Source organism: Sorangium sp. So ce1153, assembly GCF_051521595.1.
Classification (GTDB): domain Bacteria; phylum Myxococcota_A; class Polyangia; order Polyangiales; family Polyangiaceae; genus Sorangium.
The window spans coordinates 1-922,746 of the sequence record NZ_CP150361.1 but is presented as its reverse complement, the minus strand read 5'-3'; the positions used below and the strand labels follow the sequence as shown (position 1 = coordinate 922,746).

645 protein-coding genes, 8 tRNA genes, 6 pseudogenes, 2 CRISPR repeat arrays and 2 riboswitches are annotated in these 922,746 nt (G+C 71.5%); of the genes and pseudogenes, 364 read left to right on the top strand and 295 right to left on the bottom strand.

Annotated features, from left to right (window positions below):
- Positions 1-216: 216 nt before the first annotated feature.
- Positions 217-1,242: an OmpA family protein gene (locus tag WME85_RS03295; protein WP_437835228.1), complete on the bottom strand. Its 1,026-nt coding sequence runs from the start codon at positions 1,240-1,242 to the stop codon at positions 217-219.
- Between the two features lie 163 nt (positions 1,243-1,405).
- Here WME85_RS03295 and WME85_RS03290 point away from each other — a divergent pair, with 163 nt between their 5' ends.
- From WME85_RS03290 to WME85_RS03280, 3 genes are all read left to right on the top strand, one after another.
- Positions 1,406-2,386, top strand: a complete 981-nt coding sequence (locus WME85_RS03290; protein WP_437307576.1) for a LysM peptidoglycan-binding domain-containing protein — start codon at positions 1,406-1,408, stop codon at positions 2,384-2,386.
- Complete coding sequence (locus WME85_RS03285) at positions 2,383-3,618, top strand: serine/threonine-protein kinase (protein WP_437835227.1); 1,236 nt, start codon at positions 2,383-2,385, stop codon at positions 3,616-3,618. Before WME85_RS03290 ends, WME85_RS03285 begins: the two co-directional genes overlap by 4 nt.
- 69 nt (positions 3,619-3,687) lie before the next feature.
- The gene (locus tag WME85_RS03280) at positions 3,688-5,142 is read left to right on the top strand and encodes a choice-of-anchor D domain-containing protein (RefSeq protein ID WP_437835226.1); all 1,455 of its coding nucleotides are present in this window, start codon (positions 3,688-3,690) and stop codon (positions 5,140-5,142) included.
- A 3-nt stretch (positions 5,143-5,145) separates the two neighbouring features.
- Here the strand turns inward: WME85_RS03280 and ftsH are convergent, their stop codons facing one another.
- Positions 5,146-7,005, bottom strand: coding sequence for an ATP-dependent zinc metalloprotease FtsH (ftsH, locus tag WME85_RS03275; protein ID WP_437835225.1), 1,860 nt, complete (start codon positions 7,003-7,005; stop codon positions 5,146-5,148).
- 176 nt (positions 7,006-7,181) lie between these two features.
- Here ftsH and WME85_RS03270 point away from each other — a divergent pair, with 176 nt between their 5' ends.
- Positions 7,182-8,132 carry a DUF58 domain-containing protein gene (locus WME85_RS03270; RefSeq protein ID WP_437835224.1) on the top strand — a complete coding sequence of 317 codons (951 nt, stop codon included), beginning with the start codon at positions 7,182-7,184 and terminating at the stop codon, positions 8,130-8,132.
- Positions 8,129-10,234, top strand: a complete 2,106-nt coding sequence (locus tag WME85_RS03265; protein WP_437835223.1) for a VWA domain-containing protein — start codon at positions 8,129-8,131, stop codon at positions 10,232-10,234. The genes WME85_RS03270 and WME85_RS03265 overlap by 4 nt, the downstream gene beginning before the upstream one ends.
- Before the next feature lie 82 nt (positions 10,235-10,316).
- On the opposite strand, the gene panB is transcribed toward WME85_RS03265, so the two are convergent.
- The 19 genes from panB to WME85_RS03170 all read right to left on the bottom strand — a co-directional run bounded on the left by panB (position 10,317) and on the right by WME85_RS03170 (position 29,483).
- Positions 10,317-11,264 carry a 3-methyl-2-oxobutanoate hydroxymethyltransferase gene (gene panB / locus WME85_RS03260; protein ID WP_437835222.1) on the bottom strand — a complete coding sequence of 316 codons (948 nt, stop codon included), beginning with the start codon at positions 11,262-11,264 and terminating at the stop codon, positions 10,317-10,319.
- 196 nt (positions 11,265-11,460) lie between these two features.
- Complete coding sequence (locus tag WME85_RS03255; RefSeq protein WP_437835221.1) at positions 11,461-12,084, bottom strand: GNAT family N-acetyltransferase; 624 nt, start codon at positions 12,082-12,084, stop codon at positions 11,461-11,463.
- A 24-nt stretch (positions 12,085-12,108) separates the two neighbouring features.
- Positions 12,109-14,346 carry an HD domain-containing phosphohydrolase gene (locus WME85_RS03250; RefSeq protein ID WP_437835220.1) on the bottom strand — a complete coding sequence of 746 codons (2,238 nt, stop codon included), beginning with the start codon at positions 14,344-14,346 and terminating at the stop codon, positions 12,109-12,111.
- Positions 14,347-14,744: 398 nt separating this feature from the next.
- A complete protein-coding gene (gene rpoC, locus WME85_RS03245) occupies positions 14,745-19,028 on the bottom strand; it encodes a DNA-directed RNA polymerase subunit beta' (protein ID WP_437835219.1) in 4,284 nt (1,427 codons plus the stop codon).
- Positions 19,021-19,170 (bottom strand): hypothetical protein, encoded by a 150-nt coding sequence (locus tag WME85_RS03240; protein WP_437835218.1) that lies wholly within the window; start codon positions 19,168-19,170, stop codon positions 19,021-19,023. The genes rpoC and WME85_RS03240 overlap by 8 nt, the downstream gene beginning before the upstream one ends.
- The gene (gene rpoB, locus WME85_RS03235) at positions 19,170-23,306 is read right to left on the bottom strand and encodes a DNA-directed RNA polymerase subunit beta (RefSeq protein WP_437835217.1); all 4,137 of its coding nucleotides are present in this window, start codon (positions 23,304-23,306) and stop codon (positions 19,170-19,172) included. The genes WME85_RS03240 and rpoB overlap by 1 nt, the downstream gene beginning before the upstream one ends.
- A 471-nt stretch (positions 23,307-23,777) precedes the next feature.
- Positions 23,778-24,167: a ribosomal protein bL12 gene (gene rplL / locus WME85_RS03230; protein ID WP_437307565.1), complete on the bottom strand. Its 390-nt coding sequence runs from the start codon at positions 24,165-24,167 to the stop codon at positions 23,778-23,780.
- A 99-nt stretch (positions 24,168-24,266) separates the two neighbouring features.
- Positions 24,267-24,794, bottom strand: a complete 528-nt coding sequence (gene rplJ, locus WME85_RS03225; protein WP_436624877.1) for a 50S ribosomal protein L10 — start codon at positions 24,792-24,794, stop codon at positions 24,267-24,269.
- A 3-nt stretch (positions 24,795-24,797) separates the two neighbouring features.
- The gene (rplA, locus tag WME85_RS03220) at positions 24,798-25,508 is read right to left on the bottom strand and encodes a 50S ribosomal protein L1 (protein WP_436624876.1); all 711 of its coding nucleotides are present in this window, start codon (positions 25,506-25,508) and stop codon (positions 24,798-24,800) included.
- 147 nt (positions 25,509-25,655) lie between these two features.
- Positions 25,656-26,099: a 50S ribosomal protein L11 gene (rplK, locus tag WME85_RS03215; protein ID WP_129572915.1), complete on the bottom strand. Its 444-nt coding sequence runs from the start codon at positions 26,097-26,099 to the stop codon at positions 25,656-25,658.
- A 116-nt stretch (positions 26,100-26,215) separates the two neighbouring features.
- The gene (nusG, locus tag WME85_RS03210; protein WP_436624874.1) at positions 26,216-26,746 is read right to left on the bottom strand and encodes a transcription termination/antitermination protein NusG; all 531 of its coding nucleotides are present in this window, start codon (positions 26,744-26,746) and stop codon (positions 26,216-26,218) included.
- A 30-nt stretch (positions 26,747-26,776) separates the two neighbouring features.
- Positions 26,777-27,403, bottom strand: coding sequence for a preprotein translocase subunit SecE (gene secE, locus WME85_RS03205; RefSeq protein WP_437835216.1), 627 nt, complete (start codon positions 27,401-27,403; stop codon positions 26,777-26,779).
- 87 nt (positions 27,404-27,490) lie between these two features.
- Positions 27,491-27,563, bottom strand: a tRNA-Trp gene (locus tag WME85_RS03200).
- Positions 27,564-27,592: 29 nt separating this feature from the next.
- Positions 27,593-27,763: a 50S ribosomal protein L33 gene (gene rpmG, locus WME85_RS03195; RefSeq protein WP_436613121.1), complete on the bottom strand. Its 171-nt coding sequence runs from the start codon at positions 27,761-27,763 to the stop codon at positions 27,593-27,595.
- A gap of 9 nt (positions 27,764-27,772) precedes the next feature.
- The gene (tuf, locus tag WME85_RS03190; protein ID WP_437288608.1) at positions 27,773-28,963 is read right to left on the bottom strand and encodes an elongation factor Tu; all 1,191 of its coding nucleotides are present in this window, start codon (positions 28,961-28,963) and stop codon (positions 27,773-27,775) included.
- 51 nt (positions 28,964-29,014) lie between these two features.
- Positions 29,015-29,090, bottom strand: a tRNA-Thr gene (locus WME85_RS03185).
- 16 nt (positions 29,091-29,106) lie between these two features.
- A tRNA-Gly gene (locus WME85_RS03180) sits at positions 29,107-29,179 on the bottom strand.
- Positions 29,180-29,252: 73 nt separating this feature from the next.
- Positions 29,253-29,334: transfer RNA gene (locus tag WME85_RS03175), tRNA-Tyr, on the bottom strand.
- Between the two features lie 76 nt (positions 29,335-29,410).
- A tRNA-Thr gene (locus WME85_RS03170) sits at positions 29,411-29,483 on the bottom strand.
- Between the two features lie 746 nt (positions 29,484-30,229).
- Here WME85_RS03170 and WME85_RS03165 point away from each other — a divergent pair.
- Positions 30,230-32,020: a serine/threonine-protein kinase gene (locus WME85_RS03165; RefSeq protein WP_437835215.1), complete on the top strand. Its 1,791-nt coding sequence runs from the start codon at positions 30,230-30,232 to the stop codon at positions 32,018-32,020.
- Positions 32,021-32,685: 665 nt separating this feature from the next.
- Here the strand turns inward: WME85_RS03165 and WME85_RS03160 are convergent.
- Positions 32,686-34,281, bottom strand: a complete 1,596-nt coding sequence (locus tag WME85_RS03160; RefSeq protein WP_437835214.1) for an MXAN_5187 C-terminal domain-containing protein — start codon at positions 34,279-34,281, stop codon at positions 32,686-32,688.
- 5 nt (positions 34,282-34,286) lie between these two features.
- Positions 34,287-35,039: a hypothetical protein gene (locus tag WME85_RS03155; protein ID WP_437835213.1), complete on the bottom strand. Its 753-nt coding sequence runs from the start codon at positions 35,037-35,039 to the stop codon at positions 34,287-34,289.
- Positions 35,040-35,254: 215 nt separating this feature from the next.
- Here WME85_RS03155 and WME85_RS03150 point away from each other — a divergent pair, with 215 nt between their 5' ends.
- Positions 35,255-36,724, top strand: a complete 1,470-nt coding sequence (locus WME85_RS03150; protein ID WP_437835212.1) for a prolipoprotein diacylglyceryl transferase — start codon at positions 35,255-35,257, stop codon at positions 36,722-36,724.
- A gap of 3 nt (positions 36,725-36,727) precedes the next feature.
- Positions 36,728-37,417 (top strand): bifunctional phosphoribosyl-AMP cyclohydrolase/phosphoribosyl-ATP diphosphatase HisIE, encoded by a 690-nt coding sequence (hisIE, locus tag WME85_RS03145; RefSeq protein WP_437307557.1) that lies wholly within the window; start codon positions 36,728-36,730, stop codon positions 37,415-37,417.
- A gap of 19 nt (positions 37,418-37,436) precedes the next feature.
- Here hisIE and WME85_RS03140 read toward each other — a convergent pair whose 3' ends face one another.
- On the bottom strand, positions 37,437-37,997 hold the full coding sequence (locus WME85_RS03140; protein ID WP_437835211.1) for a hypothetical protein: 561 nt from the start codon (positions 37,995-37,997) through the stop codon (positions 37,437-37,439).
- Positions 37,998-38,158: 161 nt separating this feature from the next.
- Between WME85_RS03140 and WME85_RS03135 the strand changes: the two genes are divergently transcribed.
- The 6 genes from WME85_RS03135 (at position 38,159) to WME85_RS03110 (ending at position 44,769) form a co-directional block, all read left to right on the top strand.
- Complete coding sequence (locus tag WME85_RS03135) at positions 38,159-39,058, top strand: hypothetical protein (protein ID WP_437835209.1); 900 nt, start codon at positions 38,159-38,161, stop codon at positions 39,056-39,058.
- Positions 39,059-39,151: 93 nt separating this feature from the next.
- Positions 39,152-40,729: a BamA/TamA family outer membrane protein gene (locus WME85_RS03130; RefSeq protein WP_437835207.1), complete on the top strand. Its 1,578-nt coding sequence runs from the start codon at positions 39,152-39,154 to the stop codon at positions 40,727-40,729.
- Positions 40,726-41,661, top strand: a complete 936-nt coding sequence (locus tag WME85_RS03125) for a hypothetical protein (protein ID WP_437835206.1) — start codon at positions 40,726-40,728, stop codon at positions 41,659-41,661. The genes WME85_RS03130 and WME85_RS03125 overlap by 4 nt, the downstream gene beginning before the upstream one ends.
- Before the next feature lie 82 nt (positions 41,662-41,743).
- Positions 41,744-42,352, top strand: coding sequence for a precorrin-2 dehydrogenase/sirohydrochlorin ferrochelatase family protein (locus WME85_RS03120; RefSeq protein ID WP_437835204.1), 609 nt, complete (start codon positions 41,744-41,746; stop codon positions 42,350-42,352).
- A 148-nt stretch (positions 42,353-42,500) separates the two neighbouring features.
- A complete protein-coding gene (locus tag WME85_RS03115) occupies positions 42,501-43,808 on the top strand; it encodes a PEGA domain-containing protein (protein WP_437835202.1) in 1,308 nt (435 codons plus the stop codon).
- Between the two features lie 10 nt (positions 43,809-43,818).
- Entirely contained in the window at positions 43,819-44,769 is a 951-nt protein-coding gene (locus WME85_RS03110; protein ID WP_437835200.1) for a hypothetical protein, read from the top strand.
- A 126-nt stretch (positions 44,770-44,895) separates the two neighbouring features.
- Here the strand turns inward: WME85_RS03110 and hflX are convergent, their stop codons facing one another.
- Positions 44,896-46,764 carry a GTPase HflX gene (hflX, locus tag WME85_RS03105; RefSeq protein WP_437835198.1) on the bottom strand — a complete coding sequence of 623 codons (1,869 nt, stop codon included), beginning with the start codon at positions 46,762-46,764 and terminating at the stop codon, positions 44,896-44,898.
- Between the two features lie 397 nt (positions 46,765-47,161).
- Between hflX and WME85_RS03100 the strand changes: the two genes are divergently transcribed.
- From WME85_RS03100 to thiL, 6 genes are all read left to right on the top strand, one after another.
- Entirely contained in the window at positions 47,162-48,160 is a 999-nt protein-coding gene (locus WME85_RS03100) for a homoserine kinase (protein ID WP_437835196.1), read from the top strand.
- A gap of 121 nt (positions 48,161-48,281) precedes the next feature.
- Positions 48,282-49,175, top strand: a complete 894-nt coding sequence (locus WME85_RS03095; RefSeq protein ID WP_437835194.1) for a M48 family metallopeptidase — start codon at positions 48,282-48,284, stop codon at positions 49,173-49,175.
- Between the two features lie 49 nt (positions 49,176-49,224).
- On the top strand, positions 49,225-51,042 hold the full coding sequence (locus WME85_RS03090; RefSeq protein ID WP_437835192.1) for a dynamin family protein: 1,818 nt from the start codon (positions 49,225-49,227) through the stop codon (positions 51,040-51,042).
- Positions 51,043-51,145: 103 nt separating this feature from the next.
- The gene (locus tag WME85_RS03085) at positions 51,146-51,850 is read left to right on the top strand and encodes a GTP-binding protein (RefSeq protein ID WP_436624854.1); all 705 of its coding nucleotides are present in this window, start codon (positions 51,146-51,148) and stop codon (positions 51,848-51,850) included.
- The gene (locus WME85_RS03080) at positions 51,847-53,352 is read left to right on the top strand and encodes a sensor histidine kinase (protein WP_437835190.1); all 1,506 of its coding nucleotides are present in this window, start codon (positions 51,847-51,849) and stop codon (positions 53,350-53,352) included. Before WME85_RS03085 ends, WME85_RS03080 begins: the two co-directional genes overlap by 4 nt.
- Complete coding sequence (gene thiL / locus WME85_RS03075; protein WP_437835188.1) at positions 53,349-54,338, top strand: thiamine-phosphate kinase; 990 nt, start codon at positions 53,349-53,351, stop codon at positions 54,336-54,338. Before WME85_RS03080 ends, thiL begins: the two co-directional genes overlap by 4 nt.
- Before the next feature lie 178 nt (positions 54,339-54,516).
- On the opposite strand, the gene WME85_RS03070 is transcribed toward thiL, so the two are convergent.
- From WME85_RS03070 to sppA, 4 genes are all read right to left on the bottom strand, one after another.
- Complete coding sequence (locus tag WME85_RS03070; RefSeq protein WP_437835186.1) at positions 54,517-55,320, bottom strand: hypothetical protein; 804 nt, start codon at positions 55,318-55,320, stop codon at positions 54,517-54,519.
- A 44-nt stretch (positions 55,321-55,364) separates the two neighbouring features.
- Entirely contained in the window at positions 55,365-55,844 is a 480-nt protein-coding gene (locus WME85_RS03065) for a hypothetical protein (protein ID WP_437835184.1), read from the bottom strand.
- Between the two features lie 400 nt (positions 55,845-56,244).
- A complete protein-coding gene (locus tag WME85_RS03060) occupies positions 56,245-59,673 on the bottom strand; it encodes a vitamin B12-dependent ribonucleotide reductase (RefSeq protein WP_437835182.1) in 3,429 nt (1,142 codons plus the stop codon).
- Between the two features lie 715 nt (positions 59,674-60,388).
- Complete coding sequence (sppA, locus tag WME85_RS03055; RefSeq protein ID WP_437835181.1) at positions 60,389-62,173, bottom strand: signal peptide peptidase SppA; 1,785 nt, start codon at positions 62,171-62,173, stop codon at positions 60,389-60,391.
- Between the two features lie 425 nt (positions 62,174-62,598).
- On the opposite strand from sppA, the gene WME85_RS03050 reads away from it, so the two are divergent.
- From WME85_RS03050 to WME85_RS03040, 3 genes are all read left to right on the top strand, one after another.
- On the top strand, positions 62,599-64,221 hold the full coding sequence (locus tag WME85_RS03050) for a ribonuclease J (RefSeq protein WP_437835179.1): 1,623 nt from the start codon (positions 62,599-62,601) through the stop codon (positions 64,219-64,221).
- Positions 64,218-65,516 (top strand): CHAD domain-containing protein, encoded by a 1,299-nt coding sequence (locus WME85_RS03045; protein WP_437835177.1) that lies wholly within the window; start codon positions 64,218-64,220, stop codon positions 65,514-65,516. Before WME85_RS03050 ends, WME85_RS03045 begins: the two co-directional genes overlap by 4 nt.
- A gap of 166 nt (positions 65,517-65,682) precedes the next feature.
- Positions 65,683-66,816, top strand: coding sequence for a hypothetical protein (locus WME85_RS03040; RefSeq protein ID WP_437835175.1), 1,134 nt, complete (start codon positions 65,683-65,685; stop codon positions 66,814-66,816).
- 187 nt (positions 66,817-67,003) lie between these two features.
- On the opposite strand, the gene WME85_RS03035 is transcribed toward WME85_RS03040, so the two are convergent.
- The 4 genes from WME85_RS03035 to WME85_RS03020 all read right to left on the bottom strand — a co-directional run bounded on the left by WME85_RS03035 (position 67,004) and on the right by WME85_RS03020 (position 70,459).
- Complete coding sequence (locus tag WME85_RS03035; RefSeq protein ID WP_437835173.1) at positions 67,004-67,573, bottom strand: peptidylprolyl isomerase; 570 nt, start codon at positions 67,571-67,573, stop codon at positions 67,004-67,006.
- Between the two features lie 133 nt (positions 67,574-67,706).
- The gene (locus WME85_RS03030) at positions 67,707-68,918 is read right to left on the bottom strand and encodes a thiolase family protein (RefSeq protein ID WP_437307535.1); all 1,212 of its coding nucleotides are present in this window, start codon (positions 68,916-68,918) and stop codon (positions 67,707-67,709) included.
- Between the two features lie 144 nt (positions 68,919-69,062).
- Entirely contained in the window at positions 69,063-69,860 is a 798-nt protein-coding gene (locus tag WME85_RS03025) for a TPM domain-containing protein (protein ID WP_437835170.1), read from the bottom strand.
- A 14-nt stretch (positions 69,861-69,874) separates the two neighbouring features.
- Complete coding sequence (locus tag WME85_RS03020; RefSeq protein WP_437835168.1) at positions 69,875-70,459, bottom strand: LemA family protein; 585 nt, start codon at positions 70,457-70,459, stop codon at positions 69,875-69,877.
- Between the two features lie 244 nt (positions 70,460-70,703).
- Between WME85_RS03020 and WME85_RS03015 the strand changes: the two genes are divergently transcribed.
- From WME85_RS03015 to WME85_RS02995, 5 genes are all read left to right on the top strand, one after another.
- Positions 70,704-71,231: an ureidoglycolate lyase gene (locus WME85_RS03015; RefSeq protein WP_437835166.1), complete on the top strand. Its 528-nt coding sequence runs from the start codon at positions 70,704-70,706 to the stop codon at positions 71,229-71,231.
- Between the two features lie 165 nt (positions 71,232-71,396).
- On the top strand, positions 71,397-72,233 hold the full coding sequence (locus tag WME85_RS03010; protein WP_437835164.1) for a TrmH family RNA methyltransferase: 837 nt from the start codon (positions 71,397-71,399) through the stop codon (positions 72,231-72,233).
- Positions 72,223-72,942 carry a hypothetical protein gene (locus tag WME85_RS03005; RefSeq protein WP_437835162.1) on the top strand — a complete coding sequence of 240 codons (720 nt, stop codon included), beginning with the start codon at positions 72,223-72,225 and terminating at the stop codon, positions 72,940-72,942. The genes WME85_RS03010 and WME85_RS03005 overlap by 11 nt, the downstream gene beginning before the upstream one ends.
- A gap of 322 nt (positions 72,943-73,264) precedes the next feature.
- Entirely contained in the window at positions 73,265-75,658 is a 2,394-nt protein-coding gene (locus WME85_RS03000) for a (Fe-S)-binding protein (protein WP_437835160.1), read from the top strand.
- Positions 75,659-75,839: 181 nt separating this feature from the next.
- Positions 75,840-76,193 carry a hypothetical protein gene (locus tag WME85_RS02995; RefSeq protein WP_437835158.1) on the top strand — a complete coding sequence of 118 codons (354 nt, stop codon included), beginning with the start codon at positions 75,840-75,842 and terminating at the stop codon, positions 76,191-76,193.
- Between the two features lie 73 nt (positions 76,194-76,266).
- On the opposite strand, the gene WME85_RS02990 is transcribed toward WME85_RS02995, so the two are convergent.
- Complete coding sequence (locus WME85_RS02990) at positions 76,267-78,735, bottom strand: BamA/OMP85 family outer membrane protein (RefSeq protein WP_437835156.1); 2,469 nt, start codon at positions 78,733-78,735, stop codon at positions 76,267-76,269.
- A gap of 163 nt (positions 78,736-78,898) precedes the next feature.
- Here WME85_RS02990 and WME85_RS02985 point away from each other — a divergent pair, with 163 nt between their 5' ends.
- The 3 genes from WME85_RS02985 (at position 78,899) to gspC (ending at position 82,673) form a co-directional block, all read left to right on the top strand.
- Positions 78,899-79,489, top strand: a complete 591-nt coding sequence (locus WME85_RS02985) for a ubiquinol-cytochrome c reductase iron-sulfur subunit (protein WP_437835154.1) — start codon at positions 78,899-78,901, stop codon at positions 79,487-79,489.
- Positions 79,486-81,279, top strand: coding sequence for a cytochrome b N-terminal domain-containing protein (locus WME85_RS02980; protein ID WP_437835152.1), 1,794 nt, complete (start codon positions 79,486-79,488; stop codon positions 81,277-81,279). Before WME85_RS02985 ends, WME85_RS02980 begins: the two co-directional genes overlap by 4 nt.
- A 422-nt stretch (positions 81,280-81,701) precedes the next feature.
- Positions 81,702-82,673, top strand: a complete 972-nt coding sequence (gene gspC, locus WME85_RS02975; RefSeq protein ID WP_437835150.1) for a type II secretion system protein GspC — start codon at positions 81,702-81,704, stop codon at positions 82,671-82,673.
- Between the two features lie 41 nt (positions 82,674-82,714).
- Here the strand turns inward: gspC and WME85_RS02970 are convergent, their stop codons facing one another.
- Both WME85_RS02970 and WME85_RS02965 read right to left on the bottom strand, forming a co-directional pair.
- A complete protein-coding gene (locus tag WME85_RS02970) occupies positions 82,715-84,316 on the bottom strand; it encodes a serine/threonine-protein kinase (protein ID WP_437835148.1) in 1,602 nt (533 codons plus the stop codon).
- 140 nt (positions 84,317-84,456) lie between these two features.
- Entirely contained in the window at positions 84,457-85,062 is a 606-nt protein-coding gene (locus tag WME85_RS02965; RefSeq protein ID WP_437307522.1) for a hypothetical protein, read from the bottom strand.
- 414 nt (positions 85,063-85,476) lie between these two features.
- On the opposite strand from WME85_RS02965, the gene treS reads away from it, so the two are divergent.
- From treS to WME85_RS02945, 4 genes are all read left to right on the top strand, one after another.
- Positions 85,477-88,878: a maltose alpha-D-glucosyltransferase gene (treS, locus tag WME85_RS02960; protein ID WP_437835145.1), complete on the top strand. Its 3,402-nt coding sequence runs from the start codon at positions 85,477-85,479 to the stop codon at positions 88,876-88,878.
- Between the two features lie 449 nt (positions 88,879-89,327).
- Positions 89,328-90,194 (top strand): hypothetical protein, encoded by an 867-nt coding sequence (locus WME85_RS02955; protein ID WP_437835143.1) that lies wholly within the window; start codon positions 89,328-89,330, stop codon positions 90,192-90,194.
- Positions 90,195-90,383: 189 nt separating this feature from the next.
- Positions 90,384-90,920, top strand: a complete 537-nt coding sequence (locus WME85_RS02950) for a hypothetical protein (protein ID WP_437835141.1) — start codon at positions 90,384-90,386, stop codon at positions 90,918-90,920.
- Positions 90,921-91,138: 218 nt separating this feature from the next.
- Entirely contained in the window at positions 91,139-91,798 is a 660-nt protein-coding gene (locus tag WME85_RS02945) for a superoxide dismutase family protein (protein ID WP_437835139.1), read from the top strand.
- Between the two features lie 122 nt (positions 91,799-91,920).
- Here WME85_RS02945 and WME85_RS02940 read toward each other — a convergent pair whose 3' ends face one another.
- The 14 genes from WME85_RS02940 to WME85_RS02875 all read right to left on the bottom strand — a co-directional run bounded on the left by WME85_RS02940 (position 91,921) and on the right by WME85_RS02875 (position 110,776).
- Positions 91,921-93,474, bottom strand: a complete 1,554-nt coding sequence (locus tag WME85_RS02940) for a serine/threonine protein kinase (RefSeq protein WP_437835137.1) — start codon at positions 93,472-93,474, stop codon at positions 91,921-91,923.
- 626 nt (positions 93,475-94,100) lie between these two features.
- Complete coding sequence (locus WME85_RS02935; protein ID WP_437835135.1) at positions 94,101-95,027, bottom strand: alpha/beta fold hydrolase; 927 nt, start codon at positions 95,025-95,027, stop codon at positions 94,101-94,103.
- A gap of 14 nt (positions 95,028-95,041) precedes the next feature.
- On the bottom strand, positions 95,042-95,350 hold the full coding sequence (locus WME85_RS02930) for a hypothetical protein (protein ID WP_437835133.1): 309 nt from the start codon (positions 95,348-95,350) through the stop codon (positions 95,042-95,044).
- A 229-nt stretch (positions 95,351-95,579) separates the two neighbouring features.
- Entirely contained in the window at positions 95,580-97,226 is a 1,647-nt protein-coding gene (locus tag WME85_RS02925; protein WP_437835131.1) for a fumarate hydratase, read from the bottom strand.
- A 100-nt stretch (positions 97,227-97,326) separates the two neighbouring features.
- The gene (locus tag WME85_RS02920) at positions 97,327-98,097 is read right to left on the bottom strand and encodes a thioesterase II family protein (protein ID WP_437835129.1); all 771 of its coding nucleotides are present in this window, start codon (positions 98,095-98,097) and stop codon (positions 97,327-97,329) included.
- A gap of 43 nt (positions 98,098-98,140) precedes the next feature.
- Complete coding sequence (locus WME85_RS02915) at positions 98,141-99,094, bottom strand: hypothetical protein (RefSeq protein ID WP_437835127.1); 954 nt, start codon at positions 99,092-99,094, stop codon at positions 98,141-98,143.
- Positions 99,095-99,355: 261 nt separating this feature from the next.
- A complete protein-coding gene (locus tag WME85_RS02910; protein ID WP_437835125.1) occupies positions 99,356-100,561 on the bottom strand; it encodes a substrate-binding domain-containing protein in 1,206 nt (401 codons plus the stop codon).
- 44 nt (positions 100,562-100,605) lie between these two features.
- Positions 100,606-101,016 carry a hypothetical protein gene (locus WME85_RS02905; RefSeq protein ID WP_437835123.1) on the bottom strand — a complete coding sequence of 137 codons (411 nt, stop codon included), beginning with the start codon at positions 101,014-101,016 and terminating at the stop codon, positions 100,606-100,608.
- An 11-nt stretch (positions 101,017-101,027) separates the two neighbouring features.
- Positions 101,028-102,032 (bottom strand): hypothetical protein, encoded by a 1,005-nt coding sequence (locus tag WME85_RS02900; protein WP_437835121.1) that lies wholly within the window; start codon positions 102,030-102,032, stop codon positions 101,028-101,030.
- Positions 102,029-103,750 carry a serine/threonine-protein kinase gene (locus WME85_RS02895; protein ID WP_437835119.1) on the bottom strand — a complete coding sequence of 574 codons (1,722 nt, stop codon included), beginning with the start codon at positions 103,748-103,750 and terminating at the stop codon, positions 102,029-102,031. Before WME85_RS02895 ends, WME85_RS02900 begins: the two co-directional genes overlap by 4 nt.
- A 140-nt stretch (positions 103,751-103,890) precedes the next feature.
- Positions 103,891-105,858: a 4-alpha-glucanotransferase gene (locus tag WME85_RS02890; protein WP_437835117.1), complete on the bottom strand. Its 1,968-nt coding sequence runs from the start codon at positions 105,856-105,858 to the stop codon at positions 103,891-103,893.
- A gap of 111 nt (positions 105,859-105,969) precedes the next feature.
- Positions 105,970-107,838 carry an ATP-binding protein gene (locus WME85_RS02885; RefSeq protein ID WP_437835115.1) on the bottom strand — a complete coding sequence of 623 codons (1,869 nt, stop codon included), beginning with the start codon at positions 107,836-107,838 and terminating at the stop codon, positions 105,970-105,972.
- 26 nt (positions 107,839-107,864) lie between these two features.
- The gene (locus WME85_RS02880; protein ID WP_437835114.1) at positions 107,865-109,175 is read right to left on the bottom strand and encodes an FIST signal transduction protein; all 1,311 of its coding nucleotides are present in this window, start codon (positions 109,173-109,175) and stop codon (positions 107,865-107,867) included.
- Positions 109,176-109,696: 521 nt separating this feature from the next.
- Positions 109,697-110,776 (bottom strand): hypothetical protein, encoded by a 1,080-nt coding sequence (locus WME85_RS02875; RefSeq protein ID WP_437835112.1) that lies wholly within the window; start codon positions 110,774-110,776, stop codon positions 109,697-109,699.
- 30 nt (positions 110,777-110,806) lie between these two features.
- On the opposite strand from WME85_RS02875, the gene WME85_RS02870 reads away from it, so the two are divergent.
- Positions 110,807-112,051, top strand: a complete 1,245-nt coding sequence (locus tag WME85_RS02870; RefSeq protein ID WP_437835110.1) for a class I SAM-dependent rRNA methyltransferase — start codon at positions 110,807-110,809, stop codon at positions 112,049-112,051.
- A 113-nt stretch (positions 112,052-112,164) separates the two neighbouring features.
- On the opposite strand, the gene WME85_RS02865 is transcribed toward WME85_RS02870, so the two are convergent.
- On the bottom strand, positions 112,165-113,343 hold the full coding sequence (locus WME85_RS02865; RefSeq protein ID WP_437835108.1) for a M20 family metallopeptidase: 1,179 nt from the start codon (positions 113,341-113,343) through the stop codon (positions 112,165-112,167).
- 138 nt (positions 113,344-113,481) lie between these two features.
- On the opposite strand from WME85_RS02865, the gene argB reads away from it, so the two are divergent.
- On the top strand, positions 113,482-114,309 hold the full coding sequence (gene argB / locus WME85_RS02860; protein ID WP_437835106.1) for an acetylglutamate kinase: 828 nt from the start codon (positions 113,482-113,484) through the stop codon (positions 114,307-114,309).
- Between the two features lie 52 nt (positions 114,310-114,361).
- A complete protein-coding gene (locus WME85_RS02855; protein WP_437835104.1) occupies positions 114,362-114,838 on the top strand; it encodes a hypothetical protein in 477 nt (158 codons plus the stop codon).
- On the opposite strand, the gene WME85_RS02850 is transcribed toward WME85_RS02855, so the two are convergent.
- Complete coding sequence (locus WME85_RS02850) at positions 114,835-115,032, bottom strand: hypothetical protein (RefSeq protein ID WP_437835102.1); 198 nt, start codon at positions 115,030-115,032, stop codon at positions 114,835-114,837. The genes WME85_RS02855 and WME85_RS02850 overlap by 4 nt on opposite strands.
- Positions 115,033-115,217: 185 nt before the next feature.
- Here WME85_RS02850 and WME85_RS02845 point away from each other — a divergent pair, with 185 nt between their 5' ends.
- Together WME85_RS02845 and WME85_RS02840 are read left to right on the top strand one after the other, a co-directional pair.
- Positions 115,218-117,389, top strand: coding sequence for a hypothetical protein (locus WME85_RS02845; RefSeq protein ID WP_437835100.1), 2,172 nt, complete (start codon positions 115,218-115,220; stop codon positions 117,387-117,389).
- A gap of 167 nt (positions 117,390-117,556) precedes the next feature.
- A tRNA-Ala gene (locus WME85_RS02840) sits at positions 117,557-117,629 on the top strand.
- Positions 117,630-118,230: 601 nt separating this feature from the next.
- Here WME85_RS02840 and rd read toward each other — a convergent pair.
- Both rd and WME85_RS02830 read right to left on the bottom strand, forming a co-directional pair.
- Positions 118,231-118,395: a rubredoxin gene (gene rd / locus WME85_RS02835; protein ID WP_437835098.1), complete on the bottom strand. Its 165-nt coding sequence runs from the start codon at positions 118,393-118,395 to the stop codon at positions 118,231-118,233.
- Positions 118,396-118,553: 158 nt separating this feature from the next.
- Complete coding sequence (locus tag WME85_RS02830; protein ID WP_437835096.1) at positions 118,554-119,393, bottom strand: SDR family NAD(P)-dependent oxidoreductase; 840 nt, start codon at positions 119,391-119,393, stop codon at positions 118,554-118,556.
- 471 nt (positions 119,394-119,864) lie between these two features.
- On the opposite strand from WME85_RS02830, the gene WME85_RS02825 reads away from it, so the two are divergent.
- Both WME85_RS02825 and WME85_RS02820 read left to right on the top strand, forming a co-directional pair.
- Positions 119,865-120,986 carry a cytochrome-c peroxidase gene (locus WME85_RS02825; protein WP_437835095.1) on the top strand — a complete coding sequence of 374 codons (1,122 nt, stop codon included), beginning with the start codon at positions 119,865-119,867 and terminating at the stop codon, positions 120,984-120,986.
- Between the two features lie 51 nt (positions 120,987-121,037).
- A complete protein-coding gene (locus tag WME85_RS02820) occupies positions 121,038-124,619 on the top strand; it encodes an AAA family ATPase (protein ID WP_437835093.1) in 3,582 nt (1,193 codons plus the stop codon).
- A 9-nt stretch (positions 124,620-124,628) separates the two neighbouring features.
- Here the strand turns inward: WME85_RS02820 and WME85_RS02815 are convergent, their stop codons facing one another.
- The 3 genes from WME85_RS02815 to WME85_RS02805 form a co-directional block, all read right to left on the bottom strand.
- Positions 124,629-125,285 carry a hypothetical protein gene (locus WME85_RS02815; RefSeq protein WP_437835091.1) on the bottom strand — a complete coding sequence of 219 codons (657 nt, stop codon included), beginning with the start codon at positions 125,283-125,285 and terminating at the stop codon, positions 124,629-124,631.
- Between the two features lie 189 nt (positions 125,286-125,474).
- Positions 125,475-126,014, bottom strand: a complete 540-nt coding sequence (locus tag WME85_RS02810; RefSeq protein ID WP_437835089.1) for a hypothetical protein — start codon at positions 126,012-126,014, stop codon at positions 125,475-125,477.
- A gap of 360 nt (positions 126,015-126,374) precedes the next feature.
- A complete protein-coding gene (locus WME85_RS02805) occupies positions 126,375-127,775 on the bottom strand; it encodes a sigma 54-interacting transcriptional regulator (protein ID WP_437835087.1) in 1,401 nt (466 codons plus the stop codon).
- Between the two features lie 254 nt (positions 127,776-128,029).
- On the opposite strand from WME85_RS02805, the gene WME85_RS02800 reads away from it, so the two are divergent.
- Positions 128,030-129,739 (top strand): hypothetical protein, encoded by a 1,710-nt coding sequence (locus WME85_RS02800; protein ID WP_437835085.1) that lies wholly within the window; start codon positions 128,030-128,032, stop codon positions 129,737-129,739.
- 21 nt (positions 129,740-129,760) lie between these two features.
- On the opposite strand, the gene WME85_RS02795 is transcribed toward WME85_RS02800, so the two are convergent.
- Positions 129,761-133,021, bottom strand: coding sequence for a protein kinase domain-containing protein (locus tag WME85_RS02795; RefSeq protein WP_437835084.1), 3,261 nt, complete (start codon positions 133,019-133,021; stop codon positions 129,761-129,763).
- A gap of 147 nt (positions 133,022-133,168) precedes the next feature.
- Here WME85_RS02795 and WME85_RS02790 point away from each other — a divergent pair, with 147 nt between their 5' ends.
- Entirely contained in the window at positions 133,169-136,870 is a 3,702-nt protein-coding gene (locus WME85_RS02790) for an AAA family ATPase (RefSeq protein WP_437835082.1), read from the top strand.
- A 15-nt stretch (positions 136,871-136,885) separates the two neighbouring features.
- Here the strand turns inward: WME85_RS02790 and WME85_RS02785 are convergent, their stop codons facing one another.
- The 11 genes from WME85_RS02785 to WME85_RS02735 form a co-directional block, all read right to left on the bottom strand.
- Positions 136,886-139,492, bottom strand: a complete 2,607-nt coding sequence (locus WME85_RS02785) for a penicillin-binding protein 1A (protein ID WP_437835080.1) — start codon at positions 139,490-139,492, stop codon at positions 136,886-136,888.
- Between the two features lie 576 nt (positions 139,493-140,068).
- A tRNA-Cys gene (locus WME85_RS02780) sits at positions 140,069-140,140 on the bottom strand.
- A 154-nt stretch (positions 140,141-140,294) separates the two neighbouring features.
- On the bottom strand, positions 140,295-141,134 hold the full coding sequence (locus WME85_RS02775) for a hypothetical protein (RefSeq protein ID WP_437835078.1): 840 nt from the start codon (positions 141,132-141,134) through the stop codon (positions 140,295-140,297).
- A 268-nt stretch (positions 141,135-141,402) separates the two neighbouring features.
- Positions 141,403-142,308 carry a sulfate ABC transporter permease subunit CysW gene (gene cysW, locus WME85_RS02770; protein WP_437835076.1) on the bottom strand — a complete coding sequence of 302 codons (906 nt, stop codon included), beginning with the start codon at positions 142,306-142,308 and terminating at the stop codon, positions 141,403-141,405.
- A complete protein-coding gene (gene cysT, locus WME85_RS02765; protein WP_437835074.1) occupies positions 142,308-143,183 on the bottom strand; it encodes a sulfate ABC transporter permease subunit CysT in 876 nt (291 codons plus the stop codon). Before cysT ends, cysW begins: the two co-directional genes overlap by 1 nt.
- 57 nt (positions 143,184-143,240) lie before the next feature.
- Positions 143,241-144,284: a sulfate ABC transporter substrate-binding protein gene (locus WME85_RS02760; protein ID WP_437835072.1), complete on the bottom strand. Its 1,044-nt coding sequence runs from the start codon at positions 144,282-144,284 to the stop codon at positions 143,241-143,243.
- Positions 144,281-144,604, bottom strand: a complete 324-nt coding sequence (locus WME85_RS02755) for a DUF2325 domain-containing protein (RefSeq protein WP_061607824.1) — start codon at positions 144,602-144,604, stop codon at positions 144,281-144,283. Before WME85_RS02755 ends, WME85_RS02760 begins: the two co-directional genes overlap by 4 nt.
- 159 nt (positions 144,605-144,763) lie before the next feature.
- Positions 144,764-145,447, bottom strand: a complete 684-nt coding sequence (locus tag WME85_RS02750) for a helix-turn-helix domain-containing protein (protein ID WP_437307483.1) — start codon at positions 145,445-145,447, stop codon at positions 144,764-144,766.
- A gap of 61 nt (positions 145,448-145,508) precedes the next feature.
- Positions 145,509-146,864 (bottom strand): NAD(P)/FAD-dependent oxidoreductase, encoded by a 1,356-nt coding sequence (locus WME85_RS02745; protein ID WP_437835070.1) that lies wholly within the window; start codon positions 146,862-146,864, stop codon positions 145,509-145,511.
- 210 nt (positions 146,865-147,074) lie between these two features.
- Complete coding sequence (locus WME85_RS02740) at positions 147,075-147,743, bottom strand: RNA polymerase sigma factor (RefSeq protein ID WP_437835068.1); 669 nt, start codon at positions 147,741-147,743, stop codon at positions 147,075-147,077.
- 317 nt (positions 147,744-148,060) lie between these two features.
- Entirely contained in the window at positions 148,061-149,983 is a 1,923-nt protein-coding gene (locus tag WME85_RS02735) for a c-type cytochrome (RefSeq protein WP_437835066.1), read from the bottom strand.
- Between the two features lie 108 nt (positions 149,984-150,091).
- Here WME85_RS02735 and WME85_RS02730 point away from each other — a divergent pair, with 108 nt between their 5' ends.
- Positions 150,092-150,739 carry an NADPH-dependent F420 reductase gene (locus tag WME85_RS02730; RefSeq protein ID WP_437835064.1) on the top strand — a complete coding sequence of 216 codons (648 nt, stop codon included), beginning with the start codon at positions 150,092-150,094 and terminating at the stop codon, positions 150,737-150,739.
- A 38-nt stretch (positions 150,740-150,777) separates the two neighbouring features.
- On the opposite strand, the gene WME85_RS02725 is transcribed toward WME85_RS02730, so the two are convergent.
- Complete coding sequence (locus WME85_RS02725; RefSeq protein ID WP_437835062.1) at positions 150,778-152,577, bottom strand: NAD(P)H-hydrate dehydratase; 1,800 nt, start codon at positions 152,575-152,577, stop codon at positions 150,778-150,780.
- Entirely contained in the window at positions 152,574-153,101 is a 528-nt protein-coding gene (gene acpS, locus WME85_RS02720; RefSeq protein ID WP_437835060.1) for a holo-ACP synthase, read from the bottom strand. Before acpS ends, WME85_RS02725 begins: the two co-directional genes overlap by 4 nt.
- 342 nt (positions 153,102-153,443) lie before the next feature.
- Here acpS and WME85_RS02715 point away from each other — a divergent pair, with 342 nt between their 5' ends.
- From WME85_RS02715 to WME85_RS02670, 10 genes are all read left to right on the top strand, one after another.
- Positions 153,444-155,135 (top strand): Eco57I restriction-modification methylase domain-containing protein, encoded by a 1,692-nt coding sequence (locus WME85_RS02715; RefSeq protein ID WP_437835058.1) that lies wholly within the window; start codon positions 153,444-153,446, stop codon positions 155,133-155,135.
- 73 nt (positions 155,136-155,208) lie between these two features.
- Positions 155,209-157,530 (top strand): DUF4139 domain-containing protein, encoded by a 2,322-nt coding sequence (locus tag WME85_RS02710; protein WP_437835056.1) that lies wholly within the window; start codon positions 155,209-155,211, stop codon positions 157,528-157,530.
- Between the two features lie 19 nt (positions 157,531-157,549).
- Complete coding sequence (locus WME85_RS02705) at positions 157,550-159,379, top strand: DUF4139 domain-containing protein (protein WP_437835054.1); 1,830 nt, start codon at positions 157,550-157,552, stop codon at positions 159,377-159,379.
- Between the two features lie 123 nt (positions 159,380-159,502).
- Positions 159,503-159,859 carry a cupin domain-containing protein gene (locus WME85_RS02700; protein ID WP_437307474.1) on the top strand — a complete coding sequence of 119 codons (357 nt, stop codon included), beginning with the start codon at positions 159,503-159,505 and terminating at the stop codon, positions 159,857-159,859.
- Positions 159,860-159,875: 16 nt separating this feature from the next.
- Positions 159,876-160,934 carry a phosphatase PAP2 family protein gene (locus WME85_RS02695; RefSeq protein ID WP_437835052.1) on the top strand — a complete coding sequence of 353 codons (1,059 nt, stop codon included), beginning with the start codon at positions 159,876-159,878 and terminating at the stop codon, positions 160,932-160,934.
- A 2-nt stretch (positions 160,935-160,936) separates the two neighbouring features.
- Positions 160,937-161,830: a hypothetical protein gene (locus WME85_RS02690; RefSeq protein ID WP_437835050.1), complete on the top strand. Its 894-nt coding sequence runs from the start codon at positions 160,937-160,939 to the stop codon at positions 161,828-161,830.
- A 37-nt stretch (positions 161,831-161,867) separates the two neighbouring features.
- The gene (locus WME85_RS02685) at positions 161,868-162,569 is read left to right on the top strand and encodes a thioredoxin family protein (RefSeq protein ID WP_437307471.1); all 702 of its coding nucleotides are present in this window, start codon (positions 161,868-161,870) and stop codon (positions 162,567-162,569) included.
- A 378-nt stretch (positions 162,570-162,947) separates the two neighbouring features.
- Positions 162,948-163,742, top strand: a complete 795-nt coding sequence (locus tag WME85_RS02680) for a hypothetical protein (RefSeq protein WP_437835048.1) — start codon at positions 162,948-162,950, stop codon at positions 163,740-163,742.
- Positions 163,743-163,795: 53 nt separating this feature from the next.
- Positions 163,796-167,158: a protein kinase domain-containing protein gene (locus tag WME85_RS02675; RefSeq protein ID WP_437835046.1), complete on the top strand. Its 3,363-nt coding sequence runs from the start codon at positions 163,796-163,798 to the stop codon at positions 167,156-167,158.
- 257 nt (positions 167,159-167,415) lie between these two features.
- Positions 167,416-169,146 carry an IS1634 family transposase gene (locus WME85_RS02670; protein ID WP_437829155.1) on the top strand — a complete coding sequence of 577 codons (1,731 nt, stop codon included), beginning with the start codon at positions 167,416-167,418 and terminating at the stop codon, positions 169,144-169,146.
- Positions 169,147-169,193: 47 nt separating this feature from the next.
- Here WME85_RS02670 and WME85_RS02665 read toward each other — a convergent pair whose 3' ends face one another.
- From WME85_RS02665 to WME85_RS02655, 3 genes are all read right to left on the bottom strand, one after another.
- Positions 169,194-169,718: a J domain-containing protein gene (locus WME85_RS02665; protein ID WP_437835044.1), complete on the bottom strand. Its 525-nt coding sequence runs from the start codon at positions 169,716-169,718 to the stop codon at positions 169,194-169,196.
- A gap of 10 nt (positions 169,719-169,728) precedes the next feature.
- Positions 169,729-170,949 carry a GNAT family N-acetyltransferase gene (locus WME85_RS02660; protein WP_437835042.1) on the bottom strand — a complete coding sequence of 407 codons (1,221 nt, stop codon included), beginning with the start codon at positions 170,947-170,949 and terminating at the stop codon, positions 169,729-169,731.
- An 83-nt stretch (positions 170,950-171,032) separates the two neighbouring features.
- The gene (locus tag WME85_RS02655; RefSeq protein ID WP_437835040.1) at positions 171,033-172,196 is read right to left on the bottom strand and encodes an alpha/beta hydrolase; all 1,164 of its coding nucleotides are present in this window, start codon (positions 172,194-172,196) and stop codon (positions 171,033-171,035) included.
- Between the two features lie 357 nt (positions 172,197-172,553).
- Here WME85_RS02655 and WME85_RS02650 point away from each other — a divergent pair, with 357 nt between their 5' ends.
- Together WME85_RS02650 and WME85_RS02645 are read left to right on the top strand one after the other, a co-directional pair.
- Positions 172,554-173,489: a hypothetical protein gene (locus tag WME85_RS02650; protein ID WP_437835038.1), complete on the top strand. Its 936-nt coding sequence runs from the start codon at positions 172,554-172,556 to the stop codon at positions 173,487-173,489.
- 12 nt (positions 173,490-173,501) lie between these two features.
- Positions 173,502-178,163, top strand: coding sequence for a sigma 54-interacting transcriptional regulator (locus WME85_RS02645; RefSeq protein ID WP_437835036.1), 4,662 nt, complete (start codon positions 173,502-173,504; stop codon positions 178,161-178,163).
- Positions 178,164-178,241: 78 nt separating this feature from the next.
- On the opposite strand, the gene WME85_RS02640 is transcribed toward WME85_RS02645, so the two are convergent.
- A complete protein-coding gene (locus WME85_RS02640) occupies positions 178,242-178,832 on the bottom strand; it encodes a Uma2 family endonuclease (RefSeq protein ID WP_437835034.1) in 591 nt (196 codons plus the stop codon).
- Between the two features lie 298 nt (positions 178,833-179,130).
- Here WME85_RS02640 and WME85_RS02635 point away from each other — a divergent pair, with 298 nt between their 5' ends.
- Positions 179,131-179,643: a hypothetical protein gene (locus WME85_RS02635; RefSeq protein ID WP_437835032.1), complete on the top strand. Its 513-nt coding sequence runs from the start codon at positions 179,131-179,133 to the stop codon at positions 179,641-179,643.
- Positions 179,644-179,791: 148 nt separating this feature from the next.
- Positions 179,792-180,163, top strand: a complete 372-nt coding sequence (locus tag WME85_RS02630) for a hypothetical protein (protein ID WP_437835030.1) — start codon at positions 179,792-179,794, stop codon at positions 180,161-180,163.
- Between the two features lie 81 nt (positions 180,164-180,244).
- Here the strand turns inward: WME85_RS02630 and WME85_RS02625 are convergent, their stop codons facing one another.
- The 3 genes from WME85_RS02625 to WME85_RS02615 all read right to left on the bottom strand — a co-directional run bounded on the left by WME85_RS02625 (position 180,245) and on the right by WME85_RS02615 (position 183,977).
- Positions 180,245-181,897, bottom strand: a complete 1,653-nt coding sequence (locus tag WME85_RS02625; protein ID WP_437835028.1) for a tetratricopeptide repeat protein — start codon at positions 181,895-181,897, stop codon at positions 180,245-180,247.
- A gap of 335 nt (positions 181,898-182,232) precedes the next feature.
- A complete protein-coding gene (locus tag WME85_RS02620) occupies positions 182,233-183,564 on the bottom strand; it encodes a LysM peptidoglycan-binding domain-containing protein (protein ID WP_437835027.1) in 1,332 nt (443 codons plus the stop codon).
- Positions 183,561-183,977 (bottom strand): hypothetical protein, encoded by a 417-nt coding sequence (locus tag WME85_RS02615; RefSeq protein WP_437835025.1) that lies wholly within the window; start codon positions 183,975-183,977, stop codon positions 183,561-183,563. Before WME85_RS02615 ends, WME85_RS02620 begins: the two co-directional genes overlap by 4 nt.
- A 325-nt stretch (positions 183,978-184,302) precedes the next feature.
- On the opposite strand from WME85_RS02615, the gene WME85_RS02610 reads away from it, so the two are divergent.
- The 4 genes from WME85_RS02610 (at position 184,303) to WME85_RS02595 (ending at position 187,258) form a co-directional block, all read left to right on the top strand.
- Positions 184,303-184,818, top strand: coding sequence for a hypothetical protein (locus WME85_RS02610; RefSeq protein ID WP_437835023.1), 516 nt, complete (start codon positions 184,303-184,305; stop codon positions 184,816-184,818).
- Positions 184,815-185,435, top strand: a complete 621-nt coding sequence (gene ruvA, locus WME85_RS02605; protein ID WP_437835021.1) for a Holliday junction branch migration protein RuvA — start codon at positions 184,815-184,817, stop codon at positions 185,433-185,435. Before WME85_RS02610 ends, ruvA begins: the two co-directional genes overlap by 4 nt.
- A gap of 179 nt (positions 185,436-185,614) precedes the next feature.
- Positions 185,615-186,769, top strand: coding sequence for an FHA domain-containing protein (locus WME85_RS02600; RefSeq protein ID WP_437835019.1), 1,155 nt, complete (start codon positions 185,615-185,617; stop codon positions 186,767-186,769).
- Between the two features lie 90 nt (positions 186,770-186,859).
- Positions 186,860-187,258, top strand: coding sequence for a (deoxy)nucleoside triphosphate pyrophosphohydrolase (locus WME85_RS02595; RefSeq protein ID WP_437654308.1), 399 nt, complete (start codon positions 186,860-186,862; stop codon positions 187,256-187,258).
- Positions 187,259-187,282: 24 nt separating this feature from the next.
- On the opposite strand, the gene WME85_RS02590 is transcribed toward WME85_RS02595, so the two are convergent.
- The 3 genes from WME85_RS02590 to WME85_RS02580 all read right to left on the bottom strand — a co-directional run bounded on the left by WME85_RS02590 (position 187,283) and on the right by WME85_RS02580 (position 189,962).
- The gene (locus WME85_RS02590) at positions 187,283-188,305 is read right to left on the bottom strand and encodes a FecCD family ABC transporter permease (protein WP_437835017.1); all 1,023 of its coding nucleotides are present in this window, start codon (positions 188,303-188,305) and stop codon (positions 187,283-187,285) included.
- Positions 188,302-189,231 carry a type III pantothenate kinase gene (locus WME85_RS02585; RefSeq protein WP_437835015.1) on the bottom strand — a complete coding sequence of 310 codons (930 nt, stop codon included), beginning with the start codon at positions 189,229-189,231 and terminating at the stop codon, positions 188,302-188,304. The genes WME85_RS02590 and WME85_RS02585 overlap by 4 nt, the downstream gene beginning before the upstream one ends.
- A gap of 89 nt (positions 189,232-189,320) precedes the next feature.
- Positions 189,321-189,962: an O-methyltransferase gene (locus WME85_RS02580; protein WP_437835013.1), complete on the bottom strand. Its 642-nt coding sequence runs from the start codon at positions 189,960-189,962 to the stop codon at positions 189,321-189,323.
- 85 nt (positions 189,963-190,047) lie between these two features.
- On the opposite strand from WME85_RS02580, the gene WME85_RS02575 reads away from it, so the two are divergent.
- Entirely contained in the window at positions 190,048-190,767 is a 720-nt protein-coding gene (locus WME85_RS02575) for a hypothetical protein (protein ID WP_437835011.1), read from the top strand.
- 53 nt (positions 190,768-190,820) lie between these two features.
- Complete coding sequence (locus tag WME85_RS02570; RefSeq protein ID WP_437835009.1) at positions 190,821-191,255, top strand: hypothetical protein; 435 nt, start codon at positions 190,821-190,823, stop codon at positions 191,253-191,255.
- A gap of 287 nt (positions 191,256-191,542) precedes the next feature.
- Here WME85_RS02570 and WME85_RS02565 read toward each other — a convergent pair whose 3' ends face one another.
- The gene (locus tag WME85_RS02565) at positions 191,543-192,433 is read right to left on the bottom strand and encodes an SDR family oxidoreductase (protein ID WP_437835007.1); all 891 of its coding nucleotides are present in this window, start codon (positions 192,431-192,433) and stop codon (positions 191,543-191,545) included.
- Positions 192,434-192,699: 266 nt separating this feature from the next.
- Between WME85_RS02565 and WME85_RS02560 the strand changes: the two genes are divergently transcribed.
- The 3 genes from WME85_RS02560 to WME85_RS02550 all read left to right on the top strand — a co-directional run bounded on the left by WME85_RS02560 (position 192,700) and on the right by WME85_RS02550 (position 195,544).
- Positions 192,700-193,278: a protoglobin family protein gene (locus WME85_RS02560; protein ID WP_437835005.1), complete on the top strand. Its 579-nt coding sequence runs from the start codon at positions 192,700-192,702 to the stop codon at positions 193,276-193,278.
- Positions 193,279-193,527: 249 nt separating this feature from the next.
- Entirely contained in the window at positions 193,528-194,115 is a 588-nt protein-coding gene (locus WME85_RS02555; protein ID WP_437835003.1) for an HdeD family acid-resistance protein, read from the top strand.
- A 70-nt stretch (positions 194,116-194,185) separates the two neighbouring features.
- The gene (locus tag WME85_RS02550) at positions 194,186-195,544 is read left to right on the top strand and encodes a hypothetical protein (protein WP_437835001.1); all 1,359 of its coding nucleotides are present in this window, start codon (positions 194,186-194,188) and stop codon (positions 195,542-195,544) included.
- A 166-nt stretch (positions 195,545-195,710) separates the two neighbouring features.
- Here WME85_RS02550 and WME85_RS02545 read toward each other — a convergent pair whose 3' ends face one another.
- Both WME85_RS02545 and WME85_RS02540 read right to left on the bottom strand, forming a co-directional pair.
- Positions 195,711-195,929, bottom strand: coding sequence for a hypothetical protein (locus WME85_RS02545; RefSeq protein WP_437834999.1), 219 nt, complete (start codon positions 195,927-195,929; stop codon positions 195,711-195,713).
- 414 nt (positions 195,930-196,343) lie between these two features.
- Positions 196,344-199,787: a DUF2126 domain-containing protein gene (locus tag WME85_RS02540; RefSeq protein ID WP_437834997.1), complete on the bottom strand. Its 3,444-nt coding sequence runs from the start codon at positions 199,785-199,787 to the stop codon at positions 196,344-196,346.
- Between the two features lie 440 nt (positions 199,788-200,227).
- Between WME85_RS02540 and WME85_RS02535 the strand changes: the two genes are divergently transcribed.
- The 3 genes from WME85_RS02535 (at position 200,228) to WME85_RS02525 (ending at position 205,203) form a co-directional block, all read left to right on the top strand.
- On the top strand, positions 200,228-202,147 hold the full coding sequence (locus tag WME85_RS02535; RefSeq protein ID WP_437834995.1) for a protein kinase domain-containing protein: 1,920 nt from the start codon (positions 200,228-200,230) through the stop codon (positions 202,145-202,147).
- A 10-nt stretch (positions 202,148-202,157) separates the two neighbouring features.
- Entirely contained in the window at positions 202,158-203,249 is a 1,092-nt protein-coding gene (locus WME85_RS02530; protein WP_437834994.1) for a hypothetical protein, read from the top strand.
- Positions 203,250-203,640: 391 nt separating this feature from the next.
- A complete protein-coding gene (locus WME85_RS02525; RefSeq protein WP_437834992.1) occupies positions 203,641-205,203 on the top strand; it encodes an ATP-binding protein in 1,563 nt (520 codons plus the stop codon).
- A 158-nt stretch (positions 205,204-205,361) separates the two neighbouring features.
- Here WME85_RS02525 and WME85_RS02520 read toward each other — a convergent pair whose 3' ends face one another.
- From WME85_RS02520 to WME85_RS02495, 6 genes are all read right to left on the bottom strand, one after another.
- Positions 205,362-206,471, bottom strand: coding sequence for a hypothetical protein (locus WME85_RS02520; RefSeq protein WP_437834990.1), 1,110 nt, complete (start codon positions 206,469-206,471; stop codon positions 205,362-205,364).
- A 161-nt stretch (positions 206,472-206,632) separates the two neighbouring features.
- Entirely contained in the window at positions 206,633-207,457 is an 825-nt protein-coding gene (locus WME85_RS02515) for a hypothetical protein (RefSeq protein WP_437834988.1), read from the bottom strand.
- Positions 207,458-207,780: 323 nt separating this feature from the next.
- Positions 207,781-209,412, bottom strand: coding sequence for an RNA polymerase sigma factor (locus WME85_RS02510; RefSeq protein ID WP_437834986.1), 1,632 nt, complete (start codon positions 209,410-209,412; stop codon positions 207,781-207,783).
- Between the two features lie 505 nt (positions 209,413-209,917).
- Complete coding sequence (locus WME85_RS02505) at positions 209,918-210,406, bottom strand: DUF3368 domain-containing protein (RefSeq protein WP_437834984.1); 489 nt, start codon at positions 210,404-210,406, stop codon at positions 209,918-209,920.
- Entirely contained in the window at positions 210,403-210,660 is a 258-nt protein-coding gene (locus tag WME85_RS02500) for a UPF0175 family protein (RefSeq protein ID WP_437834982.1), read from the bottom strand. The genes WME85_RS02505 and WME85_RS02500 overlap by 4 nt, the downstream gene beginning before the upstream one ends.
- A gap of 327 nt (positions 210,661-210,987) precedes the next feature.
- Positions 210,988-215,107: direct repeats of the CRISPR family, unit length 36 nt; unit sequence GCTTCAATGGGGCCGCCGCCTTTCAGCGGCGGAGAG.
- Between the two features lie 175 nt (positions 215,108-215,282).
- Positions 215,283-215,741 carry a hypothetical protein gene (locus tag WME85_RS02495; RefSeq protein ID WP_437834980.1) on the bottom strand — a complete coding sequence of 153 codons (459 nt, stop codon included), beginning with the start codon at positions 215,739-215,741 and terminating at the stop codon, positions 215,283-215,285.
- Between the two features lie 77 nt (positions 215,742-215,818).
- On the opposite strand from WME85_RS02495, the gene WME85_RS02490 reads away from it, so the two are divergent.
- The 3 genes from WME85_RS02490 to WME85_RS02480 all read left to right on the top strand — a co-directional run bounded on the left by WME85_RS02490 (position 215,819) and on the right by WME85_RS02480 (position 218,194).
- Positions 215,819-216,640: a hypothetical protein gene (locus WME85_RS02490; RefSeq protein WP_437834978.1), complete on the top strand. Its 822-nt coding sequence runs from the start codon at positions 215,819-215,821 to the stop codon at positions 216,638-216,640.
- A 330-nt stretch (positions 216,641-216,970) separates the two neighbouring features.
- A complete protein-coding gene (locus tag WME85_RS02485; RefSeq protein WP_437834976.1) occupies positions 216,971-217,603 on the top strand; it encodes a hypothetical protein in 633 nt (210 codons plus the stop codon).
- A gap of 237 nt (positions 217,604-217,840) precedes the next feature.
- The gene (locus tag WME85_RS02480) at positions 217,841-218,194 is read left to right on the top strand and encodes a hypothetical protein (RefSeq protein WP_437834974.1); all 354 of its coding nucleotides are present in this window, start codon (positions 217,841-217,843) and stop codon (positions 218,192-218,194) included.
- A 49-nt stretch (positions 218,195-218,243) separates the two neighbouring features.
- On the opposite strand, the gene WME85_RS02475 is transcribed toward WME85_RS02480, so the two are convergent.
- From WME85_RS02475 to WME85_RS02400, 16 genes are all read right to left on the bottom strand, one after another.
- Positions 218,244-218,639: a DUF6968 family protein gene (locus WME85_RS02475; RefSeq protein WP_437834972.1), complete on the bottom strand. Its 396-nt coding sequence runs from the start codon at positions 218,637-218,639 to the stop codon at positions 218,244-218,246.
- A 985-nt stretch (positions 218,640-219,624) separates the two neighbouring features.
- Complete coding sequence (locus WME85_RS02470; RefSeq protein ID WP_437834970.1) at positions 219,625-220,461, bottom strand: SMODS domain-containing nucleotidyltransferase; 837 nt, start codon at positions 220,459-220,461, stop codon at positions 219,625-219,627.
- Between the two features lie 157 nt (positions 220,462-220,618).
- Positions 220,619-222,034 (bottom strand): type III-B CRISPR module RAMP protein Cmr6, encoded by a 1,416-nt coding sequence (gene cmr6 / locus WME85_RS02465; protein ID WP_437834968.1) that lies wholly within the window; start codon positions 222,032-222,034, stop codon positions 220,619-220,621.
- The gene (locus tag WME85_RS02460; protein WP_437834966.1) at positions 222,021-222,416 is read right to left on the bottom strand and encodes a type III-B CRISPR module-associated protein Cmr5; all 396 of its coding nucleotides are present in this window, start codon (positions 222,414-222,416) and stop codon (positions 222,021-222,023) included. Before WME85_RS02460 ends, cmr6 begins: the two co-directional genes overlap by 14 nt.
- 3 nt (positions 222,417-222,419) lie before the next feature.
- The gene (gene cmr4 / locus WME85_RS02455; protein ID WP_437834964.1) at positions 222,420-223,331 is read right to left on the bottom strand and encodes a type III-B CRISPR module RAMP protein Cmr4; all 912 of its coding nucleotides are present in this window, start codon (positions 223,329-223,331) and stop codon (positions 222,420-222,422) included.
- Positions 223,324-224,577: a type III-B CRISPR module RAMP protein Cmr1 gene (gene cmr1, locus WME85_RS02450; RefSeq protein WP_437834962.1), complete on the bottom strand. Its 1,254-nt coding sequence runs from the start codon at positions 224,575-224,577 to the stop codon at positions 223,324-223,326. Before cmr1 ends, cmr4 begins: the two co-directional genes overlap by 8 nt.
- Positions 224,574-225,749 (bottom strand): type III-B CRISPR module-associated Cmr3 family protein, encoded by a 1,176-nt coding sequence (locus tag WME85_RS02445; protein ID WP_437834960.1) that lies wholly within the window; start codon positions 225,747-225,749, stop codon positions 224,574-224,576. The genes cmr1 and WME85_RS02445 overlap by 4 nt, the downstream gene beginning before the upstream one ends.
- Entirely contained in the window at positions 225,746-227,596 is a 1,851-nt protein-coding gene (cas10, locus tag WME85_RS02440; RefSeq protein WP_437834958.1) for a type III-B CRISPR-associated protein Cas10/Cmr2, read from the bottom strand. Before cas10 ends, WME85_RS02445 begins: the two co-directional genes overlap by 4 nt.
- Positions 227,597-227,650: 54 nt before the next feature.
- Positions 227,651-229,405, bottom strand: coding sequence for an SAVED domain-containing protein (locus WME85_RS02435; protein WP_437834956.1), 1,755 nt, complete (start codon positions 229,403-229,405; stop codon positions 227,651-227,653).
- Between the two features lie 91 nt (positions 229,406-229,496).
- Positions 229,497-230,024, bottom strand: a complete 528-nt coding sequence (locus WME85_RS02430; RefSeq protein ID WP_437834954.1) for a Mov34/MPN/PAD-1 family protein — start codon at positions 230,022-230,024, stop codon at positions 229,497-229,499.
- Positions 230,021-231,763, bottom strand: coding sequence for a ThiF family adenylyltransferase (locus tag WME85_RS02425; RefSeq protein WP_437834952.1), 1,743 nt, complete (start codon positions 231,761-231,763; stop codon positions 230,021-230,023). The genes WME85_RS02430 and WME85_RS02425 overlap by 4 nt, the downstream gene beginning before the upstream one ends.
- Before the next feature lie 7 nt (positions 231,764-231,770).
- On the bottom strand, positions 231,771-232,832 hold the full coding sequence (locus WME85_RS02420; RefSeq protein WP_437834950.1) for a cyclic GMP-AMP synthase DncV-like nucleotidyltransferase: 1,062 nt from the start codon (positions 232,830-232,832) through the stop codon (positions 231,771-231,773).
- A gap of 39 nt (positions 232,833-232,871) precedes the next feature.
- The gene (locus tag WME85_RS02415; protein WP_437834948.1) at positions 232,872-233,228 is read right to left on the bottom strand and encodes a DUF3892 domain-containing protein; all 357 of its coding nucleotides are present in this window, start codon (positions 233,226-233,228) and stop codon (positions 232,872-232,874) included.
- Positions 233,229-233,309: 81 nt separating this feature from the next.
- Positions 233,310-234,170, bottom strand: coding sequence for a serine/threonine-protein kinase (locus WME85_RS02410; RefSeq protein ID WP_437834946.1), 861 nt, complete (start codon positions 234,168-234,170; stop codon positions 233,310-233,312).
- 22 nt (positions 234,171-234,192) lie between these two features.
- Positions 234,193-234,978 carry an RNA polymerase sigma factor gene (locus WME85_RS02405; RefSeq protein WP_437834944.1) on the bottom strand — a complete coding sequence of 262 codons (786 nt, stop codon included), beginning with the start codon at positions 234,976-234,978 and terminating at the stop codon, positions 234,193-234,195.
- Between the two features lie 282 nt (positions 234,979-235,260).
- A complete protein-coding gene (locus tag WME85_RS02400; RefSeq protein ID WP_437834942.1) occupies positions 235,261-238,779 on the bottom strand; it encodes an nSTAND1 domain-containing NTPase in 3,519 nt (1,172 codons plus the stop codon).
- Positions 238,780-239,070: 291 nt separating this feature from the next.
- On the opposite strand from WME85_RS02400, the gene WME85_RS02395 reads away from it, so the two are divergent.
- Entirely contained in the window at positions 239,071-240,528 is a 1,458-nt protein-coding gene (locus WME85_RS02395; protein WP_437834940.1) for an SAVED domain-containing protein, read from the top strand.
- A 223-nt stretch (positions 240,529-240,751) separates the two neighbouring features.
- Positions 240,752-241,224: direct repeats of the CRISPR family, unit length 36 nt; unit sequence GCTTCAATGGGGCCGCCGCCTTTCAGCGGCGGAGAG.
- Between the two features lie 351 nt (positions 241,225-241,575).
- Here the strand turns inward: WME85_RS02395 and WME85_RS02390 are convergent.
- Positions 241,576-241,857 carry a hypothetical protein gene (locus tag WME85_RS02390; RefSeq protein WP_437834938.1) on the bottom strand — a complete coding sequence of 94 codons (282 nt, stop codon included), beginning with the start codon at positions 241,855-241,857 and terminating at the stop codon, positions 241,576-241,578.
- Between the two features lie 77 nt (positions 241,858-241,934).
- Here WME85_RS02390 and WME85_RS02385 point away from each other — a divergent pair, with 77 nt between their 5' ends.
- The 12 genes and pseudogenes from WME85_RS02385 to WME85_RS02330 all read left to right on the top strand — a co-directional run bounded on the left by WME85_RS02385 (position 241,935) and on the right by WME85_RS02330 (position 256,871).
- Positions 241,935-242,750 carry a hypothetical protein gene (locus tag WME85_RS02385; protein WP_437834937.1) on the top strand — a complete coding sequence of 272 codons (816 nt, stop codon included), beginning with the start codon at positions 241,935-241,937 and terminating at the stop codon, positions 242,748-242,750.
- A gap of 332 nt (positions 242,751-243,082) precedes the next feature.
- Positions 243,083-244,234, top strand: a complete 1,152-nt coding sequence (locus WME85_RS02380; RefSeq protein WP_437834935.1) for a hypothetical protein — start codon at positions 243,083-243,085, stop codon at positions 244,232-244,234.
- Positions 244,231-245,187, top strand: a complete 957-nt coding sequence (locus WME85_RS02375; RefSeq protein WP_437834933.1) for a hypothetical protein — start codon at positions 244,231-244,233, stop codon at positions 245,185-245,187. The genes WME85_RS02380 and WME85_RS02375 overlap by 4 nt, the downstream gene beginning before the upstream one ends.
- A gap of 108 nt (positions 245,188-245,295) precedes the next feature.
- Positions 245,296-247,938 (top strand): type I-G CRISPR-associated helicase/endonuclease Cas3g, encoded by a 2,643-nt coding sequence (cas3g, locus tag WME85_RS02370; protein WP_437834931.1) that lies wholly within the window; start codon positions 245,296-245,298, stop codon positions 247,936-247,938.
- On the top strand, positions 247,935-250,184 hold the full coding sequence (cas8g1, locus tag WME85_RS02365) for a type I-G CRISPR-associated protein Cas8g1/Csx17 (RefSeq protein ID WP_437834929.1): 2,250 nt from the start codon (positions 247,935-247,937) through the stop codon (positions 250,182-250,184). The genes cas3g and cas8g1 overlap by 4 nt, the downstream gene beginning before the upstream one ends.
- 2 nt (positions 250,185-250,186) lie before the next feature.
- Positions 250,187-251,158 carry a type I-G CRISPR-associated RAMP protein Csb1/Cas7g gene (gene cas7g / locus WME85_RS02360; protein ID WP_437834927.1) on the top strand — a complete coding sequence of 324 codons (972 nt, stop codon included), beginning with the start codon at positions 250,187-250,189 and terminating at the stop codon, positions 251,156-251,158.
- Positions 251,158-252,831 (top strand): type I-G CRISPR-associated protein Csb2, encoded by a 1,674-nt coding sequence (csb2, locus tag WME85_RS02355; RefSeq protein ID WP_437842229.1) that lies wholly within the window; start codon positions 251,158-251,160, stop codon positions 252,829-252,831. Before cas7g ends, csb2 begins: the two co-directional genes overlap by 1 nt.
- A gap of 66 nt (positions 252,832-252,897) precedes the next feature.
- Positions 252,898-253,644 (top strand): radical SAM protein, encoded by a 747-nt coding sequence (locus WME85_RS02350; protein ID WP_437834926.1) that lies wholly within the window; start codon positions 252,898-252,900, stop codon positions 253,642-253,644.
- A complete protein-coding gene (locus WME85_RS02345) occupies positions 253,641-254,729 on the top strand; it encodes a radical SAM protein (protein ID WP_437834924.1) in 1,089 nt (362 codons plus the stop codon). Before WME85_RS02350 ends, WME85_RS02345 begins: the two co-directional genes overlap by 4 nt.
- Positions 254,726-255,718, top strand: coding sequence for a class I SAM-dependent methyltransferase (locus WME85_RS02340; RefSeq protein ID WP_437834922.1), 993 nt, complete (start codon positions 254,726-254,728; stop codon positions 255,716-255,718). Before WME85_RS02345 ends, WME85_RS02340 begins: the two co-directional genes overlap by 4 nt.
- A 7-nt stretch (positions 255,719-255,725) precedes the next feature.
- The gene (locus WME85_RS02335; RefSeq protein WP_437834920.1) at positions 255,726-256,316 is read left to right on the top strand and encodes an ATP/GTP-binding protein; all 591 of its coding nucleotides are present in this window, start codon (positions 255,726-255,728) and stop codon (positions 256,314-256,316) included.
- Positions 256,303-256,871, top strand: a pseudogene (locus WME85_RS02330) (Uma2 family endonuclease). Before WME85_RS02335 ends, WME85_RS02330 begins: the two are co-directional and overlap by 14 nt.
- Positions 256,872-256,898: 27 nt before the next feature.
- Here WME85_RS02330 and dnaX read toward each other — a convergent pair.
- Positions 256,899-259,406 (bottom strand): DNA polymerase III subunit gamma/tau, encoded by a 2,508-nt coding sequence (dnaX, locus tag WME85_RS02325; protein ID WP_437834918.1) that lies wholly within the window; start codon positions 259,404-259,406, stop codon positions 256,899-256,901.
- Between the two features lie 423 nt (positions 259,407-259,829).
- On the opposite strand from dnaX, the gene WME85_RS02320 reads away from it, so the two are divergent.
- The 4 genes from WME85_RS02320 (at position 259,830) to WME85_RS02305 (ending at position 263,690) form a co-directional block, all read left to right on the top strand.
- Positions 259,830-260,153: a YbaB/EbfC family nucleoid-associated protein gene (locus WME85_RS02320; protein ID WP_437307394.1), complete on the top strand. Its 324-nt coding sequence runs from the start codon at positions 259,830-259,832 to the stop codon at positions 260,151-260,153.
- Positions 260,150-260,866, top strand: coding sequence for a recombination mediator RecR (gene recR / locus WME85_RS02315; protein ID WP_437834915.1), 717 nt, complete (start codon positions 260,150-260,152; stop codon positions 260,864-260,866). Before WME85_RS02320 ends, recR begins: the two co-directional genes overlap by 4 nt.
- A gap of 94 nt (positions 260,867-260,960) precedes the next feature.
- Positions 260,961-261,347: a RidA family protein gene (locus WME85_RS02310; RefSeq protein WP_436624726.1), complete on the top strand. Its 387-nt coding sequence runs from the start codon at positions 260,961-260,963 to the stop codon at positions 261,345-261,347.
- A gap of 54 nt (positions 261,348-261,401) precedes the next feature.
- Positions 261,402-263,690, top strand: a complete 2,289-nt coding sequence (locus WME85_RS02305; RefSeq protein ID WP_437834913.1) for a hypothetical protein — start codon at positions 261,402-261,404, stop codon at positions 263,688-263,690.
- A gap of 130 nt (positions 263,691-263,820) precedes the next feature.
- Here WME85_RS02305 and WME85_RS02300 read toward each other — a convergent pair whose 3' ends face one another.
- The 3 genes from WME85_RS02300 to WME85_RS02290 all read right to left on the bottom strand — a co-directional run bounded on the left by WME85_RS02300 (position 263,821) and on the right by WME85_RS02290 (position 276,998).
- Positions 263,821-264,654, bottom strand: a complete 834-nt coding sequence (locus WME85_RS02300; RefSeq protein ID WP_437834911.1) for a hypothetical protein — start codon at positions 264,652-264,654, stop codon at positions 263,821-263,823.
- A gap of 153 nt (positions 264,655-264,807) precedes the next feature.
- Positions 264,808-265,761 (bottom strand): aminotransferase class IV, encoded by a 954-nt coding sequence (locus WME85_RS02295; protein WP_437834910.1) that lies wholly within the window; start codon positions 265,759-265,761, stop codon positions 264,808-264,810.
- A gap of 14 nt (positions 265,762-265,775) precedes the next feature.
- Positions 265,776-276,998: a tetratricopeptide repeat protein gene (locus WME85_RS02290; protein WP_437834908.1), complete on the bottom strand. Its 11,223-nt coding sequence runs from the start codon at positions 276,996-276,998 to the stop codon at positions 265,776-265,778.
- Between the two features lie 268 nt (positions 276,999-277,266).
- Here WME85_RS02290 and WME85_RS02285 point away from each other — a divergent pair, with 268 nt between their 5' ends.
- The gene (locus tag WME85_RS02285) at positions 277,267-278,157 is read left to right on the top strand and encodes a 3-hydroxyacyl-CoA dehydrogenase family protein (protein ID WP_437834906.1); all 891 of its coding nucleotides are present in this window, start codon (positions 277,267-277,269) and stop codon (positions 278,155-278,157) included.
- Positions 278,158-278,432: 275 nt separating this feature from the next.
- On the opposite strand, the gene WME85_RS02280 is transcribed toward WME85_RS02285, so the two are convergent.
- Together WME85_RS02280 and WME85_RS02275 are read right to left on the bottom strand one after the other, a co-directional pair.
- Positions 278,433-280,751: a multiheme c-type cytochrome gene (locus WME85_RS02280; RefSeq protein WP_437834904.1), complete on the bottom strand. Its 2,319-nt coding sequence runs from the start codon at positions 280,749-280,751 to the stop codon at positions 278,433-278,435.
- An 85-nt stretch (positions 280,752-280,836) separates the two neighbouring features.
- Entirely contained in the window at positions 280,837-282,888 is a 2,052-nt protein-coding gene (locus tag WME85_RS02275) for an arylsulfatase (protein WP_437834903.1), read from the bottom strand.
- Positions 282,889-283,628: 740 nt separating this feature from the next.
- Between WME85_RS02275 and WME85_RS02270 the strand changes: the two genes are divergently transcribed.
- The 6 genes from WME85_RS02270 to WME85_RS02245 all read left to right on the top strand — a co-directional run bounded on the left by WME85_RS02270 (position 283,629) and on the right by WME85_RS02245 (position 289,891).
- On the top strand, positions 283,629-284,456 hold the full coding sequence (locus WME85_RS02270; protein ID WP_437834901.1) for an enoyl-CoA hydratase/isomerase family protein: 828 nt from the start codon (positions 283,629-283,631) through the stop codon (positions 284,454-284,456).
- Between the two features lie 1,325 nt (positions 284,457-285,781).
- A riboswitch (cobalamin riboswitch) is annotated at positions 285,782-285,987 on the top strand.
- Between the two features lie 132 nt (positions 285,988-286,119).
- Positions 286,120-286,797, top strand: a complete 678-nt coding sequence (locus WME85_RS02265) for an energy-coupling factor ABC transporter permease (RefSeq protein WP_437842227.1) — start codon at positions 286,120-286,122, stop codon at positions 286,795-286,797.
- Positions 286,794-287,132 (top strand): hypothetical protein, encoded by a 339-nt coding sequence (locus WME85_RS02260; RefSeq protein WP_437834899.1) that lies wholly within the window; start codon positions 286,794-286,796, stop codon positions 287,130-287,132. The genes WME85_RS02265 and WME85_RS02260 overlap by 4 nt, the downstream gene beginning before the upstream one ends.
- Positions 287,122-287,883 (top strand): CbiQ family ECF transporter T component, encoded by a 762-nt coding sequence (locus tag WME85_RS02255; RefSeq protein WP_437307382.1) that lies wholly within the window; start codon positions 287,122-287,124, stop codon positions 287,881-287,883. The genes WME85_RS02260 and WME85_RS02255 overlap by 11 nt, the downstream gene beginning before the upstream one ends.
- Positions 287,880-288,728 (top strand): energy-coupling factor ABC transporter ATP-binding protein, encoded by an 849-nt coding sequence (locus WME85_RS02250; protein ID WP_437834897.1) that lies wholly within the window; start codon positions 287,880-287,882, stop codon positions 288,726-288,728. Before WME85_RS02255 ends, WME85_RS02250 begins: the two co-directional genes overlap by 4 nt.
- Positions 288,704-289,891, top strand: coding sequence for a CbiX/SirB N-terminal domain-containing protein (locus WME85_RS02245; RefSeq protein ID WP_437834896.1), 1,188 nt, complete (start codon positions 288,704-288,706; stop codon positions 289,889-289,891). The genes WME85_RS02250 and WME85_RS02245 overlap by 25 nt, the downstream gene beginning before the upstream one ends.
- 26 nt (positions 289,892-289,917) lie before the next feature.
- Here WME85_RS02245 and WME85_RS02240 read toward each other — a convergent pair whose 3' ends face one another.
- A complete protein-coding gene (locus WME85_RS02240; RefSeq protein ID WP_437842226.1) occupies positions 289,918-291,819 on the bottom strand; it encodes a CASTOR/POLLUX-related putative ion channel in 1,902 nt (633 codons plus the stop codon).
- Between the two features lie 138 nt (positions 291,820-291,957).
- Here WME85_RS02240 and WME85_RS02235 point away from each other — a divergent pair, with 138 nt between their 5' ends.
- The 8 genes and pseudogenes from WME85_RS02235 to cobJ all read left to right on the top strand — a co-directional run bounded on the left by WME85_RS02235 (position 291,958) and on the right by cobJ (position 299,530).
- A complete protein-coding gene (locus tag WME85_RS02235) occupies positions 291,958-292,350 on the top strand; it encodes a DUF3209 family protein (RefSeq protein WP_437834894.1) in 393 nt (130 codons plus the stop codon).
- 30 nt (positions 292,351-292,380) lie between these two features.
- On the top strand, positions 292,381-293,115 hold the full coding sequence (locus WME85_RS02230) for an FAD-dependent oxidoreductase (RefSeq protein WP_437834892.1): 735 nt from the start codon (positions 292,381-292,383) through the stop codon (positions 293,113-293,115).
- 16 nt (positions 293,116-293,131) lie between these two features.
- On the top strand, positions 293,132-294,268 hold the full coding sequence (locus tag WME85_RS02225; protein WP_437834890.1) for a cobalt-precorrin-5B (C(1))-methyltransferase: 1,137 nt from the start codon (positions 293,132-293,134) through the stop codon (positions 294,266-294,268).
- An 89-nt stretch (positions 294,269-294,357) separates the two neighbouring features.
- On the top strand, positions 294,358-295,044 hold the full coding sequence (locus WME85_RS02220) for a precorrin-8X methylmutase (protein ID WP_437842224.1): 687 nt from the start codon (positions 294,358-294,360) through the stop codon (positions 295,042-295,044).
- Positions 295,041-296,339: a precorrin-6y C5,15-methyltransferase (decarboxylating) subunit CbiE gene (cbiE, locus tag WME85_RS02215; protein WP_437834888.1), complete on the top strand. Its 1,299-nt coding sequence runs from the start codon at positions 295,041-295,043 to the stop codon at positions 296,337-296,339. Before WME85_RS02220 ends, cbiE begins: the two co-directional genes overlap by 4 nt.
- Complete coding sequence (gene cobI / locus WME85_RS02210) at positions 296,336-297,136, top strand: precorrin-2 C(20)-methyltransferase (RefSeq protein WP_437834886.1); 801 nt, start codon at positions 296,336-296,338, stop codon at positions 297,134-297,136. The genes cbiE and cobI overlap by 4 nt, the downstream gene beginning before the upstream one ends.
- The gene (locus tag WME85_RS02205) at positions 297,133-298,272 is read left to right on the top strand and encodes a cobalt-precorrin 5A hydrolase (RefSeq protein WP_437834884.1); all 1,140 of its coding nucleotides are present in this window, start codon (positions 297,133-297,135) and stop codon (positions 298,270-298,272) included. Before cobI ends, WME85_RS02205 begins: the two co-directional genes overlap by 4 nt.
- Positions 298,265-299,530: pseudogene (gene cobJ, locus WME85_RS02200) on the top strand (precorrin-3B C(17)-methyltransferase). The gene WME85_RS02205 and the pseudogene cobJ overlap by 8 nt, the downstream one beginning before the upstream one ends.
- 122 nt (positions 299,531-299,652) lie before the next feature.
- Here the strand turns inward: cobJ and WME85_RS02195 are convergent.
- The 9 genes from WME85_RS02195 to WME85_RS02155 all read right to left on the bottom strand — a co-directional run bounded on the left by WME85_RS02195 (position 299,653) and on the right by WME85_RS02155 (position 312,573).
- Positions 299,653-301,092: a TfuA-like protein gene (locus tag WME85_RS02195; RefSeq protein ID WP_437834882.1), complete on the bottom strand. Its 1,440-nt coding sequence runs from the start codon at positions 301,090-301,092 to the stop codon at positions 299,653-299,655.
- The gene (locus tag WME85_RS02190) at positions 301,089-302,312 is read right to left on the bottom strand and encodes a YcaO-like family protein (protein WP_437834880.1); all 1,224 of its coding nucleotides are present in this window, start codon (positions 302,310-302,312) and stop codon (positions 301,089-301,091) included. Before WME85_RS02190 ends, WME85_RS02195 begins: the two co-directional genes overlap by 4 nt.
- Before the next feature lie 45 nt (positions 302,313-302,357).
- Positions 302,358-302,768: a hypothetical protein gene (locus WME85_RS02185; protein WP_437834878.1), complete on the bottom strand. Its 411-nt coding sequence runs from the start codon at positions 302,766-302,768 to the stop codon at positions 302,358-302,360.
- Positions 302,769-302,918: 150 nt separating this feature from the next.
- Positions 302,919-307,046: a TOMM system kinase/cyclase fusion protein gene (locus WME85_RS02180; RefSeq protein ID WP_437834876.1), complete on the bottom strand. Its 4,128-nt coding sequence runs from the start codon at positions 307,044-307,046 to the stop codon at positions 302,919-302,921.
- Positions 307,047-307,097: 51 nt separating this feature from the next.
- Positions 307,098-308,855, bottom strand: a complete 1,758-nt coding sequence (locus tag WME85_RS02175) for a sigma 54-interacting transcriptional regulator (RefSeq protein ID WP_437834874.1) — start codon at positions 308,853-308,855, stop codon at positions 307,098-307,100.
- A gap of 207 nt (positions 308,856-309,062) precedes the next feature.
- Positions 309,063-310,286, bottom strand: coding sequence for an alkaline phosphatase family protein (locus WME85_RS02170; protein ID WP_437834870.1), 1,224 nt, complete (start codon positions 310,284-310,286; stop codon positions 309,063-309,065).
- A gap of 187 nt (positions 310,287-310,473) precedes the next feature.
- The gene (locus WME85_RS02165; protein ID WP_437834868.1) at positions 310,474-311,307 is read right to left on the bottom strand and encodes a hypothetical protein; all 834 of its coding nucleotides are present in this window, start codon (positions 311,305-311,307) and stop codon (positions 310,474-310,476) included.
- A gap of 1 nt (position 311,308) precedes the next feature.
- The gene (locus WME85_RS02160) at positions 311,309-311,773 is read right to left on the bottom strand and encodes an ABA4-like family protein (protein WP_437834866.1); all 465 of its coding nucleotides are present in this window, start codon (positions 311,771-311,773) and stop codon (positions 311,309-311,311) included.
- Between the two features lie 77 nt (positions 311,774-311,850).
- Positions 311,851-312,573: a TetR/AcrR family transcriptional regulator gene (locus WME85_RS02155; RefSeq protein ID WP_437834864.1), complete on the bottom strand. Its 723-nt coding sequence runs from the start codon at positions 312,571-312,573 to the stop codon at positions 311,851-311,853.
- Positions 312,574-312,868: 295 nt separating this feature from the next.
- On the opposite strand from WME85_RS02155, the gene cobM reads away from it, so the two are divergent.
- The 6 genes from cobM to WME85_RS02125 are packed head-to-tail and all read left to right on the top strand — an operon-like array spanning position 312,869 to position 318,914.
- Complete coding sequence (cobM, locus tag WME85_RS02150; RefSeq protein ID WP_437756435.1) at positions 312,869-313,663, top strand: precorrin-4 C(11)-methyltransferase; 795 nt, start codon at positions 312,869-312,871, stop codon at positions 313,661-313,663.
- Positions 313,660-314,274, top strand: coding sequence for a cob(I)yrinic acid a,c-diamide adenosyltransferase (cobO, locus tag WME85_RS02145; protein WP_437834862.1), 615 nt, complete (start codon positions 313,660-313,662; stop codon positions 314,272-314,274). Before cobM ends, cobO begins: the two co-directional genes overlap by 4 nt.
- The gene (locus WME85_RS02140) at positions 314,274-315,842 is read left to right on the top strand and encodes a cobyrinate a,c-diamide synthase (protein ID WP_437834860.1); all 1,569 of its coding nucleotides are present in this window, start codon (positions 314,274-314,276) and stop codon (positions 315,840-315,842) included. The genes cobO and WME85_RS02140 overlap by 1 nt, the downstream gene beginning before the upstream one ends.
- Positions 315,839-316,411, top strand: coding sequence for a bifunctional adenosylcobinamide kinase/adenosylcobinamide-phosphate guanylyltransferase (gene cobU / locus WME85_RS02135; RefSeq protein ID WP_437834858.1), 573 nt, complete (start codon positions 315,839-315,841; stop codon positions 316,409-316,411). Before WME85_RS02140 ends, cobU begins: the two co-directional genes overlap by 4 nt.
- The gene (cbiB, locus tag WME85_RS02130; RefSeq protein WP_437834856.1) at positions 316,408-317,346 is read left to right on the top strand and encodes an adenosylcobinamide-phosphate synthase CbiB; all 939 of its coding nucleotides are present in this window, start codon (positions 316,408-316,410) and stop codon (positions 317,344-317,346) included. The genes cobU and cbiB overlap by 4 nt, the downstream gene beginning before the upstream one ends.
- The gene (locus WME85_RS02125) at positions 317,343-318,914 is read left to right on the top strand and encodes a cobyric acid synthase (RefSeq protein WP_437834854.1); all 1,572 of its coding nucleotides are present in this window, start codon (positions 317,343-317,345) and stop codon (positions 318,912-318,914) included. The genes cbiB and WME85_RS02125 overlap by 4 nt, the downstream gene beginning before the upstream one ends.
- 118 nt (positions 318,915-319,032) lie before the next feature.
- Here WME85_RS02125 and WME85_RS02120 read toward each other — a convergent pair whose 3' ends face one another.
- From WME85_RS02120 to WME85_RS02110, 3 genes are all read right to left on the bottom strand, one after another.
- Positions 319,033-322,365: a cadherin-like beta sandwich domain-containing protein gene (locus WME85_RS02120; RefSeq protein ID WP_437834852.1), complete on the bottom strand. Its 3,333-nt coding sequence runs from the start codon at positions 322,363-322,365 to the stop codon at positions 319,033-319,035.
- A gap of 393 nt (positions 322,366-322,758) precedes the next feature.
- Positions 322,759-323,052: a glutathione S-transferase N-terminal domain-containing protein gene (locus tag WME85_RS02115; RefSeq protein WP_437834850.1), complete on the bottom strand. Its 294-nt coding sequence runs from the start codon at positions 323,050-323,052 to the stop codon at positions 322,759-322,761.
- 77 nt (positions 323,053-323,129) lie between these two features.
- Positions 323,130-324,722 (bottom strand): FAD-dependent oxidoreductase, encoded by a 1,593-nt coding sequence (locus tag WME85_RS02110; protein WP_437834848.1) that lies wholly within the window; start codon positions 324,720-324,722, stop codon positions 323,130-323,132.
- Between the two features lie 233 nt (positions 324,723-324,955).
- Here WME85_RS02110 and WME85_RS02105 point away from each other — a divergent pair, with 233 nt between their 5' ends.
- Positions 324,956-325,933, top strand: coding sequence for a hypothetical protein (locus WME85_RS02105; RefSeq protein ID WP_437834847.1), 978 nt, complete (start codon positions 324,956-324,958; stop codon positions 325,931-325,933).
- 74 nt (positions 325,934-326,007) lie between these two features.
- On the opposite strand, the gene WME85_RS02100 is transcribed toward WME85_RS02105, so the two are convergent.
- The gene (locus WME85_RS02100) at positions 326,008-326,568 is read right to left on the bottom strand and encodes a hypothetical protein (RefSeq protein WP_437834845.1); all 561 of its coding nucleotides are present in this window, start codon (positions 326,566-326,568) and stop codon (positions 326,008-326,010) included.
- 438 nt (positions 326,569-327,006) lie between these two features.
- Between WME85_RS02100 and WME85_RS02095 the strand changes: the two genes are divergently transcribed.
- From WME85_RS02095 to WME85_RS02065, 7 genes are all read left to right on the top strand, one after another.
- Positions 327,007-329,247 carry a DUF362 domain-containing protein gene (locus WME85_RS02095; RefSeq protein WP_437834843.1) on the top strand — a complete coding sequence of 747 codons (2,241 nt, stop codon included), beginning with the start codon at positions 327,007-327,009 and terminating at the stop codon, positions 329,245-329,247.
- Between the two features lie 13 nt (positions 329,248-329,260).
- A complete protein-coding gene (locus WME85_RS02090; RefSeq protein WP_437834841.1) occupies positions 329,261-329,947 on the top strand; it encodes a regulatory protein RecX in 687 nt (228 codons plus the stop codon).
- A 103-nt stretch (positions 329,948-330,050) separates the two neighbouring features.
- Positions 330,051-333,455, top strand: a complete 3,405-nt coding sequence (locus WME85_RS02085; RefSeq protein ID WP_437834839.1) for an ATP-binding response regulator — start codon at positions 330,051-330,053, stop codon at positions 333,453-333,455.
- 374 nt (positions 333,456-333,829) lie between these two features.
- Positions 333,830-334,804, top strand: coding sequence for a lectin-like protein (locus WME85_RS02080; protein WP_437834837.1), 975 nt, complete (start codon positions 333,830-333,832; stop codon positions 334,802-334,804).
- A 57-nt stretch (positions 334,805-334,861) separates the two neighbouring features.
- Positions 334,862-335,278, top strand: a complete 417-nt coding sequence (locus WME85_RS02075) for a GAF domain-containing protein (RefSeq protein WP_437834835.1) — start codon at positions 334,862-334,864, stop codon at positions 335,276-335,278.
- Between the two features lie 216 nt (positions 335,279-335,494).
- Positions 335,495-336,733, top strand: a complete 1,239-nt coding sequence (locus WME85_RS02070; protein ID WP_437834833.1) for a radical SAM protein — start codon at positions 335,495-335,497, stop codon at positions 336,731-336,733.
- Positions 336,734-337,204: 471 nt separating this feature from the next.
- Entirely contained in the window at positions 337,205-337,831 is a 627-nt protein-coding gene (locus tag WME85_RS02065; protein WP_437834831.1) for a hypothetical protein, read from the top strand.
- 96 nt (positions 337,832-337,927) lie between these two features.
- On the opposite strand, the gene WME85_RS02060 is transcribed toward WME85_RS02065, so the two are convergent.
- Together WME85_RS02060 and ribD are read right to left on the bottom strand one after the other, a co-directional pair.
- A complete protein-coding gene (locus WME85_RS02060; RefSeq protein WP_437834829.1) occupies positions 337,928-338,893 on the bottom strand; it encodes a S1 family peptidase in 966 nt (321 codons plus the stop codon).
- Between the two features lie 454 nt (positions 338,894-339,347).
- The gene (gene ribD / locus WME85_RS02055) at positions 339,348-339,824 is read right to left on the bottom strand and encodes a bifunctional diaminohydroxyphosphoribosylaminopyrimidine deaminase/5-amino-6-(5-phosphoribosylamino)uracil reductase RibD (protein ID WP_437834827.1); all 477 of its coding nucleotides are present in this window, start codon (positions 339,822-339,824) and stop codon (positions 339,348-339,350) included.
- A gap of 909 nt (positions 339,825-340,733) precedes the next feature.
- Between ribD and WME85_RS02050 the strand changes: the two genes are divergently transcribed.
- A complete protein-coding gene (locus WME85_RS02050; RefSeq protein WP_437834825.1) occupies positions 340,734-341,243 on the top strand; it encodes a hypothetical protein in 510 nt (169 codons plus the stop codon).
- A 331-nt stretch (positions 341,244-341,574) separates the two neighbouring features.
- On the opposite strand, the pseudogene WME85_RS02045 reads toward WME85_RS02050, so the two are convergent.
- Positions 341,575-341,829, bottom strand: a pseudogene (locus WME85_RS02045) (reverse transcriptase domain-containing protein); the annotation flags it as partial.
- A gap of 626 nt (positions 341,830-342,455) precedes the next feature.
- Here WME85_RS02045 and WME85_RS02040 point away from each other — a divergent pair.
- Positions 342,456-348,215: an nSTAND1 domain-containing NTPase gene (locus WME85_RS02040; protein ID WP_437834823.1), complete on the top strand. Its 5,760-nt coding sequence runs from the start codon at positions 342,456-342,458 to the stop codon at positions 348,213-348,215.
- A 247-nt stretch (positions 348,216-348,462) separates the two neighbouring features.
- Here WME85_RS02040 and WME85_RS02035 read toward each other — a convergent pair whose 3' ends face one another.
- Positions 348,463-349,344, bottom strand: coding sequence for an alpha/beta hydrolase (locus tag WME85_RS02035; protein ID WP_437834821.1), 882 nt, complete (start codon positions 349,342-349,344; stop codon positions 348,463-348,465).
- Between the two features lie 1,148 nt (positions 349,345-350,492).
- Between WME85_RS02035 and WME85_RS02030 the strand changes: the two genes are divergently transcribed.
- Positions 350,493-351,152 (top strand): DUF4360 domain-containing protein, encoded by a 660-nt coding sequence (locus WME85_RS02030; protein ID WP_437834819.1) that lies wholly within the window; start codon positions 350,493-350,495, stop codon positions 351,150-351,152.
- Positions 351,153-351,673: 521 nt separating this feature from the next.
- Positions 351,674-355,240: a PD-(D/E)XK nuclease family protein gene (locus WME85_RS02025; protein ID WP_437834818.1), complete on the top strand. Its 3,567-nt coding sequence runs from the start codon at positions 351,674-351,676 to the stop codon at positions 355,238-355,240.
- Positions 355,241-355,305: 65 nt separating this feature from the next.
- Here WME85_RS02025 and WME85_RS02020 read toward each other — a convergent pair whose 3' ends face one another.
- Positions 355,306-355,752 carry a GFA family protein gene (locus WME85_RS02020; protein ID WP_437834816.1) on the bottom strand — a complete coding sequence of 149 codons (447 nt, stop codon included), beginning with the start codon at positions 355,750-355,752 and terminating at the stop codon, positions 355,306-355,308.
- Positions 355,753-355,820: 68 nt separating this feature from the next.
- On the opposite strand from WME85_RS02020, the gene WME85_RS02015 reads away from it, so the two are divergent.
- The 4 genes from WME85_RS02015 (at position 355,821) to WME85_RS02000 (ending at position 360,149) form a co-directional block, all read left to right on the top strand.
- Positions 355,821-357,026 carry an ABC transporter permease gene (locus tag WME85_RS02015; RefSeq protein WP_437834815.1) on the top strand — a complete coding sequence of 402 codons (1,206 nt, stop codon included), beginning with the start codon at positions 355,821-355,823 and terminating at the stop codon, positions 357,024-357,026.
- Between the two features lie 191 nt (positions 357,027-357,217).
- Positions 357,218-357,592, top strand: coding sequence for a BlaI/MecI/CopY family transcriptional regulator (locus WME85_RS02010; protein ID WP_437834813.1), 375 nt, complete (start codon positions 357,218-357,220; stop codon positions 357,590-357,592).
- 2 nt (positions 357,593-357,594) lie between these two features.
- On the top strand, positions 357,595-359,022 hold the full coding sequence (locus tag WME85_RS02005) for a M56 family metallopeptidase (RefSeq protein WP_437834811.1): 1,428 nt from the start codon (positions 357,595-357,597) through the stop codon (positions 359,020-359,022).
- Positions 359,023-359,075: 53 nt separating this feature from the next.
- Complete coding sequence (locus WME85_RS02000; RefSeq protein WP_437834809.1) at positions 359,076-360,149, top strand: hypothetical protein; 1,074 nt, start codon at positions 359,076-359,078, stop codon at positions 360,147-360,149.
- A gap of 59 nt (positions 360,150-360,208) precedes the next feature.
- Here WME85_RS02000 and WME85_RS01995 read toward each other — a convergent pair whose 3' ends face one another.
- Both WME85_RS01995 and WME85_RS01990 read right to left on the bottom strand, forming a co-directional pair.
- Positions 360,209-363,832: a GAF domain-containing protein gene (locus WME85_RS01995; RefSeq protein WP_437834808.1), complete on the bottom strand. Its 3,624-nt coding sequence runs from the start codon at positions 363,830-363,832 to the stop codon at positions 360,209-360,211.
- Positions 363,833-364,093: 261 nt separating this feature from the next.
- A complete protein-coding gene (locus WME85_RS01990; RefSeq protein ID WP_437834806.1) occupies positions 364,094-364,939 on the bottom strand; it encodes a CPBP family intramembrane glutamic endopeptidase in 846 nt (281 codons plus the stop codon).
- A 436-nt stretch (positions 364,940-365,375) separates the two neighbouring features.
- Between WME85_RS01990 and WME85_RS01985 the strand changes: the two genes are divergently transcribed.
- From WME85_RS01985 to WME85_RS01975, 3 genes are all read left to right on the top strand, one after another.
- Complete coding sequence (locus tag WME85_RS01985; RefSeq protein WP_437834804.1) at positions 365,376-366,734, top strand: DUF4142 domain-containing protein; 1,359 nt, start codon at positions 365,376-365,378, stop codon at positions 366,732-366,734.
- A 376-nt stretch (positions 366,735-367,110) separates the two neighbouring features.
- Positions 367,111-367,548, top strand: coding sequence for a hypothetical protein (locus tag WME85_RS01980; protein WP_437834802.1), 438 nt, complete (start codon positions 367,111-367,113; stop codon positions 367,546-367,548).
- A 195-nt stretch (positions 367,549-367,743) separates the two neighbouring features.
- The gene (locus WME85_RS01975; RefSeq protein WP_437834800.1) at positions 367,744-370,215 is read left to right on the top strand and encodes a substrate-binding domain-containing protein; all 2,472 of its coding nucleotides are present in this window, start codon (positions 367,744-367,746) and stop codon (positions 370,213-370,215) included.
- Between the two features lie 106 nt (positions 370,216-370,321).
- On the opposite strand, the gene WME85_RS01970 is transcribed toward WME85_RS01975, so the two are convergent.
- Positions 370,322-370,741 carry a hypothetical protein gene (locus WME85_RS01970; RefSeq protein ID WP_437834798.1) on the bottom strand — a complete coding sequence of 140 codons (420 nt, stop codon included), beginning with the start codon at positions 370,739-370,741 and terminating at the stop codon, positions 370,322-370,324.
- 168 nt (positions 370,742-370,909) lie between these two features.
- On the opposite strand from WME85_RS01970, the gene WME85_RS01965 reads away from it, so the two are divergent.
- Complete coding sequence (locus WME85_RS01965; protein ID WP_437834796.1) at positions 370,910-371,407, top strand: hypothetical protein; 498 nt, start codon at positions 370,910-370,912, stop codon at positions 371,405-371,407.
- Positions 371,408-371,470: 63 nt separating this feature from the next.
- Here WME85_RS01965 and WME85_RS01960 read toward each other — a convergent pair whose 3' ends face one another.
- The 3 genes from WME85_RS01960 to WME85_RS01950 form a co-directional block, all read right to left on the bottom strand.
- Positions 371,471-372,334, bottom strand: coding sequence for a hypothetical protein (locus WME85_RS01960; RefSeq protein WP_437834794.1), 864 nt, complete (start codon positions 372,332-372,334; stop codon positions 371,471-371,473).
- Positions 372,335-372,383: 49 nt separating this feature from the next.
- Entirely contained in the window at positions 372,384-374,021 is a 1,638-nt protein-coding gene (locus WME85_RS01955; protein ID WP_437834792.1) for a serine/threonine protein kinase, read from the bottom strand.
- A gap of 701 nt (positions 374,022-374,722) precedes the next feature.
- Positions 374,723-375,271, bottom strand: coding sequence for a hypothetical protein (locus WME85_RS01950; RefSeq protein ID WP_437834790.1), 549 nt, complete (start codon positions 375,269-375,271; stop codon positions 374,723-374,725).
- 351 nt (positions 375,272-375,622) lie between these two features.
- Here WME85_RS01950 and WME85_RS01945 point away from each other — a divergent pair, with 351 nt between their 5' ends.
- The 3 genes from WME85_RS01945 to WME85_RS01935 are packed head-to-tail and all read left to right on the top strand — an operon-like array spanning position 375,623 to position 379,897.
- A complete protein-coding gene (locus tag WME85_RS01945) occupies positions 375,623-376,930 on the top strand; it encodes an ABC transporter substrate-binding protein (RefSeq protein ID WP_437834788.1) in 1,308 nt (435 codons plus the stop codon).
- Between the two features lie 11 nt (positions 376,931-376,941).
- Positions 376,942-378,252, top strand: coding sequence for an ABC transporter substrate-binding protein (locus WME85_RS01940; protein ID WP_437834786.1), 1,311 nt, complete (start codon positions 376,942-376,944; stop codon positions 378,250-378,252).
- 13 nt (positions 378,253-378,265) lie between these two features.
- Positions 378,266-379,897 (top strand): sigma 54-interacting transcriptional regulator, encoded by a 1,632-nt coding sequence (locus WME85_RS01935; RefSeq protein ID WP_437834784.1) that lies wholly within the window; start codon positions 378,266-378,268, stop codon positions 379,895-379,897.
- Between the two features lie 28 nt (positions 379,898-379,925).
- Here WME85_RS01935 and WME85_RS01930 read toward each other — a convergent pair whose 3' ends face one another.
- Both WME85_RS01930 and WME85_RS01925 read right to left on the bottom strand, forming a co-directional pair.
- The gene (locus WME85_RS01930; protein ID WP_437834782.1) at positions 379,926-380,501 is read right to left on the bottom strand and encodes a hypothetical protein; all 576 of its coding nucleotides are present in this window, start codon (positions 380,499-380,501) and stop codon (positions 379,926-379,928) included.
- 65 nt (positions 380,502-380,566) lie between these two features.
- Positions 380,567-380,926 (bottom strand): arsenate reductase family protein, encoded by a 360-nt coding sequence (locus WME85_RS01925; RefSeq protein ID WP_437834780.1) that lies wholly within the window; start codon positions 380,924-380,926, stop codon positions 380,567-380,569.
- A gap of 420 nt (positions 380,927-381,346) precedes the next feature.
- Here WME85_RS01925 and WME85_RS01920 point away from each other — a divergent pair, with 420 nt between their 5' ends.
- From WME85_RS01920 to WME85_RS01905, 4 genes are all read left to right on the top strand, one after another.
- Entirely contained in the window at positions 381,347-386,977 is a 5,631-nt protein-coding gene (locus WME85_RS01920; protein ID WP_437834778.1) for an nSTAND1 domain-containing NTPase, read from the top strand.
- A 1,173-nt stretch (positions 386,978-388,150) separates the two neighbouring features.
- Positions 388,151-393,871: an nSTAND1 domain-containing NTPase gene (locus tag WME85_RS01915; RefSeq protein WP_437834776.1), complete on the top strand. Its 5,721-nt coding sequence runs from the start codon at positions 388,151-388,153 to the stop codon at positions 393,869-393,871.
- Between the two features lie 183 nt (positions 393,872-394,054).
- Entirely contained in the window at positions 394,055-394,339 is a 285-nt protein-coding gene (locus tag WME85_RS01910; RefSeq protein ID WP_437834774.1) for a hypothetical protein, read from the top strand.
- Positions 394,336-394,686, top strand: a complete 351-nt coding sequence (locus WME85_RS01905; RefSeq protein ID WP_437834773.1) for a hypothetical protein — start codon at positions 394,336-394,338, stop codon at positions 394,684-394,686. The genes WME85_RS01910 and WME85_RS01905 overlap by 4 nt, the downstream gene beginning before the upstream one ends.
- A gap of 184 nt (positions 394,687-394,870) precedes the next feature.
- Here WME85_RS01905 and WME85_RS01900 read toward each other — a convergent pair whose 3' ends face one another.
- From WME85_RS01900 to WME85_RS01885, 4 genes are all read right to left on the bottom strand, one after another.
- Positions 394,871-395,533 (bottom strand): glutathione S-transferase family protein, encoded by a 663-nt coding sequence (locus tag WME85_RS01900; RefSeq protein WP_437834771.1) that lies wholly within the window; start codon positions 395,531-395,533, stop codon positions 394,871-394,873.
- 278 nt (positions 395,534-395,811) lie between these two features.
- On the bottom strand, positions 395,812-396,948 hold the full coding sequence (locus WME85_RS01895; RefSeq protein WP_437834769.1) for a trans-sulfuration enzyme family protein: 1,137 nt from the start codon (positions 396,946-396,948) through the stop codon (positions 395,812-395,814).
- A gap of 63 nt (positions 396,949-397,011) precedes the next feature.
- Positions 397,012-398,271, bottom strand: a complete 1,260-nt coding sequence (locus tag WME85_RS01890; protein WP_437834767.1) for a hypothetical protein — start codon at positions 398,269-398,271, stop codon at positions 397,012-397,014.
- Positions 398,272-398,700: 429 nt separating this feature from the next.
- Positions 398,701-399,621: a transposase gene (locus WME85_RS01885; protein WP_437834765.1), complete on the bottom strand. Its 921-nt coding sequence runs from the start codon at positions 399,619-399,621 to the stop codon at positions 398,701-398,703.
- Positions 399,622-400,247: 626 nt separating this feature from the next.
- On the opposite strand from WME85_RS01885, the gene WME85_RS01880 reads away from it, so the two are divergent.
- Positions 400,248-401,351 (top strand): DUF3500 domain-containing protein, encoded by a 1,104-nt coding sequence (locus WME85_RS01880; protein ID WP_437834763.1) that lies wholly within the window; start codon positions 400,248-400,250, stop codon positions 401,349-401,351.
- Between the two features lie 65 nt (positions 401,352-401,416).
- On the opposite strand, the gene WME85_RS01875 is transcribed toward WME85_RS01880, so the two are convergent.
- From WME85_RS01875 to WME85_RS01860, 4 genes are all read right to left on the bottom strand, one after another.
- Positions 401,417-402,520, bottom strand: coding sequence for a metallophosphoesterase family protein (locus WME85_RS01875; RefSeq protein WP_437834761.1), 1,104 nt, complete (start codon positions 402,518-402,520; stop codon positions 401,417-401,419).
- Positions 402,517-403,698, bottom strand: coding sequence for a hypothetical protein (locus tag WME85_RS01870; RefSeq protein WP_437834759.1), 1,182 nt, complete (start codon positions 403,696-403,698; stop codon positions 402,517-402,519). The genes WME85_RS01875 and WME85_RS01870 overlap by 4 nt, the downstream gene beginning before the upstream one ends.
- 77 nt (positions 403,699-403,775) lie before the next feature.
- Entirely contained in the window at positions 403,776-404,900 is a 1,125-nt protein-coding gene (locus WME85_RS01865; RefSeq protein ID WP_437834757.1) for a Gfo/Idh/MocA family protein, read from the bottom strand.
- A 245-nt stretch (positions 404,901-405,145) separates the two neighbouring features.
- Positions 405,146-406,756, bottom strand: a complete 1,611-nt coding sequence (locus WME85_RS01860; protein ID WP_437834756.1) for a hypothetical protein — start codon at positions 406,754-406,756, stop codon at positions 405,146-405,148.
- Between the two features lie 1,115 nt (positions 406,757-407,871).
- Between WME85_RS01860 and WME85_RS01855 the strand changes: the two genes are divergently transcribed.
- Entirely contained in the window at positions 407,872-410,295 is a 2,424-nt protein-coding gene (locus tag WME85_RS01855; protein ID WP_437834754.1) for a PAS domain-containing protein, read from the top strand.
- 77 nt (positions 410,296-410,372) lie between these two features.
- Here the strand turns inward: WME85_RS01855 and WME85_RS01850 are convergent, their stop codons facing one another.
- The gene (locus WME85_RS01850; protein WP_437834752.1) at positions 410,373-411,284 is read right to left on the bottom strand and encodes an MBL fold metallo-hydrolase; all 912 of its coding nucleotides are present in this window, start codon (positions 411,282-411,284) and stop codon (positions 410,373-410,375) included.
- Positions 411,285-411,953: 669 nt separating this feature from the next.
- Here WME85_RS01850 and WME85_RS01845 point away from each other — a divergent pair.
- The 4 genes from WME85_RS01845 to WME85_RS01830 all read left to right on the top strand — a co-directional run bounded on the left by WME85_RS01845 (position 411,954) and on the right by WME85_RS01830 (position 417,233).
- Entirely contained in the window at positions 411,954-412,724 is a 771-nt protein-coding gene (locus tag WME85_RS01845; RefSeq protein ID WP_437834750.1) for an AzlC family ABC transporter permease, read from the top strand.
- A complete protein-coding gene (locus tag WME85_RS01840) occupies positions 412,721-413,050 on the top strand; it encodes an AzlD domain-containing protein (protein WP_437834748.1) in 330 nt (109 codons plus the stop codon). The genes WME85_RS01845 and WME85_RS01840 overlap by 4 nt, the downstream gene beginning before the upstream one ends.
- A gap of 111 nt (positions 413,051-413,161) precedes the next feature.
- Positions 413,162-416,425: a protein kinase domain-containing protein gene (locus WME85_RS01835; RefSeq protein ID WP_437834747.1), complete on the top strand. Its 3,264-nt coding sequence runs from the start codon at positions 413,162-413,164 to the stop codon at positions 416,423-416,425.
- A 52-nt stretch (positions 416,426-416,477) separates the two neighbouring features.
- Positions 416,478-417,233, top strand: a complete 756-nt coding sequence (locus WME85_RS01830) for a glutathione S-transferase (RefSeq protein WP_437834745.1) — start codon at positions 416,478-416,480, stop codon at positions 417,231-417,233.
- Between the two features lie 62 nt (positions 417,234-417,295).
- Here WME85_RS01830 and WME85_RS01825 read toward each other — a convergent pair whose 3' ends face one another.
- A complete protein-coding gene (locus tag WME85_RS01825) occupies positions 417,296-418,111 on the bottom strand; it encodes a DJ-1/PfpI family protein (protein WP_437834743.1) in 816 nt (271 codons plus the stop codon).
- A 364-nt stretch (positions 418,112-418,475) separates the two neighbouring features.
- Between WME85_RS01825 and WME85_RS01820 the strand changes: the two genes are divergently transcribed.
- Positions 418,476-419,741, top strand: a complete 1,266-nt coding sequence (locus tag WME85_RS01820; RefSeq protein ID WP_437834741.1) for a PAS domain S-box protein — start codon at positions 418,476-418,478, stop codon at positions 419,739-419,741.
- A 35-nt stretch (positions 419,742-419,776) separates the two neighbouring features.
- Here WME85_RS01820 and WME85_RS01815 read toward each other — a convergent pair whose 3' ends face one another.
- The gene (locus WME85_RS01815; RefSeq protein ID WP_437834739.1) at positions 419,777-420,454 is read right to left on the bottom strand and encodes a TetR/AcrR family transcriptional regulator; all 678 of its coding nucleotides are present in this window, start codon (positions 420,452-420,454) and stop codon (positions 419,777-419,779) included.
- A gap of 127 nt (positions 420,455-420,581) precedes the next feature.
- Here WME85_RS01815 and WME85_RS01810 point away from each other — a divergent pair, with 127 nt between their 5' ends.
- Both WME85_RS01810 and WME85_RS01805 read left to right on the top strand, forming a co-directional pair.
- Entirely contained in the window at positions 420,582-421,190 is a 609-nt protein-coding gene (locus WME85_RS01810; protein ID WP_437834737.1) for a VOC family protein, read from the top strand.
- Positions 421,191-421,422: 232 nt separating this feature from the next.
- The gene (locus WME85_RS01805) at positions 421,423-421,848 is read left to right on the top strand and encodes an organic hydroperoxide resistance protein (protein WP_437307283.1); all 426 of its coding nucleotides are present in this window, start codon (positions 421,423-421,425) and stop codon (positions 421,846-421,848) included.
- 186 nt (positions 421,849-422,034) lie between these two features.
- Here WME85_RS01805 and WME85_RS01800 read toward each other — a convergent pair whose 3' ends face one another.
- Positions 422,035-423,936 carry an ABC transporter ATP-binding protein gene (locus WME85_RS01800; protein WP_437834735.1) on the bottom strand — a complete coding sequence of 634 codons (1,902 nt, stop codon included), beginning with the start codon at positions 423,934-423,936 and terminating at the stop codon, positions 422,035-422,037.
- Entirely contained in the window at positions 423,933-425,861 is a 1,929-nt protein-coding gene (locus tag WME85_RS01795; RefSeq protein ID WP_437834733.1) for an ABC transporter ATP-binding protein, read from the bottom strand. The genes WME85_RS01800 and WME85_RS01795 overlap by 4 nt, the downstream gene beginning before the upstream one ends.
- Positions 425,862-426,368: 507 nt before the next feature.
- Here WME85_RS01795 and WME85_RS01790 point away from each other — a divergent pair.
- Genes WME85_RS01790 through WME85_RS01770 form a run of 5 tightly spaced genes read left to right on the top strand, consistent with a single transcriptional unit; the run spans position 426,369 to position 430,953 of the window.
- Entirely contained in the window at positions 426,369-426,983 is a 615-nt protein-coding gene (locus WME85_RS01790; protein ID WP_437834731.1) for a response regulator, read from the top strand.
- 46 nt (positions 426,984-427,029) lie between these two features.
- Positions 427,030-427,761, top strand: a complete 732-nt coding sequence (locus WME85_RS01785; protein WP_437834729.1) for a sensor histidine kinase — start codon at positions 427,030-427,032, stop codon at positions 427,759-427,761.
- Positions 427,758-428,657: a hypothetical protein gene (locus tag WME85_RS01780; RefSeq protein WP_437834727.1), complete on the top strand. Its 900-nt coding sequence runs from the start codon at positions 427,758-427,760 to the stop codon at positions 428,655-428,657. Before WME85_RS01785 ends, WME85_RS01780 begins: the two co-directional genes overlap by 4 nt.
- A complete protein-coding gene (locus WME85_RS01775; RefSeq protein WP_437834725.1) occupies positions 428,654-430,189 on the top strand; it encodes an ATP-binding protein in 1,536 nt (511 codons plus the stop codon). The genes WME85_RS01780 and WME85_RS01775 overlap by 4 nt, the downstream gene beginning before the upstream one ends.
- A gap of 14 nt (positions 430,190-430,203) precedes the next feature.
- Positions 430,204-430,953, top strand: a complete 750-nt coding sequence (locus WME85_RS01770; protein ID WP_437834723.1) for a response regulator — start codon at positions 430,204-430,206, stop codon at positions 430,951-430,953.
- Positions 430,954-431,132: 179 nt separating this feature from the next.
- Here the strand turns inward: WME85_RS01770 and WME85_RS01765 are convergent, their stop codons facing one another.
- Complete coding sequence (locus WME85_RS01765; RefSeq protein ID WP_437834721.1) at positions 431,133-432,680, bottom strand: hypothetical protein; 1,548 nt, start codon at positions 432,678-432,680, stop codon at positions 431,133-431,135.
- 660 nt (positions 432,681-433,340) lie between these two features.
- Here WME85_RS01765 and WME85_RS01760 point away from each other — a divergent pair.
- Positions 433,341-434,252 carry a LysR family transcriptional regulator gene (locus WME85_RS01760; protein ID WP_437834719.1) on the top strand — a complete coding sequence of 304 codons (912 nt, stop codon included), beginning with the start codon at positions 433,341-433,343 and terminating at the stop codon, positions 434,250-434,252.
- Positions 434,253-434,362: 110 nt separating this feature from the next.
- Here the strand turns inward: WME85_RS01760 and ilvE are convergent, their stop codons facing one another.
- Complete coding sequence (gene ilvE, locus WME85_RS01755) at positions 434,363-435,256, bottom strand: branched-chain-amino-acid transaminase (protein ID WP_437834717.1); 894 nt, start codon at positions 435,254-435,256, stop codon at positions 434,363-434,365.
- A 5-nt stretch (positions 435,257-435,261) separates the two neighbouring features.
- Entirely contained in the window at positions 435,262-435,975 is a 714-nt protein-coding gene (locus WME85_RS01750) for an IclR family transcriptional regulator (RefSeq protein ID WP_437834715.1), read from the bottom strand.
- 269 nt (positions 435,976-436,244) lie between these two features.
- Here WME85_RS01750 and WME85_RS01745 point away from each other — a divergent pair, with 269 nt between their 5' ends.
- The 3 genes from WME85_RS01745 (at position 436,245) to WME85_RS01735 (ending at position 439,122) form a co-directional block, all read left to right on the top strand.
- Entirely contained in the window at positions 436,245-436,946 is a 702-nt protein-coding gene (locus WME85_RS01745) for an alpha/beta hydrolase (protein WP_437834713.1), read from the top strand.
- 278 nt (positions 436,947-437,224) lie between these two features.
- Positions 437,225-437,635, top strand: a complete 411-nt coding sequence (locus tag WME85_RS01740) for a cupin domain-containing protein (protein ID WP_437834711.1) — start codon at positions 437,225-437,227, stop codon at positions 437,633-437,635.
- A 404-nt stretch (positions 437,636-438,039) separates the two neighbouring features.
- On the top strand, positions 438,040-439,122 hold the full coding sequence (locus WME85_RS01735; protein WP_437834709.1) for a transaldolase family protein: 1,083 nt from the start codon (positions 438,040-438,042) through the stop codon (positions 439,120-439,122).
- Between the two features lie 196 nt (positions 439,123-439,318).
- On the opposite strand, the gene WME85_RS01730 is transcribed toward WME85_RS01735, so the two are convergent.
- The 11 genes from WME85_RS01730 to WME85_RS01680 form a co-directional block, all read right to left on the bottom strand.
- On the bottom strand, positions 439,319-440,212 hold the full coding sequence (locus tag WME85_RS01730) for a MurR/RpiR family transcriptional regulator (RefSeq protein ID WP_437834707.1): 894 nt from the start codon (positions 440,210-440,212) through the stop codon (positions 439,319-439,321).
- Positions 440,213-441,712, bottom strand: coding sequence for a CoA-acylating methylmalonate-semialdehyde dehydrogenase (locus tag WME85_RS01725; protein WP_437834705.1), 1,500 nt, complete (start codon positions 441,710-441,712; stop codon positions 440,213-440,215).
- A gap of 30 nt (positions 441,713-441,742) precedes the next feature.
- Positions 441,743-442,531 carry an SDR family NAD(P)-dependent oxidoreductase gene (locus tag WME85_RS01720; protein ID WP_437834703.1) on the bottom strand — a complete coding sequence of 263 codons (789 nt, stop codon included), beginning with the start codon at positions 442,529-442,531 and terminating at the stop codon, positions 441,743-441,745.
- Positions 442,532-442,538: 7 nt separating this feature from the next.
- The gene (locus WME85_RS01715; protein WP_437834701.1) at positions 442,539-443,312 is read right to left on the bottom strand and encodes an SDR family NAD(P)-dependent oxidoreductase; all 774 of its coding nucleotides are present in this window, start codon (positions 443,310-443,312) and stop codon (positions 442,539-442,541) included.
- 9 nt (positions 443,313-443,321) lie between these two features.
- On the bottom strand, positions 443,322-443,939 hold the full coding sequence (locus WME85_RS01710; RefSeq protein WP_437834699.1) for an ATP-binding cassette domain-containing protein: 618 nt from the start codon (positions 443,937-443,939) through the stop codon (positions 443,322-443,324).
- The gene (locus WME85_RS01705) at positions 443,936-444,625 is read right to left on the bottom strand and encodes an ABC transporter ATP-binding protein (RefSeq protein ID WP_437834697.1); all 690 of its coding nucleotides are present in this window, start codon (positions 444,623-444,625) and stop codon (positions 443,936-443,938) included. Before WME85_RS01705 ends, WME85_RS01710 begins: the two co-directional genes overlap by 4 nt.
- Entirely contained in the window at positions 444,618-445,367 is a 750-nt protein-coding gene (locus tag WME85_RS01700) for an ABC transporter ATP-binding protein (RefSeq protein WP_437834695.1), read from the bottom strand. The genes WME85_RS01705 and WME85_RS01700 overlap by 8 nt, the downstream gene beginning before the upstream one ends.
- The gene (locus WME85_RS01695; RefSeq protein WP_437834693.1) at positions 445,354-446,331 is read right to left on the bottom strand and encodes a branched-chain amino acid ABC transporter permease; all 978 of its coding nucleotides are present in this window, start codon (positions 446,329-446,331) and stop codon (positions 445,354-445,356) included. The genes WME85_RS01700 and WME85_RS01695 overlap by 14 nt, the downstream gene beginning before the upstream one ends.
- A 72-nt stretch (positions 446,332-446,403) precedes the next feature.
- Positions 446,404-447,309, bottom strand: a complete 906-nt coding sequence (locus WME85_RS01690) for a branched-chain amino acid ABC transporter permease (RefSeq protein WP_437834691.1) — start codon at positions 447,307-447,309, stop codon at positions 446,404-446,406.
- Between the two features lie 3 nt (positions 447,310-447,312).
- On the bottom strand, positions 447,313-448,572 hold the full coding sequence (locus WME85_RS01685; protein ID WP_437834689.1) for an ABC transporter substrate-binding protein: 1,260 nt from the start codon (positions 448,570-448,572) through the stop codon (positions 447,313-447,315).
- 26 nt (positions 448,573-448,598) lie between these two features.
- Entirely contained in the window at positions 448,599-449,498 is a 900-nt protein-coding gene (locus WME85_RS01680) for an NAD(P)-dependent oxidoreductase (protein WP_437834687.1), read from the bottom strand.
- 838 nt (positions 449,499-450,336) lie between these two features.
- Between WME85_RS01680 and WME85_RS01675 the strand changes: the two are divergent.
- The 4 genes and pseudogenes from WME85_RS01675 to WME85_RS01660 form a co-directional block, all read left to right on the top strand.
- Positions 450,337-450,678 (top strand): annotated as a pseudogene (locus WME85_RS01675) (class I SAM-dependent methyltransferase); the annotation flags it as partial.
- 71 nt (positions 450,679-450,749) lie between these two features.
- On the top strand, positions 450,750-451,145 hold the full coding sequence (locus WME85_RS01670; protein ID WP_437842645.1) for a hypothetical protein: 396 nt from the start codon (positions 450,750-450,752) through the stop codon (positions 451,143-451,145).
- A gap of 88 nt (positions 451,146-451,233) precedes the next feature.
- The gene (locus WME85_RS01665; RefSeq protein WP_437842642.1) at positions 451,234-452,535 is read left to right on the top strand and encodes a hypothetical protein; all 1,302 of its coding nucleotides are present in this window, start codon (positions 451,234-451,236) and stop codon (positions 452,533-452,535) included.
- A gap of 370 nt (positions 452,536-452,905) precedes the next feature.
- Positions 452,906-454,792 carry a DUF5939 domain-containing protein gene (locus tag WME85_RS01660; protein WP_437834685.1) on the top strand — a complete coding sequence of 629 codons (1,887 nt, stop codon included), beginning with the start codon at positions 452,906-452,908 and terminating at the stop codon, positions 454,790-454,792.
- 37 nt (positions 454,793-454,829) lie between these two features.
- Here the strand turns inward: WME85_RS01660 and WME85_RS01655 are convergent, their stop codons facing one another.
- Positions 454,830-456,167 (bottom strand): hypothetical protein, encoded by a 1,338-nt coding sequence (locus WME85_RS01655; RefSeq protein ID WP_437834683.1) that lies wholly within the window; start codon positions 456,165-456,167, stop codon positions 454,830-454,832.
- A gap of 43 nt (positions 456,168-456,210) precedes the next feature.
- Complete coding sequence (locus tag WME85_RS01650; protein ID WP_437834680.1) at positions 456,211-456,849, bottom strand: peroxiredoxin; 639 nt, start codon at positions 456,847-456,849, stop codon at positions 456,211-456,213.
- A 314-nt stretch (positions 456,850-457,163) separates the two neighbouring features.
- On the opposite strand from WME85_RS01650, the gene WME85_RS01645 reads away from it, so the two are divergent.
- Entirely contained in the window at positions 457,164-458,612 is a 1,449-nt protein-coding gene (locus WME85_RS01645; protein WP_437834677.1) for a cytochrome P450, read from the top strand.
- Between the two features lie 116 nt (positions 458,613-458,728).
- Here WME85_RS01645 and WME85_RS01640 read toward each other — a convergent pair whose 3' ends face one another.
- Entirely contained in the window at positions 458,729-460,048 is a 1,320-nt protein-coding gene (locus tag WME85_RS01640) for a S41 family peptidase (protein ID WP_437834674.1), read from the bottom strand.
- Positions 460,049-460,148: 100 nt separating this feature from the next.
- On the opposite strand from WME85_RS01640, the gene WME85_RS01635 reads away from it, so the two are divergent.
- Complete coding sequence (locus WME85_RS01635) at positions 460,149-462,059, top strand: aldo/keto reductase (protein WP_437834671.1); 1,911 nt, start codon at positions 460,149-460,151, stop codon at positions 462,057-462,059.
- A gap of 22 nt (positions 462,060-462,081) precedes the next feature.
- On the opposite strand, the gene WME85_RS01630 is transcribed toward WME85_RS01635, so the two are convergent.
- The 4 genes from WME85_RS01630 to WME85_RS01615 are packed head-to-tail and all read right to left on the bottom strand — an operon-like array spanning position 462,082 to position 466,167.
- Positions 462,082-463,434 carry an LLM class flavin-dependent oxidoreductase gene (locus WME85_RS01630; RefSeq protein ID WP_437834668.1) on the bottom strand — a complete coding sequence of 451 codons (1,353 nt, stop codon included), beginning with the start codon at positions 463,432-463,434 and terminating at the stop codon, positions 462,082-462,084.
- A complete protein-coding gene (locus WME85_RS01625; RefSeq protein ID WP_437834665.1) occupies positions 463,431-464,219 on the bottom strand; it encodes an ABC transporter ATP-binding protein in 789 nt (262 codons plus the stop codon). Before WME85_RS01625 ends, WME85_RS01630 begins: the two co-directional genes overlap by 4 nt.
- Complete coding sequence (locus WME85_RS01620) at positions 464,195-465,124, bottom strand: ABC transporter permease (RefSeq protein WP_437834662.1); 930 nt, start codon at positions 465,122-465,124, stop codon at positions 464,195-464,197. The genes WME85_RS01625 and WME85_RS01620 overlap by 25 nt, the downstream gene beginning before the upstream one ends.
- Positions 465,121-466,167, bottom strand: coding sequence for an ABC transporter substrate-binding protein (locus WME85_RS01615; protein ID WP_437834660.1), 1,047 nt, complete (start codon positions 466,165-466,167; stop codon positions 465,121-465,123). The genes WME85_RS01620 and WME85_RS01615 overlap by 4 nt, the downstream gene beginning before the upstream one ends.
- A gap of 499 nt (positions 466,168-466,666) precedes the next feature.
- On the opposite strand from WME85_RS01615, the gene WME85_RS01610 reads away from it, so the two are divergent.
- On the top strand, positions 466,667-467,218 hold the full coding sequence (locus WME85_RS01610; protein ID WP_437842222.1) for a TetR/AcrR family transcriptional regulator: 552 nt from the start codon (positions 466,667-466,669) through the stop codon (positions 467,216-467,218).
- A 118-nt stretch (positions 467,219-467,336) separates the two neighbouring features.
- Here WME85_RS01610 and WME85_RS01605 read toward each other — a convergent pair whose 3' ends face one another.
- A complete protein-coding gene (locus WME85_RS01605; RefSeq protein ID WP_437834658.1) occupies positions 467,337-468,290 on the bottom strand; it encodes a LysR family transcriptional regulator in 954 nt (317 codons plus the stop codon).
- A 144-nt stretch (positions 468,291-468,434) separates the two neighbouring features.
- Here WME85_RS01605 and WME85_RS01600 point away from each other — a divergent pair, with 144 nt between their 5' ends.
- The 5 genes from WME85_RS01600 (at position 468,435) to WME85_RS01580 (ending at position 472,571) form a co-directional block, all read left to right on the top strand.
- A complete protein-coding gene (locus tag WME85_RS01600; protein ID WP_437834655.1) occupies positions 468,435-469,235 on the top strand; it encodes a dioxygenase family protein in 801 nt (266 codons plus the stop codon).
- 21 nt (positions 469,236-469,256) lie between these two features.
- Entirely contained in the window at positions 469,257-469,913 is a 657-nt protein-coding gene (locus WME85_RS01595; RefSeq protein ID WP_437307250.1) for a YceI family protein, read from the top strand.
- Positions 469,914-470,200: 287 nt separating this feature from the next.
- Positions 470,201-470,890, top strand: a complete 690-nt coding sequence (locus WME85_RS01590; protein ID WP_437834652.1) for an RNA polymerase sigma factor — start codon at positions 470,201-470,203, stop codon at positions 470,888-470,890.
- Entirely contained in the window at positions 470,887-471,846 is a 960-nt protein-coding gene (locus WME85_RS01585) for a hypothetical protein (protein WP_437834649.1), read from the top strand. Before WME85_RS01590 ends, WME85_RS01585 begins: the two co-directional genes overlap by 4 nt.
- Positions 471,847-472,070: 224 nt before the next feature.
- The gene (locus tag WME85_RS01580) at positions 472,071-472,571 is read left to right on the top strand and encodes a hypothetical protein (protein ID WP_437834646.1); all 501 of its coding nucleotides are present in this window, start codon (positions 472,071-472,073) and stop codon (positions 472,569-472,571) included.
- A gap of 79 nt (positions 472,572-472,650) precedes the next feature.
- Here WME85_RS01580 and WME85_RS01575 read toward each other — a convergent pair whose 3' ends face one another.
- Positions 472,651-473,025: a hypothetical protein gene (locus WME85_RS01575; protein ID WP_437834643.1), complete on the bottom strand. Its 375-nt coding sequence runs from the start codon at positions 473,023-473,025 to the stop codon at positions 472,651-472,653.
- 946 nt (positions 473,026-473,971) lie between these two features.
- Between WME85_RS01575 and WME85_RS01570 the strand changes: the two genes are divergently transcribed.
- Positions 473,972-476,485: a penicillin acylase family protein gene (locus WME85_RS01570; protein WP_437834640.1), complete on the top strand. Its 2,514-nt coding sequence runs from the start codon at positions 473,972-473,974 to the stop codon at positions 476,483-476,485.
- A 120-nt stretch (positions 476,486-476,605) separates the two neighbouring features.
- Here WME85_RS01570 and WME85_RS01565 read toward each other — a convergent pair whose 3' ends face one another.
- A complete protein-coding gene (locus WME85_RS01565) occupies positions 476,606-477,055 on the bottom strand; it encodes an SRPBCC domain-containing protein (protein ID WP_437834637.1) in 450 nt (149 codons plus the stop codon).
- A 425-nt stretch (positions 477,056-477,480) separates the two neighbouring features.
- Between WME85_RS01565 and WME85_RS01560 the strand changes: the two genes are divergently transcribed.
- The 3 genes from WME85_RS01560 (at position 477,481) to WME85_RS01550 (ending at position 482,006) form a co-directional block, all read left to right on the top strand.
- A complete protein-coding gene (locus WME85_RS01560) occupies positions 477,481-479,460 on the top strand; it encodes a B12-binding domain-containing radical SAM protein (protein WP_437834634.1) in 1,980 nt (659 codons plus the stop codon).
- A 44-nt stretch (positions 479,461-479,504) separates the two neighbouring features.
- Positions 479,505-481,322: a glycoside hydrolase family 44 protein gene (locus WME85_RS01555; protein WP_437834631.1), complete on the top strand. Its 1,818-nt coding sequence runs from the start codon at positions 479,505-479,507 to the stop codon at positions 481,320-481,322.
- A 132-nt stretch (positions 481,323-481,454) separates the two neighbouring features.
- Entirely contained in the window at positions 481,455-482,006 is a 552-nt protein-coding gene (locus WME85_RS01550) for a DUF1993 domain-containing protein (protein ID WP_437834628.1), read from the top strand.
- A 155-nt stretch (positions 482,007-482,161) separates the two neighbouring features.
- Here the strand turns inward: WME85_RS01550 and WME85_RS01545 are convergent, their stop codons facing one another.
- From WME85_RS01545 to WME85_RS01535, 3 genes are all read right to left on the bottom strand, one after another.
- On the bottom strand, positions 482,162-483,892 hold the full coding sequence (locus tag WME85_RS01545) for a hypothetical protein (protein ID WP_437834625.1): 1,731 nt from the start codon (positions 483,890-483,892) through the stop codon (positions 482,162-482,164).
- Between the two features lie 535 nt (positions 483,893-484,427).
- Positions 484,428-485,267, bottom strand: coding sequence for a dienelactone hydrolase family protein (locus tag WME85_RS01540; protein WP_437834622.1), 840 nt, complete (start codon positions 485,265-485,267; stop codon positions 484,428-484,430).
- A 139-nt stretch (positions 485,268-485,406) separates the two neighbouring features.
- Positions 485,407-487,005: a glycosyl hydrolase family 18 protein gene (locus WME85_RS01535; protein ID WP_437834619.1), complete on the bottom strand. Its 1,599-nt coding sequence runs from the start codon at positions 487,003-487,005 to the stop codon at positions 485,407-485,409.
- A gap of 442 nt (positions 487,006-487,447) precedes the next feature.
- Between WME85_RS01535 and ptsP the strand changes: the two genes are divergently transcribed.
- The 6 genes from ptsP (at position 487,448) to WME85_RS01505 (ending at position 497,944) form a co-directional block, all read left to right on the top strand.
- Positions 487,448-490,039: a phosphoenolpyruvate--protein phosphotransferase gene (ptsP, locus tag WME85_RS01530; RefSeq protein ID WP_437834616.1), complete on the top strand. Its 2,592-nt coding sequence runs from the start codon at positions 487,448-487,450 to the stop codon at positions 490,037-490,039.
- A gap of 95 nt (positions 490,040-490,134) precedes the next feature.
- Positions 490,135-491,868: an N-acetylglucosamine-specific PTS transporter subunit IIBC gene (gene nagE / locus WME85_RS01525; protein ID WP_437834613.1), complete on the top strand. Its 1,734-nt coding sequence runs from the start codon at positions 490,135-490,137 to the stop codon at positions 491,866-491,868.
- Positions 491,869-491,872: 4 nt separating this feature from the next.
- Positions 491,873-492,964 (top strand): N-acetylglucosamine-6-phosphate deacetylase, encoded by a 1,092-nt coding sequence (nagA, locus tag WME85_RS01520; RefSeq protein WP_437834610.1) that lies wholly within the window; start codon positions 491,873-491,875, stop codon positions 492,962-492,964.
- Between the two features lie 28 nt (positions 492,965-492,992).
- A complete protein-coding gene (locus tag WME85_RS01515; RefSeq protein ID WP_437842220.1) occupies positions 492,993-494,003 on the top strand; it encodes an SIS domain-containing protein in 1,011 nt (336 codons plus the stop codon).
- Positions 494,004-494,012: 9 nt separating this feature from the next.
- Entirely contained in the window at positions 494,013-496,835 is a 2,823-nt protein-coding gene (locus WME85_RS01510; protein ID WP_437834607.1) for a family 20 glycosylhydrolase, read from the top strand.
- Positions 496,832-497,944, top strand: coding sequence for a hypothetical protein (locus tag WME85_RS01505; protein ID WP_437834604.1), 1,113 nt, complete (start codon positions 496,832-496,834; stop codon positions 497,942-497,944). The genes WME85_RS01510 and WME85_RS01505 overlap by 4 nt, the downstream gene beginning before the upstream one ends.
- 24 nt (positions 497,945-497,968) lie before the next feature.
- Here the strand turns inward: WME85_RS01505 and WME85_RS01500 are convergent, their stop codons facing one another.
- Positions 497,969-498,586, bottom strand: coding sequence for a leucine-rich repeat domain-containing protein (locus WME85_RS01500; protein WP_437834601.1), 618 nt, complete (start codon positions 498,584-498,586; stop codon positions 497,969-497,971).
- A gap of 56 nt (positions 498,587-498,642) precedes the next feature.
- The gene (locus WME85_RS01495; RefSeq protein ID WP_437834598.1) at positions 498,643-502,581 is read right to left on the bottom strand and encodes an RHS repeat-associated core domain-containing protein; all 3,939 of its coding nucleotides are present in this window, start codon (positions 502,579-502,581) and stop codon (positions 498,643-498,645) included.
- Positions 502,582-502,783: 202 nt separating this feature from the next.
- On the opposite strand from WME85_RS01495, the gene WME85_RS01490 reads away from it, so the two are divergent.
- On the top strand, positions 502,784-503,119 hold the full coding sequence (locus tag WME85_RS01490; protein ID WP_437834595.1) for a hypothetical protein: 336 nt from the start codon (positions 502,784-502,786) through the stop codon (positions 503,117-503,119).
- Positions 503,120-503,138: 19 nt separating this feature from the next.
- Here the strand turns inward: WME85_RS01490 and WME85_RS01485 are convergent, their stop codons facing one another.
- Positions 503,139-503,909, bottom strand: coding sequence for an SDR family NAD(P)-dependent oxidoreductase (locus WME85_RS01485; RefSeq protein ID WP_437834592.1), 771 nt, complete (start codon positions 503,907-503,909; stop codon positions 503,139-503,141).
- A 118-nt stretch (positions 503,910-504,027) separates the two neighbouring features.
- On the opposite strand from WME85_RS01485, the gene WME85_RS01480 reads away from it, so the two are divergent.
- The 3 genes from WME85_RS01480 (at position 504,028) to WME85_RS01470 (ending at position 506,135) form a co-directional block, all read left to right on the top strand.
- Positions 504,028-504,966: a LysR substrate-binding domain-containing protein gene (locus WME85_RS01480; RefSeq protein WP_437834589.1), complete on the top strand. Its 939-nt coding sequence runs from the start codon at positions 504,028-504,030 to the stop codon at positions 504,964-504,966.
- A 57-nt stretch (positions 504,967-505,023) separates the two neighbouring features.
- Entirely contained in the window at positions 505,024-505,305 is a 282-nt protein-coding gene (locus WME85_RS01475) for a DUF427 domain-containing protein (protein ID WP_437834586.1), read from the top strand.
- A gap of 101 nt (positions 505,306-505,406) precedes the next feature.
- The gene (locus WME85_RS01470; RefSeq protein ID WP_437834584.1) at positions 505,407-506,135 is read left to right on the top strand and encodes a 2OG-Fe dioxygenase family protein; all 729 of its coding nucleotides are present in this window, start codon (positions 505,407-505,409) and stop codon (positions 506,133-506,135) included.
- 57 nt (positions 506,136-506,192) lie between these two features.
- On the opposite strand, the gene WME85_RS01465 is transcribed toward WME85_RS01470, so the two are convergent.
- On the bottom strand, positions 506,193-509,372 hold the full coding sequence (locus WME85_RS01465) for a hypothetical protein (protein WP_437834581.1): 3,180 nt from the start codon (positions 509,370-509,372) through the stop codon (positions 506,193-506,195).
- A 1,001-nt stretch (positions 509,373-510,373) separates the two neighbouring features.
- Here WME85_RS01465 and WME85_RS01460 point away from each other — a divergent pair.
- Both WME85_RS01460 and WME85_RS01455 read left to right on the top strand, forming a co-directional pair.
- Complete coding sequence (locus WME85_RS01460; RefSeq protein WP_437834578.1) at positions 510,374-511,672, top strand: ABC transporter substrate-binding protein; 1,299 nt, start codon at positions 510,374-510,376, stop codon at positions 511,670-511,672.
- 74 nt (positions 511,673-511,746) lie between these two features.
- Positions 511,747-512,883, top strand: a complete 1,137-nt coding sequence (locus WME85_RS01455) for a substrate-binding domain-containing protein (RefSeq protein ID WP_437834575.1) — start codon at positions 511,747-511,749, stop codon at positions 512,881-512,883.
- A 165-nt stretch (positions 512,884-513,048) separates the two neighbouring features.
- Here WME85_RS01455 and WME85_RS01450 read toward each other — a convergent pair whose 3' ends face one another.
- Positions 513,049-514,239: a cellulase family glycosylhydrolase gene (locus WME85_RS01450; RefSeq protein WP_437834572.1), complete on the bottom strand. Its 1,191-nt coding sequence runs from the start codon at positions 514,237-514,239 to the stop codon at positions 513,049-513,051.
- A gap of 454 nt (positions 514,240-514,693) precedes the next feature.
- Complete coding sequence (locus tag WME85_RS01445) at positions 514,694-516,430, bottom strand: ABC transporter substrate-binding protein (RefSeq protein WP_437834569.1); 1,737 nt, start codon at positions 516,428-516,430, stop codon at positions 514,694-514,696.
- A gap of 639 nt (positions 516,431-517,069) precedes the next feature.
- On the opposite strand from WME85_RS01445, the gene WME85_RS01440 reads away from it, so the two are divergent.
- On the top strand, positions 517,070-517,468 hold the full coding sequence (locus tag WME85_RS01440) for a hypothetical protein (protein WP_437834566.1): 399 nt from the start codon (positions 517,070-517,072) through the stop codon (positions 517,466-517,468).
- Positions 517,469-517,577: 109 nt separating this feature from the next.
- Here WME85_RS01440 and WME85_RS01435 read toward each other — a convergent pair whose 3' ends face one another.
- Both WME85_RS01435 and WME85_RS01430 read right to left on the bottom strand, forming a co-directional pair.
- Complete coding sequence (locus WME85_RS01435; protein ID WP_437834563.1) at positions 517,578-518,348, bottom strand: hypothetical protein; 771 nt, start codon at positions 518,346-518,348, stop codon at positions 517,578-517,580.
- 146 nt (positions 518,349-518,494) lie between these two features.
- Complete coding sequence (locus WME85_RS01430) at positions 518,495-519,952, bottom strand: glycosyl hydrolase family 8 (protein WP_437834560.1); 1,458 nt, start codon at positions 519,950-519,952, stop codon at positions 518,495-518,497.
- A gap of 213 nt (positions 519,953-520,165) precedes the next feature.
- Between WME85_RS01430 and WME85_RS01425 the strand changes: the two genes are divergently transcribed.
- The 8 genes from WME85_RS01425 (at position 520,166) to WME85_RS01390 (ending at position 535,019) form a co-directional block, all read left to right on the top strand.
- Positions 520,166-520,390: a hypothetical protein gene (locus WME85_RS01425; protein WP_437834557.1), complete on the top strand. Its 225-nt coding sequence runs from the start codon at positions 520,166-520,168 to the stop codon at positions 520,388-520,390.
- Between the two features lie 336 nt (positions 520,391-520,726).
- Positions 520,727-521,440 carry a hypothetical protein gene (locus WME85_RS01420; RefSeq protein ID WP_437834554.1) on the top strand — a complete coding sequence of 238 codons (714 nt, stop codon included), beginning with the start codon at positions 520,727-520,729 and terminating at the stop codon, positions 521,438-521,440.
- Between the two features lie 52 nt (positions 521,441-521,492).
- Positions 521,493-522,008: a hypothetical protein gene (locus WME85_RS01415; protein ID WP_437834551.1), complete on the top strand. Its 516-nt coding sequence runs from the start codon at positions 521,493-521,495 to the stop codon at positions 522,006-522,008.
- A gap of 4 nt (positions 522,009-522,012) precedes the next feature.
- A complete protein-coding gene (locus WME85_RS01410) occupies positions 522,013-522,510 on the top strand; it encodes a hypothetical protein (RefSeq protein ID WP_437834548.1) in 498 nt (165 codons plus the stop codon).
- A 413-nt stretch (positions 522,511-522,923) separates the two neighbouring features.
- Positions 522,924-525,554, top strand: a complete 2,631-nt coding sequence (locus tag WME85_RS01405) for a transglutaminase-like domain-containing protein (protein WP_437834545.1) — start codon at positions 522,924-522,926, stop codon at positions 525,552-525,554.
- Between the two features lie 405 nt (positions 525,555-525,959).
- Positions 525,960-531,749, top strand: coding sequence for an AAA family ATPase (locus tag WME85_RS01400; RefSeq protein WP_437834542.1), 5,790 nt, complete (start codon positions 525,960-525,962; stop codon positions 531,747-531,749).
- Positions 531,750-531,765: 16 nt separating this feature from the next.
- Complete coding sequence (locus WME85_RS01395; RefSeq protein ID WP_437834539.1) at positions 531,766-533,631, top strand: response regulator; 1,866 nt, start codon at positions 531,766-531,768, stop codon at positions 533,629-533,631.
- A 188-nt stretch (positions 533,632-533,819) separates the two neighbouring features.
- On the top strand, positions 533,820-535,019 hold the full coding sequence (locus WME85_RS01390; RefSeq protein ID WP_437834536.1) for a glycosyltransferase: 1,200 nt from the start codon (positions 533,820-533,822) through the stop codon (positions 535,017-535,019).
- A 50-nt stretch (positions 535,020-535,069) separates the two neighbouring features.
- Here WME85_RS01390 and WME85_RS01385 read toward each other — a convergent pair whose 3' ends face one another.
- The 6 genes from WME85_RS01385 to WME85_RS01360 form a co-directional block, all read right to left on the bottom strand.
- Positions 535,070-535,735, bottom strand: a complete 666-nt coding sequence (locus tag WME85_RS01385) for a hypothetical protein (protein ID WP_437834533.1) — start codon at positions 535,733-535,735, stop codon at positions 535,070-535,072.
- A 218-nt stretch (positions 535,736-535,953) separates the two neighbouring features.
- A complete protein-coding gene (locus tag WME85_RS01380) occupies positions 535,954-536,370 on the bottom strand; it encodes a peptidase inhibitor family I36 protein (protein WP_437834530.1) in 417 nt (138 codons plus the stop codon).
- Between the two features lie 356 nt (positions 536,371-536,726).
- A complete protein-coding gene (locus tag WME85_RS01375; RefSeq protein WP_437834527.1) occupies positions 536,727-537,107 on the bottom strand; it encodes a DUF6188 family protein in 381 nt (126 codons plus the stop codon).
- Between the two features lie 8 nt (positions 537,108-537,115).
- The gene (locus WME85_RS01370) at positions 537,116-537,340 is read right to left on the bottom strand and encodes a hypothetical protein (protein ID WP_437834524.1); all 225 of its coding nucleotides are present in this window, start codon (positions 537,338-537,340) and stop codon (positions 537,116-537,118) included.
- Positions 537,341-537,359: 19 nt separating this feature from the next.
- Positions 537,360-537,995 carry an RNA polymerase sigma factor gene (locus WME85_RS01365; protein ID WP_437834521.1) on the bottom strand — a complete coding sequence of 212 codons (636 nt, stop codon included), beginning with the start codon at positions 537,993-537,995 and terminating at the stop codon, positions 537,360-537,362.
- 102 nt (positions 537,996-538,097) lie between these two features.
- The gene (locus tag WME85_RS01360) at positions 538,098-538,643 is read right to left on the bottom strand and encodes a DUF417 family protein (RefSeq protein WP_437834518.1); all 546 of its coding nucleotides are present in this window, start codon (positions 538,641-538,643) and stop codon (positions 538,098-538,100) included.
- A gap of 419 nt (positions 538,644-539,062) precedes the next feature.
- On the opposite strand from WME85_RS01360, the gene WME85_RS01355 reads away from it, so the two are divergent.
- From WME85_RS01355 to WME85_RS01335, 5 genes are all read left to right on the top strand, one after another.
- Entirely contained in the window at positions 539,063-539,641 is a 579-nt protein-coding gene (locus WME85_RS01355; protein WP_437834515.1) for a hypothetical protein, read from the top strand.
- 120 nt (positions 539,642-539,761) lie between these two features.
- Positions 539,762-540,196, top strand: coding sequence for a fosfomycin resistance glutathione transferase (locus WME85_RS01350; protein WP_437834512.1), 435 nt, complete (start codon positions 539,762-539,764; stop codon positions 540,194-540,196).
- A 573-nt stretch (positions 540,197-540,769) separates the two neighbouring features.
- Entirely contained in the window at positions 540,770-542,557 is a 1,788-nt protein-coding gene (locus WME85_RS01345) for a DUF1592 domain-containing protein (RefSeq protein ID WP_437834509.1), read from the top strand.
- Positions 542,554-543,918: a DUF1552 domain-containing protein gene (locus WME85_RS01340; RefSeq protein WP_437834506.1), complete on the top strand. Its 1,365-nt coding sequence runs from the start codon at positions 542,554-542,556 to the stop codon at positions 543,916-543,918. Before WME85_RS01345 ends, WME85_RS01340 begins: the two co-directional genes overlap by 4 nt.
- 138 nt (positions 543,919-544,056) lie before the next feature.
- Positions 544,057-545,253, top strand: a complete 1,197-nt coding sequence (locus WME85_RS01335; protein WP_437834504.1) for an FAD-dependent monooxygenase — start codon at positions 544,057-544,059, stop codon at positions 545,251-545,253.
- On the opposite strand, the gene cml is transcribed toward WME85_RS01335, so the two are convergent.
- Together cml and WME85_RS01325 are read right to left on the bottom strand one after the other, a co-directional pair.
- Positions 545,235-546,437: a CmlA/FloR family chloramphenicol efflux MFS transporter gene (gene cml / locus WME85_RS01330; RefSeq protein WP_437834501.1), complete on the bottom strand. Its 1,203-nt coding sequence runs from the start codon at positions 546,435-546,437 to the stop codon at positions 545,235-545,237. The two genes, WME85_RS01335 and cml, sit on opposite strands and share 19 nt — an antisense overlap.
- Before the next feature lie 297 nt (positions 546,438-546,734).
- On the bottom strand, positions 546,735-547,274 hold the full coding sequence (locus tag WME85_RS01325) for a hypothetical protein (RefSeq protein WP_437834498.1): 540 nt from the start codon (positions 547,272-547,274) through the stop codon (positions 546,735-546,737).
- Between the two features lie 630 nt (positions 547,275-547,904).
- Between WME85_RS01325 and WME85_RS01320 the strand changes: the two genes are divergently transcribed.
- The 6 genes from WME85_RS01320 to WME85_RS01295 all read left to right on the top strand — a co-directional run bounded on the left by WME85_RS01320 (position 547,905) and on the right by WME85_RS01295 (position 555,685).
- Positions 547,905-548,501, top strand: coding sequence for a DUF4291 domain-containing protein (locus WME85_RS01320; RefSeq protein WP_437834495.1), 597 nt, complete (start codon positions 547,905-547,907; stop codon positions 548,499-548,501).
- A gap of 204 nt (positions 548,502-548,705) precedes the next feature.
- Positions 548,706-549,488: a class I SAM-dependent methyltransferase gene (locus WME85_RS01315; RefSeq protein WP_437834492.1), complete on the top strand. Its 783-nt coding sequence runs from the start codon at positions 548,706-548,708 to the stop codon at positions 549,486-549,488.
- Positions 549,489-549,618: 130 nt separating this feature from the next.
- Entirely contained in the window at positions 549,619-550,230 is a 612-nt protein-coding gene (rpsD, locus tag WME85_RS01310) for a 30S ribosomal protein S4 (RefSeq protein ID WP_437307187.1), read from the top strand.
- Between the two features lie 158 nt (positions 550,231-550,388).
- Positions 550,389-551,120, top strand: a complete 732-nt coding sequence (locus WME85_RS01305; protein ID WP_437834490.1) for an SDR family oxidoreductase — start codon at positions 550,389-550,391, stop codon at positions 551,118-551,120.
- Positions 551,121-551,596: 476 nt separating this feature from the next.
- Positions 551,597-553,123, top strand: coding sequence for a non-reducing end alpha-L-arabinofuranosidase family hydrolase (locus WME85_RS01300; protein ID WP_437834487.1), 1,527 nt, complete (start codon positions 551,597-551,599; stop codon positions 553,121-553,123).
- A 279-nt stretch (positions 553,124-553,402) separates the two neighbouring features.
- On the top strand, positions 553,403-555,685 hold the full coding sequence (locus WME85_RS01295; protein WP_437834484.1) for a substrate-binding domain-containing protein: 2,283 nt from the start codon (positions 553,403-553,405) through the stop codon (positions 555,683-555,685).
- Positions 555,686-555,799: 114 nt separating this feature from the next.
- Here the strand turns inward: WME85_RS01295 and WME85_RS01290 are convergent, their stop codons facing one another.
- Positions 555,800-556,492 (bottom strand): TetR/AcrR family transcriptional regulator, encoded by a 693-nt coding sequence (locus tag WME85_RS01290; protein ID WP_437834481.1) that lies wholly within the window; start codon positions 556,490-556,492, stop codon positions 555,800-555,802.
- A 121-nt stretch (positions 556,493-556,613) separates the two neighbouring features.
- Here WME85_RS01290 and WME85_RS01285 point away from each other — a divergent pair, with 121 nt between their 5' ends.
- Positions 556,614-557,387 carry an SDR family NAD(P)-dependent oxidoreductase gene (locus WME85_RS01285; protein WP_437834479.1) on the top strand — a complete coding sequence of 258 codons (774 nt, stop codon included), beginning with the start codon at positions 556,614-556,616 and terminating at the stop codon, positions 557,385-557,387.
- Between the two features lie 102 nt (positions 557,388-557,489).
- Here the strand turns inward: WME85_RS01285 and WME85_RS01280 are convergent, their stop codons facing one another.
- Entirely contained in the window at positions 557,490-558,581 is a 1,092-nt protein-coding gene (locus WME85_RS01280; protein ID WP_437834476.1) for an SMP-30/gluconolactonase/LRE family protein, read from the bottom strand.
- Between the two features lie 503 nt (positions 558,582-559,084).
- Between WME85_RS01280 and WME85_RS01275 the strand changes: the two genes are divergently transcribed.
- Positions 559,085-560,053, top strand: a complete 969-nt coding sequence (locus WME85_RS01275) for a LysR family transcriptional regulator (RefSeq protein WP_437834473.1) — start codon at positions 559,085-559,087, stop codon at positions 560,051-560,053.
- A gap of 25 nt (positions 560,054-560,078) precedes the next feature.
- Here the strand turns inward: WME85_RS01275 and WME85_RS01270 are convergent, their stop codons facing one another.
- The 4 genes from WME85_RS01270 to WME85_RS01255 form a co-directional block, all read right to left on the bottom strand.
- On the bottom strand, positions 560,079-560,888 hold the full coding sequence (locus WME85_RS01270; RefSeq protein WP_437834470.1) for an SDR family NAD(P)-dependent oxidoreductase: 810 nt from the start codon (positions 560,886-560,888) through the stop codon (positions 560,079-560,081).
- Positions 560,889-561,135: 247 nt separating this feature from the next.
- On the bottom strand, positions 561,136-561,636 hold the full coding sequence (locus WME85_RS01265; protein ID WP_437834467.1) for a hypothetical protein: 501 nt from the start codon (positions 561,634-561,636) through the stop codon (positions 561,136-561,138).
- Entirely contained in the window at positions 561,611-562,414 is an 804-nt protein-coding gene (locus tag WME85_RS01260) for a hypothetical protein (RefSeq protein WP_437834464.1), read from the bottom strand. The genes WME85_RS01265 and WME85_RS01260 overlap by 26 nt, the downstream gene beginning before the upstream one ends.
- Positions 562,415-562,425: 11 nt before the next feature.
- Positions 562,426-563,172, bottom strand: coding sequence for a hypothetical protein (locus tag WME85_RS01255; RefSeq protein WP_437834461.1), 747 nt, complete (start codon positions 563,170-563,172; stop codon positions 562,426-562,428).
- Positions 563,173-563,606: 434 nt separating this feature from the next.
- On the opposite strand from WME85_RS01255, the gene WME85_RS01250 reads away from it, so the two are divergent.
- The 3 genes from WME85_RS01250 (at position 563,607) to WME85_RS01240 (ending at position 565,956) form a co-directional block, all read left to right on the top strand.
- Positions 563,607-563,921 (top strand): alpha/beta fold hydrolase, encoded by a 315-nt coding sequence (locus WME85_RS01250; protein WP_437834458.1) that lies wholly within the window; start codon positions 563,607-563,609, stop codon positions 563,919-563,921.
- 440 nt (positions 563,922-564,361) lie between these two features.
- Complete coding sequence (locus tag WME85_RS01245; RefSeq protein WP_437834455.1) at positions 564,362-564,562, top strand: DUF6289 family protein; 201 nt, start codon at positions 564,362-564,364, stop codon at positions 564,560-564,562.
- Between the two features lie 173 nt (positions 564,563-564,735).
- Complete coding sequence (locus WME85_RS01240) at positions 564,736-565,956, top strand: endo-1,4-beta-xylanase (RefSeq protein ID WP_437834452.1); 1,221 nt, start codon at positions 564,736-564,738, stop codon at positions 565,954-565,956.
- A gap of 81 nt (positions 565,957-566,037) precedes the next feature.
- Here the strand turns inward: WME85_RS01240 and WME85_RS01235 are convergent, their stop codons facing one another.
- Together WME85_RS01235 and WME85_RS01230 are read right to left on the bottom strand one after the other, a co-directional pair.
- Entirely contained in the window at positions 566,038-566,325 is a 288-nt protein-coding gene (locus tag WME85_RS01235) for a hypothetical protein (protein WP_437834449.1), read from the bottom strand.
- Positions 566,315-566,509, bottom strand: coding sequence for a hypothetical protein (locus tag WME85_RS01230; RefSeq protein WP_437834447.1), 195 nt, complete (start codon positions 566,507-566,509; stop codon positions 566,315-566,317). The genes WME85_RS01235 and WME85_RS01230 overlap by 11 nt, the downstream gene beginning before the upstream one ends.
- A 207-nt stretch (positions 566,510-566,716) precedes the next feature.
- On the opposite strand from WME85_RS01230, the gene WME85_RS01225 reads away from it, so the two are divergent.
- Both WME85_RS01225 and WME85_RS01220 read left to right on the top strand, forming a co-directional pair.
- Complete coding sequence (locus WME85_RS01225; RefSeq protein WP_437834444.1) at positions 566,717-569,128, top strand: hypothetical protein; 2,412 nt, start codon at positions 566,717-566,719, stop codon at positions 569,126-569,128.
- Between the two features lie 156 nt (positions 569,129-569,284).
- A complete protein-coding gene (locus WME85_RS01220; RefSeq protein WP_437834441.1) occupies positions 569,285-569,923 on the top strand; it encodes a YdeI/OmpD-associated family protein in 639 nt (212 codons plus the stop codon).
- A 77-nt stretch (positions 569,924-570,000) separates the two neighbouring features.
- Here WME85_RS01220 and WME85_RS01215 read toward each other — a convergent pair whose 3' ends face one another.
- The 6 genes from WME85_RS01215 to WME85_RS01190 form a co-directional block, all read right to left on the bottom strand.
- Positions 570,001-571,941, bottom strand: coding sequence for a protein kinase domain-containing protein (locus tag WME85_RS01215; RefSeq protein ID WP_437834438.1), 1,941 nt, complete (start codon positions 571,939-571,941; stop codon positions 570,001-570,003).
- Between the two features lie 210 nt (positions 571,942-572,151).
- Positions 572,152-577,509, bottom strand: a complete 5,358-nt coding sequence (locus tag WME85_RS01210; protein ID WP_437834435.1) for a trifunctional serine/threonine-protein kinase/ATP-binding protein/sensor histidine kinase — start codon at positions 577,507-577,509, stop codon at positions 572,152-572,154.
- A gap of 23 nt (positions 577,510-577,532) precedes the next feature.
- Complete coding sequence (locus WME85_RS01205; protein ID WP_437834432.1) at positions 577,533-578,888, bottom strand: hypothetical protein; 1,356 nt, start codon at positions 578,886-578,888, stop codon at positions 577,533-577,535.
- A gap of 4 nt (positions 578,889-578,892) precedes the next feature.
- Positions 578,893-579,936, bottom strand: a complete 1,044-nt coding sequence (locus WME85_RS01200; RefSeq protein ID WP_437834429.1) for a hypothetical protein — start codon at positions 579,934-579,936, stop codon at positions 578,893-578,895.
- A 33-nt stretch (positions 579,937-579,969) separates the two neighbouring features.
- Positions 579,970-580,254 (bottom strand): hypothetical protein, encoded by a 285-nt coding sequence (locus WME85_RS01195; protein WP_437834426.1) that lies wholly within the window; start codon positions 580,252-580,254, stop codon positions 579,970-579,972.
- Between the two features lie 420 nt (positions 580,255-580,674).
- Positions 580,675-582,579 carry a sigma 54-interacting transcriptional regulator gene (locus WME85_RS01190; RefSeq protein WP_437834423.1) on the bottom strand — a complete coding sequence of 635 codons (1,905 nt, stop codon included), beginning with the start codon at positions 582,577-582,579 and terminating at the stop codon, positions 580,675-580,677.
- Between the two features lie 122 nt (positions 582,580-582,701).
- On the opposite strand from WME85_RS01190, the gene WME85_RS01185 reads away from it, so the two are divergent.
- Positions 582,702-584,684: a protein kinase domain-containing protein gene (locus tag WME85_RS01185; protein ID WP_437834420.1), complete on the top strand. Its 1,983-nt coding sequence runs from the start codon at positions 582,702-582,704 to the stop codon at positions 584,682-584,684.
- A 146-nt stretch (positions 584,685-584,830) separates the two neighbouring features.
- Here WME85_RS01185 and WME85_RS01180 read toward each other — a convergent pair whose 3' ends face one another.
- Genes WME85_RS01180 through WME85_RS01170 form a run of 3 tightly spaced genes read right to left on the bottom strand, consistent with a single transcriptional unit; the run spans position 584,831 to position 589,012 of the window.
- Positions 584,831-585,745 carry a hypothetical protein gene (locus WME85_RS01180; RefSeq protein ID WP_437834417.1) on the bottom strand — a complete coding sequence of 305 codons (915 nt, stop codon included), beginning with the start codon at positions 585,743-585,745 and terminating at the stop codon, positions 584,831-584,833.
- Positions 585,746-585,755: 10 nt separating this feature from the next.
- Complete coding sequence (locus WME85_RS01175) at positions 585,756-587,348, bottom strand: serine/threonine-protein kinase (protein ID WP_437834414.1); 1,593 nt, start codon at positions 587,346-587,348, stop codon at positions 585,756-585,758.
- A 44-nt stretch (positions 587,349-587,392) separates the two neighbouring features.
- The gene (locus WME85_RS01170; RefSeq protein ID WP_437834411.1) at positions 587,393-589,012 is read right to left on the bottom strand and encodes a sigma 54-interacting transcriptional regulator; all 1,620 of its coding nucleotides are present in this window, start codon (positions 589,010-589,012) and stop codon (positions 587,393-587,395) included.
- Between the two features lie 183 nt (positions 589,013-589,195).
- On the opposite strand from WME85_RS01170, the gene WME85_RS01165 reads away from it, so the two are divergent.
- The 4 genes from WME85_RS01165 (at position 589,196) to WME85_RS01150 (ending at position 595,747) form a co-directional block, all read left to right on the top strand.
- Entirely contained in the window at positions 589,196-589,960 is a 765-nt protein-coding gene (locus tag WME85_RS01165) for a TetR/AcrR family transcriptional regulator (RefSeq protein WP_437834408.1), read from the top strand.
- Positions 589,961-590,177: 217 nt separating this feature from the next.
- Entirely contained in the window at positions 590,178-591,359 is a 1,182-nt protein-coding gene (locus tag WME85_RS01160) for an FAD-dependent oxidoreductase (RefSeq protein WP_437834406.1), read from the top strand.
- A gap of 353 nt (positions 591,360-591,712) precedes the next feature.
- Positions 591,713-593,659, top strand: a complete 1,947-nt coding sequence (locus tag WME85_RS01155; RefSeq protein WP_437834403.1) for a hybrid sensor histidine kinase/response regulator — start codon at positions 591,713-591,715, stop codon at positions 593,657-593,659.
- A 450-nt stretch (positions 593,660-594,109) separates the two neighbouring features.
- Positions 594,110-595,747, top strand: coding sequence for a hypothetical protein (locus tag WME85_RS01150; protein ID WP_437834400.1), 1,638 nt, complete (start codon positions 594,110-594,112; stop codon positions 595,745-595,747).
- Here WME85_RS01150 and WME85_RS01145 read toward each other — a convergent pair.
- From WME85_RS01145 to WME85_RS01135, 3 genes are all read right to left on the bottom strand, one after another.
- Complete coding sequence (locus tag WME85_RS01145) at positions 595,735-596,343, bottom strand: YybH family protein (RefSeq protein WP_437834398.1); 609 nt, start codon at positions 596,341-596,343, stop codon at positions 595,735-595,737. The two genes, WME85_RS01150 and WME85_RS01145, sit on opposite strands and share 13 nt — an antisense overlap.
- A 162-nt stretch (positions 596,344-596,505) precedes the next feature.
- Positions 596,506-598,011: a trypsin-like peptidase domain-containing protein gene (locus WME85_RS01140; RefSeq protein ID WP_437834395.1), complete on the bottom strand. Its 1,506-nt coding sequence runs from the start codon at positions 598,009-598,011 to the stop codon at positions 596,506-596,508.
- Positions 598,012-598,527: 516 nt separating this feature from the next.
- Positions 598,528-599,637, bottom strand: a complete 1,110-nt coding sequence (locus tag WME85_RS01135) for a hypothetical protein (protein ID WP_437834392.1) — start codon at positions 599,635-599,637, stop codon at positions 598,528-598,530.
- A 321-nt stretch (positions 599,638-599,958) separates the two neighbouring features.
- On the opposite strand from WME85_RS01135, the gene rph reads away from it, so the two are divergent.
- From rph to WME85_RS01105, 6 genes are all read left to right on the top strand, one after another.
- The gene (gene rph, locus WME85_RS01130; RefSeq protein ID WP_437834391.1) at positions 599,959-602,577 is read left to right on the top strand and encodes a rifamycin-inactivating phosphotransferase; all 2,619 of its coding nucleotides are present in this window, start codon (positions 599,959-599,961) and stop codon (positions 602,575-602,577) included.
- A gap of 83 nt (positions 602,578-602,660) precedes the next feature.
- Positions 602,661-603,728, top strand: coding sequence for a hypothetical protein (locus WME85_RS01125; protein ID WP_437834389.1), 1,068 nt, complete (start codon positions 602,661-602,663; stop codon positions 603,726-603,728).
- Positions 603,729-603,785: 57 nt separating this feature from the next.
- Complete coding sequence (locus tag WME85_RS01120) at positions 603,786-604,358, top strand: RNA polymerase sigma factor (protein ID WP_437834386.1); 573 nt, start codon at positions 603,786-603,788, stop codon at positions 604,356-604,358.
- Positions 604,355-605,302 carry a hypothetical protein gene (locus WME85_RS01115; protein WP_437834383.1) on the top strand — a complete coding sequence of 316 codons (948 nt, stop codon included), beginning with the start codon at positions 604,355-604,357 and terminating at the stop codon, positions 605,300-605,302. The genes WME85_RS01120 and WME85_RS01115 overlap by 4 nt, the downstream gene beginning before the upstream one ends.
- A 59-nt stretch (positions 605,303-605,361) precedes the next feature.
- Positions 605,362-607,143, top strand: coding sequence for a hypothetical protein (locus WME85_RS01110; RefSeq protein WP_437834381.1), 1,782 nt, complete (start codon positions 605,362-605,364; stop codon positions 607,141-607,143).
- A 699-nt stretch (positions 607,144-607,842) separates the two neighbouring features.
- The gene (locus tag WME85_RS01105) at positions 607,843-609,330 is read left to right on the top strand and encodes a serine/threonine-protein kinase (protein ID WP_437834379.1); all 1,488 of its coding nucleotides are present in this window, start codon (positions 607,843-607,845) and stop codon (positions 609,328-609,330) included.
- Between the two features lie 12 nt (positions 609,331-609,342).
- Here WME85_RS01105 and WME85_RS01100 read toward each other — a convergent pair whose 3' ends face one another.
- Complete coding sequence (locus WME85_RS01100) at positions 609,343-610,284, bottom strand: PEGA domain-containing protein (RefSeq protein WP_437834377.1); 942 nt, start codon at positions 610,282-610,284, stop codon at positions 609,343-609,345.
- Positions 610,285-610,561: 277 nt separating this feature from the next.
- Between WME85_RS01100 and WME85_RS01095 the strand changes: the two genes are divergently transcribed.
- The gene (locus WME85_RS01095) at positions 610,562-613,399 is read left to right on the top strand and encodes a hypothetical protein (protein WP_437834376.1); all 2,838 of its coding nucleotides are present in this window, start codon (positions 610,562-610,564) and stop codon (positions 613,397-613,399) included.
- A 154-nt stretch (positions 613,400-613,553) separates the two neighbouring features.
- Here the strand turns inward: WME85_RS01095 and WME85_RS01090 are convergent, their stop codons facing one another.
- On the bottom strand, positions 613,554-616,490 hold the full coding sequence (locus tag WME85_RS01090) for a beta-propeller domain-containing protein (protein WP_437834373.1): 2,937 nt from the start codon (positions 616,488-616,490) through the stop codon (positions 613,554-613,556).
- Between the two features lie 606 nt (positions 616,491-617,096).
- Here WME85_RS01090 and ilvA point away from each other — a divergent pair.
- A complete protein-coding gene (gene ilvA, locus WME85_RS01085) occupies positions 617,097-618,611 on the top strand; it encodes a threonine ammonia-lyase, biosynthetic (protein WP_437834371.1) in 1,515 nt (504 codons plus the stop codon).
- Positions 618,612-618,836: 225 nt separating this feature from the next.
- Entirely contained in the window at positions 618,837-621,749 is a 2,913-nt protein-coding gene (locus tag WME85_RS01080) for a kelch repeat-containing protein (RefSeq protein ID WP_437834368.1), read from the top strand.
- 30 nt (positions 621,750-621,779) lie between these two features.
- On the opposite strand, the gene WME85_RS01075 is transcribed toward WME85_RS01080, so the two are convergent.
- Positions 621,780-622,742, bottom strand: coding sequence for a helix-turn-helix transcriptional regulator (locus WME85_RS01075; protein ID WP_437834366.1), 963 nt, complete (start codon positions 622,740-622,742; stop codon positions 621,780-621,782).
- 148 nt (positions 622,743-622,890) lie between these two features.
- On the opposite strand from WME85_RS01075, the gene WME85_RS01070 reads away from it, so the two are divergent.
- From WME85_RS01070 to WME85_RS01050, 5 genes are all read left to right on the top strand, one after another.
- Positions 622,891-623,346, top strand: a complete 456-nt coding sequence (locus WME85_RS01070) for a GFA family protein (protein ID WP_437834363.1) — start codon at positions 622,891-622,893, stop codon at positions 623,344-623,346.
- Positions 623,347-623,427: 81 nt separating this feature from the next.
- A complete protein-coding gene (locus tag WME85_RS01065) occupies positions 623,428-624,078 on the top strand; it encodes an RNA polymerase sigma factor (protein WP_437834361.1) in 651 nt (216 codons plus the stop codon).
- Complete coding sequence (locus WME85_RS01060) at positions 624,071-625,390, top strand: FecR domain-containing protein (protein ID WP_437834360.1); 1,320 nt, start codon at positions 624,071-624,073, stop codon at positions 625,388-625,390. The genes WME85_RS01065 and WME85_RS01060 overlap by 8 nt, the downstream gene beginning before the upstream one ends.
- The gene (locus tag WME85_RS01055) at positions 625,387-626,604 is read left to right on the top strand and encodes a hypothetical protein (protein WP_437834358.1); all 1,218 of its coding nucleotides are present in this window, start codon (positions 625,387-625,389) and stop codon (positions 626,602-626,604) included. The genes WME85_RS01060 and WME85_RS01055 overlap by 4 nt, the downstream gene beginning before the upstream one ends.
- 169 nt (positions 626,605-626,773) lie before the next feature.
- Entirely contained in the window at positions 626,774-627,418 is a 645-nt protein-coding gene (locus WME85_RS01050; protein ID WP_437834356.1) for a hypothetical protein, read from the top strand.
- 334 nt (positions 627,419-627,752) lie between these two features.
- On the opposite strand, the gene WME85_RS01045 is transcribed toward WME85_RS01050, so the two are convergent.
- From WME85_RS01045 to WME85_RS01025, 5 genes are all read right to left on the bottom strand, one after another.
- Positions 627,753-628,184 (bottom strand): hypothetical protein, encoded by a 432-nt coding sequence (locus tag WME85_RS01045; protein WP_437834353.1) that lies wholly within the window; start codon positions 628,182-628,184, stop codon positions 627,753-627,755.
- A 146-nt stretch (positions 628,185-628,330) separates the two neighbouring features.
- On the bottom strand, positions 628,331-629,341 hold the full coding sequence (locus tag WME85_RS01040) for a hypothetical protein (RefSeq protein ID WP_437834351.1): 1,011 nt from the start codon (positions 629,339-629,341) through the stop codon (positions 628,331-628,333).
- Between the two features lie 19 nt (positions 629,342-629,360).
- The gene (locus tag WME85_RS01035; RefSeq protein WP_437834349.1) at positions 629,361-630,770 is read right to left on the bottom strand and encodes a DUF4150 domain-containing protein; all 1,410 of its coding nucleotides are present in this window, start codon (positions 630,768-630,770) and stop codon (positions 629,361-629,363) included.
- Positions 630,767-631,840: a DUF2169 family type VI secretion system accessory protein gene (locus WME85_RS01030; protein ID WP_437834347.1), complete on the bottom strand. Its 1,074-nt coding sequence runs from the start codon at positions 631,838-631,840 to the stop codon at positions 630,767-630,769. Before WME85_RS01030 ends, WME85_RS01035 begins: the two co-directional genes overlap by 4 nt.
- A gap of 138 nt (positions 631,841-631,978) precedes the next feature.
- Entirely contained in the window at positions 631,979-633,871 is a 1,893-nt protein-coding gene (locus tag WME85_RS01025) for a type VI secretion system Vgr family protein (RefSeq protein WP_437834345.1), read from the bottom strand.
- 220 nt (positions 633,872-634,091) lie between these two features.
- Here WME85_RS01025 and WME85_RS01020 point away from each other — a divergent pair, with 220 nt between their 5' ends.
- Positions 634,092-636,236 (top strand): DUF2169 domain-containing protein, encoded by a 2,145-nt coding sequence (locus tag WME85_RS01020; protein WP_437834342.1) that lies wholly within the window; start codon positions 634,092-634,094, stop codon positions 636,234-636,236.
- 844 nt (positions 636,237-637,080) lie between these two features.
- On the top strand, positions 637,081-637,647 hold the full coding sequence (locus tag WME85_RS01015; protein ID WP_437834340.1) for an RNA polymerase sigma factor: 567 nt from the start codon (positions 637,081-637,083) through the stop codon (positions 637,645-637,647).
- A gap of 28 nt (positions 637,648-637,675) precedes the next feature.
- On the opposite strand, the gene WME85_RS01010 is transcribed toward WME85_RS01015, so the two are convergent.
- Together WME85_RS01010 and WME85_RS01005 are read right to left on the bottom strand one after the other, a co-directional pair.
- Positions 637,676-638,014 carry a hypothetical protein gene (locus WME85_RS01010; RefSeq protein ID WP_437834337.1) on the bottom strand — a complete coding sequence of 113 codons (339 nt, stop codon included), beginning with the start codon at positions 638,012-638,014 and terminating at the stop codon, positions 637,676-637,678.
- A 186-nt stretch (positions 638,015-638,200) separates the two neighbouring features.
- Entirely contained in the window at positions 638,201-638,671 is a 471-nt protein-coding gene (locus tag WME85_RS01005) for a Panacea domain-containing protein (protein WP_437834335.1), read from the bottom strand.
- Between the two features lie 682 nt (positions 638,672-639,353).
- Between WME85_RS01005 and WME85_RS01000 the strand changes: the two genes are divergently transcribed.
- The 5 genes from WME85_RS01000 to WME85_RS00980 all read left to right on the top strand — a co-directional run bounded on the left by WME85_RS01000 (position 639,354) and on the right by WME85_RS00980 (position 646,517).
- The gene (locus WME85_RS01000; protein ID WP_437834333.1) at positions 639,354-640,274 is read left to right on the top strand and encodes a DUF6602 domain-containing protein; all 921 of its coding nucleotides are present in this window, start codon (positions 639,354-639,356) and stop codon (positions 640,272-640,274) included.
- A gap of 7 nt (positions 640,275-640,281) precedes the next feature.
- Complete coding sequence (locus tag WME85_RS00995; RefSeq protein WP_437834331.1) at positions 640,282-642,012, top strand: IS1634 family transposase; 1,731 nt, start codon at positions 640,282-640,284, stop codon at positions 642,010-642,012.
- Between the two features lie 339 nt (positions 642,013-642,351).
- Entirely contained in the window at positions 642,352-643,449 is a 1,098-nt protein-coding gene (locus tag WME85_RS00990) for a transposase (protein ID WP_437834330.1), read from the top strand.
- A gap of 74 nt (positions 643,450-643,523) precedes the next feature.
- The gene (locus WME85_RS00985; RefSeq protein ID WP_437834327.1) at positions 643,524-644,792 is read left to right on the top strand and encodes an alpha/beta hydrolase family protein; all 1,269 of its coding nucleotides are present in this window, start codon (positions 643,524-643,526) and stop codon (positions 644,790-644,792) included.
- A 300-nt stretch (positions 644,793-645,092) separates the two neighbouring features.
- The gene (locus WME85_RS00980) at positions 645,093-646,517 is read left to right on the top strand and encodes a M20 family metallopeptidase (RefSeq protein WP_437834324.1); all 1,425 of its coding nucleotides are present in this window, start codon (positions 645,093-645,095) and stop codon (positions 646,515-646,517) included.
- A 118-nt stretch (positions 646,518-646,635) separates the two neighbouring features.
- Here the strand turns inward: WME85_RS00980 and WME85_RS00975 are convergent, their stop codons facing one another.
- Entirely contained in the window at positions 646,636-648,246 is a 1,611-nt protein-coding gene (locus tag WME85_RS00975) for a response regulator (RefSeq protein WP_437834321.1), read from the bottom strand.
- A gap of 75 nt (positions 648,247-648,321) precedes the next feature.
- On the opposite strand from WME85_RS00975, the gene WME85_RS00970 reads away from it, so the two are divergent.
- Positions 648,322-648,732: a hypothetical protein gene (locus tag WME85_RS00970; RefSeq protein ID WP_437834320.1), complete on the top strand. Its 411-nt coding sequence runs from the start codon at positions 648,322-648,324 to the stop codon at positions 648,730-648,732.
- Between the two features lie 61 nt (positions 648,733-648,793).
- Here WME85_RS00970 and WME85_RS00965 read toward each other — a convergent pair whose 3' ends face one another.
- The gene (locus WME85_RS00965; RefSeq protein WP_437834318.1) at positions 648,794-650,647 is read right to left on the bottom strand and encodes a vanadium-dependent haloperoxidase; all 1,854 of its coding nucleotides are present in this window, start codon (positions 650,645-650,647) and stop codon (positions 648,794-648,796) included.
- A gap of 355 nt (positions 650,648-651,002) precedes the next feature.
- On the opposite strand from WME85_RS00965, the gene WME85_RS00960 reads away from it, so the two are divergent.
- From WME85_RS00960 to WME85_RS00945, 4 genes are all read left to right on the top strand, one after another.
- Complete coding sequence (locus WME85_RS00960; RefSeq protein WP_437834316.1) at positions 651,003-651,464, top strand: GNAT family N-acetyltransferase; 462 nt, start codon at positions 651,003-651,005, stop codon at positions 651,462-651,464.
- Positions 651,465-652,090: 626 nt separating this feature from the next.
- Complete coding sequence (locus WME85_RS00955) at positions 652,091-654,889, top strand: diguanylate cyclase (protein ID WP_437834314.1); 2,799 nt, start codon at positions 652,091-652,093, stop codon at positions 654,887-654,889.
- Positions 654,890-655,596: 707 nt separating this feature from the next.
- A complete protein-coding gene (locus WME85_RS00950; RefSeq protein WP_437834312.1) occupies positions 655,597-656,418 on the top strand; it encodes an alpha/beta fold hydrolase in 822 nt (273 codons plus the stop codon).
- Between the two features lie 209 nt (positions 656,419-656,627).
- A complete protein-coding gene (locus tag WME85_RS00945) occupies positions 656,628-656,972 on the top strand; it encodes a hypothetical protein (RefSeq protein ID WP_437834309.1) in 345 nt (114 codons plus the stop codon).
- 133 nt (positions 656,973-657,105) lie between these two features.
- Here WME85_RS00945 and WME85_RS00940 read toward each other — a convergent pair whose 3' ends face one another.
- Positions 657,106-657,348, bottom strand: a complete 243-nt coding sequence (locus tag WME85_RS00940; RefSeq protein ID WP_437834308.1) for a hypothetical protein — start codon at positions 657,346-657,348, stop codon at positions 657,106-657,108.
- A gap of 181 nt (positions 657,349-657,529) precedes the next feature.
- Here WME85_RS00940 and WME85_RS00935 point away from each other — a divergent pair, with 181 nt between their 5' ends.
- The 10 genes from WME85_RS00935 (at position 657,530) to WME85_RS00890 (ending at position 675,390) form a co-directional block, all read left to right on the top strand.
- Positions 657,530-657,745, top strand: a complete 216-nt coding sequence (locus tag WME85_RS00935) for a DNRLRE domain-containing protein (RefSeq protein WP_437834306.1) — start codon at positions 657,530-657,532, stop codon at positions 657,743-657,745.
- A gap of 146 nt (positions 657,746-657,891) precedes the next feature.
- Entirely contained in the window at positions 657,892-661,392 is a 3,501-nt protein-coding gene (locus WME85_RS00930; RefSeq protein ID WP_437834304.1) for a hypothetical protein, read from the top strand.
- 372 nt (positions 661,393-661,764) lie between these two features.
- Positions 661,765-662,913: an ATP-binding protein gene (locus WME85_RS00925; protein WP_437834302.1), complete on the top strand. Its 1,149-nt coding sequence runs from the start codon at positions 661,765-661,767 to the stop codon at positions 662,911-662,913.
- A gap of 120 nt (positions 662,914-663,033) precedes the next feature.
- Positions 663,034-666,612 (top strand): kelch repeat-containing protein, encoded by a 3,579-nt coding sequence (locus WME85_RS00920; RefSeq protein WP_437834300.1) that lies wholly within the window; start codon positions 663,034-663,036, stop codon positions 666,610-666,612.
- Positions 666,613-667,038: 426 nt separating this feature from the next.
- Entirely contained in the window at positions 667,039-669,585 is a 2,547-nt protein-coding gene (locus tag WME85_RS00915; RefSeq protein ID WP_437834298.1) for a DNRLRE domain-containing protein, read from the top strand.
- 166 nt (positions 669,586-669,751) lie between these two features.
- Positions 669,752-670,660 (top strand): alpha/beta fold hydrolase, encoded by a 909-nt coding sequence (locus WME85_RS00910; protein WP_437834296.1) that lies wholly within the window; start codon positions 669,752-669,754, stop codon positions 670,658-670,660.
- Positions 670,661-670,859: 199 nt separating this feature from the next.
- Positions 670,860-671,318, top strand: coding sequence for a coproporphyrinogen III oxidase (locus WME85_RS00905; RefSeq protein ID WP_437834294.1), 459 nt, complete (start codon positions 670,860-670,862; stop codon positions 671,316-671,318).
- A 224-nt stretch (positions 671,319-671,542) separates the two neighbouring features.
- Positions 671,543-673,690, top strand: coding sequence for a methionine--tRNA ligase (gene metG / locus WME85_RS00900; protein ID WP_437834292.1), 2,148 nt, complete (start codon positions 671,543-671,545; stop codon positions 673,688-673,690).
- Between the two features lie 63 nt (positions 673,691-673,753).
- Positions 673,754-673,927: a hypothetical protein gene (locus tag WME85_RS00895; protein ID WP_437834291.1), complete on the top strand. Its 174-nt coding sequence runs from the start codon at positions 673,754-673,756 to the stop codon at positions 673,925-673,927.
- 335 nt (positions 673,928-674,262) lie between these two features.
- Positions 674,263-675,390: a substrate-binding domain-containing protein gene (locus WME85_RS00890; protein ID WP_437834289.1), complete on the top strand. Its 1,128-nt coding sequence runs from the start codon at positions 674,263-674,265 to the stop codon at positions 675,388-675,390.
- A gap of 79 nt (positions 675,391-675,469) precedes the next feature.
- On the opposite strand, the gene WME85_RS00885 is transcribed toward WME85_RS00890, so the two are convergent.
- Positions 675,470-676,756, bottom strand: a complete 1,287-nt coding sequence (locus WME85_RS00885; protein WP_437834287.1) for a glycerophosphodiester phosphodiesterase family protein — start codon at positions 676,754-676,756, stop codon at positions 675,470-675,472.
- Between the two features lie 134 nt (positions 676,757-676,890).
- Entirely contained in the window at positions 676,891-677,334 is a 444-nt protein-coding gene (locus tag WME85_RS00880) for a hypothetical protein (RefSeq protein WP_437834285.1), read from the bottom strand.
- 182 nt (positions 677,335-677,516) lie between these two features.
- Between WME85_RS00880 and WME85_RS00875 the strand changes: the two genes are divergently transcribed.
- From WME85_RS00875 to WME85_RS00840, 8 genes are all read left to right on the top strand, one after another.
- Positions 677,517-677,888, top strand: coding sequence for a VOC family protein (locus WME85_RS00875; protein WP_437834283.1), 372 nt, complete (start codon positions 677,517-677,519; stop codon positions 677,886-677,888).
- Positions 677,889-678,072: 184 nt separating this feature from the next.
- A complete protein-coding gene (locus tag WME85_RS00870) occupies positions 678,073-679,233 on the top strand; it encodes an efflux RND transporter periplasmic adaptor subunit (RefSeq protein WP_437834281.1) in 1,161 nt (386 codons plus the stop codon).
- Between the two features lie 12 nt (positions 679,234-679,245).
- Positions 679,246-682,341 (top strand): multidrug efflux RND transporter permease subunit, encoded by a 3,096-nt coding sequence (locus tag WME85_RS00865; protein WP_437834279.1) that lies wholly within the window; start codon positions 679,246-679,248, stop codon positions 682,339-682,341.
- A gap of 323 nt (positions 682,342-682,664) precedes the next feature.
- Complete coding sequence (locus WME85_RS00860; RefSeq protein ID WP_437834277.1) at positions 682,665-683,234, top strand: hypothetical protein; 570 nt, start codon at positions 682,665-682,667, stop codon at positions 683,232-683,234.
- Position 683,235: 1 nt separating this feature from the next.
- Positions 683,236-684,462 carry a matrixin family metalloprotease gene (locus WME85_RS00855; protein WP_437834275.1) on the top strand — a complete coding sequence of 409 codons (1,227 nt, stop codon included), beginning with the start codon at positions 683,236-683,238 and terminating at the stop codon, positions 684,460-684,462.
- Positions 684,463-684,766: 304 nt separating this feature from the next.
- Positions 684,767-686,140 carry a leucine-rich repeat domain-containing protein gene (locus WME85_RS00850; RefSeq protein ID WP_437834274.1) on the top strand — a complete coding sequence of 458 codons (1,374 nt, stop codon included), beginning with the start codon at positions 684,767-684,769 and terminating at the stop codon, positions 686,138-686,140.
- Positions 686,141-686,280: 140 nt separating this feature from the next.
- Positions 686,281-686,901: a 50S ribosomal protein L11 methyltransferase gene (locus WME85_RS00845; RefSeq protein WP_437834272.1), complete on the top strand. Its 621-nt coding sequence runs from the start codon at positions 686,281-686,283 to the stop codon at positions 686,899-686,901.
- An 86-nt stretch (positions 686,902-686,987) separates the two neighbouring features.
- Positions 686,988-687,905, top strand: a complete 918-nt coding sequence (locus tag WME85_RS00840) for a LysR family transcriptional regulator (protein ID WP_437834270.1) — start codon at positions 686,988-686,990, stop codon at positions 687,903-687,905.
- Positions 687,906-687,917: 12 nt separating this feature from the next.
- On the opposite strand, the gene WME85_RS00835 is transcribed toward WME85_RS00840, so the two are convergent.
- On the bottom strand, positions 687,918-688,985 hold the full coding sequence (locus WME85_RS00835) for a zinc-binding dehydrogenase (RefSeq protein ID WP_437834268.1): 1,068 nt from the start codon (positions 688,983-688,985) through the stop codon (positions 687,918-687,920).
- 332 nt (positions 688,986-689,317) lie between these two features.
- Positions 689,318-690,178 (bottom strand): polysaccharide deacetylase family protein, encoded by an 861-nt coding sequence (locus WME85_RS00830; protein ID WP_437834266.1) that lies wholly within the window; start codon positions 690,176-690,178, stop codon positions 689,318-689,320.
- Between the two features lie 167 nt (positions 690,179-690,345).
- Between WME85_RS00830 and WME85_RS00825 the strand changes: the two genes are divergently transcribed.
- The 3 genes from WME85_RS00825 to WME85_RS00815 all read left to right on the top strand — a co-directional run bounded on the left by WME85_RS00825 (position 690,346) and on the right by WME85_RS00815 (position 692,817).
- Positions 690,346-690,540, top strand: coding sequence for a hypothetical protein (locus WME85_RS00825; protein WP_437834264.1), 195 nt, complete (start codon positions 690,346-690,348; stop codon positions 690,538-690,540).
- Positions 690,537-690,980 (top strand): EVE domain-containing protein, encoded by a 444-nt coding sequence (locus tag WME85_RS00820; protein ID WP_437834262.1) that lies wholly within the window; start codon positions 690,537-690,539, stop codon positions 690,978-690,980. The genes WME85_RS00825 and WME85_RS00820 overlap by 4 nt, the downstream gene beginning before the upstream one ends.
- A gap of 466 nt (positions 690,981-691,446) precedes the next feature.
- Positions 691,447-692,817 (top strand): hypothetical protein, encoded by a 1,371-nt coding sequence (locus WME85_RS00815; protein ID WP_437834260.1) that lies wholly within the window; start codon positions 691,447-691,449, stop codon positions 692,815-692,817.
- 196 nt (positions 692,818-693,013) lie between these two features.
- Here WME85_RS00815 and WME85_RS00810 read toward each other — a convergent pair whose 3' ends face one another.
- The gene (locus tag WME85_RS00810) at positions 693,014-693,808 is read right to left on the bottom strand and encodes a DUF6585 family protein (RefSeq protein WP_437834258.1); all 795 of its coding nucleotides are present in this window, start codon (positions 693,806-693,808) and stop codon (positions 693,014-693,016) included.
- Between the two features lie 459 nt (positions 693,809-694,267).
- Between WME85_RS00810 and WME85_RS00805 the strand changes: the two genes are divergently transcribed.
- The 4 genes from WME85_RS00805 to WME85_RS00790 all read left to right on the top strand — a co-directional run bounded on the left by WME85_RS00805 (position 694,268) and on the right by WME85_RS00790 (position 702,107).
- The gene (locus tag WME85_RS00805; protein ID WP_437834256.1) at positions 694,268-696,124 is read left to right on the top strand and encodes an OmpA family protein; all 1,857 of its coding nucleotides are present in this window, start codon (positions 694,268-694,270) and stop codon (positions 696,122-696,124) included.
- Positions 696,121-700,239 (top strand): hypothetical protein, encoded by a 4,119-nt coding sequence (locus tag WME85_RS00800; RefSeq protein ID WP_437834254.1) that lies wholly within the window; start codon positions 696,121-696,123, stop codon positions 700,237-700,239. The genes WME85_RS00805 and WME85_RS00800 overlap by 4 nt, the downstream gene beginning before the upstream one ends.
- A gap of 253 nt (positions 700,240-700,492) precedes the next feature.
- The gene (locus tag WME85_RS00795; RefSeq protein WP_437834252.1) at positions 700,493-700,906 is read left to right on the top strand and encodes a PilZ domain-containing protein; all 414 of its coding nucleotides are present in this window, start codon (positions 700,493-700,495) and stop codon (positions 700,904-700,906) included.
- 163 nt (positions 700,907-701,069) lie between these two features.
- A complete protein-coding gene (locus tag WME85_RS00790; protein ID WP_437834250.1) occupies positions 701,070-702,107 on the top strand; it encodes a deoxyhypusine synthase family protein in 1,038 nt (345 codons plus the stop codon).
- Positions 702,108-702,189: 82 nt separating this feature from the next.
- Here the strand turns inward: WME85_RS00790 and WME85_RS00785 are convergent, their stop codons facing one another.
- The 3 genes from WME85_RS00785 to WME85_RS00775 form a co-directional block, all read right to left on the bottom strand.
- Positions 702,190-703,146 carry a ribonucleotide-diphosphate reductase subunit beta gene (locus tag WME85_RS00785; protein ID WP_437842218.1) on the bottom strand — a complete coding sequence of 319 codons (957 nt, stop codon included), beginning with the start codon at positions 703,144-703,146 and terminating at the stop codon, positions 702,190-702,192.
- A gap of 59 nt (positions 703,147-703,205) precedes the next feature.
- Positions 703,206-705,704: a ribonucleoside-diphosphate reductase subunit alpha gene (locus WME85_RS00780; RefSeq protein WP_437834248.1), complete on the bottom strand. Its 2,499-nt coding sequence runs from the start codon at positions 705,702-705,704 to the stop codon at positions 703,206-703,208.
- A gap of 258 nt (positions 705,705-705,962) precedes the next feature.
- A riboswitch (cobalamin riboswitch) is annotated at positions 705,963-706,170 on the bottom strand.
- A gap of 96 nt (positions 706,171-706,266) precedes the next feature.
- Positions 706,267-706,791 (bottom strand): cytochrome c-type biogenesis protein, encoded by a 525-nt coding sequence (locus WME85_RS00775; RefSeq protein ID WP_437834246.1) that lies wholly within the window; start codon positions 706,789-706,791, stop codon positions 706,267-706,269.
- 534 nt (positions 706,792-707,325) lie between these two features.
- Between WME85_RS00775 and WME85_RS00770 the strand changes: the two genes are divergently transcribed.
- From WME85_RS00770 to WME85_RS00760, 3 genes are all read left to right on the top strand, one after another.
- On the top strand, positions 707,326-709,083 hold the full coding sequence (locus WME85_RS00770; protein ID WP_437834244.1) for a sigma 54-interacting transcriptional regulator: 1,758 nt from the start codon (positions 707,326-707,328) through the stop codon (positions 709,081-709,083).
- 738 nt (positions 709,084-709,821) lie between these two features.
- A complete protein-coding gene (locus tag WME85_RS00765; protein WP_437834242.1) occupies positions 709,822-713,766 on the top strand; it encodes an nSTAND1 domain-containing NTPase in 3,945 nt (1,314 codons plus the stop codon).
- A 1,036-nt stretch (positions 713,767-714,802) separates the two neighbouring features.
- Positions 714,803-715,477 carry an ADYC domain-containing protein gene (locus WME85_RS00760; RefSeq protein WP_437842618.1) on the top strand — a complete coding sequence of 225 codons (675 nt, stop codon included), beginning with the start codon at positions 714,803-714,805 and terminating at the stop codon, positions 715,475-715,477.
- Positions 715,478-715,837: 360 nt separating this feature from the next.
- On the opposite strand, the gene WME85_RS00755 is transcribed toward WME85_RS00760, so the two are convergent.
- Positions 715,838-716,143, bottom strand: coding sequence for a hypothetical protein (locus WME85_RS00755; RefSeq protein ID WP_437834240.1), 306 nt, complete (start codon positions 716,141-716,143; stop codon positions 715,838-715,840).
- A gap of 46 nt (positions 716,144-716,189) precedes the next feature.
- On the opposite strand from WME85_RS00755, the gene WME85_RS00750 reads away from it, so the two are divergent.
- Positions 716,190-718,904 (top strand): nSTAND1 domain-containing NTPase, encoded by a 2,715-nt coding sequence (locus WME85_RS00750; RefSeq protein ID WP_437834238.1) that lies wholly within the window; start codon positions 716,190-716,192, stop codon positions 718,902-718,904.
- Here WME85_RS00750 and WME85_RS00745 read toward each other — a convergent pair.
- Together WME85_RS00745 and WME85_RS00740 are read right to left on the bottom strand one after the other, a co-directional pair.
- Positions 718,831-719,352: a hypothetical protein gene (locus WME85_RS00745; RefSeq protein ID WP_437834236.1), complete on the bottom strand. Its 522-nt coding sequence runs from the start codon at positions 719,350-719,352 to the stop codon at positions 718,831-718,833. The two genes, WME85_RS00750 and WME85_RS00745, sit on opposite strands and share 74 nt — an antisense overlap.
- 123 nt (positions 719,353-719,475) lie before the next feature.
- Complete coding sequence (locus WME85_RS00740; RefSeq protein ID WP_437834234.1) at positions 719,476-721,242, bottom strand: Vps62-related protein; 1,767 nt, start codon at positions 721,240-721,242, stop codon at positions 719,476-719,478.
- 212 nt (positions 721,243-721,454) lie between these two features.
- On the opposite strand from WME85_RS00740, the gene WME85_RS00735 reads away from it, so the two are divergent.
- From WME85_RS00735 to WME85_RS00725, 3 genes are all read left to right on the top strand, one after another.
- Positions 721,455-721,655 (top strand): hypothetical protein, encoded by a 201-nt coding sequence (locus WME85_RS00735; RefSeq protein WP_437834232.1) that lies wholly within the window; start codon positions 721,455-721,457, stop codon positions 721,653-721,655.
- 896 nt (positions 721,656-722,551) lie between these two features.
- Positions 722,552-723,436: an SDR family NAD(P)-dependent oxidoreductase gene (locus WME85_RS00730; RefSeq protein WP_437834231.1), complete on the top strand. Its 885-nt coding sequence runs from the start codon at positions 722,552-722,554 to the stop codon at positions 723,434-723,436.
- A gap of 9 nt (positions 723,437-723,445) precedes the next feature.
- On the top strand, positions 723,446-723,808 hold the full coding sequence (locus WME85_RS00725) for a GIY-YIG nuclease family protein (protein WP_437834229.1): 363 nt from the start codon (positions 723,446-723,448) through the stop codon (positions 723,806-723,808).
- Positions 723,809-723,888: 80 nt separating this feature from the next.
- Here WME85_RS00725 and WME85_RS00720 read toward each other — a convergent pair whose 3' ends face one another.
- The 3 genes from WME85_RS00720 to WME85_RS00710 are packed head-to-tail and all read right to left on the bottom strand — an operon-like array spanning position 723,889 to position 730,040.
- On the bottom strand, positions 723,889-726,507 hold the full coding sequence (locus tag WME85_RS00720; RefSeq protein WP_437834227.1) for a Cys-every-fifth RiPP peptide CefA: 2,619 nt from the start codon (positions 726,505-726,507) through the stop codon (positions 723,889-723,891).
- 41 nt (positions 726,508-726,548) lie between these two features.
- On the bottom strand, positions 726,549-728,510 hold the full coding sequence (locus WME85_RS00715) for a RiPP maturation radical SAM C-methyltransferase (RefSeq protein ID WP_437834226.1): 1,962 nt from the start codon (positions 728,508-728,510) through the stop codon (positions 726,549-726,551).
- A 12-nt stretch (positions 728,511-728,522) separates the two neighbouring features.
- Positions 728,523-730,040, bottom strand: a complete 1,518-nt coding sequence (locus WME85_RS00710; RefSeq protein WP_437834224.1) for a TIGR04463 family radical SAM/SPASM RiPP maturase — start codon at positions 730,038-730,040, stop codon at positions 728,523-728,525.
- 537 nt (positions 730,041-730,577) lie between these two features.
- Between WME85_RS00710 and WME85_RS00705 the strand changes: the two genes are divergently transcribed.
- From WME85_RS00705 to WME85_RS00695, 3 genes are all read left to right on the top strand, one after another.
- A complete protein-coding gene (locus WME85_RS00705) occupies positions 730,578-731,438 on the top strand; it encodes a class I SAM-dependent methyltransferase (protein WP_437834222.1) in 861 nt (286 codons plus the stop codon).
- A gap of 267 nt (positions 731,439-731,705) precedes the next feature.
- A complete protein-coding gene (locus WME85_RS00700; RefSeq protein WP_437834219.1) occupies positions 731,706-732,503 on the top strand; it encodes a GNAT family N-acetyltransferase in 798 nt (265 codons plus the stop codon).
- 31 nt (positions 732,504-732,534) lie between these two features.
- On the top strand, positions 732,535-733,275 hold the full coding sequence (locus tag WME85_RS00695; protein WP_437834217.1) for an iron-containing redox enzyme family protein: 741 nt from the start codon (positions 732,535-732,537) through the stop codon (positions 733,273-733,275).
- Positions 733,276-733,334: 59 nt separating this feature from the next.
- On the opposite strand, the gene WME85_RS00690 is transcribed toward WME85_RS00695, so the two are convergent.
- Together WME85_RS00690 and WME85_RS00685 are read right to left on the bottom strand one after the other, a co-directional pair.
- Complete coding sequence (locus WME85_RS00690; protein ID WP_437834215.1) at positions 733,335-734,411, bottom strand: response regulator transcription factor; 1,077 nt, start codon at positions 734,409-734,411, stop codon at positions 733,335-733,337.
- A 260-nt stretch (positions 734,412-734,671) separates the two neighbouring features.
- Positions 734,672-736,030 carry a sigma 54-interacting transcriptional regulator gene (locus tag WME85_RS00685; RefSeq protein WP_437834213.1) on the bottom strand — a complete coding sequence of 453 codons (1,359 nt, stop codon included), beginning with the start codon at positions 736,028-736,030 and terminating at the stop codon, positions 734,672-734,674.
- Between the two features lie 181 nt (positions 736,031-736,211).
- On the opposite strand from WME85_RS00685, the gene WME85_RS00680 reads away from it, so the two are divergent.
- The 7 genes from WME85_RS00680 to WME85_RS00650 all read left to right on the top strand — a co-directional run bounded on the left by WME85_RS00680 (position 736,212) and on the right by WME85_RS00650 (position 748,537).
- Positions 736,212-737,747 carry a hypothetical protein gene (locus WME85_RS00680; RefSeq protein WP_437834211.1) on the top strand — a complete coding sequence of 512 codons (1,536 nt, stop codon included), beginning with the start codon at positions 736,212-736,214 and terminating at the stop codon, positions 737,745-737,747.
- A 287-nt stretch (positions 737,748-738,034) separates the two neighbouring features.
- Complete coding sequence (locus WME85_RS00675) at positions 738,035-739,768, top strand: DUF1592 domain-containing protein (RefSeq protein WP_437834209.1); 1,734 nt, start codon at positions 738,035-738,037, stop codon at positions 739,766-739,768.
- A gap of 4 nt (positions 739,769-739,772) precedes the next feature.
- Entirely contained in the window at positions 739,773-741,245 is a 1,473-nt protein-coding gene (locus WME85_RS00670; RefSeq protein ID WP_437834207.1) for a DUF1552 domain-containing protein, read from the top strand.
- 332 nt (positions 741,246-741,577) lie between these two features.
- On the top strand, positions 741,578-742,897 hold the full coding sequence (locus WME85_RS00665) for a formylglycine-generating enzyme family protein (protein WP_437834206.1): 1,320 nt from the start codon (positions 741,578-741,580) through the stop codon (positions 742,895-742,897).
- A gap of 111 nt (positions 742,898-743,008) precedes the next feature.
- Positions 743,009-744,646 carry a protein kinase domain-containing protein gene (locus tag WME85_RS00660; RefSeq protein ID WP_437834204.1) on the top strand — a complete coding sequence of 546 codons (1,638 nt, stop codon included), beginning with the start codon at positions 743,009-743,011 and terminating at the stop codon, positions 744,644-744,646.
- Between the two features lie 211 nt (positions 744,647-744,857).
- Entirely contained in the window at positions 744,858-745,952 is a 1,095-nt protein-coding gene (locus tag WME85_RS00655) for a hypothetical protein (RefSeq protein ID WP_437834202.1), read from the top strand.
- Positions 745,953-746,641: 689 nt separating this feature from the next.
- Complete coding sequence (locus WME85_RS00650) at positions 746,642-748,537, top strand: hypothetical protein (RefSeq protein ID WP_437834200.1); 1,896 nt, start codon at positions 746,642-746,644, stop codon at positions 748,535-748,537.
- Between the two features lie 133 nt (positions 748,538-748,670).
- Here the strand turns inward: WME85_RS00650 and WME85_RS00645 are convergent, their stop codons facing one another.
- Positions 748,671-749,552 carry an aldo/keto reductase family oxidoreductase gene (locus WME85_RS00645; RefSeq protein WP_437834199.1) on the bottom strand — a complete coding sequence of 294 codons (882 nt, stop codon included), beginning with the start codon at positions 749,550-749,552 and terminating at the stop codon, positions 748,671-748,673.
- A gap of 95 nt (positions 749,553-749,647) precedes the next feature.
- Between WME85_RS00645 and WME85_RS00640 the strand changes: the two genes are divergently transcribed.
- From WME85_RS00640 to WME85_RS00615, 6 genes and pseudogenes are all read left to right on the top strand, one after another.
- On the top strand, positions 749,648-750,553 hold the full coding sequence (locus tag WME85_RS00640; protein ID WP_437834197.1) for a LysR family transcriptional regulator: 906 nt from the start codon (positions 749,648-749,650) through the stop codon (positions 750,551-750,553).
- A 45-nt stretch (positions 750,554-750,598) separates the two neighbouring features.
- Positions 750,599-750,688, top strand: a pseudogene (locus WME85_RS00635) (STAS domain-containing protein); the annotation flags it as partial.
- Positions 750,689-750,931: 243 nt separating this feature from the next.
- Positions 750,932-753,304 carry a hypothetical protein gene (locus WME85_RS00630; RefSeq protein WP_437834195.1) on the top strand — a complete coding sequence of 791 codons (2,373 nt, stop codon included), beginning with the start codon at positions 750,932-750,934 and terminating at the stop codon, positions 753,302-753,304.
- Positions 753,301-754,128 (top strand): SDR family oxidoreductase, encoded by an 828-nt coding sequence (locus WME85_RS00625; protein ID WP_437834194.1) that lies wholly within the window; start codon positions 753,301-753,303, stop codon positions 754,126-754,128. Before WME85_RS00630 ends, WME85_RS00625 begins: the two co-directional genes overlap by 4 nt.
- A gap of 89 nt (positions 754,129-754,217) precedes the next feature.
- Positions 754,218-756,200 carry a hypothetical protein gene (locus tag WME85_RS00620; protein ID WP_437834193.1) on the top strand — a complete coding sequence of 661 codons (1,983 nt, stop codon included), beginning with the start codon at positions 754,218-754,220 and terminating at the stop codon, positions 756,198-756,200.
- A gap of 622 nt (positions 756,201-756,822) precedes the next feature.
- Positions 756,823-757,644: a hypothetical protein gene (locus WME85_RS00615; RefSeq protein WP_437834191.1), complete on the top strand. Its 822-nt coding sequence runs from the start codon at positions 756,823-756,825 to the stop codon at positions 757,642-757,644.
- Between the two features lie 229 nt (positions 757,645-757,873).
- Here the strand turns inward: WME85_RS00615 and WME85_RS00610 are convergent, their stop codons facing one another.
- Complete coding sequence (locus WME85_RS00610; RefSeq protein ID WP_437834189.1) at positions 757,874-758,053, bottom strand: hypothetical protein; 180 nt, start codon at positions 758,051-758,053, stop codon at positions 757,874-757,876.
- Positions 758,054-758,415: 362 nt separating this feature from the next.
- On the opposite strand from WME85_RS00610, the gene WME85_RS00605 reads away from it, so the two are divergent.
- The gene (locus WME85_RS00605) at positions 758,416-760,653 is read left to right on the top strand and encodes a DUF2169 domain-containing protein (RefSeq protein ID WP_437834187.1); all 2,238 of its coding nucleotides are present in this window, start codon (positions 758,416-758,418) and stop codon (positions 760,651-760,653) included.
- Positions 760,654-760,986: 333 nt separating this feature from the next.
- Here the strand turns inward: WME85_RS00605 and WME85_RS00600 are convergent, their stop codons facing one another.
- Positions 760,987-762,279, bottom strand: coding sequence for a hypothetical protein (locus WME85_RS00600; protein ID WP_437834186.1), 1,293 nt, complete (start codon positions 762,277-762,279; stop codon positions 760,987-760,989).
- Complete coding sequence (locus WME85_RS00595; protein ID WP_437834184.1) at positions 762,276-766,430, bottom strand: YwqJ-related putative deaminase; 4,155 nt, start codon at positions 766,428-766,430, stop codon at positions 762,276-762,278. Before WME85_RS00595 ends, WME85_RS00600 begins: the two co-directional genes overlap by 4 nt.
- A gap of 573 nt (positions 766,431-767,003) precedes the next feature.
- Between WME85_RS00595 and WME85_RS00590 the strand changes: the two genes are divergently transcribed.
- Positions 767,004-769,019, top strand: coding sequence for a hypothetical protein (locus WME85_RS00590; RefSeq protein ID WP_437834182.1), 2,016 nt, complete (start codon positions 767,004-767,006; stop codon positions 769,017-769,019).
- A gap of 89 nt (positions 769,020-769,108) precedes the next feature.
- Here the strand turns inward: WME85_RS00590 and WME85_RS00585 are convergent, their stop codons facing one another.
- Positions 769,109-769,687, bottom strand: coding sequence for a Uma2 family endonuclease (locus WME85_RS00585; RefSeq protein WP_437834180.1), 579 nt, complete (start codon positions 769,685-769,687; stop codon positions 769,109-769,111).
- Between the two features lie 157 nt (positions 769,688-769,844).
- On the opposite strand from WME85_RS00585, the gene WME85_RS00580 reads away from it, so the two are divergent.
- The 5 genes and pseudogenes from WME85_RS00580 to WME85_RS00560 all read left to right on the top strand — a co-directional run bounded on the left by WME85_RS00580 (position 769,845) and on the right by WME85_RS00560 (position 773,270).
- A complete protein-coding gene (locus WME85_RS00580) occupies positions 769,845-770,081 on the top strand; it encodes a DUF433 domain-containing protein (RefSeq protein ID WP_437834178.1) in 237 nt (78 codons plus the stop codon).
- On the top strand, positions 770,078-770,446 hold the full coding sequence (locus WME85_RS00575) for a DUF5615 family PIN-like protein (protein ID WP_437834176.1): 369 nt from the start codon (positions 770,078-770,080) through the stop codon (positions 770,444-770,446). Before WME85_RS00580 ends, WME85_RS00575 begins: the two co-directional genes overlap by 4 nt.
- A 170-nt stretch (positions 770,447-770,616) precedes the next feature.
- Positions 770,617-771,600 carry a TauD/TfdA dioxygenase family protein gene (locus WME85_RS00570; protein WP_437834174.1) on the top strand — a complete coding sequence of 328 codons (984 nt, stop codon included), beginning with the start codon at positions 770,617-770,619 and terminating at the stop codon, positions 771,598-771,600.
- A gap of 449 nt (positions 771,601-772,049) precedes the next feature.
- Positions 772,050-772,196, top strand: a pseudogene (locus WME85_RS00565) (dienelactone hydrolase family protein); the annotation flags it as partial.
- Positions 772,197-772,409: 213 nt separating this feature from the next.
- Positions 772,410-773,270, top strand: coding sequence for an alpha/beta fold hydrolase (locus tag WME85_RS00560; protein WP_437834172.1), 861 nt, complete (start codon positions 772,410-772,412; stop codon positions 773,268-773,270).
- Positions 773,271-773,283: 13 nt separating this feature from the next.
- Here the strand turns inward: WME85_RS00560 and WME85_RS00555 are convergent, their stop codons facing one another.
- The 3 genes from WME85_RS00555 to WME85_RS00545 all read right to left on the bottom strand — a co-directional run bounded on the left by WME85_RS00555 (position 773,284) and on the right by WME85_RS00545 (position 775,810).
- Entirely contained in the window at positions 773,284-773,760 is a 477-nt protein-coding gene (locus WME85_RS00555) for a DUF2059 domain-containing protein (RefSeq protein WP_437834170.1), read from the bottom strand.
- A gap of 146 nt (positions 773,761-773,906) precedes the next feature.
- Positions 773,907-774,725, bottom strand: coding sequence for an MOSC domain-containing protein (locus WME85_RS00550; RefSeq protein WP_437834168.1), 819 nt, complete (start codon positions 774,723-774,725; stop codon positions 773,907-773,909).
- Between the two features lie 86 nt (positions 774,726-774,811).
- On the bottom strand, positions 774,812-775,810 hold the full coding sequence (locus WME85_RS00545) for a hypothetical protein (protein ID WP_437834165.1): 999 nt from the start codon (positions 775,808-775,810) through the stop codon (positions 774,812-774,814).
- Between the two features lie 66 nt (positions 775,811-775,876).
- Between WME85_RS00545 and WME85_RS00540 the strand changes: the two genes are divergently transcribed.
- Positions 775,877-776,533: a ferritin-like domain-containing protein gene (locus WME85_RS00540; RefSeq protein WP_437834162.1), complete on the top strand. Its 657-nt coding sequence runs from the start codon at positions 775,877-775,879 to the stop codon at positions 776,531-776,533.
- Positions 776,534-776,632: 99 nt separating this feature from the next.
- Here the strand turns inward: WME85_RS00540 and WME85_RS00535 are convergent, their stop codons facing one another.
- Positions 776,633-777,088 (bottom strand): hypothetical protein, encoded by a 456-nt coding sequence (locus WME85_RS00535; protein WP_437834160.1) that lies wholly within the window; start codon positions 777,086-777,088, stop codon positions 776,633-776,635.
- A gap of 517 nt (positions 777,089-777,605) precedes the next feature.
- On the opposite strand from WME85_RS00535, the gene WME85_RS00530 reads away from it, so the two are divergent.
- Positions 777,606-777,944, top strand: a complete 339-nt coding sequence (locus WME85_RS00530; protein ID WP_437834158.1) for a four-helix bundle copper-binding protein — start codon at positions 777,606-777,608, stop codon at positions 777,942-777,944.
- A 123-nt stretch (positions 777,945-778,067) separates the two neighbouring features.
- The gene (locus WME85_RS00525; RefSeq protein WP_437834156.1) at positions 778,068-779,192 is read left to right on the top strand and encodes a DUF4185 domain-containing protein; all 1,125 of its coding nucleotides are present in this window, start codon (positions 778,068-778,070) and stop codon (positions 779,190-779,192) included.
- Positions 779,193-779,364: 172 nt separating this feature from the next.
- Here the strand turns inward: WME85_RS00525 and WME85_RS00520 are convergent, their stop codons facing one another.
- Positions 779,365-780,678 carry a hypothetical protein gene (locus tag WME85_RS00520; RefSeq protein WP_437834154.1) on the bottom strand — a complete coding sequence of 438 codons (1,314 nt, stop codon included), beginning with the start codon at positions 780,676-780,678 and terminating at the stop codon, positions 779,365-779,367.
- 476 nt (positions 780,679-781,154) lie between these two features.
- Between WME85_RS00520 and WME85_RS00515 the strand changes: the two genes are divergently transcribed.
- On the top strand, positions 781,155-782,198 hold the full coding sequence (locus WME85_RS00515; RefSeq protein ID WP_437834152.1) for a glucose 1-dehydrogenase: 1,044 nt from the start codon (positions 781,155-781,157) through the stop codon (positions 782,196-782,198).
- 43 nt (positions 782,199-782,241) lie between these two features.
- Here WME85_RS00515 and WME85_RS00510 read toward each other — a convergent pair whose 3' ends face one another.
- Complete coding sequence (locus tag WME85_RS00510) at positions 782,242-783,090, bottom strand: fibro-slime domain-containing protein (RefSeq protein ID WP_437842615.1); 849 nt, start codon at positions 783,088-783,090, stop codon at positions 782,242-782,244.
- A 263-nt stretch (positions 783,091-783,353) separates the two neighbouring features.
- On the bottom strand, positions 783,354-784,277 hold the full coding sequence (locus WME85_RS00505; RefSeq protein ID WP_437834150.1) for a LysR family transcriptional regulator: 924 nt from the start codon (positions 784,275-784,277) through the stop codon (positions 783,354-783,356).
- A 210-nt stretch (positions 784,278-784,487) separates the two neighbouring features.
- On the opposite strand from WME85_RS00505, the gene leuC reads away from it, so the two are divergent.
- From leuC to WME85_RS00485, 4 genes are all read left to right on the top strand, one after another.
- On the top strand, positions 784,488-785,897 hold the full coding sequence (gene leuC / locus WME85_RS00500) for a 3-isopropylmalate dehydratase large subunit (RefSeq protein ID WP_437834148.1): 1,410 nt from the start codon (positions 784,488-784,490) through the stop codon (positions 785,895-785,897).
- Between the two features lie 27 nt (positions 785,898-785,924).
- The gene (leuD, locus tag WME85_RS00495) at positions 785,925-786,542 is read left to right on the top strand and encodes a 3-isopropylmalate dehydratase small subunit (RefSeq protein ID WP_437307015.1); all 618 of its coding nucleotides are present in this window, start codon (positions 785,925-785,927) and stop codon (positions 786,540-786,542) included.
- A gap of 565 nt (positions 786,543-787,107) precedes the next feature.
- Entirely contained in the window at positions 787,108-788,733 is a 1,626-nt protein-coding gene (locus tag WME85_RS00490) for a hypothetical protein (RefSeq protein ID WP_437834146.1), read from the top strand.
- Positions 788,734-789,031: 298 nt separating this feature from the next.
- The gene (locus WME85_RS00485; RefSeq protein ID WP_437834144.1) at positions 789,032-789,958 is read left to right on the top strand and encodes a fibro-slime domain-containing protein; all 927 of its coding nucleotides are present in this window, start codon (positions 789,032-789,034) and stop codon (positions 789,956-789,958) included.
- Between the two features lie 33 nt (positions 789,959-789,991).
- Here the strand turns inward: WME85_RS00485 and WME85_RS00480 are convergent, their stop codons facing one another.
- The 4 genes from WME85_RS00480 to WME85_RS00465 are packed head-to-tail and all read right to left on the bottom strand — an operon-like array spanning position 789,992 to position 793,401.
- A complete protein-coding gene (locus tag WME85_RS00480; protein WP_437834142.1) occupies positions 789,992-790,783 on the bottom strand; it encodes a lycopene cyclase domain-containing protein in 792 nt (263 codons plus the stop codon).
- Between the two features lie 13 nt (positions 790,784-790,796).
- Complete coding sequence (locus tag WME85_RS00475; protein ID WP_437834140.1) at positions 790,797-791,714, bottom strand: prenyltransferase; 918 nt, start codon at positions 791,712-791,714, stop codon at positions 790,797-790,799.
- Entirely contained in the window at positions 791,711-792,445 is a 735-nt protein-coding gene (locus tag WME85_RS00470) for a ferrochelatase (protein WP_437834138.1), read from the bottom strand. The genes WME85_RS00475 and WME85_RS00470 overlap by 4 nt, the downstream gene beginning before the upstream one ends.
- On the bottom strand, positions 792,442-793,401 hold the full coding sequence (locus WME85_RS00465) for a UbiA family prenyltransferase (RefSeq protein WP_437834136.1): 960 nt from the start codon (positions 793,399-793,401) through the stop codon (positions 792,442-792,444). Before WME85_RS00465 ends, WME85_RS00470 begins: the two co-directional genes overlap by 4 nt.
- A 249-nt stretch (positions 793,402-793,650) precedes the next feature.
- Between WME85_RS00465 and WME85_RS00460 the strand changes: the two genes are divergently transcribed.
- From WME85_RS00460 to WME85_RS00445, 4 genes are all read left to right on the top strand, one after another.
- Positions 793,651-797,442 carry a UvrD-helicase domain-containing protein gene (locus WME85_RS00460; protein ID WP_437834134.1) on the top strand — a complete coding sequence of 1,264 codons (3,792 nt, stop codon included), beginning with the start codon at positions 793,651-793,653 and terminating at the stop codon, positions 797,440-797,442.
- Between the two features lie 76 nt (positions 797,443-797,518).
- Positions 797,519-798,142 (top strand): Uma2 family endonuclease, encoded by a 624-nt coding sequence (locus tag WME85_RS00455; RefSeq protein ID WP_437834132.1) that lies wholly within the window; start codon positions 797,519-797,521, stop codon positions 798,140-798,142.
- Positions 798,143-798,339: 197 nt separating this feature from the next.
- Positions 798,340-798,993: a hypothetical protein gene (locus WME85_RS00450; protein ID WP_437834130.1), complete on the top strand. Its 654-nt coding sequence runs from the start codon at positions 798,340-798,342 to the stop codon at positions 798,991-798,993.
- 123 nt (positions 798,994-799,116) lie between these two features.
- A complete protein-coding gene (locus WME85_RS00445) occupies positions 799,117-799,977 on the top strand; it encodes a GNAT family N-acetyltransferase (protein WP_437834128.1) in 861 nt (286 codons plus the stop codon).
- Positions 799,978-800,145: 168 nt separating this feature from the next.
- Here the strand turns inward: WME85_RS00445 and WME85_RS00440 are convergent, their stop codons facing one another.
- Positions 800,146-800,457 carry a hypothetical protein gene (locus tag WME85_RS00440; protein ID WP_437834126.1) on the bottom strand — a complete coding sequence of 104 codons (312 nt, stop codon included), beginning with the start codon at positions 800,455-800,457 and terminating at the stop codon, positions 800,146-800,148.
- 628 nt (positions 800,458-801,085) lie between these two features.
- On the opposite strand from WME85_RS00440, the gene WME85_RS00435 reads away from it, so the two are divergent.
- Both WME85_RS00435 and WME85_RS00430 read left to right on the top strand, forming a co-directional pair.
- Positions 801,086-802,087, top strand: a complete 1,002-nt coding sequence (locus WME85_RS00435) for an N-acetylornithine carbamoyltransferase (protein ID WP_437834124.1) — start codon at positions 801,086-801,088, stop codon at positions 802,085-802,087.
- 5 nt (positions 802,088-802,092) lie between these two features.
- Positions 802,093-803,433 carry an acetylglutamate kinase gene (locus WME85_RS00430; protein WP_437306991.1) on the top strand — a complete coding sequence of 447 codons (1,341 nt, stop codon included), beginning with the start codon at positions 802,093-802,095 and terminating at the stop codon, positions 803,431-803,433.
- A gap of 112 nt (positions 803,434-803,545) precedes the next feature.
- Here WME85_RS00430 and WME85_RS00425 read toward each other — a convergent pair whose 3' ends face one another.
- On the bottom strand, positions 803,546-804,322 hold the full coding sequence (locus WME85_RS00425; RefSeq protein WP_437834122.1) for a GNAT family N-acetyltransferase: 777 nt from the start codon (positions 804,320-804,322) through the stop codon (positions 803,546-803,548).
- 395 nt (positions 804,323-804,717) lie between these two features.
- On the bottom strand, positions 804,718-805,326 hold the full coding sequence (locus WME85_RS00420; RefSeq protein ID WP_437306989.1) for a superoxide dismutase: 609 nt from the start codon (positions 805,324-805,326) through the stop codon (positions 804,718-804,720).
- A 439-nt stretch (positions 805,327-805,765) separates the two neighbouring features.
- On the opposite strand from WME85_RS00420, the gene WME85_RS00415 reads away from it, so the two are divergent.
- From WME85_RS00415 to WME85_RS00405, 3 genes are all read left to right on the top strand, one after another.
- The gene (locus tag WME85_RS00415) at positions 805,766-807,589 is read left to right on the top strand and encodes an OmpA family protein (RefSeq protein ID WP_437834121.1); all 1,824 of its coding nucleotides are present in this window, start codon (positions 805,766-805,768) and stop codon (positions 807,587-807,589) included.
- Between the two features lie 17 nt (positions 807,590-807,606).
- Positions 807,607-811,866 (top strand): hypothetical protein, encoded by a 4,260-nt coding sequence (locus WME85_RS00410; protein ID WP_437834119.1) that lies wholly within the window; start codon positions 807,607-807,609, stop codon positions 811,864-811,866.
- A gap of 204 nt (positions 811,867-812,070) precedes the next feature.
- The gene (locus WME85_RS00405; protein WP_437834116.1) at positions 812,071-812,946 is read left to right on the top strand and encodes an Hsp33 family molecular chaperone HslO; all 876 of its coding nucleotides are present in this window, start codon (positions 812,071-812,073) and stop codon (positions 812,944-812,946) included.
- Positions 812,947-813,001: 55 nt separating this feature from the next.
- Here WME85_RS00405 and WME85_RS00400 read toward each other — a convergent pair whose 3' ends face one another.
- Both WME85_RS00400 and WME85_RS00395 read right to left on the bottom strand, forming a co-directional pair.
- The gene (locus WME85_RS00400) at positions 813,002-813,640 is read right to left on the bottom strand and encodes a TetR/AcrR family transcriptional regulator (RefSeq protein ID WP_437834114.1); all 639 of its coding nucleotides are present in this window, start codon (positions 813,638-813,640) and stop codon (positions 813,002-813,004) included.
- Positions 813,641-813,814: 174 nt separating this feature from the next.
- Entirely contained in the window at positions 813,815-815,440 is a 1,626-nt protein-coding gene (locus WME85_RS00395) for an FAD-dependent monooxygenase (protein ID WP_437834112.1), read from the bottom strand.
- A 385-nt stretch (positions 815,441-815,825) separates the two neighbouring features.
- On the opposite strand from WME85_RS00395, the gene WME85_RS00390 reads away from it, so the two are divergent.
- On the top strand, positions 815,826-816,290 hold the full coding sequence (locus tag WME85_RS00390) for an SRPBCC family protein (RefSeq protein WP_437834109.1): 465 nt from the start codon (positions 815,826-815,828) through the stop codon (positions 816,288-816,290).
- Between the two features lie 14 nt (positions 816,291-816,304).
- On the opposite strand, the gene WME85_RS00385 is transcribed toward WME85_RS00390, so the two are convergent.
- The 4 genes from WME85_RS00385 to WME85_RS00370 form a co-directional block, all read right to left on the bottom strand.
- On the bottom strand, positions 816,305-817,525 hold the full coding sequence (locus WME85_RS00385; protein WP_437834106.1) for a sugar ABC transporter permease: 1,221 nt from the start codon (positions 817,523-817,525) through the stop codon (positions 816,305-816,307).
- Positions 817,522-818,292, bottom strand: a complete 771-nt coding sequence (locus tag WME85_RS00380) for an ATP-binding cassette domain-containing protein (protein WP_437834104.1) — start codon at positions 818,290-818,292, stop codon at positions 817,522-817,524. The genes WME85_RS00385 and WME85_RS00380 overlap by 4 nt, the downstream gene beginning before the upstream one ends.
- A 23-nt stretch (positions 818,293-818,315) precedes the next feature.
- Entirely contained in the window at positions 818,316-819,476 is a 1,161-nt protein-coding gene (locus WME85_RS00375; protein ID WP_437834102.1) for a sugar ABC transporter substrate-binding protein, read from the bottom strand.
- Between the two features lie 900 nt (positions 819,477-820,376).
- Positions 820,377-820,742, bottom strand: coding sequence for a hypothetical protein (locus tag WME85_RS00370; protein ID WP_437834100.1), 366 nt, complete (start codon positions 820,740-820,742; stop codon positions 820,377-820,379).
- A 13-nt stretch (positions 820,743-820,755) separates the two neighbouring features.
- Here WME85_RS00370 and WME85_RS00365 point away from each other — a divergent pair, with 13 nt between their 5' ends.
- From WME85_RS00365 to WME85_RS00355, 3 genes are all read left to right on the top strand, one after another.
- The gene (locus tag WME85_RS00365; protein ID WP_437834098.1) at positions 820,756-821,202 is read left to right on the top strand and encodes a cellulose binding domain-containing protein; all 447 of its coding nucleotides are present in this window, start codon (positions 820,756-820,758) and stop codon (positions 821,200-821,202) included.
- Between the two features lie 514 nt (positions 821,203-821,716).
- Entirely contained in the window at positions 821,717-822,904 is a 1,188-nt protein-coding gene (locus WME85_RS00360) for a PLP-dependent aminotransferase family protein (RefSeq protein ID WP_437834096.1), read from the top strand.
- A gap of 202 nt (positions 822,905-823,106) precedes the next feature.
- A complete protein-coding gene (locus WME85_RS00355) occupies positions 823,107-823,937 on the top strand; it encodes a hypothetical protein (RefSeq protein ID WP_437834094.1) in 831 nt (276 codons plus the stop codon).
- A gap of 37 nt (positions 823,938-823,974) precedes the next feature.
- On the opposite strand, the gene WME85_RS00350 is transcribed toward WME85_RS00355, so the two are convergent.
- Entirely contained in the window at positions 823,975-824,757 is a 783-nt protein-coding gene (locus tag WME85_RS00350) for a hypothetical protein (protein WP_437756093.1), read from the bottom strand.
- Between the two features lie 170 nt (positions 824,758-824,927).
- Between WME85_RS00350 and WME85_RS00345 the strand changes: the two genes are divergently transcribed.
- The 6 genes from WME85_RS00345 (at position 824,928) to WME85_RS00320 (ending at position 832,598) form a co-directional block, all read left to right on the top strand.
- Positions 824,928-825,602 (top strand): dienelactone hydrolase family protein, encoded by a 675-nt coding sequence (locus tag WME85_RS00345; protein WP_437834092.1) that lies wholly within the window; start codon positions 824,928-824,930, stop codon positions 825,600-825,602.
- Between the two features lie 78 nt (positions 825,603-825,680).
- On the top strand, positions 825,681-827,036 hold the full coding sequence (locus WME85_RS00340; protein WP_437834090.1) for a cyclic nucleotide-binding domain-containing protein: 1,356 nt from the start codon (positions 825,681-825,683) through the stop codon (positions 827,034-827,036).
- Between the two features lie 273 nt (positions 827,037-827,309).
- Complete coding sequence (locus tag WME85_RS00335; RefSeq protein WP_437834088.1) at positions 827,310-828,938, top strand: protein kinase domain-containing protein; 1,629 nt, start codon at positions 827,310-827,312, stop codon at positions 828,936-828,938.
- 8 nt (positions 828,939-828,946) lie between these two features.
- Complete coding sequence (locus WME85_RS00330) at positions 828,947-829,930, top strand: tetratricopeptide repeat protein (RefSeq protein WP_437834086.1); 984 nt, start codon at positions 828,947-828,949, stop codon at positions 829,928-829,930.
- Positions 829,930-831,615 (top strand): SBBP repeat-containing protein, encoded by a 1,686-nt coding sequence (locus WME85_RS00325; protein WP_437834084.1) that lies wholly within the window; start codon positions 829,930-829,932, stop codon positions 831,613-831,615. The genes WME85_RS00330 and WME85_RS00325 overlap by 1 nt, the downstream gene beginning before the upstream one ends.
- A gap of 317 nt (positions 831,616-831,932) precedes the next feature.
- Positions 831,933-832,598 (top strand): hypothetical protein, encoded by a 666-nt coding sequence (locus WME85_RS00320; RefSeq protein ID WP_437834083.1) that lies wholly within the window; start codon positions 831,933-831,935, stop codon positions 832,596-832,598.
- Between the two features lie 158 nt (positions 832,599-832,756).
- Here the strand turns inward: WME85_RS00320 and WME85_RS00315 are convergent, their stop codons facing one another.
- From WME85_RS00315 to WME85_RS00305, 3 genes are all read right to left on the bottom strand, one after another.
- Positions 832,757-836,647 (bottom strand): lamin tail domain-containing protein, encoded by a 3,891-nt coding sequence (locus WME85_RS00315; RefSeq protein ID WP_437834081.1) that lies wholly within the window; start codon positions 836,645-836,647, stop codon positions 832,757-832,759.
- A 60-nt stretch (positions 836,648-836,707) separates the two neighbouring features.
- The gene (locus tag WME85_RS00310; RefSeq protein ID WP_437834080.1) at positions 836,708-838,039 is read right to left on the bottom strand and encodes a family 1 glycosylhydrolase; all 1,332 of its coding nucleotides are present in this window, start codon (positions 838,037-838,039) and stop codon (positions 836,708-836,710) included.
- A gap of 95 nt (positions 838,040-838,134) precedes the next feature.
- The gene (locus WME85_RS00305; RefSeq protein WP_437834078.1) at positions 838,135-839,538 is read right to left on the bottom strand and encodes an ArnT family glycosyltransferase; all 1,404 of its coding nucleotides are present in this window, start codon (positions 839,536-839,538) and stop codon (positions 838,135-838,137) included.
- A 698-nt stretch (positions 839,539-840,236) separates the two neighbouring features.
- Here WME85_RS00305 and WME85_RS00300 point away from each other — a divergent pair.
- The 4 genes from WME85_RS00300 (at position 840,237) to WME85_RS00285 (ending at position 846,109) form a co-directional block, all read left to right on the top strand.
- The gene (locus WME85_RS00300; RefSeq protein ID WP_437834076.1) at positions 840,237-841,532 is read left to right on the top strand and encodes a M23 family metallopeptidase; all 1,296 of its coding nucleotides are present in this window, start codon (positions 840,237-840,239) and stop codon (positions 841,530-841,532) included.
- Positions 841,533-842,002: 470 nt separating this feature from the next.
- Complete coding sequence (locus WME85_RS00295) at positions 842,003-843,832, top strand: hypothetical protein (protein ID WP_437834073.1); 1,830 nt, start codon at positions 842,003-842,005, stop codon at positions 843,830-843,832.
- Between the two features lie 610 nt (positions 843,833-844,442).
- Complete coding sequence (locus WME85_RS00290) at positions 844,443-845,573, top strand: peptidoglycan DD-metalloendopeptidase family protein (RefSeq protein WP_437834071.1); 1,131 nt, start codon at positions 844,443-844,445, stop codon at positions 845,571-845,573.
- A gap of 386 nt (positions 845,574-845,959) precedes the next feature.
- Positions 845,960-846,109 (top strand): hypothetical protein, encoded by a 150-nt coding sequence (locus WME85_RS00285; RefSeq protein WP_437834069.1) that lies wholly within the window; start codon positions 845,960-845,962, stop codon positions 846,107-846,109.
- A gap of 57 nt (positions 846,110-846,166) precedes the next feature.
- Here the strand turns inward: WME85_RS00285 and WME85_RS00280 are convergent, their stop codons facing one another.
- Positions 846,167-848,503: a serine hydrolase domain-containing protein gene (locus WME85_RS00280; protein WP_437834067.1), complete on the bottom strand. Its 2,337-nt coding sequence runs from the start codon at positions 848,501-848,503 to the stop codon at positions 846,167-846,169.
- A gap of 496 nt (positions 848,504-848,999) precedes the next feature.
- Between WME85_RS00280 and WME85_RS00275 the strand changes: the two genes are divergently transcribed.
- The 3 genes from WME85_RS00275 to WME85_RS00265 all read left to right on the top strand — a co-directional run bounded on the left by WME85_RS00275 (position 849,000) and on the right by WME85_RS00265 (position 853,067).
- The gene (locus tag WME85_RS00275) at positions 849,000-849,854 is read left to right on the top strand and encodes a hypothetical protein (protein WP_437834065.1); all 855 of its coding nucleotides are present in this window, start codon (positions 849,000-849,002) and stop codon (positions 849,852-849,854) included.
- Between the two features lie 175 nt (positions 849,855-850,029).
- On the top strand, positions 850,030-850,926 hold the full coding sequence (locus WME85_RS00270; protein ID WP_437834063.1) for a hypothetical protein: 897 nt from the start codon (positions 850,030-850,032) through the stop codon (positions 850,924-850,926).
- Between the two features lie 197 nt (positions 850,927-851,123).
- Entirely contained in the window at positions 851,124-853,067 is a 1,944-nt protein-coding gene (locus tag WME85_RS00265) for a CBS domain-containing protein (RefSeq protein ID WP_437834061.1), read from the top strand.
- A gap of 182 nt (positions 853,068-853,249) precedes the next feature.
- On the opposite strand, the gene WME85_RS00260 is transcribed toward WME85_RS00265, so the two are convergent.
- Complete coding sequence (locus tag WME85_RS00260) at positions 853,250-853,456, bottom strand: hypothetical protein (protein ID WP_437834058.1); 207 nt, start codon at positions 853,454-853,456, stop codon at positions 853,250-853,252.
- Positions 853,453-853,677: a hypothetical protein gene (locus WME85_RS00255; RefSeq protein ID WP_437834056.1), complete on the bottom strand. Its 225-nt coding sequence runs from the start codon at positions 853,675-853,677 to the stop codon at positions 853,453-853,455. Before WME85_RS00255 ends, WME85_RS00260 begins: the two co-directional genes overlap by 4 nt.
- Positions 853,678-853,933: 256 nt before the next feature.
- On the opposite strand from WME85_RS00255, the gene fadI reads away from it, so the two are divergent.
- The 10 genes from fadI (at position 853,934) to WME85_RS00205 (ending at position 865,836) form a co-directional block, all read left to right on the top strand.
- Positions 853,934-855,244, top strand: a complete 1,311-nt coding sequence (fadI, locus tag WME85_RS00250; protein ID WP_437834054.1) for an acetyl-CoA C-acyltransferase FadI — start codon at positions 853,934-853,936, stop codon at positions 855,242-855,244.
- Complete coding sequence (gene fadJ, locus WME85_RS00245; RefSeq protein WP_437834053.1) at positions 855,241-857,469, top strand: fatty acid oxidation complex subunit alpha FadJ; 2,229 nt, start codon at positions 855,241-855,243, stop codon at positions 857,467-857,469. The genes fadI and fadJ overlap by 4 nt, the downstream gene beginning before the upstream one ends.
- A 282-nt stretch (positions 857,470-857,751) precedes the next feature.
- Complete coding sequence (locus tag WME85_RS00240) at positions 857,752-858,732, top strand: SDR family oxidoreductase (RefSeq protein ID WP_437834051.1); 981 nt, start codon at positions 857,752-857,754, stop codon at positions 858,730-858,732.
- Positions 858,733-858,895: 163 nt separating this feature from the next.
- The gene (locus WME85_RS00235) at positions 858,896-859,456 is read left to right on the top strand and encodes a GNAT family N-acetyltransferase (RefSeq protein WP_437834049.1); all 561 of its coding nucleotides are present in this window, start codon (positions 858,896-858,898) and stop codon (positions 859,454-859,456) included.
- Between the two features lie 12 nt (positions 859,457-859,468).
- Positions 859,469-860,248 (top strand): lysophospholipid acyltransferase family protein, encoded by a 780-nt coding sequence (locus WME85_RS00230; protein WP_437834047.1) that lies wholly within the window; start codon positions 859,469-859,471, stop codon positions 860,246-860,248.
- 8 nt (positions 860,249-860,256) lie between these two features.
- Complete coding sequence (gene speB / locus WME85_RS00225) at positions 860,257-861,231, top strand: agmatinase (RefSeq protein WP_437834045.1); 975 nt, start codon at positions 860,257-860,259, stop codon at positions 861,229-861,231.
- A gap of 171 nt (positions 861,232-861,402) precedes the next feature.
- Positions 861,403-862,383, top strand: coding sequence for a M14 family metallopeptidase (locus WME85_RS00220; protein WP_437834043.1), 981 nt, complete (start codon positions 861,403-861,405; stop codon positions 862,381-862,383).
- 126 nt (positions 862,384-862,509) lie between these two features.
- Positions 862,510-863,928 carry a serine/threonine-protein kinase gene (locus WME85_RS00215; RefSeq protein WP_437834041.1) on the top strand — a complete coding sequence of 473 codons (1,419 nt, stop codon included), beginning with the start codon at positions 862,510-862,512 and terminating at the stop codon, positions 863,926-863,928.
- Complete coding sequence (locus WME85_RS00210; RefSeq protein WP_437834039.1) at positions 863,915-864,922, top strand: tetratricopeptide repeat protein; 1,008 nt, start codon at positions 863,915-863,917, stop codon at positions 864,920-864,922. The genes WME85_RS00215 and WME85_RS00210 overlap by 14 nt, the downstream gene beginning before the upstream one ends.
- A gap of 206 nt (positions 864,923-865,128) precedes the next feature.
- Positions 865,129-865,836 carry a hypothetical protein gene (locus WME85_RS00205; protein ID WP_437834037.1) on the top strand — a complete coding sequence of 236 codons (708 nt, stop codon included), beginning with the start codon at positions 865,129-865,131 and terminating at the stop codon, positions 865,834-865,836.
- Positions 865,837-865,896: 60 nt separating this feature from the next.
- Here WME85_RS00205 and WME85_RS00200 read toward each other — a convergent pair whose 3' ends face one another.
- Both WME85_RS00200 and WME85_RS00195 read right to left on the bottom strand, forming a co-directional pair.
- Positions 865,897-868,758 carry a PBP1A family penicillin-binding protein gene (locus WME85_RS00200; protein ID WP_437834035.1) on the bottom strand — a complete coding sequence of 954 codons (2,862 nt, stop codon included), beginning with the start codon at positions 868,756-868,758 and terminating at the stop codon, positions 865,897-865,899.
- Between the two features lie 81 nt (positions 868,759-868,839).
- Positions 868,840-870,030 (bottom strand): serine/threonine-protein kinase, encoded by a 1,191-nt coding sequence (locus tag WME85_RS00195; protein WP_437834033.1) that lies wholly within the window; start codon positions 870,028-870,030, stop codon positions 868,840-868,842.
- 88 nt (positions 870,031-870,118) lie between these two features.
- Between WME85_RS00195 and pgeF the strand changes: the two genes are divergently transcribed.
- Both pgeF and WME85_RS00185 read left to right on the top strand, forming a co-directional pair.
- Positions 870,119-870,931, top strand: coding sequence for a peptidoglycan editing factor PgeF (gene pgeF / locus WME85_RS00190; protein WP_437834031.1), 813 nt, complete (start codon positions 870,119-870,121; stop codon positions 870,929-870,931).
- Positions 870,932-870,940: 9 nt separating this feature from the next.
- Positions 870,941-872,203, top strand: a complete 1,263-nt coding sequence (locus WME85_RS00185) for a bifunctional nucleoside/nucleotide kinase/histidine phosphatase family protein (RefSeq protein ID WP_437306942.1) — start codon at positions 870,941-870,943, stop codon at positions 872,201-872,203.
- An 82-nt stretch (positions 872,204-872,285) separates the two neighbouring features.
- On the opposite strand, the gene WME85_RS00180 is transcribed toward WME85_RS00185, so the two are convergent.
- The 3 genes from WME85_RS00180 to rpoN all read right to left on the bottom strand — a co-directional run bounded on the left by WME85_RS00180 (position 872,286) and on the right by rpoN (position 875,935).
- A complete protein-coding gene (locus WME85_RS00180) occupies positions 872,286-873,284 on the bottom strand; it encodes a hypothetical protein (protein ID WP_437834028.1) in 999 nt (332 codons plus the stop codon).
- Between the two features lie 75 nt (positions 873,285-873,359).
- Entirely contained in the window at positions 873,360-874,370 is a 1,011-nt protein-coding gene (locus WME85_RS00175; protein WP_437834026.1) for a hypothetical protein, read from the bottom strand.
- A 44-nt stretch (positions 874,371-874,414) separates the two neighbouring features.
- Entirely contained in the window at positions 874,415-875,935 is a 1,521-nt protein-coding gene (gene rpoN / locus WME85_RS00170; RefSeq protein ID WP_437306939.1) for an RNA polymerase factor sigma-54, read from the bottom strand.
- A gap of 346 nt (positions 875,936-876,281) precedes the next feature.
- Here rpoN and WME85_RS00165 point away from each other — a divergent pair, with 346 nt between their 5' ends.
- On the top strand, positions 876,282-877,031 hold the full coding sequence (locus tag WME85_RS00165) for a Crp/Fnr family transcriptional regulator (protein WP_437834024.1): 750 nt from the start codon (positions 876,282-876,284) through the stop codon (positions 877,029-877,031).
- On the opposite strand, the gene WME85_RS00160 is transcribed toward WME85_RS00165, so the two are convergent.
- Positions 876,985-877,641 carry a response regulator gene (locus WME85_RS00160; RefSeq protein ID WP_437834021.1) on the bottom strand — a complete coding sequence of 219 codons (657 nt, stop codon included), beginning with the start codon at positions 877,639-877,641 and terminating at the stop codon, positions 876,985-876,987. The genes WME85_RS00165 and WME85_RS00160 overlap by 47 nt on opposite strands.
- A gap of 547 nt (positions 877,642-878,188) precedes the next feature.
- On the opposite strand from WME85_RS00160, the gene WME85_RS00155 reads away from it, so the two are divergent.
- From WME85_RS00155 to WME85_RS00135, 5 genes are all read left to right on the top strand, one after another.
- Positions 878,189-878,273 (top strand) — tRNA-Leu (locus WME85_RS00155).
- A gap of 336 nt (positions 878,274-878,609) precedes the next feature.
- Positions 878,610-881,648: a preprotein translocase subunit SecA gene (gene secA, locus WME85_RS00150; RefSeq protein ID WP_437834020.1), complete on the top strand. Its 3,039-nt coding sequence runs from the start codon at positions 878,610-878,612 to the stop codon at positions 881,646-881,648.
- A 136-nt stretch (positions 881,649-881,784) separates the two neighbouring features.
- Positions 881,785-882,435, top strand: coding sequence for a transaldolase family protein (gene fsa, locus WME85_RS00145; protein ID WP_437306935.1), 651 nt, complete (start codon positions 881,785-881,787; stop codon positions 882,433-882,435).
- Between the two features lie 8 nt (positions 882,436-882,443).
- Positions 882,444-883,052, top strand: a complete 609-nt coding sequence (ybeY, locus tag WME85_RS00140) for an rRNA maturation RNase YbeY (RefSeq protein WP_437834017.1) — start codon at positions 882,444-882,446, stop codon at positions 883,050-883,052.
- A gap of 64 nt (positions 883,053-883,116) precedes the next feature.
- Complete coding sequence (locus tag WME85_RS00135; protein WP_061617084.1) at positions 883,117-883,425, top strand: HU family DNA-binding protein; 309 nt, start codon at positions 883,117-883,119, stop codon at positions 883,423-883,425.
- Here WME85_RS00135 and lnt read toward each other — a convergent pair.
- Both lnt and WME85_RS00125 read right to left on the bottom strand, forming a co-directional pair.
- The gene (gene lnt / locus WME85_RS00130; protein WP_437834014.1) at positions 883,412-885,187 is read right to left on the bottom strand and encodes an apolipoprotein N-acyltransferase; all 1,776 of its coding nucleotides are present in this window, start codon (positions 885,185-885,187) and stop codon (positions 883,412-883,414) included. The two genes, WME85_RS00135 and lnt, sit on opposite strands and share 14 nt — an antisense overlap.
- Positions 885,188-885,301: 114 nt before the next feature.
- Entirely contained in the window at positions 885,302-886,234 is a 933-nt protein-coding gene (locus WME85_RS00125) for a hypothetical protein (RefSeq protein ID WP_437834011.1), read from the bottom strand.
- A 235-nt stretch (positions 886,235-886,469) separates the two neighbouring features.
- Between WME85_RS00125 and WME85_RS00120 the strand changes: the two genes are divergently transcribed.
- The 3 genes from WME85_RS00120 to WME85_RS00110 all read left to right on the top strand — a co-directional run bounded on the left by WME85_RS00120 (position 886,470) and on the right by WME85_RS00110 (position 890,603).
- Complete coding sequence (locus WME85_RS00120; RefSeq protein ID WP_437306931.1) at positions 886,470-887,669, top strand: class I SAM-dependent rRNA methyltransferase; 1,200 nt, start codon at positions 886,470-886,472, stop codon at positions 887,667-887,669.
- Between the two features lie 60 nt (positions 887,670-887,729).
- Complete coding sequence (locus WME85_RS00115) at positions 887,730-888,527, top strand: HAD hydrolase family protein (protein ID WP_437834008.1); 798 nt, start codon at positions 887,730-887,732, stop codon at positions 888,525-888,527.
- A 183-nt stretch (positions 888,528-888,710) separates the two neighbouring features.
- A complete protein-coding gene (locus WME85_RS00110; protein ID WP_437834006.1) occupies positions 888,711-890,603 on the top strand; it encodes a serine/threonine-protein kinase in 1,893 nt (630 codons plus the stop codon).
- 103 nt (positions 890,604-890,706) lie between these two features.
- Here WME85_RS00110 and WME85_RS00105 read toward each other — a convergent pair whose 3' ends face one another.
- Positions 890,707-891,303: a zinc-ribbon domain containing protein gene (locus tag WME85_RS00105; RefSeq protein ID WP_437834003.1), complete on the bottom strand. Its 597-nt coding sequence runs from the start codon at positions 891,301-891,303 to the stop codon at positions 890,707-890,709.
- 376 nt (positions 891,304-891,679) lie between these two features.
- Between WME85_RS00105 and WME85_RS00100 the strand changes: the two genes are divergently transcribed.
- The 3 genes from WME85_RS00100 to WME85_RS00090 are packed head-to-tail and all read left to right on the top strand — an operon-like array spanning position 891,680 to position 896,878.
- Entirely contained in the window at positions 891,680-893,092 is a 1,413-nt protein-coding gene (locus tag WME85_RS00100) for a hypothetical protein (RefSeq protein ID WP_437834000.1), read from the top strand.
- 25 nt (positions 893,093-893,117) lie between these two features.
- On the top strand, positions 893,118-894,911 hold the full coding sequence (locus tag WME85_RS00095) for an ABC transporter ATP-binding protein (protein WP_437833997.1): 1,794 nt from the start codon (positions 893,118-893,120) through the stop codon (positions 894,909-894,911).
- Positions 894,912-894,940: 29 nt separating this feature from the next.
- Complete coding sequence (locus tag WME85_RS00090; protein ID WP_437833994.1) at positions 894,941-896,878, top strand: ABC transporter ATP-binding protein; 1,938 nt, start codon at positions 894,941-894,943, stop codon at positions 896,876-896,878.
- A 77-nt stretch (positions 896,879-896,955) separates the two neighbouring features.
- Here WME85_RS00090 and WME85_RS00085 read toward each other — a convergent pair whose 3' ends face one another.
- From WME85_RS00085 to WME85_RS00075, 3 genes are all read right to left on the bottom strand, one after another.
- Entirely contained in the window at positions 896,956-897,516 is a 561-nt protein-coding gene (locus tag WME85_RS00085; protein WP_437833992.1) for a hypothetical protein, read from the bottom strand.
- Positions 897,517-897,519: 3 nt separating this feature from the next.
- Complete coding sequence (gene hemB / locus WME85_RS00080; protein WP_437833989.1) at positions 897,520-898,503, bottom strand: porphobilinogen synthase; 984 nt, start codon at positions 898,501-898,503, stop codon at positions 897,520-897,522.
- 206 nt (positions 898,504-898,709) lie between these two features.
- Positions 898,710-899,072: a DUF4339 domain-containing protein gene (locus WME85_RS00075; RefSeq protein WP_437833987.1), complete on the bottom strand. Its 363-nt coding sequence runs from the start codon at positions 899,070-899,072 to the stop codon at positions 898,710-898,712.
- A 110-nt stretch (positions 899,073-899,182) separates the two neighbouring features.
- Here WME85_RS00075 and cobA point away from each other — a divergent pair, with 110 nt between their 5' ends.
- Positions 899,183-900,883 (top strand): uroporphyrinogen-III C-methyltransferase, encoded by a 1,701-nt coding sequence (gene cobA / locus WME85_RS00070; protein ID WP_437833984.1) that lies wholly within the window; start codon positions 899,183-899,185, stop codon positions 900,881-900,883.
- A 332-nt stretch (positions 900,884-901,215) separates the two neighbouring features.
- On the opposite strand, the gene WME85_RS00065 is transcribed toward cobA, so the two are convergent.
- Both WME85_RS00065 and WME85_RS00060 read right to left on the bottom strand, forming a co-directional pair.
- Positions 901,216-904,092, bottom strand: coding sequence for an ArnT family glycosyltransferase (locus WME85_RS00065; RefSeq protein WP_437833982.1), 2,877 nt, complete (start codon positions 904,090-904,092; stop codon positions 901,216-901,218).
- A gap of 275 nt (positions 904,093-904,367) precedes the next feature.
- Positions 904,368-905,252 (bottom strand): response regulator transcription factor, encoded by an 885-nt coding sequence (locus WME85_RS00060; protein WP_437833979.1) that lies wholly within the window; start codon positions 905,250-905,252, stop codon positions 904,368-904,370.
- A 185-nt stretch (positions 905,253-905,437) separates the two neighbouring features.
- Here WME85_RS00060 and WME85_RS00055 point away from each other — a divergent pair, with 185 nt between their 5' ends.
- On the top strand, positions 905,438-906,502 hold the full coding sequence (locus WME85_RS00055; RefSeq protein ID WP_437833976.1) for an RluA family pseudouridine synthase: 1,065 nt from the start codon (positions 905,438-905,440) through the stop codon (positions 906,500-906,502).
- Here the strand turns inward: WME85_RS00055 and hrcA are convergent.
- Entirely contained in the window at positions 906,495-907,538 is a 1,044-nt protein-coding gene (gene hrcA / locus WME85_RS00050) for an HrcA family transcriptional regulator (RefSeq protein WP_437306917.1), read from the bottom strand. The genes WME85_RS00055 and hrcA overlap by 8 nt on opposite strands.
- A 315-nt stretch (positions 907,539-907,853) precedes the next feature.
- On the opposite strand from hrcA, the gene WME85_RS00045 reads away from it, so the two are divergent.
- The 3 genes from WME85_RS00045 to WME85_RS00035 all read left to right on the top strand — a co-directional run bounded on the left by WME85_RS00045 (position 907,854) and on the right by WME85_RS00035 (position 910,441).
- Entirely contained in the window at positions 907,854-908,645 is a 792-nt protein-coding gene (locus WME85_RS00045) for an extensin family protein (protein ID WP_437833974.1), read from the top strand.
- 70 nt (positions 908,646-908,715) lie between these two features.
- Positions 908,716-909,786 carry a hypothetical protein gene (locus WME85_RS00040; RefSeq protein WP_437833971.1) on the top strand — a complete coding sequence of 357 codons (1,071 nt, stop codon included), beginning with the start codon at positions 908,716-908,718 and terminating at the stop codon, positions 909,784-909,786.
- Between the two features lie 133 nt (positions 909,787-909,919).
- Positions 909,920-910,441 carry a Fur family transcriptional regulator gene (locus tag WME85_RS00035; protein ID WP_437306914.1) on the top strand — a complete coding sequence of 174 codons (522 nt, stop codon included), beginning with the start codon at positions 909,920-909,922 and terminating at the stop codon, positions 910,439-910,441.
- 66 nt (positions 910,442-910,507) lie between these two features.
- Here the strand turns inward: WME85_RS00035 and WME85_RS00030 are convergent, their stop codons facing one another.
- Positions 910,508-912,919, bottom strand: coding sequence for an HAD-IC family P-type ATPase (locus WME85_RS00030; protein ID WP_437833968.1), 2,412 nt, complete (start codon positions 912,917-912,919; stop codon positions 910,508-910,510).
- Position 912,920: 1 nt separating this feature from the next.
- Complete coding sequence (locus WME85_RS00025; RefSeq protein ID WP_437833966.1) at positions 912,921-914,183, bottom strand: aspartate aminotransferase family protein; 1,263 nt, start codon at positions 914,181-914,183, stop codon at positions 912,921-912,923.
- Positions 914,184-914,446: 263 nt separating this feature from the next.
- Here WME85_RS00025 and grpE point away from each other — a divergent pair, with 263 nt between their 5' ends.
- The 3 genes from grpE (at position 914,447) to WME85_RS00010 (ending at position 921,132) form a co-directional block, all read left to right on the top strand.
- Positions 914,447-915,031: a nucleotide exchange factor GrpE gene (gene grpE / locus WME85_RS00020; RefSeq protein WP_437833963.1), complete on the top strand. Its 585-nt coding sequence runs from the start codon at positions 914,447-914,449 to the stop codon at positions 915,029-915,031.
- A 185-nt stretch (positions 915,032-915,216) separates the two neighbouring features.
- Positions 915,217-917,079 (top strand): molecular chaperone DnaK, encoded by a 1,863-nt coding sequence (gene dnaK / locus WME85_RS00015; RefSeq protein ID WP_437833961.1) that lies wholly within the window; start codon positions 915,217-915,219, stop codon positions 917,077-917,079.
- A 129-nt stretch (positions 917,080-917,208) separates the two neighbouring features.
- On the top strand, positions 917,209-921,132 hold the full coding sequence (locus tag WME85_RS00010; RefSeq protein WP_437833958.1) for a protein kinase domain-containing protein: 3,924 nt from the start codon (positions 917,209-917,211) through the stop codon (positions 921,130-921,132).
- A 198-nt stretch (positions 921,133-921,330) separates the two neighbouring features.
- On the opposite strand, the gene dnaA is transcribed toward WME85_RS00010, so the two are convergent.
- Positions 921,331-922,746 carry a chromosomal replication initiator protein DnaA gene (gene dnaA, locus WME85_RS00005; RefSeq protein WP_437833955.1) on the bottom strand — a complete coding sequence of 472 codons (1,416 nt, stop codon included), beginning with the start codon at positions 922,744-922,746 and terminating at the stop codon, positions 921,331-921,333.

Here is a 922,746-nt window from a genome sequence, read left to right as displayed (position 1 = left end):
ACCGCCGCCGCCGGCTCCCGGACCACGCTGCGCTGCCGGCGTCGAGGTGTCTCGCCGTGCACGCGCAGCGCCTCCTCTGCATGAAAGGCGCTGCGCGCCCCCGCGAGCGCCCGATCGGGGTGTCAGGCGAGGAAGGGTGCCTTTCGGCTGTATTGCCGCGCTGGCCGGTGCGTGATTCCGTTCATGGCAGCGCATCGATTGCCCGACTCACGCCCTTCAGGGCGCCTTCACCGCTCCCGCCTCGCCCGCTGCCTTCCCCGTTTCCCGCACCTCTTCCGGCTCCGCCACCAGGCTGATCTCGATTCGCCGGTTCTTCGCCCGCCCCGCCTTCGTGGCGTTCGTCGCCGCCGGCGCGAACTCCCCATATCCCGCAGCCGACAGGCTCCGCGGCGCCATCCCCTCCTCGATCAGCGCCTTGACGACCGCCACCGCGCGCGCCGCCGAGAGCTCCCAGCTCGACGGGAACCTCGCGCTCTTCCCCCTCGTGCGCCCGTCGTCAGCGCCGTCGTCGGTGTACCCGGCGACCTGGAACCTGCGGTCCGGCATGGTCCGGAGCACCCTCGCGATCTCGACCAGCACCGCCCGGCCCTCCCGTTTTACGTCGGCCTTCCCGGCGTCGAAGAGCACGTCGCTCGGCACCTCCACCAGCAGCTGCCCCCCGCGGAGCCCGACATGGACCTTCCCCGCGTGGACCATGCCCTGGAGCCGGGCCACGACATCGCGGATCCCGGCCGCCCGCGCCTCGGCCGCCGCCTGCTGGCGGCGTAGCTCGTCGAGCCTGGTCCGCGCCTCGGCGAGCTCGGCCGACAGGCTGCCGCGCTCGTTCGCGAGCTGGCCCACGCTCTGCCCGGCGCTCCTGAGCCGCGCCGACAGCTCCTCGTTCATGGCGGCGAGCTCGTCCAGCCGCCGCACAAGCCCGGCCTCCGCCGTCGTCGCCTCGGACAGCCTCAGCTCGCGCGCCCGGAGGTCTTCCTCGATACGCGCGAGCTCTGCCTCGAGCGCGGCGACCTGCGCGGCCCGCTGCGCCGCCTCGGCGCGGGCGCTCTCGGCCTCGGCCCGGGCCTTCTTCCCCTCCTCGCGCTCTCTCTGGATCCCGGCGCGCGCCTCGTCATAGAGCTCCTGCCGGACGAGGCAGCCCGGCGTCGCCAGCCCGAGCACGCCGATCGCGAGCAGCCGCGCCGCGGCGGGCGACCGCCGCGAGAACCACGCCGGGACCCTGCCGGCCATTGTCGTGTGTCTCATGGACCGGCCGACTCTGGCACGAAACGGCCGGCACGACGAAATTGCGGGCGCACCCCGCTCGTGCTCCGCCGCGCACCCCGCTCTTGCTCCGCCGCGCGCCCCGCTCTTGCTCCGCCGCGCGACCCGTCGCACAAGCCCACGAACCCCTGGTACCCTCCGCCCCGTGAGCTCTCGGCGAACCTGGCCTTCCGTGGGCGCCCTGGCCGCGACGTTGCTGGCAGGCAGCGCCGCGGCGGCGTTCCCGCACGTCGTCCGCGAGGGCGAGACCCTCGCGCAGATCGCGGAGCGCACCTACGGGCGCGTGCAGATGGAGCAGGTGCTCGTCGCCGCCAACGCGCTCGACGCCGGCGCCGGCGTGCCGATCATGCCCGGCCTCCGGCTGGAGGTGCCCGCGCTGGGCCACCACCGCGTCACCGCCGGCGAGACCTGGGCGATCCTCGCGGAGCGGCTGCTCGGCGCCGCCGACCGGAGCGACGTCCTCGCGCTCTCGAACGACACCTATCCCTGGATCGAGCCGACCGACGGGCTGGAGATCATCGTGCCGTACAACCTGCGGTACGTCGTCGGCCAGAACGACACCCTGCTCACCATCGCCTATCGCTTCCTCGGCAAGCGGGACAAGGCGTGGATGCTCGACAAGTACAACCACCTCAAGCAGGACCCGCTGCGCCGCGGCATGGTGATCCTCGTGCCGCTCACGGATCTGCCGCTCACGACGCAGGGCAAGGCCGAGGCCGCGAGCGCGGGCGCGCTCGTGCGCTCCGAGGGCGCCGGCCGCGCGCGCGAGGCCCAGCGCCGCGTCGACGCCGAGCTGCCGCAGCTCGCCAGCGACGTGCGGAGCGGCCGCTACATCGACGCCGTGGCCCGGGCGAACCGCCTGCTCGGCTACGGCGACCTCGCCCGAATGCAGATCGCCACGGTGCACCGGCACCTGCTCGAGGCCTACGTCGCGCTCGACGCGACCGGCCTCGCCGAGACCGCCTGCGCCGCGTGGCGCGAGTCGGATCCGACCGCGCGGCTCGACCCCATCGAGCTGAGCCCGAAGATCGTGCGCGCCTGCACCTCGTCGACCGATCTGCACCTCATCGCCCCCCCGCCGGACCCCGCGCCGCCGCTCCCCGCGGACGCGGGGGTCGCGCGGTGATCTCGCCGGAGCCCACGCCCGATCGCCTGCCCGCGGGGCACCGCGTCGCGTCGCGCTACACCGTGGAGTCGGTCATCGGGGAGGGCGCGTCCGGCGTCGTGTACAGCGCCGCCCGCGACGGGGACGGCCAGCGCGTCGCGCTCAAGGTGATCCACAAGCACCTCTCCGGCACGCCCCAGATCTTCAGGCGCTACCACCGGGAAGCCGCCATCCTGAAGCGCATCGAGGGCCCGCACGTCGTCCGGATGCTCGATTTCGTCGAGGAGGGCGGGCTCCTCGTGATCGCGCTGGAGCACATCGACGGCAGCTCCCTGGAGGAGCTCCTGCGCGAGCACGCGCCGCTCGAGATCGACCGGGCGACGGAGATCGCCCTGCAGATCTGCTCCGCGCTGGAGACCGCGCACGCGGCGGGCGTGGTCCACCGCGATCTCAAGCCGGCCAACGTGCTCATCGAGCGCGCGGTCGCGTCGCCGGACGGGCACGCCGGCGCCGCGCCGTCGCCGCTCGCGGGGCGCGTCCGCGTCGTCGATTTCGGGCTCGCGAAGGTGGTGCACGGCGAGCAGATGACCACCGGGCTCACCGAGCAGGACATGATCTTCGGCACGCCCGAGTACATGGCCCCGGAGCAGGTGCGCGGAGAGGAGGTCGACCCGCGCTGCGACATCTACGCGCTCGGCTGCATCCTCTACGAGATGGTCGTGGGCGCCGTGCCCTTCAGCAAGCGGACGCCCATCGCCGTGATGACGGCGCAGATCACGGAGCAGCCGCTGCCGCCGCGCTCCGGCAAGCGCGACGGCCTCATCTCCGCCGGCCTGGAGGCCGTCATCCTGAGGGCCCTCGCCAAGGATCGGGCCGAGCGGTACCCGAGCGCCCGGGCCTTCGCCGACGCCCTGCGCGCCTGCCGCGAGCGGCGCGTCGTGGGCCACACCCCCGCGGGCCTCCAGGGCGCCACCTCGATCACCGAGCTGGAGCTCGAGCGGACCGGCCTCGATCACGCCGCGGCCGCCCAGAACGACGTTTCCACCTCGGACGTCGCTCACCAGGTCCCGCCCCGCGAGAGCGCGGTGGTCCGGGTGCAGCCCGAGGGCAGAGCCGCGGTGTTCAGCGAGGCGCGCGGCGATGGCAGGGCGACGGCGGGCGGCACCTCGCGCGAGCGTATCCTGTGGACCGTGGTGGCCATTCTCTGCGCGGCCGCTGGAATCGCGGTCGGCACGCTGTTCGGGGCCCGTTAGGCGTCAGCCACGCCGCCATCCTGGAATGCGGTGATGGCGTGGAGCGCCCGGATCGTGGTAATCGCGATCATGCGCTCTCTGCGGTCTGGCGACGCTGTTCTCGGGGCCTTCTCCTCTGCCCGGCGCCGGAGAGCGCGCGCTCCTTTCTGCACCGCCTGCACCGCCGCCGCGCTCACCCTCCTCGTCCCCGCCGCCGCTTCGGCCTACGACTCGCTCGCCGCGCCGTGCCCCGACGCCCCGCTGCTGTGCGAGCGGGGAGCGGTCGCCTTCCAGCGCAGGGAGGCCATCCCGCTCGAGCTCGACTTCGAGACAGGCTGGGTTCCGCCGAGCTCGCCGCTGCAAGTGAACCTCCGGGCCGCTGTCTACGCGAACACCCAGGTATCCCTGAGCGGCGCGCTCGAGGCGTCATGGCCAGAGGCGCTCTCGCTCACGGCCCCCGGCGACGAGGGCGGGGGCGATTTCAGCTGCGATTACGGCCTCGACGTCAGCGCCCAGGGGCGCGTCAGCATCTCCGTCCTCGGCCAGGACTTCGACTGGACAGGCGATATCCCGTACGTGCCCCAGATCGACTTCCAGGTGCACACGCGCGACGAGTTCGACGCCTGGGGCTGGGACCCGGGCATCACCCTGGCGAGCTCGACCGATCTCCAGCGGCTCGCGTCCGTCTCCCTCGGCGACATCATCGGCGGCTCGATTCCCGGCATCGACGGCAGGTTCGAGCTCGATGTGGCCATGGACGTCACCGCCCGCTACGTGACGCACCGCGTGGCCATCGAGACGCTCGATCAGGCGACGGTGAGCGGCGGCGACATCACCTCGGAGCAGGGCGTCTCGTCGATGGAGTACCTGGGCGGCCCGTCGGTCGAGCTCAATGTCCGCCCGGAGGGCTCGGTCCGGTACGACGGCACGCTCCACCTCATCCCCGCGTTCAGCGTCAGCCTCCTGGGCCGGGATTGGTCGATCCCGATCGCCGATATCCCGCTCGCCTTCCCGCTCACCGAGCGGGCCTGGGCCTTCGAGAGCGAGCGCGTCCACGTGCCCCTCCCGGACCTCGCGCTCGACAAGCAGGAGATCGACTTCGGCGCGGTCGAGGTCGGGCAGGCCAACGTGGAGCTCGTCAGGCTGTCCAACGCCGGGGAGGCGCTGCTCGACGTCGCCGTGACGACCGACGGCGCTTCGAGCTTCGAGCTCGCGGACCCGGCGCTCGAGATCGACCCCGAGACGACGGTCGACTTCGCGATCAGCTTCGCGCCGGAGGCCGCCGGCGAGTTCACGGCGACGCTCCTCGTCGCGTCGAACGATCCGGACGAGCCGGAGCAGGTGATCACCGTGAGGGGCACCGGCGTGGCCAGGCCGGTGGAGCAGCCCGACGACGTCGAGCCCGCGGACCAGGACGGCGGCTGCGCCTGCCGCGCGGCCGCGGGCGCGCCGCGCGGCGGTGCGGGCGGCGGGGGGTGGGCGGCCGCCGGGCTGTCGCTCGCCGCGCTCGCGGGCTGCCTCGGGCGCCGTCGCCGCGCGGCCTGAGCCTCAGGCCGCGCTCGTCGACCCGACGGAGATCTTCCGCCGCGTCGACACGGCCGTGATCCGCTCCAGCTCCTCGCCGCGCAGGGTCTCCTTGAGCACGAGCGCCTCCGCCGCCGCCTCGAGGCCCTCGCGGCGGTCGGCGAGCAGCTGCTTCGCCTTCAGGTACATCTCGCCGAGCCGCTCCCTCACCTCCTCGTCGACCTCGCGCGCCGTCTCCTCGCTGCAGGTGCGCTCTTCCTGGAGCACGCCGAGCATCGGCGCGCCGACGCTGCGCGCGAGCGCGGGCAGCCCGAGGCGACGGCTCATGCCGAGGCGGGTCACCATCTCGCGGACGAGCGCCGTGGCCCGCCCGAGATCGTCGTGCGCGCCGCTCGACACCTGGCCGAGCGCGATCTCCTCCGCCGCCCTGCCGCCGAGCATCACCGTGACGCGCGACTCGATCTCCTGCTCGGTGACGAGCTGGCGCTCGTCGCGGGGCACCTGGATCGTGACGCCGAGCGCGCCGATGGTGCGCGCCACGATGGACACCCGCTCCACCGGGTCGGCGGCCGGCAGCGCGAGCGCGACGAGCGCGTGCCCGGCCTCGTGGTAGGCCACGCGCCGCCGCTCCTCCGCGGTCATGATCTGCCCGCGGCGCCGGAGCCCGAGCTGCGAGCGGTCGAGCGCCTCGTCGAAGTCGGCCTGCCCGATCTCCTTCGCGCCGCGCCGCGCCCCGGCGAGCGCCGCCTCGTTGACGATCTTGGCGAGGTCGGCCCCGACCATGCCCGGCGTGCGGCGCGCCACGAGCCCGAGGTCGACGTCCTTCGCGAGCGGCACCCGCCGCGCGTGCACCGCGAGGATCGCCTCGCGGCCCCGCAGGTCGGGCCGATCCACGATGACCTGACGATCGAAGCGCCCGGGCCGCAAGAGGGCTGGATCGAGCACCTCGGGCCGGTTGGTGGCGGCCATCAGGATCACGGTGGTGCGCGCGTCGAAGCCGTCGAGCTCGGCGAGGAGCTGGTGGAGCGTCTGCTCCCGCTCGTCGTGGGTCGCGAGGGCGCCGAGGCCGCCCCGGGTCCTGCCCACGGCGTCGATCTCGTCGATGAACACGATGCTGGGCGCGCTCTTGCGCGCCTCCTCGAAGAGCTCGCGCACCCGCGCGGCGCCGAGCCCGACGAACATCTCGACGAACTCGCTCGCGTTCAGCGAGAAGAACGGCACGTTCGCCTCGCCCGCGACGGCGCGCGCGAGCAGCGTCTTTCCGGTGCCGGGCGGGCCGATGAGCAGGAGGCCGCGCGGGATCCGCCCGCCCAGCGACCGGTACCGCGACGGCTCCCTGAGGAAGTCGACGACCTCGACGAGCTCGTCCTTCGCCTCGTCCACCCCCGCGACGTCGGAGAAGCGCACCGGATCCTGCCTGGACCTGTCGTAGATCTTCGCCTTGCTGCGCAGGAACCCGAGCGGCCCGCCGCCCCCCTGCCCCGCCCGGCGCAGCATCATGAAGAACGCCGCGTTGATGAGCACGAGCGGCAGGAGCCAGACCGCCACCTGCGTCCACGCCGTGGGCTGGGCGCTCTTCGCCTCGATGCGGACCTCCCGATCGAGCAGCGCCTTCACGAGCGGCTCGTCCTCGACGCCGGGCAGCCGCGTCACGCGGACGCGCTCCTCGGGCCGCTGCGGGCCGCCGCGGCGGATCAGCTCGACCTCGTCGGGCTTCACGACCGCCGCGGCGACCTCGCCGCGCCGCACCTCGGCGACCGCCTCGTCGTAGGGGACGAGCGGCCGACCCGGCGGCCTGATGACCCCGGAAAAGACGAGGATCGCGGCGGCGATCAGGAGGTACCCGAGCCACGCGCGCGACGCCGGTCTCTTCTCGTCAGCCATTCCCTGGAGCTGATGTGTGGCGGGCGCCGCCGCGGCAAGCCCTCGGCCCCGGAAGAAAGGGAAAGCGAGCGGTAAAGCCGCGCGAGGGAGGGCGCCCCGGCCCGGCCGAGCCCGGCCCGGCCGCGCCCGCACGGCGAGGTGATCGCCCCCGGGATCCACGCTAAAGAAGCGCCCCTGTGCCGATCTCTCCCGACCGCGCCGCGCTCGCCGCATTTCCCATCGACTGGGGCGGGCTCGCCCCGCTCCGCCTCAAGTCGCGGGCCATCGCCGAGGGCGTCTACGCCGGGATGCACCGGAGCATCCGCAAGGGCGCCGGCGTCGAGTTCGGCGGGCAGCGGCCCTACGTGCCCGGCGACGATCTGCGCTTCTTCGATCGCCGCGCCCTGCTCCGCCACGACCGCCTCATGGTGCGCGAGTTCGAGACCGAGACCGATCGCGCGCTCTGGCTGTGCGTGGACGCGACCGCCTCGATGTCCTACCGCGGCCGGCGCGCGCCCGGCGCCAAGCTCGCCTACGCGGCGCTCGTCGCCGCGGCCATGGCCCGCGTCGCGCTCGCCACCGGCGACCCCGTGGGGCTCGCCTGGCTGGGCGGCGCCGGCACCCACGGCCTGCCGGCCATGGCAGGGCGAGAGGCGTTCGAGCGGATCGTCGGCGCCCTCGAGGCCACCTCCGCCGCGCAGGACTGGAGCGGCGACGCGGGCGCCATCGAGCGCGCGCTCGCGCCCGTCGCGAAGAAGGCGCGCCGCGGCGCCGTGGTCCTCTTGATCTCGGATCTCCTGGATCTCGCTCATGAATCCGGCGCGAACGCGGAGAGCGCGCTCTCCGCGTTCGCGCCGCTCAGCACGGGCGGCCGCACGCTGATCGCCCTCCAGGTCCTCGACCCGAGCGAGGCGGAGCTCGACTTCGAGGGCAACGTGCGCCTGCGCGCCCTCGAGGGCGGCGCCGTGGTCGAGGCCGACGCGGGCGCGGTCCGCGCGCAGTACCAGGCGCGCCTCGCCGCCCTCACCGACGTCTGGTCGCGCGCGCTCGCGTCGCGCGGCGGCCGCCTGCTCCGCGCGACGAGCGCCGAGCCGCCGACCGACGTCGTCCGCGCCCTGGTGCGGGCGATCGCCGAGGTGCGGCGATGAGCTTCGTCACGCTGGGCGCGCTGCTCGTCGCGCTGCTCGTCGGCGCGCCGATCGCCGCGCACCTCCTGCGCCGCCGCCGCGCCGAGGAGCGGCCGTTCCCGCCGGCGCGCCTGGTCCCGCCCACGCCGCCGACGGCGCGGCGCCGGAGCCTCCTCGAGGACCGCGCCCTCTTCGCCACCCGGGCCCTCTCGGTGCTCGCGCTCGCGGTGCTCGGCGCGACGCCGCTCCTGCGCTGCTCGCACCTGTCGCTCAGCCGCAGGGCCGGCGCCTCCGTCGCGCTCGCCATCGTCGTCGACGACTCGCTGAGCATGCGCGCGCGCGCGCGCGCCGGCGCGGAAGGCGTGGACAGCGCGGCGCGCGACGCCCCCTCGCGGTTCGAGCGCGCGCTCACGGCGGCGCGCGAGCTCGCCGGCGGGCTCGCCCCCGGCGACGCCGCGGCGATCGTCCTCGCGGGGGCCCCGGCCCGCGTCGCCCTCGCGTCGACGACCAACCTCGCCGCGGTCACCGAGGCGCTCGCCGCCGTGGCGCCGTCGGACCGCGCCACCGACCTCGACGGCGCCCTCGATCTCGCCCGCGATCTGCTCCGGGGGCTGCCCCAGGGCGACAAGCGCATCGTGCTCCTCAGCGACCTCGCGGACGGCGCGCCCGGCGCCCCGCCCATCTCGGGCACCCCTGACATCGCCACGTGGGTGCCGCTCGAGGAGCTCGAGGCGGGGGGACAGGACTGCGGCATCGTGCGCGCCGATCGCTCCGGCCAGAAGGCGCGCGTGCGCGTCGTCTGCACCGCCGCGCCGGCCCCCGCGCCCGGGCCGGACGGCGCCGCGGCCCGCGACGGCGGCGCCGCGGCGCCGGCGCCGTCCGACACGCGCGCCTCCGCCGCGGCGGGGCGCTCGCTCGAGGTGCGCGCCGGCGACGCGGTGCTCGGCAAGGTCGCGCTCGATGCGGCGCAGCGCGCCGAGGAGCTCTCGGTCGACCTGCCCTCCGGCACGCCCGAGATCCTGATCGCCGCGCTCACGGGCAGCGACGCGATCGCCGAGGACGACCGCGCGCCGATCATCTCGGCCGGCGGCCCGCTCTCGATCGCCGTCGTCGTCGACCCCGCGGCCACGCACGTCGAGACGGGCGGCCCGCCGCCGCTCGAGCAGGCCCTCTCGGCCCTCGACCTCGACGCCCAGATCCGGCCGCTGCCCTCGGTCCCGGAGCACGCCGACGAGCTGGCCGCGCACGCGGGGCTCATCGTCGACGACGCGCCGGGGTTCACGCCGGAGGTGCGCCGCTCGCTCGCCGCGTGGGTCGAGCGCGGCGGCGTCGCGCTCCTGACGCTCGGCCAGCGCGCGGCCGCGGCGCCGCTCGGCGCCGGCTTCGAGCCGCTGGTGCCCGGCGTCGTCCGCTGGTCGGCGTCCCCGGCGCCCGGCGTGGATCCCGCCACGGCGGGCTGGCTCGGCCCGGCCTCGGCCGGCCTCGCGGACGTCGCGCCGCGCGGCCGGGCCACGCTCGGCCCCGAGGCCTCCGAGGGCGCCGAGGTGCTCGCCCGGTGGAAGGACGGCGCCCCGTTCCTCGTGCGCCGGCCGCTCGGGCGCGGCGTCGTGCTGTTCATGACGCTGCCGCTCAGCACGGAGGAGAGCGACGTCGCGCTGCGGCCGGCGTTCCTGTCGCTGCTCGACGGCTTCGTCGGCGCCGCGCGCGCCCGGGGAGGGGCGCGGCGCCTCGCCGCGGGCGAGACGTGGACGTTCGACGGCTACCGCGACGTGAAGGTCGAGCGCGTGCGGGTCGACGCCGGCCAGGGCCCGGCGAGGCGCGAGGCGCTCCCCGTCGCGGAGGTGGAGCGGCGGCTGCGCGTCTCGCCGCCGCTCGCCGGGCTCTATGAGCTCACCCTCGACGGCGAGCGCTCGACGCGCGTCGTGTCGGTCCCGGAGCGCGAGATCGACCTGCGCCCCCGGCGCGTCGCCGACAGCGCCCGCGCGGCGGAGCTGGGCGGCATGTCCGCGTCGATCGACGCGTCGCCGTACGTGGCGCTGGCGCTGCTGTTGCTGCTCGCCGCCGAGCTGCTGCTGCGCGCGCTCGGAGCGCGGCGGGCGCCGGCGGAGGTCCAGGCCGGCTGAGGCCAGCGCCGCGCAGAGAGGCCAAAGCCCGCGCTTCTCGGGCGGCGCTTCTCGGGCCGCACCTCTCCGCGCGGCTGCCCGCTCAGTGCGTCTGCCAGTGCGCGGGCATCTCGTCCGCCGGCGGGAACTCCGGCTTGGCGGGCGCGGCGGGGACGGCGGCGGCCCGGCGCGGCCCGTTCGGCTTGAAGCTGTGCTCCACGGCGGGGAACGTGCGCGACTGCACCTCGTCCACGTAGGCGCGCGTCGCCTCGACGATCTGGTCGCCGACCTCGGCGAAGCGCTTCGCGAACTTCGGCGTCAGCTCGCGGAACATCCCGAGCAGGTCGTAGCAGACGAGCACCTGCCCATCGCAGCCGACCCCGGCGCCGATGCCGATCGTCGGCACGGACACCGCCGCGGTCACCTCCTGCGCGAGGTCCGGCGGGATGGCCTCGAGCACGATCGCGTAGACGCCCGCCTCGTCGAGGATGCGCGCGTCGGCGATGAGGCGCTCGGCCGCCTGGTCGCTCTTGCCCTGCACCTTGAAGCCGCCCATCGCGTGCACGGACTGCGGCGTGAGCCCGAGGTGCCCCATCACCGGGATGCCCGCGGCGACGATCCGGCGCACGTGCTCGGCGATCTCCTCGCCGCCCTCGAGCTTGATGCTCTCGAAGCTGCCCTCCTTCATCATCCGCCCGGCGTTCTCGAGCGCGTGCACCGGAGAGAGCTGGAAGCTCATGAACGGCATGTCGCCCACGACGTGGGCCCGCCGCGCGCCTCGCGCGACCGCGCGACCGTGGTAACAGATCTCCTCGACCGTCACCGGGAGCGTCGTCGGGTGCCCCTGCACGACCATCCCGAGCGAGTCGCCGACGAGCAGCAGATCGGCGCCGCCCTCGTCGAGCAGCCGCGCCATCGTGAAGTCGTAGGCCGTCACCATCGCGATCGGCGACGTCCCTTTGCGGGAGCGGATCTCGGGGACAGTGACCTTCGTCGAGCGCTGCGCGGGTCTGCGCGCGCTGCCGCCACCATTGCCTTGCGGACCGTACATTTGTGCCTCCGGGTCGCGGCCGCACCTGCGGTCCACGCCTCCGGAGAGGCTAGGGCCGCGCCTCCTCGAGGGCAAGACGCGGCGCGCCGGCGCCGCCGACGCCGCGGCCGACCGGACATGATCTGGAACAATTCCGACCGCTTACGTGACCAGCGCGGCGCGCTTTCAGGACCCGCGCGCCGCCGGCGCAGCCCGATCAGCCGTGGCGCTGGCCAGCGCTCCCTTCCGGGGCCGCCGGCGCGCGCCAGGCGCCCGGGGGCGCGGCGCGCGGGTTGGTGAGCGCGGTCAGCACGTGATCGCGCCAGGCGCCGTCGATGAACAGGTAATCGCGGGCGTACCCCTCGACGACGAAGCCGAGGCGCCGGAGCAATCGACCGCTGCGCTCGTTGTACGGCAGGTAGTTCGCCATCACCCGGTGGAAGCCGAGCGTGTCGAACATGTACGCGAGCGCCGCCTCCAGGGCCTCGGACATCACGCCCGAGCCCACGGCGCGCTGGTCGAGCGAGTAGCCGAGGGTCGCCGCCTGGAAGGCGCCGCGGACGAACTGGTTGAAGTTGCAGATCCCGATCACCTCGCCGCCGGGCGCGCCGCGCCGCTGGATCGCGAGCCGGAGCGCCCGGTCCGCGTCGAGGTCATCGCGGTCGCGCTGCAAGCGCTCACGCCAGAACGCCTCGGTGTAGAAGCCCTCAGGGCGCGGCGGATCCCACCGCGCCAGGTGCTCGCGGTTGCGCTCGAAATAGTCGAGGTAGCGGCCGGCGAGCTCGGGGGGCGGGATGGAGAGGCGCAGGCGCGGCGTCTCGATGCAGACGGAGCTCTTCAACCCGGCCTCCACGCGCGGCGCGACTCAGGACAGGGTCCCTTCGTCGAGGCGGCGCATCCCCTCGAGGAGCAGCGCCTCGGGTGAGGCGGTGATGCTGCGGGTGCTGGGCGAGAAGCTCGGGTCGAGGCGGAAGTCGCCCTCCCGCAGCGTGAGCATCCGGTAGAACGCGTCCTCGCCCTGCGCGCCGGCCCAGAGCGCGTGGACGACCTGCCCGTCGGCGAAGTGGATCTCGCCGGCCATCGAGTTCGCCTGGATCTTGAGCGCGCACGTCTTCCGGCCGTGCCAGAGGATCTGGATCATGTCCGGCAGGCCCATCTCGGCGAGCGAGCCGGACACGCCGCGGGGGACGGCGGTGGACGAGCGCCGCTCGATGAGCTGGCGGAGCTTGGCGGCCATGACGTCGGTCGACGCGGGCTTCGAGACGAAGTCGTCGACGCCGAGATCGAAGGCGCGCTGGGCGGTCTGCCGATCCGTCTTCGCCGTGAGGATGACCCACGTCTTGTCGCGCCCGAACCCGAGCTTCAGCGCGTCGGCGCGGAGCGCGAGGCCGGCGTCGGGCTCCTCGAGATCGATCTCGCTGACGACCACCTCGATGTCCTTCGTCTCGAGCTCGCGGCGGGCCTGCGCCACGTTGCGCGCGATCGAGACCTCGAACCCCTGCTCGAGGAGCCGCAGCTCGAGCACCGTGGTCTCCTCCGGGTCCGGGTCGACGATGAGCGCCTGGTGCCGGTCGGAGAGCAGCTTCGCGCGCATGTCGTCGCCGGTCATGACCTGGCGGAAGAGGTCGACGATGTTCGGATCGAAGATGGTGCCGCGGTACTGGGCGAGCACGTCGCAGGCCTCGGGCGGGCGGAGCGCCTTGCGGTAGGGGTTGCGCGGGTTCTGCGTCAGGTCGGCGTAGGTGTCCGCGACCGCGAGGATGCGCGCGCCGAGCGGGATCTCCTTGCCGGAGAGGCCGTCGGGGAAGCCGCTGCCGTCGTAGCGCTCGTACATCAGGTTGATCGCCGAGACGACGTCCTGCGGCAGGCCCACCGACTCCATGAGGTGCGCCGGGAGGTCGACGCTCTTCGTCGCGGCGAGCCGGTGCCCCTCGTACTCGGCGACGTTGAGCGCGGTGAGGTGGTACGGGCCGTTCTTGCCGAGGTCGTGCAGGTACGCCGAGGCCACGTAGCTCGCGACCGTCGTCGGCGGCAGGCCGATGCGCTCGCAGAGCTTCCGGACGATGCGCGCGACCGTGGAGGAATGGCCCCGCAGGTCCTGCCGGTTGTTCTCGAGCAGGCTGACGAGCACGTTGAGCGTCTCCACGTACGCGTGGCTCGTGGTCGGGTGCGGCGGCGGCGCGACGGGCGCAGACGTGGGGGCCACCTGCTGCGGCGGGACGGGGGGCGACGGCGGCACCGGCGTGGGCGGTGGCCCGGCGGGGGCCACGCGGGGCGGCGCGGCGGGAGCGGCCGGCGCCCGCATGACCGCGGGGGGCGGCGGCGCCGTGACGAGCGGCGCGGGCACCGGCGCGAGCGACGGGGTCACGTGCGCCGGCTGCCCGTGCATCACCTGCGTGTGCATCGGCGGCGTGTGCGCGGGCTGGGCGTACGCGGGCTGCCCGTGCATCGTCTGCGGGTGCGCCGCGGGCACGTGGGTCATCGACGCGCGATCGTGCATCACCATCGATGCGCGCTCGTTCGTCATGGACGTCCGCTCGTGCATCGTCGCCGTGCGCTCGAACGGATTGTTGTTGGGATTGTTGTAGAGGATCTCGTCGAACGAGCTGACCGGCCGGAGCAGCGAGTTGAACGCTGTCGTGTCGCCCCGGTAGTGGTACGCGATGGCCGCGCGCACCGCCGCCGGCCTGGCGACGATGGCGCGTACGTCTCGCACGCCCGCGGCCAGCCGGATCTCGTGCAGCGCGACGTCGTTGTCGGGATCCGCCGTCGCGACCGAGAGCGTGGTGTTGCGCTCGTCGAGCAGGACCGGGAAGACGCCGTGCAAGGTCGCGGTGATCGCCGAGACCTTGGCGAGCACGCGGGGCTCGATGATCGCCTTCGAGAGCTTCTCGGTGGAGACGAAGCGGGTGTTGTGGACGGTCGCGATGAACTTGAGGAGCTCGGCCTCGTTGACGATATCGAGCTCGATGATGGCGTCCTCGATGCGGCCGCGCGTACGCATGGCGTACTCCACGGCGCGACGATGATCGTCCGGGGTGATGCGCCCCTCGAGGACGAGGCGATCGGCAATCCGCTGGTTCAATCCTTGAACGGAAGCCATCGAAACCTTGATTCTACTCGAAAATTGGAGGTGGGCGCGCGCCGGAGGACCCTCGCGGAACGGGAGCACGCGGGGAGAGCTGGCCTGCCGCACGCGGCGTATGCAGCCATGGGGTGCGCTCAATCAATGAGAGCAGAGCTAGGGGCGGCGCGCGAGCCCCGTGAGCGTCCCGGCGAACGCCGGCTTGCTCCCGTGGCCCCGCTCGACGGACGCGGTGCCACGTGGAGGTGAATACTGGCCCTGGGTAGGCGTGCGCGCCACGTCAGGCGCGGTCCACCGGGCCGGCAAGCGGCTGCTGTGACGGGAAAGCCGCCTCCTGGGCCGAGGCGAGCGCGTCGGTGCAGGAGCGGGCGCGCTCAGGGGCGGGGATGGCCCCGCCCCTGGCGCGCGGTCGAACGCTACTCCTCGTTGACCGCGGTGAGCGTCTCCTCGGGGCGCGGCCGCGGGGCGACGTACGGGGCCTGAACCACCGGCTCGCCCTCGACCACGACCTGGAGGCGCTTGTAGGCGGGCAGCCCCGTCCCGGCCGGGATCAGGCGGCCCATGATGACGTTCTCCTTGAGACCGCGGAGATCGTCCGTCTTGCCGTTGATCGCGGCCTCGGTGAGCACCTTGGTCGTCTCCTGGAACGACGAGGCGCTGATGAACGACTCGGTCGACAGGCTGGCCTTGGTGATGCCGAGGAGGAGCGCCTCCGCGATCGCGGGCTTGCCGCCGCGCTCGAGGACGGTCTCGTTCTCCTTCTCGAAGATGTGCTTCTCCACCTGCTCGTCGACCAGGAAGTTGGTGTCGCCGACCTCGCGCACGCGGACGCGCCGGAGCATCTGCCGGACGATGACCTCGATGTGCTTGTCGTTGATACCGACGCCCTGAAGCCGGTAGACCTGCTGGATCTCGTTCACGAGCCAGGCCGACAGCTCCTTCTCGCCCTTCACCCGGAGGATGTCGTGCGGGTTCGGCGGGCCGTCCTGGAGGGGATCACCCGCGCGCACCCGGTCGCCCGGCTGCACCTGGATGTGCTTGCCCTTCGGGATCAGGTACTCGCGCGCCTGATCGCCGAGCGCGTGCCCGTCCGGCGAGTACGGCGTGATGATGACCTTCCGCTTGCCCTTCGTGTCCTTGCCGAACGTGACCTCGCCGTCGATCTCGCTGATGATCGCGTGATCCTTCGGCTTTCGGGCCTCGAACAGCTCGGCGACGCGGGGCAGACCGCCGGTGATGTCCTGCACCTTCGTCGTGTCGCGCGGGATCTTGGCGATGACCTCGCCGGCCTCGATGAGATCCCCCTCCTGTGCGACGATGTGCGCGCCGACGGGGAGCAGGTAGCGCGCCTCGAGCTCGCTGTTCGGGAGCTTGAGCGTCCTGCCCGACTCCGGGTCCTTCAGCGAGATGCGCGGGCGGACGTCGGCCGCCTTCGACTCGATGACGACCTTCCGGGAGAGGCCCGTCACCTCGTCGAGGCGATCCTGGACGCTGACGCCCTCGATGAGGTCGCCGAACTTCACCACGCCGGAGACCTCGGTGAGGATCGGCGTCGCGAACTGGTCCCACTCGGCGAGCAGCTCGCCGGGCTTGGTGCGCTCGCCGTCGGCCTTCTTGAGGATGGCGCCGTAGACGAGGCGGTTGTGCTCGCGCTCGCGCCCCGTCTCGTCGACGACGACGATCTCGCCGTGGCGGTTCATGACCACCATGGTGCCGTCCTTCTTCTTCTGGACGACCGCGCGGCGGAGGCGGACGGTACCCTCGGTGCGGGCCTCGAGGTAGCTCGCCTCGATCTTGCCGCGCGCCGCGGTGCCGCCGATGTGGAAGGTGCGCATCGTGAGCTGCGTGCCGGGCTCGCCGATCGACTGGGCGGCGATGATGCCAACCGCCTCGCCGATGTTGACCCGGTAGCCGCGCGCGAGGTCGCGCCCGTAGCACAGCGCGCAGACCCCGCGGCGGAGCTGGCAGGTGAGCACCGAGCGGATGACGACCTCCTCGATGCCGGCGTCCTCGATGGACCGCACCGACTGCTCGTCGAGCTCGGTGTTCGCCGTGATGAGCACCTCGCCGGTGAGCGGGTCGACGACGTCCTCCAGCGCGACGCGGCCGAGGATGCGGTCGCCGAGCGGCTGGATGACCTCGCCGGCCTCCTCGAGCTTCGCCACGCGGATGCCGTCGAGCGTGCCGCAGTCGAATTCGGAGATGACCGCGTCCTGCGCCACGTCGACGAGCCGCCGGGTGAGGTAACCCGAGTTCGCCGTCTTCAGCGCCGTGTCGGCGAGGCCCTTACGCGCGCCGTGCGTCGAGATGAAGTACTGGAGCACGCTGAGACCCTCGCGGAAGTTCGCGGTGATCGGCGTCTCGATGATCTCGCCGGACGGCTTGGCCATCAGGCCGCGCATCGCGGCCAGCTGCCGGATCTGCTGCGTGGAGCCGCGCGCGCCGGAGTCGGCCATGATGTAGATGGGGTTGAAGCTCGGCTCGACCGAGGACTTGCCCGTCTCGTGATCGACGATCGTCTCCTTGCCGATGCCGCCCATCATCTCGGTCGTGACCTGGTCGGCGATGCTCGCCCAGATGTCGACGATCTTGTTGTACCGCTCGCCGTCGGTGATGAGCCCCTCCTGGTACTGCTCGACGACGCGCTCGACCTCCTTCTGCGCCTCGCCCAGGAGGACCTTCTTGGCGGCCGGGATCACCATGTGATCCATGCAGATCGAGATGCCCGCCCGCATCGCGTGGTCGAAGCCGAGCGTGCGGAGCCGGTCCGCGAGGAGGACGGTCTCCTTGTTGCGGTGGATGCGGTAGCAGACGTCGATGAGCGCCGAGAGCGCCTTCTTGTCGAGGGTCTTGTTCGCGTACTCGAACGCGACCCCCTTCGGGAGGACCTCGGAGATGATGACGCGGCCCACCGTGGTCTCGACGATGCGGCGCTTCACGTGGCCGAACTCGTCGAGCTGCGGGTTGCCGTCGTCGTCGATGACCGGGACGCGGACGCGGATGCCGGCGTGCAGCGCGACCTCGCCGTTGTCGTAGGCCATCCGCACCTCCTCGGGGGAGGCGTAGATGCCCCGCAGGTAGCCCTGCGCCACGCCGTCCTCGCCGAAGGAGAGGGTGTCGGCGCGGTAGGACCCCCGCTCGAACTTCCGCTCGCGGGTCGCGTAGTAGAGCCCGAGCACGATGTCCTGCGTCGGGTTGATGATCGGCTTGCCGCTCGCGGGCGAGAGGATGTTGTTCGTGCTCATCATGAGCACGCGCGCCTCCATCTGCGCCTCGACCGACAGCGGCACGTGGACCGCCATCTGGTCGCCGTCGAAGTCGGCGTTGAACGCCGCGCAGACCAGCGGGTGCAGCTGGATCGCCTTGCCCTCGATGAGGACCGGCTCGAACGCCTGGATGCCGAGGCGGTGCAGCGTCGGGGCGCGGTTCAGGAGCACCGGGTGCTCGCTGATGACCTCCTCGAGGATGTCCCAGACCTCCGGGCGCTCCTTCTCCACCATCTTCTTGGCGCTCTTGATGGTGTTGACGTAGCCGCGCTCTTCCAGCTTGTTGTAGATGAACGGCTTGAAGAGCTCGAGCGCCATCTTCTTGGGCAGGCCGCACTGGTGCAGGCGCAGCGTCGGGCCCACGACGATGACCGAGCGGCCCGAGTAGTCGACGCGCTTGCCGAGCAGGTTCTGGCGGAACCGGCCCTGCTTGCCCTTCAGCATGTCCGAGAGCGACTTGAGCGGGCGCTTGTTCGGGCCGGTGATCGTCTTGCCGCGGCGGCCGTTGTCGAACAGCGCGTCGACCGCCTCCTGCAGCATCCGCCGCTCGTTCCGGATGATGATCTCCGGCGCGTTCAGCTCGAGGAGCCGCTTCAGGCGGTTGTTGCGGTTGATGACGCGCCGGTAGAGGTCGTTCAGATCGCTGGTCGCGAAGCGGCCGCCGTCCAGGGGGACGAGCGGGCGCAGATCCGGCGGCAGCACCGGGATCACGGTCAGCATCATCCACTCCGGCCGATTGCCGCTCTCGCGGAAGGCCTCGACCACCTTCAGCCGCTTGGCGAGCTTCTTCCGCTTCGCCTCGCTGGTGGCGGCGCGCATCTCGGTCCTGAGCAGCTCCGCCAGGCCGTGGACGTCGACCTGCTTGAGCATCTCGAGGATCGCCTCGCCGCCCATCCCGGCGCTGAACTTGTCGTCACCGTACTCGTCGAGCAGCTGCAGATAGCGCTCCTCGCTCAGGAGGTCGCCCCGCATGAGGCCGGTCTCCTTCGGATCGATGACGATGTAGGCCTCGCAATAGAGCACCTTCTCCAGGTCCTTGAGCGTGATGTCGAGCATGTTGCCGATGCGCGACGGCAGGCTCTTCAGGAACCAGATGTGGGCGACCGGCGTGGCCAGCGAGATGTGCCCGAGCCGCTCGCGCCGGACCTTCGACTGGATGACCTCGACGCCGCACTTCTCGCACACGATGCCACGGTGCTTCATGCGCTTGTACTTGCCGCAATTGCACTCGTAGTCCTTCACCGGCCCGAAGATCTTGGCGCAGAACAGACCATCTCGCTCCGGCTTGAACGTCCGGTAATTGATGGTCTCCGGCTTCTTCACCTCGCCGTGCGACCACTCGCGGATCTTCTCCGGGCTCGCGAGCGAGATGCGGATGGCGCTGAACGACAGCGGGTCTTTGGGCTTCTCGAAGAAGCTGAAGATGTCACGCATGGAGACCTCCGGAGACGGAAACGAAACCGATGAACCTGTCCGCGCCCACTGTGTCGGCCTTCGGGGGCGCGCCGCCCGCGCGGCGCGCCGCAACCGCCATCACCGACAAGGCGCGCGGCGATCGTGACGTGACGAACTGCATCACTCCTCTTCCTCCGCGGCCGAGGCCTCCACGCCTCCGCTCGTCTCGACCAGCTCGACGTTCAGGCACAGCGACTGGAGCTCCTTGATGAGCACGTTGAAGCTCTCCGGCAGCCCCGCCTCCAGGGTGTAATCCCCCTTCACGATGGCCTCGTACATCCGGGTGCGGCCCATCACGTCGTCGCTCTTCACGGTGAGGAACTCCTGCAGCGCGTAGGCCGCGCCGTAGGCCTCCATCGCCCACACCTCCATCTCGCCGAGCCGCTGCCCGCCGAACTGCGCCTTGCCGCCGAGGGGCTGCTGCGTGACCAGCGAGTAGGGCCCGATCGAGCGGGCGTGGATCTTGTCGTCGACGAGGTGGTGGAGCTTCAGCATGTACATGATGCCCACCGTGACGTTCTGATCGAACGCGTCGCCCGTGCGGCCGTCGAAGAGGATCGCCTGCCCCGAGGTCGGGAGCCCGGCGAGATCGAGCGCGCCCTTGATGTCCGACTCGTGCGCGCCGTCGAACACCGGCGATCCCATGAAGACGCCCTCGTCGACCGTCTTGATGAAGCGCTTGACGTCGCCGTCATCGAGGTTGTCGAAGAAGCCGTCCATCGACTCGTCGCCCGCGTAGATGGCCTTCAGGTGCTCCTTGATCTCGGCGCTCGCCCGCTGCTGCTCCAGCATGCGCTGCAGCTGGTTGCCGAGCTCGAAGGCGCCCCACCCGAGGTGAATCTCGAGGATCTGGCCGACGTTCATGCGGCTCGGCACGCCGAGCGGGTTGAGCACGAGGTCGACCGGCCTGCCGTCCTGGAGATACGGCATGTCCTCCTCGGGGAGGATGCGGCTGATGACACCCTTGTTGCCGTGGCGGCCCGCCATCTTGTCGCCGACCTGGAGCTTGCGCTTGATGGCGATATAGACCTTCACCATCTTGATGACGCCCGGCGGCAGCTCGTCGCCCTTGGAGAGGCGATCGATCTTGTCGCGGAAGTGCTCCTCGCGCGTGCGGACGAGCTCCTCGAGGTCGCGCAGGATGTGCTGGACCCGCTCGGCGTCGTCGACCGGGATCTCGCCCCAGTACTTGCGCGGGATGTCGGCGAGCGAGGCCTCGTCGATGATCGCGCCCTTCTGGAAGAGCACCTTGCCCTTGTCGTCGACGAGCTTGCCGGTCGCCTCCTTGCCGACGAGGAGCTCGCGGATGCGGCGGAAGAACGAGTCGCGGAGGATCTTGATCTCCTCGTCGCGCGTCCGCTCGATCCTGGCCCGCTCCTGGTCCTCGATGTCCCGCGCGCGGTCGTCCTTCTCGGTCCCCTTGCGCGAGAACACCCGGGCGTTGATGACGATCCCGCCGACGCCGGGCGGCACCTTGAGCGAGCTGTCGCGCACGTCGCCGGCCTTCTCGCCGAAGATCGCCCGGAGCAGCTTCTCCTCGGGCGAGAGCTGGGTCTCGCCCTTCGGGGTGATCTTGCCGACCAGGATGTCGCCCGGCCGCACCTCGGCCCCGATGCGCACGATGCCGGAGTCGTCGAGGTCCTTGAGCGCCTCCTCGCCGACGTTCGGGATGTCGCGGGTGATCTCTTCCTTGCCGAGCTTCGTGTCGCGGGCGACGCACTCGAACTCCTCGATGTGGATCGAGGTGAACACGTCGTCCTTGGCGATGCGCTCGGAGACGAGGATCGAGTCCTCGAAGTTGTAGCCCTGCCACGGCATGAACGCGACGAGCACGTTCTGGCCGAGCGCGAGCTCGCCCATGTCCGTCGACGGCCCGTCGGCGAGCACGTCGCCCTTCTTCACCACCTCGCCCGTCCTGACGACCGGCTTCTGCGTGTAGCAGGTCGACTGGTTCGAGCGCTGGAACTTCATGAGGTGGTAGATATCGGGCACCTCGGCGCCCTCGCCCTCGGCCCGGACGACGATGCGCGTCGCGTCCACGCTCTCGACGATGCCGGGGCGCCGCGCGATGACGCAGACGCCGGAGTCGCGGGCGAGCCGCTCCTCCATGCCGGTGCCCACGAGCGGGGCGTGCGACTGGACCAGCGGCACGGCCTGGCGCTGCATGTTGGCGCCCATGAGCGCGCGGTTCGCGTCGTCGTGCTCGAGGAAGGGCACGAGCGCGGCGGCGACCGACACCATCTGGTTCGGCGCGACGTCCATCAGCTCGACCATCTCGGGCGTGACGATCTTGAACTCGCCGTTGTAGCGGGCCGAGACGAGCGACTCCTTGAAGCGCCCGGTGTCATCCAGGTTCACGGTCGCCTGCGCGATGTACTTGCCCTCCTCCTCGAGCGCGGAGAGCCAGATCACGTCCTCGGTCACGCGGCCGTTCTCGACCTTGCGGTACGGCGTCTCGACGAAGCCGTACTCGTTCACGCGGGCGAACGTCGAGAGCGACGCGATGAGGCCGATGTTCGGGCCTTCCGGCGTCTCGATCGGGCAGATGCGGCCGTAGTGGGTCGCGTGGACGTCGCGCACCTCGAAGCCGGCGCGCTCGCGGGTCAGGCCGCCCGGCCCGAGCGCCGAGAGGCGGCGCTTGTGGGTGACCTCGGAGAGCGGGTTCGTCTGGTCCATGAACTGCGAGAGCTGCGAGCTCCCGAAGTACTCCTTCACGACCGCGCTGACCGGCTTCGCGTTGATCAGGTCGTGCGGCATGAGCGTGTCGATCTCCTGCGACATGCTCATGCGCTCCTTGATCGCGCGCTCCATGCGGACGAGGCCGATGCGGTACTGATTCTCCATCAGCTCGCCGACCGCGCGCACGCGGCGGTTGCCGAGGTGGTCGATGTCGTCGACCGAGCCGCGGCCGTTCTTGAGCTCGATCAGGTGCCGCACCGTCTCCAGGATGTCCTGCGGCGTGAGCACGGTGAGGTCGAGCCCCGGCCGCTCCTCCTCGGGGACGTCGCGGTAGAACTTGTAGTTCAGCTTCAGCCGGCCGACCTTCGACAGGTCGTAGCGCTCGGCGTTGAAGAACAGGTTGTGGAACAGGGTCTTGGCGGTCTCGAGCGTGGGCGGATCGCCGGGGCGCAGCCGCCGGTAGATCTCCAGGATCGAGTCCTCCATCGTCTTCACCTTGTCGGTGAGCAGCGTGTCGCGGAGGTACGACCCCACGTTCAGGCCGTCGATGAAGAGGATGCGGAACTGCTCGATGTTCGCCTCGCGCAGCCGCTCGAGCTTCGCCTCGGTGAGCTCCTCGTTCACCTCGACCACGACCTCGCCCGTCTCCGGGTCGACGATGTCGTGCGCCGCCACCTTCCCGACGAGCTCCTCCGGCTCGAGGCTGAGCCGCTCGAGCTTCGCCTCCTTCATCTTCCGGATGGCAGCGCGGGTGAACTTGGTGTTCTTCTTGACGATGACGTCGTTGCCGATCTTGATGTCGCGCGTCGTCCGCTGGCCCGCCAGGAGGTCGTACTCGATGCTCTTCGCGTACTTGCCCCCCTTCTCGAGGTACACGGTCTCCGTCGAGTAGAAGTAGTTCAGCAGGTCCTGCGTCGAGTACCCGAGCGCGCGCAGCAGCACGGTGGCGTGCATCTTCCGCCGGCGATCGATGCGAACGTAGATGATGTCCTTCGGGTCGAACTCGAAGTCGAGCCACGAGCCGCGGTACGGGATCACGCGCGCGGAATAGAGCAGCTTGCCGCTCGAGTGCGTCTTGCCCTTGTCGTGATCGAAGAAGACGCCGGGGCTCCGGTGCAGCTGGCTGACGACGACGCGCTCGGTCCCGTTGATGATGAACGTGCCCGTCTCGGTCATCAGCGGCAGCTCGCCGAAGTAGACCTCCTGCTCCTTGATGTCGCGCACGATCCGCTCCCCGCCGTCGCGGGTGTCGTAGATCATCAGCTGGTTCGTGACCTTGATCGGCGCCGAGTAGGTCATGCCGCGCTGGCGACACTCATCGACGTCGTACTTCGGCGGCTCGAGGTTGTACGAGACGAAGACGAGCTCGCTCGTGCCGTTGAAGTCTTTGATCGGGAAAACCGAGCGGAACACCGCCTGCAACCCGACTTCCTCCCGCTCGTTCGGCGGAACGCTCATCTGGAGGAATTTGTCGTAGCTCGACTTCTGGATGTCGATCAGGTTGGGGACGTCGATGATGCGACGAACGCGACCCAGGTTCTTACGGACGCGGAAGTTGGATTGGACGACCGACGGCATCGATTTCCTCCGGCTCACACGAGGCGTGCGGGGCGGGCGCACGGCTCGAACCGAGCAACGAACACGAAGCTACGCACCAATGGCGAGCGAGCGTCCCCAGGGTGTGAGGACCCAGAACATCTTGGCTGTGGGGGCAGAGCGGACCGCGTGGCGACCCATTGAGCTCCGGCATTGGTCGAGGACCCGCACCCGCGGTCCTCTTCAGAGTTGACCGAGGACCCGTACCCGCGGTCCTCTTCGACGTTGGTCGAGGACCCGCAGGGGCGATCCTCTCGTTCAGCAGCGGTCGAGGACCCGCAGGGGCGGTCCTCTCCTTCGGCAGCGGTCGAGGACCCGTACCCGGCGTCCTCTTCAGAGGGCTCGCACGCGCGGCCCCTTTCTTCAGACAAAAGCGGGACGTGCGGCAGGGACGACCGCCCCTGCCGCCGTCCTCCGGCGGATCCCGATTTCCCTTGCAGGGAGCGGTGATCGTTACTTGAGCTCGACGGTAGCACCTGCCTCGACGAGCTTCTTCTTCATCTCCTCCGCGTCCGCCTTGGAAACCTGCTCCTTGACGGTCTTCGGCGCGGCCTCGACCAGGTCCTTCGCCTCCTTCAGGCCCAGACCGGTGATCTCGCGGATCGCCTTGATGACGCCGATCTTGTTGCTGCCCGAGGCCGCGAGGATGACGTCGAACTCGGTCTGCTCCGGGGGCTTCTCGGCCGGAGCGGCGCCGCCGGCGGGGCCAGCCGCGACCGCGACGGCGGCGGGGGCAGCCTTGACGCCCCACTTGTTCTCGAGGTCCTTGATGAGCTCGGCGATCTGGATGACAGGGAGGTTGGAGAGGTAATCGACGACCTGCTCGCGCGTGATCTCAGCCATTGCAAGACTCCTTCAAACTCTTCTGCGCGCCCCGGGGAGGGGGCCATGTAAACCAAAACCAGACGGGCGCAAGGCCCATTCGTAACGAAAGCGCCCGGCTCAGCCCGACGTGCCCGCGTCTTCCTTCGCCTTCAGGAGATAAGCGAAATTCTGGAGAGGCGCGTTGAGCTGCTGCACGAACTGCTGGAGCGGCGCCTGGAGCGTCGCGAGCAGGGTGGCACGGAGCTCATCCTTGCCGGGCATCGTCGCGAGCTGCGTCTCGACGGCGTCGCCCGAGAGGATCTGCCCCTCGATGAGCCCGGCCTTGATCTGGAGCTTCTGGTTGTCCTTGCGGAACGCCTTGACGACCTTGGCTGCCGCGCTCGGATCCTCGTAGCTCCAGGCCACGCCGGTCATGCCGGTCAGGCTCTTCGCCAGGGTGTTCGCCCAGGGGTGCTCCTTGATGGCGTGGCGGACGAGCGTGTTCTTCACGACCCGGTACTCCACGCCGGACTTCCGGAACTCGTCGCGAAGCTTGGTCAGCGACTCGACGTTCATTCCCTTGAAATCCAGGAAGACCGCGGAAGACATCCGCTCGAACTTCTGCCGGACTGAGCCGACAACCGCTTCCTTCTGGGACCTTTCCATGGGCTACGCCTCCTCTGCCTTGCCGATGAAGTGGACCGGGTCGATACGAACCCCCGGGCCCATCGTCGAGGACAACGTGATGCTCCGCAGGTAGATGCCCTTGGCCGTCGCCGGCTTGGCCCGAACGAGCGCCTGGATCAGCGCGTCCGCGTTGACCTGGAGCGCGTTCTCCGCGAAGGAGACCTTGCCGATCCGAGCGTGCACGATGCCCGCCTTCTCGACGCGGTACTCGACCTTGCCGGCCTTGGCCTCCGAGATCGCCGTCTTCACGTCGAACGTCACGGTGCCGACCTTCGGGTTCGGCATGAGGCCGCGCGGACCGAGGATACGGCCGAGCTTGCCGACCAGACCCATCATGTCCGGCGTGGCGATCACGCGATCGAAGTCCATGAAGCCTTCCTGGACCTTGTTCACGAGATCCGCCTCGCCGACGAAATCGGCGCCGGCAGCTTCGGCCTCCCTGGCCTTCTCGCCCTTGGCGAACACGAGGACCCGGAGCGACTGCCCCGTGCCATGCGGGAGCACCACGGCGCCGCGGACCATCTGGTCTGCGTGCCGCGGGTTGACCCCCAGGCGGACCGCGAGGTCCACCGTCTCGTCGAACTTGGCGGGCGCGGCTTGCTTCACGAGCGCGCACGCCTCCTGCAACGTGTACTTTCGAGCGCGGTCGACGACTGCCCGCGCTGCGAGTTTCTTCTTGGCGACTTTCGGCACATGCCCTCCTTCTTAACGGCTCTCGCCTCCCACGGTGCGCCCAAAACTACCGTGGTAAGTCTTCTCTCCGGTCCGCCGGGGCCCCCTCATCCGGAGCACCACCAGGGCGGCGCACATCCCCGACGGCGGGGAGCGCTGCGACCAACCTCAGTCGACGATGTCGATGCCCATCGAGCGGGCCGTGCCCGCCATGCTGCGCATCGCGGACTCGAGGTTCGTCGTGTTCATGTCCTGCATCTTGAGCTGGGCAAGCTCCTGCAGCTGCTTCTGCGTCACCTTGCCCACCTTGACCTTGTTGGGCTCCTTGGAGCCCGCGCCCGGCTTCTTCTTCGTCTCGAGCCCCGCCGCCTTCTTGAGGAGCACGGAGGCGGGCGGCGTCTTCATGATGAACGTGAACGAGCGGTCCGAATAGACCGTGATCACGACGGGGATGATCATGTCCCCCTGCGCCGCCGTCCGCGAGTTGAAGTCCTTGCAGAACGCCATGATGTTGACGCCGTGCTGGCCGAGCGCCGGACCGACGGGGGGCGAGGGGTTGGCCTTGCCCGCCGGAAGCTGCAGCTTCACGTACCCAGTGACTTTCTTCGCCATGATGAATCTCGCACCCTATCGAACCGCCGCCCGACGGGCGGTCTACTTTTCAGAGAAACAGTGAGGTCCGCGGAGACGCGGCCCTCGCCCGCAGGTTTGCAGCCGTTCGCTCCTGGCTAGCGCTTCTCCACGGCAGCGAAGTCGAGCTCCACGCTGGTGGGTCGGCCGAAGATGCTGACCTTCACCTTGAGCTTCTGCTTGTCCATCTTCACGTCGTCGACCGTGCCGGTGAAGTTCGCGAAGGCCCCGTCCAGGACCCGCACCTCCTCACCCACCTCGAACGTGAGCCGCGGCTTCGGCTTGACCGCCCCCTCGACGATGCCCCGACGGAGGCTATCGATCTGCGCGAGCGGGACCTCCTGCGGCGCCTGGTTGCCGATGAAGCCGGTCACCTTGGGCGTGTCCTTGACCAGGTGCCAGACCTGCTCGTTCATGTCCATCTCGACGAAGATGTAGCCGGGCAGGCTGAGCTTCTGACGAACGCGGGTCTTGCCACCGGGACGGTTCTCCGTGACCGTCTCGCTCGGGATGAGGATCTCGCCGAACCGATCTTCCAGGCTGTACTGCTTCACGCGCTGCTGGAGCGCGTCGCGCACCTTCGCCTCGTATCCCGAGTAGGTATGGATGACGTACCACTTCTTGGCCATGGCGCTTGGTTCCCTCAGGGTCTCCCTGCTTCAGCTTCCATCGCCGTAAACGATGTTGGTCACGAATGCCCAGAAGCGATCGAGCAGCGCCAGGTAGAGGGTCGCCACGGTGGTCGTCGCGATGACGACGAACGTCGCGTTCGTCACCTCTTTCTTGGTCGGCCACTTCACCTTCGCCAGCTCGGCAGCGACCTCGTCGCTCCAGGTGCGGAGCTCCGCGTTGCGGAACATGCGCAGCACGACCACGAGCGCGATGACGCCGCCGACGGCCATGCCGTAGGTCGTCTTGTCGTCGTCCCCCACTGCGGCCAGGGTTGGCAGCGTCCGGCTGAACCAGTCCTTGTTGGAGAGGGTCGCCCAGACCCCGTGGACGACCTTGCCGAGCAGGTAGGCGAGCAGCATGCCCGACGCGAAGAAGCCGGCGAGCACATAGCGCTCAGTACCGAGCTGAGCCGCCGCAGCCTCGCCTTCGTCCTCCTCGGCCTCTCCGGAGCGCAGCGCCTCGGCGTCCTCCGGGCCCTCCGCGTCAGCCGCCTCCGGCTCCTCGCTCCGGGTCACGAGGGACGACGCCTCAGCAGGCGCGATCGGTCCGGATTCCTCCGGCTCTCCGTCCTCCGCGACCTTCGGCGTCTGCTTGTCTTTTTGACCCTTCGCCATAACTACACCAAACGCGCCGACCCGCGGCAGGCAGAGGCCTGCTCGATGGGGCTCCGAGGGCAGCCTTTGAGCGCCCGCATTCCCCGGCAGGGGCAGAGAGGCTCGAACTCCCGACCTGCGGATTTGGAATCCGCTGCTCTACCAACTGAGCTATACCCCTAGAACCGCTGCGCCTTCCTGAGCACCTGTTCACTTCGTCTCGTTGTGAACTGTGTGCTTTTTGCACTGCTTGCAGAACTTCTTGAGCGAAACCACCTGGTCGGGCGCCTTCGTGGTCTTGTAGTTCCGCGACTTGCACTCGCTGCAGGCCAGTGAGACGGCGATGCGCGCCGCACGCCACCCACCGGCCTGCTCGCCCACGTCGGCCTCCTACGCGAGGATCTTGGTGACGACGCCGGCGCCCACCGTCTTGCCGCCCTCGCGGATGGCGAAGCGCATCTGCTCCTCCAGCGCGACCGGGGCGATGAGCTCGATCGTCATCGTGATGTTGTCGCCCGGCATCACCATCTTCACCCCCTCGGGGAGGTTCACCGTGCCGGTCACGTCCGTCGTGCGGATGTAGAACTGCGGCCGGTAGTTGGTGAAGAACGGCGTGTGGCGCCCGCCCTCCTCCTTCTTGAGGACGTACACCTCACCGGTGAACTTCGTGTGCGGCGTGATCGACCCGGGCTTCGCGAGCACCTGGCCGCGCTCGATCTCTTCCTTCTCCACGCCGCGGAGGAGGCAGCCGACGTTGTCGCCCGCCTGCCCCTGATCGAGCAGCTTCCGGAACATCTCGACGCCGGTGACGACCGACTTCTTCGTGTCCTTGAAGCCGATGATCTGGACCTCGTCGCCGACCTTGATGATGCCGCGCTCGATGCGGCCCGTGGCCACGGTGCCGCGGCCCTTGATCGAGAACACGTCCTCGATCGCCATCAGGAACGGCTTGTCGATGTCGCGCACCGGCTCGGGGATGTAGCTGTCGAGCGCGTTGAGGAGCTGCTGGATCGTCTCCTCCCACTTCGGGTCGCCCTGCAGCGCGGGCAGCGACGCGCCCCGGACCACCGGCGCGTTGTCGCCGTCGAACTTGTACTTCGACAGGAGCTCGCGGACCTCCATCTCGACCAGGTCGAGCATCTCCGGGTCGTCCACGGCGTCGCACTTGTTGAGGAACACGACGATGTGGTTCAGGCCGACCTGGCGGGCGAGGAGCACGTGCTCGCGCGTCTGCGGCATCACGCTGTCGAGCGACGACACGACGAGGATCGCCCCGTCCATCTGCGCCGCGCCGGTGATCATGTTCTTGATGTAGTCGGCGTGCCCGGGACAGTCGACGTGGGCGTAGTGGCGGTTGACCGACTCGTACTCCACGTGCGCCGCCGCGATGGTCACCGTCTTGGTCTCGTCACGGACCGTCCCGCCCTTCGCGATGTCGGCGTACGAGATCGCCTTCGCCAGCTGGCGCTTCGACTGCACCTTGACGAGCGCCGCGGTGAGCGTGGTCTTGCCGTGGTCGATGTGGCCGATGGTGCCCACGTTCACGTGCGGCTTCGTACGAGTGAATTTCTCCTTGGCCATCGAGATGTCTCCTGCCGAAATGAATTTCGCAGCTGCGTTTCGCTGTCTCGCTGGAGCCCACCATCGGGATTGAACCGACGACCTCGTCCTTACCAAGGACGTGCTCTGCCAACTGAGCTAGGTGGGCAAACGACCGACCATAGAGCGGGCGACCGGGTTCGAACCGGCGACGTTCAGCTTGGAAGGCTGACGCTCTACCAACTGAGCTACGCCCGCGGGCGCCCGCCGGGAGTGACCCCGGCGGAACTGATCTTGGTCGGATCGCTGTCGGAGCGAAAGACCGCTCCGGTGGAGGGTGATGGATTCGAACCATCGTAGGCATTGCCGGCAGATTTACAGTCTGCTCCCTTTGGCCGCTCGGGCAACCCTCCAGAATTTCTACACTATCCGCTCTTACCGGAACTTGTCTCTGACCTCCCGAACCGTTGACCTGCTGCCTTGCATCGGAGCTGGCGAGGGGACTTGAACCCCTAACCCCCTGCTTACAAGGCAGGTGCTCTACCGATTGAGCTACGCCAGCGACATCGACCCGCTGCTCGCCCCCGAGGCTCCGGGAGGCGTGCGTGCTGACCTAGCGAAATGTCCCAAGACCGATCACTTCTGCGCGAGCAATCTACTCCCGGCCCTGCTGGACCGTCTGCCCGCGCCGTTCGGACTGGGCCGACCGGGCTGGACCGCAGCGAGGTGAAGCCGTTGGTGCCGTTCACGTCGCTCCGAAGGTAGACGAGTCCCGCGAAGGGAGGAGGCTCTTAGCCCCCTGCAAGAGACGTGTCAAGCGGTGTGCGTCGTTTTCGTTCGTTTCGCTGGGATCAGCTGCGGGAGCGCGATCCGTTGCGTTGGCGCGTCGTCGCGTCAGCGCGTCGTCAGCATCGTCGCGTCATCGCACCGTCGCGAGGCCGCGGCGCCGGAGCTCCCGCGTCGTCCGGCAGCGCCGATCTCGCTCGAGCGCTGCCCGCTTTCAAGACGTACGTTGCGGGGACGCCGAAACGAGCGCCTTCGAGCGCTCCCGCGCCGCCGGGTCGCGGCCGCGCGCGGGTTGGGCCGGGGCCGGGGCCGAGGCCGGCCCCTGCGTGCGCAGCGCCGCGCGCGCGGAACATCCGCACCACGGAAGCGGAAATGGCGGCGCCTCGGGCGAGCAAGAGCTCCCTTGCGCTCGGCGCGCGGCTGCTGCGATCCTGCCCCGCGCACGTTCGCTCGGGCGCGCAGCGGAGCAGCCCGAGGCGACGGTCGTGTTTTGTCACGCTCCGGGCGTAGAGGTTCGATCGCATGGACTGTCCCGCTTGCCACCAGCCAAACATCGACGGGGCGCGCTTCTGCGCCACGTGCGGCGCGCTCCTCCCCCTCGCGCCGGTGGAAGCAGACCCGCTCATCGGCACGATCGTGGGCGGCCGGTTCCGGATCGTCGGGGTGCTCGGCGAGGGCGGGATGGGCCGCGTCTACAACGGCGAGCAGCCGATGGGGAGCTCGGTGCGGAAGGTCGCCATCAAGACGCTCCTCGAGCAGCACGCGAAGGACCCGCAGGTGGTCGCGCGCTTCATGCGCGAGTGCGGCACGGTCAGCGAGCTCGAGCACCCGAACACGATCAAGGTCTACGACTTCGGGCAGACCAACACCGGGGAGCTCTACATCGCGATGGAGCTCCTCAACGGGCAGTCGCTCGAGACGGCGCTCGAGCGGGGCGCGCTCTCTCCCGAGCGCGTCGACCGCATCATCGCGCAGACGTGCGGGTCGCTCCAGGAGGCGCACGAGAAGGGGATCGTCCACCGCGATCTGAAGCCCGCCAACATCTTCTTGACCAGGCGGGCCGGCGAGGAGGACTACGTCAAGGTCCTCGACTTCGGCATCGCGAAGCGCGACGACCGCAGCGCCAAGGCCGAGCAGAAGCTGACGCAGCAGGGGACGGTGCTCGGCACCCCGCCGTACATGAGCCCCGAGCAGTTCACGGGCAAGGAGCTCGACGCGAGGAGCGACATCTACTCGCTCGGGGTGCTGACCTACGAGATGCTCACCGGGCGCCTGCCGTTCGACGCGGACACGCCGTGGGCGTGGGCGACGCAGCACATGACGGCGCAGCCGTTCCCGTTCGAGGCCGTGCCGATGGGCGCCGCGGCGCCGCCGAAGATGAAGGCGGCCGTCATGAGGGCGCTCAGCAAGAACCGCGAGGACCGCCAGCAGTCGGCGCGGGAGTTCTACGAGGAGCTCACGATCGGCGCGGGGCCCCGCCTCTCGGTGCTCGGCTCGGCGCCCCGCACCCAGGTCGGGCTCGAGGCTCCGACCAGCGGGACCGCGCTCATGCCGTCGCGCTCGGGTCAGACGCAGCTCGGCGAGCCGCTCTTCGTCGCGGGGCCGCCCACCGGGGCCGGCCGGACGGTCGTCAACCACCACGCGGCCACCGTCATGGACCGGGCGCCCATGCCGTCGGGCGCCGTGGCGGCGCACCCGCCCGTGCCGACGGGGAGCGGCCAGGTGTTCCCCGCGCCGCCGCCGCCGCCCGCGCAGAAGAGCAAGACCGCCCCGATCCTCGCGGCCGTCGCGGCGGTCGCGGTGCTCGGCGTCGTGGGCGTCGTGCTGATGAAGAAGGGGGACAGCACGAGCGCGACCGACGAGAGCGCATCGGCCCTGATCCCGTTGCCGAGCGCGCCGTCGGTCACGGTCACGTCAGACCCTACCGTGGCCATGCCGACGAGCGAGCCCTCCACCCCCGAGCCGCCGCCCACGGGCACCCCTGGCGGGGAAAAGACGGCCGACGGTCCGAAGGGCACGACCGGCGCGACGAGCCCGACCGCCGGGACCAAGACCCCGCCCGCCGGCAACGAGAAGGCCGACCAGGAATGCAGGGCCGCGATCAACCTGGCCAACGGCGGCAACACGGATCTCGCGGCGAAGCGCTTCGCGGGCTGCGACGGCCCCAAGAAGGCCGAGGCGCGATCCGCGATCAGCGCGAGCGCCAAGCGGGCCGTGGCCTCCAAGGGGTGCGCGGCCAAGTCCCACGCGATGGCCGCCGCGCGGATCGGGGCGGGCGAGGCGCTGTCCCAGCTGCCTGCACGCTGCCAGTGAAGACGTAACAGCTGGGTGGAACGCCCGGGGACACCGGGCTGTTCCAGGCTTGCCTTGACGCCCGATTTTGACAGGTGCTAGATCCCGGCCTGACGGTTCTGAAAGTTCATTGAACGCCGCCCTGCCTCGATGGGTCGGCTCTTGACTTCGGAACATGGGGGAGAAGGTCGCTCACGGGAAATGGGCAGTAAGATTCGTTTGGTCACGCCTCGAATGACATGGCGCGACATATGTCGTTCTGAAGAGTTCGCCGGGCGCTGGGTCGCCCTGGACAACGTGAGGTACGTGCAGGGTGCCTCTCAGCCGGCCGAGGCCGACGTTGTAGACGCCGATGATGACCTCGCCGACTTGTGCGCGAGGATGCGCGAAGCTGACCGTACGGCATGTGCGATCCTCTTCGTCGAGGACGACGCCGGCGTTCCCGCGCGGCTTCAGCGCCTTCCGCAGCTCTGGCGCCGCGTCGCACATCACTGACCCGCCAGAACGCCGTCACCCGTCCAGCCATCCGACGTAGCGAGCGTCCTCTGGAGCAGCTCGCCTGCGAGGCGTAGTCCGGTGAGCTCAGGCTCCCGGTGCTCGCAGCGGCGGAGCCTGCCCACGGGCCCGCCCACGCTCCGGCCGGTCGCTTCCTGTCTGGTCGGCTGCGTCCGGCCGGCGGCTGCCGATCACTTGAGGATCGGCTTCAGCAGCGTCTTGCCGTCCTTGATGACGACGTCGTAGTCGACGGATTTGGCAGGGTTCGTCGCGCGCAGCTTCGCGGCCTGTGCGCGGAGGCTCTCGGCCAGGCGCTCGTACGTGACGCCGGCCGTCGACTCCCGCGCGGCGCGCTTGGTCTCGACGTACTTCGCGTAGATCTGGCGCAAGCGCTGCTCCGGGAGCTCGTCGTCGCGCGCGGCGGAGCGCTGCTGGGGGGGAGAGGCGGGGCGCGCGCGCGCACCGGCGTCGAGGCCGGGGCGCGTGGCCTCCGGGGGGCGCGACGACGCGCGCGGCCCCGCGTTCCGAGCTCCACTGGCCGCGACCGTGTCCGCGGCAGGCGGCATGGTGGAGCGACGGCGACGCGTCGCTGGCGGCCGGTCCGAGTGCACGCGCTCCTGCCGGCGCGCTGCCGCGGCCGCGCCCTTCGCCTCGGCCGCCGCCGTAGCAGCGGCCGCTGGCGCCGCCGCCGCTGCCGCAGCTGGCGGTGATGCCGCAGCTGGCGGTGCCGCCGCAGCTGGCGGTGATGCCGCGGGACGGCCTGGCTGCGATCTGGCGGGGAGCGGGGGCGGCGGTCTCTTGGGGGGCGGGGCCGCGGGCTCAGGCGCGGCGTCCGCTACCACGCCCGGCGGTCCAGCCGCGGCCTTCGTCGCGTCGCCGGCCTGGGCGCTCTGCGCGCGCTGGGCGCGCATCTCCGCCGTGAGCTCGGCCAGGCGCTGACGGCTCGTGGCGCCCGCCGCCGCGGGCTGGCTCCGGTCGGCCGCAGGGCGCGCGGACGGCCGCGCGCCGGCCGGAGACGCCTCGGCCGGCTTTGCCTCCGCCGGCCTGATCTCCGCCGGCTTCTGCTGCGGCCGGGTCAGCCCGAGCCCGCGCGGCAATCCCCCGAGCGGAGCGGGCTTCACGGCCGCCGCGGCCTGGGGTGGCGCAGGCGGCACGAGCGCCACGAGGGGGCGTACCTGCGGGCTGGCAGGCGCCACGCTCGACGGCTCCGGTGCGATCGGCGGCGCGACGGGCGCGACGGGCGCGACGTGATCGCGCGGCAGCGCCTCCTCCTCGGCGGCCAGCGCTCGCCCTCGCGCCGGCGGCGCAGCGGGCAAGGGCGGGGGCGCCAGCGTGACCGCCTCGTCGTCGACGTCGATCTCCTCGTGATCGTCGCCTTCATCGCCGCGACGAGCCGTCTCGCGCGCCGTCGTCTGCTGCTCGGCGAGCTCCGCGTAGCGCTCCGCCCGCTTGCGGCCCACGATCGTGAGCGCTTCCTTGGCCCCGACCCGCTTCGCCGCGCGAAGGACGTCGCGGCGGTATGTCCCGTTCTCGATCTCGCGCGAGATGCGGCCCCAGTACTGCTGGAACGTGTTGTAGCGCTGGAGCAGCATCTGGAACTTGAACCGGAGCCCGGTGTTCCTGATCTGCTCCCGCCGCATCACCCAGATGCGGCGCTCGACGTCCTTGCGCGGGATCATCGGCTCCAGCCGCTCGATCCCCATGAAGTACTGCTCGTACAGCGCGCGCAGCCGCTCGATGCGCGTCTCCAGCTCCTCAAGCTCCCGTTCGACCTCGCTCGATTCCATCGCGGCTAGAGGGGCGTGACGCGCAGGTTGTCGAAGCAGACCGGCGCATCCCATTCGTTGAAGCCCAGGTGCTCGTGCCCAGGGCCGGAGAGCGGAGCGGGATCGCTGAGCTCCAGGTACTCGACGCCGTTGACCGACCAGGAGAGCGTCCTCCCGTCGCGGCGCTCGACGCGGAAACGGTAGGGTTGCCCCGGCGCGACCGGGCGCGCTCGCTCGTCATCGCTGTCTGGATCCACGTCGATCTCCAGCCGATCATCGCCGTGCTCGTCGAGGCGGGCGAGCACGTGCTTCGTGTTCTTCCATCCGCCGAGGATCACGAGGTAGCTCGTCGCGTTCGTGTAGCTCGCCGCCGTCGCGCCGCTCCGTCCGTCTCCCCAGAGCTCCGCCTTGAGGTCGCCGTCGGGGGCCTCGGCGATCGCGTCGAACTCGACCCGCGCGTTCTCCGGCAGCGGCCGCTTCAACCACACGCCGCGGTTCCTCGCGCCGCGGACGCAGAGCCGCCCCTCCTCGATCTTCCACCTGGGGCTGAGCGCGTTCCAGTCAGGGCCAAGCGCGGACCGGTTGAAATCGTCCTCGAACGCGCCCGCGCCCTGCGCCCCCTGACCTGCGCCCGCCTTCGTGGCGACCGCCGAGCTCACGACCGTCCCGGCCGGCCGCGCGCCCGCTTCCCCCGTGGCCGGCCCCTCGGGGACGCACGACGCGCTCACGAGCAGCCCAGGGACCGCGAAGACGCTGACTGTGGCACGGCCAGAGAGCACGGAATCGATGCTAGCAGCGGCGCGCGCGGACTTCGAGGGCCGCTCGCGGACGCCATCGTCAGGACGGGGGACGACGCTGCGCTGCGGTGTCAGCCCGGGCGCATCGCGATCGCCCGACGCGGCTGAACAAGCGCCCGCGAGCGGCTTGGCCCGCTGCGTCATGCCCGAGAGACGGCGCTTGATGGGCCCCAATCCCAGGCGTAAGGAGAGGCGCCATGCATCCCATCCTGTTCCGCGTCCCGCTGCCCGTGTGGACCGTGCCCCTGCTCTGGGTCTTCCTCATTGCGGCGGGCATCGCGTTCGCGGGCGCGATCGGGCTGTTCCTCGGCAAGAACAAGCCGGGCGCCGCCGCAGCGGGCATCGCGGGTGTCGCGCTCGCCGCGCTCGCCTCCCAGTTCAAGGGGCAGACCTACACCCTGGGTCCGCTGCCCATCTACAGCTACGGCGTCATGCTGGGCCTCTCGCTCGTCGTCGGCTGGTACCTGACGCTCGGGCTCGCGGAGCGCGACGGCCTGCCGAAGGAGACGATGGCCAACTGCTACGTCGTCACCGCGCTCGCCGCGGTCGTCGGCTCGCGCGTGCTCTACATCCTCACGAACCTCGACGAGTTCGACTCCCTCGGCGCGATGTTCGACATCCGCCGCGGCGGGCTCGTGGCGTACGGCGGCTTCCTGGGCGGCTTCCTGGGCTCGTACCTGTTCCTGCGCTCCCATCGCATCCCGCTGCTCCCCTGGGCCGACGTCGCCGTCCCGAGCCTCGCCTCGGGCCTCATGATCACCCGCGTCGGCTGTTACCTCTTCGGCTGCGATTTCGGCCGGCCGCTCGGCGAGACGGCTCCCGCCTGGCTGAAGAAGCTCGGCACCTTCCCGCACTGGCCCGAAGGCACGCTGGACCACGGGAGCGGGTCCCCAGCGTGGGTGCAGCACGTCAAGGAGCGCGGGCTGGATCCGACCGCCGACGCGTCGCTCGCCGTGCACCCGACGCAGATCTACGAGTCGCTCGTCGGCGCGGGGCTGCTCGTTCTCCTGCTCCTCGCGCGCCGGCGGCAGAGGTTCCGCGGCGAGATCTTCCTCCTCTTCACGTTCTCTTACGGCGTCTGCCGCTACCTGCTCGAGCTCCTGCGGGACGACGCGGAGCGCGGCTCGATCCCGCCCTCCCTGCCGGAGCACGTGCTGCTCCCCGCTGGCCTCGTCGTGTTCGCCGTGGCTTACACGATCGGGTTCTCCCACGTCATCCGCCACGACGTGGCACGCAAGGTGACGCAGGTGCTCTCGTTCGTCCCGGCGCTCGCCCTGTACCTGGTCCTCAAGCCCGAGACGTTCGGCGCGTCGGAGGCGCTCCAGTACTCGACCTCCCAGGTGGTCGCCCTGACGACCGGGCTCGCCGCGTCCATCGCGTTCGCGGTCTATTACAAGGCCGCCCTGGACCACCCGGAGCAGGCGATGGCGCTCAACCTCCCGGCGAGCCCCGCCGCCGACGACACGAGGCAGGCAGACGCGGACGACGACGACGACGAGCCGGGCGAGGACGAGGACGACGAGCCGGGCCAGAAGCGACGAGCGCCGGCGAGGGCCGGCGACAAGCCGTCGCGGCCGAGGCGCGGCAGCGCGAAGGACGAAGGCCGGGCGACCGCCCGCGAACGCGGCGCGGCTGCCGAAGCGCCCGACACCACCGGAGAGGCATAGGCTGTGAAGATCGCATTCGGAGAGGGCAAGCTCATCCCGGCCGTCGTGCAGGATCGGCTGACAGGACAGGTCCGGATGCTCGCGTACATGACGCGAGAGTCGCTCGCCCGGACGCTCGAGACGGGGCGCGCCACCTTCTTCAGCCGGTCGCGCGGCGAGCTCTGGGAGAAGGGCGCGACGAGCGGCAACACGCTCGCGGTGACGAGCGTCCACGCCGACTGCGACGGGGACGCGCTCCTGATCCTCGCCGAGCCCCGCGGCCCGACGTGCCACACCGGCAGCTCGAGCTGCTTCTTCCGCCAGGTCGACGCCCGCGACGACGCCGAGCCGGAGGCCGCCGACGAGGGGCAGGACGCGACCGCGCTGCTCGAGGCGCTCGAGCGAGAGCTCGAGTCGCGCAAGGCGTCGTCGGCGACGAAGAGCTATACCCGGAAGCTGCTCGACGGCGGCGCCCCGCTCATCGGCGCGAAGCTGCGCGAGGAGGCCGGCGAGCTCGCGCAGGCGATCGCCGAGGAGAGCGACGACCGCGTCGCGTCGGAGGCGGCCGACGTGATCTACCACCTGCTGGTCGGCCTCGTGTCGCGCGGCGTCCCGCTGCGCGCGGTCCTCTCGGCGCTGGCGTCGCGCATGGGCACGAGCGGGCTCGTCGAGAAGGCGCAACGGGCGCAGAAGCCGAAGCCGGGAGAGCCGTGATCGGCCGCGCGCCGCCTCCTCAGCGGGGCTGCGGCTCAGGCTGCGACGCGAGCGCCGCGCACCGCTCGAAGCAGTCGACGAGCGCCTGAGAGGAGCCGGACAGCACCTCAGAACAGCTCGAGCTCGCATAGCAGGCATACACGCACCGCCCTGGGTATGGGCCCGCGCACGCCCCGACGTCGATCTTCCACCCCTGGCACTTCCCTACCCTCTGCGAGCCTCGCTCGCAGAGGGGGCCGAGCGTGGGCACGCTGACGCCGCACTCCGCCAGAGCGCGCTGCTCGCCCTCACATCGCGTGGGCTCGGCAGCGTCCCGGTCGGCCATGCACTCCACGTCCTCGGCGGCGCACTGCGTGAAGGCCTCCGCCGCTTCAGGGCAGCCTTGCCTTGCGGCGCTCTGGGCGATGTCCTCCACGGTGTCCAGGCACTCTTCGTACTCGCTGCCGCTGCACTGCCAGCAGTCGCACAGCCCGCGGCAGAAGGACGAGGCCGAATCGTTGCAGCCGGGGCTGCTGATCAGGAGCCCCCCGATCGACGCGGCGCCGGCGAGAGCGAGGCCGCAGACGGCGAGGCTTCTCACGCGCCGAGCGTATCGACCACGAAGAGCGAGCGCAATCCGCCCTCGGTCCGTCCGGCGCCGGCGAGCTGCGCGCTCGGCGCGCGACGATCTCCGGACGGAGCTCTCTCGCCGCCGTCGCGCCGCGTCCTTCGCGCCGGCAGGGGATCGGCTATTCTGGACGCGTGAGCCCGTTCCGTGAGCCGCCCGGCATCGAGCTCGGCCCGCTGGAGGTCGGCCTCGGGCGCGCGGCGCGGCGAGCCATGGTGGGCCTCATCCCGAGCGGCGGACGGCTCATCGCGCCCGACAGCTACGCCCGTACCCTCCAGGGCGATGGCGCGCCGTGGCGCGGCCGATCGCATGCGGCAGGCGCGCTCGGCTCGCTGGGGCTCTTGCTGGTCGCTGCCTGCGCGTTCGTCGCGGCGACCGGCGGCTGGGAGCTGCGCGGCGCCCGGGGCACCGCCGTGACGGTGGCGCTGGTGATCGCGGGAGGGCTCTCGCTGGCCGCCGTGCTGCGCGCCCTCGACACGCCGCGCGAGCGGCTCACGTTGCGCGGCGCCGTGGTCGGCAGGGCGGCCAGGCGCGCGCTCCGCAGGGCATTGCGCCTCGCGCGCCACGCGGCGCGGGCGCCGGAGCAGTTCGGCCCGCGCCGCGTCACCGCGCTGCGCAGGACGCTGCTCATGCTCGCCGATCCGCTCATCGCCGACTGGATCCCCGCGGACGTGCGCGGTCGCGCGGAGCTCCTGCTCGCCCGCGCCATCGCCGCGAGCGCCGGCGCGCGCTGGACGCGCGACCCGAGCGTGCGCGCCGAGGTCCGGGGGCTGCTGCTCGCCGCGGCCGATCACCTGATCGAGCCGACACCAGCCCGGCTGGACCTGCTCGTGCTGGCGGAGCACGCCGACTCCGCCCCGACCTCGCGCGTTCCACGGCGGCCGCGTCACGAGCCGGGAGCGCAGCCTCGCGTCAGGGCGCCCGCCCCCCACGCGCCCTCCTGCGCCGTCGCCGCGGACGGCGCGCGGGGGCTCGATCTCGACGCGGCCGATGCCTCCAGCGATGAGATCGGCCGTGCTACGGTGCGTCGCTGACGTCTCCGGAGGCTCTGGCGATGTTGCAGAGGCCCGATGGTTCCTCCTCGACTCCGGAGTTCCTCACGCTCCCCGGCCACCCCTCTGCCCCCCGTGCTCAGCCGCGCGCTCCTCGCGCTCTGTAGCGCGCTGCTCGCGGGGTCGTGGCCGGGGCGCGCGCTCGGGCAGCGCGCGGGCGCCGGCGCCGCGCCCGCGGCGCCTGAGCAGAGGCCTGCCGCGGCCGCGCGCGCCCCCGCGCCAGGGCTGTCCGCGGGCGCGGCGCTCCAGTCCGCGGGCGCGGCGCTCCAGGAGCGGCATCGCGTCCGGTACGTCCTCGATGGCGTCGAGATCCGGGGCAACGTGCGGACCGCCGCGCGCGTGATCCTCCGCTACGTCAGGTTCCGCGCGGGGGACGTGCTCGACGTCGAGGATCCGGAGATCGAGCTCACCCGCTACCGCCTCCTCGGGACGGGCTTCTTCGCCTCGGTCGGCCTGTCGCTCCGCAAGGGCGCCGAGCGCGGCAGCGCGACGCTCGTGCTCGACGTCGTCGAGCGCAACACGTTCGTCGTCCAGGACCTCTGGCTGGGCATCGCGGCCGACGAGGACACGGCCGGCAACGCGAGGCCGCTCTCCGCGTTCACCGGCGTGCAGGTCGCCGAGACCAACCTCGCGGGCACGGGGATCACGCTCGGCGCCGGCGTCGGGCTCGCGGCGGACCAGCTCGCGCTGAGGACCCGCTTCGTCGACCCGGCGTTCGTGGGGACCCGCTGGTCGGCCACCGTGACGCTGCTCTACAACGACGCCCGCGACTTCTTCGGCAACCGGGACGTGTCGTTCGAGTCCCCGCTGCTCGAGCAGCGGGAGGTCACGGGCTACGCCGTCGTCGCCTACAAGCGGTTCGGCGCGACGCTCGGCACAGGCCACGACGTGTCCTCGTCCTCGCAGCTGTCGCTCGACTACCACCTGGAGCAGATCGACGCGACCGTGCCCACGGTCGCCTCGCACATGCGCGGCAACAGCCGCGAGCCCATCGACTTCGACATCCTGGGCGGCAGGACGGTGCTCTCGTCGCTCCACGCCGCGATCGATCACGACACGCGCGACGCGCCCTTCCTGACGACGCAGGGCACGCTCGCCTCCGTCTCGGTCACGGTGGGCGTGCCGCCGTTCGGGAGCGACTACGGCTACCAGAAGTTCGAGTTCGGCGCGCAGCGCTGGTTCCGCCTGCCGCTGCGGCACGTGCTCCGCATCGAGGCGTTCGCCGGCGCGGTCGCGGGGGACGCGCCGTTCTTCGAGAAGTTCTATGTCGGAGATCTCACCGACCTCCTGCCGGACCGGCTGCTCGACCTCGCCCCCGACCGGAGGCAGCCGCCGAACTTCCTCAGCACGGACATCATCGAGGTCCGGTACGGCGACTTCGCCGCGAAGCTCGAGGCGGAGTACCGGATCCCGGTCTATTCCGGACGAGGCTCCATCTACGGCGTCGACCTCTTCGGCGCCGCGGGCCTCTACGGGCTGGCGGCCCGCCGCGAGTTCACCGACCCGCCGACCGGGTACGAGGGGTTCGCCAGGGTGCCGGTGGACATCACGTACAACCTCGGCCTGCGGGTCGACACGTCGGTCGGCGGCGTGACGCTCGCCTTCTCGAACCTGCTCGGGCTGATCCCGGCCCGGCGCGGTGAGCGGAAATGACCTGCGCGGACGCAGGTCGCGGGCCGAGACGCGCGGCGCGCGGCGCGCGGCGCGCGGTCGACGTCTGGCGCGACGTCTGGCGCGACGTCTGGCGCGACGTCTGGCGCGACGTCCGGCGCGTCGGCCGGCGCGTCGGCCGGGCGGGGCGGGCGCTCGCGGCGCTCCGCTGCGGCGCCGCGCGCTGGCTCGGGGTGGCGCTACTCGCGGCGCTGTGCCTCGACGCGCGCCGGTCGGCGGCCCAGGAGGGGCCCGGCGCCGCGGGGGGCCGATCTGCGCCGAAGGAGCTCGCGGACCCCGACGCGCAGCAGGCGCTCGGCGCGCCGACCGCGCTGCCCATGCGGGCGGCGAGCCTCACGCTCGACAAGACGATCGTGCAGCTCACGGTGAGCTTCCGCGACGTGGTCGACGGCGAGATCTCGAAGAAGCTGCTCAGCGGGCTCCCCACCGTCATCACGATGCGCGGCTACCTCTTCCACGAGAGCGGTGGCACGCCCGTCGCGCTCGCCGCCAAGAGCTGCCGCGTCGTTTACGATCTGTGGGACGAGGTGTTCCGGATCCAGCTCATCCAGGCGGGAGGTCAGTCGAGCACGGTCGCGGTCAACGTCGAGGGCGTTCTCCGCAACTGCGCCGAGGCCCGCAAGCTGCCGCTCGTGGAGCGCTCCCTCGTCCGCGACGGCAGCCGCTATTTCGTCGCCGTGCTGGTCGAGGTGAACCCCATGAGCGCCGAGATGCTCGATCGCATCAAGCGGTGGGTCACCCGCCCGCCCGGCTCCACCGCGATCGGGCCGGGCGACTCGCTGTTCGGCTCCTTCGTCGGCCTGTTCGTGACGCGCATCGGGAACGCCGACAGGAGGCTCGCCTTTCGCACGCAGCCCTTTTTCCCCCCGGCCCCGCCGCCGAGCCCGCCGCCCCAGAGCGCGCCGGGCCGCTGAGCCGCGCGGCGCGGACGTCGAGCTCGCCCGGTCATCGCCTCCCCCACGGGCGGCGCGCGGGTCTACAATGTCGATTCCCCTCATGCGCCTCTTCCCCATCGCCCTCGACCTCACCGGCCGGCGGGCCCTCGTCATCGGCGGCGACGGCGAGGCGCCGTACACCGTGGAGCGGCTCCTCTCGGCGGGCGCCCGCGTCTCCGTCATCGCGCCGGGGCAGGTCGACGGGTCGATCGAGCGCGCCAGCCGGGAGGGCCTGCTCGAGCTGCACCGGCGCGCGTTCGTCGACGACGACCTCGCCGGCGCGGCCATCGTGTTCCTCGCGCCGGGCGACGACGCGCTCTCGCGGCGCCTCCACCGCGAGCTCGCCGACGCCGGGCGCCTCGTCTGCACGCTGGATCGTCCGGAGGTGTCCAATTTCGTCAATCCTTCAGTCGTCGCGGCCTCCGGACTGACCATGAGCTTCAGCAGCCATGGCGTCAGCCCAGGCACGATACGGCGCATCCGGGAGGACCTCGGCGCGCTGTTCTCGGACCCTCGGTTCGCGCGCTACATCGAGGCCCTGAGGCGGCTCCGCGAGAGCATGCCGCGGGGCGCCGAGCGGGCGGCGCGCATGCGCCAGGCGACCTTGGGCTTCGGCGTGGAGGCGAGGCTCCGCTTCCCTGCATGGCTGGAGCGCGGCGACGAGCCTTGATGTCCAGGGACGCCGCAGGCGAGGCGGGGGCGCCGCGTTCGTCGGGGCGCGCGCGCGCCCCAACGAACGCGAAAACCCTTGTGTAAAGCGTCCTTCAAGGCTTAAGTGGGCGCCCACGCGACACTATCCGCGGAGGAGGGCTTACGGTATGCGTTCACGATCGGGCCGGCTGACGATGTTGACCTCGGCGGCGATGGTCTCTGGGCTCCTGACGCTGACGAACGTCAGCCCGGCATCTGCGCAGACGGGGCCGGCGGCGCCTCCGGCGGGCAAGCCGGCCGCGCAGGCGCCCGCCGGGGCCGCGCCGACGATGGCGCCTGCCAAGCCCGCTGCGCCCGCGGCGCAGGCGGCCCCCACCACGCCGGCGCCGACCGCGACGGGCACGACGCCGCCCGCCGCCGGCGCGACGCCGCCCGCCGCCGGTGCGACGCCGCCCGCCGCCGGCACCCCCGCGACGGCGACCCCCGGAAAGACCGGCGAGCCTGCGGCCAAGGTGACCACCACCAAGCCGAAGAAGCCGCTGACCGACAAGCAGAAGAAGGACGAGGCCAAGAAGCTCTACAAGGAGGCCGAGGCCAGGTTCGAGAAGGGCGAGTACGCCACCGCGGCCGACCTGTATCGCCAGGCGGACGAGTACGTTCCCGGCGCCGCGCCGAAGTACAAGCTCGCGCTCTCGCTCGACAAGCAGGGGCTCGCCACCGAGGCGGTCGCCGCCTGGCAGGCGTTCCTCGACTCGAAGCCGGACGCCGAGAAGTTCAAGGACAAGATCACCGAGGCGCAGGGCCGCGTCGAGGCCCTGAAGAAGACGCCGGCGAAGGTGCGGGTCGCGACCGCGCCGGACGCGCCGCAGGGCCTCAAGATCGCGGTCGACGGCGTGGCCCAGGCGGGCAAGGAGCTCTCGGTCCCGCCCGGCAAGCACACGCTGACCGTCTCTGCCGAGGGGTTCGTCGACTCGAGCCAGGAGATCGAGGTCACCTTCGCCGAGACGCGCGACGTCAGCGTCACGCTGACGCCGAAGCCGCCGGAGCCCGTCGCCGCGGCGCCGGCGCAGCCCGCGACCCCGCCGCCTGCCACGACCCCGCCGCCGGTCCAGACCCCGCCGCCCGCAGCGCCGGTCGAGCCGCGCTCTCCGGTGCCGGCCTACGTCACGCTCGGGCTCGCCGGCGCTGGCGTCGTGGTCGGGACGATCTTCGGCATCCAGGCGCTCAGCGCGAAGAGCGACTTCGACGACAGCCCGACGACCAAGACGGCCGACCGCGTCGATCGCAACGCGCTCATCGCCGACATGTCCTTCGCCGTCGCGCTCACGTTCGGCGTCACCGGGGCGGTTCTGCTCCTCAGCGACGACACGCCGGCCGAGACGAAGGCCGCGGCTTCGAGCGTGAAGAAGAATGCGTTTGTCGCTCCGTTCGTCAGCCCGACCGGCGGCGGCGCCGCTGCGCGGTTTACCTTCTAAGGGGACTACTATGTGGAAGAACCAGCACCTTCTCGCGATGGCGCTCTGCGCCGGCGCGATCGCGACCCTCGGGATGGGCTGTGAGCTCATCGCCACGGTCGATCGTTCGCAAATCCCGGGAGACAACGGCGTCGTCGTCAACGCCTGTGCCGACGGCACGAAGAACGGCGAAGAGACCGACATCGACTGCGGTGGCCCCGACTGCCCGCAGTGTGAGCTCGCCAAGGCGTGCGGGGAGGCGGACGACTGCGCGAGCGGCTTCTGCGCCGACGACGTCTGCTGCAACGCCGCCTGCGACGAGGACTGCGACGCCTGCGCCGCCGATCTCAAGGAATCGGGCGATGAGAGCGGCACGTGCGGCCCCTCGAAGGCCGAGACGGCGTGCGGCGCGACGACGTGCTCCGAGGGCGTCGAGACCGGCCGCGGCACCTGCGACGGGACGAGCACGGAGTGCGAGCCCGGCGAGCCGAAGGAGTGCGAGACGTTCGCCTGCGATTCAGAGGAGAACGCGTGCTTCACCGAGTGCACGGAGGACGCGCACTGCGCCCTGTGCCACGTCTGCGATGCGGAAGAGGGCACCTGCTCGCTGGCTCCGGCCGGCACGCCGGGCCTTGGCTGCGAGGAGAACCAGGCGTGCGACGCCGCGGGCGCGTGCAAGGCCGCGAACGGTCAGGAGTGCACGGACGGCGAGGAGTGCGGAAGCGGCAGCTGCGTCGACGGCGTCTGCTGCAACACCGGGTGCGACGCGGCCTGCCAGGCCTGCAACATCGAGGGCTCGCTGGGCGAGTGCTCCAACGTCGCCGCCGGGGGCGAGGATGGGGCGGACTGCAGCGGCGTCAACGTGTGCGACGGCGAGGGAGCCTGCAAGCTGGCCCCCTCCGAGACGTGCGCGGAGGACGAGGAGTGCGCTAGCGGCAACTGCCTCAGCATCTTCGTCTGCGCCGAGTTCCCGGAGCCCTGAGCCTCGACGGAGCTTCCGCCGGGCTCCACCTCGAGCCCGGCGGAGCTCACCTCTCCTCGACGCGAGTCAACGCGAGCCAGACCCGACGCGAGCCTGGCCGGGCTCCACACCGAGCCCGGTCGATGCTCACGCCTCGAACGTCCCTCGCACGGGCGAGCTGACGCCCTCGGCGCCGGCGCCCGAGGGCGGGCCGATCACCGTCATCGACCCGGCCTCGCCGTCGAACAGCCCGCCGTCGTCCAGCGCGCCGTCGGCCGCCTCCGCCTCGTACGCGGGCACCGTCGCGGCCTCCTCCCAGCGGCTCTTGAGCCGGTCGGCGAGCTTGGCGAGCAGCTCCCGCGTCGTCTCCCTGTCCGTCGCGGAGAGGAGCACCGCGTCGGGGTGACCGAGGAGCAGCCGCCGCCCCTCCTCCGGCGCGATGAGGTCCGCCTTGTTGAACACGAGGACGCGGGGGATGCCGATGAGATCGAGCTCGGTCAGCAGCGCCTCGGTCGTCTCGATGTGCTGATCGCGCGCGGGATCGCTCGCGTCCACGACGTGGAGCAGGAGGTCGGCGTCGGCCGCTTCCTCGAACGTCGCCCGGAAGGCGGCGAACAGGTCCTTCGGGAGCTCCCGGATGAAGCCGACGGTATCGGTGATCACGACCTCGCGCTCCTCGGGGAAGCGCAGCCGCCTCGAGCGGGTGTCGAGCGTCGCGAACAGCTTGTTCTCGGCCAGCACGTCGGCGCCGGTCAGCGTGTTCAGCAGCGTGCTCTTGCCGGCGTTCGTGTAGCCCACGATCGAGACCACCGGCACGCCGAGCCGGGCGCGGCGGCGGCGGCGCTGCTCGCGCTGCCGGGAGAGCCGCTTGAGCTGCCCCTCCAGGAAGGTGACGCGCTCCTTCGCGCGGCGGCGCCCGATCTCGAGCTTCGTCTCGCCAGGACCGCGCCCGCCGATGCCACCGGTGAGGCGAGACAGGGAGTCGTCCTTCTGCCCGAGGCGAGGGAGGGTGTACTTGAGCTGCGCCAGCTCGACCTGGAGCTTGCCGTCGGACGACTCCGCCCGCTGGGCGAAGATGTCGAGGATGAGCTGCGTCCGGTCGAGCACCTTGAGATCCGTGTGCTTCGCGATCGCCGACGCCTGCGAGGGGGTCAGGTCCCGGTCGAAGACCAGCGTCTCGGCGTCGAGCTCCGAGGCGCGCAGCACCACCTCGTCCAGCTTGCCCTTGCCGAGCACGAGCCGCGGGTCGATGCGGTCGCGCAGCTGGAGGACCGTGTCCGCGACGTCGACCCCCGCGGTCCCGGCGAGCTCGGTCAGCTCGCGCAGGCTCTCCTCGGCCCGCGCGAGCGCGCCCATCTTGGACTTCTCGGCGACGTGGACGAGGATCGCCCGGCCGTCCTTGGCCGCGACCGAGCGCGTGCGCGAGCGCTTCGTGAACTCGTCCTCGAGCGCCTGGATGAGCGCGCCGAAGTCGACGTCGACGCGACCGACCGCGACAGGGCCCACCGTCCGGTACGGCAGCTCCACCTGGCGGCGGCCGTCGCCTTCCTCCGCGGCGCCGTCGACGGTGACCGTGACCTCGTCCTTTCCGTGGACCGGCACGTTGTACGCGTACTGGATCGTGCGCGGCTCGCCCTGCGGGGTGAGCTGCACGGCCGCGACGAGATCGAGCCGGAGGCGGACGAGGTCGACGAGGTCGTCTCGCGTGAGCGGCTCGTTGAAGAGGTGCGTGTGGACGAGCCGGAGCGCCCTGAAGCGCCCCTGCGCGGCGCGGAGGCGCCCGATGTCAGGCAGCATCAGCCGGGTCGCGTCGCCGACGACGACGTAGTCGATCTCGCCTGAGCGGTGGACGAGCGCGCCGACCTGGCGCCCTGTCTCGTGCGACGCCTCGGCGAGCGCCTTGATGAGCTCGGGCGTGGCGATGCTGGCGAGCGGGACCTTGCGTCGGTAGATGCGCTCGAGGGTCTTGGTGGCTAGGGGGCTGAGTCCGGTGGTGTTTCCGTAGAGGGTGGGCATTCGATAGTTGAAGGGGGTGTTGCTCCCGCTCCTTCATTCATAACGCACGCGGGTCCGGTCCGCGAGCAGGGGCGCTGCAGATCCTGGCCCGGCGCCCGCGTTTTCTCGCCGCTCCTTCTCGCCTTCCCCGACCGTCTGTCCCGTTCCCCTCCGCGTCCCCTTCCGCGCGCGCTTTCGCGCGCCTCCATTCCCCACCGTCTGCCCCGTTCCCCTCCGCGTCCCCTTCCGCGCGCGCTTTCGCGCGCCTCCATTCCACGCGCGCTTTCGCGCACCTCCGTTCCACGCGCGCTCTCGCGCGCCTCTGTTCCACGCGCGCCTTCGCGCGCGGTGCGCGGCTCCCGCTGCGCCACGAACTTCCTGTGGAGGCGCCGCGCGAATCGAGGCTACCCTGCGCGCGATGGCCATCTTGACCCCGCTCTCGCTCGCGGATGCCCGCCGCATCGGCGCGCTCTACGGCCTGGAGATCGCCGACGTGCGCGGCCTCCTCGCCGGGAGCGTGAACTCCAACTTCGCGCTGACGCTCGCCGATGGCCGCGGGCAGGTGTTCCTGCGCGTGTACGAGGAGCAGCAGCTCGGCGCTGCCTCGCGCGAGGCGCGCATGCTGGAGCACCTCGCGGCCGGGGGCGTCGCCACGCCGCAGCCGCTCCGCCGCCAGGACGGAGCGCCCGGGGCGGAGGGCGCCTCGTTCATTGCAGAGCACGCCGGGAAGCCCGTCGCGCTGTTCCCCTGGGTCGCGGGCGAGTCGCTCTGCCAGGCGCGCGTCACGCCCGACGCGACCCGCCGCGTCGGCTCGGCCCTGGCGCGGGTGCACCTCGTCGGCGCCTCGTTTGAGGGGGCGAGCGTGAGCCGGTTCGACCTCGACGGCCTCGACCAGCGGCTCCGCGGCGTCCGCGCGCAGGGCTCGGCCCTCCCGCCCGAGGTGGCTGCGGCCGTGGACGAGCTCACCGGACGGCTCGAGCGGATCCGCGCCGCGAGGCCGCGGACGCCGGGGCCCGAGACGCTCATCCACGGCGATCTCTTCCGCGACAACGTGCTCTGGCAGGGCGGCGAGATCTCGGCGCTGCTCGATTTCGAGAGCGCCTCGCGCGGCAGCGCCGCGTTCGACCTCGCTGTCACGATGCTGGCGTGGTGCTTCGGCGACGACCTCGACCCCGATCTCGCCGCCGCGCTCGCCGCCGGCTACGTCTCGGTGCGGCCGCTTTCAACCGAGGAGCGCGATCGTCTGTTCCACGAGAGCGCAGCCGCCGCGCTGCGGTTCTCGATCACGCGGATCACCGACTTCGAGCTCCGCCCCAGGGGCAGCGGCGTCTACAAGGACTTCCGGCGCTTCCTCGCGCGGCAGCGGACGCTCGAGCGCCTCGGCCCGGAGGGGCTCCTCGCCCTCCTTCGCGTCTGAGCGCGTCAGGTCGCGTCAGGCTCAGTGAAGGGCGGAGGTCGCCCCGTGATTTTGCGTTAAGTTCGCGGCGCCGGGCGCGGGTGGCGTTGCGCGGCCGCTGCCCGACCGTTACCTTCGCCGGATGGCACAGGTCGGATCGCTCGATTTCAAGGGCTTCATCGAGAGACGGAAAGGGCAGCGCGCAGGCGGCGGCGACGGCGCTGGCAACGCGTATGCCTACGTGTCCGATAAGAACACACGGCTCGCCTTCGAGAAGATGCGTCCGGTCGAGCTCGCCGTGACCGCCGCGGTCAGGCTGTTCAAGACGGTCGGCAAGAACGAGCTCCTCGGCCACGCCGTCAAGGTCGGCCCCACGCAGTTCCCGCGCGTCCACAACCTCGCGGTCCACTGCGCCGAGACGCTCGGGATCGCGACCCCGACGCTCTACATCGTCAACAGCCCCACCCTCAACGCCGCCACCTACGGCACGAACGACGACTCGTTCATCATGGTGCACTCCGCGCTCGTCGACCATTTCACCGACGACGAGCTGCTCAGCGTCATCGGCCACGAGTGCGGCCACATCCACAACAGCCACGTGGTCTACCTGACCGCGATGCACTACCTGACGCGCATGGCGTCGGTGTTCGTGAAGTGGATCGTCGGCCCGGCGATGCTCGCGCTCTCCGGCTGGTCGCGCCGCGCCGAGGTCACCTGCGACCGCGCCGGGCTGCTCTGCGCGAAGAGCCTCGACGTCTCGACGCGCGCGCTCACCAAGCTCGCGCTCGGCTCGACCAAGCTCTACGAGGAGCTGAACCTCGAGGCGTTCATCGCCCAGCACGACGAGGGCAAGGGCGGGATCGGCAGGTTCGCCGAGTTCACGGCCAGCCACCCGTGGCTGCCGAAGCGCGTCCTGGCGCTCCGGGCCTTCGCCGAGAGCGAGCTCTACAAGCGTCACGCCGGGCTCGGCGCGAGCGGCATCTCCATGGAGGAGGTCGACGAGAAGGTGCACGAAGTCATCAAGATCTGGGGCTGAGGGGCCGCCTCCTCACCAGCCCCCCGACCAAGGCCGAGGTCCAACGCACATGCTCGAATCCTTCCACAGCCGCAAAGACGACGTGACCGGGACTCTCCGGGATCTCGTGGAGTTCGCCGAGTCCCTCGGCGCCAGGAGCGTCGCCACGCGCGTCACGAACGATCTCGTGAAGAAGCTCGACGCCGACCGGTTCCACCTCGTCGTGGTCGGCGAGTTCAACCACGGCAAGACGACCTTCGTGAACGCCCTGCTCGGCGCCTCGATCCTCCCCGTGGGCGTGACGCCCACGACGGCGGTGATCCACCACCTCGAGTACGCGGCCGAGCCGCGCGCCGAGGTGGTCTACGCGTCGGGCGAGCGCACCGGCCTGCCGTTCGAGGACGTGCGGGCGTTCATCGTCGGCGGCGAGCGCTCGTCGAGCGCGGGCGACGTCAAGTTCCTCGAGGTCGGTTACCCGGCGGAGCTCCTGCGCGAGCGCGTGGTCCTCGTCGACACCCCCGGGGTGAACGACCTCTCGCTCCAGCGGGCGGACATCACGTACAGCTACATCCCGCGGTCGGACGCCGTGCTGTTCCTCATCGACGCCGGCCAGCCGCTGAAGGAGAGCGAGCGGGTCTTCCTCCAGGACAAGCTGCTCGGGCAGTCGCGCGACAAGATCCTGTTCGTCGTGACGAAGCGCGACATCTGGAGCCAGGACGAGGAGGTCGAGGCGCTCGCCTACATCCGGAGCGAGCTCGGCAAGCTCGTGAAGTCGCCGGTGGTCTTCCCGATCTCGAGCGAGCGGGCGCTGGAGGGCGATCGGCCCGGCAGCGGGATGCCGGAGCTGCTCGACCACCTGACCCGGTTCCTCGCCGAGGAGCGCGGGCGCATCCTGCTCGACAACGCGCTCGGCGAGGGCCTCGAGGCCGCGCGCCTGCTCGGCAAGGGCGTCGACGCGCGGCGGCGGGCGACCGCGATGTCGCGCGAGGAGCTCAGCCGTCGCATCGAGATGATCGAGAAGGACCTCGCCGGCCAGTCGCGCACCATCGAGGAGCGGCGCGCCGGCATCCGCGAGGAGGTGAGCGCCATCCGGGCGTGGGTGCGCCGCGACCTGGAGCGCTTCGTCGACGACGTGCTCCGCCAGCTGCCGACGATCATCGACGAGGCCAACACCGACGAGATCAAGGTCTACCTCGGGGCGTTCCTGGAGCGCACCTTCGCCGAGTGGGCGCAGGCCGAGACGAAGGAGATCGCGACGGCGCTCGAGGCGCTCGCCGAGAAGACGATCGCGCTCGTCCGGGAGGACGCGCACGACGTGGCGAAGCGGGTCAGCGAGGCGCTCGGGGGCGACGTGAAGCCGCCGAACGTCGAGGTCGACACGTTCGGCTACGATGTCGGTGTCTTCGCGCTCTTCACGATCGGCCTCGGCGTGATGTTCACGAACGCCCTGCTCGGCGGCATCCTCGCGCTCGCCGCCCCTGTCCTGGCCGTCTACGTGAAGGAGAAGGTCGAGGCCGAGACCCGCAAGAAGGCGAAGGAGATGGCGCCGGTCGCGCTGCGCGAGGCGGCGGTCCGGATCGGGCCGAAGCTCGACGAGATGATCCAGGAGTTCGCGAGCCGGCTCGACGCGTGGGTGGTCACGGCCGGCCAGGAGCTGCACCGCGAGGTCATCGAGGTGCTCAAGGCGGCCCGCGAGGAGCGGGCGCGCGTCGAGCCGAGCAGCGAGACCCAGCTCCAGGCGTGCGACGCGCAGGCCGAGGCGCTCCAGGCGCTGACCGCGCGCCTGGAGGGGCTCCGGAGCGCGCTCTGGACTGTCGAGAACGGCGAGATCAAGCCGATCCCCCCTCCCCTGTCCAGCGTCCCCAACTCGCCCGGCGGCTCGGCCTGAGCGGGGCGCACGCCTCCTGACAGGGGAGGAGACGGCGCCCGGCTTCCTCGTCCGGGCGCCGTGACCATATCCAATCGTCCGTCGCTCATGCGAGAATGCGGCTGTGCAGCTCGACTTCGCAGCCCGTGAAGTGACGATCAAGCTCGTCTATTACGGCCCGGCGCTCAGCGGCAAGACGACGAACCTCGTCTCGCTGCACGGCCTCGCCGGGTCGGACGCTCGCGGACGGCTGATGACCCTCGAGACGCAGGACGATCGCACGCTGTTCTTCGATCTCCTGCCGCTCACCTTCCGCGCGAAGGACGGCGACGTCTCGCTCCGCATCAAGCTGTTCACCGTGCCCGGACAGCCGATGCACGCGGCCACGCGGCGGCTCGTGCTCCAGGGGGCGGACGGCGTCGCGCTGATCGCCGACTCGCAGACCTCCGAGACGCAGCGCAACGCCGAGGCGTTCTTCGACCTCCGCCAGAACCTGCGGGAGAACGGCCTCGATCTCGCGAGGATGCCGCTCGTCATCCAGTTCAACAAGCGCGACCTCCCCGACATCCGGAGCGACGAGGAGCTGGCGCGGCTCGCGGCGCGCGGCAAGGAGCCGGTGTACCGGGCGATCGCGACCCGCGGCGTCGGCACGGTGGAGACGTTCATGGGCCTGCTCCACCTCACGTGGGAGACGCTCGATCAGACGCACCAGCTCTCGAAGCGGCTGTCGATCAGCGGCGAGGAGCTCCTGAACAGCGCGGTGCGCCAGCTCGGGGTGACGAGCTCGGTGAACGACCTCCTCGCGAGGCGAATGGGCGGCATTCCATGAGGCCCGACGCCCACAAGGGGACGCCGGTCGACTTCGGCCTCGACGACGAGGATCTCCTCAGCGTGCCGAGCTCCGCGCCGATGCCGTCGGCCCGCGTCGCGGACGCGCCTGCCTCCTCGAAGCGCGACGGGCCTCCGCCGAGCACCCCGGAGCCCTCGACGCTGCCGCCCCCCGCGGCCGCGCCGGTGGTCGATCTGGTCGGCATCGGCCCGCTCTCGCTGGAGGATCTCGTCGATCGCCAGGCCCTCGGGGAGATGGCGGCCTCGTTCCACAAGCTGTTCGGGCTGCCGATCCGGATCCAGTCGACCGGCGGCGCGACGCTCGCGGAGTCGGGCGCCGAGCTCGCGGAGGCGCCCTTCACGGGCGCGCTCTACCAGGTGTTCCCGATCGAGTACGACGGCCGCACGATCGGCCGCTCGGTCCTCGGTCCGTACCTGCCGGAGGACGCCGCGGCCGCTCCTCTGGCGCAGGCCGAGGCGGCGGCGCAGGTCGACGTCGACCCTTGCCGCGCGACGGAGGGGCCGGCGTGGGTGGCGAGGCTCCGGCCGGAGCGGCTCGGCCAGATCGCGGACCACCTCCGCTCCGTGCTCGATCTCATCCTGTTCAGCGGCCACAAGTCGCTCCTCACCTCGACGATGCACGTCGCGTCGATCCGCGAGAGCTTCCGCGAGCTCTCGCAGAAGAACGCCGAGCTGCAGCAGGCGTACGAGCGGCTGAAGGAGCTCGATCGGCTCAAGTCGAACTTCCTGGCCACGGTGTCGCACGAGCTCCGCACGCCGCTCACGTCGATCATGGGGTACAGCGAGATGCTCGCCGAGGGCATCGGCGGGCCCCTGACCGGCGAGCAGCGCGAGTTCATCGAGACGATCCGGTCGAAGAGCGAGCAGCTGCTCGGGCTCATCATGAGCCTGCTGGATCTCTCGAAGCTGGAGAGCGGCACGCTGATCGTGCACCGCAGCGAGGTGGCGGTCGGCCCGGTGCTCCTCGAGGCGGCGTCGACCATCGCGCCGGCGGCCGCGAAGAAGGGGGTCGAGCTGCGGATCCACGCCGAGAGCGATCTCCCGGCGGTGCTCGGGGACGGCGACCGGCTGCGGCAGGTGTTCATCAACCTCGTCGAGAACGCGGTGAAGTTCACCGAGGCGGGCGGCGAGGTGTTGCTCGCCGCGCGCGCCGTGAGCGACGACACGGACGACCTCCCCGGGCTGGTGCTCGTCGCGCCGCTCCAGCAGGCGGTCGAGATCCGCGTCGTGGACACGGGCGTCGGCATCCCGGTCGGCGAGCGCTTGAAGGTGTTCGACCCGTTCTACCAGATCGATCAGAGCTCGACCCGGGAGCACGGCGGCACCGGCCTCGGCCTCTCGATCGTCAAGCGCCTCGTCGAGGCGCACGGCGGCACCGTCCGCATCGAGCCGAACGAGCCGCGCGGCACCGTGTTCGTGGTCAAGCTGCCCACGGTCGCGGGCTCGCCGGCGAACAGCGTCGCGCCGCCCATCTTCCAATGACCGCGCGCTCCGAGTGGACGCGCATCGAGATGCTGCGCGCCGCGCTCGGCGGCGCGGCGGGCGCTCATGTGCTCTGCGGCATCGGCGACGACGCCGCGATCATCGCGCCCGCGTCTCCGCCGGGCGGGGCCGCGGAGCCGCTCGTCTGGACGATCGACAGCGCGGTCGAGGGCGTGCATTTCCGGCGCGATCTGCTGACCTTCGAGGATCTCGGCTACCGGGCGACGATGGCGGCGGCGAGCGATCTCGCGGCGATGGGCGCCCGCCCGGTCGGCCTGCTCGCGGCGCTGGTGCTGCCTCGGGACGTGAGCGACGACGAGCTCGGCGCCCTCGCCCGGGGCCAGCGCGCCGCGTGCGACGAGATCGGCGCGGCGATCATCGGCGGGAACCTCTCCCGGGGCGGCGAGATCTCGATCACCACGACGGCGCTCGGCGCGGCGGCAGCGCCGCTGCGGCGCGACGGCGCGCGCCCCGGGGACGCGCTGGCGCTGGCGGGCCCGGTCGGCCTCGCCGCGGCGGGGTTCGCGCTGCTCGACCGGGGCATGTCGCCGGCCGGCGCGGCGGCCGAGCGGGCGGTCCACGCGTTTCGTCGGCCGGTGGCGCGCATCGACGCGGGCCTCCGCGCGGCCGCGGTCGGCACCGCGCGCGCGGGCGCGGCGATCGACGTCTCCGACGGCCTCGCCGCGGACCTCGCGCACCTCGCGCGCGCGAGCGGCGTGCGCGTCCTGCTCGATCCTGCGGCGCTCGTGAGCGCTGACCTGCGCGAGGCGGCCGCGTTGCTCGGCGCGGATGCGCTGGAGCTCGCGCTCCACGGCGGCGAGGACTACGCGGTCGCGGTCGCGGGTCCTGACGTCGGGTCGCTCCCCGGCTTCGTGGCGATCGGCCGCTGCGCGCCGCGCGAGGAGGGCGCCAGCGCCGTGGCGCTGCTCGGGCCGGAAGGGCAGCTGACGAGCGTCGAGGCGCGGGGGTACGATCACTTCGCGTGACGGCGCCGGGCGAGCAGCGCGCGACCGCTCCTGGCGCCGTGTGATCGCGACCGCTCCTGGCGCCGCGCGATCGCGACCGCTCCTGGCGCCGCGCGATCGCGACCGCTCCTGGCGCCGCGCGATCGCGACCGCTACTGACGCCGCGCGATCGCGGCCGCGCGCGGCGACGACGGGCTAGCTATCCGCCCGAGCGCTGATCGTCCGCGAGCGTGGAGCGCTCGAGCTTTCCCGGCGTGGCGCTGGCTGGCTCCGGCGGCGTCGCGTCCACCTCGGTCTGTCCGGATCGGCGCGACGAGGGGCGCACCTGGTTCGCCAGGTCGGTGTGGCCCGCGAGCCGGAAGAACCCTCCCAGGAACGTCGCGACGCGGCCGAAGCGCTCGTCGTACAGGGCGATGGCCGTGCTCTTGGCCATCCGCGTCGCCTTGGCCTCGCGCGCCTCGCGCGCCACGTCCTTCAGGTGGCTGAGGAGCGCGTCGCGCAGCCGCTCGATCCGCAGCACCGCGTCGTCGGCGTCCCACCGGACCCCCTCGCGGCGGGGCCTCGGCAGCTCCTTGCTGCTGAGCGCGCGCGTCACCTCGCCGGCGAAGCGCTCCAGCTGCACCGGATCGCGCGGGGTGGCCTCCGTGAACCCCAGGTGCTTGAGGGCCGCGTGGCCGTACAGGCCGGTGAGCCAGTCGCGGAGGTCATTGAGCTCGTCGTGGAGCTCGTGGGCGACCTCGTCGCGGCCTTCCCGCGGAGCGCCATCGTCGGCGAGCTCGCCCACGAGGATCTCGTCGGCTGTCACCATGCGATCGCGCGCGTCGGCGAGGGCGCGGACGACGAGCTGTGTGAGGAGGGCGATGTTCGGCATCTGCTCTCCCTTGCGGAGGTAGGGAGAGAGCAGCGCCTCGATCTCGGTGGCGATCCGGTCGGCGTGGGTCTCGCCCGCCGCGACGACCGAGCTGGCGCTCTTCTGACGATCGGTAACCCGCTGGGAGGGCATGACAGCTCCTGGGCGCGGCCTCCGGCGCCGTTCCGTACCGCGGCTCAGTTGCACTCGGCGGGCGGCGTGCTCCCGGCGAGGCTCGCTCGGATCTGGGTGAGCGCCTTGGCGCGCGGGGTCTTCCCGCTCTGCACGAGCTTCTCGATCCCGGCGCACAGGTGGGATGCCGTTGCCGCCTTCGACTTGGCCTCTGGCGACTTCCCCGACTTGGTGGCCACCGCGTGGAGCGCGGTGCAGCACGCCTGGATGGAGGCACCGCTCCCGCGGGGAACAGCCGTCCCCGTCGCCCCCTCGGCCGCCCCCGCGTCTGCGTCGGCCGTCGCGGCGGAGGCCGCTGCCGCGGGCTCCTGGGCCGCCGCGGGCTCCGGGGTCGCAGCGGGCGTCGGTATCGCGGCGGGCACGGGGTCGGCGGCGACCGGCGCGACCGACTGTGCGGGGGCCGGGATCGCCTCTGGCTCTGCTTCTTCTTTCTGGCAAGCGCCGGACAGCACGCCGCAGGTGATGACGACACATGCAATGGACAAGCGCGACCGGATCATGCGCAGTCTTCTACAAAGCTTCGCAGACCGCAGCCATCCGGCTGGCCAGGTAGAACCGCGTACGGACGTACCCGCAGCGCCCCCGCTTCACCGCCGGGTCCGCGCTCACCGCCAGCGATCCATGTTCCCCGCCCAGCCGTCTGCGATCACCCAGGCGATCGCCCCTCGCCCCCCTTCCCCCCGAGTCGGCGGGGGTGGGGGTGACGCGGGAGGGGGTGGCGGGGGAAGGGCCCCACGAACCCGAGCGCCGGCCCGCAGCGCAGCGATGCCCGTCCAGTCCCCGGCTCCCCCGTTCACGAGGCAATAGCCACCAAGAGGCGCGAGTTCGTGGGAAGGGCCCCCCGCCACCCCCTCCCGCGTCACCCCCACCCCCGCCCGTCGCCTACTAGCTGCAACCCATGCTGTTGCCGCAGTTGAGGCACTTGTAGCAGGCCCCGTTGCGCACGGTGATGTGCCCGCAGCCGTCGCACACGGGCGCGTCGCCCATCATGTCCTCGAGCTGCGCGTCGAGCGCGCTCGACGCCCTACCCCCGCCGTCGAGCAGCGCGGCCCCCGAGGAGCTCTGCGAGAACGACGCCACGCCGCTCTCCTGTGCGCGCGACTCGACCGGGTCCTCCATGGCCGAGGTGACCGGCTGCACGTGGGCGAGGTCGTAGCGGTTCAGGTACTCGACCCCGAGCACGCGGAAGAGGTAGTCCACGATCGACGTCGAGAACTTCACGTAGTCGTGCCCCTCGACGACGCCCTGCGGCTCGAAGCGGGTGAACGTGTACTGCTCGACGAACGTCTCGAGCGGCACGCCGTACTGGAGCCCGATCGACACCGCCATGGCGAAGCAGTTCATCATCGAGCGGAACGCGGCCCCCTCCTTGTGGAGGTCGATGAAGATCTCGCCGAGCGTCCCGTCGTCGTACTCGCCGGTGCGCAGGTAGATCTTGTGCCCGCCGACGCGCGCCTCCTGCGTGAAGCCCTTGCGCTTCCTGGGCAGGCGGAACCGCTCGGGCGCCGCGTCCGAGGGCGAGCGCGGGCGCGCCTGGCTGGCCAGCGCCGTCGCCGCCTGGAGGACGGGCCCGGCGATCTCGGCCTTGTCGGCCTTGCTCTTCGTGTCCGTCGCCTTGCCGTCGCTCGAGCTCGAGGTCGACGAGAGCGGCTGCGACGCCTTGCAGCCGTCGCGGTAGAGCGCGACCGCCTTGAGCCCGAGGCGCCACCCCTCCTCGTAGATCCGCTGCACTTCCTCGACCGTCGCGTCGTTCGGCAGATTCACCGTCTTCGAGATCGCGCCGGACAGGAACGGCTGCGCGGCGGCCATCATGCGGACGTGCGCCATCGGCGCGAGGTACCGCCGGCCCTTCTTGCCGCAGCGGTTGGCGCAGTCGAACACCGCGTAGTGCTCCTCGCGCAGGTGCGGCGCCCCCTCCACGGTCATGCGGCCGATGATCGTCTCGTTCGCCTCCTCGATCTCCGCGGGCGAGAAGCCGAGGTGCTGGAGCAGCGAGAAGCCGAAGCGCGCCCGCGACTCCTTGGAGACGCCGAGCCTGTCGTAGGCCTCCTCGCCGAGGATCCAGGGACCGAAGGCGAGATCCAGATCGAAGACGCCCGGGATGGCGGCCTCGACCTTCGCGAGGTCGTCGTTGTTGAGCCCCTTGGCCTTGAGCGACGCCCGGTTCACGTGCGGCGCCGCCAGGAGGGTGTTCGTGCCGGACACGTAGGCGACGATCTCCTGCACCTCCGCCTCGGGGTAGCCGAGCCGCCGCAGCGCCTCGGGGACGGACTGGTTCACGATCTTGAAGTAGCCGCCACCGGCGAGCTTCTTGAACTTCACGAGCGAGAAGTCGGGCTCGATGCCCGTCGTGTCGCAATCCATCAGGAGGCCGATGGTGCCGGTCGGCGCGAGCACCGTCGCCTGGGCGTTGCGGTAGCCGTGCTCCTGCCCGAGCCGCACCGCCTCGTCCCAGTCGGCGCACGCCGCCCGCCAGAGCGACTCCGGGCAGCGGTCGCGGTCGATCGCGTACGCGGCGTCGCGGTGCATGCCCATCACCCGGAGCATCGGCTCGCGGTTCCTCGCGAAGCCGGCGAACGACCCCTTCGCGGCGGCCATCTCGGCCGAGACCCGGTAGGCGTGACCGCAGAGGATCGCGGTGAGCGCGCCGGCGACCGAGCGCCCCTGGTCGGAGTCGTACGGGATGCCCTGCAGCATGAGCAGGGTGCCCAGGTTGGCGTAACCGAGCCCGAGCGGGCGGTAGTCGTGCGAGTTCTTGGCGATGCTCCGGGTCGGGTAGGCCGAGAAGTCGACGAGGATCTCCTGCGCGACGAAGAACACGCGCACGGCGTGGCGGTAGCCCTCGATGTCGAACGAGCCGTCCTGGCGGAGGAACTTGGTCAGGTTCAGGCTCGACAGGTTGCAGGCCGAGTCGTCGAGGAACATGTACTCCGAGCACGGGTTCGAGGCGTTGATGCGCGCCGTGTTCGGGCAGGTGTGCCAACGGTTGATGGTCGTGTCGTACTGCACGCCCGGGTCGGCGCAGCCCCACGCCGCCTCGGCGATCTGGCGCCAGAGGTCCTTGGCGCTCAGCGTGTCGACGACCTCGCCGGTCGTCCGCGAGCGCGTCTCCCACGAGGCGCCCGTCGCCGCCGCGCGCATGAACTCGTCGCTCACGCGCACCGAGTTGTTCGAGTTCTGCCCGCTGACGGTGTGGTAGGCCTCGCCGTTGAAGTCGGACGGGTACCCCGAGGCGATGAGCGCCATCGCCTTCTTCTCCTCGCGGACCTTCCACTGGATGAAGTCGACGATCTCCGGGTGGTCCATGTCGAGGCAGACCATCTTGGCGGCGCGCCGCGTCGTCCCGCCGCTCTTGGTCGCGCCGGCGGCGCGGTCGAACACCTCGAGGAAGCTCATGAGCCCCGAGCTCGTCCCGCCGCCCGATAGCTTCTCCTGCTTGCCGCGGATCGCGCTGAAGTTCGTCCCCGTCCCCGACCCGTACTTGAACAGCCGGGCCTCGCTCTTCACGAGGTCGTAGATGCTCATCAGGTCGTCCTGGACCGCCTGGATGAAGCAAGCGGAGCACTGCGGCCGCTCGTAGGCGTTCCGGGTCTCGACGATCTCGTCGACCGCGCCCGCCGCGCCCGTACGTTGCGCGGAAGCGCCCGGCTTCAGGGCGGCGCCCCCGTTCCCCGCGTCGGCCGAGGCGTCGTTCCAGGCGTAGTTGCCGCCGGAGCCCTCGATGCCGTACCGGTGGAAGAGCCCGCAGTTGAACCAGACGGGCGAGTTGAACGCGCCGTACTGGTGGACGAGCAGGTACGCGAGCTCCGCCTCGAAGGTGTCGGCTTCCTTGGTCGAGGCGAAGTAGCCGCCGAAGTGCTCGCCCGCCTCGCGGATGGTGCGCGCGAGCCGGTGCACGACCTGGCGGACGCTCGTCTCGCCGAGCTCCTTCTTGCCGTGGATGCCCGCCTTGCGGAAGTACTTGGAGACGACGATGTCGGTGGCGAGCTGCGACCAGCCGGCGGGGATCTCGGCCCCTTCCATCTTGAAGACGACCGAGCCGTCCGGGTTGGTGATGACGCTCGAGCGGCGCTCCCAGGTGACCTCGTCGAGCGGATCCACGCCGCGCTGCGTGAACCGCCGCTCGAACCCGAGCCCGCGCGGTCGCGAGGCCCCCTTCTTCGCGGCCTTGCTCGCGGCCGCGCCGTTGGCCTGCGCCTTGGCGGTCCCTCCGGTCGCCGGACGGGCCCCTCCTTCTTCCTTCGTCCGCGCCGTCATCTTGCCGTTCCCGGCGGGAAGCTTACCGCCGTCACCCACAACTGCCGACTGGGCCATTTCCAAGTCCTCCTGTGAGCCACCGCACCTGTCGGTGACCCGGGTCCTACCGAAAGCACAAAGAGTTCCCCGGAGAGCGCCGAGGCGCACATCGCCTCGATCTCCATGGGTCCTCGTCGCTTCTCCCCGACTACCTGCTCAAACGTTCTGTCTTCCGACCAGTGAGCATAGTTTCAGGTTTCATACCTGAAAGGCGTGCGCCGACGTTCGGGAGCGCCTGACCGCCTGCTAGTCAAACTCGCGAACCCTCCCTGCGTCAAGGAGAACCGCTACATCTTGGGATCTCCGGCCGAACAGGGCCCACATATAGGGCCTCCTCTGTTCCACAGCCGATTCCTAGCGCTCCCTGAGCAGTTCTGAACAAGCGCTACCCACCAGGCGCACAGATTACTCACAGCTTCTCCAGACAAAAATCGTCCTCATCCAGGAAAGCCTCCCAACAGTCTGCCCGCCGAATGTCGCTTTCGAACCGTCCCCCTTGAGCCGGGCGGGGTGAATGTGCGTACGGGACGGGCTGCTGTCTGAGTCGCTTCCAGGCCCTCGTGAGCCGGGCGGGGTGAGTGTGCGTGCGGGGCGCGCGCCGGGGACGGGCCGCTGTCCGAGCACCTCGCCGCCGCTTCTCCTCGCGCAGCGAGGGGGAGCAGCGGCCTTGCGAGATCGGCGGGGCCCCGGCGCGCGCCCCGCACGCACACTCACCCCGCCCGGCCGTCGCCCGCTAGTCGAGATCAGCCGCCTCCGCGCAGTACGCGAGCACCCGCTCCCCCTCGCAGTGGATCGCGAGCGCGACGTCCCCGGCGATCCCCCGCAGCCCGACGAGCTCGAGCAGCGTCGGCACCGGCGCCGGCAGCAGCGGCGGCGGCGGGATGTACCGCGACGCGCGCACGATCGCCGGCTCGATGGCGGCCGCCTTCGGCCCGATCATCTGCCGCAGCTCGTGGAGCGCCCGCTCGAAGCCGCCGAGCATGTCGACGAGGCCGCGCGCCTGCGCGTCGGCGCCGCTGTAGACGCGCCCCTGCGCGAGCGGCTCGATCTCCTCGACCGGCCGCCGCCGCCCGCGGGCGACGACGCGCAGGAACGTCGCGTAGATCGCGTCGAGCTCGCGCTCCATCACCGCCCGCTCCCCCTCGTCGAGCCGGCGCGACGGGGAGAACAGGTCGGCCCGCGCGCCGCGCTTCACGACGTCGGTCGAGACGCCGAGGCGCTCGAGCAGCGGGCCGAGCGCGAAGCGCGCCGAGACCACGCCGATGCTCCCCGTGATCGTCTGCGGCTGCGCGACGATCGCGTGCGCCGCCGCCGCCACGTAGTAGCCGCCGCTCGCCGCCACGTTCGACATGCAGGCCACGACCGGCTTCACCTCGGCGAGGCGGGTGACCTCGTGGTGGATCCTGTCCGACGCGAGCGCGGACCCGCCCGGCGAGTCGATGTGGAGGATGACCCCCCGGATGCGCGGGTTCTGACGCGCCGCGCGCAGGCTCGCGACGAGCCGCTCCTCGCTGGCGAGCGAGGCGCCCCGGAAGCGGGCGCGGCTCACGATCGCGCCGTGCACCTCGACGACGCCGATGATCGGGCGCGGCCACATCGGCCGCAGCGAGAGCGCGCGCCGCGCGCCGAGGTAGCGGTCCGCGGACACGAGGCGCCCCCGCGCGTGCCGGGCGGACGCGAGCGCGCCCCCGCCGGCCGAGCCGCCGTCGGGCTCGGCGCGGCGCGGCGCGATCGTGCCAGGGAGCAGCCCCGTCGCGAGCATGTGCTCGAGCTCGTCCTCGTACGCGACAGCGTCGATGATGCCCCGCGCCACGGCCTGCTCCGCGCCGTAGGGCGCCTCGTCGATCCACCTTGCGGCCGTCTCCCGGTCGACGCGCCGCCCCTGGGCGAGCGACGCGACGAGGTCGCCGAGGCGCGCGTCGAGCAGCGCGCCGACCTGCTCGCGCTGCGCGGCGCTCATCGCGTCGCGCACGAGCACCTCGCCGGCGTTCTTGTACATGCCCTTCGCGAACACCTCGGGCTCGACGCCTACCTGCTCCAGCGCGCGGCGCACGTACCGGCCCTCCACCGCGAACCCGAGCGGCGACACGAGCGTCTCCGGCCCGACCACGATCGCCCGCGCGGCCGAGGCGAGCAGGAGCATGGTGTTGTCGGCGCCCATCGGCAGGTAGGCGACGATGTCCTTGCCCCCCGCCCGGATCTCCAGGAGCGCGTCCCGCAGCGAGGCGATCACCGCGGGCCCCGCGTGGACCGACCGCATCCGGAGCAAGAGCCCCGCCGGGCGCGGGTCCCTCATCAGGTGCTTGCCGAGCTCCCGGACGCGCTCCACCGAGACCGGGGCCCGCTTTTTGGGGCGCCACCAGAGGGCGAGCCGGACCCGGGGAGGCTGAAGATCGACGACGGGGCCGTCGATTTCGAGGACGACATACCCGCCCCGCGGTGCAGCAAACGCCCAGCGGAGCGCGCTGACCGGGAGCAGGAGCAAGCGGAGGAGATTGACGAGCAGGGCAGCGATCACCGGTGGCTCCTGGGACGTTCAGGGGAGAGGCAGATCAGCCTCCGCCGGCGGGCGGCGGTCACGACGCGGGAAAGAGCGGGAAAGACAAGGGGCGCTGGCGCCGGACCGCGCGGCGCGAGGCCGCTGGCGGCGCCGGCGTGAGGCCGCCGCCGCCGAGCCTGGCGCCGCCGCGGGAAAGAGAGAGCGTGACGCAAGGGCCCACCCTGTGGCTACACTGTCGCGCTAAGTTTCGAAGAGGACGGCGAGCCGATCTCGTTCTACGTCTGAAGCCGCCGTCTCCTCTCTTACAGACCAGCTCAGCAAGCCGTGGGCCGCAGGCTCCCGGCGCCCTGGGTGGCAGCCCCCCTCCACGAAACGTGCATCCCGAGCAGAGCGCCCCCGCCCCGAGCCAGCTTCCGCCGCCAGCCCCGTCCACCCTGCGGCTCGTGCCTCTCGGAGGCCTCGGCGAGGTCGGGATGAACTGCCTCGCGCTCGAGCAGGCGGACGGCGTGCTGCTCATCGACTGCGGCGTGACGTTCCCGAGCTCGGACCTCGGCATCGACGTCTACCACCCGCGCTTCGACCACGTGCTCGCGCTCCGAGAGCGGGTGCGCGGCATCGTCCTGACGCACGGCCACGAGGACCACATCGGCGGGCTGCCGTTCCTCCTGCGCCACCTCGACGTCCCGGTCTGGGGGCCGCCGCACGCGCTGGAGCTCGTGCGCTACCGGCTCGCCGAGCACGCGCTCGACGACAAGGCGCAGCTCGTGCCGACGCAGGTCGGGCGCGAGGTCGCGATCGGCGGCTTCGTCGTGGAGCCGCTCCGGGTGACGCACTCGATCGTCGACGCCACGGCGCTCGCGATCCACACGGCCGCGGGGCTCGTGGTGCACACCGGGGACTTCAAGCTGGACCCGACGCCGCTCGACGGCGAGCCGACGGACGAGGCGCGCTTCCGCGCCCTCGGCGACGCCGGCGTCCGGCTGCTCCTCTCCGACAGCACCAACGTGGACTCGCCAGGCGAGGCGGGGAGCGAGCGCGACGTCGCCCACGCGCTCGCCGAGCTCGTCGAGACAGCGCCGGCGCGCGTCGTGGTCGGCGTGTTCGCCTCCAACGTCCAGCGCCTGCTCGCCCTCGGTCAGGCCGCGGTCCGCTCGCGCCGCAAGATCTGCCTCCTCGGCCGCAGCGTGCAGACGCACGTCCGGGCGGCGCAGGCGGTGGGGCGGCTCCCGTGGCCGAGCGATCTGCTCGTGCCCCCCGAGGTAGCGTCCTCGATGCCGCGCGAGCGGCTCCTCGTCGTCGCGAGCGGCACCCAGGCCGAGCGCGCCTCCACGCTGATGCGGTTCGCGTCGGGGACGCACCCGCACCTGCGCCTCGAAGAGGGGGATCGCGTGATCCTGTCGAGCCGTGTCATCCCTGGCAACGATCGGCCGGTCGTCGATATGATGGCGGGGCTCCTTCGCCTCGGCGTCGAGCTCGTGACGTGGTCGACGGATCGGCGCGTGCACGCGAGCGGACACGCGCACCGGACGGAGCAGGCACGCATGATCGACCTCACCCAGCCGCGCAGCTTCCTCCCGGTGCACGGCGCGCTGCACCACCTGACCCGGCACGCGGCGCTGGCGCGGGAGCGCGGCGTGGCCGAGGTGCTCGTCGCCGAGAACGGCCACGTCGTCGAGATCGGCAAGACGCAGCCGCTCGGGCGGAGCGGCCGGGCCGTCGCCGGCCGCGTGGCGACGGCGGGCGGCGAGGAGCTCGGGGAGGAGGTCCTCCGGGAGCGCGCGAACATCGGCCGCGCCGGGGTGGCGTTCGTGTCGCTGGTCGTCGACGTGCACGGCGCCCTGGCGGCGCCGCCGCAGGTGCTCGCCCGCGGCGTCACCGGGGAGCTCGAGGGCGGCGCGCTGAGGGCGGCGGCGCGCGCCGTCGCGCAGGCGGTGAACGACTGCGAGCCGCGCGCGCGGCGCCGCGACAACGACATCATCGAGGTCGCCCGGCTCGCGGCGCGCCGGACGATCGAGGCGAAGCTCGGGAGGCGCCCGCTGGTGACGGTGGCGCTCACGCGGCTGTGACGCCCCCCGAGGGGAGCGCGCCGCCGCCGGACGGCGTCGGGGGTGACGACCGCGGCGGGGGCGACGACCGCGGCGGGGGTGACGACCGCGGTGGAGCGAAGCTCTCGGCGGCGGAGTTCCTGGGGCCGGTGCTGCTCTCCCACATCGAGAGCGTCCGCGCCGACGCGCAGCGCGTCGTCGCCACGAGCGCGCAGGGCGAGGACGCCGAGCCGGACGCGGAGGCGGTGCACGACTTCCGGGTCTCGCTGCGCCGGCTCCGGACGCTGCTCAAGCCCGCGCGGCGCATCTACGGCAAGCGGCGGCTCCGCCCGATCGCCGACGGGCTCCGGGGCTTCGCGCGGGCGACCGGCACGCTGCGCGACGAGGAGGTGCTGCGCGAGACGCTCACCGCGCTCGAGCTGGGCGAGGAGGCGCGGACCGCGGTCGATGCGTGGGTCGCGCGGCGATCGCACCGCGAGCACGAGGCGCGCACCCACATCGTCGCGCTGCTCCGGCGGGACCGGCCGGGCGACGCAGCCGCGCCGCTGGCCGACGCGCCCCGCTCGGATGCTGCGGTCGCGCCGCTGGCCGACGGCGCAGCCGCGCCGCTGGCGGACGACGCAGCCGCGCCGCTGGCGGACGACGCAGCCGCACCGCAGGCGGACGACGCAGCCGCGCCGCTGGCCGACGGCGCAGCCGCGCCGCTGGCGGACGACGCAGCCGCGCCGCTGACCGATGCGCCTCCGCGTGGCGACGCAGCCGCGCCGCTGGCCGACGCGCCTCCGCGCGGCGACGCAGCCGCGTCGCAAGCCAGGTTGCCGGCAGCAAGCAAGCAGCTTCGCCTGGAGCCGCACCTCGCGCGGCTCGAGCGGCGCATCGGGCGCCGCAAGGTGAAGCGGCGAGGCGCCAGGGCGCTCGCCCGGCGGGCGATCGGCGACGCCCTGGACGACGTGCGCGCGCTCGCGACGAGCGATCCGAACGACGGCGCGGCGATGCACGCGCTCCGGATCCGCTTCAAGCGGCTGCGCTACTCCGCGGAGACGTTCTCGCCGCTCTTCGGCGAGCCCGCCGAGCGCACCGCCAAGTCCGCGTCACGGCTGCAGCGCCGCCTCGGCCAGCTGCACGACGTCGACGAGGCGCTCGCGCAGATGCGGGACGCAGAAGGGCTGTCGCCGGAGCAGCGCGCGGCCGTCGCCGAGGCGCTCGGCGCCGAGCGGGCGCGCCTCGCCCACAAGGCGACCGAGGAGCTCGCGCACGAGCTCGAGACGCTCACGACCCTCTGGTCGGACAAGCCGCGCGCTCTCCCACCCGGCTGACGCGGCGCGCGGCGCGCGGCGCGGCAAGGAGCACCGCAGCAAGGGCGCCGCGAATGGGCGCAGAGGATTCAGGCCCCGCGGAGCTCGCCATGGGCGCAGGCGGTTCGTGATACCGTCGGTACGGCCTCGTTCACCGAGGCAAAGCTCGCCGGTCCCGGAGGTGGTGTTGCGCCGCTCTGCTTTTCCAAGCGTCACCGCGCTCGTCGCTCTCCTCGCGGCGAGCGCCTGCACCCAGGACTTCGATCAGTTCGAGCCCGAGCTCTTCCCGGCGTCCGCGAGCGGCTCCGGCGGCTCCGGCGGCTCCGGTGGGACCGGCGGTGACGGAGGCGGTCAGGGGACGACCGCGAGCACCGCGAGCACCGCGAGCACCGCGAGCACCGCGAGCACCGCGAGCACCGGCGGAGGCGGCGCCGAGCAGTGCTTGAACGGCGACGATGATGACGACGACGGCGCCGTCGACTGCGCCGACGACGACTGCGGCGGGTTCGCCTGCGTCGCCGTCCCCGAGGACTGGGAGGGGCCCGGCGTCCTGTACGCAGGTCCCGCGGCCGCGGACGTCGCCTGCCCCGAGGGCTTCCCCACGCGGGTGGACGTCGGCGGCCGCGATCTCCTCGACGAGCCTGCGACCTGCAGCGCGTGCTCGTGCGGGGCGCCGACCGCGGAGTGCGGAGCGCTCGAGGTCACGGTGTACCGGGGCGACACGTGCGGCGGGGGCAACGCGACGCTGGAGGTCCCGACGGACGAGTGCTTCTCCATCAACGGCCTCGATCTCGGCAGCTACAGGGGACAGGCGCCCGACGTCGACGCGGCGAGGTGCGCCCCGTCGGGCGGGGAGGCCACGGTGCCGCCGCCGCGCTTCGGCACCGAGGGGCTCGTGTGCGCCCCCGGGCCGGACAGCGGCGGCTGCGCGGCGGGCGAGGCGTGCGCGCCGCGCGAGATCGACGCGCCGTTCGAGCAGGGCGTGTGCGTCTGGCGCGAGGGGGAGCGGCGCTGCCCGCAAGGGTTCGACGAGCGGCACGTGTTCGCGAGCTCCGTCGTCGACGACCGCGGCTGCACGCGGTGCACCTGCAACGCGGACGGCGTGCGCTGCGCGGCGACGCTGACCTTCTTCAGCGAGGCCCGCTGCGAGGGGCCGATCGAGAGCGTGCCCTTCGACGGGAGCTGCGCCGAGGATGCGCCCTCCGCCACCTCGCTGTCGGCGGAGGTGACCGCGACCGGCAGCTGTCAGCCGCGCGGCGGCGCCCCCACGGGAGAGATCGCGGCAGGCGACGACAGGATCACCGTCTGCTGCGCCCAGTGATCGACCGGAGCGCGGCGCCTGTTCCGGGGTGACACCTGAAGGGGGCCGACGGGGCGGGAGGACCGGAAGAAAGATGAACGTTCTTCCCTGCTTCCCGACCGTTTTTCAGCTCCTTCATGAGGTCGAGGCGCCGACCGCCGCGCGACGCTGAACGGCGTCGCGCGGCGACCGACGCGGCCGCCGCCGGCTACTGCCGGAAGATCTCGACGCGCTGGAGGACGACGTCCTGGTTCGGCCGATCGCGCGTGGTCGGCACGTTGGCGATCTTGTGGACGATGTCCTGGCCGCTCACGACCGTGCCGAACACCGCGTGCCGGTTGTCGAGGTGCGGCGTCGGCCCCTCGGTGATGAACCACTGCGCGCCGTTCGTGTTCCTGCCGGAGTTCGCCATGGAGAGCACGCCGGCGCCGCTGTGCCGCAGCTCGGGGTGGAACTCGTCGGCGAACTTGTACCCCGCGTCGCCCGTGCCCCAGCGCGCGGCCATGTCCGGGTAGCGCGAGAGCGGATCGCCGCACTGGATCATGAAGCCCGGAATGACGCGGTGAAAGCGGACGCCGTCGTAACAGGGCGTGCCCTGCATCTGCTGGCCGGTCTTCAGGTCCTTCCAGGTGATGGCGCCCGTGGCGAGACCGACGAAGTTCTTCACGGTGTTGGGGGCGCGCTGCTCCTCGAGCCGGACGACGATCTCACCGAGCGAGGTCGTCAGTCGGGCGTGCAGCTGGCCGGTGCCGGGCACATTGATCGGGGGGAAATCCATCGGGCCTTCTCCTGTTGCTTGCCGCCGAGGCGGCGCCGTCAGCCGAAGGAGGAGAGCCGCAAGGCCCCCCTCGCTGTGTTCTGATGCGGCGGTCTTAGCGCATCTCGGGCCGCGAAAGAGGGGCGAATTTGCCTCAGGCGCGCTCGAACAGCGTCGCGATGCCCTGGCCCACGCCGATGCACAGCGAGGCGACCCCGACCTTGGCGCCGCGCGCGCGCATCGCGTGGACGAGCGTGCACGCGATGCGCGCGCCCGAGCAGCCGATCGGGTGCCCGAGCGCGATCGATCCGCCGCGCACGTTCACGCGCGCCGGGTCGAGCTCCAGCGCCCGCGAACACGCGAGCGCCTGCGCCGCGAACGCCTCGTTGAGCTCGAACAGATCCACGTTGGGCACACGCAGCCCGGTCCGCTGGAGGAGCTTCTTCACGGCCGGGATCGGCCCCTCCCCCATCAGGTTGGGCTCCACCCCCGCCGTCGCCGTCCCGATGACGCGCGCGATCGGCGTCACCCCGGCGGCCTGGACGGCCTCGCTCGAGGCGAGCAGGAGGGCGGCGGCGCCGTCGTTGAGGGGCGACGAGTTGCCCGCCGTGACGGATCCGCCCTCGCGGAACGCTGGCTTGAGCTTCGACAGCGCCTCGAGCGAGGCGTCGGCGCGCACGCTCTCGTCGCGCTCGAACGGGACGGGGCTGCCCTTCTTCTGAGCGACGGGGACGGGGACGACCTCGGCGGCGAAGCCGCCCGACTCCCAGGCGAGCGTGGCGCGCTCGTGGGACAGCAGCGCGAACCGGTCCTGCTCCTCGCGGCTGATGCCGTGCTTCTTGGCCACGTTCTCGGCCGTCTCGCCCATCGACTGGAGCTCGAACCGCGCCGCCATCCTCGGGTTCGGGTAGCGCCAGCCGAGGGTCGTGTCGTAGACGGCCGGCGCGGTCCGATCGTAGCGCTCGGCCTGCTTGGGCATCGAGAACGGCGCGCGCGTCATGCTCTCGACGCCCCCCGCGACAGCGCAGTCGGCCTCGCCGGTGGCGATCATGCGCGCGGCGTCGGCGACGGCCTCGAGCCCCGAGCCGCAGAGCCGGTTCACCGTGACGCCCGGGACCTCGTACGGGAGCCCGGCGAGCAGCGCGGCCATGCGCGCGACGTTGCGGTTGTCCTCTCCCGCCTGGTTCGTCGCGCCGAAGACGACGTGGTCGAGGCGCGGCGCGAGCGAAGGATGGCGGCGCACGAGCGCGTCGAGGACGAACGCCGCGAGGTCGTCGGGGCGGACCGTCGCGAGGGCGCCGGCGTAACGGGCGATCGGGGTCCGGACTGCGTCGACGACGAAGACAGGGCGGAGAGCAACAGCCATGAGAGAGAGCGTAGCTTCGCCCGGTCGAGGCGCCGCCTGGAGATCGCGTGAGCCTGACGTCTCCATTCCACGCCGGATTCCGCGCCGGATTCCACGCCGGGTGGGCGTCCGCGTCGTGCCCGCCCGCCGGCTCGGCGCCTGTCGTCAGTAGCTGTCGCTGGACCCGCCGCCGCCGGAACGACCGCCGCCGCCGCCGCCGAACCCGGACCCACCGCCGCCGCCGCCACCACCCCTGCCGCCGCCGCCCCGGAAGAGCAGCGCTTGCAGGGCGAACCACAGGAACCAGCGGAAGGAGGGCGAGATGAGCGCGAGCAGGAGCGCCGCCACCACGGCGACGAGCGTGAAGCCGACCTTGATCGGCGAGGCCGGGGCGGGCGCGGGCCGCGTGCCGGGGGCAGGGCGCCGCTCCGCCTCGGGCGTCCCGGCGACGAGCGCCTCGGCGATCGCGGTCGTCCCCTGATCGATGGCGTCGCGGAAGCGATCCTGCCTGAGCAGGGGGCTGATCGTCTGCCGGATGATGTCGTTCGACTGGAGATCCGTGAGCGCCCCGCCCACGCCCTTGCCCGTCTCGATCCGGACGCGCCGCTCGGACGGGGCGATCACCAGGAGGACGCCGTTGTCGGCGCCCCGCTGCCCGAGCTGCCACGTGTTGAACGCCTCGTAGGCGACGTCCTCGATCGTCTCTCCCTCGAGCGATCCGACCACGAAGGCGACGATCTCGAACCCGGTCTGGCGGCGGATGCCGTCGAGCTTCCCGTCGAGGGTGCGGATGTCGGCCGGGTCGAGCCGCCCCGCTGTGTCGACGACGTGCCCGGTGAGCGCCGGCGGCGTGAAGTCGGCCAGGGCAGGTCGGGCGACGAGCGCGCACACCAGCGCGACCGCGGCCGCAATGGCCCTGGCCACCGCCCGCATCCGCGCGCCGCTCGAGACGACCTGGCCCATCGCCGCCTCCCTCATCAGAACGAGACCTTGGGCGCCGACTGGACCTCGGGAGAGGCGGTGAAGTACACGCGCGGCTTGAACGGCTGGCCCGTCGCCTTGTTCACCACCTGGCCCCGGATCTTCAGGAGCTCCGCGTTGTACTCGCGCGCCGCCTGGTTGTACTCCTCGCGCGCCCGGAGGATCCGGTTCTCGATGCCTTCCAGCTGGACCTGGAGGCTGTGAAAGCCCTGGTTCGCCTTGAGATCAGGGTATTGCTCCTGCACGACGAGGAGCCGCGAGAGCGAGCCGCTGAGCTGCTCCTGCGCCTTCTGGAACGCCTGCACCTTCTCCGGGTCGGTCAGGTCCTCCGCCTTGAGCTGGACGCTCGTCGCGCGGGCGCGCGCCTCGGCGACGCTCGACAGCGTCTGCTCCTCGTGCTTGGCCGACCCCTTCACGACCGCCACGAGGTTCGGGACGAGGTCGTAGCGGCGCTGGAGGTTCGCCTCGAGATCCGACCACTTCTGGGCCGCCATCTGATCTTTCTCGACGAGCAGGTCGTAGCGCTGGCAGCCCACCACGGATGTCATGAGGGCGAGCACCGCCAGGAAAAGGGAAACCACGGCCAGGCGCTTCCGAAATGTCGATCTGTGAACAATCCGCATGACTGACTCCAGGGTCGCTTGCATCACCGCTCGGGTAAGACGTGGAGCTGCCCCATGCAAGACTCGGCCCCGTGGCGCCCGCGAGCGCCGCTCTGCTGCGGGGAACGAGCCACGTGATAGCCTCTCGAGCCGCGCTCGCGGCCCGGCGCGCCCTCCGCAAGGGGGCCACAGGCGTGGCGCAGCGCCACAGTCGCCCCACCCGATGAGCCACCGCCCGCGCATCGCCGCCCATCCGCTCAGCCCTGCCGCTTATGCGCCGTACGGCGATGTCCTCATGGCTTCACCGCACGGCCAGGCCGGCACACCAGCCAACCAGGGGACCGCCCGCCGCTTCGATCATCTCGCCGGGATCGAGGACCTCCGCCCCGGGCGCGCGGCGCTGAACGTCTCGGTGTTCCGCTGCGCGCCGCGCTCGAGCTTCCCGCTGCCGATCGCCCTGCTCGAGAAGCACCCCGGCTCGACGCAGGCGTTCGTGCCGATGAGCGCGCGCCGCTACCTCGTCGTGGTCGCCCTGGGCGGCGACCGGCCCGACCTCGGGACGCTCGCCGCCTTCATCGCCCACGGCGCCCAGGGCATCACCTACCGCCCCGGCGTGTGGCACCACCCGATGATCGCGCTCGACGCGGAGACCGACTTCGTCTGCCTGGTCTGGGAAGACGGGTCTCCTGGCGACTGCGCCGTGGTCGAGTACGAGGAGGGCGAGCGGGTCGCGGTCGAGATCGATCCCTGACCGCCGGCCCTCTCCTCCGCCGCCCCCGGTCTCGCGGCGGCCGGCGCCATCGCCGCGGGCACGGCCGCGTCGGCGGGACGAGATCGTCCCCGGGCTGCGCCGCCCGCGCGCGGCGCCGCAGCCTCCGGGCGCGCTCCGCGCTATAGAGGCGCCCCCGGACCCTCCATGCGCCGCTCGACCCCCAACTGCTCGTTCGTCGCGCAGGAGCAGCGAAGGCTGCTCGCCGCGCTCGATGTCCTCGACGTCGCCGCCGTCGCCCGCCTCCTCGAGGAGTTCGTCACGAGCGAGCGCCGGGCCCGGCTGCGCGGGGTCATCGCGACGCGCCTCGACGCGGTCACCGTGGCCATGGACGCGCCGCACGACCCGCACAACGGGGCCGCCGTGCTCCGCTCCTGCGACGCGTTCGGCCTGCAGCGGCTGCACATCATCGAGCGGGCCGAGCCGTTCCTCGTCTCCAACACCGTCTCGCGCGGCTCCGAGCGCTGGGTCGACGTGCACACGCACCCGAGCGCCGAGGCCGCGATCGCCGCGCTCCGCGCCTCGGGGCACGAGCTCGTGGCGACCCACCCGGACGGCGAGCTGACGCCGCGCGACCTCTCGAGCATCCCCCGCCTCGCGCTGGTGCTCGGCAACGAGCGCGACGGCATCCGCCCCGATCTGGCCGCCGCCTGCGCCCGCGCCGTGCGCGTCCCGATGCGCGGCTTCGCCGAGAGCCTCAACGTGAGCGTCACCGCGGCGATCCTGCTCGAGCACGCGACGAACGGCCGGCCGGGCGATCTGCCCGAGCCCTACCAGATCAGGCTCTACGCCCGCGCGCTGGTGCTCACCGTCCCCCACGCGGCGGAGATCCTCGCCGCGCGCGGCATGCACCTGCCCCTGCCCCTCGGAGGGCCGCCCCCTCCTCCCCCGCAGCCGCGCGGCCCCAAGCCGCGCCGGCCCCCCGCGCTGCCCGCGCAGGAAGCGCGCAGCGCCGGCGCCCCCCAGGAGCCCGATGGTGGATAGCTCTCAGCCCCCCACACAAAGCCCAGGTCCCCCGCGACGAGCGCCCCGCGCCCGCGGCGCCGCCCCGCTCGCGCCTCGCGGCCCCCGCGAGCGCCTCGCCGCCGCGGGCGCGGCGATCGCGCTCGCCATCCCGCGCGCGGCGGCTCTGCTCGCCTTGCTCCTCGCGGGGTGCATCGAGGTGGCGCCGCCGCCGCCCAGGCCGCCGCTCGAGCCGAAGGACCTCAAGGTCTCGGCCGGCGTCGGGCTCGAGGTCGCCTGCACGCCGACGGGGGTCGAGCTCTGCTTCGACGCCCACGACAACAACTGCAACGGCGTGATCGACGAGGGGTGCGGGCTCCACACCGGGATCCTCCAGTTCACGATCGCCTGGGAGGAGGCCGAGGCCGACGTCGATCTCAACGTCTATGACCCGACGGGGGAGCTCGCCCGCGTCGGGGAGCCGACGGCGAGCGGCCTCATGAAAGACCGCGACTGCCCCCGCGTGAGCGGCGAGTGCCAGGAGCAGAACGTGGAGAACGTCTTCCTCACCGAGGGCGAGCCGGCCCGGGGCCGCTACCGCGTCGTCGTGCGGCTCGACAAGCTGAACGACGCGACGGCGCCCGTCCGCGTCCGCCTCAGCGCGCGCATCGGCCAGCGCTCGTACAGCATGGCGCTCGACCTGTCCCCCTCGGCCGCGACCGAGGAGAAGAGCGTGGAGTTCACGCTCTGAGCCTCTGGCGGGGCGCGCCCTCCCAGCGGCGCGCCGCCGGGCACGGTGGTGAAAGCGCGACGACGCGCGGGTGGTGAAAGCGCGACGCGCGGCCCGCACAACCGCGGTATCCGCCCTCGCGGGAACGCCGGTGGGAACGTTGGCGGGAACGTGGGCGGGAACGTGGGCGGGAACGTGGGCGGGAACGTGGCGCAGAGGGCTCCGGCGCGAGCTCTCCGCGCGCGATTCATGGCCGCCGCGCGGTTGACGACCGCCGCTCCCCCACCTTAAAAGATGTGGCCATTTTGCACCCGGAGACGTCCCGCGAATGAATCCCATCTGGATGCTCACATTGCTCGTCGGCCTCTTCGCCGCCTTCGCGTGGAGCGCCAACCGGCGTTGGCAGCTCCTCAAGGTCGGGCGCGGGGAAAGCCGGCTCGATCGGCTCGCCGAGCGCCTCAAGGGCACCTGGGAGTACGCCTTCCGCCAGCGGAAGATGGGTTACTACCCGCTCGCCGGGCTCGCGCATAAGCTCATCTTCTTCGGATTCCTGGTTCTCCTGGTCCGCACGCTGATCCTGTGGGGGCGCGGCATCGACCCGTCGTTCGACCTCTGGATCCTGGGGCATCAGCCCGTGCGGCTGCCCGGCATCGGCGCCGTGCCGCTCGGCGGCATCTACGAGTTCGTGAAGGACGTCATGGCCACGCTGGTCGTCACCGGCGCGCTCGTGTTCATCTACTACCGGGCGATCAGGCGCGAGCGGCGCATGACCCTGTCCGGCGAGGGCCTGCTCATCCTCGGCATCATCGTCACGATGATGGTGAGCGACATGCTCTATGACGGCGCCTCGCTGGCGCTGCACCACCGGTGGTCCACGATGGCGTGCGGCCCCGACGACGCGAAGCTCTGCGAGCGCATCGCCACGGTCACCGCCCCGTTCGCGGGCGTGCCCGCGGACCCGGCGGCGCTCCGCTGGCACCTGTTCCCCGCCCCCGCGGGGTCGCTGTTCGGCGTCCTCCTGAGCGGCGCCAGCCCGGGGACCCTCGTCGTCCTCGCGCACATCGGGTTCTGGACCCACGTCACGCTGGTGCTCGTGTTCCTGAACCTGCTCCCGCACTCGAAGCACTTCCACATCATCACGTCGATCCCGAACGTCTTCGCGCGCAACCTCGACCCGCGCGGCCGGCTGCCGCTCGTCGCGGGCAACGCCGAGGCGATCGGCGAGATGGTCATGAAGGCCGCCGAGGAGCCCGAGAAGGCCGCCCCGGTCGGCGTGGGCCGCATCGAGGACTTCACCTGGAAGGCGATCCTCGACTTCTACACGTGCACCGAGTGCGGCCGCTGTACCGACAACTGCCCGGCCCACAAGACCGGCAAGATCCTGAGCCCCAAGCAGCTCACGCTCGACCTGCGCGACCACCTGTACGGCAGGGAGGGCGAGTTCCTCAACAGGCCGGGCGGCCCGCGGGGGCACGCCGCCGACGGCCACGCCGCCCAGGCGAACGGGCAGGCCGAAGGCGGCGAGGGCGCGCAGGGCAGCGAGGGAGCTGCGGCGGCCGATGCGGCCGGGACGCAGGAGGGCGCCGGGCACACGGAGCAGGCGGCGCCGGAGAACCCGGTCCCGGCCCCGGAGGCCGCGTACAAGCCGATCGACCTCGTGGCGAACGTCGTCCATCCCGACGTGCTCTGGGCCTGCACGACGTGCCGGGCCTGCGAGGAGCAGTGCCCGGTGATGATCAGCTACGTCGACAAGATCGTCTCCATGCGCCGCCACCTGGTCCTCGTGAAGGGCGAGTTCCCGGCCGAGCTCGGGAACCCGTTCAACGCGATGGAGGTCAACGGCAACCCGTGGAACCTCGCGCGCATCGACCGCGGCAACTGGGCCGAGGGGCTCGAGATCCCGACCATGGCCGACAAGCCGCAGGCCCCCGTGCTCTACTGGGTCGGCTGCGCGGCGAGCTACGACGACCGCGCGAAGAAGATCGCCCGCGCGACCGCCCGGCTCCTGAAGGCCGCCGGCGTCGACTTCGCGATCCTCGGCCAGGAGGAGACCTGCACCGGCGATCCGGCGCGCCGCGCGGGGAACGAGTACCTCTTCGCGATGCTCGCCGAGCAGAACGCCGCGACCCTCAACGGCTACAAGGAGCAGGGGGGCATCCGGAAGATCGTCACCACCTGCCCCCACTGCTTCAACACGCTCGCCAACGAGTACCCCGACTTCGGCGCGAAGTTCGAGGTGGTACACCACACGGACTTCCTGCTCGGCCTGGTCGCCGAGAAAAAGCTCGTCCCCAGGAAGCCGGTCCAGGGCAAGGTCGTCTTCCACGACTCCTGCTACCTCGGCCGCTACAACGACGTGTACGAGCAGCCGCGCGACATCCTGAAGAGCATCCCCGGCGTGCAGCTGGTCGAGGCCGAGGGGTGGAACCGGCAGAAGGGGCTCTGCTGCGGCGCCGGGGGCGCGCAGATGTGGATGGAGGAGCAGAACAAAGACCGCGTGAACGTCAAGCGGACGCTGCAGCTGCTCCAGACCGAGGCGAAGACCATCGCGACCGCCTGCCCGTTCTGCCAGACGATGATCACCGACGGCCTCAAGGATCAGTCCAAGGAGGACTCGATCCGTCAGCTCGACGTGGTCGAGCTGCTCGAAGAGAGCTGCGCCCTCGACCGCCCGGCCACCGGCCGCGCCGCCTCGCCGGAAGCCGCCGCCGATACGGCCGCGTCCGCCAGCGCCTAGACCTCGGTTCATTCCGCCCTGAGCGCACGCGGGACCGTCTCGCCATGGAGCTCATGGCGCACGTTCCCGCGTGCTTCCCCACATTTACGCCCTGGAGCAAGCCTGACGGAGATCAGGCGTAGCCTTCTCGTGCGTCCCGTCTCGGCCTGAGCTAGATTCGGCCGTGCCGCCGGAGGTGGATGTGATTGAAGGCGCTCTGAAGGGTTCCGCGAACCTGGACCCCCGCCCTACGCCGGAGGGTACCGCGAACGCGGATTACCGGCTCACGGGGACATTGACTCAGCCGATCTGCATCTCGGTCGACGCCGTCGCCGACAGCGCGCTGCGCGCACGCCAGGCAGACTCAGGCGCAAAGGAGCTCCGCTGCGACGTGTGCGACACGGCCATCGAGGGCGAGCCCGCCGGGCGCGGCCTCTACGTGTGGTCGCGCGGCGAGGAGCTCCGGTTCGAGGAGCCCGCCCTGTGCGGCGGCTGCGCCGTCGCCATCGGAATGACGGCGCTGTCCGCCTGGAACGTCGAGGAAGAAGAGGGCTGAGCCCGCCGCTGCGGCCGCGCCGATGAGCGCCGGCCGCGCCGCCGCCCGGTGCCGCCGGGCGGCTTCCTTCACATCAGAACGCCTCGCCGATCGCCAGGTTCACGGCGATGGGGAGCACGTCGAACAGCAGGCTCGGGTTGCCCTCGCCCTCGGGCCAGCTCTTGCCGTCTTTGGCCGCTTCCTCCATGGTCTGGTAACACATGCCGATCACCTGCATGCAGGGGACGCGGTAGCCAACGTCCAGGCGGAGCGGGCCCACGGGCGTGACGTAGCGCAGCCCGACGCCGGCCGAGAGATGCGGGCGCTGCGCCCCTGAGCGGAACAGCTTGTGCTCTCGCGTGACGTCCCCGGCGTCGAGAAAGACCACGGTGCCGAAGCTCTCTCCGAGCTGCATCCGGAGCTCCAGGCTCGCCTCCCAGAGCAGCCGGCCGCCGATCGGGACCAGCGGAGCTTCGGGTCTGCTCGTGCCATCCATGGTGCTCGGGGCCGTCGGGCTCGGCACGCGGGCGTGCGGGCCGACCTCGTTGTAGCCGTATCCGCGATTGCTCGTCGCGCCACCGCTGAAGAACCCGCGGAACTGCATCAGCTGAAGGTCGGCCCCGCACCGCGCCCTCTCCTCGCTGCTCGCGTCGGTGTCGCACCGGGTCGGGTCAAAGGACGCCTCGCCGTACTCGAGATTCGGGTTGGTCGGGAACAACCACCCGGTCATCAGGCGGAAGCCGAGGGTCCACTTCCTCGAGACGGGAAGGTAACCGCGAAACTCGGGCTGTAGACGGATGTCGCGCGCGTCGTGGAACTTGTTCGCATCGACGACCGTCTTGCCGACCAGCGTCTTCGCTATCGCGGTGTCGAACGCGAGGTAGCCAGCCAGCTGAGCATCGAGCGCGACGTAGTAACCGTGATGGGGGCTGAGCCTGTCGGGCTTCCCCGCCCGGTTCAGGCGGCGGTCATAGGACACGAGCGCCTGGAGGTAGGGGATGAAGATGGTCCCGAAGCCCGCGGGCAGCGGCGCCGGGTTGTAGGTGAACGGGCTGTTCAGCTGAACGTTGTACAGAAGGGAAGCGTTCAGGTCCGATTTCAGAAAAGGCCGCTCCAGGCCGATGGATCCGATGTACTCGCGGTAGCCGACGATCGAGTGCTCGGGCTTCTCTTCCGGCTGGGTCTGCTCCTGCTGCTCGGCGTTCTGCGGCTTGAGGGGCTTGGGCGGGTTGCAGTATTCCCCGGTCTGCGGGCAGTAGAGCTTGAACGAGCCGCGCAGCACCGCGGCCGTACGCCGCTCGAAGGCCCCCGGCTGGCGGAGCTCGGACCGCAGCTGGATCTCCGGCAGGAGGCGGAAGTCGTCCTTCAGCTCGGTGCCGAACAGGCTCGAGAACTCCAGCGGATAGAAGACCAGCCCCGGCCGGGCCTCGACGTTGAAGCGGCGCAACCCCCCGAGGAAGTTGCGATCCTCCCACCCGGCGACGAGGTGCGTCTCGATGCGCGAGCCGACCTCGGCGCCGCCGCCGAGCCGCACGGCGCGCAGCGCGGCCGGCTCCACGGAGAAGGTCACGGGGACGACGGGGCTCCTCGGCTGCCCGGGCGGCGCGAGCTCGGGCTTCACGGCGACGGCGCCGAACACGCCGAAGTCGGCGAGCGCCTGCTCCGCTTCCGCGAGCACCGCGGTCGAGAACCGCTCGCCCTCCTCGATGCCGATCGCCGTCCGGACGGGCGCCTCCGGGATCTCGCCGAGCCCCTTCAGGTTGACCTTGCCGAACGTGCACTCCGGGCCGAGCTCGATCGTGTAGCGGACGGCCGCCTGGTTCTTCACGAGGTCGACGTCGACGTGCCCCTCGACGGTCGCGTAGGCGAAGCCGCGATCCGTGAGGACCCGCAGCAGCGTCTTCTTGAGCTCCTCGTACTGATCCTCGTCCAGGCGCTCGCCGACCTTGAGCTGCCCCTTCGCCTCGGTCACCGGCCGGGCGATGTCCTTGCCCTTCTCCAGGGTCCAGTCGCGCCACTGGAGGTCCACCGACGCGACCTTCACCGGCTCTCCCTCGGAGACGACGATGCGCACCCGCACGCGCCCCTCCTTGTCGGGGCCGCCCGCGCGCTGCACCCGGGCCGCGCGCGCCCGCGCGTTGTAGAAGCCGCGCGCCCGGTAGTACCGCTCGATGCGGGCCATGTCCCGCTCGAGGACGAACCGGTCGAAGCGCTCGTACTCGACCGTGAGCGCGTCCCAGATGCTCAGGATCGGCACGCGCTCGAAAGCGCCGCCGAGCAGGTGCGAGCTCTCGGCCGTCGCGATGCGATCGGCGAGCTCGTCGCCGCTGATCACCTCGCCGCCTTCGAACGAGACGTCCTCGATGGCGCACCCGCTGAGGTCGGGGCGCGTGCACGGCGGGGGCTGGCGGGAGGCAGTGCAGGCGGAGACCCCGAGGGCGGCGGACGTGACGAGCGCCGCGGCGAGGGTTCGTACCAGCGGGTCCTGGACACCTGAAAGGTAACTTTCGGTTGAGCCGGCGGCGATGCGGTCGCCGCGGTGTGCGCGATGGCGAGGATTCAACGTTACGCCTGTGTTTTCGATATGCTGCCGTCCGCTCCGGCCGCCGGGCGCCCGCTCCGAGTCTGGGTGGGCGCTCGGAGAGCGGCGCGAGCGAGGGAGAGCCTACGAGATGGCAGAGCCGACGCAAAAGGAACCTGGTGCCGGTGGGTACCTCGGATATGGATTGCCGCATGAGCCCGGCGCGCACGGGGTGCCCGCGGGCCCGGGCGCGCCGCTCGGCGGCCCGCCCCCCGAGGAGCGGCGCGGCGCCCTGAAGGCGCTCGTGGCGATTGGCGGTCTGGCGTACGCGGGCGCGCTCGCCGCCCCGGCGGCGACCTTCGTCACCGGCCCCGCCACTGGCAACGCCGCCGCCTCCACCGGTGGGCGCGAGCGCTGGGTCCGGGTCGGGCGCCTCGCGGATCTCCCGCCGGGCGAGCCGCGCCGCCTCAAGGTGGTCGGCGAGGAGCGCGACGCCTTCACGGTCGCGAAGGATCAGATGCTCGGCGCGATCTGGGTCATCCGCGAGGGCGAGAAGATCCGCGCGATGAGCGCAACGTGCCCCCACCTCGGCTGCGGGATCGAGCTCAACGGCGACAAGAAGAGCTTCAACTGCCCGTGCCACGCGTCGCGCTTCGCCCTGTCGGGCGTGCCCGAGACGGGACCGTCCCCGCGCGCCATGGATCCGCTGGCGACGCGGGTCGTGGACGGCTGGGTCGAGGTGGACTTCCGGCGCTACCGTGACGGGACCGCCGAGCTCCAGGAGATCGCAGGGTGAGCCTCGGCGACTGGTTGGACGAACGCATCGGTCACCGGGAGCCGATCCGCCGCCTTCTCGACGAGCCGATCCCGGGCGGCGCCCGCATCGGCTACGTCTGGGGGGGCGCGATCGCGCTGCTGCTGCTCGTCGAGGCGGTCACGGGCGCGCTGCTCACGTCGGCGTACGCGCCGAGCGCGACGACCGCGTGGGCGAGCGTCGCGCACATCAACTTCACGCTGCGCGCCGGCTGGCTCGTCCGGGGCCTGCACTACTTCGGCGCGCAGGCGCTGGTCATCCTGATCGCGATCCACGTGGCGCAGATCGCGATCCACGGCGCGTACCGCGCGCCGCGCGAGATCAACTGGCTCCTGCGGCTCGGCCTGCTCGGGGTGATCCTCGGCTTCGCCTTCACGGGCAACCCGCTCCCGTGGGACCAGGACGGCTACTGGGGCGCGCGCGTCGAGACGGGCATCATGGGCGCGGTCCCCGTCGTCGGGTCGTTCACGCAGCAGATCGTCGTCGGCGGCACCTCGCTCGGTCACATGACCCTGACGCGGCTCTACAGCCTGCACGTCTTCGTGCTGCCGGCGGTCACGGCCCTGCTGCTCGCCGCGAGCTTCGCGCTGTTCCGCAAGCACGGCTACAGCCCGCCCCACGGCGCCGATCTCCGGAGGGTGGACCGGTTCTTCCCGAAGCAGCTCGGCATGATCCTGCTGGCCGGGGCGATCGTGCTCGTCGTCCTCTTCGACCTCGCGGCCGTCGAGCACGGCGCGCCCCTCGAGGCGCCCGCGGACCCGGTCAGCGACTACACCGCCCGCCCGGCGTGGTACTTCCGCCCGCTCTTCGAGCTGCGCAAGTTCTTCCCCGGCCAGCTGGAGCTCATCGCCACCGTCGGCATCCCGGGCGTGCTCGGGCTCTACCTCGCGCTGCTCCCGTTCATCGACAGGAAGCCCGGCCCGCTCCGCGCGCGGCTGCCGGCGCTCGCGCCGCTGTTCCTCGTCGGCCTCGGGGCCGCCGGCCTCCTCGCGAAGTCGTACCTGTCCGACCGGAAGGACGAGGGCTTCCAGCGCTCGCAGGCGCAGAGCGCAGAGCGGACCGCGCGCGCGATCACGCTGTTCAAGCAGGGCGTCCCGCCCGAGGGCGCGCTCGCGATGCTCCGGAACGACCCGGAGACGCGCGGCGAGGACCTCTACAAGAAGGAGTGCGCGAGCTGCCACCGGCTGAACGATCTCGGCCCGCCGAAGGAGAAGCAGACCGCGCCGGATCTCACCGGGTTCGGGACGAAGGCCTGGGCGCTCGAGGTGCTGAGGGACCCCGACGCCGACCACCTCTTCGGCAAGACGGCATTCAAGGAGATGATGCCGTCGGTGATCAAGCCGCCCGCGGATCCCGAGGCGGCGAAGGTGTTCACGCCGATGAGCGCGGCCGACCAGGAGACGATCGCCGCGTTCCTGGAGGCGCAGGCGCGCGGGGAGCCTGGCGCCGGGACGCCGGGAGAGAAGATGGTCCGGCAGCGGTGCACGAGCTGCCACCGGCTCGACGGCAAGACCGACGACGAGGAGTCCGCCGCCCCCGAGCTCCGCGGCTGGGCCTCGGTCGCGTGGATCGAGGCGCAGATCACGAACCCCGGCAGCGGCAAGGCCTACCCGCCGGCGGCCATGTCGAAGGACCTGGAGGGCCACATGCCGGCCTTCGAGGAGAAGATCTCCGCGAGCGACAGGAAGATCCTCGCCGCCTGGGTGTACCGGCGCGGGCGCGGAGAGTCCGCGAAGACGGCCGCCGCCAGCGCGCCCGAGAAGAAGCCCTGAGCGAGCCGCTCGCGGGCTGACACGGTCCCCGACCACCCCCTCTTCCTGAGCCCCGGCGCGGCGCGCGTCGGAGCGCGCCGATCCGTCCGGGTCCCCGGCGCGGCGCGCGCGCGCGCTGAAGCGCGCCGATCCGTTCGGGTTCCCGGCGCGGCGCGCGCGCGCGCTGAAGCGCGCCGATCCGTTCGGGTTCCCGGCGCGGCGCGCGCGCGCGCTGAAGCGCGCCGATCCGTTCGGGTCAAGGCGCGTTGCGGCGGGCGCTCGCGCGCGGGTCGCGCCGGCGCGCAGGCCGGCACGCACGGTGCTGTGCCTCCTGGGGGGGGCGCGTCGGTGGCGACATCGTGCACGGTCGCCACGCGCCGGCGTGCGCGCGGCGCTCGCTCCGGCGGCAGCCGCGCGCGCGAACCCCGGAAAGAGCAGGATCCGTGGACCTGGATGCGGCCGTGAAGCACCACTTCCCGTGGATCGCGGGCACGATGATCGCGTCCGCCGCCTACTTTCAGGCGGCGGGGGTCTCGCACTTGGTCGGGAAGACGATCATCCCGGACAGCGCCGCCAGGCTGTCTTCCCTCCCCTCGGCCTCGGGCCGCGCGCCGCACGACGGCGGCCTGCACGCGACGAGCGCGGAGGCGATCCTGCGGCGCAACCCGTTCGACTCGGCCACGGGGCCGCTCCTCCAGCCGCCAGGCGGCGCCCACGACGAGCGCGCGCCCACGACGAACGGCGACCCATGGAGCGATCCCCTCTGCGACGCCGGACGCGTCGTGCTCATCGCGGCGTCGGAGGACGCCGCGTGGTCGTTCGCTGCGATCGCGGGTCCCGACGGACGGACGCAGCTCCAGCGGCTCGGCGGCGACACGCCCGGCGGCACGCTCGCGCGCATCGCCTGGGACCGCGTCTGGCTCACCGCGGGCGGCGCGCGCTGTCAGCTGCAGCTCGGAAAGACCGCGGGCGGGGGGGCGCCGGCGCCGAACGAGGCGCCGGCGCCGCAGCCCCGGCCCCAGGCGAAGCCGGTCGGCGGCGAGGCCAACCTGAGCTCGGTTCCGCCCGAGATCGCCGCGCGCATCCGGCGGGTGAGCGCCACGGAGTTCAACGTCGACCGATCGGCCGTGGACCAGATCCTCGAGCAGCAGGCGCTCCTCATGCGCTCCGCCCGGGTGATCCCGGAGCGGCAAGGGGACCAGGTCGTCGGGCTGAAGCTCAGGATCAAGCGGGGCTCGCTGCTCGAGTCGCTCGGGCTGGAGAGCGGCGACTCCCTGAGGTCGATCAACGGCTTCAGCCTCACCGATCCGCAGAAGGCGCTCGAGGCGTACGCGCGGCTCCGGACCGCGGACCACCTGTCCGTCGCGCTCGAGCGCGGCGGCCAGCTGATGACGGTCGACTTCAACATCCGCTGACGGCGCGCCCGCTGACAGCGCGCCCGCTGACGGCGCGGGGCTCAGCCGAAGGCGTCGACCGCGGCCCTGGCCGGCCGGCCCGGCAGCGAGGGCGGCGCGACCGCCTCCCACCACGCCGCCGCGTGCTGCTCGGTCCACTCGGCGTCCATGTGCAGCGCGGCGAGCCGCTCGGACAGCTCGCGCGCCGACCGCGGCCGCCTCGCCGGGTCCTTCTCCAGGCAGTCGAGCACGATGCGGTCGAGCGCCGGCGGGATCGTGCGCGCCGCCCGCTTCGACGGCGCGACGGGCGCCTCGGTCGCGTGGAGCAGCACCGTCTTCATCGCCGTCTCGGCCTCGAACACGAGCGCGCCCGTGAGCAGCCAGTACGCGACGCACCCGAGCGCGTAGATGTCGGTCCGGCCGTCGACCGGGCGGTCGCCGAGCACCACCTCCGGGGCCATGAATGCCGGCGTGCCGGTGATCGCGTTGTCCTCGGTCAACGTGGACGGGGCCACGTCCTTCCTGCGCTCGGCCACCAGCCCGAAATCGAGCACCTTCAGGAAATCGAGGTCCGCGCCGTAGCGGCACAAGAACAGGTTGGCGGGCTTGATATCGCGGTGCACGAGGAACGCCTTGTGCGCTTCGTGCAGCGAGTGGCAGGCCTGCCGGAGCAGGTGGACCACCCGCGCGGGCGGCTGCGGGCCGTCCAGCTTGACGAGCGTCTCGAGGTCCATGCCGTCGAGCAGCTCCATCACGTAATAGAACGACCCGTCGCGGGCGACGCCGAAGTCGAAGATGCCGATCGTGTGCGGCGACCGGAGGGCGGCGGTCGCCTGCGCCTCGCGCTCGAACCGCAGCTTCGCGGTACCGTAGCTCGCCGCCCCGCCCTGGAACGCCTCCGGCCGGATCAGCTTCACGGCGGCCGGGCGCGCGAGCATCCGGTGCTTCGCCCGCCACACCTCGCCCATGCCGCCGCCGCCGAGCCGCTCGACGAGGCGGTAGCTGCCGAGCTCCCGCGCCGCGTCGAGCTTGCGCCCGAGCCCGAACACGACGCGCGACACGAACACGGAGAGCGCCAGCGCGATGACGCTCGGGAAGAAGCGGCGGATCATCGCGTCGCGCGACGGCAGCTCCATGAAGCCCGACCGGACGAGCACCCAGAGGAACGCCGGCTCGGTGAGGATCGCCAGCGTCGACGTGAACAGCGTGCGCACGCTCGGGCCGGGGACGATGATGGGGAACATCAGCACCCATATGGCCACGGGCGACCAGCCCGGCAGCATCGGCCCCGCCGGCCACGGCTGCGCGTTCGAGACGACCGCGATCGAGGCGGCGCCCAGGACCTTGTAGGCGAACGAGAGGTCGACGATCCGCGCCGGCGAGAGGAGCCTCCGCCGCGCGACGACGAAGAGCGCGGCCGAGACGAGCATGAACGGCAGGTAGACCGCGAAGCGGATCGGGTGAGGGCCGAGCTGGAGGCTCGGGACGAGCTCCGAGACGATGAACCCGAAGGCGCCCACGACGACCGTGCAGAGCGACATCCACGCGACGCGCCGCACCGCCTGCTCCTCGAGGTCCGGCGGGAGCCGCGACGACAGCCAATCCCAGCGCGACGTCGCGATGGCGCAGCTGGCGTCGGGGCCGAGGAAGACGGTCTCGCTCATGGCGTCGCGCGCGACCGCAGCCGCGCTCGCCTGTTTTTAGGGGAGGACGCGGGCGGCGTGAATAGGGAGCGTCGCGCGCAGGGCGGCGCGCGGGCGCGGGTCCACGCGCGAGCGTCGCGCCGTCGCGCGGCGGGGGAGCGTCACTTCGAGAAGACCTGCGCGGCCGCGATGCCCGCGCCCTTCGTCGCCTTGAGGATCACCTTGCCCGGTCCGCCGATCGGCAGCGGGTTCTTCCAGCAGCCCGAGGCCTTGCCGCCGAGCGTCGCCGCGGCGCCCGTGGTGCTGTCCTGCGCGAGGACGACGGGCGGCAGCGCGGGCGCCGGCTGCGAGACGAGCTGGATGTCGAGCTCCTGGACCCCGATGCCGATGCCGACGACCGTGTAGCACTTGCCGGGCGAGATGTTGATCTGCTGCTCGAGCGACTGGCCCTCCTGGAACTGCCCCGCGAACGGCCCGCCGTCCGCCTTCATCCCCGGGGCCTCCGTCGTGCCCATCCCCTGCAGGATGGGCGTGGCGGCCACCGCGGCGACCGGCGGGACCGGCGTGGCGGCGGTGCCCGCGGGCGCCGTGGTGGTGGCGGTCGCGGTGGGCACCGCGGTCGCGGGCGTGGTCGGCACGGCCGCGGCGCACCACTGGCCCGGCGGGCACGGGTTGCTCGGGTCCGTCGTCGGCTCGGGCGTCGACGAGCACGCGAGCGCTCCGAGCGCGGCGAGGCAGAGCGGGAGTACGTGGAAGACACGCATCATTGAGAATGCTCCTTCGATGGGCATGAGCTCGCCCGATGGCAGAACGAGGTGCCTGGGCTTCTTACACCGGCTGGGGTTCGACGTGTGGGCCGAGCGCGCGAAGCAGCGATCTCGACAGCAGGCGGCGTCGTTCGACGTCGATCAACGCCGCCGCAGCGCTTTGCGCCCCGCACGATGCGTGCTATCCGAGGTCGGGCCCGCGCGGTCTTGCAATTCCAAGTAGCTAAACTATACACGTGATCCGCGTCACCTGCGTGGGACGGCAGTGCGCGCCCAGCGGTGGACCTCCGCAGCGTGCCTTGCCTCCTGGCCTCTTCTGGCCCGGGTGGCGGCTCACGCCGCATCAGGCCCGTACCGCTGAATCCTGTGCGCCCGGCGTCGTCGCGTGGATAACGCGCATCCGTCGGAGCAGACATGAGCCAGGATCAGAAGCCCCCTCCCGCTGAAGGCAGCGCCCTCTGGTACAAGGACGCGATCATCTACGAGCTCCATGTCCGCGCGTTCAGCGACTCGAACGCCGACGGCATCGGCGACTTCGAGGGGCTCGTTGAAAAGCTCGACTATCTCCAGGATCTCGGCGTCACCGCGATCTGGCTCTTGCCTTTCTACCCCTCGCCGCTGCGCGACGGCGGATACGACATCGCGGACTACACCAACATCAACCCGTCTTACGGGACGCGGCGCGAGTTCGCCCGCCTGCTGCGCGAGGCGCACCGCCGCGACATCCGCGTCATCACCGAGCTCGTCCTGAACCACACCTCGAACGAGCACGAGTGGTTCCAGCGGGCGCGGACCTCTCCGAAGGGCTCGCGCTGGCGCGACTTCTACGTGTGGAGCGACACGCCCCACCGCTACAAGGACGCCCGGATCATCTTCAAGGACTTCGAGACGTCGAACTGGGCCTGGGATCCGGTGGCCAACGCCTATTACTGGCACCGCTTCTACTCCCACCAGCCCGACCTCAACTTCGAGAACCCGGACGTGCACGCCGCCGTGTTCAAGGTGGTCGACTTCTGGCTGGAGATGGGCGTCGACGGGCTCCGGCTCGACGCCGTGCCGTACCTCTACGAGCGCGACGGGACGAACTGCGAGAACCTGCCGGAGACGCACGAGTTCCTGAAGAAGCTCAGGCGCCACATCGACGCGAACTTCTCCGATCGCATGCTCCTCGCCGAGGCCAACCAGTGGCCCGCCGACGCCGCCGCGTACTTCGGGGACGGCGACGAGTGTCACATGAACTTCCACTTCCCGCTCATGCCCAGGATGTTCATGGCGGTGGAGCTCGAGGACAGCTTCCCCATCGTCAACATCCTGAAGCAGACGCCCCAGGTCCACGAGAACTGCCAGTGGGCGACGTTCCTCCGGAACCACGACGAGCTGACGCTCGAGATGGTGACCGACGAGGACCGGGACTACATGTACCGCGTCTACGCGCAGGAGCACACGGCGCGCATCAACCTCGGCATCCGCCGGCGGCTCGCCCCGCTCATGAAGACGCGGCGCAGGATCGAGCTGATGAACGCGCTGCTCTTCTCGCTGCCGGGGACGCCCGTCCTCTACTACGGCGACGAGATCGGGATGGGCGACAACATCTATCTCGGCGACCGCGACGGCGTGCGCACGCCGATGCAGTGGAGCGCCGACCGGAACGCCGGCTTCTCCAGGGCGAACCCGCAGAAGCTCTACCTGCCGATCATCATCGACCCCGAGTACCACTACGAGGCGATCAACGTCGAGGCTCAGCAGCAGAACCCCGCCTCGCTCCTCTGGTGGATGAAGCGGCTCATCACCCTGCGCAAGCAGTACAAGGTGCTCGGCCGCGGGACGATCGAGTTCCTGCACCCGGACAACAACAAGGTGCTCGCGTTCATCCGCGCGTACGGGGACGAGCGGCTCCTCGTCGTGGCGAACCTCTCGCGCTACGCGCAGCACGTCGAGCTCGACCTCACGCGCTTCTCGGGCATGGTGCCTGTCGAGCTGTTCGGCAGGAGCCGCTTCCCGGAGATCACGAGCGGGAGCCGCTGCTACTCGCTGTCGCTCGGGCCGCACGACTTCTTCTGGTTCTCGCTGGAGCCGGCGGTCGCGGCGGTGTCCGCGGGCGATGGCCAGGCGGCGCCCGCGATCTCGACGAAGGGCACGTGGCAGGCGCTCCTCTCCCCCGAGGGACGCCGGGCGCTCGAGCCGGCGATCGGCAAGTACATCGCGGTGCGCCGCTGGTTCCGCGGAAAGGCGCGCACCCGGCGCACCACGACGCTCGCGGACGTGATCCCGATGGTGCGCGACGAGCGGGGGGCAGCGCAGCACTTCATCCTGCTCGTGCGCGTCGAGTACACGGACGGCTCGCCGGAGACGTACGTCGTGCCGATCGGCTTCGCGACGGGCGATCGCGCGCGGGAGCTCGCGACGCGCACGCGCCACGCGGTGATCGCGGATGTCACGGTGCGCGACCCGGACCCGGAGAGCGCGGCCGCGCCGGAGGGCATCCTGTACGACGCGCTGGCGACGCCGGAGTTCGCCGCGCTGATCCTCGCCGCGATCCGGGCGCAGGGCGTCGCGGCGGGCGCCGCCGGCGAGCTCCACGCGCTGCCGCTCGGGACGACCCTCGAGGTGCTCGGCGCGGAGGGAGAGCTCCCGGCGCGCATCGCCGAGAGCGAGCAGAGCAACACGACCATCATCTACGGCGACAAGCTGCTGCTCAAGATCTTCCGGCAGGTCGAGGAGGGCATCAACCCGGAGCTCGAGATCGGCCGGTTCCTGACAGAGCACCAGTTCCCGGCCACGCCGCGGCTCGCCGGGGCGATCGACTACCAGGCCCGCGGTCGCGAGGCGACCACGGTGGCGATGCTCCAGGAGTACGTGCAGAGCCAGAGCGACGCGTGGACGAGCACGCTCGAGGCGCTGAACCGCTTCTTCGAGCGGGTGCTCGCCGACGAGGAGTCGGTGAAGGGGAGCGCCCCGCCGATGCCGACCGGCACGCTGGTCGACGCGTCGCGCACGGCGCCGCCTCCGATCGTGAACCAGCTCATGGGCACCGAGCTCGTGAGGATGCGGCTGCTCGGCGAGCGCACCGCGCAGCTCCACCTCACGCTCGGCAAGGAGAGCAAGGACCCCGCGTTCGGTCAGCAGGCGTTCACGACGCTGCACCAGCAGTCGATCTTCCAGTCGGCGCACGGCATGCTCGCGCGCACCTTCGCGCTGCTGAGGAAGCGCGAGCGCTCGCTCCCCGAGAACGTGCGGGAGCAGGTGTCGGCGATGCTGCAGCGCGAGGCCGAGATCAACGGGAAGCTCCAGCAGATCGTGTCGCGGAAGTTCGACGTCACCCGCATCCGGACGCACGGCGACTTCCACCTCGGCCAGGTGCTCTCGACGGGCGACGACTTCATCCTGATCGACTTCGAGGGGGAGCCGGCGAGGCCGCTGAGCGAGCGCCGGTACAAGCGCGGCCCGCTGCGGGACGTGTCCGGGATGCTGCGCTCGTTCGACTACGCCGGCGCCGCGGCGCTCAGGGACGGCCGCCTCCGGCCGGAGGACGTCACCCTGCTCAAGCCGTGGACCGACGCGTGGGTGGCCTGGGTCTCCGCGAGCTACCTCGCGGGCTACCTCGAGACGATCGCGCGCGCCCAGGCGACGGCGGAGGCGCGGACCGACGAGACAGCGCCGTTCGTGCCCGCCAGCGACGCGGACACCGTGCTCTTGCTCGACTTCTACATGCTCGAGAAGGTCATCTACGAGCTCGGCTACGAGCTCAACAACCGTCCTGAATGGCTGGACATCCCGCTCCGCGGGCTGGAACATCTGATTACGCCCAAGGCGTAATCAGATTCCCGGTCGTCCCCCTCTCTCTCCCGACCCGGCTTCGTCAGAGCCGCCTCAGGCGCCGCCTTATCCGGCGCGCGCCTGGGGTCGAGGGCTTGCGGCGGCTTGACGGCCCTCGTTCGATGATCGACGCGCGGCGCGCGGCGGCAGCTGTCCGGCGGGCGCTCGCGCCGGCTCTCGAGATAGAGAAGGTGCCTTGGCGAGAGGCGATTGGCGCGTTCGGCAGACGAAGAGTCGAGTCGTAGGGCGGCTCCCTCTGCTAGGCTGCGCGGCCTGCGCCGCCGAAGGAGAGCCCTGGGGAGCGCGGTCGACCCGAACCTCGGGCCAGGAGGTCCTACCCCGTGAGCAGGATATCGCAACTCGGCCCGGGACTACGCGTTACGGCCGCTCTTCTTTTTTTCTCATCCGTTGGTCGCGCCGAGCCCACCCGTGCGCCGGTGGAAGGCGCCGTGAGCCGCCTGCGCGCGCAGGCGAACGCCGCGCAGGCCGAGGGCCACTTCGCGGAGTCGCGCGAGATGTGGCAGGCGATCTGGAAGATGGAGCGCTCGCAGGTCGCCGCCTGCAACATCGGGGCGCTCTCCTACCGGATCGGCGATGCGCCCGCTGCCGTGCGCTGGCTGTCGCTCTGCAAGGAGATCATGCGGCCCCCGAGCACGCCGGAGGAGCGGGAGCTCTACGAGTCGCGGCTGTTCGACCTGGCGCGCGCGCGCCAGCTCGTCGGCGAGATCCGCATCGTCGTTCCCTCCGGCGCTTCCTGCACCCTCGACGGCGAACAGATCACGGTCGAGCGCGACAGGCCCGTTCCCGTCAACCCTGGACACCACACCATCGCCGCGACGCTCAACGGCGCCGCCGTCAGGGTCGACATCGATGTCCGCCGCGGAGAGGTCCGCGAGGTGCGGCTCGATCTGGCGGCTCCGGCGCTCAGGCCCACGGCGACGAGGGGCCCCGCGCTGGCGAGCGCGCCGCCGAGCTCCGGGCTGCGGACCGGCCTCATCGTGGGGGGGATCGCCGCCTCGACGGTCTTTCTGGCGCTCGGCGGGGTGCTGATGGTCGTGGCGCACGAGGCGGAGGTGAACCGGGACGAGACAGCGCGGAGCGTCGGCGGCAACAACTGCCTTCGCCTCATCGCGCCCGAGTGCAAGGAGGCCGCCAGCTACGAGAACACCATGTTCACGGCGCGCGAGCTCGGCGCGGCCAGCTTCATCACGGGCGGCGTGCTGGCCGCCGGCACGCTCGGGTTCGCGCTCTTCACGCACCAGCGCACCGAGATCACCGCGTCCGCCAGCGGCGTCGCGGTGAGGGGGGTGTGGTGACGCCGATCGCGGACGCTCGCCGGGTCCCCTGCCCCGCGCGTCGGGCGCGCGAGGCCGCGTGGCCGCGGCGCGTTGTCTGGCTGAGCCAGGCTGGCTGAGGAAGGCCGCTGGACGGAGCGGGAAGCGCCGTTATCCTGGAGCGCCGGAGGGGCGATGATCCGGCTGGAGCTCGCAGGCGCGCATACGCGGGTGCACTCGACGCTTTGCGGCGCCTGCCCGCAGGGGCCGACCGGCTGCTGCGCCAGCCCGCCAGGCGTCGAGTGGTCGGACATCGGGAGGATCGTGTCGCTGGGCGGCGCAAGCTGGCTGTTCGAGCAGATCGCGGCGGGCAGCCTGCGCCCTGGCCAGCGCGGCCTGCTCATCCTCCGCGTCGAGCCCCGCGGCAGCGACGGCCGAGCGCTGCCGAAGCGGTGCGCTTTCCACGGCCACGAGGGCTGCACCATCCCGCCGGAGCGGCGCGCGGCGACATGCAATTACTACGTCTGCGACGACGCCTTCGCGCACGGGGGCGAGCCTCGCGGCGCCCCTGAAGCGCTGGCCGGCCGCAAGGCGCACGACGCGCTCGTGGACTTCTACGGGAGCTGGGATCTCGAGCTCGCCGACCGCATTCGCGAGGGCTGGCCCGAAGGCCCTCCCTGGAATCGGGGTTTCCTCGACTGGCTCGGTCGCGAATACGAGCGCCTCGCGGTCAGGGCAGCGTCCGCCCGGGCGCTCAAGCATGGATAGCCTCGCGCGGTGCAGGCGAGGCACCGACGGCGCGCAGCAGGTCTATATTTTTCTGTCACCACCACAAACAATCGACCTATTTGACGCTCCGGGTGTGATTTTCGCGCCGAGCTCCTTGGACGCCCGCCGTGTTGGGACATACTCGTGCGCTCGATGGCTTGGCCGCGCCCAGCGAGCAAATGCGTGCTCGCTCGGATCGGGCCGAGGAAAGGAGACTTATGTCACGGTGGTTGAAGCTCTCGGTGCTCGCCCTTGGCGCAAGCGCGCTCTTGACGGCGTGCGGAGATGACGGCGAGACGTCCGCTGGCTCGAGCAGCACGAGCACCTCGTCGGCGAGCGGCTCAGGGACGGGCGGCGGTGATGCCTCGACGAGCGCGTCCACGTCGGGTGGCGGCGGTGACGGCGGCAGCGGCGGCGGTGATGGCGGCAGCGGCGGCGGTGATGGCGGCGGCGGCGGTGGTGACGGCGGCAGCGGCGGCGGCGCGTCCGCGCGCGCGGAGGCCGAGCTCGAGGGGGTGAACTCGAGCGAGCTGGCCGGGACTGCGGTCTTCGAGCAGAGCGGAGACGAGGTGACGCTCACCATCACGGTGTCTGGCTGCCCTGAAGGCGAGCACTCCGCGCATATCCACGAGAACAAGAGCTGCGGGAGCAACGCTGACGACGCGGGCGCCCACTGGATCCCCAACGGGGAGGGACTCGGCAGCTTCACGTGCGACGCGAGCGGCGCGGGCACGCACACGGTCATGCGCGGCACCGACGTCTGGACCGTCGGCGATGGCGCCAGCACCGACGTGACGCAGTTCGCGATCGTCGTTCACGCCGCGGCAGACCCGAGCGCGGGCGGCCGCATCGGCTGCGGCCTCATCGAGACGGAGTAGCCTCCGCCGGAGCTCCTCGGCTCCACCGTCCCAGCTTCTGGATGGTGGAGCCACGCTCCCGCGTCCGACGCCGGCGCTCGCGGCGTCTCGCTGGCCGCGTCGTCCTGGCTCGCACCGCGCAGCTATCGAGAAGCCGAGTCCTTCTTCGAGGGCATCGTCGTGATCTCCTGACGCCGGAGCGAGACAGTGCGCTCGACGACATCCGACTCGGAGAGCTGCAGAAAGAGCGACTCGTCGAAGCACCCGGCCCGCGACACGACGACGACCTGCATCCCCGTGGGCAGCTCGACGTTGAGCGGCGTCTTGCCGAGCTCCGTCCCGTTCCACGTCACGTTGGCGTCGGAGGGCTCGCTCTTGATCGTGACCTTGGCCTTCACGCCGGTGAACTCTGGAGCGGCCGAGGGCGCCGTGATGGGCGCCGGATCCGGGACCTGCGCCTGGCCGTCCCGCTGCGCACCCCCCTGGACCATGGCGACGGCCCCGGCGGCCAGCAGCGCAGCCGCGCCGAGCGCCGTGAAGAGGTACCCGCGCTGGCGCCAGGGCGAGACGCGGCCCACGGTCGCGCCCAGGCTGTCCGGATCGGCCGCCGGCTGCTCGTGCTGGCGCTGGCCAGGGCTGCTGTGGTCGCTGAGGACGGGGAGCGAGGCCGCGGTCGCGGAAGGCCACATCGAGCGGTTCATCCCCATGACCATCGAGGCGCGAGGGAACTCGCTGATCATCGAGGCGCGCTGGATATCGCCCGCGACGTCCAGCGAGGTCAGGTACTCGAACTGCGCGGTGACCTGCTGGCGGACGAGCGCCCGGCTCTCGGCGAACATCTCGAGCACGTACGCGCCGAGCTGCTCGTTGCGGACGTCCTCGCCCGAGACGAGCAGGTAGCTCTCCAGCGCGTCGCCCATCTCCTGCGCGGTGGCGAACCGTCGCGCCGGATCGCGCTGGAGAGCCGTCGCCACGATGTCGTCGAGCGCCGGGTCGATGTCCGGCACGACGGTGGAGAGCCGGGGGATGTCCCGCGTGAGCAGCTGGTGCATCACGGCGACATGATCGCCATCGAACAGCCGGCGCATCGCGAGGAGCTCCCAGAGCACGATGCCGATCGCGAAGACGTCAGCCCGCCGGTCGACGTCCTCGCTCGCCATCGCCTGCTCGGGCGCGGCGTACGCCATCTTGCCCTTGAAGGTTCCGCTCTCGGTGTGCGCGGCGTTGAGGGACGCCTTCGCGACCCCGAAATCGACGATCTTCACCGCGCCGTCGTACGTGACGAAGATGTTGTGCGGGGAGACGTCGCGGTGCACGATGCCGAGCAGCCGGCCGTCGAAATCCGTCAGCTCGTGCGCGTAGTGCAGCCCGCGCAGCGTCTCGGCGATGATCTTGACCCACGCCGCGCGCGTGAAGTTCGCGGCGCCGGGACAGCCGCTCACCACCGCCCTGACGATGTCCTTGAGCGGCTGGCCCTCCAGGTACTCCATCACGATGAAGTACCCGCCGCTCTCGCCGCCGATCTCGTAGGTCTGGATGACGTTCGGGTGGTTCAGCCGGGCCGATAGCTTGGCCTCGTCCAGGAACATCAGGACGTAGCGCGGGTCCTCCGCCATCCCGACGCGGAGGCACTTCACGACAACGAGCTTGTTGAACGACCCAGGCCCGCGGGAGACGGCGAGGAACACATCCGCCATTCCACCGCGGCCTAATTTTGCGACTAGGCGGTATCGACCAAGCAAGCTGTTACTCGCTTGCTTGTTCGTCGAGATGATTTGACCGCCTGCATTCACGACATCCCCCGCTATAAGAGCTTAATTACTCCGTTGACCTGAAGTTTGCAAAGACTTTTACGTTCGGAAACACTCGGGCTCACCGCGAGCGTGTGGCGCGTCGCTCCATCGTCCTGCCGTCGCGGCGCAGCATTCTGGCGCGCCGCTTCATTGCTGGCCGGAGGGCGGACCGGTCGAGGAAAAACGTTGGGGCCCTAACGAATTGCCTCGGACCTGGCCACCTGATCTGTGGCCACGCACACATGTGATCGCGTCAACGCACCAGTCGATCATCGGTCACAACGTCATTGTACACCGACAGCGCCACGAACGGTGGCGTGCGATGGGGCGCGCGACGTCGAGCCTGTGCTCCGCCGCGGACGCTCGCGAGCCCGCCCCCCCGCCAGCGATGGCGCCAATCAGTAATGGCGCCCACATGTTCGCTGATGCCGGCCACGCGGCCGAGAGCTCGACGTCCGCCCCGCGCGGCGCGCGACGCGCGACGCGGACGGAGCGCTGGCCTTGTCGCGCTGCAGGTGAGGCGTCTGTCTCTACCAGGGGTCCTGCGCCCAGAACCTGCGGACCACCTCGAGCGTGGCGTCGAGCTGCTCGAAGTGCGGGAGGCCGCGCGTCGGCGTGATGCGGGCGACCTCCACGCGCGCGTTCTGGTGCGTGAGGTCGTCGAGGCGGTCGAAGCGCGCGTGAGGGTCCTCGTCGTAGAGGACCAGGGTGGAGACGGGCAGGCGCGCATAGAGGCGCTCGAAGGCGTCCTCGGTGAAGAGGTCGCCGGCGATGAACGCGAGCGGGGCGCGGTGCGCGCCGGGCTCCTTCGAGGTGCCGATCGCGTAGTCGACCAGGCCGGGATCCGGGGCGCCGACGAAGCTCTTCTTCAGGAACCAGCGGATGCTCGGCGGCGTGGCGAGCACGCGATAGAGCGCCTCGGCGACGTGGGGGACGTGCGAGACGGCGCGGAGGAGGAAGCTCGCGCCGGGCGCCTGGCGGCCGAGCCCCGTGGGGGACACGAGCACGAGGCTGTGGACGAGGCTCATCTCCTCGCAGGCGACAGCGGCGGCGAACTCGGAGGAGAGCGACAGCGCGACAACGTCGGCGCCGCCCGACGCGCGCACCACGTCCGTGAGGAACCGGCGCACGGCGGCGCGGTAGAGCTCGCGGTCGTAGGTGCGATCGGCGCGCTCCGAGAGGCCGAACCCCGGGAGATCGAGGGCGTACACAGGCCGCTCCCGGCGGAGCGCATCGAACAGGGGAGCCATCTCCCGGGACGAGGCGGCCGCGTCGACGCCGTGAAGGAGCACCACGGGGCGCCCAGCAGCGCGCGTGTCGACATAGTAAGCGAGTCGCCCCGCGCTCCACGTGTCGACGTGGCGGACCTGCGCGTCCAGCGCCGGGGCGAGGGGCGCGCGCTCCGCTTTGCGGAGCACGTTCGGCACGAGCCGCTCGACGACCGAATCAAGGCTCATCGCGCGCGCCGCCATCACTTCTCCTCCAGCGGAGGCGTCATACCCTCGTCGTCCGCGCGCTCGATGTCGGCCATGCTCGCGGTCCTCGGAGCCGGTCGAGCGTCGACGCCGCCGCCGTCCGCCCGTCGATCCTGGCCAGGCTCGCGGCGACCCTCGCGCGCCGCCTGACCCGACGCCTCCTGCGCGGCGCGCACGAGCCGCTCCAGCCGCTCCTCGTCCATGTGGTGACGAGCCCCGTCCGGACCACCGTGCCGATCCTCGAAACGGTGGTGCCCGACATCAGGCTGGCCCTGGGGCACCGTGCGATCAGGTCGAACTGTCATGCTCAGCTCCTTTCACGCGAGCTCAAAAGCACGGACCGTGCCCCAGCGGATCGCAGCCCTGGGGACTTCCGGGGATGGATTATCGGGCTGAACAGGAGCACGGACGCCTCAAATGTGACGTTTTGCCTCGATGGCACTCCGTCCATTCGCTGCGTCCCACAGGTCACCTCCCGTGTCGGACATACGCACGCACGGGCTCTTCGAGCTGCATTTCAGGACGTGGTCGCGCTCACCCGGCGACGTCGAGCTTGCGGCCAGCGGGCTTGTTGATGTCGGCGAAGAAGTCGTTGCCCTTGTCGTCAACCACGATGAAGGCAGGGAAATCCTCGACCTCGATCTTCCAGACTGCCTCCATGCCGAGCTCGGGATACTCGAGCACCTCGACCTTCTTGATGCAGTCCTTGGCGAGGCGCGCGGCCGGGCCGCCGATCGAGCCCAGGTAGAAGCCGCCGTGCTTCTTGCACGCCGCGGTGACCGCGGGCGAGCGGTTGCCCTTGGCGAGCATCACGTAGCTGCCGCCGTTCGCCTGGAAGAGGTCGACATACGCGTCCATCCGGCCAGCCGTGGTGGGCCCGAACGAGCCGGACGCGTAGCCCGCCGGCGTCTTCGCAGGGCCCGCGTAGTAGACCATGAACTCCTGCATGTAGCTCGGCATGCCCTCGCCGCGGTCGAGGCGCTCCTTGATCTTCGCGTGCGCGATGTCGCGCGCGACGATCATCGGCCCGGTCAGCGAGAGCCGCGTCCGGATCGGGTACTTCGAGAGCTCGGCGCGGATCTCGCGCATCGGGCGGCGAAGATCGAGCTTCACCACCTCGCCCCCGAGATCCGCCTCCGTGGGGTCGGGCAGGTACTTCGCGGGATCCGCCTCGAGCTGCTCGAGGAAAATGCCCTCGCGCGTGATCTTGCCGAGCGCCTGCCGGTCCGCGGAGCAGGAGACGGCGATGCCCACGGGGCACGAGGCGCCGTGGCGCGGCAGCCGGATGACCCGCACGTCGTGGCAGAAGTACTTGCCCCCGAACTGGGCGCCGATCCCCGTCCGCTGCGCGAGCTCGAGGACCTTCTGCTCGAGGTCGCGGTCGCGGAAGCCGCGGCCGCGCGCGTTGCCCTCGGCCGGGAGCGTGTCGAGGTAACGCGCGGAGGCGAGCTTCGCGACCTTGAGCGTGTGCTCGGCCGAGGTGCCGCCGACGACGATGGCGAGGTGGTACGGCGGACACGCCGCCGTGCCGAGCGCGCGGATCTTGGCCTCGAGGAAGGAGAGCAGGCTGTCGGGGTTCAGGAGCGCCTTGGTCTCCTGGTAAAGATAGCTCTTGTTCGCGGAGCCGCCGCCCTTCGCCATGAAGAGGAGCTTGTAGGCGTCGCCGTCCGTCGCGAAGATCTCGATCTGCGCAGGGAGGTTGTCGTTCGTGTTGACCTCCTTGTACATGTCGAGCGGCGCGAGCTGCGAGTAGCGGAGGTTCTGCGCGCGGTAGGTCTCGAACACGCCGCGCGCGATCGCGGCCTCGTCGCCGCCGCCCGTGAAGACGAGCTGGCCCTTCTTGCCCATGACGATGGCCGTGCCGGTGTCCTGGCATGAAGGGAGCACGCCGCCCGCGGCGATGCTCGCGTTCTTGAGCAGCTCGAGGGCGACGAAGCGGTCGTTCGGCGAGGCCTCGGGGTCGCCGAGGATCCGCGAGAGCTGCGCGAGGTGACCGGGCCGGAGGAGGTGGGCGATGTCGCGCATCGCCTCGCGCGCGAGCAGGGTGAGCCCCTCCGGCTCGACCTTGAGGAAGGTCGAGCCGGCGGCCTCGAAGGTGGAGACATGGTCGCGGCTGACGAGGCGGTAAGGGGTCTCGTCGTGGCCGAGGGGCAGCATGTCCTGGTACTGGAAATCGGTCATCGTTCGGGTCTCCGGGGGCAGGGAGGCTGCGGGCCCCTCCTTCTTCGCATGGCTCCGGCGCCGGGCTCAACACGCCTCGACACACGCTCGGCGCCGGCCGTCACGCGGGGAGGTCGCGCTCGACGCCGTCGAGGAGGGCCGAGACCGACCGCAGGAGCGGCTCGCGGGCGCTCCGCACGAAGAAGTGCCCGCCGGGGAACATCTCGACCCGGAACGGCCCGCGCGTGAGCTCGCGCCAGGCCTCGAGGTCGGCGCGGCCCGCGCGCTCATCGTCGAGCCCGCCGAAGGCCGAGATCGGGCAGTCGAGCGGGGCGCCGGGCACGAACGGCTCGGCCTCGTTGACGGCCACGTCCGCGCGCAGGACGGGCAGGAAGAGCGCCAGGAGCTCCGGCTCGCTCAGCACCTCCTCGGGCGTGCCCCCCATGCGGCGGAGCCACGCCAGGAACTCGGCGTCGGACAGGCCGTGGAGCGGCGCAGCGGTGGGCAGGTGGGGCGCGCGCCGGCCCGAAACGAACAGGTGGCGCGGGAGCGGAGCGCCCCGGCGGCGCAGCTCGCGCGCGAGCTCGAAGCTCACCAGCGCGCCGAGGCTGTGGCCGTAGAAGGCGAACGGCTTCGTCAGCCAGCCCTCGAGCGCGGTCGCGAGGGCATGGACGAGCGGCGTGAGGCGGTCGAACGGCTGCTCGCTCATGCGCGCCTCCCGGCCGGGGAGCTTGATCGCGCAGAGCTCGGTGTGCGCGGGCAGCTCGCGCCACCAGGCGCTGTAGCTCAACGCGCCCCCGCCCGCATAGGGGAAGCAGAAGAGGCGAAGCCGGGAAGCGGGGTTCGGCCGCGGGCAGCCGACCCAGATGTCGGAGGTTGATCGCGTGATCATGAGGAGGCGCTCAGGGTAGCTCGACCCTGCCGCGCCCGCCTCCCTACCATTTGCTGCCGAGGGCCACGCGGATCGTCGCGACCTTGCCCCGGTCCAGGCCGAAGCCGAGGTCGTCGTCCAGCGCGACGAGGGCGCCGATGCGGGTGAAAGAGCCCTTCACGAGCGGCTCCCAGCCGAGGAACGGCTCCGCCGCCAGCTGGGCGGAGTTGCTGGAGGAGAGAGGGAACGCCGCCTGGAGGCGCATGCCGAAGCCAAAATTTCCGAACGGGCGAAACTCGATCTCGTTGCCCTGCTCGATGACGGACTTCGTGAAGTCCCCCTCCCGGGTCGGAACGAAGGCCTGAACCGCCACGTCGTGGGTGAGGAACAGCACCTTGCCGAAGTGGATCTCGGTCCCGACGCGCGCCCGGAGCGCCCAGTGCCCGAGCAGCACGCGCTGCGCATCGAAGTAGGCCCGCGCGGGGAAGTTCGCCACCGCCGCGACCTCGAGGCCCGCGCTCGGGTGCGGGTGGAGCGGGACCGTCACGCCGAAGCCGCCGAAGAGCGCGAAGTTGGGCAGCAGGTTGCCAGCGTAATGGAGGCCAAAGGTGGGATTGCCGAGCAAGAAATCGCTGTACTCGGCGGTGCTCCAGAATCGCTTTCCGAACAGGTCGGTGGACTGGGGGCCCGAGACGTTGCCGTAGATGAAGGGCATCTCCGCGTCGACGTGAAGACCCGCGAAGATCTTGTACTGCGCGGCGGCGGTGATGGTGATGCCGAGCCGATCGGAGTCCGTGACCTCGACCTCCTCCGGGCCCGCGCTCGCCTCCGCGATCTCCGTCTGGTACGACGAGCTGAGGACGTCGATCTCGAAGCCGAACCGGCCGCCCTGGCTCTTCGCCCAGCGCTCCTTCGTCTTGTCCGTGATGGGCTGCCGCGGCGGCTCCTGCGCCAGCGCGGGCGCGGCCAGGGAGAGCGTGAGGAACAGGGTGCCAAGAGACGCTTTGGTCGTGCTCACCTGGTGTCTCCCATCTCGTTCTCGACTCGCGCGCTGCGCGGGCGATTGACCACCTTGTCGCACTGTTGCCGCTGCACCGCCGCGCGATGAGGGACGCGCGCCGCGCGGGCGAGGCCCTTGGACCGCGGCGCTCGCTCGGATCAATGCAGCCCGAGCGCCCTGGATGCAAGCTTTTTGACCGCTGAGACCCTGCGACGCCGTGCGTCGGGCGGCCCCGCCGGAGAGCGCGCGCCCTCGAGGCCGCCGGCCCGGAGCGTCAGATCATTGCGGCTCGCAGTAGCCGAAGTTGCACTTCGGGGAGTGTGACGGGCAATCTCCGTCGCTGTCGCAACGATCGCAGTCGGCGCCACCGCCGGCGACCGCATCGAAGTAGCACCAGCACGAGCGCGTCGGCATGAACGACGCGAGCGGGCCCATCTCCTCGGTGCGCCGCACCCGCATGGCGCACTCGGGGACGACGTGGTGCTGCGCCTCCAGCTTGATGAGATCCAGCCCCGCGGGCGGCTGCTTCCTCCCGGTGAGGTAGTCGATCACCAGCGCTGCGCCGTCGCTCAACGGATCTCCCGTGTTGATGTTGACGTGCGTGAGGAAGTGGAGAGGCCCCCAGATCGCGTAATGGCCGTCCCTCACGTTGCGCTTGTCGCGCTTCAATGGATCGGAGTCGGGGTAATAGCCGCATTGCTGATCGTAGTGCTGGTACGCGAGCACCTTGAGCAGCGAGGAGCTCTCGCTCGCGACGTTGGCGCCGAGGACGCCGATCGTGCGCTCCTCGTCGGTCGAGAAGGCCACGAGGTTCCTCATGTCGTCGCTCGACGTCGCGGGGGCCCCTCGCCAGCGCGACGCCGGGACGCGGATCGCCGCCGCCATCATCTGCTGCGTGCCGGAGCCGGCGTTGCGCTGGAAGATGAACCGCTCGTCGGTCCACGGCGCCACGCCGGAGGCGGCGCCGAACCCGTACACGAAGTACGCGGCCTCGGCGCTGATCGACTCCTGCGTCGAGGCGTTGGGGACGACGAAGGTCATCGGCTGGATCGGACCGGCGAAGTCGCTCACCGTGCTCGAGGTCGTGAACGCGGGGTCGCACGTCGTCGCGAACACGTCGGACACCGCGATGTCGATCGGGCTCCCCTCCAGGTCGGCGTCGCAGAGGAGCTCCGTGTCGGCGTCCCAGTAGCTCAGGCCGGCGCCCGAGAGCGGCGCCCCCTCGAAGAACGCGGTGACCCCGGCGCACGAGCCCTGTCCCTGGTAGACGATGGAGAGGGGGGGAGTCGAGGCGCTGAGCACCTTGGCGAGCTCGGCGAGGAACGGCTTCACCGCGCTCGAGCCGGTGATGTGGACCGGGGAAGGCAGCGAGGAGCACGGCACGGCCGGCTGCGCGGCCGCTGTCGGGGCGACGGTCAGGGCGCCGAGCAGCGCCGCGGCGGGGAGCAGGGTCGGGCAGGACCGGGGTGTGCCATCGCGCTTCATCGTTGCGTCTCGTTGCGTCGCGTCGCGTTGATGGCGTGCGTGGGTCAGCGACCCCCGCCCGCCCCTGTCTCCGGCAAGGGGGGCAGCCCGCCGTCGCGGAGGTTCCCGAGCCGCCGGTTGTCGAAGGGCCGGCACGCCGCGTCGGTGCAGGCGTTGAGGAGCTGCTCGTTCGTCGTCGGCGTGCAGCCATGACAGCCGCCGCCGCCGTCGCACGCGCCCGTCGGTGCGCCGTCCGCGGGCACGCAGACGTGCGCGCCAGGGTCGCACCGGGCGCCGGGGAACCGCGCGCAGTCGGCGTCCGAGGCGCACTGCTCGTCGCGCTGCTCGACGAGCACGGAGCACGAGGCGAGCGCGGAGAGCGCGAGCGCGAGCGCCGCGCACAGGCGGGCGCGGAGCGCGCGCGGCGGCCCGATCGTGGTGCTCCGCGGCGGCGCTCCGAAGGACTGCTGGTGCATGGGGCGCGACCCTAGAAGGTGCAGAGGAGCCGGAGGGACGACGGAGCGATCGCGGCCCGGATCGACGGCGAGGAGGGGCGGGCTGCGCCGGCGCGCTCCGCGCCGCCGCCGCCGGCCACGGTGAGGTAGAGCGAGACGCCGCCGACGAGCACGGCGGCGCCCGCGAGCAGGTCGGCGGTGAGCGCGAGGGTCGCGGTCCTGGTCCGCTCGCGCTCGATCGCGCGCGCGTCGCCAGGGAACGCGCCGAGCGCCGCGCCAAGATCGCTGGAGGCGCCGAGCGCGAGGACGCCGGTGACCGCCGCGCCGGCGGCGAGGGCGCCGGTCGCGATCCAGGGCAGGACCGGCACGCGCAGCTCGCGGCGCGGGGATCGATCGAGCGGGGCGCCGGGCTGCTCCGGCGGCGACGCCGCGCCGGGGCGCGGGCCGGGGACGGCGGCTTGAAGCGGGGGCGCTCCGGGGATCTCGATCTGCAGCGCGACCTGATCGCCGCCGGCCACGTCGATGACCCGCGTGACGGCCGGGCGACCGGGCGCCGCGGCGACGATGCGCCGCCGGCCGGCGCTCATCAGCAGGGGCTCGGAGAGCGGCGTCCTGCCCGCCGCGACATCGTCGACGGCGATCTCGACATCGGGCACCGAGGTCGAGACCGCGACGGTGGCGACGCGGCCGCGCAGGACGGCGATGTCCCTCTGGACCTCGCCCCGCCGGTCGGCCGCGATCTGCGCGCCGCCGTCGGTCAGGTATCGCTCGAAGGCGCGCAGCGCGCAGGCGTAATCCCTGAGCTGGTAACACGCACCCGCGACGTTGTAGAGCACCTGATACGCAGGGGCGAGCGCGTAGGCACGGCGGAACTCCGTGAGCGCCGCGCCGTAATCGGCCTCCTTGTAGAGCTCGACGCCGCGCCGGAAGCGGGCGTCGGCCTCGGAGGTCCTGTCGTCGGGCTGGGCGAGCGCGCCGAGCGGGAAGACGAAGACGATCGCCGCGGCAGAGCGGGCGAGGGCTCTCGGGATCGTCATCGGGCGTAGGGGCTCTCGAGGTCGATGGCGCGCCCCGGCCTTGAGGCGCCAGAGGGCGGCGAGGGCGCGACAGCGGGCGGCGAGGGCGCGGTGAGGGCGGCGCTCGCCGGCGTGGTCCGCGCGGCCGGCGTGGTCCGCGCGACCGGCACGGGCTTTCCTGCGTGCGCGGCGTGCGCGCGCGCGTCGCGCTCCAGCGCGAGCCTCACGACGACATCGTTGTTCGCCGTGATCTTCTCCTCCTGCGCGAGGAAGCCGGGCGCCTCGGCGCGGACGACGTGCCCGCGCCCGTCCCTGGCGAGCTGGCCCTGGTAGGCGCCGCTCGACAGCGGCGCGCCGTCGAGGAACAGCCTCGCCTCCGCGGGCGAGACGCGGACCACGAGGCTGACCTCTTCCTGCTTCGAGGCGGGCGCCGCCGCCGGAGCGTCGGCGAGCGCCTCGATAGGGCCGACCGGCGCCGGGCGAGGCGGCCTCGGGCGCAGGACGCCGGCGGTGACGACGGCGGCGGCGAGGAGGAAGGTGATCGCGATCGCCGCCATCGCGCGGCTCGGGCGCGAGGCGCGCCCCTTCTGCCCGGTTGGCCCCGTGCTCTGCCCCGTGCCCGTCGAGCTCACCGGCGGCGGCACCGAGCTCGCGTCCGAGGGGCTGAACGCCGTGGGGGCCGTCAACGTCGGGGTCATCGACACCCGGCCGGTGCCGAGCTTCGGCAGGTCGGAGATCGTGACCTTCGAGTAGCTGCCGGACCAGCGCACGTCGCGCAGCTGCTCCTCGACGAGCTGCTTGATCCGCGCGCGTTCCTCCGCGAACCGGCTCGCGACGAACGCGCCGACCTCGCGCGCCGTCGCGCCCGGGTGATGCGCGCCGAGCCAGCGCTCGAGGTCCGCGTGCAGCTCGGCCGCCGTCGCGTAGCGGTCGCCGAGCGCGGGCGCGAGCGCCCGGCGGCAGATCCGCTCGAGCTCGGGATCGACGCCGGGCGCGGCCACCTTGACGTCCGGGAGCTCGCCCACGCCGAGCCGCCCGAGGATGGCGAGGTCGTTGTAGCCCTTCCACATGCGCCGCCCCGCGATCGACTCCCAGAGGATCACGCCGATGGAGAAGACGTCGGAGCGCCGGTCCACGCGCTCTGCTCGGGACTGCTCCGGCGACATGTACGCCACCTTGCCCTTGAGCATGCCGGTGCGCGTCTCCGATAGCGAGTCGGCCGCCTTGGCGATCCCGAAATCGACGACCTTGATGACGCCGTCATAGGTGACGAAGATGTTCTGCGGGCTCGCGTCGCGGTGGACCACGTGAATGGGCGTCCCGTCGAAATCGCGCAGCTCGTGCGCGTAATGGAGCCCCGCGAGCGCGTCGGTCAGGATCCGCACCTGGAGAGGGAGCGGCAGCTCGGCCAGCCCGACGCGGGAGCGGACCTGGCTGAGCGGCTGGCCGTCGAGGTACTCCATCGCGATGAAGAACCGCTCGGCGTCGTTCCCGACCTCGTACGTCTGCACGACGTTCGGGTGGTTGAGCCGGGCCGCGAGGCGCGCCTCGTCGAGGAACATGGCGAGGATATCGGCGTCGTCGCAGAGCTCGATCCGCGCCCTCTTCAGCACGACCAGCTTGTTGAAGCCAGCCGGCCCCTGGGCGACCGCGAGGCAGACGTCGGCCATCCCGCCCCTGCCAATCTCGGCAATGGGGCGGAACTTACGCCAACCTTGGGGGTCGCTGGGAACGCTCATTCGACCTAGGCCGGCTCGAGCCCCGGGGGGAAAGCCAGGCGCCAGGATGCGCTCAGCCTGTTACTTGCACGCAAACGCCGGGTGACGTTCGCGCGAAAGCCGCCGACCGAGGCGCGGGTTCATCCCGCTTTCTATGGCGCTCAGCGCTGGCCGCGCGCCGCGCCGGCCAGGCGCGAGAGCCGCGCGGCGAGGTCGCGGCGTTCCTCGGACTCCGCGCCTCCCCGGGCGCGGAGCGCGAGCGCGAGCACGCGCGGGAGGTCGAGGGCCGCGCCGCGCGCGCGCATCTCCGCGTAAGACCGCTCGTAGCCGCGCGGCACCCGCAGCGACCAGTTGTCGTCGCTCATCGTCCCGGGAGCGTTGTAGACCTCCTCCAACCCGAGCAGATCGGAGAAGAACACCATGACGTTCGCCGCCTGGCTCGCGAAGAGGTCGGCGAACTTGGCCTGCGCGAGCGCGCGCGGGTCGGACGCGAGCGCGCGCGCCATCTCGCCCTCCTCGGCCGGCGAGGGTGCGAGGCGCGAGGCCAGGTACGCCGCCTGCCGCTCCAGCGCGCCGGTCCGCTCCCACGCGCCGAGGAGCCTCCAGAGCGGCGGGGTGTCGTGGGTCCCCACCATGATCCAGTCGGACGGCGCGGCGTTCTCGCTGCGATAGACGTCCTTCGGGTTCGACAGGTCCGCCTTCTGCGTGACCCGGAAGCGCCCCAGCCCGTGCCGCTCGAGGACGGCCCTGAGCGGGAACGGGAGCGTGCTCAGGACCTCGCACACGATGTCGGTCGTCGCGCGCCCGCGCGCCTCGGCGCAGCCCGCGATCGTGTCGAAGATCACGCTGTAGCGCGCGATCTGCTCCGGAGACAGCGAGGAGACCCAGTCGTCGGCATACCGCGGCACGGCGCGGTTCAGCTGCCCGGGAGGCACGACGGCGTAGCGGGCGAGCAGCGGGTGGTCCGGCAGGTCGGGCGACGAGAAGAGCCGCGCCCCGCCCTGCACGGCGCGGAGCGGATCGGGGGCGTCGGCGGCGTAGACCCACGGGCAGACGAGGCCGTGCGGGTGATCGAGGCGCACGCCGTCGAACTCGTCGAACATCTTGTCCATCCGCGCCCGCACGAGCGCGAGCGCGCCAGACGAGGCGTCCGTGTACTGCGCCGGATCCAGGACAGGGTAGTTCCACACCTGGCCTTCCGGGTTGGTCCGGCTCGGCGGCGCGCCCATGAGATAACCCTTCAGGAAGACCGATTGATGGGCCCAGGCATCCTGAGGCGAATACCCGATCTGCAGGTCGCCGTAGAGCTTCAGCCCGAGCTCGGCGGTCACGCCCCGGAGCGCCGCGTGCTGCTCGTGCGCGAGGAGCTGGCAGAAGGCGTAGAGCTCGACGCCATCGCGGTACCGCTCGAGGAGCTCTCTCCTGCGCTCCTCGCAGGCGACCACCTCGCCTGGGCCGGGCGCGAAGAGGCGGCGATCCAGCTCCGGCTCGCCAGACCAGCCGTGAAACCAGCCGCTCCGGTGCTCCTCGCAGAGGGGGCCATACAGAGCATCGCGCTCGATCCACGCGGCGTTCCGCTTCCTGAACGCGTCGAGGCGGGCGGCGAGGCCCTCGAGGTCGCCGCGCCGCCGCCTGTCGGTGAACGACGCGAACGCCTCCCGCAGCGCGGCGCGCTGCGCGCGGTACGCATAGCCGTGCAGCGCGCGACCCTCGCGGCCGCCGGGCTTGCCGGCGACGATCTTCGTCACCGACTCGGGACGGAGGAGCGCGCCCCACGGGCCGTCCTCGGCCAGCCGCGCGAGCGCGATCGAGAGCGTGCTCCGCGAGAAGATGGTGCCGTCGTACGGGGACGCGTTGTCGGCCGACGTCTCCCCCTGAGGCCCGAGCTGGATGCCGTTGAAGCCGAGATCGCGCGCGAACCGGAGGAACCTGCGGCCCCCCTCGGTGTAAGGAGACCCGCGCCCGGTGTCCTCCGCGTCCTCGGACGGAAAGCTCGGATCGTGGATCGCGAGCACCAGGTTGCGGATGCCCAGCAGCTGCAATGCGGCCCTGACGAGCTCCCGCTCGTCGTCCTCTCCGCGAGCCTGAGCCGGCGCCGCGGTGCCCCTGTCGTTCCCGACGTCGTTCATCGCGGTAGGTATAGCGATGAAGGGATCGGCCCGCCAAGACGCGAAAAGAGAGGACAATTCTGCCTCAGTGAGGTGACTACACCTCTTTACGGGGAGCCCCGACGGCCCTTGTCAGGCCCCGAGGCGCGTGCCCGCCGCGACTCCCGAGGTCGTGCCCGCGGCCTCCGCCAGCGGGAGCGTGAAGAAGAAGGTGCTCCCCTCCCCAACCTTGCTCTCGACCCAGATGCGCCCGCCGTGGACCTCGACGAGCGCCTTCGCGATCGAGAGGCCGAGCCCCGTGCCCTTGTGGGCGGTCTCCTTCGCCTGCCAGTAACGCTCGAAGATCCTCGCCCGCTGATCCTCCGGGATGCCCGGGCCCGTGTCGCGCACCGAGAGCAGCACCTCCCGGCCCCACGGCGCGGCGCGGAGCGCGACCTCGCCGCCCGCGGGCGTGAACTTGATCGCGTTGCCGACGAGGTTGGCGATGACCTGCAGGACCCGCTCGCGGTCGCAGAGCGCCCGGTCGACGCCGAGCTCGACGCCCTGCTCGAGGCGCAGCGACTTCTCCGCGGCCTCCTCCCGCAGGAGCTCGATGGCGTCGCTCAGCAGGCCGGCGACGTCGTGCGGCACCGGCTGGATCCGGATGTGGCCGCCGTCGAGCTTCGCCAGGTCGAGCAGGTCGCGGATGAGGCGGTTCATGCGATCGGCCGACTTCTGGATGCGCTCGACAGGGCGCCGCAGCTCGGCCGCCTCCTCCGAGCTCGGCAGCTTCCGGCGCAGGAGGCTCGTGTTCATGACGATCGTCGCGAGCGGGCTCTTGAGATCGTGCGACACCACCGCCACGAGCTCCTCCCGCGCGCGGATCGCCCGCTGCGCGCTCTCGTAGAGCCGGGCGTTGTCGATCGCCAGCGCGGCCCTGCGCCCGAGCTCCTCGGCGAGCGCGCGGTCCTCGGCGCCGTACAGCAGATCGTCGCGGCCCGACGCGATGGTGAGCACGCCGAGCATCGTGCCGCGGGTGACGAGCGGCACGGCGATGTAGCGCCGGAGGCCGAGCTCCTTGAGGAGCGCCTCGCTGGCGGACACGGGCGGCTCGCTGTCGTGCGCGTCCGGCGACCGCGGCGAGGCGGGGGCGCCGGCGACCTCGCAGAGCACCGCCTCGCCCGTCTCCAGCACGCGCGCGACGCCGGCCGGAAGGACCGAGTCCATCGGCGTCTGGCCCTGCAAGAGGCGCGCGAGCTCGCTCTTCTGAGGGTCGGCGTGGACGACGACCGCGCGCCGGAGCATCGCCTCGCGCTCCATCATGTCGACCATGCACCAGTCCGCGACGAACGGGACCGGCAGGCGCGCGACGCGCACCAGGGTCGCCTCGTAGTTCAGCGAGCTGGAGAGCAGACGGCTCGCCTCCGAGAGGAACGCCGCGCGGCGCTGCGCCGCCTCCGCGGCCGCGCGCCCCGCCTCCGCGGCGGCGAGGTGCCGCGCCCGCTCGCGCTCGTTCTCGAGCATGCGGGCGTAGAGCAGCCGGTGCACGAGCGCCGTGCGGAAGGTCCCCGCGAGCCGGCGCATCATGCCCCGGTACCGGGGCGCGAACGGCGGCTCGCCCTCGAAGCAGAGGATGAGGCTGGAAGCGCCGCTGTCGCCCTGCCCCTCCAGCGAGAAGTGCCAGGTCGCGAGCCCGGGCCGCGCGAGCTCGGGGTACGGCAGGTGGAGGCCCTCCCCCTCGCCCGGCGAGGCGCCCGCCTCGGGCGGGGACCGCGGGGGGATGGGCAGCGCGCGCGAGCTCGCCGACAGCCCCGCGGCGTCGAGGAGCCGAGGGGCGCACGGCGTCGGCTCGACGAGCACGAGCACCGCGACGCAGCTCAGCCGCTCGGCGAGGCGCTCGAGGAAGAGCGCCATCGACTGGCGTGGGTCGAAGAGGTCGAGCGCTGCGACCGTGAGCTCCTGGAGGACGCTGAGGAGCGCCAGCCGCTCCTCCTGGATCTCGAGATCTTCGTCGCTCGCCATGGGCAGGGCTCCAGCCGCTCCGGCGCTCAGGCCCCCAGCGCGAGCACGACAGCGGTCTTGTTGTGGAACTGCGGCACCCCGCGGCCGAGCGCGCCCACCTCGCCGAAGGTCAGACAGCCCATCACCGGGACGCTCTGGCCGAGCTCGTGCTCGAACGTCGTCAGCTCGTCGTGCACCGTGTCGCCGAGCATCATGCACCGCGAGATGCAGTCGAACACGAACGCGCCGGCGATCGGCCCGGCCACCGCGTCGCGCGCGGTGGTCGCGGCCTCGCGCGCGGCGCTGACGAGGCCGATGGGGTCGCCCTCCATGACGCGGATGAGGCACCCGTCCGGCACCTCGCCGACGCAGTAGAGCCCGCCCGGCGTGACCACGCGCAGCGGGTCGCGGATGACGTGCTCGCCGTCGGCCTGCGGGATGCCGAGCGGGTGGGTCATCGCGAAGGTCGCGAAGCCGTCGAGGTTCACCTGGTCTCCCCTGGCGCGCGCGGTGCGCTGGTAGACCGAGAAGGCCCCCTCGAACTCGAGCTCCGCGACGACCGTGCCCTCGGCGCGGGTGACCATCGTCGGCGGGCCGTAGGGCCGGAAGCCGTGGCCGATGCCGGTGGCCATGCGGGCGGGCGAGTCGATCGCGACGACGACGACGCTGTCCGAGTAGGCGCGGCCGCCCGCGAACTGCGCGGTGCGCATGAAGCGGAGGTTGTCGCCCGCGCCGCCGCCGGCCCAGACGACGCCCGTCCCGCCGACCTCGACCGCGCCGCGGACGACGTCGGCCGCGTTGCCCGTGAGCGCGTCCGGCAGCACGATGAGCGCGCGGCTCCACCCCGCCGCGACGGACGAGGGGAACCCCTCGAGCGCGCGCGAGGCGGCGAGCACGCCGGCGCGCCGCCCGTCCTGGCTCACCGGCTGCGCGACGCCGACGCCGACGCGCACGGCCTCCGAGGAGACGAGCCCCACGACGAGCCCCTGCCGGAGCAGCCGGCTGCCCGCGAAGACGCCCGCCGTGCAGCACCCCGCCCACGGGACGCCGGGCAGTTCGCTGGTCATCGCCGCGGCGAGCGCGTCGGCGTCATACTGATCCGTCGACAGGACGAGCGCGAAGGCGGGGCGCGCCGGTCCGGGCGGCGAGGCCGATGTGGGCGGCGAGGCCGATGCGGGCGGCGAGGCCGATACGGGCGGCGAGGCCGATACGGGCGGCGAGGCCGATACGGGCGGCGAGGAAACGTGCTCGGAGCGCGCCGATTGCGCCGACTCACGGAGCGCCGCCGCCACGGACTCCGCGGCAGCCTTCCTCGGATCGGCCGTGGAGCTCGCCCCGACAAACACCTGTGTAGTCATATCCTCTTTCCCCCCTCAGAATTCAGGCACTCGCGTTATACTGGAGATTCGCCCGCTCGTCACGGCGCGTGATCTCCTGTCTTGTCGTCCGTACGGGGCGCTCCCTACCGTAGAGCGAATTACGAATTTCCCCGACCGGCGCTCCGCGGCGAAAAGCCGGACAGAGCCGCGGCGGGGCCGCGAAGAGGAGACCTGCGGAGGAGAGAGAGACGCCCGAGCCCGAGGGCGCAGAATCCTTATCCTTCAATAAGATAACGTGCGCTGCAAGCTCGCCTGGAACGGCGGGCCGCGCGCTCGAGGCGATCGCGTCGAGCGCGAAGGGGCCATGAGGGTGGCGCGCAGCTCGCCGGACGGCGCGATGCACCCACGGGCAACCCAGGATCCTACGGGCTCGCGATGGAGCGTTCATGCCCAAGGCGGAATCACAGCGAGTCGCCGGGCGCGGCCGGTCGAGGCGTGGCGGCGGGCCTGACGAACGACGCCAGCGCGGAGCTCCGCCGCCCATGGACGTTCAGGCAGGATCAGGGATCCGCCAACAACAACGTGTATGTCAGAGGGTGCCAGAACCCGCCGTCTTCCGTCCCTGGAGCAGCCCCGACGGCGACGAGCACGAACCCCAGTCCATTGGTGACAGCGGTCGCCGGCACGTCGCTGTTCGCCAGGATCTCCCGCATCGGCACGGAGGACGTCCGCTGGAGATCGGCGGGGGCGTAGGTCTCGACGGTGGCCTCCTCGAGCGCGCCGAGGTTGTCCCGCGCGAGCCCGGTGAACGGCGGGAACGGCGCGAGCGCCCCGTACGAGAGGTCGTGCGCGAGGAACACCCCGCCCGCCGCCTCGATCCCGGGCGTGAGGTGCACGTCGACCACCGGCGTCGCCGCGCTCGCGTGCGCTACCTGCAGCGCGACCCTCTCGAAGGTCGTGCGCCGCGACATGGCGGCCGCCACGAGGCCGGCGGTCGGCGTGTCGATCGTGTAGGCGTCGCCGCAGCCCTGCTTCTCGTCGGCGTGGGTGTGCCCCTCGCCGCCGGCGCAGCCGGTGGCGACGAGGAGCAGGCTCTTCTCCTCGGCGAACACCGGCGCCGGCACGACGGGGAGCGCCGCGGCCACGATCGGGGCGGCGGGCTCCGCCGCGAGCGCGAGGATCTCGGCGCAGTCGAGCCCCTCGGTCGCGCCGAGGTCGCCGGCGACGACGTGCGCGCGCACGCTCGCCCCCTCGGGGATCGCCGCGTCGAGCGGCTCGATCACCCGGGCCCGGGCGAACGCGAGGCCCGCGGCCGCGCTCGGCCAGGGGGCGACGCCGGCGCCGGTGCCGTCGGGGTAGGCGAGGAAGCAGAAGCGGACCGCGTCGTGATCGGCGACGCCGTTCACCACCGTGAGCTTCGTCGGCCCCGGCGGCTCGACGACGTCGCCGCCGCCAGCGCCCGAGCTGGCGGCGCTGCTCGAGGTGGCGCCCGGACCGCCGCCAGCGCCGGACGTGCTCGTCGCGCCCGGCGGGTCCCTGCCGAGGAGATCGTGGTCCTGCGTGCAGCCGGCTTCGACGAGCGCGGCGAGCGACGTCGCCGCGAGGCAGGCCGATCCGAGCGAACGAACACGGTGCAGCACGCTGCGAGCTTACCGTGCTAGGCGGGGTCGATGCGGGTCCATCTCACCACGACAGCCGCCGCCGCCGTCCGCCGCGGCCACCCGTGGGTGTACCGCGACGGCATCGCGGGCGGCGGGAACGCGGCCCAGCGCGGCGAGCGCAGGCGCGGCGAGCGCGCGCGCGGCGAGCCTGCGCGCGGCGGCGTGGCCGCGTCGGGCGACGTGGTCGAGCTGTCGGCCGAGGGCGCGGCGTTCCTCGGGCGAGGGCTCTGGGACGCCGAGTCGGCGATCGCCGTCCGCGTCTTCCAGCGCACGCAGGCGCCGCAGCTCGACGAGCGCGCCCTCGCGGAGCGGCTCGAGCGCGCCTTCGCCCTGCGCGACGGCTGGTTCGCCGGCCGCGACACGACCGCCTACCGCCTGTGCAACGGCGAGGGGGACCGGGTGCCCTCGCTCGTCATCGATCGGTACGACCGCGCCGCCGTGGTCCGCCTCGACGGCGGGATGCTCGCGCCGTGGCTCGATCGCCTGCTCCCGCACCTCGCGCGCGCGCTCGGCGCCCGCGGCGTGCGCTCGATCGGCCTGCGCGCTCCGGCGGGGGGAGCCGACGCGGAGGGGAAGAAGCTCGCGCACCTGCACGGGCCGCCGCTGCCGGATCGCCTCTTCGTGAGGGAGACCGGGGTGGCGATGGAGGTCGACCTCGCGCGCGGCCAGAAGACGGGGGCGTTCCTCGACCAGCGCGACAACCGCGCCCGCGTGCGCGCGCTCGCGGCCGGGCGCCGGCGCGTCCTGAACCTGTTCAGCTACGCGGGGGGCTTCTCGGTGGCCGCGGCGCTCGGCGGCGCGGGCCGGGTCACGTCGGTCGACTCGGCGTCGGCCGCGCACGCGTCCGCGCAGCGCACGTTCCGGGAGAACGGCGTGGATCCGGCGGCGCACGAGTTCGTGACCGCGGACGCGTTCGACTTCCTCGAGAAGGCGCACGCGCGCGGCGACCGCTACGACCTCGTCATATGCGATCCGCCGAGCTTCGCGCCGAGCGAGCGCGCGAAGCCGCGCGCGCTCGGCGCCTACCGGCGGCTGCACACGGCGGTCGCGCGCGTGCTCGAGCGCGGCGGCGTGCTGTGCGCGGCGTCGTGCTCGAGCCACATCACGGCGGAGGACTTCCTGGCCACGCTGGACGACGCCACCCTGGAGCGGGACGACCTCCGGGTCCGGGCGGTCCACGGGCAGCCGGAGGACCACCCGACGCTGCCGGCGTGGTGGGAGGGGCGGTACCTCAAGTTCGTGGTGCTGGAGTGAGGCGCTGACGCGCCCACGGGACGCGCGCCGCGGTCAGGGGCACGCGTCCGGGACATTCTGCTCCTCCCGGGACAAGCACCGCCATCGTTGTCCCGACGATGCCCGGGCGTGTCTCACGTCTCCGTCCCGCCGCCGCTCGCTCGCCCCAGCAGGAACGCCGCCAGCGCCTCCGCCTTCGGCGCGAGGGTCTTCACCTCGATGAGCTCGTCCTTCGTGTGGAAGCCGCTCCCCCGCGGTCCCAGGCCGTCGATCGAGGGGATCCCCATATCGGCCGTCGAGCTCGCGTCGGACCCGCCGCCGATGAGGGGCGCCTCGCCGTCGCCGAGCCCCGCCGCCCGCGCGCACGCCGCGTACTCCCGGCAGAGCGCCGCGCTCGCCTCGGTCCGCACGAGCGGCGACCGCGCGATCTCGCCGTCCACCTGCACGGCGGTGCCGGGCACCTCGACGGCCGCCTCGCGCGCGGCCGCGGCGAGCGCCGACAGGATCGCCTCGCCGTCCGCGTGGCTGCCGAAGCGGAAGTCGACCGCCGCCTCCGCCGCGTCCGGCACCGTGTTCCTGCCCTGCCCGCCGCTCACCTTGCCGACGTTGACCGTCACCCCCCGCGCGTAGTCGGTGAGCCGCTGCGCCCGGTCGATGAAGCGCGCGAGCGCCCAGATGGCGTTCGCGCCCTGCTGGTGCGCGTTGCCGGCGTGCGCCGCCCTGCCCGTGGCCCTCACCGTCGCGCCCCCGGTGCCCTTGCGCGCCGTGATGATCCTGTCCCCCTGGCGCCCCGCCTCGAACACGAGCGCGCACGCCGCGCCCGCGAGCTCGCGCTGGAGCAGCGGGCGACCCTCGGGCGACCCTACCTCCTCGTCCGACACGATCGCGAGCCGCACCGGGAGCGCCGGCAGCGCGCCGACCGCCGCGAGCGCCCGGAGCGCCTCGATGATCACCACGATCCCGCCCTTCATGTCGAGCACGCCGGGGCCGCGCGCGAGCTCCCCGTCGAGGCGGAAGCCCTCGAAGGTCCCCGGCGGGAACACCGTGTCGAGGTGCGCGACGAGGGCGACGTGCCCCGCCGGCGAGGCCTTCGCCGCCTCGCTCTCGACCACCCAGTGCGCCGCGAAGCGCGCGCTGGCGATCCGCCGCGCTTGCAGGCCGGGGATCGCCGAGAGCTCGCTCGCGATGACCTCGCCCACCGCGTCGCCGCCGCGCGGGTTGTCCGTGAACGAGTTGATGCTCACGAGCCGCTCGAGGAGCGCGAGCATCGGCTCCGCGCGGCTGGAGAGCGCCTGTCGGAGGGCCTGGATCACGGCGCCAGCATGCCACGGAAGCCCGCGCGCCGCGCTGCCCTGACGAGGCGTACCGGCGACCTCTGCCCTGGCCGCTGCAGAAGTGGTACGTGTCGCCTCCATGTTCATGAAAGGTTCCAGAGCAGCGCGGAGGCACCCGTGACAGCGTCGGAAGGACCGCTCGTCATCAAGCTCGGCGGCGAGGTCGTGGGCAGCCCGGCCCTCGCCGTCCTCGCCAGCGATCTCGCGGCGCTCAGCCGCGCGGGCACGCGCGCCGTCGTCGTCCACGGCGGCGGCGCGCAGGCCACGCGGCTGCAGGAGCGGCTCGGCATCCCCGTCCGGCAGGTGGCGGGCCAGCGCGTCACCGACGCGGAGACGCTCGACGTCATGAAGATGGTCGTCGCCGGCAAGCTCAACGTCGACCTGTGCGCCGCGCTCCTCGCCGCGGGCGCGCGGCCCGTCGGGCTCCACGGCGCGAGCGGGCCCGCCCTCGCCGCCGTCAAGCGGCCCCCGAAGGTCCACGCCAGCGTCGGGCCCGAGCCGGTCGACCTCGGCCTGGTCGGCGACATCACGGGCGTCGACCGCGGGCTGCTCGAGCTGCTCGGGAGCGGCGGGTACCTGCCCGTGCTCGCCTGCCTCGGCGCGGGCGCGGACGGGCAGGTCTACAACATCAACGCCGATACCGTCGCCAACCGCGTCGCCATCGAGCTCGGCGCCGCGGGGCTCTTCCTCGTGAGCGACGTGCCCGGCGTGCTGCGCGACGTCGCCGATCCCGCCTCGCGCATCCCGAGCCTCACGGTCGCCGAGGGGCGCGCGCTCATCGCCAGCGGCGCCGTCACGCGCGGGATGATCCCGAAGCTCGAGGAGTCGTTCGCCGCGCTCGCGGAGGGCGTCCGCCGCATCCACATCCTGGGCCGCCTGCGCCCGGGCGATCTCGCGCGCGAGGCGAGCGCGCCGGGCTCCATCGGCACCGTGCTCGTCCCCTGAGGCTCCCGGCCGGCCTCGCCCGGCCCGGCGGCGCGCCGTATGCTCCGCGCCGATGATGGACGCCCTCCGAGCAGCGCTCTCGTTCGTCCAGGCGCACCGCGAGCAGATCGCGATCGGCGCGGGCGTCGGCCTCGTCAGCTTCGTCGGGGGCATGGCGCTGGTCGCTTTCGTGCTCGTGCGGATGCCCGAGGACTACCTGGAGAAGGAGGAAGAGGAGCCCTTCCTGCCGGGGCGCCCGGCCTGGATGCGCGTGTCGGCGCGCATCGGGAAGAACTTGCTCGGCGTCCTCGGCGTGGCGCTCGGGGTCATGCTCTCGCTGCCCGGCGTGCCGGGCCCGGGCGCGCTGGTGATCCTGATCGGGGTGATGCTCCTCGACATCCCCGGCAAGCGGCGCCTGGAGCGGCGGTTCCTCGGCGCGCCGAAGATGCGCTCCTTCGCCGATCGCGTGCGCGCCCGCTTCGGCCGCCCTCCCCTGCGCGCTCCGGCGGGCGCGGGCTCCGGGGGGTCGTCGCCCCCCGGCGGACGCTAGGAGCGCCCGCGCTCGCCCGCGCGCGCCGTCCGCTCGCGCGACGTCCGCGCGCGCAGCCGGAGGTGCCACGCGAACAGCGCCGCGGCGATCGCGAGCGCGATCCCCGCCGAGACCCACTCGCGCGGCGCGAGCAGGATGCAGCCGGCCACGAAGGCGCAGGTCGCGAGCGCGAGGCGCTCTTCCGCGTCGGGCATCCAGGGCACCTCCCCGCATGGTTACCGCCCCGCGCGCCGCGCATCAAGCGCCACGCGTGGTCTCGGCGACAGCCGGCGCCCGCCCGTCGGGCCCGTGGTCGCCTCGTGCGGCGCCCGCGCGGTTGCGGTAGGTAGGTTCGACACCGGCGAGCGCTCTGCTCGCGCAGGATCGATCTCGACGCCCTATGAACTCAAAAGACGATCGCGACGAGAGCGAGCCCGAGGGCGCGCTCCGGAACGAGGACCCCAGCGAGCGCCGCGGAGCAGGCGGGAAGAGCGCCGCCGCGAAGGGCGCGGGCGAGGACCCGCCCGCGGGCGGCCGCGCCGCGGCGGACGACGACGAGCGCGCCGCGGCGGACGACGACGGCGACGCCGCCGCGGCGGACGACGCCGACGCGGATGCAGACGCGGCCGAGGCCGAGGCCGAGGAGCCGCCCGCCGCGCGCCCGCGCGGGCCCTCGTTCTGGGACATCCTCCGGGACAGCTTCTTCACGTTCGACCGCCGGACGCTCGGCTTCACGCGCATCCTGCTCGGCTTCTTCCTCATCGGCGATCTCTTCCGCCGCTCGTGGGCGTGGAGCGACATGTTCGCGGACATCGGCGTCCTGCCGAACCACGTGAACCTCTGGCGCCCGCAGGGCGGCGGCAACTTCTCGCTCGTCAACGCCTTCTCCACGCCGGGCGAGCTCTGGGTGCTCTGGGTCGTGATCTTCGCGACCTACGTCTGCCTGCTCATCGGCTGGAAGACGAAGCTCATGCAGGTGCTCTCGCTCGTGTTCGTCACGAGCATGAACGGGCGCGTCCTGCTCATCGAGAACGGCGGCTACGTCGTCCACAACCTGCTCCTGCTCTGGACGTGCTTCCTGCCGCTGGGCGATCGCTTCTCGCTCGACGCGCTGCTCGCCTCGCTGAAGCGGAGCCGCGAGCGGACCGCGGACGATCTGAACGACCGCACCACGATCGACGACCCGCTCAAGCCGGACAGCCACGTGACCGTCCTCGGGCCCGTCCTGCTGATCCAGATCGCGGCGATCTACTTCTTCAACGTGGTGCACAAGACCGGCCCCGCCTGGAAGAACGGGACCGCGATCCACTACGTGCTCTACGTCGACCGGATGGTGACGCCGATCGTGGCGGACGTCCGCGACTACGCGCCGAACTTCCTCATCCTGTTCATGACCAAGATGGTCATCTCCTTCGAGGCGGCCATCCCGGTGTGCCTCCTGTCGCCGGTCGGCCGCGCCTGGGCGCGCCGGCTCACGATGGTGATGATGAACGTGCTCCACATCGGCTTCGGCATGACGTTCGTGCTGGGGCCGTTCGCGTGGGCGCTCTGCGTGATGTCGACGCTCCTCTTCGGCCGCGAGGACTGGGAGATCGCCGCGCGCACGATGCGGCGCGCGCACCGGGCCCGGGTCGTGCTCTACGACCCGCGCTCGCCGGGCGCCGTCCTCGCCTGCCGCGTGCTGAAGCGGATGGACCGGTTCGGGCTGCTCACCTTCGAGGCGTCGAGCTCCGCGGCGCACGGGCTCTCGGCGCGTCGCCCCGACGGCGCGCTCGGCGAGGGCGCCGAGGCGCTCGCGGACATCATCGCGGCGATCCCGCTCGGCCCCGCGGTGGCGTGGGCGCTCCGCCTGCCGCTCGTGCGCGACGCGGTGACGGCGGCGATGGCGGCGGCGCACCGGCGCAGCCTGGGCCGGGCGCTCGGCGTGCGGATCCCGGAGCGCTCGGAGGTCGCGCCTCCGCCGGCGCCGCTCCGGCTCTGGGGCCGGAAGGGGCTCGTCGCGCTGCGCGAGATCGGCGTCCTCGTGATGTTCGCCGGCGCGGTCAACCAGGCGGCGGTCGAGCTCTGGGTCATCAAGAACCGCTGGAAGGTGCCTCACCCCGAGGAGACGCGGGTCCTCGCGCAGAAGCTCCGGTTCCTCCAGGGCTGGTTCATGTTCTCCCCCAACCCGGTGATGGACGACGGGACGCTCGTGGTCGACGCCGTCACCGTCGACGGCCGCCACATCGATCCCTTCACGGGCAAGCCGCCGAACTTCGACCTCCTGCACGCGAAGAGCTTCGGATACACGCAGATCTGGTGCGACTACTACGCGCGCATCAAGCTGCCGGCCAACACCACGTACCGGGACGCCATGAAGGAGTACATGTACCGCTACCCCGAGCGGACGGGCCGGCCCGAGGACGCGATCGTCTCCGGGGACGTGTACTGGGTGAAGGACTGGAACCCGAAGTGGGGCAGCACCGAGAGCTACGGGGAGGAGCGCGAGAAGCTCTTCTCGTTCCAGAACCCGAAGGCCCAGGCGCGCGCCGACGCCGAGCCGGGGCAGCCGGACGAGAGCCCCGCGAACTAGGCGGAGCCAGGCGGAGCCGGGACCAGCGCGGACGCGGCAGGCAGCGACTCGCCCGCGAACACCGACAAAGCTGACGAGACCGATGAAATCGCCGGGGCCGGACGGAAAACGCGATCCGCGCTTGACAGCCGCCCCGCGGCGAGTAGAGTCCGCGCTCTCGAAAGCGAGGGCCTGTAGCTCAGTTGGGAGAGCGCTAGAATCGCACTCTAGAGGTCGCAGGTTCGATCCCTGTCAGGTCCACCCTCGAATCGTCGCAGTCTCTTTCTTAAGCAGTTTCTCTTCAGTTCAGCGCGGCGCAACGGCGAGCATCGGCCTCGCCGCGCTGCGGTTCGCGAGCAGCGTTCGAGCTCTGCATCGAGTTCACGCTAGCTCGTGATCGAGCTCACGCCGGCTCGTGAGCAGGCCACTGCGTGGAGTCGCCGCGTCCTCTGGCGGCCGCCCGCCCGCATGCTCCGGCACGGCAGCCCCGGGCCCTGGGTGGCGGCGCCGCCGGGCTTGGCGCGCTGCGCGGAGCTCACGGCCCTTGCGGGGACTGCTCAAGGTGCAGCGCCGAGCGCGCACCGGCGCGCTGCGCGGGAGCTCGCGTCCTGCAAGGACTCAAGGTCTGCGGGCCGCGGGCGCCGAGCGCGCGCACCGGCGCGCTGCGCGGGAGCTCTCGGCCCGCAAGGACTCAACAGCAACGCGCAACGGCGCGCTCGGGATCACAAGGGGCACGGAGGGCCGGACAGCCGATGTGCCCGCCGTGCCCGCGCCCCTGTGCTGCCCGCGGCGCGCGCCTCGTCGAGGTGGGGAGCTGCGGCCGAGCTGGGGACGAGTCGAGCCAGGCGGAGGAGCGGATCGCTCACTCGTCGATCGGCTCGAAATCGACCTTGGTCGCGCCGCAATCCGGGCAGATCCAGGTCTCAGGCAGGTGCTCGAAGAGCGTCCCCGGCGCGATGCCGGTGTCGGGATCGCCGACCGCCGGGTCGTAGATGAAATCGCAGACCAGGCACCGATATTTCTTCATCCGTGGTTCTCCTCAGGGCTTGGCGAGCCGCGCACGACGCTACCACAAGGGCGGACACCGCCGAGGGCGAACCCGCCGCGCCGCCGCTCCCGCAACGCCTCGCCGGGACCGGGCCCCGGCGCCCCGACGGCGCAAGGCCGAGGCCGCCGGGGCGCCCCTCAGGGCCGCGCCGGGGCGCCGCGCACCGCGAGCTGCTTCCTGCGCAGCGCGCGCGCGATCGGCCGGTAGACGAGCCGGAGGAGCCAGCGCGGGCAGAGGACGCCGAGGTAGACGACGAGCCACGCCACCACCCCGGGCACCACGAGCGCGCGACCCCGGTCGATCGCGCGCACGAGCGAGCGCGCGCAGCGCTCCGGGGAGATCGACAGGAGCGCGGGAGGCTCGAGCTCCGTGAAGTTGCCGGCCGTCTCGTTGAACTCGGTCTGCACCGGCCCCGGACAGACCTGCGTCACCCGCACGCCGGTGCTCGCGAGGTCCAGGCGGAGGGCTTCGGTAAAGCTCGTGACGAAGTGCTTCGTGCCGATGTACGACGCCATCCCAGGCCCGAACGTGAGCCCGAAGCCGGAGCTCACGTTCGCGATCGCGCCGCGCCCGCGCGACACCATCGGGCCGACGAGCCGGTGCGTGAGGTACGCCAGGCTCGTCACGTTGAGCGCGATCATCTGCTCGGTCCGCGACCACTCGGAGAGGTCGAACGCGCCGATATCGCCGAAGCCCGCGTTGTTCACGAGGACGTCGACGGGGCCGACCTCGGCCGCGACGGCGCCGAGCATCGCGTCCACCGCCGCCCGATCGGTGACGTCGCAGCCGAAGACGAGCACGGCGAGCGCAGGGCGCGCCGCGGCGAGCTCGGCGCGCAGCGCCTCCAGACGATCCTTGCGGCGCGCCACCAGCACGAGCGCCCGCGCCCGGCGGGCGAGCTCGTGCGCCAGCGCGCGGCCGATGCCGGACGACGCGCCGGTGATGAGGACGACCCCGCTGTCGATGGGCGACTCCACAGCGGCAAGGGTTGCCCAGCGCCCCCCGGGCACGCAAGGGGCCCCCTCGCCCGGCGACCGCACCTCGCCGGACGTCACGCCGCCGCGCGCCGCCCGCAATGGCGCGCGCGCCGCCCGCAATGCCGCGCGCACGGCGACAAGAGAAAGCAAGGGGATACGGGAAAGCGTACCTGGGGGTAGATGAGCGCTCGGGAGGCAGTTCAGCGTCCATTGCGCTACCTTCGAGACCAGGAGTTGCAACCTCCCGGTAACACGCCTCCCCCGGCCAGGCGCCCCTCGCGAGGACCGCCGCGCAGCACGCCTGGCAGCCAGCGGACGCGGCGGACGAGGCGCGGCCGCGGCGACGACCGCCGCAGCGCGACGGCGGCCACGATCGCCGCGCCGCGGCGACACGGCGGCGCGGCGGCGCGCGTTGACGTTCAGGGCGGCCCTCTTTACCGTGGACCCCGTCCTCACGAGCCAGGAGACATCATGCGTTGGCCCTCATCTCTCATCAGTGTGCTCCTCGTCGCCGCCGGGCTGGGCGCGTGCGACCGGTCGGCGGAGTACGAGTATCAGGCCCCCAAGGCCTCCACCACGGGCAAGCCCGCCGCCTCCGCGGGCGCGGGCGCGGGCGAGCTGAAGCCGCTCGTCTTCGATCCGAACGACGTCAAGTCCTTCAAGGTCCTCCCCGCCAAGTTCGAGTACGACAAGAACCCGATCACCGATGAGAAGGTGACCCTGGGCCGGATGCTCTGGTACGAGAACCGCCTCTCGAAGAACCAGGATATCTCCTGCAACTCATGTCATGACCTCTCGAATTACGGGGTCGACAACAAGTCCTTCTCGTCCGGGCACAAGGGCCAGCTCGGCGGCCGGAACTCGCCTTCCGCCTACAACGCGGGCCACCACATCGCGCAGTTCTGGGACGGCCGCGCGGCCACGCTCGAGGACCAGGCCAAGGGGCCTATCCTGAACCCCGTCGAGATGGCCATGCCGGACGAGAAGCGGGTCATCACGACCCTCAAGTCGATCCCCGAGTACGTGAACCTCTTCAAGGCCGCCTTCCCCGAGGACAAGGAGCCGATCACCTACGACAACATGGCCAAGGCGATCGGCGCGTTCGAGCGCGGCCTGGTCACGCCGTCGCGCTTCGACAAGTACCTCGGCGGCGACGACAAGGCGCTCACCGCCGAGGAGAAGGCCGGGTTCCACAAGTTCATCTCGCTCGGCTGCCCGACCTGTCACACGGGCGTCGCCGTCGGCGGCTCGACCTTCCAGAAGCTCGGCCTCGTGAAGGAGTGGGCCAACCTCAAGGACAACGGGCGCTTCGACTTCACGAAGGACGAGAAGGACAAGTTCTTCTTCCGCGTCCCGAGCCTCCGGAACGTCGAGAAGACCTTCCCCTACTTCCACGACGGCTCGCTCGCGACGCTCGACGAGACCGTGACGAAGATGGCGTGGCACCAGCTCGGCGTGGAGGCCAAGCCCGAGGAGGTGAAGGCCGTCGTCGCCTTCCTGAAGGCGCTCACCGGCGACCTCCCGACCGAGTACATCAAGAAGCCCGAGCTGCCCAAGAGCACGCCGGCCACGCCCAAGGCCGACCCCACGTGAGCTGATCCGATTGCGCCGAGAGGGCGGATCAGGTCTGCTCCGCCCCCTCGGATGAGCACGAACTCCGGCGACGACGGACGATCCGCGCCCGCTCCTGAGGACGGAGCGGGCGCCGGCGAGGCGAGCGCCGATCAGGACGAGGCAGCGAGCGCGCGCGACGGGCGCACCGCGCGGGCGCTCGTCTTCGTGCGCGAGCGGTTCGACGGCGCGTGCCTCGCCTTCCCGGTCGCGGCGCCAGACGCCGCGAGCTTCGGCCGCGACGAGGACGTCCTCGTCGAGCAGCAGCTCTTCCTGCGCGAGCACGCGGCGCGCGCCCAGCCCGAGGCGATCTCCCGGCTCTCGTTCCCGCAGGGGACAGAGCTCCTCTCCGTGGACGTCGCGGTCCCGCGCGACGACCTGCCGCGCAAGCTGCGGCGCGAGGTGCCCGTGAGCTTCCCCTGCGTCGTCGTGCCCGCCGGCGCGCGGGCGGCGCAGGCGGCGCCGGCGCGCGGCGAGCACGACGCATGGGTGCTCGTGCCGAGCCTCGGCCACGCGTTCCACGTGGAGGCGGGCGAGCCGATCGAGCCGGCGATCCGGCACGAGGTGCGCCGGCTCCTCGCCTCGCAGGACCTGTCGACGTGGGAGCACCTGGGGCTCCTGCCCGGGAGCGCGCACCGCCTCGAGGTGCTCCACGCCCCGCTGCCCGAGCCCGAGCGCGGGCAGCACGGCCAGCGCGGCGTCTCCATCGCCGAGCGCGCGCGGCGGAAGAAGGCCGTGGACGCGCTCGTCTCGGTCGCGACGCCGCTCCACGTGGCCGCGCAGCGGAGCCCGCTCGCGGCGCCGCCGCTCGCCTGCCGCGACGCGGAGCTCGCGCGCCTCGCCGCCCTGCTCGACGGCGAGGAGCGCCTCGGCGTGCTGATCGTCGGGCCGGAGCACGCCGGCAAGACCGCGCTCATGCAGGCCTACGTCGCCCGCCAGACGCGGCTCGTCTACGCGACCTCGGGCGCGCAGCTCATCGCGGGCATGAGCGGGCTCGGGCAGTGGCAGGAGCGCATCCACGGCGTGATGGAGGCCGCCGCCGCGCTCGACGCGGTGCTGTACTTCGAGAACCTCGACGACCTCCTGGCCGAGCGGGTCGACGGCGGCCACGTCGACCTCGCCGGCGCGATGCGGCCCTACCTCGACGAGGGGCGCGTGCGCGTCGTGTGCGAGCTCCGCGACGACCGGCTCGACGCGCTCGAGGGCCGGCACTGGGCCTTCTTCGCCGGCCTGAGCCGCATCCGGGTCGACCCGCTCTCGGCCGCGGACACCCGCAAGGCGCTCGCCGAGCGCGCGGCGCGCGACGCCCGCGTCGAGCCGCACCGCCCGGCGGTCGCGGGCGACGCGCTGACGGCGCTCATCGATCTCGCGGAGCGCTACCTCCCCTACAGCGCGTTCCCGGGCAAGGCCGTCCGGCTCTACGAGGACCTGCGCACCGTGCACGAGCGGGAGCGGACCGCGCAGGGCGAGCCGGTCACGCTCGGGCGGAGCGACCTCCACGAGCTGTTCTCGACGCGCACCGGGATGCCCGCGTTCCTGCTGCGCGACGATCTGCCGCTCCGCGTGGACCGCGTGGCGCGCGACCTCGGCGCGAGCGTCGTCGGGCAGGAGCGCGCCGTGCGCGCGCTCGCCGAGACGATCGCCGTGGTGAAGGCGGGCCTCTCGCCGCCGGACAAGCCGCTCGCGGCGTTCCTCTTCGTGGGGCCGACGGGCGTGGGCAAGACCGAGCTCGCCCGCGCGCTCGCCGGCCTGCTCTTCGGCTCGCCCGACCGGCTCTCGCGGTTCGACATGAGCGAGTTCGCGAGCGAGGGCGCGGCCGATCGCCTGATCCGCGGGACGGACGGCGCGGGCGGGCTGCTCACGCAGCGCGTGCGCGAGCAGCCGTTCTGCGTGCTCCTGCTCGACGAGATCGAGAAGGCCCACCGGGCCGTCTTCGATCTGCTGCTCCAGGTGCTCGGCGAGGGGCGCCTCTCCGACGCGCGCGGCAGGACGGCGTACTTCCACAACGCGATCGTGATCATGACGTCGAACCTCGGCGCGGCGGAGCGGCGCGGGCAGGCGGGGTTCTCGGGCGGGCCGGGCGCGGGCTCCCCGGAGGACCGGGCCGCGCTGGACGAGGCGCACTACCAGCGCGTCGTCGCGGGCGCGTTCCGGCAGGAGTTCGTGAACCGCATCGACCGCGTCGTGCCGTTCCGATCGCTGACCCGCGAAGAGCTCGCCGAGGTCGCCCGGCTCACGACGCAGCGCCTGAGCCAGCGCCGCGGGCTCTCGGAGGCGGGGGTCGCGCTCGAGGTGTCGCCGCGGGCGCTCGCGAGGCTCGCCGAGGACGGCCACGCGCCGGCGTACGGCGCGCGGGCGCTGCGGCGCCACATCGAGGAGCACCTGGCGGCGCCGCTCGCGCGGCTGCTCGCGGGGCTCGGCGGCGAAGCGCGGGAGCTCACGGTGTGGGTCACCGAGGCCGGCGAGCCGGAGGCGGCGGCGCCGTCGTCCGAGGGCGCCGTGATCGGCCGCGCGGAGACCGCCGCGCTCCGCCTCGAGGCGCGGCGGCGGCGCGCGGCGCGTGCGGCGCAGCAGGCGTTCGGCGTCGAGCAGGTCGGCGAGCTCCGGCGCGAGGTGGACCTGTGGATGGGCCTCGGGCCGATCGAGCAGCTCCGGGAGCAGATCGACTTCCTGCTGACCCAGCTGAGCCTCGCGACTGGGCCGTCGCGCGACCGCCGGAAGGAGCTCGACGCGGCGGCGCTGCAGGCCGAGCACCACCGGCTGAGCGAGCTCTGGGGGCGGCTCGCGCGCGCGCAGGAGGAGATGCACAGCGTCGAGGAGCTCGCGCTGATGGCGCTGCTCGAGGGCGAGGAGGTGCGCGAGCTCGCGGGCGAGGCGCGCGCGGCGCGCCAGGGCTTCCGCGAGGTGCTGCCGCGCGCGCTCGTCGCGACGGAGTCGCGGCGCGACGCGATCACGCTGATCCTGGAGGAGCTCGACGAGGGGGCGTTCGAGCGGTGGCTCGCGCCGATGCTGAAGGAGCTCCCGAGGCGCGGGTGGAGCGCGACGCTGCACATCGACGGCGACCGGGCGGGCCCCGGCGACGCGGCCTGGCCCGCGAGCCGCCGGTGGGGCCCGCCGCGCGCGCCGGGCGACGTGCTCGAGGCGCTCGATCGGCCGAAGCGCGGGTTCCGGAGCGTGCTCCTCCGCTGCACGGGCGCGTACGCGGGCGCGTTCCTGTCGCTCGAGCGGGGTCTCCACCAGCTGGTGGTGAGCAAGCGGGAGGCGGGCGCGGCGCGCGACGCGTCAAACGACGGCCGCCTGCACGTGTTCGTGCACTTCGTCGCGCACGCGGCCGACATCGCCGAGGACCAGTGGGAGCACCGGTCGCTCGCGCCGCCCCCCGCCGGCTCGGCCGCGGCGCGGCGGCGCGGGGCGACGGCGCGCGAGCACGACGAGGTCGAGGGCGCGGTGCTGATCGCGGGGCGCCGGGCGCGGATCGCGATGGATCCGGGCTGGTACTGGGAGCGCCTCGACGAGGTCGCGCTGTCGCACCTGCTCCTGTTCGAGGACGAGGGGAGCGGGCTGGATCGGAGCGCGTACTTCAGCGCGGGCGAGGACGACGAGCGCCCGGACTGACGAGCTCCCTCACCGGCGCGCGCAGTCCGTGAACGCGATGTCCACCTGGAAGGGCTGGGTCGCGTCCTCCGGCACATCCAGGGCGGCGCTCTGCGCGCAGCGCATCCCGAGCGCGTTCGTCAGGTAACGCATGTACCCCGCCTGCGCCTCCGCGAAGCTCGCGAACTCGAGCGTCGCGACGCAGCCGGACGTCCGGCACGAGAGCCGCTCGACCTTCCCGGCGTGCTCGAAGTCCTCCGCGACGCGCGCGATCTCTGCTCGGATCGTCTCCGTCGCGCCGCTCGACCAGGCGTCGTCGAGCGGCTCGGCCTCGAGCCGCGCGATCCGCTCGCGCTGCTCGGCGATCACGCGCCCGCGCTCGGCCTCGATCTCGGCGGCGTCGGGCGGAGGCCGCGCCGCGGGCGGAGGCTCCGGCGCGCGTTCTGAAGGCGCCACGGGCGGGGAAGCCTGAACCGTCGAGGCACGCTCCTCCGTCGGGATGACCCCAGCGTTCGTGGGCAGCGCCGCGAGCGGTCGAGCTTCGCCAGCGGTCGCGGCCGCGGCGGCGGAAGCCGGGCGGCCCGCCTTCGGGGCGAGCACGAACGACGAGATCACGGCAGCGGCGACGCCCACGGCGGCCGGCGACACCACGCGAAGCAGCGACGAGAAACGATGGACGTGCGACATGGTGCTTCTCCTCCACGATCGATGAACGAAGGCTCCCGGAGGTCGTCCGGTCGATGAGCATCGAGGCGAGCCCGCCCCGGCCGAGCTCTGCGCTGCGCGTTCCATCAGCGCTCGATCGCGGCGGGGACGGGGCGCCCATCACGCGCGGTCTCTCGAGGGATCATCGAGCGAGCGGCGCTCGCGGCCTGCTCACCAGGTCTGGATGCCGCTGATCCTGCTGGCACCCCCGATGCCGGTGCGCGGGAGCGAGACGACGAGCACCGGGTAGTTGTCGGCCAGCCCCGGATTCCTGAGGTGGTTGATGTTGGGCGCGTCGACGCTGCGCCCGACGATGAAGCCGGTCTCGGTGCCGTGCGTGATCTCGCCGGGGGCCGCGCAAACGGCGGCGCCGCCCGCCCATGACGTCATGCAGACACGGGCGGTGACCTGACCGTTGCCCTCGTTGTTCCCGTCGTAGCCATCGACGAAGATCGGCTGTCCGGAGTCGCGGAGCGCCGTCGAGATGGGGCAGTAAACATTGCGCGCGGTGGACCACGCGAAGCCCCCGCTGCGGTTGGAGATGCCGTCGGGACCGACCCCATAGTCGCCGACATAGTCGGTCTCGAAGAGGCAGGCCGTGGCGTGCGTGGGCTCGCGCGCGTCGGCCGGCGATGTACCCAGCGCGCTGAAGGACGCTGCTGCGGTGGCCAGACCGATCAGGACCCGAGCGAGGACGCGAATGCTTTTCATGAGGATCTCTCCGTACCCATGGGGCTGGTTGCAGTGGACGATCGCTCTCGTGCGATCGTGCCGCGGACATTGCACGGCTCGCGCCAACACCATTTCCGGACAGACCCGAGCCGGCGCGGCGCAGCGCCCGACCGTCATTGCGCCGCTGTCGCTTCCCTTTGCTGGATCGCAGGAGGCGTCCTTCGCTCGCGCGCGCTCACGAGGTCTCTGCCGGATCACCCCGGTCTCGACGTGGAATCTGCGCCCGAAGCACCTGTTGCACCGGTTGCACGCTGCCGCCCCCCGGGCGCGGCAGCTCGGGGCGCGGGGTCGGCGCGTTCGCGGGGCGCACACCGGGTGTTGCACCCGTTGCACCGGCGCTCAGCCGCGGAACTCCTCTGGATCGATGCCGTAGCGCTTGAGCCAGCGCTGGATCTGCATCCGCGCCTTGCCCATGGCGTCCGCGACGCGCGTGATGTTGCCCCGGTGCTCGCGCAGGAGCGCGAGCAGCTCCTCCCGGCGCGCCTCGTCCTCGCTCGCCGACCGGGAGGCCTCGGCGCTCGCGCGCCGCACCGCCTCGGGCAGGTGCTCCAGCTCCACCCGCTTCGCCTCGCCGGCGAGCACCACGGCCGTCTCCAGGCACTTCTCGAGCTCCCGGACGTTCCCGGGCCATGAATACCCGAGCAGCGCGCGCGCCGCGCTCGGGTGGAGCTGCACCCGAGCGGCCCCCGCCGGATCGAGGCGGCGCAGCAGCGCGGCGGCGAGCAGGCCGAGGTCCTCGCGGCGGTCGCGCAGCGGCGGCAGATCGAGCCGGTGGCCCGTGAGGCGCGCGAGCAGATCCGCGCGGAAATCGCCGGACGCGACCATCCGATCGAGCGGCCGGTGCGTGGCGGCGATGACCCGGAGATCGACCGGCACGGCGCGCGTGCCGCCCACGGGGCGCACCTCGCGCTCCTGCAGCACCCGCAGCAACGCCGCCTGGGACGACGCGGGCAGGTCGCCGATCTCGTCCAGGAAGAGCGTCCCGCGATCGGCGCTGCGCACGAGGCCGACGCGATCCTCGGTCGCGCCGGAGAACGCGCCCCGGCGATGGCCGAACAGCTCCCCTTCGACGAGCTCGCGGGGGAGCGCGCCGCAGTTGAGCGCCACGAAATTGCCGGGCCGGCCCGAGAGGGCGTGGAGGGCGCGCGCGACCACCTCCTTGCCCGTCCCCGTCTCGCCCTCGATCAGCACCGAGATCGTCGAGCGCGCGATCGGCGCGACCTGGGCGAACTGGCGGCCCAGCGGGGGGAGCAGCGTCGCGAGGCCGGGCGCCGCCCCGTCGAGCGCCGACGCGTCGAACACCGCCGGCGCCCCCGGCGCGCTCGGCAAGGCGGCGCGGAAGATGATGAACGTGTGCCCGAGCTCGATGACGTCGCCGTCGCGGAGCTCGGCCTGTTGTACCCTGGCGCCGTTGACGGAGCTGCCGTTCTTCGATCCGGCGTCCTCGAACATCCAGCGCTGGAGCACCCGTACCACGCGCGCGTGCGTCGAGGAGAGCCAGGGATCGGGCGCGCGCACGACCAGGCCGGGGACGCCGTCCGCGGTCCGCGCCTCGATCGAGCGCGCGGGGCCGCGGCCCACGACGATCTCGCCGAGGCCGGCGAGCGCCACGCGGGCGGGGGGCGCGAGCGGGCGGTGGCTCTCGAGGACCAGGAAGAGGTGCGCGCCCGACGCGCCGTCCGCCGCCGCCGGGAGAGCCGGCGTGGCGGAGATCGTTCCGCTGTCAGGGACCCAGGGCATCGGCGCTTCCTCCGCTTCCGCTACCCAGCCTCCGCCCGGCCGTCAACAAGGCGGCCCGCGGCGCGCGGCTGGCAGCGACGCCGGATAATTCGAGGTGTTTCCCGCAAGATCGGGGATCGGGCGTCGAGGAAACGCGGCCGGCGCGACGCTGGCACCACAACCCGGTCACGCGCCGGGGCGCGCCGGACCGGCGGTCATGGGCGTTGTAGGCACGGGCCTTGTTTGTAGGCACGGGCCTTGTAATGGAGGGGCGCATGATCCTTCGATGTCTCCTCGTCTCGCTCGCGCTCGTACCCGTCGCCCTCGCCGCCTGGACGCAGCAAGCCTCGGCCAGGACCAGGATGCCGCAGAATGGGCTCAGCACCGAAGCCGTCCCGCGGAACCTCGGCTTCCTGAACCGGCTGCAGTCGAGCGGCGTCGCGCTCGTGCCCGCCCTCGAGGTCATCCTCGAGGAGCGGGGCCCCGGCGCCGGCTTCACGACGGGATCCCCTGAGAGCGAGAATGAGCTCCTGAAGTACATCGTCGGGTGCGCCATCGACTCGGACGTGTCCGTCAGCGTCGGGGGCCTCACCTGGAGCGGTGAGCTCGGGCTCTGCGGCGCTACATCCGCGCTGGGGGACTGGATGAAGGACCCGGCGCAGCCCGGGTGCCTCGAGGCCGTCTCCGCCTGCGTCCTTGCGCGGGTGAACGCGCTCGGCAGGCGCGTCCCTGTCTCGCTTCGCGGTCAGGACGGCATACCCACGCTCCTCGGCGCGGTGCCGGTCCAACGCGCGCTCCGCGATGGGTCTCCGATCCAGAGCTTCCGCGCCTGCAGCCTCGGCGAGACCACCCTCGAGGGCAACTGCGGCTGGACAGCGGCCTACGTCGGGATCTGCCAGCGCGGCGCGCGCGTGCGCCTGGAGCGCAGAGCTCCGGTGATCGCGCGCGTCTGCAAGGGCATCCACGGTTGTGATCGTGACCAGCCCGACATCTCGAGCCCCCCGGGCTATCCGTTCCACTATGCGGGCTTCGTGGGAGGGTTCGGCGAGGGCGATCCCATCGAGTTCACGTGCCCCTGGGACGTGGGCGCTGCCCCGAGCGGGCGGCTCGACCACACGTACTTCAGCGTGATGGTGGCGCCGGCCGGCAAGGGCCCTGTCTCCCCCGGCGCCGTCGCGGCCCCTCCCGGCGCCGCCATCACGTATCCGGCCGCGGAGCGGGAGGTGTTCACCTATGCGGAGGGCGCGTTCTACGGGGATATCTTCAAGGCGCCGCCGGCGAGCCATGCAGCGGTAGGCGATGACGACGGGCGACACGCCTGTTACAGCGAGATCTGGTCAGCGGGCGAGGCGTACTTCACCGATCGGTTCTGCGCGGGTCCGGCGCGGGACTGCGAGCTCGACGCCCAGCCCCGCCCCTGCCGCTCGCTCAGCCCCGCCCTCCACGTCTGCGAGAGCGGGGTCCCGCTCGGGGGCGTCGAGCTGTGCACGCCTGTCTGCGCGGGCACGAGCCCCGCCCCGGAGTCGGCCTATCTCGACTGCAGGGAGCAGCCCTCCAGCACCTATCGATGGGAGCACGGGATCACCGCCTTCCTCAACGACCCGAGCGATCTCGCCAGCGGGCCGGAGGGCTGGGCGACCGTGTGCGCCCACGACAAGTGCGCGACAGGCGCGGCGCTCGACAAGTGGTGCAGCCCGAGCGTGACGGCGGTGTGCGCCGCGGATCCCTATTGCTGCGCGGTCGCCTGGGACAGCGTCTGCGTCAGCGAGGTCGAGAGCGTGGCGGACAGCTGGGCGTGCCGCATGCGCGAGGGCGACTGCTCTCACCCGCTCTGCACCACCGGCAGCCGATGCGAGCCCGAGCCGGACACCTCGAGCGCCTGCATCTGGGAGCTCTGCGCCGCGGACCCTTACTGCTGCACGACCGCCTGGGACAGCGTCTGCGTCGGCGAGGTGGAGAGCGTGTGCGGTCGGACCTGCGACTGAGACGAGCGCCGCGCGCCCGGCTCACCGCCCCGCGCCGCGCGTCGCCTGGACGAGCCGGCGCATCTCCGCCACCGCGGGGACGGGCTCGTCGGCGACGGACCACGCGTCGAGGACCTGCTTCGCGAGGGCCCGCGCCCGTTCGCCGTCGCCGCGCCGGGCGGCGCGGCGCGCGGCGCGCACCAGCGCGAGGCTCGCCCCGTTCTGCTCCGCAGAGCGGTCCGCGACGGAGGCCTCCAGGCGGTCGACGAGCTCGATCTCCCCCGTGTGCTCGAAGGCCTCCGCCATCGGCCCGGCGAGCACCTCGACGAACGGGCCCGGCGTCCGGAGCAGGGGGCGGAAGGCGCGCGCCGCGCCCGCGAGATCTCCGGTGGCATAGCGCTCGGCCCCCGTCGTGAAGGCGTCCGCGTCCGGGAGCGCGCTGTACGACAGGGGCTGCTGGAGCGCCCGGAACCGGCTGAAGCAGCGGCGGGAGACGGCGGGCGAGGCGTGCGCGCAGACCGCCGGCAGGCGCAGCGGCACGTCGAGGTGCACGACGTCGAGCGGCGGGGGATCGGGGTCCAGGAAGCGCTCCACGATGGCGTCCGCGACCTCCCGCGCGCGGCCGAGGACGAGCGCGATCTGCAGCGCGTGCCAGGCGATCTCGAAGCGCTCCACGCGGAGCCACCCGGCGTCGTCGGCGGAGACGACCATGGCCTGCCTCGCCCGCGCGAGCGCGGCGCCGAAGCGGGCCTCGCTCGCCTCGACGCGGAGGAGGAGGAGGTCGCTGCGGAGGCGGTGGACAGGGTAGCCACCGCCCGCGAGCGCGAGCGCGATGCCACGCACCTCCTCGCGCGCCCCGGAGACGAGCAGGGCGTCGGCGAGCGCGCTGGCCACGTACGTGTCGAGCGGCGAGAGCGCATGGGCGCGCCGGGCGTACGCGAGCGCGGCGGCCCTGTCGCCCGAGCTCTTCGCGTGGAACAGCCACCCGTAGCTGTTCCACGGCGCCCACGCCTGCATCGCGCGCAGCGCGACCGCCGCGCTCGAGGTGCCCTGCGTCACCGCGAGGAGCTGGAGCCAGGGCGAGCAGAACTCGCCGATCGGGTTCTTCGGCTCGGCCTGCACCGCGAGCATCGCCATCTCCTCGGCCCGCTTCGGGTCGGACGGCTGGAGCAGGCACGAGAGGGTCGCCGCGAGCGTCGAGCGCCCGAGCGCCGTGGCCTCGCGCCGGAAGCGCCGATCGAGCTCGGCGATCAGCGCCGGATCGTCCGCGGATCGCGTGTTGTTCTCGACGCGCGCGCGCGCGGCGAGCCCGCCCGGTGACGCGGCGTCCGAGGGAGGCAGCTCCACCTGCGGCAGCGGGAGGCCGAGCGTGTAGGCGCAGCGCCAGCGCTCGCCGGGCCCCATCTCCGCGAGCTCGGCGCTCCTCGCCGCGACCCGGGAGCACTCCTCGGCGAGCCCGCCCGCGTTGTTGCTCATGGCCAGGGCGAGATCGAGGAGCGCGAGGCCGCCGCCGATGTCACGAGCACGCGAAAAATCCGCCACGGTGGGATCGAGCGCGGGCGCCACCGGGAGCGAGCCCCGCTCGGCGAGGGGCGTCATCGCGTCCCGCACGGCCTCGTAGAGGGCGCGCCCTGTGCCGGCGGCGCGATCGATCTCGGACCCGTCGGGCCGACGGAGGACGAGCGTGATCCGGAAGCCGGCGCCCTCCCGGACGACCTCGCCGTCGGCGTACGCCGCCGCCCGCCGGCGCGCGGCGTCGATCGAAGCAGCGCGCGCGTCGGGGGCGGCGTAGGGATCCTCGGGGAACCGGTCCACGAGCTGCGCCGGGAGCGACAGCAGCTCGGCCGGGACCAGCGTGTGCGACGAGGAGCCGCCGAGCATCACGCGCGCCCGCTCGCACACGGCGCCCGCCGCCGCCGCGCCGAGCCACCCGGCGGGCGCCTCCACGCCCGAGGCCTCCAGGATCGGACACGCGAGCACCGACGCGGGGGCCGCGAGCGGGGCGGCCGCGGCGGGCGCCGTGTGCGAGCGGGTGCCCGCGTCCTGCCGCGGCCGCGCGCCGGCGCCGAGCCACGCGCTGGCCCCGGCCATCACCACGGCCAGCGCGCCGCCCGCGCCCAGCGCGCGCCGCCTCCATGGCGCGCGCCCGCGCGCCGCGACCGGCGCGCGCTCTGTCGGCCCGAGCGCCGCGACCGGCGCGCGCTCCGTCGGCGCGAGCGCCGCGAGGCCGTCGACCTGCGCCGTTGAGCTTCGCTCGACCGCGGGCGCGCCGCCGCCGTCCGCCGTCACGGTCCGGCCGTCGCCCTCGTCGCCCTCGTCGCCGACGCGCGCCTCCGCCGCGCCCGTCCCCACCTCGGCCGCGCGCTCGCCGCCCGCCTCCGCCGCGTCCTCGTCTCCTCCGCGGGGCACGTCGATGCCCCACACGTCCGCGAGCGCCTCGATCGCCGCCCGCGCGCTCGCGAAGCGGCCCGACGGATCGACCCGCGTCGCCTTCACGAACCAGGCGTCGAAGGCGGGCGGCAGCTCCACGCCGCGCCTCGCCGCGCGCGCGCTCGGGCGCTCCCTCGGGCCGCGCACCGTGACGAGCGCGAACGCGAGCAGGTTGTCGTGCTGGGCGAGCTCCTGCGCCCAGTACGCCTCTCCCGTGAGGAACGTATAGGCGATCATCCCCAGCGCATACCGATCCACGGCGGCCGTCACCTTCGCGCCCTGGAGCTGCTCCGGCGCCATGTACAGCGGGGTCCCCACCGCGGTGGCCGTCCCGGTGATGGTCCCCTCGGCCATGAGCTTCGCCACGCCGAAATCGAGCACCTTGATCCGCGCCTGCCCGCCTTGCTCGGCGAGGAACAGGTTCCCCGGCTTCAGATCGCGGTGGATGACGGACGCCCGGTGCATCGTGTCGAGCGCCGCCGCCGTCTGGTGCAGGGTGCTCACCGCCTCGCCCGGCGAGAGCTGGCCCAGCCGCCTGAGCCGCTGGCTCATGTCCTCTCCGCGCAGGAGCTCCATGACGAGGAACGGCGCGCCGGTCGCCTCGTCGACGCCCGCGTCGAGCACGTCCACCACGCCGCCGCCCCCCACCCGCGCCGCGACCCTGGCCTCGAGCGCGAACCGGTCGCGCAGGTCTTGCCGCTCGGCGATGTGCGGGTGCATGACCTTGAGCGCGCACCGCCGGTCGGTCTGCGCGTGCAGCGCCTCGTAGACCGCCCCCATGCCCCCCGCGCCGAGCCGCCGGAGCACGCGGTAGCGGCCCGCGAAGACGATGCCTTCGACGAGCCCCAGCCCGGGCGGCGACGGCTCCTGCACGCCCTCAGGATGCCACGGAGCCCGCGCGCTGAGGAGCCCGCGCGGCCGGCCGCGCCGGGTCGCCGAGGCCACGATCACCCGAGAAAACGAGCCGCTGAGGAGGCAGATGGCGCCGGGGCCGGCCGAATCTCAACTACACTCGCCGCCGTGCACTTCACGATCCCGCTCTTCGAGCGGCGGACCACGAACGTCGAGTGCGTGACGCTCGGCCTCGGACCGAGCACGCGGTCGCGCGAGGGGCGGCACCCGGAGCGCGTGCGGCGCCTGCTCGTCGAGGAGCTCAGGCCCGTCTTCGAGAAGGCCCGCGCGGCGGAGCTCGCGCGCTTCGAGATGCCGCGCGGCATCCGGCTCGAGAAGGTGCGCCTCGAGCTCACGCTGTCCGGCGCCGGCCTCGCCGACCGCCGCAAGGTGAGCGGGCTCTGCCCCGTCGTGCTGGAGCCGCGCTGGGCCTCGGAGCACGAGCGCATCGTCTTCGCCTACCACCCCGCCCGGCAGGGCGACGCGGCGCCGATCCGCGACGAGCTCCCGCTCGAGGAGCAGCTCCGCGCGCTCTTCCAGGTCGCGTGGGCCGCGCTCGACGACGACGAGATCGCGCTGCTCTGGAGCCGGGGCAAGGAGCGCCTCACGACGCTGTCGTTCTCGTGCACCCCGCGCTCGGCGCTCGCGGACCTGCCGGACCGGCCGGGCGACGACGACACCGGCGCCGATCCGGCGTTCCGCTGGAAGAAGCGCCGGGGCCTCAAGGTGCTGCCCAGCCTCGGCGTGAGCCTCACGCAGCGCGCGGCCCAGGGCGACCTCGACGGGGGCGTGCCGCGGTCGCCGCAGCGCGAGCAGCTCGCGCTGCTGCTCGGCGCCGGCAGGGCCCAGCCGGTCATCGTCATCGGCCCGCCAGGGTGCGGCAAGACGACGCTGATCCACCGGGCGGTGCTCGACCTCCTCGAGGCCGACGGGTACGGCGCGCACAGGAACCTCGACCGCGCGCGCGACGTCGTCGCCGTGAGCGGCCGCAGGATCATCGCCGGGATGAGCCACCTCGGCGACTGGGAGAAGCGGTGCGTCGAGCTCGCCGAGGACGCGCGCAGCCGCGGCGCGATCCTCGTGGTCGACGACCTCCACCACTTCGGCCGGATCGGCAGGTCGCGCGAGAGCGAGCGGTCGCTCGCCGACTTCTTCCGCGGCCCGCTCTCGCGCCGCGAGCTCGTCATGGTCGGCGAGTGCTCGCCCGAGGCGTTCCGGCTCCTCGAGCAGGAGTCCCCGTCGTTCGCGGCCCTGTTCACGCCGCTCTTCCTCCCCGAGGCGACGCCCTCCGAGACGTTCCGCCTCATGGTGCGGGAGGTCCGCGCCCTCGAGCAGCGCCACGCCGCCCGCGTGAGCCCGTACGTGCTGCGGACGATCCTCGATCTCGGCGGCTCGCTCCTCTCGGCGCAGGCGCTGCCGGGCAAGGCGATGGACCTCCTGCGCGAGGTCGTCCGCGCGGGCGGGGGGCCCGCGCCCGGCGCGGAGCAGGCCAGGGCGCGCAGGCCGCGGCCGATCGACTCGCAGGACGTGCTCAGGCTGCTGTCGCAGAAGACCGGCGTGCCGCGGCTCCTGCTCGGCGGCGACGAGCCCCTCGACGCCGGCGCGCTGGAGGAGGAGCTCGGCCGGCAGGTCATCGGCCAGCCCGAGGCCGTGCGCGCCGCGGCGGACCTCGTGGCGCGCATCAAGGCAGGCCTCGTGGATCCGCGGCGTCCCTACGGGGTGTACCTGTTCACCGGGCCGACGGGGACCGGCAAGACCGAGCTCGCCAGGCGCATGGCGGAGCTCATCTACGGCAGCGCGTCGCGGCTCCTGCGCTTCGACATGAGCGAGCAGAGCGGCCCCGACGCGCCGGCGCGGCTCATCGGCGACCGCTACGCGCCCGACGGGCTCCTGACGCAGCGGGCGCGGGAGCAGCCGTTCTCGCTGGTGCTGCTCGACGAGATCGAGAAGGCGCACCCGTCGGTGCACAGCCTGCTGCTCCAGCTCTTCGAGGACGGCCGGCTCACCGACGCGGCGGCGCGGCCCGCGCACTTCAACCACGCGGTGGTGGTGATGACCTCGAACCTCGGCGCGCGACCCAGGGCGCTCGTCGGCTTCGGCGGCGCCGGCCTCTCGGAGGCGCGGGCGCGCGCGATCGCCGAGGAGTCGGCCCAGGAGGTCGCGCGGGCCGTGCGCGAGTTCTTCCCGCCCGAGCTGTTCAACCGGATCGATCGCGTCGTGCCGTTCCGGCCGCTGACGCCCGAGGTGGCGGCGCGGGTCGCCGAGAAGGAGCTCGACCGGCTGCTCTGCCGCCGCGGGCTCGCCGAGCGGAGCGTCTTCGTGCGCCGGGGCGCCGGCGTGGCCGAGCGGATCGCGCGCGAGGCGTTCGTGGCCGAGGACGGCGCCCGCTCGGTGAAGCGGTTCATCGAGGACGAGATCGGCTCGCTGCTCAGCAACGCGCTCGCCAGCGGCGCGCCCGCCGCGATGCAGGTGCTCCGCATCCACACGCGCGAGGTGGCCGGCGCGGAGGGCGCGGCCGGCGCCGCGCCCCCCGCGCCGGCCGCTCCCCCCGCGCCGGTCGCACCGCCCACGCCGGCGGCCTCTGACTCCGCCGATTCCCTCTCCCCGTCCCCCTTCGTGCTGCACCGCGAGGCGCTCGTGGAGGCAGAGCCCGCGGCCGCGGCGTGGGCGCTCGCGCCGCACCTGGCGAGGCCGCTCGACGCGCTCACGGCGGAGCTCTCGCCGCTGCTCGAGTTCGTCGACGCCCTCGAGCGGAGCGACGGCCTCGCGCGCCTCTCGGAGCGGATCCGCTACCACCTCACGGAGCACAGCCGGACGGCCGCGGAGGGGCCCGAGGCGCACGAGCACGCGGAGGCGGTCTACAACCTCGACGCGATGCGCGGCGCGATCCAGGCGTTCCGCGAGCGGATCGAGCTCGCCCGCCGCCGGAGCGGCGACGACGACGAGCAGCAGCACCTCGACCTCGAGATGCGGCGGTTCAGCTATGTGACCGTGGAAGACGAGTGGAGCCGCTCCCGGGTGCGCCTGTTCCACCGGCGCCAGCAGCCGGGCCCGCTGCGCCGGCTGGCGAAGCAGGAGGTGCTGGAGTGCATCGCGGAGGGCCACGCGCTCCGGCGCGCGCTCCGCAAGGTGGACGAGCCAGGCCAGCACGCCGTCCTGATCGAGCTGCTCCGCGCCGCGAGCTTCGCGGAGGCGCCGTCCGGAGGCTCCGGCGCGCCCGCGCCACACACGCCGCACACGCCGGATGAAGGGCTCTTCGAGGCGCTCGCGCGCGCGTACGGCGAGGCGGGGGGCGAGGTCGAGGGGTGGGCGGCCGCCCCCTCCGGCCGCGCGCCGGACGGCGATCGCCAGGCGCTCGCGCGCGCGGTCGAGCAGGGCCGCGGGACGGCGGGGCTCGACGCGGCGCTCGCGCGCGGCCCCGAGCTCCTCGTCCTCGGCGTCGTCGGCCTGTGCGTGCGCGACTTCTTCGAGCTCGAGACGGGCGCGCACGTCTGGACGTCGCTCGCGCGCGGCCCCGAGGTGGTGCGGGTGCGCGTCCTGCCGGCCGGGCACGGCCTCTCGCCGGCGAGCGCGGTCCGGGAGCACCTCGAGCGGCAGGCGGCGTTCGACGAGGCGGCGCGGCGCGGGCGCGCGCTGCCGCCGAACCCGGCGGAGCTCCTGCCCGTGGTGCGGCGGATCCGGTTCGACCCGCCGCGCCGCCCGGGCAGGGCCGCGCCGATCGAGATCGAGGACTACGTGATGGGGTACGCCGAGTCGGCGCTGGTGAGGAGCCTGTCGCAGGCCCTCGCGCCGCTGTGGCTGCTCAGGATGAGCCGGGAGGACGTCGCGTAGCGCGCCGCCGCGGGGCTACTGCGGCTTGAACAGGTCCAGGATCCCCTGCCCCACCGCGGCCGGGTCGGGCAGCGCGACGCCGGTCGGCTCGGTGCCCTCGAGGAACACCTCCTGCACCGCATTCTCCAGGCCGGGCATCGCGATCGTGCCGGTCTCTGGATCGATGTCGAGGCGCACGATCCCGAGCGGCTCGGGGAAGTCGGTCGCCGGCCGCCCCGCGTGCGCCTTCTCCATGAACGCGACGAAGGCCGGCAGGGCGGCGCTGCTGCCCACCTCGCGCGCGCCGAGCGGCGTCGCGTCGTCGAAGCCGGTCCACACCGCGCACGCGACGTCGGTCGAGTAGCCGACGAACCACGCGTCCCTCGCGTTGTTGGTCGTGCCGGTCTTGCCCGCGATCGGCCGGCGCAGCGAGAGCGCCTGCTTCGCGGTGCCGACCTTGACGACCGACGTGAGCAGATCCGTCGTGATGTACGCCTCGGCCGCGGTCATCACCGGGCGCGGCGGGGGCCGGGCCGGCGCGGGCAGCGCCTCGCCGCGCGGCCCCGTGATCCTCGTCACGAGGACGGGCTCCTGGTATGTGCCGCCCGCCGCGAACGTCGCGTAGGCGCCCGCCATCTCGCGCGGGGTCACCTCGTACGAGCCGAGCGCGAGCGAGAGGTCGGCGCCGAGCTTGGAGGTGATCCCGAGCTCGCGCGCCCACGCGACCACGGCCTCGGGGCCGACGTCCCGCAGCGCGGCCACCGCGGCCACGTTCACGCTGTGCGCGAGCGCCTCGCGCAGGCGCTTCGGGCTCTGCCCCTCGCTCTCGTCGTAGTTGCCTGGCTGGTAGCCCTCGAGCGCCTCCGGGTTCGTCTCGAGCATCGACGCGGCCGTGAGCTTGCGCGCGTGGATGCCGTACCCGTAGACGAGGGCCTTGAACGTCGACCCCGGCTGGCGGTGCGCCTGGCTCGCCCGGTCGAGCCCGCCGCGCACGCCCTCGTAGCCGCCGACGAGCGCGAGGATCTCGCGCGTGCGCGAATCTATCGCGATGAGGGCGCCCTGCGGGGCGAGGTCGAGCTGGAGCTTGCCGGCCCCGGGGTCGCCCGCGAAGCGCACGCGCAGCACCTTGCCGATCTCGGCGAAGCGGCTCGGCGGGAGCCCGCGCGGGTTGTACCGGCGCTCCTTGCGCAGGTCGACGGTGCCCTGCGCCGTGCCCACGCGGATCGCCAGCGTGCCGCGCGCGTCGTCGGCGCCGGTCACCGCGCCGAGGTAGGCGCGGTTCGGATCCCTGGGCGCGCCCTGGAACGGCGCCGGATCGCCCTTGGCGCGGGCGAACGGCGCGACGAGGCCGTGCCGCGCGGCGTAGGCGTCGAGGTTCTGGCGCACCGCCGCGCGCGCCGCGGCCTGCATCTTCGGATCGATCGACGTCACGACCGTGTAGCCGCCGTACCTGGCGTCGGGCCCGACGGCCTGCCGCAGCGCGCGCTCGGCCTCGGCGAGGACCTCCGGCGCGAGCTCGTCCGAGTGCTCCGGCTCCGGGGCGAGGCGGATCGGCTCCGCGAGGGCGGCGTCGATCTGCGCGGCGGGCATGAACCGCTTCTCGCGCATCTGCCCGAGCACGAAGGCGCGGCGCTTCTCGGCGCGCTCCGTGTTCACGCGCGGCGAGTAGATGGAGGGTCCCTTCACGATGCCCGCGAGGAGCGCCGCCTCGGCGAGCGTCACCTGGCGGATGCTCTTGCCGAAGTAGAACCGCGCCGCCTCCTCGACCCCGTAGCGCCCGTGGCCGAAGTAGATGTGGTTCAGGTAGAGCTCGAGGATCTGGTCCTTCGTGAGCTCCTGCTCGATGCGGCGGGCGAGGAGCAGCTCGCGGACCTTCCGGTCGAGCGTGCGCTCGTGCGTGAGCAGCACGTTCTTCACGACCTGCTGCGTGATCGTGCTGCCGCCCTGGCGCGCCTCCGCGGAGCGCAGGTTGACGATCAGCGCGCGGAGCATGCCGAGGTAGTTGAGGCCGTCGTGCTTGTAGAACCTGGCGTCCTCGGCCGCGAGCGCCGCGAGGCTCATCGCCGGCGGGATCTCGGTGACGGGCACGAGCGTCCGGCGCTCGACGAAGAGCTCGCCGATCACCGTGCCGTCGCGCGCGAGGAACCGCGTCACCTGTGGCGGGTTGTAATTCTTCAGCTCCGCCGTGGTGGGCAGGTCGCTCTCGTAGTGGCGGACGACGAGGAAGAAGGCGATCGTCGCGGCGGCGAGGAGGCAGGCGAGGGCGATCGCGAGCCGCTTCCCCCAGCGGAAGAGCTGCGCGCGGCGTGGCGGCCTGGGCCCCGCGCCGCCCGGCCTTCGCTGGAACAGCGCGCGGAGCGCCGCGAAGAGCGCTCGGAGCGCCGTGCCCACCCGCGCCCGCAGCGGGAGCCCGGGCGCGGGTGCGGGCGGCGGCGCGCGCTGGGGCGGCGGCGCGTGCTGGGGCGGCAACGCGTGCTGGGGCGGCGGCGCGTGCTGGGGCGGCGGCGCCTGCGGCGGCTGCGGGGGCGACCACACGCGCGTCGGCGCGCGGTCGCTCGGCGGCGCGGAGCTCGCCGCGCCAGGGTCGTACGGCAGCGTGGGCTCCAGCGGGGCGGGTCGACCGCCGGGCTCCTGGGGCGGCACGGCGGGTTTTCGCGGGAAGTCCGAGGCCATGCGTCAGCGCGCGGGGTCAGCGGCGCCGTCACGGCGCCCGGATCGAGGTGGAGGTGAAATTGCCGCGCCACGGTACCACGTGCTCAGGGTGCGGCGGAGGGCGGCGGTCCGTGGATGTTCCACTTGTAGCTCGTCCGTTTGCCCTCGAGCGAGGTGCCGGCGAGCAGCGCCTTGTCGATCACCACGAGTGGGAAGGACGCTTGTTCGTGGCGGTTGCTCGCGCGCTGCGATACGCAACGTCAAGGGAGCGACGTTCCGGTGCTGCGCTCGATGCCTGCCCATGTCGCCCCGTGATCGGGTATCTGGCGAGCTCGGTACGGCGCACGACGCTCGTCGAGCGTGCCATCCCAGGACATGGATGGCCTGACAGGGCAGCTCCCGGAGCGAGGCCCATCGGCCCGAAGCCGGAGGGGAGTCGCGAGCCCGGGGGCTCAGGGCGTCCAGCGACGCCCGATCCAGCCACGGGCATCGCTTCCCGCACGCCTCGCTCGGCGGCATGTCAATCGACGTTCAGGCAACGCTCGGGTCGGACTGTCGTCCTTGCGGAGGTGAGGACGGGATTCGAACCCGCGTATAACGGTTTTGCAAACCGTTGCCTAACCACTTGGCTACCTCACCGACTGTTCGAAGCGGCGGGAGGTCATGCCTCATTTCTGCCCAGCTGTCAACGCGTTCGGCACACCGACCCCATTTTATGCAGCCGAGCCACCTCGTCGGATAGCACTCCACCCGCCGCCGGCCTTTGTCCCTGGGCTTCCCGCGCCCGCTTTCGCTAGCGCCCGCCGCCCCGCCGCGCCCGTCCTCGCGTGCTCGCCGTGCTCGCCGTGCTCGCCGTGCTCGCCGTGCTCGCCCCCCTCCTGCCCCGCACCCCCAGCACTCGCCCGAGGTAGCTCGCGGTGTAGGTCGCCAGCCGCGTGGCCTGCAGCAGCCCCCTCGGCACGATCCCCCGCCCCGTATGGAACGGATCCAACCGGAGGGCGGTCTGGTCGATGTCCACCGGCTCGTACAGCTCGATATCGCCGACTGCCATCCACCTCCCGCGCGTCCTCCCCCGCCTGATCTCGAGCCGCAGCAGCGCGACCCCCGACGCCGCAGCGCGCTCCAGCCTCTCCAGGCGATTGGCCTCCTCCGTCTCTGCGCGCAGCGGCACCAGGCGGAACTCCGCTCGACCGAAGCCTTCGACCTCGAACGGCAGCTGCGTATAGTAGTCGTTGGCCAGGAAGTCGCGCGTCTTCGTCGTGAACAGCGCGATCGGGAGCAGCGAGAAGCGGCGCGCGCTCAGGAAGAGCAGGTCCTGATCTCGCTCGCTCGCGACCGGCGTCACCTCCTCGCTGGCCCGGAAGCGCACCGCGACCCCCAGCACGTCCGGGCGGCGCTCGCTCCTGCCGCCCCGCCAGCGCCACAACGCGCTCGACAGCCGCACGAGCGCCGGCCCCGCGAGCCGCTCCGCCAGCGCGCCGACCTCGCCCTCCACCGCGAGCGCCTTCACCGCCGCGCAGTAGACCACGCCGTCGGCGTGGAACAGCCTCGCTCCCCGCAGCAGGCTGCCCTGCCACACGAGCGGAGACAGGACTCCCCCGAACGCACGCCCAATGGCTTCCAAGAACCCCATGTGCCCCCCTCCTTCCAACCTGGAGCTCCAAGGGCCCATCGCAAGCTGGGCGCGGCCCGGCAGCGCGCCTGTCGCCGCGCTCACGCAGATCGACGCGCCGAGATCCGCTGTTCTCCGCGCCGCGCCCGATCCGCCGCGCCGGGGCGGCTCCAGACAAGCGCCGGGCGCCCTTCGCTCCTCCTCGTGCCCGGTCCTCCAGCCGCCCTCGACCTTCCGTGCGCGCCGCGCCCCGCGCGAGCTCGCGCGCGGAGGGCGCCCGGCGAGCGCGTTACTGCGCGCCGGCCTTCGCGGTCGGGTCGAGCTCCGGCGCGGCCTCTCGCTGCGCCCTGTGCTCGATGACGCGCTTCACCACGAGCGTGAAGAGCGCGAGGAGCACGAGCAGCGAGGCGACGGCGAACGCCGCCGAGAAGTGGAACTCGTTGTAGAGCACCTCGACGTGCAGCGGCATCGTGTTGGTCTGACCCCGGATATGGCCCGAGACGACCGACACGGCGCCGAACTCCCCCATCGCCCGCGCGTTGCAGAGCACCACGCCGTAGAGCAGACCCCACTTCGCGTTGGGGAGGGTGATGCGGAAGAACATGCTCCACCCGCTCGCGCCGAGCGACAGCGCCGCGTGCTCCTCGTCCGCCCCCTGGCTCTCCAGGAACGGGATGAGCTCGCGCGCGACGAACGGGAAGGTCACGAACGTCGTCGCCAGGATGATCCCGGGACGATCGAAGATCACCCGGAGGTCGTGCTCGATGAACCAGGGGCCAAACACCCCCTGCGCCCCGAAGAGCAGGACGAAGATCATGCCGGAGATCACCGGCGAGACCGCGAACGGCAGGTCGATGAGCGTGACGAGCAGGCTCTTGCCGGTGAACTCGAAGCGCGCGATCGCCCACGCCGCGGCCACGCCGAAGACCAGGTTGAGCGGCACCGCGATGAGCGCCGTCGTCAGCGTCAGCTCGATCGCGGCCACGGCGTCCGGCGCGGTGATCGCCCGCCAGTACCCCGAGAGGCCGTCCTTCAGCGCCTCGATGAACACCACCACGACCGGCAGGAAGAGGAAGAACCCGAGGAACGCGAGCGCCACCGCCGTGAGCGCCCAGCGCACCAGCGTGGGCTCGGACGTCGCGCCGCGCACCGCGCCGCGCGACCTCACCCGCAGCTTGCCCGCCGCGCCCGCCATTACGACGCGACCCCGGGTGCCCCGGCCCCCGCGCCAGGCGCGCCGGGCGCGCCGGCCCCCGCGGTCGCGGGGCGCGGCGCCTCGACCGGGCTCCGCGACGACATGCGCGCGCCGCTCCAGGCCTGGAGCCGGTTGATCAAGAAGAGCAGGACGAAGGAGCAGAGCAGCATCAGGAGCGCGAGCGCCGTCGCGCCCGCGTAGTCGTACTGCTCGAGCTTGGTCATGATCACGAGCGGCGTGATCTCGGTCTTCAGCGGCATGTTCCCGGAGATGAACACGACCGACCCGTACTCGCCGAACGCCCTCGCGAACGACATCGCGAACCCGGTGAGGATCGACGGCCAGAGCGACGGCAAAAGGATGCTGCGGAAGATCCGGAAGCGGCCCGCGCCCAGCGACGCCGCCGCCTCTTCCTGGTCCACCTCGAGCTCCTCCATCACCGGCTGGACCGTCCGCACGACGAACGGGAGGCCCACGAAGGTCAGCGCGATGACCACGCCAAGGCGGCTGAACGCGCTCTGGATGCCGAGCGGGTAAAGGAACCGCCCGACCCACCCCTGCTGCGCGTAGATGGCCGTGAGCGCGATGCCGCCGACCGCCGTCGGCAGCGCGAAGGGCAGGTCCACGAGCGCGTCGACGATCGACTTGCCCGGAAAGCTGTAGCGCACGAGCACCCACGCCACGAGGACGCCGAAGACGGCGTTGATGCCCGCCGCGATGATCGACGCGCTGAAGCTCATCTTCAGCGAGGCGATGGCGCGCGGCGAGGTCACCACGGCCCAGATCTCGGCGGGCTGGAGCGTCGCTGTCTTGAGGAAGATCATCGACAGCGGGAGCAGCACGAGCAACGACAGGTACGTTACCGTGATACCCATCGCGAGCCCGAAGCCGGGCAGAACGCTCTGTCGCCGCCAGAGGAGAGCCACGGTATTTTACTTGCCGGCCTGGTAGATCTGGTCAAAGACGCCGCTGTCGGAGAAGTGCGTCTTCTGGGCTTTTTGCCATCCGCCGAACACCTCGTCAATCGAGAAGAGCGCGACCTTCTGGAAGACACCCTCCGACTCGGCCGCCCCGAGGATCGCCGGATCGCGCGGGCGGTAGAAGTGCTTCACCGCGATGCGCTGCCCCTCCTCCGTGTAGAGGAAGTTGAGGTACGCCTCCGCCACCGGCCTCGTTCCACGCTTGTCGACCACCTTGTCGACGACCGCGACCGGCGGCTCGGCGAGGATGCTCAGCGAGGGCACGACCACCTCGAACTTGTCCTTGCCGGCCTGCTTCACCGCGAGCAGCGCCTCGTTCTCCCACGCGATCAGGACGTCGCCGATCCCGCGCTCGACGAACGTCGTGGTCGAGCCGCGCGCGCCCGTGTCGAGGACGGGCACGTTCTTGTAGAGACGCCCGACGAAATCCTTCGCTCTCGCCTCGTCGCCGCCCGCGCGCTTCAGCTCGTACCCCCACGCGGCGAGGTAGTTCCACCTCGCCCCGCCCGAGGTCTTCGGGTTCGGCGTGATGACCGCCACGCCCTCCTTCACGAGATCGTCCCAGTCCTTGATGCCCTTCGGGTTGCCGCTGCGCACCAGGAAGACGATGGTGGATGTGTAAGGAGCGCTGTTGTCCTTCAGGCGCGCCTGCCACCCTTCCTTGACACGGCCGCTCCCCACGAGCGCATCGACGTCGTAGGCGAGGGCGAGCGTGACGACGTCCGCCTCGAGGCCGTCGATCACGGAGCGGGCCTGCTTGCCCGAGCCGCCGTGCGACTGCTTGACGGTGAGGTCCTGTCCGCTCTGCTCCTTCCAGCGCTTCGCGAATGCGACGTTCACCTCCTCGTAGAGCTCGCGCGTGGGGTCATACGAGACGTTCAGCAGCTGCACTGACCCCGACTTGCTCGCGTCTCCCTTCGAGCACGCCGAGAGCGCCAGCAAGCAGCAGAGCATCATCATCCAGCATCGCATCGCCGTGTGTCCTCGATCCGTCATCCTGTGGCCAGGAACCGGGCTTCCCGCTGCGCGAGCGCGTCGAGCAGCTGCTGGAAGCGCGACGCGCCGATACGGCGCGCCATGAAGGCCGCGCGCCCGAGCTTCTGGCAGAGCTTCTTCGCGAGCAGCACGCCGCCGTGGCTGTTCACGTCGGTCAACACGATCACGAGATCGGCCCGCTCGATGGCCGCCCGCAGCTCGGCCGCGCCGCGGCCGCCGGTGTTGCCCGTGTGAAATTCCAGGTGATGGCCCGCCTGCAACGCCATCCGCTCCAGCTGGGCCTGATTGCGATCCAACCCCCCGATCCAGGTGATCCGCATCGCGCCGTCTCCTTGCGACATCCAGCGGTGTAGCGCCGCTATAACGGACATATCTCACGCTAAAGCAGAGGGCGCAAGGGAGATCTGTCAATATAACGGAGGACACGTCTTGGATACCGGAGGGACACAGGGCGGCCAGGATCTGGAAACGGGGGCGGGCTACCCGCGCGAGCCGTAGGTCATGACGAGGTACATGACGGCCTCGGCGCCGCCGGGGTTGCGGTAGCTGTGCGGGCTGTCGGCCTCGAACAGGATGGCGTCGCCCGTCTCGAGGACGCGCCGCTCGCCGGCCACGGTGATCTCCACCGAGCCCTCCGTGACGATGAGGTTCTCGGAGGTGCCGGGGGCGTGGGCGTCGGCGTGCTCCACGGAGCGCGGCGCGAGGCGGAGCTCGTAGAACTCGACGTTGCGCGGCCGGTCCATCGGGAAGAGCGCCCGCGAGGAGAAGTCGCCGTTCTTCGAGCGCAGGATGCGCGCGTGCGACGACTGCATGACCGTCGTGACCGGCGACGTCGCCTGGCTCATCAGCGCCGAGAAGGGGACCCCGAGGGCGCGCGCGATCTTCCAGAGGACGTTGATGGTCGGCGTGCTCTGGCCCAGCTCGATCTGCCCGAGCATCGCCCGGCTCACCCCGGACGCCTTCGACAGCCGCTCGAGCGACAGGCCGCGCTCGGCGCGGAACCGCTTCAGGTTCGAGGCGACGACCGGCGTGAGGTCCGAGGCGTCGTCGAACGCGGGCTCGTCCTCGCCCGGCTCGCTCGCCGGGGGCGGAGGCGGTTCGGCGGCCAAAGGTCGCGCGGATTGCTGGGCTTTGCGTGCCTTCACTGGAGGCGTATCCGCCATAGTGGAGGGCGCGCGTCAAGCGAGCGAGGGCCCCGGGCGCTCGGGCGCCGTCAGAGAGCGCTCAGGCGCCGCCAGAGACGGCGTCCGCCACCGCGCTCCTGGCCGACGGGCGAGGCGCCGGGGGCGCGACCGCGGGCGCCGCGGCCGGGAGCGCGCTCACCGTCGTGTGGCCGGTGATGAGCCGGGCGCCGCGCTTGAAGGTGACGTACTGCCACATCCACGCGAACATTACAGCGAAGCGGTTCTTGAAGCCGATGAGGAAGAGCACGTGGACGCCGAGCCAGGCGAGCCACGCCAGCGTCCCGGACAGCTGGAGGCGCCCGACCTTCGCGATGGCGCGCGAGCGGCCGATGGTCGCCATGGTCCCCTTGTCGCGGTAGGCGAACTGCCCGCGGGGGCGGCCCTCGAGGTCGCCGAGGATGCAGCGCGCGACGAAGCGCCCCTCCTGGATCGCGGCGGGGCTGAGGCCGGGCACGTCGACGCCGTTCCTGTCGCGGAGCATGGCCATGTCGCCGATCGCGAAGGCGTTCGGGTGCCCGGGGATCGAGCAGTCCGGCTCGACCTTCACGCGGCCGATGCGATCGAGCTCGACGCCGAGCGAGCTCGCGAGCGGGGTGCCGCGGACCCCGGCCGCCCAGATGACGGTCGCGGCGTGGAGGCGCTCGCCGTCCTCGAACTCGACGCCCTGGTCGTCGATGCAGCGGAAGCGGCGGCCCTTGATGACCTCGACCCCGAGCGACGTGAGCTGCTCCTCGGCGCTCGTCGAGAGGCGCTCGGGGAAGGCCTGGAGGATGCGCGCGCCGATCTCGACGAGCAGCACGCGCGAGAGCGACGGGTCGAGGGAGCGGAAGTCGCGCGCGAGGATGTAGCGGGCGAGCTCGGCGAAGGCGCCGGCCATCTCCACGCCCGTGGCGCCGCCGCCGATGACGACGAACGTGAGCAGGCGCCGCCGCACGGCGGGGTCCTGCTCGCGCTCGGCGGCCTCGAAGGCGAGCAGCATGCGCTCGCGGATGGTGAGCGCCTCGTCGAGGTTCTTGAGCGCCGGCGCGAACCGGGCCCACTCCTCGTGGCCAAAGTAGTTGTTGGCCGCGCCGACCGCGAGGATCAGGTGATCGTACTCCAGCGTGTCGTCATCGACGGTGATGCGCCGGCCGGCGAGGTCGACGCGCTTCACCTCGCCGAGCAGGACGCGGACGTTGCGCTGGCGCGACAGCACCGAACGGATCGGAACCGCGATATCGGCCGGCGAGAGGCTCGCGGTCGCCACCTGATAGAGCAGCGGCTGGAACAGGTGGTGATTGGTCCTGTCGACGAGCGTGACCCGGACGGGCGCGTCGCGAAACGCCTTTGCCGCGTTCAGGCCGCCGAAGCCTCCGCCGACGATCAGGACGTGGGGCTCTTTGACGGTGGTGGCCATGGTGCCTCCTGGCGAGGAACGCTTCCTCGGTGGCACAGCGATGGTAGGGGGCGCCGATCAGCGCGGCAAGCGGGCGCACCCGGCGCCGCCGGGTGAAGGCCAGCGCGCCGGCCGCGGTGGAGGGTCGCGGCGATCGTGGTGAGCAGCGATCGTGATGAGAGGACGGCGAGGTGGCGCCGGGGCGGACGCGAGGGAGGGCGCCGCGACCGGTCAGGCCGCGGCCTTCACGTCGGGCTTCGCGTCGGCCTTCACCAGATCGGGCGCGGCCTCGCCCCGCAGCGCCTCGGCGAGCAGCTTGCGGCCGCGGTGCAGGCGGCTCATCACGGTGCCGACCGGGACGCCCAGCTGCGCCGCCGCGTCCTTGTAGGACATCTCCTCGAGGTCCACGAGCACCACGGTGTCGCGGAAGCTCGGCGGGAGCGTCGCGAGCGCGCGCCGCACGCCGGGCGACAGGGCGTGCATCTCGGCGCGGCACTCCGGCGCGGTCCACGCGCACGGATCGGTCGCGAGCACGTCGAGGGCGTTGCGCTCGCGGCGGCTGCGCCGGCAGCGCGTGATGAAGACGCTGAAGAGGATCTGATGCACCCACGCCCGCAGGTTGGTCCCAGGCTCGTAGTTGGACGCGAACCGGATCGCGCGCTCCACGGTGTCCTGCACGAGGTCCTCCGCCGTCGCGGGCGATCGGGAGAGCCGCAGCGCGCGCCCGAAGAGCTCCGGTGTCATCTCGACAAGGCCCCGGAGGAGCTCCTCGAGCGCCGGCCCAGCGCCGCCGCCCGCCGCCGTCCCGGCCGCGCCGCCGGACGGCCCGCGCCGCAAGCCGGGCGGCAGCGGCGCTGGATTCGTGGACCGGGCGGGGACGTGAGCGGCGTGGACGAGCATGGGCGGGACCTCCTGCGCAGCAGCACTGGCAAGGCAGGTGCCACCGAGCGGGGCGCGCGAAAGACGCGGAGAACAGCGGATGGCGCGGGCGGAGATACGCGGGCGCGTGTCAAATCGACAGCAGGTGGCCCGGGCCCGTCAGAGTGGCGAAGCGACGTGGGATACGCGCCGGCCCGGCGGTCGACCCGCGGAGGCGCGGAGTTTAGAGGAGGCGCGGCGCCCGCGCGGAGGCGCGGCGCCGCCGCGGACACGCGGCGCAGGCGTTCAGGGGCGCGCGGGGAGCCCGGCGCGCCTCGCGCGGGCGCCGGCTCCAGGCGTCAGAGCGTCTCGAGGTACGCGACGAGATCGTCGATCTGGGCCGGCGTGAGCGTCGATGTCACGCCGTGCTTGTCCCCTCCGCCGCACGGGCCGAAGCGGTCGTGGAGGGTCGCGGCGCAGCCGTCGTGCATGTACGGAGCGCGCGCGGCGAGCCCGCGCAGCGAGGGCACCTGGAAGGCCTTCCCCGTGCCCACGTCGACGGTCTGATGATTCGTGAGCTTCTCGCCCGAGTGGCACGACGCGCAGGCCACCGCCGCGTCGTTGAAGAGCGCCTCGCCGCGCTGTACGGCGCCCTCGTCCGCCGGCTTCGACACGGGGACCGGCGGGATCGTGTCGAGCCACGACGCGAACAGCGCGACGCGCTCGGCGCTCTGGCGCGGGCCGCCCATCCGCTGCTCGAAGACGTTGCTCATGATGGCGTCGAGATCGGTCATGTCGCCGTCCCAGTGCAGCGGCGTCGTGTCGAGCACGCCGCCCGAGAGCGACTGCGTGCGGCGCGCGCCGATGGGGCTGAAGGCCCACGTCCGGCCGTCTTCCTGCCCCTCCGGGTGGCACGACGCGCACGAGATCGCCATCAACCCGTTGCCGTTGCCGTGAAAGAGAGCGTGACCGGAGTCGAGCCGGCTCTCGCCGGGGAGCAGGAACGTGGCGATGAGCTGGCCGCTGACGGCGCCGAAGCGCACGACGCTCGGCGGCTCCCGCAGCTGCACGAGCAGGTTGCTCGCCTCGTCGTAGCCGACCGCGATGGGCTCGCCGGGCACCGAGATGGTGCGCTGGTCGCGCATGGCAAAGCAATCGTCGAGCGCGTCCGTCTGCTCGAGGAGGTCGAGCGGCGTCTCGACCACCTCGCGGCTGCCCGCCATCACGACCGCCCCGCGAAAGCCGTCGGGCGATATCGCCATGTCGACAGGGAGCAGGCCGAACGAGAGGCCGCCCACGCCGGCCGCGGGCGGCGCTGGCGCCTGGCTGGCCTCGCCGGGCCGCGGGCGCATGATGGTGACCGCGGTCTGGAGCACGACCGTGTTGCAGTCGAAGCCAGAATAGCTGCCCTGCGGCCCATCGCCGATATCGATGGGATCCACGAGGCCGCGCTGGTGCACCATGGCCACGCCGCCCCCGGGCAGCGGCACTGTCCGCCACGCCACCGCCGGCTCGAACGTGCGCTCCAGCTGGGGCTGGACGTACATCGGCGGCTTCACGCGGTCGGCCACGGCGCCTTCCTTCGAGACGACCAGGAGTTCGGGCGACCGGAACCGGCTCACGAGGAGCGAGTCCCCCTCGACCACCACGTCGCGCAGGTCGCGGTCGAGGCGCAGCTCGCGCACGGGCGGGGCATCGAGGTCGGACGAGAGCGAGACGAGCTCTCCGCCCGCGCAGGCCACGTGGAGCAGGTCGGCCGCGGCGTCGTACGCCACCCCGCGAGGCGCGGGGCAAACGGGCCTGCGGTGCATCTCCTTCGTCGCGAGATCGAGCGTGACCACCGCGCCGCCGCGGCGGAGCGCCACGTGCGCGGTGCCGGCCGCCCCCTCGGTCACGCGCCCGGGCTCGTCGCCAGGCTCCAGCGCGAGGGTGGCCTCCACCTCGAGGGTGTCGAGGTTGATGATGGAGACGCGGTCGCGGTCCGGATCCGCGGCGACGACGCGCTGCTTGTCGGCGGTGACGAGGAGCGTGCCGCCGCTGATCGGCGGCGGCGGAACCGGGGAGTGGACGGGCGGCCCGTCCTCGAAGAACGGACCGCCGCCACCCGCCCCCCCCACCCCGGAACTAGCGAAGTCATCCGACGACGAGGCCCCCGTGGATGGGGAGGACGGTCTGCCATCCTCATCATCATAAGGAGACCACTCCTCGGGTTCACATCCGACCATGACCGCGGCGGCGAGCGCGGCGGCCGCGCCGAGCCGTGTGGCAACGTGAGCTTTCATTGTGCCTCCTGCGCCCGGCTCCGCCACGCGATCGAGCGGCCCGAGCGTGCCTCGAATTTCGGACAGCAGCGCTGGAGCCCGGCTCCGTGGGCGTGCGATGATCCTGACATGAGCAAGGTCGCAATTCTTGGGTCAGGGATTGTCGGGCAGGTGCTGGCGGACGGGTTTCTCAAGCACGGTTACAGCGTGATGCGCGCCACGCGCGAGCCCTCGAAGCTCGCGGCATGGCAGTCGGACGCGGGACCGAAGGCGACCGTGGGGACGTTCGCGGAAGCGGCGAAGTTCGGCGAGGTGATCGTGCTCGCGGTGAAGGGGACGGCGGCGGAGCAGGCGGTGGAGCTCGCGGGGCCCCAGGCGCTCGCGGGGAAGACGGTCATCGACGCGACCAACCCCATCGCGGACGAGCCGCCCGTGAACGGGGTGCTCAAGTTCTTCACGGGACCGAACGAGTCGCTGCTCGAGAGGCTGGCGCGGCGCGCGCCCGACGCGCACTTCGTGAAGGCCTTCTCGTCCGTCGGCAGCGTGTGGATGGTCAATCCGGATTTCGGCGGCGTCCGACCGACGATGTTCATCTGCGGCGACAACGCCGCGGCGAAGAAGCAGGTGGAGGGCATCCTCGACACCTTCGGGTGGGAGACCGAGGACATGGGGAGCGTGGAGGCGGCGCGCGCGATCGAGCCGCTCTGCATGCTCTGGTGCATCCCCGGCCTGCAGAACAACCGGTGGACGCACGCGTTCAAGCTCCTGAAGAAGTAGGCATGGCGGGCGCGGCGCCCCCGGCGCTCAGGCCCGCCTCACGCGGACAGCGGGTCGACCCCGGCGGCCAGGGCGGCGATCAGGCCGGGGACCAGCTCGGCGATCTCGCTCGCGAGCAGCCCCCGATCGCTGCCCGTCTGCGCGCGCCACACGTCCCCGGCGAGCGCGTGGATCAGCACCCCCGCGCTCGCGGCGGCGGAGGGCTCCATCGAGCACAGGAGGGCGGCGATCATCCCGGCCAGGACGTCGCCCGAGCCGGCCGTGGCGAGCGCCGGGTTGCCCGCCATGCAGATGAACATGCGGCCGTCCGGGATGGCGACGACCGTGCGCGCGCCCTTGAGCAGGACGGTCGCCCGGGTCAGCGCCACCGCCTCGCGCACCGCGCCGAAGCGGTCCTCCTCGACCGCCCGCGAGCTGCGGCCCAGCAGCCGGCCGAGCTCGCCGGAGTGCGGCGTGAGGATGAGGCTCCCGCGCGCGGTGGCGAGCGCCTCGGGGCGGCCGACGAAGTGCGTGAGGGCGTCCGCGTCGACGACCTTCAGGCCGTCCCAGCCAAGCACGACGTGATCCACCGCGGCCCGCGCGCGCTCGTCGAGGCCGAAGCCGGGCCCGATGGCGACCGCCCGCCGCCCGGCGAGCGCGCGGTCGAGCGACGCCTCGAGGCGGGCCGGATCGATCGCGGTCGTCATCAGCTCGACGACGCGCGACTCCATGGCCGGCGCGGCGTCGGCCCAGGTGCAGATCGTGACGAGGCCCGCGCCCGTGCGCATCGCCGCGCGCGCCGTCAGCAGCGCGGCGCCGAGCTTGCCGGACGAGCCGGCGATCACGAGCACGTTGCCCGCCTGGTGTTTGTAGACGCTCGCCTCGCGCGGGCGCAGGTACGCGCCGACGGTCTCCTTCCGGATGACCTCCGCGACGTGGCCCACCTGGGCGAGGATCGGCCGGTCGGGGACGCCGAGATCGACCACGTGGACGTTGCCCGCGAGCCGCGCGCCCTCGGGCGTGAGCAGGCCGATCTTGAGGTGGCCGAACGTGACGGTCTCGTCGGCCTGCACCGCGGCGCCGAGCGGCGCGCCGCTGTCGGCGTCGAGGCCCGAGGGCACGTCGAGCGCGATGCAGAGGCAGGTCGCGGTGTTGAGGACGCCGATGACGTCGGCGAGGTGGCCCTCGATCGGGCGGTCGAGGCCCGTGCCGAAGAGCGCGTCCACCACGATGTCGGCCTCCGCGAGCGCGGCCTCGAGCGGCGCGAGCGACGCGCCCGGGGGGAGCTCGATCAGCGCGCCGCCGAGGTCGACGTACGCGTCGTGGTTGATGCGGCTGTCGCCGGTGACCTTCTCGGAAGGGGCCGCCAGGAAGACCTGGACCTCCGCGCCGCGGGCGAGGAGGTGGCGCGCCACGACGAAGCCGTCGCCGCCGTTGTTGCCGGCGCCGCAGGCGACGACGACGCGGGCGTTGAGCGGGTAGGTGGCCGGCTGCCCCGGGCTCGGGACGTGCCGCACCGGGAACGAGCGCACGCGCGCGGCGCGGGCGTCCTCGACGTCGCGGCGGCCGTTCGGGGGCGGCGGGACGCTCCCGGCGCGGGGGCCGCCGCTCGGGCCGCTGGAGGGCAACGTGGCGGGCCAGAGCGTCCGCGCGGGCGCCTGGAGCGGCACGCCGGGGTGCGGCGCCGGGCGCGCGGCGTGGCCGGGGAGCCCGGCGGTGCGCGCCCCGATGATCGCCGAGATCACGTCGGCGGCGCCGCGTCCGGCGTTCTCCATGAGGACGACGCCCGGGACGTGGCACTGGTTGATGGCGTGCTTGTCGAAGGCGCGCATCTGCGCGCGCGAGAGGACCGGAATCACGAGCGCTCTTTCCCTTCATCAGAGGTCGGGGATCGGCCTTCGCCGTCCCCTTCATCAGAGGTCGGGGATCGGCCTTCGCCGTCCCCTTCATCAGAGGTCGGGGATCGGCCTTCGCCGTCCCCTTCATCAGAGGTCGGGGATCGGCCTTCGCCGTCCCCTTCCAGAATGGCCACCGCCGCCGCCACGCCGGCGTCGTGCGTGATCGACAGGTGCACCCGCTTGACGCCCAGGCGGTCCGCGAGCGCGCGCGCCGGGCCGTGGAGCGCCATCGTCGGCGGCGTGCGCGGCGCGCCGCGCACCTCCAGGTGATGCCAGCCGACCCCCGGCGCCCCGGAGAGGGCCTTCACCACCGCCTCCTTCGCGGCGAAGCGGCCCGCGAGCGCCGTCGCCCGGTCCACGCGGTGCGCGAGCGAGCGGCGCTCGGGCTCGGACAGCACCCGCTCCCAGAACCGATCCCCCCACCGCGCGAGCGCCTCCTCCATGCGTCCGATGCCGCAGACGTCGATGCCGATGCCGAGGATCATGCGCCCACCTCGAGGAGCGACCCGGAGCGCAGGCCGGCGGGCGGTTCCAGGGCGCCCTCGCGGGCGGCGCTCGCCGCGGCGCGAGCGACGGAGCGGAGACACAGGGGGGAGGCCATGGCGCGACTCTACCCTATTCAACGGCGACGCCCTCTGAAACGCGATCCGCGCCTCGCCCAGGGCCGCGGAGAAGGGCCCTCCTGCGCGCGCTCGCGGGGAGCTCGCGAGGAGCTCGCCCGGGCCGAGGCGGACGGCCGCGGCCCGAGGCGCCGTCGCCGCGCGGCGCGCGCCGCACGAGCGTCGCCGCCGGGCGCCTTTCGCGGCTAGCATCCCCCGCGGCGCCCCATGCAGACAGCCCTCGATCTGACGGTCATGCTCCCGCAGAGCGCCTACGACTACGGCGAGCGCTCGTCAGGGGAGGCCCACGGCGTGGTGCTGACCAGGCCCCATGTCGTGAATCTCATCCTGGATCTCGCCGGCTACACGGCGGACCGGGATCTCGCGTCGCTCTCGCTGCTCGAGCCGGCCTGCGGCCACGGCGCGTTCCTCGTCCCCGCGGCCGAGCGGCTGATCCAGTCGGCGCGCCGCCACGACCGCGACCTCCGAGACATCGAGTCCGCCATCCGGTCCTACGACGTCGCGCGAGACCACGTGGGCCGCTCGCGCCTCGCGGTCGCCGGCGCGCTCGGCCGGCTCGGGCTGCCGCCCGGCGACGCGGAGCGCCTCTCGGAGGCGTGGATCGCCCACGGCGACTTCCTGCTCACCAGCCAGGCACGGCGCTTCGACGCGGTGGTGGGCAATCCACCGTACATCAGGATAGAGCAGCTCTCGCCCGAGCTCCAGGACGAGTATCGACACCGCTACAGGTCGCTCTACGACCGCGCCGATCTCTACGTCGCGTTCATCGAGCGCGGCCTCGATCTCCTCGCGCCGGACGGGGTCCTCTCCTTCATCTGCGCCGACCGGTGGACCCTCAACCGCTACGGCGCCCCGCTCCGCCGGATGCTCTCGAGGTGGTTCCGGGTCCAGTGCTATATCGACCTGCACAGCGCCTCCCCGTTCGAGTCGGACGTCGTCGCGTATCCGTCGATATTCGCCGTGTCGCGCGGCAAGACGGGGAGCGTGCCTGTCGCGACGCTGCGCACCGCGTCTCCGGAGGAGTGCGAGGCCGCCTCGTCCGCCCTGAGGGGCGCGCCGGCGCCCTGCCCCGGCGTCACCGTGTCGGAGTACCCCTCGTGGTTCGAGGGGGACGACCCGTGGGTGCTCAGCTCGCCGGAGCACCTCGAGGCCCTGCGCTCGCTCGAGGCGCGGTTCGCGCCCATCGAGGCGGTCGGCGGGACCCGCGTCGGCATCGGCGTCGCCACCGGAAACGACAGGATCTACATCGTCGGCGGCGACGTCGACATCGAGCGCGACCGGCTCGTGCCGCTCGTCATGCGCGACGACATCGAGGAAGGCCGCATCCGCGACGCGGGGCGGTTCGTCATCAACACCTTCGGGGACGACGGCAAGGTGGTCAATCTGGAGGCGTACCCGAGGCTCTCGGGGTACCTGCGCGCCCACGAGGCCGAGATCAGGAAGCGCTACATCGCCCAGAAGAGCGCCGCGAGCTGGTTCCGCACCATCGATCGCGTCTATCCAGAGCTGGCCTCCACCCGGAAGCTGCTCATCCCCGACATCGCAGGATCCAACGAGGTGGTCTACGAGGAGGGCAGGTTCCATCCGCACCACAACCTGTACGTGATCACCTCGGAGGGCTGGGACCTGGAGGCGCTCGGCGGGCTCCTCAGCTCCAGGATCGCCCTCTTCTTCGTGTGGTCCTACGCGGTCAAGATGCGCGGGGGCTACCTGCGCTTCCAGGCCCAGTACCTGCGTCGCATCCGCCTGCCGCCGCCGGACAGCGTCGCGGAGGACCTGAAACGCGAGCTCCGGATCTCGTTCCGGGAGCGCGACTTCGAGAGGCTCGATGAGCTCGCGCTGCGCGCCTACGGCGTCGACGCGCTCCCGGGGTTCAGCTTCGTCGATACGAGGAAATAGCGAGCTGCCTCGCCCGCGCGCGGCGTGGTACGTTCGCGCTCCCGGGAGCGTTCGCGGGCGAGGGGATGGGCGGATGACGGCGGAGAGGATCGCGTGCGCTAGCCGTATCGAGGCGGTCGTCGTCTACGCGCGCGGGGCGATCGTCACCCGCCGCGTCGAGCTCGCGGCGCCGCTCCCCCGGGGCGCGACGGAGATCTCGGTGACAGGGATCACCCCGCTCGCCGAGCCGGGGAGCTTCCGCGCGCTCGTGGCCGCCGCCGGCGAGCCGGCGGGCGCGGCGGGCGCGGCGGGCGCGGCGGGCGCGACAGGGACCTCGCGGGTCCCGCGCGACGTGCGCGACGTTACCGGCGTGCGCGCGCGGCTCGCGGTGCCCCCGGCGCCCGTGTCGCGGAGCGCGCTCTCGGCGCGGCTGCGCGAGCTCGAGCTCGCGATCGAGCGCCTGGCCGCCGAGCACGCCCACCTCCGCCTCTGGCGCGACCAGCTCGGGGCGGTCGCGCTCGATCCGGAGCTCGCGCGGCGCTTCCGGCCGGGCGACCCCGCGGCGCGCATCCGGGACGCGCTCGCCGTGAGCGGCCTGCTCTCGGACGAGCTCGCCGCGCTCGACGCGCGCGCGGCCGTGGTCGAGGCGGAGCTCGAGCGCGCCCGGAAGGAGCTCCTGGCCGCGCAGCTCGACGCCGCCCAGGCGGCCAGCGGCGAGGTCGAGGAGCGCGCCCCGGCGCGCCTCGACGTGGTCGTGCGGCTCGCGCCCGCGCGCGACGGCGCGGGCGGGGAGCCGGCGCTCCGGCTCGAGTACGCCGTCGCCGCCGCGCGCTGGTGGCCCACCTACGCGGCGCGGTTCTCGCGCGGCGCGACGGAGGTCGCCCTGCAGCTCGACGCGCTCGTGGCGCAGGCCTCCGGCGAGGACTGGAAGGACGTGCGCCTCGCGCTGTCCACCGCCGACCTCGTGCAGGACACCCGGCTGCCGGAGCTCGCCTCGCTGCGGCTCAGCCGCGCCCAGCGCCCCACGCGCCGCGGCTACCGCCCCGCGCCCGAGGGGCTCGACGCGATGTTCGAGGGGTTCGACCGCTTCGTCGCCGCCCTCCCCCAGCCCGCCGCGCGGGCCAAGGCCGCGCCGCCTCGGCTCCCGGCGCCCGCCTCCGCCGCCGCCGACGAGCCCGCGCCGATGCCGGCCAGGGTCGCGGCCGACGCCGTGGCCAGCCAGGAGATGGTCGAGACGATGGCCAGCATGTCCGCGCCCGGCGCCGCCCCGCAGCCAGCGTCCAGCGCGCTCGGCGCGGGCTTCGCGCCGCCGCCGCCGCCGATCCCGCCCCCGGCGCCGCTCGCCCTGGCGATGCCGCCCGTCGCGCCGGCCCCGACCCGATCGCGCGGGCTGTCGCTCCCGTCGCTCCCGTCGTTCGGCGGGGGCGCGCCGCCGCCGGCGCAGGCGTTCCGGTCGAGCGCGCCTCTCGCCGCGAAGGGCGCCTTCGCCCGCGCGTCGGTCGCCGAGATGACGGCCGGCGCGGCCGACGATGCGCTCGCCGCCGACGACGAGCTCGAGGGCCCTCGGGCGGCCCCGGCGCCGCTCGATCCGGCGCTCGTCGAGGAGTGGCTCGACTTCGACGCGCTGCACCTCTCCGGCGCGGGCCCGCAGCGCGGCCGGCTCGCGCGCGACAAGCCGCGGCGCGCGGGGCGCTCCGCGCGGCAGGCGCAGGCGGACATCATGAACCTCCCCGCCCCGCCCCGCGCCGTGGATCCGCGCGACACGCGCGGCCAGTTCGACCACCTCTACGCGGGCGAAGGCGCCGCCGACGTGCCCTCGAACGGCAGGCCCCACCGCGTCGCCCTGAGCGCCGCGGGCGCCCCCGCGGCGCCCCGGTTCGTGACCGTGCCGCGCGAGGCCGCCGAGGTCTACCGCGAGGCGCGCGTCGAGAACCCGTTCGACGCCCCGCTGCTCGAGGGGCCGGTCGACATCTTCGTCGACGGCGCCCTCGCCGCGCAGTCCGCGCTCGGGCACGTCGACCGGGGCGGCGTCCTCCGCGCCGGCCTCGGCGTCGAGGAGCGGATCCGGGTCGCCAGGAACGCGCGCGTGGACGAGTCGAGCGCCGGCCTGCTCGGCGGCTCGCTCGCCGTCGAGCACGCGGTCACGATCGATCTCGCCTCGTCGCTCGGCGTGGGCGTCGAGGTCGAGGTGCTCGACCGCATCCCCGTGACGGACGACAAGGACGTCGAGATCAAGCTGCTCTCGTCGCAGCCGAAGGCCGAGCCGTACACGCAGGAGGAGCTCGGCGAGCCCGTGCGCGGCGGGCTGCGCTGGCGCGTGCCGCTCGCGCCCGGCGGCAAGGCCTCCGTCGCCTTCACCTACCGCGTCGTGTTCTCCTCGAAGAGCGAGGTCGTCGGCGGTAACCGTCGGGAATAACAGGGGAAACGAGCGCACCATGGCAAGGGATGCGGACGGTTCGGGCCGGGCTGAGCGGAGCGCCAGCGAGGCGGGCGCAGGCGAGGTGAACGCCGCCGCGCCCGGCGCAGGCGAGGAGGGCGCAGGCCAGGGGAGCGCCGCCGCGCCCGGCGCAGGCGAGGAGGGCGCAGGCCAGAGGAGCGCCGCCGAGCGCGCGCCCCACCCGAGCGCGGCGCGCGCGGTGACGCTGTTCGAGGACCGCGCCGAGGTCGTGCGCCGCGCGCGTGTCGACGTCGAGGCCGGGGCGCAGTGGGTCGCGATCGGCGGCGTGTCGGTGTTCGTCGACGAGCGCACCGTGCAGGCGCGCGTCGCGCCGAGCGCGGGCGCCGACGGCGCGGTCCGGGTGACGGCGGCGCGCGTGCGGTGGAGGGCGCACCGGGAGGCGGCGCTCGGGCGCGAGGCGATCGACGCGCTGGAGCGCGAGCAGCGCGAGGCGTCCCGGCGGGCCGGCGCCGCCGAGCTCGCGCGGGACCGGGCGTCGCGCCGCGAGGCGCACCTCGACCAGCTGCTCGCGAAGTGGGCCCAGGCGATGAGCGAGGTCCCGAAGGACGCCGGCGATCCCGCGCGCCTCGCTTCGTGGCGCGGCGGCATCGAGGCGCTGCGCGCGGCGCTCGCCGACGCCCTCGCCGCGTCGGCCGAGGCGCGCGCCGCGCGGGCGCACGCCGAGGACGACGCCCGGCGCGCCGCGACCCGCCTGCGGGAGGGGTCGCTCGAGCAGCCGCGCTACGAGGCCGTGATCGAGGTGGAGATCCACGCGCCCGCGCCGCAGCCGGTCGAGATCGAGCTGACGTACCGCGTCGCGTGCGCGATCTGGCGCCCCGAGCACCTGGCGCGGCTCTCGGCAGACGCCGCGGGCGGCGCCGGGGCGCGGCTCTCGGCGGACGCCGCGGGCGGCGCCGGGGCGCGGCTCTCGGCAGACGCCGCGGGCGGCTCGGTCGAGCTCACCACCTGGGCGACGGCGTGGCAGGCGACGGGCGAGGCCTGGGAGAACGTCGCCGCCCGCTTCTCGACCGCGCGGCCGGCGCGGACCGCCGAGGCCCCCCTCCTCGCGGACGACGTCCTCCGGCTGCGGCGCAAGACCGACCTCGAGCGCCGCCGCGTCGTCGTCGAGGCGCGCGACCAGGCGATCGCGGCGGCAGGGCTCGGCCACGGCGCGCGCGCCGTCGACGAGATGCCGGGCGTGGACGACGGGGGCGAGCCGCTCATCTTCGAGGCGGCGGAGCCGGTGACCCTCCCCTCCGACGGCCGCCCCCTCCGCGTCGAGATCGCGCGGCGCTCGCTCCCGGCCGAGCTCGCGCTCGTGCTGTACCCCGAGGCCCACCCCGCGGCGCACCTGCGCGCGACCGTGACGCTGGACGGCGGCGGCGCCGCGCGGCCGCGCCCGCTGCTCGCGGGCCCGGTGCGGGTCGCGCGGGGCGGGAGCCTCGTCGGCCGCGCCCGGCTCGACTTCGTCGGCGCCGGCGAGCCGTTCGAGCTCGGCTTCGGCGTGGACGACGCTGTGCGCGTCCGGCGCACCGTGGACGAGGAGCAGGAGACCGCGGCGATCACCGGCAGTCGCAAGATCCGCCGGCGCGTGAAGCTCTCTCTTTCCAACCTCTCCAGCCTCGCGAAGCGGGTGCTGGTCACCGAGCGGATCCCTGTCAGCGAGGTGGCCGAGGTGGAGGTCGCGCTCGGCGAGGCGCCCGGGTGGACGCTCGACGAGAAGGACGGGTTCCTCCGGGGCCGCGTCGAGCTGCCGCCGAGGGGCGTGAAGACGATGGCGTTCACCTACGAGCTCCGCGCCGGTGCGAGCGTCGTGTTGCCGTTCTGAAACGTGACGGCCGGCGGCGCGCCACGGCCGATGCCGGCCGTGGAGCGCCGTTGACAGGACGCGGTACCCTTCTGTAACTGATGGATTCTCCAGCAGCTTCACTCGCGGAGAAGGAGGGTCGCCATGAGGCAGCAGATCGATGGGGCCGTGGTGCTGACCGCGGCCGAGGAAGACGCCATGGAGTACTTGCCCAACAGGGGCGTCTTCTTCGCGCAGCTGCTCGGGCGAGGCCGCGGTCAGGGCTTCGGCTTCTACAAGGGCAAGATGGAGCCCGGCTGTGAGATCTCGCGCGAGCTCCACACCGAGACGACGGAGACCATCTACATCCTGGCCGGCAAGGCGCTCGGCATCATCGGCGACCGCGAGGTGCCCCTCGGCCCCGGCCAGATGATGCACGTCGAGAAGAACGTGCACCACGGGCTGCGCAACGCAGGCGCCGGCCCGCTCGAGTTCCTCGTCATCGGCCACCCCGACTTCTGATCGCGCGGTCCGCTCCTTGAGGTGCGCTGCAGCCCTCCGGCTCGTCCGCGGTGCGCTGGCCGCCGCGGCGCTGCTCGGCGCGCCGTCGGCGCGGGCCCAGGCCGGCGCGCCGCCGCCCGGCGCGCCGCCGCCCGGCGCGGCGACCGCGGGCTCCGGAAACGCCGGCGCGCTTCGACCCGAGGCGGCGCCGCGCGCGCCCGGCCCCGCGCCGACGGCGCCGCCTGGCCCGGAGCGCCCGGCGGCGGCGCCCGGGCGCGGCGCCGCGCCGCCCAAGATCGCGTGGGACCCGCGCTGGCCGCGCTTCCGCACGAGCGAGTACGTGGCCACGGGGCTCCTGGCCGCGACGGCCTTCGGGACGCTCGCCATCCCGCCGTCCGAGGGCCGGTGGACGGCCGTGAACGGCTTCGACGGCTCGGCGCGCGACGCGCTGCGGATCCGGAGCGATCGCCAGCGCGAGATGGCGCGGGACGCGAGCGATCTCCTGCTCACGGTGATGACCAACCACCTCGCGGTGGACGCCCTCGTCGTGGCCTGGTGGGGGCACGGGCGCGGCAGCGTCGCGTGGGAGATCGCGATGATCGACATCGAGGCGCTCACCCTGAACGCGGCCCTGAACGGCGTCGTCGCGGGCATCACGAGCCGCGAGCGCCCCTACCGCGCCGTGTGCACCGGGCCGGAGGAGGACCAGGACCGCGACTGCCGCGGGAGCAAGCGGTACCGGAGCTTCTTCAGCGGGCACAGCTCGACCGCGTTCACGGCGGCGGGGCTCACGTGCTCGCACCACGCGCACCTGCCGCTCTACGGCGGCGGCGCGCCCGACGCGCTCGCGTGCGTCGCGTCGCTCGGGACGGCGGCCGCGGTGGCGACGCTGCGGGTCGTCTCGGACCAGCACTTCGCGACCGACGCGCTCACGGGCGCGGCCGTCGGCACCCTGACGGGCCTCGCTGTCCCGTGGCTCCTGCACTACCGCGGCGGCGCCCCACCGGAAGCGGACGCGGGCGCGCGGCGCGGCGACGCCGTGTCGATCCGCTTCGTGCCCGCGCCGCTCGGCGGGTACCTGGTGGGCAGGTTCTAGCGATGGCGCGCCGCCGCCCCCTCGCCGCCGCCGCGGCGCTCGCCGCGATCACCCTCGTGCCCGCCTGGGCGCGCGCCCAGGATCCGGCCGACCTGCCGCCGCCGGCCAGCGATCCGCCGTCGGTGTCCTCGGGGGTCGACCTCCTGCAGAAGCGCTCGTACTGGGCGCGGAGCGCGGGCGCGCGCCCGTTCGTCGCCGCGGTGCTGGAGCTCGGCGTCATCTATTTCAGGCCGAGCCTCGCGCTCGGCGTCGGCAAGCCGCACTGGTCGTGGCTCGGCGTCGAGGGGTACTCGAGCGTATCGCCGAGCGGAGGCGCCGAGTACGTCGGCCTCCGCGCGGCGCTGCCCAGGCTGGAGATCCGCGGCGGCGCACGATACGCCTTCTCGACGTCACAGTACTTCCTGGAGCCCCGGGCGTCGTACACGCGCAGGGAGACCGAGCTCATGCAGGGCCCCAGGTCGCGCTACGTCGCCGGGGAGGTCGAGGTGTCGGGCTCGATACCGCTGCTCGGAGGCAGCCTGTTCGGCGTCGCGACGGGCTATGCGGTGCTGGGCACGCCCGAGGGATACTACCTCTACGAGGAGGCGCTCCACACCGTGATGAAGCCGCCGTACCTCTACCGGGCCAGGCTCGGCTACATGGAAGAGATGGACCGGTACGGCGAGCTCCGGCTCGGCGCCGCCGCCGAGGTGCTCGGCAATCCCGGCCGCGACAGCCTCATCGTTCGCGTCGGCCCGGTGCTGGCGATCTCCCTGACACACCACCTGGACGCGGTGGCGACGGTGATGGTCGTGGCGGCCACGCCCGATCGGCTCGGCTTGCTGGGCGCGGATCTCGGGCAGCTCGGCCTGCGGTACCGGTGGGCCACCGGCGATCGCTGGCCGGAGTTCCCCTGATCCATGCGCCGGGCGTGGGGCGTGGTAAGCGTCCTGAATGAACAAGCTCATTTCCCTGACCTTCCTCGCCGCGGCGCTCGCGGCGTGCACCCAGCCCGGCGACGCCAGCGCCCCGGCCGCGCCCGCGGCGACCAGCGCGGCGGCGCAGCAGCCCAGGGCGGACGCCCCGAAGGCGAAGGCCGCGGAGGCGCCGGCGAACACGGCTCAGGCGAAGATCGGCCAGCCCGCGCCGGATTTCACGCTGCCGGACCTCGACGGCAAGCCGGTCAAGCTGGCCGATTACAAGGGCAAGACGGTCGTGCTCGAGTGGTTCAACCCGGGTTGCCCGTTCGTGCAGCTCGCGCACCGCAAGGGCGGCCTGAAGGACGTGCCGGCGCAGCAGACCGCGAGCGGCGTCGTGTGGCTCGCCATCAACTCGGGTGCTCCGGGCAAGCAGGGCGCGACCCGGGAAGAGAACGTGAAGGCCAAGGCCGAGTTCGGGATGGCCTATCCGGTCCTCCTCGACGAGAAGGGCGATGTCGGGCGCGCCTACGGCGCCCAGCGCACACCGCATATGTACGTCATCGACCCGCAGGGCACGCTCGTCTACGCGGGCGCCATCGACAGCACGAAGGGCGGTGAGCCCGAGCCGGACGAGAAGGTCACGAATTACGTGGATGTGGCGCTGGGCGAGCTCGCCGCCGGCAAGGCGATCTCCACGAAGGAGACCGAGGCGTTCGGCTGCACGGTCAAGTACTGAGCCGCGGGGCCGACGAGCTCCATCGCAGCTTCACCCACCTTGGCGCCCTACAGCGCCCACACGCCGCGAGCGGCATCGCCAGACGCGCCCGACACGCGCCGTTCCGCGCTGGCTTCATTCCTCGAACAACGCACCCACCCGCCTGCTCATGCCGCGTGGCCGGCGTCACGCGCTCGCCCGCTGCCGGACGCCTGCACACCATGGTGACACGCCGCGTCCTGGGCTATTGACATGGACGTAAGTCCCGGTCTACCGTCGTGCGACAGCTCTGTAATATCGTCAGTAGCTGACGTTCCAGGCAAATCGCTCGCTGGCAAGCGACCCAAGGCACGATGGCCGTTCAGGGCCATACGCTGGGAGCTGCCAAGGCAGGTGCTGATGCGAAGGTTCATGTTCACGCTGCTCCTTCCCCTCGTGTGCGCCTGCGCTCCTGACGCATCCGTCCAGGAAGGGCTCGCGACCAGGTCCGGTCTCCTGCCCTCCGCGGAGGTCCAGGGGTCCACCACGCCGGCGCCGGGCGAGCTCTCGCCGAGCGGTGTCGTATCGAATGGATTCTGGCCGAATGCGCTCAGGCCGGACTCGATACCGTCGACCACGCTCGGCGCTCTGAAGGTCCAGGCGCTCGGAGGGGTCGTGTCCCGCGACTTCCTCCGTTATGCGATCGGCTGCGCGCTCGATCGCTCGCAGGCGATCAAGCTCGACGGCCCCGGGGGCGCCGAGGAATACCGTGGAGCTGTCGGGCTCGCTCCCGAATGGACGGAAGGGCCGCTCTCTCCGGCCAAGCAGCGGTGGGTGTCGGCGTGCGTCGCCGCGCGGACCAACTACTTCGGCGTTCCGGTGATGCTGTCGATGCGCGCGCAGGCGAGCGCGCAGCTCGCCGCCGGCCCCGAGGAGCGCAGCGCCTTCACCGGCAAGGAAGGCGCGTTCTGGGGCAACCTGTTCGGCGAGACGCCCGCGCTGTACACATGCCACGTCCCGGACAACCTGGAACGCTCCCGCGCGAGGAGCCGCGCGTGTGCGACGGGGCATGACACCGGCTCCGGCATCGTCGGGTGCGGCATCATCCAGCGGACGGGAGACTGCTCGTCTGTCTGCTCGGCCGCCGCCGACCCGGCGATGGGCTATGCGGCGTGCAACGGATCGAGGGAGGTCATCACGACCTTCCTCGAATAGAATCGAGGCCCGAGCCAGGGGGTCCGCCTTCGCAGTCGAAAAGGGTCCGAGGGATGAGCCGAGTGGGAAGAGCGGGCCCGGAGAGCGGCAACGCCGCGAGAGCGGCGGAGGAGGAGCTCACGCCCAGGGCCGTCCCGCCCGCCCCCTCGAGCAGGCCCCCTCGCGCCGCGCCGCAGGCCCCCCCGGAGGGCTCGGGCGCCGCGCAGGAGACGATGTTCGTCTGCGTCGACCCGCCCTCCTCGCGCGCGCCGAGCCGGTTTCCGATCCGCGACTGGGATCGGTATGAGTGCCTGTCGCTCGTCGGCAAAGGGGGAATGGGCACGGTCTACAAGGCCAGGGATCCCAGGCTCCAGCGGTACGTGGCGATCAAGCTCATCCGCGGCAACGACCCGGAGCTCGCCCAGCGCTTCATCTGGGAGGCGCGGGCCCAGGCCCGGGTCGAGCACCCGAACATCTGCAAGGTGTACGAGGTCGGCGAGGCGCAGGGGCAGCCGTTCATCGCCATGCAGTACATCGACGGCCAGCCGCTCCACCGCGTGGCGCAGCAGATGTCGCTCGAGCAGCGGGTGAAGATCGTGGCCGACGTGGCCGACGGCCTCCACGCCGCCCACCGGCTCGGGCTGATCCACCGCGACATCAAGCCGGCGAACATCCTGGTCGAGCGCACCGCCGACGGCGCGTTTCGCCCCTACCTCCTCGATTTCGGGCTCGCGCGGGACATCGCGTCAGACGGCCGGGCGACGACGAGCGATGAAGGGACTCCCGCCTACATGGCGCCCGAGCAGGTGTCCGGGGGCCAGCGCCAGCTCGACCGCCGCACGGACGTCTACTGCCTCGGCTCGACGCTCTACGAGGTCCTCTCCGGGCGCCCGCCGTTCGTCGATCCGTCGGTGACGAGCCTCATCTGGCGGGTGGTGAACGAGCTGCCCGTGCCGGTGCGCCAGGTCGACAAGGGCATCCCGCTCGACCTGGAGACCATCGTGATGAAGTGCCTCGAGAAGGAGCCTCAGCGGCGGTACGACTCCGCGAAGATGCTCGCCCTCGATCTCGGGCGCTACCTCGAGGGCGAGCCGATCGACGCGCGGCCCCCGAGCCTCGTTTACCGCGCGCTGAAGCGGGCGCGGAAGCACCGGCTCGCGGTCGCGGCGGGCGCCGCGGCGCTCGTCGTGCTGTCGCTCTCGGGCGCCGTCGCCCTCCGCGCGAAGCTCGCCGCCGCGCGCCAGGCCGAGCTCTCGGCGCACGTGGCGTCCCTGGCCGAGGGCTTCGGCCAGGACGTCAAGGAGATGGAGCTGTTCATGCGCTACGCGTACGCGCTCCCCCTCCACGAGGTGTCGCGGGAAAAGGAGGTCATCCGCGCGCGCATGGGCGAGATCGACCGGAAGATGCAGGCCATGCGCGGGGCCGCGGGCGACCTCGTCGAGGGCCCCGGCCACTACGCGCTCGGGCGCGGGCACCTCGCGCTGCACGAGCCCGAGGAGGCGCTCACGCACCTCGAGGCGGCGCTCGGGAGCGGGTACGCCGCGCGGGAGGCGAAGTTCGCGGCGGGGCTCGCGCACGGGATGCTCTACCGGAAGGGGCTCGACCGGGCGATGCGCCTCGCCGACAGGGGGGAGCGGTCCGCGCGGCAGGTCGAGCTGGAGGAGCGGCACAAGGCCCCGGCGATCAAGTACCTGCGCGACAGCGTGAGGTCGGCCGCGGCGCCGTCGGCGTACACCGCGGCGCTCATGGAGCTCTACGAGGGGCGCTTCGACGAGGCGCTCGGCGACGCGCGGCGGGCGTTCGCGCGGTCGCCCTGGGAGTACGAGGCGAAGAAGCTGGAGGGCGACGTCCTGTTCGCGAAGGGGGCGGCGGCGCGCGACCTCGGGGACCACGCGGCGGCGCTCGTCGAGTTCCGGGCCGCCATCACCTCGTACGAGGCGGCGGCGCAGATGGGCGAGAGCGATCCCGAGGTCCACGAGGCGGCCGCGAGCGCCATGAGCGAGGTGATGCTGATCGAGGCCCAGCGCGGCGGCGACGTGGCGCAGCTGTTCGAGCAGATCATCGACCGCTGCGACAGGGCGCTGCGCGCCAACCCGCGCGCGAGCGGCGCCCACGCGAAGCGCGCGTGGGCCCACGTGCACCGGGCCAGGCGGGACCTGTCGAGGGGCTCGGACCCGAGGCCGGACCTCACGCAGGCGATCGCGTCCAGCGAGCAGGCGATCCAGGGGGACCCGTCGGACGCGACCGCGCACGGCTCGATGGGGGCGAGCTACTTCCTCATCGCTTCCTACGAGAGCACCCTGGGGCTCGACGCGAGGAGCTCGCTCGAGCGCGCGATCGAGAGCATGCAGCGGTCGCTCGCCCTCGACCCGAACTCCTTCTGGGCGTGGAACGACACCGGCATCGCCTTCGGCATGATGGCCGAGTACAGCGCTTCCCACGGCGCCGATCCCCTGCACCTCTTCGAGCTCAGCGCGTCGCACATCGAGCGGGCGATCGAGATCGCCCCGAACGACGCGCCGCCGCGGCTCAACCAGGGCTGGTTCCACGCGCGGCGGGCGCAGTACGAGCTCGACCACGGGGCGTCGCCCGAGGAGTCGCTCGAGGTGGCCAAGGACAACCTCGAGGCCGCGCTCCGGCTGCGGCCGGACGCCTATCAGTCCTACAACAACCTGGCCCTGACGTACCTGATCCAGGGCCGTTACGAGCGGCTCACCGGCGGGAGCCCGGAGGTGTCGCTCGCGCGGTCGCTCGACGGCTACACCGCGGCGGCGCGCCTGAACCCCGAGGATCTCGAGGCGCAGCAGGGGACGGGCCTCGCGCTCGCCGAGGCGGCGGCGTGGGCGATCGATCGCGGCGAGGATCCGACCGGCACGCTGCGCGCGGCGCGGGGCTCGATCGAGCGCATCGTGGAGGCGAACCCCCGCAACGCCGAGGCGCTCCTCGCGCTCGGGAGCATCGACCTGCTCTCGGCGCGGTGGGCGGCGTCCCGGGGGAGGAGCCCGTGGGCGCCCCTCGACGCCGCGGAGCGGTCGCTGCTCCGCGCGGTCGAGGCGAACGACGGCAACGCGAGGATCCACGGCGCCCTGGCCGAGGTCCACCGGCTGCGCGCCGCCTTCGTCGGGCCGGGGGTGGTCGACGTGCGCGCGGAGGTCGAGGCGGGGCTCGCGCTGGTCGACCGCGCGCTGACCATCGACCCGGTCTTCCCGGCGGCGACCGCCGAGCAGGGCGCGCTGCTCTTGCTGAAGGCGAGGGCGGAGCGCGAGCCGGCGCAGCGCCTGGTCCTCGCCCGCCGCGCCGCAACCGCGCTGGAGCGGGCGCTCCACGACGCCCCGCTGCTCGCGCGCGAGCACGCCCCGCACCTCGACCAGGCGAGGAAGCTCGCCGAGGCGAGCGCCCCCGTAGCGCTGCAGCCGTCCGCCCCACGCGCCCCCTAGGACCATCGAGCAGGGTGAAACCCCGAGAAAATGAACCACAGAGGCACAGAGGCACAGAGTTTTTTGGTTCTTCCTCTGTGTCCTCTGTGCCTCTGTGGTTCAAATCTCTTTATTCCCGGGCGTTTCAACTCGATATTGGTGCTCTAGCCCTACTTTCGCGAAGCCGACAGGGGTTGGATGTGTAGACGCACGGCGCGCACCGAAAATCGTGCACGTCCCCTGGATGCGGCGACCTGTCGTCGCTACATGAACGAAAAATGCACATCTTCGAGCGGGAGGTGGACGGTCGCCGCTACCGGATCGCGGCGCAGTCGGTGTGGGACGCGGTAGCGGGGCGCTCGGTCGCGAGGCAGGTTGTCCTCGGGCCGGCGGACCCGCCGCCGACGGTCGACCTCGGGCGAACGCGGACGGTCGGAACGAAGGCGGTGGGGGACGTCGGCGCGCTCGTTTGGGTTGCCGAGCAGCTCGACCTGGTGAGGCTGATCAACGAGGCGTGCGGTGACTACGGCTCGAAGAACGGGCCGTCCGTGGGCGAGATGGCCGTCGCCGTCGCGCTTCAGCGCGCATGCGCGCCGGGCCCAAAGTGTGACCTGGGGGACTTCCTCGACGGCGCATTGCCGCGGGTCTCGTGCCTGCCCGGGTCAGCATTTACGGGGCAGGCTTTTCACCGCATCGCGCAGCAGGTCACCGATCAGGAGCTGGAGGCCGCCCAGGTGGCGATCGCTCGGGCGGCGATCGGTCGGTTTGCTCTGTCAGCCGACGTGCTGGCGTTCGACACGACCAACTTCGACACGCACATCGCCACAACGACCCCCGGCGAGCTGGCGCGTCGCGGACACGCCAAGAGCAAACGAAGCGACCTGCGGGTGGTGGGACTCGGCCTGCTCGTGAGCGAGACCGGGCACGTGCCGCTCTTGTACCGGGCCTTCGGCGGCAACAGCTCGGATCAAGCCGTGCTCGAGGAGTGCCTGCAAGGGCTGAGCGAGCTGCACAGCGCGCTCGACGCCGGGGAGCAACGAACCAGCCCAGGTCATCGGACACTCGTACGCGACGGTGGCTTCTGGAGCCCTCAGCTGGAGCTTCATCTGGAAGTCACCGGCTACTACAGCCTCATCTCGTTGCCTCTGGGACACAGCGCGGCCGAATGGGCGCTGCAGCAAGCTGCGCAGAAAGGCGCGATGCGGCACCTGACCGGACAGTACGAGGACGTACGCGCTGCCCGCGTCCGGACCCAGGTCGGCGACCTTGACCGCACGCTCGTCGTTATCGAGAGCATCACGCTGCTCGAGGGGCAGAAGCGCGGCATCGAGGCGCGGCTGACCAAGGCCAAGGAGGAACTGGGCAGGCTTGAGGCGCTGGTGGAGGCCGGCCGCATTCGACGCGCGTCGCTCGAGCAGCGCGTACGCAAGGCGCTCGCGCGCGAGCACTTGGCCAGCTTCGTCGTGGTCGAGATCGACGGCCAAGAGCAGACCCCGACGCTGAGCTGGCGGGTCGACGCCGCTCGCCGGCGAGAGCTCGAGGCAACGCGTCTGGGCAAGCGTGTGCTCTGCACCGACCACCACACCTGGAGCACCGAACGCATCGTCCATGCCTTTCGCGGCCAGTGGAACGTCGAAGAGCTCTTCCGTCGCTCGAAGAAGGGAGGCGTTGTGCCCTGGGGTCCCTCACATCAGTGGGCCGACGGCTCGCTGCGGCTCCACACCTTCGCCACGGTGCTCGGGCTGATGCTCGTCAGCCTGGCACGCATCGCCCTTGGCACCGACGCCTCCGCCCGCGCCATGATGGACAGCCTCGGCGACATCCGCGCCACGCTGGTCCGGACCGCAACGGGCGCCCAGGGACGGCGCCCCACGATCCCGCTCGCGCCCGAACTGAATGCAGAACAGCGCCGCGCTGCGCGCATCTTCGAGCTCGACCGTTGGCTTCCAGGTCTTTCTTCATCTAGACGCCGACAGAGCGCAGCATCTGGAAAGCAAGCGCCTTCCTAAACCTCAGGAACGCGCGTTGCGAAAGTAGGGCTAGCGGGCGACCGCCGCTACCGACGCTTTGGGCGGGGGCGCAGCCTCGAGAGCGCCTCGTCGTGGGCCCACTTGACGCGCATGAACTCGCCGGCGTCGCCGCCGCGATCGGGGTGCGTGACGAGCGCGAGCCGGCGGAACGCCTGGCGGATCTCGTCCGCGCCGGCGGCCTCCGTCAGGCCGAGCACCGCGTACGGCGACGCGCCGCGCGCGGAGGCGGGCCGCGACGGGGCGCGCCGCGACGGCCCAGGGGAGGGCGGCGGCGGCGCCTCGCGGCGCGCGCGCGGCCTCGGCCAGGGGGGCTCGCCGCGCAGGATGCGCGTCCAGGCCGTCGCCCACGCCGGCTCGATCTCGACGAGCGGGCGCCCGGCGGCGCGCTCGGCCTGCGCCCTCGCCTCCTCCACGGTCCGCGCGCCGCCCTGGCTCGCGTCCGGAGGGCGGAACGGCTCGCGCGCGGGCTCGGCCGTCCACCAGGCGGCCCACAGGAAGCGGCGGCGGCGCGTCGGGGTGACGGCGTAGACGCCGCGGAGCGGGAGCGTCATCGGGGAGCCTTCAGAAGATCTCGGGGCACCACGGGGCGCGCGCGGCGCGGAACAGGCCGTCGGCGCGCTCGACGGCGCCGTCGGAGAGCGCCTCGACCTGGCCGGCGTCGGCCAGCTGCTGGAAGGAGACGCCGCCGAGGTACGCCGAGCCGAGCGCCGCGATGTCGAGGCGGAGGTCCGGCGCCGCCGTCGTCCGCGCCGCGCGCCGCTCGCCCCCGTGCAGCCGGAACCGACCGGCGTTCCACGGGCAGTCGCGGTCGGCGATCTCGAGGGTGAGCGGCTCGCCGCTGCCGTAGGCGCGCGCGGCGAGCGCCGCCTCGACGTCGACGATGCGCACCCACAGCCCGTCGCCCACCGTGAGGCGCAGGCGCCGCGGCTCGACGAGCAGCAGGCCGAGCGGGTGATCCGGCGGCAGGAGGTTCGCCTCGATCCGCTGCGCCAGGTCGAGGTTGAAGAGGTACCGCCAGATGAGCCTGGTGCCGAGCGGCGTCGCGCCGACCGCCTCGATCACGCGGACCGAGCCGACCGGGATGTTGGACGCGTCCCAGCGGTGGTGCAGGCAGTACATCGCATACGCCTCGGCGCGCCCGCCGACCTCGATCACCACGCGCTGGAGCGGGCCGCCGCCCTGGCGGGTGAAGTCGCTGTCGATCAGCCGGCGGACCTCCCACCACACCTTCGAGCGCGCCAGCATCCCGGGGACGAGCGGGCGGGCGCGCTCCCAGACGGGCGGGAAGGCCTCGAGCGCCTCCGCCTCGCCGAGGAGCCGCGCGCGGCCCTCCGCGGCCGCCTCCCCGCGGAGCGCGGCGCGGTCCCGCTCGATCGAGATGGAGCACGCGTGGGACGCGAGGCCGTAGCCGAAGCGGCCGTAGATGGAGCCCTCGGTGGCCCAGAGCGAGGAGATCGGGCGCCCTTCGGCCCGCGCGTCCTCGAGGTGCTGGCGGATGAGGGTCGTGAGGATGCCGCGGCGGCGGTGCGTCGGCATCACCGCGACCGCCGTGAGCCCGGCGACGGGGACGGCGCCGCCGGGCGTGGTCATCGTGAGCGAGAACGAGCCGGCGGCCCCGACGATCGACTCGCCGTCGTAGGCGCCGACGCGCGACGTGAGCTCCGGGAGGCGCATCGCGCCCTCGAGGCGCTCGGGGTCCACGACGGCGCCGAACGCGGTGAGGATGGGGAGGCTGAACTCGCGCTGCTGATCGGCGGTCAACTGCCTGAGCTCGATGTGCATGCGGCGAACATAGCAAAGGGGGCTCGCGAGGGAGGGGGCGACCTCGGCGGCGCGCGCCTCGTGCGCCCGCGCCGACAGCCCCCCTACGCGCTCAGCCGCTCGCGCTCCCGCGCCGCCGCGCGCCGGACGCGCGTCTTCAGCCACGCCTCGATGAGCGGCCACACCGTGAGCGGCGCGTCCCGCCCGACGACGATGTCGAGGTGGCCGCGCGGGAACTCGCGGTACGTCCGGTCCGACGATCGGCTGAAGTCGTACGCCGGCTTCACGGACGCCGGCGGCGCGAGGTCGTCGAACGTGCCGGCGACGACGAGGAGCGGCAAGTCCAGGGCCTCGAAGCGCTCGGCGTACCCGAAGAGGCTCCCCATGTGGTGGCCGCTCTTCCGCGACGCCGCCGCGTCCAGGAACATGTTCCGGAGCACCGTGATGCTGCCGCTGTCCATCGCCAGCGACATGTGCTGCGTCAGCACCCGCGTCTCCATCGAGCCAGGGACGAACCCGCGGATCGGCAGCGGAAAGATCGGGCTCTCGACGAACGCGCGCACGAACCGGAACGGCTCCCCCCACGCCGAGAGCGCCAGCGCGCCCTGCCCGAGCGGGACCCGGCGGTCGACCGTCAGCATCAGCCGGCCGAGCAGCGCGAGCGCGCGCGAGCCGTGCGTGAACAGGTAGGGGCTCCCGAGCGTGACGATGCCGCCCACCGCGTCGCCCATCGTCGGCGCGGTCGCGTAGCTGATGAGACCCCCGAGCGAGTGCCCGATGAGGTACACCGGCCGCGGGCCCGAGATGCGCCGGACCTCCTCGATCGCGGCCGGCAGGTCCTCGCGGACGAAATCGGTCACGTGCCCCGGCCGCCGCGCCCCGAGGTGCCGCGACCGCCCGTGCCCCCGCAGATCCAGGTTGAAGACGTCGAAGCCCGCCCGCGCCAGGTAGTTCGAGAAGCTGCGCGACGGCAGGTGCCAGATGTACCGGTTCTGGCCGTACCCGTGGATCAGCAGCACGCTCGCCGCCGTGCTCCGCAGCCGCGCGCTCCGCTTGCGGATCATCGCGAGCGGCACGTCGTGGACCACCGCCTCCCGGTCGACCACCGGGTCCTCGCCCCCCGGCGCGCGCGCCCCCTCGATCCCACGGCTCGCCGGCGCGACCTCGGTCGCGGTGCTGCGGACCCGCACCACCACGAGCTCCTTGATGAACCTGTCCCGCTCATCGCGGTCGACCGTCTGCTCGACCAGAGACTGGTGGAGGATCATCCTTTCCGTCTATTGCGGATCATTTCGCTGTGCGCAACCTCGGAGCTGCCGGCTCCCGTGGAGGGAACGCCGGCGCCGCGGGGTGTCCCCGCCAGGCCCCGCACCGCCTCCCACGCCGTCCTCGAGCGGGCGCGCTCTGGCGCGCGGCGCGCCGCGTGCACCGGCGCGGAAAAAGCTCCGCCGTGGGCGGCCCGCGGGTGCCCCATGGCGCTGCGTCTCGTGTACCCTCCCCCTCGGCTGGTACCCGGTAACACACGCGCGGAGGACCGGAGTCTCACCTTGGCGCGTCCGTCCCGCGTCCCTTCGAGGGAGTGCCCGAGTCCGGCCCTGACCTTACGCATCGCTAGGTGACCTACAATGTACCACTTCAAGATGGGTCGGCAGCTCGCGGTCGGGGTGCATGCCAAGGCCGCCGCGCTCGCCGCTCTGCTCGGCGCCGTGTGCTTCGCGCCGAGCGCGCACGCGCAGTCGGAGGGCGGCTCGGACAGCAACGCGGACGACTCCCTCGCTTCCGAGAAGCAGGCCGCGGACGAGAAGGAGCAGGGCGACAAGACGCCCGGCGAGAAGGACAAGCTGGCGGAGGTCGAGCCCGAGGAGGCGCCGTCCGACAACGCCCCGCTCGAGAAGGACGGCAAGGCCTACAAGTTCATCGGGATGCGCTTCCGGAACGTCATCGTCCCGAAGTTCATGATCAACCTCTTCGCCGACGGCGGCGCGGCGGTGAACGTCTTCACGTTCGGCCCGGAGTTCACCACCCGCAAGAACGGGCTCGAGCTCGATCTGGCGCTTTCCTACGCCGACTACTCGATGGATCCCTTCCTCTTCAAGGGGAAGAACGACGACCAGTTCGCCTGGGAGATGGTGTCGAGCGACATGAAGCTCGTCTATTTCACGAGCGACCTCCTGTTCGAGATCCCGCTCGACGAGGAGAAGGGCCGCTTCTCGCTCCTCGTCGGCGGCGGCGTCGGGCTCGGCGTCGTCTTCGGCAATCTCTACCGCGCGCAGGCGTACCCGAACACCCCGGGGTCGGCCCCGTCGCCGGACGACGTCGGCTCCTGGAGCAAGTGCTCCGGCGCGGGCAGCGCCTACTGCGACGCCTCCAACAACCATTACGGCAACTACGACGAGCCGAGCTGGGTCAACGGGGGCGCGAAGCCGTCCGTGTTCCCGTGGGTGTCGTTCCCGCAGGTGAGCTTCCGGTACAAGCCGATCAAGCAGCTGCAGACGCGGCTCGACGCCGGCCTCTCGATCACGGGGGTCTTCTTCGGGATGTCCGCGGGGTATGGCCTCTGATCGAGGGATGACGTGACGCCGCCTCCGCTGTTTCCCCCGCGCTATGAGCCGATCGGGACGCTCGGAAAGGGCGGCGGCGGCGAGGTGTGGTCGGTCCGCGACCGGATCACCGGCAAGACGGTCGCGCTGAAGACGCTCGGCGAGGACGCGGACGAGCCGGAGGTGCTCGCGCTCGTCCGCGAGGCGGCGGCGCTGTCGGGCGTCGAGGGCCTCGGCGTGCCGCGCGTGCTGCGCTTCGGCCGGCTGTCGGGGTCGGGGCGGCCGTTCATGGTGCGCGAGCTCGTCGACGGGACGAGCCTCGCCGACCTGCTCGCGCGGCGGGGCGACCTGGCCAGGAACCTCGCCGCCATCGCCGACGCGGCCGATCAGCTCACGCGCCTGCACCGCGCCCTCCTGCTGCACGGCGACGTGAAGCCGGCGAACATCATCGTCGGCGACGGCGGCCGCGCCACGCTCGTCGACCTCGGCCTCGCCGCGCCGTTCCGGGACGGCGGCGCGCGGCCCCTCGGCCTCACGCCCCGCTACGCGGCGCCGGAGCTCTTCAAGGGCGATCCGCTCACCGTCCGCGCCGAGGTGTTCGCGCTCGGCGCGACGATCGCCGAGGCCCTGCGCGACAGCGAGGGCGAGCGCGATCCGAAGGTCGTCGACGCGCTCCAGGCGGTGGTCGACCGGGCGACCGCCAGGGACCCGAACGCGCGCTACCCGAGCGCGGACGAGCTCGCGAACGCGCTCCGGCGCGCCGCGCGGCTCCCGTGCGGGCCGCACGAGGAGGCCGCCCGGCCCGACGCCGACGCGGGCGCGCGGCCCGACGCGGGCGCGGACGCGGTGGTCTGGCCGATCGTCGGGCTGGACGCGCCGTCCACGCGGCTGCTCGCGCAGATCATGGGCCTGCCCGCGGGCGGCGGGCTCTCGATCGAGGGGCCCTCCGGGTCCGGGCGGAGCGCGCTGCTCCGGCGCATCGCGTGGTCGCTCGAGGTCGGCGGGTACGGCGTCGCGTGGGTCGAGGCGGCCAGCGTCGCCGACCCGCGCGAGGCGCTCGCGATCGAGCTGTCCGGGCACGACCCCGGCCGGGTGACGGCGCTCGTCGACGACGCCGACCGGCTCGGCGACGCGGCGCTCGAGCGGCTCGACGAGGTGCGGAAGGCCGGCGGCAAGCTCGTGCTCGTGCTCGGGGCGCAGGCGCAGAACACGCAGGGCGCCGCGGCGACCCCCGCGCGCGCCGCGCTCGCCGGCCGCGGGTTCGAGCGCCTCGAGATGGCGCCGCTCGACGAGCAGGTCGCCCGCGAGCTCGTGCAGCGCACCATCCCGTCGCTGAGCGACGCGGTGGCCGCGCACGTCGTCGCGCGCGCGGGGCGTTGGCCGGGGCGCATCCGGGACATCGTCGCGCGCATCGCGCGCGCGCCCGTCGCGTCGACCGAGGACGTCGACCGGCTGCTCGACGCGCCCCCCGCCTCCGGGGCGGCGGCGTCCGGGCCGGGCGGCGCGGGCGCGGACGGGTCGGCGCTGCCCGCCGCGGAGATCCACCGGCTGCTCGACCGCGGCCACTTCGACGCGGCGGCGGAGGCGCTCGGCAGGTACCAGGGCGACAGCTCGCCCGCCGTCGTGATCGCGCGCGCGCGGCTCGCCATGAACCGCGGCGACGCGGCGCGCGCGCTCGCCGAGCTCCAGCGCGTGAAGGACGAGGTCGAGGCCTCGGGCGACCACGGGATGGGGGCGTTCTGGTCGCTGCAGATGGCCCGGGCGCTCGTCCGCGTCGGCGACTACGGCGAGGCGGAGCGCCGCGCGGGCGAGGCCGTGGAGCGGGTGGGCCCGATCAAGCTCGAGGCGGAGCTCGCCGGCGGCGTGCGCTCGCAGCTCGCGCCGGTCGCCGCGTTCGGCGCCTCGCCCGAGGCGATCGCCGCCGAGGCGGTGGCGACGCGCGGGCTCGCGCAGAGCTTCGCCTCGCGGCACGAGGAGGCGAAGCGCACGCTCGAGCACGCGGTCCGGCTCGCGCGGCTCACGGGCGAGCCGCGGATCCTGTCGGTCGCGCTCGTCTCGCTCGCCTTCGCGCTCCAGCGGGACGATCGCCTGAGCGAGGCGAAGGCGGTCTACGAGGAGGCGCTCACCGCGGCGGAGCAGGCCGGCGACGCGGGCACGCTCGCGACGACGCGCCTGAACCTGGCCGCGCTCACGAAGCTGCAGGGCGACCTCGGCGCGGCCATCCGCCACCTCGAGGCCGCCGTCGACCTCGGCCGGCGCTCGGGCCGCGTGGCGACCATCCGCCAGGCGCTGCTCAACCTCGCGAACCTCGATCTCTACCTCGGGCGGCTCGCGCGCGCGCGGGTGTCGCTCGACGCGCTCGCCGCCCACCGCGCCGACCTCGCGCCGCAGCAGCACGCGCAGCTGCTCGCGCTCGAGGCGGAGCACGCGGCGCGCTCCGGCGACCTCGAGCAGGCCGAGCGGCTCTGCCTGGAGTGCGCCGAGGCGTACGAGGCGATCGGCCGGCGGGTCGACGGGGTCGAGGCGCGGCTCGAGCGCGTGCTCTTCGCCGTGGCGCGGGCCGGCGCGGACCCGCGCGCGCTCGGCGAGGAGATCGACGTGGCCGCCGAGCGCCTCGGGACCACCGGGGCGCACCGCGCGCTGCTCGCGCTCGCGCGCGGGCGCGTCGCGGCGCTCGCGCGCGACGAGCGGCAGGCCCGGGCCGCGTACGACGAGGCGCTCGACGCCGCGCGCGCGGCGGGCCAGCGCGACTGGATCTGGCGCGCGCTGGAGGCGCGGGCGCAGCTCGAGGCCGAGCGCGGGCACGTCATCCGGGCGCGCCACGACCGCGAGGAGGCGCTGATCACGCTCGAGGAGATCGCCTCGAAGCTGCCGCGCGACCTCCGGGAGGTCTTCTGGAACGACGCGCGCCGCAAGGAGATCCGGGCGGCCGCGATGCTCGAGCTGATGAGCGGCCGCACGGTGCCGTTCACGCAGGGCGCGGCGACCCCTCCCGGCGAGGACCGGCTGGCGCGGGTGCTCGAGATCAACCGGGAGATCGCGGGCGAGCACGACCTCACGCGCCTGCTCGCGAAGGTGACCGACCACGCGATCGCGCTCCTCCAGGCGGAGCGCGGCTTCATCATCCTGCAGCGGCCGCCGCGCGACGAGCCGCCGCCCGCCGCGGGCGAGGGCGCGGTCGACCTCTCGATCCACGCCTCCCGCGACCAGGCCGGGGACGACCCGCACGCGCGGTTCTCGAGCTCGATCGCCGAGCGGGTGATCTCCACGGGCGAGCCGGTCGTGACCGCGAGCGCGCGGGACGACGCGCGCATGAGCGACTACGTCTCGGTCCACCAGCTCATGCTGCAGTCGGTCGCCTGCGTGCCGATCCGGCAGCGGAGCGGGCAGGTGATCGGCGCCCTCTACCTGGAGACGCGCCTGAGCGCGGCGGCGAAGTTCGAGGCCGAGCTCCCCACGCTGACGGCGCTGGCCGACCAGGTGGCGATCGCGATCGAGACCGCGCGCCTCGTCAGCGAGAACGAGCGCCGCGCCCGCGAGCTCGAGCGGGCCAACGAGGAGCTGCGCGCCGCGCGCGCCAAGCTGGAGGAGCTGCTCGGCCACAGGACCGCGCAGCTCGCCGCGACGCGGCGGGATCTGCGCTCGGCGCGCGCGGTGATCCGCGGCCATTTCGGCTACGAGGGGCTGGTCGGCACGAGCGAGGCGATGCGCCGCGTGTACGCGCTGATCGACCGGGTGAAGGACACCGACATCCCGATCCTCATCACCGGCGAGAGCGGGACGGGCAAGGAGGTCGTCGCGCGGACGATCCACAACGCGAGCCCGCGGGCGAAGAAGCCGTTCGTCGGCGTCAACTGCGGGGCGATCCCGGAGCACCTCCTGGAGAGCGAGCTGTTCGGGCACGTGCGCGGGGCGTTCACGGGCGCCGACCGCGACCGCAAGGGGCTCTTCCGCGAGGTGACGGGCGGGACCATCCTGCTCGACGAGATCGGGGAGATGCCGCAGAAGATGCAGGCGGGGCTGCTCCGGGTGCTGCAGGAGAAGGTGGTCCGCCCTGTCGGCGGCGCGCGCGAGGAGCCGGTCGACGCGCGGGTCATCGCGGCGACGCACCGGGACCTCGCCGACATGGTCTCGCGCGGCACGTTCCGCGAGGACCTCTACTACCGCCTCCACGTCGTCGAGGTGCGGGTCCCGTCGCTGCGGCAGCGCATCGAGGACATCCCGCTGCTCATCGACTACTTCCTCGGGATCTTCGCCGCGCGGTACGGCCGCGATCGCCGCAGCGTCTCCCGCGCCGCGCTGAAGCGGCTGTCGGCCTACAGCTGGCCGGGCAACGTGCGGCAGCTCGAGAACGTGCTGCTCAACGCGTGGGTCCTCTCGGACCGCCCCGAGCTGGAGAGCGACGACTTCGAGCTGCCCGACGCGGCGCCGCGGTCGCTGCGGAGCCCCGAGGCGGCGCCGGCGCCGCGCGCACCCGCGAGCAGCGCGGCGCCCGCGAGCGCAGGCCGGATCCCGCCGCCGCCGCCGAGCGACCCGCGCGTCGAGACGTCGCTCGACGCGCACAAGGCGAGCGAGCGAGAGCGGATCCTCGTCGCGCTCTCGAGCTGTAACTGGAACCGGGTGAAGGCGGCGCAGGTTGTGGGCCTGCCGCGCCGGACGTTCTACCGGCGGCTCAAGGAGTACGGGATCCAGTGACGCGGGGGCCGCGCCCGGGGCGGAGCCCGGCGGCGAAGCTGGCGGCGTGCTTGAGAGCGGCGGGCGAGGAGTGCAGCCCTACTTCGCCCAGAGCACCGAGAGGTCGAGCTCGATCGCCTCGAAGGGCTCTACCCGGACCCGCGCTGCGCCGCGATGGACGGGGCCGTGCCACCAGACCCGGCCCGGGGCGAGCGAGAACACCTCGAGCGTCCGCTCGATCGGATCGATCAGCCACGCGCAGCGCACGCCCTCGCGCGCGTAGACCGACATCTTGTCGTTGCGGTCGTACTCCTCGGTCGATGAGCTCAGCACCTCGCAGATCCAGTCCGGGGCGAGCGCGAAATAGGCCGTCTCGGGCAGCTCGGGCATGCGCTCGCGGCGCCAGCCGGCGAGGTCGGGCACGAGCGCGTCGATCTCGCCCGGCGCGCCCGGGTCGGGAAAGTGGAGCTCGGGTTCGACGAGGATGGTCCAGCCGCCGGGCCCACCGCGGCCGCGGTCGAACGGCCCGAAGAGCTCCCCCTGCAGCGCGCTCTCAGCCCTGGAATGCCGCGGTGCCGGCCGGGGCATGACGTGGAGCACGCCCCCGATGAGCTCCGCCACCTTGTTCGGCGGGACGGCTTCGAGGTCGGCGTACGTGGCGCGGCGCTGCTTCTCGGCGGGCTCGCCCATGGCCAGAGCCTGCCTGGGGGCGGGCAGCGGGGCAAGGCGGCAACGGACCGGCGCGGGTGCGGACCGCCGGAACGCACCTTCTGCGCCGCAGCGGGCGCCTTGACCCTGGCTCCCCTTTGCGCGACCTTTTTTCTTCGATGGAGGGCTCTCCCCGGGCCCTGCTCCTCACGGCCCGTTCCCGGCAGGGTCGGTAAGAGGGGCGAAGAGGGCGCGGCCCTTCGGGTGGTTCGTCGCGATCCTCCAGAGCGACCGCCTGTCGTGCCGGGACGACGCGAGCGCGGTCGCGGGGAGCGGTCGAATGGCGAATCGACGAGCGAACAAGAGGCTCCGCGCGCGGGTCCTCGCGCGCATGAGCGAGACCGGGGAGAGCTACCAGAAGGCCCTCGGCCATGTCCTGGCCACGGGCGGCGCGCCGGCCGCGGCGCGCGCGGCGGCCGGCGGCGACGAGCGCGCCGGGGCGCGAGCGCGGCGGCCGTCCGTGCGCGAGGCGGCGCCCGCCTCGCCCCTCGCCCTGTACCAGCGGGCCGTGGCGCTCCTCGCGGTCGCGGATCAGGCGCGCCGGCTGGACGGCGAGCCGTCGAGCGCGGCGATCCACGCGGAAGCGCTGGCGACGTTCGTCGTCTACTGGCGCGCGAGCGCGGGCGAGGGATCCGCGGGCGCGTCGTCCATGCCAGGCGGCGACGCGTCGCGCGCCCTGCGGGCCGGAGCCGACCTCGTGGAGCGCGCCAGGGCGATGACCCGGCGGCTGTGGCACGGGCACCCGGCGATCGCGCTCTCGGCCGCGGCGCTCCCGGGCAGGAGCGGGCGCTGACCGCCGCGCCCCCGCGGCCCCGCGCGCGCCGCCTGGCCGGCCGCTCTCGCTGCGGTCTTGCCGGGCTGCGCGCCGCCAGGCAGGCTTCCGCGGCGTGGAGCGGGCGCGCCATCTCGGTCGCGCCGCCGCGCCACGCGCACAGGACCCCGTGAGCGATCGTTCGAACCTCGCCGCCTCCATCGACGGCGCGCCCCTCTCCGAGGAGGAGGCGCGCGATCTCTGGACGCGGTTCAGCCGGCACATGGATGAGCACCGCGGCGACATGGCCGGCTTCGCGCGCGAGAACGGCTACGTCAGCGTGACGCCGACGTTCGAGCGCGGGCGAGCGCTGCTCGTCGTCCGGACGACGGAGGCGCCGCCGGAGAAGCCCGCCCCGCGCCCCGGCGGCGACAGGCCCGCCCCGCGCCCCGGCGGCGACAGGCCCGCCCCGCGCCCCGGCGGCGACAGGCCCGCCCCGCGCGCCAACGGCAAGCCGGCCCCGCGCAGCGGCACGCCCGCGCGCGGCAAGCGGCGGCGCTGATCGCGCCGCCCGCGTCGGCGCCGATACCGGGACATGGCGGCCCTGCGCGAGGAGGGTGCGGGGGGCTGACGAGCTGCGGCGTCAGTACCGCTCTCGCTCGTAGCGCTTCGGGGTGCTCGGCACCCTGGAGTCGCGCGTGGCGCCCTCCTCCTGGCTCCCCGTGATCCGCCCGGAGAGGACCGCCTCCGCCAGCTCGCGGTACTCGGGGCTCGTCGTGCGATCCGCGCGCGCGAGCGACTGCTCCGCCGCGGCGCGCGCCTCTGCCGCGCGCCCCGTCAGCGCGTGGATCCGGGCGATCTCGGCGAGGATGGCGGAGAGCTCCGGGGCGTTGCCCGCGACCTCCAGCAGCCGCTTCGCGCCCAGGTAGAACGCCAGCGCCGCGCCGAGCTCCCCCTGGATGCGCGCCAGGTCGCCGCGCGCCCGCAGCACGCCGGCCTGGCCGGCGCCGTCCTCGAGCACCTCGAACAGGGCGAACGCCTGATCGTAGTCCGAGAGCGCGTCCTCCAGGTCCGACGCGTCGGCGGCGGCGACGCCCACGAGCTCCGCCACCAGCTCGAACTGCGCGCGGCGGAGGTCGCCGCGCGCCTTGAGCGTCGCGGCCTGGCCGCGGCGCTCGAAGCCGGAGCGGAACAGCGCGAGCGCGCGGTCGTAGTCGCGCACCGCGTCCACGAGGTCCTCCTGCTGCGAGCGCAGATCCCCCCGCGCCTTGAGCACGACGGCCTGGCCCAGGAGATCGCGCGTCGTCGTGAACAGCTCGAGCGCCTGATCGTAGTCCCGCTCGGCGCCCGCGAGGTCCCCCTGCCGCGTCCGGAGGTCGCCGCGCGCCTTGAGCACGCTGGCGTGCCCGAGGTGGTCCTCGGTGGCCTGGTAGAGCGTGAGCGCCCAGTCATAGTCGCGCGCGGCGCCCGTCACGTTGTCCTGGCCGAGGCGCATGTCGCCGCGCGCCTTGAGCACGCTGGCCTGCCCGCTCCGGTCGCCCGCGCTCTGGAACAGCGCGAGCGCGGTGCTGTAGTCGCGCGCGGCGCCGGGGAGGTTGCGGAGGCGAACGCGCAGATCGCCGCGCGACTTGAGCGCCCGGCCGTGCGCGGCGCCGTACGGGCGCGCGCGCGGCTGCTCCAGGGTCCCCGGGCCGTCGGAGTCGGCGGGCGTCTTGCGCGCGTCGGCGCGGGGCTTGAGCGGCTCGCGATCGCCGAGCTGCAGGAAGAGCTGGATCGCCAGATCGTAGTCGCAGACCGCGCCGCCGAGGTCGCCCTCCTCGGCGCGCGCGAAGCCGCGCGCCCGCAGCGCGTCCCCCTCCCCCGCGCGGTCGCCCGCGGCCTGGAACAGCGCGAGCGCCTCGTCGTAGTCGCGCACCGCCTGGACCGGGACGCCCTCCCGCAGGCGCAGCGCGGCGCGGTCCATGAGCACCTGGGCCTGGCCGAGCACGTCGCCCGCGGCCCGGAAGAGCGCGAGCGCCTCGTCGTAGTCGCGCGCGGCGCTCGCGCAGTCGTTCCGCCGGAGCAGCATGTTGCCGCGCTCGCGCAGCGCGTGGCCGCGCGCCTCGGGGACGGTGCCCTCGAGGCTCGGCGGCGCGCCGCTCGAGCGGGGGCCCCGCATCGCGCTCTCCCCGAGCGCCTCGGCCAGCGGGCCGCTCTTCGGCGCGCAGCGATCGGTCACGCTCTCGAAAGACCGCTGGGTGGGGGGATCTGCATCCACCCCCTTCGGCTCGTACTGGGCGTCGGCGCGGAGGCGCATGGAATAGGGATCATCATACCGCGGCGGCGCCCCCCTCGTGGAGACATTGCGCCGCCGCCGGCGTCGTTCGGCTTCGTTCTGCGTGCAGTGTTCCCCGATGTTTCCGAGGTTCCCGACCGCTGACGTTGCCGACGTCCGGCGAGGGCCGCCACGTTTTGTCGGGGTCGGCGCGGCGCTCGACCCCGACGACCAGGGCATTGCGCGGCTGGCAGCCTCCTTCGAGGCCGCGCCGCCGCGGTTCGCTCCCTCACGCGAGCGCCCGCGGGGGCGCCTCGCAGCCCGCCTCGCCCGCCGCCCAGCCCTGCCCGCAGCCGGCCGCGCCCGGCGGCCGGGGGTCAGAAGCCCTTGCGCGACACGAGCACCGCGTCGCGCTCGACCTCGTGCATCGACTGCGTCACGAGCGCCGCTGCCGTGCGCTCGCGCACGTGCACGACGCGCAGCTCGGCGTAGGTCTCGTCGGGCAGCAGCTCCTCGTCGACGCCGAACTTCGGCGTGTCGACCTGCGCCGGCCGCTCGTCCTGCACCTTCGGCCTGAGCGTCGCCAGCTTGCCGGCGCCGCCGAGCTGCTGCACCCACCTGTCGCCGCGCCGGACCGCGAAGAAGCGCTGCCCCGGCTTCACGCCGTCCTTCTCGCCCTTGTCGATGAACACCACCTGGTGCTGCCCGAAGAGCTGGTAGGGGTAGACGGCCGCGATGATGCGCGCCTCCAGGTCCTGGTCGGCGCTCGCCGGCGGCACCACGTCGAAGCGGCGCGCCACCGAGCCGACCCTGTCGCCGCGCTCGACCACGTCGAGCGACTCGACGAGCCGCGCGCGCACCATGTGCGTCTTCGGGTTGTAGCGGTCCACGCGCGCCGTGCCGCGCACGGTCACGAGCTCGCCCCGCGCGTCCCCGCTCTTCACCTTCTTGATCTCGCGGAAGATCGTGAGCTCCTGGCCGATCGCGACGTCGTGATCGTCCGCGAGGCGGAGATAGACGTCGTCGCCCTCGCTGAGGAGCATCTGGTCCTCGGGGCTGGCGACGAGCTCGCCCCACGTGTCCTTCCTCACGTCGTCGACCCAGCCGAGGTCGCGCAGGAAGATCGTCTTCGGCACCACCCGCCCCCCGCGCCGCGCGGCGCTCGAGCCGATGTTGCCGCGGGTCGGCCCCTCGTTCGGGTCGCGGAGCCGGATCCGGTCGCCCGGGTAGATCCAGTGCGGGTTCTGGAGCTGCGGGTTGAGCGCCCAGACCTGCGGCCACGCGTAGGGGTTCGTGTAGTACCTGCCCGAGATGTCCCAGAGCGTGTCGCCGCGCCGCACCGAGTGCGACTCGGGCACGAACTGCCCCTCGACGACGTAGCTGCCGTTCGCGCCGCCCCGCACCGACGCGGGGCCCTCGCTGCGGCGGCTCAGATCGAAGCCGTCCGACGCGCGCGACGTGTCCGTCGTGCCCCGCGAGCTCGACGGCAGGTGGGCGTTCGGATCGAACCCCGGCTGCGGGTAGCCCGGCACCACCACCTGCGTCTCGACGGTCGGCTCGGCCTGCGGGAGCTGGACCACGGTGACGCCCGGGCCCTGGCCGGCGCCGGCGCCCTCCTCGCCGCCCTGATCCTGGGCCAGCGCCAGCGGCGGCGCCGCGGCGAGCGCCAGGGAGACCGGGACCAGCGTTGCCTTCACGGGGAACTTCATCGCTTGCGCCTCGACAGGGTGGAGGGGGGCGGGCTCGGCGGCGGCGCTCCGCCCCGGGGCTCGTCGATCACGACGCCGTTCGCGGTCGAGCGGAGCACCGGGGACCGCGCGGCGTCGTCTTCTGCCGGCTCCGGCGCGAGCCGCACCACCTCGAGGTCAGGCCGGTCCGGCTCCTCCCGGGACGCGGCGCGGGCCTCGGTCGCCGCGGGGCGCTCCGCGCCGCGCGGGCCGCCGCGCGAGAGCTCCAGCGAGCCCACCCGGTCCGCGAGCACCGCGTTCTCGGCGCGCACCCGGACGATCTCCGCGCGCAGCTCGGAGAGCTGCTGATCGATCGCGTCCCGCCCCCCGCCGCACCCGGCGGCGAGCGCGGCGAGCGACAGCCCCATCGAGCAGATGCCCAGGCGTATCGTCATGCAGCGCCCAGCCTACCCGCCGCGGCGCCGGCCGGCCAAACGCGCGGCGATCTCCGCGCCGTCATCGCCGCGCGCGCGGCGATGACGGCACGGACCGCGCGCCCCCCGATGGCGGCGCCGCGCGCGGCCCGGCGCGACGGCGCGCGTTACGGAGCGCGCGCAGTTCTGCTAGGGTCCCGCCCCGGCATCGGTAGTGCTGTCATTTGAACATGAAGGCGGTAAGGCGGGAAGAAAATCTCAATGATCTTCCCGCCTTACCGCCTTCATGTGAACCCTCTCTGGGCAAATGACAGCACCACCCCGGCATCTGCCTGCGAGGGTGAACGTGCGGAAACTCTTTCTGATTTTCCTTGTCGGGACGGCGTGCGCCGGCGCCGCGTGCGGCGATGACGGCACGGAGCCCGCGCCGAGCGCGTGCTTCGACTACAGCAAGTTCGACGGCGCGACCCCCGAGGTGAGCTTCACGACCGACGTCCTCCCGGTCTTCCAGCGGTCCTGCTCGTTCAGCTCGACCTGCCACGGCGCCGAGGCCGGCTCGGCCGGCTTCGCGTACCTCGGTCCGGGGCTGAGCGAGCAGGCCACGCCGGCGCAGGTGGACGCGATCGTCGCCCAGAACGTCGGCGTCGCCTCGAGGTCGCCGTCCGGGATGCCGCGGATCACGGCCGGCGACCCCGCGAACAGCTTCCTCATGCACAAGCTCGACGGCACCCTGAGCTGCGGGGACCTCGAGTGCGCCCCCGACAGCTGCGGGGACCCGATGCCCTACGGCGGCGAGCCGCTGCCCGCGGCGGAGCGGGACGCGATCCGCAGGTGGATCCAGCAAGGGGCCAAGGTCAATTGATCGGCCGGCTGTCCGGCCACGTCGTTGAAGAGGGCGACGAGGGCACCGTCGTGCTCGACGTCAGCGGGGTCGGCTACGAGGTGACCGTCCCGCTCGGCGCCCTGGGCCGCGCGCGCGGCATCGCCGCCCCGACCGGCTCCGACGCGATCACCCTGTTCGTCCACACCCACGTGCGCGAGGACGCGCTCCTCCTCTACGGCTTCGCGACCCGCGAGGACCGGGCGGCCTTCCGCGTGCTCATCGGCGTCTCCAGCATCGGCCCGAAGATCGCGCTGGCCATCCTCAGCGCGCTCGGCGCGGCGGATCTCGCCGCGGTCATCGCGCGCCGGGAGACGGCGCGCCTCACCGCCATCCCCGGGGTCGGCAAGAAGACCGCCGAGCGGCTCGTCCTCGAGCTGAAGGACAAGCTCATCAACCTCCCCGCGGTCCCGCTCTCCCCCGCCGCCCCGCCGCCCGCGGCCGCCGGCGCGAAGCAGGAGCTCCTGCACAGCGCGCTCACCCGCATGGGCTACCGGCCGGCCGAGGCCGAACGCGCGGTCAACGCCCTCGGCGCGCGCGTCGACACCGCCCCGCTCGGCGACCTCGTGCGCGACGCGCTCGCGCTGCTGTCCAAGTGAGCCGCCCGCCGCGGTGAACCGGGCGGCAGGTTGAACGACAGCGCCCCGGCGGACGGCCCGCGGCGCCCGACCGTGCACGGAAGAGCGACAGACAGTCGACAGAAGGCGGCCGCGGCGAATATGCTCCCGCCGCCGTTTGCCCTGAGACCCCGTCTGGTCGCTCGTTGTGAGGAGGCCTGGTGATCACCTGCCCGAAGTGCTCCAAGGAAAATCAGGACCATTACAAGTTCTGCCTCGGCTGCGGCGCCGAGCTGCCTCGCGACGTTTCGCCGAAGAAGTTCGCGGCGGGCACCCCGCCCCACGGCGTCCCGGCGGTCTCGCGCGCCCAGAACTACGGCGATGAGCCGACCGCCATCGGCACCGGCGCCCAGAAGGGCCCCGGGCTCGCGCCCCCGCCGCGCCCGTCCCAGCCCCCGGCGAACACGCCCGCGCCGCCCGCGCTCATCGACCCCGCGGCGTTCTCCGCCCCGGTCCGGGGAGAGGACACCGGCACGAGCCGGAAGGCGGCTGCAGCCGCGGCGCCCGCGGCCGCCCCGGCGGCGTCGGCCTCCGGTGCGGCCGGCGCGGGCATCGTCGTCTGCCCGCAGTGCCAGGAGCCCAACCCGCCGACGAACAAGTTCTGCGCGCTCTGCGGCTTCAAGCTCCTCAAGCCGGCGAGCCCGTCGGTGCAGCCGCCCGCGCCGGTCGTGTCGACGTCCGGCGCCTCGAACGTCGTGCTGACGGCGCTCCGCGCCGACGGCACCGAGGCGGGCACGTACACCCTGCCCATGAACCCCACGACGATCGGGCGCGACAGCGGCGCGATCTTCGGCGGCGACAGCTACCTCTCCCCGCGCCACGCGACGTTCTCGATCAAGGGCGGCCGGCTCTTCGTCAAGGACGAGAGCTCGCTGAACGGCGTCTACCGCCGGCTGCGCCGGGACACGCCGGTGCAGCTCGATCACGGCGACGTCTTCCGCATCGGCCAGGAGATCATCCGCCTGGAGTCGCTCTCCCCCGCGCCCGCGACGCCCGACGGCGTCGAGCGGCTCGGCAGCCCCTCGAAGGGCTACGTCGCGCGGCTGGCCCTGATCATCGGCCGGGACGCGACGGGCAACGCGTTCCCGGTCCCCGACACCGGCCTGCACCTCGGGCGCGAGCGCGGCGACATCCTCTTCCCCGAGGACGGCTACGTCTCCGGGCTCCACTGCCAGATCTCGCTCCAGGGCGGCCGGCTGTTCCTCACGGACCTGGGCAGCTCGAACGGCACCTTCCTCCGCGTCCTCGGCGAGACCGAGATCACGGGAGGCGACATCCTCCTCATGGGTCAGCAGCTCTTCCGCATCACCGTGTGACGGAGCGAGACCCGAGCCCCGAGGACGCGACCGTCCCGCTCGCACAACCCGACGCCCCGTCGTACGCTGGGCATCCCTGAGACACCCGCCATGGAAATGGTCCGCACCATCCGCGTGGTCGCCGCCGTGATCGAGCAGGACGGCCGATACCTCATCACCCAGCGCCGCCCGACCGCCGTGCTGCCGCTGCTCTGGGAGTTCCCCGGTGGACGCGTGGAGGAGACCGAGACCGACGCGGCCGCGCTGAAGCGCGAGGTCCGGCACCGGCTCGGCGTCGAGATCGAGGTGCGCCAGCTGATCTCGTTCGTGAGCCACCCGTACGAGCGCTACGTCGTCGACCTGTACCTCTACGAGTGCCACATCAAGAGCGGCGAGCTCGCCTCGCTGGCCGTGAACGCGTTCCGGTGGGTCACGAGCGCCGAGTTCGACCGCTACCCGTTCACGCCGGCGGACGAGGCCAGCATGAACAAGCTCCTCGGCATGGCGTGATGGCGTGACGCGCCCGCGCCGCGCTCACGCGCGCGGCGAGCGCCGCAGCAGCGCGAGGAACAGCGGCCCGCCGAGGACCGCGGTCACCGCGCCGACGGGCGGCTCGGTGCCGAGCCACCGGAAGAGGAGCCGCGCGAGCAGGTCGCACGTCGTGAGCAGCACGGCGCCGGCGACGAGCGACAGCGGCAGGACCCGCCGCAGGTCCGCGCCGGCCAGCCGGCGGACCGCGTGCGGGACGATGAGCCCGACGAAGCCGATGAGGCCGGTGCGGCTGACGATCGCGCCGACGACGCACGAGGAGGCGAAGAAGATCCGGCGCTCGACGGCCCGCACGTCGACCCCCAGGGTCTCGGCCGACTCGTCGCCGAGCGAGAGCAGGTTCAGGCGCGCGGCGTCGGCGACGAGCACGGCGCAGCCCGCGACGACGTAGGCGGCGACGCCGAGGAGGGCCGAGGTCGTCGGCAGCTCGACGAAGCCGATGAGCCAGCGGAGCAGCTGCTGGGAGCGCGACGGGGAGACGACCGTCTTCAGGAAGGTGATGAGGCCGGACGCGATGGAGTTCACGATCACCCCGGCGAGGAGCATCGAGGCGCCGGAGGTGCCCTCGGCCGCGCCGCGGGCGATCGCGTAGACGAGCACCGTCGCGACGAGGCCGCCGGCGAGCGCCGCCGCGGGCAGGAGCGTCGCGCCGAGCACGGTCGACGCGCCGACGCCGAGCGCGATCGCGATCGCGGCGCCGAGCGCGGAGCCGCCGGAGACGCCGAGCACGTACGGCTCGGCCAGCGGGTTCTGGAGCAGCGCCTGGAAGGCGGCGCCCACGGCGGCGAGGCCGGCGCCGGAGATGGCCGCGAGGAGCACGCGCGGCAGGCGCACGTCGAGCAGGAGGGTCCGGTCGAGGCCGGGGCCCGCGAGGGCGCGCTCGACCGAGACGGGCTCGGCGCCGAGGAGGACGGCGGCGAGGAGCGCGAGGAAGAGCGCCGCGGGCGCCGCGGCGAGGGCGAGCGCGCGGGCAGATCGAGGCGCGCGGCCGGCCGCGAGCGCCGTCAATCCTGGCTGCCCCCGCGCGGCGCCGGCGGCAGGCTGCCGGGGCCGCTGCCGCGCTCGGCGTTCCGCTCGTAGATGAGGCGCAGCCCGGTGAGCGTCAGGTCGTCGTCGACCACCTCGATGGTCTCGGTCTGGGGCGCGATGAGGCGCGCCAGGCCGCCGGTGGCGATGACCCGGCACGGGTAGCCGAGCTCCCGCCGGAGCCGGCCCACGAGCCCGTCGACGAGCCCCGCGTAGCCGTACACGATGCCCGACTGCATCGAGTGGACCGGGTTGCGGCCGACGACCCGGGGCGGGAGGGCGATCTCCACGCGGGAGAGCCGCGCGGCGCGGGAGAAGAGCGCCTCGGCGCTGATCTGGATGCCCGGCGCGATGACGCCGCCGAGGTACTCGCCCTTCGGGGTCACGCAGTCGAACGTCGTGGCCGTGCCGAAGTCGACGACGATGACGCCGGTGGCGGCGCTGTCGCCGCGGCCGGGCTCGGCGCCGCCCCGCGCCGCGCCGGCCTCGCTCGCGTGCTCGCGCCCCGGCGCGGGCTGGGCATGGTGCGGCTCCGGGTGCCGCTTCATCCACTCGTGCGCCGCGACCGCGTTGACGATCCTGTCGGCGCCGACCTCGCGCGGGTTCTCGTAGAGGATCGACATGCCGGTCTTGATGCCCGGCCCGACGACGAGCGGCTCGATCCCGAACGCCCGCTCGACGAGCCCCACCATGGTGTCGGTCAGCGTCGGGACGACGCTCGCGATGACCGCGCTGTCGATGCGGCCGAGGTCGACGCGGCGGAGGTCGAGCATCTGCCGGACGAGCACGGCGTACTCGTCGGCGGTGCGCGAGCGCGCGCTCTCGCAGCGCAGGTGGTGCCGCAGCGCCTCGCCCTCCAGCACCCCGAAGCTGATGTTGGTGTTCCCGACGTCGATGGCGAGCAGCATGCTGGCGGGACTCTAGCGCCGCGCGCCCTGGATCCCGCCAGGATTCGTGGCCGGGGCCGCGGCGGCGCCCGACAGAGGGGCGCTCGCCCTCAGAGCTTGCGCGCGAGGGTCACCCCGTCGCGCACGGTGAGCATGACCTTCTCGACCCGCCGATCCCGGACCACGAGGTCGTTGAAGTCGGCGAGCGCGCGGCCGTCCTCGGTCTCGGGGGCGAGGACCTCGCCGCTCCAGAGCGTGTTGTCGGCGACGATCAGCCCGCCGCGGCGGAGGCGCGGGAGGGCTTCCTCGTAATAGGTCGAATACCGCACCTTGTCGGCGTCGATGAACACGAGATCGAACGGCGGGCTCGCCGGCAGGGCGCAGATCGTGTCGAGGGCGTCGCCGACGGCGATACGGATCTTCTTGCCATGCTCGCTGCGGTCGAAGAACGACCGGGCGACGCGGGCCACCTCGGGGTCGCGGTCACACGTGAGGAGCTCGCCGTCCGGCGGGAGCGCCTGGGCCATGCTGAGCGCCGAGTAGCCCGTGAACGTCCCGATCTCGAGCACCCGGCGCGCCTGCATGAGCGCGACGAGCACCCCGAGCAGGGTGCCTTCGATCCGGCCCACCTGCATTCCCGCCCTCGAGTCGTGGGCCCGGGTGTACTCGCGCAGCTCGTCGAGCAGCGCGGCAGGCGGCTCCGTGTGGTCGTGGGCGTAGCGCTCGAGCTCTGGATTGGCGATAGGGGGCATGGAGAGGCTCCTCCTCGGCGCCACGATAGCACCAGGCTCCGCACCCCGGCTTGAGCTGCCGCCGGCGTTCGAGGTAGCGTCCACCATGGCCTTTTCTTCCTGGAAAGCGTGCGCCGCGGCGGCGCTCCTCGCGGCGGCGTGCAGCTCGGAGCCGGGCGGCGGCGGCACCGGAGGAGTGGGCGGCGCCGGAGGAGCGGGCGGCGCCGGAGGAACGGGCGGCGCCGGGACGGCCGGGACGGGCGGCGCCGGAGGAGCGGGCGGCGCCGGCTCGGGCGGAGGGGCGAGCTCCACGACGAGCGGCAGCGGCGGGGCCGGGGGAGAGCCGGGCTACGCGTGCGCTTCGCTCGGCGATCCGTGCTCGACCTGCCTCTCGCTGCGGTGTCAGGACACCTTCTGTACGTGCCAGGAGAACCCGGAGTGCGCCGCGCTGGCCAACTGCTTTCTGATCTGCGCTGCAGGGGACGAGCCGTGCCAGCAGACGTGCTTGACCGCGCACGCGGCGGGCATCTCGGACAGCTTCCTCGAAGGTGGCTGTGCGTCCGAGCTGTGCAGCGCGCAGTGCCCGTCGCGAGTCCCGCTGTCGGCGTGCGAGTCCTGCCGGTTCGCCGGGTGCGCGGCCGAGATGAACGCGTGCGTCGCCAATCCCTCGTGCAGGGCGCTGCTCGCGTGCGCCGACGCGTGCGAGGCGGGCGACGCGGGCTGCGCGGAGGAGTGCGCGATGCTGTACGCGGACGGCGCGCCGGCGGCGCAGGCGGTCTCCGACTGCCAGGGCGCGCAGTGCGGCGCGGCGTGCGAGGATCGGTAATGCAGCGCACCACGGGGGTCGACGCCCCAGGCGAACGGGCATAGCATGCGCCCGTGCCTCTCCACGGCGTGCGCCAGCTCGAGCGGAACCCGTACACGTCCGTCCATCACGATTCCGCTCAGCAGCTCGTTGTGCTCACGCGATCTTCGCTGCAGTACCCGAGCATCGAGGTGCTCGAGCAGAACTTCGACCGCATCGAGCAGGTGATCGCGTTGATCTCGAAGCAGCGCTCTGTCCTGCTCGTGGACGCCCGGGACGCACCGATGCGCAACGACGACCGGTTCGAGGGGGCCTTCGCGCAGCGCAACGCGCAGCTGCTGCAGGGCTTCAAGAAGACCGCTGTCATCTTGAAGAGCGCGATCGGGGTGCTCCAGGTCGGGCGTCTCTCGAAGGGCTATGTCAGGCCCGTGGCCACCTTCACGAGGCCCGAGGAAGCGCTGCTGCACCTCGGCGTGCACGTCGACCTGAAGCAGCTCGCCGACCCGTAGGCCGGCGCTCGGCGCTGCGCTGAGCCTGCCAGGGCCGGGGTGGTGGCCCAATTTGCCCCGGAGTGATTCACATGAAGGCGGGAAGGCAGGAAGATCATTGATCTTTTCTTCCCGCCTTCCCGCCTTCATGTTCAAATCCGGCCACCACCAGGGCCGGGGGTGGGTCAGAGGAATGGAGACCGACGAGAGCGCCAAGGACGTCAAGAGAAGAATTTTACGGCACCTCTTGATGTACCCGGCGGTCGTCGTGGTTCGGATCGGTCGTGGGGGCGCGACCGGTCAGCGGGTCATGAGAGCGGTTTGCCGCCCGTGACGCCGAGGACCTCGCCGTTGATGTAGCTCGCCTCGTTGGAGGCCAGGAACACGAACGCCGGGGCGAGCTCGACCGGCTGTGCCGGGCGCTGCATCGGGGAGTCCTTGCCGAAGGTGGCCACCTTCTCTTCCTGGAACGACTGCTGGATGAGCGGCGTCCAGACCGGCCCGGGCGCCACCGTGTTCACCCGGATGCCGCGCTTGATGAGGTCCTGCGCCAGGCCCTTGCTGAAGGTGACGATCGCGCCCTTGGTCGAGGCGTAATCGAGGATGTTCGGGCTCGGCTGGTACGCCTGGATCGACGCGACGTTGATGATCGAGCTGCCCTCCTTCATGTGCGGCAGCGCGTGCCGGACCAGGTGGAACATGGCCACGATGTTGACGCGGAAGGTGCGCTCGACGCGCGCGGCGTCGATGTCCTCGAAGCGCTCGGCGGACTTGCCCTGCTCTGCAGCGTTGTTCACGAGGATGTCGATCCTCCCGAACTTGCGGGCCGTCTCCTCGATGACCTTGCGGCAATGGGCCTCGTCGGCCAGGTCGCCGGGGATCGTGATGACCTCGCGCCCCGCCTCCTTGACGGCCCGCGCGGTCTCCTTCGCGTCCTCGTGCTCGCTCAGGTACGCGATCGCCACGTGGGCCCCTTCCCGGGCGAAGGCGAGCGCGACCGCGCGGCCGATCCCGCTGTCTCCGCCGGTGATCAGCGCGACGCGGTCCTTCAGCCGGCCGAGCCCCTTGTACGACGACTCGCCGTAGTCGGGCCTCGGATCCATCCTGGCCTCGATGCCGGGCCGCTCCTGGCTCTTGCCCTCGAAAGGCGGCTTCGGGCCCGCGTCCTTCGGATCCTGCGTCGGTCCAGTGTTCTGCATGCCTCCTCCTGGTGCTGTGCCGTGCGGGAGGCCGATCGCGCTCCCGGCGGGATCTGGCAATAACGACGGCCCTACAGCCCCGCCATCGGTCCGCGCCTGCACTCCGGATCGGAGCGCCCCTGACGCTGACGCGCGGCGAGCCGAGCGGTGATCGCCGGCGGGTCCTCACCTCGAGGCTTGACAGCGGGCAGTCGCTCCGGTGTCGTCCTCCGGCGTTATTCAACGGCGTGCCGCCCGGCGCGATGGAGAAGAGGAGCATCGGTGCCATGAAACACATCGACGAGAAGCGTCTGGAATCAGATCTCGAATATCGGTTCTCGTATCTCATCGAGTTTATCGGCTTCGGAGAGGCGGACATCGGCGCCATCCACGGGGCCGCGCTGCACCTGGCCCCGCGGGTCGAGGCGCTCGTCGACGCGGTGTACGAGAAGCTGTTCCTCTACGACGCCACGAAGCGCCACTTCGTGCCGAAGCAGCACGGCTACGAGGGGGAGACGCCGACTGACCTCCTGTCGCTCACGCTGAACCACGAGCAGATCAAGTTCCGCAAGAAGCACCTCGGGGACTATCTCGTCCGGCTCGTCACCCACCCCTACGACGCGAAGATGGTCTCCTACCTCGACATGGTGGGGAAGATCCACACGACCAGGGCCGGCAACGCCCAGCTGGTCGTCCCGCTCGTGCAGATGAACGCCCTCATGGGCTTCGTGGCGGACGCCCTCCTGCAGACGATCCTGTCCCTCGGCCTGGATCGCGAGGCCGAGGTGCGCACGCTCCGCGCCTTCAACAAGCTGCTCTGGATCCAGAACGACCTCCTCGCGCGCCACCACCTGCCGGCGACCTGATCCGCGAGCAGCGCGGCGCCGCCGCCAGGCACATGACGTGCTACCACTGCCAATGACGTGCTGAAGACCACCGGAGAGGCGGTTAATCTCCGCTCCACGCATGTCGCGGTGAAGAAGAGTTCGCCCTCTTCTGCCACGGTCCTTCCACGATCGTGACAAATCGCCTCCGGGTCTCGACGTGTCTCCGCGCGGGCGGGGCGCCGGCGCGCAGGAGGAGCGCGCGGCACGCGTGTTGCCGCGCGCCCCTGCATGCGAAGGACGACAGATAGCTGGTGGATCCTGGCGCTCCGCGGGGTCGCGGCGCTGGGATTGGGGCTTCTGACCCTGCTCCTGCCTGGACACAGCCTCGGGGCGCTCGTCGTCATCTTCGGCGTGTACCTCGTCGTCGAGTCGGTCATCGCGCTCACCGGCGCGGCGCGCTGCGCGCAGCGCGGCCAGCGCTGGCGGGCGAGCGCGGCGCACGGCCTCATCAGCCTCGCGGGCGGCATCGTGACGCTCGCCTGGCCCGGGCTCTCGGTGCTGGTCCTGCTCTACCTCGTCGCCGCGTGGGCCATCGTGGGCGGCATCCGGGACATCGTGGTGGCGGTCCACTTCCGCCGCCGCTTCGCCGGCGAGTGGCTGCTCGCGCTGGCGGGCGTGCTCGCCGTCGCCCTCGGCGTGCTCGTGATGGCGCTCCCGAGCGCGGGCGCCCTGGCCCTCGTGCTGTGGGTCGGCGCCTACGCGACCGTCCTCGGCGCGACCCTCCTCATCTCCGGCCTCGCGCTGCGCGCCCACCAGCGCCGGCCCCCGAGCTACGGCCACCACCTCGGCGGGCTCTGGCGAGCGCGGGCCCTGTAGCGCGGCGCTCGACGCGAGAGAAAAGCCCTCCACGGACCCAGCGCGGCGCGGGTATCCTGAGCGGCAGGGCATGAATTCACTCCTCGGGCACCCAGCGCTCGTCCTCTTGCTCTCATCGACTGCCATGGTCGCCGGCTGCGGCGACGAGGGCGATCACGCGGCCAGCCGCTTCGCCTGGCTCGCCATGCGCGCGGAGCAGGTGCGCGAGCTGTCCTTCGACAGCGCGGTGCCGGTCCGCACGGTCACGCGGGGTGAGGTCGACGCGGAGGCGGAGCAGGCCGCCAACGCGCTCGCGGAGGAGGAGCTCGAAGCGCTCGCCGCGACCTACGGCCGACTCGGCTACTTCTCGCCGGACGCCGATCTGCGGGCCATCCTCGGCGGCTCGCAGGACCTGGCCGCCGCCTGGTACTCGTCGGCCGACAAGGCGATCGCGCTCATCGGCGAGGTGGAGGATCACGTGCTCATCCACGAGTACGTGCACGGGCTCCAGGACCAGCACTTCGACCTCGGCGCGCTCGGCGACGCGCTGCTGACGAGCGACGCGCACCTCGCGCTGCGGGCGGCCGCCGAGGGCGACGCGATGCTCGCCGAGGTGCGCTACCTCCAGCAGGAGCGCAACGACGCCGATCTGGATCGACTCAGCTGGGCGCCTGTCATCGCGTCGATCCACGCGGCCGGGGAAGAGGTCCTCCAGGAGAGCGAGGTCCCTGCCCTGTTCGTCGACTATCCGTCGTTCGCCTACGGCTTCGGGTTCGAGTACTGCGCTCACAACCTGACCGGCGCGAGCGCGGCGGCGCCCGTCGCCCGCGAGCCCTTCCCTTTCGACTGGTCCCGAGAGGACGCGCTCTTCTCGCAGCGCACCCCCGCGACCACCCAGCAGATCATCGCCCTCGACGACCAGGACCCCGAGGAGCGCGTCGGCCTGGAGGAGCTGCCGGCCGAGCTCGCCGATGAGCTCGAGCCGCTCGACTGGGACTCGATGGGCGAGTGGCTCTGGTACCTGCTCCTGCGCCCGCTCGACGGCACGCCCGAGCTCGGGGACATGCGCGCGCTCGCCGCGGCGTGGGACGGCGATCGCGCCCTGTTCGTGCGCGACCGGAAGACGGGCGCGACAGGGACCGCGTGGGCGTCGGCGTGGGACGACGACGGGGCCGCGGCGGGCGTCGAGGCCGCACTCTGGCGCCTCTACGGCGGCGAGGCGATCGACGGCGGCGAGCCGCGGCTCGGGCGGGCCGAGGACGGCGAGCTCGTGTGGATCGAGCGGAGGGAAGAGCGCGTGGTCGCCCTCAAGAACGTCGATCAGGCGCTCATGCCCGCGCTCGCCGAGGCGGCCTTCCCCGCCGGGATCGAGCCGAAGCGCCTCGCGCTCCGGAAGCGCCCCTCGCTCGCGGCGCGGCTCTCGCGGCACCTGCCCGCGCGGCCTCGGTGAGCGGCGGCGCGGCGGCGCGACGGCGCGCAGACCCGGAAATGAAGCGCTCCCGCTCCGGCCGTCGGGCCTGAAGCGGGAGCGGTTCACGGGCGGCGCGACGTGCGCTGACCGCTAGACGACGACGCGCGCAGCGCGCTCGGACGCAATCAGACGCAATCAGACGCAATCAGACGCAGATGGAGTCGCAGTCGTACTCCTCGTCGCACGCCGTGACGCAGTCGCCGTCATCGTCGCAGGCCGAGACACAGTCGTCATGATCGGTCGAACACGCGGTGATGCAGTCATCGCCGCTCTCGCCCGGCTCGTCGTCGTCCGCGTCGACGAAACAGCCCGCCGCCAGGGGAATCGTGGAAACCAGAAGCATGGCCAGGATCTTACGCATCATGGGTTGTCCTCCTTATGGGTTCACTGTCCGCATGCGATGCAGGGGACATCGGGTCTCCAAGCAGGGGACGTACCAATCACGCTCTGCAGCGATTCACCTGTTGGCGAGCAAACCCAGGAGAGCCGCGGCGCCGCGCGGGACGAGCCCGGCGCGAGGCAGCCCGCCGCCGCAGCGGCAAGACGCGTGAAGATCGCTCGAAGGCAAATCGCCACAGCGGGGGCCAGGCCATGGCTGGGCCCGGCCGCGCGTTGCCCATGATTTCCCGGGCAACGGCATCTTGCGCTAAACTGTCACACCCGCCTCGACCGTGGGCGCCGGACATCGGTCCAGACACGCCCCTGGTCTCCCACGTCGGTCCCGGGGTTGGCCCCCCGCGGCGCAGGCAGCGGCCTCATCCGGCCGCCGCCCGCCTGGTCACCCCTCTTCCTCGGGCTTCTGCGGCTTCGGCGGCGGGCGATCGACCGCGTAGCGCCGCAGATCGAGCGTGTACGGCGCGTCCTCGTGGGCCGACGCCGGCTTCCCGGTGACCGGCCAGGGCGTCTGCCCCTCGAGCGTGAAGCGCTGCGCGCGCCGGGCCGCCGCCTCGAAGCGCGTGAGCGGCGGCGCGTCGAAGGCGCGGCCCTCGGGGTGCCACACGTGGTACGCGCACGCGCCGATCGAGCGCTTGCCCCACGTGTCCAGGATGTCGAGGTGGACCGGGTGGTGGATGCCGAGGTGCGCGTGCAGGCTGTGCGGCGGCGCCCAGGCGCGGAACCGCACGCCGCCCACGTACTCGGACGCCACCCCCGTCGGCCGGAGCGGCAGCACGTGGCCGTTCACGAGCACGCGGTGGCGCTCGGGCGTGAGCCCCTGCACGCGCACCTCGATGCGCTCCATCGAGGAGTCCACGTAGCGCGACGTGCCGGTCGTCGTGAGCTCCTCGCCGAGCACGTTCCACGGCTCGATCGCGTTGCGCACCTCCAGGGTCACGTCGCCGGCGTGCAGCGTGCCCACCACCGGGCAGCGCAGCTCGATGAACGGGCGGTACGCGTCCGCGGGCAGGGCGAGGCCGCGCTGCTTCAGGTGGTCGAGCACGTCCTCGAAGTCGCGCCAGAGGTAGTACGGCAGGAGGAAGCGGTCGTGCAGCGCCTGGCCCCAGCGCACGAGCTTGCCCGTGTACGGCTCGCCGGCGAACGAGGCGAGGAGCGTGCGGAGGAGCAGCGTCTGCGCGACAGCCATCCGGAAGTGCGGCGGCATCTCGAAGGCGCGCAGCTCGATGAGCCCCTGCCGCCCGTGCGCGGTCTGCGGATCGAACAGCTTGTCGATGCTCACCTCGGCGCGGTGCGTGTTGCCCGTCATGTCGACGAGCAGGTGGCGGAAGAGCATGTCCGCGAGCCACGGCGGCTCGTTCTCGCGCCGCTCGAAGGCGCGCGAGAGCGCGATCTCGAGCTCGTAGAGGGTCTCGTGGCGCGCCTCGTCCACGCGCGGCGCCTGCGACGTGGGGCCGACGAAGAGGCCGGCGAACATGTACGAGAGCGACGGGTGGTGCTGGTTGAAGGTGAGCAGGCTGGCCAGGAGGTCCGGCCGGCGCAGGAACGGGCTCGCGAGCGGCGTCGGGCCGCCGAACGTGAGGTGATGGCCGCCCCCGCTGCCCGCCATGCGCCCGTCGATCAGGTACTTCTCGCAGTGCAGGCCGCTGTGGAGCGACGCGTCGAACACCGTCTCCAGGAGCGACGCGTACGCGCGCACCCCGTCGGTCGGCGGCAGGTTCACCTCGAGCACGCCCGGGTCCGGCGTCACCGAGAAGCGGAGCAGATCGGCGCCGGGCGGCGGCGGGTACCCCTCGAGCAGCACGTCGATGCCCGTCTCCCGGCGGGTCGCGTCGACCGCGGCGATGAGCTCGAAGAAGTCCGCCGGCGAGAGGAGCGGCGGCAGGAAGACGTGGACGATGCCGTCGCGCGCCTCGACGCAGAGCGCGGTGCGCACGCCGTAGCCCGCCCGGCCCGCGGCGGGCGCGGCGCGCTGCGGCGCTGTGGCGCGCTCGCCGCGCTCGCCGCGCTCGCCGACAGCGGCCTGCCGATGCGCCGCGCGCGCGTCCGGCGTGTCGACGCCGGCGCCGGCGCCGTCGGCGTCGCCCGGCACCTCGAGGCGGCGCTGCTTCTCCTCCTCCTCGGGGTCGAGGTCGCCGCGCCGCGGGTCCGGCGGGGACACGGGCTCCTCGAGCGGCGGGGGCGGCGCCACGGCGACGAGGGAGCGGAGCGGCAGGCGCAGGCCGATGGAGCTGTCGCCCGGCAGCAGGAACAGGTGGCCGCGCCGGAAGCCCCAGCGCTCGCTGAGCCACGACCCCGACTGGCGCGTGAGGGGCAGGACGAAGCCGACCTCGGACCCGAGCCCGCGGTCGAGGACCTTCGCGAGGCGCCGCCGCTCCTCCGGGGCGTCGAGGTCCGCCTTGAGCGGGTCGACCTCGGTGGGCAGGCTCGCCTCGTCCTGGAGGTGGCGCCAGGGGTCCTCGTGGGCCGGCAGCAGGAACTCGCCGAGGCCGAGCCGCGCCGCGAGCGCCTGGGCGAACTGCCGCGACTGCGCGAGGCCGCGCCCGCGCGACGCGCTGCGCGCCGAGACCGAGGGATCCGTGTGGCGCGCCTGGGACATCTCGGTCCAGAGGGGGACGCCGTCGCGGCGGCCGACGATCTCGAGCGCCCAGCGGGGGAGGCTCTCGCCGGGGTAGTGCTTGCCGGCCCGGAGCAGCAGGAGGCCGCCGGGCGTGATCCGGCGCCGGAGCTCGTGGGCGAGCCGGAGCCCCTGCGACCACTTCGTCGGGCCGAGCGCGCCCTCGCGCCACTCCGGGGCGTCCGGGTACTCGCGCGAGTTGAAGGTCGGCTCGCCGCCCATGGTCAGGGTGAGGCCGGCGGCGGCGAGCCGCTCGTCGGCGCGGTCCGCGACGGAGAGGAGCTCCTGCCAGACGGGCTCCTCGTAGGGCGTCGTGGGCCGCGGCTCGTGGCCGAGCCGCCCGACCTTCATCTCGAAGGTCACGTCGCTCGCGCGCGTGTCGCTCGTGCCCTCGACGGGGGACGCGAGCGCGGGCGAGGCCGTGCAGGCGAGCGGGATGTGGCCCTCGCCGCAGAGCAGGCCGCTCGTCGCGTCGAGGCCGATCCAGCCCGCCCCGGGGAGGAAGACCTCGGCCCACGCGTGCAGGTCGACGACGTCGCGGCTCACGCCGCGCGGCTGGTCGGGGATCATCCCCTCGTCGGTCAGCTGCACGAGGTAGCCGCTGACGAAGCGCGCGGCGAGCCCGCGCGACCGGAGCGCCGCGATGAGCAGCACCGCCGAGTCGCGGCAACTGCCGCGGCCGTGGGCGAGCGTCTCCTCCGGCGTCCAGATGCCGGCCTCCTCGCGGATGACGTACTTGATGCGCCGGTTGACCGCGGTGTTGAGCGCGATGAGGAGCGACACGGTGTTGCCGTCCCGGGGCAGCCCGGCGAGGAACTCGTCGAGCAGCGGGCCGCGGGAGAGGGTGGGAGCGGCGCTGTCGAGGAACGGGGCCAGGTCCTGCGTGAGCTCGGCCGGGTACGCGAACGGGACCTTCTCGGCGCGCTCGTCGAGGAAGAAGTCGAACGGGTTGACGGGGCGCACGCTGACGGCGAGCTCGACCAGGATGTCGAAGTGCGGGACGCGCTCCCCCACGGGCAGGAGCACCCGGGCGATGTGGTTGCCGTAGGGGTCCTGCTGCCAGTGCGCCGCGATCGGCGGATCGATCTTCAGGCTGTACGACTCGATCTTCGCCTTCGCGTGCGTCGCGGGCCGCAGCCGGATGAGGTGCGGGCCGAGCGAGGCGGGACGGGGATATGTGTAACGGGTCCGGTGCTGGATGAGCAGGCGCACGGTGGGTTGTCTCCGGGGGTGGGCCTATCCAACCAGAAGTGACCCCGTTCCGTCTCGTCCTCCGCGACGCTGCGCGACGCTGACTGCGATGCAGACCGCGATGCAACGCGGGAGTGTTTCCGCGACGATTCGGCGAGGGAACGTCGGTGTGGCGGCGCGAGGCGCGGTGATGTGACGGAGCGCGGCGAGCTCCGTGGCGCGTCGCGCAGGCTCGTCCGTGAGCGCGCTGGAGGTCGTGCCGAGCGCCCGGCCCATGGCGAGGGTGCTCGCCATGGGCCTACCGTGGGAGGAAGCAGCGGTGAGACTGCGCGACGCGATCGTGCGGCGGCGACGGCGTTGCTGCGCCTTTCGCGCTGTTCTGCCCGCCGCGCGATGCAGCGCTCCCTGCCGCGGCGCCGCGCGCTTGCCGTCCGAGGGCGAAGCGGTGATCATCGCGCGCTGTGTCGGATTCCGAGACGAAACAGCCATCGCTGCCCCCGGTGGAGCCGGGGACCGTGCTCGCCGGCAAGTACCGCGTGGAGCGGATCATCGGCCAGGGCGGCATGGGGGTGGTCGTCGAGGCGCGGCACGTCGTGCTGGACGAGCGGGTCGCGCTGAAGTTCCTGCTCCCCGCGTTCACCCTGCACCCGGAGGGGTCGGCCCGCTTCCTGCGCGAGGCGAAGGCGGGCATGCGGATCAAGAGCGAGCATGTCGCGCGCGTCTCGGACGTCGGCACGCTCGAGAGCGGCGCCCCTTACATGGTCATGGAGTTCCTGACCGGGAGCGACCTGGCGCGCCTGCTCCGGGACCAGGGCGTGCTCGGCATCGAGGATGCGGTCGACTACATCGTGCAGGGCAGCGAGGCGATCGCCGAGGCGCACTCGCTCGGCATCGTGCACCGCGATCTCAAGCCGGCGAACCTGTTCCTGACGAGGCGCGCCGACGGCTCGCCGCTCGTGAAGGTGCTCGACTTCGGCATCTCGAAGATGGCGACCAGCGCCGTCGACATCCTGACCGGCACGGACGCGGCGCTGGGCTCGGCCCTGTACATGTCGCCGGAGCAGATGCGGCAGACGCGCTCGGTCGACCACCGCACCGACATCTACGCGCTCGGCGTGTCGCTCTACGAGCTGCTCGCCGGCAGGCAGCCGTACTACGCCGAGACGCTGCCGCAGCTCTGCGCCGAGGTGCTGACCGGCACGCCGACGCCGCTGCGGGACATCCGCCCCGACGTGCCCGCCTCGCTCGCGAGCGCGCTGGAGAAGGCCTACGCGCGCGAGCGCGAGCAGCGGTACGCGTCGATCGCCGAGCTCATCGTGGCGCTCGCCCCGTTCGCGCCGGCGCGCAGCTACACGACCCTCGACCGGATCGCGCGCATGGGCGGCCTGTCGCTGCACGCGGCGGTGCACGGCGGGCAGCGCGGGTCGCAGCCCTCGTTCACCTCGGACGCGAGGAGCTCGGCGCCGGCGTTCCGCGAGCCCTCGTGGCCGGGGCTCCCGATGCCCGGGGCCGGGCAGGCCGACGCCGCGCTGCAGCGCCCGGCGACGCCGTACCCGCACGCGCCGTCGGCTTTCTCGCAAGCGCCCTCGCCGGTCGCGCACGCGACGACGCCGTTCCCGCACCCGCAGTCGCCTTTCTCGCAGGCGCCCTCGCCCGTCGCGCACGGCGCGACGCCGTACCCGTACCCGCAGTCGCCTTTCTCCCGGGCCGCGTCGGCAGGCGCCGGCGCCGGCGCGCGCGGGACGCACCCCGGCGAGGGCGGCAGGCCGAGCCCGGTGCCGCCGGAGGGAACGTCGGCGCCCGCGCCGCAGCAGATCGTGCCCGGCCCGTACAACGCGCCGATCAGCTCGCGCGCCGCCGCGACCTTCGCCTCGTCGACAACGCTGGGGCTCCCCTCGGACGGGCGCCGGATCCCGGGGTGGCAGGCTTCGCCCGCCGTGCTCGCCGCGATCGCGCTGCTCTCGGCGACGCTCCTCCTCGGGCTCATCGCCGTCGGCGTGTTCTTGATCCGCGGGCGCGGCGCCGACGACCCGGGCGGCGCGATGGCGACGCCGGCGGAGACCGCGAGCGCGACGTCGACCGCGGCGGCGCCGGCGCCCGACCGGCCCGGGCCGAGCGCGGGGGCGGCGGCGTCTGACGAGCCGTCGATCCGGCCGGCGGCGACCGACGGCGCGGCGAGCGCTGCCGCGTCCGCGAGCGCCGCCGCGCCTGCGAGCGCCTCTGCGCCTGCGAGCGCCTCGGCCGCGGCGCCTGCTTCTGCGCCGGTGAGGGCCGCGCCGGTGCGACCTGCCGGGGGCCGCAACGCGCCGGCCGGCCGGACCGCGCCGCCCCCGAACACCCAGCGACCGCCGCAAGGCATCGACCTGAACGACCCGCACTGAGCCCACAGCCATGATCCCCTCGAGATTGCACGCCCCCCGCGCGCTCCGCCGCGCCCGCCTCGCCCTCGCCTCGGTCGTCCTCGCCTCGGCCGCCCTGCTCGCGCCCGCGAGCGCCGCCGCGCAGGGCGCGGGCGATCCGACCCTCGCCCAGACCTTGTTCGAGGAGGGGCGCCGGCTGATGGAGGCGAAGTCGTACGCGGAGGCGTGCCCGAAGCTGGCGGAGAGCCAGCGCCTGCGGCCCGGCACGGGCACGCTGCTCAACCTGGCGCTGTGCAACGAGGCGCTCGGCAGGACGGCGACGGCGTGGGGTCAGTTCAAGGAGGCGCTCTTCGCCTCGAAGAAGGAGGGCAACGCGGCGCGCGAGGCGTTCGCGCAGGAGCACATCAACGCGCTGGAGCCGCGGCTCTCGAAGCTCCAGCTCAACGCGGAGAGCACGCCCGGCCTGCTGATCCGCGTCGACGCCCACGACATCCCCGCGGCCGCGCTCGGCACGCCGATCCCGATCGATCCCGGCTCGCACGAGGTCGAGGCCACCGCGAGCGGCTACAACGTCTGGTCGACGACCGTGCAGGTCGGCGAGAACGCCGACCTGAAGACGATCGCGATCCCGAAGCTCCAGCCGGCGCCGGCCGCCGCCGCGACGGCCGGCGCGCAGGGGCCCGCGGCGGGCGGCGGCGTCGGCGTCGGGGACGGCGGCGGCAGCGCGGGCGGCGGCGGAGGCCTGCGCACCGCGGGCTTCGTGATCGGGGGCGCCGGCGCGGCGGTGCTCGGCGTCGGCGCGGTGTTCGGGATCCTCGCTGCGGGCCAGGCGAGCGACGCGGAGGACGACCCGACGCTCTGTCCGGCCAAGCAATGCTCGCCTCGTGGCCGCGAGGAGATCGACGCGGCGGAGACCAAGGCGCTCGTGTCCACGATCGGCATCGGCGTGGGCGTCGCCGCGCTCGGCGCGGGGGCGATCCTGGTGCTGACGTCCGGCCCGTCGACCGCGGAAGGCGCGCGCGCCGCCGGAGCGCAGCGGGGCTCGCCCGGCCGGGTGCAGGCGCGCGTCGTGCCGCTCCTCGGCGCGGACGGGGGCGGCGTCGGGGTGCTGGGGCGGTTCTAGGGCTGGGCCAGGGCGGACGAGAGAGAATCAACCGCCAAGGACGCCAAGGACGCCAAGAGAGAGCCAGAATTTCTTCTCTTGTCTCTTCTCTCTTGGCGCTCTTGGCGTCCTTGGCGGTTAATTCTCTCTTCTCGCCGAGCAGCGCTCCGGAGATGAGGAGTGCTCGGAGGGCACGAGTCCCGGAGTATCCGGATCTGGCGGCGATGAGCGCCCCGCGCGCGGCGAGCATCAGGACCTGAAGCGCCGCGCCGGCGCGCGGCTGACGCCGGTCGTCCGCGGGCGAGATGCGAGGCGAGGTGCGAGGCGCGGGGCCTTGTGACGGTCACCGACGAGCCAATCAGGGGGTGTCCGCACGTGACATCCGCGCCGGCGCGCGCTCGCTTTTGTAACGATGGATGACGCCGGTCTGTTCGTGGAGACATCGATCACAGCCAGGCTTCGCAGCTGCGAGCGCGATGTTCTCGAGCGCTGGACGCGGCGGGTGCTCGAGGATCCGAGGGCGACGAAGGCGCAGCGGGCCGGCGGGCCGATGCTCGCCCGCGAGGTTCCGCAGCTGCTGGAGGATCTCCTCGAGGCGCTCGCGGCGAGCCGGCGCGTCGAGCCCCGCGCCGGCGGGGACGGGGAGCTCTGCAGCGCCTGTGCGCGGGTCGAGGAGCACGCGCGCCTCTGCGTCGCGCAGGGCCGCTGCATCGCCGGGGCGCTGCGGGAGCTGTCGCACCTCCGGGCGGCGCTGATCGAGGTGTGCGCCGAGCAGGGCATCTCGCTCGGGGTGAGGGAGGCGCAGGTCCTCCACGCGATCGTGGACGCGAGCATGTTGACGAGCGCCCTCGAGATCGAGACGGCGACGCGCGCCGCGCTCGAGGACAGCGCCGCGCGCCTGCGGCTCGCGACGCGGGCCGGCGGCGTCGGGGTGTGGGATTACGACACCGTGACCGGCAAGCTGCGCTGGGACGCTCGGTCCCGGGAGGTCGCCGGGCTGGATGCGAAATCGGAGGTCCGGTACGACCTCTTCCTCTCGGGGATCCACCCGGACGATCGCGCGCGCGTGGAGGAGGCCGTGCAGCGCTCGCAGAGCCCGGAGAGCGGCGGAGAGTACAGCGTCGAGTACCGCGTCGTGGGGATCCGCGACGGGGTGGAGCGCTGGGTCGCCGTGCAGGGGCGCACGTTCTTCGACGCCGCGGGGCGCAGCGTCCGGATGATCGGCACGGCGATCGACATCTCCGAGCGCAAGCGCGCGGAGGCGGCGCGGCGCGAGGAGCTCGTGCTGCGCGATCGGTTCATGGCCGCGCTCAGCCATTACCTGCGCACGCCGCTGACCTCGATCGCGCTGGCGGCCAGCGTGCTCGACCACCACGGCCACCTGACGCCGCAGCAGGCGCGGTACGTCGAGCGGATCGCGGCGAGCGCGCGTCGCATGGCGCGGACCATCAACGACCTGCTCGAGCTGACGCGGAGCAGCCTCGGCGGCGGCATCCCGATCGCGCCGAGGCCGGAGGATCTGCATACCGTCTGCAAGAGCGCGGTCGACGAGCTCAGGGCGGCGCACCCGGGCGTGCCGATCCAGCTCGATCTGCAGGGGAGCGGCGCCGGGACCTGGGACCCCGAGCGCATCGCCCAGATGGTGACGAACCTGGTGCAGAACGCGATCGACTACGCCGACCCGGGCAGCGCCGTCCGGGTGGGCGTCCGCCCGCGCGGGGACGACCTGCTGATCGAGGTGCACAACGAAGGGCCGGCGATCGCGCCGGAGCTGCTGCAGACGCTGTTCGACGCGTTCCACCAGGCGCCCGCGGGCGGGAGGACGAGCACGGGGCGCGGGCTGGGGCTCGGGCTGTTCATCGCGCACCAGATCGTGAAGGCGCACGGCGGGGCGATCGAGGTCGACAGCAAGGCGGAGCGGGGGACGACGTTCACGGCGAGGCTGCCGCGGGGGGTGGCGGCGGCCGGGAGTTGAGGCGGGGGGAGCTGAGGGGCGATGGGGGCGCTGCGAGCACGCGGCCGAGGTGGCGAGGCGTTGGCGCGCGCGGGGCGCATGCAGCGATGCGATGGCGCATGCAGCGATGCGATGCGGTGCGCTGCGCGTTCGAGAGGAGGATCCCGGGAGGGATCAGGTCAGGCGATGCAGCAGAACGTGGACGGCGCGCTCGGCTGGAGCTCGCCGACGGGCTCGCCGCCGTGCGGAGCGCAAGCGCCCGGCTCCACGGCCGCGATCGTCGCCGACTTGCTGCCGAGACCGACGCCGGGAGGCGTGACGACGCAGAACGGGACGCTCGAGCTGACGAGGCTCGATGCGAGCAGGTCCGTGCAGGCAGCGTCGCGGTAGACGGACGCCATGAGGGTGCACGAGGCGCCGGTCGGATCGCCGCAGCCGCAGGGGGTGCAGTCGCGGTTGTCGATCACGTCCTTGAAGAACGTGCGCTTGAGCGCGTAGCCCTCCGGGCAGTCGGCCTCGCCCTCGTGAAAGACGCAGGTCTGGAACCCTGACGGCGCCGCGGGCACGCACGCCGTCGCGTCGTTGCACGGGGTGTACGCCCCGGCGAGGCACGCGATGGCGCGCGTTCCCCACGGATCGAGCCTGGGGACGGGCGGCGGCACGTCGACGCGCGGCGTGCAGGCGCTGGTCGTGACCGAGGGCGCCGCGATCGTGAGCGACTGCACGCAGGGCTCCCCGTTGCAGAGCTGATCGGCGGGGATCGCGTTCGCCGCGGTGCAGGCGCCGTCCCATCCGTCGGGCGCCGCGAAGGAGGTCGCCACGGTGCCGGGCTCGTCGCCGGGGCACGCGGAGGAGGAGGCCGTCCAGCCGCTCGGGAGCGCGCACGAGGCATCGGGCGGATCGCACGCGCAGGTCGCGCACTCCTTGGGCGGCTGCTGGAGATCGGCGAAGCCCTCGTAGCCGAGCGTCGGCGCGTCGGCGGGGCAGTCGGGGGCGGCCTCGGGCGGGCCGGACCAGAGCAGCGCCGGACCGAACCAGCCGAGCGGCGCGGGCGAGACGCACTGGCCGGAGCACAGCGAGCTGTGCATGTCGCCGCCGGCGCCACCCGCGCCGCCGGCGCCGCCTTGACCGCCGGCACCAGTGTCACCGCCGGCGCCGCCCTCGCCGCCGGCGCTGGTGCTGGGCGGCGGAGTGCAATAGCCCAGATCGATCTCCTCTTGTGTACAGGGGCCCGTGATGATGATGGGCTCTTGTTCGCAGCCAGTGATCAGCAGGATTCCCGGAAGCACGATCCATGATGCACGCATGAGTGAAACCATACTTAAGCGCCTACCTTCGGTACAGATGAATGAATGACGAAGAGCCGCACGGGCATCATTCCCTGAGCCGAGAAATTTTTCTCACCTCTTCAGCGCTGCGAGTCGTTACTGAGTTCGTGGGTAGATCGTTTTCATAAATTCATCCTCAGGCCGATTCCGAGCGCCACCGCGAGGGCAGGAGCGCTCCAGACGGGGCGCTCGGGCGTGGGCGCGCCCGGGTGGCGACGGATGGCGGCGGCGACCACGGGATGAACGACGTCGGCGTGTGCCCGCCCTGATACGCTTTCTGAAAGGGGCCACTCGATGCCCGCCCGTGCGCCCAGTCCGGCGCTGAGATTCCGTTGTGACGCCGCGTCGAACGGAACGCCGGGTGCCGCACGGAGCACGCCGAGCTCGGCGAGGCCGCATGCGAAGAGGAGTCGGCGCTCCAGGCAGAAGACGATGTCCGTCGCGACGGTGGACACCGACACGTCCACGGCCTCGGTCTTCCCCGCCAGCGAGGAGAGTCCGCGGACCTCCAGCGCGACCGACCACGCCGGCCAGCGTGCGCCGATCGACAGCGCCGGCCCGACCGAGACACCGGGCGTGAGCCCGAGGCCCACCACGGCATCGAGGCCGGCCGCCCAGCGGAAGCGCTCCGCCGGGACCGCCGGCGCGCTGTTCCGGGTCGGCGCGCGCACGGGCGGCGTCTTGCGCGCGGGTGGAGCCGGTGCCGGCGCGGAGCCCGGCGGCGGCGGGCAGGGTCGGTCGGGCGAGCAGGGCTCCTCTCGGGGCATCGCCTGGTCGGCGGGCTCCGCCGGAACGGCCGGAGCGGCCGGTGCCGCGGGGAGCTCCGCGGTGTCGTCGAGCAGCACGGCGATGGACAGGGCCATGGCGGCGACGAGCCGCCTGCAGTCGTTGCGGGAACTGAACCCGTCGGCCCAGAGTCCCCGGCCGTTGCTGTCGCGGAGGAACATCGAGGCAGCGAGCTCGTCGCGATGGCGCTCGATGGATGCGGTCATCGTGAGCGGAGCCTCCGCGTCGTAAGGATCGACGCCTCCCATCCGCCGGGCTGTCTCCGCGCGCAGGAACTGCTCGTCGGGGCAATGCTCGGCGCCGGGCCCTCGGATGAACACGAGCCGCACGCGGGTCGGCGTGGAGCTGGGCTCGGCGTGGGCCGGAGCGATCCCGAGGGTGGAGATCGCGGCGGCGGCGATCGAGGCGAGCGCTGCGCGTCGAATCCGCTGCCGGCGCCTTGTCGCGCCATGCGATGTCCGGCGTGCGCACTGCGTGTGTGGCGTCACGGGAGTTCCTGCCTCATGGCGCCGCTGGCGGGCGCGGCTGGCGTGGGCGCGGGCGCGGGCGCGGGCGCGGCGGGTACCGCTGACAGCGCGGGTGCGACGGGCGCGGCGGGCCCCGTGGGCGCGGCAGACGGCGCCTCCACCGTCGATCGGAGCCGCTCGCGCATCAGCTTCAGCCGGCCCTGCGGAAACCGTCGCTCGTGGGCGGCGATGCGCTCCGCCGCGGTCGTGCGATCGCCTTGCAAGAGCGCCTGCTTGGCCGCATCGAGCAGCCGCAGCTCCTCGGCGAGCGGCTCGTCGTCCTGGTCGGAGGGAGCCTGGTGCTGCGGCGTGGCGGGCTTGTGCTGGCCGAGGACATCGGCCGGCGCTGGCGTGGGTGCTCGGGGGGCGGGCGTCTCCTTGTCTGATGTCGCGCCGAGTCGCGGCGCCTCGAATCGCGGCGCTTCCCCCGGATGGGTCTCCCTTTGCGACAGCGCGTGCGCGTCGACGGCGCTCGAGACGATGAGCGGTCCCGCGACCGGACCCAGGCGCTCGGCCCAGGGGATCGGCGCTCGAGCCAGTGCGGCGACCATCGCGGCACCGCCGACGCCTGCCGTGCCCCACTCCAGCGCCGGGCGGAGATACCTGGCGAGCGGGCGGGCGAGACGCGCAACCGGCCGTGCGAGGCGCGCGACGCGCGCGACGCGGCCGGATCGATCGGCGCGGTCGTGCTGTCCGGGGTCGCTCGGGAGGTCGGGACGGGTCGCGGGCGCGTTCGTTTCGACGGCGGCGGAGGAGTGGACGGGGGGCGCCGCGATGGCGGAGGTCGGGGAGGTGACGGAGGCGAAGGTCGAGGAGGCGACGGAGAAGAGCGGGAGCATGAGCAGGCCGGACCGGAGCGCGTGCTGCTCCTCGGGGCGCAGGCGCTTCACGGCGGCGCGGTAGTCCTCGCGCGCGAGGCGCAGGCGGCTCGCGGCGGTGTTCTCGTTGAGCTCGAGGGCGCGCGCTATCTCGCGTATCGGGATCTCGTACGCGTCGGCCAGGAGCAGGACGGCGCGACGTTCGGGCGGGATCTTCGCCAGGAGGTGGATCGCGACGGCGACCCGCTCCTTCGTGGCGATGCGCTGCTCGCTGCTCGGGGCGACGTCAGCATTCTCGAAGCACGCCGCGTCTGCGAGGCCTACCGGCACCTCGCGCCGCCGGTAGGCGCGCTCCAGGTGGTGCCGGACCTGTCGCCAGGCGATCCCGAAGAGCCAGGTGGACTCCGATCGCCAGTGCTTGCCGAGGCTGTGGGGGCGCGATCGCCCGGCGGGGTGGCGCGCCGGGCGGACGTGAGGGGGAAGCGCGGTGTCGTGCTGCGCCGGCGGGGCGTCGGCGGCGGCAGCGGGCGCGGCGGACACGAAGTACTGCAGAGGTGGCGAGGCCGGCGGGGGTGGCAACGCCGGCGGGGGTGGCAACGCCGGCGGTGGCGGAGGGGCCGGCTTCGGCGCCGAGGCCGGGACGCCCGCCTCGGCGGAGTACTCAGGGTTGTACCGGGGGAGGCTGGTGTAGGCGCCGAGCAGGACTTCCTGGGAGAGGTCCTCGATGTCGTCCTCGGCCACGCCGAGGTACCGGAGCATCCCCGGGAGGACGTGGACGGCGGTCGCGTGCATGGACGCCCAGGTGCTGTGCCGGGCGAGGTCAGGGGGAGGAGGGGGAAGAGAAAGAGGGCTCATACATAGAATTACGGGGGGCTTCCGGGGACCGTCACGGAATCGGCAGGCAGGGGGCGGCCGGACCGGGCGCGGGTGTTGCCGATCGGTCGGGGCGTCGGGGCTGGGCGGAGCGGTGCGGCGGTGGGCGAGCGCGGGGGATCGGGGACCGGGGAGGGCGGCCTCCTTCCCCCTCGATCCGGCCGGCTCATCCCCTGTGGGGGTGCGCTGGCGACGTCATTTCCCGGGTCGATAACGAAGGGCGAGCGACTCCGGGCAGCTGCGAAAGCGGCGACTCGAGCGAAGCGCAGCAGGCCGCCGGGTGCCGGTGCGAGCGCTACGCAGGGTGCGGCAGCCGAGGTGCGCTCGACCGCCATGTTGAGCCTCGCCAGGTGCTCGCGACCGGGGCGCGCCGGGCCCACCTGTTGCTCTCAGGCCCAGCGGGCGGAGCGCTGCTCCTGAGGGCCTATGCCTCGCCGACCTGCCGCAGCGCCTCTATAACGAGGTGCGCGTTGACGCGGAAGCCCGCGCTCGCAAGGTCGTCGAGGACTGCGCGGAGGGACTCGATCACGCCGGCGCGTCGTGCCTCGACGAGCAACCCCAGCGTGCCCTGGATGCGCAGTCCGCGTGACCGCGCGACCGCGCGGCCCTTCCTCTCGTCGATGAGGAGCGTGTCTGCCCGGAGCATCTCCGCGAGGGCGATGGCGGCGGCCTCGCCGGCGTCGAGCAGGCTCACCAGTGCAGGGTCGATGCCGGCTCGTTCCACCTCATCGTTCACGCGGATCCAAGGCGAGGACAGGAGGGACCCGACGCCCGGTTCGGCAGGTCGCGCGGTGACGAGCTCCTCCCAGACCGTCTTCGGAACAAGGATCTCTCGGTGCACCGCACGAACGATGTCGAGGTGGCCGATGCGCGATAGATAGAGAAGTGGCGTGGTATCGGCGACGACGATCACGACGAAGCACCAAGCTCCTCTCGAAAATCTTCGAGGTCGTAATCGATCGCGTCGACCCCGTGCGCTGCCGCCTCCTGGAGGAGCGCGTCGATTCCAATCCCGACGACCTGCGCGGCGCGCGCGCGCGTCATGCGCCCCTGGCGCACTTCGTCCAGCGCCCAGAGCAAGCGTAGCCGCCTGGCGAGGGCATCGATCGGCTCGCTGCCCGCATCCTGTGGGAGATCGACGGTAACCGTGATGTGCGCCTGGGCCATGGTTCCGCCGCGAGTATACGCTTCCTTGGGGCGACCTGCGAGCGGCCAGGCTCGACCCGAGCCGACGGCCGGTGGTCGCCCGCCGGCAGCGGGGCTCCGGCGTCTCGAGGTTGCCGTTGGTCCTTGCGGGCTGCCGGGGCTGTCGCTCGGAACGGTTCGAGCAGTCCTGCCTGTTCGCTGACGGTGATCGCCTTGCCCGCCGCCTCGCCGCGGTTGGGACCGCCTTTCGGCGGCCCCCGTTCCTTCAGCACTTTGTCCTTTCGTTCTTCGTCACCCACGACGGAGGCCGGGAGGTCTCCGGTCAGGGCCCGAGGTCGTCCAGGGCCCGCTTCGATGGGACCGCCGCCTTGCAGCGGCGGAGAGGTCCCGAGGTCGAGAGCCGCGTGATCGCACGCCTACCTGCTTCAATGGGGCCGCCGCCTTTCAGCGGCGGAGAGTCAAGGAGGTCGCGGCGACGCGGCGCGCCGAGGAGCAGCTTCAATGGGGCCGCCGCCTTTCAGCGGCGGAGAGCTCTGGTCGTGCGGTCGGCCGCCGAGCTCTCCGCCTGCTTCAATGGGGCCGCCGCCTTTCAGCGGCGGAGAGTCCTCCCAGTCAGAATACTCGCGCGCCACAGTGGATTCGCTTCAATGGGGCCGCCGCCTTTCAGCGGCGGAGAGAGGTGCTCGAAGTCCTCCGCGCGGTAGCTCAGCCCGCTTCAATGGGGCCGCCGCCTTTCAGCGGCGGAGAGATCATCTCCCAGATCAACCGCCGCAGCACGCTGCTGCTTCAATGGGGCCGCCGCCTTTCAGCGGCGGAGAGCTCGCCTCGCTCTACCGCGGCATGGCCATCGCGGAGTCGCTTCAATGGGGCCGCCGCCTTTCAGCGGCGGAGAGATCGGCGCCGGCAGGTGGGACGTCGAGGGGTTCGAGCTTCAATGGGGCCGCCGCCTTTCAGCGGCGGAGAGCTACATCGACGGCGTGCAGGTCGCTACCGGCTCCCTTGCGCTTCAATGGGGCCGCCGCCTTTCAGCGGCGGAGAGCCGCGCACCGCACGGGCAAGGGGCGCAGGGGGACCGCTTCAATGGGGCCGCCGCCTTTCAGCGGCGGAGAGTCCCCCTCGGGCGGCAGCTGCGTCTTGCGAGCCCAGCTTCAATGGGGCCGCCGCCTTTCAGCGGCGGAGAGGACGCAGCAACGAGGATCTGCCGCTCGCTCGGCACGCTTCAATGGGGCCGCCGCCTTTCAGCGGCGGAGAGAAGTGGACGAAGGGGCACCGCGCGAACCTCCGGGTGATCGCTTCAATGGGGCCGCCGCCTTTCAGCGGCGGAGAGGTGGGTCAGGCTGGAGCTGCGTCGGGAGCTGAGGCCCACCGCTTCAATGGGGCCGCCGCCTTTCAGCGGCGGAGAGCGCCCGCCGAGGTTCGTCCCGAGGCTCAGCAGACGCCGCTTCAATGGGGCCGCCGCCTTTCAGCGGCGGAGAGCGGTGGCGACCTGCGCGCCGAGCGTGGCGAACTTCGGGCTTCAATGGGGCCGCCGCCTTTCAGCGGCGGAGAGCGGTGGCGACCTGCGCGCCGAGCGTGGCGAACTTCGGGCTTCAATGGGGCCGCCGCCTTTCAGCGGCGGAGAGTTCGGCTGCTGCCCCTCGCGTCCAGCGCTGAGCTCCCAGCTTCAATGGGGCCGCCGCCTTTCAGCGGCGGAGAGCGAAATACATCGAAGGAAGCCTGACCCAACTGCAAGCTTCAATGGGGCCGCCGCCTTTCAGCGGCGGAGAGCCCCTCACCGCGGGGAGCGCGGCCCGCCCTGCGCGACGCTTCAATGGGGCCGCCGCCTTTCAGCGGCGGAGAGACCCAGGTCGAGGGCGCCCTCCCCTCCGACGAGGACGCTTCAATGGGGCCGCCGCCTTTCAGCGGCGGAGAGCCTCTCACGTTCCGCGGCGAGACGCTGAAGCGCGTCGCTTCAATGGGGCCGCCGCCTTTCAGCGGCGGAGAGTGGACGCCAGGCTGGATCAGGGGTGGGAGAGTCATCCGCTTCAATGGGGCCGCCGCCTTTCAGCGGCGGAGAGCCTCGATCACCAGGGGCGCGTAACCGCCGTTCCTGGGGCTTCAATGGGGCCGCCGCCTTTCAGCGGCGGAGAGTCATGGTCGCGTCGACGGACGACGGCGTGGAGCTCGCGCTTCAATGGGGCCGCCGCCTTTCAGCGGCGGAGAGTGCCAGGCGTCGGAACACCGCGGCGGTACTGCCTGCTGCTTCAATGGGGCCGCCGCCTTTCAGCGGCGGAGAGCCCGAGCGCGTTCGTTATCAGCGCCTTCCACGAGCCGCTTCAATGGGGCCGCCGCCTTTCAGCGGCGGAGAGTGTTCGTCGTCTCGCTGCCCGAGCTGGTCTTGTAGGCGCTTCAATGGGGCCGCCGCCTTTCAGCGGCGGAGAGTCGATCTGCGCGGGAAGACGGGCGTCACCGTCATCCTGCTTCAATGGGGCCGCCGCCTTTCAGCGGCGGAGAGGACAACGGGATCCTGACGGGGGTCGCGGATCTGATGCTTCAATGGGGCCGCCGCCTTTCAGCGGCGGAGAGCTACGATGAGCTGTGGGATCATGTCCAGCCATTGTTGCTTCAATGGGGCCGCCGCCTTTCAGCGGCGGAGAGGACCCTCAGGAAGTGGCACAAGCGCCTCGCCAGAGAGCTTCAATGGGGCCGCCGCCTTTCAGCGGCGGAGAGCGAGTTGGAGATGGCGCGTGCTGGTGCGGACGGACTCAGGCTTCAATGGGGCCGCCGCCTTTCAGCGGCGGAGAGCGCCGGCGGCACGTCGCTGCGGACAGCGCTGGACTAGCTTCAATGGGGCCGCCGCCTTTCAGCGGCGGAGAGTCATCGTGCAGCTCATGGACGCGACCAGCGAGAGCTTGCTTCAATGGGGCCGCCGCCTTTCAGCGGCGGAGAGCCGAACCGCTCCAGCGGGATCGGGTCGTGTCCGTACGCGCTTCAATGGGGCCGCCGCCTTTCAGCGGCGGAGAGTCCGCCTGCGACGCACCGGTCAGATGCAGGGCGAGCGTGCTTCAATGGGGCCGCCGCCTTTCAGCGGCGGAGAGGGCGCGAGCGCCGCGCCGTCGCGCACGTCCGCAAGCCGCTTCAATGGGGCCGCCGCCTTTCAGCGGCGGAGAGGCCCCGCGGCCTCCGGCTCCTGGCAGGACGAGAGAAGCTTCAATGGGGCCGCCGCCTTTCAGCGGCGGAGAGCGGCGTGTATCGCGCGGTCGACGACGTGGGCCAGCTGCTTCAATGGGGCCGCCGCCTTTCAGCGGCGGAGAGTTCACGGGCGCGGCGTCGTCGACACCAGCCACGGATGCTTCAATGGGGCCGCCGCCTTTCAGCGGCGGAGAGTGAGCATATGTCGTCGGGAGGGCACCGACGGGCATTGCGGCTTCAATGGGGCCGCCGCCTTTCAGCGGCGGAGAGCAAGGTGATCGAGGCCGGCGCCACCGCGGCGACCGCCCAGCTTCAATGGGGCCGCCGCCTTTCAGCGGCGGAGAGGATCGCGCACTTCCGGCGGAGCGCCGCGCTCGACTGGCTTCAATGGGGCCGCCGCCTTTCAGCGGCGGAGAGGTCCAGCCGCACGATGCCGAGATCGGTCTGCTCGTTGCTTCAATGGGGCCGCCGCCTTTCAGCGGCGGAGAGGGCGAGGACCAGGATGCGCTTCGCCCCGCCGATCTGCTCGCTTCAATGGGGCCGCCGCCTTTCAGCGGCGGAGAGCCCGCTCTTCGGCGCTCGGATCGGTGACGGCGCGCAGAGCGCTTCAATGGGGCCGCCGCCTTTCAGCGGCGGAGAGGGCGGGAAGCTCGCTCGTCTTCTCGGGGTCGACCTGCTTCAATGGGGCCGCCGCCTTTCAGCGGCGGAGAGGTATTACGTGACGGTGGCAGCGACGACCCCTGCGCACGCTTCAATGGGGCCGCCGCCTTTCAGCGGCGGAGAGGACGTGGAGCCGTGGGCGGAGCCGGGCGCATATGACGACCTGCTTCAATGGGGCCGCCGCCTTTCAGCGGCGGAGAGATTATGGTTCGCATTGATTTGGAATTGCAGAAACAGGCTTCAATGGGGCCGCCGCCTTTCAGCGGCGGAGAGTGAACCTTGTCGGTTATGTTATCAAAACCAAGAACGATGCTTCAATGGGGCCGCCGCCTTTCAGCGGCGGAGAGTCCCCGCGCCCGAGCTGGACCCGCTCATCATCTCCCGGCTTCAATGGGGCCGCCGCCTTTCAGCGGCGGAGAGCCTCGATCAGCGCGGTCACGTTGTCGCTCGTGAAAGCGCTTCAATGGGGCCGCCGCCTTTCAGCGGCGGAGAGGCCCTCCGGTCGGGCTGCCGCCGCGCGAGCATTCCGGGCTTCAATGGGGCCGCCGCCTTTCAGCGGCGGAGAGGAGTACCTGACCGCCGGCTCTTCTGCCGTCGTCATGCTTCAATGGGGCCGCCGCCTTTCAGCGGCGGAGAGAGGCCTCCCAGGCCTACCTGACATTTCGCGTACTTGCAACCCGGTTTGCGAGAGGTCCCCGTCCCACCCCTCGCTCCGGCCGCCGGAGGCCGCTCCGCGCGCCCCCGCCCATCTCGAATTCCTTCGTCTTTTCAAACACCTGCCGGCCCTGCGAGCGCCCCCCGGCTTTTCCGCGTCACTCCACCGCTCGCAGCCGGTGCTCCCGCCTTCTTCTACCATGCCCCCTCCGCCCCTCGCCCAGCCCTTCCGTTCTCCCCGGCTGCTTTGCCGCCACTTCCCCCACCTCCCCTGCTCGCTCCCCCGCCTCGTCCCACGTCGCCCCCGGCTCGCCGCTCGCGCCCCCCGTCTCGCGCCACGCCGCCCCCGCCTCCTCCCTCTCGCCCCCCACGTCGCCGCTCTCATCCCCCGGCTCGCCCGACTCACCCCCCACCTCGCCGGCGTCCTCCCCCGCGGGGCGCTCGCCTTCCGAGCCGGGGACCGCGCCCGCCGCCCCGGGGATCCCGCCCGCCGGCCCCGGCGCCGCACCGCCCGCGCCGGGGCTCCCTCCCCTCGACCCCCGGCGTCCTCCCCCCGCCCCCGGGGCGCCGCTCCCGACCCAGGGGTCCCTGCGCCGCCCGCAGGGGAACACGCTCACGGAGCACGCTCCGGACGCACTCGACCCATCGACAGCTCACTACGTCCTTGATACCCCACCACGCTGGGAGGTGGATCATGGCCAAGCTCACGATAGGTCAGAAGGCAGAGCGCGTGCTCCTGCTGCTCATGGGTCTCCGCAAGAACAAGGTCGCCGCCGCGCTCGTCGCGCACGGCTTCTCCGATGACGATCTCTCCGAGGGGTGGCGCCTGCTCCAGCGCGTCACACGCACACGCCTCGGCTTCGTCGCCAATGCAGCCGCCACGGACACCGGCTTGATCAACGAGCTCGACGCCTGGGAGAACAAGTGGTTCCCCATCGCGTCCGCGACCCTCAAGCGCCACACGCCACAGGCGCACGCTTTCCTGTTCCGCAACCTCACCCAGACCGAAGGCGCCGCCGTCCTCGTCTCCGTCAGCACCTTCGTCGAGCGCTGGGAGAGCCTCGCCAGGTCCAAGGAAAAGGGCGGCCCCGACGCCGAGGGCGACGAGGCCCGCAAGATCCTCGCCAAGCGCGGACTCACCAAGGCCGTCATCGACGAGGCAAAGCAGCTCCTCGCACGCGCCGGAAAGCTCGAGTCCATCGCCGACGTCCCGCCCGCCGCCGCCACCGATGAGGACTTCGACAAGGCAGAACAGCAGCTCTGGGACTGGTACCTGGAGTGGAGCACCATCGTCCAGACCGCCATCAAGGACCGCAGGGTCCTCCGCGAGCTCGGCTTCCGCCGCACAAGCTCCTCCAGGGCCGCCACTGCCGAGGAGCCCGCCGACGGCGAGGAGGCCGAGGACGGGGAAGAGGCCGAGGACGAGAGCGACGGCGAGGTCGCCGAGCCTCGGACCGAGCCCGGCGCCTTCCTCACCGGCGCCCCCGTTGCGGCCGCCGGACGCAAGGGGCGCTGAGCGCACGAGCGCATCGCGTCCACGACAGCTCTCCTGCTTCCTGCTCTACCCTCCATTCATCGAATCACGCGCCGCAGCTACCGCCACCGCTGCCGTCACTGCCTCAGCAGCACGGCACAGCACCGCGCGTCGCCGGCAGCCACCGCCGGCGGGCAGCGCCGTCATGACGATACCGGCACGACATCGATGCCATGCGCGTAATACGCTGATCCGGCTCCGGCTCCTCCGCTTACCTGGACGCGCTCTTCTTCGTTTCACACAAACCGCACACGGCGCGCCTCGATTGTCTTGCTGAAACGCTCGATAGCTCCCATGTTGCCTGCCCTATCGATGCGCAGCAGATTCGATATCCGGTACGTGCCCGACCCGACCCGCGCGGCCTTGCGCGACGAGCTCGGCCTGCTCGGCGAGCTCGCGGCAGAGCCATGCCAGTTCGAGGTTTTCCACGACACCCCCGGCCCGGGCGAGCTCCGCGGCTGCGTCCGCGAGCAGCTCCACTGGCACCACGAGCTCCAGCGCCGGGCCGGCGGCGAGCTGCCCTTCCCGCGGCTGTGCCTCCTCAGCAGCAGCCGCCCCGCCACCGTCCTCGACGCGTTCGGCTTCGCGCCGGTCCCCGGCCGCCCAGGCCTCTACCGCACCGCCCCAGGCTGGCGCGTCGACCTCGTCGTCATCGCCGAGCTGCCACGCACCCGCGAGACGCTTCTCCTCCGCCTGCTCGGCGCCCGCGCCGTGCTCCGCGACGCCATCCGCGAGCTCGCCGCTCTGCCCGATGACGCCTGGGAGAGGAGCATCGCCCTGCCCTGGCTGGTGCGCTTGCTCTTCGAGATCCCGCACGAGGCCTCGGCCTGCGCGGCGCCGGACACGGAAGAAGAGGAGGAGCTCGTGACGGAAGTTCAGCAGTGGTTCGAGCAGCTCCCCGCCGGCGCGCTCGCCGCATGGCTCGCGGATCCGGCGGCACGCTGAAGCCCGCCCTGCCGTTGGTCGGCGACGCCTTGGCGCTCCAGGCAAACTCGCTCGATCTGCCCTTGCAAGGTCAGCGGCCCCCTTCCCGTCTGCTCCGCGCCGACGCCATGGCATCCTCGCCTTGCTGGAGCACGACACGCCACGGCTCACCGCGCTCCTTGAGCGCGAGGAGAAAGCTTCCACGATCCCAAACGTCTCGGTAGCCTCGACGGCAAGCTCACGACCCCGCCCCATCTGGTGGAGCGCATCCCTGAGCCTTCGGCCTACGCGACCCTGGGGGACGTTCGCCATGCGATCGAGCAGGAGAAGGTCCGGGCCAAGCGGTCGACGCTGCGGAAGCAGGATCCCCTCGAAAGCGGTGTTGGGCTCGTGCGGGTCTGCGTCAGGCTCTATCCGGGCGAGATGACCAAGGTCGAGCGGATGCACCGCAGGAAGAGGTGCCGTCATCAGATCCGTGTCCTGAGCATCCGTGTACCGCGTGCTGCCTTGGAGGAGGTGCTGACATCCGCGGAGGACAAGGGGGCCGACGAAGGGGCCTGGCACGGGCATATCCAGGTACTCGACGGGATTGTCCACTTCGTGATGGAGTGACCCCGCTGTAGCCCCGTCCCAGACCACGAGCGGCGATCGAGACCCGCGGTCACGCTCCGTTCTTCTTCGCCTCCACGGCCTTCTCGATCTCATCCTCGATCAGACGCTCCATCCTGTCCTCGAAAGCGCGGCCAAAGATGTACGGCACGGCGATCGGGAATCCCGTCTCTCCGGGCTCTCCGTCGCACCAGGTGACGGGAAGCCCAGACTTCTTGAGGGACTGACGAGCCGTCTCGAACGCGAGCTGTAACGCCTGGACCGCGTCCACACCATAAGCCGAGTCCCGGGCGGGATCCGGAACTCCTTGAATGTCCACCGGACACGCCCAGTCGCCGGACGGCTTCAGCATGGGCTTGCCAATGGTCACGGTTACCATCCGGCCGGGCTCTCCTACGACCGAGAGGCGGCGTTCTGCGATGGGTTCGAGCGGGGTGTCGTCCTGCATGGGAAAGCACCTTGCGATCCCTTCCCGCAGGGTGTCAAGCGGACGTTCTCTTCACGTACCGTAGTGCCAGTAGCACCAGCCGAGGCACGCGACCAAGCTACCCTTCGCCGCCGCCCAACAACCGGCCCTCAAGCGGGGATCCGGTGGTAGCTGCGAGCAAAATTGCTCCATCGCCTGCTGTCCGTTCCGACATGCCCGGTTGCACTCGTCCAGGGAGTCAGGCAGTTCGACCTCGCCGCTGGCCGCTTCAGCCTCGTCCACCTCCGGCGATCCTCCACATCCCATCGTCGTCGCCATCCCCGCGAATCCCAGCAGACCCAGCACGCACAGCAGCCGCCTCATGTGCTCCCCCCTGAGGAGCACGTGGAGCCCGCCCCCTCGCCACGTCAAGGAGAGCCTGCCTGGTACGGCTCCCGGCCCGGTCAACGCCGATCCCCTTCAAGTCACGCTCGGGTCAGCGAATCACCGACCGGTCAGCGCCGGTCAGGGTGGGTCATTTTGTTGATAAGGCTTTGATTCCGCGGCCCTGGTAAGGCCGTTGAAACCTGTTGATAGCCACCCCGATCCGCAGATTTCTGACCCTTACCTCGTGACGCCTGAGGCGGGCGCGGGCGGCCGGGAAGTTCGCCCGCGCGAGGCGCGGCGGTAGAGCTCGCGCCCGAGCGGCGCGCCGAAAAGACGAAGGCCCTGGGTAGCGACCAGGGCCTTAGGAGCGCCGCCGCGCCGCCGACGGACCTGTCCCTATCGACATCGATCTCGGAGCCCACGTCCCCGATCGCGACGTGATCCCCCACGACCTGGAGTCCTACGATGCCCAACGATGACGTCGCTGAGCTGATCCGCTCCCTCGACGTACGCGTCCGTCTCGCGCGAGGCGCTGCTCGCGCTCATCGCGCATGCCACCACGGCGCGCCTGTCGCCGGTGCAGACGTTCGAGGAGCTCCGGCCTTCGGGAACAACCCCTCGCCGACCGCCGCGTTACTCGTCAGAACGGCGAGCCGATCAACGTCCGCACGCGCGCGACGGCGTGCGAAGACCGGCCGCCCGCGTCCTCGCGTATCGCCAGCCCCATCTCGTCTGCCGCATTCTTGCAGTGACCCGCAACGGCCCGCCGCCTGGACTCGTCCAGATAGAGATCGAGCCGCCCTCCGCTGAGCCCAGGGTCGCCGCACGGAGATCCAACCGTGCCGGAGACCGCGAGCAGCACGTCACGCAGGCCCTGAGCGAACGTCGTGGCCTTCTGACCTATCGCTCGCAGAGCCATGACCTCCAGATGAAACGACTTCAGTCCGACGGATCTGTTGCCGTTCCATACCTTGACCGTCTTCACGAGGTCCACCGCCATGCCGTCCGTCAGGCGGTTCTTCTCCTTGGCGAGCTCCTCGTGCTTGATTGGGTCTGTATAGATCCATCTCCTGGCTTCCGCGTCCGGGATACGGAACCCGCCCTGACGACGCTCCAGCGCCGGCACGACATCCAGGCCGAAATCGATGAAGTGCAGCCCGACCGAGCGGTTCTGCACCCGCGCGCTCACCTCCGGGTACTCGCGGCGGAGCTGGGTGAGCAGGTCCCGCAAGAGCTCATCGACCGCTAGCTCCTCGGGCCCGGGCCGGTTCAGCACGACCATCTGATCCACGTCGCGCAACGGGAGAACGGCGGTTCCACGAGCGTAAGAGCCGATCGGGATGATCTTCGCCGGCTTCCAGTTGCGCTGGAGGAGCTCGTTGAGGCGGGTTCTCCGCTTGCTGATCTGCTCGATCTGACCAGGTGAAGGCCTCAGGCGGCTCAAGAACTCCGTGAATGCATCGCTCAACGTTCCCATCGTGGTTCTCCTCCTGCACCGCGGCTCTTCGGTCTCATCAAGATGCGCGCCAGAACCGCTCGGCCCTGAGCAGCGTCGACCTCGAAGGCTGCACGCCAGCCCTCCCCACTCTCTCGGGCAGCGTCGTCCGTCACCCCTCGGATTCCCGCGCTCAACCTCACCGGACCGGCCAGCGCACGCCGGTGATCTTCTTGCCGTCGCGCTGCCCCTCGACCTCGACTGGCGCGTCCGGCCCCGCGGCGCGCAGCGCCTCCTCGAGCCCTCCGCCCTCGATCTTCACGTCCTTCAGGTTGCGCTCCTCCCGCTTGCGCCCCGCGGCACCAACGAAGTACAGGCTCGACCGGTTCTTCTGGTCGCGCGCGATCCAGGCAAGCCCGCGCTCCCACGCGCCTGCGCTCGACGGCGCAGGCGCCGCTCCCGGATGGACCGCCGGCTTCGGCGGGGACTCGACGGGCGTCATCTGGAACCGTTCGGCAAACGCGCGCTGCTCGGGGCTGGCGCTGCGCTTCAACCAGTCAGGCCAGCAGTCCTTGCCTTTCTCGTAGAGCCCCCGCAGCGCCCTCCTCACGTCGTCGTGCAGGGCTTCGTCGGCGGCGATCTGCTGGATCTCCTCGAACACCTGCCGCGCGTTCGACTTGCCCTTGAACAGCGCGACCAGCTCGCCCAGCCGGCGGCGCCTCGCCTCGACCCGCCTCTTCTCGTCCTCACGCTGCTTCCGCTCGGCCTCCGCTCGCTCCTCCCTCTCTCGCTGCCGCGCGGACTTGTCGAGGACCATGCGCCCATAGCCCGCGGCCGTCTTCGCGCCGATCCCCTCGTGCCTCAACCCCACGTCGAGCCAGTCGAACGCCGCCTCGACCCATTCCTCGGGCCCGGTCAGCGCGATCAGGAACGTGCCCCTCGCCGTCAAGAAGGCCACCGGATTCGGCTCGTCACAATCGGCCGGCGGGCTCGCGCCGTCCTGGTAATAGCCCCTGTGGTGTACGGTCATCGTGTCCAGATCGAGCTGCAGCGACTTGCCTTCGGGGTCGGGGACCCACCACGCGTCGTGGAACACCACGCAGCCGCTCTCGCTCGTGTCGCCGAACAGCGAGCGATGGTCGTCCCCCTGGGGCCTCGGCTCACGTTCGTCCGCCTTCTGCCAGGCGGGCACGCCGGCTCTGTGCGCCGCGGCGCTGGCCAGCCCCTTGAGCGCGCTGCCGGGGAGGTACGGCACACCCCACGTGTGGAGCAGCGCGATGTTCGTCTCCCGCGCCGCGGCCGCGCCGAGGTTCACCACCAGCCGGCCCCTCGCCGTCCCGCGCCGCACCTGCGTCACGCCGCGCTCGATTCCCCCGGTGAGCTGCTCGAGACACGCCTGTCGCCGCGCGAAAGCGCGCGGGTACCCCTCGGGCACTTTGATGGGCGCCGCCTCCAGCAACGCGCGGAGCGCCTCCTTGTTCACCACCTCGTCGCCCGCCGGGCTCCCCGGGACATCCGGCCAGACGAGCATCTTGTCCAGCAAGAGCCCCGCGTGCTGCACGTCGAGGCGCCGGATCTTTTTCAGGTCATGCCGGCGCCCGTCAGTCGCGGTCATCGTCCTGCTCCCCCGGCTCGATGCCGAGCTCGCCCTGCACGAGCCGCCGGTACCAGTCCACGCAGGCGAGCGCCTCGCGCGTCAGCACGAGGTACATCGGTAACGGCGCGTGACGGACAGCACGCAGCAGGGCCTCGCCGCTCTTGATGTCCGCGTCGACCCGCCGGAGCTGGCTCGCGATGTGGTCGAGCAAGGGCCTCTGCACATCCGTCTTGCGCGACGACACGAAGTGCAGCGCCTGGCTCAGACCAGCCGACCGCACCAGCGCCGGCAACCGGTGCACCATGCCACCGTACTTCTTCCGCTTCTCGTCCGGCCAGCCCTTCACCGCGGTGACGTGTTCGTGGGCCAGGAGAGCGCGCTGTTGATCCAGAGACGGCATGTCTCACCCCACCATCGTCATGCGGCAGAGCCCTCGCCCCACCGTCGCCTTGCCGCCGAGCTGCACGACGCCGCCTCCAGCGAGCCCCTGCACGTAACCGAGCAGCTCCCGCGGTCCATGGCGGTCCGCGCCGCCCTCGCGCAGCGGCTTCGGCTGCTTCACCGGCGTGGCCAGGACGAGCCCGGCGAGGATCGTCTCGACCGGCAGCGCCTCCTCGGTCCACAGCGCGCCCTTCACGACCGTCTTTCTTTCCGCATCCAGTCGGACCCGCGTCGTGATCTCGAGGCACGTTTGCAGAAACAGCGCCATGACGTCATCGTGCACCACGCACACACGCGCGACGAAATGGCTTCGCTCCTCCGCGGCGCCGTCGTCCGCTCCCCAGAGCGCCTTCGCCATCGCCTCGGCGAAGCGCTCGAGCTCCTTCTGCACCGTCACCTCGAGATCGTAGTCCTCGAAGACGACCTTGCCCCCGAGATCATCCAGCCGGAGGACGCCTCCCGTGACGGCGGCCTTCCCCTCGTCCGGTTTGATCGCGGGCGGTACGAGATCCACGCGCCCCGCCTCCCGAGCATCCCGCCCGAAGCGCCGCAGCATGTAGGGCGACGTCACCCAGGCGAACGTCCCGCGCGCGCTCCGCACCGGCAAGAACAGCAGCGTCGCATCCGCGAGCTGCACGCTGCCCGCGTGCTCGCTGGCGTTGTCCGGGTCAGGGCCGAAGACCGCCTTGTGCAGCCCCGCGTCCGTGCTCTGGGCGGCGCGGAGCACGCCTTTAAGCGTCGAGCCCGGGATGAGCGGGATGCCGGTCGGCTTCTCGCGGGCGATGGGCAGGTCGATGCCGCCGACCGACTGCCCCGTGCCGCAGTGGACCGGCGAGAGCGCGTGGATCAACAGGAGCTTGATGGACTCACTCATTGAAGAACTCCAGGAAGCGTTGGAGAGGATCGATGGCCTTGGCGCCCATCGGCGGCGACGTCTTGCGGGCATCCTCGGCAGACAGCGCGCGTTTCACCTGCCAGCGATCACGTTCCCGCTTGCCACGCAGCTCGACCTCGTCCGGCACACGCGGCTCCAGCACGAGGGCGATCGCCTCGATTCCGGCGGGCCCCCGGTGCGGCCGGAGGACGAGCGGAGAGGCCCATCGGGTATGACCACGCGGGACCAGCGTCGTCGGCGCGGGCTCGCCATCCTGCTCGCCCTTGAACTGAAAGATGATGGGCAAGCCGAACGCGGCACGCGGGAACGCATGCACCGGATGCTCGGGCCGATGAGCCGGATGAGCGCGCCCGGTGAGCCGCCGGATCTCGTCCGGCTCGGGCCAGAAGGAGCGACCCGCCTTCCTCGTCCCGCCGCCCCGTCGACCCAGGCCGCCCTGCCGCAACGCGCGCAGCTTGCCGAGGAGGAACTTCTGGGCTGCCAGGCCGTTTTGCCAGTGCGGCTCGCGGCGCACGACGAGCGCTCTCGCGGCCTCCCTCCACGCTGGCAGGTGGGGCCAGGGAACCTGGAGCCCGCGAACATGGGACGCCCATCCGTCCTCGATCGAGGACTTGGACGCGGTGGCAGGATGTACCTCCACGACAGCACCGAATCCGCGCCTCGTGCGCCCGCCCAGCCCGCCCAGGTGGGCAAAGGCCCAGAGCGCCGCCGCCATATCGTCGTGAGCGCCGCTCGGGTAGCGGAGGCGCACCTGCCATGGCCCGGAGAACCGGTGCAACACGCCGTGCGTGCCTCCTGCTCCAGACCTGGCCTCCACGCGCAGCGGGAACGCTCCGTACGCGATCTCCTCCATTCCGGGCGCAGCGTCGAATTTGCCTGCGAGCACCTCCATGGGTGCGTAATTCGCCGGCTGCTCGACGACCTCCACCGTCAGTCGACTCGGCTCGGCCGTCGACCCGAACACCTTGTCCTCCGCCGCGCGCAGCTCCTCGACCCCCCGGCAGCCGCGCGGATTGCACGCCCGCCACCAGAACCGGAGCTGCCCGCGGATCGACGCGGCGCGGACCGGCGTCACCGGGTCGGCGCGCTTGTGCTGGCCCTCCACCTTCACGCCGCCACCGAAGACCGGCGTGAGGAACTCGTAGGTGCGCACCTCGTCGATGATCTCGGGCGTCGCCCGCTCCTTCGGCACCACCGACGGCGCTCGTCCCGGCCCTTTCCTCATGCCGCGCCTCCCTCCTCCAGCACGTTGCCGATCGCCGCGACCCCGAACCCGTCGCGCCGGTCGTCCTCTGTATCGCTTGTCGCCTCCGCCCAGGCCCGCTGGACCCACGCCCGCCGCGCAGCCGGCGGCCCCGTGAGCTCGAGCCAGTACACGCTGCCAGCTGGTGCGGCGCGCCGGATCCGCTTGGGCTGCTGCTTCGCGAAATCCCACCCGGAGATGGCGAGCGGCCGCCCCACGCACGCCGCCACGAGCCGCACGTGCGTCACCCCCTCGGCCGGCCCGAGCGGCGTGCCCGGCGACAAGCGCGGGCGCCAGCCTTCCTCGAAGAGGGCCGGCGTGAGCAGCAGCACCCGGATCTGCGTCCGGGTGTCTCCCACGCTCGCTCCCTTCAGCACCGCCTCCGGTAGTGCGGGCAGCGGTTGAGTCGCCCGGGCCCAGCGCACCAACCGGCGCTTCCCTCCCATCGGCGCGAGCCCCTCGCCCAGCGACCCCACCTTCGCCGCCGCAGCGTCGTCCACCTCCACCGCGAGCGCGAGCGGCGCGCGCGTCTCCGGGTGCACGAACCGCAAGCCTTCGGTCTCGAACAGCATCCCGTCCTCGGCTGTCGCGCGATCGCCGACCTGGACGTGCAGCCGACTCTCGCGCGGCAGCGCGTCGACGGCGCCGTGGAGGATGCTATCCGCGTCCTCGCCCGCGCGCCTCCCCGGCCGGACGAGCCACCGCGCAAAGGCGTCCCAGCGGAGGAACGCCGGGGGGCCTTTGGCTTTACCCTCGCGCTCGTGCCGCTGCGCCCACACGGGGACGACGTCGCCGGGCAACCCTGCATCGATCGGGGACGACGCATCCCGCGGCGCGGGGGAGAGCGCGGCGATCGACCAGCGCTCCGCGTCCGCGAGGAGCACGAGATCGGCGGGAGTCGGCGCGTAGAAGGTCCCCGCGTCGGGCTCGACCAGCCACGGTCCCCGCACCGCCACCGCGCGGAGCGCCGCGAGATCGTCCGCGCTCGTCCGCGCGAACACGCCGTCGGCCCCGAGCCCCAGCCGCGTCCGCACCACGCCGGCGACGGTCGACGGAAGCGGGAACGCGCGCGCCGCGCTCTCGCTGCGCCCCTGGTTCGGCCGCCCGTCGCGCACCACCAGCGGGTCGCGCGGCTCGATCGTCCACACGCTCATCCCTGCGCCTCCTTGGCCGCGCGCGCGAAGACCCGCGCCACCGCCACCTCGCGACCCAGCGCGGGGCCGTCGATCTCGCCCTTGTCGATCCAGCATCCGAGCTCTTCCAGCACCGCGCTCCGGATGTCCTTGCGCCCGAGGATCCGCCGCGCCTCCACGCGCTGTATGGCGCGCGCCTTGTCCTGCGTCTCGCCGTGCAGCCCCGCGACAAGACGCTCCAGCGCCGCGAGCTCCTCGATCATGGTCCCCGGCAGCTCGTCCTCGACCTGCAGATCGGCGATGCGCTGGAGCCGCGGGACCAGCGCGTCCCAGCGGCCACACACCGTCAAGGGCTCTCCGGAGCGCTTGTGCACCGCGATCGCGAGGGCGTTCTTCTTGTCTGTGGCGTCGCTGTATCTCGCCTTGGCGCGCATCTCCGCGTCGCGGGCCGCGCCGAGCCCCTCCTCGAGCGGGCTCCACGAGTGGACCACGGCGAGACCGGCCGACATGGACGGCACGCGCCCGGAGGTGGCCCACGGCGCGAGCTCCTCCCGGAACGCCTGCGCCACGCGCATCGCCGTCGTGAGGGCCCTGTGCAACGGCAACAGCGCCAGCACGTCGTCGCCGCCGGCGTAGAGGAGCGCGCCCTCGCCCTCCTGCACGATCGCGGGCACGCGCTCCCGGGCGAAGCGCGCGAGCGTCGCCGAGAGCCTTCGCAGCTCGCCGGGCGTCCCGAGAGTCGAGAGGAGATCGCCCATCGAGTCGCCGTCCGCGACGAGAATGGCGTAATAAGCGCTGGGCTCGTCACGTCCGGCGGACCTCAGCAGCGCGCGTCGCCTCTCCTCCACGATCTGCCTCGTCGCCTCGCTCGCGCCTGCGTCCTCGAGCGCCTCGCGCACGCGGCCCGGGTACAGCACGCCACCGTCGATCCTGCCGAGCAGGCTGGAGCGGAGCGGCGGCGGCGCGTCCTGGAACTCGCCGAGCACCCCGGCGTCCTCGAGCGCCGCGCGGTAGTCGCGCCATGCCCGGCGAACGGCCTCCTGGCGCGCCTGATCCCGATCCAGTCCGCGCAGGAAAGGCAGCGTCGAGAGGTGGTTGGTGCTGGGGATGCGCTCGGCCTCGTCGGTCACGCGCCGCCCGAAGCGCTTCAGCAGCCCCACGCCGCAGAGCCGCTCGCTGCCGTGCACGTCGTAGAAGCGGCGGCGCTCCGCGGATCCGAGCGCGGCCGGGCGCGCGCGGCCGGTCACCGGTCTGTCGTAGATGCGCTCATCGAGCACGGCGTCGCGAAGACCGTCGAGCGAGGACTTCGGCACGCCCTCCCTGGTCCATGCGGGCTGACGAAACGCGCGCGTCCGCTTGCGCGCCGCGAGCAGGCGATCGGCCTCGGCGCGGGCAGCGGGGAACCCGCCACCGAGCGGCACGACGACCCAGCTCGCCTCGAACAGCTCCGCGACCTGGGCGCGCGCGACGTGCTCGTGGAAGTTCTCGGTGCGCCGCCGGTCGTCCCGACCCACGCGCCCGAAGATGTCGGCGGTCCATCGATCGCGCTCCTGCTCGAACGCCCGGACGCCCGAGCGCGCAACCTCGGCGGGATCCAGATCCGCGGGCACGAGGGCGAGCACCTTGTTGGCCACGGTGAGACTCGACGCGGGCGCGAGTTCCTCGGCCGACGCAGGCGCAGGGAACAGCAGGGCCTCGTGGCCAGCAGGCCCGATGGCCTCGGCGACGCCACGCGCCACGGCCTTGCTGAGCGCGGCGACCAGCCAGGAGCCGAACCACAGGTCGTGACAGCGCCGCGCCCGGGAGATGAACTCCTGCAGGCTCTCGTGCGCGGGCGCCAGAGAGACGACGAGCAGATGCTCAGGCATCGAATCTCCCTTCTACGTGATCCATGGCCGCGCGTTGTTCGCTCCGACGAAGTCTCACGCAAACCATGGAGCAAGTTTGTCCCTGTGCTCGTCAACCAGAAAGACCATCGCTTGCTGGATCGGCTCGTGCGCATAGCTCTTCACGGCATCGACGAGAGCGCCGGGATCGAACCGTGGACGCCGAGCTTGCCTGACCAGGTGCCCGCCGATGGCGCAGAACAGCTCGGTGTCGGGCAGCGCGCGAGTGACGACCTTGTCGTAGCGCTCGGTATCGAGCCGCCCCGCCAGGGGCGCCAGCTCGACGGTCAACGGCGGGCGCAGCATCTCATCGACGTGCGACGGCTCCCGGATCGTCGCCGCGCGCGCGAGCTGAAGGTGCCACATGAGATATCGTCGGAGGCGGCGCTCGTCGAGCCGGTCCATCGGTATCGTGCCCTGCGCCATGATGTCGAACGCCGAGATGCCGTGGAGCACCATCTCCAGCCAGCGCTGAAGACGAGCGCGGAGCTCGTCGCGAGCGGCATCGCCGCCCCTGTCGAGCTCCATCTTCATCAGCGCCCGGACCGCGAACGCGTCCGCCGCATAGTCGACCTGCTCGAGGACGAAGCCGGCGCCGCCAACGGCGGAGTAGTTCGTGCTCCGGAGAGCCTGCCAGTCGTGGAGGAGCTCGTGCAGGATGAGCAACTTCGCGAAGCCTTGCTGCTGAGGCACGGTGCTCCTGCGGAGCGCCTCGGCGATCCCCTCGCCGAGCGCGTAATGCCCCTCGATCACGCGAAGCCTGAACGCGCTATCTTTCTTCGTATCTGTCGACCGCTCCAGACGGCCGAGGCGCTCGATGAACCTCTTCCGATCGGTCGCCGACAGCACATCGGCGGGCAGGTGCTCGGCTTTCATGGTCCTCTTCAGCTCGGCGATCGCCGCCGCCATCGCGTCGATCACGTCCCGGCGCGCGTTCACGTCCTCCGCTCCCTGCGGGATCTCGGGCTCGGTCCTCGGGTTGAACGGAAGCGAGTAGACCCGCTCGTAGCGCGGAGCGCGGTACTCGGTGAGCCAGATGTCCTTGCCCACCACGGTCGGGTTGATGGCACGACCGATCGCGAAGGCGACCTGCACAGGCCCGCCGACGAAGAGCGAGAGGCCCGAGCGGCGCCGGTAGCGCGCGGGAGCCTGGGACAGGAACTGCGTGAGCTGCAGCACGAGCGTGGCGATGTTGTCGGGCGTGACAAGCAGCGCCTCCGAGGAGCGAAGCTTGATGACCCCGGCCACGGGGTCGCCTTCGTTCACGATGAAGTCCTCGAAGACATCCTCCGACGGGTTCCTGCCGGCCGTGTCGAGGTAGATGCCGAGGCGTCCCGGTCTCGATACCTCCTCCGCGGGCAGGCCGGCCACCTGGTCGAGCAGCGGTGGGCTCTCGACCTTTGCGCTTTCCATCGGGAAGTGCTCCCACGGCCCCCCGCCGGGAGCCTGGTTGAGCACCACCTGCCTGCCTCCGAATTTGGAGAGCAGGTAGCCCAGGTGGACGAAGACGGCGAGCGGGCCACGACCACCGATGAAGACGGCCGTGGGGTTCGTGGTCTCGTCACGGATCTTCTGCACCTCGACCGCGATCTGCTCGACCGCACGTCCGATGGCTGGCCAATCGATTGGTGAGGAGTCGGGGGGCGGCGAGAGCCGGGGAGCGCCGAGCTTCGTCAGGAGCAAGACACGAAGAGCCTCGCGCTCGGGCGGGAGGACATCGCGAAGCTCCTCGACGTTGGCAGAGGGGTACAGGTCTACCGCTATCAGGATCTGGACATCGTTCTTGGCCATGATGTGTCGCTCCTCCGAGGCTGCTTTGATGACCTCTCATCGATTGCTATACGGATTCATCGCCAGTGATCATAGAGCTCCAGGAAGCGGCTCAGGGTCCCCTGGGAGAGCACCATTGGCCCGTCTCTTCCAGGGACGTCATGAGGTCCATCGGCTCGATTGCACGCCGTGTCCGCGTGCCGCTCCACGCGCGAACGCCGCAGGTCCCGACGATGATGAAGTAAAGTGTATCGCCGTCGTACGCATCGGTACGAAGATGCCGGCGCCAGTCGTTCAAATCGGTCGACGACGGCTCCGGGTTCGCCTCCGGGTGCGTGTGCCACTCGCCGAGATAGACACACGTGCCGCGGCTCGTTCTCCAGACCTCATCGACCCGCCGCTGATGGCCCGCTTTCCCGCGCCGGAACTCGAAGCGGGCTCGATGGTCACCGCGCATCGGCTCGGTGACCTCATCCACGACGAGGTCCGAGGAGTCGAGCAGATGACGGCCGAGGAGCACCCCTCCGGCCTCCCGATCCTGCGGTGCCACCTGGCGGTACAGCGCGAAGCGCTCAAGGACAGCGGCGTCGAGCTTCAGCCGCTTCCCGTCGATGGCCTTGAAGATGACGCCGGCGCTCACGCTCTGCCCCCGCACACGACGCAGGCCTCCCGCACGTAGTCGAACCGACCACCGTGCAGCTCCATCTCGTCGAGCTGGTGTCGATCCGACGTCCGGAAGCCAGCCGCTCGGAACGCACCCCCATCGCCCTTCCAGGAGAGCAGCGGATGTCCGACATCGCGTCCTTGCAGGAAGTCGAGCGTTAGCCGCGATGCGAGCTCCGCCGTGCGAGCCGCGTCGAGGTCGGCGTACGGCGTGTACATCGTGGCGCACCCCGAGACGTCCTTCGCGAAGTGCTGGTCTGGCCCGGCGAAGTCGGCGCGATTTCGCCGCTCCCCCTCGCCGAGCGGGGACTCGAACAGGCACTCGAAGCAGCCCCGAGCGCCTGCGCGACGCGTGTTCGCGAGCAGCGCATGTCCGCCGATACCATGGGGCTCCAGCCACGTCAGGAGCAGCGCCGGGGCGCTCGCCGCGCGGTGCATCTGCTCGTTCACGTATAGGCCGACCGTGGGATCTCCAGCGGCGTACAGGAGGAGGTCGATCTTGGCGAGATCGAGCTCCCGGTTCTGGAGCAGCTGCTCGATGCGCTTTCGATGGAGGTCGATCTCGATGTAGGGCACCTTGCCCGTAATCTCCTGCTTCAGCGCGTCGACCTTGGGTGTTCCGATCGCGCTGTGCCCGAGCACATGGCGCAGCGTGTTCCCGGCGGTGAGCTTGTCAGGGTCGATCAAGGTCAGGTGCCTGACCCCGGCCCTCGCGAGCAGGAGCGCGAGGTGCCCCCCCACCGAACCGCAGCCGGCCAGCGCCACCCGCTTCTTCGACAGGTGGAGCGCTCCCTCGCTGCGGGCCATGATGACCGCCCGATCCCGGCGATCGACGGCGACGACGCGGACGGGTTGTCGTGTCGTGCCATGGAGGAGCGGGTTCCCCCCGGTGACCTCATGGTAGTCGAGCGCGATCAGGCCTTTGCCGCCGCTCGGTCGCGGCACGCCGAGGGTGACGAGGGCTCGCGGGAAGTCCTTCGCGCCCAGGCGCTCGAACTCCTTGAGGTTCTCGCGCGAGAGATGTCTCAGAACAAAGGAGCGCGCCCACTCCTGCGACAGGAGCTGGCGCGGATTGAACCGCTCTTCCAGCACGGTGCTCGTGAGGGGCACGTAATGCGCCGCCCACAGCGGCTGGCTCGTGGCGATCCTGCCGTTCCAGAAGGCGCGCACCGCTGCGAAGGAGTCCGCGACCAGCACGGGTTTCCCTCGATCCGTTCGGCCGACATCGATGCGCCTGAGCCTGTCGTCGGGCTCGACGTAGCACGGCAACGGATCTGCACCGGTGAGTTGTCGCCAGTACGCTTCGAACTCGTCCAGGAAATCCAGCCAGTTTGCGCCGGAGATGCCGGCGGTGACGGTCTGGATAGCGGCATCCACGGCCTCCTCGAGGACCAGAAGGGGCGCACGATGATCGAGCAGGAGCCCTTCGCTCGAGCGATAGCAGATCCGGCCGTCGTGCTCGACGTGCGGGAGCGCGCCCAGGGTCTCGGGCAGCACGACGAAGATCTGGGGAAGAGCGAGGGGAAATCGAGCGCAAAGGCCCACGCGCAGCGCGACCCCGCGGCCGCCGATCTCGACGTGCCCCTCGGCCGCCGCGTCGACGCTGCGCGCCTTCCCCCAGGCGATCTCGTCGCCGCGCAGCACGCGCGCCGGCCCGAGCCTGCCGCTCGCGACGAGCGCCTCCAGGAGTTCGTGCCGTTCGCGCGCGCCGATCACGGGGATGTCACGCCGAGTTGCCGGACGAGATGATCGCGCGATCGCGCTTCTGCGCGGTGTCGCTCTTCTCGGGGACGGGGAAGTCCTCGCCGAGGTGCTCGCGGAGCTCCTTGCACGCGGTGTGCGGATCCACGTCCTCCTGCGCCTTCTTCAGCGCAGCGAGGAGCGTCTCGAGGCGCTCCTTGAAGGCGCGCATGCTCGCGTCCGACATGTTGTCGCACAGGTCGGAGTGCGGCGAGATCGGGAGCGCGATGCAGAGGCGCGGAACGTACTGCTGCTCCGTCGGGCTCCAGGCGGGCTGGAACCTGCTCAGCATTCCGGCCACGAGGTTGGTCAGCGCCTCGAGGTCGTCGTACTTCGTGGTGTTCGCGAACACGTCCTGCCGCTTGGACAGCTGGAGCCAGTGGTGGGCGGCAGCCGTCAACGCGATCCCCTTCGGGGCGGCCCTGCCATGGCCCGAGAACCTGAGGTCCTTCCAGCGCTTCAGGGCGCGGACGATGCGACGAAACTGCTGCGCGTCGTCACCGGAGCGCGCACCGGTGATGAGGTTCTGGAGCTCCTGCGCGCTGGACAGCTCCCAGAAGCGCTCGCTCGTGCCCGACTCGGGCTTGCCCTTCGCGACGTAGTCCTTGCCGTCGTCATTCCTCGCGCCGCTCGAATACACCACGAGGTCGACGTGATAGATATCCTCCCCGCCCTCCTGGTAGTAGACGGTCACGCACGAGCGGCGCATGACGACCTTCTTGGTGTGCTTTTCCAGCGCGTTGTGGACCCACGCCTTGACGACGACGGGATCCGGGTAGGCGCTCTTCGGCAGGTCGAAGCGCAGGCCGACGTCGATGTCGAAGTCCCCGTTGACGGGCTTCACGCCGAGGTTCATCGCGTAGCTGCCCTGGTTGAAGGCCTCGTAGGAGGGGATCTCTGTCCCGTCCTGGCGCTGCCGCTTGATCCCCTCGCTGAGCCGGCGAAGGACTCGCTCGCGCTTCTCGACGAGGGTCGCCTTCTCGTCGTCGCGCTCGAGCCGGATGGCCTCGTCGAACTGCACGAAGTACTTCTGAATGTCTGCCACGATGTCTACCTCCAGTAACGGCTCCGCGCGAGCGCGGGGTTACGGGCACTCCTGCAGCGAGAGCAGGTTGTTCGGCTGCTCTCCGTCGGACTTCGTCTTCAGGTACTCGTGCCCGAGGGCGGACTTGCCGACGATCACGTCCACGCGGTGCCCTTCGGGGCGCTCGACGTAGTAGGTATGGGTCCTGTCCTTGATCTGCTTGATCGCGTCCTCCTGCCGTTCCCGCCACGGCTTGCCGGCGGAGTCGGTCCCCCCGACGAGGCGGATGCGCTCGTGAGCGTTGGTACGGTCCGTCTTCCTGATGCAGCGAATGCGCCTGTCCTGAGCCATGCTCGATCTCCCGAAGAACAGGTGACCCTCGCGGGGCGCGCCGCACGCGCGCTCCACGTTGATCACCGTCGCTGATGAGGAAGATGCCGTTCCGGAGGAAATCGAGCGCGGGTACCGTCGATTTTCGCGACGGCGCGTCCTGCTCCGCTACCGCAAGCTGTCCAGCTGTCCGATCACCTCCTGCATCGACGGGCGCGTCGACGGGATCTTGTTCAGCATGCGGCCGACGAGGTCACGCAGCGCCGGAGGGGTCTGCTCACCGAGCCGATCCATCGGGGGGTTCTCGAACAGGTGGAGCGCCATCAGATCCTTCGGCTGCTCCGCGACGAACGGCAGGCGGCCTACCAGCATCTGGAACAGGAGCACGCCGAGGGAGTACACGTCCGCCTGGGCGCCGGCGGTCTTGGACTTGATCCACTGCTCGGGTGCCATGTAGTCCCAGGTCCCGAGCATCACGCTCCCACCGGTCGAGACGTGGCCGACGGCGCTCTGCTCGCCCCCCGCTTCGGAGCGCACCTTGGCGAGCCCGAGGTCCGCGAGCCGCACCTCCGCCACGCCGAGATCACAGGCATCCAGCAGCACGTTGGCGGGCTTCAGGTCCCGATGGATGATGCCACGGCTGTGCAAGGCGAGGAGCGCGCTCGCGATCTGAGACGCGAGGCGAGCCGCAGTCCTCAGCGGGAGGGCGCAGCCCTCGTCCCCGTCTGCGAGCGCGCGCGCCAGGTCGCTCGGCAACCACTCCAGGACCATATAAGGCGAGCCGGACGGCAAGGTGCCCGCGGCGAGCAGGGGCACGATGTACGGATGCTGGATGCTACGGAGGACGCTCGCTTCGTTGAAGAAGCGAGTCACGATGTCCTCGTCCGCGCACAGCGCCTCGTGCAGCGCTTTCACCGCGACGGATCGCGCGGCGTGCTCGGAGCGTGCCTCGTAGACGTGGCACATCGCCCCGACGGCCACGAGGCTCACCACCTCGTACCCCTCGACCCTCGATCCAGGTGCCAGCATCGGTGCCTCGGGCTCCTTTCTTCTATTCCTTGAGGTTCGTGGGCCGGAGGGCCTGGATCCGCTCGATCCACTCGAGCATGTGCCGGAGCTCCTCGGCGCAGGAGGGGTGCTCGGCGATGAACGCTGCGGGAGCCACGTGCTCGCCGGCGTCGCGCCGTCGCAGGTACACCAGCAGCGCGGCGGCAGCCTCGTCCTGCGCCTGTGTCAGGCGAGGAGAGCCGGCGTCTGGCGACCCCGGATCCGTAGCGGTGGTCATGCGCTCCCGGAGCGTCCTGAGGCCCCGTTGCAGCAGACCAGAGACGGCTCCCTGGGTCTTGCCCATCTGCGCAGCTGCGTCGGCGACGCTCAGCTCCTTCAGATGACAGAGGTATATCGCTTGCCGTTGCTCGTCCGGAAGCTGGAAGATCTGCGTGAACACCTGGCGCCACTGCTCCTCGGTCTCGGTCGCCTGACTCGGGCTCACCTGCTGGGCGGGGATGTCGTCGTCGACGAGCGGCGTCTCCCCGGCCCTGTTCCGCTTCTGGCGCGCGGCGTCGCGAAAGTGCTGGGTCGTGCAGGTCTCGACGATGCGCCGCAGCCACGACAGCCACTCGCCTTCGGTCGTGCCCTCGAAGTCGGGGAGGGCCTGGAAGGCCCTCGCCGTGGCTTCCTGCACGAGGTCGGACCCGCGCGCGATGCCCGGGTGCCTCTTCGCCACGTAGCGCGACACCCAGGGCCTGCACCACTCGAACAAGCGGTCGATCGCGGTCTGGTCCCCTGACCGCGCGCGCGCGATCAGCTCCTTGATCGAGGGAACTTCCTGGCTCATAGGGGAGTGCAGTTCATCACACCGTGGCAAGCAGACGCCGCGATGCGAACGTGTTGCTGTGGGTCGAGACCCGGGGCTCTGGCGTCGCCGGCGCGAGACGGTGCCATCATCAGCCGGCTGGCGTGGTCTCCGGCGCTCGGCCGCGGGAAAAGCGCTGCTACGCTGCTCTGGTGAGGCAACGGCGGACCTGGCGTGGGGGGGACGGGTTCCGAGCATGGGACCGAGGCGGAGGCCTCTCGATCCGGATGGATGCCGTCCCGCGCCGGATCGAACGCGAGGTCGTCATTTTTTTTCGGGCGGCGGGCAGGCCAGGCGCGTGAACCGGACGTCCTCCGGATCCCGCACGACGAAAACGTGAGCTACTTCACATCTACGCTCGTGCGCCTTCGCGGCGCGCTCGCGGCCTCTGCGGCTCATCGCCAGCGCCTCCACGCCCTGGAGGCTCTGGCACAGAAGCAGCCCGTACTCCTTGTGGGTCGGGTCCCCGAGGTGCAACGCCTCGCCGGTGCTGGCCGCCTCATCGTAGAGGCGCGACGCCTCGGCGGTCTGTCGCTCCTCTAGCCGCACGGCGGCCAGGGCGACCTGGATCTTGCCGAGGATCCAGCGGTAGTACGCGTTCCACGGCTCAGCCTGGACCACCTCTTCCGCGCTCTGGCGGGCCTGCTCGATCGTCGTCGCCGCGGCGCGCAGGTCGCCGCTCCTGCGCTGGGCCTCGCCCCTTGCGCTCGACGAGAGGGCGATCAGGGCGCGATTGTACCTCTTGCCTTCTCCTTCAGGCTCGTCGATCTCCTGGAACGAGCGAATGGCGTCCTGGTACCGCGCAGCCGCGGCGCGGGCATGGCCGAGCTCGAGCTCGACGTCGGCTTGCTCGGAGTAGCTCGTCGCGAGCGTGCGCTTGTAGTTGCTGGTCCCGGCAGCCCGCGGCGCCATGGCCATCAGCGTGGCCACGGATCGCGCGAACGCTTCGCGGGCGAGCTCGTACCTTCCATACGCCAGCTCGAGCTTCCCGCGCTTCGAGTGGTTCCACGCGAGCTTCATGAGCAGGTCGTCGTTCGACGGGTCCCGCGCGAGCCCGAACTGGATGCGGCTCGCTGCCTGCGAGACGAACGCGTAGGACTGGGACAGCTGCTCGTAGGATCGAGAGAAATCGCTGCGCCGGTGCTTCACATCCACCACCGATTGGATGACGTCAGGCTTGTCCTTTTCCTCTTCGCCAAGGGACGACAGATTGTCGTCGAGGTGCTCGAGGAGCTTCGCTCGGATGCTCGACGTGTACAGCAGCCTGCCGTGCTTCCAGTCGAGATCGCCGACCACCTTCTTTGTGGCCATGATGATGTGCTCGCGATTCGCCTCCGCGCGCTCCCGCTCTCTCTCTGCGTGCTCCAGCGCCTCCTCCGCGCGTCGCCGTTCCTCGTCCGCGTGCTCCCGCTCTCTCCACGCCCAGAGCGCGGTCGCGGATATCGCGATCACGGCAGCCCCGAGGATCACGGCGAGCGCCCGCTTCATCCAGGAGCGCCTTCTCTCGAGCCTCTCCGCCTTCCCGAGGAACCTGCGCGCGCGCTCGCTGGCCATGCGCAAGAGCCGCTCGCGCTGGTGCGCGGCACCGATCTTCCCCCGGTAGTGATCCAGCAGCGAGCCTGCCGGCAGCCCATCCTCCGGCGTCCCGGATTGCTCCCACGCGCGCGCCGCGCCCTCGAGGTCGGCATGCCGCTCGAGGAGAGCGCGCTCGGCTTCTATCCAGCCCACGATGACCGGGACGCGCTGGAGCAGCGTCTCGTGAACCAGGTCGACGCGCTGCAGCGAGGGATCCGCGGGAGGATCGCCCACCATCACGATGAGCCGCAGGTTCTCGGAGCCCTCCGTCGAGTGACCTGGTTGCCCCGTCGACATGCCCGAGAGCCGCATGAGCACCTCGTCTGCGAGCCGGTCGCCCCCCGCGGCCGCGAGGACCTCGCCCCGGGTCCTTGGACGCCGGGTATCGGGGGTGCCGCGACCCACCTGGACGAGATCGAGGAGGAGCCATTTGGCTCGCTCTCGCCCCGCCTCCCCGAGGTCGTCGAGGAGCAGCGCGGCGTGGCGGGCCAGTGCGCCGCTGACCCCGCCGATCTTCTCGTAATCGTCGTGGGTCAGGGCGGCCGCGGAGCGAGAGGAATAGAGGCTGCGCAGCGTATGTCCCAGCAGCGGCAGCCGGCCATCGGTGCCCGCGGCGTCGCGCACCATGCGCTCTGGCAGGTCGTCGTCCAGCTGGATCCCGGCCCTGGCTGCCATGCCGAAGATCACCTCTGCGAGCGCCTCTTCGTCCATTGGCCGGAGGTCGTGGCGTAGCGCCTTCTGGTTCAGCAGCCGCGCCAGGCCGGGCGCCTGCCGCATGCGGTGGCTGTAGTCGCTCCGCAGCGTGGTCAGCAGCCGGAGAGGGGAGTGCTCGTTCGAGAGGCAGCTCGACAGGAGGGCATCGAACTGGTGCAGATGACCATCGCTCAGCGCGAAGAGCTCCTCGAGCTGCTCCACGACGAGCAGCAGCCTGGCGTTCGCCGGGACATGGCGCGAGAGGAGCGCGTCGAGCGCGTCTGCGTCGGAGCGCAGCATGGCCTCGACGTCTGCCGGTGGGCTCGCGAGGCCGTGCGCCGAGCACGCGGAGGTGACGGCCACCGCGAGGCTCCTGATGGGGTCCTCGGACGGCCGGAACGTCGCGACGAGCCACGACGCCGCCCTCGGGGATCGCTCCGTCAGCCGCGGCAGGATGCCCGCCTGAACGAGCGACGATTTACCGCTGCCGCTGGGCCCGTCGATCTGGAGCCAGCGCCTGGTCCCGCCCTCGCGCATCTCCTCGAGGTCGGCCAGGAGCTTGCGGATCTCGGCGTCGCGCCCGAAGAACAGCTCGGCCTGCGCCTCGGTGAAGGGCTGCAAGCCCGGGAATGGGCATTCGTCCTTCTCGCTCTCCCAGGGCCGGGCGAGCATGTCCTGGCAGCGGCTCATCGCGGGGCGCTGCTCGGGCACCTTGGCCAGCATCGAGGCGACGAACGTGCTGAGCGCCGGAGGGACCGTGGGCACGAGCTCTCGCAGGTGCATGGGCTCGCCGTACACGTGCCCGTAGAGGAGCGCGACGTCGTCCGTCGCGACGAACGGCGGTCTCCCCGCGATCAGCTCGAACAGCACCACGCCGAGCGCATAGACGTCCGCCCGGTCCGTGACCGCCGTCGGGTTCCTGCACTGCTCGGGTGCCATGTAGGCCGAGGTTCCGAGGATGTTGTAAGCGGCGGTCCTCACGTGCGTGTCGGCGCGGTCCTCGCATGCCGGAGCCGGCATCTTGGCGATACCGAAGTCTACAACCTTCGGCTGAAGGCCCAGGGGCGCCGCTTCGTCCTGCACGAGGATGACGTTCTCCGGCTTGAGGTCCCGGTGCACGATCCCTTTCGCGTGGACCTCGACCATCGCGTCGGCGATGTGCCGGCAGATCGCCAGTGCGGCCCCGAGCGGCGCCGGGCCGTTCTGGCGCTGGATCCACGTGCGAAGCGTGGATCCGTCGAGGTACTCCATGACAAGGTAGGGGGTGCCGTCCTCGCCCTTGTCGCAGTTGTGGACCCGCACGATGCCCGGGTGCTGGAGCTGCGAGAGGGCGCGCGACTCCTGAAAGAACCGCGCCACCATCTGGGGATCACCAGCCGACTCCAGCGAGAGGAGCTTGAGCGCCACCTCCTGGTCCATGTGCTGGTGGACCGCGGCGAAGACGCGCCCGATGCCGCCCCTCGCGATCGGCCGGAGGAGTCGATAGGGACCGATCGTCTCGCTCGGAAGCTCCATACCGCGGTGGCAGACTCTAGCCGATGAGCGTCCGCTGGCACCAGCGGGCGGTGCTCTGGACGTAGATGCACCCGGTGTTGCTTGTGTCACGGACGGCACGCGGGCCCGGCAGCGGATCGAAGGGGCGGAGCACGAGACGGCGGGGCAGCCACGGAGGTCGGCCGGCGCAGCGCGTCAGTTCCACGGTGCACGCCGGGAGGGCGCGAGGACATGGCGGGATCACGCGCTTGCCGCCACGCTTGCTCCGTAGCAATCTGGGCTGGCCGCGAGATCGCCCGAGGGCACGACGAGATGAGCCTCAGCGCTGCTGGAGCCGCGCTCCAGGGACACGACTACCAGCACCTCTTCGCCTGGTATCACGCCTTGCGGGCGCTGAATCCCGCGGAGGACGTCACCGGAGTCGCGGTCGAGGCGGAGGGCGCGGGCAATGTGGACGACGTGGTGGTGCGTCGCCGGACGGCACCGGACGAGCACTACCAGGTGAAGTACTCGGTGGATGGCCGCCACCCGATCGACCAGGCCTGGTGGCTCACGCCGGCGACGAGGAACGGCAAGAGCCCGTTGCAGCGGTTCTGGGACAGCTGGCAGCTGCTGACGCGAGATGGGCGGCGGCCTCCCATGGGCCTTTATACGAATCGCCCGCTCGACGTCTCCGATCCGGTGCTGGCCTTGCAGGACGGGCGCACCGGCACCCTCGGCCCGAGGCTCCGCGGGGGCAGGCTGAGCGCCGATGCCGCACGCGGGCTCGAGCGCTGGGCGAATCATCTCGGCGTCGCGCAGGCGGAGCTGCTCGACATGCTCGATCACCTCGTCCTCCTCACCGGCCAGGCCGGGTGGATGGGCCTTGCCACGAGCGTGTCGGACCGCATGGCCGCCGTGGGGCTCCGGAGCGATGCGCTCGCGGTCGAGCAAGGGGCGCAGGCCATTCACGCATGGGTGACCGAGGGTCGGCGCGAGGTGGACCGGCAGGCGCTGGTCGCGGAGATCGCGCGCCGCGGCTTGCGCGGCGAGGCGCGGCAGGCGACGGTGGTGGTGCAGGGGATCGATCGCGATCCCTGGGCGGCCGGCGTGACGGTCAGCCTCGACTGGGTGGATCTCTTCGAGGGGGATCATCCCCGCGCGCGCCGGCAGCTTCGCGATCCGAGCCACTGGAACGCGCGTCTGCTTCCGGAGCTGGAGGCCGCCGAGCGGCATGTCCGCGCGCTCGGCTTCGACCGGGTGCTCGTGCGCGGCCACATGCGGCTACCGGCGTGGTTCGCGGCCGGCGTCGCGTTCGGCGACACGCGCAACGTCCGGGTGGGGTGCGTGCAGGGCGGCCAGCGCTGGGGCAGCGACGTCAGCGAGGCGCCCGGCGGACTCGCTGTCGACGTCACCTCGCCCGTGGAGCTCGGGGCGGGCGACGAGCTGGCGGTGGGGCTCAGCGTGACCAACGACCTCTCGGAGGACGTGCTCGCTTACCTGCAGGACAGTGTGCTCCCGGTGGGGCGCTTCGTCGCGATCGCAACCTCCCCTGCCCCGAGCCGGACGGCGATCCCGGACGCTGCGGCGGCGATGGGATGGGCGCTCGCGGTGAGGCAGGTGGTGCTCGATCAGGTGCGCGCGACCGGGGCGCGCCGGGTCCACCTGTTCCTGTCAGGCCCGGCCGGCGGAGCGCTGCTCCTGGGGCATCTCTGGAACCGGCTCCCCAGCACCCAGCTCTACGAGGATCTGAGCCCGGGCTACGCGCCGGCGTTTCTCATCCAGGGCTGATCCGGGGGACAAAGGAGCCGGCGCGCCTTCTCCGGTATTCTTGCAGCTCAGCCGCCCGCTTCCGGTGTGCTCCGCGCGGCTTCCATGCTTCCTCGCATCGCTGGAGCACGATACTCCACGGCTCACCGCGCTCCTTGAGCGCGAGGAGCAGCCCCTTGATCGGAGGGCGCGCGCACGGCTGATATCCTCCCCACGTCATCGGCAGTTGGGCGCCAGCAGGCCCTGGTCGCGGGGGCCGCCGCCTTTCAGCGGCGGAGAGACGCCGCCGCGCCGGCCGCGCATCACGCCATCTACGCTTCAATGGGGCCGCCGCCTTTCAGCGGCGGAGAGTCCCGAACACGATCACACGATGGCGCGTCGACGACACGCTTCAATGGGGCCGCCGCCTTTCAGCGGCGGAGAGCTCCTACTGCGCCGGTCAAGGCGCCACCAAGTGCATTGTCAGCTTCAATGGGGCCGCCGCCTTTCAGCGGCGGAGAGTCATCCCAAGACCGAGACGGAACTGCGGCTGTACGAGCTTCAATGGGGCCGCCGCCTTTCAGCGGCGGAGAGGCCGCCCCCGACCGCGTCGACCTCCTGCCGGTTGTCGCTTCAATGGGGCCGCCGCCTTTCAGCGGCGGAGAGTCCGGAGAGGGCATCGCGTCAACGCGGATACAGCGCGCTTCAATGGGGCCACCGCCTTTCAGCGGCGGAGAGAGGCTTTCCAGGCCTACCTGACATTTCGCACACTTGCAACCCGGTTTGCGAGAGGTCCCCGTCCCACCCCTCGCACCGGCCGCCGGGGGCCGCTCCGCGCGCCCCCGGCCATCTCGAATTCCTTCGTCTTTTCAAACACCTGCCGGCCTTGCGAGCGCCCCCCGGCTTTTCCGCGTCACTCCACCGCTCGCAGCCGGTGCTCCCGCCTTCTTCTACCACGCTCCCTCCTCCCCTCGCCCAGCCATTCCGTTCTCCCGGCTGCTTTGCCGCCACAGACCCCACGTCCCCCGCTCACTCCCCCGCCTCATTTCACGTCGCCCCCGCCTCGCCGGTCGCGCCCCCCGCCTCATTTCACGTCGCCCCCGCCTCTGCCTCCTCGCCCCCCACCTCGCCACTCTCGTCCCCCGGCTCGCCCGACTCACCCCCCGCCTCGCCGGCGTCGTCCCCCGCGGGGCGCTCGCCCTCCGAGCCGGGGGCCGCGCCCGCCGCCTCGGGGATCCCGCCCGCCGGCCCCGGCGCCGCACCGCCCGCGCCGGGGCTCCCTCCCCTCGACCCCCGGCGTCCTCCGCCCGCCCCCGGGGCGCCGCTCCCGCCCCGGGGGGCCCCTGCGCCGCCCTTGGGAAACACGCCCACGGAGCACGCTCCGGACGCACTCGATGCATCGACAGCCCACCACGTCCCTGATAGCCCACCACGGTGGGAGGTGGATCATGGCCAAGCTCACGATAGGTCAGAAGGCAGAGCGCGTGCTCCTGCTGCTCATGGGACTCCGCAAGAACAAGGTCGCCGCCGCGCTCGTCGCGCACGGCTTCTCCGATGATGATCTCTCCGAGGGATGGCGCCTGCTCCAGCGCGTCACGCGCACACGCCTCGGCTTCGTCGCCACCGCAGCCGCCACGGACACCGGCTTGATCAACGAGATCGACGCCTGGGAGAACAAGTGGTTCCCCATCGCGTCCGCGACCCTCAAGCGCCACGCGCCACAGGCGCACGCGTTCCTGTTCCGCAACCTCGCCCAGACCGAAGGCGCGGCCGTCCTCGTCTCGGTCAGCACCTTCGTCGAACGCTGGGAGAGCCTCGCAAGGTCCAAGGAAAAGGGCGGCCCCGACGCCGAGGGCGACGAGGCCCGCAAGATCCTCGCCAAACGCGGACTCACCAAGGCCGTCATCGACGAGGCGAAGCAGCTCCTCGCCCGCGCCGGAAAGCTCGAGTCCATCGCCGACGTCCCGCCCGCTGCCGCCACCGATGAGGACTTCGAGAAGGCAGAACAGCAGCTCTGGGACTGGTACCTGGAGTGGAGCACCATCGTCCAGACCGCCATCAAGGACCGCAGGGTCCTCCGTGAGCTCGGCTTCCGCCGTACAAGCTCCAAGGCCGCCGCAGCCGAAGAGCCAGCCGGCGAGGAGGCCGAGGACGAGGAAGAGGCCGAGGACGAGAGCGACGGCGAGGTCGCCGAGCCTCGGACCGAGCCCGGCGCCTTCCTCACCGGCGCCCCCGTTCCAGCCGCCGGACGCAAGGGGCGCTGAGCGCACGAGCGCATCGCGTCCACGACAGCTCTCCTGCTTCCTGCTCTACCCGCCATTCATCGAATCACGCGCCGCAGCTACCGCCGCCGCTGCCGTCCTGCCTCAGCAGCACGGCACAGCACCGCGCGTCGCCGGCAGCCACCACCGGCGGCGGGCAGCGCTGTCATGACGATACCGGCACGACATCGATGCCATGCGCGTAATACGCTGGTCCGGCTCCGGCTCCTCCGCTTACCTGGACGCGCTCTTCTTCGTTTCACACAAACCGCACACGGCGCGCCTCGATTGTCTTGCTGAAACGCTCGATAGCTCCCATGTTGCCTGCCCTATCGATGCGCAGCAGATTCGATATCCGGTACGTGCCCGACCCGACCCGCGCGGCCTTGCGCGCCGAGCTCGGCCTGCTCGGCGAGCTCGCGGCAGAGCCATGCCAGTTCGAGGTTTTCCACGACACCCCCGGCCCGGGCGAGCTCCGCGGCTGCGTCCGCAAGCAGCTCCACTGGCACCACGAGCTCGAGCGCCGCGCCGGCGGCGAGCTGCCCTTGCCGCGGCTGTGCCTCCTCAGCATCGGCCGCCCCGCCACCGTCCTCGACGCGTTCGGCTTCGCGCCGGTCCCCGGCCGCCCAGGCCTCTACCGCACCGCCCCCGCCTGGCGCGTCGACCTCGTCGTCATCTCCGAGCTGCCATGCACCCGCGAGACGCTTGTCCTCCGCCTGCTCGGCGCCCGCGCCGTGCTCCGCGACGCCATCCGCGAGCTCGCCGCCCTGCCCGACGACGCCTTGGAGAGAAGCATCGCCCTGCCCTGGCTGGTGCGCTTGCTCTTCGAGATCCCGCACGAGGCCTCGGCCTACGCGGCGCCGGACACGGAAGAAGAGGAGGAGCTCGTGACGGAAGTTCAGCAGTGGTTCGAGCAGCTCAAGCAGTCCCTCAGGGACGAGGCCCGCAAGGAGGCGCTGCAGGAAGGCCTCAAGGAGGGCCTCAGGGAAGGACAGATCGGGACACGGGCGAGGCAGTTCGAGAAGAAGCTCGGCCGGCCCCTCGCCGATAGGGAGCGCTCCGTGCTGGCCGAACGGCTCGACCGGCTCGCCTCGACGACGTCCTCCTGGAGCTCCTCGCGGGCGCGCTCGCCGAATGGCTCGCGGATCCGGCGGCAAGCTGACGGCAGCTCCCCGCCGGATCCCCCTGATCTCCGCCTCTCGTCCTCCCGCCGCCGCGATCGCGCCTCGACGACGTCCTCCTGGAGCTCCTCGCGGGCGCGCTCGCCGAATGGCTCGCAGATCCGGCGGCAAGCTGACGGCAGCTCCCCGCCGGATCCCCCTGATCTCCGCCTCTCGTCCTCCCGCCGCCGCGATCGCGCCGGCCACTCAACCAGGCCCTCGGCTCCCGTGAAGTACCCCTGTACGAGCAGAACCGCGGCCATGGATGACAATTTCGGACAGCTCGACGCAATCAACGTTCACCCCTCTGACACGTTGAACCGATGACGACGGCGCAGAGCGCATCGTGCGACCTTGGACACACCAGCCCGTCCGGCTCAACCTGCCAGTCGGCATGGCGTCCGCTGCGCCTGCTCGGCGGGGATGACCCCGCGGCTCTGCCGCGGTATGCTCGTACCGTCATGCCGGGCACCGGGTACACCGCTCACGTCGATGGACAACGCGTCGACATCCTGAGGGACGGCGTCATCGTGGCCACCGGGCGCTGGACCGGTCAGCGCATCGAGCACAGCCCTGCCTGCCTCATCCAGGGAGACGCCGCCGATCTGGACGAAGCGCTCGCGGCCTCGGACGCGATCTACGCGGAGCTGGAGGAATCGCTGGCCGCCGAAGAGGCCGCCGCGCTGGCCACCGCCGCCTACAACGAGGAGGGTGTCGACCTGACCCTGATCGACTGGGTCCTGGACATGACGCCGAGAGAAAGGCTTGAGATGATCGAGTCGTACGCGGGTGTCCCGTTCGGTCGCATCCTCGACGTCCTCGAGGATCACGAGGTCGAGTTCATCGTCATCGGGGGCGTCGCCGCAAGCCTGCAAGGCGCAGACTGGAACACCAAGGACCTCGACATCCTGTACTCGCGCGATCCCCGGAACATCCGCCGGCTGCTGGATGCACTATCGGTCCTCGAGGCCCGCTTCCGCGATCTCGCAGGCCGCCGCATCGTTCCCACCGAATCGCACCTGCTGACGCATGGCCCCAAGCTCTTGCTCACGAAGTTCGGCCCGCTGGACGTCCTCGGCACCCTGAGCATGCACGATGACGAGACCACCTACGACGCGCTCGTCAACCAGACCGTCACGCTGGAGACGCCGCGACATTCGATTCGTGTCCTCTCCCTCGAGGGGTTGATCGAGGTCAAAAAGAAAGCCGCTCGTCCTCAAGATCTCCGGACCCTGCCGATCCTGCACGCAGCGCTCGAGCGCTCCAGACAGCGCGGCTGAGCTACAGCCGGCGCCCATCACACGCTTCCCAACCACTCGCGCATCTGTAAAGCTGCTCTGGCCGACAGACGCCCGTCCTCGCGCCTCCGGCACCTGGAACGTCCCCACGTGAGCTCTCCGCCGCCCTACGCAGCCTGGTTCCAGACCGTCGCCGGCTTCTCGCCCCACGGCTGGCAGCGCGCGCTCGGCGAAGCGGCAGGCTGCGCGCACCGGCTCCTGCGCATCCCGACCGGGTTCGGCAAGACGGCAGGCGTGGTGCTGCCCTGGCTCTACCATCGCGTGCTCCGCCGCGATCTCGGCTGGCCCACGCGCCTCGTCTTCTGCTTTCCGATGCGCACGCTCGTCGAGCAGACGGAGGCCGCCGTCGCGGCCTGGCTCGAGCGCTCGGGATTGCCTGTCTCCGTGCACGTCCTCATGGGCGGCGTCGAGGCCCAGCGCTGGGAGCTCTCCCCCGAGCAGCCGGCCATCCTGCTCGGAACTCAGGACATGTTGCTCTCGCGCGCCATGAACCGCGGCTACGGCACCGGCCGCGCGCGGTGGCCGATGACGTTCGGCCTCGTGAGCCAGGACGCGCTCTGGGTGCTCGACGAGATCCAGCTCATGGACGTCGGGCTCGCCACGAGCGCCCAGCTCGCCGCGTTCCGAGATCACGACGCGGCCGCGCGACGGAGGCTGCGGCTGCGGCCCGCGGTCGCATGGTGGATGAGCGCCACGCTCCAGCCCGGGTGGCTCAGGACCGTCGACTTCGACGCGCAGGTCCCCGCCCTCGACGAGCAGGCCGTGCGCATCCCCGCGGCGGAGCGCCAAGGAGGCCTCTGGGACGTCCGCAAGTCCATCGAGCTCCGCGACGCCGCCGCCGAGACCGACGTCGCGAAGCTCGCGCTCGATCTGCACCAACCAGGCACGCTCTCGCTCGTCGTCGTCAACCAGGTGCAGCGCGCCGTCGACCTCTTCCAGGCGCTCGACGAGCGATGTCACGAGCGCAAAGGAAAGACACGTGTCCGACGCCCCGGCGCGCCGGAGCTCAAGCTCGTGCACAGCCGCTTCCGCGGCGCGGAACGGGCGCAGTGGAGCCGCGACTTCCTGAGCCGCGCCGCGAGCCGGCCCGAGGCGCTGCCCGGCGAGGGGCGCATCGTCGTCGCCACGCAGGTTGTGGAGGCGGGCGTCGACATCTCGGCGCGCCTGCTGATCACCGACCTCGCGCCCTGGTCGAGCCTCGTGCAGCGGTTCGGGCGCTGCGCACGCTACGAAGGCGAGTCCGGCGCCATCCTCGTGCTCGGCAAGACGAAGACCGCCGCGCCGTACGCCGAGGCCGAGCTCGACGCCGCCGCCGAGGCGACCGCGGCGCTCGCCCGGAGCGCCGGAGACGCCTCACCCCGCGCCATCGACGCCTTTGAGCAGACGTGCGCGCCGGACCTGCTCGGCCGGCTCTACCGCCATGCGCCGGCGCACGTCCTCCGCCGCCGCGATATCGACGAGCTGTTCGATACGACGCCCGACCTCACCGGCAGCGATCTCGACGTCGGCCGGTACATCCGGAGCGGGGACGACCGCGACGTCCGCGTCTTCTGGCGGCACGTCGAGCCGCAGAGCAAGAGCGTGTCCCGCGAGCAGATCGGCCGGGTGCACCGCGCCGAGCTCTGCCCCGTCCCGGTCCGCGATCTGCGCGACTTCGCGCGCGCCGATCGCGGCGGCCGCCCCGTGTTCGCGCTCGACTACGTGATCGGCGCCTACCGCAGGGTCGAGGACGTCGAGCGCATCCCGCCGGGGAGCACGCTCCTCCTGCCCTCGTCCGCGGGCGGGTACAGCGCGGATCTCGGCTGGAACCCGAAGGCGAGCGCGGAGGTTGCGCCCTTCCCCCCGCCCGCGGAGCCGGCCGACGGCGCGGCCCTGCGGCTCGATCGCAGCGCCGAGGCCGCCGAGGACGACAGCCTCTCGCGGGCTGCCTGGAAGAGCATCGCCACGCACGGCCGCGAGACTGCGCAGGCGCTGCGCGACATCGCGGACGCCCTCGGTCTGCCCGCGAGGACCGCGGCGCTGCTCGATCTCGCCGCGCGCTGGCACGACGCGGGCAAGGCGCACGAGGTGTTCCAGGAGGCGATCGCGCAGGACGCGCGCGCGAAGGCCGGCGAGATCGGCCAGCGACGAGACCTCGCCAAGGCGCCCGGTGAGGCGTGGACCGGCAAAGGCTACCCGGCGCGGCCGGGCTTCCGGCACGAGCTCGCGAGCGCGCTCGCCCTGCTCGCGTTGCTCCGCCGCGCGGCCCCGCTGCACGCGGCGCTGCTCGGAGGCAGCGCGGAGCTCCTCGCCGCGCTGGGCGAGCCGCCGCCCGCGGCGCCGCCGGAGGACCCCATCGACGGAAGCCATCCGCTCGCGCGCGAGCTCGCCGCGCTCTCCGACGAGGAGCTCAACCTTGTCGCCTTCCTCGTCTGCGCGCACCACGGCAAGGTGCGCACCGCGTGGACGACCACGCCGCTCGACCAGGCCGCGGGCCACGGCGGCATCCACGGCGTGTGCGAGGACGACGCGCTCGGCCCGTTCGATCTCGCCGCTGTGGAAGGCGACGCCCCGGTGCCGTCGCTCACGCTGTCCCTCGAGCCCGCCGCGCTCGGCGTCGGCGCGCGGTTCGGCGCCTCCTGGGGCGAGCGCGTCGCCGGGCTGCTAGAGGCGTGGGGCCCGTTCACGCTCGCCTACCTGGAGGCGCTGCTCCGCGCGGCCGACGTGCGCGCCTCGATGGATGCGACCTCATGAGCCTCCACCTGCACCACCTCGCCGGGTGCACCCCCGAGCCGATCGCCGGCTACCTCAAGGCGCTCGGCGTCCTCCGCGCCGTCGCGAGCCAGGCCGACCGCGGGGCGCGGGCCCGCTGGAACAGCGGGCGGTTCGAGCTCGTGACGTCGCTCGATCGGGACGGCCTCGCGCGCTTCTTCCTGGAAGCATACGCGCCGTCGCCGATCATCGCGCCGTGGAATGGCGGCAGCGGCTTCTACCCGAAGGACTCGAAGGACGGTATCGAGCCGCTCTCGTCCTCGGCGGCGGACCGCTTCGCCGCCTACCGCGAGGCTGTCGCCACGGGACGTGCGATCGTGGCTGCGCGCAGCGAGAGCCCGAAGGGCGAGGAGAAGCTCGAGATGCTCCGCGCCTGCCGGCGCGCGTGGCCCGAGGCCATGCTCGCGTGGCTCGACGCCGCCGTCGTCCTGGCCGGCGACGCCGCGAAGTACCCCGCGCTGCTCGGCACGGGCGGCAACGACGGCCGGCTCGACTTCACCAACAACCGCATGCAGCGCCTGGTCGAGCTCTTCGATCCGGCGACCGGGGCCGCGCGCCCGGGGGCGCGCCCGCTGCTCGCGGCCGCGCTCTTCGGCGAGCCGGCACCTGGGCTGGAGCGGCGCGCTGTCGGCCAGTTCTTGCCGGGGAACGCCGGCGGTCCGAACCAGACTTCGGGCACCATGGGCGAGTCGCTCGTGAACCCGTGGGACTTCGTCCTGCTGCTCGAAGGGGCGCTGCTCCTGCCCGTCGCGGCGGTGCGGCGGCTCGAGAGCGCGGGCCTGGTGCAGGCGGCCGCGCCATTCGCGGTGCGCGCGCGCGCCGGCGGCTACGCCAGCGCGTGCGCCGCCGACGAGGGCAACCAGCGCGGTGAGCAGTGGATGCCGCTCTGGGGCGGCGCAGCGACGCTCGCCGAGGTGCGCGCGCTCTTCGCCGAGGGGCGACTCGTCGCCAGCGCGAACAAGCGGCAGGCGGGCCACGCCATCGACGCGGCGCGCGCGGTGGCCAGCCTCGGTGCCGCCCGCGGCGTGAGCGAGTTCGTCCGGTTCGGATACATCGAGCGCAACGGGCAGGCGAACCTCGCGGTGCCGCTCGGTCGCTGGGCGGTCGAGGCGGGTGATCGCGGCGTAGCCTCGTCGCGCTCACGGCTGCTCGACGAGATCGACCCCTGGGTCGAGGGCCTGCGCAGCTTGGGCCAGGGCGACAACGCGCCCGCGGCGCTCGGCCGCGCACTCCGTCGCGTGGAGGCGGCGATGCTCGCGGTGTGCCGCGATGGATCTCCCGAGCGCTGGCAACGGCTGCTCCTCGGGCTGGCCGAGGCTGAGGCGGCGCTCATCTCTCGGCCGAAGGTGGCGGCGGCAGCGCCCTGGCTCGGTCCGCTTCCGCTGCTGTCGCCCGCGTGGTGGAGCGCGGCCGACGACGGCTCCGCCGAGCTGCGCCTCGCCGCCGCCATCGCGTCGCAAACAGGTCCGGCGGAGCGCGCCGGCACGGACGAGATCGGCCCGATCCGAGCGCATTGCCTCCCGCTGGATCCGCGCTCCGGCTTCCGCCGCCTCGCGTTCGGTGCCGACGGCCTCGTGCGCGACCCGCGCGTCGTCTGGGCCGGCCGCGATCTCGCCGACGATCTCGCGGCCGTGGCGCTGCGCCGCATGATCGAGGCCCCCCTCCACGGGGCGCGCTCCTTCCCCCTGCGCGGCCGCGCGTACGCGCCCCTGGACGACATCGCGCTGTTCCTGGACGGCGCAGTGGACGAGGCGCGCGTCGCCGGGCTGTCGCGCGCCCTGATGGCGGTCGACTGGCGGCGTGCGCCGCGGCCGTCGCGTGCGCCTCGCGCCGAGCGCCCGTCGGCGCTGCACGCGCTGTTCCGGCTGGCCTACACGCCCGACGCGGTGAAACCCCTGCCTGCTTCCGGCCGCGATGGAGCGGCGGGCGACCTGGCCCCGCTTGCCCCACGGCTCGATCCGGCGCCGCTGCGCTTGCTCGTCGCGGGCCGCCTGCACGACGCAGGGGCTGCAGCGGTGCGCACGCTGACCGCAGCTGGCGCGCGCCCGAAGCTGCGCCTCGTCGCGGGCTCCGCCGATCTCGCGCGGCGCCTCGCCGCGACGCTCGCCATCCCCGTCGCGCCCGAGGATCTCGCGACGCTCCTCGTTCTGGTCTGCAAGCCGGCCGGTCCTGCCGTCAAGGACACGCCGTCCACGCCGCCTCCCGCGGCGCCTGCCCTGTCGGAGTGATCATGCCCATTGATCTCAGCGCCCTGCTCCCCGATCGCACCCCGTACCCCTCTCGCCTGCTGCTCGAGCAGGAGCTGCGACCCGTGCAAGGGGTCCGCTTTCAGCCGACCGGCTTCCCGGACCTGGGCGCGAGCCTCTTCGAAGATCCCGTGAGCGGCGGCCAACGGCTGCTCGTCGAGAGTGCGCAGAGCATGGCCAACCGGCTCGAAGCGGTGTGCTGGGATCGGGCCGCGCAGGACCTGGTTCCCGAGCTCAAGGGGCTGTCGTACGTGCGCGTGCTCCGCCAGGACAAGAGCTACCTCACGAGCTCGATCACGGAAGCGCACCGGCTCAATTCGCCTTACATCCTGGAGAGCAAGGACAGGTCGTTCTTCAACCGGCTGAAGGACGAGACCGCGCCCCTTGCGGAGGGGCCGATCGATCGCAGGAAGCTCGCGGCCATCGTGTTTCGCTACGACGCGAGCACGCTGCTTCACGGCCTCTTCCTCGCGAAGCCCGACCTCGTGGGCGGACGGTTGCGCATCGAGCGCGCGCTGTCCTCGTTCATCGAGGCGGAGGACGTGCGCGTGGCCGCCTCGGGTGGCGTGAAGAACGATGGAGTGAACCCGAGCGGCGATACGGGCAAGGGCTTCGGCAACGTGCCGTTCCACCGCGACGAGTACACCGCGAGGCGCATCATGGCGTTCTTCAACCTCGATCTGCACCAGATCCGCGGCTACGGCCTCGGCGTGGCGGCGGAGCGGCTGCTCACGCTGCTCGCGCTCTACAAGATCGCGGCGCTGCTCGAAGGCGACCTGCGCCTGCGTACGGCGTGCGATCTCGCGCCCCAGGGGCCGCTGCGCGTGGTCCGCCCCGAGCCCTTCGTCGTGCCGCCCGCGGCCGCGCTCCGGGCGGAGCTGCCCTCGGCCATCGCGGCGTGCAAGGACCTGTTCGCGGGCGCTGGCGCTCCGACGACCGTCACGTTCTCTTCGTGATGCTGCGGCTAGCGATTCGGTTCCTGGCCGGCTCGTATCACGCGACCCCCTGGGGCCGGCACGTCAACGAGGGGGAGATCGAGTGGCCGCCGAGCCCATGGCGCCTCTGCCGTGCGTTCCTCGCGACCGGGTTCGCCCGGCTCGGCTGGACGGCGGTGCCGCCGGAAGGACGGTCGCTGATCGAGCGGCTGGCAGCGTCGCCGCCCGTCTACCACCTTCCGCCGGCATCTACCGGTCATACGCGCCATTACATGCCCGTCCACAAGAACGCCACGGCGAAGGTGCTCGACGCGTTCGCGTTCGTCGGACGCGGCGACGGCGCGGTGCTCGGCGTCACGTGGGAGGTCGAGCCGACGGCGGCGGAGCGAGCGCTCTTCGAGGCGCTCGCAGAGCGCTTGAGTTACCTGGGACGCGCCGAGTCCTGGGTAGCCGCCGAGGTCACGGAGGTCCTGCCGGAGGACCTGGCTCCGTGCCGCGCGTCGGAGTGTGCCCCCGGGCCGGGTCACGAGCGCATTGCGCTGCTCGCGCCGCTGGACGCGGCGGCGTACGCAGCATTTCGAAGAGAGCGCGTGGGCGGGCCGGGCGGGGCAGAGCCGGAAGGGCCGGCGCGGCGGGGCGCCAAGGCGCCGAAGAAGACCGTGGCTTCCAGGGAGGCCGCGAAGCTCGACGCGCTCTACCCGGCGGACCTCCTCGCGGCGCTCCTCAAGGACACCAGCGAGCTCCAGCGAGACGGGTGGAGTCAGCCGCCCGGCAGCCGGTGGCTGTCGTACTGGCGCGCCCGCGATGCCCTGGCACAGGCGCCGGTGAGAGCGACACGGGCTGCCCACCGCCGCGGATCACGGGAGGATACCGCGCTGCTCGCGCTCGCATCCGACACCGCGCGGGGTGAGGTTCTGCCGCTCCTCATCGACGGCCTGCTCCGCATGGAGGTGCTGCACGCGGCGCTCATCCGACACTCCGACCGCGGCGATGGCCTCGGGCCGTCTCCCTGCCTGACCGGAAAGGACGCCCACGCAGAGCCGCTCAGAGGCCACGGGCACGCGTGGCTCCTGCCAGCATCGCTCGACCGAGCGGACCATATCGATCACGTGCTCGTGCATGCAGCGATGACGCTCGACGAGCGCGCGCGCGAAGCGCTCTCCAGTGTGCGAAAGTTCTACACGAAGGACATGTGCACGTTCATCACGCTGGTGGGTGTCGGCACGCGGGAGGACTTCGAGCAGGCGGTGCCGTACGTCAGGGCGGCGAAGGTCTGGAAGAGCGTGCTGCCCTTCGTGCCTCCGCGGCACCTGAAGAGGCAGGGAGCGAACTCGCTGGAGGGCCAGGTCCAGGCCGAGCTCGCATCCCGCGACCTGCCACGCGCCGAGCGCATCGAGGTGGAGCTCGACGGAGGCGACTACTGCGCCGCGAGCGATTTCTGGGAGCTGTGGAGCCGCCGTCACCCGGGTGAGGTCCGCGTCGAGGGGTCCGGGGAGGGTGCTCCGCGGCCGGAAGAGCGCCTCGCCACGCACTGGCGCCTTTTCCGCAACGTGCGCCTGCTCAAGCCCGAGCAGCGCCCTCCCGTCCCCACGAGCCTCGGCCTGCGCCTCACCTTCGCTGAACCCGTCCGCGGCCCGATCGCCCTCGGCTATGCCTCCCACTTCGGCCTGGGCGCGATGACCCCAGCGCCGTGATCCGCCGCCCCGGATCTCCTTCATCCCCACCCCACCCCGCCGTATCCTCCTCGCTGGAGGCGCTCCATGCCCACCGCGACGAGACCCCAGAACGCCACGCTCACCGGCGCGCTGCCGCTCGACCGGCCCACGGCGGAGCGGCCGCACCGGCTCTACGTGGCCACCTCGAACCACTGCAACCGGTCGTGCCCGTGGTGCTGCACCTGCTCGTCGCCCCGCGGGCAGACGTTCCTCGCCCTCGACCGCTACCGCGCGAGCTTCCCGGCCGAGGGCCCGTTCGAGGTGCAGCTCGAGGGCGGCGAGCCCACGATCCACCCGCACTTCGACGAGATGGTGCGCCTCGCCCGCGCCGAGCCCCGCTGCGCGCGCGTCGTCGTGGTGACCAACGGCGTCGAGGTCCCGCGCGACCCGGCAGAGCTCGACGCCTGGCTGGAGCAGCTCGGCGAGCCCACCACGATCAAGCTCTCGGTGAACCACCACCTCCTCGAGCACGACAGCGGCCTGCTCGACCTCGCGCGCGCCCTGCGCGAGCGGCTCGCGGCGCTCGGCGGCGACCGCCAGCTCGTCCTCAACGTCCGCCTGCGGAAGAGCGAGCCCGACGGCGACGCGTGGATCGTGCAGGCGGTGCGCGACGCGGGGCTCATCGAGCTCGCCAACGTGTTCCACCTGCAGCGCTATGGCTTCGCGCAGAAGCACGAGGACTGGGACGAGCCGTTCCTCGTCGGCACCCATTTCACGATGCTGAACCCCGACGGCCGCGCCTTCGGCCCCGACCTCGTGGCGCGCTCCGACGCGATGAGAAGGCTGCCGTGAGCGCGCGCCCCTTCCGCGACGAGTGGCGCCGCCTGAAGAGCCGCGCCTTCGACCTGACCGGCAACAGCACCGCGGGCGAGACGGTGCGCTTCGACCTGTGGGGCCGGCCGGTCGAGGTCTATCGCAACGCGAACTTCTCCATCTACAGCCGGCAGCCCTGCAACGCGAAGTGCCACTTCTGCGTCGAGGAGCTCAGGCCGGCGTCGCGCGGGCGGAGCCTCTCCGTGCAGAAGGCGGTCGAGGACGACGACGGGCGCTATTTCGACGCCATGGCCGAGTCCCTGGACGCGCTCCGGCCGCTCGACCCCACGGTCTCGATCACCGGCGGGGAGCCGAGCCACGACCCGCGGCTGCCCCGCATCCTCGCCCTCGGGCAGGCCCGCCGCGGCCGCAAGCGGACGCTCACCACGAACGGCTCTGGGCTGCTCCAGCAGCGCGAGGGAAAGCGGGTGATCGACTGGATCGTCGACTCGGGCGTCCAGCACCTCAACATCAGCCGCGCCCACCCCGATCACGACCGGAACGCCCGGCTGATGGTGATGAAGGACGGCCTGACCGTCGACGAGCTGCGCGGCGTCGTGGCGACGGCAGCGGCGGGCGGAACCCGGGTGCGCCTCTCCTGTGTGCTCCTCCAGGGGCAGACCGACTCGGTCGATCACATCGTGGCCTATCTGCGGTTCGCGCGGTCGCTCGGCGTGGACAACGTGATCTTCCGGCAGCTGATGAAGACCGACCCGACCGCGGTGGTCGAGAACCACGTCGTCAAGTACAGCGATCGCGCCCGCGTCCAGCTCGAGCCGCTCCTCGACGCGCTGAGCGCCGACGCGCGGTTCTCGTTCGAGCGGCAGATCGTTGGCTATTACTACTATGTCGAGGTGTTCCGCTTCGAGGACATCGATGTCGTCTTCGAGGAGGCCGATCTCGCCCAGCTCGAGGAGACGAAGCGCTCGGGACCGGGCATCGTCCACGAGCTGATCTTCCACCCGAACGCCAGGCTCGCGTCGACCTGGCAGCCCTGGGACGGCATCCTGGGCCCGCCGCCGCCGTCACCGCCGACGATGCGCGCCGCGCTCGACGCGTCATGACGCCGCCCGTCATCCCCCTGCCCTACATCGGCCGGAACCTGCTCTTCCTCGAGGAGGTGCTGGACGAGATCGAGGCGCGCGGCATCACAGGCCCTCTTCTATTCCGCGCGAGCGAGATGGACAAGCTGCCTCGCCTGCTCGAGCACGGCACCGACCGCGCCGGGTACCCGGGAGAGCGGCCGTGGACCGACGGCCCGGATCAGGGGCGCCCGATCCGGCACGAGGACGTGATCTTCGCGACGACCGCCGACGAGATCCGGAGGGGAGAGCGGGAGCCCGAGCGGTCCACGTCGCTCAAGAAGTTCGCCTTGATCGAACGGCCGCTGTTCGTCGCGCACGACGCCCGCTGCTTCGTCAAGCTGTGCGACCGGCAGTACGAATACAGCGATCCAGCGCGGAAGCGGGCGGCGCTCGTCGCGCTGTTTCCGGTGGCCAGGGCCACGCCGATCCAGGGCTGGTTCTCCGAGGAGGACGGGCTCGCGTACCGGGCGCTCGTGCGGTCGATCCGGGGCGGCGCGATGGTCGAGGTGGGCTCGTGGAAGGGGCTCTCCACGGCGTACGTCGGACGGCTCGCGGCGAGGAACGGCGTCGCGCTCCATTGCGTCGACGCCTGGGAGGGCTCCAGCGACGCGTACGACGCGCGGTATCGCGCCCTGCTGGAAGCGGAGGACGTGCCCGGCGTGTTCCGGGCAAACATGGAGGCGCTCGGGATCCGGCCGAGCGTCCACCGACTCGCGTCCACGGAGGCGGCGACGCGCTTCGCCGACGCGAGCCTGGATCTCGTGTTCCTCGACGGCTCGCACGACCGGGCGGCCGTGCTCGCGGACCTCCAGGCGTGGTGGCCCAGGCTCAAGCCGGGCGCGGTCCTGGCCGGGCATGACCACAACGAGAAGCACGCGGGCGTCCTGGAGGCTGTCGCGCGCTTCATGGCGAGCGCTGGGCGCGTCATCGAGCGCAGCGCAGGGTCGGTGTGGTGGACGCGGCGATGAGAGGGAGATGAAGAAGCGTCTCTTCGTGGCGACAGGCGCCTATGCGTGCGGCAAGACCACGACGCTCCGTCATCTCGCGTCGACGCGGGGTCACCGCGTGCATGGCGAGGCGCACCGGCGCGTGCTCGATGAGCTCGGCGCGCGCACCCACGGCCACCCGCCGGACGAGCCGTTTCGCAGGATCGACGCGCCGGAGCACGTCTGTCCCATGTGCCGCAAGCGGGAGTTCGCCGCCCGGGTGCTGGAGACCCAGAAGGCGATCGAGGCGGAAGCGCAGAGCGGAGACTGGCTGGAGCGCGGGTATCTCGATCCAGTCGAGTACTATCTGCGCACGAGCGGAGAGGAAGAGTACCCCTGGCCGCCCGGCGAGCCGGCGTTCGAGCGGTATGCGCTGGTGTTCCTGTTCGCCGTGATGCCGGAGCTCCAGGCGCCGCGCTGGGGCAGGAGCAGAGAAGAGCGCGCCGCCGAGGCCGAGCGGATCAACCAGCGGCTCGGCGCGCTCTACCGCGCTGCCGGCTTCGAGGTGGTCGACGTCGGCCCCGGCACCGTGGAGGAGCGGGCGGAGCTCCTGGCGAGACGGGCGCATGATACAGGCTGAACAGCGATTCGTTATCCATGGTGTCTGCTGGCAGACCTACGTGAGGCTGCGGGACGAGCTGGATAGACCTGGCCTGCGGATGACCTTTTTCGAGGGCACGCTGGAGCTGACGAGTCCATCCATCGATCACGAAGCAGCGAAGAAGAGCATCGCCCGGCTGATCGAGCTCTTCGCGCTGGAGCGGATGTGCCGCTCTATAGCTACGGCTCGACCACGTTCCGTCGCGAGGATAGGTCACGCGGCCTCGAGCCCGACGAGTGCTACTGCGTCGGCAGCGCGCTCAAGGAGTTCCCCGACATCGCGATCGAGGTGGTGCTGACGAGCGGTGGGATCGACAAGCTACCTGTCTACAGCGGTCTCGGCGTGCGCGAGGTCTGGTTCTGGGAGCACGACGCCTTCCAGATTCATGCCTTGCGCGGCGAGGAGTACGAGGCCATCGCGGCCAGCGAGCTCCTTCCAGATCTGGATCTCGTCGCGCTCGCGCGGTTCGTGCGCTGGCCGGATCAGCACGCGGCGGTCAAGGCGTTCCGCAGCTGGCTGCGGAACGGGACCTGAGACCGCTCGCGCGGCAGCGCGTGGCGCTCAACCGTCCGCGAAGTCCTGAGCGAGCCGCACGTCCTTGAGCTCGGCGCCGAGCAGCTCGATCGCGGCCGTGACGAGCGGGTGGTCGGCCACGGCGCGCCGGGCGGCCTCGACGCGCGCCTTGCGCTCGGCGGTCTCGACCTGAGCGAGCGACGGGCCAGCGCTGCCGCGGGCGATCGTCTCGAAGACCAGCTCGGCAGGGCCGCCGAAGTGGGCGTGCAGGGCGCGGGCGAGCAGCTCGCGGGCCGGGGGCTCGGTGGCCTGGCCGGACAGGAACGAGTTCGCCTCGTAGCCGAGCACGACGCGGGTCGGCGTGAGCTCCAGCACGGCCGCGTGCTCGAGCACGGAGGCGAGCGCCGGCCGCATGCCCCGGACCGCGGTGATCACCGCGCGCCAGGTGGCGAGGTCGCCAGCGCTCATCGCCGGTGGCGGCGCGCTCGTCCTTGACGTGGGTCCCGGCGCCGCGGGGGGCGGGGGGCTCTGCGGAACGGAGTAGAGCGCGCCGCGCGGCGAGGGAGGCGGGACGCTGTCGGCGCGCAACGCCGGCGCGGCCGCGCCGCTCGGGTACGGCGTCGCCCTCGCCAGGGCCGGCGCGGCGCCGCCCGCGAAGGTCGCCGCCGCGCCGTTCACGCCCGCCGCGCCGTTCGCGCCCGGCGCGCCGTGCATGAAGGGGACGACGTTGGCCGCCGCCGCACCGCTCGCCGCCACGCCGCCGTTCGCTCTCCCCGCCGCGCTCGCGCCCGGCGCAGCAAACGCAGTCGGCGCGGCATACGCAGTCGGCGCGGCATACGCAGTCGGCGCGGCATACGCAGCCGGCGAGCCGTTCGCTCTCGCGACGCCGTTCGCTGCCGCCACGCCGTTCGCTGCCGCCACGCCGTTCGCTGCCACCACGCCGTTCGCTGCCGCCACGCCGTTCGCTGCCGCCACGCCGTTCGCCGCGGTGACCGCCACGCCGTTCGCTGCCGCTGCGCCGTTCGCCCTCCCCGCCGCGCTCGCAGTCGGCGCGGCGTACGCGGTCGGCGCGGCGTACGCAGCCGGCGAGCCGTTCGCCCTCGCCGGCGCGCCGGTTCCAGCCGGCGCGCCATACGCGTTCGCCGCGCCGTTCCCAGCCGCCGCGCCGTTTGTAGCCGCCGCGCCGTTTGTAGCCGCCGCGCCGCTCGCCCTCGCCGCGCCGTTCCCAGCCGCCGCAGGCGCGCCCGCGCCCGCGCCGCGCGCATCCTCCGGCGCAGCCTCGGCCAGCGCCGCGCCGCGCCGGGGCGCCGCCGCGCCGCCGGAGGGCGCGCCGGGACGCTGCGGTCCGCGCTCCGGCGCGCCGCCGCCGCCACCCCCGCCACCCCCGCCGCCACCGCCGCCGTTCAGGCGCCGCTCGAGATCGCCGAGGCGGCGCAGCAGCTCGTCGATCGGCAGGAGCGGCGGACGCCTGGCGAGCCGGACGAGCGCCATCTCGAGCGACGCCCGCGGCTGGCCGCTCCGGACGATGTCGTCGAAGGCGCGCGAGAAGCCCTGGTGCAGCCGCGTGAGATCGTCCGCGTCCGCCCGCGCCGCGAGCGCCCGCGCGTCGGCCACCTCCTCGTCGGCGAGATCGAGCAGCGGCGCCGGATCGTCGCAGACCTTGGCCACCACGAGATCGCGCAGGTGCGCGAGGAAGTCGCGGGCCACGTGCGGCAGGTCGTACCCCTCCTGCGCGAGCTCGCCGACGATGCGCACGCACGCCGCAGGGTCGCCGTCCACGAGCGCCTCCGCGAGCCGGTGCAGCACCACGCGGTCGGCCACGCCGAGCACCTTCGCCACGCCCTCGGCCGTGATGCGATCGCCGCTCGTCCCGACCCACGCGATCACCTGATCGAGCAGGCTCATCGCGTCGCGCATGCTCCCCGCCGCCTCGCGCGCGAGCGCGCTGAGCGCCGGGTCGTCGGCGGGGATCTTCTCCTGCTCGAGCACCCAGCGGAGCCGCGCCGCGATCGCCTGCGCCCCGATGAGCTTGAAGTCGTAGCGCTGGCACCGGCTCAGGATCGTGACCGGGACCTTGTGCACCTCCGTCGTCGCGAAGATGAACTTCACGTGCGGCGGCGGCTCCTCCAGCGTCTTCAGGAACGCGTTCCACGCCGCGTTCGAGAGCATGTGGACCTCATCCACGATGAAGATCTTGAACCGGTCGCGCGCGGGCCGGTACGGCAGGCTCTCCTGGAGCTTGCGCACCTCGTCGACGCCGTTGTAGCTCGCGCCGTCGATCTCCTGGACGTCGACGTCCGCGCCGACCGTGATCTCGGTGCACGGCGCGCACGTTTGACACGGCTTCGCCGTGGGGCCGTGGACGCAGTTCAGCGCCTTCGCGAGGATGCGGGCGCTCGTCGTCTTGCCGACGCCGCGGACACCCGTGAAGAGGAAGGCATGGGCGACGCGATCCCGCGCGATGGCGTTGCCGAGCGTCGTGGAGACATGCTCCTGGCCGACGAGATCCTCGAAGGACTGCGGGCGCCATTTCCGCGCGAGGACGACGTAGCTCATACGCTGCTCGACTAGCACCTTCTGACGGGCGCGTCGCCGCAGCTGTGGCCAGCACCGACGTCGCCCCGCATTCCGGATAGTTTGCCAGAGTTGCCGCGCCGAGCGCACCCCGCTCCGTCGCGGCCGGGAGCGATCTCCGCGCACCGAGGAGCACCTGGAGAGGCAGGAGCCGCCGCTCCCTGGAAAAGCGGAGGCGCCCGCCTCCCGCGGCGCCCGCCTCCCGCGGCGCCCGCCTCCCCCCGCGCTGCCGCCCCCGCCCCCCGCGCTGCCGCCCCCGCCCCCCGCGCTGCCGCGCCCCCCGGCGCACGCTGCCGTTCCCGCCCCCGCCCGCGGCCCTCCGACGCCTCGCGCTGGGCCGCGCTCGCCGCGTCCCCTTCCCGGTTGCGGCCCGGCGCGGTTCACGGCATAGACCGCGGTCTGACCATGCAATTTCGCGGCGGAATGAATGAGCTGGTTCGCCAGGCGGCGCGCATGCAGCGCAAGATCGACCAGGTGAAGGGCGAGCTGAAGGACCGCGAGGTGAGCGCGACCGCCGCCGGCGACAAGGTCACGGTCGTGGTCTCCTGCGAGGGCAAGCTGCGCCGGATCGACGTCGACCCCGCCTTCCTCGCGAGCGAGGGCCTGGAGATGGCGCTCGACTCCATCGTCGCGGCGACGAACTCGGCGCTCGACACGGCCGACAAGCTCGTCGAGAGCGAGATCGCCAAGGTGACCGGCGGCGTCAAGCTCCCCGGCATGCACACTTGATCGCATTGCGTCCCCCGGCCTCGCCCCCCGGCTCCTCGAAGGCCCCGAACGGCGGCCGGGCCGCGCCCGCGGCCGGCTTCCGCGGCGCCCCCGGCGGCCTGCCCGGCCGGCTGTCGCGGGTCGCCCAGCTGCTCGCGCGCCTGCCGGGGGTCGGCGAGAAGACGGCGCAGCGCTTCGCCCTCTTCCTCGTGACCGCCGGCGAGGACACCGCGCGCGAGCTCGGCAGCGAGCTCGCGGAGCTCTGCGATCACATCCGGCCGTGCGTCCGGTGCGGCAACATCGCCGAGATCGACGAGGACGGCCAGGCGCTCTGCGCCATCTGCCTGGACACGCGGCGCGACGGCGCGCTCCTGTGCGTCGTCGCGCGCGTCCAGGACCTCCTCGCGATCGAGCGGAGCGGGGCCATGCGCGGACGCTACTTCGTGCTCGGCCGGCTCCTCTCGCCCCTCGAGGGCGTCGGCGCCGAGGAGCTGCCGCTCGAGGCGCTCCGGGCGCGCATGCGCGACCCCGAGCAGCCGGTGCGCGAGGTGCTGGTCGCCACCCCGCCGTCCGTCGACGGCGAGGCGACCGCGCTCCTGCTCGCGCGCGAGCTCGGCGCCATGGGGATCCAGGTCACGCGGATAGCCAGCGGCGTGCCGCACGGGGGAGATCTGGAGTTCGCCGACCAGGTGACGCTGGGGCGAGCCATCGAAGGCCGGAAGAGCTTCGGCTAGAGGGAACCGCGAAGAGCGGCCCGCGCCACGTGCGAACGGGCCGGGGCGGGCGGGCCTTCCCCACGCCGGGGCGCTCCATGATGCAGAGGTCGACATGTCCAAAACCGCAATCACATCCGATCGGGCCCCGCGCGCCATCGGGCCCTACTCGCAGGCCGTCAGGGCCGGCGACCTCGTTTTCTGCAGCGGCCAGATCCCGATCGACCCCGCGACGGGCGAGCTCGTCGCCGGCGGGATCGAGGCGCAGACAGCCCAGGTGATCAAGAACCTGAGCGAGGTGCTGTCCGCGGCCGGCGCGAGCTGGAACGACGTGGTGAAGACCACGATCTACCTCACGAACCTCGCCGATTTCGCCGTCGTCAACCAGGTGTACGGGGCGGCCGTCGGCGGCGTGCTGCCCGCGCGGGCGACGGTGCAGGTGGCGGCGCTGCCCAAGGGCTCCGCCGTCGAGATCGAAGCTGTTGCCCATCTTTCGCGATAATCGGGGAGCCGCGGCCGCGGTCCCCATCTCCAAAATGTCCCCGGGAGCCTCGACATGAGCACAAAGAACGAGAGCGAGAGCACGGAGCGGACCGCCAGCGCAGTTCCCGAATCTGCGCACGAGGGCGCCCCCGATGCAGAGAGCGCAGACAAGCCGCGCGCGCGGCGGGTCGTCCGCTCGGCGAGCACGTCGGTCAGCGCGAGCAGCGCGAGCCGGGCCGACGCGGCGCCGGAAGGCGCGCCGCCGGCCGCCGGCGAGGCGCCGCGTCCCCCCTCGGCGAAGGCCGCCGCGAAGGAGCCGCAGGGCTCGCTGCTGGACCTGATCGCGCCCCGCAAGCGGCCGGCGCTCGCGGACGCGCCGCCGCCGGCGACGAGCGAGGACGCCGCGCCGCCGCCCACCGTCGCGCCGCGGGTGGTCCGCGACTACCGCGCGCCCAGGCCCGAGCGGACCGCCGCGCCCTCCGGGGGCCCGAGGCCCGACCGCGGGCCCAGGCCGGATCGCGGCCCGCGGCCCGACCGTGGCCCCCGGCCGGATCGCGGCCCGCGGCCCGACCGTGGCCCGCGGCCCGACCGTGGCCCCAGGCCGGAGCAGGGACCTGGCGCGGCGCAGGGCGCCGGTGCGGAGCAGGGGGCGAGGCTCGACCGCGGCCCGCGGCCCGACCGTGGCCCGCGGCCCGACCGTGGTCCCCGGCCGGATCGCGGCCCGAGGCCCGACCGCGGCCCGCGGCCCGATCGCGGCCTCTCGGCGCGGCCGGTCTCGGAGGGCGGGCGGCCGGACAGCGGGCGCCCGCAGGGCCCGCGGCCCGGGGCGCAGGGCGCTGCCGGCGCGGAGGGACGAGCGCCCGCCGCGGCGAAGCAGCAGAGCCAGCGCATGGTGACCGTGGTCGGGCAGGGCGCGACCGCGACGGTCGTGACGGGCAAGGACTCCCGGCAGCAGCAGGGAGGCCCGGCCAGGCCGGCGCACCTCCTGTTCGCGCTGCCGGCGGCCAAGGCGAAGCAGGTCGCGGCCTCGGACAAGCCGGCGCTCACGGCGCGCGAGGCGCTCAGCGCGCGCACCGCGAAGGCGAAGCAGGCCGCGGCGGCCGCGAAGAGCAAGGCCGACAGCGGCGCGCGACAGGAAGGCGGCGCGGGCGCCGAGGCGGCGAAGGTCGACTTCGACGCCGAGGTGCTCGCGGCGGGCTGGGACCGGGCGCTCGAGGCGCTGCGGGCCGCGGGCGACGCCGCGCCGGCGCTTGTCGACGCGTGGCTCGGCGCCTCCAACGTCGAGGCGATCGCGGCGGCCGCCGAGGCGGAGGACGCCTCCGGCGCGGCCCGCAAGGCGGCGCGGCGCGCGCTCAACGTGCTGAAGTCGCGCGGGGCGGCGATCCCGACGCGCCCGCGCGTGGTGCGGCTCGCGGACGACCGCGCCGAGGTGGTCGAGGCGACGCTGATCCCGCCGGACTCGAGCGGGACCGAGGCGATCGCGATCACGAGCCGCGACACGAGCGGCCGCTACCGGATCGCAGAGGTGATCGTGCGCGAGTCGGTCGGCGTGCTCCACGCCGGCGCGGGGTGGCTCAGCGGCTCGCAGCTCAAGGAGGGCCGCGCGCGCGCGTACGACAACCTGGGCACGGCGCCCGTGCCCATCTCCCTGGAGTGGGCGCGCCACCGGATCGCGGCCGCGAAGCGGCAGAACGCAGTGTCGGGGCAGGTCGTGCCGCTCGGGCTGGAGGGATGTCGCGATCTCATCGAGCCCGCGCCGGAGGCCGAGCCGCGGCACCCGGTCGCCGACCTCGAGGAGAGCCTGACGGACGAGCTGGTGGCGGCGCAGGTCGCTGGCTCGGCCGCCCTGCACGACGAGCCGGAGTTCCGGCACTGGCTGCCCGCGCGGCCGGCGCTCGACGAGCTCCTGCAGAAGGTCGGCCAGCGGCTCGGGGCCGCCGGGGTGCGCGATCCCCAGCTGGTGAACACGGCGCTGCGGGAGGAGGTCGAGCTCGCGACCGATCGGTTCTTCTCGCCCGAGGTGCGCGGGCAGCTCGCGACGCGGATGCGGAGCAGCGCCGTCTCGCTGCGGGCGCGCAAGGGTGACGCGGCGGCCACCACCGCCCTCGCCGTCGCGCGCGCCGTCAAGGAGGCCGGGCTGATCACCGCGCCGCCGCGCGAGATCCCGTTCCTGGCGGCGTTCTTCCAGAAGGCGCTCGGCGTGCTCGCGCAGCAGGGCGGCGGGCAGCTGCGCGTGCCGGTCCCGGCCGGCGCGGCGCCGGGCGGCGCGGAGGCCGCTGGCGCGGGCGCCGAGCCGCAAGGCGCAGAGCCGCAGGGCGCCGAGGGCCAGGGCGGCGAGGCCCAGCAGCCGGCCGGCGGCTGATCGGGAACGCCGGCCCCGCCGGAGGCTGATCCGGCGCGCCGGCCCGACCGGCGCGCCGGATCGATACAAAAGCCAAGAGGCGAGCCCGGGTCGACCCGGCGCTCGCCTCTCGGCTTTTGTGCAGGCGGAGCTATTTCACGACGATCGTGATGTCGCCGTTCTCGGTGAGGAGGTCGAGCTGGCCGCCGTCGCCGTCGCCCATCGTGTACGACTTCCCGGCGCTGTTCGCGGCGGTCGCCCACGTCGAGGGGAGGCCCTGCTCGACGATGTCGCCGTTGAGCGTCTCCGCGGTCATCGTCCCGTCCACCCCCGCCGGCACCGCGAGCTCGATCTCGCCGTTGCCGCTCGAGATGGAGCCGTCCGAGCTGCTCCACGCGTCGAGATCGACGAAGACGCTGCCGTTGTCGGTGAACACGTCGATCGCGCCGCGCGCGCCGACCACGTCGATGCTGCCGTTGTCGCTCAGGACCGTGGTGCCGCGGGACGGGGAGCCGTCGAGGTCGACGTCGACGCTGCCGTTGTCCTGCTCGACGCGGAGCACGCCGTCGAAGTCGGCGGGCAGGACGACATGGATGTCGGCGCCGAGGTACCCCGAGGCGCCCGACCGCTGCTCGGCCGAGATGACGACGTCGCCGTCGGTGATCGCGGAGAGCTTGAGGTCCTCCTCGATCTCCCGCACCGCGAGCTTGTTCTCGTCCTTCTTGCGCATCGTGAACGGCGAGAACGTGACCACGACCTCGCTCACGTCCCCGGTGCGGACCTCGACGTCGCCGTTGTCGCTCACGATGCGGACGCCCTGGGTCGGGAGGTACTCGACGCGCGCGCTCTCGTCGCTGCCCTCGTAGCGGACGAGGGTCTCGGCGGTGATCGAGTTCTCATCGGTGGTGACGGCACACCCGGCCGCCGCCGCGGCGGACGCGGCGCAGACCAGGAAGCAGGCGATTCGAAGCGAGCGATTCATCATGGATTCCTCTCGGACAGATTGTGTGGCAGGCGAGGATCGGGCCCCGCCCCATCCGACCGCGCAGGCAGCGTGCCGGCCCGTTTCTTGGACGCGCGCGACGGACGGCACATCAGGGAGCGCAAGAATCCGACGCGGTCGGTCCGCCGCGGGGGCTCAGGGCACCTCCCACGGGAGGTGCGCCTTACCAAGACCCACCTTCTCGCGGAAAGCGGCGTGCAGCGCGCGGGTCCTCGGGCCGGGAACGCCCGCTCCGATGGGGTGCGCGTCCACACGGACGACCGGGACGATCTCGCGGAGGCTCGAGGTGATGAACACCTCCTCGGCGGCCAGGAGCCGGGACATCGTGACCGGCTCGCAGCACACGGGCATGCCGAGCTCGCCCGCGACATCGATCACGTTGGCCCGGGTGATGCCGACCAGGATCCCCGCCTCCTTGGGCGGGGTGATCAGCAGGTAGCCCGGATCCTCCGCGCCCTCGTGCGCCGGGGGGCGCCGCTCCACGAGGAAGACATTGGACGTCGTCCCTTCGACGACGTGGCCCGAGGGGTCCAGGATGAGCGCCTCGTGCGCCCCCGCGGCCCGCGCCTCGCGCAGGGCGAGGAGGCTCTCGAGGTAGTTCGAGATCTTCGCGCCCGGCGCCGCGTCGCCGGCGCGCTGGGTGTGCGTCGTGATGACCGAGATGCCGTCGCGGTAGAGCGCGCCCGGCAGCGGCTTCAGCGGCTCGACGAGGACGACGCGGAGGGGCGCGCCCGCGAGCGCGGGATCGAGCCCGAGGGGGCCGCTGCCTCGGGTCAGCATCACGCGGACGTAGCTCTCGAGCGGCGCCGCGGCGCCGGCGTCGGCCGCGGAGCCGGCCTCGGCCGCGGCCCGGATCAGCGCGCGCACCTCGCGGCCGAGCTCGTCGCGGGGGATCGGCAGCGCGATCGCGATCCGCTCGGCCGAGCGCTCGAGGCGCGCGAGGTGCTCGTCCAGCGCGAACGGCTCGCCGCCGTACGTGCGGATGGTCTCGAAGACGCTATCGCCGTAGAGGAAGCCGCGGTCGTAGACCGAGACCCTGGCTTCCTCCGGCCGGAGGATGACACCGTCGATGCTGACAAGCCGCGTCACACGGCGAGATTACGTCACTTCTTGAGCTGCGCCAGGAGCTCCTTCGCGGGGGCGAAGTCCCTGTCGTTGTCGAGGGCGCGCTCCAGCATCTGGATCGCCTTCTTGTCGTCGTTCTGACGGTGGCTGATGACGCCGAGGTAATAGAAGACCTCGCCCTTGCTGATCGGCGCGCCCTCGTCGAGCTTCTGGAGGAGCAGGGCGCGGAAGGTCTTCTGCGCGCGATCGATGTGCGCCGCCTTCGCCGCCGCGTCCTCGGCCGACTCCGACAGCTCCAGCGCCAGCACGCCGAGGTCGCGGAGGATGGCGATCGAGCCCGGGTCGATCTTGAAGGCGATGTCGAGCTCGGCGAGCGCCCGGTCCCGCTGCCCCTCGGCCAGGTAGGCCTTTGCGAGGCGGTGGTGGATCGCGGCGAGATCCTTCGAGCGGCGGCCGCCGTAGGACTCGACGATCTGCTGGAGCGCCTCGGCGGCCTTCTGGCCGCGGCCCGAGGCGCTGTAGGCGTCGCACAGCGCGAGCAGGAGCTCGCGATCGCCCGGCACGAGCTCGGTGGCCTTGACCAGGAGGTCGGCGGCGCGCCCGGGATCGTTCCGCTTCGACAGGTGGATGCCCGCCGCCTTGCGGTAGAGCGCCACCTTCTCGGCCGGCTGCGCGGCCGTCTCCGCGTCGCCGGTGATGAGATCGGCGAGCTCGGTGAAGGCCTGCTGCTTCTCGTAGAGCGCGAGGAGCTGCTTCCGGATCTCCTGCGCCGACGAGTCCGCCGCGAGGCCGCGCTCGAGCACGCGCCGGACCGCGCCCTCGTCGCCGAGGGACCGGTGCAGATCCGCGAGCCGGAGCGCCGTGCTCACCGCCTCCGCGGAGCGGGCGTCCTCGAGGATCACCTCGAGCCGCTGCGCCGCCTCGGCCTTCTCGCCGCGCTGCTCGTGCAGGCGGGCCAGCGCGAGGAGCGCGCCGGGGTGGCGCGGCTCGCGCTCGAGGACGGCACGGTAGGTCTCGATCGCCCGCGCCGTGTCGTTCAGGCGCGTCTCGTAGACCTCGCCGAGGCGCACGCTGTACGAGAGCTCCGCCGCGACGTCGCCGCGGTCCTTCGCGCGCTCGATCTGCGTGACGAACAGGTCCGACAGCTCCTGATCGCGGCCGGTCCGCTCGAGCAGCTGCGCGAGCAGGACCGTCGCCTTCTCGTTGTCGGGCTGCTCGTCGAGGACCGCGCGCAGGTGCTCGGTCGCCTCGCTCACGGCGTCGAGCCGCGAGAGGCAGATCTCGGCGCTCTCCAGGCGCAGCGCCGACCGGGCCTCGGGGGACTCCGCGAGGTCGGTGAGCCGCTCGAGCAGCGCGAGCAGCTCCTTGTGCTTGCCGGCCTTCGCGTAGAGCTCGCGCAGCGCCGTCGCGGCGCGCGCGTCGCCCGGATCCGCCTCGAAGAGCGTCTCGTAGAGCTCGATCGCCGCCGCCTCGTCGCCGAGCTTCTCGCGCGCGACCGCCGCGGCGGCGTGCCGCGCGTCGCGGATGCGATCGGCCTCGGCGTAGAGCTCGGACTGGCGCACGAGCAGCCGGAAGACCTCCTTGTGGTCGCCCGCCTCCTCCCGCACCTTCGTGAGTTCGGCGAGCGCCCAGGTGTCGCCCTCGTCCGCCGCGATCATCTCGCGCAGGATCGCCTCGACGAGCTCCCGGTCGCCCAGCGCGCGCTCCGCGAGCTCCTTCGCCTCGCGCCGGAGCTCGCCCGCGGCCCCCTGCATGCCGTCGAGCGCGGCGATCCGGCGGAGCGTGCCGATGAGGTCGCGCTCGCGCCCCGGCGCCCGCTGGAGCTCCTCGATCGAGCGCAGGATGTGCTCGCTCGTGGGGTCGTGGATGAGCGCCGCCTCGTACGCCGCCTCGGCCGCCTTGGCGTCGCCGACCTTGTTCTTCTGCCACTCGGCGATGCGCATCCAGAGGTCGCGCGCCGTGTCGCCGTCGAGCTCGGTCCCGGCCCGCACCGCCCGCTCCAGGGCGGACGCGGCGCTCGCCCAGCCGCCCGTCAGCGGGGCGAGGCGCTCGATCTCGCCGAGCACGTCCGGGTCCGACGGGTCGTCGGCGAGCGCCTTCTCGAGGGTCTCCAGCGCCGCCCGCGGGTCGTTCGAGCGCACCTCGAGCACCTTGGCCAGGTCGAGGCGCATCCGGATCCGCTCCACGCCGGTCGGCGCGAAGCGGATGCGCTTCTCGTAGAGGCGCGCCAGCGCGGCGTTGTCGCCCCGCGTGCGGTAGACGCCCTCGAGCGCCTCGGCCGCCTCGTCGAAGAGCGCCGGGTCCTCCGTGAGCGCCTCGAGCGCGGCGCTCGCCCGCTCGTGATCGACCGCGCGGTCGAGCGCCTGCCGCAGGGTGTTCAGGCCCTGCGACTTGTCGCCGAACGACTCGATCTGGATCACCGCGAGCCGGTAGAAGAGGTCCGCCTGGTCGCGATCGCCGGCCGTGACGGCGACGCGGCGCTCGAGCACGTCCGCGAGCGCCTTCTCGTCGCCGAGGCGGCCGTAGAGCCGGTCGAGCGCCTCGAGGAGCTCCGGCGCGTCGCCGGCGTGCTCGACGGCCTTGGCGTACGCCTGCGCGCTGCGCCGGTCGTCCTTGAGCTTCTCCTCGGCGATGCGGCCGATCCGGAGGAACAGGTCCTTCGCGATCGTCGCGTCGAACGTGGCCGCGGCGCGCTGCGCGAGCGCGTCGCAGTAGCGCCCGAAGCCGTCCGTGCGCTCCGCCAGCCGCTCGATCTCGCCGTGCAGCGACGCGTCGTCCGGCGCGTCCTCCAGGGCGCGGAGCAGCGCCTGCTCCGCCTCGATCGGCCGGCCGAGCTGCAGGTCCTGCACCGCCGCGATCGCCCGGAGCGTCTCGGCGCGGTCCGCCGGCTCGGTCTGCGCGCGGAGGCGCAGCTCGAGCGCGGCCGCGAGCTCCTCGTGGCGGCCGGCCGCGCGGAGGACGGGCTCGAGCACCTGGGCGGCGTCGAGGCGCAGCTCCTCGCGGCCCTCGCCGATGGTGCGGACCGCCTTGATGGCGTGGTCGTTCACCGCGTCCTCGTCGAGGACGAGCCGGTACTGCTCGATCGCGTCGCTCGGGCTCTCGAGCTCCCCCGCGTAGAGGTCGCCGATCGCCGTCCGCAGCTTGATCCGCGCGTCCCTGTCCGTGGCGGCGCTCGCCTGGAGCATGAGGTTCGACAGGAGCTCGTCCCACATCCGCTCGGCGCGGTAGAGGCGCTCGAGCGAGGAGAGCACCGCCGCGTCGCCCGGCTTCGCGTCGAGCGCCGCGTTCAGCGCGGTGATCGCGTCGCGCGGGCTCGAGAGGTCGCGCTCGTAGCGCTCGGCGGCGCGCACGTTGAGGTCGTAGCGCAGCTCCTCCTCGTCGGCGCCCGCGAGCTCGACGCGGCGGCCGTAGAGCTCCACCAGCCGGCTCGCGGCGCCGCGCGGCTCGTGCAGCTCGATGAGCGCGTCGATCGTCATCGCGCTCTCGGGATCGAGCTCGAGCGCCCGCTCGTACGCCTGGATGGCGCCCTCGGTGTCCTCGAGCATCTCGAGCTTCGTCTCGGCGATGCGCCGGCAGATCGAGGCGTTCTCCTCGTCCGACGCCATCTCGCTCTTCTTCTCGAGGACGGCGATGAGCGTGTCCCAGTCGCTGAGGAGCACGGCGAGCGTGTCCATCTGCTCGAGCGGCTCGGGGTCGCTCGGGTCGAGCGCGGACAGCCGCGCGTACGCGCGGAGCGCCCGGCGCGGGTCGTCGATGCGCGTGTCGTAGACCTTGGCCAGCGACGAGAGCAGCTCGCGCTTCGTGAGCTCGTCGGACGTGATCGTCACGCCCTCCTCGAGGCTCTCCGAGAGCTCCTCCCAGGCGCCGAGCTGCTCGGCGAGCCGCTCGAGCTCGCCGCGCGTCTCGCCGTCGTCCGGATCGAGGCTGAACGCCGTCCGGGTCGCGTCGAAGGCGCGCAGCTCGTCGCTCCCCCGCGTCTCCCAGAGCTTCGCCGTCTCGCGGAGCACCCCGACCTTCTCGCGCGCGTCCGACGCGAGGCCGAACCGCTCCTGGTTGAGCCGGATGAGCTGCCGCCAGTCGTCCGCCCCCTCGTAGAGCGGCCGCAGGATCTCGACGACCCGCGCCTTGTGCTGCGGATCCTGGATCAGCGCCTCGAGCGCCCGGATCGCCTCGGCGTGCGTCGGCACCTCGCCGACGATCGCCTCGAGCTGGTCGATCGCGCCCGCGGTGTCCTCCAGGCGCGTGCGCAGGAGCTCCGCCAGCGCGAGCCGGTAGGGCGCCGCCCGCTCGCCGTTCGGGGCCGCCTCGGCCCGGCGCAGGTAGAGATCGGCGAGGTCGCGCGGCCGGTCGAGCTCGCGGTAGAGCTCCGTCAGCGCGTCGAGCGCGCGGGCGTCGTCCTCGTCGACGTCCAGCGCCGCGCGGTAGGTCTCGATCGCGCGCGCGGGCTCGCGGAGCTCCGTCCGCTCCAGGCGCGCGATCGTGTGCAGGGCGTCGAGCCGGTCCTCGTCCTTCCGGTAGTCGAGCGCCGCGCGGTAGAGCTGGATGCGCTCGGCGTGGCGCCCTTCCTTGATGAGCAGCCGGTCGATCGCGTCGAACAGCTCGCGCGAGTCCGGCTCGAACTCGTGCGCGCGCCGGTACCACTTCAGCGCGTCGGCCACGTCGCCGAGCTCGGCGTAGAGCTCGCCGGTGCGGCGGCTGAGCTTCGCGCTCGCCGCGTCGTCCGAGGTGAGCTCGCCGAGCTCCGCCGCGTAGATCTCCGCGAGCCGCCGCTCGGCGCTCGCCACCTTCGCGAGCCGCTCGAGCTCCGCCCAGACCCCCTCGTCGGTGAGGTCCTCGTGGAGGAGCTTCGCCACCGTCTCCAGGGCCGCGCGGTAGTCCTCGAGCTGCTCCTCGTGCAGCGTCGCGAGCCGCTGCAGGAGGTCGCGGCGCTCGACCGGGTCCTGGCTCGCGGCGAGGCGCGCCTCGAGCGCGATCTTCACCCGGTTCCAGTCCGCCCGGCGCAGGTACACCGGCTCGAGCATCTCGCCCGCGCGCGCCCGGTGCTCGGCCTCGGCCGAGCCCTCGAGGATCGCCTCGAGCAGCGACACGGCGCCCTCGTGCGCCGGGTCGATGAGCAGCGCCTCGGACAGCTCGTCGAACGCGCGCTGCACGTCGCCCGTGTGCCGGTGCGCGACGAGCGCGATCTTCACGTGCAGCTCGGCGAGGTCGCCGGCGCGCACGTCGAGCTGCCGCTCGTAGAGCCGGATGAGGTCCTCGAAGCGCCCCGCCTCGCGGTAGAGGCTGTCGAGCGCCGCGATGGCGTCCGGGTGGAGCGCGATGTCGAGGATCGTCTCGTACGTCGCGATCGCCGCCGCCTGGTCCCCGAGCGGGCCCCGCTCGAGCTCCGCGATCCGGAAGAGCAGCCCCGTCTTCTCCTCGTCGCTCTCGGCGTTCTCGACGCGGAGCTTCAGGATCTCGAGCAGCCGGCCCGCGTCGTTCGCCTCGCCGTAGAGCTCCTCCAGCGCGATCATCGCGCGCCGGTCGTCGCCGCGCGCCTCGAGCGCCTTCTTGTACTGCTCGACCGCGAGCTCGCGGTTGCCGAGCTTGTGCCGCGCGAGCTCGCCGACCCGGAGGCGGACGTTCTGCTGCACGTCGCCGTCGAGGATGTCCGGCGCGATGCGCTGGAACAGCTCGCACACCTCGGACCAGCGGCCCGTGGCCTCGCCGAGCCGCTCGACCGTGGAGATCCAGGTGGTCACGTCGGGCTCGCCCGCCGCCTCGCGCACCCCGCGGAGCGCGTAGCCGAACGCCCGCGACGTGTCGCCGAGCGGCCCCTCCGCCGTGCGGAGCGCCTTCTGCAGCGTGGCGAGCCGCTCGCTCGGGAGGTCCGAGGTCTCGACCTTGATCTCCAGCACCCGGAGGAGGCGCTCGGCGTCGCCGTCGGCCTCGTAGAGCGGCTCGAGCGTCTCGGCCGCGTCGCGCCGCGCGTCGTCCCGCTCGAGCATCGCCTCGAGCGCCGCGCGGCAGCGCGCGTTCGACGGGTCGAGCGAGAGCGCCTGGCGGTACGCCTCGAGCGCGCCCGCCGCGTCGGCCTGGTGCAGCCGCCGCACGTCGCCGAGCCGCGCCAGAAGATCGAGCCGGGCGGGCGTCTCCGTCGCGAGCGAGAGGTCCGTCTCCAGCGTGTCGGCGAGGTCGACCCAGCGCTCGTCGAGCTCGTAGAGCTCCTCGAGGGCCGCCAGCGTCGGCCGCTCCGGGCCGAACTCGTCGAGCACCGCGCGCCAGGCGTTGATCGCCTCGGGCACGTCGGCGAGCTTCTGCGCGAGCGTCTCGGCCGCCTTCGTCATCGCGCGGCGCCGCTCGTCCGCGTCCGCGGTCGACTGCTCCCGCGCCCTCAGGACAGAGACGAGCTCCCGCCACTGCGAGGTCCGCTCGTAGAGCCGCTCGAGGGCCGCGAGCGCCGCCGTGTCGGCGCTGTCGTCGCCGAGCCGCGCCTGCCAGGCCTCGATCGCCTTGGCCGGGTCGTCGAGCACCGTCTCGTAGAGCGTGCCGATGCGCTCGTAGAGCGACCGCCGCGTCTCGACGTCCTCCTCGAGGCGCACCTCGATCGCGAGCACGCCCGCGAGCGCCTGGTGCTGCTCCTTCGCCGCGTAGATCCGGCCGAGCGCCTGCGCCGCCGGGATGACCAGCGCCGGATCGGTCGGATCGATCCCGAGCACGCGCCGGTAGACCTTCTCGGCCCGGTCGGCGTCGCCGAGGAGATCCTCGCAGATCCTCGCGACTTCCATCAGGATTTCGCCGCGGATCGAGGCCGTCCCGCACGCGTCCGCGGCCGCCGTGAGCACCTCGGCCACCTGCTCGTGCTCGCCGAGGCGCCGGCCGATCTCGATGAGCCGCTCGCGCGCCGCGAGGTCCTCCGGCTCGAGCGGCAGGAGCTCCGACAGGCTGGCGAACGCGCCGGCGTCGTCCTTGAGCCGCTCGTCCTGGAGCACGCTGACCCGGCGGAGCAGCTCGCGCCGCTCCGACTCGGTCTCGGCCCCCTCGCGCCGGATCTCGAGGACCCGCACGAGCTGCCGGATCTCGTCCCGCGCCTCGTACACCGCCTCGAGCACGCGCGCCGCCCGCAGCCGGAGCGCCCCGATGTCGAGCAGCCGCTCGACGAGCTCGCGCGCCTTCGGGTCGTTCTGCCGGATCCGCAGCACGTCCTCGAGGTGGCCGAGCGCCCCCTCGGGCTCGTGCAGCCGGTCGAGGTAGATGCTGCCGAGCGACAGCTTGATCTCCACGCTCTCCGACTCGGTCGCCGTCTTCAGGCGCTGCTCGAGGAGCGCCGCGAGGTCGCGGAAGCGGCCCTCGCGCTCGTAGAGCTTCTCCAGCGAGTCGAGCGCCGCCGTGTAGAACGGGTCGAGCTCGAGGATGCGCTCGTAGTAGCCGATCGCCTTCGCCGCGTCGCCGATGATCTCCTCGGCGATCAGCGCGACCTCGTTGAGCAGCTCGATGCGCTCCGCCTGGTCGGTCGTGCCCTTGGCGGCGCGGTCGTAGAGCTCCTCGAGCTCGCCCCACCGCTCGGCCGCCGTCAGGATCTGCTTCAGCCGCTCGAAGGCGCGGTGGTTGTTCGGGTCGAGGTTCAGCACCCGCTCGAGGTACGGCCGCGCGCCCTCGGGGTCGCCGAGCTGCTCGTCGTGGAGGCTCGCCGCGCGCTCGCAGAGCTCGACCTCCACGGCGCTGCCGAGCACCTTGTCGCCCTCGGTGCGCCCCGCGACGAGGTGCACGCGGTAAGCCTCCGCGAGATCGGTCGGCCGGCCCGCGCGCCGCGACAGCTCCGCCGCGCGGTCCCAGAGCTCGAGGTCGTCCGAGAACTCGTGCAGCGCCCGGAGCAGCGCGTCGAACGCCGTCCCCGCCGCGTGCAGCTTCGTCTCCTCGACGTTCGCGAGCGTGACGTAGAGCTCACGCCGCCGCGCCGGATCGCGCTCCGCCTCGAGGATGACCCGCAGGGCCATGGCCTCGCGCCGGTGGTTGCCTGTCTCGGCGTACTCGATCGCGAGGACCCGGGCCGCGCGCACGCGCGTCTCCGGGCGCTCGACGAGCCGCGAGAGGACGGCGATCGCGTCCGGGTCGTGCGCCGCGAGGTCGAGCGCGCGCACCGCGGCCTCGAAGGCGTCCGCCGGCCGGTCCAGCCGGTCCAGGTAGAGCGACGCGAGCTCGATCTCGCGCCGCGCCCTGTCGTCGCCGTCGCTGACGTCGCGGTGCGTGGCCACGATCTCGGCCGCCGCCTCGTACTCGCCCGCGGCGATGAGGAGCCGCGAGAGCACCCGCAGCGCGTGGACGCGCCCGGGCGTGAGCGCGATGACCTTGCGCAAGAGCTCGATCGCCTTGGCCGGGTCGCCGAAGACCTCCTCCTCGAGCGTCGCCCACTCCTCGAGGATCTCGGCGCGCTCCTCGCCCTCGACCTGGCTCGCCCTGAGGTCGAACAGCCACCGCAGGTCCTCCTGCCGCTCGTTCGCGCGGAGGAGCGCGTCGAGCGCGCGCACCGTGCCCTCGTCGGACGGGTCGTCCTGGACGAGGCCGCGGTAGACGGTCACCGCCTCGTCGAGCTTGCCCATCTCGCGCGCGTACACCTCGGCGAGCTTCAGCCGGAGCGTGCGCTGCACGTCGGTCGTGAGGTCCGTCGCCGTCCGGAGCCGGCCCTCGACCGCCTCGACGAACGGCCCCCACGAGCCCGCCGCCCGCGACCAGGCCTCGAGCAGATCGAGCCCCTCCTCGTCGGGCTGGAGCTCGTAGGCGCGGCGCGCGTAGCCGAGCGCGCTCGGCTTGTCCGAGAGCGGGCCGCCCGTCACCGCCGCCAGCTTGCGCAGCATGCCGACCTGCGCCTCGGCGTCGTCGGTCGCGTCGAGGAGGATCTCGTAGAGCGCCGGCAGCCGGGCCCACTTCTCCTCCTCCTCGTAGATCGGCACGAGCGCCGCGGCGGCGCGCGCGTCCCGCGGCGAGACGCTGAGCACGCGCTCGTACGAGCGCGCCGCGCGCTCGGGCGCCTTGAGCTGCTCCTCGAAGATCCGCGCCGCGCGGAAGGAGATGTCGAGCTTCGTCGCCGGGTCGGTCGCCTTGTCCGCCGCGCCCGAGAGGAAGTCGACGAGCCCCTCCCAGTCGTTCTGCGAGGCGTAGAGCTCCTCGAGCCCGTCCCAGTCGCCCGCGGCGAAGTACGCGTCGCGCAGGACGCGGAGCGCGCGCGCGTGCCCCGGCGAGAGCGTGAGCACGCGCCGCCACGTCCGCGCCGCCTGGGCCGCGTCCTTGAGGCGCTCGGCGTACACGGCGCCGAGCTTCTGCAGGGAGACGAGGCGCGCCGCGTCGTCGGGCGCGAGGTCGACCCGCCGCTCGAGCACCTCGGCGACCGTCGCGAAGTCCTTCTCGCGCTCGGCCTGCTTCTCCAGCGCGTCGAGCACCCCGGGGGCGTTCGAGTCGAGCTCGAGGATCCGCTTCTGCAGCGCGATCGCGTCCGCGCCGCGGTCGAGCCGCTCCGCCGCGAGCTTGGCCATCTCGCCGAGCAGCTCGATCTTGGCGGCGCCCTCGGCGCTCTCGAGCTTGCGCTCGTAGAGCGAGTAGAGCTGCGGCCAGGCGCGCCGCTTCAGGTAGAGCTCGCGGAGCTTCTGCTGCGCCTCCTCGTCGATCGGCTCGACCGTGAGCAGCGCCTCGTACGCGGCGATGGCGTTCTGCACGTTCGAGAACTGGTCGAACCAGCGCCGCGCGACGGCGCGGTAGAGCCCCGCCTTCTCGGCGCGGCTCTCGGTCAGCTCGGCGAGGCGCTGCTGGTACGAGAGCAGGTCGCGCCAGCGCCCGAGCGCCTCGTAGATGCGGGTGAGCTCCCGCACCGCGTCGACGTCCTTGTCGTCGAGCTGGACGATCTGGGTGAGCACCGTGACGAGCGCCGCGTCGTTCTTGGCGCGGTCGCGGTAGATCCCGGCGATCTCGCGGAGCACCGCGACCCGGCCGGCGACGTCGTCGGCGGGCGTGCGCTCGAGGTCCTGCCGGTAGAGCTCGACCAGGGCGTTGTACCCCTCGGTCTGGAGGTAGAGGCGCTTCAGGGCGTCGCGCGCCTGGCGGTTCTCCGGGTCGGTCCGGAGCACCGACTTGTACTGCTCGATCGCCTTGGCGGCGTTCTCCTGCGACTCGGCGAGGCGCGCGAGCTCGGTGGCGATGGCACGCTTCTCGGCGCCGTCGGGCAGCGCGCGCTGCGCGTCCGTGAGGATCGTCGTGAGCCGCGGCTTGTCGCCGCGCTGCTCGAGGACCTCGCGGTAGAAGTTGAGCATCCCGGCGTGCGCGGCGTCGGCGCGGCGCACGCGGTCGAAGTAGGGCTCGGCCGCCTGGGGCTGGCCGCGCATGCGCCAGTGGACCATGGCGATCTGCACGAGCATGCCGAGCTCCTCGCCCGGCTTGACGCCGCCGCTGCGGAGCTGGTCCTCGTAGAGGGCGACGAGGCGGTCCCAGTCGCCCGCGGCGGAGTACGCCTCGGCCAGGAACGAGAGCGCCTCGGGCTGGCCGGGCGACAGGTCGAGCACCTCCTCGTAGGCCGCGACGGAGCGGGCCGGATCGTTGAGGTGGGTCCGGATGGTGCGCGCCGCGCGGAGGCCCGCGGCGATGCGGTCCTCCTTGAGCTGGGCCTCGGCCTTGACGAGCGTCTGCACGCGCACGACGGCGTCCCAGTCGCCCGCGGTGGAGAAGGCGATCTCGGCGAGGTTGGCGGCGCGGCGGTTCTTCGGGTCGAGCTGGAGGGCGAGCTCGATCAGCTCGGGGACTCGCTCGCCGAGCTCGGCGCGGCCGTAGCGGTAGCCGATGTCGGCCGCGCTCGTGTAGAGCGCGCTCTTGAAGGTGCCGTCGGTGGCGCCCTCGGCCTCGGCCACGTACCGGTCGACGAGGTCGCGCCACCGCTCGCGCTTCGAGGCGTCGGTCTCGAGCGCCTCGGCGGCGGCGTCGTCGTCGGGGCGCAGCTCGAGCAGCCGCTTGTAGGCGGCCGCGGCGCGCTCCACGTCGATGAGCTCCTCGTGGTAGACGCGGGCGAGCTCCGCCTGCATCGCGCCCTCGACGGCGCTCCCGGCGGCGAGGGCGATCTCCAGCTCGAGGAGCCGGGCGACGGCGTGCCACTCGTGCCGCTGCTCGTGCCGCGCGCGCGCCGCGCCGAGCAGGCGCTCGACGTCGCCGGCGCCCGCGCTGTTGGTCGGAGCGGTCACGCCCTCCGCGAGCTCGTTCCAGGCCGCCTCGTTTTCAGGCTCATCCTGCAGACGCCCAAGGGCCATCCGAATCGTCTCAACGCTCATCGTCTCTCCGCGGACCTCGCGAGATCGGTCCGGTCCGTTCACGGGCCGGGCGAAGATAGCCGGGCGGACGACACGGTTTCAAGGATCGTCGCCCCCGCGGGGCTGGAAGCGCGGGCGGAGCTTTCGCGCGCTTCTGCGCCGGGGACGTCCGCGGCCGCCGGGCGGTGGATCGGGGTCCGCGTCCGCGTCCGCGGCTGCGGGCGAGGGCGGTTCACCGCGCTCTCCGCTTCGGGTATCAACCGCGGCCATGGAAGCTACGACGATCAAGCGCTTCGGGGTGATCGGCGCGGGCCAGATGGGGCGAGGCATCGCCCAGGTCGCCGCGGCCGCGGGCCTCGAGGTGGTCCTGTGCGACGTCTCGAGGGCGCTGGCGGAGTCGGGCAAGGCCCAGATCGCCGCCATCCTCGCGAAGCAGGTGGACAAGGGCAAGATGGCCGCGGAGGAGCGGGAGGCGCTCCTCGGCCGCGTCGCGGTGGCCGACGGCATCGCCGGCCTGTCGGGGGTCGACCTCGCCGTGGAGGCGGTGACCGAGAGCTTCGACGTGAAGAGCGGGATTTTCAAGCTCGCTGACGCGGCGATGCCGAAAGGGGCGATCCTGGCGTCGAACACGTCGTCGATCTCGATCACGCGGCTCGCGGCGGTGACCAGCCGGCCTGAGCTGGTCATCGGGATGCACTTCATGAACCCGGTGCCGCTGATGAAGCTGGTCGAGCTCGTCCGCGGGGTGCAGACGTCGGACGCGACGTACGAGGCCGTCCGGGCGCTCGCGGTGGGGCTCGGCAAGACGGTGATCACCTCGAAGGACCAGCCCGGGTTCATCGTGAACCGGATGCTGATCCCGTTCCTCAACGAGGCGTGCTTCGCGCTCCAGGAGGGGCTCTCCACGCCCGAGGACATCGACGCGGGGGCGCGGCTCGGGCTGAACCACCCGATGGGGCCGCTCGAGCTGGCCGACCTGATCGGGCTCGACACGGTGCTCTCGATCGCGGAGGTGCTCCACCGGGAGTTCGGGGACTCGAAGTACCGGGCGCCCACGCTGCTGCGGAACCTGGTGGCGGCGGGGTGGTACGGGAAGAAGAGCGGGCGGGGGTTCTACGTGTACGACGACAAGGGGCAGAAGAGCGGGCGGGCGGTTTAGCCGGCTGCAGCGGAGCCAGCGGGGGAGGGGGCGCCGCGCGGGGGGGCCGGCGGGGGCCCCTCCCACAAACTCGCGCCTTTTGGGGGGCTATTGCCGTGGGAACGGGTGGGTCGGTCCGGGCGCGAGACGCACGGAGCGGGCCGGCGCTCGGGTTTGTGGGGCCCTACCCCGCCGGCCCCCCCGCGCGGCGCCCCCTCCCCCGCTGGCTCTCTCCAGCGGGAGGGGTGGATTTGTGCAGCGGTGGCCGCGCGCGAGGGAGACGGGCGATCAGGAGCTCATGGGCGCCCGAGAGACGGCTGGGCTTGAGCAGCCGGGGGGGATGGCCGCAAGGCGGCCAGCGCGGCCTGGTAGACGGCCTGGAAACGAGGCTGCTCGGGCGCGAGCTCGGCGGCGCGCTTCAGCGGCTCGAGCGCCTGGTCCTTGTGGCCTTGCCGGACCAGGGCGAGCCCCAGCGAGTGGAGCAGCTCGGCCTGCTCGGGAAGGCGGGTAACGCCGCGGCGGAGCAGCGCGACGCCGTCCGCGTCGCGGCCGAGCTCGCGATAGAGGTCGGCGAGGTTCACGTAGGTGGGGACGTAGCCGGGCTCGATGCGAAGCGCGGCGAGGTAGGCCTGCTCGGCGTCACGCGGCTTGCCCGTGCGGGCGAAGACGAGGCCCAGGTTGTTCTGGGCCTCGGCCCGATCGGCGTGGAGGGTCTGCGTGGCGATGTACTCGCGCAGCGCTCCGTCAAGGTTCTGCGCGGCGCGCTCGGACGGGGCGCCGAGGTCGACACCCGCGAGCACGCGCGCGGCTTCGGCGCGCACACCGCGCACGGGATCGACGAGGAGCGGCGCGGCGACGGCCGCGATGCGACGAGGGTCGTAGCTCCCCAGCGCGCCGAGCGCAGCGCGCCGTAGCAGCGGGTCGGGATCGGCGAGCGCGGAGCGGAGGACGGCCAGCGACGCGGCCGTGGGGGCGACGCGCAGCGAGGCGAGCGCGGTGGCGCGCGCGATGGCGGGAATGGCGCTGTCGGTCGCGAGCTGCTGGAGCTCAGCGGCGACGGCCGGGTCGCCGGGCGCGGTGCGCGCGCGAGCGAAGACCTCGGCGTAGGTCTGGTAGCTCTGCGCGGGGCGGCCGAGCCAGGCTCGCACGGCGTCGGCAGCCCAGCTCGCGGGCTTTTGCCCGTGGCAGTCAGCGCACGTGTTCGGGATCCCGAGGCGGACCGAGAGATCCGGCCGAGGCACGCGGAAGCCGTGATCGTGACGGACATCGACGCCCATGTACGTGCGCGCCGGCATGTGGCAGTCGACGCAGCGCGGAGCAGCGGGCGCGCTGGGCGCGGCGCTGGCGGGCGCGGCTGGCGTCGCGGCGGTGCTCGCGGCGTGGTGGTGATGCGCGGGGACATCGAAGCGCGCCGGCTCGTGGCAGGACGCGCACACGCCGTTGCCCTCGGCGCGCAGACGGCCGGAGTGCGGCTCGTGGCAGTCGCTGCACGTCACGCCGGCGTGCGCCATCTTGCTCTGCTGGAACGAGCCGGAAGTGAAGACTTCGTCGCTCATCACGCCGTCAGGCGTGTAAAAAGGCTCGGTCAGCAGCTCGAGCGCGACGCTGTCGAGCAGCGGGGCGCCGTGGCGGAGCGGCTGCGAGAGGGTCTCGCGGCGGCTGTGGCAAAACGCGCACGTGGCGCTCTCGGTGCCGCTCGAGGGGCCCTTGCCACGCTGCGCGGTGCCGCTCGGCAGCCGCGTCCACGTGGCGTTCTGACGCTCGTCGAAGCGCACCTCGAGGCCCTTCGAGGGGTCCGGCGTGCGAGCCTCGGTCCAGTCGAGGTGGCGCGCGCCGCCGCCGTGGCAGCCCTCGCACCCGACGCTGATCTCGGACCAGGTGGTGGTGAAGCGGTCCGCGGCCGCGTCGTATCCTTTCGTGACGTGCGTCGAGTGGCACTCGGCGCACATGTGGTTCCAGTTCTGGCTGGCCGCGGTCCAGTGCAGCACGTCGCCGGCGCGCACGCTCTCGCGCTCGTGCAGGTGATACCAGCGCTGCCCCCCGCGTGCCCGGGGGCGCGAGTCCCACGCGAACGGCAGCGCCTGCAGGCGTCCACCCGGGCCGGCAACGAGGTACTGCTGGAGCGGCTCGACGCCGAAGGTGTACAGCACCTCGTAGCGGTGCAGCTGGCCATCGGGGCCGTCCGTGGTGACCCAGTATTTCCCGTCCTGGTGCTCGAAGCGGTGGACTTGACCGGCGTAACGCAGGCGCGCCCCCTCGAAGTTCCCGAGCACGGTGGCAGCGCTCGCGTGCTGCATGGCCCGCGCATGCTGCGAGCCCTGCCACGCGGCGTGCTCCTCGGCGTGGCACGGGGCGCAGCGATCGCTGCCGACGAAGCCAGTCGCTGCGCGCTCTGGCGAGCGCTCCGTCGGGCCTACCGGCGTTGCGGCAGCTGACGAGGCCTCCGCGGCGTCGCCGTGCGCCGCCCCGGGTTTCGCCCTCGCAGCGCTCGCCGTGGAGGCGTCGGCCGGCGTGAGGGCGGGGGCGCCCGCGAGCGCGCGCCAGACCACGAGCCCGGCGAGCGCCAGGGTCAGGGCGGCGATGGGCCACCAGCGAACGAGTCGGGAATCAGCCATGGGCGGAGCGGAGGCGAGCACCGCCGCGAGACCCGGGTCGTGTCGTGCAGAGACGCCCGGGTCTCGCGTGCGGCAGGGTGAGCGGTTACTCGGTGAGGATGACCCTGCGGTCGGCGGCGTACTGCGTCCACGCGGCGGCGAGCTCGGCCGCCACGTCCGGATGAGCCGCGGAGACGTCGTTGATCTCGCCGCGGTCGGCGGCCAGATCGTACAGAGTCCAGGCGCGCGGCGTCGGGCCGTAGGGCGCGCTGAGCCACAGCAGCTTCCAGTTGTCGCGGAGCACGTAGCGGTGGTTGCCGTGCTCCCAGATCAACGTCTCACCGGGCGCGCGCACGACGGTCGCCCGATCCTCGAGCACCGGCAGGATCGAGCGCCCGCTGATCGGCTCGACTCCCCTGCCCTTGTAGGTGCTCCCCGGATCGGGCACACCGGCCAGCTCGAGCACGGTCGGCAGAAAATCGATCACGTGCGTGGTTCCGTCGAACTGCGGCCTGGACTCGTGCTGACCCGGCAGCCGGGCGATGGCCGGAACGGCGATGCCGCCCTCGCTCGTGTAGCTCTTCCACAGCCGGAACGGCGTGGCGCTCACCTCGGCCCAGCGGGGTCCGACGCCGATGTACGACCCCGGTCGACCCAGGTTCTCGAGCGTGTTCACCACCGGCCCGGATCGGCTCGGGTCGGTTGCGGCGAAGCCCTCGCGATTGCCACCTTCCGCGCCGTTGTCGGACTGGAAGAAGATGAAGGTGTTCTCGTACTCGCCGACCCGCTTGAGGTACTGGATCAACCTGCCGATGTTGGCGTCGAGGTTCTCGACCATGGCGGCGTAGATCTCCATGCGCCGCGCCTCGTAGGTCCTCTCCTCCGGCGTCAGCTGTTCCCAGGTCTTCGGGTGGCTGCCTTCGCTCGGCAAGCGAGGATTCGGCGTGAACGACGCGGGGATCACACCGCGGCTCTTGAGCCGCTCGAGGCGCTGCTCGCGGATGGCGTCGTAGCCCGCGTCGTAGCGGCCGCGGTACCTGTCGATGTACTCTGGCGGAGCCTGAAGCGGCCAGTGCGGCGTGGTGTACGTGGCGAACGCGAAGAACGGCTTGCCGTCGGCGCGGTTGCTCTCGATGTACTGAATCAGCTTGTCCGTGTAGAACTCGGTCGCGTAGAAGTCGCGCGGCGGCTGCGTGTACACGCCGTCCTCGCGATAGAGCTGACCCTGCGCGGTCGTGGGCGGGTCGGAGAACTCGTTGAAGAACGCCGCCACGCCGGGGAGCAGGACGTACGATTTCTCGAAGCCGCGCGCCGGCGGACTCTGATCCTCCTGGTCGCCGAGGTGCCACTTGCCGGCGATGTACGTGTGATAGCCGGCGTCTCTCAGGATCTCGGCGACGGACAGCGCGTTGTCGGTCAGGTGGCCCTCGTAGCCGGGCTGCCCTGCCTGCGGTCCAGTACCACCGCCCATGCGGCCCAGCCCGACGGCGTGGCTGTCCGTGCCGGACACCAGCATCGCGCGGGTCGGCGCGCACAGCGATCCGGAGCGGTGCCCGGTGAGGATGCGGCCTTCGGCGGCGAGCGTATCGAGGTTCGGGGTGCTGATCTCGCCGCCGAACGCGCCGAGATCCGAGAAGCCGAGATCGTCGGCCACGATCGTGACGATGTTGGGCAGCTCGACGCCCGCGCCGCCCCCGCCCGCAGCACCTCCGGCCCCGCCGGCGCCGCCCGAGCCCGCTGCACCGCCGCCGCCTTCGCCCGCAGCACCTCCGGCCCCGCCGGCGCCGCCCGAGCCCGCTGCACCGCCGCCAGCGCCCGCCGCGCCGCCTTCGCCCGAGTTGCCACCTCCGCCGGCGCCCGTCGCGCCGCCGGTGCCGCCTTCGCCCGAGTTGCCACCTCCGCCCGTCGCGCCGCCGGTGCCGCCTTCGCCCGAGTTGCCACCGCCACCGGCGCCGCCCGTCGTGCCCGTGGTGCTGCCGGCGCCAACCGTGGAATCGCCCGATCCCCCGCTCGAGCTGCCGGTCTGACCGGCGCTGCCGCCGCTGCCCGAGCTGTCGTCGCTCTCGCAGCCGATCGGGCCGAGCAGCGTGGCGAGCAACCAGGGCCCGCTCGCGAGCGCCGAACCAATCCATCGATGACGTTCGAAGAACCGCTTCATACATGTCTCCTTGGGAGTGCTGAAAGCAGCCGCATGAAGGAGTCGAACGTCGTCGGCGCGAGCGCCCGCCGTTATCCTGAAGGACGCCTCGGCTCGCGCGCTGGCGGAGCTCCGCCGGGCGCGCCTCGAGGAAGGGCGGACTCTGACGGTGATGAGCCGCGTGGCTCGGCCGTCACGACGAACGGCAGCGCGGCGCGTCGCCATGGACGCGGGCGCGCTGCCTCGCTCTGTTCTCCGCGCCGCAGCTCGCGCCGCGGCGCATGCGGCTAGCTACAGCAAGAACGCCAGGTGCTCGCTCGACAGCACGCCCCCGCGTGAGACCCGAACGTCCGCGCGGTAACGAGGAAAGTGAACATTCGTCCGTTATAACGGAAGTTCGGGCGTTATACAAGACGATTCGCCACCACAAAAGTTCGCGGCCCGAGTTCGTACCTGGTTGCACGGGACGCCTCGCCGGGTTGCCGAGCTGGAACGCCTGCTCACCGCGCCGCGCGGCATCTGCCGGGCTCACGTGTCCCTCGCTCCAGCGGCGCATCGGGGCTGATCGTTCTGGAATGATCATTCCAGAATGCGCCGCTGGGCGGGGACAGGTGGGCTCGAGCCTCGGGCCAGCCCCCGCCGCGCGGCCGACAGCGGCTCCTCGGGCCAGGCATGGCAGGCGCGAGCGGGCACGACATGGCGCCTTTCCCGGGGAACGGCGGGCGCTTCCCCCCGGCGCGGCGCGCTGCTAGCCACGGTCCATGACCGCTCAAGAACAGCAGCCGGGGGCGCCTGCGCGCGGTCCCCTCCAGTTCGTCGCCGTCGAGCGCACAGGCCACGTCGCCACCGTGACCATCCAGCGGCCCGACAAGCTCAACGCCCTGAACCCCGCCGTCCTCGGCGAGCTCACCGCGGCGTTCCACGAGCTCCTCGCGCCCGCCGAGGGCGACGAGGTCCGCGCGGCGGTGCTGACCGGCGCCGGCAAGGCGTTCGTCGCCGGCGCCGATATCGCCGAGATGGCGGCCATGAACAGCATCGCCGCGAAGCGGTTCGCCGACGCCGGCCACCGCCTCGCCGACCTCATCGAGACCGCCCCTTTCCCCGTGATCGCCGCCGTCAACGGCTTCGCGCTCGGCGGCGGCTGCGAGCTCGCCCTCGCCTGCGACTTCATCTACGCCGCGGAAGGCGCCAGGCTCGGCCAGCCCGAGGTGAACCTGGGCGTCATCCCGGGGTTCGGCGGGACCCAGCGATTGCTGCGCCGGGTCGGCGTCGGCCGCGCGCGCGAGCTCGTCTATTCAGGAGACATGATCACCGCCGAACAGGCGCTCGCCATCGGGCTCGTCAACGCCGTGTTCCCGGCGGCCGAGCTCCTCGCGCGCGCCCGCGAGACCGCCCTCAAGATCGCCTCGCGCGGGCCGCTCGCCGTCGCCGCCGCCAAGCGCGTCATCCTGCGCGGAGAGAGCCTCGACCTCGCCGCCGCCAACGAGCTGGAAGCCCAGGCGTTCGCCGCCCTCTTCGGCAGCGACGACCAGAAGCTCGGAATGAAAGCGTTCCTGGCGAAATCGAAGGCTGAGTTCACCGGGAAGTAACGAGCGGCCAACCAGAAGGTAACCAACCAGAAAGCAAAAGACCGCGTCTCATGCCGGAAGGGGGGACCCGACATGAGCGCGGCAGGTGAACCGCGCCTGAACATCGAACGTCCACCGCGGTGTGCAAGGAAAGACCGCATGCGTGCCGGGCTGGGGGGCTGCGCCGGCGCGCATGCGGTGAGCAGAGTGTGGCACCCGGAAGCGCGCTGTCGATCACAAAGTGCAAGGCATGCGCGCCAGTGAGCGGATTGCTCACGGCGTGAAGGCAACCAGGCGACGACGCGACGCGCACACCGGCGATATCCTGAAATGCACGTCCGAGCCGGGCATACTCATCCGCAGAGTTCAGCGTTCGCGCGATGAGCTCCTCGAATTCTGAGAAAAGAGAACACCAGCGCTCGCGCGCCGCGCGCCGGGCGCGGAACACCGACTTCCATAAGTAAAGGGCCCGGCCGAACCAAGCACGCTGGTGCGAAGGCCGCGCCGCACCGGCCACCGGGCGCACGAGCGGCAGCGCCTGGTGCGTGCCTCCGAGGAGGGCGCCGTCGCGCGCAGCGCCGTGCGCAGGGGACGTGTGAAGGATATGTAAATAGCGTTTACTACGGAAGCAGAGGATAGAACCTGACCAACCACTCTTGCCTGTGCGTCTGGGTCAATTTCTCGGCCTCCACCATTGCATTGATTGCATCGATAAGAGGGAGCTCAGCCTGGCCCAGCCTGTCTGCCGTCAGGCGGAACATCCGGCGGGCGGCGCGCAGGAAAGCTTCGGGTCGCTCGCTCGCAGCAACGCCAGGGAGTGAGCAACAAGGTGCTGGCACCTCCGGCGAGGGGCTCGGACGGCGCGCGGCGGGCTGGACGGTGGGAGTTCGCGCGGCCGGCGTACCGGCAGCGCGGCTCCGCCATGAGCCGCTTCGTCCGCCGTCGGCCGCTTCCGCCATGAGCCGCTTCGTCCGCCGTCGGCCGCTTCCGCCATGACCCGCTTCGTCCGCCGTCAGCCGCGCCCGCCGTGTGCCGCGGCGTCCGCCGTCGGCCGCATCCGCCATGAGCCGCGGCGTCCGCCGTCGGCCGCATCCGCCATGAGCCGCGGCGTCCGCCGTCGGCCGCATCCGCCGTGAGCCGCGTCGTCCGCCGTCGGCCGCATCCGCCGTGAGCCGCGTCGTCCGTCGTCAGCCGCGCCCGCCGTGCGCCGCACCTGCCGCAAAGAAGCGCGAGGGGAGCCCGCGGGAGCTCACCGGCGAGCGCGCGGCGCCGGGCCGGCGCCTCCGCAGCGGCCGGGACGCGACCTCCTTGACGCCGGGCGCGAAACGGGACTACCGAGCATCCACCTGACAATCCATTCCTCGGGTGCCCTCAGGGGCATAACAGGGAAGCCGGTGCGAAACCGGCGCGGTCCCGCCACCGTGAATGGGGAGCTGCATCCGAAGACCACTGGGCCTGCCCACGAGACCCGGGAAGGTGGACGCAGCGCCGGGAGCTGGAGCAGCTCCCTGAACCCATGAGCCGGGAGACCTACCCGAGTCCCACGAGGTGCAGCTTGCGCACGTCTTCGTGGCGTCCGGGTGCGGACTTCACCCGGAGCGCCCAAACCGGTCTTCCCGGCCGCCCTGTGTTCCCGTTTGCCGTGCTCCTGGCCACGCTGCTCGCGGCGCGGCCCGCGGCGGCGATGCACCTCGCGGAGGGCGTCCTGCCGCTCGGCTGGTGCGCGGTCTGGAACGCGCTCGCCCTGCCCTTCGTCGCCATCGCCCTCCACCTGCTCCGGCAGCGCACCCAGCGGGACGCCTTCTACAAGCCGTTCGTCGGCCTCGTCGCCGCCGCCGTCTTCGCGATCTCGTGCATGCCCGTGCCGGTGCCCACCGCAGGGACCTGCTCCCACCCGTGCGGCACCGGGCTCGCCGCGGTGCTCATCGGCCCCTGGATGACCGTCCTCGTCACCGTCGTGGCGCTCCTCATCCAGGCCCTCTTCCTCGCGCACGGCGGGCTCACGACGCTCGGCGCCGACGTCGCGTCCATGGGCATCGCGGGCGCCTTCACCGGATACTTCGTGTTCCGGCTCGCGCGGCGCTGCGGCGCGAACCTCTGGGTCGCGGGGTTCCTGGCCGGCGTCACGTCGGACTGGGCCACGTACGCGACGACGGCGCTCGAGCTCGCGCTCGGGCTCGCCGGCGAGGGCTCGGTGACCTCGATGTTCACGGGCGTCGCCGTCGCCTTCATCCCCACCCAGCTGCCGCTCGGCCTGCTCGAGGGCGCCATGACCGCCGGGGCGCTCGTCTTCCTGCGCGCCCGGCGACCCGACATCCTCGAGCGGCTCCGGGTCGTCCCGCTCGCCGCGGGGGCGTCGTGACGCGGCGGCCCGCGCCGCGCCGGCCCGCCGCGCTCGCGCGGCCCGCGCTCGCCGCCGCGCTGCCGCTCGCCGCGGCGGCCTGGCTCGCCGGGTGCGGCGGCGCTTCCTGGGACGGCGTCGACGAGGCCGTCGTCCGCCGCGTCGCCGAGGACGCCGGGCGCCACGACACGGGGCCGCTGTTCGCCGGGCTGGAGGGCGATCTCCTCCTCTTCGCGTTCCTCTGGGCAGGGCTCCTCGCCGGCTTCGCCATCGGCTACTACGCGCGCGTGCTCTTCGTGGAGCGCGCCGATCAGCCCGCCGGCAAGCCCGGCGGACAGGGCCTCCGTGCCGATTGACCCCCCGGCGCGGCGCCGCGAGCGCCTCCGCGACGTCGACCCCCGGCTGCGCCTCGGGGCCGCCGTGGCGGCGTGCTGCGTCGCCGCGGGCGCGCGCTCGCCCTGGACCCCGGCCGCGCTGCTCCTGCTCGCGTGCGCGGCCCTCCGGCTCCAGGGCATGACCGCCGGCGCGATCCTCCGCGCCTTCGCGCCCGCCGCGTGGATCGGCGGGGTCGCGGCGGCGCTCGCGCTCGCGCTCACCCCGGGGGAGCCGCTGCTCGCCGGCGCGGCGTTCCCGCTCGACGCCGTCACGCGCGAGGGAGCCCGCCGCGCCGCCACCCTCGGCGCCCGCGTCCTCGCGGCGGCCGCGGTGCTGCGGTGGCTCTCCCGCGCCGCCGCGCCCGCCGAGATCGAGGCGGCCCTCGCCGGCCTCGGCGCGCCCGCGGCCCTCGTCGAGCTGCTCGCGCTGGCGCGGCGCTTCGCCGGCGTGCTGCAGCGCGCGGCCGACAGCGCGTGGAGCGCCGCCGCGCTCCGTGGCGGGTTCTCGCGCCCGGGCGCCGCCGCGCGCTCGGCCGGCGCCGTCGCGGGCGTCGTGGCCCTGCGGACCCTGGAGCGCTCCGAGCACGTCGCCGTCGCGATGCAGCTCCGCGGCTACCAGGGCAAGCTCCCCGTCGCCGACGGCCGGGCGAGCGCGCCCGCCGCGAACCTCGCCTTCGCCGCCGCCGCCCTCGCGGCGCTGACGCTCTGCGTGGCCGCCGGAGGCGCAGGGTGAGCGCGATCGCGCCGCGCGCGCTGGCCATCGCGCTGCGCGCGCCGGCGATCGGCTACCGCGGCGGCGAGCCCGTGCTCCGCGACGTGCGCCTCGACGTCGCCGCGGGCGAGTCCGTGGCGGTGCTCGGCGGCAACGGCGCCGGCAAGACCGCGCTGCTCCGGACGCTCGTCGGCCTCCTCCCCGCGCCCGGCGGCGGGGTCGAGATCGCCGGGCGGCGCGTCGGCTCGCCGTCGGACGCCGTCGCCGCGGGCGCCGCGCTCGTGCTCCAGGACCCGGACGACCAGCTGCTCGGCGCGACGCTCCTCGACGACGTCCTCTTCGGCCCGAGGAACCTCGGCCTGCCCGCGCCCGAGGCGCGGCGCCGCGCCGAGGCGGCGCTCTCGGCCGTGCAGATCGCGCACCTGGCCGACCGGGCGATCGAGGCGCTGAGCTTCGGCGAGCGCAAGCGCGCGTGCATCGCGGGGATGCTCGCGATGCAGCCGCGCGTGCTGCTCCTCGACGAGCCGACGGCGGGGCTCGACCCCGAGGGCGAGCTCGCCCTGTGCCGGACGCTGCGCGCGCTCGCGGAGCAGCAGGGGACCACGCTGGTCACCGCGACCCACGCGGTGGATCTCGTGCCGCTCTTCGCCACGCGCGCGGTCCTGCTCGGCGACGGGCAGGTCCTCGCGGACGGGCCGCCGCGGGAGGTGTTCGCGCGAGGGGAGCTCCTCGCGCGGGCGCGGATGCGGCGGCCGTGGGTCGCGGAGCTCTGGAGCCGGATGACCCCGGCGCACCCGCGGGGCCTCGCAGGCCTCCCGCTCACCCTGGAGGAGGCGCTCGCATGCATGACACCGGTCTCCTGCTGATCGGCCACGGCAGCCGCGACGCCGCGTCGAACGCCGAGTTCGAGGCGCTCGTGGCCGACTACCGCGCGGCGCGGCCCGAGGTCGTCGTGCAGCACGGCTACATCGAGCTGGCGACGCCGTACCTCGCCGACGCGCTCGCGACGCTCGCCGCGCGGGTGTCCCGGGTGGCGGTCGTGCCGCTCTTCCTCTTTTCGGCGGGGCACGTGAAGAACGACATCCCGCTGGCGCTCGAGCAGGCCCGCGCGGCCCACCCGGGCGTGCGCTTCTCCGCGGCGCGGCACCTCGGCGTACACCCGGCGCTCGCGGAGCTCGCGTTCGAGCGCGCCGCGTCCGTGCTGCCGGAAGAGCCGGCGGCGCGGGCCCGGACCGCGCTCGTCGTCGTCGGCCGCGGGGCCAGCGACCCGGACGCGAACGGCGATTTCTGCAAGATGGCGCGCCTCATCGGCGAGGGCCGGGGGCTCCAGCTGGTCGAGCCGACGTTCATCGGCATCACCCGGCCGTCGGTCGAGGAGACGCTGGAGCGCGTCGCGCGCCACCGGCCCGAGCGCGTCGTGGTCGTGCCCTACTTCCTGTTCGCCGGGCGGCTGATGACCAAGCTCGCCGAGCAGGTCGATCGCTTCTCGGCGACGTACCCGTGGATCCGCGCGTCGCTCGCGCCGCACCTCGGCCGGTCGAGCGCGCTCGAAGGGCTCATCGACGAGCGGGCGCGCCAGGCGCTCGCCGGCGAGGCGCCGCTCCCCTGCGACACGTGCATGTACCGGACGGCGCTGCCGGGGCTCGCGCGGGAGGTCGGCGGGCTCAAGGCGATGCTCTACAGCGTGCGCCACACGCTCACGCACACGCAGGCGTCGAACCACCCGCACGCGCACCGCTCGCTGCGCAAGCACGTGCTCGTCTGCGGCAACGCCGACTGCGTGGACCGCGGCAGCCTGGCGCTGCTCGAGTCGCTGCGCCGCCGCGTGAAGCAGGCCGGGCAGCAGCAGCAGATCCGCGTGACGAAGACCTCGTGCATGGGGCGCTGCGGCGAGGGGCCGACGGTCGCGGTCTACCCGGACGGGGTCTGGTACCGCGGCGTCCGCGAGGAGGACGCGAAGGACCTCGTGGAAGAGCACCTGCTCGGGGACCGGCTGGTGGCGCGGCTCGTGGACGACATCATGCAATGAGGCGCGGCTCCCTGGAGATGCGCGGGCTACTGCTCGGCCAGGACGATGATCCGGTCGCCCCGGTCGAGCGTCAGCTTCGCGCGCTTCCTCGGGTTCACCTTCACGCCGTAGGCCTGCGACGCGTCGTCGGCCTGCGCCGCGAGGCGGACGCCGACAGCTACCTCGCCGCGGCGCCGCGCCGCCTCGACGACGGTGGCGAAGGTCACCGGACGACCGAGGCGCACGTAGTCGCCCGCGGGCTTCAGGTAGAGCTCGGACCCCTCCGGATCGAAGAGATCCTCGAAGACCGCGGCGAGATCCCGGTTCTCGGAGATCTGCGCGAGCATCATGCTGACGAGCTTGTCGCTCACGATGAAGTCGTCCGCCTGCGCGACCTCGGCGAGCTCGCGGTTCCTCACGTCGAGCATCTCGCTCACGATGCTGAAGCTCTGGCCGCGCTTCGCCTCGATGTCGCGCAGGTGGAGCAGCGTGATCAGGGTGCGCGCGTCCGCCTCCTGCGGGTCGAGCGCGTCGGCGTAGCTCAGCGTCACCACGTGATCGTAGGCCCCCACGACCCGGTCGAGCGTGCGCCTGTCGGTCGTGTCGCCTTGCTCGAGCCTGACGGTGAGGTTCCGGAGCTCGCCGCGGTCGGCCTCGAGCTGCGCCGCGACGTCGGGGACGTCGGCGACGACGGTGACCTCGGAGCCCTCCGCGACGTAGTGATCGAGCTCGTTGATGAACGCCACCGCGCGGCGGTTCCAGCCGAGGAGGAGCGTGCGCTCGGGCCGCGGCGCGGCGGGCTTGCCGTCGCGGATCGCCCGCTCTTCGACGGGCGGCGCGCGCCTCATCGGCGCGCCGATCGCGCTGTCGTCCTCGGCGATGAGGATCACGGCGTCGCCGGGCTCGATCCGCGCGTCCATGGGCGGGTTGAGCCGCACCTCACCAGAGCGGAGCCGCAGCCCGATGACCGCGCAGTCGTCGTACGCGAACAGGGCCTCGCCGAACGACCTGCCCGCGAGCGCGGGCTCCGCGCGGGTGTAGATCTCGTGGCCCTTGAAGTCGAGCAGCTCGCTGTAGACCACGCTGAGGCCCTCGCTGCGGCAGGTCTGCACCGTGATGCGCGAGAGCACGTCCTCCGTGAGGATGAGCGCCGCCTCGTCGCGCGCCACGAGCCGCGCGGCGTCGAGGTTCCGCCGGTCGCGGATCTGCGTGACGATCGGGTAGCGGCCCTCCTTGCGGCCCGCCCTGTTGGTCAGCGCCAGGATCGACTTGATGACCCGCGAGTCCGGGTTCCCCTCCTCGGGGGAGAGGATGATGATCGACCGCGCGGCGTCCGGGTTCACGATGGCGATCTCCGCGGGATCGCTCGGGTTTCCGGTGCGGCAAACGACGCGCGTCCGGCCGGTCGACCCGACGCGCGCGCGGATCTCGTCCTCCATCTCGACCTTGTCCTTCTCGGCGAGCACGGCGATCGCGGCGCGGGGGCGGCTCTCGTTCGCGATCGCGAGCTCCTGGATCATCGAGAAGATCTGCGGCGACCAGCCGAGGATGACGGTGTGCCCCTCCTCGCAGACCAGCGAGCGGCCCTTGCGGAGCTCGCCGACGCGGGCCTCGATCCCGCTCGTGATGATGCCGATGAGGATGCTGACCATGAAGATGCCGCCGAGCGTGACGGCGAACATCGCGGCGAGGTAGCCGCGGCTGCCCGTGTCGCCGGCGACGGTGCCGGCGTCGAGCGCGCGCATCAGCGTGATCCAGAGGGCGGAGGGGAACGACACAGGGGCGCCGTCCTCCGCCGGGGCGAGCCCGAGGAGCACGACGACCGCCGCGAACGCGACGACCATGGCGGTCGAGAGCGCGAACAGCCACGCGATGAGCGCGGGCGCGCCCTTCGCCATGGTGAGGTCGAAGCGGTAGTGGAGACGATCGACGAAGGTGACTTTCTGCATGGGCATGGGGCGCACCAGCGCCGCGCGCCTCGAGGGCGCGGCGCGGGGGGCCACCTAGCACGGACAGGGCGCCCGTCGAACCGCGCCTTCCCGCCCTCTTCCCTAGCTGGTAGGAGGGGGCCGATTAGGAGAACCGATATGGCCTGTCACGAGATCGCCGCGCTCCGCCTTGGGCTCATGAACATCCTCGGCATCGACGACCCCGGCGAGCGCGCGCACGAGCTCGCCGAGCTCGGCCCCGCGGCGGCGGAGCCGGGGCCGGTCTCCGCGATGCTGCGCGCCGGGGACCTCAAGAACCTCTCGCGCCTCTTCGAGGGGTCGCTCGCCGAGCTCCAGGAGAAGGTCGCGAAGACCCCGGCGGGCGACGCGAAGCTGGCCTACCTGCGCTCGCTCCTCATCCTCACGAAGCAGGTCGAGCTCGACCTCCGCGCCCAGGTCGACGGGCTCGCCCGGCTCTACCGGGAGCTCGAGGAGATGCACGATTTCGTTCACGAGATCTACCCGGCAGAGCAAGCAGAGCAGTCCGAGTAAGCAGAGAAGCAGAGGAGACGGAGTCGACCCATGGCCCAGGGCAGCGCGAAGATCAGGATCGCCCACGCGGAGCCGCTCGGACAGGGCGCCCGGCTCCTCCGCGTCGAGCGCGTCGACGGCGCGGAGCTCGGCTTCGCCGGCGGGCAGTACGTGATCATCAACACCGGGGTCACCCTGCCCGGCGGCAAGCTCGCGAAGCGCGCCTACTCGATGCTCTCGAGCGACGCCGAGCAGCGCGCCGTCGAGATCGCGGTCAAGCGCGTCGGCGCCGGGCCGGGGTCGAACGTGCTCAACGACATCGCCGTCGGCGCGGAGCTCGAGTGGAGCGGCCCCTGGGGCAAGCTGCGGCTCCCGCCCGGCTTCTCCGGCCGCGCGCTCGTGGTCGCCACCGACACGGGGATCACCGCGGCGCTCGGGATCGCCCGGAGCGCGGCCGCCGCCGGCGCCGCGCAGCTCGACCTGCTCTGGCTGGTCGAGCCCGGCGACCATTTCGTCTCGGAGCGGTTCGTCCGCGAGCGCCTCCCCGCCGCCGTCCGCCTGACGGTCGCCGGCGACTTCCTCCCGGTCGGCCACCCCGAGCGGCCGGCGCGCGCGTGCGCGCTCGTCGGCGATCACGCCGCCGCCGCGCCCTACGACGCCGCGCTCTGCGCTGGCGACGGCGCCGTGATCTATCCGATCCGCGACCGGCTGGCCTCGCTCGGCGCGCCGGAGGGCAGCGTGCTCCTGGAGAGCTTCTTCAACAACCCCATGAAGAAGTCGTTGTAATCGTTCAGGATTCTGGATGGCAGAGCTCCGGCCGAGGGACCCGAAAGGGCAGCGCGAGGGGTTCACGACGGGCGCTTGCGCGGCCGCCGCGGCCAAGGCGGCGGCGCGCGTGCTCGCGCGCGGCGCGGCGGTCGACGCGATCGAGACGACCCTGCCGAACGGGCAGAAGGTGACCTTCCCGCTGCAGCGCTGCGACCGCGACGGGCAGCGCGCCACGTGCAGCGTCATCAAGGACGCCGGCGACGATCCGGACTGCACCCACGGCGCCGAGCTCGTCGCCGAGGTCGAGCTCCGCCGCGAGCCGGGCGTCGAGATCCGCGGCGGCGACGGGGTCGCCGTCGTCACCAAGCCGGGGCTCGGGCTGCCGGTCGGCGCGCCGGCCGTGAACCCCGTGCCGCGCCGGAACATCACCGAGATGGTCCTCGAGGAGCTCGAGGGCTCGGGCTTCGCCGGGGCCACGGTCACGCTCAGCGTCCCCCAGGGCGAGGAGATGGCGAAGCAGACCATCAACGCGCGCCTCGGGCTCATCGGCGGGATCTCCATCCTCGGGACGAGCGGGATCGTGAAGCCGTACTCGACCGCCGCCTTCCGCGCGAGCGTCGTGCAGGCGATCGACGTCGCCGCCGAGCGCGGCATCGCGACGCTCGCGCTGACCACCGGCGGCAAGTCCGAGGCGTACGCGATGAAGCTCTACCCGGAGCTCCCGGAGGACGCGTTCATCCAGGTGGGCGACTTCATCGGCACCGGGGTCCGCCACGCCGCGCGGCGGCGGATCGCCCGCGCGATCATCGTCGGCATGATCGGCAAGCTGTCGAAGATGGCCGACGGCAAGATGATGACGCACGCCGCCGGCTCGGAGGTGAGCATGGAGCTGCTCGCGCAGATCGCCGAGGAGCTCGGCGCGCGGCCGGAGATCGCGGCGGAGATCCGGCAGGCGAACACCGCGCGGCACGTGCTCGAGCTGTGCCAGCGCGAGGGGCTCACCGGCGTCGCGGGCGGGATCTGCCGGCGCGTCGTCGAGCACACCTCGCGTCACGCGGGCGGCGCCCTCGAGGTGCACGCCTGCCTCGTCGACTTCAACGGGGCGCTGCTCGGCCGGTATCCGGCCGGCGCCGCCAGCGCAGCCAGCGCAGAAAGAGCGGAGGACCCATGAGCGGTGCCAAGGTCGATACGAAGACCGATTCCAGGAGCGATGCCAAGTCCGATGCCAGGAGCGATGACGGAGCGCCCGCGGCCAACGACATGCGGCAGATGACCGCGCTCGGGCGGCGCATCGAGGACAGGAGCTTCGCGATCATCGACGAGGAGGTCGGCGACCACGGGTTCCCGTACGCGGAGTGGCAGGTCGTCCGCCGCGTGATCCACGCGACGGCGGACTTCGAGTTCTCGTCGCTGATGCGGCTCCATCCCGAGGCGATCGAGCGGGGGATCGACGCGCTCCGGGGCGGCGCGCCGGTCCTCGTCGACGTGAAGATGATCGGCGTCGGCCTGAACGAGCAGCGGCTCGCCTCGTACGGCTGCAAGATCCACTGCTTCATCTCCGACGACGACGTCATCCAGGCCGCCTCGGCGGCGGGCTCGACCCGCGCGATCGAGTCGATGCGCAAGGCGCACCGGCTCGGGCTGCTCGACGGGGCGGTCGTCGCCATCGGCAACGCGCCGACGGCGCTGCTCGAGGTGGTGCGCCTCGCCCGCGAGGAGGGCGCGCGGCCGGCGCTCGTGATCGGCGTGCCGGTCGGGTTCGTGTCGGCGGCGGAGTCCAAGGAGGCCCTGCTCGAGTCCGGCCTGCCCTCCATCGTGGCGCGCGGGCGCAAGGGCGGGAGCCCGATCGCCGTCGCGATCGTCCACGCGCTGCTGCTCCTCTCGGCGGACCCCGCGGAGCCGACGTTGCCGTCGGGCTCGACGGGCCCGGCGAAGGTGGCCCGATGAGCGCCCGCCGCGCCGTCACGATCGTCGGCATCGGCGACGACGGGTGCGCCAGCCTGTCGAGCCGCGCCGCCTCCGCCGTCGCCCGGGCCGAGGTCCTCGTGGGGGGCGAGCGGCACCTCGAGTTCTTCCCGCAGTTCCGCGGCGAGAAGATCGCCCTCAAGGGCGGGCTCTCCGCCGCGCTCGAGCGCGTGGAGAGCCTGTCGGCGGAGCAGAACGTGTGCATCCTCGCCTCGGGCGACCCGCTGTTCTTCGGCGTCGGCGCGCTCGTCGTCCGGAAGCTCGGCGGCGAGCACGTCGAGATCATCCCGAGCCTCAGCTCGGTCCAGTGGGCGTTCGCGCGCACGGGGATCGCCTGGGACGACGCCGCCTTCGTCTCGGTCCACGGTCGCTCGCCCGAGGGGTTCGCGACGCGCCTCCGCCGGCTCTCGAAGGTCGCGGTGCTGACCGACGGCGAGAACAGCCCGGCCCGCCTCGCGGCGCGGCTCGTCGAGCACGGCGACACCGCGTGGAAGGCGTGGGTCTGCGAGAGCCTCGCGGGCGCGGGCGAGCGCGTGCGCGCGTTCGACCTCGCCGCGCTCGCGGCGTGCGAGGACATCGGGCCGCTCAACGTGCTCCTGCTCCTGCGCAGCGACCCGGCGTGGCGGCCCGCGCCGGCCGTCCCCTACCTGCACGAGGACGCCTTCGCGAAGCGCATGCCGAAGAACGGCCTGATCACGAAGCGCGAGGTGCGCCTGCTCTCGATCGCGTCGATGGCGATCCGCCCCGACGCCGTGGTCTGGGACGTCGGCGCCGGCTCGGGGTCGGTCTCGATCGAGGCGGCGATGCTCTGCCCCCTCGGGCGCGTCTACGCGATCGAGGTCGACCCGGAGGGCGTGGAGATCTGCCGGGACAACGTCCGCACGCACGGGGTCGACAACGTGCGCGTCGTCGCGGGCCGCGCGCCCGAGGCGCTCGGCGCGCTCGAGGACCCGGACGCCGTGTTCGTCGGCGGGAGCAAGGGGAGCATGGAGGAGATCATCGCGGCGGCGCTCGATCGACTGCGGCCCGGCGGCCGGCTCGTGGTCAACGCGATCACGATGGAGAACGTGGCCGAGACGTACCGCGCGCTCCGGGCGCGGGGGCTCGACCCCGAGATCACCCTGCTCTCGGTCTCGCGCGGCGTCCCGCTCGCGCGCTACATGCGCTACGAGGCGCTGAACCCGATCCACATCTTCGCCGCGACGAAGCCGGCGAAGGCGCAGGACCCCGCGGAGGCCGGGGCGCCCGCCGGCGCGGCGCGGCCGGAGGCGTCATGAGCGGCCTCGGCAAGCTGTACGGCGTGGGCGTCGGCCCCGGCGCGCCGGACCTGCTCACCCTGCGCGCCGTGCGCGTGCTCGAGGGCGCGGACGTGCTCGCGCTCCCCCGCAGCTCGGACTTCGGCGCCTCGATGGCCTACCGGATCCTCTCGCCGGTCGTCGGCAAGAGGCCGGAGCAGGAGCGGCTGCTCCTCACCTTCCCCATGAGCAAGGACCCGGATCGCGTCCGGCCCTACGTCGAGGCGGCCGTCGACAAGATCGTCGAGCGGCTCTCGCGCGGCCTCTCCGTCGCCTTCGCCACCGAGGGGGATCCGTCGCTCTTCAGCACGTTCGTCTATGTCCGCCGCGAGGCGCTCCGCCGCCTCCCCGGGCTCGAGGTCGAGGTCGTCCCCGGCGTCACCTCGGTCACCGCGGTCCCCGCCGTGAGCGGGCTGTCGCTCGCCGACGGGCAGGAGCGGATCGCCATCCTCCCCGCCACCTACGGCGTCGACGACCTGACCGACGTGCTCCGGCGCTTCGACACCGTGGTCCTGATGAAGATCGGCCCGGAGATGCCGAAGGTGACCGAGGCGCTCACGCGGGCGGGCCTGCTCGATCGGGCCGTCTTCGTGTCCAAGGCGACGATGCCCGAGCAGCGCATCGTCCGGGACCTGCGCGCCGCGGAGGGCGAGCGGGGCGACTGCTTCGCCATGGTCGTGGTCACGCGCGGGGAGCGCAGCGGGCTCCTCGTCGGGGAGGCCGAGGCCTCGCTGCCGGGCAGCTTCGAAAAGACGCTCGACGAACCGGAGGTGTCATGATCGCCGCGCGCAAGCCGTACGCCCTCTACGCGATCACGCGCCACGGGATCGCCATCGCGCGGAAGCTCCTCGAGGGCCTCCCGGGCGCGGATCTCTACGTGTCGCAGAAGCTGTTCGACGGGGCGCCGGAGGGGGCGAAGCCGCTGCCGCTGCCGATGGGGCCGCTGCTCACCGAGGCGTTCACGGCCTACGACTGCCACGTCTTCGTGATCAGCGTCGGCGCCGTGGTGCGGATGATCGCGCCGCTCTTGAAGAACAAGAAGGTCGACCCGGCGGTCGTTTGCGTCGACGACACGGCGCGGTTCTCGATCTGCGTGCTCTCCGGGCACGTCGGGCGGGGCAACGCGTTCACCGAGAAGGTGGCCTCGCTGCTCGGCGCGCAGCCGGTGGTGACCACGGCGTCCGACGCGCTCGGGACGCTGACGGTCGACATCCTCGGCCGGGAGCTCGGCTGGACGCTCGACGACCCCGACCGCAACGTGACCCGCGGCTGCGCCGCGGTCGTGAACGCCGCGCCCGTGCTGTTCGTGCAGGAGACGGGCGAGCCGTCGTTCTGGCCCGAGGACAAGCCGCTGCCGCCCGGCGTGCGCTACGCGACGTCGCTCGACGGCGTGGACCCCGACGCGTGGGAGATCCTCCTCGTCGCGAGCGACCGCGACCTCGCCCGCGCGCACCCCGCGATCGTCGAGCGCGCCGTCGTCTACCGGCCGAAGAGCCTCGTCCTCGGCGTCGGCTGCGACCGCGGCGCGCCGCTCGACATGGTGGAGCGCGGGGTCGACAGGCTGCTCGAGGAGCACGGGCTCTCGGCGAGGAGCGTGAAGGCGCTGGCGACGATCGACAAGAAGGCCGACGAGGAGGCGCTGCTCGCGCTGTCGGCGCGGCGGGGGTGGCCGCTGGTCACGTTCACGCCCGAGGAGCTCGACGGGACCGAGGGGATCGAGAACCCGTCGGAGACCGTGAAGAAGCACGTGGGCGCCCGGGGCGTCGCCGAGCCGGCGGCCCTGCGCGCGGCAGGGGCCACGAAGCTGCTCGTGCCGAAGCGGGCGTACACGGAGGAGGGCGTGGGGCGGTCCATGACGCTCGCCGTGGCGCGTATCCCCTTTGCGAAGCGCAGTGTCGAGGAGAGCCATGGGTGACAGCAGAGGAGTCCTGTCGATCGTCGGGATCGGCCCCGGCGCCGAGGAGCACGCGTCCCGCGCCGCCCTCGAGGCGATCGCGGCGTCGGACCTCATCGTGGGGTACACGACCTATATCCGGCTGGTGAAGCACCTCATCGAGGGGAAAGAGGTGATCAAGACCGGCATGACCGAGGAGATCGGCCGGGCGCGCGCCGCGGTGGAGCGGGCGCGGGACGGGGCGCGGGTCGCGATCATCTCGTCGGGCGACGCGGGCGTCTACGGCATGGCCGGGCTCGTCTTCCAGGTGCTCGAGGAGATCGGCTGGAAGCGGGGCGAGTCGCCGGAGCTGCGCATCGTGCCCGGCATGACCGCGCTCAACGCGTGCGCTTCGCTCGTCGGCGCGCCGCTCGGCCACGACTTCTGCGCCATCTCCCTGTCCGATCTCCTGACCCCGTGGCCGGTCATCGAGCGGCGCCTCGAGGCCGCCGCCGCCGCCGACTTCGTCATCGGCCTTTACAATCCGGCGAGCGGGCGGCGCACGCGCCAGATCGTGCGGGCCCAGGAGATCATCCGCCAGCACCGCGCGGGCACGACGCCTGTCGCGCTGGTGAAGAGCGCTTACCGCAAGCTGGAGAGCGCCGTGCTCACCGATCTCGACCATTTCCTGGAGTACGAGATCGGGATGCTGACCACGGTGCTCGTCGGGTCGACCAACACCTTCATGTTCGAGGGATACATGGTCACGCCGCGCGGATATACCAACAAGTACACATGGGATGGGGAAGCGCTCCCGGGCCAGACGCCGGGGCGCACGCTCGTGCTCTCGGACGAGAGCTCCACCGCAGCAGAGGAGGTCTAGATGGCACGCGTAGGGAGGCTGGGCGGCGCGATCCTCGCCGAGACCCAGGGAGAGTATTACCTCGTCGGCAACACCAAGGCTCCGGTCAACTTCCGCGAGGCGGGGTTCGAGCCGCCGGACGAGGCGGAGCTCGTGAAGGGGGCGTATCTCCGGCTCAAGCCGTTGCGTGACGTGAAGGTGGCGGCGCCGGCGCTGCTCCTCGACGTCGAGGGCGAGGAGCTCGCGAAGAAGCTGGTCCAGCGCTTCGTGATCGACCGGAACGGCTCGGTGAGCGAGCGGCTGTGGCGGCTCGTGTACAGCCCCGACGACCCGCTCGACGACGCCGAGGCGCCGGTCGAGCGCGACGCGCGGTGGCTCGGGGACATCCCCGAGACCATCTGGCAGCTCGTGCGCGACAACGTGCTGCGCTGCCTCTGAGCTCGGCTCCTGACCCGGCAAAAGCGCGGGAGAGCCGCTTCTACTGACTCCCTCCGCCGAAGTGAGCACGAGCTCCATGACGCCGATGCACCCAGCATTCCGGCGTTCTCTCATGAAATAGGCTATCTCGCCGGCGGGACCTCGGGGCTCTCCGGCGAGCCCGCGGCGTCCTGGCGCTCGCTCGGCGCGGGCGCACCGGAAGGGCGGATGTCCGGTGTCCGGCGGAGCTCCGTGCACCAGCGCTCGATCAGCACCGATCGTAGCAGCGCTTCCACGCTCGCGAAGCCGAGGCGCGCGGCGTAGGTCTCCAGATCCTCGGGGATCGGCTTGCCGAGCCGCTCGGTGAAATACCACCGCCACAGCGCGTCCGTGTCGTTGACGCCGCTGCCCGCCAGGTCCAGCGCGTCCAGGCCCTCACGCTCCACCATGGCCTGCTTGGCGCGAGCCTGCTTCGCGAGACGCCCGTAACAGCCCATGGCGCGCAGCTGGTCGACGAGGTGACGGCGGACCTCCGGCTCGCACACGTCGGCCGTCCAGCGGCGCTTCGCTTCTCGCGCCATCATGTCGGCGAAGGACCTGGCGTCGAGCCCCTGCTCGCCGAGCCACGCGCGGGTCGAGGGCCCGGTGTACAGCCCTCGCTCGCGCCGGAACTCCATGGCCGTGCGTTCGAGGTGCGCGGGGCCGACCTTCACCCCGTTGCGCTCCGCCGCCTCCTCGGCGAGGCCGCGCAGCAGGGCGCCCTGGACCGCGAGGGTGTAGAGCGGCTCGTCCCCGAGCAGGCGCAGCTCGTCGAGCAGGGCGTCGACGTCCGCGCCGGGGTCGATGTCGAGCCGGGTCGCGCGCATGCGATCGACGGCCCGCTCCCAGACGTCGGTACGCTGGAAGATGAAGCCGGGCTCCAGCGGTCCTCGACGCGTGGCGCGGGCGGCCTGCATGGCCTCGATCATGGCGAGGGCGTCGAGGCGCTTCTGATCCACGCGCCCGGCGGGGAGCCACCGCTCCAGCGCGTCGAGCACGCGCGGGGCCTCCTGCGCGGCTCGGGCCGCCTGGAGCACCGCTGGCCAGGTGCGATCGGGGTAGAACAGCCCCCTGGCGACGGCGACGAGCCGCTCGGCCAGCGCCGGCTCGCAGATCTTCGCCTCGACAGCGGCGGCGAGCGTCGCACGGATGTTGACGAGGGCCTCCGACGTGCACCGATAGCCGTGCTCGGCGGATGCGTGCGCGAGCGCGACCTCGTCGTCGGCGCCGAGCGCGCCCGAACGATAGTGCTCGAAGACCCGGCCCACGCCGACCATGCCGAAGTCGGCCAGCTCGGCGGCCCGGAGCGCGCCCATGCTCGACGCGCCGAACACATGGATGCCCTGAGACATCGCCCAGAGGATCTCCTTGTGCCAGACCGCCGGGACGCGCTCGAAGAAGCCGTCCACGATGCCAATCCCCCACGGTCGCTCGCGCGCGGCCCGGTAGACGTCTCCCTGGGCGACGGGCGGCAAGACCCGCAGCTCCGGGAGCGCGGGCACCTCCGCGGGCGGCAGGCTGGGCCCGGTGAACAGGACGATCACGACGACACCGCCTGCGCGCGCGGTCCAGGCGTGTACCCAGGGGCGTCCCACATGCTCTCCAGCCCCGGCACGACGACGCGGACGACGGGCAGCCCGAGCTCAGGCCGCGTGAGATCCACGACCGCTACCTGGCCGAGCCCGGCGCCGCGCAGCGCCGCGAGCGCCGCGGCGAGATCCTCGTCGAAGCGCTCGCTGAACCCGTCGCTCGCGGCGCCGAAGGAGCGCCACGGCCCCTCGAACTGCTCTATCTCCGAGCGCGCCGCGGCGATCCGCGGCGGCGACCGGAACAGCTCGTACGCGGCCCGGTCGACGTCGTCGCGCGCCCCCGCGATGGCGGTCAGGCGGCTCTGGGCGGCCTCGGTCAGGGCGCGCGCCAGGGCGACGGCGCGGGAGCGGTGGCACCCCTGACCGCCGCTCACGTAAAGGACGCGTCCCGGGTGCGGCACGCGGTCGACGATCTCCGCCACGAAGACCGGCAGCCCGAACTCGCTGCTCGCGTCCCACACGCCCACCGCGATGTCGGCCCGATCGAAGCGGGCCAGCACCTCGCGGCAGATCGGATCGTCCACGGTGCCGAGATCCAGGCGCGTCCGCGCGCGGCGCGCCGGCCCGGCCGCGCGCCACAGCGCCACCGCGTCGCGCTCGATGACCTCGTAGAGCCCGTGGAGCACGGCCTCGAGCCGGTGGTTGCCCGAGGCGAGCCCCGTCGACGTGGTCAAGAAGCACCCGCTGCCGGGCGGGAGCGGCACGGTGTAATCGGAGTGGACCACCTCGAGCGGCACCCACAGCGGGCCGCCGCTCATGATGTCTTCGCCCTCGATCCAGAGCATCTTGTGATGGGGGTGGAAGGAGCCGATCGAGAGCCGCGGCAGCCCGGCGAGGTCGACGAGGCGGTGCCGCGCCGAGAGCTCCGCGGCGGTGCAGAAGAGGAGCGGCTGCAGGATGTGCTCGGCGTGCCACTGCTCGATGGCCTCCATCAGCCCGGACGCGCGCGCAGCATCGATGTCGAGCCCTTTTCCCTGCGAGACCGACACGGATCGGGCGTTGGGCCGGCACACCATCACCACCGGGATCCCGACGACGTCCAGCCCGGTGACGTCGGCGACGCGGGTGATCCCCGTGGCGCGCGTCATCGGGAGCACCCGCTCGACGGTCTCCGCCGGGCTGACCAGGCGGTGCGTGCCCCGGAGAAAGGTCTTGTGCGTGGAGGGCGGGGTCATGTCGTCAGGATCTCGCGGGGAGCGGCGCGGGCTCAGGCGCCCCGGCTATCGACGCCTGAAGCCGGTCAGGTTGACCAGGTAGGTGCCGCAGAACTCCGTGGGAGCCGGGACCTTCCTGGGTGCCGCCTGCGCGTCCTTATCGACCAGCTGCTGGTTATCTGGCTCGTCCGCCACGTGTCCTATCTGCGCGCCCGTGGCGACCAGCTCCTTGCACCACGATTGCACTGAATTCTCTGACCTGAGGTGGCGCTTCTTCGTCAGCGTGTCCGACGACACCTCGTAATACAGAGTCTCGGTGCCCTCTTTGTTCAGCACGGCCAGGACCATGGTGAAACCCCAGCACTGGTCATCCGGCGCATCTTTATCGTCCTGCGCGCTCTCCTTCGTCGCGCTGGTCGTGCTCCTGTCGTCCGTCGCCCCCTGCTGTGCCGCGCTGGTCGCGCTCTCATCCTTCATCGTATCCTCCTTTGTCACGTCGGTTGCGGTCCTGTCGTTGATACCCTGAGCCATCCCTCAAGTTTTTCGGAAAATTCACAGGGAGGCGGGGAGACGGGGAGACGGGGAGAAAAAAATCTTCAAACACTCCCTGTCTCCCCGCCTCCCTGTTCAATTTTCCCGCTGAAAAGGGCTGCCCCCAGACAAGAGTGAGTCGGCCTCGCGCGCGTCCGGAATGCCGGTGAGGCCCGACCCGAGCCGGCGGAGCCGCTCGATGTCGTCGGGCTCCACGCGCCCTTCAGCCCTGCGCAGGCGAACGAGAGCCACCTGCGCGCGCAGCCCGAAGAGCCGGGCCCCCTGCGCCTCGGCCATGTCCCTCGCCCGCGCGAACGCGGCCTCCGCCTGCCCTGGGTCCCCGCTGGCCCGCCACACCTCGCCGAGCAGCCGGTAGAGCTCCGGATGGTAGCAGCGCTCCTGTGTCGTGAACGCCTCGCCGAGCGCCTCGTCGAGCGCCTCGCGGGCGCCCTCGACGGCGCCGGCGGCCAGGCAGGCGTCGGCGAGGTGCGTGGCGTAGAAGGTGGTGACCATGCCCGAGCCCATCCGCCGCCAGCGCGCGATGGCGGCCCGGACGCGCTCGAGCCCCTGCTCCGCCTGTCCCGAATGGACCATGGCCCAGCCCCCCAGCGCGTCGGCGAGCACCATGAACGCGGGGAATCCATGGTCGGCGGCGACCTTCCCCAGCGCGTCGGCGTACCTCTGCGTGTCGGCCACCTCGCGCCTGAGGTGGTGAATCCACGCGCCGATCTGATAGGCGATGGCGATGGTGAAGGGGTGCTCTGTCGCTTCCGCCGCCGCGATCGCGTCCTCGTAGGTCCGCACCGCGCGATCCGGCTCGCCGCAGATGCACGCGCTCATGGCGTGGGTCACGCGCACGACGATGCTCGGGTTCCAGCCATAACGCGCCATGTAGGCAGGCAGCCCTGCCGGGTCGTAGAGCTCGATGACGCGCCGGTGGTGAAGCTCGGCCTCGTCGTGGTCCCCCAGCCACGTGGTCACGTTCGCCAGGATGAGCGACGCCTGCGTCAGGGCGACGACGTCGTTCATGTCCTCCGCCAGCTTCGCGCACTGGGTCGCGATGTCCCGGGCCGCCGCAAGATCGCCGCGGAACAGCGTGAACATGGCCATGCCGTGCAGCGCCTGGCTCCCCCGCTCCCGCTCGCCAGTCTGCGTGGCGAGCTCGATGGCTCTTTCGTAAATACTCTTTACCTCTGGCGCCGACCAGCCCCTGGTCGTGATCAGCGCCGGCAGGATGATGCCGTTCAGCCCGAGCTCCATCTCGGCTCGCTCGTGCTCCGGCGCCATGGCGGGCAGCCACTCGATGGCCTGCCTGGCCCCGCTGATCGCCTCCACGTACGCCGACCGAGCCAGCGCCGCTCGCGCCGCCTGCTGCGCGTAGACCACGGCCTCCCGCTTCTGCTCCGCCGCCGCGTGGTGGTGCGCGAGCAGATCCGGCCGCGTCCGGACCACCTCCGGGAACCCCTCCTCCAGCGCCTTCGCGACGCGCGCGTGGAGCCGCTGCCGCGCGCCGGTCGACAGCGACTCGTACGCCGCGTCCCGCACCAGCGCGTGCTTGAACATCCCCACCGCCTCCTTGCCCCGCCGCCTGCGCAGCACGAGCCCCGCGCTCATCAGGCGCTCCAGATCCTCCGCCACCGCCGCCGGGCCGAGCGGGCTCGCGGCCGAGAGCACCTTCAGGCTGAACTCCCGGCCCAGCGCCGCCGCGAGCTGGGCTGTCTGCCTGGCGCGCGCGAGCCGATCCAGGCGCGCCGTGAGCAGCGCCCGCAGCGTGCCCGGGATCGCCGCGCCAGAGAGCGGCCGGGTGAGCTCGTAACCATCGTCCCGCTCCACGAGGAGCAGCGCGTCGAGCATCATCCGGAGCAGCTCCTCCGCGAAGAGCGGCACCCCGTCCGCGCGGTCCGTCACCTGCTCGATCACCGCGGGAGGCAGCGCCTTGTGGCCCACCAGCCCGGCGAGCATCTCCTCCATCTGCGGGCGCTCCAGGCGGCTCAGCGGGAGCAGCAGCACGTCGGCGGTCGAGAACGACGGTGAGAACTCGGGGCGAGCGGTCATGAGGACGCACAGGGGGACCGCGGGCACCTCGCGAACGAGCTGCGCGAGGAACTCCATCGTGGTGGGGTCGGCCCAGTGCAAGTCTTCGGCCAGCAGGAGGACGGGCCGCCGCTCGGCCATCGCGAGGAGCAGCGACGCGATGGCGTCGAGCGTCAGCGCCTTCTGCCGCTGCGCCGAGACGTCGAGCGGGGCGTACGGCGCGCCGAGCGGCAAGGAGAAGAGCGGCACGAAGAGCGGCATGGCCTCGGCGAGCGCGAGGCCGTGGCCGGTGAGCTCGCCCTCGAGCCGCGCGATCTTGCTGCCCGCGTCGGGCTCCTGGTCGAGCCCGAGCGCGCGCTCGAGGAGCTCGATCACCGGGCGCAGGGGGCTGTTCTGCGTGTCGGGCGAGCACCGCGCCTCCAGGAACGTGTGGTCCTCGGGCGCGACCCGATCGCGCAGCGCGCGCGCCAGGCAGCTCTTGCCGATGCCGGGCTCGCCGGTGATGAGGCTCGACTGGCCCGCCCCCTCGCACGCGCGGCGCCACCGCTCGACGAGGAGGCCGATCTCCGGATCTCGGCCGGAGAGCGGCGCCTTCGAGCCGTCGGGGGTCGGCCACCTCGCCGCGTGGCCGTGCTCCTGCCGGAGGCGGAAGGTCTCCAGCGGCGCCGCGATCCCCTCCATGGAGCGGATCCCCTCGCTCTCGAGGTCGAAGGAGGCGCGCAGCAACGCGTGCGACGCGGCGCTGACCGTCACGGCGCCCGGCGGCGCCAGCGAGGCGAGCCGCGCGGCGAGCCGCGGGGTGGCGCCGGTGACGAGGCACGCGCCGTCGAGATCCCCCAGGTTCCCGTCGACGACCAGGCCGGTGTGGAGGCCGACGCTCACCGCGATCCGGACGCCCGGCGCGGCGGCCGGCGGGTCCTCGGTCTGCTCGGTCGGCGCGGCGCTGGCCATCGCCAGCGCCGCGCGGGCGGCGCGCCTGGCGTCGTCCTCCGCCGCGCTGGGGTACCCGAAGTAGACCAGCAGATGGTCGCCGAGCGCCGCGGCCACGTACCCCCCGTACCGGCGCCCGACGCCCGCGCAGAGGGCGAGCGCCGCGCGCAGGAGGTCGTCCAGCGCCTCGGCGTCGGCGGCCGGCGCGGCGGCCGCGCGCGCTCGCACGTGACAGCAGAGCGCCGTCAGCTGCCGGCGCTCGCCGTCGACCGCGGGCGCCCTCCGCTGGTCGAGCCGCGTGGCGACCGTCGCGGCCGAGGTGAGCGACCGCGTGTCCCCGCCGGGAGACGAACCGCCGTCGCCGAGCATCGCCTCGCGCGACAGCCCGCGCAGGCTGCAGGCGTCGAGCGCCTCGAAGAGCCCGCGGGCGGTGACGTCGCGCGCGCCTTCGTCCTTGCGGAGCGCGCGGGCGAGCAGGGCGCCGAGGGGGTGGCGCTCGAGCGCGGCGGGGATCGGGACCGGCTCGGGGCCGAGCAGCCGATAGAAGATCTCGGCCTCGGTGCCGCCGTACACCGGCGCTCCCGTCAGGCACTCGAGGAGCACGAGGCCCCACGAGAACAGATCCGCGCGCGGCGAAGGCTCGGCGCCGCGCCACTGCTCCGGCGCCCCGTAGCCCGGCGTGCCCAGCGCGTCGTGGCTGCCGGTCAGGCGCGCGGCTCGCTCGACGTCGAGCGCGGCGCCGATCCCGAAGTCGAGCACCAGCGCGTTGCGGCGGGCGCCCGTGGGGACGACCATGATGTTGCTGGGCTTGAGGTCGCGGTGGACCACGCCCGCCGCGTGGGCGCAGGCGAGGGCGTCGAGCACCTGGAGCATCAGGTGCCGCGCCTCGGGCGGCGCGAGCGCGCCCTCTCGCTCGAGCAGCGCGGCGAGGTTGTCGCCGGGCGCGAAGGCGAACGCCGTGTAGAGCGTCCCGTCCTCGATCTGCCCCGCGTCGACGAGCTGGACGATGTTGGGGTGGTGGAGCTGGGCGCAGAGCCGCGTCTCGCGCAGGAAGCGCGCGACCCGCCTGTCGGCCTGCGCGGCGCCGCCCTGCTCGGCGAGGCGCAGGATCTTCAGGGCGATCGGCTGCCCGGTGGTGAGCTGGCGGGCCTTGTACACCACGCCGAAGCCGCCCTCGCCGAGCTTGGCCAGGATCTCGTAACGCCCCGCGAACGTGGTGCCTGGTGCGGGTGCTGCACCGTGTGCAAGGTAGCGCTGCATGCTCGAGCTCATGGTCGCTGGCGGCGCTCGGAGCGCGCCGGCGCCCCTCCGTCAGGGTTCCTTGTCGGCGTCGAGCGCCGCCAGGAGCTCCGGATCGGCCTCGCCCCCGAGCAGGTCCAGCACCTCGCGCACCCGCGCGAACTCGCGGCGCAGCGTCCGGTGGTGGTTGCGGTTCTTGAGCAGCGGCTCCTGGCCGAGCAGCGTGAAGGCGTCGTCGCGGTTGCCCGTCCGCTGCACCGCCGCGCCCAGGACCATGCCCCGGAAGGCCTCGGTCACCTCGAGCGGGAGCGGGGCGCCGCCGCCCCGGCGTCGCTCGGCCTCGCTCACGAAGCTGAGCGCCGCCCGCCAGAGCAGCTTGGCCAGCGCGCTCGGCTCGGCGTCGCCGTCGAAGGTGAGCGCGCGCTCGACGTGGCGCCGCTGGATCACGAGATCGCCCCCCATGCCGCTCTGCCCCGCGAGCTGGAGCGCGTAAGCGCGCCGGACGATGTTGTCGAGCTGCCGCAGGTTGCCCGGCCAGGGCGCGGACACGAGGAGCTTCATGGCGTCGGGCTCGAAGCGCGCCGCGCCCTTGCCGTCGGCCTCCCGATGGCGCCGGTCCAGCATGTAATCGGCCCAGCGCGGGAGCTCGTCGAGGCGCTCGGCGAGCGGGAGCAGCCGCACCGGAAGGACGTTGATCCGGTAGTACAGGTCCTCGCGGAAGCGGCCGGCGCGCACGGCGGCGCGCAGGTCGGCGTTGGTGCCGACGAGGAGGCGCGCGTCGGCGCGGCGCTCCCCCGCCCCGTCATCGCCCAGCATGCGGTAGGCGCGCTCCTCGATGAAGCGCAGGAGGCCCGCCTGGGCCTTGAGCGAGAGCTTGTCGATCTCGTCGAGGAAGAGCGTTCCCTTCGCGGCGCGGGCGACCGCGCCGGGGTTGTCCTTGACCGCGCCGGTGAAGGCGCCGCGCTTCCAGCCGAACAGCTCGGCCATCTGCAGGTCCTCGGGCACGCCGAGGAGGTCCAGCGACTCGAAGGGCTGGCCCCGGCGCTGCGAGTGCTCGTGGCACCAGCGCGCGAGCCTCGATTTCCCGGCGCCGGTCGGGCCGGTGATCAGGATGGTGTCGTCCCTCGGGGCGAAGGCGCGGAGCAGCTCGACGAGGTGCGCTGTGCTCTGACCGACGACCGGCAGGAACTCGTCCGGGCTCGCCGGCTCGTCCGCGCGGAGCGGCAGCGCGCGGGCGGCGATGAACGCCCCGGCGATGCTGGCGAGGATCTCCAGCCCCTCGTAGCACTCCGCCCAGGGGAGCTCCCGTCCGACGGTCCCTCTGCAGCTCGCCTCGAGGGTGATCATGCCGTCGACGCTGCCGCCGGGCGCGCGCAGCGGGACGACATGGACGTGGGTCGCGTCGCGATCGAGCATGCGCTTGCGCGTCGCGTCGCCGGGCACGCCGGCCGCATCCGACGGGTCGCGGAGCTCGATCGCCCCGTCCGGCATCCAGGAGCGGACCGAGGCGCGCTGGACGTCGATCGAGACCGAACAGCGGTGCTTCTCGATCCAGCTCCAGACGCTGCCGGAGGTGAGGTAGCCGGTGCCTTCGATGCGCGCGCCGCTCGCGCGGTCGATGCCGAAGAGGCGCTGGTAGCTGCCCTCGGGGCGGAGGTGGACGACGCCGCGCAGGATCCGGGCGCGGCTGGCGGACGGGCTTTCGGCGAGCGCCTCTTCGACGCAGGCGAACATGGCCTGGAGGACCGCCGTGGCAGCTTCCTCGAAGTACGTGGCCGACACGAGGCGGGGGACGAGCGAGATGAAGATCTCGTCACGGGGTACGGTCACGGTAGCCAGCAGGTAAGCAGGATAACGGGGGCGGGTCCAGGCGGAACGACCGGGCTGGCGTCCCCCGCGGACGCAGCGCGTCCGGGCGGGACGCGAGCCCCCTCCTGACTCGGAATCGGTGGCGGCGCCGGCGTCCGGCCCGAGGGATCACGGGAGCCGCCACGGAGGAGAAGGTCTCGTCGTCGAGCGTTCCCGGCTGCGTTGGGCTCAATGGTTCTCGACCGGCACGCCGGCCTTGAGCGCGGCTGCCTTCAGCGCCAACATTTCCTGCTGGGTGTCGGTGAGCTCCATGGAGTGGAAGCCGGACGACGCCGTCGGGCCGATGTGGATCGGGGCGACGGCGGTCTCCACGACAGGGATGCCGTCGAGCCGGCGCTCGTCGGCGCGGGGCCTGGGCTCCGTGAGCACGGAGAGCAGGCTCGGAGACGCAGAGACCCGGGGGCTCAGCTCGTTCACACGGCCGGGCGCGAACAGCTCGAGCGCGGTGCGCGCGATGCACGTATGATCGAGTGTACCGTGGAAAGGCACGCCGCGCGGAGCCCAGGGCGAGACGACCAGGGCCGGCACGCGAACGCCGAGCGTATCGAACGGCTCCGCCTCGTCGGCCGGCGGCGGACGCACGTGGTCATAGAACCCGCCGTGCTCGTCGTAGGTCACCACCAGCACCGTGTGCGGCCAGGCCGGGCTCGCGATCAGGTGATTGTAGATGCGCGCGACCAGGTTCTGACCGCGCGCCACGTCCGCGGGGGGATGGTCGTCGTTCGCCCAGTTCAGCAGCGCGTCCACGTCGACCAGCGTGAAGTTCGGGTCGATCCACGAGACGCTGGGCAGCGTGCCCTGAAGGCAGGCCCTGTAAAACGAGGATACCTTCGCGATCGACGGCCCGACGTGGCCCTTGTACTTCTCGACGGCGCGCAAGAACGCGACATCGTGCGAGTAGTATCGCCATGAGTCGGCGGGCAACAGGTCGAAGAACGTCGCACGGTCGATCCACTCCCCGTTGCCCGTGAGCCCCGCGCTGGTTCCGCACAGCGCGAAGAACCGGTTCGGCCACGTCGGGCCCGCGAACGAGGCGAACCACCGGTCGCAAACGACGTACTGCCGCGCGAGGCTGTCGTACGTCAGCAAATCGCGCTGGTCGTACCAGCCCATGATCTCGGCGGCGTGGCTGTTCGCGCCGTAGCCTTTGACGAAGCCGTCCATCGCGCCGCCGTTGATCTGCGTCACGACTTCATCCCGGTGATGGTGCGGGCGGATCCGGACTCTCGTGCTCTCGAGATGGTATCCCTTGATCGGCGTGCCGTGCTCGTCCGAGTTCGTCGCGCCGATCACCCCATCGACGTCCATGCCCGCGCCGCGCAGGTAGCCCAGCATGTGATCGAAAGACCGGTTCTCGAGCATCACGATGACCAGATGACGGATGTCTGCCATGTTCCCCTGCTCGCTTTCTCCTGCGGCGCTGAGCTCTGTCGGTCGACACGGCCGCGCAGGGCCAGGTTCACGACGCTTCGATTTGTCTATCAAAAGCTGCCAGTCATCGCCACGCGAAACCGACCGGCGCTCCGCCCCTGCTCGCCCCTGGAAGCGCAGGACAGCCGTCCTCTTCGACGCGCGCGCGCTACATGCGAATCAGCGGTCGCCCTGCAAGCGCCATCAGGAAGAGCCCCAGCGCGACGGCGCCGTAGACGACCCCGGCCGCGATGACCCATCGCGCGGCCCGCTTCGTGCGCGACGCCGACCCCGATTCCCGTGCCGACAGCCAGTACCCGACCAGCGGGATGGCCTGCAGGCCGTGCATCCCGAAGAAGTGCGCTGCGCGCAGGTCGCCGCCTCGCGTGCTCCAGTTGACGATGGGGAGCCCGGGCCCGCCGTCCGCGACGCCGACGCTGTGCGCGCTCTGCGTCGACATGAAGGCGCCTTCCGCGCAAGCCAGCAGGAACACGGCGAGACCCAGCCGGATGCCCCAGAGATAGGGGGCTGGCAGCGGAGGTCGCGTCGTCCAGAACCGGTGCGCGAGGTACGCCGCGAGCGCCGTGTTCGCCAGGATGGCGATGCCCATGAGCGCGAACACCGCTGCGTCGAACGGCGACGAGTCGTTGAAGTGCGACGCCACGCCCCGCGCCGCCTGCATGGAGATCGCGACCATCTCGAAGCTCACCATCGCCACCGTGCCCCAGACGACCGCCCTCCGGCCTCCCGGCGGGAGCGCGACGTCGCCGATGAGCCAGTTGATCGTCAGGAGGTAGACGGCGATCGAGGCGGCGAATTTCGCCGGCTTGATCCACGCGTTCACCCCCAGCACGAGGCGCTCGTCGAGCGAGGCGAGGCCGAGCAGCAAGACGAGCAGCGCGAGGTGGACGGCGGCCGCCGTGAACAGGACCGGGCTTCGCCTGAGGAGCTCCTCGATCGAGCGAGGGAGCTGGAACGATGTGCTCATCGAACGCGCGTTCATCTCAGGCCTCCTTCACGCGGCGGCTCGCGGAGATCTCGCCGTGGGCGTGCGCCAGTCGAGCGGACACGGCGCGGACAGCGAGGTAGAGCGAGAACCCCATCGGGCCGAGCATGAGCGTCAGGTAGAGCACCGGGGCCATGAGCCAGGGCGAGATGTCGCGATCCCGGCTGTCGAGGTACACCCACCGGCCCACGAAGAGATCGAACGCGAGGAAATGGACCCAGCCGATCGTGGCGCCGGCCGGCGAGCCGAGCAGCGAGGCGACCGCCTCGAGGCTCGGTCGGTTGACGATCGGCAGCACCTCGCGGAGGGCCGGCAAGACGAGCGCCGTGTAGAGCAGCGCGGGCGCGAGGATCACGAGCGGCGACTCCATGATCCGCCGCGTCCAGCGAGCGCGGGGCAGGAAGATCATGAGGCCCCAGAACGGCAGCACGAGGAAGCTACTCAGAGCAAAGACGCGATCCATCCCATCCTCCATCGACGTGAAATAACGGTGAAACCAATAGTAACAGTGTTAACTTTGCGAGAAAAAAAAGAGCGCGATCAGGGGCGCAGGCCTCGAACCATCATCTTCATGGCGATCCCCAGGGTCCGGTCGACGTTCTCGGCCGTGAAGCGGCCCTGGTCGGCCAGGCCGAGGGCGGCGATCCCGTGGACCAGGGCCCAGATCACCTGGCTGTGGAGTTCCACGTCGCCGCGCTGCATCGCGCCGGCGTCCATCGCGGACGCGACCGCTTCTTGCAGCACATTGAACGAACCGATCATCGGCTGCTGCTGTTCCTTCCGCTGGTCGAAGACGAAGTCGAACCGCTGCATGAACATCAGCCGGTAGTGCACCGGGTTCTCCATGCCGAACCGGACGTACGCGGCGCCGAGCGCCTCGAGCCGCTCGATCGGGTCCGCGGTGCTCTCGGCGGCCGCGACGAGCGCCCGCTGGAACTCGGTGAAGCCCTCGAGGACGATGGCGAACAGGAGATCGTCCTTGTCCTCGTAATAGCGGTAGATCGTCGTCGCCGAGTAGCCGATGCGCTCGGCCACCTGGCGCATCGAGAACGCCTCGTATCCCTGCTCCAGAAACAGCTCGCCCGCCGCCGCCAGGATCGCGCCCCGCAGGTTCTCTTTCTGCTGCTCGCGGCGCTGCAAGCTCGACGCCTGCAGGCGCTCCGCCTGGGTCGCGCCGCCGATCTTCGTGGTCTTCACGCGCTTGCTCGCCATGTCCTTGTCGTCTGGCCGCTGGGCGACGCAGGCGCTCCCATCGTCCCCCACCGCCTCCCGTTCGTAACAGTGTTACTTTTTATAACGTCGAAACTATAGACCGTCAAGACAAGGATGTCGATGAGCCTCCTCGAGACCGGCCTGCCCGGCGGGACCTCTCCGCGCCGCGCTCCGCCGAAGCGCGCGCGGGACCTCCGCGGCCGCACCTCGGGAGAGGCCGGGCGACGCTGACGCGACCGGAGGCTCCGCGATGAACCCTGGCGTTCGCCTCGCGACCGCTCTAGCTTCGCGCGCCGGCGATCCCTGGCGGGAATGGCCGGTGCACGAAACGAGGACAGAACCCCCCATGCGCGTCTACATCATCGGCGCGGGCCCGGGCGACCCCGGGCTCATCACGGTCCGAGGCGCCGAGCTCGTCGCCCGCTGCCCTGTCGTCATGTACACGGGCTCCCTCGTCCCGCGGGAGGTCGTGGCGACCGCGCGGCCAGACGCCCGGGTCATCGACTCGTCCGGCATGACCCTCGACCAGATCGTGGAGGTCTTCGTCGAGGCAAGGGACGCAGGGCACGACGTGGCGCGCGTCCACACGGGCGATCCGGTCCTGTTCGGGTCGACCGCCGAGCAGATGCGCCGGATGGATGAGCTCGGGATCCCCTACGAGATCATCCCCGGCGTCTCGTCGTTCACCGCGGCGGCGGCGGCGCTCGGGCGCGAGCTCACGCTGCCCGAGCTGTCGCAGACCGTGATCCTGACGCGCGCCGAGGGGCGCACGCCGGTGCCGCCGGCCGAGCGCCTCGAGGAGCTCGCGCGCCACCAGGCGACGCTGTGCCTGTTCCTGAGCATCACCCTGCTCAAGGACGTGACCGAGGCGCTCATCCCTTCCTACGGCGCCGATTGCCCGGTCGCGGTGGTGCACAAGGCGAGCTGCCCGGATCAGAAGATCGTGACCGGCACGCTCGCCGACATCCGCGAGAAGGTGCGCGCCGAGGGGATCAAGAGCCAGTCGATGATCCTCGTCGGCCGCGTGCTCACGTCCACGGACTTCGCCGACTCGCGGCTCTATGATCCGGAGTTCAGCCACCGGTTCCGCAAGGCCGAGAAGAAGCCCCGCGATCCGCGCCCGGCCGAGGAAGGCTCGTGAGCGCCGACCAGGGCGCGGGCGGCGCGGGCGGCGCGGGCGGCGCGGGCGGCGCGGCGGAAACCACGGGCGCGGGCGCGGGCGCGGCGACGGCAGGTAGAAAAGGCCTCGTCGTCGTCTATACAGGCCACGGCAAGGGCAAGACGACGGCCGCGCTCGGGATGGTGTTCCGGGCGCTCGGCCGGGGCATGCGCGTCGCGGTGGTGCAGTTCATCAAGGGCAAGTGGAAGACCGGAGAGCGCCTGTTCGCCGAGACGCTCCCCGGCCTCACCTTCCTCGTGATGGGGCGCGGCTTCACCTGGGAGAGCGACGACCTCTCGCGCGACAAGGCAGCCGCGCGCGCCGCCTTCCAGGAGGCCGCCGCGCTCATCGCGGGCGGCGAGCAGGACATCGTGGTGCTCGACGAGATCACGTATGCGCTCCACTACGGCTTCGTCGCCGAGGAGGAGCTGCTCGCGGCGCTGCGCGCGCGGCCCGCGCACGTTCACGTGGTGATCACCGGCAGGAACGCCCCCGACGCGCTCATCGCGCTCGCCGACCTCGTGACGGAGATGAAGTCGGTGAAGCACCCGTTCGAGCAGGGCATGAAGGCCCAGATCGGGGTCGATTTCTGATGTCCCGGGCCATCCCCCGGCTCGTGGTGGCGGGCACCGCGAGCGGCGTCGGCAAGACGACCACCACGGTGGCGATCGCGCGCGCGCTCCGCGCCCGCGGCCTGAAGGTCGCGCTGTTCAAGTGCGGCCCCGACTACCTGGATCCGACCTACCACGCGCGCGCCGTCGCCGGGACGTCGCACAACCTCGACGGCTGGATGATGGGCCGGGAGGCGGTCCTGTCGACGTTCGCGGCGGAGGCCGCGGGCGCCGACGTCGCGCTGATCGAGGGGGTGATGGGGCTCTTCGACGGCGCGAGCCCCACGGGAGAAGAGGGCTCGACGGCCGAGATCGCGAAGTGGCTCGAGGCGCCTGTCGCGCTCGTGGTCGACGCGTCCGGCATGGCCCGCAGCGTCGCGGCGCTGGTGCAGGGGTTCGCGGGGTTCGACCCGGCGCTGCGCGTCGCCGCGGTGGTGTGCAACCAGGTCGGCAGCCGGGGGCACCTCGACATCCTTCGACAGGCACAAGCGCAGCGCTCACCGCCCGTGCTCGGCGGCCTGCCGCGGGACGAGGCGCAGAGCTTCCCCGAGCGCCACCTCGGCCTGCGGACGGCCGACGAGGCCGCGCTGCCCGAGGCGCGCTTCGACCACTGGGGCGCGCAGGCCGAGGCGTGGATCGGGCTCGACGCGCTGCTCGCGATCGCGCGCGGGGCGCCGGATTTGCCGGAGGTCGCGGCGGCGCCCGCGGCGGTGGCGGCGGTGGCGGCGGCGCCCGCGGCGGTAGCGACGGTGGCGGCGGCGGCCGCGGCGGTAGCGACAGCGGCGGCCGCGGCGACGACGACAGCGGCGGCCGCGGCGACGACGACAGCGGCGGCCGGCGAGACCCCCGCCGGAGCGCGGCAGCCCCGGGCGCGCCTCGGCGTGGCGTTCGACGAGGCCTTCCACTTCTACTACGCGGACAACCTGCGCCGCCTCGAGGCCGCGGGGGCCGAGCTCGTGCGGTTCTCGCCGATCCGCGACGCGCGCCTGCCCGACGTCGATGGGCTCTACCTCGGCGGCGGCTACCCCGAGGCGCACGCGGAGCGCCTGGCCGAGAACGCCGCGCTGCGCGCCGAGATCCGCGCGTTCGCCGAGCGCGGGGGGCCGATCTACGCCGAGTGCGGCGGGCTCATGTACCTGACCGAGGCGATCCGCACGCTCGACGGGCGCGCGCACCCCATGGTCGGCCTCGTGCCGGCGGAGGCGGTGATGTGCGAGAAGCTGCAGGCGCTCGGCTACGTGGAGGTCGAGACGCAGGCGCGCACGATCCTGGGCGGCGCCGGGCTCCGCTTCCGCGGGCACCAGTTCCGCTACTCCGAGCTCCGCCCCGCGCGGCCCCCGGAGGCGCCCGCGCCCCCCGAGCCGGCGCCCTTGCCGATCGAGCACGCCTACTCCGTGCGGCGGCGGCGCGGCGGCCAGGTCGCGCGCGAGGGGTACCGGGCGCGGAGCGTCCTCGCCTCGTACGTACACGCGCACTGGGCCTCGAACCCGCTCGTCCCCGAGGGGCTCGTGGCGAGCGCCGCCGCGCACCGCAAGGAGCAGGGGCGATGAGCGGCGAGCCCGCGGCGCCGCGCCGGGTCGCCCTCGTCGGCGGCGGCGTGCGCTCCGGCAAGAGCGCCTTCGCGCTCTCGCTCGGCCGCTCCCTCGGCGCGCGCCGCGCCTTCATCGCGACCGCCGAGCCGTTCGACGACGAGATGCGGGCGCGCATCGCCGCCCACATCCGCGAGCGCGGCGACGAGTTCGCCACCGTCGAGGAGCCGGTCGCGCTCCCGGAGCGCATCGCCTCGCTCTCCGGCGTCGACGTCGTCGTCGTCGACTGCCTCACCCTCTGGCTGTCGAACCTGCTGCTCCGCGACCAGACCGAGGGCCAGATCCTCGAGCGCATCGAGGCGCTCGCGGCCGCCGTCGAGTCGGCGCGGCCCCACGTCGTCCTCGTCTCGAACGAGGTGGGCATGGGCGTGGTCCCCGAGAGCCCGCTCGGCCGGAGGTTCCGCGACATGGCCGGGCGCGCGCACCAGCGGCTCAACCGCTCGGCCGGCGAGCTCTACGTCGCCGTGATGGGCGCGATCCTGCGCCTGCGCCCCGGCCCGGTCGCCGTCATGGACGAAGGCGCGCGATGACCGCCGCCGCCGCCCTGCTCGTGGCCGTGGCGCTCGACCTCGCCTGCGGCGAGCCCCCCGCGCGCGTCCACCCGGTCGTCTGGATGGGCGCCGCGATCAACGCCATGAAGCGCCGCGCGCCCGCCGGCGGCCGCGCGGCCGAGCTCCTCTGGGGCGCGCTCATGGCCCTCGCCGTGCCGTCCCTCTTCGCCGCCCTCGGCGCCGGGCTCGCGGCGCTGATCGACCCGCACCCCGTGTTCAGGTTCACTTTGTTAGGACTGTTCCTCAAGCCCACCTTCGCCCTCGGCGCGCTGCGCGACGCGGCGCTCGGCGTGCGCGACGCCCTCGCGACCGGCGACGTCCCCGCGGCGCGCGGCGCCCTGCGGAGCCTCTGCAGCCGCGACCCGTCGGAGCTCGACGAGCCCGCGCTCGTCGCCGCGTCGATCGAGTCGGTCGCCGAGAACGCTTCCGACAGCTTCGTCGCGCCGCTCTTCTACTTCGCGCTCTTCGGGCTGCCGGGCGCGCTCTTCTACCGCGCGGTGAACACGCTCGACGCCATGGTCGGCTACCACGGCCGCTACGAGTACCTCGGCAAGGCGTCGGCGCGGCTCGACGACGCGCTGAACTTCGTGCCGGCGCGGCTCACCGCGCTCTTCCTGCTCGCCGCCGGGTGGCTCCGCGGCGCCGACGCCCGCCGCGGCCTCGCCGTGCTCCTCCGCGACGGCGGCCGCACCGAGAGCCCGAACGCCGGCCGGCCGATGGCGGCGATGGCCGGGCTGCTCCAGGTCGAGCTCGAGAAGCGCGGCCACTACCGCCTCGGCGACCCGGCGGCGCCGCTCCGGCGGGAGCTCATCGACGAGGCCTGCCGCATCGTGGTGCTCGCGGCGCTGCTCTTCACCGCCGCCCTGGGCGCCGCGCTCGCGGCCGTTTCCCTCGGAGAGGATCCCTGGCGATGAGCGCGCTCACGGTGATGGTGCAGGGCACCGCTTCCTCGGTCGGCAAGAGCCTCCTGTGCACGGCGCTCTGCCGGATGTTCCAGCGGCGGGGCCTGCGGGTCGCGCCGTTCAAGTCGCAGAACATGGCGCTGAACTCGTTCGCGACCCTGGACGGCGGCGAGATCGGCCGGGCGCAGGCGGTGCAGGCCGAGGCGGCGCGCGTCGCGCCCACGGTCGACATGAACCCGATCCTGCTCAAGCCGGAGGGGGACTCGCGCTCGCAGGTGGTCGTCCTCGGCAAGCCGATCGGGAGCCTCCACGCGCGCGACTACTTCGCCTACCGGGGAGAGCTGAAGGACATCATCGCCCGCTCGCTCGGGCGGCTGCGCGAGGCGCACGACGTCGTGGTGATCGAGGGGGCGGGCAGCCCGGCGGAGATCAACCTGAAGGACCGCGACATCGTGAACATGCACGTGGCGCGCGTGGCCGACGCGCCGGTGCTCCTCGCCGGCGACATCGACCGCGGCGGGGTGTTCGCGGCGCTGGTCGGGACGATGGCGCTGCTCGAGCCCGACGAGCGCGCGCGCGTGGCGGCGTTCGTGATCAACAAGTTCCGCGGCGACCTCAAGCTGCTCGAGCCGGGGCTCGAGATGCTCACCGCGCGCACGGGGGTGCCGGTGCTCGGCGTGGTGCCGTACGTGAAGCAGCTGCGCATCGCGGACGAGGACTCGGTGGCGCTGGAGGGCCGGCGCCGGCGGGGGCCGGCAGGCCCGGGGCAGCTCGACATCGCGGTGGTCCGGCTGCCGCGGATCTCGAACTACGACGACGTGGAGCCGCTGGAGCACGAGCGGGGCGTGGTGGTGCGGTTCATCGAGCGGCCGGACGAGATCGACGGCGCGGACCTCGTGGTGCTCCCCGGGACGAAGAGCACGATGGCCGATCTCGCGTGGCTGCGCGCGAGCGGCCTGGCGGAGGCGGTGGCGGCGCGCGCCCGGCAGGGCGGGTGGACGCTCGGGATCTGCGGCGGCTGCCAGATGCTCGGCGGGGCGATCGAGGACCCGGAGGGCGTCGAGTCGGCCGAGCCGTCGGCGCGGGGGCTCGGGCTGCTCGAGGTGTGGACGCGGTTCGAGCGGACCAAGACGACGGCGCAGGTCCGGGCGCGGCTCGCGGGCGACTCGTTCCTCGGCGCGGCGGGCGCCCCGCGCGCTGGAGAGGGGGAGCTGACCGGCTACGAGATCCACATGGGCCAGGTGGAGCGGCTCGGCGGCGCGCGCGCGGCGTTCGCGATCGGGTCGAGGGGCGGCCGGGCCGAGGCGGCGCTCGACGGGGCCGTGTCGGCGGACGGCGCGGTGGTGGGCACGATGATCCACGGGATCTTCGAGAACGACGGGCTCAGGCGCTCGCTGCTCGCGGCGCTCCGCGCGCGGAGGGGGCTCCCCGCGATCGTCGGTCACGAGCCGGCGATCCCGAGCCGGCACGACGAGTACGACCGGCTCGCCACGGCGGTCGAGGCGAGCCTCGATCGCGCGCTGCTCGACCGCATCGTGGGCCTGGACGCGCGGGCCCGGAAGGCCGCCGACGCGCCGTGAGCGGCGGGGGCCGGGGCGAGCCGCCGACGCGCAGCGCGCGCCGGGGGCGCCCTCCTCTCCTCGCCGCCTCGCGGGAGCGGCTCATCGAGAGCGCGCCCCCGCGCGGCGCGGCGCTCTTCTACCAGCGCGCGCTGTAGCAGGCGCCGCTGCCGGAAGCGGCGTCGCTGGCCTGGTCGCCGCCGACGCCCGTGGCGCTGCTGTCCTCACCGGCCGCGGCGACGACGATGGTCGTGCCCGAGAGGGCCAGCCGCGCCCCGAAGGCGTCAGAAGCCCCGGTGTTCGACGCCTTGACGTACGAGGCCTGCTTCCAGGCGCCGCCGGAGCGCTCGAACAGGTACGCCGCCCCGCTGCCGGAAGCGGTGTTGTCGGACTCGACGCCGCCCCAGCCCACGGCGCCGCTGTCCTCGCCGGACGCGCCCACCGCGAGGAAGTCCCCGTCGATCGAGACCGAGGCGCCGAAGGCGTCGCTGCCCTCCGCGTTGGAGGCCTTGAGGTAGGCCTGCTGCGTCCACGCGGCCCCGCCGCGCGTGAACACGTAGACGGCGCCGCTGCCGGCAGCGCCGTTGTCCGCCTGCGCGCCGTTCACCCCCGTCGCGCTGCTCGCCTCGCCGGTCGCGCCCACCGCGAGCGTGCTCCCGGAGAGCGCCACGCTGGTGCCGAAGGCGTCGCTCGCGCCCGTGTTCGACGCCTTGAGGTACGCCTGCTGGGTCCAGGTCGACCCGCTGCGGGTGAACACGTAGACGGCGCCGCTCCCGGCAGCGCTGTTGTCCGCCTGCGCGCCGTTCACCCCCGTGGCGCTGCTCGCCTCGCTGGTCGCGCCCACGGCGACCGTGTTCCCCGAGATCGCGACGCTCGAGCCGAACATGTCGCCCGCGCCGGTGTTCGACGCCTTGAGGTACGCCTGCTGGGCCCAGGTCGTCCCGGTGCGCAAGAAGACATAGGCGGCGCCCGCCTGCGAGGCCCCGTTGTTGGTCTGCGTGCCGTTCACGGTGGTGGAGGCGCTGTCCTCGGTGGGCGCGCCCACGACGAGCGTGTCCCCGTCGAGCCCCACCGCGTGGCCGAAGAGGTCCTGCGCCTCGGCGTTGGACGCCTTGAGGTAGGCCTGCTGGGACCATGTCGCGCCGCTGCGCACGAAGACGTAGACAGCGCCGGAGTTCGGCGCGGTGTTGCTCGCCTGGTTGCCGTTCACGCCGGTGGCGCCGCTGTCCTCTCCGCGCGCGGAGACCGCCAGGGTGTCCCCCGAGAGCGCGAGGCTGTAGCCGAAGTCGTCGTTCGCATCGGAGGTGGACGGCTTCAGGTACGCCTGCTGGGCCCAGGCGCCGCCCTCCCGCGCGAACACGTACACCGCGCCGGAGTTCTTCGTGTTGTCGCTCTGGTTCCCGTCGACCCCGGTGGCCGCGCTGTCCTCGCCGAGCGCGGAGACGGCGAGCGTGTCGCCGTCGAGCGCGACAGCGTAGCCGAACTGGTCGCCCGCCTCCGTGTTGGAGGCCTTGAGGTACACCGAGGTGAGCGCGCCGCGGAGGACCACCACGCCATAGGTCGTCGCGTCCCCGCTCGGCGCCGTGACCTCGATGGAGATCGCCGTGGCGCCGCCCTCGGCGAGCGTGATCGGCGACGAGGCGCTCCCGGAGGCGACGGGGCGCCCGTTGACCTCGATCGCGGCGCCCGGGGCCGACGCCGTCGGCGTGACCCTGATCGACGCGATGTGCTCCGCGACGGACAGCACATACAGCGCCGAGGCAGGGTCGAAGTCCGGGCTCAGGGTCCCGTTCGAGACCGAGAGGCCGGAGAGGCGCGAGTCCGTGCTCGCGCAGGCGCCCGCGACGCACGCCTCGGCCGCGCTGCAGGTCGCGCCTGCGCTCGCCCCCGTGCAGTCGCCGCTCGCGCCGCAGTAGGTCGCGTCGGTCGAGGGGTCGACGCAGGCGCCGCCGCAGGCGACGAGTGGCAGCGCGCAGGAGGCCTCGCACGCCCCCTCGCTGCAGATCTCGCCCGCGCCGCAGGCGGATCCCGCGCTGTCTCCGGTGCAGTCGCCGCTCGCGCCGCAATGGTCGCGATCGGTGCCCGGGTCGATGCACGTGCCGTCGCACGCGACGAGCCCGCTCTGGCACGACAGCTCGCACGCGCCGGAACCGTTGCAGATCTCGCCGGCCGAGCACGCGACACCCGCGCTGTCTCCGGCGCAGTCGCCGCTCGCGCCGCAATGGTCGCGGTCGGTGTCCGGGTCGATGCACGTGCCGTCGCACGCGACGAGCCCGCTCTGGCACGACAGCTCGCACGCGCCGGAACCGTTGCAGATCTCGCCGGCCGAGCACGCGACACCCGCGCTGTCTCCGGTGCAGTCGCCGCTCGCGCCGCAATGGTCGCGGTCGGTCCCCGGGTCGATGCACGTGCCGTCGCACGCGACGAGCCCGCTCTGGCACGACAGCTCGCACGCGCCGGAACCGTTGCAGACCTCGCCGGCCGCGCACGCGATACCCGCGTTGTCTCCGGTGCAGTCCCCGGTCGCGCCGCAATGGTTGCGGTCGGTGCCCGGGTCGATGCACGCGCCGTCGCACGCGACGAGCCCGCTCTGGCACGAGAGCTCGCACGCGCCGGACCCGTTGCAGACCTCGCCGGCCGCGCACGCGACGCCAGCGCTCTCGCCGCTGCAGTCCCCGGTCGCGCCGCAATGGTCGCGATCGGTGTCCGGGTCAACGCACGTGCCGTCGCACGCGACGAGGCCGCTCTGACACGAGAGCTCGCACTCCCCGGCGCCGTTGCAGACCTCTCCGGCCGCGCACGCGACGCCAGCGCTCTCGCCGCTGCAGTCGCCGCTCGCGCCGCAGTGGTCGCGATCGGTGTCCGGGTCGACGCAAGTACCGTCGCACGCAATCAGGCCGCTCTGACACGAGAGCTCGCACGCCCCGGCGCCGTTGCAGACCTCTCCTGCCGCGCACGCGGCGCCCGCGCTCGCTCCGGTGCAGTCGCCCTTCGCGCCGCAATGGTCGCGATCGGTGTCCGGGTCGACGCACGTGCCGTCGCACGCGACGAGCCCGCTCTGACACGACAGCTCGCACTCCCCGGCGCCGTTGCAGATCTCTCCTGCCGCGCACGCGACGCCAGCGCTCGCTCCGGTGCAGTCGCCGGTCGCGCCGCAGTGGTCGCGATCGGTGTCCGGGTCGACGCACGTGCCGTCGCACGCGACGAGCCCGCTCTGACACGACAGCTCGCACTCCCCGGAGCCGTTGCAGACCTCTCCGGCCGCGCACACGGCGCCCGCGCTGTCACCGCTGCAATCGCCCTTCGCGCCGCAGTGCTCGCGATCGGTGTCCGGGTCGACGCACGTGTCGTCGCACGCCAGGAGCCCCGCCGTACACGTCGCGGCGCACTGGCCCGCTCCATTGCAGAGCTCACCGGCCGCACAGGCGATGTCACAGGACCCGCAGTGCGCTGCGTCGGTGGCGAGATCCACGCACACATCGCCGCACAGAGACTGCCCTGCCTCACACTCGGGTACCCCGCCGCTCGTCGTCCCGGGGGAGTCGCTCGAACAAGCAGCGATGACGAAGGTTAAACCGAGCAGGAAGACGAAACGAAGGTGGGGCATGGTCAACCTCGATGTAGGGCGATGGCGCCGTCGCTGGATCCACGGCCGGGCCACGGTGAGAACGGGCGATTTCGCTGGACGACGACGGGTGACTGCACGTGGTACCTGGCCGGTGCGATCCGGCTCGCGATCACACCTCGCGAGAGGTGCGGCTGCGTCGCGCAGCGCGCGGCGCGCTCGAAGGGAGATCGATCGCCGAGGGTAGACGATCCGCGCGCCGCAGAGCCAACTGGAAAGACATGAGGCCGCCTGGAAAGCCTACCCGGCCTGACCCGGCGGCCGCCGTCGCGCGGAGCTCGGGTTCCGCGCCAGCGGGTTCGTGCTCGAGGAGCCCGACGACCTGGATTGCGCCGATGCGCGATCCCGATCGCGCGGTGAGCCAGCGCAGGGCTGGTGCGTTCGCTGGAGGTGATCGATGATCAAGGTGGAGTCTCCGATCCTGACGCCCGCCTCCTCGATGTAGGGCACCTTGCCCTTGGGCGCCGCCGCAAGATCGAGCGGCGCCGTCTCGTAAGGGATGCCGGCGATGCGGAGCCACGTCTCGAGCTTCATTCAGGGCGGGCTAACGTTCGGTAACCCCCAGGCGCGCGGCGGTTGAACCAGTCGAATCATGGGTCCTCCCGGACGCGTCACGCGTGGGCATGGCCGCGCGGGCGTGGCCCGCGCCGCCTGGGGCCGCGCCGCCTGGGGCCGCTCGTGGCGCCGAGCTGCCCACCGGCGACCCGGGTGAAAGAGGATGTCACGAGCGCCCGCGTCTGCGGGTCGCTCTTGCGGAGCGGCTCGACCATGCCGCGCGCGCGAGCCTCCGGCGCCACGAGCGCACTCCGGACAGCGTGCCCGAGCACGGCGAGCACCACCGAGGGCGCAAAGCAGGTGGCTAGCCCTCGGATAAGGTGCAGGACGAGCAGCCACCTCCCGTAGACGGCCGTGTCGTACGCCGACAGCTCCGCGAGCTTCCGGTTGTACCACCTCATCGCGCCGAACCAGAACGGCCGCTCGCCAGTCGCCTCCGGGAACGACAGATCTTCTGTCGTGGCCAGCCGCCACGGCAGATCCGTCAACGAGGCGAGCTCGCGCTGGAACCGCTCGGCGAGGCCGCGCACGTCGCGCCCCGCCTGCTCGCGGAGGCAGCGATCCAGCGCGCTCGCGCCGAGGCACGCCACGCTCATTCCCTGCCCGAAGATGGGGTCGAACGCGCAGGCGGCGTCGCCGAGGACCGCGAGGCCCTCCAGGTGGCGCGGCATGCGCTCGAAATGGCGTCTGCGGTCCGCAGGGAACCTGTAAACCGCCGGGGCTGTCAACGGCTCGGCGTCCTTGATGAGCTCGTGGAGCTCGGGCCGCGCGATGGTTCGCGAGAACTCGACGAACCCCGCGTCGTCGAGCGGCGGATGCTCGCCGAAATAGCCGCTGAGGGAAACGTACCACCGGTCCCCTTCGACGCTGAACAGGAAGCCTCCTCGCTTCTGCCCCGGCGGGCGCGGGTAGATGACGAGGAACAGCGGACTGTGCCGGTAGCGCTCGGGCGGTCTGTAGATCCTGGACACGTAGGCGATGTCGATCTGGACCTTGCTCTCTGGCGGTCGCGCGTAGCCGGCGGCCTCCAACCACTGCGGCGCCTGCGAGCCGCGCCCGCTGGCGTCCGCGACGAGCTCCGCGGTGAGCTCGTCGGGCCCGCTCCCTGGGCGCTCGATGTACACACCGGTGACCCAGGCGCGGTCCGCGCTCACGCGCAGGCCGGACACGGTCGTCTCGTCCAGGATCTCGACGTTCGGGAGCGAGCGCACGCGCTGTCGAACGTGGTGCTCGAGGAACACGCGGCTGCACTGGAGCAGCCGGATGCCGCTCGCGAACTGCGCCTTCCAGACGCCGCAATGGTACCAGGCGATCTGCTCGCTGAAGTCTCGCAGGAGGGCGCCGCCGGACGCCATCTCCTCCACGATGCCCGGGAACAGGTCGCTGAGGACGCTGAGGCCGGCGCCGAGCAGGACGTGGACGTGGCGCCCCTGCGGCACGCACCTCCGGACGTCCGGGGAGCTGGGGAGGCGGTCGCGGTCGACGACGGTGACCCGCGCGAAGTGCTCTGCCAGGACGCGGGCGCTGACGAGCCCGGCCATGCTCGCCCCGATCACGACGGCATGCCCGCCCCTGAAGCCGCCCGTCCCGCGCGCGTCGGGCCGGCTGCCCCCGCTCGATGAGCTGCTCATGACTGGCTTCCGCTCCATCCATCCCCTCCTCATCGACGGCTCCGCACAGCCGCTTCGCCGCCGCCCGGTGCGAGCTCGCCAGATTGGCACGCTCCCGTCCGAGACAGGATGATCATGGGACAGGCCGCGCGTGGTGCCAGCACCCAGCACGCTGATCCCGCGCAGCCTCGCGGGCCTGATCCGCGGACAGCATGGAATAAAATCGGTGCACGCCCGATGCCGGCGCGCCGTGGACGACACACCCTGTCGGCATGATCCGACTCGGCTATGTCTGTCAGTCGCTCGGAATGCCGGAGCCCTCGTTGAAGACCGCCCAGCTCGGTCGCTACCTGAGGGGCGTGGTCGAGCTGACGCCGATCTACAGGTACAACGCCGAGTATCTCCGGCGATCCCTCGTGCACTCGACCGGTCTCGGCCTGACGGCGCACCGCGTCTCCAGCGACCTCTTCCCGCTCCTCGACATAGCGCCCGGCGCGCGGATGCTGGTGCCGGACCTGCGATCCGTCCGCCGCGCTGCGGCGCGGGGCGACGTGCACCTGTCGAATCATCCGAGCCAGTTCGTCGTGCTCTCCTCGCCGCGCGAGGAGGTGCTGCTGAACTCGCTCGCCGTCATGAACGACCAGGGCTGGGTCATGGATCTGCTCGGCGCGCAGGGCTCGATCACCCTGCACGGCGGCGGTGTCCATGGCGACCGCGAGAGCACCGCGGCGCGGCTCCGGCGCGGCATAGCGCAGCTCGCGCTGCCAGCGCTGCAGCGGCTCGCGCTGGAGAACGACGAGCGCTGCTGGACGGTGCCGGAGCTGCTCGAGGCCACCGGGGGCGAGGTGCCCATCGTCTTCGACTGCCTGCACTGGGCGGCGAACCCGCGGCGCGCGCCCTACGAGGTGGAGCTCGACATGGCGCTCCGCAGCTGGCCGGCGGATCGGCTGCCCGAGCTGCATTACAGCGAGCAGTGGGCGGGCAAGCCGGCCGGGGCGCACGCCGAGCACATCACCGGCCGCGGGCTGCTCCGCTTCTGCGAGGAGGTCGAGGAGGCGTCCGGCGGGCGCGAGGTCGCGGTGCTCGTGGAGGCGAAGCAGAAGGACCTCGCCATCGCCCGCGCGCTCGGCGAGCTGCCCCGCCGGCAGCGAGCGCGGATCGAGGCGCTCGTCCCGGGCCTCGCGGCGGTGTCGCTCGAGAGGCGCGCGAGCAGCGCGCCGCGCGCCGGCGTGGACGGCGCGCCCGCGTGAGGGCGCGCCCGCGTGAGGGCGCGCCCGCGTGAGGGCGCGCCCGCGTGGACGGCGCGCCGGGGCGGGTCACGGGGTCACCGCGGTCGGCGCTCGCGGGAGGGCGGGCCTGCGTCGGTCGGGCGCGCGAGCCAGAGCGCGAACGCGGCGAGCCCGGAGCAGAACACGAGGATCGACGCGATCGACACGGCCACGAACACCGGATCTTCGTGGAGCCAGGGCGCGGAGCCGGCCTTCCACTCGCTGTAGGTGCCGAGCCGGAAGGTGCGGTCCGCATTCCCGAGGAACCAGATCGCGCAGGTACCCAGGATACCCAGGTACACGCTCCGGTTGGCGCGCGTGGCGCCCCGCTTGACGAGCGCGGCGCCGAGCAGGAAACCCAGGTTGCCCGACGCGAAGAAGACCACGAGGAAGATCGGCAGAAAGAACGGATAGGCGGCGATCGAGTCCGCGTGCCACACCATGTGCGCCGTCTCCCAGCCGAAGTAGTTGATGAGAAGGTAGGCAGGGATCCAGGTGAAAAAGAAGATAGTGAAGAGGTTCGTGGCCAGGAGCCCGCGGCGGCGGTCCTCCGCGCGCCCGCGGCGGAGCTCCTGGCGAGCCGCGTCCGCCATCATGCAACCGACCGCAAAAGCCACAGGAACATCGACCTGCACCATGACGCCCCCCCCCGGACAGGCCGGCTGCGATCGCTGGCGCCGTCCAGGATGGAGCCTAGTGCCGCGCCTCGGCGCCGCCATGGGGTGATGGCCGGACCCGAGCAGCAGCGGAGAGGCGGAGCGAGGTCCACGATCGCTCTCTCGCTCTCTCCCCGTGCGCCCGTCCTTCCTTGTCTGCGCGCATTCCCGCGCGCCGCGGTGGTTCGACCTGGGGGGCGCGCGCCCCGGTTCACTGCATAGCAGGGCCCCTCGCCCGCCGGGAAGCGGAGCAGGAAACCGGATCGCGCGCGCACGGCGGCGGGAGCGGCGAAGCGGCCCCGCGCGGCCGCGTGCGGCTACGTGCGGCTACGTCACCCGCGCGTCCGACGGTTTCCGTCTTTTCCCCGCCGCCTTTTCGCCCCATGGTGGGCAGCGAGGATGAACAGCACACGAGCGAGCCACGGTCGCCGAGCGCGGCGTCTTTCGGTCGCCATCGCGGCGCTCCCGGCGCTGCTCGCGCCCCTCGCGGGCTGCGATGACCTCCAGCGCCAGCCGGACGGCCCCCCCGCCGACGCCGCGCCCACGGTCGTGCCAGAGGCCGGCGACGTGCCGCCTGCATCGGCGGCGCCGGCGCCGGAGCCGACCGCGTCCTCGTTCGCCGCCGCTTCCGCGCACCCGGCCGTGCCCACCGCGACGCCGAGCGCCTCGAGCGACGTCGTCGCGGGCGCGTCGCAGCGGTACGAGGCCGGCCCCTCGGTGATCGCGTCGGACAGCATCGACGGCGCCGCCCTGAGGAAGCGGCACGTCGCGCGGCTCAAGGCCGACGACTCGCCCGTCACCGTGCTGCGCGGCCAGGGGCCCCTGGAGCTCGGCAAGCGCATCTGCGAGGCGGTGGTGCCCCGGCGGCCCGCGGCGACTCCCGTGCTCCTCAAGCCGAACCTCTGCGGGTTCGACAGCGTGAAGGACCCGGCGAAGCACAAGGGCGACGACGGCGTGACCGGCCGCGTCACCCAGCCGGAGTTCGTGCGCGGCGTCGTCCAGTGCCTCAAGGCGCGCGGACACACGAAGATCACGATCGCCGAGGGCTGCGGCCACTCGCACAAGTTCTGGAAGGACCTCGCGCAGCGGACCGGCTATGAAGCGATGGCCGCGGAGGAGGGCGCCGCGCTCGTCGCGATGGACGACGACGGCGTCTACGACGTCGCCGGGGACAGGCCCGGAAAGCCCCTCGCCATCGCCGGCATCCAGGCGACCCGCGTCCCGACGCTGCTCATGCCGAAGGTGCTCGCCGAGCACCTCGATCACGGGCTCTTCCTCTCGCTCCCGCGGCTCAAGATGCACAGGTACTCGGTCATCTCGGCCGGCATCAAGGGCATGCAGGGCACGGTGATGCTGTCGGACAGCGCGCCGGCCTACAAGCAGAAGTGGAGGATGCACCGGGAGCTGAAGCAGTACCTGGACACGAAGAAGCCCGGCCAGGAGGACCGCGCGCTCTACCTCTCGTCGCTCCGCGCCTTCGCCGAGCGGATGGTCGACGTGCTCGAGATCTCCACGCCGGACGCGGTGCTCGGCGACGGCGCGCCGGCGATGGGCGGAGACGGCTTTCAGGTCCTGCAGCCCACCGCGGAGATGGTGGCCATCGGCGGCACGAACCCGGTGCGCGTCGACCGGGTGGTGGCGGAGTTCATGGGCGTGTGGAACAGCCCGGCGCTGGCGCGCGAGCTCGGCGGACACCGGACATCGCCGCTCATCGAGGCGGCGGCGAAGCGCTTCGGGCTGGATCTCAAGGCGACCGCGATCACCGGAGACGGGGCGGATCTCCTGAAGAGCCCGAGGCCGGTCCACTACAAGGCGATGGCGCCCTTCCGGCTGGACTGGGAGCCCGGCCAGGCGCCCCCGCCCGGCGCGAAGGCGTCCGAGCCCGCGCCGCCCGCCGCGGCGAAGGCGCCCGAGGGCCCGCCGGACGCCGGGCCGACGGCGCCCGACGGCCCGCCGGACGCCGGGCCGACGGCGCCCGACGGCCCGCCGGACGCCGGGGCCCCCGCCAGGCCGGAGGCGCACGCGCCGCCGCTGCCGCCCGGGGAGAAGGTCGCGATCGACGGGAAGGCCGACGACGCGGCCTGGAGCCGCGCGCCGGCCGTGTCGTGGGACACCGACTATGCCGGCAAGAGCACCGGAGTCCTGACGCGGGCGCGCTTCCTCTGGTCGAAGGAGGGGCTCTATGTCCTCTTCGAGCTCTCGAGCGCCGGGCTCAACACCGATCATTCGAGGCCCGTCGGCGTGGAACGGACCGGGCTTTACAAGGAGGACTGCATCGAGATCTTCCTGACGCCCTCGCCCGCGTCGCCGAGGCGGTATTTCGAGGTGGAGATCGGGCCGTTCGGCCATTACTTCGATATTGCGATCGACCGCGACGCGCGCCTGGAAGACACCGCATGGTCGAGCGGCGCGACGATCGCGACCCGCCGGAGCGCGCAGGCCCGCACGGCCGTCATCGAGGCGCTGCTCGCGGCGCCGGGGATCGTCAACGCCCTCGCCCCGCGCGCGCGGCTGCCCATGAACCTGTACCGGATGGAAGGGAAGGAGCCGCGCCGCTACCTCGCGTGGAGCCCGCCCCGCACGAGCAAGCCGAACTTCCATGTGCCGGAGGCGTTCGGGGCGCTCGTGCTCGATCCGTGACACGCTGGCGCGCATGCCGATCATCACGGGGATCGTCCCCTCGCCCGACAAGCCCGGCCACGTCGTCATCCTGGTCGACGGGGTCGCGTTCGCCACGGTCCCCGAGGCGAGCGCCGCGGACCTCGCGCCCGGGCAGAGCAACCCGGCGGGCTCGGCGGCGTCGACCCGGCCCCCCGGCGCGGGCGCACAAAAGACCGGCGCGGGCGCGCAGAAGACCTACGAGCGGGCGCTGCGGCTCCTGTCGTTCCGGGCGCGGTCGGCCAGGGAGCTGGAGAAGCGCCTGATCGAGAAGGGCGAGCCCCGGGAGCACGTGACGGCCGCGATCCAGCGGCTCATCGCGAACGGGCTCCTCGACGACGCGCGCTTCGCCGAGGCGAAGGCCCGCTCCGGCATCGTGGGCAAGCCGCGCTCGCGGCGCCGGATCGAGCAGGACCTGGCCCGCAAGGGCGTCGCGCGCGACGTGGCCGACGCGGCGATCCGACAGGTGATGGCCGACGAGGGGACTGACGAGCTCGCCGTGGCCGAGCGGGCAGCGCGCAAGAAGCTGCGCACCCTGGCGCGCCTCGATCCAGCGGCGCAGCGGCAGAAGCTCTATGCGTTCCTCGCGCGGCAGGGGTACGCCCCCGACGTGGTGCGCCGGGCGCTGCGCGCGGTGATGGACGTGCGCGACGCGCCGCCGCCGGACGGCGAGGCGGAATAGCGCCGCTGTCCTGCCGCGCTCGGCTCGCCCCATTCACCTGACTCGCACGGCGGGCCAGCGCGTCGGCCCTTCTCCGGCCACCGGCGCCACGCTACAAGGAGCCATGTCGTTCAAGCCGGATGGTACGCCGACGGATCGCGCGGACGCTCGGGCCGTCCTCGCCGGAGGCGGCGAGATGGGCGAGCGCATGCGCGCGTTCGACTGGTCGAGCACGCCGCTCGGCCCGGTCTCGTCATGGCCGCAGAGCCTCAAGACGTGCGTTCGTATCATCCTGACCTCGCGCCAGCCGATGTTCGTCTGGTGGGGCGACTCGCTCATCAACCTCTACAACGACGCCTACAAGTCGATCGTCGGCGGCAAGCACCCCGTGGCGCTCGGGCAGCCCGCGTCCGTCGTCTGGCGCGAGATCTGGGACCAGGTGGGGCCGCGCGCCGCGTCGGCGATGCGCCGCGACGAGGGCACCTACGACGAGGCGCTCCTCCTCATCATGGAGCGCCACGGGTACGAGGAGGAGACCTATTACACGTTCTCCTACAGCCCGGTGCCGAACGATCAGGGCGGCACCGGCGGCATCATCTGCGCCAACACCGACGACACGCGGCGCATCATCGGAGAGCGGCAGCTCGCGCTCCTCCGCGACCTCGCGGCGCAGACCGCGAACGCGCGCACGTGGGAAGAGGTGTGCACGCGCAGCGCGCTCGCCCTCGCGACGGACGCGAAGGATCTCCCGTTCGCGCTCCTCTACATCCTGGACGCGGACAGGCGGCGCGTGCACCTCGCGGGGGCCACCGGGTTCGAGCGCGGGCACCCGGCGGCCCCGGAGTCGATCGCGCTCGCGGAGGCGTCGCCCTGGCCGCTCGCCGAGCTGCTGCGCGAGCACGACGACTGCCGCGAGATCGAGCTCCCGGCGGGCGCGGGGGCCCTCCCGACCGGCGGCTGGCCGCGGCCGCCCGCGCGCGCCGCCGCGCTCTCGATCTCCCCTCCAGGCGAGACGGGGCGCGCCGGGGTCCTGATCGTGGGGTTGAATCCATTCCGCCTCTTCGACGGCGACTACCGCGGCTTCCTCCGCCTCGTCGCCGGCCAGATCTCGGCGAGCATCGCCAACGCGCAGGCGTACGAGGAGGAGAAGCGGCGCGCGGAGGCCCTCGCCGAGCTCGATCGCGCGAAGACCACCTTCTTCAGCAACGTGAGCCACGAGTTCCGCACGCCGCTCACGCTGATGCTCGGGCCGCTCGAGGACGCGCTCGCGTCCTCGAGAGGGAGCCTGTCGGGCGCCGACCTCGAGACCGCCTATCGCAACGCGGTCCGCCTCCTCAAGCTGGTCAATGTCCTGCTCGACTTCTCGCGCATCGAGGCGGGCCGCATCCAGGCGTCGTACGAGCCGACCGATCTCTCCGCGCTCACCGCGGACCTCGCGAGCGCCTTCCGCTCCGCGATGGAGCGCGCGGGGCTCGCGTTCGAGGTGGACTGCCCGCCGCTGCCCGAGCCGGTCCACGTCGATCACGACATGTGGGAGAAGATCGTGCTGAACCTCCTCTCGAACGCGCTCAAGTTCACGTTCGAGGGGACCATCGCGATCTCGCTCCGCGCCCACGGCGATCGCGTCGACCTGACCGTGCGGGACACGGGGACGGGCATCCCGGAGCACGAGCTAGCGCACCTGTTCCGGCGGTTCCACCGCGTCCAGGGCGCGCGGTCCCGCACCCACGAAGGGTCCGGGATCGGGCTCGCGCTCGTCCACGAGCTCGTCCGCCTCCACGGCGGGGCCATCCACGTCGCGAGCAAGGTCTCCGAGGGGACGACGTTCACGATCTCCCTCCCGCGCGGGACCGCGCACCTCCCCCAGGACCGCGTGAACGCCCGGCGGACGCTGGCGTCGACGGCCACGGGCGCGGCGCCGTACGTGCACGAGGCGCTCCGCTGGCTGCCTGGCGCGGAGGCCGGCGAGGGCGTCCACGTCGCGCCGGCGGGGCTGACCTCGCCGGCGGACGCCGCGATCGAGGCGGTCCCGGCGGCGCGCATCCTCCTCGCGGACGACAACGCCGACATGCGCGAGTACGTCGGGCGCGTGCTGCGCGAGCGCTGGACGGTCGAGGCGGTGGCCGACGGCGCCGCCGCGCTCGACTCAGCGCGCGCGAGCCCGCCGGATCTCGTGCTCACCGACGTGATGATGCCGAACCTCGACGGCTTCGGCCTGCTCCGGGCGCTGCGCGGCGACGAGCGCACGAGGAGCGTCCCGGTGATCATGCTCTCCGCGCGCGCGGGCGAGGAGTCGCGCGTCGAGGGGCTCGAGGCGGGCGCGGACGATTACCTCGCCAAGCCGTTCTCCGCGCGCGAGCTCGTCGCGCGGGTCGCCACGCACCTCCAGATCGCGCGGCTGCGCGCGGCGGCCGAGCGCGAGCGCGAGAAGCTGCACGACCTCTTCATGCAGGCGCCGGTCCCCATCGCGGTGTTCGTCGGCCCCGAGCACCGCTACGAGGTCGCCAACCCCCCGTACTGCGAGATGCTCGGCCGGCAGGAGATCGTGGGGAAGAACGTGCGCGAGGTGTTCCCGGAGCTCGGCGAGCACGAGGTGATCGCGACCCTGGACCGGGCGCTGAGGAGCGGCCAGCCGCTGCGCATCACCGAGCTGAACATCCCGATCCAGCGCGGCGGGGTGGCGAGCGACGCCTTCTTCAACTACGTGGCGCAGCCCATCCGCGACCCCTCCGACGCCGTCACGGGCGTCATGGTGGTCGCCTTCGAGGTCACGGATCAGGTCCTCGCGCGGCGCCACATCGAGAAGCTGAGCCAGCACCGCGAGGAGCTCATCGCGGCGCTCGCGAAGACGAACCAGGAGCTCGACCAGTTCGCCTACGTCGCCTCGCACGACCTCAAGGCGCCGCTCCGGGGCATCGCGAACCTGTCGGAGTGGATCGAGGAGTCGCTCGAGGGCAAGCTCGAAGCCGAGACGCAGGAGCACATCCACCTCCTGCGCGGGCGCGTGCGCCGCCTCGAGACGCTCATCGACGGGATCCTCCACTACTCGCGGGCGGGGCGCGTGCGCGGGGACGCCGTCAGCGTCGACACCGGCCAGCTGCTCGCGGAAGTCGTCGAGCTGCTCTCGCCGCCCCCCGAGGCCCGGGTCGAGATCGCGCCCGGGATGCCGACGCTGGTCACGGAGCGGGTCCCGATGCAGCAGGTGTTTCAGAACCTCATCAGCAACGCGCTGAAGCACGCGCGCCGCGGCGACCCGCGCGTCGAGGTGACCTGCACGGACGCCGGCGAGTTCCATGAGTTCGCGGTGAAGGACAACGGGCCAGGCATCGCGCCCGAGTACCACGATCGCATCTGGGGTCTCTTTCAGACCCTCGAGTCGCGCGACAAGGTGGAGGGCACCGGGATCGGGCTGTCCGTCGTGAAGAAGATCGTGCAGAGCCGCGGCGGGAGCGTGTGGGTCAGCTCCCACCCGGGCGCAGGCGCGACCTTCTTCGTGCGCTGGCCGAAGCGTGTGAAGGAGGAGGCGTGAGTGCGCGAGAGTGACCGTGAGGACGCACACGCCCGGACACCTTCTCCCCGAAAATTGACGAGTTCAATTTTCTCCTTGGCTTGAAGCCACGCTGTCCGCATACTCGCGATCTACCAAGTAAGGTGGCAGTACACTCGCTCATTCGATGACGAGCGTGCTCCGCCCGACAGGCGGCACCTCGGGCGGCAGCGCTCATTTTCGTGGGCCGCGGGCTCGCCCGGGCCAGGGGGAAGCAGCGGGCCTCGGGGGGCTCGGGAAGCGTCCTACCCCGGCTCGGAGCGCGGCGGGCTCACGGGTGCGCCGGGGGCCAGCGCTGCAGCGCCGCGCCGCGACAGCGCGGCTCGCCGACGGGATTCATCACATGCGGAGGGAACATGCTCGAACAGCTCGCTCGGATCTCTCGTTTTCTGGCGCTCCCCCTCACCGCGGCCTCGCTGGCCGCCGTCGGCCTGGCGGGCTGTAGCACCGCCGGCCCCGACGCGTCGGAGGTCGAGCAAGGGGGTGTCTCGAACGTGCTGATCGACGCCCAGAGCGTCGCGCGCCTCGCCCCTGGAGAGCGGCTCTCGGTCGACCTGCGCGCGCGCGACGTGGTGGCGCACTTCGCCTTCGACGGGCTCGACTTCGGCCGGGTCGATCTCGACTTCGGCGATCAGGGCAAGGCGCCGATGGCGGAGGTGATGGAGCCGCTGTTCTCGCACCCGTACAGCCCGCTCGAATCCCAGGAAGGCCGCTTCGTGATCACGGCAGATCCCGCGAACCTCCCCGAGCTCACCGCGGACGACATCGCGGCCCTCGAGGTGGAGCGGATGATCGCGCGGGAGCACGGGAGCCGCGCGCCGAGCGCGCAGCCCCAGTCGATCGACGACTGCGTCGAGCAGACGATCTACTTCTACGTGGACATCGTGCTCAACGAGACGGTGCAATCGGTCCTGTGCGCGCACACCATCGTCGTCTGCGGCTCGACGACGTGCGACATGCAGACGCACAACGGGCACGATTACCTGTTCTGCGACGGCCAGGAGTCGTGGAGCGACGCGAAGGCGACCTGCGCGAGCCAGGGCATGAGCCTGGTGACGCTCAACGACGCGGCGGAGGAGGCGTGGGTGTCGGGCGCCGCCTCGGCGTACTCGACGCAGAAGTGGTGGATGGGCATGAACGACAGGGCCTCCGAGGGCTCGTTCGGCTGGGACAGCGGCGAGCCGGTGTCGTACAGCAACTGGTACGCCGGCGAGCCGAACAACGTCGGCGGCAACGAGGACTGCGGCCAGCTCAACCGGTTCTACCCGGAGCTCGGCTGGAACGACGAGCCCTGCTCTCTGCACCTGCGCTTCATCTGCGAGTCCGACTGACGGCGCCGCCGGGGCCTCCCGGTTGACGCGGGCGCCGCGCCGTTCGAGGGTGCGGGCATGCATGCGCGCCGAGAGTCGCTGGAGCCGTGGCTGCGGAGCTTCATCGCCGAGAGCGGCGGTATCGCCGGCACCGTTCACCTCGTCGAGGGGGACGCGCTCGCGCTGGCCGCCGCCGTGAACATCCCCGAGAAGGTGCAGGAGGTCACGCGGGTGGTCCCGCGGGGCAAGGGGATGGCCGGGCTCGCCTGGGAGCGCGGCCAGCCCGTGCAGACGTGCAACCTGCAGACGGACTCGTCCGGCGACGTCCGGCCGGGCGCCAGGGCTGTCGCGGCGCAGGCCGCGGTGGCCCTGCCGGTGCGCGACGCCGCGGCGGGCGTGCGCGCCGTCGTGGGGATCGCGTTCGCCGACGAGCGCGAGCTCGACCAGAAAGAGCTCGCCAGGCTCGCCCAGGGCGCGGGCGCGCTGCCGGCCTGACACCGCCGCTCCGCGCGCGCCGCCGCGCCTGGACACCCTGGCTCCGGGTGGTGCTGTCATTTGAACATGAAGGCGAAGGCGGGAAGAAAATCTCAATGATCTTCCCGCCTTACCGCCTTCATGTGAACCCTCTCTGGGCAAATGACAGCACCACCCGGCTCCGGGCGCCCCGGCCCTTGTCTTTCGCGGCGCCGGTGCGACGATGCGCGCCTTCCCATGGAGACGAACGGCAGCAGCGCGCCGGAAGCATCCCTCGATGATCCGCTCGAGCCGGGCTCCCGGCCGCACGTCCGCCTCGAGGCGCTCGTGCGCGGGGCCGCCCACGGGCCCTCGAGCGAGCGCGCGCTTGCCGGGCCCGCGGGCGAGCGCGCGCCCGCGGGCGACGGCGCCGCGGGCGAGCCGCTGGCGGCCAGGCTCGCCCGCCGCACGGTGCGCGGCGCGCTCTACGAGCCCGGGCCCGAGGAGGGCTATCTCCGGTGCACCGCGTGCGCGCACCGCTGCGTCGTCTCCCCGGGGCGCGCGGGCGCGTGCGGGGTCCGCTTCGAGCAGGACGGCGAGCTCCGCGTCCCGTTCGGCTACGTGGCGCGCCATTACGTGCGCTCGGTCGAGACGAACACGATCTTTCACGTACGCCCCGGCGCCAGGTCGCTCACCTTCGGGATGTTCGGGTGCGACCTGCGCTGTCCTTATTGCCAGAACTGGAAGGTCTCGCAGGCGCTGCGCGAGCCGGAGGGCGACGGCGAGCCGATCGACATGAGCGCCGCGGACCTCGTCGACCTGGCCGTCGCGGCCGGCTGCGAGGTGCTCGCGAGCGCCTACAACGAGCCGATGATCACGGCCGAGTGGGCGCGGGCGGTCTTCACCGAGGCGCGGCGGCGGGGGCTCGTCACGGCGCTCATCTCGGACGGCAACACGACGCCCGAGGCGCTCGCGTACATGCGCCCGGTCGCGGACGTGTTCCGCGTCGACCTGAAGGGGTGGAGCGCCGACCAGTACCGGACGCTCGGCGGCCGCGTGGAGCCCGTGCTCGCCGCGATCGGCGAGGCCCGGCGCCTCGGCTACTGGGTGGAGGTCGTGACGCTCGTCGTCCCCGGCTTCAACGACAAGGAGGCCGGGCTCCGCGCCCTCGGCGCCGAGATCGCGCGGGTCGACCCCGACATCCCCTGGCACCTCAACGCCTTCTATCCGCGTTACAAGATGCGCGACCGCGCGACCACCGACCCGGCGTTCCTGGTGGATGTGGCCGGCGTCGCCTACGCGCGCGGCATGAAGTACGTCTACGTCAGCAACGTGGCCGACAGCGTGCGCGAGCTCTCGCATACCCGCTGCCCGGGCTGTTACGAGGTGGTGGTGCGGCGGTTCAACTACGAGACGCAGGAGGTCCTCCTCTCCGGCGGCGCGTGCCCGTCGTGCGGGACGCGCGTGCCCGGCCTGTGGGGCCCGGCGGCCGCATAGCGCTGCCCGGCCGGGCGTCCCGCGTTGACCGCTGCCGGCCGGGCTTCCTGCGCCCTCCGAGGGCGCGACCCCTCCCCGCCCCCGGACGTGTTGCCGGCTGGTTTCTGCGCCATTACCACCCGACACGCGGTCCGGGTATCCACGCGTCGCGCGGCACAGCCATGTTGCGTCCGGACCAGATCCATCCCGCTTCAGGAGGGTTTCGCTGCCGAGTCTGACCGGTCAGGCGGATTACCTTGCTTGCGGGCCACCACGATTGCCCTGCTGGCCGGCAGGACCGGGCTGGCTGGCCCACGCTGGACGCCCCGAGGAGCGCTCGATTCGACCGCTCCGCTGACCGACTGGCCGGCCTGGCCGGCCAGTCCAGCTGGCCGCTCGGCCGGCCAGGCCGGCCACTTCAACTGCCCAGTACAGCTCAGAAAGTTCGAACAACAATGTTTGCGCTGGCGTGACCTATGGTAATTTCAGAGCATGTCATCGCCCTCTGAACGTCTCGCTCAGATCCTCACGGAAGGCCGGTTCGTCGCGGCTCGCGAGCTCGGCGAAGAGAGCGCGGCGGCGCTCCACACGCACGCCAAGGAGAGGTATCTCGCGCTCGAGGCGACGATACCCCGGCTCCACAGCAGCATGGATCGCAGGCTCTTCGAGCTCGGCCCGCCCGTGCTCGCGATCTACCAGGCGCTCCAGCACGACCTCGGGGTGGACCGGGCGCCGGCCCTGCGCCTCGCGGAGGACATGCTGCTCGCGTTCTACCGCAAGCAGCGGAGCCGGCACCCGTTCCTCGGGGCCGCGATGGATGTCGTGTCCCGGCTGCGCCCCGCGCGGCACCTGCTCGTGAGGAGCACGCCCGCGCGCGAGCCGGGCGGCTCCCGCCTCGACAGGACCGGCGGCGCCGGCGCGCTCCGGGCCGCCGACGTTCGCGAGTGTCCGCTCGTGACCTTCGCGCGGCGGCACGGCCTGCCGGAGGTCGTCGCCATGATCCGCGACCTCGACGACCTCCAGGCGAGAGAGCGCCACGGCGCCGGGCTCCCGCGCACGGGCACGCTCGACGCGGGCGCCGCTCGATTCGACTTCCGGTACGTGATGGCGAAGAAGTAACGCCCTCCTCCGGCGAGGCCCCTCCCGGGTCCCCGCGCCTCCCCGGCGCGCAGCGCCGCTGTCTCCGCCTGCCTTCCTCTCTCTGCGCACCCCTCTTCACCACTCCGGCGACCACTCCGGCGCGCCGTCCTCGAGCGAGCAGTCCGGGTCGGGCGGCTGCGCGCAGGCCTGCGCGCACACGCCGTCAGCGCCGCAGTGGTACTCGGCGCAGTCGGGATCGACGACGTCGGGGCCGACGTCGCACGTCGCCTCGCAGCGGCCGTCGGCGCGGCAGGGGTTGTCCGCCTCGAACTCGTCGATCGTCGGCTGGATGAACCGGGAGATCTGGTCGAGATCCGTGCGCGCCTGCACCCCGTCGAGGGTGCAGGGGTCGTCGCCGAACGAGGTCACGCCCGCGTGGCGCTCGACGCCCCACCGCACGAGGAACGCCGGACCTCCGGAGTCGCCGCTGCACGTGTTCATGGCGGGGACCTGGTAATAGAACTGCGTCGCGTTGATGGTCCCCGGCGTCCCCCCGACCCGGGCGGGCCCGACCGCCAGGATCGGGAAGGTCACGACGCGGCGCGTGCCGAACCCCGTCCCGGCGACGCCGTCGGAGACCCCGTAACCGACGAAGGTGTAGTCCGGGCCGATGTACCAGCCGTTGTTGTCCATCGACTCGCGCAGGAGCGGCGCAGGCTGCACGGGCGCGTCGCTCTCCAGCTTGAGGAGGGTGAGGTCGTTCTCGAGAGTGGCCGGGTCGTAGCCGGGGTGCCGCTTCGACGCCTCGATCCGCGCGCTCACGGCGCGCCGCCCGAGGTTCGAGCCGAAGTAGACCCGCGACAGCCCGCCATAGCAGTGTCCCGCCGTGATCACGGTCCGCCGCGAGATCACCGTCCCGCTGCAGAACGCCCGGCTCCGGGTGCCCACGCCCACGACGTAGGCGTGCGCTGTGTCCACGGCGCCTCCGACGATCCGTTGCCGAGACGTGAGCAAGGGTTGCTCGCCGTCGTCCCCGGCCACCGTATCCGCGCAGCCGAGCGCGCCGAGGCACAGGATCGCGAACAGGAGAGCATTCTTCATACTGCTACCTTTCCGTCTAGAAATGATGTCTAGAGCGGCCGTGACGTGAGGGTGCGCACAGGGTTGCGCCGCTCGGTTCCGTCGGTGAGCGGAGGGCATAACAAGCGTGGTGCCAGCGCCACGCGCGGTGAGCCCCCGAGTCGGACCCGGCGCGGCGGGAGATCTGGAATGACCGCTGGAATGGCGCGCGGGTGGGAGGATCTCGCCTGCCGCCGGGATGGCGGGGACGTTCACGATGGGAGACGGCGGGGCGCCCCGCCGAGGGGCGCGGCGCGCGGCCACGAGGAGGCGCGAGGAGGGGAATCCGTGGAGCGGCGGGGCGGAGCGCGGGCGGCGGCGGGGCGGCGGCAGGGCGCGGCGGGGCGGCGGCGGGGCGGCGGCGGGGCGGCGGCGGGGCGGAGCGCGGGCGGCGGCGCCGCGGTCGAGGTATCCGCCCGCGCCGGGGGGCGCGGCGTCAGGACGTCGGCGTCGCTCGAGCGGCCAGGGCGCTGCGCTCCGCCATGCTCGCGATGTAGACGCGGTTGAGCTCCCGGCACGCGGGCTCGCGGACGCCGATGGCGACCTCGATCCCGGCGCCCTCGAGGAGGGCCACGCCCTTGCCGGAGACGAGGGGGTTCGGGTCGATCATCCCGATCACGACGCGCCGGACGCCGGAGCGGAGGAGCGCGTCGGTGCAGGGCGGCGTCCGGCCGTGGTGGCAGCACGGCTCGAGGTTGACGTAGAGCGTGGCGCCCTCGGCGCGGCCGTCGAGCTTGCGCAGCGCGTCGACCTCGGCGTGGGCCAGCCCGGCCCGCTCGTGGAACCCCTCGGCGAGGAGCTCATCGCCGCGCACGATGACCGAGCCGACCATCGGGTTCGGCGCGGTGCGCCCCGCGGCGAGCGCCGCGAGCTCCAGGCAGCGGTCCATCCAGCGCAGGTCGAGGTCGTTCACGCCGGCCTCGGGCCGCGGCGGGCCATGTAGGGGCGGCTGGCCTGCCTCGCCGCAACATCGCACAGCATGCTTCCGCCAGTATAGCGGAGACCGCCGGGCGGGGAAGCGACCGTGAGCGAGCTCGCCCGTTCGTCGGGGTCGCGGCTGCGGCGCCACGTTCGGCGGGCAGCCGGCTCACCCTGGGGCGCGTCGCGTCGGCAGCCTGACCTGGAGCGCCGGCGAGAGGGGGTGGCCGAGGGTCGCGGGGGTCGGCGGGGGGAGGCATCGTCGACCGCGGAGATGGGTGCGACCCATGCTGTGGTGGAGGAACGAATTTCCAGTGACGAACCGTCGGGATCTGTCGGATGCCCCGGGATTTGGGGAGAGTGTGACGACGGATCGCACCCCCTCGGACGGCATGGATCCAACCCGGGCCGCACGGTTAGGGCCCGGACGTGGGGAGCTCGCCATGACCGATCCATCGCATCGGGCCGCGGTCTTCGCCTCGCTCGCCAGCACCTGCGCCGTCGCCGTTGGGGATGACGTGGCGGCCCGGGTCGTTCACGAGGCAATCGGTCGGCTGCTCCGGCTGCGGGTGTCACCGGAGGGGTGAGCAAGCTTGGACCGAACGTCGAGCCCGCCGCTCGCGTTGCCGAAGCCTTGCCGCTCGCCAGCGCCCGCAGGCTCTGCTGAGATCGCCCGCGCGTGGTGGTTGCGTGCCGGTAGGCATTCAACAGTCGGATTGCTTCGGTCGACCAATCGACTGATAGTTAGAGGCACATGCTAGATCCCTCTGTCAAATGGTCCCCCGACCGACTCGATGCCATGCTTCGTGAATGGCCATCCACCGGGCACGCAGTAGCAAGGTGGATTGGAGCATACGCGATAAAGGCGCCAGACGTCGGCGTTTCCTGGGTAAGGTCCCGCGTGATGGACCAGTCTCTCCACGAAAACGTGCGGGCGCAACTCGGATGCTCCCTGGCCGTGGCCGGGCTGATGGACGAGGCTATGGCCGCGTTCGCGAGCGCGCTTCTTCGGGACAGCAATTGCGCCTGGACGCGCATGTGGGCTGCCGAATCGCTTGGTGGCCCCTGGGGCGTGCCCTACCTGGACGTACTCGTCGAGAGCCTTCGAGATCGCAAGGTGCACTATTCCCTCTGGGCCGCTTACAGGGTGGCAGACTTTGCGTTCGGAGCCCTCTCGAAAATCCCTGACACGCGAGCAGCAAAGGAGCTCCGCCAAGCGGTCGCGCAACTTGAAGCAGAACTCCACGCCGACGACGAGGAGCTTCGCGCGCTGGCCACGTTTGCGCTGACGCGGCAAGGTCATCGAGCCGCGCTGCATCAACTACGCATCCTTGCTCACAACAACGAACAGGCGGAAGATCTGCTTCATGAGCTTGATAGAGTCGAGAACGACCGTGCACTTGGACGCATCTAACGAATAGCTTTTTCGCGGCGGCGGCGCGGCGCTCGCGAAGCGAGCGGTGTGCCGACCGGCGTTAAAACGCTGGTTGAACAAACGTGCCCGGACGGCAGCAGCAGATGACTGGGGATTTCACGCCGGCGGAGGCACGGCGGCACCCCCGCGAGACGGGTGCGACCCATGTTTTGTTGGAGGCACGTCCACCGGGAGACGGGTGCGACCCATGTTTTGTTGGAGGAACGAATTTGCGGTAGCGAACCGTCGCGATCCGTCGCTCCACCCGAGATTTCGGGGGCACCAGACCGCCGATCGCACCCGTTCGGAAGGCATCGACCCAGCCCGGGCCCAACAGCCGCGTCTTGTCGGGATGAAGAGCCAACGCGAAGCGCTGAAATCGATCGCGCATCGCGTCGAGAAACTTCACGGCATCCGGCTTGTGCTGGAATCCAACCAGGAGGTCATCGGCATAACGCACCACAATCACATCGCCGCGCGCGTGCCGCCTTCTCCACTGCTGAACCCAGAGGTCGAAGACGTAGTGCAAGTAGATGTTCGCCAGAAGGGGCGACACCGTCGCTCCCTGAGGGGACCCCTGCTCGCTATCCGGCTCTGCGTCCAGGGTGCGTTTTGCTCGTCCGTGTTCCCCTTGGCCATGCCCCTTCCCTCGACCCCCTCCGCAGCGGACGGCTCCGCATCGTTCGAGGCCTTCGTCGGTACTACGGGCCTGTCCGACTTCCGCGAGTCGTGCATCATCGGCGCCCGGCCTCCGGCCTTCCCGATGCGGCCCGCGGCACCATCCGCCGGGGGCGACTCCCGGATCTCCCGGTTCTCGCGCAGGGAGAATCCGCACGTGCAAGGGGTCTCGTGCCCTCTGCGTACGCTCCCCCTCGCCAGCTGGCATGATGCCATGCTCGTCCGGCAGGGCGGCTGGCGGCGCGCGCGCCGCGAGGTGCGCTTGGTACACGCTTGTGCCGGACGAGGGGCGGAGACGACCCTATAGAAGAATCGATGGGCAGCGAGGTTAGCTGCTCGAAGAAGACGCGACAACATAGCAAGGCTGGCTGCCCGAGCGTCGGGCCGGCCACCTCATCGAGCGCTCTCCGCGGGCGCGGGACAAGCTCGACTGCCGGGCTCGCCGTGTCGGCGACATCGATCTTCTGGGTGAGGCTTCTGGGTGAGGCATTTCGCCCGGAGCTGCCGCGCGAGGCGGCCGCGACCAGAGAGGCCATGATGAACCAGGTACCCCTCGCTCCAGAGACGTTATTCCAGGGGCGCTACGAGATCCTCTCCTCGCCCTGGGAGACCCCCCACGCCGCGATCTACCACGGGCGGCAGGTCGAGGGTGGGCAGCCGGTCGTCCTCGAGGTCATTCGCATCCTCCCGGAAGGGGTCTCTGACGACATCGCGCGCCGCCGCCGCGCGCGCTTTCTGCGGGAGATGCGCCGCTGCGCGCGGCTCCACCATCCCAACATCGCCCGGCCCATCGACGCGGGGCAGACCGACGAGGGGCAGCTCTATACCGTCTTCGAGGGCGCGCCCGGGCAGAGCCTGACCGAGCTACTGTCGGCCCACGGCGCGCTCGAGCCAGAGGAGGCGCGGCGCCTGATGAGGGAGGTCCTCGACGCGCTCGCCTGCGCGCACCGGCAGGGCATGGTCCACGGGGACGTCAGGCCGGCCCACGTGATGGTCGTGCCCTCGGGGGCAGAGCGGAACGCGCTGCTGTTCGGCTTCGGCTTCGCCGCGGCCGCCGCCGGAGCACGGAGCGAAGCGGACGGAGCGCACGCCTCCAGCACCGAGCTCGTCGGCGCGCAGGCCTACGCAGCGCCCGAGCAGCGCCGGGGGCTCGCGCCGATGGTGCGCTCGGACCTGTACGCGTGGGGGCTCATCTTCCTCGAGTGCCTCACCGGTAGGCGGCCAGCCTGCGGAATATCTCCGGATGGAGGCGCTCTCCATGCGGAGGGCGGCGAGCCCGGCCGGATCCCTCACGCGCTCCTCGGTCACCCGCTCGGGATCATCTTGCGACGGGCGACGATCGAGGACGTCGCGGCGCGGGTCGGCACGGCGGACGGCCTGCTGTGCGAGCTCGACGCCTGCGAGGTGACCGGGCTCCGCCGCGAGGACCTGCTCCTGGAAGACGCGCCGAGCGGCGCCGAGGCCAGACGAGAGGAGGCCGCCGGCCTCGCGCCGACCGCCTCGGGGCAGGAAGCGGCGATCCACACGGACGACCCGGACGCGCCCGGGACTTCCGGCGAGGAGCCCGCGCGCACGCTCGACGAGGCACCGGACAGCCCGACAGCCCGCGAGCGAGCGCTCGAACTCCCGCCGCTCCGGGCCGGCGACGCGGGGGCGCCGGCGGAGCCCATCGCGGACCGGATGCACCTGAAGGCCGGCGACGTCATCAAGCACTACGAGATCATCCGCAAGCTGGGCCAGGGCGGCATGGGGATCGTGTACCTGGCCCGCGACACCAAGCTCGGCCGCCTGGTCGCGGTCAAGTGCCTCCTCCGATACACAGGGCAGGGAATCGAGCGCTTCCTCGACGAGGCGCGGGCCACGGCGCGCTGCCAGCACGAGAACATCGTGGTCATCCACGAGGTCGACGAGATCCGTGGATATCCCTACCTCGTCCTCGAGTACATCAAGGGTCGCTCGCTGCGCGAATGGATGGCCCAGCGCGAGCACCCCAGCGCGGCCGGATCGCCAGCCGCCCGCACGCCGCCTGGCCCGAGGGCGGCCACCGCTGCGCTCGACATCATGATCCCTGTCATCCGCGCGCTGGTCTGCGCGCACGATCTCGGGATCGTGCACCGCGATCTCAAGCCGGAGAACATCCGCCTGGACGACGCCGGAGGCCTCAAGGTGCTCGATTTCGGCCTCGCCAAGCGGATCGACGCGGACGTGCTCCCGGCGATCACGAGCGTGCGGGCGGCGCTCCCCGGAGGCGCCGGCAAGCGCCAGAAGAGCGCGATCGCCGGCACGCCGGGCTACATGGCGCCCGAGCAGCTGCTGGGCAGGGACATCGACGGACGCACCGACCTCTGGGCCGTGGGCGTCATCCTTTACGAGCTGCTCACGGGCAAGCATCCGCTCTACCCGTTCTCTTTCGCGCGGCTCCCGGCCATCGCGGACCTCGACGTCCCGATGCCCAGCCTGAGAGAGCGGCACCCGGAGGTCGGCGCGCTCGGCGACCTCGTCGACCGCTGCCTGAAGAAGCACAGGGCCGAGCGCATCGGCTCCGCCAGGGAGCTCCTCGACGACCTCGACGCGCTCCTGCCCAGCCGAAGGGCGCTCCGGCTGGGCGAGGACGAGAGCCCGTTCGCCGGCCTGTCCGCGTTCCAGGAGGCGGACGCCGCGCGCTTCTTCGGCCGCGATCGGGACATCGCCGCCCTGAAGGCGCGGGGGCGGAGCCAGCAGCTCCTCGTCATCGCCGGGCCCTCCGGGGCGGGCAAATCGTCGTTCGTGCGCGCGGGCGTGATCCCCGCCCTGAAGGCGTCCGGGGAGCGGTGGGACGCGTTCGTGCTGCGGCCGGGGCGTCGGCCGCTCTCCGCGCTCGCCGATGTGCTCGTGCAGGTCGCCGAGGCGGAGTCCAAGTCCGGGGCGGCGACGGGGGGCGGGGCGATGGTAGGCGCTCACGAGCTGCCGGATCATGAAGCGCTGATCACCACCCTGCGCGCTCAGCCAGGTATTCTGGGCTCACGGCTGCGCGCGCGCTGCCGCCATGAGGGGACGAGGCGCCGCATCGTGCTCTTCGTCGACCAGCTCGAGGAGCTTTACACGCTCGGCGCCTCCGCCGAGGAGCGGGCGGCGTTCATCGCCTGCCTGGAGGGCGCGGCCGACGACGCGTCGTCGCCCCTGCGCGTCGTGCTCGCCGTCCGCTCGGACTTCCTCGAGCGCGTGGCCGAGGACCGCAATTTCATGACCGACGTGACCCACGGGCTCTGGTTCCTGCCGCCCATGGGGCGCGATGGCCTGCGCGACGCCCTGACCCGGCCGCTCGCGGCGGCCGGGTACCGCTTCGAGACCGCCGAGATGGTCGAGCACATGCTGGACACGCTGGAGGGCACGCGGAGCCCGCTGCCGCTCTTGCAGTTCACGGCCGCGAAGCTCTGGGAGGCGCGCGACCGCGAGCGCCGGCTGCTCACGCGGGCCAGCTATGAGCAGCTCGGCGGCGTCGCCGGGGCGCTGTCCGCCCACGCAGACGCGGTGCTCTCGGCGCTGCCACCGCGCCAGCAGCGGCTGGCCCGGGCGGTGCTCCTGCGCCTGGTCACGCCCGAGCGCACGCGCGCGGTCGTGAGCCTGGACGAGCTCCGCGAGGCGGCGCAGGACGGCGGCAGCGCCGGCGCGGGTGACGCGGTCGAAGAGGTGATCCAGCACCTGGCCGGCGCGCGGCTCCTGCTCATCGAGGCGGGCGGAGCCGAGGCGGGAGGAGAGCGCGAGCGCACCGCGGTGGAGCTGGTCCACGAGTCGTTGATCGACAGGTGGCCGCGGCTCGGGCAGTGGCTCGCCGAGAGCGAGCAAGACGCGCAGTTCGTGGCCCGGCTGCGCGCCGCGGCCCAGCAATGGGAGGCGAGCGGCCGGGTCGACGGGCTGCTCTGGCGCGATCGCGCGGCGGAGGACGCCAGGGCGTGGTACGCGCGCCGGCGGGCAGAGCAAGGCGCCGAGGGGCGCGTCGAGATCGGCAGGCGCGAGGAGCGCTACCTCTCGGCCGTCGTGGGCCTCCACGAGCGAGCGCGGCGCCTGCGCCGGCGGCTCGCCAGCGGCGCGGCCGCCACGCTGGGCGCGATCGCGGTCGTCGTGGCGTGTCTGGCGATCCGCGCCAGTCAGCAAGCCCTGCGCGCCGACCAGCAGGCGGCTCGCGCGCTGCTCGAAGCCCGGGAGGCGCGCAACGCAACCCGCATGGCCACGGCCCGCGAGTTGCAAGTGGATCCCACGATGGTGCTCGCGATCCTGCGCGAGGTCGAGCCGCCCGACATGCCGCGAGGGTGGGCCGATCTCGCGCACGGGGCGCTGTACGGAGGGATCGCTCACGTGGTGCTGAGCCATCCAGACTGGGTCACGTACGTGCGCTACAGCCCTGAGGGCGGGCGCATTGTCACCGCCTGCTCGGATGGATCCGCGCGCGTGTGGAGCGCCGACGGCACCGGCGAGCCCATCGTCCTGCGAGGTCACCGGCGTGCGGTCGAGTCGGCGTCGTTCAGCCCCGACGGCAAGCGTATCGTCACCGCGTCCTCGGACAGGACCGCGCGCGTGTGGAACGCCGACGGCACTGGCGCCCCCATTGTCCTTCGTGGCCACGAGAATCGCGTCTTTTCGGCGGCGTTCAGCCCCGACGGCAAGCGCGTCGTCACCGCGTCCTATGACAAGACCGCTCGTGTCTGGAATGCCGACGGCACCGGCGAGCCACTGGTCCTCCGGGGTCACGAGCAACGCGTCTTTTCGGCGGCGTTCAGCCCCGACGGCAAGCGCATCGTCACCGCGTCCTATGACAAGACCGCGCGCGTCTGGAACGCCGACGGCACCGGCAAGCCCATGGTCCTTGGCGGTCACGAGGAACCGGTCTTTTCGGCGGCGTTCAGCCCCGACGGCAAGCGCATCGCCACCGCGTCCTTGGACGGGGTCGTGCGTGTTTGGAGCGCTGACGGCACCGGCGCGCCCGTGGTCCTCCGTGGGCACGAGGACATCGTCAATTCGGCGGCGTTCAGCCCCGATGGCGAGCGCATCGTCACCGCGTCCTTGGACAAGACCGCGCGCGTGTGGAGCGCTGACGGCACCACCGTGCCCATGGTCCTCCGGGGTCACGAGGATGGAGTCCTTTCGGCGGCGTTCAGCCCCGACGGCAGGCACATCGTGTCGGCGTCGATGGACAGGACCGCGCGCGTGTGGAGCGCTGACGGCGCCACCGTGCCCATGGTCCTCCATGGCCACGGGGGATGGGTGGTGGGGGCGGCATTCAGCCCCGACGGCAGGCACATCGTGTCGGCGTCGGACGACAAGACCGCGCGCGTGTGGAGCGCCGACGGCACCGGCAGGCCCATCGTCCTGCGTGGTCACCGGGGTGAGCTCGAGTCGGCGGCGTTCAGCCCCGACGGCAAGCGTATCGTCACCGCGTCATGGGACAAGACCGCGCGCGTGTGGAACGCCGACGGCGCCGGCAAGCCCATCGTCCTGCGTGGTCACGACGGACCGATCTTTTCGGCGGCGTTCAGCCCCGACGGCAAGCGTATCGTCACCGCGTCCTCGGACAGGACCGCGCGCGTATGGAACGCCGATGGCACAGGCATACCCTTGGTCCTCGGTGATCACGACCAATGGGTTTCCTCGGCGTCGTTCAGCCCCGACGGCAAGCGCATCATCACCGCGTCCTGGGACGGGACCTTGCGCGTGTGGAACGCCGACGGCACCGGCAACCCCACTGTCCTTCATGGCCACGAGAGTCGCGTCCGTTCGGCGTCGTTCAGCCCGGATGGAAAACGCATTGTCACAGCCTCGGATGACAAGACCGCGCGGGTATGGAATGCCGATGGAACGGGCGAGCCCACGGTCCTTCGTGGTCACGAGCAATGGGTGCTGGCGGCGGCGTTCAGCCCTGACGGCAAGCGCATCGTCACCGGATCGCAGGACAAGACCGTGCGGGTGTGGAATGCCGATGGAACGGGCGAGCCCATGGTCCTGCGCGTCACCGATTCCCCGGTCAACAGCGTGGCCTTCAGCCCGGATGGCAAGCGCATCGTCACCGCGTCCGACGACAAACTCGTGCGGGTGTGGACCGTTCTCGATCCGCTCCGCGGCGTCGACGACCCGAAGCTGTGGACCGCGACCACCTACTGCATGCCCATCGAGCGGAGGATAGAGCTACTCCGCGTGTCCGAGACCATGGCCCGAGCGAACCGGGACGCCTGCCTGCGCCGTGTCGACGAGGCCCGCGCCGCTGCCCCGGAGACCCGACCAGACCCTGCTGTCCGGCCGAGCGGCTCAGCCGGCCTGTGACGAGCATACGTCGCTGTCCGCCTCGCCCGCGTCAGCTCATGACTCCATGCCCGTCGAGCTCGCCATGATACAAGCTATCGGCGATGGCCGCGTTCCCGCCCCCCTGTTGCACGGCTCAGGGAGGGCGACGAGCAGGGTGAATCGCGGCCCGTCACATCGCAGCAGCGCCATCGGGGTTCGTTGCGCGAGAGCACGCTAGCCCCGATCCCTTCCGCGCCCCGCGCAGAAGTCGACGAGCGCGCCCGCTTCAAGGCGCCGGCGCCGCGTCCGCGAGGCCGTCGGCGGCCCGCCCGATCCGCTCCACGATCTCGCCCACTTCCTCGTCGGAGGTGTCGTGCTCGACCCCGACGTACTCGCGCAGCTCCGCGGTGTACCCGGCGCGCCGCAGCTCGGCGATCGAGGCGCGCGCGCCTCGGGTCGGCACCGCCAGGTCGGAGGCGCCGTGGAAGGCCGCGACCGGCGGGAGCGTCGCCGGGCGCGGCCCCGAGCTGAGCGCCGCCGACGGGTAGAGCGACGGCGGGAGCAGGCCGCTGATGGGGAAGGCGGCCGCCAGCGCCTCGGGGTGGGTGACCGCCAGGGCGAAGGTCATGATGCCGCCCTGCGAGAAGCCGGTGACGAGGGGCTTGCCGACGGTGGGGCGGGCGGCTACCAGGGCGGCGAGCGCGGCGGCGATCCGATCTGCTTCCCGCGTGACCAGGGGCGCGGCGACGTCGTCGCTGACGGAGTCGTACCAGATGTACATCCCGCCGCTCGGGTGGCCGTACGGGAGGATGAGCCGGGCGCGGCGGCGGTAGCGCCGGAGCATCTGTAGAAAGTCCGCGGGGTCCCCGCCCATGGGGTGCAGCGCGACGATCATCGGCACCCGCTCGTCGGGTCGCGCCCCGCCCGTCATGTGCTCGAGGTAGCGCACGCCCGCGATCTCGCCCCGGGTGGTGCTCCCCGGCGCTCCCACCGGCGGCGGAGGCGCGACCGGCCCCGCTGACGGCGTCTCCGACGACGGACGCGCGGCCGCCGACCCCGCTGGGGGCGCCGGCGCCGGCTCGCGGCTGCACCCAGGCCCCGCCAGGAGGACCACGCCGACGGAAAGGAGCAGGCGCAAGCGAAGGGGATCGGCCGGCGGGTGGCGCATCGGTACAACGTTACTCCGATCGCGGGAGCGATGCCGCGCCTCGCGCTACGAAGCCCCACCGACCAAGAGAGCCACGAAGCGGATCTGGGAAAGCTCACGGAACGGCGAGCAGTTTCGTGCTCGGAACTCCGGCGCCGCCCAACAAACAGGCGTTTGCGCGAGCGGGCATGACGAGCAGCCCCACCGCTCGACGGAAACGTCACGTTGGACGAAGCCGCGTATTCCGGGCCGACGTGACGACCGATTCCGAGAGCACGTGACGGCTGGTTCCGGCGGGACGTGACGGGGCGTTCCGGGCCACCCGGCGGGGTGTTCCGACACACCTGACGGCTCGTTCCGACGCACGTGAAATGCCACGCCTCGGTGCATGGTCAACCCGTTCGTAGCCGCATCATCACGCGGCGGACAAGCGAACGGGCTGAACAAGCCCTGATCAAATAATCTGAAGGGCTGGTCCCCGTCGCGCCATCAAGTCCATGAGCTGCCCGGATCCGGGTGGTGGCCCAATTTGCCCCGGAGTGATTCACATGAAGGCGGGAAGGCAGGAAGATCATTGATGTTTTCTTCCCGCCTTCCCGCCTTCATGTTCAAATCCGGACACCATCCGGATCCGGGAGGCGAGCTGTCCTGTGTGCTCTGGGCCGATGTGCGAAAAGGGTTCTACCATGCTCCCCGGGGGTAACGCACCGTCGCCACCGCCGCGTCCCAGTTGGCACGCGGGTTGCCAAGGTATTGGGCAAGATGGCGCTCCGAAGGACAAGGCGAAGCGCGGGCCCGGAAGCTGGCACGGAGCTCGCAATGCATGAGGGCAACGGCAGCAGAGAGGGACGTACGACCGCGCGACGCAACGCGACGGCGAGGGACCTTTCGAGAGCGCTGGTTTGAGAAGGAACGTGGAGCGCCACGAGCGAAGAAAAGGAGGTCAGGCGCGTTTCGTTGAGATGATCGAGATGGGAGGACGACTTCGCGCAGCTTGCTTCGCTTGCTTCTGCGTCGCTTCATCATGAACAGTCATTTACCATGAGCGTGCTTCACTCGCTCCTTCGTGCGTGACATCCCCCACGGTCTGCGGGCGACGTGTGTCGCACGAATCGAGAGCTCAGAGCTGCATGCCGCACCGGCTTATCCGGCCACCCTGAGAGGACATCATGAGACGATTCCAACTTGCCAACGAGCTTTTAAACCGTCATGTTCGATCGTGTCTTGCGATGCTGCTTTGTTCCTCCCTATGCGTCGCGTGCGCCGACACCTCCGGCGAAGGCGAGATAGTGGAAAGCGAGCCGGCCGCCCTCGACGACGGCGACGTGCCTGACCCGAGCCAGGTCTCGATCAAGGCAACTGCCTCCGGCTGCGGAGCCATGAATACGCAGGTCGGGGCTGTCAACACGGAATACGCACTCACGTTCGACGACGCTCGCGGGGGCCGCGACGACTTTGGCACGTACGACGTCGCTTGTGACGTCGAGGTCACCTATACGTTTCCAGCGGGCTACACGTTCGACGCGCCGTCCTTGGATGTGTTCGGTGACGTGTACACCGAAGACGCAGCTGTCGTCACGGTTCAAGCAAGCCGATCGCTGGCCGGCACGGCCAGCGTCTCCAAGACGTTTGAGAACATCGACACGGACGTCGAAGGGGTGTTCGAGCTGCTCTCTATCCCTGCCGGGGGACAAGCGGGCAGCGCCCCGTGTGGTGCCACCTCGGCCACGGTCAACGTGCAACTCCGCGCCACGATCGGTGGCACGGGAAGAGCATCCGTCGAGTTTAACTATATCGATGGGCTGATCCCCTGGCGCCGCTGTCAATGAACCGACCCAGGGCCTGCCGTCGCGTCAACCGCTCGCGCCGTCTGTCGCCAGTACGCGACTGCCCCGGGCTACGCCGCCCGCCCCTGCTGGCATCAGCGGGAGCCGCGACGCCCCACACGTGGTCGTCGTCGGCGTCGCGTTCGTCTAGACTCGGAGCATGTCGGAACCGCTGTCGGAGGTCCGTCGACTCGGAAGCCTGAGCTTCGCGAAGCGGGGGCGGGCGCTTGGAACCAGGGCGAAGCTTGCGTGTGCATGCTCGAGCGACGAGGAGCTGGGGATCTGGCGCGTGACAGCGTACGCGGAGCGGCCTTCGAGGCCAGGCAGCTCGCGCGCCTCCGCCCGGTAGCCTCGATGGCCCCACCCCGGCGGCCTCGACCGGCCCTGCGCCAGCGCCGTCCGGCTCCGCGGCGGGTTTCCTCCCCCTCCGTTCTGCTTCACACTCCGCTTCCGCCGAGCTGCACCCTCGTGCAGCGGCCTCCCCCGGCCCTTCCGGCCTCCGCCGGTTCCACCTCCGCGACCTCGTGCCTCACGCCGTCATCACCTCCCCCAGCGCCGCCGCCCGCCTCGACCGGGCCGTGGGCTGGCTGCGCCGCCGGCGCCCCGCCGACCGCTTGCTCCTCGTCGGCGCCTCGGTCGAGGCCGTCAGCGAGCTCGCCCGCTCGTCGATCCGCGGCCGCCGCGCCACCTTCGGCTGGCACCGGCTCACGCTGGGGCGCCTCGCCGCCGCGCTCGCGATGCCGGCGCTCGCCGCGCGCGGCCTCGTCCCGGCCAGCGGGCTCGCGCTCGAGGCCCTGTGCGCGCGCGCGCTCGACGGGCTCGCGCAGGACGGGCTGCTCGGGCGCTTCGCCCGCGTCGCGGACCGGCCCGGGCTGCCGCGCGCCGTGGCGCGGACGCTGGACGAAGCGCGTCTCTCCGGCGTCGCGCCGGAAGCGCTCGCGCCGGCCGACCTCGATCGCATCGCCCACGCCTTCGAGGCCGCCCTGGACGAGGCGGGGCTCGCCGACCGCGCGCTCGTCCTGCGCCTCGCGGCCGAGCGCGCCCGGGCCGAGGACGGCGGCGACCCGCGCGCGAGGCACCCGCTGCTCGGGCTGCCGATGCTCCTGCTCGACCTGCCGGTCCGGTTCGCGCTGGAGCGCGAGCTCCTCGAGGCCGTGGCCGCGCGCTCTCCCGACGCGCTCGCCACCGTGCCCGCGGGCGACGCCGCGTCGCTGCGCCACCTCGAGGCGGCCCTCCGGTCGCCGCCGCGCCGGGTCTCGCTGACCGCGGTCTCGGCCGCGCACGACGGCGCCGGCGCGGGCAATGACGCGGACGGCGGCGCGGAAAGCAGCGCGGACGACGGCGCGGACGACGGCGCCGGCGCGGGGTACGAGCCGCCGGGCGCGCCCAGCACCTCGCTGGCGCGCCTGCAGGAGCACCTGTTCGACCCGCTGACGGACGAGGCCCCCGGGCTCGGCGACGAGGTCGAGATCCTCTCCGCGCCCGGAGAGAGCCGGGAGTGCGTGGAGCTCGCGCGCATCGCGCTGCGCGAGGCCGGCCGCGGCGTGCCGTTCGAGCGGATGGCGATCCTCCTGCGCGCGCCCGAGCAGTACCGCGCGCACCTCGTCGAGGCGCTGCGCCGGGCCGGGATCCCCGCGTACTTCGCGCAGGGCTCGGTCCAGCCCGACCCGGCGGGCCGCGCGCTCCTCGCGCTGCTCGCGTGCGCCGCCGAGCACCTCTCGGCGTCGCGCTTCGCCGAGTACCTCTCGCTCGGGCAGGTGCCCGACCCGACGCCCGCGGGCGAGCCGCCGCCCGCCGCGTCCGAGGCCGACAGGTGGGTACCGCCGGACGACGACCTCTTCCCGGAGCTCCTGCGCGGCGAGCTCGACGAGGACGCGGCCGAGGGCGATGGTGTGCCCTCCCGCAGCGGCGCGCCGGGCATTCTGGACAGCCCGTTCCAGAACGGCGCGCCCGACAGCGACCGCACCCCCTCTCCGGCCGGCGCGCCGGGCATTCTGGACAGCCCGTTCCAGAATGGCGCGCCCGACAGCGACCGCGCACCCCCCCCGGCGGGCGGAGACCCCGACGCTCCCGTGCAGGACGGCACCCTGCGCGCCCCGCGGCGCTGGGAGCGGATCCTCGTCGACGCCGCGGTGATCGGCGGGCTCGACCGGTGGAAGGCGCGGCTCTCGGGGTACGAGCGGGACCTCCGGCAAGAGCTCTCGCGCGCCTCGGAGGAGCGCGACACCGCGCGAATCGCGCGGGCGCTCGCCGACCTCACGGCGCTGCGCGACTTCGCGCTGCCGCTGCTCGCGGCGCTGCCGGGCCCGGGCGAGCGCGCGACCTGGGGCGAGTGGCGCCACCGGCTCTCGGCGCTCGCGACGCGCGCGCTGCGGCGGCCCGAGCGGGTGCTCGCCGTGCTCGCGGAGCTCGCGCCGATGGCGGACGTCGGCCCGGTGGATCTCGGCGAGGTGCGCCTCTGCCTCGCGCACCGCCTCACCGATCTCGTGCTGCCGCCGGCCGCCCGCCGCGACGGGCGGCTGTTCGTGGCGCCCATCGAGGCCGCCCGCGGGCGCTCGTTCGACGTGGTCTTCGTGCCCGGGCTCGCCGAGCGGATCTTCCCGCAGAAGGTCACCGAGGACCCGATCCTCCGCGACGCGCTCCGCCGGGCGATCGCCGGCGGCGCCTCGGGCCTCGACACGAGCGACGACCGCGTGGCGCGCGAGCGCCTCGCGCTCCGGCTCGCGGTCGGCGCGGCCCGTCGCAAGCTCGTCGTGTCGTACCCGCGCGTCGACATGGACCAGTCGCGGCCGCGGGTGCCTTCGTTCTACGGGCTCGAGCTCCTGCGCGCGGCCGAGGGCAGGCTGCCCGGCTTCGGCGAGCTCGAGCGCCGCGCCGAGCAGGGCGGCGCCGCGCGCATCGGCTGGCCCGCGCCCGCGCGGCCGGAGGACGCGATCGACGCGGCGGAGCACGACCTCGCCCTCCTGGAGACGCTCTTCAGCCTGCCGGAGGAGCGGACCATCGGCACCGCGCGCTACCTGCTCGGCGTGAACCCGCACCTCGCGCGGGCGCTCCGGTTCCGGGCGCGGCGCTGGATCCCGGCCTGGACGAGCGCCGACGGCCTGTTCAAGCCGGTCCCGGAGGCGCGCGAGGCGCTCGCGAAGCACGCGTTCGGGCGCCGCTCGTTCTCGCCGACCGCGCTGCAGCATTTCGCCGCGTGCCCCTACCGGTTCTTCCTCTACGCCGTGCACAGGCTCGCGCCGCGCCCGGCGCCCGAGGCGATCGAGGAGCTCGATCCGCTCCAGCGCGGCCGGCTCGTGCACGACGTGCTCTACGAGGTGCTGGTCGCCCTGCGCGACGCGGGCAAGCTGCCGGTGAGCCCCTCGACGCTCGACGAGGCGCGGGCCGAGCTCGACCGGGCGCTCGACCGCGTGGCCGCGCGCTACGCGGACGAGCTCGCGCCGGCGATCCAGCGCGTCTGGGACGACGGCATCGCGTCGGTGCGGGCCGATCTGCGCGAGTGGCTGCGGCGCGCCGCGGAGGATCGCGACTGGGAGCCGCTCCATTTCGAGCTGTCGTTCGGGCTGCCGCGCCGCCTCGCCGCCCGCGACCCGGGGAGCTCGGACGAGCCGGTGGAGCTCGACTGCGGCGTGCGGCTCAGGGGGTCGATCGATCTCGTCGAGCGGAGCGTGTGGGGCGCGATGAGGGCGACCGACTACAAGACGGGCAAGGCCCGCGCGCCGCGCGACGCGGTCGTGAGCGGCGGCGGCACGCTCCAGCCGGTGCTCTACGCGCTCGCGCTGGAGAAGCTCATGCCGCCGGGGACGCAGGTCGAGTCGGGGCGGCTCTACTACTGCACCTCGGCCGGCGGGTTCACGGAGGTGCCGATCTACCTGGACGCGCGGGCGCGCGAGGCGGCCGCGCAGGTGGCGGGGATCATCGGCGACGCGATCGACAGGGCGGCGCTCCTGCCGATGCCGGCCGAGGGGGCGTGCGGGCAGTGCGATTACCGGCAGGTCTGCGGGCCCTACGAGGAGCTCAGGACCGGGAAGATCAAGCGGCGCGACATCGATCAGCGGCGCCGGCTGGAGCAGCTCCGCAGGCTGGCGTGAGCGCCGGCGCCGCGCTCGGGCGGCGCGTGCCACCGGCGGCGCGCGCGCGCCACCGGCGATGTCCGTCACCCGGGCTCGACAGGAGCGTCCGGCGCTCGCGAGCCCGAAGGCCCGCTCACCGGCCGATCCCCCATGTGCTGCTCCGTGTCCGCCAGGGGAGGCAGCCAGCGCTCGCGGCGCCAGATCCAGAGCTCGTAGGTCGGAGCGAGATCCGTGGGCGCGTCGTCCAGACATCCCAGCTTGATCTCGACCTCCCCCGCTTCCTCCTGAGGCGAGAAGAGCCGTGATCCGCACGTCGGGCAGAAGCTGCGCCCCTCCCAGCACCTCGTCTCGCCCGTGGACTCGAAGCTCGCCCACGGCCACACGGCGAACGGCATGAAGACGCCGCCCGTCTCCTTCCTGCACGAGGTGCAGTGGCAGATGCCCACGCGGTCAGGCTCGCCACGCACGTGAAAGCGCACCGCGCCACACGTGCAGCCGCCGCTCCGGACACGCTCGGATCCAGCTTGCATATCGTCTCCACTCCAGGGTCTGGCGCGCATCATAGCCGGCGCCGCGCGCACGTTCTATACACTCCCTCATGCACAGCAAGATCGCTTTGCCCCCCGCCCTGCTCGCGCTGGTGGCGGCGGGCGCGGGCTGCAACCTCATCTTCGGCATCGAGCCTGGCACGGAGGCGCCCGCGTCGTCGTCGTCGTCGTCGACGGCGGCGAGCGCGGCGTCCGGCACCGGAGGCTCCGCCCCGTCGACGTCGAGCTCCGGCGGCGACGGCGGAGCAGGCGGCGACGCGGGCGGCGGAGCAGGCGGCGACGCGGGCGGCGGCATGCCCTCGTGTGCCCCGTCGAGCTGCACCGCGGGCTCGTGCCCGGTCACGCAGATGGCAGGACAGCTCGGGATGAACCCCAAGGGCATGGCCGTCATCGAGGACGCCGTGCTCCTGGCGAACGGCGAGGCGATCATGGCCATCCCGAAGGACGGCGGGGCCGCGCGCGCGCTCCCCGGCACCCCGGGGTTCGGGGACGCGTCCTGGGTCACCTACTCCGGCGGGCAGCTCTCGTGGATCAACTGGAGCAACGGGAACGTGCTCGGGATATCCATCGATCCGCCGAGCTCGAGCCCGATCCAGATCGCTGCGGTCCCGCAGGAAGGAGGCGACGTATACCCAGCTTACGGCCGGATCGCCGCGTTCGGCGACAGCGTCTACTGGGTGACCCAGGTGCCCCAGGCCGTGTGGCGGGCCAGGGCCGACGGCAGCCAGCGGCTCGCCGAGCAGGTCGCTTCCGGCGGCAACCCGATGGGCATCGCCGTCGACGCGACGCACGTCTACTGGTCGGACTACCTCGCGAGCCAGATCCTGCGCAAGACGAAGGATCCGCTCGGGGCGACCGCGGAGGTGTTCGCGGCGACGAACGGCAACCCCACCGAGGTCCTCCTCGCCAAGGGGATCGTGTACTGGGTGAGCGACAACACCGGCGCGGTCCAGTCCAAGGCGACGGACGCTGCGCTCGACGACCCGCCCTTCACGTACACGGCCGATGACCAGGCCATCCCCAAGTCGGTCGCCGTGGACGACGAGTTCGTCTACTGGACCGTTCAAGAGAACGCCGAGGGCCAGGGCGAGGTGCGGCGGGCGCACATCGGCAGGGGCGATATGACCACCCTGACGACGGGGGAGCCCTACTTCTTCGAGCTCGCCATCGACTGCGGCTCGATCTACTGGACCCTCAACAACCTCGAGGCCGACGAGGAAGCGGTGGTGTTCACGATGCCGAAGCCCTCGAACTGAGCGCCTCGACGGCGCGGCCTCCACGCGGACGAGCAGCGCTCGCCGTAGCGCGCGCACGACGCCACGTGGACGCCCCGGGCGGCCGGCAACGGCGTGGGGAACGCTCGGCCTCTCGAGGTGGCGCCCCGCCAGGACCACCGCGACTACATTTGTCGTTGACAGCTCGGGGCTCGTAGACGACACTTGTAGTCGTGGCGACGGGAACTCTGACGGATCTACAGCTCGCGGTGATGAAGGCGCTCTGGGAGGTCGGCGAAGGTACGGCCAGCGACGTCCTCTCGGCGATGGCGAAGGACGGGAGGGCGCTCGCGCCCACGACGGTGGCGACCTTGCTGCAGCGGCTCAGCAAGCAGGGCTGGGTGGAGCATCGCAGGCACGGCAGGCAGCTCGTGTACCGCGCGCTGGTGAGCCAGAAGGAGGCCGCCAAGGGTGTGCTCCACCGCGTCGTGTCTTCCTTCTTCGGCGGCAGGGTCTCGGCGCTCACCGCGCAGCTCCTGGAGTCGGAGGAGCTCGGCCCCGAAGAGCTCGAGGAGATGCGCCGGCTGCTCGAGGAGAAAGGGGCCTGACCGTGGCGCTCCACCTGCTGATATGGCCGGGCACCGAGCCCGGCGCGGCGTCCTTCTGGCTGGCGCTGCTGCTCACCTACGCGATCCACGCCGCGGTGTGGGCCGGGGCAGCTGGGCTGCTCGCTCGCCGTGGATCCCTGTCGGCCTCGACGCGACACCTGCTCTGGAAGATGGCCCTGCTCGGACCGATCGCGACCACGTTGCTCGCCGCAGCGGCGCCATGGGGGTCCGAGCGCGCGCCCGGGGAGCCGCCGTACCTCCAGGAGATCTCCGTTCTATCGCTCGATGACGCCCCCGCCCCCACGGCGCCTGTCGCCGCGCCGCAAGGCGGCGAGTCGACCCGTGAGAGCGCTGGCGCCGATTCGCCGGCGTCGCGGGCGCGAGCGCCCCTGGGGTGGGGCCTGCTCGCCGCGTGCGGAGCCGGGGCAGCGGCGCTGGGATCGCTGCGGTTCGCCGGCTCGGCGCTGCTGCTGTGGCGCAGCCTCCGCGGGCGCAGAAGGGTGCAGGACGCGCGGCTGCTCCAGCGCCTGGAGCGGATGCGCAGCCGGATCGGGCTGCGCCGGGTCGTGCTGACGGAGAGCGCCAGCGTCGGCAGCCCCCTTGTCATCGGAGCCTCCGAGGTGTGCATCCCGCTCGCGAGGCTCACCGCCCTGACCGACGCAGAGGTCGACGCCGTGTTCGCCCACGAGCTCGCCCACCTCGAGCGTCGCGATGGGCTCTGGTTTCCGGTCGCCGGGCTCGCGCAGTCGCTCCTGTGGATGCAGCCGATGAACCACTGGGTAGCGTCGCGCTTCCGTGAGACCGCCGAGCTGGCCTGCGACGACAGGGCCGTCGAGCTCACGGGGGACCCTCGGGGCCTGGCGCGCGCGCTGGTCCAGGTGGCCGCCGGCGCGCTGCTCTCCGAGCGGCGAGCGATGCTCCCGGCCATGGCGCGTCCGGCGAGCGCGCTCCTCCCGCGCGTGAAGCGCCTTGTGGACGCGGGGAGTCGAGCGAGGCTCCGGGCGAGCCCACGGGGGCGGCGGTGGGCGATCGCGGGCCTCGCGGCGTCCGGGATCGCGGCCGCTGGCCTGAGCGTCCAGGTGGCGCGCGCACGGCCGTCCCAGCCCGCCGGAGACGCGGGCGCCGGGCTCGCGCGGAGCCCTGACGCCGCGCCCGGCGCGACGGCGGCGCCGCCCCCCGACGCAGCGGCGATGAGCCAGCGGATGGCCGAGCTCGCGCGCCGTGAACAGGAGATCGAGGCGCAGCTCGAGGAAGCGCGGCTCCTGCCCGGCGCGGAGCACGAGGGCACAGAGGCCGCGGTGCTGGTGCTCGAGCTGCGCCAGGGGCTGCGGCACGTGCGCGCCGAGAGGGCCTGGACCGAGGAGCGCTTCATCGACGGAGCGGCGGCGTCGGAGCGGCAACTCGGGGCCTCCAGCAGCGCGCCTCGATAGCGCGCTTCGCCCGCGGGACGAACCCACCCAGAACAGGAGCAGAGATGTCGATCATGAACAGGGCAACGAGCGCGCGGCACACAGAGGTCAACGGGGCGCGGGCCAGAGCAAACGCCCTGACTGGCGCCCGCGCGCTGTGCGCAGCCGCGGTGATCGGGCTCATGTCCGTGGGCTGCACGCAGGCCGCCGGGGCCGTCACCCTCGAGCGCCCGGGCCAGCCCCTGACCGTCCGCAGGCCGGCGCTGTATCCGGAGACCCTCGAGTACGACAGCAGGAGCGACAGGTTCCTGGTGAGCTCGTTCAGGGAAGGCGCGATCTACGCGGTGGGCAGCGACGGCGGCGTCTCGCTCGTCGTCGACGACAAGCGCCTCTGCTCGGTGCTCGGCATCGCCGTGGACGTCGAGCGGGGCCGGCTCTGGGCGGTGAACTCCGACCTCGGGGCGAGCGTCAAGCCGTCTGCCCAGGGCCCGAAGAACCTGGCCGCCGTGGGCATCTACGATCTCGCGACGGGCGCGGCCCTCGATTATGTGGATCTCGCGCCCCTGTCCCCGGGCGCTCACCTCGTGAACGGCATCGCCCTGGACTCGGCCGGCAACGGCTACGTCACCGACAGCTTCTCCCCCACCATCTACAAGATCGACCCGCAGGGGAACGCGACCGTGTTCCTGCGGGACGAGCGGTTCGCCGGCGAGGGCATCAACCTGAACGGGGTCGTCGTTCACCCCGACGGCTACTTGCTCATCGTCAAGAAGAGCGATGGCAGCCTGTTCAAGGTGCCCCTCGCGAGCCCCTCTCAACTCTCGCAGGTCGACATCCCGAGGAGGTTTGTGGGTGGAGACGGGCTGGTCCTCGTGGGGAAGAAGGACCTGGTGATCATCGCGAACCAGACCCCTGCCGTCGCGTCCAACGCCGCGTTCTCGCTGTCGAGCGAGGACGGCTGGGTCAGCGCGGAGCTGCGCTCGGTCCAGGAGCTCGGCGACGTGTACCCGACGACCGGAGTGCTCCGGGGCGGGAAGCTCTACGTCATCTCCAGCAAGCTGAACGAGCTGATCCAGTCCGCTCCAGCCCAGAAAGACCAGCTGCGGGAGCAGGCGACGATCCAGCAGATCGGGACGGCCGCGCTCTGACCCAGAGACCCGCGCCGCCATGAGCGCTGGCGGGCCGGGCGCTCACGGCGGCGCGCTGCCTACGCGTCGCCCTGCGCCGCTTCCCGCTTCGGCCACGTGAACCGGAACGTCGCGCCGTTCTTGCCGTCCGACTCCACCCACGCGCGCCCGCCCCGGCTCTCCACGATCTTTCGCACGATGGCAAGGCCGATCCCGGTGCTCTCCACCTTGTCCCGCGCCTGCAGCGTCTGGAACATCCCCCACACCTTCTCCTGGAACGCGGGCGCGATGCCAGGCCCGTTGTCCGATACGGAGAACTCGTACCTCTCGCCCTGCTCGTGGGCGCAGACGGTCACCTTCGCGTCCTCGCGGACAGCGTGCTTGAGCGCGTTCGTGATCAGGTTCATCAGCACCTGCTGGAGCGGCACCCTGTACGTGCGCAGCACCGCGGGCGGCACGTCGAGCGCGACCTGCGCCGGCGGCCTGGGGGCGATGAGCTCGACGACCTCCTTCGCGAGCTTCTCGATGTTCACGCTCTCCGGCTTCTCGCGGAACCTCGTGGCGCGCGAGTAGGCCAGGATCCCCTCGATCAAGGCCTCCATCCGCTGCACGCGCCCGCGCAGCATCTCCATCTGACGGCGCGTCTCGCCGGTGAGCCTGTCCGACAGGTCCTCCTCGATCCACTGGGCGAGGCTCGCGATGCCGCGGAGCGGCGCCTTCAGATCGTGGCTCGTCACGTAGGCGAACTGGTCGAGCTCGGCGTTGGTCCGCTCCAGCGCCTTGATCAGCGACTGCGCCTCCCGGAACAGCCGGGCGTTGTCCATCGCCACCGCGGCCTGCGCGGCGAGGCCGACGATGAGGTGCTCGGAGCGCTCGGTGAAGACCCCCGGCTTCGGGTGGCCGAAGAACATGCCGCCGATCACCTTGCCGCTCCGCGACACGACAGGAACGGCCAGGTAGCTCGTCACGGGGAGGTGCCCTTGCGGCGGCCCCTGATACGGCGTGTTCTTCCCGTAGCGCGGATCCTTCGTCACGTCGTCGAGGCGGATCACGCCCTCACCGCTGAACGTCGGCGCGAACACCGCCGTGTTCCGCGGCATCGGGACGCCCGAGAAGGACTCCTTCGGCACCCCGGAGAGCGAGTACAGCATGTAACTCCCGCCCTGCGCGTCGTTCACGTTGTAGAAGAACGCGCCGAACTCCGCGCCGGAGAGCTTCGTCCCGGCGTCGGTGACCGACTGGACCAGCGCGTCGAGCTCGAGCTCCGCCGACAGCGCCTGCCCCACCTCGTGCAGCGTCTCGAGCACCTCGGCGTGCTCCCGCGTGATCCGCTCCGCCTCGCGCTGCTGGCTGATATCCATGTTGCAGCCCACGTACTCGCGGACGCTGCCGTCCGTGGCGCGCACGGGCGCCGCGCGGGCCACGGTATAGGCGTACGTGCCGTCCTTCCGGCGGAGCCTGTACTCGGCCTGATAGTTCGTGTCGCCGCTCGCGAGCGCGTCCGCCCACGCCCGCATCGTCGGCTCCCGATCGTCGGGGTGGATCGCCTCCAGGAAGCCGCCGCTCAGGTACTCGGCCTCTGTCTGACCGGTGAACTCGAGCCAGCTCGGCGAGACCTCGGTGACCTCGCCCTCCGCCGTCGCCGTCCACACGATGGCCGTCGTCGCCTGGACCAGCGTGCGCAGGCGCGCCTCGCTCGTGGCGAGCTCGATCGCGAGCTGCTCGACGTGGCGGCGCGCCAGCACCTGGTCGGTCACCTCGAAGGCGAACGCCATGACGCCCTCGGCGCCGCCGTCGGGCGCGCGCATCGTCTGATACACGAAGTTGAAGAAGCGCTCTTCCTCCGGGCCGGCGGCGCCGCGCCGGATGCGGAGGGGCACGGACGTTCCGACATAGGGCTGCCCGCGCTGGTAGACGGCGTCGAGGAGCTCGAAGATGCCCTGGCCCTCCAGCTCGGGCAGCGCCTCCCGGATCGGCTTGCCCAGCACGTCCCGGCCGCCGAGGATGTCCCGGTAGGCCGGGTTCACCAGCTCGAAGACGTGCCGGGGGCCGCGCAGGATGCAGATCCCCGCGGGCGCCTGGTTGAACAGGCTCGCGAGCTGCTGGCGGGACGCGTCGACCTGCTGGAACAGCCGCGCGTTGTCGATCTGCAGGGCCACGCGGTTCGCGAGCTCCTCGGCGACCGCGACGTCTGCCTCGCTGAAGCGGCGGCCCGACTCCGCGTGGACCAGCGTGAGCGCGCCGATGGTCCGCTCGCGCCCGCGGAGCGGGACGACGACATACGACTTCAGCCCGAGCGACCGGCTCAGCTTCAGGTGGTCGGGGTTCAGCGCCGCGGACTCGAAGATGGCGTCCGGGATGTCGGCCATCCACTCGGCCCGACCGGTGCGGATGACCGCGGGCACGCCCGTCGGCGCGTCGAGCCGGGGCGGGGCCATCGCCCGCAGGCGCTCGGCGAGCTCGAGCTTCGCCGGATCGCCGTGGTGCACGGCCACGCGCTCGATCACGCCGCCGTTCAGCATGTCGACCGCGCACCAGTCCGCCAGCGTGGGGACGGCGAGGTGGGTCAGGTGCGCGAGCCGCGCCTCGTGATCGAGCGAGTTGGAGAGCGCGGCGCCCGCCTCGCTGAGGAGGCGCAGCGTCGCCTGCTGCCGCTCGAGCTCGGCCGCGAGCATCTCCGCGCGCGCCCGGGCCTTGCGCTCCTGCTCGAGCAGGCGCGCGCGGTCCAGCGCGGAGGCGCACTGCGCCGCCACGCTCAGCAGGAACTCGCGATATTCAGCGTTCCACGACCGCTCGCTCGCGAAAGAGAACGAGAGCCCGCCGAGCAGCTCGCCGTGGGCGACGATCGGCAGGACGGCGAGCGCCTGGATGTCGTCGCGGGCCGGCGTCAGCGCCGCGAGCTCGGGATACGCAGCGTGCATGTCCTGCTTCGACTCCAGCCAGACCGGGCGGCGCTCCCGGAGCGCGTCGGAGAGCGGCAATGGGGCGTCGAGGGGCACGGTCACGTAACGGCTCGTGCGCTGCTCGTCGAGCCCGCTGTGGCCGACCAGCGTCGCGAGCCCGGCCGCCTCGTCCGCCGTGTACATCATCGTCGTCGAGGCCTTGAGCACGCGGTGGACGTCGCGCACGACCGCGGCCGACATCTGATCGAGCGTCACCGCGCCGCTCAGCGCCGAGCTGATCGCGAGCAGCGCCTGCGTGAGCTGGGCGTTGCGATCGAGCTCCTCCACGCGCCGGCGGAGCTGCTCCGCGAGCTCGCCGCGCTCCGCCTCGATCTGCTTCAGGTGGGAGATGTCGGCGAACACGGAGATGCCGCCCTCGAGCTCGCCCGCGGGCCCGAGGATGGGCGCGGCGCTCCCGAGGACCATGCCCCGCGTCCCGTCGAAGCGCTGGATCGGGGTCTCCTCGCTCTCGATGACCTGCCTGGAGGACATCGCGCGCGCCATCGCCCAGTCCGCGGCCTCGTAGGGGCGGCCGTCGTGGTGGAAGGCACGGTAAAGGGTCCAGTCGCTTATCGACTCGGTCGAGGCGCTGCCGGCCCAGATGCGCTCTGCCGCCCGGTTGTGCAGGACGAGCTTCCCGGAAGCGTCGCAGAGGATGACGCCGTGCGGGCTGTGCTCGAGCACCGCGTCGAGCCACCCGCGATCGCGGGAAGCCACGACGCGGAGCCGCTCGATCTCGCGCTTCAGTGCCTCGATGTCCATCGTGTCAGCGCGGCCGGACGGCCGGCGTCGGAAGAAAGGAGGCCAGGCGCGGGAGATCCCATGAGACGGCCGCCGCCAGGAGCTCGGAGCAGGGCCGAAGGGTCGGTCGTCCGGACATTGCGCGGAGCTTACGCGTATCGGCGGCGCGGCGGTAGTCGATGCGATCTGCCGCGGGCGGCGGCGCCGCCGGTCCTGTGTCCGGCGGTGCGCGCGCACACCGCGGCGCTCGGCTCGCGCGTGCTCAGCTCGGCTCGCGCGGGCTCAGGCCGCGCGGGGCGCTGGCTGCGACGGCGGCGCTGGCTGTGACGGCGGCGCTGGCTGCGAGGGCTCCAGAGGCGCCGCCGCGGCCTCCTCCCGCGCCTGCATCCGCCGCGCCGTGACCGCCGCGGCGGCGGCCGCAACGAGGGTCGTGACGAGGAGCGGCGCCGCGCCGTCGCCGGACAGGTGCGCGCGGGAGACGTTGTCGAGGTGGATTCCGAGGTGCGCCGCCCACGCCACGAGCACGCTGCCGCCCGACCTGATGTGCAGCGCCGTCATCAGGACGCTGAGCGACACGATGAACAGGGGGCTCAGCACCCATGACCACCACGGCACGCCTGGCAGGCACATCGTCGGAAGGTGCCAGAAGGTCCACGCGACGCCGACGACGAGGCCAGCGCGAACCGGCCCAGCTGCTGGCAGGAGCCGCCGGAGGGCATAGCCGCGCCAGCCGAGCTCCTCGCCGATCGGGGCGAGGAAGGCGATGCCGCGCTGCTCCGGGGTGACGGGGGCATACAGGAGCGTCGCCGGGGTGCCGCCGCCGACGAGCGCCAGCAGCGCGAGGCCGACGAGGTGCAGCGTCGCCGGCATGCACAGCGCGAGCGGCGCGTAGCCCCATCCCGCGGGAGCGCGGTGGGGCGAGAGCAGCCCCGAGAGCCCGCCGCGGCCGCGCTCCCTCCAGGCGCACACCGCCGCCGCCACCGACGGACCGATGGCGCCGAGGACGAGCGGCGCCATGGCGACGTCGGGGGGAACGGGCGCGCCCCACTGCTGCAGCAGGAGCGGCAGCTGGCAGAGCCACGTGATCGCATGGGCGAGGAGAAAGAACCGCACGACGGACGGGGGCATGGCGGGTTACGACAGCCGCGCGCGCAGGAGGTTTCCTGCCTGCGTGACGCGGACGCTGACGCCGCGGCGGGCAGGTTCTTCGAGGGGCGCGCGGACGGTCGGCCGCGTGGCGGGCTATCCGGACGCCCCGGCGCGGGCGTGCGCGGGCGGCGGATGGCGCCGCGCCCGGGGCGGGCGGGTGCGCGAGCAGGTCAATGGGGAGGGATCATCGCCGCGCCGATGGCTGCGCGACGGCCAGGGTCAACGCTGGGTGAGCCATCGATTCTCACGCTGGCCTCTGCTGGCCTCGCCGCGCGCGGGGCGCTCGGGGAAATGACGATGCGGGCTTCGGGCTCTACCTCGCTCACCAAGCCCACGACGGGAACCCAGATCATGGGGGCCGATAACCGGCAGGTGAGCGCGACAGCGCGCCGATATCGAGCAAGGAGCAAGCAGGATGTTGCGCAATCGTTCAGGTCGCCTCATGGCGATCATGTTCGCGGGGAGCTTTGTACTCGCGGGGGCCGGCGGCTGCATCGGCGGTGACGATGAGGCCGAGACGGACCGCGAGACGACGGCCGGCGGCCACGGCACTGGCACTGGCAGGGACAACACGGGCGCTGACGGCAGGAGCGGCGGCCGGACAGGCGGAGACCGCGCGACGGGCACGAGCCGCCGGCAGGGCGGCGGACAGGCCGGCTACCAGGGCGGCCGGCAGGGCGGCGAACAGGCCGGCTACCAGGGCGGCCGGCAGGGCGGCGGCGGACAGCGCGCCGGCAACGCGCAGAATTGTGGCGAGCAGGCCGGCTATCAGGGCGGCCGGCAGGGCGGCGGACAGGCCGGCTATCGGGGCGGCCGGCAGGGCGGCGGTCACAGCGCGATGCAGCAGCCGTCGGACCGGCAGATCGCGATGCTGGTCGCGATCATCAACCAGCAGGAGGTCAAGCTGTCGGAGATCGCCCGGGACAAGGCCGAGTCTCCGGAGGTGCAGCGCTACGCCGAGCAGATGATCGACGAGCACTCTCACGCCACGCAGCACGGGGCGGAGCTGTCGAGCGGCGCCACGACGGACATCGAGGCGTGCTCGCGCTGCAAGCAGCTCCAGACCGACGCCGCCGAGCTCAAAGAATCGCTGCAGGACCAGGAAGGCGCAGAGTTCGACGTGGCCTTCATCTGGGCGCAGGTCTCCCTGCACCGGCAGGCCCTCGATCTCCTCGACGAATCGACCGTCGAGGGGGTGCGAGACGCGAAGCTCCGGTCTCACGCGACGGCGCTGCGAGAGGACATCGAGCAGCACCTGAGGAAGGCCGAGCAGATGTTCTGCTCGCTGCTGCAGGAGCGACAGCAGCAGTCCGGCCCTCAGAAGAGCGCTCAGCAGCAGGGCGCCCAGTTCGGACAGCAGGCCACCCAGCAGCGCGGCCAGCTGCAAGGCGTCCGTTTCGGCCAGCAGTCCACCCAGCAGCGCGGTCAGCAGCAAGGCGCCGAGCTGCAAGGACCGCAGCAGCGCGGTCAACAGCAGGGCGCCCAGTTCGGACAGCAGGCCACCCAGCAGCGCGGTCAGCAGCAGGGCGCCGAGCTGCAAGGACCGCAGCAGCGCGGTCAGCAGCAGGGCGCCCAGTTCGGACAGCAGGCCACCCAGCAGCGCGGTCAGCAGCAGGGCGCCCAGTTCGGCCAGCAGGCCACTCAGCAGCGCGGTCAGCAGCAGGGCGCCCAGTTCGGCCAGCAATCGGCCCAGCAGCAAGGCCAGCAGTCCGCCCAGCAGCAAGGCCCGCAGCGCTACGCGCAGCAGCAAGAGGAACAGCAGAAGTCGCGGTGAGCCGCGCAGCGCCATCCCCCTCGCGTCCCTCAGCCGCTCTCGCCTCCCCGCCTCGGCGCGCTCGGACAGGCAGCGAGCGCGCACCGTCAAGGCGACGTGATCCCCTCCTCCACGCGTCCCCGCGCCGCCCCTCACCGAGGTTGACCTACCGAGGTTGACCTACCCGTCGCGAGTACAGCAACAGCACAGTATTCCACGACGGCGCCGGGCCGCTCCTCGCGAGCTCCGCGACGCTGCCTGGCGCCGCTCAACCGCGGGAGCGCGGCCAGCGGATCGTCGAGACACGGCCGCCCCGCCGGTCCGGCGCGAGCGGGCACCTCGACGTGGCGCCCGCGCCTGCCCGAGCTGGTATCCTCGCCCGCATGCCGGTGTCGCCTTGATCCCTCGCCGCCGCCTGCACCGCGCCGTCTTCTGCCTCGCCGCCCTCTACAACGCCTGCTGGGGGCTCTACGCGGCGCTCGACCCGCAATGGCTCTTTCGCTTCGCCGGCATGGCGCCCCTCAACCACCCTGCGATCTTCGCCTGCCTCGGGATGGTGGTCGGGGTCTACGCCGTCCTCTACGCGGAGGTCGCGCGCGTCCCCGAGCGCGGCTTCCTCCTCGCGGCCGTGGGCCTGCTCGGCAAGTTCCTCGGGCCGATCGGCCTCGCCGCGCTGCTCGCGACAGGCCAGTGGCCGCCGCGGTCCGCCGTCCTGTGCCTGACGAATGATCTCGTGTGGTGGGTCCCCTTCGGCCTGTATCTCCGCGACGCGTGGCCGTTCTTCGTGCGCGAGTGGCGAGCTCCGCCGGAGCCGGGAGAGGAGCGAGCGCCCTGAAGTCCCCTGCCCCACGGGCGCGATCGCAGCTGTGGCCCGGCGGTGTCGCCATGACGCCAGGGGCCTGAGCGAGCCTGAGGACTGTAGCAGGCTTCACCGCCCGACGGCTTCCCCCCCTTGACAACGGGTCTGCCGATCGTGCTTGCTGCACCGCCAGCGCCTTCAACCTGGGCCAGCACGCCGCGTGAACAGCAGATGAGCATCGGTCTGGATCTCTTTGCGACGCTGCACCGCACCGTGCTGCAAGCGATGGACTGCGTGCCCGGCGCGCAGCGTGGGAGTCTGCTCCTCAGGGAGGGAGAGCGCCTCGTCTACAGGGCCGCCGCGGGCATGGAGGGCTTGCTCCCGGCGCGCCTGCACCTCCCGTCGGACGCGGGGCCGGCGAGCGCGCCCGCGCCCCTCGACGCGGAGGGCGGCGCGCGCGTCGTGGCGGCCGCCGCGTGGTACGGCGCGCGGCTGCCGGGCGCGCCCGCGCTGGAGCGGCTGCCGGCGGGCGCCGTCGTGGTCCTCACGCCGGTGCGCGTGCACGGGCGGCCCCTCGGCGTGCTCGTCGTCGAGCAGCCGGGCGACGAGGCGCCCTCCGGCGAGGCGCTCTCCGGCGAGGCGCCCTCCGGCGAGGCGCTCTCCGGCGAGGCGCTCTCCGGCGAGCACTGGGCGCGGCTCTCGGCCCTGGCCGACAGCGCGGGCGCGGCGCTGGAGCGGCGCGGGCTCTACGACGACAAGGCGCGCGCCGCCCACGAGACCCGCCTGCTCGAGGAGGTGCTGAACGCGGTGGCCGCGCAGGCCAGCCCGCGCGAGCTCGTGGAGATCGTCTCGAAGGGGATCAGGAGCGTGCAGCTGCGCCCGCACTGGAGCGCCGTGCACCTGGTCATGCTGGACGGCGCCGACCGCGAGGGTCCGCCGTCGAGCGCGCCTGGACAGGGCCGCGAGCTCCGCGTCTACCGGCTCCCGCGCCGGGCGCCGACGGCGTACTGGAACAACCTGCGCGACGGCGCCCTCGTCGCGGGGCACGACCTCGGCGTCGCGGTGGACTTCCGCTTCTGCGCCGGCAGCGGCGCGGGCAGCCAGAGCGAGCTCATCGACGAGGGCATCCGCCGCGGCGTGCAGGGCATCGCCGTGGCGCCGGCCGATCCCGCGCTCATCGAGCCCGCGATCCGGCGGGCGACGGAGGCCGGGATCCCCGTGGTCACGCTGGACACGCCGCCGGCGGCGGGCAGCAGCACCCTCGCGTACGTCGGCACCGACAACGCGGCGGCCGGCCGGCTCGCCGGCGAGATGATGGCGCGGCTCCTCCCGGACGGGGGCGCGGTCCACGCGCAGCTGACGTCGCTCCGCGCCCTCAACGGGATCGAGCGCGTCGAGGGGTTCGGCGCGGCGGTCGCGGGGAGGGCGATCGCGGTGCAGCCCCCGTCCGAGAACCAGTTCGATACGTCGCGCGGGCTGCAGCTCGCCGAGGAGGCGCTGCGGCGCGAGGGCGGCGCCGGCGCCTTCGGCGCCTGCGCCGAGAACGGCCCGTCGTGGGGCCGGGCCGCGCGGGCCGCCGGGCGGGCAGGAGACCTCAAGATCGTCGCGTTCGACCTCGTCCCGGAGACGATCGCGATGATCCGGGAGGGCACCATCCACGCGGCCGTGGTCCAGCGCGAGTACGACATGGGCTATCGCGCGGTGCAGATGCTCCACGACGTGATCACGAGAGGCGCGGGCGTGGCGCTGGCCGGGCTCCCTCCGCTCTCGCCGGGCGCGGAGCCGCCGTCTCCGCGCTTCGCCGACACCGGCGTCGACGTCGTGACCCTGGAGCGCACGCCCTGGTCTCATGCCCTCTCCGATCACCTGAACCTGGAGCTGAACCGCAAGGCGACGATCCGGCGGCGCGCGCCCGCGGCGGTCCGCCCCGCGCTCGAGCTCCTCGTGGTCGTCCTCGACGTGGAGAAGGAAGAGCTCGCCGACGAGCGCGCCCTCCTCGATCGCGGATCGCTCGTCGGGCGCGCGCTGAGCACCGCGCGCTCGGTCGTCGTCGACACGGCGGCGAGCGAGCTCGACGGCTTGAGCGACGTGCTCGAGGCGCGCCTCCACGGGACCCGCACGCTGGTCGGCGTGCCGCTGCTCACCCGAGGCGAAGCGCTCGGCGTGCTCGTCCTGGAGAGCGAGCGCCCATCGGCGTGCTCGCCGGAGGACCTCGCGCAGATCGAGCGCGTCGCCGACACGATGGCCGTGGCGCTCGAGAACGTCCGGCTGTTCGAGCGGATGAGCCGGCGCCAGGAGTCGCTGGTCAACACGATCATCGAGCTCTCCAGCCCGGTCGTGCCGATCGCGCCCGAGATCCTGGTGATGCCGGTCGTCGGGGCGATGGACCGCCAGCGCTCCGGCCGCTTCATGGAGTCGATGCTGCAGGAGATCTCCAGGCGGCGCGCGCGCGTGGTGCTGGTCGACGTCACCGGGATGGCGACGGTCGACGCCCTCGCGGCGCATCACCTGCTGCAGGCGGCGGGGGCGGCGCGGCTCCTCGGGGCCGAGGTCGTGCTGGTCGGCATCGCGCCCGAGGCGGCGCGGCTGATCGTGGGGCAGGGGCTCGACCTCGGGCGCGTCGCCATCCGCGCGACGCTCGAGCTCGGCTTCGCCTACGCGCTGTCGAGGACGGGCGGCCGGGTCGTCTACGCGGACGCCTGACCCCCTGCCCTCCTGCGCGGTGGAGAAGCTCTGAGCTGGGCTCGCGGACGCGAGCGCGAGCGAGGAGGGGCCGCCGCGCGGCCCGCTCAGGCGAGCCGCGCGCGCGTCACGGGTCGATCCAGTTCCAGGGGATGTCGACCTCCACGAGCGTGTCCGCGCCGTCGAACACGTCGACGGACGAGACGCCCACGGTATCGCTCACCTGGAAGCCATCCTCCTCGAGCCAGACCTCGACGTCGTAGTAGCCCTCGGGGAGGTCGGGGATGGTGAGGCCGAGCGCGTCGCAGTTCGTGGACGCCACGGTGACGAAGCCATCCTCGTCCTCGACGCTGACCACGATGTCTTCCACGTCGTAATCGACGCACTGCCATGGATCGCGGCTGCCATCGATGGTCAGCTCCACGGTCAGCGAGCCGCTCCCGTAGTGAACATGGTCATCGTCGCCGTCGACGATGATGCACCCCGCGAGCGAGGCAGAGGCGAGGACGCAGGCAGCGAGACCGGAGAGCAGCTTCGAGAGTTTCATGGGTGTCTTCCTTGATTGGAGTCTGGCGCCGTCGCGCCGATGCCCGATTGTTCAGCAAGTGTTCAGCAATGTTCAGCAAGCGCCGTACCACAGCAGGCGCGCTGCCTTTCACCTGCGGCGGCGTCCCCGCGCCGCCGGGTGGCACCGCGGTTGCTTTGATGAGGCCTCATGAAGAACAACGTGCCTGTCCTCCAGAGCTCGTCCCCCGGAACCACGGCGAATCCACCGCAGCGCAGCAGGCTCGCCGCCCTCGCCGCCCTCGCCGCCCTCGCGGTCCTCGGCGCGACCGGCTGCGCCGCGGAGGTCCACACCAGGACCGTCGCCCCTGCGCATGCTACCGTCACGTATCGGGAGTTCGCGGTGGTCGAGGAGCCGGTCGTTCACATCGCGGCCGCGCCGGTCCACGTCGAGAGCTACCCCCGCGTCTATTACCGGGGGACCTATGTCTACTACGTGGACGGCCGCTGGTACTATCCGTCGCGCCACGGCTGGGTCTACTACCGCGAAGAGCCGCGCGCACTGGTCCACTACCGCGTCGAGTTCGACCGGGACCGCCAGCATCACCACCAGCACACCTACCGCGAGCCCACGCGCAGGCCGGCGGAGACGCGCGTGGAGCACCGCCGTCCCCACGTCGAGCACCGGCGCCCGCACCGATCCCCGTGACCGGGCGATCGCGGCGGGTGTGAAGCCGCCGAGGCCGCTGTGGCGCGACCGCTCACCCCCGGCCTACAATGCCCCTCGGAGCTGGACGAGCGCGCCCCGCGCGACCGGGACGACGGCGACAGGCGCCGCGGCAGGCCGGTCCGCCTCGCGCCTCGGCGCGCTCGGCACGGCAGGGCGCAGCCAGAAGAGCAGCCCCGCGGAGACCGCGGCCCCGGCGCCGGCGGCGAGCGCGAGATCGGCGATGAGGAACCGGGTCCGCACGGACTGGACCTGCGCCTCGCCGCAGAACGGCGCGCAGCTCGCCTGGAGCGACCTGCGCTCGGCCATGCCGGCCGCGCCGACCCCGACGAACAGCCCCGCGGCCGCGAGCGCCGACCCGCCGAGCACGTACACCGCGAGCGGCACGGGACGCGCTCCCTCCGTCGTGGCCTCCGACGTAGATCGCGCGCTGCCTGGCGGGGGCGGCGGGGCGGCCTGGCGCTCGCCGAAGAAGACGGACACCGGCCTGCCCCTCTCGCGCTCGCGGATGAGCAGCGTCCTCTCGATCGGCGCGTGCGGCGGCAGCTCGAACCGGAACACGTGCTTGCCCGGGTCGACCTCGATCTCCTTGCCGTCGAGCGCCTCCGCCACGACCTGGCCGTCGATCAGCACGCGGACGTCGGCCTCGTCGCCGCGCCCCGACTCGGCGGAGATCACGACCGACGGGATCTCCCGGACGAGCGCGTCCAGCCAGCTCGCGCAGTCGGCCCGGAGCAGCGACGGGCAGCTCGAGCGCGCGCAGGCGAGGAGCGCGCCGCGCGCCGCCCGGAACCTGCCCTCCTGCCGCGCGACCTGCGCCTCCTCGTGCATCGCGAGGCAGACCGCCTTCTCGTCGCTCCCCTGGCCCAGCGCGGGCGAGCCGGCGAGGAGCACCGCGGCCGCGGTCAAGAGCGCTCCAGGCCGGAGGGGCGCCCCCGTCACCCCGCGCGCGAGCCGCTCACAGGCACGCCGGCTTGAACTTCTTGATCCCATGCTCGTTGAAGAAATAGGGAGGGTCGCAGTCCGCCGCCGGCGCTGCCGCGGAAGCCGCCGTGGAGGCCCGCGTCACGACGCGCGCGGGCGCCGGCCGCGGGAGCGTATCCCGCTTCTCCTGCTGGAGGCCGAGGTCGACGTCGACGTCCTTGTCGAGCACGATCTCCACGCGTGCGCTCGTGTAGCCCGGCGCCTCGGCGCGCACCTCGCGGGCCGCGGCGCTCTTCTCCATCTGCGCCCTGAACGGGTTCGTCGCGAGCGGCTGGCCGTCGAGGAACAGCGCCGCGTCCCTGGGCGACGCCGCGATGCGGACGCTGACGGTCGCCGGGCGATCGGGCCGCTCGGCGACCGGCGCCGGCGCCGGCGCGGCGGCGGCCTGCTCGCCCTCTGCCCGGGCGGCGGCGGGCGCCGGCGAGGCGGGCCCCTCGCGCGAGCCCGGCGCGAGCCCCCAGGTGACGAAGGGGACCGCCAGCGCGACGCACGCGGCGCCGACGATCACGGCGCGTCGCCTCCGGCCGGAGGCGGGCACGTCGGAGCTGCTGTTGCGGACCGCGCGGATCCCTGTCTCGGAGCGCGCCTCTCTGTCCGCCCCGTTCCCGTCATCCCACGAGAGCTCGGCCAGCTTCATGAGCTGCGCCTCGACCGACCTCTTCAGCGCGGCCCGCTCGCCCTCGAACAGCTTCGAGACGAACTTGCCGATCTCGCGGCTGGTCACGCGCGTGCCCAGATCGTCGATGATCGCCTCGAGGTCGGCGGCGAGCTGCGCCGCGGTCGCGTACCGGGCGTCTCGCTCCGGGGCGAGCGCCTTCATGATGACGCGCTCCAGCTCGGGCGGGACGCCCGGGTTCACGCTGCGCGGCGCCGCGAGCTCCCCGTTGAGCACGAGGTTCATGAGCAGCGGATCGGGCGTATCCTTCCACATTCGCTCGCCCGTGGCCGCCTCCCACAGCATGACGCCGACCGCGTAGAGATCCGCGCGCCGGTCGAGCTTCTCGCCCATCATCTGCTCCGGCGCCATGTACCGGATCTTGCCTTTGATGACGCCTGTCTCGGTCTGGTAGTCGGACCCGCGATCGAGCTTCGCGATGCCGAAGTCGAGGATCTTCACGTGCCCGTCGTACGTGACGAAGATGTTGTGCGGCGTCATGTCGCGGTGCACGACATTGAGCTTCTGCCCGTCGAAATCCTCGAGCTCGTGGGCGTGGTGGAGGCCGCACAGGGCGTGGGTGATGATCTGGAGGTGCATGGCGAGCGGGAGAGCCCCCCGGCCGGCCGCGAGCACGTTCGAGAGGGGCTGCCCGTCGAGGAACTCCATCACGAGGATGGGGACCCCGTTCTCCTCGATGACCTCGTTGGCCTGGACGATGTTCGCGTGGTTGAGCCGCGCGGAGAGGCGCGCCTCGTTCAGGAACATCCGCCGGAACTCTGGATCGAGCGCGTGGGCCTTCTTCGGCGTCTTGAGGACGACGAGCTTGCTGAAGCCGCTCGGGCCGTGAGCGACCGAGAGGAGCGCGCAGGCGGTCCCGCCCTGCCCGAGCTCGAGCAGGACACGGTACTTTCCGCGCGTCTCGCTCGCGCTGTCGGCGCTCCGCTCCACGACCATCCCCGCCACGTGCGAGGAGAGTACACCGCGTCGTGTTGGAGAGGAAGCCGGCGCGGCAGCCTCCTGCCCCGGGCGGGCGCGAGGGCGGGAGCACCTGTACGCGAGGGCGACGCGAGGGCGACGCGAGGGCGACGCGAGGGCGACAACAGAGGTCGAGGTCGCGCGCTGTAGGCGTCCATCGCCTTGCCGATTCGAGCGGCCGGCGCCCCTCGTGAGGGTTCGTGTCGTGAAATCGATCTTGGCACCAGAAACGTACTTAGCTACAGTTGGAAATGTTAGATCCCGGGCGCCCAGCGGACAGGTGAGGCGACACGCTCAGAGGACACCTTGCGCACATCCTGAGGTTCAGATGTCGGCGACGCGACGCGATTCGGTCTACCCTGAGACGCTGGAGGGTCCCACGAGCACGACCTCCGTCTCCTCAGGGCACACGATGAGGGAGCCACCGGAGAGCGAGCAGCGTGTGGCGCAGCGGTGCGTGGATTGTGGTACACCTGCGCCGAAGACGGAGACGAACTACACGCTCATCAGCTCTCGTTATGGCTGGCGCCTGACGCGGACCGTCGACGCGAGCGGGCGGCGAATGATGGAGTGGCGCTGCCCTGCTTGCTACACCCGCTACCGGTCGAAGCGCCCGCTCTAGACTGGCCTCCTCGCCGCTCGTCCCTCCCTCCCGCGTGGCGCCGCGCCCCGGCTTGACGCTACCCGCATGCGCAGGCGCCTCGCAGGCAGACGGGGAGTCCCTTGTCGCAGGAGCACCGCGCCTCGCAGCCGCCGCAGTGCTCGATATCGGTCTCGGTGTGGGCCTCGCAGCCGTTGAAGAGGTTGCCGTCGCAGTCCTCGAACTCGGCCACGCAGCTGCTCATGACGCACCTTCCGACCGGATCGTTGGCCGCGCAGACGGCGTCCGCCTTGAACAAGCTGCACGGCGCGCACCCCTCGACGCCGCACCCGTAGTCAGGGTCCTCGATCGGCACACAGCCCATCTCCCCCTCCTCGACGACATAGCATGCCTTCTCGCCCGCAGGACACACGCCGTCGCCGAGCGGATCGAGATCGACCGTGACGCTGCACGACGCCGCGGCGGCGAAGGCCGCGAGCGCCGCCATCGACGCGACGGCGCGGAGCAGGCGGACGCGCCAGCCCGTGGCGGCGCCGGCGGCGGGCGGCGCGGCGGCCAGGCTCGAGCTCTCGCTCCTGCGCTGCCCACGCCCGCAGAGCACAACGTACTTGCCCCGTAGTTTTCGCATGACCGCCGACTTGCCCCCTCAACGGGCTCGGAGCATACGCCGCGCTCCGCGCGAGAGGAAGCGCGCGGCGCCCTGGCGCTCACCCATCCTCGGCTCGAGCGGCCAGTCTCGTGGAGCCGTGATGGGGAGAGCGGCGCCGGAGCCACGCGCCGGACACGCCCGCGGCAGCGCGCGGAAAACCGCGCCGGCGGCGCGGCCACGGTGACAGTGAACAGCCGCACGGCACCTTGACACTGCGAATGAATTGAGAGAGCGTGAATCGCGGAGGGGGAGCTCGGCGCGCCGGCCGGCGGCAGCGAGCTCGCCGGAGACCCGCGGCGGGCGGCGGGTAAGATGTGATGGGAGACTGACGTGAACGGTACCTTCGTGAAGGCGCTGTGCTCCATCGGCGCCGCGACGCTCGCCGCGATCGGCGTCGCCGGCTGCGGGAGCGGTGATGACGGCGGCGAGGCGGGCTACACCGGAAAGATAGAGCTCCTCAGCTGGTGGTACAGCGCGAGCGAGAGCAGGGCGCTCGACGCGCTCGTCGAGGTCTACAACCACGATCACCCGGGCGTGGAGGTCGTCAACGCCGCCGCGATCGCGGCGAGGACCGCGGGAGAGCGGCTGCGGCAGCGCATGGCCGTGGGCTCTCCCCCGGACAGCTTCCAGGTCAACGGCGGCGTCGAGCTGCTGGAGTGGGTCAGGCACAACGGCCGGGAGGGCGACAACAAGCTCGAGCCGCTCGACGACATCGCGGCGTCGAGCGGATGGCTCGACGTCGTGCCGAGGCCGATCCTCGAGAGCGTGACGGTCGACGGTCACGTCTACGCCGTGCCGGTGAACATCCATCGCGCGAACAGCCTCTGTTACAACAAGAAGATCTTCGCGGAGAGCGGGCTCGCGCCGCCCACGACGCTCGACGCGCTGACGGCCGTCGTGCGCGCGCTCGTGGAGAAGGGCGTCACGCCGGTGGCGCTCTCGGCGCAGCTGGCGCCGGAGGCGGGCAGGTTCGTGTGGGAGCACGTCTTCGTCATGTCCGCCGGGCCGGAGTTCTACGAGAGCTTCTTCAGGGGAGAGGAGGACCCGAACGATCCTCGCGTGAGGGCCGCGCTCGAGGCGAGCCGCGGGCTCGCCGAGCACGTGAACCCGGACTACGAGAGCATCGGCTGGGCAGACGCGGCCAGGCTCGTCGGAGAGGGCGAAGCTGCGATGTTCATGGACGGGGACCGGGTGAAGGCCGAGCTGCAGGCGCAAGGATACGAGTACGGCGTCGACTTCGGCACGGTGGCGGTGGGCGGCGACAGCACCTTCGTCTACGTCGACGACAGCTTCGTCCTCCCGAGGGGGGCGCCGCACCGCGAGCCCACCCTCGACCTGCTCGCGACCATGGGAACGGTGGAGGGTCAGGACGCGCTCAATCCGCTCAAGGGGTCGATCCCGGTGCGGCTCGACACCGACAGGAGCCTGTACGACGAGCCGTCGCGGCGCGCGATGGACGCCGCGAGGGACCCGGAGACCCTCTTCATCCCGGAGCGCACCCTCGTCGTCCCCCGCGATGTCCTCGCGGCCATCGACAGCGCCTACAAGGAATACCTGAGGGACGGGGATACCGACAGGATGATGCTCGTCATCGAGGCGTACTATCCCAGCATCAAGGACTACCACGGCCAGGAGTAGGTGAAGCTGACATGAAGGGTGCCTTCGTGACGGTGCTGCGTTGTGCAGGAGCCTTGACGCTGTCCTTGCTCGGCGCGGCGGGGTGCGGGGGCGGCGGGGGCGGCGACCCGGAGGAAGGCGACGCGACGGTCGAGATCTTCAGCTGGTGGGCCAGCCCGAGCGAGAGCAAGGCCCTTCAGGCGCTCATCGACGTCCACAGGCGCGCTCACCCGGGCGTGGAGGTCATCAACAACACCGCCGGGGTCCAGCGCACCGTCCTGGAGCAGCGCCTGGACGAGCGCATGGCGACGGGCAAGCCCCCGGACGTGTTCCAGGTCCACGGCGGCGTGCGGCTGATGGACTGGGTCAAGTACAATGGCGTGGAGGGAGAGAACAAGCTGGAGCCGCTCGACGACGTCGCGGCGTCGAGCGGATGGCTCTCCACCGTGCCTGAGTCCGTCGTCGAGACGGTGACGCACGACGGTCGTGTCTACGCCGTCCCGGTGAACGTCCATCGATTGAACTGCCTGTTCTACAACAAGAGGCTCTTCGCCCGGAGCGAGCTCACGCCTCCGACGACGCTCGACGAGCTCTACGCCGTCAACGAGGCGTTCGCCGCGCAGGGCGTCACGCCGCTGGCGGTGGCGGCGCAGGACCCGTCGACGCCGGCCAACATCCTGTGGGAGCACCTCTTCGTCATGTCCGCCGGCGCGCAGTACTACGACGACCTCTTCAAGGGCCGCCTGGCGAGCCCCGATACGCCCGAGGTGAGGGCCGCGCTCGCCGCGGTCCCGGAGGCCTTGAAATACATGAACCCGGACGCCGAGGAGCTCCGCTGGGTGGATGGCGTCGAGCTCGTCGGGCAGGGCAAGGCCGCGATGTACATGGACGGGGACTGGGTGAAGGCCGAGTTCCAGGCGCGGGGATACACGCTCGACGAGGATTTCGGCATGGTCACGGTGGGAGAGGACGCCTTCGTCTATGTCGTCGATACCTTCGTCCTCCCGAGGGGGGCGTCGCACCGGGGCGCCGCGCTCGACCTGCTGGCGACCATGGGATCGGTCGCGGGGCAGGACGCGCTCAACCCGCTCAAGGGGTCGATCCCGTCGAGGACCGACGCCGACCTCGGCCAGTACGACTCGCTGTCGCGCAAGGCGATGGAGGACGCGAGGAGCCCGCGGACGCGCTTCGTCCCGGCGCGCAACCTCAGCGCGCCCCGCGCCTTCTTCGACCCCATCGACAGGGCCTTCTGGGAGTTCGTGAAGGACGGGAACACCGACAGGATGATCCTGGCGATGCTGGCGCACTACTACATCATCCAGGACTATCACGCTCGACTGTGACCTGGCAGGCAGCATGCGCGCAGCGGACCTCGATCTCTCGGAGCTCCTCACGGTCGACCCGCGGGGCGGCGAGCTGCGCTTCTCCGGGGCGCGGGCGATCCTGCTCGACACCGTCGCGATGGGCCTCCTGCGCAAGCAGCTCATCGACAGCGTCGGCGCCGCGGCGGCGCGCGCGATCCTCACCCGGTTCGGCTTCGCGCACGGCTACCGCACGGCCGAGGCGGCGCGCGCCGAGCTCTCGCTGGAGAGCGACGAGGAGTGGCGCGACGCGGGCGGGCGCATCCACGCGCTGCAGGGGATGCTCCGCCTCGCGCCGGGCGGGGACGGCCCGCTCTCGCCCGGGGGCGCGACGGTGGAGGCCTCGTACGAGGCGGAGCAGCACCTCCTGCACCTCGGCCGCGCGGACGCGCCTGTGTGCTGGACGCTCGCGGGCTTCGCGAGCGGCTACCTGAGCTGCGTCGAGGGCCGGGACATCTACGTGATCGAGCGCCGCTGCCTCGGCCGCGGCGACGCGAGCTGCCTGTTCGCCGGCCGCGCGGCCGAGGCGTGGGGCGCCGAGCTCGAGCCGCACCTGCCGTTCTTCGAGGAGCACCGCCTCGACGCCTCGCTGCGCCGGGCCGCGGAGGCGCTGGGGCGCGCCGAGCGCCGGCTGAGGACGCGCGCGGAGGCGCTCCTGGGGGTCGGCGCGGCGGGCGCGGCGGGCGCGGGTCCGGGCGGCATCGTGGCGTCGAGCCCGGCGATGCAGCGCGTCCTGGAGCTCGCGCGGCGGGTGGCGCAGGTGGACGCCACGGTGCTCGTCACGGGCGAGAGCGGCACCGGCAAGGAGCGCGTGGCGCGCCTCGTCCACGACGCCTCGCCCCGGGCGGCCGCGCCGCTGCTCGCCATCAACTGCGCCGCGATCCCGGAGCCGCTGCTCGAGAGCGAGCTCTTCGGGCACGCGCGCGGCGCCTTCACCGGCGCGACGCGGGACCGCGCGGGGATCTTCGAGGCGGCGGCCGGTGGGACGCTGCTGCTCGACGAGGTGGGCGAGCTGCCGGCCGGGGTGCAGGTGAAGCTGCTCCGGGCGCTGCAGGCGCGCGAGGTGCGGCGGGTCGGCGAGAACCGCAGCCGGCCTGTCGACGTGCGCGTCGTGGCGGCGACGAACCGCGAGCTCGCCGCGGAGGTGTCGGCCGGCCGCTTCAGAAAGGACCTTTACTATCGGCTCAAGGTGGTCGAGCTCCGGCTGCCGCCGCTGCGCGAGCGGCGGGAGGACGTGCTGCCGCTCGCGCGGGCGCTGCTCGCCCAGGCGGCCGCGCGCATGAAGCGGCCGGCGGCGCGCCTGAGCCCCGGCGCGGCCGACCGCCTGGTCCGCTACCCGTGGCCCGGCAACGTGCGCGAGCTGGAGAACGCCATGGAGCGGGCCGTCGCCCTGGCCGAGGGGCGGCGGATCGAGGCCGAGGACCTGCCCGAGGAGGTGCGCTCGGCCCTGCCGGCGCCGGCGGTCGAGCCGCGCGTGCGGACGCTCGGCGACGTCGAGCAGGAGTACATCCTGGCGGTCCTGGCGCGCAACGGGGGCAACCAGACGCGGGCGGCGGCGGAGCTCGGGATCGGCGTGTCGACGCTTTACCGCAAGCTCAAGGAGTACGGGCGGGGGCAGGCGCGGTGAGCGCGGCGGCGGGGCCGGCGCGCCGGGCTCACCACCGCACGATGAAGGTACACGAGTCCCCGCCGCGCCTGCGGGTAGGCTGGGTGTCGTCCAGGGTAATCTCGGCGGCCGGCTTGATCCTGCGGGCCGTCCCGGTGATGAGCCCGCGCTCGAGCTCGGAGGAGTAGGGCGTCTCGCAGACGACGGCGATGCTCCGTTCGCCGCTCGCGCGGCAGCGGTAGTGGCCGATTCCTTCCTTCATCGCGCCGGTCCGCAGATCGCACATCGGCTCGCCGTCGACGCGGTGATTGAGGTGATAGGCGACGTCGATCGACGCGAGCGCCGCCTCGATGGTGTCGATGCCCGTCGGCCAGGCGACCGCCTCAGGCGCCCTCTTGCCCAGCGCGAAGAGGGCGTGCTCGCCGATCGTGTCCGCGATCTCCCGCTGAGCGTCGAGCCAGAGCTGCATGGGGAGCCAGTCGACGGCCATGAGCTGATGGAGCCCTTGCTTGATCATGATCTTCATGATCATCGGGGCATAGGCCCGCCCCGGTGCCTCGAACAAGCTCTGCAGGTTGGCCGCGCGCACCTCGATACCCGGCCGGAATGCTACGTACTGTGCCACGCTCGCCCCCGTTCTCCCGTCGACCGTCGATGGTCGGCGCTGGTTCCAGCCTGATCCGATCGCCTCTACTTCCCCTTCGCGGCGTCGGCGAAGGACCTCCACGTCGCCTCGTCCGCGCCCACGCTGGCACGCTGGCCGTCGCGCACGATAGGCGTGCGGAGCAGGAGCGGATCCTCGGCGAGCAGCTCGGCGATGCGCGCGTCGCTCGGACCGAGGTGCTGGAGGCCGCGCTCCTTCACGCGCGCGCCGTCGGCGTCGTAGAGCGCGCGCACGCCGCCCACCGCGCGCGCCACGCTGGCGAGCTCCCCCTTGGAGAGGCCCTTCTCGCGCAGCTCGACGAGGTGCACCTTGATGCCCCGGTCGGCGAAGAACCGCTGCGCCGCCCGCGTCGCCTTGCACTTCGCCGTGCCGAAGATCTGGATCATGCGCGTCGCTCCTCGTGGAATGACCCGTGGCGCGCGGCTCGCCTGAGCGGCCGCGCGGGCGCGAAGCATAGGCGCGGACGCGGCAGCCTACCAGCCCACGGCGGCGGGGAGCCCTGCGTCGCGGGCCGGGGCGAAGGGGCGCATCGGAAGGGGATGGAACCGAGGTTGACCCGACCCGGGTTGAGGTCGGCCCGACCGGGGTTGAGGTCGGCCCGACCGGGGTTGAGGTCGGCCCGACCGGGGTTGAGGTCGGCCCGACCGGGGTTGAGGTCGGCCCGACCGGGGTTGAGGTCGGCCCGGCCGAGCGCTCCCGCCGGCGGCCGGCCGCGCTCCGCTACCGAGATCGCGGCGCCGGCCTGGCGATGCGCGCCCTCTCGCCCGAGGCTGCCACGCGGGGAGGCTGCGACCGGAGAGGCTGCGATGAACCAGGCGATCCTCACTCCAGGAACGATGTTCCAGGGCCGCTACGAGATCTTCTCCTTGCTCCGTGAGGGCAGGCTCGCCGTCGTCTACGAGGGGCGGCAGATCGCGAGCGAGCAGCCGGTCCTCCTCAAGATCTTGCGCCCCGCCCGCGACGAGGACCCCGCGGAGCTCGGGCGACGCCGCGGCGCGCAGCTCCTCCGGGAAGTGCGCCGCTGCGCGCGGCTCCGCCACCCCGGCATCGTCCGGCCCCTCGACGCGGGGACGACGGACGCGGGGCAGCCCTACGCGGTCTTCGAGCGCGTGCCCGGGCAGAGCCTGGCCGAGCTGCTGTCGGCCCGCGGCGCGCTCGAGCCAGATGAGGCCCGGCGCCTGATGAGGCGGGTCCTCGACGCGCTCGCCTCCGCCCACCGACAGGGCGTCGTGCACGGGGACCTCCGGCCGGCCCACGTGCTGGTCGTGCCCTCCGGGGAAGAGCGGAGCGCGCTCGTGCTCGGCTTCGGCTTCGCCGCGCTCGCCGCCGCCGCCCGCGCGCGCCAGGAGGAAGCGCCCGTCTCCGGCCGTGAGCTCCTGGGCTCGCAGGCCTACCTGGCGCCCGAGCAGCGCCGGGGGTTCCCGCCGATGACGCGCTCGGACCTGTACGCCTGGGGTCTCGTGTTCCTGGAGTGCCTCACCGGCAGGCGCCCGGGCTGCGGCGGGCCTCCCGACGGCGCGGATCTCGAGCGCGACGGCCGCGAGGCCGCTCAGCTCCCTCCCGCGCTCCTCGATCACCCGCTCGGCGCGCTCTTGCGGCGGGCCACGATCGAGGACGTCGCGGCGCGGGCGGTCACGGCCGACGGCCTGCTGCGCGAGCTCGACGCCTGCGAGGTGAACGACCTCCGCCGGGACGACCTCGTGAAGCCGGACGCGCCCGCTGCCGGAGCAGCACCGACACCAGCGGAGCGCGCGGGCAGCGGCGAGCCTCGCACGGCCCTCGGATCGGCGACGCGGTCAGCGGAGCGAGCCGGCAGCGCCGCGCGCTCCCTGGAGGAGGCGGCTGCGGCGCCTCCCGCCGGGCTCGCAGGGTACGTCATGCCGCTGCAGCCCGGCGATCTCATCAAGCACTACGAGATCATCCGCAAGCTGGGCCAGGGCGGCATGGGGGTCGTGTACCTGGCCCGCGACACGAAGCTCGGCCGCCTGGTCGCGGTCAAGCTCCTCCTCAGTTACACCGGGCAGGGGATCGAGCGCTTCCTCGACGAGGCGCGGGCCACGGCGCGCTGCCGCCACGAGAACATCGTGGTCATCCACGAGGTCGACGAGATCCGCGGATATCCCTACCTCGTCTTCGAGTACATCAAGGGTCGCTCGCTGCGCGAATGGATGGTCCAGCGCGGCGCGCCCGGGTCGCCCGCCGCCCCCACGCTGCCCGGCTCGACGTCGTCCCGCCAGGCGGTCGCGCTCGTGATCCCGGTGGTCCGCGCGCTGGTCTGCGCGCACGCGGCCGGGATCGTCCACCGCGATCTCAAGCCGGAGAACATCCTCCTGGATGAGGCGGGCTGCATCAAGGTGCTTGATTTCGGCATCGCCAAGCGGATCGACCCGAGCTTGCTCTCGACGAGCACGGGCGCGACGGCGGCCCTCACGGGAGGCGCTGGCAGCCACCGGAAGAGCGCGGTCGTTGGCACGCTCCACTACATGGCGCCCGAGCAGCTGCTCGGCATGGACATCGATGGTCGCGCCGACCTCTGGGCCGTGGGCATCATCCTGTACGAGCTGGTCGCGGGGGCGCACCCGCTGGGTCCGTCCTCGCGCGCGCGGCTCGCGGACATGGTGGACCTCGTGGACTTCGGCATCCCGATGCCCAGCGTGGGCGAGAGGCGCCCGGAGGCAGGCGCGCTCGGCGCCCTCGTCGACCGCTGCCTGAAGAAGCACAGGGCCGAGCGCATGGGCTCGGCAAGAGAGCTGCTCGCCGAGCTCGAGGCGCTCCTGCCAGGTCGAGAGCCGCTCGACCTGAGCGAGGGCGAGAGCCCCTTCGCCGGCCTGTTCGCGTTCCAGGAGGCGGACGCCGCGCGCTTCTTCGGCCGCGATCGCGAGGTCGCCGCGATGGCGGCGAGGCTGCGCAGCCAGCAGCTCCTCGCCGTCGCGGGGCCCTCCGGGGCGGGCAAATCGTCGTTCGTGCGCGCGGGCGTGATCCCGGCCCTGAAGGGGGCCGGGATCCGCGGCGAGTCGTTCATCCTCCGCCCGGGGCGCCGGCCGCTGTACGCGCTCGCCGATGTGCTCGTGCGGGTCGCCGAGGCGGAGCGCAGGACGGGCGCGACGGGGAGCTCGCCCGAGCTCCCCGACCACGAAGGGCTCGTCGCCATCCTCCGCGATCAGCCGGGCTATCTGGGCGCCCGGCTGCGCGCGCGCTGCCGCCGTGACGGGCCCGGGCACCGCGTCCTGCTCTTCGTCGATCAGTTCGAGGAGCTCTACACGCTCGGCGCCGCCCCCGAGGAGCGGGCGGCGTTCGTCGCGTGTCTGGAGGGCGCGGCCGACGACGCCTCGTCGCCCCTGAGCGTCCTGCTCGCCATCCGCTCGGATTTCCTCGACAGCCTGGCCGAGCACCGCGACTTCATGACCTGCGTCACCCGCGGGCTCTCCTTCCTGCCGCCGCTCGGGCGCGACGGCCTGCGCGAGGCCTTGACGCGACCGCTCGAGGCGGCCGGCTATCGCTTCGAGACCGCGGAGATCATCGAGCACATGCTGGACACGCTGGAGGGCACGCGGAGCCCCTTGCCGCTCCTGCAGTTCACGGCCGGCAAGCTCTGGGAGGCGCGGGATCACGAGCGCCGGCTCCTCACGCGGGACAGCTATGAGCGGCTCGGCGGCGTCGCCGGCGCCCTGTCCGCCCACGCGGACGCGGTGCTCTCGGCGCTGCCGCGGCGCGACCAGCGGCTGGCTCGGGCGGTGCTGCTCCGCCTGGTCACGCCGGAGCGCACGCGCGCGGTGGTGGGGATGGACGAGCTCCACGAGCTCGGACGGGGTGGCGCGGGAGAAGGCGCCGAGCCCGTCGCGCAGGTGATCCAGCACCTGGCCGGCGCGCGACTCTTGCTCATCGCGGCGGGCGCAGGCGCGGGCGGAGATGGCGGGGGCACGACCGTGGAGCTGGTCCACGAGTCCTTGATCGAGAGGTGGCCGAAGCTCGCGTTATGGCTCGCCGAGAGCGAGCAAGACGCGCAGCTCGTGGCCCGGCTGCGCGCTGCGGCCCGGCAGTGGGAGGCGAGCGGTGAAGCCGAGGGGCTGCTGTGGCGAGAGCGCGCGGCGGAGGACGCCAGGGCGTGGTACGAGCGCCGTCGCGCCGCGCAGGGGACCGACGCTCGCGTGGCGCTCAGCAAGCGCGAGGAGCGCTACCTGCTGGCGGTCGTGGCGCTCCTCGAGCGCGCGCGGCGCCTGCGCCGGCGGCTCGTCATGGGCGTGTTCACCGCGCTCGGGATGGTCGCGTTCATCGTGTCCTACCTGGCGATAGACGCTCACCATGAAGCCGCGCGCGCCGACCGGGAGGCGGCCCGCCGGCAGACCGAAGCGCGTGAAGCGCGCAACGCGACCCGCATGGCGACGGCGCGCGAGCTGCAGGCCGACCCCACGATCGTGCTGGCGATCTTGCGCGAGATCGAGCCGCCCGACGTACCGCGAGGGTGGGCCGTCCTCGCGCGCTGGGCGCTGCACCGGCGGCTCTCGCGCGCGGTGCTCGGCCACCCGGACTGGGTCATGCAGGCAGCCTATGGCCCCGACGGCAAGCGCCTTGTCACGGCCTGCGCCGACGGGGCCGCGCGGGTGTGGAACGCCGACGGCACAGGCACGCCCGTGGTCCTGCGCGGCCACAGCGATCGGGTCGCTTCGGCGGCCTTCAGTCCAGACGGCAAGCGCATCGTCACCGCGTCCTATGACAGGACCGCGCGGGTGTGGAACGCCGACGGCACAGGCACGCCCGTGGTCCTGCGCGGTCACCAGAGCCCGGTGACTTCAGCCACGTTCAGCCCTGACGGCAAGCGCATCGTCACCGCCTCCTGGGACAGGACCGCGCGGGTGTGGAACGCCGACGGCACAGGCACGCCCGTGGTCCTGCGCGGCCACGAGGAGCGGCTCGAGTCAGCTGCGTTCAGCCCCGACGGCGAGCGCATCGCCACCGCCTCCTGGGACACGACCGCGCGGGTGTGGAGCGCCGACGGCTCGGGCGAGCTCATGATCCTGCGCGGCCACCAGGATCGGGTCATCTCGGCCACCTTCAGCCCCGACGGCAAGCGCATCGCGACCGCCTCCTGGGACAAGACCGCGCGGGTGTGGAGCGCCGACGGCACAGGCACGCCCGTGGTCCTGCGCGGCCATGAGCAGCGGGTCCTTTCGGCGGCGTTCAGCCCTGACGGCAAGCGCATCGTCACCGCGTCCGTGGACAAGACCGCTCGCGTGTGGAGCGCTGACGGCAAGGGCCAGTCCATGGCCCTCCGTGGTCACGACGATGGAGTCTATTCCGCGGCGTTCAGCCCTGGCGGCAAGCGCATCCTCACCGCGTCCATGGACAAGACCGCTCGCGTGTGGAGCGCCGAGGACGCGGTCGAGCCCATCCCCCTCCATGGCCACGAGGATCAGGTCTATACGTCGGCGTTCAGCCCTGAGGGCGAGCGCATCGTCACCGCGTCCTGGGACAGGACCGCGCGCGTGTGGAGCGCGAACGGCTCCGGCAAGCCCGTGGTCCTGCGCGGCCACGAGAGTCGGCTCTGCTCCGCGGCGTTCAGCCCCGACGGCAAGCGCATCGTCACCGCGTCCTACGACAGGACCGCGCGCGTGTGGAGCGCCGACGGCTCCGGCAAGCCCGTGGTCCTGCGCGGCCACGAGGATGTGGTCTCTTTCGCGGCGTTCAGCCCCGACGGCCAGCGCATCGTCACCGCGTCCTGGGACGGGACCGCGCGCGTGTGGAACGCTGACGGCACCGGCGAGCCCATCGTCCTTCGGGGTCACGAGGATCAGCTCTACTCGGCGGCGTTCAGCCCTGACGGCGAGCGCATCGTCACCGCGTCCTGGGACAGGACCGCGCGCGTGTGGAACGCTGACGGCACCGGCGAGCCCATCGTCCTTCGTGGTCACGAAAATCGCGTCCGTCGGGCGGCGTTCAGCCCCGACGGCAAGCGCATCGTCACCGCGTCCTACGACAAGACCGCTCGCGTGTGGAACGCCGATGGCACCGGCGAGCCCATCGTCTTTCGCGATCACGAGCACTGGGTGAACGCGGCGAGCTTCAGCCCTGACGGCGAGCGCATCGTCACCGCATCGCAGGACATGACGACGCGGGTGTGGAGCGCCGACGGTACAGGCGAACCCCTGGTCCTTCGTGGCTCCGAGGCCGCGCTCAATGACGCGAACTTCAGCCCCGACGGCAAGCGCATCGTCACCGCGTCCGACGACAAGGTCGCGCGGGTATGGACCGATCTCGAGCCGCTCCGTGGCATCGGCGATCCAAGGCTGTGGGCCGCGACTTCCTACTGCATGCCCGTCGCTCGGAGGACAGGGCTCCTTCGCGTGCCCGAAGCCATGGCGCAGGCCGACTGGGAAGCCTGCCTGCGCCACGTCGAAGAGGCCCGCGCCGCCGCCAGGGAGCAGGGGGAACAGCGGTGAGCTGGAGGGGGAGGCCGAGAAGATGGCTGGATCGGGCCGCGCCCTGGCCCGGGAGCCCGGAAGCGTTCGACGGCAAGACCTCGAATCGAATCGACGTCTTTGCCCTTGCGAGGCCGTCGGCTGCGGCCTCCGATCGAGCCGCCCCCTGTGCGGGGCCGCTCCGCCACATCGCGACCACCCCGGCGCCCCTCCGAGGCCCTCCGGTTCGGTTCCAGATCGACCCGCCCCCCCTCGCGAGGCCGCTCCGCCACATCGCGACCTCCCCCGCGCCCCTCCGAGGCCCTCCGGTTCGGTTCCAGATCGACCCGCCCCCCCTCGCGAGGCCGCTCCGCCACGTCGCGACCTCCCCCGCGCCCCTCCGAGGCCCTCCGGTTCGGTTCCAGATCGACCCGCCCCCCCTCGCGAGGCCGCTCCGCCACGTCGCGACCTCCCCCGCGCCCCTCCGAGGCCCTCCGGTTCGGTTCCAGATCGACCCGCCCCCCCCTCGCGAGGCCGCTCCGCCACGTCGCGACCTCCCCCGCGCCCCTCCGAGGCCCTCCGGTTCGGTTCCAGATCGACCCGCCCCCCTCGCGAGGCCGCTCCGCCACGTCGCGACCTCGAGGAAGAGCTCGGTGCCGGGGTTCCCTGCCGACAGCATAGGCGGCGCCATACGCCTCCCTGGCCAGCAGCCAGTCGCCCCGGTCGCGAAAGCGGTCTCCCACGCGGACCAGCGTCGCCGGATCGACCTTCGCCGCGCCATCCGCGCCGGCCGGGCGAACGCCTCGCTCGAGCCTCGGGGCATCGGCGCGGCCCTGCGCGCCGACGGTCGAGACGACGAAGAGCCCCGCCGCCGGCCAGCACGGCTTGACGCCATGCTCGTCCGGCAGGGCGATGGCGGCGCGGGCGCCAGCCATAAGGTGCGCTGGCTACACGCTCGTGCCGGACGAGAGCCGGAGACGACTCTATAGTTGAAGACGCGATGGGCAGCGGGCTCGCTGCCCCGAGAAGAAGCGACAGGGCAGCGAGGCTGGCTGCCCGAGCGTCGGGCCAGCCACCTCATCGAGCTCTCCCGGCGGGCGCGGGACAGGCTCGACCGCCGGGCTCGCCGCGCCGTCGACATCGATCCGGACAAGGGCTTTTCGCCCGGAGCTGCCGCGCGAAGCGGCCGCGACCGGAGGGGCCATGATGAACCAGGTGACCCTCGCTCCAAGGACGTTGTTCCAGGGCCGCTACGAGATCCTCTCCTCGCCCTGGGAGACCCCCCACGCCGCCATCTACGACGGGCGGCAGATCGCGGGCGGGCAGCCGGTCGTCCTCGAGGTCATTCGCCTCCTCCAAGAGGGGGTCTCCGACAACGTCGCGCGCCGCCGCCGCGCGCGCTTCCTGCTGGAGATGCGCCGCTGCGCGCGCCTGCACCATCCCAACATCGCCCGGCCCATCGACGCGGGGCAGGCGGACGGGGAGGTGCTCTATGCCGTCTTCGAGCGCGCCCCCGGGCAGAGCCTGGCCGAGCTGCTGTCGACCCAAGGCGCGCTCGAGCCAGAGGAGGCGCGGCGCCTGATGAGGGAGGTCCTCGACGCGCTGGCCTGCGCGCACCGGCAGGGCATGGTCCACGGGGACGTCAGGCCGGCCCACGTGATGGTCGTGCCCTCGGGGGCAGCGCGCTGCGCGCTGCTGTTCGGCTTCGGCTTCGGCGTGGTCGCCGCCGGCGCACGGGGCGAAGCGGCAGGAGCGCACGCCTCGGGCACCGAGCTCGTCGGCTCGCAGGCCTACCTGGCGCCCGAGCAGCGCCGGGGATTCCCGCCCATCGCGCGCTCGGACCTCTACGCGTGGGGGCTCGTGTTCCTCGAGTGCCTCACGGGCAGGCGGCTGGGCCGCGGCCTGCCTCCGGACGGGGACGCTCTCCAGCTGGAGCGCGGCGAGCCCGGCCGGCTCCCTCGCGCGCTCCTCGACCACCCGCTCGGCGTCCTCTTGCGACGGGCGACGATCGAGGACGTCGCCGCGCGGGCGGTCACGGCCGATGGCCTGCTATCCGAGCTCGACGCCTGCGAGGTGGCCGGGCTCCGCCGCGAGGACCTGATCCTGGACGCCCCGCCGAACAGCGCCGGGGCCATGCGAGAGGAGGCCGCCGGCCCCGGGGAGGCCGCCGGCCCCGGGGAGGCCGCCGGCCCCGCCCCGATCGCCTCGGGACAGGACGCGGCGATCGCCACGGACACGCCCGGGATCTCGAGCGAGGAGCCCGCGCGCACGCTCAACGAGGCACCGGAGAGCCCGACAGCCCGCGAGCGAGCGCGCGAACTCCCGCCGCTCCGGACCGGCGACGTGGGGGCGCCGGCGGCGCCGATCGCGGACCGGATGCACCTGAAGGCCGGCGACGTCATCAAGCACTACGAGATCATCCGCAAGCTGGGCCAGGGCGGCATGGGGGTCGTGTACCTGGCCCGCGACACCAAGCTCGGCCGCCTGGTCGCGGTCAAGTGCCTCCTCCGATACACCGGGCAGGGGATCGAGCGCTTCCTCGACGAGGCGCGGGCCACGGCGCGCTGCCGCCACGAGAACATCGTCGTCATTCACGAGGTCGACGAGATCCGCGGATATCCCTACCTCGTCCTCGAGTACATCAAGGGTCGCTCGCTGCGCGAATGGATGGTCCAGCGCGAGCACCCCAGCGCGACCGGATCGCCAGCCGCCCGCGCGCTGCCTGGCCCGAGGGCGGCCACCGCCGCGCTCGACATCATGATCCCTGTCGTCCGCGCGCTGATCTGCGCGCACGATCTCGGGATCGTACACCGCGACCTCAAGCCGGAGAACATCCGCCTGGACGACTCCGGAGGCCTCAAGGTGCTCGATTTCGGCCTCGCCAAGCGGATCGACGCGGGCGTGGTCCCCTCGCTCGCGAGCGTGCGGGCGGCGCGCGCCGGAGGCGCCGGCCGGCACAGGAAGAGCGCGATCGCCGGCACACCGGGCTACATGGCGCCCGAGCAGCTGCTGGGCAGCGACATCGATGGCCGCACCGACCTCTGGGCCGTGGGCGTCATCCTTTACGAGCTGCTCACGGGCAAGCATCCGCTGTACCCGTTCTCGTCCGCGCGGCTCCCGGACATCGCGGATCTCGACGTCCCGATGCCCAGCCTGAGCGAGCGGCACCCGGAGATCGGCGCGCTCGGCGCGGTGGTCGACGGCTGCCTCAAGAAGCGCAGGTCCGAGCGCGTCGGCTCTGCCGGGGAGCTCCTCGACGAGCTCGACGCGCTCGTGCCCAGCCGCAGGACGCTCCGGCTGGGCGAGGACGAGAGCCCGTTCGCCGGCCTGTCCGCGTTCCAGGAGGCGGACGCCGCGCGCTTCTTCGGCCGCGATCGAGACATCGCCGCCCTGAAGGCGCGGGGGCGGAGCCAGCAGCTCCTCGCCGTCGCCGGGCCCTCCGGGGCGGGCAAGTCGTCGTTCGTGCGCGCGGGCGTGATCCCCGCCCTGAAGGCGTCCGGGGAGCGGTGGGACGCGTTCGTGCTGCGGCCAGGGCGCCGGCCGCTGTCCGCGCTCGCCGATGTGCTCGCGCAGGTCGCCGAGGCGGAGTCCACGTCCGCGGCGGCGGCCGCGGGCGGGGCAGCGACGGGCGCTCCCGAGCTGCCGGATCACGAAGCGCTGGTCGCCACCCTGCGCGCTCAGCCAGGTGTCCTGGGCGTCAGGCTGCGCGCGCGCTGCCGCCACGAGGGGACGAGGCGCCGTATCGTGCTCTTCGTCGACCAGCTCGAGGAGCTCTACACGCTCGGCGCCTCCGCCGAGGAGCGGGCGGCGTTCATCGCCTGCCTGGAGGGCGCGGCCGACGACGCGTCGTCGCCCCTGCGCGTCGTGCTCGCCGTCCGCTCGGACTTCCTCGAGCGCGTGGCCGAGGACCGCAATTTCATGACCGACGTGACCCACGGGCTCTGGTTCCTGCCGCCCATGGGGCGCGATGGCCTGCGCGACGCCCTGACGCGGCCGCTCGCGGCGGCCGGGTACCGCTTCGAGACCGCCGAGATGATCGAGCACATGCTGGACACGCTCGAGGGCACGCGGAGCCCGCTGCCGCTCTTGCAGTTCACGGCCGCGAAGCTCTGGGAGGCGCGCGACCGCGAGCGCCGGCTGCTCACGCGGGCCAGCTATGAGCAGCTCGGCGGCGTCGCCGGGGCGCTGTCCGCCCACGCGGACGCGGTGCTCTCGGCGCTGCCACCGCGCCAGCAGCGGCTGGCCCGGGCGGTGCTCCTGCGCCTGGTCACGCCCGAGCGCACGCGCGCGGTCGTGAGCCTGGACGAGCTCCGCGAGGCGGCGCAGGACGGCGGCAGCGCCGGCGCGGGTGACGCGGTCGAGGAGGTGATCCAGCACCTGGCCGGCGCGCGGCTCCTGCTCATCGAGGCGGGCGGAGCCGAGGCGGGAGGAGAGCGCGAGCGCACCGCGGTGGAGCTGGTCCACGAGTCGTTGATCGACAGGTGGCCGCGGCTCGGGCAGTGGCTCGCCGAGAGCGAGCAAGACGCGCAGTTCATGGCCCGGCTGCGGGCCGCGGCCCAGCAATGGGAGGCGAGCGGACGGGCCGAGGGGCTGCTCTGGCGCGACCGCGCGGCGGAGGACGCCAGGGCGTGGTACGCGCGCCGGCGGGCAGAGCAGGGCGCCGAGGGGCGCGTCGAGATCGGCAGGCGCGAGGAGCGCTACCTTTCGGCCGTCGTGGGCCTCCAGGAGCGAGCGCGGCGCCTGCGCCGATGGCTCACCATGGGCGTCATCGCCGCGCTCAGCGTGGTCGCGCTCGCCGTGTCGTACTCGGCAGCTCGCGCCCGCGACCAGGCGACGCATGCGCAAGCCGAAGCCCGGGAAGCGCGCAACGCCACGCGCATGGCCACGGCCCGAGAGATGCAGGCCGATCCCACGACCGTGCTGGTGATCTTGCGCGAGGTCGAGCCGCCCAATGTGCCGCGAGGATGGGACGTCCTGGAGCGGTCGGCGCTGAGCAGCGGGGTCGCCCTCGCTGTGCTCAGCCATCCGGATCTCGTCATGCACGCGGCCTATAGCCCCGACGGCAAGCGCATCCTCACCGCCTGCTCGGACGCGACCGTGCGGGTGTGGAACGCCGACGGCACGGGTGAGCCCATGGTCCTTCGCGGCCATCAGGATCTGGTCTCTTCAGCAGCGTTCAGCCCAGACGGCAAGCGTATTGCCACCGCTTCTTACGACAGGACCGTGCGGGTGTGGAACGCCGACGGCACGGGTGAGCCCGTGGTGCTTCGTGGTCACAGGGAGGTGATCACGTCAGTCGCGTTCAGCCACGACGGCAAGCGCATCGTCACCGCGTCCGGAGACAAGACCGCGCGGGTGTGGAACGCCGACGGCACCGGCCAGCCCCTGATCGTCGGCAGGCACGAGGACGTGCTCTATTCGGCGGCGTTCAGCCCGGATGGCAAGCGCATCGTCACCGCGTCCGGAGACAAGACCGCTCGCGTGTGGAACGCCGACGGCTCGGGCGAGCCCATGGTCCTTCGAGGCCACGAAGCCATTGTCTCTTCAGCGGCGTTCAGCCCCGACGGCGAGCGCATCGTCACCGCGTCGCACGATAGCACCGCGCGGGTCTGGAGCGCCGACGGCTCGGGCGAGCCCTTGATCCTCCGGGGTCACGAGGAGGCGCTCTACTCGGCGGCGTTCAGCCCGGATGGCAAGCGCATCGTCACCGCCTCATGGGACAGGACCGCGCGGGTCTGGAACGCCGACGGCTCGGGCGAGCCCATGGTCCTTGGAGGCCACGAAGATGGTCTTTGCTCGGCGGCGTTCAGCCCCGACGGCAAGCGCATCGTCACCGCTTCCTATGACAAGACCGCGCGGGTCTGGAGCATCGATGGCAGGAATGAGCCCAGGATCTTTCGCGGTCATGAGGCTGTGGTCTATTCGGCGGCGTTCAGCCCCGACGGCAAGCGCATCGTCACCGCGTCCGGAGACAAGACAGCGCGGGTGTGGAACGCCGACGGCACCGGCGAGCCCATCGTCCTTCGCGGTCATGAGGCTGTGGTCTATTCGGCGGCGTTCAGCCCCGACGGCAAGCGCATCGTCACCGCGTCCATGGACAGGACAGCGCGGGTGTGGAACGCCGACGGCACCGGCGAGCCCATCGTCCTTCGCGGTCACGAGCATTCGGTTCGCTCCGCGGCGTTCAGCCCCGACGGCAAGCGCATCGTCACCGCGTCCTATGACAATACCGCGCGGGTGTGGAACGCCGACGGCACCGGCGAGCCCATCGTCCTTCGCGGTCACGAGCAGTGGGTCTGCGCGGCGGCGTTCAGCCCCGATGGCAAGCGCATCGTCACCGCGTCCAACGACAAGACCGCGCGGGTGTGGAACGCCGACGGCACCGGCGAGCCCATCGTCCTTCGCGGTCACAAGCACTGGGTCATTTCCGCGGCGTTCAGCCCCGACGGCAAGCGCATCGTCACCGCGTCCATGGACAGGACAGCGCGGGTGTGGAACGCCGACGGAACCGGCGAGCCCATCGTCCTCCGGGGTCACGAGCACTGGGTCTGGGCGGCGGCGTTCAGCCCCGACGGCAAGCGCATCGTCACCGCGTCCCAGGACAAGACGATCCGGGTGTGGAACGCCGACGGCACCGGCGAGCCCCTGGTCCTCCGCGCCTCCGACTCCCCTGTCAACAGCGCGGCGTTCAGCCCGGATGGCAAGCGCATCGTCACCGCGTCCGACGACAAGCTCCTGCGGGTGTGGACGGACCTCGCCCCGCTCCTCGGCGTCGACGATCCGAAGCTGTGGACCGCGACCACCTACTGCATGCCCGTCGAGCGGAGAATGGAACTCCTCCGCGTCCCCGAAGCCATGGCCCGCGCGAACCGGCAGGCCTGCCTGCGCCACGTCGAGGAGGCGCGCCCCGCTCCCCCGGAGCCCCGGTCAGACTAGGCTGCTCGGCCGAGCGGCTCGGCGGGCCGATGACGAGCATGCGCAGCGGCCCGCCTCGCCCGCATCCAGCCTGGCTCGTCGACCCGGCAGGGCTCCTCGCGAGACCGACATGCGCCTGTCCTCCAACGCTCGGGACGCAACGGTTCGCAGGAGTTCGCGATGAGGCGATGAGGCGACGCGGCAATGCGGCAATGCGAATGGATCGCAGCCGCATTCCGGCCGGCCCCGCGCTGCTGCTGTGACCCGATCGGAGGCGCGATCACGATCGACGAGATCAGCGCGATCCAGGGGGCGGCCACCGTGACGCAGGCGGGGCCCGCGGCGTTGTCCGTCACCGTGAGCGAGGAGGGGACATCGACGTTCGAGGCCTCGGGCGGACAGCTCGCCGACGAAGACGACCTCGGCCTTCCCCTCCTGGCCGTCGAGCTTCGGTGTTCGCGATTCCAGGCTTCGGGGGAGGCGGGATGACCCTCACGGACGGCCAGACGAAGGACGGGTTCGGGCGCACAGGGAACCGGGTGGTCGCCGTGATCTCCAGGCTCGAGTCCGCCGGCGACCCGCTGTGCAGCGAGGCGAGAACCGAGGACTTCGAGGTGACCTCCTCGACTCCGGAGACGTGCGCCGTCGACGGGCGTTTTTGCGAGAGCGTCGAGGTCCCCCCGGGAGACCTGCTGACGCGCTCCGCGGAGGTCGTCGCCGACGGGACGTGCGCGGTGCGCGTGGATGCGCCGGCGTTCGCCGGTGGGGCGGGCCTCGGCGCGGAGATCTCGGTGACCCTCCTGAGCACCGGGTCGATGATCGACGTCACGCCGTAGTCCCGCCCGCCAGAAGCCCGGCCAGGGATGGCCAGGCTTCTGCGCCGCTTCGCGGCGGCCTCGCGCGGGCGGGCCTGGCGGGGCTCTTCACGGGGCAGTCATCCGGTGTGCCCGTGCCCCGGCCGCTCGCAGCGTCCTCGGAGCGCCGAGCAGCGCGCGGAGAGCCTTGGCGCCGGCGGGTCGCTCATCGCGCGCTCCCGCGAGGAATGCCGAGGCGGTCTTCGTAGGCGTTCAGGACTTTCACGAATGCGGGCCGCTCTTCGCAGCGACGGCGGTAGTTCTTGACGTTCGGATATCTGGCGAGGATCTCCGTCTTGCGAAGCTCGCGCAGCACGCACGTGAGAACAATGTCGGCAACCGTGAAGTCAGCCCCCGTGATGAACGGCTGAGCCTGCAGCATCTCGTCGATCGTCGGCAAGAAGCGATCGAGTATCCCGACATGCCACGGGCGCAAGGCCTGCAAATGGGGGTTTGATTCGCCTTGAAGATCGGCGAACAGAATCGGCAGCGAAAAAGGCTCGATGTTGTTCAATGACGTGATCGTCCAGCGATAGACCTGCGCGCGCCCCTTCAGGTCAGAAGGAATCAACTTTCCGGATTTCTCCGCGAGATAAAGCAGAATCGCGCCCGACTCCGTCAAGATATATCCGTCATCATCGATCGCCGGAACCTGTTTGAATGGCGATACCGTTCGGAACTCGACCTCATCCTGAAGACCGTTCGGCCCGCAATCGAGCCCGACGGCCTCGTAGGCGATTCCACACTCCTCCAGCGCCCACATGGCGCGAAGGTCGCGGGTGTAACCCCAAAGAAACGGCGGCAACGATTTGAAAACGTATACTTTCATGAAGCTGACCTCATTCCATGATCGAGCGGATGAACTGGTCTGGAAATAGCACGGGTGCGCACCTTTATCTTCTTCCCGCCCTCGATCGCCTCGGCGTGCGCCGCTGTGTGCGACGTGACTTGGAGGGGGACCGGGGGGCCGCGCCGTTTGTTCATCGGGCCGGAGGGAGCGGCGGCGGAGGCAGGGCTCTGGTCAGTGCTGCTGTTTCCGGCGGCCGCTCGTCATCGACCGGTTCTTCTGGCGGGATTGCCGGCGCACGGAGCTGGCCGAGCGGGGCGTCAGCGCGGCCGGAGCGCCTCGTCGAGGTCGGACCAGAGGTCGTCGAGCGACTCGAGCCCTATCGACAGCCGGAGCAGGTTCGGCGGCGCCAGCGTCCTCGGGCCCTCGACGGTCGCCCGGTGCTCGACCAGGCTCTCGACGCCGCCGAGGGAGGTCGCGCGGAGGAAGACCTTCAGCCGGCCGGCGACGCGGAGCGCGTCCTCGGCGCCGCCCCGCACGAGGACGGAGAGCATCGACCCGAATCCGCCGTTCATCTGCCGCGCCGCCACGAGGTGGCCGGGATGCGACTCGAGCCCTGGATACAGCACCCGCTCGACGCCGGCGTGGCCCGCGAGGCGGCGGGCGAGCTCGATGGCGGTGGAGCTCGCCCTGCCGACGCGCACGAAGAGCGTCCGCATGCCGCGCAGCAGGAGCCACGCCTCGAACGGGCCAGGGACCGCGCCCTGCACGTGGCGGAGGTGGCGGACGCGCCGCCATGCCTCGTCGTCGCGCGCGGCCGCGAGCGCGCCGGCGAGCACGTCGCTATGGCCGTTCAGCGCCTTGGTCGCCGCGTGCATCACCAGGTCGGCGCCGAGGGTGAGCGGCTGCGTGTGCACGGGCGTGGCGACGGTCGAGTCGACGGCGAGCTGCGCGCCGCGCGCGTGCGCGATGTCCGCCGCCGCCGCGATGTCGACGACATCCCAGGTGGGGTTCGCGGGCGTCTCGATCCAGACAAGGGAGGTCGGGCCGCGCTGGACCGCGGCGCGGAGGGCGTCGAGGTCGGTCGCGTCGACGAGCTCGAGGTCGACGTGCCATGTCTCGCACCACTCGGTCATCCAGAGGCGGAGGCCGTGGTACATGGCGCGCGAGGCGACGAGGCGCGCGCCGGGGCGCACGAGCGCCTGCACCGCCGTGGTCGCGGCGGCCATGCCCGAGGCGAACAGGCGCGCGTCGGCGCCGCGCTCGAGGTCCGCGAGCAGCTGCTCGGGCGCGCGGTACGTCGGGTTGTCGTCGCGGGTGTACTCGTGCGCCGCGGGCAGGCGGTAGCCCTCGTCACGCGCGTACGTCGTGCTCGTGTGCAGGGGCGGCACGACCGCGCCGGTCGCGTCGTCGGTGAAGTGGCGCGCCTGCGCGGCGATCGTCTCGGGAGAGGCCATGGCCCCGATGCTAGCGCTTGCGCCGGCGCTCGCACATGCCGGACGGCCAGCCGGGCTCCGGGCTCACTTGGCCAGCTTGAGCACCGCGCTCGGCGTCTCGTCGGTGCCCGTCGTCCAGTAGATGGCGCTGCAGTCCTGCGCGAGCGCCCAGGCATTCGGGCTGTCGGCGAGCGCCTCTGGCGCGCCGCCCGAGATGCGCACCCGCCGGAGCTGATCTGCGCCGTCGCTGTACCAGTAGACGAAGGTGGAGTCGGCGAGGATCCAGGCGGGGTAATCCGCCGCCGCGAGCAGCCCTGAGCCGGAGCCGTCCTTGTTGACGGCGTAGATGTCGGCGCCGGCGTTCCAGTAGACACGATCGCCCACCGTGATGTCCCCGGGCCAATCGTCCTCGACCTGCATCGCGACGACGGTCTCAGGTTCGCTGGGCGCGCCGAGCGCCATCCGCCGCACCGAGATCTCCGTGCCGTCGAGCTTCATCTCGGTCCAGTAGAGGTGGGTGGCGTCGAGCGCGAGGCCTCCCACGTACGCGTCGCTGTCGAGCACCGGCAGGCCTGTCTGGTCGATCTCATCGGTCCGCGCTGCCCAGATGCGGTGAGGGGCGGCAGGGGAGTCGGGGCCCTGGTCCTCCTGCTGAGGCAACTCGGTGACCCAGTAGACCCAGCCATGGCCGGCGACAGGCTGCGACTGGCGCGCGTACCCCTCGGCGCTCGCGACCGTTGGAATCGTGATGTTTCCTTCGAGCGGCACGCGGAGCACGTCCGACGAGTTCCAGTCGGAGACGAACAGCGAGCTCCCGGAGCGCGCGAGCATGGTCGCGAGGGAGTTCAGGACGGCCAGCGGCTCGGTCGAGCCACCCACCTTGTCGGTCGCGAAGACCGTGTTGCCGACGCCGCTGCCCCAGAGCACGCGGGCGCCGTCGCCGTCAGCCTCCACGGCGATGCCGATCGCCTCGTGGCCCTCGGGGGGCGTGGCGAGGACGACCGGCGTGCACTTGCCGCCGTCGCATTCGCCGCCGAGGCAGCTCCTGCCGGGGACGCAGCAATTCTCCGGATCGGAGAGGTAATCGTGGTCGCTGTCGGCGGCCTGGCACGCGTCCGGCGCGCGGCCGGAGAACGGCTCGAAGGGGCACGCCGAGGGGGCTCCCCCGGCCGCGCCGTTCCCGCCGGAGCCGCCGGCCAGGCCGGTACCGCCGTCCCCCCCGGCGCCGGTCGGCGCGGATTCGCCGAGGGGTTTGCCCTCGGGGATCCCCCAGATCGCGTTGCAACCCAGCGCTGTGCTCGAGGCAGCGCACATCGAGAGAGAGATCCATTTGCTCCAACGCATCGCGGTACTTTAGCGCGGGGCGACCCGACCCGGGTTGAGCTATCCGCAGCGGGGCGACCCGACCCGGGTTGAGCTATCCGCAGCGGGGCAAACCGACCCACGTTGAGCTATCCGCCGCGGGGCCGGCGACCCGACCCGGGTTGAGCTATCCGGGGCCGGACCCCGGTTGAGTTATCTGCCGACCGGGTTGAGCTATCTGCCACGGCCCCGACCCGGGTTGCGCGGCGCCCGGTTTGCGCGGCGACCCGACCCGGGCCGAGCGACGACGACCCGACCCGGACGACCCGGTTTGAGCCATCTGCGACCCGACCCACGTTGGATCATCTGCTCGGTGAGAGCTCCACTTCCTTCTTTGGACGGACGTGCCCGACGACACGCACCGAAGCGGTCGCCGTCGTCACCCGCTCGTCACCCCGCGCTCGTACAGTGTTAGACCGTGAGCACGACGTCGGTCACGCTGGCTCCATGGAATGTGCGCATCCACCACGTCCCCGCCGGGAACACGACGCTGCGTACACCGGCACGCCAGCGTTCGAGTGCTGAGCGGTACAATGCGCGAAACGCCCGCACTGCGAGAGCAGCGCTGCGCCATGCGCCAGGCTGGTCGCGGCCGACCGCAAATGTCGGGTTGCGACCGCGCAGCGCCTCCAGGCTCGTGGCTCGCTCGTAAGGGGAGATGTTGCTGGCTCGCTCGGCACCCAAGAAGTCGAGCCCTTTCTCCCCTATCGCTGCATGGGCCAGCGCTTCCTGTCGCTCCAGCTCGGCGGCAACCTCACCTCGAAAGCAGTCCGCGCTCGCCTCATCGATGGCGGGCGGCAGCGCGAGCGGAAGCGTGGCTTCGTCCGGCCACTGTGGGTTCTCTGGGTCGAGATACGCCGTCGGGCGCGGTGTACGCAGCTCGCCGCGGCCGAGCTCGCTCACGTCCACCGTCGCGCCAGGCCACTCACGCGCGTGCCGGACCAGGCCAGCGGCCACGGGGTTCGCAACGACGTAAGCGATTTTCTCCACCACCGCCGCGCGTGTCGTCAGCCGCACCACGCTCGTAGCCTCGTGGTCCCACACTGGACCTTCCCACTTGCGAAGTACCTTCGTGCCGAGAGCGACGATGCGATGGAAGAATTGCAAGAAGCGCGGGAGCACGCCGTTCACGTCGGTCACGACGAGGTGTAGATGCGATGACATCGCACAGAGCGCATGGACCTCGATGCCGTAGCGGCGCGTCGAGACGGCGAGGGCGTAGACCAGCAGCTGGGTGATCGCCGCATCCGGGCGGAAGAGCAGATGCCGGCGAAGGACGCGACGGGTGATCAGGTACGTGGCGCCGGCGATTATCTCGCGGGGATGGCTCATGGCCGGCGTACATCAACAAACCGTGTGCCAGGGATTGCGGTCAATCATTTCAAGCACTTGTTACACTCCGGGGGTGGCGGCCGCCTGGCGGTCCGCCACCTGTACTGCTGCGGCCGCTGCTGCTCCCGCAACTTGATCTAGTGCTGTACTGTGCTCCAGCAACGTGGAGTGGTGCCGCGCCAACCTAGGATCAGGTCGAGTGGCAATCGTGGCCGTGGCCGCCGCAACCTGGTCGCCGCCGCCGCAACCTGGTCGCCGCAACCTGAGTCGCCGCAACCTGAGTCGGAGTCGCCGCAACCTGAGTCGCCGCAACCTGAGTCGCCGCAACCTGAGTCGGGCCGCCGCCGCAACCTGAGTCGGGCCGCCGCCGCAACCTGGGTCGGACCACCGCAACCTGGGTCGGACCACCGCAACCTGGGTCGGACCACCGCAACCTGGGTCGGGCCGCCGCAACCTGGGTCGGGCCGCTCTGGTCGCCAACCTGGGTCGGGTCGCTCATGTTATCCGTCATGGGTCCACGAACCGAAGCGCCCGCTCCTCGTCCGCACCCCTGCACAACCTCGTCCAGATCGGGCCCGCAGATTGCTAGCGCCTTCCTCTTCATGATGGCGACCTCCTGTAACAGCATGCGGCCCCAGGAAGGCCTACCCGGCGAGCCCGCGGCCGCCCCGGACAGCCAGCCCGCGCCGGCCGGTCGAACCGCCGACCACGGCGCCCCGCCCTCACCGCCTGCGCCGCCGGCACCTCCCCCGGGCGCTCCCCCGGGGCACGCCACGGCCGACGCTCTCGGGGCCGCCGCGCGCGCCTTCCTGGACGGCCTCGATCACGCGTCGCGCGACCGCGCGCAGCTTGCGTTCCAGAGCAGCGACCGCGAGGACTGGCATTACGTCCCGCGCCGCCGTGCCGGCCTCGCGCTCGGGGACATGAACGGAGGCGAGCTCAGCGCGACCCACGCTCTGCTCCAGACCGGCCTGAGCCCGGCGGGCTATCGCAAGCTGGAGGGAATCCTGCTGCTCGAGGGCATCCTCGGCGGCATCGAGGGCAACCCGGGTTTCCGCGACCCGGGGCGCTACCACCTTGCCCTCTTCGGCCAGCCCGGGCACCAGGCCCCCTGGGGCCTTCGCTTCGAGGGCCACCACCTCTCGTTGAACTTCACCTCGGCAGGACATGCCGTGGCCACCACCCCGGCGTTCCTGGGCGCCAACCCGGCCGAGGTGCCCTCGGGTCCCCGGAAGGGCCTGCGCGTGCTCGCGTCCGAGGAGGACCTCGGCCGCGCCTTCCTGGCCTCGCTGACCCCCGCGCAGCGTCAGCGCGCCGTGATTGCCCCCGCGGCGCCGCTCGATATCGTCACCGAGGCCTCCCGTCGCGCCGCCCTGCCGAGCTTCGACGGCCTCCCCGCCGCCGACATGACCCCGGCCCAGCGCGCCGCGTTGATTCGCCTCCTGGAGGTCTACGCCCGCAACTTCCCGGATGACGTCGCCGACGGTCACCTCGACCGCATCGCTCGGGCCGGCGTGGAGCGCCTGCACTTCGCCTGGGCCGGCAGCGCCACGCCGAAGCAGCCGCACTATTACCGGATCCACGGCCCCACCCACCTCATCGAATACGATAACCGCGGCGGCGATCACATCCACACCGTGTTCCGCGATCTCCAGGACGACTTCGGTGACAGCCTCCTCGCGCGGCACCTGCAGGAGGGCCACGGCGCCCACGGCCACCGCCGCCCTTAGACCGCGCGGGGCGCACGCGGGCCGAGCCCGAACCGGTCGTCACAGCTGCCTGCCACGCCGCCGCCTCAGTCCACGCGAACGACAGCGACCTGCGCTATCGTGCCGGGGGGCTCCACGTCGACGGTGACGAAATGGCGCCCGATGCCGTCGAGCCGCTCGGGGATCGCGCCGCCGCCCCCCGAGATGTACGCGGGGATCCCCGCGTTCTCGAAGGCATAGAACGAGTGGATGTGACCGTAAAACGTGAGGTCCACGCGCCCGTCCGCGAGCATCGTGAGCAGCTTGTTCGCCTCGGCGCGGCTGGCGAACGCGCCGTTGCGGGTGCCCACCGGGTCGAGGGGCGCGAGGTGCATCGTGACCACGTGCAAGAGCGCCTGCCCCTCCGTGAGCCAGCCGGAGAGCCACTCATAAGCGAGCGGATCGATCGTCGCGCTCGCCGAGTCGAGCATCGTGAACTGCACGCCCCGGAACACGAAGCGAAAGTTCCCGCGACCAAACCACTCGTGATAGAGGTCGTCGCGCGTGCCGAGCTCGTGGTTGCCGAGCGTCGCGTAGCAGGGGAACGCGAGGGTCTTCATCTCGCGCTGGAACCGCTCGAGCTGCTCGGCCGAGCCCCGCGAGGTGAGATCGCCGCTGATGAGCGCGAAGCGGACGCCCTCCGCCTCGTTCATCTTCGCGTAGATGTCCTGCACGCGGTCGATCTGCTCCTGGACATCGGCGAAGACGGCGAACCGCCATGGCTCGAGCCGCGCCGCGTCCGGCGGGCGCAGCGAGAGCGTGGCCTCGGCGCCGGGCGGCAGGGAGACACGATAAGTGCGCTGGGTCGGAAAGGGCGCCTCGACGAGCTCCACCGGCACGCGCTCGTCCCCGACGTGAACCGAGAGCTCGGCGTCGGCGAGCGCGTTCTCGATCGTGACCGTCCACGGCCCGCCGGCGGCGTCGAGGAGGCGCACCGAGAGCACGGGCGCGCTCGCCCAGAGCGAGAGCTCGCCCGGCGCGAGGCGGCGGACGGCCGCGAGCCCCTCGTCCACGACGACGCGCGCCTGGCCCGTCGAGGCCTTTCCCACCTCCAGATCGCGGCGCGCGCGGCCCTCGGCCACGTCGAGGCAGGAGAGGGTGAGCGGCGCGGCGACGGCGAGGAGCACGAGGAGAGCGTTCTTCACGATCATGGCGAGCCTCCGGGGCGCAGGAGCAGCGACAGGCGCCCGACGTACGCAGAGCCCGCCTGCACGTCGGCGAGCACGCCCCAGCCGGGCGAGGCGTAGAGCCGGCCTTGCAGGCCGAGGTGGCCCGGGACCCCGCTGCCGAGGCCGGTGATCTTCGCGCCGGCGGCATAACCGTCGTGCCGGTGCTCGTAAAACACCTTGGCCTCGCCGCGCGGATATCCCTCGTGCCCGAGGTACATGCCGAAGGCGAAGTGTGGGATCAAGAGCTCGTTCCCCTCGAACGGGCGGCGGCCGTAGCGATAGGCCTCGACCGCGACACCCCAGCCCATCTCCGCGAACGAGCCCCGCAGCGTGCGCCCGATGTGGGCGAGATCGAGCCGGCCCTGGAGGGTGACCTCGCCGGTGGTGATCGAGAAGTCGTCGGAGGTGTAGCGGTGGTGCGTGAGCGCGCCCTCGATCTCGAGGAAAGAGCCGTCCGCCGCGCGCGGCCCGTCCGGCGTGCCGGGGCCGACGAAGCGATAGGCCCCCTCGGCGCGCAGGCGCGCGTTGTCGTCGTCCAGCGCAAACCAGCCTGAGCCGGAGAGCCGGATGGAGCGCAGGCGCAGATCCATACCCGACACGAGAAAGGCGCTGTAGGCAAACGTCGGGTCATGGACGTAGGCCAGGCCGAGCTGCGTCTCGACCCAGGGCAGCGCGAGAGGAGGGCTGCCGGTGCCACCCTCCGGGGCGAGCACGCCGTAGATGTCCGCCAGGAGGGACACCCCGAACAGGCCGGCGCCCGTCACGGTGGCGAGCACGATCGGGGCGATGATCCGCCGCGAGGCCCCGGACACCGCCGCGCCCCCGAGGCCGCCGACGACGAGCCCCAGCCCCGCGCCCTCGAGCGCCAGCAGGGAGAGGCCCGTACGCTTCTCGCCCAGAAGGAAGTGACCGGTGCCGTGCACGAGCGCCCCGGGAACCACCGCGCCTCCCGCGGCCAGAGCGCGCCGCGTCGTGGAGGTCTTCTGCCTCGCCGGCGCCGCGCTCGGCGCGACCGCAGGCGCCGCGCTCCGCACGACCGCAGGCGCGGCCGTGGCGGGGGAGGCAGGTTGTTCCTCTCCCTCGTCGGCCTGAACCGGCGCGGCCGCGAGGAAGGCGAGAAGGGCGAGGAAATAGCCTGTCGTTCGCGGGGGCCTCAGCATCGAGATCGTCGTCGCGGGCGCCTACCGTCGCACGGACGAGCGGGCCGTGCACGCCTCGCGTGGCGCCCGGCCCCGCGTCACTGCTCCGACGGCGACGGGGCCTTCACCGGCTCCGGCGGCTCGACCGGGGGCTTCTTGATGTTCTGGCCCATCCCGGGCCGCTGATCCCGCTCGAAGGGGGCAATCGCCTCGGCCCTCCCGCTCGCGGCCGAGTCCTGGATCGCGAGCATCACCCGCACGTCCGCGAACCCTTCGAGGCCCGACGGCTCGGGCTCCTTGTCCTCGAGGACGCACCGCGAGAAATAGACGAGCTCCGGGGCGAACTGGTCGCGCTTCTTGTAGGTCTTCTCCTCGGTCTTGCCGCCCACCGTGAGGTAGTGCTTGATATCGGCCGTGTAGTCGAAGGCCGGCTCCACGCGGAGGTCGCCCTCGGTGCCCGCGATGCGGAACGACGACACGCTCGAGAGCCCCTGGCTCACCGTGAACTGGGCGACAGCGCCGCTCGGGAAGCGCAGGATGGCCGAGGTGGTCTCGTCGACGTCCTTCGCGCGCTTCTCGTCGAGCCGCAGGCTGAGCGCCAGCGCCTCGCTCGGCTCCTCGCGGAAGAGGTAGCGGGCGGCGTTGACGCAGTAGACGCCCAGGTCGAACAGCGCGCCGCCGCCCTCGTCGCTCCGGGTGCGGATGTCGTCGGGGCGCACTACCTGCGTGAACAGGGAGGTGAAGGCGCGCACCTGGCCGAGCTTGCCCGAGCGGGCGATCTCGATCGCCTTCAGGTTCGCCTCCTCGAAGTGGAGGCGGTAGGCGATCATCAGCTTCACGCCGCGGTCCTTCGTGGCGCGGATCATCGCCTCGCAGTCCTCCTCGGTCATCGCCATGGGCTTCTCGCAGAGCACGTGGACGCCCGCGGCCGCGGCGCGCTCGGTGTACTCGCGGTGCATCGTGTTCGGCAGCGCGATGTACACCGCGTCGGCCCGCGAGCGCTTCAGGACGTCCTCCAGCTCGTCGTACCCGCCCCGCTCCGCGACGCCGTGGCGCTCGCCGAGCGCGGCGAGCTTGTCGGGGTCGCCCGAGACGAGCGCCACGAGCTCCGAGTTCTCGGCGGCGTTCTCGAACGCCGGCAGCACGGCGACCTGCGCGATGTTGCCCGCCCCGACGACGGCGTAGCGGATCTTCCTGCTCTCGTTCGGCGCTTTCCTGAACATGGCTCCTCCGTGCGCGGGCAACCCGCGTTCGCGGGGAACATGGAGAGATGGCCGCAGGCGTCAACGGGCCGGGCCGCGCCGAGGTCGGCCTCCTCGCGCCGGCGAGGTCCGGGGCTATCCGCCGGGGTATCCAGGAGCGGAGGGTCGGTCACCTCTCGCGGTGCGATCAGGACCACGGCCGGCGGGTCGCCGAGGGGCTCGGCCTCCCCGCCGGCCCCGAGGCACCGGCGCGCCAGGGCGAGGCCCTAGCCCCGCCGGCGGCGCCGCGCGAGGGCGAGGCCCGCGATCGCGGCGAACGCGGCGACGCCGCCGCCCGGGCCCGCCGGGCCGCCGGCGCTGCACCCCGCCGCGGCCGACGCGCCGTCGCCGGACGCGTCGCCGGCGAGGTCGGTCGACCCGTCGATCCCCGACAGATCCGGCAAGGCGTCGGGCTCCAGGCGCTTCAGCCGCGCCGGGCGCTCCAGCGCCGCGCCCACGAGCGGCGAGACAGCGGCCTCCTGGAACCGGTCCGGGCCCTCGAGGGACACGCGCAGCCCCTCGCCCGGCACCTCGATGATCTCGGCATCGTCCTCCGCGACCTGGAACAGCGTGTTGCCGATCGTCACATACCAGCTCCCGTCCACCCAGCGCGCGTGCCCGAGATCGCTGCTGACCTCCTCGGGCGCGGCGCCGGGGCGGCCGATGTAACGCTTGCCGTCGTTGAGGAACACCACCTCGTCGCCGGCGTCGCTGATGCCGTCGTGGCCGACCCGGAGCTTCTGCTGGTCGAACAGGCTCGATGCGTCGAAGTCGCTGAGCTGGTGCTGCTCGCCGTCCGCCGTCCGCAGCCACACCTGGTTGACGGCCCCGTCGCTCCGCAGGAACCCGACGTGCCCGGCGTGCAGGAGCAGCCCCGCGGAGTTGCCCGAGATCGAGTCGCCGAGCGACACCTCCTCGCCGTCCGCCGTGTACAGGTAGCTCGAGCTCGTGCGCCCGTCCCACCACCGGCCGACGACGTTCGCCCCGTCGGAGATCGGCCGCTGCAGGTTGCCCGGGTGATCCCCGAGGCGGCCCGCGAGCAGGCGGCGGATCCACGGCTCCTCGTAGGTGCCATAGTACACGTCGCCGGCGGCGGTGATGTCGGACTGGAACGGCGACGCGGTGTCCGCCGAATACCAGATGCTCTGGTTCAGCCCCGTCGAGATCGTGTGAAGGTACGCCCTGCCCTCGTTGTGCGACGTCCACACGAGCCGGTCGCCGTTCACCGCGTCGAGCCGGCCCCGCGAGATCCTGGTCCACGCGTCGCCGACCGCCGTGTAGATGCGGCCGGTCCCCGACTGGACCACGGCGCCCGACGGCGTGAGCGCGCCATAGGTCGGATCGCTCCCGGGCGGATCCGGCGGGAGCGTCGCAATCCAGCTCACCTGTTGCGTGGCGCGGTCGAGGACGCCGAGCTGGTCATACCGATCGAGGAACAGGACCCGCGCCGCGTCGAAGTCGAGGATTGCGCCCGGGGCGCGCTGGACGGCGGTGAGCTTCGGGCTCGACTCCACGTAGATGGGCCCGAAGGTCGTGGTCACGCTGGTGCCGGCGCCAGCGTTGCCCGAGATCGTCACGGTGAGCTCTTCCCCCGCCTCGAACGCCGCGAAGGGGCGCGTCAGGAGCTTCAACGTCCCAGGGGGCGAGCTCTCCGTGCGCTCGTTGCAGGCGCTCGCCGTGTGCGTCCGACCCCGGACCTCGACGCAGAGGCTCTGGCACTCCTCGGTCGGCGTCGCGAGGCACCTCGCGTCGAGCGGCGCGTTCCCCGCCACGACGCTCTGAGGCCGCGGGCTCGATAGCCACAGGACCGGCGTCACCGCGTCGCTGGCCCTCTCCACCGTCCGCTCCACCGTCGACCCGTCACCCCACCGGTCGTAGGCGCTGATCGTTAATGCATGGGGACCGTAGGCGAGGTCGCTTATATCGAACCTCCCCTCGAACCGATCTCCGCCGATCGACGAGAGCCGGATCGACACCCCCTCGAGCTCCGCGAACACCCGGTAGATGCCCTTGTCCGAGGACGCGTGAACGCGCACGAGGAGCGTGTCCCCAGCCACGATCAGATCACCCCGGGGCGCGGTGGCGCCGTCCGACGCCAGGACTTCGTCGATCGTCACATCGGCCTGGGCGGCCGCGGCCGAGAGCGACAGGAGCGATGCGACCGCAATGCTGAGAAGCGTACGAGAATCGCGCATGAGTCCTCCGATGGGTTGCCGGCTTGGATGCGACGGCAGGCCGCCGTATTCACGGCGCCCCTGGCCACGGCCCTGCACGAAGACATGGAGCAACGCGAGCACAACCGGAAGCTGGCTCCGACCGGTCGCACGAAACCCGCAAGGATGTTATCCAGATCACACTACGCTCGAGCCCGCCGGCCCTCGCGCCCAGGGGGCCGGTGGCGAGCTCATCCGCGCGGGCCAGCGTCTCTACCTGGGTCGGCGGCAAATGCGAGCAACGCCGAAGAGATGGCAACGCTCCCACTGGAAGAACAGCGTCTTCTCGCGGGCATGAACAGGGCGCAGCCGCGGCGCACCCGAGCGGTCCGGGGGAGGCTTGGCCGGGTGGGGAGCGACGAAAGCGGCCGGGGGGCTCGCCGCGCGAGCTCCGGTGGCCTCGTTGCGTGGCGAGAGCGCGCGTCGCACCTCGGCGGCTTCCCTGGGAGAGCGCCTCCACGGCGCGAGGGCTCGCCGCGACGGTCCGGCCTGGCGCGACTGGCCACCACGCAGCGGGCCGCGAGCCGATGCCGGCGGTCACGGGCGACCGCCGCGTGCGAACCGAGGTGCGCGGGGAAGGCCCGTGTTAGTCTCACCGCGCGCTCACCAGGGGTCAGGCAGAAAGCGCGAGGGGCGGCGTGAACAGCGACGACAGACGGCGTGGAGCCGGACGGGGGCGACCGTCCAGGGGCAGACCCCGCGGCGCTCCGCGGGCGGCGGGCGACGCGCTGGCCCACGCCGTGGCCGACGCGTCGCTGGCCCTGTCGCGCGCCGGCGAGGACGAGGGCGCGCTGCACGGGGCGATCGTGGCGGCGGCGTCTCGCCTCCTCCGGGCCGATATCGCGTGTCTCTACGAGGTCCAGGAGGGGGCGCGCGCGCTCGGCCTCGCCGTCTCCGAGGGCGACCTCGGGGGCGCGACCAGCGCGCTGAAGCGCCTGCCGCTCGACGAAGGCAGCCTCGCCGCCGCGGCCTTTCGCGCGGGGCTCGTGCAGGTCGCGCCCGAGGGCGAGGGCGCCGCGGCGCTCGTCGACGTCGGCGAGCTCCGTCGCCACTGCGGCTGCTCCGTCGCGCTCGCGATCCCGCTCGCCTCCGGCGGCGACCTGCGCGCCGTGCTGCTCTGCGCCGCGGCCCGGCCGGCCCTGCCGCGGGCCGAGGCGGTCGAGATCGCCGGCGCCCTGTCGGGCCTCTTCGGGATGGCGCTCGCCGCCGCCGGGTCGCGCGCCCTGCGCGCCCGGGTCGAGGGGCTCGAGCGGGAGACGCTGGCCCTCGCGCGCTCGCGCGAGCAGCTCAGCGCGGCGATCGCGGAGGCCCGGCGCACCGAGGAGGCGCTCCGGCTGAGCGAGGAAAGCCTGGCCAGGGCGCAGAAGATCGCCGGGCTGGGCAACTGGGACTGGCGCATCCAGAGGAACGAGCTGGTCTGGTCCGACGAATCCTACCGGATGCTGGGGCTGTCCCGCGACGCCGGCGCGCTCACGTACGAGACGTTCTTCGACCGCGTCCATCCAGAGGACCGCGACCGCGTGAAGCGCGCCGTCGACCTCGCGCACCGCGGCGCCGCGCCGTACTGCGTCGATTTCCGGATCATCCGCCCGGACGGCGAGGAGCGCCTCCTTCACACGGAGGCGACCGTGCTCCGCGACCAGGAGGGAGCCCCGCTCCGGATGATCGGCACCGCCCTCGACGTGACCGAGCAGCGGCAGGCGGAGAACGCCTTGCGGCTGAGCGAGGAGCAGCTGCGGGTGATCGCGGAGCACGCGAGCGACGTCATCTTCCGCATGCGGCTCGGCCCCGAGGAAGGCTATGAGTACATCAACCCCGCCGTGCTCGAGCACACAGGCTATCCGCCCGAGGCCTGGTACGAGAACCCCCGGCTCATCCTCTCGCTGATCCACCCGGAGGACACCGCGCGCTATCACGAGTTCGTCGAGCGCATGGCGGCCGGCGGCGGGCGGCTGACCTTCCGGATCGTCGATCGGAGCGGCCGGGTACGCTGGATCGCGACCCACATCGCGATCCAGCGCGACGCGAGCGGAAAGCCGCTCACCGGGATCGGCGTCTCGCGCGATGTCACCCTGGAGAAGCTCGCCGACGAGGAGCGCGAGCGGCTCCTCCAGCAGCTCGCGGCCGAGCGGATCTGGCTCAACGCGGTCATCGAGCGCACGCCGGTCGGCATCGTCCTGCTCGACCCGGACGGCCAGCAGATCACCTGGAACCACCGCGCTCAGGAGCTCGCCCAGACGGCCCCGCCGTACGAGATGAGGGGCGCGTCGTACATTTGCCTCCCGGACGGGCAGCCGCTCGCCGCGGGCGATTGCCCCGCGCTGCGCGCGCTGCGCGGCGAGGTCACGACCGCGCGGGAGCTCTCGCTGCGGCGCGCCGACGGGAGCGACATGGCCGTGCTCATGAGCGCCGGGCCCATCGTCGACGCCGGAGGGAAGCTGCTCGGCGCCGTCCTCGCGTTCGAGGACATCACGCGCCTGAAGGAGCTGGAGCGGCTCAAGGAGGAGTGGACCTCGGTGGTGGCGCACGATCTGAAGCAGCCCGTGACGACGATCGTCGGCTACGCGGCGCAGCTCGAGCGGAAGCCCCACGTCGCCGACGCGGTGAAGTCCCGGGCAGGCCACATCCTGGCGAGCGCCAGGCGGCTCGGGCGGATGGTCTCCGATCTCACGGACATCTCTCGCATCGAGTCGCGGCGGCTCGCGATCGAGCGCGCGCCCGTCGACCTGCCGGCGCTCGTGCGGGCCGTCGTGGAGCGGATGGCGAGCGACACCGAGGGGAACGCGGTCGAGGTCGAGACCAGGGGCGAGATCCCGACCGTGCTCGCGGACGCCGGCCGCGTGGAGCAGGTGCTCAGCAACCTGCTCTCGAACGCCGCGAAATATGGGGACTCCGGGACGCCGATCACGACGAGCCTGGAGCGGCGGGACGACGCGGTGGAGATCTCCATCCGGAACAGGGGCCGGGGCATCCCGCCGGAGGATCTGCCGTTCCTCTTCGAGCGGTTCTTCCGGGGCAAGGCGCGGGAGGAGCGCGTCCTCGGCCTCGGTCTCGGCCTGTACATCGCGAAGGGCCTGATCGAGGCGCACGGCGGCAGCATCTGGGTCGAGAGCTCAGGCGACGGTCACACGACGTTCTATTTCACGCTGCCGCTCGCGGGCTGAGGGCCGGGCTCGCGCCGCCGCGCGCCGGGAGCTGCGAGCGCCGGGCCGCGGTCGGATCGGGAGCCCGAGACAGGCTGTCAGCGCGCCCCGGCGGCCGGAGAGGGCGTGGGGCCCCACTGCGGCTCAGGCGCGTCGACGCCCGCGCCGCCCGCGGGGACGGCGTGGCTTCGCCCGGTGATGCGCTCGAACTCCACGACGTCGTGGGAGCACACGAGGGTCACCTCGTGGCCGTGCTCCTTGCGCAGCGCGCGGAGCCGGCGCTGGTTCTCTAGCCGCGCGCCGCGGTCCTTCTCCATCATGACCTGATAGAAGCGCAGGCCCGGCGTGCAGCGCGGCCGCGCGAGGTCCATCTCGCGATGATAGAAGTAGGCGTCGCCGGCGAGGAGCAGCCAGCCGCCCCCGCTGCGGACCGCCACGCCGGCGTGGCCCAGGGTGTGACCGATGAGCGGGACGAGGAGCACCTCGTCCTTCAGACTGCCGACGGCGCGCGCGCCCTCGAAGCCGAACCAGCGCTCGCCCCCCGACGGATAGGCGATCCAGCTCGGCTGCGTCGACCACTGGGCGGGCCGGTAGCGCATGCGATCGAGGAGCGTGCGCCGTGCGAGCGCGGCGTCGCGCTCGTCGGCGAGCAGGTGGACCTCGGCCCCGGGGAAGTCGTCGAGGCCTCCGGCGTGGTCGAAATCGAGGTGGGTGAGCACGATGTGGCGGACGTCCTCGGGCCGAAAGCCGAGGCGCTGGATCTGCCGGTACGCCGTCATCTCGGCGCGGAACTCCGGCCGCACGAGGAAGAGGAAGAACCGGCTCAGCCGCTTCCTGGCCATGGAGACGTCCAGCAGCCCGAGCCCGGTGTCCACGAGCACCAGACCGCTGTCTGTCTCGAGGAGCAGGCAGTGGCACGTCAGCCGTCCGCGGAGCCCCAGCGTCTGCCCATCCATCAGCGCGCCGCCGATCGGGCAGGTCGAGATGCAGTTGAGATGATGGATTCGCATGCGCCCCTCTCGCGGCCAGGCATCCACGCAGCTGCACGGGTGGTTGCGCAGGTGCGCAGTTCCGCCATTGCGCAGTTCCGCAATCGCACGGGTGCACGGGGCATGCCGGTCGCGGGCGTCCCTGCCGGTGAGCGGTGGCCCCACCGGAGGCCTGAGCCGGTGGCCGCGCTCATCGCCGGAGCGCACTTCATGTCAGCCGTTGCCGGATGAGAGCGCTACCTTCCGCCACACCGAGACACTTCGCGACGTCGATGCACGAACTGCCCTGCTTCTCGTCGCGGTAAGGCAGACGAGAGGGAGAGAACTGCCGAGACGCCAAGAACGCCACGAGAGAGAAATTGATTTTGCTGTTTCTCCCTTGGCGTTCTTGGCGGTTCTCTCCCCTCTCCGACCCCCTGCTCAGGCGCCGCCGGCGAGCCGCAGGTGGTGGCCCAATTTGCCCCGGAGTGATTCACATGAAGGCGGGAAGGCAGGAAGATCATTGATCTTTTCTTCCCGCCTTCCCGCCTTCATGTTCAAATCCGGCCACCACCGAGCCGCAAGCCGGGAAGACCCCGCACGCCGGCGGGTGCGATCCGCCGGGTCCTGATCGCGCATGTTCTTCGTGAGGGGGCGGGCGGCCTTGACTTTCGGATCGCGCCTGGACAGTTCCTAGCCCCCGAGCGCCGCATGTCCTTCGCCGCCTTCGCCCGCGCCACCGCGCTTCACCCCGAGTTCCGCCGCGGCGCGCGCGACATGCTGCACGTGTCGCTCGGCGTGGCCGCCTGGGGCCTCGTGACCGGCGTCGCGATGGTCAAGGGCGGGCTCACGGCCCCGCTCGCGGCGCTGATGTCGCTGCTCGTCTTCGCCGGCAGCGCGCAGCTCGCCACGATGCCGCTGATCACGTCCGGCGCGCCGATCTGGGTCATCTGGGCCACCGCCACCTGCGTGAACCTGCGCTTCGTGATCTTCAGCGCGATGTGGCGGCCCTACTTCGCGCACCTCCCGCGCTGGCGGCGGTGCCTGATGGGCTACTTCAGCGGCGACCTGAACTACGTGATCTTCATGAAGCGCTTCCCCGCCCCCGAGCCGGCGCCCGAGCAGGAGCCGTACTTCTGGGGCGGCGTCGCGACGAACTGGTCCTCGTGGCACGGCTCGTCGCTGGGCGGCATCGCGCTCGCCAACGCCGTCCCTGTCGAGTGGGGGCTGGGCTTCGCCGGCGTGCTCGCCCTGCTGGGCATCACCTGCTCGCTGCTGCAGGACCGGGCCACGTGGCTGGCGGGCGGCACCGCCGCCTCCGCCGCGCTCGCGGCCTACGCGCTGCCGCTGAAGCTCAACATCCTGGTCGCGATCGCCGCCGCGGTCGCGGTCGGCCTCAGCATCGAGGCGGCCGAGGAGGCGCGGCGACGCGCGCGCGAGCGCGCCGCGGAGGCCGCGAAAGCCGCGGAAGCCGAACGATGAGCGCCTGGGCTACCGCCGTCACGATCCTCGGGCTGGCGCTGATCACCGTCTGCACGCGCAGCTTCTTCCTGTTCCCCGACCAGGACCTGCCGATGCCCGGCTGGCTCCGGCGCGGGCTGCGCTACGCGCCGCTGGCGGCGCTGGTGGCGGTCATCGCGCCCGAGGTGCTGATGACGCAGGGCCACCTGATCGCGACCTTGCAGGACGCGCGGCTGCCCGCGAGCGTCGCGGCCAGCGTTTACTACTTCTCGCGCCGAGGCATCCTGGGGACCATCGTGATCGGCATGGCGGTGTTCCTGCCGCTGCGCATCGGGCTGGGCTGGTAGCTACCGTGCTCCCCTGAACAGGACACCAGCGCCTGCGGGGCTGTTACCCACGCTCTGGGTCGCTGCTCGCGCAGGTTCTCTTGATGGGCCGAGGCTGGTAGGCTGGGCGACATGTCGGACAAGGGTGTTCACCCGTCGGACGATCGGGAGGTGTCCCCCGCGGACGCGCGCGGCTCGCCCGGGGCCCGGAGCCACCTCGGCGAGGGGGATGTCGTCGGCGAGCGCTTCCGGCTCGAGCAGCTGCTGAAGAAAGGGGGCATGGGCCGGGTCTTCCGGGCGACCGATCTGCGCCTCGGCGAGCAGGTGGCGCTCAAGCTGATGGATCCGGCGATCCTCGGGACCGAGCGGGCGCGCGCCCGCTTCCTCCGCGAGGCGCAGACCGCGGCGAGGCTGCGGGGCGCGAACGTGGTCCAGATCCTCGACTTCGACATCGACGCTGCCACGCAGGCGCCCTTCATCGCCATGGAGCTCCTCCGCGGCGAGGACCTGGCCGAGCGGCTCGCGCGCGGGCCCCTCGCTTACGCCGAGACGGCGGCGATCCTCGCCGACGTCTGCAGCGCCGTCAGCAAGGCCCACGGCATGAAGATCGTCCACCGCGACCTCAAGCCGGCCAACATCTTCCTCGTCGACGACGAGGACCGCCCCCTCTGCAAGCTCCTCGACTTCGGGGTCGTCAAGCTCGGGGATCTCGGGCTCGACCGCCAGGGGACGCCGCAGACCGACGCCGGCTCGACCCTGGGCACGGTGAGCTACATGGCCCCGGAGCAGCTCGCGAACGCCCGGGAGGTCGACCTCCGCGCGGACCTCTGGTCGATCGGCGTGATCGCGTACGAGTGCATGACCGGGCGCCGGCCCTTCCGCGGCGACTCGCTCTTCGAGCTGGTGCACCAGATCTGCAACGTCACGCCGGTCGCGCCCTCGCGGGTGGCCGACGTGCCGGGCGGCTTCGACGCCTGGTTCGCCCGGGCGACGCACCGCGACCGCGACCGCCGGTTCGCCTCCGCCCGCGAGCTCCTCGAGGCGCTGCGGGCCCTCGCCGGGCGCCCGCCGGAGCTCGTCGTCGAGAGGCCCCCCGAGCTCCCGCCCGAGCCCATGAACCGCCAGAGCTGGGCCTCGGACGCCAACCAGATCGACATCGGCGCGCTCAAGGACCTGACGTTCAAGAACGCCGTGGTCCGCGAGTTCCTCGACAGCGCCAACAAGCACTTTGTCTCGGGGAGCAAGGGGCTCGGCAAGACCCTCCTGCTCACCTACAAGCGCTCGGTCCTCAGCGACATCTACCTGGCGGCGAACGGCCGCGACCGCCGCCACGCCGCCGTGCAGTTCATCCCGGAGGGGCGGCCGTACCTCGACCTCATGGGCGACCTGGCCAGCGTCGACCAGACCCAGGCCGCTCTCATGTCGGGCCTCTACGAGTGCAAGCGGCTCTGGAGCTTCAGCTTCCGCCTGTCGATCGTCTCGTACCACCCCGCCCTCCTCGGCGATCCCGAGGACCTCGCGCCGCTCCCCCGGGGCCTGCGCGGGTTCCTCGAGGGCCGGCCGGTCGAGCCGACGATGGTGGTGAAGGAGCTCCTGTCGCTGACCGTCCGCCAGATGAACCAGGTCATCGACGCGATGGAGGGCCCGCTCGAGCGGCGGCTCCGCTCGCTCCACAGCGGTATCTACATCTTCGTCGACAAGCTCGATCAGGCGCTCCGCCGGCTGCCGCGGGCCGCGTGGATCCACATGCAGGCGGGGATGATCGAGGCGGCGTGGGACCTGATGAACGCCAACCGGCACGTCAAGATCTTCGCCGCGATCCGCGAGGAGGCGTTCTCCGCCTACGAGTCCGACATCAAGGCCAACCTCTACGGCGCGACCTCGACGCTCCGCTACGCCAAGCACGAGCTCTTCGAGCTGCTCGAGAAGCTCACGTATTACTACGAGCGGCTGCCGCTCCGCGAGTTCATCCACCTCGACATGGTGAGCACCGGGCGCTCGCCCCGCGGGGAGAGGGCCTTCGACTTCCTTTATCGCCACACGCTCGGGCGGCCGCGCGACCTCGTGATCCTCGCCTCGGAGATCTCGCGCAACCGCCGGGCCCTCGACGAGCGGACGTTCACGCAGATCGTGCAGGGCACGAGCGCGGGCCTCCTGGTCGCCAACATCTTCGACGAGATGCGGGTCTTCCTCGAGGTGCTCTGTCACCGCGACAAGCGGAATCAGTTCATCGGCCTGCTCCCCCGCGACGTCCTCACCCACGACGAGGTGGTCGAGGTCTGGTGCAGCTTCCACGGGGTCGATCGCGCGTACTTCGACGCCCACGGCCGGAACGCCGATGACGTCTACCACCCTTTCCGCGAGCTGTTCGAGTGCGGCCTCCTCGGGGTCCTCAGCGCCGACACGGCGGCCGGGGGCCACGTCCAGCGCTTCCGCCAGCCGCACGACGCGGTGGTCGGCTCGCGCCACGAGCTGCCGCGCTCGCGGTATTACCTCCTCCACCCCGCCTTCCGGGCGATGATCGAGCGGTTCCCCGGCGGCGGCCGGTTCAACGCGGTCCGCCACGTCGTCATCGGCCACGGGGAGCCCTGGCCCCGCCACGCGGACCTCGTGGTCGAGGTCCAGCGCGAGCTCTTCCGGCGCCCGGACGCCGGCGAGGAGATCGGCGAGGCGGTGTTTTCCCTCCTCGACCGGCTCGCGGCCGACATCGCCGACGGGGAGAGCGCCGACGCCGCGCGGCGGGCGATCGCCGCTTCGCCCGCCTTCGCCCGCCTCAGCGCCGAGCTCGACCGGATCCACTGGGACGAGCTCCACGTCGCGCTGATCGACCTCTTCCCTTCCGGGCGGCGGTCGGAGCCGGAGCTGACCAACCGGGTCGAGGTGGCGATGCTCCTCATCGACATCGTGCGATCGACCCACATGATCCGCGACCTCGGCGACACCCGCTTCGTCGACCACCTGGAGCGGCTCCGCAGCGCCCTGCGCGAATCGGCGAACCTCCGCCTGCTGAAGGGGGTCGGCGACGGCTACCTCGCTGTCTATCCCACGGTGGCCCGCGCGCTCGAGGCGGCGCGCATGCTCCGCGGCGCGGTCGACGATCCTGCGCAGATCCGCCTCGTCATCCACGCGGGCCTCGTGCGGATGAGCGACCATGACGTCATCGGCACGGAGGTCCACCGGCTCTTCCGGATCGAGGCGGTCACCGACGACGATCGCGCGGAGGAGCCCCACACCGGGGTCACCCTGCCGCACCCCGGCCGGGTGACGCTCTCGCGGTCCGCCGTGGCCGCGCTCCCGGAGGCTGCGCGCGCGGGCTTCCGCCGGGCGGGCGCCTTCCGTCTCAAGGGGTTCGACGAGCCCGAGGCGATCTGGGTGGAGAACGCGGCCGGCCCGTGAGGGCCTTGCGCCTCGACGAGCTCCTCGGCCACGTGTGGTAGGCTGTCGCCCTATGAACGAGCTGCTGGGCCTCGAATTCTCGCCGTGGACCGAGAAGGCGCGCTGGGCGCTCGACGTCCGGCGCGTCCCGTACACCTTCCGGCACTACCTGCCGCTGATCGGCGAGCCGGCGCTCCGGGCGAAGCTCCGCCGGCTCACGGGCCGCGTGAGCGTGCCGGTGCTGACCACCGACGAGGGGCGCGTGCTCGACGGCTCGACCGACATCGCGCGCTGGGCGGACGGGCGCGGCGCCGGTCCGACGCTGTTCCCGACCGAGCACGAGGCCGAGATCGCGCGGCTCATCGATCTGTCGGAGCGCGCCCTCTCCGCCGGGCGGGCCCGCGCGCTGTCTCGCATGCTGGCCGACGACGAGGCGCTCGCCGAGATGGCGCCCGGGCCGATCCGCGGCGCGCTCGGCCCCCTCGCCTCCCGGCTCGGGGCGCTGGGCGTCCGCCGCACCCTCCGCAAGTACGGCGGCAACGCGGTCGACGCCGAGGCGCACCTGCAAACGCAGGTGGCCGCGCTGGACGAGCTGCGCGCGACGCTCGCGCGGAAGACGCTGGCCGGAGCGGGGCCGAAGACGCTCCTCGACAGCTTCACGTTCGCCGACATCGCGATGAGCCAGGTGCTCGTGAACGCGGCGCCGCCCGCCGAGCTGAAGCTCGGCGCCGCCAGCCGGCGGTGCTTCTCCGATCCCGAGCTGGGCGACCGCTACGCCGACCTGATCGCGTGGCGCGACGAGCTTTACCGCGCCTACCGCACCAGCTGACCGACCGTGTCCGGCGCGTCGGTCCCGCGCGCGATCACCGGCGCGCGATCACCAGCGCGCGATCACCAGCGCGCCTGCGCCTGCTGGGCTATCAGCTTGGCCTCGGCGAGCGCCGGCGCGATCTCGCCGCGCGTCTGCTCGACCAGCGCCGCGGGCGCGGACTCCGGCGATCCCGCCTGGAACGGCGGGTCAGGGTCGTATTCCATGATGAGCTGCGCCCTCTGCGCCGCCGCGTCGTCCCGCATCTTGGCGGCGACCCGGAGCCCGAAGTCGATGCCTGACGTCACGCCTCCGCCGGTGATGCGATTCCTGTCCTCGACGTAGCGCGCGTCGACGCGCTCGGCCCCGAGCAGCGGCAGCACCTCGCGAAAGCCCCAGTGCGTGGTCGCGCGGTGACCGCGGAGCAGCCCTGCCGCGCCGAGCACGAGCGACCCCGTGCAAACGCTCGTCACGTAGCTCGCCTGCTCCCCCCTCGCCGCGAGGAAGTCGAGGACCACGCCGTCCTTCATCACGGCGAACGTGCCCGCCACGCCGCCAGGTACGAAGAGGACCGCGAGCTCTTCAGGGCATGTCTCGAAGCTCGCCGTGGGGAAGAGGGTGATGCCCGAGTCCGTCGTGATCGGGTCGAGCGTCTTCCAGACGAGGTGTATCTTCACGTCGTCGAGGAAGCTGAAGGACGTCTGGGGACCGATGAGGTCGAGCGCGGTGAAGCCAGGATAAACAAGCATGGCGATGTGCTGCATCGAGGAGCTCTCTCCTTCTGGCGTCGTGGTGGTTTGCCCGGGCGCGCCGTCGCCTTGCGAGCACCCGCCGATCGTCTGCAGGGCGGCGAGTGCGGCGCTCGCGGCGGCGAGATCAAGCATCTGTCGTCGTTTCATGAGCCGTGTCTACTCACTGCGACGCGGCGCGACCATGCGACATGTTGTCCTGCGTCGCGGTGTCGCATCGGGAGCTCTTCAACGTCGCTCGACCGTGCGACATGTTGTCCTGCGTCGCGGTGTCGCATCGGGGCTTCTCGGGTGCGCGCGCGCCTCGGAGGAGGCTCGTCCCAAACTGGGTCGCGCCGGCGGGCACCGCTCTCCTGCCCCGCCCGCTCCCCGAGCTGACGACGCCAGAATGCTCCACACGGTGGGCAGGTAGTACACCAGCGCACGACTACGATGTACGTCCGCTCCACCGGGCTGAGGGGTCGACTCTGGCGCTCGAATTTCAGCGCGGGGTCTGGTACCGATGGAATTCATCATGAACCAAGCGTGGCAGACGGATGAGCTCGGGCGGTTCTTCGAGCTGTCCGTCGATCTGGTGGGCACGGCCGGTGTTGACGGGTATTTCAAGCGGATCGGCCAGGCGTGGGAGCGGACGCTCGGGTTCTCGCGCGAGGAGATCCTGGCGATCCCCTTCATCGACCTGGTGCATCCCGACGATCGAGAGCGCACGCTGGCCGAGTCGGCGCTGTCGTTCGCCGGGAGTGGGAGCGTGACGTTCACGAACCGCTACCGGTGCCGCGACGGGTCGTATCGATGGATCGAGTGGAACTCCTCGCTTCATCGGGAGGCGGGGCTCGTCTATTTCGTCGCGCGCGACATCACGGATCGCAAGCGCGCGGAGGAGTCGCTCGTCGCGGCCGAGTCCCGGTTCCGGGCGGCGATCGAGGGCAGCCTGGACGCCTTCTTCGTGCTCCGGTGCGCGCTCGACGAGGCGGGAGAGGTCGACGATTTCGTGTTCACCGAGGCCAACCAGAACGCCATTACCGGGCTGAGGAGGCCTCGCGAGGAGATCATCGGCCGGCGGTTGACCGAGGTCGTGCCCTCCGCGCGCTCCCTCGGAAGGCTGGAGGTGTACGCGCGCGCCTACCGGACGGGCGAGCGGATCCTCGAGGAGCGGGAGACCCAGAGTCCGGGGTACGAGGGGCGATGGCTCCAGAGCCAGATCATCCCTCTCGTCGACGGGGTCGCGGTCGCGGTCAGGGACATCACGCCTTCCAAGCGGCTGGAGGTCGAGCTCAGGGACGCGCTCCAGCGCCGGGAGGCCTACGCCGAGGAGCTCGAGCAGAAGCACCGGCTGTTCGCGGAGGAGAACGCCGAGCGCCAGCGCGCCGAGGCGTTGATGCGGGAGCAGCGCGAGACGATGCTGGCCATGTCCACGCCCATCATCCAGGCGTGGGAGGGGATCCTCGTGCTGCCGATCATCGGGACGGTGGAGACCGCGCGGGCGGCGCACCTCATGGAGCGGCTGCTCGCCGAGATCGTGCGGACGGGCGCGCGCTTCGCCGTCCTCGACCTGACCGGCGTCAGCGCGGTCGACTCCGCGACGGTCGCCCACCTCCTCGCCCTGGTGCGCGCGGCGCGCCTCCTCGGCAGCAACTGCCTCGTGTCGGGGGTCTCGCCCGCGATCGCGCGGACGATGACGGAGCTCGGCGGGGCCGAGGGCGCGTTCAGGACCTTCGGTGTGCTCCAGAACGCCTTGAAGTACGCGCTCTCGCGCTGTAGCGCGCGGGGCGCGCCGTGAGGCCGTTCACGCGCGGTTGCGCGCCGTGAGGCCGTTCACGCGCGGTTGCGCGCCCGTTTGCCTGGCGCGGGGGAGGAGGGCGCGGGCGCGAGCCACCGATCGAGCTCGCCCGCGACGTGGTGGAAGTCGAACGCTCCGGCGTCGACGCCGAGCTGGGTCATCGCGCCGATGATGAAGGACGTGATCGCGAGGGCGGCGGCGCGCGGATCCAGGTCGGAGCGCAGCTGTCCGGCGCAAGCGCCTTGCCGCACGAGGTGTTCGACCGCGAGGTTCCACTCCTCGTGGACGGCGCTGAGCGCGGCCCGCGCCGCCGGGTCGCGCTGGGCGCGCAGGGAGAGCTCTTGCAGGACGGTCGCCAGGTGCGGATTGTCCTGGAAGCTGCGCCATGCGCTCTCGAGGTGCGCTCTCACGGGCGCGAGCGCGTCCGCCTGGCCAGCGGGGCTCGGGCTCGCGGGCGCGCGCTGGGCCTCGACGAACTTGCCCGTCACGTGCGCGACGATGGCGGTGATGAGCGCGTCCTTCGTCCCGAAGTAGTAGTGCAGCGTCGAGATGTTGACGCCGGCGCGCGCCGCGATGTCGCGCGTCCGCAGCCCCTCGAGGCCCTTCTCGGCGATCAGCGTGTATGCCGCCTCGAGCAGATCGCGCCGCCGCGCTGCACCGAGCTCCGTGGGCGAGGCCTTGTCGGCCGCGGCGGCGCTTCTCGTCTTCGCCAAGCCCGCGCAAAGCTACAGGTTTCCCCCGCCCCCAGCAAGCGCCCGCGGCGCGCCGCCTTGACCGCCCGCCCGCCGTCGCGTATGTTCAATCAACTGATTGATTGACTCTCGTTGCATGGAGGAACGCATGATCTCCCCTGAAGTCACCGACGCGCCGTTCTCCGCGCGTGTCCAGCGCAAGGCGATCGGCGTGGGAATGCGCCTGTTCTTCGCCTGGTCGCGCCTCGCGTACCGCCTGCTTCCGCCGTGGGGCGGCAAGCTGCGCGCGGTCGATCACCTCACCGTGCCGTGCTCGGATCTGCAGGTGGCCGAGCGGTTCTATGCCGGGCTGCTCGGCGCGCGCGTGATGATGCGTGTCGACGTCCCGTTTCTGGAGCGCATGGGGCGCCCTGCCGACGAGATCGCGCGGGGCGTTCACCTGTCGATCGTGTTCGCTGGCGGTCCGCGACTTGACCTCTTCGAGTCGTCGATCGGGCAGCCGCCGCGCGCGGCGTCTCATCCGCACTGCGCGCTCTGGGTGGCGCCGGGCAAGCTGCTCGCCTGGAGGAAGCGCCTGAACGACGCGGGCGTGCCGACGTACGGCCCCACGCAGCTCGGACCGCCGGGCCAGGCGTCGCTTTACTTCAACGATCCGTTCGGCAACCGTCTTGAGCTTGTCACGTTCGGGTTCACCGGCGAGATCCCGATCGGGCCGCCCGACCTCTCCACGCTGGACTACGCCTGGACGGGCGCCTGAGCCAGCGCGCCGCGGCTCGTGGAGGCTCGCCGTCATCGCTGCGCGCGGCCAGCGCGCGTGCCGGCGGCCTCTGCGCGCCAGCGCTATCTTCGTCGGGGGCCGGCGGCAACTGTCCGGCGGCTGCTCGTACCTCGTTGCGCACGATGGGATTGGGGGTTATGGGAGCGTCTCCGAGCGGTTGCCTGGTCGGGCCTTGCCCGGCGGGGTTTTCTGCCACGAAAGGAGCGTTTCGATGTCTGTTGACGTGAAGTACACGACCCAAGCCACTGCTCATGGCGGCCGCGACGGCCGCGCCGCCACGGCGGACGGTGCTCTTGACGTCAAGCTCTCGACGCCGAAGGAGCTTGGTGGTGCGGGCGGTGATGGGAACAACCCGGAGCAGCTGTTCGCGGCGGGTTATGCGGCGTGCTTCCTGGGTGCGTTGAAGTTCGTGGCTGGGCAGGAGAAGGCCCGGATCCCGGCCGACGCGACCGTGACGGCGACCGTCGGCATCGGCCCCCGTTCGGAGGGCGGATTCGGCCTCGATATCGCCCTGCGCATCGCCTTGCCGGGTCTGGAGCGGGCGCAGGCGGAGCAGCTGGTCGAGAAGGCGCACCAGGTTTGCCCGTATTCGAACGCCACCCGCAACAACGTCCCGGTCCGCCTCGAGGTCGCCTGACCTGACCCCCCCAGCCCGCCTCCAACGCCCCCCAAAACCGTAGGCCCCCGGCGGGTGAGCTCGCGGCGCGGCGCCGGGACGGGCAGATGTTTGAGCGAAATTAACGTCGTGTGTCCGGCGTGCGCAGCACGCCGGGCACACGACGTCTCCCGCGAGTTCTGCCCGTCCCGGCGCCGCGCCGCGAGCTCACCCGCCGGGGGCCGGCCCACCCGCGAGCTCGCGATGGAGCGCTGCGAACGCCCCCCCTCGCGCGAGCAGCTCCGCGTGCGTCCCCTGCTCGACGACCCGCCCGTGGTCGAGCACGATCACGCGATCCGCGTGCCGGATGGTGCTCAGCCGGTGCGCCACGACGAAGCTCGTGCGCCCCCGCAAGAGCCGCCCGAGCGCCGCCTGCAGCCGCGCCTCGGTGAGCGCGTCCACCGAGCTCGTCGCCTCGTCGAGCAGCACGATGCGCGGGTGGGCGACCATCGCCCGCAGGAAACACACGATCTGCCGCTGGCCCAGGGACAACCCCGTCCCCCGCTCTCCCACCTCGGTGCTCAGGCCGTCCGGGAGCGCGTCGAGCACGTCGAGCACATCCAGGCTCCGCGCCGCGCCGCGGATCTCCGCGTCCGTCGCGGCGGGGTTGCCCAGGCGCACGTTGTCGAGCACCGTCCCGCTGAAGAGGAAGTTGCTCTGCAGCACCAGCCCGAGCTGCGCGCGCAGCGATGCAGACGACGTCTTCGCGAGATCGTGCCCGTCGATGGTGATGGCCCCCGCCGTGGGCCGATAGAGCTTCGCGAGCAGGTTCAAGATCGACGTCTTGCCGCTGCCCGTGTGCCCGACGAGCGCGATCATCTCGCCCGGCTCGGCGACGAGATCGATCCCGTGGAGCACCGGCTTGCCCGGCTCGTAGGCGAAGTGTACCCCCTCGAAGACGACCCGGCCGCGCACGGGGGGCAGCGCCGGAAAGGCGCTCTCATCGGGCCAGTCAGGCTCCCTGTCGAGCACGCGAAAGAGCCGCTCGGCGCCCGCCATGGCCGTGAGGGCCTGGTTGTACTGATTGCCGAGGACCGGGATCGGGTTGAAGAGGAGGTTCGCCAGGAAGAAGAACTCCACGAGCACCCGCAGCTCGACCGCGCCGCTCAGGGCCTGATAGCCGCCGACAACGACGACGACGGCCAGGAACAGCTGCCCGTTGAACTCGAGGAGCGGCAGGAAGACCGCCGAGTGGCGCGCCGCATCCATGTTGTAGCGGGAGTGGTCGAAGATCAGCGCGCGGAAGAGCCCTCCGTTGATGTCCTGCCGCACGAACCCCTGCGTCACCCGGACCCCGGTGACCGACTCGGCGAGCGTGGCCGTGACGCGGCTGAAGCTCTCCTGGGCGCGCTGGTGCGCCGCGCCGAGGCGCCGGTGGAAATAGACGATGAGCCCCCAGAAGACGGGGACCATCGCGACGACCACGAGGAAGAGGGGGAAGTGCGAATAGGCCATCAGCCCCATGGCGACGGCCATCGTGCCGAGCTGCACGGTGCTCACGAACACCACGTCCTGAACGGCGACCCGGATCGCGTCGATATCGGAGGTCATCCGGCCGATGAGCCGCCCCACCTTCGTCTTCACGAAGAAGCTCATCGGCATGCCGAGCAGGTGCCGCTCCAGCCTGTCGCGCAGGTCGAACACGACCGCCTCCCCGAGCTCGAGGGCGAGGCGCGCGCGGAAGTGGAAGACGATCTCGGTGACCAGGGCGAACAGCGCGAAGCCGAGGACGGACAGCAGCGTGGCGCGCGCGTCGCGGCGGGCCACCGGGCCGCTGATGATCGAGCCGACCGCCCACGCCAGGAGCGGGAGCTGGATCGACCGCACGACGACCAGCGCGAAGAGCAGGTTGCGCTTCCTGGCGTAGGGCCGGGTGAAGCCGAGCAGGCGCCGCGCGAGCCCGAGGTCGAGCCGCCGGTGCTCGCTGTCGCGCTCGTCGTCGATCGAGGCGCGGGCGAGGCCGAGCCTCACGTCGATGACGGCCGGCGGCCCGGCGGCGGGGCTCGCCTGCCCCGGGGCCTCCGCGGGGCGGCGCGACGCGTCGCCGGGCGTCGTGGACGCGCGGCTCACGCCGGGTCCCCCGCCGGGGTCGGCCCCGCGGCGCGCGCGCCCGCGCGGCTCGCCGGGGCGGCGTCCGCGCGCGCCGCGCCCACGTGGGCGTCGTGCAGCGCGAGCGCGCTCGCGTAGTGGCCGCGCCGCCGGAGTAGCTCCTCGTGGGTCCCCCGCTCGGCGACGCGGCCCCGGTCGAGCACGATCACCTGGTGCGCCCGGCGGAGCAGGTGGGGCCGGTGCGTGGCCATGATCGTCGTTCGCCCCCGGGTGGCGCTGAGGATGGCGTCGAGGATCTCGCGCTCGGTGCTCGCGTCGACCGCGGCGGTGGGGTCGTCGAGCAGGAGCAGCGGCGGGTCGAGCAGCACGGCGCGCGCGATGGCGAGCCGCTGCCGCTGGCCGCCGGAGAGGTTGGCCGCCGACTCGCCGAGCTCGGTGTCGTAGCCCTCGGGCAGGTCCCGGATGAACTCGTGGGCGCAGGCGACGACCGCGGCGCGCTCGATCTGCTCCCGCGTCGCGTGCGGCGCGCCGAACGCGATGTTGGCCGCCACCGTGTTGCTGAAGAGGAAGTTGTCCTGGAACACGACCCCCATCCGCCGGCGGATGAGGTCGAGGTCGTGGCGCCGGAGGTCGGTGCCGTCGAGGAGGACGCGCCCGGAGGTCGGGTCGTAGAAGCGCGGGATCAGGCTGAGCAGGGTGCTCTTGCCCGCGCCGGTCGGCCCGACGACGGCGACGAACTGCCCGGGCGCGATGTCGAGGTCGACGTCGTGCAGGACGGGCTTCGACGCGTCGTAGCCGAACGTGACGCGCTCGAAGACGAGGCGCCCCTCCACCTGGGCGGCGCGCGCGGGCGCCTCGGGGCTCGTGATCTCGACGGGCGTGTCGAGCACCTCGAAGACCCGCCGCGCCCCGATGAAGCTCTGCTGCGCCGTGTTGACGATCGTCGCCATGCTCGCGACCTGCCCGGAGAACTGCTGCAGGATGCCGGCGAACACGACCAGCTGCCCGAGCGTCATCCGGTCGCGCGCGACGAGCAGCCCGCCCATGCCGAGGAGGATGACGAGGGTGATCTGGCCGAGCAGGTCGATGGTCGGGCTGAGCACGCTGACCTTCCGGAACGTGTCCTGCTGCTGCTCGCGGACCTCGCGGTTGCGCTCGTCGAAGCGCCGGTGGGCCTCGCGCTCCCGCCCGAGCCCCTTGATAACCTGGATCCCCTGCAGCCCCTCGGTGAAGCTCAGCACCATGCGGTCGACGAGCTCCCGGTTGCGCAGGTAGGCGGGCCGCACCCACCGCGCGAAGAGCGTGCTCGCAATCCAGAGCAGCGGCGTCGGGGCGAGGCACGCGAGCGTCAGCAGGACGTGCGCGCGCAGCATGTACGCGACGTACACGCCGAGGGACAGGACCATGATGACGCTCTGCAGCAGCACGCCGTCCACGAACGAGCGCACGAGCTGCACGTCGCTGGTGACGCGGTTGATGAGCGAGCCGCTCTTGTTGGCGTCGAAGAATCGGAAGCTCAGCCGCTGGAGCTTGTCGTACACCCGAGCCCGGAGATCCGGGACGATCTCCATGTGGACGAGGTGGCCCACCGAGAGCGCGTAGCCGTAGTTGAGCACCGCGCGGGCGGCCGCCATGGCGAGGATGGCGGCGCCGATCGAGAGGACCGCGAGCATGGGCGCCCGCTCGACGTCGACCAGCCGGCCGAGGCCGAGCGGCAACGCGGGTGCGGCGACCGACCGGTCGAGGCGGTGGCGGAGGATGTCGATCGCGAGCCCGGTCAGGCCGAGCCCCGCGAGCCCGAGCGAGAGCAGGACGATCTGGTAGCCGAGGACGCGGAAGACCCGCCCCCGGTACGCCCAGGTCAGCTCGAGGAGCCGCAGGAGGAGAGAGCGCCGTGTTCCAGGCTGGGACCGCGAGCCGGAGTCGCACTGTGAGGACAAAAACATTCTGGAGCGATTCGCCGGACGGCCAGGGCGCCCGGGGCCCGTAAGCTACCGGTTCGCGCGGCGTTGGCCAGCGGCTGGGACACGCGGCTCGGGCGCCGAGGCGGGAGAGCGGTGGTGGCGGCGCGCGGCATCGGGCCGGGCCGCGCGGCTCGCTCGACTTCCAGGAGAGGGATGCCGTTTGTTCTCGACGAACAACGCCGTCCACGCGCGAATGTGAATTGAGCAAGCGGAACGGAACTCCAGCGCTTCGCTCTGGAACATTGAAATGCCGATTACGACGTTGACTCAAGCAAACTTACTCATGTAGATCTCGTCGCTAGCAGGCGCGGACCGAGGGGGGATGCGCCGCAACAACACAGCAGAGATCGCCCGAGCGCGCTCCCGTACGCCCGCGACCCAGCGGTAGGAGACTCGAGCACGCGATGGCTGCAGGAGACATCAGCGATGTCAGTGTCCTCAAGAGCTCATCGCACATCCTCACAGGGTCAGGGCGGTGTCGAGGTTTCGATGCTGCGTCGAAGGCATCGAGTGCTCGTCGTCGACGACGACGATCGATCGTTGCGCAGCATCTCCGCGGTCCTGTCCGCGGAGGTGCACGTCGTGACATGTACGTCGGCAGAGCAGGCCCTGAGGTTGCTCGAGGTGGAGCAGTTTCACCTCGTGTGCTCCGACTTCCTGATGCCTGGTATGAAGGGCGACGAGCTGCTCCGGAGGGTGTCGAGCATACCCCTCTACACGAGCGGCCTCCTGATCACCGGGGCCGATGAGTATCTACGTTCCAGGGACGGCAGCCACAACTATGTCATCCTGAAGCCGTTCGATCCTGATCGGCTCATGGGGCTCGTGCTCCAGCTGGCCCGCCTCGCCGACATGAAGCGCTCGGTCCACTCGATGGCGGGCTCTCTCGGCACGACGAGCCCCACGGCGCCGGCCTGCGGGGGCGAGACGGTGTCCTGCGAGGCCGCCGACACCTGCGCCTCACCCGAGTCCTCACAGTCCGTCCCTTCTTTGAGGCTCGTCGCCTGCTCGACGGCCGCGCCGGCGTCAGGCCTCCGGCATGGGCCGGAGTCGACGAGAGCGGAGCGCCCCGCGCTCTGCGCCTCGGAGCGGCATCGCAGATGAGCTGGCGTCCAACGCAGCTGGCGAGAAGGGAGGGTCGAGGAGGGGCATGATCAGCCGAGATCCCTTGGGCGCTGCAGAGCAGGCCGCGGTGGCGGAGGAGATCTTGTCCGTGCTGCGTCACGATCTGCGCAATCGCTTCGCCATCGTCCGCAATGCGTCGTTCTATATACGACGGAAGGTCGTGGGAGAGGCCGCCTGCAAGAAAGATCCGAAGATCGAGGAGTTCCTCGCGATGATCGACGACGAGGTGGTCGAGGCGAGCACGCAGCTGGACGATCCCGTCGGCGCCGAGCGGCTCTTCGATCGGCGGCCGGTGCGGGTGAGCGCCGCCGAGTGCGCGCGGCGCGCGGCGGCGTGCGCGCGCATCGGCGTCACCGGGGCTCGCGTGGAGCTGACGGCGCAGGACGGGGACGTCGACGTGGACCCGATCGAGCTCTCAGTCGCTGTGCGGTGCCTGCTGGAGAATGCAGTGGAGTCGATGCCAGGCGGCGGCGTCGCGGTGCTCCAGGGTGCCCCCATCGACACGCGCTATGTAATCGAGATCACGGACACGGGGGTCGCCCCCCGCGACGTGGACCGCGAGGCGATCCTGTGTCCCTTCTACACCACGAAGCCAGGTCACTTCGGCCTTGGACTGAACATCGCGAAGCGGGTCGCCCGACGTTACCATGGGAGGCTCGTCGTCGAGCCGCGCGAGCGGGGCACCTCGGCGGTCATCGAGCTGCCGCTCGCCGCCGCGCCGGGCCCCGACGACGTCAGGCTGGAGCCGGCGCGATGATCGCGGATGAGCGCCCTGCCGGGCGGGTTGAGGCGGCGCGGACGCCAGCGCCCTGGGCCGCGGCGCGGCGCGCGCCCGCCCGCCCGGCGCTGGGCGTCCTCCTGGCCGCGTCGACCGCGACCGCGCCGGCGGCGCCGGCGCCGCGGCAGGTGGAGGCCACGAGAGAGCCAGAGCAGCCCGTGATCGAGGAGCTGTTCCTCGGCGAGCTCGCGTTTCCGCAGGAGGCGCTCGAGCTGCAGATCGCGAGCGCGCCGGCATGGCGACGCCGCGGGCGCCTGGTCCGGTTCAGCATCCCGCTGCAGCTGGAGCTCGGCCTCACCGATCGCCTCCAGATCGGCGGAGAGCTCCCGCTGGAGCTCGTGCGCGATGACAGAGGCGTCGCCGCCGGGCCCGGCGTCTTGCGCGCGGAGGCGCTGTACAGCTTCCTCGATGACCGGGCGCTCGGACTGACGATCTCCGCGGGCATCGAGGCCGGGTTCCCCGCCGGCTCACGCGAGCTCGGCGCGCCGGGCTACGCGCTCGAGCCGTTCGTGAGCGTTCACAAGTCGTTCGGAGCCGTTCACCTTTGCCTCTCCGCGTCGGCGGAGGTGACGCTGCCGGTCGCGCGGAGCGACGCGACGGAGATCGGCCCCGGCGTCGCGCTCGCGGCGGTCTTGCCTGCCGGCGATCTCGCGCCGACCGTGGAGCTCGCCGTCGAGCTCGACGACGCCACGTCGCTGCGCTTCGCGCCCGGGGTGCGCTGGCACCCGGCGCGCGGCCTAGAGCTCGGCGCGGCGCTCAGCCTGGGCCGCGAGGGCGCCGCGCCCGAGCTCGGGCTCTTGCTCCTCGTCACGAAGGAGATCCAGCTCGGGGACGACGACGTCCCGGAGCGCGAAAGCGGGAGGCGCTCCCCATGAGCATCCGAGCAAGACTGGCCTCGATCTTCGCCGTCGCGCTGGCGGCCGTCCTCATCGCCGGGGGTGCCCTCTACTTCACCATCGATCAGATGCTGCTCTTTCAGCAGCGGGCCGAGGTATCTTACGAGGACCTGACGCTGCATGTCGCCCTGGCCAGCGACGCGAGCCAGTACATGAACGAGGCCGTGACGGTCGCGCTCGGCAACACCCTCGGCCTGGAAGCGGCGAAGGCCGCCGAGCGCGTGACCCATGATCTGGCGGCCATCGAGGCGCTCAAGCGGAAGCTGAACGCCGACCCGGAGCTCCGTGAGAGCTCGGAGGAAGCGGCAGAGGAGCTGGAGCACATCGACCTCATGCGCGAGAGCTTCGGTCGGCTCGCCGCGGGCGTGGCGGAGATGAGCAGCCTCGGGCCCATGCGGGCGAGCGAGCGACACGCGGCGCTCGAGGAGCTCTCCCAGCACGAGTACGAAGAGCGGTTTCTCCCGCACATCAGCGCGGCCGTCCACGACGCGGAGCGCGACGTCGCCAGGGTCCTCGACGACGCGCGCCGCCTCCGCGCGCGGGTGGCGGCGCTCGGGGTGGCGGCGACGGCCGGCGCCCTCTTCCTCCTCATCGTGCTGCTCGGCAGGCTCCTCCGCTCGATCGATCGCGGCGTCAGCACGCTCGTCGAGGGCTCCCGGCGGATCGCGCAGGGCGACCTCGATCTTCGCCTCTCCGCGCTCGATGGACACGAGTTCGGGCGCATGAGCATGGCATTCAACGACATGGCGGCGAGCCTCTACGCCGCCCAGGAATCCAAGCTGCGCATGGAGAAGCTCGCCGCGGTGGGGCAGCTCGCGGCGAGCGTCGGACACGACCTCAGGAACCCGATCGGCGCTGTCCGGAACGCAAACCATTATCTGAAGAAGCGGCTCTCCGGGACGGAGATCGGCGCCGAGCCGCGCGTCGCGCAGTTTCTCTCGATCATCGACAAGGAGCTCGCGGCCTGCACCAAGATCATCGGGAACCTCCTCGACTTCGCGCGCGAGCGGCGCCCGTTGTTCTCGGAGTGCGCGGTGAAATCCCTCGTGGAGGACGCCATCTCCGTCGTCGAAGCCCCGCCGCACGTGCGTATCGAGAACGACGTTCCGGACGCGCTGCCTGCCGTGGAGCTCGACAAGGACCAGTTCCGCCAGCTGCTCGTGAACCTGATCCAGAACGCGGCCGAGGCGGTCCCGGCCGGGCGCGAGGGGCACGTGCGGGTGGCCGCGTGGTGGACCGAAGACAGGCTGGCCCTCTCGGTCGCGGACAACGGGTCAGGCATCTCCGACGAGGCGCGGGCGCGGCTCTTCGAGCCGCTGTTCAGCACCAAGCTGAAGGGGACCGGGCTGGGGCTGGCGATCAGCGCGGGGATCGTCCGCCGGCATGGCGGAACGCTCGACGCGACGAGCGAGCTCGGCAGCGGCACGACCTTCGTCATCCAGGTGCCGACGCGCCAATCACATACCATGAAGTCGTGCTCTTCAGCGCCCCCGGGACCTGACGGCGCATGAAAAGGGATCCATCCATGGTCGAAGCAGCGGCGGCGCAGGAGACGAAGCGGGTGCTCGTGGTCGATGACGAGGAGGGCATGCGCTTGACGCTCGCCGCCAACCTCGAGCTCGAGGGCTACGAGGTGGTCGAGGCGAGGGACGGAGCGCACGCGCTCGAGCTCGCCGCGCAGCAGCGGTTCACGGTGGTCGTCAGCGATGTCCGCATGCCCGGGCTCAACGGCGTCGAGATGTTCCGTGAGCTCAAGAGGCTCCAGCCGGATCTGACCGTCGTGCTCATGACGGCCTTCGCGCTCGAGAAGCTCCTCGAGGAGGCGATCTCCGAGGGGGTTTATACGGTGATCCACAAGCCGTTCTCGATGGACCACCTGGCGCGCATCGTCGCCCGGGCGGTCGACTCGCCGGCGGTCCTCGTGGTGGACGACATTCCGATGGTCGCGGAGTCGATCGTCGCGACGCTCCGGACGGCGGGGGTGTCAGCGCACGCGGTTCACGACGGGCGGACTGCGGTCCAGCGCATCGCGGAGCGAGGGGTCGACGTGTGCGTGCTCGATCTCGTGATGCCCGTTCAAGACGGCATCGCGACGTGCGAGCAGATCATGGGGCTGAAGAAGTCCGTCACGGTGATCGCCATGACCGGTCACTCCGTCCCCGAGATGGTCAACGCGATCATGAGCAAGGGCGGGTACACGTGCTTGCGCAAGCCGTTCGACGCCCGGGAGCTCATCCACACGATCGCCCGCGCGCGCGGGGACGCCGCCGCGTGAAGCGGAAAGTCCCCCGCTAGCGCGGTGCTTGGCCGCGTCTGGTACCTACGACACAGAGCGGCGGTCACCCGCACAGGAGACGGGTCCAGATCGGCGTTTTCGGCGCGGAAGCGCACTCCAGTGCGCTGAGCACCGAAAACGTCGAGATGGGCCCGTATCCGAAGCGGGTGACCGTCGCTCTAGTACATCAGGTTGCCCTTGCCGAGCCGGTAGGTGATGTTCGAGCCGAACTGGTCGCGCGCGACCTTGACCCGCGAGATCGCCGCCGCGAGCCGGCCCTGGCGCTGCGACCAGCGCGTCGCCCCGAGGCCCGTCGCGATCTCGGCCTTCGCCAGCTGGAGTCGGTCCCTGGAGCCGGGGTGCAGCGGCGTGCCGCCGACGGAGAGGACCTGCAGCGCGTCGTCGAGCTCGACCTCGGCCAGCTTCATCAGGCGCTCCTGGACGTCGGCCCCCCTGTCGTGGAACCGGTTGACCAGCACCAGGGCGGCGTCCAGGCGCTGCCTCGCCAGGTCGACGTTGAAGGCCGCGCTCAGGACGCGGAGGAAGCGCCCGATCTTGATGATGTCGGAGTCGGGGAACGCGATCGGGGTGCCGAACCGCGCCTCCAGCTCCAGGCCGGCCGGCGACTCCTTGAAGAAGTTCGAGATGTAGTACGCCACCGCGCCCTCGATGTCGGGCCCGAAGGCGTTCGTGTGGAAGAACGGCGGCGTGTCCACGGCCTCGATGATGGGCGGGATGTTGAACGTGCCGTCGCCGAACCCGTGCTTGAACCCGAGGCCGATGACGTCGAGGTTCGGCTCGGCCTGATCCTTGCCGCCGAACCCGCCGTCGAACGCCCCGATGGTGCTGGACGCCGGGGCCCTCCGGGTCCCCGTGTCGAGGTTGCGGTTCAGCCCCGAGTCCAGGTGGTTCGCGCCCGCGTTGGAGTGGCACACGTTACAGCGCCCGCGCGCCGGATCGAGGAACGCGAGCCGCCCCTCGTTCGCCTCGGGATCGGTGAGGCTGACCTGCGTCAGATCGAGCTCGTTCGTCCGGCCGAGGCTCATCTGGTAGGCCAGCGTGAGATCGAGCTCCTCCTCCGTCGGGAGCCGGAACGCGACCCCGGGCTCGCGGCCAGGATCGGTCGGCAGGTGCTGCGTGATCGCGCCGGTGAGGAACTCGCGCAGCGAGCCGGTGCCCGGCGCGCCGTCGCCCGACCAGCCCGTGCGATGGACCGGCACGCCCTCCGTGCCGTTCGCCGGGTCCGGCGCGATGGTCGTCGCCATCGACAGCGTGTGCGGGACCCCGCGCATCACGTACTTGTTGTCGAGGTCGTCATAACCATCGATGTTCACGCGGATCAGGCCGAGCGTCTTCAGCTCGAACGTCTCGAGCTCCTCCAGCTCGGGCTCCTGCTCGAAGATGAACAGCGGGTCGAGAGGGTTGTTGTCGATGAGCGTGTCGATGAACGGGATGTCAATCGTGAAGTTGTTTTCGACAGGATGGCAGGTCCCGCAGGAGCGGCCGTTGCCCTCGAACGTCTCGCGAAAGAAAATATCAGCGCCTGCGCAAATTTCCCGCGTGACGAGCCCGGCGATCACCCGGGGGTCCTCGTCGCACGCGGTGAGCCGAGCCTGAGCGGTGAGCGCGCTCGACGCGGCGCCGTGGCGCTCGCCCTCGGGCGCCGAGGGAGCGCACGAGGCGAGGAAGGCAACGGCGGCGATCGGAGCGAGGATCAGGGAACTCAATTTCGGACTTGGCATGGCGCTCTCACTTCCTGTTACCGTGGTTCCGTACAGTTGCCGAAACACGCTGTTCATGGGCCCGTCGCACGGCGCCGGGGGAAACGCGGTAGAAACCGGCTCGTCACGAGTCAACACAGCTCGATCCGGGACCGCCGGGGTCAGCCGGAGGCGAGATGGCCACTCCAGGCCATCCAGGCGGCCATCGAGGCTCGCCGAAGGCTCATCTCCGCTCCCGCGCGGCCCGAGCCGGGCGCCATGGCCGATCTGCCGCGACGCGAGCCGCGGGGGGGCTCGCCCACCGAGGCGATCTCGAGCGGCGTCTACTTAGCGGACCGAACCAGGTAAGGCAACCAACACCTGGGCTTGCAGCACAATTCTGACTGCTTCATTTTCTCGACAAGGGCGACCGCGGGGTTGCACGCGCCGACCGCCGATCTGCAACCTGGTTGCGGGGGCGACCGCGGGCGATCGCCGCCGATACCGGCGCGAGCAGGGGCCGGAAGGAAGTCTCCGCGGGCGTGCTCTGAAGATCGAAGCGAGGCATCTGCGCGATGATCCGGCGGCATCCTCCGCCTCCCCGGGCGGGGCCGTCCGTGCCGGCTCAGAGAACAAGCTTTAGGGCGATCGATGGCGCGCTACCAACTCATTAGTAGCATGGGCCCCATGCATCCCGTGCATCTTGCCTCGATCGACCTGAACCTGCTCGTCGTCTTCGACGCCCTGCTCGCGGAGGGGAGCGTCACGCGCGCGGCGGCGCGCGTCGGGCTGAGCCAGTCGGCGATGAGCCACGCGCTCGGGCGCCTGCGCACGTTGATCGACGATCCCGTCCTGGTGCGCACGCCGAGAGGGATGATCCCGACGCCGCGCGCGCAGGAGCTCATCGGCCCCATCCGCGAGGCCCTCGCCCAGATCGAGGCGACGGTCGCGCGCAGCCCGCGCTTCGAGCCCGCGACGTCGCGCCGCTCGTTCGCCGTCGCCACGGTCGATTACGTGGAGCTCATCCTGCTGCCGCGCCTCGTGCACAAGCTCTTCGCCGACGCGCCGTTCGTCGACCTGATCGCGCGGCCGTACGACAACGAGATGTGGAGCTCGATGGAGACCGGCAAGGTCGACCTGGCGATCGGCCTGCTCCCCGCCGTGCCCGCGGGGTTCTACCGGCAAAGGCTGCTCGAGGAGCACTACATGTGCGTCGTGCGGAGGAATCACCCCGTCGTGCGGAGCAAGCTCACGCTCAAGACCTACACGAGCCTACCGCACGCGCTGATCAGCCCGCGCGGCGAGGGCGGCGGCCGGGTGGACGAGGTCCTGGCCCAGCAGGGGCTCTCGCGCCGCGTGGCCCTGCAGATCCCGCACTTCCTGGTGGCGGCGCACATCGTCGCGCAGACCGATCTCGTGCTGACCGTCCCGGCGCGCATCGCGCGCGTCTTCGCCGGGATGGAGGCGCTGCGCGTCATGAAGCCGCCCGTGGAGCTCGGCGGGTTCTCGCTGGATCAGGTGTGGCACGAGCGGCAGGCGAAGGACCCGGCGCACGCCTGGCTGCGGGGGATCTTCGCGGAGATCGCCCGCGAGAGCTGACGTGCCCTCCGGCGGCCGCTCCGCGGGCGGCGGCCGCCGGACGACAGAAAACTTAATCGGTTAAGTATCTTTCGCTCGCCGCCGCGCCGCGCTCTCCTCTCGACCCCTGCCTACGCCTGATGACCGCCGGGCGGCGCGATGATCTCGACGCCCTCGCTCTCGGCGAGCCGCCGGTGCAGCGCCGTCAGGCGGCTCGTGACGGGGCCGCGCTCGCCCCCGCCGATGGTGCGGCCGTCGAGGCTCCGCATCGCGATCACGCCGGCGCCGGTGCCGGTCAGGAACGCCTCGTCGGCGGCGAAGAAGTCGAGCCGCCCGAGCGAGCGCTCCACGACCGTGAGCCCGAGGCTGCGCGCGATGTCCATCACGGCCGCGCGGTTGATGCCCTCGAGGCACCCGTCGGTGACCGGCGGCGTCGAGAGCACGTCGCCGCGCAGCGCGAAGACGTTCGCCACGCTCGCCTCGGCCACGTGGCCGCGCGCGTTCAGCAGCAGCGCGTCGTCGGCGCCGCGCTGCCTGGCCTCGAGCTTCGCGAGCGCCGAGCCCAGGTAGTTCAGGCTCTTGATCCGCATGTCGAGCGCGTCCGCGTTGGGCCGGCGGTGGCTCGACGTGATGAGCTCGAGGCCGCGCCGCCGCTGCTCCTCGCTGAACAGGCGGATGGCCCCCACGATGCAGAAGAGCCCGGGCCGCTCGCACGTCGTGGGGTCGACGCCGAGCGGGCCGACGCCGCGCGTCACCACGAGGCGGACGTAGGCCTCGCGCTCGCCGTGAGCGCGCGCGGTCTCCTCGACGATCCCGCGGAGCTCGTCGAGCGAGCGCGGCAGCGCGATGCCGACCGCCTTCGCGCCCACCGCGAGCCGCGCGAGGTGGCGATCGACGCGGAAGAGCCGCCCCGCCGCGACGCGCATGCCCTCGAAGACGCCGTCGCCGTAGAGCAGCCCGTGGTCGGTCACGTTCACCGTCGCGTCCGCCACGTCGACGATTCGCCCATCGATCCAGGTCTTCATACCGTTCACCTCCTGCTTTCCCCCTGAAGAGCGCGCGCGACGCGCTCCGCGGCGTCGCGCGTGTGGCGCACGGCGTCGTCGAGACGCTCGCCGCGCAAGCTCTGGGCGGCGGCGGCGCAGGCGATGCAGCCGTGCAGGCCGCCGCGCGCGAGCACCGGGGCCGCGATGACGGTCAGCCCGTCGATCCACTCCCCCTCGTTGACGTCGTAGCCGCGCTTCGCGGCGCGCTGCGCGGCCCGCTGCGTCGCGGGGGCCGCCTCCGGGGCGCCCACGAGCTCCGGCGCGTGCGCCAGGTAGAGCCGGCCGCTCGCCGTGACGTCGACCGGCACCTCGGCCCCGACCGTGGGCGCCGCGCGCAGGAGCCCCGTGCCCTCCGCCTTGTCGAGCACGCAGAGCCGCCCGGCGCGCGCGGCGACGAGGAAGAACGTCTCGCCGAAGGCGCGCGCCGCCCGCTCCAGCTCCGGCCGCGCCACGCGCGCGACAGGGTCGAGCCCCTGCGCCCCGAGCCCGAGGCGGATGAGCCCGACGCCGAGCCGGTAGCGCCCCTCGCCGTCCTGCTCGACCAGCGAGTGCGCGGCGAGCGACGCGAGCAGCCGGTGCAGGGTCGCCTTGGGCATGCGCACGCGCTCCGCGAGCTCCGCCAGGGACGCGCTGCCGCCGCCCTCCCGCAGCGCCTCGAGGGCGCGCACCGCCTTGTCGACCGTTCCAGACCGTTCCATTATTCGGAATTCCGTTCCGATAATTGATCTACCCTGGAATCGGGCCACCGTCCAGCGCCCGCCTGGATCGCGCCGCGGGCGCGCGGTAGTCCGCGCGGGGCTCGATGAGCGGGCGGGGTTCGACGCGCGCGCGGCGACGCGGGGGTGGGCCGGCGCGGCGACGCGGGCAGCGCGCGGGCAGCGCGCGGGCAGCGCGCGGGCTGGTGCCGCTCGAAGGGGTCGGATAGCGTCGGGGCCGCCCGATCGCGGGCTGCAAAGGCGGGGAGCTCATGAGCGCAATCACCTCGGTCGTACTCGTCCATGGCGCCTGGCACCGGCCGTCGTGCTGGTCTCAGGTCGCGTGCCGGCTGCTCGAGAGCGGGATCGACGTCCGTGTGCCCGACCTGCCGAGCGCCGGGCCGGCGACGGGCCAGCTCGGGGACCTCGCGGCGGACGTGGCCGCGGTCCGCGCGGCGCTGGCCGAGGTGCCCGGCAAGGCGGTCGTCGTCGCGCACTCGTACGGGGGGCTGCCGGTCACGGAGGTGGCGGCCCGCACGGGCAAGGTCGCGCACCTCGTCTACCTGTGCGCGTTCATGCTCGGCCCGGGGGAGTCGCTGCTCTCTGAGGCCGGCGGTAAGGACCCGCCGTGGTGGATCACCTCCGCCGACGGCAGGACGCTGACGCCCGCCGATCCGCGCAGCATCTTCTACAACGACTGCACCGACGAGGTGGCGGCTGCCGCCGAGGCGGCACTACTGCCCCAGGCCAGGGCGGCCTTCACGCAGCAGCTGACCGCCGCGGCCTGGCAGGAGCTGCCCTCGACGTACGTGATCTGCGAGCGCGACAACGCCATCCCGGTGTTCGCGCAGGAGGCGATGTCGCAGCGCGCGCGGGAGGTCCGGCGGCTCGACGCGGGCCACTCCCCGTTCCTGTCGCGGCCCGACGACCTCGCCGCGCTCGTGCGCGACATCGTCGCGAAGGCGACCGGCTGAGGCGCTGGGGGACGGCGGAGCGCTCGCGCTCGGCGGCGATGGCGCGGGCGAAACGGCGGCAGCTCGGCTGCCGGTGAAGGCCGCGCCGCGTCGCCCGGACCGCACGCCGGGGAGCGCCGGACGTCCTCGGCGTCGCTCCCCGGTCCTCCGGGCCGCGACGACGGGTGTTCTCGGGGGCGCGCGAAACGGCGGAGAGGGGCCGCCGTATCACTGCGGGCACGGCGGCCTGCGGCGACACGCAGGACCGCACCACAACCCTCGCCGTGGAGGTTCGCACCATGACTGTCCTGAACATCGCCTCGATCGAGAAGCTCAGCTTGCCCGGGCTCGAGCACCAGACCCTCGCCGGCCCTCGCGACGGCCTCCGGAGCGTCGAGGTCTGGATGCAGACCATCGCGCCGGGGGCGCAAACGCCGAGGCACCGGCACGCCTGCGAGGAGGTCGTCGTCGTCCTCCGCGGCTCGGGGACGTGCGAGTTCGACGGCGAGGTCCTGGCGTTCGGCCCGGGCTCGACGCTCATCTTGCCCGCGGGCGTCCCGCACCAGATCGCGAACACCGGCGCGGAAGAGATGCACGTCATCGCCGCGCTCGGCGCGGCGCCGGTCACCGTGGAGACGCCCGCCGGCGAGCGCATCGAGCTGCCCTGGGACCAGCACCGCTTCTCGCCCCAGGAGGAGCCGGCGTCCTGACACGCCGCCGCGGTGGCGACCATCGGCCGCGCCATCCACTGGACGGACCGCGTCGGGCCCCTCCCGTCGCTGGACGCGCTGCGCGAGCGGGGCGGCGCGGCGGCGCTGTTCGGGGAGACGTACCGCGGCCCCGCCGCGCGCCCGGCGAACCGGGTTGTCGCAGGAGCGCCCGGGCCATGGAGAGGCCGCGATGCTTCCTTCCGGTCCCGCGCGCCGCCTCCGCCGCGCCTGCGCTGCCGCATCCGAGGAAATCGTAGCCCGGGGGTCGATGATCGCGGTCAGGGCGCGATGGGCGAACGTGGACGTGTCCACGTGCGAGTCCTCGCGGTAGCGGCCAGGATCCCTGGAGTAGAATTTTTATTCCACGAATTGCCATTAATTGGAATATATGTTCCAATGGCAACATGCCCACCAGGTTCCGCAGCCCCCTGCACGAGATGGCCTCCACCACCCCCACGGACTTCTGGAGCGACTCGTGCGCGGTGGGCGAGCTCAAGTACGCCCTCGAGCACGGCGCGGTCGGCGCCACCAGCAATCCCACCATCGTCGCCAGCGTGCTCAAGACCGAGTTCGGCGAATGGAAAGCGCGCCTGGAGGAGCTATTTCAAGCGCAGCCCACGTGGACGGAGGCGCAAATCACCTGGAAGCTGATCGAAGAGATGGCCGTGAAAGCCGCCGGCCTGCTCACACCCGTGTTCGAGCGGACGGGAGGCAAGAAGGGCTGGTTGTCGATCCAGACCAACGCGGAATTTCACAAGAGCCCTGATGCGCTCGTGAGCCAGGCGCTCCACTTCGCGTCGCTCGCCCCCAACCTGCAGGTGAAGATCCCGGCGACCGCGGCCGGCATCCGGGCCATCGAGGAAGTGACGGCGCAGGGCGTCAACGTCAACGCCACCGTCTCGTTCACGGCGCCGCAGGCCGTCGCCGTCGCCGAGGCCGTCGAGCGAGGGCTCAAGCGCCGTGAGGCAGCGGGTCATTCCACGGCCAACATGGTCCCGGTCTGCACCATCATGGTCGGCCGCCTCGACGACTGGCTCAAGGTCGTGTGCGAAAAACAAGGCGGGGTGCCGACCCCCGGCACGTTGGATTGGGCCGGCGTCGCGGTGTTCAAGAGCGCGTTCAAGACCTTCAAGCAGTCCGGCTACCGCACGCGCCTGCTCGCCGCCGCCTACCGCCATCACCTGCACTGGTCGGAGCTGGTGGGCGGGGACGTCATTCTCACGATTCCTCCGGAGTGGCAGCGCAAGTTCAACGCCTCCACCGTCTCGGTCATCCCGCGCATCGACAACCCGGTTCCGCCGCAAGCCATGACCGAGCTCTCCGAGCAGTTCGAGGACTTCCGGCGCGCCTGCGATCCCAGAGGCATGAACGTGGCCGAGTTCGACGGCTTCGGCGCCACCCGCCGCACGCTGCGCACCTTCCTCGATTCGTATTACGGGCTGCTCAGCTTCATCCGCGACCTGCGCATTCCGAATCCAGACAAGTGAGCGACCAGCGCCGGCGGCCAGCTGGAGCAGGGGCTGCCGCGTCGCAGCCCGGCCCTGCAGCAGGCTGCCGTGGCGGCCCTCGGTGCCCCCGTGCGAGCGCGCCACGTCCGGCTGCGGCGACACCGTGAGCGTATCCCGAGTCGGGCGATCGCTGGCAGCGGTCCCGGACGGCCGTGGCCGACCGCGCCTGAAGCCCTCAGGGCGATCGCTTCGACTTCCTGCCGTTACCGTGGCCGCGCTTGGCTTCCACGGCGCGGCCGAGGCCGACGATGAGCGTGACCGCCAGCGTCATGGTGACGGCGAGCGAGCGGAACATGCCGACCGAGGCTTGCTGTACTTCCATGCTGACGTCGGCGTGCTCGGCGAGCGGGCTGAGCGGGCTGTCGGTCATGGCGATGATCTTGACGCCACGCCGCTTGGCTTCACCCACGACCTGCGCCACGTCCGGCGAATACGCCTTGGAGCTGATGGCGATGATGACGTCGCGATTCGTGGCGTGGCCGACCTGCTGCATGAACATGCCGCCCACACCGTCCACCAGCACGTTGCGCACGTTCATCTGGCTGAGGGCATAGGCCAGGTAGCAGGCGATGGGGAAGGAGCGACGGTGCGCCACCACGTACACGATCTCGGAGTCTGTGATCAGCTCGTAGGCTCGGTCCAGCAGCCGCCCCATCCGCTTGTGCTGCTGCAGCCGGCGCAGGCCGACGATGTCCGCTTCGACGAACTGGTCGAGCAGCGCGCTGGCGCCGCCCTCGGCCTCTTCGCTCGGAGCGCCCGCGGCGCCGTTGAGGGAGCGCAGGCGCTCTTTGTAGTCCGGCATGGCGTCGGTCACCCGCATGCGGAACACGCGCTGCATGTCGCTGTAGCCGGAGAACCCGAATACCTTGGCGAAACGGATGAGGCTGCTGGGCTGCACGCCGGCGCGCTGCGAGACCTGCGCGATGGTATCGAGCGCGAGCTCACTGGGGTTGTCGAGGGCGTGGCTGGCGATCTGCTGGAGACGTTTGCTCAGGCTGGGGAATCGCTCGATGATCGCTCTTTCCAGCTGATCGTACGTCTCCGGATAGGCAGCTTTGCTCTTCCTCATTCACTTCACCGTGGGCATGGCGAAGCTCGCCCCGACGCTCGCGCCTCGCGGCCAGCGCGACGTGACGGTCTTCATGCGCGTGAAGAAGCGGACGCCCTCCGGACCGTGCATGTAGTGATCGCCGAACAGCGAGCCCTTCCAGCCGCCGAAGCTGTGGAACGCCATTGGCACGGGGATGGGCACGTTCACGCCCACCATGCCGATCTGGATGCGCTTGGTGAATTCGTCCGCAGCCTCGCCGCTGCTGGTGAAGATGGCGCCGCCGTTGCCATAACGGTGGGCATTCACCAGCTGGATGGCAGCGTCAAGCGTCGGCACGCGGACGACGGCGAGCACTGGGCCGAAAATTTCTTCCTGGTAGATCGTCATGGCCGAGGTGACGTGGTCGAACAGGCAGCCCCCCAGGAAGAAGCCGTTCTCGGATCCCGGAATCTTGAGGCCGCGCCCGTCGACCAGCAGCTTGGCGCCTTCCTTGACGCCGAGGTCCACGTAGCCGGAAACCTTCTCCAGGTGTTGCTTGGTGACCAGCGGCCCCATGTCCACACCAGGCTGGTTGCCGGGCCCGATCTTGAGCGCCTTGACCCTGGGGATGAGCGCCTCGACCAGGCGGTCGCCCGTCTCGGGGCCGACTGCGACGGCCACCGAAACGGCCATGCAGCGCTCACCGGCCGAGCCGTAGGCGGCGCCCATCAGCGCGTCGACCGTGTGGCTCAGGTCGGCATCGGGCATGATGATCATGTGGTTCTTGGCGCCGCCCAGAGCCTGCACCCGCTTACCGGCCCGCGTCGCGCGCTGGTAAACGCTCTCGGCCACGGGCGTGGAGCCGACGAGGCTGATCGCCGCGATGTCCGGGTGCTCGATGAAGGCGTCGACCACCTCCTTGTCGCCGCTCACGACGTTGAACACGCCCGGCGGCAGCCCTGCCTGCGTCCACAGCTCCGCCAGGCGCAGCGACAGCGACGGCACCTTCTCCGACGGCTTCATGATGAACGTGTTGCCGCAGGCGATGGCGACCGGCGCCATCCACAGCGGGATCATGGCCGGAAAGTTGAACGGCCCGATGCCGGCGCAGACGCCGAGCGGCTGGCGAAAGGACCAGCTGTCGACGCCGCGCGCCACGCCCTCCGAGTACTCACCCTTGAGCAGCTGCGGAATACCGGCGGCGAACTCCACGACCTCCATACCGCGCGTGACGGAGCCGCGCGCGTCGTCCAGCACCTTGCCGTGCTCGGCGGTGACGAGCCCCGCCAGTTCGTCCATGTGCCGGTCGATCAGGCTCTTGAACTCGAACATGACGCGCGCGCGCCGCACCGGCGGCGTCGCCGACCAGCTCTCGAAGGCCTGCTTGGCGACCGCCGTGGCGGTCGACACCTCGGCAGCCGTCGACATCGGCACCTGGCTCGCGACGGCGCCGAGCGCGGGGTTGAAGACGTCGCCCCAGCGCTGAGTGGAGCTGTCCGTCATCTTGCCGCCTACGTAGTTCTGCAGTTTCTTGGTCATGTCTTCATTACCTATCGAGGCTCGGGCCCGCTACTGGCAGGCCGTCAGACCTCCGTCGACATACAGGATTTGCCCGGTGACGAAATCGCTGCCGGGGCCGCAGAAGAACAGCGTCGGTCCGACGACGTCCTCCGGCTCCGCGACGCGACCGAGCGGGATGCGCTCGAGCAGCTTGGCTCGTTGCTCGGGGTTCTTGAGGACGTGTTGCGCCATCTCGCTCTGCACGAAGGTCGGCGCCACGCCGTTCACGTTGATGCGATGCGGCGCGAGCTCCACCGCGTGCTGTCTGACGATCATGGCCAGGCCGCCCTTGCTCGAGGTGTAGGCCGAATAGCCTTTCCCCTGCAGGGCCAGCGAGGCGCGCACGGACAGGATTTGCACCTGGCGTCCGCCCTGCCCTTGCTGCACCTGACGCCGCGCGACGGCCTGCCCCAGGAACATGGCCGCCTTCAGGTTGAGGTCGATCACGCTGTCGAAGCTCTCCTCGGTCGCCTCCAACACGCTCTGCTCGCGATGAATGCCGACGGCGTTGACCAGGATGTCGCAGCGCCCGAAGTAGTCACAGACCCCGTCGACCGAGCGCCCGATGTCCTTCACCGAGCGCGCGTCGAAGGCGACGGCCTTGGCTTCCCCCCCGGCAGCGAGCACCGAGTCCATCACCGCGCGCAGCTTGAGCTCGTCGGTGCCGCCCACCACCACCCTGGCGCCGGCTCGGCCCAAGCCGCGCGCGATCGCCGCGCCGAGCACTCCGGTGCCGCCCGGTACGTACGCGACCTTGTCGAGCAGGGTTCTCGGGATACTGGGAGCGATGGTCGTCATGGTGGCCTCAATCCAGGTGTAGACCACCGTTGATATCAAGCAGCTCCCCGGTGATGAAGCCAGCCAGGGGCGAGGACAGGAACACCACGGCGTGCGCGATCTCCTCCGGCTCGCAGAAGCGCCCGACGGGGATCTGCTTCAGCGTCTGCTGTCGCTGCTCCTCCGTGAGCTGCTCGGTGATCATCTTGGTCCTGACGTAGGCCGGCGCGATGGCATTCACGGTCACGCCGTGCGGCGCCAGCTCTCGCGCGAGCGAGAACGTGAGTCCGCCGAGCGCGCCCTTGGACGCGGTGTAGGCGGTGCCGGCCGTGAGCCCGCCGGTCTTCATGGCCACCGAGCACATGTTGATGATGCGGCCCCACTTGCGCTCGCGCATGTGGGGCACCCACTCGCGGCTCAGGTGGTACGGGCCGTCCAGGTTGACAGCCATGATCTTGCGCCACTCCTCCGGACTGGTCTCCGCCAGCTTGTGATTGGAGAGCACGCCCGCGTTGTTGACCAGGATCTCCACCGGCCCGACGCGCTCGCGCACGTCGGCGCACGCGGCCTTGATCTGCGCCGGATCGCTCAGATCGAACACGACAGGGAAGGTGCCCTCGCCCAGCACGGCCGTCACCGCCTGGAGCGCCGCGCGATCCGCGTCCGCCAGCACCACGCGGTGGCCTTCGGCGAGCAAGGAGCGCGCGATCGCCGCCCCCATGGCGCCGCCTACGCCCGTCACCATCGCGACGCGTCTCGGGTTGTTCGTCTCGTCCTTCGATTCGATTCCAGGTAGAGTCATCTTCGTTGCTCAGCAATCGGCGAGCGCGCCCAGGTAGTCGCGCACGCCCGTATGTTCCAGCAGCCTGCCGTACGTCGGCAGCTCCGCGACCTGACCACCGGCCACGAACAGGAAGCGCTCGCAGTGGTCACGCATGATGTCGATGTGAAACGGCTCGCAGGGGTGGACGCACAGCATGACCACGCGGCCGCTCGCGCGGAGCTGCTTGAAGAAGCTCAGCATGAAGCCGATGTAACCGTCTTGCGTGCTGAACTGCGGTTCGTCGAAGATGTGCACCAGCGGGTAGTCGGACGCCGCCGGCTGCAGCATGAAGCTGGGCTTGGTCCTCTTGACCGAGCGCACCTGATACGACTGGTGATAGTGAATCACCATGCGGTCACGCTCGCGGTACTTCACCGTTTGAATGTCGCGCCCGCCGCACAGGACTTGCCCGCTGGTCGGCACGTTGCTGCCCGATAGCATCTCGAACAAGGTCGTCTTGCCGGCGCCGTTCGGCCCCATCACGCCCACGATCTCCGGCTCTTCGATCCTGAACGAACCGCTGAGGCTGAACGTCTGCTTCCTGGCGATCAAGCCGCGCGAGTACGTCTTCTTGAGGTTCCGCGCCTCGAGAATCGGCATCGTCATGACAGCTCTCCCAGCAGGCGTTCGTCCTGCCGCAACGCGTTGGCCGGCCCGTGGTACACGACGCGGCCGCTGCGGATGACGTACGCGCGGTCGCACACCGCGAGCACACTTCGCACGTTCTGTTCCACCACCAGCACGCTGATGCCCTCGTCGCGCAGGCGCGCGATGGTCTTCATGACGTCCTGCACCAGCTTGGGCGCGAGGCCTTGCGACGGCTCGTCCAGCAGCATGAGGCCGGGACCGCCCAGCAGCGCGCGGCCGATGGCGACCATCTGCATCTCGCCGCCGGAGAGGTTCTCGCTGTCGCGCTCGAGCAGGTACTCCAGCGCAGGAAACAGGCCGAACACCTCCTTCTCGCTCCAGCTGCGAAACGCCGTCTTCTTCTTGCCCAGCTGAAGGTTGGTCTTCACCTTCAGCGCGGGGAAGATGCGGCGATCATCCGGCACCCAGCCGATGCCGGCGCAGGCGATGTCGCTCGTGGCCGCGCGCGTGATCTCGCTGCCGCCGAAGCGGATGGCCCCGCGGCGAGCCGGCGTGAGGCCGAGGATGGAGCGCAAGACGGTCGTCTTGCCGGCGCCGTTGGGTCCCAGGAGCGCCACGGCCTCGCCCTTGCCGACGCTCAGATCGACGCCGAACAGCGCCTGAGTCTCGCCGTAGAAGGTCTCGATACCCTGGATCTCAAGCATCGGCCGGCGCTCCCAGCTTCGCCCGGCGCACCCACGGGTCCGAACGCAGCTCGTCCGGCGTGCCCTGCGCGATCACCTGGCCCCAGTGGATCACCGACACGCGATCGGCCAGACGGAACAAGAAGTCCATGTCGTGCTCGATCATGACGATGGTGAAGCGGCGCTTGAGCGTGAGGATCAGCTCCAGCAGCCGGTCGCGCGCTCCGGCGCCCATGCCTTGCGTCGGCTCGTCCAAGAAGAGCACGCGCGGCTCCGCCGCGAGCGCCACGGCGATCTCGAGCGCGCGGCGCTGGCCGTAGGAGAGGTTGATCGATTTGCTGTCCAGGTGCTCACCGAGCCCCACCTGCTCGACGATGCGGTTCGCCTTGTCCATGGCGGCGGAGTCGGCGGCGACGCTCTTGAACGGGTTCATGCCGGAGCGGCGCATCTCCGGCACGGCGAACAGCACGTTCTCCAGCACCGTGAACTCGTCGAACAAGCTCATGATCTGGAACGAGCGCGCCACGCCCTTCTGCGCGATCTGCCGCGGCGACAGGCCGGTGATGTCCTGTCCATCCAGCAGCACCTGCCCGCGATCCGGCCGAAAATGACCGGTGAGCACGTTGAAGCAGGTCGACTTGCCGGCGCCGTTCGGGCCCATGATGCCCGACAGCTGACCCTGTTCGAACGACAGCGTGATGTCCTCCAAGACCACCCGGTCGCCGAAGCGCTTGCTCAGGTGTCTGGCCTCAAACAGAGCCATTTTGAGCCTCCGTGGGTAGCCGCTTGGGTCCTGCCGCGCGAGCTCGGCCGGAGAGCTTGGCGCGGTGATGCTGGAGCGCGCCGGCGATGCCTTCAGGCTGGAACAACACCACCGCCATGAAGAGCAGGCCGTACCAGAGCAGCCAGGTTTCGGTCGCTGCTCCGAGCAGGTCGCGCGCGACGATGAACACCAGCGCGCCCAGCACCGGCCCCCAGAAGCTCACGGTGCCGCCGCCGATCAGCACCGTCATGACGATGAAGCCGGAGCTGTGCACGCTCATCACGTCCGGATAGGCGCTCTCCTGGGACACGGCCAAGAGCGCGCCGGCCAGCCCAGCGAACGCGCCGGACAGCGCGATCACGGCCCACTTCGTGAGCCACACGTTGTAACCGACGAAGCGCGCGCGAGACTCGTTCATGCGGATGGCCTGCAGCGCCTTGCCGAACGGCGAGTGCACCACGCGCCACAGCACCACGATCGCGAGCACCAAGATGGCCAGCACCACGTAGTAGAGCGAGACGTTGTCCTTCAGCTCGAGCCCAGCCAGCGCCGGCCGGCGAATGTTGAGCAAGCCGTCTTCCCCACCCGTGATCGAGTGCGCCTTCATGGCCACGAACCAGAACACCTGCCCGCAGGCGATGGTGAGCAGAGCAAAGTAGATGCCGCGCCGGTGCGCCACGAGCGCCCCGACCAGCGCAGCGCCGAGGCCGCCCGCGACCGCGCCGAGCGTCAGGCATATCAGCGGGTCTTGAGACCAGTTCAGGTAACACAGGCCGTAGGCGTAGGAGCCGACACCCAGGAACGCGCCATGGCCGAACGCGGGCAAGCCCGTGTAGCCCATGAGCAAGTTGTAGCCGAGCGCGTACAGCATCCAGATCGCGACCTCGATGCCGAGGTAGTGATAGAGCCCGACGTGCTCGGCCCAGAGCGGGAAGCTCGCCATCAAGGCCAGCGTGATCAGCATGGGCCTCGTGACCCAGGCTTGCCCGCGAGCATGGCTGCCTCTGGCGGTGATGGGTGTGTAAAGCGACATCGATCAGGCCTCGAGCGCGCTCTTCTTACCCATCAGCCCGCGCGCGCGGACGCTGAGCACCAGGATGAGCAAGAGGTACATGGACATGACCGACCACTCGGCGGCGTATCCACCGGTGATGCCGACCGTGATGCCGACGAGCAGTCCGGCGAGCACGGCGCCCCAGAAGCTGCCGACGCCGCCCAGCACGATGATGAGAAACGACGGAATGACCGCATCGACGCCCACGTGCGGGCGCAGGCCCCAGATCGGCGTCAGTATGATGCCCGCCAGCGCCGCCAGACCGGCGCCCATGGCGAACACGAACAGCCGGAGTCGAGTGATGTTGATGCCGAGCGCGCGCACCATCTCGGCGTCGTGCGCGCCGGCCTTCACGCGGGCTCCGTAGGGCGTCTTCTCCAGGAACAGCCACACCAGCGCCATCAGCACGACGCCCAGAAAGGCGGCGAAAAACCGATACTTGGAATATATGAGCTCACCGGCCATGAACGCGCCGTTCACGGCCTCCGGCACCGGCAGGTTCTTCTCGCCCGGGCCCCACACGATGCGAATGCCTTCTTCGAGCACCAGGGAGGCGCCGAAGGTGAGCAAGAGGCCGTACTCGGCCTTCCTGCCGTAGGTGCGACGGACGCAGCGCTCCAGGCCCATGCCCACGACGCCGATCACCAGCGGCGCCACGATCAACGCCATCACGTACCTGAGCGCCAGCGGCAGCTCCAGATACGCGCTGCCCGCCTCGCCCATGAACCCGGGATTGATGATCTCCACCGCCACGTAGGCGCCGAGCGCGAACAGCGAGCCGTGCGCCAGGTTGATCACCTCCATGACGCCGACGATGAGCATGAAGCCGAGCGCCAGCAGCCCGAACAGAACGCCGAGCGCGATGCCGTTGATCAGGTGGGGCAGCACGGATCAGGGCTCGTAGACGGGCGTCGACTCGAGCGGCTCCAGCTTGCACTTGGCGTCCGCGTCCTTGTCGACGACCTGGCTGGGGTCGGTGTGGCTGAGGATCTTGAACAGCTCGTCGGGGTTCTGCGAATCGAGGTTGGCGGTGGCCAGGTAGATGGTCTGCTGCAGCTGGTGCGTCGCCGGGTTCATGTAGGCGTCGTGGTGCTGCATCCGGTCTTTGGCCGGAATCTTCAGGCCTTCCAGCTCCTTGATCACCGCGTGGTTCTTGGTGGTCCTGGCGCGCTCGACCGCCTCCAGCAGCGAGCGGGTCGCCCAGTAGCCGTTGTAGAACACGTTGCCCGGCGTCTTGATCTTGGAGTCGGCGTTGGCCTTCGCGTACCTGGCGCTGAACTCCTTGACCCCGGGCAAGTCGAGCCCCTGGTACCACGTGGTGCCGAACACGCCGAAAAGGTCCGTGCGCGGCAAGCCGTAGATGTCCGGCCAGTCCTGCTGGTTGTTGATCCAGGCGTACTTGTCGCCCAGCTTCATCTGCGCGACTTGCGCGCGCAGGGCCTTCAGGTCGTCGCCACCGACGGCAGCGGCGATGACGTTCGGCGCCTTCTGCTGCACTTTGAGCAGGATGGCGCTGAAGTCACGCGTGCCTTGCGGCACCAAGATCTCGTCGATGATCTCGCCGCCGTTCTCCGTGACCACCTTCTTGGTGGCCTTGGCGGTGTCGTGACCCCACACGTAGTCGTTGGTGAGCAAGAGCCACTTCTTGCCGAACGTCTCGATCGCGCCCTTGGTGGAGGCCTGGGTGAAGTTGCTGCCGTTGGCGTCCCACACGAACTTCACGCGGTGGCAGTTCTCGCCGGCTTCCGTGGCGGAGCTGCTGTTCGAGTTGAGGTAGATGACGCCGTACTTCTGCGCCACCTGCGAGATGGCGTTGGCCACGCCGGAGCTGACGCCACCGACGATGAAGGCGACCTTGTCCTGCTTGATCATGCGCTCGGCGATGCGCGACCCCGTGGCCGGCGTCGTCTCGGTATCCATGTGCACCCATTTCACGGGCCGACCGAGCACGCCGCCCCTGGCGTTGGCCTCTTCTATGGCCATGATGACGCCGCGCTTGTCAGAGTCGCCGCTGTTGGCGTACTGGCCGCTGGCGTCCGCCGTGATGCCGATCAGGATCGGCGGCTTGCCTGATTCCGCTTGCGAGGACGAGGCGCCCGCGACGCCAGCCTTCTTGTCGCACGCTGCGGCGAGCATGCACAGCGCGCCCACCGCCGCCAGGCTCAGGGTGCGAGAGGTCATTTCTTGAGCTCGACGCCGTTTTGCTTGCAATGGGAGGCGACCATGTGTCCGACCAGCCCGTCCGAGAAACCGGAGTTGAGCGCGGACACGAGCGAGTTGAGCACCGCCGGCCCCATCGGCGCCGTGAGCGGGACGTCCGCCACCATGCGGCTATAGTAACGGAGATCTTTGGCGGCGTTGGCGAGCGTGAAGTTGAGCCCGCTGAAGTCGCCGCTCTCCAGGATTTTCGGCACGATCAGCTGGAAGATGCCGCTGTTGGCGCCTCCGCCGCTCACCACCTTGGCGAACTTGCCGAGGTCGACGCCCGTGGCCGCGCACGCGCACAGCGCCTCCGCGATCAGCGCCGCGTGCCCCATCGTGAGGAGGTTGTAGATGAGCTTGGTGCGGGCGCCGGAGCCGACGCCGCCCATGTAGAAGATGTTCTCGCAGAACGCTTCCAGCACCGGCCGCACCTCACCGAACGTCTGCTCATCGGCGCCGACCATGGTATTCAGCTTGCCCGCTTCGGCGTCCTTGGGGCTGCGCGCCAGCGGTGCGTCGGCGTAGGAAGCGCCGAGCGCCGCCAGGTCCTTCGCGACGCGCTCGCTCATGGCCGGCTCGCTCGTGGAGCAGTCGAGCAAGATCATGCCTTTCTTGAACGCACCCCAAATTCCGTTGTCTCCGTACACGACCTGCTCGACCTGCGGAGCGCCGGTCACGCACAGGATGACGACGTCGGAGGCCTCGGCGATGGCGCGCGGCGTCTTGGCTTCGCTCGCGCCTTGGGCGAGCAGGTCTTCAATCGGCTTGCGATTTCTGTGAGCCATCACGGTGACGGGGAAGCCCTTGGCCAGGAGGTTCTTGGCCATGCCGTGCCCCATCAAACCCACCCCGATGAACCCGATCTTCTTCGCCATGATGAACTCCTGCAGGGCGCCGATCGCTGGACCTTCGCCTCCACGCGCTCTGATTTGCTCTCGCCAGCGGCTCTGGCTCAGGGATTTCCTGCGTAGAATATTTGTTCTATTTTGTCAACCGATAGAATACGGCTCTGGAGCGGTTTTCAGCTGCGTCTGGTACAACCCGAGCTTGCCCGCAGAGCTCGTGGCACAGGATCTGCTCGGGGCGCCAGCACGGCCCCTAGAGTCTCGACCTGCGCCGGCGAATCATCGATGCCCACGCCGACGGCGAGGGGAGCATCCGGGAGCTGGCCAAGCGCTTCGCCGTCGCTCCGGACGCCGTGCAGTAGAATTTTTGTTTCACACCGCGCAGTAGAATTTTTGTTTCAAATTCTGGCTCTTCGTGTGAACTCGGGGCGAATGATCTGGGCAAGCTGAGCCGAGGACACATCCGACGCGACGAATTCGGGCTCAGAGGGGCGATGGCGAGCCGCTGTTCGGAGCGGCGATCCCGGCCACATGAAGGACATGAAAGGCGCGCTGACCCATCGACTCGAGACGGTCACAGATGTTCGCAAAGAATCATTCTTTCGCGCGGGAACAGAGATGCGGGACATAGGAATGGGGACACGCTGGTTGGTTCTGCGTGCCTGGGAGCGCTGCACACGAGCTCGAGCGGGTCGAGGATGCGTTCCCGGAGCTCCTCCACCGCGGGACGGCCGGTTGGCTGGAGCGTGCGCGGCCTGCGAGCGCGTCCTCGAGCGCTGGGGCATGGCGGAGGGCTCGCGCTCGGCGCCGGCGGCGCGGGCTCGCCCTGCCGAGGCTTGTCTCATCCACCCGGAGGCAATCCATCCCCATGTCAGAACGCAAGCTCTTCTACCCGGAACGATTCAAGACCGCCTCGCGGTACTACACCACCGGCCGCCCCACCTATCCGAAGCTCCTCGGCCGCCGCGTGGCCGAGCTGGTCGGGGTCAACCGGGACGCCAGCGTGCTCGATCTCGGGACCGGCCCGGGCTTCCTCGCGATCGACTTCGCGTCGCACGCCGGCTCGGTGACCGCCGTCGATCCGTCGCCCGAGATGCTCGCGGCGGCCCGGGACAACGCCGCGCGCGCGGGCGCCTCGATCCGCTTCGTGCAGGGCAGCTCGTACGAGCTCGGGCCGCACCTCGGCCGCTTCAAGCTCGCGACCATCGGCCGCGCCTTCCACTGGATGGACCGCGTCGAGACCCTCCGGTCGCTGGACGCGCTGCTCGAGCGGGCGGCGCGGTGGCGCTGTTCGGGGAGACGTACCCGGAGGTCCCCGCGAACGCGTGGCACAAGGAGTTCCAGGCCCTCATCGACAAGTACTCGACCGAGGACCCGGCGCGGCCGCAGATCCGCGAGTCCGCGAAGAACGAGGCCGTGCTGCTCGACTCCGCGTTCAGCCACCTCGAGCGCATCTCCGTGCTCGAGCCGCGCGAGACCCCCGTGGAGCGCTTCGTCGACCGCGCCCTTTCCTTCGCGGCCACCTGGCACGGCCGGCCCGGGTCGCGCGAGGAGGACCTGGCCGTCGAGGTCCGCAAGGCCATCGCGAAGCACGCCGGCGCGGACGGCGCCGTCCGCGAGGTCCTCGAGGGGCACGCGCTCGTCGCCCGCCGCCCGCGCGAGGCGCTGGCCGACTGACCCGCGGAGCTCGGACCGGGCGGTGTCACCGCCGCGCGCCGGGCGAACCGGGTTGTCGCGGGAAAGCCCGGGCCGTAGAGAGGCCTCGATGCTTCCTTCCGGTCCCGCGGGCCGCCTCCTCCGCGCCGGCGCTGCCGCCGCCGTGGCCCTGGCGCCGGCCGGCTGCGTCTTCTACACGCGGCTGACGCCCTACGTGCCGACCCCCACGGCCGCCGACATCTCCGGCGGGCTCTCGGACGGCGAGCTGCGGGTCCATGCGATCACGAGCTCCCGGGCGGTCACCTCGGTGATCCAGCAAGCCTTCCGCGGGCCGCGCTTCGCCTACTCCGAGGAGGTCATCGCCGACAACTCGGCGCAGCGCGATCCCCGGCGCGACCTCTGCGCGCTGCTCGAGCGCTCGAAGGCCGAGCTGCTGCTCGTCGCCCTGGACGAGCTGACGTTCGCCCGCGGCGCGCCGGAGCGGAAGTGCCTCCGCCACGAGACCGTGCCGAGCCGGAAGGAGTTTCCGGAGGATCCGCTGGTCAGCGTGTGCGTCGAGCACGAGGATCTCGACAGGTACGAGGCGCGCCGGGCCAGGTACGGCGAGCTGACGTCGGTCGTCCAGCTGGTCACGCCCGCGCTCTGCGAAGGGCCGCCCGCCCTGCGGGGGGCGCCGCCCTCGCTCTCCGGCACGCCCGAGCGCGTCCGGGAGCAGATCGAGGAGCTGCTGCCGCGCGCGGAGGTCGTCGGGGCGCGGGGCGAGCGCGCCTCGGTGCGGCTGAGCCGCGGCGCCCCGCCGGCCGCGGGCGACGAGGCCCGGGTCCTCGCGCGCGAGGGCCACGACACCAGGACCGGCGTGGTCATGGACGTGGCCGGCGATCGCGCCGAGGTCCACGGCCTCTGGCCCGATCGCCCGTTCAAGCCAGGCGAGAGCGTCGTCTTCGGGGGCCCGCTCTGGGGCGTCGCGATCGCCCCGGAGGCCAGGGTGTCCGTGGGCAACGCCGTCTCGGCGGGCCTCGCCTTCGAGGTGTACCGCGTACACCACGGGCCGCTCCTCGGCGGCGGCCTCCATGGAGTCGCGGGGACGACCGGCTCGGCCGGCGCCGGCGGCTTCGGCGGCCACCTCTTCGCGGGCTACGTGCTCTGGCCCGTCCCGACGCGGCTCGGCCTGTACCTGCGCGTCGACGGCGGCGTGGGCTCCGCGAGGGCGGGCGGCGACGCCGAGACGTTCGGCTCCGTGGGCCTCGCCGCGGGCGCAAAATGGCGCGCGCCGTCCATCGTCGTCCTCGACGCCTCGGGCGGCTACGATCTCGGCCCCTCCGTCACGCTCTCCACCGAGGACCCGGAGCGCTCAGCCCCGTTCGCCTGGCGAGGCCCCGCCGCGCGGCTGACCGTGGCGCTCGACCTCTAGAGCGACAAACGGTTTGAAACCGCGAGAAAAAGCAGAAATTTCACAGGGAGGCGGGGAGGCGGGGAGCGAGAGACGGCAAGAGGGAGAAATTCATTTTTTCTTCCTCCCCACCTCCCCGCCTCCCTGTGAAATTTCTCCGGGTTTCAACGTGATCGATGTTCTCGCCGTCTGCGAGCGCTGGCGACCTGTGAAGCTACGTCGGAATCCCGTCATAATGTAAGCTCGTTCGCGATCGGCCCGTCGCCTTACAGCAAATGCGGGCAGCGCCTGGATGGGATTGCAGCTGCCCCGAACAGCCGCGCTCCTGGCAGCGGCTAGACTGGACGCCGAGATGGGCAGGTGAGCCCAGGCCAACCCGCGAATCGGCGCCATGAACGAGCACCCCTGGACGCGCGAGACACGAGACCTCGGTCCACCCATGGAGTGGCGCTTCTCGTTCGATCTCCAGGCCAGCCCCGAGGAGCTCTGGCCGATCCTCATCGACACCGACCGGCTCGATCGCGCCATGGGGCTCCCGCTCATCGCCTACTCGGAGCGAGACGGCGTGCTCCGGGGCGCGTCGAGCGCCCTCGGCTATTCCTTCCAGTGGACGGAGCCGCCGTGGGCGTGGGTCGCCGAGCGGGAGATGAGGGCCCTGCGCGTCTACGACAACGGGGTAGCGACGCACCTCTCCACCGCCTTCTCCCTCGCGCCGCGCAGCGCCGGGGGCACCCGGGTCGAGATCCACCTCGCGTGGTACCTGCGGAGCCCGCTCTCCCGGCCTCTCTTCGCCCTCGGCGAGCGCCCCCTCCGGGAAGCGTACCGGCGGGCCCTCGCGCGCCTCGACCAGCAGATCGCGGAGGATCGACCCCACCACCAGCTCCTCGCGGAGGCCCCGCCGGCGCTCGGCCGCGAGGTCAAGCAGCGCCTTGCCTCCCTGCGCGAGGCGCTCCGCCAGGACGGCGTGCGGGAGGCGGTCGCCGACGCCCTCCTCCGCCACGTCGAGCGCGCGGACGACACGGAGCTCCGGCGCATCCGCGTGCTGCCCCTGGCCCGGCGGTGGCGCATCGACGAGCGCGAGCTCACCGTCGCCTGCCTTCACGCGACCCGCGCCGGGCTGCTCCACCTCGGCTGGGACCTCATCTGCCCCCATTGCCGCGGCGTCCGGCAGCGGGCGCGCGTCCTCGGGGAGGTGCCGCCCCGGGCCTCGTGCGCGGCGTGCGCCGTCGAGTTCCCGACCGACGCGCCCCAGGCGATCGAGGTGACCTTCCAGGTGAACCCCTCGATCCGGCGCGTCGAGCCGCGGGTGCACTGCCTCGCCGAGGCGTCCACCAAGGAGCATATCAAGGTCCAGCAGCCGCTCGACCCAGGCGAGCGCCGCGCCGTCGCGACGCGCCTCGCGCCGGGGCGCTACCGCGTGCGGGTCATCGGGGAGCCGCGCCATCGGTTCCTCGACGTCGACCCGCGGTCGCCCGTCCAGGAGGTCACGCTGCGCACCGGCGACAGGGGAGCTGCCGTGGCGGGGCCCTCGCCGATCATCACGCTCGTCAACGAAGCAAAGGAGCGGCGCACGCTGGTCGTCGAGGACGTGCGGTGGGTCGACGACGCGCTCCGCCCGGCCGCGCTCTTCGGCCTCCAGGAGTTCCGCGACCTCTTCGCCTTCGAATACCTCGCCTCCAACGTCCAGATCCAGGTGGGAGAGCAGACGATCCTGTTCTCGGATATCGTCGGCTCGACGCGGTATTACGAGCGCCACGGGGACGCGCGGGCCTTCGCCGCCGTGAAGCGCCATTTCCACGAGGTCCACGCGGCGGTGCGGTCGAGCCGCGGGGTGGTCGTGAAGACGATGGGCGACGCCGTCATGGCGGCGTTCCGCGATCCGGGCGACGCCCTGCGCGCGGCCATCGCGCTCCAGGAGCTGTTTCACCCGGATCGCGACGACAGCGGGCTCCGCCTCCGGCTCAGCCTCAACATGGGATCGTGCCTCGCGGTGAACCTCGACAAGGGGATCGACTACTTCGGTCGCACCGTGAACCTGGCCGCGAAGCTCCAGGGGTTCGCGTCGGCGGGGCAGATCGTGTTCCCCGCCTCGCTCCGGGACGACCCGCGGGCGAGGCGCGCGCTGGAAGCGCAGAAGGCCGCGGCGCAGGAGCTCACGCTGGACCTCCCGTTCCTGGACGAGCCGCTCGACGTGTGCCGGCTCGACCTGCACCGCGACGAGGTGGCCCCCTCGATCCGGCCGCGAGCGCCGCGGTCCCGCCGGGCGGGGCTCCACTGAGCCGCGCCCGGCCGTGAGCGCCCGCCGGCGACGCGCGTCACCCGTCGTCGGGCAGGTACAGCTTCACGTCGTCGAAATCGGCGGTGCCCTCGTAATAGTTGATGTGCGGATCGCCGAAGAAGAAGTGATCCGGGTAGGCCGACCCCGCCGGCCACGTCTCGAAGGTCTCGCCGAAGCTCACCGTCTCGTTGTGGCCCGGCGGCGCGTACTCCTCGGGGCGCTGGTTGTAATGCCACGTCACCGGCGGCTCGCGGAACCCCCTCCGCGCCGCGTAGGTCGTGCGGCCGCCGTGGTGGAACCTGCCCGACGCGGACATCGCGTAGCCCGCGCCGTCGCGCTCGACGGTGAACACGTACGCTTCCCCGTCGAGGTGCTTGTCCGTGAAGACGGGGCCTTCTTTCCACCCGCCGGGCGTGTACGACGTGAACTCGTTGCCGGTCCAGGCGGTCCCGAACGCCTCGCCGCTGAGCCAGAGCATGCTCACGTACCGTGAGCCGTCCTGCTCGGCCTGTCCGGTGAAGGGGTTCCAGACCGACGACCAAGGGCCCGTGTCGCCGAAGTTGTTGTCGGTGTCCATCACCACCTTGCGGTGATGGTGGATGAAGACGTTGTTGTGAGGCGCCGGCCGCGCGTAATCGGTGATGCAGAGAAAGTAAACACCGTTACCGAAGACGGCGGACAGCGGCTTCGTGCTCCTGTCGCTGAACCGCCACGGGTCGGCCAGCTCGTCGCCGTCATACCCGTTGACCTTGCCCCCGTGCTTCCAGCTGCCCTGTCGCTGGCCGCCGAAGGCGATGTTCGAGACGGTCACCTCGACGCGGTACCGCGCCGGCAGGGGCGCGGTGGAGCGGAGGATCGCGCCGTCGTGGTGGCGCGTGGAGACGAGCCTCGCCTTGCCGCCCGCCGACTCGAACCGGCCGCCGGTCTCGGGGACGCCGTCGCGGTCGCTGTCGCGGCCGTACAGCTCGACCGTGAGCCAGCCCCCCTCGCCGTACGTGAAGGACTTGCGGAAGGAGCGGAACCTCCGCAGCCCCTCGCGGAACACCTCGCCGCCTCGCGCGGAGAAGAACGCGCCGTCCTCGTCGAAGGCATCGACGTGGTAGGGGCTCCCGTCGCCATAGGCGTCCTCGGTCCACGCCGCGGGCTCCTGGAACGGGGCGTCGAAGGTCTCGTGGTGCGCGAGCCGCCACCGCGGGCTCTCGGCCCGCGCGGGCGGCTGCGGGGCGCCGCCCCGGGGAACGGACGCCTCGCGCGTCGCTCCCGTGTCGCGCGCCTCTCCCGTGTCGGGCGTCTCTCCCGTGTCGCGCGCTTCCCGCGCCGGCGCGCGGGCGCAGGCCGACAGCGAGAGCGCGATCAGGGCGAGCAGCCGGGTCATGCGTGGTGCGCGCGAGAGGGGGGCGGGCGGCGCCGCCGTCGGCTCAGCGGTTCGGCTGCGGGGTGAGGCGCAGGTACGGGCGGACGGCGTTGTAGCCCTTCGGGAACTTCTGCGCGAGGACCTCGGGGTCCTGGAGCGAGGGGACGATCACGACGTCATCGCCCTCCTTCCAGTTGGCCGGCGTCGCCACGGAGTGGCTGTCCGTGAGCTGGAGCGAGTCGATGATGCGCAGGAGCTCATCGAAGTTGCGCCCGGTGCTCGCCGGGTACGTGATCGTCGCGCGGACCTTCTTGTTCGGGTCGATGATGAACACCGAGCGCACCGTGAGCGTGTCGTTCGCCTGCGGGTGGATCATGTTGTAAAGGTTCGAGACCTTCCGGTCCACGTCGGCCAGGATCGGATAGTTCAGCTTGGTGCGCTGCGTCTCCTCGATATCCACGGTCCAGCGCTTGTGCGACTCGACGTCATCGACGCTGAGGGCGATGGGCTTGACGCCGCGCTTGTCGAACTCCGCCTTGAGGTTCGCGACAGCGCCGAGCTCGGTCGTGCAGACCGGGGTGAAGTCCTTCGGGTGCGAGAAGAGGATCACCCAGGAACTCCCCGCCCACTCGTGGAACCGGATGGTCCCGTGCGTGGACTCTTGCTCGAAATCAGGCGCGATGCTTCCGAGTTGCAGGCTCATGTCATTCCCTCCTGGCCGCGGCCATGTGTCCGCTATGGCGGAGGAATGTCCGTCAAGCCGCTCAGCGTGTCAAGCCGTCGCTGCGCTCTTTCGCGCGCGCCGGAGCCGCGCCGCTGGCCGGTCCGGCGGCGGCGGGGGCAGGCGGCCCTCCGGGCTCGATCGTGACGCGCGCCGGGCGGGCCGCGGTGGCGGTACGATTCCGCTGGATTGACGGCCGGGCGACCCTTCGCTGCCGCGCGAGGAGAAGAGACCCTTTCCTTGGCTCCGCGGCCGGGCGAGCCTGCGCGCAGCTGCACTTGAGGAGCAAGAGAACGATGGACGTCCAACGAATCGAGGTCGCTGCCGCGAGGGGCGCGCGCGAGCTCTCCACGCTGCCTGGGCCGCCGAAGCTGCCGCTCGTCGGCAACCTCCTCGAGGTCCGGCCGACCACGGTGCACCTCACGCTGGAGCGGTGGAGCCGCGAGTACGGAGATCTCTATAGGTTCTGGATGGGCCCCAGGGCGTTCCTCGTCGTCAGCAACGCCGAGCTCGTCCAGCGCGTCCTCCGCGAGCGACCGGCGGTGTTCGGGCGCTGGAGCCCGATGCGGGACGTCTTTGTCGAGATGGGCATCCACGGCATCTTCGCCGCCGAGGGGGAGTCGTGGGCCCGGCAGCGGCGGCTGATCATGAGCGCGTTCAGCCCGGGGCAGCTGCGCGCCTGCCACGGCGCGATCGCGACGATCACCCGCCGGCTGCGGGACCGCTGGCGCGCGTCGACCGCGCGCGGGGAGCCGGTCGACGTGCGGCGCGACCTGACCCGTTACACGGTCGACGTCACGAGCGCCGTGGCGTTCGGGCGGGATCTGAACCTGGTGGATCGCGGCGCCGACGCGCTGGTCCACCAGCTGGACGAGATCTTCACGATGATCCACCGCCGCGTCCTCGCGCCGTTTCCTTACTGGCGGTACGTCAAGCTCCCTGCCGACAGGTCGCTCGATCGGGCGCTCGCGGAGGTGAGCGATCGGATGCTGGAGCTCATCCGGGCGACGCGCGCGGCGCTCGACCGGGATCCGGCGCGGGCCGCGGCGCCGCGCACGCTGCTCGAGGCGATGCTCGCCGCGCGCGACGCGGAGAACCCCGCGGCGCGGCTGTCGGACCTGGAGGTGCACAGCAACGTGCTGACGCTGATGCTCGCCGGCGAGGACACGACGGCCGACACGATGGCCTGGACGCTCCACTTCATGGCCCAGCGGCCCGACGTGCAGGCGCAGATGCGCGCCGAGACCGACGCCGAGCTCGGCGACGCGGACCTGCCCGCGACCCCGGAGCAAGCCCAGGGGCTGAGGTACATCGGGGCCGTGACCCAGGAGACGCTCCGCCTGAGGTCGGCCGCGCCGGTGCTGTTCGCCGAGGCGGGCGTGGACACGGAGCTCGGGCCGGTGCGGGTCCCGGCGGGGACGCGGCTGATCCTCCTGGGGCGTCAGGTCGGCCTGAAGGCGGAGAGCTTCCACGACCCGACCACGTTCGCGCCCGAGCGCTGGCTCGGCCAGGGGCCGGCGAAGGCGGGCAAGCACGACCCGCGCGCCTCGCTCGCCTTCGGCAGCGGCCCGCGGGTCTGTCCCGGGCGCGCGCTCTCGATGGTCGAGAGCGCGATGGTGGGTGCCATGGTCGCGCGAGAGTTCGACGTGTCGCTGGTCGATCCGAGGAAGCCGGTGCACGAGCTGATGGGCTTCACGATGAGGCCCGAGGGGCTCTCCGTCCGGTTCGCGGCGCGCCGACGCTGACCGGCGCGCGGCTCACAGCGCGCCCACCGGCGCGCGGCTCACAGCGCGCCCACCGGCGCGCGGCTCACAGCGCGCCCACCGGCGCGCGGCTCACAGCGCGCCCACCGGCGCGCGGCTCACAGCGCGCCGACCTCGCGGCGGAGGCCTTCCCAGGGGATCTCCCGCGGCGGCGCGCGGCGTCGCTCGCCGGGCTCGCTCGCCTGCGCGGGGCTCGAGCACTCCCCGTGCTCCAGCAGGTGCAGGGCCTCCGCGAGGCACGTCTCGCCCGCGTCGCCCAGCTCGGTGTTGAGCGTGTCGTCGGCGGCGCAATCCGGGGTGAAGCCCTCGTAGTAATCCCCCTCTTCCTTCGCGTTGAGCACCCGGAACGAGATCGGGTTGATGATCTTGCCGCAGTAATCCCAGCCGTGCATGCCGACGGGCTTGCCGTGCGTGGTCGAGCCGACGAGCTTGACGTCCATGTACGGGCGCAGGCTGTTGATCAGCGTCTCGCTGGCGGAGGCCGTGCCGCTGGCGGTGATGACGACCAGCCGGGACAGCGGGAGCGCTGGCTGGTCGAGCTCCTCGAACGAGGCGCGCTTGTCCCAGTCGCCGTGCCTGTCGTTGTGCGCGGTGATGTCGAGCAGGGCGCCGCTCGCCGCGGGCTTGTGGATGAGGCTCGCGAGGTGCCTCTCGACGGCGAGGCGCCCACCCCCGTTGTAGCGCAGGTCGAGGACGAGCTCGCTCACCTGGCTCTCCCTGAACGCCGCGAAGGCGCGATCGAGCTCCTCGGCGGAAGGCTCGATGAAGGTGGTGAGCATCAGGTAACCGACCTTCGCGGAGCCGGCCTGCACGACGCGCTGGTTGAGCACCGTGGTGACGGCATACCACGCCTTCTGGACAGCGATCGTGGACGCCTCCTCGCCCGCGCGCTCGATCTTCAGCGACATCTCGACGCCTTCCTCGTCGGGGCCCGACACCTCGTCCCAGAGGTCGTCGCGCGCGACCTGCTCGACGTCGATATCGTTGATGGCGAGCACCCTGTCGCCCCGCCGGAGGCCCGCCGCCCCCGCGGGCGAGGCGGGGTGGACCAGCGCGAGCCGGAGGCTGCCCTCCTGGTCGTAGCTCCACCGGAAGCCGAGCCCGAGGGTCTGCCCCTCCTGGAAGTAAGCGTCGTAGTCGCTCTGGCTCGAGATGTAGCTCCAGCGATCGCGCGGCTTGTCGATGAGATCCTCGAGCAGGTCCTCGGGTGAGGGGTACGCCTGGTAGTCGAGCTCCGGCACGAGGTCGTACCAGAGATAGACGTCCTTCATCAGCCTGAAGAGGTGCTCGTTCTGCCCCGCCGTCGAGCAGTCCTCGGCCAGCTGGTCCGTGTCGGACGGGGCGCAGCCCGCCGCGACGGAGGCCGCGAGCGCGAGGGCACAGGGGGAGAGGACCGCGACGCGCTTCGAAGCGACCATGCCCCTCAGCTCACCACGAAACGGAAAGGGCGAGCAACGCCGATCTGGAGACGGGCTCGTGCTTGCATCGAGCCGCGGACCTGGCTACGCCAGCGTCTCCGTGACTCCCGCCCCCTCGCCCTACGGTGTCCTCGGCCCCCTCGACGTTCCCCTCGGCCTCGGCCTGCTCCGGCTGGCCACGGAGGGGCGCCCCTCGGAAGAGGAAGCGACCGCCGTCATCCACGTTGCCCTCGACCAAGGCATACGCCTCCTCGACACCGCCGACTCCTACTGCCTCACCGACCGCGAGGCCCACTATGGAGAGCGCCTCGTCCGCAAGGCGCTCGACGCGTGGTCCGGCCCGCGCGACGACGTGCGCGTCATCACCAAGGCGGGCCTCACCCGACCCAAGGGGCGATGGGCCCCGAACGGCAGCCGCGACCACCTGCGCCGCACGGTCGAGGGCAGCCTGAAGGCGCTCGGCGTCTCGCGGCTCTTCATGCTCCTCCTCCACGTGACCGACCCCAAGACCCCCCTCGAAGAGAGCCTCGCCGCCCTCGCCGAGCTCCAGAGAGAGGGCCTGATCGAGCACCTCGGCCTCAGCAACACCTCCATCGCAGAGGTCCGCCAGGCCGAGCGGCACTTTCCGGTGCGGGCCGTCCAGGAGGAGCTGAGCGTCCTCGATCGCGGCAGCGCCGCCCGAGGCCTCTTCGAGCTCGCCAGGCAAATGGGCATCCCGTTCCTCGCCCACCGGCCGCTCGGCGGTCACGCCAAGGTCGATAACCTCCTCAAGAACCGCGCGATCAAGCCCATCGCCGCGCGGCACAGCGTCACGCCCCAGGAGGCGGCCCTCGCGGCCTTGCTCGATCTCGGCCCCCCGGTCATTCCCCTGTTCGGGGCGACCAGGCGGGAGAGCGTCGAGTCCTGCTTGCGCGCGCTCCGGGTCCCCTTTGGCGAGCGCGATCGAGCCGACCTCTCGAAGACCAGCTTCGCGCCCACGGCCGATGTGCTGGCCTCGGTCGCGCCCCCCGTGATCCCCGCCGGCCTGCGCAAGCTCGAGCCGGGAGAGGGCCCCGGCGATGCGCCCGAGGTGGTCGTGGTCATGGGGATTCAAGGCGCAGGCAAATCGTCGGAGGTCGCCCGCTACACGGCCAGCGGGTACGCGCGCCTGAACCGCGATGAGCTCGGCGGCACGCTCGACGGCGTGGTCAAGAAGCTCGGAGAGCTGCTCTCCTCGGGGCAAACGCGGGTGGTCCTCGACAATACGTACGGCACGCGCGCGTCGCGCTATGCGGTGCTCCGGATGGCGCACGCGCACGGCGTGCCGGTCCGGTGCCGGTACCTGGCCACGCCCATCAACGAGGCCTACGCGAACGTCGTCCTGCGCGTCCTCGAGCGCCACGGCAAGCTGCTCGGGCCGGAGGACATGAAGGCGCTCGGCAAAGAGGATCCCAACCTGCCGCCGCCGCAGGCGCTCTCGCGGTGGGCCGCGAATTTCGAGGCGCCGCACGTGGATGAGGGGTTCTCGGTGGTCGAGGAGATCCCGTTCGCCCGGCGCGTCGATCCGCTCTTCACGGGCAAGGGCCTGCTCCTCGACGTCGACGGCACCCTGCGAAAGACGAAGAGCGGCGAGATCTACCCGCGCGACCCCGACGACGTCGAGCTCCTGCCCGGTCGGCGCGCCGTCCTGGAGCGCTGGGTCAACGACGGATACACGCTCTTCTTCGTGTCGAACCAGAGCGGCATCTCGAAAGGATCGGTGACCGAAGAGGCCGTCGTGGCCGCGTTCTCGCGGACCATCGAGCTCCTCGGCCTGCCCGTGGCCGAGGTCGTGTACTGCCCGCACCCGGCGTTTCCGGTCGGCTGCTTCTGCCGCAAGCCCCTGCCGGGGCTCGGGGTATCGCTGATCCAGCGCCACAAGCTCGCGCGCGAGCACCTGGTCATGGTCGGCGATATGGAGAGCGACCGGGAGTTCGCGCAATCGCTCGGGGCGAAGTACATGACGGCCGAGGAGCTCTTCCCGGGCGAGTGAGCGCCCGCGATGATGTGCTCGCTTACTCTGCCGCCTCGACCAGATCCCGACCGTGGTTGAGGTTCGCCGGCCTCGGCAGGCCATAGCGGTCGCGGAGCGTCCTGCCCTCGTACTCCGTCCGGAATAGACCGCGTCTCTGCAGGATCGGCACCACGTGGTCGACGAACGCCTCGAGCCCCGACGGCAGCACCGGCGGCATCACGTTGAAGCCGTCGGCGGCGCCCTGCTCCCACCAGTGCTGGATCGCGTCCGCCACCTGCTCGGGCGTGCCGGCGAACGTCCGGTGGCCGCGGCCGCCGCCGAGCCGGCCGATGAGCTGGCGCACCGTCAGCCGCTCCCGCCGGGCCAGCGTCACGATCAGCGTGTAGCGGCTCTTCGCCCCCTCGATCTGGTCCTCGCTCGGCAGGTCCTTCGGCAGCTCGGCGTCGAGGTCGAGGTCCTCCGGCTTCACGCGCAGCGTCTGCGCGAGCTGCCGCTTCGCGTACTCCGGCTTGATGAGCCGATCGAGCTCGGCGTCGAGCGCCTGCGCCTCCGCCTCGGTCGCCCCGATGACCGGCACGATGCCCGGCAGGATCTTGATCCCCTCCGGATCGCGCCCCAGCGCGCGCACGCGCGCCTTGAGGTCGGTGTAGAACTGCTGCGCGTCCGCCAGCGTCTGCTGCGCGGTGAACACCGCCTCGGCGTAGCGCGCCGCCAGCTCCTTGCCGTCCTCCGACGAGCCGGCCTGCACCAGCAGCGGATACCCCTGCGGCGGGCGCGGCACGTTGAGCGCGCCCTCCACCTTGAAGTACCGGCCCACGTGCCGCGGCGCGTGGATCTTGCGATCGTCGCCCCAGACGCCGTTCTCCTTGTCGCCGAGCGGCGCGTCGTCCTCCCAGCTGTCCCACAGCTTCAGCGACACATCGATGAACTCGGCCGCCCGGGCGTACCTGTCGCTGTGCGCCGGCAGCTCCTCGAGGTTGAAGTTCCGCGCCGCGTCCACGCCGGCGGTCGTCACGATGTTCCAGCCGGCCCGGCCCCCGCTGATGTGGTCGAGCGACGCGAACCGCCGGGCCAGGTTGAACGGCTCGTTGTACGTGGTCGAGGCCGTGGCGATGAGCCCGATGTGCTGGGTCGCCCCCGCCAGCGCCGCCAGCAGCACCGTCGGCTCCAGCGTCCCGGCCGGCCGGCGGCCGACGTTGTTCCAGAGCACCGGGCTGTCGGCGAGGAAGAGCGAGTCGAGCCTGCCCCGCTCCGCGATGCGCGCCAGGTTCTTGAAGTGCTCGACGTTCGTGTTCGCGAACGGATCGCTCTCGGGCAAGCGCCACGACGCTTCGTGGTGGCCGACGCTCATGAGAAACGCGTTGAGATGCAGTTGTCCAGGCCTGTGGGTCACGGGGCACTCCGTTCGAGTTCAGGGTTCGAGTCGATGTCTTCAGCGGCCGCGGCGGCCGGCGCGACGCCCAGCGCGGCCAGCAGCGACTCGCGGTGTCCGAGGAACCGGGGGTGGCGGAGCGGGCGCGGGGCCGGCAGCTCGATCCGCTGCTCCTCCGCGATGCGGCCCTCCACGAGCACGAGCACCCGATCGGCGAGCGAGATCGCCTCGTCGACGTCGTGGGTGACCAGCAGGACGGCGGGGCGGTGCCGCGCGCACAGCTCGCGCAGGAGGTCGTGCATGCGCACGCGGGTCAGCGCGTCGAGCGCGCCGAACGGCTCGTCGGCCAGCACGAGCTCCGGCTCGCGCACCAGCGACCGCGCCAGCGCGACCCGCTGCTGCTCGCCGCCGGACAGCTCGACCGGCCACGCGCGCTCCCGCCCGGCGAGCCCGACCTCGTCGAGCGCGGCCAGGCCGCGCGCCCGCGCCGAGGGCTCGTCGAGCCCCAGGATCACGTTGTCGAGCACCCGCGCCCAGGGCAGGAGCCGCGTGTCCTGGAAGACGACCGCCCTGTTCTCGGGCACGCGCAGCTCGCCCGAGCCGGTCACGTCGTGGTCCAGCTCCGCGATCGCCCGCAGCAGCGTGCTCTTGCCCGATCCGCTGCGGCCGAGCAGCGCGACGAACTCGCCCGCCTGGATGTCGAGGTCGATGCCGTCGAGGATCGTCCGGGCGCCGAAGCGGCGGACCAGGCTGCGGATCCGGACCGTGGGCGGCGACGCGGTCAGCCGGCCAGGATGCGACGCCATGACAGGGTCCTTCGCTCGATGAGCCGGACGGCCGAGTCGGAGGCCAGGCCGAACAGCCCGTACACGACGAGGCCGAGGAGGATGATCTCCGTCTGGCCGTACGAGCGGGCCAGCGACATCATGTGTCCGATGCCGCTCGTGGCGTTGATCTGCTCGACGACGACGAGCGCCAGCCACGCGCCGGTGACCGCGAGCCGGAGGCCCATGAGGAAGCCCGGCAGCGCCCCCGGCAAGGCCACCTTCCGGACGAACTGCCACCTGGAGAGGCGGACCGTCTCGGCCAGCTCCACGTAGCGCGCGTCGATGGTGCGCAGCGCGGCGTGGGTGTGGACGTAGACCGGGATGATGACGCCGAGGGCGATGGTGAACACCTTCATCTGCTCGCCGATGCCGAACCAGAGGATCAGCAGCGGGATGAGCGCGAGCGTCGGGATGGCGCGCTTGATCTGCACCGGGCCGTCGACGAGCGCCTCGCCGACGCGGGTGAGGCCGGAGAGCAGCGCCAGGACCGTGCCCAGGCCGACCCCGAGGGCGAGCCCCAGAAAGGCGCGCTGCGCGGACGTGAGCAGGTTGGACAGGAGCCGCCCGTCGGCGATCAGGTCGCGGGCCGTGGCCACCACGGTCCACGGCGCGGAGAGCACGCGCGCGTCGAGCACGCCGGTCGCCGACGCGGCGGCCCAGCCGGCGATCAGCAGCGCCGGGCCGATCGCCAGACCGTACGGGAGGCGCCGGCCCGGGCCCAGGCGGCGCCGCGGGCGGCGGCCGGGCAGGCCGGGGGCGAACGAGCCTCGCGCGGGCGGCGCGATCGCGCCGGCCAGCGGCGCGTAGACGTCGGCCGTGGCGGTGAGATCCGGGCGGATCGAGAGGCGCGGCGAGGCGGCCCTCGTGGGCATTGCGGTCGTCATGGCGTGCTCCTGTCGGCCGTCGCCGGCCTGTCCGTCGATGCGGCGCCCTGGGCGGCGCCGGCCGCCTCCGCTCCGATCGTCTGGAATCGAAGGTCGAAGATGGTTCTGGCCTCGAACCGCTTCTGGCCGGAGGCCTCGGCGAGCAGGTCGACGGTCTCCTGGGTGAGCGCGATCGCCTCGGTCCAGTCGCCCGGGTGCTGCGGCTTGCCGGCGGTCTCGATGAGGAAGCGCCCTTCCGTCGCCGTCAGGCCCTGATCCTTGACGTAATACGCCTCGATCCACGCGTCCGGATGCGCGTGAGCCCACAGCTGAGCCCTGGTCCGCCATTTGACGTACTCGCGCAGCGCCGCCGCCTTGTCGGCGCTCTCCAGCGCGGCGGTGCGCACGTAGAGGAAGCCGAGGTTGTCGCGGACGCCGTGCGCGATCGACGAGGCGCCCTCGGCGCGGTACTCGTTCAGGTAGCGCTGCAGGATGGTGCCGGACAGCGGCGCGACGTCGACCTGCCGGCTGGTGAGCGCCTCCTTGAACTCGCTGCTGCTCAGCTGGACGAGCGTGACGTCCTGCTGCGACAGCCCCGTCGCTCTCAGCACGCGCTGGACGACGGCGCCCTGCGCTTGCCCCGGCGAATAGGCGATCTTCTTGCCGCGGAGATCGCGCGTGGACGACAGGCGCACGCCCGGCGCCGTGGCCAGCTCGTAGACGGGCCGCTCCCGCACGTGCACCGCGACGATCTTCACGTCGAGCCCGGTGAAGGTCGCGTGGATGGGCGGCGTGTCGCCGACCGCGCCCGCGTCGAGGACGCCGGCGCGGAACGCCTCCACGGTCTGCGGTCCGCCGCTGATGTTCTGCCAGTCGACGACGAACGGCAGCCGGTCGATGTCGCCGGAGAGCTGGAGTTGCTTCTGCACGGTCGGATCACCGATGCTGAGCCGCGTCTCGCGCGGGAACTCGGCCGGGATCGGGGCGTCCGGGGCGAGCCGGGCAGCGGCGCTCGCGTCGCCTTCGCGCTTGCACCCGGGCAGGGCGACGAGCGCCGCGAGCACCAGAAGAAAGCGTTTCCTGTCGATGAACGTGCGCAGATGGACCTCGGTGCGCGGCTGGAAGCGGGGCCGTCCCTCGGGCGCCCAGGCGCCGCCCGGCCCCCAGCAGCAACTCCCATGCCGTCGCGACGCGCGTTATTCGGCGGCGATCTCCCGCTCTCCCACGCTCGCGGTCGCGCGGCGCTCGCCGGTCCTGGACCGGGATCTGCGGTCTCGTTGCTTCCCCAGCAGCAGCTGGTGGTGGTCCGCTGCTCCGACGCGAGCACGATCTGCGGCCCCCGGCGCTGGCCCGGGCGCGCTCGGTGGGTCATCGCCCCAGGGCCGTCGCGCTGTCGCGGGTCGTTTTGGACAACCCGTTCCAGAATCGCGCGTGCTCGGTGGGTCATCGCCCAGGACCGTCGCGCTGTCGCAGGTCGTTTTGGACAACCCGTTCCAGAATGGCTAACGTCGCCTCGTGGCACGGCCCAAGGAGTTCGACGTGGAGAGCGCGCTGGAGCGGTCGATGGATCTCTTCCTGGAGCGGGGCTACGAAGCGACGTCGATGAGCGATCTCGTCGGTCATCTCGGCATCTCCCGGCAGAGCCTGTACGACACGTTCGGCGACAAGCAGGCGATCTACATCGCCGCGCTGAAGCTCTGGCGTGACCAGCAAAACCAGAGCTTTCTCCAGCTCCTGGGGAGCGACGAGCCGATCCGGAGCGTGGTCAGGCGGGTCTTCGAGAGCGTCATCCAGCAAGATCTGGACGGCGAACGCTCGCGCGGGTGCGCGATGGTGAGCGCCATCGTCCGGCCGTCCTCTTCCGACGAGCCGTCCTCTTCCGACGAGACGATCGCAAGGCTCGTCAGCGACAACGCCCGGAGCCTAGAAGCAGCCTGGGCGAAGCGACTGCGCGAAGCCCAGGATCGCGGTGAGATCGGAGCGCATCATGATCCTGTCGCGCTGGGGCGATTCTTTGCGAGCGCGCTCTCCGGGCTTCGTGTCACCGCGAGGACGACCCGCGATCGGCAGGCACTTGAAGATGTCATGCGCGTCGCGCTCGGCGTGCTCGGGTAACCTCGTGGTCAGTTCTGGAACGAGCAGTCCAGAATGCGTTCTGGAACGAGCAGTCCAGAATGCGTTCTGGAACGAGCAGTCCAGAATGCGCTCTGGAACGAGCGCTCGGCGCACCCCGTCAGGCGGAGGCCTCGCGTCGCCCCCGGACGCCGAACGCGTCGAGCAGGTAGTCGCGGAAGGCGCGGATCTTCGGGGGCAGGAAGCGCGTCCCCGGGTGCACGAGATACAGGGACGCGCCGCCGCTGATCGCGTGGTCCTTGAGCACGGGGACGAGCCTCTTCGCGTCGAGGTCGCTCCGCACGTTGACCTCGGGGACGAGCGCGATCCCGGCCCCGGCCAGGGCGACCTCGCGGCAGAAGGAGAAATCGGAGGCCGAGATCGCCGCGCGCACGCGGATCTCCGCCCGCTCGCGGCCGTCGCGCGCCTCCAGCGCGATGGTCGCGTGCCCGCGCGTGGTCTGCGACAGGAGCAGCCGGTGCGCCTCGAGGTCCGCGGGCCGGCGCACGGGCCCGTGCTTCCGGAGGTAGGCCGGCGCCGCGAACAGCCCGACCTCGATGTGCTGGAGCCGGTGGGCGATGAGCGACGAGTCCGGGAGGCTCGCGGTCGCGCGCAAGGCCACGTCGATCTGGTGGGCGTCGAAGTCGAGCAGGGCCTCCGTGAGCACCATCTCCAGCGAGATCTCGGGGAAGCGCTCCACGAAGCCGGCCGAGAGCGGCGCCAGGATGCTCAGGCCGAGATCGAACGGCGCCGTCACGCGCAGGTGACCGCTCGGCCTCGCGCGCGCCTGCTGCACCGCCACGTTCGCGTCCTCCAGCAGCTCGAGGGCCCGGCCCACCCGCATCCGGTACGCGAGGCCGTCCTCGGTCGCCTGCACCCGCCGCGGGCTGCGGCGCAGCAGCTCCACGCCGAGCGCGTGCTCGAGGCGGGTGATGCGGCGGCTGACGCTGCCCTTCGTCTCACCGAGCGTCTTCGCGGCCGCCGTGATCGATCCGAGATCGACGACCAGGCAGAAGGCCCGCAGATCGACGAGCTCCGCGTCGATGGTTTCCTTCTTCGCAACCTGACGTTTCATCGGGCGTGGATTGTACCACTTCTGGAAACGCTCTAGGGTGGGCGCATGGATCGCCGGGCTGCTCTGAGGCTCCTGCTCGCCGCGGGCGGGGTCCTGCCCACCGCGGGCGCATGCCGGCCTTCGACGCCGACCGAGGGAGGTCCCATGTCCGAGACGCAGAACCAGGCGCGTGTGGGCCGCATGCCGGCGCTCTTCCTCGCGCACGGCTCGCCTTTCCTCCTCGACGACGGCGCGTGGGTGGCCGAGCTGGGCGCCTGGGCGCAAGCGGTGCCGCGCCCAAGGGCGATCCTGATGCTCTCGGCCCACTGGGTGGACGCGCCGGTCACGCTCGGCGCCACCGAGACCGCGCCGCTCGTCTACGACTTCTACAACTTCCCCGAGAAGTACTACCGCGTGACCTACCCCGCGCCCGGCGCCCCCGCGCTCGCGCGGCGCGTCCGCGAGCTGCTCGGCCCGCTCGGGCCGGTCGCGGAGGAGCCGCGCCGGGGCCTCGACCACGGCGCCTACGTGCCGCTGGTCTGCATGTACCCGGGCGCGGACATCCCGGTGCTCCAGGTCTCGCTGCCGACGCTGGCGCCGGCCCCGCTCCTCGCGATGGGGCGGGCGCTCGCGCCGCTGCGCGACGAAGGGATCCTCCTCGTGGGCAGCGGCTTCCTGACCCATAACCTCCGCGCCGCGGACTGGCGCACCGCCGCTGTCGCGCCGCCCTGGGCCACCGAGTTCGACGCCTGGTGCGCCGAGGTCCTGGCGCGCCGGGACGTGGACGCGCTGCTCGACTACCGCGCGCGCGCGCCGGGGGTGCGGATGGCGCTCCCGACCCACGAGCATTTCGTGCCGGTCGTCGCCGCCATGGGCGCGTCGATCGACGTGAGCGAGCCAGTGGAATTCCCGATCACGGGGCTCACCTACGGCTCGTTCACGAAACGTTCTGTGCAGTTTGGCTGACCGACAAGGAGAATGTCTCTCATGTTCACCTCCCGCATCGCGCGCATCGCGCTCCCCGCCGCTCTCCTGCTCTCGCTCGCGGGCTGCGAGGACCCGACCAAGGACAAGCCCAAGGCGACCATCTCGTCCGCCGCGCCGGCGCAGCCCCAGGCGGCCGCGCCCTCCGGCGCCGCCGAGACGCTCCCGATCGACGCGGCCGCCTCCACCGTCGGCTTCGTCGGCTCCAAGGTCACGGGCAAGCACGAGGGCAAGTTCGAGAAGATCTCGGGATCCATCGCGCTCGCCGGCGGCAAGGCCGAGGGCGGCAAGCTCAGCATCGAGGCCGACACCTCGTCGGTGAAGACCGACGCGGAGAAGCTCGACGGGCACCTCAAGTCGGCGGACTTCTTCGACGTGGCCCAGTACCCGAAGGCGAGCTTCACCTCGACCCAGATCAAGGCCGGCGGCGAGAACGGCGCGACACACACCATCACCGGCGAGCTCGACCTGCACGGCGTGAAGAAGACCATCTCCTTCCCCGCGACGATCACCGAGGGCGCCGATGTCGTGTCGGGCAACGCGGAGTTCGTGATCAACCGGAAGGATTTCGGGATCGTCTATCCGGGCAAGCAGGACGACCTGATCCGCGACGACGTGCTGCTCAAGCTGTCGCTCAAGGCGCCGCGCAAGCAGGGTTGAGCGCCGGCCGGCGCGACGGCGCCCCTGCGCCGTCGCCGCGTCGATTTCTTGTCAGACCGCGCCGGACTGCCGCGTAACGATCTACCGAGAGGGCCGCGCGCCCCCGGAGTCGTATGCGCAGCCTACGCAGCGGATTGAGCCTGTCCTTGTTCGCGGCGGTCGCCGTCTCGGCCAGGCCGAGCGCGGGCCTCTCCTTGACGGGTGGTGGGGGGGCGGCTACTTGTGCGCCGATGGCGACAGGGGCTCCTGGACCGGCGCACCCGTCGAGGGGCGCAGAGGCGGTCGCGGTGGAGCCCGAGGACGCACCGGAGCCCGCGCCGGAGGCCGCGCTCATCGCGCGGGCGATGGCCGGGGAGCGCTCGGCGCTCCGCGAGCTCGTGGACCTGCTCACGCCCACCATCCAGGAGCGGGCGGTGCGGGCGCTCTTCCGGCGGCGCCGGGCGGCGGGCGACCGCGATGTGCGTCAGGAGGTCGAGGACATGACCCAGACCGTGTTCCTGTCGCTCTTCGCGGACGGCGGGCGGACGCTCCGGCAGTGGGACGGCGCGCGGGGCCTGTCGCTGCCGGGCTTCGTGGGGCTCGTCGCCGAGCGCGAGGTCACGTCCATCCTGCGCAGCCGCCGCCGCAACCCGTGGACCGAGGCGCCGACAGAGGACGGCACCCTCGACCAGGGCGTCAGCGAGGCCGCCGGGCCGGAGCCCGCGATGATCTCGCGCGACACGTTCGAGGCGATCGCGCGCCGGCTGCGCGAGCGGCTGAGCGAGCGCGGGCTCGAGCTGTTCTACCTGCTGCTCGTCGATGAGCGCTCCACGGAGGACGTCTGCGCGATCACCGGGATGACCGCGGACGCCGTCTATGCCTGGCGCAGCCGCCTCGCGCGGCAGGTCCGCGCGATCGCCGCCGAGCTCGCGGCCGAGGCGGAGGCCGCGGCGCGCACGTCCCCGCAGGGGACGTCGACCCCGAGGCGCGCCCGATGAACGACGACGAGCTGCTCAAGGCCGTGGCAGAGGCCGCGCGCGCCGAGGACCGCGCGAGCGAGCCGCGCTGGTCGGCGCGGGTCCGGGGCACGCTCGGCGAGCGCGAATCGCCGGCGCTCGAGGAGCTCGCGCGGCGCGATCCGGAGGGACGCGACGCCTGGGAGGCGTCGCGGCCTCTGGACGGCGCGGCGCGGGCGCGGATCGTGGATCGGATCCTCGCCGGAATGCAGGCGCCGGAGGCCCCGGTGCAGGCGCCGGAGGCCCCCGTGCTGGCGCCGACGCCGGAGGCCGCGGCCGCCCCGCCTCCGCCGCCGACCGCGCCGGGGGCGCAGGTCGCGGGCGCGGGCGAGGTGCGCCCCCTGCCGGTGAAGCGCGGCGCCCCCGCGGCGACGAAGCGCCGCGCCCCCGCAATGCTCGCCGCGGCGGGCGCCCTGGCCGCGGCTGCCGCGCTGCTGCTCCTCTTCCGGGTCTCGCCGCCCCGGAGCCAGGACCAGGGCAGCGGCCCGGTCGCGCCGCCGGGCGCGCAGTCCTTCCCGCCGGTGCCGGCCTACGCGGTCGCTGTCTCGGGAGGCGACCAGACGATGCGCGCGGCGCCCGGCGCCGCGCCGGAGGACGGCCAGGCGACGAGCGTCGGCCCTGGATCGACGCTCGAGATCACGCTCCGGCCGGCGACGCGGGTCGAAGGCCCGCTCGAGGTGCGCGCCTTTCTGGTCCGCGACGGGGAGGCGCGCCCCTGGGACGTGAAGGTCGAGCTGTCGAGTCAGGGCGCGGCGCGCATCGCAGGAGACAGGGAGACGCTCTTTCCGGGAGCGCCCGCCGGCCGCTACGAGATCGCGCTCGCGATCGGGCGGCCCGGGTCGCTGCCAGCTGGCCCCGAGGACGTCCTGCGCGCGCTGAAGCTCGGAGAGACGACGGGCTTCCGGCTGCTGCAGCGCGAGATACGGCTGTACGAGTAGAGCGAGCTTTTCGTCGACGATCTTCGTCGGCTCCCTGCACGTCGCTCGGCGCAGAGGTCGCCTTGAACACCGGGGCGCGGCGCCAGATCACGCGGCCTCGTCGCTCGTCCGCGGCGCTCGCGGCTGCGTCCCATCGCCGGTCCTTGGAGCGCACGAAACCTGCGTCAGAAGCGCCGCGGCATCGGCGTACAAGAGAGAGATCCCGCAGAACAACGGAGAAGCTGATGGTGCATCGCGTCGTTTCACGTCTTGGTTCTCTCCTCATCGTCGCGCTCGGTCTGTCGGCGGGCGCGAGCCACGCGGCGGCCGCGCTGGAGGTGCCCGACGAGTGGCTGCTGACCGAGGCGCCGCCGATCGTGCTCCCCATGGACGCCGGCCAGGCCGTCGACGAGGATCCGGACCCTTCCGACCCTCAGTGCGGCGCGTGCGGCGCGTACGTCCTGAAAGACCAGAGGCTCTACGCGCTCATCCAGAACCAGGGCGCGCCGGCCTACTTGCGCCTGGATCTTTACGCGCAGGACGGCGCGCTCGTCGGTACCTACGCGATCAAGCCGACCTCGGTCCAGGAGCGCGGGAGGGTGATCTACGCCGTCCCCGGGGGCCCCGTGCAACGCGTGGCGGAGTGGGGCGTCATGAGCTGGATCGACCCGAACGGCGGGCTGCAACAGGGCTGGATCCACATCCAGGGCACGTGGCTGGGCTGGACCTCCGTCGGGATCCAGTAGACGCCCTCACCCCCCGTACGCGGGGCGCCGCCACCCGACCGAGCGCGCCTGAAAGCCACCTGTCCGACGCGAGCGGGCGTCAGCGCGTGCCGCGCCGCTGCCCGATGCGCTGCATCCACTCCTTCACGGCCTGACGCTCCTCGTCCGAGAGGGTCGCCCACGCATTACCAGTGCCGCCGTGGTCATTGTACGGGAAGCAGAAGGCCCAGTTCTCGTACCGCGTCTCGACGTTGTAATGCGGGCCCTTCACCGGATCGAAATCGAGCCGGATGCGGCCGCGCTTGCCCCACTCGACGCCAACCTCGGCCCCGGCGAGCGGCGAATCGCCGCCCATGTTCTTCGCGACCACGATCTTCACATAAGGACCGAGGCTCCCCCCGGTGAGCTCGTCGAGCTTGCTCACCGCGAGGTTTCGCGCGTCCTCCATGCTGTGGCAATCGATCTTGTACTCCAAGCTAGCCTCCTCCGGTGGATGAGAGCGCAAGCATCGACCATACCCCCTGTTCGTGTCAAGAACGCGGGCCAGGCGCCATCGCTCTTCTGCCGTGCTCGGCGTCCTCGGCATCTTCTGCATCCTCTGCATCTGGCGCTCGATCGTGCCTCGATGAGCGATATGCTTCCGATGCATAGACGCCGTAAGCTCCGTGCAGCCGGTACATCTTGCCGCGTGCGATCTGGAGCTCATCTCGACCGTACTCTGCTCCGGGAGAGGCGCGTCCTCGTCACTCGACGTGAGGCACGTCAACGCGAGTCGAGGTCTTCATGGCTCGCGAAGGTCGACTCCCCTGATGCCTCGGTGGTGGTCGGATTTGAACATGAAGGCAGGAGGGCGGGAAGAACAGCTCAATGATCTTCCCGCCTTCCCGCCTTCATGTGAACTCTCTCTGGGCAAATGAGACCACTACCGATGCCTCCCGACCCGATGCCAATCAGGCGTCCCGGAAGCCCGTGTGGGCAAAGGTCTCTTCTGGCGTGACCTCATGGCCTGGTGGCGCTGCCTTCACGCGAGCGACGCCGCGCACGAGACGTTTCGGCGGTGGCAACGTCCTTGCATATCTCGGCATGGCAGGGCATGGCGCGGCATAACGCTACATCGCGCCGCCCGAGTACAGGAAGCGCCGTACACTAGCTCCACGCGCGCTCCACGCGCGCTCGGCAACCACTGTGGCCGACTTCCTCAAAGAACCTGGCCCGTCCTGGGCGTGGCGCCCGTGCGGCGGCAGTGCTAAGTTACGACTCTTAACAGCCGCCCACAACCCGGGCGGCGGGACTGCAATGTCAGCCCGACTCCGCGCATGAGCGCTGGAGTGGGATCGGCAGCGCAGCGAGAGCACGGCGCAAGTAATTCGCGAAGCACGGCCTTCGCGAGCTTTCAGGAGGAGATCCGTACGATGAGGCGAATGACCGGCGTGGCATTCCTGTTGTCGGCTGCTGCGTGCAGCGTCGGCCAGGATGGGGGGAAGGTGGATGAGCCGACGGGTGAAGGGCAGATCGCCCTGGAGCTCAACGGGTACGGGGTGACCCTCCAGGTCGACGATCGGGGGATGTCGCACGTCACCGCAGGGGACGAGGTCTCCGGGTACGGCGGCCTTTGCTACGCGATGGCGCGCGACCGGCTCTTCCAGATGGACGTGGTGAGGCGGAGCGCGCAGGGTCGCCTCGCGGAGATCTACGGGCCCGGGGAGGGCGACAGCATCCTCGGTCAGGATCTCCTCGCCCGCGCGCAGAATTTGCCGGCGTTCGCGGCGGCGCGCTACGCGGCGGCGGCCTCGCGGACGAAGCGCATCCTTCAGGGGTGCGCCGCTGGCGTGAACCAGTACATCTCCGACGCCAAGGCTTCTAGCAGCGGCCTGCCGCTCGAGTTCCAGACCCTCGGCTATCAGCCGGCCCCCTGGACGCCCGAGGACAGCGTCCTCGCCTACATCTACGTGGGCGTCACCTTCGACACCCTGACCTGGTTCACCAAGCTCGAGCGCGCGGCGGTGGCGTCCATCGCGGGGACCGACGTCGCGACGACGCTCATCAAGGAGGCCCCGGACGACGTGTCGATGTTCGACGCGCAGGGCAACCTGAACCCGATCTCGCAGTTCCTCGTGCCGCCCGGCACGACCGCGCCGTCGGCGACCATCGTCAACCCGCCGCCGCCGACCTGCCTGGACGGCGCGCGCCGGCTCACGGAGCAGGCCCGGCGCATGGCGCCGGCGAGCGGGCGCGCGAGCAACGCCTGGGCGGTCGACGGCCACCTCACCTCCACCGGCAAGCCGCTCCTGGCGAGCGACCCGCACTTCCCTCACTCGACGCCTTCCGCCGTCTACGTGGCGCACCTCAAGGTGAACGGGCTCTACGACGTGGCAGGCTGGATGGTGCCCGGCTTCCCCGGGTTCATCAGCGGCCACACCGAACGCATCGCCTGGGTGCCTACCTATTCGCTCTACGACAGCGTCGATCTGTACGTGGAGACGCTCCGCGGCGCGAGCGGCGGTGGCCAGGAGGCGCTCGTCAACGGCCAGTGGAAGCCGGTCACCCGGCGCGTGGAGACCATCCGCGTGAAGGGGCAGGCGAACGTGCAGCGGACGTTCCGCTCGACGCCCCACGGGCCGATCCTCAACGACGGCCTGGATGGCCTGGAGTCGTTCGGCACCCTCGCGCTCAAGTCGACCGCGGGTCAGCCGGAGTGGAAGGTCGACGGCTACTTCGAGATGCCCGCGGCGCTGAACTGGACGCAGTTCAGGACGGCGGCGCTGAAGCAGAGCATCGGCTGGAACTTCATCTTCGCGGACTACGCGGGCGAGCACGGCCACATCGGCTATCAGAACTCGGGGCTCGCGCCGCAGCGCCAGAGCCCGCTGAACGCGCTCTATCCGGTGCCCGGGACGGGGGGACACGAGTGGACCGGGTACGCGACCAACGCCGAGCTGCCCTCGGTCTACGATCCGCCCTCGCACATCCTGATGACGGCGAACCACCGGATCGTCCCGCGGAACTACGCGCCGCAGGGGCGGCCGGTCCACCTCGCCAACTACTGGGACATGCCGTGGCGCGCGCAGCGGATCGCGACCCGCCTCACCGCGGCGACGGGGCCGATCACGCCGCAGGACATGGCGTCGATCCAGCTCGACACGCAGACGACGATCGGGCTGCCGCTGCGCGACAGCTACCTGGCCGCGCTCGGGCGCGCCGGGCTGCCGGCGGACGACCCGAGCGCCGCCGCGTCGGCAGCGGCCCTGGCGGCCTGGGACGGGAACGCGGCGGCGAGCAGCCAGGGCGCGGCGGTCTACGAGATGCTCACCCTGATCCTGCTGCGCAACACGGTGAGGGACATCATCGGGCCCGACGAGTACGGGCTCTTCGCGCCCAACGTGTTCCTCACGAACCAGCTCAACGGCCTCCTCGACGTGGTCGCGAACCCGCGCGCCCCGTACTTCGGTATCGTCGCGGGGGTCGACCCCGGGGCCGCGCGGGACCAGGCCGTCCGCGCCGCCCTCGCTCAGGCGGACGCGATGCTCCGCGACGCCCTCGGCTCGGACGTGAGCGCCTGGACCTGGGGCGGGATCCACCAGCTGAAGTACAATCACCCGCTCGCGGGCGAGGACGCGCGCTTCGACATCGGCACCTTCCCCGCGACAGGCGACGTCGAGACCATCAACATCGGCGGGTGGTTCGCGAAGGTCGGGATCCTGGACCTGCCGCCGGGCGACTTCGAGGCCGCAGGCGGGGTGCGCGGCGCGCTCGACCAGGACTCGCTCAGCGCGACGCGGCTGATCTGGAACCTCGCCCCGCTCGACGGCTCGCTCGGGGTGATGAGCACCGGCAACAGCGGAGACCCGCGCACGTGCCATTACGCGGATCACACCGAGGCGTGGAGGGCCGGGCAGATCTTCCCGATACCGTTCACGTCCGCGGCGATCCCGTGAATCGCGACGCCCCCTGAACGCGAGGCGCCGGCGCCGCCGCCCGGGATCACCGAGGCGGCGCGCCGGCCGGGGCTGCCGGCGGCCCGAGGTCGAGGCCTGGCACCCGCGGCCGAGGCGCCCTCAGGGGCCGCCGCCTCGCTCGACGAGGCGGGCCAGGTTGTCCAGCGACGACTCGGAGCCACGCTCGTTGTCCTCGACCGAGATCGTCTCCGGTAGGCCCTCGTGACGAAGCGTGATCCGTGTGCCATCCGCTTCGTCCTGGAGCGTGAAGGTGAGCCGCATCTCGCTCCCCATCACGGGATCGTCGCTCACGAACGCGCCTCTCCACACGACGGCCTCGTCGGGCCGCAGCTCCGCGAAGACAAGGTCGAATAGACGGGTGCCGTCAGGTCCCGGCGCGTGGGTGATCTCCATGCGCAGGTGCCCGCCGACCTCAGGGACGCACTCGTGCAACCTGGAGGTGGCGCCCTCAGGGCAAAGCCACGTGGCGATGGCCTCGGCGTCCACGAGCGCGGAGTACACCTTCGAGCGCGGCGCCTTGATCCATCGGGTCGTCGTCGATTCGGCCACCGGATCCCTCGTGGGCAAGTGAATGAAATCCACACGGGGCTGTCAAGGGCGAAGCGCCGTGCTCGCCTCGGGCGCCAGAGGGCTCCTCTGCATCCGCGCGGCCGCCGGCGCCAGGCGCGCGCGGCGGCGGATAATTCAACCTCGGTCGCACCCCCGGCCTTGCGGGGACGATCTCTGCACCTCGGGCGCGCCTCTCTGGCCCACCCCGCAGCCGCCGAGGCGGGCCACCCCCGGCCGCCAGGGGGTCGCGAGCGGATAACGCCCAGGCGTGAATGGCCTGCCACGTCCGTGCAACAGAGGGGGCTGGAGGACGCACCAGGAGAGGCTCGCCGCGCCATGCGGGTGGCCCCCTGGCGTCATCCATCCTCGAGGACCGGTGTCAGGGGCGCATGAGCGTCGCGCGAAGAGCGCGCGAGGAGCCTGTCATGAACAGTGAAAGAACATCGAGCGGGCACGCGTCCGAGCGGGGCGATGACCATCACCATCCGCCGGAGATCGCCCCGGACGCGACCCTGCTGACGCTGACGAACCGCCACCGAAAGCCGCGCAAGGTCGTCGACAATCCGCGCGTGATGCTGGTGCGGCCACCCCAGCTGTTCTACTTCGGGGTGTGGCCACGCGGACCGCGGCTGAGCTTGCCGATCGGCCTGCTCAGCATCGGCAGCTTCCTCAAGCGCAATGGCGTCGACGTCGTCATCTACGACTGCTTCGTCGAAGGCGACACCTTCGCCGACGACAGGGAGCTCGCCCGCAGCTTCCGCAGCACGGGCTCCCTCGTGTCCCGCTGGATCCGGACCTTCGAGGACGGCGCGATCTCCGGCGAGGACGCCGAGCACCGACGACTTCAACACTTCGGCGCGAGCTGGGACCAGCTCGAGCGCGACCTGCTCCGCATCAAGCCGGACGTCGTCGGCATCACCAACCTGTTCCGCGAGAACACGGAAGAGACGCTGACCGCCACGCGGCTGATACGCAAGGTCCTCCCCGACTGCGTGATCGTGGTCGGGGGCCCGAACGCCAACGCGCTCCCCGACTACATGCTCGAGAAGTCGGAGGCGATCGACCTGATCGGCTTCGGCGACGGCGAGAAGACGATGCTGGAGGTCGTCGAGTGGGTGCGCGGGCGCAGGAACCTGCTGGACATCGGCGGGCTCCTGTTCCGCTCCCCCGCCGGCGCGCCCGTGCGCACGCCCGCCAGCGCGTCCGTCAACGACCTCGATACGCTGGGGCAGCTCGACTACAGCTTGCTGAAGACCGAGCGCTATTTCACCTACGAGCGCAACGGCATCATGGCGAGGAACAAGTTCTCGTACGACGGGGCCGAGCGCTCGGTGTCGCTGGTCACCTCGCGCGGCTGTCCGTACAAGTGCAGCTTCTGCTCCATCCACATCCACGCGGGGCGCAGGTACCGGCGCTACTCGGTGGAGCACACGCTCGACCATATCGAGACCCTCGTCAACCGCCTCGGCGTGAAGCACATCCACTTCGAGGACGACAACCTCACGCTCGATCGGGATCGCTTCCATCGCCTGATGGACGGCGTGCTCGAGCGCAAGCTCCGCTTCACCTGGGACACGCCGAACGGCGTCTTCGCCAACACCCTCGATCTCGAGATGATGAAGAAGATGAAGGCCACCGGCTGCACTTACCTGGTGGTGGGCGTCGAGTCGGGAGATCAGTGGGTGCTCGACAACATCGTCATGAAGCAGCCGCTCACCCTGGAGCACGTGCTGAACGCCTTCCGCCTCGGACAGCAGGTCGGCATCGACATGCAGGCGTTCTACATCATCGGGTTCCCGCGCGAGTCGCTGGCGCAGATCCGGAAGACGTTGAAGTTCGCCCTCGACTGTCTTCGCGACCACGACGTCATCCCGCACATGGCCCTGGCCCGCGCCGACCCTGGCACCGCCCTCTTCCAGGAGGCGAGCGAGACGGGGACGCTGCGCACGAACTACGCGATCTCGAACGCCGGCGGAGCGCACGCCGACTCGTTCCAGCGTCACACGATCAGCACCAAGGAGTTCACCCCCGAGCTGCTCGAGCAGCTGAACAGCGAGTTCCACCGCGAGGCCATGCGCATCATCGCCACGAAGACGGCCGCCTTCCTGGCGCGCCACCCGGGCGTCGCGCTGACCAACGGCGCCTATTTCGCGAGGTCCGTGGTCCACGACAACAACTCGCTCAAGGACAGCGTGGTCAAGCTCTTCTTCTGCCGGCTGTTCTACCGGAACTGCCTGCTATCCGAGGCGCAGGGCCAGGCCCGACCGCTGCCCCAGCCCGCGGAGCGCCACCGCGCCGGATCGAGCAGAGCGTCGACGCAGCGCGACTACGCGACGCACAGCGACGCTGGCTCACGCAGCGCGTTATCGCCGAACCGGATCGAACGTCTTAATAAATACATTTAACTTACAGCCGCTCGGGAAAGGATGGCCGCCAGGAGGCCATTGTAATGAATGCCCATACGTCCGCTGCGTTTGCTCCCGAGCGCGCTCCCTTCCTCCCCCCCCTGTTCGCCGTCCTCGCGTCTGTCGCCTTCCTTGCCTGCGGTGACGACGGTGCCACGTCCTCGACCGGCAGCGGCGGCGCGGGCGCTGCGGGTAGCGGCGCGGGCGCTGCCGGCAGCGGCACCGGCACGGCCAGCGGCGGCACCGGCACGGCCAGCGGCGGCACCGGCACGGCCAGCGGCGGCCAGGGCGGGTCCGGCGGCCATCCTCCCGCGGAGGTCGTCGAGCCCGGCGATCCCGGGCCGGGCGACGTCACCTTCACGGTGCGCGCAGATCGGGACCTGCGCCCCATCAGCCCGCTCATCTATGGCGCGAACTGGGCCGAGGACCTGGACGGCGAGCAGCGCGGCACGACCGTTGTGCGCATGGGCGGCAACCGCCTGACCGCGTACAACTGGGAGAACAACGCCTCCAACGCCGGCTCGGACTACATGAACCAGAACGACGCCTACCTCGTCGACGACAGCCCGAACGGCGACGTCCCCGGGCAGGCGGTGCGCGCGCACGCCGAGGCCGCGCTGGCGCACGGCGCCGCCTTTCTGGCGACCATCCCCATCTGCGGGTACGTCGCGGCCGACAAGGACGGCGGCGGCGACGTCAACAAGACAGCGAATTACCTGGAGACCCGCTTCCACCGCACGATCGCGCGCAAGGGCGCCCCGTTCTCCGCGACGCCCGACCTCGATGACGACGCCGTGTACCAGGACGAGTTCGTCGCCTGGATGAAGCAGGCCTTCCCGGACGCCTTCCAGGGTGACGTGGCCAGGGTCCTCTTCTCGCTCGACAACGAGCCCGACCTCTGGAACCACACCCACGAGCGCATTCACCCGGATCCGGTGACCTACGCCGAGCTCGTCGACAAGAACATCGAGTTTGCCTCCGCGATCAAGGACGTCGCGCCGAACGCGCTCGTCACCGGCTTCGTCTCGTACGGCTACTCGGGCTACGTGAGCCTGCAGGACGCGCCGGACGCGGAAGGCAACTTCCTCGAGCACTATCTCGACGCCATGCAGGCCGCCGAGACGAGCGCGGGTCACCGCCTCGTCGACGTGCTCGACCTGCACTGGTACACGGAGATCTACGCGAACGGCGAGCGCATCACGGGCTATGACTCTTCCCCCGAGTCCGTCGAGGCCCGCGTCCAGGCGCCGCGCTCGCTCTGGGACCCCACCTTCGTCGAGGACAGCTGGATCGCGAACGACGTCCTGCAGGGCCCGATTGCGCTCATCCCCTGGCTCCAGGGGCTGATCGACGCCCATTACCCGGGCACCGCCCTCGGCTTCACCGAGTACAATTACGGGGGCGGCGACCACATCTCCGGCGCGATCGCCCAGGCGGACGCCCTCGGCGTCTTCGGCCGCGAGGGCGTGTTCCTCGCGACGATCTGGGACCCCGGCGCCGAGGTCTCGATGCTCCGGGCCGGCGTGCGCGCCTTCACGAGCTACGACGGGCAGGGCGCGCGCTTCGGCGACACATCCATCCACGCCGAGACGAGCGACGTCGCGAAGGCGACCGTGTACGCGAGCGTCGACGAGGCCGATCCGAGCCGCATGGTGGTCGTCGCCATCAACAAGACCACGGCCCCGCTCACGGCCGCCGTGACCCTCGCCGCCCACGGGAGCTACACGGCCGTCGACGTCTGGCAGCTGACGTCCGCCAAGGCCGACCTCGTGGCTGCGGATCCGGTCGCGCCGAGCGCCACGAACGCGTTCACGTACGCGATGCCGGCCCACAGCGTCTCGGTGCTGGTGCCGCGCCAGTAGCCGCCGACCGCGAGGCTCCGCGCGCGAGTCGTCGCGCGGCAGCCTCGCGGCGGGCGCGGTTCCGAGGTAGTCGTCGCCGCTCGGGGCGGCTCCGCGCACGAGCGAAGGCGCCCCTTACCCCTGGAGGATCTCATGAGTGCTCCGATGCACGCGATGGCGGTCGATTCGTTCGTGATGATGCTGCGCAACCTGCTCGGCATCCTGGACAAGGGGGAGGCGCACGCGCGCGCGAAGGGCTTCGACCCTGCGGTGCTCGTGAGCGCGCGCCTCGCGCCGGACATGTTCCCGCTCTCGAAGCAGGTGCAGTTCGTCTGTCAGCAAGCCGCGGAGTGCGCGGCGCGCCTGACGGGCAAGGAGGCGCCGCGCCTCGACGCCGGCGAGGAGACGTTCGAGGCGCTGAGGGAGCGGATCAAGCGGACGATCGCGCTCGTCGAGGAGGCGCCCGCGGCCGCGTTCGAGGGCGCGGAGGACCGGGAGATCTCCGTCCCGCTGCGCGACGAGCTGGTGCTGGAGCTCAAGGGGCTCGCCTACCTGAAGGACTGGGCGATCCCGCAGTTCTATTTTCACCTGGTCACGGCGTACGCCATCCTTCGCCACAACGGGGTCGACGTCGGCAAGCCGGACTACGTGGCCGGGCTCGGCAGCGCGATCCGCAGGAGAGGTGGCGGAGGGACGCAGGCGTAGCCCGTCCCCCAGCGCACCACGCGCGCGTCTCGCCTGAAGGGGCTCCAGGAGGCCAGCCTGTCACAGAGGAGCGGCTGAGCGGGAGACGCCATGAGGCCGTGTGTCAGCGCGCGCAGCGCCGCCGAGCACACGACCTCAGGGTGCCACTCTCGAAGTCAGATCCCGGAGGCGCCGCCCGCGCCGGCGCCGCCAGCGCCGCCAGCGCCCGGGCCTCCGCCGCCCACCCCGACCTCGCCAGCGCCGCCAGCGCCCGCGTCTCCGCCGCCCGCGCCGACTTCACCCGCGCCTCCGACGCCCGCGTCTCCGCCGCCAGCGCCGAACCCGCCCGCGCCGACTGCGCCCGCGTCTCCGCCGCCCGCGCCGACTGCGCCCGCTCCCATCCAGCAGTCCTGGGGAAACGCGCAGTAGCCACCGCAATCCATCTGGGGAGGAACGCAGGGCTGCGGCTCATCGCGGTTCCTCTCCAGCTCCACCGGCAGGACCTCGAGCTGCTGGGTGATCCAGGCGTCCAGGGTCTCGTACCGCTCCTCGTCGCCCGCGCGGAGCATGCCATGGTCCGACAGCTCCTCGTAGATCCCCTTCAGCACCGCGTTGGGGTCCAGCGCCGCGAAGTCCTCGATCACGTCCTCGCACGTCGCGATGGTGTCGGCCCAGCAGGCCGGGTCGCTCTGGCACCCGCGCGCCAGCGAGTTCGTGCCGGCCAGCGGGACCAGAGGATACCAGTCCTGCCCCAGGCTGATGTCGATCGAGTACGGCAAGTACTGGAACAGGCCATCGGCCCGCTCGACCAGCACGACGTTGTTGCTGTTGTGAATCGCGTCGTCTCCGGTGGCGAGCACCCACGAGAGGCACTGGAACCGGTGGAAGGCGGGCCAGTCGATCCAGCTCGCGAGCGCGGCCTTGAAGCCCTCGCCCGCCGGCGCCTCGACGACCGCCTCCTCGAGCTCCTTCGCGCGGGTGTTTTCACACTTCTTGAGCTGGCAGTTCCCTGGATCGTCGAAGACGCTGCCGCCGATCGGCACCACGTCGATCGGGCGCGGGCCCCCGCCCCCCGGCATCATGCCGGCGAAGTCGCCGACGAACTCCCACATGTTGGAGCACCCGCCGCCGAGCTTGCTCTCGACGCGCTGGCAGAACGCCTTCTTGTAGCGCTCGACCACGATGTAGGGGATGGACACCTCCGCACCCCAGACATTGCTCGATACCCAGGCGTAGTTGGCCAGGGGGGCCGGATAATCGAGGCGCGCGTAGAGCTCGAGCGTGAGGCGCTCGCGGAAGATGCTGCCGACCTGGCCGTTGCTGAAGCGCACGTGCTCGAAGCCGCCGAGCCGTTGATCGTCGACGAACTCGTCCGCGTCGATGTTGAGGTTGGGGATGCTGCGCTTCGTCCAGGGCCGCATCGTCGACTGTCCGACGACGCCCACCTGGACCTTGCCGTAGTCGGCCGTCTTGCCGTCGTCGCCGGCCGTCGTCACCCACAGGTGATCCACGAAGGTCGCGTCTTCGCCGGTCGGTGAGTAGATGTCTCCGAAGCCCACATCTCGGATGGGGATCCCGACGCCGCCTGTCGATTCGTTCATGAGCTCGAGCTGCTCTTCCGAGACAGCGAACCAGTAGCGGTTGCCGACGGCGCCGAAGACGTCGAGCGCGTGCTCGGCCACCTCGGTGTCCGCGACGGGCGCTCCCGGGTACTCGTCCGCGGGCGCGCCGCCGGCCCCGCCGGCCCCGCCAGCGCCCCCGGCCCCACCGGCTCCCCCGGCCCCGCCCTGACCGATCGTGTAATAGTAGTTATAGTAGTTGTCCGGCTCATCGGCGCAGCCTGCCACGAAGACGGCAGACGGGATGGCGAGGAGGGCGAGCAGCGAGACCGCTCGCGTGCGGGACAACAGTGGCCGAACAGAGGGAGAAGACGGTAGCTGATGGGACATGCGCGCAACCTTTCGGTGACACGCTCGTTGCAAAAGTTGTACCGTCCACAGAGAAAAATTTCGCGAGGGTCCCGGCGTCGATGCCGTGGACCGGTCAGCCGCGCAGGCCCGGTGAGGTCGTGGAGGAGCTCATCCCTCTCGCCCGCAGGCGTGGACGCGCGGGCGGCGCCGCCTCATGACAGGCGGATCAGATCCTGGCACACCGCCCCGGATCAGCCGCCGTCTGTGCCAACGCCGGCATACGACGTCGATCCAGCTGGCCTCTGCGCTGCGCTCGCGCTCGCACCCTGCGACGGTCCTTGCTCCCTGCCATGGTCTTTGCCGGTAGTCGTTCGGATGGACGCCCTGATCGCCGTCCTCGACGGCCTGGCTGTATCGCCGCGCGTCCGGGCTTGAACCGTCAACGTCGGTGAAGCCGTACTGCGCGCACGTCACGTCCGATGACGGCCACCACGCGCGAGGCGGCGGGGACTCGCCGCCCGCCCCGGCGACGCTACGCGGCAAGCAGCTTGTCGCGGAAGAGCTGCAGGACCCGGTCGAGCGCGGCGCGCGTCGGCTCGCCCGGCGCGTCGATCAGCCCGCCCGTCAGCACCGAGTGGTGCTTCTTGAGCGGCTCCCTGGGGTGCCCATCGGCTTGCTCCAGCTCCACGGCGACGAACCCCTCCCCGAGGCGCTCGCGCAGGAACTGGAACCGCTCCTCGGGCACGAGGGGATCGCCCTTGAAGCGGAGCCCCAGCACCCGGAGGCCCTCCCTGTCGCAGCGCTGCGCCACCGCGTCGAGGGTCGCAGCGTCGCAGTCGATAGCCCGCCGATGGCCCTCGGTGAGCGACACCGGGAGCGACGGCTGCGACAGGACGGGCGCCAGCACCCGGGCGTCCGCCGCCATCGCGAGCGCGAACCCGCCGGTGAAGCACATCCCCACGACGCCCACGCCCGGCCCGCCGCAGCGCCGGTGCTCCGACGCGGCGAGGGCCCGCAGCGAGTCGACGACGGGCGAGGAGCGCCCCGTCGCGAACACGGTGAACTCCTTGCTGATGCAGGCCCTGGCCATCGACGAGAGGACGTAGAGGATGCTCGATGCCCCGCGCCGGAACGGGTCGCGGCCGGCGGTCCCGAACAGGCTGGGCAACACGGCCGTGCAGCCGAGCGCCACCACCCGGTCGGCGAACCCGAGCACCTGCGGAGAGATGCCCGGCATCTCGGTCAGCACGAGGACCGCGGGACCCTTCCCTTTGCGATAGACATCGTACGCGGCCCCCTCGTGCGTGAAGCGCTCGCGCTCGAAGGTGGCGAGATCGCCCGCGGGCGCCTTGGGTCTGTGATGTGCAGTCACCGCGGCACTGCACCACAAGAGGTGCGCGCGGTAAAGCCTTCTCCCGCGGCGCGCGGCGCCCGGGCTGCGCGCGGAGCCCGGGCGGCGCGCCGTCCCGTCCGGGGCGCAGCGCGGCCGCTCGGCCACCCCGCGTGAGCCGTCACCGCAGGCCGTTCTTCACCGCGGCGACGAGCTCGCCGTTCGCCGTGTCGCCGCTCAGCTCCCAGAACATCGCGCCGCCGAGCCCCTTCGACTTGATATAGCTCATCTTGACGCCGAGCGAGGCCGGGTTGTCGTAGCTCCAGAACTCCGTCCCGTTGAAGGTGTAGTAGGCCTTCGTGTCCGGGTGCGTGTAGCCAGGGTGGCCCTTGGCCTTCAGGACCTTGTAGTCCTCGATGCCCGCCTCGTACGCGCCCGGCGCGGCGCCGGCGGCCGACTGCCACACCCCGTGGTTCGCGCTGGCGACGCCGGTCCACCCGCGACCGTAGAAGGGCACCCCGACGACAAGCTTGCTCGCCGGCGTCCCGCCGTTCAGCCAGGCCGTGACCGCCTCGTCGGTGCTGTACTTCAGCGCCTTCGCGGGGTTCGAGGCGGAGTTGTAGAGCGGAGAGTGGAAGTTCGTCGTGGCCTCCCAGGCGCCGTGCATGTCGTACGTCATCAGGTTGATGAAATCGAGGTGCCGGTGGATCTCGCCGACCTGGATCTTCTCGATCTTGTCGAGGCCGGCGGGCGCCGCGATGGTGAGCAGCAGCCCGGAGCGCGCCGCGTTGAGCTGGCGGCGGAACTCGGCGAGCAGCGCCGTGAAGTTCTGGGTGTCCTCGGGGCGCTGATTGCAGGTGCTGCCGCACGCGGCCGGGTACTCCCAGTCGACGTCGATGCCGTCGAACACGCCGGCCCAGCGGGGATCCTTGATGAAGAGATCCACACAGGACGACACGAACGACGCGCGGTTCGCGGGCAGCGCGGCCTCCGAGAAGCCGGCCGACCACGTCCAGCCGCCGAGCGAGATCAGCACCTTGAGGTGCGGGTGCTTGCGCTTCAGCTTGCGGAGCTGGTTGAAGCTGCCGCGGAGCGCGCCGGCGTCCCAGGTGTCGGCGACGCCATCGACGCTGTCGGCGGCGCTGTAGGCCTTGTCGTAGTCGGCATAGGTGTCGCCGAGCTGGCACCGGTTGCCCGTCACGTTGCCAAAGGCGTAGTTGATGTGTGTGAGCTTGGCGGCCGACCCGCTCGTGTCGATGTTCTTGACGTGGTAGTTGCGGCCGTAGACGCCCCACTCCGCGAAGTAGCCGATCACCTTCTTGCCGCCGCCGCCGCCGCCGCCGTCGCCGCCGCCCGAGCCGCCGCTGCCTCCTGCGCCGCCGCTGCCGCCGCTGCCGCCCGAACCGCCGCTGCCGCCCGAGCCACCGCTGCCGCCCGCGCCGCCGCTGCCGCCCGAGCCGCCGCTGCCGCCCGCGCCAGCGCTGGTCGTGCTGGTGCTCGTGCCACCACTGACCACCTTCCAGAGCGCCGGGACGATCGGCGGCTCCCACCCCGGAAGCGAAGTGTGCGCCTGGACGCAGCTATAGGTGACGCCACCGTAGGTCACCTGGGAGTTGACCGCATACGCGGTGTACGGCGCCCAGGCGGCGACGGCGGCTTGCTCCGTCGCGTCGATCTCGGCCCCCTCAGGGCCGAGGCCATCTCCGCCATCGAGTCCGCCGCAGGCGGCCAGGGCCATGACAGCAAAGATCGGCAAGGTCGTGAGCGAGGAAAGCTTCATGGCTGATCTCCTTCGGTGTGCCGGTATCCCGGTCTCCGGTCGTTGCAGGGTCGCTTCAGGACAGATGAGCAACCGCCGTACCGGTCGCGGCGACGACCTGGAGGGCCGGTGTCAGACAGCCGCGTCACCGCCCGGTTTGAGCTCCAACAAGCGCGAGATGCGCCGCGATCGCGCCCGGCAATCCCGGCGAGCAAGGGGGGCGATCGGAGAGATCACCCCGGCGATCCCCCCGATCGCGGGAGAGCTCCCGGATCACCCCCGCGATCCGCGCGATCGCCCCGCGACGGCCCGGCGCAGCGCGCTTCCTCGCTCATTCCTCCAGCAGGAGACGCGATCGAGGATCAGGGCACGACGCTTGCTCTTGTCTCGATCCGTGGACGGAACCATCGAGCACCTCAGCCAGGAACCCGCCGGGGCACATCGGAGTAGGATCGCCGTCGAAATGCACCCCGGCGACACGCTGACGCTCCTCGCACCGCTGTCCGGTCCCATCGTGCCGATCGAGTCCGTCCCCGACCCTGTCTTCGCCGACAAGGTCGTCGGCGACGGCATCTCGATCGATCCGACGAGCCAGACGTTGCTCGCCCCCTGCGACGCGACGGTGACGCAGCTCCACGCGGCGCGGCACGCGATCACCCTGAGCGCCGCGGGCGGCGTCGAGATCCTGATCCACGTGGGGATCGACACGGTCGGCCTGAAAGGCGAGGGCTTCACCGCGCGGGTGAAGCAAGGAGACAGGGTCTCCGCGGGCCAGGCGCTCATCGAGTTCGACGCCGATCGCCTCCTCCACAAGGCGCCCAGCCTGCTCACGCAGGTCATCCTCCTGAGCGGCGAGACGAGCGCCATCGTCGAGCGCGCGAGCGGCGCGGCCAGGGCCGGCGTGAGCCGCCTCATGACCGTGAGCTCCCGGCGGAAGGCCGGGGAGGACCCGGCGCAGGCGTCGGGCGCGGCGGAGGCCGGCGCGTCGAGGCCGCCGCGGGCCACGGTCGGGGTCACCTCCGCGCTCGTGACGGTGCCCAACCCGCACGGGCTGCACGCGCGGCCGGCCGCGGTGCTCGCCAGCGAGGCCAGGTCGTTCGCGGCCGACATCAGCGTGGAGCTCGCCGGCCGCAACGCGAACGCGAAGAGCGTCGTCGGGCTGCTGAACCTGGGCGCGGGCCCGGGCGCCGAGCTGCGCCTCGTCGCGAGCGGCAGCGAGGCGGCGCGGGCGGTGGCGCGCCTCGTCGAGCTCGTCCGGAGCGGGCTCGGCGAGGACCTGTCCGCCGCGCCGGCCGCTCCCGCGCCCGCCGCGCCCTCCCCCGCCCCCGCGCCGCGCGCGGCGGCCGACGACGACGCGCGGCGCCTCCACGGCGTGAGCGCCGCGCCGGGCCTCGCCATCGGCCCGGTCTGCAAGGTCGATCCGCTCGCCGCCCCCGTGGAGGAGCGCGGCCTCGACACCGAGGTGGAGCTCGCGCGCCTGCACCGGGCGCTGACGCACACCCGGCACGAGCTGAAGCAGCTCGTCGCCGCGTCGGGCAAGCGCGTCGAGCAGGCCCAGATCTTCAGCGCGCACCTCTCGATGCTCGACGATCCGGAGGTGATCACCCGCGCCGAGGTCGCCATCGTCGAGGGCAAGTCGGCCCCGTTCGCGTGGCGCGAGGCGGTGATGTCGTCGTACAGGGAGCTCGCTCGCCAGTCGAACCCCCTGCTCGCCGCGCGCGCCAACGACCTGCGGGACGTGGGCGGCCGCGCGCTGCGGCACCTCGTCGGCGGCGACGAAGCGCAGGCCGTGCCGGCCGGCAGCATCGTCGTCGCGGAGACCCTGACGCCGTCCGAGGTCGTGCGGCTCGCCGACCAGGGGGCCGCGGGGCTCGTCAGCGTGCTCGGCGGCACCACCTCGCACGCGGCGATCCTGGCGCGCTCGCTCGGCGTGCCGTACCTCGTCGACGCCCCGGCGGCGCTGCTCGCGATCGAGGCGGGGGGGACGGCCGTGCTCGACGCGCTCAACGCGCCCAACGTCGGAGACGCCGTGCTGCTGCTCCGCCCGACCGAGGCCGAGGTCGACGCCTACCGCGCCCGGCTCGGGGCGCGCCAGGCGCTGCGCGAGCGGCAAGAGGCGGCGGCGGCGGAGCGCGCGGTGACCCGCGACGGGGTCCGCGTCGCGGTGCTGGCCAACGTCGCGAGCGCCGACGACGCGCGCAAGGCCGTCCGGCTCGGGGCCGAGGGCGTGGGCCTCCTGCGCACCGAGCTGATGTTCTTCGATCGCGCCGCCGCGCCGACCGAGGCCGAGCAGACCGCGGCGTACCAGGAGGTCGCCGACGCGCTGGGCGAGCGCCCCCTCGTCATCCGCACGCTCGACGTCGGCGGCGACAAGCCGCTCTCCTACATGCCCCTGCCCGCCGAGGACAACCCGCTCCTCGGCATCCGCGGCCTGCGCATCGGCGCGCTCCACCCGACGATCCTGCGCAGCCAGCTCCGCGCGATCCTGTCGACCCGGGTCGCCGGCGGGCACCGCGTCCTCTTGCCGATGGTCGCGGGCATCGAGGAGCTCCGGGAGGCGAAGCAGGTGCTCGAGGAGGAGCGCCGGCGCGCCGGCTCGCCCCCGGTGGAGCTCGGGGTGATGGTCGAGGTGCCGTCGGTCGCGATCCAGGCCGACAGGTTCGCGCCCGAGGTCGATTTCTTCTCGATCGGCACGAACGACCTCACCCAGTACACGCTGGCCATGGACCGCACCCACCCGCGGCTCGCCGGCCGGCAGGACGCGCTGCACCCGGCGGTGCTCCGGCTCATCGCCGCGACCGTGCAGGCCGCGCGCAAGCACGAGCGCCACGTCGGGATCTGCGGCGCCGTGGCGAGCGATCCGGACGCCGTGGCCGTGCTGATCGGCCTCGGCGTGACCGAGCTCAGCGTCAGCGTCCAGGCGATGCCGGAGGTGAAGGCGAGGATCCGCGAGCTCGACGCCGAGAAGTGCCGCGAGCTCGCCAGGGTCGCGGTCGATCTGGCGACCGCGGCCGAGGTGCGGGCGCTGCTCTCGCCGGGCGCGCGGCCCGGCTGACGCGGCGGCCGCGACAACCACGACACGTAGACCCGGGAGGCTGCCGCGAGAGCGACGCGGGCGCCGCCCTGCCCACTGGTGGAAAGGAGCTTCGCATGAGGGGATTCAACGAGCTGCAGCGGGTCGGCAAGGCGCTGATGCTGCCCATCGCGGTGCTGCCTGTCGCGGGCCTGCTGCTCCGGCTGGGGCAGCCCGACGTGTTCAACATCGCGTTCATCGCCCAGGCCGGCGGCGCCATCTTCGACAACCTGGCGCTCATCTTCGCGGTGGGCATCGCGGTCGGCCTCGCGCGCGAGATGAACGGCGTGGCCGGGCTCTCCGGGATGATCGCCTACCTCGTGATCACGAACGGGGTGAAGAGCATCGACGAGAAGATCAAGATGGGCGTCCTCGCCGGCATCCTGGCCGGCATCCTCGCGGGGGCGATGTACAACCGCTTCCGCGACACCAGGCTGCCCGCCTTCCTCGGCTTCTTCGGCGGCAGCCGCTTCGTGCCCATCGTCACCGGCGGCGTGAGCCTCGCCCTCGCGCTCGTCCTCGGCTTCGTCTGGCCGCCCATCCAGGCCGGCATCGACGCGCTGGGCGGCTGGATCGTCGCCTCGGGGCCGATCGGCGCCTTCAGCTTCGGCCTGCTGAACCGCCTGCTCATCCCGACCGGGCTGCACCACATCCTGAACAACATCGCGTGGTTCGTCGTCGGCTCGTTCCAGGGCGCGAAGGGGGCGGTGACCGGCGATCTGAACCGCTACTTCGCCGGCGACCCCTCGGCGGGCGTGTTCATGGCCGGCTTCTACCCGGTGATGATGTTCGGCCTGCCCGCGGCGTGCCTCGCGATCTACCGCACCGCGCGCCCGGAGAACCGCAAGGCCATCGGCGGGGTGATGTTCTCGGCCGCGCTGACCGCCTTCCTGACGGGCATCACCGAGCCCATCGAGTTCGCCTTCATGTTCCTCGCGCCGGCGCTCTACGCCGTCCACGCGGTGCTGACCGGCGTCTCGCTGGCGCTGCTCGACGTGCTCGGCGTCAAGCACGGCTTCAGCTTCTCGGCCGGGTTCATCGACTACGCGCTGAACTACGGGCTCTCGACCAAGGGCTGGATGATCGTGCCGATCGGCCTCGCCTACGCGGTCGTCTACTACGGGCTCTTCGTCGTCTGCATCGAGCGGCTCAACCTGGCCACGCCGGGCCGCGAGCCCGCGACGGCGACGGCCGAGGGCGCGCCGCGGGAGGAGCCCGCCGCCGACGCCGGCGGGCTCGCCGGGCAGCTCCTGCGGGCGCTGGGGGGCCACGAGAACATCCGCGAGATCGACGCGTGCATCACCCGCCTGCGCCTGGTCATGGTCGACCGCGACCGCGTGAAGGACGCGGAGCTCAAGGCGCTCGGCGCCCGGGGCGTGGTGCGCCCGGGGACCGACAGCCTGCAGGTGATCCTCGGGCCGATGGCCGAGTCGATCGCCAAGGAGATGAAGGAGCTCAAGGTCGACGCGCCGGCCGCGCCGGAGGCCACGCCGGAGGCCGCGCCGGGGCCCGCGCCGGCCGGGCGCAAGGAGGCGAGCGCCTCGCGGGGCAGCGCGTCCGCCGCGCTCTCGGCGCGGGTCGAGCGCTGGCTCGCCGCGCTCGGCGGCGCCGCCAACGTCCGGTCCGTGGAGGGGTTCTCGAGCGGGCGCGTGCGCGTCGAGCTCGCCGGCGACGCCCCGATCGACGAGGCGGCGCTCCAGGCCGCGAGCGTGAAGGGCGTGATGCTCCTGCCGGACCGGGTGGTCCACCTGCTCGTCGGCCCCGAGGCGCCGCGGTACGCCGCCGCGCTCGAGCAGAAGCTCAAGGGGTGAGGCCGTGGATCTGGAAGGCAACATCCTCACGCCGGAAGGCTGGCTCCGCGGGCGGCTGCGCTGCGGCGCGCGGGTCGAGGAGATCGAGGGTGCGCCTGCCCCCGGCCCCGGCGCGGGGCCGCGGATCCTGCCCGGCTTCATCGATCTGCACGTCCATGGCGGCGGCGGCCGGGACGTCATGGAGGGCGGCGACGCGCCCCGGGTGATGGCCCGCGCGCACGCCGCGACCGGGACCACCAGCCTGCTCGCCACCACGATGACGGCGCCCGCGGCGGAGATCACCGCCGCGCTGCGCGCGATCCGGGCGGCCATGGATGCGCGCCGCCGCGGCGAGGCGCGCATCCTCGGCGTCCACCTCGAGGGCCCGTTCCTCAACCCGGGCCGGCTGGGCGCGCAGCCGCCGTGCGTCGCGGCCGGGGACCTCGACGCCGCGCTCGCGCTCCACGCCGTGGCCCCGATCCGCGTGCTCACGCTCGCGCCGGAGCTCGCCGGCCACCTCGAGCTCGTCCGCGGCCTGTCCGGCCTGGGGGTGCGGGTCCAGATCGGGCACACGCTGGCCAGCTACGAGGAGGTCGCGGCGGCGCTCGCGGCCGGGGCGAGCGGCTTCACCCACCTCTTCAACGCGATGAACGGGCTGCACCACCGCGAGCCCGGGGCGGTCGGCGCGGCCCTGGCCCACGGCGACTTCGCCGAGCTGATCCCGGATCTCGTCCACGTGCACCCGGGCGCCATCCGGGCCGCCCTGCGCTGCATCCCGCGGCTCTACGCGGTGACCGACGGCACCGCCGCCTCGGGGATGCCGGACGGCCCGTACCAGCTCGGCGCGCGCGCGGTCACGAAGTGCCAGAACAGCGTGCGGCTCCCCGACGGCACCCTGGCGGGCAGCTGCCTGACCATGCACCAGGCGTTCAAGAACCTGGTCGGCCTCGGGCTCTCCGTGGCGGAGGCGTCGCGCCGCTGCAGCCTGTTCCCGGCCGAGCACCTCGGCCTCGAGGATCGCGGCCGGGTCGCGCCGGGCTGCTTCGCCGACCTGCTGGTCCTGGATGAGGATCTCGCCCTGCAGCAGGTCCTCGTGGAAGGAGAGCCCCTTGAGTGACCGATCGCGCTCGCTGATGGCATCGCTGATGGCAGATGAGGCCCGCTCCGCCGCGGCGGTCGTGGCGCAGCAGCTCGCCCAGGACGAGCCCGCGTACCGCGAGCTGGGCGCCCGCCTGCGCGCGGCGCCGCCGCCGTCCGTCGTCACGATCGCCCGCGGCAGCTCGGATCACGCCGCGGGCTACCTCGCCTACCTCGTGATGACGCAGCTCGGCTGTCCGGTCGCGAGCCTGCCTCCCTCGGTGGTGACGCTCTACCGCGCGCCGCTGCGGCTCCCGGGCGGCCTGGCGGTCGCCGTGTCGCAGTCGGGGCAGAGCCCGGACGTGGTGAGCACGCTGGAGGCCTGCGGCGCCGCGGGCGCGGTGACGGCGGCCCTCGTGAACCAGCCCGGCTCACCGCTCGCCCAGGTGGCCGCGTCGACGCTCCCGCTGCGCGCCGGCCCCGAGCGGAGCGTCGCGGCCACGAAGAGCTTCATCGCGAGCCTGAGCGCGATGGCCAGGGTGGTCGGGAGCTGGCGCGAGGACGCCGCCCTGCTCGACGCGCTCACCGCGCTGCCGGACGCCCTGGCCGCCGCGAGCGAGGGCGACGTGAGCCCGCTCGTCGGCGCGCTCGCCGGCGAGGAGCGCCTGCTCGTGCTCGGGCGAGGCCCGGGCTTCTCCATCGCGCTGGAGGCGGCGCTCAAGTTCAAGGAGACGTGCGGCATCCACGCCGAGGCGTTCACCGTCGCCGAGGTGCAGCACGGGCCCATGGCCCTGATCGACGAGCGGTTCCCTCTCCTGATCTTCGCCCCGCGCGGCCCGGCGCAGGCCGGCCTCGTCCGCGTGGCGGAGGAGTTCCGGAGCCAGGGAGCGAAGGTGATCCTGGTGGGCGCCGCCGGGCTGCCGGGGGTGGATCTCGCCGTGCCCGAGTCCCCTCACGAGCTGCTCGACCCGCTCTGTCAGGTCCAGGCGTTCTATCTGGCGGCCGCTGCCCTGGCCGAGGCCCGGGGTCTCGACCCCGACGCGCCGAGGCGGCTCAAGAAGGTCACGAAAACACTGTAGGAGTGCGCCATGCGAAAGGCTGTTATCCGAGGAGGGCTGCTCGTCGCGGCCCTGTTTGTGGCAGGGTGCGCCGACGACGAGACGTCCTCGTCCACCGGGAGCACCACGATGAGCACCAGCACGGGCGGTGACGGCGGCAACACCGGCGGCAGCGGCGGCAACACCGGCGGCGGCAACACCGGCGGCGGCGATACAGGCGGCGGTGGCGCGGGCGGCGACTCGGCGCAGCAGCGCCCGTCAGGCGCTGATCTCGCCGTGAGCTGGGAGGTGCTGGACAACACGAAGAACCCCGCGGTGAGCTTCGGCTCGGCGCTGACGATCACCAACCATGGAACTGCCGCGCTCGGGAGCAGCGGCTGGACGCTCTATTTCAACTTCGTCCGCACGATCGTGCCCGAGAGCCTGCCGGCGGGGGTGACGGTCACCCAGATCAACGGCGACTTCTTCAAGATGGAGCCGACCGAGGCATTCGAGCCGGTGCAGCCGGGGCAAAGCGTCGTCATCCCCTTCGACGCGGCGTACTGGGCGATCAAGGCGACGGACGCGCCCGCGGGCTATTACTTCGTGTTCACGGACGGCGAGGGCGTGGCCTCCGCGCCGGAGCCTGTCGGCTCCGAGAGCGTCGCGCCGTTCGTGGAGGAGAAGCAGACCGACAGGTTCCCCGGCGATATAACCCCTGTGCCGACGACGGCGTCTCGCCATGACGAGAACCAGGCTGTCCGCCTGCTCGCTCCTGGCGAGGTGGACAGGATCGTGCCCTCGCCGGTGCTCCTCGAGGCGGGCGCCGGAGAGCTCGTGTTGTCGGCTGCGGTGCCCATCTATCACGCCGCGGGGCTCCAGGGCGAGGCCGCCTTTCTGGCGGAGGCGCTGGAGGTCCTCCTCGGCGGCGCGCCGGAGGTCCGCGAGGGCGCGCCGCCCGCGGGGACGGCGGCGATCTCGCTGGCGACAGGCGCGCTCGACGTCGGCGGCCGGCCGCGGCAGGCGGGCGACGAGGCCTATCGGCTCACGGTCACTGAAGATGGCGTCGAGATCGTGGGCAGCGACGCGGCCGGGGTCTTCTACGGGATCCAGAGCCTGCGCGCCCTCGCGCCCGTGGAGGCGTACCGGAGCGCCCGGCCGGAGCTCGCGATCGGCGCGGTGACGGTGGAGGACGCCCCGCGCTTCGCCTACCGCGGCATGCACCTCGACGTCGCGCGCAACTTCCAGCGCAAGGAGGCCGTGCTGAAGCTGCTCGACGTCATGGCCTTCTACAAGCTGAACAAGTTCCATTTCCACCTCACCGACGACGAGGGGTTCCGCCTCGAGGTGCGCGGCCTGCCCGAGCTCACCGAGGTCGGCGCCCGGCGCGGCCACACCCTCGACGACGGGGACCGTCTCGTCCCCTCGTTCGGCTCCGGTCCGGACCCGGACTCACCGGCTTCGAGCGGCAGCGGCCATTACACCCGCGCCGAGTTCGTGGAGATCCTCCGCCACGCGAAGGCGCGCCACATCGAGGTGATCCCCGAGATCGACATGCCGGGCCACGCCCGCGCCGCGGTCAAGGCGATGGAGGCGCGCCGCGCGCGGCTCGCGGCCGAGGGCGACCTCGAGAAGGCCGAGGAGTTCCTGCTCAGCGATCCGGAAGACGCATCCCAGTACATGTCGGTGCAGATGTGGCACGACAACGTGCTGAACCCCTGCCGGGAGTCCACCTACAGGTTCGTGAAGGCGGTCGTGGACGACATCGTGACGATGTACGCCGAGGCTGGCGCGACGCTCACCACCCTTCACACGGGCGGCGACGAGGTGCCGGAGGGCGTGTGGGAGCAGTCCCCCGCGTGCAAGGCCCTCCTCGACGAGGAGGCGGGCGACGAGCTCGGCTCCGCGGCCGACCTGACGAGCTATTTCCTCAGCAAGATCAACGAGATCGTGGCGTCTCACGGCCTCGTGACCGGCGGCTGGGAGGAGATCGGCCTGAAGAAGGTGCCTGACGGCAGCGGCTTCGACAAGGTGGCCAACCCCGCGTTCCTGAGCAGCAACTTCAGGCCGTATGTCTGGAACAACGTCTGGGGCTGGGGAGACGAGGACAACGGCTACAAGCTCGCCAACGCCGGCTATCCGGTGGTCCTCTCCAACGCGACCAACCTGTATTTCGATCTCGCCTACGACAAGGATCCTTCGGAGCCTGGCTATTACTGGGCCGGGTTCGTGGACACGCGAAAGCCCTACGAGTTCGTGCCGCTCGACGTCTACAAGAGCGCTCATGCCGACCGCATGGGCAATCCGATCGATCAGGCCGAGATGTTCCGGGACCACGTGCGGCTGACCGAAGCTGGCCGGGCGAACATCCTCGGCATCCAGGGGCAGCTCTGGGGCGAGAACGCCAAGGGGCAGCAGGCGATGGAGTACCTGGTCTTCCCGAAGCTCATCAGCCTCGCGGAGCGGGCCTGGGCGCCGGACCCGGCGTGGGCGGCGGAGGAGGACGCGGCCGCGCGCGCGAGCCTGCTCGCGGAGGCGTGGAATCGATTCGCCAACAGCCTGGGGCAGCGCGAGCTGCCGCGGCTGGACCACCTGGCCGGCGGCGTGGACTACCGGCTCCCGCTGCCGGGCGCGCGGATCGAGGACGGGAAGCTCGTGGCGAACGTGGCGTTCCCGGGGCTCGAGATCCGCTACACGACCGACGGCACGGAGCCTGACGCCACCTCGGCGGTCTACAGCGGGCCGGTGGCGGTGAGCGGCGTGGTCAAGCTCCGGACGTTCGACACGCGCGGCCGCGGCAGCCGCACCTCGGTGGTCGATCCGAACGCGCCGGGGGCGTCGGGTGCGCCGGAGGGAGCGCGGGCGGCGCGGTGAGGGTCCGGGCGACGACCGCCGCGCCGAGGGGGGCCGCGCTGGCCCTCCTCGCGCTGCTCCCTGGCTGTTACATCGACCTCGACGGCCTGACCGGCGGGGCCGAGGAGAGCCCCGCGCCGGGCGACCCGGGCCGGTGCGCGCCCGGGGACTGCAGCGTGCAGTGCGTCGTCGCCGCGGGCGAGGCGGCCGGCGCGCCTGCGGCGATCGCCGCGGTCGGGCGTCATGTGGTGTGGACGAGCCGCGAGGGCGATCGCGTCCGCCGCCTCGATCCCGCGACGGACGCGGTGGAGGACCTCGTGTCGTTCACGCCGGCGCCGGGCCTGCTCGCCGCCGCGGAGGGGCTCGTCGTGTGGGTCGCCGGCGACGGGCTCTGGCATTGCCCGGCCGACGGCTGCGCGGCGGGCGCGACCTCGCTCATCGCCTTCGGCCCGGGCGAGGCCGAGGCGGTGCGCGGCCTGGCGACGGACGGGCGCGACGTGTACTGGACGCGCGACGAGCCGAGCGGCACCGCCGGAGAGCTGCTGCGCTGCCCCGTCGCCGAGGGCTGCGGGGCGGCGCCGGAGCTGCTCGCGCCGAGCCAGTCGCACCCGCGCGGGGTGGCGGTCACCCCGGGCGGCGCGGGCGACGTCGTCTGGGTCCAGCAGGGCACGGGCGCCGAGTTCGGCCGGGTGCTCCGCCTGGACAAGGGCGCCTCGCCGCCCGTCGCGCCCGCGCAGATCGCGGTGCTGCTCGACTTTCCGGACCGGATCGCGCTCGGCGGCGCCGAGGTGCTCTGGACCTGGGCCGACCCGGGCGGGGCGGCGGGCGGCGTCTCCCGCTGCGACCTCGTGGAAGGGTGCGCCGAGGAGGCGCTCGCGCCGCAGACCGAGCCGGCGCGCCCGCTGCGCGAGCCCGCGGCGATCCTGATCGACGGCGCGGACGCGTACTGGGTCAACCGCGGCGCGGGCACGGTGATGCGCTGTCCGACCGCGGGCTGCCCCGGCTACCCCGAGGTGCTCGCCGAGGGCCTGACGCGCCCCGCGGCGGTGGCGGTGCAGGGCGCCTGCGTCTATGCGGTCGACGAGGCCGACGGCGGCCGGGTGGTGCGCGCGAACCTTCCGCCGCGATGATGCCTGGCGGCGCTGCGCGAAGGGTCATACGACCTGTAGTGTAGGCTTACCTCGCTTGCGTACGGCCTCTGGGACCTGCGCGAACTGATCGCCATCGAGGTGAAGCCACGTCAGCTTTGGTAGATTCCATATCTCTTTGGGCAGAACAGAAAACGGATTATCGACGATCCAGAGTTCGACGAGCTCCTTCATCTGACCCGCCTCTCGTGGCAGAAGCTTCAGCTGGTTGCCGCTCAGCTCCAGCTTACGCAGCCTCGGGAGAGCAAAAAGATCTCTCGGCAATCGCTCCAGCTTATTGAAACCGAGATCGAGCTCTTCGAGCTCGACGAGCGCGGCTATCGACACTGGAACCTCTTTGATGGCATTGTCGCTCATGCTCAAGCTACGCAGGCTGGTCAATCCGCACAGATCCGAAGGGAACCACTTCAGTTGATTTCGGCTCAAATCCAGCTTCGAGAGCTGACCAAGCCCCGCGAGGGACGGCGGCAGCTGTTTCAATGCGTTGCGGGACAGATCGAGCTCCTCCAGCGTGGTGAGGGTCCCGATCTCCTCAGGCAGATCGTCGAGGCTCAGCGCGCGAAGATTGAGCGTCTTACTTCCTTGACCGGCGGCGACGGCAATCTTCTTGAGCGCGTCATTCACGGCTCTCTCCACGTCCAAGGGATCACGCGAGGATGACGTGGGTCTTGCAGCCCTCTTCATTTTTTCCTCTCGTCCTTTTGTTGCTGCCTCAGCTTCTCATAGGTGGCGTCTGACTTGCTTCCGAATGCGACACCATAGTATCCCTGCGTCGTCGTCGCCTTAGGGTTGGCGGCGGCTCCCAGGTTGTGATCGTAGTCCGTAGCGACCTCCTTGCCTGCCGTCCCCTTACCCTTCACCTTGCACGAACCGTTCTTGTTACCCTTGTAGCTGACCTTGTTCTCCACCCCCTCAGGCTGCTCCCATACGTACTCTACAGTCGAATTCGTGTCGGCCGCCGCGCGCATCAGCGCCGCGTGACAGGTAGGGCACGGTGGGAACTTGCCCTCCAGCTTGTACTTGCGCTGCCGGCGCGGTAGCTCCCGCGCTGATTTCGTCTTTCCGAACGCGAGCAATTCCTGAGCGAACTTCTGCTCACCGCATCCGTTGTTGCGCGGATTGAAGCCTGCGGCAGGAGCGTTCAGACCGGGCGATGTCACGCCGCCAGAGGGGAATCCGCTCGGGTTCCCCGCAAAGTCCTCGAACGCCGCCGGTGCACCTGTCAACTGGGCGATGACCAGCCCCAGCGGATCGGGCCAACCGATCGGATTAGGGCCGTAGGCGAACAGGTTGAGCCCGCCGAGATAGCCGATGGGATCGGGGCTTATGTACCTACCGATCTCAGGGTCATAGTATCGATAGCGATTGTAGTGGAGACCGGTCTCGGAATCTTCGTACTGGCCGGGAGAGCGAAATTGAGTTGTATCCTTCGACCCCGGAGCAGGCCGCGCTTTCCCGAAAATAGAGCGATCGAGTCTGCCCAGTAAATGGCCGGTCGCGTCGACCAGTTCCGTCGGCGTGCCGATGATATCCTCGACGTAGTAGACCCACGCGCCTCCTGCGACGTCGCGGTGCCCGAGCGGCATCGGGTCCTCGGAGTCCTCGAACAGGTATGTACGGACCGACTCCGGCACCCCTGAATCGCCGATCTTCACCTCGTGGATCAATGACATGATATCCCAAACATAGTGGTATCGGGCGGTGACGCGTCCGTCTTGCAGCGTGCGCTTAGCGACGCGGCGCGCGAAGACATCGTACAGGAACTCCACGTGAACTCCGTCGGGACGATCGACGCTCTCCAGAAGACCATACGCATTCCACGTGTAGCGCCATATTTCCGGCGTCGTAGATGCCGAGCCTCGCACTTTCTTCTCGATAAGGTAACCTCGTACGTCGTGGGTGTACTCGGTGTCCCCGCGCGTCCTGAGGACGTTACCTTGCGCGTAGCTGCGCTCGAGGCCACGGGCGCCGAGCTCGCTGTAATTAGAGCAAGGATCGACGTGGAACACCTCGCGCGTGCCATCGTCGTGCTGTTTGCAGACGAGTCGCTTTCTGGCGTCGTACTCGAACACATGGGCCTGGTCAGCCGCGGTAGATACGCTAAGGAGCTCGTCTACATCGGTGTACTCGTAGCGACGATCGACCGTACCTGCGCGATCGATCCCGATCCACTCCGGCTCGTGCCTTCGTTGATCTTCCTGCGACCTCTCGACGTGGCGGCGCCGCAGGCGGTTGGCGGCATCTCGTACGTCGACGATCGATCCGCCGCCGGCAAAATCGATGCGCTGCACGGAGCCGAGTGGGCTTCGCTCAATGGACAGGACGCGACCGTCGCGATCCTCAAGCGCTGCGACGCGACCGTTCGCGTCTCGCTTCATGCGCAGCTCATGGCCGAGCGACGTACGGAGGGCCAAGCGGTCTCCGGCTTCGTTACGCCAGCTCTGAACGACGTAGGTGGTTCCTTCCACGGTGACGGATTCCTTGGTGATCCGGCCCGCCGCGTCACGCTCGAACGTGAGCTCGACCTGCGCAGAGGACGCCAGCGTCAGCTCGCCGCGCGCGTCGTACTCGAAGCGCTGCGCGGAGTTGTCGGGCGCGATGTGCTCGAGGATCTGCCCCGCCGGGCTGAGCTTCAGCTCATGCAGGCCATCGCCTTCGTCGTATCCCGTGATGCGCCCGAGCAGATCGCGCTGGTAGCGGACGGTCGCGCCATGGAACTGGCGCTCCGAGGAGACATTCCCGTCTGCCAGGTACGAGCGCTCGGATTTCTCGCCTCGTTCGTTCAGGTGGTATAGCAGCCACCCCTCGCGGTTGTAGGACGCCCGAAGCTCTGTTCCATCGGGGTGTACAACGCGCGTGAGCCAATTCAGCCCACCATACTCATAGGTCGTCGTGCTGCCATTTGGCTCCGTGGTCGAGACCAGGTTACCCATCCCGTCGTAGCGATAGCTCGTGATTCGGCCGAGCTGATCCACAAGCTGCGCCAGCCGCCCCGATCGAGTGTAACGCAGATGTACTTCGTGACCGAGCGGGTTCACGATCCGGAGCAGGCGCCCCCAGTAGTCGTACATGAACTCGTAACGCGCCCCGTTCGGGAACGTGCGAGAGATGCAGTTGCCGTGATGATCGTGCTCGAACAGATGTCTCCCGCCACGTTCATCGATGACCTCACGCGCGACACCGCGATTGAGGTGGTTGAACTGGATCACTCCACCTCTCTGATCGCGCATGTAGACGATTTCGCCGGAACGGTCGCGATAGATGGTCGTGCCGCCGCCGGCGGGATCGATGATCTCGAGCTCTCTACCCAGCGCGTCGCGCTGGACGTGGAGGGTCTGCCCGTCGGGACTCGTCTCCCCGACGATCTCATCCATCTCGTCATACTGCCAGTTCCACGTCGCCCCTGTCGGGTCGGTGAGCGACGTCATACGGTCTTGATTGTCAAAGGTGCGCGTCGTAACGCCGCCTCGAGCGCTCACGGCTCTGCCGATTTCATCGGCGGGACCACGAAAGAAGCGCTGCAGCCGCACGGAGTCGACGACCTCGGTATAATCGCCGTCATACGTGAAGCGGCAATGATAGATACCTTTGGCTAGGCGCCCGTCCCGTAGCACGGCCGGCGCTTCGGGAGCCAGCGCGGGATCGGCGTGTCCGGGATAGTTGCCCCAGGTCTCGACGCAGCGCCCCTCGTCATCGTAGACGAAGTGGAACACGATCCCGCTCGGATATTCGAGGCGCTGTAGGCGATGATGCTCGTCGTAGGCGAAGCGGGTTGAGTAACCATCGACGTCAATGGCCTCGATAAGGTCGCCACGAGAATCGTACTCGAAACGGGCGAAAGTGAGCGAATATCCATTGGTATCTGGCACGGAGATCGAACGGATTCGACCCTCCTGCGTACCGTGGAAGACGATGGTGCGCCCTGCCGAGTCCATCGCGCGTATCAGGCGCCCGGCATCGTAGTTCAAGCGCAGCCAGCCACGCGCTCGATAACTGACCGCGACCAGGTTGTATATTGGCGACGCCGGATCGGTCTTGGCGAAGTGATGGATGAACTCGCTGCCCGGCCGTACAACATAGCCCGTTTCAGTGCGCATGATCCCCCACGGCCCGACCGACGCCTGCTCGCCAATGCCATCCAACGCCGGAAGGGTCTCCACGCCACCGTCGCCTGTCCGCAGGACGAGTCCGCGTCGGGTCTCTTCCAGCGTCCAGGCCAAGCTGTGTCTCCAGCCGAATCCCAAGCCGACATCCTCGTCGCATTGAGCAGAGGAATACGCGCGGGTGATCTCGAGATTGAAGAACCCCGGCAAGAAGAGGTCCGTCTCGGGGTTCGTGAAGACCTCTCCCGAGATGACGTCGACGGGATCTCCTTTGGCGATACTGCGACCGCAGTTGGTGCATCCGCCGTTCGCGCCGGGCCCACAGCCTTTTGCGTCCTTGCCACCGCCGCCAGGATCTCCCTTGCCATTCTTGCCGCCTGCGCCCTGCTTCCCGCCGCGCCCACTGCCACCTTTTCCGCGTCCTCCGCCGCCTCCACCGCCTCCACCAGCGATGAAGACGCCGGGGTTCATGCCGGGAATTGCGGGGATGTTCGGTACGGGTGCGGTGCGTGCCATCGCTGTGTTTCCAGATGATCCGCGGTAGGCGGAGCAGCGCGGCCATATTAACCGAGCCCTCGCGGTGGCGCGACGACAGAAATGCCTTCGCTGGGGGACGGAAGCTGCATCCAACACGCCCGATGCAAGCGCGGACGTTGCCGCGATCGGACCCGCGTTGGGCAAGCGCGCCTGCAGCGCTCGCCGCGGTCGGGCCTTTGTGGTGTGGACGAGCGGTGAGGGCGATCGCGTCCGCCGCCTCGCTCCCGTCTCCCGCTGCGACCTCGTGGAAGGGTGCGCCGAGGAGGCGCTCGCGCCGCAGACCGAGCCGGCGCGTCCCTTGCGCGAGCCCGCGGCGATCCTGATCGACGGCGCGGACGCGTACTGGGTCAACCGCGGCGCGGGCACGGTGATGCGCTGTCCGACCGCGGGCTGCCCCGGCTACCCCGAGGTGCTCGCCGAGGGCCTGACGCGCCCCGCGGCGGTGGCGGTGCAGGGCGCCTGCGTCTATGCGGTCGACGAGGCCAACGGCGGCCGGGTGGTGCGCGCGCCGCGGTGATGCGGTGATGGCGCCCGCCTCAGAGCATCTGGCCGCCTGACGCCTCGATCCGCTGGCCGGTGATCCAGTGGCTCTCGGGCGCGAGGAGCATCGCGACCGCGCCGCCGATGTCGTCCGGCAGGCCCACCCGGCCGAGGGCCGTCTGGGCGGCGATCATCTTGTTCAGCTCGGCGTTGTCGCGCACGGCGCCGCCCCCGAAGTCGGTCTCGATCGCGCCCGGCGCGAGCACGTTGACCGAGATCTTCCGCGGCCCGAGCTCCTTCGCCAGGTAGCGGGTGAGCACCTCCACGCCGCCCTTCATCGCGGCGTACGCGGCGTACCCGGGGAGGGTGAGCCGCGCGAGCCCCGACGAGATGTTGAGGATCCGCCCCCCGTCCGCGATCAGCGGCAGCAGCTTCTGCGTGAGGAAGAACGTCCCCTTCAGGTGGACGTTCACGAGCGCGTCGAACTGCTCCTCCGTCGTCTCGGCGAAGCTCGCGTGGGCGCCGATGCCGGCGTTGTTCACCAGAAAATCGAGGCGATCGCGGCCGAACTTGCCGCCGAGCTCCGCCCTCACCGCCTCGACGAACGCGTCGAAGCCGCGCGTATTCGCGACGTCGAGCGCGAGGGCCGCTGCCTTGCCCCCCTTGGCCTCGATCTCCTTCACCACCTCCGCCGCCTCGGCCGCGTTGCCGCGGTAGGTGATGACGACGCCCACGCCGCGCTCCGCGAGGTGGAGCGCCATGCTCTTGCCCAGCCCGCGGTTTCCGCCGGTGATGAGGGCGACGGTGCTGCGCTTCGATGTGCTCATGGTCGGGTCCTTTCGATGGCGACGCGGCCGCTCGCCGCTGTCTGCGGTAGTGAATAGTCCTCCGATCCCGGTTGAGAAAGGCCCAGGGTTCCGACACACTGTTTCGCCAGGCGAAACAATGAGCATCGACCTGGAGTCGCTGAAGATCTTCGTGAAGGTGGCCGAGCTCGGGAGCTTCACGCGGGCTGGCGAGCACCTCGGCATGCCCAAGGCGCGCGTCTCGCTGCGGCTGAAGGCGCTCGAGGTGGAGCTCGGCACCCGGCTCCTCCAGCGCTCGACGCGGGTCGTGCGCCTCACGCCCGACGGGGAGGAGCTCCTCCCGCGGGCGCGGCGCCTCGCGCTCGAGGCCGACGACCTGGGCGCGATGTTCCAGGCGGCGAGGGCCCTGCGCGGGCGCGTGCGGATCGATCTGCCGGTGAACTTCGCGCGCGACGTCATCATCCCGCGCCTGCCCGAGCTGCTCGCGCGCCACCCCGCGCTCGAGGTGCTCCTCAGCACGACCGATCGGCGCGTCGAGCCGCTCCGCGAGGGCTTCGACTGCGTCCTGCGCATCGGCGCCCCGGGCGACCCGGGGCTCGTCGGCCGCAGGCTCGGCGCCCTCCGGATGATCAACTGCGCGAGCCCGTCCTACCTGCGCGAGCACGGCACGCCGCGCCGGCTCGAGGATCTCGAGCGGCACCTCGTCGTGCATTACTCGCTCACGCTCGGCGCCGACGCGCCGTCGTTCGAGTACCCCCACGAGGGCGGCTACCGCGAGCGGCCGATGCGCAGCGTGGTGACGGTCAACAACGCCGACGCCTACCGCGCGGCGTGCCTGGCGGGCCTCGGCATCATCCAGGCGCCGCGGGCAGGGATGCTCGCCAGCATCACCGCGGGCGCGCTCGTCGAGGTCCTGCCCGCCCTCACCTGCGCGCCCATGCCGGTCTCGCTGCTCCACACGCACGGCAGGAGCGTGCCGCGCCGCGTCCGCGCGGTGATGAGCTGGCTCGCCGAGGTGCTCTCTCCGCACCTCGACGCGATCGACGCGATCGACGCGATCGACGCGATCGACCGCTGACCCATGCTGCCAGACGTATCATCCTGCGCTGGCTGTGCGCACCCGAAGGAGGAACCGATGAAAGCCATCTGGAAAGACAAGGTCATCGCCGAGAGCGACGACACCGTGCTGGTGGAAGGCAACCACTACTTCCCCGCGAGCTCGCTCAAGCGCGACTACGTGACCGCCAGCGACCACCACACCGTCTGCTCGTGGAAAGGCACGGCCAGCTACTACTCGCTGTTCGTGGACGGCGAGCTCAACCCCGAGGCGGTCTGGTACTACCCCGACCCCAGGCCCGAGGCCGCGATGGTGCGCGACCGCGTCGCGTTCTGGAAGGGCGTGAAGGTCGTCGACTGACGCGGCGGCTCGCGCGCTGATCGCGGTCAGCCCGGCGGCGCGCGGCGCGGGCGGGAAGCCGCTTGCTCGAAGCCGCCGGCCGCGGGTTAAGCTTGCGGCCGATGGAGCTCACGCCCGCCTTCACCTATCCCGCGCAGGTGCCCGTGCTGCTGCGCCAGCAGGGCTATGCGGTGCTCAGCCCGCAGGGCGTCGCCGAGCTCACGGGCTGCGCCCTGCGCGATCTGCACGCGCTGCGGCCCTCCTGGGACGACCTGCCGCAGGACCGCTACCTCAAGGACGGCGGCCACTACCGCAGCCGGCGGCATTCGTGCTTCGTCGTCGAAGGCGGCGCGGTGCGCCAGGCGCCCCATCGCGCGCACTGGCAGCCCGTCGAGTACAACGCGCTGCACGGCGGCATGCAGCGGTGGTTCGAGCCGATCCAGCCGCAGGTGGTGAGCCAGCCCGCCTGGGCGGGCCTGCTGCGCGCGCTCGGGCGGGTCGCTTCCGGCCTCAAGGGCGAGCAGCCCTGGTTCGTCGAGGCGCACCAGTTCCGCATCGATACCGAAGGGGGCATCGGCCGCCCCACGCCGGAAGGCGCCCACCGCGACGGCGTGGATCTCGTGGCGGTGTTCCTCGTCGGGCGCGAGCGCATCAAGGGCGGCGAGACGCGTGTCTTCCAGGCGGACGGGCCCGCGGGCCAGCGATTCACGCTCACCGAGCCGTGGAGCCTGCTGCTCCTGGACGACGAGCGCGTGATCCACGAGACGACGCCGATCCAGCCCGCCGGCGAGCCCGGCCATCGCGACACGCTGGTGATGACGTGCCGCGCGGGCGGCTTCCAGGGCGCCTGAAGCGCCGGGGCTGGCGCCCGCTCCGGACGTCTCGTCAGCGCGTCGCGCGTCGTCCGCTCAGCCGCCCGGCGTCTGTGCCTTGAGCAGGTACAGGCGCGTGAGGGTCCCGTTGACGAGCGCGCTGCCCTCGAGCTCCTGGGCCGCGCGGATCTCCGCGTTGATGTCGTTCACCGTGGTGAGCAGCCGATCGGAGCGCTCCCTCGAGAGCGACACGACCGCCGGCAGGATGTTGTTCACCGGGAGCTCGTCGGACTGGCTCATGAAGAGATAGATGTTGCGGACGCTGTTCATGAAGCCGGGGTCGCCGCCGGCGCCGGTGAGCAGCGACTCGCCGCCGTAGAGGAGCGAGCGCAGGGCGTCGTTCTGCTCGAGCGAGAGCGGGAAGCCGAGGGCCACGTACGATTCCCAGAGCCCCTTCGAGCCGGTGAGCTGGTTGCCGGCGGCCTGGATCGGATCGCCGAGCTGCGCGAGCTTGGTCGCCACCTGGCCGTAGAAAACGCGCTGCAGCTCGTCCAGCTTCCGCTCCACCCCGGCGCGCGCCTGGTCGAGGAGGGCCGAGGTGGCCAGGAGCCGGCGCGAGGAGAGCGCGCGCTGGTTCCAGACCGCCTCGGTCATGTAGTACTCGGGCGTCCAGGTGGCGTCGGGATCGAACGGCGGATCGTAGCTCCTGATGAGCCGGGTCTGCCGCGTGCTCGTCGTGAACAAGATCTCGTGGACCGCCGTCGCGCCGTAGTTCACCCGGACCGCGAAATCGAGCCGGAAGGTCCAGAGCCGGCCCCAGGGGACCTCCGCCGACTTCTCCCAGGTCCAGCTGGCGTGGATGCACGGCTTCAGGTCGGAGAGCCCGCCGAGGTTGTCCGCGATCAGGAACGGCGCGAGCGGCGCATAATCGGCGGCGAAGGGGGCGAGATCGAGCTCGAACGACTCCCGGCCGTCCTTGAAGGTCTTGTTCCGGCACGACCGGAGCGGCTTCTGTCCCGCGAGGTCGTGCGCGGTCGGGACCTGGTCGGCGCCGCTCCACAGATCGACGCCGTGGAGCTTGAGGCTCGGAGCGGCCTCGAACGTCGTCTCGAAGCTCGCGATGGCGTCGCGCAGCGCGGTCATCCTGCCGCGGTAGTGGTCCGACAGCCTCCGCATCAGCGCGGGTGAGGCGATCCGGTCGAGGCCCGCCGCCAGGTCCTCTCCCGCGTCGATGACGCGCTCCAGCCGGTCCGGGTCGATCCGGCCCGCGTGCTCGGGCCACTCCTCGCCGAGCTGCGCATAGCTCTCCGCCGCCGTCATCCAGGTGAGCGGGTTGGCCAGCCGCTCCGACGACAGCCGCGAGAGTCCGAATTTGACGGCGGAGAGCTCGCTCAGATAATTGATGTTGGTCGCGAGCGGGTAGTTGCCGATCTCGGTCGGTATCTGCGCGTCGTCGAAGCTCCGGCTGGCCGGGCCTGCCTGGATGGCGTCCTTCGACGTGAAGTAGCTCCAGGTGTAGAAGCGGTTCTCGCCGTCGAGGAAGGTCGGGCTGTACGCCATCTCGAGCCCTGTGCGCTGCTGGTAGTTGAGGAAGCCGGCGATGCCCTCCACGAGCGGCTGCCGCTCCGCCGCGTCGAGGAAGGCGTAGATGTTGCGATCCAGCCGGTTGAGGTCGGCCTGCAGGGTGAACAGGGCGAGCTGCACCTCCTCGAGGTCCACCTCGAGCTCGCCGAGCTCGAAGTTGATGTGCTCGAACTGCTCCATCACCGCGTCGTAGATGCCGTTGAGCTTCCGATCGAGGCGATCGAAGCGCGCGTGCATCTCGGTGCGGACGTCGACGACGAGCTCGCGGATGTCGCGCAGGTTCTGGAGGATCTTCTGGTTGATCGACGGCTTGTCTTCCCTGTTGAACAGCGAGACGATCTGGAAGACAGCCCCGATCAGGTCGCCGGTGAGCACGGCGGCGCCGATGACCTTGAAGCCGGTCTCGCCCAGGTTCAGCAGGCCGACGAGCTTCGACGCCGTCTCGATCGCGCCCTTCGATTGCTTCGAGAAGGTGTCGAGGAGGATGGATGTCGTCTTGCTGAGGAGCTCGATGTCGCTCGCGAAGTCGGGGTCGTTGGACATCGACGCCAGCTTCGCGGCGAGCCCCAGGGCGCCGGTGGCGCCGGACTTCACGCTGTCGAGCTTGTCGGCGAGCTGCTTCTGCTTCTTCGTGGCGTCCTCGATGGCCTTCTTCAGCTTGGACTCCGCGTCGCTCGCGTCCCCCGCGGCGAGCGCGGACGGGCCGGCGCTGGCCGCGCCCACTGCCGGCCTGGAGCTCCGGTACTGCTGCTCGGCGGCGTCGAGGGCGAAGAGGTTGTCCGCGTAGCCCCGTGTCTGCGCGAGCGCCGCGCTGCCGGCCGCCTCGATCAGGGTCTCCACCGCGCTCTGGCTGGCGGTGAGGCTGCCGTCCGCCTGGACGTTGGCGAGCACGAAGCTCCGCAGCGGCTCGACCGGGTGGACGCCGAGGATGAGGCTCGCCGGGTCGCTGGTCCGCACGGCGAGGCGCTGCTGGACGACGCTGCCGTCGACGGCGGCGGAGAGGGCGCCGCTCGCCCGCGCCGCGGCGTGGAGGCGCTCCCAGCACCCCTCGCGGAACAGCTGGGCCGCCCCGTGCTGGTCGTGGAGCGAGTCCAGGGGCGACACCTTGCGGACCTCGTCGAGGTCGCTGCGCAGGGCGGCCATGTAGCGCCGCGCCGTCTCGCGCAGCGCGTCCGCGGGCGCGCCGCTGCCGAGCCGGGGCACCATGCGGGCGATCGTCCGGCTGATGAAGCGCATCTCCTGGCCGCTCAGGTCGTGCAGCGCGTTCGGCTGGCTCGCCTCGAGGGTCGTCCACATCGCGGCGATGGCGCTCTGGTACTCGGCCGCCGAGAGCCCCGGGTGGCGCGCCGCGAGCCGGCTCGTGGCGTCGGCCAGGAGGTCGAGCCCTGGATCGTTCACCTTCGCGGCGGCGGCCGCGTACGCGACCCGATCGAGCTCCGCCGCGGGGAGCACCGCCGCGGTCGTCACGAGGGCCGACCGCGCCCGGCCCGTGTCGCCGCGGCTCTCGGCGTCGGTCGCCCGCGAGGCGACGGCATCGCCCGCCTCGGCGTCGAGATCGTCGGTGTCGTGGGGCGGGGCGCACGAGACGCCGGCCGCGACGAGGAGCGCGGCGAGGGACGTCAAGCGGCGCGGCGGCGGGCGGCGGAAGGAAAACGTGGGGCTCTGGGGAACACGGTCGATGCGAGGGCTCATGTCGATTCACCTCTTCCGGCGCGGGGGCCGGAGAGAACGGGGGTGTCGTTGCGCGAGGTCGTGGCGCGACCTCGTTGTGCGAGGTGACTGCACGCCCCGTTCCAGCTCGCTCCGGGGCGCGCTCGGGGCGGCGGCCACAGCGCCTTGCGCTGGCCCGTCACGCGAACCGCCGCGTGCCGCGCCGCTGGCGGGCGTTCTCCGGGGCGATGGGGTCGAGCGGGGGTGTTGCGCAGCGCCGTGCGCGATGAGCGAGCGCTTGCTCAACTGTGAACGAGCGCCCCGGGTGACGGCGCTCCGGTCACTGGCCCATGCCCACCGGACCGGCGACGAGCCCCGGTCGCCCTCGCCAGGAAAGGGGCCGCCATCTCTGATGTACAATCGCGAGAATGCGAATGTCATCGTCGCTTGCCCCGGCACAACGCTCTGCCAAGCCAGCCTTTCTCGCCGCTGATGCAGGAGAGAGCCTCCAACACCTCAGGTGTCGAAGGCGGCCATGCGCTCGACGCTCAGCGCTCCTCGGCCATCGTCGAATGGCTGATGGCGCAATGCTCGCTGTCTCCCGGGTGTGCGGGCGGTCTTTCGCGATGTTGCTGAACCCGTGCTGCAGGTTGGCCGGGCTCGCTCCGGGGCTGACCCCGCCCCGCTGGTGACGCTCGGGCTGCCGGAGACGGCGCGCTCGTTCCAACCCCGTTCGTGATGCCGCCCACCCCCCCGCGGAGGAGGGCCTGTCCTCTCGCGACCGCGCTCACCTCTCGGCTGACGAGCCGCGAGCCGCGTACAGGGCCCCCGGTCTCCAAGCATGGATCGTGTTCTCCGCATCTCCACTTCAGCTCGGCGTGAGTCTCCACTACAGATCTGCATGGTTGTATTGCACACCACCTTGACAGGCCGGTCGTCGATGTGATGGCCTGTTATGGAGGTCGCGCATGTATCCAAGGCTTCCTACCGCGTCGCGTCGCTCCCGTGGAGCCGGCACGGGGATCGCCTGTCGCTGCCGACGCATGCGTTGCCCCCGGACGAGCCTGCTCGTGGGGCTCGCCTCCCTGCTCTCGTGCTCGCCGGCAGCGCCCGAGCACCCCGAGGGTGCGGTCGTCATCGGCGCCCTTTTGCCCTTCTCCGGTAGCGAGTCGGCCATAGGCCGCAACCTCGAGGAGGCGATGTTGCTCGCGGTTCACGACCTGAACGCCGCGGGCGGGCTCGACGGGAAGCCGTTCGACCTCGTGCTCAGAGACAGCCATTCTAGCCCGGAGCGAGGGTCCGATCAGCTGCTCGAGCTGATCTACACCGACCGCGTCGCCTACCTGGTGGGGCCCGAGGAGAACCAGCTCGCGCTCCAGATCGCGCCGGACGTGAAGGCGCGCGATGTGTTCCACATGTTGCCCGGTTACGCCGCGCCCTTCGGTGTGCGCAGCGACCCGAGGGGAGGCTCGATGCGTCTCGCCCCTTCCCCCTTCGCCGTCGGCTGCGTGCTGGCGAGATCCGCCGTTCGCGAGGGCGTCGAGACGGTGAATAGCCTCGCCGCGCAGGACGACTACAACGCCAGCGTCAGCAGCGAGTTCACGACCATCTTCTCGTCGCTCGGGCGGAGGGTCCTCGCCTCGGTGTCGTTCACGTCTGGCGAGCAGACCTATACGGACAAGATCGAGTCCGCCTTCGCCGCGCACGCCGGCCGCACGCTCCTGGCCGCCTATCCCGCCACCGCCTCGACCATCGTGACCGAATGGACCGTCTCCGGACGCCCGGGCACCTGGCTCCTCGGCCCGGCGCTGCGCACCGAGGTGCTCCTCGCCAACATCCCCAAAGGCACCCTCGATGGACATCTCGGGGTCTCGCCTTCGCTCAGCCTGCGGAGCGAGTGCCGCGTCGTGGACGAGGGCCAGGAGACGGTCGACTGCACGACCGGGAACGCCGAGGCTTTCATCGGGCACTTCTCCCGCAGGTGGGACGAAGCGCCGCTGCCCGCAGCCCACTTCTATTACGACGGCGTCGTCCTCATCGCGATGGGCCTCGCGTACGCACAGGCGGCGCGCGGAGCGCTCCCTTCATCCGCATACGAGCTGAAGAACATCATCCGCGAGCTGAGCAGCCCAGACCACGAAGCGGCCTCGTGGCGAGACCTGGGGGCGGCGATGGCCGAGCTCCGCGCGGGGAGCCCTGTCCGATACGTCGGGGCAGCCGCCGAATACGAGTTCGACGAGCAAGGGGCGAACCAGCATGATTTCATGCAGACGTGGACCGTCGACGGCGACGCCTTCGTCGATCTCGCCCCCGTTCCCGTCCCGTGCAAGCCCGGGCGATGAGCTCGCCCCAGGATCGAGCTGCGCGCAGGGGTACCGCGCGCGACCGAACGAAGCCACATGTCAGGAGGGGTCTCATGACGATGACTGGACGGATCTGGACGGCGGCCTTCAGCCTCACGCTGATGACGGCGGCCTGCGGCGCGAGCGACACGACCGACGCAGGGCCGGAAGCCAGGCCGATCGAGCGGGAGCCGGTTCCCCAGAACGAGTTCACTCCGGTGGAGGTCGAGGCGACCATCGACAATCTCGTCGCCGAGATCAACGAGAACTCGATCCAGCCGATGCAGCTGACGGTGTTGATGAAGTCCCTCCGCGGCTTCTTTGCGCCGATCGCCACGGGCGCGAAGCGCGCCATGGGGGAGCTCAGCGCCGCCGGGAGGGTAAGGGGGAACGTGCTCGGGCCCACCGAGTACTCGGGCGATCAGCAGAAGGACATGGAGCTCCAGACTCTACAGATAGAACAGGCGGTGGCGGAGGGCGCCGAGGGGATCGCCATCTCGCCCTTCGGCGAAGGCAACGTGCCCTCTCTCGACGAGGCTGCCGCGAGCGGGATCCCCGTGGTGACGCTCGAGACCGACCTGGCGAGCTCCAGGCGCTCGATCTACGTCGGGATCGACAACGATTCTGCCGGGGCCACGGCAGGGAGGACGCTGCTCGCCATGCTGCCCGAGGCCCCGGGTACGGTGATGATCCACGGCACCGACGACCCGACCTGGGTCGATGGCGTGGCCCGAACCCAGGCTGCCCAGCGCGTGTTCGAGGAAGCCGGCTACGGCGTGCTCGTACACCCGATCAACTTCATGGACGAAGCCGAGGACATCGCGTCGATGGGCGCCGAGATCGAGGCCGCGGACCCGCCCGTCGTGGGCCTGATCGGCCTCTTCGCCGTCTCGTACCGGTGCCCGGCGGCTGCAGACGCCGCGGGCGCGACGGACCTCCCCATCGTCGGCTTCGACTTCGAGCCGGAGACCGTGGGCCACATGCGCGAGGGTCGCATCAAGGCCACGCACGTCCAGCGGCAGTACTACACGGGGTACCTCGGGCCCTATATCGCCTACGGCATCAAGAACATCGGACTCGACGCGACCAGGGCGGTCCTCGCGCCGCAGCTGGTCGGAGAGAGCCGGTTCGACCTCGGCGTCGACGTCGTCCCGGCGGAGAAGGTCGACGCCTTCAACGACTTCCTCGACTCGATCGGCGCGGAGCAGTAGCGGTGTCGTGACGCGGGGAAGCCCTCGCTCGGCGCTCGCTGCTCGGCGCTCGGCGTCAGCGTTGCTCGAACCCTGGCGCAGGCCCGCCGTGCGGTCGCGTCGGACCGCACGGAGGGCAGATCGCGGTACGCGTCGCCGGCGGCGTCTCACCCCGCCGGCGTCGCGCTACCTGCAGGAGCCGGTCTCGATGGAGTGCGGGCGCACCGAGGTCTTCTGGATGCTGTTCGGGTCGGTCACCGCGACCTCGCGGCCCCAGCCGGTGAGCCCCGCGAAGGTCCCGTCGGTCGTCATGTCGAACGGCCCGTCGTCCTTGCAGTCGCCGTTCTCGACGGCGCCCCACGACCAGGCGAGCCACCCCACCTCGAGCTCGACGCTCTTGGCGAGGAGGGTCTTGTAATCGAACGGGTGCTGGCCGCACTCGTACACGGCGTGCTGCGCGAACTCGCCGACCATCAAAGGCAGGTTCAGCGCCACGGACTCCTCGAGCTCTTTCGTGATCGTGGCCCCGCTCCCGTCCGTCCACCACATGTGGACGCTGAGCAGGATGTTGGGGTCGTGCGCGACGAGCGCGGGGCCGACGGCCTGGAGCTGGTCGATGTTCTGCCCCCACTTGGAGGCGTCGATGATGAGCGGCACCGTGATGCCAGCCTCGCGCATCCGGGTGATCGCCTGCTTGTAGCCCGCCTCCCACGCCGCGTTGTCCACCTGGTCCCCGACCTCGTTGCCGATGTTCACGAGCAGGTTCTGCTCGTGCTTCTTGATCACGGCGACGACGTCCGAGCGCGTCCAGTAGTCGACCAGGGTCGGCAGGAGCTCCCATTTCCCCGTGGCGTCGTGCAGCTCGACGATGGGGATGAGCTTCTGCGAGAGCGCGTTCGTGATGGCCTGATCCAGCCCCGCCGCGGATTCCGTGGCGAGCCAGACGATCCGCACCGTGTTGGCGCCGGTCTTCGCGATCTCCTCGAACTCCGGCAAGCCGTCGGGCCCCGATGAGAGCCACACGACCATCTCGTTGACGCCCCGGAGCAGCACCTTCTCGCCGCAGCGGTCGTGGAGGAAGCGGCCGCGCACGGAGAACCCCGTCGACTCCTCGACCTCCCCGCCCCCGGCGCCCGTGCCCGTCGTGGCGCCCGTGCCTGTCGTGGCGCCCGTGCCGGTCGCGGCGCCCGTGCCGGTCGTGGCGCCCGTGCCCGTCGTGGCGCCGCTGCCCGAGGCGTCGCCCCCGGAGCCGGACGTGGCGCCGGTGGCCCCGCCGCCGGTGCCGGACGCGTCCCCGCCCGCTCCGGTCGTCTCCTGCCCCGAGCCCTGCTGGTCGTCCGAGTCGTCTCCGCAGCCCACGGAGAGGCCCAACGCCATGAGGGCTGCACCGACCCAACCAGCTACCGACCCATGAAGAACGCGCATGGTGATCTCCTTTGCCTCTCTCCTGATTGCACCTGCGGACGTACAGCCTCGATCGTGCGTGCTCTCACGGCGACTCCTGCTCCTTCTGCAGGCTGCCAGGAGCCCTCGCGCCCCGCGCCGCGTCGCGGCCTTCGCGCGGGTCACCCTCGACAGGGCCAGGCCTGAGAGGGACGCACGGCGAGGAGAGGACCCATTCCGTCCGCGGGTCGACAAGAAACCAAGAAACCAAGAAACCAAGAAACCGCGCACCCGGCCGCGCATGCACGCGCGAGCTACCCCTACGACGTGATCCGAGGTGCGAGGGAAGTGCCCCAAGGAGAGCACTTAAACGGTTCAGAGTCCAGCGCTTTGAAGGGGCTGCCCGCCATCAGAGCCACGGCAAATTTACCGCCGGACTCGACTCGAGTCACTTCGGCCTGAGCTCGGTCAGGACGAGCAGGTACTCCGGCGGGTTGTTCGGCGACAGCTTCGCGTACGGGTTCTCCCTGGTGGGGAAGCCGGTGAAGCGCTTCGTGTTGTACTCGCCCCAGGACGGGTTCTTGAAGAGCGGCAGCACCGGCGCGTTCTGCGCGTAGAGCATCTGCACCGCGTCGAGGATGCGCTTCTGCTCGGCGAAGTCCGTCGCCGACTCGAACTGCTGGAGCAGCTTGTCGGCCTCCTTGTCGCCGTAGCGGTGCCAGTTGCGCGCGCTCGACTCGCCGACGGGCTTCACGAGCTCGGCGGACATGAGCTCGCGGTAGTAGTTGTACGGGGTGGGCTCGACGATCGTCCACCCCATCGACATGTCGAACGTGCCCTTCTGGAGCGCCTCGAAGAACGCGCTGAAGTCGTACGTCTTGAGCGACGCGTCGATGCCGAGCTGCTTCAGGTTCTGCGTGATGATCTGGACCGCGCGGACCCAGTCGGACCAGCCGGTGACGACGTTGATCTCGAAGCGCATCGGCTTGCCGTCCTTCGCCCGGATCCCGTCCGGGCCCGCGGCGTACCCGGCCTCGTCGAGGAGCTGCTTCGCCTTCGCCACGTCGAGCTTCACCCAGTCGCCCGCGGCCACGGCCTTCGGGTTGCGCCAGCGCTCGTAGGAGTCGTCGAGCCCGGTCGCGTCCGCCGGCTGGGTGTAGTTGTTGGCCGCGATCTTCACGATCTGCTCCCGATCGATGCCCATGCTGATCGCCTTGCGCACGCGCGCATCGTCGAACGGCTTCTTCGTGGTGTTCGCGTACAGCGTGGCCATGCCGCCGACGAGCGGGAACCAGTAATGGTGGTTCGCCGGATCCTTGGCGACGTAGACCTTCTCGATCTCGGGGACGAACGCGCCTGCCCAGTCGACCTCGCCGTTGATGATCGCGAGGCTGATCTGGTCGTTGCCCGGGTACGCCGGGAAGCGGAGCCCGTCGACGGCCGGCTTCCCTGCCTGCCAGTAGTTCGGGTTCTTGCCGAGCTCGTACACCTGGTTCTGGAAGACCTTCACCTCGGTGAACGGCCCTGTCGCCACGGGGTTCTCGTTCGAGAACGTGACCGGGTCGGCGACGTCCTTCCACTTGTGCTCCGGCACGATCGGCTGGTGGCCGATGTAGCTGAGCCCCGGGACGTAGGGCCGCTTCAGCGCGAACTCGACGGTCGCGTCGTCCGCCGCCTTCACCGACTCCACGAACTTCCACACGCCCGAGAGGTCGAGCGCTGGGTGCTTCTTCAGGAGCTCGAACGTGAACGCCACGTCCCTCGCCGAGAACGCCTGCCCATCCGACCACTTGACGCCGGGGCGGGTCGTGAAGGTGAGCTTCTTGTTCCCGTCGCTCCACGCGTACTTTGTCGCGAGCCACGGCGTGTACTCGCCCTTCATCGTGTTGAAGATGAGCATCGGCTCGTAGATGCCGGCGAGCGTCGGGAAGCGCACGCTCCCCTCGGAGAGCAGGGGGTTGAAGTTCCGCACCCAGGACGCCTGCTGCTCCCTCGAGATCGTGACCATCGCGGGGCCCTTCGCCGCGGGGCCCTTCGCCGCGGGCGCCGCCGACGCCTCTGGAGCGCCGCGAGCGCCGCGGGCCGCCTCGGCTCCTTCCTTGGAAGAGCAGCCCGCTGCGGCGCTGGCGGAAAGCACCAGCGCCGACAGGAAGAAGATGCGTCGCGGCATCAGTCCAGTCTTCATGACAAGCCTCTCCGCGCGGGCGACCTCGGGTCCCCGCGACGCTCCGTTACCGTGACAGCACGCGGCGCCGTGGCACCGCATACAAAGAACGAGGGACGACCGCACGAGGTCCCCGTGCCATGCTCGACATCGCCCTTCCGCTTTATCGGTTAAGTTGAGCGATGTCAACGCGCACGCCTGGCTGCCTTCGCGCGTTCCATCCCCGTCGTCCGGCGCGGGACGCCTGGAGCGATCCGGCCGAGGTCGGGGTAGCCCCGGCGGGTAGCCAGGCCACGGTCGGGTGCTCCACGTGTTCCCGCGCTTCGTGCCGCTGCCGGGGGCTCGCGGGCCGCCGGCCGGGGCGGTGCCGATCTCTGCTCTGGCTCGCCTCGGGGCTCGCCGTGTGTCGTCCCGGGCATCCGTGGCGGCTGGCCCGCGGCGCGGCGGAATCCTGACATGGCGTTGCAGCTGACGCGGGCGGCAGCGTAGGCTTCGGCTTCGCCTCGACTCTCGTGAGCTGCCCAGCTCAACTTGTGCGCTGGGCGGGCGGAGCAATCACGACATGAGGACCACATCAGGGGCATCTGGCGTGAAGGCGCCTGAAGTGTGCTGCCCCGAGCCGTCCTCCGCCACAAGATGGAATCTGGCAGGCAGGTGAGCATGGCAAACGTGAACGAGAGGAATCCGACGCTGCACTTCTGGGATGTACCTGCAGCGCTCCTCGGCTTGGCAGTGGCTGGCGCGCTCTCTCGGATACCGCTCCTCGAAGGGTTCGGTCTCCTGTGGGTCGGAGCTCCGGCCGCCATGGTCGCCTTGCGGCGCCTGGCGCTACCCCAGCTCACGCCGGCGGCCACCGCGCCCAGGCCGACGCTCTCCGTCTGGCAGCGGCTTGGTGCCTACCTCTGCCTGATCATCGGCGGCGTCATCGCACTGCTCGCCGGCATCGTATTTTACCTCGACGCCACGCACGCGACACATCCCGAGTTTTCATGGAAAGCACTCCTCCCCGTTGCGGTCGGTGGGGCGCTTGCTGCGGTGGGCCTCCGACGACTGACGTAGCCGATGCGTGCGCGCAGCTCGGCGACCACCTGGCCCGCGCTCGGCTCGTGCATGGTCCAGGCCTACGGAGGGGCCTGGCCTGCGGGTAAGCGTGCTTCTTCACGTTGTCTTATGCCGGTGAACCGGGCCGGCCCGCGGGCTCCGGCGCGACGTCGCGGCGCTCCATCAGGAGCTCTGCCAGCGGCCCCTCGGTCACCACGCGCGGCACCTTCACCTGGCTGGGCGAGGCGCCGCGGCGGCTCATGAGCGCGCGCAGCTCACGGAACGTCCCCGGCCGCACGAGGCGGAGCGAGAGCGGACCGAGGCGCCCCCGGAGGGTGGCGTAATGGGGGTTGGCCTCGCAGAGCGCCTCTTCGAGCCGCGCGGCGAGCCGCTCGACGGACGCGGGCCGGCTGTCCTCGGTGAGCTCGACGAAGATCACGTAGCGCTTGGGCGCGGACTCGGCATCTTCCATCGTCGAGAAGTCCACGAGCCCGAGGGCCTCCTCCGACAGCGCCCGGTCCAGGGCGTGAAGGAGCGCGTGCTCGGACGTCTTCTCGCCGGCGATGTTGAGCAGGCTCCCTCGCCGGTAGATGAACGCCACCACCGGCGCGCGACGGTGGTGGCGCGCGACCTCGATCACGTCGCCCATCCGATAGCGGTACAGACCGCCGTGGGTCGTGACGACGAGCTCGTACCGCTCGCCCTCGGAGAGCTCGTCGATGCGCCGGACCGATGGGCGCTCGGCGTCGAGCTCGTCGGCAGGGATGAACTCGTAGAATGCGGAGCTCGGCAGGAGGGCAGGCGCCGACAGAGGCGGAGTGGAGCAACGTGGACAGGATCGAGCGCATCCGGCATCTCCTGCGAGCCGCGCCGGGACAGCGCGGCGAGAGGGCCGCACGGTGTCAGACGGAGCTGGAGAAATGAAGGGACGACGTGCTGTCCAGCCGGCGTGGGGGCGTTCGGGTCGAGCCGCTCGTCGTCGGGCGCCCGCGACCCCAGGAGTGATCCGAGCGCCCGCGCGACACCGCCCGCACGCCTGGCGGGCTAGTTCTTGCTTGCAGCAGCAGACGCCGCGGGCTGCGCTGGCGGCATGATGACGCGGAATTTCCCGCTCAAGTGCAGCAAGGACATCGTGTAGAGCATGCCGTCATAGTACCGCCACTTGCCGGTAGGCGCCTCGCGCTGATACACGTCTTCCACGAAATTCCAGGCCCGCGGATGGGTAGCGGCCAGCGCCGCGACGCCGTTCATCGACACGAGCCCGAGCGAGTCGTGCTCGACGATCGGCTTGCCGTCGAGGGTGAAGTTGGCCTTGTACTTGGGCCCCTGTGACTCGAAGAAGGCGAGGATCCGGTCGCTCAGCTCGGTCTCCCGCGGATCCTTCGCCCACCACGCCGCGTCCACCGACCAGTTCATCGCGGTGCGGAACGCGTCGTAACGGAAGTTCGCGGTCCCCGCGTCCCAGGAGGCAGCCTTGGGGGTGCCGTCGAAGTTGGCGTAATCCGGAGCAAGCCCGGTCTTCGGGTGGGTCGTCTTGATGAAGTAATCGCGGCTCGCCTTGGCCGCTTCGGCCCAGAACGAACGATCCGCCTCGGGGCCCCAGAGCGCCCAGAGCTCGTAGAACGCGGGCAGGTGATACGACGGATCGGTGTGATCGCCGTTCTTCGCGAAGTTATCCTGATCAGGCGTGAACCGCACCATCTTGTGTTCGGCGTTGAAGAGCGAGAGCAACGTGGCCTTGCGCTTGCCCGCATTGACCGTCCCGGTGATGGACTTGCGGTTCTTCATCGCGCCGAGCAGGTTCAAGGCCTCCTTCCGGTAGTCGTAGATCCCCTTGCCGTTCCCCCAGCGGTGGGACGCGAACAGGAGCGCCGTGGCGAAATACTCTTCCGCGTCGGGAGCGGGGTTCTCATCGATGGCCGTGCCGTCCGGGCGCATCTGCCAGGAGAAGTAGCCGAAGCCGGGGTGGCGCGGCTCGGCGTGAACCATGTGCGACTTGGCCCAGTTCCACAGAGCATCGAAGTCGTCTTTTCGATCGACCTGCACGGCGATCATCATGCCGTACGACATCCCTTCGGAGCGGACGTCGCCGTTCCCGATGTCCATGATGTACGCCTTGGGACCGTCCGCGTTCTTCCCCGCCGCGAACAGGACGGCTTGTTCCTTGGGGTCGCCGTGGAACAGCTGTTCGTAGGCCTTCGCGATCTTGGCGTCGATCTCGGCGGGCTTGTGTCCCAGCTCGGCGAACAGATTGCGATACTCACCCGTGGAGTATGCGCCTTTCGCAGCAGGCCGGAGCGGTGGCCGCTGGGGCGCGGGCTCCGCCGCCGCGGGCGCCGGCGCCGCGCCGCTCTGAGTCGAGGTGCTTTCCTGAGCGACGCTGCTGGCCGGGCTGACGGCGCTCGCCTGACCGGGAGAGCCGACCTGGCTGCCTTGGTTGCTGGGCGCGCAGGCGATCACCGTGAAAGCAAACCATGACGATACGACCGGAAACGTTAGCATTCGCAAGTTCATCACTGCCCTCGTTGGCGAGCTCGCATCCTGTCGGAGACGCGCTCGGCGTGAACATCGTTGACGAGTCCACGTATGTTATGCTCGCAAATTTCGGCGACGCGCCGGATCACCAAGCTCGAGCAAATTCGAAAAAATTCATGACACGCTGGCCCGGGCGCTGCTGGTCGTGAGGGTCATATAAACCAGTGGCATTCTCGATTCGTGCAAAAAACGACGTCGCTCGTGGGCCCACCGGTCACCCAGCTCGGGCTGACGGTCCCGCTCTCGAGCGACGCAGAGCGCCGCGATCGGGGCGGCGCTGCCGGGGGAGAAGGAAATCCAGACGCTCCGGGGACGTCGAGCCTCGACCGCGGGCCGCACGGCGCCGCCTCCCGTGCGCCGGGCCATCGTCCGACGCCGCCCGACGACGACGACCCGCCGTTCTGAGCCGCGCCAGCCTGCAACGCGCGATCGCCCCCCCCGGCGGGCGCTCCGGCCGGCGGGTGGTGGTCGGATTTGAACATGAAGGCGGGAGGGCGGGAAGAAAAGCTCAATGATCTTCCCGCCTTCCCGCCTTCATGTGAACTCTCTCTGGGCAAATGAGACCACTACCGGCCGGCGCGCGTGCGCTGACGCGCCGCGCCCCTCGAGGATCTTGCGCGACGCCCCTCACGTCGCGTGTTCTCGTGCTTACGCTCCTCCGGGGGCGCCCGCGGGCTCCCGGCGCCGGGCCCGGCGCCTGCTTGACAGAGCCCCCCCACGGCCCCAGACAAGAACATCCAGATGATGACGAAGACCACCCTGCCCATCGTGCTCTTGACAGCCCTCGGCGTCGTGGCCTCCGGCTGCGGCAACGGCGGACCGTCCAAGGACCGGTGGGCGACCACCGAGAACACCACCGTCGAGCTCGACTTCGACAAGGTCAACGAAGCCTACAAGACGGCCGAGGGGCCCGAGGACTTCGAGCGGCGCGTCAACGAGATCTACCAGGGGAGCGAGGTCATCAGCGTGGCCGTGCAGGACCTGGACGCCAAGACGCAGGTCGTCACCGGGTTCTTCGACAAGAACGGCGACGGCGGCGTGCAGGACCCCGAGAAGGTGTTCACGATCCGCCGCGACGTCTCGGGCGAGGGCGCCGCGCAGATGCAGACGTCCGGGTACGGCGCCTTCGGGTACTACCACTCGCCGGTGATGGGCCTGGCGTCGGGCATGCTCCTCGGCGCCATGGTGTCTTCGGCGCTGCGCCCGAATTACGTGCCGGTGTACTCGCAGCCGTACACCACGCCGCCGAACCGCGCGACGGACCTGCGATCCCACCGCGAGGCGTACCGCGCCTCGAATCCGTCCAGCGTCAACAACAGCAAGTCGTCGCAGACCGGGCGGCGCTACAACAACGCTGGCGGCAGCCGCTTCGGGAGCGGCAGGTCCGGCGCTGGCTCGCGCTTCGGCGTCCGCCGCGGCGAACGCGGCCGCAGGCCCGAGCGCCTCGTCGCGTAGCCGCGCGCGCCATCGCCCGCCGCCCGCCGCCTGCCACCCACCACCCGCCGCGATGCAGCCCCTGCGAAGCATCTCCGAGCTTCCGTTCCGCTGCCGTCCCGCGCTGGAGCTGCTGAACCTCGAGCAGCACCGCGACGAGCCGGACGTGGAGTCCACGCAGTTCGGCTGGTGCCAGGTGGCCGACCTCTGGCTGGACGGCCGCGCGGCTCGGGAGCCGGTCCGGGTGACCGACGCGCTCGTCGTGGCGGTGCACGCCGCGGAGGAGCCGGAGGCGCTGCCCGACGACGTGGAGCTCGAGTTCTTCGTCGAGGAGGTCGCCAAGGACTACTCGGTGACCGTGCTCCTGTCGGCGTTCCTCGAGCGCTGGCTGCCGGCCGCGTTCTCCGGCGAGCGCGCCATCGTGCTCGCCATGTGCAACCCCCACGCCGCGCGCGTCCGGCGGCCGGAGGCGGCGGGGCGCACCCCCGTGTACTACGCCGACGGCGACGTCGACGCGTGGCTCGACACCGACGCAGACGGTCGCCGGCGCATCCGCCTCGAGGCGGAGGCCTGGCGCATCGCGGAGTGAGACGATGTTCGAAGGACGCAACCAGCCGATCGTGTCGCGCGAGCAGAAGCTGGTCTATGCCGGCATCTACGTGCTGAAGAAGATGGACCTGAAGCCCGCCGACGGAGGCATGGAGATGCCCCTCGTGCTGCCGTCCGAGCTGAGCCCGCTGCAGGACGTCCTGCAGGAGCTCGTGAACGCGGACCTCGTCGAGGTCAACCGCCGCAAGGCGCGGTTCGAGATCACCAAGAAGGGGCTGGCCTACCTCGGCGAGATCATCGACGAGGCGGAGGCGCTGGTCGACGAGTTCGACGACGAGTCCCTGGAGGACGCGGTGGTCGAGCTCCGCCGGCGAAACGTGGACGTGCTGCGCGCCCGGTTCCTGTGGGGCTGGTACGACGGCGAGCTGGACGATCTGGTGCTCTTCCAGCAGCGCCGTGGCGCGACGCCGGTCGAGCCGTGGTGGGCAGATTACCTCATGAGCGACGCGTTCTACGAGGCGCTGCGCCGCGATTACGAGTAAGCGAGCGTGAGGGCGGCCGTCCCGCCGCGGGGACGCCGCGGCAGGTGGCCGCAGCTGCACCCACGCTGGGCCCCTACAGTCCACGTACTCACGGCCTGACTCCACACCGGAGTACGGCGCGGGCGGCCCCCCACGCCGCCGAGCGCGCGAGAGCGCGGCGGACCGCACGCCAGCGCCGCGGCGCTCACGCCCGCGCGACGCCAGGGTGACGAGATGCACAGGGTGCATGACGGACATGCAGCATTCGATTTGGAAGATCTATTTACAATGATCCACATGTCCGTCGAACCTACGCTGGGCGCCGCGTGCCCGCGGGCGAGCTGGCTCGCCGCGATGGGCCTCTCACGCCGTATGCCCGCCCTCCGTCTGCCTGCCTGCCCGCGCGCGAGCCCAGCGTCTCCGAGAAAGGCAGTATGTTGGACAACAGCATCTCATCGACGCACGTCACGTCTCGTCGCGCCCGGCGCGCCGCCCGTCACGGCGACGCGCTGGCCCTCTTGCTCCTCGGGGCCCTCGGCCTGGTCGTCGGGTGCGCCGACGACGAGCTCGCGCTCGAGACCCCGGTCGAGACCTCTGCTCAGGAGCTCACGAGCATCCCCACGATCCCGGACGAAGCTCTCCAGAAGACCCTGGCGCCCATCCGAGCCCTCGAGGTCCCTGGCAGGGTCTACATCAAATCCGTCGAGGAGACGTTCTCCGGCTCGGGGACCTTCTCGCAGGTCGTCCACGTCTATCAACCCGACGCGAACGGAGAGCGGATCCGGTTCGAGCTCGCCGCGAAGACGTCGGCGGGACAGGTGGACACGAGCCACAGGTTCGAGTCCGTCAAGGTCACCTCGCGCCCGGGAGAGCCGGACCAGACCCAGCAGACGCTTTCGAACAGCAGCGGCCAGCAGGTGTACGAGCTCTCGAGCTCACGCCAGGGCTGGTATCGCTTCGAGTTCAGCTACGTCGCCCCGAACGCGGGCCGCACCCAGAGCTTCAAGGCCACGGACGTCTCCGGGAACTCCCTGAAGATCGTGTGGGTCGACCCCGCGAGCGCCGCCGTGCAGGTCCGCGCCAAGGTCGCCGTGGACAGCTCGGCGTCCCAGGTGTTCTTCAAGGGAGGCGCCTACCGGAACACCGATCCCAGCCAGTTCGCCTATGCCGACAACGTGAAGGTGAACGGCAACCTGCTCTATCGCCGCGGGTTCGACCAGGGCCGCTACAACTTCCCGCTCGGGCAGCTGAACGCGGCGGAGCACACGCTCGAGTTCTCGCTGGCCGCGAGCGCCTACAACCCTGCCAAGTTCTGGTTCGGCGTCAGCGAGAAGAGCTTCGCGCCGGCGGGCACCAGGACGAGCTGGGACCGGGTCCAGTTCCTCTACCAGGGCGCGATGCGCACGGGCGACTACGACGCCTGGAGCGAGGGCGTGGCCTTCGCGCAGGGCGCCACCGTCACGAACGGGGTCCGCCCGCCGCCCGTCCGCCGCGGCACCACGTTCTCGGTGGCCGTCGAGGACTCGAGCCTGAACGGCACCACCCAGAACGCGACGCTGCGGATCATCTCGGACGCCACGGGCGCCGAGGTGCCCTGGGCGAAGTCCCTGCCCGCCGACGGCGACTACCGGGGAGGCATCTTCGCGAGCGGCGCGTTCTCCAGCCGGAACCGCGAGCACTGGCGGATCACCGTGCCGAGCGACGCGCCCGTCGGACGCTACACCGTGCGCGCCTTCACCCCCGGGGGCGCCCGGATCGGCCAGGACGTCGTGTTTTACGCGATCCACAACCCCTACCCGCTCGTCGCCAGCGGCGCCATCTCCAAGGCAGAGCTCGAGACGTACGGCTACGACGAGGACGAGGACGGCGTCGACCTGAACGGCGGGTACGGCGCCGATCAGGACAACATCCGCGATCACTTCACGGTGCTCTACGAGTGGTCGCCGCCGTACTCCGTGTACACGAAGCTCACCGCGGCGTTCCGCCGGACGACAGACGAGTCGAAGTTCTCGTTCCTGGATCACGCCGTGGCGGCAGCGCAGGGGACCACGAGCGAGTTCGAGACCATGCGCCGGCTGTACCGCCTCGTCACGCAGCGGTACCGGTACAGCCAGCCAACCAATCAGGGCGACGTGTCGTCCATCTTCCTGAGCGACCGGCTGGACCCGGCCGAGTCGCTCCAGTACGCGAAGCCCGACACGCAGCTCGGCTGGGACGACGACATCATGGGCGCCCAGTGCTACGACTACGCTCCGGTCCTGGCGGCCATCGCCCGCAGCGCGGGAGTCCTCTCCCGGGTCGTGTCCAGCCAGGGCTTCCTCGGCGGCTGGGGGAACCACTTCTTCACGGAGGCGTACACCCCGGGCGTCCCCCATCACGGCGGCAAGCAGCAGGACAGCAGCTCGAGCCCGAACAGCGACACGAGCCCCTGGTACGTGTTCGATGCGACCAATCCGGACGCCTCCGGCAGCACCCCGTATCAATACCTCTGGGAGCGCTACTCGGAGGGGATCGCGCCGCAGGCGCAGTACGGCAAGGCGACGTTCGTCCTCTCGGGATACAAGCCTCTCGGCACGACGACGAACACCGTCACCTGGGATCCGCTGGGCCCCACGGACGACATAGGCGCGGACGATGTCCTGTCCCTGCAGGCCCAGTACGAGTCTGGACCGGACTTCTGGCTGACGCAGAGCGGCGTCACGGGCTTCCTCGGGCGCGGCGAGAAGGACGTCTATCGCATCAGCAAGGCGACCACCGGGGCAAGGGCGGTCTCCGTCAGGACGGCGCCGGGTGGCGGGAACACCCTGCAGCCGGTGCTCTGCGTGGGGCCCTACGTCGATCCCGACGGTCCCCCCGTCGAGAGCGAGCCCGGCGTGGCGCCCAGGTGGGCCGCGTCCGTGCCGGTGCGCTGCGCGGACCGGGCGACGACCTATCCCCTTCCCGAGGGGGAGTCGTACGTGGTCGTCTTCCACGACCACGGTCAGCCGGACGACGGCTACCCCAACCCGGACGACAGGCTCAAGCTGGGAGACTCCGTCCAGTACGTCCTGGATCTTCAGTACTGATCCTGCCGAGACCCCTCCCGCCATGGCGCAGAGCCTGACGGGAGGGGCCGCTCCGAGCCGAGGAGCTCGACCGAGCGGGCCGCGCTTTCAGCGTCGCTCCCACCGACGATCACGACGACGACGGCCACCACTCGGCACAAGCCGGGGGGGAATCTACCCAGGGACCTGTCGACGATCACGCAAACTGGCAAAATCCTTGGGCCCGCCGGGCTTTCCACATGGATTGAAAAGCGAGGGTATCGCCGCGGACGACCAGCGCGTGCGATCGAGCTCATTCGCGATACCGCGTGACACGCGCCATCGAATCGTCGAGGATCAGCTATGGGGTACGTTGTGGGGGGGGCCCTGCGCACGGGGACGGGTACGTGCATCGCGCGAGCGGCCGAGGCCCAGAGCAGCGCGCCAGTGACCGCGAAAGTGCCCGGCGACGAGCCGCCGATCCCGCGCGCGCCTGGGAGGCCGGTGCTCGTGCAGGAGCCCTGGGGCGACACCTCGCTGGCGCGCGTGCTCGACCAGGGCCCGCTGCCGGTGGGCGTCGCGCTGCGCCTCGGCGCCGCGCTTGCGCGCAGCCTGGGCGAGGCGCACCGGCGCGGACTCCTGCACCGCGATGTCAAGCCGCAAAACGTGCTGGTCGACGCCGAGCGGACGCGCACCTGCTTGATCGACGTCGGGCTCGCGACCTGGTGGACGCCCAAGCTCGCCCCGCAGGTGCCGCTGGAGGGGGTCTCCGGGACGCTGGCGTACATGGCGCCCGAGCAGACGGGCCGGATGAACCGGGCGCCGGACGCCCGGGCAGACCTGTATGCGCTGGGCGCCACGCTCTACCAGATGCTGACCGGCGCGCTGCCCTTCGACGCGACCGACACGCTGGAGCTCATCCACGCGCACATCGCCCAGGCGCCCGTGCCCCCGCACGAGCGCGCGCCCCAGCGAAACATCCCCGAGGCCGTGAGCGCGATCGTGCTCAAGCTGCTGGCCAAGAGCCCCGAGGACCGTTACCAGACGGCGAGCGGCGCGGCCTGGGATGTGGAGCGGGCGGCGCGGGCCTGGGTCGAGACGGGCACAGTGGCGCCGTTTCCGCTGGCGAAGCGCGACTGGGACGAACGGGTCCGAGCGCCCTCGCGCCTGTTCGGTCGCGAGCGCGAGAGCGCCGCGCTCGCGGCGCTGTTCGACCAGGCGTGCGGCGGCGCGACGGTGCTGGCGCTGGTGGCGGGGCCGTCGGGCGTGGGCAAGTCGGCGCTCGTGCAGGCGCTGCAGGGCCAGGTGCGCGCGCGGCGGGGGATCTTCGCCGCCGGCAAGTTCGACCAGCTGCAGCGCAGCACGCCGTATGCGGCGCTGGCGCAGGCGCTGCGCTCGGTGGTGCGGCGGCGGCTGGCGGACCCGGCCGAGGCGCTGGAGCGCTGGAGGCAGGCTTTCCAGGGCGCCGCGGGGCCGGACGGGCAGATCCTCGTCGAGCTCATGCCCGAGCTGGTGCACATCCTGGGCGAGCCGAAGCCGCTGGTCGAGCTCGGGCCGATGGAGGCCAGGCTCCGCTTCCAGACGACCGTGCTGCGCTTCGTCCGGACGCTGGCCACGGCCGAGCACCCGCTGGTGCTGTTCATCGATGACCTGCAGTGGGCGGATGCCGCGTCGCTGGCGCTCCTGGGCGAGCTGCTGAAGGAGCCTGCGGGCCAGCACCTGCTCGTGGTGGGGGCCTACCGGGGCGAGGCGGCGAGCCCAGAGCACCCGTTGAACGCGCTGCTCTCGGCCTCCGCGGCCCCGGGCGCCGTGACCGGGCAGATCGCGCTCTCGCCGCTCGGCGCGGAGGCGGTCGCGGCGATGGTGGCGGACATGCTCGATCGCCCCGAGGCCGAGGTGGAGGAGCTCTCTCGGCTGGTCAAGGACAAGACAGACGGCAGCCCGTTCTTCGTCGGGCAGTTTCTGCTGCTCTTGCACGAGCGGAAGCTGCTCTCGCGCGACGCGGAGACGGGGCGGTGGCAATGGCAGCGAGAGGCGATCGAGCGGGCGGGGATCACGGACAACGTCGTCGCGCTGCTGACCCGCAGGCTGCAGCGGCTGTCGCCCGAGCTGCAGCGCGCCCTGCAGACGGCGGCGTGCGTCGGCGATCGGTTCGACGCGGAGCTGCTCGCGCACCTGCTGGGGCAGGAGGCGGAGACGGTCAGCGCCCTGCTGGCGGCGGCGGCGCGCGAGGGGCTCCTGGTCGACGTGGGCGAGCGGGGGTGCGAGGCCTACGCCTTCGTGCACGACCGGGTGCAGCAGGCCGCCTACGAGGCGCTCACGGCAGAGGAGCGGCTCTCGCTGCACCTGTGGCTCGGCCGAGCGCTGCGGGCTCGGTACGGCGTCGCGTGCGCCGACGGCGAGCTGTTCGCGACGCTCTACCACCGCAACCTGGCCGCGGAGCGGCTGACGGACGCCGAGGAAAAGCGCGACCTCTCGGAGCAGAACCTGCGCGCGGGCCAGCGGGCCAACGCCAGCGCGGCCTACGCACAGGCCGCGGCGTTCCTCGGGACGGCCGCGTCGCTGCTGGGCGAGGAGGGGTGGACCGAGGCCCCGGAGACGACCTTCGAGGTGCACCTGGTCATGGCCGAGGCGCGCTGGCTCGCGGCGCAGGTGGACGAAGCGGAGCGGCTCTTTCTGCGCTGCCTCGAGCGAGCGCGGGACCCGGTCGAGCGCGCGCGCGTGGCCAGCCTCTTGATCGTGTTCCTTCACGTCACCGGCCGCTTCGCGCAGGGCATCGAGCTTGGCCTCTCGGCGCTGGCGTGGCTCGGGCGCCCGCTGCCGAGGACCCCGGAGGAGCAGCAGGCGCTGTTCGAGGCGCTCATCACCGAGATCGAGCCTGCCCTGCAGCGCATGACCGTCGAGGACTGGAGGGCGCTGCCGATGAGCACCGACCGCGCCCACGCGCTGCGGTGCAGGATCCTCGAGGTGCTGGGGCCCTGCGCCGCCTTCTGGATGCCCTCGCTGAGCCGGTGCTGCTGGCCGATGCTCGTGCTGGAGACGCTGCGGTACGGGCTGACGAAGAGCTCGTTCGCGGGCTGCGTGTGCACGGCCTTGCTCCTGGCATACCTCCTGGGGAAGCTGCCGCTGGGCCGCCGGCTGAACGAGCCCATGCTGGCGCTCATCGATCAGTACGACGTCGCGCGCGCCACCGCGCACTTCAACTCCACGGTGGCCGCGATGTACTGGACGCCGGCTCCGAAGATGAGGGAGCTGTACGCGCGCGCGGCGCGCACCGCGGCCGAGGAGCGCGAGCTCGTCTCCGCGGCCTTCAGCGAGATCCAGGGGACGATGTTCCAGCTGATCGCCGGAGATGGCCTCGATCGCGTCACGCGCGACCTCGACCGCATGGCCTACCCCGACCCGATGGCCATGGACTTCCGGAACATCATTGCCCGCTCGGTCGCCGCGCTCTCGCAGGCCCAGGCCGCGCACGCCGTCGAGCAGGCGCTCGAGGAGATCGCGCGGCCCGCGCGGGACGCGAGGGCGAGGGTGTTCCTGGTCGCCACGATGTCCATGGCGGGGTGGACCGGGCTCCATTTCGGCGCTGACGCGTGGGCGGTCGAGGCGGTCCTCGCCGTCGAGCCGGACTGGCAGGCCTCATGGGGCACTCCCATGCTCATCGCCCTCACGTTCACGCTCTGTGTCGCCGGAGCGCATGCCCTCCCCACCGCCGCCGAGCGGCGCGCGCTCCTCCTGGACCGCCTGGCCTTTCACGGCGCGCGCCTCGCCCTCTGGGCTCAGAGCTGCCCCGAGAGCTTCGAGGCCGGGCGCCTGCTGATGGAGGCGGGCCGCGCTCGCGCCCGGGAAGAGCACGAGGAGGCCGGGCGGCTGTACGACCAGGCCATCGAGCAGGCCCGCGACCATGACCTGGTCAACACGGAGGCGCTCGGCCTGCGCCTGGCCGGCGAGCACCGCCTCGCCCGCGGGCACCGAGCTCTGGCCCGCGCCTATCTCTCGGCCGCGCACGACGCCTACCTGCGCTGGGGGGCACGCGCGGCCGCCGCGCAGCTCGCCCGGCGCTACCCGGACAGCATCGCGGCCTCGGGCCGCCCGGCGCTCGCGGCGGACGAGCCGCCGGATGGGGCGCCGGCGCCGACGAGCGCGACCATCACCGACCGCACGCTCCACGCGTACCTGGACATCGCCTCCGCGCTGCGCGCCGCGCAGGCGCTCTCCGGCGACCGCAACCTCGGCTCGCTCGTCGGCCGCATGCTCCGCCTGCTCGCCGAGCACTCCGGCGCCGAGCGCGCCGTGCTCGCCCTCGTGCAGGGCGGCGAGCTCGCCATCGCCGCCCTGCTCACCGTCAACCCCCAGCGGGTCGAGCTGGCGCTCAACGAGCCCGTCGCCGGCTCGACGCGGCTGCCGGCGACGCTGGTGCAGTACGTCGCGCGCGGCAAGGAGCCGGTGGTGCTCGGGCAGGCGGCGTCCGACAGCCGCTTCGACGAGGACCCCTATCTGCTCGCCCACCGGCCGAGCTCGGTGCTGGCCGTGCCGCTGGTGCACCGGGGCCGCCTCTCCGGAGTGATGTACCTGGAGCACCCGCACGTGCAGGACGCCTTCCCCCAAGCGCGCGTCGAGCTGGTGACGCTCCTCGGGGCGCTGGCGGCGACGGCGGTGGAGAACGCCACGTTGTACACGGAGCTGTCCGCCTACAGCGAGCGGCTGGCGCGCGAAGTGGCGCAGCGGACCGCCGAGCTCGCGGCCGCCAAGGAGGCGGCCGACACCGCCAACCGCGCCAAGAGCGAGTTCCTGTCGAGCATGAGCCACGAGCTGCGTACGCCGCTCAACGGCATCCTCGGCTATGCGCAGCTGCTCGACCGGCTGCCCGACCTGCCCGCCAAGGCCGCCGACGCGGCCCGCGTCATCCGCATGGCCGGCACGCACCTGCTCAGCCTCATCGACGACGTGCTCGATCTGGCCAAGATCGAGGCCGGCAAGCTGGACCTCCACCCGACCGCGGCCGACCTGCCCACGCTCGTCCGGACCGTCTCCAATCTCTGCCGGGTGCGCGCCGAGCAGAAGGGCCTCACCTTCGCCGACGAGCGTGCAGGCCCCGAGCGGCTGGGGGTGCGCGTCGACGAGAAGCGGCTCATGCAGGTGCTGCTCAACCTGCTGGGCAATGCCATCAAGTTCACCGAGCAGGGCGAGGTGACGTTGCGCGTCGAGGTGCTCGAGCCGCCGGAGGACCAAGGGCGCACGGTGTCTTTCCAGGTCAAGGACACCGGCCCCGGGATCGCCCCCGAGCACCTGTCGCGCATCTTCGATGCCTTCGAGCAGGTCGGCGATCAGAAGCGGCACGCCGAGGGGACGGGCCTCGGGCTGGCGATCACGAAGAAGCTCGTCGAGCGAATGGGCGGCCGCATCGAGGTCCAAAGCCAGCTCGGCCAGGGCACGGTCTTCACGGTGACGCTCCGCCTGATCGAAGCGCCCGCCGTCAAGGCGAGCGCGGGGCTGCCATGGGAGGCGATCACCGGGTATCAGGGCGAGCGCCGCACGATCCTCGTGGTGGACGACAACGTCGATAACCGCGCGCTGCTGCGCGACTTGCTGGAGCCGCTTGGCTTCGAGCTGCTGGAGGCCGGCAGCGGCGAGCGTGCGCTCGCGCTGACCCGCGAGCGCACGCCGGACGTCATCGTGATGGACCTGGTCATGCCAGGCGAGGATGGGCGCGAGGTGACGCGGCGCTTGCGGCAAAGGCCCGAGCTCGCCCGAACCGCGATCATCGCCTCGTCCGCCAGCACCTCGGGCGCCGATCGGCAGAGGAGCCTGAGCGCGGGATGCGACGACTTTTTGCCCAAGCCGGTGCAGGCCGGCGCGCTCCTGGAGCTGCTCCGAGCGACTCTCCAGCTCGAGTGGGTACGCCGAGCGGGGCCAGGCGCGGCCGTGGCCGCCCCCCCGATGACCGACGCGGAGATCGGCATGCTCACCCCTCCGCCGGCCCAGGAGCTCTCGCGGCTCATCGAGCTGGCAGACAGGGGGCTCGTGTCCCTAGTGCTGAACGAGCTCGCTCGGCTCGAAGAGGCAGACCCGCGGCTCGGCGCGTGGATCGGGCAGGTACGGGCGGTGGCGCGGAGCTTCCAGACCAAGCGGCTCCGCGGCCTGCTCCAGGCGCAGCTCGACACGGCATCACGCAGCTCCCCTGAACGCGCAGCCCGATCGACGGCAACGGCGAGCACGCCCAGGCGAAACCCCTGATGGATACCCCTGATGGATGGATGTGTCAAAAGGCTGTTCCGGCCGTCTCACGCCGGTCGAGTTTGTCATGGTCTCCGATGACCAGAACCCCAGAGGCTGGTGCGCCGTGTATACCATCCTGATAGTCGATGACGAGCCGACAAACGTGGCCGTGACCATCGATCAGCTCGAAGAGCGAGGCTTTCGGGTGGCGGTCGCTCAAGATGGTGAAGATGCGCTGGAGCGGGCCGAGCTCCTCTCTCCCGACCTGATCCTGCTCGACGTACTGATGGCGGGAATGGACGGCTTCGAGACGTGCCGGCGCCTGAAAGCGTCTGAACGCACCAGAGGTATTCCGGTGATCTTCATGACCGCGCTGGGGGAGACGGCGCACAAGCTGGCCGGGTTTGAAGCCGGCGGCGTCGATTACGTCATCAAGCCCCTGGAGATCGATGAGGTCCTGGCGCGGATCAAGACGCACCTGGCCTTGCACGCGATGCGCGCGGAGCTCGAGGCGCAGAACGTGCAGCTGCGGCGGGAAATCGAGAATCGCGGGCGACTCGAGGCCGCGCTGCGATGCGCCCACGACAAGCTGGAGCGGAGAGTGGCGGAGCGCACGGCCGAGCTTGCCGCGGCCAATGCCCTCCTGAAGCAAGAGATCGGCGAGCGTGAGCGGACCGAGGAGACATTGCGCGAAAGCCAGGACCTGCTGCGGGCCATCATCGACAATTCGACGGCCATGGTCTACGTCAAGGACCTGCAGGGCCGATACCTGCTGATCAACCGCCGTTTCAAGCAGCTGTTCCACGCGACCGCGGAGCCGATCGTCGGCCGGACCGACCACGAGCTGTTCCCCCCGGAGCAGGCCGAGACATTCCGCTCTTTTGACAGGCGGGTGCTGGAGGCCCAGGAGCCCCTGGAGACCGAGGAGGTGCTGCCGCAGGACGACGGGATGCACACCTATATCTCTGTCAAGTGCCCCCTGTTCGACGCGCAAGGCGAGCCCTATGCTGTGTGCGCCATCTCCACGGACATCACCGAACGCAAGCGAGCGGAGGAAGAACGGGAGAGGCTGCTGGCCAGCGAGCAGGCGGCGCGTTCCAGGGCCGAGACCGCCGACCGGCTGAAGGACGAGTTCCTCTGCACGCTCAGCCATGAGCTGCGGACGCCGTTGACCTCTATCCTCGGCTGGACGCATATTCTTCTCCGCATGGACAACCTGGACGCGGCCAGGATGCAGCGCGGCCTCGCGGTCATCGAGCGCAACGGCATGGCCGAGCTGGAGCTCGTCGAGGCTCTGCTCGACGTCTCCGCCATCCTCTGCGGCAAGGTGAACCTGAAGCCGCAGTCGGTCAGCATGGCCGCGGTCGTCCAGGCGGTCGTCGACTCTGCGACCCCAGCCGCGGAGGCGAAGCGCGTCTGCATGTCGCTGTCGCTCAGCTCGACGACCGGCAGGATCTGGGGCGATCGCGGCCGCCTGGAGCAGATCGTGCGCAATCTACTGAGCAACGCCATCAAATTCACGCCCTCTGGCGGGCGCGTGGCTGTGTCGCTGGAGGAGGTGGGGGCGATGTCTCAACTCCGCATCAGCGATACGGGCGAGGGAATAAGCGCGGATTTCCTTCCCCATGTGTTCGACAAGTTTCGACAGGCAGACAGCTCGACCACGCGCTGGCACAGCGGGCTCGGCGTGGGGCTCTCCGTCGTGCGGGATCTGGTGAGAATACACGGCGGAGAGGTCCGCGCCGAAAGCGCCGGTGTGGGTCGGGGCGCGGTGTTCATCGTCGACTTGCCTCTGATGCCGGTGGTCGAGGAGACCGCTGCTCCGCCTTCGACCGACGCAGGGGAAGCGCGCTCGGTCCAGCGTGCAGATGATCTCGGCAACCCGCGGGAATTCCAGTGAAGCTCACCGGTGACATCCGCAGCCGGTGGAGAGACTGAACGGATGATGCGTGGCACAGGCGCCCTCGCCCCGCCTCCCGCTCCAGCATGTATACCGGAACTCGGGCGTTGATACGATGAAAAAACGCACCGGCGGTGCCATCGTCGCCTCCGTCATCCACGCGGCGCGCGTGGTGGAAGGGAGAGACGATGCGGGTATTGCTGACAGGAGTGGGGACGCGCGGTGACGTGCAACCTGTAGTGGCCCTGGCCGTCGAGATGCGGCGTCGGGGGCACGACGTGAGGTTGTGCGTTCCGCCGAACTTCATCGACTGGGTGAGCGGTCTGGGCTTCACGGCGACCCCGATCGGGATCGCGATGCGTCAACCCGGCGGGGCCGCCGCTGCGCAGGCCTCCACACCGACGCCGGACCAGATCCGCGCGCTGGTCGCGCACCTCGTGAGAGACCAGTTCGACGCCACCGCGTCGGCCGCCGAGGGGTGCGACGTGATCGTGGCCGGCGGAGCACACCAGTACGCCGCGAGGTCCATCGCGGAGCGGCTGGGCATCCCGTCCGTGGTCGCCGTCTACGCGCCGGTGGCCCTGCCGTCGCCGGATCACGCGCCCGGCGGGGAGCCCGGGGGCGACCCGGAGTCCAACCTCCGGCGCTGGCAGGGCGAATCACAGAGCTGGAACGAGCGCCTCCTCGAGCGGCTCAACGACAATCGGGCGCGACTGGGCCTCGGTCCGCTCGGCGATGTCCTCCGCCACATCCTGAGCGAGGGTGCGTGGCTCGCGGCGGATCCGGTCCTCGGGCCGCCGCCGGCGACGCCCGGCCTGCAGGTCACGCAGACGGGCGCCTGGCTCCTTCCCGACCAGACGCCGCTCGTACCCGAGCTGGAAGCGTTCCTCGCCGCCGGCGAGCCGCCCGTCTACGTCGGCTTCGGCAGCATGCCCGCGGACCAGCAGACCGGCCGCACTGTCATCGAGGCCGTGCGGGCGGCGGGCCGTCGCGTCGTCCTGTCGCAGGGGTGGGCCGAGCTCGGCAGGGTCGACGACGCCGCCGACTGCATCGCGATCGGCGACGTCAACCATCAGGCGCTGTTCCCGAGGGTCGCCGCCGTGGTGCACCACGGCGGGGCGGGGACGACCACGACCGCGGCGCGCGCGGGCGTCCCGCAGGTGATCGTCCCCATGTTCTCCGATCAGCCCTACTGGGCCTCGCGCGTCCGGGCGCTCGGGATCGGGACGTCCGTGGCTCGTGGAGCGCTGAGCGCGGAGCCCCTCCTTGCCGCATTGAAGGGCGCCCTCGACCAAGGGGTCGTCGCTCGCGCGACAGCGATCGCCAGCGCCGTGGCGGTGGATGGCCCGGCCGTCGCCGCCGACCTCATCGAGCGGGCCGCCGCGTAAGCGCGGGGGCGCCCCGCGTAACCGCGGGGGCGCCGGGCGCGCGGCCGCGGTCAGCGCTCGTGACGCCTCTCCTCGCCGTGGTGCCGCCGGTGCTCCACGCGGTGCTTCTTCGTCGGCTTGGCAGGGGTCGCCGGCCGCGCCGCCGCCCCTGCCCTGACCGTCGCGCCCGCCTTCACCGTCGCCCCCGCCCGGACCGTGACCGCAGGCCGGGCCGGGGTCGCCGGCCGGGCCGCGGGCGCGCGGTGTACGCGCTCGCGGCGCACGTGGTCGTGGTGCACGTGACCGCGCTGCACGTGGTCGTGGTGCACGTGACCGCGCTGCACGTGGTGATGGGCGCGGTTCCGGTCGAAGTCGACGCGGTAGCTGACCAGCGCGCGCGGCTCGTCGCGGTAGTAGACCCAGCCGTGGCGCGACGGATAGTACCAGCGGCCGTCCACGTAGTAGACGTAGGTCCCGCGGTAGTACACGCGCGGGTAGGTCTCGACGTAGACCGGCGCCGCTGCGACGTGAACGACTGGCTCCTCGTACACTGCGACCTCCTGGTACGTCACGGTCGCAGGCGCGGCGGCCCTGGTATGGACTTCCGCCGCGCATCCGGTCGCGCCGAGGAGCGCGACAGCGACGAGCGCGGCCAGCACGGCGAGCCTGCTGCGCTGCGGGGCCTGCGCGGTGGCTCTGGGGGACGGGTGATCGAGGACCGGCACGTTCATCTCCATGGGGTTCACAGGAGCAACTGTGGTGCCACCCGGCGGCCCGGGGGCCGGCGCCTGCGCCTGGCAGCGCGCCTGCTCCTGGTATAGCGCTTGCTGACCCTTCGCGCATCGGCGCGACGGCGCCGGGCCTGAAGAGCGGCCTCACCATCGACCCGTGACGTGACCCCGGGGAGCGTCAGGCGATGGCCGCGATGGCCATCGCCTTCCGCCCGATCATCGCGTCAGAAGACGTAGACGCTCTTGGGAACGAACGGCAGCGGGCTCAGGCCGCTCTCCCCGGAGACCGGGTACGGGTAGCCGATGCAGTTCTCGTTCTGGAAGATCGCGGCGCCGACGCCGTTGGTGTTGTATGCGGAGTGTGCCCTTCCCTCCCAGCCGTGCTCCGGAAGGTTGACGCACGTGCCCACCTGCGGGTTCAGCGCCCGGACGTTGAAGATTTCCCCGCCGTAGCCCTCCTCCTCGAAGAGGCAGAGCACGTTGTCGAACGGGCAGGGAATGGGGTCTTCCTGCGCCGAGGCCACCTGCGGAAGCAGCAGGCCTGCCCCCGCGAGGAGGCCGACGCCCACCAGGGCACCCACGCCCAGGGAGCGGGACGGAGTGAAACGACGGAGGTTCTGAATGTGCTGGAGCAAGTGCATGGGGTTTCCTCCTCCTGCCCACCCATGGGCAGGTACTGCGGAGGCACCTAGCACCGGAGGCCATTCACGCATCCCGGCCTTCGGCTGTTATTAACATGATTTAACATGAGGACCCATGCGGGCTCGCATGTCCCTGGAATCTTTCATCCATCCCGGATGGCGGCTTCACCGACATGGAAGTTCTTGTGGCGCCTGCCTCGAGCTCGTTGCATGGGCGTCACGCGAGGCACACGTCCTCGGGCGAGGTCGGCACGCCCGGCGCGATTCTCGAGGGGACCTGACCCGGCGCCGCACCGAGCGCGCCGCGCTGTTCGGTGGCCCGCGGCCGCTCTCGCGCCAGCCGAGGCGAGCGCCTGTCAGCGCGCTGTCCGAGTGAAACAAACGACATGACCAACCCCTCCATGCATCACGGTCCCCGCGTTGTTCGAGTAGTGCCAGTTCTCGAACGGTCCATCGCGCACGAAGAGCTCGCGTTCATCTACGAATTTGATTCGAAGGTTGCTGTTCCTGTCGTAACGCGCGAACTCGATCCGCACGCCGATCAAGGACGACAGGACGTCTCGCACCCACTCGGCGTGCGGCGGAACAAACTCATCTTCCTCGCCCGCAGCAGAGAGGGAGAAGGGGCCATCGAGCAAGAGGGAGCTCTCTGCACTGTCGTCAAACTTGAGGTCGAAGCGGTAATCCCGTTCGACGTCGCGGAGCGCGTGTCCGGCCAGGGGGAGCGTGTAACACATCCTCGGCATCACCCCAGCGCCGCGGCGAGGGCCGCGAACTCCTCCTGGCACTCGCCGCAGATCGCCAGGTGCTCCTCGACCAGGCGCAGCGCTTCGGGCGTGGGCAACCCCGCCAGATGCACCTCGGCATAGGCAGCCACCCGTTCGAGACATGTGTCGCAGCCGATCTCCTGCTCACGCGTGACGAGCGTGGCCTGCACGAGCATCCTCAGATCTGACGGCTTCAAGAGCATGAGACCTTCCCTCGACGGATCATCCAAAAGCCCAGCGCACGGCCTCTGCCGAGTAGCCTGCCTGCTCGAGCGCTCGCTGCAGGCTACGGCGTGCGTCGTGGCACAGTTTGTAAATAGCATTGCGATTACTCCCGAGCTGGACCGCGATCTCTTCCTGCGGCATCCCCCGCAGCTCGGCCAGCACGACCTGACGCTGCCGCTCGGTGAGCGTCTCTGCCACGCAGCGCTGCAACAGCGTCAAGATCTCACGCCTCGCGATCGCCTGCTCCGGTGTCGCGGCGCTGCCTTCGAAGGGCTCTGACATGCCGGACGCGCCCGGAGCTTCGATCGGGGGCCCGGTGGTGAGCGCGTCGAGCGGCACGTCGCGCCAGTGCCGGCGCCGCAAGGCGCTGAACGAGACCCGCAAGGCGATCGCGATGGCCCAGGTCGAAAAGCGGCTCTCCTCTCGAAATGAATCGAGCTTGGCCAGGATGCGCAGCATGCTCTCCTGCGCAAGGTCCTCGATGAGAGCGCTGGCCTCCGGCCGCCGCGCGAGCCCCCGGTGCAGCGCCCGCACGATGAGCTCGCGCAGCTCGCGCTGGGCCAGCGCCCCCCGCGGCCCTGGATCCCGCAGATCGAGCAGCCACGCGGCGTCAGTTCTTTCGACAGCAGTCATGCGCTCTCCGGGGTGAGGTTAGCCGATCGCGACCTGGCCTTTCGCCTTTTCGCCTGGCGTGGCTCGCGCGCCACGCCGGTCCGGTTGGCTCGCCGCCGGCACTCAGGATGCAGCTCGCGCCGGCCGAGACGCGGCGAAGGCTTCGGCAGCGCTGAGCAGGGCTGCGCCGAGCAAGAACACATCCTTGAGCACGAAGGCGCCGAGCTCGTTCGGCACGCGCAGCGCAAATCCCGGCACGTCCACCCAGATGCCCGGCGTGGTGAACAGAAAGCTCAACGTCATGACAAATGTCGGCACCGCCGCCAGACTGCCGATCGCGCAGGCGCTGGCCGACCATGGCCGCAGCGCGATCAACGACGCGATGAGGAGCTCAGTCACGCCTATCACGCTGGAGACCGCTTGCACACCCATGAACGCATAGGTCCAGCCGAGCAGCGGGCTCGGCGCGATCAACGGTTCGATGGCGCGGGCCTCGGCCTCCGTGAACTTGAAGGCACCGTAAAACACCAGGATCAGGATGAGCCCGTACCGCAGCGTCACCAGGGCCGCACGGCCGAGCCAGGCGTCGATCGCCGCTCGTCGGACGGAAGCGAGAGCACCGAGAGCTCGCGGCAACGGCGCAGCGGCCGTGGAATGTATACCGTTCATGCTGGCCTCCTCGACAGGTTGAGAGCGGCACCCACGCCGCGTCCATCAGACGCCGCCAGGCCCTCGGCTCTTACCCCCGAAGTGAAGCAGCCGGATTCTTGGTGCCGGATCTGCCCGGTCGCGGCCGTCCGCTCGACCTCGCGACGCCCTTCGGCCGTGCCCGGCCAGCGCCCGGTGACGCTGCGCCCCCCAGCCGACCCGCGCAGGAGCGCACGGCGCGCGCAACAAACGAGCAGATTTCTTCCAATACGTTGGCGAGAAGTCCAGCGTGCAGGAGGCGCTGCTGCACCTTGCTCTCCGGGCGCCCCCCCCGCCGGCGAGGCGAGCGCGGTGCACCACGGACCATGAAAGGTAGCGGCAGATGATCCGCGTGACCGGAGCGACAGGGGACGTCGGCGGCTCGCGAGGGAGGAGACAGCATGGCATCGAGAGCGAAAAGGATCCTGGTCATCGGCAAGAGGGCCGATATCCTCCAGCGGAGCGTGGCAGCGCTGAACGAGCAGGGACACTCGGCTGTCGGCACGCTGAGCGCGTCGCCTGACGCGGAGTTCCACGCCGGCGAGTTCGACCTCATCACCCTTGGCGGCGGCGTGGACGCCGTCACCCGGGCGCGCCTGCACGCGCGCTTCAAGGAGCAGAACAAGGACGTGATGGTGCTGGACGTGTACGCCCCGATCGCCGGCCAGCAGATCGCCCGGGCGCTCAGGCGATCTTCGGTCGAGAGAGAGCTCGGGAGCGCCTTCTCGGTGACGGAGGGCGATGACGCGGCCGTCGCGCGCGCGACGATCGAGCGCCCCTGCGCGCTGCGCCTCGACATCTACAGCTACCCCGGCTCGGCCCTGGAGCCGGAGGTCGCGCGCGTCGTCGACACCTCCGTCACCCCGGGAACGCACGAGTTCAGGTTCGAGAAGGAGCTCGCGCGCGCGGGGTTCATGGCGGTGCTCACCTTGAACGGCGAGGAGCACCACCTGCACCACCTGCAGCAGCCCCCGGGCTGAGCCGCGCGGGGCACGCGTCCTCTCAGGGGTAGCGGGGACCGCTCCGGGCGTCGCGCCGTCCCCCCTCGGCGTCCCGCCTGCCCCCCGAACTCGCCCATTATCGCCTATGCTGCCGGAGTCATGGCGATCGGCGGCGTCAACCACGTGACCCTCGCGGTTCGAGACCTCGACCGCGCCGTGCATTTCTACGTCCAGGTGCTCGGCGGAAAGCAGCGAGCGCGGTGGGCCAGGGGCGCGTATCTGGAGCTGGGGACGCTCTGGATCTGCCTGGAGCTGGACGCGCGCGCCGCTCGGCAGGTCGACGACTCGCACCTCGCGTTCTCGGTCGATGCACAGGGCTTCGCCTCCCTGCAAGAGGCCATTCGCCTGAGCGGAGCCCGGGTCTGGAAGGAGAACCGCTCCGAGGGCGCGTCGCTCTACTTCGAGGACCCGGACGGACACAAGCTCGAGATCCACGTCGGCGACCTCCGGACGCGCCTCGCGTCCTGCCGCGAGAAGCCCTACGAAGGGATGGAGATCTTCGACGACGGAGAGGGCGAGAGGCCGGCGCGGTGAAGGTGCGCCCGGCGCCCTCTCAGAACCCTCCGCCTCACAAGGAGCTCTCCATGACACGGACACACGTCCTCATGGATCACGACGGCGGCATCGATGACTACCCCAGGTGGATCTCGAGCGGTTCTACGGATATCTGCTGTCTCAGTGGTCGAGGTGAGGAGGCGGGGCGCTGCCCGGCGTGGCATGGCCCCCTCGTCCTGTCGACCACCCCTGGAAAACTCTGCCTCCTCTGTGCCCCGGCGAAGCGCCCTTTCACAGCCTGGGCCCGAGGTGCCGCACGCAGGCCAGGTTTCGCGCGCAGCGAGCGCGTGAATGCCAGTTAGTTAAAGCATCTTACTATTGCGATCCTGTCCGGCGCCGCGCGCGATTGCCGTCGAGGTTCAAAAAGCGCAGCGATGGTAGATAAATTGGATGAACGAGTGCGTCGTTGGAGCACAAAAGTGTTCGCGATCGATCCGTGACGTGTGCCGGACTGGACAGGTTCTGATATGTTTCTCAGCTCGGCGCTGTCGAGTCGCGGCGTCGTGAACCCGTGTCGGTGCCGGCCCATGTGGTCGGCGCTCGCACCAGCTCGTGCCTTTCTTCGGGCGCGGCGTGGAGGAGACGGTGAACCCCGAGCAACACACGCATCGCTGGCCCTTCGGGCGCCCCGGCTCACAGCTCAGGTACGCTGCGCCGCTCTTGCTCGCGCTCGCCGCGGCTTGCAACGGCCAGATCGGCGGGCCCGGCCAATCCACGGAGCCCGGCGTGGGCCCCGGGAGCAGCGGCGGGGACGGGGCTGAGAGCGGGCAGCCCCCGGAGGACGTGCTGGACTCCGCCTTCTGCCAGACGCCGCAGCCCGGCTCGGCGCCGCTCCGCCGTCTCAGCAACTACGAATATACCAACACGCTGAAAGATCTCTTCTCCGGCGTCGCGGGCGTGGCCTCCACCATCGACACGGCGGTCGCCACGTTCCCGAACGAGCCCGAGTCGCTCGGCTTCCACAACAACGCGAGCTTCTTGACCGTCGGCCCGCTCGTCGCGCAGAAGTACCTCGACGCCGCCGAGCAGATCGCCGCCGTCGCGGCCCGCGCTCCGGGCCTGGTCTCCTGCGATCCGGCGGCGCTCGGTGAGCTCGAGTGCGCGCGCGACTTCATCCGCACCTTCGGCGCCAGGGCGTACCGGCGACCGCTCACCGAAGCCGAGGTAGCGAGCTACGAGGAGCGCTTCACCGCAGGCTCGGACGGGTACACCTTCGAGGACGGCATCGAGTGGGTCGTCTTCAGCATGCTGCAGTCGCCGAACGTGCTCTACCGCGTCGAGCTCGGCCAGGAGAGCGCGGGGGACGTCACCGAGCCCACGCCGTACGAGATGGCCTCGCGGCTCTCGTACCTGCTCTGGCAGTCGCAGCCGGACGAGGAGCTCACCCGCGCCGCGGCCGCGGACGAGCTCGGCACGCCGGAGCAGATCGAGGCCCAGGTGCGGCGCATGCTGGCCGATCCCAGGGCCGATCGCCTGTTCGAGTACTTCGACCAGTGGCTCGACACCGACCTCTTGAGCAACATGACCCGCGATCCGGCCGTGTATCAAGACGTGGTGTCCGGCCTGCCCGGCCTGCTGCAGGAGGAGACGCACACGTTCGTGAAGAGCTTGTTCGCGAGCCCGAGCGGCTCGTTCGGCGAGCTCCTCACCGCCGACTACAGCTTCGTGAACGGCGCGCTCGCGCGGCACTACGGCGTGGCCGGGGTGAGCGGCGACGACTTCGTCAGGGTCGACATGCCAGGCCGCTCGGGCGTGCTGACCCAGGGCATGCTGCTCACGCGCGACAAGGCGACGCGCACCTCGATCGTCCGGCGCGGCCTCAAGGTGCGCACCGATCTCCTGTGCGGGCTCGTGCCCGCTCCCCCCAACAACGTGCAGCTCGATCTCGAGGGCCTGGGAGACGGGCTCTCGCAGCGCGAGCGCCTCGAGCGCCACCGCACCGAGGCGAGCTGCGCCGGGTGCCACCAGCTGATGGATCCCATCGGCGTCGTGTTCGAGTCGTTCGACGCCGTGGGCCGCTCCCGCACCGAGGACGAGGACGGCAGGCCGGTCGACACCTCCAGCAGCATCTCGCACACGCGCGACATCGACGGCCCCGTGGCGAACGCCGCCGAGCTGGGCCAGCGCCTCGCCGAGAGCGAGGAGGCGCGCGCCTGCTACGTGCTGCAAAACTTCCGCTTCTTCTACGGCCGAGACAGGACCGACGCCGATCGCTGCTCGATGGCGGCGCTCTCGGTCGCTTTCAAGGAGAGCGGCTACAGCCTGTCCGAGCTCGTCGTCGCGCTCACGCAGACAGACGCCTTCCGCTACCGCCCCGTGATCACCCCGGAGAAACCATGAAACCGCTGAGCCGCCGTACTTTCCTGCGTGGCGCGTCCGGAGTTGCGCTCGCGCTCCCGTTCCTCGATGCCATGCGGACGAGCCGCGCGCGAGCCCAGACGCCGCCCTCCCCGCGCCGGATCATGTTCGTCTTCCAGGCGAACGGCGACGAGACGGCGAAGCGCTTCAGCGCCAGCGGTGAGACGAGCTTTCAGCTCGGCGAGTTCCTCGCCCCGCTCGAGCCCTACCGCGAGGATCTCGTCTTCCTCAACAACCTGCACAAGCGCTTCTACGACCTGCCGGAGGACGCGCGGGCCGACAACCACCAGCAGGGCGGCAGCTCGCTCGCGCCGTGGAAGTCAGGCACCGGGTCGTTCCCGATCGGCGGCGCCGAGAACACCATCGGTTACGTGGAGGGGCCGAGCGCCGACCACGCGATCGGCGGTCGCGTGCTGGAAGCCGACGAGAGCGTCGCGCACCGGCACCTCGTGTTCCGGGTCGGGGACAAGTGGAACGACATCTGGAACACGCACGCCCACGCGGGGCCAGCGGGCCAGCAGAACCCGATCCCGCCGGAGACCGACCCGTACGCGGCCTACGCCCGCATCTTCGCCTTCACGCCCGACGACGCGGCCGCGCAGCGAGAGGTGCTGAGGCGCCTGGCGAAGAGGCAGTCGGCGCTCGATCTGGTGCGCGAGGAGGGCAGCTCCCTCCTCACCCGGCTCGGCGCCGAGGACCGCGCCAAGGTCCAGCAGCACCTCGAGTCGATCCGGGACGTCGAGCGCGCGCTCCAGACCGGCAACGGCTCGGCCGCGTGCGTGCAGACCCCGCTCGGCGAGCGGCTCGACCCCTACGACGACGACAACCACGTGATCATGGGCGAGCTGTTCTTCAAGATCAGCGCCCTGGCGTTCGCCTGCGATCTGACGCGCGTGGTGAACTTCAACTGGAGCGGCAACACCAGCGGCCGCGTCTACTCGAGCCTGGGCCTCAGCGAGGGGCACCACGATATCTCGCACAACAGCGACGATGCCGCGTTCGCGGACATCCGCAAGATCAACAAGCACCTCTGGCAGCAGAACACCAAGCTCTACGAGATCTTGAAGAACACGAGCGACGGCGACGGCACGCTCTGGGATCACACGCTCGTCGTGCACTGGAACGAGCTCGGGCAGGGCGACACCCACAGCATCGAGGACGCCCTGGTCGTGTTCGCGGGCAAGGCGCACGACTACTTCCGGCGCGGGAGGCTGGTCGACTTCGATCACAGGCGCTCCTTCGCCGACATGCTCGTGAGCTGCTTCCACTACATGGGCTTCGACGACATGACGAGCTTCGGCGAGGACGTCCTGAACACCGGGGGCGCCCTGCCGCTCACCTGAGCAAGGGGGTTCACGCCGCCGGAATTCCTCGTACTCTCCACCGCTCACACCATGCAGCACCGTGCGGGGCGCGAGCGAGAGGCCAGGAGCGTCGCGGGGGACCCCGCCCGGAGAGCGAGCGACAGGAGCTGATCGTCGGTGGAACACAGGACTGTCTTGATCTCGGGCGCCAGCATCGCCGGTCCCGCCCTCGCCTTCTGGCTGGCGCGCCACGGATTCCGCCCCGTCGTCGTGGAGCGTGCCGGCGCGCTCCGGCTCGGCGGGCAGAACATCGACGTCCAGGGCGCGGCGCGGGAGGTCGTGCGCCGCATGGGGATCGAAGACGAGATCCGGGCCGCCGCGACGGGGGAGCGGGGGCTCCGCTTCGTCGACGAGCACGACGTGACCAGGGCCGAGCTCCCCGCGGGGAGCTCGGACAACGGCTCGTTCACGAAGGAGCTCGAGATCCTCCGCGGTGACCTCGCCAGGATCCTCTACGACCACACCCGGGGCGCGACGGAGTATATTTTTGGTGACCAGATCACGGGCCTCCGGGACCACGGCGACCGGGTGACGGTCTCCTTCGAGCACGGCGCCGACCGCGATTTCGACCTCGTGGTCGCCGCCGACGGCATCCGCTCACGAACCCGTGCGCTCATCGTCGGCGATGAGCCCAGGATTCGCCCGCTCGACCTCTATGCCAGCTACTTCACGATCCCCCGCGGCCCCTCCGACAGCGCCTGGGCTCGCTGGTACAACGCCCCCGGCAGCCGGTCGATACTCCTGCGCCCAGACAACGTGGGTACCACCCGGGCGTCGCTGTGGTTCCTGTCGCCCACGCGCGGCCACGAGCGGTTGAGCTCCGCCGAGCAGAAGGCGCTCCTCGTGAGGGTCTATGCCGGCGCCGGCTGGGAGACGCCGCGGGTGCTCGCGGCGCTGGCCGACGCCGAGGACGTCTATTTCGACGCGGTGAGCCAGGTCATGGCGCCGCGCTGGTCACACGGCCGCGCCGCGCTCGTGGGGGACGCTGCGTACTGTCCGTCGCCGGTCAGCGGAATGGGCGCGAGCCTGTCTCTCGTCGGCGCTTACGTGCTCGCGGGAGAGCTGTCACGGCACGCCGACCATCGAGACGCCTTCGCCGCCTATGAGAAGCTCCTGCGCCCCTATGTCGACCGGGCCCAGAAGCTCCCGCCAGGCGTCCCCTGGGTCGCGCACCCGAAGTCGAGGCTCGGCATTTCGATCCTCCACGGGGTGCTCCGGCTCGCGTTCAGCCCCCTGGTGCGGCCCCGCGAGGGCTGGGGCGGCTCCTCGGCGGCCGACAAGATCGAGCTCCCCGATTACGCTGACGGAGGCTGAGAGCAGCGGTCCCGCCCGACGAAGCCCAGCACGACGACGGCCATGAGCGTGCAATAGGCCGCCAGCGGCCATGCCGTATCCCCGGGCAACAGGACGACGAGCGTCGTCCCGACGATCCCCACGACGAGGCTCTCGATGCAGTAGTAGAGCGCGGTCGCGGTGCCGGCGACGTGGCCGAAGCGCTGGAGCGCGCCGTTCGCCGTCACCGAGCTCGCGAACACGATGCCGATCGCGATGATCCACATGGGCGGGATGAACGTCCAGAACGACGGAGCGGCCATCACCTGCCCCGCGACCAGCAGCGCAGCTCCCAGGAGCAGCATCCCCATCCCGCGGACGAGGCTCCCGGCCCTTCCCCATCGCGCCACGAACCGCTTCGCGAACCGGGTCGTCGCGATCATGACGAGGGCGACCGTGCCAAAGAGGAGGCTGAAGGCGAGCTGCGAGAAGCCTGCCCGATCGATCAAGACGCGCGACGCCGTCGAGAAGAAGACGAAGAACGCGCCCATCGCCGCGCTGAAGCCGAGCGTGTAGGTCCAGAACGAGCCGTCGGCGAGGATCCGACCGAACGCCGCGCGCGGCGCCGACGCGTTCACGGGCCGGGTCTCGTGCCACCTCGGGGCCGCGTTCAGCAGAGCCGCGGTGGCGGCGACGCCGAGCGCGATGAAGATCGCGCGCCAGCCGAGGTGATCCGCGAGCAGCGCGCCGAGCAGGGGCCCCAGCGCGGGCACGAACGCCAGCATCGAGCCGAACAGGCTGTAGATCAGCGCCCCCTCGGCGCGCTCCGCATAGACGTCCCGCACCGTCGCGAAGGTCGCGACGAGCGCCGCGGCCGCGCCCAGCGCCTGGATGACGCGAAGAACGACGAACACCGCGGCGGAGCCGGCGCCCGCGAGCAGATACGACGCGGCGGCGAACAAGGCCGCACCGCCGAGCAGGACCGGCCGCCGACCGACCCTGTCCGAGATGGGCCCGAACACGAGCTGTCCCGCGCCGAGGACGACCATGTAGAGGCTCAACGTCAGCTGAACGACCGCCGGCGACGTGCCGAGGATGCCTGGCATGAGCGGCACCACCGGCAGGTAGACATCCATGGCCAGCGAGGCCAGGAGGTCGAAGGGGGCCATCAGCAGCAGCGCTGCAGAAAGCGAGAAACTCCAGGTTGTTGAAATGGTTCGAGGCACGACGATACACCCGCGCAAATGGTGGACATTCGGCGGCGATCTGCCTCCAGGACGGCACTCGTCGAGCGATCGAGAGCAGATAGCCGCAGCAACGAATTCAGGAGTTGCTGCGGCTCACTTGTCTGACGCGGCGGTATCCATCCTTACACCCGGGGCGTGCCCTCGTTGCAGGCGGTGAGAGGATAACGGTGATCGAGCAGCTCGTCGAGGACCACGAAGCCTCGACGCCCGGCCGCTCCCCGGTGATCCAGGCTGCGCGGGGGCGGCGCAGCCGTCGGCGAGACCGCCTTCACCGTCTCACGGGCAGGCGGCCACGCAGTCGGCGAACGCGGTGCACCCCTCGCTCGCGGTGCATCCCTCGTCGACCACCGCGACGCAGGGGTCTTCGTCCGGGAGCTCCGCCATGCAGTCCACGCACGCCTCGTTCCCCTGGGCAGCCAGGAGGTCGCCGGTTCCATCGTCGCCGCAGACGTCGGTCTCGGGATCCTCCGTGTCGCAGGAGCTGAGACACGTGGCGCCCTCCGCACAGCCGCAAGCATCGACGGTCAGCTGGAGGAACTCCAGGGCCCCCTGCTGATTGTCGTCGAAGCACTGCGTCTGGCAGTCGACGCCGCCGCCCTCGCCGCCGCTGCCGCCCTCGCCGCCGCTGCCGCCCTCGCCGCCGCTGCCGCCCGTGCCCGCCGTCGTGCCGGTCGAGCTCGACACCGTGACGGTGCTGGAGCTGGACGCGCCGCCCCCACCGCCCGCCCCGCCCTCACCCCCCGTGCTGTCGTCATCCGAACAGGCCGCCGCCGCGCACACGGTGACCAGAATCGCTGCAAAGCTGAGGATCTTCATCGAGATTGCTCCTGACATGAACGGTTACGCTGCTCCGACTCGAACGAGACGGCGAACGCCGCCGCTCCCGCGGAGCGTCTTCATCACGCTCTGGCACCACCCCGTGGCGCCGGGCGTCTACCTACACCAGAACTTTGCAGGATGGTATCTGCCGCGTGCGCACCTGCACCTCTTGTCGGTGGCGTCGGCCACATGGCCACCAGCACACCGCAGTGAGCGCCCACACAACACGCCAGCAGGGTCCGCCGGCAAGGTCTTTGTACAGGAGAACTGGTCCTAGCACGTCGCAAACCTGTGCCATTCCGATTCGCCGCGTGGAGAACTTGCTCTCCATGGCGGTCTCAAGGGTCGGACGTTCCGGCGGTGATGCCGGCGGCTGAGCTCGCGATGGGCTCTTGCAGATGGTGCCGCCTGCCTGGTCGCCGCTGCGGGTGCCGGTCGCGACAGCCGTGCTCGGTCGCATGGATCCCGCCGTGATGGGCCCCGCCCAGCCTGCGCTCGCCGGGAATGACGGACTCGACTCGATGAGCGAAGGAGAGCTCGGTCTCGCCCGCGCGGAGGTCCGTCGCGATTGACGGCCCCGTGGGGTAGTCTCCTGCCAGATCACAGCGATCGCGAAGAGTGTACCGCATGCCGAAGCTCCACGAGATCCGAGCGGACCACGACGCGGAGACCATCGTCATTTACCAGGCCTATGCGCCGGCGATCGCCGAGCCCGCGCTCGCTGCCCAGCGCTTTGTCGCCCCGTTTTCGTTCGGTCGCATGACCTGGATCAAGCCGTCGTTCCTCTGGCTCATGCACCGCAGCAACTGGGGGCGAAAGGCCGGGCAGGAGCGGATCCTCGCCGTCCGCATCCGGCGAACAGGCTGGGAGAGGGCGCTCTCCCTCGCCGTCCTCACCTCGCCGGAGGCGGCGGTGTTTCGCTCGCCGCACGAGTGGAGCAAAGCGTTCGCCGAAGCCAAGGTGCACATTCAATGGGACACGGAGCGCAACCTCCGGGGCGGCCCGCTGCCTTACTACAGCATCCAGGTCGGCATCGGCCGCGATCTCATCCGCGAGTACGCGGAGAGCTGGGTCGTGGCCATCGAGGATCGAACTCCCCTGGTCCGGAAGATGTACCAGCAGGTGCAGGCCGGCCACGCGGACAGCGCGGCGAAGTTGCTGCCGCGCGAGAGGCCCTACGCCGTTGACGAACCAGTCGCCAGGCGGCTGCTCATCGACCCTTGAGGGGATACGCCGCCCAGCAGGGCAATGCAGCCGACGCGGGCGCGGCCTCGCCTCGCGCCGCCTGACCGTCGCCTGACCCCTACCTTCCAGCGCGGCGCGGCCTCCGCGCCTCGGAGCTCACGGGGCGCCGGATAAGCGCGCGCGCAGCGGCCTGTCACCGATTCGGCTTGACACAGGGCGGATCGATCTGTCATGAAAATGAAAATGACTTTCAACATCGAGACCGCCCCCTCGTTTGCTCGACGCGAGCTCGCGGGTGTCGCCGCGTGCGCCTATGCGTCCGACGCGCTTCCGGACCTCGGTTTCCACGACGACGAAGCGCGCCACCTCGCCCGCGTGCTCGACCTCGGGCGCGCGGGCTTCACGGAGCAGGAGCTCCGCCCGCTCGCGGCCCGCACGCGGCTCGTGGACGACGTCGTGCGCGACTTCTTCCGCCGTCACCCGGACGGGCTGGCCATCGGGCTCTTCTCCGGGCCGTGCACTCGCTTCTCGCGCGTCGACAATGGCCTGCTCCACTGGATCGACATCGACGTCCCCCGCGTGATCGCATGGAAGCTCCGGCGCGCCCCGCGGACGCCGCGGTACGCGCTGGCCGCCGCGTCCCCCGGCTGCGACCACTGGATCGATCAGCTCTCCGGGGCGCAGGGCTTGCCCACGTTGATCCTCGGCCTCGGCCTCTTCTCCCAGCTCGGCCCCGAGCGCATCTCCGCCTTCTTGACGGAGGCCTCGCTGCGCCTCGCGACAGACGTGGAGCTCCTGCTCGACGCGACGCCGTCTCTCCACCTCCGCGCCGCCACGGCGAGGGGCGCGCGGCACGTGGAGCTCCACCGGAGCGGCGGCGGCGTCGAGTCGTTCCCGTGGCTACGCGTCCTCGACGAGACCGACTACCCCGAGCCGCTCGGCGCCCGTGTGCGGGCCACGAACGCGCTCGCGCGTTTGCTTCGCAGATCGCAGCTCCCGATCCTCCGCCACCTCCGGCGCGTGTGAGCCCTCGAGAACAGGACCAGGAAAGAAGACAAAGGACATCGATGAACCTTCACGAAACCGTCGACGCACCGGCGCCGGAGGGCGCCGCGCTCCAGGATCGCGCCGCGCGCACGCGCCGGGAGGCCTGGACATGAGCCGTTACACCGGACCTCGCGTCAAGGTCATGCGCGCGCTCGGGGTCGAGCTCCCCGGGCTGTCGGCGAAGAAGACCGAGCGCCGGCCCTACCCCCCCGGGCAGCACGGCCAGGCCCGCAAGAAGCTCAGCGAGTACGCCCTGCGGCTCCGCGAGAAGCAGAAGGTCCGGCTCAATTACGGCCTCACCGACACGCAGCTTCGGACGCTCATGCTCGAGGCGCGCCGGAGCAAGCTGGCCGCCGGGACGAAGCTCATCGAGCTGCTCGAGCGCCGGCTCGACAACGTCATCTTCCGAGCGGGCTTCGCGCGCACCATCCCGGGCGCGCGGCAGCTGGTGACGCACGGGCACGTGCTCATCGACGGAAAGCGCGTCGACATCCCCTCTTACCGCGTCAGCGCCGGAGAGACGGTGAGCGTGCGCGAGCAGCGCCGTGACCACCAGACCGTCGTCGCCGGCCTCGCCAGAGCGGACCTGGAAGCCCCGGCGTGGCTCGCCGTCGACAAGGACGCCCGGCAGGTGCGCGTGGCCAGCCTTCCGGACGAGACGAGCATCCCGTTCCCGATCGAGGTTCAGCTCATCATCGAGTACTACTCGCAGCGGCTGTGACGGATCACGCGTGGACTTTCCCGGCAGCCCCTGATAGGCATCTTCCGTGACCGCGCCCCTCGCGGCGTGAGGTGCATCGTACCCATCGGCTCGATGGTTGCGGTCGCGAGCAGGGAAAAGCAAGGCGAGGCGCGCGCAGGCGCAGAGGAGTCGAGGCAATGCAGCTCTCCGGGAACACGGTCCTGATCACGGGAGGATCTTCGGGCATCGGGCTGGCGCTGACGGAGCGCTTCCTCGCGGCCGGCAACCAGGTGATCATCACTGGCCGGCGCGAGGGCCTCCTCGAGGACGTCCGGCGTCGCTTCCCGGCCGTCATCACCCACGTGAGCGACAGCGGCAGCGCGGCGGACCGCGCCCAGCTCGTGGCCGAGCTCACGCAGCGGTTCCCCGGCCTCAACGTCGTCATCAACAACGCCGGGATCCAGCGGAAGGTCGATCTCCTGCGCAGCGAGCCGTGGGACGACACGCGCCAGGAGATCGCCATCAACCTCGAAGGGCCGATCCACATGGCGTCCCTGCTCGTGCCCCACCTGCTCAAGCAGGCGCGGCCTGTGCTCATCAACGTCAGCTCGGGCCTCGCGTTCGTCCCGCTCACGGCGGTGCCCGTGTACTCGGCGACGAAGGCAGCGCTGCACTCGTTCACGCTGTCCCTGCGGCATCAGCTCCGCAAGACGCCGGTGACCGTCGTCGAGATCATCCCGCCGGCCGTCCGCTCGAACCTGGGCGGGGCGCACGACTTCGGCGTGCCGACGGACGAGTACGCCGACTCCGTCATGCAGCAGCTCGGCGAAGGCCGGCTCGAGGTCACCTACCAGTTCTCGGCGAAGGCCAGCCAGGCATCGCGGGCCGAAGCAAACGAGATGTTCAAGCAGCTCAACGGAGCGGACTGACGGTCGGGCGGCGCCTTACGCGGACAGCCGCTCACGAGTCCGTACGCTTGCTCGCGGCGACGGCTGACTCCGAAGACCCCTGGACCTGACCTCGGCGGCGGCGAGGCGGTTCATCTCCAGCGCACTCGTGGACGCGGGGAGCTCATCGAGCGCCGCCCCGGGCCCGGCACGAGAGCCGAGGTCAGGAGCGCTCGCTGACTTTCATACGCATTCTCACCTCCACGATGTGTGAATTTTGGCGCACGACTGTATCGGTCCGGAGCAGAGGACTGGGGGTGGCCGCGGCGCGATGGATTGAAGTTGACTCAGGGAATGTGAACGATCACATTGGACCCCAGGGAGCATTCTTCCACTTTGTCCCCGCGCGCTGGCTGCGGTGTGACTCATGCCACGTGGGGTCATCGACGCGGTCATCGCGCGGCGGCTGCTCGCGGGCGAAACTTGCAGGTCGGCCGTTCCGGCCATGGAGAACCTCGATGCGCATCACACGTCTGCTTGGCTTCAGCTCCGCCTCTGTCGCGTGCTGTCTGCTCGCCTGCAGCGCCGGGCTTTCTGACGGCGAAGACGGCGACTCCCTGGGCTCCGCGTTGAGCAGCCCGGACGGCGCGATATCGGCGGAGGTCGCGCTGGAATCCCAGTGGGGGAGCGGGTACTGCGCGAACGTCACGGTGAAGAACACGAGCACTGGCCGGACCACCTCCTGGGGGGTGGTCGTCGGGCTCAACGGCTCGACGCTGAACAGCGCTTGGAACGCGCGCGTCACCGCGTCGAGCGGGCAGCTGAACGCCGTTCCTGAGGCCTACAACGGAACGCTGGACCCGGGCGCCTCGACGACGTGGGGGTTCTGCGCGAGCGGCGCCGGGAGGCCTGCGATCGTATCGGTCAGCGGCAGCGGAGGCTCGGGCGCCAGCGCGGGCGCCTCCTCGAGCAGCAGCTCGAGCTCGTCCGCGAGCTCCTCGGCGAGCAGCGGCGCCGGGTCGGGCGGCGCCGCTGGCACGGGCGGCGGCGGCGCTGGGTCGGGCAGCTCCACGAGCACCGGCGCTGGGGGCGGCGGCGGCGCTGGGGGCAGCACGGGCTCTGGCTGCGGTGTGCCCACGAGCTTCGAGTGGACATCGTCGCCCCCGCTGATCACACCGCCGAGCGGCGCCGCGTCGATCAAGGACCCGACCGTCCTCTTCCATGACGGCAAGTGGCACGTGTACGCGACGCAGTACGCCGGCGGCTACAACATGACGTATCTGAACTTCACCGACTGGAACCAGGCCGGGGCGGCCGCGAAGACGAGCTTGAGCACGAACCCCAACCTGACCGGCTACAAGTGTGCCCCGCAGCTCTTCTATTTCGCGCCGCAGCGGCTGTGGTACCTCGTCTATCAAACACAGCCCCCTGCCTACTCGACCAGCACGAATCCGAGCGACGTCAGGTCCTGGTCCGCACCCCGGCGATTCTTCTCGAGCGAGCCCGCGATCGTCACCGCGAACAAGGGCTCAGGCACGTGGATCGACTTCTGGGTGATCTGCGACGACGCGAGCTGCTACCTCTTCTTCTCGGACGACAACGGGCACCTCTATCGGAGCAAGACCAGCAAGTCGAGCTTCCCGAACGGCTTCGGTACGCCGGTCATCGCCCTGAGCGACAGCAGGTTCGCGTTGTTCGAGGCCGCCAACGTCTACAAGATGAAGGGCACCGACAAGTACCTGCTGATCCACGAGGCCATCGGTGATGGCCGGTACTTCCGTTCCTGGACGGCGGACAGGCTCGACGGCGCCTGGACGCCGCTCGCGGCCACGCAGGCCAACCCCTTTGCGTCGAAGAGCAACGTCACGGGCGCCGGCTGGTCGAACGACGGGATCAGCCACGGCGAGATGCTCCGCGACAACCCGGACGAGACCATGACGATCGACACCTGCAACATGCGATACCTCTTCCAGGGCCGGACCCGGGCCGGGAGCACCTACGACTTGAACGAGTACAGCCTCGGGGTGCTCACGGCGGTGCCCTGAGCGAGCCCTGCTCGTACACGAAGGAGCCGGCGTCGGCCCCCCGACGGCCGTGTTCAACTGCGCCTTCGCCGGCGGCGAGTCGTACCTCTCCAACGTGAACTCCTGGCAATCATCTCCACGGCGTACCGCTGCCCGGGGGGGCAGCTCCGTGAGGCGGCGCGCCACCCTGGACCAGACCTCGGCGGCGACGACATCGCCCCGAGGAGAATACGTCCGGCTCATGGTACAAGTGCGCGAGGTAGCGCAGCCGAGGGACGGGGGAGCAGGGAGAGCCGGGCGATGGTTCGCGGTAGCCGGAACAGCGAAATCGAGTTGCCGGAGCAATGGGGCGGCAAGGCGAGCGGCTCGTTACAAGATGATGGCGCGGACGGACAACAGGCCACGGAAGAAAATGCCGGCGGATCGACGCGCGATGCGAGCCGCCTCGCGACCCCATCCCTCCGCGGAGCAGGCGCCCATGGAACGCCCCGTGCATATACCGTGGGCGTCATCACCCCCTATCTTGACGGCTCGTTCTGGAACCCGGTCCTGAAGGGTATCCACGATACAGCGCAGCAGCACGGTTGTCGGACGCTCGTGATGCGCGGCACCCCCGCGTCGCTCCAGGCCCCCTCGCTCGCCAGAGAACAGGTGGATGGGTGGATCCTCGTGATCGCGGTGCAAGGCATCGAGCAGCTCGCTCGCGCGCGGGTCCCGCTCGTCGTCGTCGGCACCGACGCCCACGAGGGCGGCTGCCCGTCGGTCATCCCCGACAACCGCAGCGGCATCCGGCGCGCGGTGCGCCATCTGATCGAGCACGGGCACCGGCGCATCGCGTTCGTCGGCTGCTTCCATGAGTCCGATCTGCGCGAGCGCTTCGAAGGCTACAGAGACACGCTCGCCGAGGCCGGGATACCGCTCGATCCCGAGCTGGTCATCCGGACCGACGACAGCTGGTATACCGGAGGCGAGAAGGCCGCTCCGCAGCTCCTCGCGCAGCGACATGCGTGCACGGCGGCGGTCTTCGGGACGGACAAGAACGCGCTCGCGATGATGCCCTTGTTGAGGGCGGCGGGCGTCCGGATCCCCGAGGACATGGCGATCGTCGGGTTCGACGATGTGCCGGAGGCGCAAGGAGCCGACCCGCCGCTCACCACCGTACGCCAGCGGTTCGAGATGATGGGGAGCGCCGCGTGCGATCTCATCCTCTCGATGCTCGCCGGCGAGACCGCCCTGCCCGAGCTCGTGCTCACGCAGAACACCCTGATCCAGCGTACCTCGTGCGGGTGCGACGTGATCCAGAGCATCCTCGACCAGGACGCGGCGCCCGGGAAGGACGCCGGCGGCGACCTGGACCGGCGGATGGTCGAGCTGCTGCTCGCGCCCCAGCCCCTCGCGCCCAGCGCATCGCCAGCCGCTGTATGGCCAGGGGTCTCCGTGGTGCTCGAAGGGTACTCGGCGGCGATCGAGGGCGCCTCGCCCCCTCCGGCGAAGGAGCTCGAGCGCGCTTACCAGCAGGCCGTCGGCATCGCGCCCGACATGGGCACGTTGATGGCGATCGTCCGCCTGCTCCGCCGGTCCCACGAGCGGCTGGGTGGAGACGCGGCGTCCGCGCAGCGGGTCGAGGCGTTCCTGGACAGCGCGCGCCTCTCGCTCGCTCGGGCCCGGCTCAACGTCGAGGCGGACTCGGTGGCGCAGCTCGGGTATCTCGTGAGGTCCAATTACGAGGTGGGCCTCGCGCTGCTCAGCGGCTCTCAGCAGGAGTCCCTCTCGCTCTCATGGCTCGCGAAGACCTCCGCGATCTGGGGCTGCCTGGCGCTCCGGGAGGACGCGACGACGCTCGTCGTCGCCGGCGCGTACAGCCGCGATGGCAGCGCGACGCCCCAGGTCGGCAGCCGCCATCGGCAGGAGGCGTTTCCGCCTGCGGAGCTGCTGCCGCCCTCGGCCGAGAGCGGCGCGCACATGATGCTCCTCCTGCCGATCCGCACCGCCCAGCGCGACTGGGGGGTGCTGGCGCTCATCGGGCCGACCCTCCGCGAGCTGACCCGCGACGAGGGCACGGTCGGGGTCTGGGCGTCGCTGCTCGCCGCGGCGCTCGAGCGCAACGAGCTGGTCCAGTCGCTCTCGGCGAAGCACGCGGAGCTGCAGGACGCCTACGCCATCGAGCGCACGCTCTCCGATACGGTGCGCGAGCTCGGCTGTCCGCTCATCCCGCTCCTCGCCGGCGTGCTCCTCGTGCCGCTGATCGGCGCGATCGACAGCGGCCGCGCCCTGCAGGTGCTCACGGCCGTGACCGAGGGGGTGGGCCGGCACGCGGCGCGCTTCGTTCTGCTCGACATCACCGGCGTGCCGGCCGTGGACGCCCAGGTCGCCCACGCGCTGGGCCAGACGAGCCGCGCTGTCGCGCTGCTGGGCGCGCGCGTCATCCTCGTCGGCGTGCGCCCCGAGATCGCCATGAGCCTCGTGGGCGTGGAGCTCGGCGCGCTGTCCACGTACTCGTCGCTGGCGGGAGCCCTTCACGAGCTGACGACAGGAGGCCTCCGCCGGGCAGGCGCGAAGCGCGGCTCGGCGCGCACCGCCTGATCGCCGGCGTTCATCCACGAACATCGTTCCTGTCATGAGGCGACACCGCGGCTCGGATGACGCCCGCGGCCTGGGTCTGCGCTGCGGCGAGCCGCGCCGCGATTCACCCGTGTGTCATCCGCGAACCGGCTTGCTCTTTCTTCTCCCGCCGGGCTCCTGAACCGGCTGCGCGGCGCCCGCGCCCTTGCCCGCCCGCGCCGCCCGGGCCGCAGGCTCGACCGTGGCCAGCGCTCCGCACGCGAGGTCGGGCAGGGTCGCCTTCATCCACGCGGGGTCCACGGCGCCGGGCGCGGACAGGTACAGACGGCAGGCCTGGTGCGCCGGGCCGAGCAGCACCACGTCGAGCACCACCTCGGACGAGCGCACCCCGGAGAAGACGCCGAGCTCCGTCAGGTGCGCCGTCGCCTCCGCCTTGAGCCGCGCCTTTTCGTCCCGGAGCGCGGCGCGGTGGCGCCCGTCCAGCTCCAGCGCGAGGGCCTGGTACATGAAGCGCGCCTCGGCCTCGTGCTCGAACACCCAGGTCAGGTGCGCCTCCACCAGCGCCCGCACCGCCGTGCGCGCCGTCCTGGCGGCGAGCACGCGCGCGGTCACGTACCCGACCAGCCGCTCGAAGGTCCGCCCGAGCAGCGCCGCCACCAGCGCCGGGAAATCCTCGAACAGGTGGTACACGCTCGAAGGGCTCGCCCCCGCCTCCTTGCGGACGTCCTCGATGCCCGTGCGCAAGAGGCCCCGCTGCTCGAAGCAGCGGAGCGCCGCGTCCAGCAGCGCCTCCCGGCGGGCCACGCCGCTCTGTCGAGCCACGGCCATGGCCCCTCCCCTACCCCAGCGGCGCGCCGCTGACCAGCGGGTCAAAATGGAAGATTCTTCCAATTTATTGTTGGAAGGTCCTTCCACTCCGGCTACCTTCCACTCGAAAGCGAGGTGTCGCATGAAGCTGGGACTGGAGAAGAGGGCCGCGCTGGTGACCGGCGGCTCGCAGGGGATCGGCAGGGAGGTGGCGTTGCAGCTCGCGGCCGAGGGGGCCCGCGTGGCGCTCACCTACCGGAGCGAGCGTGAGAAGGCCGCGGAGGTCGTCCGGGAGATCGAGCGGCAGGGCGGCGAGGCGCTCGCGCTGGAGCTCGACCTCGGATCGCTCGAGTCGATCAAGGCGGCTGTGGCGGCCACCCAGGCGCGCTTCGGGCAGCTCGATGTCCTCGTCAACAACGCGGTCCGCTGGAGCGAGCGCCTGCCCTGGGAAGCGCCGCGCTTCGAGGACATCCCGCTCGCCGAGTGGCGGGGCACCCTCCACGACAACATCGACGGCGCCTTCGCCGCGATCCAGGCCGCGGTGCCCTCGATGCGCGACCGCGGCTGGGGCCGGATCGTCAACGTCTCCTCGGGCGTGGCGCTCGACGGCGTGGTGGGCACCGGGCCCTACGCCGCCGCCAAGTCGGCCCTCCACGGGCTCACGGCGGTGCTCGCGCGCGAGCTCGGGCCGCACGGGATCTTGACCAACGTGGTGGTCCCGGGCTTGACCGTGACCGACAAGATGAGCGCGGTGATATCGCCGGAGGTGATGGCGCAGCGCGGGAAGGCGTATCCCGTGGGGCGGCTACTGCGGGCCGAGGAGGTGGCGCCGACCATCGTGTTCCTGTGCTCGGCGGCGAACACCGCGGTCACCGGGGAGATCATCCGCGCGAGCGGCGGCCGGCCGATGGGATGAGGGGACAGGCGCGCGGCGCTGAATCAGCGCATACCGGCTGCATGGCCGGGCGCGACGACGCACATGACAGCGACGCTCAGCGGCTTCGCGTCGGGCCGGCGCTCACTCGAGCGGGCCGTAGGAGAGCAGGCCCGTACGAGGGGTCTTCATGGCGAGCAGCGTCACGAGCCCGAAGTTGGTGACGAGCGCGTACTTCTTCGAGCCCAACGTCGCGAGCGCGACGCTCGCTGGCCCGTCGAGCGGCCCGTCCTTGACGAGCACGGTCGCGTTCCCCTCGGTCCCGACGCGGACGAGCGCGTTGCCCGCGTTGCCCGCGACGAGGATGCTCCCATCCGCGTCAGCGGTGATGCCGTCGGCGCCCTTCAGCGGCAGGCATGTCGCCGGGTCTGACGTGGAGAGCTCGACCGCGGCGCCCGGGGTCCCGTCCGCCTCGATGGGGATCTTGATGAGCGCGGCCTTGTCCGTGTTGGCGACGTAAAAGGCGTTGCCCGAGAGCGCGAGGCCGTTGGCGCCGAGCGGGACGCCGAGGACCGTCTTGCAGGGGTTCGTCGGGGAAACGTCGCCCTGGAGCAGGGGATCGGTGATCCAGTTGGTCACCGTCGCCCCATCCGGGCTGATCTTGAAGATCGCTCCCAGGGCGGAGTCCGTGACGAAGAGGTTGCCCTCCTTGTCGAAGACGAGCCCATTGGGGACGTTCATGGTGGCATCGCTGGCGAACAACGTGGTCACCGGACCCCCCGTGGCCGGGACCTTGTAGATGCCAGGCTTGTACGCGGCCGGGTCGAGCGTGGCGGCGCCCACGTAGAGATCGCCCGCGGCGGACTGCGTGATGCCGGTGACGAAGCCCTTGTTCGGGGGAGGGGCCGGCACGGTGGCGAAGTCATCCACAGTGTTGTCGGTGAGCTTGACGGTGACGATCTGGCCGGTCAGGGCATGGCCCACGAAGGCCGTCTTGCTGTCGGCGGTGACCCAGAGCCCCTCAGGGAGCTGGACCTGCTCTTCGCTGAACTCGGCGAGGAAGCTCAGCTCTGGCTCAGCGCTGGCGGTGCTGCTGGCGGTGCTGGTGGTGCTGCTGCCGTCGCTGCCCCCGCCGCCGATGTTCGTGGTGCCGTCGCTCCCGCAAGCGGCGAGGGAGGCGGTGAGCCCCAGCGCCATCAGGAGGATCGAGCGAGAGAGTGCCACAGTCGTTTTCATGAGATCTCCTTGTGTCAGACAGGGATGTTCTGCAGAGGCGGCTGTCGCGCCTCGGCGGATGGAGAGAGTTCATGTCCGCGCGAGCATGCCGCGAAGAGGAGAGCCCACGCACGGGCGGGCCCCGCGTCCGGCGGGCTTCTCCGGGCCGGTGACGCCGGTATCGGAGCCGCCGCGACCGGCGTCGCGAGCGCGCAACAGAGCGCGACAGAGCGCGACAGAGCGCGACAGAGCGCGCGGAGCGCGTCGGCGATGCCTCACCGACCGCTGCCGCAGCTGCTGTGGTTGCTCAGAACCCGGCCGTACGATATCCTTGCGCCGCGCCCACCGAGCCGGAGCTCGGAGCCGTCTTCGATGATGTAGGCATTGGCAGCTGCCTCGACCGGATCTTCATGCAGGCGTGGGCCAGCAGCTCGTGCCGCGAGCCATGAACGGGCTGAACATGGCGCGCCTCGCGTCCTTCGAGTAGAGGCCCCTGCCGATCACACTGTTCTGCCCAGAGGACAATGCTGACCACCTCCCTGGATGACCTCCTCTCGATGGCGATCTTCGCGCGCGTGGTGGAGCGCAAGTCCTTCACGGGCGCGGCGACCGTGCTCGGGCTCTCGAAGTCGGTCGTCAGCGCGCGGCTCGCCGCGCTCGAGGAGCGGCTCGGCGTACGGTTGCTCCACCGCTCGACGCGGCGCCTCACGCTCACCGAGGACGGGAGCAGGCTCTACGAGAGCTGCGAGCGTATCCTCACGGCCACCGAGGAGGCGGCGGCGGCGATGCACGGCGTGAGCCGGGTCCCCGAGGGGCTCTTGCGCGTTTCAGCGCCCGTCTCGTTCGGCATCGTGAAGATCGCGCCCTTGCTGGGAGAGTTCACGGAGCGCTGCCCGCAGGTGCGCCTCGATCTCTCGCTCTCCGACAGCCTCGTGGATGTGGTCAGCGGGGGCTTTGACGTCGTCGTGCGCTTTGCGCGGCAGCTCGACGAGGCGCGTGTCGCTCGCAAGATCGGGTCCTACCGCCGGATGGTCTATGCCTCGCCCGGCTACCTCGCGCGCCGCGGCACGCCCCAGGTGCCCGACGATCTCGCGAAGCACAACTGCATCCTTCTTTCAGGGCAGTCGGTCGAGTGGGCCTTCGAGTCCGGCTCGGAGACGCTCACGGTGCCGGTCAGCGGCAATCTGGTCGTGGATAACGTCGTCGTGCTCAGACAGGCCCTCGTCGACGGGCTCGGCCTCGCGATGCTGCCGCACTTCGTCGTCGCAGCAGATCTGGCGGCCGGCCGGCTCCAGCGTGTGCTCGAGGGCCACGTCGGTCAGGAGATCTCCATCTTCGCCGTCTTCCCCCACCACCGCCACCAGCCGGCCAAAGTGCGGGCATTCGTGGAGCTCCTCGTCGAGCGCCTCCGGAGCGAGCCGGGCGCGGCCGCCGCGCCGGGATCCGCGCGAAGGAGCGAGCCCCGTCCGGGCGGCGCGCGTCGTTCGCGATAGGAGAGCTGGGGACGAAGGCCGAGCGTCAGGGTCCCGCGACACGACCAGCAGCGCTGGGGATCGCGGGCGCCGCTGGCTTCCCGAAGCGCGCCATCAGCTTCACGGTGAGCTCCCTGGGGAGGAACCGGGTGAGGAACGTGACGACGTTGTTCGCGGGGCCGTGGACGACCGAGGCGCGGCCGGCGGCGAAGGCCGCGAGCCCGAGGCGCACAACGTCTTCCGGCCGCGCCTTCCGGCTGGTCCCCGGGATCTCGCCCGAGCGCTGGAAGAACGGCGTATCCGTCGCGCCGGGGCACAGGGCGAGGACGCGCACGCCGCGCGGGCGGTACTCGGCCCAGAGCGCCTCGCTGAAGGAGAGGACGAACGCCTTCGAGGCCGCGTAGACGGCGAAGTACGGGATCGGCGGGAAGGCCGCTGTCGAGGCCACCTGGATGACGCCCCCCCGGCGCCGCTCGAGCACGGGCAGGAAGAGGTGCGTCAGCTCGACCAGCGCGCCCACGTTGAGGTCGATCTGCGCGCGCTGCGTCGCCAGGGAGATGTCGCCGAAGGCGCCGTAGACGCCGAAGCCGGCGTTGTTGACGAGGACGTCGACCTCGAGCCCCCGCGCGGCGACGGCGTCGAAGAGGCGCTGCGCGGCGCCCGGTGCGGCGAGATCTGCGGCGATGACATGCGCGTTGCCGAGCTCGGAGGCGAGCGCCGCGAGCTTCGCCTCGCCGCGAGCGACGAGGACCAGGGTGGCCCCACGCCGCGACAGCTCGCGGGCGAACGCCTCGCCGATGCCCATCGAGGCGCCCGTGACCAACACCGTCTTGCCCCTGAAATCGAAAACGTCCATGCCTGAAGGATGGCTTCCCGCGCGCTTGTCGACAACGGGCATCGGCGGTAAGCCAATTTCCAGGAATGCAAACCGCAGAGCTGGCCTGATTCGGCGGGGCTGCGTGCGCAGCGTGGATCGCCGTGCCTGAGCCGCGAGGCGGCGTGGCAGGCTCAGGCGCCCTCACCGAGCTCGGTGAAGCCGGCGGGCGACCTGCGGGTGCTCCGGCGCCTCCAGGGTCGTGCGCCGGGCGGCTCGGTCCGGATCGCTAACGGGCCTGCGTCGCCCCGGCAATGATCTCCTTGACCGCCAGCAGCATCTCGCTCGTCTCGGGGTGCTGCGTCCCCTCGGCGAAGTACGCCTGGAGCTTCTCCGATCCTGGCCGGATCCGGTCGCTCTCCTCGCGAACCACGACGCGGAAGACGGGCCGCTCGGCCGTGCCCGCGAGGTCGGCGCTCCCGTCGGTGGGCAGCGCGTCGCTCCGGTAGATCGCGATGCGCTCGTCCCGGAACAGCTCACGAAGGCGCGAGAGCTGCTCGGCGCTGAGCTGGCCGCGGAGCGGCGTCCGCCCGTCGTGCCCCTCGTACGTGCCGCTCAGCTCGATCCAGAGGACGGTCTCCTCGCCCCCGCCGCGGTTCGCCTCGAGCTGCGCCCAGGGCGCCGGCGGGATATCGGAGCCGGGGTGACCCGCGCACCCTGCGACCCACAGCGAGCCCCACGCGAGGCCGACGAGCGCCGCGCGCCTAGCACGTGGTGATCTTGCTGCCATTGCTCGTGATGTTGAAGCAGGGGTCGACGTCGAACATCGTGTTCAAGATCCGGTTCGCTTCGTCCCTCGCGAAGGCCTTCATCGTCGACGAGCTGTGCTGCGCGTCGGCCTCGTAGGCGTACCACCACAGCCAGAGGACCTGGTAGCCGTTCGCGCCTTTCCCGCTGGGCGACCCGACCCCCGAGCACCCGTCCGTGTACCTCTCGTCGCACGACTCGCTCTTCGCAGGGCACTTGTTGCTGCCATCGTTGCCGCTGTGGCCGCACCAGTCCGCGTGGCGCGCCTCGTGGAGCAGGGTCCCGGCGCGCTCCACGACGTTCTCGTTGTAGAAGAAGGGGATATACAGGTTCGTGTAGTTGTCGATGAACACTCCCCAGGTCGTGGACGCTCGCGCCGTCCCGTCCCCGCACCGCCCGTTCAGCTCATCGAACTCACGAATGGTGTAGTTGCCGCCCCAGCGCAGGATGTTACCGCTGAAATCGTTCGTCTGGAGCGCCTCGTTCGGCGACGCGTAGTTGACGAGCTGGATCGCCTGGAACGTGCGCGCCAGCGGCCTCCTCCGGTCGCACGCGGCTTCCCAGCCGAAGCCGTCGTCCCAGTCCCCCTTGTCGAAGTCGTACGCATCCCAGTAGAAGTCGATCCACGGCTGCGTGCACCAGAAGCTCTGCATCACCCCGGGGTCGGTCCCCCTGACGGTATCGCAGGTGTCCGCGCGGGCCTCCGAGGCGAGGCCGAGGAGCAAGCAAGACGCAAGAACGGCGCTGGTCGTGATCTTCATGGTCCATCTCCTCATCGCGTGGTGGCCGGCGTGTCGGTCCGAGGCGTCACCCTGAACTCCCGGGACCCGGGCTTCTCCGGCTGCGCCTCTCGGCCGGCGTTCGGGTTGTAATCTTTGGTGTCGGCGACGTCCTCCGCGAGCGCCCTCCGCGCGTCGATCAGCCGGATGCCCCCGACGTCGATCCCGAGCGCGTAGAGGCTCGCTGCCGCCGGGTTGCGCAGGAGGCCGCCGGCGGCGTGGATGGCGCGAAGCTCGGCCGCGGCGTGGAGCCGCTCGAGCCCGGCGATCGCGCGCAGGCAGACGCGGTACTCGTCCGCGAAGAGGTGCTCATCCTTGAGCGGGTCGGGGAGCGGGATCGTGGCGATCGCGTTCAGCGGGTCGATGGCCTCGCGGAAGCCGAGGAGGCCCAGGAGGTGAGCCGCCCGCCAGCGCATCTCGCCAGGCCTCGCCGATTCGGCGCGGTCCGGCGGAGCCGACACCGACCACTCCTTGTAGACGTCCACGACCACGGGGACGACCGCCGGGCCGATCGCCATGAGCTCCCGGAGCGCACGCTCGAATTCGTCTTCATTTCCGAACTCCCCCATGAGCGAGAGCTGCCTGTTCACCATCGCCAGGATGCACTCCCTGCTGCATTCGAGCGCTTGCGAATCGACCGCCGTGTCCTCAGGCGCTTCCTTCTCGGCGGGCGCGGCGCAGCCCGCGGACAGGGCAATGCAGACGAATAGGATTGATTTTCGGATCGAGACCGACGACATGCTTCACCTCGGGTTCGGTTCTTCGGTTCGTGCGAGGGCGATCGTCGCCCCCTCGACGGCACGCGCGACCGCGGCGCCTCCGCGCCGGCGGTCCTGCGCGCTGGTTTCGCGCGAGTGAGAAGTGATGCTGGGCAGGCGCTCTTCCCAACCCTCGACGTCGTCGACAACCGATCGACCGACCGCGCCTGCCCGCGTCGCCACAGCTAGCAACCCTCGGGCCGCGCCCTGCGAGCACGGCGGGTAAGCCGGGCCGGGCGGCGCTGGGGGCCGCGGTCAGGACGGCATGTCCTGCAAGGATAGGGGATCGCTCGCGGAGCGAGCGCCGCCATCGAGCATGCCCGGACGTCGGCTGGAATGAGAGGGCGCCGGTCAGGAGGTCGTGGCCTGGAGGTCGCAGCCTCCATGTGGAGGCTCGCCCCTCCAGGACACCGCGCGTGACGAGGCCTCCCAGGTCGTCCAGGAGATCGGGAGCAGGCCGCGATTGCGCCGCCGCGCTCCAGCAGAGCGAGCGGGAGATGTGGCTCGACCCGGGCCCCTCTGGATACCCGGGCGGCGCGGTCGAGAAGATCTCGTGCAAGGCGCTCGTCGCCAGAGGAGAGGACGATCACCTCACGTCAAGCGACGCTGTCCTCAGGCTGGCGAGACGCACCCCGGATTCGCGGTTGCTGACCATCCCGGACGCCGTACACGTCACGTTCCAGGACCAACCGGAGCTGTTCATGCGCAGCCTGCTCGAGTTCCTCGGGTGACGGCATCATGAAGAATTGCAATGTTGAGTGAGGTAGCGTGAAGGGCGCCGGACAACCAGGCAGAGCCATGTCCTCGAGGGGCCGCGCTGCCGTGGCTGCGGACATTTCCCCCGAAGCCGAAGCCGAGGACTCCCGCGCAGCGCACGGCGTTCGCCGCCACGCCAAAGCTCGCGCGCTGCTTCACCCTCCGCCGCTCTCATCCGTGGTTCTCACGCCGTCGCGCGAAGCCATCTGCGGATGTCCGCATACGGCACTCCGGCCAGAGCGCTTGCCCGAGCCGCACAATCGGTCTAGAGTATCTCCCATAGACCCGGGGGGCCGGAACAGGCCTCCATCACAATGTCCATGGCAATATCCATGGCAAAGGAGCGTCCATGCGTCGGCTTGGCCCTGCTACCCGTTTGCGGTTCTTCTTCGCTGCCCTGACTGCAGGCGCGGCGATGGCGGGAACCACTGCCCTGCTGGCCCCCTCGAGCGAGGCGGCGCCCGGGGCAAACTGCACCTACTTCAGCGACGACAGCCACACGACGGTCGTCGGCCAGTACGGCCGCGACTGCTGTAACAACCGGATCGCGTGGGGCACCAAGACGCCGTACCACGAGTGCGGCGCGTGCTTCACCTGCACCCCGCCTCCTCCCTGAGGGAAGCGCGCCGACGCGCGCGTGACGCGCGACTCGCTCGCGAGCGAGCACAGTGGCCGAGCTGCCTGGCGCGCGGTTCGCCAGGCGCGTACCCTGGAGCTCGCGCTGCTCCCCAACGGATTTCCCGGTCCAGGAGCTATCGGCCATGAGCCTCCAGCTTGCGAGTGTACGGCATGAACAAGAACCTTTCCTCTCGCTGGTTTCGCGGTACGACCTTGATCGCGCTCGGAATCGCGGCCCTCTCCGGCTGCTCTGACACGGTGGACGGGGCTGCCGCTGGCCAGGGCGGCACGTCGAGCGCGAGCGCCTCGACGGGAGCGGGTGGTCATGGCGGCAGCGCCGGTACCACCGGCTCCGGCGGAGCTGGCGCGGGCAGCACGGGCGCGGGTGGCGCTGGTGCGGGCAGCGACGGCGGCGGCGGCTCGGGCGGCAGCGGCCCGGGCGGCGGTGGCTCCGGGGGTTCCGGGACGAGCAGTTCCGGGGCTGGCGGCTCAGGCGGAGGGGCGGGCGGCTCGAGCAGCGCGGGCACCGGCAAGTTCGTCGGCAACATCACGACGAACGGCGCCGTGCGCGACGGCTTCAACCGGTACTGGGACCAGATCACGCCCGAGATCGAGGGCAGGTGGAGCTCCATCGAGACGTCCCGCGGCGTTCGAGACTGGAGCCGGCTCGACGCGATCTACGAGTACGCCCAGGAGAACGACATCCCCTTCACGCAGTACGCCTTCGTGTGGGGTACCCCGCAGCCGGCCTGGCTCGTGAACCTTCCCGCGGAGGAGCAGCGGCAGGCCCTGAGGGACTGGATGCAGGCGTTCTGCGCGCGGTATCCGGACACGAGGAACATCATCGTCGTGAACGAGCCGCCGCCCCACACAACGCCTACCTTCAAGCACGCGATCGGGGGCGACGGCGAGAGCGGCCATGACTGGATCGTGAACTCCTTCACGTGGGCGCGCGAGTTCTGCCCGGACGCGACGTTGATCCTCAACGACTACAGCAACATCGAGTACGAGGGCGAGCACAACCGCTTCGTCGAGCTGGTGAAGACGCTGCTGGACGCGGGCGCCCCGATCGACGCCCTCGGCGCGGAGGCCCACTACGCGTACAGGATCGATACGAGCGTCGTGAAGGGCTACATCGACAGGCTCGCCGAGACCGGCCTGCCCGTCTACATCACCGAGTACGACATCGCGCTCGCGGACGACGAAGAGCAGCGCAGGGTGATGGAGGAGCAGTTCACGATGTTCTACAACCATGACGCCGTCAAAGGCATCACCCTGTGGGGTTACGTCGTCGGCTCGACATGGCTGGAGAACACGGGCCTCCTGCACCCGGACGGCACCATGCGGCCGGCCATGGCCTGGCTGATGGACTTCCTCGGTCGCGGCGAGTGAGCCCTCTCGCGCGGGGAGCGTCTCCTCGCGCGTCAGCTGCCCGTGGCTTCGGTCGCACCCTCACATCGGCGAGCTGGCTAGCTAGTAATCGCGGACAAGGAGCCACCAGAACGCGGGAGGCGGGAAGGCCTTTGCGTAGTCATCGATCTCAGCAGGGCCTGCCCCGCCGGCGTAGCTCGCCTCGGCGATCGACGAGGCCTCGGAGGCCGTCAGGTCCGTCCAGCAGTCCATGCCGACCCGGCTGCGATAGGGCGCGCGGCCGAGGATGTGGCGGGCTCGGTCGAGTGCCCCACCCATGCCGAGCCAACGGCGGCACACCATCGTGCCGAGCCGCGGATCGAAGATGCACAGCGTGACGTCACTCGCCATGATGCGTCTCGGCGTAGAAGAGCGTCACCAGAGCGCCGTCGGACGCGAAAATTCCGGTGATCTCCTCCAGCAGGTCCCGCCTGAGCGCGTGGTCTTGCTCCTGCGCGAGGAGTCGCTCGGCCTCGTCACGGCGCACGCGCCCCCAGGCATGATTGCTGCGTATGTGTAGAATTCCTGCCAACACGGCTGTACACATGCATCGCCGGTGGCAGCGCGCACAACGCGCACGATCACGTCAGCGGATGGGATTTCCTCCATGGAGATCCTGTGATGTGCTCGCCTTCATCGCGTCCTGCGCTCATCGTCGCATCGCAAGCGCAAGGAGCCCATGCGCCAGGCCTCCTGCCCCGGGTCTGGTGAACCTCGGGATGTCCGCGTGGAAGGAGAGAGCATGAGAGTCGAGCCTGGCGGCGGTGCGTGCATGAGAAGGGTGACGGCCTTGCTGGCCCTCGGCGCGGGGCTGCTCGCAGGAGGGTGCGCCGAGGAGGCGGCGACCGGCGAGCCGGCGGCCGTGGGGAGCGCGCGCCTCGCCTCGTCGGCGCTCCGCGAGGACTGGACGGAGGAGCGCCGCGGTCACGGGAGCGGCGCCGCGCGCGGCAGGTGGCAATCACGCGGCGTGGGCGGCGGAGGAGCCCTCTTCTCGCCGTCGATCAATCCCCACCACGGCCGCGAGATCTTCATGGCCAGCGACATGCGGGGCGTCTACCGCACGAGGGATTTCGGCAGGAGCTGGACGAGCCTCGACTTCCGCGACATCCAGGGCGGCGTCCGCTCGCAGTTCCGGTTCACGGCCGATCCGGACGTCCTGTACGCCGTGAGCTACAGAGGTCCCGAGAACGTCACGTTCGACACGGCCACGCTGGCCAAGAGCACCGACGGGGGAGCCACGTGGGACGCGCCCGTCACCACCCCGGGGGCGCCAGGAGACGGCCACTACCTGTTCGTGGATCCCTGCGACACCGAGCGGCTGCTCTTCTCGGACACGAACCAGCTCTACGCATCACGCAACGGCGGCAGGAGCTTCCGCCTGGTCCACACGACGAGCTGGCCTGGCGGCCTCCTCGTCGGCGGCGTGCACTGGGACGGCGACGACATCTACGCCGGCACGAGCGACGGGGTGCTCGTCTCGCACGACGGCGGCGCTCGGTTCGCGCTCGACACATCGATCGCCGGCATCCCGCAGGGCGAGAAGATCGTCTCGTTCACGGGAGCCGGGCACGGCAGGCGGACCCGCCTCTTCGCTGTCACCTTCTCCGCCGCGGACAGCAACGGCACCCCCCTCGTCACGGCGAACACGACCGGCGGGGAGCTCGACGCCTACGCCGGCCTCTACCGGCTCAGGCCCCGCGACAGGCGCTGGGTCCCCGCGACGAACGGGCTCGGCCCGAGCGACAAGCTCGCGTTCGTCGCCACGTCCGCGGACGATCCCGACGTCGCGTACGTCGCCGGCGGCGACCGCGGGACGCTCGCGCCCGTCGTCCTGAAGACGGTCGACGGCGGGGCGAGCTGGAAGCACGTGTTCCTGACCGATCACAACGCCAACATCGCCACCGGCTGGAGCGGGTCCGGAGGCGACATGGGCTGGGATTTCGGCGAGTACGCGCTCGGCCTCTCGGTCTCGCCGACGGACCCTCGCCGGGTAGCCATCACCGATCTCGGGTTCGTCCACGTCAGCGACGACGGGGGCAGGAGCTTCCAGCAGGCGTACGTGAAGCCGGCGGACGAGAACCCGATCGGCACGGATACCCCGAAGTCCCGCTTCTACCGCACGATCGGCGTCGAGCAGACGTCGGGCTGGTGGCTGACCTTCCCCGATAAAGACACCATCTTCGCGTCGCTCACGGACATCCGGAGCGCCTACAGCGAGGATGGCGGCAAGTCCTGGGCTCGCGACGGCGCGAACGGGCTGACCCTGAACACCACCTACCACGCCGTCCAGCACCCGATCACGAGGGCGCTCTACGCGGGCACCGGCAGCGTCCACGACATCTACCAGAGCCCCTGGATGCGCGACGCCCGCATCGACGGCACGCCGAACCGCCCGGCCAGAGGGGGGATCATGATCTCCGAGGACGAGGGCGCCACGTGGTCGCTCGTCGCCGATCTGGGCCGCCCTGTCATCTGGGTGGCGCTCGATCCGAACGATCCGGATCAGCTCTATGCGAGCACGGTGAACAGCACGACGGGCGGCATCGTCCACCTCGATCTGAGCGCGCCCGGCGCGGCGCCCGAGCCGCTCCCCGCCCCGCCGCGGACGCAGGGCCACGCGTTCAACGTCCACGTGCTGAAGGACGGGAGCATCGTCGCGACCTACTCCGGCCACCAGCCGGGCAACACCCGGACGTTCACCGATCGAGCGGGCGTGTTCCTCCTGCCGCCCGGCGCGTCGGCGTGGGAGGACCGCTCCTCGCCGGAGATGCACTACTGGACGAAGGACGTCGTTATCGATCGCAACGACGGCACCGAGAGCACGTGGTACGTGACGGTGTTCAGCCACGACGATCGCTTCTTCGGCGGGCTTTACCGCACCCGGGACCGCGGCCTGACCTGGCAGCGCATCAGCCACAAGGTCCGCGTCGAGTCGTGCGCGATCGACCCGCGCGACCCGGACCGCATGTACATGACGACCGAGCGGGACGGGCTCTGGATCACCAGGAACCTCAACGACGACGCGCCGACGTTCTTCCGCGACGACGGTTACCCGTTCCAGCAGCCGGTGCGGGTGTTCTGGAACCCGTACGACCTCGACGAGGTGTGGACGGTCAGCTTCGGCGGGGGCATGCGCGTCAAGCGCGAGCGCTGATCGCGCGCCCGCCGTGCAGCGCCGGCTCGATCGGGAGCCGGGCGCGCCGCGCCGCCGCGCCGCCTCGACCCTGGCCGGTCACCGCGCGCCCGGGTCGGGCGGCTTTCCGTCTCGACGCGTTCTCCGTAGGATGGACGCGCTGCGAGGCACACCCCCATGGCGCCGATCATCCCCGACAAGAAGAAGATCAAGAGCTTCCCTACCGAGGCCGCTTTCGAGAAGTGGCTGACCGCGAACCACGCGGCGGAGACGGAGCTGTGGCTGAGGATCTACAAGAAGGACTCCGGCGTGCCGACGGTGACCTACGCGCAAGCGCTCGACGTGGCGCTCTGCTGGGGATGGATCGACGGGATCAAAAAATCTCTCGATGAAGCCTCGTTCTTGCAGCGGTTCACGCCGCGCAGGGCGAAGAGCGTCTGGAGTCAGGTCAACCGCGACCACATCGCCCGCCTGACCGCCGCGGGGCGGATGACGCCCCACGGACAGCGGCACGTGGACGCGGCAAGGGCCGATGGCCGCTGGGACGCGGCGTACGCGCCGATCGGCAGCGCAACCGTGGCCACCATCCCCGACGACCTCCGCGCCGCGATCGAGGCGGACCCACGCGCGCGTGAGACGTTCAAGACGCTGGGTCGCCAGAACCTGTTCGCGCTGGCGTTCCGCACGAACAACATGAAGACGCCCGCCGGCCGCACGAAGAAGGTCGCTGACCTCGTGGCGATGCTGGCGCGCGGTGAGACCATCGTGCCGGAGCGGCCCAGGCAGCCGAAGGCGACCCGGCCCGCTGCGAAGTGAGTCGCGCTCACCCGAGCAGGCCGCGCGCGGCGCGGTGAGCTGTGCCTCGAGGCTCAGCGGCTGGCCGGAGCGCGGGCCTACGCCTGCGTGGGCCCTGCGGTATACTGGACCGTCGGATCGTCGCCGAGCAGGGGCCGCGCCGCCTCCAGCCCCGCCACTCGGTAAACCGTCGTCGACTCCGCCCTGGGCCAGATGCTCCGCGCGCCGGCGTCCTCGAACGTGAAGCCCTTCCGGGCGGCCCGGCATACCGCGTCATCGACGAGGATCTCTCCGGGAAGCGCCGCACGCGCGAGGTGCGACGCGGCGTTCACGGCCTCGCCAAGCACCGTGTAGCCGAGCCGCGCGCACGCGTGCGAGCCGACCTCCGTCGCGAGGACGCTCCCCGTCGAGACTCCCGTGCACACGCCGTGAGCGTAAGGCGAGTCCTTGCCCGTGCGCCGAGCCATCGTTTCCATCTGCTCGCGCACGGCCACACATGCCCTGAGCGCCCGCTCGAGGTGCTCCGGCCCGTGGAACACGGCCATCGCGGCGTCGCCGACGAACTTGTCCACGACGCCGCCCTGCGCCAGGAGCTCCGGGACGATCACCTCGAAATTGGCGTTGAGCAGCCGCGTAGCCTCGGCGGACGGCCTCTCCTTCACGATCTGGGTGAACCGGAAGACATCGATGAATACAACGGTCGCGTCCAGCGCCTCGCTCGCGGCCGCGCCAGCGGGCCCGAGCGCCCGGAGCCGCTCGACCAGGGCCGCGTTCGTGAACTTGCGCAGGACGTCGTTTTCCTGGTTCGCCTGGGCCTTCTGCCGCTGCTGCTCCACGGAGCGGAGGGTCTTCTCGAGGGTGGTCTCCAGGTCATCGAAGTCGATCGGCTTGCAGAGAAAATCGAACGCGCCCCGGTTCATGGCGCGACGGATACTCGTCATATCTCCGTACGCGGACACGATGATCGTCTTCGCGAGCGGGTTCACCTCGGGGATGTGCTCGAGCAGGGTGAGCCCGTCCATGACCGGCATGTTGAGGTCCGTGACGACGACGTCGATGTCCGGGTGCCGCCGGAGCTCGTCGAGCGCGACCTGGCCGTTCTCGGCAAAGACGAGCTCGTAGGCGGCGCCGCTCTGGCTTCGCCGGAAATGCAGGTCCAGGAGGAGCTGGATGTCGGGCTCGTCATCGACGACGAGGATCTTGGCGGGCTTGCTGCCCGGGCCGCATGCCGTGGCGAACGCCGCGCAGAGCTCGCGAGACGACTGGAACCTCCGCGTCCGGTCCTTCGCCAGGGCGCGCTCAAAGAACCGGTCGAAGCCGGGGAGCAGGGCGGCGTCGAGAGACGACGGGGGTGGGAACGGGTCCGTGCAGATACTGATGAAGAGCCCTGGCAGTCTCTCGTGAACAAAAGGGCACCGACCGGTGAGCGCGCGGTAAATGATGACGCCGAGCGACCAGAGGTCGGTCAGCGGGTGGGGGACCGCGCCGCGGATCTGCTCCGGGCTCATGTACGCCGGGGTACCGAGGCGCGCGCGCGGCCAGTCGTGCTCCTCGAACAGGCGCCATCCCACGCCGAAATCGAGGATCTTCGCCGTCTCGCCGGACGCGCCCCGGGCGAGGAAGATGTTCTCCGGCTTGAGATCGCAGTGGACAATCCCTGCCAGGCTCGCGGCCTCGAGGCCCGCGCTGATCTGCCCGAGCAAGGACAGCACGGCCGCCGCCGGAAGCCGACGCACGCGCTCAAGCCTGCTCTCGAGATCCTCCCCCTCGAGCAATTCCATGACGATGTACGGCGATCCCTCGTCGATACCGTAATCGTAGACCTGGACGATGTGCTCGTTCCGGAGCCGGGCGACCGTCATCGCCTCCTGCTCGAAGCCACGTCGCGCCTCGAGGGAGACGACGTTCTCGGGCATCATCAGCTTGATCGCCACCGGTCGGCGAAGCAGCTGATCGAAGGCCTCCCAGATGACCCCCATGCCACCGCGGCCGATTTCGCGCCGCAGCGCGTATCTCCCGCCGATCGTTCGCTCCGTCACACGAGCATTGCCTAGGCCCGCGTTCATGGAGCGTCAACTGGCATAACGCCGGCCTCGGCCGGGCAATAGGCGACCCAGAGCAGCTCGATGTAACCCGATGTAAGCATCACGCGGTGTGCCCACGCAGGAAAAACCCTGTGTCGATGGCCTGTCACCGAGCTCGCGAGACCTATCCACGTGTCCTCGTGTTCCAGCGTGATTGAATCGGCGCTAGCGAGGCTGGCGAGCCGCTTCGCCATGCGCGCTGGCGCGCGGGAGCAAGACGCAGAATGTGGTGGAACGGCCTTCCTCGCTCTCCACCGTCATCTGTCCACGGTGTCCCTGCACGACGATGTCGTGCGAGAGCGACAGGCCGAGTCCGGTCCCCTGTCCGGCGGGCTTCGTCGTGAAGAACGGCTCGAAGAGCTTGTCGCGTATGCGGGGCGGTATTCCCGGCCCGTTGTCCTCCACGCAGATCTCCACGAGGTTGCCCCGGGAGCGCGTGCGTACGGTCACGACGGGCGAATAGGAGCGCCCCTGGGCCGCTCCCTTCTCGCGGACCGCGTACAGGGCGTTGCTCAACAGGTTCAATATGACCTGTCCTATCTCCGGCGCGATCAGCTCGACCGGCCCGGTCGACGGGTCGTAATCGCGGAGCAGCTGGACCTCGGGCTCGTCGACCTTGTCGCGGAAGCTGGGGAGCGCGAGCTTGACATGCTCTTCGATCAGCGTATTGAGCTCGACCAGCTGCCGCTCGCCGGTGCGGACACGGGAGAGCTGGAGCATCGAACGCACGATGCCGTCGGCGCGCCTGCCGTGCTCGTGGATCTTCTGCGTGCTCGTGCGCAGGTCGCTCAGGGTATCGCACACCGCGGCGACGCGGAGATCGGGATCGGCGGCGCCGTCGATCAGCTCGTCGCACAGATCATTGGCGATCAGGCTGAAGTTGTTGATGAAGTTGAGGGGGTTCCTGATCTCGTGCGCGATCCCGGCGGTGAGCTTCCCGAGCGCGGCGAGCTTCTCCTGATGAACGAGCTGCGCCTGCGCGGCGCGCAGGTGCTTCAGCGTAACTTCCAGGTCGAGGTTCTTCTGCCGCAGCTCCTCCGTCCGCCGCGCGACCTTCTGCTCCAGGTTGGCGTAGAGGCGGGCGTTCTCGATCGAGATGGCGATCTGCGACGAGAGCAGCCGCAGCACCTCGATCCGCTTCGGCGTGAAGGCGCCGGTCGTCAGGTTGTTCTCGATGTACAGCAGGCCGAGCGGGCCGTGCTGGCCCAGCGGGGTGCAGAGGATCGACTTCGACCGCTGCCGGAGCACGTAGGGATCGTGGGTGAACAGGCCCTCCTCCGACGCGTTGTCGAGGACGACGTCCCGCCTGGTGCGGTACACGTAGTGGACCACCGCTTGCGCGATGTCCGGACAGCTCTCGACCGGCATGGACTGGAGCACGACGACGTGAGCATGGTCCGTCGCGCCCGCGGCCTCGATGAAGAGCCGCTCGCCGTCGGCCAGGATGAGGTATCCGCGCTGTGCGCCGGCATTTTCGATCACGATCTGCATGACCTGCCGGAGCAGATCGCTCAGCACGAGCGCGCTGGACAGGACCTGGGAGGCCTTGACGACCGAGGTGAGATCCAGGCGCACAGAATGCGGGATCTCGAGCCAATCGGGGGGTGGCTTCAGCCCGCCTCCGGCGGCTTGCCGGGTCAGCAGGTCGCCGTATCGTTCTTCCAGGAGCGCGACCTTCTTCATCGCTCCCCAGGAGAGATAGAGATAGCGAGCCTCCTGCACGTAGCCCTGGGCGACGCGGAGCTGCCCGCGGGCGCGGTAAAACCGGGCCGCGCACTCGTTGGCCAGCGCGGCGTACTGCACGAATCCGTGCTCCTGCGCCTGCGCGATGGCCTGGTCGTAGAGCAGCACGGCGCGCGCCTCGTCGCCCTCGAGGCGAGCCGCCTCCGCCTCGAGCAGCGCGTGCTTGAATGACGACGTCTGGGGGCTGTTCGCGGCCCACCGCTGGAGCGTGCTCCGGCTCCGCCTCAGGACCTCGCCGTAACCCTTCTTCTTGCTCTCAGGGGCGGTGGGATGGACCGCCACCACCGCCAGACCATGAAAGAACGCGTGGTATGCGGTGACATACATGCTCGGCTCGAGCCAGTGCGGGTATTCCTTCTGGATCTTCTCGGCGATCTCGATCGCCAGCTGGGGACGATCGAGCAGGTAGGCGGACTGCAAATGGAGCACGTGGAAGGTGTCCGGCCCCGGGATCTCGTGCGCCTGGTCCCACAGGAAATCCGCGTCGCTCACGGCGGCCGGCGCGGCATCTCGGAGGAGGGACGCCCAGCGCTGCACTGCCTTGCCGACCCGGATCACCGGCGGGGCGCCGATGCGCGACGCGAAGTCGAGGTAGCGCCGCGTCTCCGCCTCCATCTCGGGCAGGGGCGTCCCGAGCAGGGCCACGAGGGGGAGCCGCGAGCTCGCGCAGAAGCCCGCCTGGATCAGATCCCCCGACTCCAGGCTGTACTTGAGCCCCTGCTCGAAGTACTCGACGCCCGCCCGCGGGTGCGTCGTGAAATGGATCAGGAAGCAGGCGATGATGAACAGCGTCTTGCTCGTCACCGGAGGGTCGTCGAAGCGGCGGGTGAGCTCCAGGGCGAGCTCCCCGAACGCGGCGCCGGCGCGCGGCCTTCGGAACATCGAGCTCTGGAGCACGCCATAGAACGCGTAGCCGAAGGACGAGGTCGAGGTGTTACCGTGGAGCAGCGAGAGGTGGACGATCTTGAGCATCAAGAGGGCCACGAGCTTCTCGCGCTTCCGCAGGTAGGTGGGAAACCAGAGGTTCATGAGCAGACGCATCCCCGCCCGGATCTCGGCGGTCATGCGATCCGGCAGCGCCGCGAGGCTCTCGACGCTCTTGCCGACGAGGCCCCATTGCACCCTCACGAGCTCCAGCCCTACCTGGGCCGCGCTCGGCTCGGCCGGGAGCGCGAGGCCGAGCAGCCGGAGCGCGGTGAGCCCGGCGTCGATGGCCTTGTCGAGCTGCCCGAGGTGCAGCAGGAGCGTCATGTGCGTCGTGTGCAGGGTGACCCGATCCATGCGAGTCCGGGCGCGCTGCTGGAGCGTGACGAAGCGCTCTCCCGCCTCCGCGAGGCGCGCCGTCAGGTACTCGCACTCGCCGAGCTGGAGCTCCAGCGCGAACATCTGATCATAGTCGGTATCCCAGGCGCCCTCGCCGAGCAGCGCCGTCCCCGCGGCCAGAAACCGCAGCGCCGCTTCGTACGCGCTCGACGCCTTGGCCTTGCGTCCGGCCAGCAGATTCAGCGCCGCGAGCTCGCGCCGCTCCTCGGCGTCCACCACGCGCGCTGAGCCCGCGTTCAGGTGGCTGACGATGTCGAAGAGGTTCTCCTCCCTGCGCTCGGCGTCGTAGCGCCGCAGCAGGAGCCGCCCGACGCGGGCGTGGATCTCCTCGCGCTTGCTCGAGTCGAGGAGGGAATAGGCGGCCTGCTGCACCCGGTCGTGGACGAAGGCGTAGGGCACCGGCACGTCCTTCAGCGCGGCGGGGTCTTCGGGCGCGGCATCCTGGAGCAGCAGGTAGGCGTTGCCTTCCGGCGTGATGAGGCCCTCGCCGACCGCCTCCCAGAGCAGGGAGGCCGCCTCGCCGGGCGTCTTTTCACCCGCCAGGGCCACCAGGTTGAGGTCGAAGCGATCGCCGAGGCACGCCGCCAGCTTCAACATCTCCTGGGTCTCAGCGGGGAGTCTGTGGATCTTGCCGACCATGAGGTGGACGACGTTGTCCGCGATGCGCGCTGCGCGGATGTCCTCCAGCCGCCACGTCCACGGGCCCTCCTCGGGCCGCTCTGCCGAGGCGTCGGGGTCGAACACCAGAAGCCCGCCGCTGTGGAGTTCCTGCAGCAGCTCGCGCACGAAGAACGGATTGCCCTCGGTCTTGCCGAAGAGGAGCGTCGCGAGCGGGGCGACGCGCGCCTCCGGGCACGCGAGCGTGTCGGCGAGGAGCTGGGTCAGCTCGGCCGGCGAGAGCGGGCGGAGCGACAGGCGCGTCAACGGCTTTGCAGCCTTCTGGAGCTTGTCCAGGAGCAGCGACAGGGGATGATCCGCCGCGACGTCGTTGTCCCGGTAAGCGCCGATCAGCAGGATATGCCGGGTATCACGCTCCAGCATGAGACCCTGGAGCAAGTTCAGCGACGCCGAGTCGGCCCATTGGAGGTCGTCCAGGAAAACGGCGAGCGGGTGCTCCTGCTGCGCGAAGACCTCGATGAACTGGTGGAAGGCGAGCCTCAGCCGGTTCTGCGACTCCGCGGGCCCGAGCGCGGGCACCGGCGGTTGAGGGCCCATGACGAGCCCCACGTCGGGGATCAGGTCGATGATGACCTGGGCGACACCGCCGAGCGCCTCACGGAGCCGCCCCCGCCACCGGGCGACCCGCGCCTCGTCCTCGGTCAAGATCTGGCGGGCAAGGCTCTGGAACGCCTGGACGAGCGAGGAGTAGGGCAACTCGCGCTCGAGCTGATCGAACTTTCCGGAGATGAAATAGCCGCGCCGCTGCACGACGGGTTTCTGGATCTCGTGGACCAGCGTGGACTTGCCGATCCCGGCGTACCCCTCGACGAGGATCATCTCCGAGCGGCCCTCGCTGGCGCGCTGGAAGGCGGCGAGGAGAGCTTCCCGCTCCGCCTCGCGCCCGTAGAGCTTCTGGGGGGGCTGGAGCGTCGACGCCGCGTCGTCGCGCCCGAGCTCGAACGGCGCGATCCGGCGCTCGCTCCTCCACTGCTCGAGGCAGCGCTCGAGGTCGCGGCGCAGCCCGCGCCCGCTCTGGTAGCGCTCCTCCGCGGTCTTGGCGAGGAGCTTCATCACGAGCCGAGACAGGCCCGCCGGCGCGGCGCTCACCGCGTGTGGCGGGTCGGCCTTCTTCGCGATGTGGCAATGGACGACCTCGATCGGATCGGTCGAGGCGAAGGGGAGCCTGCCGACGAGCCGCTCGTAGAGGCAGACGCCCAGCGAATAGAAATCGGTGCGGTAGTCGATCACGCGGTTCATCCGCCCCGTCTGCTCCGGCGACACATAGGGGAGCAGCCCCTCGATGGCGGCGGGGCCGAGCGCGTAGTGACTCTCGCGCGAGAGCTGCGAGGCGATCCCGAAGTTGGTCACCTTCGCGGCGCCGGTCGGCGGATCGAAGTAGATGCTGCCCGGGTGGATGTCCTTGTGGACGATCCTCCGCTCGTGGAGCTCGCCGAGCGTGCCTGCCAGCTGGATTGCCAGGGAGAGGAGCGCGTCGATGTCGATGGCGTCAGGGGCGAACGCGGAGAGCGGCAGGCCGCCGAAATCCTCCTGCACGAGCACCAGGCGGCCCTGGTGATTCTCGATCGCGTACGGGGCGAGGACGCCCGGGAGGGAGAGGCCGCTGCACAGGCGATGCTCGTGCCGGAGCCGGGCGGTGTCCTCCATCGAGGGATACTCCGCCGCCGCCATCTTGAGGAGGACAGGGGCCCCGTCGCTCCTCCGGACGGCCCGGTACGTGACGAGCCGGGTTCCTTCGTGGAGGACGCTCTTCGTCTGATACCCAGGAATATCGCGCATGGTGCCTTGGTCGCTGTGGCGTATCACTGCTGGGTCTGAAGCCTTCGGGTGAGCATGTACATGAAGTCGCCCTGCCCCTCGTCATTGAAGAAGGCGCCGCTCTCGTCTTTCGCCTTGAGCGGCGCACGAAGGTGACACTGCACGCACCCGCGCCCATCCTCTCTCTTGGGGATTTGCTGGTAGGTCTCGAGCAGCGTGTTCTGGGAGTAGGACGGGACGTACTGCCACTTGTCCCCTAGCCTGACGGCTGACTGCACGGCGACGAGCTTGTAATACTGCGCCGGTGATCCCGGGGCCTGGGCGTGGAGGAGCGCGCGCACCTTGCAGTTGAAATCCACGGTCTCGGGCCGGATCGGGACCTCCCGCACGACCTGGGTGGCCTTGTGGCCCTGGCCCAGGCGCGGGTTCTTGCTCTCAGGATCGTTCTTTGGACAGTCCTCCTGCTCGCATTGTTTGTCATGGAAGAGCGGCTCCGCGAGCGGCGGCGGCGCCGGCGGCGGGCATGCGGGCTCTCCCGTGTCGTCCACGCTGTCGATGTGCTCGAGGGTGATCCACACCCACTTGGAGTCGATGAAGGACAGCTTGTACCCGATGTGCATGCCCACCAGCCCGAACTCGCGCTGCTCCGGGGAGCCCGGCATCTCGGCCGCTCGCCGGAAGAACCGCTCCCGGTGATCCTGCGCGCCCAGCGACTTCCAGGCGAGCTTGATGACCGTGGAGCCCAGCCTCTTCTCACCTGTGTTGGCCACCCCCCACGGGAACAGGAGGCGGCTGACCGCTGCGCTCTGTCCCTCCGCCGTGTAGAGGCTGCTGTCCCGTATCGCGTCACGCGCGATCTGGTTCATCTGGGTCTCGAAGCCTACCAGCTGGCCTCGTTGATCCCAGAGCCGACGCGTGTCCGCCTGCCTGTCCGAGAGGATGTGGCGCTCTTCCGGCACGCCTCCGTTCACCTTGAAGACGTCGTCCGTCGTGGCCCACCCGTACCAGCGCGGAGCGCCCGGGCCCGCGAGGCTCTTCGCGAAGCGCAGGTGGTCCCCGTCCTGCTCGACCGGCCAGCTCAGCGCGATGAACATCTGCCAGCCGAACGCGTCGAGCTGGCGAACCGCCTGGTCCAGCTTGCCGTCAACGATGTTCGCCTTGAGGCTCTTGTTGACGTCGAGGGGGAGACAGGGCGTGAGCTTGTCGGGCAGAACCGCGCCTTCCATCAGCGCGTCGACGAATTTCGGTGGATCATTGTCATACCCAGGACAATAGAGGTGGACCTCGCTCTCGGGGACAAGCACCACCGCCGCGGGACGCGAGAGGGCCACGCACCACACGATGATGCCGATCAGGAGAATGAGAGGAGCGGAATAGAATTTCTTCAGGTTGTCAAGCATATTGTCACAGGAGTGAGAGGTGGAGCATGAAACCCAGGTAGGCCTTGGCTTCGAGTGGCTCCGGAGGGCGATGGACGATCTTCATGTCGATCCAGCGGCTGAGGCGCACCGCCCGGGCGTACCCGGGGATCACCTCGCGCTTCGAGCCGGGCCATGAGATCAACGCGTCTCGTTTCTCCGGTGTGCAAATGCCATGCTCGACGCAGCGGTCGATCAGGGCGCGCCGGTCGGGGTCGGCGCCGCGCCTCGACGCGAACTCGAGCCCGAGCCGCGGAAGCAAGCTCTCCCCGATCGTCAGGTCGACGCGGAACGCGTCGGGCCCCGCGCCGAGCGTGTCGATCAATGAGGCCGCCTCGGCGAGGGAGCCTGGCCAGCGGATCGCGCCGAGGTACTCGAGCACCTGCTCCCTGCCCATCGCCGCGAAGAGCTTCAACACCGTGGGGCGGCGCGTCACCATGAAGCCCAGGTGGACGACCCGCCCGCCCGCCGGCAACGCTTCGAAGCAGCGATGAAGGTCGGCGCGCGCCGCGGGCGCGAGAGGCTCGCTCGACAGCGCCGAGAGCGCCGCCTGGAGGGACGGCGCGCAGTCGGCGAGGCCGTGGCCAATCGCGTCCGGCGAGGCCGAGCCCTTCGGCAGCGAAGGATCGACGCACAGGAGCACCGAGGGCATGAGACGACCGCGGGTGATCTCGGCGCTGTCGAGCTCGAGCCACATCACCGGGACCCGGGCATGCAGCGGCGACGCCGGATCCGTCCAGACGCGCGTGAGCTCCTGGACGCGGCCCCAGATCGCGGCCTCCTCTCCCGAAGACCGCAGGCCTGCTGGCCTGGCCGCCAGGAGGATCGGGCCCTCCGCCGCCATCACGGAGGCGCCGAGGTCGACCTCGGCTGCGTCGGGGCCGAGGCGGCACTCGAGGTACGCGCACGAGACGGCTGGCGGGAGGCGCCGCGCCGCTCCGAGGACGCTCTCCCAGGCGCCCGGCGTGACGAGCGCCCCCGGGACATGAGATCGAATCCGATCGAAGGTCTGTTCAAGCGGCCAGATCATAGTAAACCAAGCGCGAGGCCTCCCCGCGCCTCCTCACCAGGCAGGGTCGTAGTTGTCAGCGAGCTTCTTGAGGAGAGCCGCGTGCTCGTCTGGATCGAGGCCGACCTGCGTGAACATCTTCCGGAGCGCGTCCTCCTGTTCAGCGCGCGATGACCCCTTGAAGTACTCCGCGTCGGCGATCGCGGTCCCCTCGGCCTTGCTGAGCCCATATTCCTTCAGCACGGCGCCCGGGTTGCTGTGGAACCGCTTCGTGAACTCTCGGTCATCGACGCGGCCGAGAAACTCGATGAGTCGTGCGGACGGGATCGGTTTGGTCATGTTGCCTCCTCAAGCGACACGTTAAGGCGAGGGGGCTCGCCTCGCGTCGTTCTCTGTTCAGCGAACGTGGGCTCTCACGCGCGCCACCCCCGGCGCCGCCGGGGGCGACTGGCGTCGAAGTCGCCCGCCGTGCGCGTCGTGAGCCCTTCCAGACGCGCCGCGAGGGCGCGCCGCCTGCCTGTGTGGCCGATGCTGCTGGCCCACGCGGCAGGTCTTCGTTTACCCGACACGAAGCTGCCATTGCAGCGAGCATGCCAGTGACACACCGACCACCGAGGTGGTGCAGAGCACCAGAAATCGTACATGCCGGACGATCCAGCAGCGGCCGTTTGCCGACCGGCAACTTCTTGCCGGCAAGACTTTGCCGGTGGCCTCAGGCTGGCAACATCGTCAAAGCAATGACGTACGTGCCGGCTGCCTTCACGTGGCTGGCTTCGTCACGCCAAGCACCTTCATGCGGTACGACAGAGTGCGCACCGGGATCCCGAGCCGCTTCGCGGCCTCCGTCCGGCTCCACCCCGCGGCCTCCAGCGTGTCGCGGAGGATCTTCGCCTCATATTGCTGCACCTTCCCCCGCACCGGCGTGTCCTCGAGCTCGGAGGGCTGCGTCGAGGGCGGCAGTGATGGCGGCAGTGATGGCGGCGGCGATGGCGGAGGGGCGCCCACCACGCCTTCGGGATACGTGCGTTCAGGATCCGACGCTCGCGCAGGCTCGGAGGCGCCCTCGCCCTGGGCCCGAGCCGCCCGCACCGGCGCCGGCAAGTCCTCCGGCTGCACGAGCGCGGCCCGCGTCACCACCACCGCGCGCTCCATCGCGTTGCGAAGCTCGCGCACGTTGCCGGGCCAGTTGTAGAGCTGCAAGAGCTCCATCGCTTCTCTGGCGATGCCTTGCACGTGCCGGCCGTTGGCCTGGTTCGCCATGCGCAAGAAGCGCCACGCGAGCGGCTCTATCTCGTCCTTGCGCTCGCGCAGCGGGGGGATGTCGATCACCACGCCCCCGAGCCGATAATAGAGGTCGGCCCGGAACGCGCCCGACTCGCTCATCGCCTCGAGGTCGCGGTGCGTCGCCGCCACGATGCGCACGTCGGTCTCGATCTCGCGCGGCGAGCCGACCCGGCTGAAGCTGCCTGTCTCGAGCACCCGCAGCAAGGCCGCCTGCGCGGCCGGGGGCAGCTCACCGATCTCGTCGAGAAAGACCGTCCCCCCGTTCGCGTCCTCGAAGACGCCCTTCTGCTGCTGCTGCGCGCCCGTGAATGCGCCGCGCTCGTGCCCGAAGAGCGTGCTTTCCACGAGATCCTTCGGGATGGCGCCGCAATTGACGCGCACCATGCGCCGCGCCTTGCGCGAGCCCCAATCGTGAATGAGGCGCGCCAGCACCTCCTTGCCCGTGCCCGTCTCGCCGTGCAAGACGACAGGAATCCGAGAAGCGGCCACGCGCTCGATCGTCGCGAGCAGCCCGCTCATCGCGGCCCCCGCAATGAGCGCCCCGCCGCCGGTCCTCTCGACCGCCCAGGACGAACTCGCGACGAGCTCGACGGGCTGCGCGCGCGAGGTCCGGCGCGCGGCGTCGCGCGCGCGCTCGACGAGCTCCTCCGCCGTGCTACCGGCGTCCGGATGGACAGCGCCGCCGACGAGGAGGCAGACGCCTTGCTCGGCCGGGGCCGCAATGGCGCGGGCCATGCTGCCAGCCTCGTCCGCCCCCGTCTCCGGCAGGAGCACCTGCGCCGCGTCCTGACCATAGAGCGCGATGCGGTCGACCGGGCGCAAACGCGCGCGCAGCACCTCGAGCCACAGCCTGTGGTCCGGCCCCGCCGATACAGCTTGCTCGGCGCGCACGAAGAGGAGCGCGAAGGGCCGGCGGAACTGCTCGGCCCGCGCGAGCTCCTCGTCGATGTGGCGCCGGAGCCTGTCCTCGCCCTCGATGCCGAGCGGCCCGCCTGCGGTTCCGAGCGCCTCAATGCGCACGAGGACGCCGCCGAGGACCACCTCGTCGCCGATCTCGAGCTCGGCTTCCTTCACGCGGCGGCCCGCGATGCGCGTGCCGTTGCGGGATCCGAGGTCCTCGACACGCACGCGCCCGGCGGCGAGCGAGAAGCGCGCGTGCTCGCGCGATAGCGTCGGATCCTCGATACGCAGGCTCGCAGGTGCAGTGCGCCCGATTGTCACGGGCGCGTCCGGCGCGAGGAGCGCGCTCTGCACGCCTCCCTGGTGCTGCACGAGGAGCGCGACGCTGCGTCCGGCGTCGGTGAGCAGCGGGGACGCAAGACGATCTGCGAGCGTCTGCGTTTCACGGAACCGCTGCGGTTTCGATTGCTCGTCGGACATGCTGTCTCAAGCCCACCTCTACCAGAGTGCAGGGCGCTCGACCACGACGGGCAGCGCTCAGCGGGCACGTGAGGGACCGTGCCTCGTTGACGGAGAAGGTCGCCCTCCGGTAACATCCCACCATGGCTCCTCCCGAGCGCCTCATCGCCAACAGGTACGAGCTCCAGGCGGCGATCGGAGAGGGCGCCATGGGCCACATCTGGAAGGCGCTCGACCGGCACCTGCGGCGTCCGGTGGCGCTGAAGCTCATGGCCCCCGAGCACACCGCCTCCTCCACGGCGCGCACCCGCTTCGAGCTGGAGGCGATGGCGGTCGCCAGGCTCTGCAATCAGCACGTGGTGCAGATCCACGACTATGGGTTCGATGAGGGCGCCCCCTACATCGTGATGGAGCTGCTTCAGGGCGAGGACCTCGAGGCCCGGCTCGGTCGAGCCGGGCGCCTGCCGCTCTCAGCCGTCATCTCGATCGTCAACCAGGCGAGCCGGGGCCTCGCGGCCGCGCACGGCGTCGGCATCGTACACCGCGATCTCAAGCCGGCGAACCTCTTTCTCGCCCGCACCGACGCTGGCGAGGTGGTCAAGATCCTCGATTTCGGCGTTGCATCGATGCTCGGAAATGACACCACGTCTTCCGAGGCGCTCGTCGGAACACCGCTCTACATGAGCCCGGAGCAGGTCCGCTGCTCGCAGATCGACCACCGCAGCGACCTCTGGTCGCTCGCCGTCGTCGCCTACCACGCGCTCACGAGCGAACCTCCGTTTCAGGCGCAACAGCTGTTGTCGATGATCATGAACATCGCCATCGCTCCATTCCCGGCCCCATCGACCCTCGTGCCGGAGCTCTCGCCCGAGGTCGACAGGTTCTTCGAGCGAGCTCTGGCGAAGAACCCGGCCCAGCGCTTCTCGTCCGCGCGCGAGATGGCCGCCGCCTTCGCCGCGCTGGCCGAGCCGAAGGAACGTGGCACGGCGAAGATCCTCGTGATCGACGACGAGCCGGACGTGCCGCTGCTCGTCCGGCAGCGCTTTCGCCAGCAGATCCGCAAATCAGTGTACGACTTCGTCTTCGCCACCGACGGAGAGACAGCTCTCGAGCAGCTCCGCAAGCACCCCGACATCGATGTAGTCCTGTCCGATATCTGCATGCCCGGCATGGACGGGCTCACTTTCCTTTCACGCGTCGCCGAGATCAACCCGATGGTGCAGACGGTGATGGTCTCCGCGTACGGCGACATGACGAACATCCGCACCGCCATGAACCGCGGCGCGTTCGATTTCCTCGTCAAGCCGATCGATTTCGAGGACCTCGAGGTCACGATTCAGAAGTCTCTCCGGCGCGTGCTCGAACTGCGCAAGAGCGCGCGCTCGACCGAGGAGAACGACGCGCTGCGGATGTTCGTGAGCCCGAGCCTCGTCCAGAGGATCCGCAGCGCCGCGCCGGACGCTGGGCGAAGCGAAGAGTGGCAGGGGACAGTGGCGTTCCTCGATATCGCCGGCTTCCGCGCGGCCGCAGGTGAGGCACCGCCCGAGGACGCGCTCCGGACGCTCAATGCCAATTTCGAGGTGATGGTCCCCGAGATCAACGTGCGGGGCGGCGTCGTGGAGAAGTTCCTCGGTGACGCGGTGATGGCCATCTTCCGTGGCGAGGGGCACCTCGCGCGCGCGCTCGAGGCCTGCGTCGCGGTGCGCGACCAGCTCCACGCCCTCGCGCTGCGCACCGGGGAAGGGTCGCCCTTCACCCACGGCGTCTCGATCGGGGTCGACACGGGCCCGATGATCTCGGGCGAGATCGGCTCAAGGGCCTTCGGGCGGCTCGATTACACGGTCCTCGGCGAGATCGTGGGGACCGCGGCTCATCTGGAGTTGCTCGCTCGAAAAGACCAGATCCTCGTCACCGGCCGTGTCGCGGAGGGCGCAAACGAGGACTTCGAGATCGAAGCCCTGGAGAGCCGGAGCTTGCCCCAGGGCGGCGCGCCCATCGCTGTCTTCGAGCTCGTACGACGGAGGTTCCCCCAGGCGGTCGCGCCGAGCACCTCGACCGCGCACATGACGACGGTCACCTACGAGGAGCAGGACGCCGGCAGTGCTGGTCAACCTGCGCCAGCCTGACGGGGCTCGCTCCGGCCGGGCATGGTCATGCGGAGACGCAGGCCGGTCGCGGAGGAGGCCCGCGTGCCAGAGCACGCGCCCCGTCGACCGCGACACGCGCAACGCGGGCGCCGGGAGCGTCGGTGGGAGATGGCGCGAGTGAGACCTCAGAACCTCGCGCCGAGCGCAGCGGCGGCGCCCCCGGGCAAGGGGACGACGCGCACCGCGGCGGCGGCGGCGGGCGCGTCGGGGCCGGCGCGGCCGAGGAGGAGCGCGGCCACGGCGCCGCCGAGGGCCGCCACGCCGACGCCGAAGGCGATGTTGGCGCCGACGATCTTGGTCCGGACGGCGTCGACGTCGGCCTCGGCGCAGCGCGGCGCGCAGGTCGTCCGCAGGCGGTCGGCGTCGGCGCGCGCGCTCAGGCCGAGCGCCGCGTAGGCGACGCCCCCGGCGGCGGCGACGCCGCCGAGCGCGATGGGCAGGAGGAGCGCGCTCGCGGGCGGCGACGAGGCCTGGTCCTCGCGGGGCGTGAGCGCGCCGCCTCCCGGGGCGCCCGCGCCTCCTCCTTGCGTGCCCGCGCCTCCTCCCGGCCCGGCGGACCGGACCAGGCGGGTCGAGACGCGGCGCAGCTTCTCCCCCTCGCGCACCACGAGCCGCAGCGCGACGGGCGCGCTGCCCGCGCGCTCGAAGCGGAGCACGTGCTCGCCCGGGTCGACCTCGACGGCCTTGCCGTCCAGCCGCGCGGCGAGGGGCGCGCCGTCGACGGTCACCTGCACGTCGGCCACGTCCTGTCCCTGCTCGTCCTCCGCGCTCAGGATCAGCGTCGGCACGCGCGCCGTGACGTCGGAGAGCCAGCCTGCGCAGTCCGACCGGACGAGCGCGGGGCAGGCGGCGCTGCCGCAGGAGATGAAGCGCGCGCGCGCCTCGCGCAGCCGGCCCTCGTCGCGCAGGCGCTGGCCCTCCTCGGAGGCCGTGAAGCACGCCTCCACGTCGCCGGCGTGCACGGGGGCGGGCAGGAGGGACGCGAAGGCCGAGACGGCGAGGGCGGCGAAGAGGGAACGGCGAGAGGTGCGCTGGTTCATCCGGCCTCCGTCAGAAGCATTCGCGCTTGTAGCGCTTGTGGCCCTGTCCATCGATGACGAACGGCGGATTGCACCCGCCGCGCGCGGGCTCGCGGCGCGGCTGCCGGCGCGCGCCGGAGCCGGCGGCTGCCGCGGCCGGCGCAGCGGCCGTAGTCGATGCGGCGGGCGTGGCCGACGCAGCGGGCGCAGCGAGCGTGGCCGGCGCGGCGAGCATCGTCGGCGCGGCGCTGGCAGCGCCTGGCGCGCCTGACGCCGCAGGCTCAGTCGCGACCGACCGCGCCACGGGCCGCGCGCGCGCCGCGGCGGCCACGCCGGCCCGCGCGCGCACCAGCGCCGGCGCCTCGGCGCGCGCGAGGCCGACCGCAGCGGCCGCGATCGCGAGCAGCGCGCCCGTCGCCGCGACCGCCGCCCAGAGCTGCCGGCTCGCTGCCTGCCGCGTGCCCGCGGCAGCCTCCCCCGCCTGCCGCGGGCCCGCGGCGGCCTCCCCCGCCGGCCCCGTCCCGAGACCCAGCGCGGCGACCGGCACCGCCGCCCCCACCTCGCCCGCCGCCCCCGGGATGACCGCCCCCGGGATCGCCACCCCCGCCTCGAGCGCCACCCCCGACATCGCCCTCCCCGCCTCGAGCGCCACCCCTGGCTCGATCGCGGCGATCAGCGCCGCGCGCCGGGCCAGCGACTCGCCCGCGAACAGGGCCACCCAGGCGCCCACCTCCGACGTCGACGCGGCCATGCCCGTCGCCTCCAGCGCGAGCGCCATGGCGCGCGCGGTCGGGTACCGGTCCTCCGGCTCGCGCGCGAGCGCGCGCAGCGTGATCGCCTCGAGCTCCGGCGGCACCCCGGACCGGCGGGCGCTCGGCGGATCCACGCCCGCCTGCAGCAGCCGCAGGATGGAGAGCGCCTCGCCCCGCCCCTCGAAGAGGCGCTCGCCCGTCAACGTCTCCCACAGCACCACCCCGGCCGCGTACACGTCCGCGCGCCGGTCGAGCGGCTCGCCCGCGATCTGCTCGGGCGACATGTACGCGATCTTCCCCTTCAGCTGCCCGTCGCGCGTGATCTGCGCGCGGCCCGCGGACTTGGCCACGCCGAAGTCGAGCACGCGCGCCACCCCGTCCTCGCCGACGAGCACGTTGTGCGGCGACACGTCGCGGTGCACGAGGTGGAGCGGGGCGCCGTCCTCGGCGGTCGCCTCGTGCGCCGCGTGCAGGCCGTGCAGCGCGCCGGCGAGCACCGCGCAGGCGACGCGCGGCGGGGGCGCGCCGCCGTCGCGCGTGGCCGCGCGGAGCAGGCGCGCCAGCGACTCGCCGTGCACGTACTCCATGACCAGCAGCACCTCGCCGCCGCTCGACACGACGTCGACCGTCGCGACGACGTTCGGGTGCCGGATGCGGGCCGCCACCCGCGCCTCGTCGAGGAGCATGGCGACGAGCTCGGGGTCCCGGACGAACTGCGGGTAGAGCCGCTTGATCGCGACGGTCCGCCGGAACCCGGCCGAGCCGAGCTGGCGCCCGAGGTGCACCGTCGCCATGCCGCCAGCCCCGATCTCGTCGAAGAGCAGGTAGCGGACGACAGCCAACGCGCCGCCCTGGCTCCGGGCCTGCAACATCGGGGCGAAGATACCATGGCCGAGGCGCGGGCCGCGGCGGCATGTCAGGGCGATCGCCGGGCGCGCAGGATCTGGAAGTACCGCCGCGCGATGCCCGACGCGGCCGCCGCGCTCCGGACATTGCCCCCGTGCTGCGCGAGGACGCGCTGCACGTAGCGCCGCTCGAAGTGCTCGACGATTCGCTCTCTCGCGCGCGCGAGGGGCAGGTCGAGCGCGAGGATCTCCTCGATGATGTCGTCGGATGTCGCAGGCTCGGCGCCTCCGCAGGCCCCCGCGGGCCCGGCGGACGACGGGGGCACGGGCGTGGGCGGCTGCGCAGCGGGCGAGGCGAGCCCGGGCTGCGACGTCGGCGCGGGCCCCGGCGCCGGCTGCGGCGTCGACGCGGGCCCAGGCGCCGGCCGCGGCGTCGACGCGGGCCCCGGCGCCGCCAGCGCCTGCGGCGTCGCCAGCGCCTGCGGCGTCGCCAGCGCCTGCGGCGTCGACGCGGGACCGGGCGTCGAGAGCGGCGCGCCCGCGGAGGACAGCCCGGCCCTCGTCGTCTCGATCGGCGCGGCCTCGCCGAGCGCCACGCGGCGCGCCACGGCGTTGTAGAGCTCGCGCACGTTGCCCGGCCAGTCGTAGTCCTCCAGCCGCTCGCTGAACCCCTGGGGGAAGGGCGCGCCGCGGCCCGCGAGCTGCCGCCAGAAATGGTGCGCGAGCACGGTGACGTCGCCCCGCCGCTTGCGCAGCGGCGGCAGCTCGATCCGCGCCACCGCGAGCCGGAAGAACAGGTCGTCGCGGAACCGGCCCGCCTGGATCTCGCGCTCGAGATCGCGCCGGGTCGCGGCGAGCACCCGGATGTCGACGCGGACCCACCGGTTCGAGCCGACGCGCTGCACCTCCGAGCGCTGGATGGCGCGGAGGAGCTTGGCCTGCAGGCCGAGATCGAGGTCGCCGATCTCGTCGAGCAGCAGCGTGCCGCCGTGCGCCTCCTCGAAGACGCCGCGGCGCGCCTCGCTCGCGCCGGTGAAGGCGCCGCGCTCGTGCCCGAAGAGCGCCGACTCCACGAGCGTCGGCGGCACCGCGGTGCAGTCGAAGACGACGAAAGGCCCGGCGGCCCGCGGCCCCTGCTCGTGGATCGCCTCCGCGAGCACCTCCTTGCCGGTCCCCGTCTCGCCCTCGATGACGACCGGCACGCTCGAGCTCGCGAGGCGCTCGCACAGCGGGTAGAGGCGGCGCATCTCCTCGCTGGCCCCGACGAGCTTGCCGAAGCGCACCGCGCGCGACAGCTCGACCGCCTGCGTGACGCCGAGCGCCTCGACGCGGAGCACCGTCTCGCCCATCCTGACGAGCTCGCTGCCCTGGAGGTACGCGTCGCCGACGCGGATCCCCTGCACGAAGGTGCCGTTGGTCGAGCCGAGGTCGGTCACGCGCAGGCGCGCGCCGGCGAGCTCGAAGGCGGCGTGGCGGCGCGACACGAGCCGGTCGGTGAGGGCGATGTCGCAGGCGGGGCTGGTGCCCGCGAGCACGCGCGAGGGCAGGCCTGGCGCCACGGTGAACCGGCGGCCCTCGTCGGGGCCCGCCATGACAGAGAGGGCGAAGCTCTCGGCGGCCTCCGCGGTCGGGCGCACCGGCCCGGGCACGAGCTCGGTGGAGGCGGCGTCGTCGTCGTTCCACGGGGGCATGCCCCTCCATCTCAGCAGGCATCCGCGCCGGCGTCACGCGGCGCCGCGGCGCGCATCGGGCCGCGACGGGCGGCGCCGCGTGACGCCGGCCTCGGCGTGGCTGCGCGCGCGCCGGCGGGGCTGGCTCTTCCCGGGCTACCTCGGGGTTGACGAACACCGTTCGTGACGAATACTGTTCTCGCGATGGGTGCTCGAAATCCGTTCCAGGCGCGGGAGGTCACGAGCCGTCGCGGGGGCCCCGCGAAGCAGCCGCTGAGCCGCGATGCCATCGTGACCGAGGCGCTCGAGCTGCTCACGCGCGAGGGGCTCGAGGGAATGAGCCTCCGCAAGGTCGCGGCGGCGCTCGACACCGGCCCGGCCTCCCTCTACGCCTACGTCGAGAACCTGCAAGAGCTGCGGGCGCTCGTCTGCGATCGCGCGCTCGCCGGCGTGGACACGGCGAGCGCGCGCGCGCCAGCGCCAGGGGACGGCTGGCAACACCGCCTCATCGCTCTCCTGAGGTCGTATCTGCAGGTCCTGGCGCACAGCCCGGGGCTGGCTCAGCTCGCGATGAGCACCGTCGCGGCCGGCCCGAACGCGCTGCGCATCATCGAGGCGCTCCTCTCGCTCCTCGAGGAAGCTCGGGTGGATCGGGCGACCGCGGCCTGGGCCGTCGACCTGCTCCTCCTGTACGTGACCGCGCTGGCCGCGGAGCAGAGCCAGCGCCGTGACCAGCCCGATCCCCTCGGGCCGATCGCGCGCGTCATCGGCGCTGTCTCTCCGCAGGAGCACCCGCACACCCACGCGGCACGCGACGACCTCCTTTCGGGGGGTCCAGAGCGCATCACGTGGGCTCTCCAGGTGCTCCTGAAAGGGATCCTGCAGACTCCCCGCCACTCCGTCACCACCGACGACAGCGGCGCGGCTGCCAGGCTGAGCAAGCCGAGAAAGCCTGCCCGTGGCCGCTGAACCGTAAACGCCGGCCGCGGCGCGCCTCTCGCAGGGCGCCGGGCGCGAGCCCGTCGCCCCGGAACAGGCACCCCTCGGTCTCGCGATGAACGAACACCGTTCGTAACGAACGTCATTCGCCGCTATCCAGCCGACCGCTTCGCGAGGGGCGGATGGCTCGGCGGCGCCACGAGCTCCGGATTCCTCATCACCCAGCATCCGTTGAAAGGACACCCTCATGACAGCCGCAACGAATCGTCGCATTGCCATCATCGGAAGCGGTCCGGGCGGCCTCACCGCCGCGCGCGTGCTGCAGCGCCACGGGGTCGCCGTCACCGTGTACGAGCGCGACGCGGCCGCCGACGCGCGCGCGCAGGGCGGCACGCTCGACATGCAAGCGCCCACCGGCCAGGTGGCCCTGGCCGCGGCCGGCCTGCTGGAGAAGTTCCTCGCGATCGCCCGGCCCGAGGGCCAGTCCATACGCCTCGTCGACAAGGCCGGCCACATCCTCTTCGACAGGCCGGCAGCGCCGGACGACATGTACAATCCGGAGATCGATCGCGGGGACCTGCGTCAGCTGCTGCTCGACTCGCTCGAGCCCGGCACCGTCCGTTACGGCAAGGCGTTCGAGGAGGCCGTCCCGCTCGGACACGGGCAGCACGAGGTGCGTTTCCGCGACGGCAGCAGCACCACCGTCGACCTGCTCATCGGCGCCGACGGCGCCCGCTCGAGGGTCCGTCCCCTCGTGTCGCCGGCGACGCCCGCGTACGAGGGCGTGATGTTCGTCGAGATCGACATCCGCGACGTCGACCGCGCCCACCCGGAGATCGCAGACCTCGTGGGCAGCGGGTCGTGCTTCGCGCTGTCCGACGACAAGGGTCTCCTCGCGCACCGCCTCGGCCGCAACAACATCAACGTCTACGTCGCCTTCCGCGCCGAGCTCGACTGGGCCAGTCGACTCGGCCTGAGCCTCGCGGACGCCGCCGGCGTGCGACGGACGCTCCTCGGCATGTTCGCCGGCTGGGCACCGGCGTGGCAGGCGCTGCTCGTCGCCTGCGAGGACACCTTCATCTGCCGCCCCATGTTCGCGCTGCCGGTGCCCCACGCCTGGACGACCGTCCACGGCGTCACCCTGCTCGGCGACGCGGCGCACCTCATGTCGCCGTTCTCCGGACAGGGCGCGAACCTGGCCATGCTCGACGGCGCCGACCTCGCGCAGGCGATCGTCGCGTCGCGCGACCTCCTGGCCGCGGTGGAGGCCTACGAGTCCATCATGCTCCCGCGCGGCGCGGTGGCCGCCGCGGAAGCTCATGAGGGGTTGCACGTCGCCATCGCGCCAGGCGAGCCCAGCCGTGTGCTGGAGCACTGGGCCCGGCAGATGGGGCCCGAGGCGGCCCCGGCGCTCGCGGCGGCGAGCTGACGCTCGGTCGGCCGAACGGGGCTCGAGCGCGAGCAGTCGTTCGACCTGGTGGGCGCATGTCCAGAGCAGCGGACTCTGGCACTCGCGCTCTCGTCTCTCATCGATCCATCACCCCCCATCCGTTCGGTCCGAGCCCATCATTCTGCGCAGAGCGGACCGACAGCGGGCTCTGCCACCCTCGGAGCGCACCGCGGCGTCTCGAGGCGTGCGTATGCGGACACCGCTTCCGGATGGCCAGCGCGGCTGCATCGGCTCGCTCACGGCTCTCCCGAGGGTAGCCGCCGGGCCAAGGATAGAGCATCCTCTGTTCAATGTCTGTCTCGTTGCAGCGGCACGCGCCGGCCGAGCCCGGGATGAAGGAATCGCTTCGGGCGAGCGAGGAGCGCTTCCGTCTGCTCGTCGAGACGATCCAGGACTACGCCATCTTCATCCTCGACGCCGGAGGCCATGTGGCCACCTGGAACGCGGGGGCGGAGCGGATCAAGGGGTACAAGGCCGAGGAGATCATCGGCCGTCACTTCTCGACGTTCTACCCGCCCGCGGACGTCGCCGCGGGGAAGTGCGACCGCGAGATCGAGGAGGCGATCCGGTTCGGGCGGGTGGAGGACGAGGGGTGGCGCGTACGCAAGGACGGCTCGCTGTTCTGGGCAAGCGTCGTGATCACGGCGCTGCGGGACCGCGAGGGGACCCTGCTCGGCTTCGGGAAAGTCACGCGGGATCTGACGGAGCGCCGGCGCGCAGAGGAGGCGCTCCGGCGGAGCGAGGAGCGCTTCCGGCTGCTCGTCGAGAGCGTGAAGGACTACGCGATCTTCATGCTCGATCCGCAGGGCGTCATCACGACGTGGAACCGCGGGGCGCAGGAGCTCAAGGGCTACAGCGCCGAGGAGATCCTCGGCCAGCACTTCTCGCGCTTCTACCCGGAGCACGACGTCCGCGCCGGCAAGTGCGACTGGGAGCTCGCGATCGCCGCCCGCGACGGGCGGGTGACCGACGAGGGGTGGCGCATCCGCAAGGACGGCACGCGGTTCTGGGCGCACGTCGTCATCACGGCGCTCCGCGGCCCCGGGGGGGAGCTCGTGGGCTTCGCGAAGGTCACGCGGGACCTCACCGAGCGGCGCCAGGCCGAGGAGGAGCGCATCCGCCTCGCGCAGGCGCAGGAGGCGAACCGCATGAAGGACGAGTTCCTCGCGACGGTCTCGCACGAGCTCCGGACGCCGCTCAACGCGATCCTCGGGTGGTCGTCGGTCCTCTGCGACAGCGTCACCGACCCCGAGATCGCGAAGGCGTTCGAGACGATCCGGCGAAACGCGCAGGCGCAGGCCAGGATCGTGGAGGACGTGCTCGACGTCTCGCGCATCGTCACCGGCAAGATGCACATCGAGACCAGGCCGACGAACTTCGCGGCCATCGTGGCCGACGCGCTCGAGGTCGTCCGCCCCGCCGCGGACGCGAAGGGCATCGAGCTCTCCGTGCAGGGCGCCGAGCGCTCCCTCTCGCTCGTGGGGGACGCGGCGCGGCTCCAGCAGGTCGTGTGGAACCTCCTGTCCAACGCGGTGAAGTTCACCGACAGGGGGGGACACGTCCGCGTGAACCTCGAGCAGGCCGGGGCGAGCGTCCACCTCGCCGTGCACGACGACGGGCGCGGGATCGATCCCGCGGTGATCTCCCACGTGTTCGAGCGGTTCTGGCAGGCCGACAGCTCGATCACCCGCAGGTTCGGCGGCCTGGGGCTCGGGCTGGCGATCGTCCGCCACATCGTCGAGCTCCACGGCGGCACCGTCTCGGCCCACAGCGCCGGGCTGGACCAGGGGACGAGCTTCTTCGTCACGCTGCCCGTGCGGGCGGTGACCCCCCTCCCCGAGCAGGAGCCGGATAGACGCCCCGCGGCGGCACCCGGGGAGCGGACGAGGGCGCGGCTCGACGGCCTCCGCGTGCTCGTCGTCGACGACGAGCCGGACGCGCGCGAGCTCATCAGCGCCGTGCTCTCCGAGCGAGGGGCGGAGGTGCGCGTCGCGAGCTCCGCGCTGGAGGCGCGCGGCGCGCTCGCCACGGCGAGGCCGCACGTCATCGTGGGCGACATCGGCATGGCCGACGAGGACGGCTATGCGTTCATCCGGAGCCTGCGGGCGACGGCGCGGGACGGCGGGGGCGCGACGCCCGCGGTCGCCTTGACGGCGTACACGAGCGACACGAGCCAGCGGCTCGCCCTGGAGGCAGGGTACGACGAGCACCTCGCGAAGCCGGTCAACCCGGAGGACCTGGTGCGGGTCGTCCGGAAGCTCGGACATCGAGGGCGCTGACCCGGGACTCGCCCCTTCACGCCGGGAGCAGCACGGAGAGGAAGCGCCCTCGGCGCCGGTGAGCTCCCGGGCGGCCCGGGCCGCGATTCGCAGGATGCTCTGGAGATCGCGCGCGCGCCATAGCTCCTGAACGACGCGGAGTAGGCGATCCGCCGCGTGACTTTCCCCGATGCTCGGATCCTGACCGCCACGGAAACGGCGTCCTCGCTCGGCGCTGGCGCGCTCCGCGCTGGTAAGCCGATGAGGGATGAGCCTCGGCGGCGCAGGCGGCGCGATTCATTGAACGGGCTTTATCCTTGGAGGCCCTCACAGGCCGTGTTATCGTGCGAGTCAATCCCGCGTGACCCGGAAGTCCGCGCGGAGATTTGCGCCGTCGCGCCGGATTCGCGCCTGACGTCATCGTGGCCCTGGGGGCGTGCGCGCCACGCGCGGCGGAGAAAGGAACGCTCCATGCACAGGTCCTTTGCATTCGTGCTCGCTGGCACAGCGCTTCTCGGGATCTCGCCGCCGGTTCACGCGAAGCGGCCCGTCCTCGTCGAGGGGGCGCGGCTACACGGCTCCAACGGCGTCAATGTGGGGCCGGATGGCCGGCTGTACGTCGCGAGCTTTCTCGGCAATGAAATCGCCGTCGTGAACCGCAAGAGCGGGGCCATCGTGCGCCGGATCGAGACGCCGGAAGGGCTTGATGGCCCGGACGACCTCACGTTCGGTCCGGATGGCTCGCTCTACTACACCTCGCTCATCCCCGGGAACGTCGTGCGGCGCTCGCGGTCGGGCCACATCACCCAGCAGCACGTCGCGCCAGGGGTCAACCCCATCACGTTCTCGGATACGGGGCGGCTCTTCGTGGCCCTCGACTTCTTCGGTGACGCGCTGTACGAGCTCGATCCGGAGCTGTCGGATCCACCGCGCCTCATCGCGAGCAACCTCGGCTTCCTGAACGGCATGGACTGGGGCCCCGACGGCAGGTTGTACGGGCCGATCTGGACGCAAGGCAGGGTGGTCAGCATCGATGTGGACTCCTGCACCGGCGCGGTCGATCCGGAGGCGGAGTGCGACATCCAGACGGTGGCGGACGGCTTCTTCATCCCCGCGGCCGTCAAGTTCGACAGCTGCGGGCGGCTCCACGCGGTCGATCAGAACGGCGAGGTGGTGCGGATCGACGTCGCGACCGGCGACCGGGAGGTGATCGCGGAGCTCCCTGTCGGCCTCGACAACCTCGCCTTCGACGCGCAGGACAACCTCTATGTGACGAGCGCCGCGGACGGCTTCGTCGTCCGGATCGCGCCGCGGGGGCGGGCGCGCACGCTCCTCCCGGGCGGCCTGATCCTGCCCGGCGGCGTGGCCGTGCTGAGCGAAGGAGGGGTCGAGTCGGTCTATGTCGCCGACACGGCCTCGCTGCGGAGCTTCGACGGAGACACGGGCGATGCGCTCGACGTCGTGCCGTCGTTCCTTGGCGTCACCGATCTGCACGGGCCCGCCACGGTATCGGCGGACGGCTCGTCGCTGATCCTCAGCTCGTGGTTCGCCAGCGTGGTCCAGGTCTACGATCCGGCGGCGGACGTGGTCCTCGAGAGCTACAGCGACTTCGTCTCGCCGCTCAACGCGGTCCGGTTCCAGGGAGATCTCGTGGTGTCCGAGCTCGGCGCGGGGCCAGGCGACGGGCGCGTCGTCCGCCAGACCAGCGGCGGTCACGTGACGCTCGCGCCGATGGCCGTGCCCTCGGGCCTCGCCGTGTCGGGCGGCGACCTCTGGGCCGCCGACTGGGCCACGGGCGCGGTCCTTCAGGTGGTCTCCGGCGGCGTGACGCTCTCTCCACCGCTCGAGGTGGTCGCCGGCCTGGACCAGCCGGAGGGGATGGCTGTCGATCTGGACGGCACCCTGCTCGTCGTGGAGAGCGGGAGGCGCCGGCTCCTGCGCGTCGATCCGTCGACGGGCCACACCTCGGTCGTGGCGAGGCACCTCGAGGTGGGGCTCGACGCGGTCACCGGGACGGTGCCGACCTTTGCGATGAGCAGCGTCGCCGTGGGCCCGTCGGGCGCGCTCTACGTCACGGGCGACGAGGGCAACGTCCTCTATCGGTTCTGAGCGCCGGCGGCGGGCGGGCCTGCGGGCGACTCCTGCGCTGGCTTGCCGGATGAATCCATGCCGCGCACCGCGCGGAAGGCGTCGGCGGTGGCCGACGTGTTCTGGGTCGTCACGATCTGGAGCCGGCTCCCCTCGCGCCGCGCCACGTGCACCAGGATGCCCTGCATGTCGGGCACCGGCTGGCCGTCGGGCGTGAGGACGCCCTTCAGCTCCCACGCCCAGCGGACCACCGCGATCTCCGGCGTCACGAAGCGCGTCTCGACACGCACGCTGGTGAGGCGGCTTTGCCGGAAGACGGTCTCGTGAATGCCGACATGGTTCTTCCGGATCTCCGCCCGCCCATGCCACCACATCCCGAAGATGTTCACGAAATCGGCGTCCTCGGCTTGCAGGGCAGCGAACGCATCCATGTCGTGCCGGTTCCAGGCGTCGCAGAAGGCGGCGGCGAGCTGCTCTCCTTGCGCCTGCTGCTCGCGCGCGTCGGGCGCCGCCGTCATCGCCGCCGGGGGCGCTGCTGGCGCGGCGGGCGGCGGCGACGCGGGGGCGCACGCGAGGAAAAGGAGCGGCAGAGCAGCGGTGGCGAGGGCTCGATGCATGGGCGCCATTACATCGAGTCGGCGCGGGGCGTCAACTGCACCGGCGGCGGCTCGTCCTTGACAGCCTCGGATCGTTTTGTCGTCTGGAGGCCGGTGCTCGAGCAGAGCAGTGGCGAGCCGAGCATCACGGCGCGGTTCGTCCGAGGCGCGGGCGCCCCGGGCTCAGTTGGGCGGCGGGATGAAGAGCCCCGGGCAGGGCTCGTCGCCGAAGACCCTGAGCCCGTTCTGGTACATGGTGATCTTCGGGTTGGGCGCCCAGTTCCAGTTGATCCCACCGTAGGAGTAGTCGTTCGACTCGGTGAAATCGAGCCAGCTCGAGGCGTGGAACGCGAAGCGGAACTGGTCGGTGGTGGCCCCGGACGACACGAGGAGGAACGGGAACGTCACGTCCATGTAGTGGGTCGCGTTCGCGCACCCGCCGCCGGGCACCTCGGCGAACCTCACCTGGAACGTGGTCGAGCAGCCCCAGCACTCTGCCGCGAGCGTGCCGGGCGGCTCCTTGGTGAAGTAATACCGCACGACCGTGCCCGAGAGGATCTCGGTGTTCGGCCCGTTGTTGCGCACCTGGATGCCTGGCGTCACCCAGTTCGATTGCGGCGTGTGCTCGTCGTACAGCACCTCGAACCGGCAGTCCGCCGGGCAGGACGAGACGCTCTCGCCGCTGCTGCAGATGCCGTCGCCGCAGGAGCAGTCGCTCGGGCACGAGGCCGGGCTCTCGAGCGGGCCGCAGGCGCTGTCCCCGCACGAGCACATGTCGGACGGGAGGTACTTGCACATGCCCTGGAGGGCGCGGAAGGCATAGGTCACGTCCTCGCCGCGGCAATCGTCTTCCTCGTCGCACACGAGGGGACGCTGGCAGTCGCCGTCCGGCGCGAAGTCGTCCTCGCCGCGCACGAGGATGCCGACGAGCTCCTTCGTGGCGAGGTCGAACACGCCCGAGCCAGAGTTGCCGACGAACGTGTCCAGGTCGGCGACGAAGAAGTCGTTGTCCACGTCGTTGCTGAGGATCTCGGCCCCGTCGGCGATCTTGAGCGGGAGCCCGCGGGGGAAGCCGTGCACCACGAGGTCGGTCCCGGGGGGCAGCGGCGTGCTCGCGACGCGCACCGTGGCGGGCGTGCGTCCCACGACCGGCCTGTCGAGGCGCACGACCGAGTAGTCCGCGCCGTTGACGTCGCGGTACCAGGTCACGACGTCCGCGCAGCTGTAGACGTCGTCGCTCGTGATCTGGCCGAGCTGGCCGGAGGGCGTCATCCTGTAGTCGAAGACGTAGCGGTTGTCGCCGCAGGCGCCGACGCAATGCCCGGCCGTCAGCACGAGGTCGGGGGCGATCAGCGTGCCGCTGCAGTCGGCGCGCGCGGGCTGCGTGGCGAAGCGCTCGTCGGGGCACACGTCGTCGCGGTCGATCCACGACCCCCCGGCGATCTGGATGTCGTTCGGGTCCGAGTCGTCGATCGCCGAGGCGGCGATCAGCGCCACGGTGAAGTCCACCGCGCGCTGGGCCCAGACGGGATCCGAGTAGGTGAAGGGCTCCTCCCGGTCGTCATCGCCATAGATGACCTCGGACCGAGCCTGGCCGGCGTCCTCGCGCTCGACGGCGGTCGTCGAGCACGCGGCGGCGGCCCCCACGAGTGCAAGGCCTGTACATGCGAGAAGTCGGAATAGCTTCATGTGAGCTCCCAAGTTGAAAAGACACAAGGATATCCGGGCGAGCCCTCACCGTGGCTGACCGTGCGTCGCTCGCGGGCGCCGGGACGGCCGGACGCGCCGCGGCTCGGCGCGGGTCGAGCCGGCAGGTATCGCCGCCAGCCGCCCGGCGGCTCGCGCCCGCGGCGACGCAGCGCAGGGATTAAAGGTGGAATCCGAGCGATTACATCAATGGTTGATCACGAGCGTGAGCACGAAACCGACGACTGACGAATACTGATGGCTCCCATCTCCAAGCAACACGTTCGAGGTGTTCAGGGAGGGTCTTTGGTTCGCTGGACAGCGCACGTCCAATTCTTACGCAGCATGGAGTCCATGCATCCCGTGCATCGCAGTCGCCGCCTGGCGACGGCATGGTGCCTGGGAGCATCCCTGCTCAGCGGCGGCCTCGCCGTCTGCCGCGGCTCCGGCAGCGCGACGACGAGCTGAGCAGCGGCGCCGCCGCGCCCGCGCGTCATCGCCACGAGCGCGGCCCGGCGCTCACCAGCCGGGATCGAGCGCCGGCTCGACCGGCACGAACGGGCCGACCTCACCGAAATCCCCGCCGTGGCGGAAACAGGCGCCCGAGCCGTCGGTGCGCACGCCGCAAAGGACGTCGTGTCCGCCTTCGATGAACGTGAAGCGCCCGGCGTCGATCGGTACCGGCATGTCGGCGCCGTCGTAGCGCCTGCAAGCGAGGGCCCCCTCGGCGTCGATCGCGCACACCGCTCCGTCGGTGGCGGTGACGGAGCGGTACGGCCCGCCCGAGAACTCGGGATACCCGGGCCCGGCGCAGGCCGTGATGCCGGTGTTGCCGCAAGCGAACTCCGGCTCGAAGCACTCGACGCCGCCGGCTTTCGTGAGCGCGCAGAAGATGCGGACGCTGAACGCCACTTCGGTGAACTCACCGGGGATCGTCTCACCGCCGAACAGTTGCCACAGGCTCCCGTCCGGGCGCACGCCGGCGCCGAGCCCCTCGAAGACGCAGAAGGCTTGCGTGAACGAGCCCTCCACCTGCCTCACCATCGTGGGCCCCGTGCCGTCGTCCGGCACGTTCGGCGCGCGATCGAGCAGCACCGCGAACGACCCGTCCACGAACAGCGGGCACACGCCCTTGTAGCCCCACATGTTCGTCGCTCGAAAGGAGGCGGCCGGTGGCAGCCCGTCAGGCAGGAGCGTCCCCGCGGCGAGCAGCCGACCGTCCTCGGTGAGCCCGATCAGCCCCTGTCGCGTGAGCTGGACCCGCCGGTAGCGCTCGGCCGGCAGCGCGCCGCCCGGATCGTCGCCCCAGCAACGATAGCTGCCGTCGGCCTTCGTCACACAATAGCTGCCGACGTCGTCGTCGACCGCGACGTTTCGCGCGCAGACGAAATCCGAGACGCTCCAGTCGCCGCCGCTCGTGCAGGTCTCGCGCCGGCCGCTCGCGTTGCAGCGCGCCTCCCCCGCCGTGCAGGCCGTGACCGCGGCGCCCCCCTGCCCCGTGACGGCGCTCCCACCCGCGCCGTCGGCCATTCCTGCGCCGTCCTGCGTCGTCCACTTCCCGCCGCAGCTCACGGCGAGCATCGAGGCGCCCACTGCCACGAGCCGCGCCGCCCTCCACCCGAACGCCATGACATGAAGTATACCCAGGCGCTCCGCGCTCCACACGCACAATCGGTGGTCAACCGCTGCCGCTGGCCGCGATTCGAGGGGTGAGGATCTCCGCATCTGCGCAGGTGGCCAGCCCGCGGGCCACGCCTCGTCCCGTCGCGCCCGATATTTGTGCGCCCGGTGGACGCCACGGCGGCGGCGTCGCGCGCTTCGCACGCTCAAATCCAGTCGTGACGCCAGTTTGAACGGCGCGGAGGTTCGCGTTACAGTGGCGCCCTTCGACGAGGGGGCGTGACGATCCGTCGAAGCGAACGCTGCCGGCGACCTGATGGAGGTGAACGGATGCGGACCTATGTGCTTGATCTCCAGGAGATCGATCGAACGAAGGCCAGGGTGGTCGGGGGGAAGGGCGCGAACCTGGGGGAGCTCGCCAGGCTCGAGGGGATCCGCGTGCCCGCTGGCTTTTGCGTCACGACCGAGGCGTTCCAGCGGGTCATGGGAGGAGCGCCGTCGATCGGCGGGTTGCTCGATCGGTTGTCGTTGCTCGGGGTGGAAGACCGGCACGGGATCCGCGAGCTCAGCGGCGAGCTGCGTCGGATCATCGAGGGGACAGCTGTCCCTGAGGACCTGCAAGAGGCGCTCATCCAGGCTCTTTCCAGGCTGGGCGCGGGCGATGCCTACGCCGTGAGGTCCAGCGCGACGGCGGAGGATTTGCCGGGGGCTTCCTTCGCGGGCCAGCAGGATACGTACCTGAACGTCCTCGGGACGCAGGCGATCCTGCAGCACGTCCGCCGGTGCTGGGCATCGCTCTTCACCGAGCGGGCGGTGACCTACCGGATCCAACACGGCTTCGACCACCGCAAGGTCCACATGGCGGTGGTCGTGCAGAAGATGGTCTTCCCGCAGGCGGCCGGGATCTTGTTCACGGCCGATCCCGTCACGTCGAACCGGAAGGTGTCGTCGATCGAGGCTGGCTTCGGCCTCGGGGAGGCCCTGGTCTCCGGCCTGGCGAGCGCCGACGGCTACAAGGTGCGGAACGGCCACGTCATCGAGAAGACGGTCGCCACCAAGAAGCTGGCTACCTGTGCCGTGGAGGAGGGCGGCACCGAAGAACGGGCGATCGAGCCCGAGCGGCAGAACCGGCCCGTGCTGTCGGACGAGCAGATCCTGCGGCTCGAGCGCCTGGGCCGGCGGATCGAAGGGCACTTCGGCCACCCCCAGGACATCGAGTGGTGCCTGGCCGAGGACGAGATCCACGTCGTCCAGAGCCGGCCCATCACGACCCTGTATCCCGTCCCTGACGCGGGTGATCAGGGCAACCACGTCTTCCTGTCCGTCGGCCATCAACAGATGATGACCGACCCCATGAAGCCCCTGGGGCTGTCCTTTTTCCAGTCGGCCGCCGCTGGACGCATGATTGCAGCGGGCGGGAGGTTGTTCGTCGATGCCACGAAGCAGCTGGCCTCACCGGCCAGCCGGGATGCCCTCCTGGATCTCGTGGGGCGCTCGGCGCCGCTCATCAAGGACGCCCTCTTGACCATCATCGAGCGCGGAGACTTCATCGAGCCCTTGCCCGACGCCCCGACGGCCTCGCGTCCCGGCCAGGGCAAGCAAGGCGTGGCGCTCCCGGGCTTCGACGCGCAGGTCGACGACGACCCGGCGATCGTCGCGGATCTGATCGAGCGCAGCCAGGCGGCGCTCGAGGAGCTGAAGCGCGACATCCGGACCAGGACCGGAACGGCGTTGTTCGACTTCATCCGGGAGGACGTCCAGCGCTCGAAGAAGTCCTTGTTCGATCCACGGAGCATGGGCGTGATCATGGCGGGCATGAACGCTTATTGGTGGCTCAACGAGAAGATGATGGCGTGGCTCGGCGAGAAGAACGTCGCGGATACGCTCTCCCAGTCCGTGTCGAACAACATCACGTCGGAGATGGGCCTGGAGCTGTTGGATGTCGCCGACGTGATCCGTCCTTACCCGGGCGTGGTCGCTTACTTGCAGGACGTGAAGCACGATAACTTCCTGGACGACCTGGTCGGGCTCGACGGTGGGCGGGAAGCCCGGGACGCCATCCGGGCTTACCTCCACAAATACGGCATGCGATGTGCCGGGGAGATCGACATCACGAGGGCCCGCTGGAGCGAGAAGCCGACGACCCTGGTCCCCTCGATCCTGAGCAACATCAAGAACTTCGAGCCGCGTGCCGGCAAGCGGAGGTTCGAGCAGGGGCGGCAGGAGGCCTTGCAGCGAGCGCGAGAGTTGCTCGACCGGTTGAGGCAGCTGCCGGATGGGGAGCAGAAGGCCAGCGAAGCCCAGCGGATGATCGACCGGCTCCGGAACTTCATCGGTTATCGCGAGTACCCGAAGTACAGCATCGTCAGTCGCTACTTCGTCTACAAACAGGCCATGCTGCAAGAAGCCGAGCGGCTCGTGCAGGCCAACGTGCTCCGCGACGTCGAGGACATCTATTACCTCACGTTCGACGAGCTTCACGAGGTCGTGCGCACGCACCAGCTGGACGATCAGGTCGTCAGCCAGCGGAAAGCCGAACACGAGCTCAACAAGAAGCTCGCGCCACCGAGCGTCATCACGTCCGACGGGGAGATCGTGACAGGCGCGTACAAACGAGCCGATCTCCCCGCCGGTGCCATCGTCGGGTTACCGGTCTCCTCCGGCGTCGTCGAGGGACGAGCCCGCGTCCTCTCGGACATGGCCGATGCGGTTCTGGAGGCGGGGGACATCCTGGTCACCGCCTTCACCGACCCCAGCTGGACGCCCTTGTTCGTGTCCATCAAGGGCCTGGTGACCGAGGTGGGGGGCCTGATGACCCATGGCGCGGTGATCGCCCGGGAATACGGCTTGCCGGCCGTCGTCGGCGTGGACAGTGCGACGAGGTTGATCCGGGATGGGCAACGCATCCGCGTGAACGGGACAGATGGGTATGTCGAGATCCTGACCTGAGGAGGGTGCGGCGTCCCGCTTGCTCCCGACTTCCCGTGCGGCGTTCCTTGACGGCCTCGACGATCGCCTGGATATGCTGCCGCATGAGATCCGCGGCGCTCGCGCTCCTCGTCGGGGCCGCGCTGGGCACCTTCGCTCGTCCTGCCGATGCGGCGCCGCGCACCTCGTCGCTCGCGTGGGTGCGGATGCCTGGGGCCGAGGCGTGCGTCGACGCGCGGACGCTCGCGCTCGCCGTGGAGCGGCGGCTCGGGCGGGCCGCGTTCGTGCCGCCCACCCTCGGCGACATGGCCATCGAGGGGCGGATCGAGCGCTCGCGGGAGGCCGGCGTCTGGCGGGCGACGGTACGGGTGTTCGGCGCGGGCGGGACGGCGATCGGGTCGCGGGAGATCGAGGCCGATCAGGTCGATTGCCGGGCCATCGACGATCAGCTCGAGCTCGTGATCGCGTTGCTCGTCGACCCCGACGCCGCGCTCGTGCTCCCCCGCGCCGCCGGCAGCCCGGCCGCGAGCGCCGGCGGGGGCGCGCCGGGCGCGGGCGCGGCGGTGCGGCCCGCCCCGCTACCTCCTGCCGCGCCGGCGACCGCCGCGCTCCCGGCGTGCCCGCCTGCGCCAGCGGCGCCGAGCGCTCCCTGGCGGGTGGGGGGCGCGGTGGAGGCGGTGGGCGGGCTCGGGCTCCTGCCCGGGCCCGCGAGCGTCGGGGTCGGGGTGCGCGCGCACGCGACGCCGCCGCGCGGGCCGGGCTTCGAGCTGGGCGGCGTGCTGTGGGCGAGCCCGGCCGTCCGCGAGGCGCCCGGATCGCCGGCGTTCTCGCTCGCCTACGGGAGCCTGTCCGTGTGCCCCATCGAGATCGCGCGCGGCGGGACGGCGCTCTCGGGCTGCGTCGGCGCGAGGCTCGGATCGCTGCGCGTCGAGGGGTCCGCGGTGCCGAGCAGGTTCCGCCACGAGCGGCTCGTGCTCGATCTGAGCCTCCACACGCGCGCGCGGCGGCGGCTCGTGGGGCCGCTGTTCGGGGCCGTCGGGCTCGGGATCGCGGTGCCGACCGTGCAGGACGTCTATTTTTACACCGACGCTTCGGGGGCGCGGCACGATATCTTCAAGGTGTCGCCTGTGTCGGCGATCCTCGATCTCGGCCTCGGCCTCGAGCTGCCGTGACCGGGCCGCGTCGATTCTTTCAAAACGCGCCCGCCGCGCGTCCACTCACCCCAGCGCATGTCCCTGCTCGCCACCGCGCGCGAAGGCCGGCCGCACGCGATCTCCGCGCCGGGAGGCCCGGTCCCGCCCTTCGAGCAGCTCTTCTTCGATCACGCGCCGTTCGTCTGGCGCGCGCTGCGGCGGCTCGGCGTCCATGAAGCCGACGCGGAGGACGTCTGCCAGGAGGTCTTCATGATCGTCCACCGACGCCTCGCGAGCTTCGAGGGGCGATCCTCGGTCCAGACCTGGATCTACGGCATCTGCGTCCGGGTCGCGGCCGACTACCGCAAGCGCGCCCACCGGCGCCGCGAGTCCACGCGCGCCGAGCTGCCCGACCAGGTAGCGCACGAGGACCAGCACGGGGCGCTCGAGGACCATCAGGCGCGCGCGCTCCTCGACGCGTGCGTCCAGACGCTCGACGACGACAAGCGCGCGGTGTTCGTGCTCTTCGAGCTGGAGGAGCTGCCGATGACGGAGGTCGCCGAGGCGGTGGGCTGCCCGCTCCAGACGGCGTACGCGCGGCTCTACGCGGCGCGCCGGGTGGTCGAGGCCGCCCTGCGGCGCGCCACGGCCGGGAGGAGGACGCCTTGAGCAAACCGAAGGATCCGCCGCGGCTCTTCGATGCGTCCTCGGACACGACCGACGCCGTGCGCGCCGTCCTGCGCGCGGGTCAGCGCGAGCGCCCCGGGCTTTCCGACCTCGCCCGCCTCGCCGCGCGCCTCCCGCTCGGGCCGCTCCCGCCGCCGGCCGCCTCGCCGCCGGACGCCTCGCCGCCGGACGCCTCGCCGCCGCCGGCCGGGGCGCCTCAGGTCGCTTCGCTTCCCCCGTCGCCTCCGCTCGCGCCCGGGCATCTCACCGCGGCCGCCGCGGGGCCTTCCCTGGCCTCCAGCGCGCTCCTCGGTGCGCTCCTCGGCCTCGGCGTCGTGGGCGGCGTGTGGTGGCGCGACGCCGCCACGGCGCCGCGCGACGCCGCGCCCGGCGCCATCGCGAGCGCCGCTCGGTCGAGCGTCGCCGCGCCCACGCCCCCTCCCCCGCCGCCCGCGGAGCCCGGCCTCGACGGCGCCGGGCACGCTGGATCCGCGGCCGGTCGCGGCGGGGCGCGCGAGCCCTCGAGCGCGGTCGCGCCGCGCGACGAGCGCCTCCCGCGCGCGAGCGCCGCCGCGCCGCGCGACGAGGAGGCGGCGATCCCCGCGCCGGGCGCGCCGAGCGGCGGGGCTCCCCCGAGCGCGAGCCCTCCTCCGGCCGCCGCCGCCGGGGAGGCGGAGACCGAGGTCCAGCTGCTCTATCGCGCGCAGGGCGCGCTCGCCGCCGACGCTGGTTCGGCGCTCGCGCTCACGGTCGAGCACGCGCGGCGCTTCCCCACCGGCGCGCTCGGTCAAGAGCGCGAGATCATCGCCATCCGCGCCCTGCTCGCCCTCGGCCGCGCGGCCGAGGCGCGCGCCCGCGCCGCGAGCCTGCTCGAGCGGTTCCCCGGCTCCGCGTACCGCGGCAGGCTCGAATCGCTCGGCCTCGAGGAACCCTCTTCAAAAGATTGAGCCGATCTCTCCACGTACCCGGTGACCGCACGACGCGGTCCTTTCGATGGAGATGACCCATGTCGAACCGCTCCTCCTCTCGCGCCTCTCGCGCCTCCCTCCCCCGGCGCGCCGCGGACCTCTTCCTTCTCGCTGCGCTCGCGGCGGCCTCGCCGCTCCTCGGCGGCTGCGGGCTGGAGCTCCAGATTGGCGACGAGCCCAGCGAGGGTGGTCCCGATACCGCGACGGGCGCGGGCGGCGCCCCGCCGGGCACCACCGCCGCGACGGGCATTGGCAGCGGAGACACCACCGCGACGGGCACGGGCGGCGCCCCGCCGGGCACCACCGCCGCGACGGGCACGGGCGGCTCCCCGCCAGCCACCACCGCCGCGACGGGCATGGGCGGCGGGGACACCACCGCGACGGGCACGGGCGGCGGAGGAGGGAGCCTCCCAGGCAAGCCGACCGATCCGGAGTGCGCGGACTCCGTCGCCTATCTCGCGCCGATCCAGGTGAAGACCCAGGCGCAGCTCGACGCGCTGCCGCTCATCCACAGCGCGGGCGACGTCGCGATCGACGGCAGCGTCGAGGACCTCCAGCACCTCAGGTGCCTGACCGGGGCGAACATCGTCGAGATCACGAGCGACTCGCTCGAGGATCTGAGCGGGCTCGAGCGACTGCAGGTGGTCACGAACGACCTCACCGTCATGAACACCGAAGCCTTGCGCTCCCTCTCGGGCCTCGAAGGACTCCGTCACGTGGGCCGCTTCTTCACCATCCTTGGCAACGTCGCCCTGCTCGATCTCCACGGTCTCGAGCTTTACGTCGAGGATTCGAACTATCTCGCCATCATGGAGAATCAGCGCCTCGAGAGCCTGGACGGCCTTGGTGTCATCGACGTGCAACAGCTCTCCATCCAAGACAACCCGGCGCTCGAGCGTCTCGACGGTCTCCAGGTGGAGCGAGTCACAAACCTCGTGGTCGCTGGCAATGGCTCGCTCACGAACCTCGACGCCCTATCGTCGCTGACCGAGGTCCGCGAAGATCTCTACATCGGCCAGAATCGCGAGCTGCTGAGCATCGCCGGCCTCCACGGTCTTGCTCGGGTAGCTCAGGTAGGCATCGCCGACAACGACAAACTCCGCGATCTCGCCGGCCTGCAAAACATGAGCGAGGTACGCAATATCTACGTGAGCTGGAACGACGCGCTCGAGAACATCGACGCGCTCGCGGACGTCGAATTCGACGAGCTCCAGCTGGAGGACAACGCCTCGCTCACGAATATCGATGGCCTACAGAACCGCACGAGCATCGGATCGATTCTGATCACCGGCTCGCCCGGCATCACGTCCCTCCGAGCCCTGAGCAATCTGACGCGGGCAAACCTCGTTGCGATCCATGCAACGGGCGTGACGAACCTCGAGGGCCTCGAGAACGTCAAGATCGACGTGGAGCTCTCCCTCATCGACAACACAAATCTCGAGAGCCTCGCCGGTCTCAACCCCGACAATCACGTCCTCGAGGCCGTGTGGATCACGGGAAATCCGATGCTGAGCGACCTCACCGGACTCGAGGTGCTCGAGGTCGCGACGAGATACATCTACATCCTCGACAACGCACGACTCGCCTCCCTCTCGGGCCTCGACAATCTGACCTCGGTCCCCTCCCTCCTGGTCAGGCGAAACCCGATGCTGACGGACATCGCTGCGCTCGGCTCACTCGAGACCGTGGAGCAAGAGCTCTCGATCAGGGACAACGAGTCGCTTCCGGATTGCCGGGCCCAGGCCATCGCCGATCAAATCGAACCCGGCACGGTCTACATCCAGGTGACCGGCAACTACGCGGGCGGCACCTGCGACTGATCGATCCTAGACTGAGAACGTCGGGCTCCACGGGCGGCCGACCTCCGCGCGGGCGAGCGGCTCCGGACCCCGCGACGGACGCGTGGGTGACCCGGAGGCGGGCAAGCCGAACCGCCTGTACCGCCTGTGCCCGGGCGAGCCACGCCGCACACGCCGACCGCGAGCGGACGCCGCCGTGAACGACGAGCACGGCCGGCGACGCGAGGGATCTGTCTTGACACCACGTTCCATGGAGGGAGCTCCAGACGCGATCCGAAAGTCAAGCTCCTCGTGTCGGCCGTCCCACCCACCGTACAGCCACGCTGCAAGCGCTGGTGAACATAAAGCACCTCAGGCGATCCACATCCCTCCTGGAAAAGTGGCGCTGTATCAACAACGCCTCTCCAATCCAGCCCTCCTGAAAAGCAACGCTCTCTCTACAATTCATCCATGCACCAGACCGGCCGCCATCACGCCACAGCCTGCTGGAGCGGCAGCTGCCGACCCGCGAAACGCCAGCGCCGGCGCCGGCTGGCGAATGTAAGGCGATGAGGGCACGGGTGCGACAACCGCGGTTTGTCTCCGCCGGGTTTCTTATCGCTGGGCTCTTGCTAGGTTTCGCCACACACTCGTGCACGGAACGTAGTAAACCTTGCGAGTAGCGTGAACACTGCGCCGAATATCTTACCCAACACCCCGGCCGAGCTCGGTCCCGGGTCCGTGTTGGGCCGTTACGAGCTGCTGCTGCCGATCGCGGCGGGCGGCATGGCCATGGTGTGGGCGGCGCGGCTGAAGGGGACGCGCGGCTTCCAGAAGATCGTCGCCGTCAAGACGATGCTGCCGCAGCTGTCGGAGGACGACCAGTTCGAGAAGATGTTCCTCCTGGAGGCGGAGCTCGCGTCCCAGATCCGCCACCCGAACGCCGTCGAGATCCTCGATCTCGGCGAGCAGGACGGCGTGCTGTTCCTGGCGATGGAGTGGATCAACGGCGTTCCGCTCAGCCAGGTGATGAAGGTCTCGAAGCGGTGGGAGGGCGTGCCGATCCCGATCGCCGTGCGCATCGTGGTGCAGGCCTGCGCCGGCCTGCACGCCGCGCACGAGCTCAAGGACAACAGCGGCAAGCTCGTCGGCCTGGTGCACCGCGACATCTCCCCGCAGAACATCCTGGTCACGTACGACGGCACGACCAAGGTGGTCGACTTCGGCGTGGCCAAGGCCACCGCGTTCAACGACAGCACGACGCGGGCCGGCCAGCTCAAGGGCAAGGTGAGCTACACGGCGCCGGAGGCGGTGCGCGGCGACGCGATCGACCGGCGCGTCGACGTGTTCGCGATGGGCATCGTGCTCTACGTGCTCACCACCGGCCAGCACCCGTTCCGCAGGGAAAACGAGGGCGCGACGCTGTTCGCGATCTCGTCGCCGGACCCGGTGGTGGCGCCGCGCACGTTCCAGCCCGACTACCCGCCGCTGCTCGAGGCCGTGCTGATGCGCGCGCTCGAAAAAGAGCGCGACCAGCGCTACGCCACGGCCAACGAGCTGATGCGCGCGCTCGACAAGGCGCTGCCGCCCAGCCAGCGCGCCTCCGACGAGGACGTCGCCAACTTCATCCGCGAGCTGTTCGAGGAGCAGGAACAGCAAACGCGCGCGGCCCTCGCCGAAGCGCTGGAGCGCGCCGACCGCAGCCCGCCGAGCAGCAACAAGCTCGGCATCTCCGACGTGACCGGCACGAGCCACTCGACGGTGAGCGCCTTCCGCACCGTCGACATCCACCGCGCGCCCCCGGGCGAGGCCGGAAAGAGCGCGGCCGACGACGAGATCCCTCCGTTCGCGCGCTCCGGGAGCCGCGTGCTGCCCGCCGTCGTGCTCCTCTGCGTCCTCGCCGCCGGCGCGCTCGCCGCGCTGCTGCTCCGGAGCCCCGACGCGCCAGCCCCTCTCCCTTCCGCCGCCGCGCCCGCCTCCCCGTCGCCCGCGCTCCCGAACCCGGAGGCGCCGGCGCCCGCCCTCCCCAAGGCGGAGGCGCCCCCTGCGACCGAGTCCGGCGCGCCCGCTGCCTCGGCCAGCGCCGCGCCGGCGCCGGCTCCGAGCCCGGTGTCACCTGCGCGCGCAGCGCCCCGCCGTCAGGGCAAGCCCGCCGAGCAGGTCACGTCGCCGAGCCCGACGCCGACGCCCGCGACGCCCAGGTCGTGGAAGCACGATCCAGGGTTCTGACGAGCGACTCCCTCAGAACGCGCCCGAGAGGCTCGCGCCTATCTCGGATCCGCCGGCGACCGGCACGAGCTCGAGCGAGGTCTTCGCGGGCTCTTTTGGCTTCTTCTGAAGGAGCAAGATCGCTGTCGCCGTGCCGACCGCGGCGACGCCGACGCCGAGCGCCACCTGCGCGCCGTAGTGAAAGAATTTGAGGTCGTCATAACGCGACTCCATCGAGGCCGGGCACGACCTGCCGTCCGGACCGCAGGCGTCTTCCAGATCCTTGAGCGCTCCCTGGCGGAGCACGAACAGCACCCCGGAGCCGATCAGGCTCGCGGCGCCGACGCCCCCGACGACGTACGGCACCACCTTGGACGGCGGCTTCTCCGGCGCGGCGCCCGCCCGGATCAGCAGCTCTGGCGGCAGCGCTTCGAGCGTCACCTCGACGCGCGTCACCCCCTCCTCCTTCAGCTCCACCGTCCTCTGGAACGGCTTGTAGTTGGGCGCCTTGGCGGTGAGCGCGTGAGGCCCGGGATCGAGCGGCACCTCGACGCCGATGGACGAACCGCCGAGGGCGATGCCGTCGAGCGCCATGGCCGCGGAGGCCGCCCCTTTGCCGCGCACGATGACGAGCCTCGGGATCCGGGCGCGCAGCCGGCCGATCGCCTGCTCGACCTCGCCCCGGAAATCGGGCCCCACGGCGTCGGCCTCCGCGAGCGCCAGCTCGTAGCCGCCGAGCGCGGCCACGAGCCGCCCCAGGTTCTCCTCGCACACGGCGATGTGGAACCGAACCTGCGGCGTCATCCGGACCTGGCCGACCTCGCGGAACTGCTGCAGGGCCGCGGCCCAGTTGCCAGCCTGCTCGAGCTCGGTCGCCTGCTGAAACTGCGCGCGAGCTCTCTTGAGCTCATCGGCGTCCTGGGCGAGCGCGGGCGCCTCGAGCAGCAGCAGCAGCACCGCTGCGACGCGGAACATCCGTGGAAAATTCCTCATCGCTGCGACGCGGAACATTCGTAGAAAATTCCTCACCGCTGCGACGCGGAACATTCTCAGAAAATTCCTCATGCGAGGCCTACCATAGTGGCTTGCCGTCTCCGCTCCTGTCAACGAGGCGGCGCGGCCTTCGCGGCGCGCGACGCCGCGCCGCGTCGTCGTCGGAGGTGCGAGCGCGCCGGCAGAGCTCGGCGCGGCCCCTGACCTGGCTCGATTTGTGGCCGCGAAATCCGCCAGGGAATGATACTTTTGCCGTTGGATGTCGACCCAGAGCTTTCTACGTTGCTTTGCGCTGCTCCGCGCGTTCTCGGCCGCCGCGCTGACGGCGGGGATCTCCGCCGTCTCGTGCAGCGTGCCGGACTTCGAGTTCGCCGACCCCGGCCTGCCGGCACACTGTATCGACGACACGCAGTCCGACGGCGAGACGGGCCTGAACTGCGGCGGCGAGTGCGAGCCGTGCCCGCTCGGCTCCGCCTGCGCCGCGAGCCGCGACTGCGCCGAGGGCGAGTGCATCGACGGCGTCTGCCAGGAAGCGGGCTGCATGAACGACGCCCGCGACGGCTCGGAGTCGGACGTCGATTGCGGCGGCAGCTGCGACAAGAAGTGCGCGACCGGCCAGGCCTGCAACCGGGCCAGCGACTGTGAGAGCAGCGTGTGCCAGGAGGGCCTGTGCGTCGGGGCGACCTGCACCGACGGCGTGACCAACGGCACCGAGAGCGACGTCGACTGCGGCGCCGACTGCGAGGGCTGCCAGGACGGCAAGGATTGCCGCTCGAGCAAGGACTGCCTCAGCGACGATTGCATCGACGGGGTGTGCGGCCCCACCTGCTCGGATGGCTACGCCAACTGCGATCGCCAGGCCGGGGGTGAGTGCGAGGTCAACGTGCGCACCGACGTGGACAACTGCGGCAGCTGCGGCCAGAAGTGCGCGCTGCCGCACGCGACGGCCGAGTGCCAGGGAGGTGCCTGCAAGGTCCAGGCGTGCGAAGCACCTTATGCCGACTGCGACGGCGATCCCGAGAACGGCTGCGAGGTGAACACCTCGACCGACTCGAGCCACTGCGGCAGGTGCGACCTGCTGTGCCCGTCCGTGAACGGCGACGCGTATTGCGAGGGGTCGGAGTGCAAGGTCGAGTGCGACGCGGGCTTCACCGACTGCAACGGCCTGAGCGAAGACGGCTGCGAAAAGGGGATCACCCGCGACGTGCTGAACTGCGGCGAGTGCGGCCACGAGTGCATTCCCGCGGCGGGCGGCAGGCCCTGGTGCCGCAACGGCGAGTGCGGCGAGACGGTTTGCCCGGCCGGCAGGGGCGACTGCAACGGCGACCCCGAGGACAGCTGTGAGGTGAATCTGGCCGCCGATCCGCAGAACTGCGGCGCGTGCGGCGGCCTGTGCACGGTCGCCAACGGCACCGGCAAGTGCACTGCGAGCGGCTGCGCCATCGGCACCTGCGAGCCAGGCTTCTCCGACTGCGACGGCGATTACGACAACGGCTGCGAGACCAACACGGAGACGAGCCTGAGCCACTGCGGCGGCTGCGGCGAGACCTGCACCATCGCCGGCGGCACCCCCAAGTGCGAGGGCGGCGAGTGCCAGGTGAGGACCTGCAACAGCGGGATGGGCGACTGCGACGGCGATCCGGACAACGGGTGCGAGACGAACATCAACTCGAACCAGACCAACTGCGGCGCCTGCGCGGCCGCCGGCGGCGTCAACTGCAACACGATCTACGCGAACGCCACCGCGACCTGCCAGACCGGCGCGTGCGCCTTCGTCGGCTGCAGGGCGGACTACGGAAACTGCAACGGCTCGCTGACCGACGGCTGTGAGGCCAACGTCAGTACCGACGAGGGGAACTGCGGCGCCTGCGGCACCCAGTGCAACCCAATCCACACCACCAGCAACCAGTGCCTCGACGGCACCTGCAACCCGGTGTGCACGACCGCGCAGTACGACGACTGCGGGGTACCGAGGAACGGCTGCAACATCGACCTGTGGAGCGACGAGAGCAACTGCCTCGGCTGCAACCTCGTGTGCCAGAGCGGGACCAGCGCCCACGTCACCAGCAATCAATGCAGCTCGTCGGGCTGCAGCCCGGTGTGCAGCGGCCTGTGGCGCAACTGCGACGGCAACGAAATGAACGGCTGCGAGAAGGACACCTCCAGCGACATCAACGCCTGCGGCGCTTGCAACGCCCGGTGCCTCGTGGCGAACGCGAGCGCCACCGCCTGCACGGCCGGCGCCTGCGTGCCCACCTGCAACGCGGGCTGGAAGGCTTGCGGCGACACCCACGACGGCTGCACGACCCAGCTCGGCACCGCCACCAACTGCGGCGACTGCGGCCACGTGTGCTCGGGGACGAGGTCCATCTGCTCGAACGGCAACTGCGTCGTCACGCCGGACATCGTCGTCGTCAACTCGGGCACGATCGGCACCTTGAACACCATCGGGGACTCGGCGCCCCTCATCAGGGTGAACCACGCCCTGCAGTCGCCGCGGGACCACGATCGCATGGTCCTTGTCGGGGTCGTCGCCTCCGAGAACTCGCTCGTGCCGGTGAGCGTCACCTACGACGGCACGCCGATGACGCTCTTCAACACGCAGCGGGTGTCGGGCGAGAACAACGCCGCGGCGCACATCTATTACCTCCTGGACAGCCAGCTTCCGGCCGCCACCGGCAACAAGCCCGTGGTGGTGCAGATGGCGAACGCGAACACCTGGGGCGTGTACTTCGCCAACGTGGTGGAGCTGAAGGGCGCGCACCAGACGAACCCGTTCGCGAGCACCACCTCGACCGGCATCCACACCAGCGCGACGGACTGCGGCGGCACGGCGATCCGGGGGGTCAGCACCAACTTCAGCGCGAGCGGCTCGTTCGTGTACACGGTGATGGCGGCGCGCAACGCCAATACCGGCGCCACGATCAGCCCCACCGCGGCGACCTCCACCATGAACCGGCGCCTGACCGATCCGGCGACCATGGTCGCGCTGGCCGGCTACCTCGTGGGCAACTCCAACACCACGATCTCCTGGTCGATGGGCGGCTGCTGGAGCACCGCCGGCGTCGGCGTCGCCGTGCGGCGCGCCGCCCTCTGAGCACCTCGAGGCGCCACGCTCCGCGCAAGACGCTCTTCGGCGCGGAGGACATGGGGAGAGCACGGCCTCGCTCGCCCCCGAACCGAGGGCGCCGCCGATCGACAGGGCGGCTGTCGCGCGCCTCGCGGCTGGGCCGCGGGACGCGCGACGTGGATCAAGGGCCGACGTCCACGGCCTCGAGGCCGTAGCGCCCGGAGGAGCAGAGCGCGCGGTCGCCGGAGAGCGTCGCGTGGACCACGTACGCGGAGAGCTCGCCCTTCTTCTCGAACGAAAGCGCCGTGAGGTCCGTCGCGTCGAGGACGGAGAGCCCGGGATCGTCGTTGTTGATGACGAGGAGGCGCGCCCCGTCCGCGAGGAGCAGCGCCCCAGAGTGACGGTCGACCCCCGCGACTTCCTGCGTCGCCGTCTGCAGGCTGCCCTCCCGCAGCCCGCCGGCCACGAGGATCGCGGGCATTGCGCCGGGGGTGCCGTCCTCCACCGAGCCGTCCTCCACCGACAGGAACGCGCGGTCCTCGCCGGCGAGCGCCTGCACGACCGCCACGGTGTCGCCCACGGGACGCTCGTCCCGGAGCTGCGCGCTCGTGTCGCCGAGGTCGAGGAGCTTGAGCGCCCTTCGCGTGCCCCTGCACACGCCCGGCCCCGCGTCGTCGCCCGCGACCTCCGGCGTGAACGCCGGGTTCGACGCGAAGGCGCGAGCACACGCCTCCCGCCCCGTCACCGGGGTCTCGACGTTCTCGTAATCCATCGTGAGCAGCCGGCCGGACGCGCCATCGAACGCGAGCAGCGAGCCGGGCACATTGACCGACGCCCGCACCACCGGCGAGGACGGGTCCGCGACGTCGACGCGATCGAGATAGAAGCGCGCCCTGGAGGGGTCGTCGGGCAGCGGCACCCAGCGCGAGACGAGCACGGTGGTGCCGTCGATCTGGAGGCCCGCGTGGCCGGCGCCCTCCGGGAGCTCCACCGAGCTGTGCCGCGGGTTCAGCGGGTCGGAGAGGTCGAGCAGCTCGAGCCATGCCTCGTGAGGCGGCCGCGCCGACTCGTCATGATAGGTGCCGTCATCGCTGGCGTGACGGATCACGAGGGTGCTGCCGGCCTGCACCACCGGGCTGCCCGCGGACACGACGGCTCCGAGACGATCGGTGTAGTACAGCGCGCCGGGGCTGAAGGGCAGATCGCGCTGGGCGACCACGCGCGGGGCAGCCGGGTCCCCGACATCGACGATCGCGAGGTGCGTGGACGCGGAACCCGACGTGGACGAGAGCACATAGACGTGCTGCCCGTGCGCGAAGAGCCGGGCGTTGGCGAACTCGCCGTGGCAGGCGGGGTCATCCGCGAACAGCGCCGCGTGGTCGAGCCTGGCGATCGGCTCGGCGAGTCCCGGGCTCTCGGCCGACGCGATCTCGAGCCAGGCGCCGCCCCCCGTATCCGTGTCTGCGCCGATGCGAACCACGATGTCGCCGACAGCGACCGTGCTGCTGGCGAGCGTCGCGAGCGCGATACCGGCGACCCTGGCCGGGGCGCCGCGGTCCTCGATGCCGAAGGCCTCGACGCCCAGGTCGGAGACGGCGACGAGCCGCTCCCCGGTGGCGACGACGCGCCGCGACTGTGCGCGCGTGGCGGCGGCGCCGCGCTTCGCGAGGGTGTCGCGCGTGAAATCGACGAGCTGGATGCCCGTCGTGAGGGTGCTGCATTCGGCCTCGAAACCCGTCTCGCGGTAGGGCACGGCGAGGGTGCCCAGGCCGTCGAAGAACGCGAGCGCTTCGTGGATGCGGTCGCGCTCCTCGACGACGCGCGCGTGACGGCCGCCGAAGGCGACGCGCTCCAGCAGCGTGGGATTCGCGAGATCGGAGACGTCGAAGAGCGAGACGTGCAGGGGCCGCTCGCCTGCGGCGTGATCGGCCCCGAGGGCGAACAGGCGATCTCCGCGCGGCTCCACGTGGTAGACCGTGCCGGGTACGGCGATCCCGCCGGCCTGGGCGGGGTGCGCCGGGTCGCTCAGGTCGACGAGGAGCACGGGGGTCGTCGGCTGCGGCGCGATCGCGTAGGCGCGGTCGCCGTCGAAGTGGACCGAGCGCAGCTCCGCCGCCGGGGGCAGGTCGAGCTCGGTCGCGCCGAGGGGCGCGATGTCCTGCGAGGACGCGATGGAGAAGGTGTGGATGCCGGGCTTCGCGCCGGGCTGCCAGGGGCCGGGCAGGCTGACGAAGCGGAGCACGCCGTCGTGCTCATCCACCTGCCAGGGATCCGAGATCTGGCCGGTCACCTCGACGCGCGCGCCCTCGACGAGGGCGCCGCCGGGGTCGGAGATGTCGACGACCTGGATGGTGGCGCGCCCCGCCTCCTCGCCGCCGTCCCACGCGGCGCTGGCGACATACACGCGCTCGTCGCTGACGCTCACGCTGGGCCATCCCCAGTAGCCCGAAGGGGCGCTCTCGATGAGCCTCCGCTGATCGATGACCGCGAGTTCCGACGGGTCGCCGACGGCGAGGGAGGTGACGGTGGTGTTCGGCGCGGCGGCGCACCCGAAGCAGGAGCCGTGCTCGTAGGTCACGGCGTACAGCACGTCGCCGGCGAGGCGCGCCTCGGTGAGCTTGCCCGGCAGATCGAACGAGCCGACGGGCTGGATCTCCGCTGGATCGGAGACATCCAGCGCCTCGATACGGCTCGTGAGCTCGTGGTGGGACGCGCCCGGCTGCGCGTCGGGCACGACGTGCGGCCACCCGGAGAACAGGGCGTAGATGATTCCGTCGCGCAGGTACATCGCGACGGGCGTGCCGGTCATCCGGCGGGTCCCGAGCACGTGCAGCCCGTCGAGTGAGGCGTCGATGACGGTGAGCCCCGAGTACTGCGACATCGCGTAGAGCCTGCCGTCCTGCTCCTGGACGATATCGGCGTCGCGGAGCGTGCGCTCCGCGATCGCTCCGCCGCGCGGCGGCACCGGCCCCGCGTTCGGGCCGCCGCCGTCTCCCTCCGGGTCCGAGCCAGGGTCGCCCGGGCCATCATCCGCCGGACCGTCGCCGCGGGGGACCGTTGGATTGCCAGAGATGAAGTCGGTCTGCTCAGGAGGGCTGGATGCTCCGTCACCGTGCATGCCTCCGTTGCAACCGACAAGTCCGACGGATGCCGCTGTCGCCGCGAGGACGACCCAGCCGGCGCAGGCTCTGAACAGGATGATCAATGGGCACCTCTCTTCGACAGCAAGACGCAGGACCTCGCGCCTGCGTCGATGCAAGCGCGTCGCGTGCTGGCACATTTTTGCAAGCAGCGAGCCAGGCTCTTCTCGCGATGAAATGCGCGCTTCCGCTGCGTGAGTCCATCGTGTGCCACGATGCCCCACAGATTCCCGCCGCGATCGTGGCCCACGTTGGCACAATCGGACATCCTCATGATGCGAACCGACCTGCCACGCGCGGGGTAGGCCGCCTCCGCGAGGGCAGCGTCCGTCATGCCGAGAGCGGCAGCGGCTTCCGCGGCACAAGCAGAGGCGATGACCCGTTGTTCTGTCTCGCGGCCAGGGAATCCCCTCATGTTGCAGCCATTTCCAACGGAGAAATCGAACAGGGAGTCGGGGAGACAGGGAGTATTTTGAAGATCTTCCTCCGCTTCTCCCGCGCGAGCGCAGCTGGCCTGATGCCCTGAGGGGTGTTCCGCGAACGAGTTGACGACGCGCGCGGAGGACCGTAGCTTCCGGGGCCGAATGGCACCAGGCGGTTATCTCGAGCGAATCCTGCGCGCCCGCGTCTACGACGTGGCCCAAGAAAGCCCCCTGGAGGATGCGCCGCGGCTCTCCGCGCGCCTGGGCAATCGCGTCCTGATCAAGCGCGAGGACCTGCAGCCCGTCTTCTCCTTCAAGCTGCGCGGCGCCTACAACAAGATCTCCTCGCTGAGCGCGGCCGAGAAGGCGCGCGGCGTGATCGCCGCCTCCGCGGGCAACCACGCGCAGGGGGTGGCCCTCGCCGCGCAGCGGCTCGGCATCCGCGCCTGCATCGTGATGCCGACAACGACTCCCCGGATCAAGGTCGACGCCGTGCGCGCGCTCGGCGCGGAGATCGAGCTGATCGGGGATTCCTACGACGAAGCCTATGCCCACGCCAAGACGCTCGAAGAGAGCGAGGGGCTGACCTTCGTGCACCCGTACGACGACCCGGACGTGATCGCGGGTCAGGGCACCATCGCCATGGAGATCATGCGCCAGCACCGCGGATCGCTGGACGCCATCTTCGTGCCCGTGGGCGGCGGCGGGCTGATCGCCGGCATCGGCGCGTATATCAAGCACCTGTACCCGGAGATCAAGGTCATCGGCGTGGAGCCGGACGACGCCGCGTGTCTGCGCGCGGCGCTCGACGCGGGCGAGCGGGTACGGCTGACTCAGGTCGGGCTGTTCGCCGACGGCGTGGCGGTCCGTCAGGTGGGCGAGGAGCCGTTTCGCATCGCCCGACGGTGCGTGGACGACGTCATCGTGGTGGACACCGACGCCATCTGCGCCGCCATCAAGGACATCTTCGACGACACGCGCTCGATCGCCGAGCCGTCAGGCGCGCTGGCGGTCGCGGGCCTCAAGGCGTACGTCGAGCGCGAGGGCCTGAGCGGAAAGACGCTGGTGGCGATCCACAGCGGCGCGAACATGAACTTCGACCGCCTGCGGCACGTGGTCGAGCGGGCGGAGCTCGGCGAGCAGCGCGAGGCGCTGTTCGCGGTCACCATCCCGGAGCGACCGGGCGCGTTCCGCGAGTTCTGCCAGCTGCTCGGGCGCGCGACCATCACGGAGTTCAACTACCGCTTTGGACGCGCGGACGAGGCGCAGATCTTCGTCGGCGTGGGCCTGTCCCACGGGCGCAAGCAGCGCGACGAGGTGCTGGAGCGCCTCCACGCCGCCAGGCTGCCGGTCATCGACCTCAGCATGGACGAGATGGCCAAGCTGCACGTGCGCTACATGGTCGGCGGGCGCGCCCCGACGGCGGACGAGCGGCTCCTACGCTTCGAGTTCCCGGAGCGCCCCGGGGCGCTGATGCAGTTCCTCACGCACATCGGCGGGCGCTGGAACATCAGCCTGTTCCACTACCGCAACCACGGCGCCGCGTTCGGGCGAGTCCTCGCCGCCTTGCAGGTCCCGGAGCCCGAATACGACGAGTTCGACCGTTTCCTCACCGAGCTCGGCTATCCGTGCATCGAGGAGACCAAGAATGCGGCCTATCAGCTCTTCTTGAGATGATGAAGCGCTGAAAGCCCGACCCCCCGCTGCGTCGTCGGGCTTTCGAGCACCTGTCCCGTGCGGCGGCCGGCACGACGTTGCGCGGGCTATCCTCGCCACGCGCCGTCCACGCGGGGCTGAATATGGACGGGAACTCCACGGCTTCCTGTCCGCCGCGGCGGTCGCTTTGTCTTGACAGCCAAGTCGCTGGGGCCGCTATCGTCTAGCGTGCGTTCAGCCTCACGCTTGCACCGCCTCGCCCCCGCCCTGCTCGTCGCGCCGCTGGCCGCGGCGCTCGGATGCAATGGCGCCGACGCCCCACGAAGCCGCGCAAAGGAGCACGGCATCGGGGCGGCTGCCGCCGCGCTCACGGCGCCACGCTGGGACGTGGCGCCGCCGATGAACGTCGCCCGGAGCAGGCACACGGCGACACGTTTGCTCGACGGGAAGGTCCTCGTGGCCGGCGGAGCGAGCGCCACGGCCGAGGTGTACGACCCCGACACGACCACATGGACGCTCGTCGCGTCGATGAGCACGCCGCACACCGGCCATACCGCGACGCTCCTTCCGGACGGCAGGGTCGTCGTGGCCGGCGGGATGACCGACGCCGTCGAGATCTACGACCCCGCCACGGGTGCATGGACGCCTGCCGCGCCGCTCCTCACGCCGCGAGAGCGCCACACCGCGACGCTCCTGCCCGATGGCCGGGTCCTCGTGGCCGCCGGTGAGTTCGAGGAGTGGGTGATGAGCTCGAGCGAGATCTACGATCCCGCCACGGATACGTGGACCGACGCGGGGTCGATGGCGCGGGCGCGCTCTTCCCACACGGCCGCGCTCTTGCCGGACGGCAAGGTCCTCGTGGTGGCCGGGGTGGGCCCCTCCGGCGACCCCATCGGCAGCGCGGAGCGCTACGATCCGGGCACGGGCACGTGGACCGCCGCGGGCTCGATCCAGAACCGGGAAGGGCACACCGCGACGCTCCTCGGGAATGGCAAGGTGCTCGTCGCCGGCGGCTACACCGATTATGGCGGTGAGGGGTTCACCTCCACGAACCGCAGCGCGGCGCTCTACGATCCGGTGACCAACGCCTGGACGAACGCGACGCCGATGAACGTCACCCATTACAGGCACACGGCCACGCTGCTCGCGGATGGCCGGGTGCTGGTCGCCGGCGGCGGCGCGCTCACGGAGGTCTACGATCCGGCGAGCGGGAGGTGGTCGCTCGGCAAGTACCTGAACGCGGACCGGAGCGGCCACACCGCCACGGCGCTGGCAGACGGGCGGGTGCTCGTGGCCGGCGGCGGGAGCGCGAGCGTCGAGCGGCTCACCCTCGCGGACCCGGGCGCTCCTTGCCTCTTCGCGGGCGAATGCGCGAGCGGCTTCTGCGCCGACGGTGTCTGCTGCGATACCGCGTGTGACGCGGGCTCGTGTGACGCGTGCGCGGTGACCGCGGGCGCGTCGGCGAACGGCACCTGCACCCCGCTGAGCGGCGCCGTTTGCGGCAGCGCCGACGGCTGCACGGCGAACGGCGTCTGCCAGGCGGGGGCTTGCGTCGGGGATGTGCCGGTCGGCTGTGAGCCCGCGTGGACGCCGGCCGGGAGCATGCCCGTGCCGCGGCACGACGGCACGTGGGCCGAGCTCGCCGATGGCCGCGTGCTCGTGGCCGGCGGGTACGACAACGACTGGAACGATACCCTGTCCGCGAACATCTACGATCCGGCGACGAACGCCTGGAGCGACGTCGCGCCGCTCTCTCGCGCGCGCCGCACGCCCGCGTCGATCCGGGTCTCGACCGGCGAGATCCTCGTCGTGGGCGGTGATTCTCCGTCGACGGCCGAGGCATACGATCCGGCGAGCACTGCATGGACGCTCACCGGCACCATGGTCGCGCACCACGATCCGAGCGTCGCGCTCGTGCGGCTCCCCGGCGATCGTGTCCTCGTCGTGGGCGGCGGGACGGCGGTCGCCGAGCTTTACGATCCGACGACGAGATCCTGGTCTGCGACGGGCTCGCTCGGCGCGTCGCGCTCGCGGCATTCGGCGGTCCTCTTGCACGACGGCAGGGTGCTTGTGAGCGGCGGCGCGGGCGACCCGGCGACGGCGGAGCTCTACGACCCGGCCACGGGGACGTTCTCCCCGGCCGGGACGCTGACCTTCGCGCATTCCGGGCACAAGGCGACGAGGCTGCTCGACGGCAGCGTGCTCGTGGTGAGCGGCGACGGCGCCGATCGGTATGACCCGGCCACGAATACATGGACGCCCACGCAGGCGTTGCTCGTGCCGCCCGCCGACTTCACCGCGGTGCTGCTCGGCGATGGTCGGGTGCTGGTCACGGGCGCGCAGAACTTCCCGCACGCGCAGGTCTACGAGCCGGCGACGAATGATTGGACCGTGACCGGCCCCCTGGACGTCGCGCGCCGACGTCACACGGCCACGCTGCTCGGGAACGGAATGGTGCTCATCGCGGGCGGCAAGGAATGGACGGGCGGCAGCGAGTGCACCCTCCGCGGCGCCGCGGTGTACAACCCCGTGACGAATGGCTGGTCGACGGTGCAGAACATGAGCAGGCTACGCGACGCGCCGTGGTCCGTGCTGCTCGAGGGCAATCGCGTCCTGGTCTTCGGGGGGTTGCTGGCGGGTTGTTCGTCCGGAGACGGCGACCCCGAGGCGCATGGAAGCGCGGAGATTTACGAGGGCGGCGTCACCCCGGAGGGCAGCGGCGGAAGCGGCGGCGCGGGCGGCTCCGGTGGAGTGGGCGGCTCCGGTGGAGTGGGGGGCGCGGGCGGAATGGGCGAGGCAGGCGGCGGCGCCGGCGGCATGGCCGGCTCCGGCGGCATGGCCGGCTCCGGTGGTCAGGGCGGTCAGGGCGGCGTGACCGGCTCCGGCGGTCAGGGCGGTCAGGGCGGTCAGGGCGGCGTGACCGGCTCAGGCGGTCAAGGCGGTACCGGCGGTGTGACCGGCTCCGGCGGTCAGGGCGGTCAGGGCGGCGTGACCGGCTCCGGCGGTCAGGGCGGTACCGGCGGCGTGACCGGCTCCGGCGGCGGCGAAGCGCCGGGCGGCGGCTGCCGCGCGGCCGGCGGAGCCGCGGAGAACAGCGGGCGTGGCCTCGCGGCCCTCGTGGCCCTGGGCGCCCTCTTCGCGCGCCGCCGCGGGCGCTGAAGCGCAGCAATCGATCGTTCTTTTCGTACGTTATCCGGCCCGCCCCGCGGCCCGGCCGAGGCGATCGGCCACGTGGCGGAGGACCTCGATCAGCTCCGCCGGCTCGTGCACCTCGAACTCGAACCCCATGAACCCGAGGTGGAACGCGAGCGCCTCGAGGGTCCCGCCGCCGGTGTGGACCACGCAGCGGTGCGGCTCCAGCGGCTCGACGCGCGCCGCCACGCCGGAGAGCTGCGCCGAGACGACGTCCGCGGGGGCGTGCACCGTCACGCGCGCGCGGAACTGGTACGCGTCCGTCGAGATCGACTGCGACACGTAGGCGGCCACGTCCTCCGCGGGCAGCGGGCGCGGCCTGAAGCGACCCGCCGTCCTCGGCCTGCCCTGGATTCGATCGACGCGGAACGTCCGCCATTCCTTGCGATGGAGGTCGTACGCGAGCAGGTACCAGCGGCGGCTCGTGTGCACGAGCCGGTAGGGCTCGACGACGCGCGCGCTCGCCGCGCCGCTGTAGCTGCTGTAGTCGAAGTGCAGGAGCTCGGCGTCGCGGCAGGCGTTCGCCATCGCGGCGAGCGCGTCCGCGTCGAAGGTGGGCCCGCCGTCGCCCAGCCGCACGCTCACGGCCTCGAGCGCGCTCACCTTGCGCCGGAGCCGCTTCGGGAGCACCTGATCGAGCTTCGCGAGCGCGCGCACCGCCGCCTCCTCCAGCCCCTTCACGGGCCCGGTCGCCGCGGCGCGCAGCCCGACAGCGACGGCCACCGCCTCGTCGTCCTCGAGCGGGAGCGGCGGCAGCTCCTTGCCGGCGCCGAGCTGGTACCCGCCGCCGGTGCCCGTGGCGGCGTGCACCGGGTACCCGAGGCTCCGGAGCCGGTCCACGTCGCGCCGGACGCTGCGCTCGGTGATCTCGAGCTCGCGGGCGAGCTCCCCGCCCGTCCAGAAGCGCCGGGCTTGCAGCAGCGACAGCACCTTCAGCAGGCGCGCGGAGGTCTGGATCACGTGCCGCTCCTCTTCCTTCCGGTTCCTTCCGGTTCCTTCCGGGATCCTTGCGGACCGAATCTGTCCGCAAGCCAGTGTAGCCTCCTCTCATCACGCGGGCGAGGCGCCCGAAGGCGCCGCGCCCCCCCGACCCCTGGAGCTTTCGCCCATGAGCAACGCCGCTTCCGCGCAAACCACGACGACCCCCGGCGCCCGGACCTACCGGGGGAGCTGCGCCTGCCGCGCCGTTCGCTTCGAGGCCGACTTCGACCCGAGCGCCGGGACGACGCAGTGCAACTGCACCATCTGCGCGAAGACGAGGTGGTGGGGCACCATCGTGAAGCCGAGCGCCTTCCGTCTCGTCGCCGGCGAGGAGGTCCTCGGCGACTTCTCGCGGTCCGAGGCCGGCCATGCCCGCTTCTGCAAGACGTGCGGTGTCCGCGTCTTCGGGCACGGAGACCTCCCGGAGCTCGGCGGGGAGTACTGCTCCGTGAACCTGAACTGCCTCGACGACGCGGATCTCTCCGGGGTCCCGGTCATGTACCTCGACGGGCTCCACAACACGTGGGAGCAGCTCGCCATCGCGCCGTACGTGGATCCGGTCACGGCGGCGAAGAGGGCCTGAAGACCTGATCCGGAGCCGGCCCGGTCGGGAGCATTTTGTTGAGCTACGGGACACGGCCCGCAGCCACTCCCCCGCGCAACCGTGTCCTCCACCTCGCTCCCCCTCGCCGGTCACCGGCTCGCGCTCGTGCGCAGCGTCCGGGTCGCCGAGCTCGACGACGCCGCGCTGGCGCGCAGCCTGATCGAGGGCGAGGCCGGCGCTCCCGCCGCGGTCTGGGACCGCTACGCCGCGGTCGTGCGCGGGCTGCTCCGCCGCGCGCTCGGGCCGGGGGGCGACATCGAGGATCTCGTCCAGGAGACGTTCCTGCTCTTCTTCCGCCAGATCAAGGGCATCCGCGACCCCGCCGCGCTCCGGCCGTTCCTGATCGGCATCGCCACGCGCGTCGCGCGGTACGACCTGCGCCGGCGCCGCCTTCGTCGCTGGATCTTTCTCACGGACGACGGCGTCATGCCGGAGGAGGCGCGGGAGGGGACCGCGCCCGAGGTCCGCCAGGCGCTCCAGCGCTTCTATCAGCTGCTCGATCGGCTGGACGACAAGGCCCGCCTCCTCTTCGCGCTCCGCAACATCCAGGGCCTGGAGCTCGCGGAAGCGGCGGAAGCGGTGGGTGTCTCGGTGGCGACCGCCAAGCGGCACCTGGCGAAGGTGACGGCGCGCCTGCATGCGATGGCCCAGGGCGATCCGGTCCTCTCGACCTACCTCGACGCCGTTCCGGAGGAGACCCAGGGTGATTGAGCGAGAGCACAGGGCCAGAGCAGAGCTCGCGCTGGAGCGGCTCGTCCACCTCGCGCGAGACAACGGTTCGGGGGAGGTGCCGGATCGCGAGCACGCGCGCGGGCGCGAGCGGATGCTGGACGCCCTCGAGCGGGACGCGCTGCCGGTCGCGCGGCGCCGGTGGTTGCTCGCCCCCGCGGTCGCCATTCCCCTGCTGGCGCTCCTCGGCGCGCTGAGGCTCTGGCCGGAACGACAGCTCGACTATCGCGTCGACGGCGCATCGGTATCGGAGAGCTACCTGAGCGCCGGGCCCGGCGGCGCGACCGCTCGCTTCAGCGACGGGACGTCGATCGCCTTCGCTCCAGGCGCCCGCGCGAGGATCGCGGCCGTGACCGCGCACGGCGCCAGCGTGAGCATCGAGGGCGGCAGCGCGCGCTTTCACGTCGCGCACCTGCCAGGCGCCGCGTGGGCCGCGGAGGCGGGGCCCTTCACGGTCACCGTGACAGGCACCGAGTTCGACCTGGCCTGGGAGGACGACCGGCTCAGGCTGACGATGCAGGAGGGGGCGGTCGTCGTCCGCGGCTCGCTCATCCCGACCGGCATCGCGCTCCGAGGGGGCCAGCGTCTCGTCGCCGACGTCGCGCGCGGGGAGGTGACCCTGAACGAGCGGCCGGGTCCGACGGGGGAGCTCGCCCCGGCAGGCTCCGGGACGCCGTCGAGCGCGGCGCCGCCGCCCGCCGCGGGCCCGGGCGCGCCTCCGGCGCACGAGCCTTCCGCGCGCGCGTCGGCTGCGGGCGAGGGCGCGGCCGGCGCCGGTGCGGCCGCCGCGAGCGCTCCTCCGGCGCGCGCCGCCGCCGCCCCGGCGCGCGCGGGAGCGAGCTTCCGCGAGCGCCTGGGCGACGGCGACTTCGCCGGGGTGATCGCCGAGGCAAAGGCGCGCGGCATCGACGAGGTGCTCGGCGCCGGCACGCTCGACGACGTCGCGTCCCTCGCGGACGCCGCCCGGTATGCGGGTCAAGCCGATCTCGCGCGGCGCGCGATGCTCGCCGAACGCGCGCGGTTCCCCGGCTCGGCGGAGGCGCGCTCGGCGGCGTTCCTGCTGGGTCGCCTCTCCGAGGCCGCCTCGCCCAGAGAGGCGGCGATGTGGTACGACCGTTATCTCACGGAGTCTCCCACGGGGCCTCTTTCGTCCGAGGCCCTCGGCAGGAAGCTCGTGGCGATGAGGGACTTCGCGGGACCGGACGCGGCGCGCGCCGTCGCGGAGGAGTACTTGAAGCGATATCCGACAGGCGCGTTCGCCGCCGTCGCCGCGGAGGTCGTCTCCGCGCGATGAGGGGGCGTCGGCTCGCCGTCGCGCTGGGCGCGGCGCTCCTGATCTCCGGCGCTGCGCGCGCGCGCGCCGAGGCGGGCACGCTCGTCGTCCTCGTGCGTCCGCCGCGGCCGAGCGAGATCGTGAGAGAGACGATCACCCGACTCTCGGCCGAGCTGCGCGCGGTCGGCTTCGCCGTCCGCGTGGCCGACGGGAGGCCCGGCGTGGAGGGTCGCACGCAGGTCGAGGGCACCGCGGGGCGCGCTGGCGGTGAGGACCAACGGTTCGCGACCATCGCGGTTCTGGAGCTGGACAGGGAGCGCGGCGCGGTCGCCGATGTGTGGATCGCGGATCACGTCACGGAGAAGACGCTGGTCCGGCGCGTCGAGCTCGGCGGGTCGAGCCGTTCGAGCGCGGCCAGCGATCTCGCGGTCCGCTCCGTCGAGCTCCTCCGCGCGAGCCTGCTGGAGCTGAGCGCGGCGCAGAAGCGGGCGTTATCGAGCGACCTGGCGCGGTGGCTCGATGTCGATCAGCCCCTCGCGGCGCCGGTCGCGCCTCTGGCCGCGCCCTCTGCGGCGTTGACGGCGCCGCCCGCGCCCTCGACAGCGCCCTCTGCGCCCTCGGCGGCGCGCGCCGGACCTCCGGCGGCGCCCGTCGAGCGCCCTCGGGCGCGACCTCCGCCGCCCGCGGCGCCGCTCACGCGCGCGCAGCGCCCTCCGCCTGCGCCCGCCGCCGGTGCCATGCTCTCGGCCGGCTTTGGCGTGCTCGCGAACGGCTTCGGCGCCGCGCCCACTCCGGTCTTCCGAGCGGGGTTCACCCCGGTCTCCGCGCTCACGGTCCGCGTCCTCTTCGCCCCCGGTATCGTGCCTGCGGTCGTGAGCGCCGAGGCCGGCGACGTCAAGATCCGGCAGACGGCGGTGGCGCTCGATCTGGCCCATACCTTCTTCGAGCGCGCCTGGATTCATCCGACGCTCGCGCTCGGCGCCGGCGTCCAGCAGCTGAAGATCGACGGCGAGGCGAGAGCTCCCTTTCACGGCGAGCACCACGCTGCGCTTGCCGTGGGGCTGACGGGCGGCGCCGGTCTCGGGGTGCGGATCTCGAGGAGCCTCGAGGCCGTGGCAGCGATCGACGCGATCGTCGGGACTCCTGAGCCGGTCGTCACCATCCTTCATGTCGAGGCCGGGCGCGCCGGCGCCGTGACGGGGATATTCACCATCGGGCTGAGCGCGACCTTCTAGCGCCTGGGCGCTTAACAGCGATCTCGCCTCCGCGATCGACGCGGCGCACTTTCGTGAGCTCTGGAGAGGGCATCGCCGCCACTACCCTGCGTGTTCGCGAGATAGTCGTTCAGGAGAACAAGACATCATGAAACTGCGCTCTCATCCTCACCGCTTCACGATTTCAGCCTTGCTTTCACTTTGCCTCTTCGCCTGCGACCCGGCGGTGGTCAACGGGATCGGCGGCAGCGGCGGGGCCGGCGGCAGCGGCGCCACCATCGGCAGCGGCGGGGCCGGCGGCAGCGGCGCCGCCATCGGCAGCGGCGGCAGCAGCGGGGACCCGGACGTTTGCCTCTCGACCGCCCTGGGCCGCAGCACGCCGGTGACGTTTCATATCCGCAACACGGGCGCGACGGATCTCATGATTCCCAACGGCGGATGTGGCTGGCTTCCGTGGTCCCTGACCTCCCCCGACGGCGGGCGCCTGCCCAGCCACCCGTACGACGTGATGTGCGATGGTAGCTCCGACGTATGCCCAGATACTTGCAACGGCACAGGCGTCGTCCGGTTCGTCGCGGGGGCCGAGACGCCGTTCGTGTGGGACGGCATCTTGTCTCACGACGTCGACATCTATGCAGGCAAGTATTGCCCCGCCATGGTGAACGACGACTTCTGCGCGTCAGAGTGCCAGCGGTATGTGGACGCCGCGCCGGGGTCCTACACGATCGAGGTACAGGCATTCGACGTCGACGATGAAGATCTCGGGTCGCCGATCGTGAAGACCGTGACCTTCGATTACCCCGGGGAGACAGACTTCGACGTGGTGTTCCCCTAGAACATCGATCATGCTGAAACCCGGAGAAATTTCACAGGGAGGCGGGGAGGCGGGGAGGAAGAAAAAAATGAACTTCTCCCTCTTGCCGTCTCTCGCTCCCCGCCTCCCCGCCTCCCTGTGAAATTTCTGCTTTTTCTCGTGGTTTCAACCCGTTTGTCGCTCTAGCTAGGCAGGCGGCTCGCACGCGGCGGCGAGCGTGGTGCAGACAATGCTACACAGCCGGGTGAGCTCGTTGGATCTGTTGGTTTCTGCAGGCGGACCCGTGGATCGTACGCCTGGATGTCATGTCAAGCGCCGGTCGGTGGCGGAAGGTGCCTGGGTGCGCGGATGAACTTCAGGGCTCGCAGCGCTTCACGAAGGCGCCGGAGCCGATGTAATCCGAGCAGTGCGCAAGCTCGTGCATCGGGAAGCCGTCGGACGTGTAGCTGCCGTCGTTGCCGCGCACGAGCACTGACCAGGCTTCGGGCGCCTGGAGCTCGGCGCGGTCGCCGAGGCCCACGGCGTACATCGTGCCTTCGGCGTCGATCACGCAGGTCTCGACCTGCTGCGCCGACGGCTGGTCGACGTCGAGCTCGCGCGTACAGACCTCGGCGAGCTGGGTCTCCGCCATCCAGCAGTCGTGCGGCACGTCGTACGGCACTGCCGCCGCACCGCACATCCATTCCCCTCGCGTCACGGCGGTATCGCTCGGCGCCGGATCCACTTCACCGCCGCAGGCGGCCAGCAGCAGCGCGGCGCCGCTCAGGATGCACGCCACCCGTTTCATGCTCACCTCCGAGGAAAGATGGTGCTCCCCGCCCGAGGCTTGCGCAAGCCTCCTCCGTCCGAGCACGCGATCGCGACGCGCGGGCCCGCCTTCGCCGGCGAGCGAGGGATGACGCCGGCTCAGGCAGCGCTCGCGGCGCCGAGGTGTCAACGGATGGGAGCGTTGTCGACGTGGTCGATCCGCTCCCAGCGGCTGCCCTCGAGTCGCACGATGTCCTTCGAGCCGACGACCCAGAGCGCGCCGCCGACGCTGTCGACCGTGTGCGCGTCCTCGATCTCGGGCACGAGCCCGGTCGAGACTCGCCGGAGGCTGCCGCGCTCGTAGGTGAAGAGCCCGCGCGGATTGGCGCCGCTCGCCAGGTAGATCCGGCCGTCGTGAATGGCGATCGACGTGAACATCTGGCGCCGGCCCGAGACCGCGACCGCCCGGAAGCCGTCGCGCCGGTTGCCGCGGAGGAGCGTGCCTTCGCGCCCGCAGATCCAGATGCGCTTCTCGTCCTCGACGAGGATGCTCACCAGCGCCGCGCCCGTGACGGGCCGGAGAGCGGTGAACGTGGCGCCGTCCCAGACGAGGATCGTGCCGCGCGTCCCGGTGACGTAGATCTCGTCCTCGCGTGGACCGTCGACGCAGTAAAAGACCTTGTGCTCCGCGGCCGGAGAGCTCGGCGCGCGCAGGAGCGCCCGGGCCCGCTCCTCGGGATCTTGCAAGAGCGAGCGATCGAGGTGCTCCCAGCGGCCGGCGCCGAAGTCTCCGCCGACACGGCGATAGACCTGCCCCCCGTCGCCGCAGGCATAGAGGTGGTCGCCGACGGGGCGGAGGCGCGCGAGGCGCCCCCAGCGCTCGGCGTCGGGCGAGGTGATGCCGGCGCCAGGGATCTTCTCGCGCGGGAACGGTGGCCGCGCGAGCACGACGTCTCCCTCGGCGGAGAGCACACAGAACGAGGTCGGCGCGCCGGGCGCGGGGGAGAAGCGGGTGATCGAGGTGACCGCGACCTGGAGGTCGTCGTAGAACCACTTCACCGGCCCGGGATCGCCGGCATCGTAACGGCAGAGCCGGGTGAACGGCGTGAAGGGCTCCTGGCCGTCCGGCACGCCGGCGACACAGAGGAAGTCGGCGGCAGCGGCCTTGGCGCGGGTGAAGGTGAGCGGCGTCGTCATGGTGATGTCTCCCTCGACCTCAGTAGCGGCCGCCCGGGCGCATGCCGGTGCTGAGCGCCTCGAACTGCGGGCTCCCGGCCACGGTCGGCATGATGGTGGTGCGGCCGAGCTGCGAGCGGTCGACCCCGGCGAAGCCCGCCTGCACCGCGGCGCGGATCTGCGCCTCGCACTCCCGGCGGAGGTTGACGACCTGGTTCTCCGAGAGGTTGATGATGCTGCCGATGGCGGTCGTCCCCGGCGGCGTGCCGTTCACGCCCAGCTGGGCGATGCTCGCGTCCACGCCGTGCGCCTCCCAGTGCTCCGAGCCGTCGTCGGTGGCGTTGCCCTGGAGGCAGATGGCGGGCCCGTCGCCGAATGACGGGAAGTTGGGGATGCGCTTCAGCCCCGCCTCGCCCTCGGCCCTCGTGCCATAACGAAGGGTGTAGTCGGGCACGATGTGGTGCGCCTGGTAGCCGGGCTCGCACGTGCCGCGGATGGTCCTGTAAGGGCCGACGTTGCAGGGCCGCTCTCGCTCACGCGTCACGCGCACGTTGCCCGCTTCGGCGGCGATCCGCGCATTTTCCTCCTGTCGCGCGCGCTGCGCCTTCAGGCGCTCGGCGTTCTGCCGGATCTTCTCGGCCGAGGGCCACGGCTGCGTCACGAGCTGCTCGAGCTGCTCGGGCGTCATCTGGCGGAAGTCGACGAGGGTGCCCGCCTTGAGCGAGAGCTGATTGTTGGTGCTATCTACCTGGTTCCAGTACCAGCCGCTCGATCCGTAGGCGGCGCTCCGCTGGTCGGCGCTCATCTGGCCATAAAGGTGCTGATCGATGCTCCGGGCGAACATGCCTTCATTGCCGATGTAATACTGACCGGCCATCTCCCCGAGGCCTGCCCCCAGCGCGCCGAGGCCGAGCAGCGTGTTGAGCCTGGCGGCAGCCCCCAGGGGACGCGCGACCGGCGCGCTCCCCGGCGTCGTGGCCGTGCCCGTGCCCGTGTAGGTGCCCTTCGTGTCGAGAAAGGCGACCTGGACCGGGCGGTCGCCGGCGCTCAGCACCCGCGTGTCCCGCACGAAGACGAGCTTCCCCTCGGTGTTGCGGTCGTTCATCCACCAGGTGTCGTCGTGGCGGACCGCGTTCTTCCCCTCGATGCGCACGTTGGGCGAGTGGGTCTTGGGCTCGCAGACGCTGCCCACCGTGCCCGATTTTATCCCGAGCCCACCGCCCGGCTCGTCACCCTGGCAGGTCGTCACCTTCGACCCCATGTTGTGCGACTGATCGCCGGTCTGCAGCACGGTGGTCGCGGTGTCCACGGCCGCCTGGTTCTGCCTTGCGTAGATCGAATAAGGGACGGGGACGAGCGCCGGGCCGACCGGCGTCTTGCAGACATCCGGGCAGGTCGAGACGATGACGCCTTCGCCGATGTCACGGCTGCCCTCGCGCGGGATGCTCATGCGTTGCTCCCCGGGCTCACGAGCCCTCGCTCGTCACACCACGGCAGCGCCGCCGCCTCCTCGAGGCTCGCGGCGGCGAGATCGATGTGATCGAAGCCCTGCGACATGTCCACCCAGGCGCGCCAGGTGAGCTGGACGGACCATGGCGGCTCGCCGCGGACGTCGATGTGCATGCCATCGAGGTGGAGGCGCACCGGGACGCGGCGCCCCCGCTCCCCCTTGAACCAGGCCCAGAGCGAGCGGCCGGGCAGCGTGAACGCGAGCGCGCCGCCCCCCGGCGTGAGGCCCTGGAGCTCGACGCGCTCGTCGCCGCGGAGATGGCCGGGCAAGACCAGGCCGGGGTGCGCGGTCTGGTAGAAGCGATAGTCGAAATCGGCGGGGAGCTGAGGGTGGCGAGCCGCCAGCCAGGCGTCGTCGTAGGTGCCGGCGAAGCGGCTGCGAAACTGCCACCAGGGAGGCACGGGCCCGAAGCCCTGCGGTTCCGGCCGCGCCGCCGGGTCGCCCACAGGCTCGGCCTCGCTGTCGACGGTGGGCGCGGGGTAGGCGCGATCGGCCGGCGTGTGGCGGCGATCGAGGACGCCCCGGCCGATGGGGTTGCGCGCATCGACGTTGCCCTCGGGATCGCCGATGACGACGCCGCCGGCGGCCGATCGGTAGTCGATGGACGCGCGGGCCGCCGGCTCTCCCGTGGAAAGCCGGAACCCGCTGGCGTCCGGCTCGAACGCGCGCGGCGCGTGCGCCCTCAGGGAGCGCGTGGCTTCGCCGACGCGCGCGCCCACCTGCCAGACGTGCGCGGGCTCGCCGCCGGGGGCGTGGGCATCAGCGAGGAGGGTGACGTCGGCCGCGGGCTTGAAAGGGATGAGCAGGCCGACCCGGAGCATCGGTGTCGCGTGCGGATCACCCTCGTACTCGTCGGCGAGGATCAAGGGTTGATCGGGGGCGATCGACAGCCGGCCTTCGGGCGAGAGGAGAAGAGTGCCCCTCGCCGCGACGACGGCCATGGCGGCGCCGTCACGGTGCTTCTGCTCGAAGCCGATCGCGGCGAAGGGGGTGGTATTGGAGGTGAGCATCGAGGGGCCCCACGCGGTGAGGTTGGCCGGCGCGGCGGCTCATGCTACCGGCGCGCGCCGGACGTCACAAGCCGCGACCGACGACGGGCCCGACCGGGGCGTGCCCGTCGGGGTCCACAAGGCCAGCGCGGCCTCAGGCTAGTTGAGATCGATCGGATGGCCGAAGACCTGGACATGCTCGCTCCCGTCGACCAGGATCCTGACGCCCTTGAGCGTGATGTTGCCGTCCTTGTCCATCACGAGCTGCGATTTACCGCACGTGATTTCGATCTTCTCGCCGACGTTGATGGTCTGATTCCGGCCGATCTGCACGGTCTCGTCGATCCCCACGGCGCGAGCGCGGATCATCCCCACCATTTCGCGCAGGCTGTTCATCACGCTCTTCGAGGCGTTGTTGCCGACCGTGACATCCTCGTTGTTGCCGATCCCCGTCGTCCGGTCGCGGCCGATCGTCGTCTCCTGGTCGTTCTTGACCAGCTTGTGGAGGTCCTTCTCCGCTTGCATCCTGACGAGCTCGCTACCGGCCTTGTCCTCGAACATGATCTCGTTGTAGCCGTCCGTGGACGGGCTCGAGTTGCTCTTCCAGCCGCTCTGCGTCTTGTTCGCGGGCAGCGAGTAGGGCGTCTTCTGGAGGTTGGTGTACACGCGGCCGACGATGATGGGCCGGTCGGGATCGCCCCCGAGGAAGTCCACGATGACCTCCTGTCCGATGCGCGGCAGGTTGGTGCCGCCGAAGCCGGCGCCGCCCCAGGGCTGGCTGACGTGGATCCAGCACGACGAGTCGTTGTTCATCTTGCTCTCGCGATCCCAGTGGAAGTGGACGCGCACGCGGCCGAACTCGTCGACGTGGATCTCCTCGCCGGGCGGACCGACCACCGTGGCGCTCTCGACGCCCTGCGCGCGCGGCTTGCGCGTGCGCAGCGGCGGCCGGTAGGGCGCGTCGGCGCTCACGGCGACGCAGGAGTGCTCCCACACGCCCGGGACCTCGCCGGAGAGCTGGGACTCGAGGACGAGCAGCTTCTTGTCGGGACCGAGCTCGCTCTTCGGGTGCTCGAGGAACGAGAGGACGGCGCCAGGCGCGGGATCGATGACGTTGGTCTTGAAGCCGATCTCCCGTGCCGAGGCGCGCTTCGCCTCGAGCCGACGCTGAGCGAGCGCCTCGCCCTCGGACTCGTCCGCGCGATACTTGCCTTGCTCGTCGGCGGTCGGCGAGCTCTCGCCCTTTTGACTTTCGAACAGGAACGCGCCAGGCACGTAATGGAAGCGCTCCAGCTGGTCTTCCACGGAGCCGGCGCCGGAGGCGGTGGCCAGGAGCTTGTAGTTCGCGGGCCGCCGGTGGTCGTGGTCGCGCACCGTGTACTTGCCGGGGCGCAGGCGGCGGCCGACGACGACCCTGGTGACGTGCTCGCGGTCGGCGTCGGTCGGGTGGTCGCGGTAGGCGATGGGCGCGCGGGCGGCGTTCGCCTGGGGGCGGTCGTCGAGGACGAGCCGGCTCTCGCCGCCGCCGTCGAAGTAGAAGCTCACCCCGGCGTCCTCCAGCATGCGGCAGATGAAGGTGTAGTCGCTCTCGCCGTACTGGACGCGGTACTTGCGCTTCTTGTACTCGCTGGCGAGCCGCCGCGTGGGGGAGATGCCCCACTCGCCGAGGAGCTGGAGCGCGATGTCGACCTCCGACTTGTGCTGGAACATGCGGTGGTTGCGGCGCTGGGTGGCGAGCCAGAGCCGGGGGACCAGGGTCAGCTCGTAGGTGGAGAGGTGGCGCTCCTCGACGGCCACCTGCTGGAGGTGGCTGCACAGTCCGGACCAGATGCGGGTCCGATTCGCGTGCGCGGCGAAGGTCATGGGCTGGCCGATGACGGCCTCGAAGTCGATGTCCGGGTTGTCCGAGACGGCGACGATCTGGACCTCGAAGAGCGATGACATCCGCTCGGTGACCTGGAAGCGACGTACATCGAGCATGTCGCCCGACGCGATCTGCGCCTCGGCTCGGTAGAGCCCCGAGCTCGTCAGGTCAGACAGTCTGGTTCCCATATCTCGCATGTTCGGGTGCGAATCGGCCATGGGCATTCCTAACCCGGTCTACCCTGCGCTGGTAGAGCGGACAGCCGATGCTAGCCGGCAGTCTTCCCGGTAACAAGGAGGGCGGCCGCGCGCATCGCACGATCGTGGCTCCGCCGGCCGCGACCGCATCGGGCGCTCGAACGTGCACGCATTGACGCCCCCTGTTACTGTGTGCAGTATCGCCGGCGGAGTGAAGGTCGTCTCCCTCTCGCAGCTCCCCGTTGGCCTTGTGGTGTGGCAACCCCATCCAGGCGCCTGGATACAGACGGTCGTCTGTAAAAGCACGTTCGAGCTGTACCCCGGGGTGTGTGCCCTCGCGGCCGAGCAGGAGCCGCTCCACCTGTCCGAGCGCCACTGGAGCGACGACGCGAGCTGGAGCCTCTACGCGGCCTCCGACCTCGTCCCCCACCGTGCCCGGGCGGACGTCGTCCTCGTCGGCCACGCCTTCTCGCCCAACGGCACGGCGGTCCGATCCCTCACCGCTCGCGTGATCGTGAATGACATCGACAAGGCCATCGAGGTCCACGGCGCTCGCAGCTTCACGCAGCACGGCGTCCTCGATCAGGGCTCGCGCGTCACCAGGATGCCGCTGCTCTGGGAGTACGCGGGCGGCGGCCCCGGCACCTCCAACCCCGTCGGCGTGCCCCCCCATGCGCGCGACATCCACGGGCGACGCAACCTCCCCAACCTCCAGCGTCCAGGCGTCGTCGTCATCGGGCCGGACGACGTCATCGAGCCCGTTGGATTTGGACCCGTTGCCTCCGGGTGGCCCACCCGCCGGCAGAAGCTGGGGCGCTACGCGGCCACGTTCCCCGTCAACGACTGGCACCGCCAGCCCCTGCCTCCAGACCTCGACGTCGGCTACTTCAACGCCGCGCCGTTCGACCAGCAGACCACCGCGCTCCGCGATGACGAGCGGCTCATCCTCGAGCATCTCCACCCCGAGCACCCGCACCTGATGACGAGCCTCCCGGGGCTCCACCCCCGCGCCTACGTCGACCGCGCCGGCGAGCCCCCGCAGGGCGTCCCCATGTGGCCCGATCTGCTCTGGATCAACACCGACCGCTGCATCTGCACCGTGACGTGGCGCGGCCAGGTCCCACTCCGAGAGCCGCAAGAGGCCGGACAGATCCTGGTCGCGCTGGAGGGGCCCCACCAGACCCTCGCCTGGAACGACATCGAGAGCCTGGCCAGCAGTTATGGCGTCACGCTCGCGAGCGGCCGGGCCGCCGGCGGCGCGATGGGTGAGATCGGCTTCCAGGCGCCCTACGACCAGGCGCACGAGGGCGATAGCGACGTGCACGGCGAGGATGATCCCGAGGCCTGCACCCTGCCGGTGAGCGTGAGCCCGGATCTCGCCGTCTCCTCGCCGGCCCTGCCGTTCGCCACAGTGCCGGCGAGCCAGCGTGCTCCCCCGTCGAGCCAGGCGCAGCGCCTCGCAGACCTTCCCTTCGTGCAGTCGGCGCCCTACGCAGCCGCGGTGCCCACTCCGGCGGCCGCGGCGCAGCCGCCCGCCGACGCGCTCACTGCCACCACCGCGGCATCACTTGTCGCCGCGGAACCCGCGTTGCCATTCGTGCAGGGCGAGCGAGATGAACCTGCGCTGCGTCACCAGGCGGAGTCTTCGCCGCGAGGTGCGGTGCCATCAGAGGCTCTCGACAAGGTGCTGCGTCCGCCGCTCGTCGCGGTCCCTCCAGCGCTGTCGCCTGCGCTGTACGCGCCGCCTGCACCTGAGCGCGATGCGGGGTCTCCGCCGCTGACGGTAGAGGAGCCCGCCCCTCCTGCCATGCTCGGCCCCCTGGCGAGGCCAGACTGGGGGGCGACGGAACCCTCGGCGGAGGCGGCGCCCGAGCCTGACACCCAGGCGAACGAGCCTGGTCCGCTCCCCGCGGCGGAGGAGACCGCGCCGCCTCTCGCGGCCTTCCCCATCGAGCGTTGCGCAGCCATTGCGGCGAAGCTCGCGCGGCGGCCGGCGGACCGCGATACCATCCTCAAAGCGGAGGAGCTCACGCCGAAGACGTGGCAGTGGCTGCACATACGGCGGCTTGACGAGATCCAGGACGAGGTCGCGCGCCGGAAGAAGAAGCTCCTGTCAGCGTACGACGCGGCCTACGTGGCGGCGCTCGAGAAGGAGCGCGGGCCGATCACGGCGGGCGAGTACGCACAGCTCGTGATCGCGGCCGAGCAGGGGCAGGGCCAGGCGGCGCTCGCGGAGCTGGGCCTGCCGGATGAGTCGATGATGCGGATCCGGCGGGTGTGGCTGGAGAGGATCGTGAAAGACAAGAAGGCGGCGGCAGAGGTGCGGGCCGCAATGCGGAAGGCGGACGAAGCGTGAAGGCGGGCGCGCTGGGCCCGACGGGCAAACGCATGTCGTGCATTGCGCTGAAGGAGGGTATCGACCGAGGATGCTGACGCGAGCCGCTGTCCTCGCAGCGGACGTGAGCCAGCGCGGGGTAGACAGTACTACACAGCCGAGTGAACTCGTTGGATCTGTCCGTTTTTGTGGGCAGATCAGCGGATCGGTACTTTGTACGTCATATCAACTGCCGGTCCCCTGCGCCGGGTTCGTGGACAGCAGCGGAAGGCACAACCGGATGGGCCTGGGCCCTCCGGCTCGACCGCATCCCGTGATCGCCCACCCCGCCGCGATCGTGCTCGCCGCGCCGGTCGCGATCAGGCCGTGAGCACGATCCCGCGGGTAGTGCGGTCCTTTGAGATCAGGTGCGGTCATTTGACTCCGGACCTCGCGTGAGAGGCTAAGTTCGGCCGCAAGTAAAGTGCAGCCCGCGTCGGCGCCAACCGACCGGGCTGCGTGGCCGAAACCTCCCGACGAGAGGTCCCGACAAGATGCAACTTGTACTCCCGCTGCCCGAATGCGGGCAAGGCGGACGTGCGCCTGTGCGTCGCCGCCGCTTCGCTCCCTGTCTCTCACTTACACCCACACAGCGCAAGCGCCTACAGGCAGCCTTGCGCAGCCTTCGGTCGGCCTACGGCTCGTGGTCCTGCTTGGCCGAGGTGATGGACATGTCCGTCATCGCGCTCGAGAGCATCGCGAACGGCAGGGCCAACGGCTCCCCAGCGACCGCGCTGCGTGCCGCTAAGGCAGCCGGCGTCTCGGTCGACCAGCTCTTGGGCGACCTCGCTCCGGTCCATCGCTGCCCAACCTGCGGGAGAAGCGGGTGAAGCGCCCGCGGAAGGTGGCGAAGAGCCAGCCGACCGCACGACATCCCCGGAAGCGACCGAGCATCGAGGCGATCCTCGCCGAGCGCTCGGTCATCATGGCGGTCATCGTCGCCAGCGGTGTGCCTGCGCGTGATCGCCAAGATGTCTTCCAGAACGTCGTCATGGGCGCGTGGCGCTCGATCAAGCGAGGTCTCTACCGCCCGGCGCCATGGGACGACCCCCGGAAGGCCCTGCGCGGCTACCTCCATGCGGTCGCGAGACACCTCTCCATGCACCACGTCCACAGCGCGTGGTCGCGCCGTGCCGTCCTGACCGAGCAGCCGTTCGGCCTGCTCCGCGACCTCGTCGGGCCCGATCTGGAGGCGCAGGTCGCCGCGCGCGAGGTCTTGGACGCCATGACGGAGCTCCCGCCGTGGCAACTGGAGGCGCTGCTCTCGGTCGACAGCCCGGAGTCGCTCGTCGCGTACGCCCGACGGCGCCGGATGAACCCGCACACGGCGGCGTCGCGGCTCCGCATCGCTCGCGAAGCCCTGGCCCTGAAGCTGCGGAGGTGGCGCCGATGAACGGCACAGCTGACCGCGCGCTACAGGCTCAATTGTCCGCGCCCTTCGACGGGCAAGCTTTGTGCTCAGGATCCCACCAGAGCACACAAAAAACATTGTTTATCCGGAGCCCGTATATTCGGAGCTTCCCACCTATTCGGAATGAAAACAGGCTGTCTCGGCCATCGTCTAATTCCAGAGCCTCAAGCCGGCGCTGCGCCTCCTGCGACAGCTTGTCCCAATCGATATAGTGGTCGTGCTTCTTATTTTTGTCGATTTCTACCCACGCACGACTCTCTATCTCGCGAATCTTGAGCAACAGAAAGTCTAGGTCGGCCTTGCTGAACAGATTCCAGCTATACGGACCATCAAAATCGGCGAGCTCCAACTTCCACACTACCTTATGCTGGGAGTGGTCGGCGTCCCTCGCCGCCACACGCGGCACCCGAGTCCTACTTGGCGCATGCGCTGTCGCAGGGATTTTGTGCGCCGATGTCGAGCCAACCGCCACGGCTGGCCGCTTATCCGTGGACGGCGGTGAGAATATCGCTGGGCGCCGATTCTTCCCCATGGCTCACTCGCTGGTGTCGCCAGGTATGAGACCGCTATAGTACTCCATCATTGCGCCCAGCGAGATCTCCGCGTTGCCGCGCTCGCCCATAGGGACGCCGGCTCTGGCGGCCTTCCACGGCTCTTCACGGTGAGTGAGATCGCTCAGCCACTGGGACGACTTGTCTCCGTAGAATTTGATGACCGAGTCGATCGTTTCGCGACCCTTGTCGTCCAGCTTGTCGGGGTTACCTGCTGGCCACTCGTCCACCATGAACTTGCCGCGATGCTCGTCGTAGAGTTCTCGAACCACAGGCCCGTTCGCCCACGCCTTGATCGGTTCCTGAAAAACGGGCCTCTCGTCCCACACCAACGACCACGCTTGCGAGTAGTAGACGAGCTTCTGCAACTTCATCGCCGTCATCGACCCCAACCGACGAAGGATGTAGGCCGCTACATCGTGGGCCGAAGCGCGCGCCCCTTCCTTGTCACCCATGATCTGCCCCTCCGTCCTGGACGGCCCGCCTGTGGAAAACTCGTGGACAACCCAGGGGGTAGCTATTATGCAGCGCTGCCCGGCCGTCAATCAGGGAGAAGACGTTTGTCCATCCTGGCGCGAATTGGACTACGCACATGCGCGTAAGTTGTTGATTTGTAATGAAAATCGTCAACAGGCTGAGGTATTGACAGTGCGCCCACCGATGTGGTAGCCAGCTTGCGGCCGCGTGTTCCTGTTGGGCGGAGGGCGAACGCAGCGCCTGATTCCAAGAATCCAGGCCGTCCATGTCGGGAAGGTCGGCGCACACGCGGGGCGGGTTGCGTCGGGAACGTGCACGATGGGGCGCAGCAGTGGCTGACGCACCGCGCCAACCCGCCAGCCATCCTTCGTGGCTGGCGGGCTCGCCTCGGCCTCGGCGCGGGCAGCTGTTGGGACTCCGGATCCGTGGGTGCCACGGTCACGAGCGGTGCGTCGGCATCGTGGAGCGCGACGACGAACGGGTCGATGTGCTCGTCTACCTCGGCGAGCTACCTCGGCGAGGTTGCACGATCTAGCGCGCAACGCGCCTCGCCCACATCGACCGGATGAAGGCGGTGGGGGAGTGGACGCGCAGGTTCTCCGGGCGCAACTCCAGGAACGTCTCGACCGCTCGTGGGCGTAGCCGAATCCGGAAGCCTGAATGCCAACATACGGACCCATATACTCACAGAGATCCGCCATGCCGACTGCAAGACAGAAGACCAGGCCAGATATCGAAGGACTAGCAGGTCGCTACGCTGAGGAGCTCGATGCTCAATTTAGAACGCTGAATTTTTTCACAAAGCACCCTGGAGAGGTTGGGCGAACGCATGAGGCGTTTCTCACGAACGTGCTGTCGCGCTATATGCCGTCAAGGCTGCGATGCGGGACCGGGTTCATCGTCTCCGAGAGCGGGGTTAGTCGACAGCAGGATATCATTATCTTTGATCACGTAAAGCTCCCTATGCTGTACGACGCTGGGGGCGTGGTTGCTGTAGACGCAAATGCTGTCGCGGCCGCTGTCGAGGTGAAGACGTGCCTAGATAATGAGGAGAAGTTTAGCGAGAGCCTGATAAAGCTATCCGAGCTCAGGACAACGCTGCAGCTAGACGCAACGTGCTTTGTTGGGCTTTATGCATATGAGGGGCCATCGACTGAACTCGCCGTAGAATGCCTCAGGCGTGTGGCAGAGTCTGTGGATGTTGCGAACGGCAGAATTCCGGACGCTGTATACGTGCGTGGCAAATATGTATTTGCTCCCAATCGCCTACAAAATCGTTGGGCCGACGCGCAGCTTCTCAGGTTAGACATAGGCAAGCATGGGGATGGGACTGGACTTCTTTCTATGCTAACGTGGATGTGGTTCAGCATCCAGCATCACGGCTTTTTATGGCCTTGGTGGTTGCACGCTTGGAGCGAATTAATGTGGGAGAGATGTGAGGGGGTGGCGTGGTCCACGTCCACGCACCGGCGGCCTAGCCCTACTTTCGCGAAGCCGACAGGGGTTGGATGTGTAGACGCACGGCGCGCACCGAAAATCGTGCACGTCCCCTGGATGCGGCGACCTGTCGTCGCTACATGAACGAAAAATGCACATCTTCGAGCGGGAGGTGGACGGTCGCCGCTACCGGATCGCGGCGCAGTCGGTGTGGGACGCGGTAGCGGGGCGCTCGGTCGCGAGGCAGGTTGTCCTCGGGCCGGCGGACCCGCCGCCGACGGTCGACCTCGGGCGAACTCGGACGGTCGGAACGAGGGCGGTGGGGGACGTCGGCGCGCTCGTTTGGGTTGCCGAGCAGCTCGACTTGGTGAGGCTGATCAACGAGGCGTGCGGTGACTACGGCTCGAAGAACGGGCCGTCCGTGGGCGAGATGGCTGTCGCCGTCGCGCTTCAGCGCGCATGCGCGCCGGGCCCGAAGTGTGACCTGGGGGATTTCCTCGACGGCGCATTGCCGCGGGTCTCGTGCCTGCCCGGGTCAGCATTCACGGGGCAGGCGTTCCACCGCATCGCGCAGCAGGTCACCGATCAGGAGCTGGAGGCCGCCCAGGTGGCGATCGCTCGGGCGGCGATCGGTCGGTTTGCTCTGTCAGCCGACGTGCTGGCGTTCGACACGACCAACTTCGACACGCACATCGCCACAACGACCCCCGGCGAGCTGGCGCGTCGCGGACACGCCAAGAGCAAACGAAGCGACCTGCGGGTGGTGGGACTCGGCCTGCTCGTGAGCGAGACCGGGCACGTGCCGCTCTTGTACCGCGCCTTCGGCGGCAACAGCTCGGATCAGGCCGTGCTCGAGGAATGCTTGCAAGGGCTGAGCGAGCTGCACAGCGCGCTCGACGCCGGGGAGCAGCGAACCAGCCCCGGTCATCGGACACTCGTACGCGACGGTGGCTTCTGGAGCCCTCAGCTGGAGCTTCATCTGGAAGTCACCGGCTACTACAGCCTCATCTCGTTGCCCCTGGGACACAGCGCGGCCGAATGGGCGCTGCAGCAAGCTGCGCAGAAAGGCGCGATGCGGCACCTGACCGGACAGTACGAGGACGTACGCGCTGCCCGCGTGCGGACCCAGGTCGGCGATCTTGACCGCACGCTCGTCGTCATTGAGAGCCTCACGCTGCTCGAGGGGCAGAAGCGCGGCATCGAAGCGCGGCTGACCAAGGCCAAGGAGGAACTGGGCAGGCTTGAGGCACTGGTGGAGGCCGGCCGCATTCGACGCGCGTCCCTCGAGCAGCGCGTACGCAAGGCGCTCGCGCGCGAGCACTTGGCCAGCTTCGTCTTGGTCGAGATCGACGGTCAGGAGCAGGCCCCGACACTGAGCTGGCGGGTCGACGCCGCTCGCCGGCGAGAGCTCGAGGCAACGCGCCTGGGCAAGCGTGTGCTCTGCACCGACCACCACACCTGGAGCACCGAACGCATCGTCCATGCCTTTCGCGGCCAGTGGAACGTCGAAGAGCTCTTCCGTCGCTCGAAGAAAGGAGGCGTTGTGCCCTGGGGTCCCTCCCATCAGTGGGCCGACGGCTCGCTGCGGCTTCACACCTTCGCGACGGTGCTCGGGCTGATGCTCGTCAGCCTGGCACGCATCGCCCTTGGCACCGACGCCTCCGCCCGCGCCATGATGGACAGCCTCGGCGACATCCGCGCCACGCTGGTCCGGACCGCAACGGGCGCCCAGGGACGGCGCCCCACGATCCCGCTCGCGCCCGAACTGAATGCAGAACAGCGCCGCGCTGCGCGCATCTTCGAGCTCGACCGTTGGCTTCCAGGTCTTTCTTCATCTAGACGCCGACAGAGCGCAGCATCTGGAAAGCAAGCGCCTTCCTAAACCTCAGGAACGCGCGTTGCGAAAGTAGGGCTAGTAAGCGCGGCCGCCCTCGGACAGGCGTCGAGGCGCGGGCGATCAGGGCCAAACGCCGCTCATGACACGGGGGGGCTTCGCACGAAGCCTCCTAGCTATGACATCCGCTGTCCTATCGCCCTCTCTTCTGCGTCCTTGCCAGCGGTTTTCCCCGGAGAAATCGCTATAATCAGAGGACCTTAGACGAAAACGCCCCGCTCCCAGGTGCGAACTGGAAGCGGGGCGGCAGAAGCCGAGCGGTGCGACCCGTCCGACGTCCTAGCAGACCGGATCGTGGGCCCTCCGCCGGGGGAAGGCAAGGGTCCCGTGGCGAACGTGCTCCCGGCGGAGAAGCGCCTGCGTGTGCTCGCGGCGCTCGTAGACGGCAACAGCGTGCGCGCGACCGAGCGCATGACCGGCGTCCAGCAGAAGACGATCCGGCGCTTCGCGCTGGCCCTGGGGCAGGGTGCGGAGCGGCTCCACAACCGGATGGTGCGGGACCTTCGCTGCGTCCTCGTCCAGGTCGACGAGATCTGGGGCTACGTCCAGAAGAAGCAGTCCCGCGTGACCGAGGCCGACCCGCCCGACGTGGGCGAGGCGTACACCTTCGTTGCGGTGGACTCGCTGTCGAGGCTGGTGATCGCCTACCGCGTCGGCAAGCGCGACCAGGCGACGACGGACGCCTTCATCGAGGACCTACGCGCCCGCATGCTCGTGATGCCGCAGCTGACGTCAGACGGCTTCGCCCCATACATCCCCGCCGTGGGCAGGTCGTTCGGCACGTCGATCGACTACATGCAGACGGTGAAGAACTACCGATCTGGCAGCCGCGGGCGCCGCGACGACGACCACCGCTACGAGCCGCCGCGCGACCCCTTCATCACGAAGACGACGATCTACGGGGCGCCGGACGCGAAGAAGGCGTCGACCGCGTACGTGGAGAGGTTGAACGGCACCACGCGGCACCAGAACGGGCGCATGCGGCGTCTGTGCTTGGCCTTCTCCAAGCGCATCGAGCACCATCGCGCGTCGGTCGCGCTGGTGTACGCCTACTACAACCTCTGTCACGTCGTGAAGACGCTCAGGGTCACCCCCGCGGTGCAGGCCGGCATCACCGACCACGTGTGGTCGCTGGACGAGCTCCTGGAGACGCTCTTGACCGAGGGCGAGACGAGCGCTCCTGAGGCGCAGCCGCTCGCTCATCGCGAGCCCGCCGCGCCTGCGAGGCCGCTCCCGAACAACCGGGGCTTCCTGCGCCTCGTGACGGAGCCGACGCCCGCGTTGAAGCGCCCACCGCGCCTTCCGGAGCCTCCGCCGTCGGCGCCTCCGGTCCAGGCTGCGCCACCTCCGCCGCCTGACCCGCCGCGACGGCCGGTCCAGCTCGACCTGTTCGACCTCGGCAAGCCGCCCGCCTCCGAGGACTGAACGCGTGATCTGGTGCGGTCTTTTGCTCGTCGGCCGCAGTCATTTGGGCAAATGACCGCACTACCATCCCGCGCATGTTCCATCCCAGCGTTTCTCGACAGGCCTCCTACCTCCTGCTCGCATCCCTCTCCGCCTGCGCGCTCCTCGCCGGCTGCGGCGACGACGATGACGTTCCCCCGAACGACGGCGATCCGGTCTGCACCGCGTGGGGCGACGCTCCGCCCGGCGACGGCCTCTTCGAGCTCCCCCGCCCGACCGGCCCGCACCCGGTCGGCACACAGGTCCGCGCGCTGACCGACAGCGCCCGTGGCGAGGAGGCAACCGAGGACCCCGAAGACCGCCGGGAGCTCCTCGTGCAGCTCTGGTATCCGGCCGACCCCTGCGGCGCCGGCGAGCTCGCGCCCTACCTCACGCCGGAGGAGGGCGACAGCCGCCGCACGGGCCAGGGCCTCCCGGTCGAGGACGGCTTCGAGGCGAGCTTCGTCACGCACGCGCGCGTCGGCGTCCCGCTCGCCGACGAGGGCGCGCCCTACCCGGTGCTCCTCTTCTCGCACGGGTTCGGGTTGCTCCGCGCCGACTTCACGAGCCTGCTCGAGGACCTGGCGAGCCACGGCTTCGTGGTCGCCGCCATCAGCCACACCTATGACACCGAGCTGGCGGTGTTCCCCGACGGCCGCGCGGTGCCCTTCGGCTCGGTCGTCGGGACGCCGCCGGCGATGGACGCGACGCCGGAGGAGCTCGAAGCCTATTTCGAGGTGATGGACGCGCACGTCGCGGTCTGGGTCGACGACGCGCGCTTCGTGCTCGACGAGCTCACGGCCGCCGCGCAGAGCGACCCGGAGGGCCTGCTCACCGGGCGGCTCGACCTCGATCGGGTCGGCGTCCTCGGCCACTCCTACGGCGGCGCGATGGCGGCCGAGGCGTGCGCCGTCGACGACCGCTTCGACGCCGGGCTCGACCTCGACGGCAGGCTCGGCCGGCCGGAGAGCGGCGCCGGAAGCAGGAGCCTCGCGCAGCCGTTCCTGATCATGCTCGCGGAGAGCCACAGCGACGACCCGACCATCGACGAGACCTACGGCGCGCTGGAGGGCCAGGGCTACCTCGCGCAGGTCGAGGGCGCCGCGCACCTCTCTTTCTCGGACCTGCCGGTCGTCATCGAGCACCTCCTCGGCCCGGGCGCCCTCCCCGAGCTGCTCGGCACGCTCGCTCCCGCCCGCGCGGTCGAGATCACGAACGCGTACACGCGCGCCTTCGTCGAGGCGCACGTGCGCGGCGAAGCGTCGCCGCTGCTCGACGGCCCCTCGGCGGAGTACCCCGAGGTGTCCTTCGACAAGAAGCGCTGAAGCCGCCGCGTCCGCCTGCCCTCCCCGCTCCTCTCCTGCCCCCGCCTGCCGCCCGCACGCCGCGCCCGCCTGCCCTCCCCGCTCCTCTCCTCCCCCGCCCGCCGCGCGCCGCGCCCCCTGCCCTCCCCCGCTCCTCTCCTGCCCCGCCCGGCCGCGCACGGCGCCCGCCTTGCGCCTGCCGCCCGCGCGCCGTCACGCCGGAGGTGTCAAACCTCCCCTGTCGGGGGTACGCCCACGTGGCCGGCGCTGTAGAGTCGGCTCCCGGAGCTCACCGCCGTCCTCGAGCACATGGAGAGGTTCATGCTGACGAAGCTCAACGAAAGCGAAACCGTCGCGTCCTGCGAGCGCTGCTGGGAGCAGGAGATCGTCCCCGCGCTGCACGACTACATCCGCATCCCCAACAAGTCGCCCGCCTTCGACCCTGCCTGGCGCGAGAACGGCCACATGGACAAGGCGGCGGCGCTCCTCGAGGCCTGGTGCAAGGCGCAGCCGATCCCCGGCCTCAAGGTCGAGGTCGTGCGCCTCGGGAACCGCACGCCGCTGATCCTGATGGAGGTGCCCGGCAAGACCGACGACACGGTGCTGCTCTACGGCCACCTCGACAAGCAGCCCGAGATGGTGGGCTGGCGCCAGGGGCTCGGCCCCTGGGAGCCGGTGCGCGAGGGCGACCGGCTCTACGGCCGCGGCGGCGCCGACGACGGCTACTCGGGCTTCGCCTCGCTCGCCGCCCTGCGCCTCCTGCACGAGCAGGGCATCCCGCACGCGCGCTGCGTGGTGCTCATCGAGGGCTGCGAGGAGAGCGGCAGCCCGGACCTCCCGGCCTACATCGACGCGCTCGAGGGCCGCATCGGCAAGCCGAGCCTGGTCGTGTGCCTCGACTCGGGCTGCGGCAACTACGACCAGCTCTGGACCACGACGTCGCTCCGCGGCCTCCTCCAGGGCACGCTCGAGGTGAACATCCTGCGCGAGGGCGTGCACTCGGGCGTCGGCAGCGGCGTCGTGCCCTCGACCTTCCGGATCCTGCGGCAGCTCCTGTCGCGCATTGAGGACGAGCGGACCGGGCGCATCCTCGTGGACGCGCTGCACGTCGACATCCCGCAGGAGCGCGTCTCGCAGGCGCGCGCCGCGGCCGAGGTGCTGGGCACGACGGTCGTGAGCGAGCTGCCGTGGGTGCAGGGCGCCCGCCCGGTGACCGACGACTTGGCCGAGCTGCTCCTGAACCGCACCTGGCGGCCCGCGCTCTCCGTGACCGGCGCCGAGGGCCTCCCGCCCCTCGCCAGCGCGGGCAACGTGCTGCGCCCGACGACGAAGGCGAAGCTGTCGATGCGCATCCCGCCGCGCGTCGACCCGAAGGCCGCGGCGGCGGCGCTGAAGGAGACGCTGGAGAAGGACCCGCCCTACGGCGCCCAGGTCCGCTTCCACGTGAGCGAGCCGTCGCCCGGGTGGGACGCCCCGGCGACGGCGCCCTGGCTGCAGGAGGCGGTGAGCAAGGCATCGAAGGCGTTCTTCGGCCGGCCGGCGATGGGGATCGGCGAGGGCGGGACGATCCCCTTCATGGCGATGCTCGGGGAGAAGTTCCCGCAGGCGCAGTTCCTGATCACCGGCGTGCTCGGCCCGCAATCGAACGCGCACGGGCCGAACGAGTTCCTGCACCTCGGCATGGGGAAGAAGCTGACCTGCTGCGTGGCGAGCGTGATCGCGGACCACGCCGCGCGGGCGCGCTGAGGGGCGGCGGGGCCGTCGCGGTGCGCTCAGAGGGCGCGGGACCCGCGGCGGCGCGCTCAGGGGGCGCGCAGCGGCGTCGCGGCGCGCTCAGGGGGCGCGCAGCGGCGTCGCGGCGCGCTCAGCGGGTGCGCGCCGCCGCATCCGGCGACGCCGCGTCCGGCGCCGCCGGGAAGGCGAGGACGACCCGGGCCCCGCGCTCGCGCCCCTCCTCGACGCGGATGGATCCGCCGAAGTTCTTCATCCGGTTCGCGGAGAAATGCAGCCCGATGCCGCTCGCGCCCTCCTTGGTCGTGAACCCGTACTGGAACACCTGCACCCGCGAGCCCTCGGGGATCCCTGGCCCGCTGTCCTCCACGGCACAGCACACGTCGGCCCCGTCTTGCCATGTCTCGATCGCGATCCAGGGCTCGCGCGCGCCCCCCTCGCCGACGGCCGCCCGCGCGTTGTCGAGGAGGTTGTAGAGGATCGTCAGGACATCATGGCGATTGGCCACGATGTCGCCGACCGGCCGCAGCTCGATCCGGACGGCGACGCGCGCGTTCACCAGCGCCGAGCCGTGCACGCGCAGCGACTCCTGCACGACCTCGTTCAACGAGAGCCGCTCCGTCCGGTACGCGTTCCTGTAGGCGTACCGCTCCTGCGCGCGGATCGCGTCGCGGAGGATGTCGAGGTGCTCGCGCAGCCGCGCGACGTCCGCCGCCGTCTCCTGCTGCTCCTGCTCCACCGCGGCGAGCGCCAGCTCGATGTAGCGGCGCAAGCTCTCGCCGCGCGACGCGTCGGCCGGCTCGACGAGGTCCGGCCCGGCGGGGTCCGGCTCGCCCCCGGCGAGCTCGGAGAACGCCCTCGCCAGGCGCGGGAGGCGCGACCGCGCGAGGCGATCCTGCACCAGATCCGCCGAGATCCCGGCGCTGTTCAGCGTGTTGCCGACGCTGTGGAGCATGTCCATCGCGACCTGCGCCATCCCCGAGTGGCGCGCGATCTCCGCCTGCTCCGCGCCGAGCTTCCGGTACGACTCGTAGAGCCGCACCATCGACCGCACGCGCGCGAGGAGCTCCCTCGGGGAGAACGGCTTCACCAGGTACTCGTCGGCCCCGCCGTCGAGCCCCGACGCGACCGCCTCGTCGTCCGCGCGGGCCGTGACCAGGATGATCGGGACGTGGCGCAGCACGGGGTGGGCCTTCAACCACGCGGTGAGCTCGATGCCGGACATCACCGGCATCATCACGTCGGAGACGACGACGTGCGGAGGCGACCGCTCGATCAGCCGCTGCGCCTCCAGGCCGTCCGCCGCCTCCAGGAGGCGGTAGCTCGGGGACAGCAGCGCTCGCATGAACTGCCGCATGTCCGGGTTGTCGTCGACGAGGAGCAGGAGCGGCCTGCCCGCCTCGGCGCCCGCCGACCCCGGCGGGCTGCGCGACGGGGGCTCGGCGTCCGGCGCGGCGGCGCCAGAACCGAGCGGACTGCCGCCGGAAGAGGCCCCCGCCGGGGGCAGCGCGCCCGCCTCGATGTTCAGCGTCGGCTGGCCCGAGGCCATGACGGCCTTGTCGGCGCGGATGTAATGCTCTGCCTCCTCTGTGGTCCAGGGCAGACCGTGATCGGTGAGGCCGATGATGTCATCCGGGCAAGAGAGCCCTGATCCGCGGGCGTTCAGCTCGTTCGTCCCGATATGGACGCAGTCGCGGTCGTTCCACCAGATGCTGTATGGGAACGTCGATACGATGTACTGCAAGAGCTGCTCTTTGTGGGACTCTCGCAGGTTCGGCGGAGTGCGCTTTGGCTCTTTCGGGTCCAACATGAGCAAGCCATGACGACGGGCGGATCCTGGCGCGACTGCCAGAACAGCGCTCCTGTCCAGCAGCCCCCACGACACCCCTTGCAGCCCGGCTCCCGGGCAGCCGGGGACGGACCAGGGATCCATCGCCCATCATATCACCCGGAGCGGTCCACGCGCAACCCGTCGGCCGTCGCCGCGCGCGGGCGCGGGCGCGGGCGCGGGCGCGGGAGGCAGGCCGCGCGGCGTGGCAAGGCCAGGCTCGGCGAGGACCGCCACGCGATCGCCAACGTGTTCCTGAGCGTCGTCGAGAAGGAGGACGACGGGACGCTCTTCACGCGCCTGCTCGAGGTCATCCCCGAGGTGAACCAGACGCTGGGCGTGCCCGAGGAGGAGTACCTGAAGCCGGGATCGTTCAGCCGGGACGACCCGCGCTGCCCGTGAGCCTCCCCGGGATCGAGCCCCGGGGAGGTGTCGAGTCATCGGCTCACACGGTTCACACGGTTCACACGGTGATCCGCGTGCCGTCGAACCTGGTGAACGTGAAGCCGTCGAACGGCTCGCGGAAGGTGCGGCGCTCGTCCCGGAGCAGGCTGATGGCCACCTGCTCGCCGAGCGCCAGCGACGCGGCGGCGTCGGTGCGCCAGTGGATGCCCGCCCAGTTGCGCCCGAAGGCGGCGTTGGTCGCCAGCTTGTTCAGCTCACCGCCCACGGTCAGGGGCGGTCCGACGTAGGGGATGAGCCGGGTCGGATCCGCCGGATCGGGGACGAACGGATCCTCGATGACGTGGTCCTCGTCGAAGAACGCCTTGATGAGCGTAACGTTGACCCCGGCGATGGCGGCGGCGCCGCCCGGGTACGACCCGTGGAGCGGGGCGCCCTCCGGGTAAGCCTGCGGCAACAGGTAGCTGCCGAACAGGTCGTACGTCAGCTCGGCCACCTGCGATTCAAGGATGTCGCGGTGCAGCGGGTAATCGCGCGCGTCGTTCGCGAGGCGGTGGTGCACCAGCCCGCCGTACGCCTCGGGGCGGAGATTGTTGTGCACGAACCACTTCTGCCAGTAGGTGGCGCGGATCTCGCGCGACGATCCGAAGGGGAGCAGGCTCTGCAGGTAGCCGAGCGAGAAGGTCGCGGCGGCGGAGGCCTGCGTCCGCGACGTGAGGTAGGGGTTGGTCGGGCTCAGGGGGGCCGCGATGCCCCCCGGCACGCCCGGGTTCCTGCTGCGCGCCGCGGCGAGGAGCAGCGCCGCGCCCCAGTAGAGGGGCGCACCGCCGTGAACGAGCTCCGCCAGATCGCGCCCTGTCGAGACGTAGCGGGGGACCGGGTCGTACGCGATCGACCGGGTGGGGCTGATCCCGTTTTGCACCGCGAGCCACTCGTCGTACTCGGTCTGGAAGTCGTTGCCCGGCAGCGCCGTGCGGATCTTGCCCTCGATCACCTGCGGGCCATAGGGGATGTCCCGCAGGAGGAACTGCGAGATGTAAGGGCCATTGAGCACGCCGGGAGGAATCACGTGCCTGGCCGTCCTGCCCGAGCGATCCCGGGGATCGGCGTAGGTGACGCTGCCGCGGAACAGTGTCCCCAGCGTCACGCGGCCGCGAGCGCGCGGGCCCGTGAAGCCGGAGAGCCGGTTGATCTCGTCGATCGCGTTCGCCACATCGCTGCTGTCCGCGTAGCTCTCGAAAGGCAGGTCCCGCAGCAGCGCCTGCCAGTAGACCTCGACCGCCTCGGCGGCCTTCTCGGCGCTCGCCAGCGCGGGGGCCGGGGGCAAGCCGATCTGGGCCGGAGTCGTGCCGATCAGGCTGACCGCGAGCGTGCCGACCGGACTGACAAGCTTGCGGTCGCCGCCGAGCGGGATGGCCTCGAAATCGTCCCATTCGCGCGACGCGAAGGCCCTCGAAGCGACGCGGTACGCCGCCGGATCCACCTCGCCTCGGTCGTCGTGCGGCAGGCCGCGCGTGTTCGTCCCGATCTTGTTCGGATAGCGCGCCTCGTCGCCGTTGTTCGGGTGCGGCGCGATCGGCACCTCGAACTGGTCGACCGCGGCCTCCACGCGCACGCGCAGGGCGCGCAGGCGGAGCTCGTGATCGAGCGGCGATACGCGCGGATCGCGGCGCAGCGAGACGCCGTCGAGCAGATCGTCGATGCCCCCCCGGCCGGGCGCCGCATCGGCGACGCCGGGATCCGCGGCGAGCACGCCGCCGACGGCGAGCGAGCCCGCCACGCCGAGGAAGCCGCGCCGGCCTGTCGCCTTTTCCGCCGCCGGTCGCCTCGCGGCGGCCTCGGAGCTCGCGGGCCCCTGGGCGTCAGGCGAGGAAGCGGCGCGCCGGCTATCGCTGTCGTGAGAATCGATGGTCATGGCGTTCAACTCCGTCGTTGCATGGACCTTGGCGTCTGCCCTGCCGCGGCGTTCGCGGCCGAGCACCCATGAGACTCGGCCCGTGAGCTCAGGCGGCGGCGTCCCGTCCTGGAAGCGGAGACGGTGACAACGAGCTTCCGGCGGCGCGCGCGGCTCGAGCGCTGACGAGGCCGAGATGAGGAGAGGCGGCGTGCTCTCTCCGTCGTATCCGTTTTATAGGATGAAATGTCTACTATAACGGACGGACGCGAGCAAGGACTTTGTTCCGCAGCGCACCGGCCACTTCTGTCATCCGGGGCGCGGTGGTATCGGGGAGCGGGTGCGACAGGTAGGCGATGACGAGGCGGGCTCCGTGATGGCGGACGGGATCGTCCGCGCAGCGCGGGTCGGGGACCTGGAGGGCGTCCTGGAGCTCTATCGCGACCTCCACCCGGCGGACGAGTCGTTCCCTGCCGAGCCCGAGCTGTCGGCGCTCTGGGCGCGCATGCTTGCGCAACCCGGGCTCCGCGTCTTCGTACTGGAGCGCGGGGCGGCCCTCGTGGCCAGCTGCACGCTCGTCGTCGTTCCGAACCTCACGCGCGGGGGCCGGCCGTATGCGCTGGTCGAGAACGTGGTGACCCATCGCGAGCACCGGCGGAGGGGGCTCGGGTCGCGCGTGGTGCGCCACGCGCTGGCGGAGGCGTGGGAGGCCGGGTGTTACAAGGCCATGCTGCTGACGGGCTCGCGGCGGCCCGAGGTGCACCGCTTCTACGAGGCGTGCGGCTTCCGCGCGGGCGACAAGACCGGCTTCGTGGCGCGCCCCGGAGCGGCCGGCTAGCGCGGCGTTCCGGTCGGGCTGAAGCGCCGTCGCGACGCTCTCACATCGCGCTCCTCGACCGCACCGAGCGCCCACGACGGCGATCAGCGGACCTGTTCGGTGGACCATCAACCAACCTGAGCGTCAAAAGGGGATGAACACGTCGGTCCGATTCTCGGCCAGGTTGTCGGTGACTACGGCCCCGACGAAGTTGAGCGCGGAGGCGCTCCGGCAACTCGATGCCTGCGGCGAAGATGCGGCAGACGCCGAAGAGCAGCGTGTCGATCGAGTTAAGGACCCTCGTTAAGTTTACCTCGTCAGGTGCAGGACTCAGAGGACGAAGGCGTCGTGTGCTGAGCTGCCCCGGGCCGCCGTTCCGGGACTTACCCTGGAGCTTGAACCGGTAGGTGCCGGCCTGGGGGAGACGAAAAAGCCAGAGATCACCGCAGGGACCCTGTACATGGCACATTTTCTGCATGTCATAGCCGTATCCTCGGCTGCGCTTCGCAGCGGGCTGCTCGGAGCGTTGGCGCCGGGGCGCCTGGATCCAAAGCCGTGGCCCGCGGTACGGGAGCGCACGCCGAGGTTCGGGCTGGGCTTTTCGGCGCGAGGTTCCTAGGATCAGGACGCGACCACGGGCTGACCCCATGCGGAACGACTTAGACGAAGAGAGAAGTACGACACAGCCGACCCAGGGCCAACCCGGTGGCGGCATCAAGGACGCAGGGACCGACTGCCTGGTCGTGATCTACACGACGGAGCCCGTGCTGCTCGGCAAGCGGTTCGTGCTGAAGGACAACCCGACGACGGTCGGCCGCGGGGCGAATAATCACATCGTGCTCGACGGCGAATCCGTGTCACGCCGCCACGCCCATTTCGAGCAGCGACCGAGCGCCTGGATGGTCGTCGACGACGGGAGCACCAACGGGACGTACTGCAACGATGAGCAGATCTCCCGCGAGGTGGTGCTGAAGAACGGAGACCGGGTGAAGATCGGTCCCACGATCTTCAAGTTTCTGTCCGGCGCCGACGTGGAGTCTCAATATCACGAAGAGATCTACCGGATGACCATCATCGATGGTCTCACGCAGATCCACAACAAGCGTTACCTCCATGAGGCGATCGAGCGCGAGATCATCCGCAACCGCCGCCACGAGCGGGGCCTGGCGATCCTCCTGTTCGATATCGACCACTTCAAGCGCATCAACGACGTCCACGGCCACCTCGCCGGCGATTTCGTCCTGAAGGAGGTCGCACGCCTCGTGCATAGCCGCCTCCGCCGCTATGAGGTCTTTGCGCGGTATGGCGGCGATACATTCGCCATTGTCTTGCCGGAGGGGTCTATCGACGACGCTGCGGCGCTCGGCGAGACCCTGCGACAGCAGCTCGCAGAACACCACTTCGTGTTCCAAATCAACAGCATCCGTGTGACTCTCAGCATCGGCCTGGCGTTGCTGCAGCAGGGTGATCGCGCCGGAGACCTGATCAAGCGCGCCGATGAGAGCCTTTACGCAGCGAAGAGATCCGGGCGGAATTGTGTGGTTTCCGCCAGCGGCTTCGATTATCGCCGCCTGCTGGACGGGCCGTCGCTCCTGGAGAAGGCTCTCACACGAGCGCCGCCAGGGAGCCTTATCGCATTCGAGCTAGAGGACGAGAGGGAGATCGTCGAACGGCTCGGGTCAAGGGTATACGATCACTGGTTCCGGCAACTCGTCCGGCATGTCGAGCTCACACTCGGCAAAGAGGACGAGCTGGCTACGTGGCGAGACCGCTATGTGCTTGCTGCAATTCCCGCGGAAAGCGCCGAGACGACGGCCGAAATGATCGCCCGAGTGCGGGCGGCATGGTCGACTCACCCGACCGAAGAGGCTCACCGAGCGGTCGCACGCGAAATTCGCTCAGCCTCCCTCAACCCCTCCGCGGTTGTGCTGCACCAAGAGCGATCGCTCGATGTGCTGGTCTCACGCCTCCTGCCGCGTCCTCAGGAAGGATTGCCGGCGGAGGACGAGCTCCCCTTTCCGATCGCGGCGCTGCGCGCCATGGTTGCCAGCCGAAGGACGACGTTGGGCCGTGTGAAGTCGTTGCTCGACGGCATAGAGACAGCCCTCAGGTTCGTGGTCGCGGTCGGGCTCGGGGTGATACGAGAGGTGAATGATCCTGCTCTCGAGAAGCGAGCCGCAGATGTGCTTGCGGGCGTGCACGGGAACCAAACTTTCTGGGGAAACGTTGGTCTCCAGCTTGGTGAGCTCCTCGCCCATCAGCCTCGCGGCGAGATCTCGGAGGCCGCACGGGCGCTCGTGCAGTCGACGGCCAACAACTCCCCGCTTGCGATGGAGCTCTTTTGGACGGCTGAACTTTGTCGCTCGATCCGATACGAGACAGGCATATCGGAGGACGCGCATGGATCAGATGAAAATCGTGTGCGAAATATCCTCGACACCATCATCGTCGCACTTCACCCCTTAGGCAAACTCCGCCTTGTCAGCGTGGCCCAGCTCGAAGACGTTGACAACGGGTCATTCAGCTACAGTCTCTATCTTCACCGCGGAGCGGGCGAACATTTTCCGATCGTCCGGGAACATCTGAATTCCCCGCTCCAGAAGGGGTGGTGCTATCTTCTCACGAGCGATCGCGAGCGACCGCCGATCTGCCTCGCGCCCATCGTGCTTTCGCACACCTGTAACATCTGCCGCCGCGTCGAGGTGGCCGTGGCGGAGCGGCTCACGTTGGGACCAAAAGGCGCCGGGATCACTGTACGAGGGGTAACCACGAACCACGAGGGAAGAGTTGAGGTCCCCTCGCTGAAATGGATGCAAGCGCTGCATGATGCGATCTTCAAGACAGACGCGAAGGAGCGATGCCCAGACGTGGAGGTGACCAGGGAACATCTCATCGAGCCCGGGCGCTTACATCCCGAGCGAGCGTCCATTCCCGAGCGCCCCAGAGGAATGCTTCGTCCGCCAAGGTCACCCCAGCCGGACGCGGTGAGCTCTGCCGTGCGCCGGAAGCTGCGGACCTTGTGCAGCTACGTATCAATCGACGACAAGATGCTCGATCGCCTGGTTGTTCATCTACGACCGCTTGAACAGGAGAATCTGATCGAGGTATGGCACGAGCGGATGATCTCGCCTGGTAGCGATTGGGACAAGGAGGTCCATAGGCATGTCGAGGAATCCGATATCATTATATTCATGGTCAGCGCCGATTTCATTGCGTCGGAGAGGAGCTTCGAGCGTGTGGTGAGGCGTGCTCTTGAACGGCACGACGCAGGCCAGGCGGCGGTTGTGCCGATCTTGCTCCGGCCGTGCATCTTGTCATCCACACCGCTCGCAAAGCTCAAGGCGCTGCCCAGGAGCGGAATTCCCGTCGCCAGTTGCGCAGATCCGGAAAAGGTGTGGGCCGAGGTCGCGGACGAACTCAGGCAGTTCATCATCGCGCGGACGTAAAGGCGACACGTCGCCGGGCGCGGGGTTCGGGGGGCTGGTCTGGCTCGTGACCTCTGCCGTGCTCGCTCAGGCCTTCCGTGGATGTGTGGAGGCTCGACCAGAGCCTTCAGCTCGCGTTGCACCTCCGGCTATCGGGTCGCACTGGACCTCGCGCTGAGAGAGCTGGGGCGCCACGCCATGAGCCCGCCCGACTGGGTGCGGCCGGCGTGACGCGCACCGGGACCGCGGCCGAGCCGCCCCCGCCCTTGCCGGCCCCCTCGACCGGGCCGCCTCCGCCGCCTGTCGCGCCAGCGCCCCCTCCGAGCTACACCCCACCAGAATGGATATGGAAAAGATCAGTGATCCGATTGCAGTTCTCATGAGACCGCGCTTGCGCAGATGGCGTGCCAGCGAGTTTTTCAGGCGAATCCAGCCTTTGCCACCTATGTGCCACGCAAAGTGCGTCAGTTTCCTGCGCAACGTGCCATATTGGGCCGATTCGGCTGGTCGGCACAGCGCGCAGCGCATCCCGCGGGTGCTCGTCTTGCGTCCCTGGTCCTCATCTTCCGTCGCCATTTCCTCTCGCGGGCTCGCGCCGGTCGCAGTCCGACCAGGCCGCCTCTTCTCCGCGTCGACGACGAGCAACACGGCGACGAGAAGGTCGAAGCGATTCGCCCCCCCCGAGTCGTCGTTGGTTGATATCCTCCGGCGCTGCCTGGAGGAGAAAGATGATCGTTTCCGTCAAGGGTGCCGAGCTGTTCTACACGAAGCGCGGCAGCGGGCCGGCGTGCCTGGTCCCGTGCAGCATTGGAACGAAGCCCTACGAGCGCCAGACGCCCGCGCAGCTGAGCGACCGGCTCGAGCTCGTCTACGTCGACCTGCGAGGAAGCGGGCGCTCGACCGGCGACCCTGCCGACCTCACCTTCGACGTCCTCGCCGAGGACCTGGAGGCCATCCGGGTCGATCTCGGGGTCGAGCGGATCGCGGTCCTGGGGCACTCGATCCTCGGCGCGCTCGCCGCGGAGTACGGCCGGCGCTGTCCCGCGAGCGTGTCGCACGTGATCATCGCGGGGACCCCGCCGCGCGGCGACATGGCCCAGCTGTCGGCGAGATCCGCGTCGTTCTTCGAGCAGGACGCGTCGGAGGAGCGAAAGCAGATCCTGCGAGACAACCTGGCCAGGCTGCCCCCGGGCGCCTCCCCGGGCGAGGCCATGCTGGCGCAGACGCCGCTGCGCTTCTTCGACCCGCGCTTCGACGCCGCTCCGCTGTTCGCGGAGGCGGACCTCAAGCCGCGGTTCTTCGCGCACCTCCTGGGGACGCTCGCGCCGGCCTGGGACATCACCGCCGACCCGGGCTCGCTGCGCGTCCCGCTCTTGATCGCGCACGGGCGCCACGACTACACGGTTCCCCACGCGCTGTGGGATGGGGTCGTGCCGACGTTGCCCGACGCCACGCTGCACCTCTTCGAGCGGAGCGGACACCAGCCGTTCTTCGAGGAGCCGGAGCGGTTCGCCGAGGTTGTGACCGGCTGGATGAGCCGCCAGCGCTGAGACAGCGAGAGGCGCTGTTGCCGGCGGCCCGGCAGCCTCGCGAGGAGCACCTCGCGGTGCGGTCGCTCCTGCTTCACCCCCGCCGCCCGCGCCCGCTCGTTTCGTGCTGTCGAGGCTCGGGCCGAGGGGGGTGAATTATATCCGAGCGGAGCGCCGCGGCGAACGCTCCCTGAAGGCGCGGGGCTCGCGGTGATTGCCGGAGGTGAAGCATGTCGAAGCGCGCGAAAAGGATGGTGCTCTTGCTCGTCGGCCTCGTCGGCCTCGTCGGCGCGAGCTGCGCCAAGAGCGAGGAAGAGATCCAGGAGGAGTTCGACGTCATCGTCGCGGAGTCGAACGCGTGCAACGACGTCTCTGAGTGCGTCTATGCGTCGCCCGGCTGCCCGCTCGGGTGCTGGGTGGCCGTGAACAGCGCCAAGAAAGCGTATGTGGAACAGGAAGCGCGCGAGCTCATCGAGGACTACGAGTCCGGGGGGCGCTCTTGCCAGTACGAATGCGCCGTGCAGGGCCCGCTCGAGTGCGCCGAGGGCCGCTGTCAGGAGGGCGACTCGCCCTGACGCGGCGGCTCGCGGCGAGCTCGTGTTGAGCGCGGCGCGCCGGGCACCAGGCCAGAACGGCCGGCGCGCCGGAGGCGCCGCGCTCTCCGTCTCGGGTACGACCCTGCGCAGAGGGGGCCGCGCCCCGGGCCGGTCAGGGCGCCGCGTGGCCGTCGACCCGGAGCTGGCACCCGCTCTGAGGGCAGCCGGAGCAGGTCATCTGGTCGAGCCGCTGCACCTGCCGCAGGTCGTCCGCGAGCACGCCGGCCACCGAGGCGAGCTCGGGGGTGCGGGACAGCGCGTCGAGCGAGGCGGGCGCGCCCGACGCGCCGGTGAGGACCGAGCCGGTGAGGACCGAGCCGAAGTCAAGGCCCGCGGCCTCGAGCTCCGCGAGCACAGGTCGTGAATGTGCTGCGCGGGGGTCGCATCAGAGGCGGAGACACGCGCGGCACGGGCGCCGCGGGAGGGCCGGGCGGCGTGGCTGCCTGGCGGATGCACGGGTCTATCCGAGATTCGGGGTCTGAGCATGGACTGCGATTCACAGCAGGGCCGGGCGCTGCCACCACGGCGCCATGGACATGATCTCGTTTGCGTGGAGCGCAGACCGAGGCGGCGCTCACGGCCCCATCTCGATGGACGTGACCGGGCTCGTGCAGGCCTGGATCGACCGCGCCCACGAGAACCACGGGGTGCTCCTGGAGCATAATACTACGGGCAGGACGATGTACCGCTCGCGCGAGCACCTCAGGACCGACGACCGCTCCTGGCTCGAGGTCTGCTACTTCGCGCCGTGACGCCGTCGTTCCTGCGGCGACGTGCGCTGGGCGCCGCCCAGGGCCAGGTTCCACCGCGATACTCGCCACAGCGGTCGTGAGGTGCTGGCGCGTTTGCCGATCTGTCTCGCGTTGAACGTCGAGTCTGTTCCGAGCATCGGAGGTGCATGACCAGAACCTCCGAAGCAATCGGTTCAGCATCCAGGCATCGCCTGCGCGGGCCCACCGCCCTGTGCTGCGTGGCGCTCGTCACGGTGGCCGCGTGCAAGCCAATCACACGCGACGGCAGCAGCGGCGGCTCCTCAGGCGACGGCGGCAGCGGCGGCTCCTCAGGCGACGGCGGCAGCGGCGGGGCGAGCACCTCGACCGGCAGCGGCGGCTCCTCAGGCGACGGCGGCGCCGGCGGGGCGAGCACCTCGACTGGGAGCGGCGGCTCCTCAGGCGATGGCGGCAGCGGCGGGGCGAGCACCTCGACTGGGAGCGGCGGCTCCTCAGGCGACGGCGGCAGCGGCGGGGCGAGCAGCTCCATCGGCAGCGGCGGCTCCTCAGGCGATGGCGGCGCCGGCGGGGCGAGCACCTCGATCGGCAGCGGCGGCTCCTCAGGCGACGGCGGCAGCGGCGGGGCGAGCAGCTCCATCGGCAGCGGCGGCTCCTCAGGCGATGGCGGCGGCGGGGCGAGCACGTCGACCGGCAGCGGCGGCTCCTCAGGCGACGGCGGCAGCGGCGGGGCGAGCACATCGATCGGCAGCGGTGGCTCCTCGGGCGACGGCGGCAGCGGCGGGGCGAGCACATCGACCGGCAGCGGCGGCTCCTCAGGCGATGGCGGCAGCGGCGGCTCCTCAGGCGACGGCGGCAGCGGCGGGGCGAGCACATCGACCGGCAGCGGCGGCTCGCCAGGGACATGCGTGCCGGGATCCGTCGTCGCGTGCTACTCCGGCCCTGCGGGCACCCGCGACGTGGGGACCTGCACTTCCGGAACACAGACCTGTCGCCCTGACGGATTCGGCTACGGCCCCTGCACAGGTGAGATCACCCCTGCAGCGGAGTCCTGCGCCACGCCGGAGGACGAGAGCTGCGACGGCGATCCCTCTTGCCCGCAGCCACCGGCGTGGGCGCGCGGGTTCGGCGGTCCCAGCACCGACAACGGGCTATCCATCGCCAGCGACGCCGCGGGCAACTACTACGTCACCGGATCCTTCCAGGGAACGGTCGACTTCGGCGCCGGCCCTCTGACCAGCGCCGGAGGAAAGGACGTCTTCCTCCTCAAGCTCGATCCGTCGGGCGCGCTGATCTGGAGCAAGCGCTTCGGCACCCCCTTCGAGGAGATCGGAGGCGCCGTGACCGTCGACGGAAACGGCGACGTCTTGCTCGCCGGCACCTACTCCAGCGACGATTCGGGCACGGCGACCGGCCTGGACTTCGGCGGGTGCTCCCTGCCGGGCCCCGCCGAATGGTACGCGATGTTCGCGGCCAAGCTCGACCCCGACGGCAACCACGTCTGGAGCAAGGGATTCAACTCCTACAGCCTCTACCATACCCTCACCGTGAGACAGATCGCCGCCGATGCCCTGGGCAATGCGTACATCGCGTATCTTGAAGGGGGGGAACTTGCCGGCGTGATGAAGCTGGACTCCGCGGGCAACGCCACGCCGAGCAGCCCGCTGCATCACCTTCTGCCTCGGATAGGGTTCAGCGGGTTCTCGATGAACCTCGCGCTCGACAGCGCCGGCAACGTCGTGACGTTGCACAAGGGGCTCGTCGACGATTTCTTCACTTACCTGTTCATATCCAAGTTCTCTCCGTCGGGCGACCTGCTGTGGCAATACCAGAGCCCCAACGAAGTATGGACTGCCTTCTCGGTGGCGGTCAATTCGGCGAACGAGATCTTCGCGACATTCTCTGTCGATACGGATCGCTATCTCGTCAAGCTCGATGAGGATGGCGAGGAGGTCTTCACCGTCCCGAACCCCTACGGCGCCACGCTCGCCGTCGACGCCGCGGACAACCTCCTCGTCGCCGGGGGCGGGCTCGCCCTGCTCGACGCCGACGGCGCGGAGCTCTGGACGACCCCCTTCACTGCCTCCGCGTCGGACATCGCCGTCGCTCCGAGCGGCGCGGTCGCTCTCACCGGAAGCGTGAGTGGAGCGGCGGACTTCGGGACCGGCCCGATCGCATACGCGGGAGGCTCGGACATCTATGTCGCCACGTTCAACCCGCCGGCGAGCGGAGGCGGCAGCGGCGGCGCGGGCGGCAGTGGTGGCGCCGGCGGCAGCGGCGGCACAGGCGGCGGCGACCCGGCGGAGACCTGCGTGCCAGGCTCGGTCGTCGCGTGCTACTCCGGCCCTGCCGGGACGAGGGGCGTCGGGACCTGCGCTGCCGGGACGCAGACCTGCCGGCCCGACGGCTTCGGCTACGGCCCCTGCACGGGCGAGGTGACGCCCGCCGACGAGGCTTGCTTCACGCCGGAGGACGAGAGCTGCGACGGCGATCCCCATTGCTCCGTGCTGCCGCCGTGGGCGCGCGGATACGGTAGCACCGGCGCCGACGCGGGCCTGGAGATCGCGAACGACGCCGCGGGCAACTACTACGTCGCAGGCACCTTCGAGGGAACCGTCGACTTCGGCGCCGGCCCTCTGACCAGCACCCCGCCGGGGAGGGACGGCTTCCTGCTCAAGCTCGATCCATCGGGCGCGCTGCTCTGGAGCAAGCGTTTCGAGGACCGTCCGTATGCCATGACCGTCGATGAGAGCGGCGATGTCTGGCTCGCCGGCGCCTACGGGTCGGGGCTCCCCGCCATGGGGTTCGGCCAGTGCCTACCCCCCTTCGACTACGGCCTCCCCTCAGATGCGGCCTTCGTGGTCAAGTTCGACCGCGATGGCAATCCCCTCTGGAGGCAGGGACCCATCGTATCGCCGGTCACGTCAGGCCTCGACAACTTCGCCCCGGAGCAGATCGCGGTCGATGGGCTCGGCAACGCGTACCTGGCCTACGTCAACAGCGAGGAGTGGCCGAACGCCTTCCTGGCGAAGCTGAGCCCCGCGGGCAACGTCCTCTGGAATCAACGGATCACGGACTCGGACTCATGGTTGGTACACAACGCTGATATCGCGATCGACAGCGCCGGCAACGTGCTGGCGGTGACCGCGCCGGCGTCCGCCGTCGCGCAGCTCACCGTCACCAAGCTCGCCCCGACGGGCGCCGTGATCTGGAGCCAGCCGTTCGCGCCGGAGCCGTCGATCCCCCCCGGCGGCGACCCCGGAGACGCGGCGTGGTCGGTGGCCGTCAACGCGGCCGACGAGGTCCTCGTGGCGGGCATCACGGACGGGACCGTCGACCTCGGCGGCGGCGTGCTGCCCGCCGGCCCCGTGCTCCTCAAGCTGGACGCCGCCGGCGCGTACGTCTTCAGCGACTCGGTCCCCTTCGGCGACAGCGTCGCGGTGGATCCGGGCGGCAACATCGCCGTCGCGGGGAGCGGGCTCGCGAAGCTCGACCCGACCGGCGCGGAGCTCTGGACGCTCAGCTTCGCGGCCGGCGCGAAGGACGTGACCGTCGCTCCGAACGGCACCATCGCCATCACCGGCGCCGCGACCTCGGCGGTCGACTTCGGGACCGGCCCGATCCCCTACGCCGCCGGCTCCGACGCCTTCGTCGCCACGTTCGCCCCCTGAACCGCCTCACCTGAAGCAGTCGCGCGAGCCGAGCACCCGCAGCGGCGGGTGCTCGCGCCTCGCGCGCCGGAGAGGCGGTGTCCTCGCCGCCTCGGGGGCGCCGCAGGACGGCGTCTGCTCGCCGCTCACGGACATGGGGCCGCCACGCCGGTAACCGCGCTCCGGCAGGGATCCAGAGGACAGGCGGTCAACCCCGGGTCCAGGCGACAGAGGGTCGGACCCGGGATTGCGCCGCCGCGCAAGCGTGCGCCTGCACGCCTGTCTCATGATTCTCCCTGAGCGCGTATAGGGATTTACAGCAATGGCGAGCCGCGCTCCGCCGCACGACGGAGCGCATCTCGGCCAGGCCGAGGTGGAGCGAGAAGGGGCCACATGAGCCAGCCATCGCCGCGCGTCCTGTCACTGCTCCGTGAGCGAAAGGATGAGCTCATGCGTCAGTGGACATCACGCATCCGGGACGATCCGAAGATCCCCCAGGCGCGCGCGCTCAACGAGGAGGATCTGAGAGACTACACCCCGAAGCTCCTCGAGGACCTCATCGACTCCCTCGCGCAGAGCACGCAGCCAGGCACGCCGGGCGGAGCCAGCGGCCAGGAGATCGGCAGCTCGCAGGCCGCCAGGCTGCACGCCTCTCACCGCCTCGCCCAGCGCTACTCCCTCGCGGAGGAGCTGCGCGAGCTCGGCGTTCTTCGCTCCGTGATCATCGACATGTTCGCGCGGGAGAGGGTGACCCTCGGCGACGGGGAGGCCCAGCTCGTACACTCGACGCTCGACGAGGCGATGGTCACCGCGGCCGTCGAGGTGGAGCGGACGACCTCCGCCGAGCTCCGTCGTGACGTCGTGCTCCGCGAGCTGTTCATCGCGATCCTCGGGCATGACCTGCGCACCCCGCTCTCCGCCGTCCGGTTCGCCACCGCCGCCCTGCTCAAGCGCGAGGACGTCACCGCCGCCGTGGCGCGGCTCGTCCAGCGCATCGCCGCGAGCAACGACAGGGCGGTGCGGATGGTCGAGGATATGCTCGACCTGACGCGCGTCCGCTGCCACAGCGGCCTTCCGGTCGAACCGAAGCTGGTCGACCTCCGCTCGATCTGCCGGCAAGTGGTCGTGGAGCTCGAGCTCTCCTACCCAGAGCACACCATCCGCCTCAAGGCCCAAGGCGACGGACACGGCATGTGGGATCCGGGCCGGATGGAGCAGCTCCTATCGAACCTGATCGGCAACGCCGTCGACCACAGCCCGCCGGAGGAGCCGGTGCAGGTGGAGCTGCGCGTGCAAGATCAGGCCGTCGTGCTCGAAGTGAGCAATCGCGGGAGCCCGATCCCGCCCGAGCTGTTGCCCGTGATCTTCGATCCGTTCCGTCGGGGCGACCAGCAGCACGAGGGCCCGCGAAGAACAAAAGGGCTCGGGCTGGGGCTCTTCATCGCCAAGACGATCGTCGACGCTCACGGAGGCTCCATCGAGGTCACGAGCACGCCGGAGCAAGGCACCCTGTTCCGAGTCGTGCTTCCTCGTTCGTCGTAGCTCGGCCATCTCGCCGACGTACGCCTCTCCTGGGCATGGTTGGGCGGCTGGTGGGCTTCACCTCGGGTGAATGCCCGACCGACCGCGCGCACCAGAAGGCGGCGAGAGGAGACAGGGGCCATGCCATCGATGTGGAGGTTCGGGAGCGCCATCTTCTGCGGGCTCGTCATGCTGCGCGCCGGCACCGCCTGGGCGGCCAGCGCCCCGTCCTGGCAGAGCGTGCCGTCGATGATCACGCCCCGGGGCGAGCACACCGCCACGGAGCTCGAGGACGGCCGGGTGCTCGTCACGGGGGGGTTTCCGGTGGTCGACGCGCCGCCGTACACGAACCTCGCGGCGATGAGCCTCCGGGAGGTCGAGATCTACGACCCGGCGACGAGGACCTGGTCGCCCGCGGCGCCGCTCGCGCAGCCTCGCAGCGGACACGCGGCCATCCTCCTGCCGAACGGCCGTGTCCTCGTGGCGGGCGGCAGGTCGAGGAGCGAGCTGCCAGCCAGCGCAGCGCTCTCTTCGGCGGAGATCTACGACCCGACGAGCAACACCTGGACGACCGCGGCGCCGCTGCCCAGGTCCCACCCCGCGCCCTCGATGATGCTCGTCGACGGCAGGCCGGTGCTCGTCGGCTCGAGCCTGAACAACGCCTTGAACAGCGATTGGTTCAACAGCGCCATCTACGACCCGGAGTCGGACGGCTGGACGGCGCTCCCGAGCTGCACCCACGTGGAGCGGATCGAGTTCACCGCGGGCGGGATCATCCCCATGCCCGTGAGCGCGACGTTGCTCCACGACGGCCGGCTGATGGCGGTCGGGAGCGGCTGCAGCCTCTACGATCCCGAGACCGAGCTCTGGATCTGGGAGCAGGACGCCGTGATGAGCACGAGCGAGTACCGGTATCCTCACGCGACGACGCTCCCGAGCGGCGATGTCCTGGTCGTGGGAGGCACCGTGTCCGGTCCGGACCCGCAGGTCCACGCCTTCGCGCAGGTCTACCTCCCGCGCGACGATCGCTGGGAGCCGACCTCCGGGTCGTATGCGCCGGCCTCGACGCCGTGCGGGCTGGGCAGCCTGGGCATCCGGGGGACACGCACATCGCTGCTCCCGAGCGGCAAGGTGCTGCTGACCGGAGGCATGGAGCCCTGCACGGACAAGGTCTCGACAGCCAGCATCGTTCCCTTCTTCTCGACGATGGCGCTCTTCGACGAGGCGACCCGCGCCTTTTCTCCCCTCGACCTGGAGCCGCCGGTCACCATGGCGCGCGCCTACCATTCCGCGACGCCGCTCAGGGACGGCAGCGTGCTGATCGCCGGCGGGTACGTCGGCGCCGCGACCGCGACGGCGTCTGCCGTGCTCTTCCGCGAGCGCTCGCCGCTCGGCGAGGGCTGCGCGGCGGACAGCGACTGCGGCAGCGGCTTCTGCGCGGATTCGGTCTGCTGCGACGCGGCCTGCGCCGGGCCGTGCGACGCCTGCGCGGTCGCCGCCGGGGCGCCGCAGGACGGCGTCTGCGCGCCGCTCACGGGCGTCGCCTGCGACGACGCCGACGCGTGCGTCGCGGGGGGCGTCTGCGAGGCGGGCGCGTGCGTCGGCGGCGAGGCGGCGCCCGACGGCACGCCGTGCAGCGACGGCGACGTGTGCTCGGCGGCGAGCGCCTGCGTCGGGGGCGCCTGCGTGGGGGCGAGCCTCGCTGTGTGCCTGCCCGCGGACGACTGCCACGAGGCGCCCGCGTGCGACCCGGCGGCGGGCTGCGCGCTGCCGGGGTCCGCGAGGCCAGACGGCACGCCCTGCGGCTTCCCGGGCGCGGAGGAGGGCTGGCAGGAGGCCGGGCGGCTCGATGCGTTCTTCTACGATGCTGAGCCCACGTTGCTCCCGGACGGGACGGTCCTCGTGCTCGGTTCCGGCGTGGCCCTCGACGGGACCAGGCAAGGACGAGGCTGGACCCGTTACGATCCGAGCACGGGCGCGTGGGAGCCCTTCATGGTGTTCGGCGAACGACTGAATTCTCCGAAGACCCCCACGTTGCTCCCGGACGGGACGGTCCTGGCGATCGATGAAGGCAGCCTGAGGAACACCTCGCGGGCGCTGCGATATGACCCGGCGACCGGCGTATGGTCGCCGGCTGCGCCCCTGCTCTTGCGGCGCAGGACGCAGACGGCCACGGCGCTTGCGGACGGCCGGGTGCTCGTCGTCGGCGGCGACCGGACCAGCGACGGGGGCGGCGACCGGGTCGAGATCTACGATCCGGTCGCTGACACGTGGACCGAGGCAGCGCCCATGAGCGCTCGGCGAGAGTACCACACGGCGACGCTGCTGCCGGACGGCCGGGTCCTCGTCGCGGGCGGGCTCGGTGCTGAGGTGATGGTGTCGGCGAGCGCGGAGGTGTACAGCCCGGCGACCGACGCGTGGACGCCCGCCGCCGCGATGCGCCGGAGGCGCGCATCCCACACGGCGACCCTGCTCGTGGACGGCCGGGTCCTCGTCGTCGGCGGAGACAGAGGAGAGCCCGCCAACACGGCCGAGATCTACGATCCTGCGAGCGACACGTGGACCTCGGCGGGGGAGATGGCCGCGCAACGGTCGTCCCATGGAGCGGCGCTCCTCGTCGACAGCAGGGTCCTGGTGGCGGGCGACGCGCTCTCCTACGACGGTGCCCTGGCCGCCGAGATCTACGATCCGGCGAGCGGAACCTGGGCGCTCGCGCCGGCGCTGGACGTGATGATCATGCGCCACGGGACGGTGCGGCTGAGCGACGGCCGTGTCCTGGTCGTCGGCGGCCGCGCCGGTCCGGGCGTCGGGTATCAGGTGCTCAACCACGCGTGGCTGTATATCCCGGCGCAGCCCGCGTCACCGGGAGCGTGCCAGAGCGGCGCCTGCGTGCCGGCTGAAGGAGGCGGCGGCACCGGGGGAGACGCCAGCGGCGGTGGCGGCGGCTCCGGGGGAGACGCCAGCGGCGGTGGCGGCGGCACCGGGGGAGATGCCAGCGGCGGTGGCGGCGGCACCGGGGGAGACGCCAGCGGCGGTGGCGGCGGCTCCGGGGGAGATGCCAGCGGCGGTGGCGGCGGCACCGGGGGAGACGCCAGCGGCGGTGGCGGCGGCTCCGGGGGAGATGCCAGCGGCGGTGGCGGCGCGGGCGGCACAGGCGGTCATGGCGGAGATGCAAGCGGTGGCGGCGGCGACGCGAGCAGCGGTATCGGCGGCGGAGATGCAAGCGGCGGCGGCGGCGACGCGAGCAGCGGTATCGGCGGCGGAGATGCAAGCGGCGGCGGCACGCCCGGCAGCGGTGGCGGCGGCGGAGATGCAAGCGGCGGCGGCACGCCCGGCAGCGGCGGCGGCACGCCCGGCAGCGGCGGTGGCGGCGTCGCCGCGGGCGGCCACGGCGGCGGTGACGGCGGCAATGCAAGCGGCGAAGGCGGTGCAGGCGGCACGGGCACTGGCGGCCATGGTGGTGACGCGGGCCATGGCGGTGATGCCCCATCCACCACGACCAGCGCGACCGGCGCCGGCAACGAGGACACCACGAGCACCAGCGCCAGCACGACCGGCGCGCAGAGCAGCGGCGGCGGCGCCCTCCCGACCGCAGCAGGGGGCGGCGGCTGCCGCATGACGCCGGACAACCAGGAGACGCCGGCCTGGCTGCTCGCCCTCGGCGCGCTGGCCACCCTGCGGCTGCGCCGGCGATCCCCGAGGACGAGCCGCCCGGCGTGAGCAGAGGACAGGCGTGACCGCCCAGCCGCCGTCATGGGCGGTCACGCTGCGCGGCATTCTCCGCTCGTTCCCGGCCGAGGTACCTCACGGGCCACGGGGAACGGGCTGACCAGGCGTCAAGGGCGACAGCAGCCCCGATGGCTGATCAAGATAAAGCGCTGATATTTCCTGATAGCCGCTGATAGCCAATCACCCGCAGCGGCGCTCCACAAGGCGGCGCAGATGAAGACGCCATCCCGCGGACGTCATTGACATGCCGGGAGAAGCGCGCGATCATGATCGGATCTCTGTCTTGCACCCTCCCGAAGAATCGCGCCCCACTCACCTCGTATCCAGCATTCGCGCGCATGGCTCCTCCTGCCCACAGCCCCGGGTCCGGCGGGGCTCGGGGCGGCGCGCGACGAAGCTGGCAAGGAGAACCTCTGGATGAGAACCATCGTGAAGGCCTTCAGCTCCGCCTGCGTCGGAGCGGCCGGCGTCCTCGTGGCCGGCTGCGGCGCCGCCCCCGGCGCCGCTGGCGCGGAGAGCACCGGCGACGTGGAGAACGCCGCACAGGCGCTCTCGACCGAAGGACAGGTGTGCGTCACCGTCCAGCGCGGCGCCGGCTCGGCGAGCGTCGCCGACGCCGTGCTCTGGCAGAACGCGACGAGCTGGAACGACGGCGCGAACGTGACCCTCAGCACAGGGACGAGCGCGGCCGGCGGGCGCCGTCGCAGCTTGCTCCGCTTCGACCTCTCCACCGTCCCCGCGAACGCCCGGGTCGTGTCGGCGAGCCTCTCGCTCTCGCAGACCTACAAGACGGTCGACAGCACGGTCCGCGTCCACCGCGTCACGAGCGCCTGGGAGGAGTCGACGGTGACCTGGGCGAGCTTCGGTGCCGCCTTCGATCCAGCGGCCGCCGCGTCGTTCGTCTCCGGCGGGGGCTCCGGCTTCCGGTCCTCCGACGTCACCGAGCTCGCGCAAGCATGGGTGAGCGGCGGGGCCGAGAACCACGGCGTCCTCATCGAGGAAGATCCGGTCCAGAGGACCGACTTCCGGAGCAGCGAGAAGGCCCACGTCGAGGACCGGCCGAAGCTCGACCTCTGCTACGTCATCCCCGAGGACGGCGGCGCGGGCTCGCCCGTCGTCGTCACCTCGCCGGCGGCCGGCTCGGAGAGCAGCTATCGCCGATCCGTCATCCGCTGGGAGCCCATCGCCGGGGCGTCTTCATATCACCTCGAGATCGACGACGATCCGAGCTTCCGATCGCCCGAGATCGACGCGCTGGTGACCGGCACGTCCTTCGCGCTCGACGGCAGGGAGCTCGCGCTCAACGGCGAGCGCTCCTGGCCGGCCTACGTGCGCATCAACGGCGCGCGGTGGAACGAGGGCACCTTCGCGCCGGCGGTCCTCAGCAACACCGGCGGCGAGGACGCCCTGGCGGTCGCCCCCGACGGCACGGTGCACCTGGCGATACACGGCGGCGGCGGCATCCTGCACGTGAGCTCCGAGGACTGGTCGCGGCGGACGGTCATCTCGTCCCCGGAGACCTTCAATCCCTGGACGATCGATCTGGAGGCCGATCCGATCACGGGTGATGTACACGCCGCATGGCGCGAGCAGAGCTGGGACTTCGGGCACGAGTTCTTCTACTCCGGCACGCTCAGCGGCTGGCAGCCCGTGCGGATCCCCGACGCGTATGCGCTCCACGATATCGGCTGGCAAGGGCCGAGCATCGCGGCGTACGGCGGCGTGGTCGACATCTATCACCCCTCCGGCAGCGGGTTCGAGCGCTTCCGGACCCAGGACGGCCACGACTTCGCCAGGAGCATGCCCTGGTCTGCCCGGACGACCGCGTCGACCGAGGCCGTCCTGGCGCCCGACGGGCGGACGGTGCTCGTCGCGGGGTTCCAGGAATACCGCTACGATCCCTCCTACGGCGGCTATGGTGTCTTCGGCTCTTTCGGCGTCTTCGACGAGGCGAGCGGCTGGGCGCAGCCGATCGCCACCGGCCCCGGGCTCTTCCCCTCGGTCGCGGTGGGACCTGACCACGTGATCCACGTCATCGCCACCGACGAGCAGAGCGGCGAGACGCGGTACTCCAACTCGCTCCGCGGCTTCGCGCGATGGACGGCGACGCCCCTCGGGTCTCCCAACCAGGACACGCGCACGATGGCGGTCGACGCCGCGGGCCGCGTCCACGTCATCGGGCAATCGCTCACGTACGAGGCGCGGCTCTTCTGGTCGGACGACATCGGCGAGACATGGTCCTCGCGCGAGCTGCCCGGCTCCGCGCTCCCGAGCGACATCGAGATCGGCCGCGACGGTGTCGTACACCTCCTCTGGTCAGCTGGACGCGGCGCGGCCTATGCCAACTCGCTCGGCGCCTTCATGGCGACCGACCTTGCCCCGGAGATCGCCCTCGGCGCTCCCGCCTACACGGACACCGAGGTCTCGGTCCTGGTGGAGGTCGGCGACCCCGACGGAGACGAGCTCGCCGGCGAGGCCACGGTCGGCTTCTATCCTCAGGCCGCCACCACGGTGACGAACGATGCCACCTTCGATGTGCTCGGCCTGCCGGTCCACTACTACGGAGGGCAGCTCCACAACCCGGAGATGGGCCTCGAGCTCCGGACCGCGGGGAGCGACCGCTGGAGTGAGTTCCTCTACCTCGACCCCTCGCAGATCTCGCTCCCGCTGCGCGTCGAGGTCCGCGACCGCCAGCAGGGCACGCTGAGCTCGTTCCTCATCGAGGCATGGGACGGGTACTATGCCGATCTCCAGGTACGGGTGTTCGAGGAAGCCGCGCGCGTCACCTGGACTGGCGAGCCGACGCTCTCCCTCCCGCTCGCCGGCGTCCCGTCCGACGTTCCCGCCGTGCTCCGGCTGATCGCCACCGACGGGACGAGCATGAGCTTCGGCGAGCAGACGCTCGAGCTCACCGGACAGCCGACGCTCCTCCTGGCCCCGCGCGCGCCGGCCGCTGGCGAATAGCACCAAGCTGGCGCGACCCGACCGAGTGCGGCGGTCCCCGCTCCTGTCTCGGACGTATTATCGCGTCTGGCCCGCGGCAACCTGGGTCGGGTCTCCACCCCTGGTCTGCTCGAGCGCTGGCCGAGCGCTTGACGAAAGAACCTGTGTGTTATCCTTCGTCACGGCCATGCAAGGCGCGACCCTTCGATACGTCGTCGCCGGCGACGGGACGCGCATCGCGTGGCACACCCACTGCGGTGCAGGCGACGAAGCGCGGCTGCTCGACCGCGCGCCTGTCATCCTCACGAACGGCCTCAGCACCACGGAGAATTTCTGGCGGCACCTCGTCAGCGAGCTCGCAATGACGACCCGCCTTGTCCACTGGAGCTACAGGGGCCACGGGCAGAGCGAGACGGCGCGATCGGGGGATTACGCCATCCAGACCCACGCGGACGACCTCCTCCGGGTGACGGAGGCGGTCCGTGATCACGGCGCGTTCGCCAGCGCGCCGGTGCACGTCGCCTTCTCCATGGGGGTCACGGTGCTGCTCGAGCTCTACCGCCGCCGCCCCGACCTCGTGCGCGCGATGGTGCTCATCGCCGGCGGCGCCGATCACCCCTATGCCTCGAGCCTCGCCCTGCGCCTCCCCGGAGCCCGCGCGGCCCTCCGTCGGGCGCTGCGCGCGGCGGCGTCCATCGCCCCTCGCGCCTCGCCGGTCCTGCGGCACATCACCGCGTCCAGCGCCCTCTTCCCCTTGTGCCGGGCCGCGGGCGTCCTGGCGCCCGGAGCGCCGCGCGAGGAGCTCGAGCACTTCTTCCACGCCGTCGGGACCATGGATACGCGCGCCTACTGGGAGTGTACGCGCTCCTTGATGGAGGCGCGCGCGTCGGATGTCCTCCCCGGCGTGCGGGTGCCGGTCCTGGTGATCGCGCCCGAGCGCGACGTGATGGCCCTGCGGGCTGACCTCGAAGTGCTCCACCGGCAGATCCCCGGCGCCGAGTGGACGCTCGTCCCCCGCACGGGCCACGCGATGCTCCTCGAGGCAGGGAGCGCCGTCGCGGAGCGCATCCGGGTGTTCTTGCGAGGGCTCCCGTAGCGCCGTCACGGACGGTCCGCCGGGCGCGCTCCAATACTCCCTGTCTCCCCGCCCCCTGTTCAATTTCCCCGCCGAGAATGGCTGGAAAATGAGGGGATTCCATCAGGTCGATGGGGGTCCGCCGACCGGGCCGATCATGCGATGGGTCCTGTGGCGCGCTTGACACGGGGCGAAGATCTGGTCTTTCCTGTGCTCTGTCATGGCTGGCCTGGACCACGATTTCTTTCTGCTGGATCGCGCAGAGCACCCATTCACGGCCTACGGAGACTTCGCCGGCAGCTCCGGCGCGATCCAGATCCACGACGACCTCGTCCAGTACATGACCGACGCTCTCCGGTGGATTCCGTCGCTGAACCCCGCGCGCAAGCGGCGCGGCTTCGGGTTGAACATCCATGGCCCGACGATCATCACGGACGCTGGCGCGCCGATCGCACGGCGGATCTTCGAATCCTGGGAGCGACTCTTCTCCAGCTCGCCGCCGATGCTCCGCCTGACGGGCGCGTGGTGCGAAACTGTCGGGAGCCCCGGGACAGGCCGTTATCTGAAGCTCACATATCGCCGAGATGACGCCGTCACGCGACTGCGCGGCCTGGCGTCGCTCTGCCGGCGGGTCGAGCGCGGCGGCGGCCAGCGCTACCTCCTGCACATGGGCATTTGAGCTGACGCCGCGACCTCGACCTGGGTCGGGTCGGCCGCGACCTCAACCTGGGTCGGATCGGGAGCCTGGGTCGCCGGTCTCCGCGCGAACGCCGCCGTCCCTCGCGCAATTGCGCGCCCCGGTCGTCGCGCCGGAGACCGGCGCTGCGCTGCTCCGCCGCTCCGCGGCCGCGCCCCTCCGCCGCGCCGCCGCGCGCGAGCGCCCCATGCTATGAGGTCGTTCCCATGGCGAGCCGCTTCTACGTCACGACGCCCATCTACTACATCAACGACGTCCCGCACCTCGGCACCGCCTACACGACGATCGCCGCGGACGTGCTCTGCCGCTACCATCGCCTGCGCGGCCACGAGAGCCGCATGCTCACCGGCACGGACGAGCACGGCCTCAAGATCCAGCGCGCCGCCGAGGCGCGCGGCATCGCGCCCGGCCCCCACGCCGACGAGATCGCCACCGCCTTCCGCGCCACGTGGCCGAAGCTCGGTTGCGCTCCGGACGACTTCATCCGCACGAGCGAGGCCCGCCACAAGAAGGGCGTGCAGGAGCTCTGGCGCCGCATCCAGGAGCGCGGGGACATCTACCTCGGCCACTACGAGGGGCTCTACTGCGTCGGGTGCGAGGCCTATTATACCGAGAAGGACCTCCAGCAGCCCGGCAACATCTGCCCGCTGCACAACCGGCCCGCCGAGAGCGTCAAGGAAGAGAGCTACTTCTTCCGCCTGTCCAGGTACGGAGACGCGCTGCTCGACTACTACCGGCGCAACCCCAGCTTCGTGCAGCCCGCGAGCCGCCTGAACGAGGTGACGAGCTTCGTGCGCGAGGGGCTCCAGGACCTCTCCGTCTCCCGCACCACGTTCCAGTGGGGGATCCCCGTCCCCGGCGACCCGAAGCACGTCATGTACGTCTGGTTCGACGCGCTCGCCAACTACATGACCGCCCTCAGGGAGCCCGAGGACAACACCCGCTTCTGGCCCGCGGACGTGCACCTCATGGGCAAGGACATCCTGCGCTTCCACGCCGTCTACTGGCCCGCGTTCCTGCTCTCGGCCGGCTACAGCGAGGCGGAGCTGCCGCGGCAGGTCCTCGCGCACGGGTTCCTCACCTACAGCGGCCAGAAGATGTCGAAGACGCTCCGCAACACGATCAGCCCTGTCGAGGTGGCGGAGGCCATCTCCGAGGCGGCGGCGGGGGCGCTGCCCGGCGGCCAGGGCGCCGCGGCGGGCGCGCCGCCCATCGGCGTCGACGTCGTGCGCTATTGCCTGATGCGCGCGATCTCCTTCGGTCACGACGGCGACTTCAGCGTCCAGGACCTCCTCGCGCGGTACGCCTCGGAGCTCGGCAATGCGCTCGGCAACCTGCTGAACCGGGTGCTGCCGTTCGCCGAGGAGGTGCCCGAGAAGGGGGCGCCCGGCCCGCTCGAGGAGGAGCTCGCCAGCGCTCAGCGGCAGGCCTCGGCCGCCGCGTCCGCGGCGTTCGACGCGAACCACCCGACGCGCGCGCTCGACGCGATCTGGACGGCGATCGCCGCGGCGAACGTCTACGTCGACAAGGCCGCTCCGTGGGTGGCCAAGAAGACGGACCCGGCGCGCCTCGCGACGATCGTCGCGACCCTGATCGAGCAGCTCGAGGCGATCAGCGTGATGATCTCCCCCGTGCTGCCGGTCGTGGCGGACAGGATGCGCGATCAGCTCGGGCTGTCGCCGATCGCGCCGGAGGTTGGGCTCGATCAGTGGCCGCTCAACCCCCCTGTCCGGAAGCCCGGCGCGAAGCTCCGCCGGGGCTCGCCCATCTTCCCGCGCCTCGAGAAGGACAAGGAGGCCGAGCTGCTCGCCCGGTTCGCCCCGCCGCAGCCGGACGCCGCCCCGCCGCCCGAAGCGGGCGCGAAGCCCGCGGCCACCGCGACCGCAGCAAAGCCCGCGGCCACCGCGACCGCGGCAAAGCCCGCTGTCGCCGCGACCACGGCAAAGCCCGCTGCCGCCACCCCGGCGGCAAAGCCCGCTCCCGAGGCGGAGGCCGGCGCGCCCGCCCCGGCGGCGCGCCAGGACAAGGCCCCCGTGGCGTTCGACGACTTCGCCAGGCTGGACCTGCGGATCGGCGTCGTCACCAGCGCCGAGCGCGTGAAGAAGAAGGACCGGCTGCTCGACCTGCGCGTCGACACGGGCGACGGCGCGCCCCGGCGCATCATCTCGGGCATCGCGGCGAGCTACGCCCCGGAAGAGCTGGTCGGCCAGCGGGTCGTCGTCATCTGCAACCTGCTGCCGCGCGACTTCGGCAAAGGCCTCGTGTCCGAGGGCATGCTGCTGACCGCCGAGGTCGAAGGGCGCGTCCGCACCGTCACCGTCGATGACGCCGCGCCAGGCACCCCGGTGCTCTGACGGCGCCCGCCGCGCGCGTGACTCGTCGAGGCGCTGAGGTCGCTTTCGCAGGGCGGCATCGGGATGCTGATCGTGGAGCAGCGGCTCGCCGTGGCCGCGGCGCTCGCGCGGCGCCTCGCGGTCATGGTCAACGGGCGGATCGCGCTCGAGACGACGTCGGCAGAGATGATGGCCGACGCCGAGGCGCAGCAGCGGTATCTGGGCGTGAGGGGGGATCGAGGGAAGAGCGCGCGCTGACGGGGCGCGCAGGAGCCAGCCCGGTGAGGGCACCACGGTGCGCATCTGGCTGCCAGCGACGCAGTCGTACGGGGCGGGGTGTTCAGCGCGCCTGACCGAGGTCGCGGTGGGTGCCTGTGCGGCGCGGCGCCGAAACCGCAGCCTCGACCACAAATGAACCACATTTTCGGGTTCATATCTCCTTGATGATTCTCCACGTCTCTTGACAGATCCGTCTTCTTTGCGATTCCATCCTGAGATCTGCACGTGCCTTGGGATCGGTGCCTTTCGCGTTGCTCGCATCCAACCGGCATGTGGCCCGCTCATCGCCATCGCAGACAGACGAGGAGGATCTCATGACGAGGAGTGGACGATGGGGGACGTTCCTTGGGCTCACGCTGACGACGGCGGCGTGCGGCTCGGGTGAGAGCCCCGGCGCGCCGGCGCACGTCACGCCGATCGTACGCCCTCCGGCGCCGGAGAATGAGTTCACTCCCGTGGAGCTCGAGGCGACGGTCGACAGGCTCGTCACCGAGATCAACGCGAGCTCGACCCGGACGATGCAGATGGCGGTGCTCCTGAGGAACGCCACCGGCTTCTGGGCGCCGATCGTCGCCGCCGCGAACCGAGCGATGGGTGAGCTCGATGTCACGGGGAGCGTGATCGGGCCCGTCGCCCCGTCGGAAGATGGCTCTGAATCGGAAGATCTTCAGAACCTGCAGATCCAGCAAGCGGTGGCGGACGGAGCGGAAGGGATCGGCCTCGCGCCGATCAGCGACGTCCAGACAGCCGCTGTCGATGAGGCCGTCGCGAGCGGCGTCCATGTCGTGACGCTCGACGCCGACGTGGCGGCCTCGAAGCGCGCGATCTACGTCGGGACCCTCGACAGGTCCGCCGGAGCCACGGGAGCGAGCACCCTGCTCGCGATGCTGCCCCCGCCGCGGGGGACGGTGATCATCCACGGCAGCGTCAACGCGGCCGGGAGCAGCGGCCTGGAGCGAACGCAGGGTGCCCAGGATGTGTTCGAGGCAGCCGGCTACGAGGTCCTGGTGCGTCAATCCACCTGGGCCGCCCAGGGCGAGGTCGAGGACGTCGAGTGGATGAAGACCCAGGTCGAGACGGCGGATCCGCCCGTCGTGGGGTTGATCGGCCTGTTCAACATCTCGTACCGCTGCGCGATGGCCGCGGAGGCCGCGGGCAAGCCGGAGCTCCCCATCGTCACCTTCGACTTCGATCCGAAGACGGTCGACTACATGCGCCAGGGGCGCATCAAGGCCACGCACATCCAGCGGCAGTACTACCAGGGCTATCTCGTGCCCTACATCCTCTACGGCATCAAGAACATCGGCCTCGACGCGACAAGGAAGCTCCTTACCCCCCAGCTGGTCGAAGGCGGACTGGTCGACACGGGCATCGACATGGTCCCGTGGGACAAGATCGACGCCTACAACGACTTCCTCGGCTCGATCGAGGCGAACCAGTAGCGGCGCCGCGGCCCGATGATCGCCTCGCGCGGCCTCGAGCCCTCCGTGGTCGCGAGCCAGGGCGCGCCGGCCGCTCGGCTCAGAGGCCCATGCAGTTCGCGTAGTACGTCACGGTGGCCGGCCAGTCGGAGAAGACGCCGCGGACGCCCACGTCGCGCGCGAGCACGTCGAGCATCACCATCGTGTCGCCGTCGTTGTCGATGGCGTCGACGACCGACTGGTAATAGTAGCCGCCGCCGCCCGAAAGAGGGCCCGAGCGCTCGAGCGTCCACGTGATGATGTCGAGGCCCGCGGCCCTGGCGGCCGTGGCGTACTCCGACGGCACGATCTTCTTCTTCCCGTCGAGCGTCACGAGCGCGAACAACGGCGGCGCGACGATCTTCACGCCCTGCTCCGCGAGGCGCTGCATCCCCGAGACCGCCGTCTCGTAGCCCTCGGGCGTGTCGACGCGGCTGTCGAGGTACACGGCCTGCGCGCCGAACTCCGGCTCTTTCGCGAGCCAGTAGAGCACGTCGTCCAGGCTGAAGGACTGCGCGAACACGCTCTTCGGGTCGACGCCGGCAGCCTTGTAGTCGTCGATCATCTGCTGCGCGAAGTCCTCCTGCGTGTAGTCGCCCTCGTACGGCATCTCCACCCCCGGGACCTTGAGCTCGGGCGTGAACTTGACGCCCAGGCTCGAGAAGAGCTCGATGCTCTCGGCGTGCGTCAGCAGCGTGCCGCAGGTGGCGTACAGGTCCGTGCGGAAGTCCGGTGTCGCGGCCATGTACTGCTCGACCGTGGTCGCGTCCGGGTTCGCGGCGTCCATCTTGCCACAGAGCTGCTTGAACTCGACGAGCGTGATGTCGCTCGTGCAGCACTTCGCCGACGCGGGCGTGCCGGCCTCGGCGTCGGCCGGCACGAACGGCTCCGAGCACTTCTCGGCGAGCTCCGGGATCGCCAGGATGTTCGTCGTCGTGTGGAGATCGCACTGATCGTGACGGCACACGAGCTGGCGGTCCCTGGTGAACGTGACGTCGCACTCCACGATGCCGGCCCCCATGCGGGCGGCGGCCTCGTACGACTCCCTCGTGTGCTCGGGGAACTGCATGCAGGCGCCGCGATGGCCGATCGAGAAGTCGGTGCGCTCGAAGGGTCCCTCGGCGCACGCCTTGAGCGCCTCCTTCAGCTCTCCCTCGTCCATGTCCTCGACGAGGTAGTAAGGTCGCGGGCCAAGCTGCACGCTGTGCTGCTCGGGCTCCTCGACCGGCGGCGCCGGCGGGACCACGGGCTTCACCGAGTCGTCCCCGCCGGAGCAAGCGCTCATGGCAGCGACCGGCAGCGCGAGAAGCGCCAAGGCGAGGTTGATTCTGGCGCCCTTCTTCATCATGGTTCACTTCCCTCGTTGGGTGGATTGAAGTCGGGACGCTATGCCGACCACCCTGGCGGGGAGATGTCTCGAAGGAAACAACGACGCGTCATCGCCGCGCCGCGCGCCGTGGCGCACTGGACGCCGCGGTTGCTCTAGGCGAGCAGCGCGCGCATCGCAGGGGCGATGACGTCCGCGATCGCGCAGCGAAAGGACGCGGCCAGGACGGCGCCGTCGGGGCGCCCGTGGGCGGCGAGGTCGCCGGCGGGCGCGTCCACCGCGGTGGCGGCCGGCGGAGGCGCGGCGAGGCTCTCCTCGAAGGCAGCCGAGACCGGGAGGCGCACCGCGTCGCCGCCCGTCTGGAGCGCCCAGGCCACGAAGCGCCACGCGAGCTCCGCGTGCCGGGCCTCGTCGTCGGCGATCGCGGCGAGGGCGCTCCGGACCGCTGCGTCGGCGGCGTGCGCGAGCTGCTCGCTGGCCTGCACGGCCGCGAGCGTCTCGCCGACGCAGCCCTCGCGGACGGCGCGCGCCGCGAGCTCGGCGAGGTCCGAGGTGACCTCAACGCGGCCGCCGAAAGCAAACGGCGAGGGCCAGCGCAAGCTCCGCGGGATTCGAAGCCTCGTCGGCGAGAATGTCGGCACAGCATGGCACAGAGTCGGGCTATCTGGCACGCGGCCACAGCGCTGCCGTACCGCGCAGCGCCGCGCTGCTGGCGACGCGATGGCTTACGGTCTACTGCAGCCCCCGCACTCCTCCACCACTCACCCGAACGGAGAGATCGATGATCGGATATGTCACCCTGGGCACGAGCGATATGGAGCGCGCCGCCCGCTTTTACGACGCCTTGCTGGGCGAGCTCGGCGCGAAGCGGCTGATGGCTTTCGAGAAGATGATCCTCTGGGCGGTGAGCCCGAACAAGCCCGCGCTCGCGGTCGTGCTGCCCTTCGACGGCCAGCCGGCCACGGTCGGCAACGGCGTGATGGTCGCGCTCGTCGTCGACAGCCCGGCCAAGGTCGACGCGCTCCACAAGAAGGCCCTGGAGCTGGGGGGCAAGGACGAGGGCGCGCCGGGCCCGCGCGGACAGGGGTTCTACGGGGGATACTTCCGCGACCTCGACGGCAACAAGCTCAACTTCTTCACCATGGCGGGCTGAGGCCGCAGGGCCCTTCTCCTTTGCTTCGATGGCTCCACGTTCCTTCCCGCGCGCCACGTCCCGCGTGCCGCGGCGTCGAACCCTGCTACGGGATTGAAGGCGCGCTTCTGTCGCAGTAGGGCAGCCGGCGGCAGCCAGACCACCCCGCGAGCGGCCTCCGCTCAGCCCCGGACCGAAGCGACCCATGTCTCAACAACCCAAGCTCGGCGGGGGCCTCGCAGCCGTCCTCCTGCTCCTCTGCGCCTGCCGGTCGACGCCGGACGCCCCGCCGCCGCCGCCGCCGACCGAGGTCGCCGTCATCGAGCTCAAGCCCGAGCCCGTCACCATCCGCGATGACCTCCCCGGCCGCGTCGAGCCGTTCCGCATGGCGCAGGTGCGCGCGCGCGTGCCCGGCGTCGTGCTCAAGCGCAGCTTCCAGCAGGGCAGCGAGGTCAAGGAAGGCCAGACGCTCTTCCAGATCGACCCGGGGCCGTTCAAGGCCGCCGCCGAGAGCGCCCGCGCCGCGATCGCGAAGGGGCAGGCGAGCCTCGCCCAGGCGGAGGCCCAGGCCAAGCGCGCGGGCGCGCTCGTCGAGGAGGGGCTCATGTCGCGCGAGCAGTACGACAACGCCATCGCGGCGCAGGCCGTGGCGCGCGCCGACCTCGCGCAGGCGCGCGCGGCGCAGGCCCAGGCGCTCCTCAACCTCGGCTACGCCACCGTGACCGCGCCGATCAGCGGCCGGATCGGCGGCGAGCTCGTCACCGAGGGCGCGCTCGTCGGCCAGAACGAGGCCACGCCGCTCGCCGTGATCCAGCAGATCGACACCGTCTACGTCGACATCAAGCAGCCCGTCTCGCAGCTCACGCGCCTGCGGCGCGCGGCCACGGGCGGCTCCGGCAAGGAGGGCGGCGCCGGTGAGGCGCCGGTGACGCTCGTGCTCGACGACGGGACCGAGTACCCCGCGCAGGGCGCGCTCCTCTTCTCCGACATCAGCGTGGACCCGGGCACCGGCGAGGTCACGCTCCGCGCCGCCTTCCCCAACCCCGACCGCCTGCTCCTGCCCGGCATGTTCGCGCGCGTGAAGCTCGCGCGGCGCGTCGATCCGGCGGCGCTCATGGTGCCGCAGCAAGCCGTGGGGCGCGACACGGGCGGCAAGGCGACCGTCGTCGTCGTCCAGGCGGACAACAAGGCGGTGGTGCGGCCGATCCAGACGGGCGGCGTCGACCGCGACCGCTACATCGTCACCGAGGGGCTCGCGCCCGGCGACCGGGTCGTCGTCGAAGGCCACCAGAAGATCGCGCCCGGCGCCGAGGTCCGCGCCGTCTCCTGGACGACCCCCGGGGCCGCGGCCTCGGCCGCGCCCTGACCCGAGCCGAGCATGCCGCGCTTCTTCATCGACAGGCCCATCTTCGCGATCGTCATCGCGCTGTTCATCGCGATCCTCGGCGCGATGGCGCTCCCGCGGCTGCCCGTCGCGCAGTACCCCTCCGTGGCGCCGCCCACCGTCTCGATCTACGCGAGCTACCCCGGCGCGACGCCGCAGACGCTCGACCAGAGCGTCGTCAGCCTGATCGAGCGCGAGCTGAGCAGCGTCAAGCGGCTCCTCTACTTCCAGTCGTCGAGCGACGCCTCCGGGGGCGCCCAGATCACCGCGACCTTCCAGCCCGGCACCGACCCCGACCTGGCGCAGGTCGACGTGCAGAACCGCCTCAAGGCGGTCGAGCCGCGCCTGCCGCCGGCCGTCCGGCAGTACGGGCTCTTCGTCGAGGCCTCGACGTCGAGCTTCCTGATGATCGTGAGCCTCTCGTCGCGCGACGGCAGCGTGGACCCGACCGCGCTCGGCGACCTCCTCGCCCGCAGCGTCATCGACGAGATCAAGCGCGTCCCCGGCGTCGGCCGCGTGCAGCTCTGGGCCAGCGAGCGCGCGATGCGGATCTGGATCGACCCGGCGAAGCTCGCGGCCCTCTCGCTCTCGCCCGCCGACGTGTCGAGCGCGATCGCCGCGCAGAACATCCAGTTCGCCTCGGGCCGCGTGGGGGACCTGCCGAGCCCGCCGACGCAGCAGATCAGCGCGACGCTCATCGCCGAGGGCCAGCTCACGACGCCCGAGGAGTTCGGGGAGATCGTCCTGCGCGCGCGGCCCGACGGCTCGCGCGTGCTGCTCCGCGACGTCGCGAGGGTCGAGATCGCCGCGCAGAACATGGCGTCGACGTCGCGGAGCAACGGCAAGCCGGACGCGGCCATCGGCATCCAGCTCGCGAACGGCGCCAACGCCATGAAGACCTCCGACCTCGTGCGCGCCCGCATGGAGGAGCTCTCGCGCGGCCTGCCGCCCAACGTGACCTACAGCGTCCCGTTCGACACGGCGCCGTTCGTCCGGGTGTCGGTCCACAAGGTGATCGAGACGCTGGCCGAGGCGATGGTGCTCGTGTTCGTGGTGATGTTCCTGTTCCTGCAGAACATCCGCTACACGCTCATCCCGGCCATCGTCGTGCCGATCGCGCTGCTCGGCACGTGCGCGGTGATGCTCCTCGCCGGCTCGTCGATCAACATGCTGAGCCTGTTCGGGATGGTGCTCGCCATCGGCATCATCGTCGACGACGCGATCGTCGTCGTCGAGAACGTGGAGCGGCTCATGGCCGAGGAGGGCCTTTCCCCGCGCGACGCGACGATCAAGGCGATGCGCGAGATCTCCGGCGCTGTCGTCGGCATCACGCTCGTGCTCTCGGCGGTGTTCCTGCCGATGGCGTTCGCGTCGGGCTCCACGGGCGCGATTTACCGGCAGTTCTCGCTCTCGATGGCGGTCTCGATCCTGTTCTCGGCCTTCCTGGCGCTGACCTTGACGCCGGCGCTCTGCGTGAAGCTCCTCAGGCCGATCCCGGCGGGCCACGGCGAGCGCCGCGGCGCGTTCGGGTGGTTCAACGCGGGCTTCGAGCGGCTCACCGGCGGGTACAAGCGGTGGGTCGCGGGCTCGCTCGACAGGCGCTTCCGGATGCTCCTCGCGTTCGCGGTCATCACGGCGGCGCTCGGCCTGCTCTACGTGCGGCTGCCGACCTCCTTCTTGCCCGAGGAGGATCAGGGCGTGGTCATGGTCGACGTCCAGCTCCCGCCCGAGGCCACCCTCCACCGCACGCTCAGGGCCGTGAAGGCGATCGAGGAGCACTTCCAGGACCGCCCCGCCGTTCGCTTCGTCTCCGCCTACCCGGGGTTCGGGTTCTCGGGGTCGGGGCAGAACGTGGCGCTCATCTTCATGATGATGAAGGACTGGGACGAGCGCCCCGCCGGCGCGACGGCGCAGGGGGAGGCGGCGGCGGCGAACGAGAAGCTCGGCGCCGTGCGCGACGGGGCCGTCTTCGCCCTCGTGCCGCCGCCGATCATGGAGCTCAGCGTGACCTCTGGCTTCAGCCTGAAGCTGCAGGACCGCGGCGGCCGCGGCAACGCCGCGCTCGTGGCCGCGCAGCAGCGGCTCATCGAGCTCACGTCGGGCAACCCGCTCTTCGAGCAGGTGCGCGCCGACGCGCAGAGCGACGCCGCGCAGATCCGCCTCCGCGTCGACCGCCAGAAGGCGAACGCGCTCGGCGTGCGGTTCGAGAGCGTCGCCGCCGTGCTGTCGACGACGCTGGGCGCATCGTACGTGAACGACTTCCCGAACCAGGGCCGGCTCCAGCAGGTCATCGTCCAGGCCGAGGCGGCGAGCCGGATGCAGGTGGAGGACCTGCTCTCGCTCTTCGTCCCCAACGCCGCCGGGCAGATGGTGCCGCTCGCCGCGTTCGCCACCGCGCAGTGGGAGCGCGGCCCGCTCCAGCTCGGGCGCTTCAACGGCTACCCCGCCGCCGGGATCAGCGGGCAGCCGGGGCCGGGGCGCAGCACCGGCGAGGCGATGGCCGAGATCGAGCGCCTGTCGGCGCAGCTCCCGCCCGGCTTCGGGGTGGAGTGGACGGGCCAGTCGTACCAGGAGCGGCTGTCGGGCGCCGAGGCGCCGGTGCTGCTCGCGCTGTCGCTGGTGGTCGTGTTCCTGGTGCTCGCGGCCCTCTACGAGAGCTGGTCCATCCCGCTCGCGGTGATCCTCGTCGTGCCGCTCGGCGTGGTGGGCGCGGTGCTGGCGATGACGGTGCGCGGGCTGCCGAACGACGTGTTCTTCAAGGTCGGCCTGATCACCATCATGGGGCTCTCGGCGAAGAACGCGATCCTGATCATCGAGTTCGCGAAGGGCCTCCGCGAGCAGGGCAAGAGCGCGCGGGAGGCGGCGATCGAGGCGGCGCGCCTGCGCTTCCGGCCGATCTTGATGACGTCGCTCGCGTTCATCCTGGGCGTCGTGCCCCTCGTCTTCGCGAGGAGCGCCGGCTCGGCCACGCAGCACGCGATCGGCACGGGGGTGTTCGGCGGCATGGTGACGGCGACGATCTTCAGCATCTTCTTCGCGCCGCTGTTCTTCGTGCTCATCAGCCGCCTCCGGCGGCCGCCGCCCGGGTGAGGCTGCGTGACAGGTCGCATGGGGTTCGCGACGACGGATGTCCTGCCTCGAATCCGTGACGTCGAATACCGCGGATCGGCCGACTCCAGCGCGCCGACATCGCTCTCTCACGCGCTCACGGCATAAATCCCGGAGAGCTGCCACGCGAGCGGCAGCTGGCGTATCCCGGGGTGACGGCGTCCCGTCGCGCCACAGCGTGATGATCCGCCGTCACGATAGATGTGCTGCGTCGCGGCGCTGTGAGCATGAGGTCAGCGCCGCTTCCTGGATGGTCGCCGCGCGCGCTTCGGGATAGAAAAGATGGTCTTCGAGGAGCCACCGATATGAAGCGAAGTGTGAACGCCGTGATATCCCTGTTGTTTTCCGTCGCTCTGCTCTGCATCGGCGCGACCGCCGACGCGACAACGGCCGTCCTGCTCTCGCGTGAGGAGCTCGTGCTCCGGTCGGCGACGGTCGCGCGCGTGATCGTGGGCCGGTCCTTCACGACGGAGTCTGACGACGGAAGATCGATCGTGACCCGCACCGAGCTCACGCTGACCCAGCCGCTCAAGGGAGGTGAGGCGAAGGGGGGCGCGAAGGTGCTCCTGCTCGAGCAGATCGGCGGGACGTACAACGGCAAGACGCAGAAGGTGCTCGGCGACGCCAGGCTCACGCCGGGCGAGGACGCCGTCGTCTTCCTGCGGCCGGGCGACAAGGGGCGGTGGCACCTCACGGCGCTCGCGCTGTCGGTCTATCACGTCGACGCGAAGGGCCTGGCGCGGCGCAGCCTCGAGGGGCTAGAGCTCGTCCGGCGGAGCGGGGGCGCGCTCGTGCCCATCCAGGTGCCCGCCGAGGAGATCGAGCCCGTCGAGAGCCTCATGACGGACGTGGTCCGCATCGCGGGAGGGAAGTGAGATGAGGTGCCGCGTCGCCCTTGCCGTCTCGCTCGGCGCTGCCTCGCTCCTCGCCGCGGCTCCCGAGGCCGCCGCGTGGACGCCGCTCGACTCCAGCGTCCCCCGCTGGGATGAGCTGCCCGTCGGCTACTACATCAACCGCTCGACGATCCCGGGCGCGATCGCCGGCTTCGCCGTCTCCCATATCGAGTCCGGGTTCGCGTCGTGGTCGAACACCGGGTGTACGGAGTGGCGGGTCAACCTCCTCGGCGACACCACCGATCGTTACAACCACAACGACGGCAAGAACGTGTTCCACTGGATCAGCGACTCCTGGCCGGGCGCGCTCGGCGACGTCAACTCGGTCATCGGCGTCACGATGCCGGCCTGGGGATTCAACGGCGCCATCGTGGACGCCGACATGGTCTTCAACAACGTCGGGTTCTGCTGGAACGACTCCGGCAACAACGGCTGTGTCGACACGCAGTCGATCGCCACGCACGAGGAGGGGCACTTCCTGGGCCTCGGCCACTCCAGCGAGCGGGGCTCAACGATGACCGCGTACTACGTCGCGGGCTCGTCGACGCGCAGCCTCGAGGACGACGACGTCGCGGGCGTGTGCGCCCTGTATCCCATCGGCGGGACCACGGCCGCGAGCGCCGCGAGCGCCACGAGCGGCGGTGGGGGCGGCAGCTGCGACAGCTGCACCAACGGCTCGCTGTCGGACACCTGCAGGCCGCAGTACGACGCCTGCGGCGCGTCGTCTGCGTGCCGGATCTTCGCGGGCTGCATCGGCGAGTGTCCGGACGACGCTTGCGTGGAGCGCTGCGTGAGCGACCATGCGGAGGGCGCGGGCATCTATGTCCGTCTCATCGAGTGCGTCTGCGGCTCGTGCTCGGCGGAGTGCTCCGCCGAGTGCGGCGGCGCCGGCGCCGGCGGCAGCGGCGCCGGCGGCAGCGGCGGCAGCGGCGGTGAGGGCGGCGCGAGCGCGAGCAGCACGTCGACCTCGTCCGCTGGGACCGGCAGCGGCTCGACCGTGAGCGCGACAGCGAGCTCGTCCGTCGCCTCGACCAGCGGCGCTGGCGGCGCTGGCGGCGCAGGTGGCGCGGGCGGCGCCGACGGCGGCGATGAGGAGTCCGGCAGCGATTCCGGGTGCTCCTGCTCGACGAGCGGTCGCTCGGCCAACCTCGGAGGGCTCGCGCTCCTCGGCGCGCTCGGCGCGCTGGCATCGCGGCGGCGCCGGCGCTAGTTGCGAAATTCTCGCATTGAAGCCACGCGCTTCCAGCATTGACCTGGCTGGACTTGACGCACAATCCGAGTGAGCCCAGCCTCGCGGCATGCGTGGACCGTGGTGGGTGGGCGTGCTTGCCTCCGTTGCGCTCGCGCCGGCTTGTCTGGGCAGGAGTGAGCTCGACCTCGCAGAACCGCCGGAGGAGCCAGTCGAGGTCGGATCGACCGCAGGCGCCGGCGGTGCTGGAGGCACGTCGTCCAGCGCGGACGGCTCGTCGAGCGCCGCGGACAGCTCCAGTTCAGGCGGTCAAGCCACGACAGGAATGTCGAGCGCGTCGGGCGCCGGGGGCGCCGGGGGCGCCGGGCAGGAGTGCGATCCGGGCCGGGTGACCACCGGCGTCTGGAAAGCCGCTCGCCAGGAGGATCTCGAGGGCCTGCGCGGCGTGACCGAGATCGATGGCACGCTCGACATCAGCGGCGAGGTCTCCGACCTGTCCCCGCTTGCGTGTCTGACGACCATCACGGGCGAGCTGCTGATCGGCGATACAGGGTCGTTAGCCCACCTGGACGGTCTCCGCTCCCTTTCCTTCATCGGCGCGCGGCTGGCGTTGATACGGAACGCGTCGCTGCTCAACCTCGAGGGGCTCCGGAGCCTGCGGCAGGTCGCGGCGGGCATCGAGATCCGTGGCAACCGGCTCCTCCAGACCCTCGTCGGCCCTGCGGCGAGCACGCCCATGTGGCACGTGGCCGACAACCAGTCACTGGGCTCCTTGGCAGGTCTGGAGCACGTCGAGGAGGCGACGCTCTGGATCGAGGGGAACGACCAGCTCATGACGCTGTACGGGCTGCGCAACCTGCGGCGGGGGCTGCTCAGCCTGGCCGACAACGACGCGCTGACCAGCCTCGAGGGCCTTGGCGCCGTCGAGCAGCTCGATGAGCTCGTCATCACCGGGAACGACCGGCTCGTCAGCCTGCGAGGCCTCGAGCGGCTCACGACCGTCCAGCAGCTCTCGTTGTGGCAAAATCCGCAGCTGAGCTCGCTGTACGGCCTTGATGGCCTCGTCAGCGCGGACACCATCGAGATCTTGTCGAACGACTCTCTGACGGACCTGTCCGCGTTGGCCGGCGTCACGGAGCTGTCGCAGCTCGCCCTGAGCGAGAACTCCGCGCTCGTGAGCCTCACGGGGCTCGAGCAGATCTCGGAGCTCGATGGGCTGTATATCCGGGAGAACCCTCGGCTCACGAGCCTCGAGGGCCTGAACGGTCTCCGCGACGTGCTGAGCGGGATCGGCATCCTCGGGAACCCGGCGCTCACCAGCCTCGACGGGCTCGGCGCGTTCAATGTGGGCGGCGGCTTCATCGATCTGGTGGATCTCGAGGGTAACGAAGCGCTCGTCGACATCGACGCTCTGGGCGGTCTGTCTCGCGTGAACCAGCTCGCCATCAAGGACAACGACGCATTGCTCGGGCTGACCGGGCTCGAGGACCTGGCCGAGCTCGACTGGCTCACCGTCGAGGGAAACCGGTCGCTCGCGACGCTTCGCGGCCTGGGAGCTCGAACGATCCATAGGTCGATCGAGATCATGGGCAACGAGAGCCTGCCGGGCTGCGAGGTCGAGGCGTTCGTGGAGCGCCTCGACGGGCCGCCCGAAAGCGTGCTCGAGGAGAACAACGGTACCGGCACCTGCTCGCCCTGAGCCCGGGCGCTCGCGCGCCCGCTGGTCGCTTACCCGGGTTACCCGGGCGAGCTCAGCCGGGTGCACACGATGAGCGTCCGGGAGGGCGTGCGGATCCAGAGTCCATCCTCCGGCTGCGCGGTGGCAAGCTTTCACGACGCATGAGCGACCCTTCAACCATCATCGAAGTTCCGCCTCGCTTTCGCGTGGTCACCGGCCCGTGGGACGCGGAGGTCGACGCGCGCACCATCGTCCTCGGGCCCGGCCGCGCGTTCGGCGACGGTCGGCACCCGAGCACGCGGATGTGCCTTCAAGCGCTCGCGTCGTTCGCGCCGCGAGGCGGCTTTCGCCTCCTCGACGTCGGGAGCGGGACGGGGATCCTCTCGATCGGCGCCGCGAAGCTCGGCGGCGAGGCGATCGGGGTCGACATCGACGCCGCCGCGATCGCGATCGCGCAGGACAACGCACGGCGGAGCGCGGTCGAGGCGCGCGTGCGCTTCGCGACGGCGTGGCCGGAAGGGACGTTCGACATCGTCGTGGCCAACATCCTTCGCGAGGTGCTCACCGCGCTCGCCCCCGGGATCGCGGCTCGCCTGGCCCCCTCGGGGACGTTGATCCTCTCGGGGCTCGTGTCCACCGACGTTCCGGAGATCGTCGCGCGCTATGCGCCGCTCCTCTCCGGACGTCGACCGGAGATCTTCGAGCGCGACGCGTGGCGGACGCTGGTGTGGCGCCTGACCGCCGATCCTTGCCCTGGAGCACCGGGCCGGCAGCAGAGTTGATGTTCCACCTCCCCGGCGCGCCCCTGGATTCGCGCCGAGAGCCCCTCCACCGTTGCGGCAGGGCGCGGCTGAGATACGATTCCCTTGTGCCCGTGGACGTCGATCTCGAGCCCACCGAGCTCCGGCGCTTCATCGCGGTGGCCGAGGAACGGAGCTTCCGTCGCGCCGCCGCGCGCCTGGGGATGGCCCAGCCGCCGCTCTCGCGGTCGATCGCGCAGCTGGAAGCCAAGCTGCGGACGCGCCTCTTGCACCGGACCACGCGCCACGTGTCGCTCACCCCAGCAGGGGTCGTCCTGCTCGAGCAAGCGCGCCACGTCCTCGATGCGGTGGCGGCCGCGGCTCGCCGCACGGCGCGCGCGGGGCTCCCTCGCGCGCACCTGGCGGTCGCGCTCAAGCCAGGGAACGGCGGGCGCCTCCTGCGCCGGCTCGTCGAGCACCACGAGCGCTCGGGATCGCAGGTGCGCGTCGAGGTGCTCGTCAGCGGCTGGGGAGAGCAAACCGCCATGCTCGCAGACGGCCGCGCCGACGTGGCGTTCTTGCGAGGGCCCATCACCACGCCAGGCATAGACGCGGAGCCGTTGTTCACGGAGCCACGCTGCGTCGCGCTCGCCGCGACTCACCCGCTCGCGGGGAGGCGCGTGCTGCACCGCGAGGATCTGGCGCGAGATCCCGTACCGGTATGGCCCGCGGCCAGCCCGGAGCTCGCCGCGTACCGCGCCGCCGTCGACAGGAACGATGACGCGGCCCGCGGCCCGGTCGTCCACGACGCGAGCCAGCTCCTCGAGGCGGTGGCGCTGGGCCAGGGGATCGCGTTCGTCCCCGCCTCCAGCGCCACGCTCTATGCGCGTCACGACGTGAAGTATGTGAGGATGGCGGGGATCTCGGCGAGCACGCTGTACGTCGCGTGGGCGGACACCTGTCGCTCGAGGGATGTCGCGCATTTCGTGCGGCTCGCCGTGGAGGTCGCGTCGAGCCTCGGGGGGAACGCGGCGGAGCTCGCGTGAGCCAGCTCCTGGTCATGGCCGGATCACGGTCATCTTGAAGGGACCGCCGCTCGCGGCGGCGTGCGCGACAGCTTCGTTCGCGCGATCCAGATCGAACTCCGTGACATCGAACTGGTCCAGGGTCAGGAGACCGGACCGGATGAGCCGCACCAGGCGGGCGACCGCCTCCCGTGGATACATCCACTGGCCGCGAAGCGTGATGCAGCTGCGCATGAGGTGCCGATAAGGCAACTCCAGTCCTGCCGCGACGCCTCCCATCAGCACGACCGTCCCGTGCGGCCGCACCGTCATCGCGGCGGCTCGCACCGCGGCCGCGGGGGCCGAGGGCGGCAGCAGGTCCAGCACGCGGTCGATCGGGCCCGGCGCCGCCCTCAGCATCCGCGTCCGGTCGTCCTCCTCGCTGCCGAGGAGCTTCACGGTTCGAACGCGGTGACCAAAACGACGGGCCAGATCCTCCAGCGCCTCTTCGTTCCGGCCCGGCGCAATGACGCAGCCCGCCCCCATCGCGAGGGCGACCGCGACGCCGGCGCTGCCGAAGCTCCCCGTGGCGCCGCTGATCAGCACCGTCTCTCCTGCCTGCAGGTTCGCCGCGAGGAGCCCGCCATACGGCACGAGCAGCGTGTTGAGCGCGCACCACCGCGCCGCGTCCGCTGATTCTATCGAGCCGATCCGGACGGCGTTCTCGGTCGGAACCATGATCCGTTCGGCGAAAGATCCATTGCGATAATGCGCTTGCAGGCGCAGGCCCCCCTCGCCCGCCGCGGTCCACCCTTGCAGCAAGATGTCGGGAGACACCGCGTCGTCGCGCGACCGCACGGTAGGGTCGCAGCAGACCCAGTCGCCGGCGGCGAGGCGAGTCGCGTCCGGTCCGACGGCGCGCACACGGCCGATCGCGCCGGCTCCCGGAGCCAGCGGCAGATCGAGCACGAAGCCCCGCGCGCCGCTGAAGGCCTCGTTCGCATAGGAGACCACAGGGGCAGCGACGACATCGACGATGACCTCCCCCGTTCCCAGGATCGGGTCTGGCAAGGCCTCGATGGCGAGGGGGGAACCCAATGCCTTCAGAACGGCAGCTTTCATGGTCATCTCCTTCGGCTGGCATGGGGCCGCTCTCGCTGGCCTCTCGTTCGCAGCGGGTCCTCGCGCCTCGGCGCCGAAGGCGTGTCGCCGGAGGAGGCGCCCCTCCGGCATCCCCGCCGCGCAAGCCGGCGCTTTGAACCTCGAGCGACGTCACCGCCGTATGGACCGTCCGGCGCGCGCGCACCAATACTCGCGGCGCGCCGATTGATACCGCCAGCGCATCAATGCGGGCTGCGGGTCGCCTTCGCCCTCCGCCTCCAGCCCCGAGGCGACCGAGGATCCCTGGCGCGATCCGGCGCCTCCCGGAGAAGCGGCGCCCGGAGGGGCCGCGTTCAGTCCACAGCCAGCTTGCGGGGCGGGGGCCTCGCGCCGTGGATCACCTGCCGCACTGTCAGGACGACGACGCGGCCCGCGTCGCGCTCTTCCGCGAGCCAGCCCAGGAGCGTGGAGAGGTCCTCTCTGGAGATGCTGTACTCCTCGCAGGCGTCACAGACATGGTGGAAGGTGAGCTGCATCCATCCGGCCTCCTGCTGCGCGCGGCGGACGAGCGCCTGGATGCTGGGGAGGCGGTGACCGCGGCGGAGGGAGCCGGGCGTGCGGGTGGCAGCGAGGTCACGCGGAGGGAGGGTCTCCGCCCGTGCGCAGAGGACGCATGCGAGGAGGCCAAGCCCGCCCGCTCCCCTGGCGCTGTCATAACCGCAGGAGCGCACCAGCCCGGCGCTGACGCTGTCGTGGGCGCCCCAGGGGTACGCGAAGTTGCTCACGGCGAAGCCCAGCGCGAGGAGAGCGCGGCGATCATCGCAGATCTGCCGGCGCTGCTCCCGGGCCGGGAGCCCGGGGAGCCGCACGTGATCGACGGTGTGGCCGCCGATCTCGTGGCCGTCGGACGCGAGCGCGCGGAGCTCGGCGACCGTCAGGTAGCCGGGACGGTCGAGTCGACCGCTGTTCACGAAGAACGTGGCATGCATCCGGTGCTGGGCGAGGAGGGAGCGCGCGGAGAGCTGATCCGCCAGCGTGTCGTCGAACTCGATCGACACGACGGCGACGCCCGGGGGACGCTCGGCGAGGAGGACCGAGGCGATGAGGATCGCGACGAGGCACGCTCCGATGCACACCAGCACCGCCTGATCTTCGCGCGTCCCGAGGCGCCGCGCGCCATCCTTCTCCGTGCGCAGGATCTCCACAGCAGACACCGCCGTATCATCGGCCGTGCCGATACCTCAGGCGTCGTTCCACGAGACCAGGGCGCCCTGCGCCTTCCGGGAACGTCGGGAGCTCCTTCCGGGACAGCGCGACGAGCGCCGTATTCTCCAGGCAATGTAGGTGCCCGCGGCGCAAACACCGCACCAGGACCTTTGCGATGACGGCGCCCGGCGGCGGCGAGCTCGCGTTCACCGTCGCCGACGCGGCCGCGGTGAGGGCCACGCACGCGGCCTGGGCCGAGCGCGGCCTCGCGATCGCGCAGGCGCCGACGCAGCTCGACTTTGGCTACACGTTCTTGGCCCTCGATCGCGACGGGCACCGCCTGCGCGTCTTCGCGCCGGGGGCCGCGTGAGCCGCGCGTTTCTGGCCGTCGCGTTGGCAGAGCACGTGGAGCGCGGGCGGGCCGGCAGCTTCATGCAGGTCTGCCATGGCAAGCGCGCGCCGCTCCAGCGCGTGCGGCCGGGCGATCGGGTCGTGTACTACTCGCCGACCGTGTCGTTCCAGGGCCGCGATCGGCTGCAGGCGTTCACGGCCATCGGCGTCGTGAAGGGCGGCGAGCCGTACCCGTTCGACATGGGCGGGGGCTTCTGCCCGTTTCGCCGTGACGTGGCGTGGCTCGCCGCACGGACGGCGCCCATCGCGCCGCTGCTCGCGCGGCTCGACCTCTCGTCGGGGTCATCCAGCTGGGGAGTCCGGCTGCGGGCGGGGCTCCTGACGATCAGCGAGCGGGACCTGGAGACGATCGCGCGCGCGATGGGCGCGGCGCTCCCGGCGGCCGTCCGGGCCGCGTGACGGGGTGTCTCGCGGAGGCGGGACTCCGGAGGCGGGACTCAACCTGGGTCGGGCCGCGAGCGCCCCAACCTGGGTCGGGCCGCGAGCGCCCCAACCTGGGTCGGGCCGCGAGGGCCCCAACCTGGGTCGGGCCGCGAGCGCCCCAACCTGGGTCGGGCCGCGAGCGCCCCAACCTCGGTCGGGCCGCGAGCGCCCCAACCTCGGTCGGGCCGCGAGCGCCTCAACCTCGGTCGGGACGCGCGGGCCTCAACCTCGGTCGGGCCGCGAGCGCCTCAACCTCGGTCGGGCCGCGAGCGCCTCAACCTCGGTCGGGCCGCGAGGGCCCCAACCTCGGTCGGGACGGCAGCGCGCCGCAATCGTGCTCCTCGCGGGGGGGACGAGCGCCAACCCGGGTCGGACGGCGCGCGCGCCCCAGGTGGGCGTGCTAGAAATGTTCAATGCGTAGTCGCCTTGGCTTGAGGAGGCGGTGAGCATCCCGCTGCGGGGGCGCGATGCCGTGGCCCTGGCCATGGCGGTCGCGGCGCACCTCGCGCTCCTCGCCGCACCGGTGCGCGAGCGCCCTCCCGAGCCGCCGGCGGATCCGTCCGCGCTCGTGGACGGCATCGACCTCGAGCTCGAGGAGCCGGCTCCCCGCACCGCAGCCCCGGCGCCGCCCGCCGCAACCGAGCCCGAGCAGGCCAGCGAGCTCCGCAAGGCCGCTCCGGCCGACAAGACGCAGGCGTCCCCGCCGGGCGCCGCCGCCGCCAAGGTCGCCCCCGCCGACCGCGCCAGGCCGGCGCCGGCCGCCCCCGCAGAGCCCGCCGCTGAGCCGAGGGATACGCCGGAGCCCCCCGCGCCCGTGGCCGCCGCCCCCGCCGCCGAGCCCTCCGCCCCCGTCGCCCAGGCGCCAGCCCCCGCGCCGACCTCCCCGCCCGCCGACGAGTACGGCGGCCCTCCCCCCGCCGCCGGCGGCCCGCCCCCCGCGGCCGGCGGCGGCGGCGTCGCGCTCGCGCCCGGCCTCGGCGCGCCCCTCTGGACCGTGCCCGGCGCGCTCCCCGGCCCCGACGCGCCGCAGGCCGCCCCGACGGCCGCCCCCCTCCCCCGCCCCGTCGACCCCGCCATCGCGGGCAAGATCCTGAACGACACGCTGCGCGGCAAGGACAGGAGCGTGGGCATCAGCGTCCCGGCCGCGGGCGTGGTGGCGAGCGCCCTGGCGGACACCGTGCGCTCCTCGGCCGCGCCCCTCGACGCGCGCGCGACCTTCGAGGTCAAGCTCGGCGCCGACGGCCAGGTCCTGGGCGTCCGGCTGGTGAGCGCGACCGCCGGCGACGGCCCCACCTGGGAGCGCATCGTGGGCGCGGCCAAGGGCGCGCTCGCCGGGACCGCGCTCCAGATGGGGCCTGACAAGGCGCCGGTCACCGTCACCGTCAAGGTCGAGTCCAAGGTGCAGTATCCCTCCGGCAGCAAGAAGAAGCCCAAGCCGGAGCTCGTGTGCGCAGAGGAGGTGCTCGAGCAGCTCCAGCAGGCCATGGAGGACCCGAATCGGCTCGGCCAGCTGGGCGGCGCTGGCCGCGACGGGGCGCCGCCGGCGGCCAACATGGATGAAGAGGAGCGAAAGCGGCTCTTCTGCATCCCCGTCGGGCTCCGCGCCAAGGGCGACCTCTCCGACATCGGGGCGCACAAGGTCAACGTGGTCTCGGCGTCGTTCGCGGTGAAGCGCGAGGGCGAGCGCGCCCTGCCGCACGAGGACATCCTGCCGATCGACACGCGCGTGCCGTGGGCGCCCAAGGACCCGAAGAAGATGAAGCTGCCGCCGCGCCCCAAGAAGAAGTGGAAGAAGAAGCCGCAGCAGCCATGAAGCCCCGCCAGCCCTGACGGGCGCCCCCGCGGCCGAGCCAGCGTCAGCCCGCCGCGGCCAGCAACATGCCCACACGAAGATGGGAAGTGAGGAAGATCCGAACCTCGGTGTCCTCTCCTCCCTGACTCCCCACCTTCAGCGTCTGCCGCGACCACCGCTCAGCGCCGGAGCGCGGTTGGCGGAGGAGGCGCGCGACTCACCCCGTCCACGCCGCCCAGACCTCGTCGTGCTCCACGCGCGGGGCGCGCTCGGTCACCAGCCGCGCGAACACCGTCGGGTGCGGGACGCTGTCGAGGTCCACCGTCCGCCAGGGGAACACGGTCTGCCCACGAAAGAAGGCGACTCGGCCCGATTGCAAGCGCACGAGAGAGACCTCGCCCCAGGCGACGCGGATCTCGCGGATCGTTATCCCCTCCGCGTCGAGGCGCACCGGGCCGAATGTCAAGACCCCGCCCTCCTCGACCGCGCGCCGCGCTTCATCGAGCAGGGGACGAGAGCAGCACTGGAGTACCCAGCGGGCCACCTCCTGGCCGTCCGCCACCTCGACAGGCACTGTGCGCCGCTGACCCGAGTGCTCCACGAGGCGGATGGCGCGGAGGAAAACGAAGCGGCCGAACGGGGTCGAGCTCCGGTCGAGGTCGAACCACACCTCGTCGACGTCGTCGAAAACGACGGCCTCGCGCCCCTCCGGGCGCGCCACGACGAGGCCGTGCTCGTGGAGCTCGATCCGCAGCCCCCGATGGCGCAGCGCGGCGGCCGCGAGCACGGCGAAGCCCGCGATCCCGAACGGCAGCGACAGGGAGAAGCCCTGCCATCCAGCGATGACGGCGCCGATGATGCTCGTGAACATCAGCAGCAGCGCGCCCCGCGCCACATGGAACAGCGCGGCATGCCGGCGCTGGCCGTGGACAGAGCGGAGCCTGCCGAGGCGCTGCTCCTCGGGCGGCGCCTCCGGGCGCTCCGCCGGCTGGCGGAAGGGGTGCGGCTGCACAGAAACGCCGTACCACAGGCGCGGCCGCGACCGCGAGAGATGCGGGGCTGAGCGGCGCCCACGTCGCAGCAGGGCGGCTCCCGATGCTCCTGGGCCGCAGCGCTGATGTCTGTAGACCTCTATCGACCCGCCGCGGGGCCGCCACGAAGAACACAATCGCCGGCAAGCGCCGGCGCCGGCGCGCAGAGAGGCGTGCACACCGCTTGCATAGCTGCGCGGCCGGGCTGCCGCGAAGCCCGGGTTGCAGGGGCAGTCGCACTGTTGAGGCCGATCCACACTTTCGGTCGACCCTCGATCGAAAAGTCCACCGACGACGTCGGGCGACGCTTATAAGACGCCCTGGGATTCGCGGCAGCTTGCCGTTCCTCCGCGCGAGGAAGCGGCGTTTCCCCACAACGCGCCTGCGCGCCGGAGCAGTGGACGGCCGCTCGCCCAAAGCACTCGAAGGTGATCCTGCGAATGAGAGCCCATTTCCCCCCCCGTTGGATATGCGGCGCCGCCGCGCTAGCCGCGGCGGCGTGGGCCGCGCCAGCGTCTGCCCAGGAGGCGGACGCGGAGCGCGGCCTCGCCCTGGACCGGTTCAACCCGGCGCCCGCCGGCGATCGAATGTTCAGCGTGCCGTCGCCCTACGCGGCCTCGCCCAGGCAGGACGGCAGCCCGACCCTCCACCTGATGCTGCTGGGCGACTACGCGCACAACCCGCTCGTGCTCTCGCGCGAGGGGCAGGATGAGCCGATCGACTCCATCGTGGAGCACCAGCTGTTCCTGCACCTGAACGGCTCGTTCACGGCGTGGGACCGGCTCCACGTCAACGTCGACGTGCCGCTCGCGGTGCTGCAGGAGGGCGGGAGCCCGGCGGCGGAGGGCCTCTCGTTCCCCTCGCCGAGCGGCGCGGAGATCGGCGACCTCCGGCTCGGGCTGCGGCTGCGGCTCGTGGGCGAGTACTTCGACCCGTTCCAGCTCGCCGTCGGCGGCTACGTGTGGCTGCCGACCGGCAACGGCGATCGCGGCTCGTACGTCGGCGAGGGCACGGTGCGCGGCCTGCCCCAGATCATCGCCGGCGGCCGGGTCCCGAACCTCACCTGGTCGCTCGCGGCCGGCGTCGACCTGCGCCCCGCGCAGACGTTCGCGCAGGTGCGGCAGGGGCTGATGTTCAACGGCGGCGCGGGCGTCGGCCTGCTGCTGCTGCCCGAGGAGCAGCTCCAGATCGGGCCCGAGGTGACCGTCTCGACGGTGCTGGAGAAGCCCGGGGCGCGCAACACGAACGTCGAGGCGCTGCTCGGCGTGCGCTACCGCTTCGTGCCCGCGCTCCGCGACTTCGAGATCGGCGTCGCCGCCGGCCCCGGCTTCACCTCGGGCATCGGCACCCCGGACTTCCGCGCCGTCGCGAGCCTCGCGTACTCGCCCGAGGTCCGGCGCACCGACCCGGACCGCGACAAGGACGGCATCCCCAACGAGCAGGACGCCTGCCCGGAGGTGCCCGGCGTGGGCGACGCCGACCCGAAGAAGAACGGCTGCCCGCCCTCCGATCGCGACGAGGACGGCATCCTCGACCGCGTCGACGCCTGCCCGGACGTGGCCGGCATCGCGAACGACGACCCGAAGAAGCACGGCTGCCCGCCGCCCGGGGACCGCGACAAGGACGGCATCACCGACGACGTCGACGCCTGCCCGGACGAGGCCGGCCCGGCGAACGAGGACCCGAAGAAGAACGGCTGCCCGCCGCCGCCTGACAAGGACGGCGACGGCGTGATCGACGCGGAGGACGCCTGCCCCGATATCCCCGGTCTCCGCACCTCGGATCCGGCGACGAACGGCTGCCCCGGCGATCGCGACGGCGACACGGTGCGCGACGACAAGGACGCCTGCCCCGACGAGAAGGGCAAGCCCAACGAGGATCCGGCGAAGAACGGCTGCCCCGTCGCGGTGCGCGTGACCGAGCAGGAGATCGTCATCCTCCAGCAGGTGCAGTTCGACACCGGCAAGGCGACCATCAAGAAGGAGAGCGACGATCTCCTCGATGAGGTGGCCGGTGTGCTGAAGGAGCACCCGGAGATCACCAAGATCGAGGTGCAAGGGCACACCGATACGCGCGGCGGACGCGCGTACAATGTCAAGCTCAGCCAGGCGAGGTCCGAGTCGGTCACGAAGGCGCTGGTCAAGCGCGGGGTCGAGGCCGAGCGGCTCACGTCGAAGGGCTACGGGCCCGACGTCCCGATCGCGGACAACGACACCGACGAGGGACGCCAGAAGAACCGCCGCGTGCAGTTCAAGATCCTCGAGAAGAAGCCGAAGCAGCAGCAGGAGGCGCCGTGAAGAGAAGTTGGTTCATAGGTGGTCTTTTCGGGCTCGCCTGGGTGGGCGGCCAGAGCGGCGACGCGCACGCCGCGCCCACGCTGCGCGTGCAGGTCGACCAGCGGGGAGACTTCCTCCTGATCGGCAACACGCTCGGCTACGAGTGCGCCCCGGCGGACATCGACCGGCCCGTGCTGGGCACGGCTACCTGCGCAGGCAGCACCTTCGACGACGACAGCGCGCCCGATGTCTACTGGCGCGCCGACTCGCCCGCGGAGGGCCAGGCGGAGGCGCGCACCTCCGTCACCGCCGAGCAGGCGCGCACCTCCGCGGTGCTCGCCGTGCCGGCCGGCGCGACGGTCACGCACGCCTTCCTCTACTGGGCCGCGCACAAGCAGAACGATCAGCCCGCGGACACGTCGGTCACCCTGGATCGGCCCGGCGGCTTCGCCGAGAACCTGACCGCCCTGCGCTCGGTCGTCACGACCAGCTCGGCCCAGACCTACTACCAGTCGGTCTCGGACGTCACCGCGATCGTGCAGGAGCGAGGCTCCGGCGCGTACCGGGTGAGCGGCGTCAACAGCGCGAACTTCGTGAACAACGACTTCAACAACCACTTCGCCGGGTGGTGGCTGGTCGTGTTCTATCAGCTCGCCTCGGAGCCGCCGCGCAATCTGGCGCTCTTCGACGGGCTGGACTCAGTGCCCAGCGGAGGGAGGCAGGAGGCGACCCTCTCGGGGTTCCTGGTGCCGAACGCGGGCTATGACGCGAAGATCGGCATGGTCACGTTCGAGGGCGACGCCTCCATCCCGGGGGACCAGTTCTTCTTCAACGGAGGGGCCGCCCTCAGCAACGATCTGAACCCCGACACCAACTTCTTCAACGGCACGCGCTCGTACCTGGGCGCGCCGGTGTCGACCGCGGGGGACCTGCCGCAGCTCGCGGGGACTCCCGGGACCATGGCCGGCATGGACATCGACGTCCTCGACATCAGGTCCAAGGTGAGTCCAGGGCTGGAATCGGCGCCGATCGTGGCGTCGAGCACCAACGACCTGTACTTCCTTGCCGGGTTCGTCACGTCGATCTCGACGTTCAAGCCGGACTTCACGACCTCCGTGAAGTCGGCCGTCGACGTGAACGGCGGGCTGCTGCTCCCGGGCGACGTCGTCCAGTACACGATCGAGGTCGTCAACACCGGCAACGACGCGTCGATCGAGACGGTGCTCACCGATCCGCTCCCCGCGGGCGTGAGCTACGTGCCGGGCTCGCTGTCGATCACGGCGGGCGCGAACATGGGGCCCAAGACGGATCTCCCCGTCGATGATCAGGGCGAGTACAACGCGCTCAACCGCACGGTCACCGTGCGGCTCGGCACGGGCGCGAACGGGCTCACCGGGGGCTCGATCCCCGCCGCCGGGTCGACCACCGTGACCTTCCGGGTGACGGTCGACGCCGGCGCCTCGGGCCTCATCGCCAACCAGGCGGTCATCACCGCCGCCGGGCAGCAGGGCGCGCAGTCCGAGGATACGCCGACCGACGGCGACGACGAGACCGGCGGCCCTCAGCCGACCGACGTCGTCATCGACGCGTGCGAGACCGACGCGCAGTGCGCCGCGCCGACCCCGCACTGCAACACCGAGGCGACCCCCAACGTGTGCGTCGAGTGCGTCACCGACGCGCAGTGCGGGCCGCTGACGCCGACGTGCGATGCCGACGACAACACCTGCACCTGCGTGCCCACGGGCGCGGAGGTCTGCGGCGACGCGATCGACAACGACTGCGACGGCATCCTCGGCAACGGCTGCGACTCGGACGACGACGGGATCGACGATCCCACCGAGATCGACGCCGGCACCGACCCGAACGACGCGGACAGCGACGACGACGGCGTGACCGACAGCGAGGAGCCGAGCTGGGACGAGGACTCCGACGGCGACGGCCTCATCAACGCGCTCGACCCCGACAGCGACAACGACGGGCTCTACGACGGCACCGAGCTCGGCTCGGTCTGCGATGACCCGGCGACCGACGTCGGCGCGGGCCACTGCCGGGTCGACGGAGACGCCGGGGCGACGAAGACCGACCCGCTCGACGCGGACACCGACGACGGCGGCGTGTCCGACGGGCAGGAGGACTTCGACCTCGACGGCGTCGTCGACGAGGGCGAGACCGATCCGAACAACGGCGACGACGACGTCCCGCCGGTGGACACGGACGGCGACGGGCTGAGCGACGACTTCGAGGAGACGATCGGGAGCGACCCGAACGACGCCGACACCGACGACGACGGCGCGCTCGACGGGCAGGAGCCGAACCCCGCCGACGACACCGACGGCGACGGGCTCATCAACGTGCGCGACGTCGACAGCGACAACGACGGGCTCTTCGACGGCACCGAGCTCGGCCTGGACTGCGAGAACGAGGCCACCAACACCGAGGCCGGCCACTGCCGCGCCGACGCGGACGGCGGGGCGACGAAGACCTCGCCGGTGGACGTGGACACCGACGACGGCGGCGTGCGCGACGGCCAGGAGGACATCAACCTCGACGGCGCGGTCGACGCGGGCGAGACCGATCCGAACGACGGCGACGACGACCTGCCGATCGACGACACGGACGGCGACGGGCTGGTCGACGAGCTCGAGGAGCTGATCGGCACCGACCCGAACGACGCGGACAGCGACGACGACGGCGTGGTCGACGGCCAGGAGCCGAACTTCAGCGACGACCACGACGGCGACGGCCTCATCAACGCGCTCGACCCCGACAGCGACGGCGACGGGCTGTTCGACGGGACCGAGCTCGGCCTGGACTGCAGCAACGCGGCCACCGACGCGGCCGCCGGCACCTGCATCCCGGACGCCGATCCCGAGACGTTCACCTACCCGCTCGATCCGGACACGGACGACGGCGGCGTCAGCGACGGCGTGGAGGACGCGAACCACAACGGCGCCATCGACGAGGGCGAGACCGATCCCAGGGATCCCGCCGACGACGTGGTGACCGACGATAGCGACGGCGACGGGCTGAGCGACGCGGTCGAGGAGATGATCGGCACCGACCCCAACGACGCCGACACCGACGACGACGGCGCGCTCGACGGGCAGGAGCAGAGCCCCGGCGAGGACACCGACGGCGACGGGCTCATCAACGCGCGCGACGTCGACAGCGACAACGACGGGCTCTTCGACGGCACCGAGCTCGGCCTGGACTGCGAGAACGCGGCCACCAACACCGAGGCGAACCACTGCCGCGCCGACGCGGACGCGGGGGCGACGAAGACCAACCCGCTCGACGCGGACACCGACGACGGCGGCGTCAACGACGGCGACGAGGACGTCAACCTCGACGGCGCGATCGACGCCGGCGAGACCGATCCGAACAACGGCGAGGACGACGTCCCGCCGACCGACACCGACGGCGACGGGCTGAGCGACGCGGTCGAGGGGAACATCGGCACCGATCCGAACGACGGCGACAGCGACGACGACGGCGTGCTCGACGGGCAGGAGCCGAACTTCAGCGACGACCACGACGGCGACGGCCTCATCAACGCGCTCGATCCCGACAGCGACGGCGACGGGCTCTTCGACGGGACCGAGCTCGGGCGGGACTGCAACGACGCGGCGACCGACCAGGCAGCGGGGACCTGCATCCCGGATGCAGACCCCCAGACGACCACGAACCCGCTCGATCCGGACTCGGACGACGGCGGCGTGAACGACGGCGACGAGGACGCGAACCACAACGGCGCCATCGACGACGGCGAGACCGATCCGAACGACGGTGAGGACGACCGGCCCACCCCGCCGACGTGCACGCAGGACAGCGACTGCGGCGACGCCACGAGCGGCCAGATCTGCGTCGAGGGGGCCTGCGTCGACGGCTGCCGCGGCGCGAACGGCAACGGCTGCTCGTCGGACCAGGTGTGCAGCTCGACCGACAGCACGCCGGGCACCTGCGGGCCCGAGCAGCCCCTGGAGAACGACCCGACCGGCATCTTCGCCGAGGGCAACGGCCTCTGCGCGGCGCGGCCGCTGCCCGCGAACAGCGGCCGGGGCGCGGCTGCGCTCCTGCCCCTGCTCGCCACCCTCGCTGGCCTCGTCCTGCGCCGGCGGCGCCGGGCGGGCAGCTAGCCGAGCGAGCTAGCGGACCGAGCGAGACGAAGACCGAGGGCCCACGGCCGCGCGTCCCCCGCCTGAGCTGGCGGGGCGACGCCCCCACCGGCGGCCGTGGGCGCCCTCGACGACCCTGACATCCCCCCGACACCCCGCCTCCCTCGCTCCCTCTGCGGCCCCTCGACGGCCTCCACGGGGCGGAGCACCCTGTGTAGGTTTCTTGCCCACCTGTAGTGGTCCTCCGTAGCGTACCGCTCCGAGGAGAACCACCATGGAGTTGCTGATCGCCAGCGAGCGTCGCGCCACGCGCCGCGCCGCGATCGTGGAGTGCCAGGCCGTGTGCGAGAGGGGCTTCCGGCTGCTCGGGACTCGCGCGATCGACCTGTCCATCGAGGGGATGCTCGTGCTGACGAGCGCCCGCCCGCTCACGGGCGAGCCGGTGATCGTCTCGTTCCGGATCCCGGACACGGACGTGTGGATCGACGCGACGGCGACCATCGCGCGCACGGTGCACGGCCGGCGCGAGGGCGACCCGGGCCGGGCGGTGGGCCTGCGCTTCGATCCGCTCGACGGCGCGACGATCCGGCGCATGCGCGCGGCGCTCGAGCGCTTCCCGCCGACGTATCCGTACCGCGCGCCGCGCGTCGATTACGCGGCCACGGCCGCGATGATCGCGCTCAGCTGATCTCGCCCCCTCCCGGCCTCGCGCTTCGTGCTAGGCTTCCCACGAAGCCACCTGACGCTGCAATGGCGGCCCGGCCTGCGCCGGTCCGTAGCGCGTCCCTGGTGGTCCTGCGCGACCCGAGACCACCGGGACGACCTTCGTGGTCGCCGAGGCTCGGTGAAACATGGCTGGGACGAAGTGGGCGTCCACGACGCTGCCCCTCCTCACGTTCGTTCTCCGCAACTACAAGAATTTCAATGCCCGCGCGACGCGCGACGCGCTCCTCGCTTACTGGGAGCACATCGAGCGCGGGGGGAAGATGTTCTGGGCCGTGGCCGGGGCGATGTCCTCGGCCCAGCTCGGCATCACGCTGGCGCCGGCCATCCGCGCCGGCCTGATCCACGGCATGTCGGTGACCGGCGCCAACCTGGAAGAGTCGCTGTTTCGCCTCGTGGCGCACGACGGATACCGCGACTTCCCCGACTACCGTTATTTCACCAAGGAGGACGACACGAGGATCCTCGAGAACCGGATGCGGCGCGTGACCGACACGAGCATCCCCGAGGACGAGGCTTTCCGCGCGGTGGAGAAGCACATCGTCCCGATGTGGGAGCGGGCGACGGCGAGCGGCGAGCGCCGCTTCTGGCACGAGTACTTCTATGAGCTCGTCCTGGCGGTGGAGCCCGCGCTCCACCGCGGCCCGCCCGAGGAGTGCTGGTTGCTCGCCGCCGCGGAGGCCGGGCTGCCGCTGGTGGTCCCGGGCCACGAGGACTCGACCTTCGGCAACATCTTCGCGTCCTACGTGAGGCGGGGCGAGTGCAACGCGAGCATCGTGAAGTCGGGTATCGAGTACATGGCCGGGCTGTACGACCAGTACCGCGCGCTCAGCGCGGGCGCGGGCGTGGGGTTCTTCCAGATCGGCGGGGGCATCGCGGGGGACTTCCCCATCTGCGTGGTGCCGTCGCTCAAGTACGATCTCGACGAGCCGGCCCGGCCCTGGGCCTACTTCTGCCAGATCTCCGATTCGACGACGTCCTACGGCTCGTACTCCGGCGCCACGCCCAACGAGAAGATCACCTGGGACAAGCTGACCGCGGACACGCCGATGTTCGTGATCGAGTCGGACGCCACCATCGTGGCGCCGCTCCTGCTCGGAGCGCTGCTCGAGTGCAAGCGCCACCCGGACGAGGCCCGGGCCATCATCGAGGCGCGCGGCGCGTGAGCGCCGGCGGGCTTCCGCGCCCGTGAGTCAGCCTCTGCGGCGCGGTCGCCCGGGCGTGAACCTCGCTCTGTTCCGTCCGACATCAGAACACCCCGTCGAGGACGACCTCGCCGGAGACGCCGACCTGATAGGCCGACACGCGGCGCTCGAAGAAATTCGTGACCTCCTGGACGTCTTGCAGCTCCATGAAGGGGAACGGGTTCTTCGCGCCATAGCGCCTCGGGATGCCGAGCGTGGCGAGCCGCTGGTCCGCGCAGAACTCGAGGTAGCAGCGCACGTCGCGCGCCGACAGACCGGCGACCCCGGCGCCGAGGAGATCCTCCGCGAACTGGGCCTCGCAGTCGATCGCCTCGTCCATCATGCCGATGATCGACCGCGAGAGCCCGGCGTCGAAGAGCTCGGGCTCCTCGCGCCGGACCGTGCTCACGACCTCGAAGGCGAAGCGCATGTGCGCGCTCTCGTCGCGGAAGACCCAGCTCGTGCCCGCGGCGAGCCCGTGGAGCAGGCCGCGCGAGCGCAGGAAGTACACGTACGCGAACGCGCCGAAGAAGAAGAGCCCCTCGACGCACGCGGCGAAGCAGACGAGGTTCAGGAGGAACTGTCGCCTCTCGGAGCGCGACTCCAGTCGATTCAACGACTGGACGGAGTCGATCCAGCGCATGCAGAAATCGGCCTTCTTCCGGATCGAGGGGATGCTCTCGACGGCGGCGAAGGCGCGGTGGCGGTCCTCCGGATCGGGGATGTACGTGTCGAGGAGCGTCAGATAGAACTGGACGTGGAGCGCCTCTTCGTAGAGCTGCCGCGACAGGTACATCCGCGCCTCCGGGGCGTTGATGTGCCTGTACAGGTTGAGCACGAGGTTGTTCGCCACGATCGAATCCCCCGTGGCGAAGAACGCGACGAGGCGCTGCACGAGGTGGCGCTCCGCGCCGGTCATCCTCCTCAGGTCGCCCACGTCCGTGGAGAAATCGACCTCCTCCACGGTCCACGTGTTCCTGATGGCGGCGCGGTACATCTCGAAGAAGGCCGGATAGGCCATCGGGCGCAGCGTGAGGCAATGACCCGGATCGAGCAGGCGCGCGGGGCGGCTCACGCGGCTCACTGGCAGGCCTCGCACGCTTCGGGGTTCTCGAGCGCGCACGCCACGTCCGCGGCCGCCTTCGCCCCCGCGGGCGCCGGCGCCGCCGTCCACCCGCCGCCTTCGCGGGGGCCGGCGTCGCCCGCGGGGGTCCGGTCCGGGGTCGCATCCACGGTGGCCTTGGCGATGCGCGTCGCGGGGCGCGACCGGAGGTAATAGGTCGTCTTGAGCCCCTTCTTCCACGCGTGGAAATACATGCTCGAGAGCTGACCGATGGTGGGGTTCTCGACGAAGAGGTTGAGCGACTGGCTCTGATCGATGAAGGCGCCGCGCTCCGCGGCCATGTCGATGAGCGAGCGCATCGGGATCTCCCACGCGGTCCGGTACACGGCGCGGACCTCCTCCGGCAGCTCGTCGAGCCCCTGGACCGAGCCCTCCGCGAGCTTGAGCCGGGCGCGCACCGCGTCGTTCCAGGCGCCGAGCCGCTTGAGCTCCGCGACGAGGTAGCGGTTCATCTGCAGGAAGTCGCCCGAGAGCGTCTCGCGCTTGAACAGGTTCGACACCTGCGGCTCGATGCACTCGTAGCAGCCTGCGATGGACGCGATCGTGGCGGTCGGCGCGATCGCGACGAGCAGCGAGTTCCGCAGCCCTCCGGCGCGGACGCGCGCGCGGAGCGCCTCCCAGCGCGCCGTGTCCTCCGGCACCACGCCCCACGCGTCGAACTGGAGCTCGCCGCGCGCGGCGCGCGTCTCGTCGAACGCCGGGTGGCGCCCCTTCTCGGCGGCGAGGTCCGCGGACGTCGAGAGCGCGTGGTAATACACCTCCTCGGAGATCCGCCGCGAGAGCTCCCGCGCGGCCTCGGCGTCGAAGGGCAGGCGCATCTGGAAGAACACGTCTTGCAGGCCCATGAGCCCGAGCCCCACCGGCCGCCAGCGGAGGTTCGAGCGCCTCGTGGAATCGATGGGGTAGTAGTTGAGGTCGATGACGCGATCGAGCTGGCGGACCGCCGTCCGCACCGTGCGCGCGAGCTTGTCGAAATCGAACAGGATCGTGCCGGCAGCGCTTTTCCCTGTGTGGCGCGCGAGGTTGATCGAGCCCAGGTTGCAGACGGCCGCCTCGTCCTTCGAGGTCACCTCGACGATCTCGGTGCAGAGGTTCGAGAGGTGCACGGTCCGGCCCGGCAACGCCGTCTGGTTGCAGGCGCGGTTCGCCTTGTCCTTGAACGTCATCCAGCCGTTGCCGGTCTGCGCGAGCGTCCGCATCATCCGCGCGTAGAGCTCGCGCGCCTTCATCGTCTTCTTCGCGAGTCCCGCCTCCTCGGCCTGGGCATAACGGCGCTCGAACTCGTCGCCGTGGAGATCGGGGAGGTCGCGCACCTCCTTGGGGTCGAACAGGCTCCATTCGCCGTCCGCCTCGACCCGCTTCATGAACAGGTCCGGGACCCAGTTCGCGAGGTTCAGGTTGTGCGTGCGCGCGGCCTCGTCGCCCGTGCTGTCGCGCAGCGCGAGGAACTCCTCGACGTCGGCGTGCCACGGCTCGAGGTAGACGCAGCAGGCGCCCTTGCGCTTGCCGCCCTGGTTCACGGCCGCGACCGACGCGTCGAGCGTCTTGAGCCACGGCACGATGCCGCTGGAATGCCCGTTGGTGCTCTCGATGAGCGAGCCGCGCGACCGCACGCGGTGGTAGGCGAGCCCGATGCCACCCGAAAACTTCGAGAGCATCGCGACATCGGTGTAGCGCTGGTAAATGGTCTCGAGGTGGTCCTCGGGCGAGTCGAGCAGGAAGCAGCTCGAGAGCTGCTCGTGGCTCGTCCCGGCGTTGAACATCGTGGGCGAGCTCGGGAGGTAATCGAGCGACGAGAACAGGTGATAGAGCTCGACGGCCTGCGCCGCCGTCTCGGACAGCGCGCAGGCGATTCGGAGGAAGAACTGCTGCGGCGACTCGAGGACGAGGCGCGTCTCGGGGTGCTTGAGGAGGTAGCGATCGTAGAGGGTGCGCAGGCCGAAGTACTCGAGCTCGTGGTCCCGCCCCGGCTCGATCGCGTCGTTCAGCTTGCGGGCGTTCTGCGCGACGAAGCCGTGGAGCCGCTCGTTGATGAGGCCGAGCCGCCGCCCGGCGGCGACGGACTGGGAGAAGGCGTGGATCTCCTGGTTGCGGACCTCCTTGTCGATATAGGTGGCGAGCAGGCGCGCCGCGAGCTTCGCGTACTGCGGCTCCTCGGCGATGAGCGACGCCGCCGTCTGGATGGAGAGCTGGTCGAGCTCGCGCGTGGTCGCGCCGTCGTAGAGGCCGCTGATGGTCTTGGTGGCGACGCGGAGCGCGTCCACGTCGGCCAGGGCCGCGCAAGAGCGGCTCACCGCCCGGACGATCTTGTTGACGTCGACAGGCTCGCTCGACCCGTTGCGCTTCTTCACCCGCATCGTCGTGTGCGGGAGCGCCTCCTCCGCGCCTCCGCTCCTCGCGCTCCGCTGCCGCAACGGCGCCGCGCCGTTGCTCGTCGTCCCTGTGTCGCTCAGCATGGCAATCCTCCTCGTCGAGCTTCGTTCGGAGCGGTACCGGACCGCTCGCGTCGAGACCGCGAGAGCGAAGAGGCCAGCCGATGTGCGCGAGCGCGCGAGGCTCTCCAGGAGAGCCCTTCGGACCGACCGCTCGCCCCCGCGGGCGAAAGGAAGACAACGCGGGAGGGGGTCGGAACCGGGACAAGCGCAAGAGTCTGCGCCAGCTCGGACCTACCGCCCTCCCACGAGGCTTCCAGGTCAAACCGGCGCGGGATGTCTCCCCGACGCTGGATGTTGGCAGGTCTTCGGGCTCGCGAGCGCTCCGGCTCTCGCCGGCTTCCTACGGTCCACCGCTTCCCAGCCCGAGGGCCAGTGCTCGTCGTGGAGATCGTTCTCGCTTACCGCTGCGGGGCAGCCCCGGATTCACACCGGGTTCCCTTTTGAGCCCCGGGCCGAAGCCCGAGGCACCAACATGAGCCACTACATATTGCGGTGCGGGAGTCCGGTCAAGCGAGATGTTGGGGTGCCGGGCGAGCGGAGCGACAACCGCGCCCTGGCGCGATCACGATAAGGAGGGATGCGGTCATGCGTCGCGCTCCCGGAGCTCGTCGTCGAGGCGCTCATCGTACTCGTCGCGAGCTGCCGCCGGGAGGGCGACGCTGGACGGAGCTGGCTGCGCGTCGCTGCGCCTCCACGAGCGCAGCAGGGCGAAGATACCGAGGAAGGCCACCGCGATGCCGAGCATCAAGCCCAGGGCGACCTTGCCGAGGACGCCGGACGAAGGCGCCGCACGGAGGCGGTCGCCATAGCGCGCGACGAGGTCCTGCTCGATGACGTCGGCCGCCTCCCCCCGACGGAGACGCGCGCGGATCTCGCGACGAAGATCGCGCGCCACCTCCGATTCGTGGACATCGAGCGTCTGATCCCAGCAACAAGGCGCGAGCAGACGCGCTGCGAGCGCCCTCTCGCCGGGCGCCGGGGTCGAGTCGACGAGCTCGGCCGCGGCCTCGCTGGGCGTCGCGGGCTCGGCCCTGCCGCTGATACTGAGCGCCACGCCAGCGACGGCGGCGGCCAGCGCCGCCGCGCGGCGCCAGCGCGAGCTCCGCATCGATCGGACACGCAGGGGCGAGCTCACCTCGCGCGCGCCGTGAAGGGAACGGGGCGCGTCATTCGCAGACCCGCCGTGCGCTCTCTGGATCATGGCGAAACAGGCTAGCGCCGCCGGCCGCCAAGGCCCTGCGACACGATGTCGCGCTCGTCGTCACGCGGCCATGTGCGCGCCGAATGAAGGGTTACGGCTGCATTGTTCGACGAGGTGCGACACCGTGACGCATTGCCCGGCCTCCCCCGCTCCACTTGATGTCGCGCGCATGCCGCAGGAGGCCACCTGATGTCGCGCGCATGCCGCACGAGGTCCTCTCCTCCTCGCGCGTCCGGCGTGGTCACGTGGAGCAGAAAGAGAAAGGCGTGAGGTGCAAGTCCTCGGCGAGGGAGGCGCTCGTGCACTACGTCCTGCGACCCCTGATCGCTCAGGAGATCCCTCCGTCGAAAGGAGGAGGCTCGGAACTTGCTTACGCCAGAGTTCGAGGATAATCTTGGGCTCGTGGGCCGCCCCGCGCACTCGCCGCTGACGACTCAAACCTTGGACCTGCAGGACTCCCCGGACCGCCCGGAAACCTGCTCCTATCTCCTCGTAATCGACGCGTCGTCGTCGTACCGGCGCGCCCTCCCCCACGACGGTGTGCTCATCTTGGGGCGCAGCGACGAGGCCGACGTCAGGATCGACACCACCGCGGTCTCTCGGCGGCACGCCAAGCTCATCGCCTCTGGCGGCGAGATCGGGATCACCGATCTCGGCAGTCACAATGGGACGCTCGTCAATGGCGAGCGCATCGAAGGCTCGCGTGCGCTCGGCTCAGGCGACGTCGTCACCATCGGCGACGCCACGCTGATCCTCCGGCGCGAGCTGCCGTCCAGGGGCAGCGCTCTCGTCGACATGGGCCGGCTGCGCCGGCGCGTCGAGGAGGAGCTCGAGCGCGCCGCGGACTTCGCGCGACCGTTCGGCCTGGCAGTCGTATCAATCGGCTCAGTCCCGGATCGCGCGGCGCTCATGCAGCGGGCGCTCTCGGCGCTCCGCCTCGTGGACATCGTCGCCTGGGATGGCCTCTCTCACATGGCTATCGGATTTCCCGACCTCGGCGGAGACGCGGCGCGCAGCGCGGCGCTCGACGTGATCGAGGCAATCGCGCCGCTGGCGCCCGAGGCGCGCGGCGGACTGGCTTCCTACCCGTTCGACGGCGGCGACACAGAGACACTCCTCGCGGGTGCGCGCACGGCCGCGGCGGTCGCCGCCCCGGGGGCGATCGCCTCTGCCTCGGAGACCGCCGTTCGGCACGTTATCGGCGGGCGTGCCATCGTGGTCGCCGACGCGGCCATGATCCGGCTCTTCGAGCTGATCCGGCGCCTCGCGGCGAGCGATCTGCCCGTTCTCGTCCTCGGCGAGACCGGGGCCGGCAAAGAGAACGCCGCCGCAGCCGTGCACCACTGGTCTGCGCGGGCTCCCAAGCCGCTCGTCACGCTCAACTGCGCAGCCCTCCCCGAGACGCTCGTGGAGAGTGAGCTCTTCGGCTACGAGAGGGGCGCATTTTCGGAAGCGCGGGCGCCGAAGGCAGGCTTGCTGGAGCGAGCGCACGGCGGCACCGTCTTCCTCGACGAGGTCGGCGAGCTGCCCCTCGGCGTGCAGGCCAAGCTGCTCCGCGCGCTCGAAGCGAAGCGGATCACGCGCCTCGGCGACGTACGCGAGCGCGATGTGGACATCCGCATCGTCGCTGCCACGAACCGCAATCTGGAGGCTGAGGTCGGCGCCGGCCGTTTCCGTCAAGACTTGCTCTTCCGGCTGAGCGTCGGCGTCGTGGAGCTGCCCCCGCTGCGGCACAGGCGGCGTGAGCTGCCGATCTTGGCTCGCCTCTTCCTCGCCGAGGCGTCCGCCCGGACCGGGCAGCCCGCGCTCGATCTTTCGGAAGCCACGCTCGCCGCGCTCTTCGCGCACCCGTTCCCCGGCAACGTACGCGAGCTCAAGAACGCCATGGAGTACGCCGCCGCCACGGCGGACGGCCCCGTGATCGAGCCGTGGAATCTGCCCGAGCGCATCGCCGGCGTCGATGTCCGATCGCGGCCCGCGCCGGACGCTTCGGCGCCGCCGGCCGCTGCTCCCTCGCGCTTCCGGCCCGTCGCCGAGGAGCTCCGAGATCTCGAGTGCACGCGCATGCGTCAGGCGCTCGACGCTGCGGACGGGATCCAGACACGGGCTGCGGCACTCCTCGGGATGCCTATCCGCACCTTCACGTCCAAGCTCAAGCAATACGGCATCTCCGCGCGGGCGGGGAAGCGGTCCACGTGAGGGCGAAAGCCGCTCCAAAACGATCTCCGGAAGCTTCTCGCGCGGGCGGGCCGGCCCTCGACGTCGATGGCCTCCGTGCGGGAGCTCTCCTTCCATCGCACGGGCGGAGCCCCATGCGTTACCAGGGGTACCGCGCTTCATCAGGGCCGCCGGTCCGTTTGTAGCAGCTGCCAGAGTCGCTGAGACCGCAGTCGCACGACTCCACGGCGAAGCATCTGTCGACGGAGGGAGCCCAGTCCGCGAGGATTCATCCGTAGATGCCACGGATGTCCTCCGCCCGGCAACAGCCGGGAGCCTCGAGCAAGGCACAGGTATCCGAGGATCGTGGCACCCGCTGCATTCCGAATCGTGTTCCACCGTCATGCTCGATGACGGGTGAGCTGTCCGGACCGTGCGGAGATCCGCAGACTCCGGGTGGGGCGGGGCAACCCCGGACGACGTACAGGACGCGTGCGCCGTAGCTTTCGTGAGACCTTGCGGAGAGCGCCGCCTCCCCCAGGTCGACGCCGACCTCGGACGGGATGGATGTCCGTGCTTCCCGCTCGGATTTCGGGACGATCGATATCGGTATGTCCAGCACAGAAATATTGTGCTCTCTACGAGCTCACCAGCGTCATGCCTCCCGCCGCTGGCAGCCAATCGAGGAGCGCAGCCCAAGGTTGGCGCGGGAAGGGACACTGTACATTCGACTTCAGCGCTCGGGCGCGATATCTCTGTGCGCAAGGTGAGCCGGTGTACATGACGGGTGGTGGGGGTACATCGCCGCCGGAGGAGATTGAGGAGTACCGGCTCGTCCGACGGCTGGGCCGGGGAGGGATGGGGGTCGTCTATCTCGCCGAAGATCGGCTGCTTGCGCGGCTCGTGGCCATCAAGCTCATCGACGTGCCCTCGCCGGGCGAGGCGGCCCGCGCGCGTTTCTTCGTCGAGGCGCGCGCGATCGCCCGGCTGTCGCACCCCAACGTGGTCTCCGTCTATCGCGTCGGGGACGTGCGCGGTCGCCCATTCCTCGTGTCCGAGTACGTGCGCGGGCGAAATCTCGCCGAGCTCGACAAACCGGTCGATCCGCGGCAAGCGCTCGCCATCGCCGTCGAGCTCGCCCGCGGTCTCGCGGCCGCGCACCGCCGCGGCGTGCTCCACCGCGACATCAAGCCGGCCAACGCAATGATCGGAGAGGACGGGACGGTCAAGCTCCTCGATTTCGGCTTGGCCGAGCTCCTCCCGGGCGAGGATCTCTCGAGCAGCGACGATGCGCCGGTCGCGATCCACGAAAGCGGCGGCGAGGCGACATCGACATCCGACCTGACGGCGGGCACGGCGCGAGCGGTCCTGCCCGGCGGCGCCGGCCTCGCCCCCGCCCGGACCCCGCTCGGCGGCGCTGGCGCCCTATCCACCGTCGATCTCGTGTCTCCTCCGGCTCGACAGGCCGGGCCCGACGCGGCTCCGTTCGCGTCCACTCTCGATAACGCCCCGCTGTGCTGCGCCACCGCGCCCAGGTCCGCGGCGAATGGCTTGGCCCCAACAGCGCCGCGGCGCCTCGCGGGCACCCCTCTCTACATGGCCCCCGAGCTCTGGGACCTCGCGCCAGCCACCCCGAGCGCCGACGTCTACGCGCTGGGCATGGTCGTCTACGAGCTGTGCTGCGGCGCGCCCCCGCACGCCGATCTTCCGATCGCCGTGCGGATCCACGAGCCTGCTCCCCCGCTCGCCGAGGCCGCGCCCAGCGTCGATCCCCGGCTCGCCGCGATCGTCGACCGGTGCCTCCTCCGCGATCCGTCGCTCCGCTACCGCGACGGCGACGCGCTCCGCGAGGCGCTCGAGCAGCTCGCCGCGCCGGCGGTCGAGCAGGGGCCAGTCTTCGAGGGCAACCCCTACCGCGGCCTGCTCACGTTCGAAGCCGAGCACCGCCGCCTGTTCTTCGGCCGGAGCGCCGAGATCCTGGCCATCGTCGACCGGCTCCGCGCCGATCCTTTCGTGCTCGTCGCCGGCGACTCCGGCACGGGCAAATCGTCGCTCTGTCGCGCCGGTGTGCTCCCGGCCGTGGCCGAGGGCGCGCTCGGTCATCCCGTCGCGACGGTCACGGTCCTGCTCGGGCGGCAGCCGCTGATCGCGCTCGCGGCGGCGATCGCGCCGCTGCTCGACGGCGATGAGGCTGACGAGGCTACCGTGGCCGTGCGCCTCCGCGCCGAGCCGGCGGCCGTGGCGCGCGACCTCGTGCGGCGCCACGGCGCCGCGCTCCTGTTCGTGGATCAGCTCGAGGAGCTCTCGACCCTCGCTTCGCTGGCGGACGCCGCGAGCGCCGCCGCGGCGCTGCACGGCCTCGTCGGCCGCACCGGACGCGTGCGCCTCCTCGCCACCGCGCGCAGCGATTTCCTCACGCGCCTCTCCGCGCTCCCGGATCTCGGCGACGACCTCCCGGCGGCGCTGTACCTGCTCCGCCCCCTCACCCGCGAGCGGCTGCGCGAGGCCGTGATCGGTCCCGCCGCGGCCAAGGGCTTCTCCTTCGAGTCCGATGCCGTGGTGGAGACGCTCGTCCGCGAGGCCCTCGGCGCGCCGGGCGGCCTGCCGCTGCTCCAGTTCGCGCTGGCCGAGCTCTGGGAGGGGCGCAACGAGGCGCGCCGGGTGATCCCGACGGAGGCGTTCGAGGCGTCGGGCGGCGTCCCCTCGACGCTCGGCCGCCACGCCGACGGCGTGCTCGCGCGCGTGCCGCCGCCGCACCGCGCCGCCCTCCGGGCCATCCTCCTCGCGCTGGTCACGGCGGAGGGCACGCGGGCGCGCCGCAGCGAGGCCGAGCTGCTCGCCGCCGCCCAGGGGCTGCCAGGGGCGCCTGGGGCCCTCGACGCGCTCGTGCGCGGCCGGCTGCTGGTCGCCCGCGAGGGCGAGGACGGCGAGGAGTCGGTCTTCGAGCTGGCGCACGAGGCGCTGCTCTCGGGATGGGACACGCTGCGCGGGTGGCTGAGCCACGACGCCGAGGGCCGCGCGCAGCGGCAGCGGATCGAGCGGGCCGCGGCCGAGTGGGATCGCGCTGGCCGGCCTGCCGACGCGCTGTGGGGCAAGCGGCTCCTCGGCGAGGTGGCGGCCGTCGAGGAGCGGAGCCTCGGGGAGCGGGAGGCCGCGTTCCTGGCCACGTCGCGGAGGGCGGACCGGCAGCGCCGGGTCCGGCGCTGGGCGGTGGGGCTCGCCGTGCCGCTCGCGATCGGCGCGGGGATCCTGGGCGTGCGCGTCCAGGCTGCCATCAAGGTGGGCCGGGACGTGGACGAGGCCCGGCGAGAGCTCGAGCGGGCGCGCGAGGCGCGCCGCGAGGTCGACAAGCTGCGGCAGATCGCGTTCAAGGGCTTCGATAACGGCAACGGCGACCTGGAGCAGGCGGAGCGGGACTGGACGGAAGCGCTGGACCGCGGCGCCGAGGTCGAGAAGGCGTTCGCCTCCGTCTGCGGCAGTCTCGAGCGCGTCCTCCATGAGGTCGCGGGCCACAAGGAAGCGAGCGCCTTGCTTGCCGATGCGCTCTACGAGCGCGCCCTCCTGGCCGAGCGGGACCGCCGCGCCGCCGAGCGTGACGAGCTCGTGCGGCGGCTCGAGGTGACCGGCGATGGCGGCACCGAGAGCCGCTGGAACCGCCCCGCACATCTCGAGGTGGAGACCTCTCCGCCGGGCGCCGATGTTGCGCTCGAGCGGTTCGCCCTTCAGGAGGATCACTGGGTCGCCGTGCCCGAGGCGTCGCTCGGAACGACGCCGGTGGCGGATCGCCCTGTCGCGCCGGGCTCGGTCGTCCTCGTGTTCTCGGCGCCTGGACGCGCCTCGGTGCGACTGCCCCTCGTGCTGGAGCGCGGCGAGCCGCACCGCGTCACGATCGACCTGCCGCTCGCCACGGCGGTGCCCGAAGGCTTCGTGTTCGTCCCGCCCGGCCGTTTTCTGTACGGGAGCGCCACCGCGGACGTGCGCACCTTCTTGGGCACCCAGCCGCTCCATCCGGTCGATACGGGCGCGTATCTCATCTCCAAGAACGAGACCACGCTCGCTGAATGGATCGCCTTTCTGCGCTCATTGCTCCCGGACGAGCGGCGCCGGCGGATGCCGCGGGCCGGCGCGTCGGGGTTCATTGTCGAGCTCGCCGAGCCGGACCGCGATTATGAGTTCACCTTCGGCCAGGAAACGCACCGCTCGACCGCCCGGATGGGCCAACCGTTTCGTTACCTCCGCCGCGATCGACGGATGAGCCAGGACTGGACCCGCTTTCCCGTCTCCGGGATCCTGTTCGACGACGTGCTCGCCTATGCGGCGTGGCTCGATCGCACCCGCCTGGTTCCCGGCGCGCGCCTCTGCACCGAGCACGAGTGGGAGCGGGCCGCCCGCGGCGCGGACGGCCGCTCGTTTCCGGGAGGCGAGAAGCTCCGCGCCGACGATGCGAACATCGATGTGACCTACCACCGCAAGATCGTCAACTTCGGCCCCGACGAGGTGGGCTCGCACGGTTTCTCCGACAGCCCGTTCGGCCTTCATGACATGGCGGGGAATGTGTGGGAATTCACCTCCTCGGTCGAGTATCCCCTCGAGCCTGTGGCGCGCGGAGGCAGCACCCTCCAGTCCGCCGTGGACGCCCGGGGCGATAACCGCGCTCCGCAAGGCCGTGACCGGCGGGACGCATTCATCGGAGCTCGCATCTGCGCGACGCCCGCGCCGCCATGAGCCTGGGACGCGACGTGTCGATTGGCAATCCTTGCCGGTAGGCAAACGCTGCCGGCACGACCACGGCAGAACTTGCCGGCCGCACGATCGCTGCCCGCCGTATACCGCAAGAACTCTCGCGACGTGCGCAAGGGGACTGGCACGGGATGTGCTAACTATGTACTAACTATGTGCTAACTATGTGCTAACTCGGGATATCGAGGGCCGGCAGTCGACATCCGGACGGCTTGAAGGGCCGCCCTGTGCCGTCGTGGAGGTCCGGGGGAACCGCTCGCCCCAGAACCGTGCTCAGCGCGACGCGCATCGGAGCTCGAGCTTCCGCGACGCCTGGCTCACCGTGAGCCCGAACGCAATTTCTCCCCTCGGGCTCGGGATGTAGGAGGATCTCATGTGCTCATCGTCTTTTTTGTACGATCGTCGACGTCGATGGAATGTGGGCTCGCCGGCCGTTGGACCAGGCCTACACGGGAGTCGGCCGACTCGACGATGGTCTGACTCCATGGCGGCTCTGGTTCTCTGGCTGCCGCTACTGGGCCCTACCCAGGGGTGCAACTTGGGCACGGTCTCGGGATCGGGCGCGACGGGCCCCCTCAGCGGCGCAGCGCCGCCCGATGGATCCGTTGACACAGCGCCGCCCGATACGTCGGGGCTGAATCGTGACACGGCGGATGGATGGGAGCCGGGCCCTGTCGAGGCATGGCGTAAATGCAGAGAGGCATCCGGCCCCAACCTAGAGCGCGAGGGGCCCAATGGCTCAGGTTCCAAAAACATCGAGTTCCTTCTGGGTCCGGGGATTTCGAAGGATGGAGCGCCCATCGTGGCCGTACGCATTGAGAATGGCGCGCTCTCGGGCGAAATTCTCTCTGCAGGCGGAGAGAAGAATTTACTACAGAGCGATGCGTGGCGAGGTGTTCAGTTCCGGGCCCGCATAGCGTGCCCGCCTCCGAAAACAACAGGAGCGCGAAGAAACGCAAGTGCATCACCCGAAATCCGTAGGCCCAGGTTGCCTGTAGGCGTTCCAAGGCTGAACGTGAATATGCGGATCAGCGACGTTGCAGCTGACGGCGTGGAGCCGCCGAGCAACGCGCGTCGCTACAAGCTGGAAGTTCAGTGGCCGCCGTTACCGTTAGAGGGCGCCGCGCATCGCTGGGTGACTATCTGCAAATCGGGATACGCCATCGCGTTTGAAGGCGTTTGGGACGACATTACCGGCGAGCACCGATCGAGCGGCGACGTGCTCACCCTTGCGTGTGACGGGAACGAGACGGCCGCCGCGAAGTGTTACCAGCAATGGCACTACCGGCCTTGGGATACCGGTGATCCAAAGCATCCAAAGCCCATGTCCGACATGCACGATGCCTGTGTACGCATGACGCGCGCAGACTATTGCGGCGATGGCACGAGCGCGACCAGGGATAACACCATCGTCGACGTCTGGGACGCCGCGAACTTCAACAAGAAGACATCGCAAAAACAGGGCCACGGATTCGAGGCGGCATGGACTGGCAAGGGCGCCGTTTGCCGGAATCATCTGCGCTGGCCGGCTCTCACCCCAGAGTGTGCCTCCGCCCTCCCAGTCTGCGATTCTCATGAAGAAGCGGAGAAGAAGGGGCTCGGCGACGTGCTTCTCTTCAATACGTCGTGCAGGAACCATCCTTGCCCCGACGACCCGCCGGAGGACGCCACCCCGCGCGTCGATAAGCTACCGTAGCACTGCGCTGTACTTCCTGCGGGTGAGTGTCACGGAGCCGCGCCATCGCTTGATTCCGCTACCGCCACCAGGACCAGCGCAGGACAACCGGAGCGAGCGCGAACTCGGGAGCCTCTTGGCCCAAGCAAATGTTGGCTCCTCGTCGGTCATGACGAGGAGCCAGCGTCAATTTGAGCCTTCCTCCAGCTCATCTCCTCGCGCTGTGAATTCACGTCATCGTGGGCACCGAGCTCACCGACACTGACGCCCACAGCTCGGCGCCAGCCGGCACCATTGCCTCAAATCTGGAATATGGTCGAGCATTCTCGACCGGATCACGCAACAGACTCGGCCATGCCGCGGTATCAACAGGCCACGGACTCATGGGCGGGTACCCGGAGATTCGTGTCCCACATCATCGGACCAAAGCAATCTCATTCTTCCATTTTGCGGCATCGAAGTGGCGAATGGAACGTCGATCAGCGCGTTGTATTTCATAGGAGGAGGGGAGATGTCCACCACGCTGGCCACCGGGAAGCCGCTCCGTCGACGATACGCGCGGTCGAGCACGACCGTGGGAGGTTCAACGATAAGCAGCGAATTGCGCAAGGCCGCAGCCTGCGCGAGCACGATGATCGCCGCCGCAGCGCCCTCCAGCGCCACGCTGCCCCACAGCGCGCTGGTCAAGCCCGGCGGCGTGGCCGCGGGCGCTCGCGAGAGGAATGACCTCGCGATGACCGCGGCTGTCGCCACGTCGTCCTCGCTGCTGTCTCAGACCAGGCCGCCGCCTTCGACCGGCACCCGCATCGGCCATTACGAGCTCCTGCGCGAGCTCGGCCGGGGCGGCATGGGCGTGGTGTTCCTCGCGCGCGACACGCGGCTCGCCCGCCTCGTCGCGATCAAGCTCCTCACCACGCTGAGCCGCACCGGCGTCCGGCGCTTCTTGGTCGAAGCGCGGGCCACCGCGCGCTGCAAGCACGAGCACATCGTGACGATCCACGAGGTGAACGAGCAAGACGGCTACCCGTACATGGTGCTCGAGTACATCGAGGGGCAAAGCCTCCGCGACTGGATGAATCAGCGCAGGCCCCTGGACGCTGGCGAGGAGGTCTCGACGGCGCCGCTGCCGCCCGCTCTGGCGGTCGACATGATGCTCCCCGTCGTGCGCGCGCTCGCGAGCGCGCACGCGTCTGGCCTCGTCCATCGCGACCTCAAGCCCGAGAACATCATGCTGGACGCGTCGGGCGCCGTCAAAGTCGTCGATTTCGGTATCGCCACGCTGCGCGAGGACGAGGCGAGTGGCGCCGCCGAGGTCTCTCGGACCGGTGATCCGCACCTCACCGCCGACGGCGGGATCATCGGGACGCTGCCGTACATGTCCCCTGAGCAGTGGCGTGGGATGGCAATCGACCCATCCAGCGATGTCTGGGCCGTGGGCATCATGCTGCACGAGCTCGTGCTCGGCGCGCACCCGCTCGATCCGTGCAGCAGGACGGACCTCCTCAACGTGCCTGTCCTCGACGAGCCAATGCCCGAGGTCGGCGCGCGCCACCCCGAGATCGGTCCGCTCGGCGCGATCATCGATCGCTGCCTGAAGAAGAGCAAAGCCGAGCGGTACGCGTCCGCCGAGGAGCTCCTTGCCGAGCTCGTGCCTCTCCTGCCCGGGCGTCGGGAGCTGCAGCTCGGCGCCGACGGGAGCCCTTTTGCCGGCCTCTCGTCCTTCCAGGAGGCCGACGCGGATCGCTTCTTCGGCCGCGCGCAGGAGCTCGCGGGCGTGGTCGCGCGCCTCCGCAACCAGCCGCTGCTCGCGGTCGCCGGCGCGTCGGGCGTGGGCAAGTCATCGCTCGTCCGGGCCGGGGTGATCCCGGCGCTCAAGCGCTCCGGCGAGGGCTGGGAGGCGCTCATCGTGCGGCCCGGACGCGAGCCGATGGCGGCGCTCGCCGAGCTCTTCACGAGCCCGGCCGTGCCCCTGAGCCCCGACATGCGACCGCTCGCCCCGGACGGCGGCGCGGGGGCGCGCTCGGGCTTGGTCGAGCGGCTGCGCGCCGAGCCCGGCCTGCTCGGCGTCGCGCTCCGCGGGTGGGCGGTACGCGCGCAGAAGCGCCTCTTGCTGTTCGTCGATCAGTTCGAAGAGCTGTTCACGCTCGGCGCCCCGGCCGGTGAGCGCGCGGAGTTCCTCGCGTGCCTCGAGGGGATCGCCGACGACGCCTCGTCGCCGCTGCGGGTCGTCGTGTCGGTGCGCTCGGATTTCCTCGAACGGACGGCCGGGCACGAGCGTTTCATGGCGGCCATGCTCCGCGGCCTCGTGTTCCTCCTGCCGATGGGGCGCGAGGGGCTGCGCGAGGCGCTGGTGAGGCCGATCGAAGCGGCTCGGCACGAGATCGAGGATCCCGCGATGGTCGAGGGTATGCTCGACGCGCTCGAGTCGACGCATGGCGCGCTGCCGTTGCTTCAGTTCACGGCGGCGAGGCTGTGGGAGATGCGCGATCGCAAGCGCCGGCTGCTCACGCGGGCGAGCTACGAGGCGCTCGGCGGCGTGGCCGGCGCGCTGGCCAGCCACGCCGACACGCTCCTTGCCGGGATGAGCGAGCGCCAGGCGAAGCTGGCGCGGGCGGTCCTGGTGCGCCTGGTGACGCCGGAGCGGACGTGCGCCGTGGCCAGCCTGGGCGAGCTCTGCGAGCTGCCCGAGGACCCAGGCGCGATCGAGCGGGTCGTGGGCCTGCTCGCCGACGGGCGGCTCCTGGAGATCGAGACGGGAAGCGACCGCGCCGGCAGCACGGTGGAGATCGTGCACGAGTCGCTGATCGAGCGGTGGCCGACGCTCAAGCGCTGGCTCGACGAGAGCCAGGAAGACGCGGTATTCCTGGACCGGCTGCGCGCGGCGGCGAGGCTGTGGGATGCGAGCGACCGCGCCACGGACATGCTCTGGCGCGGCAAGGTGGCCGAGGAGGCGCGCGGCTTTCGCAAGCGCTACCGGGGGCAGCTGCCGGACCGGGAGCGGCGCTTCCTGGAAGCGGTGCTCCGGCTGGCCGATCACAGGCAGCGCCGGCGGTGCCGGCTCGTCACCGGGGTTATAGCAGCGCTGTCGCTGCTGGTGGTCTCGGGGACGGGGCTCGTGATGGTGACCCTGGAGTACCAGGTGGTCGCGGCACAGCGCAATGAGACCGAGCTGAGGCTTCGCGACGCGTTGGAGGCCCTGAAGCGCGCCAACGTCGAGGCCGAACGCGCCCGCGTGACGGCGGAGAAGAGCGCGGGGGAGAGGGTGCGGCAGCACAGCGAGACCGAGCAATGGCGGACCAAGCAGATGCTGCGGGAGATGGAGGAGGCCCGGAAGCACGCCGAGGCCGAGGCCGAGAGCGCCCGTGTCGCGGCGCTCAAGGCAAGGAAGGCGGTGGAGAGCAAGCGCCAATGGAAGGAGTTGAACGATTGGATCTGGGGAGAGCGGTAGAGCGACCCGATCGAGCTCGGGCACGTACAGCCGCTCTCCGCTCTCGCCAATGTAGGTCCGCGTTTGCTCGAGCAGCGCCAGGGCGTCCTCCGCCGGCGACGATCACGATCTGACCGGCGCCGCCGCTCGCCTGCTCCCATAGGTCAAGGAGCCACCGGATCTCAGCGTCGCGCCCGACGCAGGGCGTCGCGTCCACGTCGCCCCGCGCGCCGGGCTCGCGATTGCATGCGCGCGCGAACCACGCGTCGAACGCGGGCGGCAGCGACGGCGCCCGCTGCGTGGGCGCGGGCATGGGATCTACGGTGATCGCTAGCACGACATCGAGCAGCGACTCGGCGTTCCAGTACACCTCGCCGGTCAACAGCTTGAAGGCCACGAGCCCGAGCGCCCAGAGATCCACGGGCGGGCCGAGCGCGACGCTCGACTCCCGGAGTTGCTCGGGGGCCATGTACCTCAGCGTCCCCACGAATGCTCCGGATTTCGTCGCCCGCGGCATGGGCCTTGTCCAGCGCCCTGGCCACCTGGGCGAGGATCTCGAGCGCCTCGGCGTGCGGCAGCGGGCCCTTGTTAGCTAGCGGCGGCTCGACGAACCGGGACCGATGTAAGACCGCTGCCCCAGACCCACCGGCCCGTCACCGCTGCGCAGCTTGGACGAGATCAGTCCACTTGATTTGCCGATCCAGTCCACGCCGTTGATGAAGGTCCACTCGGTGGAACTGAGGCCACGGCCATCGAAATGGCGGCCGTCGCGGAGGCCGTTCTCCACGTGACCGCCGATGCGGCCCCTGAACTTGGCCCAAAGCTGGTTGCCGATAGGGTTACCGTTGCCATCCAGGCCAACGAGTCGGTACTCGCTCGGCACCCAGATCTTGGCGCTCCCACCCGGGTCGCCGTTGGTGTCGAGGGCGTCGCCGAACTCGGCGATCAGAGGAACCCTATCCTCGATGACCCACGTGTTCTGATCCTTGTAATTGTAGGTGCCGTGCGCGTTGAGAGAGCTGTAGACCAGCGGGTGCCGATCCTGGAATTGGATATTGGCCCTATCGATCCAAGTCGACACCCCGTGGGCCTCGACCGTCATCCCGGACATCGCGAGCCCATCAGGCCCTTGCTCGAGTCGCACGGTCACGCGCTCGATGTCCCCCGGGTGCCTCGCATAGTCGGCCAGAGTGCACTTCAGGTCGAAGGCGTTCACGTATACGGTCTGCGGGCCGTTGAACGCGCAGAGGATGAGGTAGGTGATCTCCTTGTGGTCGGCAAACTCCTGAACTGCGTAGTACATCGGGGCAGTCAGGCCCTCGCCGGGATACTGCGACGGGTTGATGTCCACGTACGTCCTGGTGCTCGAATTGCTGAGCATGTCCTGCTGGGTAGGGTTGGGGATGTCGGGGCGATGCCAGACGAGTCCATCGTCGGACACCGTGGCCCAGAGCTGGGAGTTGGTTGCACCGGTGTACGTCATGCAGAGCTGATCGTTGAGCGTCGCCAGCGCGGGGACCGAGGTCTGTTGCCCGATCTGCTGGTACCAATTCCAGTCGTTGCCGTTGGCCGACCTGGTGACGTAGATCTCCGACGAGTGCTCCCCGGTGTAGGCCATCCAGAGTTCGCCCTTGAACGCGGCCATCGCCGGGACCCCGGTCTGCTGGCCGATCTTGTGGAAGTTCTTGCTCCAGTCGTTGCCGTCGGCAGAGCTTGTGATCCAGATTTCTGCGCTGCCCTGATCGGAGTAGGCCATCCAGAGCTGACCTCTGAAGACGGCCAGCGCGGGATAATAACGAGTCTGCTGACCGGTCTTGTGGAAGTTCTTGCTCCAGTCGTTGCCATCGGCCGAGCTGGTGACCCAGATGTCCGTCCCGTGCGCGTCGCGGTAGGTCATCCAGAGCTGATTGTTGAAGGTTGCCAGCGCGGGCGTCGCGGTCGTCTGTTGCCCGATGGTGTGGGGCGCCGTCCAGGTGAGCCCGTCGGCCGAGCTGGTGACGACGATCTCCGAGTCCGCGCGGGCGTAGGCCATCCACAACCTGTCGTTGAAGGTGGCCAGGCCCGGCACCGTCGTCCCCTGGCCCTGGATCTCGACGGCGTCTTCGAACTCGAGGCCGTCGCTCGATCTCGTCACCCACAGCTGCGAGGAGTGCGGCTCGCTGTAAATCATCCAGAGCTTGTCACGGAAGGCGATCATAGCCGGGACCACGCTGGTCTGGTGCCAGATCGGCGTCGGGCTCCAGTCCTTCAAGGCTCCGTTCTTCAAGATGTGCTCGATGCTGCAGGGCAGATATTGCTCGTCCTTGTGAAAATGGATGATCGGCGCGAACGCCTTTACGGTGTCGAGGGGAATTGACATCGCTGCCTCCTGGGGTGAGCTGGATCTGGTCGGACCAGGGCAGCGTTCGCGGAGCGATCGGATCGCCGCCCTCTGGACGGTCCATGGTGCGCTGGGGACAACCGGGCAATCGGGCGGGGCTTGAGCGCGAGTCCCAGAGCCTGGTCATCCTCGTGGTCGGCCGCATGTTCTACGTGAGGAGAACAGCTCTTCGTTTTTCGAGGGAGACAGGCATGAAGCTCGTTCATGTGGTGCTGGCGGCGATTTCCCTGGTCCCGGTGCACACGGCCTTTGCGCAGACCTGCCACGAGCTCGTCGTGACGGAAGACAACCTGGGGAGCACGGTGAGCCTGGGGCTCGACGATATCCTGGTGGTTCGGCTGCGCGCGACCCCCTCGACGGGCTCGAGCCAGCAGGGTACAGCCATACGATAGGATGCCTTCGAGCTGCAGCGCGAGGAGGATGTGCGACGTGGCGGCAGGCATCACCGGCCGAATCTTGACCAACGTCCCTATCCGCCAATGGGTCCTCTCTCTTCCTCACGAGCGGCGTGGCCTGGCGGCTACGAAGCCGGATGTCCTCATCGCCCTACCCACGAGCGTACGGAGAGGCCGACCTGCAAGCTTTCCGTCCAAGCACTTGGAATTGCTGGCGTTCCCGAATCAGTATCGGGAATTTAGCGCTCACGCGCCTGGAGCCGCACGACGTCGCGCTCGCGTCCGCGCCGGCCGCGAGCACCGCACGTCGCGGCGCTATCGTCGGGCGGCCACGAGACCGGCTACGGATCGTCCGATCGGGCTCCGCAGGCCCCGCAGCCTCGACCATCCCGCGGCCCCCGCCACTGCTCGAGGGCTTCGCCGCGGTGGTGTTGCGCAGGTGCGCAGGCGGCTACGTGGCGGGGGTGTTCGCCAACCAACTGGTTGGCGAACACCCGAGCGCCCATCCGCCAGCGGTCCGGGTGGCCGCGGTGTTCGTCCACCGAACGGTTGGTCTCGGCGAGGCACGCCTCCACTCGCGGGCGTCGCCCCGAGATCGGGCGAAGGGCGGCCGCCGAGGACGCGCTCGGGCGCAGGGCGGCCCCGTAGAAGCGCCAGAGAGCTCGGGAATGGCTTAGAGGCGCCGAGGACGCGCTCGGGCGCAGGACGGCCCCGTAGAAGCGCCAGAGACGAGCTCTGGACGGCGGCGGCCTCCTGGAGCACCCCGCCCCCGGTACGAACATGCGGCCGCGCCGCGGCACCGCTCTCACCGCTCACCGCGGCGCTGCTGTCTACACATCGATCTCGAGGGGCAGATCGTGCGCGGCGCGTGAACGTGATAGCGTCCGCGCCCGATGAGCACCAACCAGAAAGCGCTTGAAAACAAGGTCGCAATCGTCACCGGAGGCGCCTCCGGCATCGGCCGCGCGCTCGGTGAAGAGCTCGCCCATCGAGGGTGCGAGGTCGTGCTGGCGGATCGCCAGCACAGCGTCGCCGCGGAGGTCGCCAAAGGCATCACCGACCGCGGAGGTCGCGCGACCGCCGCCGAGCTCGACGTGCGCAGCCTCCCGGCCTTCAAGGCCATCGCAAAAGACACGCTGCAGCGCTCAGGCCGCATCGACTACCTGTTCAACAACGCCGGCATCGTCGTCGGGGGCGAGATGGCCAGTTACGTGCAAGAGGACTGGGACGACGTCATCGACGTCAACCTGCGCGGCGTCGTTCACGGCATCCAGGCAGTCTACCCGATCATGGTGAAGCAGGGTTCAGGACACATCTTGAATACAGCCTCCGTCGCAGGCCTCATCGCGGGCTTTAACGGGGGCGCCTACACCGCCACCAAGCACGCCGTCGTCGCCGTCACCAAGGCCCTCCGCGTGGAGGCAGAGCGCTACGGCGTCCGCGCCTCCGTCCTGTGCCCCGGCACCATCCGCACACCCATCCTCACCGGCGGTGTGTACGGCCGTATCAACGTGGAGAACGTCTCCAAAGAGGCCATCATGCGCATGTCGGAGCGCCTGCGCCCAATGCCCCCCGAAGAGCTCGCGCGTCGCACGCTCGACGCCGTCGCCCGCAACGAGGCGATCATCGTCCTGCCCAAATGGTGGAAGGCATTCTGGTACCTCGATCGCCTGTCTCCGGCGCTCAGCCTCAAGCTAGCCAGCTACAGGTACAAGCGCATGCGCGAGGAGATGCTGGCCGCCGGCGCCAAGCCCAAGAGCATTGACGCCGACGCGTGAGCGGCATCCGTGAGCACATTGAATAGAGCCGAACTGGGCGACGCTTCGGTGCCGTTCGAGTTCGATGTCCACGCCATGATCTGGTCCGAGGATGCCCCCGCTCTGGAGAACGCTCTTCGCCGTGAGTTCCACTACCGGCGGGTCAACCTGATCAATGAGAGGAAGGAGTTCTTCCACGTCGAGATCGATGAGGTCGCGGAGGTTGTGCGCAAGCTGCACGGCGAGATCGAGATCACCAAACTGGCCGAGGCCAAGGAGTACCGGCAGAGCGTCGCGAAGCGGCAGGAACGACAGGTGGCCAAGTCCGCCGGACTTCCTCTGACGCCGCCCCCGTCGCAGGTCGAACCGATGCCGGCGTTCGCCTCAGCGTAGATCACGCTTCGGTCTTCACCACCCCGCCCCGAATTCAGGATCCAACCCAAACGAAGGCTGGTTGTGAACGTAGCTCGCGGTCAGATGAAGGGGATGACGGGCACGGCGTCGATCAAGCAGGCGTCGGCCGCGCAGGCGTCGGCGGGGCAGAGGTTGATGACGCAGGCGTTGGCGCCGCAGACGTCGACGGAGCAGGTCCCGTGCGCGACGACGCAGCCATCCGCGCCGCAGCCGTTGCCGCCGCACACGGCGATGGGGCAGCCGTCGAGGACGCAGCCGTTGCCGCCGCAGCCGTCCGCGAGGCAGGCGTCGCCCCCGCACGCTTGCACGCCGCAGGCCGCGGCCCCGCACCCGGCCGCGGAGCAGCCGGCCGCGCCGCACGCCGCGGCGCCGCAGGCGTTGGCGGCGCAGCCCGCGATCGCGCAGGCATCGGCGCCGCAAGCGGCGGTGCCGCAAATCTGGGCGAGGACCTGCTCGATGCCGCAGGCGTGCAGGTGGGCGACGTTGGCCCCGCAGACCGCGACGAGGTGCGTCGCGGCGCCACAGACCTGGGCGAAACTCAGGTTGGCGCCGCAGACCGCCGCGCCACAGTGATCCGCGGCGCAGGGCAGCGTGAAATCGTGCTGCGCGCCGCACGTGTCCGCGGAGCAAGATCGGAGGTTCGCGTCGGCGAGCGCGTTGGCGCGGCGCAGTTCGAGACGCGCGTCGGGGGCGATGGCCGGCCCCCGGTTCTCGCGGACCGCGAAGTAGTCGGCCGCCGGCACGTCGTAGGGCGCGAGCCCGCGCACCTCATCGCCTCCCCGCAGGATCGTCTCCAGGGTCCACGTCTCTCGCTCCGTGGCTTGCGACAGGTGAAGGACGTGGCCCCAGTCGACCGACATGAACATCCTGCACTCGAGGGAGAACAGGAGGAACGCATCGCCCTTCGCAACGAAGGTCTGGCTCTGGGTCGGCCCCCCGAACCTCAGAATGGCATAATAGTGTGAATTGGACGGCGGGTCATCCCGGAGAGCGGCGTACCACAGACGCGTATTGGTTTCCAGCCAGGCATAGACGCCCATACCCGAGTCCGCGTGCAGGGCTATCGTGTCTCCGTAGCAAACGTAGTCCTTCGTCGTCGTCCCCCCGGCGCGGTACACCGTGAATGTATGGCCCTCATCGCGAGTTACAACCGCCACGCCGTTCGCATGTAGCCGTGTGCCATCGAACGACTTGAGCACGATCTTGTCGCCATACCGCAGGGCCGACTCCGGGATGATGGCGCCGATGGTCTTGATCTGGATCGACCTGGTCTTGCCGGTGAAGTCGGCGAGCTCGGCCGCGTCGGACAAAAGCACGCGGCGGTTGCCTTCGAAATCGTCCTCCTCGAAAAGGACCACCTCCAGCCCGGCCGGCACGCGGACCGACAAGAAGCCCGAGAGGAGCAACCCGAGGCTCTCGACCTCGCTCGTGCGGTAGTTTCCCGTGCCCAGCGCCACGTGCTCGCCGCCGTAATCCTGTTCTTTCTGGAACGAAGCGGCGAGCTCGACGAATGCGTACGTGATGCTGCCATCGAAATCTCCGAGGGAGGCGGTGTCCGCGGAGAACGCCCTGCTCGTCTCGGTGAAGCGGTCCTTCTTGCCCAGGACGACGCGCAGCCCAGGCGGGACCTTCAGCGACTGCACCATGGGAAGGCCAAGCGCGATCGGGTCGTGGACCCCGAGCGGGAGCTCCTGGTGCTCGCCGGCGTACGAGGGTTCGCTGTAGAGCGTCACCTTGCGGTCGTAGCTGGAGGCGGGCTCCTGGTCGAGGATCTCGGTGAACCGAAACACGGACCGAAGCATTTCGGGGTCGTTATGGACGATATATTTATCTTCCATGGTTCTCCAACCCTCGCCCCGGTCGTTGTGGATTTGAAAGCACCCCCCGCCGACACAGGAGAGCTTCCACCTCTGACTGGATGCGCCCGGGTCTCTGTCGGCGAGGCCAAGGTAAGTGTTACCGGAGCCGCTGAACGTGACGGTGTCGATCACTTTGCCGCTGGGGACGCTGACGATCCGGAACCAATCTCCGTCGTCGATCGGCTCGAAATGCCATTGCTGGTTCGGCGCTCCCGTCCACGTGGTCTCCACGACAGGGCCACCCACGGCTCCCGCGTCAGCGACGCGGCTCCCGTCCTTGCTGATCGAGTACCGCTTGCTCGGATCGACCGGATACGAGGAGCCGCCGGATGTTGCGTCCATGTCGAGGATCTCGCTGAACTGGACTCCTGCTCCTCCGGATCCAAGCATGATGAGAGAATCGTATGAATTCCACTCTCCGTGACCATCGCGCGGTTGGATCCTGAACCGGCTCCCTCCGAGATAAACGAGCTTCCACATCTGCTTCGAGGCGTCCGGGAGCTTGTCGGCGAGGACCAGGGCCGTCCCTTGCAGAAATGTGAGAGGCTCGACCACCTTGCCCGTGGCGACGCTGACGATCCGGAACCACGCTCCGTCGTCGACCGGCTCGAACTGCCATTGCTGGTCCAGCGCTGCCACCCACATACTGTGATGGAGACCTGTCACACGCTCATGGTATTGATCTGGCAAGTTCAGCTCGCCTGCGGTGATGGCGAGGCCGCTCTCGCCCAATGCGAGCGAGTACCGCTTGCTGTGGTTGAACGAATACGACGGGTGATTCATGCTGTTGCCCGTCAGCGGTTGCACGATGTATCGCATCCTCTTCTCCTCGTCCTCTCGGTCGTCGTCGCTCCTCCGCCTCAGGCCACCACCGGGAGCCGCCGCGGCGCCTCGCCGGCGACGCGGCGCACCGCGACCCGCCGCTCCGCGAGCGGCACCTCGCGCGCTGCGGGCGGCAGCGCGAGCCCCAGGAACCTGTCCCGCTCCACGATCGCCAGCCCCGCGGCCACGAGGGCGCGGAGCCGCGCGCGGACCGCCTCCTCGTCGAGGCGCTCGGCGAGCTCCGCGGGCAGGAGCGCGCGCGCCCGCCGCGGCGTGGCGATGTCCGTCACCGCCCGGTAGATCGCCGCCTCCACCGGGTCGAGCCGGTGCGTCGCGGGCGCAGCGGAGCGCGTGTCCTCGATCGCGAGCCCCCCGCCCGCCTCGTCGCGCATCACGAGCCGCGGCGGCTCCGGCTGCTCGCGGAAGCGCCCCATCCACACGTGGAGCAGCCCGAGCAGCTCGTCGTACGCCGGATCCCCGAGCGTGTCCTTCCAGGTCGCGTCGAAGTAATACGCCACCTTGTCGAGCTCCACCGTGTCCTCGGGGAAGAGCGCGGCGTACCAGCGGGCGGGGCGCACGTCCTCCGTCCACACCCCGCGCCGCGTGAAGTACGGGCTGAACCGGTGCAGCTCGACCTTCGGCACGCCGCCGCTCGGCGGCCGGAGGTGCGCGAGCAACGGGATCCACGCGGCCATTGCCGCGTAATCCTCCGCCGACTCGCCGGGCACGCGGATGAGCACGTTCCAGTAGGGGGTGATGCCGTATTCCGAGCAGCACTTGAGCAGGAAGACGTTCTGCAGGGCGCTGACGCCCTTGCCCATGAGCGAGAGCAGGCGCGAAGACAGGCTCTCGATGCCCGGCTGGATGAACGTCACGCCCGCGTCGGCGAGCGCGCGGATCTCGTCCCGATCGAGGTTGGGCTTCACCTCGAAGAACAGGTCCACCGCCCGCCCGCGCGAGCGCACCCGCTGCTCGGCGAGGCGCGGCAAGAGTGCCCGCCAGGCGTCCGTCGCGAGGATGTTGTCCGTGCCCTGCAGGCTCCGCACGGGGTAACGCGCAGCGAGCGAGGCGAGGGTCGACCGCACGCGCTCGGCGCTCTTGCTGCGGTAGGTCATCCCCTCGCCGTTCAGGCCGCAGAAGGTGCAGTGCTTCTTCTGCCCGTACCAGCACCCACGCGAGGCCTCGAACGGCACGGCGACCCGCTCTTGCCAGCTCGGCTGCTTGTCGAGGGCGACGCGCGCCGCGTCCGCGAAGAACTCGTCGAACGACGGGTCGGGCAGCGCCTCGAGCACCGCGGCGCCCACGGGCGCGGCCGGCGGCCCCGTAACGACGGTGCCGCCCGCGTCGCGCGCAAGGATGCCGTGCAGCTCGCGCGGCGTCTCGCCGGCCGCGAGGGCGCGGAAGAGGGGGACGATCACGTCGTCCGCCTCGCCCGTCGAGACGGCGTCGATCCACGGCGCCTTCCGGAGGAGCTCCTCGCCCATCTCGCCGTGGAAGCAGGCGCCGCCATAGACGAGCTTGATCTCCGGGTGGCGCTCCTTGAGCAACCGCCCGAGGGCCAGGGCGGAGATGGTCTGGAAGAACATGCAGGAGAAGCCGACGGCGCGCGGCACGCCGCCCTCGATCACCCGGCGGTACGCGTGCTCGAGGAAGGGGCCGACGATCTCGCGGCGGATGCGGAGCAGCCACGCCGCCGGGTCGGGCACCTTGGCGATGTTCCGGAGCTCGCCCTCCGCGCGCGCCAGGAACTCCTCCTCGCCCGGGCCGAAGCGGCGGCGCCACGCGGCCTCGGCGAAGAGCCACTCGCCGACCTGGGTCTCGACGCCCTTGAAGAAGGCGATCGACTCGTACGCGCCGAAGCCGATGAGGCGGGCGAAGTCGAAGGTGAGGTGGAGGGTGCTGGCGGGCAGGCCGGCGCCGCGGAGCTGGGCCTGGATCAGGCCGAGCGCGAGCGGGGGCCGCAGCAGCGACCCGAAGGGCATGTTGACGAGGCGGATCATGGGCGGCCTCCGTCAGAGCGCGCGCTCGCCCTGGAGCAGAGGGAGCTTTCGCTTCTTCGACGCCGCCTTCTGCGCGTGCGCGTCGTAAAACGCCTGCATCTCGGGCGGCAGCGCCTCGCCTGCGAGCGCGGTGTCGGCGCAGAGCTCGGCCGGATCGGTGCGCACCGCCCCGGGGTCGAAGTCGTCCGCGGTGACGGCGCCCACGGCGAGGGCGCGGTTCAGGAGGCGCTCCTTGATGTTGTACTTCCAGCTCGGACACGGCAGCACGGCCGCTTCGCCGCGGGTGAGGTCGGCGTGGACGAACTTGTACGCGCAGGCGCCCGCGCAGTTCGGCAAGAGCTTGCAGTTCTTGCAGGTCTCGTTGACGAAGGGGGTCCAGCGCATCCAGCGCAGGAGGGCCTCGTTCGCGGGCAGGGCTTCGAGGTTGAAGATCGTGCCCACGCGCCGTTCGGGCCACGAGACGGTGTCCCAGCACTTGTGCAGGTCGCCGTTCGGCAGCACGACGAAGCCGCCCGGGCGCACGGCAGCGCAGGTGCCGTGGAAGCGGGGCGGGTACGGGAGCTGCGTGAGGCCGAGCTCGAATCCGTGACGGTAGAGGTCGGCCTCGAGCCGCCCGTACGCCGATTTGCTGAGGCAGCTCTCCTCGATCTCGTGACAGCCCTCGGTGATGGCCTCGACGGGCGCGAAGTACACCTTGAGGTTCTTGCGCCCCCCGAGCCCCGCCGCGGCCATGCTCTCGAGCAGGCCCCGGATGTCGTCGCGGTTTCTATCGTCGATGTTGACGCGCACCGCGATCTGCAGCCCTGGCGCGGCCTCGACGACCTCGCGGAGGTTGTCGACGATGCGGGCGAAGGTGCCCTTGCGGGAGAGGAGATAGCGGCGGGCGTCGTGGTGCGCCTCGCCGCCATCGAGGGTGACCTGGGCCTGGCGGACGCGGCGGGCGCTCAGCGAGCGCGCCGCCTCGGCGTTCAGGAGGTAGCCGTTGGTGACGATGCTCGCCTCGTATTTGACCCGATGTCGATCGGCGACCTCGATGACGCGATCGCTCAGCGACTCGATGACCTTGCGGCGGAGCAACGGCTCACCGCCGTACCAGGCGATGCCCATCACCTTCATGCGGGGCGCGGCGCGCTGCACCAGGGCGACGATGGCGTCCTGAACCTCCGCGCTCATGGTCTCGGTGGGTTTGTCCTGGCCCTGGAAGCAGTAATCGCAGCCGAAGTTGCAGGCGAGCGTCGGCGCCACGGTGAGGGTCAGGACATCCTTGCGGTAGCGGTGAGCGTCGTACTGCGTCTTCAGAACGGAGAGCTCGTCGATGTCGTCGCGCAGGATGAAGCCGCCGTGCTCGAGGGCCGAGACGACGGCCGGGGAGATGGCGTCCTGGCGGTCGCCGTCCCGGATACGCTCGTACGCCGCGAGCTCCTCGGCCTCCCAGACTGCGAAGGCGCCGCTCATGCCATTATAGGCGAGGGCCCGATACCGGTGGAGCGGGATCAGGATGGTATAACGAGAGGTTCGCCTCTGGATCATCGTGAATGGCTCCTTGCACCGCCGTCCCGGGCGCAGCGGACGGTCGTGCCCCATCAAGGCGGCGCGAGTCTTTGGAGCGAGCAGAGCCGGTACGTCGTTGCAGGGCCAAGAAAGAATCGCCCGCCCAGATCACCCGCGCCAGGTAGGAGGGGCACGGGCTTCGTGGCCGCCGGGGTGAAGTTCACCTCGTTCAATGTCATCCATGGGTTCACCCGGGGTATCTGCGCGTCTCCACGATGGATCAGGAGATCGCGGGCGTCTCCCTGGACAGCCAAGCCGAGGAGATCCGGAGCTATCGTCATCTTCACTCACAAGCCATGACGAGCGCGACGCGGAGATGGAGGAGATGACCCGGTTGTGCGTGTCGTGAGCGTCTCGCCGCCTCGCCGAGGGCGAGTTTCCTCGGCGAGCGTCTGGCCGAAGAGCCGCTCCGTCGGTGAGCCGGACGCCGAGAGGATGGAACTGGGCGCCGAGGAGAGATACCTCTCGGTGACCGCCGGAAGACTCACCGTGCGCTTGTCGAAAGGAGCTCGAGCGATGATCGAGGTAGCTGGACCGAACGCCGATCAGATCCGTTACTGGAACGAGGTCGCCGGGCCGAAATGGGTGGCCCTCGACGACGTCATCGCGGCGCAGATCCGGCCGCTGGGCCTCCTCGCCATGAATCGCGCCATGGTCGCCGCAGGGGAGCGCGTCCTCGACGTCGGCTGTGGCCTCGGCGAGACGTCGCTCGAGCTCGGCCGGCGCGTCGGCGCGGGCGGCGCCGTGGTCGGCGTCGACATCTCCGCCCCCATGCTGGAAAAGGCGCGCGCGACGGCGCAGGCCGCGGGCGCCGCGAACGTGACCTTCGAGAACGCGGACGCCCAGAGCGCGGCGCTGCCCGGGCCGTTCGACGTCCTCTACTCGCGCTTCGGCGTCATGTTCTTCGCCGACCCCGAGGCGGCCTTCGGGAACCTCCGCAGGGCGCTGCGGCACGGAGCGCGCCTCGCCTTCGCCTGCTGGCGGCCGCTCCAGGAGAACCCGTGGCTGCTCGTGCCGGCCATGACGGCGGCCAGGCACGTCTCCATGCCGCAGCCCGATCCGCACGCGCCCGGCCCCTTCGCGTTCGCCGACGCCGCCCGCGTGCGGGACATCCTGTCGCGCGCGGGCTTCGTCCAGATCCATCACGAGCCGGTCGACCACGAGCTCTCGGTGGCGGGCGGGCGTCCGCTCGACGAGGCCGTGGAGCTCCTCCTCCAGCTGGGCCCCGCGAGCGCGGCGCTGCGCGAGGCGAAGGCCACGCCGGAGCTCATCGACCGCGTGCGCGCCGACCTGCGCGACGCCATCGCGCCCCACGACGGTCCCGGGGGCGTGCGCATGGGCAGCGCCGTGTGGATCGTGACCGCGGCCGCGGGCTGATCGCGGCGGCGCGGCCGCCTCGCCGAGCGCTGTCTCCGGCCGGAGCCACCCGCGGCCCTGGCGCGCCCCCCGGTTGTTTCCAGCTGACGCCACTCCTGGGCGCTCTCGCCCCCAGGAATACGCCCCGTTCGCCACAGCCCCCCACGGCACGACCGTTGCAATTCACAGGGCGCACACGCTGCGAGTTCCCGTCGGCGTGAGCCGGTGATGTCGCCGCGAGCAGGAACCCTCTCAGCAGGCCTGCGCCCCAGGCCGGAGGAGTCGAAGATGACCTCGATTCAATGCCGTATCGTGCATACACGCAAGGATCTCGACGACGCGCTCCGCGTCCGCTGGGAGGTCTTCGGTCAGGAGATGAACCTCCTCGCGACCGCGCCCGCTGCGCCGCGCGAGGTCGATCCGTTCGATACCCTCGATACGACGCTCCATGTCGTCGCCTACGCGGACGGGCAGCCCATCGCGACCGCCCGGCTTCTGCTGCCCAACCCCGAGGTGGCGCTCGCGCGCCGCGGCCGCCTCGGCGTGGACCTCGAGTCCAGGTTCGATCTCGGTGTCCTCCACGTCCCGGGGCTCTCGCTCGCGGAGGTCACCCGCTTCTGCGTCCTCGAGCGGCACCGGAGCGGCGGCGCCCTGGACGCGCTCCACGCGGCCCTGATCGACGAGAGCCGCCGCCGCGGCGTCACGCACTGGATCGCCGCGGTGAACGCGGAGACCGACCACGCGGAGGACGCCGCGATCGTCGTCCAGGTGGCCGCCGCGCTCGGGCTCGTGAGCGCCCGGGTCCAGGTCTCCCCGCTCGGCGGCGATCTCCCGCCTACCTCGCCGGGCTTCCCTTTCTATGGCGACGAGGAGCGCGCGCGCGCCCGCGCCGGCGCGCTCGGCGGGCTGCAGCTGCCGAAACCGCTCCGGGTGTTCACCCGCCGGATGGCCGCGCGCTTCGTCGGCCCGGCGCGGTACGACAGCCGCTTCCGCCGGTTCGCCATTCCCCTGTTCGCCTCGGTGGAGGAGCAGGCGATCGCGCCGCACCCCGCGAGGACCGCGCCCGTGACCCGCAAGGCCGCCTGATCGAGCCAATCCTCTTGCACGGAGAAACACCATGACAACGGACACACTCGACTGGATCACCACCCTCGATCAGGAGGTCGCGGCGTTGCTCCTCCGCCTCGACGCGGATCCCGCGATCCGCCGGCTGTATGACGGCGCCGCGACGGCCGCCGAATACGCGGCCTTCCTCGAGCAGATCTATCATTACGTGCGCTGGACTCGACCGCTGTGCGCGCAGGCCGGCGCGCGGCTCGGCGCCCGGTGCACCGGGGACCCGGGCGAGACAGGCGCGGCGGACGGGCGCGGCATCCTCGCGGCCCTCCTGCTCCGCAAGGCGGAGGAGGAGTCCGGGCACGAGCAATGGGCCCTCGACGATCTCGCCGCGCTCGGGCGCGACCCGGAGGCGGTCACGCGCGCGGAGCCCGCGCCGGCGACGCAGGCCTATGTCGCCTGGAGCCGCTACACCGCCGAGGCGGGCGCGCCCGAGGCCTTCCTGGGCACGGCGTACGTGCTGGAGGCGCTCTCGGTCCACCGCGCGGGAGACGTCGCGGCGCGCCTCGTGGCGCGGGCGCGCATCCCCGGCATCGCGGGCGCGGTGCGGTTCCTTCAGGGGCACGCCGACGCCGACCAAGGGCACGTGCGCGAGCTCGCGGGGCTGCTCGCGACGATCCCCTGCCCCGCGGCGCGGGAGGCCATCCTCCTGTCGGCGCGGGTCACCCGGACGCTGTATCCGGACATGGTCACCGGCGCGGTGGCAGGCGCGGCCGCTCGCGCGCCGACCGACCGCGGTTAGACCACGAGGTTGCGCCGTGACACCTCACACGGTGGAGCGCCCTCGCGCTGAAGCCTGGCTCAGCTCCGCTCCGTCGCGCGGACCATGAGCGCCGCCCGGCTCGGCACCCCCAGGGCGTCGTAGACCCGCTGCAGGTGCTTCTTGATGGTCGCCGGCGTGCACCCGAGATCCTCGGCGATCAGCGCGTTGTCCCAGCCGCGCAGCACGCGCTCCGCCACCTCGACCTGCCGGTCGGTGAGGCGCCCTCTCCACGCCGCCGGCGCCGCCGCGGCCGCCCCCTCGCGCAGCTCCACCACCCACAGCAGCCGCCCGCGCTCGACGAACGGGACGAAGTCGACGCGCAGGTGTCCGTCGCGCGTGCGCCGCATCCAGGGCGCGGCCTCGGCGCCGGAGCCAGGCGCCGCCGCGGCCGCGCCGAGCGCGCCGGCCAGCGGCGCCGGGAGGGCGCCGGCGCTCCGCTCCACGGGCGCGAACCAGCGCTCGAGCAGCGCCTCGGCGCCCGCGCTGCGCGCGAGCACGGACCCGGGCGGGGCGACCACCAGGACCTCCACCCCCTCGCGGCGGAGCGCCGCCTCCAGCGCGTCGCCGCGCCGCACCGAGTCGCCGAGGCGGCGGCAGGTCCGCGTCGCGGCCGCGATCGAAGGGGCGAGGTGCTGCAAGAGGGCCCGCTCGCGGTCCGAGAAAGGGCGTTGCCTGTCGCGGTAGAGGGTGATCCCGCCGTGCCAGTCCGGCTCGACCGCGAGCAGGACCGCCATGGCCTGCTCCAGCCGCATCCCGAGCTCCCGGCTGCGCCTGTACATCACGCTCCGCTCGATGGCGTCGCGGGGCAGCATCTCGCTGTCGCGCAGCACCACGTTCGGCCGCGCGATGGCCGCGCTCCGGACGAAGTCGTGGGGCGCCAGATCGGCGTACCCCGCGAACAGCTCCGGCGGCAGATCGGCGACGGCCCAGTCGTACGCCGTGGGTTGCCCGGAGAGCGAGACGCAGAGCGCGCCGTGGTCCGCCGGCACCAGCTTGCAGAGCGCGCCGTACGCACCGCGCAGGACCTCGTGGAGATCGAGGGAGCCGTGCAGGAGCTCGAGGAGCTCCCAGGTGATCCGCTGCTCCCGCGCCGTCAGATGGATGGGGGATCGCATCGGTAGTCGAGAATACCGGATGCGCCGCTCGCCGCGCGCGCGCATACCACCAAAGGGGTACGCGGCGAGCTCGACAGGCGGATGCCGAGCGCACGGCCCGCGCGGCGCTCCCGGGAGCCGCTCGCCCGGGCTCGGTCGCGAGGCGAGCCGAGCCGCGCGGCAGGGTCACGTTCCGCGGAGGACGGCGCTCAGCCCGTGCCCCATCGCCTCTGCCGGTGCGGGCGCTCGACGTGGGACGGCGATGACGTTGTCGCTGGCGGTCACTCGGGCTCCGAGGGCCCTTCATCGCTCCCGCGCAGCCCGAACCGGTGGATCAGCGTGTAGGCGAACTTCCTGCCGATCCCCGCCATCTCCGCGGCCTGCGAGACATTGCCCCCTGTCTGCTTGAGCGCGAGCTCCATGTAGGCCTTCTCGTAGTCCCTCGCGACGCGGCTCCGGCCCGCGAGCAGCGGCTCGTCGAGCCGCACCTCCAGCCCACCGGCGCCAGAGGGCGACCGCGGCCCCTGGCCGGCGGGCACCGGCGCGCCGAGGGCGAGCGCGCGCGCCACCGCATTGCGCAGCTCCCGCACGTTCCCGGGCCAGGACTGCTCGGCGAAGAGGTCGACGACGCGCTCGGGGAGCGGCGCGGCGCCCGGGATGCGGCTGGCCAGCTGCTGCTCCAGGTGCTGCACCAGGAGCGGGATGTCCTCGGGCCGCTCGCGGAGCGGGGGGAGGCGGATCGGCACCACGGCGAGGCGGTAATAGAGATCTTCCCGGAACGCCCCCAGCTCGACCGCGCGGGCCAGCGAGCGGTTCGTCGCGGCGACCACCCGGACGTCCACGCGGCGCGGCTTGTTGAGGCCGACGCGCCGCACCTCCCCGCTCTCCAGCACCCGGAGCAGCTTGGGCTGCAGATCGGGAGGGAGCTCCCCGAGCTCGTCCAGGAAGAGCGTGCCGCCGTCGGCTTCCTCGAACATCCCCACGCGGTCCTCGAGGGCTCCGGTGAACGCGCCCTTCTTGTGCCCGAAGAGCTCGCTCTCGAGCAGCGCCGACGAGGCCGTCGAGCAATCGAAGACGACGAACGGACCGCCCGCCCGCGCGCTCGCCTCGTGGACGCCGCGCGCGGCGAGCTCCTTGCCGGTGCCGCTCTCCCCCTCGATGAGCAGCGTCGTGTCCGTGGGCGCGACGCGCTCCAGGACCGCGAAGATCCGGCGCATGGCCACGCTCCTGCCGAGCAGGCCGCCGAAGTGATCTCGCGTGGAGATCGGCAGCTCCACGATCGTGCTCAGCATCCGCAGCCGCAGGGCCGAGCTCCCGATCAGGATCGACGCGTCGGGCCGCGCATAGGCGTCGCGGACCTGGACCCCGTCCACCGTCGTCCCGTTGCGGCTCCCCGGGTCGATGACCCGGATCCGGTCCCGCTCGATCCGCAGGACGAGGTGCAGCCGGCTGACCATCCGGTCCTTGAGCTGGAGATCGCAGCCGGGATCGCTCCCGATCCTCGCCTCGGGGCCGGGGAGCTCGATGACGGCCCCGGCGTCGGGGCCCTGGACGACCTCCACGCGGATCTTGTTGGAGCGCAGCGTCAGCCGGTCTGCAGAGGGCTGCGCGGTGAGGGTGCCGTCGTCGGAGCGGGGCATGGAGGGCACGATCGTACCACCAAGGTGGTATTCCCGCCGCGCGCCCCCCCATGGCCCGATGGCGCCTGCAGTCTCCCCGGCACGAGCTCGAGGATCCTGACCTCCCGCTTCCGGCGCCCGCCGGAGCGAGGGCGAAACGATGCGTTCTGTGGAGTGAACTTCTTCACGGAGAGGGATATCTATGAACCAGCAAGCTCGGTGCGTCGTATCGGCGTTGTTCGCGGCGGTGTCGGTGAGCGCGGCGGGGCCGGCGCGCGCGGACGTGACCGTCTCCGGAGACGTGTCGCCCGCGGGCGCGACCGACCCATGGAACCTCGGGGCGAGCCCCCTGCTGGTGGCCGGCACGATCCCGGGCCCGCCCCGCTCGGGGAGCGTGCTCGTCACCAACCGGGGGACGGTGATCAGCGCCGGCGCGGTCCTCGGGGGACCGTACGAGGAGGGCAGCGGCACGGTCGAGGTCACCGGGTACCGGTCGACGTGGATCAACGATGGCACCCTCGAGCTCGGCGGACACGAATCGTCCACCGGCACGCTGATCGTGCGGAGAGGCGCGCAGGTGATCACCGACGATCTCGTGGTCAGCGGGCCGTACCCCCACGCCTACGGCTCGGTGCTCGTCGAGGGATACGACGCGACCCTGACGAGCCGGACGATCGCGTACATCGGCCATATGTGGGGTGGCAAGGTCGAGCTCAGGCAAGGCGCGAGCTTCTTCTCGCACGACGTCTGGTTCGGATACACCGGCTACAGGACCCCGCTCGGCCCGATCCAGGCGAGCATCACGGGCTCCGGGACGAGGTGGGTGAGCACGGGGGAGTTCATCGTGGGCGCGGGGGGCAGGGCCGCGCAGCTATCCATCTACCGCGGCGAGCTCTCCACGGTGCACGCGGTGGTGGTCGGCAACAACTACGAGAACAGCGTTGTCAGCGTGAGCGGCTGGGGCGGCACCTGGACGAACGAGGAGCTCCTCGAGGTGGGAGGCAACGCTGGCTTCGGCGGGGTCGTCCTCGGCGCTCACGGGACGCTCGTGACCGGGGAGACCGTGCTCCGCTCGCAGGGCGGCTCGGGTTACATCCTCCTGGAAGACGTCTACTCCTCGTGGAGCAACCGCGGTGATGTCACGATCCTCGCGTCCCTGTACACATCCATCTATCCGGCGCTGCAGATCGACGGGGGCGGCGCGGTCACGATCGAGGGCACCCTCCGCGTCGGGTCGCTGCCCGGCGGCCCCGGTGGCCCGCAGTGGGCCGTGCTCCTGTCGAACGGTAGCCTCACCGCGGGCGTGATCGAGCTCCAGTCGAACACCGGCTTCTCTTTCTACCAAGGGCGACTCGACACCAGCAGCTTCGTGGGCGATCTCTCCAACACCGCGTTCGGCACGCTGGTCGTGGGCGAGGCCCACGCCTCGACCACCATCGCCGGGAGCTACACCCAGCTCGGGTTCGCGAGCACGCGCTTCACCGTCGCGGGGCCGAGCGCCGCGCCGCTCCTCTACGTCGACGGGGACGTGGTCCTGGGCGGCGGGGCGCTGGAGGTCCGCGCGGCGGACGGCGCCCTGCCCTTCCAGGCCGGAGACACGGTCACCCTGCTCGGCTGGGGCGGCGCCCTCGTGGGGGCGTTCGAGTCGGTGGACATCGACTTGCCGCTCGCGCCGGGGCTCGTCTGGGACACCTCCGCGCTGCACTTGACCGGCCAGATCGTCGCCGTGCCCGGGTGAGCACGACCTGAGCCCGCGGCCCGCCGTCGCGCGCCGTCGCAGCTCGCCGCGACATGCACGGAATGCATGATCCCCATGCCTCCCGCGAGCTGGTGTCGCGCTCGTGATTGGCTAGTATCCAAGAATGAGACGCTCCTCGGCTCAGCGATCGATCGACATCGCACATCGTGGGTCCAGCGGGCGTATCACGCAGCGTGACTCGATAACTTCCGGGAGAATGGACCCGAGGACGACACCCGCCTGACGGCGCCAGGAGGGAAGCCATGGAGTGGACGAGGCGGAACGTCGTGAAATCGCTTGGAGATCTCGATGGCTGCGCGGCGCCGAGGCGACGGCGGGCGGCGCTGCTCGGCGCGATCGCCCTCGCGGCGTCCGGCCTGACCCCGGGCTGCGTCGGCGATGTGGGCGGCGACCGGCGCGACCCGGGCGGGTCGCCGAGCGAGGGCGAGGTGGTCGACGTGGCGCCGGCGGGGATGCGCCGGATGACACCGGAGCAGTTCACGAGCTCGATGCGCGATCTGTTCGGCGATCCGGCGCTCGAGCTCGACCTGGACCGGGACGCGGGCGAGGTCACCTCGCTGCTCGCCGTCGACAAGCTCAACGCCGCGGCGGAGGCGATCGTCGCGCGGCGCGCGTCGTGGGGGACATCGGTGTTCCCGTGCGACACGCGCGGCGCGGAGGACGAGACGTGCGTGGACCGCTTCGTGCGGACGTTCGGGCGCCGCGCCTTCCGGCACACGCTCGACGAGGCCGAGGTCGCGATGCTCAAGCGACAGTACGCCGAGGCGCGGAAGGAGCAGTCGTTCGAGGACGCCCTCCTCGTCGTGCTCAGGACCATGATCCAGTCGCCCAGCGTCTACTACTTCGTCGAGCTCGGCCGCGAGGGGGACGGGGGCGAGGCGCTCGCCTCCGGCGTCCGCCCGCTGACGGGCTGGGAGCGCGCGGCGCGCCTCTCGTATTTCCTCTGGAACACGACGCCCGACGACGCGCTGCTCGACGCCGCGGAGTCCGGCGCGCTCGACTCGGCGGAGGGCGTGCGCGCGCAGGCGGAGCGGCTCCTCTCGGACGACCGCGCCCGGGCCACGGCGCGGCGCTTCTTCGCCGACTGGATCGAGCTCGACGGGACGAACAAGCACGCTTCCCTCGAGAGCGCGCCGAAGAGCCCCGACGTCTATCCCGAGGACTCACCCGCGCTGCGCGCCGCCATGCGCACGGAGATCGAGGCCCTGGCGGAGCGCGTGCTCTTCGAGGGGGACGGCCGCTTCGAGACGTTGCTCACGACCACGGAGGCGTACGTGAACGGGCCCCTCGCCGCGCTCTACGGCGTGGAGGGCCCCGCGGACGAGAGCACGTTCTCCTGGGTCTCGCTCCCCGGCGACCAGCGCGCGGGGATCTTCACGCGGGCGGCCTTCCTGAGCGTGTTTGGCAGCCTCGAGGTCAAATCGCCGATCCGCCGCGGCGCGTACATCCTGGAGCAGGTGCTCTGTCGCCCCCTCGGCCCGCCGCCTCCCAACGCGAGCGACGTGCCGGTCAAGGGCGGGGCCGTCGAGGAGAACGGCGCGCTGGTGCGCAGGACGGTCCGGGAGGACGTGCAGGCCAAGACGTCGAGCGGCAACTGCGCGAGCTGCCATGTGGCTATCAACCCCATCGGCTTCGCGTTCGAGCACTACGACGCGCTCGGGCGCTGGCAGGCGCAGGAGCGGGGCGAGGACGCGACAGGCCCGTACGCGCTCGACATCGACGCGCGCGGCAGCCTCCCCGCCGTCGGTCCGGACCGCGAGGGCGTGGAGGTCGACGGCGGCGTCGCCATGTCGGCGGCCCTCGCCGCGAGCGCCGCGGCGCGCGGCTGCCTCACGAAGCGCTTCTTCCAGACGGCGCTCCGGCGCGTGCCGATCGACCAGGATCTCGCGTCGGTGGAGGCGGCGACGCCGACGCCCGAGAGCGGCGGCAGCATGCGCGACCTCCTCCTTGACCTGACGACGAGCAACGCCTTCTTGCACCTGCGCCGAGCGGGGGAGTGAGCTTATGAAACGCTCCGCTTTCAGCCGAAGGAACTTCCTCAGGACCGCCACCGGCCTTTGCGTCGCGCTGCCGTTCCTCGAGGCGACGCACGGGGACGTCTGGGCGGCCGACGGCAGGGCCCGGCGGTTCATCGTGTTCTTCAGCCACGGCGGCACGATCACGTCCCGCCATTCGTCAGGCGAGAAGGGAGATCCCTGGAAGCCGGGCGCCTGGAGCATGCTCGACCTCTGGGCTCCTGGCGATGAGGGGCAGGCGCTCGACGTCCTCGGCGAGGAGATGGCCCCGCTCGAGGCGTACAAGGGTGACCTCACGCTGCTCCGCGGGGTCGACGACGCCGCCGGCATGGTCCAGGGGGACTATGGCGGGCACCACGGCTGCTCCAACGCGACGGTGCTCACCTGCGCCGACACGACCTCGGGAGGCGACGACGCCAGGGCGCTCGGCCCGTCGATCGATCAGGTGATCGCCCAGCGGCTCGCGGGCCAGAGCCCGACGCCGTTCTCCTCCATCGATCTCATGGTCGACGGCCACAACTACGGAGAGCCGCTGTACGGCGCCGGGGGAGAGCAGGTATCCACCGAGAAGGACCCGACGAGCGCCTTCGACAGGCTGTTCAAGGACGTCGCGGAGTCCTCGTCGGGCCCGACGCCCGAGCAGCTCCGGATCCGCGCCCAGCGCAAGAGCGTGCTCGACGGCGTGAGCGAGCACCTCGCGGCCTTGAAGGGGCGCGTGAGCGCGGCGGACAGGCACCTGCTCGACGCGCACGCCGAGCACATCCGGAGCCTGGAGAAGAAGCTCGATGGCGTCGCGAACCTGGCGGCCTGCACGAAGCCGGACGTCGGCGGCGCGCCCGTGTACCAGGGATACGGCTCGTACACGGGGGGAGGGATCGTGGAGGCCGCTCCGCTGATGGTCGACATCCTCGTGCACGCGCTGCGCTGCGGCCTCACGCACGTCGCCACGTTCCAGATCGCCGACGTCCTGACGAGCTGGTTGCCTCAGCCCTACAGCACCGATCTCGGCCACAGCCTCGGCCACGCAGGTCTCGACGTGGGGCCGAGCGGCGCGGAGCCGGACAAGCTCGCGGACTGGCGCGCGACGATCCTCGCGAACCGCAACTGGCGGATGGAGATGTTCGCGCGCCTGCTCGAGGGGTTGAAGAGCACCCCCGAGGGCGACGGCACGATGCTCGACAACAGCGTCGTGCTGTTCACGAGCGAGTTCGGGTGCGGGGGCGGGCACTCGCCGCGCGACATCCCCGTCCTGCTCGCCGGCAAGGCAGGCGGCAGGTGGCCGGGCGGCCGGCACGTCAACTACAACAAGCGCGCGAGCGCGGATCCTGCGCAGTCCGAGTACGAGACCGACGTCTCGACGCACAACGTCTACACGTCGATCCTGCGCGCCTTCGGCCACGAGGACGCCCACTTCGGGAACGACACGGCGTACAGGAAGGGGCCCCTGGCGGAGCTGCCGTAGGGCTGGTGTCGCGCGTCAGAGATCCCGCCATAAAAACCGGGCGATAGCGAGCGGTCGCCAGAAACAGTACCGAGGCCGGCGGTCGCCTGGACGGCGCGTGCCATCGCCTCGGCATCGAGTCGATCATTCTTGCGGCCGTGCTGGCCGATTCCGAGCTGACGTGCTCCGACGATGGCCAGGCGCGGCGACCTTCAGTACTACGTCGTGTCGACCTCCAGCGGGCTCCCGGGAGCGCGCACGCCGCGAAACGCGTGCAGGCCGGCTCGCGGAGCAGGGCAAAGCCGATTGCGCGCGGCGGTGGACAGCGGCTGCGCGGCGGCTTAGGGGAAGATATGGAGACGAGGAAGAGCGAGCGCGCGCGATGGCTATGGGCGGCGTGGGCGCTCACGGCGGGCGGGTGTGCCACGTTGGCGGGGCTGGAGGATAGCTATAGCGTACTGGACGGAGGCAGCGGTGGGAGCGGGACCGGCGGGGAGGCCGGCGGCGGCACCGACAGCGGCGCGGGCTCTGGCGGGACCGGCAGCAGCGCGGGCTCTGGCGGGACCGGCAGCGGCGCGGGCGCCGGCGGGCGCGGGGGAGACGGAGGCGGCGCAGAGTGCACGCCGGGCGGGACGGAGTGCGAGGGGCAGGCATGCGTGGAGGGGACGTGCATCGGGGAGTGCCGCCCGGAGGTCGTTCGCTGCTGGGGGAACCGGCCGCAGCGGTGCGATGGGCGCGGGCAGTGGGAGGACGCGGAGCCGTGCCCAGAGGCAGCGCCCTTTTGCAGCAGAGGGACGTGCATGACGACACCGCCGAGCTGTGTCGGGATGGCGACGACGTGCGGGCCCGCGGACGACGAGGACTGCTGCGCGAGCGCGGCGGTGCCTGGTGGCACCTTCAACCGGGACAACAATCCGGCGTATCGAGCGACGGTGAGCGGGTTCTCGCTGGATCGGTTCGAGGTGACGGTGGGGCGTTTCCGGAGGTTCGTGGAGGCGTATCCCGGGAGCCGTCCTGTGGCGGGAGAGGGGGTGCACCCGCTCATCGAGGGGACCGGCTGGGATGCGGGCTGGGACAGCAATCTGCCTGCAGATGCGACGGCGTTGAAGGCCGCCGTCGCGGGGTGCAAGTCGCCCTACCAGACCTGGACGGATGAGCCCGGCGGGAACGAGCACCTGCCGATGAACTGCCTGAACTGGTACGAGGCATTCGCGTTCTGCGCGTGGGATGGGGGCCGGCTGCCGACAGAGGCGGAGTGGAACTACGCGGCGGCCGGAGGGATCGAGCAGCGGCCGTACCCGTGGTGGACGCCGGCAGGCTCGACGACGATCGATGCGAGCCATGCGGTGTATGACTGCACTGGGGACGGGTCAGATCCCGGCGCGTGTACGCCCGGCGATATCCAGCCGGCCGGGTCGCGGTCGCCGGCGGGAGATGGGAAGTGGGGGCAGGCGGACCTGAGCGGAAACCTGTGGGAGTGGGTACTGGACTCGCACGCACCTTATCCCAGCCCATGCGATGATTGTGCCAGTTTGGCCGACGCCTCGACCCGGGCGGTCCGGGGCGGGGGCTATTTGGATATGGCGCAGCTCCTGCCCTCTTGGAGCCGCATCGTCGGGTACCCGTCCGAACGCCACTACGTGCTCGGGGCCCGGTGCGTGAAGACGCGGTAGCGATCGCCTCCTCCACGCCTGCCTTGACAGCGATCATGGCGGCTCGCTAGCGGAGGCGCCCGCGCCGCCTGGCTCCTTGACGCCGCCCGGCCGGCGCGAGAGCCTCCCGCCGTGTCGGTCATACTTGCGGAGGGGACCGTCTTCGCGCGCCGCTACCGCGTCGTGCGACTCATCGCCGCCGGCGGCATGGGGGCCGTCCACGAGGTGATTCACCTCGAGACCGATCGCCACCGGGCGCTCAAGGTCATGCACCCGCACCTCTTCCAGAGCGAGGAGATGCGCGGGCGCTTCAAGCGCGAGGCGCGCATCACGGCGAAGATCGAGAGCGAGTACATCGTCGACGTCTTCGACGCGGGCGTCGACGAGGCGACCGGGATGCCGTTCCTGGTCATGGAGCTGCTCCGCGGCGAAGAGCTCGGCGAGCGCCTCACGCGCGCCGGTCGCCTGCCGCCCGCCGAGGTGATGACCTACCTCTACCAGACGGCGCTGGCCCTCGAGCGCACGCACGCCGCGTCCATCGTGCACCGCGACCTCAAGCCCGCGAACCTCTTCCTGACGCAGCGGGAGGACGGCTCGGTCCGCGTGAAGATCCTCGATTTCGGCATCGCCAAGCTCGTCGCCGACGGCGCGACCGGGGCCGGCGCCACGAGCAGCCTCGGCACGCCGATCTACATGCCTCCCGAGCAGTTCCACGGCGACACGAAGCTCACCGCCGCCGCCGACATCTTTGCGCTCGGCATGATGGCCTACACGCTGCTCGTGGGCACCCCGTACTGGGAGCCCGAGGCGAGCAGCGCCGACGGCGTCTTCGCGTTCGCGATGGTGGCCGCCCGCGGCCCGCAGGAGCCGGCGGTGCAGCGGGCGCGCTCGCAAGGCGTGGTGTTGCCGCTGGACTTCGACGCGTGGTTCGCCCGCGCCACGGCGCCCGATCCGGCGGCCCGGTTCCACCGGGCCCTGGAGGCGGTGCAGGCCCTCGGCGAGGTGCTCGGCGTTCCGGGGGGCGGGGACCGGGGGGCCTTCCCGAGCGCTGCGCCCTGGCCAGGTGTCGCCCCCGTCACCACCGCGCCCATGCCCGCCATCGCCGCCCTGATGACGACCGAGCCTGCGCCGGCGAGGCGGCCGGGCCAGGAGCCTGACGCGCGCTCCTCCGGCCTGGGGCTCGCGGGGAGCTCGACCGGCGCCGCGGTGTCCGCCGCGCCGGCACGACCGCAACGACCCGGCCGCGGGCCGCTCACCGTGCTGGGGCTCGGCGTGCTGGGGCTCGGCGTGCTGGGCGCCGGGCTCGCGCTGCGCGCCGGCCGCGGGGACGAGCCGGCGGCAGCCACGGACGCCGCCTTCGCGAGCGCGAACGCGTCAGCGCCGCAGCCAGGACAGGCGACGCCAGAAAAGACCGCACCAGCAGAGCCGACCCTCGCCGCGCCGGCATCCAGCGCCGCCGCGCCGGCATCCAGCGCCACCGCGCCGGCATCCAGCGCCACCGCGCCGGCATCCAGCGCCGCCGCGCCGGAGCCGAGCGCCACAGCACCGGCGCCGCCCTCCTCGGCGGCACCGAGCGCAGCGGCGCCGCGTGTGCCGCCTCCGGCGGTGGCGCGGGCCTCGACGCCCCCCGCTCCCACCGCGCTCCGCCCGAAGGAGCCGCCCCGGGCGACGACCGCCACGCCCGCGCCGCCCGGAACCAGGCCACCTCCGAGCGACAAGAAGCAGTCCCCGCCGGAGCCGACATCGACTTCCCCCTACGGGCGGTATTGAGCTGGTTCTCCGCCCGCACCTCTAGAGCGACAAACGGGTTGAAACCACGAGAAAAATCAGGAATTTCACAGGGAGGCGGGGAGGCGGGGAGCGAGAGACGGCAGGAGAAAGAACTTCACTTTTTTTCTCCCTCCCCGCCTCCCCGCCTCCCTGTGAAAATTCTCCGGGTTTCAACGTGTCCTAGGTCTCCTCAACTGCCGAGTGCCAAAGCATGCCCTGTTGGTTCCGCCGCTCCACGCATCTCCTCGCCGTCGTCGGCCTGCTCTCGCTCTCTGTTCCCGCGACGGCGCAGGACGTCCCCGCGACGGCGGGGGACATCGCAGCCGCCGAGGAGCTCTTCAATCGAGGGCTGGCCGACATGCAGGCAGGCCGCTACGCGACGGGCTGCAAGGCCCTCGCCGAGAGCGAGCGCCTCGATCCTCAGCCAGGCACGCTCTTCACGCTGGCGGCGTGCGAGGCCGATTGGGGTCGCATCGCCACCGCGGTGACGCGCTTCGGGGAGTACCTCGCGTTGTTCGAGCGGATGACGCCCGCGCAGAGGGCCCGTCAGGGCGAGCGGCCCGAGCTCGCGAGACAGCGGCGCGAGCAGCTGTCGCCGCGCGTCCCGCGGCTCGCGCTCTCGCTGCCGCCGGGAGCGCCGGCCGGGACCGTGGTGAGGCGCGACGGCCTCGTGCTTGGCGAGGCCGCGCTCGGCATTCCCCTGCCCGTGGACCCCGGAGAGCACGTGCTGTCGATCCAGGCGCCGGGAGGGCCCGCCCTGGAACAAAGCATCAAGATCGCCGCGGGCGAGACAAGGGAGCTGACGCTGGCGCTGAAGGGAACGCCGGCTCCCGGAGCCCCCGCGCCGCCGCCGGCCTCCCCGACGCCGGCCGCGCCCCGCGCTGCGCCGGCGCCTGCCCCGCTCGGACCGGACGCGCCGGCGGCCCCTGCAGGCCGCCGGACGGCCGTCTACGTGGTGGGCGGGCTCGGGGCGGCAGGGCTCGTGCTCGGCGGCATCACGGGCGCGCTCGTGTTCGGCAAGAAGGGCTTGGCCGCGGAGCACTGTGGCAGCAAGATCGGGGTCAGGGACCCGGGCGTCTGCGACGCGACAGGGGCCGACGCCGGGAGCAGCGCGATCACGATGGCCCGGGTCAGCACCATCGCCTTCGGGGTGGGGCTGGCCGGGCTCGGGGCGGCGGCGGTGCTCTACGTGACCGAGCCGAAGCACCCCGGCGTGGCGTCCAGCGCGAGCCAGAGGTGGGTCAGCGCAGGGGTGCTGGAGGCAGGGCCGGCGGGGGCAGTCCTCGGCGCGAGAGGGAGCTTCTGACGCTGGCCGCAGCGCCTCGGCGGCAGGACTTCCGGTCTTCAAGCGTGTACCGGCCACCACCCGCACGCGCAGCTGCGTCCGCCACCGGAGAGGGGCGCCCGCCAGAGCGGTATGACCGGAGACCGACCCATGACCGACGTACCCAGCGAGGGGCGCGCTCACGCGCCAGGTCGAGCACGTCGGCCGCAGCCTCACCGTAGCTGGCCGGTGCGCCGAGGCGCGCGTCGGCCGAGAGCGCGGCTGCGCCACGAGGGCGCCACGATACGCGGTTGGCGGAGCGCCCACCGCACCATAACTTCATAAATACACTTGACAAAAAGAACGCCCGAAACATATTTGCAGCATCAGCATTGGCGACTCCGCTATCTTGTGGAGTGCCTGCCCTGTTCTTCCCAGGAGAACAGGGGCCGCCATTCGCTGCGATCAAATCTTCTCTGCTGTCTCAAGAGGAGATTTCGTCGGACAGATCTGCACGCCTCAAACCGTAATCCATGCTCGGGCGACGACATCGACGTCGGCGGCGTCGCTCTCGCGTATTTATTATATTTTTTTCAAAAGGATCTTTGTTCGTGGCGCCAAAACATTCTTCATATCTCTCAAAAGCAATTGCATCGATTCTATTCCTTGCAGCGGCGGACTCAGCTCACGCGGCTGTCTATCCTGCGAGCTCGTCCAGCGGTGGCCCCGGCGTGAGCGGGTGCACGGGCAGCGCAAACTGCACGAATGAGAGCTGGGGCATCGACCTCAATGACAACACCGGATTCATCTGGAATGTATCCGGCAGCATCGGCAGCGATGTGGACCTTTATGTGAAGGTCGCTGTGCCATCGCAAACCAGGGCGATGAGCCTCTGGTTGAACGGCAGCCAGATCTCCGTCATCACGTCCACCGCCACGGAGAGCCCGCGCCCGAGCGGGAGAGAATTCGGCCCGTTCTCGGTGACGCTGCAGGCCGGCAACAACACGGTGGAGCTGCGGGACACCCAGGGCACTGCGGAGCTGGACGTGCACAGCTTGCGCGTCGAACCGGAAGAGCCGAATCTCGCCGGCGATGATTTCGAGATCGGGCTCTGGCGGCTGATGTCCCGCGCCGACCGCAGCACGCTGAGCCGCGACTTCATCAACGGGCAGCTGGTCGGCAACGACTACTCAGGCGATGATCATCAGCACTGGCGCCTGAACAGCGTTGGCACAGACCGGTATCAGTTCATACACGAAGAGACCGGCCAGTGCTTGACCGCGTCGAGCAGCACGGCGGTGCTCGGCAGCTGCAGCGGCAGCGCGGCGGAATGGACCGTGGACACCCTGCGCGCCCGCACGGAAGATCGCCCCGCCCTGTATCACTTGCGCTCGAGCGGGAACAATTGCGCCATTCCGAACGGCAGCGCGCAACCCACCCTGGGAACCTGCAACGACGACGCACGTTGGTATCTCGAGCCTGTCGGCTTCGGTGAGCGACTCGAGAGCACACAGTTCGACTTCCATGGGCTCCTCCTCGTCAAGCCGCAAACCAATGTCCCGGGTGTCACGCAAGGTTCGCTGCCGAGCAGCGTCGTCGACGCGGCGCAGATCGCCTTCGAAGATCGGCTGGCGTACTGGATGGATCTGATCACTGACGGCCGCGTCGCATGGCATGGCTCCAGCGTCGTCTCCAACGACCCCATCACATCGCTATCGATCGAAGGTGGAAATTATTTGCCGGCAGCTGTCCACCTCCAGCAAGACGTGCAGAATTTCGTGCCCCGGGGAGAGTACGACACCGTGCAAGTATTCTTCACGCCGGGCGACAGCAAGCCGGGCGGCGGGGGTTGGGGCCCGGGGAGCAGCTACGCATCGAACTACACCCTGTGGACGACGATCAACGGGAAAAACACGGTCGCCTCACAGTGGACGTCCACCACCGACAGCGAGCCGCTGGAGCTGTTCATCCATGAACCCATGCACGGCCTCGATGGGTTTTACGATGAGCTGGGGATACCGCTCCCCGACGGGGGATTGCACGGATCCGAATCGAGCCATTACGCCAAATCCGATATCCCCAACCGCTCGTTCTTGCACTGGTACCGCGACTACTGGCTAGGCACCGTCATCGCCGCCGATGACACCTACCGAGGCTTCGGCCCACGCGCGTTCCGCGAGATCACGCCGAGAGATTACGCGCTGAGCGCCGCGGTGGACGAGTACAAGATCGTGCAGCACACCAGCGGCAAATGCTTCACCCCGGAAGGCGGCACCACGACGCCAGCCGACGGCACGCCGCTGGTGCTGTCGAGCAGCTGCAGCACGCTCGCCTCGTCTTTCAGAGTTCTGGCCAGCGGCTTGCTCAAGCATGTTCCGAGCGGACTCTGCGTTCACCCGGATCAAGGCACCGCCAGCAACGGCGTCGACCTGATCCTCTTCCCGTCCTGCGCTCCCGAGACACGCCTCTCGTTCGACGTGACGTCCGGCGGGAGCCTGCAGAGCGGCCAGACCGGCCGCTGCGTCCACCCGGAAGGCGGATCAGCGACCCCCGCCGAAGGAACCAACCTGATCTTTCACGATGGTTGCGATGAAGAGCGCCTGCGCTTCGACTTCGTATTGCAGTGAAAGAGCGACGGCCCGCTAGCCGTCCCCCCGCGGGGCGCGGCGCCGGCCGTCGCCCCCGCGGCGTCTGCGCCGCTCTACCTCGAGGGCGCGCAGCTTCGCTCGAGCTGCCGCGGGCCTGAGCCGGCGGCGGGCTTCAGGCCGCGCCCGCGCTCGCTCCCACGGCGTTCAGGGCCGCCATCGCCTCGTCCGGCAGCGCCAGCTCGGCGGCGGCGAGGTTCTCGCGCAGGTGAGCCACCGACGAGGTGCCGGGAATCAGCAGGAGGTTGGGCGCGCGCCGCAGCAGCCACGCGAGGGCGACCTGCATCGGCGTGGCGCCCAGGCCGCGGGCCACGTCGGAGAGGATGGACGACTGCAGCGGCGAGAATCCGCCGAGCGGGAAGAAGGGGACATAGGCGATGCCCTCCCCGGCGAGGTCGTCGATCAGGGCGTCGTCGGCCCGGTGCGCCAGGTTGTACTGGTTCTGCACACAGACGATATCGCAGATCCGCCGCCCCTCCGCGATCTGGGCGGGCGTGACGTTGCTGAGCCCGATGTGGCGCACGAGCCCCTGACGCTGAAGCTCGGCCAGGGCGCCGAGCGGCGCCTCGATCGAGCCCTCGGCGGGACCGTGCACGCTGAACATGACGCGCAGGTTCACCACCTCCAGCACTTCGAGCCCGAGGTTGCGCAGGTTGTCGTGCACCGCCTCGATGAGCGCTTCGGGCGAGGGGGCCGGGAGCCAGGCGCCGGCCTCGTCGCGGCGGGCGCCGATCTTGGTGACGATGACCAGATCGTCCGGATAAGGCGCCAGGGCCTCGCGGATGAGCTGGTTGGTGACGTGCGGGCCGTAGAAGTCGCTGGTGTCGATGTGGTCGACCCCCGCGGCGACGGCCTCGCGCAGCACCGCAAGCGCGCCGTCGCGGTCCTTCGGGGGGCCGAACACGCCCGGCCCGGCGAGCTGCATCGCGCCGTAGCCGAGGCGCTTCACGTGGCGGTGGCCGAGCCTGGCGGTCCCGGCGGCGTTGATCTTGGACATGATGCGGTCTCCTTGGCAGGTCCGCCCAGGGTAGGCCCTGGCGATGGGCGCGATAACGGCGCACAATCCGCACGGGCTGTGCGGAATTCCGAACAATGAACCTGGACCTCGGCGACCTCGACACCTTCGTCGCCGTCGCCCGCGCCAGGAGCTTCCGGGACGCGGCGCGGGCGACAGGCCGCAGCGCCTCGGCGGTCAGCGAGGCGGTGCGCCGCCTCGAGGGGCAGCTCGGCGTCCGGCTGCTCCACCGCACCACGCGCAGCGTCGCGCTCACGGAAGCCGGGGCGCGGCTGTTCGACCGCCTGGCGCCGGCGCTGGGCGAGGTGGCCGCGGCGGTGGACGTGGTGAACGGCTTCCGTGACCGGCCGGCGGGCACGCTGCGGCTGAACGTGCCGATCAGCGCCGCCCGCCTGGTGCTGCCGGACATCATCCCGGCGTTCCTCGCCGCCTATCCGGAGATCCAGCTGGAGGTGATCGCGGAGGACGCCTTCATCGACGTGCTGGCGGCCGGCTGCGACGCCGGCATCCGCTACGACGAGCGGCTGGAGCAGGACATGATCGCCGTCCCCATCGGCCCGCGGGTCCAGCGCTACGCGACCGCCGCGGCGCCCGCCTACCTGGATCGGCGCGGCCGGCCGGGACACCCGCGCGACCTGCTGCAGCACGCCTGCATGCGCGGCCGCTTCAGCAGCGGCCAGATGATCACCTGGGAGTTCGAGCGCGACGGCGAGGTGGTGCGGCTCGACCCGGCGGGACCGCTGCTGGTCAGCGCGGGCGCCGCCATCGACCTGGCGGTGGACGCGGCGATCGCCGGCGTCGGCGTCATCCAGCTGTTCGAGGATTGGCTGCGCCCGCACCTGGACAGCGGCGCGCTGGAGCCGGTGCTCGAGCCCTGGTGGCAGAGCTTCTCGGGGCCGTTCCTCTATTATCCAGGAAGCCGGCTCGTCCCCGCGCCGCTGCGCGCCTTCATCGATTTCGTGCGGACATCCGCGAAGCGGTGAGCGGCGATGGCGAGACTGCCGCGCTCGCCGAGACGCCGCACACCGATCGTGAGCAAGGACGCTCGGTATGCGATCCTCGATCTCACCGGCGTCGATGCGGTCGATACGGACACGGCCCGGCACCTCATCGAAGTGAGGAGAGGAAGCGTTGAACACCGGCGCGCGCCTGGCGCGACGTCTCCTGTCCGAGGTCAAGGCAGGGGGTGCCCACCGCGGCGGAGAACGCGGACGCCCTGGCCGCGCTGAGCCAGCAGCTGCGCACGGCGTCGACGACGCCGCTCGATGGCTGGGCGGTGTGCGTCGCCTTCGCGCTGACGCAGGGCGACGCCGCGGCGTGGCGCGAGTTCGTCGGGGGCCTCACCCTGCAGCCGCTGTACGATGCGCCTTCGCTCCCGCCCCGGCCCGGCGCCCCCGCTCCTCCCTGCGATCGCGCTCGCAGCCTCATCGCTCCTCGCCTGCTCTCCGTCCCCGGCCGGCGGCGCCGCGGCCGGCGCGCCCCGCGCCTCGCCGCACGACCCCCTCGCGCCGTACACGCCGGAGGACGCGCTCCCGGGCGCCTCACGCGTCGACTTCCGGCTGCCCCGCCGCGGCCCGCCCGCTTTCTACACCCTCCCCTGGCCGAGCGAGCTCTGGCGCAGGGACGACGGCTCCATCGCCTGGAGCACCTTCCCGGGCGCCGGGAAGGCGCTGCTCTCCTCGTACATCGCGACGGCCGAGGCCGATCGCGCGGGCTTCTCTGTCGCGCCCGCCATCTACTTTCACCTCTCGTCCGCGCCGGACGCGCGCCGGCTCCCAGCCCGGCCGGCGGACACGATGTCGCTCGCGTCGCCCGTGTTCCTCATCGACGTCGACCCGCGGAGCCCCGAGCGCGGCGCGCTCATCCCGCTCGAGCTCCACTACGTGGCAGCGCCGCTCCGCTTCATGCCCGCGGGCACGCTCGCCGCGAAGCCGGTGCCCGGGGTCGTGCTCCGGCCAGACACGCTCCATCTCGCCGTCGTCCGGCGCGATCTCGGCGACCCGGACGGTCGATTGCTCGGCACCACGCGCGATCTCGAGAGGTTGAAATGGACTGGCCCCCTCCCCGACCCGGTCGCGGAGCGCGCCCGGGCGCTGCACGCCGGGCCCCTGGATTACCTCGCCTCGCGCGGCGTGGCGCGGGGCGACATCGCCGCGGTGGCGCTCTTCCGCACGGGCACGCCGCACGCCGTCTCCGAGCGCCTCTTCGAGGCGGCGACGCGCCTCCCGCCGCCGCTCGCGCCGCGCCTCGTGAGCGCCGCGTGGCAGCCCGACCCGCGGGGCTCCGCGGGAAAGCGGTCCTATTTCACGATCATCGGGACCTATTGCACGCCGAACTTCCAGTCGCGGATCGCCGAAGCCCCGTTCCTCTCGGGGGGCGGCGCCCTCGCGCCGGACGAGGCGGGCGCGCCGCGCGTCGTCGAGCTCCCGCCCGGGTCGCGCTACCGGACGAACGCTTGCGGAGGCCTCCTCAGCGCCCGCTACGTGCTGACCGTGCCGAAGGTACGCTCGCCGCCCGGCGGCTTTCCGCTGCTGGTCGCGGCGCACGGCACCGGCGGCGACGCGACGGACTTCCTCGGCGAGGGCAACTTCGCGGGCTGGACCGCCCGCCAGGGGATCGCCGCCGTCTCCACCGACCAGCCGCTGCACGGCGGCGCCCACGCGCCCGGCGCGCGCCCCGGCAGCCGGGACGCCGCGGTCTTCGCCGTCGCGGGCATCCCCGTGGGCCTGTTCCGCGGCCAGCAGCTCGGGGCGGCGCTCGCCTTCTACAACCCCGTGAACCCCGCGGCGACGCGCGACAACCTGCGCCAGGCGGGCATCGACGCGAGCCTGCTCGCGCGGCTGATCGCCGGCACCGACTTCTCGAAGGCGGCGCGACCGGGGGGCAGCGGCCGGCTCCTCGGCGCGGTGCCCGGCCGCGCCGCGCCCCGCTTCGACATCGGCCGCGTCCTGCTCGCCGGCCACTCGCAGGGGAGCCAGTCGGCGGCGGCGCAGGCGGCGCTCGACCCGCTCTTCCGGGGCGTGATCCTCTCCGGGTGCGGCGGCGACGCGCGCCTCGGCATCCTCCGCCGCGGCGATCTCCCGTTCATGCCGCTCCTCGAGGCCGCGCTGGGGCTCCGGAAGGGCGAGCTCACCGAGCTCCACCCCTTCATGACGCTCGTCCAGAGCCTCGTCGATCCGGTGGATCCGCAGAGCTACGCGCGCCTCTACCGCGAGCCCCTGCCCGGCCGGAGGCCCCAGAACGTGCTCCATTTCGGCGGCCTCGCCGACACGTACACGCCGCCCGAGACGGCTGTCGCGCTGGCCACCGCGCTCGCGGCGACGCCGCTCCGCCCGGTCCGCGCGGCCGCGGGGGGTGCTCCCGTTCCTGCGCGCCGCGCCGCCGGAGTGGCCCGTCCGCGGCAACATCGCCGGTGGACAGGCCACGGCGGCGTTCGTGCAGGTGCCCGCCACGCGCGGGGAGGACGGCCATTTCGTCCTGTTTCACGAGCGCGACGCCGCGGAGCTCGCGATGCAGTTCATGCGCAGCGCGGTCGCGAGCGCCGCCGGCCCGGCCGAGGTGGGGCGCGCGCCGGGCCGCTGAGCCAGGCGTCCCCTCGCGGCTTGCGCTTTCCGGACAACGCTGTTCGAATGGCGCCGCCGGGGGGCGCGGAGGTGTCCTGTCTCTCTCGCCGGAGCGGGCGAGACAGGCCGCTCGCGATCATCCCCTGCGAGAGAGCGAGAGAGAGCGCATGAACGGGAAGGTCTGCGTGGTCACGGGCGGCAACACGGGCATCGGCAAGGAGACGGCGCGCGGGCTCGCGCAGCGCGGCGCGAAGGTGGTGCTGGCGTCCCGCGACACAGGCAGGGGCGAGGCAGCGCGCGACGACATCGCGCGCACGACCGGCAACAAGGACGTGGAGGTGATGGCGCTGGATCTCGCGAGCAAGGCGAGCATCCGCGCCTTCGCCGAGGCGCTCCGCGCGAAGCACGATCGCCTCGACGTCCTGGTGAACAACGCCGGGGTGTGGCAGCGCTCGCGCGCCGCGACCGGGGACGGGATCGAGGCGACGTTCGGGGTGAACCACGTGGGGACGTGGCTGCTCACGCAGGAGCTCCTCCCGCTGCTGAAGCAGAGCGCGCCGTCGCGGATCGTGGTCCTGTCGTCGAAGCTGCACTATCGCGGCCAGATGGGCTGGGACGACCTGCAGTTCGAGCGGCGGAAGTACGGCGCGGGCGCGGCGTACAGCCAGTCGAAGCTCGCGAACGTGCTCTTCACGAAGGCGCTGGCGCGGCGGCTCGAGGGCACCGGCGTCACGGTCAACGCGGTCCACCCGGGCGTCGTCGCCACGGAGCTCATGCGCGAGTTCCCGAAGATCGTCGTGAAGCTCTTCAACCTGTTCCTGCTCACGCCCGAGCAGGGCGCCGCGTGCTCGCTCCACGTCGCCACGGCGCCGGAGCTCGCCGGCGTGACGGGGGAGTACTTCGAGAAGAGCCGCATCTTGCCGGCGGCGACGGCGGCGCTCGACGAGGCCGCGCAGGAGCGGCTCTGGAAGCTGACCGAGGCGCTGGCGGCGTAGTACCGCCCGCCAGGAGTCCGGCCAGGGATGGACGGAATGAATGATGGCGACCGCCGGCGCACCGAAGCCTCCTGAAACACGGAGGGTCCATGCAAGCTTATCGCCGATCCCTTGGCACCGCGATTGCTGTTGTCCTTTCCCTCTCGGCCGGGGCCGCTGACGCGGCCGTCACGGTCGAGATCGTCGAGCCGAGCAACAAGTTCATCGAGAGCGATACGATCTCGGTGCGTGTCGCGGCGTCGTCGTCGCCCGATGATCTCTACTACGTGGAAGCGGAGTTCGAAGGGCTCATCATCGAGCTCACGCCGGCGGAGGACGGCTACTTCGAGGGGTCGTTCGATCTCGGCGAGCTCGGGGGCGAGCTTCCCTACGGCCCTCACGTCGTGACGGTCGACGCGTTCAGCACGTTCGGCGACTGGGCGAGCGCGCAGCACACCCTGCACCGGTACTCGGCGCCGCCGACCCTCGGGTGGAACGTGCTGCCGAACGACACCCTCACGGCGGGCTGGCGCTTCGACGCGAAGTGCATCCCGACGCCGCCCTACGAGTGCCAGCACCTCGCGGCGTTCTTCACCAGCACCGACGCGAACGTCACGCTCTACAACGAGGCGTCGTCGTCCGAGCCATCGTCCGTGCCGGGGCGGCTCCACGTGAAGGAGTGGCGATACGGCGATTCCTATCAGATCCCGTCGGGCAGGACGTACACGCTCACGATCCAGGCCAGCGACGGCGTGGGGCCGCTCGTCACGAGGACGATCGGCCCGATCCACGTCGACCGGAGCCCGCGGCTCACCGTCGTCCAGCGCGCTCCCGGCGCCATCCTCGATGTCGATGCGACGCGGCTCCTCGTCCTGGATCACCTCGGGCGCATCGCGATCGTCGAGCGCGCCACACAGGCCGTGACTTGGCTCGGGACGATACCGCAGGAGGACGCCCCGCTCAGCGCGGTCTATGGAGCGCTCACGCCGACCGGGGCCGTGTACCAGGGGACGAACGGCTACATCCTGTCCTGGGTGAACGGCAGCCGGAACACCATCGCGCGCGCGGCGCGCCTCGACGCGGTGAACGGCGACACGGCGGTGTTCACCACGACCAGCGACGACCGGGCCATCGCGCGCTCGCTGTCCGCGGGGACCAGCACGCTCCTCTGGTCGAGCCCGGGCAGCCCGTCGCCGTTCCAGTCCGACATCACGGCTTCCGGCGAGATCTATTTCGGGACCTACGAGAGCGGCTCGATCGTGGGGCCCGGAGGGTCGCTCCTCGGGGATCACGAGGGCAACCTGCAGCGGCCGATCACCGACGGGACGAACGTCGCCGGCAGGTGGTGGGATGGGCGCGTGAGCTCGAGTTACCTGTACACGGCGGATGGAGAAGAGGTGTTCCTGGGCGACTCGATCACCAGCAGCTCGGCCGGGCTGGTGCTGCACGCGGGCCACGCGGGCTTCCTGAAGACCGACGGCACCGTCAACCAGGTATGGCTGCGGACGGCTGACGGCGAGCAGCACCAGATCAGCAACTTCACGAAGCCGAGCCAGTTCGATCAAGCGAAGGTCCGGGTCGGCCGCGACGGCCTCAGCGACACAGGCGACGTCCTCTTCCTGAACGACGGCAAGCGCTACATCGGCCGGCCAGGGGGAGCGCCCGAGCGCATCAGCACGGACCTCGGGCACGGGCGCTGGCTTGACGGGAGCTGGTACGTGACGATCGGCAACACGCTGTTTCAGGTCGCGAGCGCGGGCGGCTCCCCAGCGCGCCTCGCGGCGACCGGCGCGTTCGCGCCGGAGGACGGCGGCGCGCGCGAGGTGCTGTCCACCTCGTTCACCACGGGCGATGAGCTGCTCGACGCGCCGGTGTCGGTGCGCGACCTGCACGAGCCCGACGCGCTGCCGGGGTCGTCCGACGGCGCCGAGCTGCTCGGCGATGGCGACGCGGACACGGGCGGCGACCTCGCGCCGGCCGCGGTGGGGTGCAGCGCCTCTGGCCCGGCGGGCTCTCCGAGCGGCGCCGCCGCGCTCGCCGCGACGCTCGCTGGCCTCCTCGCGCTCGCGCGGCGGAGCCGCCCGCGCTCGTAGCACCCCCCGCGACGCACCTGAGTCACCCCCCCCGCCGCCGGCGCGGCGGAGCCCGCGTTCTTCGTCGATTACTGGGGTGACAACCTGTTCCTGGGCCTCGCCTGCCGTCACGGCGCTCTCTCCAGAGCAGCTCGACGCGCTCCTCGCGCTGCCGTACGCGGCCGGCCAGAGCGCCGGCGACCGCTGAGGCGCCGCTCGGCAACGCCTGCGGACCCGGCGACCCGCGCCGCGGTGATGAGCGCTCTCGCCGCGCACGCCATGAGAGATAGGTGTAGCCGAAGTCATCGCTACGTCAGAAGCATGTGCCCGGAGGGGGCCTCGGGGTCGTCCGCCGGCGGGGGCTGGAAAACCTCTCGACTCCCCGGGTCAATCATCCTGAAACACCGCGGAGAGATCTCGTCGTCGCCGCAGCCTCGGAGGCGCTTCGCCCATGGGCGCCGGGCAGGGGGCAACGAGCTCTCGTCTCTTCTCCATGGCGATGTCTTCCGTGTCGATGGGCGAAATGGGATAGGGTAGCGTTCGATCCGCGGCGCGGCGGCACGCGCGCCGCGGCGCGCGTGCCGCCGCGCCGCGCGCCGGTTGGCTCTCGGTGAACCACACCGCGAAAGGGCGGGAAAGAACGATGAAGCTCAAGGTACTGATATCGACCCTGGCGCTGACGGCTGCCTGGTCGTCGCCGGCCGCGGCGGACACCTCGCTGGAGCTGCTCCACGGGTGGAACTACAACAAGGACTTCAACGGCGATACCGAGCGAACGATCCTCACCATCAAGACGTTTCAATGGTGGCCTTATGGTACGTTCTTCATGTACTACGATATCACCGGCCCGTTCGCGGCGCCGAACGCCGAGGTCACCCCCAACGAGAAGGGAGGCTTCTTTGGCGGCGCCTCGCTGACGTTCTCGGTCAAGCGGATCGGCCAGAAGATCGCCGGTGTGGAGTGGGACTGGGGACCGCTCGCCGACCTCTCGTTGCGCTACGAGCTCGAGACCGTGTCCAAGTTCGGCTCCCTCCACTACTATGGACTGCAATATGACTTCACGATCCCGCATGTCGATTTTCTCTCGGTGACCACGGTGGCCCGCGACGACTGGTCGCTCGCGCGCGTGGACCTCCAGCTCGGCGCCGCCTGGCAGGTCAAGGTGCCCATCTGGACCATCACCGACCTGGTGTTCGCCGGGTTCTTTTCGTGGGGTGTCTTCGGCGAGGGGAAAGGCGATTTCACCGTCGGCCCCGACGACGCGGGCGCATATACGAAGATCCCGAGCGAGGGGCGCTGGTTCTTCGTCACCCAGCCGCAGCTCATGTTGGACGTCGGCAAGCTCTCCACCCTGGTCGAAGGCAAGCTCTACGCGGGCATCGAGTACCAGCTCGCGTGGAACCGCTACCTCCAGAAGGGCGTGACCGAGCACGTGCCCCAGCTGCTCTTCAAGTGGAACATCTGAGGAGCCGAGTCGGCCTCCGGCGCTCTCCGTAGAGCCCGGCGGAGGAGCGCGGCGCGCGCCTGGGGACTGTCGCCCGGACGCGCTCGACGGGGGGCCCGTCCACGGCGGGATGAGGTCGACGTGCTCGTCGACCGAGACCGGGCTCGAACGCGTGTCGTCGGCGGTGACGAGCTCGACGAGGAACGAGCCGGACCCGAGCTGGCCCTCTCGTCCTGGCGTCCTTGGCGGCTCACCTCATTCTCGTGTGCTCGCCGCTCCCGAGCGGCGGCCGGCCACAGCGCTCAGGGCGAGCCGGCTCGAACAGGAGCGACAGGGCGCCGAGCACGCCGAGAGCGCCCAGAAAGCTGCTCTTCTTGGCGCTCTTCGCGCACCTCGCGTCCCTCACGTCCCTGGTCTCTTGACGGTTCATACTCTCCTCGACTGAAGAACGGTTTAGTTCACAGGATGGTGTGCATCCAATTCATATGATACATGGCTCGCATGCACGCCGTGCATTGGTATCCTCCGCTGGAACCCGCGGTGGCGACTCGATGCCTCGTGGCCGTTTCGCCCCGGGAACGCGCTGGAAAAATCCAGTTCGACGCCCGACGTGGGCGCGCGTACGTCCTCCCGGACCGGGCGGTCCCCGAGCAGAGAAAAATGCGATGGCGATGCCGCGACGGCGCGCCGCCGGCGCGCACTGACGGCCGGGCCGGGCGCTCGGATCCTGACGTGGTTGTCGCGGAGGCGTCACGAAGCCGGCGCAGTCCTCATGATAACAAGCGTACTGGCATGCTCGAGTCCGCCCTCCCCAGCGACGCCGTGATCGCGCTCCCCGGAACGACAGCGACCGCCGTTGCGTGGCGCACGGCCCGGGGACAGCTCCACCTCACCGCTATCGTCAAGGCGACCTTCGCCTTCGCTCCGGACGCGGAGATGCCGCTCGCCGAGCCGCAGCCGATCATCCGCGCCGAGGTCCACCACGGCAACAACCCGATCCGGGGTATCCGCTTCTCGAGCGACCTCGCCCCCTACCTCGGCCGCGCCGACGTGACGTTCACGGGGCACGCGCACGCGCCGCGCGGGACGCGGGTGCAATCGATGCCCGTGCGGCTCGCGATCGCCGACGGCGGCCGTCTCCTCCTCGACCGGCAGCTCCTCGTCCGCGATCCCGGCGGCTTCGAGCGGATGCCGCTGACCTGCGACCGCGCCACGAGCGGGGCGGGCGGGCAGGAGAACCCGTTCGGGCGGGGCCCGGACCCCGCCGCGGCGAACCTCGTCGATCCGACGGACCCGAGCCGCCCGGCGTGCTTTGGCCCGGTCGCGCGCGCGCTGCCGGCGCGCAGGCGGCGGCTCGGCTCGACGCCGCGGAAGGCGCTGGAGGCGCCCATCGCCGAGATCCCCGAGGGCTTCGACTGGGGCTATTTCCAGGCGGCGCCCGAGGGCCAGCAGATCGATCACCTGCGCGGCGACGAGTGGATCATCCTCGAGGGCCTCCACCCGGGTTTGCCGCGCGTCGTGATGCGGCTGCCCAGCGCGCGCGGCGCGGCGCGGATCCACGGGCTCGGCGGCTTCGGGGTGGCGGAGGGGTCTCGCCTCGATCTCGTCGCCGACACGCTGCACATCGACGGCGACGAGGAGCGGTGCACCGTGGTCTGGCGTCGGAGCTTGCCGCTCCCCCACGCGGGCGCGCTCGCGGCGGTGCGCATCGTCGCGGGCGTCGAGGTCGCCGGGTCGCCCATCGCGTGGGAGCCTCCGCCCAGCGCGAGGCGGGCGGAGGCGGCGGGGCCGCCCGTCTCGCAGTGCGGGCGGGCCGGCACCATCGTCATCGCCGAGGAGCCGGTGAGCCGGCCGCGCCCGGCGGAGACGATGTTCCTGGACCTGGACGAGGCGCCGGCGACCACGGTGCGTCCGGTGATCCCGTTCAAGGCAGCGCGAGCTCCGCACGCGGCGACGGTGGCGCTTGGACCGGACGAGGACGCGGCGGCGAGCGTGAGGCACGCGCTGCCCTTCGATCGCTCCTCGGGCCCGTGCGCCGCGAGCGCGAGGCTGCCAGCGTCCGCGGCGGCGCCGGCCTCCGCGGCGGCGCCGGCCTCCGCGGCGGCGCCGACCTCCGCGGCGGCGCCGCTGTCGACGCTCGCGCTGTCCCCGGACGACGACGCTCGCGCATCGGCGTCGGCGGCGCTGCCGTTTCCTGCGACCCCGAGGCCTGCCGCGGACTGGCGCCTGGCAAAACCTGCTCCCATTCCCGGCGCGCCGTGGTCGACCGAGGACGCGTCCGCCGAGAGCGCGCCGTCCGCGATGCTCGCGCCGAGCGCGCTGCCCGCGATGCTCGCGCCGAACGCGCTGCCCGCGATGCTCGCGCCGAGCGCGCTACCCGCGCCGAGCGTGCCGCCCACGTCGAGCGTCCCGCCTGCGCCGAGCGCGCCCTCCGCGATGCTCGCGCCGAGCGCGCCCAGCGCCCCGCCCCCACCGAGCGCGCCGCCCGCGCCGTCGCTCCTCAGCGCCCCTCAGGCGAAGGCGCCGTCCGCCCCGCCGGCCGATCCGGTGGAGCCGGTGGACCTCGGCGTCGAGCGCTATGCGACCGTCGCGGCGCAGCTCCTGGAGCGGCGCGCGCCCCGCGCCGACGTGCTGGGCGCGCACGGGCTCTCCGAGGCGCGCTTCGCCGAGATCGAGCGGCGCTGGAGCGTCGCCATGGATGACGAGGACCGGCGCGGCGGGCACGCGCTCCGCGACGCGTACGACGTCGCGTACATCAAGGAATGGGAGGCGCACCGCGGGCCCTTCGAGCTCGGCGATTACGCGCGGCTCACCGTGGCGGCCGAGCGCGGCCACCTCGCCGCCGCGCTCGATTCGATCGGCATCCGCCGTACCCTGTGGATGCGGCTGAAGCGGGTCTGGGCAAAGCGCCTCGCCGAGAGCCGCAGCCTCGCCAGCGCGCTCCAGCGCGAGCTCGCGCGGCAACGCGAGCTGCGGAGCGCCGACGCTCACGGCGTGACGAGAAGCCGCCTGCGCGCCCCCGGGTCGTGAGGCGCTCGTTCGACATCACCGTCTCGATTCGGTGTCAAAAGAGCGGGCGCGAGCGCTGCACGTCGTGAGATGAGCCCTCGACCGAGCCTGGCGTCTGCGCGGGCGGTGGTAGGGGCGCCCGTGCAAGCGAGGTGGCTGTCGTCCCAGCCCGCAAAACGCGAGCGGAGCCGTTCGCGGTCCCTGAACGGGACGCGGGGGAGCGCAGGGAAGTCCGACGCCTGTGGATCCTGCGATAACGTCATAGCGAGCTCGAGCCGAGATCTATATGGTGTCGCGTCGGCACGACAAGCGTCCACGCGCTGGCCATTCGTGTCCACGGACACGCAGAGCCTGTCAGGCAGAGGAGGAGAGCTCGTCCCATGCAAGCACCGCCTCGGGGCGCAGCTCTCGCATACGCGTCACGGTTCTGCCGGGGAGCCTCCGCTCGAACACGAGCGCCGCGTCGCCCGCATAGAACGTGCCGATGGAGTCGCTGGCCTCGTCGATCTCGTCCAGACCGAGCGCACGGGCGAGCTCACGGCCTAGCGATGACATCGCGATGTGGCTCGGCGCTGCTCTGGGGTGTCCCCACAGTGCGAGGCGGGTGACGAACGTGCTCACGGAGTCGCTCGCTCGGTCCCATTCGTCCCAGCTGAGATCGTAGGCCCACATATCACCGTCCTCTGTCATGCACGCGAGGGTGTCGGGGTTGTCAATGTCATCCTGACCCAGGAGGATCGCAGGGCCACCGGGCGTCTGCTGAAGAGGCGACTCCGCGACACTCCCTGGGGCGAGGGCTCGATCGAGCATTAGGATCCCGCCGAAGCGCCGGATCCGGTCGACGCTGCGCAAACCGCCAAACGATCCTTCGGCGTCAGCTGCCGCCCTGGCAAGCGCCCCGCTGCCGCCATTCTCCATCACCCACGAGGCGAGCCGCGCGGGGCCGCCGGAGTCGTGCAGCCTGCAGAGCCAGCGCGATGCCGCCTCTCTCGCACGAGGCGACAGCGGAAGCGTCTTCGACGCTGGGTCGACGGTTGCGCAAAGAAACCCGATCACGCTCTGCCGGAACCGCTCGCTCGCCTCTTCGAGCGGGAGATCGAGGTGCACGGCTTCGTTGTCCAGAGCCGCACGCCCCGTCGAATCGGCGTAGCCGTCGCGAAATTCAATCCATCCAGACTCGGGTGCGACAGGCGATTCTCCAGCGGCTCGGAGCACTGGAAAGAAGCACTGTAAACGCAGGGCCGCGCACTCTTCGATCCAGGGCCGCAGGCTAACTGCCGTGGGGCCGAGCACCCGCAAGAACACATCATCTCGCAAGGCGAGCACCCCGTCGCAGACATACCACACGAACCCGTGCAGGCGAGACGAGCGGCTCGTCTGGCCGAGCCGACGAGCAACGCCCTTGACGAGAGCGTTCGTCTTGTCGATCGCGGTGACCGGTCCCGTCTCCGGGTAGAAATTACCGAGATGAACGCGCACGCGCAGCTCGAACTTCGGAGAACGCCACGGCTCAAGCCTGTCCGCCACCTCGTTCAACTGGGAGATGGAAGCGGTGAGCTGTTTGGTTCCGCAGATGGATCGGAGCTCGGGGCCAAACATGCCCTTCGCTATGGTTCCGAGGAGGGGATGGCTGAATCGAGTCTTCACGTCGGCCCCCAGTCGTTGTTGGCGCCGGTACCTCCGAAGACGCCCGGTGTCATTCCGGCGACGCGATTGCTGCGGCGCTGGATCTCCGCATCCGAGTGATTGTTACGTCCCGCCGCCCGCTCGGCCTCGAGCTGCTGCCGATAACGGGACGCGTTGGCCCGACGGGCGTCATCCAGGGGCGCTGTGTTCCCCTGGGCGGCCTGTTGGCGCGCGCGGTCCAACGGCGCGCCCGCGCTTGCCGGCCGGAAGTTGAGGGGCGGTCCGCCTCTCGGGGGCGACGCGGGAACCGTCTCGGGTTGCTGGCCCGTGCCGGCCAGCGCGTGCAAGCGAGCCAGCGTCTGCGAGCAGTTCGGGCACGGGGCGCAAGGTGTGCCATCGGCATCGGAGCTGCCGACGGGTCCCATGCGGCGTAAGGCGCGACGGAGCTGCCGCTGCCCCTCCGGTGTGCCCGGATCGCATCTCACCCCATTCCGATTTTCGTAGTCGCGGAGGTAGTTACTGATCGCGTGGGGCTCGGAGCACCAGGACGGGTCCCTGCCCTGGCCGCGCCCGGAATCCTGAGGGAGCGCGGCGGCCACTGCCGGGTGCAGGTCGTGCAGCGGCCCTTGGCCCTCGGGGTTGCGGTAGCGGGCAGACTGCCCGGTGAACTGCGGCGTGCCACCGCCCTGAGATCGCGGGAGGCGACGGCTGGTGACCGTGGATCCCATCAAACCGTCGAGGTCGATCACGGCGAGCGGCCTCCCGCTCACGTACCCGTACGCCTCGAGCCCTCCCTCGAGCCCGAGCGGCTCCGGGCTCAGGTACGTCGCGCTCACCGGATCGAAATACCGCCACCGGTTGTAGTGGAGCCCCGTCTCCGGCTCGTACCAGTGCCCCGGGAACCGGCTCAGCGTCGCCGCGGCGTCGCCCGCGATCACGCGACCATACGCCTCCGTCTCGAAGACCTGGTCGACGGTCCCGTCGGCGTCCACGAGCGCCAGCGGCAGAGGCGCCCCGTCCCGGTCCAGGAAGTATTTCCACGCGCCCGGGCCCGCCTCGGTGTCGACCGCCTGCGCGACCGGCGCCGGTGAGTCCGGCGAGTAGGCGTAGCGCCGGCGCTCCAGCAGCGTGAACGGCGCGCCAGCGCCGCCGGTGCTCGTCTGGCGCTCGACCGTCTCTTCCAGGAGATCCTCGCCATCCCAGCGGTAGCGGTGCCGCACCATCGCCTCGTCTCGCCGCGTCACGCGCTTCTCGAGGCGCCGCGCGAACCCGTCGTAGACGAACTCGAGCCGTGTCCTGTCGGGCAGCGTGATTCCAGAGAGCAGGCCAAGCACGCTCCAGGAGTAGGTGGTCACCGCCGTCCCCTCCACCTTCTTCACGAGCCGGCCCCGCGCGTCATACGTGAGGGTCGCGCCGTTCGTGGTCACCAGGCGCCCGCCGACCAGGTGGGACTGCGCACGGCCGCCGATCCAGCGCACGTCGCCTCGCGGCGAGAGCACGTAGTCCTCGGTCCAGGCCCGCTTCTCGTGCCGCTTCTGTGCGATGCGGCCGCGCGCGTCGTACGTGAAGGACTGCGCCCCGCGATCGCGATCGGCGAGCACCTGGAGCTCGTCGGCGGACGACCATCGATAGTCGAACCGCAAGGTCTCCGGGCCGCCCAGCTTGCCGACCCAGATGGGCTCACCCGGGCGGTCGACGGCGGTCCCTCGGCCGGAGACGGCCGCGCGGACGACGTTGCCGTGCGCGTCCCTCGTGAGCGCGATGCCGCCGCCGCCCGCGAAGAGGCGCCCCGTCTCGGCGTCCATCGGGTCATACGCGAACGTCGCGATCGGCTGGTCCACACCCCGGCCGTCCGAGAAGTCCGAGAAGAAGAGCGCGGAGCACCGCCCGGCGGGGTCGCGCGGGGTGGAGATCGAGAAGGCGCCGGGCACGTTTATCCTCGTGCGGTTCATGCCGGCGTCGTACAGCTGCTGGACGCTCGCGGCGGAGGAAGGATCGTCGACCAGCGCCGTTTCCTCACGGATGCAACGCCCTCGCGCGTCGTACGTGTACTGCGTGCGGGCGGCCTCCGTCTCGAAGAGCACGAGGCGGCCGCGCTCGTCGTACTCCAGCTTGTGGAACGTGTCGTCCGAGAAGGCGCGCTCGATCACCCGATCGAGATCATCATAGGTCATCTCGACGAACTCGCCATCGTCGAAGGTGATCCTCGACAGCCGCCCGGCCTGATCGTTTCTGTACCGCAGCGAGCGGCCGTCGAAGGTGCGCTCGGCGAGGATCCGCCCCTCGAGGTCGCGCTCGATGGTGTGCACGTCGCCCTCCTCGTTGACGATGCGCACCATGCCGAGCTCGCGATCGTAGGCGTACGAGACGCGCGTGCCGTCGCTCCGCTCGACCGAGATCACCTCGCTGAGACCGGCGTAGATCAGCCGGAACCAGCGGCCGTCCGCGTCGCGCTCGCCGGCGAAGCGACCGGCCTCGTCGTAGATGGTGGACGTGCGCGCGCCGAGCGGAGAGCGGTACTCCACGACGCGGCCCATCGCGTCGTAAAGCCAGCGGTGGACCCCGCCCTTCTCATCCCGCATCTCCATGAGTCGCCCGAGAAAGTCATAGCGCAGCGCTCGCGCGCCGCCGTGAGGCTCGATGATCTCGACGCGGTTACAGAGCGCGTCGTACTTCATCGTCGTCTTGCCGCCGTCGGCGGTCTCGGCGTGAACCAGACAGCCACGCTCATCATGGCGAAAGCTCGCCACGAGCCCCATCGTATCGGACAGGTAGACGAGGTTCCCGTTCGGGTCGCGGGCGTGCTGCGTCTCCAGGCCGTCGGGGCCGCGCGTGGCCACGACGTTGCCGCGGTCGTCGTACAGGTACTCCGTCGCGTGCCCCAGCGGGTCGACCACGCGGTACGCGCCGCCGGCCTCGCCCATCTTCCACGCGCGCCCGAGGCCGTCACGGTACCCCACGAGCTCACCCGACTCGTCGAATACGTTGTCGTGCACCTGCCCTGCCCAGACGATCCGGTCCGCCTTGCCGAACGCGTTGACCTCGATCCTCCGCAGCGCCCGCGAGGTGATGACGTTGTTCTCGCCCACGCCATACTCGACCTTCGCGTGCAGGAACCCCTTCGCCGGCGTGCCGTCCGCGAGCACCTCCGGCACGCCCTCGGCCAGCAGCGCGCGCTCGTTGGGATCGTTGCACCACGTCTCCACGCAGCGACCGTGCTGGTCATAGCGGTAGTGAACCGCGAGGCCCGTGGGCCAGCGCTCCGTGACGAGGCGATGGTCCGAGTCGTACGTGAACGTGACCGCGTGCCCCAGCGCGTCGCGCGCGGCCACCAGATCTCCGCACTCGTCGTATTCGTAGGTTCGGAACGACGTCCAGGCGCCCCTGACGGACGCGTTCTTCACCTCGAAGGCGGCGATGCGGCCGTCGCTGTGCCTCCGCACGCGAAGCAGGCGGCCCACGCTGTCATTCACGAACTGGAGCGGGCCGGTCCCGTTCTCGTAGAAGAGCCGAGCCTGGTTGCCGTTGTGGTCCTGGAGCGCGCTGAGGCGGAACTCGTTGTCGATCGCAAAGACGTCCTCGAAGACCCGCGTGATCCCGTCGTCGGCCTTGAGTAGATAGCCGTCGCGGGTCCGCGTCAGCAGTCCGACAGGGAGCTTCACGGTCTCGCCCTCGTCGGGGCACCGGCCCTCGCACGCCAGCGCCGTCGCCGTGACGACGCGCACCCTGCGGCGGCGGAGCTCGATGACGCGCCAGCCGAGCGAGTGGTTCCACCCGTGGCCGAGACCGTAGTCGAGGTCGCGCTGCGCGGAGCTGTAGGCGCGCTCGATCACGAGCGGGAACGCTCCCGGCAGCGCCATGTCGGTGACGGCGAGGGTGTAGACGCGACCCGTGACGGGATCCATGGGGTGGCCGGCCTGCGTTCCTCCGCCGCCCCCGTGCGACGGGTTGGGGCAGCCGCCGCCGCTGCCCTGGCCGCAGCTCCCGGCGTTGCGACCGCCGCCCTGAGCGCCGTCGCCGCCGTTCTTGCCCCCGGCGCCCTGGTCTCCGCCGGCTCCGTTGCCGCCGCGCCCGCCGCTGCCCCCGCCGCCTGCGCCGCCGCCCATGATGAAGACACCGGGGTTCATTCCCGGGATGGCCGGGATGTTCGGAACCGGAGCTGTGCGTGCCATGACGCGATCGTCGCGGAACCAGCCACGGTGTCAATCCCCGCCGCCGTGCCGGATGGCCCCGGGGCGGTGCGGCGCGCGGCGCGCCGACAGCAGCGCTGGTGCGCGACGCAGAACCGGTCAGAAAATCAGATGCGCTCTGGAAGTCAAGCGGTTCACCGCCGCCGTTCCAGCGTACAGCCGCGCTGTATGCGGTGGCTGAAGACATAACCCCTCATGCATCTGGTCACGTCCCGGGAAAATGACGTCGTATCGGGGAGTTATCCCCGCGTCGCAGCAGACCCCTCCACGTCACCATCTGCGCCCCGTCGCTTTTCTGCGCAACAGGAGCCAAACGCACCACGATCGCGTACAGGTGTCCTGTCATCCTGGGCGAGCGCGGCGGGGTCGCCCTTGACGTCGTTGAATCAGCTGCTCCTTCAACGACACTTACCTTCTCACGTCGGCGACCCGGCTTCGCCTGGCGCCGGCACGTTCGACCAGAACGATCGACAGTAGCTCCTGCGAGTCGCCCAACGACCCTCTGGATCGCCGCCGTTCGGCGATTCGCCAGGAAGCATCGCGAGGAAATAACACATGAGATGGATATCGAAAGCATTCGCGCAAGGCTCGATGGCCGTCACGCTGGCGCTCGCGCTACCCGCTTGCGACCAGGGAGACGCCGCCGTGACGACGGGCGTCATCCACGCGGCGCTCGAGGTAGGGGGCGCGCGGCACGACGTCACCGCGATCCATTACAAGGTCGTCGGCGCCGGCAGCACCTGCGGCGACGCGCCCATCGCGGAGACGACCAGCCTCCTGGAGGACGAGGCGCTCCCTGGCAGCGTGCTCCCCGCGGGCTCGGGGGCGCACGCGGGCGCCGACGGCCTGTTCGTGCTGCCCGCCGGCAGCTACCGCGTTTGCGCGATCCCCATGAGCGAGGGCGCGCCGTCGGCGGAGTGCGCTCCCACCGAGGGGGTGGCGTACGTCGCGGCCGAAGTGACGGCCGAGATCCAGCTCGTGTCGCAGTGCGCGGGCGGCGCGAACGGCGGCCTCGACACGGTGGTCGCGCTGAACGACCCGCCGCGCGTGACCGACCTCGACATCGCTCCCAGCAAGTTCATCACCCAGTGCGAGACCGCGACGATCAAGGTGAGCGCCGAGGACCCCGACGGCGACCAGATCACCTTCGGCTGGTCGATCACCGCGAGCCCGGCCGGCTCCTCGCCGGTCCTCCAGGCCACCGACGCGACAGGCAGCTTCTCCACGGACACGCCGGGCGACTACCAGGTGCACGTCACGATCTCCGACGTGCTCGGCGGGTCGAGCGGGCTGAGCTTCCCCATCCACGTGTCGGCCGGTGACTGCGGCTGCGCGTGTCCCGCCGGCTTCACGCAGCTCGACGACGGCGGCTGTGCGAGGGTCTACGAGGTCACCGAGGACCTCCTCATCAACCAGGACGCGAGCTGTGATGACACCGGCGACAACCGGTACAACGGCTGCAATGGAGAGCCGTACGGTTTCCAGTGGACCGACCTCGGCGGCGCGCTCGGCCCCGTGCGCCAGGTCGACATCGCGCTCGAGAACGGGATCACCTGCTCGCCGGGCGCCCGGTCGGTGTCGCTCAACGGCGCCGCGATCGGGAGCTTCAGCGCCGTGGACTCGTGCGCGTGCTTCCCGGCTCACGCGCTCGTCTCGCTTCCGGACGTGGATGTCGGGTCCTATGTCCAGGGGGGCGCCAACTCCGTCACGATCCCCGGGCCGTCGTGCGACGGCCTGAGCCGGAGCGACGCGCTCGGCGGCCGGTTCGCGCGGGTCACCGTGACGTACGACTGCAGAGGCGGCTCCACGTGCCTGCCCCCCGAGACCGCCTGCGTCGGCCCGGGCGGCGCTACGGTCTGTGTGGACCTCAGCTCTGACGAGGCCAACTGCGGGGGCTGCGGCGACGTCTGCAGCGGGCGGTGCGTGGCCGGCGTGTGCACCGACGGCGGCGCCGATCGCGTGCTCGTCGCGGGCGCGCCGAGCGACCCGAGCTGGAACTACGACGTGCAGGCGCAGCTCGACGGCACCGGGGCGTTCTCGGCGGTCGACGTCTTCAACCTCCAGAACGCGACGCCGACGCTGGCCGAGCTGCAAGCGTACGATGCGGTCCTCGTCTACTCGGATTCCGCGCCGTTCGACGCCGCCACGCTCGGAGATAACCTGGCCACGTACCACGACGGCGGCGGCAGGGTCGTTGTCGCGACCTTCGCCAACGCCAGCGTCCCTCTCGGCGGGCGCTGGGCGAACGAGGGATATCATCTCATCGATCCCGCTGGGCAGGACCAGCCCAACGAGACGGGCCCTCTCGGCATCAACGAGCCCGGGAGCGCGCTGCTCACGGGCGTGACGTCGCTCGGGGCCGACAGCGCTTACCGGAGCATCGGCGGCCCGATCAACGGCGGCATCGTCGTCGCGACGTGGGGCAGCGGCGCGCCGCTGATCGTGCGCGGCGTGAAGAACGGCCGCGCCCGCGCGGACCTCAACATGTTCCCGCCGTCCAGGGCCGCGAGGAGCGACTTCTGGTACGGCAGCGGCGCAGAGATCATGAGAAACGCCCTGCTGTTCAGGTGATCAACGGGCCTGCGCTCGGAGGGCCGGGTTCGTGTGCTCCGGACCCGGCCCGCTCGTCTGCTGACACGGCTTGTGGCGCCTGTCTATCCTCACGCCCCCGGCTCGGCCGCCGCCTCGTAGAGCTCGCGCACATCGAGCTGGGCGCCGATCGACACGAGGTGCGCGACGTCACCCTCGCGCGCGATGGCCGACGTGAAGCTGCCGTCGACGCCGCGAGTCCAGATCTCCACGCTGCGCTCCCGGTGCGAGACGAGGACGTACTGGCTCAACGAGGTGAGGTTCTTGTAGTGATCGAACTTGTCGCCTCTGTCGTACTCCTCGGTGCTGCGGCTCAGCACCTCGACGATGAGCGTGGGGTTCGTCACGGCTTGCCCGTCCTCGGCGTCGCGCTCGAGCGGTCCACACACGACCGTGACGTCGGGGTAGGTCGCGAGGCCAGTCGAGGGCACGCGCACGCGGAGATCGGCGTCGTAGGCCCGACATCGGCCTCTGCGGAGCTCGGGGAAGAGGAGGCCGATGACCGCCGCTGCGAGCGCGGCATGCTCGGGCGTGCCCCCCGCCATCGCGTAGATCTGGCCGTCGAGGTACTCGTGCTTGACGTTGCTGGACGCCTCGAGGGCCAGGTACTCGGCGTACGTGTAGTGGATGCGATGAGCCGGGGCCACCATGGCCGCGCAGTATGGCACAGCGAGCGGCGTCCGCCTCGCGCAGCGGGCGCTCAGGCGAGGCCCAAGCCGCGGGAGCAGCACCATCGCAGCCTCGGCTCCTGCGCGTCTCCTCCCTCGGCTCGTCCAGCGGTGCTAGGCTCGGTCGAGGAAGGACGGGATGCACGAGATGGATCGGATCACGAGCGACCCCGAGGTGATGCTGGGCAAGCCTATCATCCGTGGGACCCGTATCACCGTGGAGCATATCCTCGAGGAGCTGGCCGGCGGCATGACCTTCGATGATCTGCTGGCGGCCCATCCTCAGCTGACCCGGGAAGACCTCTCGGCGGCCATCTCCTTTGCCGTCGACGCCGTGCGCCTCGAGCGGCTCCGGACGCTCCGGGCAGCCTCTTGATCCTGGCCGACGAGAACATCGCCGTATCGATTCTGGAGCGCCTCCGCGCGGATGGCGTCACCGTCCTGCACGTCGCGGAGATCGCCCCGACGATCTCCGATGGTGAGGTCCTCCGGCTGGCCGCGGAACGCGACGCCATCGTGCTGACCGACGACAAGGACTTCGGCGAGCTCATCGTGCGAGAAGGGCACGCTCACCGTGGCGTGGTCCTGCTGCGGCTCGCGGGCGTTCCCTACCCGAAGCGGGCCGAGATGGTATCCGCGCTCTTTCGCGAGTGCAGCGCGGAGCTCGAGGGAGCCTTCACCGTGCTGTCCGCGGATGGTCGCGTCCGCATCCGGAAGCTCTCGCCGAAGCAGGGGACGTAGACAAGACACCATCGCGCGCTGCCCGGCTACCCAGGTCACCCGCTCAAACGAGCTCCCGCGGGCCGCGCCCCCGCCCTTGTATCCACGCGCGCGCCGCCGTCCCCTCCTGGCACGGCATCCGCATACCCGACCGACACGACCGTGACGGGGGGACGACGCGGAGGACAGCCATGAGCCAGAGACCATCCGATCAAGCCATCCAGGTGAAGCCGCTCGCAGGGCACATCGGCGCCGAGATCCACGGCGCCGACATCTCGAAGCCGCTGCCCGACGAGTCCGTGGCGGCCATCCGCGCGGCGCTGCTGAAGTGGAAGGTCGTGTTCTTCCGGAACCAGCCGCTCGGCCACGCCGAGCAGATCGCCTTTGCCGCGCGCTTCGGCGAGGTGACGTACGCGCACCCGCACGAGGACGAGCCGTTCGACGAGCACCCGGAGATCCTCGCCATCGACAGCCGCCGCTACGACAAGCGCTACGGCAGGCGGTTCAGCTACGAGAACCGCTGGCACACCGACGTCACCGCGGCCGTGAACCCGCCGGCGGCGTCGATCCTCCGGGCGCACATCCTGCCGCCCTACGGCGGCGACACCACCTGGACCAACCTCGTGGCGGCCTACGAGGGGCTCTCCGCGCCGGTGCGCGCGCTCGTCGACGGTCTGCGGGCCGAGCACCGCTTCGGGCTGCGGTTCGCCCCGCAGGACCAGGACAGCCCGTACCTGCGCAAGGTGCGCGAGAACCCGCTGATCTCGGTCCACCCCGTGGTGCGCGTCCACCCCGAGACCGGCGAGCGCGCGCTGTTCGTCAGCCCCGGCTTCACGAGCCACATCGTGGGGCTGTCGCCGCGCGAGAGCAGCGCGATCCTCGACCTGCTCTTCGAGCAGATCAGCCGGCCGTCGTACACCGTACGGTTCAGGTGGGAGCCGGGCAGCGTCGCCTTCTGGGACAACCGGGCGACGGCGCACCTCGGGCCGCAGGATCTCGGGCACCTCGACGTCGAGCGCGTCCTCTACCGGGTGACGCTGACCGGGGACATCCCGGTCGGGGTCGACGGCGTCCGCTCCGAGATCGTGGCCGGCGAGCCGTTCGGCACGCGGCCCCCGAGCAAGCTGAAGGTCGCCCGCAAGGACGCGGCGCCCGCGGCGGAGGTGCAGGCGTGACCGCGGCGGGCGCCGGCTTCGAGAGGACGTCGTTCCAGGGTCCGCACGGGCCGGTGGAGGCGGTGCGGTGCAGGTGCGCCCCTCGTCGGCGGGGCGCTCGCCGGCGCCGGCGGTGCTGATCCTGCACGAGGGGCTGGGGCTGACCGCGCACACCATCGGCGACCGCCTCAACCTGGGTCGGCCGCCTCAACCTGGGTCGGCCGCCTCAACCTGGGTCGGCCGCCTCAACCTGGGTCGGCCGCCTCAACCTGGGTCGGCCGCCTCAACCTGGGTCGGCCGCCTCAACCTGGGTCGGCCGCCTCAACCTGGGTCGGCCGCCTCAACCTGGGTCGGCCGCCTCAACCTGGGTCGGCCGCCTCAACCTGGGTCGGCCGCCTCAACCTGGGTCGGGTCGCGCCGTCCACGAGCTGCAGGACGCGCTCCGGGCGGCCTCCGCGGCCGGCAGCGCGCCCGGCGCCGCGCGCTCGGAGATCCGGGTCTACCCCGAGGTTCCGCACGCCTTCTACGCCGACTATCGGCCGAGCTACCGGCCCGAGGCCGCCGCCGACGCCTGGCAGCGCCAGCTCGATTGGCTGGCCCAGCACGGCGTCGCCTGACGGCGGCCAGGCCCGCGATCGCGCCTCGCCGCCTCGCCGGCCGCTCGGCGGCCGCTGCTGCCCCTGCAACAGGCTGCGCTTCCGCTGCTCCCCCGCGCGCACCGCGCGCCGCGCGCGGCTCCGCCCGCGCCGCACCTCCCGCCCGCCCGCCCGCGCCGCGCGCCTCCCGCCGCCCGGGCCTCCCGTGCGCCGCCGATCGAGTACCCTGGAGCGATGCGCGCGAGGATCCGAGACACCGAGATCTACTTCGACATCGAGGGCATGGGCCTCGTCCCCGATGGACCGCAGATGCGCGAGAAGCCGGTGATCTTCGTCGTGCACGGCGGCCCCGGAGCGGACCACTCCTCGCACAAGGGTGGATTGACCCCGCTCGCCGACCGCGCGCAGCTCGTCTATTTCGATCATCGCGGACAGGGCCGCTCGGCGCGCGGACCGAAGGACACGTATACCCTCGAGAACAACGTCGAGGACATGGAGGCGCTGCGCCAGCACCTCGGCCTCGATCGCATCGTGGTCATGGGCACCTCCTATGGCGGCATGGTGGCGATGGCCTATGCGCTCCGGTACCAGCAGCACGTCTCTCATCTCATCCTGGTGGCCACGGCGGCCAGCCATCGCCTCATCGACCGGGCGAAGCAGATCGTGGCGGAGCGCGGCACGCAGCCGCAGAAGGAGGCCTGCGAGCGCCTCTGGGCCGGCGAGCTCGCGAGCAACGAGCAGTTCGCCGAGCTCCTCGACACCATGGGGCCGCTCTACTCGACCACCTTCGATCCGCAGAAGGCGGCCGAGCCCAGCGCGCGCACCATCTACAACGTCGAGGCGTGGAACGTCGCCCTGGAGACGTTCATGCGGACATTCGACTTCACGCCGCGCCTGCCCGAGATCAAGGTGCCCACCCTCGTCATCGCCGGCCGGCACGACTGGATCTGCCCGCCCGATCTCTCGGAGGAGATCGCGCGCCTCATCCCGGGCGCGGATCTACGGATCTTCGAGCGCAGCAGCCACTCGGTGCGCGCCGACGAGCCGCGGGCGCTGCTCGACGCCATCGCCGGCTTCCTGGTCTACCGGCGGTAGCGCGGCGCGCGCGCTACTGGATCCCGGCCTTCCGCATCGCCGCGGGCATCCGCTGGACGATGACCGCGCCGACCTTCTTCCCCACCTCCCCGCTGATCTCGGGGAGGAGCTTCGCGGCCTTCCTGCCCACCGGCGTGCCGTAGAACTTGATGAGCTCCTTCAGCTCATCGGCCGTGAATTTCCCCGCGTAGATCTCGACGTTCCACTGGACGAGCTCGTCGTAGGGCAGCACCTCGGCCACGACCGCCTTCAGCTTCCCGGCGTCGCTCGCGGAGATCTTCGCGCCCGCCTGCTGCATCGACGCCCCCATGTTGGTCATCAGCTGCTCGATGAGCGCATTGTAGACCTCCTTGGGCATGACGAGGTGCGTGAGCTCACGAGCGAGCTTCTTCTCCGCCTCTCCCGCGTGGGCGCTGCCGAGCGACGCCAGGGAGATCAGGGTCACGACCGCGATCGAGACGATCCAGGAACGAAGCGCATGCTTTCTCATGCTCCACCTGTATCACGGATGCGACTCGGTCCGCGCCGCTCCGGCGCGCTCCGGCGGCCCGCCGCCCCCCTCACCCGAGCCGCCACGGCGCCGGCGCGCTGGCAGGCGCGTGCATTGCAGGCGCCCTCCCCCTCACCCGCGAGCCGTCACGCGAGCGTCACCTCGTCTCCTACCCGCACCGTGCCCGATTTCGTCTCATGAATGTAGTTCTGCCCGAAGTTGACGTCGCCGGGCTTCTCGGGATCGCGCCGGTACGCGGCCAGCATGCGGAGCGGCTCCGGGCTGCGCTCCGCGGTGAGCTGATCGGTCGTGGTGACGACGCAGCGGGCGCACGGGCCGCCGGCGCGGAGCACGAGATCTCCGGCGCGGACGCGGCCCCACCGATCCTCGTCGAAGGCGGCGCAGCCGCTCACGACGAGGTTGGGCCGGAACCGGTCCATCGGCACCGGCGCCGCGCCCTTGCCCTCGAGGCGGGCGTTGAGATCGGCGAGCGAGGCCTCGGAAATCACGAGCAGCGGGAACTCGTCGGCGAACGACACGACATCTCCCGGGCGCGCCACCGAGGACTTGAGGACGGGCCGGTGGAACGCCTCGCCGGCGCGCACGAGCCGCGCCGGGTGCTCCAGGAAGTCGCTCAGCCACGCGGCGGCCTCGTCGCCGCAGTCCTCGGCCTGGCGGCCGGTGCTGCGCCAGACGTCGACCGTGAGCAGGCGCGCGCCCTGCGCCGCGCGCGGCACGGAGATCGGCGGGCGGCCGCCGGCGCGCAGCGTGAGCGCGCCCGGGGAGAGCTGCGCCTCGATGAGCGCCATGCGCGGCAGCGGGCGCTGCGTGAGCGGCTTGCCGTCGGGATCGACGATCATGAACCGCCGGTCGCCGGCGAGGCCGAGATCGTCGGCGGCCGCCGCGTCGAGCGCGACGCCCCGGCAGCCTTTGACAGGATAGATGTGGATCGCGGAGATGCGCATTCCGGAGCTTATATCACCCCTGTCGACCGCGAAGGCTCCGGCATGACGCGCTCCGCGCTGGAAGGTCGCGCGCTCCCGCTCCTCGCTCACGCCACGTCGTTCCCCCCCTCGATCCCGAGCACCTTCCGCAGGTCCATGCCCGCGATGACCTCGGCGTTCTGCTGCACCCAGTCGACGAGCACGGGGCGCAGCGCGCGCGCGATCTCCTCCTTGACCAGCCCCTCGACGGCGCTCGGCCCGAGGTGCTTCGGGTCGAGCGCGACGCCGCCGCCCGCGACCAGGGCGCCGAACAGGCGCACGAGCGACTCGACGCCCGCCGCCTGACCGGCCGCGCCGAGCGGCTCCACCTGCTCGACGGCGATGTCCCCGCCCCGCTTCACGACGAAGCGGCGCAGATCCGCCTGGTCGGCGCCGTCCTTGCGCAGCACCGCCGACGAGCAGTCGACCTCGATGCGCTGCACGCGCGGCGCGGTCTCGATCTCCTCGCGGGTGCCCTCGACGTCGACGCTGGCGGCGATGGTCGCGCCGGACGGGATGCGGAACCCGTCCCGGCCCACCGCGCCCGCGAGCTCCTCGCGCAGCGTCACCCGCGCCGAGAGGCGCGCGCCCCGGGGAGCCGCGCCGCCGCTGCCGGACTCGAGGTTCGAGAGCACCTGACGCACCGTCAGCACGAGATCGGGATCGCTGGTCGGGTCGTACGGCGGCATGGCCATGGGCGTCGAGGTGACGAGTCCGCGCATGAAGGCGCGGGCCTCGTCCTCGGCCGAATCCTTCCCGACCCGGACGACCCCGCCGGTGTAGAAGACGTTGGGGCTCATCGCCCCTGAGCGGAAGTCGTACTCGACCTGCTGCAGCCCCATGTCGCCGAGCGGCGGCGGCAGATCGATGACGAGGTACGGCTCGAAGGCCACGCGCAGGAGCGACGGCGCGAGCGTCAGGCGGAGCGCCGTCGCGCTCGACGTCGCGAGGGAGGCCACCCCGGCGCGCTTCAGGACGGTGCGCGCGGGCAGGTCGAACGAGATCGAGATCGACTCGAGATCGAGCCACGAGGGCAGGAAGCGCCAGGCCATTCCAGGAGAGTACACCCTCCTCGCCCCCGGGAGGGACCGCCTATTGACCCGGCGCCCGGGGCGTACCCATCATGTCTCACCATGAACGCAGATGAATTCCTCGACGAGCTCGACCAGAAGGTCGGCGAGCGCCTCGCCCGCATCGGGACCGCGGCCGGCGCGGCGGAGCCCCGGAGCGGCATCGGCATCCCGGAGCTGCTCGCGACCGCGCTCAAGAAGGAGCTCGAGGCGACGGAGGAGGCGGCGCTGTGGCTGACCACCGAGACCGACGTCGAGGTGAAGCTCGCCCTCGCCCGCCAGTGCGGCGACGAGGCGCGGCACTATCGGCTCATCGCCGAGCGCCTCCGCGCGCTCGGCGTCGACCCGGCGGCCCTGCCGGCCAGGTTCGGGCCTCCCACGCCGATGTTCGGGTACCTGAAGGGGCTCGGCTCCACGGTCGAGCGGGTCGCGGCGGGCCAGTTCACGCGCGAGGCGCTCGCGAAGGTGCACAACCAGGCCTTCATCGACTACTGCGAGGCGCAGGGCGACGCCGAGACCGCGCGCCTCTACCGCGACGTGATCCAGCCCGACGAGGGCCATCACCACGAGATGGGCCGGCGCATCCTCGCGCGCCTCGCGACCACCGAGGAGGCCCAGGCGCTCGCGCGCGCCGCCGCGATCCGCACGCTCGAGATCGCCGAGGAGCTCCAGGAGATCGCGCGCATCAAGCTGGGTATCTGCCGCGCGCCCGGGTGCTGAACAGGTGCCCTCGAACCAGCGCCTGGGCGTCCTCAGGGCGGAGGGCCCCCCGTCCCGTGAACCCGGCTGGGTCGCTCGCCCCCGCCCAGGAGCCCGGCGCTACGTCGGCGCGTAGATGACGAGGTTGCCGTCGCACTGGACCACCAGGAACGCCCCCCGGTGTCCTTGCGTGTTCGACGACCACTTCACGTTGCCCGCGTAATCGTAGAGCACGAGGTTGCCGTCCGCCTGCATGATCGCGTGTTGGATAGCCTGGCCCCCGGTGCCCGTGGCCCACAGCAGCTGCGACGGCGCCCGGTACAGCACGAGGTTGCCGTCGTCCTGCATGAGCAGGTGATATTTGTGGTTGGCGGAGTAGACCCCGTACCCGCGGCTCAGATAGTCGCCGCCGAGGAGCTTCGTCTGGGGATCGCACCGCTCACCGCTCTGGAACGTGTTGCTGGCCCAGACGACCTTCACGGCGTCGGCGCTCACAGGACCAGCCTGCGTCATGACGACGCCGAGGCACGCCGCGGGCAGCAACGCCCGCCGGACGAACTGCACAGCTCCGTTCATCGCTCTCCCCCTTTCGATGGCCTTTCCTTTACTTCCTCACCTTCTTAGGAGATCTCGGCTGACGCGCTCACGCCGGCGACGAGCACGCTCGCGCGCGGTCCGGCGGGCTCGTGGAGCTCTCCTGCCGTGTCGTCTCCGTCGATCGAAGGAGAGGTGAGGCAAGAGGCAGACCGCGCGGGGGATGCGCCGGCGGGGGCGCCGCCGGGCGAGCGGCGCGAGCCTCCCGCCGCCGATCGGCCATCGGGGCATCGTGGAGGCATCGTGGCGCGAGCGACCAGGGCGGGAGCGGCCGTTCCGGCCGGGCGCTCTCGCGCGCTTCCAGCCGCCCCGGCGCTCGCGCGGCGCGTTCAGGACACGAGATCTCGGCGCGTCGGTCGCTGCGCCGAGGCCCATATGCGGGATGGCCCGACGTGCGAAAGCCGCTCAATCCATTCAAACTCTGGATACCAAGGTTGCCTCATTGTCGCGAGATACCCCGCGACGGCGAGCGGCCCAGTTGACCAAGGGGGGGGTTCTCATGAGCAAGTTTCCGGGGGACAGATCGTTCCGGGAGGTGGCCCGGTTCACCCAGGATTGCGGTTCGATCTGCACCCATGCAAGCCAGTACTGCCTCGAGATGGGCGGCGCGCACGCCGACGCCGCGCACATGCGATTGCTCCAGGACTGCGCCGACATCTGCGAGGCGGCCTCCAAGCTCCTCCTGCGCAGCTCGCCGCAGCGCGCCCAGATCACGAGCGTGTGCGCGGCCCTCTGCGACCTGTGCGCGGCGAGCTGCGACAAGCTCACGGGCGACGCCCAGATGAAGACGTGCGCTGACGAGTGCCGCCGCTGCGCCGCCGCGTGCCGGCAGATCTGACGGCGGCGAAGCGTCGCTCGCGCTTGCCTTGCCCGTCCGCCCCTCGGACGGGCTCACGCGCCGCCGCGGCTCGAGCGGCGACCGCGTGCAGCGGCTTTGCACCTCCATGATACCCTCGCGCGCATGCGCTATCGAAGGACGATCGGTGCCGCCGGGGTCGCTCTCCTGTGCGCCGGGTGCGGCGGCGCGGACGCGCCCGAGGCCGCGGTGCGGGCGACGCGCGATCTGGGCCCGCTGCCGTTCGAACCCGTGATCCGGGGCCGGGACGGCGGGTACAGCGCGGGGTGGGGCGACCGCTCGGTGTGGGTGTTCGGCGACACGACCCTGGAGACGCCGGGAGAAGACGGCTCGCTCTGGAGGTCGAGCACCTTCTGCGCGACCGGCGATCTCGACGCTTCCGACGGGCTCTCGGCGCTCACCGAGCCGCTCGACGCGGCCGGCGCGCCGGGGGAGTTCGTGCCGTTCACCGAGGAGGAGCGCGCGTTCAACCTCACGCATTTCGGCCCCCGGGCGGAGCAGGAGTGCGAGGACGACTGCGGGGCGCGCTATGCGCTGTGGCCGGGGCCCATCGTCGCCGACGACGCGACCGGCCGCGCGCTCGTCTTCTACAGCAAGCTGATGGCGCGGCCCGGCGCGTTCAACTTCGAGCTGCTCGGCTCGTCCGTCGCGGTCTGGGAGCGCCTCGACGCGCCGCTCGTGCGCCCCGAGGTGCGCCCAGGCGCCGCAGATCCGACGGTGCTCTTCGGCGCGGACGAGCCCGCGCTCACGGCGGCGGCGCTCGTCCGCGAGGGGATGGTCTATGCGTACGCGTGCGCGTGCGCGGGGCTCACGTGCCCCTGCCTCGTCGCGCGCGCGCCGGCCGCGCAGGCGACCGAGCGCGGGTCGTGGCGGTTCTACTCGGACGGCCGCTGGGTGGACGGCCACGACGAGGCCGAGCCGGTCATGGCGGGAGCGCCGATGATGTCGGTGCACTGGAACGAGCGCGCCGGGAGGTACATTGCGCTGTACAGCGAGCCGGTGTCATCGCACATCTCGCTGCGCACGGCGCCCGCGCCGGAGGGCCCCTGGTCGGACAGCGTGGTGGTGTTCACCGCCGAGGCGCCGCCGAACCCGGAGGCGTGGCCGTATGCCGGCCTCGGGCACGCGGAGCTCGCGCGGGAAGGAGGGCGGTTCGAGTACATGACGTACTTCAGGGAGACAGGCTTCCTCGAGGGGGAGATCCGGCTCGTCGAGCTGGAGCTCGAGTGACGGCGAGGCGGCCCCGCGGGGGCGCCGAGGGCCCCTGGGAGCCGCGGGCTCTTGTTTCCCTGGGAGCGCACAGGTCAGCGAGGGTGGGTGTTCCGCTCGCCCCTGCGGCTGCGACTCACGCGGTTCCGCGCGGGTCGCGCGTCACATCGCTCGATAGGAGCTCAAGAGAACATCACATCCACATCCGCGCCACCACGCCGTAGGTCCCTGGCCCCGGGGACATGCCCACGTCGGCGCCGCCGAGGAGCACCTGATCGCCGGAGATCACCCGCACCGTGTGCAGCACCCCGAACTCGCCGAAGTCGACCGGCAACACGCCCCCATCGCCGAACCCCGCGTCGAGCGCGCCGTCGCACGCGTACCGCGCGAGCAGCGGCGTGGCCGCGCCGCCCTCGCCGCCGTTGCCCGCCACGAGGACGGCGCCGCCCGGCAGCAGCGCCATGTCCTCGGCCTGATCGTCGCCGCCGGTGGTCGGCCACGCGGCCACGCCTGCTTCGCCGAACGCCGGGTCGGGCGAGCCGTCCGCGAGGAAACGGCGGACCTGGAAGTCGCGCGCCCCCTCCGGGCCCGCGTCGCCGGCCACCACGACGCCGCCGTCGGGCGACAGCGCGACGGCGACAGCGCGCTCGTCGATGCCCGGATCTCCGGCGACGATCACGCCCCGCTCGCCGAAGGAGCCGTCGAGCGCGCCGCTCGGCAGGAGCCGGAGCACCACCATGTCGCGCTGGCCGTCCCGCTCCGCGGAGCCGACCACGACGAGCCGCCGGCGCCGGTCGATCGCGACCGCCTCGGCGACCGACGCGGGCCCCAGCGCCACGGTCCGGTAGCCGCGCGGGCTGGCGAACGAGGTGTCGAGGGCGCCGTCCGCGGCGGCGCGCGCGATCAGCAGGCGCCCGTCGCGCTGGCCCACGGCCACGATCCTGTCGTCGTGCGCGACGAGCCCGCCCCGGATCACCTCGTCCCCGCCGAGGTCGAGCAGGCGCTTGCCGCCGTCGCCGAAGCTCGGGTCGAGCGAGCCGTCCTCCGCGTACCGCGCCAGCGCCACGTCCGCCGAGGCGCCCCCGAACCGGTCGCGCCAGCCGATGGCCACGATCCCGCCGGCGCGCCGGCGGCCGACGGCCGCCAGATAGACGTAGTCGCCGGTCGAGGCGGCCCAGGAGGTCATCACCATGCCGCCGCCGCCGAAGCCGGGATCGGCCGCGCCGGATCCGGTCAGGCGGGCGACGCGGAACCTCACCCCGCCGAGGCCGCCCTGGCCCCATCCGCCCGCGATGATCTCGTCGCCTGCCGCGTCGAGATCGAAGAAGCCGCCGTCGTCGTCGGCGCCGAAGCGCACCCGCGCCATCCCGGTCCCCGCCCCGCCGAACGAGGGGTCGAGCTGGCCAGCCATCGCGCCGGCGTCCGTGCCGGCGCAGCGGAGGGCCACGCCGGCGCTCCCTGCTGGCTCCTCGGCGAGGAGGTGACCCGGGATTAGCAACAAAACCATCGCAAGAAGAGCTCTCATGAAGCGATCTGTTGGACGCGCGGGTGGCGGTGTCAAACGCCGCAGAAGCCCGCCGACCTCGCGTCGCGGCCATCGAGCGCCGGAGATCGCGCGACGCCCGCACACGAGCGCTCCGCCGCCTCGGACGTACCCCCGCCGCTCGACGGATCCGCGATCTCGGCAGGACCGTCGGCATGGCCGGAGTCGGCGATTCGGGAGGTCACGAGCCCGCGACGTGGACATGGATGGAGCGCGACTGCAGCGCTCCTGCCACGATCGATGGCGCCGCGGTCAGCCCGCGAGCGCGGCCACGGCGAGGCTCCCGGCGTCCGCCGACGGCCAGGCGGCGGCGGCGAGCCGGCGCGCCGCCTCGAACGCGCGCGGGGACGGCGTCCGGCCGCGCACGGCGGAAACCGGAGCGCGGCTCGTGGCATCTTCCGTGGAGGTGATCGGTTGAGGGTCAAAGGAAGGAGGCCACGATGCGCGCGATCACGGTCGAGCCCGGCAAGCCCAGCTCCGGGCTCCTGGAGGACATCCCCGAGCCGCCCGCCGAGCACGGGCCGGTGCTGGTCAGGACGCTCGCCGTCGGCGTGTGCGGCACCGACGTCGAGATCGTGAACGGCGGTTACGGGTGGGCGCCGCCGGGCAGGAAGCGGCTCGTGATCGGGCACGAATCGCTCGGCGAGGTGCTCGAGGCGCCGCCCGGGAGCGGGCTCGACAGGGGCGACCGGGTGGTGGGCATCGTGCGCCGCCCCGACCCGGTCCCGTGCGCGAGCTGCGCGAGCGGTGAATGGGACATGTGTCGCAACGGCCGGTACACCGAGCGCGGCATCAAGTCGATCGACGGCTATGCGTCGGAGCGGTACCGCATCGAGCCCGAGTACGCGGTGGTCGTCGACGGCAAGCTCGGCGAGCGGGGCGTGCTGCTCGAGCCGGCGAGCGTCGTGGCCAAGGCCTGGGACCAGATCGAGCGCATCGGCGCGCGGACGAGCTGGAAGCCGCGGAGCGTGCTCGTGACCGGGGCGGGCCCGATCGGCCTGCTCGCGGCGCTGCTCGGCGCGCAGCGGGGGCTCGAGGTGCGCGTGCTCGACCGGGTGACCGAGGGCCCGAAGCCCGGCCTCGTGCGCGACCTCGGGGCGACCTACCACGCGAGCAGCGTGCAGGAGGCCGGGGCGGGCGTGGACGTCGTCATCGAGTGCACCGGGGTCGGCAAGCTCATCTACGACGCGATGCAGATCGTGGCGCCGGTCGGCCTCGTCTGCCTCGCCGGCGTGTCGTCCGGGGGACGGACGCTCCCGGTCGACGTCCAGGGCCTCAACCGCGAGATGGTGCTCGAGAACACCGTCGTGTTCGGCACGGTGAACGCGAACCGGCGTCATTACCAGGCGGCCGCCGAGTCGCTCGCCCGGGCGGATCAGGGCTGGCTCGATCGCCTCATCACCCGCCGCGTCCAGCTCGACCGCTGGGCCGAGGCGCTCGTGCGAGAGCCCGCGGACGTGAAGCCCATCGTGATGTTCGCGTGAGCGCGGGGGACGCGGCCGAGCGCCGCGCTCTGGCAGCCGCGCGCTACCGGATGATCGGCTCGCAGTTCGTGTACGCGAGCGTCGTGAACATGAGCTCTGAGCCGCCGCTGCGGCGCTCCGCGAAGAAGATGTCGATCGGGTAGTCCCGCCCGACCTCGAGGTCGATCTCCCCGGCCAGCGTGTCGAGGTCGAGGGTCCACGAGGTCGGGGAATGGACGCCGCCCATGTCGATCGCCAGTTTCCTGTCGATGAACACCCAGATGTCGTCGTCGCCGCCGAAGATGAAGACGTCCCCGCGCCTGTACTTGAACGTCATGTGGAGCTCGAACGTGAAGCTGTAGTTGTGATCTCTCCCCTCGTTGCCCCAGCTCCGTTCGTCGTCGTCGATGGGGAAGAAGTCGTTGTCGAAGAAGATACGAAGCTGCTGATCGCTCACGTCGAGGGGAACGGTGTACCGGATCGACCGATTGACCTCCGGCACGTCCCGGAACCACTGGTCGAACGCCTCGCGCCCCTCGGTGTGGGACTCCTCCGGAGGGCCGGGAAAGGCGTAAACAGGCTTGTCGTCCGCGCCGAGCTCAACCTCGACGATGCCCTGCACGATGTCGCCGTCCCAGCGCTCGAAGTCCGGATGTCCGCCGGGGCTTCCGTACCCCTTGAAGTCGCGCACGATCCCCTCGAGCCGCGGCTTGCACGGGTCTTCCTCGCCGCCGCCCCCCGTGGAGGAGCTGCCGCCCGGGCCGCCGCCGACCCCGGCGAAGCCGCCGCCCGCGGCCGAGTCGGAGGAGCCGCCGCCGGAAGAAGAAGAGGACGGCTCGTTCCGCCTGGCGATGTTCTCGGGGCTGGCCGCACACCCGGCGAGAGGGAGCACCAGAGTGGCCGATAGCAACACAGCGAGCATCAGCGAAGAGCGCTGGCAGGGTGGGGCCGGCGGCCGCGTGGTGCGCATCGAGAGCGCCTCCTCCTCCGTGAATGCCGTGACGCCCGCCGGTCCTTCGCTCGATCGTCCGCGTCCGCAAGAATCCGTCAATCCAAGGTCTAGCATCTGCACGCGCGTGGCATCGTGTCGCGCGCCCGCGACCCTGACAAGCGGCGACGGCGGCGCGCCGGCGGGCGCGAGCTCTCTCCCGCGAGGCGCTACCCGCGCTACTCGCGCTACTCGTCGAGGAGCGCGCGCGTCCGCTGCTCGGCGCGGCGCCCCTCGGCGGCCAGCCGGTCGATGAAGCGCTCGATGATCGGGTTGCGCCGGAAGTTCTCGCGCGTCATCAGCTCGACCGGCAGCGGCTCCACCTCGGCGATCTCCACGTCGAGCCGCGAGCGCGCCACCTCGGTCAGCGCGAGCGCGGGCGCGAGGCCGATGCCCAGCCCGCCGGACACGTATGACACGAGGAGCGACACGCTCGAGACATCGATCGTCGAGATCGGCCGGATCCGCTCGCGGTCCAGGTACGCGTCGAGCATGCGCCGCCCCACGCTGCCGGGCGCCAGCCGGAGCAGCGGCTCGTGCCGGAGCCGCTCGCGCAGCGCCGGCGCCTTGCCCTTCTGCCGCGGCCCCACCCGCGGCCCCACCCAGAGGAACGGCTGCACGAACAGCGGCTGCCGCACGAGGTCGCCCCCCGCCGACGACGCCGACGCGAGGCCCAGGTCCACCTCCCCGCGCTCCACCCACCGCGCCGCGTCCACCGAGTTCGCCGTCGTGATCGCGAACCGCACCGGCGCGCGCTTCTCGAGCAGCTGCCGGATGACCGGCACGAGCAGCCCCTTGCCGAGGTAGTCGCTCGCCGCCACGCGCAGCGTCGTCGACGGCTCCCCCGCCAGCTCCGAGAGCAGCTCGAACACGCCCTCGGCCTGGTCGAACAGCCGCGTGATCGCGCCGAGCGCCGCCTCGCCGGCCGAGCTCAGCCGCACCCCGCGCCCGTCGCGCTCGAACAGCGCCACCCCGAAGTGCTCCTCCACCCGGCGCACCTGCTGGCTGATCGCCGACGGCGTCTTGTGCAGCCGCCGCGCCGCCTCGGCGACCGAGCCCGACCGGGCCACCATCAGGACATCCTCGAGCGCGGGCAGGAGCGACGCATCCATGTAGCAATGCTTAACTCATCGTGAAAAAAGTTTCATTAGACTTAATTCTCTGGCTCCCGCATAGTCCTGCCACCTGCCCGACGCCGGACCCGTCGAGCTCCGGTTGCCTCCCCAGGAGGCCGCCTGTGCGCCCCGGCTCCGGCGCTCGGGCCGGTCCGCTTCGCACGCCGTCATCTCCAGCCGCGTTCAGCCGCGCCCCGAGAGGCCATCATGGGTAAGAGTCTCTATGACAAGGTTTGGGACCTCCACAAAGTCCGCACGTTGCCGAACGGCGAGGACCAGCTCTTCATCGGCCTTCACCTGATCCACGAGGTGACGAGCCCCCAGGCGTTCGGGATGCTCCGCGACCTGAACCTGCGCGTGCGCATGCCCGAGCGGACGTTCGCGACGCTCGACCACATCGTCCCGACCGACAACCGCAAGCGGCCGTTCAAGGACTCGCTCGCCGAGGGGATGGTCGACGCCCTCAAGAAGGCGTGTACCGAGCAGGGCGTCACCTTCTTCGATCTCGAGTCCGGGCGGCAGGGCATCGTGCACATCATCGGCCCCGAGCTCGGCCTCACCCAGCCCGGCATGACGATCGCGTGCGGCGACTCGCACACGTCGACGCACGGCGCCTTCGGCGCGATCGCGTTCGGGATCGGCACCACGCAGGTGCGCGACGTCCTCGCCACGCAGACCCTGAGCCTCCAGCGGCTCAAGGTCCGGCGCATCCAGGTGGACGGCAAGCTCGGGCCGGGCGTCTACGCCAAGGACATCATCCTCGAGATCATCCGCCGGCTCGGCGTGTCCGGCGGCACGGGCTACGCGTACGAGTACGGCGGCTCGACCATCGAGGCGTTCTCGATGGAGGAGCGGATGACCCTGTGCAACATGTCGATCGAGGGCGGCGCCCGGGTCGGCTACGTGAACCCGGATCAGACGACGTTCGATTACATCAAGGGCCGCCCGTACGCCCCGCAGGGCGAGGCGTGGGACCGGGCGCTCGAGTACTGGCGCTCGATCGCGTCGGACGCCGACGCGCGCTACGACGACGTGGTCCGGATCGACGCGAGCGAGATCGCGCCGACGGTCACCTGGGGCATCACGCCCGGCCAGGCGATCTCGGTGAAGGAGAAGGTCCCGGCGGCCGAGGACGTGGCGAACGAGTCCGAGCGGGCGCTCATCCGCGAGGCGCTCGAGTACATGCGCCTCGAGGGCGGCAAGCCGATCGAGGGGACGAAGATCAACGTCGCGTTCATCGGCAGCTGCACGAACGGCCGGATCTCGGACTTCCGGGAGGTCGCGCGGCGCATCAAGGGGCACAAGGTCGCGCCGAACGTGCGCGCGCTGGCGGTGCCCGGGTCGATGGACGTGGCGCGCGCGGCCGAGGCCGAGGGGCTGGACAAGGTCTTCCGCGAGGCCGGCTTCGAGTGGCGCGAGCCGGGCTGCTCGATGTGCCTGGCGATGAACCCGGACAAGCTGATCGGCGACGAGCTGTGCGCGTCGTCCTCGAACCGCAACTTCAAGGGCAGGCAGGGGAGCCCCACCGGCCGCACCGTGCTCATGAGCCCGGTGATGGTGGCCGCCGCCGCCGTGCGCGGCGAGATCGCCGACGCTCGTGACGTGTTCGGAATCTGACGACGCTCGCACCCGAGGGAGATCCCAATGGCACTCGACTTGATTCAATCCGTCACCGGCCGCGCCGTTCACGTTCCGGGGGACGACATCGACACGGACCGCATCATCCCGGCGCGCTACCTGAAGTGCGTCACCTTCGATGGCATCGGCGAGCACCTCTTCAAGGACGTGCGCTTCGACGAGCAGGGCGCGAAGCGGGAGCACCCGCTGAACGACCCGCGCTTCGCGGGCGCCACGATCCTGATCGCGGACCGCAACTTCGGCTGCGGCTCGTCGCGCGAGCACGCGCCGCAGTCGATCGCCAAGGCCGGCTTCAAGGCCGTGATCGCCGAGAGCTTCGCCGAGATCTTCTTCGGCAACTCGACGACGCTCGGCATCCCCTGCGTCTCGGTGGGCCGCGAGGACCGCGCCGCGCTCGTGGCCCGCGTCAACGCCGACCCGTCGACGGCCGTCACGGTCGACCTGCAGGAGCAGGTCGTCCGGGCCGGCGACCTCAAGGTGCCCTTCACCATCAAGCCGGGCGCGCGCGAGTCGCTGATCAAGGGCACGTGGGACCCGATCGCCCAGCTGCTCGAGGGGGCGGACGAGGTCCAGAAGGTGGCGGCGCGGCTGCCCTACGTGCAGCAGCGCGCCGCCGCGCAGTAGCCCGACCGCGGACCGGCGCCGGCGCGCGGCGACCCCGCCGCGCGCGCCGGGCCCTCGGCGCGCAGCGAGCCCCGCCTGGCGGTTGGCTCAACCTGGCACGTATCCAGCGCTCCCGTCATCGCCTGCCCCTCTCCCGCGCCGCTGTGGCTCGCGCGCCGGTCAGTCCGGCTGCGCAGCGCTCCTCGCGCGCCAGTGGCGGCAGATTCCGCTGCAGTTCAAGCCAGTTATGAGCCGGCATGCGCTCGTGGCGCAGCTGGCCCAACGTGGCACGTATCCGACGCTCCCCGTCACACGTCGGGGCCTGACGCGCTCCGCGGGAGCCCTCGGCGGAGGCCGAGCACCGCCGGGAACCCCGCCAAAACACGGGGGAATGGCCGCGTCGAGCGCGCGGGAGGCCGCCGCCGGGCGAGCGGGCGAGGGTGGCATGTCCAGTGCTTTATGTCCGGACGAGCTCCACGAGGCGGCGCAGAGCAGCCGCGGAGCAGCCGCGCTCCGCACGCCGCGGCGCAGAGCCCTCGTTCCTTCATCGCGTGTCTGCCACAGGCACGCAGGACGGAGTACCCCCATGCGATCCTCGATCTTCTCCTCTCTTATCTCGCGTTCATCGATAGCGCGCTCCTCTCTCCAGGGGCTCATCGCGCTCTCCGCGCTCGTGGTGCTCACCGGCGCCAAGGGGCAGGGCTGTGGGGGCTCCGACGAGCCGCCGACGCCGCCCGCCCCCGACTGCGGACCTGGCTTCCACTGGGATACGGTCTGTTCGCCGTGCGAGATCGGCGAGATGTGCGAGGAGCGGTGTGTGCCCGACAGCGACTGTCCGCCTGGATGGCTGGAGCAGACCGTCTGCGGCGGCACCACCACCGCGGGTGTCGGCGGGTGGACCGGGGACGCCGGCAGGCCGGCGCCGCCGGTCGACCCGGGGTGCTGGACCGAGTGCGTGCCGCCGCGGCCGTTCTGCCCGCCGGGCACGATCGAGCAGACCGTGTGCAGCGGCTCCTCCTCGACCACGGGCGGCGGCGGCTGGGGCAGCGCGAGCGGCAGCGGCGTCGGCGGCGGCTTCGACGGCGCGATGCCGGCTCCCCCCGGGGAGTGCTGGACCGAGTGCGTGCCCCAGGAGCCCTACTGTCCGCCGGGCACGAGGCCGCAGACCACCTGCGATGACGTCAGCACCACCGTCAGCGTCGGCGTCGGCACCGGCGGCACCGGCGGCTCTGGCGGCTGGGCCCCGACCGGCGGCGCCGGCGCGTGGGATGGCTCCGACAGCGACTCCGCGGGCATGGCCGCGCCGCCCTTGCCGGGCAACTGCTGGACCGACTGCGTGCCCGATCAGCCCTACTGCCCGCCGGGCACGAGGCCGCAGACCACCTGCGAGGGTGGCTCCTCTGTGGTGACCAGCAGCGTCGGCGTCGGCGGCGCCGGCGGCGCCGGCCCCGGCGCGGGCGGCACCGGCGGCGACACGGGCTGGGGCGGCTGCTGGACCGAGTGCGTGCCTGACCAGCCCTATTGCCCGCCGGACACCATCCCGCAGACCGTCTGCGGCGGGAGCGCTGTCTCGGTCGGCAGCTCGGGCAGCACCGGCACCGGCTACGGCGGCAGCGGCGGCAGCAGCCCGTACCCCGGCGAGGAGTACTGCTGGACCGAGTGCGTGCCCGCGGGGCCCTATTGCCCGCCGGGCTCCACGCCGCAGGAGGTCTGCTACGACGGCATGCCCGAGCCCGAGATGACCACCACCAGCTCCGGCACCGGCATGGGCGGCAGCGACGGCGGCAGCGGCACCACCAGCGGCGGCGGGTGGGGCGGCTGCTTCATCGAGTGCGTGCCCGATCAGCCCTACTGCCCGCCGGACACCATCCCGCAGACCGTCTGCGCGGACCCGATGCCCGGCACGAGCGGCAGCTCCGGCACCGGCATGGGCGGCAGCCCGTACCCCGGCGGCGGTTGCTGGACCGAGTGCGTCCCGGTGGAGCCCTACTGCCCGCCGGGCTCGATCGAGCAGACGGTCTGCTCCGGGAGCGGCAGCACCGGCACCGGCATGGGCGGTTACGACTCGTACCCCGGCGAGTGCTGGACCGAGTGCGTGGAAGGGCCGACCTGCCCCCCCGGCGCGACCGTGCGGACCATCTGCGAGGAGCCGGTCGGCGGCGGCGCCGGCGGCCCGGTCTGCCGGACCGAGTGCGTCCTGATGCTGCCGTGACGCGGCGGGCGCGGTCGACCCCTCCCGCCCGTGGGAGGGGTCGACGGCGCGAAAGCGCCGCTCGCGCCCTGGAGCGACGCCGCTCCGATTGAAGCGAATCCGATCGAAGCGAAGCAGAGAGGAAGCGCGATGAGCGCCAGGGGAGATTCCAATCCCCTGGCGCTTTTCGCATGTCAGCGGCCCGGAATGGGATCGCGACGCCCCTCGCGCGGCCGGTTCGACCGGGAATGACGCGGCATGTACGATTTCCCGAAGGCTGGCCTGGTCCATCCGCATCCAGGGAACAGGAGGCGGTCTGATGAACCTGGCCCACCCCGAAGCGTCCCTGTGCCGGGCCTCCAGGAGGCCCCTCGCCCTGCTGCTCCTCGCGTGCGCGGCGCTCCCCCTCGCGGGCTGCCCGCTCCAGACCGCCAGCATCGCCCGTGCAAACGGCGACTCCTCGTCCTCCACGACGATCGCCCCCTCCGAACAAGAGGCCATCGACGACGCGGGTGACACCGGCGAAGGTCCGCCTGGCGCGGGCGGCAGCACCGGCGGCGGCGACGGCGGCGAGGGCGGCAGCAGCGACGACGGCGGAGGTCCCGGGAACGCCAACGCGATCCTCTGCACGGCGAGCTTCCCCATGATCGTGCGCGACTTCCCGGAGAAGCACCAGGACTTCGGGCCCTCGCAGACGACCAGCGGAAAGGACATCGAGCTCCAGAGCGAGCTCAAGAACGGGAAGCCGGTCGCCGCGAGCTCGAACTCGGACGGCATCGAGGACGGCAGCAACAGCTTCGACCAGTGGTTCCAGGACAAGCCGGGCGTCAACATCACGTACGAGCAGGACATCTACCTCGACCTGTGGAGCACCGGCGGCCACCTGGGCGGCAGGGACTTCTACGTCGTCGACAACCTCGGCTTCGGCAACGAGGGAGAGGCGCACAACTACGGCTTCACCGTGGAGTTCGAGGTGCCGTTCACCTACCGCGTGGGGGGCTTCTTCTCGTTCGACTCGAGCGACGATGTCTGGATATCGATCGATGAGACCATCGTGGTCAGCCACTCCGTGCACGACGGGGTGAACGGGGCGACCGTCCGCCTGGACGACGAAGCGGACAGGCTCCGCTTGAAGCCCGGCTCGAGCCACAAGCTCAAGATCTTCTACGCCGAGCGAGACGGCCGCTCCTCGGTGTTCCGGCTGAACACGTCGCTCGACGTCCCCTGCGAGCCGATCGCGGAGTGAGCCGCCGGCCGGGCGGCGATCGCGCCCCCGGCGTCAGTCGCCCCGCGCGCGGGGCGGAAGAGCGGAAGAGACGCGCGCCGCCCTCGCGTACCTGAACTCGAAGGCCCACGCCGGGAACACGGTGGCCGCGAAGCCCGCGCCGAGCCCGTAGAGGATCTCGTCGAGCGGGACGCCGAGGAGCGCCCTGCCCGGGAGCAGCACGCTGGGCCGCCAGGTGCGCTCGAAGACGCCGGGGACGAGCGCCGCGAAGACGAGGCAGAGGCCGAGGTAGACGGCGGCTGACAGGAGCGCGCCGAGCACGGTCGGCACGAGCAAGTCGCCGCGCGCGGCGAGGAGCGCCGCGGCGACGGCCATCATCGCCGCCACCGCGGCGTAGAGGACGGGCACCCCGACCGCGAGCAGCGCCCTGGCCGCCGCGAGCGCGCTCGCGATCGCCGCCGCCGCCCGCAACCACGGTCGGGCCGCCCGCAACCACGGTCGGTCCAACCTCGACCACGGTCGGTCCAACCTCGACCACGGTCGGGCCGGCGGCGGGGAGCAGGGCACCGGCGCGCGGCGGAACACCACGGCATAGGCGGTGGAGGCGAAAGCGCTGAGCCCGGCGAGGAACAGCACGTCCTCGACGCCGAACCCGATCCGGTCGGCCAGGTCGAACAGGAACTTCGGCGTCCAGTACTCCGGGTAGAACAGCCGCTCCGTCGCCGCGAACGGCGTCGAGGCGAGCGCCATCCGCTTCATCAGGGCGCGAAGATCCGGGCGCACGTGCCAGATGACGCCCGCCGGCAGGAGAAAGAGCAGCGAGAGCAGCAGGAACTCGTGCTTCATCGCGCCGCCTTCCTCAGCCCGCGGCGAGGGCGATCGCTGTCGAGGCGACCAGCGACAGCGTCGCCGTGGCCGCGGCCGCGACCCGGACCAGCAGCAGGCGCGAGCCCGGCGGCGCGGGGCGGGCCAGCAGCACGACCAGCGCCGCCGCCGCCGCCACGAGCAAGCCCGCCCCCGGGCGCAGGCCCGCCGCGCCGAGGCCGACCGGCGCGAGCAGGAGCGAGAGCCCGTTCAGGACGACCACGCACCGCGCGGCCCGCTCTCCGCCCACGCGCGCGGGCAGCGTCCGCTTGGCGCTCGCGCGATCCGACGGCTCGTCGGGCAGCGCGGTGGCGATCGCGCAGCCGAGGTGGCTCGGCAGCAGGAACGCGAGCAACGCGAAGGGGAAGCGCGCGACGGCACCCCCCTGCGCGATGTAGCCGTAGAGCGGCAGGACCGCGCCGACGCCGACCATCTGGAGCAGCTCCCCGCCGCCGCGGTACGAGAGGCGGAGCGGCGGGTAGCTGTAGGCCCAGAGCAGCAGCAGCGCCGCGAGCGCGAGCGGCACGAGGAGCGGCGCCGAGGCCGTCGGCAGCGCCGCGGCGAGCGCCGCAGAGACCGCGACGAGCCCCGCGGCGCAGGCGACGGCCGCCGCGCCGAGCGCGCGCGGCGAGAGGCGCCCCTCGACCAGCACGCGCGAGCCGCCAGAGAACGGGGTGGCGGTGCGGTTCCGGCGGTCGGTCTCCTGGTCGGCGACGTCGTTGGCGTAGACGATGAACAGCTGGTCGAGGAGGCCGAAGAGGTGGACCGCCGCGAGCGTCCCGAGGTCGAGCGGGCGGCCAGCGGCGCGCGCGCCGAGCAGCTGCCCGAGCAGCAGCGGCAGCGCGATGCTCGGCTGCGAGGCGAGCCGCGACGCCCTGAGCCAGGCCCGGAGCGACCCCGGCCCGCCGCTCATCGCCCGTCGCCCCGCGACAGGCCGAGCCGCTCGGCCAGCTTGGCGCGCAGGTCCGTGAAGGGCAGGTCCCAGCGGCGCTCGCCGTCGAGGCGCCAGGCCTTGAGCGGGATGAGATCGACCTGGGCGAGCAGGTGGTGGAGCTGCGACTCCTCGCGCGGCTCGCGGATGAACGAGAAGGGATTGCGGAACTCCCGGCCGTTCAGCTGCGAGTACTTGCGGTCGTTGCTCGCCACGAGCTCGACGAGCGCCTTCTGCCGGCCGTCGAGGTAGTCGAAGAACACGAGGTCGAACGGCCCGACGCCCGCGCGCTCGTCCGGCTTGCGCATCACCCAGCGGGCCCAGTCGTAGCCGTAGAGGAAGTCGTGCGCGTAGCGGAAGCGCAGCTTCGACTTGTTGCCGAAGCCGAGGCAGAGCGACACGACGCGCCGGCCGAAATCGCCGATCGCGGGCGCGCTCCCGGCCCGCCACAGGCAGCAGGCCAGGTAGTCGAGGTCCCAGAAGATGTTGTCGGGGAAGTTGTCGGCGACGGCGCAGATCACCTCGCCGAGCGCGCGGGCGAAGGCGCGCGCCCGCTCGGCGTCCTCGCTGCCGTCGAGGATCTGCTCGACCAGCGCGACGGGCGTGGGCGCGCACGGCCGGCCCGGGGCGACCGAGGCCCGCGCGCCCAGGAGCGGCGTGAGGCGCGCGAGCTCGTCGCGCGCTTCGTCGAGGAGGGCCGGGCTCCCGGTCACCCCGGCCCCCCGCCGGCGCGGAGCCCCGCGGCGAGCACGGCCGCCGACAGCGCGGCCGTGCCCCACCAGATCGCGCGGTGGAGCTCGCGCTTGTAGGCCCCCTGCGCGGCGAAGGCGTTCGTCACCGCCTCCGGGCTCTTCCGGACGAGCCGCGCCCTGAAGTGGAGCGCGACGGCCGTCGCGGGCGCGACCGACCAGAGCGGCGGGGCGCCGTCGGCGAGGAGCGACGCCGCCGGCCAGAGGAGCGCGCCGAGGCCGAGCAGGGCCTCGGTGGCCCGGCGCGTGGCCGCGTTGCCGAGCAGCGTGGCCACGGTGCGCTTGCCGCCGGCGCGGTCGCTCTGCTCGTCGGACAGCCCGCTGGCCAGCGCGCTCGACAGCGCGAGCAGCAGCAGGCCCGGCAAGAGCGCCGCGAGCCACGCCGGCGCCCACGCGCCGCACTGCGCGTACGCGTGCAGCACGGGGAGGACGCCGCCGACGCCGGCCATCTCGAGGAGCTCGCCGCCGCCGCGGTAGTTGAGCCGGAGCGGCGGCAGCGTGTAGGCGCCGAAGACGAGCAGGCCGAGCGCGCCCAGGGGGAGCAGGAGCGGGCGAGCGAGCGCGACCGCGGCCACCCAGGCGACGAGCAGCGCGGCGGCGCCTGCCCCGAGGCCGGCGAGGAGGAGGGCGTGGGCCGGGAGGATGCCGTCCGGGATGGTCTTCGGCGAGCAGCCGTCCGGGAACATGCGCCGCTTGAGGGCGTCGACCTCGCGGTCGCCCCAGTCGTTGAGCAGCACGACGAAGGCGACGTCGGCGACCATCCACAGCGCGCCGAAGGCGAGCGCGCCCGCGCCGACGCGGCCCGCGGCGGCCGCGCCCACGGCTTGCCCGCACAGGGCGGGGACGAGCACCTTGGGCCAGCTGGCGGGCTTGAGCGCGTACCGCCACCGCGCTCCAGGGCTCATCGACTCGACGCGCATGGATCAGGTCCCCTGCTGCTAGCACAAGAACCTCCGCGCCTTGCGCGCCACCTGAGGTCGCTCCGCGCGGCGCGGAAGGCGCGACGCCGCAGTGCGGCGTTTCCTTCGACGCCGATCTGGGCCACCTTATCGCCCGACAGCCTCGACACGCGACGTCGTGCGGTACGCCCTCCTCCCCTCCCCGAGCCCGGCCGGCGCCCCCCTGCGCCTCGATCCAGGGCGTCGCCTGCCTCCCGCGTGGAGGCGCCCGTGAGCGCCGGCGCGGCCCGGGCGCGCGGCGCGCGGGAGCTCGCGGACGAGCCTGCTCGCCGCCGCATCCGCGAGGACCTCCGGACGACGCTCGTCGTCGAGGCCGCCGCGGGCACCGGCAAGACGACGGCGCTCGTGTCGCGCATCGTCGCCGTGCTGCGGAGGGCGCCCGAGGAGGGCGGCGGGACGCTCGATCGCATCGTCGCGGTGACCTTCACGGAGAAGGCGGCGGGCGAGATGAAGCTGCGCCTCCGGGCCGAGATCGAGCGGGCGCGCGGCGACGCGAGGTCCGGCCCGGCGGAGCGCGAGCGGCTCGACGAGGCGCTCGCGCACCTGGAGGCGGCGCGCATCGGGACGATCCACTCGTTCTGCGGCGACCTCCTGCGCGAGTGGCCGGTCGAGGCGCGCGTCGACCCGCTCTTCCAGGTCGCCGCCGCGGACCAGGCCGAGGCGCTCTTCGACCAGGCCTTCGACGCCTGGTTCCAGCGCACCCTGAACGACCCGCCCGAGGGCGTGCGCCGCATCCTGCGCCGCCGCCCGCGCGACGGCGCGCACGGCCCGCGCGACCTGCTCCGGGGCGCGGCGTTCAAGCTGGCCGAGCACCGCGACTTCACGCGCCCCTGGCGCCGCGATCCGTTCGATCGCGAGCGCGCCATCGACGAGCTGCTCGATCGACTCGCCGCGCTCGCGGATCTCGGCGCCGAGGCGGACCGGGAGGGCGACTACCTCGCGCAGAGCCTCCGCACCCTGGACCGGTACCTCGCGGAGCTCCGCCGCCGCGAGGAGGTGACGGGCGGGCGCGATCACGACGGGCTCGAGGCCGAGCTCGGCGACGTCGCGCGCTGGAAGGAGTGGCGCTGGAAGGGCTCAGGCAAGGCGTTCGGCGCGGATCTCTCGCGCGCCGAGGTGCTGGCGCAGCGCGACCGCGCGAAGGCCGAGCTCGACGCCGTGCTCACGGCCGCGAGCGCCGACCTCGCGGCGTGCCTCTCGCGCGAGCTCCGGCCGCCGATCGAGGCGTACGACGCGCTCAAGGCGCGCGCCGGCAAGCTCGACTTCCTCGACCTGCTCCTCTGCGCCAGGAACCTCCTCCGCTCGAGCCGCGGCGTCCGCGAGGAGCTGAACCTCCGCTTCTCGCACCTCTTCGTCGACGAGTTCCAGGACACCGACCCGCTGCAGGCGGAGATCCTGCTCCTGCTCGCGGCCGACGACCCGGCCGAGACCGACTGGACGCGGGCGCGCCCGGTGCCCGGCAAGCTCTTCGTCGTCGGCGATCCGAAGCAGTCGATCTACCGCTTCCGCCGCGCCGAGGTCGCCCTCTACGAGGCGACGAAGGCGCGGCTCGTCGCGTGCGGCGCGAGCGTGCTGTACCTGTCGACGAGCTTCCGCAGCGCCCCGTCGATCCAGGAGGCCGTCAACGCGGCGTTCGCGCCGCTGATGCAGGGGGGCGAGGGCGAGGGCGCGGCGAGCCAGGCGCGGTACGTCGCGCTGGAGCGGTTCCGGGAGGATCCGGTGGAGCAGCCGACGGTGATCGCGCTCCCGGTGCCGCGGCCTTACGGCGACTACGGGAAGATCTCGGATTACCGGGTGCGGCAGTCGATCCCCGACGCGGTGGGCGCCTTCGTCCACCACCTCATCCATGCGGGCCGGGGCGCGGCCCCGGGCGAGCGGCGCTGGACCGTGACCGAGCGCGAGCGCCCGGGCCAGCGGGTGCCGCTCGAGGCGCGGCACATCTGCCTGCTGTTCAAGCGGTTCCAGACGTTCGGCGAGGACGCGACGCGCGCGTACGTGCGGGCGCTCGAGGCGCGGCGGATCCCGCACGTGCTCGTGGGCGGGCGGTCGTTCCACGATCGCGAGGAGGTGATGGCGGTGCGGAGCGCGCTGCTCGCGATCGAGTGGCCGGACGACGAGCTCAGCGTGTACGCGACGCTGCGCGGGCCGCTGTTCGCGCTGACGGACGACGTGCTGCTCCTGTACCGCGACCGGTTCCAGCGGTTGCACCCGCTGTTCCAGCCGGACGAGGGGGCGCTCGATGTCGCGGTGGAGGGCGGGGCGCGGCCGCTGCGGGAGGTCGCGGAGGCGCTCGCGGTGCTCGGGCGGCTGCACCGCGAGCGCAACCGGCGGCCGATCGCGGACACGATCGGCGGGCTGCTCGACGAGACGCGGGCGCACGCGGGCATCGCGATCTGGCCGACGGGGGAGCAGGCGCTCGCGAACGTGCTGCGGGTGATGGACCTCGGGCGGCGGTTCGAGGCGGGCGGGGCGACGTCGTTCCGGGCGTTCGTGGAGCGGCTCGAGGCGGACGCCGAGCGGGGCGAGGTGGCGGAGGCGCCGGTCGTCGAGGAGGGGACGGAGGGGGTGCGGATCATGACGGTGCACCGGGCCAAGGGGCTCGAGTTCCCGGTGGTGATCCTGGCGGATCCGGCGTCGCCGGCGGTGCATCAGAACCCGTCGCGGCACGTGGATCCGGCGCTCGGCCTGTGGGCGGAGCCGATCGCGGGCTGCGTGCCCGCGGAGCTGGTCGAGCGCCGCGACGAGGTGCTGCGCCGCGATCGCGAGGAGGCGGTGCGGCTCGCGTACGTGGCGGCGACGCGGGCGCGGGAGCTGCTCGTGGTGCCCGCGGTGGGCGACGCGCGCCCTGGCGACGGCTCGAGCGACGGCTGGCTCGACGTGCTGCACCCGGTGCTCTACCCGCCGCCGCGCGAGCGGCGGAGCGCGCGGCCGGCGCCCGGCTGCCCGCCGTTCGGGACCGACACGGTGCTGGAGCGCCCGGCGCGCTGCGAGGCCGACGAGCGGGACGCGGTGGCGCCCGGGGAGCACGCGCCGATGGCGGGGTCGCACCGGGTGGTGTGGTGGGATCCGGGCACGCTCGAGCTGGATCGCGAGCCGGAGGCGGGGCTCCGGCAGCAGCGGATCCTGCAGGCGGACGCGAGCGGGGCCGTGGTGGCGGGCGCCGGGATGGCGGGCGCCGGGGGGGCGGGCGCCGGGGGGGCGGTGGACGCCGGGATGGCGGGCGCCGGGGTGACGGTGGACGCCGGGCTGGCGCGCGCCGGGGGGGCGGGAGAGCTCGGGCAGCGCGGGCACGAGGTGTGGCAGGAGGCGCGGCAGCGCGCGATCCGGGACGGCTCGGTGGCCGCCGTCCGCGTGAAGACCGCGACGGAGATCAGCCACGAGGCGGCGGCCGCAGCCGCGGCGGAGGCGGCGGCAGCGGAGGCGGCGAGGGCGTCCGGAGCGACAGAGACGCCCGCGCAGCGGAGCGGCGGGGCGGCGGAGCGGGGGAAGCGGGCGGACGCGTTGCCGGTGATCTCGTTCGAGCAGACGGCGATCGCGCGTGAGGGCCGGCCTTACGGCAAGCGGTTCGGGACGCTGGTGCATGCGGTGCTGGCCGAGGTGGACCTGCGTGCGGGCGAGGACGCGGTGCGGGTGGTGGCCACGGCGCAGGCGCGGCTGCTCGGGGCGCCGGCCGAGGAGGTCGACGCGGCGGTCGCAGCGGCCATGGCGGCGCTCGAGCACCCGCTGCTCCGGCGCGCGGCCGAGAGCGCGGCGCGCGGCGCGTGCGAGCGGGAGACGCCGCTGCTCCTGCGGCTCGAGGACGGGACGATCGCCGAGGGTGTCGTCGACCTCTCGTTCCGGGAGAGCGTCGGCGACGTGGGGATCTGGACCGTGGTCGATTTCAAGACCGGCTCGGACGCCGGCACCGCGCACGCGGCGCAGGAGGCGCAGGTGCGGCTCTACGTGCAGGCGATCGCCGAGGCGACGGGCGAGAGGGCGAGAGGGGTGGTGCTCCGGGTGTGAGGGCGCCGGAGGGCGTGGCGGGAAAGCCCATGAGTGGCACGTCGCCGGAAGCCCCCCGGGTGGTACGATGGGTGGCATGGGTTCGAGAGCGACAGCGGAGATCCTCCGACCTGAGCCGATGACGCTGGAGCAGTGGGCCGAGCTGGATGAGGACCATCCGGGTGAGCTCCTCGACGGTCGTCTCGTGGAGGAAGAGGTGCCGACGACGCTGCACGAAGCGGTGGTTAGCTGGCTGATCGAGGTGCTCCGCGCCTGGGCTCGACCGCGGGGCGGCTGGGTGTTTGGCTCGGAGTACAAGCTCGGCGTGTCGGCGCGACGCGGGCGCAAGGCCGACGTGTGCATGTACGCCCCGGGCGCGCCCCTTCGCGGCCGCGACGTGCTCTCCCGGATCCCTCCGACCGTGGTGGTCGAGGTGCTCTCGCGGCGACCGCGCGACGTGCGGCGCGATCGGATGGAGAAGGCCATCGAGTACGCCCGCTTCGGGGTGCGCTGGTACTGGCTCGTGGATCCCGACGCGCAGCTCTTCGAGCTCTGCGAGCTCGGCCCCGATGGGTCTTACGTGCAGCGGCTGCCCGCCTCGGAAGGAAAGGTGCGCGTCCCGGGGCTGGACGGGCTCGAGCTCGATCTGGATGCGCTGTGGGCCGAGGTGGAGCCGCTCCTGGATGACGAGCCGGAGCGGGACGAGAGCGGCGACAGGTGAGCCGGGGGCGTCAGGCCGGCGCGGACGCGGGCTGCGGGCCGCGGGTCCGGCCGCCGAGCCCCGGACCTGGAGAGCTCGCGTGGAAGAGTTGATGAGCGAGTGAAGACTCCCGGGCGTCCTTGCGCACCGCCGACCCGGCGCAGCTCAGCGACGGCGAGGCGCCGTAAGATCTCCGCGGCCGTCCGTGTTCCATGCCCATGAACGCGCCTGCCCTGCTCCTCTGCCCCCTGCTGCTCCTCGCCATAGGCTGCGCCGCCAGCGAGCCAGATCCCGTGGGTCCCCCTCGCCCGGGGTCCGACAACCCCTGCGCGCCGGGTGGCACCCCGCGGCCGCCTCGCGACAACATCGTGGCCACGACGGTCACGCCGGACGGGCAGGTCATCGACTGGATCCCGATCGCCTCCCAGACGCCCGACGGCAAGATCGCCTCCCCTCCCCCTCCGACGGCGAGCCCGACCGGCGCCGCGGCGGCGCGCTCCCCGGCCGCGACCGAGGCCCAGCCCGGTTCGCGAGGGCCGGCCGGCACGGTGCCGGTGCTGCGCCCTCGCCAACCGCAGTGCGATTGCCTGCCCGGCTACGTCCAGCAAGCCGATGGCTCGTGCGCGGAGCTCGCCTCTCACTGCTCGGGGGAGGGGGCGATGGCGTCCAGCAAATCGTTCACCACCTGCTGCCCGGACCTCACGCGCATTCCAGCGATGGAGCGCATCGATGGCCAGTGCGTGCCCACGGCGCCCGACGCCCACCGCTGCGCGAGGTGCGGCGACGGCAGCTGCGGCGCGGGCGAGAACGACTGCAACTGTCCGAGCGACTGCCACGCAGCCAGTCCGGGCCCCGACGGCGCGCGCGACTGACGTATCGACCGACGGTTCGAGCGCGCGCCTCCGACCTCGACGGAGCCTCCGCGACCGCGACGGAAGCTCCGCGAGGCGCCATATCTCCCCTCGACAACCTCGTCGATCTCCACTACCAGCATCGTGTCGACCTCGGGTGTCATGGGAGAGCCGCGCCTGTCCTCTTCGGAGCTCGACGCCATCGAGCGGTTCTACGACGCCGTCCCTCGCCGGCGCGCTGACGCTGAGAACCACGGGCCGCTGACCCTCTTCGTTCGCCGCGGCGACGGCTGGCCGTACTACGCCCGCCCGACCTTCGGTCACCCCGGCCCCGTGTCGGCCGAGGACGTGGCCGCGGTGCGCGCCCGCCAGCGGGAGCTCTCGGTCCCGGAGGCGTTCGAGTGGGTGCTCGAGATCACCCCCGGGCTCGACGCCGCCGCCGAGGCGACCGGCCTGCCCGTCCGGCGCTGCCCGCTGCTCGTGCTCTCCGGTGAGCCCGTCCAGGTGGCTTTGCCCGCGGACATCTCCCTTGCGCTCGTCACGCCGCGAGACCCGGATCTCGCCGCCGTGCAGGCCGTCGCGCACGTCGCCTTCGGCGCGCTGAGCACCGCGGCGGGCCCCGCGGGGCCGGCCGAGCGGGACGCCACCGCGGCCGCGCTCCCGGCCGGGCACACGGCCGCGTGGCACGCATCGCTGGTCGAGGGGACGATGGTGCACGCGGCCGCCCGGGGCCGACACGGCGCGCTCGCCGGTCCGCTCTGCGCCGGCAGCTACCAGCACGCGGAGGGCGTCGCCGAGATCGTCGGCGTGGGCACGCTGCCGGCGGCCCGGCGGCGAGGCCTCGCCGCCGCGGTCACCGCGGCCCTGGCCCGCCACGCCCTCGACGCCGGGGCTCGCACGGTGTTCCTGTCCGCGCAGAACGACGATGTCGCGCGCGTCTACGAGCGGGTCGGGTTCCGGCGCATCGCCACCGCGTGCATCGCCGATCCGGCCGAGCACGAGTAGAGCGGGGGACGATCGGCGCAAGGTAGTGCTCAAAATTGAACATGAAGGCGGGAAGGCGGGAAGGCGGGAAGAAAAGATCAATGATCTTCCCGCCTTCCCGCCTTCATGTGAACTCTCTCCGGCCAGATTTGAGCACTACCCGGCGCAACGCGCACGCGGCGACGTCAGTCAGCCAGCCGCGGTGTGGTAGTCCGGCCCCTCTTCCCCGCGCAGGATCTCGGTCTGAAGGACCGACGCGTCCCGCAGGTGCGCCACCGCCTCGAGCTCGCCATCCCGGCGATACGCCGAGAAGGCTTGTTCGTCCGGGAAGGTGACGATGTGAATCTCTTTCAGGCTGATCCCAGCGCTGTCGGGCGCGGTCACCACGGTCCGCTCGATCGCGCCCCCATGGCGGGCCATCACGGCCGCAGCCTTCCTCTCGTAAGCACGAAACGCGTCGAGCGCCTCGCACCGCACCGTGAGGATCACGACCAGCGTCATCGGAGTGCCCCCCTGCTCTTCAGGCCACGCCGCTGCATGAGCACAAAAAAAGAGCGCCCATTCGACGGTGGGGGGGGGAAACCGTCACGGGCGCTCTGCTGTACGGACTTAGCAGGATGCGGGCCAGGGGGTGTTCCCTCAAATCCCGCGCGTTTTTCCCGACGGGACCTGCGTACGCCTTTCGTTCCTGAAATTGGCAGTGCAATCCTGAGCTATCCGACCTGGCGAGAGTGCCCTCGGGCTGGCGGGCGCGGTCGGTTGACGACCGGCGGGCGAGGTAGGAACGAGGGCAGCAGGACGCCGCCTCGCGCGCCTCGCGCGAGACCCGGTATCCAGAGCACCTGTTCTCCCCCACCCTGCATGTGCACGGCGGCCACGCGCCGGGAGCGGCCAGCCTCGATCACGCCTCCATGCGCAGGGAGCGCAGAGGGCTCAGCGGCTCGTACCGACGCACCAGAGGTGGTATCACCAGGCGTCCCCGGGCGGCGCGCCGCCGTACCTGCTGCCGGTGCCCGAGCTCGCCGACTGAGGCCAGCAGCTCGACCGCCGCGTGCGTCGTTGACATCGCCGCCAGGCTTGCTCCAATGCGGGCGCTCGCTCCGCGCTTGTCTGAACGAGGAGGCATTCGATGCGGCACTTTCTGACCACCATGGACTATACCCGCGCCGAGATCGAGGGCCTCCTCGAGCGCGCGCAGCGCTTCAAGCGGCACCCGATCGAGCCGCGCCTCAAGGATCGCACCATCGCGCTCGTCTTCTTCAACCCCTCGCTGCGGACGCGCACCTCCTTCGACGTCGGCATCCGGCAGCTCGGCGGCCACGCTGTCGTGCTGGAGCCTGGCCGGGGCGCCTGGCCGATCGAGTTCGAGGACGGCGCGGTGATGGACGGCGAGCCGGAGGAGCACGTCCAGGAGGCCGCTCGCGTGCTCTCGCGCTACGCCGACCTCATCGGCGTGCGCGCGTTCCCCAAGTTCCAGCGCTGGGAGGAGGATCGCCAGGACAAGGTGCTCCAGGCGTTCGCCCGCCACGCGACCGTGCCGGTCGTGAACCTCGAGACGATCACCCACCCCTGCCAGGAGCTCGCGCTCGCGCTCACCATGAAGGAGCGGCTCGGCCGCCTCGACGGCAAGAAGCTCCTCCTCACCTGGACGTACCACCCGCGCCCGCTCAACACCGCGGTCGCCAACTCCGCCGTCCTCATCGCCTCCAAGCTCGGCATGGACGTCACGCTGCTCTGCCCCAGCGAGGAGTACCACCTCGACGAGCGCTACCTCGACGCCGCCAGGAAGAGCGCGGCCGACAACGGGCGGAAGCTCTCGATCACCTACGACATCGAGTCCGCCTACCGCGGCGCCCACGTCGTGTACGCGAAGAGCTGGGGCGCGATTCCCTACTTCGGGCGCTGGGAGCAGGAGAAGCCCATCCGCGACAAGCACAAGCACTTCATCGTCGATGAGCAGAAGATGGCGCTCACCGGGGGCGGGCTCTTCTCCCATTGCCTGCCGGTCCGGCGGAACGTCAAGGTCACGGACGCGGTGATCGACTCGCCCGCTTCCATGGTCATCGATGAGGCCGAGAATCGTCTGCACGTCCAGAAGGCCGTGATGGACATGCTGGCCAACGGGTGGTGACCGCGATGGGCTCGACGCAAGATGTCATCGTCCGCTTGCTCAGGAACCTCGGCAGCCGCAAGGAGGTCGAGCAGTACCTGAAGCAGTACGCGGCCGTCGATCAGCAGAAGTTCGCCGTCATCAAGGTGGGCGGCGCCATCCTCGACGAGGACCTCGAGGCGCTCGCGACCTCGCTCGTGTTCCTCAACCAGGTCGGCCTGTATCCCATCGTCATCCACGGCGCCGGGCCGCAGCTCGACCGGGCGCTCGCCGAGGCGGGCATCCCGACCGAGCGCGTGAACGGGCTGCGCGTCACGACGCCGCGTATCCTGGAGGTCGCCCGCCGCGTCTTCCTCCGCGAGAACCTGCGGCTCGTCGAGGCGCTCGAGGAGATGGGGACGCGCACGCGGCCGATCACGGCGGGCGTCTTCGAGGCGTCGCTGATGGACGAGGGGCGCCTCGGGCTGGTCGGCAAGGTGGAGCGCGTCCATGTCGACGCGGTGAGGTCGAGCCTGCGCGCGGGGCACCTGCCGATCCTCGCCTGCCTCGGCGAGACCTCGGGCGGGCAGATCGTCAACATCAACGCGGACGTGGCCGCGCGCGAGCTCGCGCTCGCGACGCAGCCGTTCAAGATGATCTTCCTCACGAGCACGGGCGGGCTGCTCGACGAGCACGGGCGCATCATCTCGGCCATCAACCTCGAGGAGGACTACGCCGGCCTCGTCGCGCAGCCCTGGTTGAACGGCGGCATGCGGCTCAAGCTGCAGGAGATCAAGCTCCTGCTCGACGGGCTGCCGGCGACCTCGTCGGTCTCGATCACAGCGCCGGATCACCTGGCGAAGGAGCTCTTCACGCACACGGGCTCTGGCACGCTGGTCCGCCGCGGCGAGCGGATCCTGCGGCACGACACGCTCGACGGCATCGACCGCGGCCGGCTGCGCGACCTGCTCGAGGCGTGCTTCCAGAGGAAGCTCGACGAGCACTACTTCGACAAGAAGACGTTCTACCGCATCTACCTGTCCGACTCGTACCGCGCGACGGCGATCTTGACGCTCGACGCGAACGGGAAGGCGCCCTCGACCCCGTACCTCGACAAGTTCGCGGTGACCAACGAGGCGCAGGGCGTGGGGATCGGCGGCTCGCTCTGGACGCGGATGAAGAGCGAGAACCCGCAGCTGTTCTGGCGCGCGCGGAACGGCAACGAGATCAACCCCTGGTATTTCCAGCAGGCCGAGGGCAGCTACCGCAACGAGAACTGGACGGTGTTCTGGTACGGGCTATCGAGCTTCGACGACATCCGGGCCTGCATCGATCACGCGCTGTCCTTGCCGGCGACCCTGCGCCAGCACGGCACGGCCGAGCTCTGACGGCGCGGCGTCGTCGCCTGGCGCGGCCCGGTCGTCGGGCTGCGTCGGGTCGCGTCGCGCGGGGGCGGTTCGCCTGCGGCTCATGCGCAGGACGGCTCCCCTGCGCTCGGGCTCAGGACGGCTCGCCTGCGCCGCCGGCGCCCTCGTCGGCGAGAGGGTCGAGCTCCGCGTCGGCCGCTCCGTCCGGCAGGGGTGACGCCGGCGGCGGCGGGGCGCTCGTTCTCTTGTCGGCGCCGCGCGCCTTCGCCGACCGCCGCGACGAGCGCTTCGCCTTCGCGGACGCGCCCGGCTCCTCCGGGGGGCGCGGCTTCTTGAGGGCCCGGGGCGGCAGGAGCTCCGAGTCGACGGCGACCTTCTTCGCCATGAAGATCGCGGCGTCGAGCCGGTAGAAGCTGCGCTTTCGATAGAACCTGAGGGCCCCGTCGTTGTTCTCGGCGACCTCCAGCACGAGGTGGGTGCAGCCGTGGATGCGGGCGAGGTGCTCGAGCTGCTCGAGCATGAAGGCGCCGACGCCGCGTCCCTGGTAATCGGGGTGGACGGCGAGCTCCTCGACGAAGAGCGGGCGCATGTCGTGCTTCGTGAAGTACCGCTCGTTCATCCAGTTGTCGGTCCCGGTGATCTCGAACGCGCACTCGGCGTAACCGACGATCTCCTGTCCATCGCCCTGGCGGATCTCGAACAGGAGCTGCTCGACGCCTTCTTCCTCGTAGACCTCCAGGAACCGCTTCTTCGAGCGTGGCCGCTGGTATTCGACCGTCTCGCGGTTCACGTCCCGGAACACCTTCTTGAGGAACTCCCAGACGCGGTTGAGGTCGCGCCGGTGGATGCGGCGGACATGGATGAGGCTCTCTTCCTGGACGTCGGGGGAGCTCGACGAGGCCTTGCTCATTGTCGCCAGCAGTCTACAGGACGGAGCCGGGAAGGGCACATCGCGACGAGCGCCAGGTTTCGCGACCGGCGCCACGCCGCGGCGGCGCACATCTGTCCGGCATCACGCCACGGCGCCGCACATCTGCCCGGCATGACGCCATGCACAGCGCGCATCTGCTCGGCATGACGCCATGCACAACGTACATCTGCTAGGCACGATGCCATGCACGGCGTGCATCTGCCCGGCATCACGCCGCGGGGGTCATTCGTATCAGGCCGAGACGGATGTAAGGCCCGAAGCGGCATCACGCCCCGGGAAGCTCAGGTGGATCGCGGGGTGGTGGGGCCCCACCGAGCTTGCTCGGTGGGGCGGCGGCGGCGCGTGCTGCCCCCGCCGTGAGACGAACGTGAGGACTACACCCCAGCCTGCGGCCCGACCTGCTGGAGGCGCGCGTTGATCACGTCCCAGTTCAGGCCGGAGAGCACGTTCGCCACGTAGTCCGCCTTCTTGGTCTGGTAATCCGCGAAGTACGCGTGCTCCCAGGCGTCGATGGCGACCATGATATGCGTGTTCGCGAACAGACCTACGTCGTGCTCGGTCCGGATGAGGTTATTGAAAAGCTTCTTCTCCTGATAGTCGTACACGAGCACCGTCCAGCCGTGGGCGCTCAGGAGGGCTGCCTTCGCGTCGGCGAGCCAGTTATCGAAGCTGCCGAACGACGCATCGATGAGCTTCTTCGACTGGGCGCTCGGCTGCGTCGAGCCGTTGCCGATGTTCTCGAAGTACAGCTCGTGCAGCACCGTGCCGTTGAAGGCGACAGGCTCGCGACGCTTGAGCTCGCTGTACGCGTTGTACGAGTAGTTCGGCGCGCTGCGGTCAGCCTTGCCGAGCTGCTCCCAGATCTCGTTGAGCTTCTTCACGTAGCCCTGGTACAGCGTGAAATGCGCCTTGAGCTGCAGGTCACTCAAGCCCTTGGCGTTGCCGCCGAGGAGGTGGTCGAAGTTCTTGGGTTCGCGGGCCATCGGTGCCTCCTAACGAGTGCCGCGAGCAGCGCGTGCCGCGGGGTTAGATGGCCGCTCTACCGCTGCTGCTGTCCGGTAGCAACCCTGGCGTGCGAGAGGACACACCGCAGTTTCGGGGCGTCAGCGGACCTGACCTCCATGAGGGAAACCCGTACGCCGGCGCAAGCCGCGCCGCTCGTGACCGTGTCCTTCCGTACGTGATCTCGCGCTGGACCCGATCCGACCTGGCGCGCGCCCGCGCCGCCCGCGCCACACGGTGCGCTGGGCCCCTCCGGAACGGGCGAGCACCTGCGCCAGCCGGCGCGCAGCGCCCCTCCCTCCCGCCGACCCGATCGCCCGGCGGGCGCCTGAACACCTCGCGAAACGTTGAACGTCGCGCCCGTTTCGGTCGATACTTCCGCGGCTTGCTGTTCCTTCGCTAGGGAGGCGACCTCGTTCCATGCCGGCTCGTACACAGGGGACCCATCCGACGGCCGCGCTCGCGGCGGCGCTGTGCCTGCTCGGCGCAGCGGCTCGCGCCGAGGCGCAGGAACCCGCGAGGCCGGAGGGCTTCGCGCTCGACAGGTTCCAGCCTGCGCCCGCCGGTGACAGGATGTTCGGAGTCCAATCCGCTTACACCGCGGGGGACGCCTCGCCGCACATCATGATCCTCGGCGATTACGCCCAGGATCCGCTGGTGTTGCGGAGAGAGTCGGGGAACGCGGATATCGGCGACGGCAAGGTCGTCGGCAGCCAGCTCCTGCTCCACCTGAACGCCTCGCTCTCGCTCTGGGAGCGCCTCACGGTGAACGTCGATCTGCCGCTCGCGCTCCAGTCCGGCGACGGCGGGGCCGCCTCCGGCGCCGTCCTCCCGCAGCCGGCCAGCAGCGCGCTCGGGGATCTCCGGCTCGGCGCGCGCGCGACGCTCTACGGCGACTACTTCGATCCGTTCCAGATCGCCCTCGCCGGCCACGTGTGGCTGCCGACCGGCGACCCCGAGGCGTACTCCGGCGACGGCAGCGTGCGCGGCGGGCCCGAGCTCGTCTTCGGCGGCCACCTGGATCGCGCGGTGTGGTCGCTCTCCGCAGGGCCGGAGTTCCGGTCGACCAGGCAGTTCGCCAACGTCGAGCAAGGGATGATGGTGCACTGGGGCGCCGGCGTCGGGCTGCTCCTCGACGACGAGCGGCGGCTGCAGATCGGGCCGGAGATCACCGGCGCCATCACGGTCTCCGACCTCCAGCAGCGCACCACCAACCTGGAGGCCCTGCTCGGCGGGCGCTACCGCTTCGCCGACGACTTCGAGGCCGGGCTCGGCGTGGGCCCCGGCCTCACCGCCGGCGTCGGCACGCCGTCGTTCCGCGCCGTCGCCCTGATCGCCTACTCGCCCGAGGTGAAGCCGCCGGTGAAGGACCGGGACGGCGACGGCATCCTCGACCCGGTCGACGCGTGCCCGGACGTCGCGGGCGTCGGCAGCGCGGACCGCGCGAAGAACGGCTGCCCGCCGCCCAGGGACCGCGACAAGGACGGCGTCATCGACGACGTCGACGCGTGCCCCGACGTGGCCGGCGTCGCCTCCCCGGACCCGAAGAAGAACGGCTGCCCGCCGCCCGGGGACCGCGACAAGGACGGCGTCCTCGACGACGTCGACGCGTGCCCGGACGAGGCCGGCCCGACCAGCGACGACCCGAAGAAGAACGGCTGCCCGCCGCCGCCCGATCGCGACAGCGACAAGATCCCCGACCCCTCGGACGCGTGCCCGGAGATCCCCGGCATCGCCACGACCGACCCGGCCACGAACGGCTGCCCGGGCGACACCGACGGCGACGGCATCCGCGACGACAAGGACGCCTGCCCGAACGAGAAGGGCAAGGCCGACGAGGACCCGAAGCAGAACGGGTGCCCGGTCGCGGTCCGGGTGACCGAGACCGAGATCGTCATCCTCCAGCAGGTGCAGTTCGACACCGGCAAGGCGACGATCCGGGCGGTGAGCAACGAGCTGCTCGACGAGGTCGCCGGCGTGCTCAAGGACCACCCGGAGATCCTCAAGATCGAGGTCCAGGGCCACACCGACGACCGCGGCACGCGCCAGTTCAACACGAAGCTGAGCCAGTCCCGCGCGGAGTCGGTGCTGCGGGCGCTCGTCGAGCGCGGCATCGCGGTCGAGCGCATGCAGGCGAAGGGCTACGGCCCTGACGTCCCGATCGCGGAGAACAAGACCGAGGCGGGGCGCCAGAAGAACCGGCGCGTCCAGTTCAACATCGTCGAGAAGACAAAGAAGCAGTGATAGGGCTGGAGGCTTCGATGGCAAAGCGATTGGCATACACGGGGCTCACCAGCGCCGCGCTGCTCGGGGCGCTCTCTGGGACCGCGAGCGCGGATCCGGTCAAACGGGTCCAGGTGGCGCAGCGCGGCGACTTCGTCCTCATCGGCAACACGCTCGCGCACGACTGCGCCCCGTCGACGCCGGCGCCGCTGGTGGGCACCGTCGGCGCGTGCGGCGCGGAGGGGACGCTCGCCGACGCGGCGCCCGACATCTACTGGCGGGCCGACAGCCCCCTCGCCGGGCAAGCCGAGGCGAACAACACGATAGCTCCCTCGGCGGCCCGCAGCACCGCGGTCCTCACCCTCCCGACGGGCGCGCGGGTGACCCACGCGTACCTCTACTGGGCGGTGAGCCGCTCCTCGGGCTCGGTCGACCTCTCCGTGACCCTGGACCGGCCCGGCACCACGTTCACCTCCGCGGTGTCGGGCACCCTCTCGGGCGAGGCGCTCTCGGGGCTCACGCACTCGCAGGTGGTCGCCGACGTCACCTCGCTCGTGCAGGCGCGCGGCGCGGGCGCCTATCGCCTGAGCGGCATCAACAACCCGGCCCCGCTCAACGGCGTGAACCAGGCGTTCACGTTCGCCGGCTGGTGGATGGTCGTGCTCTACGAGCTCACGACCGCGCCCGCGCGGAACCTCGCGATCTTCGACGGGCTGGATCCGGTCATCGACGGCCAGACGGTGGACTGGACGATCTCGGGGTTCATCGTCCCCGCGAGCGCGGGCCAGGCGAAGCTCGGCGTCATCGGCTTCGACGGGGACAGCTCGGCCGGCGACGCGCTCGAGTGGAACGGGACCGCCCTGTTCGACGCGCAGAACCCGGCGAACAACTTCTTCAACAGCTCCCGCTCGTTCCTCGGCGCGCCCTCGTCCTCGGCGGGCGACCTGCCGCGGCTCACCGGGGGGCCGCTGAGCATGAGCGGCATCGACGTCGACGTGGTCCAGGTCCCGTCGGGTCTGCTCATGGCCGGCGACACGGAGGCGGAGATCGGGGCGGTCGTCTCGGGCTCCGACAGCTACCTGCTCGGCGGCATCGTCACGTCGGTGCCGACGCTCCTGCCGGATCTCTCCACGTCGAGCAAGTCGGTCCTCGACCTCGACGGCGGCGGCGTCACGCCGGGAGACACGCTCGAATACACGATCATCGTCACCAACACGGGCGACGACGACGCCGCGGAGGTCGTGCTGAACGACCCGCTGCCCGCCGGGGTCACCTACGTGGCGGGCTCGCTCGAGATCGCCACCGGCCCGAACGCGGGCGGCGTGACCGACGCCGCCGGCGACGACGAGGGCGAGTACATCGCCGGCTCCAGGACGGTCCGCGTCCGGCTGGGCAACGACGCGAACGCGGCCAGCGGCGGCTCGCTCGGCGTCGGCGAGACCACGACGGTGCGGTTCCGCGTGACCATCGACCCGGACACCGACGGCGAGATCGTGAACCAGGCGGTCGTCACCGGGGAGAGCCCGGAGGGCGGCGCCGCCCAAGAGTACCCGACGGACGGCAACGGCACCGAGCCGGGCGCGCAGCCCACGGAGATCCTCGTCGACAGCGACAGCGACGGGCTGAGCGACGGCGACGAGAGCGGCGCCGGCACGGACCCGAACGACGCCGACACCGACGACGACGGCATCGGCGACGGCGCCGAGGAGCTCTGGGATCGCGACACCGACGGCGACGGCCTCGTCAACGCCCGGGACGTCGACAGCGACAACGACGGCCTCTTCGACGCGACGGAGCTCGGACTCACGGACTGCAACGGCCCGGGCACGGACACGCTGGCGGGGCACTGCGTGCCCGACGGCGACGGCGGGGCGACGACGACCGATCCGCTCGACGCCGACACGGACAACGGCGGCGCGCTCGACGGCTCCGAGGACGCGAACCTGAACGGCGTGCGCGACGACGGCGAGACGGATCCGACGACCGGGAACGGCGCCGACGACAACCAGAGCGCGGACACGGACGGCGACGGGCTCGGCGACGCCCTCGAGGGGCACCTCGGCACGGACCCGGCCGACGCCGACACCGACGACGACGGCGTGCGCGACGGGGCCGAGCCGAACCCGACGGACGACAACGACGGCGACGGGCTCATCAACGCGCTCGACGTCGACAGCGACAACGACGGCCTCTTCGACGGCACCGAGCTCGGCCTCGGTTGCACGGGTCCGGGCACCGACGCGGCGGCGGGCAGCTGCACCCCTGACGGGGACGCGGGCGCCACCAGGACGTCGCCGCTCGAGGCCGACACGGACCACGGCGGCGTGACCGACGGCTCGGAGGACGTGGATCTCGACGGCGCGCCCGGCGCGGGCGAGACCGATCCCCGGGCCGGCCACGGGGACGACGATCGGCTGAACACCGACAGCGACGACGACGGGCTGAGCGACGGCTTCGAGGCCGCGCTCGGCACGGACCCGGACGACGCCGACACCGACGGCGACGGGGTGCGCGACGGGCTCGAGCCGAACCCGGCGGTCGACACCGACGGCGACGGGCTCATCAACCCGCTCGACGTCGACAGCGACAACGACGGCCTCTACGACGGCACCGAGCTCGGCCTCGGCTGCGACGGCCCCGGCACCGGCGCGCCGGCGCGGCACTGCACCGCGGACGCGGACGCCGGCGCCACGAAGACGTCGCCGCTCGACGCGGACACGGACGACGGCGGCGCGACCGACGGCTCGGAGGACGCGAACCTGAACGGCGTCGCGGACAACGGCGAGAGCAACCCGACCCGGGGCCACGGCGACGACGACAGCGGGAACGACGACGGGGACGACGACGGGCTGAGCGACGATCTCGAGGAGACGCTGGGCACGGATCCGGGCGACGCGGACTCGGACGACGACGGCGTGCAGGACGGGCAGGAGCCGAACCCGGCGGACGACACCGACGGCGACGGGCTCGTCAACGCGCGCGACGTGGACAGCGACGACGACGCCCTCTACGACGGCACGGAGATGGGCCTCGGCTGCGACGGCCCGGGCACCGACGCGGCGGCGGGGCACTGCCGGGCGGACGCCGACAGCGCGGTCACGACGTCGGCGGTGAGCCGCGACAGCGACCGGGGCGGCGCGACCGACGGCTCCGAGGACACCAACCTGAACGGCGCGATCGAGGCGGGCGAGACCGATCCGAGCGCCGGCCACGGCGACGACGACAGCCTGAACGCCGACGGCGACGGCGACGGGCTGAGCGACGACCTCGAGGTGTTCCTCGAGTCGGATCCGGGAGATCGCGACAGCGACGACGACGGCCTCGTCGACGGCGAGGAGCCGAACCCGAGCGACGACGGCGACGGCGACGGGCTGCTGGACATCCTGGACGCGGACAGCGACGGGGACGGGCTCTTCGACGGCACCGAGGCGGGGAAGGACTGCGCGGACGCGGACACCGCGGCCGACGCGGGGAGCTGCACGCCGGACGCCGACGGCGGGGCCTCGACGACGAGCGTGGTGGACCCCGACACGGATCGCGGCGGGGTCAGCGACGGCGACGAGGACCAGAACCACAACGGCACGGTCGACGAGGGCAGCTCCGAGACGGATCCGAACGACTCCGGCGACGATCGCGGCGATCGCGACGGCGACGGCCTCTCGAACAGCGAGGAGACGGAGCTCGGCACCGATCCGGACGACGCCGACAGCGACGACGACGGGGTGATCGACGGCGAGGAGGTCGAGCCTGGCGCCGACACGGACGACGACGGGAAGATCAACGCGCTCGATCCCGACAGCGACGGCGACGGGCTCTTCGACGGCACCGAGCTGGGCATGGGCTGCTCGCACGAGGACAGCGACCCCGACGCGGAGACCTGCGTGCCCGACGGCGACGAGGGGGCCACGACGACCGATCCGACGGCGGCCGACACGGACGGCGGCGGCGCGATCGACGGCGAGGAGGACGCCGACCACGACGGCGTCGTGGACGAGGGCGAGCGCGATCCGAACGACCCTGCGGACGACCAGCCCGCGGTCTGCGAGCAGGACAGCGATTGCGGCCCCGGGATGGTGTGCGACGAGGCGACGAAGGAGTGCGTCGCAGGTTGCCGCAATCCGGACGGCTCCATCGGTCCCTGCGTCACGGCGCCGCCCGGCGAGGGCGTCGTGGTGCAAGGCGGCGGCTGCGCCTGCACGGTGGGCGCGGACGGCGACGGCAGCCGCTCGGCGCCGTGGGCCCTGCTGGCGGCCGGCGCCTGCGCCGCCGCGCTGCACCGGCGGCGCAAGCGGAGCTGAGCGCTCCTGCCGGATGGCGCCCCCGACGCGGAGCGGGCGGGGGCGCCGGCAAGCCAAATACATGTAATTACTTCAGTTTTTTGCATCCAGCCCGCTCGCCCGGTCCCGGGTCCGGCTCGTCCCCACCGGTCCCGGGTCCGACGCGCCGCGGGTTGCCATCTGCCGTCCGTGGCTTAACGATATTTTTTCACGGGAGAGTGCATCTTGCTCCGACCTTCTGATTCCGTCGTCCGCGCCATCACGATCGATGGCGCCTTTCGCGTCATCACCGCGCTGACCACCGACACCGTGCGAGGGGCCATCGCGGTGCAATCGGCCACCGGCGCGACCGCGCAGCGCCTGGGAGAGCTGATCACCGGCGCCATCCTCGTGCGCGAGGCCATGGCGCCGAACCTGCGGGTGCAGGCGATCGTCAAGGGCGCGACCGGCGCGACCGGCCAGGGGACCCTGGTCGCCGATTCGCACCCCGACGGCACGAGCCGCGGCCTCGTCAACCTCGGCAAGGGCGCCGCCGAGGGGAGCACCGTGGAGGTCGGCGAGGGCTCGCTGCTGCAGATCATGCGCACGCTGCCGAGCGGCATGCTCCACCAGGGGGTCGTCGAGGTCCCGGCCGAGGGCGGCATCTCCGGCGGCCTGATGACGTACATGCAGGAGTCGGAGCAGGTCGTCTCGATGATCGCGGTGGCGACGCTGCTCGGCGACGACGGCGTCGGCGCCTCCGGCGGGTACCTCGTGCAGCTGCTCCCGGAGGTCGAGCGCGGTCCGCTCATGGTGATGACCGAGCGGCTGAAGGACTTCGAGCGCCTCGACGAGGTGCTCGCGCACGAGGGCGCGTCGGCGGACGTGCTGCTCGAGGAGCTGCTCCACGGCATGCCGTTCTCGCGGCTCGACGACTCGCCGCTCAGCTTCAGCTGCCGCTGCAGCGAGCTCCGGGTCATGGCCACGCTCGCGAGCCTGCCGAGGAGAGACGTCGAGGAGATGGTCGAGGACGGCAAGGTCCTCGACATCCGCTGCGATTACTGCGGGAAGGACTACCAGGTGTCGCCGTCGCAGCTCCGCTCGCTGCTGACGACGAGCTGACCCGCCGGCCGCCTGCGTCGCGCCGGCGCGCTCGCCCGCGCCGGGCTGGCGCTCGTCACGCGGGCTGCTGGCCGGGCGAGAGGCCGCGGGTCACGAAGGCGATGACCCGGTCGTTCTCGACCTCGTCGTCCCACGCCGCGTCGGGAGCGATGAAGACGCGGTGGAGGATGTACCCCGCGAACGTCGAGGCGACGCAGCGGAGGACGACCGCGGGCGGCCACCCCACGATCTGCCCCTCGCGCTGGAAGCGCTCGATCATGGCGATCCCCTTCGCGAGGAACGGCGCGAACACGCGGCTGACGACGCCGTCGCGCAGCTCCGCGTCGAACGGCAGCTCCTGCGCGAGGATGCGCAGGAGCCGCGGGTGCGCGCGCACGAAGGCGATGCGCTCGGCGAGGAGCGCCCGCAAGAACGCCTCGAAGCTCGGGTACGCCGCGCTGAAGAGCGGGTCCATGGAGCGCGCCAGCGCGGGCCCGACGAGCTGCTCGATGGCGGGGCCGAGCACGCCGAGGAGGAGGTCCCTCTTGCTGGGGAAGTACTTGAAGATCGTCGCCTCCGCGACCCCGGCGCGCCGCGCGATGTCCCTCGTCGCGGTCCCGTGGAAGCCGTGCTCCGCGAAGGCGGCCACCGCGGCCTCGACGATCTTCTTCTGCGCCTCGGTCAATGTGTCGTTCGAGCGCGGGCGTCGGCTCATCGGCGTCCTCTCTGCTCACCTCTAGTACCGCGCGCCAGAGGTCCCGCCGGATTTCTGGCGCCTCGACGCGGCGGACCTCGCGCGCCGCTCGCTGTGCCTCGTCGCGCTCGTCGCGCCGCGCGAGATCCGGCGCGCGCCCGCGTCGCGCCGCGCTGGCGCCGGGAGCGTCGAGCGCTAGGCGCTCCTGGCCCTGGGCGTGAACAGCCGGTCGAGCGCCCGCCCGAGCTCGCCCTCGTCGAGGGGATCGCTGCGCACGCCGAGGTAACCGTCCGGCCGGACGAGCACGGCGGCTGTGCTCTGGACGCCGTATGCCGCGTGCGCGTGCCCGTCGGGGTCTGCGTACCCTCCCGCCTCGGGGGCGCCGACGACCACGACCCTGAGGTCCGGCCCGCCGAGCTGCGCCGCGAGCCGTCGGACGCGATCGCGCGCCGCGCCGTCCGCCTGCCGGCCGGCGAAGAGCAGCAGCGTGAACTCGGCGCCGCGCATCCGCTCGAAGAGGCGCACCTGCTCGCCGGCCTCGCCGCGCAGCGCGGCGTCCGGCGCGCGGTCGCCGGCGCGGGGCCCGCGCTCCGGTGGGGTCCCGATCTGCACGGAGAGGGGGCTCTTCCGGTAGCGGATCTTGAGCTGCGAGACGAACCCCAGGACGCGGCGCTGCACGGCGGAGAGGCCGAGGGCGCGGGACAGGAGGCGCGGCGCGACGATGCGCAGCGTCCCGGCCACCGGGCCGTGGGCGGCCATGAGCCCGAACAGGCGGTCCGTGAAGCCGACCAGCCGGCGGGCGACGGGCAGCCGCTCGGTTTCGTAGGTGTCCAGCACCCATGCTGGCATCCGGCCCTGCTCGACGGCCGCGAGCTTCCACGCGAGGTTGTAGGCGTCCTGGATGCCGGTGTTCATGCCCTGTCCGCCGGCCGGGCTGTGGATGTGCGCTGCGTCTCCGGCGAGGAACACCCGCCCTTTGCGCAGCTGCGTGGCCACGCGGTGGTGCAGCCGGTAGCGCGAGAGGACGATCGCTCTCTGTACCTTGAAGGGCACCGGGATCGTCGCGCGCATGCTGCCCTCGAACTCCTCGAGCGAGGGCGGCGCGCCGTGCGCCGGCGGGGCTTCGGGCAGGATGAGGATGACCCGGAAACGGTGGCTGCCGGGCACCGGAAAGGCTGCTGCGACGCCGCGGCGCGAGGGGCTGAGGTAGATCTCGCCGTCGGGCAGCGGCCAGTCGACGACGAGGTCGCCGAGCATGCAGTGATCGTCGTAGGTGTCGCCCTCGAAGGCGATGTCCGCGCCCTTGCGGACGGGGCTGCGCGCGCCGTCGCAGCCGAGGAGCCACTTCGCGCGCACCTCTTCGGTGCTCCCGTCGGCGCGGCGGAGCGCGCATGTGACGCCGGCGCTGTCCTGCGCGTAGGAGGCGAGCTCGACGCCGCGCTCGAGCGTCACGCCGAGCGCGGGGAGCCGTGAAGCGAGGACGCGCTCGGTGTCGAACTGCTGGATGACGAAGATCCCCGGATTGGGCGTGGACAGCTCCGGAAAGTCGAAGATGGGCAGGCGCGCGCGCCGGCCGTGTGCGAGCAGGACGTTGATCCCGCCGACGCGCACGGCGTGCTCCATGGCTGTGTCGGCGATGCCCATGCTGCCGAAGATCTCCATGGTCCGCGTCTGCACCGCGAGCGCGCGCGAGTGATCCGGCGGCGGCTCCGTTGCCTTGTCCACGATCCGCACCGTGAGCCCTCGCCGGGCGAGCTCTCCGGCCATCGTCAGCCCGGTCGGCCCTCCGCCGACCACGAGCGCATCCACCGCCTCTGTCATGTGCGCCTCCCTTATGGTGAGTGATTACTCACTCACCATAAGGCACCCGCCTGGTCTGGCAAGGACCGACCCGACGACGACCTGACGACCTCACCCAGGTTGGGGCGGACCGACCTGGGCGGGGCGACCTCACCCAGGTTGAGCCCGGTCCAACCTCACCCAGGTTGGGGGCGACCTCACCCAGGTTGAGCCCGGCCCAACCTCACCCAGGTTGAGCCCGGCCCAACCTCACCCAGGTTGAGCCCGGCCCAACCTCACCCAGGTTGGGGCGGACCGGCCTGGGCGACCTTACCCAGGTTGAGCCCAGCCCGACCCACCCACAGCTACCCACACCACCCCCCAGGTAGCGCATCCCGCTCAGCAAGATCCATGCGATGGTCCCCGCATGGAAGAGGTCCACGTGAACGTCTACATCCACGCCCCGGTCGAGCGCGTCTTCGAGGCCGTGGCCGACCACGAGAGCTTCCTGCGCGCCGGCGACAGCACCCGCACCAAGGTTATCCGGCCAGGTCTCACCGAGCGCAACGGCCTTGGCGCCCTGCGCGAGGTCCGCGTCGGCAAGCGGATCCGCTACGTCGAGGAGATCGCCGCCTTCGAGCGCCCGTCCTCCTTCGAGTACCGCATCCTCGAGAGCACGCAGCCGCTCCGCCACCACGGCTCGCGTCTCCGCTTCACCCCGCGCGGCGACGGCACGGAGGTCGACTGGACGTCGCGCTTCGAGGTCCCGGTCCCGCTCGTCGGCCGCCTGCTCGGCCCGCTCGCCCGGCGCATGTTCGTCGCGGCGTTCACCGAGCTCCTCCTCGCCGAGAAGGCCCGCCTCGAGGCCTCGCAGCCCGCGCGCGCCGCCTGACCCCGCGCTCCGCTTCAGGTCCGGCCGGCCGGCTGCCGTCCGGACCTCGCGATCGCGTCAATGGTCACGGCCGCGAGCAGCGCGGCGCCGGTCACCATGAACTTCACCGACGACGGGAGCGCCAGCAGGTCCATCCCGTTCGAGATCGATCCGATCAGCAGCGCGCCGGTCAGCGCCGACCAGACGGTGCCCCGGCCCCCGAACAGGCTCGTCCCCCCGATCACGGCGGCCGCGATCGCGTTGAGGAGCACGTCGCCGCCGCCGGACGACTGGTTCACCGCGAGCAGGCGCGAGGTGGCGAGGATGCCCCCCGAGGCAGCGAGCGCCCCGCACAGCGTGAAGACCGCCACGCGGATCGCGTCCACGCGGATGCCCGCTCGCCGCGCAGCCTCCGCGTTCCCGCCCACCGCGAAGACGTACCGCCCGAACCGGGTCCGCCGGAGCAGCAGGTCGAAGCCGATCACGAAGCCGAGCAGCAGCAGCAGCGCGAGCGGCACCCCGCGATCCGCGTTGAGCACCCCGACGACGGCCGGCACCAGGACCAACACCCCCGCGATGCGCGCCGCCATGGCCCCCCTGGACGCGGGCGTGAGCCCGGCCTTGCCCCGGCGCCGCTGGGTCACCACCTGCCCGAAGACGGCCATGCCGACGCAGAGCGCGCCGAGCGCCCACCCGAGCGCGGGCGAGAGGAACGTCCCCGCCAGCCCCGAGATGAGCGGGTCATAGACGTTCACGGTGCCCGTCGTGCCGAGCACCCACAGGAGGGCTCCCTGCCAGGCCAGCAGCCCCGCGAGCGTGACGACGAACGACGGCACCCGGAACCGCGTGAACCAGAACCCCTGCGCGAAGCCGATCAGCGAGCCGGTCGCCACGCCGGCGAGCAGCGACAGCGCCGGGCTCACCTGGTGCTGCACGTTCAGGATGGCCATCACCGCGGCGCTCATCCCGCTCACCGCGCCGACAGAGAGGTCGATCTCCCCGAGCAGCAGGACCAGCACGATGCCCACCGAGATCGTCCCCATGGCCGCGATCTGGAGGACCAGGTTCGTGAGGTTGCGCGCCGAGAGGAAGTTTTCGTTCTGCGAGGCGAAGATGCCCCAGATGAGGATGAGCCCGAGGAGCACCGGCAGCGAGCTCGCGTCCCCCTGGCGCAGGCGCCGCGCGAGCGCCGCGAGGCCCGCCCCGGGCGCGTGGGAGGCCGCCATCTCGCCGGTCTGTCCCGGAGCACCCGTCATCCTGCCCTCCTCGACTCCGCGACGTCTGCGCCGGTGATCCTGCCGACCACCTGCTCGCGCGAGGCCGCGCCCGTGTCGAACGTGCCGGCGAGCTGCCCGAGCCGGAGCACGACGATGCGGTCCGAGACCTGGAAGACGTCGGCGAGGTTGTGGCTGATGACGAGCACGCCCAGCCCTTGCTGCTTGAGGCGCGTGATGAGCTCGAGGACCTGCCTTGTCTGCGCGACGCCGAGGGCCGCGGTGGGCTCGTCCAGCATGACGAGCTTCGCCTCCCCCATGACGGCGCGGGCCACGGCCACGGACTGCCGCTGTCCGCCCGAGAGCGCGGCGATCGGCGTGCGGACGACAGGGATGTTCACGTTGAGCGCCCTCAGCACCTCGAGGGCGCGCCGCTCCATCTGCTCCTCGTTCATGGCGCGCGAGAGGGGGTCGACCTCCTCCCTGCCGAGGAACAGGTTCGCCACGACATCGAGGTTGTCGCACAGCGCGAGATCTTGATACACGGTCGCGATCCCGAGCCTCGACGCGTCCTTGGGCCCCCGCAGCGCGACCGGCTGCCCGGCGAACCGCACCTCCCCGCTGTCGGGCGGGAAGATGCCCGCGATGGTCTTGATCAGCGTCGACTTGCCGGCCCCGTTGTCCCCCACGAGGGCGACGACCTCGCCCGGGAAGACCTCGAGATCGACCCCGGAGAGCGCCTGCACCGCGCCGAACCGCTTCTTGATGCCGCGCAATTCGAGGATCGGAGTTCGCTGCGCAGTGCTCATGGGCGCCCCGGGGAGCTCCGGACCTAGAGGATGCCCGCCGCCTTGCAGGCCTCGGCGTACTGGGCCGTGCAGATCTGCTCCTTGGACCAGAAGGCGTCCGCGATGACCGTGTCCTTCAGGTTCTCCTTGGTGACCGAGAGGGGGACCAGGAGCACCGAGGGGACGTCCTTCTTCCCGTTGTTGACCGTCTTGCCCCCGGTGAGGTCGGTGGGCACGGGCTTGCCCGTGGCGAGGTGATACGCGATCACCGCCGCGGCCTCCGCCTGCGGCTTGATGGCCTTGTAGACCGTCATGTACTGCTCGCCGAGCAGGATCCGCTGCACGGCGGCGAGCTCGGCGTCCTGTCCGGTCACGGGGGGCAGGGGCTTGATGCCGGCGGCCTTCATCGCCGCGATCGCCCCGCCGGCGGTCCCGTCGTTGGCCGCGTACACGCCGTCGAGCTGGTTGTTCAGCGCGGTGAGCGCCTGGGTCATCTCGTCCTGCGCCTTGTCGGGGCTCCAGTCCGGCGTGTCGTATTCCTTGACCACCTGGACCTTGCCGTCGAGCGCGCTGTGCGCCCCCTTCTTGAAGAGCATCCCGTTGTTGTCGGTCGCCGCGCCGTTGATCATCACCACCCGCGCGGTCGCCTTGTTGCCGAGCGCCTGGAGCAGGGACTCGCCCTGGAGCCTGCCCACGGACTCGTTGTCGAACGAGACGTAGTAATCGATGCCTTCGGTCCCCGGCACGAGCCGGTCGTAGGCGATGACAGGCACCTTCTGCGCCTTGGCCTTGTTCGCGATGACGGCCGCAGAGGCGCTGTCCACGGCGTCGAGGACGAGCACGCTCGCGCCGTTGGTCAGCGCCGCCTCGGCCTGGGCCTGCTGCTGCGAGGCGTCCTGGTTCGCGTTGCTCGCGAGGACCTGGCAGTCGGGACAGAGGGACTTCACCTGGGCCTCGAAGAAGGGGCGGTCCTTGGACTCGTAGCGCGCCGTCTTCGACTCCGGGAGGAGGAGGGCGATCTTGGCCGGCTTTCCGGCCCTGTCGCCGGCGGATGCTCCCTTGTCTCCGGCGCCTGCTCCCTTGTCGCCCGCGGCTGCTCCCTTGTCGCCCTCGGCCGACCCCCCTTGCTTCTGAGAGCACGAGGTCAAGACGAGGGCAGTCAGGGCCCACGCTCCCAGTCGACCGCTGATCGCTTTGGTCTTCATGAACTTTTCCCCTGGACGTGAACTGGCGCTGGGCGGAGCTATACCCTCGCTGGAGCTTGCCGTCCATGGCCGACTTCCCGGAGGAAAGGCGGCGCGGCCGGCGCGACGTCCTGGCGTTGGCCGCCGTCGGTCGCGCCGGGCGCGCGGAAGATTCCTCGGCATCCGCGCCGCCGTGCGATCGGCTGTCAGGCGGCGAGCCTCCTCCGCCAGCGATCCGTCAGGAATAGAGAGTCGATGGCCTCCATGCGAGAGCCGGACCATCAAACGCACCACATCGTCCGCGCAGAGCAGCACGGGCAGCGCGAGCAGCACGATGATCGACATCTCCTGACGTTGGCCGCGAGGCGCGCAGCGCTCTGCGGATACCGGCTGTTCCTGGCTCACGACCGCATCCCGTATCCATACCACGAGGGAGCGAGCGCCTCCGTGGCGGACGCGCCCGACGAGCCCACAGATCTCCTGCGACTCACCGACGAGCTCATCCAGCCGTCTTGCGCGCGGGCGACGCGGCGCTCTCGTTCCGTCCGTTGGCCGTCGATGTCTGCGTCAACGTGGCTCACGTGTTTCGGCACCAGCAGAAAGTTACTCAGAGAAGCCCTTGCTGGTACCAAGCGGATCTGTATAGACTCTTGAACTCAACTTCGTTCCGTTCGACCTTGGTCGGGCGCGCCAAGGGGTATTCAAGATGCGACCGATGCAAAGGTGTGCGTCTCTGCTCAGCCCTACCACGTCCGCAGCAACTGGCCTGCGAGGTTCTCGGGTGAAGGGTTCGACACGGTCAGGCTCACCGCTGCAGTCCGGCAGGTGCCGGGGTCGGGTCCGCGGGTCGAGCGCCTGGTCGAAGGGGACTACGGCGCTCTCTGCCGTCTCCCTTCTGGTGCTCGCGGCCTGCGCCGAGGGCTACAGTCTGGACGAGAACACGGGTGGCGGCGGCGGGAGCAGCGCCAGCTCCAGCTCGGGCGGTGCGACCTCCTCCAGCGCAATCACGACGAGCTCTGCCGTGTCCACGACGAGCAGCAGCGTCTCGGCGAGCAGCTCGTCCGGCGCCGGCGGTGCCCCCACGGGCACCACGGTGAGCAGTTCGGCAGGAGTCGGCGGCGCGGGCGGCGAGGGTGGTGCCGACGTGACGAGCTCCACGTCGAGCACCTCGGCGAGCTCCACGTCGAGCACCTCGGCGAGCTCCACGTCGAGCACCTCGGCGAGCTCCACGTCGAGCACCTCGGCGAGCTCCACATCGAGCACGGCCGCCACCGGCGGTGGCCCCACGGGGGAGCTCGAGGTGCGCTATGCAGCCCGGGAGGGCGCCGCCAGCGTCCAGGGTCTGTCGTTCAGGATCCAAGTCAGGAACACAGGAGACGAGACGATCACGCTCAGCGACGTGACGATCCGCTACTGGTTCACGGACGACGGCGCCACATCGACGTTCGTGGGCGCATGTGATTTCACCCCGATCTCTGGCGGGTGCGCCAGCGTCACCCGGACGTTCGGCGACGCGTCCGCCGCCGAGGCAGACCGCTACCTCGAGCTCGGCTTCACCTCGGCCGCCGGCACCCTCGCCCCGGGCGCCACGTCGGGAGAGGTGCAGATCCGCGTCCACAGCGATCGGTACGAATCCATGATGCAGACCAACGACTACTCCTTCGACGCCACGCTGACCGCCTTGACGCCCTGGGAGCAGGTGACCGCCTACCGCGACGGCGTGCTCGCCTGGGGCGAAGAGCCGTAGCCCTCGCACCTCCGGCCCACCGCAGCGCGCCGCCTCCGGCCGCCAGCGCCGCGGCACGCCCCCGAGCCTCTCCTCACCCGGTCTGACGTTCTCCTCCCCCGTTCTCGCCCAGACGCCGGCCGTCCGCGCCGCCCCACGGCGCACTGGACGCTCGTCCTCAGGTTCGGCCGCATGGCCCACATCTCGCACGTCTCGTTGCAGGCTCCCGAGCACGGTGAGCTCCGGAAAGGGATCTGCGGGCATACCGATCGCCTTCACCACGATGACGCCCTTATTTCCAGGGAGTGTCACGCCTGCTGAGCACCCCCGCGCCAGGCGATGCCCCGTGGCAGGCTGACACGGCGCGCGCTCGCGCCACACCCTGCACACGCCCCCTCCCGTCCGAGTTCGTCGCGATGTAACCAATATTCCATGGAAATCCGTCCTGCCGCCGTCTGAGCGGTCTTCCGCTCCGTCTGGAGACGGACAGCGTAGACGGCACCATCCTTGAATGGGCTCCGCTCGGACCCTCACCATGAACGCCACCGCGCTCGCAACAAATCCTCCCCCGTCCTCCCACACCCGGTCATCGCAAGCCCCGACGTCCAGCGCCGCGCCGCGGAGCGGGACGCGGCTCGGCTGCCTCGACGGGTTCGAGCTGCTGAAGCGGCGGGCCGCGGAGACGCCTGGGCTCATCAGCTTCGCGGGGGGGCTGCCCGCGCCGGGGGAGTTCCCGCGGACCAAGCTCGCGGCCTCGTTCGTCCGCGCCCTCCAGAGCCCGAGCTGCCCCGCGCTCCAGTACGGCTGGCCCGAGGGGGACGAGGACCTGCGCTCCTGGATCGCCGGGCAGCTGCGCCGGCGCGGCGCCCATGTGACGCGCGACGACATCGTCGTGACGAGCGGCGCGCAGCAGGCCGTGTCCCTCGCGGCGCAGATGGTCCGCGGGGCCGGCGCCCGGATCGGCGTCGAGCCCGAGAGCTACCCCGGCGCGCTCGAGCTGTTCCAGGCGCTCGGCATGACCGCCGTCGACGACAGAAGCCACGTGGACGCGTACTACCTCATGCCCGCGCTCTCCAATCCGCGCGGACGCAAGATGTCGGCCTACGAGCGGGCGAGGGTCCTCTCGACCCTCCGGCCCATCATCGAGGACGACGCTTACGCCGATCTCTGCTTCGACGGCGCCGCCCCGCGGCCGCTCCTGGCCGAGGCGCCCGATCGCGTGTTCCACGTGGGAACCTTCTCGAAGACGCTCTGCCCCGGGCTGCGCGTCGGCTGGCTGGTGCCGCCGCGGGGGCTCCGGGCCGACGTCCTCAGGCTGAAGCAAGCCGAAGATCTGCAAGCCGCCAGCCTGCCGCAGGCGATCCTCGAGGACTATCTCCGCAACGAGGACTTCGATCAGCGGCTCGTGCGCCTGCGGGAGTTCTATGCACGCCGCGCCGCCCGCATGGAGCAAGCGCTCCGCCGGCACCTGCCCGGCTGGCGGTTCGAGCCGCCCGCCGGCGGCTTCGCGATCTGGGCCGAGCCGGACGCCCAGCCCAACGAGGCGTTCTTCCTGGCCGCCGCGATCGAGCACGGCGTCGCCTTCGACCCGGGGTCGCTGTTCCGGGCGAACGGCGCCGTGAGCCCGTTCGCCCTGCGGCTGTGCTTCTCGTCCGTGTCGCGCGACGAGGAGCTCGACGAGGGCGTGCGCCGCCTGGCACGGTGCTGGGCCGAGGTCGCGTGAGCTCCCCGGCGCCCCCCGCGGGCGCCGCGCCGCGCGAGCCCACCCCGCGGCGGCTCTGGCGCCTCGACGTGGCGTAAGCGCGGTCGGCGCCGCGCTTCGTCCTCTTGCCTTCTTCCCGGCAGCTGGCGATTTACCGGCTCGGGCGCGAGCCGACCGGCGTCGACAACGCGCGCTCTGGCCCCAGAGATCGTCTGGGGGAGACATGAACACTGCAACCCGCCGCTCCTCGACGCCGCGCGCGAGATCCGCGCGGCTCACCGCGCTCGCCGCGACGCTGGCGGCCGTCCTCGCGTCCGCCTCCCCGGCGCGCGCGCTCCAGACCTTCTTCGACTACGGCGATCACGCGAGCGCCGAGGATGCGCTCGAGTTCTCCGATACCTTCCTTTCTCGTATCGTGTATTCCGAGCTCGGGTGTCCGAGCCGCCCGGTGTGGCTGAAGCTCGAGGCCGCGAAGGGGGAGACGCTGCACGTGCGGCTCGGCATGCCCGCGCTCGCCGCGCTCCGCCGCGAGCGCCCCTCCCTCGCGCTGCTCGGTCCCGGCCTGCCGCGGCCGGCGGGGCTGCCCTTCGAGGCGCCCGCGGGCGTCGGGGCTCAGCTCTTCTCGACCAGCGCCGTGCGCGCGCCGGCGGCGGTCCGCGAGCCCGTCACCGACGGCCGCTCCTGGCTCCTGCTCGATCGGCGGATCGAGCTGCCTGAGGGCGGGAGCTATTCCCTCGTCGCGTGGAGCCCGGAGGGGCACCGCGCGCGGCTCTGGATCGCTGTCGGCGACGAGCCGACCGAGGAGCTCAGCAACGTGGACGACCCCGTCGAGCGCGCGAAGGCGTTCCACCAGCCCTGGACGGCGCCGGACCTGGGCGCGCCCTGCTCGCCCGTGCGCCTCCCGGCGCGCGCGAGGCCGGCGGGCGACCCCTCGACGGCGTCCTGCGCGCACGCCGCCGGGCCTGCGCGCGGCCCGCTGCCCGCGCTCGCGGTGGTCGCGCTCGCCGGGGTCGCGGCGCGGCGCGCGCGGCGTCGAGAACCGCCGCGGGGGTGAGCGGCGACGGGGGTGCCCGGGAGCGCCGCGGGGGCGCTCACTGCTCGAGCGCCCCGCCCGGCTTGTGCGGGACGGGCGGGCGGCGCTCGAGCAGCTCCCGCGCCGCGGCGCGGACGACGGCGGGCACGTCCGGCGCCGCCACGAGCTGCAGGAGCTCGGGCCGCAGGAGGAGGCGCACCATGGGCACCGCGATCTCCGGCGGCGCGCCCGGGTTCTGCACGATCGCCATCCGCACGCGCGCGCGCTGGGGCCACTCCGGGTGCCGCGCGATCTCGGTCATGACCTCCGGGTTCGCCGGGCGCCGCGCCGCGAGGCGGACGACGTCGTCCTCGGTGAGGCGCGGGTTCGCGAGCAGGTTGCGGATGACGAGCGGGTGCGGGTCCCGGAGCAGGGCGTCGAAGGCGGCGCGCGTCGGCCGCCGCGCCAGCGCGCGCCGCTCGCCGAGCGTCAGCGCGCGGCCGGCGCTCGACGTGGCGAGGTGGCGCTCGTCGGGCGGCGGCGATGTCGGCTGCGCCTCGTGCCGCCGCGGCTTGCGGCGCAGGAGCCGCGAGAGCGACAGCAGGGCGCCCGAGGCGGCGAGCTCGCGGAGCTGGTCGACGCGCTCGGAGAGCGCCGGATCCGCGAGGACCGGCACGGCGGCGCCGAGCACGTCGCGCGCGACCGGACTGGCCTGCTCGGCGTCGCGACAGAGGTCGTCGAGCGCGCGGGCGATGGAGAGGAGGTCGTCGCGCAGCAGCTCGCTCCGCAGGTACGCGACCCGCAGCCGGAGCTCTTTCAGGGAAGAGACGGCTCGCCTCCATCGCTCCGCCAGCGGATCCACGCGGTCAATTTAGCTCGCCGGCGCGCCGGCGCGTAGCGCGCCGGGCAGATCGCGGTGCGCTACGCGCGCTGGACGGTTATCCTGCGCCGCGCCAGAGGGGACGGCTCCGCCGATCCCCGGTTGCTCACAGGGACGGCGCACGCCGGTCCCGCCTTGAAGGGAGGAGTCGCATGTCCGAGAAGGTTTCATTCGCCGCGAAGGGTGGGTCCTCGGCGACCGGCGAGATCGTCTGGCCGAAGCAGGGCGGCAGATCGCCCGCCGTCGTCCTGATCCAGGAGTGGTGGGGCCTGAACGACCACATCCGCTCGCTGCTCGACCGGCTCGGCGCCGCCGGGTTCATCGCGCTGGCGCCCGACCTCTACCACGGCAAGGTCACCGGGGACGCGACCGAGGCCAACCGGCTCATGACCGAGCTCGACAAGCCGCGCGCCCTCGACGAGATCGCCGGCGCGGCGCGCTTCCTGGCGGCGCACGAGCGGTCGAACGGCAAGGTCGGCGTCATCGGGTTCTGCATGGGCGGCGCGCTCAGCTTCGCCGCCGCGGCGACCATCCCGGAGCTCGCGGCCGTGGTGCCCTTCTACGGCGTCCCGAGCCCCGCCCCCGATTACTCGCGCGTCAAGGCGCCGATCCTCGCCCATTTCGCCTCGCGCGACGGGTGGGCGACGCCGGCCGCCGCCGAGGCGATCCGGAAGGAGCTCGCCGCGCGCGGCCAGTCCATGGAGCTCCACATCTACGACGCCGACCACGCGTTCGCGAACGACACACGCCCCGAGGTCCACAACCCTGACGCGGCGAAGATCGCGTGGGAACGGAGCATCGAGTTCCTCAAGCAGCACCTCGGCTGAGCGCGGCGCCGCGGCCCTGCCGGCTCGCGCGCCGCGCTTCTTTGCCGCCGCGTAACGAACCCTGATATACACGCTCACATGGCCCTCCCCCCGGTCCTCCCGGGCTCGACGCAACAGGCGGAGTCGCCTATCGACCGAGCGCTCTCGCTTGCGCTCGCGGGAGAGCGCGACGCCGCGCTCCGCTGGGCCGCGGCCCTGGTCCGCCACGACCCGACCATGCCGTCGGCGCTCTGCCTCTGCGGGCGCCTCCTCGGCGAGCTGAACCGGCACGAGGCAGCGCGCGAGGCGTGCTCCACCGCCATCGTCCGCGCGGTCGACCTCGAGAACCTGCCGCTCGCCGTGGCGGCCGCGCGCGAGAGCGAGCGCTTCGGCGGCGATCCCGGGCCCGGGCTCGACCTGATCGCCGAGGCGTTCTGCAAGGACTCGCCGCGGCTCGGCGAGGGCGCGCCGCCGCCGCCGCCCCTGCCGACCGCGGACGCGTTCCAGCCGCTCGCCTCCGTGCTCACCGGGGCGCTCCTGCTCAACAAGGCGACCGAGATCATCCACGACGCGACCCGCAGGCTGGCCGCCCAGGCCGACCACCCCGGCATCGCGCCCCAGCCGGTCTTCTCGGCCGTCCGGCGCGACGCGCTCCGCGCGCTCTGCGGGGCGTTCACGCCGATCTGGGTGGCGGCGGGGACGACCGTCATCGAGCAGGGCGCGGCGCGCAGCGAGGCCTACTTCGTGGCGCGCGGGGAGCTCGAGGCGCGGCGCCGGCGCGGGAGCGACGAGATCGTCCTCGCGCGGCTCACGAACGGCATGATGTTCGGCGAGATGGCGCTCCTCTCCCGGGCGCCGCGCACCGGGAGCGTCGTCGCCACGCGGCCCTCCATCGTCCTCGAGGTGCAGCGCGACGCGGTCGACGACATCGCGCAGCGCGAGCCCGAGGTGGGCGCGGAGCTCGCCGCCTACTGCCGGGATCGCATGGTGCAGAACCTCGTCCGCATGAGCGACGTGCTCCGCGTCGTCGCCGAGGGCGACAGGCCCGCGCTCGTGAAGCGGTTTCACACGCGGACGTTCGAGAAGAACGAGCGGCTGCTCGTGCAGGATGAGCGGCCCCCCGGCCTGTTCCTCATCGCCTCCGGCGAGGTCGCCGTGGTCCGCCGCGACGCCGCGGAGGACTCCCGCGGCGAGCCGCTCGTGCTCTCGACGCTCGGCCCCGGCGACGTCGCCGGCGAGATCGCGATGGTCCTGCGCCGCGCGGCGAACGCCGACGTGATCGCCGTCCACCCCACGGTGGCGCTGTACCTGCCGGCCGCCGAGTTCATGGGTCTGGTCGAGGATCACCCGGCCGTGCTGGCGCAACTCTACAAGCTCGCCGTCCAGCGCGACGACGAGACCACGAGCATCATGGCCGAGGAGGTCTCCGTGGCCGAGGACTTCGTGTTGATCTAGAGTACCGTTCGGCTCGAAAACCAGGAAATGGACCACGGTTGCACAGAGTTTTTGTTGTTGTTCCCCCTGTGCCTCTGTGGTTCAAACTCTCTCCCGTACGGCGTTTCAACCTGTTCGGTGCTCTAGCAGCGTCCTGCGAGCACGAGGCGCGTGCGCAGATTGACGCCTCGCGCCATGCCCCGTAGACTTTCAGTCTATCTGTTGTCCTTGTTGACCAGCACTGAACAATCACCAGCGTAGGGTAGGCCACGCGCGCACACAGGTCCTGCGACAATGACGACGAACGCGTTCGGGCTGGAAGGGCAGGTGCTGGTCGGCCGGTATCGGCTGATCCGCCCTCTCCGCTCGGGCAGCATGGGAACCGTCTGGCGCGCGGATGACCTCACGCTCGGCTCGCCTGTCGCGATCAAGCGGCTCGGCCCTCTGTACGCGAAGGACGAGGCGGTGCGCGCGCGCTTCTACCAGGAGGCGCAGGCGGCGGCGGCGCTCCGCAGCCCGAACGTCGTGCAGATCCTCGATCACGGCGTCGACGACGACGTCCCCTTCATCGCGATGGAGCTCCTCGAGGGCGAGGATCTCGCGCACCGGCTCGAGCGCACCGGCCCGCTCTCCCCGGCCGACACGGTGCGCATCTTCGCCGACGTCGCGCGCGCCGTCCGCAAGGCCCACGACGCGGGCATCGTCCACCGCGACCTCAAGCCCGACAACATCTTCCTCGCCCGCGACGACGACCGCGAGGTCGCCAAGGTGCTCGATTTCGGCGTCGCGAAGACGCGTATGTCCGGCTCCGAGGGCATGGGCACGCAGGCCGGCGTGCTGATCGGGACGCTGCCGTACATGAGCCCTGAGCAGGCGCAGGGCGCGGCCGTCGATTACCGGTCGGACCTGTGGGCGCTCGGGGTCATCGCCTTCGAGTGCGTCTGCGGCCGCGCGGCGATCACCGCCGAGGCGCCCGGCGCGATGATCCTCGAGATCTGCAGCGAGCCGCTGCCCGTGCCCTCGCAGGTCGCGGCCGTGCCCGTGCCGCCGGCGTTCGACGAATGGTTCGTGCAGGCGTGCAGCCGCGATCCGAACGAGCGTTTCCCCTCGGCGACGGCGATGGTCGACGCGCTGCGCGCCGCGCTCCTGCCGGCGGGCGAGGCGGTGGAGACCGGCAGGGCCTCGCGCGTGTCCGGCGCGCCGAGCTCGATCCCGCCGGCCTCGGCGCCTCCCCTGTCCGCGTCTCCGCTGTCCGCGTCTCCGCTGTCCGCGTCTCCGCTGTCCGCGTCTCCGCTGTCCGCGTCTCCGCTGTCCGCGTCTCCGGTCTCGGCCTCTCCGGCGTCGGCCTCTCCGGCGTCGGCCCCGCCGGTCTCGACGCCGCCGAGCGGGAACACGGCACCGGGACCGAGCCTCGATGAGGCGGAGATCGACGACTGGAGGCCTCGGCGCGCCGTTCCGGTGACCGTCGTCGTGCTTGGCCTGGCCGCGTCGCTCCTCGGCGCATGGCTCCTCACGAGCGGGAGCAAGCCCGCCAGCGACCCGCCCCCGCCCGCGCCGCAGTCCCGCGCGGAGCCGCCGTCGGTGGCGCTCGACACGCCGCCCGCCGCGCCGGCGAACGGCCCTGTGGCGGCCACGGCGCCTGAGAGGGGGGCGCCCGAGCCGAGCGTCGCGCCCTCCGCGGACTCGAGCCGCGCGGCGGCCACGACGCCCGCGAGCGAGGAGAGCCCCGCGCGGGCCCGCCGAGTCGCCCCTGCCGCCGCCCCCACCTGGACGGCGCGCGCGCTGTCCAGCACGGCGCCGCCGCCCGCGCGCTCGGGCAAGGCCGGCTCCTCCGCGCTGCGGACCAAGCCCCAGCCCACGCCAGCAGGCGCGCCCGCGCCCTCCGGCACGGCGGGCTCCACGGACCGGCGCCTCGGCTTCTGAGAAGGTGAATGAACGCTCGAACGAGGGCCCTCGGGACCGCAATCATCGCGCTCGCGCTCATGCTCGCGGCGCCGGCGCGGGCCGCCGACGTCGACCCCGCCACCGTGAACGCTGCCCGAGCGCTCGCGGAGGAGGGCCTGGCGCACTTCGACAAGGGCGAATACGAGGCGGCGCTCGACAAGCTGGGGCGCGCTGACGAGCTGGTCCACGCGCCCACCATCGGCATTTATGCGGCGCGCTCCCTCGAGCAGCTCGGGCGCCTCATCGAGGCCTCCGAGCGCTACCTGCAGGTGAGCCGCATGCCGCTCGACGCCTCGGCCAGCGACGTCTTCAAGGCGGCGGTCGCCGACGCCGGGAAGGCGTACAACGATCTCAAGCCGCGGATCCCCAAGCTCGCTGTCGGGGTCCGCGGCGCCCCGGAGCGCGAGATGCAGATCACCATCGACGGCAAGCCGGTGCCGCCCGCGCTCGTGGGCGTCAGCCGGCCTGTCGATCCTGGCAAGCACGTCGTCGAGGGCGCGTGGGCAGGCCGTGTCGTCCGGCAGGAGGTCACCATGTCCGAGCGCCAGGAAGCGGCGGTCGCGCTCGAGTTTCCCGGCGTCGTCCGCGCGCCGGTCCTCCCCCCGGCGCCCGCCGGCCCCGCGCCGGGCACCCCGCAGCGCGTGCTCGGATGGACCGCGCTCGGCACGGGCGCCGCGGCGCTCGTCGTCGGGGGCATCACGTTCGGCGTCGCCAGCGCGCTGCGCAGCGACCTGATCGGCCTCGGGTGCACCGAGAGGGTCGTGTGCCCGGACACGCCGGCCACGCGCGACAAGCTGGACTCGTACAACACGGTGCGCCTCGTGCCTGCGCCGGCGCTCATCGTGGGCGGAGCGCTCGCCGCGGGCGGCGCCGCGCTGCTCCTCACGATACCGTCCGCGCCGAAGGCCAGGGGCGCGGCGGCGCGTCTGTGGATATCGCCGTCGGGCGCGGGGATCGCGGGGGTCTTCTGATGGAACGCAGCGGCTTCGTCATCGTTTGCTGCGCGCTCGGCGTGGCCGGCGCGCTGGGCGGGTGCTTCGACAAGGGCGTGATCGCGGCGAACGTGGGCGGCGGCGACGCCGCGCAGGGCGGCCTGGGCGGCCTCGGCGGCGGCACGGGCGGCGTCGGCGGCATCGGCGGCGCCGGCGAGGTGACCTCGGCCTCCTCCACCGGCGGCGGCGGCGGCGGCGGCGGGGAATGCGACCCTTGTTATGAAGGCCCCCCCGAGACCCGGGACGTCGGCGCGTGCAAGAGCGGCTGTCTACGGGACGGCGTGTGCGATGGCGACGTGTTCCCCGAGGCCGAGCGCTGCGCGACGGCGGACGACGAGAATTGCGATGAGGAGCCCTCGTGCACCGGAACGCACGAGTGGAGCATCCGGATCGGAGAGAACGGAGAGAACGGCGACAAGGAAGGTCTCGGCGTCGCCTTCGACGGCGAGGGGAACATCCTGGTCGCGGGGAGCTTCACCGGAGTGCTGGGCTCCACCCCGAGCCTGGGCTCGAATGACGGCTTCATCACCAAGCTCAAGCCCAGCGGAGACACGTACGCGAACTGGCCAAGGACGTTCGGTGGACCGGGCACGGATCGCTGCAGCGTCGTGGCGCGCGACGCGGACAACAACGTGATCATGGCCGGGACGTTCGATGGCGACGCCAATATCGGCGGGATGTCGTTCCACAGCATGGGAAGCACGGACGTGTTCGTGGCGAAGCTCGACCCGCAGGGCAACGTGATCTGGGTCGCGAGCATCAGCGGTGTGAACCCAGAGCTCGTCAACGGGATCGCGGTGGATTCGGAGAACAACATCGTCGTCGCGGGCGAGATCGGCACCACGGCCACCTTGCGGGACTCGATGGCGAGGACGACGAGGATGACGGGCGAAGGCGGGGGCGACATCTTCGTCGTGAAGCTCGACGGTGCGGGGAGCCGCCTCTGGGACAGCCACTTCGGCAACACGAGCCCTCAGGCGGCGCTGGACGTCGCGATCACCCCCGACGACGACATCGTCGTGGTCGGCCGCAGCACGGGCACCGTGAACTTCGGGAGGTTCGTCCTCTCCGCGACGGACCAGGACGCCTTCGTGGCGAAGCTCGACGGGACGACGGGGGAGCCGTCGTGGGCCAAGATCTTCGGTGGTTCCATGGAACAGGAGTTCGCGGGCGTCGCGGCGGACCGCGCGGGAAACATCGTCGTCGGGGGGAGCACCAGGGGAGCGATCAACTTCGATGGATTGTTCTCGGCCTACGCCGGAGGGCTCGACGCGGTCGTCGCGGCCTTCGGCTCCGACGGCAGGCATCTCTGGAACCACAGCTATGGGGATGGGGAAGATCAGAAGGTGCTGGGGGTAGCGGCCGACCAGGCGGGCAACGTCCTCCTCGTCGGAGAGTTCGAGAGCTCCCTCAATGTCCTCGCCTCTCCCCTCGCGTCCCGCGGCGGCCTCGACGCTTTCCTGGCGAAGCTCGATCCGGCCGGGGAGACGGTCTGGGCAAGGTCGTTCGGACGAGACATGGACCAGCGCGCCACGGCCGTCGACGTGGACGCGCTGGGGACCATCGTGTTCACGGGCATGTTCAGCGGCAGCATCGATCTCGGGGGAGGCCTCATGACGAGCCAGGCGGGCCACGACGCGTTCGTCGCCAAGCTGCAGCCCTGACGTCCACCTCGCGGCGAGCGCGCTCCGCCGCTGAATTTTCCTTCGCTGCCGCACGAGCCGTCTCCGGAGAGACAGCGCTCAGTGCAGGACACCCATTGGACCAGGGGAACGCGCCGTGGTCCGGTGAGCGCTCCGTGTACCAGAGCGTTCGATCCACCCGGATCGGTCATGGCTCGCCCTTGAAGCGCCACCGCGCCTCCGCTCCGCTCGTCAATCTCGCTCTCGGCAAGGCGCGCGCCAAGCGATGGGGAGGTTCTCACACCTGGCACCACACTTGCCTGGCATGGAGTCGTTCTCGGCGGAGGAGGTCTCGCGCGATGATCAACAATCAAGAGGGCCGGGGGGCGCTCTCCTATCAACCTGTCACGCACGTTCAGGGGACGATGACGGGCGTGCACGCGGCGGTCCAGGTTCCTCCCAGCATCGCGCCGGTGGCGGCGAGCGTGCCGCCCATGTCGGCCGCGGAGGACCTGGATCGCGAGCTCGAAGCGCTCGCCCAGGGCGTGCGGCAGAAGCGGCGGAATCGCCTCGTCGTCGGGATGGCGCTGATCCTGGTGGCCGCGGCGGCGTTCACGGTCAACACCTTTGACGGCAAGGTGAAGGCGGCCGAGGCGGCGCAGGCCGAGGCGGTGGCCGCGCGCATCGCCGAGCAGGACCGGATCGCGCAGCTCAACCTCGAGCTCGAAGCGCGCAACAGGAAGATCTCCGAGCTCAGCACCGCGCTCGACGCCGCGAGGAGCGACGCCGAGAAGGCGCAGAAGGAGTTCGCCGCGTTCAAGGCCGCGGAGGAGGCGAAGGCGGCTGCGGCCGAGGAAGAGGAGGAAGCCGACGAGAAGACGTCGAAGGCTTCCTCGAAGGCGGCCGCGGTCAAGCGCGGCCGGGCGGCGCCGGCCAAGGCCGCGCGGGGCGCCCGCGCGGCGGCGTCGAAGAAGAGCGGGAAGTGCGTGTGCAAGCAGGGCGACCCGCTCTGCGGCTGCCTGTGAGCTGCGGCTCGCGGCTCATTCTCTCCTCCAAGCACGGCTGACAGGATCCGGGCGCCGGCAGGGCCCGCGCGGCGAGGGCTGCGCGGCGGGACCGGTGGAACGGCGCGCCGCCGAGGCGCGCTGCGCGCAGGAGCGCAGCGGCGCGCCTCGGCCGCGGCTCACGGCACGTTCGCCGCGCCGGGCGTCACCGTCGCGGAGAACGCCCAGTCGGCGGCGGCCTGGTTCGTGTCTGTCCCGTCAGGAAGGCGGCAGAGCGATCCGGGCGCCGTGGCCAGGTTGCTGTCCGCCACGGTAGCAGGCAGCGCCTCGCCCTCGACGAGGCTCACGCTGGCGCCCTCGATCGTGGCGGCGGTGATGGCCCCCTCGTAGGAGAGCGCGTCAATCAAGTCTCCTGTCGCGGTGTTCATCAGCGCGATCCCGTCGGGAGCCCCGTTCTGCACCCGGTCGGTCTGCGTGCCCTCGAAATCGATCTTCAGCGCGCCCTCCGGCACCGCGACCGCCGTGCTGCCGACCACGAGGTACTGGCCGGCGGCGAGGGTCCCGGCCGGGCTGAGATCGAATGTCTCGTAGGCTGAAAGGGAGCTGGAAGAGCCGTTGACCAGCACGAGCGCGTGCCCCGCGAGATCCACGGGCGCGCCGGTGCCGTTGTAGATCTCGATGAACTCGGCCCCGTCCGTGCCCGCCTGGTCGTAGTCGACCTCGTTGATCACGAGCCCTCCGGTCGCCGTCACGGCCTCCACGGTCGCGGTGACCGCGCTCGCTCCGAGCGTCGCGGTCACCGTGACGCCGGCCGCCGAGCCGCCGTCCACGTAGTCGAACGTGGCGCTCAGCTGCCGGCCCGGGATCGTCACCGACGCGGGGAGGGTGCCGGCGCCCGGCGGGTCGAGCGCGAGGGCCACGACGGCGCCGTCCGCCGGCGCGGGGATGTCGAGCGTCACGGTGAACGACACCGTGCCGCCCGGCGCCACCGCGGCCTCGGCCGGGTCGAGCGAGGCAAGCGCCGGCTCCTCGGCCGGGTCGAGGACGCGCACCGCCGCGGCGAGGCTCACGTCGTCGAGCGCCGCGGTGAGGGTCACCGCCGCCGCCGCGGCGGGGGCGTCGAGCAGCACGACGGCGCTCGTCGCGCCGGCGGGCACGGTCGCGCCGCCGCCCACCACCGCGACCGCGGCGGGGTCCCCGGAGGTCACGGCCACGAACGTGTCGGCCGGCGCCGGGCCGGAGAGCGTCACCTGCAGCGGCACCGGGACGGTCAGCGCGGCCGTCTGCCCCACGTAGGCGAACGACACCGGCGGCCCGAACGCCACGAGCCGCGGAGGGCCGGCCACGAGGTCCTCGGCGCCGCGGGGCTCGATCTTCGAGTTGTCGTTCCGGTGGTCGAGGACGCCGCGGATCGCCGCGAAATTGTCGCCCACCTCCGGGAAGGGAGCGGCCAGGTACAGCAGATCGTTCACGCGTAGATCGCCCGTGACGATGAACTCCTTGTACATGGCGTCGAGCCCGATCACCTTGACGTCCTCCACCTCGACGAGGACGCCCTCGAGCTCGGCGGCGCGCGGCCCGCCGGTGGCGACGTCGGCCGGCGCGACGCGCTCCGGCGGCGGCGCCGCCTCGCCGAGCGACGCGCTCACCTCGACGACCGCGGAGCCGAGCTGGATCTGGCCGAAGAAGTCCGCGACCACCGCGCTCGTGATCCGCACGCGATCGCCGGCGGCCACGGTGTTCTCCGGGCTGAAGACGTAGACGCCGGAGTACGCGGGCCCGGCGTACCCTGGGTCCCCGGGCTTCACCTGCACGAAGAAGCCGCTCGCGAACCTCCCCGTCACGAGCGCGTTCTCCAGGGCCACCGTCGCGCCCTCCGCGACCGTGCCTTGCTTGATGTCGTAGATGCTCACCGTGCAGCCCTGGGTCCCCGGGTTCGCCTGCGCCGGGCAGAGGTCGCACGGGTCGCCCTTGCCGTCGCGGTCCATGTCGGCCTGGTCCTGATTCTGGACGCTCGGGCAGTTGTCCGCGCCGTTCAGCACGCCGTCGTTGTCGCTGTCGTTCGGGTTCGGCGTCGAGCAGAGGGTGCTGCCCGCGTCGAGCGGGCATGTGTCGCAGGCGTCGCCGTCGCCGTCGCCGTCGAAGTCGGCCTGGGCCCCGTTGTCGAGCGGCCGGATGGGGTTGAAGACGCTGGGGCAGTCGTCCGCGCCGTTGGCGATGCCGTCGCCGTCGAGATCGGCGTCCGTCGGCTCCCCGGTGTAGACGGTCGAGCCGTTCACCGAGGCGTTCACGGGCGCGGTCGCCGCGCGCGACGGCGTGCAGAGCGGCTCGCGCTCGGGCTCACCGCAGAAGAAGGCCGGGTAGATCTCCCCGGCCTCCTGCTCGAGCGCGTCCAGGCGCACCCCGATCTCGTCCTCGAGACAGACCTGCTTGGCGACGCCGCACACGTCGAGCTCGTCGCACACCTCCGCGCCCCGGACCGCCGACACCACGGCCGCGTCGCCGTAGAGGACCTTCCCGCCGCGCATCACCAGCACGACGTCCTGCGGCTCGGCGGCGACGATCGCGCGGTGCGGGGCGCGCTGCGCGCCGTCGAAGATCGCGATGTCCGCAATCTTCCCCGTGGCGAGCGCCCCGATCACGTCGTCCGTGGCCGTGACCGCGGCGGCGTTCCCGGTCACCATCATCCACAGCTCCTCGTCGGTGAAGAAGCCGTCGTAGTACGTCTCGTTGAGCGACGCCGCGCACCGGAGCTCGCGCAGGAGGTTCATCGAGCCGGTCGCGATCCAGTCGGTGCCGAGCGCGATCTGCACCCCGAGCCTGGCGGCGGCGGTGACCACGGCGGTGTCGCCGTACAGGGTGACGTTGGAGCGGGGAGACCAGATGAGCCCCGTGCCCTTCGCCGCCATCGCGGCGTAATCGGGCGCGGTCAGGCCGATCCCGTGGATGTACGCGCTCTGCGGCTGCAGCACGTCGTTCGGCTCGGCCTGCAGGCAGACGAACTCGTTGCGCGCCGACGCCTCGATCCCCTCGGCGACGTGCGGGCAATAGGCGTCCTCGCCCTCGATCTCCTCCCGCGTCACCATGTCGTTCGAGTAGCCGCATCCGCTCACGAGCTCGCGGCCGCTCGAGTCGCGGAGCGGGAAGGTGTCGAAATTGACCGGCGTCTGACCCAGGCCTTCCTGGTCCGCCCGGTCGAGGTTCCGGAGGAGCCCTGTCGCGCTCCCCGCGCCGACGATCGAGGTCGCGCCGCCCATCAGGAAGCGGAGCTCGCCCCAGCGGATCTGCGCCTGGCTGGCCGAGCCGCGGGTGTCGATCTCCGTGTGATCGCCGTTGCCGGTGCGCCAGTCGTGCCGGTGCTCATAGCGCTCCTCGGTCGGCGTATACGGGCTGTTCTGCGTGAACGTGATGTGGTCGTGCGGGTTGATCAGCGCCGGGGAGATGACGCCGGTCGGACACGTGATCTCCGTCGCGCCCGCCGCCTCGCAGTCGCAGCCCACGCACGCGATGGCCCCTCGCTCGTCCACGAGCACCCGCCCGCCGCGGTACACGGCGCCCGGGGCGAGCACGTCGCCGCGGATCAGCGTGGCGCCCGCGCCGGGCACGACCGCGCACGTCCCCTGCGGGAGCGGCGCCAGCTCCTCGCAGACGGTCTCCTGGGCCGGCGTCTTCGTGCAGTCGACCTCGCACCCGTCGCCGTCCGCCACGTTCCCGTCGTCGCACTGCTCGCCCGGATCGACGGCGCCGTCACCGCAGCGCGGGGGCACCTCGAGCTCGCACTCGGCCGAGCAGCCGTCGCCGTCCTCCGTATTGCTGTCGTCGCACGCCTCGCCCGCGTCGAGCGCGCCGTCGCCGCAGCGCGGCCCGGGCTGCTCCTCGCGCTGGCACGTCGGCGAACAGCCGTCGCCGTCCGCTGTATTGCCGTCGTCGCACACCTCGCCCTCGTCGACCGTGCCGTCGCCGCACACGCCGGAGGACCCATCGCTCCCGCTCTGTCCGCAGCCACTGAAGAGCAAGAGACCGAGGAGCACGACCAGGAGCCGCGCAGCGCGCATCGACCTGTGAGGCATGACGCTACTGTAGGCGATGCAGGCGCTCGCCGCTGTTTCGTTCAGATGACGCGCCGCCGGTCAGAGAGCAGATCGCGTCTGCCGAGATCGCCTGAATGCGAGCGCGCCAACTCCAAACAACGCGAGCCAGCCCACATGGCACAGCGCGCCGCCTTCGCGGGGCGCGCCAGCAGCGAGGCTGCATGCGCTCTCCCGCCGCTTCCCATCGATCGGCCGTCCTCCCTGGACGCCGCCGCCGGGCGGCGGGGCGCTCACCCCGCCGCCGCTCGACCCGCCGCTGGAACCGCTGCCGCTCCCTGTCCCGCCGCCCTCGTCCGGCTCGCAGCCCGCGGCCGAGTCGCGCAGCGCGTCGAGCGCGAGCTTCTCAACGCCGGTGTCGTCGATGAGCCCGTAGGACGGATCGTCGCTCGTCGCGTCCTGGAAGCTGGCCCAGACGACGCCGGCGACGTCCTGTCTGTCCGAGAGTAGCTCGAACGACGTGGTCAGGTTCGCCGCCTGCACCTCCTCGCCGACGAACGCCGTCGCCCACGCCATCCCGGTCACGACGAGCGCGCTCTCGTCGTCGGCCGCCTCGGCCGCGTCGCGCACCTCGTCCAGATAACCGGTGAGCGCCACCGGGTCGACCTCGCTGAACTGATTCACGAACAGCTGATGGCCGAGGTAGGACCACGGGTACCGCTCGCCGTAGCGATCCTCGAGCTCGTCCCACACGCGCTGGTCGTAGAGCTCGCGCAGGTAGTCGACCGCGGAGAGCGGCACGGCGGCGTCGTCCGAGGCGAGCAGGCCGCCCGTGATCAGCGAGAGCTTGTCCACGTTGAAGAGCGCCTCGTTGCGGACGCGGATCTGCGCGAGGATCTGCGCCAGCACGCGGGGCAGCACGTAGGTGCAGCCGGCGTTCTCGGGATCGACCGCGTAATTGGCGTTCTCGACGCAGTTCGGCTGACTCCAGATCTCCCAGCGGACGACGCGCCCGGCGAACCTCGTCATGAGCGCCTGTGCCGTGTCGGCGAACTCCTCCACGTAGCGGTTGTTGCCGTCTCCATCCGGATCGTCATTCCAGAGGGGCTGTCCTCCTTCGACCGCGCGGTGAGAGAGCAGCCCGAGCGGCTCGAGGCCCTCGGCGCGCAGGGCGTCGATGACGGCGTCGTACTCCGCGAGCCTGTCCTCGTCCCACCCGTCGTCGCCGTCGAGCTGGAACTCGACGCGCACGGCCCCGGCGCCCGCCCGCGCGAGCTGCTCCGCGCGCTCGGCGTCGAGGGTCACCGCTCCTGCATTGACGGGCGCCCCCGGATCGATGCCATAGAACGCGCATGGCACGCCCTGCGCCCCCAGGGCGGACGGCGCGAGGGAGAGCGTGGACGAGGCGACGAGAGCGACGACGGCTGCGCGCATGACCCGAAGATACCGCCGGCGGGCCGCGTCGACCAGAAAGAGGGCCGAGCCTCGGCCATTCGAGCCAGAGGGCGCCGCGGCGGCACGCCGCGCGATCACGGGCGTCCTGCCCTCGCGTTGAGGAGGCGGCGGCCCAGGCAGCCGCAGACGTCCACCGCGAGCACGATGAGGATCGTATCGTAGGGCACACGGAAACGCGTGTCGCCGAAGTAGAGCATCGCGACCACGAACAGGCTGACGATGAACATGACGAGCAGGCCATGACGGACGAAGCGGCGGCGGAAGCCGAGCGCCGTCGCCACGGCGAGCGGCAGCGGCAGCGTCACCATGGTCACGCCGTTCCATGCCCGCATGATGGGGCGGAACGGGGGCTGCCCCATATCGGGCCACGTGACATTGTACCACCAGAGCATCAGGACGTGCGTGACCGCATACTTCGCCTGCTTGAGCCAGCCGGTCTTCTGGATGCAGCGATCGGCGAGCTTGTGCAGCTTGTCCTCGTCCCACATCTTGCCCCGGATGGAGAGCTCCAGGCCCATCGCCGGATCCAGCTTGACGAGCGAGTCCGGGTGTCGCTGCTCGTGCCGTTGCAGATCGCCGATCGACGGCGGCCCGAACCAGTTGCGGTTCGCCTCGACCTTCACGTTGTGGCAGCGCCCGAACACGCGGTTCACGGCGCCGTTCTGGGCGACCAGGCTGAAGCGCCCGGTGTGGTACCGGGCGCGCGCTGCCGAGAAAGCCAGGACGAGCGCGATCGGGATGGCCGCACGCGCGAGCAGGGGGAGGCGGATCCGGCGGAGCGAGCTGCGGCGGAGCAGCCAGAACGCCGCGAGGAACGGCACGGCCATCAAGATCTGCGGCCGGACCGCGGCGCCGAGGCCCATGCTCAGCCCGAGCAGCCAGGCATCACCCCGGCGGCCCTCGTCCGCGAGCCGGATCGTATAGAAGGCCGAGGCGGCGACGAAGAAGGCGTAGTGTGCCTCGCTGAGGTAATAGCCGCCCATGGAAATGAGCGGATAATAGAGCACGCCGATCAACCCCACGACGCGCGGCACCCAGCCTCGACCGCTCAGCCGGCGCGAGGTCGCCGTCATGAAGCAGATCGTGAACGCCCCCATGACCGCCTGGAACACGGCCGTCGCCGTCTCGTTGTCCTTGCCGAAGACCGCCTTGACGGCCGCGAGCAGGTAATGCGCGCCGTACGGGAAGAACGCCTCGTCCGCGTGCCGCGCGAGAGGATCCTCGACGAGGCGATTGGCGCGCGCGACGTAGCCTCCCATGTCGGAGAAGACGTACTCGCCCGGGGGGTGGAGCCAGAGATTCCAGACGAGGCGCACCGCCAGTGCGAGCGCGGTCACCGCCAGCAGCAACGAGTGCCGCCCTGCCCAGCGGAGCACCCGGGCGCGGAGGGGAAACTCGGCGGGGCCCGGGAGGCTCTCCGGCGCCGGTGGCTCCCCGGCGGGGTCTGCGCCGCCCTCGACTTCGCTTGGTTGTGTCATGGCGTCGCGCCTTACCACATCCGGCCGCGAGCGGCGGCAACAGCGCAGAGCGCCGTCGCTCCGCCCAGGCTCGCTGGTTCACGGCGGCGCTCCGGTGGGAGGCGGCATGGATCGCGCGCCGCGGCCGCGGAGGATGTCCGCGCGGGAGGAGAGCTGCTAGACCAGGGTAGGCTTCGTGTCAGCGTGGCGAAGATCGCAGGATGACCAGGCGGCCGGTCCGCGATGGGCAGGATGCGCCGGTGGTCGAGGTGGCCGGGAGACATCGTCACGTGAACGGGGTCGCCGGCGCCGTACTTCAGAGGATACACGGCTGGGGCGTGACATGTCACGGCCGGGGGCGTGACATGTCACGGCCGGGGGCGTGACATGTCACGGCCGGGGGGACGGCCATAGCTCAGATGCCCATCACGCGCGGCAGGAGAGCGCAGTCTCCTTTGAAGCGCTTTGTCCCGCTGAAATCATCGTAGTTGCGCCTCGCGAGCCCCGCGCTCATTCGCCGGGCAGCGGCGAGAACGCGGGGCAACGGCGGGTGGCATCATTGTTGCGCGGATAACGCTCCGGACGACGCGGTGCTGCCATTTGAGCGTGGTTCACCGCCCGCAACATCGACCGAAACGCGCGCGCGCTCGGGTCCTACGTCCTCCCGTCATGGGTTGGCTCGGGTCCGACGCGCCTCACGATACAGAGACGAAGCCATCATGAAGATCGCGAAGTATGCTTTATCCATCAGCTTGTTTTGCGCCCTCGCGGGGTCTCTCTCGACCTCGGCGCTCGCGGCGGCGCCCGGGGAGATCGACGAGCCTGCGGGGTTCAGCCATTACTGCAGCATGACCTGGCCGGGCGGCGGCTGGGCCTACCAATGGGGCGGGAGCGACCCCTGCGGCGACCTCGAGGACGAGTTCGGCCCCGGCGACATCCGCAAGGCGGGCCTGTACTCCACGTCGGGGGCCAACCAGGCCGTGGTCTGGTGCGACGGCCAGACGTGGGGGCCGGTGTATTACCGCGGCAACGGCACTGGGCCTCTGACGGCCGCCTTCGACGACTCGGTCGACAGCGCGGAGCCGAACTGCGTGATGACGGTGTCGCCCCTCGCGCTGCCGATCTTCGGGCACACCCCGGGCACCTTCACGGGCACCACCAACGGTGTCGACTTCGCCCGGGATGACGCCGGCACCCTCGACACCGGCGATTTCGGAGCCACCGGGGTCAACCTCAACAGCGCAGCGACTCAGGTCAACTACAAAGGCCACGCGAAGACCGGGTACGGCAACAATCACGACGGCTACGACTGGTTAGCCTCCGAGGGCACCGACCTCTTCGCCGTCGCCAGAGGTAAGGTGATCTTCAACCGCGACTACCAGACCTCCGCGGTCGTGTGCGCCACGGCGGCGGCGGCGTGGATAAGCAGCCGCGCGACCAATAACTGCGTCAACCGCGATTTCGCGGCCGGGCCGCCGTCGGCGTGCAGCAGCTTCAGCGACCCCGCCCCGGCCTGCCAGACCGCCATCGCGGCCGGCAACTACATCGATTACCGAAACTCCGGGTGGGACGGAAACATGCAGGGCGAGGTGTACGTCCGCCACAAGATCGTCACCTCGCCGGCCACTTACAACGAGAGCTTCGTCGTCGGCTACTTCCACGTGAAGCGCACCAACGCGCCGATCGTGGGCACCAACCTGGTGGCGGGCGACCAGGTGGCCGACGTGGGCAATACCGGCTGGACCACCGCACCGCACTTGCACATGACGGTGATCCGCGAGACGAACGTGGGCACCCCCACCATCAAGGATCGCTGGTTCACGGTCAACCTCGACAGCTGCACCAACTGCACCGGCGGCTCGCACGAGTTCCATCACTACGCCGTCGACCCCTACGGCTGGCAGGCACCGGCCAACATCGACCCGCGCGGCTGGGCGACCAAGAACGGGGCCATGAGCCCGAAGCTCTGGCAGTCCGGGATCACGATCCCGGACGACGGCACCTGGGGCGACTGACGGCGAGGGCTCGATCGAAGGGCGGTTCGAGGAGTCGAGCGGCGAACCGCCACGCTCGCCTGAGGCGACGGAGTTCCACGCGCGGATCGGTCGGCCCGCGTGCTGCCCGGCGATCCGGCAGCGCAGGTCCGCAGAGCACCAACCGAATCATTCCCCCCGACCGCTGCGGGAAGCCTCCGGTTTGAACTTCCGTTCTTCCGGGAGGCTCCCGGCAGCGTCCAACCGGGCGCGGAGAGTGATAGTCTCATGAGTCATGACAAGACCTTATTTCGCGAATCCTTCAGGTCGCGGTAGAAACGGCTCTTCGCCCCGTCGAGTTCGTGCCGCCCCCCGCACGGACCCCAGCGAGCAGAGCTACCGCACTGGGCTCCTGCCTCGGGTAGCGTTCGATGCGTGATAGACGCGCTCGCCCGGCGCCGTCCCTGCGGGGCTTGACACGGGCGATAGTTCTACGGTTTCCTGCGCGCGCTTTGAAGGACGCGCTCGCGCCTCGCTTCGTCGAACGTCCGCGCGCGTGGGTCCGCCGCCTCGAAGCGTGGGCGGGCCCCGCGACCGGACGGCGCGCGCGGGTGCTCCGCGCCGCGGCGATCGGCCTCGTCCCCACGCTGCTCGCGCTGCTCGGCTTCCGCTTTCGCTGGGTGACCGACGACGCGTTCATCGATTTTCGGATTGTTCAGCACGTCCTCGCCGGCCACGGCCCGGTCTTCAACCTCGGCGAGCGCGTCGAGGCCTATACGAACCCGCTCTGGGTCGCGATCCTCGCGATCCTCGCCGCGCCGCTCCGCCTCTTCCTGGGCGAGGACGTCCCGCTCGCGTGGATGGCCGTGCTCCTCGGCCTCGCAAGCGCGGTGACGGGCGTCTTCCTCGCGCAGCGCGGCGCGCTCCGGCTCGCGCGCGCGCAGGGCCGCGTGGGCTCCCCACTGCCGCTCGGCGCGCTCGCGATCGTGGCGCTGCCCCCGGTCTGGAGCTTCGCGACCTCGGGCCTCGAGACCGGGCTCGGCATGGGCTGGCTCGGGCTCTGCTTCTGGGGCGCGACGCGCTTCCCCCGCGCGGGGCGGCGCTGGCTGCCGTTCGTGGTCGGCCTCGGGCCGCTCATCCGGCCGGATCTCGCGATCCACAGCGCGGGCTTCCTCCTGATCCTGCTCGCCGCGCTCCGCCCGCGATCATGGAAGCTCCTCGCCTACGCGCGCGTCCTCGCCGCCGTGGCCGTGCTGCCGGTGGGATATCAGATCTTCCGGATGGGGTATTTCGCCGCGATCGTGCCGAACACGGCGCTCGCCAAGGAGGCCTCGCTCTCGCGCTGGGATCAGGGCTTCCTCTATCTGAAGGATTTCGTTCGCCCCTATCACCTCTGGCTCCCCTTCCTCGCGGTGGTCCTGGCCGGCGCGATCACCGCGCTCGCGCCGCGCCTGCGCCGGAGGAGGCGGCTCCTCGCGCTCGCGCTCGTGCCCGTCGTCTGCGGGCTGATCCAGGCGGCCTACGTGACCCGCGTCGGCGGCGATTTCATGCACGGCCGGATGCTCCTGCCCGCGTGGTTCGCGATGCTGATGCCGAGCGCGATGGTCGCCGGGACGCGCGCGCGGCGGCCGATCCTGCGAGCGGTCGCCGTGGTGCCCTGGGCGCTCCTCTGCATGATCGCGCTGCGCGTGCCTTACATCGGCGGGCCGATGAAGGACGGGATCGGGCCGGACGGGATCGCCGACGAGCGATATTATTATACGAACCGGCTCGGCCTCAGGAACCCCGTGACCGTCAACGATTACAAGGGGTATGGCTGGGCGGCGGACGGGGCGGAGCTGCGCAGGCTCGCGGAGAAGAAGCGCGTCGTCGTCGTGCCCAAACCGGGCAAGGACAAGAACAAGACGAGGGAGCTCGAGCTCGCGCCCGGCGTTGCGTCGGATCTCGTGACGGCGCGCGGGTACGTGGGGATCCTCGGGTACGCGGCGGGGCTGCGCGTGCACCTCGTCGATCGGCTGGGGCTCGGCGATCCGCTGGCCGCGCGCGTGGCGCTGCCGCAGCGCGGGCGGCCGGGGCACGAGAAGTGGTTGGACGACGCGTGGGTGATCGCGCGCTTCGCGAAGGAGGGCAAGCCCGGCGTGGGGCGGCGGAGGAAGCCCAACGCGAAGGTCGAGGCGGCGCGGGCGGCGCTGCGGTGCGGGGAGCTCGGGGAGCTGGTCGAGGCGGTCACGGCGCCGCTCACGGCGGAGCGCTTCGTGAAGAACGTGAAGAGCGCGGTCCGGCTGACGAAGCTGCGGTTCCCGGGGGATCCGGCGGCGGCGAAGGCGCAGCTCTGCAAGTGAGCGGAACGCATCAGGCCGCGACGGCGGTGGTCTTCAGGCCGGCGATTTCCTCCCGGCAGCTTTCTGTCCCTCCCGACAGGATCACCGTCCCTCCCGGCAGTCTTTCTGTGCCTCCCGGAAGAGCCGCTGTCGCGGAATGAGCCGCAGCGCGTGAGCGCTGCACGGCCGCCGCCGTTCCGGAGGGGTCGAGAGCGACGCCGGAGCCATCGCCATGTCATGCCCGGGATCCGTGACATGCCACGCCGGGATCCGTGACATGTCACACCGAGATCCGTGACATGTCACGCCGGGCGATCACCACCGCGACCGGCTTTGCGGCGTAAACGGACCTGAAGCGCCCTTGCAGGACCTGGCCCGCGTATTGCCAATACCGTTGCGTGCGCCCGGACGCCTCGCGGCGGGCCAAGGTCGGTGCGGCAGCCATGTGCCGCGTCGCTCTGCCATTCAATTGCAATCAATTTGCGACAAATCGGTGTTCACCCGCTGCGGGAGCGGGGGTCCGGCGTCTGGGGATCCCCCAGTCCAAGCAGTCGGCGGTCGCTGCCCGCGGGTGGGTAAGGAAACGCTGTTCCTAGAGATTCAAAACTTCGAGAGCATGAAAGGAATATCCATGAAAAATCGTTATTCTTTGGGCCTCTGCAGCGTGGCCCTCGCAGTCCTGTCCGCCCCGCTGGGGTGCGCCGTCACACCGGGTGACGCCCTCCAGACGGAAGAGGAGGTCGTCGAGTCGACCTCACAAGCCATCACGGTTTCCGGGCTGAATCACTACTGCAGCGGGACATGGCCCGGCCTCGGCGGCTGGGCGTTCACCTCGGGTACGTCCGATCCCTGCGCCGCGATCACCAGCACAGGCGGCACCGTCAAGCGGAAAGGCCTCTACTCGGCCAGCGGCGTGAACCGCGTCGTTTACCGGTGCAACCCTCCCAGCTACAACTGGGTGGGCATGTACGAGGGCACGGGCGACGCCCCCTTGGCGGCAGCGTACGACGCCGCAGACGGCCAGTCGGAGTGCATCTTCACCGCGTCGCCGCGGTCGCTACCGATCTTCGACTCGCCCTTCTCGCTCTCGGCGACCTACACCCACGCCACCGGCTTCGACTTCGCCAAGGCGCCGTACAACACGCTCAACGTCACGGATTTCGGGCAGACGGGGTCGACCTCTGCCACGATCGTCGACTGGATGGGTCGGGACAAGAGCAGCGGCGGGTTCATCAACGGTCACGATGGCCACGACTGGTTGATGGCGAGAGGGACCGACATCAAGGCGGTCGCGGATGGCACCGTGGTCATGGCGCGTGACTGGAATTCAGGTTACGTGGGCAGCGACAGCCCCAATCAGAAGGAGGTCGCCATCCTGCACACGGTCCGCGGCACCGCGGGCTCCAGCTACGTGGAGCAGTTCATCACGTACTACGCGCACCTTCAGTCCTACTCCGTCGTGGTCGGCGACACCGTGACGAAGGGGCAGCAGATCGGCGAGTCCGGCAACACGGGCTCCTCGTCAGCGCCGCATCTGCACTTCAGCGTCATCCGGGTCACGAACACGGCGGACCAGCTCTCCGAGACCGTCACCTGGGGCAGCCCGCCGGTCCACAGCGACGGCGCCGATCAGGCCATCGAGCCCTACGGCTGGGGCGCGCCTGCGGGCTTCGATCCGTGGTCCTGGCGCGGCTACCCGGACGGCGCGCTGAGCGTCGCGCTCTGGAACAGCGGACAGGCGCCCTCGACCGGCACCTGGTAGCGCGCCGGAGCGGCGCTCGACGGTCATCGCTGCTCGACGAGCGCGCCGTCGCGCACAGCGCCGGCGGCGCGCTCATCTGGACACGACGCCCGCCGGGGCCCCGCTCCTGGCGCAGGACACCGATCTCCTCGAGCTCCTGGATCATCCTACACCACGCTTAGCTCGTCCAAACGCCGTCACGCACGACCCCGCAGCGCACCGTGCCCTGCATCGACGGCTCCTCGGGCGGAGTTCGCCACCCGGGCCTGCTCGAGAGCGTTCCGCCTGACGCGCGGCATGCCGGGTCGTCGTCTAGATGTCGGCCCCGATCGGCGGGGCCTCGCTCAAGGCAGGCGGGCAGCGGGCTCGCAGCCCCAGGACGCGCCGCGCTGCGGCGGCGCACGGCTGTGGAGGAGCATGCGCTCCCCCGTATCGCGGCGCGGGAAGAACACAGCGCGCGCTACATCGGCGCCAGGAGAGACCTGTTCGACCTCCGGCGCGCAGCAGCGATCCAGAACCTCGAGGCCGCCCAGCGGCCGATCCTGGAGGCGGCGTAGCCCATTGAAATCAGGCGACTTTCAACATGGTTGCCGCGCTAGCTCAATCCAGGTAAGTCACGGCGTAGGGTCGATCGCCATCGCCTCGAAGAGCTGCTTCCACCCCGCGTCCGCAGGCAGGCCCGAGTTCAGGAAGAACACCGCGTCAATGCCGCTCGTGTAGTTCGCGGGATCGCGAAAGTGGGCCACTGTGGCGCCCTGCGATACCGGGAACTGCGCGACGTAGGTCTGCAGGCCGGGGGGGCGCCCACCGGCGCTCGCGGAGCCCCCGATTCCGGACCAAAAATTCAACCCGAAGCTGATGTCGTTGTTCCGGATCAGCTGGAGGCTGGCTGCGTTGAACACGGGCCCGGCCGTCCGGATGCCCTGCATGAGCGACAGCAGATCGAGGGCGGTGGCCTTGATGCCTGCAGCGGCGCAGTACGTGTTGGGCTCCGAATACGGCGCCGCGCCGCTCGCGTAGTAGTTCGGCGGCGGGCTGTACCCCAGCACCTCGACGCGCTCTGCGTCCTTCAAGCAATCCACGTTATGCATCCCGAACGGCCTGAAAATGTGCTCGTCGACGTACGCGGGGAAGCTCATGCCGCTGACCTCTTCCACGAAGAGACGGAGCATGCACGCGTTGTATCCCGAGTAGCTGTAGCTGCCGAGCGGGCCGTTGAACAGGGACGTGTTGATGTTCGACTCCCAGGTTCCGGGCCCGTTGTCGCACCCCCCGTTCTTCAGGTTGGACAGGTGCGTCATGGCCTGGAGCAGGGTGATGTTCCAGAGATCGTTGGAGTTCGGGGCGCCGAGGGTGCTGCCGGGCAGATCGTTCTGGACGTGGGGGATCAGCTTCTCCGTCGCCACGTTGATGCCTGCATCCTGGCTCACCTTCAACGCGGCGAGCGCCGTCAGCGCCTTGGTGATGCTCAGCCAATCCCACTGCGCGTCGGGCGTCATCAGCTTGTTGCCGTCGCTCGGCGCCTGCGCGTAGCCGACCGAGCTGGCGCCCAAGAGCTCGCCGGACTGCATCAGCGCGACCGTGTATCCCATCGCCTCGCCGCCGACCACGTTCATGAAGTGGTCGTCGATCTCGGCCATCCAGGTCGGCGCGACGACGGGATAGCTCGTCCTGACGAGCTTCTCCTCCTTCATCGGATCACCAGAGGTCCGCGCCTCCTTGTACCGGTCGAAATCGACGAGCTCGAGCCCGTCGACCTTGTTCTGCAGGAACGTCGTGGAGAACTGCTGCAAGCGCGAGCCGCCCACAAAGTCCTGCGCTGCGGTCCCGCCCCAGTGGAAGAAGCCGTCGTAGTATCGCACGCCTCCGCTGATGTGCGTCTCGAGCTCGGTGAGCTGCCAGCCGGCGTCCGTGTTGTCGCGCCACGCCCGCACGAACTTGTCATAGGGCTGATCGATCGCGGCGACCCAGCCGGACTGCCCAGACGTCTTCGTCATCACCACCGTGTACCGTTTCACGCCGGCGCTGTCGTAGTAGGTCTCGACGTCCGACGGGCGATATCCCGTGTTCGTGAACGGCGTCGACCACGCCCAGAAATTGGCGGCCGTCCCGTCGTAGATCTCCTGCAGTCGCGTACCTGGGCGCCAGACACCGATGTAGACCACCCCGTTCGAGATCTGCTGCACCTCGACATCCGAGATCTCCATGCCGTTCAGCGCGTTAGCGGCCTTCTGGGATTGGAGCTGCGCCAGCGTCATGCCGGCATTCAGGCCGTACGGGCCGCTGCCCTGCACGAAAAGGCCGTCGAAGCGGGCCGTGTTCGACGCGTCGTAGAACATCCCGATCCGCGACAGGAGCTTGCCCTGGGTCGCCTGGGTGTTCCAGTCGCTGACGAAGTCGTCCCACAGCCTGCCGAGCACGAGCGCCTGCTGCATCGTATTGCTGCCGGTCCGGTACACCCCAGCGACGAGCGGCTCGTCGCATGTGGCCTGAAGGCTCGTCAGACCAGCGCTCTGGATGCTGACGTCCGTCGCGATGCTGAGCATGACCTTGCCCAGGGGGGAGCTTCCGCTGAAGCTCCCCGAGCCGGTGAGCTCGACCCCGCCGCTACACCCGCCCGCAGTCCCGGGCGAGGCGACGCCGCCGACGCACATCCGGTCGAAGTTCGCCTCGAAGTTGGCGGACGCGGTCCACGTGAAGGCACCCCCGTAGCAGGGATCCCACGGCACCTGATGGGTGACCCCGTTCGCGAGCGTGCCGGCACCCTGGCACAGACGCCCGTTGTCGTACCCGCAGTTGATCGGGTGCGTCGCGCCCGTGAGCTCCAGCGTGGTCTCCGCGATCGGCTCCAGCGCTTGCTCAGAATCGGGCCGAGAATCATCGATGTCCGTCTCGGTGCATCCCGCACCGGCGGCGAACAGCAGGGCACTCAGGAGTCGTATATTCCTCATTCGCTCACCTATCGTTTAGAGTCGCCGGTCCACCTGCAGGAAGCCGCTTCATCGCGCCGCAGCCGCCGACTCCCGGCAGCGCCGGAGTGATCAAGGCTGTCGAGCGCTCGCACCCCCGCCCGCAGCGAGCCGATCAAGCCCGGAGGTGTTGGCGGAATCGTTCTGGCGGAGGGCTGCACAGCAATCCTCAGGCCATGCCCGATGTCGTGTTCAGGACTGTCTAGACGACAACCGCAGCCGAAAGGACGAACCGCCCAGCGTGACATGTCACGGTTCGGGCGTGACATGTCACGGTCCGGGCGTGACATGTCACGGTCCGGGCGTGACATGTCACGGTTCGGGCGTGCTGTCCCGCAATCCCGGATCCCGGAGCGGACCGCATCGGCAGCGCGCTTCACCGCCGTGCCGCCCGCAGGCGCTGAGCCTGCGCGCTCGCCGCGCCCGCGCGCACGCGGCGCCCCACCGCCGCGGCGAGTTTTGCTAGCATCGCCGCCCCATGCCCTGGCTCTGGTACGTAGGTCCCCTGGCGTTGCTCGTCGTCTGGTTCCTGACCGGCTTGCGCACGCGCCACGAGGCGCGGCGCGACGGCGAGCTCGTCCGGTGGCGCGCGCTGATGACCCCGAAGGCGACGGCGCGCCGGCCCGGGGGGTACCGCGACAGCCGGAAGACCAGCGCCGAGATCGTCGGCCCGCGCCCCGTCCGCTCGGCGCCGAGCAGCCTCGAGCGGATGCTGCAGGAGACGGGCGGCGGCGCGGTGATCGCCCGTTTCGAGCTCGTCCCGAAGCTCGCCTACGTCGCTGTCGTCGGGCCGGACGCAAAGAACGGCAGCGAGTACCAGGTGGTCCTGGCCAAGCTCGCCAAGGCCGCGCCCCGGCTCACCGTGTGCCCGCTGCCCATCCTCGACGGCACGCGCGCCCCGAACACCGGCGTCCAGTTCAAGAAGGACCCGGAGTTCATGGAGCACTTCCTTGTCGAGGGGCCGGAAGCGAAGGCGATCGGCCGGTGGCTCTCGACGCGCGTCCGCGATGCGCTGCGCGAGTTCCCCGACGCGTGGCTCTTCGTGCAGGACCGCGTCATGGCGCTCGCGGTGTACGGCCCCGTCGACGCGGAGCGCCTGCAGGAGCTCGCGATCACCGCCGACGCGATCTTCGCGGAGCACGGCAGCGACGGCGCTCCCTCGCTGCTGTTCGAGGGCGACAGCGACGACGAGGATGACGACGCTGACGACGAAGAGGAAGACGAAGACGACAGCGACGAGGACGAGGATGCGCCGGCGTCGGCCCCCGCCGGCTCCGCCGAGCAGGGGGCGCCCGCCTCCGACTCGACCCGACCTGCCTCGCGCCGGCCGTAGAGCGCCTCCTCTCACACCACATCGTGCGTCCTGCGGGAGCGCGCCGTCTGGCAGCGCGTCGCGGCATCTCCTCCGCATCGCAACGCGCGACCGAGACGCCGGGCCGCGCGCCCGAGGGCGCCATTCGACGACCACAGACGGGCCGAGCCATGTTAGTCATCGCAGCCGGGCCTGATTGAACGCCAAGCCGCTGCTCTCCTTCGCCGTCCTGCTCTCGCTCTGGCTCGCGGCGCCGCTCGCCGCCCCGGCAGAGAAGAAGAGCAGCTGGGTCAAGTCCCAGGGCTCCCGCGCGGAGCTCCAGCTCGACGTCCTGAGCAAGTCGGCCGACTGGTCGATGGACGACGTCGACGCCGAGGTGAGCACCTTCGGCCTGACCTTCGCCCTCGTCGGCCAGCTCCAGTGGCGCGACCGGCTCCTCCTCGACGCGGAGCTGCCGCTCGCCTACGGCAACGTCTCGGCCTCGTTCCGGGCCGATCGGCTCGGCGTCGACGAGAGCAGCAGCGCCGGCAGCCTCCTCTTCGGCAACCCCTCGATCGGCGCCCACTACGCGCGCGCCCTGTCGCGCAAGCTCGCCGTCTTCGGCGGCGGCGCGCTCTCGATCCCCGTCATCACCGACCCCAACGCGGACGCCCGCGCCGCGCTGCAGGCGACCGCCCCGGCGCGCGCCTACTACGACCTCCACCGGCTCATCCCCGCGCACTTCCCCCTGAAGGTCCGCGGCGGCGTGGAGGCCGAGGTCGCCACGCGCCTCGTGTACCGCGCCGACACCGCGGTGATGCTCGCGCTCCCGATCAGCGGGGGCAGCGTCGATCTCGTGCTCGAGCAGGGCAGCGAGCTCGAGATGCGCGGCAAGGGCGCCCTCGGCGGCGGGCTCCGGCTGCAGGCGGCGCTCACGCTCACGCGCGACGACATGGCGCAGCTCGCGCTCGAGCCGTTCGTCAGCTACACGCCGGAGAAGCCTGGCTTCTACGGCCGGGCGGGGCTGCTCGTCGCGCTCGACTCGCCGCTCGGGTTCGGCCTCGCCGAGGACAAGGTCGCCACGCTGCGGCTCGCGGTAGGCCACCGGTTCTGAGCCCGCGCGGGACCGGCGCCGCGCCGCTCGCCTGCTCCTTCCCTTCTGCTCCCGTCCGCTCCCGTCCGCTTCCGTCCGCTTCCGTCCGCTTCTTCCCTTCTGCTCCCGCCTCTCGGCGAGGGAGCTCTCGCGCCCGCCGCCTCCCGTCGTAGGCTGCGACGGACCGCGAACGACGCGGGCGAAAGGCGGTGGCCGGCATGGGCGAGCAGCACGTCTCCGAGCAGGCGAACGAAGAGCAGCTTCAGGCCTTCATGCGGGCGTTGCTCGACGACGTGGACGCGCTCGAGCGCCTCCTCCAGGAGGACCGCATCGAGTCGGGCGTGCGCCGGATCGGCGCGGAGCAGGAGATGTTCCTGGTGGACCGCGCGCTCCGGCCCGCGCCGCTCGCGCCGGAGGTGCTCGAGCGGGCGGCCGACGGCCGGCTCACGACCGAGCTCGCGCGCTTCAACCTGGAGGCGAACCTCTCCCCGCTGCCGTTCGGCGGCGACTGCCTGCGGCGCCTCGAGGCCGAGCTCTCCGACGTCGTCGGGCGGGCGACCGAGGCCGCGCGCGCCGTGGGCGCCGAGGTGCTGCTCGCGGGCATCCTCCCGACCCTGCGCGCCGGCGATCTGCGCCTGGAGAACCTCACCCCCTCGCCGCGCTACCACGAGCTCAACCGCACGCTCTTGCAGCTGCGCCAGGGCGACTTCCGCGTGTCGATCCACGGGCTCGACGAGCTCGAGATGACCCACGACAACATCCTGCTCGAGTCGTGCAACACGAGCTTCCAGGTCCACCTCCAGGTCGGGGCGCGCGAGTTCGCGCCGCTCTACAACCTGGCGCAGGCGGTGACTGCGCCCGTGCTCGCCGCCGCGGTCAACTCGCCGCTGCTCCTCGGGCAGCGGCTCTGGCAAGAGACGCGGATCGCCCTCTTCGAGAGCTCGATCGACACCCGCCCGAGCGCCCGCGAGAGCCGGCAGCACCGGCCCCGCGTGCACTTCGGCGACGGCTGGGTCCAGGCCGGCGCGCTCGAGCTCTTCCGCGAGGACATCGCGCGGTTCCGCGTGATCATGACCGCCGAGACGGGCGAGCCCCCGGCCGCCGTGCTCGCGCGCGGCGAGGTCCCGGACCTCAAGGCCCTGCGCGTCCACAACGGCACCATCTACCGCTGGAACCGCCCCTGCTACGGGGTCGTGGACGGGGTCGCGCACCTGCGCATCGAGAGCCGCGCGCTGCCGGCGGGGCCCACGGTCCTCGACGAGGTCGCGAACGCCGCGTTCTTCTTCGGCCTCATGTCGGGGCTCGCCGCCGAGCACCCGCGCGTCGACCTCGAGATGTCGTTCGAGGATGCCAAGGCGAACTTCTTCGCGGCGGCGCGCCACGGCCTCAAGGCGCAGCTCACGTGGTTCGGCGGCCAGAGCCTCGCCGCCCCGGAGCTCATCCTCTCGCGCCTCCTCCCGGCCGCCCGGGCTGGCCTGTCGGAGGCGGGCATCGACGCCGCGGACATCGACCGCTACCTCGGCGTCGTCGAGGAGCGCGTGCGCCGCGGCCAGACCGGCGCGCAGTGGGCGCTCGGCTCGCTCGCCGCGATGGCCGGGCAGGGCACCCCGGAGGTGCAGCACCGCGCGCTCTGCGCCGCGATGCTCGCCCGCCAGCGGGAGGAGGCCCGGAGCGGCGGGTCAGGGTGCCCGGTGCACACCTGGGAGCCCGCCGCGCTCGAGGTCGACCGGGACCTCCTGCGCGACAGCTACCGGACCGTGGGCCAGTTCATGTCGACCGATCTCTTCACGGTGCGGCCCACGGACATCGTCGACTTCGCCGCGAGCGTCATGGACTGGCGGCACGTGCGCCACGTGCCGGTCGAGGACGACCAGGGCCGGCTCGTCGGCGTCGTCTCGCACCGCGCGCTGCTCCGGCTGGTCGCCCGCGGCGCCGCGGCGGCGAACGGGGCTGCGCCGCCCACGGTCGCGTCGATCATGCGGCCCGATCCGGTGACGATCACGCCCGAGACGCCGACCCTGGAGGCGATGCGGATCATGCGCGAGCAGCGCGTCGGCTGCCTGCCCGTCGTGGCCGGCGAGCGGCTCGTCGGCATCGTGACCGAGCGCGATCTCCTCGACGTATCGGCGCGGCTGCTCGAGGCCTTCCTGCGCGAGGCGTGAGCGTGCGCGGCGGCCCCCAGGGCGACAGAAGAGAAGAAACGAAGAAAGAGTGAACCGCCAAGGCGCCAAGAGCGCCAAGAGAGGGCGAGAGAGAAAAAGGGCCGGGATGGCCGGAGACGCCAGCAACAATCCACCTGGCGTCTATTGGCGTTCTTGGCGGCTTTATTCTTCAACCGGTCTGCTCACAGGTCGCTGATCTCGGAGCAAGTCATCTCGTCGCCGCGCGCCTGGCAGTCGAGGAGCGTGCCGTAGGTATTGAAGAAGCCCTGCTTCGTGCGGGTGATCTGGTATCGAGTCGCGTCGATCTGACGGATGCTCGTGTAGCTCGCCTGACACCCCGTGGCGCCGAGCCCCGCGATCAGGAGCCCCAGAATCCAGAGACGCTTCATTCGCCCACCTCCGTCACCTCGACCGGCGTGCACTCCCCCTTGCCAGGCTGATCGGGGCACATCCAGATCTCGGGGCGGACGCCGCCGAAGAAGTGGTTCTTGTACCCGGTGACATACACGTAGCCCGGCGCCGCCGGCGCCGAGTCGCTGGCGAACGTGGCACACCCCGCGAGCGCCGACGCGCCGCAGAGCAATGCGCTGAATCGAATGAGCTTCCGCATGGCCCATCACGCTATCGAGGAGGGCCGATGTAGGCCAAATTAGCGTTCGCGTTCGTCCAGCCGATATTCCTCCGTCTCCCCTCGTGAAGCGCGCTCTCCGCCCCGCGCTCCTCGCCCGCGCGAGGTTGACACGTCGCGTTAGCCCTCCTAAGGATCTCCGCCCAACCGGCGTGCTCTGGCCAGCCGGGATCCGGGGGGCTGCGCGGGGCGCGCGGGGTGGGCCCGCGGTGGGCTCTCCGGCAGCAGAGGAGTCGACATGGCTTCAGGCAAGAATGGGAAGAGCGGCAAGGACCGGGTGGCGGTCGTCGCCGGGCTGCGCACGCCGTTCACGAAGGCGGGGACGGCGCTCAAGGCGCTGCGCACCGTCGATCTCGCCGCCACGGTGGTCAAGGAGCTCATCCAGCGCAGCGAGGTGAGCCCGCGCGACGTCACGCTGGTCGTCTACGGCCAGGTGGTGCCGACGCTCGACTGGCTCAACATCGCGCGCGAGGTCGTGCTGCGCACGGGCTTGCCCAAGGACATCGACGCCTACAGCGTCTCGCGCGCCTGCGCGACGTCGCTCCAGGCCATGACGAGCGCCACCGAGGCGATGCTCGCCGGCCAGCACGACGTCGCCCTCGTCGGCGGCGCCGACAGCATGAGCGACGTCCCGCTCGGCGTCTCCCGGAAGCTCGCCGGCGCGCTGACCGAGCTCCAGAAGGCGAGGACGCTCGGCGCCCGGCTGGAGATCCTCTCCCGCCTCTCCCTGAAGGACATCGTGCCGCCGGTCCCCGGCTTCTCGCGCGAGCCGACCACGGGCGAGCAGATGGGCGAGGCGGCCGAGAAGATGGCGAAGCAGAACGGGATCTCGCGCGCCGAGCAGGACGCGATCGCCCACCGCTCGCACACGAACGCCGCGCGCGCCTGGCGCGACGGCACGTACGCGGCCGAGGTCATGCACGTGATCCCCCCGCCGTACGACAAGCCGGTCGAGCGCGACAACGTGGTCCGGGACGACTCGACCCTCGAGGCCTACGCGAAGCTGTCGCCGGCCTTCGATCGCCGCCACGGCACCATCACCGCGGGCAACGCGTCGCCGCTCACCGACGGGGCGAGCGCGCTGCTCCTGATGCGCGAGGGCAAGGCCAAGGCGCTCGGCTACCAGCCGCTCGGGTACGTGAAGTCGTGGTCCTACGCCGCGGTCGACCCCGGCTGGCAGCTCCTCATGGCCCCGGTGCTCGCCGCGCCGCGCGCGCTCGACCGCGCCGGCCTCTCCCTCGCCGACATGGACCTCGTCGACATGCACGAGGCCTTCGCCGCCCAGGTCGCGTCCAACCTGAAGGCGCTCGCGTCGCCGTCGTTCGCCGCGGACAAGCTCGGCCGCTCCGAGGCCGTCGGCGAGATCGACCCGGAGAAGCTCAACGTGAACGGCGGCTCGATCGCGCTCGGCCACCCCTTCGCGGCCACGGGGGGGCGCATGGTGCTCTCCACGCTCCGCGAGCTCAAGAAGCGCGGCGGCCGGCACGCGCTCCTCACCGTGTGCGCAGCGGGCGGGCTCGGCGCCGCCGTGGTCCTGGAGGCAGCATGACGACGACGTTCGACCAGGCGGCGCAGGCCGCCGCGGAGCGGGGCCCCATCTCCCTCGAGGTCCGCCCCGACGGCGTGGCCGTCGTGACCTACGATGTCCCCGGCGAGGCGGTCAACACGCTGAAGCCCACGTTCGCCGGCGATCTCGCGCGGATCATGGCCCGGATCGCCGGCGACCCGCTCATCAAGGCGGCCATCCTCGTGTCCGGCAAGCCCGACACATGGATCGCGGGCGCCGACATCGACATGCTGAAGAGCGTCACCACGGCGGCCCAGGCCGAGGCGATCTGCCGGGCCGGTCACGAGGCGGTCCTCGGGATCGTGCGCTCGCCCAAGCCGGTCGTCGCCGCGGTCCACGGCGCCGCGCTCGGCGGCGGCTTCGAGGTGGCGCTCGCCTGCCACGCGCGCGTGCTGAGCGACGACCGGAAGACGGTGCTCGGCCTGCCCGAGGTGCAGCTCGGCCTGCTCCCCGGGATCAACGGGCTGCAGCGGCTGGCGGAGCGCGCCGGCCTGCAGGCGGCGCTCGACCACGGCCTCACCGGCAAGAACATGCGCCCGTCCAAGGCGCGGCAGCTCGGCGTCGCCGACGACGTGGTCCCCGCGCCCATCCTGCAGGAGACGGCCGCGGCGCTCGCGCTGAAGCTCGCTGAAGGCGGCCCCCCGTTCCGGCCGGCCCGCGGCGCCAAGAAGGCGCCGGAGCTCGACGCCGCCGCGCTCACCCGCGCCGCCCTCGAGCAGAACCCGATCGGTCGCGCTGTACTTTTCCAGCAAGCGCAGAAGAAAACGCGTGAAAAAACCGGCGGGCACTACCCGGCGCCCGAGCGGATCATCGAGGTGCTGCGGGCCTACGCGGACCGGGGGTTCGAGGCGTCGCGGGACGTCGAGGCCCGGGCTTTCGGCGAGCTCGTCGTCTCGAGCACGGCGCACCGGCTGATGGAGATCTTCTTCGCGACGACCGCGATGAAGAAGGACACCGGCGTGGACGACCCCGCGGTGCAGCCGAGGAAGGTCGAGAAGATCGCGATGCTCGGCGCCGGCCTGATGGGCGCTGGCATCGCCTACGTGAGCCTGAACGCCGGCATCGCGGTGCGCCTCAAGGATCGCGACGACGCGTCGCTCGGCCGCGGGCTCAAGTACGTGACCGACATCCTCGGCGACCGAGTGAAGAAGAAGCAGCTCACGCCGCTCGAGCGCGACCAGAAGCTCGCGCTGCTCACGGCGACGACCGACACCTCGGGCCTCAAGGGCGCCGATCTCGTGATCGAGGCGGTGTTCGAGGATCTCGCGGTGAAGCACGCGGTCCTGCGCGAGGTCGAGGCGAGCGGCAGGGACGGCGTCATCTTCGCGTCGAACACGTCGTCGATCCCGATCGCCCGGATCGCGGCCGGGTCGAGGCGGCCGGAGAACGTGGTCGGGATGCACTACTTCAGCCCGGTGCACAAGATGCCGCTGCTCGAGGTCATCCGGACGGAGCGGACGTCTCCCGAGGTGGTGGCCACGGCCGTGGCGGTCGGCAAGCGGCAGGGCAAGACGGTGATCGTCGTGAACGACGGCGTCGGCTTCTACACGAGCCGCATCCTCGGGCCGTACATGAACGAGGCGAGCTGGCTCCTCGCCGAGGGGGTGGCCATCGAGCAGATCGACCGGGCGCTCGTGGCGTGGGGCTGGCCGGTCGGCCCGCTGGCGTTGCTCGACGAGGTGGGCATCGACGTGGCCGCGCACGTCGGCCCGATCATGCTCGAGGCGTTCGGCGACCGGCTCGCCCCGCCCCCGACGATGGCCAAGCTGGTCTCCGACGACCGCAAGGGCCGCAAGAACGAGCGTGGGATGTACCTGTACGGCGCGGCGGCGAGGAAGAAGGGCAAGGGGAAGCACGCCGACGAGAGCGTCTATGCCGTGCTCGGCCTGCCGGTGCCGGCGGCGAAGGACAGGCCCCCGGTGCCCGTCGAGGAGATCCAGATGCGGTGTTCGCTCCAGCTCGTGAACGAGGCGCTGCATTGCCTCGGCGAGGGCATCCTGAGGAGCCCGCGCGACGGCGACATCGGGGCGATCTTCGGCCTCGGCTTTCCGCCGTTCCGCGGCGGCCCGTTCCGCTACGTCGACAGCCTCGGCGCCGCGGAGGTGCTCCGCCGCATCGAGGTCTACGAGCGCCGCTTCGGCAAGCGCTGGACGCCCGCCCCGGCGCTCGTCGAGGCGGCGAGGACCGGCAAGCACTTCTACGACTGACGCGGCGCCCTGAACGTCGAGGCGGCTCAAAGCAGAGAATTTGAACCACAGAGGCACAGAGGGCACAGAGGAGAGAAATACATCTCTCGTCCCTCCGTGCCGCCGTGGTCCATGGTCTCTCGATCTTCATCCATTCTCTCCCCTCTGTGCCTCTGTGCCTCTGTGGTTCAAATTCTCTGATCTCTCACGGTTCACCGATCGCAAACCGTCTGCCCGGCACAGGATGGCCCGCGCATTGCTCATCTCCCGAGCAAGGGCAGATCGCGCGGGAGGTATTCAGTCATGCGGAAGTGCGTTCGCGATTCGGTGGTCGTCATCACCGGGGCGTCCTCGGGGATCGGCAGGGCGGCGGCGATCGCGTTCGCGCGGCGCGGCGCGAGGGTCGTCATCGCCGCGCGGAACGCGGCGGCCCTCGAGGAGGTGGCCGCGGAGTGCGCCAGCGTCGGCGCACAGGCGCTCGCCGTGCCCACGGACGTGCGGGAGGAGTGCGCCGTCAGGGATCTCGCCCGCATCGCGTGCGAGGCGTTCGGCAGGATCGACGTCTGGGTGAACAACGCCGCGGTGTTCCTCTACGCGCGCGCGGACGAGGCGCCCTACGAGACGTACCGTCAGGTCATCGAGACGAACCTGCTCGGCTATGTGCACGGCGCGCGGGCCGTGCTGCCCCATTTCCGCAGGCAGGGCGCCGGTGTGCTCATCAACAACATCTCCGCCCTGGGCAAGTTCGGCGCGCCCACGATGAGCGCCTACGTGATCTCCAAGTTCGGGGCCATGGGCCTCGCGTCCTGCCTGCGGCAGGAGCTCCTGAGCACCCCGGACATCCACGTCTGCACGCTCCTCCCCTCGGCCGTCGACACCCCGATCTACCAGCACGCCGGCAATTACACTGGCCGCGCCGTCCAGCCGATCCCGCCGGTGGCCCGCCCGGAGCAGGTCGTGAAGGCGATGGTCTCGCTCGCCGAGCGGCCGAGGCGCGAGGTGTACGTCGGCGCCGCCGGCCGCATCACCGCCGCGGCGCTCGCCCTCCTCCCGGGCCTCACGGAGCCGGTGATCGCCGCGTATGTGACGAGGACGACCTTCCTCGATCGGGCGGCGCCGCACACCGAAGGGAACATCTTCGTCCCCATGAAGCACTGGACCTCCGTGACCGGCGGCTGGCGCGCCACGTCGGGAGTCGCCGCGCTGCGCGACGCCATGCGCGCGGCCGTCCGCGTCGCGCTCGCGATCCCGGCCGCGGCGGTGGAGCGCCTCAGGCCACGATGACATCGCCGCTCTGGCACCTTCCGTACGCGATTCGCCAGCCATCCTGACGCGCCGCCGTCCCCGGGGTGTCTCCCAACCTCGGGGGTCCTGTGACGTGTTCTCCACGGTTGCCCGGCATGCTGCGCCCCGACCAACGATTTGATGAGAGAAAGGAGGCGCAACGATGAGCCGTTATGTGGCGCGCACGCTCCGGAGCGATGACTTTTCGACACTGATGGAACTCGAGGCGGCGCTCTTCGGAAGCGCGGGAGAGGGCGAGCTCGGGCGGTATTACATCCGTCTCTGCTGCGATTTCTTCAACGACTCTTGCTTCCTGGTCGAGGCCGCGGGCAAGCCGGCGGGCTACCTGCTCTCCTTCGCGCGCGGCAAGGAGGTCTACTGCACGACCCTCGCCGTCCTGCCCGAATACCAGGGCTCCCGCGCGACGCACACGCTCCTCCGGGCGTTCGTCGGCTCGATCCTCGGGTGGGCGGAGTCGTGCTGGTTCACCGTCGAGGAGGACAACCACGCCGCGCGGGCGCTCCACGCCATGCTCGGCGCGAGGGAGATCGAGGTGCGCCCCGACTTCTATGGCACCGGGCACCCGCGCATCATCTCGCGCATCGATCGCGACGCGTTCCTCGCCCTCCGGGCCCGCTTCGAGCGGGTGGGGCTCGTCGAGCGCCCGGCCGAGGCGAAGGAGCCGCGCCCGGCGGAGAGCGGCAGTATCGCCGCGGTGGCCTGAGGCGGACAGACCATGACGACCACCGCTCCGCTGGACCACGGCCGCCGCCTCGGGGCGCCGGGGGACCGGCCGTGGACCGAGGCGTTCTCCGTCGCCAGCCGCGTCTCCGGCGTGATGGGCCTCGCGCTCGACACCGCGGTCCGGAGCAGCCTGCTGCCCGAGCTGCCCGCCCTGCGCGACCGGGAGAGAGCGCGCCTCCTGCACGGGACCGCCAGGGGGCTCTGCGCGCTGCACGCCCTGCGCCTCCGCGTCACCGGCGCCCTCCCCGCGCCGCCGTTCGTGATCGTGGCGAACCACGTCAGCTACCTCGATCCGATCCTCCTCGCCTCGCTCACCCCCTGCACCGCCATCGCGAAGCAGGAGATCGGCAGCTGGCCGATCATCGGCGACCGCGCGCGCGATCTCGGCGTGCTGCTCGTCGACCGGCGGCGCCCGGAGAGCGGGGCGCGCGTGCTCCGCTGCGCGCTCCGCGCCCTGCGCCACGGCGTCCCGGTGCTGAACTTCCCGGAGGGCTCCACCACGCGCGGGCAGGAGGTCCTCCCCTTCCGCAAAGGCATCTTCGGCGTCGCCCGGATCGCGGGCGTCCCCATCGTGCCCGCGGCCATCACCTACGACGCGCCGGAGCTCTGCTGGGCCGGCGACGACACCTTCCTTCCTCATTACCTCCGCTTCTCCAGCCGCCGCGAGGCGAGCGCCTGCGTCACGTTCGGCCCGCCGCTCGGCGAGCACGGCGGCGCGGCCGAGCTCGCCGAGCGCGCCCGCGCGGTGATCCTGGACCTCTTGAGCCTTTAGGAGATCTCATGTCTCAACAGCGAGCCGCCGCGTACCTGCGGCACGGGCAGACTCCCTTCTTTCGCCTCCCGACCGCGGGCTTCGACGAGCCCGGCGCCTCGGCCTACACCGGCGCCGACGCCGTGCTCCTCGGCGTGCCGTGGGACGGCAGCGTCACCTACCGCCCTGGCACGCGCTTCGCCCCCTACGAGCTGCGCCGCGTGAGCGCGCTCGTGCAGTCGTATCACCCCGGCCACGGCATCGACGTGTTCCGCGCGCTCGACGTGCTCGACGGCGGCAATGTGCCTTTTCCCCCCTTCCACGCCGACTCCGTGCGCGAGCAGATCCAGGCCTCGGTCGACGAGGTGCTCGCGGCCGGCGCGGTCCCGTTCGTCGTCGGCGGCGACCACTCCATCGCGCTCCCCGTGCTCCGCGCGCTCTCGCGGCGCCACGGCCCGGTCGCGGTCGTGCACGTGGACGCCCACCTCGACACGAGCAGCTCGGAGGTGTGGGGCGAGCCGTTCCACCACGGCACGCCGTTCCGCAATGCGATCGACGAGGGGCTGATCGGGCGGGGCGAGCTCCACCAGATCGGCGTCCGCGCGACGTGGGGTCACCCGGAGGAGGGCGCCTTCGCGGCGCACGCCGGGGCGACCCTGTACGGCATGGAGCGGATCGACAGCGACGGCGCCCCCGCGATCGCGGCCGCCATCAAGGCCGCCGTCGGCGAGGCGCCCGTCTACGTGTCGTTCGACATCGACGGGATCGACCCGGCCTATGCCCCGGGCACCGGCACGCCCGTGCCCGGCGGGCTCACCTCGCGCGAGGCGATCCAGCTCCTCCGCGGCCTCGCGGGCATCAACCTGGTGGGGATGGATCTCGTCGAGGTATGCCCCGCGCTCGATCACGCCGACATGACCCTTCATCTCGGCGCGCACCTCCTGTTCGAGGGCCTCGCCCTCGCCGCGGTGAGGAAGGGCCAAAAGAGCGCTCGCCTGACCTGAATCTCACGACGACGGCGACGACGACGACGAGGAGAACGAAGGCGGCGAGGAGGACGAGGGCGAAGGCGGAGAACGTCACCAGAACGACAACGAAGCTGCGCCGCCGCGTCGCGCGGCGGCTCAATCCGCTGGCGCGCATCGCCATTCCGGTGTCACATGAGAGACACCGGAATGACACGCTCGCCCGCCCTCTCTGGCCGCTACGCCGAGCTCTCGCAGCTGGATGACGCCTGGGCTCGCCTCGCGCGCACCTACGGTGGACGGGAGATGACAGTCGGGACGTCCGCCAAGGGTAAGCCATTGCGTCGAATCGACTTCGGCGATCCGCAGGGCCCGACGTTCCTGCTGACCTCGCTCATGCACGGGGTCGAGGCGATCGGCGGGCTCGCGTTGCTCGACGCGGTCCGGTCGATCCTGGCGAGCGGGCGCGCGGGGGCCGCGGCGCGGGCGCGGCTCGTGGTGGTGCCGGTGGTCAACCCCGACGCGTTCGCCGAGAACCTGGAGCGCCTCCGCGGCGAGCGGCCCGCGTCGCAGCGGTGCAATGCGCGCGGCGTGGATCTGAACCGGAACTTCGCGCCGCTCTCCTCGTCGCGGCCGCTGCACCCGTTCGCGGGCTCGCGGCTCCGGTGGTCGCCGCATTACACGGGTCCTCACGCGTTCTCGGAGCCGGAGTCGCGCGCCCTGCGCGACGTCGCGCTGGAGACGAGGCCCGCGCTCGCGCTCGGCTTTCACAGCTGCGGCAACCTCCTGGTCTACCCCTGGGCGCACACCGGCGCGCCCAACCCGCGCGCCCCGCTGTACCAGGCCCTCGGCGACAGCTTCTGCCGCGCGCTGCCGCGCGACCGGTACGAGGTGCGGCAGGCGGCGCACTGGTACCCGACGGTCGGCGACATGGACGACTGGCTGGACGCCAACCTGGGGACCCTCGCCTTCACGGTCGAGGTCAGCCGTCCTGCCCGCTCCTTCCGCGATCTCCCCCGGCTGCTCAACCCCTTCTGGTGGCTGAACCCGCGAGAGGCCGACGAGGCCATCGACAATGTGGTCCCTGGCGTGGTCGCGCTCCTCGGCGACGCGCTCGCGCGTGGCGTGGGCAGGTCGGCCCCGCAGCCCGTCGCCCTCCCGGCGGAGCTCCTGGCCGACGCCGCGGAGTGAGGCGCCCGGTGCGGGCCCCACGTCAGGCCAACGTCAGGTTGACCGCGGCCCCGCCGCGCATGCCCGGATGGCGGGCGCGGTCGAATAGTGCCAGTCCCGCGCGCGGCATCCACTATCCTTCGGGGTGTGAGCGCCGCCTCGTCCCGCATGCCGACGACCCTCCGGGTCAGCCCGAGCGCGACGGGCAGGCCGGCGCCCAGCGTGGACGAGTCGGACATCTGGCAGCACGCCGCTGACGAGGTCGTCGACGGCAAGTACCGGCTGGTCCAGCCGCTCGGGCGCGGCGGCATGGCGGAGGTCTGGCTCGCCGTCCACGTCACGCTCAAGACCGAGCTCGCCATCAAGTTCCTCAGCGTCGCGCTGACCGGCGACCCGGCGCGGTGCCGGACCGTCCTGGAGCGGTTCCGCTTCGAGGCGCAGATCTCGGCCCGCCTGGGCGCGCGCACCCGGCACATCGTCGCCGTCCACGACGCGGGCGTTCACGACGATGTCCCCTATCTGGTGATGGAGTACATCCGGGGTCGAACGCTGTTCGCCGAGGTGAACGAGCGGGGGCCGATCGATCCGCGGCGCTTCGCGGACATGCTCGATCAGATCGCGGACGCGCTCACCGTCGCGCACGACATGGGCATCGTTCACCGCGATCTGAAGCCATCGAACGTGATGCTCCTCGACGAGCCCGGCGCGGCGCTCACGGTGAAGGTCGCGGATTTCGGCATCGCCAAGGCGCTGCACGGCAATCTCGGCCTCGATCGGCCGCGCGAGACGGACGCCGACGTCATGCTGGGCTCACCGAACTACATGAGCCCGGAGCAGCTCGCCTCGCCGCTCTCGGTCGACGCGCGGGCCGACGTCTGGGCGCTCGGCGTGCTCGCCTACGAGGTGCTGACCGACTGGGCGCCTTTCCAGGGCAACACCATCGCCGAGCTCATCGTCGCGGTCAGCACCCGCGATTTCGAGCCCCCCACGCAGATCCGGCGGTCGCTTCCCCGCGGGCTCGACGGCTGGTTCGGGCGCGCGCTCGCGAAGGACCCGGCGCAGCGGTTCGCCACGATCCGCGAGATGGTGCAGGCCTACCACGCCGCGCTGACGGTGACGCCGCCCGAGCCGCCCGAGCCGCCCGGGCCGCCCTCGGCGCCCTCGCTGGCGCGGCGGCCGGCGGCGATGGTCGCCGTGGCGCTGGCCTGCCTGAGCACGCTCGCCGGGGCCGCCACGCTCGCGTGGCGCCTGCTCGATCGGCCGCGCCCGGAGCAGGCGGCGCGGCTCCTGTCCCCCGGCGTGCGCGGCGCGCTGCAGGACGTTCAAGACGTCGCGCGGCGCTCGCCGCCCCCGCCGCAGCCCGAAGCGGCGGAGCAGCCCCCGGCGGCGCCGGCGGAGGCTTCCGCGCTGCCCGGTCCGTCGGCCGCGCCCGCGCCGCCGCGCTCGACGCAGCCCCGTCCCGGGAGCGACAGGGCAGCCCCTCGCGCGACGGCCGCCCCCGCCTCGCCGCCTCAGCCCGCCGTGCCCCGGCGCCGCAAGGAGATCGACAAGAGTGAGATCCTTTGAGCGACAGCTCCTCACGCTCTGCAGCGCCGCCCTGCTCGCGACGGCGGCGCCGCCGGCGCTCGCCGCCGGGGCGGAGGAGGACGCGAAGACGCTGTTCGCCCGGGGCCGCGAGCTGCGGAGCGCCGGGCAGTGCGAGCAGGCGATCATCGCCTTCCGGAGCGCGCTGGAGATCTACCCCGAGGGGCTCGGCGCCCTGCGGAACATCGCCGAGTGCGAGGAGGCGCTGGGCCTCTTTGCGTCGGCGCGGCGAGACTGGTGGGATCTCCGGCGCGCCGCGCTCCAGTCCAACGAGGCGAAGTACGCGGGGTGGAGCGAGGACGCCGAGCTTCGCTACCGGGCGCTCGGCAACAAGGTCGGGACATTGACGCTCCAGGTGCAGGGCGCCGAGCGCGCGCCGCGGGTCCAGGTGGCGCTGGACGGCAAGCCGCTCGATCCGAGGCTCCTCGGCGTCGAGCTCGAGCGCGATCTCGGCGCGCACACGGTCGAGCTGTTCTACGGCGGCGCCGCGCCGATCGCCGAGCGCGTCGAGCTCACGCCTGGCGTCCGTCGGACCGTGACGCTCACCGTGCCCGCGCCGCTCCCGGCCCGCGGCGCGCCCGCCCCCCCGAGCGCCCCGCCGCCGTCCACCAGCGGCGTCCGCGTGGGCGGCTACATCGCGCTCGGCGTCGGCGGCGCGAGCGCGATCGCGACCGTCGTGGCGCTGGCGGTGCGCGCCGGCGCGGTGTCCGCGGTCGAGGACGGGTGCTCCCCTGCCGGGGGCGGCGCCTACGTGTGCCCGCCGTCGCTCCAGGGGGACTACGACACAGGCAAGACCGCCACGACGCTCGCCGGCGTCTTCGCCGGCGTCGGGGTGGCCGGCCTCGGCGCCGGCATCACGCTGCTCCTGCTGAGCCCCTCGGAGCCCGCGTCGCCGGCGCCCGGCAAGCCGCAGGCGGCGCTGTCGGTCGCGCCGTGGCCTGGCGGCCTCGGCTCGCGCCTGCGCGTGACGTTCTGACCTCGTGATCCACACACGACGCGCCTCCTCGAGGAAGGCGCGCGGTGCCTGCGGGATCGGACGAGCTCATCGTTTTATGTCCGGGTGCGCGGAGACGGATCCTCCAGCGTTCACCCGCGCGCGGCGCGCGGCGCTGAGCTTGTCTTTCCGCCCCGGGGCGCTACCCCTTTTCAAGGCAAGGGCGCGCGAAGAGAGCAGAGGTCGAGATGAGCTCACGACGGAACAAGATCCTCGGTTCGATTGCGGGGAGCGGCGCGGTCGCCGTGCGCGGGGCGGCAGAGGCGCTGTTCTCGACGGCGGGCAAGGGGCTGCTCGACGAGGGCGCGCGTGAGGGACTGCGGCGCGCGATGGTCGAGAACACCACGGCGGTCGTGGACGCGCTCGCGCCGGGGCTCTCGATGGGCGCGCAGGCGACGGCGAAGGTCATCGTGGATCAGGGCGGAAAGCAGGCCGGCGCGCTCGTCCTCCACGAGGCGGCGCGGCAGGCGGGCCAGGCGGCGCTCACCGACGGCGCGTCGGCTGTGGCCGCCAAGGCGCTGGCCCGCGAGGCGATGAAGACCGCGGGCCGCGAGGTCCTGAAGGGCGCGGGCAAGGCGGCGGGGATCGGGTTCGTCGTCGACGGCGCCTTCGGCGCGTACGAGGGCGTCACGGCCTACCAGCGAGGCGCGATGACGAAGAAGGAAGCGCTCGCGCACGCGGCCCAGGAGGCCTCGACGGGCGCGGTGGCGACCGGCGCCGGCGTGCTGCTCGCGGCGGGCCTCGTCGCGGTGACGGGCGGCGCCGCGGCGCCCCTCGTGTTCGCGGTGGGCGCGGGCGGCGCGATCGGCGCGAAGCAGGTCCTGCGTCGGCTCATCAACCGCGCGTCCTCGAAGGTCCTCGTCCCTCCCGTTCCCGACGCAGGCCAGCCGGGGTGAGGCCGCCGAGGGGGGCGTGAGCTCCCCCGCTCCAGGCCGCGCGGGTCGCTCACGCGCCGCTCAGAACGGCGGCGGCGCTGTGTCGCCCGCCGGCAGCGGCCCTGGCTCCGGCGCGTGCTCCGACTCGGAGGGCGCCGCCTTCCCCGTCGATGACGGCTGCGGCCCCTCGCCCGGCGCCGGCACGGTGCCCTCCAGCGCTTCCGGAGCGCCGCCGTCCGCGACCTCCGCGCCCGCGTCCGGCTCCGGGACCGGCGCCTCGTCCGCCGGCTCCGTGCCGGCGACGAACACCTCCTCGATCGCGTCCTCCTGCCCCTCGCGCGCGAGGAGGCCCGTCGCGGGATCGATCTTCACGCGCACCACGCCGCTCGGCACCGGGAAGTCGACCACGGGGCGCTTCGCGTGCGCCTGCTTCATGAAATCCACGAACGCCGGCAGCGCCGACGTGGCGCCCGCCTCGCCCTTGCCGAGCGGCGCCGCGTCGTCGTAGCCGGTCCACACCGCGCAGGCGATGTCGGTCGAGAAGCCCACGAACCAGGTGTCCTTCGACTGGTTCGTCGTCCCCGTCTTGCCGGCGATCGGCCGCCCGAGCGAGCGCGCCTGCTTGGCGGTCCCGCTCTGCACGACCGACGTCAGCAGGCTCGTGAGCACGTACGCCTCCGCCTCCTCCATCACGCGGTGCGCCGGCGGGCGAGTCGGCAGCGGGATCTCCGCCCCGCCGGGCCCGACGATCTTCGTGATCAGGACCGGCTGCTCGTAGACGCCGCCCGCGGCGATGCTCGCGTACGCGGCGGCCATCTCCCGCGGCGTGACCTCGTAGGCGCCGAGCGCGAGCGACAGGTCTGCGCCGAGCTTCGACTGGACGCCGAGCGCGCCCGCGAAGGCGGCCACGTTCGAGGCGCCGACGCGCGACAGCGCCGACACCGCGGCCACGTTCACGCTGTGCGCGAGCGCCTCGCGCAGCCGCGCGGGCGACTGCCCCTCGCTCTCGTCGTGGTTCTGCGGGTTGTACCCGGAGATGGCGAGCGGGTTCGTCTCCAGGATCGTCGCCGGCGTCAGCGTGCGCGCGTGGATCCCGTAGCCGTAGACGAACGCCTTGAACGTCGACCCGGGCTGCCGCCGCGCGTACGACGCGCGGTCGAGCCCGCCGCGCACCGCCTCGTAGCTGCCGACGAGGGCGACGATCTCGCGCGTCCGCACGTCGATCGCGACGAGCGCCCCCTCGGGTCCGAGCTCGAGCCGCAGCGGCACCGGCGCCGCGGGCTTCGCCGGGGTGGCCGCGGGCGCGGCGCGCTTCGCCTCTCCGGCGGCGTCCTCGTCATCTTCTTCCTGCCCGGGCGCGGCCGCCGCGGCGACCGGCTCCGGCGCGGGGCCGATCAGGCTGACGCGCACCACCTTGTCGACGTCGGCGAACTTGCTCGGCGCGAGCCCGTTCGGGTTGTACCGCTGCGCGCCGCGGAGCGAGACGGTGCCTTCCAGCGTGCCTACCCGCACCGACAGCGTCCCTCGGCCGTCGTCGGCGCCCGTGACGACTCCGCGGAAGACCTTGTGCCCCGCGGGCGTCCCCTCGAACGGCGGCGGCTCCTTCTTGGCGCGCGCGAGCGGCCCGAACAGCTTGTGCCGCTTCGCGTACGCGTCGAGGTTCTTGCGGACGGCCGCGCGCGCCGCCGCCTGCATCGCCGGATCGATCGTGGTCGTGATCGTGTAGCCGCCCTGCTGCGCGGCGGGCCCCGCGACCTCGCGCAGCACGCGCTGCGCCTCGGAGACGACCTCGGGCGCGAGCTCCGCGAGCGATTCGGTCTCGATGGCGAGCACCACCGGCTCTCGCTTGGCTTGCTCGACCAGGATCTCGTCCGCGAAGCCCTTGCGCTGCATCTGATCGAGCACGAAGTCCCGCCGCGCCACGGCGCGCTCGAGGTTCACGCGGGGCGAGTACACCGACGGCCCCTTCACGACGGCGACGAGCAGCGCGGCCTCGGCGAGCGTCACGTCGCGCACGCTCTTGCCGAAGTAGTAGCGGCTCGCCTCCTCGACCCCGTAGCGGCCGTGGCCGAAGTAGATCTTGTTGAGGTAGAGCTCCAGGATCTCGTCCTTGGCGAGCTCCTGCTCGATCCTGCGGGCCAGGATGATCTCGCGCGCCTTGCGGTGGTAGGTCCGGTCCGGCGTGAGCAGGACGTTCTTCACGACCTGCTGGGTGATCGTGCTCGCGCCCTGCCTGGTCTGGGTCGAGCGGAGGTTCACCGCGAGCGCGCGGAGCATGCCGAGGTAGTTCAGCCCCGCGTGCTCGTAGAAGCCCGCGTCCTCGGCGGCGAGGGCGGCGAGCTTCACCTGGTTCGGGATCTCGCCGATGCGCACCACGGTGCGTCGCTCGGTGAAGAGCTCGCCGAGGCGCGTCCCGTCGCGCGCGAGGATGCGCGTCACCTGCGGGGGGCGGTAGTCCTTGAGCTCGCGGGTCGAGGGGAGATCCGCCTCGTAGTGCCGGATGACGAGCACCACCGCGGCGGCGGCGAGGGCGAGCAGCGCCGCGAGCGCGATCCCGATGCGCTTCGCCCATGTCGCGATCCGCGCGTTCCTGTCCGGCGCGGGATCGCCGTCCGGCGGGGTGGGTGCGCTCTCGAGGCGCGGCGAGCTCTCGAGGCGCGGCGAGCTCTCGAGGCGCGGCGAGCTCTCGAGGCGCGGCGAGCTCTCGAGGCGCGGCGAGCTCGTCGGCCTCGCCGCCCCGCTGATCCGCTGCGGCGGCTCGCTCCCTCGCCCAGGCAGCCCGGACCTCCGCGCCGGCGGCTCCGACGCGCGCCGCGGCGGCTCCGACGCGCGCCGCGGCGCGTCGGCCTTCCCGGCCGGATCGTTCTCGTTTTCCCCAGGGTTCCCTGATTGCTCCGAGGCCATGACGCCGTCCCCGTGAACGCTGGCGAACGCGATGCGCATCCAGAGCGCCCGGCGCGCCGGAGCGCCGACGCTAGCACGCCCGCGCGGGCTCGCCGCGATCCTGGCCGCTGTCGCGGAGGATCAGCCCTGGAACAGCCGCATGGCCACGATGGTGATCAGGATGCCGGCGATCAGGCACCCCGCCGCGATGCCGACGAGGAGCAGCGGCTTCGCCTCGGCCCTGGCCGGCGCCTTGACCGGGGGCGCCGGCACGGGCGCCGCCCTGGCGATCGCCGCCTGCGGCTGCTGGACCATCTTCACCGTCTTGGCCGGCGACTTGAACGTGGACGCGGGCCCCTTGCTCGCCTGGAGCGCGGCGGCGTGCTGCTTCGACGCCTGCTCGAGCACCGCGTTCGCGTTCTTCGGCATCATCGCCGTGTAGCCCTTGCCCGCGCCGCCCGCGAACGGCTTGAGCGCGTCCGCGAACTCCGCGGCCGACTCGAACCGGTCCTCGGGCCGCTTCTCGAGCGCCTTGGCGAGCACGACCCCGAGCCCCTGCGGGAAGTGCTTCCCCGGGACGCGCTCGTCGAGCGGGATCGGCGACTTGGTCACGTGGTGCTGGATGTACTCCATCGGCGTGCGCGCCTCGAACGGCAGCTTGCCGGTGAGCACCTCGTAGAGGATGGTCGCGAGCGAGTAGATGTCGCTGCGCGCGTCGAGCACCTTGCCCTGCGCCTGCTCGGGCGACATGAACTCCGGCGTCCCGAAGACCATGCCCTCCTGCGTGAGCATCACCGACCCCGGCCTGAGCTCGCGCTCCGTCACCTTCGCGAGCCCGAAGTCGAGCACCTTCGGGTAGTCCTTCAGCCCGCCGTTGGTCGACAGGAAGATGTTCTCGGGCTTGAGATCGCGGTGCACGATCCCCTGGATGTGCGCCTCCTGGAGCGCGCCGCAGACCTGGATGAGGATCGGGATCGCGCGCTCGACGGGCAGCGGCCCTTCCTTCCGGACCACCTGGTTCAGGTTCTTGCCCTCCAGGTACTCCATCACGATGTACAGCGAGCCGTCCTCGAGCTCGCCGTAGAGCAGCACCTTCACGGTGTTCGGGTGCGTGAGGTGGCTCATCGCCCGCGCCTCGCGGCGGAAGCGTGAGACGAGGTCTTTTCGGTTCGCGAGCTTGGGGTGGAGGATCTTCACCGCCACCATCCGGTTCATCGCCGGTTGTGCGGCCTTGTAGACCGACCCCATGCCGCCGGAGCCGATCTTCTGAAGAATCTGGAACTGCCCCCCGAGCAGATCTCGACCGATATTCGGGTCCGGACCGGCGGCCATGCGTGGAGCGGGAAAATACCACGCAACCCACCCGTATCGTCTATGACCGAAGCAGCCGACGCATCCGATCCCGTCGCGACAGGGCCAAATGACCGCAAAACTGGACGACCCCGGGGTGGCCGAGGCGCTCGAGAGCCCGCTCCTCGCCGCCGCCGGCTTCTCGCACGCCTTCTTCACCCGGCGCGGCGGCGTCAGCGCCCCGCCGTGGGACACCCTGAGCTTCGCCGTCGCGCTCGGCGACGACCCCGCCGCCGTCCGTGAGAACCAGGAGCGCGCCGCGCGGCGCCTCGGGGTCCCGGCGGCGCGGCTCTACTACCTCAGCCAGGTCCACGGCGTCGCGGCGCGGGTCCTCACCGGCGACGAGGATCGCGACGCCGTCGTCCGCGAGGTGGGCGACGTCACCCTCTCGCGCGCGGCCGGGGTCGCCTGCGGCGTGCGCAGCGCCGACTGCGCTCCGGTCCTCCTCGCCGATCGCCGGAGCGGCGCCGTCGCCGCGGTCCACAGCGGCTGGCGCGGCACCGTGCTCCGGGTCGTCGTCGAGGCCGCCCGCGCGCTCAGGTCGCTCGCCGGCCCCGGCGCGGAGCTCGTCGCCGCGATCGGCCCGCACATCGAGGCGTGCTGCTTCGAGGTCGGCGAGGACGTCGCCGCCGATCTCGCCGCCTGCTCCAGCGCCGGCGGCTCCGCGGTCGTCCGGGTCGCCTCCGGCGCGCGCCCGCACATCGACGTCCGGAGCATCCTCAGGGCCCAGCTCGCCGAGGTCGGGCTCGACGCGGCCGCGGTCGACGACGTCAGCGGCTGCACGGCGTGCGACCCCGCGCGCTTCTTTTCCTACCGGCGCGACGGACAGCGCAGCGGCCGGCTGCTGTCCGCGATCGTCGCCGGCCGCGCCGTCATCAGCTAGAACGCCCTCATGGTCTCGCTCGCGCGCGACTCGTCGCCGATCGTCCTCGCCATGGTGGGCCTGCCCGCCCGGGGCAAGACATCCATCGCCCGCAAGATCGCGCGGTACCTCTCGTGGCTCGGCCACCCCACGCGGCTCTTCAACGTCGGCAACTACCGCCGCGCGCACCTCGGCACCGCGCAGCCGCACCAGTTCTTCGACCCGGACAACTCCCAGGGCCGACAGGCGCTGCTCGGCATGGCGATGACGGCGCTCGACGACCTCATCGGCTGGCTCAGCTCCGGCGGCGAGGTGGCGATCTACGACGCCACGAACAGCACCCGCGCCCGCCGGAACCTCGTCACCGAGCGCTGCCAGGCGCACGGCTTCCCGGTCGTCTTCATCGAGTCGATCTGCAACGACGAGTCGATCATCGAGACCAACGTCCGCGAGACGAAGCTCCGCTCCCCGGACTACCAGGGCGTCGATCCGGAGGCGGCGCTGCGCGATTTCCGCGCGCGCATCTCGCACTACGCGCGCGCCTACGAGCCGCTCGGCGAGCCCGAGAAGAGCTACATCAAGATCATCGACGTGGGCCGGCAGGTCGTGCTGAACCGCATCCACGGCTACCTGCCGGCGCGCCTCGTCCCGCTCTTGATGAACATGCACCTCACGCCGCACCCGATCTGGCTCACCCGCCACGGCGAGAGCGTGTTCAACGAGAAGGGCCTGCTCGGCGGCGACTCGGACCTCAGCGCGCGCGGCGATGAGTACGCGAAGAACCTCTCCGTCTTCATCCGCGAGCGGGCCGGCGACGAGCACGTCAACGTCTGGACGAGCACCCTGCGCCGCACCATCCAGACCGCGCGCCCGATGACGCAGAACCACGTCGCGTGGCGCGCCCTCGACGAGATCGACGCGGGCGTCTGCGAGGGCATGACCTACGAGGAGATCCGCCAGCAGATGCCCGAGGTCTTCCAGGCGCGCGCGGCCGACAAGTTCCGGTACCGCTACCCGCGCGGCGAGTCGTACGAGGACGTCATCCAGCGCCTCGACCCGCTGATCATCCAGCTCGAGCGCCAGCGCTCGCCCGTGCTCGTGATCGGCCACCAGGCGGTGCTGCGCGCCCTCTACGCCTACCTCGTCGATCGCCCGGCCCCGTCGTGCCCGACGCTGCCGATCCCGCTGCACACCGTCATCGAGCTGACCCCGACCGCATACGCCTGCGAGGAGCGCCGCTTCCAGCTCGCACCCGCGGTCCAGGGCGGCGACTCGAGCACCGCCCACCCCTGACCGCCGCGACGCTCGCGCGCGGCCTCCGCAGAGCACCGCAGCGCGCGCCTCCGCCAAGCACCGCAGCGCGCGGCCGCCCTGGTCAGCGCTCCCGGCTGATCAGCTTGCGGAGGAGCTCCAGCGGGTGGAACGGCAGCATCGCGGCCATCTCGCTGTCGGTGCCGGCGCGCTCGAGCACCGCGCGCACCGCGGGCGCCACGATCCCCATCGGGTCGATCCGCTCCGCGATCGCGCGCAGGGCGCTGAGCGCCGCGCGCCCCGCGTCGATCCCGATCGGGATGGCGAGGGCCGCGGGCACCGGCGCGAGGATCACGTCCCGCACCGCCACCGCTCGCGCCCACGCGCCAGGGCTCGGATCGACCTCGAGCTTCCGGATGGTCTCCGCCTCGGCGAAGCAGCCGAGCGACAGCTCCCCTGCCCGCTCCTCGATGGCGCGCGAGAGGTGGCGGTAGTCGCGCCGCCAGTCGCCGGCGAGCAGCCCCATGTCCTTCCGCACCTCGTCCGGGCCGAGGATCAGGTTGATCCCCCGCGCGTCGCGGCGGAGCGCGACGCTCGTCCAGAGCTCCCCGCCCTCGAACAGGCCGATCACCATCGTCTTGCCGACCCCTGCGAGCGACTCGAGCGTGCCCCGCACGACGACCGGCGAGGGCATCGGCACGCCGCGCAGCCGCGCCGGCCAGACGTCGATCTTGCCGGCGAGGAGCTCTTCCCGCGCGAGCTGCAGCAGGAGGAGCGTCTGAGCGATGAGGTCGTCGCCGCGCCGCACGCGCGCCCCGAACCGCTCGACGATCGCCTCGAGGGCGCCCGCCTCGATCACGGCGGCCCAGCTCGCGTGGTGGCGCGCGGCGAGCTCTTCCGCGGAGCGCGGTGCGGCGCGCTGCGCGTCGTCGATCCGGAGCCGGCCGGCGTCCGTGTGCATCAGCTTCCTGAGCTTGCCGCCCGCGTGGACCGCGACGACGCCGCCGCGCGGCCGGGCTGCCTCGCGCTCGTCGATGCCCGCGCGCCGGGGCCGGAACAACGACAGCACGCGGACCCAGTCGGTCGCGGTGAACCCCTCGAAGCGGACGTCGGCTGACAGCACGGGGCGAGCCTACCCCCGGCGCGCGCCGTGCGCGAGGGCCGGCCGCCGGCCCAGAACGCGCCGCGCGGCGCCCGGCTACGCCCCCCACCAGAGCATCTCGTGCGCCTGGGTCTCGCCGCGGACGGGCACGATCACCCGGATCTTCTCGCCCTCGATCTGGACGACGTGCGCGGGGAAGCTGTCGGCCGGGTAGTACGCGGATTTCACGAACCCGCTCGCGTCGAGCCAGAACAGGTGCACGCCCTCCGCGGTCGCCCCGTGCATGAGGAGCATCCGCCCGCCGCCGAGCAGCGCGAACTCCATGCCCTTGAACCCCATCTCCTCGAAGCGCTCCGGAGACGGGAAATCCTCGCCCACGGACCTGAGCTCCGGCAGGTGCGCGCGGAGGTGCTTGTACAGCGTGTCGTAGCGCACCTTCGCGAGCCTCGGAATCCGCCGGTCGCCCGGGGCGATGATCGGCAGCTGCTCGGCCTCGAAGGTCGGCACCTCCACGTGGGTGCGGTAGCGATCCGCGAGCCTCCCGCGTCCGATCTCCTCGTCGCTGAGCGCCTTGAGCCACCACTGGAAGATCGCGAGATCGCCCGTCCCCGCCCGCGACTCGAGCCGGACCAGCGACTCCCACAGCGGCCTCCGGACCTGCCACTTCCCCCCGTGGCGCTTCACGACGCACGCCCCGACGTAGAGCGCCCCGTGCGTCACGAGGGTGACCAGCATGGGCGGCTCCCCTGCCCCGCTCGTCGTCGGGGCGCTGTCCGCGCCCCGCGCGCCGCCAGCGTCCCGCGCGTCGCGAGCGTCGACTGCCGGCGCGAGCCAGGCGTCGCGCCGCTCGCGCGTCAGCGCCGCGCCCAGGCGGTGGACCGAGGCGTCGGAGAAATCGAGCCCGAGGTCGGGCACGCCGAGCGCCCCGGGCGCGAGCCGGGCGAACACCTCCGCCGCGTGCTCGATCTGGGCAAGGATGGAGGGGTTCCCGGCCGGGTTCGCGTCCGTCGAGCGCGCGCTCGCCAGGTCGGCGAGCGCGTCGGGCGGGTAGTGCGGCGCGAAGAAGCGCTCGAAGAGCGCAGCGGCCGTGATCGGATCGGCGGGCATGGCTGGGATGGCGCTATGGGGCCGGGCGGGCGGCCCGGCGCGGCTCAGAACATCTTCTTGCGCTTCGACGAGCTCAGGATGCCGAGCATCTCGCGGTACTTGGCCACGGTGCGGCGGGCGATCTTGATGCCGTCGGTCTCCTCGAGGATCTTGACGATCGCCTGGTCGCTGTACGGATTCGACTTGTCCTCGGCCAGGATGATCTTCTTGATCGCCTGCTTGACGCTCTCGGAGGCGATGTCCTCGTCAGCCACCCTGTGGATGGATGAGTTGAAGAAGTACTTGAGCTCGAAGAGCCCCTGGGGCGTGTGCACGTACTTGTTCGACGTCACGCGGGAGATGGTCGACTCGTGCATGCCGACCGACTCGGCGACGTCCCTCAGGATCATGGGCTTCAGGTAGCCCACGCCGCGCTCCAGGAACTCGCGCTGCTTCTCGACGATGCACTCGGTCACCTTGATGATCGTGCGCCGCCGCTGCTCGATGGCCCGGATCAGCCACTGCGCGCTCCGCAGCTTCTCGCTGATGAACTCCTTCGCCTTCGGGTCCTTGAGCATCCGCTGGGCGAGGTTCTCGTTGATGTAGAGCCGCTGGAGCCCCTTGTCGTTGTCGGTGACGACGAACTGAGTGCCGTCCTTGATGACGTACACGTCGGGGGTGATGGCGATGGTCTTCTCGTCGACCTCGGCGAAGTTGCGCGCCGGCACGCTCTCCAGCTTCTGGATCTCCTGGACCGCGTCGTAGACGTCCTCCAGCGGGATCTTCAGCGCCTTCGCGATCGCGGGGAAGTTGCGCCGCTCCACGTTGTGGAGGTGGTCCTTGATGATGGCCATCTCGATGTCGTCGAAGCCGAGCACCTCCGCCTGGACCCGCAGGCACTCCGACAGGTCGCGCGCCGCGACCCCGACCGGGTCGAAGCGCTGGATCATCGACAGCACCTCCTCGGCGTCCTCGGGGTGCAGCTCCGCCTCCCGCGCCAGGTCCGCCAGGCTCAGGTCGGGCCCCTTGGTGCCGTCCGGACGTTCGCCCCCCTTGAGGTCGAGGTAGCCCTTCTCGTCGAGGTTGCCGATGACGAGCAGCGCGAACTGGCGCTCGTTCTCGACGAAATCGCTCATCTGGAGCTGCCAGAGCAGGTGATCGCGCAGGTTCGACGGCTTGGTCAGGTTCTGGTCGATCGGCGGCAGCTCCTCGAAGCCGCCCCGGTGCGCCGGCATTGCCTGCTGGAGCTGGCGATTTTCCAGGAATTGCTCCCAGTCCACCTCCTTGACCCGCTTCTCCGTCTCGCGCGCCGCGATGTCGGTGTCGCGGTCGAACCGTTCGCCGTTCTCGAGCCGCTGCTCCGTCGGCAGGTCCGCGTTCCTCCCTCGCTGATCCCCCTTCTCCCCGTCCCGCAACTTCGGGTCGGTCATGTCGTCCGCGAGGACCGGGTTGCCGTCCAGCTCCTTCCTGATCTCGTCGACCAGCTCGAGCCGCGACAGCTGCAGCAGCCGGATGGCCTGCACCAGCTGCGGGGTCATCACAAGCTGCTGGGACAGCTTGAACTGGAGCTTCATCTCCATGCCCATGAGGAGCTCCTTCTCTCAGTTCGCCGCCTGAGCCACCCGCCGAAGGGGGGCCGGGGCATTGCGCGAGGTTCGTGCCATCGAGTGTTTCATTGGTGGCCTCACCCCCAACGTAGCATCGAACGGGGCAGCGGCCCGGGTCTTGCTTTCACGTCTGCACCAAAAAATAGCGCGAGCCTGCGTCCTGCACCCCTGAACGCGCTGTCAGACCTCGGCTACCACAGGATTTTTTCGTCCTGTCTGGGAGCCGTGTCTGCACTCCGTTTGGATTGGCCCCCATGACGGGATCGTTGCACCATCGGCGGCCGATCGGGAGGCTTGAAATCCCGAAAGGTTGGGCGAAGGCGCGATGGAACGGCCGAAGGTGCGCGGACCTACGCTGGAGACCGAGGCAGCGCGCGGCGAGGCAGCGCGCGAGGCCGAGAAGGAGCGGATCCTTTCGTGCTCACCCCTCGCCCCGCTCGCGTCACCGAGCCGGCAGACGCTGCTCGATCTCGGCACGTTCGAGCGGCTCGCGCGCAGGCAGCGCCTCGTCCAGCAGGGCGCGCCGCCGCGGCACCTGATCCTGCTCGGGGCGGGCCGCGTGAGGGTCGAGCGCACGTCCGAAGGGCGGGTCTTCCCGCTCGGGCACCGCGGGCCCGGCGACCTCGTGGGTGAGAGCGCGCTCGCGGGCGCGACGGTCGCCACCGAGAGCGCGACCGTGCTCGACGAAGGGGACGCGCTCCTCGTGCCGCTCGCCGGGCTGGAGCGGCTCGCCGCCGCCGACGCCGGGCTGCGCGCCGCGCTCGCGGCGGCGCTCGTGGCGCGCCAGCTCGAGACCGAGGCGCGCCTCGGCTCGCTGCTCCTCTGCACGGTCGAGGCGCGCTTGCTCGACTTCCTCGGCGCCGCTGCCCGGCGGTGGGGGCAGCCGCACGCCGCTGGCCAGCTGGTGTCGGCGCCCTTCACCCACGCCGACATCGCGCTGCTCATCGGCTCGACGCGCGAGACGGTCACCTCGCTGCTGGGCAAGCTGAAGCGCGCCGGCCTGATCTCGTTCGACCGGCGGCGGATCGTCATCCGGGATGGCGCGCACCTCGCGGCGCGCGCCGCGTCGGCCTGACCGTCCGCCCCGAGGGGCCGCTGCGCGTCCTGCGCTGGAGCCGGACCACGGCGCCGCCCCGCGCGTCGACGGTGACGCCCCGCCCGTCGACGACCTCGTCGCTGCGCGGCGCGGCCGGGCGGACCGCCGCATCGAGGGCGGCCTCGCCCGCGGCGCGGACGGCTCGCTCGCCCGGTCCGCTCCGCTCCGGCTCGCCGAGGGCGCCGCGGACCAGCCGGAGCCGAGGGAAGACCCCGGACTTCGTGGAGGGCTGGGGGCTGAGCTCGACGAAGATCGTGCTGAGCAGCCGGCCGAAGGCGTACGGCTTGAGCAGGACCTCGCTCGTGTCGTCGGCGCCGTCGCACGAGACCGGCTCGTCGGCGCAGAAGACGACCCGCCGGGGCATGGTGCCCTCGCGTCGCAGGCGGCCCAGGATCTCGCGGGCGCCGTTCGTCCCCGGGGCGAGATCGATGAGCGCGACGTCGTAGACGCGCTCGCGCGAGAGCGAGATCGCTTCCTCCAGCGTCGCGGCCGAGCTGACGAGGGCGCCGCGGTTGCAGAGGAGGAGCGCCGTGGCCCTCCGGAGGACGTGGTCCTGATCGAGGAGGAGAACGTTCGGTTGGTACGTCATCGGTATCCCTGCGGCTTGCAGTCGAATTGCGCCGCATCGACGGGGACGGCCACGAGCGCGCTCCCCATCGTTCAGCGGCAGCATCCGCGTCCGCGGACGGTGCCCCCTCTTCGCAACGCACGTGCCGACGGCGTGGTGTCGCCGTCGCCCGGCCCCCGGCGCCCCCGGTTCTCGGCGCCAACGCGGCCCTCCGAGCGACGCCGCCGGCGACGCTGCCCCGCGGCCCCCTCGACCGTCGCTGTGCCCATTTCGCGCTCCCTGCGCGGCGCCCCTCCGCCCCGGCGACGACCGCCCCCCCACGCTGTCGGCTCGCCCACCGCGCCCTTCATCGCTGGTGCGCGCTTCGTGCGCACGGGCCAGCCCAGGTTTGCGGCCCCGCCACGACGGCGCGGTCCGGCGATCTGCCGGGTGCTCCGGGTTCGCCCCCGGGCGCGGACCTCACGTCCGGGCCGCTCGCGCACCCCCGGCCCTGACGCGTTCGGCGCGCTGCGGCAAACTCATTTTCCCGCTTGATGAGGCTGGCGTGGGGTGCCACAAGCGTCCGCGCGCACGAGTGGCGGAATCGGTATACGCACCGGGTTTAGGTTCCGGCGCCGCGAGGCTTGGGGGTTCGAGTCCCCCCTCGTGCACCACGGCATGAACTCGACCGCCTGGCGGCGCGACGCGCCGTCGCTCTTCTTCTTCCAGGGGCGATACGAGGAAGGGGCGGCTCCCCGGGCGGTGCGGGCCGGGCGTGGGACGATCTGGGCGTGAGGGCGCGGACGTGCGCCCGCGCGCCGCGCGCGTCGCACGCCCGGCGGCGTCCGGGCTGCGGGGCCTCCGGCAGCCTCCGACGAATCGCCCGGGCGGCGTTGACGACGGCGCGCGCGGTCCCGGAATTGCGCGGCGCCCGCGGCGCGACTACGTTCGCGTTCCTCGGCCGAACCCTTTCCTCCCACCTGACCGCCGCGGAGCCAAGGCACGTAAAGATGTTCACCTGGGCGATGAAGAAGATTTTCGGCACCTCGCACGAGCGTGCCATCCGCCGCATGCGACCCCGGGTCGAGGCGATCGGCAGGCTGGAGCCAGAGCTGCAGAAGCTCTCGGACGCCGAGCTTCGGGCGAAGACCGCAGAGTTCAAGGAGAAGCTCTCCAACGGCGCGACGCTGGACGACATCCTGGTCCCGGCGTTCGCGGTCTGCCGCGAAGCGTCGAGGCGCGCGCTCAAGATGCGTCATTACGACGTGCAGCTCATCGGCGGCATGGTGCTCCACAACGGCAGCATCGCCGAGATGCGCACGGGCGAGGGCAAGACCCTGGTCGCGACGCTCCCCTGTTATCTGAACGCCCTCGAGGGCAAGGGCGTCCACGTCGTCACGGTGAACGATTACCTGGCGCGGCGCGACGCCGAGTGGATGGGCAAGCTCTACGGCTTCCTCGGCCTGTCGACGGGCGTGGTCGTGAACCAGCAGGGCGACGCGGAGAAGCGCCAAGCGTACCGCTGCGACATCACGTACGGCCAGAACAACGAGTTCGGCTTCGATTACCTGCGCGACAACATGAAGTTCTCGGCGCTCGAGTACGCGCAGCGCCCGCTCCATTACGCGATCGTCGACGAGGTCGACTCCATTCTCATCGACGAGGCGCGGACTCCGCTCATCATCAGCGGCCAGGGGGAGCGATCGAGCGACAAGTACCGCACGATCAACGAGGTCATCCCCCAGCTCCGGAACGAGGAGCATTATGCGGTCGACGAGAAGGCGCACTCGGTGACGCTGACCGACGAAGGGGTGGAGACGGCGGAGCGGCTGCTCTCGTCGCTCAAGGTCCTCAAGGGCACGAACCTCTACGATCCGGTCAACCTCGAGACGCTGCACATCCTGAACCAGTGCCTGCGCGCGCACACACTCTACAAGCGCGACGTCAACTACATGGTGCGCGACGGCAAGGTGCTCATCATCGATGAGTTCACCGGCCGCGTCCTCGCGGGCCGCCGTTGGTCGGACGGCCTGCACCAGGCCGTCGAGGCGAAGGAGAACGTCCGGATCCAGGAGGAGAGCCGGACGATGGCGACGATCACCTTCCAGAACCTCTTCCGGCTGTACAAGAAGCTCTCCGGGATGACCGGCACCGCGGACACGGAAGCGGCGGAGTTCCACAGCACGTACAAGCTCGACGTCGTCATCATCCCCACGAACAGGCCGGTGGTCCGCGTCGACTACGAGGATCTCGTCTACAAGACCGAGAAGGAGAAGTTCACCGCGGTCATCAACGAGATCCTCGAGAAGCACGAGCTCGGCCAGCCGATCCTGGTGGGCACGACGAGCGTCGAGAAGAGCACCGCGATCAGCCGGATCCTGACGAAGCGGGGCGTGAAGCACAACGTGCTGAACGCGAAGCACCATGAGAACGAGGCCTACGTGGTCGCGCAGGCGGGCCGCAAAGGGGCCATCACGGTGTCGACCAACATGGCGGGCCGCGGGACGGACATCATCCTGGGCGGCAACCCGGAGATGCTCGCGAAGCTCAAGTTCAAGGAGCAGAACCGCCAGCCCGAGGCGGAGCCGGAGGCGTTCGAGGCCCTGGTCGAGGAGATCAAGAAGGAGTGCACCGCCGAGGGCAACGAGATCCGCGAGATCGGCGGGCTGTACATCCTGGGCACCGAGCGGCACGAGTCGCGCCGCATCGACAACCAGCTGCGCGGCCGCGCCGGCCGCCAGGGCGACCCCGGGACGTCGAAGTTCTACCTGTCCCTCGAGGACGACCTCATGCGCATCTTCGCCGGCGATCGGGTGAAGAACCTGATGGAGCGGATGGGCATGCCCGACGACGAGCCCATCGAGCACCCGTGGGTGACGAAGAGCGTCGAGAACGCGCAGAAGAAGGTCGAGGAGCGCAACTTCGACATCCGCAAGAACCTGCTCGAGTACGACGACGTGATGAGCGCGCAGCGCAAGACGATCTACGACATGCGCCAGTCGCTGCTCGTCGGCCGCTACTACCCCGAGATCCTCGACGAGGAGGGCAAGCCGACCGGCGAGAAGCGCGCGATCAAGCCGCTCGCCTCCATCGCGGACCTGGTCCGGCCGGACGTCGGCTACCTGCTCGGGATGTTCGCGAACGATCCGGTGATGCCGCTCGACGCGGACGGCAACCGCCGCGAGATCGAGCGGAAGGACTTCGAGAAGACGGAGCGGTTCGTCGAGCTCGAGAACCTGCAGCGCGAGATCTACACGCGCTGGGGCGTGAAGATCGAGCTCGAGTCGCGCCCCGACAAGGTCCTCGAGATCTACGACGAGTGCGCCGAGCTCGTCCCCCAGGCGCTCACGGAGCAGCGGGAGCGGCTGCTCGATCTGATGGACCGGATCATCGGCGCGATGGTCGAGGAGTCGTGCCCGCCCCGCAAGCCGCCGGAGGACTGGGACTGGGGCGGCATCTTCCAGGGCTTCCGCGAGCACTTCGGGGTCGAGCTGCCGGACGATGTCTCGCACATCGGCGACCAGGAGACGCTGGCGCGGGAGCTCTACGAGCGCGCCGAGAAGGCCTACGAGAAGCGCGAGGAGGAGATCGGGATCGAGCTGTCGCTCCGCATCTTCCGCCACCTCTACCTGGAGGAGCTCGACAAGGTCTGGGTCGACCACCTGACGGACATGGACCACCTCCGCGACGGCATCGGCCTGCGCGGCTACGGGCAGAAGGACCCGAAGCAGGAGTACAAGAAGGAGGGCTACAACATGTTCGTCAACATGGTGGCCCGCGTCTCCTCGAACGTGGTCACGAAGCTCTTCAGCGTGAACGTCCGGCGCGCCGAGCAGGAAGAGGCGCAGATCGAGGCGGCCGACCGGCAGCGGCACGCGGCCGCGCTGCTCGACGCTGTCGCGCAGCACGACGAGTCCCTCCCGATCGGCGCGAACCCCGCGCCGGCGCTGCCGCAGGCGCCCGCCGTCACGCAGGAGCAGGAGTGCCCTTGCGGCAGCGGGAAGCCCTTCAACAAGTGCCACGGCGTCGAGGACGAGGCGACGGCCTGAGCCGCCGTCTCCTCTGCCTGCTCGTCCGGCAAGCGACAACCTGACAGCAAGGGCCGTCGGCAGGCCCTTGCTCCTCCGCCTGACCCCCGCATGAACACCGTCGGAGGGCCGGTTCATCGGCCCGGGGAGGCAGGCCATGAAGATCTTCATCGACTCAGGGGACATCGCGGAAATCAAGGAAGCGCAGTCCATGGGGGTCATCGACGGCGTGACCACGAACCCGTCGCTCCTCGCCAAGGGCGGCAGGCCGACGCGGCAGGTGATCGCGGAGATCTGCGAGGTCGTCGACGGGCCCATCTCGGCCGAGGTGGTGGCGGTCGAGAAGGACGCGATCCTCCGCGAGGGCCGCGAGCTCGCGAAGATTCACCGGAACGTGGTGGTCAAGGTCCCGCTCATCGATGACGGGCTCAAGGCGGTCCGGATCTTCGCCGCCGAGGGCATCAAGACGAACGTCACGCTTTGCTTCTCGGCTGCCCAGGCGCTGCTCGCGGCCAAGGCCGGGGCCACGTACATCTCGCCGTTCGTCGGGCGGGTCGATGACGCGGCGGGGGACGGGATGGACCTCGTCTTGCAGGTCGTGACCATCTACAGGAACTACGGCTTCCCGACGCAGGTGCTCACCGCGAGCGTGCGGCACCCCGTCCACTTCGTGCAGGCCGCCATGATCGGCTCGCACGCCGCGACGATGCCGCTCAAGGTCATCAAGCAGCTGACCAAGCACCCGCTGACGGACGTGGGGCTCGCGCAGTTCCTGGCGGATGCGAAGAAGATCCCGGAGCTGGTATAGCGAGTCCTGTGACCGAGAAGCGCAAGGAGAGCTCGGGGGCAAAGCGGCGCGGGGGCAGCCCGGCGGCCCCCGCGGTCGTGTCCATCACGACCCAGGGCGGGCCGTTCAAGGGGGTGTCGGCGGCGGTCGTCCGCCGGCGAGCGAGCAAGATGCTCGCCCACCTGGCGCTGCAGGGCGTGGAGCTCTCCGTGGCCCTGGTGAACGACCAGGCCATCCACGAGCTGAACCGCACGTACCGGCGCAAGGACAAACCGACCGACGTGCTCGCCTTCCCCATGCTCGAGCAGAACGGCGCCAGCTCACGCAGGCGCGGCCGGCGAGGGCCCGTGGATCCGTCGGTGTGGCACGGCGTGCTCGGGGACGTGATCGTCTCGATCGATACGGCCGCGCGGCAGGCCGCCGAGCGCGATCGTCCGCTGCTCGACGAGATCACGATGCTCCTCGGGCACGGCCTGCTCCACCTGCTCGGTTACGACCACAAGACCGACGCGGAGGAACGGGAGATGACCGCCTTGACCCGGGAGCTCGAGGTCGCCGCGGCATCCCGGGGCAGCAGTACTACTGGAATCCGGGCTCGCAGCGGCGTCGCGAGCCCGAATAAGACGCGGGCTCAATGACTTATCGCTTGCGATGGGAAACCTCGCTTGTTAAACGGACGCCCCCTTTCGACTTGGAGGAGACATGCCCGGTTCGAACAAGCTGACCAAGGCGCAGATGATCGTCGGCCTTGCTGAGGCCACCAACCTCGACAAGAAGTCCGTGGCCAGCGTGCTCGATGCGCTCAGCGAGCTGGTAAAGAAGGAGCTTGGTCCGGACGGGCCGGGCGAGGTCACGGTTCCGGGCCTCGTGAAGATCAAGGCGAAGGAGACCCCGGCCACGCAGGACCGGGAAGGCATCAATCCGTTCACGAAGCAGCCGATGACCATCAAGGGCAAGCCGGCGAGCCGCAAGCTCCGCGCGGCGCCCGTGAAGGCGCTCAAGGACGGCTGAGCGGCACGTCGCCGGCAGCTTGCGTGGCCGCATCGGGCGACGCGAGCTCCGGCGCATCCGCGGGCGGGCCTGGCTCCGAAGAGGAGGCTCCCCGGGCTTCTGGCGAGACCTTCGCCGGGGAGCGGCGTGCCCGCAGCGCGCACGCCAGGATCGCGAGGGCGAGCAGGGACGCGAGCGGGACGTCGCCCAGGCGGGTGTAAGGCGTCAGCGGCGTGTCCCTGATCGCCGGGCTCGCGAAGGTGATCTCCGGCGCAGCGCCCTCGCTGCGGGTGCGCACCACCCCGCGGGCGTCGATCCATGACGCGACGCCCAGGTTGACGGCGCGCACGAGATCGCGCCGCAGCTCGATCGCGCGCATGGCCGCGAGCCGCGCGTGCAGCTCGGGCTCGGCGCTCCCGGTGAACCAGGCGTCGTTCGTGATGTTGACGAGGAGGTTCGGGGTGAGCGCGCTCGTGATCCGCCGCCCCACGCCCGTGAGCGTATCCTCGTAGCAGTTGAGCACCCCGATCCGGAGCGCGGGGCCCTGCTCTCGGGCAAGCGTGAGGGCGCGCGGCTCGACCCCCGGGATGAGGCCGCCGCTCTTCTGGAAGGTGCGACGCAGCCACGGCAGGTAGGCGCCGCCCGGGACCATCTCGCCGAACCAGAGCAGCTGCAGCTTGTCCTGTGTCGGCTGCATGCTCCCGTCGGGGAGCACGAGGGTCGCGGAGTTGTAGCTGTTCCGCTCCTCGACACCGTCGGCAGCCTTCACGGGCGGGGCCTGGGTGATGAGCCCGGCCAGGACCGGACCGCGGACGCCGGGCCCCAGGATCGCTCGACCGCCGCGCGGCGCCTGCCGGGCGCTGTGCGCGAGGGGATAGGGATACGCAGCCTCGGGCCAGAGGGTGAGCTCGGCGCCGTCGGCCTCGGCCTTCCGGGTGAGCTCGTGCAGCGTTCGCAGGATCCGCGGGTGGTTCTTCGCCTGCCAGCGCTCGTGAGGCCCGACCGCCTGGTTGACGAGCGCGACCCGCGCCGTGGGCAGGCCGGCGCTCGCGCGCTCCACCGCGGCCATCCGCAGCGCGCCGTGAGCCGCGAGCAACCCGAACAGCGCCGCGCTCGCGAGCGCCGGGTAGACGAGGGCGCGGGACAGATGAAGGCGCGCCGGCCGCGGCCCCTGCGCAGGTTCACGCGCGAGCGGACGGCCGCCCGGCGCCCTCCCGAAGGCCGCGAGCCCCGCGCGGGTGAGCAGGGCCGCCCCCACGGCGAACAGCGCGGAGACGCCCCGCTCACCGATGAGGTCAGCGAGCTGGACGAGCGCTGGCCAGGGGCTCATGAGGCCGGCCGGCGTCCAGCCGAAGACGGTCGGGATGGCCACCGCGACGAGCACGCCGGCCGCGAAGGCGAGCTCGAGCGGAGCGCGCAGGCGCCGGAGCAGCGCGCTCGTGATGCCGCCGCAGGCGGCCCAGACCAGCGACTGAGCGGCCGCGAGCAGGACCAGCGCGAGGTACGAGGCAGCGGAGCCGAGCGGCGTGAAGCGCTGGATGACCTCCGGCACGAAGCGCAGGCCCACGATGCCGGCCGCCGTTCCCCAGGCGGCGCCGCGCCCGAAGGCGCGCCAGAACGTCGGCGCGTCGTGGACGGCGGCCGCCAGCAGGGCGAGGCCAGCGATGACCGCGGGGTAGAGATCCGTGGGCGGCGCGGTGAGGGCGAACGTCGCACCGCCGGCGACGGAGAGGAGCAGCGGGGCGCGGCTTCGAAGCGCGCGCAGGGTCGAGGCCTTGGGCACGAGGCGGCGTTATACCGCGTGAAGGCAGCCTGGACCGCGATGGCGGCCCGCAGGAGAGAGAAACCGACGCGAGCCCTGCCCGGTCAGGGCGGACCGGACGCTATGACGAGCCGCTCACCAGTAGACGCTGAGCCCGCCACGGAAGAGCCCCCCGCCCGACGTATCGGTCGTGCGGCCGGTGTCGGGATCCCTGAACTCCGGAACGACTCCATCGTCCGTACGGCTGCGCACGAAGCCGAGCGCGTCGATGTTCAGGGCGATGCGGCGGGAGAGCCGGAACTCGAGGCCGATGCCGCCGTGCGCGCCGAAGTAGTCGTACTCCGTGTTCGGAACGAAATCGTCACCGGCCGCCACCTCGCTCCAGGGCCGTTCGACGTCGGCGTGGGAGATGTTCAGGCCGCCCGTGAAGTAGAACTGCGTGCGGCTGCGCGGGTTGACGAACAGCATGCCGCTCAGCGAGATCGGCGTCTCGCTCCGCTGGTAGCCGTTGTAGTCGGTGCCCGCCAGGAAGTCGGCGCCGAGATCGAGCGCGAACGCGGGGACCGGCCGGTAACGCAGGCTGATCCCGACGCCGCCCATGCCGGCTTCCTCGGCCCCGCCGTGCTCGCGCCCCATCATCAGGCCCTCCATGCGGAAGTTGACGCCCCACTGCCGCCGCCAGCGCCGCTTCGGCGGCGGCGGCGGAGCGGGCGGGGCCACGCGACGCACGACGACGCGCGGCGGAGGCGCGGACCCAGGCGTCACCACGATGACCTGCGGCGGCTGGCCCGGCGGCGAGGTCTGGTAGACGACGACCGGCGGCGGGGCCGGACGGTGTGCCCGCCTGCCGGGCGGCGGGGGCGGAGCGGGGGGAGGCGGCGGCAGCGCCTCGGCGGGCGGGGCCTCGTCGGAGGCGGCCGGCGGCGGCTCGGCGGCGGGATCGCGGGGGGGCTCGACTTCCTCGCAGAACCACGCGCCAGGAGGACAGTTGTTGTTCTCCTGCGCGAGCGCGCTCATCGGCGCGGTCATCGCCACCGCAACAAGGGCATGGGTCAAGCAACGGCGCATCGGGCGACTCCTCTTCGGTGCAGGGAAGTTAGCAACCGGGATGCCATCGACCATCTCGCGGGATTGTCGTCACCATGGCCACGAAGCACTCCGGCGTGCATCGGCCGCCACGGCGCGCTGTGGCGGAAGGTTCACACGCGCGCCGTCCCGCAGGGTACTAGCTCCAGCGTCAAACGTCACGGCGCGGTCGCCTCCGTCGGCAGCCCTGCCAACATCGAGAGCAATCGGATCCACCATGCCTACGGTTACGTTGAAGCAGGGTCATGTTCGGCCCGTGTGGTCGGGGCATCCCTGGGTGTTCGCTCAGGCGATCGCGCGCATCGAGGGCGGCGCCGTGGCCGGCGATGAGGTCGTGGTCACCGACCCCTACGGCAGCGTGCTCGGCCGCGGGCTCTACACCCCGCGCTCGGCCATCCCCGTGCGCATGTACACGCGCGAGGACCGGCCGATCGACGCGGCCCTCTTCCGGCACCGGATCGAGCGCGCCATCGCGCACCGCCGCGAGCTCGGCCTGCCGGCGCGGTCGCCGGGCCACGAGACCGACGCCTTCCGGCTGGTCCACGCGGAGGGAGACGGCCTGCCGGGCCTGATCGTCGATCTGTTCGGCGACGTGGCGGTGGTGCAGCTCGGCACGATCGGGGTCAAGCGCCGCGAAGGCGTGATCTTCGACGCCCTCCAGGCGGCGCTCTCGCCGCGCGCGATCGTGGACAGGACCCCGGAATCGCTCGCGAAGCTCGAGGGGTTCACCGCGGACGCCGGCGTGGTGCGCGGCGACGTCGGCCTCGATCAGCTCCGGTTCGTCGAGCGAGGCCTGCGCTACGCGATCCCGCTCGCGCTCGGCCACAAGACCGGCTTCTACCTGGACCAGCGGACGCTGCGGACCCGCGTCGAGCAGCTCGCCCACAACCGGCGCGTGCTCGACGCGTTCTGCTTCGTCGGCACGTTCGCCATGGCGGCCGCCCGCGGGGGCGCGAGCGAGGTCCTCGCGATCGACGAGAGCGCGACGGCGCTCGAGGTCGGGGCGGAGTGCGCGCGGGAGAACGGGCTGCTCGACCGGATCACCTTCACGCGCGACGACGCCCGCAAGGCGCTGCAAAACGCGTCGCGGCAGAGCGGCTTCGACCTGGTCATCTGCGACCCGCCGAAGCTCGCGGGCACGCGCGCGTCCAAGGACGCCGCGCTCACGGCGTACCGGCGCCTCGCGGCCGGCGCGTGCCGCGCCACGCGCCCGGGGGGCATCCTCGTGCTCTGCTCCTGCTCGAGCGCCGTGAGCCTCGACGACCTGACCCGCGTGCTCGCGCTCGGCGCGCGCGACGCGCGCATGCAGGCCGCCGTGTTCGACCGGCACTTCCAGGGCGGGGACCACCCCGTCCCCTCCGCGTTCCCCGAAGGGCTCTACCTGAAGAGCCTCATCGCGCGCGTCGACGCGCTCTGATCAGCCCCGATGAAGCCGCTCTCCCTGCTGACCGCCGACGCCGCGAGCGCCCTCGCCGGGGTGATCTTCGACCTCGACGACACCGTGCTGGACCACGGCGCCCTCACCGAGGCCGCCTACGGCGCCCTTTTCCGTCTGCGCGAGACCGGGCTCGCGCTGATCGCCTGCACCGGCAGGCCCGCCGGCTGGGGCGAGGTGATCCAGCGGCAATGGCCGATCGACGCGACCATCGCCGAGAACGGGGCCGTCGCCCTGGTCCGCGAGCAGGCTGAGCCGTTGGCCGACCCTCGAGGCGGGGTGGCCCCGAGCGCCGGCCGCATCGTCGCGCTCGACGGCCTGGACCGCGGCGCGCGGCAGGCGCGTCGGGCCGAGCTCACGGCGCTCGCTGATGACGTGGTGCGTCGTTTTCCTGCGGCAGCGCTCGCTGACGACAACGACCAGAGGGTGACCGACGTTACCATCGACATCGGAGAGCACCGGCGTGTGCCGCCCGAGGACGTGCAGAGGATGCGCGCCGAGCTGCGCGAGCGGGGGGTGAGGACGCTGCTTTCGAGCGTCCACCTCCACCTCACCCGGGACCCGTCCGACAAGGCCACGGGCGTCGTGCGCCTGCTGTCGGCGCGGTTCGGCGAGGATCCGACCCGGGCGCGGTACCGCTACGCCTTCGTGGGCGACAGCGGCAACGACGGCGTCGCTTTTGCCGCATTTGCGTTGACCTTCGGGGTCGCCAACGTGCGCGCCCACCTCGGCAAGCTCTCGGTGCCTCCGCAGTTCGTGGCCTCCCTTCCCATGGGCCGCGGATTCGCGGAAATTGCACACCGGATCGCCGAACTGCGGAAGAATGTACCCGCGCCGTGATCGCGGCTCGCGCGATGTCCCTCGCGCTGCAATCCGCCCCACACATGGAGCACGTACCCTAGCCGCGACACGCACCGAAGGAATAGGATCGAGCTTTCGGGAGGCGCGTGCCTCCCAACCCTTTACAGGGGCGCGTGTTCTCGGGGACCATGACGTTGGTCCCTCGCCCGCCAGCGGCAGCAGATGGCGTTTCGACCCCCGACCCCCGGCCTCCTCGTCGACAACAAGTACCGCCTCGCGGAGCGCATCGGCGGGGGCGGCATGGGCGACGTGTTCCGGGCGGAGCACGTGCTCGCAGGCCGCGCCGTTGCGATCAAATTCCTTCACCCTGAGCTGGCGGACAACTCGGAGCTCTCCCACCGGTTCTTCCAGGAAGCGCAGGCGGTCAACCGGATCCGCCACCCCAACATCGTCGATGTGATCGACGCCGGCGTCGGCGACCTCGGTCCGTACATCGTGATGGAGCACCTCGACGGCGAGTCGCTCGGCATGGCGCTCGCGCGCTTCGGCCGCCTCGACATGGAGGCCGCCGTGGGGGTCGCGATCCCGGTGCTGGAGGCGCTCGACGCCGCGCACCGGGCGGGGATCATCCACCGCGATCTCAAGCCCGAGAACATCTTCATCGCGTTCGATCCGAGCCGTGGCTCGGCCGTCGTCCGGCTGCTCGACTTCGGCATCGCGAAGGTGCTCGACTCGGACGGCCCGTCGCCGCGGACGCGCACGGGCGTCGTGTTCGGCACGCCGGACTACCTGTCGCCGGAGCAGGCCACCGGGGAGTCGCCGCTCGACGGGCGGAGCGATCTCTTCTCGGTGGGCGTCCTCCTCTACGAGGTGCTCACGGGCACGCGGCCGTTCCGCGCGCCGACCGCCGTGGCGACCGCGTTCCGCGTCGTGCACGCGGAGGTGCCCACGCTCGCCTCCGCGGGCGTGACCATCGATCCGCGGCTCGAGGCGATCGTGCAGCGGCTCTTGCAGAAGGATCCCGCGAAGCGCTTCCAGACGGCCGGCGACGTCGTCCGCGAGCTGGAGCGCGTCGCGCCGGACGCCCCCCGACGGACCGCGGCGCTCGGCAGGCTGATCAACGTGCAGCGGCGGATGGCCCTGAGCCTGGGGAACGCCACCGAGAACGAGCGCGATCGCCTCTCGTCCTCACGCGATCGGTCGCGCGTGGGCACGTCGTTCGACATGAATCCACCGCCGCCGATGCGCATCTCGGCGCCGCTCGTGTCGGGCGGGCGCGTCACCGAGGCGCCGCCGGTCATGCGGCCGTCGTCGGAGCCAGCGAAGCCCGCCCCCGGCGTGACGCTCTCGAACGCGCTGCGGAACCGGGGCTCCGAGCCCACGCTGCTCTCGCAGCGCGGCGAGTCGTTGCCCACGGTGCGCAGCGCCGACCTCGGCCTCCGCGCCGAGCCGACCGTGCGCAGCGCCGACTTCGGCAACCTGATCAACCGGCAGCGCGACACGCGGCGGCCCAACGTCACGCCGGTCCGGCCGCTGCCGGCGCGCTTCGCGGGGCAGTACCACGTGCGCGGCCCCGTCCTGCGGAGCGTCGATCGCACCATCGTGGACGAGTACGGGAGGAGCGCGCGCGACGAGGTCGTCGCGCAGATGCCGCTCCGGTACGCGGACGACTTCCGGCACGACTCGATCAACGCGCTCGTCGGGTACGATCTCGAGGCGCTCGACGCTTACATGGAGCTCGCGACGTCGCTGGTCCTGCGCGACCTCGAGCGCTGGCGCGACATCGGCAGGCTCGGCGTCGGCGGCGAGCTGCACAGCCTCGTGCGCACGCTGTTCGCCCGCCCGCTCACCGACATCGCGTCGCTCATGCGCCGCGGGACCTCGATCTGGTCGCGGCTCTTCACGTTCGGCTCGTGGCGCGTGGCGACCGGCCCGACCGGGCGGGTCACGCTCCACATCGGCGACTTCGATCCGGCCTCGCTGCCGCTCCGGCTGTGGGTCGTGGGGATGGTCGAGGAGACAGCGCGACGCGCGTCCGGCGGCGGCGTGAAGGTCACGATCACGCTGGGCGAGCTCGGCTTCACCTCCGAGCTCGCCTGCGAGATCAGCCTCTAGCGACGCCCGCCAGGACCGCTGCTGGGCCCTGGCCGCCGCTGCTCAGTGTGACGCGCGCGGCGCTGGCACGCGCGCGCGTCGCTGAGCTCGTCCCGGGGGATCTTCAGGAAGGCTTGCGCGCGCGGTAGCACGCCTGACAGAACACGTCGCGGCCCTCGACCGGCTTGAACGGGACCTCGCCCTCGGAGCCGCACGACTTGCAGGTGATCGAGAACGTCGGACGGGTGCGCGGCGCGCGGGGCTGCTGCGCGGCGGCGCGGGCGGGCGCTGCCGCGCGTCGCTCGCCGCCGAAGGACGGCGCGCGGTAGTTGCCGTCGTCGCGGACGGGCGCACCGCCGCGCGGGCGCTGCTGGTAGTGGCTCGGCACCGTCCAGGCAGGCGTCATCCCCGAGTACGCGTCCTGCATCGGGCTCCGGTACTCGTTCACGTCACCCGTGTAGCGAGGCTTCCGAGGCTGCCCGCCGCCGCGGTACCCCCCGGCGCTCCGGGCCGCTCCCGGGCGCTGGTGCTGTGCCGCGCGAGACGTCGACGCGCTCTCGTGCTCCCCTCGACTGTCCTTTCGTGCACGGCGGCAGGTCCGGCACCGCTTCGGCGGGGCCGCGAGCTTCCGTTCGGCGTAGACGGCGGCTTCTGCAGCCGAGAACAGGAACGACGTGCCGCAGCTCGCGCAGACAATGTGCTCGTCTCGATGCTGTTCCATGATTCCTCTTTCATCAGGCCGACGGGCCTCGCAGGCTCACGGGCTCGGGTGGCTCGGGTGGCTCGGATGAACTGGAGCGCCCGGGAGCTGCCCCCGCTGCGCCGGAGAAGCGCGTTTTACGCGGGGATCTAGATGATACTGGTGGGATCGCCCTCTTGATGGGGCACAGGAGTGCCTACGGTGACATGGTTGTCAGGGCGGTCAAGCGTGCCGCCTCCACGCTTCGCCGGGATCGATCGCGCGGCGTGGAGGCTTTGATTTCGAAGCTCCTCACGATACCATCCGCGCGACTTTCACCGGGAGCACAGCTCCTCACGTCACGTGACGAACCACGGGCAGCATCCGCCCACGCCGCGCCTCGCAACCAGTCGAAGCAATGAGCCATCCCTCCCTGCACCTCACCGCTCGTGACTTCGACGCGTACGCCGCCGAAAAAGCGACCTCGAAGGCCTACTCGCGCCCCCGCCTCGAGGTGAAGCAGCGCGCGCTCGCCTGGGCGCGCGGCGTCGTCGCCCGGCTGGCCGAGCTCGGCATCTCCGTCGATGTCCACGGCTCGGACGAGCACCCCTCGATCCGCAACAAGCACCGGGCCGACTGCCAGTGGGTCTTCTTCTGGCGCGACCAGGCCGCGCGCGACGAGCTCGATCGCCTGCTCGACCGCGGCCGCTCGATCTCCGAGGCGATCGACGACCCGAGCCCCTTCACGCGGCATGCGTTCCTCGCGCTGCGCATCTCGGAGAGCGAGGTGCAGGTGTGCTTCGCGGTCCACCCGGACGCGAAGGTCGATGTCGACAACCTCCGGGCCCGCGTCTCGGCGTCCGAGGAGGCGACGGGCGAGCCGGCCTCACCGCTCGCAGCCGAGCTCACGAGCGCGCTCCACGCGCTCCCGGAGCAGTTCTCGCTCGGCGCCGGCGGTGGCGAGCGCGTGGACTGCAGCGCGGCGACGCCCGACGCGATCGCGGAGATGCTCCGCCGCGCCGCGGACGGGCAAGTGCCGCTCTGGATCGGGTGGGCGATCCCGCGGGAGACCGCGGTCGAGCACGCCGACATCCTCGACGAGCAGCTCGAGGACGCGATCGTCGCGCTCGCCCCCATCTACCGGCTGGTCGCGTGGTCGCGCGAGAACGATCGCATCGCGCTCGATCGCAAGCTCGAGGGCATCGAGCAGGAGCGGGCGCGCGCCCACGCCGAGCTCGAGGCCGAGAACGAGCGGTGGCGCTCCGAGCAGGCCCGCGCGCGCGAGCGCTCGATGGAGCAGGCCCGCGCGCGCGGCGACGAGCGCGTGGAGGCCGCCCTCCCCGCCCGCCGGCCGACGCTCGCGACGCTGTTCAAGTCGACGAGCAGCGCCGGCGCCGGTCGCGGAGAGCCGCGCCCCTCGCCGAAGCACCACGGAGAGGGCGGCGCTCCGGTCCGACGGACGCAGCCCGCGGACGCGGAGCAGCAGCCGCGGGCCGAGGCGCCCCAGAGGCCGTCGGCCGAGCACGCGCCGCGCGCGCAGCGCGCTGCGGCCGGCGAGGCGGACGCTGCCGCGAAGGTGACGCCGGAGCCCGCGAAGGGCGGCGTGATCGAGAAGGGCAGCCGGGTCTGCGTGCGACGAGGGCCGTTCGGCGACAAGATCGGCGTGGTGAGCGAGCTCGACGGCCGCGGAGGGGCTCGCGTGCTGCTCGGCCTGCTCTCGACGAGGCTCGAGATCGACGACCTCGAGCTCGTCGTGGATGGAAGAGAGCGCCCCGCCCTCTCGACTTCGCACCGCAAGCCGCTCGCCCCGACGCCGCGCAAGGCGCGCTGAGCGTCGCCGCGCGGCTCTCCCCGCAATGGTCAAACGCGATCCCTCAACCTATCCCGTCGGTCTCGGCGCCCAGTTCCGCCACAAACTCCCGCTCTACCTGGCCGGCGCAGCGCTGCTCGCGACGCAGCAGCTCCTCATGGCCAAGCGGGATTTCCTGGTCAAGGACGCCGTCGACGCGGCCGTGAAGCTCCAGTCGACGGAGGCGTCGCGGGCGGCGCTCATCATGCTCGGGGTGAGCGTGGGCGCCGCCGTCATGCGCGTGTTCTCGCGGGTCACCATCTTCACGGCGGGTCGGAACGTCGAGTACGAGCTCCGGGCGGTGCTGCTCGCGCGCCTGCACAAGCTCGGGCCGGCCTTCTTCCGCAAGATGCCGACCGGCGACATCATGAGCCGGGCGACGAACGACCTCACGCAGGTCCGGCTGCTCCTCGGCTTCGGCCTGCTGAACGTCGTGGGCTCGCTCTTCGCCTTCGCGAGCGCGCTGTACGTGATGCTCCACATCTCGAAGCGGCTCACGCTGGCGGCGCTCGTCACGATGCCCGCGCTGATGCTCGTCACCCGGTCGTTCTCGACCAAGCTCTTCCTCCGCACCCGGGACAACCAGGAGGCGATCGGCGCCATGAGCGACCGCGTCCTCGCGAGCCTCGCGGGCGTCAGGGTCGTCCGCTCGTTCGCGCTCGAGGCGTCCGAGATGGCCGCGTTCGCCAACACGAACCAGGGTTACCTCGAGAAGAGCCTCGCCCTCGCCAGGCTGCGCGGGTCCATGGGGCCGCTCATGGGCGCCATCAGCTCGGTCGGCGTGCTCATCGTCTTCTGGTACGGCGGGCAGCTCGTGCTCGAGGGGCAGATGACGAGGGGCGACTTCGTCTCGTTCTGGCTGGCGCTGCTGCGCCTCACCTGGCCGGTGCTCGCCCTCGGCTTCGTCGCCGCGATCGTCCAGCGCGGCCGCGCCGGCTACGCGCGTCTCAAGGCCATCTTCGAGGCCATCCCCGAGGTCGTGAGCGGGCCGACGCCTGCTCCCGAGGTCGTCCGCGGCGCCATCGCCGTCAAGGACCTGACGTTCTCCCACGGCGCGAGGAAGGTGGTCGACGGGGTGAGCTTCGAGATCGAGGCCGGCAAGTCGCTCGCCATCGTGGGCCGCACGGGCTCTGGCAAGAGCACCATCGCCACGCTGCTCGCCCGGCTCATGCCCACGCCGCGCGGCTCGGTGTTCCTGGACGGCGTCGACATCTGCGACCTGCCCCTGGAGACCGTGCGCGCCAGCATCGGCTACGCGCAGCAGGACGCCTTCCTCTTCTCGACCACCGTGGCACGCAACATCGGCTACTCGCTCGACGATCCGGACTCGCCTGCCTCGTTCGAGGTGATCCGCGCGGCCGCTGCCGAGGCCGAGGTGCTGGGCGAGGTGCTCTCGCTGCCGGATGGCTTCGACACGGTGGTCGGGGAGCGAGGCGTCCAGCTGTCCGGCGGCCAGCGCCAGCGCGTCGCGCTCGCGCGCGCGCTCGTGCGCGAGCCGACCGTCCTCGTCCTGGACGACCCGCTCTCCGCCGTCGACGCAAAGACCGAGCAGGCCATCCTCGCCGCGATCGAGCGGCAGGCAGCGCGACGGACCGTCATCCTGATCACGCACCGGGTGGCGGCCGCGCGGCGGTGTGACGCGGTCGTCGTGCTCGAGCAGGGCAAGGTCCTCGAGCGCGGCACGCACGACGAGCTCGTGCGCGCGGGCGGGCTGTACGCGTCGTTCGCCGAGGAGCAGCAGCTCGAGGAGGATCTCGCGACCTTCGAGGCGCCGCCCTCGCAGCCGGTGGGGCTCGCGTGACGCAACCGGGACCTGGAGAAGGCGCGACGATGCAGGCCAAATCGAGCGGCGGCGCGGCCGCGGGAGAGGTGGGCGCGAGCCCACGGCGGCCGACGCAGGCGGCGAGCACGACCGCGAGCACGACCCGGGGCGCGAAGAGGGCGAGCCGCACCGAGGACGTGCTGAGCCGCTTTCACGAGGAGACGCAGCTCGGCGAGGCGTACGACGCGCGCATGCTGATGCGGCTGTGGCCGTTCGTGCGCCCGCAGGGCAAGCACCTCGCGCTCTCGCTCGGGCTGCTCATCGTGACGGCGTCGCTGGCGCTGCTGCGTCCGCTCATCATGCGCGACGCGCTCGACGCGTTCGACACGCCGGGCGGGCTCGATCACCTCACGCGCGCCGGCATCCTGCTCACGGGCGTCATGCTCCTGGAGCAGTCGCTCGCGTTCCCGCAGCTCTACCTGATGCAGCTCGCCGGCGCGCGCGCGATGGCCGATCTGCGCGTGCGCGTCTTCGGCTTCTTGCACACCCGCCGCCTCGGGTTCTTCGATCGCACGCCGGTCGGCCGGCTCGTCACGCGCGTGACGAACGACGTGGACGCGATCGGCGAGATGTTCGCGTCCGGCGCGCTCAACGCGTTCGGCGATCTCATCCGGCTCGTCGTCATCATCGTCGTGATGCTGTCGCTCGACTGGCGCATGTCGCTGCTCGCCTTCGCGGCGGTGCCCCCCGTCGCCCTCGGCGTCAACTGGACGCGGCGGCGCATCCGCGACGCCTTCCGGGAGGTGCGGTCGAAGACGGCCAGGATGAACGCGTACCTCAACGAGCAGGTCTCCGGCATGGCCGTCGTGCAGGCCTACGCCAGGGAGGAGCGCTCGGCCGAGGAGTTCGACGAGATCAACGAGGCCTACCGCAACGCCAACAACCGCTCCATCGTGCTCGACGCGACGCTCGACGCCGCCATCGAGATGGTCTCCAGCGTCTGTATCGCCGCGGTGCTCTGGTACGCCGGCGTGAAGAGCCTGAAGCAGCAGATCTCGTTCGGGACCTTGTTCGCCTTCGTCGCGTACATCGACATGTTCTTCGTCCCGATCCGCGATCTCTCGGCTCGTTACACGCTGCTGCAGTCGGCGATGTCCGGCGCGGAGCGCATCTTCGAGCTGCTCGACAACAAGGACGAGGACGCGACGGCGATGGCGGCCGCGCCTGGCGGCGCCGACGCGGCGAGGGTCGCGGACGAGCGGGTCGCGTTCGAGCTCGACAGCGTCGTGTTCAGCTACAAGCCGGGCGTGCCCGTGCTGCGGCATGTCTCGATCGCGGCGAGGAGCGGCGAGAAGATCGCGCTGGTCGGCGCGACCGGCGCCGGCAAGAGCACCGTCGCGTCGCTGCTGCTCCGCCTCTACGACGTGGAGGAGGGCGCCGTGCGGGTCTTCGGCCGCGACGTCAGCGCGTACCCGCGCGACGAGCTGCGCCGCAAGTTCGCCGTCGTCCCTCAGGACGTGTTCCTGTTCCCCGGCACGGTGCTCACCAACATCGCGGCCGGCGACGCGATCCCGGATCGCGCGAAGGTGGTGAACGCGCTGAACCGCATCGGCGCCCTCGATCTGTTCGAGCGCCGCGAAGGCGGCCTCGACGGGCCGGTGCTCGAGCGCGGCAGCAACTTCAGCGCTGGCGAGCGCCAGCTGATCGCCTTCGCCCGCGCCCTCTACCGCGACCCGCCGATCCTCATCCTGGATGAGGCCACGGCGAACGTCGACAGCGACACCGAGGCGCGCCTCCAGCGCGCGCTCGAGGGCGCCATGGCGGGTCGCACCGCGATGATCATCGCGCACCGCCTCTCCACGATCCGCGCCGTCGACCGCATCGTCGTCTTCCACAAGGGCAGCGTCGTCGAGCAGGGCACGCACGACGACCTGCTCGCCGCCGGCGGCGTGTACAGCAAGCTGTACCGGCTCCAGTTCGCCCGACAGGCTGCGGCGCACGCGTAGGGCTGGCCGTGCGGCGCGATGCGCGGCGAGCAGCCCGGTCTGATCAGCGCCGCGAGCGCCCGGGGCTGCTCGCTCCCTCAGCCGGGATCGTCGCCGTAGCACCTTCTGCCAGCAGCGCCCCCGCCCGCGCCGCCGGCGGCCCCGGCCTCACCGCCGCCGGCCTCGTTCGCACCGCCGGCGGTCCCCGCCTCGCCGTCGCCGCTCGCGACGTCCGCGCCTCCGGCGACCACCCGCAGCCAGTACTCGGAGCAGCTGCCGTTCATGAGGACCAGGTGCTCGTCGTCGACGCAGACCACCTCGGCCTGGTTGCCCGCCGCGTGCGCCAGCGTCCCGCCGCTCTTCGTGCCGTCGGGCTCGAACGACAGGTCCACCTGCCACCACCGCGGCCGCGCGCCGAGGTGGTGCCTGAGCGCGTACCGCATGCCGCCCGGGAAGTAGAGGAGATCGCCGTCGGGCGCCGAGGTCTCGTAGACGCCTCCCTCAGGCATGGCCTCGGTGAACTCGACCGGCGGGTTCGCGCTCTCGGAACGGTCGCACCGCTCCGGACCACACCCCGCCGCGAGCGCTGCCGACGCACCCACCGCGCACGCGGCGGCCCACCTCGAGCGCTGCGCCGCGCTCGGCACCCGGCTCCGCATGGCTCAGCCGAGCCAGCGCGCGGCGTCGAGCGCGTGGTAGGTCAGGATGAAGTCCGCCCCGGCGCGCCGGATCGACGTGAGCAGCTCGAGCACCGCCCGCTTCTCGTCGATCATCCCGCGCTCCGCGGCCGCCTTGATCATCGCGTACTCACCGCTGACGTTGTAGGCGCCGAGCGGGAGCGTCGTCGCGTCGCGCACGCGGGCGATGACGTCGAGGTACGCGAGCGCCGGCTTGACCATGAGCATGTCGGCCCCCTCCTCCTCGTCGAGCGCCGCCTCGCGCAGGCCCTCGCGGGCGTTCCCGGGGTCCATCTGGTAGCCCGCCCTGTCGCCGAACTGGGGCGCGCAGTCGGCCGCCTCACGAAACGGCCCGTAGAAGCCGGACGCATACTTCACGGCGTAGGAGAGGATCGCCGTCCCCGTGAGCGACTCGGCGTCGAGCGCGCGCCGGATCGCGGCGACGCGGCCGTCCATCATGTCGCTCGGCGCGACGACGTCCGCCCCCGCCTTCGCGTGGACCACCGCCGCCCGCGCGAGCACCTCCAGCGTGGCGTCGTTGTCGACGTCCACCGCTCCGGACGCGTCCTGCCGGAGCAGGCCGCAGTGGCCGTGGTCGGTGTACTCGTCGACGCACACGTCGGTCATCACGAGGAGCTCCGGAACCGCCTCCTTCATCGCCTTCACGGCGCGCGGGACGGGGCCGTCGGCGTCATACGCGCCCGAGCCCGACGCGTCCTTGGTGCGCGGGAGCCCGAACAGGATCGTCCCGCCGATACCGAGCTCCTTGCAGAGCCGCGCCTGCGCGGCCGCGGCGCTCACGGGCAGCTGCGAGACACCGGGCATCGTCCCGACCGGGCGAGGCGCGTCGAGCACCTCGTTGAAGAAGAGGGGGAGGATGAAATCCCCCGGGTTGAGGGACGTCTCCCGCACCAGGGCGCGGAGGGCGGGAGAGCGACGGAGCCGGCGCGGTCTCTTCGTGGGGAACACGGCGGCGGAGCATAGCAGCCCTTCGCCCGCGGGGACCGCCCCGGTCGCGACGCGCGCGATCCGCAGATCGCGGAAGCCGGGCGAATCGGCTAGTGTTCGCCCGAAACCGCCCGCATGAGACAGGCTCCCCACTTCCTCTCATCCGGCCGCGCTCGCCCTGTCGCGCGGCTCGTGCGCCCGGCGCCGGCCGGCCGCGCGCAAGCCGCTCACCGATGCGCCGCACCACGGCGAGCGGTCGGGTGCGCCGCTGGTCCAGGGCGCGGCGATGCCCTCTCTCCAGACAGCGGGACCGTGTCGTCGTCGTCCGCCGCAAACGCCTCGTCCGGCTGCTCCGCAGGCATCGCCGAGGCGGCGACCGTGACCATTGCGATGTCGGACAGCGGGCGCCAGACGGTCCACGCCTCATTGCGGACGAAGCTATCGAGCGGGACCATTCCGCGTTCGATGCCCCGCGCGAGCTGGTCGAGATTGACCGGCCCGACCGATTGCTCCCCGTTGCTGACGTACCACCGGTCCGTAAAGCCGCGCTCTGAGCTCCGCAGCTCCTCGAACAGTTTCACAGATCTCATCGAATGGACTCCAGAAACCGCCGGACGTTGGGTCGAACGGGTGCGATTCTATACCCTTAACGCACCGAGTCAACATCACTACAGAATCGCTATGACAACCAACGTCTGCCATGAGTGAACGAGAAAACGACGGTAGTTTGACGGCGCTTCCCGGGCGTCACGATCCCTCCGACGAGGGGCGGGGCACGGCGGCCGCGCGGCCCGGGGCGGGGGCGCCGGGCGCGGCGAGGCCGGGCGTCGTGTACCTCGTCGGCGCCGGCCCGGGCGATCCGGGGCTCTTCACGCAGCGCGGCGCAGAGCTCCTGGCCACGGCGGACGTCGTCCTGCACGACGAGCTCGTCCACCCCGCGCTGCTGGACGGCGTGCGGGAGGGCGCGGAGGTGCGGTCGGTCGGCAAGCGCGGCGGCGACCGCGTCGTGAAGGACGCGAAGCAGGCGGAGATCGACGCGGAGCTCGTCGCGCTCGGGCTCGCGGGCCGCAGCGTCGTCCGGCTGAAGGGCGGCGACCCGTTCCTCTTCGGGCGCGGCTCGGAGGAGGCGGAGGCGCTCGCGCGGGCCGGGGTGCCGTTCGAGGTGGTGCCGGGCGTCTGTTCCCCGCTCGGCGCGACCGCCTACGCCGGCATCTCGCTGACCCACCGGAACATCGCCTCGAGCGTGATGATCGTCAGCGGCGTCACCCGGGCGGGCAAGGGGTTCGACTGGAGCGAGCTCGCCTCGGTCCGCGGGACCATCTGCGTCCTGATGGGCATGCAGGCCCTCGACACGGTGGTCGCGGGGCTGACGGGGCCGGGGCGCCGCGATCCCGCCACGCCGGCGGCGGCGATCCAGTGGGGCACGCGGGCCGACCAGCGCGTGGTCACGACCCGGCTCGACGAGCTGCCCCGGCGCGCCAGGGAAGCGGGGCTCCAGAGCCCGGCGGTCATCGTCGTCGGCGCCGTCACCCGCCTGCGCGACGCGCTGCGCTGGTTCGACCGGAAGCCGCTGTTCGGCAAGCGGGTGCTGGTGACCCGGCCACGTCACCAGGCGCGCTCGACGTCGAGGCTCATCCGCCTCCGCGGCGGCGAGGCGGTGGAGCTCGCGACCATCGAGATCCACCCGCCGCCCGACCCCGCGCGCGTCACCGAGGCCGCCCGCGGGCTCTCTGGCTACGACGCCGTCGTCTTCACGAGCGAGAACGGGGTGGCGTGCTTCTTCCGGGAGATGGAGCGGCTCGGCCTGGACGCGCGCGCCTTCGGCTCGGCGCGGCTCGCCGCGATCGGCGTCGGGACGGCCGCCGCGCTCGCCGCGCGCGGCGTCCGTGCGGACATCGTTCCAGGGGAGTTCCGGGGCGAGGAGCTCGCGCAGGCGCTCCTCGCCGACCCCGCGCTCGCGGAGCGCCTGGCGGCGCGTGCGGGGCGTCCAGGCGTCCGCGTCCTCCTTCCGCGCGCGCTCGTCGCCCGCGAGGTGCTCCCCGAGCGCCTCCGCGCCGCGGGCTGCGAGGTCGACGTCGTGCCCGTCTACGAGACCCGCCCCGCGTCCACCGAGCGCCGTGAAGAGCTGCTCCGGGCGCTCTCGGCGGGCGCGATCGACGTCGTGCTGCTCACCTCGAGCAGCACGGTCGACAGCCTCTGCGACCTCCTTGGCGAGGGCGCTGCGGCGCGGCTCGACGGTGTGCTCCTGGCGAGCATCGGACCGATCACGACCGCGACCGCCGAGAAACGGGGGCTCCGGATCGGCGTGACCGCCGAGGTGAGCACGACAGCGGGTCTCCTCGACGCGCTGGATCGGTATTTCGCTGCGCAGCAAGCTGTCCCTGCAAGCGCCGGTGAGTGAGGTGCTGGTCGCGCGATATGCGGCCAGCGCCACGGCGCAAAAGATAAAGAGCGTCGCAGCGGACCTGGGGGGGGAAAGGTCTCCGCCGCGACGCTCGGACTCCTGAGGAGCAGGAGGCGTGCCTGCGCCTTCCTGTAGTCAATTCAAGCACTTAGAACATCTACACCGGGGCTCCCTTGCGCTCCTGCGCGTCCACGACGGCAGACCTGCAAGGGATTTCCTTACGCAGCATGACCGACGAGCACCTACAACAAGGCGCCTCAGGACGGAGCAGGCGTACAGCGCCACAGCTGGAAAGCGATGGTGAGCCGAGCTCCTCCAGGCGCTGCTCGTCACTCGAATGTTGCGCGAACGACGAGAAACTTGTTGTTGAGCTCGATGGGAGTGAGCTTCTCGAAGACGCGGGGATTGCCGAGCTCGTTCGAGAGCGAGCTGGTTCGAGCGTGCTCGGTGACGAAGTAGAAGGTCTTCACGCCCTTCTTCTTCTGCTCATTGATGTAGTCCTGGAACTTCTTTCCGCTCGAAACGAAGGCCGCCAGCTTGTTGCCGGCATAGAAGTTCTCGCCCTTCCAGTTCAGCTGGTAGGCGACGAGAGGACCCGGGGTTTGCTGGCTCGCGCGCATGTAGGCGAGCAGGGTCTCGCGCTGCCCCCAGTGCGGCGAGGTCCGCACGAAATACACATCGAGCCCCCACGCCGTGAACACGACGGCGAGCGAGAGGAGCGCGTAGAGGACGAGGCGGCGCCAGCGCGCGACCATCAGCAGGGCGCACAGGACCGCCGCGGCGGCGGTGAACGCCCAGAGGGTCGCGGAGAAGTCGAGCGACTGCGGCCAGGGACGCTTGTAGTTGTACGTGAACAGGTGCAGCAGCCTGGCCTGGCTCGGCTGCCCGTCGCGGAACATCGCGAGGTCCCGCCCGACGAGGAAGACCAGGACCGCGGCGCCGATCGCGATCGCGCCGAGCATCGCGCGCTCGTAAAGGACCACCGCGCTCGGGCGCGCGGACAGCGCCGGCGAGGAGGCGCCGCCCGAGCCGCGCGCGAGCCCTCGCGCGCCGCCCCCGAGGCGCAGCATGTCGTCGAGCAGGATCCCGGTGAGCATCGCCGCCGGCGGGACGGCCGGCAGGATGTAGTGGTGGAACTTCGTCAGCATCAGCGCGAAGAGCGCGAAGCCGAAGATGAACCACATCGCCAGGAACACCGAGGCGTCGCTCTGGCGTACGTCGGCCGAGCCGGCCTCCCCTGACGGTCCCCCCTCCCCTGGAGCTCCCCCCTCCCGGCGCCGGAGCCACCACACGAGCGAGGCGGGCACGAGCCCCGTCCACGGGAACATCGCGTAGCCGAGCTGCCACACGTAGTAGCGGAAGCTCACGTCATCGCCCTCGTTGGTGTCGTGGACGTGGGTGAAGGCGCGCTTGAACATGTCGTGGAACAGGAGCCTGTCGGTGAACGGCTGGCCGTGCCGCGCGTACATCGCGACGAACCAGGGCAGCGCGACGCACGCGAGGACGAGCAGCCCGACGGGGATCTCCATCTTGAGCAGGTCGCGGTACCGGCGGGAGACGACGACGTAGCCGAGCGCGCAGAGCACCGGGAGGCCGAAGCCCGCCGGCCCCTTGGCCATCGTGGACAGGGCGGCGAAGAACCACGCCGCGAGGAAGAGGAGCCGCTGGACACGCCGCTCGCCCCAGCTGGCGTAGAGGACGATGCCGAGCGTCTGCGCCCAGATGAGCGCCTGGAGCACGGGCTGCAGCCCGGGGACCACGGGCAGCACCGACCGGCAGGCCTCGTTGCCGGGCAGCCCGCAGTTGCCCGGAGAGCCCGAGCTGAAGACGTCTCCATGGAGGCGCACGCCGAAGGGCGCCGGGTGGATCTCGACGTGACGCGAGAGCAGATAGAGGATCTGCGGCAGGGCGCAGGCGATGATCGCCCCGAGCACGAGGTGATAGGCGGAGAGCCCCACCTTGAGCGCGCCGAGGTCGACCTCGTAGACGCGCGCCTCCCGCGCCTCGTCGGTGTGGATGCCGAGCAGGAGGAGCGCCATCGCGGCGGCCATCGTCGCGACGAACGGCATGTCCGTCATGGTCTGGTGCGAGACCAGGAACCACTGCGGCATCGTGGCGAGGACGACGCCCGCGAGCAGCCCCGCGCGGCGGCTGAAGATCTGCGAGATGGCCTTGTAGAGCAGGTAAACGGCGATGAGCGTCAGCGCGAAGATGGGCAGCCGGACCGCCCACTCGGGCCACGGCGTGCGCCCCTCGGCGACCGCCGACAGCATCTCGCCCGACCGGTAGCGGACGCCGAAGGCCGCCATGGCGAGCGCCTGCATCCAGAAGTCGAGCACCGGCTTCGACCAGAACCAGCCGTCCTGCGCCCACCAGAGCGAGATCCAGTCGTTCCTCGCGAGGATCTCGCGCGCGACCTCGCCGTAATGCGTCTCCCACGGGTCGGTGAGCGAGTGGCTGCCGAGCATGGGCAGGTAGAGCAGCGTGACGAGGGCGACGAGCCAGAAGCCATGCCGCCGGAGCAGGGGGCGCGGGGCGCCCGCCTCGTCGACGCGGCCGGGGCCGAGGCGCTCGCCGACCCGGAACGCGCCGGCCACCGCCGTGAGGAACGCGGCGGGGATCGCGACGGCGGGGATCGCCAGCGAGAGCAGCGCGGGCGCGCCGTCCCGTGACGCGGAGATCGGCGAGAAGTAGCCGGCCACAGCGAGCGTGATCAGGACGAAGAACGCGACGAGCCCACCGCCGAGCAGCGCGAGCGGACCGAGCAGGTCGCGGATGCCGACGCGCGCGGCGACGCGCTCGGGCGGGTCGTCGAACGTGCCGAGCAGATCGAGCAGGCCGAGCGTGGCGGCCGCGATCCCGAGCGCGCCGAGCGGGACGCCCCAGCGGAACTGAGGTGCGAGCGCCATCACGACGAGCGCGACGAGGGCGCCCGCGGCGAGCACGGCGGCGCCGCGCCAGCGGAGCGGGTTGCCCTGCGGAACGAGGCGCGGCTCATCGTCGTCGGGCTCGGCCTCGTCCGCGCCGGTCGCGCCGTCGCTCTCTGCGGCCTCGTCCTCCGGAGAAGGGGCGCGCGGCTCGGCGGCGCCGGAGCCCACCATGTCACCCGTGGCCGTCACGTCACCGGCGGCCGACTCATCGCCCGCGGCCGGCTCGTCGCGGACGTCCGCGGGCGCACCGCTGCTCTTGTCGTGCGTGTCGTTCATGGCTGCGCCGGACGCGGAACGCGGCGGGGCCCTGGCGTAGCAACTCTACGTCGCCGGGCAAAGCAGCGGTCGCATGCTCTCGCGCAGCGACGGACCTGCCGCGCCCAAGCGAGTGAAGCCCCGCCCCGAGCAGGCCTTCGTGCGCGGCTTGCGCAGACCTGCCCGGTGAGCTGCGGCGTCGCGGCGTACGCCGCCCCGCTCGCGCGCCTCGCCGGGATGCCGGCGAGGGGGCGCGTCCGCGACGCCAACGGCCGCGCGGCGGCCGTGGTGCGCGACTACTTCGTCAGGCGCGCGATCTCTTCCTTGATGATCGTCTCGGCGAGGACCGGGACGACCTCCCACACGACGCGCTCCACGACGTCGCGGGACAGCGCCATCACGGCCTCGACCTGCTCGCTCGTGAGGCCGAGGCCCTCGAGCTTGCTCGCCATCTGGCCGTTGACCTGCGCGGACGCGGTGGCCGCGACCGCCGCAGACCCCGTCGCCGTCTTCGGCACGCCGGACACCGGCGTCGGCGAGAAGGCCATCGTCGTCTGCGGCAGACCCGACGACGCGCCGGTCGGCGCCGTTTTGACCGAGGCCTGGGCCGGCGCGGCGCTGGTGGCCGGCGCGTTGGGCGTGTAGATGAGCGTCTTCGCGCGCTGGAGCGGGCTCGCCGCCGCTGCCGCGGCGGGCTGCGCCGCGGCCGCCGCCGCAGGTTGCGCCGCGGCAGCAGGCTGCGCCGCGGCGGCGGGAGCGCGCGCGGCCGCGGGCGTCGCCGCAGCAGGAGCCGCAGCCGCGGCCGGCTTCGCCTCGCCGCGCGACGCCAGCAGCTTCTTGACCTTGTCGATCATCTGCTGCGTGTCGAACGGCTTGTCCATGTGGTCGTCCGCTTGCGCGCTCGAGCCCTTCGCAGGGTCGAACGGGTTCTGCTTGGACGACAGGATCAGGACGGGCGTCGCCGGTGATGCCTGCTTGATCGCCTTGCACAGCTCGTAGCCGTTCTTCGGCTCGAGCGTGACGTCGGCGATCACCAGGTCGGGTTTATCGCTCTTGAGCTTCTGCAGCGCAGCGTCGGCGCTGCTCGCCGTCACGACGCGGAAATCCTGACCCGCAAAGGTGATTTCGAGCACTTTGCGCATGGTCACGCTGTCGTCTACGGCGAGAAGGGTGCTGGCCACGAACGGGTCTCCTCTCAGATGGCGAGAAAGCGATGACGGCTCTGGATATCTTCGGCTCCGGTCGCGCGATGTGTCAACATTCGCGGTGTATTTCGCCCCGCGAGCCCCGCGGATGCGCGTTTTTCGCGCCGGTAGAGCCCGGCCCCACGCTGGTCGGGCCGAGCAAGGCGCCCCCGTGAGCTCTCATGCGACCGCTCCGCCCCGCCGCTCCCCCGACCCAGGCCGACGCTGAACCGACCGGCGTCGACCCGACCGCTCCCGTACGACCTCCGCAGGATGGCCACTGGATAGTTCCGGCAGAGCTGGACCGGCGGCCGCTCGACGGCGCGATCCGCGCGCTCGCCTCTGTCTCGTGGTCCGACGCGCGCCGGCTGATCGAGACCGGCAAGGTGCTGGTCGGGAACGCGGTGGCGACGAGCGCCCGGCGCCGGGTGCTCAACGGCGAGCGCGTCGAGGTCCGCCTGCGCGCGCCGCGGCCCGAGACCGTGCGGCGGCGCAAGCTCGAGGGCGAGCTCGTGGTCTACGCGGACGCGAGCGTCGTCGTGGTGAACAAACCCGCGGGGGTGAGCACCATCCCGTACGGCGACGAGGACCCCGCGGAGCAGGCCGCGACGCTCGACGCGCTGGTGCGGGAGGTGCTGGCCCGGCGCGACCGCCTGCGCGGGCGGGCGCCGCTCGGCGTCGTGCAGCGCCTCGACAAGGGGACGAGCGGGCTGCTCGTCTTCGCGCGGACGCTCGCCGCGAAGAAGCACCTCGCGCAGCAGCTCCGCGTGCGCTCGATGCACCGGCAGTACCTCGCGCTCGCGCACGGCGCGGTCCCGCGCGGCACCCACCGCAGCTACCTCGTCGAGGACCGGGGCGACGGGCTGCGCGGCTCGGCGCGGGAGCGGCGGCGCGAGGGGCAGCTCGCGGTGACGCACGTCGAGCCGATCGAGACGCTCCGAGGGCCGCAGGACGAGCCCGGGGCCACGGGCGTCACGCTGGTCGCCTGCCGCCTCGAGACAGGCCGCACGCACCAGATCCGCATCCACCTCGCGGAGTCCGGCCACCCGCTCGTCGGCGAGACGGTCTACGTGCGCGACTACCGCGGGGCGAAGATCCCGGCCCCGCGGCTGATGCTCCACGCGGCCGAGCTCGGGTTCGACCACCCCACCGACGACCGGCCGATGCGGTTCCAGGCGCCGCCGCCTCCCGACTTCGACGAGGTGCTCGAGCGGCTCCGCGAGGCGCGGCGCAAGGGCGCTACTTGACCTTGCCGCGGGCCTCGCTCATCGCCGCGGCGGTGGCGTCGACGAGCGGCATCACCTTCGCGTAATCCATCCGCGTCGGGCCGAGCACGCCCACGGTCCCGGCGACGCGCCCGTTCTCCATGTACGGCGCAGCGACCAGGCTGAGCTGGCCTCCGCCCAGATCGCCCGCCTCGCTGCCGACGAAGACGGTGACCTCGCCCGCGCCGGCGGCGAGCGTGCGGTCGAGCAGATCGACGAGCTCCTCGCGCTCCTCGAGCGCCTTCATCAGCTTCCTGAGCCGGTCGACGTCGGCGTACTCCGGCAGGTCGATCAGGCGGTTCTGCCCCTCGATGACGACCTCGCTCCGCCGGGTCACGTCGGCCGTCGCCTTGCTGCCGAGCTCGAAGGCGCGGCGCCTCAGCGCGTCGATCTGGAGGCGCTCGTCCGCGAGGCGACGGGCGAAGAGGTCCCGGATCTCGCCCAGCGTGCGCCCCTCGATCACGTCGGCGAGCAGGTTGTGGATCCGGGTGAGCTCCCCCTCGTTGATCGACTCGTCGATCGAGATGAAGCGGTTCTCGACCGAGCCGTCGGCGAAGACGAGCACGGCGAGCAGCTGCCCTGGCTTCGTCGGGATGAAGCGCAGCTGGGCGAGCGCGCGGATCTCCGCCCGCGGCGCCGCGACGACCGCCGCCGCGCCCGACAGCTCCGAGAGGTAACGCCCCGTCTCGCGGAGCGGGTCGCTCGCCACCGTGTAGATCTCGGTGAACCGAGCGCTGAGCTCCGCTTGCTGCTCTGGGGAGAGCGACCGAAGCTCGACGAGCGCGTCGATGAACAGCCGGAGCGCGCGATCGGTCGGGATCCGCCCCGCGGAGGTGTGCGGCTGATGGAGGTAGCCGGCCTCCTCGAGGTCAGCGAGCACGTTGCGGATCGAGGCCGCCGAGAGATCGAGCCCGTACTTCCGCGCGAGCGTCCTGCTGCCTACGGGGTCGCCCGTCGCGATGAACTCGGTGACCGCGGCGAAAAGGATCTTTCGAGCGCGATTGGAAACATCTCCCATGTCAGCTGCATGCAGCGCGTGAGCGCGCCGCGGTGGCTACCTGGACCAGGGACTGCCCGGACCGGGAAGCCATGCGGACCGGGCCTTCGCTCCCATACGTCAAGACGCGCGAGCGGGCTCCGGGCCCACGGATGCGCATGCCGTCTATTTTGAGGCGATCGCGCGGCCCGGTCAAATGGCGCGCTAGGATGGGCGCGGCCGCCGCGCCGGAGGCCGCGGTTCCGCGGCCCTCGCGCTGCCGTGTTCCTCGCGCCCTTCCCCGGATTCCCCGGGGTGGGCCGGGGCCTCGGCGCGTGGCGACGCCCGCCCGCAACGATGCCGCCCGCACGCCACGCCGCCACCGCCTGCGCGCTCGCCCTCGCGCTCGGCCCGCTCGCGACCACGCCGAGCGCGCAGGGCAGGCCGAAGGTGAAGTTCCATCAGGACTGGGCCAGACACCCGTCGGCGCGCTACGCGGCCCTGAGCGCGGAGCGGTGCCGGGAGGCGCTCGTGCGGCGGAAGGTCGCGTTCGAGCCGGTGCGGCGCGCGCCGGGCGTGCTCGCGCCGGTGCGGCTGACGCAAGGGGTCGGCGGGGTCCTCTACCGGACCGCGGAGCCGGCCCACCGGCGCGCCGACAACCCGAACGACGTCTTCGACTGCCGACTCGCGCTCGCGCTCTCGGACTTCAGCCGGATCCTGCGCGTGCACGACATCGGCGAGGTGCTGATGTTCTCGGCGTGGCGGCCCCCCTCGCCGATGTGGCCCGAGGGCAAGCTCGCGACGAGGCACCCCGGCGGGCTCGCCATCGACATCTACAGGTTCGTGAAGAAGCGCGCCGGCGACGGGTTCGCCGAGGAGTGGCTCGACGTCGAGCGCGACTTCGTCGGCAGGCGCGGCGCCCCGGTGTGCGGCGAGGGCGCGGGCAAACCGGCGAGCCGCGGCGCGGCGCGCAAGGGCGCGAGCAGCCCGCCGGCGGACGCGGCGGCGCGAGAGCTGCGCTCCATCGTGTGCGAGGCCGCGGATCAGCACATCTTCACGTCGATCCTCACGCCCAACTACGACCGGGCGCACAGAAATCACCTGCATCTCGAGGTGACCCCCGACGTCCAATGGCAGCTCGTGCGCTGATCCCGGGAGGGCAGGCCTCCCGGGCGCAAACCCGCTCTCGCTCCGAGGTCGACCCGCTATGTTAGCCCGCGTGCCCGCACGAAGACCCCCGCCCGCCCCCGCCTCTGCCGCGTCCGCCGCGCTGGCGCTCGCCGCCATCGTGCTGTCGTTCACGTTCGTCGGCTGCCCCTGCATCAGCGGCCCCGTGAACGCGAGCCCAGGCCTCCGCTGGTTTCTTTTCTCGAACTTCGGCGCCAGCAAGATCTGCCCCGAGATGCTGAAGAGCGGCGTCTCGCTGCGCCTGCAGGACAGGTCGTCGTCCATCGGGCGGTTCTTCCCGATGCAGTGCTCGTACGACGTCAACGACGCGGCCCAGACGGTCACCGTGCACATCGCCGGCACCGGGTACGGCTACATGCAGCCGGCGAAGCGGGTGGGCTTCTCGCTCACGACGTCCGTCGAGTACCGGCCCGACTTCCAGATCGCGGGCGATGACGTCTACGTGTGGGGCCGGCTGAACCGGATCGTGCAGGGCCCGAGCTTCCAGCTCGGCTACGTCGAGAACCCCGTCATCGACGTGATGGCCAACGTGCCGCCGTTCGGGGGGCTCGCCAACCTGCTCGGCAACCAGATCGTCGCCGGCGAGATGACCCGCGGGTTCACCGTCCTCTACAACGAGGAGACCGGGAAGGACTTCACGCTGGGGATCCTGATGCCGCCCCAGCGCCCGCACCACCCGTTCGAGGCGGAAGACGACGAGCGGTACACGTTCGCGAACGAGGTCATCGAGGTGCAGGCGCACCAGCGGGACTACCTCGGGCCGTTCGAGGTCGCCGACGCGGACCAGGCGCTCTACCTGAAGCTGAGCGTGCAGGGCGCGCCCGTGGACATCATGATCGTCGACAAGCTGACGGGCGACGCCTGGCGCGAGGCCTACCAGACCGGCAAGCCGCTCGGCCCCCCGCCCGGCCCGGTGCAAGCCGGCGGCCCCCTCCAGCCCGGGATCATCGAGACGCGCCGCTATGCGCTGCGCCCGGGCCTCTACTACGTCGTCATCGACAACACGGCGGCGGCTGGGCTCGTCTCGCCCCCCATCACGCTGCTCAGCCCTCTCGGAGGGTCGGCCGCGCAGGTGAGCTACATGGCGCAGGTCGGCGAGTGATGCCGGGGGGCGAGAGCGTGACCGCGTGACCGCGTGACCGCTTGATCGCTTGATCGCAGACGCGGTCAGGTCGCGCCGAGCGGGCGTGGTCGCCGGCCTTGACGCGGTTCGCCGCGAACGGGATAAACTCCGCATGGCCGTCATCGCGAGAGAGGGGGACAGCGTGACCCACGTCGACCAAGTTGCCCTCGACCGGCTGCGCGCCCGCCTCCAGGCGTACATGGCCAAGAAGGGGCTGAGGTCGACGGCGCAGCGCCGGCTGATCGTCGACACGTTCTTCTCGGGCGCCCCGCACATGACCATCGAGGACCTGCTCACGGAGGTCCGCGCGCGCGACCGGGGCATCGGGTACGCGACGGTGTACCGGACGCTCAAGCTGCTCGCGGAGTGCGGCGTGGCCTCCGAGCGCCGGTTCGGAGACGGCCTCAGCCGCTACGAGCTGGCCGACGACGCCAGCGCGCACCACGACCACCTGATCTGCGTGAGCTGCGGGAAGATCATCGAGTTCGAGGAGCCGCGGATCGAGGCGCTCCAGGAAGAGATCGCCGCGAAGTACGGCTTCGAGGTGAACTGGCACAAGCACGAGATGTACGGCGTCTGCCTGGAGTGCCGCGACGGCGACGCCAAGGACGACGCGGACGCCGACGTCTCGTAGCCGCCTCCAGCGGGAGGCGAGGAGCGCGGGGCCGGCCGCGCGCGGCGCGGGTGGCGCAGCGAGCGTTCAACTCTTCGCGTCGAGCGCGCGGGCGTGGACGACGGCCATGACGCCGCCGAGCAGCGAGGCGATGGGGGCGTAGGCCGGCGGGAGCACGAACGCGGAGATGACCGCGGCGCCGACGAGCGCCGGGGCGACGCTCAGCGCGAGCCCGACGCGCGCCTCGATGCGCGTGCGGTGCGCGAGCGCGAGGGAGAGCGCGGCGTCGCGGACATCGTCCGAGGCGAGCACCACCGAGAAGTCGGCAGGCGCGGAGCCAGCGGCGCCGAGGGCCACCGAGACGTCCGCGGCGCCGAGCGCGGCGTCGTCGACACCGGCGTGGCCGAGGACGGCGACGCTCGTGCCCGCGTCGATCAGGCGGCGCACCTCGGCGCCGCGATCCGCGGGGAGGATCTCGGGGCGGATGTGATCGATGTCGAGCGAGCGGCCGATCGCCTCGCACGTCTCGCGCGCGTCGCCCGACATCAGCACGGGCTCGACCTGCGCGTCGAGCAGGTGCTGGATGGCGGCCCGCGCCCCGGGACGGAGCCCGTCCTGCAGGCCGATGAGCCCGACGAGGCGGGCGCCCACCGCGACGAGCACCACCGTGCGGCCCAGCGCTTCGAGCTCGGCGACGCGGCTCTCGGCCGCGGCGATCGAGATCCGCTGCTCGAGCATGAGCGCGCGGTTGCCGACGCAGAGCTCCTCGCCGGACGAGGTGACGGCCGTCACGCCGAGGCCGGGGTGGAAGTTCGGGTTGCGCACGCCGTCGGGCCGCAGGCCGCGGACGCGGGCGGCCCGGACGATCGCCGTCGCGACGGGGTGCTCCTCGGTGCGCTCCGCGCCGGCCGCGAGCGCGAGCACGTCGCTCGGCGTGAGCTTCTGGCCGGTCGCCTCCAGCTCCGCGAGCTCGGGCTCGCCGAGCAGCAGCGTGCCGCGGGCGCAGAACACGGCGACCGAGACCCGACCGGCGCGGTCCCACGCGTCGGCGCTCTTGTAGACGATGCCCCGGCGCAGCCCGAGCAAGATGCCGCGCGCGACGTGGACCGAGGCGATCGAGGCCGTGATCGCCGTGGACAGCGCGGCGAGCACCGACGCCGCCGTCATCGCGACCTCGACCGGCGCGCGCCCGGCGACGAAGGCGGAGAGCGCGCCGATCACCGCGGCGCCGATCGCCCAGCGCTCGGTCAGGGCGCGGGAGGCCTGCGCGATGGGCGCGAGCGCGTCCGCGCGCCGGCGGGCGTCGAGGAGCACGCGCGCGACCGCGCGGTCGCCGCCGGAGAAGGTGCAGGCGCCGACGAGGCGGCCCCGGACCACGGTGGCCCCCGCGACGACGGGGTCGCCGTCGCGCCGGCGAGCCGGCGTGGTGGCGCCGATCCAGGGGAGCACCTCGACGTCGCCCCCCGTGACCACGAGATCGACCGGGACGACCTCCCCTGTGTCGACCTGGACGCTCTCGCCCGGTCGCAGCTCGTAGAGCTCGTCCCCGGCGCCCTCGGCGGAGCCGTCGTCGCCGCGCGGAGGAGCGCGGTCGACGGGCGCCGGGCCGTGCGCCCACGCGCCCGGCGGCCGGCGCGCCGGCGTGGAGAGCACGGACGCGATCCAGATCCGCTCGGCGAACACGCGATGGCGCGCGCTCTCGATGAGCCAGGCGCTGATCGCGCTGGCGGTGGCGATCACGCCCGCGAGCGACGCCGCCTCGGCCGCGAGCGCGCGATCCTGGCCGAACAGGGCCCAGACGGCGGCCACGAGCCCTCCCAGGACGGGGGCGAGCATCGGCGCCGGGTGCGGATCCGTGGCGTCGCGCGCGGTCGTGGCGGCGCGGCCGAGGAGCATCCCGGCGCTCACCGTGGCGAGCACGATGCGGGCGCCGATGACGAGCTTCGCGTCCCCGGCGAGGGTGAGCGCGACGGCGAGCGTCCCCGCGATGATCGCGAGCACCAGCAGCAGCGCGCCGATGTCCCGCGCCTCGGCCGCCTCGTAGCGCTGCGGCTCCTCGCTCAGGATGGTGTTCCCGATCGGCTCGAGCAGCGCGCGATCGTCGTCGAGGACCGGCAGCTCGGGGAGCCGCTCGTCGAGCGGAACGGGCGGGAACGCGTCGACGATGGGCGCGTCGAGATCGGCGACGCGCGGGGCGCCCTCGTCGGCGCGCGCGGGCTCGGCGCGCGGCGCGGCGGCGTGGGGCCCGGCGGCGGGCGGCGCCCCCGGCGAGAACCCCCGGGCGGGCGCGCCCGAGCTCGCCAGGCCGGCGGGCCGGACGTCGCCCGGCGCAGGCGGCGCCTCGCCGAGGAACGCGTGGCGGCACCGGGCGTTGCAGAAGTAGTGAAAGCGCTGGTCGAAGATCGCGACGTGCCCCGCGCGCAGCGGATCGATCAGCTTGCTGCAGCCCGAGCACGGGAGGGGCGCGACGGCGGGCCCGGCTGCGCGCGAGGCGACCACCTCAACCTGCAGCCGGCATCTCGGCGAGCGCGGCCTCGACCTCGGCCAGGGCCTCGTCGATCTGGGCCTCGCTCACGATCAGGGGCGGCGTGAACCGGAGCACGTTGCTGCCGGCGACCGTGAGGAGCACGCCCCGGTCGCGCGCGCGCCCGAGCGCGTCGCGCGTGTCGACGCCCGGCGCGAGGATGAGCCCGCGGAGCAGGCCGCGCCCGCGCTCGCCGGCGCACACGTTCGGCAGCCGCGCGGCGATCGCGGCGAGGCCGCGGCCGAGCTGCTCGCCGCGCTTCACGGCGGCCTCGCAGAGCTTGTCTTCCTCGATCACCGCGAGCACCGTGCGCGCCGTGGCCGAGGCGAGCGCGTTGCCGCCGTACGTCGAGCCGTGCGAGCCCGGGGGCAGCGCGCCGTTGAGCCGCTCCCGCAGCACGAGCGCGCCGATCGGGAACCCGCCGCCGAGCCCCTTCGCGAGCGCCGCCGCGTCGCCCTGGACGCCGTCGTACATCGCGCCGAGCCAGTGCCCCGTGCGCCCGATCCCGGTCTGCACCTCGTCGAGGAGCAGCAGCGCGCCGTGCTCATCCGCGATGCGCCGCAGCTCCGCGAGGAACCCGGGCGGGGCCGGCAGGACACCGCCCTCCCCCTGCACCGGCTCCACCAGGATCCCCGCGACGTCCGGGCCCATGGCGGCGCGCACCGCGGCGGCGTCTCCATAGGGCACGTGGGTGACCCCCTCGAGCGAGGGGCCGAAGCCCTCGCGGTACTTCGGCGTCCCGGTCAGGGCGACAGCGCCGAGCGTGCGGCCGTGGAACGCGTTCTCGAACGCGATGATCCGGTAGCGCTCGGTCTCGCCGCGGTTGAAGAAGTGGCGGCGCGCGAGCTTGAGCATCGCCTCGTTCGCCTCCGTGCCCGAGTTGCAGAAGAAGGCGCGGTCGAAGCCGGTCTTCTCGCAGAGCTCCTCGGCAAGGCGGAGGTTCTCGGCGTTGAAGAAGTAGTTGGAGGTGTGCATGAGGCGGCCCGCCTGCTCGGCGATCGTCGCCACGAGCCGCGGGTGAGCATGCCCGAGCGACGCCACCGCCACCCCGGCGTACATGTCGAGGTACCGGCGCCCCTCCGTATCGAAGAGCTCGCACCCCTTGCCTCGATCGAGGACGAACGGGGGCTGGCGGTAGTTGCCGAGGAGGTGCCTCTGCGCCGCGAGGAGCGGCGAGCTGGCGGGCGTCGAGGCGTTCGCCGGAGGGGGCTCGGCGGCGGGGCTGGGGGCGATGCTCATGGGGCCCCGATCTAACGCCGGGCAGGGGGTCGGAGCAAACGGTCGATGCACGGCCGGCCCAGGATCGTGGAGACCCGGGCAAAACGCGCGTAAAATGCGCGTCCGGAGCGCTCGCCGCGCGGTTGTCCGCGGCCGCTCCCGCGAGCCGCCGCCGTCGGAGCGCGCCGGCGCGCGCTGGCCGAGCGCGCCGGCGCGCGCCGGGGGACCGGCGCTGGGCCTGGAGATTGCCACCGGATCGCGGCTGGTTATAGTGCCGCCGTCCTATGAGCGATTCGGAACAAAATGGGTCGAACCAGAACACCGGGGAGCCGGCGGAGGCGCAGGCGGAGCGCGCAGAGCCCGCGGAGCAGCGAGCCGCCACCCCCGAAGACAAACTCGGCGAGGTGCAGGCCGAGGCCGCGCGGATGCGCGAGCAGCTGCTGCGCACCGCCGCCGATTTCGACAACTTCCGTAAGCGCTCCCGGCGCGAGGTCGAAGAGGCACAGCGCCGCGGCCGCGAGTCGATCCTGAAGGATCTGCTCCCGGTCTTCGACAACCTCGAGCGCGCCGCCAGCCACGCCGAGAGCGCGCCCGACGTGAAGTCGGTCGCCGAGGGCGTGCGGATCGTGGCGAAGCAGTTCGTCGATACGCTCGAGCGCATGGGCATCAAGCGCATCGCCGCGGTCGGAAAGCCCTTCGATCCCAGCGTGCACGAGGCCATCCAGCAGATCGAGTCGACCGAGCACCCGGCCGGCGTCGTGATCGCGGAGGTCCAGCCGGGGTACATGCTGGGCGATTACCTGATCCGCGCGGCGATGGTCGTCGTCTCGAAGGGCTCGCCCGGCGAGTCGACGTCCGCGGCCAACTGAGCCTCGCCACGGCGCGGGCCGGCTGCTCAGCGCACACCTCCTGCCTCGCGCGCATCATGGCGGTGGTCCTCTCCGGGATCTGCTGTGCCCCGCCACCTCACCGCACGATCTCCCCAAATATCGCGGACGCCAAGGTCGTCTCCCCACCCGGCGCGCAGCGAGGCCTGTAGTATCTTTCGCCGCATATGGGGAAGGTGATCGGCATCGATCTCGGGACGACGAACTCGTGCGTGGCTGTCGTCGAGGGGGCGGGGGTCGCCTCGGCGAACGATGTGCGGGTCATCCCGAACGCCGAGGGCGCGCGCACGACCCCCTCGGTGGTCGGCTTCCCCGCGAGCGGCGAGCGCCTGGTCGGACAGGTCGCGCGGCGCCAGGCGGTCACGAACCCGCAGAACACCATCTCCGCGGTGAAGCGCCTGATGGGCCGCAAATTCAGCGCGCCCGAGGTCAGCAAGCAGATCTCGCTCGCCCCCTACAAGATCGTCGAGGCGCCGAACAGCGACGCGTGGGTCGACGTCAAGGGGCGCAGCTACTCGCCCCCCGAGATCTCCGCGATGATCCTCGGCCAGATGAAGCAGGTCGCCGAGCGGTTCCTCGGTGAGCCGGTGACCGAGGCGGTGGTCACCGTCCCGGCCTACTTCGACGACGCGCAGCGACAGGCCACGAAGGACGCCGGGCGGATCGCCGGGCTCGACGTGCGCCGGATCATCAACGAGCCGACCGCCGCGGCGCTCGCCTACGGCCTCGACAAGGTCAAGGCCGAGACGATCGCGGTCTACGACCTCGGCGGAGGGACGTTCGACATCTCGATCCTCGAGATCGCGAACGGCGTCTTCAGCGTCAAGGCGACCGGCGGCGACACCCACCTCGGCGGGGAGGACTTCGACCAGCGGCTCATCGATCTGCTGGCCGACGAGTTCGAGGGCCAGAGCCGCATCGATCTGCGCCGCGATCGCATGGCGCTCCAGCGGCTCAAGGAGGCGGCGGAGAAGGCGAAGCACGAGCTCTCGTCGTCGCTCGAGACCGAGATCAACATCCCGTTCATCGCCGTCGGTCCGGGCGGCGGGCCGCTCCACCTCGAGCGCACGATGCGGCGCAACGAGCTCGAGATGCTCTGCGAGAGCCTCATCCAGCGGACCGTCGACGTCTGCCGCGCGACGCTCGCGGACGCGAAGCTCCCCGTCTCCGCCGTCAACACGGTGGTCCTCGTCGGGGGCATGACGCGCATGCCCGCCGTGCAGGCGGCGGTGCGCGAGTTCTTCGGCCGCGAGCCGAACAAGGGGGTGAACCCGGACGAGGTCGTCGCGGTCGGGGCGGCGCTGCAGGGCGCCGCGCTCTCGGGGCACGTCGACGAGGTGCTGCTCCTCGACGTGACGCCGCTCTCGCTCGGCGTCGAGACCGGCGGCGGCGTGAGCTTCAAGCTCATCCCGCGGAACACCACGATCCCGACCGAGCGGAGCGAGATCTTCACGACCAGCGTCGACAACCAGAGCTTCGTCCCCGTCCACGTGCTCCAGGGCGAGCGCGAGATGGCCGCCGACTGCCGGAGCCTCGCGCGCTTCGAGCTCACCGGCATCCCGCCCGCGCCGCGCGGGCTGCCCAAGATCCAGGTGACCTTCCGCATCGACGAGAACGGGATCGTCCGCGTCGAGGCGCGGGACCTCGGCACGGGGCGGGTCCAGGAGGTCCGGGTCACCCCGACGAGCGGCCTCACCCCCGACGAGGTCGACAGGCTCGTCTCGGAGGGCGAGCGGTTCAAGGAGACCGACGCGCTCCGCCGCGATCTCGCCGAGCTCCGCAACCAGGCGGAGACCCTCGTCTACACGACCGAGCAGGCCCTCGAGGGCTACGGCGATCTGCTCGACGCCGAGCTCCTCGGCGAGGTCCACGCCGAGTGCGCCGCGCTGCGGAAGCTGCTCGACGGCGGCGGCGACCTCGACGCGCTCCGGGCCGCGTACGCGCGCCTGGAAGGGGCGGCGTTCCGGATCGCGGAGTCGATGTATGGAGGGGACGATGACGCCGCCGCGAGCAAGGCCGTTGAGACGTGACGCGCGGCCGGGCGGCGCGGCGCGATCCCCGGGCGAGCGCACTCCCGGCCGCGCGAAGGCCGCTGGCCTCCTCTTCCGGAGCGCCGCGCGCGCTCTAGACGCGAGGCTGCGCGGGGCTTCGACGAGACGATGCTGAACGAGACCTTCGGACGCTACCGCTTGCTCGAGCGCCTCGGCGAAGGCGGCATGGCCGAGGTCTTCAAGGCCAAGAGCTTCGGCGTCGAGGGGTTCGAGAAGGTCCTCGTCATCAAGCGCATCCTCCCGAAGCTCGCCGAGCAGGGGCGCTTCGTGGACATGTTCGTGCACGAGGCCAAGCTCGCCGTGCGCCTCTCGCACGCGAACATCGTGCAGGTGTTCGACCTCGGCCGCGTCGACCACCCGAACGGCGATCCGACCAGCTACTTCATCGCGATGGAGTACGTCCCCGGGCTCGACCTGGCGACGCTGCTCGCCCGCTGCCGCCGCGCGAAGCGGCCGATCCCCCTCGGCATGGCCGTGTTCATGACGGCCGAGATCGCGAAGGCGCTCGACCACGCCCACCGGCGGCGCGACGAGCAGTCGCGCCCCCTCGGCATCGTCCACCGCGACATCTCGCCCCAGAACATCCTGCTCTCCTGGGAGGGAGAGGTGAAGGTCACCGACTTCGGCATCGCGAAGGCGACGCAGTCGATGACCGAGGAGGAGGTCGGCGAGAAGCGCGCGGGGCGGATCCGCGGGAAGCTCGCCTACATGAGCCCCGAGCAGTCGCGCGCCGACGCGATCGACGGCAGGAGCGACCTCTTCTCGCTCGGGACGGTGCTCTACGAGATGCTCGCCGGCTCGAACCCGTTCGCGGCGCCCACCGCGTTCGAGGTCATGCGGCGGCTGCAGGCGAGCGAGTACCCGCCGCTCGCGCTCGTGCGCCCCGACGTGCCCAGCCCGCTCGTCGACATCGTGAGCACGATGCTCGCGAGGAGCGCCGAGGATCGGTTCGCCGACGCCGGGCGGCTGCACGAGGCGCTCCTCGGCTTCTTCTACGCGACGGGCGAGCGGTTCGGGGCGAACGATCTCGCCGAGTTCCTGGAGCCGTTCCACGAGGAGAAGGCGGGCGCCGTGCTCGAGGCGAGCGCCGTGCTCGAGGAGGAGCCGCTCGGGGCCAACGAGCGCACGCCCGTGGAGGTGCCGCACACGACGAGCACGCGCACGCGCACGACGGCGTCGGGGCTCCTCCAGCTGCTCGAGAAGGCCGACAGCAGCCCGGCCACGCGCGGGCTCGGCGAGCGGCGCGAGGTCACGGCGCTCGTGCTCATCTTCACGGGGTCCGAGGAGGACGCGGCGAGGAGCATCGCGCGGGCCCGCGAGGTGCTGGCGCGCTACGGCGCGCTGCTGCTCGAGCAGGAGGCGTCCCAGCTCGTCGCCGTCTTCGGGCTCGGCGACGCCGACGGACGCGACACCGAGGCCGCGGTGCGCGCCGCCCTCGTGATCCTGCGCTCGCGCGGCGGCGGCGCGTCGGTCTCCGCGGGCATCCACCTCGCCCGCATCCTGGTCGACGGCGCCGGCGCGCCGATCCGCGACGAGCGGCTCGCCTCGCTCATCGCCTCCGCCCAGGCGCTCGCCCGCGCGACCGAGTCCCAGGTCGCCGTGTCACACCTCACCGGGCGCGTCCTCCGCAACGCGTTCACGACCGAGGAGCTGCCCGGCGCGGGCCGGACCGCGCCCGAGGGGGGGCGCGCGGTCACCTCCGCGCACCCCCCGGACGGCGCCTACGGCCGCTTCGTCGGCCGCCGCGACGAGCTGAAGCAGCTCGGCGACATCCTGGCCGCCGCCACGAGGAAGCGCGCGCAGATCGCCGTCATCCAGGGCGAGCGCGGCATCGGCAAGACGCGGCTGCTCGCCGAGATGGAGCGGCGGCTGTCGAAGGGCGACTACAACGTCGGGGTCTACGTCGCGTCGTGCCCGCACAACGGCGCCGACGTCCCGTGGAGCGGCCTCACCGCGATGCTGCAGGTGCTCTGCGGCATCCAGGAGGGCGACGACGAGGAGCGCATCCGCGCGGTGCTGCCGCGGCTGCGGGCGCTCGGCCTGCGCGAGGAGGAGTCCGCGGCCGTGCTCGGCCAGCTCGGCGCGGCGCTCGTCGACCAGCGCGCGCCGCAGGGGACGAGCGCGATCCTGCGCACGGCCTTCCCGCGCATGGTGCAGAGCCTCTGCGAGGACCGGCTCCACTGCTTCGCCTGGGACGACGCGCAGGCCATGGACCAGCTCACCGCCGAGACCCTCCTCGCCACCGCCGGCCGCGCCGGCGGGCTCCGCGCCGTGCTGATCCTGGCGACGCGCGCCGACCCGCCGCCGCTGCTCGAGGCGCACCCCCAGTTCTACCGGCTCAAGGTCGGGGAGCTGTCGGACAGCGACAGCGCGCGGCTCATGTCCGCGCGCATCGGCGCGACGTTCCTGCCGCCCGAGGTGCTCGCCTTCTGCCGCGAGCGCGCCGGGGGCCACCCGCTGTTCCTCGAGGAGCTCATCAAGGAGCTGAGCGACTCCGGCGCGCTCAGCGTCGCCGGCGGCGTCGTGAAGGCCCGGCTCGACGGCGCGTCGGCCGTGCCGCGCTCGCTGCGCACCCTCATCGCCACGCGGGTGCGGCGGCTCGACCCGAGCGACCGCGCCGTGCTCCAGGCCGCGGCGATCCTCGGCGATCCGGTGCCGACCGAGGTCCTCGCGGCGCTCCTCCAGCAGAAGCTCTCGGCCGTGAACCGGGCGATCTCCGGGCTCGCGACCCGCGACCTCCTGCGGCTCAAGGGCCCCGCGCAGGCGAGCTTCGCGTCACCCATGCACGGGGAGATCGTCCTCGACGCGATCCCCCCCGAGCTCCGCCGGGAGCTGCACGCCACCGCCGCGGCGGCCTACGTCGCGGTCGTCGGCGAGGACAGCGCCGAGCACGCCGAGCGCATCGGGCAGCACTTCTACCAGGCCGGCGATCGCGACCGCGCCGCCACGTTCTACGCGCGGGCGGCGCTCCACAAGATCCGGGCGAACCAGCTCGATCCGGCGCTCCGGCTCATCTTCCAGGCGCTCGATCTCGGCGACCACGCCCAGCGCTCGCCGGCGGAGCTCTCCGCGTGGCTCGGCGCGCTCGCGGACGTCGTCGTGCGCGTGCGCTCCGCGCCCGATCTCGGCGACGTCGTGGCCCGCGCGCTCAGGCGCATCGACGAGGACGGCACCCCGGAGCAGAAGCTCTCGGCGCGCGTCGACGTGGCCCGCGCCCTCGGCGCGGTGGACCTGTTCGCGGACGCCTACACGCGGCTCGAGGAGGCGTACGCCCTCGCCGGCGACCGGGAGGATCTCCGCCGGAAGGCGCTCGCGTGCGAGACCGAGATCGGCGTGCGGACGGGCGACTTCGCCCGCGCGGTGCGCGCCGTCGAGCAGCTCGAGGCGATGGGCGAGATCGACGACGCCAGGCTGCTGCTCGCGGTCTCGCAGACGCGCGCGGCGACGGGCGACATCCAGGCGGCGCTGCGCGCGCTCGATCGGGCGGAGGGGCTCGGCGACCCGGGCGATCTCGCGGCGGCGAGCGAGCGCGAGAAGCAGCGCGTCCTCGTGCACGTCTTCCTCCGCGACTTCGAGGCGGCGGTGAAGACCTCCGCCCGCGCGGTCGACCTCGCCCGGTCCGCGGGCCTGCGCTTCGAGACCGCCGCCGCGCTGCACAACCTCGGCGACGCGAGCCGGCGGCTCGGCGACCTGCCGCGCGCCTACGCGTCGCTCACCGAGTCGAAGGAGCTCGCCGAGGAGAGCGGCCACGAGCGCCTCGTCTCGATCAACCGCGCGCACCTCGCCTACCTCGACGGCCTGAACGGCGCCGCCGGCGCCGGCGATCTGCTGCGCGAGCTCGCCCGCTACGCCGACGCGCGCTCGTACCGGATCGACGCCCTGGAGAGCCGGTACCTGCTCGGCGCGCTCCTCAAGCACCAGGGCCTGGCCAGGGAGGCGCGGCGCGAGCTCGCGGAGGTGCTCGAGCTCGCCTCCGCGTACGGCAACAAGCTCATCGCCGACGACGCGCGCGCCGGGCTGTCCGAGCTCTGACCGCCGGCGCCGTCCGCGCGCTGCACGGCCAGCGCGCAGCCGACGCCAGACAGCTGCGCGGCGGACGCGGAGAGGCCCTCGGCGGGGGCGCCGGCCTCGTGCGCGCGCCGCGCCACGGAATGCGCGCGCGCCCCGCGGCGGAATGCGCGCGCGCCCCGCGGCGGAGCGGCCGTCCTGTGCGGAGCGCGCGGGCGGGATCTACTCGTCGGCGAGCTTCTTCTCGAGCGCCTCGAGGTGGGCGCGGACCTGCGGATCGGAGTCCCGCTGCGCCTCGATCTTGCGCACCGCGCTCATCACGGTCGTGTGGTCGCGGTTGCCGAAGGCCCGCCCGATCTCCGGGAAGCTGCACTTCAGCCGCTGCTTGCAGAGGTACATCGCCACGTGCCGCGCGAAGGCCACGCTCTTGTGGCGGTCCTTCGAGGTGAGGTCGATCGAGCGCAGGTGGAAGTGGTGGCACACCGCGCGCTGGATGTCCTCGACGCTCATCATCTGCGCCCGCGGCGGCGACGTGGCCGTGATCTCGGCGCGCGCGAACGGGAGATCCACGGGGCGGCCCGTCAGCGAGCTCTTGGCCGCCAGCCGGATCAGCGTCCCCTCGAGCTCGCGGACGTTCGAGCGGACCATCTGCGCGAGGTAGAGCGCCACGTCGTCCGTGAGCGCGATGCCCTCGAGCGCCGCCTTGTTCCGGACGATCGCGACGCGCGTCTCCAGCTCCGGCACCTGGATGTCGGCGACGAGCCCCCACGAGAACCGCGAGACCAGGCGCTCTTCCATGCGCTCGAGGTTCTGGGGGTACTTGTCGCTCGTCACCACGATCTGCCGGTCGAGCGTGTGGAGCGCGTTGAAGGTGTGGAAGAACTCCTCCTGCGTCTGCTCGCGCCCGGCCAGGAACTGGATGTCGTCGACGAGCAGCACGTCGCAGCTCGACCTGTACCTCGTGCGGAAGTCGTCCATCCGGTGGTGCTGGATGGCCGTGATGAAGTCGTTCGTGAACTTCTCCGCCGAGACGTAGATGATCCGCGCGTCCGGCCTGCCCTCGAAGACGCGGTGCGCGATCGCGTGCATCAGGTGGGTCTTGCCGAGCCCCGTTCCGCCGCAGATGAAGAGCGGGTTGTACCGGCGGCCCCCGCCGCCCGCGGCCGCGATCGCGGCCGCGTGCGCCAGCTGGTTCGACGGGCCCACGACGAAGCTCGCGAAGGTGTGCTTCGGGTTGAGGTCGTCGGGCATCGGCGAGACGCGCCGCAGCGGCTGCTCGGGGCGGGGCGCCGGCGTCGGCGCCGTGCTCGTCGGACGCACCACGAGCGCCCGCGGGCGGACCGGGGTGAGCTCGACGCGCTGCGCGATCGGCGAGTCCAGGTGCTGATCCACCGTCCACGCCACCTGGACCGACCAGCCCGTGATCTCGCGGATCTTGTCGGTCAGCGCGGGCAGGAAATTGTCCCTCACCCACTCGAGGACGAACTCGTTCTGGACTCGCAGCGTGAGCACGCCGTCGGTCAGGTCATCGAACTGAACTCCCCCAAACCACTGATCAAAAGTTGCGGGAGAAAGGGCCCGCGTATGCTCGATCGCCCGATCGAAGACTTCGCGGGGCTCGTGTTTCGGAATCGTCAT

Coding starts and splice junctions, on each gene's coding strand:
- WME85_RS00220 (WP_437834043.1), top strand. CDS start 861,403: ATGACACGCTCGCCCGCCCTCTCTGGCCGCTACGCCGAGCTCTCGCAG.
- panB (WP_437835222.1), bottom strand. CDS start 11,264: ATGTACGGTCCGCAAGGCAATGGTGGCGGCAGCGCGCGCAGACCCGCG.
- WME85_RS01680 (WP_437834687.1), bottom strand. CDS start 449,498: ATGGCGAAGAAGATCGGGTTCATCGGGGTGGGTTTGATGGGGCACGGC.
- WME85_RS03280 (WP_437835226.1), top strand. CDS start 3,688: ATGCGCTCTCTGCGGTCTGGCGACGCTGTTCTCGGGGCCTTCTCCTCT.
- WME85_RS03025 (WP_437835170.1), bottom strand. CDS start 69,860: ATGGGCCAGGTCGTCTCGAGCGGCGCGCGGATGCGGGCGGTGGCCAGG.
- WME85_RS00485 (WP_437834144.1), top strand. CDS start 789,032: ATGAACCTGGCCCACCCCGAAGCGTCCCTGTGCCGGGCCTCCAGGAGG.
- WME85_RS01070 (WP_437834363.1), top strand. CDS start 622,891: ATGAGCAACGCCGCTTCCGCGCAAACCACGACGACCCCCGGCGCCCGG.
- WME85_RS02090 (WP_437834841.1), top strand. CDS start 329,261: ATGCCGATCATCACGGGGATCGTCCCCTCGCCCGACAAGCCCGGCCAC.
- WME85_RS00870 (WP_437834281.1), top strand. CDS start 678,073: ATGTCTCAACAACCCAAGCTCGGCGGGGGCCTCGCAGCCGTCCTCCTG.
- WME85_RS00055 (WP_437833976.1), top strand. CDS start 905,438: ATGCGACCGCTCCGCCCCGCCGCTCCCCCGACCCAGGCCGACGCTGAA.
- WME85_RS02640 (WP_437835034.1), bottom strand. CDS start 178,832: ATGGGCGAGCCCGCCGAGAAGCAGCGCCGCGCCACGTACGCCGACCTC.
- ilvA (WP_437834371.1), top strand. CDS start 617,097: ATGGCACCAGGCGGTTATCTCGAGCGAATCCTGCGCGCCCGCGTCTAC.
- WME85_RS02275 (WP_437834903.1), bottom strand. CDS start 282,888: ATGAAGCGGTTCTTCGAACGTCATCGATGGATTGGTTCGGCGCTCGCG.
- WME85_RS02675 (WP_437835046.1), top strand. CDS start 163,796: ATGAGCCGAGTGGGAAGAGCGGGCCCGGAGAGCGGCAACGCCGCGAGA.
- cbiE (WP_437834888.1), top strand. CDS start 295,041: ATGAGCGCCCGCCGCGCCGTCACGATCGTCGGCATCGGCGACGACGGG.
- WME85_RS01995 (WP_437834808.1), bottom strand. CDS start 363,832: ATGGACATCGAGGCACTGAAGCGCGAGATCGAGCGGCTCCGCGTCGTG.
- WME85_RS01935 (WP_437834784.1), top strand. CDS start 378,266: ATGCGCGCAGCGGACCTCGATCTCTCGGAGCTCCTCACGGTCGACCCG.
- WME85_RS03070 (WP_437835186.1), bottom strand. CDS start 55,320: ATGCCCTCCCAGCGGGTTACCGATCGTCAGAAGAGCGCCAGCTCGGTC.
- WME85_RS02625 (WP_437835028.1), bottom strand. CDS start 181,897: ATGCGCCTCCGCGCCGACGCCCAGTACGAGCCGAAGGGGGTGGATGCA.
- WME85_RS00390 (WP_437834109.1), top strand. CDS start 815,826: ATGGAAGAGGTCCACGTGAACGTCTACATCCACGCCCCGGTCGAGCGC.
- WME85_RS01655 (WP_437834683.1), bottom strand. CDS start 456,167: ATGACCCGGCTGCTCGCCCTGATCGCGCTCTCGCTGTCGGCCTGCGCC.
- rpoC (WP_437835219.1), bottom strand. CDS start 19,028: ATGCGTGACATCTTCAGCTTCTTCGAGAAGCCCAAAGACCCGCTGTCG.
- WME85_RS01895 (WP_437834769.1), bottom strand. CDS start 396,948: ATGGCCTCTCCCGAGACGATCGCCGCGCAGGCGCGCCACTTCACCGAC.
- speB (WP_437834045.1), top strand. CDS start 860,257: ATGTCTCAACAGCGAGCCGCCGCGTACCTGCGGCACGGGCAGACTCCC.
- WME85_RS02385 (WP_437834937.1), top strand. CDS start 241,935: ATGGCCAAGCTCACGATAGGTCAGAAGGCAGAGCGCGTGCTCCTGCTG.
- WME85_RS02445 (WP_437834960.1), bottom strand. CDS start 225,749: ATGAGCGTGTGGACGATCGAGCCGCGCGACCCGCTGGTGGTGCGCGAC.
- WME85_RS01845 (WP_437834750.1), top strand. CDS start 411,954: ATGTCCTTCGCCGCCTTCGCCCGCGCCACCGCGCTTCACCCCGAGTTC.
- WME85_RS02065 (WP_437834831.1), top strand. CDS start 337,205: ATGTCATCGCCCTCTGAACGTCTCGCTCAGATCCTCACGGAAGGCCGG.
- WME85_RS02755 (WP_061607824.1), bottom strand. CDS start 144,604: ATGCGGATCACCTGGATCGGGGGGTTGGATCGCAATCAGGCCCAGCTG.
- WME85_RS02730 (WP_437835064.1), top strand. CDS start 150,092: ATGAGCAAGGTCGCAATTCTTGGGTCAGGGATTGTCGGGCAGGTGCTG.
- WME85_RS01235 (WP_437834449.1), bottom strand. CDS start 566,325: ATGGCGAGTGACGTCACGCTGTGCATCTTCGATCCGCGGCTCGGCACG.
- WME85_RS01970 (WP_437834798.1), bottom strand. CDS start 370,741: ATGAAACTCTCGAAGCTGCTCTCCGGTCTCGCTGCCTGCGTCCTCGCC.
- WME85_RS00325 (WP_437834084.1), top strand. CDS start 829,930: ATGGAACGCAGCGGCTTCGTCATCGTTTGCTGCGCGCTCGGCGTGGCC.
- WME85_RS02850 (WP_437835102.1), bottom strand. CDS start 115,032: ATGCCCGACGCGGAAGAGCGCCTCGCGCTCGCGACCTGCGCCTTCGTG.
- WME85_RS01790 (WP_437834731.1), top strand. CDS start 426,369: ATGCTGCGTCGAAGGCATCGAGTGCTCGTCGTCGACGACGACGATCGA.
- WME85_RS02225 (WP_437834890.1), top strand. CDS start 293,132: ATGGCAGAGCTCCGGCCGAGGGACCCGAAAGGGCAGCGCGAGGGGTTC.
- WME85_RS01150 (WP_437834400.1), top strand. CDS start 594,110: ATGCACAGGTCCTTTGCATTCGTGCTCGCTGGCACAGCGCTTCTCGGG.
- WME85_RS01640 (WP_437834674.1), bottom strand. CDS start 460,048: ATGGTCGCTTCGAAGCGCGTCGCGGTCCTCTCCCCCTGTGCCCTCGCG.
- WME85_RS00025 (WP_437833966.1), bottom strand. CDS start 914,183: ATGAGCATCGCCCCCAGCCCCGCCGCCGAGCCCCCTCCGGCGAACGCC.
- WME85_RS00075 (WP_437833987.1), bottom strand. CDS start 899,072: ATGAGATCTGTGAAACTGTTCGAGGAGCTGCGGAGCTCAGAGCGCGGC.
- WME85_RS01185 (WP_437834420.1), top strand. CDS start 582,702: ATGGCTCCTCCCGAGCGCCTCATCGCCAACAGGTACGAGCTCCAGGCG.
- WME85_RS01620 (WP_437834662.1), bottom strand. CDS start 465,124: ATGACGACCGCAATGCCCACGAGGGCCGCCTCGCCGCGCCTCTCGATC.
- WME85_RS02550 (WP_437835001.1), top strand. CDS start 194,186: ATGAATTCACTCCTCGGGCACCCAGCGCTCGTCCTCTTGCTCTCATCG.
- WME85_RS01200 (WP_437834429.1), bottom strand. CDS start 579,936: ATGATCTGGCCGCTTGAACAGACCTTCGATCGGATTCGATCTCATGTC.
- WME85_RS01745 (WP_437834713.1), top strand. CDS start 436,245: ATGAGCGCAATCACCTCGGTCGTACTCGTCCATGGCGCCTGGCACCGG.
- WME85_RS01570 (WP_437834640.1), top strand. CDS start 473,972: ATGACCGGCGTGGCATTCCTGTTGTCGGCTGCTGCGTGCAGCGTCGGC.
- WME85_RS01780 (WP_437834727.1), top strand. CDS start 427,758: ATGATCGCGGATGAGCGCCCTGCCGGGCGGGTTGAGGCGGCGCGGACG.
- WME85_RS00230 (WP_437834047.1), top strand. CDS start 859,469: ATGACGACCACCGCTCCGCTGGACCACGGCCGCCGCCTCGGGGCGCCG.
- WME85_RS02715 (WP_437835058.1), top strand. CDS start 153,444: ATGCAGACAGCCCTCGATCTGACGGTCATGCTCCCGCAGAGCGCCTAC.
- WME85_RS02400 (WP_437834942.1), bottom strand. CDS start 238,779: ATGGAGCTTCCGAGCGAGACGATCGGTCCCTATCGACTCCTCCGGCCG.
- WME85_RS00240 (WP_437834051.1), top strand. CDS start 857,752: ATGCGGAAGTGCGTTCGCGATTCGGTGGTCGTCATCACCGGGGCGTCC.
- WME85_RS00690 (WP_437834215.1), bottom strand. CDS start 734,411: ATGCGATCCCCCATCCATCTGACGGCGCGGGAGCAGCGGATCACCTGG.
- dnaK (WP_437833961.1), top strand. CDS start 915,217: ATGGGGAAGGTGATCGGCATCGATCTCGGGACGACGAACTCGTGCGTG.
- WME85_RS02070 (WP_437834833.1), top strand. CDS start 335,495: ATGGAGACGAACGGCAGCAGCGCGCCGGAAGCATCCCTCGATGATCCG.
- WME85_RS01195 (WP_437834426.1), bottom strand. CDS start 580,254: ATGACCAAACCGATCCCGTCCGCACGACTCATCGAGTTTCTCGGCCGC.
- WME85_RS01830 (WP_437834745.1), top strand. CDS start 416,478: ATGAACGAGCTGCTGGGCCTCGAATTCTCGCCGTGGACCGAGAAGGCG.
- WME85_RS01805 (WP_437307283.1), top strand. CDS start 421,423: ATGTCTGTTGACGTGAAGTACACGACCCAAGCCACTGCTCATGGCGGC.
- WME85_RS02310 (WP_436624726.1), top strand. CDS start 260,961: ATGTCCAAAACCGCAATCACATCCGATCGGGCCCCGCGCGCCATCGGG.
- WME85_RS00735 (WP_437834232.1), top strand. CDS start 721,455: ATGAAGCTCGTTCATGTGGTGCTGGCGGCGATTTCCCTGGTCCCGGTG.
- WME85_RS01350 (WP_437834512.1), top strand. CDS start 539,762: ATGGCGATCGGCGGCGTCAACCACGTGACCCTCGCGGTTCGAGACCTC.
- WME85_RS01210 (WP_437834435.1), bottom strand. CDS start 577,509: ATGCGCGATATTCCTGGGTATCAGACGAAGAGCGTCCTCCACGAAGGA.
- WME85_RS00850 (WP_437834274.1), top strand. CDS start 684,767: ATGTCGAGCGCGTCGGGCGCCGGGGGCGCCGGGGGCGCCGGGCAGGAG.
- WME85_RS01645 (WP_437834677.1), top strand. CDS start 457,164: ATGGACGTCCAACGAATCGAGGTCGCTGCCGCGAGGGGCGCGCGCGAG.
- WME85_RS00980 (WP_437834324.1), top strand. CDS start 645,093: ATGCTGACGAAGCTCAACGAAAGCGAAACCGTCGCGTCCTGCGAGCGC.
- WME85_RS01265 (WP_437834467.1), bottom strand. CDS start 561,636: ATGGCAGCAAGATCACCACGTGCTAGGCGCGCGGCGCTCGTCGGCCTC.
- WME85_RS00865 (WP_437834279.1), top strand. CDS start 679,246: ATGCCGCGCTTCTTCATCGACAGGCCCATCTTCGCGATCGTCATCGCG.
- WME85_RS02230 (WP_437834892.1), top strand. CDS start 292,381: ATGGCCCAGGGCAGCGCGAAGATCAGGATCGCCCACGCGGAGCCGCTC.
- WME85_RS03150 (WP_437835212.1), top strand. CDS start 35,255: ATGCATCCCATCCTGTTCCGCGTCCCGCTGCCCGTGTGGACCGTGCCC.
- WME85_RS02080 (WP_437834837.1), top strand. CDS start 333,830: ATGCTCGAACAGCTCGCTCGGATCTCTCGTTTTCTGGCGCTCCCCCTC.
- WME85_RS00700 (WP_437834219.1), top strand. CDS start 731,706: ATGACCTCGATTCAATGCCGTATCGTGCATACACGCAAGGATCTCGAC.
- WME85_RS00910 (WP_437834296.1), top strand. CDS start 669,752: ATGCAAGGCGCGACCCTTCGATACGTCGTCGCCGGCGACGGGACGCGC.
- WME85_RS01485 (WP_437834592.1), bottom strand. CDS start 503,909: ATGAGCACATCGAAGCGCAGCACCGTCGCCCTCATCACCGGCGGAAAC.
- WME85_RS02660 (WP_437835042.1), bottom strand. CDS start 170,949: ATGCACATCGAGCTCAGGCAGTTGACCGCCGATCAGCAGCGCGAGTTC.
- WME85_RS02880 (WP_437835114.1), bottom strand. CDS start 109,175: ATGACTACACAGGTGTTTGTCGGGGCGAGCTCCACGGCCGATCCGAGG.
- WME85_RS01470 (WP_437834584.1), top strand. CDS start 505,407: ATGGAGCTCACGCCCGCCTTCACCTATCCCGCGCAGGTGCCCGTGCTG.
- WME85_RS01160 (WP_437834406.1), top strand. CDS start 590,178: ATGACAGCCGCAACGAATCGTCGCATTGCCATCATCGGAAGCGGTCCG.
- WME85_RS00760 (WP_437842618.1), top strand. CDS start 714,803: ATGCGGATCAGCGACGTTGCAGCTGACGGCGTGGAGCCGCCGAGCAAC.
- WME85_RS02935 (WP_437835135.1), bottom strand. CDS start 95,027: ATGAGCCTTGATTCGGTCGTCGAGCGGCTCGTGCCGAACGTGCTCCGC.
- WME85_RS01900 (WP_437834771.1), bottom strand. CDS start 395,533: ATGAAAGTATACGTTTTCAAATCGTTGCCGCCGTTTCTTTGGGGTTAC.
- WME85_RS00745 (WP_437834236.1), bottom strand. CDS start 719,352: ATGGCCCCCGAGCAACTCCGGGAGTCGAGCGTCGCGCTCGGCCCGCCC.
- acpS (WP_437835060.1), bottom strand. CDS start 153,101: ATGATCCTCGGCATCGGCATCGACGTCTGCGGCATCGGACGCATGGAG.
- WME85_RS01395 (WP_437834539.1), top strand. CDS start 531,766: ATGGATGTGTCAAAAGGCTGTTCCGGCCGTCTCACGCCGGTCGAGTTT.
- WME85_RS01340 (WP_437834506.1), top strand. CDS start 542,554: ATGAAACCGCTGAGCCGCCGTACTTTCCTGCGTGGCGCGTCCGGAGTT.
- WME85_RS00610 (WP_437834189.1), bottom strand. CDS start 758,053: ATGAACCGTCAAGAGACCAGGGACGTGAGGGACGCGAGGTGCGCGAAG.
- rpsD (WP_437307187.1), top strand. CDS start 549,619: ATGAGCCGTTACACCGGACCTCGCGTCAAGGTCATGCGCGCGCTCGGG.
- WME85_RS00490 (WP_437834146.1), top strand. CDS start 787,108: ATGCGATCCTCGATCTTCTCCTCTCTTATCTCGCGTTCATCGATAGCG.
- WME85_RS00965 (WP_437834318.1), bottom strand. CDS start 650,647: ATGACCATCGATTCTCACGACAGCGATAGCCGGCGCGCCGCTTCCTCG.
- WME85_RS01910 (WP_437834774.1), top strand. CDS start 394,055: ATGCGGCAATGCGAATGGATCGCAGCCGCATTCCGGCCGGCCCCGCGC.
- WME85_RS00330 (WP_437834086.1), top strand. CDS start 828,947: ATGAACGCTCGAACGAGGGCCCTCGGGACCGCAATCATCGCGCTCGCG.
- WME85_RS02965 (WP_437307522.1), bottom strand. CDS start 85,062: ATGATGCGTGTCTTCCACGTACTCCCGCTCTGCCTCGCCGCGCTCGGA.
- WME85_RS01560 (WP_437834634.1), top strand. CDS start 477,481: ATGAACAGTGAAAGAACATCGAGCGGGCACGCGTCCGAGCGGGGCGAT.
- WME85_RS02900 (WP_437835121.1), bottom strand. CDS start 102,032: ATGACGATCCCGAGAGCCCTCGCCCGCTCTGCCGCGGCGATCGTCTTC.
- WME85_RS02125 (WP_437834854.1), top strand. CDS start 317,343: ATGAGCGCGCTCACGGTGATGGTGCAGGGCACCGCTTCCTCGGTCGGC.
- WME85_RS02580 (WP_437835013.1), bottom strand. CDS start 189,962: ATGCCCCCTATCGCCAATCCAGAGCTCGAGCGCTACGCCCACGACCAC.
- WME85_RS02105 (WP_437834847.1), top strand. CDS start 324,956: ATGATCCGACTCGGCTATGTCTGTCAGTCGCTCGGAATGCCGGAGCCC.
- WME85_RS02920 (WP_437835129.1), bottom strand. CDS start 98,097: ATGATCACGCGATCAACCTCCGACATCTGGGTCGGCTGCCCGCGGCCG.
- WME85_RS00535 (WP_437834160.1), bottom strand. CDS start 777,088: ATGAACGGAGCTGTGCAGTTCGTCCGGCGGGCGTTGCTGCCCGCGGCG.
- WME85_RS02190 (WP_437834880.1), bottom strand. CDS start 302,312: ATGACCCCGCCCTCCACGCACAAGACCTTTCTCCGGGGCACGCACCGC.
- WME85_RS00695 (WP_437834217.1), top strand. CDS start 732,535: ATGACAACGGACACACTCGACTGGATCACCACCCTCGATCAGGAGGTC.
- nusG (WP_436624874.1), bottom strand. CDS start 26,746: ATGGCCAAGAAGTGGTACGTCATCCATACCTACTCGGGATACGAGGCG.
- WME85_RS00930 (WP_437834304.1), top strand. CDS start 657,892: ATGACCAGAACCTCCGAAGCAATCGGTTCAGCATCCAGGCATCGCCTG.
- WME85_RS02375 (WP_437834933.1), top strand. CDS start 244,231: ATGACGACGGCGCAGAGCGCATCGTGCGACCTTGGACACACCAGCCCG.
- WME85_RS00255 (WP_437834056.1), bottom strand. CDS start 853,677: ATGCGGAAGCTCATTCGATTCAGCGCATTGCTCTGCGGCGCGTCGGCG.
- WME85_RS02285 (WP_437834906.1), top strand. CDS start 277,267: ATGGAAGCTACGACGATCAAGCGCTTCGGGGTGATCGGCGCGGGCCAG.
- WME85_RS02820 (WP_437835093.1), top strand. CDS start 121,038: ATGAGCACGAACTCCGGCGACGACGGACGATCCGCGCCCGCTCCTGAG.
- WME85_RS01975 (WP_437834800.1), top strand. CDS start 367,744: ATGAGCATCGGTCTGGATCTCTTTGCGACGCTGCACCGCACCGTGCTG.
- WME85_RS00395 (WP_437834112.1), bottom strand. CDS start 815,440: ATGACAGAGGCGGTGGATGCGCTCGTGGTCGGCGGAGGGCCGACCGGG.
- WME85_RS01730 (WP_437834707.1), bottom strand. CDS start 440,212: ATGAGGAAGAGCAAAGCTGCCTATCCGGAGACGTACGATCAGCTGGAA.
- WME85_RS00420 (WP_437306989.1), bottom strand. CDS start 805,326: ATGGCCCGCGAACCCAAGAACTTCGACCACCTCCTCGGCGGCAACGCC.
- WME85_RS02000 (WP_437834809.1), top strand. CDS start 359,076: ATGAACAGGGCAACGAGCGCGCGGCACACAGAGGTCAACGGGGCGCGG.
- WME85_RS02115 (WP_437834850.1), bottom strand. CDS start 323,052: ATGAAGCTCGAGACGTGGCTCCGCATCGCCGGCATCCCTTACGAGACG.
- WME85_RS01495 (WP_437834598.1), bottom strand. CDS start 502,581: ATGGCACGCACCGCACCCGTACCGAACATCCCCGCAATTCCCGGCATG.
- WME85_RS00340 (WP_437834090.1), top strand. CDS start 825,681: ATGGCCCTCCCCCCGGTCCTCCCGGGCTCGACGCAACAGGCGGAGTCG.
- WME85_RS02270 (WP_437834901.1), top strand. CDS start 283,629: ATGACCGCTCAAGAACAGCAGCCGGGGGCGCCTGCGCGCGGTCCCCTC.
- WME85_RS00780 (WP_437834248.1), bottom strand. CDS start 705,704: ATGCTGAGCGACACAGGGACGACGAGCAACGGCGCGGCGCCGTTGCGG.
- WME85_RS00175 (WP_437834026.1), bottom strand. CDS start 874,370: ATGCCCGCCGATCCGATCACGGCCGCTGCGCTCTTCGAGCGCTTCTTC.
- WME85_RS02845 (WP_437835100.1), top strand. CDS start 115,218: ATGAACTCAAAAGACGATCGCGACGAGAGCGAGCCCGAGGGCGCGCTC.
- hrcA (WP_437306917.1), bottom strand. CDS start 907,538: ATGGGAGATGTTTCCAATCGCGCTCGAAAGATCCTTTTCGCCGCGGTC.
- WME85_RS00375 (WP_437834102.1), bottom strand. CDS start 819,476: ATGAAGACCAAAGCGATCAGCGGTCGACTGGGAGCGTGGGCCCTGACT.
- WME85_RS00195 (WP_437834033.1), bottom strand. CDS start 870,030: ATGGCCGCCGGTCCGGACCCGAATATCGGTCGAGATCTGCTCGGGGGG.
- secA (WP_437834020.1), top strand. CDS start 878,610: ATGTTCACCTGGGCGATGAAGAAGATTTTCGGCACCTCGCACGAGCGT.
- WME85_RS01875 (WP_437834761.1), bottom strand. CDS start 402,520: ATGATCGTGAAGAACGCTCTCCTCGTGCTCCTCGCCGTCGCCGCGCCG.
- WME85_RS01430 (WP_437834560.1), bottom strand. CDS start 519,952: ATGCTAACGTTTCCGGTCGTATCGTCATGGTTTGCTTTCACGGTGATC.
- WME85_RS00730 (WP_437834231.1), top strand. CDS start 722,552: ATGAGCACCAACCAGAAAGCGCTTGAAAACAAGGTCGCAATCGTCACC.
- thiL (WP_437835188.1), top strand. CDS start 53,349: ATGACCGCGCGCTCCGAGTGGACGCGCATCGAGATGCTGCGCGCCGCG.
- WME85_RS02940 (WP_437835137.1), bottom strand. CDS start 93,474: ATGGCGGATGTGTTCCTCGCCGTCTCCCGCGGGCCTGGGTCGTTCAAC.
- WME85_RS01095 (WP_437834376.1), top strand. CDS start 610,562: ATGTCGACCCAGAGCTTTCTACGTTGCTTTGCGCTGCTCCGCGCGTTC.
- WME85_RS02265 (WP_437842227.1), top strand. CDS start 286,120: ATGCACCTCGCGGAGGGCGTCCTGCCGCTCGGCTGGTGCGCGGTCTGG.
- WME85_RS01135 (WP_437834392.1), bottom strand. CDS start 599,637: ATGGCGTTCGGGTGGAGGGCGGCGCGGCTCGTGGCAGTGGGCGCCTCG.
- WME85_RS01295 (WP_437834484.1), top strand. CDS start 553,403: ATGGTTCGCGGTAGCCGGAACAGCGAAATCGAGTTGCCGGAGCAATGG.
- WME85_RS02075 (WP_437834835.1), top strand. CDS start 334,862: ATGCATGCGCGCCGAGAGTCGCTGGAGCCGTGGCTGCGGAGCTTCATC.
- WME85_RS01325 (WP_437834498.1), bottom strand. CDS start 547,274: ATGAAGATCCTCAGCTTTGCAGCGATTCTGGTCACCGTGTGCGCGGCG.
- WME85_RS02035 (WP_437834821.1), bottom strand. CDS start 349,344: ATGCGCCACCCGCCGGCCGATCCCCTTCGCTTGCGCCTGCTCCTTTCC.
- WME85_RS01255 (WP_437834461.1), bottom strand. CDS start 563,172: ATGTCGTCGGTCTCGATCCGAAAATCAATCCTATTCGTCTGCATTGCC.
- WME85_RS01695 (WP_437834693.1), bottom strand. CDS start 446,331: ATGCTGATCACGCTGGCCTTGATGGCGAGCTTCCCGCTCTGGGCCGAG.
- WME85_RS02665 (WP_437835044.1), bottom strand. CDS start 169,718: ATGACGCTCCCGCTCCGCGGCGTCTACGCCGTCACCCCGACGCGCCGC.
- WME85_RS01605 (WP_437834658.1), bottom strand. CDS start 468,290: ATGAAACGTCAGGTTGCGAAGAAGGAAACCATCGACGCGGAGCTCGTC.
- WME85_RS01475 (WP_437834586.1), top strand. CDS start 505,024: ATGAAAGCCATCTGGAAAGACAAGGTCATCGCCGAGAGCGACGACACC.
- cmr6 (WP_437834968.1), bottom strand. CDS start 222,034: ATGACCGCGACTGACGGGCGCCGGCATGACCTGAAAAAGATCCGGCGC.
- WME85_RS03060 (WP_437835182.1), bottom strand. CDS start 59,673: ATGGCCCAGTCGGCAGTTGTGGGTGACGGCGGTAAGCTTCCCGCCGGG.
- WME85_RS00310 (WP_437834080.1), bottom strand. CDS start 838,039: ATGCGCGCAGCCGTCGTCGCTCTCGTCGCCTCGTCCACGCTCTCCCTC.
- WME85_RS01595 (WP_437307250.1), top strand. CDS start 469,257: ATGTTCACCTCCCGCATCGCGCGCATCGCGCTCCCCGCCGCTCTCCTG.
- rpoN (WP_437306939.1), bottom strand. CDS start 875,935: ATGGGCATGGAGATGAAGCTCCAGTTCAAGCTGTCCCAGCAGCTTGTG.
- WME85_RS01055 (WP_437834358.1), top strand. CDS start 625,387: ATGAGGGGGCGTCGGCTCGCCGTCGCGCTGGGCGCGGCGCTCCTGATC.
- WME85_RS01725 (WP_437834705.1), bottom strand. CDS start 441,712: ATGACCAAGAAACTGCAGAACTACGTAGGCGGCAAGATGACGGACAGC.
- WME85_RS01740 (WP_437834711.1), top strand. CDS start 437,225: ATGACTGTCCTGAACATCGCCTCGATCGAGAAGCTCAGCTTGCCCGGG.
- csb2 (WP_437842229.1), top strand. CDS start 251,158: ATGCTGCGGCTAGCGATTCGGTTCCTGGCCGGCTCGTATCACGCGACC.
- WME85_RS01205 (WP_437834432.1), bottom strand. CDS start 578,888: ATGCTTGACAACCTGAAGAAATTCTATTCCGCTCCTCTCATTCTCCTG.
- WME85_RS02095 (WP_437834843.1), top strand. CDS start 327,007: ATGAACAGCACACGAGCGAGCCACGGTCGCCGAGCGCGGCGTCTTTCG.
- WME85_RS01840 (WP_437834748.1), top strand. CDS start 412,721: ATGAGCGCCTGGGCTACCGCCGTCACGATCCTCGGGCTGGCGCTGATC.
- WME85_RS00415 (WP_437834121.1), top strand. CDS start 805,766: ATGCCGGCTCGTACACAGGGGACCCATCCGACGGCCGCGCTCGCGGCG.
- WME85_RS00100 (WP_437834000.1), top strand. CDS start 891,680: ATGAGCCATCCCTCCCTGCACCTCACCGCTCGTGACTTCGACGCGTAC.
- WME85_RS02085 (WP_437834839.1), top strand. CDS start 330,051: ATGTCGTTCAAGCCGGATGGTACGCCGACGGATCGCGCGGACGCTCGG.
- WME85_RS00400 (WP_437834114.1), bottom strand. CDS start 813,640: ATGAGCCGACGCCCGCGCTCGAACGACACATTGACCGAGGCGCAGAAG.
- WME85_RS02515 (WP_437834988.1), bottom strand. CDS start 207,457: ATGTTCCTCCGCGACAGCAACGGCCGGGGACTCTGGGCCGACGGGTTC.
- WME85_RS02750 (WP_437307483.1), bottom strand. CDS start 145,447: ATGGCGGATACGCCTCCAGTGAAGGCACGCAAAGCCCAGCAATCCGCG.
- WME85_RS01515 (WP_437842220.1), top strand. CDS start 492,993: ATGGCAGATGAGGCCCGCTCCGCCGCGGCGGTCGTGGCGCAGCAGCTC.
- WME85_RS01795 (WP_437834733.1), bottom strand. CDS start 425,861: ATGTTTTTGTCCTCACAGTGCGACTCCGGCTCGCGGTCCCAGCCTGGA.
- WME85_RS02905 (WP_437835123.1), bottom strand. CDS start 101,016: ATGCACCAGCAGTCCTTCGGAGCGCCGCCGCGGAGCACCACGATCGGG.
- WME85_RS01890 (WP_437834767.1), bottom strand. CDS start 398,271: ATGCGTTGGAGCAAATGGATCTCTCTCTCGATGTGCGCTGCCTCGAGC.
- WME85_RS02435 (WP_437834956.1), bottom strand. CDS start 229,405: ATGGCCAAGAACGATGTCCAGATCCTGATAGCGGTAGACCTGTACCCC.
- WME85_RS01450 (WP_437834572.1), bottom strand. CDS start 514,239: ATGGCGTTGGGCCTCTCCGTGGGCTGCGGAGACGACTCGGACGACCAG.
- WME85_RS03100 (WP_437835196.1), top strand. CDS start 47,162: ATGGCCATCTTGACCCCGCTCTCGCTCGCGGATGCCCGCCGCATCGGC.
- WME85_RS00090 (WP_437833994.1), top strand. CDS start 894,941: ATGCAGGCCAAATCGAGCGGCGGCGCGGCCGCGGGAGAGGTGGGCGCG.
- WME85_RS00555 (WP_437834170.1), bottom strand. CDS start 773,760: ATGAGAAAGCATGCGCTTCGTTCCTGGATCGTCTCGATCGCGGTCGTG.
- WME85_RS02410 (WP_437834946.1), bottom strand. CDS start 234,170: ATGCTGGCACCTGGATCGAGGGTCGAGGGGTACGAGGTGGTGAGCCTC.
- WME85_RS00065 (WP_437833982.1), bottom strand. CDS start 904,092: ATGAACGACACGCACGACAAGAGCAGCGGTGCGCCCGCGGACGTCCGC.
- cysW (WP_437835076.1), bottom strand. CDS start 142,308: ATGGCGGGCGCGGCGGGCAAGCTGCGGGTGAGGTCGCGCGGCGCGGTG.
- WME85_RS01820 (WP_437834741.1), top strand. CDS start 418,476: ATGAACCAAGCGTGGCAGACGGATGAGCTCGGGCGGTTCTTCGAGCTG.
- WME85_RS02690 (WP_437835050.1), top strand. CDS start 160,937: ATGGCGCGCCGCCGCCCCCTCGCCGCCGCCGCGGCGCTCGCCGCGATC.
- WME85_RS00970 (WP_437834320.1), top strand. CDS start 648,322: ATGACGACGGGCGGATCCTGGCGCGACTGCCAGAACAGCGCTCCTGTC.
- WME85_RS02300 (WP_437834911.1), bottom strand. CDS start 264,654: ATGATGAATCGCTCGCTTCGAATCGCCTGCTTCCTGGTCTGCGCCGCG.
- WME85_RS00360 (WP_437834096.1), top strand. CDS start 821,717: ATGAACGCCACCGCGCTCGCAACAAATCCTCCCCCGTCCTCCCACACC.
- WME85_RS02555 (WP_437835003.1), top strand. CDS start 193,528: ATGCGAAGGACGACAGATAGCTGGTGGATCCTGGCGCTCCGCGGGGTC.
- WME85_RS00805 (WP_437834256.1), top strand. CDS start 694,268: ATGAGAGCCCATTTCCCCCCCCGTTGGATATGCGGCGCCGCCGCGCTA.
- WME85_RS01110 (WP_437834381.1), top strand. CDS start 605,362: ATGTCGAACCGCTCCTCCTCTCGCGCCTCTCGCGCCTCCCTCCCCCGG.
- WME85_RS01390 (WP_437834536.1), top strand. CDS start 533,820: ATGCGGGTATTGCTGACAGGAGTGGGGACGCGCGGTGACGTGCAACCT.
- WME85_RS01315 (WP_437834492.1), top strand. CDS start 548,706: ATGACTTTCAACATCGAGACCGCCCCCTCGTTTGCTCGACGCGAGCTC.
- treS (WP_437835145.1), top strand. CDS start 85,477: ATGAGCCAGGATCAGAAGCCCCCTCCCGCTGAAGGCAGCGCCCTCTGG.
- rpoB (WP_437835217.1), bottom strand. CDS start 23,306: ATGCCGTCGGTCGTCCAATCCAACTTCCGCGTCCGTAAGAACCTGGGT.
- cmr1 (WP_437834962.1), bottom strand. CDS start 224,577: ATGAGGAAAGGGCCGGGACGAGCGCCGTCGGTGGTGCCGAAGGAGCGG.
- WME85_RS00895 (WP_437834291.1), top strand. CDS start 673,754: ATGCTGATCGTGGAGCAGCGGCTCGCCGTGGCCGCGGCGCTCGCGCGG.
- WME85_RS03005 (WP_437835162.1), top strand. CDS start 72,223: ATGGTGGATAGCTCTCAGCCCCCCACACAAAGCCCAGGTCCCCCGCGA.
- WME85_RS03000 (WP_437835160.1), top strand. CDS start 73,265: ATGCTCACATTGCTCGTCGGCCTCTTCGCCGCCTTCGCGTGGAGCGCC.
- WME85_RS01025 (WP_437834345.1), bottom strand. CDS start 633,871: ATGGGAACCAGACTGTCTGACCTGACGAGCTCGGGGCTCTACCGAGCC.
- WME85_RS01170 (WP_437834411.1), bottom strand. CDS start 589,012: ATGCCCCCGTGGAACGACGACGACGCCGCCTCCACCGAGCTCGTGCCC.
- WME85_RS00380 (WP_437834104.1), bottom strand. CDS start 818,292: ATGAGCACTGCGCAGCGAACTCCGATCCTCGAATTGCGCGGCATCAAG.
- WME85_RS03125 (WP_437835206.1), top strand. CDS start 40,726: ATGACCTGCGCGGACGCAGGTCGCGGGCCGAGACGCGCGGCGCGCGGC.
- WME85_RS00835 (WP_437834268.1), bottom strand. CDS start 688,985: ATGAAAGCTGCCGTTCTGAAGGCATTGGGTTCCCCCCTCGCCATCGAG.
- WME85_RS00435 (WP_437834124.1), top strand. CDS start 801,086: ATGCGGCACTTTCTGACCACCATGGACTATACCCGCGCCGAGATCGAG.
- WME85_RS00580 (WP_437834178.1), top strand. CDS start 769,845: ATGCACGAGATGGATCGGATCACGAGCGACCCCGAGGTGATGCTGGGC.
- rplL (WP_437307565.1), bottom strand. CDS start 24,167: ATGGCTGAGATCACGCGCGAGCAGGTCGTCGATTACCTCTCCAACCTC.
- ftsH (WP_437835225.1), bottom strand. CDS start 7,005: ATGGCTGACGAGAAGAGACCGGCGTCGCGCGCGTGGCTCGGGTACCTC.
- WME85_RS01165 (WP_437834408.1), top strand. CDS start 589,196: ATGGGTGCTCGAAATCCGTTCCAGGCGCGGGAGGTCACGAGCCGTCGC.
- WME85_RS00530 (WP_437834158.1), top strand. CDS start 777,606: ATGAGCAAGTTTCCGGGGGACAGATCGTTCCGGGAGGTGGCCCGGTTC.
- cbiB (WP_437834856.1), top strand. CDS start 316,408: ATGACCGCCGCCGCCGCCCTGCTCGTGGCCGTGGCGCTCGACCTCGCC.
- WME85_RS00960 (WP_437834316.1), top strand. CDS start 651,003: ATGGCGGACGGGATCGTCCGCGCAGCGCGGGTCGGGGACCTGGAGGGC.
- WME85_RS01710 (WP_437834699.1), bottom strand. CDS start 443,939: ATGACGATGCCGATTCTCGAGGCGCGGAACCTCAAGAAGACGTACTCG.
- WME85_RS01460 (WP_437834578.1), top strand. CDS start 510,374: ATGCGTTGCCCCCGGACGAGCCTGCTCGTGGGGCTCGCCTCCCTGCTC.
- WME85_RS01985 (WP_437834804.1), top strand. CDS start 365,376: ATGTTGCGCAATCGTTCAGGTCGCCTCATGGCGATCATGTTCGCGGGG.
- WME85_RS02700 (WP_437307474.1), top strand. CDS start 159,503: ATGAGGCAGCAGATCGATGGGGCCGTGGTGCTGACCGCGGCCGAGGAA.
- WME85_RS02350 (WP_437834926.1), top strand. CDS start 252,898: ATGCCCACCGCGACGAGACCCCAGAACGCCACGCTCACCGGCGCGCTG.
- WME85_RS00595 (WP_437834184.1), bottom strand. CDS start 766,430: ATGGCACGCACAGCTCCGGTTCCGAACATCCCGGCCATCCCGGGAATG.
- cobI (WP_437834886.1), top strand. CDS start 296,336: ATGAGCGGCCTCGGCAAGCTGTACGGCGTGGGCGTCGGCCCCGGCGCG.
- WME85_RS00010 (WP_437833958.1), top strand. CDS start 917,209: ATGCTGAACGAGACCTTCGGACGCTACCGCTTGCTCGAGCGCCTCGGC.
- WME85_RS02735 (WP_437835066.1), bottom strand. CDS start 149,983: ATGAAAGCTCACGTTGCCACACGGCTCGGCGCGGCCGCCGCGCTCGCC.
- WME85_RS01535 (WP_437834619.1), bottom strand. CDS start 487,005: ATGAAGCTTTCCTCGCTCACGACCTTGCCGATCTTTGCTGTCATGGCC.
- WME85_RS00570 (WP_437834174.1), top strand. CDS start 770,617: ATGAGCCAGAGACCATCCGATCAAGCCATCCAGGTGAAGCCGCTCGCA.
- cobM (WP_437756435.1), top strand. CDS start 312,869: ATGCGCGTCTACATCATCGGCGCGGGCCCGGGCGACCCCGGGCTCATC.
- WME85_RS02815 (WP_437835091.1), bottom strand. CDS start 125,285: ATGTCGCACGTCCATCGTTTCTCGTCGCTGCTTCGCGTGGTGTCGCCG.
- WME85_RS00790 (WP_437834250.1), top strand. CDS start 701,070: ATGGCTGGGACGAAGTGGGCGTCCACGACGCTGCCCCTCCTCACGTTC.
- WME85_RS01145 (WP_437834398.1), bottom strand. CDS start 596,343: ATGCATCGAGCCCTCGCCACCGCTGCTCTGCCGCTCCTTTTCCTCGCG.
- WME85_RS01370 (WP_437834524.1), bottom strand. CDS start 537,340: ATGCTCTTGAAGCCGTCAGATCTGAGGATGCTCGTGCAGGCCACGCTC.
- WME85_RS00475 (WP_437834140.1), bottom strand. CDS start 791,714: ATGAGCGGCGGGCCGGGGTCGCTCCGGGCCTGGCTCAGGGCGTCGCGG.
- WME85_RS00925 (WP_437834302.1), top strand. CDS start 661,765: ATGAGCCAGCCATCGCCGCGCGTCCTGTCACTGCTCCGTGAGCGAAAG.
- WME85_RS02525 (WP_437834992.1), top strand. CDS start 203,641: ATGGATGACGCCGGTCTGTTCGTGGAGACATCGATCACAGCCAGGCTT.
- WME85_RS01625 (WP_437834665.1), bottom strand. CDS start 464,219: ATGGCGTCGCATCCTGGCCGGCTGACCGCGTCGCCGCCCACGGTCCGG.
- WME85_RS00385 (WP_437834106.1), bottom strand. CDS start 817,525: ATGACGGGTGCTCCGGGACAGACCGGCGAGATGGCGGCCTCCCACGCG.
- WME85_RS00305 (WP_437834078.1), bottom strand. CDS start 839,538: ATGACACAACCAAGCGAAGTCGAGGGCGGCGCAGACCCCGCCGGGGAG.
- WME85_RS02290 (WP_437834908.1), bottom strand. CDS start 276,998: ATGGCCCTTGGGCGTCTGCAGGATGAGCCTGAAAACGAGGCGGCCTGG.
- WME85_RS00410 (WP_437834119.1), top strand. CDS start 807,607: ATGGCAAAGCGATTGGCATACACGGGGCTCACCAGCGCCGCGCTGCTC.
- WME85_RS01445 (WP_437834569.1), bottom strand. CDS start 516,430: ATGAAGACTGGACTGATGCCGCGACGCATCTTCTTCCTGTCGGCGCTG.
- WME85_RS01455 (WP_437834575.1), top strand. CDS start 511,747: ATGACGATGACTGGACGGATCTGGACGGCGGCCTTCAGCCTCACGCTG.
- WME85_RS00035 (WP_437306914.1), top strand. CDS start 909,920: ATGGCCGTCATCGCGAGAGAGGGGGACAGCGTGACCCACGTCGACCAA.
- leuD (WP_437307015.1), top strand. CDS start 785,925: ATGGCACTCGACTTGATTCAATCCGTCACCGGCCGCGCCGTTCACGTT.
- WME85_RS00505 (WP_437834150.1), bottom strand. CDS start 784,277: ATGGATGCGTCGCTCCTGCCCGCGCTCGAGGATGTCCTGATGGTGGCC.
- WME85_RS01280 (WP_437834476.1), bottom strand. CDS start 558,581: ATGAAAACGACTGTGGCACTCTCTCGCTCGATCCTCCTGATGGCGCTG.
- WME85_RS01090 (WP_437834373.1), bottom strand. CDS start 616,490: ATGCACGGTGACGGAGCATCCAGCCCTCCTGAGCAGACCGACTTCATC.
- WME85_RS01965 (WP_437834796.1), top strand. CDS start 370,910: ATGAAGAACAACGTGCCTGTCCTCCAGAGCTCGTCCCCCGGAACCACG.
- WME85_RS02205 (WP_437834884.1), top strand. CDS start 297,133: ATGATCGCCGCGCGCAAGCCGTACGCCCTCTACGCGATCACGCGCCAC.
- WME85_RS01920 (WP_437834778.1), top strand. CDS start 381,347: ATGAACCAGGCGATCCTCACTCCAGGAACGATGTTCCAGGGCCGCTAC.
- WME85_RS03115 (WP_437835202.1), top strand. CDS start 42,501: ATGCGTTCACGATCGGGCCGGCTGACGATGTTGACCTCGGCGGCGATG.
- WME85_RS00345 (WP_437834092.1), top strand. CDS start 824,928: ATGTCCGAGAAGGTTTCATTCGCCGCGAAGGGTGGGTCCTCGGCGACC.
- WME85_RS02680 (WP_437835048.1), top strand. CDS start 162,948: ATGCGAAGGTTCATGTTCACGCTGCTCCTTCCCCTCGTGTGCGCCTGC.
- WME85_RS00135 (WP_061617084.1), top strand. CDS start 883,117: ATGCCCGGTTCGAACAAGCTGACCAAGGCGCAGATGATCGTCGGCCTT.
- nagE (WP_437834613.1), top strand. CDS start 490,135: ATGAGGGGATTCAACGAGCTGCAGCGGGTCGGCAAGGCGCTGATGCTG.
- dnaX (WP_437834918.1), bottom strand. CDS start 259,406: ATGAGCTACGTCGTCCTCGCGCGGAAATGGCGCCCGCAGTCCTTCGAG.
- WME85_RS01180 (WP_437834417.1), bottom strand. CDS start 585,745: ATGAACCAGCGCACCTCTCGCCGTTCCCTCTTCGCCGCCCTCGCCGTC.
- WME85_RS01610 (WP_437842222.1), top strand. CDS start 466,667: ATGGATCTCTTCCTGGAGCGGGGCTACGAAGCGACGTCGATGAGCGAT.
- pgeF (WP_437834031.1), top strand. CDS start 870,119: ATGACCGCAAAACTGGACGACCCCGGGGTGGCCGAGGCGCTCGAGAGC.
- WME85_RS01125 (WP_437834389.1), top strand. CDS start 602,661: ATGAGATCCGCGGCGCTCGCGCTCCTCGTCGGGGCCGCGCTGGGCACC.
- fsa (WP_437306935.1), top strand. CDS start 881,785: ATGAAGATCTTCATCGACTCAGGGGACATCGCGGAAATCAAGGAAGCG.
- WME85_RS02655 (WP_437835040.1), bottom strand. CDS start 172,196: ATGATCCTCCACCAGTCTCTGGTCGAGCAGACGGTCGACCGCGATGAG.
- WME85_RS02855 (WP_437835104.1), top strand. CDS start 114,362: ATGATGGACGCCCTCCGAGCAGCGCTCTCGTTCGTCCAGGCGCACCGC.
- WME85_RS02060 (WP_437834829.1), bottom strand. CDS start 338,893: ATGAAGAATGCTCTCCTGTTCGCGATCCTGTGCCTCGGCGCGCTCGGC.
- WME85_RS01810 (WP_437834737.1), top strand. CDS start 420,582: ATGATCTCCCCTGAAGTCACCGACGCGCCGTTCTCCGCGCGTGTCCAG.
- WME85_RS00430 (WP_437306991.1), top strand. CDS start 802,093: ATGGGCTCGACGCAAGATGTCATCGTCCGCTTGCTCAGGAACCTCGGC.
- WME85_RS01775 (WP_437834725.1), top strand. CDS start 428,654: ATGAGCATCCGAGCAAGACTGGCCTCGATCTTCGCCGTCGCGCTGGCG.
- WME85_RS02240 (WP_437842226.1), bottom strand. CDS start 291,819: ATGCAGAAAGTCACCTTCGTCGATCGTCTCCACTACCGCTTCGACCTC.
- WME85_RS01155 (WP_437834403.1), top strand. CDS start 591,713: ATGAAGGAATCGCTTCGGGCGAGCGAGGAGCGCTTCCGTCTGCTCGTC.
- WME85_RS02245 (WP_437834896.1), top strand. CDS start 288,704: ATGCATGACACCGGTCTCCTGCTGATCGGCCACGGCAGCCGCGACGCC.
- WME85_RS03095 (WP_437835194.1), top strand. CDS start 48,282: ATGGCACAGGTCGGATCGCTCGATTTCAAGGGCTTCATCGAGAGACGG.
- WME85_RS01770 (WP_437834723.1), top strand. CDS start 430,204: ATGGTCGAAGCAGCGGCGGCGCAGGAGACGAAGCGGGTGCTCGTGGTC.
- WME85_RS01650 (WP_437834680.1), bottom strand. CDS start 456,849: ATGAGCCTGCAACTCGGAAGCATCGCGCCTGATTTCGAGCAAGAGTCC.
- WME85_RS02650 (WP_437835038.1), top strand. CDS start 172,554: ATGTACCACTTCAAGATGGGTCGGCAGCTCGCGGTCGGGGTGCATGCC.
- WME85_RS00945 (WP_437834309.1), top strand. CDS start 656,628: ATGTCGAAGCGCGCGAAAAGGATGGTGCTCTTGCTCGTCGGCCTCGTC.
- WME85_RS03030 (WP_437307535.1), bottom strand. CDS start 68,918: ATGGCTGTTGCTCTCCGCCCTGTCTTCGTCGTCGACGCAGTCCGGACC.
- WME85_RS00795 (WP_437834252.1), top strand. CDS start 700,493: ATGGAGTTGCTGATCGCCAGCGAGCGTCGCGCCACGCGCCGCGCCGCG.
- WME85_RS00590 (WP_437834182.1), top strand. CDS start 767,004: ATGAGATGGATATCGAAAGCATTCGCGCAAGGCTCGATGGCCGTCACG.
- WME85_RS00520 (WP_437834154.1), bottom strand. CDS start 780,678: ATGGTTTTGTTGCTAATCCCGGGTCACCTCCTCGCCGAGGAGCCAGCA.
- WME85_RS01585 (WP_437834649.1), top strand. CDS start 470,887: ATGAACGACGACGAGCTGCTCAAGGCCGTGGCAGAGGCCGCGCGCGCC.
- WME85_RS00585 (WP_437834180.1), bottom strand. CDS start 769,687: ATGGTGGCCCCGGCTCATCGCATCCACTACACGTACGCCGAGTACCTG.
- WME85_RS02405 (WP_437834944.1), bottom strand. CDS start 234,978: ATGAGCCAGGAAGTTCCCTCGATCAAGGAGCTGATCGCGCGCGCGCGG.
- WME85_RS02020 (WP_437834816.1), bottom strand. CDS start 355,752: ATGCAAGCTGGATCCGAGCGTGTCCGGAGCGGCGGCTGCACGTGTGGC.
- WME85_RS02560 (WP_437835005.1), top strand. CDS start 192,700: ATGAAACACATCGACGAGAAGCGTCTGGAATCAGATCTCGAATATCGG.
- WME85_RS01365 (WP_437834521.1), bottom strand. CDS start 537,995: ATGACTGCTGTCGAAAGAACTGACGCCGCGTGGCTGCTCGATCTGCGG.
- WME85_RS00605 (WP_437834187.1), top strand. CDS start 758,416: ATGCTCGAGTCCGCCCTCCCCAGCGACGCCGTGATCGCGCTCCCCGGA.
- WME85_RS00985 (WP_437834327.1), top strand. CDS start 643,524: ATGTTCCATCCCAGCGTTTCTCGACAGGCCTCCTACCTCCTGCTCGCA.
- WME85_RS00855 (WP_437834275.1), top strand. CDS start 683,236: ATGAGGTGCCGCGTCGCCCTTGCCGTCTCGCTCGGCGCTGCCTCGCTC.
- WME85_RS02545 (WP_437834999.1), bottom strand. CDS start 195,929: ATGATGCGTAAGATCCTGGCCATGCTTCTGGTTTCCACGATTCCCCTG.
- WME85_RS02050 (WP_437834825.1), top strand. CDS start 340,734: ATGGACCAGTCTCTCCACGAAAACGTGCGGGCGCAACTCGGATGCTCC.
- WME85_RS02510 (WP_437834986.1), bottom strand. CDS start 209,412: ATGCACGCGACCGCCGTCCACGTCCTCCCGGGGATGCTCCGGTACCTC.
- WME85_RS00335 (WP_437834088.1), top strand. CDS start 827,310: ATGACGACGAACGCGTTCGGGCTGGAAGGGCAGGTGCTGGTCGGCCGG.
- WME85_RS01030 (WP_437834347.1), bottom strand. CDS start 631,840: ATGCTCACCTCCAATACCACCCCCTTCGCCGCGATCGGCTTCGAGCAG.
- rplK (WP_129572915.1), bottom strand. CDS start 26,099: ATGGCGAAGAAAGTCACTGGGTACGTGAAGCTGCAGCTTCCGGCGGGC.
- WME85_RS02805 (WP_437835087.1), bottom strand. CDS start 127,775: ATGCCCTGGGTCCCTGACAGCGGAACGATCTCCGCCACGCCGGCTCTC.
- WME85_RS00720 (WP_437834227.1), bottom strand. CDS start 726,507: ATGCGATACATCGTGCAACCGCTGACGGGCAACAGCATGAATCACCCG.
- WME85_RS01380 (WP_437834530.1), bottom strand. CDS start 536,370: ATGCACTTGCTCCAGCACATTCAGAACCTCCGTCGTTTCACTCCGTCC.
- hflX (WP_437835198.1), bottom strand. CDS start 46,764: ATGCCCACCCTCTACGGAAACACCACCGGACTCAGCCCCCTAGCCACC.
- WME85_RS01885 (WP_437834765.1), bottom strand. CDS start 399,621: ATGAGCCATCCCCGCGAGATAATCGCCGGCGCCACGTACCTGATCACC.
- WME85_RS00465 (WP_437834136.1), bottom strand. CDS start 793,401: ATGCGCGTCGAGTCGATGAGCCCTGGAGCGCGGTGGCGGTACGCGCTC.
- WME85_RS02615 (WP_437835025.1), bottom strand. CDS start 183,977: ATGACGATACGCCTGGGCATCTGCTCGATGGGGCTGTCGCTCGCCGCG.
- WME85_RS01140 (WP_437834395.1), bottom strand. CDS start 598,011: ATGAAGCTATTCCGACTTCTCGCATGTACAGGCCTTGCACTCGTGGGG.
- WME85_RS02705 (WP_437835054.1), top strand. CDS start 157,550: ATGGCAAGGGATGCGGACGGTTCGGGCCGGGCTGAGCGGAGCGCCAGC.
- WME85_RS00280 (WP_437834067.1), bottom strand. CDS start 848,503: ATGAGGAATATACGACTCCTGAGTGCCCTGCTGTTCGCCGCCGGTGCG.
- WME85_RS02810 (WP_437835089.1), bottom strand. CDS start 126,014: ATGAAAAGCATTCGCGTCCTCGCTCGGGTCCTGATCGGTCTGGCCACC.
- WME85_RS03090 (WP_437835192.1), top strand. CDS start 49,225: ATGCTCGAATCCTTCCACAGCCGCAAAGACGACGTGACCGGGACTCTC.
- WME85_RS00680 (WP_437834211.1), top strand. CDS start 736,212: ATGAACCAGCAAGCTCGGTGCGTCGTATCGGCGTTGTTCGCGGCGGTG.
- WME85_RS03120 (WP_437835204.1), top strand. CDS start 41,744: ATGCGCCTCTTCCCCATCGCCCTCGACCTCACCGGCCGGCGGGCCCTC.
- WME85_RS03240 (WP_437835218.1), bottom strand. CDS start 19,170: ATGCAGTTCGTCACGTCACGATCGCCGCGCGCCTTGTCGGTGATGGCG.
- WME85_RS00525 (WP_437834156.1), top strand. CDS start 778,068: ATGCGCTATCGAAGGACGATCGGTGCCGCCGGGGTCGCTCTCCTGTGC.
- WME85_RS00935 (WP_437834306.1), top strand. CDS start 657,530: ATGATCTCGTTTGCGTGGAGCGCAGACCGAGGCGGCGCTCACGGCCCC.
- WME85_RS01355 (WP_437834515.1), top strand. CDS start 539,063: ATGGCATCGAGAGCGAAAAGGATCCTGGTCATCGGCAAGAGGGCCGAT.
- tuf (WP_437288608.1), bottom strand. CDS start 28,963: ATGGCCAAGGAGAAATTCACTCGTACGAAGCCGCACGTGAACGTGGGC.
- WME85_RS01990 (WP_437834806.1), bottom strand. CDS start 364,939: ATGCCCCCGTCCGTCGTGCGGTTCTTTCTCCTCGCCCATGCGATCACG.
- WME85_RS01750 (WP_437834715.1), bottom strand. CDS start 435,975: ATGGAACGGTCTGGAACGGTCGACAAGGCGGTGCGCGCCCTCGAGGCG.
- WME85_RS00455 (WP_437834132.1), top strand. CDS start 797,519: ATGGGTTCGAGAGCGACAGCGGAGATCCTCCGACCTGAGCCGATGACG.
- WME85_RS01305 (WP_437834490.1), top strand. CDS start 550,389: ATGCAGCTCTCCGGGAACACGGTCCTGATCACGGGAGGATCTTCGGGC.
- WME85_RS00615 (WP_437834191.1), top strand. CDS start 756,823: ATGAAGCTCAAGGTACTGATATCGACCCTGGCGCTGACGGCTGCCTGG.
- WME85_RS01580 (WP_437834646.1), top strand. CDS start 472,071: ATGGTGCATCGCGTCGTTTCACGTCTTGGTTCTCTCCTCATCGTCGCG.
- WME85_RS01905 (WP_437834773.1), top strand. CDS start 394,336: ATGACCCTCACGGACGGCCAGACGAAGGACGGGTTCGGGCGCACAGGG.
- WME85_RS01175 (WP_437834414.1), bottom strand. CDS start 587,348: ATGTTGCAGGCCCGGAGCCAGGGCGGCGCGTTGGCTGTCGTCCGCTAC.
- WME85_RS00705 (WP_437834222.1), top strand. CDS start 730,578: ATGATCGAGGTAGCTGGACCGAACGCCGATCAGATCCGTTACTGGAAC.
- WME85_RS02235 (WP_437834894.1), top strand. CDS start 291,958: ATGGCCTGTCACGAGATCGCCGCGCTCCGCCTTGGGCTCATGAACATC.
- WME85_RS02140 (WP_437834860.1), top strand. CDS start 314,274: ATGTCCCGGGCCATCCCCCGGCTCGTGGTGGCGGGCACCGCGAGCGGC.
- WME85_RS01480 (WP_437834589.1), top strand. CDS start 504,028: ATGAGCATCGACCTGGAGTCGCTGAAGATCTTCGTGAAGGTGGCCGAG.
- WME85_RS00085 (WP_437833992.1), bottom strand. CDS start 897,516: ATGCGGAGCCGGGTGCCGAGCGCGGCGCAGCGCTCGAGGTGGGCCGCC.
- WME85_RS01510 (WP_437834607.1), top strand. CDS start 494,013: ATGCGAAAGGCTGTTATCCGAGGAGGGCTGCTCGTCGCGGCCCTGTTT.
- WME85_RS00715 (WP_437834226.1), bottom strand. CDS start 728,510: ATGATCCGCCTCGTCAACATGCCCTTCGGGTCGCTGCTGCGGCCCCCG.
- WME85_RS03160 (WP_437835214.1), bottom strand. CDS start 34,281: ATGGAATCGAGCGAGGTCGAACGGGAGCTTGAGGAGCTGGAGACGCGC.
- WME85_RS00740 (WP_437834234.1), bottom strand. CDS start 721,242: ATGTCAATTCCCCTCGACACCGTAAAGGCGTTCGCGCCGATCATCCAT.
- WME85_RS02635 (WP_437835032.1), top strand. CDS start 179,131: ATGGCGAATCGACGAGCGAACAAGAGGCTCCGCGCGCGGGTCCTCGCG.
- WME85_RS01000 (WP_437834333.1), top strand. CDS start 639,354: ATGCCAACATACGGACCCATATACTCACAGAGATCCGCCATGCCGACT.
- WME85_RS00685 (WP_437834213.1), bottom strand. CDS start 736,030: ATGCCCCGCTCCGACGACGGCACCCTCACCGCGCAGCCCTCTGCAGAC.
- WME85_RS02885 (WP_437835115.1), bottom strand. CDS start 107,838: ATGGCGAGCGACGAAGATCTCGAGATCCAGGAGGAGCGGCTGGCGCTC.
- WME85_RS00290 (WP_437834071.1), top strand. CDS start 844,443: ATGAAAAATCGTTATTCTTTGGGCCTCTGCAGCGTGGCCCTCGCAGTC.
- WME85_RS02015 (WP_437834815.1), top strand. CDS start 355,821: ATGCACAGCAAGATCGCTTTGCCCCCCGCCCTGCTCGCGCTGGTGGCG.
- WME85_RS01850 (WP_437834752.1), bottom strand. CDS start 411,284: ATGCGAATCCATCATCTCAACTGCATCTCGACCTGCCCGATCGGCGGC.
- WME85_RS00915 (WP_437834298.1), top strand. CDS start 667,039: ATGAGAACCATCGTGAAGGCCTTCAGCTCCGCCTGCGTCGGAGCGGCC.
- secE (WP_437835216.1), bottom strand. CDS start 27,403: ATGGCGAAGGGTCAAAAAGACAAGCAGACGCCGAAGGTCGCGGAGGAC.
- WME85_RS01600 (WP_437834655.1), top strand. CDS start 468,435: ATGTCCGAGACGCAGAACCAGGCGCGTGTGGGCCGCATGCCGGCGCTC.
- WME85_RS03265 (WP_437835223.1), top strand. CDS start 8,129: ATGAGCTTCGTCACGCTGGGCGCGCTGCTCGTCGCGCTGCTCGTCGGC.
- WME85_RS00775 (WP_437834246.1), bottom strand. CDS start 706,791: ATGCGGAGCTCGCGCTGGCGCCGCGCGGCGGCGCTGGCCGCCGCCGTC.
- WME85_RS00200 (WP_437834035.1), bottom strand. CDS start 868,758: ATGCGCATCGCGTTCGCCAGCGTTCACGGGGACGGCGTCATGGCCTCG.
- cmr4 (WP_437834964.1), bottom strand. CDS start 223,331: ATGAGTGAGTCCATCAAGCTCCTGTTGATCCACGCGCTCTCGCCGGTC.
- WME85_RS00825 (WP_437834264.1), top strand. CDS start 690,346: ATGACGGCGCCCGGCGGCGGCGAGCTCGCGTTCACCGTCGCCGACGCG.
- WME85_RS00315 (WP_437834081.1), bottom strand. CDS start 836,647: ATGCCTCACAGGTCGATGCGCGCTGCGCGGCTCCTGGTCGTGCTCCTC.
- WME85_RS01240 (WP_437834452.1), top strand. CDS start 564,736: ATGAACAAGAACCTTTCCTCTCGCTGGTTTCGCGGTACGACCTTGATC.
- WME85_RS01405 (WP_437834545.1), top strand. CDS start 522,924: ATGTTGGACAACAGCATCTCATCGACGCACGTCACGTCTCGTCGCGCC.
- WME85_RS00655 (WP_437834202.1), top strand. CDS start 744,858: ATGCCCTGTTGGTTCCGCCGCTCCACGCATCTCCTCGCCGTCGTCGGC.
- WME85_RS01940 (WP_437834786.1), top strand. CDS start 376,942: ATGAAGGGTGCCTTCGTGACGGTGCTGCGTTGTGCAGGAGCCTTGACG.
- WME85_RS01555 (WP_437834631.1), top strand. CDS start 479,505: ATGAATGCCCATACGTCCGCTGCGTTTGCTCCCGAGCGCGCTCCCTTC.
- WME85_RS00560 (WP_437834172.1), top strand. CDS start 772,410: ATGCGCGCGAGGATCCGAGACACCGAGATCTACTTCGACATCGAGGGC.
- WME85_RS02970 (WP_437835148.1), bottom strand. CDS start 84,316: ATGAGCGAGACCGTCTTCCTCGGCCCCGACGCCAGCTGCGCCATCGCG.
- WME85_RS01320 (WP_437834495.1), top strand. CDS start 547,905: ATGCCGAAGCTCCACGAGATCCGAGCGGACCACGACGCGGAGACCATC.
- WME85_RS01660 (WP_437834685.1), top strand. CDS start 452,906: ATGAACGAGCACCCCTGGACGCGCGAGACACGAGACCTCGGTCCACCC.
- WME85_RS00095 (WP_437833997.1), top strand. CDS start 893,118: ATGGTCAAACGCGATCCCTCAACCTATCCCGTCGGTCTCGGCGCCCAG.
- WME85_RS02160 (WP_437834866.1), bottom strand. CDS start 311,773: ATGGATCGCGTCTTTGCTCTGAGTAGCTTCCTCGTGCTGCCGTTCTGG.
- WME85_RS01045 (WP_437834353.1), bottom strand. CDS start 628,184: ATGAAACGGGTGGCGTGCATCCTGAGCGGCGCCGCGCTGCTGCTGGCC.
- WME85_RS02800 (WP_437835085.1), top strand. CDS start 128,030: ATGATCCTTCGATGTCTCCTCGTCTCGCTCGCGCTCGTACCCGTCGCC.
- WME85_RS01385 (WP_437834533.1), bottom strand. CDS start 535,735: ATGGAGATGAACGTGCCGGTCCTCGATCACCCGTCCCCCAGAGCCACC.
- WME85_RS02380 (WP_437834935.1), top strand. CDS start 243,083: ATGCGCAGCAGATTCGATATCCGGTACGTGCCCGACCCGACCCGCGCG.
- WME85_RS01700 (WP_437834695.1), bottom strand. CDS start 445,367: ATGGCTCTGTTTGAGGCCAGACACCTGAGCAAGCGCTTCGGCGACCGG.
- WME85_RS02110 (WP_437834848.1), bottom strand. CDS start 324,722: ATGGAGCGGAAGCCAGTCATGAGCAGCTCATCGAGCGGGGGCAGCCGG.
- WME85_RS00995 (WP_437834331.1), top strand. CDS start 640,282: ATGCACATCTTCGAGCGGGAGGTGGACGGTCGCCGCTACCGGATCGCG.
- WME85_RS00300 (WP_437834076.1), top strand. CDS start 840,237: ATGAAGATCGCGAAGTATGCTTTATCCATCAGCTTGTTTTGCGCCCTC.
- WME85_RS00955 (WP_437834314.1), top strand. CDS start 652,091: ATGCGGAACGACTTAGACGAAGAGAGAAGTACGACACAGCCGACCCAG.
- WME85_RS00425 (WP_437834122.1), bottom strand. CDS start 804,322: ATGAGCAAGGCCTCGTCGAGCTCCCCCGACGTCCAGGAAGAGAGCCTC.
- WME85_RS03010 (WP_437835164.1), top strand. CDS start 71,397: ATGCGCCGCTCGACCCCCAACTGCTCGTTCGTCGCGCAGGAGCAGCGA.
- WME85_RS03015 (WP_437835166.1), top strand. CDS start 70,704: ATGAGCCACCGCCCGCGCATCGCCGCCCATCCGCTCAGCCCTGCCGCT.
- WME85_RS01760 (WP_437834719.1), top strand. CDS start 433,341: ATGCATCCCGTGCATCTTGCCTCGATCGACCTGAACCTGCTCGTCGTC.
- WME85_RS02460 (WP_437834966.1), bottom strand. CDS start 222,416: ATGCCGTCTCTGGATCAACAGCGCGCTCTCCTGGCCCACGAACACGTC.
- WME85_RS02490 (WP_437834978.1), top strand. CDS start 215,819: ATGGCCAAGCTCACGATAGGTCAGAAGGCAGAGCGCGTGCTCCTGCTG.
- WME85_RS02485 (WP_437834976.1), top strand. CDS start 216,971: ATGCGCAGCAGATTCGATATCCGGTACGTGCCCGACCCGACCCGCGCG.
- WME85_RS02685 (WP_437307471.1), top strand. CDS start 161,868: ATGAACAAGCTCATTTCCCTGACCTTCCTCGCCGCGGCGCTCGCGGCG.
- grpE (WP_437833963.1), top strand. CDS start 914,447: ATGAGCGATTCGGAACAAAATGGGTCGAACCAGAACACCGGGGAGCCG.
- WME85_RS01465 (WP_437834581.1), bottom strand. CDS start 509,372: ATGAGCCCTCGCATCGACCGTGTTCCCCAGAGCCCCACGTTTTCCTTC.
- WME85_RS01835 (WP_437834747.1), top strand. CDS start 413,162: ATGTCGGACAAGGGTGTTCACCCGTCGGACGATCGGGAGGTGTCCCCC.
- cysT (WP_437835074.1), bottom strand. CDS start 143,183: ATGGGTATCACGGTAACGTACCTGTCGTTGCTCGTGCTGCTCCCGCTG.
- WME85_RS01245 (WP_437834455.1), top strand. CDS start 564,362: ATGGCGGGAACCACTGCCCTGCTGGCCCCCTCGAGCGAGGCGGCGCCC.
- WME85_RS01375 (WP_437834527.1), bottom strand. CDS start 537,107: ATGTGTTACACGCTCCCCCTGGCCGGACACGCGCTCCGCGACGTCGAA.
- WME85_RS00165 (WP_437834024.1), top strand. CDS start 876,282: ATGGAACGGCCGAAGGTGCGCGGACCTACGCTGGAGACCGAGGCAGCG.
- WME85_RS00450 (WP_437834130.1), top strand. CDS start 798,340: ATGAACGCGCCTGCCCTGCTCCTCTGCCCCCTGCTGCTCCTCGCCATA.
- WME85_RS02710 (WP_437835056.1), top strand. CDS start 155,209: ATGACGGCGGAGAGGATCGCGTGCGCTAGCCGTATCGAGGCGGTCGTC.
- WME85_RS00665 (WP_437834206.1), top strand. CDS start 741,578: ATGGAGACGAGGAAGAGCGAGCGCGCGCGATGGCTATGGGCGGCGTGG.
- WME85_RS02475 (WP_437834972.1), bottom strand. CDS start 218,639: ATGCAGGACGACACCCCGCTCGAACCCATCGCAGAACGCCGCCTCTCG.
- WME85_RS01260 (WP_437834464.1), bottom strand. CDS start 562,414: ATGAAGATCACGACCAGCGCCGTTCTTGCGTCTTGCTTGCTCCTCGGC.
- cas8g1 (WP_437834929.1), top strand. CDS start 247,935: ATGAGCCTCCACCTGCACCACCTCGCCGGGTGCACCCCCGAGCCGATC.
- WME85_RS02825 (WP_437835095.1), top strand. CDS start 119,865: ATGCGTTGGCCCTCATCTCTCATCAGTGTGCTCCTCGTCGCCGCCGGG.
- WME85_RS00235 (WP_437834049.1), top strand. CDS start 858,896: ATGAGCCGTTATGTGGCGCGCACGCTCCGGAGCGATGACTTTTCGACA.
- WME85_RS01665 (WP_437842642.1), top strand. CDS start 451,234: ATGCTTCCTTCCGGTCCCGCGGGCCGCCTCCTCCGCGCCGGCGCTGCC.
- WME85_RS00105 (WP_437834003.1), bottom strand. CDS start 891,303: ATGGAACAGCATCGAGACGAGCACATTGTCTGCGCGAGCTGCGGCACG.
- WME85_RS00110 (WP_437834006.1), top strand. CDS start 888,711: ATGGCGTTTCGACCCCCGACCCCCGGCCTCCTCGTCGACAACAAGTAC.
- WME85_RS02945 (WP_437835139.1), top strand. CDS start 91,139: ATGTCACGGTGGTTGAAGCTCTCGGTGCTCGCCCTTGGCGCAAGCGCG.
- WME85_RS02185 (WP_437834878.1), bottom strand. CDS start 302,768: ATGAAGGATGAGAGCGCGACCAGCGCGGCACAGCAGGGGGCGACGGAC.
- WME85_RS00125 (WP_437834011.1), bottom strand. CDS start 886,234: ATGCGCCGTTGCTTGACCCATGCCCTTGTTGCGGTGGCGATGACCGCG.
- WME85_RS00045 (WP_437833974.1), top strand. CDS start 907,854: ATGCCGCCCGCACGCCACGCCGCCACCGCCTGCGCGCTCGCCCTCGCG.
- cas10 (WP_437834958.1), bottom strand. CDS start 227,596: ATGCCTGAGCATCTGCTCGTCGTCTCTCTGGCGCCCGCGCACGAGAGC.
- WME85_RS00905 (WP_437834294.1), top strand. CDS start 670,860: ATGGCTGGCCTGGACCACGATTTCTTTCTGCTGGATCGCGCAGAGCAC.
- WME85_RS00265 (WP_437834061.1), top strand. CDS start 851,124: ATGGGCGAGCAGCACGTCTCCGAGCAGGCGAACGAAGAGCAGCTTCAG.
- WME85_RS02870 (WP_437835110.1), top strand. CDS start 110,807: ATGCGGGTCCATCTCACCACGACAGCCGCCGCCGCCGTCCGCCGCGGC.
- WME85_RS01870 (WP_437834759.1), bottom strand. CDS start 403,698: ATGCTGAGGCCCCCGCGAACGACAGGCTATTTCCTCGCCCTTCTCGCC.
- WME85_RS00710 (WP_437834224.1), bottom strand. CDS start 730,040: ATGATCCAGAGGCGAACCTCTCGTTATACCATCCTGATCCCGCTCCAC.
- WME85_RS01880 (WP_437834763.1), top strand. CDS start 400,248: ATGCGGCCCCAGGAAGGCCTACCCGGCGAGCCCGCGGCCGCCCCGGAC.
- WME85_RS02930 (WP_437835133.1), bottom strand. CDS start 95,350: ATGACAGTTCGACCTGATCGCACGGTGCCCCAGGGCCAGCCTGATGTC.
- WME85_RS01865 (WP_437834757.1), bottom strand. CDS start 404,900: ATGTTCAGGAAAGCGCCGAACGAGAGCAGGAAGATCCGCTACGCCGTC.
- WME85_RS01270 (WP_437834470.1), bottom strand. CDS start 560,888: ATGGACGTTTTCGATTTCAGGGGCAAGACGGTGTTGGTCACGGGCGCC.
- WME85_RS00620 (WP_437834193.1), top strand. CDS start 754,218: ATGCAAGCTTATCGCCGATCCCTTGGCACCGCGATTGCTGTTGTCCTT.
- WME85_RS02760 (WP_437835072.1), bottom strand. CDS start 144,284: ATGACGGATCGAGGACACACGGCGATGCGATGCTGGATGATGATGCTC.
- WME85_RS00875 (WP_437834283.1), top strand. CDS start 677,517: ATGATCGGATATGTCACCCTGGGCACGAGCGATATGGAGCGCGCCGCC.
- WME85_RS01785 (WP_437834729.1), top strand. CDS start 427,030: ATGATCAGCCGAGATCCCTTGGGCGCTGCAGAGCAGGCCGCGGTGGCG.
- WME85_RS00550 (WP_437834168.1), bottom strand. CDS start 774,725: ATGCGCATCTCCGCGATCCACATCTATCCTGTCAAAGGCTGCCGGGGC.
- WME85_RS02740 (WP_437835068.1), bottom strand. CDS start 147,743: ATGCTCGTCCACGCCGCTCACGTCCCCGCCCGGTCCACGAATCCAGCG.
- WME85_RS02500 (WP_437834982.1), bottom strand. CDS start 210,660: ATGGCCCAGGCGCACATCACGGTTACCGTCGATCTCCCACAGGATGCG.
- WME85_RS01220 (WP_437834441.1), top strand. CDS start 569,285: ATGGCGCCGATCATCCCCGACAAGAAGAAGATCAAGAGCTTCCCTACC.
- WME85_RS02395 (WP_437834940.1), top strand. CDS start 239,071: ATGAGCCTCAGCGCTGCTGGAGCCGCGCTCCAGGGACACGACTACCAG.
- WME85_RS02595 (WP_437654308.1), top strand. CDS start 186,860: ATGGAAATGGTCCGCACCATCCGCGTGGTCGCCGCCGTGATCGAGCAG.
- WME85_RS01225 (WP_437834444.1), top strand. CDS start 566,717: ATGAGAGTCGAGCCTGGCGGCGGTGCGTGCATGAGAAGGGTGACGGCC.
- leuC (WP_437834148.1), top strand. CDS start 784,488: ATGGGTAAGAGTCTCTATGACAAGGTTTGGGACCTCCACAAAGTCCGC.
- WME85_RS01035 (WP_437834349.1), bottom strand. CDS start 630,770: ATGAGCATCCCGCGCGAGGGCAGCCGTGACATCGGCGAAGGCGTCATC.
- WME85_RS03110 (WP_437835200.1), top strand. CDS start 43,819: ATGTGGAAGAACCAGCACCTTCTCGCGATGGCGCTCTGCGCCGGCGCG.
- WME85_RS01925 (WP_437834780.1), bottom strand. CDS start 380,926: ATGATCCAGATCTTCGGCACGGCGAAGTGCAAGGCGACGCGGGCGGCG.
- WME85_RS01715 (WP_437834701.1), bottom strand. CDS start 443,312: ATGACTCTACCTGGAATCGAATCGAAGGACGAGACGAACAACCCGAGA.
- WME85_RS02530 (WP_437834994.1), top strand. CDS start 202,158: ATGATCCCCTCGAGATTGCACGCCCCCCGCGCGCTCCGCCGCGCCCGC.
- WME85_RS00640 (WP_437834197.1), top strand. CDS start 749,648: ATGAACCTGGACCTCGGCGACCTCGACACCTTCGTCGCCGTCGCCCGC.
- WME85_RS02925 (WP_437835131.1), bottom strand. CDS start 97,226: ATGACCGATTTCCAGTACCAGGACATGCTGCCCCTCGGCCACGACGAG.
- WME85_RS00645 (WP_437834199.1), bottom strand. CDS start 749,552: ATGTCCAAGATCAACGCCGCCGGGACCGCCAGGCTCGGCCACCGCCAC.
- WME85_RS02165 (WP_437834868.1), bottom strand. CDS start 311,307: ATGAACGCGCGTTCGATGAGCACATCGTTCCAGCTCCCTCGCTCGATC.
- WME85_RS01410 (WP_437834548.1), top strand. CDS start 522,013: ATGTTCGAAGGACGCAACCAGCCGATCGTGTCGCGCGAGCAGAAGCTG.
- WME85_RS00275 (WP_437834065.1), top strand. CDS start 849,000: ATGCCCTGGCTCTGGTACGTAGGTCCCCTGGCGTTGCTCGTCGTCTGG.
- WME85_RS01100 (WP_437834377.1), bottom strand. CDS start 610,284: ATGTTCCGCGTCGCAGCGGTGCTGCTGCTGCTGCTCGAGGCGCCCGCG.
- WME85_RS02585 (WP_437835015.1), bottom strand. CDS start 189,231: ATGCTGCTCGCCATCGACGTCGGGAACACCAACATCAGCTTCGGGGTG.
- WME85_RS01285 (WP_437834479.1), top strand. CDS start 556,614: ATGAAGCTGGGACTGGAGAAGAGGGCCGCGCTGGTGACCGGCGGCTCG.
- rph (WP_437834391.1), top strand. CDS start 599,959: ATGCGGACCTATGTGCTTGATCTCCAGGAGATCGATCGAACGAAGGCC.
- metG (WP_437834292.1), top strand. CDS start 671,543: ATGGCGAGCCGCTTCTACGTCACGACGCCCATCTACTACATCAACGAC.
- WME85_RS02745 (WP_437835070.1), bottom strand. CDS start 146,864: ATGGCCACCACCGTCAAAGAGCCCCACGTCCTGATCGTCGGCGGAGGC.
- WME85_RS00355 (WP_437834094.1), top strand. CDS start 823,107: ATGAACACTGCAACCCGCCGCTCCTCGACGCCGCGCGCGAGATCCGCG.
- WME85_RS00765 (WP_437834242.1), top strand. CDS start 709,822: ATGACGGGTGGTGGGGGTACATCGCCGCCGGAGGAGATTGAGGAGTAC.
- WME85_RS00890 (WP_437834289.1), top strand. CDS start 674,263: ATGACGAGGAGTGGACGATGGGGGACGTTCCTTGGGCTCACGCTGACG.
- WME85_RS02170 (WP_437834870.1), bottom strand. CDS start 310,286: ATGGCAGACATCCGTCATCTGGTCATCGTGATGCTCGAGAACCGGTCT.
- WME85_RS01360 (WP_437834518.1), bottom strand. CDS start 538,643: ATGAACGGTATACATTCCACGGCCGCTGCGCCGTTGCCGCGAGCTCTC.
- WME85_RS02305 (WP_437834913.1), top strand. CDS start 261,402: ATGAGCACAAAGAACGAGAGCGAGAGCACGGAGCGGACCGCCAGCGCA.
- WME85_RS01825 (WP_437834743.1), bottom strand. CDS start 418,111: ATGAAACGACGACAGATGCTTGATCTCGCCGCCGCGAGCGCCGCACTC.
- WME85_RS01415 (WP_437834551.1), top strand. CDS start 521,493: ATGCAGCCCCTGCGAAGCATCTCCGAGCTTCCGTTCCGCTGCCGTCCC.
- WME85_RS01705 (WP_437834697.1), bottom strand. CDS start 444,625: ATGCTTGAGATCCAGGGTATCGAGACCTTCTACGGCGAGACTCAGGCG.
- WME85_RS02470 (WP_437834970.1), bottom strand. CDS start 220,461: ATGGGAACGTTGAGCGATGCATTCACGGAGTTCTTGAGCCGCCTGAGG.
- WME85_RS01120 (WP_437834386.1), top strand. CDS start 603,786: ATGTCCCTGCTCGCCACCGCGCGCGAAGGCCGGCCGCACGCGATCTCC.
- WME85_RS03250 (WP_437835220.1), bottom strand. CDS start 14,346: ATGGCTTCCGTTCAAGGATTGAACCAGCGGATTGCCGATCGCCTCGTC.
- WME85_RS01290 (WP_437834481.1), bottom strand. CDS start 556,492: ATGGCCGTGGCTCGACAGAGCGGCGTGGCCCGCCGGGAGGCGCTGCTG.
- cas7g (WP_437834927.1), top strand. CDS start 250,187: ATGCCCATTGATCTCAGCGCCCTGCTCCCCGATCGCACCCCGTACCCC.
- WME85_RS00750 (WP_437834238.1), top strand. CDS start 716,190: ATGACCGCGGCTGTCGCCACGTCGTCCTCGCTGCTGTCTCAGACCAGG.
- WME85_RS00120 (WP_437306931.1), top strand. CDS start 886,470: ATGCCTACGGTTACGTTGAAGCAGGGTCATGTTCGGCCCGTGTGGTCG.
- WME85_RS00185 (WP_437306942.1), top strand. CDS start 870,941: ATGGTCTCGCTCGCGCGCGACTCGTCGCCGATCGTCCTCGCCATGGTG.
- WME85_RS01955 (WP_437834792.1), bottom strand. CDS start 374,021: ATGGTCGTGGAGCGGAGCGCCGACAGCGCGAGCGAGACGCGCGGAAAG.
- WME85_RS02775 (WP_437835078.1), bottom strand. CDS start 141,134: ATGGGGTTCTTGGAAGCCATTGGGCGTGCGTTCGGGGGAGTCCTGTCT.
- WME85_RS02320 (WP_437307394.1), top strand. CDS start 259,830: ATGCAATTTCGCGGCGGAATGAATGAGCTGGTTCGCCAGGCGGCGCGC.
- ptsP (WP_437834616.1), top strand. CDS start 487,448: ATGCACCCCGGCGACACGCTGACGCTCCTCGCACCGCTGTCCGGTCCC.
- WME85_RS00480 (WP_437834142.1), bottom strand. CDS start 790,783: ATGAAGCACGAGTTCCTGCTGCTCTCGCTGCTCTTTCTCCTGCCGGCG.
- WME85_RS00950 (WP_437834312.1), top strand. CDS start 655,597: ATGATCGTTTCCGTCAAGGGTGCCGAGCTGTTCTACACGAAGCGCGGC.
- fadJ (WP_437834053.1), top strand. CDS start 855,241: ATGACGACGACGTTCGACCAGGCGGCGCAGGCCGCCGCGGAGCGGGGC.
- WME85_RS01720 (WP_437834703.1), bottom strand. CDS start 442,531: ATGACGACCATCGCTCCCAGTATCCCGAGAACCCTGCTCGACAAGGTC.
- WME85_RS01420 (WP_437834554.1), top strand. CDS start 520,727: ATGATGACGAAGACCACCCTGCCCATCGTGCTCTTGACAGCCCTCGGC.
- WME85_RS02910 (WP_437835125.1), bottom strand. CDS start 100,561: ATGAAGCGCGATGGCACACCCCGGTCCTGCCCGACCCTGCTCCCCGCC.
- WME85_RS02180 (WP_437834876.1), bottom strand. CDS start 307,046: ATGCAGCGCTACCTTGCACACGGTGCAGCACCCGCACCAGGCACCACG.
- WME85_RS03035 (WP_437835173.1), bottom strand. CDS start 67,573: ATGGATTTCCCCCCGATCAATGTGCCCGGCACCGGCCAGCTGCACGCC.
- WME85_RS03165 (WP_437835215.1), top strand. CDS start 30,230: ATGGACTGTCCCGCTTGCCACCAGCCAAACATCGACGGGGCGCGCTTC.
- ilvE (WP_437834717.1), bottom strand. CDS start 435,256: ATGAAGACCTGGATCGATGGGCGAATCGTCGACGTGGCGGACGCGACG.
- WME85_RS00920 (WP_437834300.1), top strand. CDS start 663,034: ATGCCATCGATGTGGAGGTTCGGGAGCGCCATCTTCTGCGGGCTCGTC.
- WME85_RS00440 (WP_437834126.1), bottom strand. CDS start 800,457: ATGACGCTGGTCGTGATCCTCACGGTGCGGTGCGAGGCGCTCGACGCG.
- WME85_RS01550 (WP_437834628.1), top strand. CDS start 481,455: ATGAGTGCTCCGATGCACGCGATGGCGGTCGATTCGTTCGTGATGATG.
- WME85_RS01440 (WP_437834566.1), top strand. CDS start 517,070: ATGGCAAACGTGAACGAGAGGAATCCGACGCTGCACTTCTGGGATGTA.
- WME85_RS00320 (WP_437834083.1), top strand. CDS start 831,933: ATGATCAACAATCAAGAGGGCCGGGGGGCGCTCTCCTATCAACCTGTC.
- WME85_RS01275 (WP_437834473.1), top strand. CDS start 559,085: ATGCTGACCACCTCCCTGGATGACCTCCTCTCGATGGCGATCTTCGCG.
- cobA (WP_437833984.1), top strand. CDS start 899,183: ATGAGTGAACGAGAAAACGACGGTAGTTTGACGGCGCTTCCCGGGCGT.
- WME85_RS03295 (WP_437835228.1), bottom strand. CDS start 1,242: ATGAGACACACGACAATGGCCGGCAGGGTCCCGGCGTGGTTCTCGCGG.
- WME85_RS02890 (WP_437835117.1), bottom strand. CDS start 105,858: ATGAACGACGTCGGGAACGACAGGGGCACCGCGGCGCCGGCTCAGGCT.
- WME85_RS01190 (WP_437834423.1), bottom strand. CDS start 582,579: ATGTCCGACGAGCAATCGAAACCGCAGCGGTTCCGTGAAACGCAGACG.
- WME85_RS00540 (WP_437834162.1), top strand. CDS start 775,877: ATGAACGCAGATGAATTCCTCGACGAGCTCGACCAGAAGGTCGGCGAG.
- WME85_RS02340 (WP_437834922.1), top strand. CDS start 254,726: ATGACGCCGCCCGTCATCCCCCTGCCCTACATCGGCCGGAACCTGCTC.
- WME85_RS02565 (WP_437835007.1), bottom strand. CDS start 192,433: ATGCAGAACACTGGACCGACGCAGGATCCGAAGGACGCGGGCCCGAAG.
- WME85_RS02040 (WP_437834823.1), top strand. CDS start 342,456: ATGATGAACCAGGTACCCCTCGCTCCAGAGACGTTATTCCAGGGGCGC.
- WME85_RS02220 (WP_437842224.1), top strand. CDS start 294,358: ATGCGGCAGATGACCGCGCTCGGGCGGCGCATCGAGGACAGGAGCTTC.
- WME85_RS00625 (WP_437834194.1), top strand. CDS start 753,301: ATGAACGGGAAGGTCTGCGTGGTCACGGGCGGCAACACGGGCATCGGC.
- WME85_RS02280 (WP_437834904.1), bottom strand. CDS start 280,751: ATGGCTGATTCCCGACTCGTTCGCTGGTGGCCCATCGCCGCCCTGACC.
- WME85_RS00885 (WP_437834287.1), bottom strand. CDS start 676,756: ATGATGAAGAAGGGCGCCAGAATCAACCTCGCCTTGGCGCTTCTCGCG.
- WME85_RS02030 (WP_437834819.1), top strand. CDS start 350,493: ATGAGACGATTCCAACTTGCCAACGAGCTTTTAAACCGTCATGTTCGA.
- WME85_RS00630 (WP_437834195.1), top strand. CDS start 750,932: ATGCGCCTTCGCTCCCGCCCCGGCCCGGCGCCCCCGCTCCTCCCTGCG.
- WME85_RS01950 (WP_437834790.1), bottom strand. CDS start 375,271: ATGCGAAAACTACGGGGCAAGTACGTTGTGCTCTGCGGGCGTGGGCAG.
- WME85_RS00860 (WP_437834277.1), top strand. CDS start 682,665: ATGAAGCGAAGTGTGAACGCCGTGATATCCCTGTTGTTTTCCGTCGCT.
- WME85_RS02335 (WP_437834920.1), top strand. CDS start 255,726: ATGAAGAAGCGTCTCTTCGTGGCGACAGGCGCCTATGCGTGCGGCAAG.
- dnaA (WP_437833955.1), bottom strand. CDS start 922,746: ATGACGATTCCGAAACACGAGCCCCGCGAAGTCTTCGATCGGGCGATC.
- WME85_RS00160 (WP_437834021.1), bottom strand. CDS start 877,641: ATGACGTACCAACCGAACGTTCTCCTCCTCGATCAGGACCACGTCCTC.
- rd (WP_437835098.1), bottom strand. CDS start 118,395: ATGAAGAAATATCGGTGCCTGGTCTGCGATTTCATCTACGACCCGGCG.
- WME85_RS00670 (WP_437834207.1), top strand. CDS start 739,773: ATGAAACGCTCCGCTTTCAGCCGAAGGAACTTCCTCAGGACCGCCACC.
- WME85_RS01005 (WP_437834335.1), bottom strand. CDS start 638,671: ATGGGTGACAAGGAAGGGGCGCGCGCTTCGGCCCACGATGTAGCGGCC.
- WME85_RS01735 (WP_437834709.1), top strand. CDS start 438,040: ATGCCCACCAGGTTCCGCAGCCCCCTGCACGAGATGGCCTCCACCACC.
- WME85_RS00785 (WP_437842218.1), bottom strand. CDS start 703,146: ATGGCCTATCCGGCCTTCTTCGAGATGTACCGCGCCGCCATCAGGAAC.
- WME85_RS00515 (WP_437834152.1), top strand. CDS start 781,155: ATGCGCGCGATCACGGTCGAGCCCGGCAAGCCCAGCTCCGGGCTCCTG.
- WME85_RS01040 (WP_437834351.1), bottom strand. CDS start 629,341: ATGACGACGCCGCTCACCTTCACCCGCGCCAAGGCCGCTGCCGCCGAC.
- WME85_RS02895 (WP_437835119.1), bottom strand. CDS start 103,750: ATGAGCGTTCCCAGCGACCCCCAAGGTTGGCGTAAGTTCCGCCCCATT.
- WME85_RS01300 (WP_437834487.1), top strand. CDS start 551,597: ATGCGCATCACACGTCTGCTTGGCTTCAGCTCCGCCTCTGTCGCGTGC.
- WME85_RS02575 (WP_437835011.1), top strand. CDS start 190,048: ATGGCCTTTTCTTCCTGGAAAGCGTGCGCCGCGGCGGCGCTCCTCGCG.
- WME85_RS02620 (WP_437835027.1), bottom strand. CDS start 183,564: ATGAAGTTCCCCGTGAAGGCAACGCTGGTCCCGGTCTCCCTGGCGCTC.
- fadI (WP_437834054.1), top strand. CDS start 853,934: ATGGCTTCAGGCAAGAATGGGAAGAGCGGCAAGGACCGGGTGGCGGTC.
- rplJ (WP_436624877.1), bottom strand. CDS start 24,794: ATGGAAAGGTCCCAGAAGGAAGCGGTTGTCGGCTCAGTCCGGCAGAAG.
- WME85_RS00845 (WP_437834272.1), top strand. CDS start 686,281: ATGAGCGACCCTTCAACCATCATCGAAGTTCCGCCTCGCTTTCGCGTG.
- WME85_RS00260 (WP_437834058.1), bottom strand. CDS start 853,456: ATGAAGCGTCTCTGGATTCTGGGGCTCCTGATCGCGGGGCTCGGCGCC.
- WME85_RS03080 (WP_437835190.1), top strand. CDS start 51,847: ATGAGGCCCGACGCCCACAAGGGGACGCCGGTCGACTTCGGCCTCGAC.
- WME85_RS00205 (WP_437834037.1), top strand. CDS start 865,129: ATGAGCTCACGACGGAACAAGATCCTCGGTTCGATTGCGGGGAGCGGC.
- cobU (WP_437834858.1), top strand. CDS start 315,839: ATGAGCGGCGAGCCCGCGGCGCCGCGCCGGGTCGCCCTCGTCGGCGGC.
- WME85_RS02670 (WP_437829155.1), top strand. CDS start 167,416: ATGCACATCTTCGAGCGGGAGGTGGACGGTCGCCGCTACCGGATCGCG.